Genomic DNA, 901,423 nt, shown 5'->3' with positions numbered 1-901,423 from the left:
TGTCGCCCCAGCCCCCGCAGGCAGCCGGGATGCTGGGTGTGGGCTGCCGGCTGAAGGTCTCGGCCAGTTTCACCTGCCGCCGGTTCAGGCGCTTGTCGCCCAGGTCCAGGTCCGCGAACTCCTCTTGTGCCCAGCTCATCCGTTCCATCTTCTCTTCGAAAAATCAACAGCTTACCGCCGAATCTTCAAGATGTGTGCAATCGGATGGTTCAAGCGCTGGGGCGAGTCGGGCGTATGGCAGCGGGTCTGCGAAATTGTCAGTGGCGACAGAGATTTGAAAATGCTGATGATCGATACTACGGTGGTGCGTGCACATCAACACGCTGCTGGTGCCAAAAAAAAGAGGGGCCACAGGCAATAGGCCGTTCGCGTGGTGGATGGACGAGCAAGATTCACGTCGTTGTCGATGCGCTCGGTAGCCCAGTGCGTTGGCTGCTCACGGGTGGCGAGGTAGCCGATATTACACAAGCCAAGTCGCTGTTGGAAGGCTTGAAAGCATCCGATTGCACACATCTCACAGCGCCTGGATTTCCCTGGCGTAGTCCAGTCCGGCAGCGAAGTCGGCCACGCGCTGCATGCCGATCCATAACGTCTTCACGCCGGGCTCGCCATCGCACTTGCGCCCCAGAAAGCCGCCCAGCGTGGCAACCATCCGGATGACGGTGTTCAGGCGCGGCGCCTGCTTGGGGATGGGCTTTTTGAGCAGGAAGTGCACGCCGCGCCATTCGTCGGGCTCGAAGAACAGTTCGGCGGGTAGATCCGGGCCATTGCGCCCCAGGCGCATCAAGCGCGCGAGGCGCCAGGCTATCACCAGGTACAGGGCGATGGCGCGCTCGAGCCGCTCGATGCGGCTCAATTGCAGTGCCTCGATCCGGCAGCCGTTCTTGACGACGTGAAAGAACAGTTCGATCTCCCAGCGGGCGCGGTACCACTCGATCAACTGCGTGGCTGCCTGCAAGTCGCCGGCTGGGCGGTTGCTCAGCAAGCGCCATTCGATGGGTTTGACGCCGCTCGGCGGGTGTTCTTCGCGAGCGATCACACAGGTCACGGTGACGCCCTGGGCCAGCCGCACCGACTTGGCCCACACCGTCTGGTGCACCCGCCGGGCGCGCTGGCCGCGCGGCGCGTGGGTGAAGACGATCTGGCCCAGAGGGTGGCCGCTTGTCACTGTGGCCCACAGCTTGCCGTCTTCGGGCAGAACCCGGTTGTGCTTGGCGCGCACCAGCCAGTCGGCCGGATGGCCCAATTCGGCAGCGCGGCGCATCAGCGCCAGCAGGTCGCTTTCGCGGTCGGCCACATAGACCAGCCGGGTTCCAGGCAGGCTGGCCGCCTGCTCGGCGATGCGCTCGTAGCCTTCGATCCAGCGCGTGCTCTCCAGCACCTCATCGCTCGCAGCCTGCCCCTTCTTGGCCGAACGCGCCCACATCCACGCATCGATCACGCCCAGCGGTTCGCGATCGGGCGTGATCGCGTAGGTCGGATGCAGGTACATCCCGCGCTGCGCGTCGTAGCTCAGCCGGCCCAGCCCGGCAATGCCCTGGCCGTTGAAGTCCAGCTCCGTCGTGTCCTGCAGGCACAGCACCACCGGGTGCTCGGCCATGCGCTGGGCGCTGGCCTGCCAGTGCGGCTTGAGGATGTCCTGCCAGTCAATGTCCTCGTGCGCAAAGAAGCGGTAGGCACCGCGGGTGTCGCCCCAGCCCCCGCAGGCAGCCGGGATGCTGGGTGTGGGCTGCCGGCTGAAGGTCTCGGCCAGTTTCACCTGCCGCCGGTTCAGGCGCTTGTCGCCCAGGTCCAGGTCCGCGAACTCCTCTTGTGCCCAGCTCATCCGTTCCATCTTCTCTTCGAAAAATCAACAGCTTACCGCCGAATCTTCAAGATGTGTGCAATCGGATGGCTTGAAAGCCGATGCGGTACTGGCTGACAAGGGCTACGATGCCGATGCCCTGATTGACAGCATTCAGGTCGCTGGTGCGACGGCGGTCATTCCACCCAGGCGCAATCGTGTGGTGCAGCGAAGTTATGATCGACATCTGTATAAGGAGCGCAATTTGGTCGAGCGTTTTTTTAATCGGATCAAGCAATTCCGAAGAATCGCAACTCGTTATGAAAAGCTGGCGCGTAACTACCTGTCGTTTCTCAGTCTGGTTTGTACTTATATTTGGATTACTTGATTGTTAACACGCCCTAGCGTTTGCGCCGGGGCGGGGCCAGCAGTTCGGATCGGCCGATCGTCACGCAGGTCTGCTCCGCAGGCTCGGGGTCGGAGAAACCGGCAGCGGCAATCGCAGCATCCAGGCCCCGCACGGCCACGTTCGCCTTCGGGTCACGCAACGACGCCATGCCTTCATTCCAGGCATGCACCATCTGCTTGGCGACCGGGCGCCAGCATGGCTCGTTCTTGGCCGCCTCGATCACTTCCTTGCCGACCTCCACCGCCGATTCGCACAGGCGCTCGACCATGTCGGCGCAATGCCGCGGCGAAATGCCAAGCCACGCACTGAAAAAACGCTGCAGCGCCTTGCCGGCGGCCCAGGTCTGTCGGCCATCGATCGACAGCCCCGGCGGGTTGTTCGCGTAGCGTGGGTAGGCCTGCGTGGTCACGATGTCATAGACCGGCGTGAAGCCCACGTCGCCGAGCCCGGTGTAGTACAGCGCGATGTTCTTGGCATGGCAGTCGGCGTTGCGCACCACGTAGTTGGTCAGCACGTGCCACCCGAACCGCTCCAGTTGGACGCGCACCTGTGCCGGCGGCAGGTAGGCGCGCGTGGCGTTGAGTACCTTCTCGGTGGTGGTGGCGTATTTCTCATGAGGGGGCAGACCCAGCAGACCACAGGCATCCTCAAGCCCATGCGTGGGTGCGCCTTGCTCGTCCACGTCGAAGCGTTCGACCAACAGCACCCGGCCATCGTCGGACATGCGGGTGCGAGCCACCGGCACCACGTTCAGGCGTTCCAACACGCGCATGCTGTGAAACTCGTTGAAGCCCAGGTAGGGCGTGCTGTCATCCGAACCCTTGATGATGTGACGGCTGGTTCGCAACGTGGGCTTGCCCAGCGGTCCCAGGGCCTCGTCGGACGCCTCTTCGGGCGCAATGAACTTGGGCACCATGCCCGAGATCGACGCCCGGGCATAGCGGCGCACCAGCGACGCGAAATGCTCAGTGGTGTTGTCCGCCTTCAGCAGGCTGTCGATCTGCAGGGGCGCCATCTCCAGGCCGGGCTTGCCGCCTTCGGGCGTGACCGTGACGCGGCCGATGCCCGTGCCGCCCACCACCGCCAACAGAGACAGGTCTGTGCCGTCGAGCAGGGGCCCGAACTCCTCGCGGATGATGTTCAGCAGGTAGCCCTCAGGCAGGTTCTGGCGAAAGAACGGATGCAGATCACGCGGCCAGCGCCAAGCCTCGTCACGCACCGGCATGGTCAGGCTGACGAAATCGGCCACGTCGGTGTCACGCAGGTACTTCAGCACATACTCGTCGCGCTCACGATAGAGTTGGGCAACGGTCCTTCCGCTGACCTGGACGTCGAGCCTCACGGCAAGTCACCTTGGCGCTGCTCGGCCAGGATGTCCTCGACCGTGCGCACGTGCCCAGGCTTGACCAGCTTCAGGTCGTAGCCGGAGGCTTCGAGCAGACGCACCAGCGCCGACACGCTCATGTCGCCCTTGGAGAGGTTCTCCATGCGCGCCACGGTCGTGCGCGAAACACCTGCTCGCTGTGCGAGTTCGTCCTGGCTCAGCCGCGCGTCGCGGCGGGCCCCCTTGAGCATCTCGGCAATATCAGAAAGCGTCGTCACTGTAGCCCCGGAGCATCAAAAACTGTCTATAAGGCGAATAATGTAGCTCAAGAGACACAAATATTCAAACCCAAAGTCTCAATGGTTACCGCACACGCATTGTTTGCAAACGTAGCAACCACAGGGCTGGAAGTCGAGTCCTTCGTAAAGGGGGAAAGCGGATCTTCGACGGAAAAATCGCGTTCATCGTCGGTACTTCAAAGGCCTGTTAAGGACTGCAGTCACTGGCATTCCGGTCGCTCAACGCACCGCATCGCCGCATCGGGCAAGTCTACGCCGCCGATCCCCCCGGTCCTGAGCATCGGCTCGCCATTCAGTTGAAACCGGTGATCCGTTCACCCTTGCGCAATCTCGCCTGCACTATCCGACGCAAGAGCGGATTCTTGGACCTCCCATGGAGGCAACTGCTCCAGCAAGAACTCATAAAGGCACTTGGCCGCCCGAGGCAATTCGCGGTCTGCCCGCTCCAGCCACATCTCGGTCGACGGCAGGGTGGGGAACCCTTCTTCTGGCAGGAGGAGGCGCAGCCCCGGGGCCGCCCGAACGGTCGAGTCCTGAAAACCCCCGACCGCCAGTCCCGCCAGAACGCAGGCCTTCAGGACTTCCACGCTGGAACTCTCTTGCACCACCACCCAGCGCCGTCCGGCCGCCGTCAACGCTTCTTGGGCCCACCGCCTGAGCAGCGATCCCTGCGGAAGTACTGCCAGGGGAATGGGTGTCTTGAGATGCGGCCTGGCCCGATGGGACATCGCCCAGACCACGGGGTCCTTGCGCAGCAGGACGCCATTGCCTTCGCCGCCCTGGAAGGCATTGATCGTGAGATCGAAGGCAGGCCCCAGCTTCCTCTGCATCTCCTCGGCGACGCCGACCTCCAGGTCGATATGGATGGCGGGATAAAGCTCGGAGAACTCGGCCAGCAGCAACGGGAGCACCGTGGTGGCGTAGCAGTTCGTCGCTCCCATGCGTACTGCTCCACTCACGATTCCAGGACGCAGTTTTTCCATCGCCTCATTGTTCAAGGCCAGCAGGCGGCGGGCATAGCCGAGCAGCACTTTGCCCTGCCCGCTCAGCTTCAGCTGCCTCGTGGGCTTTTCGAACAGATCGGCGCCAATGCAATCTTCCAGCCGCGAGATCTGCTGGCTGACCGCGGCCTGGGTGCGATGCAGGTAGTGGGCGGCGGGTGTGTAGCCATTGCACTCCACCACCGCAACAAAAGCACGCAGCAATTCGGGTGCGAGCAGGCGTCCACGGAGCATGTCCTTGCGGCCCTCGAGATCGTCATATTCCCGCGATGCCGCTTGCGATTCGACGTCTCGTTCCATTGCCGCCCGCGCTTCCCAATTGTTGTGTCGCGCAATCAGTTTAAGTGAAATCGATGCACATGCTGAGCAGGGACGTGTACTGCCAGTTTTAAATGTGGCGAAGCTGGTTCAGGTGTGAAGAAATATCGGACCTGCCTCCACCGTCAGGCTGTTCGATTTCTGGGTATCCTGTCTCGAAATGGCTCGTTCACGAATCGTTATGAACTGCATAACGATTATTTGTTTGCCGTATATCGCTTGCCTCCAATACGATTCGCGGGAAACAAGGCGATTATAAAAATGGCTTTTCTGCGAAAAATGCTCAAGAAATTACTGATCTCATTGTGGGCGCTCAGGGTTGCCACCACTGCTTCCGGTCAGGTCACATCCCCCTTGGACCGATTCACGGAGGATGAGGAATTTTGTGCCTATATGGTTTTCTCCCCCGATGGGGAAACCAGGGAATTGCTGGTCCGTCATCAAACCGCAATGGAGTCGATCATTCTATTTGTGCGCAAGAGTGCTCCAGAAATTTCGGAAACCCAGGCGATATTTCTCATCAGGTCCAAGTGCGATTCCGCATTAGGGTTGCAGTGAATTGAATTATTTATTTTTCAAGAACTTTAGAGAGGATGAAGCATGTCATGTGCCGCCATTGCCGAGCAAGGCCAAGCGTATCAGGCCATTCCATTATCGGGCGGGCTTGGCGCCGAATTGCGCGGTATCGTCATTCAAAACAATATGCCTCAAGAGGCAATCGACTTTATCTACCAGATGTTGCTCAAGCATTGGGTGGTGTTCTTTCGGAATTAGCACCAGATCACCGACCAGACGCACCGGGATTTCGCGCGGAACTTTGGTGACATCGTCAGTCACCCGACTGTCGCTGCCCAGGAGGATCCCTCGATACTTGAACTCCACTCGCACCGGGGCGGGCGCGCCAATTCTTGGCACACCGATGTCACCTTCGATGTGCGTCCGCCCAAGTTGTCCATTCTTCGCGCCGTCACGTTGCCCGAACTGGATGGAGACACGGGTGGGCCAACACGGTGGCTGTCTACGATCACCTGCCAGACAACCTCAAAACGCTGGCCGACAAGCTGTGGGCCGTACATGGCAACGATTTCGACTACGCCGCCAGCCGGGTGGAGCTGCTGCATGACGATACTTCCAGGAAATACCGTCGGCAATATGCCGCGCAGGTGCTCGCGGCAGTGGCTCTGTCGCAGAGCATTGGCATGCTGATTCTGGCGGCCTCGGCAGGCCGCTGGGTCAGCACGCATGGCCCGCGCCCGGTCTTCATCCTGGGCTCGGCCTGGGGGGGTGTGGTCTGGGTTTGCTGCAGATCATCAACCTCACGGAGTTCGCGCAGTTGGGTGAGACGATCGGCTTTAGCCAGGCCGCATCGATCAACGCGCTGTCTGGCCCCAGCAGGGGGGTATTCGGCGGGCTGCTGGGTGGCTTGCTCGAGAACTGGATTGCGCCACAATCATTGTTCTTGGTGTTCGTTCCGCTTTTCGCGCTTCTGGCCATCGTCCGGCTCCGTGACCATGCGACATGGCCTTGGCAGGCGCGGTGATAGTTGCCAGATACCTAAAGAGCGTTGCCTTTTCGTTGGCCATATACCGCAGCCGACCGACAGGATATCCATGAGCAATGAAGCGTTGAGCCAGTTCGTTTACTACAGCACCCTGGCAGATGGCTATGACGCCACTTGCGTGGGGGCCATCATCAAGACCGCCAGGGCATTCAATGCATCGAACGGAATCACCGGCGTGCTCCTGTTCGACGGCGAGCGCTTTTGCCAATACATCGAAGGAAATCCTGTAGCGGTCAATGCGCTGGTGGACCGCATCCGCCAAAATCCCCGGCATAAGGGTGTCACGACCTTGTTCCATGAGCCTCTCGCCGCGGGACGGCGGTACTCCAACTGGTCCATGGCTTTCTCCGACGTCGACGGCGACGCCATCATCGATCAGATGATCTCCAGGGCGCCCCATGACGCGCTGACAATCCTGTGGGAGCACCACCGGACTCTGGATATCGGCTGAGTTGGCTTCGGCAGCCCTGCATCATTGCCCAGCGCTGCTCGACATACTCAGCGTGGTATAGCTGCTTGACGCTTTCCGGGGAATGCGCCAGAGGCTGCGGTCCAGATCGAGTTGCTCCAGTGTCGGCAGGCACAACTCGCTGGTGCGCATGCGCACTCGGTGAGCGACAACAGCAAAGACCCAGTTGCGTCTTCTCCTCCCCCTCGTAGCTGAGCTGCGCAGAGCGCTCAGGAAGGCGAGGAGTTTGCGCAGAACTCCACGCTCGTTCTTTTATTCCAGGCGTCTCAAGCACCCCACAGACTTTGTGGTCAACGGATGTCAAATCCGGTTTACCCCTCAGACCAAAACGGCTTCAGCCAAAGAAAAACGGGTTACGACATTTCTGCTGTAACCCGTTGATTTCATTGAGAAAAAATGGTCGGCGTGGCGGGATTCGAACTCGCGACCCCTTGCACCCCATGCAAGTGCGCTACCAGGCTGCGCTACACGCCGACAAGGGGTGGAGTATATGCGGGAAACACTTCAGTTCAGCGCCAGCAGCGCGCGGATCTCGAATAATTCTTTGCGCACGGCGTTCGAGTCCAAAGCGAAATCCAGCGCATCGATGCCAAGGTCTGGCGCGCTGTCGAGCAGCATGCCGAATCCGGACTCGGCCGTGGCGTTTGCCGCCAACGCACCAGACTCCGAGGAGGTGAGTTCCTGGAGGCGGTTGCGGGCACCGCTGATGGTAAAGCCCTGCTCGTAGAGCAGGTCGCGAATGCGGCGAATCATCAGCACCTCGTGGTGCTGATAGTAGCGCCGGTTGCCACGCCGCTTCATCGGGCGCAGTTGGGAGAACTCCTGCTCCCAGTAACGCAGCACATGGGGTTTGACGCCGCACAGTTGGGCGACCTCACCAATGGTGAAGTAGCGCTTGGCAGGGATGGCGGGAAGGTGGTGGCCCATGGATTGCGGGTTCAGACCAGAAAGCTGGCAAGCCTACCGCAGACACGCCGGTACCGCCAGCCAGTTGGTGTCCAGATTGCGACAAAGGCGGTCTCCAATTTATCCGATCGCGGCTGTCTGTATCTGTTCCTTGAGCTTGCTGCTGGCATGAAAGATCACGACGCGGCGTGCCTGGATGGGGATGGCTTCGCCCGTGCGCGGGTTGCGCCCGGGTCTGGGCGCTTTGGTGCGGATCTGAAAATTGCCGAAGCCCGATAACTTGACGTCTTTGCCGTCGACCAGACTTTGCGCAATCAGATCGAAAACCGCGTCGATCATGTCTTTGGACTCGCGCTTGTTCAGGCCGATCTGATCAAACAGTAGTTCGGCCAACTGTGCTTTCGTCAGCGCCGGTGTCTCCAGGTTTTCTACTGCAAATTCGATCATGGCATCACTCCCATCGGGCGTCATCCGGCACGCAGCCGGGCGCCTGTGCACCGGGCCAGTTGGTCGGCCACGGCCTGCACGGCGGTATCGATCCGGGTTTCGGTGAGTGTGGCTTCGTCGCTGGCCAGGGTCAGGCGCAGGGCCAGGCTTTTCTCACCGGGGGCCAATCCGGTTGCGGGCGCCGGTTCAGCGGCATGTTCACCGGCACGCGGCGCCTTGGGGCGGTAGATGTCATACAGCACGGCCGAGCGCATGGTGTCGGGTGCGGCCCGTTGCACGGCGGCCATGATGTCGGCATGTGTCACGCGCTCGGCCACTACCACGGCCAGGTCGCGCTCGACGGCCTGATGCCGGGCCACGGGCCGGAAGCGGGCCACCTCGCGTTGCAGCACGGCGTCGAGTTCGAGCTCGAACAGCACCGGGGCCTGGGGCAGTTCCCAGGATTGGCGCCACTGCGGATGCAACTCGCCGACAAAGCCGATGGCGCGCCCGTTCAGCAGCACGCGCGCACAGCGGCCAGGGTGCAGGGCCGGATGGCTTGCCGCTTCAAAGTCGGCAGACAGTGGCGCCAGCAGGGCCTGCACATCACCCTTGACATCGAAGAAGTCGATGGCCTGCTCCTTGCGTCCCCATTGCAGGATGTCGCCCGGGCCATAGGCCAGGCCCGCCACGCGCAGGGGCTGGTGGATGCCCGCCACCGTGGTGTCGGTGTTCTTGATGTCGTCAGCGCGCAGGAACACCCGGCCCAACTCGAACACGCGCACACGCGCGGCCTTGCGGTCCAGATTGAACCTCAAAACCTGTAGCAACGAGCCAAACAAAGTAGAGCGCATGACGCTCATCTGGCTGGCAATCGGGTTGAGCAGCCGGATCGGCTGCGGATTGGCCGCCAGTTCCAGTTCCCAGCGCTCTGGCACAAAGCTGAAGTTGATCGTTTCCTGGTAACCAGCGCCGGCCAGCGCGCGGCGCACGGCGAATGGGCTGCGCCTGGCCTCGGCGGCGAGTTGGGGGGCCATGGGTGCCAGCGGGGGCGTGGCCGGCAGTTTGTCGTAGCCCACCATGCGCGCGACTTCTTCGATCAGGTCTTCCTCTATCGTGAGGTCAAAGCGGTGGGCCGGTGGCGTGACCGTGAGCTGGCCATCGCCCTGCACCATCGGCAAGGCCAGGCGTTGCAGTGCGTCGGCGCATTGCTGCTGCGTCAGCGGCATGCCGATGACCTTGGCCGCACGCGCCACGCGCAGCGTGACAGGCTGCGGCACAGGCAGGTTCAGGCACTGGTCGTCGATGGGGCCGCAGGCTGTCTGCGGCGTGCCGCAGATGGCGCTGACCAGCGCGGTGATGCGTTCGATATGCTCTACGGTCAGGCTCGGGTCGACGCCGCGCTCGAAGCGGTGGCCGGCATCGGTTGCGCAGTTCAGGCGCCGCGAGCGCCCTGCCACCGCCTTGGGCCACCAGAAGGCGGCCTCGATGTAGATATGCCGGGTCTGCTCCGACACGGCCGTGGCGTTGCCGCCCATGATGCCGGCCAGCGATTCGACCTGCTCGTCGTCGGCAATCACGCCCACCTTGTCGTCGAGCGTGATGCGGTTGCCATCGAGCAATGTGAGCTGCTCGCCAGGTTTGCTCCAGCGCACATGGAGCCCGCCGCAGATCTTGTCGAGGTCAAAAATATGCGATGGCCGGCCGAGCTCGAACATCACGTAGTTGGAGATGTCCACCAGTGGCGCTACGCTGCGCTGGCCGCAGCGGGCCAGGCGCTCGCGCATCCACTGCGGCGTGGTGGCATGCGGGTTCAGATGGCGCACGATGCGGCCGGAAAAGCGCCCGCACAGGTCAGTGGCACTGACCTGCACCGGCAGTTTGTCGGCAATCCTGGCGGCGACTGCGGGAAACGATGGCTGCTGCAGCGCAGCGCCCGTCAGTGCCGAGACTTCGCGCGCAATGCCATGGACGCTCAGGCAATGCGCCAGATTGGGCGTGAGCTTGAGGGTGAACAGCATGTCGTCGAGATCCAGGTGCACGCGGATGTCCTGGCCCAGGGGGGCCGATGCGTCCAGTTCCAGCAAACCGCCGCCATGCTCCTCGGACAGCCTGAGTTCGCGGGCCGAGCACAGCATGCCCTGGCTGGGCACGCCGCGCAGTTGACCCAGTTCGATGCGGACAGGCTGGCCGTCATCTCCGGCTGGCAGTTCTGCGCCGACCAATGCGCAAGGCACTTTGATGCCCACCCGGGCATTGGGCGCACCGCAGACGATGTTGAGCAGAGCGCCACCCTGCCCCACGTCCACCTGGCACACGCGCAGGCGGTCGGCCTCGGGATGCTGCGCGACCGCCTTGATGTGGCCCACCACGACCCGGGTGCAAGGGGGCGCCACGGGGCGCAGTGCTTCCACCTCCAGGCCGGCCATGGTCAGCGTTTGCGCCAGTTCGACCGTGGTCAGCGGCGGGTTACAGAACTCGCGCAACCAGGATTCGGGAAATTGCATGGTCAGACTCTTGTACGGATCGGCGTTACCGGAACTGCGACAGAAAACGGATGTCGCCGTCAAAGAACAGGCGCAGGTCGCTGACGCCGTAGCGCAGCATGGTCAGTCGGTCCAGCCCCATGCCGAAGGCAAAGCCGATGTACTTTTCGGGATCCAGTCCCATGTTGCGCACCACGTTCGGGTGCACCTGGCCCGAGCCGGCCACTTCCAGCCAGCGGCCAGCCAGCGGGCCGGTCTGAAACCGGATGTCGATCTCGGCGCTGGGCTCCGTAAAGGGGAAAAAACTGGGACGAAAGCGCAGCACCAAATCATCGCTTTCAAAAAACCTGCGGCAAAAGCCCGTGAAGATGACCTTCAGGTCCTTGAAGCCCACGTTCTCGCCGATCCACAGGCCCTCGCACTGGTGGAACATCGGCGAGTGCGTGGCGTCGCTGTCGATGCGGTAGGCGCGGCCAGGGGCGATCACGCGGATCTCGGGCATGGGCTGGCCCGCATCCAACGCCGCGCGATGCGCTTTGACATGCTGCACCGCGTGGCGTATTTGCATCGGGCTGGTGTGCGTGCGCAGCAGGTTGGGGGCGCCGGCAGTGCCGCCTTCTACATAGAAGGTGTCGTGCATGGAACGCGCCGGGTGGTCCTCGGGTGTGTTCAGGGCGGTGAAGTTGAACCAGTCGGTCTCGATCTCGGGGCCATCGGCCACGTCAAAACCCATGGAGCCGAACAGGCCCTCGATGCGCTCCAGCGTCAGTGACACAGGGTGCAGGCCGCCCTGCCCGCGCTGGCGGCCCGGCAGGCTCACGTCGAGCGCATCGGCTGTCAATTGCTGCTGCAACTGTGCATCGGCCAGGGCCTGGCGGCGTGCGTTGAGGGCGGCCTCGATGGCCTGTTTGGCCAAGTTGATGGCGGCGCCACGGGTTTTCTTTTCCGCGACACACAGTTGCGCCATGCCCTTCATCAACTCGGTTACGCGGCCCGACTTGCCCAGAAACTGCGCTTTGGCATTCTCCAGATCAGCAGGACTGGTGCTTTGGGCAAAGCGTTGCCGCGCGCTCTCAACCAGGGAATCCAACTCGTTCATGGCGACTCATTGAAAATGCACAAGGACTGGCGCTGTCCAAAGCAAAGCCCTGGTGACACGACACTAGTGCGCCGTCCCGCAAACGACTGCGCATGAAACCGCAGCTTTCGCGCCAGAGCGGCGGTGCCACCCACTCGCGGTACCAGCGGGTGTCGCAAGGGTTTGCGCCTTGCCCTGACACGAAGCGCGTCGATTTCATCTTGTGCAGTCATTCATACGGGACGGCGCATGAGCCATTGGCGTCATTGCGCAGGAAGCTATTAAAGATATAGCGCCGCGGTGTCAGATCAAACCGCCAGGCGGGCCTTGACTTGCTCGACGATGCTGCCGAAGGCGGCCTTGTCGTGCACAGCCAGGTCGGCCAGCATCTTGCGGTCGATCTCGATGGCCGCTTTCTTCAGGCCGTTGGCGAACTGGCTGTAGGTCAGGCCCAGTTCACGGGCAGCGGCGTTGATACGGGCAATCCACAGTTGGCGGAACACGCGCTTTTTGGTGCGGCGGTCACGATAGGCATATTGCCCGGCCTTCATCACCGCCTGTTTGGCGATACGAAAGACATTGCCGCGGCGACCGCGGAAACCCTTGGCAAGGGCCAGAACTTTCTTGTGGCGGGCACGGGCCGTTACACCACGTTTGACGCGAGGCATGTGTGTACTCCTGGTTCGTCAGTGATCAAAGGCCGGCGCCGGGCAGCATTTGTGCCATCGAGCCCATGTTGGTCTCATGCACGGCCACGGTACCCCGCAGATGGCGTTTGTTTCTGGTGGTCATCTTGGTCAGGATGTGACGCTTGAACGCCTGGCCACGCTTGACGGTGCCACCGGGACGAACACGAAAGCGCTTTTTCGCGCTGCTCTTGGTCTTCATTTTGGGCATTGAATGCTCCCCTGGGTTGTGCTCGCGAGGCGTTTGCAGACCGATCTGCAAACTTGTTGGCCCCGAGCCACTTTGATTGGGCACCGCGCCTTTGCGGGCGCGGTGCCCAAATTTTCAAGTCACCGCCGCAGTGCCGGCGACCGGGGCTTGGTCCGGCACCGGTTTGGCCACGGGCTTTTTCTTGCCCGGGGCGATCATCATGATCATCTGGCGCCCTTCGAGTTTGGGAAACTGCTCGACGATGATGACATCGGCCAACTCGTCGCGAATGCGATTGAGCAATGCCAGACCGAGCTCCTGGTGCGTGATCTCACGACCGCGAAAGCGCAGCGTGATCTTGCACTTGTCGCCGTCGGCCAGAAAACGGCGGATGTTGCGCATCTTGATGTGGTAGTCGCCATCGTCCGTGCCCGGACGAAACTTGACTTCCTTGATCTCGATGACCGTCTGCTTGGCCTTGGCTTCGGCGGCCCGTTTTTGTTCCTGGTACTTGAACTTGCCATAGTCCATCAGGCGACACACCGGAGGATTCGCCGTGGCGGCGATTTCCACCAGATCCACATCCAACTCGCCGGCCATGCGCAAGGCTTCGATCAGGCTCACAACGCCCAGCGGTTCGTTGTCAGGCCCGGACAGGCGTACCTCCGGGGCCATGATTTCACGGTTCAAGCGGTGCTTGCGCTCTTCGCGGTGGCGACGATCACGAAATTCAGTAGCGATGGTTATCTTCCTTGAATCAAGACGCTACAAAAAAGTAGCCAATCCCGCACAGTTGACAAGCGGCAAAGCAGCTTTTGGTATTCAAAATCAGGCTTTGGTGGAAATCTCGTCAGCGATGCGTTCGATGAACGCGTCGACCGACATGACACCGAGGTCGCCATGACCCCGGGCTCGCACTGCAACGGCACCTGCTGCCCTCTCCTTGTCGCCTGCGACCAGGATGTAAGGCAGCTTTTGCATCGAATGCTCGCGTATTTTATACGTGATCTTCTCGTTGCGCAGATCGAGCAATAGCCTGAGGCCCAGGTGGGACAGCGCTTTTTGCATTTTTGCAGCGATTTCGCGACAGTAGTCGGACTGCGCCTCCGTGATGTTGAGCAGCGCCAGTTGCACCGGCGCGAGCCAGGCGGGCAAGGCGCCTGCGTGCTGTTCGAGCAAGATCCCGATGAAGCGCTCCAGGCTGCCGACAATGGCGCGGTGCAACATGATGGGGCGATGGCGGGCGCCATCTTCGCCGACGAATTCGGCATCCAGACGCTCGGGCATGTTCGGGTCGACCTGTATCGTGCCGCACTGCCACTGCCGGCCCAGGGCATCCTTGAGCGTGTATTCCACCTTGGGGCCATAGAACGCGCCCTCGCCCGGCAGATACTCGAATTCGCAACCCGAGGCGCGCAGCCCTTGGGCCAGGGCATGCTCGGCCTGATCCCAGCTTTCCTCGGTGCCGATGTGCTTTTCGGGCCGCGTCGCCAGCTTGTAGATGATGTCCGTGAACCCGAAGTCCCGGTAGACCTTTTGTACCAGCGCCGTGAAGGCCAGGATCTCGGACTGGATCTGCTGTGCAGTGCAAAAGATATGGCCATCGTCCTGCGTGAAAGCGCGCACACGCATGATCCCGTGCAGCCCCCCCGAGGGTTCATTGCGGTGGCACTGGCCGAACTCGCCAAAGCGCAGCGGCAGGTCCCGATAGCTCTTGATGCCCTGCTTGAAGATGATGATGTGGCCCGGGCAATTCATCGGTTTGAGGGCGTAGTCGCGCTTTTCCGATTCGGTCACGAACATGTTCTCGCGGTACTTGTCCCAGTGACCGGTTTTCTCCCACAGGCCCTGGTCGAGAATCTGTGGCCCCTTGACCTCCTGATAGCCGTTGTCGCGGTACACGCGCCGCATGTACTGCTCGACCTCCTGCCACAGCGTCCAGCCCTTGGGATGCCAGAACACGGTGCCGGGCGAATGCTCGTCGATGTGGAACAGATCGAGCTCGCGGCCGAGCTTGCGGTGATCGCGTTTTTCTGCCTCTTCGAGCATCGTCAGGTACTGCTGCAACGCCTCCTTGCTGGCCCAGGCCGTGCCGTATACACGCTGCAGCATCTGGTTGCGATGGTCGCCGCGCCAGTACGCGCCGGCCACCTTCATCAGTTTGAAGAACTTCAGCTTGCCCGTGCTCGGGACATGGGGGCCACGGCACAGGTCCTCGAAAGAGCCTTCCCGGTACAGGCTGACCTCTTCGTCACCGGGGATGCCGGCAATGATCTCGGCCTTGTAGTGTTCCCCCAGGCCCTTGAAATAGGCGATCGCCGCATCGCGCGGCAGCACCCGGCGCAGCACCGGCTCGTCTTTGGCGGCAAGCTCGGCCATGCGTTTTTCCATGGCCACCAAATCATCTGGCGTGAACGGGCGCTGGTACGCAAAGTCGTAATAAAACCCGTTGTCGATCACGGGGCCGATGGTGACCTGTGCCTCGGGGAATAGTTCCTTGACGGCATAGGCCAGCAAATGGGCCGTGGAGTGGCGGATCAGTTCCAGCCCGGCGTCGTCCTTGTCCGTGATGATCGACAGCCGGCAGTCGGCCGTGATCCGGTGGCTGGTGTCGAGCAACTGGTCGCCGATCTTGCCGGCCAAGGCCGCCTTGGCCAGACCCGGGCCAATCGATGCCGCCACTTCAGCCACCGTCACCGGGCCCGGAAATGCGCGCTGCGAGCCGTCTGGGAGCGTGATGTGAATCATGGGAGAAGACTTTCTTTTCAGTCAGTGCCGTGGTTGCCGTGGGGAACAGGTGGTGCGGGCAAGCACCAGGGCCGGAAACGAAAAAGCGCGAAACAGGCTCGCGCTTTTCGGAGGATGGGGGTCTCGTGCAAGCGCGGACGGCCAAGCTCAGCGGCCGGTGAACGGCTCCAACGTAGTTCGCGGTGTCATAACCGGACTGCCTTTCCTGCTCTTTTCTTGTTTCAGCGTTTCGATGGAATGGCCCGCATCTTAACCCCACGGCCACTTCCCGCGCCCCAGGCATCCGCCCGGGGCTTGTCGGGCCACCCTTTGGCTGCGTTGCTCACCACAGATTGCGGCAACGAGCGCCAGGCTTTGGCTCAGTGGAACTGTTGCTCTTCGGTCGAGCCGGTCAGCGCCTTCACGCTGGAGGAGCCGCCCTGGATCACGGTGGTCACGTCATCGAAGTAGCCTGCGCCCACCTCCTGCTGGTGCGACACGAAGCTGTAGCCCTTTTCGCGGGCGGCGAATTCCGGCTCCTGCACCATATCGGTGTAGTGCTTCATGCCTTCGCCACGGGCGTAGGCATGGGCGAACTCGAAGGTGTTGAACCAGTTGATATGGATGCCGGCCAGCGTGATGAACTGGAACTTGTAGCCCAGGGCCGACAGTTCGTCCTGAAAGGAGGCGATCTGCTGGTCGTTCAAGTTCTTCTTCCAGTTGAAGGACGGCGAGCAGTTGTACGACAGCAGCTTGCCCGGGCATGCTGCGTGCACAGCCTGGGCGAATTCACGGGCAAAGCCGATGTCCGGCACACCGGTTTCGCACCACACCAGGTCGGCGTAAGGAGCGTAGGCGACGCCACGGCTGATGGCTTGCTCCAGCCCGTTCTTGACGCGGTAAAAGCCTTCCTGCGTGCGTTCGCCGGTCAGAAAGGGCCTGTCGTTCGCGTCATGGTCGGACGTGACCAGGTTGGCGGCTTCGGCATCGGTGCGGGCCAGCACGATGGTCGACACGCCCATCACGTCGGCCGCAAAGCGCGCCGCGATCAGCTTTTCGCAGGCTTCCTGCGTGGGCACCAGCACCTTGCCACCCATGTGGCCGCATTTCTTCACGGCCGCCAACTGGTCCTCGAAGTGAACACCGGCAGCGCCGGCGCTGATCATGTTCTTCATCAACTCGAAGGCGTTGAGCACGCCGCCAAAGCCGGCCTCGGCGTCTGCCACGATGGGCAGGAAATAGTCGATGAACTCCTTGTCGCCGGGGTTGACGCCACGGCCCCACTGAATTTCGTCAGCGCGCTTGAAGGTGTTGTTGATGCGGCGGACCATCGCGGGCACCGAGTCGTAGGCGTACAGCGACTGGTCGGGGTACATGGTTTCCGAAGTGTTGCCGTCGGCGGCCACTTGCCAGCCCGACAGGTACACGGCTTCCAGACCGGCCTTGGCTTGCTGCATGGCCTGCCCGGCAGAGATGGCGCCGAATGCGTTCACGTAGCCCTTTTTGGCGCCGCCGTTGATCTTGTCCCACAGCTTTTCCGCACCGCGCTGGGCCAGCGTGTGCTCCGGCTGCAAGCTGCCGCGCAGGCGCACCACATCAGCGGCGCCGTAGCCGCGCTTGACGCCCTTCCAGCGCGGGGCCTGGGCCCAATTTTTTTCCAGCGCGGCGATTTGCTGCTCGCGGCTGAGTTGTTCGTTCAGGGATTGGGGCATGGGATCACTCCAGAGGTAGGTTGGAAACACCGGGCTGCTGCATGCCGCCCTTGGAGAGGACTTTAAGTCTTCTATAAGAGTTGCACAAGCTCTTATGTCTTATAGAAGAGATGAAATTTGTAACCATGGCGCAGGCCATCGATGGCAAAACGCTCAACCCTCCCCCGGCAACGTCCCCGTGCGCAATCGACCTGTCATTCCATCTCCCAATCGTTCGTGAACGCGAAGCCGAAAAATTGCACGGATGATTCAGGAATGACATCAGACACCAGGCCCCGGGGCTCGATCGCGCACAGCAGACTAGTGTCGCGTCACCGATCATCTGTCGGTCTGCGCTGGCCATCGAAGCGCATCGCGGCGTTGCATCGCTTGCCAATACAGATCGGTATGGGCTGCGCGATGCGCCTTGCGCTGCGCTCCGATGGCTGCGCGCAGCCTACGACATCTGATCGGTGACGCGACACTAGGATCGCCTCCCAAGTGATAGCGCCTGCCTGTCAGTTGCGCAGGCCCGATAAAGCGCGGGCGGGTTCGTTGGACATGGTGCGCACAACCGTCATGTCGAGACCAGGGCGCCAGTGCAACGAATCGAAGCAAAAAAGATGGTTCCTCCCTTGGAATCATGATTTTTTCCCATTAGCATCCATCATCCAGTGGGAAAGTGTCGTTTCCGCTGGTGACAACCTACGTCCAACAAGGAACCCAACATGGCAACTGCAAAAAAAACGCCGACAGCGGCAGCCCCCGCAGCCAAGAAACGCAGCCCCAACGCCGCTTTCATGAAGGCTCTCACACCCAGCCCCGCGCTGGCCGCCGTGGTTGGCTCGGCGCCGCTGCCACGCACGCAAATCATCAGCAAGCTGTGGATCTACATCAGGGCCAACAACCTGCAAGACGCTGCCAACAAGCAAAACATCAACGCCGATGCCAAGCTCAAGGAACTGTTCGGCAAGCCCCAAGTGTCGATGTTTGAACTCGCCGGCCTGATCGGCAAGCATGTGAAGTAACACGCACGGCATTCGTTGCCCCCGAAAAAAGCCGGCGTTGCCGGCTTTTTTTACGGCCACGCACAGCAAAGTGTGGCGCATCTGTGCCAAAACGAAGCAGACACAAACGGGAATGATTTGCATTTGGTGTACGATCGTACCGCACGACGAAGCACAGCCGCCATGCCCATCCGGATCCAGCCACTGCCCTCGCCTGCTCTTGGCGCATTTGCGCGTTACCTGCACATCCCCAATGACGGAGGTTCCCTTGGCAAAATCCCGCACCCGCAGCCCCATGCTGCACTCCCGAGCACCCTCTTTCACCTGCGCGCCACCCGCGCTTGCGCGCGGCAGGGCTGCGGACAAGGCATTGCTGCCTCTCATGCCCCTGGGCGCCCTGATGCTGGGTGCCTGCGTAGGCGCCATGGCACAAACGGCCACGCCCGACAAGACCCTGGCTCCGGTGGTGGTCAAGGAGCGCAGCGATGCCCCCGAAGGCAAGGACAGCCTGCGCGCCAGCGAGACCCGCATCGGCAAGGGTCGGCAGCAGTTGCGCGATATCCCGCAGTCGGTCACGGTCGTCACCGAGCGCCTGATTGACGATCGCAACCTCGACACCGTCAAGGAGGCGCTGAAGAACACCGCCGGCATCAGTTTCATGGCGGCCGAAGGCGGCGAGGAGGACATCCGGCTGCGCGGCTTTGCCTTGCAAAGCACCGGGGACATGTTCATTGACGGCATGCGCGACCCCGCGTTCTACGACCGTGACACCTTCAACCTGGACCGGCTGGAACTGCTGCGCGGCTCGGCCTCCATGCTGTTCGGCCGTGGCTCCACGGGTGGCGCGGTCAACCAAGTGAGCAAGTCCCCGCGCCTGATCGACACGCACCAAGTGGACCTGACGCTGGGCAGCCACCAGTACCGGCGCATGACCGGTGACTTCAACCTCCTGACCGGGGAGAACGCCGCCCTGCGCCTGAATGCGATGAGCACCACCGCCGACAACGACGGCGCCGGCAGCCGCATCGAAAAGAAGGGCCTGGCCGGCAGCTACGCCTGGGGTGTGGGCATGCGCGACGAGTTTTCGCTCAGCCTGTACCACCTGGACAACAAGAACGGCATGAACTACGGCATGCCCTGGATTCGCCCGAATGCCAGCGCACCGGCAAGCGCCACCACGCTGCTGCCACTGGACCCGAAGACCTACTACGGCGCCGCCAGCGATTACAGCGCCGGCAGCGCCAGCCTGGCGACGCTGGGCCATACCCACCGCTTCGACGGCCAAGCCGAGCTCAAGACCCAACTGCGTGTCGGCCACTTCGAGCGCGACCAGCGGGCCGGCGCCATCCGGTTCGCACAAGCCAGTCGGCAACCCGGTGGCCTGGCCGCCACGCTGGAGAACTTCGGCCCCGCCACGCGGCTCGAGCGCCGCACGCACCTGAAGATCCAGGAACTGAACAGCGTGCAACTGCAAAGCGACTTCAGCAACAAGTTCCAGGCCCTGGGCCGCCAGCACGAACTGCTGGCCGGCGCAGACTTTACCGATGAGAAGAAAACCGTGTCCGCAGCACGCAGCGCCGCACAGGGCGGCGTGGATCTGTCCAAGCCCGATACCACGGTGGGCCAGCCCAACGATGGCGCCGGCATCGATGAATCGCGCCGCGTGCTGCGCAGCGCCAGCGACTTCAAGGCCAGGGCCTTTGGCCTTTATGCCCAGGACCTGGTCCAGATCGCCGAGCACTGGAAACTGCTCGCCGGCCTGCGCTACGACAGCATGAACGGCAGCTACCGCAGCTTGAGCATCCCCAGAGAGGCTCCCGCCCCTGTCACCACCACCAGTTACCGGCAGAAGATCTCCGCGTGGAGCCAGCGCGCCGGGCTGCTGTACCAACCCAATGGCCTGCAGTCCTACCATGTCTCATACGGCACCTCGTTCAACACCTCGGGCGACACCTATTCGTACAGTTCCAAGACGGTGAACACCCCGCCGGAGGCCAGCCGCAACATCGAACTCGGCGCCAAGCTGGACTCGGCGGACAAGCGCCTGAGCACGCGCCTGGCGCTGTTTCACTCGACCAAGTACCGCGAGCGCAATACCGACCCCGATCTGAACATCGACCTGCTGTCGGGCAAGCGCCATGCCGCGGGTGCCGAGATCGACATCACCGGCCGCCTGACACCCCGCTGGGAGGTCTACGGCTCTTACATGTGGATGCCCAGCGCCAAGATCGACATCGGTGCCCAGGGTGCCGAAGGCCAGGGCAGCCGCCCGTCGCTCACGCCCCGCCACAGCGGCACGGTGTGGAGCAGCTACCAGATCAGCCCCGCACTGCGTCTGGGGGCTGGTGTCAACTGGCGCAGTTCGCAGACCCCCAACCGCAACCCTGGCTGGACAGCGCCGGGCTTCATGGTCGCCGACCTGATGGCCGAGTACGCGCTCAGCGAGCGCTACACGATCAGGACCCATCTGGGCAATGTGACCAACAAGCTCTATGCCGATTCGATCTACCCCGGCCATTACATTCCCGGCCCGGGGCGCACGATCCAGGTCACGGCCAGCGTCAAGTTCTGACCATGCTGCTGATCCTTGCCGACCTGCTCTCGCCCCAGGAGTTGCAGACCGCCCGCCAGCTGCTGCGCAATGCCCGCTGGGACGACGGCAAGGACAGCGCCGGCACGCAGGCGCGCCAGGCCAAGAACAACCAGCAACTGCCGCGCGACAGCGAGGCCGGCCGGCGCATCGCGGCCATGGTGCTGGCGGCACTGGAGCGCAGCGCGCTGTTTCTCACCGCCACCTTGCCCAAGCGGGTGTTCCCGCCACGGGTCAACCGCTATGGCGGTGAGCACAACCACTATGGCGATCATGTGGACAGTGCCGTGCGCCAATTGGCCGACCGGCACGACCGCCTGCGCACCGACATCTCGTGCACGGTGTTCCTGTCCCCGCCCGACGAGTACGACGGCGGCGAGCTGTGCATCGATGACACCTTTGGCCCGCAGCGCGTCAAGCTGCCCGCAGGCCATGCCGTGATCTACCCCGGCACCAGCGTGCACCAGGTGCGCCCCGTGACGCGCGGGTACCGCATGGCCTGCTTCTTCTGGGTCGAGAGCCTGGTGCGCAGCGCCGAGCAGCGGCGCCTGCTCTACGACATGGACATGGCCCTGCTGCGCCTGCGCCAGCAGCATGGCGAATCGCCCGAAACCGTGGCACTGACCGGCAGCTACCACAACCTGCTGCGCATGTGGGCCGATACATGAGCTTGCCGCCAGCGCCTGCCCTCAACGCCGTGCCGCCAGGCATCGTGAACCTGGCCGACCACGAAAGCCATGCGCGGGCGCATCTGGACCCCCGGGCCTGGGCCTACTTCAGCGGTGGCGCAGCCGACGAAATCACGCTGGCCGCGAACCGCAGCGCCTGGGAGCGCATCCGGCTGCTGCCGCGCGTGCTGCGCCCGCTCGCGGGCGGCCATACCAGGGTGCAACTGCTGGGCCGCACCTGGGCCCACCCGATCTTGCTGGCCCCGGTGGCCTACCAGCGCATGGCCCACCCCGACGGCGAGCTTGGCAGCGCTTGCGCTGCGGCGGCCCTGGGCGCCGGCATCGTGCTCAGCACCCAGGCCAGCACGCGCCTGGAAGTGGTGGCCGAGGCCATCCGCAGCGACCCGGGGCGCGGGCCGCTGTGGTTCCAGTTGTACCTGCAGCACGACCGGGGTTTTACCCGTGCGTTGCTCGAACGCGCCGAACAGGCCGGCTATGAGGCCCTGGTGCTGACGGTAGACGCGCCCTGCCATGGCGCGCGCGACCGCGAGCGGCGCGCCGGCTTTCATCTGCCTTGCGGCGTATCGGCCGTCAACCTGCACGGCCTGCGACCCGCGCCACGGGTGACACTGCAGGCCGACCAGAGCGCCCTGTTCGACGGCCTGCTGCGGCACGCGCCCACCTGGGCCGATGTGCAATGGCTGCAAGCGAACACCCGGCTGCCCGTGCTGCTCAAGGGCCTGATGCACCCGGACGATGCGCGCCAGGCGGCCGCGCTGGGCGTGGCCGGCTTGATCGTGTCCAACCATGGGGGGCGCACCCTGGACACCAGCCCCGGCACGGCCAGCGTGCTGCCCCGCGTGGCCGACGCCGTGGCCCACAGCGCCACAGGCCCCCTGGCGCTGCTGGTCGATGGCGGCATACGCCGTGGCACGGATGTGCTCAAGGCCATGGCGCTGGGCGCCAGCGCCGTGCTGATTGGCCGCCCTGCACTGTATGGCCTGGCCAACGCGGGCGCCGCCGGCGTGGCCCATGTGCTGCGCCTGTTGCGCGACGAACTGGAAATCGCGATGGCCCTGACCGGCTGCGCAACGCTGGCCGAAGCCACACCGGCATTGCTGGATGCGGATGCCGCCCAGAGCCGCGAGCGCCAGGGCTTTTCTGGTGCCGTGTCCGATTCCTGACCGAATCTGGCACGGCCTCGCTGCGGCATGACGGCGATACCCAGCGGTTCGGTTGACGGTTGAACACCAGGACGGGCTGACGCGACGGGCGCGACGGGCGCATCGGGAAATCACCGCTTGCAGTTGATAACGATTCGCGTTTATTATTCTGCCCATGGACAAAGTCCCACTTCCAATGGTTCGGGCCAGGCCAGTTCCCTGCGCTGCTGAGGCGGGCCGTGGGCGATGGGTCGCTGCGGAGTGGCACGGACATCCAGCGACCAAGCTCTTGGCTGGCCTGTGCGGGTTGGGCACGGCGCATGGCCTGGAGCGCTATCGGTGGCGCCGCGTGACGCCCACCGGGAAAGTGGGCACCGACGAAGCCAGGGAAACCACCGCCACCTGCACCAGCCAGCCTGCGCCAGCCAGTGCCTGCATCTGATTTGGGAAGCACTATGCCGAGCAAGACAAAAACAGCGCTGGCGCTGAGCGTGGTGTGGGCAATGGCCCCATCCATGGCATCGGCCCAGCAAGCCGCCGACACCGATGGCAGCGTGGCGCGGCTCGATGAGGTCACCGTCAGTTCCACGCGCATCGAACGTCGGGTGGACCAGGTACCCAATACCGTCACGGTCACGCCTGCCGCCACGATGGAGCAAGCGGGCGCGCGTGACATCAAGGATGCGCTGCGCGATGAACTCGACGTGACCGTTCGCGCCGCCCCGGCACGCTTTACGGCAGCCGGGTCTGCCACGGGGCGCGCCGGCAACGAGGGCATCCACATTCGTGGCCTTGGAGGCAATCAGGTGCTGATGATGGTGGACGGCATCCGTGTGCCGAACAGTTTCTCGTTTGGCTCCTTTGCCACCGGGCGCGGCGACTTTCTCGACGTCAATGGCATCAAGACCGTCGAAGTGCTGCGCGGGCCGGCATCGACCCAGTTCGGAAGCGACGGCTTGGCAGGTGCCGTCAGTTTCCGGACACTCGACCCGGACGACCTTCTCAAACCGGGGCAGTCCATCGGTGGGTTTGCGCGTTCAAGTTACGCCAGCGTGGATCGTTCTTGGTCAAACACGCTGGGTGTCGCGGGAACCCACGGACGGTGGCAAGGGATGCTGTTGGGCAGCTATCGTCAAGGCCACGCGGTGGGCAATCAGGGGGAAAACGGTGCCCAAAACGTCAATCGAACCACGCCCAACCCGGTGGACTACAGCAACCCGTATCTGCTGGGCAAGGCACTCCTCACGGTCGATCCGACGCAGCAGATCGGGCTGACTTTCGAGACACAAAAGCGCACGCAAAACACCGAGGTCTATTCGGCGCGGGCGGTGCCTCCATTGACTTCGACCAGCACCCTCGACCTGGATGCGCGCGACCGGATCCATCGGGACCGCTTCTCGTTGGAGCACCAATTCAACGATCCGGGCTCCCCGTGGGTTCAGCGTGCGCAAACGCGCGTCTATTGGCAGGATGCCAAAGTCAACCAGTTCGCCACGGAGGATAGAAACACCGCGCCGGACCGCACACGGAACAACACCTACGGGACGAAAATCGCCGGATTTTCGACCTTGCTGGAAAGTAATCTGAGCGGTTTTTTGAATCAACGCCTGACCTATGGCGTGGACTGGAGCCAGGCCGGGATCACAGGTGTGCGTGATGGCACCGTGGCCCCGTTTGGAGAAACCTTCCCCACCAAGCCATTTCCTGATACCCGCCATACCTTGGTCGGCGCATTTGTCCAAAGCGATATCGAGGCGGGGAAATTCAGCGTCATTCCTGGTCTGCGTTTCGACCACTACCGCCTGTCACCATCGTCTGCCGGATATACCGGAGGCACGGCAGTGGCTTTGTCGGGGCAAGCCGTTACACCGCGTCTGGGCGCAGTGTGGCAGCTTGCACCTTCTTTTGCGCCATATGGGCAGTTTGCCAAAGGCTTTCGCGCTCCAACGCCGGATCAGGTCAATAACGGATTCACCAACCTGGCCTCCGGTTACACCAGTATCGGGAACGATCATCTCACTGCCGAGCATGCCGATAGTATCGAACTGGGTTTCAGGGGGCGGATGGAAAATGTCCGTTACTCCGTGGCGGCATTCGACAACCGCTACAAGAATTTCATCAGCCAGAAAGCAGTGGGTGGGACCGGAACGCCCGCCGATCCGACCGTGTTCCAGTACATCAATCTCGCCAACGCACATATCCGGGGCGTGGAGGCGCGCACTCAGTGGCCAATGGGCAGGCTTTGGAAAGCCAATGCAGGTATTGCCTATTCAAAGGGTGAGAGTGAAGTCGCTGGTGTCAAAGCGCCGTTGGACACCATTGAACCCCTCAAAGCGGTTTTCGGCGTGCGCTACGACGATGCCATCTGGGGTGCAAGAGCGAATCTGGTCTACAGCGCAGGCAAACAGAGCCGTCGAATCTCAACGACGACCGCGCAATTTGCGCCGCCGTCCCATACCGTGCTCCATCTTGGGTTCCATTGGAAACCCGCCCGCAATCTGTCGGTCAATGCCAATCTGAATAACGTCTTCGACACCAAATACTGGCGCTGGTCAGACGTCAGCGGCCTGGCTTCCGGCAGTACCGTCAAAGATGCCTACACCGCCCCCGGGCGCAACGCACAACTGTCCGTTCGATACGATTTTTGATGCCAGGAACCGACATGGACCCATCCCCGTACCTGAGTGCCGTGATGGATGCGTGCCGGAAATGCCCCGAATTCATCCACCACATGAGCGCCATCGAACACCGTAAAGAGCCGGCCCGGCGCAGCCCGGGTCAAACGACTGCCGCAGCGCTGGATGCGGTGACGCCGTAGCCACCACCCAGCGTACAGGGGATTTCCATGCACGATTCAGTCCAAACCATTCGGAACGCTTTCAGCACATTGCGGCGCAGCAGCAAGGCGCGCCACCGGGATATTGCCGAGCAGCTTTGTCTTTCCGAGGGAGAACTGATCGCCGCGCACGCCGGAAGCGCCAGCGACGACCCGAACGTGATTTTGCATGCCACGCGCTTGCGCCCCGACTGGTCCGGCATCATGGAGTCGCTCGAGCCATTGGGTGAAGCCATGGCCTTGACCCGCAACGCCTCATGCGTGCATGAAAAGACGGGGGTCTATCGCAACGCAAGCCACCAAAACCATGTGGGACTGGTGCTGGGCGGCGCGATCGATCTGCGCATCTTCTATCGGCAATGGGCGCATGGCTTTGCTGTCATCGAGCAAACGAGGCCAGGAAAGCCAACAGAGCCAACAGAGCAGCGCAGCCTTCAATTCTTTGATGCCGAAGGCACGGCCATCCACAAAGTCTTCCTGAAACCAGGCAGCGATGTGGCGGCCTATACGCGCCTGGTGGCCCACTTTGCCGCCAGCGATCAGAGCGCAGGCATCTGCGCACAAACCCCGGCGGCGCGGCCAGCCGAACTCGCGGATGCATCCATCGATGTGACAGGTTTTCATCGGGCATGGGACTCGCTGCGCGATACACATGAGTTCTTCGGATTGCTCAAGACCTTTGGCCTGACACGAACGCAAGCCCTGCGCCTGGCCGAACCCCGGTATGTCCACAAAGTGGCGGCGGATGATTGCCAGAGCCTGCTGCATGCGGCGGCGACCGATGGCGTGTCCATCATGGTGTTTGTCGGCAATCCCGGCATGATTCAAATTCACTCCGGGCCTGTCAAAAAGGTGGCTGTCATGGGGCCTTGGCTGAATGTGCTCGATCCCGGATTCAGCCTGCACCTTCGGGAAGACCACATTGCCAGCGCCTGGGTCGTCAAGAAACCCACCGTTGACGGGCTGGTGACATCGCTCGAATTGTTCGATGCCCAAGGCGACACGATGGCGCTGTTCTTTGGTGAGCGCAAGCCCGGCCAGCGTGAGCTGTGCGAGTGGCGTGCCCTGATCGAAAACCTCCAGCCGGAGCCCCGCCAATGCGCCGCATAAGCCATTCGGCCAAGGCCGATCCGATGGATGCGGAACGTCGCAAGGCATGTCTGCAGTGGGGACTTCTGGCCGCATGGCCGACAGGGTTGCCAGCCCGGGCCGCCGATGCGCGTCGCATCGTCAGCGTAGGCGGGGCACTGACGGAGATTGTTTTTGCCTTGCAGGCCAACGCTGATCTGGTCGGGGTGGACACGACTTCGCTGTACCCCGAGTCGGCGCAAAAGCTGCCCAGTGTTGGCTATGCCCGCTCTTTGTCTGTCGAGGGCGTCTTGGCGCTGGCACCCACGCAGGTCATCGCCACCGAGGATGCCGGGCCGCCGGCCGTGCTTCGGCAACTGTCGGCAGCGGGGATTCCGGTCGCCGTGCTGGCGGCCAATCACCGCTTTGAAGGTCTGATCGAGCGGGTCAGACATGTCGGCGCATTGACCGGGCGAGCGGCCCGGGCCACGGCGCTGCAACAGCGCTTGCAGCAAGAGTGGGCGCATGCCCGCGCCCAAGTCACCCGGCGCATGGCCGGGCCTGCCGCGCGGGTATTGTTTGTGCTGGCCCACGCGCCGAACCAGATCCTGGTGGCAGGAACGGACACCAGTGCCCAGGCCATGCTGGAGTATGCGGCCTCGGCCAACGCCATCGACGGGTTTTCGGGGTACAAGCCGTTGACGCCGGAAGCGGTCATCGCCGCGCAGCCCGATATCGTTCTGCTGACGGATCAGGGACTGAAGGCCGCTGGCGGCGTGACTGGCATTCTCAAACTGCCGGGGCTGGGGCAAACCCCTGCGGGACACAAGCGCCGGGTGATTGCACTGGAGGCCATGCTCATGCTGGGATTCGGGCCGCGCTTGCCTGCGGCGGTGAGCGCTTTGCATGCGGCCATTGAAATGGCGATGCGCGCATGAACATGCCCGGCGTCGATTGGCGCCTTTTTTTGCCAACCCAACGGGCTCTGCCGGCAGCATGGCTTTTCGGCGCCTTATTGCTGGGCATGGCCGTCGCGCTCCAATCCGGTGCCGTGCCGGTGACAGCCCGCGATTGGCTCTCTGCCCTTGGACTTGGCGCGCAGCAGGGCGTACCTGGCGCGGCCCATGTGCTGTGGAGCATCCGTCTGCCCAGGGCATTTTTCTCGGTGTTGGTGGGCGCCGGCATGGGCATGGCTGGTGCGTTGACACAGGGCTTGTTTCGCAATCCTCTGGCGGACCCGGGGCTTTTGGGCGTGAGCGCGGGGGCGGCTTGTGCGGCTGCGCTCACCATCGTGGTCTTTTCCGGGTTCAACCTGCCGATACCCATCTCCTGGCGCCCATGGCTTTTGCCCGCCGCCGCTTTTGCTGGCGCATTGACGGTCTGCTTCACGCTCGACCGCATGGCCCGCTGGATTACGCCAGGGTCCATCGCCGGCCTGCTGTTGACAGGCGTGGCGCTGAATGCGTTGGCGGCTGCGGTCATTGGTTTGTGCACCTACCTTGCCAGCGATGAGCAGTTGCGCAGCATCTCGTTTTGGACCTTGGGCTCGCTGGCTGGCGGCAATTGGGCACTGGTTGTGCTCTTGGCCTGTTTGCTGCTGCTGGCGTGGTGCCGGGTGCGCCAACTGATGCGCTCGATGAACGCGCTGGCCCTGGGCGAATCGGCTGCCGCGCATGTGGGTGTGGATGTTCAGCGCCTGCGCAGCCATGTCATCGTGCTGGTGGCGGTGCTGGCCGGGTTTTCGGTGGCATGGTGCGGAATGATCGGCTTCATCGGACTGATTGCGCCCCACCTCGTGCGTGTTTGGGTCGGTGCAGACCAGAGGCAGGTCGTACCGCTGTCCATGCTGATGGGCGGACTGCTCCTGCTCATGGCCGATACCTTGGCCCGCACGATCGCCATCCCCGCAGAAATTCCGGTCGGAATTTTTACGGCCCTGCTGGGCAGCCCGTTCTTCCTGCTGTTGCTGCGCGGCGCACGGGGCAGGATCGGGTGATGCGATGCGGATGAAAACGTCGACACACACCGCATTGCTGCAGCTCGATTCCGTGGGCCTCCGCTTGGGGGCGCATTCTTTTGGCCCGTTCTCCCTGCACATCACACCGGGCGAGCGCATCGCCATCCTCGGCCCCAGTGGCGCCGGCAAGTCGACCTTGCTCAAACTCATGTCCCGCGAATGCAAGCCAACCACCGGACAGGTCTCGTTCCATGGGCAGCGGCTGGCCGATTGGAGCCTGTCCGACTTGAGCCGGCGCCGGGCCGTGCTTCCGCAATCGGGCGATGTGGCTTTTGGACTTCAGGCCGATCTGGTGGTGGGATTGGGGCGCGTTGCTCGCGTTCACGACCCCCACCTGGCCGACATCGTTCAAGCCAGCGCAACGCTGGCGCACGCTGCTGGCCTGTTGCGGCGGCGTTTCGACACATTGTCCGGCGGCGAGCAGGCGCGTATCCAATTGGCGCGGGTGTTTGCCCAATTGTGGAACGCCCATGATGGACTGATCCTGGTCGATGAGCCATTGGCTGCGCTCGATCCCGGCCTGCAACTGGATTTGCTGGACAGCCTGGAGGCCTATGCTTTCGCCCGGCACCATGGCCTGGTCGCGATCTTGCACGACATCAACCAGGCCATGCTGGGCTTTGATCGTCTGTTATTGCTCAAGGGTGGAAAGCTCGTCGCCGACCTTCCCAGCTCTGCCGATGCCGTGCCTGCGTTGGAGTCGCTGTATGGCATCGCGCTGGGTTGCACCACCGACATTCAAGGCACCCTGGTCATTGCGCCGCTGCGCAAGCCCGCACGCCGGCCGGCCCCTGCCGGGGTCATGGCATGGGCTTGCGCATGACCCTTGCCGGTGCCGCCCAGCGCCACACTGGGGGATGGCCCCCTGACGGCAACGCCATGCCGGCAGCAGATATTTTTCAAATGCGATGGATTCGTATTTATAATTCGGCCCACCTGTTCAGATCTTCAAGCACCAGCCACCATGATCGTCTGTGTATGCCGCCGGATTTCGGACCATGAGATCGCCCGCCATGCGCGTGCCGGCCTGGGTTTTGACGAAATCCAGTTCGAATTGGGCCTGGCCACCCAATGCGGCGCCTGCGAAAACTGCGCCCGCGCCGTGCTGGCGCAGTGCAATGCCTCTCACCCGATCGTCGCCCGGCACCATCAGGCGACGGTGCAGACGACCCCGCTCGCCAGCACCGATGCGCAAAGCAAACCATGGAACTCCTGTCTACACTCGCCGGCAGCCTGATCCTTGTCGCAGGCTCGGCCTGGTGGGTCTTTCGCAAATAGCCCGCTCCCCAGCCATTTCTGGCCGCTGGCGCTGATCCCGATGGCGCTGGCCACCCGCACTTTTTATGCTCCACGCTGATCGTTTTCCTTCTCCCGGGGGTGCCAGCCGCAATGCCGTGATCGTGGTGTGCGTCGTGGCACTGCATATCGCTGGCCTGTGGGCCTTGCAGTCAGGGCTGCTGCGCCGCGCCGCGCAGATCATCGTGCCCGCAGAGCTGCTCAGCAACTTCATCGCCCCGCCTGCGCCCAAAGCCGCACCGCCGCCGCCACCGCCCGCGCCACCGGCGCCCAGGCCCAAGGCGCAGGCGCCGCACCCGGCGCCAATGCCGGTGGCCATGCCCGACCCGGCACCGGCGGCGCCCGATGCGCCCATCGGGGTGGTCACTGAACAACCCCCGGCGCCGCCGATGGATGCGCCCGTGGTGGCCGCAGCGCCCGCCCCCCCCGTTGTGCCAGCGCCGCCAGCGCCGCCCGCACCACCGCCGAAGATCGAATTACCGTCCAGCGACGCCGCCTACCTGAACAACCCCAAGCCCGCCTACCCCGCCATCAGCCGGCGCATGGGCGAACAAGGCAAGGTGCTGCTGCGCGTGCTGATCGGCAGCGACGGCCTGCCGCAGAAGGTGGAAATCAACCAGTCCAGCGGCTTCGACCGGCTCGACCGCCAGGCCCAAGAGGCCGTCATGCGCTGGCGCTTCGTGCCCGGCAAGCGCAACGGCGTGGCCGAGGCCATGTGGAACCTGGTGCCCGTCAACTTCGTTCTCGAATGAACCCATCACCGCCAAAGGAGTTTTATGGAATCGCAATTCGGCATCGCCAACGTCTGGATCCAGGGCGACTTCGTCACCCGCGCCGTCGCCACCATGCTGCTGGCCATGTCGCTGGCCTCGTGGATCGTCATCCTGCTCAAGGCCCTGGACCTCATCAGGTTCAACAAGCAGGCCCGCGCCGCGCAAGACTTCTGGCACAGCGAAGACTTTGCCGCCGGCCTGACCCAACTGGGCACGGACCCGCACAACCCCTTCCTGCAACTGGCCCGTGAAGGCCGCGAAGCCACGGCCCACCACCGCAACACCCAGGCCCACCTGCACGACCAACTCGACATGAGCGACTGGGTCACCCGCTGCCTGCGCAACTGCATCGACGCATTCACGGCCCGCCTGCAGTCGGGCCTGGCGATACTGGCCTCGGTCGGCTCCACCGCTCCGTTCATTGGCCTGTTCGGCACCGTCTGGGGCATCTACCATGCGCTGCTGTCCATCGGCACCTCGGGCCAATCGACCATCGACAAGGTGGCCGGCCCCATCGGCGAGGCCCTGATCATGACCGCCCTGGGCTTGGCCGTGGCCATCCCCGCCGTGCTGGGCTACAACGCGCTGGTGCGTGGCAACAAGTCGATCCTGGGCAGCCTCAACAGCTTTGCCCACGACCTGCACGCCTACTTTGTCACCGGCGCCCGCGTCAGCGCCGCAGGCGCGCCAGGCAAGGTGCTGCTGATGAAAAAAGGCAGTTGAACCATGGCCTTCGGAACGCAAGACGATACCGACGAGGTGATGAACGAGATCAACATGACGCCGCTGGTCGACGTGATGCTGGTGCTGCTGATCATCTTCATCATCACCGTGCCCGTGATGAAGCATTCGGTGAACGTGGACCTGCCCCGGGCCATCAACCAGCCCGAAAACCTCAAGCCGGAAACCGTGCGCCTGTCGGTGTCGGCCAATGGCGATTACTACTGGAACGAATCGCAGATCACGCCCGAAGAACTCTTGTCCCGCCTGCAAACCGAGGCCGCCAAAGAGCCCCAGCCCGACCTGCATATCCGCGGCGACAAAGCCGTGCGCTACGAGTACGTAGCCCAGGCCCTGGCCGCAGCCCAACGCACCGGGCTGCGCAAGATCGGTTTTGTGACTGATCCGCAGCAGTGAGTAGCCTGCCCTTTTCGAGGATTGCATCCCCTGCGGCCATTCTGCGCACGCAACTATAATAGCCAAGGACATGCCCCCCGGTATTGGAATTGAACCAGTGCACGGCCAATTGATGTCTCGGCTCAGCCCCACTTCACACACTTTCATCGATGCAACCTGATTTCCCACTTTCTCTGACGTATCCCGACGGACCCGATAAGCCCCCCGTATGCAAGTCCAAGGATGTGCTTGCAGCGTTCAACTCGGCCAGCCGAGGCCAGTACGACATGTCACAAACAAAGCAGTGGCGGAGCCATCAAGGTGGACGTGGGCGCCAATGGGAAACGGAAAACATCCCCATCCATCTCTATAAGTACCGACAGCTTGATCCGAAAAACTGTGCACAGGTAGAACATGCACGCGATATTCTGGTGCGCGACAGGATTTGGGTGGCGAAACCCGATTCCCTCAATGATCTTCACGAGTTGAATTTCAATCTGGTAAAGAACCCGGATCCGTCGCGATTAAGAGAGTGGGCTAAAAACGGCATGCGCCAGCACTGTCCCAAATTAAGTTCTGCCGAGCGACTCAGGGTTATTAAAAACATCGTCGACGGACCAATCACGAAGCCCATGATTGAAGGTCTCCGCGAAGATATGCGACGGGCGGGCGGCGTATTTTGCGCTTCACAGGATCCAAGAAACGGGCCAATGTGGGCACACTATGCTGACAACCATCGTGGGATATGTATTCAATACGATACTACTGAAGATGAGTTGTTCCTTCTGACCCAGAAGGTGCTGTACACGCCGCAACTCCCCACAATGATGGGGCCCTCCGACCCTGGCAAGCCCCCCGATTACTATCGATACAAATCGCCGGAATGGGCATACGAGCGTGAGTGGCGCGTAATGATCTTTTGCAATAGCGGCCTATCCGTGACTGTGAGGCCATTAACGATCTCGGGGGTCATCTTCGGGGTGCGCGCAAACCAAGCGACAGTGAAGATCGTCTCAGAACTTCTTGCCAAACGGGTTGCGTTGGGCAAACCTGCTTTCAAACTCTACCGAGCCAAGCCGCATGATGATCGGTATGGTCTAGCCATCACCCGTATGAAGCCCTGATGCCGCAAGAAGCAAATTCGAAATTCTTTGCCTGACCCCCTGCCCGGCCGGCCTTGCCTGCCGGACAGCGTTGCACAAAGCCATCTGGCAATGGATGCTCTCCTGCCGACCACCCTGCTTCAACGAACGCGGACACCCTGTCGGTCAAACAAAAAGATTGCGCAACTTGCTTGACTTGCAGTTGAGAATCGTTATCATCCACAACAACGCTGAAGATCAACACAGGACAACACCATGCCAGCCTCCATGACCTGCGCCTCGCCCGTGCTTTGCGCCCCCGCCGAGCCGGCGGCTTCTCTGGGCACCGACGCGGGCGTCCACTATGCAGCGGCGACAGCGCGCGCCGCCGCCGTCGACAGCCGCGCCCTGCTGCAGGGACAAAAGGCGGTGGCCATCAGCCACAACGGCTCGGTGTACCGCCTGCAGGCGACCAAACTGGGCAAGCTGATCCTGACCAAATGAGCCTATGAGCCGCCAGACAGGTTTCATCGTGGGGCGACTCCCGGGCTCGTCATGAGTCCGCAAGGGTCGTTTTTCGCCAGCCAACGGATTCATCATCCGCGTAGCCAGGCGTTTTTTCACCCATTGCCTCGAAGCCTTTGGCGCCTGATGCGCAGGCAGATTCATGCCTGCGGCAGCCATTGAAACAAAGGCATCAACCGCCCATTCCATTGCCAAATCATCCGTGCACTTTGTCGGCGTCGCTAGTGTCGCGTCACCGATCAGATGTCGTAGGCTGCGCGCAGCCATCGGAGCGCAGCGCAAGGCGCATCGCGCAGCCAATACCGAGCGTATTGGCAAGCGATGCAACGCCGCGATGCGCTCCGATGGCCAGTGCAGACCGACAGATGATCGGTGACGCGACACTAGCCGTACATCTGTACTGTCTGCGCTGCGCCTTCGCGTTCACGAACGATTGGGAAATGGGAAATGGAATCACAGGCCGAGCGCCGCAATGCCGGCACGGGCAATGTGGGCGTCCTCGGTGGATTTGACGCCGCTCACGCCTACGGCACCGAGGCACTGGCCGTCCTTGATGATCGGCACGCCGCCTTCGAGCATGCCGTCCAGGGTCGGTGCACTCAGGAACGAGAAGCGCCCGCCGTTGATGCTGTCCTCGTACACCTTGCTCTCGCGGCGGCCCAGGGCGGCCGTGCGGGCCTTGGCGGGGGCGATATGCGCCGACAAGGCGGCGGCGCCGTCGAGCCGCTGCAGCCACAGCAGATGGCCGCCATCATCGACGATGGCGATGGTCACGGCCCAGCGGTTGTCGAGGGCCGCAGCTTCGGCTGCGGCGGCAACGGCCTTGATATCGGCCAGTTCGAGTGCATGTCTGGTTTTCATTGGCAGTATCCGCAAACGGGAAAGCGCCCGAGCATAACGGCATCCGGGCGGTGCCAGTCGGGGTGCGCCAGTCCGGGTGAAAGGGCTCTTGCCCTTACCCGGTGACCGGGCACAGTTTCATTGCCCGGCAAAAAAACCCGCTATCATGGGCAATCCATTTCGCCTGCATCATGCAGGCCAACCAAGGAGAGAAACGAGATGAATGACCAAGTCACTTCCCTGAGCCGCTCAGCGGGCTACGGCGTCTCGCAGGAGCAGCGCCACAAGGTCTTGCGCAACACGTACTGGCTGCTGGCCCTGAGCATGATCCCCACGGTGCTCGGCGCCTGGGTCGGCGTGGCCACCGGCATCACGGCGGCGCTGCACGGCGGCGTGGGCCTGATCGTTTTCCTGGGCGGCGCGTTCGCCTTCATGTATGCCATCGAGAAGACCAAGCGTTCGGCCGCCGGCGTGCCGGTGCTGCTGGCCTTCACCTTCTTCATGGGCCTGATGCTCTCGCGCATGATAGGCGTGATGCTGGGCTTCAAGAACGGCACCGACCTGATCATGACGGCGTTTGCCGGCACCGCCGGCGTCTTCGTCGTGATGGCCAGCTTGGCCAGCGTGATCAAGCGCGACCTCTCGGGCCTGGGCCAGTGGCTGATGGTGGGTGCGCTGGCGCTCTTGGTCGGTAGCGTCATCAACGTGTTCGTAGGCTCCAGCGTGGGCATGATGGTGATCTCCGTGCTGGCCATCGGCATCTTCAGCGCCTTCATGCTGTATGACCTCAAGCGGGTGCTGGACGGCGGCGAGACCAACTACATCAGTGCCACGCTGGCCCTGTACCTGGACATCTTCAACGTGTTCCAGAGCCTGCTGGCCTTGCTTGGCATCATGGGCGGCGAGCGGGACTGATCGATCCACCATCCAAAAAGGCTTCTTCGGGAGCCTTTTTCATTACTCCTGTCCCCACGACCATTCCGGAAGCCTCCACGCCGCGATGACTCCGCCGGCTGGCCCGATGATGCAACCCCCTGCCCCGCCCGCCACGCTGCGCCTGCTGGCTCTTGCCGGCAGTTTGCTGCTTGCCGGCTGCGACAAGATCCCCGGACTGGGCCCCGACCCGCGAATAGCCCAGCGCGACGAGGAAGCCCGGGCCATCGGTGGCGCCTGCCGCCATGCGCTACGCGGGCTGGAAGACTGCTTCACCCTCAACCCCAAGGCCGCCAAAGCCTCGGTGTTTGTGGGCTGGAAGGACATGGATGGCTATATGCGCGAGAACAAGATCGAGGGCACGCCTTCGGTGCTCGGCAAGGGCCAGCAGCCCGAGCGCAGCGAGCAAGCCCCGGACATCGAGCCCGGGCCGCGCGACGATAGCGCCACCGGCGGCAAGCACAGCTGATGCCGTGATGCCGGCCGGGCGCGGATGAGCTTCTTCAGCCCCGCTCGAACACCGCGATGCTCTCGACATGGGCGGTGTGCGGGAACATGTTCACCATCCCTGCCGCCGCGCACTGGTAGCCTGCCAGATGCACCAGCAAAGCGGCATCCCGCGCCAGCGTGGCGGGGTTGCAACTGACGTAGACAATGCGCCGGGGCGGCACCCAGTCCTCGGCGCCGGCGGGCAGCGCAGTAGCGCCCTGCGCACCTCGGCGCGACTGCTCGATGTCGGCCAGCGCCTTGACCAGGGCCAGGGCGCCCTCGCGGGGCGGGTCGACCAGCCACTTGTCGGCCGCACCATGGCCCAGCAGCATTCCGGGAGTCATCGCGAACAGGTTGCAGGCCACGAAATCGGTGGCAGCCAGCACGCGATGGTTCTGCGCCAGGGCCTGGTTCAGGCCATGGTTCGCGCGCGCACGGGCGACCAGGGCCGCGTTGCCTTCGACGCCCAGCACCGCACGCGCCTGTGTGGCCAGTGGCAGCGTAAAGTTGCCCAGACCGCAGAACCAGTCGATCACGCGCTCATCGGGGCGCACCGCCAGCAGCCGCAACGCGCGCGCAACCAGCACACGGTTGATATGGGGGTTGACCTGGGTGAAGTCGGTGGGCTTGAACGGCATCGTGATGCCGAAGTCCGGCAGGGCGTAGGACAGTTGCTCGCCGCCCTCGTCCAGTGGTTGCACGGTGTCCGGACCCCGGGGTTGCAGCCACCATTGCACGCCGTGCTCGGCCGCAAAGGCGCGCAACCGGGCGTGATCGCCCACGCTCAGCGGCTGCAGGTGGCGCAGCACCAGCGCGGTCACGCTGTCGCCGCAGGCCAGCTCGATCTGCGGGCAACTGTCATGCGCATCCAGCGCGGCGATCAGCGAGCGCAGCGGCATCAGCAGCGCCGCCGCATGGGGCGGCAGCACGGGGCATTGCGCCATGTCGGCCACGTAACGGCTTTTGCGCTCATGGAAACCCACCAGCACCACGCCCTTCTTGATCACATGGCGCACGGACAGGCGGGCCCGGTAGCGGTAGCCCCAGGCCGGGCCCTCGATGGGGCGCAGCACCATGGCGGGCTTGACCCGGCCCAGGTGCCAGAGGTTGTCTTCCAGCACCCGCTGCTTGACCGCCACCTGCCCCCCCATATGCAGATGCTGCATCTTGCAGCCGCCGCAAGCGCCGGCATGCAGGCCAAAATGCGGGCAGCCAGGGCGCACGCGCTGCGCGGATTCGCGGTGGATCGCCGTCAGGTTGGCCTGCTCCCAGTGGTTTTTCTTTCGGTAGGTGCTGGCGCTGACCCATTCCGACGGTAGCGCACCGTCGATGAACACCACCTTGCCGTCGGCCCTGCGGGCCACGCCCTGGGCATCGAGGTCCATCGACTGCACCTGCAGCCAGCCTTCGGGCAGGCCGCTGCCATCCTGTGCGGCGCACGCCAATGCGGGGGATGGTTCTTTCGGTTCGCTCATGCCCGGATTGTCTCAGGGCCGCAAGGCCCGGGCTTTCGGTGTTCCCCGGGGCCTTGTCGGCCGCGGAATCCGGGCGATCTTCGAGTGCCGGATCGCCATCGAGACCATCGCTGCGCCGATCAGGCCGATCAGAGGGAGTCACTTTTCTTCTGGCGAAAACTGCCAAATCTTCGATTGCAGTGGCCCATGCCCGATGAAAAGATGCCGGTTCACCGGAATCCAACGCTGCATGAGTTCTTCGTCTCCATTCCCACAGGCCCATGACCGACAAACACACACCGGCACCCCTGAAGACCAGCCCGCCGCCCCATCCGCATCCGAGCCGGCCGGCTTTTCGGCTGCCCCCCGGTGCCTGCGACGCGCATTGCCATGTGTTCGGGCCAGCCGCGCTCTTTCCCTATTCGCCCAAGCGCAGTTACGAACCGACAGACGCTCCGGCGGCGCAGTTGCGTGCGCTGCATGCGTTGCTCGGCATCGAGCGCGCCGTGCTGGTGCAGGCCAGCGTGCATGGCCATGACAACAGTGCGATGCTGGACGCCATCGCGCAGTCGCCCGAAAGCTATCGGGGGGTTGCGATGGTTCCCGCCTCGATCAGCGACGCCGGGCTGCAAGCCCTGCATGAGGGTGGCGTGCGCGCAGTGCGCTTTAATTTCGTGCGCCGGCTGGGCGGGGCGCCAGACCTGGAGGCGATCCGCAGTCTGGCCCGTCGTGTGCAAGCACTGGGCTGGCACCTGGTCTTGCATTTCGATCCGCAGGATCTGCCTGTCTATCGCCCGTTTCTCGACGCACTGCCATTGCCCTATGTGATTGACCATATGGGCCGCGTGCTGGCGCAAAACGGCTTGCGGCAGGAGCCTTTCGATGCCTTGCTCGAACTGCTGAAAGACCCGCGCTGCTGGGTCAAGCTCAGTGGCGCAGAGCGGACCTCGCAGCTTCTTTCCTCCGCTGCGGGCCTGCCTTTCGAAGATGCGGTGCCCTTTGCGCGTCAACTGATCGAGGCTGCGCCAGAGCGTGTGCTCTGGGGCACCGACTGGCCGCACCCGAGCGTGCGCGAGATGCCCGACGACGGCAAGCTGGTCGACCTGCTGCCCCTGTTCACCGGCGATTGCGCCGCGCTGCAGCGACTGCTGCTGGTGGACAACCCGGCGCGCCTGTATTGGCAGGACTGATGGCCTCGAACGAGGAGCCGAAGATGAACATGACCCAAGACGAGCTTCTGGCACTGCGCCACAGGCTGGAGGCGCTGGCCATCGACTATTGGCACGAGGTGGACTTCAACTGGGGGCAGAACGCCCATGCCTACTACACCGAAGATGCGCTGTTCACCACCAGCCAGAAGTCGCGCACCGGCCGCGCCGTGATTGCCGAGTTCTACCGCGCGCGGCAAGCGCGCGGTGCCCGCACCTCGCTGCATGTGGTGCAGAACTTTCGCGTGCAGCCGAGCGCGCCGGACTGCGCGCAATGCAATTACGTGATGAGCCTGTTCGCCGCAGACGGCGCGGGCGTGCTGCCCTCCAAGCCCGCGATCATGATCGCCGACGTGCGCGAGACCGTCGTCCGGCAAGCCGACGGCGCCTGGCTCTATGCGCTGCGCACGCTGCGGCCGCTGTTTCGCGACGACACATCGACAACCGGCTGAAGAGCCTGAAACCGGAGCCGCCCCATGTTGTTCATCGACCCCGAAAATACCCCCGACTTCAAGCGCAGCCTGTTCAATGCCATCGTGGCGCCGCGGCCGATCGGCTGGATCAGCACCATGGGCCCCGAAGGTTCGGTCAACCTCGCACCGTTCTCGCACTTCAACCTGGTCTCGACGGCGCCACCGGTGGTGATCTTCTCTTGCAATGCGCCAGCCGACCGGCACGAGAAAGACAGCATCACGAACGTGCGCGCGACCGGCGAATTCGTCACCAACCTGGTGACCTGGGAACTGCGCGAGCCGATGAACATCAGCTCACTGGACGCACCCTACGGCATCGACGAATTCGAGCTTGCCGGTCTCGACAAGGCGCCAAGCCGGAAGGTTCGGCCACCGCGCGTGGCATGTTCTCCGGCCAGCATGGAGTGCAAGCTGCTGCGCATCGTTCAGATCGAGCCGCAGAGACCGGGCGACACGGTCAGCAACGTGGTGTTCGGCCTGGTGGTCGGCATCCACCTCGACCCGGCGTTCGTCGACCCGGACGGGCGTTTCGATGTCGCGCGCACCATGCCGCTCACGCGCCTGGGGGGCAACCAGTACGCATCGGTCGGCCCCCTGGTGGACCTGGCGCGGCCGAGTCCGCGACACGACTGAAACCTGCCCGGCAACCGCAACCAAAGGAAAGTGATGACGAACCAGACCCACGACACCGGGGTGCGCCGCGCCGCAGTCCACGAACTCCTGCCGGGCACGGTGGCGCGTGGACAGAACTTCTGGGTGCAATGGCTCGAAGGCTCGGCCACGGCCCATGCCAGCAGCGGGAACGAAATGCTGCTGCTGCTGCCCGACGGCGGCGCCACCGTGCACAGCAGCCATGCCGAGGGGATCGAAGTGCATGCGACCCAAGTGCCGGGCCGCAGCGTCTGCGTGCTGCCGCCCGGCGCTGTCAGCGTGCGCCTTGCCGGGGCTGGCCGTGCCGCGCTGATCGCAGCCTCCCGCCCCGATCTGCCGCCCGACGCGGCGTGCAACCGGGCCGACTACGCCGTGCCCGATGCGCGTGTTCGCCCACTCGGCGCAGACGACTGCTACCGGCGCCGCACCCCATCGACGGCGCTCCAGGTCATGGAGGTCGACGCGATCGCGTCCCCGGCGGAAAAGCCCCGGCTCAAGATGTTCCAGACCGACACCCTGAGCATCAACTGGGTCGAATACCAAGGCCCGCGCGACCGCAGACAACTCAGTCCGCACCACCACGCCGACTTCGAGCAAGGATCGCTGGCCATGGCGGGCGATTTCGTGCACCACCTGCGCGTCCACTGGGAAGGCGATGCCGATCAGTGGCGCGCGGATGAACATCTGCACGCGCCCTCCCCTTCGATGATCACGGTGCCGGTGCTGCTGGTGCACACCAGCGAAGGCGTCGGCCCGGGCCGCCATCTGCTGATCGACGTATTCTCCCCGCCGCGCCACGACTTCATCGACAATGGCTGGGTGGCCAACGCGGGCGACTACGAGCGCCACAAGGCCGCCTGAGGAGCGCCACCACCACGTGGCTGCGCCGGCGCCGCCTGCACTGCACCCGCCATGGCATCCTTTGCCCCCATTCGCGCCGTCGAGCGCGCCATCGACGTGCTCGGCGCACTCAATCGCTGCCCCGTCTGCACACTGGACATGCTGCACCGCAAAACCGGCATTCCCAAGCCGACGCTGATCCGCCTGCTCGAAACGCTGCAAGGCAAGGGGCTGGTGACGCGGGCTGCGCAATATGGGGCCTACAGCCTGACCTGCGGCGTGCGCCAATTGTCTTGCGGCTACCATGGCGCGCCCCGCCTGGTCGAGGCGGCGATGCAGCCCATGGACGATCTGACGCGCAAGCTCAAGTGGCCGATCGCCCTTGCCGTGCCCGACCATGACGCGGTCGTGATCCGCTACAGCACGATCCCCACCTCGCCGCTGTCGCTGCTGCATTCGAGCATCCACATGCGCCTGAGCCTGGTCAGCCGCGCGCTCGGGCGCGCCTATCTGGCCTTCTGCACGGCGCAAGAGTGCCGCGCCCTGCTGGACATCCTGGCGCTTTCCGACGAGCCGGAAGACGCACTCGCAGGGCAACCGCGCACCGTGCAAGCGATGCTGCGGCAGATCCGGCAGCAGGGCTACGCCTTGCGCCTGCCCGGTGTCCGGCCGGTCTCCAACACCTTGGCCGTGCCCGTGTTCGAAGGCCGCAGGGTCGTGGCCAGCATCGGGCTGACCTGGATCGCCTCGGTGCTCAGCCAGGAGCAGGCCGTGCAAAAATTCCTGCCCCCCATGCAGGAGATGGCCCGCCAGATCAAGGAACGGCTGGGCGGGCTTTAGTGTCGCGTCACCGATCATCTGTCGGTCCGCGCTGGCCATCGAAGCGCATCGCGGCGTTGCATCGCTTGCCAATACGCTCGGTATTGGCTGCGCGATGCGCCTTGCGCTGCGCTCCGATGGCTGCGCGCAGCCTACGACATCTGATCAGTGACACGACACTAGGGGGTTACGCTGAAAAGCCCCCACTTGCGCAGAAGCATCAGGAACGCACGCGCGTCCCAATTCGATCCCAACGAACCGCCCCAGCGCTGTGCTGTCCAGCGGCGCTTCCTCGCTGGCAGCCTGCGCTGCGCTCCAGACCCGCTGTCGGGCGTCCACCTCGACCCTTCGGGTACTGCGGCTTGGCCACCTCGCACCGTTGCGTCTACGGCGCGGTCTCGTCCATCGTTTGAAGGAATACATCGCGCCTGGTTTGGCGACGGTACGGTTCGAATCCGGCGCCTCGATCAGCGGCCATTGGCTGCCATTGCAAGGGTTTGTTGGCTCATTCAGATTGAACGGATGACTGCGCGACGGGGTTGATCTTTTTCAGCGCTGCTTCGGCGCTCCGGCGATGGCCTGCACGGCCTGCCGCAGCAAACTCTGGTCGGAAGAAACGACGAACCAGTTCGCGCCCTCGTCGATGAACTGCTCGCGCTCGGGCGTGCCGCCCACATGCATGCCGGCGAGCTTGCCGGCACGTGTGGCCGCTTGCAGTGTCGCGCGCGTCGCCTGCAACACTTCGGGGGCGCGCGGATCGTCCAGTCCCAGCGACAGCGCCAGATCGGCGCGGCCCACGAACAGGCCCGCCACGCCCGGTACTTCGGCAATGGCCCGGGCTTGCCCGACCGCCTGGGCGCTCTCTATCTGGCAGACGATCTGCGCCTGGTCTCCGAGGTGCACGGCTTGCGCCATGCTCAGGCTCGCATAGCCGGCGCTGCGCGGCCCACCGGAATAGCCGCGCCGGCCGCCGCGGTAGCGCGCCATGGCGACCACTTCGCGCGCCTGTTCGGCCGTGTCGACATGCGGCACCAGCAGTCCGGTGGCGCCCATGTCCAGGCAGGAGAGAATCACCGCCGGATCGATCACGGGAATGCGGATGAACACCGGCAGGCGCGCGGCGCGGCCACCCAGCACCATCAGGTCGAGCATGCCGCGATCGAAGGGCGCATGCTCGGCATCGAGCACGACGAAGTCGAGTGCCGTGGTGCCCAGCACCTCGATCAGTTGGGGCGAACCGGTCTTGACGAAGATGCCGATCGGCGCAGGGTTCGTGCTGTTCATGGGAGCGTGCTTTCAGTCGAGCTTGACCTGTGCGGCCCGGATCACCTGCTGCCATTTCTGGCCGTCGGCATGGATGCGCTGGCGCAGCCATTCGGGCGACCCGCTCGCGACCACGGCGCCGTACTGCTGCAGCTTGCTTTGGCTCGGTGCGGAATCGAGCAGTCCGTTGATTTGCTCATTCAACTGCTGCACCGCCAAAGCCGGCATGCCGGCCGGTCCGACCACCGCAAACCAGACCTTTGCCGTCAGATCGAGCCCCTGCTCCCTGGCTGTCGGGACATCGGGCAGCCCGGGCAAGCGCGCTTGCGCAGTGACCGCCAGCCCGCGCAACTTGCCCGCCAGGATGCCCGGAATGAAAGTGGAGACAGGCGCGGAGATGACCTGCACGACGCCGCCGAGCAGGTCCATCAGCGCAGGGGTGTCGCCGCGATAGGGCACGTCCTGCAGCCGGACTCCGGATGTCAGCGACAACTCGGCAAGCGCCAGGTGGCCGATCGTGCCGTTGCCCGGCGTGGCGACGGTGAACGCCGAGGGCTCGGCCCGCGCCATGGCAATGAATTCCTGGAGGTCGCGCGCCGGCAAATGCTCCGGGTTGCTGACGAAGACCGTCGGAATCTCGCAGACCAACGCAATCGGGGCCAGGTCTTTGTCGGGGTCGAAGGGCATCGACTTGTAGAGGAACTTGTTGTTCACCATCGGCCCGGAAGTGACCAGGCCGATGGTGTACCCGTCCGGCGCCGCCTTGGCCACTGCGTCGGTGCCGATGTTGCCGGCCGCGCCGGCACGGTTGTCGACGATGACGGAGGTGCCAAGGCGCTCACTGAGACCTTGCGCGAGATGGCGCGCCACCATGTCGGTGCTGCCGCCGGCCGGAAAGGGCACGATCAGCCGGATCGGCCGGTTCGGCCATGCGCCGCCTTCGGCCAGTGCAGTCACCGGCACGAGACTCGCCGCCGTGCCGACGGCGCACAGGGTTGCGCCGAGCCAATGTCGCCTGTTCATTTTTTTCAGTCTCCCGGGTGTTGTCATCGAGATGCCTTGCGGGCCGCGTCCAGGCGCTGCAGCAATTGCGGCATGCGGGCTTGTGCCTGCCCGCGCAGTTGCTCGTAGAGGCTGTTGCCGTGCGCATCGATGGCCACCGTGGCGGGACCGAACGCGGCCACACGCAACGTCAGCAAGCGAAATTGCGAGATGTATTCGTTCCAGTGGGAAGACACCAGGCCGCGCAATCCGCGCGACAACAACGGCGCCCCGCCGCCAAGAAAGGACAGGTAGACGCAGCCGGTATCGCGCAGCGCCTGCACGCTGGCCGCGTCGAGCCCCCCCTTGCCGCCGGTCAAGCGCAGGTCGAGGCCGCGCACCAGCGACGGCATCCAGGCGTTGTAGCGCGTGCTGGTACTCGGGTTCGTGTACAGCGGCTGCGGCCCGTCCCCGGTGTCCCGAACACAGGTGCTGAGGTGAAAAAAAGCGCCCGCGCGCAGATCGACCGGCAGCGCCTGGCCATCGCCCACTGCCTGCACCATGCGCTGATGCGTTTGCAGGCCGATGCTGACGGTGATTTCACCATCGAGCGTCACCATGTCGCCGACGGCGAGTGCGCGCACTTTGTCGCGCGACAGGGGAAGTACCAGCGGATGGAACATGGCGGCTTACCAGTGGAGATCCTCGACGCGGCCGTCGTTGTGGATGCGGGCGGCGGTGCGGCGGTTGATCCAGCAGTTCAGGCACACGGCGACCGGCACGAAACCGTGGCTGGCGGCGTAGTCGATGTGGACTGCCATCGCACTGGCGTCGCCCCCGGTGCCCATCGGGCCGAAGCCCATGGCATTGACGGCGTCGAGCAGGCGCTGCTCCATGGCCGCCAAAATCGGCTCGGGGTTGGTGCGGCCGAAAGGGCGCAGCACCGACTCCTTGGCCAGCCGCGCCGCATGGTCGAAAGTGCCGCCTATGCCCACGCCGATCACGATCGGCAGGCAAGGTTGCGAGCCTGCGCGCAGCACGGTATCGAGTATGAACCTCTCGATCTGCTCCAGCGTCGGGTAGACGAAGACATCGATCGCTTCCCACCGACCAGTGCCCATGGCCTTGGGGGCGCAGACGATCTCGACATAGTCCGCATCGTCGATCACGTCGAAACTCAGCAGCGGCATGTCCTTGCCGGCATGGCTGCGTTCATGGGTCAGCGGGTTGGTCACCATCTTGAGGATCGGCGGATCGCTGCGCTGCACCAACTCTGCGAAGCCCCGGGTGATCGCTGCGCGCACCGGCCCCTCGAACTGCACCCGTGTGCCGATCTTGATGCTGTAGACCGGAATGCCGACGTCCGAGCAGACCAATTCATTGTCCTGCTGCGCCGCGTCCGCGCTCTGCAGCATGATCTTGAGCATGCGCTTTCCGGTGACGTCGGTCTCGGCAGTTTCAGCGCGCGCAAGTGCAGCGCGCGTGTCGTCGGGGATTTTCTTCAGGGAGCGCTCATAGAGCTGCGCTGTCACACGCTGCAGGGTTGCACTGTCGATGGCCATGGTGGCGCAGGTCCGCTTGTTTTGATGGCCATACGATGCGCCGTCGCCGGCCAGTGTTCAAGCCCATTCTTGGCAGTTTTCAGCAGCAGAAAAGTCGCAGCGGCCCACCGGGCAGGCGGCCGGTGAACCGGCGCGGACTGCGCGCCGATATCCGTCCGCCACCGCAGCACCACACCCACCGCACGGCGGGCATCCCTGGCCCTAGTGTCGCGTCACCGATCATCTGTCGGTCTGCGCTGGCCATCGAAGCGCATCGCGGCGTTGCATCGCTTGCCAATACGCTCGGTATTGGCTGCGCGATGCGCCTTGCGCTACGCTCCGATGGCTGCGCGCAGCCTACGACATCTGATCCGTGACGCGACACTAGCAGGCCCCGGCAATTCCGGTGGCCAGGCTAATTCGCCGCCTTGCCGCCCAACCGCCGCAGGCTCCACAGCATGATTTGCAGATCCAGCCACAGGCTCATTTCGCGTGCGTAGCGCAAATCTGCCGCCAGTCGCTGCTCATGCGTGGCCTCTGAACGGTACAGCGCCTGCGCCAAACCGGTGATGCCGGGCCGAACGCTGCAACGTGCCAGCCATTGCGCCTCGGTGTAGAGATCACGCTGCACCGGCAGGTCGGGGCGGGGGCCGACCAGGCTCATGTCGCCCTTGAGCACATTCAGCAGTTGCGGCAATTCGTCGATGCTGGTGCGCCGCAGCCAGCGCCCCACCGGCGTGATGCGCGGGTCGTCACCGCCCGTCGTGAAATGGGGGCCGAGGCGGTCCGCCTGGCGCACCATGCTGCGGAACTTGTACATGCGGAACTCGCGCCCATGCAGCCCCACCCGCACCTGCCGGAACAGCACCGGAAAACCGTCGCCCAGCGCGCTGGCCAGCGCGGCGGCGAGCCAGACCGGGCTGAGCAGGAGCAGCGCCGCCACAGACAGCGCGATATCCAGCAGGCGCTTCACGCGGCAGGCCCCATGCCTGCGGCAAGGCCGGCTATTGCCGAACGGATGCGCCAGCGGTCGCGCTCGACCTGATCGGCGCTGCGTGCGGCCAGATCGCGCTCGGCCTGGCGCAGCGCGCGCACCTGCTCCTCCCAGGCATCGGGCGCCTGGTCGTGCTGGAAGCTGCGCGACAGGATCACCGCGCCAGAGCCCAGCCGCAAATGCTCGGCCAGCACGCTGCGCCCCGGCAGCAGCCCCTCATCCAGGCGCGCAATGCCGCCGAAGCCAAAGCGCAAGCCTTGCGCGTGCACCCGGGCCGCGACCCGATCGAGCAGGCCCTGCGCCAAAGGCTCGAACATGAACCGGCAGCCGAGCGCCAAGTGCAGATCATTGAGCCCGACAAACACCTCACAGAGACCGGGGGTGGCCAGCCAATCATCGAGCGTCTGCAACGCGCCCGCCGTTTCCAGCAGCGCCACGATGGGCGCGCGCCCGGCCACCAGGGCGCTGAAGCGGCGCAATTGCTCCGGCGTATGGAACATGGGCAGCATCACCCAATCGGCAGCTTGCGCCAGCACGCGCTCCAACTCGGCGGCGCTGCCGCTGTGCAGCGGGTTGACCCGCACCATCAGGCGCGCGCGCCGAAGCTGCGCCTTGATACGGCCCACGTCCTCGGGCGCATGGTTGCTGATGAAGGTATTGCGCCCGGCTTGCCGCTCAGCCTTGCCATGGGTTTCGAGATCGACAAACAGGCGCATGCCCGGCAGCCGATCGCAGCGGCGCGCCAACGCGGGATCGTTCGTGATTTGCAGGAAATCCATCATGGTGCGGCAGGGATTATGGCCCGCAGGGCTGGCGCCCCCATGACCCTGCGCCCAGGGTCGCCGGGCATTGCGTCTAGTGTCGTGTCACCGATCAGATGTCGTAGGCTGCGCGCAGCCCATACCGAGCTGTATTGGCAAGCGATGCAACGCCGCGATGCGCTTCGATGGCCAGCGCAGACCGACAGATGATCGGTGACGCGACACTAGGACCGCAGGGCATTGCGCAGATGAGGCCCCGAGAACCAGCCAGACGCGATCACGGCCAGCGCCGCCAGCGCGCACAGCAGCAGTTGCGGCAGCAATTGCGGCACCAGTTCGCGCAACCGTCCATGACCGATGGGGACGATGGGGGCGATGCCATCCGCAGGGCCGAGCCATTGCACCAGCCAAGCCACCACCAGCAAGGCCGCGAACGGAGCCAGCAGCGTGCGCAGCGGCACCCAGTGCCGCACGGCACCCAGCGCGCTCCAGGCGACCAGGGCCGCCACCATGAAACCGGCATTCAAGGCCCACATCAGCTGCTGGCCTGCCGTCAGCCCCAGCACCCCCGCCAGCAGCAGCAGCGCCAGCGCCAGCGCATAGGCCAGCACCGCAAACCGCATGCGCCCCCAGGTGGCCAGCACCGTCAACGCCACGGCCAGCAGCGCCTGCGGCAGCAGCCCCCAGGCACCGGCACTGCCCCAGGCGGCAATCTGCTCGAGCGCCGGCGCCTGCATGCGCCCCCAGCCAAACAGCAATCGGGCGATCACCGGCGCGCCAGCCAGCAAGGCCGCCGCGCTGGCGCAGGCCAGCGTCCAGGCCATGACCAGGGCGCTGCGGACGGCGCGCGCCAGCGCGTGCGCGTCTTTGCCATCGGCATGGGCCTGCGCAATCGCCGGAAAGGCCAGCGCGGCCACCAACTGTATGGCCAGCACCAGCGGCAATTCGACCAGTTTCCAAGCGTAGTTGAACGTGGCCAAGGCCCCCTCGCCGGCGCCGGAAGCCAGCGTCCGGGCGACAAAGGGCAGCGTCAGCGGCAGGCCCGCGCCCAGAGCCGCCCAGAGCCAGACACGCCAGCCCGGCAGCGGGGCCGGCGCCACAGGCGCCACAGGCATCGCAGGTATCGCAGGCGCGGCAGGTGCCAGCGAGGCCGGCGGCGCTGGCGGCTGCGCACGCTGGCCCCGATGCCGCAAACGCCATCCCTGCCACAGCAGCCGCAAGACCACGGCGAGCAGCAAAAAGGCGCCCAACCCGGGCCCGTCAGCCACGCCCGCCCCCGTCCCGCCGAGCAGGAGCAGGGCCGCAATCAGCACGCCGTTGACGAGCAGGTTGGCGCTGTACAGGCCGACGACATCGCGCTCATGCTGCAGCCGCGCCGCCCACAGGCCCGCAAGCATCGCCGCCGGCAATGCCACAGCGCTCCAGAGCAGCGCCTGGTGGGCCGCGCCCTGTAGCGCAGGCGGCAGACCGGGCATCAGCAACGCGCCCAATGGCACTTGCGCGATGCCGATGCCGGCGGCGAGCCATCCCGCCGTCCACAGCAGTCGCCTGGCCACCCGGTTTTGCGTTGCCTGCTGCTGCGCCGGCGTCTCTTGCGCCCAATGGGGCAGCAGCACATAGGCCAATGCGCCGCCGGCCACGACGCCAGCCAGCCAATCGGGCAGGGTCAGCATCACGATGACCACATCGGCCATGCCGGAACTGCCGAAGGCAGCGGCAAGGGCCGTCTCGCGCAGCACCCCGAGCGCACGGCTGGCCAGCAGCAGCAGCAGCGAGAGCAGGCCGGCTTTGAAGAACATGCGGCAAATTATCCAGGCTCAGCCGAAACGGGGCGGCAAAAAACTAAAATCGCCGATTGCGCCCCGAAACAACTCCCCTGAATGCTTGCGAACGCCTCAGCCTGCGGGCGGTCTTTCATGTCTGACAACCATCCATCTCCCCACACCGCCCCGGACGAAAACCAGCTCATTGCCGAGCGCCGTGACAAGCTGCATGCGCTGCGCGCCGCGCAAGCCGAAGGCGGCGGCGTTGCCTTTCCGAACGATTTCAAACCCTCGCACCAGGCCGCGCAGTTGCATCTGGCCCATGGCGCGGCCACGGCGCAGGCGCTGCAAGCCGCTGCCGTCAGCGTTGGCGTGGCCGGCCGCATGATGCTCAAGCGCGTGATGGGCAAGGCCAGTTTTGCCACGCTGCAAGACGGCTCGCTCGGCGCAACGGGCGGGCGTATCCAGTTGTACGTCACCAGCGATGCGGTGGGCCAGGCGCGATACGCCGATTTCAAGCATTGGGATCTGGGCGACATCGTGGGCGCCGAAGGCACGCTGATGAAGACCCGCACGGACGAGTTGTCGATCAAGGTGACCCGGTTGCGGCTGCTGACCAAGAGCCTGCGCCCGCTGCCCGACAAGTTCCATGGCCTGGCCGACCAGGAACAAAAGTACCGCCAGCGCTATGTCGACCTGATCACCGACGCCCAGGCGCGCCAGCGCTTCGTGGCACGCAGCAAGGCCGTCAGCGACCTGCGCGAGTTCATGGTGGGCCATGGCTTTCTGGAAGTCGAAACGCCGATGCTGCACCCGATACCCGGTGGCGCCAACGCCCGCCCCTTCGTGACGCACCACAACGCGCTCGAACAGCAGATGTACCTGCGCATAGCGCCCGAGCTGTACCTCAAGCGCCTGATCGTCGGCGGCTTCGAGCGCGTGTTCGAGATCAACCGCAGCTACCGCAACGAGGGCATCTCGGTGCGCCACAACCCCGAGTTCACGACGCTGGAGTTCTACGCGGCCTACTGGAACTACCTCGATGTGATGGACTTCACCGAGACGCTGATCCGCGCCGTGGCGCTCAAGGCCACAGGCTCGCTGCAAATGAGCTACCAGGGCCGGGCCGTGGACCTGGCACAACCGTTTGCGCGCCTGAGCATTCGCGAAGCCATCTTCCAGCACACCGAGGCCGGCGCCCATGTCGATGACGCCGCCTGGCTGATCAGCGCGCTCAAAAAGCTGGGCCGCACGCAAGAAGCCGACAAGCTCTCAAGCCGCACGCTGGTCAGCCTGCAACTGCTGTACTTTGAAGAGACGGTGGAAGACAAGCTGTGGCAGCCGACCTTCATCATGGAGCACCCCACCGAGATCTCTCCATTGGCGCGCGCCAACGACCTGCGCCCCGAGGTCACGGAGCGCTTTGAGCTGTACATCACCGGCCGCGAATTCGGCAACGGCTTCAGTGAACTGAACGACGCCCAGGAGCAGGCCGCACGCTTTCACACCCAAGTGGCCGCCAAGGACGGCGGCGATGACGAGGCCATGTTCCATGACCATGACTTCGTGCGCGCGCTCGAATATGGCATGCCCCCCACCGGGGGCTGCGGCATCGGCATCGATCGCCTGATGATGCTGCTGACCGACAGCCCCAGCATCCGGGACGTGATCCTGTTCCCGGCGCTGCGCAGACAGGTATGAGATGCAACACTTGAAAGGCCGCTTACCCGATTGGGTGCAGGACTGGCTCCAGATCATCGTCCCGGGCGTGCAGATCCTGCTGATCCTGCTGGCGGCCTGGCTGCTGCAACGCCTGCTGCGCCGGCTGGTGCGCCGCGCCAGCATGTATTACCAGTTGCCCAGCGAACTGCTCGGGCCCATCAATGGCCTGATGCGCTGGCTCATCCTGGCCAGCGCGTTGCTGCTGGTGCTCGATCGCATGGGAATCTCCGCCGCAGTGCTGTGGGCCGCCTTCACCGGCTTTGCCACCGTCGGCGCCGTGGCGTTCTTTGCCGCCTGGAGCGTGCTGTCCAACCTGTTTTGCGCGCTGCTGATCTTCACCGTGCGGCCCTACCGCATCGGCGACTACATCGAGGTGCTCGACATCGCCGAAACGATGAGCCCGATAGGGCGCGTGGTGGACATCAACCTGCTCTACACCACGCTGGAAGACCATGCGACCGGACGCGGCCGCGCCTGGCTGCAAATCCCGAACGCGATGATCTTCCAGCGTGTGGTGCGCCGTTTCCAGGGCGTGCCGCCCCCATGTGCCCCGCGACCGGCCGGCACGACGGCAGCCGCCAATCCCGAACCGCCCCCTACGCCATAGCGGGGCTTGCGCTCCGTCTGGTTTTCCAATTTGAAGACGCAGCGTCGATGTCCGACGCTGCGGTGGCGGGTCGCGCGATGCCGGTGCGGTTCGGAATCGCCATGGCCCCGCGCATCAGGCGCCTGTGGCGGCTGTGGCGGCTACGGCACGCATGGCCTCGGTATGCTGGCCCAGGGTGGGCGCAGCGAATGGATCGGGGCCTGGCGTGCGCTCGAAGCGGATCGCGCGTGTGAAGCCCCGGTAGCTGCCCAGCACCGGGTGGGTGAAGTGGGCCAGCATGTCCTCGGCGATGACCTGCGGGTGATCGAACATGTCTTCTGTGGTGCGCGCTGCGGCGCAGGGCACGGCCTGGCCGAACAGTGCCTCCCATTCGAGCGCGCTGCGTGCCGCCAGGGCTTGGTGCAACCGGGGCAGGAGTTCGGCGACATGCCGGGCGCGTTTGCGCACCGAGTCGTAGCGCTGGTTGGCGGCCAGTTCGGGCAGGCCCACCTTGTCACACAGCGCGCTCCAGAAATGGGGCGTGTTGGCTGAGATGTAGAGATAGCCCTCCTTGGTCGGGTGGATGCCGGTGATGCCGCCCGAACGCATGTCGCGCCCCATGTCCCGGGGTTCGCCTTCGGCCCAGACCAGCCGCGCCGACTGCATGGCCAGCGCGGTGCGCAGCAGCGAGATGCCCACCCGCTGGCCCTGGCCGCTGCGCTCGCGCTCGTACAGCGCCGAGGCCACGCCCGCCGCCACCAGGGCCGATGCGTGGTAGTCCACGACCGAGCCGTAGAGGATCTCGGGCGGCTGGCCCCGCTTGCCTTGCAGCGTGCACATGCCGGTCATGGTCTGCAGCACCTGGTCATAGCCGGCCTTGTCCTTGAGCGGTCCGCTCTCGCCATAGCCGGTGACGCTGCAATGGACGAGGCGTGGATTGAGCGGCCGCAGTTGCTCATACGCAATGCCCAGGCGCTGTGGCACGCCGGGGCGAAAGTTGTGCACCAGCACATCGGCCGTGCGCACCAGCGCCATCAGCAATGCATGGTCGGCGGGCTGCTTGAGGTCCAGCACCATGCCGATCTTGCTGCGGTTCACGCCGACGAAGGCGCGGCTCTCGGCCGCCAGTGTCGAGGGGTATTGGCGCAGGTTGTCGCCCGTGGGCGGCTCGATCTTGATGACCTCGGCGCCTTGATCGGCCAGCAAGGCGCAGCCATAGGGCCCGGCGATGTAGGCGCTCAGATCGAGCACCCGCAGACCACTGAGCGGGCCTTGGGGGCCGCTGCGCAGGGGCAATGCGCTGGAGTTCGGGTGCTCGGGGGCAAGGGGCATGGGATTCTCCGAAGGGCGGAAAAAGTGGCTGGACACCTCTGTGGGTGGGCACCGATCAATCCGCCGCAATGCCCTGTTGCCTGGCCAGTTTCTTCCAGCGCTCGACATCGCTGGCGATCAGCGCGCCGAATTGGGCCGGCGAGAGCGGCGTGGCGATGGCGCCTTCCTTCAGGAAGTTGCCGGCGATCTGCGGCTTGGCCAGTGTCTGGTTGACCGCCTGGTTGAGCTTGCCGACCACATCGGCGGGCGTTCCGGCCGGTGCCAGCAGGCCCCACCACAGCTCGAACGCATAGCCGGGAACGCTGCTTGCCAGTGGCAGCAGTTCGGGAGCGATGGGGCTGGGCTCCAGGCTGGTGATGCCTACTGCACGGAGCTTGCCCGCGCGCACCATGGGCAGCAGCGAGGGACCGCTGGCGATGAGCAGTTGCGTCTGGTTGCCGATCAGGTCCGTCACCGCCGGGGCCATGCCGCGGTACGGAATGTGGCGAATGTCCAGACCACTGAGCTGCGCCTTGAGCAGTTCGGTGGCGAATTGGTTCACGCTGCCCGCGCCTGATGAGGCGTAGTTGTACAGGCCCGGCCGGGCGCGGATGGCAGCGATCAACTCGGCCGGTGTCCTGGCCGGAAACTCCGGGTTCACGGCCACGATCAGCGGTCCCTTGGCGAACAGGGCCACCGGCGTGAAGCTCTTGCCCGGGTCGTAGGGCAGCCTCGACTGCACGGCCGCGTTGGTGGCAAAACTCGCGGACACGGCCACCAGCGTGTACCCGTCCGCTGCGGCCTTGGCCACTTGGCCCGTGCCCGTGTTGCCGCTGGCTCCGGGGCGGTTGTCGATGATCACGGGCTGCTGGAGTCGATCGCCCAGTTCCTTGGCCAGTTGCCGGGCGAAACTGTCGTTCGAGCCGCCGGCCGGATAAGGCACGACGATGGTGATCGGCTTGTCGGGCCAGGTCTGCGCATGGATCGATGGCAGCGCACCCGGCGCACCGGCCAGGGTGATGGCGCAAAGTGCGGCGGCGCGCGCCGACAAACGGGTGCTGCGTGGCATGGTGGCTGGTCTCCGTGGGGGTTGAAATCGTCTCGGCCATGAATCGGCGTCAGGGCGGCAAATCCAGCGCCCGTGCGCTGTCCACGATGGCCTGTGCGCGCGCGACGAACGGTTTGTCGACCATCTGTGCGTCCACCAGGTAAGCGCCCGTACCCTGGGCGTCTGCCACGCGGGCGGCGTCGAGCACTTTGCGGGCCTGCGCTATCTCGCAGTCAGAGGGGCGGTACACCGCATTGGCCACAGCGACCTGGCTGGGGTGGATGCAGGACTTGCCTTGAAAGCCGAGCCGCCGCGATAGCTCGGCCTCGGCGCGAAAGCCGTCGATGTCGTGGATGTCGGCAAACGCGGCGTCGTAGGCCGCGATGCCGGCCTCGCCCGCCGCCAGGCGCACGGCGAACAGGGCCTGTGCCACGGCCGCCGCGCCGCGCCGCTCGATGCCCAGCGGCTCGAACAGGTCCCCCAGGCCCAGTTGCAGGCCGCGCACGCGCGGCTCCGACAGTGCCAGATCGGCGGCCATGCGCAACGCGCGCGGCGTCTCGATGTTCAGCAACAGGCCGATCGGATGCCGCAGGCCATGCGCCCGCTCGGCCTGCGCCAGCACCGCTGCCGCTGCGCGCACCTGGGCGGCGCTCTCGATCTTGGGCAGGTTGATCAGGCGCAGGCCGGGCCGGACCACGGCGGCCATGTCGTGCGCAAAATGCGGCGTGTCGATCGCGTTGACGCGCACGATGAGGGTCTTGCGCGTGCGCAGCGCTGCGTCACTTTGCAGGAACGCCGTGACGGCTGCGCGCGCCTGGGCCTTGCGCGATTCGGCAACGGCGTCTTCCAGGTCCAGGCTGATGGCCTCGGCTTCTCCGGCCAGGGCCTTGGCGAACAGTTCGGGGCGGGAGGCCGGCACGAAGAGCTTGCTTTTCATGGAGCGCAGTCTCGGCGCCCGATGACAAAAGAAAAACACATGCTCTCTATGATCAGATCACAGAAAATCCATCTTCATGGAAACCAATTACCTGCGCAGCTTCTTGCTCGTCGTGGAGTCGGGATCGATGTCCGAGGCGGCCAGGCGACTGGGCCTCACGCCCGCCGCCGTGGCGCAGCAGATGCGCGCGCTCGAGCGCGAACTGCACGCCTCGCTGTTGGCGCGATCGGGCCGCACGGTGCAACCGACCGAGGCCGGCCACAAACTCGTAGGCCGTGCGCGCGCATTGCTGCGCGAATGGGGGGACATACAGGCTTGGGTTGGCAAGGAGCAGACCGGGGGCGAGTTGGTCCTCGGAACCATCAACACGGCCCTGCACAGCCTGCTGCCCGATATCCTGGCGCGCTTCGTGCGCGCCCACCCGGGCGTGCGCGTAGTGCTGCGCTCGGGCACCACGGCGGCGCTGTACCAGGCGGTGCAAAAGTCCGAGCTCGACGCCGCAGTGTGCCTGTACCCGCCGTTCACACTGACCAAGACCTTCGGCTGGGCCTTGCTGCGGCAAGAACCTCTGGTGCTGCTGGCGCCCCACCGGCTGGCCGGGCGCGACCCGCACGAGTTGCTGCGCACCGAGCCGCTGATCCGCTACGACCGCAGCCTGGGCGGCGGCAAGCAGGCCGACCGCTACATGCGCGCAGCGGGCATCACTGCGCAGGAGCGCTTTGAGCTCAGTTCGCTGCTGGCCATTGCGATGATGGTCAGCCAGGGCCTGGGCGTGGCCTTGGTCCCGGATATCGACTCCCCCCTGCTCGCGGGGCAGCGCGTGGCCAGGATCGCTCTGCCTCTGGACACCGAGGCGCGGCAATTTGGCGTGCTGTGGCTGCGGACATCGCCCCGGCTGACCCTGATCCTGGGCTTGGTGCAATCCGCGAACGCAGTGATGGCCTTGCGCCGGTCACGCAAGCAATAGAATGAATATCCGTCCGGGTATTCGTCTCCGATGCCAAACCGCCTTCCGCATCAACCAAAGGAAATTGGCCATGACACAAACTGTCGCACCGTTTTGCATTTCCAGGGTTTTCAACGCACTGTGCAACCTGGTGTTCGAGGTGCATGCCGACGCCGATCATTTGCAAAAATGGATGAGTCCGGAAGGGTTCAAGACAATCCATGCCGCCATGGACTTCAGGGTTGGTGGAACTTATCACTATGGTCTGGAAAGAGCCGATGGAATGCAAATGTGGGGCAAGCAGGTATTTCGTGAAATAGTGCCAAATGAACGGCTGACCTCCATACAGTCTTTTTCTGACAAGGATGGTGGCAATACCAGGCATCCAATGTCTCCGGCATGGCCTCTGGAAATGTTGGCAACGACAACTTTTGAAGATATCGACGGCACCAGGACGAAAGTAGCCATCACCTGGCAGCCCTGGAATTCCGATGAAGCGGGCCATTGTGCTTTTGACGCTGCACGCAGTGGCATGGAGCGAGGATTTGGCGGCATGTTCGCCCAGTTGGAAGCCTATTTGAATAGCCAACGCGCTGTCTGACGAAAAGCACTTCCGGGCGCTTTTGAAGACTACGGTAATCAACCAATCAACCAATCATCGGCCGTGGCCGTGGCCGTGGCCGTTTCGGTGCCCATGGGTCGGTGAGGTCACTGTAGAATGAAAGTTCAGGATCGAAAAATGACAGAAACCATAGTTCTCGGCGGCGGTTGCTTTTGGTGCACCGAGGCGGTGTTCGACCAGGTGCGCGGCATCACGGAGGTGGAAAGCGGTTACAGCAACGGCCACACCGTCGATCCCGACTATGAACAGGTCTGCCGGGGTGACACCGGCCATGCCGAGGTGGTGCGCCTGCGGTTCGACCCGGCCATCATCAGCCTGCGCGAGATTCTGGAAATCTTCTTTGCCACGCACGACCCGACCACGCTCAACCGCCAGGGCAATGATGTGGGCACGCAGTACCGCAGCGGTATCTATTACGACAACCCCGCGCATGGCGACATCGCCAACGACATGATCCGCCAGATGTCGCAAGACAATTCGTTTGGCGCGCCCATCACCACCGAGGTCAAGCCGCGATCGCTCTACAGCGCGGCCGAGGACTACCACCAAGACTATTTCGCGAACCACCCGAACCAGGGCTATTGCGCGTTCGTGGTCGGCCCCAAGGTCGACAAGCTGCGCAAGACCTTCGCGCGCTATCTGAAGGTCAGGGATTGATCAGGGCCCGGCCCGCTGCAATGGGTACAATGCGCTCCGCCTGAATCTCAGTGCGACATGTCATGCACTTGGCGGCATGCCATGCGCCAGAAAACTGCAAGGCTTTTGCCGTGACGGCCCGTCCCTGGACAGGCCGCGCGATGCGGGTGTAGTTCAATGGCAGAACGGCAGCTTCCCAAGCTGCATACGAGGGTTCGATTCCCTTCACCCGCTCCACTGCATCAATCTGCGGACTTCCGCAGAAGTCCAAGAGAGTCTGCAAGTCGTTGCCACACAAAGACTTTTCCTCTCTTTGACGTTCTGCCGTGGTCCACTGCGATCCGCCTACAGCCGGGACTTTTGCGTCCATAAATGGACGGGTACGGGGGAATGGGTGTCATCAACCATTCGCAGGCGGCGTCCAGCCGAACCGGCGGCCCGCCCAGACGATGAGTAGCAATCCCACGCTCAGCAGGGCGAGCATCCAGCTGGACTGCTGTGCCAGCGGCATCTGGCCCGTGTAGATCTCGCGCAGCGCCTGGACGAACACGTAGACGGGCGACAGCTCCGCGATGCGCTGCATCCATGCCGGGAACAGCGCGGTCGGCAGGAACAGGTCGGACAGGAAGATGAGCGGCACGTTCAGGATGTTCGTGACGGCGTGCGCGGTGCCGGTGCGCTGGATGACGCTGGCGAGCACGATCCCGAGGCCGGTGAACACCACCGCGCCGGCCACGAGGAACGCCGTGGTCGACAGCGTTCGGCCCAGGGACAGGGCGGCCCCATGCGGCGCGAGGTGCGACAGGGCGAACAGGAAGAGGCCGCTGAACGCGCCCAGCACCAGCAGACGCGATACGGCGAAGCCGGCGAAGAAGGCTTCGTTTGGCAGCGGCATGGCCGCCAACAGCCGCAGCCGCGACTGCGCGCGCAGCTTGATGAGGGGCAGCACGAAGCTGAAGAGGCTGGTGCCCACGACGTTCAGCATGGCGATGCCGGTGATCAGGTAGTCGGTGTAGCTCAGGGCCGTACCCTCCGCTGCGGGTCGGCCGAAGATCGCGTTCATCAGCAGGAACAGGATCAGCGGATAGACCAGCGTCCAGAAGATCGACAGCGGATGGCGCAGAAAGGCGGCCAGTTCGATGCGCGCGACGTGCAGCACGAGCAGTGCCGCCGCGCCGCCGTTGCGCGGCAGGGTTGCGGCTTCAGCCATGGCCGATTCCTTCCAGCAGATCGGTTGCATCGGGCGTCCAGAGGGTGCAACTGTCCACACCGTGGCTTTGCAAGTGGACGAAGGCCGCCTGCCGCAGGTCCGCGCCTCCGTACAGCACGAGGCTGCGGTCGTTTTCGATCACGCGCCTGGCGGTGGCGCGCAGCGCCGCTAGCGCTTCCGCACGCGCCGGTGCGGGTGCGACGATGCGGCAGCCCACCAGGTCGAAGCGCGCCTTCACCAGTTCGGACGGAGCGCCGAGCGCATCGACCTTGCCCGCGTCGAGGATCATCAAGCGATCGCACAGCGTCACGACGCGGGGCGAATGCGTGATCACCAGGGCGCCGAAATCTCCCGCTGCGCGACGAGTGCGCACTATGCCGCAGAAGGCTTCCTCGTAGGCCGGATCCAGGTTGGACGTGGGTTCGTCGAACACCGCGAGCCGCGGATGGTGCGCGAGGGCCATGGCCAGTTGCACACGCTGCTGTTCGCCCGACGACAGCCGGCCGAAACGCTTAGCGCCCAGGGCGGGCACGCCGAACGCATCGAACACGGCGGCATCCGACCGGCCGTAAATGAGGCCGTGCAGGCGCTGGATGTCCCGCACGAGGTAAAGTTCGTTGTAGCCGGCGCCCTGCATTTGCAGGCCGAAGTGCTGCCGCGTGGCCAGGGCCAGCCGGCCGGCGGGATCGCCCAGCAGGGCGACCCGCCCGTGGCCCGCCTGCGCGGTCCCGAGTAGGCAGGAGAGCAGGGAGGTCTTACCGCTGCCATTGGGGCCGATCACGCCCAGCACTTCGTCGCATGCGAGGTGGAGTTCGGGCACGCAGAGCGTGAAGCCGTCGGTACGCTCGAAGACGAGGTCGGCGAGTTGCAGCAGCATGGGGGTGGCAGGTGTGATCTGGGGAGACATCGCTCCATCGCAGGTCTCAGCGGTCTTCATCGGTCCTCCTCGGATCTGGCAGCTTCGGCACTGCGCTTGGAAAAATAGAACAGGCTCTCGAGGACTTCGTTCGCGATGCGGCGGTCGTGGTGGTCGGCATCGAGCCGGCAGGTGGCGGCGACCTTGACCCGGGGCGAGAAGGGCAGGCCGCCCGTACGCGCGAAGCGCACGGCCCCGCGGCTGTCGCGCACGGGCATGACCTCGCCGCGCGCCGCGAGGCTGGCCGGAAAAATGTTCATGGGGTTTTCTCCTCAAGGACTTTGCAGCGGGGGCTACATCTGCGGCGACGATCAGTATTACGCCTTTTTGATAATGTTACAGTATTATATTATGCAAGGTGATTGTCAAAAAAGACTTGCATCAGCGGTTCCTTAGTGGGCTTAAGTTATCGGTCGGTTTCACGGAAGATTGCGAAAAATTCATTCAGATGAATGAGGGATATCCATGGTGTTGTTGCTGTCTCGCAGATATTGGTTGGCCACCGGGGTCGGTGGCATGGTGGCCGGCTGGCCCAGCTCAGCGCCAGCAGCGCCCGACGCGCAGACGCTGCTGGCCCAGTCGGACCGTGCGCGCGGCAGCGGCATGCCTGGGGTCGTTTTCCTGGTCCACGTGCGCAACGAGAAGTCGCCCGGCGAAGTCGAGGAGGACGCGGAAGTGCTGATGCGTGTGAAGGCGGCCCGCGACGGGTCCAGCACTGCGGAAATCATTGAACCGCTGCGAACGAAAGGTCTGCGTCTGTTGCAGGTGCAGCGCAATATGTGGATCTATCGTCCCACGATGAAGAAGCCGGTGGCGATTCCGCCGCGGCAGCGCCTCTCGGGCCAGGCGTCGCTGGGCGACATCGCCTCGACCGGCTACGCCCGCGACTACGTGGCGACCTATCTGCGCCGTGACAGCTACAAGGGCGAGACCAGCCACGTGCTCGAACTCACTGCCGGCAGCACCAACACCACGTACGACCGCATCATCTACTGGGTGTCTGAGCGCACCGGCCACGGCATCCGCGCAGATTTCCTGTCCGTCTCCGGCAAGCCGGCCAAGTACGCCGACTTCCGCTACGAACAGAAGGTGTCGTACGAAGACCGCGTCATTCCCTTCATGAGCCACATGGTCATTCACGACGCGCTGACGACCGACGTCACCACGCCACGCTCACCTATAGCAGCATTCAGGGCCAGACCCTGTACGCCTCCGAATTCAGCCTCGGGGGCTTCCATTGAAACGGCTGGCTGGAAGACTGGTCGCCCTCGCGGGGCCCTTGCTGTTTCACTGCGTGGTCCAGGCGCAAACCCAGACGCAGGATTGGGACGTGACCACGAGCGCCGAGATCTGGACGCTCGGCCAGCATCAAGTCCTCAATACGAAAGCGCCGTTCAATCCGCACAACCGCGTGATTGATCTAGCGCGCCACAGCGTTGCGACGGAACTGCTCTGGGAGACCCGAGGCCAATCCGGCCCGCTCGCCTTCAAGTTGCGCGTGCGCGGCGTGAACGAGCACTGCGATTGCGCCGTCGACGGCGTGCATGGCGAGGTCTACGCGAGCCAGGCCTACGTGAAATGGCAGATCGACGACAAATCGTCGATCATCGCCGGCCGGCAGTTGCTCGCCTGGGGGCCCGCCATCTACCGACTGCCCTCAAACCCGTTCTATTTCGACGCGGGCCGCACGAACCTGTTCCGCGAGTCGTCTGGGCTCGACGCCATCCAGTACGCAACCTACCGCGGTGACTGGTCGTTGTTCGCGGCCCAGGTCCTCGACAGCGGGTACGTAGGCGGCCGCGAGGGCGAGAACTTCAACGGCAGCCAAATCGGCAGCACGGAATTCCGTCGCTCGACGCTGCTGCGCGCGCAATACCAGCATGCCGCCACCACGCTCGGCACCGTCGTGGCCCGGCAACACCATGGCAGCGGATTCGTCGGCGGCTACGGTGCGTGGAGCTTCGAGGACGGGTGGCTCCTGTGGAGCGAAGTCGGCTGGGGCCGTCGCCCCTGGTCACTGAAGGCGGGACCCGGCAATGATCTCGCGCTGGTCGTCGAGCGGCCTTCGCGCCCGATGGCGACGGCGCTACTCGGTGCGTCGTACACGAACGACAAGGCCCAGACCTTCCAGGCGGAATACCTCTACGACGGCCACGGCCTCAGCCACGACGAATCGGACGCTCTGGCGGCGGTGGGTTCGCGGGTGGGCAGCCTGCTGGGCGGACCCCGCACAGGCCAGGCGCTCAATACCTTGTTCGAGGGGGCTCGCTACGCGCCCGTCTCGACGAACCGGCACTACCTCGCATTCTCTTGGCAGGGCACCGCTCAGCGCGAAAGGCTGCTCGGGCGCGTTACCTGGCACGGCAATCTGGTAGATGCCAGCCATCGCACGTCGTTCTACGTGGAGTACGCGTTCAGCCGCCGTGTGAGCGGCCTGCTGAGCCTAGTGTCGCGTCACCGATCAGATGTCGTAGGCTGCGCGCAGCCATCGGAGCGTAGCGCAAGGCGCATCGCGCAGCCCATACCGAGCTGTATTGGCAAGCGATGCAACGCCGCGATGCGCTTCGATGGCCAGCGCAGACCGACAGATGATCGGTGACGCGACACTAGGGCTCGATAAGGGGCGGTCCGACGACGAATTCGGCTCGCAGTTGCGCCGCCGCTTCACGGCCGGACTCAAGTACCGCCTGTTCTGAGACTTCACTTCAACTCCAGGAGCACCCATGCACATCCGATCGAATGCACGCCTCGCCGCGCTCGTTCTCGCCGCGCCGGCCCTGGCGCAGGCGGCCGACCTCACGCTGGAAGTCAAGAACGTGCAGGGCACCAGCGGCCAGATCCTCGTTGCGCTGTTCAACAAGGCCGAAGGCTTTCCGCACACCTATTGGAAAACCGGCGAAGTGGTCGCCACGCCCGGCGTGGTGAAGTTCGTGTTCACCGGCATTCCGGAAGGCACCTATGCGGCCACGGCCTTCCACGACCAGGACAACAACAAGAAACTGCGCACCAACGGCCTCGGCATTCCGACGGAGCCCCTCGCGTTCTCGAACAACGCCATCGGCAGGAACGGCCCGCCCGCCTTCTCGGATGCGTCGTTCAAGTTCACGGGCACGCCGCAGACTGTCACGCTGACGCTGAAGTGAGCGGCGCGTCGGGCATCTGAACGGAAGACAACGCCATGGCCGATGTCCCTCTGCTTGAACGCAAAGGCGTGCGTCGCAGCTTCGCGCTCGGGAAAACCGAGGTGCCCGCGCTGCGGTCCGTGGACCTGCGCATCGCCACCGGCGAGATGGTTGCGATCTGTGGATCTTCGGGCAGCGGCAAATCGACGCTGCTAAATCTGCTGGGGTTGATCGGCTTCGCGAATGCCTGGATCTTCCATGGGCCGCACCAGGAGAAGCTGAGTAAGACCTTCAAGACCCTGATCGGTGAGCGCGCGACCTTGGTGCCCATCACGCGCACGGGCAACAATGCGCTCGACTTCCACCTCTCGTTCTACCTTGGCTACGTTGCTGCCAAGCACCCCGACGCACGGCTTGTTGTGGTCGCCAACGACAAAGGCTAGTGTCGCGTCACCGATCAGATGTCGTAGGCTGCGCGCAGCCATCGGAGTGCAGCGCAAGGCGCAGCGCGCAGCCAATACCGAGCGTATTGGCAAGCGATGCAACGCCGCGATGCGCTTCGATGGCCAGCGCAGACCGACAGATGATCGGTGACGAGACACTAGTCGTAGCACCGAAAAAGTCGAACGCCTCGAACGACCTCGACACCCCAGCAGCGCTGCGACGCGTCGTCAAGGCATTCAGCAAGATGGGAGCGGAGCGACCACAGAAGAAAACCTCATTCCTCCGGCATCTCTCGTCCATGCTCGGAAAGGACGCGTCTCAAGCAGCGCTCACGGAAGCCGTGTCGTACTTACAGAAGCGCAGCATCGTTGCGATCGATGGCGACAAGGTGACCTCTGTGTCGGATGCGGTCAATGACGGTCTGATCGCGGAAGCGGTCTGGACCGATCCGCTGTCGGTGATCGTGCCAGCGCGCCACCCACTGCTGGCCCACGGCCAAGTCAGGCTGAACGACGCGCTGAAGTTCCCCCTGGTGCTGTGTCACCCCGAGGCCGGGTCAGGCGGCCACTACCAGATCGAGGCCGTGCTCGAAGGCGCGGCCGTTGCGCCCAAGGTGGCAGACCGCGTGACGAGCTTGGGCGTGATGCTGACGCTGGTGGGCGCCGGCTACGGCGTCGGCTTCGCCATCGCCTCGCAGGTGCAGTCCCTGCAGCGCCCGGACATCGCCATCCGCCCGCTGGCCGGCACGCCGCCCAAGCTGTCCACCTATATGTTGTGTAGGCAGGGCAAACCTTCCGAGGCCGTGAAGCGGTTCATCGGGCGGGTGAAGAGCATGAGCGCGCCAGCGGATGGTGCGCTTGGCGCGTGAATGCAAGAGGGCGTGGCTGTGGCCATGGAGACTTGCCGGTCACGACTGACCTGTCCACCCATCGCCTCGGACTTCGATGGCTGTGGGTAGCCGCCACAAGACGGTGATGGACGATCCGTCGTTGCCGGGCCTACGGCAGTGGTGCGTAATCTGGCCTGATTCCGTGGAGTGAACGGAAGAAACCTGTTGTCAATCAACGGGTTGGATGCCGGGAATGGTTCCCCCTTCACCCGCTCCAATTTTCCTGTGCCAAATTCACCTGCGCCCATTCGCCATTCGCCTGCATTGCGGCTTGGGCTTGGCATCAGGCCACGGCGAAGCTGATGGTCTGGATCAGTTTTGCTTCACACTTGGCGACCTGCGGCCCGGTACGGTTCAATGCGGGTCGATCTGGCGCTGCAGCGCCGCGTTTTCCGACAGGTGCTGCGCGTCACCCGCATCCCACACCCACATCCCCGAAACGGCTGCGGCCCATGCCAGGGACGCAGGCGCATCGGGAGATGTTTCACTTCATTTGGAACCGATATGGAAAGTTTCGACGCAATCGTCATCGGCGCCGGCGTCATCGGCTGTTCGGTCGCCTACCATTTGGCGCGCCTGGGCAGCAAGAAAGTGCTGGTGCTCGAACGCACACAGATCGGGGCCGGCACCAGTGCCCAGTCCAGCGGCATCTTGCGCACCCATTACTCGGTGATCGAGAACGTCAGGCTGGCGCAGGCATCCTGGGCGGTGTTCGACGATTTCGCCAATTACCTGGCCGATGAGCAGGCGAGCGCCGGCCTGGTCAAGTGTGGCTACCTGATTGCCGCGCCCGAAGGCCCCAAGCTGGCGCCGCTGCGGGCGGCGCTGCAGGCGCAACGGGAACAGGGCATCACCGTGCACTACCTGGGTCGCGAGGAGGCCCGTGAGCGCCTGCCGATCGCCCGCTTCGACGATGCGGCGCTGATCGGCCATGAGCCGCAGGCGGGCTTTGCCGACGCTTACCTGGTCGCAACCAGTTTTGCTCGCGCCGCACGCCGATTGGGCGTGAAGATCGATGAGGGTGTCGCGGTCGAGCAGTTGCTGATCGCAGACGGCAAGGTGGTTGGTGTCCAGACTTCGCAGGGTGCGGTGCGCGCCGGCACGGTCATCAGCACCCAGAACATCTGGTCGCGCGAGATCGAGCGCTGGACGGGCATCGCCTGCCCGGTGGTTGCCGAGCGCCACAGTGTGCTGGCGCTCGAAGGCCCCGAGGCCTACACCTTCCGGATGCCGGTGTACAAGGATCTGGGGTCGCCCGGCATGTTTTACTGCCGCAGCTACGGTGGCAGCCAGATGCTGGTCAGCGAAGGCATCCGGGGCCAGATCTTGGCGCAGCCCGATAACGAGCAGGGCGAGATCGGCATGGACTACATGGTGGAAGTGGGCGCCCAGGTCGCCGAGCGGTTTCCGAGCTATGCCACTGCGGGCGTGGCCTCTTCGTGGACCGGCGTTTACGATGTGACGCCCGATTGGAATCCGGTGCTCGGCCGCCTGCCAGAGCTTCCCGGCCTGGTGGTGGGCTATGGTTTTTCCGGCCACGGCTTCAAGCTGTCGCCCGCCGTCGGCCGGCTGCTGGCGCAATGCGCACTGGGTCTGGCCACCGATGTCGATATCGCGCCCTATGCGCTGGAGCGCTTTCGCACCGGCGGCCTGCTGATCGGCCAGTACGGCCTGGGCGCCGTCTCCTGAACCCGCTGCACGAGCGCCCGGCAAGCCCTCATTCCGCGCTGCGCGGGTAGATGATGATCGACAGGAAGCGGATCGGGCATTGCATCAGGTTCTCGGGCCCATGCAGGGCCTGGCCGTCGAAACTCAGCGCATCCCCGGGCTCCAGCACATAGGTCTGCTGTCCGCAGCGATATTCGATGACCCCTTCGAGCATGTACAGGAACTCGGTGCCGGGATGCTGAAAGCTCGGGTAGCGCTGCGAATCGTCGGCCATGGTGATCAGGAAAGGTTCGAACCATTTCACCGGCCCTTGGCCGTAGGCGAGCAAGTGGTAGCTGTGCCCGCTCTTGGTGCCTCTGCGCACCACTTCCATGCCGGCGCCTCGTTTGACATGCTGCGCCATGGCGGCGCTCGCGTCGTACTTGCCAAACAGCGCCGACATGGCCACGCCCAGGGTGCGCGCGATGCGCGCCAGCGTGTCCAGGCCCGCCATGGTGCTGCCGGTCTCTATTTTCGACAGCATCCCACGGCTGATTCCCGCTTGTTCCGAGACTTGCGCAATCGTCAGTCCCTCTCTGAGCCGCAGTTCCCGGATGGCGGCGCCCACCGACTCTTCGAGCGCCGGGGCGCTGGTTCCATTGCTGTTTTCCATTGGTTCGAGTGTAGGTGCTGGCATGGCAGGGCATCAGAGAAATATTCTTGCTCGGCACATAAGTTGCATCTTGTGAATCATTCATGTGTACCATAGGGGCCATGTGCATCCCATGCAGCCAGGGCGCCGGGTTTGACAGCATCGAATCCGGGCCTTGCGGCCCACCCAGCAGGAGTCTCGTCCCGTGAAATCCGATGCCACTGCACAATGCCAAGCGCCCGGTGAGCTGGTCTTGCCGCCGCGCTTTGAAACGGTCGGGCCGGCGCAGCAGTATTTGCGCGCGCAAGGCGTGGGCTACGTGCTCGCCCAGTTCGTCGATATCCACGGCGTGGCCAAAGCCAAGTCGGTGCCGGTGTCGCACCTGCCCACGGTGCTCGGTGTCGGCGCGGGCTTTGCCGGCTTCGCGATAGGAGGGGTCGGCATCGAACCGCATGGCCCGGACTTCATGGCCGTCGGCGACTTGGCCACGTTGTCGCTGCTCCCCTGGCAGCCGGGGCTGGCGCGGCTGGTCTGCGATGGGCATGTCGCGGGCCGGCCCTGGGAGTACGACAGCCGCGTGACGCTGAAAAAGCAAATCGCCCGGCTCGCCGAGCATGGCTACACCTTGTTCTCCGGTCTGGAGCCCGAGTTTTCGCTGCTGCGGCGCGACGCGCATGGCGTGCTCGGGCCTGCGGATTGCAGCGACAACCTGGCCAAGCCCTGTTATGACTACAAGGGTTTGTCGCGCACCCGTGCTTTTCTGGAGCGGCTGTCGAACGCGCTGCGGGCGACGGGCATCGATGTCTACCAAATCGATCATGAAGACGCCAACGGCCAGTTCGAGGTGAACTTCACCTATGCCGACTGTCTGACCTCGGCCGACCATTTCGTGTTCTTCAAGATGGCGGCCTCGGAGATCGCCAACGAATTCGGCTACATCTGCTCCTTCATGCCCAAGCCCTTTGCCAATCGGCCGGGCAATGGCATGCACATGCATTTGTCGCTCGGCGACGGCCAGCGCAATTTGTTTGAGGACGAGAACGATGCGCGTGGCCTGAATCTGTCGCCGTTGGCGTATCGGTTTCTGGGCGGATTGCTGGCCCATGCGCCGGCTTTGACCGCACTGTGCGCGCCGACGGTGAACTCTTACAAGCGGCTGGTGGTCGGCCGATCGCTGACCGGGGCCACCTGGGCGCCGGCCTATATCAGCTACGGCGACAACAACCGCTCGTGCATGGTGCGCATCCCCAAGGGCCGGCTGGAACTGCGCCTGCCCGACGGCGCGGCCAACCCCTACCTGGCCACCGCCGCCGTCATCGCCGCCGGGCTCGACGGCATCGGGCGCCAACTCGACCCGGGCGCGCCGCACGACACCAACCTGTACGACTGGAGCGAGGCCGAACGCGCGCAGGCCGGCATCGGCCTGCTGCCGCAGAACCTGGGCGCGGCCCTGGACTGCTTGCAGGCGGACCGCGTGGTCTGTGACGCACTCGGGCCGGTGGTCCATGAGTTCCTGAAACTCAAACGCATGGAATGGCTGGAGTACCAGCGCCATGTCTCCGAGTGGGAGATCAGGCAATACCTCGAATTCTTCTGAAGGAAAAACCTGCCATGTGCGGAATCGTAGGACTTCTCGTCAAAACCCCGGCACTGCGCGAGCAGCTCGGCCAACTCATGGTCCCGATGATGATCGGGATGACGGAACGCGGCCCGGACTCGGCCGGACTGGCGGTCTTCACGCCGCCGCTGGCCGGCGCGCGCAAGAAGATCAGCGTCTTTGCCGGCGACATCGACGGCGGCGAGCACTATGACTGGCAGGCGCTGGTGGATGCCCTGAACCATGATCGCGCCGCCTCGGCCAGCGCCACCGGCCAGGGTCGGCACGCCAGCGTGGCCTTCGAGGCCGACCCCGAAATCATCGGGAACTGGATCAAGGGCTACCAGCCGCTGCTCAAGCTGTTTTGCGTTGGCAAGAGCATCGATGTGTACAAGGACATCGGCACCCCGGCGCAGGTCGCCAGCCGCTACGGATTTGCCCACTTCAAGGGCAGCCACCTGGTGGGCCACACCCGCATGGCCACCGAGTCGGCCGTCACGCCCGACCGTGCCCACCCGTTTACCGCCGGGGAGGACTTTTGCCTGGTGCACAACGGCTCCTTGTCCAACCCGAACGGCATTCGCCGCATGTTGGCGCCCCATGGCATTGCCTTCGATACCGACAACGACACCGAGGCCGCCACGCGATTCCTGCAATGGCGCCTGCGCGAGGGCGACACGCTCGAGGACGCGCTGCGCAAAGGCTTGGCGGTGCTCGACGGCTTCTACACCTTTTTGATGGGCACCCCCACCGAACTGGCGCTGATCCGCGACCCGTTCGCCTGCAAGCCGGCGGTGGTGGCCGAGACCGATGACTACGTTGCCATCGCCTCGGAGTTCCGTTCGCTGGCGCACCTGCCCGGGATCGGCCAAGCCCATGTCTTTGAACCTGCGCCGGAGGAAATGTACGTATGGAAAGCCTGACATTCGATCTGGCCACGACGCCGCTGCGCACGGTCAACCAGTACCTGCACCAGCAGGCCCGGGCCGGATTGCGGGTGCTGATCGTGAACCCCGATGGCGCCCATGCCATCGCGGCAGGCATCGACGCCCCGGTCGAGGTCACGATCGCCGGCCATGCCGGCTACTACGCTGCCGGCATGAACCAGTTGGCCAGCGTGTGCATTACCGGCAGTGCCGGCACCGGCGTGGCCGAGAACATGATGAGCGGCAAGGTCCACGTCAAGGGCTTCGCCTCCAATGCCGCAGGCGCCACGGCGCAAGGCGGGCTGCTGGTGATCGACGGGGACGCCGGACTGCGCTGCGCCATCTCGCTCAAGGGCGCCGATGTCGTCGTCGGCGGTTCGGTCGGCAGTTTCTCGGCCTTCATGGCACAGGCCGGCAATCTGGTGGTTCTGGGCGACGCCGGCCAGGCGCTCGGGGACTCGCTGTATGAGGCCCGCATCTTCGTGCGCGGCACGGTCAAGAGCCTGGGCGCCGACTGCGAGGAAAAGCCCATCGGCGCCAGCGAGCGCCAGATCCTGGCCGGTCTGCTGCACCAGGCCGGCCACGCCGGGGTCGATCCGGCGTCGTTCAAGCTCTACGGCTCGGCCCGCAGGCTCTACAACTTCCATGTCGACAATGCAGGAGCATATTGAGCATGACTGCCGCCACACAACCCAGTCCCGACAGCACGGCGCGCACCCCACCCAGGTTCTCAGCCAACTTCGACCCGGCGGCGCTGGCCGAAATCCGCCGCGCGGCGGCGACCGGCATCTACGACATCCGCGGCGCTGGCACCAAGCGCCGGCTGCCCCACTTCGACGACCTGCTGTTTCTCGGCGCTTCGATCAGCCGCTACCCGCTCGAAGGGTATCGGGAAAAATGCGCGACCGATGTGCTGCTGGGCGCGCGCTTTGCCCGCAAGCCATTGCATCTGCAGATCCCGGTGACCATCGCCGGCATGAGCTTTGGCGCGCTCTCGGCCAACGCCAAGGAAGCCTTGGGCCGTGGCGCCAGCATTGCCGGCACCAGCACCACCACGGGCGACGGCGGCATGACGCCCGAGGAGCGTGGCCAGTCCAAAACCCTGGTCTATCAGTACCTGCCCTCGCGGTACGGGATGAACCCGGACCATCTGCGCCAGGCCGACGCCATCGAGATCGTGGTCGGCCAGGGCGCCAAGCCCGGCGGCGGCGGCATGTTGCTGGGCCAGAAGATCAGCCCCCGCGTGGCCCGGATGCGCTGCCTGCCCGAGGGGATAGACCAGCGCTCGGCCTGCCGCCACCCGGACTGGACCGGCCCCGATGACCTGGAGATCAAGATTCACGAACTGCGCGAGATCACCGACTGGGAAAAGCCCATCTACGTCAAACTGGGCGCCACCCGCCCCTACTACGATGTGGCGCTGGCGGTCAAGGCCGGCGCCGATGTGGTGGTGCTCGACGGCATGCAAGGCGGCACCGCCGCGACCCAGGAAGTCTTCATCGAACATGTGGGCATCCCCATCCTGGCCGCCATTCGGCCCGCCGTGCAAGCCTTGCAGGACTTGGGGATGCACCGCAAAGTCCAGCTCATCGTCTCCGGGGGCATCCGCAATGGTGCCGATGTCGCCAAGGCGCTGGCCCTGGGCGCCGATGCAGTGGCCATCGGCACCGCCGCATTGGTGGCGCTCGGCGACAACGACCCGCGCTACGAGGAGGAATACCGCCAACTCGGCAGCACCGCCGGCGCCTACGACGACTGGCATGAGGGCAAGGACCCGGCCGGCATCACCACCCAGGACCCGGCCCTGGCCGCGCGCCTGGACCCCGTGCTGGCCGGCCGCCGTCTGGCCAACTACCTGGCGGTGCTGACCATGGAAGCGCAAATCATCGCCCGCGCCTGCGGCAAGTCGCACCTGCACCACCTGGAGCCGGAAGACCTGGCCGCGCTGACGCTGGAAGCGGCTGCGATGACCCAAATCCCGCTGGCCGGCACGGCGTGGTATCCGGGCAAGTGAGCCCCCCGCAAGCGCCTGCGCGATGAAACCGGCCGAACGATCCCGACGGGAATCTGCCGTCGGCCTGGGTGGCCGTCCGGCGCAGCGCCGTATGGCGTCCTGCGCAGCAAGCTCGCCCGATCGACGACCCATGGTCCGGTGGACAGCAGGTCAGACAGCGGGTCAGCCCGAGGCCACGATGAAAAAAGTCTGTCGCGATGAATGACAAGCCATCCGGGGAACACGCCTGGCGCGCCGTCGCCGAGTGGTACCACGCATATTTCACCGGCACGGTCCTGTCCACGGTGACGCGCTGCGGCACGCCGCGTGCCGCCGAACTGGTCTACGAGGTCTTTTGCCGGCAACGCAATGAGCGCTTCCTGCCCGGGCTGCACAAACTGGGCATCGCGCACCTGCCGCCTGCCGTCGCGGCGGCGCAGTACCACTACCTGTCCAACCATATCGGCGGCGTGGCGGTGCAATACATGTACGAGTCCGAGCGCAAGGCCTGGATACGCTACTGCGCGCCGCGCTGGCTCTGGTCCGGCACGGCCTTGTGCGCGATCCCGTCGGAAGTCTCGCGCGCCATGCTGGCCGGCTGGCACGCGCACAACGGTGTGTCGCTGAACAACCTGCGCCTGGGATTCGTGTGCACCAAGCAGGCCGTCGATGGCCAGTCGGGCCTGGAAGGCTATTACTACGAATACGAGCGTGAGTTGCAGCCGCATGAACGGCTGCGCTTTGCGCGCAACGAAGACGCGCCCGATTTCGTTGGCGCGGCGGCGCCCACGCTGCCCACGCTGGCCTGGCCGGCAACGCGCCTGGCCAAGGCCAGTCGCAACTACGCCATGGAGTACATGCGCAGCACGCTGGCAGTGGCGGTGAACCTGTGGGGGCCGCACGAGGCCACCAGCCTGCTGCGGCTCACCGCAAAGATGATAGGCATGCAGTTCTACCACCAGACGGCGCGCGCGCTGAGCGTGCCGGCGCAGCCTTCGGCGCTGGCATTCGGCCAATTCATCGCGGCCCTGGCCCATGCGCAGGGGGATTCATGCGAAGTCGGTCAGACGGCCGAAGGCGTGCGCGTGACGCAACGCGGCTGGCGCCTGATGGATGGGGTGGCCGATGCCCATCCCTGCGTGGCGCAGGCCTGGAACGGTTTGCTGGAAGGCGCGCTGGATGCGCACAACCACCGGCTTGCGCTGCACATGAGCAGCCAGGTCGGCGCACACGGACGTGAATTCGATTGGTTGATCGCCCGTGCCTGAGCGCTGGTGCAGGGGCGAAGAAGTGCAGCTTCCAGACGCCTGGCGATCGATCCCGGCCCACGACCGCGCTACACGCTCACGGAACTACAGGCGGCCTCGGGCGGACCATCACAGCCGCAAGCCCGGGCTTGACCGTCCCTGTGACCGGAACCGATACCACGGGTGCCCAGGTTGCCGCAGCGGCTTTGAACCACATTGCAGGCATTCAGGCCGGCGGGATCTGCTGCACGAGCCAGCCGCCGACCGGCCTGGCCGGGCAGCAGAACTTCGTTCAGCCGCCACCGAAGACCTGGGCCAGACGGATGCAGCCGTCCCACATCCGGCCGGAATCGGCGCTGCCGACCAGCAGATGCTCCGGCGTGAAGTACAGCAGCGCGCTGGTCATCACCCAGTAGCGCAGGAACTTGCCCACGGCCATGTAGGCCAGGCAGGGCCAAAACGGCAGCTTCAGCCAGCCGGCCACAGCGCACAACGGATCGCCCACCACGGGCAGCCAACTCAGCAGGCAGGCCGGCGCGCCAAAGCGCTTGAGCCAGTTCAAGGCCCGCAGTTCGGTGGCGCCACGGACCTTGTCCACGACCATGTGCGCACCCAGGCCAAGCCACCAATTCAACGCGCCGCCCAGCGTGTTGCCCGCAGTGGCGACCAGGATGGTCGGCCAAAACAGCGCGGGGTTGAGCTTGATGAGGCCAAAGACCGCGAACTCCGAGCCCAGCGGCAGCAAGGTGGCCGAGATGACCGACACGACAAACACCGTGCTCAAACCGAACTGCGGCAGGGCCAGCCATTGCAACAATTGAGGTATCCAGATTTCCATGGGTCAGGAGTGTAGGGGCGCTCCTACACGGGTCTGCGCCCTTTGCCCATGGTCTGCTGCCCAGGCAGCGGTATCTTGTGCTGCCATCCCCGGTGCCACTGCCTGGCATCGATACCCGAGGACTCCGATGCCCGTCACCCATCCATTGCATGCCACGCCCAGGCCCATCCGGTACTTGTCGCTGGCGCTGGCAGCGCTGCTGGCCGCCTGTGGCCACAGCCCGCCGCAGACGGCGCTCCCACCCCCAGGGCCGGGCCGGCCGGTGTCCACGGAGCCAGCACCGGGCCTTGCCGGGTGCTGGCAAACCCCGGCTGCGCGCGCTGCGCTGCAAGGCGTTGCGCTGGAACTGCAGGCCCGGGGCCTGGCGCTGCAAGTCCGCTGCCAAGAGGGGAACGGGGGGAGCGGGGGGGACAGGGGAAACGGGGGGGACGGCAGTTCGGTGGTGCAACTGCGGGTGCTCGATGGCATCCAGGCCCGTGCGGTGCTGCGCGGGCCGCTGGCCGATGGCCAGGCGGTGGACATGGGCACGCCCTGCGGGGTGGCGTCGCCCGGGGCCGCTGTGACGGCCGGCGGTTTCTCGCCCGATGTGCAGTACAACCGCCAATGGCTGCGCGCGCTGATGGCCCGCCACCAGTTCGACAACCTGCCCGATGCCTGGTGGCATTTTGCCTACCGGACCGGCGCACCAGCGCCGGTGCGCTGATTCCGATCTGCGGATATGCCGAGCCCAACCAGCGCCGCCGCGCCGCCGCGCCGGTGCGCTGACCGGCGTACCGGCACCGGCGCGGCCCCCGGTGCCGGCGATCGATGGCGCGATCCGGCCGCGCGCCAGGGCCTGCGCGCCTGCCGCAGGCGGCCCCCATGGGCGGGCGCTGTGCAGATCGTCGAGGGTCTGCGAAACTCGGCGCTTGCTGAAATCCCGGGTCGGTACAATTTTGCGACCACCCTTCCCCTGCTTGCGCTTGCCTCTTCATGCAGATTGGCTCCATTCCTTTGCCGAACCGGTTGTTCGTTGCCCCGATGGCGGGCGTGACCGACCGTCCGTTTCGCCAACTGTGCAAGGCGCTGGGGGCGGGGTATGCGGTCAGCGAGATGATCACGGCGCGCAAGGATTTGTGGTCCAGCCTGAAGACCTCGCGCCGCGCCAACCATGACGGGGAGCCGGGGCCGATTGCGGTGCAGATTGCCGGCACCGATGCCGCGATGATGGCCGAGGCGGCGCTCTACAACATCGAGCGTGGCGCGCAAATCATCGACATCAACATGGGCTGCCCGGCCAAGAAGGTATGCCGGCAATGGGCCGGCTCGGCGCTGATGCAGGACGAGGCGCTGGCCGTCGCGATAGCCCGGGCGGTGGTGGCGGCCTGTGCGCCCCATCGGGTGCCGGTCACGCTCAAGATGCGCACCGGCTGGTGCCAGCAGCACAAAAATGCGCCGCAACTGGCGCGGCAGTTCGAGTCGGTGGGCATTCAAATGCTGACGGTGCATGGCCGCACACGCGAGCAGGGCTACGGCGGCCAGGCGGAGTACGAGACCATCGCGGCCGTGAAGGCAGCGGTGGGTGTGCCGGTGGTGGCCAACGGCGACATCACCACGCCGGAAAAAGCGCGCGCGGTGCTGGCCGCGACCGGCGCGGACGCGATCATGATCGGCCGCGCGGCGCAAGGCCGACCCTGGATCTTCCGCGAGGTGGGCCACTTTCTGGCCACCGGCGAGCACCTGGCCCCGCCGCTGGTGGCCGAGTTGCGGCGCCTGCTGCTGGCGCACCTGCAAGACCATTACAGCCTGTACGGCGAGCCGATCGGGGTGCGCAGTGCGCGCAAGCATATTGCGTGGTACCTGCGCGCGCTGCCCGGCGGCGAGGCGTTCAGGCAGCATATCAACACGCTGCAAGACTGCGGCGCGCAGTGGCAGGCGGTGGCCGACCATCTGGATGCCCTGGGGCAACGGATGGACCGGCTGCCAGTTGCCAGCGCCATGGCCGCTGCACGAGAAGAACCCGAGGATTTGGCTGCATGAGCAAGAAACACATAGAACAATGCGTGCGCGAGAGCCTGCAGGGCTACTTTCGCGACCTGGGCGGCGCGACGCCCGATGGCATCTACCAGATGCTGGTGCGCGTGGTCGAAAAACCGCTGCTGGAGGTGGTGATGACCGAGGCCGGAAACAACCAGTCCCGCGCCGCCGAGTGGCTTGGTCTGAACCGCAACACCTTGCGCAAGAAGTTGGCCGAGCACAAGTTGCTCTGAGACCGCGCCCCATTCCCGACGACCAACCCGAAGGCGCGATGAAATCACGGATGCAATCACACTGGCGGCGCTTGGCCTTGTCCGCGCAAGGGCTAGTGTCGCGTCACGGATCAGATGTCGTAGGCTGCGCGCAGCCATCGGAGCGCAGCGCAAGGCGCATCGCGCAGCCAATACCGAGCGTATTGGCAAGCGATGCAACGCCGCGATGCGCTTCGATGGCCAGCGCAGACCGACAGATGATCCGTGACGCGACACTAGTGTCGCGTCACCGGTCAGATGTCGCAGGCTGCACGCAGCCATCGGAGCGCAGCGCAAGGCGCATCGCGCAGCCCATACCGAGCTGTATTGGCAAGCGATGCAACGCCGCGATGCGCTTCGATGGCCAGCGCAGACCGACAGATGATCGGTGACGCGACACCCGCTTCGTTCAAACTCCCACCACCTGATCTCATCTCATCTCATCTCATGAACGCACTCCTGTCCGTCTCCGACAAGACCGGCATCGTCGAATTCGCGCAAGCCCTGCACGCGCTGGGCATAGGGCTGCTGTCCACCGGCGGCACGGCCAAGCTGCTGGCTGGCCAGGGTCTGCCGGTGACCGAGGTGGCCGAACTGACGCAATGGCCCGAAATGCTCGACGGCCGCGTCAAGACGCTGCACCCCAAGGTGCACGCCGGCCTGCTCGCCCGCCGTGAACGGCCCGGGCATATGGCGGCCCTGAAGGAGCATGGCATAGCCACCATCGACCTGCTGGTGGTCAACCTGTACCCGTTCGAAGCCACCGTGGCCCAGGCCGCTTGCACGCTGGCCGAGGCCGTGGAGAACATCGACATCGGCGGCCCGGCGATGGTGCGCAGCGCGGCCAAGAACTGGCAGCATGTGGGCGTGCTGACCGACGCCGCGCAGTACCCGTCCGTGCTGGCCGAGCTCCGCGCCAACGGCACATTGTCCGACCCGCTGCGCTTTGCGCTGTCGGTGGCGGCGTTCAACCGCATTGCGCAGTACGACGCTGCGATCAGCCACTACCTGTCGTCGCTGCGGTTCGAGGCCGACCGTTGCATCGACGACAGCGCGGTGCCGGCGCGCATGCAGTTCCCCGGCCAGAGCAACGCCATCTTCAGCAAGGTGCAAGACCTGCGCTATGGCGAGAACGCGCACCAGCAGGCCGCGCTGTATCGCGAACTGCACCCGGCCCCCGGCTCCCTGGTCACGGCCGAGCAATTGCAGGGCAAGGAGCTGTCCTACAACAACCTGGCCGATGCCGATGCCGCCTGGGAATGCGTCAAGAGCTTCGACGCTGCGGCCTGCGTGATCGTCAAGCACGCCAACCCCTGCGGCGTGGCGCTGGGCCTGGACGCAGCGAGCGCCTACCGCAAGGCTTTGCGGACCGACCCGACCAGCGCCTTTGGCGGCATCATCGCCTTCAACTGCGTGGTCGACGACGCGGCCGCCCGGCAGCTCGGCCAGCAGTTCGCCGAGGTGCTGCTGGCCCCTGACTTCAGCGCGCAGGCGCTGGAGATCTTCAAAGCCAAGGCCAATCTGCGCCTGCTCAGGATTGCGCTGCCCGTCCAGACCGGCCAGGAGGGCAAAGAGCGCGGCCGCAACGCGCTCGATGCCCGGCGCATCGGCTCCGGGCTGCTGCTGCAAACGGCAGACAACCAGGAGCTGTCGCCGAGCGCGCTGCGGGTCGTGACGCACAAGCGGCCCGGCCCCGAAGCGCTGCAAGACCTGCTGTTCGCCTGGAAGGTCGCCAAATACGTCAAGAGCAATGCCATCGTGTTCTGCAAGGACGGCATGACCATGGGCGTCGGCGCTGGCCAGATGAGCCGCCTGGATTCGGCACGCATCGCCAGCATCAAGGCGCAGCAGGCCGGGCTGACGCTACAGGGCACGGCCGTGGCCAGCGACGCCTTCTTCCCCTTCCGTGACGGCCTGGATGTGGTGCTCGACGCCGGCGCCAGTTGCGTGATCCAGCCCGGCGGCTCGGTGCGTGACCAAGAGGTCATCGATGCGGCCAACGAGCGCGGCGTGGCCATGGTGTTCAGCGGCCTGCGGCATTTCCGCCACTGAGGGGCATCCGCGGCATCGAGGTGATGGCGGCCCCGGGCGCATCCATTGCATGGCCCCTGCCGCTATGGTTTTGCCAGCGTCTTGAACACCTCGCGCGCCGCAGCCACGGTGGCTGCAATGTCCTCGTCGCTGTGCGCTGCGCTGACAAAGCCGGCCTCGTAGAGCGCCGGCGCGATGTAGATGCCGCGTTCGAGCAGGCCGTGGAACAGTTGGTTGAAGCGTGCGCTGTCGGTTTGCAGCACCTGGGCGTAGTTCCGGGGCAGCGCCGGCAGCAGAAAGAAGCCGAACATGCCGCCTTCGCTGTCCGCGCTGAAAGCCACGCCTTCGGCCGCCGCAGCGCCCCGTAGCCCCTCGACCAGCGCCCGGGTGCGGGCCGACAGCGCGGCAAAAAAGCCCGGTTGGCCGATGGCGCGCAGCGTCGCCAGGCCGCAGGCCGTGGCCACCGGGTTGCCCGACAAGGTGCCAGCCTGGTAGACCGCACCCAATGGCGCCAGGTGTTCCATCAGCGCGCGCGACCCGCCAAAGGCGGCCAGCGGCATGCCGCCGCCAATCACCTTGCCGAGCACCGTCAGATCGGGTTGGAAGCCTGGTATGTCCCGGGCGTACAGGCTTTGCGCGCCGCCCGGCGCCACCCGAAAGCCGGTCATCACCTCGTCGAGCACCAGCAATGCGCCGTATTCGCTGCACAACTCGCGGCAGCGGCGCATGAAGGGCACGCTGGCGCGCACCAGGTTCATGTTGCCGGCGATCGGCTCGATGATCAGGCAGGCCAGTTCCTTGCCGTGCAATGCAAAGGCTCGTTCGAGCTGCTCGATGCTGTTGTATTCGAGCACCAGCGTGTGCTGCACCACCTCGGCGGGCACGCCGGCGCTGGTGGCGTTGCCGAAGGTGGCCAGGCCCGAACCGGCCTTGACCAGCAGCGCATCGGCATGGCCGTGGTAGCAGCCCTCGAACTTGATGAGCTTGCTGCGGCCGGTGGCGCCGCGTGCCAGGCGGATCGCGCTCATGCCGGCCTCGGTGCCCGAACTGACCAGGCGGATCATCTGCATCGATGGCAGCAGGCGCAAGATGGCCTCGGCCAGTTCCAACTCGCGCTCGGTGGGGGCGCCAAAGCTCAGACCCTCCAGCGCTGCCTGCTGCACCGCTTCGAGCACCGCCGGGTGGCCATGCCCCAGAATCATCGGTCCCCAGGAGCCGATGTAGTCGATGAAACGCTGGTCGTTGGCGTCCCAGAAGTACGCGCCCCGGGCGCGCTTGACGAAGCGGGGCGTGCCGCCGACTGCCTTGAAGGCCCGGACTGGCGAGTTCACGCCACCGGGAATGAGCGCCTTGGCGCGCTCGAACAGCGGGATATTCAGATCAGTGTTTGGTGTCATGGGGTGGCATCACAAAGCCTTCCAGGGCCTGTGCATCGTCAATGGTGGGATTGTCTTCTTCGGCGTCCCGGGCATCGTCGGCGCCGGGCGCGGCCCAGAACATGCGGTCGGGAAGGATATGCCCCATTCCGGGGCGAAAGCCGGCGTCCAGGCACCGGTCGAGGTAGCCCAGCGCTTCGCCGGTGGCTTCGCCCAGGTCGTTGCCGCAGGCCACCAGGGCGGTCAGCGCGGCCGACAGCGTGTCGCCGGCGCCACAGAAACTGGCATCGAACAGCTCGAACTTGCCACCGCCGAGCAGCACCTGGGGCGAGGCCAGCATGTTCTCGACAAACTGCTCGGGCAGTGCAATCCCGGTGACCAGGGTGTAGGGCACGCCCATCTCGGCCGCCGCCCGGGCGATGTCGCGCGCCGTGGGGCTGCGCTGGCCGCTCCAGTCCGGCAGCAGCCAGCGCCACAGCGTGCTGTGGTTTCCAACCAACACCGAAGCCTGTGGTAACAATAATTCCCGGAAGGCGTTCAGATACTCGTCGATCAGTTCATCGCGCCACCAGGACAGGTTGGGCATGTACGCGATCACCGGGACTTCATCGTAGTCGGTGGTGATTCTGGCGATGGCGCTGATGTTTTCCGGGCTGCCGACGAAGCCGACCTTGATGGCTTGCACGGCAAGGTCTTCGAGCACCGTGCGCGCCTGCTCGGCCACCACCTCATCGTCGAAGCTGAAATGATCGAAGATCTCGGCCGTGTCACGGGCATAGGCGCCGGTGACCACCGCAATCGGATGCCCGCCAACCGAGGCAATGGCGGTGATGTCTGCGGTCAGCCCGCCGGCCCCGCTCGGGTCGCTGGCGTTGAACACCAGCACACAGGCCGGACCTGCACCCTGCCGCTCGTCATCGTCGGGTGCCCTGCGGTCCGGCGCAGGAGGGAATGGGGGGGAGGTCATGGACTGTGGATCATGCCCGAACAGTGGCAGGAAAGTTGCAGGCCGACGCGCCGACTGCGCCGCCGAGGCCCCATTGGCCAATACAATCGTTGCATTCTATGTGAAGGCCCTTTAAGCTGTGATCGACTCTAAAACCTGGATGTGCCTGATTTGTGGTTGGATTTATGATGAGGCCGAGGGAGCCCCTGAACACGGCATTGCCGCCAACACTGCTTGGGAGCAGGTGCCCATGAATTGGACCTGCCCCGAGTGTGGCGCCCGCAAGGAAGATTTCGAAATGATCCGGATTTGATACGCAGCCGCCGCCGCAGTTGCGTGGTTTATTTTCTCCAGCGGGAGCAATGGCAATTGATCAAAACATTCAAAGTGCTCGTGGTGGATGACAGCAACACCATCCGCCGAAGTGCAGAGATTTTTCTCAAGCAGGGGGGGCACGAAGTGCTGCTGGCCGACGATGGCTTCGATGCCTTGGCCAAAGTCAACGATTATCAGCCGCAGCTGATTTTCTGCGACATCCTGATGCCCAAGCTCGACGGTTACCAGACTTGCGCCATCATCAAACGCAACGCCCGTTTTGCCGATACCCCGGTGGTCATGCTGTCGTCCAAAGACGGTGTGTTCGACAAGGCACGCGGGCGCATGGTCGGCTGCCAGGAATATCTCACCAAACCGTTCACCAAAGACCAGCTCTTGCAAGCTGTCCTGCAGTTTGGTCAGAAGATTGACCATTCCCAACAAGGAGCGATGTAATGCCCATCCAAAAAGTACTGGTCGTCGACGATTCGAAGACCGAGTTGATGTTCCTGACCGATCTGCTGCAGAAAAAAGGCATACAGGTGCGCACTGCAGAAAACGCCGAAGAAGCCTTTCGGCGCCTGGCCGAAGAAAAGCCGGACCTGATTTTGATGGACGTGGTGATGCCGGGCCAGAATGGCTTTCAGCTCACGCGCGCCATTACCCGGGATCCGCAGTATGCCGATGTGCCGATCATCATGTGCACCAGCAAGAATCAGGAGACGGACCGGGTCTGGGGTATGCGTCAGGGCGCGCGTGGCTACATCACCAAGCCGGTCGACCCGGCCGAGTTGCAAGCCAAGATCGACGCCTTGGGCTGAGGCTGTAGCGCACTCATGGCCAACCGCGAAGCCCTGCGAGAGCTACAGACCCGGCTTGCCAGCCGCCTACAGGCTGCAAGGGACGAAGCCACGTCTGTGTCATCCTGGCTGGCCGCAGAGTCCGCCGGGAGTTCTTATTTGTTGCCGCTGGGACAATCGGGGGAGATCTTCCCCTGGGTCTCGGTACAAACCGTGCCCTATACCCAAAGCTGGTTTCTCGGCGTTGCCAATCTGCGCGGCGGTTTGGTCGGCGTGGTCGATCTGGCGGGCCTGCTGGGCTCGGTCGTGCCCCGCACCGAGCAGGCTTTGGCCGATGCCAGCCTGCTGGCGTTCAACACCGCGCTGGAGGTCAACGCGGCGCTGCTGGTCGACCGCCTGGCGGGTTTGCGCGGCACCGATGCCTTTGTGGCGTCCGAGCCACCGGCCAAAGATTCGCCCCCGTACTTTGGCACCACCTATATCGATTCCAGCGGCAAGCGCTGGCAGGAACTGAACCTGCAGATCCTGTCCCGACACCCCGCTTTTTTGAGTATCAGTGTTTGAGTTTTTCTGTAAGGCTGCACCATGTCCGTCAATCAATTTGGCAAACTGTTCAACCGGAATCCCGCCAAGCCGGATGGCGCTGCGGTGGCCGATGAGCAGAAATTCCCGGTCACGGGCGCGCAAAAGGGGGCGCCGCACCACGCCCGCCAAGCCGAGGCCGTCAATCCTGCCCAAGAGGCACCGGAGGCCCGGCAACAGGAATCATCCCCGGCCGGAGACCTGATCGCGCTGCCGCTGCTCGGGCGCCGCAGCGCCGCCAGTCATCAGCGCCTTTTTCTGGTGTTGCTCGCGCTGGGCATCGTGGCGCTGGTGCTGATCATCATCTGGGCGCTGCGCCAGGCCGACCGCTCGGCGCACCAGATCGAGGTCACCGGCCAGTCGCTGATGCAGTCGCAGCGGGTGGCCAAGTTGGTGTCGCAGGTGATGCTCGGTGACCCGAAGACCTTCGCCGACCTGACGGAAAGCTCCAGCACGCTGGTGCGCGGTGTGCACGCCCTGAACGACGGCAATGCGCAGATCGACGTTTACCCGCTCAGTGATGCATTCAAGCCGGAGTTGGACAGCATAAACCCGCTGATGAAGCGCGCCGAGCGCAACGCCGGTGTCGTGCTGGGCCAGCAAAAAGTCCTGACGCAGGTCAGCGAGGCCCTGCGCACCATCAACCGCGAGTCCTCCACGCTGCTGGAAATCGCAGAAACGATATCGTCGCTGAAACTGCAACAAAACGCCCCGGCCGCTGAAATCTCTGCGGCCGGCCAATTGGTGATGCTGACCCAGCGGATCGGCAAGTCGGCCAACGAATTCCAGACCATAGAAGGCGTCAGCCCCGAGGCGGTGTTCATGTTGGGCAAGGACTTGAACTCGTTCAAGGAAATCACCCAGGGTCTGCTCGACGGCAGCGTCGAACTGCGGCTGACCGCGACCAAGGATGACCAAACCCGCGAACAGCTCCAGGAACTGGCCAAAATCTACGAGCAGACCCGCACCCAGGCCGCTGCCATTTTGAGCAACCTGCAAGGCCTGGTGTCGGCCCGTGAGGCGCAGGCGGCCATCATTGCCGATAGCGACCCGCTGCGCCGCCAACTCGAAGCGCTGCAAGCCAAACTGACCACCGAAACCGGTCTGGGTGCCGGCCACGTTGCGGCCCTGGTGCTGGCCGGCCTGTTCGTGCTGCTGTGCGGCATCGGCATTTCGCGCGTGCAGTTGCTCGACAGCCGTGCCCGTCAGGCAGCGGCTGAAACGCAGCAAAAGGAAGCCCGGCGCCAAGAGCAGGAAGCCCGGCGCCAGGAACTGGAGGCCAAACGCCAGGAACTGGAGGCCAAGCGCGTCAATGACGCCAACCAGGCCGCGATTTTGCGTTTGATGAACGAGCTGCAATCGGTGGCCGAAGGTGACCTGACCCAGGAAGCCACGGTGACCGAAGACATCACCGGCGCCATTGCCGACTCGGTGAACTACACGGTGGAAGAGTTGCGCCAACTCGTGGGCAACGTGCAGAACACGGCGACCCAGGTGGCGCAAACCACGGCCCAGGTGGACAACACCTCGACCGAACTGCTGGCGGCATCGACCGAGCAACTGCGCGAAATCCGCGAAACCGGCCGTTCCGTTCTCGACATGGCGGCCCGCATCAACGAAGTCTCGGCCCAGGCGCAAGAGTCAGCCACGGTGGCGCGCCAATCGCTGCAAGCGGCGGACTCGGGCCTGCAGGCGGTGCAAAACGCCATCGGCGGCATGAACTCGATCCGCGATCAGATTCAGGACACCTCCAAGCGCATCAAGCGCCTGGGCGAATCCTCGCAAGAGATCGGTGAAATCACCGAACTGATCTCCGACATCACCGAGCAAACCAACGTGCTGGCCCTCAATGCCGCGATACAGGCGGCCTCGGCCGGTGAAGCCGGCCGAGGCTTCTCGGTGGTGGCCGAAGAAGTGCAGCGGCTGGCCGAACGCTCTGCCGATGCCACGCGCCAGATCTCGGCCCTGGTCAAGGCCATTCAGACCGACACCCAGGACGCCGTGGCCGCCATGGAGCGCTCGACCCAGGGTGTGGTCGAAGGGGCCCGCCTGTCCGACAGCGCCGGCACGGCCCTGACCGAGATCGACCGTGTGTCGCGCCGTCTGGCCGAACTGATCGAGCAGATTTCGTCATCGGCGTCCAAGGAAGCGGTTCTGGCCAACGTGGTGGCCGACAACATCCAGCATATTTTTGCCGTGACCGAGCAAACCGGAGAAGGCACCCGCAGCACGGCGCAACAGGTGCGCGAGCTCTCGCGCATGGCCGAAGAACTGCGCCAATCGGTGGCCCGCTTCAAGATCGTTTGACGCAGTCATCAACCAACGAGCTGGCTCTTGGCAGTCGGGAACAATTTCATGTCATCCATTGATGTCAACCATGCACTGGCTGCGGATGGGCCTTTGGGGCAAGACCTGGGGCCTTTGGCCTGGGTGCTCGACGAACTGCGCAAATCCCTGGACGCGGCAGTCAAGGCCATGCGGCGCTTCGTGCGCGATGCCGAAGCCGCGCGTGCCTCCGATCTGGACGCCCTGGACACAGGCCCTTTGCGCATTGCGCGCCAGCATTTGCACCAGGCCTGGGGCGCGCTGGAGATGGTCGGCATGGGCCCGTCGGCCCTGCTGCTGCACTCGATGGAAATGGCGGTGCAAAAGTTTGTGCAGCGCCCCGAAAGCTGCAGCGATGATGCCGCTGCCGCGATCGAGCGCGCCAGTTTTGCGCTGATCGAGTATCTGGAAGCCGTGCTGGCCGGCAAGGACGTCTCTCCGGTGACATTGTTCCCCCAGTACCGTGACACCCAGGTCCTGGCCGGTGCCGACCGTGCACATCCGGCGGACCTGTGGCCCGTCGAGCGCCGCTTTCGTGAGCCCGAGGGGCGCGTCAGCGCCCCTCCTCTGCCCTATGGTGCGGCGGCGCGTGCCAGCCTCGACTCGACCGTGCTGCGCATCGTCAAGTCGGGCGATCTGAAGGCGGCGCTGAGCCTGCGCGATATCTGCCTGGGCTTCGTGGCGGCGCAGACCGACCGCCGCACGCGCACCTTCTGGAAGATTTGTGCCGGCTTCTTCGATGCCTGCGGCAGCGGCCTGCTGCTGCCGGACATTTACGTCAAGCGCGTGGCATCGCGGGTGCTGATGCAGTACGCCACCTTGGCCAAGGGCGACCCGGCGATTGCCGACCGGCTGGTGCAGGACCTGCTGTTCTTTTGCTCACAGGCCCGCTCGACCGGGCAGTCGGCCGCTGCCGCGCCCTCGCTGGAGGCCGTGCGCCAAGCCTTCGCGCTCGACCGCTTCAAGCCCGTGGACTACGAATTGGCCCGCTTCGGGCGTTTCGACCCCGCCATGCTGGCACAGGCGCGCAAGCGCATCGCATCGGCCACCGAGATCTGGTCTGCGCTGGCCGGAGGCGATCGCAACAAGCTCAAACCTGCGGCAGACCAATTCAGCTTGGTCTGTGACTCGCTGCGCAAGCTCCATCCCGGCAGCGAGAACCTGGCGCAGGCGCTGACGCAGGCGCTGGAGGCCACCGCCCGCTCGGGCGAGCCGCCATCGGCTGCGCTGGCGATGGAAGTGGCGACCTCGGTGCTGTATCTGCAGGCGGCATTCGAAGAGTTGGACACGGCCGATGACCAGTTGGAAGCCCGGGCCACCCGTCTGGCCGAGCGGCTCCATGCAGTGACTGCCGGCGCCGAGTCCGAGCCGCTGGAGCATTGGATGGAAGAGCTGTACCGCCGGGTCAGCGACAACCAGACCATGGGCAGCGTCGTGGGCGAACTGCGCGCCACACTGGCAGAAACCGAGAAGGCGCTGGACCAGTTTTTCCGCAACCCCAAGGAGCGGGCCGTATTGGCCACGGTGCCCGGACATTTCGCGCAAATGCGCGGCGTGCTGTCGGTCCTCGGGCTGGAGCAGGCGTCGCTGGCCGTGGCGCGCATGCGCGAGACGGTCGAACGCCTGCTGGTCGACGCAGTGCCTGAAGCGGAACGCGCCGGTATTTTCGAGAAGCTCGGCAGCAGCCTGGGCGCCCTCGATTTGCTGATCGACATGCTCAGCTACCAGCGCACGATGGCGCGCAAGCTGTTTGTGTTCGATGAGGACCTGGGCGAGTTGCGCATCCTGATGAGCAAGACCCGTGCCCGGGTAACAGATGCGACCGAAGAAGCGCCGGCCAGGTTGGAAGAGCGTTCTGCACCGGCCAAGCCTGCGCCGGCCGTGCTGCCGCCGGCACCGGTCAGCCCAAGCCCGCCCGCAGCCAGCCAGGCGCCCAGCGACAGCGGACTGCGGCCCGCCCCGGCGGCCAAGGTGGCGCCGGCGGCGGTCATTCCGGCGCCTGCTGCCGTCGCTGCTGCGGCAACGCCCGCGCCCGTCGCAGCAACGGCCAAGCCGCTGGCGCGGGATCTGGATTCCGAACTGCTGGACGTGTTCCTCGAAGAAGTGCGCGAAGTAGTGGTCAATGGATTGATCGCCATCGACCTGCTCCGGGCCGAACCGGGCAATCTCGGCGAACAGACGACGCTGCGCCGTGCGTTCCATACGCTCAAGGGCAGTTCGCGCATGGTGGGCCTGAATGACTTTGGCGAAGCGGCCTGGTCGATGGAGCAGGTTCTCAACGCTTGGCTGACCGAGAAAAAGCCGGCGCAGCCCGGGTTGTTGCAACTGTCTGGCGCGGCCCTGCAGGCTTTCAGCCGTTGGGCCGATGACATTGCTGCGGGCGACGCCGGGGGCTGGCAACCGCAGGCTTTCCGCGCATCGGCAGACGCCATGCGTCTGGACGGTACGCTGCTGCCCTTGGTACTGCCCGGCGCCGCCAGCGACGCCGCGCCCGCGCCCGCGCAGAAACAGGCGGCACCAGCCAGCGCCAAAGACCAGGCCGTACCGGACTTGCACCCGACCATGCCGGCCTTCATGCCAACCATGCCGGCTTTCATGCCGACCGAGATGCTTGGCGTCGACCAGGAACTGCCAGCCGAAGCCCCCGCCGACATGCCCGAGATGGCCGAGGATATCGATTTTTCGGTCTTCGCCGCTGCACTGAACGAATCTCCAGCCCCGCCTGCCGAGACGGCCCGACCCGGCGCAACCCCGGCCAACGAAGTCCCGGCAAGCCCGGCGCTGCCGCCGTCCGACGACGACACCGGCTTCGATACGACCGAATGGGTGACCCCCGAGGCCGTCCCTGAACCAGCCGCCGAGCCAGCCTCCGAACTTGCTGCGCCTGTGGACGCCCAGCCGCCAGAAGAAAGCGGCAGTGACGCCGTCAAGGTGATCGGCACCCTGCGCATCGGCATACCGCTGTACAACGTCTATCTGAACGAGGCCGATGAATGGTCGCGCCGCCTGGTGACCTGTCTGCAGGAATGGTCGCTGGAGTTGCACGAACCCCTGCCCGACACGGCGGCGGCGCTGTCGCACGCGCTGGCCGGCAGTTCTGCCACCGTAGGCTTCAAGACCTTGTCGGAAATGGCACGCTTGCTGGAACATGCGCTCCAGCATGTGCAACTGCAATCGCGTGGCACTGCGGAGCAGGCACAGATCTTCACCGCCGCTGCGCAAGACATCCGTCGATTGCTGCACCAATTTGCCGCCGGCTTCCTGAAGGAAGCGAACCCGGAACTGCTGCAACAACTGCGCCAGATTCTGGAAACCGAACTGCGCGACACCCTGTCTCCGCCGCAGGGGGAAGACCCCGCAGCGCCGGCACCCGCCGTGCACGCCGAGCCAGAGGTCGCCCAGGCCAGCCAGGCCGCGCCGGCCCCTGCACCCGCCGCGCCCAAGCCGGAGGCGCAAGCCGCTGCCGCCGTGCCGCCGCCTGCAGCAGGGCCTGTGGCCCCGGCGCTGTCGGTGGTGCAGCGCGACCACGATCAGCATATCGACGACGCGATTGCGCATGCGATTGCGATGAGCCCGGATGCCGACGATGACATCGACGCGATCGATGTCATCGACCCGGACCTGTTCCCGATCTTCGAGGAAGAAGCCGCCGAACTATTGCCCCGGCTGGGGGGCGCATTGCGCCAGTGGGTGGCGCGGCCCGGCAACCTCGGCGCCCGCAGCGAACTACTGCGTGCGCTGCACACGCTCAAAGGCAGTTCGCGCCTGGCCGGCGCGATGCGCCTGGGTGAAATGGCCCACCGGCTGGAATCGGCGATAGAGCAGTTCGATCCCGACACCGTGACCGCCGAGCAGATCGAGCCGCTGCAAGGCAATTTCGACGGCCTGCAGGCGAACTTCGACGCGCTGCGTGCGATTGGCCAGGCCCCGATCGACACCCTGGTGCCGCTGCCGACCGAGGCCGCACACGCGCATCCCGAAACTGGCGCGCCAGCGGCCACCAGCGCCACTGCCGCAGCGGATGCAGTCGCAGCGCCGGCCGTTGCCTTGCGCCCGCCGGTGTCGTCGCAACTGGCGCCATTGCGCGTGGCGGCCAACCAATCGGTGCGCGTGCGCGCGCAATTGCTCGACCGTCTGGTCAACCAGGCCGGCGAGGTGATGATCAGCCGCGCGCGCCTGGATGTGCGCCTGGGCCAGTTCCGCAGCTCGCTGGCCGACCTGTCGGGCAACCTGGACCGCTTGCGCCAACAGCTCAGGGACATCGAGGTACAGGCCGAGTCGCAGATGCAATCGCGCCTGGCGCTGTCCAAAGACTCTGCCGCAGGCTTCGACCCTCTGGAGTTCGACCGCTTTACGCGCGTGCAGGAGCTCACGCGCATGATGGCCGAATCGGTCAACGACGTGGCCACCGTGCAGCGCAACCTGCAGCGGGCGATGGAAGGCGCCGAGGACGACCTGATCGCCCAGGGCCGCCAGGCGCGTGAACTGCAGCGCGACCTGCTGCGCACCCGCATGGTCGAGTTCGAGGGCATTGCCGAGCGGCTGTACGCCGTCGTGCGCCAGGCATCCAAAGAAACCGGCAAGCAGATCAAGCTGAACATCACCGGCGGTTCGATTGAAATGGACCGCGGCGTGCTCGACCGCATGACCCCGGCGTTCGAGCATTTGCTGCGCAACTGCGCCACCCACGGCATCGAAGCGCCGCAACTGCGCGTGGCCGCCGGCAAGCCTGCGACCGGCACGATCACGGTGGACTTGCGCCACGAAGGCAACGACGTATCGGTCGAGTTCCGCGACGACGGCGCCGGGCTGAACCTGCCGCGCATCCTCGAAAAGGCCATCGAGCAAGGCATCCTGGCGCCCGACGCGCAGTTGGACGACGCCGAGATCGCCAGCCTGATCTTCATGCCCGGTTTCTCCACCGCGACCGAAGTCACCGGCCTGGCCGGGCGTGGCATCGGCATGGACGTGGTGCGCACCGAGATCAACGCCCTGGGCGGGCGCGTCGAAATCTCGACCGAAGCCGGCAAAGGCGCTGCATTCCGCATGGTTTTGCCGCTGACCACGGCGGTGACGCAGGTGGTGATGCTGCATGCCGGCGATCTGGTCATTGGCGTGCCCGCCAACGTGGTCGAGATCGTGCGCCGCACGCCGGCCACCGAGTTGGAACAGGCCTATCGCAGCGGCACTTTCGATGACGGCGGCACAGAGAAAATCCCGTTCTTCTGGTTCGGCGCATTACTGCAAGCCTCGATGCGCAGCAGCGAGCCTGTGGGCAAGACCCGCCCGGTCGTGATCTTTCGCAGCGCATCGCAGCGCATCGCCTTGCATGTCGACGAAGTCTTGGGCAACCAGGAAGTCGTGGTGAAAAACCTCGGCCCCCAACTGTCGCGCCTGCCCGGCCTGGCCGGCATGTCGGTGCTGGCCTCGGGTGCCGTGGTGTTGATCTACAACCCGGTGGCGCTGGCCACGGTCTACGGGGATCAGGTGCGCGCCGCCAGCGCTGCCAGCGCCAGCCTGCCGCCGGAGCCGGAAACCCATGGCACTGCGGGCACCGGCAACAAGGTCGCCCCGCCCCGGCTGGCCGGGCCCAGCCAGGTTCCTCTGGTGCTGGTGGTCGACGACTCGATCACCGTGCGCCGCGTCACGCAGCGGCTGTTGCAGCGCGAAGGCTATCGCGTCGCGCTGGCCGCCGACGGCTTGCAAGCCTTGGAACGCTTGCAGGAAGAACGCCCCACCGTGGTGCTCTCCGACATCGAAATGCCCCGCATGGATGGCTTCGATCTGGCGCGCAACATCCGTGCAGACGGCGCCTTGCGCGACCTGCCGATCATCATGATCACCTCGCGCATCGCCGAAAAGCACCGCGAGCATGCGATCGAACTGGGCGTCAACCACTACCTGGGCAAGCCCTACTCGGATGAAGAACTGCTCGATCTGATACAGCACTACGCCCGTATCGCGGTGACCGCAGAGCTCTGAAAACAGCGACGGCATCTCCCTGAATGCCAATGCCGTGACGGCCTTGGCAGGCAACGCACCGGGATGCGCATCTGCGTGCGGGCAGTTACGATGCGCCCCATCTGCCGACAGGCTCTTGCGCAGACCGCCCCACAACCCGTGAGCGATCTGGCGGAGCTTGTAAAAGCATTCAGGCAGCCAATGGAAATCCATTGCCCACGAGTCGATCGCTGCCACGGTTCAGGCGGCTGCGGCCATCCGTGAGCGTCTTGCATCGTTTTGAATTTATTTCAGGGAGAAAATCATGAACCGTTACTTCATCAGCCTGCTCGCCGCCTTCAGTTTCGGCCTGCTGCCGGCGCTGGCATCGGCGCAAACCGTCAGCGTCATCCGCGTTGCCACCGATGCCACCTTTCCGCCCTTCGAGTTTTTCAAGAATGGCAAGCGCACCGGCTTCGATATCGAGTTGATCGAGTTGCTGGCCAAAAACATGGGCAAGAAGGTCGAATGGACCGACATCGATTTCAAAGGGCTGATTCCCGGCCTGGTGTCGCGCCGTTTCGATGTTGCCTCCTCCGCCATCTACATCACCGAAGAACGCCGCCGCGTCGTCGACTTCACCGACCCTTATTATCCGGGTGGCCTGGTGGTGCTGACCAAGGCCAGCAACACGGCGATCAGGCAGCCATCCGATCTGGCGGGCAAAAAGGTCTCGGTTCAGGTCGGCACCAAGTCGGCCAACTATCTCAAAGCGTATTACCCGCAAACCGAGCGCATCGAGGTCGAGAAAAATCAGGAAATGTTCAACCTGGTCGAAATCGGCCGCGCCGATGCCGCCGTCACCGGCAAACCCGCCGCCATCGAATACGCCAAGACCCGCCCCGGCATGAAGGTGCTGGACAAGCAGGTCAGTGTCGAACTCTACGGCTATGCAGTGCGCAAGGACTTGCCGCAACTGACGGAAGAAATGAATGCCGCACTGAAAAAGGCCAAGCTCGACGGCAGCTATGACAAGCTGGTGCACAAGTGGCTGTCATCCAAATAACGCCAGCCACACCGAGAGGAGAAAGCCATGAGCCTGGATTTCTTACCGGTACTCGAAGGTTTGCCGGAGCTATTGCATGGCGCCATCGTGACGGTGAAAATCACCGCCACCTCGCTGGTGCTGGGCTGCATTTTCGGCCTGCTGGTCGGCATGGGGCGATTGGACCGCAGCAAGCGCCTGCGCTACGGCATCTGCACGGCTTACGTCACCTTCATCCGTGGCACACCGCTGCTGGTGCAATTGTTTTTGCTGTTTTTCGGCTTGCCGCAGTTCGATATTCTGCTGCCCGCCTTCCTGTGCGGCGTGCTTGGCCTGGGCATCTACTCCGGTGCCTATGTGTCGGAAATCGTGCGCGGTGCGATTCAGTCCATCGACAAGGGGCAGATGGAAGCAGCGCGTTCGCTCGGCATGTCGTCCGGCAAGGCGATGCGCACCATCATCCTGCCGCAAGCCGTGGTGCGCATGATTCCACCGTTGGGCAATGAATTCATCGCACTGATCAAGAACTCGGCGCTGGTGTCGCTGCTGACCATCGCAGACCTGATGCACGAAGGCCAGAAGATCATCAGCGTGTCTTATCGCTCGCTGGAAGTCTATCTTGCCGTCGCCCTGGTCTATCTGGTGCTGACCACACTGACCGGCATGGCCTTGCAAAAAGTCGAGCAGCGCCTGCGTGCAGGAGGGGCGGTCTGATGTCCATGATCACGATCTCGCAACTGGGCAAGTCATTCTCCGGCCAGCGCATTCTGCGTGGCATCGATTTGCAGGTAGAAGCCTCGCAAGTGGTCGTCATCATTGGCCCCAGCGGTTCCGGCAAGAGCACCTTGCTGCGTTGCTGCAATGGCCTGGAAGTGGCGGAAGAAGGCAGTATCTCGATCTGCAATCAGCATCTGCTCATCGACGGCAAGATAATCGCCGATCACGCCTTGAACGATTTGCGCACGCAAGTCGGCATGGTGTTTCAGTCCTTCAATCTGTTCCCGCATCTATCGGTGCTGGAAAACGTCACCGTCGGCCCGCGCAAAATACGCGGCATGTCGAAAGACCAGGCCGAAACGCTGGCGCATGACCTGCTGGCCAAGGTCGGCCTGGCTGCCAAGGCCGATGCCATGCCCGCCACCTTGTCCGGCGGACAGAAACAGCGCGTGGCGATTGCCCGCGCGCTGGCGATGCAACCGCAAGTCATGCTGTTCGACGAGCCCACCTCGGCGCTCGACCCGGAACTGGTCGGCGAAGTCCTGCAAGTGATGAAAACGCTCGCCAACGAAGGCATGACCATGATCGTCGTCACGCATGAAATGGGTTTTGCCCGTGAAGTGGCCGATAGGGTGGTGGTCATGGACCAGGGTTGCATCGTCGAAGCTGGCCCGCCGGGGCAGATTTTCGTCAACCCGACGCAGGAACGCACACGCAGTTTTCTGCAAGCCGTATTGAGACCGGCCTCCGTATGAAAGATGACATGAGCCACTTGCTCTGGAATGGACGGATCGATCACGACAGCGCTGGCGATACGCGCCGCCTGCATCGACGGGTGCAGCCCTGTGACGGAGCAACCCGTATCCTACAACGCGGCGCCCATTATTTCAGGCGGAAGCCCTTCAGATTTTCATCGAGCGCATTGCCGGACATGCTCCTGATCGACACCTCAGCCTGTCGCAATACCGTTCGCACGGCCTCGTCCTGCAAATCCGGCGGATAGCCATATTTGCGCAGAATGCGCTTGACCAGCATGCGCATTTGCGCGCGGGCGGATTCGCGGTGCGCCCAATCCACCGATATGTTGTTGCGCAGGCTGACCAGCAATTCGTGGGCAATCAGCCGCAGTTTGTCATCGCCCATCATCTGCAGCGCGCTATCGTTTTCGGCTAACGCGTCATAGAAAGCAATCTCCTCATCCGACAAACCGGACTCTTCCCCGCGCTGGCGCTCGGCGCGAATGTCCTTGGCCAGGGTGATCAACTCTTGCAGCACTTCGGCGGTCGTGATGGCATTGGCGTGGTAGCGCGCCATGGCCTCTTCCAGCCGTTCCGAGAAGGCTTTGCTTTGCACCACGTTGGCTTTGCTGCGTGAACGGATGTCGTCATTGATCAACTTGCGCAAGGCCTCCAGCGCGAGATTCTTGCGCTCCATCTGCGCGATTTCGGTCAGAAATTGGTCGGACAGGATGGAAATATCCGGGCTCTTGATGCCGACTGCGGCCAGAATGTCGACGATTTCGGTAGAAATCACCGCGCGGCTCACGATTTGCCGAATGGCCAATTCGCGTTCTTGCCCCATCACGCCCATTGCGCCACTGCTTTTCACCAGTGCATCGCGAATCGCCTGGAAAAAGCCGACTTCTTCCCGAATGGTGCGCGCTTCGTCAGAAGCAGACACCAGGGAAAAAGCCTTGGACAGCGCCAGCACTGCATCCTGATAGCGGCGATGCGCAGTCTTCTTGCCTTCCCGGCTGCTCTCCCTGGCCGCCGATTTTTGCTGCATGTCGAGAATCCACTCGATGGCGCCGGCCATCATGACCAGGCGTTCTTGCGCTGTTCCATCCAACGTGTAATCGAAACCGTGGTACATGTTGCGCACGATTTCGTACTTCTCCATCATCATCGCGACGGCCTTGGATTCATCGATACCGGTATTTTTCCGGTCGCTTTTCGAGTATTGTCGCAGCGCCGATTTAAGATAATGGGCGATGCCGATATAGTCCACGATCAATCCGGCGGGTTTGTCGCGGAACACGCGATTGACCCGCGCAATCGCCTGCATCAGGCCATGCCCTTGCATGGGCTTGTCCACATACATCGTGTGCATGCAGGGCGCATCAAAACCGGTGAGCCACATATCGCACACAATCACCAGTTTGAGCGGGTCCCTGATGTCGCGAGCGCGCTTGGCCAGCACATCGCGGCGCGCCTTGTTACCGACATGCTGTTGCCATTCTGCGGGGTCGCTGGCGGCACCCGTCATCACGATTTTGAGCGCGCCCGCCTTGTCGTCGGCGCTGTGCCAGCCGGGGCGCAGTTTCACGATTTCCTCGTACAGTCTCACGCAGACATGGCGACTCATGCACACCGCCATTGCCTTGCCATCCAGTGCGGCCATGCGCGCTTCGAAGTGCGTCACCATGTCTTGCGCAATCAGCGCGAGGCGTTTATCGCTGCCCACCAGGGCTTCCACGGTTGACCATTCTTTCTTGAAGCGCTCTTGTTCGGCTTCGGAGTCGTCCTCGATCATCGCATCCACTTCGGCATCGATTTTGTGCCTCTCATCCCCATCGAGTTCGATGCGCGCAAGCCGTGATTCATAATAGATGAGCACCGTCGCGCCATCCTCGACGGCACGGCTGATGTCATAGATATCGATGTAATTGCCAAACACCGCCCGGGTGTTCACACCACTGGCTTCGATCGGCGTGCCGGTAAAGCCGATGAATGAGGCATGAGGCAGGGCATCGCGCAGGTATTTGGCGAAGCCGTAGGAAACCCCGCCCGTCCTGGCATCGAGTTTGGCGCGAAAACCATATTGGCTGCGGTGCGCCTCATCAGCAATCACCACCACATTGTGACGCTCGGTCAGCGGCTGACTTGACTCGGCAAACTTTTGCAAGGTGGTAAAAATCACACCGCCGGATGCGCGCATCAACAGTTTTTGCAAATCCTCCCGGCTGTTGGCCTGCACCGGTGTTTGCCGAATGAAATCGCGGCACCTGGAGAAAGTGGCAAAAAGTTGATCGTCAAGGTCGTTGCGGTCGGTCAGCACGACCAGGGTTGGATTCGCCATGGCCACATGCTGTGCCAGTTGCCTGGCGTAGAACACCATCAACAGGCTTTTGCCTGAGCCTTGGGTATGCCAGATCACGCCGGCCCTTCTGTCACCTTTGGCCTGGGTTTTGACACTGGACCAGCCGTAATCGCGTGGGTCTTCTTGCACCCCCTGCCATTGGCTCGATGCGCGCAAGGTTGAATCGACCGCACGCATGACGGCGTGGAACTGATGATAGCCAGCAATAATCTTGACCAAGCCTGAACCCGTTTCATCAAACACCGTAAAGTGGCGCAACAGGTCGAGCAGGCGGCGATGCGCAAACACGCCCTCGATCAAGGTTGGCAACTCCGGTTTGCCCTTTGGCGTAATCGCCGTGCCATCCGTGGTGCGCCAAGGCATAAAGCGCTCCTGATCGGCAGACAGCGAACCAACACGGGCATGGACACCATCCGAAGTCACCAGCAGCGCATTGGTATTGAACAATGCCGCAATCTGCTGCTTATAGTTCTGCAACTGCTGGAAGGCCGCGAGCAAAGTCGCATTGCCTAGCGCCTTCAACTCGATCACCACCAGCGGCAGGCCATTCACAAACACCACCACATCCGGGCGGCGCTGATATTGCCCGGCAATCACGACGAATTGACTGACCGCCAGCCAATCGTTCTGCTCTGGCCGCTTGAAGTCAATGAGCGCGACCGTGCCCGTGGTCAGCGTGCCATCCTCGGCGTAGTACTCGACCTCCACCCCATCGGTCATCAGTTTGTGCAGGCGGCGGTTTTCTTCGAGCAGCGTTGGCAACTCCGACTGCATCAGCCGGCGCATGGCAACCTGCCGCGCCTCCAGCGGCAGGCCAGGATTGAGCCGCGCCACAGCATCCGCGAAGCGCTTTTTGAGCACGACCTCATCGTGGCTTTCGCGTTCCGGACGCGGACCATCGGGGCCGATATCTTTTTCCTGCTCGATGCGGTAGCCCAGCCCCCGCAATTGCTCTAGCAGTGCCAGCTCAATAGCGGCTTCAGATAAAAAAGCCATTATTTTTTTCCCTCCAACCGTTTGATTTCCCGGTCAAAGTCCGAGAGGTATTCCACATCCTGCCGCTGCCGATAAACATCGAACTCACTTTCCGCTTTGAGCTTCGCCTCCAATGCACTGACCTTGCCTTTGTCTTGCAAAATTGGATAATTCGACAGTTCCAGAAAACTATGCAGAAAGCCTGTCCAGTCGGCCATTTTCATAAGGATGCCGCGCTCGGCACGGTTCTCAGCCAAATCAAGGTAAGCGGAAACGATGCGGTTCAGTTCCTTGACGTGTGCTTCACTCAGATAGTTTTTGGCGACCGCCACATCGGATTTCAATATCTTGCCGTCTGGTGCGTGCTTCCATGTCGCCAAGCCCATGTAAATCTTGGTCGCATCGGCAGATGTGTAGATCAGTTCGGCAGCCGTTTTACCGGTAATCGCCCAATGCAGCTTGTTTTGCACACTGGAGAAAAATTCGCGCGCTAAAGGCGCATCGACGCTGTAGTCCATGGACAGGGCGTAGATGTCGGTGATTTTTTGATAAAAGCGCCGCTCACTGGCCCGAATCTCACGGATGCGCTCCAGTAACTCGTCAAAGTAATCTTTGCCGAAGGTTTGCTTGCCTCGCTTTAGGCGCTCATCATCCAGCACAAAACCCTTTGTGATGAATTCACGCAGCGTGGTTGTCGCCCAGATGCGGAATTGGGTCGCCTGATAACTGTTTACTCTGTAGCCAACGGCGATGATGGCATCGAGGTTGTAGTAGCGGGTCTGATAGTTTTTCCCATCGGCGGCAGTGGTTTCCAAAATGGAAATAACTGAAGCCTCTACCAGTTCTTTGGTATCGAAGATATTTTTCAGGTGTTTGTTGATCGCTGGCACTTGGACGCCGAACAATTCGGCCAGTGCTTTTTGCGTTAACCAGGCTGTTTCGCCCTTGAAGAACACATCTACCTTTACCGCCCCGTCTGGCGCGGTATAGAGCAGGAATTGGTTTAACTCTGTCATGGCTTTGTCTCTTTGTGAGTCTCGAACAGAAAGACAGTCAGCGTAGCTGCAGCTCCGACCGCCAACTTCGCATGGCGAACGCCAAGCCCAGTCGCGCTTCCATGCTTACCATGGCCCGTGCCGTAAAGGCCGCGCAATTCGGCAAGGCCATTGCCGATAGTTCCAAGGTTGCTCAGGAGGCGCTTGATAACGTCCGCACCCCTGGCTGCATCAGGGACTCCTTCAGGAACGAGCTTTAACTCCTTGAGCGTTTCCTTTGTTAGCGTCGAGACATCGGGAGTGCCCGATATTGGCTTGCCGCACTCGGCAAGGATTGTTTTGCAGCAGGTCTCGATGAGTTCCTTGGCAGTTCCGATGGCAAGGCTTGGGTCGGTCTCGACGGAAGCCTCCAAGCGCTGAATTTGCTTCGCGAGGTGATTGGCGTTTAGAACCTTCGTATGCTCCTTAAGCGGATTAAGACTCGGACTGCCTGCGAGGAGCCGCGTGGCGATCTGGCGGCACGTATCGGCGAGAGCTTTTGCTTCGGCAGTTTTCTCGGCATTGAGTGACGCGTCGTAATCAATCAAGGCGAGCAGTAGCGTGCCGACGGTGTAGTCGGGTTCGAGTTTCCAGAAGGCGCGGAGCTTTTTGGCCTTCGATATCCCCGCCGAGGCGTATTTCTCTTCACGAATGCCCGGAAACCAGTCCATAGTCATACCGCCGCTCCGACGATGCGCTCGGCATCTTGTATGCGCAGTTCACCTGAAATTAGCTTGGGTAGCAGGGTGCCGCGCAGTCTGGCGAGGGAGCGGGAATCGTTGCCGTTACCGAAAATTGCATCGAACACGCTGGTGGCAGTTCGCTCGAATTGCTGAAGCACAGGTTCAGGCGGTAGCACGAAACGTACGGCATCGAATGTCTGGCGTGTAATGGTCGAGAACACGGAACCGTGTGCCATCACCTTAAGCTGTTCAACCATGCACTGCGCAGAAAGAAATACGAAATAATCACCAGATCCGTTCTTACCCCGCAACGCATAGCACGATTGATTGAATGTCATGTCGCGCCCAGCAATCCCCAAATTACCAACAGTGCCGCGCGCAGAAATGATGGTGGTGCCCTTGGCAATCATTCGTGCAGAACTTCCATTCAACCCAGACCGGGTAATCGATTTTTCAGTTTGAACAACAAACACATCACTTGAGGGGGGCGTGTCCACGACAGAAAACCACGGAATGTCGCCACCCCAGTACTCACTAACCGAAGTTTTAGGCGTGCCGCCGCCAATAATTTCAACAGCTTCAGAAAAACTGCCAATCGCCCACCCTTCCGGGATCTCCCCCAACTCAGAAGCAACTAGCCGTTCGGGAAATAGATCGTAAAGATCTGCCGGTAATCCAGGCAGTGACTGGTCGCGCTGCCAGCGGCCTTCCATTTTGGCACGCACGGGGTCGAAATCAACAAACCACGACTTGAATAGCACCTGGGCGATTGCTTCCAGCGTGGCGTTCATCCGCCGGTTCAACGCGATTTTGTCGTCCAGCGTGCCCAGGATGTGGGCAATGGCTTTTTGCTCGGTGAGGGGTGGAAGAAGAACGGAGATTTTGCCAAGGGCATCAGTGGGCACGCGTTGCCGCCCCGACGTTCCCGTCATCTGGGAAATGGCGAATTTACGAACTTCTGAAGAAATCGCCAAATAATAAGCGTAGTCGTTATCCGTGACATTTGGTTTTCCACGAATTACAATAAACTCGGTCGAGCCGTGTCCAATAGGTTCGCCTTCAGGCGCTTGAAACCGTGCCAGCTTGCCATTTTCAAGGCATGGTGTGATTCTGGCCATCAAAGTATCGCGGTCTTGGAAGCGTGAGCCTCCCCCAGAGAAGTTTCGATACTCCGAGCATTTCACATCTCTCGTGCCTACCGCTATCGCAGACATTTCGACGAACGGATAAATGACACCTTTTACCAATGGTGTCGCTGGATTCAGGAGCACTGCTTCCGAGAACGGAATTTCGCCCCATTCACCTGCCGCCCCTTTCGTCGATGAACGCCCCTCCCACACCACCACCCTATCCCGCTCAATAATCTCCCGAAACGCTGCACTCGTCGTTGCCCAATCCACCACATCCACCTTGTAGGGCAAATCGGACTCAGAAAAATCATCACTCAAACTGGCGCTCACCGCTAAAGGCAACGCCTTTTCCGTGATGATGGCCAAATCCAGATCCGAATAGGCTTTGGCCGACCACTTGGCACGTGAGCCAAATGCCCACACCATGTGCCGGGGAACATGCTTTTTCAAGATTGCTTCGACTATGCGCCAATGATCCGGTCGAATATCAATCAACGGGCATTCTTTCATGACAGCCTGATCTTGAGTTGCTCGTACAAATGTCGTGCTTCAGCAAAAAAAGCAGGGATGCCGCTCACTACCGTCAGTGCGAGTTGCTCATCATAAGCATGGCTCGTCTTGCTGCGCATATCGCGATACATTTTCCAATCTACCCACTCCCCGCGCAACAAACCTTGCTCATTGCCATTGCGTATCAACGTTTGAAAGTCCACATTGTCATATTGTTCCGGTGTAGGGGATGCCCATTCCAGATAGCGCTTGAGCATTTTATGGCTCACTTCGTAAGTGAACTCAAAACGCTGGATCAAACCGTCACGAATCAGCGTGTTCGATGGATCGTTTCGGTAAACCTCCAGTGCTTCTTCCAGGCGAGAAATGGAATTTTGCAAAGGGGTGATATTCAAATTCTTATCTGTCATATGTGCCTCCTGATCGTCTCTGCCATTGCACCGTCAAGCCATTGGGCCATGATCAAAAATCCAGTGCCTTGAAATTCTTTGCAATCGCCGCACCGGTTTGTCGGAGAGGGCAATGTGCAAAATTTGCACATTGCCCTCTTCCGGTAATTCACCCTCGGCAAACGCATTGCCGGCGTGCTTGGTGATGACAGAGCGTTCACGCTCGAACAATTGGGCGATCTGTTCTTGTGTCAGCCACGCCGTTTCGCCGTCCATGCGCACATCCACACGGATGAGGCCGTCTTCGGCCTGGTGGAATCGGGCAAGAACCCGGGTATGCGCTCAAAAATGGCATTGGCTTTGCTGGCATCGTAGATATGCGAGGTTTCGTTTCTGGCATTGACATGCCCGATCCAGCGTTCCGCATCGGCAATGAGCGCCATGCCAGCCGCTTCCCGCATGGCATTTTTGGCGATGCGCGCAGGCTCCATCTGATAAACCTCTTGCAACACCCGTCTGATCAGTTTTTGAGAAATATCAACGGCCACCTCAAAACGCTGAATCACGCCATCCCTCACGGTAAGCAGTTGCGGGTACTGGGCGTGTTCTTCCAAACCTTGCTCCAAGGCGGCAATGGATAACTTCAACGCGTCAAAATTCAACTCCGCCATGCCGGCCTCCCGAATGCGTGTTGGCGTTTTTCATGGCTTGTACCCCAGGGCTTGCAGATTCAGTCGTATTGCCTGCTCCAGCCTTGCAGACTCGGCGAACTGCGCGTTCAACTCGGCAGTGAGTATCTGCATTTTTTCCTCGAAAGGGGTGCCGTCGTCGGCGACTTCTTCGGCGCCCACATACCGCCCCGGCGTCAGCACATGCCCGTGTTTGCGGATGTCGTCCAGTGTTGCCGCTTTGCAAAAGCCCGGCACATCCGCATACGCACCCACGCCCGGCTCACCGCGCCATGCGTGGTAGGTGCCTGCTATCCGTCGAACATCGGCATCGGTGAGTTCACGCCGTGTCCGATCCACCAGCACGCCGAGCTTGCGTGCATCGATGAACAGCACTTCTTTGCGCCGGTCGCGCAGATAGGCTTTGCCCGCACGCCCGTTCGATTTGTCGCGCGCCAGAAACCACAGGCAAGCCGGGATTTGCGTCGAGTAAAAAAGCTGGCCCGGCAGCGCCACCATGCAATCGACGATGTCTTGCTCGACCATCTCGCGGCGGATGTCGCCTTCGCCCGACTGGCTGGATGACATCGAGCCGTTGGCCAGCACCACGCCTGCGGTGCCATTCGGCGCCAGGTGGTGCACGATGTGTTGCAGCCACGCGTAGTTGGCGTTGCCCACCGGGGGCACGCCGAACTTCCAGCGCACATCCTCCCGCAGACGGTCGCCGCCCCAGTCGGAAATATTGAATGGCGGGTTGGCCAGGATGTAGTCGGCCTTGAGGTCGCGCAACTCGTCCTTGTGAAAGCTGCCTTCGTTGTTCCAGCGGATGTCGGAGTCGATGCCGCGCACCGCAAGGTTCATCTTGGCCAGGCGCCAGGTGACGTGGTTCGATTCCTGGCCGTAGATGGCGATGTCGCCGATGCGGCCGCCGTGCTCTTGCACGAATTTTTCGGACTGCACGAACATTCCGCCCGAGCCGCAGCAGGGGTCATAGATGCGGCCTTGGTAAGGTTCCAGCATCTCGACGAGGGTGCGCACCACGGAGCCGGGCGTGTAGAACTCGCCGCCGCGCTTGCCTTCTGCGCCGGCGAACTGGCCGAGGAAGTATTCGTAGACACGCCCCAGAATGTCGCGCGAGGCGTGGCCTTCCTGGTTGAGGGTGATCCCGGAAATGAGGTCGATCAACTCGCCCAGCATCACCTTGTTGAGCGCTGGCCGGGCGTAGTCCTTGGGCAGCACGCTCTGGAGCGTTGCGTTGTCTTTTTCGATGGCGCGCATCGCGTCGTCGATCAGCGTGCCGATGGTGGGCTGCTTGGCATGGGCTTGCAGGTGCGACCAGCGCGCGTCTTTCGGAACCCAGAATACGTTGTCGGCGAGGTAGGCGTCCCGGTCTTCGACATCTTGAGGGTTGTCGGCCAGCAGGGACTTGTGCCTGGCCTCAAAGGTGTCCGAGATGTATTTCAGAAAGATGAGACCAAGCGCGACATGCTTGTAGTCGGATGGCTCCATGTTGCCGCGCAGTTTGTCGGCGGCTTTGAACATCTCGGCCTCGAAGCCGAGGTTGCTGCCTTTTTTGTTCGTGTCGTTCTGTGCCATCGTGCTCTGTCCTCGTTTACGTTCTGTCTTTGCGGCCGGGGCGTGGCCCGGCTCCGGCGGCCGAAGTGATTACGAAATACCGACGACAGCCATCAAACGCAGCGTGCCCCGTCCACTTCGAGGCACACGCCGCTGATGAACGCGGCTTCGGCGCTGGCCAGATAGAGCACGGCGTTGGCGACGTCGAGTGCGGTGGAAAAGCGTCCCAGCGGGATGGTGGCCAGGAACTTGGCGCGGCGGGTCTCGTCGACGGGGCCGCCGGCGAAATCGGCGGACAGGCCGGTGTCGGGGTTGAACACGGGGTTGATGCAGTTCACGCGGATGTTGTCGGGGCCGAGTTCGGCTGCCATCGATTTGCTGGTGGTGATGACGGCGCCCTTGGAGCCGTTGTACCAGGTCAGTCCGGGGCGGGGGCGCAGTCCGGCGGTGGAGGCGATGTTGATGAAGCTGCCGCCGCCGGCTTTGCGCATCGCCGGCACGGCGTGGATGGCGCTCAGGTAGATGCTTTTCACGTTGATGGCGTAGACCTTGTCGAACTCGTCTTCGCTGACTTCGAGCAGGGGGCGGTTGCGGTGTGTCCAGCCGGCGTTGTTGACCATCACGTCGAGCCGCCCGTTGCGGCGCAGGGCTTCGTCGATCAGGGCCTCGACCTGGGCGGAGCGGGTCATGTCGGCCTGGAAGAAGCTGGCTGTGCCGCCTGCGGCGGTGATGTCGGCCACCACGCGCTGGCCGCTGGCGGCATCGATGTCGTTGACGATGACTTTGCCGCCTTCAGCGGCCAGGCGTTTGGCGATGCCTTCGCCGATGCCGCTGCCGGCGCCGGTGACGATGATGGATTGGTTTTGCACGCGCATGGAGGTCTCCTTGGGTTTATCCGGTTTTGCCGGCGGCAAGCGCTGCCGGGCGTTGTGCTGCCGCAGGTGCAGTCCCTGCGCTGCCACGGCCGTAGAACGGCGGGAAGAACTCCTTCACGCCGCTGCCGTCGAAGTCCCGCCCGATGCACTGGCCCAGGCGGCGCGGGGGCTGCTGGCCATCGTCTCTGGCGCTGCCTGCGCTGCTGACACTGCCTGCGCTGCCGGTGGCATGGCGCAACACAGGGGCGTCGCAGGTTTTGCTGCCGTGCAGTTCACCTTCGCCTTCGATGCCCCACAGGCCATCGCTGCGTTCATGGCCTTGGTGGGGCGCGCCCGGCGGATATGCGGCAAGCGGCGGGACGGTGTGGCTCAGGGGCATGGGGACAGGGGTGCATTGTCGGGTGCATTGTCTTGGGGTGTGCAAGGCGGTGCCGGACGCCGGGCCTGATCATCATCCGTGTCTGATGGCCACGGTTTTGAGCGTGGTAAAGCCGTACAGCGCCTCGAAGCCTTTTTCACGCCCGTAGCCGCTGGATTTGACGCCGCCGAACGGTAGTTCCACTCCGCCTGCGGCGCCGTAGTTGTTGATGAATACCTGGCCGCTGTGCACGCGCTTGGCCATGCGCAGTTGGCGCGCGCCGTCGCGCGTCCAGAGGCCCGCGACCAGGCCGAATGGTGTGGCGTTGGCCAGTTCCAGCGCATGGTCTTCGTCCTGGAAGGCCATGGCCGAGAGCACCGGGCCAAAGATTTCTTCTTGCGCCAGGCGGTGGTTCACCGGCACGTCGCGCAGCAAGGTCGGGGCTTGGTAGTAGCCGGTTTCGGGCGCTTCGTCGACGACGATGCCCTGGGCCACCATCGGGATGCCGGCCACTTGCGCATCCGACAGGAAGTCCCAGACGCGCTGCTGCTGTGTCTGGCGGATCAGCGGGCCCATGTCCAGGTCCAGCGCGGCGGGGCCGACCCGCAGTTTTTCAAAGGCTTGGCCCAGGCGTTCGAGCAGGGGCTCATAAATCAGCGTGTCGATCAGCACGCGCGCGCCGGCCGAGCAGGTCTGGCCGGCGTTTTGCACGATGGCAGCGATGATGGCGGGGATGGCCGCGTCGAGGTCGGCATCGGCAAAGATGATCTGCGGGCTTTTGCCACCCAGTTCCAGCGTCACCGGGCAGTGGCGCTCGGCGGCCGCTTGCTGTATCAGCGTGCCGACCTTGGGGCTGCCGGTGAAGCTCAGGTGGGCGATGTCCGGGTGGCGGGCGAGCGCGTCGCCGACTTCATGGCCGTAGCCGGTGACGATGTTGAGCGCGCCCGGTGGGAAGCCCGCTTCGGTCGCCAATTGGGCCACGCGCAGCAGTGACAGGCAGGCGTCCTCGGCCGGTTTGACGACGCAGACATTGCCCGCTGCCAGCGCGCCGCCCACGCTGCGGCCAAAGATTTGCATCGGGTAATTCCAGGGGATCACATGGCCGGTGACGCCATGGGGTTCGCGCCAGGTGAGCACGCTGTAGCCATCGGTGTAGGGGATGGTGGCGCCATGCAGTTTGTCGCAGGCGCCGGCATAGAACTCGAAGTAGCGCGCCAGTACCGTCGCATCGGCGCGCGCCTGCCGGGTGGGTTTGCCGCAGTCGCGCTGCTCCAGCGCGGTCAGTTCGTCGGCATGTTCCAGGATTTTGACCGACAGCCGTTGCAGCAGCCGGCCCCGTTCGGCCGGGGCCAGCCTTTGCCATACCGTCCGGTAGCAGTGGCGTGCCGCATGCACCGCCGCATCGATGTCGTCGGCGTTGCTGCGCTGGATTTCGTCGAAGGGTTGGCCGTCGGACGGGTCGATGACCGCGATGCTGCGGCCCGAGACGGACGCCACGCAGGCGTTGGCGATATGGTTCAGTTGCATGGGGCGCTATTTTGCCCGGAACCCGATCGCTGTTTTGTGTTGGCAGAAAACTGCCCCCTGGCGCATTTCTTGCTGCATCGACAGCTATCTTTTTTGCTGTGTTTCAAGTGCAGGCGCCGGGCAGCCGGGCGCTGGAGCACACCGGTTTGCCATGGCGCTGCGCGTGCCCCGCGACACATGCGCCGGGCGCGGCCCGCGCCAAGCCGCTGGCGCCGCCCCCCGTCGCCCGTTCGGGGGCGCGCGGCCGCAGGCGGCCTGGGGGGCGGCGTTGCACATCACCCGCCGTGGAATCTGACCACCAGCGGCACGATCAGCAGCGCCACGATGTTGATGATCTTGATCAGCGGGTTGATCGCCGGGCCTGCCGTGTCTTTGTAGGGGTCGCCCACGGTGTCGCCGGTCACGGCCGCCTTGTGCGCCTCGCTGCCCTTGCCGCCATGGTGGCCGTCTTCGATGTACTTCTTGGCGTTGTCCCAGGCGCCGCCGCCGGTGCACATGCTGATGGCCACGAACAGGCCGGTGACGATGGTGCCCATCAGCAGGCCGCCCAGCGCCTTCGGGCCGAGCAGCAGACCGACGGCAATGGGCACGACCACCGGCAGCAGGCTGGGCAGGACCATCTCCTTGATCGCGGCGCTGGTCAGCATGTCCACGGCCTTGCCGTATTCGGGCTTGCCGCTGCCGTCCATGATGCCCGCGATGGTGCTGAACTGGCGGCGCACTTCGACCACCACGGCACCGGCGGCGCGGCCCACGGCTTGCATGGCCATGGCGCCGAACAGGTAGGGGATCAGGCCGCCGATGAACAGTCCCACGATCACCAGCGGGTCGCTCAGCTCGAAGCTGACCGCGCGGCCATGGCTTTCGAGCTTGTGGGTGTAGTCGGCAAACAGCACCAGGGCGGCCAGGCCCGCAGAGCCGATCGCGTAGCCCTTGGTCACGGCCTTGGTGGTGTTGCCCACGGCGTCGAGCGGGTCGGTGATGTCGCGCACGCTGCTGGGCAATTCGGCCATTTCGGCAATGCCGCCGGCGTTGTCGGTGATCGGGCCATAGGCGTCCAGCGCCACCACGATGCCGGCCATGCTCAGCATGGACATGGCCGCCACCGCAATGCCATACAGGCCGGCGAGTTGGTAGGCCGACAGGATGGCCAGGCAGACGAAAATCACCGGCCAGGCGGTCGAGCGCATCGACACGCCCAGGCCGGCGATGATGTTCGTGCCATGGCCGGTGGTCGAGGCCTGGGCGATATGCTGCACCGGCGCATACTGCGTGCCGGTGTAGTACTCGGTGATCCACACCAGTGCTGCGGTCAACACCAGCCCGGTGGCGCAGGCGCCAAACAGCCGCAACTGGCTGCCGGTGGCGGTGATGGCGTTGTCCGGCATGATCCAGAGCGTGACGAAGTAGAACGCGATCAGCGACAAAATGCCGGCAATCGCCAGGCCCTTGTATAGCGCGGGCATCACGTTCCTCATGCCGGGCGTGGCTTTGACGAAGCAGCAGCCGATGATCGAGGCGATGATGGACACGGCCCCCAATGCCAGCGGGTAGACCACGGCATCGGGCGCAGCGGTGGTGACCAGCAATGCGCCCAGCACCATGGTGGCGATCAGTGTCACGGCATAGGTCTCGAACAGGTCGGCCGCCATGCCCGCGCAGTCACCCACGTTGTCGCCCACGTTGTCGGCGATCACCGCCGGGTTGCGCGGGTCGTCTTCGGGGATGCCGGCCTCGACCTTGCCCACCAGGTCGGCGCCCACGTCGGCGCCCTTGGTGAAGATGCCGCCGCCCAGGCGCGCAAAGATGGAAATCAGCGACGAGCCAAAGGCGAAGCCGATCAGCGGATCGAGCAAACCGGCCAGTTGGCCCGTGGGCGCGGGGTTGCCGCCGGCCAGAAACCAGTAACAGGCGGTCACGCCGAGCAGGCCCAGCCCGACCACCAGCATGCCGGTGATCGCGCCGCCACGAAACGCCACCGTCAGCGCCGGGCCTATGCCTGCGGTTGCGGCCTGCGCGGTGCGCACATTGGCGCGCACCGAGACGTTCATGCCGATGAAACCACAGGCGCCCGAGAGCAAGGCCCCCAGGACAAAGCCGACGGCCGTGGTGGTATCGAGAAACAGGCCGATCAAAACCGCCAGCACCAGGCCCACCATGGCAATGGTCTTGTACTGGCGCGCCAGGTAAGCGGCAGCGCCGGCCTGGATGGCGGCCGCGATCTCCTGCATGCGGGCATTGCCCGGGTCTTGGGCAAGAATCCAGCCCCTGGCCCAGATGCCGTAAGCCACGGCAGCCAGGGCGCAGACCAGGGCCAGGATGAGAGGGGATGTCAGTGCTGAACCTGCAGCCATTGGGTTCTCCTTGGGGGGGGTGTTGCACGGTGGGGCGCCAACGCATCGGTGGTGGCCCCGTTGCGTTGCTTCCTCGTGCCCTGCCCCAAGCAGGGCCGATTGGCCAACCGGGCCAATTTACAGCCAAACCGCCGTTCGCCCGCCGGCGGACGGCGGGGCCGCGCCTAAAATCAGGGTTAATCCCGATGTTGCCGATGCCGCCCATCAGGCCGGCAGCGCGGGCGGCCGCTTTCCAACCCACGCTTCAAAGACATGTCCCTCAACAACGTGACCCCCGGCAAGAACGCTCCCGAGACTTTCAACGTCGTCATCGAAATCCCGATGAACGCCGACCCGATCAAGTACGAAGTCGACAAGGAATCGGGCGCCATCTTTGTCGACCGCTTCATGACCACGGCCATGCACTACCCGACCAACTACGGCTATGTGCCGCAGACGCTGTCGGGCGACGGCGACCCGGTCGATGCGCTGGTGATCACCCCATACCCGCTGTTCCCCGGCGTGGTCGTGCCTTGCCGCCCGATCGGCCTGTTGATGATGGAAGACGAAGCCGGCATCGACGGCAAGGTGCTGGCCGTGCCCACCGACAAGGTGCTGCCCATGTACACCCACTGGCAAAAGGTGCAGGACGTGAACCCGATGCGGCTGAAGGCGATCAGCCATTTCTTCGAGCATTACAAGGATCTGGAAGCGGGCAAATGGGTCAAGGTGCTGGGCTGGGAAGGACTCGACGCCGCGCGCAAGGAAATCGCCGACGGCATCGCCCGATTCAAACACGGCAAGACCTGATGGCCCGGGGATGGCCCAGGGGTGATCCAACGGCGATGGCGGCCATGGGGGCCATGGCCGCTGATGGACAAATCGCCTGATGCCATCGAAATGATGGCATCCCACGCACCCGTGGGTGCTGCCTCGTGCCCGCCTGCGGCCCGGTAGCCTGCGCCAGAACCCAAGGGAAAACCCCGCCCGGATGGGACGGGTGCGCAGGGGTGATCTCGCTACAATGGCGCCCGCCAACCCGCGCCGCAGCACCTGCAGTGGCATTGTCTGGCGGGTTTCTTGCTTGGGGGACCGTTGCACTGACAGCCGGGCCTGCGGCCGCATCGGCTGCACCTCGGCCGGGTCATCAGCGGGGCATGGACGGGCATGGGCAGGGCGGGCAGATGGCTGGATATGGGTGAATATGTGGGTGAGGCGGGGCACGACACCAACAAAGCAACAAAGGACTTCTCTATGGACATCTTGCTGCAGCAGATCATCAACGGTCTAGTCCTTGGCAGCATGTACGCCTTGATAGCCCTGGGCTACACCATGGTGTACGGCATCATCCAACTGATCAATTTTGCCCACGGCGAGGTGCTGATGATCGGCGCCCTGACCAGTTGGAGCTGCATCGGCATGATGCAGGCGGCGCTGCCCATGGCACCGGGTTGGGTACTGTTGCTGCTGGCCACCATCAGCGCCGCCACGGTGGCGGCAGCGCTGAACTTCACGATCGAAAAAGTCGCCTACCGGCCCCTGCGCAACAGCCCGCGGCTGGCCCCGCTGATCACCGCCATCGGCATGTCGATCCTGTTGCAGACGCTGGCGATGATCATCTGGAAGCCCAACTACAAGTCCTATCCGACGCTGCTGCCCAGCACCCCGTTCGAGATTGGCGGCGCCTACATCACCCCGACGCAGATCCTGATCCTGGGCGTGACGGTGCTGGCGCTGGCCTCTTTGATGTACCTGGTGAACCACACCAACCTGGGCCGCGCCATGCGGGCCACGGCAGAAAACCCCCGCGTGGCCGCGCTGATGGGTGTCAAGCCCGACATGGTGATCTCGGCCACCTTCATCATCGGCGCCGTTCTGGCGGCCGTCGCCGGCATCATGCACGCCTCCAACTACGGCACGGTGCAGCACACCATGGGCTTTTTGCCGGGCCTGAAAGCCTTCACCGCAGCGGTGTTCGGCGGCATCGGCAATCTGGCCGGTGCAGTGCTCGGCGGCATCTTGCTGGGCCTGATCGAGGCCATCGGCGCGGGCTACATCGGCACCCTGACGGGCGGTCTGCTGGGCAGCAACTACACCGACATCTTTGCCTTCGTCGTGCTCATCGTCATCCTGACACTGCGTCCCTCGGGCCTGCTCGGTGAGCGTGTGGCCGATCGCGCCTGAGGAGTGCGCAGCATGAAGAACAGCAAAATCCACTGGATCATCGGCGCCATCGCGCTACTGGTACTGCCGCTGCTGCTGCAATCCTTGGGCAACGCCTGGGTGCGCATTGCCGACCTGGCCTTGCTGTACGTGCTGCTGGCGCTGGGCCTGAACATCGTGGTGGGCTACGCCGGCCTGCTCGACTTGGGCTATGTGGCGTTCTACGCCGTCGGCGCCTACCTGTTTGCGCTGATGGCCTCGCCGCACCTGGCGGACAACTTTGCCGCCTTTGCCGCGCTGTTCCCCCATGGCCTGCATACCTCGCTGTGGCTGGTGATACCGCTGGCGGCGCTGCTGGCGGCCTTCTTCGGGGTGCTGCTGGGCGCGCCCACGCTCAAGCTGCGCGGTGACTACCTGGCCATCGTGACGCTGGGCTTTGGCGAGATCATCCGCATCTTCCTGAACAACCTGGACCACCCGGTGAACCTGACCAACGGCCCCAAGGGGCTGGGGCAGATCGACTCGGTCAAGTTCCTCGGGCTCGATCTGGGCAAGCGGCTGGAACTGTTCGGTTGGCATATCAACTCCGTCACGCTGTACTACTACCTGTTCCTGGCGCTGGTGCTGCTGTCGATCGTCATCTGCTGGCGCTTGCAGGATTCGCGCATTGGCCGCGCCTGGATGGCCATCCGTGAAGACGAGATCGCCGCCAAGGCCATGGGCATCAACACCCGCGACATGAAACTGCTGGCCTTCGGCATGGGCGCCTCGTTCGGTGGCGTCTCGGGCGCCATGTTCAGCGCGTTCCAGGGCTTCGTTTCGCCCGAATCCTTCAGTCTGATGGAGTCGATCATGATCGTCGCCATGGTGGTGCTCGGCGGCATCGGCCATATCCCCGGCGTGATCCTGGGCGCCGTGCTGCTGTCGGCCCTGCCCGAAGTGCTGCGCTACGTGGCCGGCCCGCTGCAGGCGATGACCGACGGGCGCCTGGACTCGGCCATCTTGCGCCAACTGCTGATCGCGCTGGCGATGATCGTCATCATGCTGCTGCGCCCCCGGGGCCTGTGGCCTGCGCCCGAGCATGGCAAGAGCCTGACACACAAGACCTGAAAGCCTGGAAGCGCACACGGAAAGTCAGAACATGGAACGGAACATCCCGGATTCGGCCAGCGACGTGGTGCTCAAGGTCGTCGGCGTCTCCAAGCGCTTCGGCGGCCTGCAAGCCCTCTCCGATGTCGGCATCACCATACGACGCAGCCAGATCTATGGCCTGATCGGCCCCAACGGCGCCGGCAAAACCACCTTCTTCAACCTGATCACCGGTCTTTACAGCGCTGACAGCGGCAGCTTCGAGTTGGCCGGCAAAGCCTACGAGCCCAGCGCCGTGCACGAAGTGGCCAAGGCCGGCATTGCCCGCACCTTCCAGAACATCCGCCTGTTTGCCGAAATGACAGCGCTGGAGAACGTGATGGTCGGGCGCCATATCCGCACCCGATCGGGCCTGATCGGCGCGGTGCTGCGCACCCGCAGCTTCAAGGACGAAGAAGCCGCCATCGCCCGGCGCGCGCAGGAACTGCTCGACTACGTAGGCATCGCCAGGTTGGCCGACTACAAGGCGCGCACACTGAGCTACGGCGACCAGCGCCGGCTGGAGATCGCCCGCGCACTGGCCACCGACCCGCAGCTGATCGCGCTCGACGAGCCGGCCGCCGGCATGAACGCCACGGAAAAGCTGCAACTGCGCGAGTTGATCGACCGCATCCGCAACGACAACCGCACCATCTTGCTGATCGAGCATGACGTGAAACTGGTCATGGGCCTGTGCGACTGCGTGACGGTGCTCGACTATGGCAAGCAAATCGCCGCAGGCACACCGGCCACCGTGCAGAAAGACGAACAAGTGATCGCCGCCTACCTGGGCACCGGAGGACATTGACCATGGCCGAACCATCCCGGCAGCTACTGCTGCAGGTCAAGGGCCTGCAAGTGGCCTACGGCGGCATACAGGCCGTCAAAGGCGTGGACTTTGAAGTGCGCGCAGGCGAACTGGTCTCGCTGATCGGCTCCAACGGCGCCGGCAAGACCAGCACCATGAAAGCCATCACCGGCACCCTGGCGCCGAGCGCTGGCCACATCGAATACCTGGGCGCAGACATCCAGGGCCAGGGGGCCTGGGACCTGGTCAAAAAAGGCTTGGTGATGGTGCCCGAAGGGCGCGGGGTTTTTGCCCGCATGAGCATCACCGAAAACCTGCAAATGGGCGCCTATACCCGCAAGGACCAGGCCGGCATCCTGGCCGACATCGAAAAGATGTTCGGCATCTTCCCGCGCCTGCGCGAGCGCAAGGACCAACTGGCCGGCACCCTGTCGGGCGGCGAGCAGCAAATGCTGGCCATGGCGCGCGCGCTGATGAGCCAGCCCAAGCTGCTGCTGCTCGACGAGCCATCGATGGGCCTGTCGCCGCTGATGGTCGACAAAATCTTCGAGGTGGTGCGCGATGTGTATGCGCTGGGCGTGACCATCTTGCTGGTCGAACAAAACGCCAGCCGCGCCCTGGCCATTGCCGACCGTGGCTATGTGATGGAGTCCGGCCTGATCAACATGACCGGCCCCGGCCAGCAACTGCTCAGCGACCCGGGGGTGCGCGCAGCCTATCTGGGCGAGTGACCGGGCGAGTGGCGGACAGGCCGCATCGCCGGCGGCGACTGACGAGCCCAGCCGCCCCTGCCGTGCGGCTAGTGTCGCGTCACCGATCATCTGTCGGTCTGCGCTGGCCATCGAAGCGCATCGCGGCGTTGCATCGCTTGCCAATACGCTCGGTATTGGCTGCGCGATGCGCCTTGCGCTGCGCTCCGATGGCTGCGCGCAGCCTACGACATCTGATCCGTGACGCGACACTAGGCGCACCGGAACAGGCGCGCAATGCGCCGTCCGGCAAATGGCTGCACACCATGAAATCGATGCGTTTCGTTCGTGTCAGGGCAAGGCGCAAACCGCCGCGACACCAGCAAGCGTCCTGTCGGTGCCACGAGGATTTGCAGCGCCGCCCAAGCGCAAACCGGCTGGCTGGCTACCCAGTCCCCCGACACAATGGGCAACACAATGAAAATTGCGCCAGCGCAAGGACAGAGGCTACAATCCATGGCTTTGACTGGCCAAGCCCCGTCGGCCAAAGACGAATGTCACAGACAGGGAACCCCCGCCACACAAAACCTTCGGGCCCGATCTTCCCGGAGACCCTCTGTGGGCACCATTTGGAAAACATGAGCGAATGACTACGATCCGCGTAAAAGAAAACGAGCCCTTTGACGTTGCACTGCGCCGCTTCAAGCGCACCATTGAAAAGCTCGGCCTGCTGACCGACCTGCGCGCGCGCGAGTTCTACGAAAAACCCACCGCCGAGCGCAAGCGCAAAAAGGCGGCAGCGGTCAAGCGCCACTACAAGCGCGTTCGCAGCATGCAGCTACCCAAAAAGATGTACTGACCTTGCCGCCCCGGGCCTGCCCGGGATGCGAAACCACGAGACACCCGCGCCCGGAACGCCAGGCGCGGGTGTCTCCTTTTCCGAAGCCTTTTCAGGAGAACCCCATGCCCCTCAAGGAGCAGATCACCGAAGACATGAAAACCGCGATGCGCGCCAAGGACAGCGAGCGCCTGGGCTGCATCCGGCTGCTGCAGGCAGCGATCAAGCAAAAGGAAATCGACGAACGCATCACCCTCGACGATGCCGCCGTGGTGGCCATCATCGACAAGCTCATCAAGCAGCGCAAGGACAGCATCAGCGCCTTCGCAGGCGCTGGCCGACAAGACCTGGCGGACAAGGAAAAAGCCGAAATGGCGCTGCTGCAAGCCTACCTGCCCGAGCGCATGTCGGCCGAGGCCACCCGGGCCGCCGTGCAAGCCATCGTGGCCGAACTCGGCGCCGCCGGCCCTGGCGACATGGGCCGGGTCATGGGCGTGGTCAAAACCCGTTTGACCGGCAAAGCCGACATGGGCCAAGTGTCCACCGCCGTGAAGGAAGCACTGGCGCCCTGACCCCCCTGCCCCATACCATTACACACAACTTTCCCCCTCGAATCGCCCATGCCTGCGCCGGCAATAGACGAGAAGTTCCGTCTGGTATACCTTTTCCCCGCTTGATTCATTTTTAGACGAAAGAGACCGCGATCACATGGGCCGCAGAAGAATTTGCAGGAGCGCAGTTGGGAGATGCACGCTTGAATCATCGCTTGATCAAACTCACGGAGCGATTTGCCGACAAACCCACTGCCGGTTTCGTAGCGCGACACGAGGCGTCCAGCCTATTTGGGTAGTGGTCTGTTGGGTCGATTTTTGCGCGTAAGCTCCTGAAAAAAGGCGTTCACTCTTGATTTTTGCGCAAAAAATGGAAGATGCCCCAATTTCCCTGCTGACAGCCTTTGATGACCTGCCGGACCCGAGGAGGCGCGAATGCCCGCACCGGCTCGATGAGTTGTTGCTCGCGGCGATCTGCGGGGTGATCAGCGGCGCGGAGAGTTGGACCTCGGTGGTTCAATGGAGCCAGATGAAGCTCGACTGGCTGCGGCACTATCTACCGTATGCCCATGGCATTGCTTCGCACGACACCTTTGGCCGTGTCTTCTCGCTGCTTGACGCCAGCCGGTTCGAGCATTGCTTCATGCGCTGGATTGGTGGCCTGTGTCCCTCGCTGGAGGGCCAGCATGTGGCCATCGATGGCAAGTGCTTGCGCGGCTCGCATGACGGCGCGCGTAGCCCGATTCATCTGGTGTCGGCGTGGAGCAGCACGGTCGCTCTGACGCTGGGCCAAGTGCGCACGGCTGACAAGAGCAACGAGATCACCGCCATCCCGGAGTTGCTGCAAGCGCTGGACATTCGAGGCAGCACCATCACCATCGATGCCATGGGATGCCATGGGATGCCAGCACGACATCGCCGAGCAGATTGTTCGGCGCGGTGCCGACTACGTGCTGAATGTGAAGGGCAATCAGCCGAATCTTGCCGAGGCCATCCAGACCTGGTTTGACGCCGCCGACGCTGGCACCTTGGAGCGGCCATTCTGGCAGCACAGCCAGACGGACAAGAACCATGGCCGCATTGAAACCCGGCGCTGCGTGGCGACCAACGATGTGGCCTAGCTGCAGCAGCAGGAACAACACTGGCCGGGCCTGCAAAGCCTGGTCATGGTCGAATCGAGCCGCGAAGTCATCGGCCGCCACGGTACCTCATCCGTGGAGCGGCGCTACTACATCAGCAGCCTGCCGGCCAAGCCTGCGGCGCTGGGCAAAATCGTGCGTGCCCACTGGGGCATTGAAAACAGCATGCACTGGGTGCTGGATGTTGCCTTCGGCGAGGACGAGTGCAGAATTCGTGCCGGCAATGCGGCACACAACTTGTCTATCCTGCGCCGAATCGCCTTGAACCTTCTCAAAAACGAGAAAACCTGCAAGCTCGGTGTCGCTGCCAAGCGCCTCAAAGCAGGCTGGGATGTGCGATATCTCGCAAAGCTACTTAGGCTCCCTCCCTGAGGCTTCATGCGATTGCCCTGCCACGGCACGGCAAAAAATTGCCACCAGACTCGATCTTAGGTTATCATTGTGGTTTTTTTGATGAAGTAGGGAGTAAGATGACTAGTCACGCCTTTGTTGCGTCGATTCGCCAGCTTGGACTTGATCCCCTGGCTGCGGCTGTCGCATCTGTTTCCGAGCTCTATCGGATGCCGCAGGATGATCTCAATGGTGTCAAGCTGGCGCTCATTTCCGACGCTTTTCGGCATCACTATGAGAATAATGCCTACTACCGTGAGGCATGCGACAGCAAAGGCGTGCATCCTGATCAGATTCTCACCTTTGAGGATCTGATCAAGATCCCACTTGTCCCGATTGCCAAGTTCAAGTCAGCCAGTAGCCACGAACTGCTATCCAAGCCGCTACACGCAATCGAGCATGAAATGCGTAGTACCGGAACCAGTGGGTTACCCAGTATTTCGCGTCGCTGTAGTGACACCGTCGATGTTGCCGTTGTTGCAATCTATGCGATGTACCGCGAATTCCTCGGCATTTCCAAAGGTGCGGGTCTGTATGTCTGCCCGTCCACGGAAGAGATCCCGGAAATGGGCATGATTAAGGCGCTTAACATGCTCGCAGGCCTGCTTGACACGCATCGCTTCATGGTCAAACAAGAGCGGTTCGTACCGGAGGATGCGCTTGCTCAACTCAAGACTTGGGAGAATCAGTTCACACGCCACATCATTGGCCCGCCGTTCCTCATTTATCGCCTGCTGCAGTTTCTCAAGCAAACGGGTCAGCGCATAAAGCTTGACCGTGGCAGCCGCGTCGTCACTTTAGGTGGATGGAAACGATTTACCGGTCAGATGATATCCCGCCGCGAGTTCAATCTCATGTGCGAGGAGTACCTTGGCCTTGAGCCCAATGGAGTACGCGATATTTATGCGCTCGTCGAATCGAACGTGATGGCGATAGACGACGAGCACCAAATCAAGCATGTCTCACCCTACGTGCATTTGACTGTTCGCGACATGAACGACCTCAGCAAGGAAGTACCCGTTGGCGAAAAAGGCGTGCTCGGCATACTGGACCCTCTTGCGTTAGCTACTCCGGGAATGATACTTACCGAAGACATAGTCTCACTGGTTCCTGGTAATAGCCCTTCAGGACGTAGCGGCCAGCGAATGGAATACATCATGCGCGCTCCGTCGTCATTGGAGTTTGGTTGTTGTGCCGTCAACCTTGAGAAAAAGATGGACGAGGACTCTCCCGATGTATGCCCGGTTGCGAACTGAGAGCCGATATGTTCAATGAGATTATCGTCAAAAATTTCTCTGATCCTGCGTTCGCATCGGAACTCGACGAGGCAACCGCATCCATAGAAATCGGCAACCCAGTTTGTGGCGACCGCATTCGAGTTCAACTTGATGTGACTGACGGTCTCATCAAACGAGCGCGCTATCAGGCTTGGGGGTGCGCTACTTCGCTGGCCACCGGTAATGTTTTCTGTGCCTGTATCGATGGCAAACCGCTCAGCGTGGTGTTGGACACGTCCAACGACGATATTGAGACGATGCTCGGCGAGTTGGAGCCTTCGCAACACCACTGCCTGGAAATGCTCAGGGCACTGTTTCAGTGGCTGAAGCAGATCCATGCTCCGGCGAAATAAGGAGATTGTCATGTCGTTGCAAGGCTATTTCGACTACAACGCCACAACACCGATGTGTCAGCAGGCGATCGATGCGCTGAACGGCGCATTATTCGATTTCGGCAATCCTTCTAGCAAATACTCGCTGGCGAATATCTCGAAACAGAGACTAGAGAATGCCCGCAGGCAGGTAGCTCGGCTGGTAGGGTGCGACTCGTCGGAACTCACGTTCACCTCAGGCGGAACCGAAGCGAACAACTGGGCGATAAAAGGCACATTGACGTCACGAGGCTCCATTGGCAACGCGCAGCCAGCGCATGTCATCGTGTCCAGTATCGAACACTCCTCTGTGCTTGAGATTGCATCATACTTGGAGCGCGTGTTCGGCTTCGAGGTGACCCGGATCAAACCAAATGCCGACGGCATCGTCTCAGCCAAAGCGGTCGAGGCTGTGCTGCGTCCGAATACCCAACTGGTTTCGATCATGCTGGTGAACAATGAGGTCGGAACCATACAGCCTGTAGGTGAGATTTCTACATTGCTCCGAGCGCGTGGTATCCACTTTCACGTTGATGGCGTGCAAGCTGTCGGAAAGATTCACGTCAACGCGCACGAGCTCGGCGTGGATACCATGTCGTTCGCAGCGCACAAATTCTACGGCCCCAAGGGGGTCGGTGGTCTTTACGTCAGGCAGGGCCTAACCATCGAGCCGCTATTACACGGCGGCGACCAGGAAGGCGGCCTGCGTGGAGGCACAGAGGCCGTTGCCCTAATCGTCGCGATGGGGGCAGCAGCTGAAGCGATCTATGCGGTGCTGCCGGAGCTCGTATTTCGGGCGGCCAACTACCGCATCACCTTCAGCCGTCTGCTGATCGAATACGTTCCGGGTGTGTCCTTCCATGGGCCGAGCGATCCCGAGCAGCAAGTGCCGTATACGCTTAGCGTTTGCATTGATGGTATTCGCGCTGAGGCCCTCGCTGCAATACTTGATCAGATGCATGGCATCCAGGTATCGCTCGGGTCGGCCTGTGCAAATAACAAGACGGTGTCGCTGTCCCATGTATTGGTAGCGATGGGCGTGAGCGAGCGCGCCATCAAAGCCACTTTGCGCGTGAGTTTCGGTCAGTATACCGAAGAACAGGATTTGAAACGCTTCGTGGACGCGATGGCGCAAGGCGTGCGTTCCCTTCAACGCATTAGCAAGGCCGTCGATCATGAACAGACAACTCCCGCTTGATTCGGCCAGTACCATTCTGGAATGTCTGGAACACTACGCTCAGACACGTCCAGAAGAGCGCGCCTACACATTTCTCGTTAACGGGGACGACCAAGAACGCGTCCTGACCTACGGCGATCTTCGCAGTCGTGCCGTTGCATACGGACAGCATTTGCGAGATTGTGGACTGTCGCACAAAGCGGTGCTACTACTGTTCCCGTCGGGTCTGGACTTCATTATTGCGTTCTTCGCGTGCGCCTACGCCGGTGCCGTTAGCGTGCCTGCGAATCTGGCACGTAACAGCCACCACTATGCGCGGCTGCGGCAGATCATTCTGGACTCTGAGACTCGAGCGGTCCTTACGACACGAGATCTCCGGAATTCGATCGGCGAAGGATTGCTTGGTTCAGGTGTAGACACATCGCATGTCGCGGTGTTCTGCGAATCCGACGAACCGGTCGTTACCTGTTCTGTCACATTGCCCACACAGGAGCAGTTGGCGTTCCTGCAGTACACCTCGGGATCGACTGGTGAACCCAAAGGCGTAATGATTACCCATGCCCAACTGGTGGCCAATGAGAGGGCCATCCAGCGCTCGGCAGATCTGCCTGAGCACTTGGCTGGGGCGGGCTGGTTACCGCAGTTTCATGACATGGGATTGATTGGAGCCACGCTGCAGCCCGTCGCGCTCGGCGGACATTATGTCTTCATGTCGCCACTGCACTTCCTTCAGCGTCCGTTACGCTGGCTGAAGATGATTAGCCACTACCGTGCGGTGGCAACCGCAGCGCCAAATTTCGCGCTGGAGTTATGCGCGAAAGCGCAACCGGATGACGAGATAGAGGCACTGGATTTGTCCACACTATCGACGATCTTCTGCGGAGCAGAGCCTGTAAACGCGGATGCTATTGAACGATTTGAACTCCGGTTTTCACGCTTTGGCTTGCGAAGTGACGCAATCAAACCGTGCTATGGGCTCGCCGAGGCGACGTTGATGGTATCCGGGGGAGTGGCTCCAAATAACTTGCGCACACTGTTTGTGGGTCGTGATGCGTTGACAGTGGGGCGAGCCGAAGTGCAGCACGATTCGGCACAGCCGACACAGACGGTCGTGTGCTGTGGTCGGCCAGTACTGGAGCATCGCATCGTGATCGTCGACCCGTCCACTGGGTGCATCTTGAGCAATGGTCAAGTCGGGGAAGTCTGGTTTGCTGGGAGCAGTGTGGCGTCGGGCTATTGGCGGAATCCGGTGGCGACGATGGAAACGTTTAAAGCGATGACTTCGTGTGGCGAAGGCCCATTCATGCGTACAGGTGACCTCGGATTTTTCCACAACGAGGGACTGTTCATCACTGGGCGAATCAAGGAATTGATAATTTTTCGTGGACGCAATCTGTATCCCCATGATATCGAATCGACTCTGATCAAGACCTCCGCCATCTTCAGTGAAGTGCAGGCTGCAGTATTTACAGCGAACTCGGACGACGGATCAAACGTAGTGGCGTATGTTGAGCTACCTCGTCGCACCAAGGCTTACCCTGGACTGGAATTTCAGTCAGTAGCTCATACCTTGCGCATGGCGGTAGCTCAAGTTCACGATGTACATCTGCGAGACATTTATTTTCTATCGCACGGGAAAATCCCTCGCACATCCAGCGGGAAAATCCAGCGTAAGCGCTGCGCTGATATATATGCCTCGCGCGAAATCGACGTTTGCGCGCACACCCTATTTACGACTCGTCAGCATGTGGGTCGGCAACTCGAATCTATTGACTTATGACTACAAAAATTCAATCCCCAGCGAGCACCTCAAATACATCGATCATAGCGGCTCCTATAGTGTCAAAGCCAAATAGCGTCGAGCAAGTTAGTGAGCGGATCAAGTTTCTATTGACAAAATATTTACAGGAAGAGAGGCACGATTTTACCGAGCCCATCGAAGATGATATGTCCTTCGACTATATCGGTCTCGATTCCCTTGCTCGTGTGAACTTGCTCGTTGGATTGGAGAAAGAGTGTGGTGTGTCATTAGACCCCACGGCGGCCTATGACTTCGTTACCGTGCGTGCGCTTTCTGAATTTGTCTGGTCGGTGGTTAGTGGTACGCCGATGGATATAAAGAAAGTATTGGAGATTTAAGTGCTAGATTGTCTAATCATTGGTGGCGGTCATTGTGGTCTCATGTGCGGTTATTTGTTTGGGCGTGCTGGAGTAAAAAACTACTTGGTTGTTGATGCCTCCGCTCGTGCTGGTGATGTATGGCGGAATCGTCCGCGCAACTTGCGCCTCTTCACCTCTCGCCAATTTTGTCGTCTTGCTGACCTATCCATGCCAGATGACCAGAACGGGTTTCCTTCGGGCGAAGAATTTGCTGATCACGTCGAGCGATTTGCTATCGATAAGGCGATCAATGTGTCGTTTAGTACGCGAGTTATTCGCTTGTTTCGATCTGAAGGTGGATTTGTTGCTGAACTTGAGAATGGCAATAAATTAAGTAGTAAGACCGTGATCAATGCCACTGGATCGAACCAGATTCCAACTTATCCGATATTCGCAAAAAAAATAGCCTCGACAGTTCATCAAATAGTGGCATCTGAATTCCGCGATGCTAATCATTTGCCGAATGGATGGAGAGTTGGTGTCATTGGTGACGGCGCGAGCGGGCGGCAAATCGCACTTGAGCTTGCTGATCGGCATCAGGTCTATCTTGCGCGGGGTCGGGTGCGCAAGCTTGTTCCGAATGTAGTGTTCGGTCGTGACGTGTTCTGGTGGTTGGACAAAATTGGCCTGTTATTTGCTGGACGTGACACTATCGTCGCCAAAATCATGAGGAAGCGTGATCCGATTCCTGTGGCATCTGCCAACGATAGACAGCTAGCCGTTCGGGGCGTCAAGCTAAAACCTCGTGCCGTAGATGTGCATGACGACTATCTCCTTTTTTCGGACGGATCGCGGGAGCGCGTCGATGCTGTGATCTGGTGTGTCGGGTACAGGGAGAATACGGACTGGATCGCTCTGCCATCGATTGATCGCGATAAATCCTTAAGCGAACACCACGGGAGAACGTCAGAAGACGGCTTTTTCGTGGTTGGACGTAAGTGGCTTACTTGCCGCGCATCAGAGCTAGTACTTGGCTGCGAGCGTGATGCGAGCATGGTGATTGGCCTTGTTCTTGAAAGTATGTAAGAAAATAAAGTTTGCACCATTGCTTGACTCTGTAGCAACTACAGGGTGCATGATGCTGGTGTAGTGGTTTTGAATGGGATACACCGATGCTTAGAAGTTCAATTGCATTTATCGTTCGGCGAAAATTTTTGGTGATTGCCGCGATTACGTTGCTGACGATTTTTTTTGGGACTCAGGTTCGAAACCTAAAAATTGTGATCGATCCGAACACAATGCTCCCCAAATCACATCTCAACGTCGTGGGCACTAACATTGCTGAGTCCCTGTTCGGGTCTAAACACGTTGTTGTCATTGGCGTAAGTGCGGCCGACGGTGGTAGTGCGTTGCGTCCAGAGGTCTTGTCGGTCGTTGCCAGAATGTCGACGCAGATGGCGGACATTCCTGGTGTCAAGCGCCACACACTGATGAGCGTGTCAGCTGACAAAGCTAAATCGATCTCGGGCTCAGAAACCGAAATGCGTGTTGAACCAATGTTGGATTCGCCAATCAATGCAGCGGCGGCAGCCCAACTTGGAAAGCATATTGCCGACAACCCGATCTATCAGGGAACTCTGGTATCGACCGACGGCACAGTGGCTTCGATCTCCTTTGCGATCAAGTCGGGGCAAAGTGGCTTTCGCGAAATCATGGACAAGGTCCAAGCGGTGGTCGAAAAGGAAAGCAGCTCTACGATCACAATTAACTCAAGCGGTGCGCCGGTTTTTTTCGCTGCGGTCGAGCGATTCGCCCAACGCATGGCGTTTCTGTTTCCAATTGCTCTGCTACTGATCGGACTCATCCACTTTGAGGCATTTCGCACCGTACAAGGACTGATATTGCCTTTGGTGACCGCGTTGCTGGCAGTCATCTGGGGCTTGGGCATCATGGGTGCTGCAAAGGTGCCAATGGACGCATTCAACGCCACAACACCGATCCTCATTCTTGCGGTCGCGGCAGGCCATGCCGTACAGATTCTCAAACGTTACTATGAAGAGTATGACCGAACCACACTAGCGAACCCTGATGACGCGCCAGCCGTAGCCAATGAAAAGGCCATCATCGAATCTCTGACGAAGGTAGCTCCAGTGATGCTAACAGCAGGTTTTGTTGCTGCACTTGGCTTCTTTTCTTTAATCACATTCGACGTGGCCACCATCCGTACATTCGGTATTTTCACAGGGGTCGGCATCCTTAGTGCATTGTTAATCGAACTGACGTTCATTCCAGCGCTGCGCAGCTATTTACCCGCACCACCCAAAGCCAAGCAGGTGAGCGCACAGGAATCTCGCCGCTTGTGGGACAGGCTATCCGATGCGGTGGCTACGACGGTACTTGCCCGTCGCAAGACCATCGTCATGGCATTTTTGTTGATAGGCGCGATCTCTTCGGGTGGCCTGCTGTTCATCAACCAGGAAAACTCCACTAAAAGCTACTTTGGCAAAAATTTGCCTGTGCGCCAGCAGGATCGGTTCCTCAATAACAAGATGGCGGGAACCAACACGCTTTACGTGGTATTCCAAGGTGATCGCCCTGATCGTATGAAGGAACCTGCCGTCCTCAAGGTGATCGAAGAGGCACAACGTTATATTGAGACATTACCCGACGTAGGCAAGACAGTTTCAATCGTCGACCTGATCAAGCAAATGAACCGGTCGATGAACGCCGGTGCAGCGCAGTTCAATGTGCTTCCGGCTTCGCAAGACATGGTTTCTCAGTATCTGCTGCTGTATTCAATGTCCGGGCAGCCGACTGACTTCGATTCTTATATCGACTACGAATACCGCAACGCTAATCTTATTGTGTGGATGAAGAACGACAGCAGCAAGTACGCTGCGTCAATCGTTACAAGCATTCGCGACCACTTGCAGACAAGACTTCCGAAGGGGATCAGTGTTCAGATCGGCGGTAGCGTTCCGCAGTCGTCGGCATTAAGCGAAACGCTTGTACATGGAAAGATACTCAATATATCGCAGATGATCTTCGTGGTCTTCGTGGCTGGGATTGTTATTTTTCGTTCGCTACTTGCAGGCATCTACCTGATCGTCCCGTTGTTGGTAACGGTGTTGGTAAATTTTGGTGTCATGGGTGTCACCGGTATTCCGCTCAATACCCCCAACTCGGTCGCATCAGCGATGGCCATCGGCATCGGTGCCGACTACGCAATCTATATCCTGTATCGTATGCGGGAGGAATTGCAGCGACTCGGAGACTTCGACTTGGCGCTACGTGAGACGCTACGCACGGCGGGGAAAGCAGTGGTTTATGTTGCCACTGCAATCGCCGGAGGGTATTCAGTGCTGATGCTGTCTTTCAACTTCTATGTGCATATTTGGTTCGGCATCCTAATTGTCATGTCGATGGTCGTCAGCGCATTGTCGGCGCTGATCTTGGTGCCTGCGCTGCTTAAAGCCTTTCCGCCTAATTTTCTTAGTCGAGGAGTGCGCCGACCTCTTAGCCCTGCGCTTGCGTCTACTGCTGTCGTGCTGTTGGCTTTAGGTGTCGTAATGTCGCACCAGTCCGCTCAGGCACAGGAACTGAAGGCTGATGAGATCATGGAGCGTAACTATCAGGCTACGCGGGTAGACAACTCGCTGTCGGAGGCAACCTTTCGCCTAATCAGTTCGTCGGGACAGGAGCGTGTGCGCAAGACTTTTGGTGCAACAAAGCTGCAACTTGACGGTGTGGGTAACCGACGCGTCATTCGGTTTTTGTCTCCGAGCGATGTGCGTAACACGACTACACTGCTGGTCGAGAACGCAGCGAACGAAGATGAAATTTGGGTTTACCTACCAGCCTTGAAAAAGCCTAGGCGATTGGCAGGTAACAACAAAAAAAGCAGTTTCGTTGGAACTGATCTGTCCTATGGTGACTTGGTCGGCCATAAGCCACAGAACTGGACTCATAAGTTTGTTCGCCAGGAAAAGCTCGCCACTTTTACGACTTACGTTGTCGAATCAGTGCCAAAGTCGCCGGATATAGCTGTCGACTCAGGTTATTCAAAGCGCGTCAGTTGGATTGACAAGGATAGCTTTGTAGCAATTAAAGTAGATTTTTATGATCCTGCGGGGACATTACTGAAAACAGCGGATAGCTCAGAGCTTAAGCAAGTTGATATAAAAAATAGAAAATGGCAGCCAATGTTGGTTCAAGTCAAGAACCATCAAACAAATGGTAGCACCATTGTGAAAATGGAAAAATTTGATGCCAACACAAAAGTTAGCGACGAGTATTTTTCCGTCCGCTATCTTGAAAAAGAAAAATAGGCTGACTGATGCGGATCAGATACTTCTTTAATGCGATCTGTATTGCAGCACTGTTTCAAGGCGTTCCCGTAATGGTGCAGGGGATGCCATTCGGTGAATGCCGGACAGGTTACTGGTCTTCAAACCGGAACCTTGATGATAAAGAAGCCATATCGAAGGCGACATGTTTTGTTAACTGGCATCCTTCTCTCGGCGAAGGTATGCGATTGGGGATGAACGCGCGCCTGGGCACTCGTGACGCTGGCGATGGCGAAGGTGCCCATGGGCGACTTCGCGAAGGTTTTTTGGAGATTGAGTCAGGCGCACTCACTTGGCGTATCGGACGTCAGATTATCGCCTGGGGTCGCTCTGATCGAATCAACCCTACTGACAGTCTATCGCCGCGTGATTTAACACTGCTCGTGCCGGATGACGACGAGCAGCGCATTGGTATCAATGCAGGACTTGTTCGTTACAATATTGACAATTCGCTATCGGTAACGGCGGTTGTTGCCCAGTTCGAGGCAAACAGGATTCCGCAAGGCTCTCTGCCCCAAAATTTGATCCGATCCACTGAACCTAGCCGCCCTGAATGGGCTCTCAAGTTAGACAGGTCTGGTGGTGGCGTCGATTGGTCTATTTCCTATTTCGACGGCTTTGATGGCTTCGCGCGGTACAGAGTTGACTTCGCGTCGCCAACGACGCCAGTGTTCCGAAGCGCCTACGAACGGGTGCAAACTTTAGGTGCTGACTTCGCGTGGGCACAAGGTGCATGGACGATGCGTGGTGAATTTTCTTATTCCCACTTAGAGCAGAGTTGTGTCCCCTGTGAGTTGAATCGACGCAAGGTGGCTCGCGCAGTTCTTGGTGTTGATCGAGATTTTTGGGACACTGCGAATATTAATTTCCAATTGTTCTCCGTCGTCCGCAGCTATCAAGACCTCGAGTCCGTGCCCGCTGCGCGGAAGCCTTTTGCTCTCGCCTTGGATCGTCTTGATTCTGAGTTTGCTGCCCGGGAATGGGGTATGACGTTTCGTGTTTCAAACCGCTTCCTCAATGATCGACTCAAGCTAGAGTTGGCCGCAATCGCAGACATGACGAACCAGAGCTTAGTATTGCGTCCGCGTGCCAGCTACGCATTCAATGATTCGCTCAAGCTCGGCGTTGGAATCGACTATTTCCGAGGAGATAACCAGACGTTCTTTGGTGCCAGAAAAAGGAACGACACCGCTTTTGTCGAATTGAGTCTAATTTATTGATTGACAAAGGTGTGCGGCCGTGTAAATCTGTATTTATTTTATATTCCCACGCATCAACCTGTTGCTTGGTACAAAATCCTGCGGTGAACCAGTTGATGTGTCGAGATGGCAGGCACAAGCCTCGCCGTGTGCAGCGGCAACCAACTCATGAAGAATTCCGCACTCCCCTGCGGTCCAGATGCGCTTGGCTGTAAGCACGGTAGCCGTTGTGACTGTGTACAGGATCGGGCAGCAGCCCGGTTTTCTCGTAGTAGCGAATCGTTTCGATATCAACGCTGGTGGCTTGTCCCAGTTCACCGATGCGCATGGCAGTTTCCCATTGGGACTCCTTGGCTGACGAAAGCAACTCTATTTCATGCTTGACCCTAGAGTTGCTACAGGGTGTGTAATACTAACATAGATACTAAAAAGGGAAATGTATGTCTGCCAGTTGCTGTGGTTCTACCTGTTCATCACAAACTGCCGCTAGCCCGCGCTATCGCAAGGTACTATGGGCTGCGCTGATCATCAATGCCGTGATGTTCATTGTCGAAATTGCTGGCGGGCTAAAGTCAGGCTCGGTTTCACTGTTCGCCGATGCGGTTGACTTCGCTGGTGATGCCACCAACTACGGAATCTCGCTAGCCGTGCTATCTATGGGCCTAGCGTGGCGATCACGCGCCGCGATAGTAAAAGGCATGTCGATGGTGGCGTTCGGGCTGTTCGTGCTTGCCAAAACAGGTTGGGCCGCGATCAACGGCATTCCGCCGGAACCACTGACGATGGGTGTTGTCGCAGTGCTGGCGTTGCTCGCAAACGGCGCGGTGGCCCTCATGCTTTATGCCTTTCGTGACGGTGACGCCAATATGCGATCTGTCTGGCTGTGCAGTCGCAACGATGCCATTGGAAATGTTGCGGTGATACTGGCTGCCGCCGGAGTGTTTGGCACTGGTAGTGGTTGGCCTGACCTCGTCGTCGCGGTGATTATGGCAGGACTGGCGCTCTCGTCAGGGGTTGCCATTGTGCGACAAGCCAATCGAGAGTTGACGGTCCAAACTGATTCGACTTCCACTCAGCTTAAATATATCCTCCGAAAGGAAGAGGCATAAGCCATGACGGACGAAAATTTGCCAAGTTCACCGGAATCACCGGAACTCCTACAACCGACCAGAATGCTTGATTTTCAAACTGACAACATTCGCGCCCTCGTGAACAAGCGGGGGTGGCGGCAGCAAAGTCGTCAGGAAGATGCTGCACGTGCAGTCTACGAGTTTTGCCGAGAAGAAATTTTGTTTGGTTATAACTCTGATGCAGACGACATGCCAGCTTCGCGCGTGCTGGCGGAAGGAGTCGGGCACTGCAACACGAAAGCTACCCTACTGATGGCCTTGTTGCGATCAGTTGGCATCCCGTGCCGGTTGCATGCCTTTACGATACACAAGAACTTACAACGTGGGGCACTCACACCCTTCGTGTACTTCATGGCTCCGCGCGAGATTATTCATACCTGGGCCGAGGCGAAACTTGGGAATCAATGGGTAGTATTGGAGGGATTGATTCTGGACAGTGGCTACCTGGAAGCTGTTCAGCATCGATTTACTCACTGTGCCCATCCTTTTCTTGGTTACGCAGTAGCAACAGCCGATCTACAAAAACCACGGGTAGAATGGACGGGGGGCGATACATTCATCCAGCGTGATGGCATTGCGAGAGAACTAGGAATTTATAAATCCCCGGACGAATTTTATGCCAAACAAGGGACGAATCTATGTGGAATCAAAGGATGGCTATATCGCAACTATTTTTATAAGCGATTGAACGAAAATATATCGAATATTCGTGGTGGTTTTAATCAGATGGCCAATCATGACCAACAATGTAGTCACTAATCCCGTAGACCAAAAGAATCAACATACCAAATTGACGGCATGACATGCCAAGGCTGCGTCAAGCGTGTTCACGCCGCTTTGGTTCCGTTTGCTGAAACGGTGACAGTGAATCTCAATCCGCCTCTTGCGGTTTTGACGCACCTTAAGGGTAATTTGGTTGATCTGCAAGACGCCTTGTCTGGTACACGTTATGCAATAAGCCTTGCAAATAACCAAATAGAGAACTTCGGAGGCGACTCTCTTGTCAACTTGAGCGCCAGTGCGCTGTTGACCGAGGCAGAGTGGAAGGGGGCGTACATTTTGGCGAAGAAAAAACCGCCGACTCAGCCACCGACCATTCGTGAAGTCATCCGGCAAATCGCCATGCTCGGCGGCTTCCTGGGCCGCAAGTGCGATGGACAGCCCGGCGTCAAATCGCTCTGGCTTGGCTTTGCTCGGGTCAGGGATTTCGTGCAGGGTGTTGAGCATATGCGCTTGCTTCAGGATGCGGGGGAAGTTGTGTGTAAGGGCATGCCCCTGACCCCGTTACGCACCCAGCCAGCGCCCGCGCCGCGGGCGACCCGGCGGTGGACGCGCCGCCAAACGCATCACAAGCGCTTCGGGGCAAGGCGCCTCACCTGCGGATCACCCGCCGGCCTCGCAGCGTGCGATCGGGAGTTCCGGGCGATTGCCCGGGCGCAGGCCGGTCAACAGTACTAACATGGCAACCCACGGGCGACGCCCACCCGAACGCAAGCAGATGGAGACCGCGCGATGACTGATTTTCTCCCCCGGTTCGCTGCCGCGATGGCGCTGGGTGCCTGCCTGCTGGCCGCCACCCCGTCAGCCAATGCCGATGCGCCATATCCTGCGCGTCCGCTCCGGATGGTCGTGCCCTATGCCGCCGGCGGTCCGACCGACACCTTCGCTCGCGCGCTGGCCGAAAGCTGGGCCAGACAGCTTGGCGTTGCGGTGCTCGTGGACAACCGCTCCGGCGCCGGCACGGTGGTAGGCACCGAAGTCGTCGCCAAGGCCGTGCCGGATGGCTACACCATGCTGATGACCACCGTGGCGCACGCGGCGAACCAGCGCATCTACGCCAAGCTCCCCTATCGGACGGTGGAAGATTTTGCGGCCGTGGGCCTGGCCGCGCGCGCCCCGCTGGTGGTACTGGTCAACAAGTCGGTTCCGGCAGCGACACTGCCGGACTTCATTGCCTACCTCCGAACCCGCCCGGGCAAGGTGAACTACGGCTCGGCGGGTGTCGGCAGCGCTCCGCACCTGGCGGCAGAACTGCTCAACCACATGGCCGGCACATATGCCGTCCATGTGCCGTATCGCGGCAGCGCGCCAGCGCTGGCAGACTTGATCGGCGGGCATGTCGAATTCATGCTTGACAGCACGGCCAGCGGTCTGGCCCAAGTGCGCTCGGGCAGCGTGCGGCTGCTCGCCACCTCGATGAGCCAGCGCCTGCCCCAGACGCCAGACACGCCCGCAGTGGCGGAGGCGGTGCCCGGGTACGAGGCCTATACCTGGAACGGCTTGTTCGTGCCGGCCGCAACGCCCGCGCCGGTCATCCGCAAGCTGTCGGATTCGCTGGGCCGTGCGCTGCAGGATCCGGCACTCAAAAGCAAGGCCCATGGGCTTGGCCTCATGCTGGAGGAGCAGCCCACAGCCGCTGCGCTCGACGCCTTCTTGCAGGTCGAACTGGACAAATGGGGCCGCGTCGCGGCGGCCGCCCGGATAACCGCCGAGTAAGCGCCGAGTAAGCGCCGAATGAGGAATGACAACGATGATCAAGCATCAGCTTTGCGCACAGCGCTATTTCGAGGACTTCGCGCTCGGCGAGCGCATGAATCTGCCCTCGCGCACCATGACGGACGCGCTGTTCGCGGCGTTCCAACTGGCCAGCGGTGACAACCATCCGATCCATTACGACGTGCAATACTGCCGCGCACAGGGCATGCCGCATATGCTGGCGCATGGCTTTCAGGTGCTGATACAGACCGCTGCCGGCGCGGGTCTGTTTCCCCATATGGTCGAGGAGTCGCTCAAGGCATTCATCGAGCAAAGCAGCCGCTTTCTCGCACCCGTGTATGCGGGCGATACGCTGTATTGCAGCCTGACGGTCAGCGAACTGATTGCGGGCCGCACGACCGGCGTGCTGACGATGCGCTCGGAAATCTTCAACCAAGACCGCGTATGCGTGATGGATGGGGTGCAAAAGTACCTCTTGCGCAAGCGTGGAACGCCCAGCCACGGCCCCACCGGCATCCGGCCGCCGTCGATCGCGCCACAGGCGTGATGCGGGCGTGATGCGGGCGTGATGCGGGCGAGCGCAGCGGACAACCAGCGGACAGGGCGCAGCGCACCGAATCGTCCGCATCCCGGCCCGAGCACTCTGGCACGCAGGGCAACGGGTCGGGCATCCGCCCTTCATGCGATGCGCGCGCGGCCCCGGCAGTGCCTTCGCAGTCCTGGAGTGCTGGTCCGTATCCGGCCATTTTTGTCCTTCAGCGCCGCCCCCTGGCAGGCCGGCCCCGGCAACGACTGGCGTTCATGCAACGGTCACATCGCCGCACTACATTGCGGTTGCTTGGCCATTTCCAGCCATCGCCCACCATGGAGTCCACAGTGCCCGCTGACCGTCCCACACCCGAATCCCGCCGTCAATTCCTGCGCCAGGCCACGCTCGGCACCGGCGGCGCCCTGCTGGCGGCAGGTCCATTGTCCAGCGTGCTCGCGCAGCAACAGGCGCCGGCCGTCATCACGGCCGAGCGCCTGCGGCCGCAGGTGCGCAGTGGCGCGATGAGCGGCGACACCACGCGCGACGCAGCCATGCTCTGGAGCCAGACCGACCGCGTTGCGCGCATGGTGGTGGAGTATTCGGCCCACGAGAATTTCAAGAACGCGCAAACCATCACCGGCCCGCTCGCGCTGGCGCGCAACGACTACACCGCGCGCGTCGATTTGCGCGGCTTGCCGGTGGCGCAGCGGCTGTACTACCGCGTGCGTTTTCAGGATCTGCAGCACAAGTCGGCCTGGAGCGAGCCGGTGACCGGCAGCCTGATCATCGCGGGCGGCAGCGGGCGCGACATCAGCTTTGCGTTTTCGGGCGACGAGGCCGGACAGGGCTGGGGCATCAACGAAGCCTGGGGCGGCTATCGCGTGTACGAAACGATGCGCCGTTTCCAGCCCGATTTCTTCATCCACTCGGGCGACCAGATCTATGCCGATGGCCCGATACAGGCCGAGGTGACACTCGACGACGGCAGCATCTGGCGCAATCTGGTGACGCCTGCCAAGGCGAAAGTGGCCGAGACGCTCGACGATTTTCGCGGCAACTTCGCCTACAACCTGCTGGATGCGAACAAAAAGAGATTCATGGCCGAAGTGCCCTTCCTGGTGCAATGGGATGACCACGAAGTGCGCAACAACTGGTGTCCCGACCAACGCATTGACGCGGCGGACAAGCGCTACCAAGAGCGCGATTTGAATCTGCTGATGCAGCGCGCGCGCCAGGCCATGTTCGAGTACAACCCGTTTCGCATCGACAGCGCCGATCCGCAGCGCATCTATCGCTCTTTCGACTACGGCCCCTTGCTGGAGGTGTTCATGCTCGACGAGCGCAGCTACCGCAGCGCCAACTCAGCCAACGCCCAAGACCGGCAAGGCGCAGATACCGCTTTCCTCGGCACGGCGCAAATGCGCTGGCTCAAACAGTCGCTGCGGCGCTCGCGCTCGACATGGAAAGTGATCGCCAGCGACATGCCGCTGTCGATCGTCGTTCCCGACCTGAACCCGGGTGTGCCGCCAGACACTTACGAAGCCTGGGCCAACGGCGAGCACGGCATGCCCCTGGGCCGCGAACTGGAAGTGGCTCGACTGCTGCGCTTCATCAAGCACCACCAGATCAGGAATGTGGTGTGGGTGACCGCCGATGTGCACTATGCGTCGGCGACTCATTACACGCCGCAGAAGGCGCGCTTTACCGACTTCGAGCCGTTTTGGGAGTTTGTCGGCGGGCCGCTGCATGCCGGCTCTTTCGGCCCGGGCAAGATCGACCGGACATTCGGTCCGGATGTGCGCCATGTCAGCATCCCGATGGACATGAAGCAAAACCGTCCGCCCACCGAATTGCACCAGTTCTTCGGCATCGGCAAGATCGATGCCAAGACCAAAGCCATGACGGTGTCCCTGCACAATGTCGAGGGCAACAAACTGTATGGCGTGGAGCTTGCGCCGCAAGCCTGATCACCAGTCGCCGCCGGGCCGTTCGGCCTGGCCAGCCCCACCTTTGCGACGAGCGCTTCGACAGGCTCGATGCGTCGGCGCTGAACGCCATGGCGGCGAACGTCTACGATTTCGACGACACCCATATCCCGACCATCGTGCACCCTGACTGCCGTGGGTGTGGTGCTCCTGCGGCGCCGCGCCGGACTGGAAGGATTCAATGATGCGGCAGCTTGCGATCATGCCGTGCGCGCGCTCGGCGCGACGGTTCGATTCGCGGACGATGCCGACATGGCCGTGGACACAGCGCGCGTCACGATCGGGTTCACCGATGGCGGCACCCTGGCCGAGGAGGTCACGACTTCTCACGCAGGCCTGGCGCGCCCCATGCCAGACAGCGATATCGAACACAAGCTCGGGGAGATTTGCCGCCATGGGCAGTCAGGCATCGACGCAGCGCCACTGATCGAAGCGCTGTGGTCGCTCGATGGGTGCGCCGATGTCTCCAGGATGCGGGCGCTGGCCGCGCCTGCGGCCAGCTAACGCTTCGGCCGACCCCGGGAGCAATAGGCGAAAGGCAGCCTCAGCGCACCTGCTGCTCGTCTTCATGCAACGCGGCAACGATGCCGGAAAGCCCGGTGCCCGGTGGCGGGTAGCGCAGCAGCACCTGCGGGTCGTGCCCCGGAATCACATGCGCCGGCGACTCTGCCAGCCCCCGGATCCGCTGCCAGCCTTCGACCATGTCGCCCATGTCGTGGACGATGGGAAAAGGCTTGCCTTCCCCGATGTTCCGGTAATAGTGGCTGGCGTCGGATGCGAGCACCACCCAGCCGCGCCGCGTGTGCACGCGCACCGCTTGCAGGCCCATCGTGTGGCCGCCGATCAGGTGCACGGAAATGCCGGGCGCCAGCGTCTCTTGGCCGTCGTGGAAGCGCACCCGGCCTGCGTAAACGCTGCCGACCATGCGCAGCACGTCGAACACGTCGTAGGCCGCATGCATGCACTGGTGCGCCATGTAGCGGCCGGTCGCGAACTGCATCTCGCGGTCTTGCAAGTGGAAGGTTGCGGCAGGAAACAGCTCGCAGTTGCCCGCATGGTCGTAGTGCAGGTGCGTGACGATGACGTTGCGTATGTCGGCCGCCGACTCGCCGATCAGCCCCAGCGCAGTGGCCGGGTTCCGCAAGAGCCTGCGGCCGCGTGCGGTCGCGGCCTCCTGGTTGAAGCCGGTATCGATGGCCCACACGCCGGAGGGCCCGCGGATCAGCCAGACAAAGTAATCCATCGGCATCGGGCCGTCGTGCGCATCGCCACCGATGAAGTTTGCCGATGCATTGCGATCGTGCTCGGCGTACTTGATGGCGTACACCTCGTGCACAGGGGTCATCTTTTGTCTCCTTCTTTGCTGGTCGGCGACGCGACCGCGAATTTTCCATTCACTGTATCTGCAAGCCCTTTTCCTCGATGATCTGCGTCCACTTGCCGATCTCGTGCGCAATGAAGGCCCTGGCTTGGGCACGGCTGCTGCCCACCACATCGAGGCCATCGCGCTCGAACATCGGGCGCAGCGCCGCACGCTTCATGGCTTCCAGCGTCGCCGCGTGCAGTCGATCGATCACTGCTGCCGGCGTTCCAGCCGGTGCGGCCAGCACGAACCAGTTCAAGGCCTCGAAGCCGGGTAGCGTCTCGGCGATGGTCGGCACATCGGGCAGCGCCGCCATGCGCTTCGAAACGGACGCGCCAGCGCGTCCACTCCGCCCCCGGCCGCGAACGGCACGATCAGCCGGATCGGCTTGACCGGATAGTCCGCCGCGACGGCTGCGCCGAGCCATGCGAGTTGAAAGAACCCGAACGCCATTGCGCACCATCCCGTCGGTTTCATGAAGGCTCCTTCATCCGCATCATCCGCATCATCCGCATCATCCGCAGTTCACGTTCTGACATATCGTAATGCAATCATACAATATGGCAATATCATTGACAGACTATCCGTAGACGACTAGCATCTCCAGCTTGCAGATCGCCAACGCCTGTTCATTCAACGGATCAAAGGAAGCCATGAACCAGGAGCTCTATGAAAAGGGTTTGAAGATTCGCCGCGAAGTGGTGGGTGATGCCTATGTCGATGCGTCGCTGAAAAACGCCGACGAATTCAGCCAGCCGATGCAGGAGCTGGTCACCCAGTACTGCTGGGGCGAAGTGTGGTCGCGCCCCGGGATCGACCGGCGCACCCGCAGCCTGATGAACCTGTCGATGCTTGCCGCACTGAATCGCCCGGACGAACTGCACACGCACATACGGGGCGCCATCAACAACGGCGTGACCAAGGCCGAGATCCGGGAGGTTTTCCTCCAGGTCGCCGTCTACTGCGGCATGCCGGCAGGACTGGGCAGTTTCAAGATCGCGCGCCAGGTGTTCAAGGAAATGGGCATCTGACGACATGAAAGGCAAGACTGCGCTCGTCACCGGATCGGCCGGCGGCCTGGGACTGTCGATCGTGCGGGGACTCGCTGCCGCAGGATGCAACGTGGTGCTGCATGGCCTGGATCCCGTGGCAACGATGCATGCGCGTTGCGCCGGGCTTGCCCAGGCACATGGCGTGCGCGTGGACTACCGGCATGCCGATCTGGCAGAGCCGCATGCGATCGCGTCCATGGTGCGCGGCATTGCGGACTCCACTGGCGGCATCGACATCCTGGTGAACGACGCCGTGGTCCGGCACATGGCTCTGATCGACGGGTATCCGGTCCAGCACCGGGGCATGGCGCTCGCCATCAACCTCACCACCAAGACCGCACCGCCGGGGCTGACGCGCGCCGTCGCGGTCGAGGCGGCCAGCGACGGGATCACCTGCAATGCTGACAGGCCGGCTGACTCTGCGCTGACAAGCGCCCGAAGTTTGTGCACGGAGCCGTAGAAGAATGCCCAAGGAGACGAATGATGTTGCGCCATATCCTGGCCGTTGCTGCCACCCTGTTGATTTCTGAAGAGGCATCTGCCCAGGCATTTCCTTCGCGCCCGCTCACGATCATCGTGGGTGTCGCGCCCGGGGGCACGCTCGACACGCTGGCCCGTCTGGTTGCGGCCTCGCTCACCACAGACTTCAAGCAGCCCGTCATCGTGGAGAACGTGGTGGGCGCCGGCGGCCTGATCGGCTTTCAACGCTTGCTGAAAGCCGATCCCAATGGATACACGCTGATGTTCAGCAATCCATCGATGGTGCTGATCCCGCTGCTCTACCCCAAGGCCGGCATCGATGCCGTGTCCGATGTCGAGCATGTGGGCCAGGTCGCAACAGTGCCCATGGTGCTGGCTGTCAGCAACAGCAGTGGCATCACGAGCCTGCCTTCGATGCTGGCGCGCATGCGGGACGGCAGCCTCAAGCCGGACCTTGGCTCGGGTGGCCCGGGCACCACATCGCATCTGGCAGAGGCCCTCTTCCTGCTGCTCGCCAAAGGCGCGGGTCAACTGGTGCAGTACCGCGGCTCGGGCCCTGCCATCACCGACCTGATGGCCGGCACCATCGACGGCATCATCGACCAGACCGTGACCCTGATGCAACTGCATCAGGGCCAACGCATCAAGGCCATTGCCCTGGCCGCGCCGCGCCGCATACCGCAGATGCCCGACGTGCCGACTTTTGCCGAAGGCGGCCTGCCAGCGTTCGACTTCACGATCTGGAACGGTGTCTTTGCGCCCAAGGGGACACCCAAGGCCGTGATGGCGGCGCTGTCCGAGGCGCTGTCCAGAGTCATCGATCGCCCGGAATTCAAGGCGCGCCTGGAGCAGATGGCAGCGCAAGCTCCTGCCCCATCCGAGCGGGGCTCCGATGCTTTGAGGCAGATCGTTCAGACCGACCAAAAGCGGCTGGCCGGGATCGCCCAATCCACCGGCTTGCAAGCGCGCTGACCACGCACCTGTCTTCTTCATTCACGGCAACCGGGAAATCATGATGAGCAAGCAAACCTTTGGCTTTATCGGCCTCGGCAATATGGGCGGCCCCATGGTCAAGCGCCTTTTGCACGCGGGCCACACGGTGCTGGTGTTCGATCGCGACGCGGCAGCCCTCGCGCGTGCCGTGGCCGACGGCGCGCAGGCGCGATCGAGCGCACTCGACGTTGCCGACGCGGCAGCGACCATCTTCCTGAGTCTGCCGGACGGCCCGGCCGTGCAGCATGTCATCTCGGCGCAAGACGGCCTGCTGCAAGGCAAGCGCGTCAAGTGCGTGGTCGACCTGTCCACCATCGGGCCACGCGCGGCAGTGGCTGCAAGCCAGGCGCTTGGCGCGCGCGGCATCGCTTATGTGGATTCGCCTGTCAGCGGCGGCATCGGCGGTGCGGAGCGCGGCACCCTGGCCGTGATGACCGCCTGCCCGCAGCCGTTGTACGACGAGCTTGCTCCGGTGCTGAAGAACTTCGGCCGGCTGTTCTACATGGGCGCTGGCCCAGGTCTGGGTCAGACCATGAAGTTGGCCAACAACCTGCTTTCTGCTGCGGCGGTGGCCATCACGTCGGAGGCGATGGCCATGGGTGCCAAGGCCGGCCTGGATCCGGGCGTGATGCTGGAGGTGATCAATGCCGGCTCCGGGCGAAATTCGGCAACCATGGAGAAATTTCCGAAGGCGGTGCTGACCGGCACCTTCAACATCGGCTTTGCTGCGCGGCTTGCCTGCAAGGATGTGCGGCTGTGCCTCGAAGAGTCCGAGGCACTGGGCGTGCCGATGGTGGTCGGCGCGGCTGTGCGCGAGATGCTGGTCGTCACCAACGCGGTCTATGGCAAGGATGCGGACTATACGGATGTGGCGCGTCTGCTGGAGACATGGGGCGGCGTGCCGATTCGCCAACATGTGAAGTGAAGTCTGCGGTGCGCACGGTCCTAGTGTCGCGTCACCGATCATCTGTCGGTCTGCGCTGGCCATCGAAGCGCATCGCGGCGTTGCATCACTTGCCAATACACTCTGTATTGGCTGCGCGATGCGCCTTGCGCTGCGCTCCGATGGCTGCGCCCAGCCTACGACATCTGATCCGTGACACAACACTAGCGGCCTTGTGATGAAAAGAATATGATTGACGGATCGTAAGACAAACATCCGTATCCCGTAACCCTCCACCCAGGACATCAGCATGATCGTCGAAATGCGTATCTACCATTGCTTGCCGGGCAGACTTCCTGCGCTGCACGACCGGTTCATCAAGAGCACGCTGGGCTTCTTCGAAAAGCACGGCATCGTGCAGATCGGCTTTTGGACCACCTTGGCCGGACCGAGCAACCATGCGCTGACCTATCTCCTCCAATGGGAGAGCCTGGCCGAGCGCGAAACCAGATGGAACGCCTTTCAGGCCGATCCCGAGTGGATCGCAAAACGTGCCGAAAGCGAAGCGACGCAAGCGATCGTGGAGCGCATCGAGAACCATTTTCTGACGCCGACCAGCTATTCGGCCCTGCGCTGAACGGCGCAGTTTTCGGCGCAAGACCGGCACCATGAACACACGGCAGTTGGGCTTCATCGGCCTGGGCCACATGGGCGGGCGGATCGCGCGGCGCCTCGTCGATGCAGGCATCGAGGTGCTGGGCCTGGACACCGCACCGGAGCGCGCGGCGGCAGCGGGGGCGCGAACGGCCGCTGGCGTGCGAGATGTCGTCGCCTTCGCCGATGTAGTGCTGCTTTCGCTGCCCGACAGCCATGTGGTCGAAGCCGTGGTCGAAGGCGCCGAAGGTGTGCTCGCCACTTCCCGCGCCGGGCAGACCACCAAGCTGCTGAACAACTTTTTGAACGCAGCGGCCCTGGCCGCAACGGCAGAGGTGATGGTGGCGGGCAAGAAGGCAGGGCTCGATCTGCATGTGCTGCCCGATGTTCTCAACAGCAGCAGCGGCGTGAACTTCGTGACACTGAATCGCTTTCCGAAGATCGTCGATGGCGATTATCTGGAGGGCGGGCTCACCAGCAAACGGATGACCAAGGATCGGGTGCTGTACATCGACCTCGTGCGCGAACTGGGCGTGGCGTCGCTGAACGCTTCGGGCCCGTTGGCAAGTTCGCGTCGTCGATGCCATCGGCGACATGTCGGGTGGCATCCGATTGGCGGGTGCAAAAGACCTCAAAACAGGAGCGATGCAATGAAAGTATTCCAAGGCAGGGCCGGCACGGTGTCGGAGCGCCGGTCCGCGACGTTCAGCGGCGTCGTGTGGGCCGATCCGATGATGCCCACCATCGACAAGGTGACGGTCAACAGCGTGTGTTTCACGCCAGGTGCGCGCACGTTCTGGCACACGCATGAGCAGGGCCAGATCCTGCAGGTGACATCCGGCAGCGGTTTTGTCTGCCTCGACGGAGAGGCGCCACAGACCATCCGCACCGGAGATGTCGTCTGGATCGGCGCCAACGAGCGCCATTGGCATGGCGCGGGCAGCGACACGCTGATGGTCCACACAGCCACTTCTCTGGGCACCACCCACTGGGCCGAAGAAGTCCTGGAAGAGGTCTATCGCAAGGCCGCCGGCACGGGCAGTCCGCGCCTTCTCTGATACGCAAGAGGCGGCGCTGGCCTTGTCGCCTGAACAGCAACGCGCCAAAGATGCATTCGTCCGGGGCCATGGGGCCTGTATGGCGCCGGAGGTGCTGGAGATCGTCCGCACCACCGGGCTCCACGGCGCGGCAATGGCGGCGCCGATGCTCGCGGCAGCGCTGGCCGAAGCGGGCAGCCGAGCCGTAGCCGCAGCAGACTGTCGTATGATGGCCTGTCTAATTGTCTCATCGTCAGACGAGAAAAAATCATGGCAGCCGGGATGGAATTGGTACGGCCAGAATCGCTGCGGCACCATATCGAGAACGTGCTGCGCCAGGCCATCATGTCCGGCCGCCTGGCTCCCGGGGCCCGGCTCGTGGAGCGCGAACTGTGTGAATCGCTCGACGTCAGCCGCACCTCGGTGCGCGAAGCCCTGCGCAGCCTCGAAGCCGAAAAGCTCGTGCGCACCGTGCCCCACAAGGGGCCGATGGTCGCAGTCATGTCCAGGCGCGAAGCCTCCGATCTGTATGCGATTCGCGGGCTGCTCGAAGGCTTTGCCGCCCGTGAATTTGCCAAGCGCGCGGACAACGCCGCCATCGCACGATTCGGCGATGGCGCCAAGAAGTTGCGGGCTGCGGCCCTTGCCAGCGATCAGCCCGGCGTGCTGGCCGCCAAGACCCATCTCTACGACATCCTGCTGGACAACTGCGGCAACGTGCTGGTCAAGGAAATCCTGACCAGCATGTATTCGCGCATCAATCTCTTGCGCGCCACTTCGCTGATGCATCCCGATCGGCTGCCGTCGAGTCTCAAGGAAATCGACGCCCTCTTCAAGGCATTGAAAGCGCGTGATGCCGATGCTGCAGAAGCCGCAGCGCGACTGCATGTGGCAAACGCAGAGAAGGCCGCCATTCGCATGCTCGAAGAGAAATCCCCGGGCAGCGAAGAGCCCGGCTTGCCGTCCGGGCACGGCTGATGGCCGGTCTCCCTGCGCGCCTGACCGCTCGACGGCCGGGCGCTCACCGCTCACCGATCGTCTGCGCGCGTAGCCGAACTCGTCTTGCAAGCACTCGGCGTTGCCAGCGCCGAGGTGGTGTGATGGATCGATGGAGGATGGCCTGCGGCGCGTGGGCGTGGCATCCGGGCCGTTGCCTCAAATCAATGCCTTGCGGATGCGCGCCGAGACCAGATCGATGGCGCTCACACTGACCACGATGATCAGCATCACGGCGCAGGTCTCGGCGTACTGGAAGCCGCGAATGATCTCCCACAGCACCACGCCGATGCCCCCTGCCCCGACCATGCCGACCACCGACGCCGAGCGCACGTTGGCCTCGAAGCGGTACAAGGTGAATGAGATCCACAGCGGCATCACCTGCGGAATCACGCCGTAGATGATTTCGTGCAGCGCGCTCGCTCCGGTGGCGCGTATGCCTTCGACCGGTTGCGGGTCCGTGGCCTCGACGGCCTCGGAAAACAGTTTCGCCAGCGTTCCCGAGGTATGTATCCACAGCGCCAGCACCCCGGCAAAAGGCCCCAGACCCACGGCCACCACGAACAGCATCGCAAACACCATTTCGTTGATCGCGCGAAACCCGTCCAGAACCCGGCGCACCGGCTGGTAGATCCACCAGGGCACGATGTTCGACGATGCCAGCAAGGCCAACGGCACGGCCGTGAGCACCGCCAGGGCCGTGCCCCACAGCGCGATTTGCAGCGTGACCAGCATCTCTTGCAGGTACAACTGCCACTGTGAGAAATTGGGCGGAAAGAACTCGGCCGCGTAGCGCACCATGTTGCCCGAGTCGCCCAGCAGATCCAGCGGGCGCATGTCGGCGCCTTTCCAGGACGCGGCCAGCAGCACCAGCAACAGGCCCCAGCACAGGTACCAGCCCAGGCTGTGCCGGGGGATGGCGGTCTGGGCCAGCGCCAAGGGGTTCGGGGCAGAGGACATGGGGGTACCTGTGGGTGTCGAAAATGTCTCGGGAGGGTGTTTCACTGCAACGCGGCCAGTTGCTGGTCGATCTCGGCCAGCCGGGTTTTCTTGTCGGCCTCGGTCAGCGTGGTGTCGGCTTCGATCTTGTTGCGCTTGCCGAACAGGGTCAGCTGGCGGATGGGTGTGAGCTGCGCGTTGCTCGACGGCTTGAAGCCCGACAGCTTGGACAGCTTCATCACGATCTCTTTCTCGCGCGCATCGGTCTTGGCGTAGTTGTAGAAAAAGTCCTTGATCTTGGCCTTGGTGGCCGGCGCCAGGCCCTTGTGCATGACCAGCGGGTCGAGCGCGATCAGCGGCGAGGTCCAGATGACTTTGATGTCCTTGAACTTCTCGGGATAGCGCTCTTTGATCTTTTCCAGGTTCTCGCTGTTGTTCGTGGCCACATCGACCTGCTTGTTGACCACGGCCAGGGCGTTGGTTTCGTGGTTGGCGCTGCGCACGATCTTGAAATGCGTCTTGGGGTCGAACTTGTTCAGCGCGAAGGCGTAGTAGCCCGGCACCAGATAGCCCGAGGTGGAGTTCGGGTCGCCATTGCCAAAGCTGAGCGAGCGGGCGTTTTTCAGCACGTCGTCCAGCGTGTTGCAGGGGCTGTCTTTGTGCACGATCAGGTGCGAGTAGTAGCCCTGCGTGCCATCGGCGTTGACCATCTGGGCGAACACCTCGCCGTTGGCGCGGTCCACGGCCTCCATTGCCGATTTGTTGCCCAGCCAGGCCGCCTGCACCTTGCCAAAGCGCATGCCTTCGATGATGCCGGCGTAGTCGGGGGAGAAAAAGGCGTGGACTTTGAGGCCGGTCTGCCGCGCCATGTCGTCCAGCAGGGGCTGCCAGTCGGCTTTGATGTTTTGCGAGGCTTCGGTGGAAATGAAGCTGAAAGTGATGTCCTGGGCCGCAGACAGACCCATGGTCAGGGTGGCGGCCAAGGCGGCGCCCAGTTGCTTGAACATGAGGGAACTCCAAAAACGGGTGGAAGAAGTGAACGGGCCGGTCAGGCGGCCCGGGCCATCGCCGGCGCGAACTGCGGCAGCGGCGTGATCGGCGATGGGGGCAATGGGGGCGATAGGGGCGACATGGGCGCAGGAACGGCTGCCGGCGCTGCGTCTGCCAGGATCTCGTCGGCCTGCACGCCGTACAGGCTGCGCAGCAGCGCGGGTGTCAGCGCGGCCGAAGGGCCGTCGTACACCACCTGGCCGTGGTGCAGTGCGACCACGCGCGGGCAGTATTTGATGGCCAGATCCACCTGGTGCAGCGAGACGATGACGGTGCAGCCGTCCTCGCGGTTGATGCGCGCCAGGATCTCCATCACCTTGCGCGCGGATTCGGGGTCGAGCGATGCAATCGGCTCGTCGGCCAGCACCACTTTGGCGCCCTGCACCAGCGTGCGCGCAATCGCCGCCCGCTGCTGCTGCCCGCCCGACAGCGTGGAGGCCCGCTGCGCATGGCAGTCGGCAATGCCCACGCGGGCCAGCGCCTCCAGCGCCAGCGCGCGCTCCTGCGGCCGGAACAGGCGCAACCAGCCGCGCCACGAGGGCATGCGGTGCAGCAGGCCGACCAGCACGTTCATCAGCACCGGCAGGCGGTCGACCAGGTTGAACTGCTGGAACACAAAGCCTACCTGCGAGCGCACTTTGCGGATGTCGCGGTGGATGCTCCCGCCTTGCTGCACGCAGCAGCCATCGACCTCGATCAGCGAGGGGCTGTGCGCGTCGGCCACCACCAGACCTGCCACATGGCGCAGCAAGGTGGATTTGCCGGAGCCCGAGGCGCCGATCAAGGCCACCATCTCGCCGTGCTGCACGCTCAGGTCGATGTCGCGCAGCGCCTGCTTGCCGTTGGCAAAGTGTTTGTTCAGTTGTCGGATATGAAGTGCGGTAGACATGGTGCTTTCCTTTTCTGGGCGTCGTTCAGACCACCGCAGTGTGGCCGCCGGGCGTGACAATGCGTTGACAGTCGATGGCCTGTGCCGCAACGCCGCCACAGCGCCACAGCGCCACGCCCTACAGCACGCGCCGCCCCTCGCGCCAGACGCTGCGCACCACCGCCTGCCGGGTTCCGTCGGGCAGGTCGATCATGTGCAGTTGCACCAGGTCCGCGCGCAGGCCCGGGGCCAGTTCGCCCCGGTCGGACATGCCGGCGGCGCGGGCCGGGTTGCGGGTGACGGTGGCCACGGCCCGGGGCAGGCTCAGGATGTCGCCCTGCACCAGCCGCAGCACGGCGCCCAGCAGGCTGCCGGGCACATAGTCCGATGAAAGTATGTCCAGCAAGCCCGCGCGCGCCAGTTCCGTGGCGGCCACGTTGCCGGAATGCGAGCCGCCGCGCACCACGTTCGGCCCGCCCATCACGGTGAGCAGGCCGCGCTCATGCGCGGCGCGCGCTGCGGCCAGGGTGGTCGGAAATTCGGACAGCGCTGCGCCCTCGGCATGGGCCTGCTCGACATGCGCGACGGTGGTGTCGTCATGGCTGGCCAGCGCAATGCCGTTGGCGCGGCAGTAGTCGACGAAGTACGCGCGGTGCGGCGCGGCGTAGCGCTCTTGCAGCGTGGCGGCATGCAGCACCTGGCGCTCGAACTTCTCGTCGCTCCAGCCCTTTCTGCCGGTGTAGTAGGTGCGGGCCTGGGCGAGGTTCTCCCACTGGCGCTGGCCCGGTGTGTGGTCCATCAGCGAGATCAGTGTCAGGCGGGGATGGCCGTGGAAGGGCGCGAACAGGTCGATGGTGTTGGGCGCCGGCAATTCGCAGCGCACATGCAGGTGGTGCTCGGCGCGCAGCAGGCGGCGCTCGGCGCAGGTGTCGATGCTGTCCAGCACCCGGTTCCAGGGGCGGCTGCGCAGGCCGCCCGCGTCGGCCTCGCCCACCCCCAGCGCATCGAACACCGTGGTGATGCCGGCTGCGGCAATCTCGGCGTCATGCGCCAGCAGCGCCGGCAGTTCGGCCCAGGGTACCTGGGGGCGGGGCATCAGGTGGCGCTCGAAGTTGTCGGTATGCAGTTCGACCAGGCCGGGCAACAGGTAGTCGCCGTCCAGATCGATGCCCGCCAGCGCCGATGTCGCACCGGCGTCGAGCGCCGCGATGCAGCCGCCATCGACCCGCAGGCTGCCCTGCACCACCTCGCCGGGCAGCACCAGGCGGGCGTTCTTGAAAATGCTTGCGCTCATGCCCATGGCGTGACACTCCGGAAGTCGGCCACATTCACACGCCGCGTGGCCACGGCTGCGCCCACCTGGGTGTCGTGAAAGATGCCGACCAGCGCGGCGCCGCGCGCCAGCGCTTCGCGGATCAGGTCCAGCACCGTCGCGGTGTTGGCCGCGTCCAGCGATGCCGTGGGTTCGTCGAGCAGCAGCAACGGTTTGGGCTTGATCATGTTGCGCGCGATGTTGATGCGTTGCTGCTCCCCGCCCGAGAAGGTGGCCGGCGGCAGCGGCCACAGGCGCTCGGGAATGCGCAATCGGCTCAGCCAACTGCGGGCCAGCGCATACGCTGCCTGCTGCGCCCGGGCATCGCCGGCTGCGTCTTCGATCAACGGCTCGGCCACCACGTCCAGCGCCGACACCCTGGGTATCACGCGCAGGAACTGGCTGACGTAGCCGATGGTGTCGCGGCGCAATTGCACCAGCGCCCGGGGCGTGGCCTGGGTCACATCGACCAGCGCGCCCTGCGCCGAGCGCACCGTGATGCTGCCCTCGTTGGCCAGGTAGTTGGCGTAGATCATTTTGAGCAAGCTGCTTTTGCCCATGCCCGAAGGGCCGTCGAGCACCAGGCATTCGCCGGGGTGTACGCACAGGTTCACCCGGGCCAGCACCGGTAGCTCGATGCCGTTTTGGTGGTGCAGGGTAAAGCGCTTGGCCACCCCTTGCAGTTGGACGATGGGGGCGTTCATGGTTGCAGTACCGAAGAGACCAGGAGTTGGGTGTAGGGGTGCTGCGGGTCGTCGAGCAACTGGTCGGTCAGGCCCGATTCGACCACGCGGCCGCGCTGCATCACCAACATGCGGTGCGCCAGCAGGCGGGCCACGGCCAGGTCGTGGGTGACGATGACGACGGCCAGTTGCATCTGCCGCGTGAGCTGGCGCAGCAGGTCCAGCAGGCGCGCCTGCACCGATACATCCAGGCCCGAGGTCGGCTCGTCCATGAAGATCAGGCGCGGTTGCGTGACCAGATTGCGGGCGATTTGCAGGCGCTGGCGCATGCCGCCCGAGAAGCTGCGCGGGGCGTCGTCGATGCGGTTGGCGTCGATCTCCACCCGCTGCAGCCACTCGATGGCCGTGGCCCGCAGCCGGCCATAGTGGCGCTCGCCCAGGCCCATCAGCCGCTCGCCCACGTTGGCGCCGGCAGAGACCTCCATGCGCAGGCCGTCGGCCGGGTTCTGGTGCACGAAGCCCCAATCGGTGCGGGCCAACAGCCGCTGCCGGGCCAGGCCCAGCGCAAACACATCCTGCAACTGGCCATCGCGCTGGCGAAACTGCACCAAGCCCGCGTCGGGTGCGCTGCGCGCAGCAATCGCATCGAGCAGCGTGGACTTGCCCGAGCCGGACTCGCCCACCACGGCCAGCACCTCGCCGGGCCACAGGTCGAAGGAAACATCCTCCAGCGCCACGCGCTCGCCGTAGCATTTGCGGATGCCGCGCACGCTCAACAAGGCGGCGTTCATGCGCGTTCCTCCGTGGCGGCGGCGGTCGGCCGGCCTTCCCGGTCCGTTTGGCGTTCTTGGCGTTCTTGGCGTTCTTGGCGCTCTCGGCGCTCCTGGCAGTAGTCCGAATCGGAGCAGGCGTGCATGCGCGTGCCCTGGTCGTCGGTGATGACTTCATCGAGAAAGCTGTCGGTCGCGCCGCACAGCGCGCAGGCGGCATTTTGGCGCTGTACCTCGAACGGGTGGTCTTCAAAGCCCAGGCTTTGCACCGCCGTGTACGGCGGCACGGCGTAAATGCGCTTTTCGCGGCCCGCGCCAAACAGTTGCAATGCGGGGTTCATGTGCATCTTGGGGTTGTCGAACTTCGGGATCGGTGACGGTGACATCACATAGCGCTGGTTCACCAGCACCGGGTAGTCGTAGGTGGTGGCGATATGGCCGTAGCGGGCAATGTCCTCATACAGCTTGACATGCATCAGGCCGTATTCGGCCAGGCCGTGCAGCGTGCGCGTTTCGCTCTCGCGCGGCTCCAGGCGCTGCATGGGCTCGGGCACCGGCACCTGGTAGACGATGACCTGGCCTTCGGTCAGCGGGGTCTCGGGAATGCGATGGCGCGTCTGTATCAGCGTGGCCATGCGCGTGCGCGTGGTCGTTGCCACCGCCGTGGTGCGCTCGAAGAAGCGCCGGATATTGACCGCGTTGACCGTGTCGTCCGAGCCTTGGTCGATCACCTTCAGGCAGTCCTGCGGCCCGATGATGGCGGCCGTGACCTGGATGCCGCCGGTGCCCCAGCCATAGGGTAGCGGCATCTCGCGCGAGCCAAAGGGCACCTGGTAGCCCGGAATCGCCACGGCCTTGAGAATCGCGCGGCGGATCATGCGCTTGCTGCGCTCGTCGAGATAGGCGAAGTTGAAGCCGCCATCGACGGATGGTGCATCAGGCTGTGCATCAAGCCGTGCATCAGGCTGTGCATCGGTCGCCAAGGGCAGCGTGTTCATCTGTCATCTCCGGCAGGGGATCGGGCCGCTGCGCGCATCTTGCGCACCAGTTCCAACTCGGCCTGAAAGTCCACGTAATGCGGCAGCTTCAGGTGCTGCACGAAGCCCGACGCCTCCAGACTGTCGCTATGGGACAGCACGAACTCCTGCATCTGCGCGGGCGATTGCACCGTCTCGCCCAGTTCATCGGCGCGCAGCGCGCGGTCCACCAGGCTCATCGCCAGGGCCTTGCGCTCGCTGTGGCCAAAGGCCAGGCCATAGCCGCGCGTGAACTGCGGCGGCTCACTCTGGCTGCCGGCAAACTGGTTCACCATCTCGCATTCGGTGATCTCGATGTCGCCGATGGAGATCACAAAGCCCAGTTCCTCGGGCGCAATCTCCAGCGCCACCGTGCCCAGGCGCAGTTCGGCGACGAACGGGTGCGAGTGCGCATAACCGCGCTGGGTGGAATAGGCCATCGCCAGCAAAAAGCCCTCGTCGCCACGGGCCAGGTTTTGCAAGCGCGTGGCGCGGTCTGCCGGAAAGCGCAGCGGCTCGCGCGTCAGGTCGGTGGCGCCGGGGTCGCCCGGGGGGACGGGCCGGGTTTCGATCAGCCCTTCCTGGTTGAGCAGCTCCACCACGCGCGCCGGGGGAGGTGTCAGCCCGGGGGCCTCGGGCGCCCAGTCCGCCACCGGGTCGGCCAACGGCTCCTGGCTCTGCGCCAGCAGCGTGAAGTCCAGCAGGCGCTGCGTGTAGTCGTAAGTGGGGCCCAGCAGTTGGCCGCCGGGCAGGTCTTTGAAGGTGGCCGAGATGCGCCGGTCCAGCAGCATGCGGGCGGTATCGACAGGGCAACTGCTGCCCAGGCGCGGCAGCGTGGCGCGGTAGGCGCGCAGCAGGAAGATGGCTTCGACCAGATCCCCGGCAGCCTGCTTGATCGCCAGCGCGGCCAGTTCGGGGTCGTACACCGAACCCTCGGTCATCACGCGGTCCACGGCCAGCTTGAGCTGCCCACGGATCTGTGACACCGACAGTGGCGGCTGCGCGGCATCGCCCCGGCGCTGCTCGGCCAGCCGCCGGTAACTGCTGCGGATGGCGGCTTCTCCGCCCTTGACGGCAACGTACATGCTCAGATCTCCTCGGTGGTGTCGTGTGGTGTGCGGACGATGCGCGTGGTGCGCGGCAGGCCCACGATATGCGCCGCCCCACCCAGCAGCAGATCGACCCCGCAAGGAAAGGCCGCATGGTTGGCCTGCCACTGGGGCACAAAATCATGCGCCAGGCCACAAGGCGGCAATGTCGCCTGGCCACGGATACCGGGGCCGGTCAGCAGCCACGCGCCGGCATCGGCCGGCGCTTGCAATGCCCCGGCACCGGCCGGCGCAGTCAAAGTCCCGGCATCGGCCGGGACCGCCACTGCCCCGGCCCCCGCCAGCGCCACATCGACCACGCAGGTCGCCGATCGATCCGGGTCGCTATCGCTGCCCTGCGCCAGGCTGCGCAAGGCCGGCAGCGCATCGCCTTGCGCCACCCAGGCGAACCCGGCCAGGCCAGGCTCGCTCACCAGCGTGCAGCCGGTATGAAAGCGCAGCCACGGGCCGGCATCGCTGGCCGCCAGGCGCGGTGACAGCCACAGACGGCAATCGCTGTCGAGCAAGGCCAGCAGCACCGCCGCCGAAGCGCGCTGGCCCACGGCGGGCGTTTGCGCGTCATGCAGCACGGCCACGCTGCGCCCGGGGTGCGCCAACGCCTGCAGCACTGCGCGAAAAACGGCCTGGCTGCCCAGGGCCTGGTTCGAAAAGCCCGCGCCCAGGGAGGACAGGATGCTTGCGGTCATTGCGCGTCCTCCGCGTTCTCCAGGCTGCTCTCGCGCGCCATGGTGAAAAAGTCCACCTTGGTGCTGGCCGCGCGCGCCTGCCGCGCGGCCAGCATATGGCGCAAATGGCGGCGAATCGGCTCCAGCAGGCGGGCCTCCAGTGCGGGCTGCTGCGCCGGGTCTTGCAGCAGCGCATCGGCCAGCGCCGCGAGTTGCGCTTTGCGGTGCGAGCGGCCCAGGATATACGCCACGCCGACCGTCGCCGGGGCCATGTCTGCCGTCGCCGAAGCCGCGCCGACTGTCGCCGGTGCCATCTGCGGCCCCACCCGCAGCGCGCAGCGGGTCACGGTGACTTCGCCCAGATGAAAGCGCTCGCCCGTGCCGCCGACACGGCCCTGCACCATCATCAGCCCGATCTCGGGCGAGCGCAGCCAGCGCACCGGCTGGCGGGCAGGCTCGTGCAATGCGGATTCGAGCAGATCGAGCGGCGCCCGGGCCAGCAGTGCCATCCAGTGCGCTCGCTCCAGGGGCCGGCCCGGGCCTGGATTGTCAAAGGCTTGAAACATGGGGGTGTTACTCTGAAACTTCGCAGCGTCCAACGATGAACGGATCACGCCAGCTTAAAAAGCGCTCGTGTAGGTTTCATGACAACCCGCAGCGCCACCGGCCCACCCATGATGATGACTCTCCCGAACCGCGCGCCCGGCACAGCGCACCGCTATGCGGTGTATTTCGCCCCCCACCCCGGCAGCACGGGCTGGCTGGCCGGCAGCCATTGGCTGGGCCGCTGCGCGGCCTTGCTGCAACCGATGCAGCAACTGGCCATCGAGGGCGTGGCCGCCCAAGACCTGTACCGGCTGACCGCTGCCCCGCGCCGCTACGGCTGGCATGCCACGCTCAAGGCGCCGTTTGCGCTGGCGCCCGGCGTCGACTGGATCACGCTGCACCAGACAGTGCGGGCCGTGGCCCAGAGCCTCGCGCCCTTTGCGCTGCCGCCGCTGCATGTGGCGCGCATCGACGACTTTCTGGCGCTGGTGCCTGCGCCCGCGCATGCCGCCAATGCCGCGATCGAACGGGTGGCAGCCGCTTGCGTGACGCAGTTGCAGCCGTTGGCCGCCCCGCTGTCCGATGCCGACCTGGCGCGCCGACGCTGCGCCGCACTGACACCCCGGCAGGATGAACTGCTGCAGCGCTGGGGCTATCCGTTCGTGCTCGAGGAGTTTCGCTTCCACCTGTCGCTGACCGGCCATTTGCAGCAGGTCGGGCGCCAGACCCAGGCCCGGGTGCAGGGCGCCGCGCAGGCGTTCTTTGCCGATCTGCCGGTGCTGCGCATGAGCAGCCTGGCGCTGTTTGCCGAACCCGCCGCAGGCGCAGACTTCGTGCTGCTCGACCATCTGGAGTTCGGGCGATGACGGCCAGACTGGTCTACTTCATGGGCCCTTCGGGCGCGGGCAAAGACAGCCTGCTGGCTTGGCTGCGCGCGCAGCAACCGGCCGCGCAGGGCCGTATCCACTGGGCCCGGCGCACGATCAGCCGCAACGCGACGCCCGGCGCCGAGGAGCACGAAAGCGTTTCGCCCGAGACCTTTGCGGCATTGCGCCAGGCCCAGGCCTTTGCGCTGCACTGGCAAGCCAATGGACTGGGCTATGGCATCCGCCATGCGCAACTGGCGCCGCTGGCCGCTGGCCAGTGGGTGCTCGTCAACGGTTCGCGCGCGTATCTGGCCGATGCGCTGGCGCGCTGGCCCGATCTGCTGGCGGTGCACATCACGGCCAGCCCGGCCGTGCTGCGCGCGCGGCTGCTCGCGCGCGGGCGCGAGAGCGCCGCCATGGTCGAGTCGCGTGTGCAAAGGGCGCTGCAATTGCAGCCCCCCGGCGGCAGCGTCCCGATCGAACTGCACAACGACGGCGCCCTGGACGACGCAGGCCAGCGGCTGCTCAGCGCCCTGCGGCAATGCCCCGGCTGGCCGGAGTGAGGGCCCACGGCGCTCCGCGCCGGCCCATGACACGCTCGCGCCGGCCCGCGTGGCACGCTCCGCGCCGACCCGCGTGGCACGCTCCGCGCCGACCCGCGTGGCACGATCCGCACCGGCCTGTGACACGCTCCGCGCCGGCGTGGCACAGCGCCGGCTTGTGGCGCTGTGCCCCGTGCCAAGCCCGGCGCTGCCTGGCCTGCGGTTTTTTCAGCGCACTCACCCCCACTCGAGCGCCTGCACCACCACCTGGTTGCGCCCCGCCTGCTTGGCAGCGTACAGGGCCTGGTCTGCCCGGCGCAACAGGCTGCTGAACCCGGGGTCGTCGGCAACCTGCTCGCTGACGCCAAAGCTGGCGGTAAAGCCCAGCGAATGTCCGTCATGCTCGACCACACAGGCGGCAATCCGCTCACGCAAACGCTCGGCGGTGGCAAAGGCCGGCGCCTGCCCTATGCCGGGCAACAGGACGGAGAACTCCTCGCCACCGATGCGGGCCACGAAATCGGACTCCCGCACCGACTCCTTGGCCAGGCGGGCGACGGCCCGGATCACCGCATCACCGGCCGCATGGCCATAGCGGTCGTTGACCTGCTTGAACAGATCGATATCGATCAGGATGACCGACAAGGCTTGCTGGCCACGCTGCGTCCGGGCAAATTCCATGGTCGCGACTTCCTCGAAGTAACGGCGATTGGCCACGCCCGTCAGCATGTCGATGCGGGCAAAGTGCTCGGCTTCGTCGCGCGCCCTGGCCAGCTCCGAAGTGCGCTCCAGCACCATTCGCTCCAGGTCTTCGTTGGCCTGTTTCAGCAAGGCCGTGGTGGCGATCTTTTGCTCGATTTCGCGCAACTCGGCCGCATCGCGCTGTTCGCTCAACAGCTTGACGCGATCGGCCAGGGCCTGCGAGAGCAGCACCATGTCCGCCAGCAGGCCGAACTCGGAGGCGTGGAAATTGGCAAAGGTATAGGGAATCAGGCCGCTCACGGTCAGCGCCGTGAAAAAACTCCCGGTGATGCTGGCGACAAAGGCCAGCACGAAAAAGCGCGCCGCCCGATAACCGGGCCTCAAGGCCAGAAAGCCTGCGGCCAGAATCAGCGGCGCGCAGCCAAAAATAAAATAAATCGGCACCGCGTGGTAGGCCACGATATCGCCGCTGACGGTGACCGCGATCCAACTGCCGACCAGCACCACCAGGAAGGCTTGCAAGACCCGGTGCATGCGCGGCAGGCGGGTTTTCGACTCCAGGAAATTCATCGTGAACAATACCGCCAGCCCCTGGAACGCGAAGATCCAATGCGTCTGGCTCCAATTGCTCCAGCGGGGCGACTCAGGCCAGAAATACTGGAACGCAAAGCCGTTGTACGAAAAGTTCATCAGGAAAAACACCGCCAGGTACAGGCAGTAAACGAAGTAACTGCGGTCGCGCGTGGAGGCCCAGATGCAGCCGTTGTAGAGCACCATGATGCACAGGATGCCGTAGAACATCCCGTAGTAGGCCGCCCACAGGCGATCGTTGTCATGGAAAGCCTGGCGGCTCCACAGCTCGATGGGCGTCATGAAGGCCCCGGCACTGGCCAGACGCAGGTAGTAGCTGTGCTTGCCGGGCAGCACCGGCACGTCGATCAGAAACTGCGGCGTGGCATAGGAGCGGGCCTTGAACGGCAGGTGATCGCCCAGCAGTCGTTCGACATAGCCACCCTGCCCGTCCGGGCGGAACCAGCGCACGGAGTCGAGCCAAGGGGTGCGCAGCACCAACAGCATGTCGCTCGGCGCAGGCGCGGGATTGTCGATCTCGACGCGGAACCAGAAAGTCGACCTGGTAAACCCGAAACTGGACAGGCGGCCGGTATGGGAACTGAAGGCAGACGCAGCACTGCCGCCGGCCAGCACATCATCGAGCCGCAACCGGCCCGGCACGTCCTCCAACACATCGGCCATGGCGCCCAGGTCGTAACTGCCCTGGCCGGGCACCAGGCGGACCAAGCCAGCCCCCGCCTGAGAGGTCCAAAACGGACATAGCGCCAGCACCAGCGCCACCCACCACCATCGTTTGCCCATCTGCATCGACCTGCCTTGTTGCGCCGCGCCCCGGAGTTCCGCACCCGATCGATCCCGAACAGGCCCCACGCCTGAAAAGTCGTTCAAAATGCCCCCGTTCAGCCTATCCACTATAAGCGCATGGACCATGGGTGAATGGGGGCCGCGCCCATCCCGCCGGCCGCCCTGACAACCCCGAAATGCGCATCACGCGACACCTGTGGCAGGTGCGCGCATTGCCGGCAATGGAGCGCCCAACCAAGAGGCGCGCACTTTTCAGAGCAGCGCAGGACGGCTGGCGCGAACCGGCAGCAGGCTTTGCGCGTCTCGACGGATGACAGGCCCCGGCATATGCCCCCATCCTTCATGTTTGTCAACAAAATCCCGTGTGCAAGTAACACGAAGGGACATTTGTTTGATTTGGTAACTTTGGCATATACTCACCGTGCAAGAGCGAACCACCTTGGCCCTGCCTGTGCCAGGTGGTTCGACCCTGGAAACCGATCAAATCAGGAAGCACAATGCTGAAGAAAATCATCCGGCGTTTTTGGTTGCTCCTGCTCGCTGGCGCCGGGGCCGCCAGTGCGCAGGAAGTCATACCGGATTTCTACAAAGAGCCCGGCCTCCAGTCGAATCGCGATTTCGTCAATCAGAGCCATCACGAGAATATCGATCCATTCACCGGATCTTTGCAGCGCCACTATGTGGATATCCGCATTCCGGGCAATGGCGGGTTTGATCTTCAAATCGTTCGATCCTACAACAGCAGCAATGTCGACCCCGCCAATGCAACTGCGCCAAAGACAACCGCGGGCTGGGGATGGACGATCCATTTTGGCCGCATCCTGAGAGCGCGTGAAAGCCTGCCTTGCGTCAACATGAACCGGCTCACCATTGCTGACAATCCGGTTCTGGAGCTTCCGGACGGCAGTCGACAACTGCTGACATTCACCGGACAGGTCTCTCCGATGGCGCTGACGGCGCAGCGCTGGAAAGCAGAATGCCCTCCAGGAGGCAACGGTCTGATCATCACCTCTCCCGATGGCGTGATTTATGAAATGACACAGGCCCTTGGTGCCAGTTCCAGAATCTCGCCTGTTTATGAGTGGCATACCAAAAAGATCACGGACCGCAATGGCAACTATATTTCCATTGATTATGCAACCACAGCCAGCCCCGAGATTCGCAGTATCGCGACCAACGATGGGCGCTCGGTATCATTCAGCTATCATGATTCGGGAACTGCATCCGCAAGAATTCGCAGCATCACCAGTGCCGGGCAAACCTGGCAATACAATTATCAGTCCTCCGGAATTACCGGGGTTCATCAACTGGCCAGTGTCACGAGACCGGACGGCCATACATGGGCATATACCTATAATGGCAACAATGGTTTTGCAGCAGGCAGCTATCTCATGCGGTTGGCAAAGACCCCCTACAACGGAACCATCTACTACGAATATGACCACGTATATTTTGACTCCCAATCAAACCCTGGCAGCCGGTCCAATGTCGTCCGCAGCAAATCATTGAGCACAGGCGGAAGCTGGACTTTCAGCTATTCACCGGGTGGCGCAGGATCGCTCGATACCACCACCGTGACCAACGCCGCAGGAACGACAACCTACAAGCATATCGGGCCAATGTATGCAGGCCCGGGCAATGTCTGGAAGGTCGGATTGCTGGCAGAAAAAAGGATTGGAAATACACAGATAGAGCAGTACCAATGGCAGGGACAGCAAATCTCATCGGAAACCTACGTTCGCCCGGGTGCATTTGTCACCAAGTTCGACTACCTGCAAACCAACGCCCCGCTTTTGACGCAGAAGACGATCATCCGCGATGGGGGAACATACCGCACCGATTACAGCAATTTTGACAGCCATGGCAATCCACGCTCGATCGTGGAGTCAGGTCCGAACCGGGGGAACAGAACGACGACCGTGAGCTACTACATCAACACCGCAAAGTGGATCATCCGGCAGGTACAGAACGAGAGCTCCTACGGAAATTCAGTCACCCGATCTTTCGACAGCAGAGGCAATCTGATCACGGAAACCAGGAATGGCATCACCGTCAGCCGCAGCCATGACACGCAAGGAAATGTGAACAGCATCACCTTCCCCAGGTCGTTGACCTATCGCTATTCAAATCACATGCGTGGCATTCCACAAAACGAAAGCCAGCCCGAGGGTATCTACGTCTATCGGCAAGTCAGCGATGCAGGGAATGTCGTCTCTGAAACCGATGGCAGTGGTCACACGACCCGCTACGACTACGATGGCTTGAATCGAATCACGTCAATCGATCTTCCCGTCGGGAACGGGGTGAGCATCAGCTACGGAACCAATACCCGCACCGTCACACGCGGATCACTTGTCGAGACCAGTACCTACGATGGATCAGGTTACGTCACCCATGTGAATCACGGTGGAATTTCAACCTCATACACGGTCGATGCGCTCGGACGAATCACGTTCGTGTCTGACCCCAACAATGACTCCGGGGGTACCTATTCTTACGACGGTCTGCACCGGGTGATCCAAATCCGGAATGCCGATGGCTCCGCCAAAACCATCAGCCATGACGCTGGCTCCAAAACCATCCGGGATGAACGCGGCAACGCGACGACCTACAACTATCGGGCTTATGGCGATCCCGACAAGGTATTTTTGCTGGAAGTGAACACGCCCGAGAGCAGCGCCAGTGTCCGCTACAGTCGCAACAGCAAGGATTTGATCACTTCTGCAGTACAAAATGGAGTGACCAGAAATTACACATACAACGATGCCGGCCATTTGATCTCTGCTTTCCATCCCGAGTCGGGAACTACCAGCTATGGCCGTGACGCGGCAGGAAACATGACATCAAAAAGCACGGGATCTGCCGGAACCATCCGGTATGCATATGACCAACAGAACCGGTTGCAAAATATTGTTTATCCCGATTCCACACCTTCCGTTGCTCACTCATATGATGGTGCGCATCGGCTGTTGAGCACCACCTCTTCGGATGCGGCACGTTACTTTACCTATGATGGCAATGGCAACCTCAAGAGCGAGCAGCTTTCTTCGGACGGAATATCCTGGACTGCACGATATGCATACAACGGAAACGACCAATTGACATCCATCGTATATCCCCACTCTGGCGATACGGTCTGGTATGGGGTCGACAACCTCGGGCGCCCTACTTCGATCACAGGGTATGTCGATGCCGTCAGTTATTGGCCATCCGGACAGATTCGGAGAATATCGTATGCGAACGGTACCCAATCTGAATATGGACAAAACTCCCGGTTGTGGCCCAGCTCATTCATCACCTCGCACGCTGGCAGCTACTATGGACGCTCCATTTTCAGCTACGATGCGGTGGGCAACCTGACTGCGATCAATGATTCCACAGATGCCCAGTACAACCGCACATTCGGCTTTGACAGCATGGACCGACTGACCAGCGTCACAACTCCGCAGGGAACGGGGTATATATATTACGACGGAGTCGGAAACATCACGGCCCAGAATCTCCCCGGAACACGACTGACCTACCATTACGATGGCAATAATCGATTGAGCGGTTTGAGCGCATCGCCGGCGACACTGTCAACCGCCTATGCCTACGATGCGCTGGGCAACATCACCAGCGGCGGAGGACGGACGTTCACCTATGATGCAGTGCCCAATCTCAGATGCGTCAATTGTGCAAACCCTGCGAACAGTGTGCAGTACATGTACGACGGAAATCAGAAGCGGACGAGTGTCACTCAAGGCGGTATCAAGACCCATGAGTTCCATGGGGTGCATGGAAACCTGCTTGCCGAATACACCCCGGGATTCCCTGGAAAATTGATTCAGTACATCTATCTGAACGGCAAGCGTATTGCCCAGAAGGAGTCCGCACAATGACAAGCGTATTGCACTCCGGCTGGCCCCGCCTTCTGGCCCGCGTGGCTCTGCGGCTGAGTTTTGCAGTTCTTGGGGCCAGCGCGATGGCGCAGACCACCATCACGTATTTTCACAACGACATTGCCGGCACGCCGATGATGGCGACCAATGCCAGCGGCGCCGTGATCTGGAAAGAAAGCTACCTGCCCTATGGGCAACGGCAGCAGTTGCCCAACGCCAGCGCCGGCAACAAACTGTGGTTTACGGGCAAACCCTATGATGCCAACACCGGGCTGTCATACATGGGAGCCCGCTATTACATGCCGTTGACCGGGCGCTTTACCGGCATGGACCCCAAAGACCTGGTGCCAGAGCAGCCGCACAGCTTCAATCGCTATGCATATGCAAACAACAATCCCAACAAATATGTAGACCCCGACGGCAAGATTGCCGAGACGGTGTGGGATGCCTTTAATCTGGCCCTGGGTTTTCAAAGCCTCGTCGACAATGCCCGTGCCGGTAACTGGGCCAATGCGGCTATCGATCTCGCTGGAATAACCCTGGATGCTGCGGCCACCACAGTGCCTGGAGTGCCGGGTGGGGCTTCTACAGGGATCAAGGCCTATCGGGAGGCTGCAGAGCCCAAAGGGGCGGCACGGGCATTCCATGCTTCGCTCAGAAATTTGCATCATAACGAGCGCATAGCAAGAATCCGGTCGAAACTTGCTGAGGTGGCAAAAAACAATGGATGGAAAAAGAATTCGCGTCTTTCACGAATGAACAAACGCGATGTATATGATGCTCCTGATGGTATTAAGTATTCTGTGGATACATACCATGGCACATTTGAAAAGATAGATCGACACGGCAATCACATGGGCGAGTATAATATCGACATGGAACTTATTCCACACTCCCTCGACCGAAGTGGCAGACATAATTTGAGGAAATGATGAACAAATGGCTCACTCTTGCGGAATACGCTCATGCGGCATGCGGTGACGAAGCCGATATCATCAGGCGAGGCTGTGTCTTGCGGGTTCCTTCCGTATCCCCGCCAGACCCAACTTGGTATCCGGATCCGGTGATGGGCTTCATCGTGGTCGAGGCGATGCCGTTTGGGGCTGAACCTTACGGTGTTTCTGGCTTACTCGTTGCATCAGGCCATAAAGCAGGGTTGATGCATGTCATTTTTCCAAAGGAATCCCTGCCGAAGGGCTACGTTTACGGACTGAGTACCGCATGGCTCATTGCGAACTGGAAAAAGTGGGTTTATCCACGGGGAAATGCGGAATCGGTTCTCATTCGTGACCCTGAAACCCTATTGCGGATGCCTGCTGTAAAATCGCAGCGCTGGAAAACCAGCAGCCGTCAAAACAGGCCTCACACAATGAGCAATTGGCGCACCTTGACGACCTACGGCAGCGATGTTATCCGGCGAGGCTGTATTCTGCGGGTTCCTTCCGTACCCCCGCCGGAGCAGGAATGGGACGACGCAGTTGGGTGCTTGACTTGGTATCCAGATCCGGTTGTTGACTTCATCGTGGTCGATGCGGAATCATTTGAAGGCAGGTCTGGCTTGCTCGTTGCCTCAGGCCACAAATCAGGATTGGTGCCTGTCGTCTTTCCAAAGGAATCTGTGCTACAGAGCGCAGGTGGTCTGAGTACCGCGTGGCTCATTGCGAACTGGCAGAAGTGGGTTTATCCATGGGGAAGCGCAGAATCGGTTCTTGTCCGTGAGCCTGAAACCATATTACGGATGCCTGTTACGAAATCACAACGCAGGCCGTAGGAAATTTCAAATTCATGCATTTCTGGAACATGTAAGTCCATACCTATATCACGCAACCAATATGATTGCGTGGCGCTCTGATCGATCTGCGTTGGCACATCCCAGCCCCGGGCGTTTGTTTAACTCCACAATAATATTGCTTGATCTTCCGAGGCATGGCATGTATTTTTATACCGTTGGTCGATGCCATTGAAAATGTGATATCTGGAGCCTCGACCTGGAACTTATTCCACGCTCCCTCGACCGAAGTGGCGGACATAATTTGAGGAAATGATGAACAAATGGTTCACTCTTGCGGAATACGCTCATGCGGCATACGGTGACGAAGCCGATATCATCTGGCGAGGCTGTGTCCTGCGGGTTCCTTCCGTATCCCCGCCAGACCCAACTTGGTATCCGGATCCGGTGATGGGCTTCATCGTGGTCGAGGCGATGCCGTTTGGGGCTGAACCTCACGGTGTTTCTGGCTTACTCGTTGCATCAGGCCATAAAGCAGGGTTGGTGCATGTCATTTTTCCAAAGGAATCCCTGCCGAAGGGCTACGTTTACGGACTGAGTACCGCATGGCTCATTGCGAACTGGAAAAAGTGGGTTTATCCACGGGGAAATGCGGAATCGGTTCTCATTCGTGAGCCTGAAACCCTATTGCGGATGCCTGCTGTAAAATCGCAGCGCTGGAAAACCAGCAGCCGTCAAAACAGGCCTCACACAATGAGCAATTGGCGCACCTTGACGACCTACGGCAGCGATGTTGTCAAGCGAGGCTGTATTCTGCGGGTTCCTTCCGCATCCCCGCCAGAGCAAGAATGGGACGATTCAGTTGATGTTTTCACTTGGTATCCGGACCCGGTTATTGACTTCATCGTAGTCGACGCGGACTCATTTGAAGGCAGGTCTGGCTTGCTCGTTGCCTCAGGCCACAAAGCAGGGGTGGTATATGTCATTTTTCCAAAGGAATCCATACCGGAAGGTGATGCCAGGGGTCTGAGTACCGCGTGGCTCATTGCGAATTGGAAGAAGTGGGTTTATCCATGGGGAAGCGCAGAATCGGTTCTTGTCCGTGAGTCGGAAACCATATTACGGATGCCTGTTACGAGATCACAACGCAGACCGTAGGAAATTTCAAATCCATGCATTTCTGGAACATGTAAGTCCATACCTATATCACGCAACCAATATGATTGCGTGGCGCTCTGACCGATCGGCGTTGGCACGTCCCAGCCCTGGGCGTTTGTTTAACTCCACAATAATATTGCTTGATCTTCCGAGGCATGGCATGTATTTTTATGCCGTTGGTCGATGCCATTGAAAATGTGATATCTGGAGCCTCGACCTGGAACTTGTTCCACGCTCCCTCGACCGAAGTGGCGGATATAATTTGAGGAAATGATGAACAAATGGTTCACTCTTGCGGAATACGCTCATGCGGCATACGGTGACGAAGCCGATATCATCTGGCGAGGCTGTGTCCTGCGGGTTCCTTCCGTATCCCCGCCAGACCCAACTTGGTATCCGGATTCGGTGATGGGCTTCATCGTGGTCGAGGCGATGCCGTTTGGGGCTGATCCTTACGGTGCTTCTGGCTTACTCGTTGCATCAGGCGATAAAGCAGGGTTGATGCATGTCATTTTTCCAGAGGAATCCCTGCCGAAGGGCTACGTTTACGGACTGAGTACCGCATGGCTCATTGCGAACTGGAAAAAGTGGGTTTATCCACGGGGAAATGCGGAATCGGTTCTCATTCGTGACCCTGAAAGCATATTGCGGATGCCTGCTGTAAAATCACAGCGTTGGAAAAACAGCAGCCGTCAAAACAGGCCTCACACAATGAGCAATTGGCGCACCTTGACGACCTACGGCAGCGATGTTATCCGGCGAGGCTGTATTCTGCGGGTTCCTTCCGTACCCCCGCCGGAGCAGGAATGGGACGACGCAGTTGGGTGCTTGACTTGGTATCCAGATCCGGTTGTTGACTTCATCGTGGTCGACGCGGACTCATTTGAAGGCAGGTCTGGCTTGCTCGTTGCCTCAGGCCACAAATCAGGGTTGGTGCCTGTCGTCTTTCCAAAGGAATCTGTGCTACAGAGCGCCGGTGGTCTGAGTACCGCGTGGCTCATTGCGAACTGGAAGAAGTGGGTTTATCCATGGGGAAGCGCAGAATCGGTTCTTGTCCGTGAGCCTGAAACCATATTGCGGATGCCTGCTGTAAAATCGCCACGCAGGAAATCTTGAGGACAACCCCGGCAGCCATGCGGTCGATGTAGCGGAAGCGATGGCCATGGCCGCAGTCGGCGACATTCCCAATGCTCTCGACGCCGATGGCGTTGCCGCCGCTTTCCCTTCGCTGCGGCATCCTGGCGGGTAGCCGCAAAGGCTGTCCGCCGGGCTTCACAAGAAACCCGGCTTCAAGCGCATGATCTGCACGCGCCAGCCGCCATCAAACAAACAGCAATATGCGCATTCTTGGCATCGACCCGGGGCTTCAGACCACCGGCTTTGGCGTGGTGGACATCGACGGCCAGCAACTGCGCTATGTGGCCAGCGGCACCATACGCACCACCTCGCTGGCGCTGGGCGACCTGCCCGGGCGCCTGAAGATACTGTTCGACGGGATCACCGAGCTGGCGGCGCGCTACCAGCCCGATGCGGCCGCTGTCGAAATCGTGTTCGTCAACGTCAATCCGCAATCGACCCTGCTGCTGGGCCAGGCGCGCGGGGCCTGTATCACGGCCTTGGTGGCCAGCCACTTGCCGGTGGCCGAGTACACCGCGCTGCAAATGAAAAAAGCCGTGGTCGGCCATGGCCGCGCGGCCAAGAGCCAAGTGCAGGAGATGGTGCGCCGTCTGCTGCACCTGCCTGCGCTGCCCGGCACCGATGCGGCCGACGGCCTGGGGCTGGCCATCACCCACGCCCATGTCGGCCCTGCCATGGGCCGCCTGGGCGCGGCCACCCCGTTGAACCGCCGCCAGCATGCGATGTACAAGGGCGGGCGCAGTTATTGAGTGATTGGCTTTGGGGGCGCGCGAAAAATGGCGGCGCTTGTCAAGCCATTGACATACGGCCTTGCACGGCCTGTCTAGACTGCAACGCAGTCCGAGACGCGCCCCATCGACCAACCGGCCCCTTCACGAACCGGCTGCGCGTCGCCTCAGTGCCTGCATGTCCCGAATCACGCAATGCAACTTGCTTTTACCGATCAGCCCTTGCTCGTGCAGCGCTATCAGCACGTTCGAGACCATGACCCGGCTCAGGCCGGTGATGTTGGCCATCTCCTGGTGCGTGAACGCGACGCCGATCAACGTGCCGCCGTCCACCGCCTGGCCGTAGGTGTCGGCCAACTGCACCAGGTGGTGCAGCACGCGCTGCGCGGCCGTGGCCTGGCTCAGCAGCAGGTTCTGGTTGGCGATGATGCGCAGCTTCATGTTGGCCAGCCAGAGCACCTGGCGCAGGCAGCCCGGGTCGCGCTCCATGGCGTCGCGCAACTGCTGGCGACCGATCTGCCTGACCAGCACGTCCGACGAGGCCATGGCCGTCATCGAATGCCGTCCGTCGAGGAAGGCACTGCATTCGCCGACCATGCCGCGCGTGCCGACGATGGCCAGGTGCTTTTCGTGCCCGGCCGCCGACAGCAGCATCAGTCGCACGCGCCCTTGCTCGACCACATAGACATGCTGCACTGCCTGGCCCTGCGAAAACAGTGTCTGGCCCTTGCGCAAGCGCACGCCGGGTGCGCCCGCAGCCAGCAGCGGCTCCCAGCCGAAATGCGGCACTTCGATCCACGCGGAGGGGGTTGCCGTGCCGTTGCTGCAATGGGTGTCGTTCGCGCTTTGCTGCATCAGCCATCCATCACCACAGGGCCTTGCCGGCGCGCAAGGCTGTCATATGAAGCACCCCTTTTCTTCCTACCGGAAACTGTTCCCGATTTTGCAGCGGACGGCCCAGCTCTCCAGTTGCTCGCAAAGCGCGCTGAGCTTGCCGGTGCGCCGCGCCATCGATGATTACCTGGAGGTCTGGCTGCAGCGCGGCGCGGACTGGGGCTACTGGATGGAGCAGGTGGCGCTGGCCCGCGCCGAGTTCGCACGCATGATCCATGCCGAGCCGGGCGATGTGGCAGTGCTGGGCAGCGTCTCGGACGCAGCCTCGAGCATCGCCTCGGCCTTGGACTTCAGCGCTGAACGGCGCGAGATCGTCACCACCACGCTGGACTTCCCGTCGCTGTGCCATGTCTGGCTTGCGCAGCAGCCACGCGGCGCGCAGGTGCGCTTCGTGCAAGCGCAAGCCGGCGGCACGCGCACCAGCGCGCAGATCGCCGAGGCCATTGGCGCGCGCACCGCGCTGGTGTCGGTGTCGCAGGTCTGCTTCTACGACGGCCAGATCGTTGACATCGCGGCCACCGGCCGCGCAGCGCGGGCGCAGGGCGCGCTGCAGTTCGTCGATGCCTACCAGTCGGCCGGGGCCGTCAGCATCGATGTGCGCGCACAAGAGCTCGACATGCTGGCCGCCGGCGCGCAAAAGTACCTGCTGGGCATTCCGGGCATTGCCTTTCTCTATGTCCGGCCAACGCTCGCGCAGCGGCTCAGGCCCACGATCACGGGCTGGTTTGGCCGGGTCGATCCGTTCGCCTTCGACCCGCTGCATCTGGACTTCGCCGACGGCGCTGCACGCTTCAACACCGGCACGCCGCCGATGATGTGCGCCTGCGCGGCGCGCGCCAGCATGGCCCTGCTCAACGAGATCGGCATCCCGGCCATCGAGGCCTATCTGGCCGAACTGTCTGCCCTGGCCCTGGAGGAAGCCGCGCGCCTGGGCCTGTCGGTGGCCAGTCCGGGGGCCTGCGGTGCGCCCGTCGCCAAGGGCGCGAACACCGCCATCCACATTCCGAACGCGGCGCGGGTCGAGGCCCAAATGCTGCAATCGGGCTATGTGGTATCGGCCCGCAACGACGTGATCCGCATCGCGCCGCATTTCTACAACCAGGCCGACGAGGTGGTCGGCGCTTTGCGCGAACTGGCACGGTTGACACGATGATCGACCAACCTGTCCCAACCTGCACCCCGGCGGCTGGCCAGGCTGGCGGCCGCAGTCATCGAGCATCGGTCACTTGCTGCGTACCGGCAGCGCTGGCACTGGCCTTTTTGGCCGATGGCCGCCAACTCGGCCGCTGGGCGCTGGGTTGCTGGCAGACCGAACCGGACGACGACAGCGCCGACGACGGCCTGGTGCGCGGCCACTCGCTGTTCGACGGCCAGCCCACCTGGGTGCGACCCGTGGTGGAGCCGCAGCGCCCGAGCGCCGCCCGGCCGCCCGAAGGCGCTCATACCGCAGCCGAAGGCGCAGGTACTCCATTGAGCGCCGCCCGGCCGCCCGAAGGCGCCCATACCGTAGCCGAAGGCGCAGGTACTCCAGCGAGCGTGGTCTACCATGTCGGCCGCTCGCCCAACGCGCTGACTGCGCGCATCCGCGCCACGGTGCAGCCCGTGCACACGCCCGGGACGCTACATGCCGATGGCGCCCCACGCCCCGATGGCGCCTCATGCCGCATCAGCCTGCACGCCGAGCGCCCCGGCGACATGGACGATGCCCGCTGGCTGCGCCTGGTGCGCTGCCACGAGGTCGAGGTGCTGCTGATCCAGGCGCAACTGCGGCTGTTGCAGGCAGCGCAACCACCCGCCACCCCTGTTTGCAACCCCTGCGGAGAAGCCCGATGAATCGACGCGATTTCGGCCAGACCCTGGCTGCCACCTTGCTGGCACCCGCACTGTCGGCGCCCCTGGCACCTCTGACCGCACGGGCCAAGCCCTATGCCGCCGCTGCCGGGCCGATCCGCGTGCTGGTCGGGTTTCCGCCGGGCGGTGCGACCGATGTGGTGGCGCGCGCCCTGATCGACAGGCTTGGCAAGCAGATGGACGGCCAGGTCTTCATCGTCCAGAACCAGTCCGGCGCCGGCGGGCAGATCGCAGCGCAGTTGCTCAAGGCCGCGCCGCCCGACGGCGCCACGATCATGCTGTCCATCGACCACACGCAGGTGATCATTCCACTGACCGTCGCCGCTGCCGGCTACCACCCGGTGAACGACTTCACTGCGCTGGCTGGCGTGGCCAAGTACTACAACGTGCTGGCCGTGGGCAGCAGCACCCGGATCAAGACCCTGCCCGCGCTTGGCGCCTGGATGAAGGCCCACAGCAGCCAGGCGAACTACGGCATCCCCGCCGCCGGCAGCGTGCCGCAGTTCATCGGCCAGATCGTCGGGCAGTCGTTCGGCGTGGCGCTCAATCCCGTGCCCTACAAGGGCGGCGCGCCGATGGTGCAGGACTTGCTGGCCGGCCAGGTGCCGATAGGCATTGCCTCGATGACCGAACTGATCGAACACCACCGCGCCGGCAAGGTCTGCATCCTGGCCAGTTCGGGCACCGAGCGCAGCCGCATCGCACCGGAGATTCCCACCTTTGCCGAACTCGGCTTCAAGAGACTGGAGAAAAACCCCTGGCTGGCCTTCTTCGGGCCCAAGGGCCTGCCAGCGGAATTCGTCGCGCAGTTCGACCAGGCGATGCACGCCGTGCTGGCACAGCCCGATCTGCAAGAGCGCCTGGCCAAGATGGGCAACGAGGTCGCGGCAGCGCCCGCCAAGGAAGTGCAGCAATGGGTGATCGACGCCTCGCAGCACTGGGGCCAGGTCATCCGCGAGACCGGATTCAAGCCGCTATGAAAACCACCAACGCACCGGGCGCCGGGCGGCGCTTCATCCAGAGCGGATCGCGCTGGGAAGAACTGGCCGGCTATTCACGCGCCGTGGTCGATGGTGACGATATTCTGGTATCCGGCACCATCGGGCAGGACTTTGCCAGCGGCCAATTCCCGCCCTCGGCCAGCGCCCAATGCGAACTGGCGCTGGACACCATCGAAGCCGCGCTGGCCCAGGCGCAAGCCACGCTGGCCGACGTGCTGCGCGTGCGCGTCTACCTGGCCGATCGCGCCGATGTGCTCGCCGTCAGCCAGGTGCTGCGCCGGCGCTTGGGGCACAACCGCCCGGCCAACACCACCTTGTGCTGCGCGCTCGCGGTCGAGGGCGCCAAGGTGGAGTTGGAGGTGAGCGCGCGGCGGCAACGCCACGGCACGCCGCCTGCCGTGTGATCCGGGCGCGCTCGGATGAGGCGCTGTTTTCCGGGTGGAACGGATCGCCCGGCACGGCGAGGCCGGCCCCAATGGACACAACGCTGCGCTGATTCCCTGTGCTTTCCCGGTGCGCCACGGCCCGTGTCGGGTGCGGGCGGGGTTTCTGGCGCGCACCAGTCCTTTCAGGATGCCCACGCGGCTGGCGATTGCGCTGACGGCGGCTCCCTGAAACCCTCGTCGGGAAAGACCTGGCGGGCGCCGATCTGCGCGCCTGCGAACGAACTGCCCGCTCACTCGGCCTGGATACCGGCCGCAGTGATGTAGCGCTTCCATTGGGCCTGGTCTTCGACGATGGCTTTGGCGAACTCGCTCGCGCCGGCCGGATAGGCGATGGTGCCGAGCTGTGCGAAGTGCGCTGCGGCTTCGGGCGTCTGGACAAATTCGAGCGCCAGCATCGACAGCTTGTCGATGACCGGCTGCGGGGTGCCGGCCGGTGCGAACAGGCCGACCCAACTCACCAAGGTGGCCTCTCCGAGGCCCGCTTCGGCCAGCGTCGGCACATCTTCCAGGGTCGCCACACGGGCCGGGCTGGTCACCACGAGCGCGCGCAGCTTGTTCGCCCGCACCAGCGGCACTGCGGTCGAGACTTCGAGGATGCCGTAGTCGATGGTGCCGCCAACCAGGTCGGGCAGCAGGTTGCTTGTCCCCTTGTAGGGCACATCGACGGCGTCGATCCTGGCAGCGCCGTTGATGGCGCCGAGCATCGTGCGGTAGCCCGTGGTGCTGGTGCCGAAGTTGAGCTTGCCGGGCCTGTCGTGCGCCGCGTCTGCCAGGTCGGCCAGGCTGCGGTACGGCGAGGTGGCCGGCACGACGATGGTGACCGGCAGCGCGCTCAAGCGCGCGATCGGAGCGAAGTCCTCGTTGGCGTTGTACGGCAGGTTCTTGAAAAGATACGGATTGGCGGCCAGCGCGCTGGCCGATGCGAGGAGCAAGGTATAGCCGTCGGGCGCGGCCTTGGCGACGTAATCGCAGGCCAGAATGGAGTTGGCGCCCGGCCTGTTCTCGATGAAGACACCCTGCCCGAGCCGCTCGCCGAGGTAGCTGGCCATCAGGCGTGAAAAGCCATCGACGCCGGAGCCGGCGCTGGTCACCGACACGATGCGGACCGGGCGCACCGGGTAGTCCTGGGCCATGGCCTGCGTGTGCGCCAGCGCGAGGAGGCCGCCAAGGGCGGCAGAGGCGGTGGCAAAGGCAAAGGCAAGGGCAACAAAGGGACGACGCGCCCGAAGGCGAACGATGGAATGGCTCATGCTGTCTCCGTTGCGGTGCAGGTCGGCGCAGGCCCTGCCGTGCCCCCGGGACGCCGGCCTTCTTCTGCCCGGGGATGCGCGGCACCCGCCCTGAAAGCCGCCGCGACCGGCGCCGCCGATCAGCGTCTGGCCGGTGGCGCAGCTCGACTCCGGGATGCAGAACATAGGTGGAGGGGGATCAAAGGGCGGCCACCACGGCTTCGCCGAGGATCTTCACGTCGCCCGTCTGGTTGACGCATTGCAGTTGCAGGCGCAAGCGCAATTCGCCGCCGTGCGTGAAGCGCTCGACCACGCGGCCGGTGCACAGCGGCGCGTCGTGCACCCGGGTAATGCCGGTAAAGCGCAGATGCAGGCGGCGCAGCCGCTGCTGCCCGGCCCAGTCCGTGACCAGCCGCCCGACATAGGCGGCCGAGAGCATGCCGTGCGCAAACACGTCGTCGAGGCCGGCGCTGCGGGCGAAGTCGATGTCGATGTGGATCGGGTTGTGGTCGCCCGAGGCGCCGGCATACAGCGCCAGCGTGGTGCGGGAGATCGCGGGCAACTGCAGCGCGGGGATGCTGTCGCCCACCTGCATGTCTTGCAATGCCGGGGTGGCCATGTTGTCATGCCTTCACGAGTTGGCGCTGCACCAGGGCTGCGCGCAGATCGGCGATGTGCACGCCGTCCTGGTTGCTGACGCGCGTCTGCTTGACCAGGAACTCGAGTGCTCCGCCCTTCTTGTCGTAGATGTCGACGATCTTCTGCTCGTAGCTGAGGGTGTCGCCGGCGTAGGCTTGCGCGTGGTATTCGTAGGACTGCTCCGCGTGCAGCAGGCGCTCGAGGTCGATGCCGGCCAGCTCCAGCAGCGCGCGCGTCGGGAACAGACGCCCTTCCAGACATGACAGGAAGGTGGGCGGAACGCGCAGCGCACGGTGGCCGGCAGCGCGCGCCGCAGACGGGTCGAAGCAGGTCGCATCGGTCTCGCCGATGGCCTGCGCATACGAGCGCACGGCGCCTTCCTCGACGACAAGGCTGCGCTTGCCGAAGCTGTGGCCAATCAGGTTCCGATCGAGCATGGCGCTTGTCCGTTATTTTTCACCCATGGCCGGCTCACAGCTTGCGCGCGATGAGGTCGCGCATGACTTCGTTGGCGCCGCCGACCACGCGCGAAACGCGGTAGTCCGCGAAGGCGCGCGCGATCGGGTACTCCAGCATGTAGCCATAGCCGCCGTGCAGTTGCACCATGTCGTCGAGGCATTTCCACAGCGCCTCCGTGGCGTACATCTTGGCAATGGCGGCCTCCTGCACGCTGAGTTTGCGGCGCAGGTGTTCGCCGAGGTAGTAGTCGACCATCGTGCGCACGGCAACCGACTGCGCCTTGACATCGGCCAGCTTGAACTTGGTGTTCTGGAAATCCCACACGGTCTGCTCGAACGCGCGGCGCTGCTTCACATACTCCAGCGTGAGGCCGAGCAGGCGCTCGAGCGCGACGGCTGCGTACAGGGCGATGATCAAGCGCTCCTGGGCCAACTCCTGCATCAGGTAGGCGAAGCCCTGGTTCTCCTGGCCGAGGAGATTGGCAACGGGGACGCGCAGATTGTCGAAGAACAGCTCGGCGGTATCGGCTGCGGGCTGGCCCACCTTATCGAGCTTGCGGCCACGGCGAAAACCCGCGCGGTCGGCCTCGACCATGATCAGACTCACCCCCTTGGCGCCGGCGGCCGGCGAGGTCTTGCACACCAGCAAGACCATGTCGCAGTTCAAGCCGTTGCTGATGAAAATCTTGCTGCCATCGATGACGTATTCATCGCCGTCGCGCACTGCGGTGGTGCGCATCGCCTTGACATCCGAGCCACCCCCCGGCTCGGTGATGGCCACGGCCAGGATCTGCTCGCCACGGCAAATGCCCGGCAGCCATTTTTGTTTCTGTGCCTCGGTGCCCAGGCGCACGATGTAGGGCGCGATGATGTCCGAGTGCAGCGAAAAGCCCGCGCCCGACACCCCCGCGCGGTGCGCCTCCTCGAGGACGATCGCCGCATGGCCGAAGTCGCCCCCGCCGCCGCCGTACTCGGCCGGCACCGCCACGCAAAGCAGGCCCTCGCGGCCGGCCTTGAGCCAGGTCTGGCGGTCGATCCTGCCGGCCTGGTCCCATTCGGCTTGGCGTGGAACGCACTCGCGTTCAAAAAAGCGCCGCGCGCTGGGCCGCAGCATTTCGTGGTCTGCGCGAAAAACCGTGCGATTCACATCCACTGGAAGCTCCTGTCGGTGCATCTGCTGGCAAACGGCGGCCTCGGGGCAAACCCTGCCGCGCCCGTCCCATGATCGTCCATCGACCGGCGGAGATCACTAGCCGTATTGGCCAGTCGGCCTGGTGCGACCGGCCGGTCGATGGCGCGCCGCGCTCAGTCCATCCCTGCGCGGCAGCCCTTGCGCAGCCGCCCGACGACCGGGCTGCTGCCGGCCGCCCGCGCCTCCTTTTCCGGCCAGGCGGGCACGGGTGCCGGCGCGCCTGCCGGCGTGGCGCCATCGGGGTCAGGCCCCGCCCGAAATCATCGGCGTGCTCCCGCTCGTGTCGTGTCACCGATCAGATGTCGCAGGCTGCGCGCAGCCATCGGAGCGCAGCGCAAGGCGCATCGCGCAGCCCATACCGAGCGTATTGGCAAGCGATGCAACGCCGCGATGCGCTTCGATGGCCAGCGCAGACCGACAGATGATCGGTGACGCGACACTAGGCGGCGGGGGCGGTGTGCGAGGCGGGGTGATCGGGGTGATCCGGCTGCCCCGGCGCTTTCGCGTAGCGTTCGCGCAGCACCTGCTTGTAGAGCTTGCCGGTGGGCAGGCGCGGCATCTGGTCGATGAAGTCGAGCGAGCGCGGCACCATGAATCGCGCGACCTTGCCGCGCACGAAAGCCAGCAGTTCTTCCGCCAGCGCGGCCGATGGCAGCACGCCTGCGGCAGGCTCGATGACGACCTTGACCGCTTCGCCCATCTCCGGATCGGGCACGCCGATCACGGCCACGTCAGCTACGCCCGGATGCAGCGCCAATGCGTTCTCGATGGCCTGCGGATAGATGTTGACCCCGCCCGAAATGATCATGAAGGACTGGCGATCGGTCAGATACAGGTAGCCGTCCGCGTCGAGATGGCCGATGTCGCCGAGGGTCGACCACAACGGGTGGCACGGGTGCTGCGCGGCGCGCGTCTTCTCGGGGTCCTTGTGGTAGTGGAAGGGCTGCGCGTCGCGCTCGAAATAGACCAGCCCGTCCTGCCCGGCGGGCAATGGCCGGCCCTGCCCGTCCCCTGCGCAGATGTGGATCACGCCCTGCAACGCCTTGCCGACCGAGCCTGGCCGCGCGAGCGCTTCATGGCTGTCGATGGCGGTGAGGCCGGCGCCCTCGCTGCCGCCGTAGTACTCGTGCACGATCGGGCCCCACCATTCGATCATCTGGCGTTTGACTTCCACCGGACAGGGCGCGGCTGCGTGGATGGCGACGCGGTGGCTGCGCAGATCGAATCCGGCGCGCTGTCCGGGTGAGAGCTTGAGCAGCCGGATGAACATCGTCGGCACCCATTGGCTGTGGGTGATGCGGTAGCGATCGATCAGCGCCAGCGCCGGCATCGGCTCGAATTTCTCCATGAAGACCACCGTGCCGCCGCAAAACTGCACGTTGGTCGTGTAGTTCAGCGGTGCCGCGTGGTACAGCGGCGCCGGCGAGAGGTATATCGATTCGGCCGTGAACAGGTAGTGGCGCATCATCGCCATGCGTGTGTCCAGGTCCGGGGCCTCATCGATCCGGCAGGCCCTTTGCGCGCGCACCACGCCCTTGGGACGGCCAGTGGTGCCGGAACTGTAGAACATGGTGGCGCCGAGCCACTCGTCGGCCAGGCGCGCAGCGGATGCGGCGGCAATGGCCTGCTCGTAGCTGTCCCAGCCCGGGATCGTTCCGTCGAGCATCAGGCGGCGCTCGCAAGCGGGCATGGCGCAACTGAGCTGCGCCGCCAAAGCGCGCATCGCGAACGAGGAAACGACGACGCGCGCATCGCTGTCCGTGATGATGTAGGCCGCCTCGTCGGCGGTCAGGTAGCGGTTGACCGCCGTCAGCAACAGGCCCGAACGGAATGCCGCCCACGCCACCTCGAAGCAGCGCAGATGGTTCTCGAGCAGCATCGCAATGCGCTCGCCGCGCCGCAGGCCGAGCGCATACAGGTATTGCGCGAACCGGTTGGAGCGCTCCTCCAGTTCGCGGTAGCTCAGGCTCGCGCCAGTGGTGCCGTTGATGACGGCCGGCTTGTCCGGCGTCAGGACGGCGAAGTCGCCGAGGTATTTCGGGGCCGCCATCGCGTCGCCGCCTCAATCGCTCTGGTTGGACAGCACCAGTGTGGCTGCGGCGGTGAACATGCCGCCCACGCCCTGGACCACGCTGGTGCGCACATGCTCGACCTGGCGGAAGGCCTCGCCGCGCAACTGGCGCACCGACTCCAGGATCGCAAACATGCCGTACATGCCGGTGTGCGTGTAGAGCAGGCCGCCGCCATGGGTGTTGAGCGGCAGGCGCCCGCCGGGCCGCGTGTGGCCCTCGGCGATGAACGCGCCGGCCTCGCCCCGACCGACGAAACCCATGTCCTCCAGCCCGTACAGCGGCAAGTGGGCGAACGCATCGTAGATCATCAGGTGATCGACATCGGCATGGCGGATGCCCGCCTGCGCAAAGGCTGCCCGGCTGGACAGGCGAAAGCCCTTTGCGCGCGTCATGTCGTCCATCATCGAGACCAGCGGGCTGTCGCAGGACTCGCCCGCCCCGCGCAGGTACACCGGCGTGCCGCAGCGGCGCAGGTCGCGCGCGCGTTCTGCCGACGTGATGAGCAGCGCGCCGCCGCCATCGGTGACCACGCAGCATTCGAGCTTGTGAAACGGGTAGGCGATCATCGGCGAGGCCAGCACGTCCCCGACGGTGAGCAGTTTGTTGCGACTGGCGCGCGGGTTGCCCTGCGCCCAGTGGCTTTGCGCCACCACCACCTCGGCCAATTGCTCGTGCGTCGTGCCGGTCTCCTTCATGAAGCGCAGCATCGGCAGCGTGAACATGTTGGGCGGCGTCGCGACACCGTAGGGCGTCTCGAACTGCCCCGCCATCGTGAAGGGCGCCGCAGGCCGGGGCACCCGGCCGACATGAGAGCGGCCCGACTGGCCGTGCAGCACCAGCACCGTCGTGCACAGTCCGGCGTGGATGGCTGCGGCCGCATGGCGCACATGGACCAGGAACGAGCAGCCGCCGACCGAGGTGCCGTCATACCACGAGGGCGTGATGCCAAGGTAGTGCGCCACATCGATCGGCGAATCGACGGCACTGGTGATGCCGTCGACATCGGCCAGCGTCAGGCCGGCATCGGCCAGCGCGCGGTGGGCGGCGTCGGCGCGCAGGTCCAGCTCGGACAGCTGCGGCAACGCGCCGAGATCGGTTTCGGCGGCGCCGGCAATGGCGACCGCGTGTTGCTTCCGGCTCATCGGGGCACCCTCGCCGGCGCCGGCTTGAACATCGGCAGCGTCTGATCGCCGCGCCCCTCGAACACCACCTCCAGCGGCATGTCGAGCGTGAGGCATTCGGGCCGGGGCGCCACGCCCACCAGATTGGACAGCATGCGCGGCCCCTCCTCGAGTTCGACCACGGCAATCACATAGGGCGTCTCGCCCTCCCAGCCCGGCGCCGCGAAGTGATTGATGACGTAGGAATACAGGCGCCCGCGACCGGTGGCGCGGATCCAGTGCATCCCGGCTGCGCCGCACTGCGGGCAGCGCAAGCGCGGATACATCACATGCCGGAGACAGGCCTTGCATTGCTGCAAACGCAGCTCGCCGGCGCGCGTGCCGTCCCAGAACGGCTGGGTGACCGGCGTCGGGACCGGAACCGGCTTGGGTTTGTACTTGTTCGCATTCATGCGTCAGGCCTCCGCCATCGGGATTTCGCCGCTCAGTTCGGCATTGGGCGCCGCGCGCCGGACGAGATCGGGCAGCCTCTGCGCGAGTTCGGACACGCTCCAGCGCCCCTGTTTTTCGATATGGGGGCCGGCATGCCAGCCCTCGGCCACCGTGATGCGGCCGCCCTTGGCGCCAAACACGCGGCCAGTGACGCCCTGCGACGACACACTGCCGAGCCAGACGACCAGCGGCGCAACGTTTGCCGCGTCCAGCGGATCGAAGCCGGGGCCGCCCCTGGCCTTGGGGTCGAGCCTGCCGCTCTTGAACAAATCCTCGGTGAGGCGGCTCATCGCGGTGGGGTAGATCGCATTCACCGTCACGCCATAGCGCTCCAGTTCGCGCGCGGCCACGATGCTCATGTTGGCGATGCCGGCCTTGGCCGGGCCGTAGTTGGTCTGCCCGACGATGCCGTACAGGCCGGACGACGAACTGGTGTTGATGACGCGCGCCATGCGCTGGCGGCCAGCCTTGGCCTGCCCGCGCCAGTACATCGCGGCGTGGCGCATCGGGGCAAAGGTGCCGCGCAGATGGACGCGGATCACCGCATCGAAGTCTGCGATGTCCATGTTGACGAGCGCCTTGTCGCGCAGGATGCCGGCGTTGTTGACCAGCACATCGAGCGCACCGAACGTGGTGATCGCGGTCTGGATCAGCCGCCGTGCGCCCTCCCAGTCGGACACGTCGTCGGTGTTGGCAACGGCCTCGCCGCCCAGGGCGCGGATCTCGGCCACCACTTGCTGCGCCGGGGCGTTCACTGGAGCACCTTCGCCCTCGGCTACGGTATGAGCGCCTTCGGGCGGCCGGGCGGCGAAGGATGGAGTACCTCCGCCTTCGGCTGCGGTATGAGCGCCTTCGGGCGGCCGGGCGGCGCTCATGATGCCCGTGCCGTCGGACTGGGTGCCAAGGTCGTTGACAACCACTTTGGCGCCCTGGCGCGCGAACTCCAGCGCGTATGCGCGGCCGAGGCCGCAGCCAGCGCCGGTGATGACGACCACCCGCCCCTTGCAGAGCTGTTCCATCTCCATTGCATTCCTTTCGTCGTACCGGGATCGATGCACCAGCCCGGAGTCGCTGCGGCCTGGCCGGCCCATCGGCGCTGGCGCGTGCACCGATGATGCGAAGTCGAAGGCCGCAGGCCACTAGCCGGGATGGCTAGCGTCACCAGTCACCGGCCACCGGTCATCTGTCGGTCTGCGCTGGCCATCGAAGCGCAGCGCGGCGTTGCAGCGCTTGCCAGTACGCTCGGTATGGGCTGCGCGCTGCGCCTTGCGCTGCGCTCCGATGGCTGCGCGCAGCCTGCGACATCGGACCGATGACGCGACACTGGCCGCAGTTCAGCGGGACCTGGGGGTTTCCCGAGGCAGCGCGAGATCGCGCATGCGCGCGACCGCTTCGCCGCGCTCGGCGACGCCCAGTTTGCTGTAGACCTTGCGCAGATGCCACTTCACGGTGTGCGGTGTGACGCCCAGCACGCGAGCGATCTTCTTGTTCGGCATGGCCTGCGCCACGAGGCTGAGCACCTCGCGCTCGCGCGCGTTGAGCAAATCGGCGGCGCTGCCTTCGGCTGCGGCGTCCGTTGCGCCGCCGCTGGCCGCACCCATGCGCCGCGTGGCTGCGGCTGCATCCAGCAGCCGCCGTGCATAGAACGCGAGAACCGGATCGGGCACCGCATCCGCCAGCAGCGCATCGAGCAGCGCTGGCACGTTCGTCGACACGTCCAGCAGGCTGCGCACCAACCCGAGCCGATGGCCCAGGCGCAGGGCTTCGATGGCCTGGTGGCGCGCGCCCTGCTGGTTGCCGCGCCCCGATTCCGCAACGGCCAGTTGCAACTGCAGGGCCGCCAGGGTGCGCAGCCGGCCGGCCGAAGCCGTGCGCTGCACGAGCGCTCCGAGGCAGTCGACGGCGGCGCCGAAGTCGTTCCAGTGCAGGCGCATGTCGGCGCGTGCGCGCTCGGTGGTGCGCCAGGTCTCGGCTGCCGTGCCCTTGCCGGCCCCGGCGTGCCGTGCGCCGAGCACCTCGATCCGCCCGAACACCATGTCGGCCTGCATGGTCTGGCCTTGCTTGAGGTGCAGGCGCATGCGCAGCCGTAGCGCATGTGCGAGCAGGCGGTCGAGCCCGTTGCGCGCGGCGTAGTCTTCCAGGCGCTGGAGGTGGCCGAGCGCTTGCAGGCGCCGGCCCGTCAGCCAGTGCGCACATGCCAAGACGACGAAGGCGCGCAGCACCGCATCGGGAATCGAGGCGCGCTCGAGCACTTCGATGCGGGGTTCGAGCAGGCTGCAGGCGGCTTCGAGTTCGTTGCACTCGTAGAGCATGTCGCTCAGCAGGCCCGCCGCCATGCTGGCCACCCCGATCCTGGCCGCGCCTTGCCCTTGCGCCTCTTGCAGAACCTCGCGCAGCAGTTGCTCGGCCTCGGTCATGCGGCCTTCGAGCGCGTAGCTCATGCCGGCCAAGCAGCGCCCGATCAGACGACGCGCCGGCGCGCTGCCTCGTTGCTGCGCGGCCTGGTCCAGCAGCACGCGGGCCTGGCCGTATGCGTCGCGGTGCATCAGCATCCAGGCCAACAGGTGGCAGCGCCCGGCAAAGAGGGGCGGCCTGTCGTCCGGGATGGCCCGAAGCTGCGGCGCGAGCGCCAGCAGCGCCTCGGTGTCGTCGCGCTGCAGGGCCAGGCCGCCGCGCAGCAGCGCCATATCGTGGTGTTGCTGCATGTCCAGGCTGTCCCACTGCGCCTGCAGTTGCGCCAGTTCGCTCTCGAGCGCCTGGATGTTGCGCGCGTACATATGCAGGTAGGCCGCAGCCAGCCGCAGCGCAAGACGCGCCTGCACCTGCGCTGCGGGCAATCTGCGCATCAGGCCGCCGAGCGCGGCCAGTTCGCCCTGGGCCATCAGGTCGGACGCGCAAGCCTGCACGATGTCCGCCGCCGCGTGCGCGTCGCCCGCCAGCACGGCATGGCGCACAACCTCGCCGATATGCCCGTGCGCTTCGAACCAGCGCCAGGCCGCGCCATGCAGCGCGCGGCGCTCGGCGCCGGGGCGTCTTTCCAAGCGTGCCATCAGTGTCTCCCGCAGGAGCGGATGCACGCGGTACCAGTCGTCGCGGCCATGGCCGCCGACCCGACTGATGAACAGGTTCCCGCCGTCCAGGCGCGCCAGCCGCAGCGCCATGCCGCCGGCATCCTGCTGCCCCATCAGCGCGGCGCACAAGGAGGCACTGAAACGGTTGCAAACAGCCATCCTGGTGAGCAGTGCCAGGTCTTCATGCGCCAGATGCGCCAGCACTTCGCGCTCGAAATAGCGCGCAAAGACCTGCGCATCACGCGCCTGCGCCCGGGCGTATGCGGCGCCCCGCCCGGCCTGCAAGCCGGGCACGAACAGTTGCAGGCCCGCCACCCAGCCGTCGGTCAGTTCGTGCAGCGCCTGCATGTCGCGCAGGTCGATGCTGCCCAGTCGCTCGCGCAGGAAGCGCCCGGTTTCTTCGGCGGAAAAGCGCAGGTCGCGCAGGTCGAATTCGCTCACCAGTCCTTGCGAACGAAGCCGCACGAACGACAGCGGCAGGGCATTGCGCGAAGTCAGGACAAGGTGCAGTTTCGGTGGCGCGTAGTCGAGCAGCCACTGCAGCGCCCGGAAGATGCGGGCGTCTTGCAGGTGCTGGAGATCGTCGAGCATCAGCACCAGTTCCCGTGGCCGCGACGCGATGGCCTGCACGACGGTGATCACGGCATGCTCGAGCGCCGAATCGTCGTTGCCCTGCCCGAGCAGGAGCGCCGCCTCGCGCACCGCATCGGGATCGATCGCGCCGATGCTCGCCAGCAGGCAGTCGAAAAAGCGTGCCGGCGCGCAATCCTCGGCCGAAAGGGACAGCCAGGCCACGTCGAAGTCCAGCGCCAGCAGCGCCTGCCGCCAGGCCACCAGCGTGCTGGTCTTGCCGCTGCCTGCGGGCCCCTGCACGACCACGCAGCGCTGGCGCCGGGCTTGCAGCAGCCGCGCCTGCAACGCATCGCGCGGCACCAGCCGGCGCGGCGGGCGCGGCGCAAGCAGCTTGGCGCTGGCGACCGGTTCGGGCCTGCGCCCGGACGGCACCGCAAGACTGCGGCTCATGACATCACCCATGGGCGCGGGAAAAGGAAAAGAAAAAGGGATGGCCCACAGTATCGGGCGCGTCGCTGCCGGTCAGGCGCGCGCGCTGCGCCATTCGGCACCGATGGCGGCGAGATCGGCATCGGGCCACTCCTGCGCTGGCCTGGTGTCACGTCACGATTCCCCCGGGCTCGTTCCCGACTGCGGCGTGCGGCGTGCGGTGGGCCCACCGCCCCGGGTTCACGCGCGACGGGCCGCAGCACGAAGTCACTCCGCCTTCACGCCGGTGACCTTCACCACATGCTCCCACTTTTCTTCTTCGGCGCGCAAGAAAGCCGTCGTCTCTTGCGCGCCGCCACTCAAGGGTTGCGCGTAGAGTCTTTCGATCGCGCGCTGAACGTCTGGCTGCCTTGTGATCTCGGCGATCGCGGCGCTCAGCCGATGGACGATTTGCGCCGGCGTGTGCGCCGGCGCGACCACCAGGTAAGTGGCTTCGACATCGAAACCATGCAGCCCCGTTTCATCGAGGGTCGGGATGTTCGGCAAGAACTTCGTGCGTTTCTTGCCAGTGACCGCAATGGCCCGGAGCCTTCCCGATTCGACCAGCGGCGCCGCCGTGGAGATGCTGCCGAACATGAGGTCCAGGCTCCCGCCCATCAGATCGACCTCCGCCTGCGCAATGCCGCGATAGGGCACATGCGTCATCTCGACCCCCGTCAGCACCTTGAACAGTTCCCCGGCCATATGAATGGAAGACCCCACACCCGGCGAGCCGAAGGTCAGGTTGCCTTGCTTGGCGCCCTTTATCAGGTCATCGACGCTGTGGAGCTTCGATGCCGCAGGCACCACCAACAGATTCGGGGTCGACGCAATCAGTGCCACCGGGGCCAGGCTGCGCTTCCAGTCGTAGGGATTGCGCTTCAACGCCGCGTTGACGGCGATGTAGTTCGCCGCCATCACCAACGTGTATCCATCGGCGGGGGCTTTGGCGACGATATCCACCGCGATATTGCCGCCCGCGCCGGCGCGGTTGTCCACCACGAACGACTGGCCAAATTTCTGCGTCAGCTTTGCAGCGTAAAGCCGCGCCAGCAGATCCGTCGCGCCACCCGGGTTGAAGCCCACCAGCAGTTTGACGGGCTTGCCGGGATAGTCGTCCGCCGCATGGGCCACCGGCGCGCATGCCAGTGCGAGCGCACCGATCCATTTCCAGAATGCCATCGTTGTCTCCATGTTGCTGGACTTTATCCGGCATACCGTTCCATCGTACACTATGGCGTATGAATTACGTCGATATTCCGGCATTTCGTACATGTCTTCGGCATCAGGCACAACAGACCCAAGCGGACCAGCTTGGACCAGCCACATCGCGGTGACACAGGTCGGCCAGACCGCAGCGCGCCGGAAAACCTTCGCTGCTGAAACACCGGACTGCGCCTGTTCCACCGCCCCCGGCGCCCTCGATCTTCGGGCAAACCTAGTGTCGCGTCACGGATCAGATGTCGTAGGCTGCGCGCAGCCATCGGAGCGCAGCGCAAGGCGCAGCGCGCAGCCCATACCGAGCTGTATTGGCAAGCGATGCAACGCCGCGATGCGCTTCGATGGCCAGCGCAGACCGACAGATGATCAGTGACGCGACACCAGGTTGCATGCGCCCTGCAGCCCCATCTCCGGCGAACCGCCAAGCGCTGCCAAGCGTTTGATTTCGTTCTGCTTTCAAGCGGAAATGACTGTGTTTCAATGCCCCGCCAATAAGCAAATTCGATCCAATCCATGCCACAGATCGTCCCGGCCGCACAGCGTGCATTGCAAGTTTTCGAAGTCTTCGCGCGCGAGCGCAGGCCCTTGACCAACTCCGACCTGGCCCAGGCGCTCGATCTTGCTGGCAGCAGTTGCTCGGATCTCGTCTACACCCTGATCGAGGCCGGTTATCTGCTGCGCACACCGAAGGGCCGCCTGCTGTATCCCACGTCCCGGCTCGGGGAACTGGTCCAGCGCTTCGTGCCGACCGATCCGCTACAGATGTTCGCTGCGGAGGCGCTCGAACTGCTTTCCAAGCGCTCTGGCGAGACCTCCATGTGCGGCTATCTCGTCGGCAACAAAATCAAAATATTCTCCTGCCAGGAAAGCCCGCGCGCACTGCGCTACGTGCTTTTGCCGGGCACGGAACTGGACGTGCATTCGACCGCACTCGGCAAGGCGATCCTGGGTGCGCTCGCGCCGGCCGAGCGCGATACGCTGATCGATCTGCTCCCGATGACGCAAGCCACGCCGCATTCGATCCAGGATCGCGGCCAACTGCGCAAGGAGATCGAGGAAGGCATCAAAAAAGGCACCTTCACCGCCCGGGATGAAGGCGGAGAAGGCGTCACGGCGATCGGAATCGCCGGGAAAATCAACGGCCGCGTCACCGCCCTGTCCCTCGTAGGCCCCACGTCGCGCATGGAAAAAAGCATGGACCAGTATGTCGGCATTCTTTTGCAAGCGCGCGGCGAGTTCTTCTGAGTTGCCTCCAACGGCCCATTCACCGGCCCATTCACCGGCATATCCACCGGCACCTCCGGCCCGATCGGGCTGCGTTCGTCGCACCAGGCCCACTGCGCGGCATGGGCCTTGGCCCAGTGCCGGCAAACGGCGCTCTCGGACACCCCCGGTCTGCGCGCCGCCTCGGGCAGCGCCTGCGCGTGGCGGCGCATGGGCATTGGATATACGCACTGGCCAAGCGCTGATCGCACGGGCCGCCATACCCGGACAACGCCCGCCCGGGCAGGTCGACGCTGGCTGGCGCGCAGAGGCCCGCTCGGACCCGTGCCACGCTATCGCACCATGTGCACCACGCTGGCCGAGACGGCCCGTTTGACTGGTTTGGTTTCCATCAATATAGTTAGACGACTAACCATTTTTCGTCTTGCAAGTCACGGTCATGCGCTCTGCCGAATCGAGTTCCCCCATCGGTCACGATGGCCCACGCCGTGGCCACGATGGCCCACACCTCGACCACGACGGCTGGCTGCTTGGCTATGCGCCGATGGATCGGTTGCACGAGGAGTTCCTCGCCTTGGTGCATGCGCTGGCGCAAGCGCCCGAGCATGCCGTCGCTGCGGCGCTGGATGCGCTGGCGCTGAATGCGCGCGCGCATTTCGGCGCCGAAGACCAGTGGATGGCCGCATCGGCCTTCCCGGCGCGGGCCTGTCACATCGACGAGCATGCGGCCGTGATGCGCTCGATCGAGGGCGTGCAGCGCCGCGTCGCGCGCGCCGACTTCGGCGCCGCGCGCCCTCTTGCGGATGCGCTGCTGCAATGGTTTCCCGGCCACGCGGACTATCTCGACTCCGCCCTCGCCCATTGGCTGTGCAAGCAGCGCCTGGGTGGCGCGCCCATCGTCCTGCGGCGCCGGATCGAACCGTTCGTCGCCCCTGCCGCAGGCTGACCGCCCCCTTACCCCCCCTGTACCCCTGTGACCCCCCTTTGACCGGAGATTGCCCCATGCTGACCAAGGAAGAAAACGAACTGCTCTGCCGCGTGGAGGGCGATGCCGCCATGGGCCGGCTGATGCGCCACCATTGGACGCCCGTGTGTCTCGCCGAGGAGGTCGGCGAGCCCGATGGCGCCCCGGTGAAGGCGCGTGTCCTGGGCGAGGATTTGGTCGTGTTCCGCGACAGCGACGGCCGCGTCGGCGTGCTGGCCGAGGCCTGCCCGCACCGCGGCCCGTCACTGGTGCTCGGCCGCAATGAGGAAGGCGGATTGCGCTGCCTGTACCACGGCTGGAAGATGGATGTAGACGGCAATGTGCTCGAAATGGCTTCGGAGCCGGCGGCCAGCGGCCTGGCGGCAAAGACCAAACACCGCGCCTACCCGAGCCGGGAATGGGGCGGCATGGTCTGGGGCTGGTTCGGCGCGCAGGGCAGCGCCCCCGAGTTTCGCGCGCCCGCGTGGGCGCCGTCGGACCAGGTGCGCGTGAGCATCGCCAAGGTGCTGCTGCCCTGCAACTGGGCCCAGGTGCTCGAAGGCGCGATCGATTCGGCGCACAGTTCCAGCCTGCATTCGTCGGACATGGTTCCGGCGCCCGTCGGCGGCGCCATGGCCACCGGCAAGGCTTGGCTGCGGCCTTCCACCGACAAGGCGCCCCGGCTGCAGGTCGAGCGCGCAAGCTATGGCTTTCGCTATGCCGCGCTGCGCCGTCCGATCCGCGACGCCGCCCGCTTCGACTACGTGCGCTCGACGGTGTTCGTCGCGCCCGCGACGGTGCTGATCCCGCCGAACAACCTCTACAACGTCGCCAATGTGAACGTGCCTGTCGACGACACGAACACCGCCTTTTATTTCATCGCCTGGGGCCACCCGGCGCAGACGCCCGAGACGCACACCTGGCGCCAGTATTTGCACCAGAGTGTGGGCGTCGATCTCGACGATCGCTACCGCCCGCTGCGCAACGAGGACAACCGCTTCTGGCAGGACCGCCAGGCGATGAAGGCGGGCAACTTCACCGGCATCAGCGGTTTTCCGAACCAGGACGTTGCGATGTGGCTGACGATGGGCCCGATCGCCGACCGCAGCCGCGAGCGCCTGGGCGCGAGCGACTTGGCGATCGTCGAGTTTCGCCGCCAGATGATCGATGCGGCGCGCGCGCTCGACAACGGGGAGCCGGCCATCGGCACCGCAGAGCGCGCCATCCCGTCCGGTGTCTGCGCCTTTCAGGCCATCATCCCCAAAACCATGGACTGGCGCAGCCACGAGGCCCGTTTCACCTGGAGCGACGATGGCCGGGAGCCTGCCGGGATCGAGCCCCCGCCCGCCATGACGCACGGGTCGCTGACAGCATGACGCGGCTGCAACTGTCGGTCGCGATGGGCGACTACGACCGCACCCGCGCATTGTTCGACGGCCGCGTGCAGATCGACGGCGTGGACCCGGTCTACTCGCTGCTGAACCCGGAGGAGATGTTCTTTCGCGCCATGCGCAGCCAGGACTTCGACATCACCGAGCTGTCCCTGTCGAGCTACCTGCTGCGGCACGCGCGCGGCGATTGTCCCTACATCGCCGTGCCGGTGTTCCTGTCGCGGGCGTTCCGCCACACCTCGATGTACGTGCGCAAAGACCGCATCCAACGCCCGCAAGACTTGCGGGGCCGGCGCGTGGGGCTGCCCGAGTACCAACTGACGGCCAATGTGTGGGCGCGCGCAATCTTGCACGACGAGCACGGCCTGCGGCCGCAGGACATGGTCTGGGTGCGCGGTGGCATCGATACGCCGGACCGCCAGGAGAAGGTCCGGCTGCAACTGCCGCCGGACATTCGCATCGAGCAGGCCCCCGAGGGCACGACCATCTCCGAGCTGCTCGATCGCGGCGACATCGACGGCTTCATGGCCCCGCGTCCGCCGAGCCGGCAGGCGCTGGAGAACCCGCGCATCGGCTGGCTCTTCGACGATCCCACGGCCGCCGCCAAGGACTACTACCGGCGCACCGGCGTGTTCCCGATCATGCATGTGCTGGGCATCCGCAAGGAACTGGCCGAGCGGCACCGCTGGCTGCCGGTGGCCGTGCTCAAAGCCTTCACGCAGGCCAAGGCCGTGGCGCTGGAACTGCTGGCCGACACCTCGGCCACCAAGGTCACACTGCCGTTCGTCGAAGAACAACTGAAAGCCGCGCGCGAAACCATGGGGCAGGACTACTGGTCCTACGGCGTCGCCGCTGCGCGCAACACGCTCGAAGCCTTTGTGCGCCACCACCATGCGCAAGGGCTGTCTGCCAGTGTGGTGCCGGTCCAGGCGCTGTTTCACCCGGCCACCTACGAGACCTACAGCATTTAGGAGACGCCCGATGAACCGCGCCGCCTGGCTCAGACTTGCCGCAGCCTGCTTGACCGTTGCGGCCACCGCGCCGGCGCCGGCCCAGTCCTGGCCGTCCCGGCCGATCAAACTGCTCGTGCCGTACTCGCCAGGCGGCTTGCCCGACACGGTCGCGCGCGTGCTCTCGCTGCCCCTGCAGACAGCCTTGGGCCAGTCCGTGGTGGTCGAGAACAAGCCCGGCGCCGGCGGCGCCATCGCGGCCTCGGTGATCGCGCAGTCGCCGGCAGACGGCTACACCCTGCTGCTGACGGACGGACCGATGCTGGCGATCACCCCGTTGATGATGCAACGGCCCGCGTATGACGCCGCGAAAGATTTCGCTGCGGTGGCGCTGGTGGGCACGGCGCCCTTGTTTCTGGCGGCGAACGCGCGGCTGCGCGCCAATACGCTGGCCGAACTGGTGGCGCAGGCCAAGGCCGAGCCGGGCGTGCGCAACTACGGCTCCTCGGGCATCGGCAGCATCCACCACCTGAGCGCCGAAGCGATGAAGGCGGGCCTGGGCATCGAACTGACGCATATCCCGTTTCGCGGCAGCGGCAACTCGGTGCCGGCGATGGTCGGGGGCGATGTCGACCTGGTGTTCGCCTCGCCGCCGTCGCTGATGGGCTTCGTGAAATCGGGCCAGGCCAAATTGCTCGCGATCAACTCGGCCCGGCGCTCACCATTGGCGCCCGAGGTGCCGACCCTGGCCGAGACCATTCCCGGCTTCGACTTTGCCTTCACCGTCGCGGTGCTGGCCAAGACCGGCACGCCGCCCGATCTGATCGACAGGATCAGCGCCGAGATCGGCAAGATCGTGCGGCAGCCCGAGATCATCGAGCGGCTGCACAAGGCCGGCGTCGATCCGATCGGCGCCGGGCCGCAGCAGTTGGCCAAGGCGCTGCGCGCCGAGTCGGCGCGGATCACGGCGGCCGCGAAGCTGGCCAACCTCCAATCCGAATGACCCCGAATGACCCCGATGGACACCCGCGCCGACACACCCATGCCGCTGCGCATCGCCCGGATCACGGACGTTGCGCAGGGCATCCGCAGCTTCGATCTGGTGCCGGCCGACGGCGCGCCGCTGCCGCCGTTCACGCCGGGATCGCATGTCAGGGTGCAAACACCCGACGGCGCCCTGCGCAAGTATTCGCTGTGCAACGATGCGGCCGAGCGGCATCGCTATGTGATCGCGGTCAAACGCGAGCCAGGCGGGCAAGGCGGCTCGGTCAGCATGCATGACGCGGCGCATGAGGGCCGCATTTTGCCGACCTGGCCGCCGGACAACGCCTTTGCGCTGATGGCCGGCGCCCGGGCCTATCTGTTCATCGCGGGGGGCATCGGCATCACGCCGATCCTGTCCATGATCCGCTGCCTGGGCGCGTCGCCGCCCGCGCCCTGGAAGCTGTACTACCTGACCCGCTCGCCCGAAACCACCGCCTTCGCCGATGAACTGCGCAGCGCGCAATGGCAGCGCAAGGTGCATATCCACCACGACCACGGCGACCCCTTGCAGTCCGTCGATCTGTGGCCGGCGCTGGCGACGCCGAACAGCGCCCACCTCTACTGCTGCGGCCCGCGCGCACTGATGGAGTCGGTGCGCGACATGACCGGGCACTGGTCGCCGCGCCATGTGCACTTCGAGAGCTTCGACGAGGGCGGCCGCGCCCAGCCCGACGACCAGCCCTTCAGGATCCGGCTGGCCCGCTCGCAGCGCGAACTCGAAGTGCCGGTGGGCCAGTCGATCCTGGCCACGCTGCGCGCGCATGGCTGCAACGCGCCCTCCTCCTGCGAGAGCGGAACCTGCGGCACCTGCCGCACCACCTTGCTCGCCGGTCAGGCGCAGCACCGCGACATGGTGCTGCTGCCCGAGGAAATGTCCGGGCAGATCATGATTTGCGTATCGCGCGCCAAGTCGCCTCTGTTGGTGCTGGACCTGTGAGCACCGCCCGGCCGCCCGAAGGTGCTCGCACCGCAGCCGCAGGCGAAGGTCCTCCAGCGACCACCGCCCGGCCGCCCGAAGGCGCTCGCACCGCAGCCGCAGGCGAAGGCGTTCCAGTGAGCACCGCGCAGCGTCCGATCCGGCTGGGCGTTGCCGGCCTGGGCCGCGCATTCACGCTGATGCTGCCCACCCTGGTGCAGGACAGCCGTGTGCAACTGCTGGCCGCCTGCGATCCACGCGCAGCGGCGCGGGCGCAGTTCCTGCGCGACTTCGGCGCACCGGCCTACCCGGACATCGAAGGCTTGGCCGCCGATCCATCGGTCGATGCCATCTACATCGCCAGCCCGCACGCGCTGCATGCGCGGCACACCTGCATCGCGGCCAGGCATGGCAAGCATGTGCTGGTCGAAAAACCGATGGCGCTCACGCTGGCCGAATGCGACGCAATGATCACGGCCTGCCGGGCGGCCGGCGTGCAACTCATCGTCGGCCATTGCCACAGCTTCGATGCGCCCTACGCCAAGGCGCGCGCGATCATTGCCGGCGGCGGCGTCGGCCCGGTGCGCATGATCCATGCGCTGAACTACACCGACTTTCTGTACCGCCCCCGCCGCCCCGAAGAACTGCAAACCGAGGCCGGCGGTGGCGTGGTCTTCAGCCAGGCGGCGCACCAGATCGACATCGTGCGGCTGCTGGCCGCAAGCGCCGTGACCCGGGTGCGTGCCGTCACCGGCGCCTGGGATGCGCAGCGGCCGACCGAGGGCGCCTACAGCATGCTGCTGTGGTTCGAGACCGGCGCCTTCGCCAGCCTGGGCTACAGCGGCTACGGGCATTTCGATTCCGACGAGTGGTGCGACTGGACCGGGGAGATGGGCGCCCGCAAGGCGCAGCAGGATTACGGGCGCGCACGCCAGAGGCTGGCGCGCCTGCATGGACGCAGCGACGGTGCCGCCGAAGAGGCGCGCCTGAAAGCGGCCAGCAGCTATGGCGGGCCCGACTACCGGCCAGCCCCGGCGGCCGCCGCCGCCGCGCACCAGCACTTCGGCCCTGTCATCGTCTCCTGCGACCTGGCCGACCTGCGGCCCGTTCCTGACGGGGTCTGGGTCTACGGCGACGAGCGGCGCGCGCTGGTTCGGCTCCCTGCGCCCGCGATACCGCGCCACGAGGTCATCACCGAGCTGTACGCCGCCATCGCGCAAGGTGTCCGCCCGCTGCACGACGGGCCATGGGCGCGCGCCACGCTGGAGGTCTGCCTGGCGCTGCTGCAATCGGCCCGCGAAGACCGCGACGTGACCTTGGCGCGCACCAGCGCCGGGCGTGCAGGCCGGTGAAACGCACGCCGGGCCATCGCGCCATGTGCGCTTGCATGGCCGTCGGCGCGGGCGGTTCGGACGGCACGCTGAAAGCCAATACCCGCCCCGTTCTGCGCGCCATGCAGCAGACAAGCCGGCCCGGGCACCACCCCGGCGCGCGCGCAGCTACGGCGCGCGGTCGCCGGCCTGCGCGTGCGCCAGCAGGTTGTCGCGGGCCAGGTTGTCCAGCATCACGAGCAGGCTGCGGCGCGTGGTGGCGATGGCCGCCTCGTCCAGGCCGCGCAGTGCCAGGCGGTTGACCTCCTCGGCCAGCGGCACCAGCTTCTGCTTCAACGCCCTGCCGGACGGGGTGAGAAAGACATACATGTTCTTGCGGTTGCCGGCCATCTGCGCGCGCCGGATGTAGCCCAGGGACTCCATCGCACGCAGCGCGATCAGCGTGGTCGACCCCATCACGCCCGCTTCCTGGCTGAGCGCGCGCTGCGTCAGGCCATCTTGCTCCCAGAGGATGCGCAAAAAGCTCCAGTGCCCGAGCGACACACCCTGTGTGGCCAGCCGCAGTTGCAGCGACCGCAGGAAGCCGCGGGCGGCGTCCTTGACCAGATGCGCCATGCGGTCGTTCGGCACCGTTTCGTGCCAATGCTTAAGCAATCGGGTGGAGATTTCGGCTTCACGCGCCGCTGTGAGTCTGGCCATGCGCGCCATTTTCCCAAAGCCGCCCACCCCCACGGGCGCTCTGCGGCATGGCAGCAACGGCACGATGCGCCCGAAGGCGCCCGAAGGGGCTCGGTGGCGCTCGATGGCGGCTGGACGGCTGGACTTGCGCAAGGCGATGGCGGGCCGTCCGATGCCGCTGGCGCGGGCAACGGCACGCCGCCGCTGCCGGGGCCGCAGCGCATGGGCCGCTGTCCCCCCTATCTCCCCCTATCGCGGGGCAGGCGCCGGCTGTCGGGCATGGCGGGTTCCGGCCCTGGCGGTTGCGCCATGCGCCAGGGGGCCAGATAGCGTACTTGGCGACCTGGCGATCTGGCGGCCGGGGCACCCGCTCAGGCCGGAAATAGCTCGCGCAGCCGCAGTTTCCAGAACTTGCCGGTGGCGGTCTTGGGAATGGCGTCCATGAATTCGTAGCGCTCGGGCCACTGCCACTTGCTGAAGCCCTGCTCGCCCAAATGCCGGTTCAACTGCTCTGGCGTGGCCTGGCGCGCGGGCTGGAGCACCACGCAGGCCAGCGGCCGCTCGCTCCAGCGCTGGTCGGGAATGGCCACGACGGCGGCCTCGGCCACTGCCGGGTGTCCCATCAGCGCGTTCTCCAGTTGCATCGAGCTGATCCATTCGCCGCCCGACTTGATCAGGTCCTTGGTCCGGTCGGTCAGGCACAAGTAGCCATGGGCATCGCAGTGGCCGACATCGCCGGTGCGCAGCCAGCCATCGGGGGTGAAGTTGTCCGGCGGCGAGCCAATGCCCGCATACGAGCCAGTGATGTAGGGGCCGCGCACCTGGATCTCGCCGGGGCTTTGCCCGTCCCAGGGCGCCAGGCTGCCGTCCTCGCGCTGCAGCCGCAATTGCACCAGCGGCAAGGGCACGCCGGCCATGGCCGCGCGCCGGTAGCGCTCGTCTGCCGAGGCTGCGCGCAACTCGGGCTTGAGGTAGGACACGGTGGCCAGCGGCGAGGTCTCGGTCATGCCCCAGCCCTGCACGATCCCCAGTCCCTGCGTGGCCAGCGTGCGGATCAGGGACTCGGGCACCGCCGCTCCGCCGACGATCGAGCGCATGCCCGGGGGCAGCCGCCAGCGGCCATGGTCGGGATGGGCGGGGTCTTGCGCGGCGCTGTAGCCCTGGGCGATGCCCATCCAGATGGTTGGCACGCCGAGCGCAAAGGTCGGCTGCTCTTCGGTCATCAAATCCATCAGGTCTGGCGCATGCAGGTGCGGCCCGGGGAACACCAGTTTGCAGCCGAGCATGACTGCGCCGTATGGAATGCCCCAGCTATTGGCATGGAACATCGGCGTGACCGGCAGCACGACATCCTCCCCGCGCAGGTTCCAGTAGTCCGGCAGGCAGGCCGTCAGGGTGTGGAGCATGGCCGAGCGGTGCGAGTAGACCACGCCTTTGGGCCGGCCCGTCGTGCCCGAGGTGTAGCACATGGCGACCGGGTCGCGCTCGCAGTGCGGCACATACCGGAAGGCGGCGCCATCGGCGGCGCGCAGCAGTTGCTCGTAGTCCAGGCCATCGGGAGCCACCGGCGCGCCCGAGAACGCAAACACCACCACCTGCTCGAAGCGGCACAGATGGGCAAACTGCCGGTACAGCGGCAGCAAAATGTCGTCGACGATCAGCACGCGGGCGCCGCCATCGGCGGCGATCCAGCCGATCTCGGCGGGCGACAGGCGCAAATTGAGCGTGTGCAGCACCGCGCCCGCTGCGGGAACGGCGAAGTAGCACTCCAGATGCGCATGGTGGTTCCAGCACAGCGTGGCCACGCGCTCGCCCTTGCGCACGCCCAGGCCCTGCAATGCGGCCGCCAGCGCCCGGGTGCGCCGGTACCACTGGGCGTAGCTGTGCCGCGTCAGCGATTTGTCCGGCAGGCGCGAGACCAGGGTGCTGCTGCCGAACAGTTGGCCGGCCCGTTCCAGCAGCAGGTTGAGCGACAAATCGTCGTCCATCATCGTGGACGGTGGGCCTGCGTCCAGGGCTTGGGGTTCGGTGTTCATGGCGGGCAACGCTCCTGCAGCCAGGGTAGCAATTGGTTCATCTGCTCGAGCGCGCCGGCATTGGGCGGCTCGTCGCCTTCGGGCTCGAAGTAGTGCAGTCTGCGGGGAAACTCCAGCAGGCTCTTGTCGCTGCTGGCCAGCGCATCGATGATGGTTTGCGTGTGGGTGCGCGGATACACGTCCAGGTCGCGGCCGGCGTGCACGACGACCACCGGCTCGGTCACGGCCGGGGCGGTCTTGGCCATGCTGGCATTGCTGCTCAGGCCCGACCAGGTGGACAACCAGGCGTCGGGCGTTTGCAACCGGCCAAAGCCGAGCAACTGGAAGTTCATGATGTCGGGCCGGTCGCTCAGCAAGCTGCCGTAGCCGCGCCCGCTGGGGTCGATGCCGATATCCACATAGTGCGGGTTGGCCATGGTGCGGTAGGTTGCGATGACCGGGGTGAAGGTCGCCTGCGCGATGGCGGCGCGCTGCAGCGGCAGCGGCGCCTGCTCGAAACCCGGCCAATCGCACAGGCTCTCGCCACGGCTGCGTTCGGCGATCAGCGCATGCGCCAGCGCGTCGATCCGCGCCACCCGTTCGAGCTGCTTTTGGCGGTAGCGCCGCAGAAACCCGGCGTCGTATTGCGTCCATTGCGGCGCGGGCCTGAAACCGTTGGCCGGGTCGTACATGTCCAGCGACGGATCGGTCAGCATCGGGTTGTGCTCGTCGACCACCGACGGGTCGATGGTTTCGTTGAGCACCAGCCCCTGTCCGGTGTGGGCGGCGGTGATCATCATCGCGTCGAACGGCGGCATCACGACATCGGCCAACGGCACCGGCCGGCCGGCCGGTGTGTGGCGCAGCCGATCGGACGGCCTGGCCTTGGCCTGCTGCTGGTAGAAGCACCCGAGCGTTGCGCCGCCCGAGTTGCCGAGCCAGACCACCTGCTGCACGCCGCAGGCGTCGCGCAACCAGCAGACATAGGCCGCCAGGTCGATGAGCAACTGCTCGTGCACGCAGTTCAGGTCGTTGTTGATGGAGCGCAGGTTGGCGCCGACGCAAGCGTAGCCGGCGCGCAGCAGCGCAGGAAAGGCATAGTGCTGCGAGAAGTCCACCCGCGGATGGGCCGCGATCACCGCCACCCGGGGCCTGGGGTTGGAGCGGGGCGTCCAGTGCAAGCCCCGCACCTGCACGCCGTCGTGGCTGTCCAATAGCAGGGGCTGGCATTGCGCGAATGCGGCGACGGGCTCGCGAAAGCGGATCCAACTGGCGCGCCAGTAGGTGGCGCAAAGCAAACGGGAACTCATGCGGGGCCTTCGGAAGGTATTGCGCGTCTATGCCGCAGTAAAGCCGCAGTCCATGGACAGCACGGCGCCGGTGGTCGAGGCTGCGCCCTCGGAGCAGAGCCACAGCGCGCCGGAGGCGATCTCCTGCGGCGTGCTGTAGCGGCCCAACGGGTAGTTGCGGCCGCCGCCGGCCATGTCCTGGCCGGCCGAGGAGACGATGCGGCGCGCCATGTCGGTGCTGACGCCGGCAGGGCAGACGGCATTGATGCGGACCCGCTGGCCGCCGTACTGCAATGCGGCGCTGCGCGTCAAACCCAGCACGCCATGCTTGGATGCCGAATAAGCGGCGCAGCGCCTGGAGCCGACCAGCCCCGCTGCCGAAGCGATGTTGACGATGGCCCCGCCCGCGCGCTGGCTCAGCATCTGCCCGATCTGGGCGCGCAGGCAGTGCCAGACCCCGCGCAGGTTGATGTCCATGACCTGCTCGAACAGCGCTTCGTCCTCGTCCAGCAAGGTCTTGCTGGCGCCTTCGACGCCCGCCGCGTTGACGGCGCAGTCCAGCGCGCCGCGCTGCTGCACGGCGCAGGCGACGGCCGCGCGGACCGCATCGCCCTGTCGGACATCGCAGACCATCGTCGCACCCTGGCCGCCGCCCTGGCGCAGCGCGGCCAGCGCGCCGGCCAATGCGCTTTCGTCACGATCGACCAGCAGCACCCAGGCGCCGGCCTGCGCGAACGCCATGGCCGTGGCCTGGCCAATGCCCGAACCGGCCCCGGTGACGAAGGCCGTCTTGCCGTGCAGGCTCATCGCTCGATCACCACGCCCGAGCGCTGCACCAGCGAGCGCCACAGTTCCATGTCGCGCTTCATCACCGGCTGAAACTCCGGGCCGTCCATCCAGTTGACCGTGATGTTCAGCTCGTCGAACAGCTTGCGCATGGCCGCATCCTCGCCAATGACGCGCAGTTCCTGCACCAGCCGGGCGGCGATTGCGGGCGGCAGCTTGGCCGGCGCCATGAAGGCGTACCAGCCGCCGGTCCAGTTGACCTCCTTGAAACCCTGCTCCAGGAACGTGGCCACATGCGGCAGCGAAGACGCGCGCTTGGGCGCAATCACCGCCAGTCCCTTGAGCGTGCCGCGCTGGATATGCGCGCGTGCCGTGGCCACCGTCAGCAGCGCCATGTCGATCTGGCCACCGAGCAGGTCGGTCAGTGCCGGCGCTTCGCCCTTGTAGGGCACGTTGAGCATCTCCAGCTTGGCCGACTGGTTGAACACCTCCAAAATGACCTGGGGGCCGAGCGCCGTGGTGCCGAAGGTAAGCCCTTTGCCGGGCGCGAACTGCGCCAACTCGGTCGCGGAGTCGACCTTCAGGCTGGCGCGGGCCGCCAGCACGGTCGCCGCCGCACCGATGCGGCACAGCGGCGTGAAATCGGCGATCGGGTCATAGCCTGCGTCCTTGAACTGCACCGGGTTCTGGATATGCTGGGTCAGCGTCAGCAGCAGCGTGTAGCCATCGGCGGGTGCGCGCGCCACCGCCAGCGTGGCCGGAATGCCGTTGGCGCCAGGCCGGTTTTCCACCACCACCGGCTGCCCCAAGCGTTCGCCGAGCCGCCGGCCAAATTCACGCGCCAGGACATCGGCCGTGCCGCCGGCGGTCACCGGAACGATGACCTTGATCGGGCGGCCGGGCCACGGCTCCTGGGCCTGCGCCAGCGCGACCGGCCCGGTCCAGGCCGCAGCCCCCAGCAGTTGGACGAAAGCGCGTTTTTTCACCCTGTCTCCTTGTTCGTCATGCTTGGTTGTTCGTCATGCTTGGTTTTTGCCGGCGATCCGACACTGGCGGCCCCGGATTCCCGAGGACCCCCAACGCAGCGGATGGCACCTTGTGGCGGCAGAACCCGCGCCTGGCCGCAGGCCATGGCGCGTCGCCTGATATGCAACAGCTATCCGGCTTCGGCACATTCTGCCATCCCGCAAGGATGGGCCGATTCTGGCGCAATGGCAATGGGCAGGACGCTGACGGCCCCCCGTGGAAAACCCTGCACATTCCGCCGCCATCGGCGACGGCGCAGGCGCCCACCGTTCGAGTCCACGCGCGGCGCGCGCGGCCTGCTTGGGCCGATGGGCCCGGATGCGTGCTTTCTTGACCGGGCTGTTACAGCCTTCTAAGCTACGGGCCGGGGTTCGAGCCTTCCGGGCAGACCTGGTATCGGGAGAAAAAGGTGCAGCCTGCGCGCACCATCCGCTTTGGGGTCCTCATATTTCCAAACTTCCCGTTGATGGCATTCAGCGCCATCATCGAGCCGCTGCGCGCTGCCAACACCCTCTCGGGCGAGCCGTGCTATTCCTGGGTCACCGTCAGTCCCGGCCAGGACAGGATCCATGCGTCCAACGGTATCTGCATCGAACCGGATTTCGCGGCCTGCGACGCGCCAACCGTCGATCGCATCGTCGTGTGCTCCGGCGGCAATGCCGACCATCTCGTCGCGGGCGACGAAACGGCCTGGATTCGCCGCAACCTGCTGGCCGGCGCCCGGCTGGGCGCAGTTGCCGATGCGGCCTTTTTCCTGGCCCGGCGGGGGCTGCTCGATGGCCATGCCTGCACGCTGCATTGGACCAGCCAGCCGGCCTTTCGCGAGACCTTTCCCGGGCTGGACATGCGCCCCGATCTTTATGTCATCGACCAGAACCGCTTCACATCGGCAGGCGGCGTCGGCAGTCTGGACATGATGATCGAGATCATTGCCCGGGACTACGGGCCTGAACTCTCGGTGCAGGTGGCCCAATGGTATGTCCACAGCCCGCTGCGCCCGGATGCCGATCGCCGCATGCTGGCGCTGCGCATCAGGACCGGGATCCTGGACGATTTGGTGCTCAGGGCGATCGCGCTGATGGAGGATTCGGTCGAGGAGTTGCTGCGCATGGATGCGCTGGCCCGGCGGCTGGGTATTTCGGCGGACAAACTGGAGCGTGCTTTCAAAGCCGAACTGTCGATGTCCCCGAACCGGTACTACAGGAGTCTGCGCCTGCGCCGGGCCGCCGATATGCTGACCCATTCCGGGTTGCCGGTGAACGAGGTGGCCCTGGCCTGCGGCTTCGCCAATCCGGCCAATTTTTCCCGGGCTTTCAAAGACCATTTCGGCTGCCTGCCCAAGGATGTGCGCAAGCGCAAATCCGTCTCGGGCGAATCGCCGCGCCCGGTCACGGCCATCCGCCAGGGCTGATGCACGGAATCGGGCATATTTTTTGCGGATTATCTGCAACTGCGCCCGAATCAAATTGCCTATGCTCGCCGCAAAGGTGGTGACCCATGAGCATTGTTGCATTCGATCCCTCCGGCGGGATGTGGCTGTCCGATACCGAGCCTTCCTTCATCGACGTCGATGCCCTGCGCCAGGGCCGGCTGGCAAGGCTGCGCGCCTGGATGAAGCAGTCCGATTACGGCGCGGTGGTTCTTTTCGATCCCTACAACCAGCGTTATGCCACCGGTTCGCGCAATATGTTCGGGTATTTTCTGCGCAACTCGACGCGCTATTTTTTCATCCCCGCCGAAGGCGCCATCGTCCTTTTCGAGTATCCGCAGAGCCAGCATGTCTCGATGGCCCTCGACACGATAGCCCAGGCGCGGCCGTCGAAATTGGTCTGGTCCGCAGTATCCGGCAAGGACGATGAAACCGCCGGACCCTTTGCCGACGAAATCGCCGACCTGCTGCGCCAGCATGGCGGGGGATCGATGCGCCTGGGTCTGGACCGTTGCAGCCATTTGCAAGCCCTGGCGCTGACCAGGCGCGGCTGCGAGGTCCGCGATTGCCAGGGCGAGATACTGGCCGTTCGCGCCATCAAGACGCAAGAGGAGATCAAATGCCTGCAAGTATCGATGGCCGGCGCCGAAGCGGCGGTGGCGGCGGTACGCGCGGCCATCGAGCCGGGTGTTTCGGAGAATGATCTTTTCGCCATCATGTACCACGAGGTCATCCGGCAAGGCGGCGAATTCATTGAAACCCGGCTGCTGACTTCGGGGCAGCGCACCAACCCCTGGTTCAACGAAGCCGGCGGCCGGAAAATCCGGCCGGGCGAATTGATCGCCCTCGATACCGACACCATTGGTTGCTACGGTTATTACTCGGATTTTTCACGCACCTTCCGCTGCGGCCCGGGAAAACCCACGGCCGAGCAGAAATTGTTGTACCGGATGGCCCACGACCAAGTGCAGCACAACATTGCCATCGTGCAACCGGGAATGGCTTTCCGCGAGGTCGCAGAAAAAGCCTGGAAAATACCCGAGCGCTTCGTCGAGCAGCGCTATACGTCGGTGATGCATGGTGTCGGCATGCATGGCGAGACACCTTTCATCGCGCACGCAATGGATTATCAGACCTATGGCTGTGACGGGCATCTGGTTCCGGGCATGGTGCTTTCGGTGGAAAGCTATATCGGCGCGAAAGGCGGTCGCGAAGGGGTGAAGCTGGAAGACGAGATCCTGATCACGGAAACCGGCACCGAACTGCTGTCGCGTTTTCCTTATGAAGATGATTTTCTGAGCGGGGGGCCGGGATGAAAAAGCCGCTGCGCATCGGGCGCGGCCAGATCGGCGCCCTGTTCATCGATTTTCAGGAGGAGCATCGGCAGGATGCGCGCTATCTGGTCGAGCATTATGGCGCGGTGCTGGCCAATGCCGGGCGGCTGCACGCTGCGGCGCGGCGCAACGCGGCGCCTGTGTATCACTGCGCTTATGTCGTCGACATGGCCGAGTTCAGTGCGGCATTGCACCCGGTTCAGCCCGACGGCAGGTCTGCCTTTAGCGACAAGAATGATCCGCTGACAGCGGTTTGCCACGAAGTGGCTCCCGGGCCGAACGAGCGCTTGCTGGTCAAAAATCAGGCCAGCGCCTTTGGCGCCGGCTCGGTGCTCGGCGCGCAATTGAAGGCGGCCGGCATGCCATGGCTGGCCGTCTGCGGTGTCTGGACCGAAGCCTGCGTCGCGGCCAGCGTGCAAGACGCCATCCGCCTGGGCCTGCGCGTGCTTTTGGTCAAGGACGCCTGCGGCAGCGGCTCCGGCGCGATGCACCAGACAGGGATATTGAACCTGGCCAACCGGCTCTACGGCGGCGCGGTGGTCGACACCGGCGCGGCGTGCCGCCTGCTCGATGGGCAGACCGTGGATGCCTGGCAGGTTCAGGGCGCGGTTCCGCTGCGCTACACCTGGGCCGATGCGGCGGAACTTTATCGGGCACTGTGACAAGCGGCCGATCCCTTGAATGGACGATCCGAATGGAGATACTGCAATTCATCGCCGACAACGCCCGCCTCATCGGCACCCGCACCATCGAGCATGTCGCCATCGTCGCCGTGGCAATCGGCATCGCCATCGCCACGGCAGTTCCGATCGGCATCGCGATCACCCGCTCCAAAGGCTTGGCCGACATGGTTCTGCGCCTGGCATCGATGATGGTCACCGTGCCATCGATCGCGCTCTTTGGTTTGATGATGCCGTTGTTGTCGCCGATGGGCCACGGCATCGGTTATGTGCCGGCGGTGATTGCCGTGATTCTTTATTCGCAGTTGCCCATCATCCGCAACACCTATACGGCGATTGCCAACATAGACCCGGGGTTGCGCGAGGCCTCGCAGGGCATGGGCATGAGCAGTTGGCAGCGGCTGCGCCAGGTTGAAATCCCGCTCGCGCTTCCGGTCATCATGGCCGGCGTGCGCACGGCCGTGGTGATGAATATCGGCGTCACCGCCATTGCCACCTATATCGGCGCCGGCGGCCTGGGCACTTTCATCGCCCGGGGCATCAGCCAGTCCCACCCGCAGCAACTGATCGTCGGGGCCTTGGCGCTGTCCTTGCTGGCCATGGCTGCGGACCTGTTGTTGGGATGGCTGCAATGGGCGATGACATCCAGGGGCATCCGGACCGAGGCCGCGCGATGATCCGCCTGGAGCATCTGAGCAAATTCTTCGGCCCCCCGGCCCATCGCACGGCGGCGGTCGATGACATCGATCTGGAACTGCCGGCCGGCGAAATCTGCGTTCTGCTCGGGCCTTCGGGCTGCGGCAAGACCACGACGATGAAGATGATCAACCGGCTGATCCAGCCGAGCAGCGGCAAGATCTTCATCGACGGCAGGGACACCAGCGCCATGGACCCGATCGCGTTGCGCCGCTCGATCGGCTACGTGATACAGCAGATCGGTCTGTTCCCGCACAAGACCATTGCCGACAACATCTGCGTGGTGCCGGATTTGCTCGGCTGGGACCGCCGCAAGTCCCGCGCCCGGGCCAGGGAGTTGCTGGAGCTGGTCGGCCTGCAGCCCGACCTGTTCTGCAAGCGCTATCCGAAGGAACTGTCGGGCGGACAGCAGCAGCGTGTCGGCGTATTGCGGGCCTTGGCCGCCGATCCGCCGGTGATGCTGATGGATGAGCCTTTCGGCGCCATCGACCCGATCAACCGGGAAGTCATACAGGACGAATTCCTGAAGATGCAACAGACCATCCGCAAGACCATCATCTTCGTTTCGCATGATCTGGACGAGGCGGTGAAGATGGCGGACAAGATCGCCATCCTGCGCAGCGGCAAGCTCGAACAATATGCGACGCCCGAGGCCCTGCTGGCGCGACCGGCGAATGCCTTCATCGCGAATTTTCTCGGCTCCGACCGGACTTTGAAGCGGCTGCGGCTGCTGCGCGTCGGCGCGGTCATGTCGGCCCCGCCCGAGAGTCTCAGGCCGGACGACCCGATCAGCACGGCGCGCAGCCTGATGCACGCCTCGGGCCTGGCGGCGATGGCGGTCGTCGATGCCGACGGCATCGCGCAAGCCATGCTGACCCGGGAAGCGGCCGAGCACGGCGGCGGCAGCGTCAGCGCCCATGCCGAGCCGGTGCGGGCTTCGATCGGCATGGACGCGGATGTGCGCAGCGCCTTGGCGCTGATGCTGGCCCATGACATGCCGGTGCTGCCCTGCATCGACGCTGCCGGCAGGCTGCAAGGTCTGCTGAGCTACCGTGCCATCGTCAGGAATCTGGGCCGGGGGGAGCGCGCATGATTCCTGCCAGGTCGGGCCGTGCCGCAGCGCTGGGCCGCATGGCGCCCGCCTTGTTGCTGCTCGTGCTGGCAGCCCTGCTGTACCGGCTCTGGAGCAGCGGCATGGCCGCCGAGATACTCACCCACCGGGACGACATCTGCTACCTGGGCTTGCAGCATCTGGAACTCGTGGCCTGGTCCGGCCTGCTGGCGATCCTGGTGGCGCTACCGGCGGGGATCGCTCTTTCGCGGCCGTCCTGGCGCGCAGTCCCGGAAGTCTGCATGCAGTTGTTCAACATCGGCGGCACCATCCCCACCCTTGCCGTCCTGGCGCTGTCGATGACGCTGCTGGGCATTGGCATCGTTCCGGCCGTCTTCGGCTTGTGGGCGGTGACCTTGCTGCCCATCGTGCGCAATACCTATGCCGGTCTGCGCGCCGTTCCGCCGCATCTGCTCGAAGCCGCACGCGGCATGGGAATGACGCCGGCCCAGGTGCTTTGGCGCGTGCAATTGCCGAATGCGCTGTTCGTCATCTGCGGCGGCATCCGCACGGCCCTGGCCATCTGCGTTGGCTCGGCGCCGTTGGCGTTTCTGATCGGTGCCGGCGGGTTGGGCGAGTTGATCTTCACCGGCATGGCGCTCGACGACTTGCCGATGATGCTGGCCGGCGCCATTCCCACCGCGCTCATCGCGGTGCTGCTCGATTTCCTGATCGGCCAGGCCCAATACCACCTCGTCCCGCGCGGCATCGATCCCCTGCACCCATACTGAATGAAGGATGAATCCCATGACACGGCTATCGCAACGCCTCCTCTCGGCCCTCATCGCAACGGCCTTGTGCCTGCTGCCCGGTGCCGCAGCATGGGCCGATCCGGCCCCTTCCCTGACGGTTGGCGCCAAGGACTTCACCGAGCAACTGATCATGGCCGAGATGACCAGGCAGTTGCTGCAAAGCAAGGGCTACACGGTCCACAAGAGAGACGGCATGGGCACCAAGATCGTCCGGGCCGCGCTGGAAAACGGCGAGGTCGACCTCTATTGGGAGTACACCGGCACTTCGCTGGTCATTTTCAACAAGGTGACGCAGCGGCTGTCGCCGCAGGATGTTTACCAAAAGGTCCGGGAACTCGACGGCAAAAAAGGCTTGGTCTGGCTGGCGCCGTCCAAGGTCAACAGCACCTATGCCGTCGTGGTCCGGCCGGACAATCCGAAGACCGACGGCATGAAGACCATTTCCGATCTGGCGGCCGGCTACAAGTCCGGTAACACCATCGCGATGGGCATGACGGCAGAATTTCCCAAACGGCTCGATGGCCTGATCGGCCTGCAAAAGACCTACGGCTTCGAGGCCGGGCGCGCCAATGTGCGGCCCATGCAACTGAACCTGGCCTACAACGCGCTGGCCAACGGGGATCTGGACACGGTGGTCGCGCAGGCCACGGACGGGCAGATCGTCGCGCTCAATCTGCGCATGCTGGCCGACGACGCGGGCTTTTTCCCCAACTATGCGATGACACCGGTGATCCGCCAGAAAGTCCTGGATGCCCATCCCGGCCTCAAAGCGGTGCTGGAGTCGATTTCAATGAAACTCGACGACGCGACGATGCAGCGCCTGAACAGCGAAGTCGATGTCCGGAGAAAGCCGATCGAAGCCGTGGCCAAGAGTTATCTCGAAGAGGCAGGGTTGCTCTGACGCAACGGGAGTCCGGCCCCACCCGGCGCCGCAGCGGCTACGGTCAGCGATACTCCCCGAGAATCATCGCCGCCCCCTTCTCCGCCACCATCATCGTGGCAGCGTTGATGTTGCCTGAAGTGATGTTCGGAAACACCGAGGCATCGACAACCCGCAAGCGCTGCACACCGTGCACCTTCAACTCGGCGTTGACCACTGCCGTGGCGGCGTCCGGCCCCATTGCGCAAGAGCCGCACAGGTGGTAGATGGAACCCGCCTGCTCGCGGAAGAACTGCAACATGCCGGCCTCATCCGTCACCGCGCCTGCCGGGCTGACTTCTTCCACGATCAATGCGCGCAAGGCCGGCGCCTGGCTCAGTGCACGAATCAGGCGCGCGCCTTGTACCGCTTCGTCCCTGTCCTTTGGGGTGCTCAGGTAATTGGGGCGTATCGCTGCCGGCAGGTCTGCATCTGCGGCGGCAATTTCAATGCTGCCGCGACTGTCGGGACGGCACGGGTTGTAGGCCAGCAGGAAGCCCGACCAAGGGTCGGGCTTCAGTTTGGCCTTGGGGTCTTTCGGAATCGTGTAGGACAGCGGATTGAAATACAACTGAATGTTTGGCTCCCGCTCCAGCGCGCTGCCCTTGAAAAATCCGCCCGCCTGATTGACGCTCATCGCCAAGGGGCCGCTGCGCTTGAACAGGTATTGCATGCCCGCCGCCAGTTGCCCATGCCACGTGCCCAATTCATCATTGAGGGTCTTGCACCTGGCGCGAAAGTAAAAGGATGCGCATAAATGATCCTGCAAATGGCGGCCAACCGCCGGCAAATGATGGCGCAGCGCAATCCCGTGGCGCGCCAGCAATGCAGCCGCGCCAATGCCGGACAGTTGCAACAGCTTCGGCGTATCCACCGCGCCGGCGGCAAGAATGACTTCACGATGGGCGTAAAAGCGGCGCAACTGGCCGCGCTGACGCACCAGCACGCCATGGGCGCACTGCTGGCCATCGAACAGAATCTGTGCGACCTGCGCCTCGGTCTCGACCTGCAAACGACTGCGCCCCAGGGCTGGATGCAGGTACGCAACCGCGCTGGAATCGCGCTTGCCGTTGCGGATGCTGGCTTCATAGATGCCGGCGCCTTCAAAATGCGCGCCGTTGAAATCTTCATTGAGCGGGTAACCCGCTTGCTGGCAGGCTTGCAGATAAGCCCGGCACATCGGATGCGCGCCCTGCTTCATCGGCGTGATGCCCATCGGGCCGTCGCCGCCATGCCAGGGGGTTTCACCGAGCGGATGCGATTCCATCTTTTTGAAATAAGGCAGCACCTCGCGATAACCCCAACCGGGGTTGCCCGCCGCCTCCCAGTCGTCGAAATCGCGCGGCTGGCCGCGCACATGGATCATGGCATTGATCGCGCCGGAGCCGCCGATCACTTTGCCGCGCGGCGCATACAGGCGGCGCCCGGCCATCTCCGCCTCCGGCTCGCTGTAATACATCCAGTTGTAGCGCGGGTCGTAGTACGTCTTGACAAAGCCGAGCGGCAGTTTGAGCCACCATGAGTCATCCTTGCCGCCCGCTTCCAGCAGCAATACACTGTGCGATTCGCTCAAGCGGTTGGCGAGTATGCAGCCCGCCGAACCCGCCCCGACGATGATGAAGTCGACATTCACCGCGCAACCTCATCACTCCAGCGCTTCTTCCAGCTATCGCTCGATGGCTGCTTGACGTCGAAAGGCTGGGGGTCCATCGTGATGTGCAGCCGGCTGCCGACATAGGGCGCATTGGCTTCCACCACGTCCATATTCAACTCCACCCCCAGACCTGGCTCGCGCGAGGGGATGATGAAGCCGTCCTCCCACTGAATCGGTTGCTTCAGAATCTCGGCATGAAAGCCTTGCCAGGTCATGATGCTTTCCTGAATCAGGAAGTTGGGCGTGGCGGTTGCCAACTGAACGCTGGCTGCCGCACCGACCGGGCCGTTGTACAGATGCGGCGCGATCTGGGCACAGTGGACTTCGGCGATGCCGGCGATTTTCTTGGCTTCCAGAATGCCGCCGACACGTCCCAGATTCATTTGCAGAATCGAGGCGCCGCCGCGCTGGAGCAAGTCGAAGAATTCATATTTGGTGGTCAGGCGCTCGCCCGTGGCGATGGGAATGGAGGTCTTGCCAGCGACCGCTGCCATCGCATCGACCTGCCCCGGCGGCACCGGTTCTTCGAACCAGAGCGGGTCGTATTTTTCCAGCCGCCGCGCCAGACGCACCGCCGAGGCCACGGTCATCTGTCCATGCGTGCCGAACAGCAAATCGCATTTGCTGCCGACGGCCTCGCGTATCTTCTTGCAGAACTCTTCCGACTTGTCCATCACTTCCAGCGACAGATGGTGGCCGGAATAAACGCTGTACGGCCCGGCCGGGTCGAACTTGACGGCGGTAAAACCCTGTTTCACCAAGTCCACTGCGCATGCCACCGACAGGTCCACATCATCGTAGTCGTGCTCGCCCTTGGCATTTTTCGGATAGAGGTAGGTGTAGGTGCGCAGGCGCTCATGCACACGGCCGCCGATCAATTCATACACCGGTTTGCCGGCGGCCTTGCCGATGATGTCCCAGCAGGCCATCTCCAAGCCGCTGACGATGCCCATCATGGTCAGGTCGGGGCGCTGCGTGAAGCCGCTGGAGTAAGCCGCGCGGAAAAACCGCTCGATGTGGTGCGGGTCATGATCGAGCAAATGCCGCTCGAACACGTCATCCATGGCGCAGGCGACCACCTTGGGGTGAAATGTGGAGGCGTAGATTTCGCCCACGCCCTCGATGCCGCAAGCGGTTTTCAGGGTGACGAAAATCCAGTACATGCCGCCGATATAGGGCGGCGGCACGGCAACCACATGGGATTTCATCGATATGATTTTCATTGCTGCACCTTTTCTCGTTGGGTCAGGTTTTTGAAGTAGAAAGCGACTGCCGTGCCGCCCAATCCGCAGGCGACGATGTAGCCGAAATATATTTTGTAGCCGGGCAGGCCGGGATAGTGGTACGAGATGGCGCTGTTGATCATGGGCAGGAAAATATCCGGCAAATAGGCGATGACGGAGACGATACCGATGGCCAGGCCGGTGATTTTTTCCGGCACCGCGCAAGACTCCAGCAGCGACCAGTACAAACCGCGTATGGCATAGGTCATCACGCCGATCAGGATGACGAGGGTCAGCATAAAATAAACGCCGCTGCCCGCCGGAAAAAGAATCAGCGCAGTCAGGCCGAGCGCGGCCAACAGCATGCTCCAGGCCAGTGTCGCCGCGTTGCCGCAGCGGTCTCCCAGAAACCCGCCGACTATCCCTCCGACAGGACGCATCCATAGCTTGATGACGGTGATGACGCCGGCGGCAACTGCGCTCATGCCGTACCCCTGTTGTAAATAGGCGGAGAAAGAATATGTCGCCCAAAATATCTGGTAGCCGCAAAAAATGATCAGCGCCATGAGCCACAAGCGGGGTATCGCAGCGAGTGTTTTGAGGTCTTGCCAAAGTCCGCCGCGCACTTTCGTCGGAGCGGGTGCGGCGGCAGGTTCTTGCCCAAGAAACACCAACACCAATAACGCAATCGCCAGGCAGGTGAAGGAGTACATATAAATGACCGGGCGCAACGCTGCCTGTGGCGCTGCGTCACTGGCCATGGCAAACAGGGCGACGGCGGCAGTCGCCAGCAGCGCTTCGATCAAGCCGCGCCCACCATCCAGAATGCCGAAGAAACGCCCCTGCTCAGAGGCCTGCGCCAACAGCTTGACGCCTTTGATCAGGGAGGCCCAGAACGTCAGCCCCGCCGCCAAGCCCCAACCGATGAAAATCCAACGCAGCGCGGCAGGGCCGGGATAGGTCGAAAACCACAGTCCCAGCAAACCCACCACGGACAATGAAAAACAGATCAGCAGGCGCGGTGAAAACCGGTCGGCCAACCAGCCACTCGGCAAATAACTCAGCGCATAGATGATGCCGAGCAAGGAATAGAATTGGCCGAGTTCGTCAGCAGAAATGCCAAATGCTGCCAGAACGCTGGTCTCAAAATTCTGGCGCAGGTAGAGCAATGGATAAATCGCTCCCGCTGCCAAAAGCAGCAGGGAAAACTGCAAATAGCGTTTCAGATTGCGCGAAGGTGGTGCGTGCAGCATGGTGTTGCTCGACATGGACTCTTTCCTGTCGTTGTCTCGTTGTGTGATGCAGTGGATTGGCGGGAAACCGGCCCGTAGCCGCCGCCACCGGGGGTTTCGATAATGATGGCGTCCTGGGCATCGAGCTCCATGGATTGGCAAGGTTCGAGATGAATCACCGTGCCATCGGCCTTTTGGACCCGGTTCATCCCCAGGCCTCCGCCATTGCCGCCGGCCATGCCAAACGGTGCGACGCGGCGGTTGTTCGACAGTATCGAGACGGTCATTGGCTGCAGGAAACGGATGCGCCGGCTTGCACCGTCACCACCACGGTGCGCGCCATCTCCGCCGCTGCCTTTGCGAATCCTGTAGCTCTCCAGCAAAACCGGATAACGAAACTCAAGGACCTCCGGATCCGTGATCCGCGAGTTCGTCATGTTCGAATGGACCGCGCTCGCACCGTCGAATGTCGCGCCTGCGCCGCAGCCGCCCGCTATGGTTTCCATGTATTGGTACTGATCATTGCCGAACGACAAAACATTCATCGTGCACTGGGATGATGCCAGCACGCCCAATGCGCCATACAGGGCATTGGTGATGCACTGCGAGGTTTCAACGTTGCCCGCGACCACGGCGGCCGGGTAACGGGGATTCAGCAGCGAGCCATCGGGAATGATCACTTTCAGCGGCCTGAGGCAACCGGCGTTCAAAGGTATTTCGTCGTCAACGAGTGTCCGGAACACATACAAGACCGCCGCCATGCAGATCGCCGACGGCGCGTTGAAGTTGTTCGGCATTTGGGCCGAGGTGCCGGTAAAGGCTATGCTTGCCGAACGGGCGCTGCGATCGATCTCGATCGCAACTTTGATGACTGCGCCGTTGTCCGTGGTCAGTGTGAAATCGCCATCGTCCAAGGCGGTGATGACATGTCGCACGGCCTCCTCTGCATTATCCTGGACATGCCGGGTGTACGCCTGCACGACATCGAGTCCGTAATGCTTCACCATCTTTTTCAGTTCCTGGACGCCTTTCTCGTTGGCGGCCACCTGGGCGCGCAGATCAGCCATATTCAATGAGGGATTGCGCGCCGGGTACTGTCCGCCGGAGAGTAAATCGAGTGTCTCCTGCTCGCGCATGCGGTTGCCTTCAATCAACTTCCAATTGTTGAATAGAACACCCTCTTGCTCGACCGAGGTCGAGTGCGGCGGCATCGAGCCCGGGGTAATCCCGCCGATGTCGGCGTGGTGGCCGCGCGATCCCACATAGAAGCTGATTGCCTTGCCGTCTTGCGAGAACACCGGTGTGATGACTGTGATATCCGGCAGATGGGTGCCGCCGTGATACGGGTCGTTGATGACGTAGACATCACCTGCCTGCATCTGGCCGGCGTTCTCGCGCATCACCGTTTTGACACTTTCGCCCATCGAGCCCAGGTGCACCGGGATATGCGGCGCATTGGCGACGAGATTGCCGTCCCGGTCGAAAAGGGCGCACGAAAAATCGAGCCGTTCCTTGATATTGACTGAATATGCCGTCTGCTGGAGACGAAGCCCCATCTGCTCGGCAATGGACATGAACAGGTTGTTGAAAATCTCGAGCATGACGGGGTCTGCGCTCGTGCCGAGCGCGCGGCGTTCAGCGCGGGCATCGAGGCGGGTCATCAGCATGTGATCGAGGGCGGTGATCTCTGCCTGCCAGCCTGGCTCCACGATGCTCGTGGAATTTTGCTCGGCAATGATCGCCGGGCCTTTCACTTTATCGCCCGGCCGCATCTGCTCGCGCAAGAAGACGGGGGTCGGGTGCCATTGGCCAGCGCTGAACATCGGCACCGTTTCTTGCGCGCTCAACGGCTTTTCCCTTTCCGGGAAAACCGGGGCCTGCCCACCGAGCGGCGACGAGGAGCCAACGGCCTCGACGGCGACGCTTCCCGCGATGAGCGCGCGGCCCGGCATCAGAAAAGAGAAACGGGCCTTGTAGGCCGCCTCGAACCGACCGCGCATCGCGTGCTCATCACCGAACGCGACGGACAGGAAGGTGTCGGTGCCGTCATAGCGCAGGTGCACCTGGCGCAGCACGCGGATGTGGGCCTCTTTCACCTGCTGTTCGCGCAATTGCGCCCGCACCTCGCGCTCGAGCCCCGCAAGCGCGCGCTCTATCTGCGGCAGGGACGCAGCTTCGAGCTTCAACTCGACGGTTTGTTCGCGCATCGCGCTCTGCTCGGACAGGCCGATGCCATAGGCAGAAAGCACGCCTGCGAATGGGTGCAGGAAGATGCGTGTCATGCCGAGTTGATCGGCGACCAGGCAGGCATGCTGGCCGCCTGCGCCACCAAAGGTGTTCAACACGTAGTCCGTCACGTCATGGCCACGCGCGACCGAAATATGCTCGATAGCATGGGCCATGTTGCCGACAGCGATCTCGATGAAGCCCTCGGCGACCTGCTCGGCAGTGGGCCGGCGGCCTGTGGCCCGAAGGACTTCATCGGCCAGCGCATTGAACTTTTCACGAACGATGTCCGCATCGAGCGATTCGTCGGCGCCCGGTCCGAATACCTTCGGAAAACGGGCGGGCCGGATCTTGCCGAGCATGACGTTGCAGTCCGTGACAGCCAACGGGCCGCCGCGCCGATAGCTGGCGGGGCCGGGATTGGCTCCGGCGGAATCGGGCCCGACACGGTAGCGGCTGCCGTCGAAATGCAGGATCGAGCCGCCGCCTGCCGCAACGGTGTGGATGCTCATCATCGGCGCGCGCATGCGCACCCCCGCGACCTGGGTCTCGAACGCGCGCTCGAATTCGCCGCAGTAGTGCGACACGTCGGTCGAGGTGCCACCCATGTCGAAACCGATGACCTTGTCGAAGCCCGCAGAGGCGGCGGTGCGGGCCATGCCGACGATACCGCCGGCGGGGCCCGACAAGATCGCATCCTTGCCCTGGAACCGGCCCGCGTCGGCAAGGCCGCCATTGGACTGCATGAACATCAGTCGCACGTTCGACATCGCGCCGGCAACCTGCTCCACATACCGGCGCAGGACGGGCGAAAGGTAGGCGTCCACCACCGTCGTGTCGCCGCGCGGGATCAGTTTCATCAAGGCACTGACCTTGTGCGAAACCGAGACTTGGGTGAACCCGATGCTGCGCGCGGCAGCCTCGATGGCCCGTTCGTGCGCGGGGTAACGGTAACCATGCATCAGCACGATCGCAATCGATCGATAGCCGGCCTCAAACGCTTGCCGCAGATCGGCCCGGGTGCGCCCGTGGTCCAGCGGCTCGAACACCGTGCCGTCAGCGCCGATGCGTTCGGCGACCTCGTACACCTTGCCGTAGAGCGGTTCGGGCAGTTCGATGTGGAGGTCGAACAACCTGGGCCGGTTTTGGTAGCCGATCCGCAATGCGTCGCCGAAACCGTTGGTGATGAAAAGGACGGTGTCCTCGCCCTTGCGCTCCAGCAAGGCGTTGGTGGCCACCGTGGTGCCCATCTTCACGACCTCCACTTGGGCGTCCGGGATGGGTTCGCCCTTGCCGAGACCCAGCAGACGGCGGATGCCGGCCACTGCGGCATCCGCGTACTGCTCCGGGTCCTCGGACAGCAGCTTGTGCGTGAGCAGCGTGCCGTCAGGCTTTTTGGCGACGATGTCCGTGAATGTGCCGCCACGGTCGATCCAGAATTGCCACTTGGCCTGCCCGTCGGTGTGCGTGCGCTCGGAAGATGACGAACCCATGATGATTTCTGGCGCAGGGATTGCTTGAAAGAGATCGGACCCGAGACCATCGTCAGCGGCACCTGAACATGGCGATGCTGTCTGGCAGACAGTGTTGTGAGCCTGTCTGTGCCTCGCCTGAAAATAAGCGACGGCGATGCTATCCTTAAGCAACCGCAGGCTCTTTTCAGCATGCGTCGATTCCGGTTTTTGCGCATCGACTTTCGCCAGGCGATTCGATGGGGCACTGTGGAATGGGTGGTTGCCCCGGCTTCGCAGGCCATGGCCGGCCATTTCCCCGATAGACCGGAAATAGCCCCGAGGAAATTGCAATGGTGGATTACACCGATTCAGTGCCTTTGCAAAAGCTGCCGGCGTATCGCACGCGGCAACGATGAATCAGTCATCGCTCTCCGACACCAAGAGAACATCGGCTTCGAGGTGAAGGCAGGCAGCGATGTCTTTCGAGATCTGATGCCGCGCCGCGATTCTCACCAAATCCCGGACCTCGGTGGGCAAGGTGCCGAGTTCGCCTTGGCGGTAAGCAAGAAAAAAGGCCCGACTCAAATCGGCATAGGCGCGGCCATGCCGAAGGAATGCCGACAGGGGGACGACATGTATCTCCGGAACGAAGTGGCGGGACTGCCAAATACACAAAGGCGTGGTCAGCGCAAATCCCATGCCGTTGGCAACCAGGCTGAGAAGGGGGTCCGTGGTGTCGAATTCGTAGGTCCGCTCCAGATGATCGCCACAGTGGCGAAGGTAGTCATCCACCTGCTGCCCGATGACCGATCGCGCGCTGTATCGAATGAATTTGAGTTGCCGCCCAAGCTCTGTCAACGAGCACAGCGGCTGAAGGTCGAATCCCGTTGGCAGCACGACATAGTATTTTTCAGAGAAAAGGCAGGCGCGTGAAATGCCGGCGGACAGAAAAGCGCTCGTCGTCACGGCCAAGTCCAACTGCCGGCTTTCGATGAGCGCGTCGAGGGTCGGCGTAATGCCCGACCACAGCCGGATCTGATGGGACGAGCCGGACAGGCCCTTGATGAGCAGTGGGCCGACGGTGGCGGCGAACGAATCGACACAACCGATCCGAACGGCCATGCGCTTTGCGCGGCTGACACTGCGAACGCTCTCGACCATCTGGTCGGCTTGCGTGAGCAGTTCCTTCGCGTGTTGGAAAAGGCGCTGCCCGGCGGCAGTAGGCTGCGCCGGACGGGTGCTGCGGTCAAGCAGCGCCGTCCCGAAGAAAGTCTCCAGTTGCTTGATCCTCTGGGAGACGGCGGCCTGCGAGATATCCAACAGTCGCGTCGCCTCGGAGATGCTGCCGGACTCCACGACAGCAATCCAACTGACGAGCAAGTCCCAATCCGGCTGGCGCGGCTGGCTGTTTGGATTCATGGGTTCGACACCGAAGAAATGAAGGCAATGGCCAATGTCTGCCGCGTCCGGGCGAGGCCATCCATCGGCATCCGGCGGCATGACGGGCGTTGTATCTGAAAGCCGGCGGCGTGGCTCCGCTGCGGCGCAGGTATTGCAGATATTGCAGCGATCGGGCGCATCCTCTGGCGTGGGCCTGTGGCCGGCGGAAAGCCACCACCTCACGCCGTTCGGCTCCAGCGGTGCCGGAACCAGCCGCGCCGCCGCTGCGGCGCAACTCTACCAGCCTGCTCGGCGGGAATGTTCGCCGCCTCGATGCGCTGCTGCCGCTTGCTCGTTTCGCTGGTGGTGAATTCGGTGAAATCCGTTGCCGTGCCTCCGCGCAATGGCAGACCGGCGGCATCGGCCTTCTTGCGCATTCCAGCATCGGCGAGTGCCGCGTTGCTCTCGGCGTCGAGCCGTTGCAGGCCAGATAGTCGCCGCGCAAGCGCGTCAGGATGCCGTTCGAGCCGCCGGCGCTGTCGGGTGACACGAGGCGGATGGGCCGAATGGGTGGAATGGACCGATCCGATCGACCCTGGTGGGCGCCGATCGGTCGTAGCGCACAAGACCGGCGCCGGGGGCAGGCAATGCTCAGGAAAGAACCTGTGGATTGACGCACGCGGAGCGTTCGACCGGCCGGCCTTGCAGCCAGCCCAACACATTGCGGGCAGCGGCGCTGGCCACCGTGGCCAATGCCGCCGGCGTCGATCCGCCCACATGCGGCGTGAGCACGAGGTTCGGAATCTTCGTCAGCGGGCTGTCGGCCGGCAGCGGCTCGACGGCCATGGTGTCCAGCGCCGCAGCGTAGAGCTGGCCGCTTTGCAGGGCCGCCAGCAGGGCTGGCTCGTCCACGACCTCGCCGCGTGCCGTGTTGACCAGGATTGCGCCGCGCGGCATCCGGCCGAACTCTGCGGCGCCCAGCAGTTTGCATGTGTGCTGGTTGAGCGGCACATGCAGGCTCAGCACATCGGCCAGCGGCAGCAACTCGGCCAGTGTCGGCAGCAGCGCTACGCCATCGACCGGGCCAGGGCCGTCCTTGAATGCCGGATCGAACGCGACGACCCGCATGCCCAATGCCAGGCATACGGTCGCGACGCGCTGGCCGATCTGCCCGAAGCCGACCAGGCCCAGCGTCTTGCCGCACAGTTGCACGCCGTCTTGCGCACGCGACCAGCGGCCCGCATGCAGTTCGGCATCCATCCAGCCGATGCGCCGCGCCGCTGCGAACATCAGCCCCAGGGTCAGTTCGGCCACCGACTGCGCGTTGGCCCCGGGCGTGATGTAGACCGGGATGCCGCGCCGCGTGGCCGCATCCACGTCGATGTTGCCGACCCCCACGCCGTGCTTGGATATCACCTTCAGCGCCGGGCAAGATGCAATGGCCCTGGCCGATAGCGGGACGGTGCGCGAAATGACGGCGTCGATCGACTCCGAGGCCATGATGCGCTCCACCTCCCGGGCGTCGTCGGAGCGGGACAAATAGAACACGCGGGCGCCGGCTTGGGCCAGCAGATCCACCCCGGCTGCGGCCAGCCGGGGTGCGGTAACGAAGATGGTGGTCATGACAATCGGATGTGGCTGCGCAAAAAATGAAGTGGAACGCTCCCCGCAGCGTCTTTGGCGCCGGGCAAGACCCGTTGCGCCCTGTCCGCAGGCAGGGGGCGGCCCCCGCTGCATTGCACCGCAGATTGCGCACGGCGCGGTGGAGCGACTCCATCGGGCTCCATCGGGCTCAATCGAGCCTGATGCCGGCTTGCCGGATCAGCGTACCCCACTTGCGGTGTTCGGCGCGGATGAAGTCGGCGAACTGCCGGGGGGTTCCCCCCATCGGCGTGCTCCCCTCGGAGAGCAATTTGTGCTGCACGTCCGGGGTCTTCAACACCTTCTGCATCTCGGCGTTGATGCGCTCGACGACGGCTTGTGGCGTGCCTGCGGGCGCGACGAGGCCGGTCCAGGTGATGGCCTCGAAGCCGGGATAGCCCGCTTCGGCCACGCTCGGCACGGCGGCGAGTTCGGGCACGCTGTGCACGCGCTGCGCCGAACTCACGGCCAAGGCGCGCACGCGCTTGCCCGCAAGCTGCGCAATGGCGGGCGCAGTGTTGGCGAAATTGAGTTCCACCTGGTTGCCGAGCAAGTCCGTCATTGCCGGCCCGGCGCCCTTGTACGGAACGTTGAGCATCTCGAAGTCCGCGCGCCGCTTGAGCATTTCGCCCGCGAGATGGCCCACGGTGCCATTGCCGGCCAGCCCTATGCGCAGCGACTCGGGCTTGGCCCGGGATGCGTGGACCACGTCCGCGAGCGTCTTGAGCACGGAAACCGCATTGACCAGCAGCACCACGGGCTGGGACGCGATGCTCGTGATCGGCGCAAAGTCCTGCAACGGATCGAAGGGCATCTTCGGGTAGAGCGCCGGGTTGATCGCGAGGTTGGCGGTCTGGCCCAGGCCGATCGTGTAGCCGTCGGCCACGGCCTTGGCAACGGCGTCGAGGCCGAGATTGCCCCCGGCGCCGGGGCGATTGTCGATCACCAGGGTCCAGCCGGCCTGCGTCGCCAGTTTGTCCGCCAGCAAGCGGGCCATCGCGTCGGTGCCGCCGCCGGGCGGAAACGGAACGATCAATTTGATCGGCTTGGCCGGCCAAACTTCCTGGGCCAACGAGGCGCCTGCAAGCGTTGCCAGCAAGGCAGCCGCTGCCCAGGCGCGCCGTCGCATCGCGCCGTTTCGTTTTTTCATGCTCACTCGGTCATGCTCATTCGGGCTTGAGGTCGGTGCTCTCGATCACCTTCCCCCATGTGCGTTTGTTGGCGACGAGAAAGTCGTGGAACCTGGCAGGCGTGCTGCCCACCGGCTCCAGACCGTCCTGCACCAGGCGTCGGGCAATCCCGGGCATGGCGAGAACCTTGGCGATCTCGCGCTGTATGCGCTCGATGGCGGCCGGCGGCGTGTTCCTGGCGGCGCAGATGCCCGACCAGGTCACCGGCTCGAACTCGGCGATGCCGGCTTCCATCACGGTGGGCACCTCGGGGAATGCGGCCAGGCGCTTCGGGCCGGCGACGGCCAACGCCCGCAGCTTGCCGGCGCGCGCGTACTGCATCGAGCTGACGGGCTGATCGAAGATCATCGACACGGCGCCCTCCAGCACATCCGCCATGGCCTGGCCTGTGCCTTTGTAGGCAATGTGAACGATGTCGATACCGGTGCGCGACTTGAGCATCTCACCGGCCAGATGGCTGCCCGTGCCGGCGCCGGACGAGGCAAAGTTGAGTTCGCCTGGCCGGTTCCTGGCGTAGGCGACCAGTTCCTGCACAGTGCTGACCGGCAACCGGGCATTGACCATCAGCATATAGGGCGCATCGATGATCTGCGTGACCGCCACGAGGTCTTTTTCCGGGTCGAAGGGCATGCTCTTGACCAAGTGGGGCTGTATCGACAAGGTTCCGGTCGTGCACATCAGGAGCGTGTGGCCGTCGGCAGGGGCCGACAGCAATGCGGACACGGCGATGTTTCCCCCGGCACCGGGCCTGTTTTCGACCATGACCTGCTGCCCCAACCCTTCGGCCAGTTTGGGCGCTATCAGGCGCGCCACGATGTCATTGGAGCCGCCCGGTGAAAAGCCCACGAGAATGCGCACCGGTTTGCCGGGAAACGCATCCGCAGCCAGCGCCTGCGCGCAAAGCATTCCCGCGCCCGCCACGGCCACGGACAGGATGTGAAGAAAAGCCCGACGTTGCATGCGAGTTCCCATGTTGCAGACATTGACGGTGCGGCCGATGCAGGTACCCCGGGCGCCGCTCAGGGGCCAAGCTGCGCGCGCGCCCGTGCGATGCGCCGGCAACCCTCGCGCAAGTGCTCGCCACTGCTGGCACAGGAGAGCCGGAAATGCGTCCCGACGCCGTAGGCGCTGCCTTGCAGCGCGGCCAGATCCTGGGAATCGAGCAGGTGCCCGATCCAATCGTCGCTGCTGCGGATGACCCGGCCCGTGGGGGTGCGCAATCCGAACAGGTCGGCGCAGGAGGCGAAAACATAAAACGCGCCATCGGGCAGGTGGCAGTGGATGCCATCGATCGCATCGAGCGCCGCCACGACCATGTCGCGCCGCTGCCGGAAGACGGCGCGGTTGGTGGCGATGAAGTCCTGGCGGCCGGTGAGCGCGGCTACTGCGGCCGCCTGGCCGATCGAGCTGGCCCCCGAAGTGCTGTGCGATTGCAGCTTGACCATCGCCTCGATGAGTTGCGCCGGCGCCGCGCCATAACCAATGCGCCAGCCTGTCATCGCATAGGCTTTGGAGACGCCATTGACCGTCAGGATGCGTTCTCTCAGTTCGGGCGCGACCTGGGCGATGCTGGCAAACGGCATGTCGCCGTAGAGGATATGTTCATAGACATCGTCGGTCATGACCCAGACCTGCGGATGGCGTTTCAAGACTTCCGCCAGCGCTTGCAGTTCGGCAAACAGGTATGCGGCGCCGCTCGGATTGTTCGGCGAATTCAGGATCAGCCAGCGGGTACGGGCGGTGATGGCCTGCTCCAGCGCCTCGGGCTGGAGCTTGAAGCCCAGGCTGGCAGGGCAGTCGACATGGACGGGCATGCCTCCGGCCAGCCATACGATGTCCGGATAAGACACCCAGTACGGCGCCGGAACGATGACCTCGTCGCCGGCACGGACGGTGCACATCAGCGCATTGAAGATGACTTGCTTGGCGCCGGCGCCGACGATGATCTCGTCGGGAGAAAAATGCAGCCCGTTTTCGGCGCGAAACTTGCCCGCGATGGCTTCCTTGAGTTCGGGCGTGCCGCCCACGTCGGTATACCGGGTCTGCCCGCTGGCCATCGCGCGGCGGGCCGCCTCCTGGATATGCTGCGGCGTATCGAAGTCCGGCTCGCCCGCCGTCAGTGCCAGCACATCGCGCCCCTGGCCACGCAGCGCGCGCGCACGCTGGCTGGCCATGGAACTCGGCGAGGGCCGGATCCGGTGCAGACGGGCAGGCAGGTCAGGCATGGTCGGGATGGGCATGGGATAGCCGTGGATGGATGGGGCGCAGTATTGGGCATGGCCCGGCGCAAAACAAACGAGAAATCGGCGTAGCCGGCCATTCCATTTTTTCGTGGCGCGACACTGGTGTCGCGTCACCGGTCAGATGTCGCAGGCTGCGCGCAGCCATCGGAGCGCAGCGCAAGGCGCATCGCGCAGCCAATACCGAGCTGTATTGGCAAGCGATGCAACGCCGCGATGCGCTCCGATGGCCAGCGCAGACCGACAGATGACCGGTGACGCGACACTACGGGTAAATTGCCGAAGAATGAACATCACCTTCAAACAGTTGGAGGCATTTGTCTACAGCGCCAAACTGCGCAGCTTCAGTTCGGCAGCGGCGAAATTGCGCGCCACGCAATCGGCCATCTCCAAGCGGGTGGCGGAGCTTGAGCAGGAATTCGGGGTGCCGCTGCTGCACCGCACTGCGCAGGGGCTTGAAATGGCCCAGGCCGGCCGCCGGTTGCTGCCGCTGGCCGAAGAGTCGCAAAGGCTGTGGGCGCGCATCGACCATGAGATGGGCGGCGACCAGACGCTGCGCGGCACTTTTCGCGTCGGCGTGACCGAGTTGATCGCCATGACCTGGCTCACGCGCTTCATTCAACGCTTGCGGCAATTGCACCCCGAGATGAGCATCGAGCCGGTCGTCGACGCAGGCTTGCTGCTGTTTGCGGGCCTGGAGGCGAACAAGATCGACATCGCCATCATGCCGGGGACTCATTGGGGCAAGAGCTACGAAACGGTCAAGGTGGGGCAGGTCGAAGATCTCTGGGTCGCCAGTCCCAGCCTGAAAATTCCCGACCGGGTGCTCAAGCCGCACGAGTTCGGTCTCTACCCTGTCCTGGAACAATCGAGCGGGGCGGCAAAAAACAGGTATTACGAGGCATGGCGGGCCGAGCACAAGTTCCAGTTCGGCAAGCTATTCCAGACCAATAGCACGACGGTGCTGAGGCAATTGACCATCAATGGATTCGGCATCAGCCAGTTGGCGCTCGACTATGTGCGGCCGGACATCGAGGCCGGTCTCTTGCGCATCGTCAAATCCGATCCCATGCCCCCGCCGATGATCTATGGCGCCGTGTACCGGAACGACAATCCCGGCCCGGCCGTCCAGCGCATTGTCGAGTTGGCGGTGCAAATGTGCGATTTCTCGGCCGGAGGAAATCCTCGGCGCGCGGCTGGCAACGCGCCGCCCGACGAACGGCGCCCGGCGCGGCGCCCTGCCCGGCCTGCCCGGCGGCCATGATGGCGGCAACGAATCCGGCCGCTGCCGCCGCCCGGTCAGGGTCGATACCTATGACATATGAACGGGATGTATCTAATATATTAGAAGTGCAGTCCATTTGACCTGCATCCCGGAGATGCCATGAACGCCCTTGCCGGCGGAGCGCAGCGCCACCCGGTTGCCGCGCGCCTGGAGCGCCTGCCGATGACCGGCTATCAGCGCCGCTTGTTCGCCATCATCGCGGCGGCCTGGTTTTTCGATTCGATGGACCTGGGCATCATGACTTTCGTGCTCGGCTCGATCCAGGCGGAGTTTGCTTTGACGCCGGCGCAGACCGGGCTGCTGGCGAGCAGCAGTTTCGTCGGCATGTTCTTCGGCGCGGCCACGGCGGGTCTGCTGGCCGACAAGTTCGGGCGCAAGCCGGTGTTTCAGCTCAGCATGGTCTTCTGGGGCGCGGGCAGCCTGATGTGCGGCCTGTCGCACACCGTCGATGAGTTGATGCGCTACCGGGTGCTGCTCGGCTTTGGCATGGGCATGGAATTCCCGATCGGCCTAGTGTCGCGTCACCGATCATCTGTCGGTCTGCGCTGGCCATCGAAGCGCATCGCGGCGTTGCATCGCTTGCCAATACGCTCGGTATGGGCTGCGCGATGCGCCTTGCGCTGCGCTCCGATGGCTGCGCGCAGCCTACGACATCTGATCGGTGACGCGACACTAGCGCTGGTCTCGGAGATCGTGCCCGCCAAAAGCCGTGGCCGCTATGTCGCCATCCTGGAGGGCTTCTGGCCGCTGGGTTTTATCGCGGCCGGTGTGGGCGCCTACCTTTGCCTGCCATCGATAGGCTGGCGCGGCATCTTCATCGCGCTGGCCGTGCCGGCGGTTTTCGTGTTCGTCGTGCGCCGCTTCGTGCCCGAGTCGCCGCGCTGGCTGGAGGACGCCGGCCGGTTCAGCGAGGCCGACGCGGTCACCAGCGGCTTCGAGCAACGGGTGCTGCTCGCCTCGGGCCGGCAGATGCTGGCGCCGGTGTCCACGGCATCGGGCCATCGGGCGCCGCCAGCGCCACGGCGGGTGCCGTTCGCCGAGCTTTGGCAAGGGGTCTACGCGCGCCGCACCGTGATGCTATGGGCGCTGTGGCTGTTCGCGCTGCTGGGCTACTATGGCCTGACGACCTGGCTTGGCGCGCTGCTGCAGCAGGCCGGCTACGAGGTCGCGAAGTCGGTGCGCTACACCGTGCTGATCTCGCTGGCGGGTATTCCGGGGTTCATCTTTTCGGCCTGGCTGCTGGAAGCCTGGGGCCGCAAGCCGACCTGCGTGCTGATGCTGGCCGGCAGCGCGATCGCCGCGTACTGCTACGGCCAGGCGGCGGCGAGCCATGCGCCGGTTGCGCAACTGATCATTGCCGGGCTGTGCATGCAGTTCTTCCTGTTCGGCATGTGGTCCGTGCTGTACGCCTACACGCCGGAGTTGTACCCGACGCGCTCGCGCGCCACGGGCGCCGGCTTCGCCTCGTCGGTGGGCCGCGTCGGCTCTCTCGCCGGGCCTTACCTCGTCGGCCTGCTGCTGCCGGTGGCGGGGCAGGCCGGCATCTTCACGCTCGGGGCGGCATCGTTCGTCGTGGCGGCCGGGGTCGTGGCCCTGCTGGGGGTGGAGACCAAGGGGCAATCGCTCGAGGAGCTCTCGCATTGAACGGCGCCCGGCATGGCAGGCCGGCGCACTCAGCGACCGGGCATGACCGTCGCGCGCGTGAAGTTCTCCAGGTTGTCGATGAGCCGGTCGCTGGCCTCGCCGGCGCCTTGCACATCCCCCATGGCCAGCGCCGTGGCCAGCGCCGCATGCAGCCGGGCCATCTCCGGCATCTCGGCCGTCTGCTTGTAGTGCAGGTACCAAAAGCGCCGCGACAAGCCGTGCAGCAGGCGCATTGCGCCTTCGGCGAACTCGTTGCGCGCTGCGACCAGGCACAGTTCGTTGAACGCGCGGTCGGCGCGGACGAAGGCCACGTCGTCGTTCTTCGCGGACGAGCGCAGGAATTCCTGCCCCAGTTGCACGAAGCGCTTGCGCTCGGCATCGTTGGCGCGCCGCGCGGCGCTGCGGCAGATCAGCCGCTCGATTTCGCGGCGCGTCTCCAGCAGTTTGAGTTGCTTGTTGACGTCGATCTCCGACACCAGCAGCCCGCGCTGGGGCAGCACGATGATCAGATGCTCGCGCGCCAGCCGCTGTATCGCCTCGCGGATCGGTGTGCGGCCGACGCCCGTCATCTCCGACAACACCTGCTCGGAGATGGCGCTGCCCGGCGGGATGCGCAGCGTGACGATCGCCTCTTCGATCATCCCGTAGGCCAGATCGGTCAGTTTGGCCTTGGGCTCAGGCAGTGGATGGGCTGCGGCTATCGGCCCGGCGTTGCGCGCGCCGCCCTTGGGCCGTGCGACCGGTTTCGTGACCATCGCTTGGACTCCGGAAGAAAAAATCGATCGTATCCCATCGCCATGGCGTGGCTGGAATGCCCGGGGCTCGTGCAGACGGCCGACCACCAGTGTCGCGTCACCGATCAGATGTCGTAGGCTGCGCGCAGCCATCGGAGCGCAGCGCAAGGCGCAGCGCGCAGCCAATTCCGAGTGTATTGGCAAGCGATGCAACGCCGCGATGCGCTTCGATGGCCAGCGCAGACCGACAGATGATCGGTGACGCGACACCAGGCATCGCCGATATCGGGCGCACAGGCCCATGAAACCAGCCTGCGGGATACTACCGATCGACTTTGTACGCAACTGATATATCTTTGCTATCCCAAAGGCCCGAAGGCCCGAAGCCCCGTAAAGGAGATCAGCCCATGCGTTCCGATCGCCGGCGAGTGCTGACCTGTCTGAGCGCGGCGGCCGCGCTGATGCCGCTGCGTGCACAGGCCCAGTCCGCCTGGACTCCGCAGCGGCCGATCCGGCTCGTGCTCGGGTACGGCGCGGGCGGCGCCACCGATGCCACGGCCCGCATCATCGGGCGCCATCTCCAGGCCCTGCTCGGCCAGCCGGTGATCAACGAATACAAGCCCGGCGCCGGCGCTTCGATAGGCGCCGAGTTCGTCGCGCACGCGCCGGCGGACGGCTACACGATAGGCCTGACCGACACCGGGCCGATGGTCATCATCCCCCAGTTGCGCAAGGTCGGCTACGACCCGGTCAAGGACTTCACGCCGCTGTCGTACATCTGCGCCACCGGCCTGGCGCTGATCGTGCACCCGAGCGTTGCGGCGAACGGCGTCGGCGAACTGATCGGACTGCTCAAGAGCGCGCCCGGCAGGTACAGCTACGCCAGTTCGGGCATAGGCTCGGTGCACCATCTGGCCGGTGAACTGTTCAAGAGCCGCGCGGGCGTGCAGGCGGACCATGTGCCGTACCGTGGTGCAGGCCAGGCGCTGACCGATTTGGTGGGCGGCCAGGTGCTGCTGATGATGGCCTCGATCGGTCCTGCGTTGCCGATGATCGGCAGCGGCAAGGTGCGCGCGCTGGCCGTCACGACCGCCGGGCGTTCGGGCGTGCTGCCCGAGGTGCCCACGCTCGCCGAGCAGGGTCTGGCCGGCTACGACGCGGCGCTGAGTTTTACGATGGTCGCCCCGGCGCGCCTGCCGGCTGCGGTGGCGGCCCGCTACCAGGCCGAGTTGCGCAAGATCGTGGCCAACCCGGCGGTGGCCAAAGAGCTCGAAAAGCTCGGCTATGACGACATCCGGCCGCGCACGCCAGCCGAGGTCGGCGAGCTCACGCGCGACGAGTTCAGGAAATGGGGCGCGGTGATCCGCGACGCCGGCATCACGCAGGAAAGCTGAAGCGGCAGCCCGCGATGAACGCCATTTCCCGACCACCCCCGCAGCGCTGGAACCAACTCGCCGAGGACCGCGCCGAGCGGCTCGCGCGCGCGGCGCATCTGGCCTGCGGCAAGCAGGTGGCGGCAGGGCAACTGGTGGCGCTGCTCGAGGCCCTGCTGCGGCCGGGCGACCGCGTCTGCATCGAAGGCAACAACCAAAAGCACGCCGACTTCCTGTCGGCGGGCCTGGCCCGGGTGGACCCGGCGCGGGTGCATGGGCTGCATATCGTGCAATCGAACATCGCGCTCGCGTCGCACCTGGACATCTTCGACAGCGGCATCGCCACGAAGCTGGACTTTTGCTACTCCGGCGAGCAGGGCGTGCGCATGGGCCGGCTGATCAAGCAGGGCCGGATACAGGTCGGCGCGATCCACACCTACCTGGAGCTGTACAGCCGCTACTTTGTCGACCTGACGCCGCGTGTCGCGTTCGTCGCGGCGCAGAGCGCGGACAGGGCGGGCAATCTCTACACCGGCCCGAACACCGAGGACACCCCTGCGGTGGTGGAGGCGACGGCGTTCAAGAGCGGCATCGTGATTGCGCAGGTCAACGAGCTCGTCGATCGCGTGCCGCGCGTCGATGTGCCGGCCGACTGGGTCTCGTTCGTGCTCGAAGCGCCCAGCCCGCACCATATCGAGCCGATCTTCACGCGCGACCCGGCGCAGATCGGCGAGGTGCAGATCCTGATGGCGATGATGGTCATCAAGGGCCTGTATGCGCCATACCAGGTGCGGCGTCTGAACCATGGCATCGGATTCGACACTGCGGCGATCGAACTGATCCTGCCCACCTATGCCGATTCGCTGGGCCTCAAGGGCCGGATCTGCGAATACATGAGCGTCAACCCATGCCCCACGCTGATCCCGGCGATCGAGGCCGGTTTCATCAAGAGCATCCACTGCGCCGGCTCCGAGCCGGGCATGGAGCGCTATATCGAGCAGCGCTCGGATATCTTCTTCACCGGCCCCGACGGGTCGATGCGCTCGAACCGCGTCTTTTGCCAGCTCGCCGGCCATTACGCCGACCTGTTCATCGGCTCCACGCTGCAGATCGATCTGGAGGGCAACTCATCGACCGCCACGCTCGACCGCATTACCGGCTTTGGCGGCGCGCCCAACTTCGGCAGCCAGGCGCGTGGCCGCCGGCACGCCAGCCCGGCCTGGCTCAAGGCCGGGGCCGAGAGCGCCGACGGGCAGTCGCGCATGCCGCGTGGGCGCAAGCTGGTAGTGCAATTGGTCCAGAGCTTTCGCGAGAAGATGCAGCCCACCTTTGTCGAGCGGCTCGACGCCTGGCGCCTGCAGCAGGACTTCGATCTGGCCCTGCCGCCGGTGATGGTCTACGGCGACGACCTGACCCACATCGTCACCGAGGAAGGCATCGCGCACCTGCATCGCTGCGCCACGCCCGCCGAGCGCGAGCAGGCGATTCGCGGCGTTGCCGGCTACACGCCGGTGGGCCTGGCGCGCGACCGGCGCGTGGTGGAAAACCTGCGTGGCCGCGGCATCGTGCAACGCCCCGAAGACCTGGGCATCGACGCGCGCCTGGCCACGCGCGACCTGCTGGCCGCCAGGTCGATCAAGGACTTGGTACGCTGCTCGGGCGGCCTCTACGATCCGCCCAAGCGCTTTCGGCACTGGTGACGGGGTGACGGAGACACGGCGATGGAGCATCTGGAATACGAGTTCGGCCCTTTCCCGTCGGCAGCGGCGCCGGCGTCGGCGCCAGTGCTGGTCGGCGTCGTCGGTTCGGGGAACCTGGAGGCGCTGTTCGAGCCGCGCCCGCTGGCCGGGATCATCCGCTTCGTCGTCGACACCCCGATCGCGGGCTTTGACGCCACCTGGCGCGCCGTGCTCGCCGACTTCGCCGCGCGCCAGCGCACCGGCGACCTGCTGGTGACGATCAACGACGCGGGCGCCACGCCCGCCGTGGTGGCGCTGCGGCTGGCGCAGGCGGCCGAAGAACTGAGGGCCTGAAATGCCGGCGGCGAGCTACTACGAATCCAATGCCCGGCAGCGCGTGCGCGGTCTTTTCGACGACGGCACGGTGGTCGAGATCCTGCCGCCCCAGGCGCGCGTCACCAGCCCGCATCTGGCCGCTTTGGGCATGCCGGTCGCGCTCGACGACGGCGTGATGACGGGCAGCGCGCGCCTCGATGGCCGGCCGGTGCTGTTCGCCGCCGAAGAGCCGGCGTTCATGGGCGGCTCGGTGGGCGAGGTGCATGGCGCCAAACTGACCGGGCTGCTGCTGCGTGCCGCCCGGGATCGGCCCGACGCGGTCGTGCTGCTGTGGGACACCGGTGGCGTGCGGCTGCACGAGGCCAACGCCGGCCTGATCGCGATCTCGGAGATCCAGCGCGCGCTGTTCCAGGCCCGTGCCGCCGGCGTGCCGGTCATCGCCGTCTGCGCCGGCGCCAACGGCTGCTACGGCGGCCTGGGCATCGTCGCCCGTAGCTGCGACCATATCGTGATGACCGAGGAGGGGCGCCATTCCGTGTCAGGCCCCGAGGTCATAGAGTCGCAACAGGGCGTCGAGGAGTTCGACGCCAGCGACCGGGCGCTGGTCTGGCGCACCATGGGCGGCAAGCACCGCTACCTGATCGGGGAGGCCAGCAGTTTCGCGCTGGACAGCATCGCTGATCTGCGCCGCGCGGTCGCCGTGCTGATCGAGCGCCCGGCGCCGCTGACGCTGGAGACGGTGCAGCGCGAGCACGCGGCACTGGCCCGGCGGCTGCGCCGCTTCGGCGGCGCGTCCGACGCCACCGAAGTCTGGGCCTTGCTCGGCGTGGCCGATCCGGCCGGCCTGCCGATGCTCGACGAGCAGGACTTCGTCGCACTGGCCGACACCCTGCGGGAGCGCTGCGATGACTGAGGTGCTGGCCCTGTGCGACCGATTGTTCCCCGCCGGCCATGACATAGCCGCAGATGCCGGCGACCCCCGCCTGGTGCGCGGCACCGGCATCAGCGCACCAGTGTCGCGTCACGGATCAGATGTCGTAGGCTGCGCGCAGCCATCGGAGCGCAGCGCAAGGCGCATCGCGCAGCCAATACCGAGCGTATTGGCAAGCGATGCAACGCCGCGATGCGCTTCGATGGCCAGCGCAGACCGACAGATGATCGGTGACGCGACACTGGTGTCGCGTCACGGATCAGATGTCGTAGGCTGCGCGCAGCCATCGGAGCGCAGCGCAAGACGCAGCGCGCAGCCAATACCGAGCGTATTGGCAAGCGATGCAACGCCGCGATGCGCTGCGATGGCCAGCGCAGACCGACAGATGATCGGTGACGCGACACCAGGCCGGGTGGCGATCATCGGCACGCGCGACGGCGCGGCCATCGGCGTCGATCTGGCGCTCGCGCTGGCCGCCGAGGTGCTGCGGGTCGTCGAAAACCACCCGCAGCGGCCGATCCTGATGCTGGTGGACACGCAAGGCCAGCAGTTGTCACGGCGCGACGAACTGCTGGGCAACGCCGGCTACCTGGCGCATCTGGCCCATTGCTTCGAACTGGCACGCGCGCGCGGCCATCTGCTGCTGAGCCTGGTCTATGGCGCAGCGGTCAGCGGCGGCTTTTTGTCGCTCGGCATGATCGCCGACCGCTGCTACGCGCTGGCCGATGCACAAATCCGCGTGATGGCGCTGCCCGCGATGGCGCGGATCACCCGGATCGCGATCGACGACTTGCAGGCGCTGTGCCGCACATCGGCGATCTTCGGCCCTGGCGTCGACAACTACCAACGGCTCGGCGCGATCGAGGAGGTATGGGATGCAGATCTGGCCGCGCATCTGGCGCGCGCGCTGCAATTGCCGGCCGGCGGCGACGCGCGCGCCAGGCTGGGCGCCGCGCGGGGCGGTCGCACCCATGCCGGGCCGGTCATCGCGGCCATGCTGTCGGCCCCCTGAACGAGCCAGCGTCTGATGCGGACTGCTTGCGCACCATGGCGTCACCGGCGCGTCTGGCTGGCGCCAGCGTTGCGCGCGCAGGACATGCGCGCCGGCACCGGCGCCGGCGCGGTGCAGGCATTCATCGCGCGCGCGCAGCAGGGGCTTGCCGTCGTCGGGCGCAGCGCAAACGCCGATGACATTCCCGGCTGGCGCCCGCTCGGCCTCGCTCTTGCCCGCGCGCAGGACGGCACGGCGGCCGTGCGGCTGTCCTGCTGCGTTGCGCCGCAGTCCATCGTCCGGGTGCAAGAGCCGTTGCCGTTGCGCGCCGCGCTGCCCGCGCTGCCGCAGGCGATGCGCGGCGTGGCTGCGCGCCTGTTGGAATTCGACGCAGACACGCCGATGCCGATGCCGCTGGCGGTGTACGGCTCGGTCTTCTGGCAGCACGCGGCCGCAGACAGCCATTGGCACGAACACTCCGACAGCGCGTCTGGCCCGAGGCCAAGCTGTCATGCGGCCGCAGCCCGCTATCTGCACGAACGCTCCGACCTCGACCTGCTGGCGCGGCCAGCGTCTGCCAGCCAGGCACGGCGCTGGCTGGACTGGGTGGCAGCGGTCGAGGAGGCCGGGTCCGTGCGCCTCGACGGCGAGATCGAACTGCCCTCGGGCGCCGCCGTGGCGTGGCGTGAACTGGCCTTGCCGGGGCCGCAGATACTCGTCAAATCGGACCGGGGAGCGAGCCTGTGGCCGCGCCCGGCAGTGTGGGCTGCATGGCCCCATCAGGCCACGCCATGACCCGGCCATGCGCCGCCGACCCGGCGCAGGCCCGGCCCCGCCAGGCCCAGGCCCAGGCCCTGCGCAACCTGGCAGTGCAGGCGCTGCTGGGCGAACTGCGGACCTATCCCAAGCCCGGACTGGTAAGCCTGGTCGACAGCGGCAGCCATCGCGACATGGATGCGACGACCTTGGTGCGCAGCACGCTGGCGCTGCGCCGCTACTTCGAGGACTGCGCCCGGGTCGGCGCCTGCGGGGCCGCGTTCGACACGCTCAAAGCCTTGGGCATCGCGGCCGAGCAGCGCATGCTGCGCGCGACGCATGGGGTCAACACGCACCGCGGCGCGATCTTTCACCTGGGGCTGCTGGCGGCGGCGGCAGGCCACCGTGCAGCGCAGCACGCTGCCGCCCCGGCTCCATCCCTGGGCGAGATCGTGCGCCGCCGCTGGGGCGCAGACATTGCTGCCCAGCGCCGCCTGGCGGCGATCGATGGCAACCGCCCGGCGGCGCTCGATGACAACCACCCGGCGGCGATCCACGGCAGCCGCCCGACGGCGCCCGATGGCAACCGCCCTGCGGCCATCGACGGCGCCAGCGCTGCGGCGACCTGCGGCAACGGCGCCGCACCCAGCCACGGCAGCCGTGCCAGTGCGCGGTACGGCGTCGGTGGCGCGCAGGCGCAGGCTGCGGCCGGGTTTCCGTCGGTGTACCGGGTCGCACTGCCGGCCTACCGCGCTGCGCTGGCGCGCTCGGCCGCGCCGAACCAAGCCCGCGTGCAGGCATTCTTTGCGCTGCTCGGGCATCTGGACGACACCAACTTGCTGCACCGTGGCGGCCGCGAAGGTCTGGCCTACGCGCGCGTGCAGGCAACCCGCTTTCTGGCCGACGGCGGCGTGTTCCAAGCGCGCTGGCAACGACGGGCGACGGACCTGCACCTGGCCTTCCGTGAGCGCTGGCTCAGCCCCGGAGGCAGCGCCGATCTGCTCGCCGTCTGCCTTTTCGTGCACGCCGCCGAAGGCTGAGCCGCATGCGCCAGTACGCCATCGTCTGCCCGGGCCAGGCCAACCAGTCGCCCACCATGTTCGACTTCGCCGCAGCCGATCCGCGTGGCGCTGCGGTGCTGCAGTCCTTCGGCGACTTGGTCGCGCGGGCGCGGCAGGGTCAGGGCCTGTTCGACAACGCCTTCGCGCAGCCGGCGCTGGTGGCGCTGGCCAGCGCGAACTGGGCGGTCTTGCAGCCGCAGTTGCCGCCACCGGCGCTGTACGCCGGCTATAGCGTCGGCGAGCTGTCGGCCTGGGGCTGCGCCGGCGCCTGGGAGCCGCCGTGCGCCGCCGAGGCGGCGGCGGTGCGGGCACGACTGATGGACCGGCACACCCCACCGGGCTGCGGCATGCTCGCCGTCCGCGGCCTGCCGGTCGAGACCCTGACGTCGCTCGCCAGCGGAACGCACCTGGCCATCGTCAATGACAGCGACCACGCCGTGCTCGCCGGCGCCGACGCCGACCTGGTCGCGGCGCAGGCGCGGCTGAGGGCGCGCGGCGCCTGGACCCGCAGGCTCGAAGTGCAGGTGCCGTCGCACACGGCGCTGCTCGGTGACGCAGCGCGCGCATTCGGCGCGTGGCTGGCCAGGCGCCCGATGAATGAACCCACGGCGCCGGTGCTGCGCGGCATCGACGGGCGGTGCTGCCGGCGCGGCGCCGACGCGCCGGAGGCGCTGCAGCGCGCGGTGTCGGAAACCATCCGCTGGGAGGACTGCATGCGCGCCATCGTCGAGTCGGGCGTGCGTGTCGTTCTGGAACTGGGCCCGGGCCGCTCGCTCAGCGAGATGTTCATGCAGGCGTATCCGGGCATGGTGGCGCGCTCCGTGGCCGATTTCCGCAGCGCGCGCGGGGTGGCAGATTGGCTGGCCCGGGCGCTGTCGTCGCAGGCCGGCCCTTGACGTGAAAAATTCAACTGATATATTAAACGCACGCCAGTGACAGGAGAGCAGCGCATGATGACCGAACGCCAGCGCAAGTTCCGCGCGCAGTACCAAGCCGGGATCAGTCCTTCGTACAGTGGATTGCTGCATGTCGCCGTGCTGTACGGCGCAGGCATCGCCGCCATCGGGTACTGTCTGCGCCAGATGCAGGACGCCGGCTGGGAATGGCTGCTGCTGGCGCCGGTCTTCATCGCCGGCAATTTCGTCGAATGGTTCATGCACCGGCATGTGATGCACGAGCGCATCGACGTTTTTGCGCTGCGTGCCATCTACGAGCGCCACACGCGCCAGCACCACCAGTACTTTACCGACCTCGAACCCACGATCGACACCGCGCGCGAGTTCCGCATCGTGTTTTTTCCGTGGCGCGTGCTGCTCACGCTGGGTGCGGGCGGACTCATGCTGGGCTGGCTCGCCGCGCTGATCGTCAACGCCAACGCCGGCTACGTCGTCTTCGTGACGATGCTCGCGCAGTACCTGATCTATGAGACCTTCCACTACTGCTGCCATGTGCACGACAATTGGTTCGTGCGCAACGTCCCGTTCGTGAACACGATCCGGCGCCACCACACGGCCCATCACAACCCGGGGATCATGATGAAGTACAACATGAACCTCACGTTCCCGATCGCCGATTGGTTTCTCGGCACCAGCGATCTGCGCCGTGGCTTGCTCGGCCACCTGTTCAATGGCCAGAGCGAAAAGCATGTCAAGGAAGAACTAAGGCCCATCATCGCCAGGTTCCGCAACGACCATTCGCGTGTCACGCTCGATGGCCCGTTGCTCACGCCGCAGGAAGAATCGGTCATGGTGGGCGGTCGCAGCGTTTGATTCCTGGTACCCCCCTGTCCCATGCCGCCCTGCTTCGACAGGCATGGGAGCGAGCCGCATCCGGGCGGCCCCGGCCGGGGATCGACGACGCAACGCAAAGGCAAGCCGGCGGGAATGGTCTGCCGGGGCCTGCCGGGGCCTGCTGGCTGGCGCCGGGCGGCACACGCACGATGGCCTGCAACCCGGCGATGTGCGGAGTCAAAAAAAACGCCCAACCGGTAGCGGTTGGGCGTTCGAGGCTGGACGTTCGATCGTTCGATACGTTCAATACTGTGGTGCGGCTGGCAGGAATCGAACCCACGACCCCTTGGTTCGTAGCCAAGTACTCTATCCAACTGAGCTACAGCCGCCAAGCCCGGCATTATAGGCAGAATTTCCAGGCGGCCGCGCAAGTCCGCCATTTTTTTGTTGCCGCCCTCTGGCGGATCGGCGCGCGGGCACGCTGCCGGGGACGTCGCCGGGACGGCTGGCGGTCAATGGGTGGTCAGTGGGCCGTCAGTGGGCCGTCAGTGGATGGTCAGTGGGCGGTTGATCGGCGACCCGTTGGCGGCCGGCGCCTGTCCTATACTTTCGCTATTCCTTCAATGAATAGCGGCGCATCGCGCCCACACGACCATGACCATCCCGACCGCCATGCAATCCCGCTTGCCCGCCCTGCCCCGCGCCCTGGCTGCGCTGGGCTTGGCCCTGGCCGCCTTGGCCGCCGATGCCGAACAGGTTCATGTGGCGGTGGCCGCCAATTTCACGGCCCCGATGCAGAAGATTGCCGCCGCGTTTGCCGCAGACACGGGGCACAAGGCCGAGCTGTCGTTCGGGGCCACGGGCAAGTTTTATGCGCAGATCGTCAACGGTGCGCCGTTCCAGTTGCTGCTGTCGGCCGATGAGGCCACGCCGGCCAAACTCGAGCGCGAGGGCCTGGCCATTGCCAACACGCGCTTTACCTACGCGCTGGGCCGGCTGGTGCTGTGGAGCGCGCAGCCAGACTTGGTGGATGCGCAGGGCGCGGTGCTCAACACCGAACGGTTCCGGCATCTGGCGATTGCCAACCCCAAGCTGGCGCCCTACGGCGCTGCTGCCGTGCAGGTGATGCAGAAGATGGCTCTGGACACGGCGCTGCAGCCGCGTCTGGTGCAGGGCGAGAGCATTGCGCAGGCGTACCAGTTCGTCGCCTCCGGCAACGCGCAACTGGGTTTCGTGGCGCTGTCGCAGGTGATGGTCGATGGCCGGATTGCCAACGGCTCGGCCTGGCTGGTGCCGACGAGCCTGCATGATCCGATCCGGCAGGATGCCGCGCTGCTGGCCCCCGGCAAGGACAATGCCGCTGCGGCCGCGCTGCTGCAATACCTGCGGGGCGACAAGGCGCGCGCGATCATCCGTTCCTACGGCTATGGTTTCTGACGCCGACCTGGCCGCCATCGGCCTGACGCTGCGGCTGGCGGCCACCACCATGGTGCTGTTGCTGCTGCTGTGCACGCCGCTGGCATGGTGGCTGGCGCACACGCCGTCGCGCTGGCGCGGGCCGGTGTCGGCCGTGGTGGCGTTGCCGCTGGTGCTGCCGCCGACGGTGATCGGTTTTTACCTGCTGCTCGCGCTCGGCCCCCATGGGCCGCTGGGGCAGTTCAGCCAATGGCTGGGCTGGGGCCACCTGCCGTTCAGCTTTGGCGGGCTGGTGCTGGGCTCGCTGGTCTATTCGCTGCCTTTTGCCGTGCAGCCGCTGCAGCATGCGTTCGAAGCCCTGGGCCAGCGCCCGCTGGAGGCGGCTGCCACGCTGGGCGCGGGGCCGCTGGACCGCTTCTTCAGCGTGGCGCTGCCGCTGGCGCGCACGGGCTTCATCACGGCGGCGATTTTGAGTTTTGCGCACACGGTGGGCGAATTTGGCGTGGTGCTGATGCTCGGCGGCAATATTCCGGGCGTGACGCGGGTGGTGTCGGTGCAAATCTACGACCATGTCGAGGCGCTCGAATACCCGCAGGCCCATGGCCTGGCCGCAGGCATGGTGCTGTTTTCGTTCGTCGTGCTGCTCGGGCTGAACCTGGCCCGCCGCAGGGTCGCGGCGCCGGTGCCGTGATGGCAGCGGGCGCCGAATCGGCGCAGATCATCGCGCAGTTGCGACTGGCGTACCCCGGCTTCACGCTGGATGTCGATCTGCGCTTGCCCGGGCGCGGCGTGACGGCCTTGTTTGGCCCCTCGGGCTGCGGCAAGACCAGCTGCCTGCGCGCGATCGCCGGACTCGTGCGCGCGCAGCCGGGCCGCGTGCTGGTCAACGGCGACATCTGGCAGGACGACGCGCTGCGCATCTGGCGCGCCACGCACCAGCGCGGCCTGGGCTATGTGTTCCAGGAGGCCAGCCTGTTCGAGCATCTGAGCGTGCGCGGCAACATTGCCTATGGGCTGCGGCGCACCGCCCCGGCCCGGCGCCGGGTGGCGCTGGAGCAGGCCGTGGAGTTGCTCGGCATAGGCCCGCTGATGGAGCGCCGCCCGCAGGCGCTGTCGGGCGGCGAGCGCCAGCGCGTCGCGCTGGCCCGGGCGCTGGCCACCAGCCCCCGCCTGCTGCTGATGGACGAGCCGCTGGCCGCGCTCGACGCGCCGCGCAAGGCCGAACTGCTGCCCTATCTGGAGCGGCTGCAGCGCGGGCTGGACATCCCGGTGCTGTATGTCAGCCATGCGCTCGACGAGGTCGCCAGGCTGGCCGGGCATCTGGTGCTGTTGCAGGCCGGGCGCGTGCTGGCCCAGGGGCGCACCGAGGAGTTGCTCGTGCGCCTGGACCTGCCCCTGGCCCATGGCGATGCGGCGGCCACGGTGATCGAAGGCCGGGTGCTGCGCCACGATGCGCAGGACCATATCGCCACCGTGGCGTTTGCCGGCGGACAGTTGCTGCTGGTCAGCCCGGCGGCGCGCGCAGCGGGCGCGCCGATCCGCCTGCGCGTGCAGGCGCGCGACGTGAGCCTGGCGCTGGCCGCTGCCCGCGAAAGCAGCATCCTGAACATCCTGCCCGCCACCGTGGTGGCGCTGGCGCAGGACAGCCCCGGCCAGCACATGGTGGCGCTCGATGTCGGCCCCACACGCCTGCTGGCGCGGGTCACGCAGCGCTCGGCCCAGGCGCTGGCGCTGGCACCGGGCCAGTCCGTGTTTGCCCAGATCAAAGGCATTGCCGTCATCGACTGATCCGGGGACCGATCCGGGCCATGGCACCTCCCACCACGCACCCACCACGCCAGCCACCGCCCTGGTTCTTGGCGGCTACGGCAACTTTGGCGCGCGCATCTGCCGCGCACTGACCGGTCATCCGCGCATCGGTCATCCGCGCATGGCTTGGCTGGTGGCCGGGCGCAATGGAGCACGCGCTCAGGCGCTGGCGGCCACGCCGGGCCATGGCGCGCAGGGTCTGGCGCTAGTGTCGCGTCACGGATCAGATATCGTAGGCTGCGCGCAGCCATCGGAGCGCAGCGCAAGGCGCATCGCGCAGCCCATACCGAGCTGTATTGGCAAGCGATGCAACGCCGCGATGCGCTTCGATGGCCAGCGCAGACCGACAGATGATCGGTGACGCGACACCAGAGCACCAGGCCCCGGACTTGGCAGCCCGCTTGCGCCAGGCAGGCGCGGAAATGCCCGGCCTGCTGCTCATTTCGCGTGCGCCTTGTGCGCTTGCACGTAGGAGCGCAGCACGGCATTGATGCGGGACTGATACCGCTTGCCCGTGTGCTTGAAAAAATCCAGCACTTCCGCATCGATACGCAACGTGATTTGCCGCTTGGTGTGCGGCAACTGCACTGCGGCTTTCGTCCAGACGGCATCCGGCAGAAACGGGGCATCGCTGTCGTCGATCTGCGCATCAGGCATGGCCGCCACGGCATCCAATCGCGCCTTCTGCCCGGCAGTCAGAGGCGGCGGGTTCTTCAGGTCGACGGTTCGCTTGACGATATTGCTTTCTTTCGTCGGCATTGGCTTTCCTCGCAGAGATGAGGCGGATGGTTTGCCCGCGTCGAACGGTGTAGACCACATACAGGACAGCCGAGTGGGCAAACCCGATCGTGGCCCATCGATCTTCCCCGTAGTCCTCGCGTCCGTCGCAGGCTTCGATCCGCCCGGGGTCGTAAAAAACGAGCGCGGCATCCTCGAAGGAAACGCCATGCTCGTTCAGGTTTCGTGCCGCTTTGCCGGCATCCCATTCAAGTTCCACTGTGCCGTCATCGTCATTTCGTTTTGTAGTTACGTAAAGTTTTCATCGGAGCATACTTGGTAGGTTATCGCGCACGACGGCGGGTGGGTGGCCGTCGCGGATGAGCCGCTCCGGCTTTGCCCGGTGTATGCCGTCGATGGGGATCGATGCTTCCTGTCCGACCTGGCGCCATCACCGATCGGTGGCGCAGCAAGACCGGCGCCAGCGCGCCCGCCCGGGCTTACCCGGGACTGCCGGGCCGGCCCGGCTCCGTAAAATCGCGCCCACGGCAGCCGTTGGCCACGCTGCCGCCGGCTTGGGCGCACGGGCCGGCATCCGGCACGCGCCGCTTTTTTGAAGGGAGACACCACCATGTCGAAGAGAGACACCATCATGCAGGCTTTGCTCCAATGCTCCAGAAAGATCGACTGGCTCAGCAGCCAGATCGGCAAATATGTGATCTGGCTGATTCTGGCCTCGGTCGTGATCAGCGGCGTCAATGCCGTGGTGCGCAAGGTCCTGAGCACCAGCTCGAACGCATTTCTGGAAGTGCAGTGGTACCTGTTTTCCGCCTCGTTCCTGCTCGCCGCCGGCTATACGCTGCTCCAGGGCGAGCATGTGAAGGTCGATGTGATCGCCAGCCGGCTGTCGCGGCGCACGCAAATCTGGATCGACATCTTCGGCCTGATCTTCTTTCTCGCGCCGATGTGCCTGGCCGTCCTCTGGTATGGCCAGCCGTTCTTCGAGAACGCCTACCGCTCGGGCGAAATGTCGAACAACGCCGGCGGCCTGATCCGCTGGCCGGTGTACCTGATGATGCCGCTGGGCTTTGGCTTGCTGCTGCTGCAAGGCGGCTCGGAGTTGATCAAGCGCATCGCTTTCCTGCAGGGCCTGATCGAAGACCCCGGCGCGAAAAAGGCGCAGCAGACCAGCGAGCAGGCGCTGGCTGAATCCATCCGCCGCCTGGCCGAAGCCGGCAAGGGCCAGCGCGGCAGCCAGAGCGTCTGAGCACGGGCGCGCAGACCATGGAATTATTTCTCACCCAGAACCTGGCCCCGATCATGTTCGCGGGGCTGATCGTCTTTTTGCTGCTCGGCTTTCCGGTGGCCTTCAGCCTGGGCGCCTGCGGCCTGTTCTTTGCGTTCGTCGGCATCGAACTGGGCGTATTGAATGCGTCCCTGTTGCAGGCGGTGCCGCTGCGGATCTTCGGCATCATGGAGAACGACACCTTGCTGGCGATCCCGTTCTTCACGCTGATGGGGCTGATCCTGGAGCGCAGCGGCATGGCCGAAGACCTGCTCGAAACCATTGGCCAACTGTTCGGCCCCGTCCGTGGCGGCCTGGCGCTGGCGGTGGTCTTCGTCGGCGCATTGCTGGCCGCCACCACTGGCGTGGTGGCGGCGTCGGTGATCTCGATGGGCCTGATCTCGCTGCCGATCATGCTGCGCTACGGCTATGACCGGCGCCTGGCGGCCGGCGTGATCGCCGCCTCCGGCACGCTGGCGCAGATCATCCCGCCGTCGCTGGTGCTGATCATCCTGGCCAACCAGCTCGGCCGCTCGGTGGGCGATATGTACAAGGGCGCCTTCCTGCCCGGCCTGCTGCTGACCGGCTGCTATGCCGGCTATGTGATCTTGCTGGCGCTGTTCAAACCGCACCTGGTGCCGGCCCTGCCGCCGCAAGCGCGCTCGCTGCGCGAAGACGATGGCCGCAGCGGCCTGCCCTCGCTGCTGACACTGATGGCCATCTGCAGCGCGGCCACCATCGCCGTGGGCTACCAGATGCCCGCGCTGCACAGTTGGTGGTCGGGAGAAACCGTCGGGCATGTGGCGCTGGACGAAACCATCGTCGTCGCGCTGTGCTGCGGCGTGCTGCTGGCCTTCGTGGCCGCCGGCATCAACAAAATCACCGGCCTGGGCCTGCTCTCGCGCATCGCCGAGCGCGTGACCTTTGTGCTGATCCCGCCGCTGCTGCTGATCTTCCTGGTGCTGGGCACCATCTTCCTGGGCGTGGCCACGCCCACCGAGGGCGGCGCAATGGGCGCGCTGGGCGCGCTCATCATGGCCATGCTGCGCGGGCGCCTGAGCATGGAACTGCTGCGCCAGGCGGTGAACACGACCACCAAGCTGTCGTGCTTCGTGATGTTCATCCTGCTGGGCGCGACGATCTTTGGCCTGACCTTCCAGGGCGTAGACGGCCCGGTGTGGGTCGAACATCTGCTGACCGGCCTGCCTGGCGGCCAGTTGGGCTTTTTGATCGCGGTCAACGCGATGATCTTTTTTCTGGCGTTCTTTCTGGACTTCTTCGAACTGTCGTTCATCGTCGTGCCGCTGCTGGCGCCAGTGGCCGCCAAACTGGGCATAGACCTGATCTGGTTCGGCGTGCTGCTGGGCATCAACATGCAGACCTCGTTCATGCACCCGCCGTTCGGCTTTGCACTGTTTTACCTGCGCAGCGTGGCACCCGCCAACGAGTACCTGGACAAGGTCAGCCAAAAGATGATCCAGCCAGTGACCACGATGCAAATCTACCGGGGCGCCGTGCCCTTCGTGCTGATACAACTGCTGATGGTGCTGCTGGTCATCTGTTTCCCCGGCATCGTCTCCAGCGGCCTGGACAAGGATGTGGTGTATGACCTGGACAAGGTGCACATGGACATCGACGCCCCGCCGCAGAACACCGATGAGACCTCCGCCGATGACCCGCTGAAAGCCTTCCAGGACTCATTGACCCAAGAGAAGAAGTAAGCCGTCATCGACATGCGGCCCCAAAGCCGGCACCCCCGGCACACCCGGCACACCCGGCACACCCGGCACACCCGGCACCCATGGCCGGGATGGCATGCCGGCCTCTTGGGTCTGCCGGGCCTCTTGCGGCACCGCCTCCGATCCTCTGCGCACCCGGCGCCAGCGCGCAGCGCCGGGCGCTGCGCGATGAACCCGCCGGTCTCGCCGTGGCGGTCCGGCGCCGCCAGCGTCGCTGCGCAGGCTGCGGGCAGCGCCGTGTTGCGCTTTGCCGACGGATTCCCCCGCCCTGCTGCGTGCGCCGCCGCCGGCCTGTCCTGCCGCGCCCAGGCATCGGCGCGCCGATGGCCGGCGCAGCGCTTGTAACCGGCGCCACGGCCCGCACAGTCGGCGCTACCATGACAACGGCTTTCGGCAAGGGGCCAGGCCGATGGACCGCCCCCCACGGACCCACCCCGGGCGCCCGAAGCCAGCGGCGGGCGGCAAGACCGGCATGGCGCGGGTTGCCGGCAAAGGAAGGCAAGGCGCATGAATATCCTCATCGTTGACGACGAAGCGCTGGCGCGCAGCCGCCTGCGCAGCCTGCTGTCGGACTGCGTGGGCAGCGCCGACATCCGGCGCGGCACGGTGGCCGAGGCCGCCAACGCGGCCGAGACCATGGCGCTGCTGACCCCCACCGGCGGGCGCGCTTTCGACCTGGTGCTGCTGGACATCCACATGCCCGGGCAAGACGGCCTGACCCTGGCCCACGCGCTGCGCACCCTGCCGCTGCCCCCGTCCGTGGTGTTCGTGACCGCGCACACCAGCCACGCGGTCAGCGCGTTCGAGCTCGACGCCGTGGACTACCTGACCAAGCCGGTGCGCCGCGAGCGCCTGCTGCAAGCCCTGGCCAAGGCGCAGCGCAAGCCCGCTGCGGCCACGGCGCCGGCGCCGGCCCCCGACCTGCCCGAAGGCGAAACCCTGCTGATCCAGGACCGGGGCCGCACCGAGCGCCTGCCGCTGGCCGAGGTGCTGTACTTCAAGGCCGAGCAAAAGTATGTGACCGTGCGCACCACCACGCGCAGCTACATCCTCGACAGCTCCCTGGGCGAGCTGCAAGCCCGGTTTGCGCCGCACTTGCTGCGCATCCACCGCAACGCGCTGGTGGCGCGCCGCGCGATGCGCGCGCTGGAAAAGCACTACGACCCCGAGGAGGGCGAAGGCTGGGCCGTGCGGCTGCAAGGCTCGACCGAACTGCTGACCGTCTCGCGCCGCCAGGTCGCTGCGGTGCGCGCAGAGCTGGCCCGCTAAGTCCAGGCCCCCTGCGGCCCCATCGCAGGGGCCGGTGCACCGGCCGATCAGGCCCCGGCGGCGCTCAGAAAAGCAGGGCGCGGCCGGCCATCCAGCGCCACCGGCCAGGCATTCAATGCCTGTCGGCCAGCGCGCGCACCAGCGTGACCAGCGCCATGCCGACGAGCAGCCAGACGATCTGGACCAGCGTCGCCCGGGCCGTCAGGCGCTTTTGCAGTTGGGGAATCAGATCGGCCAGCGCCACATAGACAAAGCTGCTCGACGCCAGCACCAGGAAATACGGCAGAAAGTCCTGCAACTGCCCGACCAGGAAATAGCCCGCCACGCCGCCGAGCACCGTCACGGCGCCGGCCAGCGACACTTTGAGCAGCGCGATGCGCTGGCTGGGGTTGGTCTGGCACAGCACCACCAGGTCGCCCATATGGTGCGGCACCTCGTGCACCAGCACCGATACCGCCGCCAGCACGCCCAGGCGGATGTCGGCCATGAAGGCCGATGCAATCAGGATGCCATCGCCAAAGCAATGCACGCCGTCCCCGGTGAGCACCGCCCAGCCGCCCGTGCGCGGGCCATCGTGCCGGTGCGCGTGCTCATTCGGGCCAGGCCCGCCCGTGTCACGCCCGGCATGGCCATGCGCATGCGCATGCGCATCAGACCCGGCATGGCCGTGCCCGTCCGTACCACGCACGGCGTGGCCATGCTCGTGCCCATGGTGCCAAAGCTCGGCCTTGTCGAGCAGAAAGAAAAACACCAGGCCCACCAGCAGCGTGGCAAACAGATCATGCGCCTCGGCCCGGCCCTCGAAAGCCTCGGGCAGCAGGTGCATGAAAGCGGTGGCCAGCAAGACGCCTGCCGCCAGGCTCAGCAGATGCTGCGGCCCGACGCTGCCGTTGCGCCCGCCCAGGCCCAGCCGCATCAGCAATGCGGCCAGCCACACGCTGCCAATGCCGGTGGCCAGGGTGGCCAGCGCGATGGCGATCAAGACGAAGGCTGAAGGTGTTTGGTTCATATGCGCCCGAGTGTATTTTCATGCCGGCGCGCCGACCCCGGCGCAGCGCGTTGGAGCAAAGCCGCCCCTGCGGCAACGCGCAGCGGCCACGCTCCGGGGCCAACGCCTGCCGGGCGGCCGCCGGGGGCGCTCAGCGCGCGTCGTCTGGCGCTTGCGGCTGCGCCTCGGCGCGCGCATGTTGCGCAATCATCTGCCGCAGCGTGCTCTTCAATTCCCCGGCACGCGCCAGGCCGAAGGGCGCGAGCACGCGCCGCTCGTGCTCGCGCGCCAGGTCGATCAACTGCTGCACGGCCTGTATGCCGGTGGGCGTGATGCGCACCAGCGTGATGCGGCGGTCACTGTCGTGGGGCAGGCGCTCGACATGGTTCTTGGCCTGCATCCGGTCGAGCAGGCGGGTGACCGTCGGCTGCTTGGTCACCGACAGTTGCGCCAGCCGGCCGATGCTGATCGGCACACCGCCGGCCAGCGAGGCCAGCACGCGCCATTCGGAGACGGAAAAGCCATGCGCCCGAGCCACCCCATGGAACTCCGAGGAAATCAGCCAACTGGCCTGCGCCAGCAGCGCCGGCAGGTAGTCGTTGACGAAAAGATGCGCTTCGGGCGGGGGCTGTGTCATACGGCAAGCGGGTTCGGAGCGGGCATGGAAAGTGTTAGGGTTAGCAGGTATATCAATGATATTGGATTTATTTAGACTTAAAGCACGAGCAGATGGACCGGTAAAACACCATGGCCGAGAGAGCATTCGTCACAGAGGTCGGAAAGGCTGCGCCTGCCGGCTGGCGCAGCCTTTCATCGCGCAGCTTTTCATCGCGCAGCCTCCCATCGCGCAGGCATTTTGGCGCTCACCGGCGCGCTGCCGGAATCCGGTGTTTCTTGTGTGGCCGGTCGCGACGCGCGGCCATCGACGCCCTGGCAAAAAATCCGGCGCGGCGAGTGGCGCCGCCGGGCGCAGCAACGGCCCGGGCAGCCGGGCTGCATCGACGCCCGCCCGCTGACAAGGAGGCCCGGCTGATGGCGCGCAGTCTGTCGCGCACAAACGCCGTGGCGGCGGCTGCAATGTCGACTGCGATGGCGGCAGCGCCGAGCACCGCCCCGCCGGCCCGGGCCAGCGCAGCCGGCTGGCCCGGCGCGAAGGCGCGGGCCGCGATGGACTGACACCGCACCGGAAAACCCATGCCCCACCCGCCCCCCGCCCCAACGGCAGCCGTCGTCACCGGCGCCAGCACCGGCATTGGCTACGCCATCTGCGCAGACCTGCTGGCGCAGGGCCATGAAGTGGTGTCGCTGGCGCTCGAGCACTGCCCGATCGCGCACCCGAAGCTGCACAGCATCCAGGTCGATCTGACCGACCGCGCCGCCACCGCGCAGGTCATGCAGACGCTGGCGCAGCGCTTTGCGCTGACGACCGTGGTGCACAACGCCGGCGCCATCCGCCCCGCGCCGCTGCCCGAGGTGCGGCTCGAAGACCTGAATGCGCTGGCCGCGCTGCACCTGGGCTGCGCGGTGCAGATCGTGCAGGCAGCGCTGCCGGCCATGCGCGCCCGGCGCTTCGGCCGCGTGGTGCTGCTGTCCTCGCGCGCCGCGCTGGGCTGGGCCGGGCGCAGCAGTTACTCGGCCACCAAGGCCGGCATGTCGGGCATGGCGCGCACCTGGGCGCTGGAACTCGCGCCCGAGGGCATCACCGTCAACGTGGTCGCGCCAGGGCCGGTGCGCACCGACATGTACCGCGCCGTGGTGCCGGCCGGCAGCGCGCAAGAGCGCGCGCTGATCGCCTCGATACCGGTGCAGCGCCTGGGCGAGGCAGCCGATGTGGCGCGGGCCGTGCGGTTTTTCACCGACGCCGGCAGCGGCTTCGTCACCGGCCAGGTGCTGTATGTCTGCGGCGGCACCAGCGTCGGCGGCCTGCTGCTGTAAGCGCATGACTGCCGTGCCGCACCTGCATGCCAGCGCGCCGCCCCGCTGCGCGCCGGCGCTGTCTGCCGCCGTCCCTGCCGCTGTCCTTGCCGATTCCCCTGCCGCTGTCCCTGTCGATTCCCCTGCCGCCGTGGCCGCCGGGCACCCGAGCGGCGCCAGCCACATGCCGCCGGGGCCGCTGTCCGCGCCGGGCATTGCCGCCCGCCACGGGGGCCGCCGATGACCTGGGATGTCGCGCTGATCCTGCTCACCGATGGCCTGGCCAACGGTGCGGTTTATTTGCTCGCCGGACTCGGCCTGGTGCTGGTCTTTTCCGTCACGCGGGTGGTGTTCGTGCCCTTTGGCGACATTGCCGCCTTTGCCGCACTCACGCTGGCGGCCTTCGAAACCGGCCGCCTGCCGCCGACCATCGGCCTGGTGGCGGTGCTGGCGCTGCTGGCCACGCTCACCGAAAGCGCCAGCCTGCTGCGGCGCGGCCAGTGGCGCAGCATCCCCGGGGCGGCCCTGGCCTGGGGCCTGCTGCCGCTGCTGCCCTGTGCGCTGGCCTGGCTGGCCGCCGGCCCCGGCACCCCCGCCTGGCTGCATGTCGCGCTGGCCGTGCTGCTGGTGCTGCCGATCGCGCCGCTGCTGGCGCGCGTGGTGTTCCAGCCGATCGCCGATGCGTCGGTGCTGGTGCTGCTGATCGTCTCGCTGGCGCTGCACTTTCTGCTGTCCAACCTGGGGCTGCTGTTCTTCGGGCCGGAAGGCTCGCGCACCAGGGCGCTGGTCGATGGCGCGCTGACGCTCGGCGCCGGCTTTACCGTCGGCGGCCAGGTGCTGCTGATGCTGGCCGCCGCCGGCGTGCTCAGCGGCCTGTTCTTTCTGGTGTTCGAGCGCACCGTGGCCGGCAAGGCGCTGCGCGCCACCGCCGTCAACCGGGTCGGCGCGCGGCTGGTCGGCATCCGCCCGGCGCGCACCGCCCGGCTGGCCTACGGCTGCGCCTCGCTGCTGGCCGGGCTGATCGGCGTGCTGATCGCGCCGGTGACCACCATGTACTACGACTCGGGCTTCATCATCGGCCTGAAGGCTTTCGTCGCGGCCATCATCGGCGGCCTGGTGAGCTACCCGATGACGGCACTGGGCGCGCTGGCGGTCGGCGTGCTCGAGAGCTTCGCCTCGTTCTGGAGCGGCGCGCTCAAGGACGTGATCGTGTTCAGCCTGCTGATCCCGGTGCTGATGCTGCGCTCCTGGATGAGCGTGCACTCCGAAGAAGACCCCGAGGAACTGGAGCCATGATGGCGCGACCGATCGGCGCTGCCGTGGCCGCCGCGCTGGCCCTGATGGCCGCGCTGCCGGCGCTGGTCGGCAGCTTCACCATCGCGCTGCTCAACGACATCGGCATCGGCGCGCTGGTCGCCCTGGGGTTGGTGCTGCTCACCGGCATCGGCGGCGCCACCTCGTTCGGCCAAGCCGCCTTTGTCGGCATCGCCGCTTATGCCAGCGCCTGGCTGAGCACCGCGCAGGGCCTGTCGCCATGGCTCGGCCTGGTGTTCGCGCTGCTGCTCACCGGCCTGTCGGCGCTGGCCATCGGCATGTTGACGCTGCGCCTGGGCGGGCATTTCCTGCCGCTGTCGACCATCGCCTGGGGGCTGTCGATCGCGCTGCTGTTCGGCAACGTCGAGCAACTCGGGCGCCACACCGGGCTGTCGAACATCCCGCCGCTGCATCTCGGGGGCTGGTCGCTGGCCCGGCCGCAGGCCATGTACTACCTGATCTGGACGCTGCTGGCGCTGGCGCTGCTGTTTTGCCACCACCTGCTGCACTCGCGCCCGGGGCGCGCCATCCGCAGCCTGCGCGGCGGCGCCACGCTGCTGGCCAGCGTCGGCGCCGATGCCTACCGCGTGCGGCTGACACTGTTCGTCACCGCCGCCTCGTTCGCCGGCCTGGCCGGCTGGCTGTACGCGCACATGAACCGTTTCGTCAGCCCCTCGCCGTTCGACATCCACGCCAGCATCGAATACCTGCTGATGGCCGTGGCCGGCGGCCTGGGCCAGTTGAGCGGCGCGCTGGCCGGCGCAGCCCTGGTGCTGGTGCTGAAAAACGGCTTGCAAGACCTGCTGCCGATGTTCACGCAGCGCGCCGGCCAACTCCAGGCCATCGCCTTCGCGGCAGGGTTCATCGCGCTGCTGCACTTTGCGCGCGGCGGCCTGATGGGCCTGGCCACGGCCCGGTGGCGCCGCCGGGCGCGGCCCGCCGCCGGGAAACATCGGCGCGCCGGCAGCCCCGGTGGCGCCGCTGGTGCGCCGCTGGCGCCAGTGACGCCGCTGGCGCGCCGGCCGCTGCCGGCACGCGGCAGCCCATTGCTGTCGGTGCAGGGCGCGGTCAAGCGCTTTGGCGGGCTGGTGGCGGTCGACGACGTGAGCTTTGCCGTCGATGCCGGCGAGATCGTCGGCCTGATCGGCCCCAACGGCGCCGGCAAAACGACGATGTTCAACCTGCTGACCTGCACGCTGGCGCTGAGCGCCGGGCAGTTGCGCTTCCAGGGCCGCGACATCGCCGGAATGCGCCAGAGCGAAGTGGCGCGCCTGGGGCTGGCGCGCACATTCCAGCATGTCAAACTGCGCCCGCAGATGAGCCTGCTGGACAACGTGGCGCTGGGCGCGCATGCGCGCACCCGCGCCGGCGTGCTGCGCGCCGGCCTGCGGCTCGATCGCGCAGAAGAGCGCCAGATCATGCAAGAGGCGCAGCGCCAGCTCGACCGCATCGGCCTGGGCGAGCGCGCGCAGGAGTGGGCCGGCAGCCTGCCGCTGGGCACCCAGCGCATTCTGGAGATCGCCCGCGCACTGGCCGCCGACCCGGTGCTGCTGGTGCTCGACGAGCCGGCTGCCGGGCTGCGCCGCCAAGAGAAACTGGCCCTGGCCGGGCTGCTGCGCAAGCTGCGCGGCGAGGGCCTGACCATCCTGCTCGTCGAGCATGATATGGACTTCGTGATGCACTTGGTCGACCGCCTGGTGGTGATGAACTTCGGCGCCAAACTGATCGAGGGCACGCCCGCCGCCGTGCGCGCCGATGCGCGAGTGCAGGCGGCTTACCTGGGGAGCATGGAATGACTGTGATGCTGGAAATCGCCGACCTGCATGTCGCCTACGGCCAGGTCGAGGCCGTGCGCGGCGTCACGCTGTCGCTGCACAGCGGCCAGATCGTCTCGGTGATCGGCCCGAACGGGGCCGGCAAGACCACCTTGCTGGCCGCCGCGATGGGGCTACTGCCGGCGCGCGGCGTGCTGCGGCTCGACGGCCAGGACCTGCACGCGCTCGACGTGCAAACGCGCGTCGAGCGCGGCCTGTGCCTGGTGCCCGAGCAGCGCGAACTGTTCGGCGCGCTGAGCGTGCTGGACAACCTGCAACTGGGCGCCTATGTGCGCCGCCTGCGCCCCGAAGCCCTGCGCCGCCGCCTGCAATCGGTGTATGAGCGCTTTCCGCGCCTGGCCGAGCGCCGGGCGCAGCGCGCCGACACGCTCTCGGGCGGCGAGCGGCAAATGCTCGCGCTGGGCCGGGCGCTGATGTCCGCGCCGCGCCTGCTGATGCTCGACGAGCCCAGCCTGGGCCTGGCGCCGCTGATCGTGCGCGAGATACTGGCCATCGTGCGCCAGTTGCGCGCCGACGGCGTATCGATCCTGCTGGTCGAGCAAAACGCGCGCGCCGCGCTGGAAAGCTCCGACCACGGCTACGTGCTGGAGACCGGCGAAATCGCGCTGGCCGGCCCCTCCCGGGCGCTGGCCCAAGACCCGCGCGTGCAGGCCACCTACCTGGGCGCCAGCGCCGACGATGCGCGCCAGCCGGCCGGCGCCGCGCAGCCGCAGTGACAGCACAGATAAACACCGACAAGGAGCAAGCCTTGAACATCGTATGCATCGGCGGCGGCCCTGCCGGCCTGTACTTCGGTCTGCTGATGAAGCAGCAAGACCCCTCCCACCGCGTGACCGTGGTCGAGCGCAACAAGCCCTATGACACCTTCGGCTGGGGCGTGGTGTTCTCCGACGCGACCATGGACAACATGCGGCGCCACGATCGGCCCACGGCCGACGCGATCGAGCAAGCCTTCAACCACTGGGACGACATTGCGCTGGAGTTCAAGGGCCAGCACATGCGCTGCGGCGGCCACGGCTTCGTCGGCATAGGGCGCAAGAGGCTGCTCAACATCCTGCAAGCGCGCTGCGAGGAACTGGGCGTGCAACTGGTGTTCGAGACCGAGGCCAACTCCGACACCGACTACCCCGACGCCGATCTGATCATCGCCAGCGACGGCATCCATTCATCGCTGCGCGCCAAGTACCGCCAGCAGTTCCAGCCCGACATCGTGCTGCGCCCGAACCGCTACCTGTGGCTGGGCACGCACAAGCGCTACTCGGCCTTCACCTTCGTGTTCGAGAAAACCGCGCATGGCTGGTTTCAGGCCCACATCTACCAGTTCGACGCAGACACCAGCACCTTCATCGTCGAATGCCCCGAATCGGTGTGGCTGGCCCATGGGCTGGACCAGGCCGACCAGGCGCAATCGGTCGCCTTTTGCGAGCAACTGTTCGCGCGCCACCTGCAAGGCGCCACGCTGATGACCAACGCGCGCCACCTGCGCGGCTCGGCCTGGCTGAACTTCCAGCGCGTGGTCTGCGGGCAATGGTGGCTGCAAAACGAATGCGGCAGCCATCTGGTGCTGATGGGCGACGCGGTGCACACCGCGCATTTCGCGATCGGCTCGGGCACCAAGCTGGCCATCGAAGACGCCATCGAACTGGCCAGCCAGTTCCAGCAGCAGCGCCAGCACCCGGAGCCGATCAGCGAACTGCTCACCCGCTACCAGCAGGCGCGCCGCATCGAAACGCTGCGCCTGCAAAACGCGGCCTGGAACGCGATGGAGTGGTTCGAAGCCTGCGGCCAGCGCTACTGCGACCAGCTCGAGGGCCCGCAGTTCATGTACTCCATGCTCACGCGCAGCCAGCGCATCAGCCACGAAAACCTGCGCCTGCGCGACCCGCACTGGCTGGCCGGCTACGAGCGCTGGTTCGCCGGGCGCGCCGGCGCAGCGCAGCCCGGGCACTGCGCGCCGCTGCCGTCACCGCAGCAATCACCGGCGCCGCCGCTGCCGCTGCCACCGCCGCCGATGTTCACGCCCTGCACCGTGCGCGGCCTGACGCTCAAGAACCGCATCGTGGTCTCGCCGATGGCGCAGTACAGCGCGCACGACGGCCTGGTCAGCGACTACCACCTGGTGCACCTGGGCGCGCGCGCAATGGGCGGCGCCGGCCTGGTGTTCGCCGAGATGACCTGCGTCAGCGCCAGCGGCCGCATCACCCCCGGCTGCCCGGGCCTGTACCACAGCGCGCACACGGCGGCCTTCAAGCGCATTGCCGACTGGATTCACCACCACACCGACGCCCGCTTCGCAATACAACTGGGCCACGCCGGCGCCAAAGCCTCCACCCGGTGCGCCTGGGACGGCATCGACCTGCCGCTGGAGCAAGGCAACTGGCCCCTCATCGCCGCCTCGCCGCTGCAATACCTGCAAGGCATCAGCCAGACGGCGCGCGCGATGACACGCGCCGACATGGACGAAGTCCTGGCGCAGTTCGTCGCCGCCACCGAGGCCGCCGCCGAAACCGGCGCCGACTGGCTGGAACTGCACTGCGCGCATGGCTACCTGCTCTCGGGCTTCATCTCGCCGCTGACCAACTGGCGCAGCGACGACTACGGCGGCACGCTGGCCAACCGCCTGCGCTACCCGCTGCAAGTGTTCGCCGCGATGCGCGCCGTCTGGCCGGGCGAGCGCCCGATGTCGGTGCGCATCTCGGCCCACGACTGGGTCGAAGGCGGCACCACGCCCGACGACGCCGTGCAAATCGCCAAAGCCTTCAAAGCCGCCGGCGCCGACATGATCGACTGCTCCGCAGGCCAGGTCAGCAAAAAAGAGCAGCCGGTCTATGGCCGCATGTTCCAGACACCGTTTGCCGACCGCATCCGGCAAGAAGCCGGCATCGCCACCATCGCCGTCGGCGCGATCAGCGAAGCCGACCACGCCAACAGCATCCTGGCCGCAGGCCGCGCCGACCTGTGCGCCATCGCGCGCCCGCATCTGGCCAACCCGGCCTGGACCTTGACCGAAGCCGCCAGAATCGGCTACACGCCGATCGACTGGCCCCGGCAATACCGCTCGGCCAAGGCCCAGATCGAAGCCCGGTTCGCCCGCGAGCATGCCGCCGCCGGCATAAAGCCAGCATGACCCGCCCCGCCGCCCCACCCGCCGCCCCATGCAGCGCCCCGCCCGCGACATCCGCCGCCCCGGCCAGCGCCCTGCCCCGCCCCTTCGCCCTGTTTTTGCGCGCCGCCGGACTGCTCGGCGCCGGCGAAACCCCGGCCGCCCAGGCGCTGCGCGGCGGCATCTCCTCGGACATCTGGCACGTCAGCACCCGCGCCGGGCAGATCGTCATCAAGCAACCGCTGGCCGAACTGGCGGTCGGCAACTGGCACGCCCCGCTCGAACGCAGCCGCTACGAAGCGCAGTGGCTGCGCACCGTCGATGCGCTGCAACCCGGGGTTTGCCCGAAAGTGCTCGCCTGCGACCCCGCGCAGCACCTGATCGCCATGGAATACCTCGACCCCGCGCAGCACCCGGTCTGGAAGGCGCAACTGCTCGCCGGCCAGGTCGATGTCCGGCTCGCGGCCCTGGTCGGCGAACGCCTGGGCCGCATCCATGCGCGCAGCGCCGCCCGGCCCGAACTCGCGGCAGACTTCGACACCGAACCGCTGTTCATCGCGCTGCGCATCCACCCCTACCTGGAGACCATTGCCCAGCGCCACCCCGACCTGGCCCCGGCCGTCAGGCAACTGGCGCACACCACGCTGGGCCAGCGCCGGGCGCTGGTGCACGGCGATGTCAGCCCGAAAAACATCCTGGCCGGGCCCGAGGGGCCGATCTTCCTCGACGCCGAATGCGCCTGGTGGGGCGACCCGGCGTTCGACCTGGCGTTCTGCCTGAACCACCTGGCGCTCAAACGACTGCTGCTGCCCGGCCAGCGCGGGCCGCTCGTGGCGGCCTTTGCCGCGCTGCTGCACGCCTACCGGCAACAGATCGACTGGGAGCCGCCATCGGCGCTGCTCGATCGCGCCGGGCGGCTGCTGCCCGCGCTGATGCTCGCCCGCGTCGATGGCCGCTCGCCGGTCGAATACCTGGCCCCGGCGCAACGGGCCGTGGTGCGAGATTTCGCCCGGGCGCGCGTGCGCGCCGGCCTGACCGATCCGCCACCGTGCGACCCGCTCGCGCTGCTGGCCGCCTGGAAAGAACATCTGCCATGACCACGACAAGCGCAACCGCAAGCACAAGCACCACCACCACGGCCACCAGCGCCAGCAGCGCCACGGAGCGCATCGCCGCGCTGCATGGCCGCCGCGTCTGGGATTCGCGTGGGCGCCCCACCGTCGAAGTCGAGATCACCACCGCCGGCGGCCAGCGCGGGCGGGCCATCGCCCCGGCCGGCGCCTCCCGAGGCTCGGCCGAAGCCAGCGACCTGCGCGACGGCGGCACCCGGCTGGGCGGATACGACGTGCTCACCGCGCTCGACCGGGTGCGCAGCATCATCGCCCCCGCGCTGATCGGCATGGCGGTGACCGACCAGGCCGCCATCGACGCCACGCTCGACCGGCTCGACCCCAGCCCGACGCGCCAGTTGCTCGGCGGCAACGCCACCGTGGCCACCTCGCTGGCCGCGCTGCACAGCGCCGCCGCCGTGCGGCAAATGCCGCTGTGGCGCTACCTGAACCCCGCCGGGGTGCGCCACCTGGCCCGGCCCGAAGTGCAAATCATCGGCGGCGGCGCGCACGCGGCCCGGCGCGTGGACCTGCAAGACTTCATGCTCATCCCGCTGACGGCCGCCACGATCGGCGATGCACTCGTCCATATCGCCGAAGTGCACCTGGCCGTGGGGGCGCTGTTTGCCGCGCGCGGCCCGGCGCACGGCGTCGCCGACGAAGGCGGGCACTGGCCCGCGCTGGCGCGCAACGAACAGGCGCTGGAACTACTGACCCTGGGCATCGAACGCGCCGGGTTTCGCCCCGGCATCGACCTGGGCATTTCGCTGGACATCGCCGCCAGCGAATTCGAGCGCGGCGGCAGCTACCACCTGGCGGCAGAAAAGCGCAGCTTCTCGCGCACCGAATGGCTCGCCGTCGTCGGCCAGTGGCTGCAGGCCTACCCCATCATCGCCATCGAAGACCCGGCGAGCGAACATGACCCCATCGGCATGCGCGCGGCCACCGCCGCATTTGCCGCCCGCGCGCTCATCGTCGGCGACGACTACCTGGTCAGCGACCCGCAGCGCATCGCCACGGCGGCACGCGAGGGCGCCTGCAACACCGCGCTGATCAAGGTCAACCAGGCCGGCACCGTCACCCGCGCCTGGCAGGCCCATGCAGCCGCCCGCGCCGCAGGCTGGGCCACCATCGTCTCCGCCCGCTCCGGCGAAAGCGAAGATGTCTCGGTCGCGCACCTGGCCGTAGGCTGGGGCGCAGACCTGATCAAAGTCGGGGCCATCACCCGTGGCGAACGCACCGCCAAGTGGAACGAAATGCTCCGCATCGACGAAGAACTCGGCGGCCTGCCGCTGGCCCCCTTCCCGTTGCGCTGAAATCGCCTGCGCGCTGGCAAAGCCCGCACCGGGCAGCGCCGACGATGGCGCCAAAGACCCGCTGGAGGGACACACAATGCCCGCCAGCACCGCCAATCGTCATCACAAAAACGGCGGTGCACAGCAAATCGTCATTACGATAAAGGCCATGCACATTGAATTCCACGCAGCCAGGAACGAGGCCAACATCCGTGACAGGAAGCTGAGTTTCGAGCGGGCGGCAGAATTCGACTTTGACACCGCAGTCATTGGGCAAGACACGCGCAAGGACTACCCGGAAACACGCTTCGTAGCGGTGGGTTTTCTGGACGAGCGCTTGCATGTGCTGTGCTTTACCCCAGTGGCTGGCGGCATTCGTGTCATCAGCTTTCGCAAAGCCAACCGTCGGGAGATACAAAGCCATGACCCAACACGCACCGCTGATCGATGACGATGGCGAAGTCCGCGAACTGACGGCGGCAGACCTGCGCCGCTTCAAACCCGCCCATCTCGCTCTGCCACCGGCGCTGCAAAAAACGCTTGGCATGCGCGTGCGCGGCCCGCAAAAGGCACCCACGAAACAAGCCACCACCATTCGACTATCGCCCGATGTGATGGCCGCTTTCAAAGCCACCGGGCACGGATGGCAGACACGCATCGATGACGCGCTGAAAGACTGGCTGCAAACACACTCGCCGAGGATGGAAGGCTGAAGGCTGGAGGCTGAAGGTCGGTTGCCAAGCCAGCGTGACGCATTGCATTGCCATCATTTGTGAATTACGATGTCATTCACTCGGTGCAAGGAGCAAATGATCATGGCTGCAACCCAACTCGTACAAGCGCGCATCGACGGCGCGATCAAGGCAGAAGCGGCCTCTGTCCTGGCTGCGATGGGCCTGACCGTGTCCGACGCCGTGCGGCTGCTGCTCACGAAGGTGGCGCAGGACAAGGCACTGCCCTTCGAGCCGCTGATTCCGAATGCGATGACGATCCAGGCGATGAAGGACGCCCGCGCCGGCAGGGTCACGAAGACCGCCAACCTCAAAGACCTGTTCGCCAAACTCGATGCGGACACCTGAATACACTGGCCAGTCCAAGCGCGACTACAAACCAAACGCGAGAAAAAAGGCCCGCATCGCACTACATTCGTTTGGCGCCAAAAATCGGGCAAAGGCTTGTTCAGGCTGCAATGCGCACCACTCATTCAGGGTCGAGCGCTGCCTGGAGCTTTGCCAATGCTTCTTCAATGACATGAGAAGGCACAGATTCAACATGCCTGGCACCGCGCTCGATATAGTCGATCATGCGGCATTGGCTCAGGACGACTGCGCCTTGTGTTTCAGTGCCTGTGCCCATCAGTGATACAGCCCAGCCTCTGACCCGGTCGAAATTTCCACCCTGCGTTATCGCAGCCACCAGTGCCCGGCCAACGCGATTGAACTCCGAGTTCGACAGAACGAGCACTGGCCGCTCCCCCCGGATTTCGCTTCCTGCCGCCGGATCGGGCGTGACGAGCAGGATATCGCCTTGCCTGACCTGGCGGCCACGGCCGCGCGATGTCATGGCGCTTCGCTGCCGACCGCCGGGGCACGCTCCCAAGCCACGAGATCAGAAGGCATTGCGGCCTTCAAATCGCACTGTGCATTCAATTGCGCCGCCGTGTAGCGCTTGCGGATTGCCTTTGGCTGCAAGGTAATCGTACCGTCATCGGCCGCTTCGACCACAACGGTTTGGCCTTCCCTGACACCATGTTCGCGCAAAAATGCCGCAGGAAAGGTCAACCCCGTGGAGTTCCCCAGCCTCTTGAATACAAGCTCCATTTTCATATCTCCGCAATGTCATGCAACGCCGTGCCAGCCTGCACGAAACCCAACCCGCCGTCGAACATTGTATTACGCCATCGGAAAATCGGCGCCAGGGCAGGACTGGCTGCCCGCTGCCGCTCGCAGGCGTAAATAGTGGGCGCAAAGGGGCGCAAGCTGCTCGTCAGCGCCGAGTGGTCGCAGCGCGCGCGCAAGCACATCGCCAGCGGGCTGAATGCGCAAGGCGGCAAGGCAGGGCGTGCGCCAGAGTGAGGACAGTCTCGGTTGGATCACCGGCGTCAGGACAGTGGGCAGTCCCTCGCTCGCGAACTCGCGAACAATTGAGATACAGTGCGACTCCACCTGAAAGGAGGCCACTGTGACCACCACCACCACGATGGTTCACGTCCGCGTGGACGAACGAATCAAGGCGCAAGCCACCGAGACATTGGCGGCAATGGGTCTGTCGGTTTCTGACGCCGTGCGCGCATTTTTGATGCGCGTGGTCGCCGACAAGCAAATGCCGTTTGCGCTCGAGGTACCCAACGCAAAAACGCGCGCCGCGATGGCCGAGGCTGACGAAATGGCACGCACACACCGTGTCCGTTTCGACACCGCTGCCGAACTGTTGGATGACCTCGAAAAAAACAGCCGCAAGTAAGCGCTCCCCGCTGCCTCGTGCGGCGGACTATGCGAAGTTTTCCTGAAGGACTGGGAGCGCTTGTCGCGGGCTGGCCGCCATGACATGAACCGGCTCGAGGAGGCGATGCTGCTGCTGATCGCCAACGATGGCCCTCTCGGGCCTCGATGGCGCGATCACCCTTTGGGCGGTGACCGGGAGGGACACCGGGAGTGCCATATCGGCGGTGATTTTTTGCTGGCCTACAAGCTCGATGACAACGCAAAGCATGCTTCGGTTGTGTTCGTGCGTACTGGCACGCATGCCGATTTGTTCGAGTGACGAGTCGGGTGACGAGTCGGGTGACAAGAGGCGTGTCATTCCATTTTTCAGAAAGCGATTGCGCCAGTCCACAGGGCTTCTGAAACTTCATCGAAGCGATGGCGCAGATCAGTCGGCACAGGGTCGGCGTCGCGTGAGAAGCGATGCCCGGCGTGGATCGCCGAGGCGGTTCCTCCGAGCAACACGGCATCCGGCAGGATGCGCTGGAGACCTGCGGCACAGGACAAGACGAGCTCCCAGTCAGGCTGCGGTGCGGTGTTCTTCGGCATAGTGCATCCAGAAGTGATGTCGTTGCGCGTAGGGGTCACAAGCGTAAGGGCGACACACGCGCTCCACCTTGTCCAGCAGGGTGCGGTCGGACAAAGCCGCCCGGCGCAGTTCCGCCCACTCCCGCCACCGCCCGCGTGAGATCACGTCGTCGATTGCAGCGAGGGTGAAGCGTTGATGATCGAGGTGGCGATGAAGCATGGCGAACAACACACTTTTTTACGATTGTCGATAACGACATCTTACGGAAACGGCAAGATACAAGCAGCACGGTTTTGCGATTGTGGGCCGCCTGCGCTTTGCGTTCATCACCGGCTTGCCCAACCCGCTTTTACGAATACCCTAAAAACCATGGCGCGCCACCCGGGCACAGTCCGCGCCTGTTTTCTCCCTCCGCCTGCAGCGCTCATCCTTGCGCCTTCATCCTTGCGCCCTCGCCGCCTGCCTGCCACGCCGTTTGCGCCACCACAAACGTTGCATCACGGCACCTGCGGCAGCTTTTCTTCACGTATGATGCAGCCCCATGCCGGGCCAACCCCTTGTCGTTATAGCTATCTGCGCCGCCCCATCCGGCTTTGGCCGGGGCCGGCACTTTACGCAGGCCGCCACGGCACCAGTAGCAACCACCGCAAGACCCGTAAAGACCGGTGCCATGCCCGCGCGCAGAGATGGCGCCAACACCGAATCCACACACCGATCATCCCACCCAAGGAGCATCCCATGGCCACTCTCGGCGTAAACATTACATACAGTAATTACCGCATGAACGAAAACGATCGCACCGTAACGGCGACCATTACGTTCAACCAACCGATACGGCCGGACTCTTTCAACCTCGCCAGCCTGTACAACATCGAAGGTTACCGTGCTCGCTTCACGCCGAGCAATCTGACAGCTGTAGCCGGCAGCAACAACACCCAATGGACCGTCACGCTCACCCCGGATGCTGGCATCGATGGGCAGTATGGAAAAATTTCCCTGTGGCTGGGCAGCATACGCGATGCAAACGGCAATTTGGGGCCGGGGCAGCACGGGACCTCGGGTGACGTCATGGTCGACAACGTGAAGCCACGTCTCGAATCCGCCGTCTTTGCCGATTCCACCCTCACCATCGGCGAAACCACCACCGTCACCTTGACTTTCAGCGAGAACGTCCGTGACTACGGTGTAGTGTGGCTCACGAGCAAAAGCATAGACATGTCGGGCTCCAATTGCACGCTGGTCAGCATCGAGCCCGCTGACACCGGATTTGGTGGCCGGACTGCCCGGATCTATATCCTCACGATCAGACCCAATGAGAACGTACAGAGCAGCAGCAACAACGTCATCAGGGTAAAACACGACCAGATGGGCGATGAGGCGAACAACCGCCCGGCAGCAGACACCAACCTTAGCAGCGGCACCTTCACCGTAGACACCAAACGGCCCACGCTGGAAGCCGCCACGGTCACCGGCGACCAACTGGTGCTGCGCTACGACGAAGCCCTGAACGGGGACGCGGCCCGCAAACCGGCCGCCACGGCTTTCAGCGTCACCGGCAGCAGTGGCGAGGCGATCACGGTGACCGGCGTGGGCGTGGATGCGGCGACCAGAACCGTCACGCTGACGCTCAGCCGCGCCGCCAAGAACGGCGAGACGGTGACCGTCAACTACACCGCCCCTGCGGTCAACCACGGCAACGGCAACGACGCGATACAAGACGCCGCCGGCAACGACGCCGTCGGCCTGACCAACCAGGCCGTCACCAACGCAACGCCCCCGCTGTGCAGCGGCGCCACGGTCAACGGTAACAAGCTGGTGCTCAGCTTCGCCGATGCGGCGGGCCTGGACGGCGCCGCGGCACCGGCCGCCACGGCTTTCAGCGTCTCCGGCAACATCACGGTGACCGCAGTGGCCGTGGATGCAGCGGCCAAGACCGTGACGCTGACGCTCAGCCGCCCGGCGGCCTACGGCGAGCAGGTGTCCGTCACCTACACCGACCCGGCCGGCAACCAGACCACCGGCGTGATACAGGACACGGCCGGCAATGACGTGGCCACCTTCACGCAGCAGACCGTGGTCAACAAAACGCCGCCGGCGCACAACCGCGCCACGGTGGTCGGCGACAAGCTGGTGCTGCGCTACGACCAGGCCGAAGGACTCGACGCCGACCCGAGCCACAAACCGGCGAACACGGCTTTCAGCGTCACCGGCAGCAGTGGCACCGCCATCACCGTGACCGAAGTGAATGTGGATGCAGCGACCAAGACGGTCACGCTGACGCTCAGCCGCCCTGTCGTCAACGGCGAGACGGTGCTCGTCAACTACACCGACCCGGCCGGCGACGGCGACAACGGGATACAAGACACGAACGGCCTGGACGTGGCCAGCTTCACCGCCGCGTCCGTGGTCAACAAAACGCCCCCGCTGTGCAGCGGCGCCACGGCCGACGGCAACCTGTTGGTGCTCAGCTTCGCGCAGGCCAACGGACTGGACGGGGTCCGCGTGCCGGGCAACGATGCGTTCACGGTCACCGGCGCCGATAACGAGCGCATCGCCGTGCGCGGCGTGAACGTGAATGCCACGGCCAAGACCGTCACGCTGACGCTGGAGCGCGCCGTGGCCCACGGCGAGCAGGTGTCCGTCAGCTACACCGACCCCACGCCGAACACCGGCGTCGATCCCGTGGCCGGCGACGACACCAATGTGCTGCAAGACGCTGCCGGCAATGACGTGAGCAGCTTCACCAGCGCCGTGACCAACCAGACGCCGCCGGTGTGCAGCGGCGCCACGGCCAACGGCGACAAGCTGGTGCTCAGCTTCGCGCAGGCCACCGGGCTGGACGCGGCCAACGGACCGGCCGCCACGGCTTTCCGCGTCACCGGCTCGGCCACCGGGGCCGCCATCACGGTGACTGCGGTGGTGGTGGATGCGGCGGCCAAGACCGTGACGCTGACGCTCAGCCGCGCTGCGGCCTACGACGAGCCGCTGTCCGTCACCTACACCGACCCCACGGCGGGCAACGACCGCAACGCGATACAGGACGCCGCCGGCAATGACGTGGCCACCTTCACCAGGGAGAATGTGACCAACAAAACGCCGCCGGTGCACAACCGCGCCACGGTGGTCGGCGACCAGTTGGCGCTGCGCTACGACCAGGCCGAAGGACTCGGCGGCAACCCGACCCCGGGGCTTTTCCGGGTCACCGGCGCCGCCGGTGGCGCCGCCATCACGGTGACCGCCGTGAAAGTGGATGCGGCGACCAAGACCGTGGTGCTGACGCTCAGCCGCCCCGCCGCCAACGGCGAGACGGTGACCGTCAGCTACACCGACCCGGCCGGCGACGGCAACGACGGGGTACAAGACGCGAACGGCTATGACGTGGCCAGCTTCACCGCCGCGCCCGTGGTCAACAAGACGGCCCCGGTGTACAGCCGCGCCACGGTGAACGGCGACAAGATGGTGCTCCGCTTCGAGCAGGCCACCGGACTCGACGCCGACCCGGCCCACAAGCCGGCCGTCGAGACGTTCGACGTGCGCGGCGCCGATGGCGCGCGCATCGCGGTGACCGCCGTAACCGTGAATGCCGCGACCAAGACCGTCGAGCTGACGCTGGCGCGCGCCGTGGCGCACAACGAGCGGGTGACCGTCACCTACACCGACCCCACGCCCAACAGCGGCGCCGACCCGGTGACCGGCGACGACACCAACGCGCTGCAAGACGCCGCCGGCAATGACGTGAACACCTTCACGGTGCCGTCCACGTCGATGATCAACAAAACGCCCCCGGTGCACAGCGGCGCCACGGTCAACGGCAAGCAATTGGTGATCCGCTTCGACCAAGCCAACGGACTCGAGGGCGACCCGGCGAAAAAACCGGCCCCCGGGGCTTTCGTGGTCACCGTCGGCGCCGATAACGAACGCATCGGCGTGAGCGCAGTGAGCGTGGATGCAGCGAGCAAGACCGTCACGCTGACGCTGATCCGCCCTGTGGCCCTCGGCGAGACGGTGCGCGTCAGCTACACCGACCCCACGACCAACAGCGGCACCGACCCGGTGACCGGCGACGACACCAGCGGCGTGATACAGGACGCCGCCGGCAACGACGTGAGCAGCTTCACCACGACCGTGACCAACGACACGCCCCCGGTGTACAGCAGCGCCACGGTCAACGGCGACCAGTTGGTGCTCAGCTTCGCCCGGGCCAGCGGCTTGGACGGCGACCCGGACCACGCACCGCTGCCCGGGGCTTTCGACGTGCGCGACGCCGACGGCACACGCATCGCGGTGACCGCAGTGAGCGTGAACGCAGCGGCCAAGACCGTCACGCTGACGCTGGCGCGCGCCGTGACCTACCGCGATACGCTGTCCGTCAGCTACACCGACCCCACGCCCAACAGCGGCACCGACCCCGCCGTCGGCAACGACCTCAAGGCGATACAGGACGAGACCGGCTACGACATGGGCAGCTTCAGGGTGCCGGTCGTGACCAACCTCAGCCCCGCGCCGACCCCGCCCGTCACCACCCCCACGACGCCGGCGAAGCCAGACCGGGACGGCGACGGCGTGCCCGACGCCGATGAGGGCCGGAGCGTCGGCCCGAATGGCGCCGACGGCGACGGCAACGGCGACGGCATCAGCGACAGCGAGCAGTCCGCAGTCGGCTCGGTCGGTGGCACCACCCTGGTCGTCGGCAGCCAGGACGGCAAGGTCGGCACCGACAACCAGTCGCGCATCACCAGCCTGGAGCAAAAGACCGCGCCGGCCCAGTTGCCCAAGGGGATGGAGATGCCGATAGGGCTGCTGAACTTTTCCACGACGCTGACCACGGCCGGCAGCACCGAGAGCTTCAGCGTGTACGTAGACCCGGATAAGGGGACAACGGGCTATTGGGTGCAAGACCGCACCGGCACCTGGGTGAACCTGGCCAGCGAACCTTACGGCGGCAAGATGGTGACCGAGGGCAACCGCCTGCGGCTGGATTTCCAGATCGAAGACGGCGGCCAGTTCGACACCGACGGCGAGGTCAACGGCCAGATCACCACCTCCGGGGCGGCGGCGCATATGCAGTTGTCCATCGTCGGGTCGGCGCCCGACGTGGTGTCCCAAGGCTTCTGGCTGTGAGCGCCCGGCCGGGCTGGCGCCGATGGCAGTTGGGGGCCGGCCCGGGTTGAGGGGGGCCGGGTTGAGGGGGGGCCGGGTATCCGCCCCTCAGCCTTCAATCTTCAGTCTTCAGTCTTCAGCCATTGGCGATGCTGGCGCAGACATCGGCACCGTTGGCAAAGGCAGCGATGCGCCCGGGAAGGCGGCGCGGCTTGGTGTCGCGTCACCGATCATCTGTCGGTCCGCGCTGGCCATCGAAGCGCATCGCGGCGTTGCATCGCTTGCCAATACAGATCGGTATGGGCGGCGCGATGCGTCTTGCGCTGCGCTCCGATGGCCAGCGCGGACCGACAGATGATCGGTGACGCGACACTGGGGGCTACGCCGGAACCCCAGAAATTTCCGTCATCCAAACTCCAGCCCGGCCAGGAACGCATCCAGGTCGATGATGTTGCCGCCGCTCTGGAACGAGCAGCGCGTCGCGCTGCAAGTTCGTGCTCTGCCGGTCGGAGTCCGACGACACGCGCATGTAACCAACCAACATAGACGGATAACCATCAAAAAATGGTTTCCGGATGTAGGCATATTGCGACACTGTTTTCCGCACATTTTGGGACAGGCTGCGCGATCACTTTCGGCGGGTGTTGTGGAGGTGTTGTGGAGGTGTCGTAAAACACCTGTTTTGCGACATATGTCTTGCGCTTGTGGTGCTTGTATTGTTACCTGAACAGGAAGAGCAAGAGCGGGATTGCCACGCCGAAGGCGGACATGGACATCATCCGCGCCCGGCTGAAAGTGGCCGAGGCATTGGCACAGGAGCTACGAAATGCAAAAACGAATCATTGAAGGCGTCGAGGTTCAGCGCAGCGCGGGTAACGTCTTCGCGGACCTTGAACTGGCCGACGCCGAGAAGCTGAAGATCAAGACCGGCCTGGGGGTCGAGATCAGGAAGGCGATGCGCGCCCTCGGACTGAATCAGCAAGCGGCTGCCAAACGCATGGGCATCCCGCAACCGAAGGTGTCAGGCATGATGCACGGCGACTTCACCAACCTGTCCGAGCGCAAGCTGATGGATTGCCTGAATCGCCTCGGCTACGACATCGAAATCAAAGTGCGGCCAGCGTCCGAGCCGATCGGGCACTTGACGCTCGCAACCGCGTGAATCAGAACGCCATGGGCATGAGTGCATTTCGTCGGCTGGCCACGAAGATCGATCAGCACATGCAACAGCTCTCTGCCCAGGGCGTCGACAGCGCACCTGCCATCATCGATCGCATGATGGGATACATGCCCGATCTGCACAGAATCTGGGTCGGGACAACTGACGATCAACGCATTGCCTTGTCCAACGAGTTCCCCGGGTTTTACCGCTACGCCCTCGTCATGGAAGAAGCGTCCGAAGCCGAACGTAATAAGAAATCGCGACCCTATGACGGCATGGTCCAGTGTTCCGAACAACACAAGCTGCGCAGGGCACAGAACCTAAGGCCATGGAGTACGTCAATGAGGCGTTCGGACGCCTTGCCGAGCGTGTCAAAAAACTTGCAGATTGAAGCTGGAGTTGGGCTGACGGAATTTTCCGGGGTTCCGGTGTAGAACCCCTGACCCTGGAGCGGTACGCTGTGCGCGTCGCCAGCGGCCAGTACACCCCGCCGAAGCAGTCATTCACCAGCAAGAAGGTCTAGCCGTCTTATGGTGACAGATCGGCCGCGCCGGCGAGCTGGCCACGTCACCAAACCGGCGCGCTGTAGATGGTGACAGGCCCGCGCGGTCGAGCTGCGCCAGGTGTCACCAGCCCACGAAAAAGGCCCCTGCCGTTATGGTCAGTCCCATAGCGGCCGTAGACCTTCATGGCTGTTCCTTTCCCGCCCAGGGGGCGCGGCGGTTACTCGTCGTCCCGCTCGATGATGAACGGCATGCCCGGCTTGTCGCCGGCAGTCTCGGCCTGGGCCTTCTCGAAGGCGGCCACGGTGGCCGCCACCGTGTAGACCTGCGGATACCACTCGCCGCAGCGCGCGTACATCCGGCCGTCGATGGCCTGCTCGCCCAGCGCCGTCGCGCCGGCCAGGAGAAAGGCCACGGCCGAGGCCGCGACCACCACATGCAAGGACGTGAAGGCGTCCCAGGACTGCCGGCCAGCACGGACAGCCAGCAGCGTCGAGGCGCTGGCCTGGACGATGTTGACCACCAGCAGGAGGCCGGCGAAGAACACCAGGGGCAACCAGGAGCGCGTGACGGCGGCAAAGTCCAGGGCCGTCACCAGGCACGTCGCCGCGACCCAGGAACCCAGCACCGTCCACCGGCTTCGCCTTCACGCTGGAATCGCTCATGGCGGCCCCTTACGCGGCCGCATGGCTGCGGATGCGCTCCAGCAGTTCGGGCCGCTCCACGGCTGCGCGTAGCGCCTCTACGGCCCATTCCGGGCATGGCCTGGCCGTCGCCACTTCGTCGGGGTCGGCCATCCAGGATTTCACCGTGCGGTAGCTGCACGGACGACCAGTGTGCATGCCGATCAGTTCGGCGCTGTCTTTCAGCATGAGGTCGTGCGTTGTCAGCAGCGCACGGAAAACGCGGCGGTTCGCGCCGGCCTTGTGGGCGTCAGTCGTGGGTTTTGCTGGCATGGCCTCATCGTCCTATCTCGTTCTTCTGGCCCGCATTGCGGGCCGGCTCGACATGCTTGCCGCCCTTCTCGTATTGGTAGGCGAGCGTCGCGGTTTTTCCCTTCTCCAAACTCACAGGCGGGCACAGCGCCCGGTCGTGAACCACGTACACGTTCGCCCCGGCCTTCTGCAAGGCGTGGCGCTTCGTCACTTCGAGCACCAGCCCCGCGTAGGTCTTGCCGTGGCCAATTTCCGCATCCTTGAGCACGGGCGGCAGGCCGGCCGCGCTACCGGCCGCAGCCTGCTGGAACGCGGCGGCGATCTGCGCGCGCGAATCCATGCGCTCGCGGTACGGCTCGGCCAAGCGCTCGGCGACCCAGGCCGGGGCCTTGTCCGCGTTGACCAGCTCCACGGCCTTGTCGCGCTTCATCGCCACATGCACCGGCTCTGTGCCGCTGTTGTCGAAGGCGTCGGCCGTGTCGGCTAGCTCGACGGCGCTGGGCAGAAGCTGCATTGCACGTTCGTACCGCTCGCGCACCTTGTCCGGCTCGACCTGGTGGCCGCCGAGGGCCACACGGTTCGATACGCGGGCGATGTTGATGTCAGCGTCGCGCGTGGTGACGAACACCAGTTCGACCTGGAAGCCCTTGCCCTTGGCTTCTTGAAGCAGGGCGAGCTTGCCAGGCGTGGACATGACGGTTTCAAAGGCAAAGGGCTGGCCCTTCTCCAACGCATCCTTGCGGCGCTGTTCGGCCAGCTTCGCGGCATCCAGGTTGCGCTGGGTCACATCGGGGATGTGGCCCAGCTCGGTGCGCGCGATGTCGTCGGCGTTGATGTAGACGCCGGGGAACGCTTCATCGAGCTTGAGGCCATCCGTGACAGTGCTTTTCCCCGAGCCGTTCGGCCCGGCGAAAACGATCATCCGTGGCCCCGCTTCTACTTCCTGCGGGGGGATTTCGGTCATGCGGCCAAGGTCTCTTTTTTAGCGATTGCCGGCGCGGGCTTCACGGGTTCCACATGGCCGTCAGGGAAGATTTTGGAGAGCACGCCGCCCACGTCCGCCGTGACCGGCAGGCCGTGCGCGTGCGCGTCGGCGATGGCCTGGTGCGTGGCTTCACGCATCAGCTTGTTCGAGCGTTCCAGGCCGATCTTGTCGAGCAGTGACTTAGCCATTCCGGGCCCCTTCATGGTCGAGTCTAAACATGCCTCTATTGTAGGGCATTTGTGCCCCGCGATCAAGATTCCAGCGGCAGGCCAACCTGGCCGGGCATGGGCTTCGGCGACCTCTTCGGCTTGGCCGGTCGCGGGTGGCCCGCCTTCTTCAAAGCCTTCTGCAAGACGGCCAGGCCGGCCCAAATCTCGCCGACCTTCTCCGGCTTGAGTTCGCCGCCGTCGCCCAGGTACTGCACCACCTGGGCCAGCGTGGCCGGGAGGCTATCGACGGCGTACTTGATGCGCCAACCAGGCTCAAAAAAACCATGATTTCGCCGGTATGAAAACGGCTAATTAATAACCCGTTTATTTTGTTCCATCAGCGTATTATTTAAAGCTCTTCATACCTTTATGCAAAACACAGCCCATGAAGCCCAAGAAAACACCAACGGTAACGGCCGCTGCGAGCAGGTATTTCGCATACCTGCGGGTTTCGACCGACGACCAGAACGCGGCGAACCAGAAACTCGGCCTGCTGGAGTACGCCAACGCGCACGGGTTCGCGCCGCTCAAGATCGTCGAGGAAATCGGCAGCCGTGCCAAGTCGTGGCGCAAGCGTGCCCTGGCCGACATGCTGGCCGAGGCCCAGCGCGGCTACGTGATCTTGTCGCCCGAAATCTCGCGCCTGGGCGAATCGGCCTTGCAGGTGCTCGACTTCATGGCCAAGGGCGTCGCCGTCCACATCACGAAACACCTGACCCGCGACACTCGCAAGCTCAGTATGGAGCTTGCGAAGAATAACCTGGCCGGCTGGTACGGCCGCCTGGTGGAGCAAGGCACCTTTCCCCCCAGTTCGGCCGCGAAGTCGCCGGCACCGCCGCCCGCGCCCGCCCTGCGGCCGCGCACTGCCGGCGCGCAGCCCTTGAGCGAGCTGCTGCCCGGCTTCGACGTGCAGACGCCGCAGCGCGGCCGCCGCTAGTGTCGCGTCACGGATCAGATGTCGTAGGCTGCGCGCAGTCATCGGAGCGCAGCGCAAGGCGCATCGCGCAGCCCATACCGAGCTGTATTGGCAAGCGATGCAACGCCGCGATGCGCTTCGATGGCCAGCGCAGACCGACAGATGATCGGTGACGCGACACTAGGCTGGTGACAGGCCCCGCGCCTGGCCAGCTCCTTCGTGTCACCACGCACGCCGGCATCCATCGCGCCGGGCCTGCCGCCTTTCCCGCTTCCCATCCAGTCCGCGCGTTCTTCGTGCCACATCCGCTAGGCCGACCAGGCGCTGGCCGGCCCGCCTTCGCGCGCCCGGCGTCGTCTATCGCACCACCGGACGGCAAATTTTGTGGATAACTCGGCCGCCGTCGTCCATCGCACCACCCAGGCCCGTCTATCGCGCCACTTCTGCCCAGGCCATCGTCGCCGGCACCTTCGCCAGAGCTGCCGGCGTCCGGCTCGCTGGCCGGCCGCTTTCGCGGCTCGCCACCGCCGTTCCCCGGCGATGATTTCGTAGGGCGGGTTCTCGCCAGTCTCGCGCAGCAGCAACGGCTGGAGCACGCCCATTTCCTTCATGGACGCCACCAGGTTGTCGTGTCGCTCCTGGTCGAACCCGGTTCGAGGCTGTTCCGGGTCGGGCCGGATGGCCGTCACCGCGAACATCGAGGGCGGCGCATCGCTGGCCCGCTGGCCGCTTCGTCGCCGAGGCCACCCAGGAAGTCCATTACTGCGCCGGATGATTTCTTTGTTGTCGCCATATTCACCACCTCACGCCAGGCCGAGAGCGGACGGCAGCGCGCGCCAGGCTTCGCCCACTTCCGTCGGCGTGCCCTTGTATTCCCAGATCGGCACGCCACGCGCGAGGCAGTCGGTCAGGCCGACACGCTCGCCGAAGGTGAATTGCACGAAGTTCGCGCCGAACTGCTGGCGCATGCGCTCGACGAGCGCGGTTTGTTCCTTGCTGGTCGATTTGTAGCGGTTGACGACCAGCTTCCACTTCAATTCGCCGTTCTGGCCGGAATCAATCAACCGCTTGATGACGCGGATGGTGGCCGCCAGGCCGGCCGCCTTGAGGAAATCTGGCTCTACACGCTCAAACACTGGTCGATGGAGCAGGCAGACACCTACCACCACAGCCTTGTGGCCGCCTTCGAGGGACTGGCAGCAGGCACAAAACAGGGTCGCCTCGCCGATGTTTTTCCCGAATTCATGAAGTACCTGTGCGGCTCGCACGTGGTCTACTTTCTGGACTACGCCGACCATCTGGACGTGATTCGCGTCCTGCATCAACGGCAGGACGCTGAGCGGCACCTTTAGCCTAAGCTGGGGCCGCTGTCCCTCTCGCGCCTGCTGCTGCGCTGCTGGGCTTCCTTGGCCTGTTCCTGCTGGTACTTGACCACCTCGGGATGGGTGAACACCGCCTTGACCGTGCGGGCCACGTAGTCGGCCTCATGGCCTGCCTTGCGGGTCGGTAGCTCCGGGCTGGCCTGCTCGATGGCCCGGCCGATCTGGTCGGGGCTGAATCCCTTGCGGGCCATGTCCACCCCGATCATGTAATCGGCCTTGGACACGTCCATAGACGCGCCAAAACGCGCTGGAGCGGGCAGCGCATGGGCTGCGTGGCAACGGTCATGTCGTGGAGATGTTCGTCATCAGCAACGAAGACGCGGTCACCCAGTCCTTTTTCGAGGCCATGCGCGCCTTTCCGGCGACGTGGCTATGGCACCCGCTACCGCGTCCCTACGAGGGCGCCAGGGCGGTTCTGCTGCCCAGGAGAGATGCCCGCTCGATGCGGGTAGCCGACGAGTTGCGCAGCGCAGGTATTGCCGACCTGGGCGCGCACCTCGCAGCCCTGTGCGCTCGCCAAAATGTTCAAGGAGATGGTGAAGAATCGCTGTTTTGCGATGGCTCTGTGTAGGACTCGGCCATGGCCTGATAGTGAGCGACCCGTTCTTGCGCCCAATGAACTGTCTCCCGCAAATCAAGCGGGTAGGGCGTGCGTATGCTGCTCCACCGAGGGTGGCTCGGGTCTAGCTGGCCTATGGCATCCAATGCCTGGGCGATGCCAGCGAGCTTGTCTCGCAAGACATAGGCCATCTTCTCCAGATGCAAGTCCTCCTGCGGGACGTGCATCTCGATCATGCGCCAGTCAAAGAGATCGCGTGGAGTGAGCGTGCCCCCTCGATAAAACAGCTTCTTTGCAAGAACCTCAGCTACGGGCTCAAGCTCATAGACGCTTTCGGGAGATGATTCATTCGGCAAACCCAGCAGCGGTGTGCTGACGATGTAGTCGATCTCACCCTCTGCAAACTCCAACTTGAGGGACGTGGTGCCTTCGTGATAGCTCTTGACCTTTTCCTCAATGGCGTCATTCAGCCGAGGGGTGAGGTAGCCAATCCACTGTGGGTCGGTGATGAACAAGTCCACGTCATCACTCAGTCGATGCTCGATTGCAAGCATGAGGCGTGTGCCACCACCAAGAACAGGTCACAGGGGCGCTTTGGCAGCTTTCTCGGCTTGCCTGTTGGTGGCGTCTGAAAAGCGCTCTAGCAAACGCCATTTGCCGGTCAGCTTATGCTGCCGAATGTCTTTGGGCGTGATCTTCTTCACGCAAGAGCACCCACAGCATCCTCCCACGCCTGACTGTGCATCAGGCCACGATCCAGGGTCACTTGGTAGAGATGATTGACCATCCCCAAGGGAGCCTGGATCTGATCGGCGCATTTCAGAATGAGGTCTGGCGGCACTTCCGTGAACAGTGCCTCCAGTATACCGTTCGCCTCCTGGGTGGAGGCTGCAAGAAATCCGCTTTTCAAGGACGCGACCACATCCCCGGCGCTTACGAGCTTGCCGTAGGGCGCGTTCATGTGGGTGGCGATCAAGGATGCGGCAGACATGGTGTGAAAACAGAGTTGCTGCTTTGAATTTTAGGTTTTTTTGCACGGTTTGAGCTAGGAACGCTGGATTTGTTCAACGCGCGGGTAGCCAAGCTCCAATTTTTATTGTTTTCGTGCTTTCTTCCTGGTGTCGCGTCACCGATCATCTGTCGGTCTGCGCTGGCCATCGAAGCGCATCGCGGCGTTGCATCGCTTGCCAATACAGCTCGGTATGGGCAAGCGATGCGCCTTGCGCTGCGCTCCGATGGCTGCGCGCAGCCTACGACATCTGATCCGTGACGCGACACTAGCGGGCGCTCCCGGTGCGTCCAGCCCGAGCCAGCGGCCAGCGAACGGCGATCAAGTCAAGTCATACCCTATCTTTGAGTAGGGTTCATGATTACTTGAATTGACACCGCAAAACCCGAGAAATACGATAAGGACATCTGAACCCTACATTGGAGTAGGGTTATGCAAAACTTATGAAGAAAATCGACCTCATCCATCGGCTCGCAGCCCTCGACAAAAGGGGCGTCTACATCTTGTCGAAGGCGGATATCGGGAAGATGTTCCCCGGCGAGGGCGCCAAGGCCATGGAGAAGTCTTTGCAGCGGATGGTCGCCGACCGGCTGCTGATCCGCGCCGCCCGCGGGATCTACGTGAACCCTGCCGCCGCAAGCCGCAACAGCCGGATCATCGAAGACTTGGCCAAGGCGCTGCGGCCAGGTGCCCTGTCCTACCTGAGCCTGGAGGCTATCCTGTCCGAATATGGGGTGATCTCGCAAATCCCCATGGACCGGATCACGGTGATGACCACGGGGGCCAGCGGCACCCACGAGACGCCGTTTGGCACCATCGAGTTCACCCACACCAAGCGCTCGGTCGCCGACATCCTCGCGCACACGCAACGCATCGAGGGCCGCCCGCTTCGAATCGCCCACAAGATGGCGGCCGTGCGGGACCTCTTGCGCGTCGGCCGCAACGTCAACATGATCGACCGCGAAGCGCTCGAAGAAGACGCGGTGGAGGTCGCATGAACCGGCAAGATTTCAACGCCATGGTCGAGTTGGCCATGCGCGACGACCAGTTGTCGGCCATGCGCCCGGTGGTGGAAAAGGAGTTGCTGCACCACGAGATCTTCCAAGCCCTTGATGACGCCGGCCTGCTCAAGCACTTGGTCTTCCAGGGCGGCACCTCGCTTCGGCTCTGCCGTGGCTCGGACCGATTCAGCGAGGACCTCGACTTCGCCGGTGGCCGCGATTTCACGGCTGACAAGATGCAAGGCATCGAGGAGTGCATCGAGAAGCACATTGGGCTGCGTTTCGGCCTGAACGTGACGGTCAAGGAGCCCAAGGAACCCAAAGGGCGCGCGGTCGGCAGGTCAGGCGTCGCACTGGACAGGTGGTGGATCTCGATCGAGACCGCTCCGGAAAACGCCGCCATGCCCCGCCAGAAAATCAAACTCGAAATCGCCAACATCCCCGCCTACCAGGTCGAACTCGTCCCGCTGCGCCAGAACTACGAGTTTCTCGGCGGCATGAAGGAAATCCTGGTCAACGTCGAATCGGTCTCCGAAATTTTGGCCGACAAGATCGTGGCCTTCCCCACCTCGCTCGTGGACAACCAGGGCGCGCCACTGCCCCCGACAGCCGCGAAGATCCGCTACCGCGACCTCTGGGACATCGCCTGGCTGCTCAAAAAGCGCGCCGAGCTCGACCCCCGCATGGTCGCCAGCAAGATCAGGGACTACGGCATCCCCAACTTCCCCGAACTGCTCGACCGGGCCATCGAGATGATTCCGGCGGTGGTCAAAAGCGCGGCGTTCCAGGACCAAATGCGCAGGTTCATCGATGCGGGCACCGTCAAGAGGACGCTCGGCGACGAGCGTTACCTGGACTACCTGGCCTCGACGGTCGGTGGACAGTTCCAGGAGGCCAAGGCCCATCTCCAGCACGCAGCGGCGCTGGAGGCCGCAAAGGCCGTCGCCGCGCCGGGCCAGGGATCCACACCCAAGAAATCTGCGTCCCCTGCATCCTCTGCGGATTGAACGAAGTCGTCCGCAGAGGACGCAGATTCCCGCAGTGGCCGCCGCAACGCTCGCAGGGCTGGTGGTGCCACGTATGATGCGCCCATGTCGAACCGGCATCCGCCTGCCTGGGCCGCCCCACCCGGCAAAAGCCTGGCCCTGGTGTCGCGTCACCGATCAGATGTCGTAGGCTGCGCGCAGCCATCGGAGCGCAGCGCAAGGCGCATCGCGCAGCCAATACCGGGCGTATTGGCAAGCGATGCAACGCCGCGCTGCGCTTCGATGGCCAGCGCAGACCGACAGATGATCGGTGACGCGACACCAGCCTTGGCCAGCCCGGGCCAAGGCTTGCGCATGACGGGGGCCGGGCCACCCCGCCCCCGCCCGGAGCCTGCCCGCAGGCAGGTGAGAAAAAGAGGAAACATCGCCTTGCAACGCTGCGGTGTCCAATCAACGGCCCGCCCACACAGCGGCGCCGGGCAGGCGCACACCGGGCGCTGCCGTGGTGCCGCAGGCAGCCCGTCCCGGCACGCGCTGGTGCCGGTGCGGCGACGCCCGGGCTGGAACCAGAGAACACCACAGAGCTACTGCGCCTCGGACGAACCAACGGGTACGCCGGGGCACGCAGGGTCAGCGCGCGCAACGCCGGCCCCGCTGCGCACGCCGCCATGGGCCATGCCGGCAGCCTGTTCGCCCGCCGGCGGGGCCAGTGGCCCAAGCCCGGTGCCTGCGGGCCGATGCCAAGCGGGCCTGCGCCCGCCCGCGCATGGCTGGCCCGCCCGAAGCGGCCGCTGCAAAGACCCGCGCCTTGCCATCTGCCAGGCGCAGCGGCCCCGCACCCCATCATCCCTCGCCCCGATGAAGTGGCAGCAGCCACCAGACCCTTGAAGTCCGTTGGCGCGATGCCCCGCCAGGGGGATGTGGCGCCCGCACCGAGTCGGCGAACACCCATGGCAAGCACCCCGTCAAAGAGCCGCATATGACCATCACCGCGACCGTCGAGATGGCCCGCAACCCCGCGATGCCGGAGCGCGAGCGTGCGCTTTTGAACCTGGCCCACCCCTCCAGCACAGTGACGTTGACCTTCTCCGAACCGGTGGACGTGAACGGCTTTACCGTGACCCCGCCCGAAAACTGCTGGCTGGGCGGGTGGACGCGCCCATCCGATACCGTGTGGAGCGCTACACTGACTGCGGGTAACGGCGTGCAGCGCCAGTCGAGCAGCCTCAGCGTCAGCACGGCCAACGATGCCGGTGCGCCGGGCACCAGGCCGCTGGCAGTGCGCCATTTCGACATCGACACCCTGCGGCCCGCACTCGCACACATGGACATATGGACACCGACACATACGCCGGCGACAGCATCACCGTGAACGCCAGACAACTGCTGATCCGCTACGGTGAAGCCCTGAAGGCCACCGACGAGGTCGCCCCCGGCGCCTTTACCGTGCTGGTCGATGGACAGCCCAACGCCGTCACCGGTGTCAGCGTGAATGCGGACGGGACCGTCGCCCTGACGCTGGCCACCGCCGTGGCACCGGGCCAGCAGGTGAGCGTCGGCTACGACCCCGCAAGCAGCGCCACCGTCATACAGGACGCCGCCGGCAACGCCGCCGCCGGTTTCGACCAGATGCCGGTCGCCAACGATACCGCTGCGCCGACCCCCGCTGCGCCCCGCGCATCAGCGGCCCCGAAATCCAGGCCGCTGGACCAGGACCGTGACGGCCTGCCCGACGCCCGGGAGGAGCAGGCTCCCGGCATCACCGGCCCGGATGGCGCCGTCACCGGTGACGGCAACGGCGACGGCATCCCGGACAAAACACAATCTGCCGTGGCCTCGACCCAGACCGTCACCCTGGTCGCCGGCAGCCGGGATGGCAAGCTCGGCCCCGACAGCCTGGCACGCATCACCAGCCTGGAGCACAAGGCCGCGCCTGCGCAGTTGCCCCCGGAGATGGAGATGCCCGTCGGGCTGCTGAGTTTCTCGGCGACGCCGGGCGCGACAGGCCGCAGCGAGAGTTTCAGCCTGTACGTAGACCCGGCGCAGGGCGCCAACGGCTACTGGATCGAGGACGACACCGGCATCTGGGTGAACCTGGCCAGCGCGCCCTACGGCGGCAAGATGGTGACCGAAGGCGGCCGCCTGCGGCTGGATTTTCAGATCGAAGATGGCGGCCGGTTCGATGCCGACGGCAAGGCCGATGGCGTCATCACCGTGCTCGGGGCTGCGGCGTATATGCCGCTGTCCATCATCGGCAAGAGATCCGAAGATCAGGCCCTCGATTTCTGGTTCTGAGCGCCTGCCCCCCATATCTCCCCATACCTCCATAGCCGCCTGGCACTGCCTGGCATCGGATGACCGCTGCCGCGACCGGTGCCGGCGCAACCCGGGGCGGTTGCGGTCTTCCGTGCAACGCCAGGGCCAGGGAATCGGCAGTGGCCGCGCTCGTATGAACGGCTTTCCCCGATCCATCGATGGACTGCGGGCCGGTGGCAGACGGCGCCGGGTCGTCCATCGCGACGCCCCGACCGGCGCGCCGGGCGACCCCGCGACCCCGCATCCCAGAACTCCGGGCGCGCCAGCGCCGTCATCTCATGCGGCGGCGGCCCTCGCTGGCAGGTGCGCCAAGCCATGCGCGCCAGGCGTGAGATCGGCAAGACGCCAGCGGGCGCGCCCAGCGTCGCGCCAGATCGGCCACGCCGGTGGGCGCCCGAAGAACGCCATTGACCCGCGCGCGCCGACCTATACAGTGGCATATACAGTGGCCGTCACGGCGCGGCCGTCGTCTGTCTTTCACCCCCACCACGGAATCACCCGATGCCAACCCGAATCCTGCGCTTCTTGCTGTTCATGGCGTGCGCGGCCTGCGCTGGCGGTGCGGGCAGCGCGCCGGCCTATCCCGACCGGCCGATCAAGCTGATCGTGCATACGACGCCCGGCTCGGCATCGGACGCGGCGGCCCGGCTGGTGGCGCAAGAGATGGGGCGCCGGCTGGGGCAGCAGATGGTGGTGGACAACCGCGCCGGCGCGGGCGGCGCCATCGGGGTGAATGTGGTGGCCAAGGCCCCGGCCGACGGCCATACGCTGCTCGCCGGGGCTTCGAGCGTGATGGTGATGCTGCCGGCGGTGTCCAGGCGCAAGCTGCCCTACGACGCCGATGCCGACTTCGCGCCGATAGGGCGCATCAGCGCCTCGCCCTTCCTGCTGGTGGTGGGTGGCCATTCCGGCATCGCGAGCCTGGCCGAACTGCTCGCAGCCGCCAGGGCCGACCCTGGCAGGATCAGCTACGCCAGCGCCGGCCCGGCGACCAATCCGCATATGCTGGGCGAGATGCTGAGCCTGCTCAGCGGCACCGTGCTCCGCCATGTGCCGTACAGGGGGCCGGGCCCGGCCCAGATCGATCTGCTCGGGGGCAGCGTCGATATGCAGTTCGACACCCCGTCGGCCACGCTGGCGCTGATCCAGGCCGGCAAGCTCAGGGCCTTGGCCGTGACCGGCAGCACGCGCCTGGCCGCGCTGCCCGAGGTGCCGACGGTGGGCGAACTGGGCTACCCGCAGTTGCAACTGCTGGGCTGGACGGCTTTGTACGCGCCCCGCGCAGTACCGCCTGCCGTGCTCGCGCTGCTGCAGGAAACGCTGCGGCAGACGCTGTTGTCGCCCCCGGTCCGCGCCGGGCTGCTGGCAATGGGCAGCCAGCCCGATACGCTGATCGGCGACGAACTGCTGCAAGAGCAGCGCAAGAGCCGCGAGCGCTGGCGCCAACTGGCGCAAGATCGCGGCATTGCGTTGGACTGAACGGAGCCGGCATGACGAAGACGACGCTGCGCCTGGCGGTGCGCGACTGGGACTACCTGACCCCGCTGGCGCTCGGCGATGTGCGCTCGGACGCGCTGGAGGTCCAACTCCACCGCGTGGCGGCCCTGCCCGACCTGGCGCGCGATCTGCGCTACGACGCCGGCGAGATCTCGTTCAGCCGCTATGCGCAGGCGCGCGCGCGTGGCGACGAGGCCATCGCCGGTGTGCCGCATTTCCTGATGCGCGCCTTCCGCCACCGCTGCATCATCACTGCGGCGCACAGCCCGTTGACGCAAATCAGCCAGTTGGCCGGCAAGCGCATCGGGCTGACCGGCTGGCAGGACTCGGGCAATGTCTGGACCCGCGCCATCTTGCGCCAGGCCGGCATAGGCATCGAAGACGCCCGGTGGTTCGCCGGGCGCCTGACGGCTGCGCATCCGGTGGCCGACCGGCTCGGCGGCCATGGGCGGGCCGGCCGCATCGAGGCCGTGGCCGGCGAGCGCCCCCTGGTCGATCTGCTGCACGCGGGCGCGCTCGACGCCGTATTCACGCCCTTCATGCCGCCCGGCTTCTTCGCGCCGGACTCCGGTCTGCGGCCTTTGCTGCCCCGTTGCCGGCAGGCCGAGGTCGACTATTTCCGGGCCACGGGCTATGTGCCTGGCATCCATCTGCTGGGCATCAGGCGGGCCTTGGTGCAGGCGCAGCCGGGCCTGCCGCAGGCCCTGAGCGAATTGCTCGACGAGGCGGCCCGGCTGTGGCTGGAAAAGCGCCGCAAGTACGCCGACACCACGCCCTGGTTGATCGACGAGCTGCAGCAGACCGCGCGCGACCTGCCCGACGCATGGAACCGCAACGGCTTCGCGCACAATGAGCCGATGATTGCCGACTTCGGCAAGGAATTGCACGCCCAGCAGATCACCCGCGCCTGCCTCTCGCCGCAGGATCTGTTCCCGTCGGACATGCGCTCGCGCGCCGCTCGAACCCAAGGATGAATGATGAAAGTCGCACTCGGCCAGTTTGCCGTCCGCCCTGAATGGCAGCGCAATGCCGATACCTGTCTGGAATTGATGGCGCAGGCCGGGCGCGAGCGCGCCGATCTGCTGGTTCTGCCCGAAGGCGTGCTGGCGCGCGACATCACCGACCCCGACCTGGTGCGCAGGTCGGCGCAACCGCTCGACGGCCCGTTCGTGACCCGGCTGCTGCAAGCCAGCCGCAGCGCGCCACTGACCGGGCTGACGGTGATGATGTGCGTGCATGTGCCGGCCGCGAACGACAAGGTGTTCAACCTGCTGATCGCGCTGCGCGACGGCCAAATCCTGGCGCAGTACCGCAAGCTCCATCTCTACGATGCGTTTTCGGCGCAGGAGTCGGCCAATGTCATGCCCGGCGACGAGGTGCCGCCCCTGATCGAGGTCGCGGGCCTGAAACTGGGCCTGATGACCTGCTACGACCTGCGCTTTCCCGAACTGGCCCGGCGCCTTGCGCTCGACGGCGCCGAGGTGCTGGTGTTGCCCGCAGCCTGGGTCAAAGGCCCGCTCAAGGAGGCCCACTGGGAGTTGCTGCTCAGCGCACGCGCGCTCGAAAACACCTGCTACGCCGTGGCTGCGGGCGAATGCGGCGAGCGCAACATCGGCCACAGCATGGTGGTCGATCCGCTGGGCGTGGTCGTGGCACGCGCCGCCGAAAGCCCGGCCCTGCTGATCGCCGCGCTCGACCCGGCGCGCATCGCCCATGCCCGCCGGGTCTTGCCCGTGCTGGCCAACCGCCGCTTTGCCAGACCCGAGTTGGAGCCTGGGCGGTGATGCCATCGACGGTGCCCGTCGGCCAGCGGCACCACACCACGGCGACCACGGCGTCGTCAGGCCGATGGGGTTGAAACGACCGGCTCGACCGATGCCTGCGGCGCCACCCGCTCGGCATAGCGGTTGAAACGCCAGGCTTTGTGTTCGAGCGTGATACGGCGCCACACCATGCGCTTTTGCGCCGGGGTCATTGCCGGCCAGCACCGCACTTCGTCGACAGTGCGCCCGCAGCCCTTGCAAAGATCGTCACCCTGGCTGGTCGAACAGATGGCGATGCAGGGCGTATCGGGCGTGGAGTCGTACCAGGCCCGCCATGCGGCCAGCGCTTGCGGCGGCCAGCGGTCTTCGGCGGCCTCATCCTGATGCCGGTAAACCATCAGCGCATAGACCTCGGCGAGCGCCCGGACCTCGGGCGCCAGCGTGATGCCGTCGGGCGACGGCGCACGGCTGCGCCAGTGGTTGATCGCGGCTTCGATATCGGTGATATGGATGGCGGCCATCGGGCGGTGGTGGCGGTGGTGGTGGAAGGCGGGCAGTCACTGCCCGGGGGTCATGCGATCTTCCGGGCATATCCAGGGTGCGCAACCCGGAGCGCGACACTTTACCGGCACCGGGGCGCGGCAAGGTCTCCGGAAAGGCAATGCGCCGCGGCAGTTTGCAAGCCATCGACGCCACGACAATGCGCCACGGCAATGCGCCATGACTTTGCCGGCAGCCGCCCCGGCGCCGGGCGTGCGCAGCACCAACGGCTTCACGGCTGGCACGGGCGGAGCGCAACTGCATGGCGCCGTAGATGCCGCCGAACTGCATCAGCCGCTCGGGCACGATGCACGAGTGCACCAAGAGGAAGGCGCCCGGCATGTGCCGGCCCATGCCACCGATCATCAGCGCCAGCGACAGGCAAGGCCCGGCCAGCGCGCCGCTGCGCGCTCCAGGGCCGGTCTGGCCCGGATCGAAGCCCACGCTGGCGAGTACCCTGGAAAGACAAGACCGGCAGGCGCCGGTGGTGAACGGCAGGAAGGTTGCCGCCGTCACCGCGATGTAGCGTGTGCCTGCCGCAGGAGAGCGGAAGGCGCTATGCATACGGGCTTTCGCAGTGCATCAGCTTGCCGCACAAGAAAATGACATGGACGCCTCCCGCCGCCAGGGCGAACCGATTGAAAAGTGCCGCAAGCGCTGAACACGACCTGCCCACCGGGTACTTCGCACCTAGTGTCGCGTCACCGATCATCTGTCGGTCTGCGCTGGCCATCGAAGCGCATCGCGGCGTTGCATCGCTTGCCAATACAGCTCGGTATGGACTGCGCGATGCGCCTTGCGCTACGCTCCGATGGCTGCGCGCAGCCTACGACATCTGATCCGTGACACGACACTAGGGCAACAGTGCACATCCGCCCTGACCGGGCAAGGCATTGCCGGCAGCGGGTGCAAGCAACGGCCCGCCACCATGGTGCTGCGTCCCTTCAACAGCGCAACCCCGACCGTGCTGGCCTGCCCACTGCTGCCCACTGGCGCACGGCGAGCGCCCGGGCGAGACGGTCTTGCCGCGTTGCTGGTCGCCGGCTTGGTGCCTGGGCGCGGGCTTGGTGCCGGCTGCCCTGCCCAGCCATATGCTGTGCGGCTGGCGGCGGTTTGGCGCTGGCTTGCCTGCCGGGGGTGTTTTACTGCACCGTGGCGGCCAGCCACCCGCGCAGGCTGTTGATGAACGCCCAGCCCTGTACCCGGGGCCTGTCGGTCAGGCGCAGCACGGCCTCTGCCACGCGCCCTTCGCGCAGCGCCACGGCGCGGCCCACGCCGGGCAGCAGGCCGCAGCAGCATGGCGGGGTCACCCAGCGGCCGTCGATGTATGCGGCGATGTTGCCGAAGGTGCTTTCAGTGATCTCGCCGGCCTCGTTCCACAGCAGCGTGTCGAACACCCCCGGCGCAGTCGGCGCAAAAGCCGCGTAATGCGCGCGGCGCGTCGTCTTGTAGCGCACAAACTCGCTGTGCGCCGCCGTGAACGCCCGGGTGGCCAGCGCCAGGCGCACCGGCTCCGATGCGGCGTGCAGGGCAAAGGCCTCGGCCCGGGGCCGGCCCGCAGCGTCCAGCAGCAGGCGCACACGCCAGCGCTGCGCCAGGTGGCGCTGCGCCAGCGCCCGCAGGCATTGCTGCACGGCATCGGCATCCCACGGCACGCCGAAATGCGCCGCAGCGCCGCGCAGGCGGGCCAGGTGCTCGGGCAGATGGCGAAACGCTGCGTCCTCCAGGGCCAGGGTTTCCAGCAGTTCGAACGGCATGCTGGCGCGCTCGACGAAGGCGCGCTTGTACTGCCATTCGCGCCACTCGGCATCGGCCTGCGCGCCGCAGGTGATGCCGCTGCCGATGCCGCAGTGGACGCGCTGCTGGCCGCCCTGCGTATGCAGCACCACGGTGCGTATCGGCACGTTGAACGTGGCGGCCACGGCGCGCAGCCCATCGGCCCCGGCGGGGCCGCGAGGCCGCACCACGCCCACGGCGCCGCAGTACACACCGCGCGGGGCAGGCTCGAGTTGGCGGATCATCTGCATCGCGCGCACCTTGGGCGCGCCGGTGACCGAACCGCAGGGAAACAGCGCAGCAAACACATCGGTCAGCGTGGTGCCCGGCCGTGTGCGCGCCTGCACGTCCGAGGTCATCTGCCACACCGTGGGCAGAGCCTGCGTGGCAAACAGCACCGGCACGCGCACGCTGTGCGGCAGGGCGATGCGCGCCATGTCGTTGCGCAGCAGGTCGACGATCATCACGTTCTCGGCCCGCTCCTTGGGTGCCGTGCGCAGCCACTCGGCGTTGGCCATGTCCTGCCCGGGCGTGGCGCCGCGCGGGGCCGTGCCTTTCATCGGGCGGGCCACGATGCGGCCGCCGCCGGGCGCATCGTGCCAGTCGAAGAACAGTTCGGGCGACACCGACAGCAACTGCTCATCCCCGGCAACGATATGCGCCGCGTAGCCGCCAGGCTGGGCCTGTTGCAGCGCGGCAAACAGCGCCTCGGCGGCGCCCTGCAAGCGGCCCCTGAGCGGGGCGGTGTAATTGACCTGGTACAGCTCGCCCGCGCTGATGGCCTGCTGTATGCGGGCCAGCGCTGCGTCAAACGCGGCACGCTCCGGGCCGTCGGCCCACTCCACCCGTGCCGGGTCGGCCGCCCGCTGCTGCAGATTGTCATCCGGCCAGGGCATGGGAGCGTCGTGCACGGCAAACCAGGCCAGCGGGCCATCGGCCGCGTGGGTTTGCAAGGCGGTGTCGAACGCCGCCGCTGCCTCATAGCGCAGATAGCCCACGCACCAGTGGCCGCGCTGCGCTGCGGCATGCACGGCGTCGAGCACCGCGCGCACGTCGGCATGGGTGTGGGCCAGCAACAGTTGGCGCGGCCTGCCAAAGGCTTGGCGCAGGCGCGCGGCCTGGCCGTCCAGCGGCTGGGTGAAGTCGATGCGGGAGGTAGTCGTCAAGATAGGCCCTGGCGCTCGTTCTGACAGCGCGTGCAGCTATCGATTACAAATCATTCGGGGCTTGACCGGCAACGCCAGGCGCTGTGCCCGTCGGTGCCAATCACTGGCGTGCTCTGGCGTGCTCTGGCGCTGGAATCCATCGGCACGGCGTCGGTGTTGCATCCCGGACGATCATATGGCCGCTTGTGAAACGGATGCGGGTGCCCCCTGGTGCCACTCCTTCATGGCCTGCATAGGTGTCTTGCTGCCCAGCGCTGACTGCGCAAGTTGGTTGTACAGGGCCACATGGCGCGGCAAGGTCTGCTCCATGTCCTCGCGGCTGTTGCACCTGTGGGGCCTCAGGACATCCGCTATGCGGCCATCGAACCTCTCGACCATGCCGGTGGCCCTGGCACTGAAGGTGTGGTTCAAATGATCGAACAGAGCGCGCCCGTCGGGCAGGTTGAACGACACTCGATCGCGTCGAAGTCATTCAGTAATTCCATTCCCGAATCATCCGTGCGCTTTGCCGGCGTCGCTTGCCGTGCATTCGTGCTGTCTGCGCTTCGCCTTCGCGCTCACGAACGATTGGGAAATGGAATCACGGCTCAGGCGCCTGCGGCTTCATCGGCGCGCAGCGCGGCGCGCAATTGCGCGCCGATTTCGGGTTTGTCGGCCAGGGGGTCGGTGGGGTTGCGGCCCAGCACGATGTCTTCCATGCGCGTCTGCACGGAGGCCAGGGACTTGGGGTGGCTGTAGATGTAGAACCGGCCTTGGGCGACGGCGTCGAACACCTTTTGGGCAACGGCAGCGGCGCTGACCTTGCCGCTGCCCACGGCCTTGTTGCTCATGGCCCGGCTGATGCGTTGGCTTCGGGTGGGCCTGTCGGCCGGCAGGCTGGCGGGGCGGTTGCGCTGGCTCTGGTGGATGGCGGTGGAGACGAAAAAGGGGCATAGCACGCTGGCGCCGATCTGGTCCGTGACCAGCGCCAGGTCTTGGTACAGCGTCTCCGACAGGCTGACCACCGCGTGCTTGCTGACGTTGTAGATGCCCATGTTGGGGGCTGCCAGCAGTCCCGCCATGCTGGCGGTGTTGACGATGTGGCCGCGCCAGGCCGGGTCTTTGCCTGCGGCGGCGAGCATCATCGGGGTGAACAGACGCACGCCGTGCACCACCCCCCACAGGTTCACGCCCAGCACCCATTCCCAGTCCTTGACCGAGTTCTCCCACACCAGGCCGCCTGCGCCCACGCCGGCGTTGTTGAACACCAGGTGCGGCGCGCCGAGGCGCTGCTGCACGTCTTCGGCCAACTGCTGCATTCCGGCGGCGTTTGCCACGTCCACCTGGCGGGCCAGCACCTGGCGGCCCGGGCTGCAACTGGCCCGCATTTCGGCCGCTGCGGTGTCGAGCGCGTCCCGTTGCACATCGACCAGCACCAGGTTCATGCCCAGGCGCGCGCCGATGCGGGCGCATTCGAGGCCAAAGCCGGAGCCTGCGCCGGTCAGCACGGCGGTCTTGCCGTTGAAGTCTTCGATCATTTCCGATTCCTTTCGCTACAGGTCAGCCATACGGCAGGTCGATGCACCTGCCGGCTCAGACGGGCAAGGCGCGCGCCAGCAGGCCCTCGAAGTCGATCCCGGCGCCCAGCGTGCCGAAGCCGTAGCCCCAGTCGCCGCCCAGGCGGGATGCACAGAAGGCGCCAAACACGCTGGCCGGGGCGCTGCGGTACAGCAGGGCCGCTTGCACGGCCAGGGCCATGTCTTGCGCCAGGCGGCGGGCTTGGGCCTCGCTGCCCATGGCTTCGATGCGCAGTGGCAGCGCGCTGGCCATGCGGTCCAGCGCCGGGTGGGCGCCGCGTGCGGGGGCCAGTTCGTCGGCCAGGGCGGCGGCGCTGTCGGCTCGGCGCAGCGCTCGCAGCAGGTCCAGCGCCATGATGTTGCCCGCCCCTTCCCAGATGGAGTTGAGCGGCATTTCGCGGTAGATGCGGGCCATGGTGCCCGCGCCGCCCTCTTCCACATAGCCGTTGCCGCCCAGGCATTCCATGGCCTCCTGGGCAAATACGCTGCCGCGCTTGCAGACCCAGAACTTGGCCACGGGCGTGAGCAGCCGGGCCATGATGGCTTCGTGCGGGTCGCGCTCTTGCCGGTCAAAGGCGCTGGCGAGCCGGATGGACAGCGCCGTGGCCGCTTCGCTCTCCAGCGCCAGGTCGGCCAGCACATTGCGCATCAGCGGCTGATCGATCAGTTTCTTGCCAAAGGCCATGCGCTGGCGCGCGTGGTTCAGCGCCAGCGCCAGCGCCTGGCGCATCAGGCCGCTGGTGCCCAGGGCGCAGTCGAGCCGCGTCATGATGCCCATCTCCAGTATCTGCGCCACGCCGCGCCCTTCCTCGCCGACGCGCCAGGCCACGGCGTCGATGAACTCGACCTCGGCGCTGGCGTTGGCATGGTTGCCCAGTTTGTCCTTCAGGCGCTGGATGCGCAGGGTGTTGATGCGCCCTGCCCCGTCCTCGCCTGCGGGCAGCACGCGCGGCAGGAAAAAGCAGCTCAGCCCGCCCGGCGCCTGGGCCAGCACCAGAAACGCGTCGCACATGGGCGCCGAGAAAAACCACTTATGGCCCGTCAGGCGGTAGCGCGGCCCCCAGGCGTCGGCCCCATCGGCCAGCGCCTGTGTGGTGTTGGCGCGCACGTCCGAGCCGCCCTGCTTTTCGGTCATGCCCATGCCCATGGTGAGCGCGGATTTTTGCGTGTACGGCACCAGGCGCGGGTCGTACCGGGTGCCGGCCAGGCCGGTATGCCAGTCGGCCCACAAGGCGGCATTGCCGCGCAAGGCGGGTATCACGGCGTAGCTCATCGACACCGGGCACAGCACCGAGGGCTCGGTCTCGGTGAACAGCATGAAGCCTGCGGCGCGCTCGGTGTGCGCATGGGTTGCCGCCGCCCCGGTGCGGGTCCAGGCCGTGGCGTGCAGGCCGTGGCGCAACGCGGCGCCGATCAGCGCGTGGTAGCTCGGGTGAAATTCCACCATGTCGCTGCGCTGGCCAAAACGGTCGTGCGTGTGCAACTGCGGCTTGTGGGTGTTGGCCAGACGCGCATGCTCTTGCATCTGGGCCGAGCCCATTTCAGCGCCCAGCGCACTCAGCCAGGTCAATGGCAAATCCGCGCAGTGCAGGCGCACAGCGTCCTGCAAAGGCAGGTTGGTGGTGAACAGGTTCACGTCGACCCAGGGCGCGCTCTGGTTGAACACGCGGTGGGTGCTGGCCGGGCATGGGTTCATCGGGGACTCCTGAGGCTCCTGCAGGGCAGGCAGGCACGCGGCACGGGCTGTTTCATGGGCCCGGCCTGCGTGTCAATGGGTACGGGGGGCTGGCCGCGAGCACCTGCCCGCGCCGGCGCGCGGTCGGCGCGGGATCGGCGCCGGCATCGCGATGGCAGGCGCAAGCCTCACCGTGGGCGGCTGCGATCAACTCATGCAGTATCCCGCACTCGCCCGTGACCTGGCCGGGATGGCAGCGAGCGCGCAAAGCGGCCAGTTGCCGCTCCAGCGCGCGCATGCTTTTCAGGCGCGCCCGGGCCCGGGCCAGTTGTGCGTCTATCAGTCGGTCGATGTCGCCGCAGTCGGCGCCAGGCTGTGCGGCGAAGTCCAGCAATCGCTTCACGTCGGCCAGCGAAATGTCCAGCGCCCGGCAATGGCGGATGAACGCCAAGCGTTCGAGATGCGGCTGGGCATATGAGCGATAGCCGTTGTCGCTGCGTGCCGGAGCGGGCAGCAGGCCGATTTTTTCGTAGTAGCGAATGGTTTCGATGTCCACACCGGTCGCCCGCCCCAGTTCACCGATACGCATCGCCGTTGCCATGGAAACTCCAAAAGAGTGGCGCCGATTTTATACGTGGCCCCGATGCCGGCATTGCCGCGCGCAGCCCGGGTTTTCACGGAGATGAAATCCACGCCAGCGTCAACCAGTTGACATCGGGCACCGGCCACGCTTGCCTACCATCGAAAGGCGACACAAAAGACGGCACAAGAGGCGGCACAAAAGGCTGCACAAAAGGTGGCCAGCGGGGGCGGCAAGCGCGCCCATCGTGCTCCATTCGGGTCTTGCGTTCATGGCATCACGTTCGGCCTTGCATCCGCAGTGGGCACACACTTCACCGCAAAAGTTGGCAATCAGATGGATAAAAATGGATAAAAACGGGCAGATCATCGAGCGGGAAAAGGGCTTGGCGCGCAAGCTGTCGCAGCGGCAACTGACCATGATCGGCCTTGGCGGCGCGATCGGTACGGGGCTTTTCATGGGCAGCGGCATCGCCATCGGCTACGCGGGCCCCGGCGTGCTGCTCAGCTATCTGATAGCGGCGACGATTGCGCTGATCATGATGTACAGCCTGTCCGAGATGGCGGTGGCCCATCCGACGGCGGGCTCCTTTGGCACCTATGCCGAGTTGTACCTGAGCGAGTGGCTCGGCTTCATCGTGCGCTACACCTATTGGGCGGCCCAGTCGATTGCCATCGGCGGCGAGGCGGTGGCGATTGGTGTCTATATGACGTTCTGGTTTCCCGGCGTCCCGGTCTGGATGTGGACGGCCAGTTTCGGCGCCGCGATCATCCATGCGAATACGCGCTCCGTGTCGAGCTTCGGCAGCCTGGAATACTGGCTCTCGGCCATCAAGGTCATGGCCATCTGCATTTTCATCACCGCCGGTCTGGCGCTGATTTTCGGCATCGGCCACGCCGCCGTGGGTTTTGGCAATTACACCGCCGATCGGGGGTTTTTGCCCCATGGTTTTGCGGGCGTCTGGATGGGGGTGTTGATGGCCATTTTCTCGTTTTATGGCATCGAGATCATTGCCGTGACTGCCGGCGAAACGCAAGACCCGAAAATCGCCGTACCGCGCGCGCTGCGCACGATGATCGTGCGCCTGGTGCTGTTCTATGGGCTGTCGCTGGCCATCATGTTGGCGATCGTGCCATGGGCCGAGGCGGGGGCCAAGGGCGTGACGCAAAGCCCGTTCGTCAAGGTGTTCGCCTATTACGGCTTTCCCTATGCCGCCGCAGCGATGAATTTCGTGCTGATCACCGCCGCGCTGTCGAGCATGAACGCCAATTTGTACCTCTGCGCGCGCATGTTGTTTTCATTGGCCCGCGGGAATTTTGCCCCGGCGGCGTTCGGGCAACTGAACCGCCAGGGGGCACCCGTGCGGGCCACGCTGGTTTCCAGCGTCGGGGTATTGATCGCGGTTCTGACCAGCATGTTCAGTTCCAGCGCCTACCACTATATGTTCGGCGTTGCGCTCGGCGGCGGCATTCTGGTCTGGCTGATCATTTTGGCGAGCCATCTTTCATTCAGAAGGCATTGGGCAAGGAATGATCTTGGCACGTTATCGTTTCGTGCCCCATGGCTTCCATGGCCTCAGTATCTTGGCATTTTTCTGCTGACGGCCATTTTGGTGACCATGGGGTTCGATCGCGAATTCTGGAATGTCGGCATCATTTCCGTCACGGTCTGGGTCATGGTGCTGGGCAGCGCCTATTGCCTGCGGAACGTCTTGCGCAGCCTGCGTCCGAAATCCTGAGGATGGCGCGGCAACGCGCAGGGGGAAACTACAGGCGGCGGGTCATCAGGATATGGTCGATGCCGGCTTCTTCCCAGGGCGCGCCCTCTGCGGCAAACCCGGCCCGGCGGTAGAACCCTTCGGCGCTGCATTGGGCGTGCAGTTGCACTTGGCGGTCGCCGCGTGCACGCGCGGCCTCCAGCAGCGCGTCCAGTAGCTGCCGCCCCCACTGCGCACTGCGCACGGACCGGTCTACCGCCAGGCGACCTATGCGGCCAATGCCGTCTTGCGCGGGCACGCCCGGCAGCAGGCGGCCGGTGGCCACGGCCTGCCCCAAGCGGTTGTAGGCGACGACATGCTGCGCGCTGGCGTCGAGCGCATCGACCTCGAGGTCTGCCGCAATGCCTTGCTCACGCACGAACACGGCGTTGCGCAGACAAGCCGCATCGTGGCCCAGCGCATTCCAGTCGCCGCTGCGCAGTTGCACCATCGCGGCGCCGGCCTCGAAGTCCTCGAAAATCGAGCGCAGGGTCGGCGGCATCGGTTTGGAGGTCTGCGTGGCCGGGTCGGCAAATACATAGACCAGTTCGCCCGACACCAGCAACCGGTCTGCGCTGAAGATGCCGGCCTGGAACAGGCTCGACGAGTTGCCCATCCGCGCGCAGCGCAGGCCCACATCCAACTGATCGTCCAGACGCGCCGAGGCGTGGTATTGCAGCGTCGCCTGCTTGACGTACATCTCGCCGCCCAGGGCCAGCATGCCGGCTTCGTAGGGCAGCGCCAGCGCGCGCCAGTAGTCGGACATGGCCGTGTCGATGTACATCAGGTAATGCGCGTTGAACACGATTTTTTGCATGTCCACCTCGGCCCAGCGCACGCGCAGGCGGTGAAAACAGCGAAAGTCGCTGCGTTGCATGGTCGGTTTGACTCCGTTCACTTCGATCACTCCTGTACGAAAGCGCGACGCAAGGCCCGGGCTGCGTCGGCATGGGCCTGGCGCGCCTCAGGGATGGCGCGGCCCATCTTGATGAATTCGTGGGTCACCCCACGGTAGATATCCAGTTCCACCGCCACCCCGGCCAGGCGCAGTTTGTCGGCGTAAGCCACGCCCTCATCGACCAGCGGATCGTACTCGGCCAGGCCGATCCACGCCGGCGCCACGCCGTCGACATCCGGCGCGAGCAAGGGGGCGAAGCGCCAGTCCTCGCGCTCCTCGCGGTTGCCGGCATAGTGGTCGAAAAACCAGCGGATGGCGGGCGCCTCCAGCACCAGGCCCCGGGCAAAGCGGGCGTGGGACGGGTGCTCCTGATGGGCCGCGCAGCCCGGATAAAACAGCAGTTGCAATGCCAGCGGCAAGCCCGCATCGCGCGCCAGGATGGCGTTCACGGCCGCCAGGGTGCCGCCTGCGCTGTCGCCGCCGACGGCCAGGCGGGCGCGGTCGGCCCCCAGCAGCGGCGCGTTCGCAGCGAGCCAGACCAAGGCATCCCAGGCGTCGTTGCTGGCCGTGGGAAAGCGATGCTCCGGCGCCAACCGGTAATCCAGCGCCACCACCATGCACCCGGCCAGGCGCGCCAGTTCGCGGCACAGCGTGTCGTGCGTGGCGATGCTGCCAATGGTGAAGCCGCCGCCATGCATGTACAGCAGCAGCGCCAGCCCAGCCGCCGTGGACGGCGCATAAAGCCGCGCAGGCAGCGCATGGCCATCGCGGGCCGGGATGCTCAGGTCTTGCACCCGTGCCAAGTCCGCCCGGGGCAGTTCCAGCACGCCCGATCTGGCCTCGTAGGCCAGGCGTGCATCCCGGGGCAGGAGCAGGTGCAGCGACGGCCGGCCGGCGCGGGCCATGCGTTCGAGCACAGCGCGCATCTGCGGGGTCAGGCGGGCGTGGGGCAAATCAGTCAACGGTCACGCAGTACGAATATGCGGCAAGCGACGCCGACAAAGTGCACGGATGATTCAGGAATGGAATAACGCCAGCGACCCGCACCGGCTGACCGGCGCACGGCAAGGCGATTATCCTCGCGCCGGGTTGCGGCACCCACCCGGAAACCTGAAGTGCCCCAGTGTCGCGTCACCGATCATCTGTCGGTCTGCGCTGGCCATCGAAGCGCATCGCGGTGTTGCATCGCTTGCCAATACAGCTCGGTATGGGCTGCGCGATGCGCCTTGCGCTGCGCTCCGATGGCTGCGCGCAGCCTGCGACATCTGACCGATGACGCGACACTAGCAGTCCGGACCGGCATTGACGACATTGTTGTTATTGGCGCTCAATTTCGGTTTGCATGCCCTTACCCTGCCGGTCCGTGCCACGATGATGTGCCGTATCTCCGACGCACTGTCTGTGTCGGTCCGTTGGATCGTCAGGGTCAAAGCTGCAGGCGCCCCGCCGGTGGTGACAGAGTACCCGGAACTATCGAACCTGATATACGGACCGGATTCACCGGCAGTACCGTTTCCCGCGATGCTGAAATAAGACTTCACGGGTTCCTGTTTTTGCACGATGGTAGCCATGCCGGGGTTGCTTTGTTTTTCACGGTTGACATAGACGACCCAACCGCTTGCCCATCCCGTGCCAAGTGGCTGGACGAAAGCACTTTTGCCGGATTTCATGGCCTCGCTCTTGGCGGCATTGATGGCGGCCAAAAGCGTGTTGGTCAGCGATGTAAGCTCGGAATTGCGCAGATATTGAACGAAGCTGGGTGCCGCGAGCGTCATCATCACCGCCACGAGCGCGATGGTGACCATCAGTTCGATCAACGTGAAGCCGTGGTCCCGGCCTTTGCCGGTATGGCGTTTCATCATGAGGGCCAGCACAGGCGGGGGACCGAACCCGTACAGCTTTTCTCGCCGATACTGGTCATCGTCAGATCTCCCACTTCCGGATCGGCTTGTCTCGGAGAGGCTGTCACTTTCACACAAGTGGTGATCGGCGCAGCTTCAGAACAGGCAACTGCACTGAGTACGTAGTAAGAGCCCGCGAATGTGTCTCCGGAAAAGGTTTTGAATGGGGCCGTGTTTGGGGTTGGAACGCCTGTCTCTTTGGCAGTGGTGAAAGCCAGGTAGCTGTTGCGCTGGGTCATATAGCGTTCCTGCTGCTGCAACAGTTGCACCAGCGCTGTTCGGCCTTGGGCCCTGCGGCCTTTGATCATCGAGTTCGTGTAAACAGGATAAGCGACGGCAACGAGCACCCCCACGATTGCCAGCGTGATCATGAGTTCAATCAGCGTGAACCCTCGGGAAGATTTTCGAAAGGCCATCATGGCGAGGCGTTCTTCAGATCCAGATAGTTGAAGACTTGTCGCCAACTGAGCCGGCCGATAGTCTCGCTGATCGTAACAGGCGGAGCGCTGCTGTCTATGCCCCCCTGGGCTTGCGTAAAGCGATGCAATGTGACGGTGCGAATGCGCTGGCCGGCGCTGTCGCTGGGCGACACCCGGGCGTCACCGTCACTGGCCTGAAGCACCGGCGGGCCCAGCAGGCCCAGGGTGGAAGGCACATAGGTTCCGGCGCCGTTGTCGATGCTCAGAACATACTGATTGCCGCCCCCCATCGCATTCGCGCAAGACGCAGCGCCCGTCGCCGTCGAACCGGGAATCTTCGAGTTGATGGCGACCGTCAGAGCGCCCAAATCCAGCGCCGCCTGGTCGACACGTTCGCCGGTGACGGGCAAATCAAAGTACCAGCCGGCGCGAGCGGCCTGCGTGTCGGCCATCGGACGCCCCCACTGGAAAGCGCTGACAGTCACTTTTCTGCCGTCCTTATCGACAGTCCCCGCCCGCAGGCGGCTGCGGCCCGTGATGACACTGGTTGCGCTCGCCCGGGACGCCCCGTCCGTCGTCCGGGTGCCGTCGTCATAAATGGCATACACCGTTTGCTGGGTCGTTGAGACGCTGTCCCTCGGCTCCAGGTATTTTCCGGTACCGACCACGACGTAGAACGACTCCACCCCCCCCACGATCGGGCCGGGCAGAATGACCGGCGCGGCAGCGATGGGTTGCACTTTCGGGACGGTATCCCCTGTGCGCGCGATGTACAGCGGAATCGGAGTGGGAGTGCTGGTGTCGCCCTGGTTGAAAAACGACAGCTTGCCCATGTTCCAGTCCCTTGTCTCCTTACCGGCGAACTGCAGCCGCCACAGGTTGCCATGCAGATCACCCATGTAGATGTCCGTCATTTCGCCTTGGATGCCGTACAAGGCGCTGAAGTTGATCAAGCCTGTGGGGTTGCTTCTCGCCAGCGTGGAGTTTATCGGTAGCGACACTTTGAAGTAATTGTTCCCCAAACTCCAGGCTTGGCCCGCAGGCTTGTCCAATGCCAACAGGAACAGCGCCGGTTGGCCCGTGGCGCTGTTTTTTCCGTTTTCAGGCCGATAATTGTTGACGCCGCTGCCCACCACGGCAAACCAACGATACTTTGCGGGCGTGGTGGTGCTGCTGGCAGTGCCGTCGGTAACGCGGGCGGCCTGGGTCATGATCTTCATGACTTTGGGTGTGCCCACCACTTGGCCTATGTCCGGGTCATCGGCGCGCGTAAATTCCCACATCACATTGGCGGCGTCGAATTGCGCCGGGTTCGACACGTCCAACGCAAACACGCCGGGGCCGCCACCACCGGTGCCGGAAACCAGCACCGTTTTCCAGTCGGTGGCTGCACCGGTATTCGCTACCTGCGCATCTGCGACCACCGAAGGGGCATCCACGTAGTTCTGGTGATTGATGGCAAAGCCAGGATCTGTCAAGGCGGACAGTTTGGGCGCCAGCCAACTGGGAATATAGGCAAACAATTCATCGCCCGTTTTGGCATTGAACGCATGGAGCATGCCGTCATTCGCACCCGCAAACACGACCGGCACGCGCTGGGCGTATTGCTCGCTAAAGGCCTTGTACCCGGCGTCAGTGAATGCCGCCCTGGAGGGGGCGCCGGAATACGAGATATTGGAGTTGACAATGTCCCCCAGCAAGGAACCGCGCACCCGAAACGGGTTCCCCTCTTTGCTGCGATCACCGCGCAGGTAGGAGACCCGGGCGCGTCCCATGTCGTCCGGGGCTGCCGACGGGTTATACCTGTTCATATACCCCTTCAATGTATCGTTGATCGTGGCCCAAGTGAATCCGACGACTTCCGATCTGGCGGATCTGCTTGCCTGGGTGATAAAAATTTTGCGGGTGACGGCTGAAGGGGCACCAAGCTGCGTCGCAGCACGCCAGAGCGGCGGCCCCAGCACCGGCGCATTCGCCTGGCTGGCGTTCAGGATGATCTTTTCTGCAACGACATCGCCGCTCCAATTGCTGGTATCGAATGTGGCTGAATATATCACCGAGGGCGAATCCGGGTTGGTGCTGAGCTTGCGGCCCGTATTCATGCTGCCACCGGCCACACTGCGGGTGACGACCGATCCACGGCTGAAAATATCATCGAAAGCATTGAGCAGATCACGCGCAGGCTTCGGCTTTGCGGTGTTGAAAACATAGTAGGTAGCGGCCTCACCCGGGTCATTGGTTTTTTGCCAGACATCATCGTTGAAATTGCCGGTCTGGTCCTGGAATGGATTGCCTTTGGCATTATAAGGTTTGCTGCCGGGATTGAACGGATCCGTTTCAAAACCGCCATATTTTGCTGCCATGAATAACTGATTGACGTTACGGCGCCATGCAGCATTATTCTGATTTCCCCCCTCATTGACATCAAAAGCGAATGTTTTCACCCGCAAGCCCGGGCGCTGCTTGTCGCGTTGCTCCGTCCATCCGGTGCCGCGAATATCGTGCGTTCTGGCCCAGTACGCAGAACCCATGATCTGGCTCATCTGGATATCGTTTGGCACAGCGTAGTTCGGGGTATGTGGATTGCTAACACTCTGGGTGTTTCCTTGTCCATCGATATAAGAAGTACCGGCAGCTTTTTTCTCAAACGCCTGAACGATCCCGCGCCAGTAACTGATATCTGGAATGTTTTTTGCCGCGTCTGCTGCGGGCAGGCGATTGCCATCATGCGTGCCGTCATCTCCAATCACCAGGATATTGCTTTTGACACATGAGTAGTCACCGGTATTCGGGCGCCCATCTCCATACGGATCATGCCAGGTCGTAAAGTAAGGAAAGCCATCGGCCATGTCATCGGTGATGGGCTTTGCGATGGCCGCAGGACTCGGCTGAAGTCCCTGCAAATACCGGAGCGCCTCATAATGAAGCTCACCCACGGGATCGTATACCTTGTATACGCCAGGCTTGGTACCGGAGCGGCCAAACCTGTTCAGATAATTGATGATCCCGCTGATGGGCGGCGATGCATTGGCATCGGGATTGGCGGCAAACACACCGGTGTTGGTATCCCACTCGATATGCGGATTGCCTCCGGAAGGAGTATTGTCGCGGCCGCTGATGTCGTAAGTTTTTGCACCTACATATTTCATGGGCACGCGCAACACGCCACCATAGCGACCATTCTCCCTGCTTCGGGTTTGATCCAGCAGATAGCCAAATGCTGCAAAGCGCATTTGATCACTGTATTTTTGAATGACGCCCGTTGGCTTGAACTTGCCATTGGGATATTGCGTGCAAAAGTTGTAGTTACGACTATCCTGAAGGACACCTGCACGATCGACGTTGCAAACTTGCACGCGTGCGTAAAAGAAACCATCGGAATTCAAAGCGCCTGGTGCAGCCTCGGCCGCAGGTGCAGGTGGTCTCCAGTCTCCAGTGTACTCCCCGACATAGCACACCGGTACCCACCAAAGAATCCCCTGTGGGGTTCCCAGTTTGGATGTATCGCATTGGATGCCATTGACGGCGGGAGTAATACTCCAAGTCTGGTTTGATCCATACCAGACTGCTTTGATACCACTGAATGAACAAAATTCTCCACGCTGGGCACAATAAACCAGACCTTCAGGGATACCATCTTGCCGGAAGGTCGCACGTTCTCGGGCCGAGGTGGACGGGATATTATTGGCTCGCGCACCATAGTCGACAGCGAATCCCAGGTTGAAGCCCCGGAGATCCTCATCACACCGATTCGATGAAGGCAATGGTGATCGCGAGGTTCCGAAATAAATGCGGTTGAGAGTGTTGAGCACATGAATGTCAGAGTCATTCGCATCCGTGATCATGGATGCGGGGACTGCACCCCAGTAAGCACCTGTGCCGCCGCCATCTCTGCGCAGGATTTTCTTCGGGAAGTAGTAGCCGTAGCGCCACATGCAAATCGGATCGCCGTTGGGTATCATGGCACGCTGCAAGATGGTGAGCGTTGGTGTGTCAATGGAACGGTCACCACCCGAAAGAGCCAATCGATACATGTCAATGGCAGAGCCGGATGCCCAGTTCAGGAAATTGCCGCTGAATGCATTGGTGCATCTGCGTTTGTCCGCCGAACCGGTCCGGTCGAATCGCTTGTAGTCTGCGATTTGTCCTCCTGGTGCGAGAACTTCCGTGGGGCGGTTATTGTACGTGTAGCAACCCTCTGCATCGTAGTATCCCAAATACTCTGTGACAGTATTATAGGAAGCATCGTCTCCCCCTCCGGCTACATTATATTCAGCCCCCACCGTCGGATGCTCCACGGACAGCGCCAACGTCATGGCAGGCTTGTCCACCGTCATCTCCGCAAACAAGGGTACGGTCGCCAAATCGACCGCTGGAATGTTTGGTGGCGCTGATTCTTCGCCAATGGCCACCCAGGACAGGGGTATCAAAGCGAGCGCAAAAATCCAGGGCGCATAAGCGGCCAGGTGCTGCGGCAGTCGCTGGCGCAGCACTTGCAGTTTGCACCCAAGGCCGCCAGGCATGTTTTCTCTGAAGGTGGGTGCAGGCATGTGAATCCCTCTCAATTGCGGTAAATCATCTGGAGCACGGCTTGTGCTTCTTTATTCGGACCAAAACCCATGGCGGTGACGCGGTATACATAAGACAAGGTTTCGCTGCCGGTCAACTCGTTTTGGTTGGTCGTTCTGAATGATCTGGTCCCATGCTGATCTGGAATGATTTCTATCAGATAACGCGGCTTTTGGGCTGGCCGTATGCCTGTCGGTCCCGTCGGAAAGGCACGGCCTGTGTATTTGCCGAATTCCACTGTTTTGGCATTGCCGTCCGTGGCTTCAAAGTCAACCGTCAACCATACCGGTTTGCCAGTGGCTTTCAAAGTGCACAAACCAATGCTTTGGTCTGCGCTGCCGCAATTGTCAATGAATTTGGCAAGGTCGACCTCGTTGTGCTTGAAGACCGCACTTCTGTTACTGGTGGAGTTGGCAGACTGGCCCGTGATGTCGAATTCCGCGTCGACCAGACCAGCCTCTGCCGCTTGCCAGGCTATTTGCATGTCCCTGTCATTGCGGGTGCCGCGCTCTGCCATCATCGCAATCCGCATGCCGCCGACGCCCAATATCGACACCACGATCAGTATCAGCATGACGATGATCAGCGACAAGCCACGTTGTCTCGCCGGTCTCGAAGAAGCAGGGAGGGGCCGCAGCCCCGGTTTGCAGGTGGGCATGTCAGTTTTCATCCTGGGCGTTGCGCAGATGCACGGTGAAAGTCAGGGTCTGGCGCAGGCGGCCATCAAACGGGGGGGTGTATCTGCTGCCCGGGTCATTGCTGCTGGAAAAAGCCGCGCCTTCGGTTCCTGAAGCGGAGTCTTTTGTGATTCCGAGGGGATAAAAGGTTTGATTGCCACCGTCCGGCTTGGCCGAACCGGGTGGCCCCCGAAGCACGACGCCAATGCGGATGCTGCGCACCCGGCGCCAGTTGGCGTAAGTGGCCGCCTTATTGATAGAGGCCGGCTGACCGTCGGACACTGTCAACTGGTCCGCGCGCAGATAGCGGTCAGCAACCCTGTCTGTCGTGCCGGGAACTGCGGTGTTGGCAGGGCCGATACCATCGACGCCATAGAGCACCTGGAAGTTTTCCACCCCCGAGATGATGGGCTGGGCATCGTAGGGGGCGGCCCCGGTCTCGGAGCGCGCGCACATGAGGGCTGGCTCTGCACCGGCGCTGTCCTCCTTCACATAAAGAATGCTCACCAGTTTGTCGCCCGGCTCTGTCGGTGCGTTGGTTGCGGCGACGCCGGCGCAGTCGATCATCGTTTTGTCAGAGGTTGCGCTGTCGGCAGTCGCTGAACTGGTTTGGTAGCGCAGCACCAGAATGTCACTGCCATAACCGACTTCGCCTGATTGGCGCTCAGTGCCACTGTCCCACTCGCTCTGGGTTCCGCGCTTGGCGTTGTTCACGCCAAAGATGTCGGGCGGCGCCAGGGCGTTGCCGGGCGCGGCGCCCAGTCGTTTGGTTTCGGTGGCAAAGCGCAGGTTTTTGTAGCCTGTTTGCGCTCCCAGGCGCAGCACCAGGTTTTGCAGGAAGCGGCCGTTGTCGCGCAATTGCGATGCGGCATCGACGGCGGTGAAACCTTCACGCGCAAACAGCAAGGACGCGGCGGCGGCCAGCACGATCAGCAGGCCCAGCGCCATGGCCACCATCAGTTCGATCAGCGTCATGCCATGCTGCGGGCTTGGCTGACCCGAGCGTCGGATGGGGCAGGCCGGCAGCATCATGTGGTGCTCCTGCCGGCGGCTGGTGCGGCGTTGGCGACCGGTGTGCTGGCGGCTGGCGTGGTGCCGGTGGCCGGTGCGGGGTCCCCGCCGGTGACCGGAACGATGACGTAGGGGCGGCTGCCGTCATCAGTGGCTTTTTCGAAACCGGCAACCGTGGAGCCGGTGCCGGTGTTGGTGCTGCGGCGGGTCCAGCCTATCTTGATATACGCAATGTCACCGGCGTCATCACAGTCCCATTTCGCAAGGCCGGACTCGGTGTCGTAAGGGGCGCCATCGAAGCAGACTTTGACCTTTGCCTGCGGCAAATCGGCATGGACCCTGGCGAGCCAGTCGGTCATTTGTGCCTGCGCGACCTCGGTGGTGGATGAACAACCCGTGCTGGCATTGGCGACGCGCAGGCAGTAGTTGCTGGCGTCCTGCTGCATGTAGGGGTTGCTGTCTTTGGGGTGGACGGCAATGGCATTGTTCCCGCGCATCATTTCCGCCAGTTCGTTCGCGAGCATGACGGCCTGGGCCTGCAAGCGCGCCTCGCGGTTGGCCTGCAGCGCGTATCCCTGCATGCCCACGGTGCCCAGAATGGCGAAGGTCAAAATGACAATGGCTACCAGCACTTCGAGCAGGCTAAAGCCTTTCGAAGGGCCGGGGCGATGGCTTGTGCGGGGCATCATATGGCGCAAATTGTGGCGTCGGGCCGGTTGCCGCCGGCATACCGCCGATGCTTTTGGTTTGACCGTCGGGCGCAAAACAGCGCTGTGCGCCGGCGGGTTTGTATCGATGGGTTTACCTATGTCAGACATCATTACCGCAGCCATTACCGAGGCCCTGGACCTGGCCCATCAGGGTTTGTATCGCACTTCACCCAATCCGCGTGTCGGCTGTGTGATTGCCGATGCGGCCGGGGTGGTGATCGGCCGCGGCAGCACCGGGCCTGCGGGTGGCGCGCATGCCGAAATCATGGCCTTGCGCAATGCCGCAGCCGGCGGGCATTCGGTGCGTGGCGCTACGGCTTATGTCACGCTGGAGCCTTGTTCGCACCATGGGCGCACGGGGCCTTGTTGCGATGCGCTGGTGGCTGCGGGCATTGCCAAGGTGGTGGCGTCGCTGACCGATCCGAATCCTTTGGTCGCAGGGCAGGGTTTTGCCCGTTTGCGTGCCGCCGGCGTGGCGGTGCAGGTCGGTCCGGGCGCGCAGGCCGCGCGCGAGCTGAATGTGGGTTTTTTCAGCCGGATGCTGCGCCACAGGCCCTGGGTGCGCATGAAGCTGGCGGCGTCGCTCGATGGGGTGACGGCGCTGGCCGATGGCAGCAGCCAATGGATCACGGGGCCTGCTGCGCGTGCCGATGGCCATGCCTGGCGGGCCAGGGCCTGTGCGCTGCTGACCGGTATCGGGACGGTGCTGGCCGATGACCCCCGGCTGGATGTGCGCGCGCTGCACACCGAGCGGCAGCCGGCGCTGGTGCTGCTCGACAGCGCGTTGCGGGTACCGCTGGATGCTTGCATATTCGCAGCAGACCGTGCAGTGCACCTATACGCCGCCGCAGAAAATGATGCCAAGAGGCGGGCGCTGGAGCAGCGCGGTGCAACGCTGGCCGTGCTGCCCGACAGCCAGGGCCGGGTGGATTTGGCGGCCATGCTGCACGACCTGGCACGCAGGCAGGTCAATGAGTTGCATGTGGAGGCGGGGCAGCAGCTCAATGGCGCGTTACTGCGCCAAGGGTTGGTCGATGAACTGCTGGTGTACCTGGCGCCGAAACTGATCGGGCCGGGCCTGGGCATGGCGCAGTTGGCGCCTTTGGCGGCGCTGTCGCAGGCGCAGGCGCTGGATTTTCACGGCCTGGAGCGGGTCGGCGAGGATGTGCGCATCCTGGCGCGCTGGCGCGATCGGGAGCCGTTTTGGGGTTAGTGTCGCGTCATCGGTCAGATGTCGTAGGCTGCGCGCAGCCATCGGAGCGCAACGCAAGGCGCAGCGCGCAGCCCATACCGAGCGTATTGGCCAGCGATGCAACGCCGCGATGCGCTTCGATGGCCAGCGCGGACCGACAGATGATCGGTGACGCGACGCTACGGCTTTCGGGTGTAGCCCAGGCAGGCGCCGGCGTTGGGCCGCCCTTGGCATTCGCGGTAGAGACGGCGCTCCCGCTCGGCGCGGCTTTCCTCGGAGGGGCTGGGCTGGTGCGTGACTTTGACCGAGGGCTTGGCGCGCGCCTGCGTGGCCGGGGGTTTGGTTTTTTTGGTTTTGGTTTTTTTCTCACGCGTCTGCGCATCGGCTGCCGTCAAGCACAGTGCCAGGCCCGCTGACAGCAACAGCGGGGCCCAGCGTGCTTTGGCCTTGGCCGGCAGGGTCGTGGCGGGGGTGGCGGGGGTGGAAGTGATGGACATCGGAGGTTGGCGCATGGGCGTAGGATGGCAGTGAACGGCACGGCGCCGTCCACGCTGCCACCATTTTTTGCATCCTGCCATGCGCAACACTGTCTTGAACCTCGAAGAATCCCTGATCCGTGAGGTCGCCAATGCGGGCCTGGGGCGCGACGATGTGCTGGCCTTCTGGTTTGGCGAAAGCGACACCGCGACACCGCTGGCCGTGCGCCAGGCGGCAATGGATTCGATCCAGCGCGGCGAGACGTTTTACACGCACAACCTGGGGCTGCCGGCGTTGCGCCAGGCGCTGGCCGATTCCATGGGTCGCCTGCACGGCGCGGTGGGGGCCGAGCGGATCGCGGTGACTTGCGGGGGCGTGCAGGCGCTGATGCTGTCGGTGCAGGCGCTGGTCGATCCGGGCGATGAGGTGCTGGCGGTGACGCCGGTGTGGCCGAATCTGACCGCGCAGCCGGCGATCATGGGCGCCGTGCTGCGCTGCTTGCCGCTGCGGCCGCAACCGGGGGGCGCCTGGGTGCTGGATGTCGACGCGCTGCTGGCGGCGATCACCCCGGCCACGCGGCTGCTGGTGCTGAATGCGCCGAACAACCCGACGGGCTGGACGCTGTCTGCCGCCGAGCAGCGCGCGATTCTTGCCCGCTGCCGCCAGACCGGCTGCTGGATTTTGGCCGACGAGGTGTACGAGCGCCTGTACTACGAGCCGAGCGCCAACGGCTGCGCGCCGAGTTTTCTGGATCTGGCGCAGCCCGAAGACCGGCTGATCGTGGTGCACAGCTTTTCCAAGAGCTTTTTGATGACGGGCTGGCGCCTGGGCTGGCTGGTCATGCCGCCGTCGATGGGCCGGCATATGGGCAAGCTGATCGAGTTCAATACTTCCTGTGTCAGCGTTTTCACGCAGCGGGCCGGGATGGCGGCCTTGGCACATGCCGACGAGATCACGCCGCAGGTGGTGGCCCATCTGAAGCACTGCCGTGACACGCTGGTCGCCCTGCTGCAGGCGCTGCCGGGGGTCGAGGTGGCGGCTGCGCGCGCCGGCATGTATGCCTTTTTCCGCATGGCAGCGCACGACGATTCTCTGGCGCTGGCCAAGCAGTTGCTGGCGCAGGCCGGCCTGGGCCTGGCGCCGGGCAATGCCTTCGGCCCCGAGGCCCAGGGGTGGTTGCGCTGGTGCTTTGCCTGCCAGGACACCGGGCGGCTGGTGCAGGGCGTGCAGCGGCTGAAAAACTGGGCCGGGCTATAATCGGCCGGTTTTGCATGGTGCAAGACACACGCCGGCAGCCATTTCCGATCGCCGGCGCAAGTCAAAACCGCCAGGCCCGCCCAACCCGTACAGCGGTGGGCCCATCTTCCAAGGAAAGACATGATCGCATCCTCCATCAAGGCCGAAGTCGTCAAGGCGAACGCCCGCGCGGCCAATGATACCGGCAGCCCCGAAGTGCAAGTGGCCCTGCTGACCGCCCGCATCAACGAACTGACGCCGCACTTCAAGACCCATGCGAAGGACCACCATGGCCGCCGTGGCCTGCTGCGCATGGTCAGCCGCCGCCGCAAGCTGCTCGATTACCTCAAGGCAAAGGACGCAGACCGTTACACCGCGCTGATTGCCAAGTTGGGGCTGCGCAAATAATCTCACCACATGCAAAAACGCCTGGGCCTGCTCAGGCGTTTTTCACTTCGCAGCCACATGCAGAACATGCAGCGTGAACCTGTGCCGTTCCTTCGCCGGAACGCCATCGGGTGGCGAATGGCGCCACAGCGCAATCGGGTAGTTCAAAACAGGAGTTGAAATGGGAATTTTCAATAAAGTCACCAAGACTTTCCAATGGGGTGACCAGACCGTCGTCATGGAGACCGGCGAAATCGCCCGCCAGGCCAGCGGCGCGGTGCTGGTGAGCATCGACGACACCGTGGTGCTGGCCACCGTGGTCGCGTCCCGTTCGATCAAGCCCGGCCAGGACTTCTTCCCGCTGACGGTGGACTACATCGAGAAGACCTACGCTGCGGGCAAGATCCCCGGCAGTTTCTTCAAGCGCGAAGCCAAGCCCAGCGAGCATGAAACGCTGACCAGCCGCCTGATCGACCGGCCGCTGCGCCCGCTGTTCCCGCAGGGCTTTTTCAATGAGGTGCATCTGGTCATCCACACCTTGTCGCTGAACCCCGAGGTCGACGCCGACATCGCCGCGCTGATCGCCAGCAGTGCCGCGCTGGCGCTCTCCGGCATTCCGTTCAATGGCCCGATCGGGGCTGCGCGCGTGGGTTACATCCAGGGCGAGTACCGGCTCAATCCCGGCCCCACGGCGCGCAAAAGCTCGCAGTTGGATCTGGTGGTGGCCGGCACCGAAGCGGCGGTGCTGATGGTCGAATCCGAGGCGCAGCAATTGTCCGAAGAGATCATGCTCGGCGCCGTGGTGTTCGGCCATCAGCAAGGCAAGGTGGCGATCGATGCCATCCACGAGTTGGTGCACGCAGCCGGCAAGCCGGTGTGGCAATGGGAAGCGCCGGCCAGGGATGAGGCGCTGATCGCCCGGGTGGCGGCGCTGGCGGACGACAAGCTGCGCGCGGCCTACCAGATTCGCAACAAGCAGGCCCGCACCGAGGCTTGCCGTGCAGCCTATGCGGCGGTGCTGGCGCAGTTGCAAGCCGATGGCGTCGAATGCGACACCGTGAAGGCCGAGGGCCTGCTGTTCGACATCGAAGCGGGCATCGTGCGCAGCCAGATACTGGCCGGCGAGCCGCGCATCGACGGCCGTGACACGCGCACCGTGCGCCCCATCGAGATCCGCGCCGGCGTGCTGCCCCGGGCCCATGGCTCGGCGCTGTTCACGCGCGGCGAAACCCAGGCCCTGGCGGTGGCCACGCTGGGCACCGAGCGCGATGCGCAGCGCATCGACGCGCTGGCCGGCGAGTACGATGACCGCTTCATGCTGCACTACAACATGCCGCCCTTTGCCACCGGCGAAGTGGGGCGCATGGGTTCGACCAAGCGCCGCGAAATCGGCCATGGCCGTCTGGCCAAGCGGGCGCTGGTGGCGGTGCTGCCGACCAAGGAGGAGTTTCCCTACACCATGCGCGTGGTCTCGGAGATCACCGAATCCAATGGCTCCTCGTCGATGGCCTCGGTCTGCGGGGGCTGCCTGTCGCTGATGGACGCGGGCGTGCCGATGAAGGCGCATGTGGCGGGTATCGCAATGGGCCTGATCAAGGATGGCAACCGCTTTGCGGTGCTGACCGACATTCTGGGCGACGAAGATCACCTCGGGGACATGGACTTCAAGGTGGCCGGCACCACGGCGGGCATCACGGCATTGCAGATGGACATCAAGATCCAGGGCATCACCCGGGAGATCATGCAGGTGGCGCTGGCGCAGGCCAAGGAAGCGCGCATGCATATCCTGGGCAAGATGCAGCAAGCCATCGGCCAGGCCAAGACCGAGGTGTCGAACTTTGCGCCCAAGCTGTACACGATGAAGATCAACGCCGAGAAAATCCGCGACGTGATCGGCAAGGGCGGCGCCGTGATCCGGGCGCTGACCGAAGAAACCGGCTGCCAGATCAACATCGAGGAGGACGGCACGATCACCATCGCCGCGACCGACGCCGCCAAGGCCGACATCGCCAAGCGCCGCATCGAGCAGATCACCGCCGAGATCGAGATCGGCAAGATCTACGAAGGCCCGGTGACCAAGCTGCTGGACTTCGGCGCGCTGATCAACCTGCTGCCCGGCAAGGACGGGCTGCTGCACATCAGCCAGATCGCCCACGAGCGCGTCGAGAGGGTGTCCGATTACCTGAGCGAAGGCCAGATCGTGCGGGTCAAGGTGATGGAAGCCGACGAAAGGGGTCGCGTCAAGCTGTCGATGAAGGTGCTGGCCGAACGCCCTGCCCCGGGCAGCGACCGTTTCGGCACAGGCAGCGAGCGCCCTGCGCCGGGCAGCGACCGTCCGGCACTGGCCGAACGCGAGCCGCGGCGTGAGATGCGCGACCATGGCCATCCGCCATCGGAGCAACAGCAGCAGCAATCGCCGCCCGCCGATACCGGCTCCGGGCAGCGCGTCGGCTGATCCCCATTGCCATCGATGTTGCCGCGACTGGCGCCGGGCAAACCATGCGCTGGTGGCCAGGATCGCTTGGCTGCGTCGTCACCCCACAACCCCCATCGTCCCCCATGAAGCGCACCATGCAGGCGGTAGAGATACGCTCCTTTGGCGGCCCCGAGGTGCTCGGTCTGGCCGAGCGCCCGGTGCCGCAACCGGGCACGGCAGAGTTGCTGATCCGTGTTCGCGCCAGTGGCGTCAACCGGCCCGATGTGTTGCAGCGGCTCGGGCACTATGCACCGCCGCCGGGCAGTTCTGACATTCCGGGGCTGGAAGTCGCCGGCGTGGTCGAGTCCGGCGATGCGGCGGCGCTGGCCGAGGCCGGCATCCGGGTCGGCGATCGCGTCTGCGCGCTGCTGGCCGGCGGGGGCTATGCGCAGTGGTGCGTGGCGCCGGTCGTGCAATGCCTGCCGGTGCCCGAAGGGCTGAGCGATGTGCAGGCGGCGTCGCTGCCGGAAACCTTCTTCACGGTGTGGAGCAATGTCTTCGATCGGGGCCGGCTGCAAGCGGGCGAGAGCCTGCTGGTGCAAGGCGGCAGCAGCGGCATCGGCGTCGCCGCGATACAACTGGCGCGGGCTTTTGGCGCCACGGTCATTGCCACGGCGGGCAGCCAGGAGAAATGCGCGGCCTGTCTGGCGCTCGGCGCGCAGCATGCGATCGACTACAAAACGCAGGACTTCGTCGCCGAAATCAAGCGCATCACCGCAGGCCGGGGCGTGGATGTGGTGCTCGACATGGTCGCTGGCGACTACGTGGCGCGGGAGGTGGAATGCCTGGCCGAAGATGGCCGCCTGGTGATCATTGCCGTGCAAGGCGGCGTCAAGAGCAGTTTGAACGCCGGGCTGGTGTTGCGGCGCAGGCTGACCATCACCGGCTCCACGCTGCGGCCCCGCGCCGTGCCATTCAAAGGGGCGATTGCGCGCGCGCTGCGCGAACGGGTGTGGCCGCTGCTGGCCGCCGGAACGCTGCGCCCGGTGGTGCACAGCCAGTTTGCTGCGGCCGATGCCAGCCAAGCCCATGCGCTGATGGAGTCGAACCGGCATATCGGCAAAATCGTGTTGACTTGGCCATGACCATGAACGACAGGAAAAAACTCATCGTCGGCAACTGGAAGATGAATGGCAGCCTGGCCGCGAACCAGGACTTGCTGCAGGCCATCCGCGCCGGCATCGCCGACCTGGATGCTGCCGCTTGCACTGTGGCGCTGGCCGTGCCCGCGCCTTATCTGGCGCAGGTGCAGGCGTTGGTGGCCGGCTCGGCGCTGGCGCTGGCCGCGCAGGATCTGTCACCGCACGAGGCCGGCGCCTATACCGGCGAGGTGTCGGCAGCCATGCTCAAGGACTTTGGCGTGCGCTATGCGCTGGTCGGGCATTCCGAGCGGCGCCAGTACCACGGTGAAACCGACGCGCTGGTGGCCAAGAAGGTGCAGCGCGCGCTGGCGGCGGGTCTGACGCCCATCGTCTGCCTGGGCGAGACCTTGCCAGAGCGTGAGGCCGGCCAGACCGAGGCCGTGGTCCGGCGCCAACTGGCGGCAGTGATACAGCTCAACGGCCATTGCATCAGTGAGGTGGTGCTGGCGTATGAGCCGGTCTGGGCCATAGGAACGGGCCGCACGGCGTCTGCACGGCAAGCGCAGGCGGTGCATGCCGTGCTGCGCGCGCAACTTGGCGCTGCCAGCAGCCATGCCGGGCGCATCCGTCTGCTGTACGGCGGCAGCATGAACGCGGCCAACGCCGCGCCATTGCTGGCGCAGCCCGACATCGACGGCGGGCTGGTCGGCGGCGCAGCGCTGAAGGCGCCGGACTTTTTGCAAATCATCGCGGCGGCCTGCGCAGACGGCGGGCCAGCGATGGAATCAGGGGTGAACAGACAATGAACGTGATCGTGAATCTGATTTTGGTCGTGCAGATGTTGGCGGCGCTGGTGATGATCGTCCTGATCCTGATCCAGCATGGCAAGGGCGCGGACATGGGGGCGGCATTTGGCAGCGGCAGTTCCGGCAGCCTGTTTGGCGCCAGCGGCAGTGCCAACTTCCTGTCGCGCACCACGGCGGTGCTGGCATCGGTGTTTTTGCTGGCGACGCTGGCCTTGGCCCACTTTGGCAATTCCCGCCCCGCCGGCGCCGGCAGCGTGCTGGAAAGCCCGGCCGCTGCGGCGCCGGCTGCATCGGCCAGCGCACCGGCATCGGCTGCGGCGACACCGGCTTCGGGGGCAGCGCAGATTCCGACCAAATAATCAGGCGCCGAGGCCCACCCAGGGTTTTTGCGGGGGTAGAATCCGCGATTGTCTGCGAAGCGCTTTTCCCGTCTTCCTCATGCCCAGCAGACAAAAAAATGGCCGTCGTGGTGGAATTGGTAGACACGCTATCTTGAGGGGGTAGTGGCGCGAGCTGTGCGAGTTCGAGTCTCGCCGACGGCACCAGAACGAAGACTTGCAAAAAAACATGGGCAAAACCATTGACCTGCTTGCCGGCGCCGGATGCCCGGGCACCGGCTCCGACAGGCCGCAGCGCTTGAGTGCATCCCCACGATGAATCTCGATCAGTACCTCCCCGTCCTTTTGTTCATCCTGGTCGGCATTGCCGTTGGCGTCGTGCCGCTGGTGTTGGGTTATGTGCTCGGCCCGAACCGCCCGGATGCCGCGAAGAACTCACCCTACGAATGCGGCTTCGAAGCCTTCGACGATGCGCGCATGAAGTTCGATGTGCGCTACTACCTGGTGGCGATTTTGTTCATCTTGTTCGACCTCGAAATCGCGTTTCTCTTCCCCTGGGCAGTGACGCTGCAGCAAGTGGGCATGGCCGGTTTCGTGGCCGTGCTGATTTTCCTGACGATTCTGGTCGTGGGCTTTGCCTATGAGTGGAAAAAGGGTGCGCTCGATTGGGAATGAGTGCCGTGCACTGAGGACGATGCAATGATCGAAAACGTGATGAAGGAAGGTTTTATCACTACGAGCTATGACTCGGTGGTGAATTGGGCCAAGACCGGATCGCTGTGGCCCATGACCTTCGGTCTGGCCTGCTGCGCGGTCGAGATGATCCATTCTGCAGCGGCACGCTATGACCTGGCCCGCTTTGGCGCCGAGGTGTTTCGTGCCAGCCCGCGCCAGGCCGACCTGATGATCGTGGCCGGCACGCTGTGCAACAAGATGGCGCCGGCCTTGCGCAAGGTCTACGACCAGATGTCCGAGCCGCGCTGGGTGCTGTCGATGGGCTCCTGCGCCAACGGCGGGGGCTACTACCACTACAGCTACTCGGTGGTACGCGGTTGCGACCGCATCGTGCCGGTCGACGTCTATGTGCCGGGTTGCCCGCCGACGGCCGAAGCCCTGATCTACGGCATCCTCCAACTGCAGCAGAAGATTCGCCGCAGCCACACCATTGCCCGCGCCTGAGGGCCTGATGATGACCGCTGTTGCCATTCGGCCGGAACGACTTCGGGACCACATTGCCGCAGCCCTCGGCGCCCGGCTGCGCCAGATCACGCTGGCGCTGGAGGAAGTCACCGTGGTGCTGGCTGCGGCCGACTACTTCGATGCAATGCGCGTGCTGCGCGATGACCCGGTCTGCCGCTTCGAGCAGCTGATCGACCTGTGCGCGGTGGATTACTCGACCTATGCCGACGCCGTGCAGCAGGGGCCGCGTTATTGCGTGGTCGCGCATCTGCTGTCCGTGAGCCTGAACCAGCGCCTGCGCGTGAAGGTGTTCTGCCCGGACGATGATTTTCCGTTGCTGCCCTCGGTCTGCGGGCTGTGGAATTCGGCCAACTGGTATGAGCGCGAGGCTTTCGATCTGTTCGGCATCCTGTTCGACGGGCACGACGACCTGCGCCGGATACTGACCGACTATGGCTTCATCGGCCACCCGTTCCGCAAGGACTTCCCCCTGTCCGGTCACGTACAAATGCGCTATGACGCCGAACTGCGCCGTGTGGTCTACGAGCCGGTGTCGATCGAGCCGCGCGAGATCACGCCGCGCATCATCCGCGAAGACCACTACGCCGACCCGCACTGAAGCCGCGCCAAAGCCGTATCAAGCCGCCTCGAACCGCAGCGCCACCCCCGCGACCCACCATGGCTGAAATCAAGAACTACTGCCTGAACTTTGGCCCGCAGCACCCGGCCGCGCATGGCGTGCTGCGCCTGGTGCTGGAGCTTGACGGCGAAGTGGTGCAGCGGGCCGATCCGCATATCGGTCTGCTGCACCGCGCCACCGAAAAGCTGGCCGAGCACAAGACCTACATACAGTCGCTGCCCTACATGGACCGGCTGGACTATGTATCGATGATGTGCAACGAGCATGCGTATTGCCTGGCGCTCGAAAAGCTGCTGGGCCTGCCAGTGCCGCTGCGCGCGCAGTACATCCGCGTGCTGTTCGCCGAAATCACCCGGCTGCTGAACCACCTGATGTGGCTTGGCTCGCACGCCAACGATTGCGGCAGTTCCACCATGCTGATGTACACCTTCCGCGAGCGCGAAGACCTGTTCGACATGTACGAAGCCGTGTCGGGCGCACGCATGCACGCGGCGTATTTCCGTCCGGGGGGCGTGTACCGCGACCTGCCCGACAGCATGCCGCGCTACCAGGCCAGCAAGATCCGCAACGCCCGGGCGCTGGCGGCGCTGAACCAGAACCGCCAGGGCTCGTTGCTCGACTTCATCGCCGACTTTGCCCAGCGCTTTCCGGGCTGCGTCGACGAGTACGAAACCCTGCTCACCGACAACCGCATCTGGAAGCAGCGCACCGTAGGCATCGGCGTGGTCTCGCCGCAGCGGGCGCTGAACCTGGGCATGACCGGCCCGATGCTGCGCGGCTCGGGCATCGCCTGGGATCTGCGCAAGACCCAGCCCTACGATGTGTACGAGCACATGGACTTCGATGTGCCGGTGGGCAAGACCGGCGACTGCTACGACCGCTATCTGGTGCGGGTGCAGGAAATGCGCGAAGCCAACCGCATCATCGGGCAATGCGTGGCCTGGCTGCGCGCCAACCCCGGCCCGGTGATCACCGACAACCACAAGGTGGCGGCCCCGGGGCGCGCAGCGATGAAGTCCAACATGGAAGAGCTGATCCACCACTTCAAGCTGTTCACCGAGGGCTTTCATGTGCCCGAAGGCGAGGCCTACGCCGCCGTCGAGCATCCCAAGGGCGAGTTCGGCATCTATCTGGTCAGCGATGGCGCGAACAAGCCCTATCGCCTGAAGATCCGCGCGCCCGGTTTTGCGCACTTGGCCACGCTCGATGAAATGGCGCGTGGCCACATGATTGCCGATGCCGTGGCCATCATTGGCACCATGGACATCGTGTTCGGAGAGATCGACCGATGATGAGCGAAGCAACGCTGGCGCGTTTTGCGCGTGAAGTGGCCAAGTACCCGGCAGACCAAAAGCAGTCTGCGGTCATGGCCTGCCTGGCCATCGTGCAACAGGAGCAGGGCCATGTCAGCGCCGACAGCCAGGCGCTGGTGGCCGACTACCTGGGCATGGCCCCGATCGCGGTGCACGAGGTCGCGACCTTCTACAACATGTACAACCGGCAACCGGTGGGCCAGTACAAGATCAACGTCTGCACCAACCTGCCCTGCCAGTTGCGCGGTGGTCGACAGGCCCTGCAGCATCTGGAGCGCAAACTGGCGCTGGCCAGCGGCGGCACCACGGACGACGGCCTGTTCACGCTGCAATCCTGCGAATGCCTGGGGGCCTGCGCCGATGCGCCGGTGCTGCTGGTCAACGACCGCACGATGTGCAGCTTCATGGACGGCGACAAGCTCGATCAGCTGGTGGACGGGCTGCGGCAAGCACGCCAGGAGGGCACGCCATGACCACGGCAGCACAGATTTTTTCGCAGTTCCAGGCCACAGGGGTGCAGACCTGCTTCCATGGCCGCCATATCGAGCCCCAGATCTACGCCGGCCTGAACGGCAGCAACTGGACGCTGGCAGACTACGAGGCCCGTGGCGGCTACCAGGGGCTGCGCCGGGTTCTGGGCCGGGACGGCGGCCAGGGCCTGACCCCGGACCAGGTGCTGGCCATGGTCAAGGAGTCGGGCCTGCGCGGGCGCGGCGGTGCGGGCTTTCCGACGGGCCTGAAGTGGAGTTTCATGCCGCGCTCGTTTCCCGGGCAAAAGTACCTGGTGTGCAATTCCGACGAGGGCGAGCCGGGCACCTGCAAAGACCGCGACATCCTGCAATTCAACCCCCATATCGTGATCGAAGGCATGCTCATCGCCGCTTATGCGATGGGCATCTCGGTCGGCTACAACTACATCCACGGCGAGATTTTCAAGACCTACGAACGCTTCGAGGTCGCGCTGGACGAGGCGCGCGCCGCAGGCTATCTGGGCCACGGCATCCTGGGCAGCGGTTTCGACTTTCAGCTCCATGCCAGCCATGGCTTCGGCGCCTACATCTGCGGTGAAGAAACGGCCTTGCTCGAATCGCTGGAAGGCAAGAAGGGACAGCCCCGTTTCAAACCCCCGTTTCCGGTCAGCTACGGCCTGTACGGCAAGCCCACCACGATCAACAACACCGAGACCTTTGCTGCCGTGCCGTGGATCATGCGCCATGGCGCTGCGGCCTATCTGGAATGCGGCAAGCCGAACAACGGCGGCACGAAGATTTTCTCGGTCTCCGGCGATGTGGAGCTGCCCGGCAACTATGAAGTGCCGCTGGGCACGCCCTTTGCCAAGCTGCTGGAGTTGGCCGGCGGCGTGCGCCAGGGCCGTCGGCTCAAGGCCGTGATTCCCGGCGGCTCGTCGGCGCCGGTACTGCCAGCGGCCGCCATGATGGCCTGCACGATGGACTACGACGCCATCGCCAAGGCCGGCTCGATGCTGGGCTCGGGCGCGGTGATCGTGCTCGACGACTCGCGCGACATGGTCGAGAGCCTGTGGCGGCTGTCGTATTTCTACATGCACGAATCCTGCGGCCAATGCACGCCCTGCCGCGAGGGCACGGGCTGGATGTGGCGCGTGATCGACCGCATCCGTCATGGACAGGGCCGCGCGGGTGATCTGGAACTGCTCAACTCGGTGGCCGACAACATCCAGGGCCGCACCATCTGCGCGTTGGGCGATGCGGCGGCGATGCCGGTGCGCGCGATGATCAAGCATTTCCGTCCCGAGTTTGAAGCCCTGATCGGCAAGCCTGCGCCTGAGCACGAGAAAACCCATGCTTGAAATTGAACTGGACGGTCAGAAAGTGGCAGTCGCCGAAGGCTGCATGGTGATGCATGCCGCAGAAAAGGCCGGCACTTACATCCCGCATTTTTGCTACCACAAGAAGCTGTCGATTGCCGCCAACTGCCGCATGTGCCTGGTGGATGTGGAAAAGGCGCCCAAGCCGATGCCGGCCTGCGCCACGCCGGTCACGCAAGGCATGGTGGTGCGCACCAGGAGCGACAAGGCGATCAAGGCCCAGCGCTCGGTGATGGAGTTCTTGCTGATCAATCACCCGCTGGACTGCCCGATCTGCGACCAAGGCGGCGAGTGCCAGTTGCAGGACTTGGCCGTGGGCTACGGCGGCTCGGCGGCGCGCTACGCGGAAGAAAAGCGCGTCGTACCGCACAAGGACGTGGGGCCGCTGATCTCGATGGAGGAGATGAGCCGCTGCATACACTGCACCCGTTGCGTGCGCTTCGGCCAGGAGGTGGCCGGCGTGATGGAACTGGGCATGATCGAGCGCGGCGAGCATTCCGAAATCACCACGGTGGCGGGCCGGTGGGTGGATTCGGAACTGTCGGGCAACATGATCGACATCTGCCCGGTCGGCGCGCTGACCAGCAAGCCCTTTCGCTACAGCGCGCGCACCTGGGAGCTGTCGCGCCGGCGCTCGGTCAGCCCGCACGACTCCACCGGCGCCAACCTCATCGTGCAGGTCAAGAACCACCAGGTGATGCGCGTGCTGCCGTTCGAGAACGAGGCCGTCAACGAGTGCTGGATTGCCGACCGGGACCGCTTCTCCTACGAAGCGCTCAATGGCGCAGACCGCCTGACCCGGCCCATGCTCAAGCAAGGCGGCGTCTGGCAAGAGGTCGATTGGCAGAGCGCGCTGGAATATGTGGCCAACGGGCTGAAGGATATTCGCCGCGACCATGGCGCGGCCAGCATCGGCGCCCTGGTCAGCCCGCACAGCACGCTCGAAGAACTGTATCTGGCGGCGACGCTGGTACGCGGGCTGGGCAGCGACAACATCGACTACCGGCTGCGCAACGCCGAGTTTGCGCAGCCCGAGGGCATACGCTGGCTCGGCCGATCGATTGCGTCGCTGTCGCTGTTGCAGCGGGTGCTGGTCGTCGGCTCGGACCTGCGCAAAGACCACCCGCTGTTCGCGCAGCGCATCCGCCAGGCGGCACGCCATGGTTGCCAGGTCAGCGCGCTGGGCTCGGCGGCGCGCGATTGGGCGTTGCCGGTGGCGCCGTTCGTCGCGCAGCCAGCCCGCCAGTGGCCGCAGACGCTGGCCGCCATTGCGGCAGCGATTGCACGGCACAAGGGCCTTGCGGCGCCGCAAGGGGCCGTGGCCACCGACGCGGCGGCCATGGCCATTGCGCGCTCGTTGCTGGACCCGGCCGAGCACAAGGCCGTGCTGCTCGGCAACGCCGCTGCGCACCATGCCCAGGCCAGCCGGCTGCTGGCGCTGGCCAACTGGATTGGCGAGCACACCGGGGCCACGGTCGGCTACCTCACCGAGGCGGCCAACACCGTGGGCGCGCAGTGGGTCGGCGCTTACCCCCTCCATGGCGGTCTGCATGCCGGTCAAATGCTCGCCGGTGGTTTGCAGGCGGCCTTGTTGCTCAACACCGAACCGGTCTACGACTCGGCCGCCGGTGCGCAGGCGGCCACGGCCTTGGCGGCGGCCTCGATGGTGGTGAGCCTGAGCCCGTTCAAGGCGAACATGCAATTTTGTGATGTGCTGCTGCCCATCGCTCCTTTCACCGAGACCTCGGGCAGTTTCACCAATGCCGAAGGGCGCTTGCAAAGTTTCCATGCAGTGGTGCGCCCCCTGGGCGAGACCCGGGCGGCCTGGAAGGTGCTGCGCGTGCTGGCCAATCTGCTGGGGCTCGACGATGTGGCTTTCGAGAACTCGCAGCAGGTGCTGGCCCGCGCCACCGATGCGCCTGCGGGCAGCCTGACGCAAGTGCCGGCGCAGCGGCTATCGAACGCCGTGAACGCCGTGCATGCGATGGACGCCGCAGGCGCCGAACCGCCGGCGCGCGCCGGCGAGCCGGTGGTGGCCAGCATCTATCAACTCGACGCTCTGGTGCGCCGCGCCAGGTCGCTGCAACTGACGGCGGATGCGCGCATGGCCGCCGACGCAGGGGTGACCGCATGATCGACGCGCTCTACCAAGCGGGCCTGCAACTGCTGCCCGGGGGCTGGTGGACGGGCATGGTCTGGCCGGTGCTGTGGATCTTGCTCAAGATCGTTGCCCTGCTGATCCCGTTGATGGGCGCCGTGGCTTATCTGACGCTGTGGGAGCGCAAGCTGCTGGGTTTCATGCAGGTGCGCCATGGCCCCAACCGCGTCGGCCCCTGGGGTCTGCTCCAGCCCATCGCCGATGCCCTGAAACTGCTGACCAAGGAAATCATCCAGCCCACGGCGGCCAGCCGGGGCTTGTTCGTGCTCGGGCCGGTGATGGCCATCATGCCGGCGCTGGCCGCCTGGGTGGTGATTCCCTTTGGCCCCGATGTGGCGCTGGCCAATGTCAACGCGGGCCTGCTGCTGGTGATGGCGATCACGTCGATCGAGGTCTACGGCGTGATCATTGCCGGCTGGGCATCGAACTCCAAATATGCGTTCTTGGGCGCGCTGCGCGCTTCGGCGCAGATGGTGAGCTATGAAATCGCGATGGGCTTTTGCCTGCTGATCGTGATCATGGTCTCGGGCAGCATGAACCTGACCGAGATCGTGCTGGCGCAGGGGCGTGGCGTGGCGGCGGCCAATGGCATCGGCTTTTTGTCGTGGAACTGGCTGCCGCTGCTGCCGGTTTTCCTGGTCTATCTGATCTCGGGCGTGGCCGAAACCAACCGCCATCCGTTTGACGTGGTGGAAGGCGAGGCGGAGATCGTTGCCGGTCACATGGTGGAGTATTCCGGCATGGGCTTTGCCATCTTCTTCCTGGCCGAATACGCCAGCATGTGGCTGGTGTCGATACTGGCGGCGCTGATGTTCCTCGGCGGCTGGCTGCCGCCCGTGGACAGCGCCTCGTTGCACTGGATTCCCGGCTGGATCTGGCTCGGGATCAAGACCTGCCTGGTGGTGTCGATGTTCATCTGGATTCGCGCCACCTTCCCCAGGTTCCGCTACGACCAGATCATGCGCCTGGGCTGGAAGATCTTCATCCCGGTCACGCTGGCCTGCCTGCTCATCGCCGGCGGGTGGTTGCTCTCGCCCTGGAATATCTGGAAATAAGCGGGGAACACAAATGACGGCCGTTGCTGCTGCGCCTTTTTCGTTCAAGGACTTCTTCAAGAGCTTCATGCTCGTGGAACTGTTCAAGGGCATGGCCCTGACCGGGCGCCATGCCTTTCGCCGCAAGGTGACGGTGCAGTTCCCGGAAGAAAAGACCCCGCTCTCGCCGCGCTTTCGCGGGCTGCATGCGCTGCGCCGCTACGACAACGGCGAGGAGCGCTGCATCGCCTGCAAGCTGTGCGAGGCCGTGTGCCCGGCGCTGGCGATCACCATCGAATCGGAACTGCGCGCTGACGGCTCGCGCCGCACCACGCGCTACGACATCGATCTGACCAAGTGCATCTTCTGCGGCTTTTGCGAAGAAAGCTGCCCGGTCGACTCCATCGTCGAGACCCATATCTTTGAATACCACGGCGAAAAGCGTGGCGACCTGTACTTCACGAAGGACATGCTGCTGGCCGTGGGCGACCGCTACGAGGCCGAGATTGCGGCCGCCCGGGCGGCCGATGCCAAGTACCGCTGAGTTCCGACAAAGGCCCGATCCATGGACGCCAAGACTGGTTTCTTCTACCTTTTCTCGGTCGTGCTGCTGTTTGCCGCCTTCCGGGTGATCACTGCGCGCAACCCGGTGCATGCGGTGCTGTACCTGATTTTGGCCTTCTCGCAGGCCGCCGCCGTCTGGTTGCTGCTCAAGGCCGAATTCCTGGCGATCACGCTGGTGCTGGTGTACCTCGGCGCGGTGATGGTGCTGTTCTTGTTCGTGGTGATGATGCTCGACATCCACATCGACAGCTTGCGCCGGGGCTTCTGGAAGCATTTTCCGCTGGCCGCCAGCGTGGGCGCGCTGATTGCGCTGGAAATGGCGGCCGTGCTGATGGGAGGCTTTCGGGCCACGGACGAGCCCAAGGCCGGTGTGGCCATTGCCGATGATGCAGCCGGGCAGTTGCTCGCCTACTCGAACAGCAAGGCCCTGGGCAAACTGCTGTACACCGAATACCTGTTCCCGGTGGAAATCGCGGCGGTGATCCTGCTGGTGGCGATGATTGCCGCGATTGCGCTGACGCTGCGCCAGCGCAAGGACAGCAAGGCCATCGATGCGGCGGCGCAAATCCGCGTGCGCGCCAGCGACAGGCTGGAACTGGTCCGGATGGCGGCCACCCGCAAGGCCCCGGCGCAAATGCCGGCCACGCCCGTGGCCGGGGAGAAAAAAGCATGACGCTGACCTTGGGCCATTTCCTCGTGCTGGGGGCGATGCTGTTCGCGCTGGCGGTGACAGGGATCTTCCTGAACCGCAAGAACCTGATCGTGCTGCTGATGGCGATCGAACTGATGCTGCTGGCGGTCAACACCAACTTCGTCGCGTTCTCCCATTACCTGGGCGACATGCACGGGCAGGTGTTCGTGTTCTTCATCATGACGGTGGCCGCCGCCGAATCGGCCATCGGCCTGGCCATCCTGGTGCTGCTGATGCGCAACCATTCCAGCATCGACGCGGAAGACCTCAACACCCTCAAAGGCTGACGGGCCACGCGCAATCCCCCAAGGTTTCCAAAAATGTGTCAAACCCTCCCTGCTTCCACATTGCTGGCGGCTGCGCTGGCGCCGCTGGCGGGCGCCGCGCTGGCCGGCATCTTCGGCACCACCCTCGGCGGCAACCGGATCGGCCGCCGCCTGTGCCACAGCCTGACCATCGCGGGGGTGCTGATTTCGTTCGTGCTATCGGCCATGACGCTGTACCGCGTGACGCTGGACGGCGACCGTTTCGACGGGACGATCTACACCTGGATGCTGCTCGGCGGCCTGAAGATGGAAATCGGTTTTCTGGTCGACAGCCTGACCGCGATGATGATGGTGGTGGTCAGCTTCGTCTCGCTGATGGTGCACATCTACACCATCGGCTACATGCGGGAGGACGAAGGCTACAACCGCTTTTTCTGCTACATCTCGCTGTTCACCTTCGCCATGCTGATGCTGGTGATGAGCAACAACCTGCTGCAACTGTTCTTTGGCTGGGAGGCGGTGGGCCTGATCTCGTACCTGCTGATCGGTTTCTGGTTCAACAAGCCCTCGGCGGTCTTTGCCAACCTGAAAGCCTTCCTGGTCAACCGGGTCGGCGACCTGGGCTTCATTCTGGGCATTGGCCTGATTGCGGCCCATGCCGGCACGCTGAACTACGCGGAACTCTTTGCCTTCGCCAAGTCGGGCCAATTCGGCGCCCTGCTCTTGCCCGGCACGGACTGGATGCTGATCACCGTGATCTGCATCTGCCTGTTCATCGGCGCGATGGGCAAGAGCGCGCAGTTTCCGCTGCATGTCTGGCTGCCCGATTCAATGGAAGGCCCGACGCCGATTTCCGCGCTGATCCACGCGGCCACGATGGTGACGGCCGGCATCTTCATGGTGGCGCGCATGTCACCCCTGTTCGAGCTGTCGGACGCGGCGCTCAACTTCATCCTGGTCATCGGCGCCATCACGGCCCTGTTCATGGGTTTTCTGGGCATCATCCAGAACGACATCAAGCGGGTGGTGGCTTATTCCACGCTGTCGCAACTGGGCTATATGACGGTGGCCCTGGGGGCTTCGGCCTATTCGGTGGCGCTGTTTCACCTGATGACCCATGCCTTTTTCAAGGCCCTGCTGTTCCTGGGCGCCGGCTCGGTGATCATGGGCGTGCACCACAACCAGGACATCCGCTGGATGGGCGGGCTGCGCAAACACATGCCCATCACCTGGATCACCTCGCTGCTGGGCTCGCTGGCCTTGATCGGCACGCCCTTGTTCTCGGGCTTTTACTCCAAGGACAGCATCATCGAAGCCGTCCATTCCAGCCACTTGCCGGCGGCGGGGTTTGCGCATTTCGCGGTGCTGGCGGGCGTGTTCGTGACCGCTTTCTATTCGCTGCGCATGTACTTCCTGGTCTTTCATGGCCCGGAGCGTTACGCGCAGAACCCGGATGCGCAGCACGGCGCGCACCATGGCCATGGAGCACACGCGCCGCCGCACGAGTCCCCGTGGGTGGTGACGCTGCCCCTGGTGCTGCTGGCGCTTCCTTCGGTGCTGGCAGGGTTCATCTTCATCGGGCCGATGCTGTTCGGCGACTTTTTTGGCGATGCGATCGTTGTCGATGCCGCCAAGCACCCGTCGATGGCAGATCTGGCCGGGCAGTTCCACGGCGCCTGGGCCATGGCCTGGCATGGCTTGCAGACAGCGCCTTTCTGGCTGGCACTGGCCGGGGTTGCGCTGGCGTACTACATGTACCTGCTCCGTCCTGCGCTGCCCGCTGCGGTCGAGGCCCGGGTCCTGCCGCTCTACCGCTTGCTGGAAAACAAGTATTACCTCGACTGGTTCAACGAGCGCATCCTGGCCCGCGCGGCCAGGGCACTGGGGCGCGGTTTGTGGCAAGGCGGCGATCAGGCCATCATCGACGGGATGCTGGTCAACGGCTCCTGGAAACTGGTGCGCTCGATCGCAGGCGCGGTGCGCTGGTTGCAGTCGGGCTTCATCCATCACTACGCGCTGGTGATGATCCTGGGTGTCTTCGTCCTGATGACGTACTTCGTCTGGCTCAACAAGTAGGAGAAGAAGAAAAATGGGTCTGTTGAGTCTTGCCATCTGGATCCCGGTGGCCTTCGGCGTAGTGCTGCTCGCCATGGGGCGCGACGAGCATGCCCACTCCGTGCGCTGGCTGGCCCTGCTCGGGGCCGTGCTCGGTTTGCTGGTCACGCTGCCCCTGTACCAGGGCTTCCAACCGGGCACTGCGGCGATGCAGTTTGTCGAGAAAACGGCCTGGATCGAGCGCTTCAATGTGCACTACCACCTGGGGGTCGATGGCATCTCGTTCTGGTTTGTGCCGCTGACGGCCTTCACCACCGTGATCGTGGTGATCGCCTCCTGGCAGGCCATCACCGAGCGGGTGAACCAGTACATGGGCGCGTTCCTGATCCTGTCGGGCCTGATGATCGGCGTGTTCAGCGCGCTCGACGGGATTTTGTTTTACGTGTTTTTCGAGGCCACGCTGATACCGATGTACCTGATCATCGGCATCTGGGGCGGGCCGAACAAAATCTACGCGGCATTCAAGTTCTTTCTGTATACGCTGCTCGGCTCGCTGCTGATGCTGATCGCGCTGATCTATCTGTACAACCAGTCCGGCGGCAGCGTCGATATCGCCACCTGGCAGCAACTGCCATTGGGCAGCACCGCCCAGAGCCTGCTGTTCTTTGCCTTCTTTGCCGCCTTTGCGGTGAAGGTGCCGATGTGGCCGGTGCACACCTGGTTGCCGGACGTTCACGTCGAAGCGCCCACCGGTGGCTCTGCGGTGCTGGCGGCCATCATGCTCAAGCTGGGCGCCTACGGCTTTTTGCGCTTCTCGCTGCCGATTACCCCCGATGCGGCGCGCGAATGGGCCTGGCTGATGATCGCGCTGTCGCTGATCGCGGTGATCTACGTGGGGCTGGTGGCGCTGGTGCAAAAGGACATGAAAAAACTGGTGGCCTATTCATCGGTGGCCCACATGGGCTTTGTGACGCTGGGCTTTTTCATCTTCAATGAATTGGGTGTGGCCGGGGGCCTGGTGCAGATGATTGCGCATGGCTTCGTCTCGGCCGCGATGTTCCTGTCGATCGGCGTCTTGTACGACCGCGTGCATTCGCGCGACATCGCGGCCTACGGTGGCGTGGTCAACCGCATGCCCAATTTCACCGCCTTCGCGCTGCTGTTTGCGATGGCCAATTGCGGACTGCCGGGCACGGCCGGTTTCGTCGGCGAATGGATGGTGATTCTGGCCGCCGTCAAGACCAACTTCTGGATCGGTCTGGCGGCCGCCACGGCACTGGTCCTGGGCGCCGCCTACACGCTGTGGATGTTCAAGCGCGTGTACCTGGGCCCGGTGGGCAATGACCAGGTCCGGGGGTTGAGCGACATCGGTGGCCGTGAATTCCTGGTGCTGGCCTGGCTTGCCATCGCCGTGCTGGCGCTGGGCCTGTACCCCCGTCCCGTCACCGATCTGATGGGCCCCTCGGTGACAGAACTGCTCAGGCATGTTGCGCAGTCCAAGCTGAACTAATGGATTCGAGATGATCAACGACATCAGTTGGCTGGCGATTTACCCCGAAATCGTGCTGTTGACCATGGCCTGCGTGATCGCGCTGGCCGACCTGGGCGTGCGCAGCCCCCGCCGCACGGAAACCTATGTGCTGACCATGCTGACGCTGGCCGTGGTGGCCGTGCTGCAGGCCATGTACGCCCGCAGCGGCCACACCTTTTACGGTTTCGGCAACATGGTGATCAGCGATGCGATGGGCAACTGGCTCAAATGCTTTGCCACCGTGGCGATGATGATCACCTTGGTCTATGGCCGCCCCTATGCGGCCGAGCGCGACATGCTGCGCGGGGGCGAGCTGTTCACGCTGGGCATGTTTGCCCTGCTGGGCATGTTCATCATGATCGGCGGCAACAACTTCCTGGTGATCTACCTGGGCCTGGAACTGCTCACGCTATCGAGCTATGCGCTGGTGGCGCTGCGCCGCGACAACGCCACGGCGACCGAAGCCGCCATGAAGTATTTCGTGCTCGGCGCGCTGGCCAGCGGCTTCCTGCTGTACGGCCTGTCGATGCTTTATGGCGCCACCGGCTCGCTGGACATCGGCCAGGTATTCAAAGCCATCAACGCCGGCCAGATCAAGCACCAGGTGCTGGTCTTCGGGCTGGTTTTCGTGGTCGCCGGCCTGGCCTTCAAACTCGGCGCGGTGCCGTTTCACATGTGGATTCCCGATGTCTACCAAGGCGCCCCGACGGCGGTGACGCTGATGCTGGCTGGCGCGCCCAAGCTGGCGGCATTGGCCATCACGCTGCGCCTGCTGGTCGACGGCCTGCTGCCATTGGCGATCGATTGGCAGCAGATGCTGGCGCTACTGGCCATCGGCTCGCTGCTGGTGGGCAACCTGGCGGCGATTGCACAAACCAACCTCAAGCGCATGCTGGCCTATTCGACCATCGCCCAAATGGGCTTTGTGCTGCTGGGCCTGATGTCGGGGGTGGTCAACGGCAAGGTCGATGCCACGGCGGTCGAAAACGCCTACAGCGCGGCCATGTTCTACGTCATCACCTACGTGCTGACCACGCTGGCGGCGTTCGGCGTGATCCTGTTGCTGGCCCGTGAAGGCTTTGAGAGCGAAGAGATTGCCGATTTCGCCGGTCTGAACCAACGCAGCCCGCTGTACGCCGGCGTCATGGCGGTGTGCCTGTTCTCGCTGGCCGGCATTCCACCGCTGGTCGGCTTTTATGCCAAGCTGTCGGTGCTGCAAGCGCTGCTGGCCTCCGGCCAGGGCTGGCACCTGGCCCTGGCGGTGTTTGCGGTAGGCATGTCGCTGATCGGCGCTTTTTACTACCTGCGCGTGGTCAAGGTGATGTATTTCGACGCCCCGCTGACGGCCTCGAATGTGTCAGCGCCGATCGATGTGCGCATGCTGCTGACGCTCAACGGCGCGCTGATCCTGGTGCTGGGCCTGCTGCCCGGCGGCCTGATGGCGCTGTGCGCCGAGGCCGTGGTGCGCGCGCTGGCGACCTGACAGCGCAGCGATTCGCTTCCAGTGCTCCGTCGGTGCAGCCCCTACCTGACAAGCACGACACACAGTGGACTTCGGGCCAGTCGCCTGGCAACCGGCGCACGCCCTGAACATGCGCAAGCAACCCGGGAGCGCGCCATGCTGAAGCTCGAACGGATCCAGAAGAACGCAGCCCTCTCGGGCCTGGAGCCCGGGCAGGTGGTGCGCATCGTCACGACCGAGCCTGTCGGCCTCAGTGACAACTACAGCGCCCTGACCGTTTACTACAAGCTGGCCGACGGCACGCTGCGCGAGCGGATGCTGTTCCGCACCGACGAGGCCGGGCTATCCTTGGCCGAAGCCGGTCGCCCGTGGGCCTTCGATGCGCCGGGCGAAGAGTTCAAGCTCGCCGTCGAAGCCTGCCGGATCGATCTGGCCCACCTGTTCGACCCGATGATGGCCGTCCACACCTCGAACGTGGAGCCACTACCGCACCAGATCACGGCGGTCTATGAATCCATGCTGCCGCGCCAGCCGCTGCGCTATGTGCTGGCCGACGACCCCGGCGCGGGCAAGACCATCATGGCCGGGCTGTTCATCCGCGAGTTGCTGATGCGCGCCGACGCCAGGCGCGTGCTGATCGTCGCGCCCGGCAGCCTGGTCGAGCAGTGGCAGGACGAAATGTTCGAGAAGTTCGGCCTTTCGTTCACGCTGTTCTCGCGCGAGCAGATCGATCGATCGCGCAGCGGCAACCCCTTCGACGACATCGACCTGCTGGTCGCCCGCGTCGATCAACTGGCGCGCGCCGAAGACCTGCAAGAAAAGCTCATGCCCACGCAGTGGGACTTGGTCGTCGTGGACGAAGCGCACAAGCTCTCGGCCAGCTACTTCGGCAACAAGGTCGACAAGACCAAGCGGTTCCTGCTCGGCGAACTGCTAGTGTCGCGTCACGGATCAGATGTCGTAGGCTGCGCGCAGCCATCGGAGCGCAGCGCAAGGCGCATCGCGCAGCCAATACCGAGCGTATTGGCAAGCGATGCAACGCCGCGATGCGCTTCGATGGCCAGCGCAGACCGACAGATGATCGGTGACGCGACACTAGGCTCCATCACGCGCCACTTCCTGCTGATGACGGCCACGCCGCACAACGGCAAGGAAGAGGACTTCCAGCTTTTCATGTCGCTGCTGGACGCCGACCGCTTCTACGGCAAGTTCCGCGACGGCGCGCACAAGGTCGATGTGGCCGACCTGATGCGCCGCATGGTCAAGGAAGACATGCTCACATTCGACGGCACGCCGCTGTTTCCCGAACGGCGTGCCTACACCGTCAACTACAAGCTCTCCGATCCCGAAGCCGCCCTGTACGCAGCGGTAACCGACTATGTGAAGACCGAGTTCGCCCGCGCCGATCAGTTGGCCGACGGTGGCCGCAAGGGCACGGTGGGCTTTGCCCTGACCGCGCTGCAACGGCGGCTCGCCTCCAGCCCCGAGGCCATCTACCAGTCGCTGAAGCGCCGCCGCAACAAGCTCAAACGCCGCGTCGAGGACGAAAAACTGCGCCAGCGCGGCCAACTTGTCAAAGAAGGTTTGGCCGAAACCGTCGGCTATGAGAACGGCAACGGCTCGCCCGAAGATATCTGGGAGTCCGCAGACGACCTCTCGCCCGAAGCCTGCGAGGACTTCGAGGAATATCTGGTCGATCAGACCACGGCAGCGCAGACCATCCAGGAACTCGAAGCCGAAATCATCCTCCTCGAAGGCCTGGAAGAACAGGCCCGGCAGGTCGTGCACTCCGGCCAAGATCGCAAGTGGGACGAACTCTCCCGCCTGCTGCAAGACACGCCGGAGATGCACGACAGCGCCGGGCGCCAACGCAAGCTCATCATCTTCACCGAACACCGCGACACGCTGAACTACCTCGCGGTGAAGATTCGCGGCCTCATCGGCAGCGAGGAAGCCGTGGTGATGATCCACGGCGGCGTCAAGCGCGAGGAACGGCGCCTGACGCTGGAGAACGAGCGCCGCACCATCGACAACCTCACGGCACGCCGCGAGTCGCGCGAGAAGGAACTGCTGGCCATGCGCCATGTGGTCTCGGCCACGCCGGTCGTGCTCGGCGGCGCGCTCGTCATCCCGGCGGGGCTGCTGATGCAACGCAAGGGCGTTCCGGCGGAACCAGGCGGCTGGTCGGCAGACGCCGACGCCCGCACCCGCATCGAGCGCATCGCCATGCACGCAGTGATCGCCGCCGAGCGCGCCCTGGGTCACGCCGTCATCGATGTCTCGGCGCAGAAGTGCGGTTGGGACCTGACCAGCCAGCCCCAACCTGTGGATGGCCGCCTGACGACCTCGCGCCACATCGAGGTGAAAGGCCGCGCCAAGGGCCAGTCCACGATCACCGTCACGCGCAACGAAATCCTCTACGGCCTGAACCAGGCGGACAAGTTCATCCTCGCCATCGTGCTGGTGGACGGTGATCGGCACGAGGGGCCGTTTTACGTGCGCCAGCCCTTCACGCAGGAGCCGGACTGGGCGGAAACCAGCAAGAACCTCGATCTGGGCCAGTTGCTGGCCAAGGCCGTCGCGCCGGAGGCATCGCTGTGATGAGCCTCTTGGCATGCCAAAAGAAACGCCTCCGCATGGGAGGCGTCGGGCCAAGGCTACTCACCTTGGCGGGGCACAAAGGAAAACGCCTCCACGAGGGAGGCGTTGGGCCGGAGATGCGATCTCCGGTGGGGTTTGTATGCATACCGCGATGAGCACGAACAAGCTGCGGCTGAAGCACCCCATCTGACGCCTGGGCCACTACCTGCCGCAAGACCAGGGACCGGGCAGGCCCGCTCCGAGGCGCCGCAGATGGCTCCCCCTTCGTGATCAGGCCGGCAACGGTGCGCCGGTCTGCCGCGCGGCCGCCTGCAGCTCGCCGGCGTGCTGGACCAGGATGTCGCAGGTGAGCCGGATGTGGGCTTCCAGTGCCAGCGCAGCACGCGCTTCCTGGCGCGCCATCGCCGCGTTGTAGATGCTGGCGTGTTCGTCGTGCACGTCGCGCTCGATGGTCTGGGCTGCGCCCATCTGGATGGCCACATACCGGTAACGCTCGCCGTGCCGGTACAGGATGCCCAGCAAGTGCTTGTTCCAGGGCGAGCGGTGCGCCGAGATCAGGGCCTCGTGGAAGCGCTTGTTGGCCGCCTCCCATTCGAGCGGCTCCAGGCCACCGGGATGCTGCTCGGCACGCGTGAGCACCTCGAAGGCCTGCGTCAGCTCGCTCTCCCAGGCCGCATCGCCCTGGCGGATGGACTGGCGCAGGGCCTCGGTCTCCAGCATCACGCGGGTGTTGGTCAGGTCCTTGAGGTTGCTGAGCGAGATTTCCGAGACCCGGTAGCCGCGCTGGCCCTCGACCGTGACCAGTGCATCGGAGACCAGCAGGGCCAGGGCTTCGCGCAGGGTGCCCGCGCCCACCGCATAACGGTCTTTCAGGTGCTCCACCCGCAGGCGCTCGCCGGGCGCGAGCCGGCCATGCACGATGTCCTGGCGCACCGCCAGGTAGGCCCGCTCCGCGAGCGTTCGGGGCGTCTCGGCCGCCAGCCGGTTGAATGGTCCGGCCGATCTGTCGTTGATGTGGTGAGTGGGCAGCATGCGGTTCGTCCCGTTGCGGGTTTCAAGGGGTTTCTTCGTCCAGTTGCTGGCGCTTGAGCCGGTAGGCCAGTTGCGGCCGCGTCAGGCCCAGCAGGCGTGCCGCACCCGACAGGTTGCCGCCGCTGCGCTCGACCGCCAGCGCCAGCACCTGGGCTTCGAGCTGTTCGAGCGGCAGGCCGCTGCCCACGATGCGCTCGCAGAGTTCGCTCTCTTGGGCAGGCAAGACCCGGGCCAGCCGGCCCTGGGGGTCCACGCTATCCTGGCGCTCCTGGGGCTGGTTCGGGAACAGGTGTTCGAGCTCCACCGTGCCGCCCTGGGCCGCCAGGATCACACCGCGCTCGACCAGGTTCTCCAGCTCGCGCACGTTGCCAGGCCAGTCGTGCCGCATCAGCGCCTGCAGCGCGCGCTCGCCCAGGCCACTGAGGCGCTTGTTGTGCACCGCCATGAAGCGCGCCAGCAGATGGCGCGCCAGCGGCTCGATGTCGGCGCTGCGCTCGCGCAGCGGCGGGATGCGGATGGGGTACACGTTGAGCCGGTACAGCAGGTCGCGCCGGAATCGCCCCTGCGCCACCGCTTCCTCCAGGTCCACGTTGGTCGCGGTGACCATGCGCACGTTGACCTTGCGCGTGGCCTCGGCCCCCAGCCGCTCGATCTCGCCCTCCTGCAGCACGCGCAGCAGCTTGGCCTGCGCCGCCAGCGGCAGGTCGCCGACCTCGTCGAGGAACAGCGTGCCGCCTTCGGCGCGCTCGAAGCGCCCGGCGCGCGCCGCATGGGCCCCGGTGTAGGCCCCTTTCTCGACACCGAACAGCTCGGCCTCGATCAGCTCGGCGGGCAGCGCCGCGCAGTTCACCGCCACGAAGGGGCCCGCGGCGCGGTCGGAGTGCGCGTGCAGGGCGCGGGCGAAACGCTCTTTGCCAACCCCGGTCTCGCCGGTCAGCAGCACCGTGACCTGGGTCTGCGCGGCACGCTGCATGAGATTGTGCGCCTGCTGGAACGCCGGCGAATTCCCGACCAGCATGCCGCCAGAAGTCGTGGGCTCCAGCGTGGTCTTGAGCGCCTGCACCTGCTGGCTCAGCGCGTCCATCTTGTCCAGCAGCGAATCGTCTTCGAAGTATTGGCCGTAGGCCGCGCCGTCAGGCCATTCGTCGATCGGCTTGCCCACGATGTGGCAGTGCTCGTCTCCGCAGGCGCCGCACCGGATTTCCTTGAACAGGATCAGCTTGCCCATGAACGCGCTGGTGTAGCCGCTGGCGTAGCCCAGCAGGATCCAGCAGGCCGGCTCGTCCACCACGCCGTAGGCCAGGCGGTGGGCATGGGCCTCCCAGGAATCGTCCCACCGGAACTCGCCCTCGAACAGGCCCGCAGCCGCGTCCATCTTCAGGTGCAGTGGCGTGACCCGGGCCGCGCCTTCGAGCATGTGCAGTTGAGGCCCCACGAGGAACATGTCTTCCAGGCTGCAGTCACCCCGGGTCTTGTTGGCAAAGCCGGCGTCGTGCAGACCGCTGGCGTAGCCCATGCGCGTGAGCAGGCGGCGGGCGTGGTCGGTGCCGACCGAGGTGATCAGGTCGCGGCGCAACGCACTCAGCGCCGCCGTGTGCAGCAGGACCATGCGGCGCTCGCCGAGCCAGATGGCCCCGCTGTCGGGCTCGAAGCGGAGCAGTTTCCTCAGGTCGGCGTCCGGAGGGTAGTTCAGATGCGGTTCCACGGGGTCTCCTGGTCGCTGGGCTGTGTTTGCGCGGATTCTCGATATTTTCACTGCACAAGCCTTTTTCGGCAAGCCAGCAGAGGTTCGGTACAGCCTTCATCATTTCATCAAACACCGGCAAAGACCTTGATGATTTAGTGAATTCATTTTGCATTTCATGGTGTTGCACGGTGTTTGGCAGACCGAGTTTCCCGCCAGAACCCGGGAAAACCCACCTCCTCCGATGCTTGATGCTTAGGGGCATTCCCTTAAATATCGAGATTTTTGGAGATTCTGGTCCATTCAGGCACACCCCATGCAAGAGCAGCCGTGTCCAACCCGCCCGACCATGACCTCTGTACACGCCCCCGAATTCCAGAACCTGCCCGCCGTGGACCTGCAGCGCCGCTACGTGCGCCTGCTGGAGCGCCGCGGCGACGGCTTGGTCAGCTTCGAGTTCTCGATCGGCTGGCCCGAGCTGGCGGTGGAACTGATGCTGCCCTCGGCGGCGTTCGACGAGTTCTGCGCCCACAACCACGTGATCTGGCGCGAAGACTGAACCCCTACAACACCAGGAGACAAGACCCGATGAACATCGACCTGCAGGCGCGCGAGATCACACCGCTGCGCCACACCTATGCCCACGTGGCGCAGCACATCGGCGGCGACAAGGTGGCCTCGCGCTACCAGGAAGCCACCTTCGGCGCCCAGCCGATGACCAACTTCCACTACCGGCCCACCTGGGACCCGGCGCACGAACTGTTCGACGCAGCACGCAGCCGCGTGGTGCTGGCCGACTGGTACGTGCTGAAGGACCCGCGCCAGTTCTATTACGCCACTTGGACCATGACGCGCTCGCGCCAGCAGGACGCGATGGAAGCCAGCTTCCAGTTCGTCGAATCGCGCGGCATGGTCGCCATGATCCCGGAAGCGGTGCGCGACAAGGCGCTCGCGGTGCTGCTGCCGCTGCGCCACGCGGCCTGGGGCGCCAACATGAACAACGCGTCCATCGCCGCCTACGGCTTTGGCACCGCCTTCACCGCGCCGGCCATGTTCCACGCCATGGACAATCTCGGGATCGCGCAGTACCTGACCCGCCTGGGCCTGGCGATGGCCGAGCCGCAGGCTCTGGATGCCGGCAAGCAGGCCTGGCTGGACGACCCGCACTGGCAGGGCCTGCGCCGCTACGTGGAAGACACCCTGGTGCTGCAGGACCCGTTCGAGCTGTTCGTGGCGCAGAACCTCGCGCTCGACGGCCTGCTGTACCCGCTGGTCTACACCCGCTTCGTGGACGACCACGTCGCGCTGCAAGGCGGCACCGCGGTGGCCATGCTGACCAGCTTCATGCCCGAATGGTTCGACGAGACCACGCGCTGGGTCGACGCGCTGGTGAAGACCGCCGCGGCCGAGTCCGACGCCAACCGAGCCCTGATCTCGCGGTGGGCGGCCGAATGGTCGGACCGCGCCCAGGCCGCGCTGACACCGGTGGCCGAACTGGCCCTGGACGCCCAGGGCCCCGCCGCGCTGGGCGAGGCGGTGGACCAGTTCAAGGCCCGCTGCAAGAAGGCCGGCCTCGCGCTCTGAACCCTGCCCACAAGGAAACCCGATGTCCAACGTATTCATCGCCTTCCAGCACAACGAAGAATCGCGTCCGGTGATCGACGCCATCGTGGCCGACAACCCCGCCGCACAGGTCGTGCACTCGCCCGGCCTGGTCAAGATCGACGCGCCCGACCGCCTGACGATCCGCCGCTCGACCATCGAGGAGCAGACCGGCCGCCCCTACGACCTGCAGCAGATCCACGTCAACCTGGTGACGCTGTCGGGCCACATCGACGAAGACGACGACCAACTCACCCTGAGCTGGAAACACTGACCCCCCGCCCACCCGAGGAGACATATCTCATGGACACCCGCGTCACCAAGAAAAAACTCGGCCTCAAGGACCGCTACGCCGCCATGACCCGCGGCCTGGGCTGGCAGACCACCTACCAGCCCATGGACAAGGTCTTCCCCTACGACAAGTACGAGGGCATCAAGATCCACGACTGGGACAAGTGGGAAGACCCCTTCCGCCTGACCATGGACGCCTACTGGAAATACCAGGGCGAGAAGGAGAAGAAGCTCTACGCGGTGATCGAGGCCTTCGCGCAGAACAACGGCCAGCTGGGCGTGAGCGACGCGCGCTACATCAACGCGCTCAAGCTGTTCATCCAGGGTGTCACGCCGCTGGAGTATTACGCGCACCGCGGCTTCGCGCACGTGGGCCGCCAATTCACCGGCGAGGGCGCACGCGTGGCCGCGCAGATGCAGAGCATCGACGAACTGCGCCACTACCAGACCGAGACGCACGCGATCAGCCACTACAACAAATACTTCAACGGCATGCACCACTCGAACCACTGGTTCGACCGCGTGTGGTACCTGAGCGTGCCCAAGAGCTTCTTCGAGGACGCCTGCACCGGTGGCCCGTTCGAGTTTCTCACCGCCGTGAGCTTCAGCTTCGAATACGTGCTGACCAACCTGCTGTTCGTGCCCTTCATGAGCGGCGCGGCGCACAACGGCGACATGTCCACCGTGACCTTCGGCTTCAGCGCGCAAAGCGACGAGAGCCGCCACATGACGCTGGGCATCGAATGCATCAAGTTCCTGCTGGAGCAGGACCCGGACAACGTGCCCATCGTGCAGGGCTGGATCGACAAGTGGCTCTGGCGCGGCTACCGCCTGCTGACCCTGGTGGCCATGATGCAGGACTACATGCTGCCCAAGCGCGTGATGAGCTGGAAGGAAGCCTGGGAGATGTATGCCGAGGAAAACGGCGGGGCCCTGTTCAAGGACCTGGCGCGCTACGGCATCCGCGAGCCCAAGGGCTGGAAGGACGCCTGCGAAGGCAAGGACCACATCAGCCACCAGGCCTGGAACACCTTCTACAACTACAACGCCGCCGCGCCCTTTCACACCTGGGTGCCCAACGAGGACGAGATGGACTGGCTGTCGGAGAAATACCCCGACACCTTCGACAAGCACTACCGCCCGCGCCTGGAGCACTACCGCGCGCAGCAGCAGGCCGGCAAGCGTTTCTACAACAAGACGCTGCCCATGCTGTGCAACACCTGCCAGATCCCGATGCTGTTCACCGAGCCCGGCGACGCCAGCAAGATCTGCTACCGCGAGAGCGACTGGCGCGGCAACAAGCACCACTTCTGCTCGGACCACTGCAAGGACATCTTCGATCACGAGCCCGAGAAATACGTGCAGAGCTGGCTGCCGGTGCACCAGATCTACCAGGGCCACTGCTTCAAGCCCGGCACCGACCCCACGGTCGAGGGCTTCGACCCGTTGATCGCGGTGCTGCAGTGGTACGAGATGGAGATCGGCCGCGACAACTTCGATTTCGAAGGCTCGCAAGACCAGAAGAACTTCGCCACCTGGCGCGGCCAGCCCATGGAAGGAGCCGCGAAATGAGCGTCGTCGCCCTCTCCACATACGACTTCCCGGCCAAGGACGTGCGGGAGAACTTTCCCGCGCCGCTGCTCTACATCGGCTGGGAAGACCACCTGATGTTCTGCGCCCCGTTCTGCCTGCCGCTGCCGCCCGACATGCCGTTCGGCGCGCTGCCCACGGCCGTGCTTGCCGGCGTCTACGGCGAGCACCCGGACTTCGCGCGCATCGACTGGTCCACCGTCGAGTGGTTCAAGTCGGGTCAGCCCTGGCAGCCGGACCCGGCCAAGTCGCTGGCCGACAACGGCCTGACGCACAAGGACGCAATCCGTTTCCGCACGCCGGGCCTCACGGGCATCGGGGCTTCGTTCAACTGAGCACCAGGCCTTCTCGACATGAGCTACCAACTCACCATCGAACCCCTGGACGCGACCATCGAGGTCGAGGAAGGCCAGACCGTGCTGGATGCGGCCCTGCGCCAGGGCATCTACATCCCGCACGCCTGCGGCCACGGGCTGTGCGGCACCTGCAAGGTGCGGGTGAGCGACGGCGAGGTGGACCATGGCGCGGCCAACCCGTTCGCGCTGATGGACTTCGAGCGCGACGAGGGCAAGACCCTGGCCTGCTGCTGCACGCTGCAGAGCGACGCCACCATCGAGGCCGACATCGACGAAGAGCCCGATGCCGAGGTGATCCCGGTGTGCGACTTCGCCGCCACGGTGGCGCGCATAGCCACCCTGACCCCGACCATCAAGGCCATCCACCTGCAGCTCGACAAGCCCATCCACTTCCAGGCCGGGCAGTATGTGCAACTGGAGATTCCGGGCCTGGGCCAGAGCCGCGCCTTCTCCATCGCCAACGCGCCGGCCGAGGTGCAGGCCAGCGGCGAGATCGAACTCAACGTGCGCATCGTGGCCGGCGGCGCCGGTACCGGCTACCTGCACGAGAAGCTGAAGGCCGGCGACCGGCTGCGCCTGAGCGGGCCCTATGGCCGCTTCTTCGTGCGCGAATCGGCGCAACTGCCCATGCTTTTCATGGCAGGCGGTTCGGGTCTGTCGAGCCCGCGCGCCATGATCCTGGACCTGCTGGGCAAGGGCTGCACACAGCCCATCACCCTGGTGTATGGCCAGCGCAGCCGCGACGAGCTGTACTACGACGCCGAGTTCCGCGCGCTGGTACAGCGGCATCCGAATTTCACCTACGTGGCGGCCCTGTCGCACGAGCCCGAAGGCACGGACTGGAGCGGCGCGCGTGGCTTCGTACACGAAGCCGCCAAGGCGCACTTCCCGCAGGGCTTCGCCGGCCACAAGGCCTACCTGTGCGGGCCGCCGCCCATGATCGAGGCCTGCATAGCCGCGCTGATGCAGGGCCGGCTGTTCGAGCGCGACATCTACACCGAGAAATTTCTCTCGGCGGCCGATGCGCAGTCGGCGCGCAGCCCCTTGTTCCGGCGGGTGTGAAGCATGAGCCTCTTCGACACCCGCCCCAAAGTCAGCGTGCTGGTCGAGCAGACCGGCGAGCGCTACGCCTGCGCCACCACCGAAAGCCTGCTGCAGGGCATGTTGCGCCTGGGCCGCAAGGGCATCCCGGTCGGCTGCGTCAACGGCGGCTGCGGCGTGTGCAAGGTGCGCGTGCTCGAAGGCCGGACCACGCCGCTGGGGCCGGTCAGCCGCGCGCACGTGAGCGAAGCCGACGAGCAGCAGGGCTTCACCCTGGCGTGCCGGGTCGCGCCCGCCACGTCCGTGACCCTGCGGGTGCTCGGCAAGTTCGAGAAACCCTTTTCCAGAAGGCCTGCCGTATCTGCGGCGGCAGGCTCCGAATCCTGAACAGCAGCAACCCCCACAAGGAGACACATCATGGGTGTAATGAGAATCGGGCACGCCAGCCTGAAAGTGATGAACATGGCCGCGGCCCTGCGGCACTACGAGAACGTGCTCGGCATGAAGGTGACGATGCAGGACAAGGCCGGCAACGTCTACCTCAAGTGCTGGGACGAATGGGACAAGTTCTCCGTGGTGCTCACGCCCGCCGACGAGGCCGGCCTGAACCACGTGGCCTACAAGGTCGAGAAAGAGAGCGACCTGGACGAACTCCAGCAAAAGATCGAGGCCTGGGGCGTGAAGACCACGATACTCGACGAGGGTACGCTGCCATCGACCGGGCGCATGCTGCAGTTCAAACTGCCCAGCGGCCACGAGATGCGGCTGTACGCCACCAAGGAATACGTGGGCACCGAGGTCGGCACCACCAGCCCCGACCCCTGGCCCGACGGCATCAAGGGCGCCGGCGCGCACTGGCTGGACCACACGCTGCTGATGTGCGAGATGAACCCGGAAGCGGGCATCAACACCGTGGCCGACAACACGCGTTTCATGGCCGAAGTGCTGGACTTCTTCCTGACCGAGCAGGTCACGGTCGGCCCCGGCGGCAGCATCCAGGCCGCCACCTGGATGAGCCGCACCACCACGCCGCACGACATCGCCTTCGTCGGCGGCGCGCGCAGCGGCTTGCACCACATCGCCTTCTTCCTCGACTCCTGGCACGACGTGCTCAAGGCCGCCGACGTGATGGCCAAGAACAAGACCCGCATCGACGTGGCGCCCACGCGCCACGGCATCACGCGCGGCGAGACCATCTACTTCTTCGACCCCAGCGGCAACCGCAACGAGACCTTCGCCGGCCTGGGCTACCTGGCCCAGCGCGACCGGCCCGTGACCACCTGGACCGAGGACAAGCTCTGGAGCGGCATCTTCTATCACACGGGTGAAGCGGTGCCGTCCTTCACGGACGTGTACACCTGATCCGGCGCGCCATGAACCTGTTCGTCGAGACCCCGCAAATCGGCACCACGGCGGCCCACGCCGCCGTGGCCGCCGCGGTGAATCACGCCCGCTCGCTGGGCATCACCATCAACGCGGCCGTGACCGACGGCAGCGGCACGCTGATGGCGTTCCTGCGCATGAACGGCGCGTTCCTGCACTCGATCGACATCGCGGTCGACAAGGCCTACACCGCCGCCAGCTTCGGCTTCCCGACCTCGAAGTGGAGCGGCGTCATCGGCGACGACGAGCTGCTTCGCATCGGCCTGAATCGGCGCGAGCGGCTGGTGCTGTTCGGCGGCGGGCTGCCCATCGTCTCGGACGGTGCGCGCATCGGCGGCATCGGCGTCTCCGGCGGTTCGGCCGAGCAGGACGAAGCCTGCGCCCGCGCCGGCCTGCAAGCCCTGGGCCTGGTTTGAATCTCCACCACCTCTGTTCACCATGAAACAGTTTCACAACTTCATCAACGGCGAGTTCGTCGCCACCGGAAAAACCTTCGAGAACCGCGCCCCGGCGAACAACCGGGTCATCGGCCTGGTGCACGAAGCCGGCCAATCCGAGGTCGATGCCGCCGTGGCCGCCGCACACGCCGCGCTCAAGGGCGAATGGGGCCGCATGAGCGTGGTCCGGCGCGCCGAACTGCTGCACGCGGTGGCCGACGAGATCCACCGCCGCTTCGACGAGTTCCTCGAAGCCGAACTCGCCGACACCGGCAAGCCGCGCTCGCTGGCCTCGCACATCGACATTCCCCGCGGCGCGGCCAACTTCAAGATCTTTGCCGACATCGTCAAAAACGTGCCGACCGAGAGCTTCCAGATGGCCACACCCGACGGCGGCACCGCCATCAGCTACGCGGTGCGCTCGCCGCTGGGCGTGGTCGGCGTGATCTGCCCCTGGAACCTGCCGCTGCTGCTGATGACCTGGAAGGTCGGCCCGGCGCTGGCCTGCGGCAATGCCGTGATCGTCAAGCCCTCGGAGGAAACGCCCGCCACCGCCACGCTGCTGGGCGAGGTGATGAACGCCGTGGGCATTCCCAAGGGCGTGTACCAGGTGCTGCACGGCTTCGGCCCCGGCTCGGCCGGCGAGTTCATCACTAAGCACCTCGGCGTCAACGGCATCACCTTCACCGGCGAGACGCGCACCGGCGAAGCCATCATGGCCGCGGCCGCCAAGGGCGTGCGCCCGGTCAGCTTCGAGCTCGGCGGCAAGAACGCCGGCATCGTGTTCGCCGATGCCGATTTCGAGAAGGCCGTGGCCGGCATCACGCGCAGCGCGTTCGAGAACTGCGGCCAGGTCTGCCTGGGCACCGAGCGCGTCTACGTGCAGCGCCCGATCTTTGAGAAGTTCGTGGCCGCGCTCAAGGCCAGTGCCGAAGGCCTGAAGGTCGGGCCATCCCACGAGCCGGGCGTGAACCTCGGCCCGCTGATTTCCGCCGAGCACAAGGAGAAGGTGCTGGGCTACTACGCCAAGGCCAGGGCCGAAGGCGCCACCGTGGTCACCGGTGGCGGTGTGCCCGAAATGAAGGGTGAATTCGCCGAAGGCCACTTCGTGTTGCCCACGATCTGGATCGGCCTGCCCGAGAGCGCCGCCGTCATCCGCGAGGAAATCTTCGGCCCCTGCTGCCACATCGCGCCCTTCGACACCGAGGAGGAAGCGATCGCACTGGCCAACGCCACCGACTACGGCCTGGCCACCACCGTGTGGACGCAGGACCTGGGCACCGCGCACCGCGTGGCCGCCGCGATCGATGTCGGCCTGTGCTGGATCAATTCCTGGTTCCTGCGCGACCTGCGCACCGCCTTCGGCGGATCGAAAGCCAGCGGCATCGGTCGCGAGGGCGGCGTGCATTCGCTGGAGTTCTACACCGAACTGCGCAACGTGATGGTGAAGCTGTGAACGCGCCGCACAACCCCGAAGTTGCGCGCAGCGTGCGCACCGGCTCCTTCCACACCAACGTGCACGACCTCGGCGAATCCCGCCCCGGCCAGCCGCCGGTGCTGTTCATCCATGGCTCCGGCCCGGGCGTGAGCGCCTGGGCCAACTGGCGGCTGGCATTGCCCGTGATCGCGCAAGACCGCCACGTGATCGCGCCCGACATGGTGGGCTTCGGCTACACCGACCGGCCCGCCGGACAGGCCTACACAATGGATGCCTGGGTGCAGCAGGTGCTGGACCTCATGGATGCGCTCGGCGTCGAGCAGGCCGACGTGGTGGGCAACAGCTTCGGCGGCGCGCTGTCGCTTGCGCTGGCCATCCGCGCGCCGCAGCGCGTGCGGCGGCTGGTGCTCATGGGATCGGTCGGCGTGTCCTTTCCGATCACGCCGGGCCTTGACGCCGTGTGGGGCTACGAGCCTTCGCTGGACAACATGAAGCGCCTGCTGGACATCTTCGCCCACAGCCGCGCGCTGGTCACCGACGAACTGGCGCAACTGCGCTACGAGGCCAGCATCCGGCCCGGTTTCCAGGCATCGTTCGCCGCCATGTTCCCGGCGCCGCGCCAGCGCTGGGTCGATGCGATGGCCAGCCCCGAGGCGGCCATCCGCGCGCTGCCGCACGAGACGCTGATCGTGCACGGGCGGGAAGACAAGGTCATCGCGCTGCAGAACTCGCTCAGGCTCAGCGAGTGGATTGCCCACAGCCAGTTGCACGTGTTCGGCCACTGCGGCCACTGGACGCAGATCGAACACGCGGACCGTTTCGTGCGCCTCGTCGGCGACTTCCTGGCCGAGGCCGACGGCGCCTGATTTCCCTTTCACAGGACACCCCATGGACCCACAAAAAATCCAGCGCCACGGCGACGAGCTGTACCAATCGCTGCTCAGCCGCCAGCCCGTGGCGCCGCTGACCGAGCGCGAGCCGGGCATCACCATCGACGACGCCTACCAGATCCAGTTGCGCATGATCCAGCGCCGCCTCGACGCCGGCGAGCGCGTCGTGGGCAAGAAGATCGGCGTGACCAGCCAGGTCGTGATGGACATGCTGGGTGTGAACCAGCCCGACTTCGGCCACCTGCTCTCGGGCATGGTGTTCAACGAAGGCCAGCCGCTGAGCATGGCCCAATTCATCGCGCCCAAGGCCGAGGCCGAGGTGGCCTTCATCCTCGCGCGCGACCTCGAAGGCCCGGGCGTGACCGCCGCCGACGTGCTGCGCGCCACCGACTGCGTGATGCCCTGCTTCGAGATCGTGGACAGCCGCATCGAGGACTGGAAGATCAAGATCCAGGACACCGTGGCCGACAACGCCTCCTGCGGCGTGCTCACGCTCGGTGGCCTGCGCCGCAGCCCGCGCGACATCGACCTCGCCCTGGCCGGCATGGTGCTGGAGAAGAACGGCGAGATCGTCAGCACCTCGTGCGGCGCCTCGGTGCAGGGCTCGCCCGTCAACGCCGTGGCCTGGCTGGCCAACACGCTGGGGCGGCTGGGCATAGGCCTCAAGGCCGGCGACATCATCCTCTCGGGCTCGCAGTCGCCCCTGGTGCCGGTGGTGGCGGGCGACAGCCTGTATTGCACGGTCGGTGGACTGGGCGGTACTTCCGTCCGGTTTGTGGCTTGAACGGAGAAGCGATTCATGAAACTCGACCAGCACACCATCGCCCAACTCGCCGAGCACCTGGAGAACGCCGAACTCGAGGCCCAGGACGTGCTCAAGATCACCGACGACCACCCGGACATGGACTGGGCCGACGCCTACGCCATCCAGGATGCCATCCGCGCCCGCAAGGAAGGCCGCGGCCAGAAGACCGTGGGCCTCAAGTGCGGCCTGACCTCCTACGCCAAGATGAAGCAGATGGGTGTGGACACGCCCGTGTTCGGCTTCGTCAGCGACTACATGGCCCGCACCGAGGGCAGTGAGATCAGGACGTCCGAACTCATCCACCCCAAGGTGGAGGCCGAGATCTGCGTCGTCACCAAGGCGCCGCTGCAGGGACCGGGCTGCCACGTGGGCGCCGTGATGGCCGCCATCGACTTCGTCATCCCCGGTGTGGAAATCATCGACAGCCGCTACCGCGACTTCAAGTTCGACCTCAAGAGCGTGATCGCCGACAACACCTCGGCCTCGCGCTTCGTGATCGGTGGCCGCGCGCGCAGCGTGGACGCGCTGGACCTGCGCACGCTCGGCGTGGTGCTGGAAAAGAACGGCCGGATCGTGGCCATGGCCGCGGGCGCGGCCGTGATGGGCCACCCGGCCGCGGCCATCGCCGCGCTGGCCAACCACCTCGGCGAACGCGGCCAGGCCATCCCGGCCGGCACTTTCATCATGACCGGCGGCGTGACCGAGGCCATCGCCGTGCAGGCCGGCGACAGCGTCAACGTGCGCTTCCAGGACCTGGGCACGGTCTCGATGCGGTTCACCTGACACCCCTTCTTCCCATTCAAACGAGAGAGAAACGCATGAACAGAAGACGGGTTTTCCTGATTTCCACCCTGGCATTGGCGGGCCTGGCGCTAGTGTCGCGTCACCGATCATCTGTCGGTCTGCGCTGGCCATCGAAGCGCATCGCGGCGTTGCATCGCTTGCCAATACGCTCGGTATTGGCTGCGCGATGCGCCTTGCGCTGCGCTCCGATGGCTGCGCGCAGCCTACGACATCTGATCGGTGACGCGACACTAGGCGCTGGCGCCGCGCTGGCAGCCGATCCCTATCCGTCTCGTCCGATCAAGCTGATCGTGCCGTTCGCGCCTGGCGGTCCCACCGACGTGATGGGCCGTGTCGTCGGCCGACTGCTGAGCGAACGGCTCAAGCAGCCCGTGGTGATCGAGAACCGGGCCGGTGCCGGTGGCAACCTGGGCACGGCCGCCGTGGCCAACGCACCAGCTGACGGCTACACGATCGCGCTCAGCGCGGTGAGCAGCCTGGCGATCGCCCCGGCCCTGTATCCGGCGTTGCCCTACAACGTGAAGACAGATTTCACGCCGATCACGCTGGTGGGCATCGCCAAGGGCGCGATCGTGGCGCACCCCTCGGCGCCGTTCGACGACCTTCGGGGTCTGGTCGCCTATGCCAAGGCCAACCCGGGCAAACTGGCCTACGCCAGTTCGGGCATGGGCACTGCCAACCACCTGGCGGCCGAGTCCTTCCAGGTAGCGGCCGGGATTCAACTGGTGCACGTGCCCTACAGGGGCACCGGGCCCGCCACCCAGGATTTGCTGGCCGGCACCGTGCTGCTGTCGTTCGAAAGCTCGTTGACCAGCGCTGCACCCAACGTCAATGCGGGCCGGCTCAAGGCCATCGCCATCACAGCGGCCACGCGCAGCGCCCTGCTGCCCGACGTACCAACCGTGGCCGAACAGGGCTATCCCGGCTTCGACGTGCCGACCTGGTTCGGCATCGTCGCACCGGCCAGCCTGCCTCCGGCGGTGGCCGCCACCCTGCACCGGGCGATCACCGAAGTGCTCGGCACAAGTGAGGTCGCCGAACGCTTCGCGCAGATCGGTGCCGAACCGACCCCCATGGCGGCCGAGCGCTTCGCCGGCTACATCCGGGCCGAAAACGAGCGCTGGGCCAAGGTAATCCGCGACCCCCGCATCACACTCGAATGAATGAAGGAATCCCCATGAAAAAAATCAAATGCGCCCTGATCGGTCCGGGCAACATCGGCACCGACCTGCTGGCCAAGCTGCAGCGCAGCCCCGTGCTGGAGCCGGTATGGATGGTGGGTATCGATCCGGCATCCGATGGTTTGAAACGTGCCAGTGAGATGGGCATCAAAACCACCGCAGAAGGCGTGGACGGCCTGATCCCGCACATGAAGGCCGACGGCGTGCAGATTGTCTTCGACGCCACCAGCGCCTACGTGCACGCCGAGAACAGCGCCAAGGTCAACGCCCAGGGCGCGATGATGATCGACCTCACGCCCGCGGCCATCGGCCCCTACTGCGTGCCACCGGTGAACCTGAAGCAGCACGTCGGCCGGCGCGAGATGAACGTCAACATGGTCACCTGCGGCGGCCAGGCCACGATCCCCATGGTCTACGCCGTCAGCCGCGTGCAGCCCGTGGCCTACGGCGAGATCGTGGCCACCGTCTCCAGCCGCTCGGTCGGCCCGGGCACGCGCAAGAACATCGACGAGTTCACGCGCACCACGGCGGGCGCCGTCGAGAAGGTCGGCGGCGCCAGGCAGGGCAAGGCCATCATCATCATCAACCCGGCCGAGCCGCCGCTGATCATGCGCGACACCGTGCACTGCCTCGTGGAGGGCAAGCCCGACGAGGCCGCCATCACGCAGTCCATCCACGACATGATCCGCGAGGTGCAGAAGTACGTGCCGGGCTACAAGCTGGTCAACGGCCCGGTGTTCGACGGCCAGCGCGTCTCGGTCTTCATGGAAGTCGAAGGCCTGGGCGACTACCTGCCCAAGTACGCGGGCAACCTCGACATCATGACCGCCGCCGCCGCGCGCACGGCCGAGATGTTCGCCGAAGAAATCCTCAAGGGCGAGCTCGTCCTCGAACCCGTGGCCGCGTGAGAAGGAGCACCCCATGACACTCAAAGGCAAGCAGATCACCGTGCACGACATGACGCTGCGCGACGGCATGCACCCCAAGCGCCACCTGATGACGCTCGAGCAGATGAAGACCATCGCCTGCGGGCTGGACGCCGCCGGCGTGCCGCTGATCGAAGTCACTCACGGTGACGGCCTGGGCGGCAGCTCGGTCAACTACGGCTTTCCGGCCCACAGCGACGAGCAATACCTGAGCGCGGTCATCCCGCTGGTGAAGCAGGCCAAGGTCTCGGCCCTGCTGCTGCCGGGCATAGGCACCGTGGACCACCTGAAGATGGCGCACGGCCTGGGCGTGCACACCATCCGCGTGGCCACGCACTGCACCGAGGCCGACGTGTCCGAGCAGCACATCCGCTTCGCGCGCAAGCTGGAGATGGACACCGTGGGCTTCCTGATGATGGCGCACATGGCCAGCCCCGAGAAGCTGCTCGAGCAGGCGAAGCTGATGGAGGGCTACGGCGCCAACTGCATCTACGTGACCGATTCGGCCGGGCATCTGCTGCCCGAGACCGTCAAGACCCGCGTGGGCGCCGTGCGCGAGGCACTGAAGCCTGAAACCGAACTGGGTTTCCACGGCCACCACAACCTGGCAATGGGCGTGGCCAACTCGATCGCGGCCATTGAAGCGGGGGCCAACCGCATCGACGCGGCGGCGGCCGGCCTCGGCGCGGGCGCGGGCAACACGCCGATGGAGGTGCTGATCGCGGTGTGCGATCTGATGGGCATAGCGACCGGCGTGGACGTGTTCAAGATCCAGGACGTGGCTGAGGACTTGGTGGTGCCCATCATGGACTTCCCGATCCGCATCGACCGCGACGCGCTCACGCTGGGCTACGCGGGCGTCTACGGCTCCTTCCTGCTGTTCGCCAAACGCGCCGAACAGAAGTACGGCGTCCCGGCGCGCGACATCCTGGTCGAGATGGGCCGGCGCGGCATGGTCGGCGGGCAGGAAGACATGATCGAGGACACCGCCATGACCATGGCGCGCGAACGCGGCCGGCTTGCCGCCTGAAGGAGACAGCCATGCCATTCGCCCAGATCTACATGCTCGAAGGCCGCACCGAAGACCAGAAGCGCGCGGTGATCGAAAAGGTGACCCAGGCCTTGCATGAGGCCGTGGGGGCACCCAAGGAAACCATCCGTGTCTGGATCCACGACGTGCCTAAGCAGAATTGGGGCATTGCCGGGGTCAGCGCGAAAGACCTCGGGCGCTGACATCGCCTGGTGCCGCTGTTGCTGGCCGGGGTCGATGCACAACTGCTGCGACCACCCGTCAACGTGCTGCGCCTGAGTCTGCACAGGCTGGCCGCCAGGGCCATGCAGATGGCCCCCAGGATGCAGGTGTAATAAGCACGCGCGGGCGCAAGGCGCACAGCAGCATTTGCGCGCGGCTCCGGCCCTTGGCCACGCCGTTCTGGGTGGAATAGCGGATCAGTCCCCGCTGGTAGGCAAGCCGAGGCCACCCTCCACTCGGGCATCCGTAGGGTGAGCGGCGCAATGCTGGGGCTCAATCCAGCCACCAATCTTGGTGCTCTCAGTGGCTATGCCGTCACGCCTTTGACGCTATTGGAAAAAGAGCTGTAGTTCACCAAAGACACCGCCCCTGAAAACCACCCCGTCACGCGTGCAGTTTCGGGTGGCGAGTCGAACAGGAACGCCTACAACATACCCAGCGTCCGATACTGCAAAGGCTTCCCGTGGACATCGCGTCCACAAAGCCTTCACCGCAGCTCCGGCTGCATGAAGTCCAGCCACGCTGGCGTCGCAGTCGTTACCTGCCCTCGAGATCCCCGGCTTCGTCCGGGGTGGCCGCTTCGGCGGTCGTGAGTTCCGGTCGGCCTACCAGCCGGCCCATGTGCGCATGGCGCGCAGCCCTGCGGCTGCATGCCATCGAGCGAAGGCCTGCCCCGCAAGGACGCGGGCCTTCATCCCACGCGGGCCGTCCTGGTCTGCGCCGAGCCGCTCTGCTACCGCGGAGCTTTCCCGAACGGGGACCCCCAAGTCCCCGCCAGGGATGGGTGTTCCCTTTTCCAGAAGGAGAACCCCATGTTCGTCGTCCCTGTGACAAGAGAGTTGCGCCCCGTGCCGACGCTGCCGGGTGGGTCCGGGCTTGCCCGTCGTCTCCATCCGCCGCGCCGTGTGCTGCCGGTGCTGTTGCGACCGTTGCCCTGCTCCTGCGGGTGCACGGTTCACACGTGTGGGCGCTGCGCCGCCGGAGGTTGACCATGTGCGTCGACCTGTACCGCAAACGCATCGCCGCCACCGTAGTCGAGTTGGCCCGGGACGATCCGTCCCTGGTCAAGGAAGTGATCGCCCGTCTGCGCGCAGCGGGCGAGATCGAGGCCGACGATCTGGTCTACCTGGATCGGATCGCCGACCGCTGGATCGCGATCGCTGAAGCAAATGCCCAGCGTGGCGCCTCACCGCACCCGCGTCAATCGCGCGGGTAGCGGGGCGCCCTTCGCCTGAGCAAGCGCTGAGGCGATCTTGTCCAGCAGATCAGGGCGTTCCTCGGTCAGTGTCCCGGCCCATCGGGTCAGCGCCTGTTCGAGATCGTCCTGCGTTCGCGCCCCGTCGACGTCGAGTCCGAGCTTTCGGAATTCCTCGACCTCGACGGGCGTGAACCGTAGTGAATGGCCTGCACGAAGCAGGTGTGGGCTTTCGAAGTGTGCGGGAAGCCAGCTTAGCAAAGCAGCGCACCGCTTCAACCCCTGGGAGACTGCCGCCTCCCGATGGGGCCGGTACGCACTTCCCGCAACCAAGGAGAAACACCATGCCCCTGAATGCGCCCCGTGCCAAGCCGCGCCGAGCCAGCATCGCCACCGAGGAAGACCGCGCCTGGGTGTCGTTCTACCAGCGTGTCGGCAAGGATCCGGCGATCGCGGCTGAAGTGATGGCTCAACTCGAAGCCGACGCCCAGATGAAGCGCGACCACCTGGCGCTGTACCTGTGCTGCCGGGAATCCCTGCGGCTGCACCAGGCCCGCGAGGCACGAAACCAGCGTATCGGCCATTTCGTGCGCTGGCTCTTGGGTGGCTTTTTCATCAGGCTCCCAAAGGCACTGCGCCGTGCGCTCGGCCGAAGCGGCGACATCGCCGTGGCCTGCCTGCCCGAACAGGGTGCCGAACCGGCCTCGGCCAAGGTCCGTCGCCTTTCGGCAGATCCGAAAGTCCGGGCCGCGCGGACGGCGTTCAAGTCGCAGGCCGGGACCGAGACACCAGCCGCTGCGGCTGCGGCTGACACCAGCCTTCAAGTGGCCCGAGCAGTTGATGTATCGAAACGGGTATTCTTGGCGCAAGCCGCTCGGAAGTAGGGTGCTGGACAACTAAGCACCCCTTTTGTATAAAAGCCTCACTCCGAAAAAGAAACCTATTGAGTTGAGCACCATAGGCGGCCAATGAAACTGCGCTCCGGGGTTTGTGAATAATGCCTGCGTGTGATTAAGGCCTAGCAGCAAGAAAAGCACTGTAAAACCCTGTACTGCAACGAGCGCCGCTCGTTGATCGTTGAGCCTTAACAGCTGCACGACGATCAGCGCAACGCCGACATTCCAAAACGCAATCTCACGCTGCCAGCCCGCATTACCTCCCCACACCGACATAGACCCGCCAAGAATGCTCTGGAATACGGTTTGCACGACAAAAGACGCGCAGAATGCGCCCAAGCAGATGAGCAAGAAGATGCGGGTATTGATAGTCATTACGGATGGCTGAATTGATGAGTTAACTCTGATCTGAAACCCGATTTGCGTCTAGCACGCTCAACACATCTGTGAGGATGTCGACGAACTGCTCGCTGGCGTTTCACGGCGCGGCCCAGCACTTCGCCGGTGGCCGCTTTCAACGCATCCGATTGCACACATCTTGAAGATTCGGCGGTAAGCTGTTGATTTTTCGAAGAGAAGATGGAACGGATGAGCTGGGCACAAGAGGAGTTCGCGGACCTGGACCTGGGCGACAAGCGCCTGAACCGGCGGCAGGTGAAACTGGCCGAGACCTTCAGCCGGCAGCCCACACCCAGCATCCCGGCTGCCTGCGGGGGCTGGGGCGACACCCGCGGTGCCTACCGCTTCTTTGCGCACGAGGACATTGACTGGCAGGACATCCTCAAGCCGCACTGGCAGGCCAGCGCCCAGCGCATGGCCGAGCACCCGGTGGTGCTGTGCCTGCAGGACACGACGGAGCTGGACTTCAACGGTCAGGGCATTGCCGGGCTGGGCCGGCTGAGCTACGACGCGCAGCGCGGGATGTACCTGCATCCGACCTACGCGATCACGCCCGATCGCGAACCGCTGGGCGTGATCGATGCGTGGATGTGGGCGCGTTCGGCCAAGAAGGGGCAGGCTGCGAGCGATGAGGTGCTGGAGAGCACGCGCTGGATCGAAGGCTACGAGCGCATCGCCGAGCAGGCGGCCAGCCTGCCTGGAACCCGGCTGGTCTATGTGGCCGACCGCGAAAGCGACCTGCTGGCGCTGATGCGCCGCGCTGCAGAATTGGGCCATCCGGCCGACTGGCTGGTGCGCGCCAAGCACAACCGGGTTCTGCCCGAAGACGGCAAGCTGTGGGCCACAGTGACAAGCGGCCACCCTCTGGGCCAGATCGTCTTCACCCACGCGCCGCGCGGCCAGCGCGCCCGGCGGGTGCACCAGACGGTGTGGGCCAAGTCGGTGCGGCTGGCCCAGGGCGTCACCGTGACCTGTGTGATCGCTCGCGAAGAACACCCGCCGAGCGGCGTCAAACCCATCGAATGGCGCTTGCTGAGCAACCGCCCAGCCGGCGACTTGCAGGCAGCCACGCAGTTGATCGAGTGGTACCGCGCCCGCTGGGAGATCGAACTGTTCTTTCACGTCGTCAAGAACGGCTGCCGGATCGAGGCACTGCAATTGAGCCGCATCGAGCGGCTCGAGCGCGCCATCGCCCTGTACCTGGTGATAGCCTGGCGCATCGCGCGCTTGATGCGCCTGGGGCGCAATGGCCCGGATCTACCCGCCGAACTGTTCTTCGAGCCCGACGAATGGCGCGGCGTGCACTTCCTGCTCAAAAAGCCCATCCCCAAGCAGGCGCCGCGCCTGAACACCGTCATCCGGATGGTTGCCACGCTGGGCGGCTTTCTGGGGCGCAAGTGCGATGGCGAGCCCGGCGTGAAGACGTTATGGATCGGCATGCAGCGCGTGGCCGACTTCGCTGCCGGACTGGACTACGCCAGGGAAATCCAGGCGCTGTGAGATGTGTGCAATCGGATGCTTTCAACGCCGCACACAAGCTGACCGACCGCTGCGCTTGAATTCGAAGCCAGGGCTCTCGGCGCATCTGGGCGACTGCGGTAGCTTCCTATGCTGTGCGTGCGGCGGGGGGAGGGGATCTGTTTTTCATAAAAACCGTAATGATACGTGACCTTGCCCCTGGAATCCGTACCCCATAGCGGAGTCACGAATTGGCTTGCTTGGCCTGAGCCGCATGCCAGTCTTGCTCGAACCGCACCGGGCTGGCGTACGCCAGCGTGGAGTGTAGCCGGGTGCGGTTGTACCAGAGTACCCAGGCGATGACCTCGTCCTTGGCCTGGCGCCGCGTCACGAAGCGCTGCCCATGCAGTCGCTCCACCTTCAACGAACCGAACAGGGTCTCGCTGCAGGCGTTGTCCCAGCAGTTGCCCTTGCGGCTCATCGAGGCCGTGATGCCGCACTGGGCGAGCACGTCCCTGAAGTCCTCGCTGGCGTATTGGTTGCCCCGGTCGCTGTGGAAGATCAGCCCGGCATGCTTGCGCGGATGGTGCTTGAACCAGGCCATGCGCACAGCATCGATGACGATGTCGCGCGTCATGTCCTGGCGCAGTGACCAGCCCACCACCTGGCGGCTGCTCTGCGCCTTCGCGAAGTACGCCGTCGCTTTTCCCAAGATGTCACGCTCCATCTTCACCCGTGCAAGCTCCGCCCGCAGTCGACTGATCTCCATCTGCTCGGCGCTCACGACCTTGCTGTCAGCGCCTGTGAGCTTGCCCAGGCGATCCGCCTTGACCCAGTTGAACAGCGTCTGTTCCACCACGCCCAGCGTCCTGGCCGCCGCTGCGATGCTCTGGCCGCCGTGAACCAGTCGCACTGCCTCCTGCTTGAATTCCAGCGTGTAGCGCGCCCGCACTGTCTTCGTCATTTCCGTTTTCCTTGCTTGCATTGAACCACTCAGCAAGGGATACGTTTTTCGTGGGCAGGGTCAGCAAATCGCCATGCTCGGCGGCTTCCTGGGTCGCAAGTGCGATGGACAGCCCGGCGTCAAATCCCTCTGGCTTGGCTTTGCCCGGGTCAGGGATTTTGTGCAGGGTGTTGAGCATATGCGCTTGCTTCAGGATGCGGGGGGACGTTGTGTGTAAGGGCATGCGTCAAGCCCGTGCCGTATCGTGGACCGGGCGAAGTGCATCCCTCACTCCTGAGCGAGCACCTGCAGCGCAACTGGCTGCGCCATTGGTCCGAAGTTGTCCGCTGAGCTCCCGCACGAGGCCCTTCAACATGAACAATCTGCTAAATCCCGAGGCCGTAGCCCTCCACCTGGACGTCACCGGCTTTCTCTACCAAGAAGCGCGGCTGCTCGATGAAGCGCACTACGCCGAGTGGCTTGAACTGCTCGAGCCGCAGGTACTGGTCCGCTTGTGCTCGCGCGAGGTCATCGATGCGGCCAGCACGCCCGTGGCTGTGCCGCTGCTCGACGAGAACCGCGCCTCGCTCGAGGCGCATGTGTACCTGCTGAGCCAGAGCAGCCTCTCGATTGCGGAGAACCCACACAGCTTCACGCGGCGTCTCGTCTCCAACGTGATGGTGGCGGCCGGCACGGCGGCCGATAGCGTGCATGTGCGGTCACACCAGTTGGTGCACCGCATCTGCGGGCGCTCGACGGTGCCGATAGTGCTAACCATCACGCGCGACGACGTGCTTGGCCGGCACGACGGGCGCTGGCGCCTGCGTTCCCGCGAGGCAGTGATGAACGGCGCTACCGTCGGTGCCAACAACCTGACGGCACTGTTCTGAGCAGGGGCCTGATGCACAACGACGACCGAATCAGCGTCCGGGCGCGCTCGCTCGTTTGGGAAGCCGAGGGCGTAATCTCGGTCGAACTCGTGCACGTCGACGGCGTACCGCTACCGGCCTTCGAGGCAGGAGCCCATGTGGACCTTCATCTGCCCAACCGCCTTACTCGCAGCTACTCGCTGTGCAGCAGACCGGGCGACGTGCATCGCTACGTGTTGGGCATCGGCCTAGACCGCGCCAGCCGCGGCGGCTCGCGCTGGGTGCATGAGCAACTGCGCGCGGGTGCGCTGCTGGAGATCAGCGCGCCGCGCAACCACTTTCGCCTGGACAAGGCCGCGCCGGCCTTCGCGCTGATAGCCGGGGGCATCGGCGTAACGCCGATTCTGGCGATGGCGCAGCGCCTTGCCGAGCTCCGCAAGCCCGTGCGCATGCTCTACGCTGTCCGACACGCGTCAGCGGCTGCTTTCACTGCCGAGTTGCACGCGCTGGTGCCTGAACTCACGTTGCACATCGACAGCGAGGCCAGCCTCCCGCCTGACCTGGCCGGATGGCTGGCGCGCCTGCCGCGAGACACCAGTGCCTACTGCTGCGGGCCCGCCCCGATGTTAGATGCTTTCGAGGCCGCGAGCGCCCGCCTGGGCTTGACCGATGCCCGCGTCGAGCGCTTCTCGGCGCCGGTGGTAAGTGCGGCGTCCACCGTGGCCCCTTACACCGTGGTGTTGCAACGAAGTGGCCGCAGCGTGGACGTGGCGCCCGGCATCAGCATCTTGCACGCCTTGATGGATCAGGGCATCCAGGTGCCCTACAGTTGCATGGCAGGAGCTTGCGGCACCTGCGAGACGCGGGTTCTAGACGGCGAGGTTGAGCACCGCGACAGCGTGCTCACGCCGACCGAAAAGGCGCGCGGCGACGTGATGATGGTCTGCGTCTCGGGCAGCAAGGGCCAGCGTTTGGTACTGGACCTCTGACCGGGCCGGCCGGCGGTCCGGTCAGGTGAGGCCGTGATCCGGCTCGCCGAGGTTCAAAAGCGGGCTACATGCGCAGTAGCCGCGCGCTCACACTTTCTCGCCACGCACATTCTGCGTCCCCAGCAGGGCATTCGATGTGGCAGTGTCACCCTTCGTGAGACGACATCGCCATAGACCTCGAGAATTGATGCTGCGAAGCTTCCATTGTGAAAACATCCCGGAGTCTTCCGGGCGTCGCACGCGTTAAGTGCCAGAGCGGGCCTGGCCCGCGTTTCTTCACTCCCCAGGGATCACGCATCCCTGGGGAAGCAGTGGTCCCGTTTCTTCCTGGAAATCTGGATTCGGATGTGCGCAACCACACCGGAATCCGTCACTGAAATGGAGCCATGCCATGAGCAATACCCAACACATCTGTGCCGCACTTGCCTCTCTCGGCTGGAACACCGAGGAACTGGTATCGCACGGTACCGCCACCAAGGTCTATGCGACTGCGGTCGGACCGAAGGAAGCCCACGTCTACCTGCGCTTCGCGCGTGATCAACTCACGGCTCGTCTGAGCGGCGACTACTGGAGCGAAGGTCGAAATGCTCTCAGCACTTGCACGCAAGCCATCACCCTCGAACAGGTTGAGGCCCTCATCGATGCGGTGAAGTCCTTTTCGAGCAACGTGGACCGCATCGTTGCGGGCACCTACGCCATGCGCCTTGTCCGTCGCACCGCCGGCTGAACCTCTCAGCTACGCCGGCGGCGTGACTTGCAGTCCATGGGCAGCCAGGACACGCAGGATTTCGCGCAATTCCTCCTCATCTTGGTCGAGCCGGTGTGGTGAGCGACCGGCGATGATCTGCGGCCTGGCGCAGAGTTCGAGTTGCACGGTAAGTCCCGGCGCGGAGACGATGCGAGGCGTGATCGGCCGCGGCAACTGCTGGACGTGGCGCATTGCGTCCGTGACGGTGGACACCGTGCTGTCAGGCGCACGTAACTGCAAGTAGACAGCCGTGACGTTAACTCCAGCCACTGGATCGGACAAGAAGCCCCACGGGGTCCCGGTGAGCGTGCTCATGTCGACTCCACCTTGACGGCCGGTGCTGGGAATGTCTTACGCCCGCGCCAAGCATCCTGCACGAAGGGGTCGGTCACCGCGTAGACGCCATGGCCCTTGCGCATGATGATGTTGGCATTGCGCAGTTCCTCGGCGATCCGTTGGACTTGGTCGGCCGTCACCTCGCGCCCCACCGTCGCGGCGTACTCGCCCAAAGCGTCCGCAGCGAACAAGCCCGTCGCATCGCCCTGCGCACTCGCAATGCGATTGAAGACGGCCGTGGCGAGAACCCCCAGGTCCTCGACCTTGCGCAACTCCACGTCCGCGGCCGCACCCTTCAAGGTCGCCGCGATCACCGGCAGGTAGCGGTCCGCGTCCTTTGGATCCTGTTGTTGCAGTTGCCGCAAGGCCCGGGTCATTTCCTCCGGCCGGCGGCCCAGCGTGTTGAACGCCTCGACGGCGACAGGCAGGCTGGGCAAGACCTTCGCGCCCTCGCCTGCAATGCCCTTGAGCACGTCGTCGACGTAGTCCTCACCGAGCGTGGGGTAGTCCACCGACGTGGCGCCCGCGAAAGCGTGTTTTCCCTGCAGCGTCATGCCGACCACCTGCGCGCGATGCGAGCCGGTGCCGATGAAGATGAAGTGTCCGGGGGTGTGGGGCCTCGGGTTGATCGCATCGCGTGCCGCCTTGATGGCCAGCAGCATCTGGCTGCCGTCATCGCCGGCAAGGGCCTGTTGCACCTCATCGACGATCAGCACCACGTCGGTCTTGGCCAGGTCGACCACTTCGGTCAGGGCCTGGGCGATGGTGGGCCCGCCGCGTGCGCCCAGATCGGTGAGCTGGAAGCCGAATTTGAGTCCAACTGCACCAATATCCAGCCCCTTGAGCCGCTTCAGGCGCGCCAGCGCGCCAGAGGTGGGGGTCTGCAAGTCCTCCAGCGCCTTGCGGATCGCCGCATGTATCAGGGTGGCGGGATCGGCCTTGGTATCGGCCCACAAGTCGACATAGATGACCAGCGCCCCCATCGCCTCCAGGGCAGGAATCAGGTCCTGCTGCAGAAAGGTGGTCTTGCCAGTGCGCCGCAGTCCCGACAGGAAGAGTCCTGACCGCAGTCCTTGATCAAGCATGCCAGGCTGAATGAGTTGCTTGGCCATCTGCTCGGCCAAGGCGGTGCGGCGGAAAAAGTACATTTTGGAGAAATTAGTCAAACAAGCTAATTAGTAGTATTGACTAAAACATACCAAAGGGCAAGCTGAATAGGGAATCCATTCTTGCATGCAGGGCGCGTCATGTTGCCGCTACGGTACTCTCATGTTGATAAGCGTTCTCCCCCGAGCCCGTGTGAGCTTCACACAAAGCGTCAAGATAGTCAGCCCAAGACTGCATCATGGTCTGGCGTTGCACCATGAACTCGGCCCTGTCGTAGGCCGAGCCGAGCGGTCCAGACTTCCGGTGGGCCAATTGCACTTCGATGACATCTGAAGAGATATTCAGCCACTCCACGAGAAGCGTTCTGGCCATCGCTCGAAAGCCGTGAGGAGTCATCGTGTCGTTGTCGAATCCCATCCGACGCAATGCTACCCTCACCGTGTTTTCACTCATGGGACGTTTGGGGCTAACGACCGCGGGGAACACGTAGCGCCCTCTCCCTGTCAGCGGCTGCAGATCCCGAAGCACGGCCACGGCCTGACGCGCAAGCGGAACCAGATGCGGGCGCCCGTTGAGCTTTTCGCTCTTCTTCCGCTTCATCTTCTCCGAAGGAATTTTCCACATGGACGCCTCAAGATCAACCTCTTCCCACTCCATCTGGCGGATGTTGCCCGGCCGTTGGAACAGTAGCGCCGACAGGTAAAGGGCGACCCGCGTGGTCAGTTGCCCGTCATAGCCACGAATGGCCAACATCAACTCACGAACCTCCTTCGGCTCCAGGATGGCTGCCATGTGTTTCGTCAGCACTGGGCGCAGAGCACCTCGAAGGTCCGCTGCGGAATTCCTGTCGCACCGGCCAGTGGCGATACCGTAACGAAAGGTCTGCCCGCAGGCTTCCAACAGCGAATGCGGCAGTTCGCGCGCGCCCCGCGCTTCGACGCGGCGCAAGGCCTGCAGAAGCATAGGAGCAGAAATCTGTTTGAGCGGCAGTTTGCCAAGCCACGGAAAGATGTCTTTTTCCAGACGCTCCAGCCACCTTCTGGCGTACTCCAGACTCCAGGACCTCTTTTTCGTCGTGTGGAACTCCCGCGCAACAACCTCAAAGGTAGCTTCAGGGTCTGAACGGTTGCTCAGCCGCTCAAGCTGACGTTCAAGCACTGGATCGACGCCGCGCTGGTGTTGCTTTCGCGCATCATCGCGTGCCGTTCGTGCGTCCTTGAGCGGTACGTCTGGATAGACGCCGAGCGCGAGCCGTTTTTCTCTGCCGTCGAAGCGATACTTCCAAAACCAGCGTTTGGAACCGGACGGTGACACCTCAAGGTACAAACCGGCCGCATCGGAGAGGCGAACCCGCTGCTTATCGGCGGGACAGAGTGCGTTTTTGCAGTGCTTATCGGTGAGCATGGGGGAACAACTCCTAACGGTTGAAAAACCGCCATTCGTTCCCCCAAATGTTCCCCCACATTGACCGGTTTTTTTATGAAACCGGTTGAATGCTCCTGATGCAAACGACCCGTCTAAGTCGTTGATTTCGCGTGGAAATCGGTCTTTGGTGAGACCGTGTGGAGCAAGGGAATGGGGTGGCTGCTGGACGCCGACCGCTTCTACGGCAAGTTCCGCGACGGCGCGCACAAGGTGGACGTGGCCGACCTGATGCGCCGCATGGTCAAGGAAGACATGCTCACGTTCGACGGCACGCCGCTGTTTCCCGAACGGCGTGCCTACACCGTCAACTACCAGCTCTCCGATCCCGAAGCCGCCCTGTACGCGGCGGTAACGAACTATGTGAAGACCGAGTTCGCCCGCGCCGATCAGTTGGCCGACGGTGGCCGCAAGGGCACGGTGGGCTTTGCCCTGACCGCGCTGCAACGGCGGCTCGCCTCCAGCCCCGAGGCCATCTACCAGTCGCTGAAGCGCCGCCGCAACAAGCTCAAGCGCCGCGTCGAGGATGAAAAACTGCGCCAGCGCGGCCAACTTGTCAAAGAAGGTTTGGCCGAAACCGTCGGCTACGAGAACGGCAACGGCTCGCCCGAAGATATCTGGGAGTCCGCAGACGATTTCTCGCCCGAAGCCTATGAGGACTTCGAGGAATATCTGGTCGATCAGACCACGGCGGCGCAGACCATCCAGGAACTGGAAGCCGAAATCATCCTCCTCGAAGGGCTGGAAGAACAGGCCCGGCAGGTCGTGCACTCCGGCCAAGACCGCAAGTGGGACGAACTCTCCCGCCTGCTGCAAGACACGCCGGAGATGCACGACAGCGCCGGGCGCCAGCGCAAGCTCATCATCTTCACCGAACACCGCGACACGCTGAACTACCTCGCGGTGAAGATTCGCGGCCTCATCGGCAGCGAGGAAGCCGTGGTGATGATCCACGGCGGCGTCAAGCGCGAGGACCGGCGCAAGGTGCAGGAACTGTTCCGCAACGACCCGAGCGCGCGCTTTCTCGTTGCCACCGACGCGGCGGGCGAAGGCGTGAACCTGCAAAACGCCAACCTGATGGTCAACTACGACCTGCCGTGGAACCCCAACCGGCTGGAGCAGCGCTTTGGCCGCATCCACCGCATCGGCCAGACCGAGGTCTGCCACCTGTGGAACATGGTCGCCGCCGAAACCCGCGAGGGCGATGTGTTTCAGCGCCTGTTCGAGAAGCTCGAAGTGGAGCGGCAGGCGTTGGGCGGGCGCGTGTTCGACATCCTCGGCGAGGTGTTCGAGGAAAAGAGCCTCCAAGACTTGCTGATCGAGGCCATCCGCTACGGGGCCGACCCCGGGGTGCGCGAGCGCCTGCGCAAAAAGATCGAAGGCGCGCTCGACACCCGCCACCTCGAAAACATCATCCAGCGCAACGCCCTGTGCGAAGAAGTGATGGACGAGAAGCGCCTGTTCACCGTCAAGGATGAAATGGAAAAGGCCGAAGCCCGCAAGCTCCAGCCCTTTTTCATCCGCGCCTTCTTCAAGCAAGCCTTCGCGTCCTTGGGCGGCGAACTGCGGCCGCGCGAGCCGGGCCGCTACGAGATCACCAACGTCCCCGCCATCATCCGCGAGCGCGACCGCCAGATCACGGGCCGGGACCGGCGCAACACCGACCCGGTGCTGCGCCGCTACGAGCGCATCTGCTTCGAAAAGCAGTACGTGCGCATTCTCGACCGGGTGGGCGTGCCGATGGCCAGCCTGCTGCATCCGGGCCACCCCTTGATGCAGTCGGTCACCGACATCGTGCTGGAGCAGCACCGCAACAAACTCAAGCAAGGCGCAGTGCTGGTCGATCCGAGCGACTGGGGGCTGGCACCCAAGGTCATGTTCATCATCGACCACCGGGTCCTGGAACGGGCCGACCCCGCGCGCGTGGCCTCACGGCGCATGCAGTTCGTCGAGATCGATGCCTCCGGCCAGACCATCGATGCGGGCTGGGCACCCCATCTGGACTTGGAGCCGCTCGCCGCTGGCGACATGGCGCTGATCCAAGACATGCTGGCCGCGCCGTGGATCGCCAAGGACTTGGAGCACGCAGCCCTGGCCCACGCGGGCAGCCACCTCGTGCCGGAACACTTCGACGAAGTGCGCTCGCGGCGCGAGAAGTCCGTGGACAAGACCCTGAACGCCGTCCACGAGCGGCTGGTCAAGGAAATCAACTTCTGGTCAGACCGCTACATCAAGCTGCAAGACGACCTAGCCGCAGGCAAGGATGTTCGCCTGACGCTGGAGAATGTGCGCCGCACCATCGACGACCTCACGGCACGCCGCGAATCGCGCGAGAAGGAACTACTGGCCATGCGCCATGTGGTCTCGGCCACGCCGGTCGTGCTCGGCGGCGCGCTCGTCATCCCGGCGGGGCTGCTGATGCAACGCAAGGGCGTTCCGGCGGAACAAGGCGGCTGGTCGGCAGACGCCGCCGCCCGCACCCGCATCGAGCGCATCGCCATGCACGCAGTGATCGCCGCCGAACGCGCCCTGGGTCACGCCGTCATCGATGTCTCGGCGCAGAAGTGCGGTTGGGACCTGACCAGCCAGCCCCAGCCCGTGGATGGCCGCCTGACGACCTCGCGCCACATCGAGGTGAAAGGCCGCGCCAAGGGCCAGTCCACGATCACCGTCACGCGCAACGAAATCCTCTACGGCCTGAACCAGGCGGACAAGTTCATCCTCGCCATCGTGCTGGTGGACGGTGATCGGCACGAGGGGCCGTTTTACGTGCGCCAGCCCTTCACGCAGGAGCCGGACTGGGCGGAAACCAGCAAGAACCTCGATCTGGGCCAGTTGCTGGCCAAGGCCGTCGCGCCGGAGGCATCGCTGTGATGGGCCTCTTGGCATGCCAAAAGAAACGCCTCCGCATGGGAGGCGTTGGGCCAAGGCTGCTCACCTTGGCGGGGCACAGAGGAAAATGACCTTGCCCCTGGAATCCGTACCCCATAGCGGAGTCACGAATTGGCTTGCTTGGCCTGAGCCGCATGCCAGTCTTGCTCGAACCGCGCCGGGCTGACGTACGCCAGCGTGGAGTGCAGCCGGGTGCGGTTGTACCAGAGTACCCAGGCGATGACCTCGTCCTTGGCCTGGCGCCGCGTCACGAAGCGCTGCCCATGCAGTCGCTCCACCTTCAACGAACCGAACAGGGTCTCGCTGCAGGCGTTGTCCCAGCAGTTGCCCTTGCGGCTCATCGAGGCCGTGATGCCGCACTGGGCGAGCACGTCCCTGAAGTCCTCGCTGGCGTATTGGCTGCCCCGGTCGCTGTGCAAGATCAGCCCGGCATGCTTGCGCGGATGGCGCTTGAACCAGGCCATGCGCACAGCATCGATGACGATGTCGCGCGTCATGTCCTGGCGCAGCGACCAGCCCACCACCTGGCGGCTGAACAGGTCGATCACCACGGCCAGGAACAGCCAGCCTTCGTCGGTTGCGATGTAGGTGATGTCGCCCACCCAGACCTTGTCGGGTTCGGCCACATCGAACTGCCGATCCAGCAGATTGGGGGCGATCGGCAGGTCATGCTTGCTGTCCGTGGTGACCTTGAAGCGGCGCTTGCCCTTGGCCCGGATGCCGTGCAGTTGCATGAGTTTGCGCACCCGCTCCTTGCCCACCCGGATGCCCCTGGCCAGCAGTTCCTTCCACGTGCGCGGCCAGCCGTAGCCGCCCCGCGTTTCGGCGTGGATCACCTCGATGTGCACCAGCAGCGCGTCGTCGCTGAGATGGTGCCGCTGGGCCGCGCTGGCTCTACGAACGAAGTGTTCGTGGTAGCCGGTGATGCTGGCTTGCAGGACTCGGCACTGCACAGAGATCGGCCACGCCTGGCGGTTGCGGTGAATGAAGGCGTACTTCAGCTCTGCGCCTTCGCGAAGTACGCCGTCGCTTTTCCCAAGATGTCACGCGCCATCTTCACCCGTGCAAGCTCCGCGCGCAGTCGACTGATCTCCATCTGCTCGGCGTTCACTGCCTTGCTGTCAGCGCCTGTGAGCTTGCCCAGGCGATCCGCCTTGACCCAGTTGAACAGCGTCTGTTCCACCACGCCCAGCATCCTGGCCGCCGCTGCGATGCTCTGGCCGCCGTGAGCCAGTCGCACTGCCTCCTTATATCTTTCAGATCATTCAAACTTCAGTGGTCAAGGCGTGGTTGCCAGCCTTGATTGCTGAACTGGTTGACTCACCACCGTGCAGCCTGTGCCTCCTGCGAGCCCGAGCTCGAATCGCAGCCCAGGGCGCACGGTGGTGGTCTGTTTGTTCTGCCGCATCCCGAATGGTTGACCGAACACATTTCGTATTCATAAGGCTGGGAGCCACAGGACTTGTATGAGTGAACCCGTTTATGTAGGTATCGACGTGGCCAAGCGCACCTTCGAGGTGGCCACCACTGGTCAAGCACAGACCTTCAGTCTTGGCAACGATGAGGCCGGGCATGCCCAGCTGTGCCAACTGCTGGCGCCGCTGTCGCCGCGCCTGGTGCTGCTGGAGGCCACCGGCGGCTACGAGCAGGACCTGGCGCTTGCCTTGTCCGCGGCAGGCTTGCGTGTGTCGGTGATCAATCCGCGCCAAGCACGCGACTTTGCCCGTTGCATGGGCAAACTGGCCAAGACCGATCGCATCGATGCGCAGGCGCTGCGCGGCTTTGCAGCCTTGCTGGACGCCCAGGGTCACGAGCCGCGCATGCTGGCCGACGAGCAGCAGCGCGAGTTGACCGCCCTGGTGGTGCGCCGCCGCCAACTCGTAGCCATGCTGGTGGCCGAACGCCAGCGACTGGCCCTGGCACATCCCAAGGCCAAGCCCAGCATCCTGCAGATCATGGCTACCATTGCCGAGCAACTCAACGACCTGGACGGGCAGCTCAAGGAGCATGTCCTGGCACACCACGCCGATCTGGCGGCCTTGCTGACCTCGGTCAAGGGCGTGGGTCCCACCACGGCCAGCACGCTGCTGGCGCAACTGCCCGAGTTGGGCCAGCTCAATCGCAAGCAGATCACCTCGCTGGTGGGCTTGGCCCCCATCAATCGGGACTCGGGCACGCTGCGTGGACAGCGCCACATCTTCGGCGCTCGCGCCGACGTGCGCCGCGTGCTGTTCGTGGCCGCCTTGGTAGGCACGCGCTTCAATCCCGTGCTCAAAGCCTTCTATGCAAGGCTGCTGGCCGCCGGCAAGCCCAAAAAGGTCGCTCTGCTCGCCTGCATGCACAAGCTGTTGGTCATCTTGAACGCCATCGCTCGCACCAAGTCGCCTTGGCGCAACGAACTTGCTGAAGCGGTTTGACTTAGTCATTCAAGATGGTTGCTGGTGGTTGATCCGCCAGCGCAATTCCCATGTCCTGGTTGTGCTCGCCGATGTGGGGCGCGCGGTGGCGCACTGGCGGGCGCGTGCCGTCGAAGGACAGCGGCAGTCCGACGATGCGCAGGTCCATCCCGGGGATGTTCTGGAAGATGCCGATCGCCTCGGTCTGCGGCTGATCCATGACCTGCCAGAAGTCGTGAATGGGGGCGCAGGGAATGCCGGCTTGCTCCAATGCGTCTGTCCAGTCCTGCGAACTGCGCGTCTCGAAGATTGCTTGCAGTTGCGCCAGCAGATCGTCCTTGTGCTGCACGCGCAGCGTATTGCTGGCAAAGCGCGGGTCGCTCGCCCATTCCGGACGGCCCGCCACACGGGCGAGCTTGCGAACAACCGGTCGTTTGCGGCCGCGACGACGAGCTCGCCATCCTTCGTGGACAACGCCTGGAAAACCACCACGTTGGGGTTGCCGCTACGGTGGCGCTGCGGCTGTTTGCCGGTGGCCTGAAAGCCCGCCATCATGACCTGCAGCCAAGTCAGCGCGGTCTCGAACAGGGAGGTGTCCACCACGCAGCCCTGGCCCGTGGACGCGCGCCGCAGCAGGGCCGCCATGCAGCCCAGTGCAGCCCACATGCCTGTGCCCAAGTCAAGCACCTGCATGCCAACGCGGGCCGGCGGGCCGGTTTCGGGGCCGTTGATGCTGAAGATGCCGGCGAATGCCTGCACCATGGGCTCGTAGCCGGGTGCCATCTGCATGGGCCCTTTGTGCCCGAACGCCCACAGCGAGCAGTAGATCAAGCGCGGATTGAGCGCGCACAGTTCGCCCGGCCCCAAGCCCAGCGCTTGCAGTGAACCCGGCCGCATGTTCTGGATGAAGACATCGGCCTCGACCACCCGGCCGTGCAGCCATTGGACATGGCAAGCATTCCTGAGATCGAGTGCAATGCTCTTTTTGCCGTGGTTCATGGCCTGGAAGGTTGTCGCCGTGCCGCGCCAGAAGGGCGGGCCCCAGCCGCGCGCGTCGTCGCCCGTCCCTGGACGCTCGATCTTGATGACCTCGGCGCCCAGCGAGGACAGGATCTCGCTTGCGTAAGGCCCCGCGATGTTCTGCCCGATTTCGACGACCCGGATGCCTGCGAGCGGCTGTGCCATGTCGTTGTCTGCCATGTCTACCTACCGGTGAATTGGGGGGAGCGCTTTTCCAGAAAGTGCTGCACACCTTCCTTGAAGTCTTCGGTGTGGCGGCAGGCGGCGATTTCCAGGTCGGCGCTGCGGGTGGCCTGGCCCAACGTCTGGTAGCGGGCTTGGCGCAACTGATGTTTGATGATGCGAATCGAGCGCGGCGATGTGGCCGTGGCAATCTCCTGCACGCGCTGCATCACGGCGTTCAAGAAGCCCTCGGCCGGCAGCAGGTTGGCCAAGCCCATGCGTTCGGCCTCCTCGCCCAGGATCGTGCGGCCCGACAGCAGCAGGTCGGCCGCATGCATGGGGCCTATCAGGCGTGGCAAGAGCCAGGCCATGCCGTGCTCAGCCACGAGGCCGCGGCGGGCATAGGGTGCCGTGATCTTGGCGCCAGCCGCGACGTACCGCAGGTCGCAGTACAGCGCCAGACACAACCCGACGCCGGCCGTCGCGCCATTGATCGCGGCAACCAAGGGTTTGTCGAAATCCCACAGATAGCCGTAGCGCTGGGCCGCGTCCTCATCGGACGCGCCGGGCGCTCGGGTGTTGGTCTGGCCTGCGCGCAGCACCTGCATATCCATTCCGGCGCAAAAGGCCCGTCCTGCCCCGGTCAACACGGCGCAGCGCACGCCGTCATCCTGGTTGGCTTGCCGGATGGCCGATCGGAGTTCGGCTTCCAGCGTTGGCGTCCAGGCGTTCAGACGCTCGGGCCGGTGGATGGTGAGCACGGCGGCCCGGCCCACGACCGCGTATTGCAGTTCTGCGAAATCCACGTTTGTCTCCGATGTCGTTCTGGTGTCGGCGAGCGCCCAGTATTCCCGCGCACCTGCGGGTGGACAAGGCGGGACGAGTCCAGAATTTCGCTTATCGAAATCAAGGAGATGCGCCATGGCCGCAGGCGTCTCGACGCGGGCGTTGACGCGCGACACCGGCACCTTTGTGCGCAGCACACCGGGCAGCCAGTCGCTCGAGCGTGGGCTGCAACTGCTGCGTGCGTTCCGGCGTGGCGTGGGCGTCCTCACCAACGCTGAATTGGCCGACCGGACAGGTCTGCCGCGCCCGACGGTCAGCCGGCTGATGCGCTCGCTGGTGGACGCCGGCTTTCTGGCCTATGACGGGCAGCAAAAAGGCTACCGGCTGACCGCCGCATGCCTGAGCCTGGCCTTGTCGTACCGCAGTTCGCAGCGAGCGCTGGAAAAGGCCCTGCCGCTCATGCGCCAAGTCGCGCAAGGCCGACTCGTCAACGTTGGTCTCGCCGTGGCCGATCAGCTCGAAATGGTCTACCTCGATTCCGTGCGCTTGAGCCGACCGGGCCTCTTGCGGCGCATCTGTCCCGGCTCACGCATTCCCATTGCCAGCACCTCCCTGGGCTGCGCGTTCCTGGCTGGCATGCAGCAGCCTGCGCGCCTGGCCCTGTTGGCACAACTGGAGCGCCAACATGGCGCCGCTTGGCCGCGACTGAAGCGTGGTGTGGACACCGCCTTGCAGGCCATCCGGAAAAGCGGCTACTGCATTGCGCAGTGGCAGGCGGGCATGGCGGCAGTGGCGGCGCCGCTGCACATGCCGGGCGGCGGGTTGTATGCACTCAACGTCAGCTTTCCGAGCGCATCGCCGGTGCTGGACGACAGCATCGCGGCCCACGCGGGCCTGCTGCTGGCGCTGGTGGACGACATCCGAAAAGCCTGGGACAGCGATACCCTGTGACCTGGCTGCGTGAAGGCTCGCCACGCCATTCACAACCCGACGCTGCCTGGCTGGCAGGCCCCACGCAACGACGGATGGGGCGGCGCCGGGACATGCAGCGCATGCACATGCCGCTGCCATACGCCGCGCCGGTGTGGCTCGAGGCCCCGACCGATCGCGCACCGGCTGGACGCTACGCGGGTCGCACCTGGTCGCACCTGTTCGTGAAGGCCGCCGCTGCGCCGCATTCGATAGTGACCCGGCAGACGATGCCTGCGAAATGGCGCGGGTTCCGGATGTCCCTCGGCATGCCGCAGCGGCCTTGGCCCCGGAGCGCCCGGTTCGACCTCACTCCACCGTCACGCTCTTGGCCAAATTCCTGGGCTTGTCCACATCCGTGCCGCGCACGCAAGCGGTGTGGTAGGCCAGCAGTTGCAGCGGCACGACGTGCAGCAGCGGGCTCAACGGGCCGCCGTGCCCGGGCATGCGGATCACATGCAGACCTGCGCTGCTTTCGATGCAGGTGTCGGCATCGGCCAGCACATACAGCGTGCCGGCGCGGGCGCGCACCTCCTGCATGTTGCTCTTGAGCTTTTCCAATAGCGCGTCATTGGGCGCTACCGTCACCACGGGCATGGCGCTGGTGACCAGTGCCAGCGGGCCATGTTTGAGTTCGCCCGCAGGGTAGGCCTCGGCGTGGATGTAGCTGATTTCCTTGAGTTTGAGCGCCCCCTCCAATGCAATCGGGTAGTGCAGCCCCCGGCCCAGGAACAGGGCGTTTTCCATGCGGGCGAAATCCTGGGCCCAACTGATGAGTTGGGGTTCGAGCGCCAGCACGGCCTGCAGGGCTTTGGGCAGGTGGCGCATGGCTTGGAGGTGGGCGGCCTCCTGCTCTTGGCTCAGGCGGCCTTTGGAACGGGCCAGGGCCAGGGTCAGCAGAAACAGGCCCGCCAGTTGCGTGGTGAAGGCTTTGGTGCTGGCCACGCCGATCTCGACCCCGGCGCGGGTGATGTAGGCCAGCGGACATTCGCGCACCATGGTGCTGGTGGCCACGTTGCAGATGGTCAGTCGGTGCTGCATGTCCAGGGACTGCGCGTGGCGCAGGGCAGCCAGGGTGTCGGCGGTTTCGCCGGATTGGCTGATGGCGACGACCAGGCTGCGCGGGTTGGGCACGCTGGTGCGGTAGCGGTACTCGCTGGCCACTTCCACCTGGGTGGGGATGCCGGCGATGGCTTCGAGCCAGTATTTGGCAGTGCAGCCGCTGTAGTAGCTGCTGCCGCAGGCCAGGATCAGCACGCTGTCGATCTCTGCGAACACCTGCGCCGCAGCGCGCGCCTGATGCGGGTGGGCGCCGTCGAACAGTGCGGGGGTGATGTCTTCCAGTCCTTCGAGCGTGTCGGCAATCACGCGCGGCTGCTCGAAGATTTCCTTTTGCATGTAATGGCGGTACGGGCCCAGTTCGACTGCGCCGCTGTGGGCCTGCACCGTGCACACCGGGCGTTGCGCGGGCGTCAGGGGTTGGCTTGCGCCACCCTGCGTCTTGCCGGCAATCGCGTAGCGCCCCGGCTGCAGGTCTGCCAGATCGCCCTCTTGCAGGTAGACGATCTGGTCGGTCACGCCGGCCAGGGCCATGGCGTCGCTGGCCAGGAAATGCTCGGCGCCGTTCTTGCCCACGCCCAGGACCAGCGGCGAGCCTGCGCACGCGCCCACCACGCGGTGGGGTTCGTCCTTGTGCATCACGGCGATGGCGTAGGCGCCATGCAACTGCACCACGCTGGCCTGCACGGCGGCCAGCAGGTCGCCGCTGTAGTGGCTGTCGATCAGATGCGCGATGACCTCGGTGTCGGTCTGGCTGGTAAACAGATAGCCGCTGGCTTGCAGGGCTGCGCTCAGTTCTTCGTGGTTTTCGATGATGCCGTTGTGCACGAGGGCCACGCGGCCCTCCGCGTCTCCGGCCTTGCCCTGCGCGTCTCCGGCCTTGCCCTGCGCATCTCCGGCCTTGCCCTGCGCGTCTCCCGCGCGGCCCGCTGCGTCTCGAGCGCTGCCTGCCGTTGCTCCTGCATGTCCCCGGCCATGGCTGAAATGGGGGTGGGCGTTGTGCTGCGCAGGCGCACCATGGGTGGCCCAGCGGGTGTGGGCAATGCCGGTGGCGCCGTCGATATGCTCGGCCTGCACCTGTTGCAACAACTCGGCCACGCGGGCTGTGCTGCGGGCGCGTTGCAGGCCCGCGCCACGGTGCGGCGCATGGCGGCTGGCGGCATGCACGGCCACGCCGCAGGAGTCATAGCCCCGGTATTCCAGCCGTTGCAGGCCCTGGACGAGAATGGGAACGATGTTGCGCGTGGAGACCGCGCCGACGATGCCGCACATGGTGGATGCCTCTTGGGTGGAAAGCGATGGTAACAAGGCGCAGGCGCTCAGCCTGGCTTGCGCGCCGATGCGGGTGCATATGCACCCTGGCCCGCGCTCCTGGCTTTGCGGCGCGCGTCCTTGCTCGCCTGGCGCTCGGCGTCCCGGGCCAGGGCGGCGGCGCGCCAAGCGTCGAATTCTCGCGGGGTTTCCAGTGTGATGCGGCCCAGGCTGGCGCTGCGGAAATCGGTCAGCACGATCTCGGCGGTCTTTTGCCGGTTCACTTGGCCGCCATCCTGCATGGCGCCGCGTTTGCGGCCAATGGCCTGGAGCAGTTCTTCGTCGTGCAGGCTGGCCAGGGCGTCTGCGGGCAGGCCGAGCCGGTAGCGTGCCTCCAGCAGCGGGGCATAGTGCCGTTGCAGACGGCGCAGCAGTTGCAGCGCGACCAGTTCTTCGTCGTAGGCATTGCGGCCTATGGCGCCGCTGGCGGCCAAGTGGTCGCCGCTCTCGGGCACGATGATGCGCGGCCACAGCATGCCCGGCGTGTCCCACAGGTAGAAGTCATCGGCCAGCGTGATGCGTTGCTCCTGTCGGGTGACGCCGGCTTCGTCGCCGGTCTTGGCCTGGCGCTTGTGGCTCAGGCGGTTGATCAGCGTCGACTTGCCCACGTTCGGCACGCCGCAGATCAGCACACGCATGGGCTTGGCCATGCCGCCCCGGTGGGGCGCCAGCCGGTGGCAGTCGGCTATCAGTTGGCGGACGGGCGCAGGCCCGGATGCGTCCAGTGCCACGGCGCTGGTGCCGTCCTGGGCCTGGTACCAGGCCAGCCACAGCGCGGTGCGCTCGGGGTCGGCCAGATCCTGCTTGTTGAGCACCTTGAGCCTGGGTTTGCGGCCGGTAAGCTCGGCCAGCAGCGGATTGGCGCTGGAGCCTGGCAGGCGCGCGTCGAGCACCTCGATCACGGCATCGATGTCCCCGATGCGTTCGGTGATGGCTTTTCGGGTCAAATGCATGTGACCGGGGAACCACTGTATGGCCATGTGCGGGGGTGCTTTCATGTGTCACGACCATCGATATGTCACGACCATCGTATCGGCAAACGCTCATGCCGAATGGGTCGTCGCGCAAACCCACCGGCCTGCCCGCCGGCAGCGACGCTGGTGCCAGGCGCCAAGCATGGCTGCTGGTGAATTTTCTCTCATGCCACACCCGATAGCGCCATCCAGCCGCAATAGCTGACGTACAGCCCCAACGACACGATCAGGGCGCTTGAGACATAAGGCACCCTGCGCGCAAACTCGCCAAAACCTGACCAGCGCCTGGAAACATGGCGCACGCTGATGGCAGCGACAACGCCAGACAACACCATCGTCAGCGCCAGACCGATGCTGAAGCACAGCACCAGCGTGGCCCCCAGCGCGACTTGCTTGAGTTGCAGGCACAGCAGCAATACGGTGATCGCTGCCGGGCAGGGAATCAATCCACTGGTGATGCCAAAGAGCATGATTTGGCGATTGCTTGCCTTGCCGTCACCAAAGCGCTGCCGGATCTCGTTGGCATGTGCCAGCTCATGCGGGTCCTGGCCAGCGGATGCAGCGCCTTCAGGCAGGGCGGCATGACCATGGTGATGCGACCCACGCCAGGTTCGCCACGCCATCCAGACGGCAATGGCGACGATCGACATGCCGGATGCCAATTGAAAGTACGGCTCGGAGGATTCGGCATTCCACTGGCTGCGCATGCCAAGGAAGGCAAGCAGCCACACCACGGCGGTATGCGAGACCATGGCCGCCAAGCCAAGCATGATGGCCTGGCCCACGGTGCCGCGAATGGCAACGATGAAAGCGGCCATCACCGCCTTGGAATGCCCCGGCTCAAGCCCATGCAAAGCGCCCAACGAAATGGCGCCGGGAATGAAAAGCCAGGCGCTGCCAACGCCCTGTTGCAGTAAATCCGTCATGCCGGGACCCCTTATAAATACTTGGTGATTTCCTTGAATTCGCGGATGGCTCGACCAGAGTCCCTGGGGTTGTCGCCGATGGCGTGTTCAAGACAATGCTCGATGTGATCGTGAACCAGTGCTTTTTTTGCGTTGCCAAGCGCGCTCTCGACCGCTTGCAACTGCTGGGCGATTTCCAGGCAACTGCGTTCTGCCTCGAGCATCGCGATGATGCCCTTGAGGTGGCCTTCGGCACGTTTGAGGCGCTTGATGATGTCGGGGTGCGATGTGTGTGTGTTCATCTGTCCATATCCTATGCTGGAGGGGAGGATACCAGGGTCCCGGACATGCAGATCACCATCGGCCCGGTTTGCCGTGCGGCTTCGACCGGGCGTGTGCTGGGCGTGTTCGCCGCGTGCGGATGGTCGACCGCGCGCATGAGGGCCGCCCGGCGTCTCTCGTCCACCGCCACACGGGCTGCGTCGGTCAAGCGCGGAACGGTCTGCCGGATGGCGGCATTTGTAGGCAGCGCTGGGGGATGGCAGCGGCAAGGGTTGGGAAATGGATCGTTGCTTGAAGGGGTCTCGGCACGGGCGAACGATCGTCTGTGGTCTTTTTGCCAGTCACTTCACATAATTATCGAAAATTATGCTGATTGACCGACAATCTTGGCGGTTGCCGTATTTTTGAATGATGATGGTTGCCGAAACTGCCACCGGGGCGCCTCCGGGCTTTCCGGTCAACCCCCGAAAAACCAAGGGTAAACCCTGATCATCCCACCCCGGCCCCTGCCCGTTACACGATCGCGTTGCCTGCTTTTTTCACCCGCCTGGCCTGTCTGCTCTCCACATGCGCCCTACCCCCGACTCCCTGCACAACGCCGCCGCCGCGCGGCTGCGCGCGCAAATCTTCGCGGGGGCGCTGGCGCCGGGCAGTTTTCTCGACGAGGCCGCCCTGTGCGAACGGCTGGCCATTTCGCGCACTCCGCTGCGCGAGGCGCTCAAGGTGCTGGTGGCCGAAGGTCTGCTGCGCCACGAGCCGCGCCGGGGCTGCTTTGTGGCCGAGGTCAGCGAGCGCGATCTGGACGAGATCTTCCCGGTGATGGCATTGCTCGAAGGCCGCGCCGCGCACGAGGCCACGCGCCGGGTGGGCGGCGCAGATGTGGCCGCGCTGGAGGCCCTGCACCAGCGGCTGCAACTGTGCGCGGAGCAGGGACGCATCCCGGACTATTACGAGGCGAACTACGCCATTCACGAAGCCTTCATCACGCTGGCCGACAACCGCTGGCTGGCCCAGGTGATTGGCGATCTGCGCAAGATCCTGCGCCTGGCGCGGCTCCAGCAACTGCATGCGCCGGGCCGGTTGCAGCAAAGCCTGGCCGAGCATATGGCCGTGTTCGCGGCGCTCAAGGCGCGCGACTGCAACGCCGCCGAACAGGCCATGCGCGAGCATCTGTTGCGCCAACGCGCTGCGCTGCGCGACATTGCCCGTCAACAACCATCCAGGCTGACACCATGATGCACAGCACCCCCGAATGGATCGCCCGCAGCGTGTCCCGCCTGCGCAGCATCACGCCGCCTGCCCACAAGGCAGGTGGCAAGGCACCCGACAAGGCGACCGATGAGGCAGGCGACAAGGCCGCCAAACCCGCCCCATCCGTGGCCGACGGCGCCGCGCCGCGCTCGACGCACGAGCGGCTGCATGCCACGCTGCGGCGCGGGCAGGAGGCGCTGCCGCCGCGCGCATTGCGCCGCCTGCTGACCGACTTGCAAGAGGTGGTGGCCCCGCAGGTCAGCGAGCACGAAGGCGGGCGCCGCGCCCAGGCCGTGGCCGCGTGGTACGCGCAGGCCGAGCCCGGGCAGCGGCGCGACATGTGGCTGCTGATGTGCGAGCAGTTCGCCCCCGACGCCACGCGCTTCGAATCGGCGCGCCAGCGGTACGAGGCTGCGGCCGGCACGGACGAAGAGGGCCAGGCCGAGATCAGCCTGCGCCGCGCCCTGGTCTCGCAGCGCACGCGGCTGTTGCAGCGCTTTGCGGTGTTCCCCGAGGGCCTGCGCTTTTTGCTCGACATGCGCGCCGAGCTGCTGCCGCTGCTCAAGTCTGACAAGCGTCTGCTGGCGCTCGATGCCGAACTCGAGCATCTGTTTGGCACCTGGTTCGACGTGGCCTTTCTGGAACTGCGCCGCCTGTCCTGGGATTCGCCGGCCTCGCTGATCGAAAAACTCATCAAGTACGAGGCGGTGCACGACATCCGCAGTTGGGCCGACCTGAAAAACCGGCTCGACTGCGACCGCCGCTGCTACGGCTTCTTCCACCCCCGGCTGCCCAGCGAGCCGCTGATCTTCGTCGAGGTGGCCCTGGTCGATCGGATATCGCACAGCATCGCGCCGTTGCTGGACGAGGCAGCGGCACCGGCCGACCTGTCCAAGGCCACCACGGCGATCTTCTACTCGATCAGCAACACCCAGACCGGGCTGCGCGGCGTGGGCTTTGGCGACGCGCTGATCAAGCATGTGGTGCAGACGCTGACGGCCGAATTCCCCCGGCTGCGCACCTTTGCCACGCTCTCGCCGATTCCGGGTTTTCGCGCCTGGCTGGGCAAGCATGCCGGCGCCATGATCGAGCGCCTGGACGACAAGCGCCGCGCCGAGCTGGGCCGCGCGCTGGGCGTCGAGCACCCGCAGGCCGCGCCGCTGCTGGCGGCCAGCGACAAGGCGCTGGAGCTCGATGCCAAATCACCCGTGCGGCAACTGCTGCAGGAATGCGCCGCGTACTATCTGGGCCGCGCGATGCAGGAGGGCAAGCCGCTGGACCCGGTGGCGCGCTTTCACCTGGGCAACGGGGCGCGGGTCGAGCGGCTCAATTGGGCCGGCGACCCCTCGTCCAAGGGCTTGAAGCAGTCCTATGGGCTGATGGTCAATTACCTGTACGACCTCAAGCGCATCGACAAGCACCGCAGCCTGCTGGCGCAGGGCACGGTGCCGGTGTCGGCTGGTATCGACAGCCTGTGCCACGATCGATGATTGATATCTTGGCGCGGCCCCGGCCGGCCCTGGGCGATTTTGCTGACGACGAAGGAGACGAGAAAGAATGAGCAACGGGACAATCCAGCGCCGGGCGGCCCTGCTCGGCATTGCCGCAGGGCTGGGCCGGGCCGGCAGCAGCCGGGCGCAAAGCAACTGGCCCGCCCGGCCGGTCACCTTGGTGGTGCCATTTCCTGCCGGGGGTGGCACCGACGCATTTGCCCGGCCACTGGCGGCGCAGTTTGCCAAAAACACCGGCAAGACCCTGGTGGTAGACAACCGTGGCGGCGCCGGCGGCACGCTCGGGGCGAGCTTCGCCGCCCGGGCCGCGCCGGACGGCTACACCCTGTTCATGGGGGCCGTGCACCATGCGATTGCCCCTGCCATGTACCCCAGGCTCGATTACGACATCGAAAAAGACCTGATCGCGCTGGCCCTGCTGGCCAATGTGCCCCAGGTCGTGGTGGTCCACCCGGGGACGCCCTCGGCCAACTTCCGGCAGTTCCTGGAGCATGTCAAACGCCACCCGGCCAAGCTCAATTACGGCTCGGCCGGGGCTGGCACCTCGCACCATCTGGCCGCTGAGCTGTTCAAGCAGCAAACCGGCACCTTCATCACCCATATTCCCTATCGCGGCGCAGGCCCGGCGCTGCAGGACTTGATCGCCGGCAATGTCGACATGATGTTCGACGGCCTGGGCTCATCGGCCACGCATATCAAGAGCGGGCGCATCAAGGCGCTGATGGTCTCGGGCGCCCGGCGCAACCCGGCCTTGCCGGATATTCCCTGCGCCGCCGAAGTGGGTTTGCCCGACTACACCGTGACCACCTGGTACGGCCTGTGGGCGCCCCGGGGCACGCCCGCCGAGGTGCAGGCGCGCATCGTCGATGAAATCCAGCGCCTGGGGAGCGCCGAAAACATCAAGGCCCTGTGGGCCAGCAACGGCGCGGACTACGGCGGCATGACGCAGCAGCAGTTCGGCGCCTTTGTCGGCAGCGAGCTCAGGCGCTGGGCCCAAGTGGTCAAGACTGCCGGCGTAAAGCCCGATTGAGATCGATGCCGCTGCATTGCGCAGCATTCAGAGTATCGAAACGAGTTGCAGCGCATGATTTCCGTGCACCAACAGCCATCGAAAACAGAGTCGATGCATCACTGCCACAAACCCTGCCATCCACCTGCCATGACGACCGGACACAATCTTTTCAGCGCCCTGCGCGCCGCCTTCCCTGCCGACCTCGACGGCACTGCCGTGGAAACCAGCGCGCCCGACGGCAGCGTGCTGCGCTACAGTTGGCGCGACCTGGACCATGCCAGCGCGCGCATCGCCAACCTGCTCGCGGCGCTGAAACTGCCCGAACGCAGCCGCGTCGCGGCGCAGGTGGAAAAGTCCGTCGAGGCCCTGCTGCTCTACCTGGCCACGCTGCGTGCCGGCCACGTGTTTTTGCCGCTGAACACCGCCTACCGCAGCGCCGAGATCGCCTACTTCATCGACAACGCCGAGCCTGCCGTGGTGGTGTGCACCCCCGGCAACTTCAGTTGGGTCAGCAAGATCGCCTTCACCCGGGGCACGCAGCATGTTTTCACGCTCGGTGACGACCGCAGCGGCAGCCTGCTCGAGCGCGCCAGCGCGCATGGCGCGCAGCACCAGCCGGTGCCGCGCCAGGCCGACGACTTGGCCGCCATCGTCTACACCAGCGGCACCACGGGCCGCAGCAAGGGCGCGATGCTCACCCATGGCAACCTGCTGTCGAATGCGCTGGTGCTCAAGGACTACTGGGGCTTTCGGCCCGGCGACGTGCTGCTCCACGCGCTGCCGATCTTTCATGTGCACGGCCTGTTCGTGGCCATCCATGGCGCGCTGATCAACGCCAGCAAGATGATCTGGCTGGCCAGGTTCGACCCTCGGGCGGTGCTGGCCGCGCTGCCGCGCACCACGGTTTTCATGGGTGTGCCCACGTTCTACGTGCGCCTGCTGGCCGAGCCGGGGCTGGACCGGCAGGCCGCCAGCCGGATGCGCCTGTTCATCTGCGGCTCGGCCCCGCTGTTGATCGAGACCTTCGACGCCTGGCAGCAGCGCACCGGCCACTCCATCCTGGAGCGCTACGGCATGAGCGAGACCCTGATGCTCAGTTCCAACCCCTACGGCGCCGATGCGCGCCATGCCGGCCAGAGCGAGCGGCGCGGCGCCACCGTCGGCTTTGCGCTGCCCGGCGTGGGCCTGCGCGTGGCCGACGCTGCCGACCAGCCCCTGCCCGTGGGCCAGATCGGCCAGATCCAGGTGCAAGGCCCGAACGTGTTCAAGGGCTACTGGCGCATGCCCGAGCAGACGGCCGAGGCTTTCACCGGCGCGGCGCCGGGCGACCGATGGTTCAAGACCGGCGACCTGGGCCAGTTCGATGAACGCGGCTATCTGAGCATCGTCGGGCGCAGCAAGGACTTGATCATCAGCGGCGGCTACAACGTCTACCCGGCCGAGATCGAAGGCTGCATCAATGCGCTGCCCGGCGTGGCCGAGAGTGCGCTGGTGGGCGTGCCCCACCCCGACTTCGGCGAAGTCGGCGTGGCCGTGGTGATTGCCAAGCCGGGCGCCGCGCTCGACGGCGAAGCCATCATCGCCACGCTGCGGGCGCAGTGGGCCAACTTCAAAACGCCCAAACGCTGCTTTGTCGTCGACGAACTACCCCGCAACGCGATGGGCAAGGTGCAAAAAAACCTGCTGCGCGAGCAGTACCGGGGGCTGTTCCTTTGAGCGCGTCTTTGCAAAATCAGTACTTTACGCCCAGGCTTTAGCCGCTACAATGGGCCTCTCACGACCAGCCGGGCGGGTACAGCACCACCGCCCGTTTTTTTTGGTCGAATGCTTTTGGAACTCGAAGCTGTCGGGGAGGAGTCCCCCGGGGGTTATCGGGTTTTTCGTCGTTGCGGGATTGAACTGGACAAGTGGCATCGTGGCTTTGCAGCAAATCGTTGAACCCATAGTGACGGGACTGGGCTATGCGTTGGTGGAGATCGAGCGCTCTGCCGGCGGCCTGTTGCGCGTCACCATCGATTTGCCTTGGCCTGCGCCCAATGGCGCGGCAGCGGAGCCGGCGCCGGACGGCGCGCTGGCATTGGAGCCGGCACCGTCCGGCGCGGGGACATTGGACACCGCGCCGGACGGCGCGACGGCATTGGAAACCGTTCCGAGCGGCGCGACGGCATTGGAAACCGCGCCGAACGGCGCGGTGTCGACCCCGGCGCAGTCCGTGACGCTCGAAGACTGCGAGAAGGTCACGCGCCAGTTGCAGTTTGCGCTGGAGGTCGACGGCGTGCAGTACCAGCGCCTGGAGGTTGCGTCGCCCGGCATCGATCGGCCGTTGCGCGGCGAGCAGGACTTGCTGCGCTTTGCCGGTTCGGTCATCGACATCACGCTGAAGGCGCCGATCGGCGGCGCCGCAGCGGGAAAGGTGGGCGCCACCCGCAAGAAGTTTCGCGGCACGCTGGAGCGGACGGCCTCGGGGGGCTGGCAGATCGTCTGGAGCGACGCGCCGCCGCCCAAGCCCGGCCAGAGGGTCGGCAAGAAGCGCTTGCCCGCGCCGTTGCAGGCGCTGGGCTTCAGCCTCGATGAGGTACGGGATATGCGTCTGGCGCCCATCGTCGATTTCAAGGGGCGCACAGGCAAGGCCGGGGCAGCGCCGGCGGGTTGAATGTGAGTGGGGTGGTGCCGCGTTGCACGGCGCGGCACCGGCCTTCGGATGGTTGAACCAGGAGAGTCGTCGCATGAGTCTCGAATTGTTGATGTTGATCGATGCCATTTCGCGCGAAAAGAATGTCGAGCGCGATGTGGTGCTGGACGCCGTGGAGTCGGCCTTGGCCCAGGCGACCAAGAAGCTCTACCAGGGCGAGGTGGACATTCGCGTGGCCGTGGATCGCAAAAGCGGCGGCCATGAGACGTTCCGCCGCTGGCTGGTGGTGCCCGACGAGGCGGGACTGCAAAACCCCGACGCCGAAGAACTGCTGATGGATGCCAAGGAGCGCATCGCCGACATCGAAGTCGGCGAGTACATCGAAGAAACCGTCGATTCCGTGCCGATAGGCCGGATTGGCGCGATGGCGGCCAAGCAGGTGATCTTGCAGAAAATCCGCGACGCCGAGCGCGAAATGCTGCTCAACGACTTCATGTCGCGCGGCGAGAAGATCTTCACCGGCACCGTCAAGCGCATGGACAAGGGCGACATCATCGTCGAGTCCGGCCGCGTCGAAGGGCGCCTGCGCCGCAGCGAGTTGATTCCGAAGGAAAACCTGCGCAGCGGCGACCGTGTGCGCGCGATGATCATGGAGGTCGACCTGAGCCTGCGCGGCGCGCCCATCATTTTGTCGCGCTCGGCCCCGGAATTCATGATCGAACTGTTCCGCCAGGAAGTGCCCGAGATCGAACAAAGCCTGCTGGAGATCAAAAGCTGCGCGCGCGACCCCGGCTCGCGCGCCAAGATCGCCGTGCTCTCGCACGACAAGCGGGTCGATCCGATCGGCACCTGCGTCGGCGTGCGCGGCACGCGCGTGAACGCCGTGACCAACGAGCTCGCCGGCGAGCGTGTCGACATCGTGCTGTGGTCTGAAGACCCGGCCCAGTTCGTGATCGGCGCGCTGGCGCCGGCGAATGTGTCCTCCATCGTGGTCGATGAAGAAAAGCACGCGATGGACGTGGTGGTCGACGAGGAGAACCTGGCCATCGCCATTGGCCGCGGCGGCCAGAACGTGCGCCTGGCCGCCGATCTGACGGGCTGGAAGATCAACATCATGGACGCCGCCGAGTCGGCGCAAAAGCAGGCCAAAGAGAGCGACACGGCGCGCCGGCTGTTCATGGAAAAGCTCGATGTCGACGAGGAAATCGCCGACATCCTGATCGCCGAGGGTTTCAACAGCCTGGAAGAAGTGGCCTATGTGCCGTTGCAGGAAATGCTGGAGATCGACAGCTTCGACGAAGACACCGTCAACGAACTGCGCGCCCGGGCCAAGGATGCGCTGCTGACGATGGAAATCGCCCGCGAGGAAAGCGTCGAGGAGGTCTCCCAGGACCTGCGCGACCTCGGCGGCCTGTCCCCGGCGCTGATCGCCCAATTGGCCAAGGGCGGGGTGCATACCCGTGACGATCTGGCCGATCTGGCCATCGATGAACTGACCGACCTGACCGGACAGTCCGAAGAGGAAGCCAAAGCCTTGATCATGAAGGCGCGCGAACATTGGTTCGCGGGGCAAGCGTAAAGGCCAGGGAGGCCGAACCCAATATGTCCAGCAATACCGTCGCCGAGTTCGCCACCGAACTCAAAAAATCGCCTGCAACCCTGCTCGATCAACTCAAGGCAGCGGGCGTGGGCAAGGCCGCCCTCTCCGATGCGTTGACCGAATCGGACAAGCAAAGGCTGCTCGCCTACCTGCAAGCCAGCCATGGCACGACCTCCGTCGACCGCAAAAAGATCACGCTGGTCAAAAAGTCCACCAGCGAGATCAAGCAGGCCGACGCCACCGGCAAGGCGCGCACGATACAGGTGGAGGTGCGCAAAAAGCGCACCTTCGTCAAGCGCGACGATGCCCAGGAGGGCGCGGCCGACGGCGCGGGTTCTGCCGCATTCGCCGAGCCGGAGCATCCGGCGCCTGCCGCGCAGCACGACGTGCCAGAGGCGCCCGCCGAACAGGCGCAGGCCGATGCTGCGCCGGCAGCGGACGGCGCCGCGCCGGCCCTGTCCAGCGAGGACCAGGAACTGGCCCGGCGTGAGGAGCAAGCACGCCACCAGGCCGAACTGATTCGCCGCCAGGAGGCCGAACTGGCCGCCAAGCGTGCCGCACGCGAGGCGCGGGAAAAGCGCGAGCGCGAAGCCGAAGAGCGCGCCGCCGCCTACGCCGCCCAAGAGGCCGAAAAGAAAGCGGCGGCCTCGGCCGTCAAGCAAGTGGCGACCCGCGAGCAGGCGGCCGAGGCCACTGCGCGCAACGCGGCCCAGTTGCAGGCGCGCGCGAAGGCGGCGGCCGAATCGAAGGCCCGCTCGGACGAAGAAGCGGCCCGCGCCGCCGATCTGGACGCCCGCCGCCGCAAGGCCGAGGCCGAAGCGGCCGCCATCCGCTCGATGCTGGCCACGCCCAAGAAGGCGGTCATGGTCGCGAAAAAACCCGAGCCGCCGCCCAAGCCCGTGCCCAAGCCCGCTGCCGCCGCAGGCGATGCCAAAAAAGGCACGCTGCACAAGCCCGCCGTCGGGGCCACGCGCACGGCTGCCGGGGCCGCACGCGCCGGCGCTGCGGCCGGCGCGCCGGGCGCAGGCAAGGAAGTCAAGTCGGCCAAGCTGTCCTCGAGCTGGGCCGGTGACCCGGCGAAAAAGAAGGAAATCAAGACCCGTGGCGACAGCAGCGGCGGCGTCGGGCGCAACAACTGGCGCGGCGGCCCGCGCGGGCGCCGTGGCGACAGCCGCGATCAGCGCGACGAGCATCTGCAGGCAGCGCCGGCGGAGACGCGCATCATCGAAGTGCATGTGCCCGAAACCATCACCGTGGCCGAGGTGGCGCACAAGATGTCGATCAAGGCCTCGGAGGTCATCAAGGCGCTGATGAAGATGGGCCAGATGGTCACCATCAACCAGCCGCTGGACCAGGACACGGCGATGATCGTGGTCGAGGAACTCGGCCACAAGGCGGTGGTGGCGGCGCTCGACGACCCCGAAGCCTTCGCCGACGATGATGTCGCGCAGCAAAGCATCGAGGTGCTGCCGCGCGCCCCGGTGGTGACGGTGATGGGCCACGTCGATCACGGCAAGACCTCGCTGCTGGACTACATCCGCCGCGCCAAGGTGGCCGCCAGCGAAGCCGGCGGCATCACGCAACACATTGGCGCCTACCATGTGCAAACGCCGCGCGGCATGGTCTCGTTCCTGGACACCCCCGGCCACGAAGCCTTCACCGCCATGCGCGCCCGTGGCGCCCAGGCCACCGACATCGTGATCCTGGTGGTGGCCGCCGACGATGGCGTGATGCCCCAGACCCGGGAAGCCATCAAACATGCCAAGGCCGCCGGCGTGCCCATCGTCGTCGCCATCACCAAGGCCGACAAGCCCGACGCCAACCTGGACCGCGTCAAACAGGAACTGATCGGCGAGCAGGTGGTGCCCGAGGATTACGGCGGCGATTCGCCCTTTGTCGCGGTGTCGTCCAAAACCGGCCAGGGCATAGACGCATTGCTCGAGCATGTGCTGCTGCAGGCCGACGTGATGGAACTGAAGGCGCCGGTCGATGCGCTGGCCAAGGGCCTGGTGATCGAGGCCCAGCTCGACAAGGGCCGCGGCCCGGTGGCCACCGTGCTGGTGCAGTCCGGCACGCTCAAGGTCGGCGATGTGGTGCTGGCCGGCCAGACCTTCGGCCGCGTGCGCGCCATGCTCGACGAAAACGGCCGCCCGGCCAAGACGGCCGGCCCGTCGATCCCGGTCGAAATCCAGGGGCTGACCGAGGTGCCGCAGGCCGGCGATGAATTCATGGTGCTGACCGACGAGCGCCGGGCGCGTGAAATCGCCACCTACCGCGCCGGGCGGTTCCGCAACACCAAACTGGCCAAGCAGCAGGCGGCCAAGCTCGAACATGTGTTTGCCGACATGACGGCCGGCGAGGTCAAGATGCTGCCGATCATCGTCAAGGCCGATGTGCAAGGCTCGCAGGAAGCGCTGGCCCAGTCGCTGCTCAAGCTCTCGACCGACGAGGTCAAGGTGCAACTGGTGTACGCCGCCGTGGGCGCGATCAGCGAGTCCGACATCAACCTGGCGATCGCCTCCAAGGCCGTCGTGATCGGCTTCAACGTGCGCGCCGATGCTGGCGCCCGCAAGCTGGCCGAAGGCAATGGCGTGGCCCTGCACTACTACAGCATCATCTACGACGCGGTCGATGAATTGCGCGTGGCGATGTCCGGCATGTTGGCGCCCGAGCAGCGCGAGGAGATCATCGGCACGGCCGAGATCCGCACGGTGTTCACGGCATCGAAGATCGGCACCGTGGCCGGCTCCTACATCACCTCCGGCATGGTGCATCGCAACGCCAGGTTCCGCCTGCTGCGCGCGAACGTGGTGGTGCATACCGGCGAAGTCGACTCGATCAAGCGCCTCAAGGACGATGTCCGGGAAGTCAAGGAAGGCTTCGAGTGCGGCATCAAGCTCAAGAACTACAGCGACATCCTGGAAGGCGATCAGCTCGAATTCTTCGACATCAAGCAAATCGCGCGGACGCTGTAAGCAATGGCTGGCAAAAAACCCTCGCACCGGGCCTTCAAGGTGGCCGACCAGATACAGCGCGATCTGACGCAGTTGCTGGCGCGCCTGAAAGACCCGCGCCTGGGCCTGGTCACGCTGCAAGGCGTGGAGATCAGCCCGGACTACGCCCACGCCAAGGTGTTCTTCAGCCTGCTCACTGGCACGCCGGAGCAAACGCAGGCGGCGCTCGATCAGGCGGCGGGCTTTTTGCGCAACGGCCTGTTCAAACGGCTGCAAATCCACACCGTGCCCACGCTGCACTTCGTCTTCGACCGCAGTTGCGAGCGCGCGGCCGACATGAACGCGCTGATTGCCAAGGCGGTCTCCACGCGCGCCAAAGAGGATTAGCCATGCCGCCAGCGTCCCGCACCCGGGTGCAGCGGCGCCCCGTGCATGGGGTGCTGCTGCTCGACAAACCGCTCGCCCTGTCGAGCAACCAGGCCCTGCAAAAAGCCAAATGGCTGCTGCGCGCGGAAAAAGCCGGCCATACCGGCACGCTCGACCCCTTGGCCACCGGCGTGCTGCCGCTGTGCTTTGGCGCGGCCACCAAATTCAGCCAACTACAGCTCGATGCCCCCAAGACCTACGAAGCCATCGCGCTGCCGGGCGTGACCACGAGCACCGGCGACGCCGAGGGCGCGGTGCTGCAACGCTGCGCCGTCGACCCGGCGCAACTGGCGCCGGAGCGCTTGTCGGCCGTGCAGCGGCAGTTCACCGGCCCGATCAGCCAGTTGCCGCCGATGCACAGCGCGCTGAAAAAGGATGGCCGGGCGCTGTACACCTACGCGCGCGCAGGCATTGCGCTCGAGCGCGCCGCGCGCGCCGTCGTCATCCATGCGCTCGAACTATCGCTGGTGCAGCACGCTCCTGCGCAGACAGCCATCAAGATCGCAGTGACCTGCAGCAAAGGCTGCTACATCCGCACGCTGGCCGAGGACATCGGCGCCGCGCTGGGCTGCGGGGCGCACCTGAGCGCGCTGCGCCGCACCGACAGCGGCGGCATCGGGATCGAGCGCTGCATCAGCCTGGAGCGGCTCCAAGCCCTGCCCGAAGCCGAGCGCCTGGCCTGCCTGCAACCGCCGCAATCGCTGCTGACCCGGCATCTGCGCGTCACGCTCGACAGCGACAATGCAGCGCGCTTTCTGTCCGGCCTGCCGCGCCGTGGGGCCTGGCCCGACGCCCCGGCCGTGGCCGTGTTTGGCGCCGATCCGCCGGCATTGCTGGGGGTGGGCCATATCGCGGGCGGCTGTTTGCTGCCCGACAGATTGCTCAGTGCGCTGGAAATCGCCCAAATCCTGGCAAGCCAGCCGCAGCGACAGGACTGCGGCATATTGGAAGAAACATGACCACACCCATCCGCAACATCGCCATCATCGCCCATGTCGACCATGGCAAAACCACCATGGTCGATCAGTTGCTGCGCCAGTCCGGCACCTTTGCCGAGCACGAAAAAATCGTCGACACCGTGATGGACAACAACGCCATCGAACGCGAGCGCGGCATCACCATCCTGGCCAAGAACTGCGCCGTGAGCTGGCGCGGCACGCATATCAACATCGTCGACACCCCGGGCCACGCAGACTTCGGCGGCGAAGTCGAGCGGGCGCTATCGATGGTCGACGGCGTGCTGCTGCTGATCGACGCCCAGGAAGGCCCCATGCCCCAGACCCGCTTCGTGACCAAGAAAGCCTTGGCGCTGGGGCTCAAGCCGATCGTGGTGGTCAACAAGGTGGACAAACCCGGCGCCAACCCCGACAAGGTGGTCAACGCCGCGTTCGACCTGTTCGACAAGCTCGGCGCGACCGACGAGCAACTCGACTTTCCGGTGGTCTACGCCTCGGGCATCAACGGCTGGGCCGCGCTCGAAGAAGGCGCGCCCGGCGAGCAGTGGGGGCCCGACATGTCGGCGCTGTTCGACACCGTGCTGCGGCATGTGCCGGCGCAGGCCGGGGATCCGGCGGCGCCGCTGCAACTGCAAATTTCGGCGCTCGATTTTTCGAGCTTCGTCGGGCGCATCGGCGTCGGGCGCATCAGCCAGGGAACGATCCGCCCCGGCATGGAGGTGCAGGTGATGCAAGGCCCCGAGGGCCAATCCGGCAAGGGCCGCATCAACCAGGTGCTGACCTTCCAGGGCCTGGACCGCGTGCAGGTCACGCAGGCCGGCCCGGGCAGCATCGTGCTGATCAACGGCATTGCCGACATCGGCATCGGCGTGACCGTGACCGACAGCGCCAACCCGGCCCCGCTGCCGATGCTCGAGGTCGACGAGCCCACGCTGATCATGAACTTTTGCGTCAACACCAGCCCGCTGGCCGGCCGCGAAGGCAAGTACGTGACCGGCCGCCAGATCTGGGACCGGCTGCAAAAGGAACTACAGCACAACGTGGCGCTGCGCGTCAAAGAGACCGGCGAGGACGGCGTCTTCGAAGTGGTCGGCCGGGGCGAACTGCACCTGACCATCCTGCTGGAGAACATGCGCCGCGAAGGCTACGAACTGGCCGTCTCCAAGCCCCGCGTGGTCTACAAGGACATCGGCGGCGTGCGCTGCGAGCCCATGGAACTGGTCACGGCCGACATCGAAGAAACCCACCAGGGCGGCGTGATGCAGGCCCTGGGCGAGCGCCGGGGCGAGCTGGTCAACATGGACAGCGACGGCCGCGGCCGGGTGCGCCTGGAATACCGCATACCGGCCCGTGGCCTGATCGGCTTTACCAATGAATTCCTGAACCTGACCCGGGGCACCGGCCTGATCTCGAACATCTTCGACGGCTACGAACCGCACCGGGGCGAGATCGGCGGGCGCAAGAACGGCGTGCTGATCGCGATGGATGACGGCGAGATATTCACCTACGCGCTGGGCAAGCTCGACGACCGGGGCCGCATGTTCGTGCGCGCCAACGACCCGGTGTACGAAGGCATGATCGTCGGCATCCACAGCCGCGACAACGACCTGGTGGTCAACGCCACGCGCACCAAGCAGTTGACCAACTTTCGCGTCTCCGGCAAGGAAGACGCGATCAAGATCACGCCCCCGATCGACCTGACGCTGGAGTACGGCGTGGAGTTCATCGAAGACGACGAACTCGTCGAGATCACACCCAAATCCGTACGCCTGCGCAAGCGCCACCTGCGCGAATCCGAGCGCAAGCGCGCCAGCCGGGCCTGAGCCGTCGCACCGATGCGCGAACTGAGCCATTCCCGCGCCGTGCTGCTGATGGTGGCCACCGCCCTGATGTGGTCCACCGCCGGCGTGGTCACACGCCACCTGGAGCATGCGCGCAGCTTCGAGGTCACCTTCTGGCGCAGCCTGTTCACGCTGCTGGCGCTGCTGGTCATCTTGCCGGCAATGCAGGGGCGGGCGGTGTTTGCGGCGATGCACAAAACCGGCCGCATGCTCTGGATATCGGGCCTGTGCTGGTGCGTGATGTTCACCGCCTTCATGCTCGCCATCATGCTGATGCCGGTGGCCAACGTGCTGCTGACGATGGCCGCAGGCCCGCTGCTCACCGCCTTGTTTGCGCGGGCATTCATCGGCCACCGGATCGCGCCACGCACCTGGGTGGCGATTGCCGTGGCGGGCCTGGGGATCGTCTGGATGTATGGCTCGCAGGTCACGGGCCTGCCGCTGGCCGGAACCATCGTGGCGCTGTGCGTGCCGGTGGCTGCGGCCACCAACTGGACGCTGGTGCAGCACGCGCAGCGCCATGGCCAGGCCGTGGACCTGGTGCCCGCCGTGCTCGTGGGCGCCGTGCTGTCGGTCGGCGCCACCCTGCCGCTGGCCCTGCCGCTGCAAGCCTCGCTGCACGACATCGGACTGCTGGCCCTGCTGGGCCTGGCGCAACTGGCCATCCCCTGCGTGCTGGCCGTGCGTTGCGCGCGCGTGCTCCGGGCGCCCGAGATCGCGCTGCTGAGCTTGCTGGAAGTGATCTTCGGCATCTTGCTGGCATGGCTGGGCGCGGGCGAAAAACCCGGCGCCGCCGTGCTGACCGGCGGCGCACTGGTGATCGGTGCGCTGGTATTCAACGAACTGCTGGCATGGAAGGATCAAAAATGACACCGACACCGACACCGGCATCGGCACCGCAGGACGAGGTGTGGAGCGAAGTGCGCGGCCAGGTCGGCTTCATCACCCTGAACCGTCCGCGCGCGCTCAACGCCTTGTCGCTGGCCATGGTGCGGGCGCTGATGCGCATTCTGCTGGCCTGGCAGAGCGACGCGCAGGTGCATGCAGTGGCGATACGCGGCAGCAGCAAGGACGGCCCCTTCGGCGCCTTTTGCGCCGGGGGCGACATCCGCTTCCTGCACCAGGCGGGCAGCCAGGGCGACCCGCAGTTGGAAGACTTCTTCACCGAGGAATACGCGCTCAACCACCTGATCCACAACTACCGCAAGCCCTACATTGCCTTCATGGACGGCATCGTGATGGGCGGCGGCATGGGCATCAGCCAAGGCGCCAGGCTGCGCGTGGTGACCGAGCGCACCCGGATGGCCATGCCCGAAACGGCCATCGGCCTGTTCCCCGATGTCGCAGGCGGCTACTTCCTGAGCCGCTGCCCCGGCCATGTCGGCGAATGGCTGGCGCTGACCGGCCAGACCATAGGCGCCGCCGACGCCATCGCCAACCAACTGGCCGACGGCTACCTGCGCGCCGACCAGCAAGCCGCCGTCTGGGACGCGCTGGGCAGGCAAAGCGACACCGACGGCACGGCGCTGGCGGACTTCGTGGCCGCCCGATCGAGCGCCGCAGACGCGCGCCCGGCGTGCGCCAGAGCGCAGATCGACGACTACTTTTCGCTGCCCGACGCAACGGCGATCGTGACCGCGCTCGAAGCCGCCCGCAGCGACTGGGCCAGCGCCACGGCCGCCACGCTGCGCCAGCGCTCGCCGCTGATGCTGCATGTGGTGCTCGAGCAAATCCGCCGCGCGCGCGGCATGGGCCTGGCCGACGAGTTGCGCATGGAGCGCGGCCTGGTGCGCCACTGCTTTTTCCTGCGCCCCGGCCGCAGCGAAACGCTCGAAGGCATCCGCGCACTGGCCATAGACAAAGACCATGCGCCCCGGTGGAACCCCGCCCGCATCGAAGACGTGACCCCGGCAATGGTGGCCCCGTTCTTCACCAGCCCCTGGCCCGCACACGCACATCCGCTGGCGCACCTGGCCTGACCGGCAGCGTGGCCGGCCCCGCGCGCCGGGTGTTGGCTTGGCGCGGCGGCGGCATCGTCCCCCATCCCCACGTCCCCATGGCCCGGCATCACCCCATGAGCCGTCCCCCACCCACGCCAAGGCCCGATCAGCGCGCGATCACGGGGGGCGGACTGCGGCTTTCCGGCCCGCGCCACGGTCTTTCTGCCCTTCATGGAAACCCCCGGGGAGAGCCTCATGCGAACCGGCGTTTCGATGGCCCGCCGCCTCTGGCTGGCGGCCACAGCAGCAGCAGCGGGAACCGAAGCCCGGAACGCTCGCATGCGCCTCGTCGGGCAACGGATCGGCACAGCATTTGGCCAGCGCATTCTTCGAGCCACTGGCCGAGGTGGAACCCATCCATGTGCCCTGCCGTGGTGGCGGCCCGGCACTGAACGATGTGATGGGCTGGCAGGCTCTGCTGTTCTTGGCCAACGTGGCGTCGTCGTTGGGGCATATACGGTCCGGGTGTCTGCGGCCGCTGGCGGTGACCGCCGGCCTGCGCTGCCGCTGGCACGCCCTCCATGCCCGGCGCACTGGAATACCTTCGCCTTCGGCTACGGTATGAGCGCCTTCGGGCGGCCGGGCGGCGATCGATGGAATACCTTCGCCTCCGGCTACGGTATGAGCGCCTTCGGGCGGCCGGGCGGCGATCGATGGAATACCTTCGCCTTCGGCTGCGGTATGAGCGCCTTCGGGCGGCCGGGCGGCCGGGCGGCGCTCATGCCCTGCTCATGCCTTGAGCCGGGCCAGCGCGCCCGCCGGCACCGGTTTGATCGGCGCCTGCGCGGTGAAAACGCCCAGGTGTTCGATGCCGGTCTGGCGGGCCTGGGCCAGCAACTGCGCAACGCTGTGCTGGCAATACCGTCCCTGGCAGTAACCCATGCCGCTGCGGCAGCCGAGCTTGACGCTGTTCACGTCGCTGACATGCGGGTTGTCGGCAAGAAATTCGCGGATGCTCCCGGCCGTGACCTCCTCGCAGCGGCAGACCAGCGTGTCGTCGCTGGCCAGTCGTGCCAGCGCGTCGAGCCGAGGCTCGAACAAGCGCAGCACCAGGTCGCTCCAGCGCCGCGCCTTGCCGAGCGCGCGCGCCGTCTGGCGCATGGCCCGGGCCAGGGTGGGTGACGGCTCCTGGCCGTGCAGCGTGGCCGCAATACCCAGCGCCGCCAACCGCCCTTGGAGAAAGGCCACCTCGGCGCCGCCGACCCCGGCCGGCTCGCCGGCCACGCAGACCCGCTCGACGCTGGTCCGCATCTGCTCGTCATGCCGGACGACCCAGCCGCCGGCGGCGGGGCGCCAGTGAACTGCGCAGCCGGCCTGGCGCGCCAGTTCGCTGGCGGCCAGCAAACCGTAGCCGATGACCAGGGTGTCGGCCTGCAGCACCCGCTCGGTGCCCGGCTGCACCTGCCATGCGCTGTCGACGCTGCCCAGCGTGACCTGCTCCACGGCCGGATCACCGTCGGCGCGCAGCACCAGGGTGCCAAAGCGGATCGGAACCCGGTGGCGCCGCAGGTTGCGCAAGGCTTTGGCGCTCTGGGCCAGCAGCCGCCAGTGGCCCGGGGCGGCGCGCCATCCGGCCAGCAGTTCTTGCAGCGCCGGCCGCGTGCGCGCGATGGCCAGCTCCAGAATCTCGCCGCCGGCCTGCACCAGCGCATCGGCCACCAGCAGCAACAGCGGGTGCGAGCCGGCGAGCACGAAGCGCTTTCCGGCGCGCAGGAACTGGCTTTTGAGCAGCGTCTGCATGCCGCCGGCGGACATCACGCCGGGCAAGGTCCAGCCGGCAAACGCCACGGGCAGGTCGTAGGCCCCGGTCGCGATCAGCAGCGCCCGGGCTTCGAGCAATTCGCTGTCGCCGGCGCCGGTGCCGGCAATGGCCACCTGCACGCGCCCCTGGCACGGGGGGGTGAACACGCCCCAGGCCGTGGTGCCGAGTCGCCACTGGATGGCCCGGCAGCGGCGCGCATGCTCCAGCAAAGGCGCGCCGAATGCGTAGCTGTCGAACGCGCTCGATGGCGGGCTGCAGAAGGTGGGCGGGGGCTGGCGGAAGATTTGTCCGCCTGCGTCATGCTGCTCGTCGACCACCACCACGGCCAGGCCATGCCGGGCGGCCGTCAGTGCGGCCGACAGGCCGGCCGGTCCGGCGCCGACGATGATCAGGTCGAAGGCCGGGGCTTGGGCGCCGGCTGCGGCGGCGGACTCGGCTCGTTCAGCCATGGTCTGGCAGCCCGATGCGCATCTGCGCGGCCACGCGCGTCATGCAGCTACGCACGGCGGGGCGGCCGTCGATGCTCACCAGACAGTCGAAGCACACGCCCATGTTGCAGACCGGCGCCCGTGGCGCGCCTGACGCGGTGCGGCGAAAGACGACGATGCCCGCAGCCAGCAGGGCCGTTGCCACCGTCTCGCCGGGATGGCATGGGGTGGCGACGCCATTGACATGGATGACGATGGGCGCGGGCCGGCGCACGCCGGCATGGATGCGGATGCGATCAGGCAAGGGTCAGACTCGCGAAGCGTTCAGGGTCGTAGGCGCGCAGGTCGAAAGCATCGGGCTTTCCGAGCAGTTTGTCGGCCAGGATGCGGGCGTAGGTCGGGGCCAGCGTGAAGGCCGAGCCGCCGGTGGCGACGAACAGGCCGGCGGCCTTGGGCACTGCGCCGAGCAACGGCAATTGGTCGGCCACCAGCGCGGTCGTGCCAGTCCAGACGCGCAGCACCGGCAGTTGCGCGACGGCGGGCACGACCGCGACCGCAGCGGCCATGTTGCCGCTCAGCGAGGGCAGCAGCAATTGCGGCCGGCGATCGAGATCGACCCAAGCACCGGTTTGCCGCAGCGCGGCCGGCCAGCCGCCGCCGATCAGGACATTGCCTTCGGGCGTTTGCTTGAGCGACAAGCGCCGTCCGGCATGCTGGACCAGGTGCGTGACCAAGGGCGCGGCCGGCGCGGTGACCGCCATGGTCAGCCCCACCGGAAACACCGGCAGCACGCTGCCGGCCATTTGCGCCAGCCGGCCGGTCCATGCGCCCGCTGCCAGCACCACCTGCTCGGCGTGGCAGACCCCGCCGTCGTCGAAAACGACGCGCCAGCGGCGGCCATTGCGGCACAGCGCTTGCACGCCCGTGCGCGCATGCACCTGCGCGCCCAGGCGCAGCGCAGCGCGGGCATAGGCCAGCGCACAGCGGCGCGGGTCGGCCTTGCCCTCGGCGGGGCAGAAGGCGGCTGCGACCACGGCAGCGCCCAGATAAGGCGCGCGCGCCCGCACGGCCGAGCGGTCGAGCAGTTCGGTCTGCAACCCCGCTGCCTGCTCCAACGCGATCTTGCGGCCCAGGCGCCGCACCTGCTCGGCGCTCTCGGCCACCATCAAGCCGCCTTGTTGCCGCACGCCCAGATCGGCGCCAAGCTCGGCCTCGAGCCGGCTCCAGGCGCGCAGCGCGTGCAGATGCAAGGGCATGGCCTCGGCCGCCTTGCGCGCCGCCAGCGCGCCGTTTTCCAGCATCCGGTACTCCAACTGGAAGTGCAGGCTGCCTGCGTTCTGGCCCGAAGCCTGGGCGTTGAGCTGGCCCTTGTCGACCAGCAGCACCTCGGTGCCGGCGGCCGCCAGCAGGTAGCTGACAGCACAGCCGAGCAGGCCGCCGCCGACCACCAGCGTGGCGATGCGCTCGGGCCGGCGCCCGACGGCCGACGGCACCCCGGTCATGCGCCGGCCAACGCGGCGGTGGCGATGCCCAGTCCTTCGAGGGTGGCACGCACCTGCGCGATGTCATCCGCCGTCAGTTCGAGCAGCGGCCGGCGGACATGGCCTGCGGGCACGCCGCGCAGGCGCAGCGCCGTCTTGAGAATGGCCTGCGCGCTGCCGAACCGGCCGGCGAAGTCCTGGTTGAACCAGGCTTTCATCAGCACCCGGTCGCGCTCGCCCAACACCAGCGCGCCGGCCTTGTCGCCGGCCGCCAGCAGGCGCCAGAAATCGGGATGGTCTGCGCCCAGCACGCCGCCGGCCCCCATCAGGCCGTCGCTGACCCCCAGCCGCGCCAGGTCCGCGCCGAGTTCCGTGGTCGGCATGTTGAAGTAGCGCACCTTGTCGCGCAGTGCGTAGGCCCCTTGCAGGAACAGTGCGAAATTTCCGGTCGAGTTCTTGATCGCCACGACATGATCGATCTCGGCCAGTTCTTCCAGCAGTTCGACATCCATGTCCACCACGCAGCCGCGCGGCCAGTTGTAGATGCAGATCGGAATGTCGGTGGCATCGGACACGTCGGTGTAGAACTGCACCAACTCGCGCCGGCTCGGCACGATGTAGGGCGGCGGCGTCAGCAAGATGCCATCGAGCCCGGCGCGCTCGGCCGCGCGCGCGTGGCCGATGGCCTCGGCCGCCGTGTAGGCATTGCAGCCGCCGAGCACGGTGATGCGCCCGGCGATCATGCGGCCGGCCTGGGCAAACAATTCGGCGCGCTCGGCCGCGCTCAGGCTGAACCATTCGCCCGAAGTGCCCGCCAGCACCACGCCGTGCATGCGCTCTTGCAGATACCACTGCAGTTGGGCGTCCAGCGCCGCCCAGTCCAGCGCCCCGCTGCGGGTGAAGGGGGTGGTGATGGCAGGGATGTAGCCTGCCCAGTCGACGGTGTTGCGGTGCATCGATCGGCAGGCTCAGTCCAAGGCCGCATCGGCTTCGATTTCGATCAGGAACTCGGGCAGCGCCAGCGCCTGCACGCCGATGAAGGTGTTGGCCGCAGGCAAGGCAGCGCCGTAGAAATCGACGATCTCCTTGCAGATCGGCACCAGTTGCTCCGGGCTGTGCTTGACCACATAGGTGCGCAAGCGCAGCACATTGGCCGGCGTCGCGCCGGCGGCGGCCAGCACCTGCTTGATGTTGGCCAGCACCTGGCGCGTTTGCGCGACCACGTCGGCGCCGCCTGCCAATTGGCCGTTGCGGTCCCACGCGACCTGGCCTGCCAGGTACAGCGTGCGCGAGCCGTTGTGCTGCACCATGTGCGAGAAGCCGAAGGCGACGCTGTCGTACATGGATTCGGGGTTGAAGACTTGTCTGGTCATGGTGTGGGCTGCGTCAGTGCGGGATGGAAAAAAACCGGGGCCGGCAACGACATCATCGGCCATGCACGACCAGTTCCAGGATGTTGCGCCACGGGTCGAGGAAGTACTGGAACTGCGACCCCGCCGTCGGGCCATCGGCGAAGGCGATGCGCTCCAGGACGGTGCAGCCGTTGTCGCGCAGCCGCTGCGCGGCCGCAGCCATGTCATCGACTTCGATGCCCAGGTGATGGCTGCCGACATGGTTGCCCGGCAGCGGCGCGCTCGTGGCGCTGGCCGGCCCGGCGTAGCTGAACAGTTCCAGCCGGATGCCGCCGGGCAAGCCCAGCAGCACCAGATCGAGCCGCGCGCCGGCGATGCCCAGATGGGCCTCGGTCCAGTCCCGGCCATCGGCTTGGCGTGGCAGTTGCGCTGCGTCGACCGGCCCGATGCGGTAGAGAATCTGCGCCTCGAAGACGCGCTGATAGAAGGCGATCACGGGCGCCATCTGCGCGACGCTCCAGGCGACATGGTCGAGGCGGCGGATGCCCAGTGGATTGGTGTTCATGGCCCTTGCTTTCTGCTCACGAGGTCAGGGGTCGGATCAATTGGTGCGTGTGCAAGCGCAGGCCCAGCGCAACGCCGCCCGCCGCAGGCTGCGGCGTTACCGCGCTGACGCAAAGCACGGTGACGGCATTGAGCGCCATCGCGATCAGGCCCACCTCCCACCCCGGAAACCAGGCGGCCCAGCACAGTTGCGCAAATGGGGCGAGCAATGCGGCAAAGCCCACGGCGATGCCGGCGGCCACGCCCGAGGCCGTGGTTCTGCGCCACAGAAAGGCCAGGAACACACCAGGGCCCAACATGCCAATGGCGGAATAGGCTTTGAGCAAGATCGCCACCAGAGAGCCCTGGTGCGCCAGCGCCAGCCACACGGCCAGCGCAGCGAACGCCACCAGCGCGGCGCGCGAGACCGCCAAGGCGCGCGCTTCGCTCAGCGCCGGGCAGACCGGCCTGACCATGTTGCGCGTGAAGATCGTGCCGGCCGTGAGCAGCAGCACCGCGCCGGGCACGAGCGCCAGCAGGACGCCGGTGCCCGCCAGCAAGCCGACCACCCAGTCGGGATATTGCGTCGACACGAACTGCAGCAGCGCGGCGTTCATATCGTTGCCGGCAGGCATGGTGCCCGCCACCAGCGCGGCCAGGCCCAGCACGATGATGAAGAAATAGGCCAGCGAGTAGATCGGCTGCCAGATCGCATTGCGGCGAATCGCGGTCGCGCTGTGGGCCGCATACGAGATCTGGAACAGATGCGGAAACACCCAGTTGCCCAGCGCGACATTCAGCGCTGCGGTGATCAGCCACACGGTGGTGGTCGGCGCGCCGGGGTCGGCACCGGGCAGTTTGCCGATGCCGGGGCGGATGGCTTCGGCCATGCCGAAGATGTCGAGCATCGAGCTGGCGCCGACCTTGTGCGCCACCGTCGAGGCCAGCAGCAGCACCAGGACGATCATCATCACGTCCTTGACAGCGGCGGCGAACGCCGCCGAACGCAGGCCCGCCGCCAGCACGAAGGCCACCATCGCGGCCCCGGCAGCGACCAGCGACAGCGTGGGCGACAAGGTCTGGCCGAAGGTCAGCGAAACGATCAGGCCCAAACTGACCAACTGGATCTGCACGTAGATGACCAGGCTGGCGATGCCGATGGCAGCGGTGACCACGCCCAGCCACGGTGCGTCATAGCGCAAGGCAAAGAAGTCCGCTTGCGTCACCAGATCGGCACTGCGCCCGGCGCGCCAGATCTTGGGCATCAGCAGGTAGCCAATCGCGAACGACAGCGATACCGAGCAAAACGCCAGATAGGCCGGCGCCCCCAAGGCCCAGGCATAGCCGGCAATGCCGAAAACCGCGAAGGTGGTGTAGATCTCGCCGGCGTTCATGAACCAGAACAGCAAGGTTCCCAGGCGGCGGCCACCGACGGCCCAATCCGCCACCGTCTTGCTGCGCATCGCCGCGCGCCCGAAGCCGATCGCGCCCACGATGGTCGCCAGCAGCAGCAAAGCCGCAACGGTGTGTCTCATGCTGCGCCCCCGGCAGGCGCGGTGGCGATGATGAACGCCGCTTCTTCCTCCTCCAGGCCGGCGCGCCGGTCCAGATGGAACACCAGTGCGAACACGGTGCTGGCGAACACCACGCCCGCCATTTGCCAGACCATGGGAAAGGGCATCCCGAACGGACGCAGCGCCACCTCGTTGACAAAAGGAATGCCGCCGACTTGCCAGATGAATGGCAGGACCAGAAGCACCAGGTGCGGCCTTTGGGGCGCGCAGCCGCTACCAACTTTCCAGGTTTGCGTCGTCATGGGCACCTCGCCAGGCAGGGATCGACATCCGGATACTGAAAGTGATGTGCAGTTTAACTGCACAAATCCGATCGTGTCAACACATCCATGCAGTAATTTTCATGGACATTCATCTTTCGGAACGAATTAGTGCACCATAACTGCACATTTGACGATCGCTTATGCTTTCCGTGATGGCGACCACCGGCGTGAATCACTGTGCTTGGCAAACGATTGCATGAATTGCGGCTCACCCGTGGCATGTCGCTGCGGGCACTGGCGCAAGCCGCCGGCGTCTCGCCCACCTTGCTCAGCCAGATCGAACGCGGGGTGACCGAGCCCAGCCTGAGCACCTTGCGGGCGCTCAGCGCCGTGTTCGGCGAATCGATGGCCGCGCTCTTTCGCGATCCCGCAGCGCCATCGGTCTGGCTCAGCCGTCCCGGCGAGCGCACGCAGATCACCGGCCCCAAAGGCACCGTCAGCTACGAGCGCCTGACCCATGGCAACGCGCCGATGGAAGTGCTGCGCGCGGTATTCGTTCCGGGCCAGTATTCAGTGGCCGGGACGATCAGCCATGCATCGGTCGAATGCCTGTATGTGATTCGGGGAACGATGACGGTCGAAGTCGCCGGCATTGCGCATCAGGTGCAGGCCGCAGAAGCCATCACCTTCGACGCGATCCACGCCCATCGCTACATCAACCGCGGTGCCGTCGATGCCGAGATCGTGCTGTCGGTGACGCCGCCCATCCCTTGAGCCGATCCCGGATAGCCGATCCCGAACCGGGGCCATGCGCCCTTCAAAGCCGCCGGAACGACGCGCCCTGCTGCGCCCAGTAGCCCGATTGCAGTTGGTCCAGCCGCACCTGGCCGCCGCTCGCCGGCGCATGGACAAAGCGCCCCTGGCCCACATAGATGCCGGCATGCGAGGGGATGCGTCCGGTGCCGAACAGCACCAGGTCGCCGCTGCGCAGTTGGCTGCCGGCAATGGGCTGGCCCCAGGCGCTCAGTTGCGCCACGGTGCGCGGCGGTGCCCGGCCTACGCGGTGGCGGTAGACGTAGCCGATCAGTCCGCTGCAATCGAAGCCCGCCTCGGGGGTGTTGCCGCCATGGCGGTAGGGCGTTCCGACCAGACCCAGTGCGTGGATGGCGATGTCGTGCGCCTGCGTGTCCGACAGTTGCCCGGGCGCAACCGCCGACAGTTGCGCAGGCGCAACGGGGTAGGCCGGCGAGGGTGAAGGTGCCGGGGTGGTGCCGCAGCCGCCCAGCACCAGCAGGGCCGCCGCGCAGGCCAGACAGTGCAATGCGCGCATGGCGCCTGAGCTTACTAGTGTCGCGTCACGGATCAGCTGTCGTAGGCTGCGCGCAGCCATCGGAGCGCAGCGCAAGGCGCATCGCGCAGCCCATACCGAGCTGTATTGGCAAGCGATGCAACGCCGCGATGCGCTTCGATGGCCAGCGCAGACCGACAGATGATCGGTGACGCGACACTAGGGTTGCCCGGCGCCGGGCGCGGTTGCGCCGCCGGACAGCGGCGCGCGTTGCTCCAGCGCAAATGGCGGCAAGCCTTTGAGCAGGCGCTGGCCGTAGCTGGTGCGCGTCAGGCGTTTGTCGTAGCAGTAGACATGGGCCTGGTCGCGTTCGGTGCGGATGGCGCGGCCCGCCCATTGCGCCAGGCGGATGGCGGTGGCGGGCACGACCAGTTCGCTGAACGGATCGCGCCCCATGCTGCGCAGCCATTCGGCGCGCGCCTGGCCCACCGGGTCGTCGGGCGAGGCAAAGGGCAGCTTGGTGATGAATACCGATTCGCACAGCCGCCCCGGCAGGTCCAGCCCCTCGCCAAACGACTGCATGCCGAAGATGACCGAGGGCTGGCCTTGGGCCACGCGCTCGGCGTGGCGCCCGAGCAGTTGCGCGCGGGGCAGCGTGTTTTGCACCAGCACCACGCTGTGCAGCGCCGTGGGCAGGGCCGCGACGGCCTGGCGCATTTGCTCGCGCGAGGTAAACAGCACCAGCGCGCCATATTTCACCCGGGCCATGTCGTGCAGCAGCGCGGCGACCATCTCGGCGGTGAACTGCGCGGCGTTCTTCGGGTCGGCGCGGGTTTCGGCGACGATCAGCCGGCCTTGGGCGGTGTAGTCGAACGGGCTGGGCACCTCCAGCGTGCTGGCGGCAGCGTCGTCTTGCAGGCCCGTTTCGTGCAAAAAGAAATCGAACTGCCCGCAACTGGTGAGCGTGGCCGAGGTCAGCACCGCAGCGCGCACCGTGCTCCACAGGTTGCGCAGCATGGCGCCGGGCAGGATCGGGCTGGCGTGCGCCTGGAGCACGCGCCGGTCGCCATCGGGCGCCAGCGTGAACCACTTGGCTGCGGGCACCTGTCCTTCGGTCGCGTCCTGCAGCAGCAATTGCGCGGTGGCATGCAGCGCTTCCAACCGCGGGGCCTGCATGCCGATCTGTGCATACAGCATGGACAGGCGGCGCGCCTGCCCGGGCTGCTCGCGCATCTGGGTGCGCAGGGCTTTTGCGGTCGCGTGCAGGGCCTGCAAAAAGCCGTCGGCACTGCCGAGCAGCAGGCCCAAAGGGGCGACGAGCGGCTCGGGCAGCCGGCCACCGGGCAAGCGCACCCGCGCCGGGCCCCCACTGTCCTCGTGGCTGCCAAGCTCGGCGCCGTACAACTGCATCACGCTGCGCGCCAGGTCTTGCAACTGCTGCCGCAGTTGCGCCGCGCAGCGCGGGATGCCGGCAATCTCCGGCACTTGCAGCAGCTCGCCTATGCGCAGGCTGTGGCTGGCCAGGCGCTCGATCCATGCCAGGCGGCTCAGGTCCATGCTGCAGGCAAACCGTTCGAGCGCCGTGGCGGGCAGGTGGTGGGCTTCGTCGAGCACCAGCAGGCAGTTGTCGAGCTCGGGCAGCAGGCGCGCGCCCAGCGACGACAGCAGCAGGTCGTGGTTGGCCACGATGACCTGCGCGCCCACCAGCGCCCGGCGTTTGTCGTAGTAGCTGCACTGCGCGAAGGCCGGACAGTATTTGCCCGAGCACGATGCGCCCTCGGCCGCCACGGGGCCCCAGACTTCGGGCGCGGGCGGCGTATCGAGGCTGTCGCGGTCGCCGTCCCATGCGCCCTGCTCCAGGTTTTGCGCCATGGCCTCGTACCACCGGATGCGCGCCTCGGTCTCATGCCGGGGGCGCCGGGCGCGGTCGGCCCGATCGCCGGCCTCCTCGGCCTCATCGGCTTCGTTGGCCAACAGGTCGTCCTGGGCCTCGTCGGCCTGGCCGGTGCCCGCCAGGCGGCCGAGCTTGAGCTTGCACACATAGCGCCCGCGCCCCTTGGCCAGCACGAACTTGAAGGGCTGGGGCAGCCGCGCGGCCAGCGCCGGCAGGTCTTTGTCGACCAGTTGCTCCTGCAATGCCACCGTGGCGGTGGAGATCAACACCCGCGTGCCGCGCGCCAGTGCCAGCGCGATGGCCGGCGCGCAATAGGCCAGCGATTTGCCGACGCCGGTGCCGGCCTGTATCACGGCGATGCAGCGCGTGGGCGCGGCCTGGTCATCGCCCTCTTGCGCCTTGCCCAAGGTGGCGCTGCTGAAGGTGCGCGCCACCTGCTCGGCCATCAGCCGCTGGCCGGGGCGGCTGCAAAATCCGTCGCTGGCCTGCACCACCGCATCAAACGCCTGCAGGGCCTGCCGGGCCCAATCGGTAGAAGACATAGGGGCCGGAGTGTGGCATGGCTGGCGCAACGGGCGGCGCGCGCAGGTGCGGCCTGCTTGCCGTTCACTGCGCTGCGCTGCTTTCGTTGCGCCGCTTCATTGCGCCGTTTCGTTGCCGTGTTTTCAATCGCGCTAGTGTCGCGTCACGGATCAGATGTCGTAGGCTGCGCGCAGCCATCGGAGCGCAGCGCAAGGCGCATCGCGCAGCCCATACCGAGCGTATTGGCAAGCGATGCAACGCCGCGATGCGCTTCGATGGCCAGCGCAGACCGACAGATGATCAGTGACGCGACACTAGGCGCAGCATGGAACATGCGCCTGCGCCACAGGACTCATGCACCGGCGGCGACCGGACCGGGCGCCAGGCCCCGGGCCGGCTCCGGCACGCCCAGCATCAGTTGGAGGTTTTGCACGGCAGCGCCGCTGGCGCCCTTGCCCAGGTTGTCCAGGCGCGCGATCAGCACGGCTTGGCGCTGCTCCTCGTTGGCGAACACGCGCAATTCCAGGTAGTTGCTGTCGTTCAGCGCCGTGGCGTCGAGCTTGCCGTCTGCGGTCGGCGCCAGCACGCGCACCCACTGCCCGGGCGTATTGCTCCCGGCATAGTGGGCGGCAAGGGCCGCGTGCAGGTCTGCCGCCCGGGGCGCGCCGGGCAGCAGATCGAGGTGCAGCGGCAGTTGCACCAGCATGCCCTGGCGAAAGTTGCCCACCGACGGCACGAAGACGGGGCGGCGCGTGAGGCCGCCGTAGCGCATGATCTCCGGCAGGTGCTTGTGCTGCAAGCCCAGCGCATAGGCCTCGAACAGCGGCGCCCGGCCCTGCTCGTAGGCTTCGATCATGCTGCGTCCGCCGCCCGAGTAGCCGCTGACCGCAGGCAGTGCCAGCGGGAAGTCCCGGGGCAGCAGCCCGGCATCGACCAGCGGGCGCAGCAGCGCAATCGCCCCCGTGGCATAGCAGCCAGGGTTGGCCACCCGCTGCGCAGCCGCCACGGCATCGCGCTGGCCGGCGGCGAGTTCGGGAAAACCAAACACCCAGCCAGGCGCTGTGCGGTGCGCGCTGCTGGCGTCGAGCACCTTGACCTTGCGCCCGGTGCTGCGCTCGAGCGCATCGACCATGGCCACCGTCTCGCGCGCAGCCTCGTCGTGCAGGCAAAGCACGACCAGATCCGCGTCCGCCATCAGTGCGCGCTTGGCGGCCAGGTCCTTGCGCTGCGCAGGCGCGATGCCGAGCAGCTCGATCTGCGGCATGGCCTGCAGGCGCTGATGAATTTGCAGCCCGGTGGTGCCGGCTTGGCCGTCGATGAAGACTCTGAACATGGGGCGATATTCCTCGCAAAAGACGGCTGCGCTACCGGGTTCGTCCCGGGGGCACGGGCTTGCCACGGGCTGTGGCCGGGGCTGCGGATGGTGCATTGCAGCATGATACAGTCGCCGGTTGCCATGCCCCACCAACCCGCAGCCAGGCCACTGTCCATGGCCATGGACGACGGGTGCCAACGGGTCACTACCACCCTTCTTTGAGAGAAGCCCTCATGAAGATTCATGAATACCAAGGCAAGGACATCTTGCGCCAATTCGGTGTGCCCGTTCCGCGCGGCATTCCCGCCTTCACGGTGCAAGAAGCCGTGGAAGCAGCCCAGAAGCTCGGCGGCCCGGTGTGGGTCGTGAAGGCCCAGATTCACGCCGGTGGCCGCGGCAAGGGCGGCGGCGTGCAACTGGCAAAAACCATCGACGAGGTCAGGCGCCTGGCCGGCTCCATGCTGGGCATGCAGCTCAAGACGCACCAGACCGGCCCCGAGGGCCAGAAGGTTCGCCGCCTGTACATCGAAGAAGGCGCCGACATCGGCAAGGAATACTACCTGTCGATCGTGACCGACCGCGCCACGCAAAAGCTGGCCTTCATCGCTTCGAGCGAGGGCGGCATGGACATCGAGGAGGTCAAGCGCGCCAAGCCGGAGATGATCATCACCGAATTCGTCGATCCGCTGGCGGGCCTGGGCCCGGAGCAGGCGCTCAAGATCGCCGTCGGCATCGGCCTGCCCGCGCCAGCCCAGGCCCAGGCCCAGGCCGTGGACATCATGCGCCGGCTCTACCAGTGCTACATGGACACCGACGCATCGCTGCTGGAGATCAACCCGCTGAACTGCGACGGCCAAAACCGGCTGACCGCGCTCGACGCCAAGTTCAACTTCGACGCCAACGCGCTGTGGCGCCACCCCGAGATCGTGGCCTACCGCGATTTCGAGGAAGAAGACCCGGCCGAAGTGCTGGCCTCGAAGTTCGACCTGGCCTACATCAGCATGGACGGCAACATCGGCTGCCTGGTCAACGGCGCCGGCCTGGCCATGGCCACGATGGACACCATCAAGCTGTTCGGCGGCGCGCCGGCCAACTTCCTGGACGTGGGCGGTGGCGCCACGGCAGAGAAGGTCACCGAAGCCTTCAAGATCATGCTCGGCAACCCCAAGGTCAAAGGCATCCTGGTCAACATCTTCGGCGGCATCATGCGCTGCGACACCATCGCCACCGGCGTGATCAGCGCCTGCAAGGCCGTGAACCTGTCCGTGCCGCTGGTCGTGCGCATGAAGGGCACCAACGAAGAGCCGGGCAAGAAACTGCTGGCCGAGTCCGGCCTGCCGATCATCGCCGCAGACACCATGGCCGACGCCGCGCAGCGCATCGTGGCCGCCGTTCGATAAGCCCGGAGCACACAGTATGTCGATCTACATCAACCAGGACACCAAAGTCATCACCCAGGGCATCACGGGCAAGACCGGCCAGTTCCACACCGAAAAATGCCAGGCATACGCGAACGGCAAGAGCGCCTTCGTCGCCGGCGTGAACCCCCGCAAGGCCGGCGAATCGATCTTCGGCATACCGATCTACGCCAGCGTCGGCGAAGCCGCAACCCAGACCGGCGCCACCGTATCGGTGATCTACGTGCCCCCTGCCGCCGCCGCCGCCGCCATCTGGGAAGCCGTCGAAGCCGACCTGGACCTGGCGATCTGCATCACCGAGGGCATCCCCGTGCGCGACATGCTCGAAGTGCGCAACCGGATGCGGGCCAAGGAAGCGGCCGGCGGCAAAAAGACCCTGCTGCTAGGCCCGAACTGCCCGGGCCTGATCACGCCCGAGGAGATCAAGATCGGCATCATGCCCGGCCACATCCACCGCAAGGGCCGCATCGGTGTGGTCAGCCGCTCCGGCACGCTGACCTACGAAGCCGTGGCCATGCTGACCGAAGTGGGCCTGGGCCAATCAACGGCCGTGGGCATTGGCGGCGACCCCATCAACGGCCTCAAGCACATCGACGTGATGCAGGCATTCAACGACGACCCGGGCACCGACGCGGTGGTCATGATCGGCGAAATCGGCGGCCCCGACGAGGCCATTGCCGCCCGCTGGTGCAAGACCCACATGACAAAGCCCGTGGTCGGCTTCATCGCCGGCGTCACCGCCCCCCCCGGCAAACGCATGGGCCACGCCGGCGCGCTGATCTCCGACGGCGCCGATACGGCTGAAGCCAAGCTGGCCATCATGCAAGAGTCGGGCTTCGTGGTCACGCGCAACCCTTCGGAACTGGGGCGGCTGCTCAAGGCGCAGTTGAAATAAGCCTGCGCAGACGGCGCTCCTTGCGCTCAGGCCCCGCCCCGTCTGCCCGGGCGCACGCCTTCAGGCGTCGTACACCGTCTTCTCGAACGCGTAGTACAGCGGCAGCGACTTGACATCGGCGAAGGGCAGGATCTGGGTCGCATAGACGCCGCCCACGCCCTTTTGCTGGTCGATCCAGTAGTAGGTGTTGGCAAGCCCCGCCCAGGCCAGGCTGCCGGCCGAGCGGCCGGTCGGCGCCTGGGCGTTGTTGATCATGAAGCTCAGGCCCCACTGCTTGTCGATCCCGGGAAAGAACTCGGCGTCGTTCGACAGCGGCGGGATCACACTCTTGAGGGGCACGACCCGGGTGGCGCCCATCGCATTCCTGGACATCGCCGCCACCGTCCCGGGCTCGAGCAGCGCCTGGCCACGGTCGGACCGGCCTTGGTTGAGCATCATGCGCACGAACTTCAGATAGTCGCCCGCCGTGCCGTAAAGCCCGCCGCCGCCCATCTCGAACTCGGGCTGCTGCGAGATCTCGAGCGCCATGTCGGGCACCAGGGAGCCGTCGGCGATGCGATGGTGGATTTTGGCCAGCCGCTCGCGCATGGCGGGCGCGATGAAAAAATCCGTGCTGTCCATGCCGAGCGGCCCCAGCAGGTTTTCCTTCAGGTACTGGCCGAGCTTCTTGCCGCTCACCGCCTCGATCATCTTGCCGACCCAGTCGATGTTGATGCCGTAGTTCCAGCGCTCGCCGGGATCGAACAGCAGCGGCGTGGTGAGCGCCTGGTTCTCGCAGCCCGTGATGCCCGGCACGCCCAGCGCCTGTTGGTACCTGACGATATCGCCGCTCCAGATGTCGTAGGACAGGCCCGCAGTATGGGTGAGCAGATGGCGCAGCGTGATGTCGCGCCTGGGCTTGCGCGTCTGGGGCTTGCCCGCCGCGTCGAAGCCCTCGAGCACGCCCACTTCGCCGAGATAGGGAATCACCGCCTTGGCCGGCGCATCGAGATCGAGCTTGCCGCGCTCGACCTGCTGCATCGCCGCAGCGCCGGTGATCGCCTTGGTCATCGAGGCGATCCACACCACGGTATCGGGCGCCATCTCGGCGGGCTGGCCAAGCACCCGCTTGCCGAAGCCGCCCTCGTAGATCGTCCCCTTGGCATCGGTCGCGACCGCGACGACGCCCGGCACATCGCCGTTGGCGACGGTGTCCTTGAGTAATTTGTCCGCTGCAGCTTGCATTGTCTTCCTCCATTGGATTTCCGGCGTCCTGCCGCCGGCCGTCGCCAAGCCGCAGTCGCGCCACAACCTGTAACGGTTGTGTAGCGGTCGGCCTGACTGTAATCGAGGGTATCACCCTTGTTCTTTCATGTCTGTAGTGAAAGACCTGCGTGCGCGAGACGATCCGGCACGACCGGGCGAACGACGCAGTGCTGCTACTGCATCAGCCATTCCCGATGGGGGAACCCTGCACAGGCAGGGCACCAAGGGGGCGGACGACAGGCACTTGGCGCTTGGCCTGACCGGAGCGCAGTGAGCGCAGTGAGCGCAGTGCGCGCAGCCCCCAAGTGCGGTCGATGAGCAAGATGGTGGGCAACGTCGCCACGATGCTGATGCTGCCGACTGCGGCGCCGGTCGGGTCGTAGTCCCAACGCAGGCAGTCGAACAGTGCCGTCGGCAGGGTGGTGGTGCCGATGCCCTTCAATAGCAGGGACATGTCGAAGTTGTAGAGCGCGGACGCCACGTTCATGAACGCGAAGGGGAACGTGATCAGCACATGGCCGATCAGCATCGCCGCCAGCGTGCCCGTGCCGATGCCCGTGCCGATGCCGATGCCGTAGACAAAGAACTGATGCCCTCAGGGGTTCGATGCGGAGACGCTCGTCGCTCATCTCGCACATCGCACATCGCACCGTTGCGGCTGCTCCAAGCATGGTCAATTTTCGGTCGGCAGCAACATCCAGGGAAAACCCGCGAACATGCTCCAGTCTCAACTGGTATGGTGGCATCATCGGCCGACCACTTGCATGAACGATCTCAAAGTCACCAATGACCTGACTCCGGATTGCTCGTCGGCTGCACAGGATGCATGTGGTTTGCGCTGGAAGATTGGGCAGTTTCACCGTGAGGCAAAGCAGTTGACGGGCATCGGGCGTTGCCAGGGTCGTAAAGCACGCATCCAGCGCAACCACATCGCCTGCGCCGTGCTGGTGTGGGGCCGTCTGGCTCAGGTTGCGCGACAGACCGCCCGATCTCTCAACCCAAGTCAAACATGAAGTGCCCAGTGATTTTCTCCGACGACAACTCAAAAATCCGTCCGTTCGGATGGCATTTGTGTAAGTCCTATCCACTTGGCAGTGCTTTGCTTAGGGAGCAGATATCAACAAGCAAAAAGGTGGAACGATGGTGGAGACAACACAAAATCCGGGAAAACAGACCTTTCCACAACTCCTCTTGAGGCATGCGCAGGTGCGCCCGGATCGCCCGGCATTTCGGGAAAAGCATTTCGGCATCTGGCAAAGCACCAGTTGGGCAGAACTTGTCGTCGAGGTGCGGGCGTTTGCTTGCGGCCTGGCAGCACTTGGCTTCAAGCGCGGCATGAGCCTGGCGATCATCGGCAATAATTGCCCGCGGCTGTATTGGGCGATGTCGGCCGCGCAATGTCTGGGCGGCATGCCGGTGCCCTTGTATCAGGATGCGCCTGCGGCGGACATGGCTTATGTGCTCGATGATGCCGAGGTCGATTTCGTCGTTGCTGAAGACCAGGAGCAGGTCGACAAGATGTTCGAGATCAAGCAGCGTGAAAACAGCGGCCGCCCTGCGCACATCATCTATGACGATGAACGCGGCATGCGCAATTATCGCCAGCCCGGGCTGTCGTCTTTTGTCGATGTGCAAAAAATTGGCCGCGCTCATGACCAGGCCAATCCCTCTTTCTTCATGCAGCAGATCGATGCGCTGAGCAGCGATGACATTGCCATCATCCTGTATACCTCCGGCACCACCGGCAAGCCCAAGGGGGTGTGCCATTCGCATGCGGCGATGATCACGACGGCGCAAACGCTGGTCGAATTCGACCAGTTGAATGAGCACGACGATGTGTTGTGCTATCTGCCGCTGGCCTGGGTGGGCGATTTTCTGTATTCCTTCGCGCAGGCGCACGCGGCCGGCTTCTGCCTCAATTGCCCGGAGTCGCCCAGCACGGTGATGAGCGATTTGCGCGAGATTGGTCCGACCTATTATTTTGCACCGCCACGCATTTACGAAAACATCCTGACCCAGGTGATGATACGCATTGAAGATGCGGGTTGGATCAAGCGCAAGCTGTTTCACACTTGCATGAAGATTGCGCGCCGCGTCGGCATGCGCATTCTGGACAAAAAACCGGACGTGTCGCCAAGCGACCGCCTGTGGTATGCGCTTGGTCATCTGATGGTGTACGGCCCCCTGAAAAATGTGCTCGGCATGTCGCGCCTGCGCGTGGCTTACACCGGCGGCGAAGCGATTGGCCCTGATCTGTTCGACTTCTATCGTTCACTCGGCATCAATCTCAAGCAGTTGTACGGCATGACGGAAACCTGCGTGACGGTGTGCATGCAGCCGTCGGGTGATGTCAAGCTCGATACGGTCGGGCGCCCCATGAAGGGGGTGGAGGTGCAGATTGCCGACAACGGCGAAGTGCTGGTGCGCTCGCCGGGGTTGATGCAGTCTTATTTCAAGCGCCCCGATGCCACGGCGCAAACCATCGATGAGAAGGGCTATTTTCATACCGGCGATGCGGGCTTCTTCGATGGCGATGGTCATCTGAAGATCATCGACCGCGCCAAGGATGTCGGCAAGATGGCTGGCGGCGCCATGTTCGCGCCCAAGTATATCGAGAACAAGCTGAAGTTTTTCCCCTTCATCAAGGAGGCCGTTACCTTCGGCAACCAGCGCGAGCAATGCACGGCCTTCATCAATATCGACATGGATGCCGTGGGCAACTGGGCGGAGCGGCACAACCTGGCCTATGGCAGCTACACCGATCTGGCGGCGCATCAGAGCGTCTATGAATTGGTGGCCGGGTGCATCGAGAAGGTCAACGCCGACCTGGTGCAAGACCCCTTGCTGGCCGGTTCGCAGATTCATCGCTTTCTGATCTTGCACAAGGAGTTGGACCCCGATGACGACGAGTTGACGCGCACCCGCAAAGTGCGGCGCAGCTTTGTTGCCGCGAAATACGCGGTATTGATCGAGGCCCTGTATGCAGGCCGGCAATCGCAGTACATCGAGACGCAGGTGAAATTTGAAGACGGTCGCCAGGGCATGATTGCGGCTGATTTGAAGATTGCCGAGGCCAAGACCTTTGTCAGGCAGGCGCAGACATGAATACCAGAGACATCACCGCCGCGCCGCCGCTGCAAACCGGGCACCAACCCGCCCGCAAAATCGGTGTGGTGATGCTGGACTTGCAAAACATTTCCCTGTCCTTCGGCGGCATCAAAGCCTTGGCCGATGTGTCCTTCAATGTGCGAGAGCATGAAATCCGCGCCATCATCGGCCCCAATGGCGCAGGCAAGAGTTCGATGATCAATGTCATCAACGGCATTTACCATCCGCAGAAAGGCAAGATCATCTTTCGCGATCAATTGCGCCGCGGCATGTCCCCGAGCAAGGTGGCGCGCCAGGGGATTGCGCGCACCTTCCAGAACATTGCGCTGTTCAAGGGCATGACCGTGCTCGACAATATCATGACCGGGCGCAACACCAAAATGCACTCCAGCTTTCTGGCCAATGCCATCTGGTGGGGCAGAGCGCGCAATGAGGAGATGCGGCACCGGCACAAGGTCGAAGAACTGATCGATTTCCTCGAAATCCAGCATATTCGCAAGACGCCGGTCGGGCGTCTGCCCTATGGCTTGCAAAAGCGGGTGGAGTTGGCGCGCGCGCTGGCGTCCGAGCCTGAACTGCTGTTGCTCGATGAGCCAATGGCGGGCATGAATGTGGAAGAAAAGCAGGACATGTGCCGCTTCATTCTGGATGTCAACCAGCAATTCGGCACCACGATCGTGTTGATCGAGCATGACATGGGCGTGGTGATGGATATCTCGGATCGCGTCGTCGTGCTCGACTACGGCAAAAAGATAGGCGACGGCACGCCTGCGGCAGTGATGGCCAATCAGGAAGTGATCAAGGCTTATCTTGGCAGTTCCCATTGAAGTATCCGAACGCGGAGAAAGCAGATGCTATTTTTCTTTGAGGTGTTGTTGAGCGGTTTGCTGTCCGGCCTGATGTATTCGCTGGTGGCCTTGGGCTTCGTGCTGATCTACAAGGCTTCGGGCGTGTTCAATTTCGCGCAGGGCGCGATGGTGTATTTCGCAGCATTGGCCGTGGTGGGCTTGATGGACAAGGGGCTGCCGATGTGGGCCGCGATCATCGGCTCCTTCATGGTGATGATTCTGCTGGCCATTGCTACTGAGCGTCTGGTCCTGCGCAAACTGGTCAATCAACCGCCGATCACCTTGTTCATGGCCACCATTGGCTTGGCGTTTTTTCTCGAAGGGCTAGGCCCCCTGCTGTTCGGCATCGAGGTGCGCGCGATCGATCTTGGCATTGTCGATGAGCCTATCATGCCCATCATGGACCGCCTGGGCATCGGCATCTCCAAATTCGACCTGTTTGCCTCCGGCACGGTGATTGCGCTGGTCGCGCTGCTGGCCTTGTTCTTTCAGCGCACCAAACTGGGACGCGCCTTGCGCGCGGTGGCGGATGATCATCAAGCGGCCTTGTCGCTGGGTATTCCGCTGCAACATATCTGGGCCGTGGTGTGGGGCGTGGCAGGTTTCGTTGCGCTGGTGGCCGGTTTGCTGTGGGGTTCGCGCAATGGCGTGCAATTCGCGCTGACGATGACGGCGTTGAAGGCGCTGCCGGTATTGATTCTGGGCGGCTTCACCTCCATTCCCGGCGCGATTGTTGGCGGCCTGATCATCGGTGCCTCGGAAAAATTGGCCGAGATTTACATCCCGCCGGTGTTGCAGGGGGCATTCGACGGCAATTTTGGCGGCATCGAAGGCTGGTTCCCGTATGTGTTTGCGCTGCTGTTCCTGCTGGTGCGGCCAGAGGGATTGTTTGGCGAGCGGCACATCGACCGGGTTTGAACAAAACGCCACGCGCAGGAGGAACGCAATGCTTTACCGTGAAGCCGGACAGTTCAAGACCTCGTATATCGCCGACAGTCAGATTTTTCCGATTCGTCAGGACCGCATCGGCATGGCGCTGCTGCTGGTGGTGGCCTTCGTCGGCATTCCCTTGCTTGGCAGCGCGTATTGGTTCTCGGCGATTCTGATTCCGTTTCTGGTGTTTGCGCTGGCGGCGCTGGGCTTGAATATCCTGACCGGGTATGCTGGTCAGTTGTCGCTTGGTTCGGCCGCTTTCATGGCAGTTGGCGCGTATGCCGCCTACAACTTCCAGCTACGCATCGAGGGCATCCCGATTCTGCTGTCCTTCATTTTGGCCGGCGCCTGCGCGGCGCTGGTGGGCATGGTGTTCGGCTTGCCTTCCCTGCGCATCAAGGGTTTTTATCTTGCGGTGGCAACGCTGGCGGCACAGTTTTTTGTGGTGTGGGTGCTGACCAAATTTCCCTGGTTTTCCAACCACAGTTCGTCGGGTGTCATCAGCGCGCAAAAGGTGGTTTTTTTGGGGATGGACATCAACTCGCCGGTGCGGAAATACCTGTTCGTGCTCGGCATCGTTTGCGTGATGGCGCTGCTGGCCAAGAATCTGGTGCGCTCCTCGACCGGTCGCGCGTGGATGGCGGTGCGCGACATGGATGTGGCCGCCGAGGTGATCGGGATTCAGTTGATGCGCGCCAAACTGCTGGCGTTCGCGGTCAGTTCGTTTTTCTGCGGCGTGGCCGGCGCACTGTATGCGTTCTGCTATCTCGGCTCGGTGGAACCGGACGGCTTCTCGCTGGATTTGTCATTCCGCATTCTCTTCATGATCATCATCGGCGGCGTTGGCAGCATTCTCGGCGCCTTTCTTGGCTCGGCCTTCATCCTGCTGTTGCCCATCTTGCTCGACAATGTATTGCCGCCGCTGGCCACATTTCTGCATCTGCCATTCACCAATGCCACGGTGTCGCATATCCAGATGATGCTGTTTGGCGGATTGATCATTTTCTTTCTGATCGTTGAGCCGCATGGGCTGGCGCGCCTGTGGCAGATCACCAAGGAAAAACTGCGCCTGTGGCCCTTTCCACACTGAACGAGTCAACCAGTTTTAACCAGGAGATACACATGAAAAGCATCAAACACCCAGGCCTTGCCGCAATCCTTGCTGCAAGTCTGCTGCTTCCGGCGCAGTCGGCAATGGCGCAGGCCAACGACCAGTTCATTGCGATTCCCAGTTATCGGGTCGGCCCTTATGGCACCAATGGCCAGTCGTACTACGGCGGCTATGTCGATTATCTCAATTACGTCAACATGAAAGAAGGCGGCATCGATGGCGTCAAGATTTCGTGGGAAGAGTGCGAGACCGAGTACAACAACGCCAAGGGCGTCGAGTGCTATGAGCGCATGAAAAGCAGAAACCCCGTCACCAGGGGCACTGCCATCAACACGATGGCGACCGGCATTTCTTATGCGCTGATCGACAAGACCGCAGAAGACAAGGTGCCGCTGCTGATGCTGGGCTACGGGCGCACCGATGCGGTGGATGGCTCGGTGTTTCCTTATGCCTTCCCCTTGGTGACGACTTACCAGATGCAGGCCTCGGCGGTGGTCAAGTTCATCGCGTCAAGAAATGGCGGTTCGCTGGCCGGCAAGAAGATCGTGTTCCTGTACCACGACTCGGCCTACGGCAAGGAGCCTATCGTGGCCTTGCAGGCAGAGGCCAGTCTCGGCAAGTTCACGCTGGTGGAGATTCCTGTGGCCCACCCCGGCAACGAGCAGGGCGCGCAATGGTTGAGGATACGCCAGGAGAATCCCGACTACGTGATTTTCTGGGGCTGGGGTGTGATGAACCAGACGGCGTTGAAGGCGGCGCAAAAAGTCGGTTATTCGCGCGAGAAAATGGTGGGCTCATGGTGGGCTGGCTCGGAAGAAGACACCATCCCCGCCGGTGACGCCGCCAAGGGCTATATGAGCGCAACCTGGAATGTGACGGGCAAGGATGTGCCGCTGATCGCCGATATCGAGAAAGTGGTCTACGGCGCCGGCAAGGGCAATATGCAAGACAAGGGCAAGATAGGCTCGGCGCTGTATAACCGCGGCGTATCGGGCGCCTTGGCGACGATAGAGGCGGTGCGCACGGCGCAAGGCAAGTTCGGCAAGGGCAAGGTCATGAGTGGCGAACATATGCGTTGGGGCCTGGAAAATCTGAACATCACCAATGCCCGTTTGCAGCAACTGGGCGCGACCGGGCTGCTGCCGGAGATCAAGACTTCCTGCGAGAACCATGAGGGTTCGGGCAAGATCAAAATCCAGCAATGGGATGGCAGCAAGTGGGTGCTGGTGTCGGATTGGATAGAGGGCAACAAGAACCTGATTCACCCCTTGTTCAAGGCTTCTGCCGCCAGGTACGCCAAGGAAAAGGGAATTACCCCGGCCTGCATGCAGCAATAAACCCGGGGCGCGCTGACTCCAGCGCGCCACTTTTCTGTTGGCACGGGAGCGAGCATGAGCACCGCACTAAGCATCAACAACATCGAGGTCATTTACGACCATGTGATTCTGGTTCTCAAGGGCGTGTCGCTGGCGGTGCCGGAGGGCAAAATCGTGGCGTTGCTCGGCGCCAATGGCGCGGGCAAAAGCACCACCTTGAAAGCCATCTCCAATCTGCTGACCGCCGAGCGCGGCAATGTCACCAAGGGCAGCATCGCCTTCCGGGGCGAGCGGGTGGACCGGATGACGCCGAACGATCTGGTCCAGCGCGGCGTGATTCAGGTGATGGAAGGGCGGCATTGCTTCGCCCACCTGACGGTGGAAGAAAACCTGCTGACCGGCGCCTACACGCGCCGCATCCGCCACGCCGAAGTGAAGCAGGAACTGGAAAAAATCTACGCTTACTTCCCGCGTCTGAAGGTGCGCCGCAAATCACAGTCGGGCTACACCTCTGGCGGCGAACAGCAGATGACGGCGATTGGCCGCGCCATGATGGCCAAGCCGTCGATGATCCTGCTCGATGAGCCATCCATGGGACTGGCACCGCAGATCGTTGAAGAAATCTTCGAGATCGTCAGAGACCTCAACACCAGGGAAAAGGTCTCCTTCCTGCTGGCCGAGCAAAACACCCTGGTGGCGCTGCGCCATGCCGACTTTGGCTACATTCTGGAAAACGGTCGCGTGGTGATGGAAGGCGCCGCCAGGGAGTTGGCGGACAATGAAGATGTCAAGGAGTTTTACCTCGGCGTGTCAGCGGCGGGGCGCAAGAATTTCCGCGACATGAAGTTTTACCGGCGTCGCAAACGATGGCTGGCTTGATGCCTTGAGCAATATCGGTGCTGGCGCAACAATTGGAGAGCCAACCTCATGGACACTCTGGAACGACGCGACCCGCAACAACGCGATGCCGCGCTCATGGCCGCCCTGCCGACGCTGGTGGCGCGCGCGCAGGGCGCAGAAGGCTGGAAACAGATACTCAAGGACGTGCGCGCCGGCGACATCGACAGCCGCGCAGCGCTGGCGCAATTGCCGGTGACGCGCAAATCAGATCTCAAGGATTTGCAGACTGCGCGGCCGCCGTTTGGCGGGCTGAACACGACACCGCACCGCCAACTGCGCCGCCTGTTCGTCTCGCCCGGCCCGATTTTTGACCCGGAGGGGCAACAGCAGGACTGGTGGCGTTTTGCGCGGCCGATGCGGGCATTGGGCCTGCATGCCGGGCACATCATCCAGAACTGTTTCTCCTACCATTTCACCCCCGCCGCATTCATGGTCGAAGGCGCGGCAGCCAGACTCGGCTGCGCGGTGATTCCTGCCGGCACCGGCCAGACCGGGTTGCAGGTGCAAACGATGCGCGCACTGCAAGCCGACGCTTATGTCGGCACGCCATCCTTCCTCAAGATCCTCCTCGAGAAGGCGCAAGAGATGGGGCTTGCGCTGGCCAGCCTGCAACGCGCCCTGGTCAGTGGCGAAGCCTTGCCGCCATCGCTGCGCAACTGGTTTGTCGACCATGGCGTGCCGCATGTGCTGCAACTCTATGCCTCGGCGGACATCGGCAATATCGCCTACGAATCCATCAGCGAAGGCCGGGTCAATCCCGGCATGGTGCTCGATGAAGACCTGATTCTCGAAATCGTCCATCCGGGCACCGGCGATTTGGTCGCGCCGGGCGAAGTGGGCGAAGTCGTGGTGACCTCTTTCAACCCTGACTATCCCTTGATACGCTTTGGCACCGGGGATTTGTCCGCCGTGCTGGCGGGCATCTCTCCCTGTGGCCGCACGAATACGCGCATCGAGGGCTGGCTGGGACGCGCCGATCAAACCACCAAGGTGCGCGGCATGTTCGTGCATCCGCAGCAGGTGGCCGAGATGGCCCGGCGCCACGCCCTGATTCTGAAAGCGCGCCTGGTCGTCAGTGGCGGAATGGCCAATGACAGCATGACCCTGTATTGCGAAACCACAGACATGGAAGCTGCCGCGCAGCAGGCCGCAGCGATTGCCGATAGCGTGCGCGACATTACCAAGTTGCGCGGGGAAGTGAAATTTGTCGCACCGGGCAGTTTGCCCAATGATGGCAAGGTCATTGAAGACGCGCGCAAATATGAGTGAAATGAGTGGATTTTCTTGACAGGAGCCGCCATGTCTCAGCATTCCGCCACCATCCAATGGCTACGCTCGCCCCACCCGCAAGATGCGCGCACCTATTCGCGCAGGCATGTGGCATCGCTCGCGGGCGGCCAATTGGTCAGCATGTCCGCCGCCGTGGAGTACCAGGGTGATGCGCTCTGCGCCGACCCCGAACAGATGCTCATCAGCGCCGTGGCAAGCTGCCACATGCTGACCTTCCTCGCCATCGCCGAGCGTCAGAAGTACCGCGTGGAAAGCTATCAGGACAATGCCGTGGGTTACCTGGAAAAAGTCGAAGGTGCCGGCATGGCCGTCACCCGCATCGAACTCTCGCCAAAAATCTCATTTGGTGGCGACAATCTCCCGGATGCCGCAGCCTTGTCCCGCTTGCATGCCAGCGCGCACAAGAACTGCTTCATCGCCAACTCGATCAACGCCAAGGTCAGCGTGGTGTGAACATGGCCGCCCACACCTCCGAGGCGGCCTTGCTGGTGCGCGAAGATAGCCATGGCGTCGTCACCCTGCGCATGAATCGCCCGCGGCAATTCAATGCCATCTCCGAGGCCATGCTGCATGCCTTGCAGCAGGAATTGCATGCCATCGCGTTGGACGAATCGGTGCGCTGTGTCGTTCTGGCCGGCGCCGGGCCAGCCTTCTGCGCCGGTCACGACCTGCGCGAAATGCGCGCACGACCCACACTGGCGTACTACCAGGCGCTCTTTTCCCAATGCAGCCGCGTGATGCAAAGCCTGCAAGCCTTGCCGGTCCCGGTGATTGCACGGGTGCAAGGCATCGCCACCGCCGCCGGTTGCCAATTGGTCGCCAGTTGCGACCTCGCCATCAGCACGGACACGGCACAGTTTGCCGTCTCCGGCATCGATGTCGGCTTGTTCTGCGCAACGCCGTCGGTCGCGCTATCCCGCAACGTCTCGCCCAAGCGCGCGTTCGACATGCTGGTCACAGCGCGCTTCATCGATGCGGCAACCGCAGTGGATTGGGGCCTGATCAACGCGGCAGTCCCGGAGGATCGACTCGACTCCGCCATCGCAGAAAAGACAGCCCGGATTCTGGCCAAGAGCGCCGTTGCGCTGCGCCATGGCAAATCGATGTTCTACCGGCAGCGCCAAATGAGCCTGGCTGATGCTTACGCATACGCCAGCGATGTCATGGCGCGCAACATGATGGAAGAAGATGCCAGCGCAGGCATCGACGCCTTCCTGGAAAAACGTCCACCACCCCTGCACAAGCCATCATGAAAAAACCAGCCCCTGCCACCTCGGCCTCGACAAAAGCACTGCCAACTGCGTGGCACTGGCGCCACTGAGCTTTTTGCAACGCGCTGCCGCAGTGCATCCCGACCGCAGTGCGGTGATCGATGGCGAACGCCAGTGGACCTGGGCGCAGACCTGCGCCCGCTGCCGCCGTCCTTCGAGCAGATCAGAACGCACCGGGTAACGCACTACTGCGGCGCGCCCATCGTGCACAGCATGCTGGCCGATGCGCCCAACCAGAGCGGCATCGCCCATCAGATCAGCAGCCTGCTCGCCGGTGCCGCCCCGCCGCTGACCGTCTTTGAGTGCATGGCAGACATCGGCGTCGCGCTGACCCACATGTATGGCCTGACCGAGACCTACGGCCCCGCCGTCGTCTGCACCCCACAGCCCGCATGGGACGCCTTGTCGCCCTACGCCCGCGTAGAGTGCAACAGCCGTCTCCAGGGAAAACCCGCGTGCATGCTTCGATCTCAACTGGTACAGTGGCACCACCAGTTGACCACTTGCACGAACAATCTCGAAAATATGGAACTCATCGATCGGATCCCTGGCGCGCATGGCCGCGTTGGCAAACGCACGGTCAAGGACCAGATCAGTGACAAGCTCGCCTACATGATTCATTCGGGACTATTGCGCGCCGGAGACGAGCTGCCATCAGAGCGTGCGCTTGCAACCACGTTGGAAGTTTCGAGAGAAACCGTGAGAGCCGCGATTGGCGTATTGCATGCTCGTCGAATGGTGGAGGTAAGCCAGGGAGCAAGAACCAAGGTAATTGGTGCCGGGTTGCTCCCCATGCATGAATCGGTCAGCACCCTGGGGAGCCTGAAGGAGCGCAGTTTTGAAGAAGTCGCCGAGGCCCGTGCGGCGGTTGAGTTGCAAGTGATACGGTTCGCGGCCCAGAGAATTACGGACAACGGCCTTGCCCGCCTATCGTCCTTGGTCAAAGAGCAAGAGCTAATGCTGAAAGACCCCGTTGGGTTTCAAATTTCAGACCGTGAATTTCATACCACACTCTACAAGAGCTGTGGAAACTCCCTGCTCGTAGATGTGGTTTCCGACTTCTATGACTATGCGCTCGAATACCGTCGCAGGGCTTTGCAACGTCCAGGCGCCATCAAGCACAGTGTGCAAGATCACAAAGAGATTGTCGATGCGCTGAAAACGCGCAATCCGGATGCGGCTGTGGCTGCGATGCGCGGGCATTTGGAACGGGTCCGGGAAACGACCATGAAAGAAATGGTGAACCGGGTATGAGCTGCGTCGATATCTTTGATGAGCGCGCGCTCTCGCTGGCGCCTGCCGGTGCGCAGTGGGAAAGACTGGCATCCGGCGCGATCTGGAGCGAGGGGCCGGTGTGGATGTTTGAGGATCAGAGTGTCCTTTGGAGCGACATCCCCAATAAGCGCATGTTGCGGTGGCACCCCACGGAGGGACAGTCCGTGTGGCGTGACCATGTCGAGTACGCCAATGGCCATTACCGTGAGGCCGATGGGGCGCTTCTGCATTGCTCGCATGATGGGAAAAGAGCGATCGACGGGGTAATGCGCAACGAGCTTTACATCTGTGCAAGTACTTCCTCGTACCGCATCCGCTTGAACACGCATGGAATTCAAACACCCTGAGGACTGCGCTGTGGCTCGAGATACCCTGTTATTGGTTGAAAAATGTTCGCACTGCTTTAGCTGGTACGATATCGAAAGCGGAGAGCGACTTCGTTCAGTGCAACTTCCTGATTTTCCACACGAATTTGTCACAGACCGTGCGGAACGGCATGCCTATGTCGGCCACTATGGCGTGGAGACATCCGGTCATGTGGGAAAGGGTGGTCATTCGCTCCTCCAGATCGATATACGCACGTCCGAACTGGTACGGTCCATAGACCTGTCTCCCTTCAATCGCATACACGGGTTGCAGATGGATCGGCAGGACAGGCTTTATGCATTGAGTGAAGAGAAGTCGACGCTGCTTGTGCTGGAACAGCCAGCCATGGATACCGCTCCGCGCAGAGCGGTTCCCTCCGGGGGCATCAAGAGTCATCTTTTTGCGCTGACGCAGGACGGCCAAACGGCGTTTTGCATGAACTTGCTGAGCCATACGGTAACCAAGGTCAGACCTTGGGATCCCTTGTTTGCGCCGGTAGTCTGTCATCCGGGGCAAAAGCCCGAGGGCTATTGCCTCAGTGCCGATGAGAAGACATTGTTTGTCAGCAACCGCTGGAGTAACACGCTCAGTGCCATCGATACGGACACCATGGAGATCCGCTACTCGACCTCCTCACGCGATGACGTCACCCGTATCTACAGATCTGCCGCTGGGCGTCTGTTCACGAGCAACTATGGCGATCGGAGCATTTCAGTCGTCGATCCCGAGACGCTCGACGAGACGGCATATCTGAAACTTGACGACAGGGCCATTGCCTTGGCGTTCCATCCATCCAAGGCATTGGCCTTTATCTCGCTCGACTCGGATCGTGTGGCGGTCTTGGACATCGACCGCCTGAAGATTCTGCGTTTCATCGAAACGCAGAAGGAACCTGACGTATCGAAGGTTGTGGTGCTCCGATGAGCAAGATCCTGGAGTTTCAAGCGCTGAACAAGCGATTTGGCGGCACCCACGCCGTGAACGACATCACATTCGACATACGTGCAGGGGAAGTCCTGGCATTACTGGGCGAGAACGGGGCAGGAAAATCCACGCTCATCAAATTGCTTGCCGGTATCTACCCATCAGACAGCGGTGAAATTCTGTTCGACGGACGCCCTCAATCCCGGTGGAGAAGCAACGACCGATCCAAACAACCCGTAGCTTTCATCCATCAGGATCTTGGGTTGGTAGAGTGGATGACCGTGACAGAGAATGTGGCCCTGGGGATGGGCTATGCCAAAAGGTTCGGTCTCATCGACTGGAAAGCAGCCGATAAGCGCGCACGGCGTGTGATGCAGCGTGTTGGATGCAACATCGATCCAGGTCGCCGGATTTTCTCGCTCACGCGTGCTGAAAAGTCATTGCTGGCGATTGGACGCGCACTTGAGGTGCAGGCACAAGTTCTGGTGTTGGATGAGCCCTCAGCCAGTCTGCCCATGGCTGACGTAGAGCGACTCTTCGGTGTACTGCGAGAACTGCGTCAACAGGGTATGGCCATGATCTATGTGTCGCACCGCCTGGACGAGGTGATGGCGATTTCGGACCGCGCGGCTGTGATGCGCGATGGCAAGTTGGTCGATGTCAAAGAGACGGCGAAAACCGATACCAGTGAGTTGGTCCGGCTGATTATAGGCAAGCCGCTATCCAAGACCGTTCGCAAGGCCCAGTCTGATGGTGCTGGTCCCGAAGTTCTTGAAATGGAAAATGCCGCAAGTGGCAATGCCGGGCCATTGAGCTTTTCCATTCGTCAAGGCGAGGTCGTTGGTTTGATCGGCTTGCGCGGAGCGGGTCATGAAGCCATCAGTCGTGCGATCTTTGGGCGCGAACCTCTGTCCGCCGGAAAGATGAAATTGTCCGGCAAGCAGGTAACTTTTCACACGAGCGCAGACGCAATTGAAGCGGGAATCGCATACGTAGCAAGCGAGCGCCTCGATGAGAACCTGATCCCTGCCATGAGTGTGTTGGAAAACCTCTTTCCCAATCCGACACTCACTGGCGCGAGGGGGTTGGCGTTTGATCGACGCAAACGTGAGGCGATCGACGCCATGCGCCTCATCGATCTTTTTGATGTGAACCCCCCTGCGCCTACGGCAGAGGTGCAGCAACTATCGGGCGGTAACCAGCAAAAAGTGGTTCTGGCCCGGTGGTTCAACCTGGACAAAGACCTGGTCGTCCTCGAAGAACCCACGGCCGGGGTGGATGTTGGTGCGAAGCGCCAGATTTACGAAATTCTTCGACAGCACGCCGACAGGGGTACTGCCATCGCCGTCGTATCGACCGACTTCGAGGAAGTCGCCACGGTATGTACGCGTGTGCTGGTATTTAGAAACGGTTTGATTGCCGCAGAACTCGAAGGTGACTCCATCACGGTGGAGAACTTATTGACCCTGGCTGCCGGTGGATTTTCGAAGATGGGGCAAGAGATTACAGAAATGGGGACAGAAAAATGACAACCTCAATTCAATCCACGGCGCTGGAGCCGGATCGCTCTTTGGATGGTGATGCAGCCACTTTGGTGCAGCGACTCACCCGCGCAATGCCTGTCTATGGCCTGGTTGTTTTGACCGTCTCGTTGGCGGCACTTTTTTCTGTGCTGTTGCCGGATACGTTCCCCACGCTTTTCAATCTGCGAGCAATCCTGGCTGACAAGTCAGTCATTGCAATCTTGGCCTTGGCTGCGACGATTCCCATGATCGCGGGAAAGATCGATCTCACCGTCGGCTACGGAATCGTGTTTTGGCACATCCTGGCAATTAGTTTGCAAACTGAATTTGGCATCCCCTGGCCGGTTGCCGTCGCGCTGGTCATCGCTTGCGCAGGGCTGTTTGGCATGCTGAACGGGCTGCTTGTGGAGATGGCCCAGATCGACTCTTTCATCGCGACGCTCGGGACCGGGACGGTGATCTATGCGGTAGCGATGTGGCACAGCGGTGGGCGCCAGGTGGTGGGTGAGTTGCCCGACGGTTTTGTCGAGATCGCCGGCGGCAATTTCCTCGGTTTGCCAATTGGCGCTTATTACGTACTGGTCGTGAGTGTCGTCATGTGGCTGGTGACAGAGTTCACCCCATCTGGACGGGCCCTGTATGTCATTGGCGCGAATCCCAAGGCGGCACAGCTCAACGGCATTGCCGTGCGCAAGCATGTGATGAGTGCGTTTGTCGCATCGGGCGCCCTGTCCGGTTTTGCTGGCGTATTGCTGGCATCACGATTGCAGATTGGACAGGCGAGCGTAGGACTGGAGTTTTTACTTCCCGCCCTGGTGGGCGCATTCCTGGGCTCCACAACGATTTGCCCTGGACGGGTCAATGTATGGGGAACCCTCGTAGGGGTTGCCATCCTGGCCATTGGCATTTCCGGTATTCAACAGTTTGGTGGTGCATTCTTTGTCGAACCTTTGTTCAACGGGTTGACCTTGCTGGTGTCGATTGGCATTGCCGGTTGGGCGCAGCAGCGCCGAAATCAGTCCATCAAACGACGCATTGCAGAACGTCAACTCAATGATGCGCCCCCCGGTTCCCCCTCCACCGCTGGGTAAGCGGTATCTGCATTCCCCCTCAAAGACTATTTTGGAGACAACATGAAGAGACTCAATGTTTGCCTTGGAACGATTGCAATGACACTGGCCACCGCTGGTTTTACCAGTCACGCCATGGCCGATGATTTCTTGGCTGCTGCCAGGAAGAAAGTCGAAGTCGCGACCATGTCCAAGAGCGGATGGGATGGTCCAACGACGGGTCCCAAGGCATCTTCTGGCAAGACAATCGTCTTTGTCGCCGCCGACTTGAAGAATGGAGGCATCTTGGGTGTTTCCAAAGGTGTGGAGGAAGCCGCTGCCGTCATTGGCTGGAATGTTCGGATTCTCGATGGCCAAGGTTCTGTCAGTGCACGCACGGCGGTATTGAATCAGGCACTCGCCTTGAAGCCCGATGGCATGGTCGTTGGGGGCTTTGACACCACTGAGCAAAAAGTGGCATTTCAGAATGCATCCAAAGCAGGTGTCCCGTTAGTGGGATGGCATTCGGGTGAAAAACCTGGTCCCAACGCAACGGCGGGTCTGTTTGCCAATGTGACAACGACAGCGGACGACGTATCTGAAGTCGCCGCACTGTATGCGGTGGCAGATTCGGGTGGCAAGGCAGGTGTCGTGGTATTTACCGACTCGCAATACGCAATTGCGGTCTACAAGGCGCGCGCGATGGAAGCCGTTATCAAAAAGTGCGCCGGGTGCACGGTTCTGAGCTTTGAAGACAGCCCTATCGCTGAAAGCTCCACGCGCATGCCTCAGTTGACCACCTCGTTGCTGCAGCGCTTTGGCGACAAATGGACACACTCACTGGCCATCAACGATCTGTACTTTGACTTCATGGGTAGCTCCCTGGCCACCGCAGGCAAAAAAGGGGATGCTGCTCCCAAAGCTATTTCTGCCGGTGACGGTTCTGAAGCCGCCTACCAGCGTATTCGCAGCAAGCGCTATCAAGCCGGTACGGTACCAGAGCCGCTCAACATGCAAGGTTGGCAGATCGTGGATGAATTGAACCGCGCTTTCAACAAAGCGAGCTGGTCAGGCTACATCCCCAAAGTGCACTTGGTGACGGCTGAAAACGTAGGCAAAGACGGTGGACCCAAGAACTTGTTCGACCCGGATAACGGCTATCGCAGCGCATACAAAAAAATCTGGGCGAAGTAATCCATGCGGGCTGCAACATACATGGTTGCAGCCCTGTCGGAATATCCATGATGAAATCTGATATGACAGCAACCTCTCTCAAGCCCGTAGTCACCGTGACACTGGGGGACCCCGCCGGTATTGGTCCTGAATTGGTGGCCAAACTCCTTTCCCGCGCCGACTTGCTGCACCTTGCCAACGTGGTGTTGGTGGGCGACAGATGGTTGTGGAAAGAAGGGCAGGCAATAGCGGGGCTCAAGGTTCAAACCGTGCCGGTGTCTGACTTTGCTGAAGTACGAGACCGGGATATGCTGTCGATTCCAGCATTTTTGGAAATGGACACGATACAGGCGTCGCAAGTGACGAGGTCCCAGCCAGGAGCCGCAGCTGGCGCCTCTGTGCTGTCCGTGCTGGACCGCTGCATGGACGCTGCCCTGGCAGGTCACATCGATGCGATCACCTTCGCGCCGCTGAACAAACACTCCATGAAACTTGGAGGACTCAAGCATGAGGACGAATTGCATCATTTTGCCCGGCACCTGTGCGTCAAGGGTTATTTTTGTGAATTCAACACATTGAATGATTTGTGGACTGCGCGAATTTCTTCGCATGTGCCCTTGAGGGATGTTCCCAAATATCTGGACAAGCAGCGCATCATTGACGCCACGTCGCTGATCTACCAATCATTGCAACGCAACGGCATTACCAGTCCGCGTGTCGCAGTCGCTGGACTCAACCCTCACAACGGTGATGGCGGAACATGTGGCCGGGAAGAAATTGACATCATCGCACCAGCTGTGACCGCTCTCGCGGACATGGGCATCCCTGTGCAAGGCCCTTTTCCAGCTGACACCATCTTCCTCAAAGCGCGTGATGGAGAACTGGATGCGATCGTGACGATGTACCACGACCAGGGCCAAATCGCCATCAAGCTGATGGGTTTCTCCCAGGGAGTAACGGTTCAAGGGGGTCTCCCGATTCCCATTACGACCCCCGCACACGGTACTGCTTTTGATATCGCCGGCAAGGGCCAGGCCAATGTAGAGGCCACAGCCAATGCTTTCAAGATCGCCTGTCGCATGGGCCTGGCCCGATTGCAAGGGCAAGTCGCGGCCTGAATCGCTTGAATCATTTCATCCACCCACCCGGTATTTCATCATGAAAATAAAATCTGTCCGCGCACGCATCCATGAATGGAAAGGCAAGACCGTTCCTCCTCAAGGAAATTTCTGCTCCAACGCCATGGATATGATCTTTGACAACAAAGCCAGCCCGCATGCAGCGGGCGCCGATACCATGAACACGTTCCGTTTCCATTGCTGGACGGTTGTGGAGGTGGAGACAGACGATGGCATCGTTGGACTGGGCAACGTGGCCCTGGCTCCGCGTATTGCCAAGGCCATCATCGATGAATACCTGACCCCACTGATCCTGGGGCAGGACCCATGGGACTACGAGTATCTGAATCAGCGCATGTACCGGGCCACTCAGGCTTGGGGGCGCAAGGGCGTAGGCATGGCAGCCATCTCCGCAATCGATATCGCCATTTGGGACATCCTGGGTAAATCCGTGAACAAGCCTGTCTTCAAGTTGTTGGGCGGCCGCACCAAAGAGAAAATCCCCTGCTACTACAGCAAGCTGTACCACACTGATTTGAAGGAGATGCAGGCAGAAGCCCAAAAGTTCAAGGACCAGGGATTCAAAGCCTTCAAAATGCGCTTTGGCTATGGCCCGGCCCATGGCCAGCGGGGTGTGGTTGAAAACCTGAAGTCTGTAGAGGCTGTCCGCGAAGTCATTGGGTATGACAACGACCTGATGCTGGAGTGCTATATGGGCTGGAATGTGGAGTATGCCAAGCGTATTCTGCCCAAACTGGAAAAGTACCAACCGCGCTGGCTGGAAGAGCCTGTCCTCGCCGACGACATCGATGGATACGCCGAGTTGAATCAGCTCACCAGCATCCCGATTTCCGGCGGTGAGCACGAGTTCAGTCTGTATGGGTTCAAGCAGTTGCTGGATCGCAAAGCCGTTTCAGTCGTGCAATACGACACGAACCGGGTGGGTGGCATCACGATGGCGCACAAGATCAATGCGCTTTGCGAAGCCTATAGTGTGCCGGTCATCCCGCACGCTGGACAAATGCACAACTACCACCTCACGATGAGCAGCTTGAATTGTCCCATCAGCGAGTACTTCCCGATTTTTGATGTCGAGATCGGGAACGAGCTGTTCTATTACATCTTTGATGGGGATCCTGCGGCTGAAAACGGCTTCCTGCAGCTCGATGACAACAAGCCCGGACTCGGTTTGACGTTGAAGACCGAGTACCTGGAGCACTTCACCATTACAGAGTAATGCAATGGGCAAATCATTGCCTCGTCTGTGCGCCCTGATGCTGGCGTCAGGGATAGCCAATGCAAACGACGTTTCACCCCACGAGGTCGGTGACGCTTTGTCTACCGAAGACGCACAGGCCATGCTGAGCAGATATGCCCGTCGCCCGCAGCAGCCTTGGCATGAACCAGATCCGGCAACGATCCCGGCAGGCCCGGATGGCGACGCCATTCGAGAGGGTATGAACCTGATGTTGCATACGTCGCAGCGCGTGGGTAACCGCGCGCCTGACGAGAGCAAACGCCTGAACTGGAATAGCTTGAACTGTGTCAACTGTCACCAGGCAGGACCGTCCGGTCTGCCTGGGACCAAAAAATTCGCTCTGGCACTCGTGAATGCCGTCAATGATTACCCGCGATTCGATACCAAGTCCGGAAAAATCATCTCGCTGGAGCAGCGTGCATTGGGCATGTTCGGTTCTGCACCGGTGAAAATGACGGCAGACAAACCGGAATTTCAGGCCATCATGGCCTACTTGCGATGGTTGGGCTCAGAGGCAAAACCAGGGCAGGCGATGGAGGGCGTGGGTTTGCTTCCCATGAAGCCGATCGCGCGGGCCGCAGATCCACTGCGTGGAAAGGTTCTTTACGCAAATAAATGCCAGAGTTGCCACGGTGCTGACGCAACCGGGCAACGCAGGCCTGACTTTGATTCCGGCGGGGGCTATCTATTCCCTCCATTGGCCGGGAACGATACCTATGACAACGCTGGGCACATGTTTGCCATTCCCCTATTGGCGCGTTACATACGAGCGTCCATGCCTTCTGGCACTCAGGCCGACAGGCCGCAGCTGACCCCTGCACAAGCGTTGGATATTGCCGCATATATCAACGACGACAGCACGCCACGCGGCCAAGACCCCCACCGCATCAGACTCTACCCCGATGCCGCGTTGCGGCCACAGGGTTTCGCCATACCGGAGCATTTCGTAAATCAGCCAAAGGCCTATCGGCGTGCCAAGTTCGGCCCATTCAGGAACGTCAATGAAAACTATTGAAGCGAAGATGATTTCCCATTCCATGCCCCGATACAGAGGCGTATATCCGGTCGTACCGACGACCTTCACAGAGTCAGGCGATCTGGATTTGGAGAGCCAAAAGCGGTGCGTCGACTTCATGGTCGATGCGGGGTCAACCGGACTCTGCATTCTTGCCAACTTTTCGGAGCAGTTCGTGCTTTCAGACGCCGAGAGGGAAGTCCTTACATCCACCATCTTGGAGCATGTGAAAGGGCGAGTTCCAGTCATCGTGACGACGACACACTTTGGTACGCAGGTTTGCGCACAGCGCAGCCGTCGTGCGCAAGATGCCGGTGCTGCGATGGTGATGGTAATGCCGCCGTATCATGGCGCCACGATCCGCGTGTCTGAAGATCAGATCTATGGGTTCTATGCACGCCTTTCCGACGCCATCGACATTCCCATCATGATCCAGGATGCCCCCGTCAGCGGTACGCAGTTATCGGCGGCATTCTTGGCGCGCATGGCCAAAGAGATTGAAAACGTTGCCTATTTCAAGATCGAGACTCCGGGTACCGCATCCAAGTTGCGTGAGTTGATCCGACTGGGGGGCGCGGCAATTGAGGGACCATGGGATGGAGAAGAGGCGATCACCCTTCTGCCTGATCTGCATGCAGGCGCCACAGGTGCGATGACAGGCGGTGCATTTCCGGATGGTATTCGTCAGATCATGGACGCCTGGACTGCCGGTGATGTCGAGGCAGCCACACAGGCGTACCAGCATTGGCTTCCTCTCATCAACTATGAGAACCGTCAGGGGGGTATTCTCACAGCCAAAGCCTTGATGAAAGCGGGGGGCGTCATTGCTTGCGAGGCTCCGCGCCATCCATTCCCGTCCATGCACCCAGAGGTCCGCCAAGGACTTTTGGAAACGGCCAAGCGCCTGGATCCCCTGGTGCTGCGCTGGGGCCGATAAATCTGAACATCGCTGCGTTTGGCCTGCCCGACGCTCTGCAACTACCGTGGGGTCATGTTGCTTTGCTGGCCCAGGCTCTGCGGGTGCAGCCAGCGGATCGACGGGTACATCGCCTTGAAAGATTGAGTTCTTGGCGTTCATGCGCCAGTTCGATCCACGGGCACCGGTTGCACGGCGCTATCGGTACTTTCCCTTGGATGTAGTGCGCTATTACCTGCGCGACGGGGCGCCAAGCGCAATATCCGGCACTTGGCAGATGACAAACCCGACGGGACACCCGTCACGGGCAACCCACGATGCAGGAGACAAAATGCGCACCATTCCGATCACCCCGGCGCCAGCCGCCGCGCGCTCATGCAGCGACGAAAACGGCGCCGTTCCCCGGCCCGATTTGCCGCTGGTGCGGCGCGAGTTCCTCAAAGGTTCCGGCATCCTCATGGGCACGATCGTCGCTGGCTCCGTGCTCGCTGCGCTGGCGCCTTCCACTGTCTGGGCGGTCGAGCTCAAGACACTGAGCCAAGCGCAAGGCGCAACCCTGATGTCGATGGCCCGCGTCCTGTATCCGCACAAGAAGCTGCCGGACGCCGTTTATGCGTTGCTGGCGAAAGACCTGGACGCCAAAGCCGCAGCCGATCCAGCCACCGCAGCCATGCTCGCGCAAGGCATCACGGCGCTCGACGAAGCCGGCTTCGCCAAGGCCGGCGCGGACCGCCGGCTGGCCATCGTCGAGTCCATGCAAGGCCAGCCGTTCTTCAATGCCGTGCGCGGCCAGTGCGTGACTTCCCTGTACGACAACGACATGGCCTTCGCCGTGTTCGGCTATCCGGGCTCCTCGTGGGAGAAAGGCGGCTACATCACACGCGGCTTCCAGGACCTGAAATGGCTTCCGGCGCCCAGCGCCGAGCAAAGCCCTGCGCCCTTCATGGGCTGACCAGACGGAAAGGGTGACCTCCATGGCCCAGTTCTCCAGCAGCGACGACAGCGTCGTCGTCATCATCGGCTCCGGCGCGGGCGGCGGCACACTTGCCAACGAGCTTGCGCACAAAGGCATCGGCGTCGTCGTGCTCGAAGCCGGCGCATTGCAGTCGAGCGCGACCTTCGTCAACGACGAATGGAAGTCCTTCACCCAGTTGGCCTGGCTGGACAATCGCACCACCTCGGGAACTTGGCGCGTGGCCAAGGACTTCCCGAACCTGCCGGCCTGGATCTGCAAGACCGTCGGCGGCACGACCACGCACTGGGCCGGCGCATCGTTGCGCTTGCAGGCGCATGAATTCAAAGCCAGAAGCCACTATGGCGCGATCGCCGGCGCCAACCTGATGGACTGGCCTGTGACGCTCCAGGAACTGGAGCCGTACTACGCCCGGGCCGAAGACAAAATGGGGGTGACCCGCACCAACGGCATTGCGGGTCTGCCGGGAAACAATAACTTCAAGGTGCTCAGCGCCGGCGCGGCCAAGCTGGGCTACAAGGATGTGCACACCGGCAACATGGCCATCAACAGCCAGCCGCGCGACGACCGGGGCCGCTGCATACAGATGGGCTTTTGTTTTCAGGGCTGCAAAAGCGGGGCCAAATGGTCCACGCTGTACACCGAACTGCCCAAGGCCGAAAAGACCGGCAACATGGAGTTGCGCCCCGAAAGCCATGCCACCCGCATCGAGCATGACGCTGCCGGCAAGGCCACGGGCGTGGTCTATGTCGACAAGAATGGGCATGAGCAGCGCCAGCGGGCCCGGCTGGTCTGCGTGGCCGGCAATGCCATCGAAACGCCGCGCCTGTTGCTGCTGTCGGCGTCGAACCTGTTTCCCGACGGCTTGGCCAATGGCTCGGGCCAGGTCGGGCGCAACTACATGCGCCACATGACGGGTTCGGTCTACGGCATGTTCAAAAATCCCGTGCACATGTACAAAGGCACGACCATGGCCGGCATCGTGCGCGACGAAGCGCGCCACGACCCCCGGCGCGGCTTTGTCGGGGGCTACGAGATCGAGACGCTGGCGCTGGGCGTTCCGTTCATGGCGGCATTCCTCGATCCGGGCGGCTGGGGCAAGGACTTCGCCCGTTTCATGGACAACTACACGCGCCTTGCCGGCATGTGGCTGGTCGGCGAGGACATGCCGCGTGAGAGCAACCGCGTGACGCTGCACGCCGACCTGAAGGACCAATGGGGCAGTCCCATCCCGAACGTGCATTTCGACGACCATGACAACGACATCGCGATGCGCAACCACGCATTCGGACAAGGCGAACGCATCTACCGGGCTGCCGGCGCCATCGAGACCTTCCGCACACCGCCGTATCCATCGACGCACAACATGGGCACCTGCCGCATGGGCGCATCGGCCAAGGACAGCGTCTGCAATGCCTACGGCCAGACCCACGACATTCCCAATCTGTTCATTTCCGACGGCAGTCAGTTCACCACCGGCGGCGCGGAGAATCCGACCCTGACCATCGTGACACTGGCCATTCGACAGGCCGATTACATCGCGCAGCAAATGGGCAGCCGCGCGATCTGAGGCCAATAGCTGAGGCCAACGCCGGCCGCGCCCGGGCGGGATACTTCAAAAAGGACGGAACATGTGTGGATTCTTTGTCAAGGCCGATCCGATCCAGTATGAGCAGCGGACACGCAGCGTGCGCCTGCACGGGGTGCTGACCAGCATCCGGCTGGAGAACATGGTCTGGGACATCCTGGCCGAAATCGCAGAGGCAGAAGGCCGCACCACCAATACGCTGATCGCCAAGTTTCACGACGAAATCCTGGCCAGCAGAGGCGAGGTGCCAAACTTCGCATCGTTCTTGCGCATCGCCTGCATGCGCTACCTTCGGCGCCTGAGCCTGCCAAAGCAGATAGCGCCGCCCCGGCCCACGCTGGTGTCGCTGATACCGGCGCCAGTGCGCAAGCATGCGGGCGGTGGCGCCATTGCCAACCAAGAACCTTTTCAGCCATGACATTCACCAGCGCATTCACCAGCGAAAAGCAGCCTGGCGTTGCCGATCGATCGGCCGCCGAAACCCGGGGCTTCGTGCTCAATCACACCATGCTGCGGGTCAAGGATCCGGCGGTCTCGCTGGACTTCTACACCCGCGTGCTGGGCATGCGCCTGCTGCGCAAGCTCGATTTCCCCGAAATGAAGTTCTCATTGTTCTTTTTGCATCGCGCGATCGACGGGCAGAGCATTCCCGAAGAGCCTGGCGCGCGCACCGCCTGGACTTTTTCCCAGCGGGGTCTGCTGGAACTGACCCACAACTGGGGAACGGAACTCGACCCCGACTGGCACTACCACGACGGCAACGCGCAACCCCAGGGCTTCGGCCACATCTGCTTTTCGGTTCCCGACCTCGACAGCGCCATTGCCTGGTTCGACAGCAACGGCGTGGCATATGTCAAACGGCCGGAGCAGGGAAAAATCAAGAACGTCGCTTTCATCAAGGACCCCGATGGCTACTGGATCGAGATTCTCGAACCGGGTCGTCTGCAGGCGCTGGGCATGACCCGTTGATCGTCGGGCGGGCGTGGCCGCCTTCTTCGGCAAGATGCGACGCGACGAAGCCCAGCAACTGTGTGAGCAAATCGTCCTGCGCCAGCAGCCGTGCGCGGGCGGCCTGGATGCAGGCGCTCCATTCGGCCAGGCGGTCATCGTCGGGCCATTGCAGCGGCGCGCTGGACAGTCCGTTCCAGCGGGCATGGAACTGCCGCAGCGAAAGCGGCGCCTGCAGCCAGTCGAGAAATGCCTGCAGCTTGGCATGGTGGGCGTCGTCATGCTGCGGGTAAATCTGCCAGACCAGGGCCTGCCCGGCCCACAGCGCCCGCACCAGTGAGTCTTCGCCGCGCACGGCGTTCAAGTCGCAGGCCCAGAGCATCTCGTCGAAGGCCGGTTGGGGGCAGGCTTGCAGGTTGGCAATGGCAAGCCGGCCGAGCCGGTGGCCCGGGCGCTGCGGGCCGTCCCGATCGGCCTGTGTCTGCGCCAGGGCGGCCTGTAGCGCTGCGCTGGCGCGGCCTGGCGTCACCAGCAACTGCGTTGGCCGCTGCCGCAACTGCGCCAGTAGCTCTGCCAGCGCCGGAGGCTCGTAGCAGAACAAGGACATCCAGCGCCGCCCGGCACCGGTGCCGCCCACATCGCCCACGTCGCCCACATCGCCCACGTCGCCTGCAGCAAAGGCTTTGCGCCACGCCATGCGGTCAAACGCCTGGCGCCGCTGCATCAGTTCCGGCTCGCGCAGCAGACCCCCGGTGGCCGGCGTAAAGCCGGGGTAGAAGAACCAGCGTGTCCAGCCCCGGGCCGGACCCGACGAAATCGGCGAGGGCAGCCGGTGGTTGCGCTCGACATAGCGCTGCGCCGACAGGTATTCCAAATTGATCCATACGGGCCTTTGGCCGCTGGCGCGGTATCGGTTGGCGCTGTACGCGATGAATTCAGGGGGTATTTCGCAACCGAAGGCTTCCAGCAGCACCTGCGGCGCTGGCTCGTCGGGGGTCGGGGGCGGGGCTTGCCAGGCGCGGACTTCGACGCCCGGGCAGCCGCCGGGCGCCATCCAGCGCAGCGCCGAGGCATCAGAAACCCACAGGCGCACGCGCTGGCCGCGCGCCGCCAACTGCGCCGCCAGACGCCAGCAGACGCCGATGTCGCCCAGGTTGTCGATCACGCGGCAAAACAAATCCCATTGCAGGGCAGGCAGGGCGGGCGGGACGATCGGTCGGGCGGTCATCGGGGTCGGATCGTACCCTGCACCTGCCCCACGGTGCGGCTAGTGTCGCGTCACCGATCAGATGTCGTAGGCTGCGCGCAGCCATCGGAGCGCAGCGCAAGGCGCATCGCGCAGCCCATACCGAGCTGTATTGGCAAGCGATGCAACGCCGCGATGCGCTTCGATGGCCAGCGCAGACCGACAGATGATCGGTGACGCGACACTGGACTATGATGGCGCGTTGCGCAGGCCCGCGCGCCGACAGCCTGAACCAACGCCATGAACTTGCCCATCCCCCGCAGACTGTGCAGCGCGCCGATCGGCCTGCTCGCGTCGACGGCCGCCATGCAAAAAATCCAACCTCGCGCCAACTCCGGCGCCGCACCGCAGGCCGCAGGTGCCGCCCGCGATGCGGTGGCCCGCATCGCGGCCTCATCGACCGGATGGGCCCTGCCGGCCTCATTGACCTCATTGGCCTCATTGACCCCACTGACGACCCCCTGATGACAATGCCCCGCCTACGCCCGCCATTGAACTCGCTGGCAATGACTTTGGTTGCCGTGCTGGCCGCAGCCGGCGTATCGGCGCAAGACGCCTACCCGAGCCGGACCGTGACCATGGTCGTGCCCACCGTCGCCGCCGGCACCACCGACCTGTCGGCCCGCATGCTGGCCCAGGCGTTGGCGCCGGTGCTGGGCCAGTCGGTGGTGGTGGACAACAGGGGCGGGGGCGGCGGCAGCATCGCCGCCACGGCCGTCAAGCGCGCGGCGCCCGATGGCTACACCTTGCTGATGCAGTATTCCGGCTACCATGTGATCACGCCGCTGATCACCCCGCAAAAACAGTGGGAACATGCGGACTTCCAGCCGGTGGCCAATGTGCTCTCCGCGCCGCAGATCATCGTGGTGCGCAGCAGCCTGCCGGTCAAGACGCTGGCCGATTTGATCGCCTACGCCAAGGCCAACCCCGGCAAACTCAACTACGCCTCTGCGGGCACCGGCTCGCTGCAGCATGTGACGGGCGTGATGCTCGAGCAGCATGCCGGCATCCAAATGGTCCATGTGCCCTACGGCAAGGGCACCGGCCCGGCGCTGCAAGACCTGCTCGGCGACCAGGTGGACCTGACTTTTGGCACCGCGCCGTCGTTCCTGCCCCATGCGGCCACCGGCAAGCTGCGCGTGCTGGCCGTGACCGGCAAGGAGCGCCTGCACAACCTGCCCGATGTGCCCACCACCGCCGAAGCCGGCTACCCCAAGGTGGACGCCACCTCGTGGTTTGCCGTGTTCGCACCGGCCGCAGTGCCGAAGCCCGTGATCGACAAGCTCAGCGCCGACATCCGCACCGTGGTGCAGAGCACGGCCTTCAGGCAAAAGGCGCTTGAGTATGGCGTCACTGCCGACTACCAAAACCCCCGGCAACTGGGCGACAAGGTCCAGGCCGACCTGGCCAGTTGGGCCCCTGTGGTCAAAACCCTGAAACTGGCAGCGCAGTGATGATGAAAATGCTTGGCCGGTGCATGATCTTCCTGCGCTGGCCGCCCTTTGTTTCGATAGCAAAAAAGGTGCTGCCGTGCATTCCGAAGAACTGCTGGCCCAGGTGGCTGCACTGCCTGCGTTGCCCGGGGTCTACCGCTATTTCGACAGCCAGGGCCTGCTGCTGTACGTGGGCAAGGCGCGACACCTCAAGCGCCGCGTAGCCAGCTACTTCACGAAGAACCATGGCGGCACGCGCATTGGCCACATGGTCTGCAAGATTGCGCGCCTGGAGACCACGGTGGTGCGCTCCGAGGCCGAGGCGCTGCTGCTGGAAAACAACCTGATCAAGACGCAAAACCCCAGGTTCAACATCCTGTTTCGGGACGACAAAAGCTACCCCTACCTGAAGATCACCGGCGCGCCCGCCAGCAGCGCGGGCCGCGATGCGCCGGGCCAGCGCTTTCCCCGCATCGCCTACTACCGCGGCGCGGTGGACAAGCAGCACCGCTACTTCGGCCCCTACCCCAGCGCCTGGGCGGTCAAGGAAAGCATCGAACTGCTGCAAAAGGTCTTTCGGCTGCGCACCTGCGAGGACACGGTGTTCGCCAACCGCACGCGGCCCTGCCTGCTCTACCAGATCAAGCGCTGCAGCGGCCCTTGCGTGAACCTGATTGCGCCCGAAGCCTACGCCGTCGATGTGCAGCATGCCCAGGCGCTGCTGAGCGGCCAGACGCAGGAACTGCTGCAGGCCATGGAGGCGCGCATGATGGCGTATTCCGGGCAACTGGCGTTCGAGCAGGCAGCCGAGGTGCGCAACCAGATGCAGGCGCTGTCGCGCGTGCTGCACCAGCAGTCGATAGAAAGTGCGCATGACAAGGACGTAGACATCCTGGCCGTGCGCGTGCAAGGCGGGCGCGCCTGCGTGAACCTGGCCATGGTGCGCGGCGGGCGCCACCTGGGCGACCGCCCTTACTTCCCGACCCATCTGGAAGACGCCGCCTTGTTCGAGCAAGAGACACGAGACGCCGAAGAAGCCCCGGCCACGCCCCCCCGCCCCGTCGAGGCGCTGGTGCTCGAAGCCTTTGTGGCCCAGCACTACATGGTCGTTGCGCCGCCCCCGGTGCTGGTGACCAGCACGCCGCTGGACAAGGCATTGCTCGAAGCGCTGTCCGGGCACCTCACCGCCGCGCAAGGCGGTGATCACGCCCCGGCCGCGCAAGGCGGTGATCCCCCCCCGGCCGCGTCAAGCGGCGGCCACCCCCTGCGCGGCACGGTCCACATCACCGCCGTGCACCAGCCGCGCGAGCAGCGCCGCGCCTGGCTGGAGATGGCGCAAAAAAATGCCGACCTGCAACTGGCCCGCCTGCTGGCGCAAGAAGGCTCGCAGCAGGCGCGCACGCGCGCCCTGGCCGAGGCGCTGGACCTGCCGCTGGCAGACCTGGACCCGCTGACCATCGAGTGCTTTGACATCTCGCACACGGCCGGCGAAGCCACCCAGGCTTCATGCGTGGTGTTCCACCACCACAAGATGCAAAGCAGCGAGTACCGCCGCTACAAGATCGATGGCATCACCGGCGGTGACGACTACGCCGCGATGCGCCAGGTGCTCACGCGCCGCTACGGCAAGCTGGCCGAGGCCGCGCACGAAGCCGGTGGCGTCGACTGTGCAGCCCGGCCCGCTGCGCCCGCGCAGGGCCAGGCGCGCCTGCCCGACCTGGTGCTGATCGACGGCGGCAAGGGCCAGGTCGGCGTGGCGCGCGAGGTGTTCACGGCCCTGGGCCTGGATCTGACGCGCATCGTGGGCGTGGAAAAGGGCGAAGGCCGCAAGGTGGGCCTGGAAGAACTGGTGTTTGCCGACGGGCGCGAGAAGGCCTCCCTGGGCAAGGACTCGGCGGCGCTAATGCTGGTGGCGCAAATCCGCGACGAAGCCCACCGTTTTGCGATCACCGGCATGCGCGCCGCGCGCGCCAGGGTGCGCACGGGCGGCGGCCAGCTCCAGGAGATTGCCGGCGTAGGCCCGAAGAAACGCGCCCGGCTGCTGCAACGCTTCGGTGGCGTGCGCGGCGTGGCATCGGCCAGCGTGGAGGACCTGATCACCGTCGACGGCATCTCGCGCGCGCTGGCCGAAGAGATCTACCGTGCATTGCGCTGAACCGCGCTGGCGCCGCAGCGCGCCATGACACAATCGCCGCCATGTTTTGGACGATTCCCACCGTGATGACCTGGACGCGCTTCGTCGCAATACCTTTGATCGTCGGGGTGTTCTACGCGCCACTGGAGCCGGCCACGCGCAACCTGATCGCCACCGTGCTGTTCGTGCTGTTTGCCGCCACCGACTGGCTCGACGGCTACCTGGCGCGCAAGTTGAACCAGGCCTCGTCGTTCGGCGCCTTCCTGGACCCGGTGGCCGACAAATTCCTGGTCTGCGCATCGCTGCTGGTGCTGGTGCAGTTGCAGCGCTGCGATGTGTTCGTGGCACTGATCATCATCGGGCGCGAGATCACGATCTCGGCGCTGCGCGAATGGATGGCGCAGATCGGCGCCAGCAAGAGCGTGGCCGTGCACATGCTCGGCAAGGTCAAGACCGTGGTGCAGATGCTGGCCATCCCCTTTTTGCTCTACCACGGGCGGCTGTTCGGCGTGATGGATACCGGGCTGTGGGGCCGCTGGCTGATCTGGGCCTCGGCCGTGCTCACGGTCTGGTCGATGGTGTACTACCTGCGCAAGGCGCTGCCCGAGATTCGGGCCCGGGCGCGCTGAGGGTATGCCAAGGCGCGCCCATTTTTCCGGCGCCGGCGCATGATCCGGATGCGCTGGCGGCCATGTTTTCAGGAGCACAGGAATGAGCAAACACCGCATTGCCGTCATTGCCGGAGACGGCATCGGCAAGGAAGTCATGCCCGAGGGCCTGCGCGTGCTCGACGCGGCGGCGCGCCGGTTCGGCATTGCGCTGCAGTTCGATCACTTCGACTTTGCCAGTTGGGACTACTACGAAAAGCACGGCCAGATGCTGCCCGACGACTGGAAGGAGCAGATCGGCGGCCACGAGGCCATCTACTTCGGCGCCGTGGGCTGGCCCGAAAAAATCGCCGACCATGTCTCGCTATGGGGCTCGCTGCTGCTGTTTCGGCGCGAGTTCGACCAGTACCTGAACCTGCGCCCCGCGCGCCTGATGCCGGGCATCATCGCCCCCGTGGTGCGGCGCGATGGCAGCGCCCGCCTGCCCGGTGAAATCGACATGGTCATCGTGCGCGAGAACACCGAGGGCGAATACTCCAGCATCGGCGGGCGCATGTACCAAGGCACGCCGCGCGAAATCGTGATGCAAGAGACCGTGATGTCGCGCCACGGCGTAGACCGGGTGCTCCAATTTGCCTTCGAACTGGCCCGCTCGCGCCCGAAAAAGCACCTGACCAGCGCCACCAAGTCCAACGGCATCGCGATCACCATGCCCTACTGGGACGAGCGCGTGGCCGAGATGGCCCGCTCCTTCCCCGAGGTGCGGCTGGACAAATTCCACATCGACATCCTCACGGCGCATTTCGTGCAGCGCCCCGACTACTTCGACGTGGTGGTGGCCAGCAACCTGTTTGGCGACATCCTGAGCGACCTGGGCCCGGCCTGCACCGGCACCATAGGCATAGCGCCCAGCGCCAACCTGAACCCCACACGCGCCATGCCATCGCTGTTCGAGCCGGTGCATGGCTCGGCCCCCGACATTGCCGGGCAGGGCATCGCCAACCCGATCGGCCAGATCTGGTGCGGCGCCATGATGCTCGACTTCCTGGGTTACCGCGCCGCGCATGACGCCGTGCTGGCGGCCGTGGAGTCGGTGCTGGAGCCCGGCAACGGCGCTCCGCGCACCCCTGACCTGGGCGGCACCGCCGGCACGCAAGATGTCGGCCGGGCCATCGCGGCGGCGCTTGCGGCCGTTTGACGTTTGACGTTTGAGCATGACCGGGGCTGGTGTGTCAATATACATGTGTTGCTGGTATGGCAGGTTTGCGACAGAATGCGCGGCAAGCCGGTGTCACAACTGTGACACCGTGAAACACGATTAGAATCGACCGCTATCAATCCCGTATTGACACCCCGAAACCCGATGGCTTTAATCCTGATGCAGCAGCCGCTGCCATGTGCGCCCACCCTTTTTTTCCCCGCCTGCCCTCCGCCAGCCCTCCCGGTCGTGCTGTCATACATGTGAAGACCAGATGCCGCTGAGGGCATTCCATCAACTCTTTTCCGAGAGGCTTTTTGTGAACAAAACCGAACTGATCGAGTACATCTCTGACAACGCCGACATCTCCAAAGCAGCCGCTGCGCGCGCGCTGGAATCCACGATCGAGGCGGTCAAAAAGACTCTGAAAAAAGGCGGAACCGTCTCGCTCGTCGGTTTCGGCACCTTTGCCGTTGGCAAACGCGCCGCCCGCACGGGTCGCAACCCCCGCACCGGCTCGGCGATTAAAATCAAGGCCGCCAAAGTGCCGAAGTTCCGCCCCGGCAAGGCATTGAAAGATGCGTTGAACTAACGGGCCGCTCACTGCGGGTCCAAGCCCCTCGAACAGGGTCCTTAGCTCAGTCGGTAGAGCGGCTCCTTTACACGGAGCAGGTCGGCGGTTCGAGACCGTCAGGACCCACCACCATCGAACACCGTCAAACCCCAAGGCGAACCCAGGTTCGCCTTTCGTTTTTCCGAACGCAGCCTCGCCCTGCGTTTTTCCGAGTGCAGGTTCGCCCCTGCCCCTGAAAGATCCACCATGTTTGAAACCATCCGCAAGCACTCCAAGATCGTGATGATCTTCTTGTTCTTGCTGATCATTCCGGCTTTTGTGCTGGTCGGCACCGACCGCAACTACTTCTCCGAAGCCAGCCCCGTGGTCGCGCGGGTCGATGGCCACGACATCAGCCAGGCCGACTGGGACAGGGCCCACCGCCAGGAGAGCGACCGCATCCGCGCACAGTCGCCCACGGTCGACGCCCGGCTGCTGGACTCCCCCCTGGCGCGCTACGCCACGCTGGAGCGCCTGGTGCGCGAGCGCGTGCTCGATGCTGCAGCGCAGCAGATGCGCCTGGTGACCAGCGACGCGCGCCTGATCCGCAGCCTGCAGGAAACCCCCGCGATTGCAGCGCTCAAGCGGGCCGACGGAACGCTCGATGCCGATGCCTACCGCGCATTGCTGGTCGGCCAGGGCGTCACCCCCGAAGTCTTTGAAGCCAACCTGCGCCGCAACATCGCGGCGGACCAGGTACTCGATGCCGTGCTCAGCACGGCCTTGGTCGCCAACGCCCAGGCTCGACTGGCGCTGGACGCGCTGTACGAGCGGCGCGACATACAGGTGGCCCGCTTCGACGCCCCGGACTTTGCCGGTCGGGTCTTGCCCACGGATGCCGACCTGCAAAGCTACTACGACGCGCATCCCGCACAGTTCCGGCAGCCCGAACAGGCAACGGTGGAATATCTGGTATTGGACCTGGACAGCGTGCGCGCCACCATCACCGTGCCCGAAGACGAACTGCGCAGCTACTACGACAGCGACTACCTGCCACGGATCATGGCCAAGCAAGAGCGGCGCGCCAGCCACATCCTGATCAGCGTCGCCAAGGATGCCCCGGCGGCAGAGCGCGAAAAAGCCAAGGCCCGCGCCACCGAGCTACTGGCCCAACTGCGCAAGACACCGGCAGACTTTGCCCCACTGGCCAAGCAATCGTCAGACGACAAAGGCTCCGCCGCCGCCGGAGGCGATCTGAACTTCTTCGCCCGTGGCGCGATGACCAAGCCGTTCGAAGAAGCCGTCTTCGCGCTGAAGAAAGGCCAGATCAGCGATGTGGTGGAAACCGAATTCGGCTACCACATCATCGAACTGACCGACATCAAGACCCCGCCCCAGCCCGGTTTCGAGGAGGCGCGGGCGGTCATCGCCGCCGAGTTGGGGCAGCAGCGGGCGCAGCGCCAATTTGCCGAAATGGCCGAATCCTTCAGCAACGCGGTGTACGAGCAGGCCGACAGCCTGCTGCCCGTGGCCGACAAGCTCAAACTCAAGCTGCAAAGCGCCACCAATGTCAGCCGCACCCCGGCGCCCGGCGCCAAGGGCGCATTGGCCAGCAGCAAATTCCTGCAGGCGCTGTTCGCGCCGGATACGCTGCAAAACAAACGCAACACCGAAGCCGTGGAAATAGGCCCTCAGCAAATGGCCGCCGGCCGCGTGACCAGCTACACCCCTGCCAGCACCCTGCCATTGGCGCAGGTGCGCGAACGCGTGCGCAGCCTGTATGTGGCGGAAAAATCGGCAGCACTGGCGCAGCAGGAAGGCCAGGCCAAACTGAGCGCCTGGAAAGCCGACCCCGCCACGGCCACAGGGCTGGCGGCCGCCACCGAAATCGCGCGCGGGCAGGGCCAAAACCTGCCGCGCCCGGTGATCGATGCGGCCCTGCGCACGCCCGCTGACGCGCTGCCCGCATGGACGGGCGTCGACCTGGGGGCTGCTGGCTACGCGGTGGTCAAGATCAACCGCGTGCTCGCGCGCCAGGCGCCCGATGCGCAGCGCGCGCAACAGGAGCAGCAGCAGTACGCGCAGTGGCTGGCGCGGGCCGAGGTCCTGGCCTACTACGAACTGCTCAAGCAGCGCCTGAAGGTCCGGATCCAGGCGCCACGCCCGCAAGTCGCGGCGCCAGAGATCGCAGAAAATTGACGCCGGCCGGCTGCCGCCGGGTCCCTCCAATGGACGGCAACGGGCGGCGATCGATGGCGCTGGCCCCGAAGGGGCCAAATCACCGGCTACAATGCGCGGCTACGGTGGCTGTAGCTCAGTTGGTAGAGTCCAGGATTGTGATTCCTGTCGTCGTGGGTTCGAGTCCCATCAGCCACCCCAAGAAATGCTAGTAAAAACAAGGACCTTCGGGTCCTTGTTTCGTTTCAGGGGCACGTCAGGGGCGATTCCAATCCTCCCCAGCGTCCGACTGCCGGCTTGGCCTCCAGCTACCGTCCAACTTTCTGGACCTTGGTTCGCTCTTGGTACCAGGCCTGCTTCCGACAGTCTTCGTCTCTGTAACGTAAATCGAAGCGGCGCGATTCATGGATCACCTGACGCCAGGTCCGGCAGCCATACTTCTCCGGCGTCTGATCCGGGTATTGGGCGCTGATCCAATCCGCAGCGGCATCGACTGAAGCCCAGCCATCGACGGCAAGCGCAAAAATTGCTTCGCGCAGCGCGCTGACGCAGCCTGCCGCCCCCAATCCACGATTCCGTCTGGCGCAATTCCGTTAGAGCATATTTGACTTAAAACCAAACAATTCATGATATGATGCGGCGTCTTTTTTCTGAAGGAGTATGCAATGCAAGCGTATTCGCAGGATTTGCGAGATAGGGTGCTGAAGGCGATAGAACAAGGAGATCGTCCTACCGATATTGCCAAGCGTTTTGAAGTCAGTCGAGTATGGGTGTACCAAGTCAAGACGCGTCTTGAAGAAGGTATTCGACATAGTTTCCAGATTGGCGGGCATCGGAAATCTTGCCTTGCTCCAGTGGAGCCTATGTTGCGGGAATGGATTAAAGACAGAGCGGATTTGACACTGCGCGAGATGTGCGAACGGCTGGCCGAGCATGGGATAACGATCAAAGCCCCAGCCCTATGGCACCAACTGAATAAATGGGGTTTGAGCTTTAAAAAAAACTCTGCACGCCAGCGAGCAAGAGCGTAAGGATGTGCAAGCGGATCGGGTTGCATGGAAGGAAAGCCAGCCAGCACTTGACGCAACAAAGCTTGTGTTCCTTGATGAGACGGGCACATCCACCAACATGACCCGCACACGAGGCCGTTCGCCGAAGGGACAGCGTTGCATAGCCAGTGTTCCACATGGTCACCGGAAAATCACCACCTTCATTGCCGGCTTGCGGGTAAACGCCGTGACCGCCCCAATGGTCTTGGATGGCCCTATGGATGGCGAAGCATTCCTGGCCTATATACAGCAATTTCTGTGTCCTACGCTGCACCCTGGTGATATCGTGATCGCTGATAATTTGTCCAGCCATAAAGTCTCTGGTGTGCGTGAGGCCATTGAGGGGGTTGGTGCAACATTGCGTTATCTTCCGCCTTACTCACCAGATTTGAACCCTATCGAAAAATTCTTTTCCAAACTGAAAGCCCTGCTCAGGCAAGCTGAACAGCGTACTGTCGATGGACTTTGGAATACCATCGGGCACCTGCTTGATTGTTTTACACCACAGGAATTGTCCAACTACTTTTCATCTTCTGGATATGTTTCTACTTAAATCAAAAATGCTCTAAGCACCAGGTCGTGATAGGCGGACGATTGCATGAACGATGCTGCGAGCTGGCGCGCCTGTTCCATGTGCTCGGCCCAGGCCCTGAGTTGCTCGTAGTGCCCGTCGATCCGGGCATAGCAGGTCAGCAGATATTCACGCGCCGCTGCGCAACCGTCTGCCTGCCAGAGGTCGTACCGTTCGATGAAGTGGTGGACCAGCCCATTGATCTCGTCTGGATGCGGTGGGATATCTGGTGATGGATTGTTTGACATCGATGTTGCCAAGCATATAGGAGTGCTGCTTGGCCAAAGTACCCTGACACAGGTTCACTTTGGCTACTAAAATGCATGAAACGTCAATAAAATTCCAGTCATGTCAGCCTTGGTCTCATCGTCTGCCACCTCGTTGCGAGGTGCTGCCGCGCATCTCGCCGATGGGTTGCAGGCCGGGCGCGTCTACCGGCGCGAAGATCTCGCACGTCTGTCCACCGCTGTGGATAGGCATCTGCGTGAACTGGTCGCTACCGGAAAGCTCAAGAAGCTCGCTCAGGGTCTGTACTACGCACCCAAGCAGTCCAGCTTTGGCCCGCTGCCGCCTGCCGACGAGCAGGTTGTGGGCGGGTTTCTGCGAGACAAGGACTTCCTGGTCTTCTTTCCCTCGGCCTACAACTCCGTGGGCCTGGGCACGACCCAGCTCTATAACCGCACCGTGGTCTATAACCACAAGCGCCATGGCGTCTTCAAGCTGGGTAACCGGCAGTTCGATTTCCGGGTGAAGCCGCGCTTCCCCAAGAAGCTGACCCCGGAGTTCCTCTACGTGGACCTGCTGAACAACCTCGATGAGTTGGCAGAGGATCGCGATGCGGTGTTGCGCCAGGCACGCAGCAAGCTGCCCTCGTTCGAGCCAGCCCAATTGCAACGTGCCGCTGATCGTTTCGGCAATCTGTCCACGCGCAAGCGCCTGAGAGAGTGGTCGGGTGGCTGATTTTTTGCACGATCGGCGGGACTTCGATCAATTGCTCGCTGTCGTCGCGGATGAGCGAGGGCTCGATCCCATGCTGGTCGAGAAGGACTACTGGATCATGCATTGCCTGTGGGGCTTGCAGGCCCAGGGCTTCCAGTTCGAGCTGAAGGGCGGCACGTCCTTATCTAAGGGGTTCGGCATCATCCACCGCTTCTCGGAAGACATCGATATCCGAATTGAGCCGCCCCATGGCATGGACGTGAAGACGGGCCGCAACCAAGACAAGCCAGCGCACGTTGAGTCGCGGCGTGCTTACTACGACGAGCTGGCTGCGCTCATCAGGGGCTGCAAGAGGTGCAGGACTTCCTGCACACTCCCGCCTATCAAGAGCACAAAGCGCAAAGGTTTCGCACCGGGGATGAACAGGTCATTGCGCAGAACCAGGCGTTCGTCCTGGGTGATACTGGCCAACGCCTGCGATTCGCTCAGGAGTACCGCAAGACCGCTGCGCTCTACTACCAGGGGCAGCCCGATTTCGAGGCGCTGCTCACTCGCATTCACCAACACATCGCCGTGATGTGAGCACGGGGCAACTTAAGGCCCGACCGGCTCCTTCGAAGCATTCGCGTTGCCCGGGTTATTCGCCATAGGGAATCCAGACGTTCTTGACCTGCGTGGCATGGCGCATGAACTCGCCGCCCTGCCCTTGCTCGCGCGATGTCCAGTCCAGTTGACGGCGCTGGACCCAGGTCGACTTCAGGTTGCCCGCCGAAGCCGCCTGCACCCTGGCGGCGCCGGCCGCAGGCCCGAAGTACCACAGGGCGTCGACGTCGTCGTGCAGGGCCAGCACTTCGGCCAGCTCGTCGCTGTCGCCCCACACGATGTTGAGCACGCCGGCAGGCATGTCGCTGGTGTCGAGCACCTGGTACAGGTCGGCGAACATCAGGGACGCATCCGGCGGCGGCACCAGCACCACGCGATTGCCCGTGGCCAGCAGCGGCAGGGCCAGGGACAGCGCCGCCAGCAAGGGCGTGTGCGCTGGGCTGCGCACGCCGACCACGCCGAAAGGCTCGTTCATGGCCAACGTGACGTGGGCGGTCAGCGTCGAATGAACGCTGCCATCGTGCTTGTCGGCCATGGCGGCGTAGTGGAACACGCGCGCCAGCACCTGTTCAAACTGCTGGCTGGCGGCGGCCTCGCTGATGCCGTCGATGGCCTGCAGATGGGCAATGAAGGTCTGCGCACGCGCGCCGAGGTTTTCCGCGAAGTAGTACAGCACCTGCGCGCGTGCATGGCCGCTGGCTTGCGACCAGTTGCCGGCCTTGCGTGCGGTTTCCACCGCATTGCGGATGTCCTTGCGGTTGCCGAAGCCGGCATGACCCAACAGCGCGCCGCTGCCGGAACGCACGCCGAAGCTGTAGCCTGAGTCCGGACGAACCTGCTTGCCGCCGATGTAGAACTTGGCGCTGCGGTCGATGGAACGCGCCGCGCCCGCCTCCGTCGGTGCCAGGTGCGCAGCCACCTGCACGGGTGCGTCCTGCGCCTGCTGCGCGCCGGGCGCATGAAGCCACTTGGGCACCAGGTACTCGTGCATGCCTTCGCGCCCGCCTTCGCGGCCGAAGCCGCTTTCGCGGTAGCCACCGAAGCCGGCGGCCGCGTCGAACATGTTGGCGCCGTTGACCCACACCACCCCGGCCGCCAACTGCGCAGCCACCGTGAGGCAGACATCGATGTTCTCCGACCACAACGATGCAGCCAGCCCGTAGCGGCTGTGGTTGGCCAGGGCCACGGCTTCGTCGAGCGTGCGAAAGCCCATCGAAATGACCACGGGCCCGAAGATTTCCTCCTGCGCCAGGGCATGCGCTGCGGGCACGTCTTCGAAGAACGTGGGCGCAAAGAAATGGCCGCTCGAAGGCGCATCCAGCGCGGTCTGCCAGCAGCTCAGGCCATCGGCGCGCCCCGATTCCACCATCTGGCGGATGCGCTGCAACTGCACGCGGTCGACGATCGCGCCCACGTCGTTCGACTTGTCCAGCGGGTTGCCGATGCGCAGCTTGCGCATGCGCGCGCGCAGCTTGTCGCCGAAGCGCGCGGCCACGCTTTCCTGCACGAGGATGCGCGAGCCGGCGCAGCAGACCTGGCCCTGGTTGAACCAGATGGAGTCGACCACGCCTTCGACAGCGGCGTCGAGGTCGGCGTCGTCGAAGACGATGAACGGCGACTTGCCGCCCAGCTCCAGCGACAGCTTCTTGTCGGTGCCCGCCGTGGCCCGGCGAATCAGGCGGCCCACCGCGGTAGAGCCGGTGAAGGCGATCTTGTCCACGCCGGCGTGGTTCACGAGGCTGGCGCCGGTGTGGCCGTCGCCGGTGACGATGTTGAGCACGCCGGCGGGCAGGCCCACTTCCACGCACAGCTCGGCAAAAGCCAGCGCGGTGAGCGGCGTGAACTCGGCTGGCTTGAGCACCACGGTGTTGCCCGCCGCCAGCGCCGGCGCCACCTTCCAGGCCAGCATCAGCAAGGGAAAGTTCCAGGGCACGATCTGCCCGCACACGCCCACGGCTTGGTGCGCGGGAAACTCGCTGTCCAGCAGTTGTGCCCAGCCCGCGTGGTGATAGAAGTGGCGCACCACCAGCGGGATGTCGATGTCACGCGACTCGCGGATGGTCTTGCCGTTGTCCATGGTCTCCAGCACGGCGAAGAAGCGCGCATGCTTTTGCAGATGCCGCGCGATGGCATAGAGGTAGCGCGCGCGCTGGTGGCCGGACAACCCCGACCAGGCGGGCAGCGCCTGGCGTGCGGCGGCCACGGCTTGGTCGATGTCGGCGTCCGAGCCGTGGGCCACGCGGGCCAGACGCTCTTCGGTGGCGGGGTTGAAGACCTCGAAGTATTCGTTCTGCGCCGGCGCCACGAACTCGCCGTGGATGAAGTGCCTGAAGCTGTGCGCATGCGCGTCCAGCCAGCTGTGCACGGGAGCAGCCGCTTCGAGGCAGGGACCGTAGTCCATGGTGCGGAGAATGTCGGCCACAGTGGTCATGATGAAAAAGAGGTTGCGCGGTCGGTGCCGTGAAGGTGGTGCGGGCGCCAGGCTCAGGCCATGGCGTGGTGATGCAGGGCCGAATAGCGACCGGTGACGAAGTGCTCGAGCTGGCGCTCGATGTCGCCGAGCAGTGCGCTGGCGCCGATGCGGAACATGCCGGGCTCCAGCCATGCGCGGCCCAGCTCTTCGTTCATCAGTGCGAGCCAGTTCAGCGCATCCTTGGCGGTGCGGATGCCGCCGGCGGGCTTGAAACCGATGTCGTGGCCGGTGGCGCTGCGGTAGTCGCGGATGGCGCGGCACATCACGAGGCCCACCGGCAGCGTGGCATTCACCTCTTCCTTGCCGGTGGAAGTCTTGATGACGTCGGCGCCGGCCATCATGGCCACCATGCTGGCCTGGTAGACATTGCGCAGGGTCTTCAGGTCGCCCGTGGCCAGGATGGCCTTCATGTGTGCCGCGCCGCAGCGCGCGCGCATGGCCTGGATTTCTTCGTACAGCGCCTGCCAGTTCTGGCTCAGCACGTGGGCGCGGGTGATGACGATGTCGATCTCGCCCGCCCCTTCCTGCACCGCGTAGTCGATCTCGGCCAGGCGTTCGCGCAGCGGCGTGAGGCCCGAGGGAAACCCGGCGGCCACCGAGGCCACCGGAATGCCCGAGCCTTCGAGCGCGCGCACCGCGGCGGGCACCATGCTCGGATACACGCAGACGGCACCCACGCGGGGCGGTGCCGCCTCCAGGCCCAGGCCGGCCACGAGGTCCTGGCGCAGCGGGCTGCGCGCCTTCGCGCACAGGCGGGCCACGCGCTGCGGCGTGTCGTCGCCCGCCAGCGTGGTGAGGTCGATGCAGGTGATGGCCTTGACCAGCCAGGCGGCCTGCCATTGCTTCTTCACCGAACGGCGGGCCTTCAGGGATTCGGCGCGGCGCTGCGCGGCCGGTGTGTTCACTCGCGCATGCTCGAACAGGGAGGCATCGAGTGCGATGCCCGGGTTGCGGAGGTCGGTGGCAGTCATGGGTTGGGGAGCGTGTGAAGAAAAAGCTCAGTGGCTGCGACCGGAGTGGTGGTCAATGAGCCGGTTCAGAAGGATGGCAAGAACGATGATCACGCCGGTGATGGTCATCTGATAGAAGGAGCCCAGGCCCAACAGGTTGAAGATGTTGCGCAGCACCTGCAGCAGCATTACCGCCACCGCCGTGCCCAGCACGCTGCCGCGCCCACCGAACAGGCTGGTGCCGCCCAGCACGACCGCCGCGATCGCGTCCAGTTCCAGGCCCTGCGCGGCGGTGGGCTGGCCGATGTTCAGCCGAGTGGTGAGCAGCACGCCGCCCAGCGCGGCCAGCAGGCCCGAGATGGCGAACACGGCGGTGATCACCGGCTTGACCGGCACGCCGGACAGGCGCGCCGCCTCGGCGTTGCCGCCCGAGGCCAGCACGTACTCGCCGAACACGGTCTTGCGCAGCACCAGCCCCGCCAGCAGCGAGATGCCGATGAAGGCCAGGCCCATCGCGGGGAACGGCAGGTCCGCGCCCGGCACCAGGTTGATCATCAGCGAGCCGAAGGTGCCGAAGGCTTCGGGCAGGCCGCCGAGCGGCGTGCCGTCGGAGATCAGGTACGTGAGGCCGCGAAAGCTCACCAGCCCGGCCAGCGTGATGATGAAGCTCGGCACCTCGGCGTAGATCGACAGCGCGCCCATGCCTGCGCCGATCAGCACACCGCTCAGCAGCGTGACGGCGATGGCCAGCGGAATGGACACGCCCTGCACGAGCAGGACCGCCACCAGCATGCCGCCGAAGGCCACCAGGCTGCCCACCGACAGGTCGATGTTGGCGGTGAGGATCACGAAGGTCATGCCCACCGCCACGATGCCGACGATGGAGGCCTGCTGGAACAGGTTGGCGATGTTGCGCCAGGTCAGGAAGTTGTCGGACAACTGCGTCGCGACCAGCACCACCAACAGGAAGATGGCCAGGAAGTTGTAGCGCAGCACGAGCGCCCGCACGGACAAACGTGCCGGCACGGGCGCACGGGCGCAGGCGGACGAAGCGAAGGCCTCGGCCGCCTGCGCCTGCGAGGGGTTCGTGTTCATGGTGGATGACCCAGGATGGTGGTTTGCAGCACCTGCTCGCTGCGGGTGGTTCGCGGATCGAAGCAGGCCACGTTGCGGCCCTCGTGCATGACCCAGATCTGGTCGCAATGGGCGTACAGCTCATCGAGTTCGCTGCTGGCAATGACGACGGCCGCACCGTCGTCGGCCAGTTGCCGGGCCAGGGCATAGAGGTCGGCCTTGGCGCCCACATCGAGCCCGCGGCTGGGCTCGTCGAGCAGCAGGAGCTTGCTGCCGTCGATCAGCCATTTGGCGAACACCACCTTCTGCTGGTTGCCGCCGGAGAGCTGGCGCACCGGTTGCTCGATGTTCGAGAGCCGCGTGCTCAGCGCCTTCAGGACCGAGGCGGCGCGGACCTTCAGCGCGCCGCGCCGCACCAGCGTCTGGCGCCGCAACGACGGCAGCGAGGCGTTGATGTAGACGGGGGCGTCCAGCACCAGGCCCTGGGTCTTGCGGCTCTCGGGCACCAGCCCCACGCCATGGGCCATGGCCGCGCGCGGCGAGCGCGGCGCATAGGGCTTGCCATGCAGTGTGACCCGTCCGCGAAACTTTCCGTCGCCGAACAGCGTGCGCAGGAAGGTGCTGCGCCCGGCGCCGTTCAAGCCGGTCAGGCCGACGATTTCGCCCTGGCGCACATGGAAGTCGCGGATGGCTATGCCGCTCGGCCCGTCGAGCTGGTGCACGTGCAGCGCCACCTCTCCCCGCGGCGGTGTGCGCTCGACGCGCTCGAGCAGTGCGCGGTGCTCGCCGATCACGGCCGAGATGAGCGTGCGCTCGTCGACATCGGCCACGTCGTGCGTCGCCACGGTGCGGCCGCCGCGCAGCACGGTGATGCGCTCGCAGATGGCGCGGATCTCGTGCAGCCGGTGGCTGACATACAGCACCGACACATCGCTGCGCACCAGCTCGCGGATCACGTCGAACACCTGGGCGATCTCGCGCTCGTTCAGGGCGGCCGAGGGCTCGTCCATGACGATGAGGCGCGCCTGCGTGGTGAGCGCGCGGGCGATGGCAGTGAGCTGCTGGTTGGCCACCGACAGGCTCTCGACGCGGGCCTGCGGACCGAAGCCGGCGCCCACGCGCGCCAGCGCCTGCAGCGCCATCTCGCGCCGCGCCTTGCCGCGGATGAAGCCCAAGCCCGCCGGCACGTGGCCCAGCAGCAGGTTCTCCTCTACCGTGAGCTGCGGCACCAGGTCCAGTTCCTGGTAGATCATGGCAATGCCGGCGCGCCGCGCATCCTGCGGACTCCGGAACTGGACGACGTTGCCGTCGATGCGGATCTCGCCGGCATTGGGCGGGTGGGCGCCGGCAATGATCTTCATCAGCGTGCTCTTGCCCGCGCCGTTCGCCCCGAGCAGGCAGTGCACCTCGCCGCGGCGGATGCGCAGGGACGCGTCGTGCAGGGCCTTGACCCGGGGCGGAAAGACCTTGCTCACGCCGCGCACGTCCAACAGCGGCGGCGGGGCGCCCGGGACATCCACGCTCACTGGATTCATGGCCGCTCCAGCAGGTAGTTGGCCGTGGCCTCGTCGGTCACCAGCACATTGATGTAGCGGGCCAGCAGGCAGGCCTTCACGGCACGGTGCTTGGCCTTGCCAGCGCTCACGCCGATGGCATGCGCCTTGTCGCGCAGCAGCGCAGGCGACAACCCGATGGCGCGGGCGTCGAAATCGGGGCTGACGATGTGGCCCTCTTCGTCGATGAAGCGGCCCAGGATGTCGCCCACCGCGCCGGCCTTGAGCAGGGCCTGCAGCGAGTCGGCGTCCATGTACCCGGACTGCACCAGCACCGAGCGTTCGGACAGCGACCCGATGCCCACGCAAGCCACGGTGGTCTCGCGCCCCAGGCGCATGACGGCGCCGATGACGGGGTCTTCTTCGAGCACCTGGCGGGTCTTCGAACTGCCCACGATGGCCGGCACCGGCAGCAACGTGGCCGTGCCCTTGGCGGCCTGCGCGAAGCGCTCCGCCACGTTGTGCGACGGGCCGTCGTTGTCGCGGAGGTTGGCCGCACCGTTGAGCAGCACCACGTGCACGCCCTCGTTCCAGCCGACCGGCAGCCAGCGCGCCATGGCGCTCATGGTGCGCCCCCACGACACGCCCACCAGTTGCGGCCTCGGCTGCAGGCTGGCCAGGTAGCGGCCGGCCTCCTGCGCGACGCTGTTCAGCGTCACTTCGTCTGCGCCGGTGTCGGGCAGCACCAGCGCCTCGCGCAGGCCGTAGCGCTGCTGCAGCGCGCTTTCCAGCTCGACGCGCCGCGTCGAGCGCGGAATGATGTCCACGCGCACGATGCCGGACTCGCGCGCCTCGCGCAGCAGCCGCCCCACCTGCCAGCGCGTGAGGCCCATCTCGTCGGCAATGTCGGCCTGGGTGTGCTCCAGGTGGTAGTAGCGCTTGGCGATCTGCACCATGATCTGCTCGCGCCGCTCTTGCGAGCCGATGCGCACGGACAGTTGTTCGTCGGCATTCACCGTGGCCGCCTTGCCTGGCTTGCCTGGCTTGCGGCTCATGCGACGCTCCGCACGAGCTCGTGGGACAGCGGCTGCACGGCCTCGGTGGCGGCGCGGTAGCGCAGCAGCATCGCGGCATAACGTTCGTGCATGGCGGGGTCGGGGTACAGGCGCCGGTACGGTGCCACGTGGCTTTTCGCGCCGGCGACCAGATCGGCGGATTCGCCCAGCGCATTCAGCGCCGCGACGGCCGCCCCCATCAGGGTCAGGTTCTCCTGATCGGTCACGTCGAAGGGCAGACCGCAAGCGTCCACCGTGGCCTGCAGCCACAGGGGATTCTTCTGGATGCCACCGGCCGCCACCACGCGCGTGACGGGCACCCCGAACGAGTTCAGCACGCGCACCACGTTGGCCGAGCCCAGCGCCACGGCATCCACGGCGGCGCGGTAGATCTGCGCGCGATCGTGCGAGAGGGTCAGGCCCATCATGGCGCCGCGCAGGTCGGGCGAGCGGTAGGGCGTGCGGTTGCCCATCCAGTAGTCCAGCACGAGCAGGCCGCTCGCGCCCGGCACCTCGCGTGCGGCATCGGCCATCAGCTGACGGTGGCCGGCCGCATCGAGGCCGAAGATCTTGCCGGCCAGCCAGTCCATCACCGAGCCCGCCGAGACCTGGCCGCCTTCGATCAGCCAGGAGTTGTCGATCAGGGCATCCGGGTAGGGTCCCCACATGCCGGGCGCGTCGATGCGCCGCTTGGTGTGGATCAGGTGGACGATGGACGTGCCGCCGATGAACAGCAGCTTGCCCGGCTCGATGGTGCCCGCCCCCAGCATGGCCATGTGCGCGTCGATGCCGCCTTGCGCCACGAGCACCTCGCCTTGCAGGCCCAGGTGCGCCTTCGCCTGCGTGGACATCGATCCCACCGCCTCCCCCACCGGCACCACGCGCGTGGGCAGTTTGTCCAGCAGGCCCGGCGCGCCCAGCGCGGCGAACAGGTCGGGGTAGAACTTCTTCTCGAGCGTGTCGTAGTTCCACTTGCAGCAGGCATTCAGGCGCGAGGCCGCCCATGTGCCCGTGAGCCTGAAGTTGATGAAGTCCTGCGCCTCGCAGATGCGATGGGCCCGGGCATAGACCTGCGGCTCGTTGCGCGCCAGCCAGGCCGCCTTGGGCACCAGCCACTCCACCGCATTGGCGCCACCGCTGAAGGCCATGACCGGGTGCGGCGGGGTCGGCGCCAGCGTCACCTCGTGGCTGGCACGGCAGTCCATCCACAACAGCGCCGGGCGCAGCGGCATGCCCGCCTCGTCGGTGACCACCACGGTGGACGAGGTGGTGCAGGCGCACAGCGCCGACACGCGCGGATGGCCGTGGCGGGCCATCACGGCCTGGCTGGCCTGGCCCAGGGCCTCCCACCAGTCGAGCGGGGCCTGCTCGGCCCACCCCCACCGAGGGTGGCTGGTGCCGTAGCGCGCCTCTTCCACGCCGATCAGCGCGCCGGACGACGTGTCGTACAAACCCGCGCGCACGCTGCCGGTGCCAAAGTCCAATCCCATCACGACTGCCACTGTGTGTCTCCTTTGCCCCGCGCATGAAGGCCCCGGGTGTGCGCTTCATTTTTGTGTGTTTGCCGCGCGGCCACTCGCCACGCCACGCCGCGCTGCGCTGCGCCCCGGGTCAGGCGGGCCGGAAAAGAACCTTGGCAGCGCTCTGTTTTTTCTGCGCGAAGTTCTCGAACATGGCCCCCAGGTCTTCCAGCGGCAGGTCGTGCGTGACCATGAACTTCCACTTCAGCTCGCCGCTGGCCAGTTTGGCCAGCGACACCACCCACTCCTCGCCGGGGAAGGGCGTGCCGAAGGAGTTCCAGGCGCCGGCCAGGGTGACCTCCTGGCGCAGCAGGTGGCTGAAGGTGACGCTCTCCAGCACGATGTCGCCGGCGGGAATGCCGATGCACACCACGCTGCCACCGGGTGCCGCCATCCGGATGGCCTGGTTGATGGCCGTGGGGTGGCCCGCAGCTTCGATGATGAGGTGGCACCCGGGCAGGTCGTCCATCGGCTCGCTGCCCAGGCGCGTGTGCGTGGCGCCGGCCTCGCGGGCCAGCGCCAGCTTCCGGGGGTCGATGTCCACGCCGATGATGTCCTTGCCGCCCAGCAGCTTCATCCACTGGATGGCGAACAGGCCGATGGGGCCGCACCCGACCACGGCGCCGACGTGGCCGAGCGTGAAGCGCGCCTTCCAGATGGCGTGCAGTGCCACGGCGGCCGGGTCGGTCATGGCGGCAGCGGCGGGGTCCATGCCCTCGGGGCACGTGAGCAGGTTCGCGGCGGGCACGTTCACGTACTCGGCATAGGCACCATCGCGGCGGCTGCCGAAGTAGTCGTAGTCGGTGCAGCGCGACGGGAAGCCGCGCGCGCACTGGTCGCAGGTGCCGCACGGTAGCAGCGGCGGCACGGTGACGAGGTCACCGATGGCATGGCCCTGCACGCCTTCGCCGAGCGCCTCGACGTAGCCGGCGAATTCATGGCCGCAGATCAGCGGCATGACGTGGGCCCCCTTCTGGAGCATGCGCGGAATGTCGGAGCCGCACACGCCGCACACCGCCACCTTGACCAGCGCGTGGCCGGCCCGCACTTGCGGCTTGGGTTTGTCTTCCAGACGAATGTCGCCCGGCTTGTGCATCACGGCAGCGCGCATGGTGGTGGGATGGCTGGAGTTCATGGAATGTGCGGACGATGGATGAAGGCAGGCCCCCTGCCTGCCCGGCAAGGAGGGAGAAAAACAGGGAGAAAACAGGCCGGCTTTACTTGAAGACCGCAGGCCGGTACTCGGCAAACAGACCGGTGCGCTTGAACTCGCCCACGTTGGCTTTGGTCACGGCCTTGGTGCCGGCGTCCACGAAGGCGGGCACCTTCTTGCCGGCCTTGATCGCGCGCGCGGTCTGCACCGTCATGTCGCCCAGGTAGCGCGGGTCGTTCAGCGCGGTGGCCACGTACTGGTCGCCGCCGGCCATGCTGGCCAGGGCTTCGGAGAGGCCGTCCACGCCGGCCACGAACACGTCTTTCTTGCCGGCCTCGGCGAGCACCTTGAGTGCGCCCATGGCCATGTCGTCGTTGTGCGCGTAGACCACCTTCACATCGGGGTGGGCCTGCAGCAGGTCCTGCATGGCGGTCACTGCGTTGGCGCGCGTGTACTCGGCATAGGGACCGGCCACGATCTTGAAGCCCGAACCCTTGAGCGCGTCGTGGAAACCGTCGCGCCGCGCCGCCATCACGGTGCCACCGGCGTCGCCCTGGATCTCGATGACCTTGCCCCGGGTCGTGCCCTTCTTCTTGAGCTCGGCCAGCACGGCATCGCCCACGGCCTTGCCCATCTTCACGTTGTCGCGGCCCAGGTGCGCCGTCACGCCGCCACCGTTGATGCTGCGGTCGACGGTGATGACCGGCACGCCGTTCTTTTGCGCCGCGGCAATGGCCGGCTTGACGGCGTCGGGATTGACCGGATTGATGATCAGCACGTCGACCTTGCGGGTCAGCAGGTCCTGGATGTCGTTGTTCTGCTTGTTGACGTCGCCATTGGCATCCAGAAAGATCAGTTCGTCGCCGCCGGCCTTGGCGGCCGCCTCTGCGCCCTCCTTGAGCTGCACGTAGAACGGGGACTGCAAGGTCACCTGGCTGAAGCCGATTTTCAGACCCGCCGCATGGGCCACGGGGGTCAGCACGGCGACACCGGCTGCAACGACGGCCGCGCCGAAAAGAGCGCGCAAAGCGGGGGCAATTCGATTTCTCATGATGTCTCCAATGGACTGCGTTTGATTCTGTTCAGATGAACACCTGGCACTCATCTGCAGAAAATTATGAAACACCCAAAGGAACTTCGAGTGAGGAAATCAATTCTTCGAGGGAATTTCCTTAGGGCGCGAAATTTGCGTATTCGCTCAAATGAGCAGAATCAAAAATAATTGCAGATTCGAATAGGGTCGATCGTCGATTGGACGCGCTGCGCGAGCTTCCTGGCGCGTCTTTCGGGAGGTCTGGCGCTTCGCGATGCTGTCGGGCGCTGCGTGCTGAAGGCCGAGAAGGTTCCCGGCGACGACACGTCGATCCGTGCACGCATTGGCTCATCAGATCTGATCAGATCTGGCCTGAATACGGGTTCTGGTGCACGGCCGGCATCGGCTGGATCACCGGCCACACCTGCGTCGCTTGCGGCCCGCTCGCGGCCGGCGCCACGCGCAGGGCACTGCGCGGGCTGCGCCCTCATGTGCACGCGCGGCCAAACGCAGATCGCAGCCCCCTGCCGAGCGCTCAGGCAGCCGCCTGCCCGCTGAAAGCCCGCGCTTGCCACGAACGCGGGCTTTTTCATTACGGGTTTCCGAGCAGGCCGCTGGCGTCGAATTTGATTGACACCTCAATAGATGAAAAGTAATGTAATGGCAGCGTTGGCTGCATTGCCTCTCCGGGGCCGTTGTGTGGCCGCTAGTTCATCGACAACTGCTTTTTGACCTGCGACATGAAAATTGCGATTTTCGGGGGTGGTCACGGCGTCTGCGCGGCGGCGAGGCTGTCTGACGCCGACCACGAAGCACGCCTTTGGCACCGTTGGCACCGTTGGCGCCGCGACGCCGCAGCGCCCGCGCCCGCCGTGCGCGCCGGCACATTCACCAGCGCCACCCTGAAGGACGCCGAACCGGGCGCCATTGCCGCACCAGCCACCGCCTGGCACGCCATCGCGCGCGCGATGGCGCCGCGTCGCATCGGCGGCCAGGTCGCCCCGTCGTATTCCTGCCGTCGGACATCCGGCCGCACCGGGCCTTCGCTTGGCCAGCAACGCCAAGCCAGGCCGGCGCAGAGGGCCTGCCGCTGTGCGCCGCGCTTGCGCTGCGCGCAGCGGCCCAAAGAGACAACGGACGCACGATGACCGCCGCCACGCTTTTGCTGCGCGTCGCCCAAGCGCGCCAACTCAACCCGCTGATCCGCATGTTGCGCCTGTGCGCCGAGGACGGCGGCGCATTGCCCGGCTTCGCCGCCGGTGCGCATATCCGCGTGCAGGTGTCGCTGCCCGACGGCAAGACCGACTGGCGCCACTACTCGCTGATCGACTTTGCGACCACGCACAACGCCACCAGCGCGCCGGACCAATACCTGATCGCCGTGCGCAACGAGCCCGGGGGCCGTGGCGGCTCGCGCTTCATGCACCAGCGGTTGAAGGAAGGCGACACCATCGCCATCGAGGCGCCGAAAAACGAGTTTCCGCTGCACACCGGCCCGGGCGGCTCGGTGCTGGTGGCCGGCGGCATCGGCGTCACGCCGCTTGCCACCATGGCCGCCCGCCGCCGCGCCGAAGGCGCTGCCGTGCGCATGCACTACGCCGGCCGCAGCCGCGACCTGATGGCCTTCCTGCCCGAGTTGCAAAACCTGCTCGGCGATGACCTGCGCGTGCACGCCGACGCCGAGGCCGGCGCGCCGCTCGACATCGACGCGCTGCTCGACGGCGTGCCCGTCGGCGACCACCTCTACGTCTGCGGCCCCGGGGCCATGCTCGACGCGATGCTCGGGCGCACCCGGGCGCGCGGGTGGGAGCCTGGCCGTGTGCACTGGGAGATTTTTGCCGCGCCCGCCGCAGCAGAAGGCGACCAGCCCTTCGAGGTGGAACTGGCCCGGTCGGGCCAGCGCTTTACCGTGCCGGCCGGCCAAAGCATACTCGACTGCCTGATCGAGAACGGCTGCGACCCCATGTTCGACTGCAAGCGCGGCGCATGCGGCGTGTGCGCGGTGCCGGTGCTCGAAGGCGGGATCGACCACCGCGACCATGTGCTCAGCGCCCGCGAGAAGGCGCAGGGCAGCGTCATGCAGATTTGCATCTCCCGCGCCAAGGGCGCACGCCTGGTGCTCGACATCTGAACCAAGGAGCCACGCGAGCCATGACCTCGTACCGAGACAACCCCGATGCGATTCGCGCGCTGGTGCAAAGCGACCGCGTGCACCGCGACCTGTACATCAGCCAGGAACTGTTCGAGCTGGAGCAGCAGCATTTCTTCGCCAACACCTGGAACTACGTTGGCCACGAAAGCCAGTTGCCGAAAGCGGGCGACTGGATCAGCAACGAAATCGCGGGCCAGCCGCTGATCGTGGTGCGCCATACCGACGGCAGCGTGCGCGTGCTGATGAACCGCTGCGCCCACAAGGGGTCGCGGCTCGTGAACGGGCCTTGCGGCAACACCGGCAAGTTCTTTCGCTGCCCGTACCACGCCTGGACCTTCAAGACCGACGGCGCGCCGCTGGCGATTCCGCTGAAGACGGGCTACGAGCACACCCGGCTGCACGAGTGCGCATCGGGCAAGGGCCTGGCCAGCGTAGGGCATGTGCGCAGCCACCGCGGCTTCATCTTCGTGAAGATCAGCGACGCAGGCCCCGGCTTCGACGAGTATTTCGGCGCTTCGCTGAGCTCCATCGACAACATGGTCGACCGTTCGCCCGAAGGTGAACTGGAAATCGCCGGCGGCTGCCTGCGCTTCATGCACCAGTGCAACTGGAAGATGTTCGTCGAGAACCTGAACGACACCATGCACCCGATGGTCGCGCATGAATCCTCGGCGGGCACCGCCAAACGCATGTGGGCCGACAAGCCTGAAGACGAGCCCAAGCCGATGGCGATCGAGCAGTTCGTTCCCTTCATGTCGGACTACAAGTTCTTCGAGGACATGGGCATCCGCACCTACGACAACGGCCACAGCTTCACCGGCGTGCACTTCAGCATCCACAGCAAATACAAGGCGATTGCCGCCTACGACGACGCGATGCAGGCGCGCTACGGCGCGCAGAAGACGGCGCAGATCCTCGGCATGGCCCGGCACAACACCGTGTACTACCCGAACCTGACGATCAAGGGCGCGATCCAGGCGATCCGCGTCGTCAAACCGATCGCGGTCGACAAGACGCTGATCGAAAGCTGGACCCTGCGCCTGAAAGGCGCGCCGCCCGAGTTGTTGCAGCGAACCAGCATGTACAGCCGGCTCATCAACTCGCCGTTCTCCGTGGTCGGGCACGATGACCTGCAAGCCTATCGCGGCATGCAGGCCGGGCTGCACGCGAGCGGCAACGAATGGGTCAGCCTGCACCGCAATTACGAGCCTGGCGAATGGACGGGCGGCGAGGTCACGACCGGCGGCACGAACGAGTTGCCGATGCGCAACCAGTACCGCAGTTGGGTGCTGCGCATGACGGAGACGATGTGATGGCCGCCAGCACAGCCAGCACAGTCACCCGGCAAGACCTGATCGACTTCGTCGTGCACGAGGCCCGCCTGCTCGACACGCGCCGCTACGAAGAATGGAACGCGCTCTTCACCGACGACGCTTTCTACTGGGTGCCTTTGGCGCCCGACCAGGAAGACGGCCTGAACCACACCTCGCACATGTACGAGGACAAACTGCTGCGCGACCTGCGCATCGAGCGCCTGAAAAGCCCGCGCGCCTTCTCGCAGCAGCCGCCGAGCCGCTGCCACCATCTGCTGCAGGTGCCGGTGGTCGAGCAGTTCGACGCCCAGGCCAATCGCTTCGTGCTGCGCACCGAATTCCACTACACCGAGTCGCAGGGCGACGAGTTGCAGTTCTACGTGGGCAGTTTCCTGCATTACCTGACGGTGCAGGGCGGCGCGCTGCGCATGACGCTCAAGCGCGTGAACCTGCTCAACTGCGACGCGGCCCTGCCGGCCGTGCAGCTGTTCATCTGAAGACCAAAGACACGATGCCGCACGCCAGCGTCCACGACGTTTTCCAGGCCAGCGCAGCGCGCACGCCACGGGCCGAGTTCCTGTTCACCGAGCCGGTGACGGCGGCAGCCTACGGCATCGCCGCAGGAGCCATGCGCTGGGGCGACGCTGCCGCGCAGATCGGGCACCTGCGCGCAGCCTATGCACAGGCCGGCTACGGCCACGGCCACCGCGTCGGCTTGCTGCTGGAAAACAGGCCCGCCTTCATCCTGCACTGGCTGGCCCTGAATGCGCTGGGCGTGAGCGTGGTGCCGATCAACGCCGATCTGCGTTCGGCCGAACTGGCCTATCTGATCGGCCACAGCGAAATCGGCCTGGCCGTGACGCTGCCGGGGCGCGCCGCCGACCTGCGCGCGGCAGCCGGGCAGGCGCGCGTGGCGCTCGCGACGATGGGGCCCGACGCTGCCGTGCCGCCGGCGCAGACGCCCGCGCCACGCACCCATGAGCCTGTGGGCGCCGACACCGAATGCGGCCTGCTCTACACCTCGGGCACCACGGGCCGGCCCAAGGGCTGCATCCTGAGCAACGCCTACTTCCTGCGCACCGGCCAGTGGTATGCCGGGCTGGACGGCCTGTGCCGCATCCGCCCCGATGCCGAGCGTGTCATCACACCGCTGCCGCTGACCCATATGAACGCGCTGGCCTTCTCCACCATGGTGGTGCTGGTCGCGGGCGGCTGCCTGGTGCAGCTCGACCGCTTCCATCCGCAAACCTGGCTGGCCAGCGCGCGCGCCAGCGGCGCGACCATCGCGCATTACCTCGGCGTGATGCCGGCCATGCTCCTGTCGGCGCCGCCGTCGGCTGCCGATCGGGAACATGCGCTGCGCTGGGGCTTTGGCGCCGGCGTGGAGCGCAAGAACCACGGGCCTTTCGAAGAGCGCTTCGGCCTGCCGCTGATCGAGGCCTGGGCCATGACCGAGACCGGCGCCGCTGCCTGCATCATCGCCAACCGCGAGCCGCGCCTCGTCGGCACGAACTGCTTCGGACGCCAGGAAGACTTCGTCGAGACCCGCCTCGTCGCCGAGGACGGCAGCGACGCCGGCGTCGATGCGCCGGGCGAGTTGCTGGTGCGTTCGGCCGGCAACGACCCCAGGCGCCACTTCTTTTGCGGCTACCTGAAGGACGATGAAGCCACGCGCGCGGCCTGGGCCGATGGCTGGTTCCACACCGGCGACCTGGTGCGCCGTGACGCCGGGGGCAACTTCTTCTTCATCGACCGCAAGAAGAACGTGATTCGCCGCAGCGGCGAAAACATCTCGGCCGTCGAGGTAGAGAGCGTGCTCAACCAGCACCCCGCCGTGCAGGCGTCGGCCGTGGCCGCCACGCCCGACCCGGTGCGCGGCGACGAGGTGCTGGCCTGCATCGTGGTGCGCGCGCACGCCGACGCAGGCCAGCGCGCGCAAATCGCCGCCAGCATCGTCGAACATGCGCTCGCGCAACTGGCCTACTACAAGGCGCCCGGCTATGTCGCGTTCGTGGACGCGCTGCCGCTGACGCCTTCGCAGAAGATCCAGCGCGGCCAACTGCGCGAACTGGCGCAAGCGCTGCCGGGCCAGCAGCATTGCATCGACACCCGAGCGTTGAAAAAACGCCCGGCGGCGCCGGCATGACCCGGCGCCGCCTCTCCTACGCCGGCGTCGCGCTGGCCGTGCCCGTGACCGTGCCTTACGTGCGCTACTCCACGCGCTCGGCGCACTGGTTCATCGGCCAGGCCATCAAGGCGCTGGTCGACGCCAGCGGCGTGGCCAAGGAGCAGATCGACGGCCTGTGCCTGAGCAGTTTCTCGCTGGCGCCGGACACGGCCGTCGGCGTCACCGGGCACCTGGGCCTGTCCCCGCGCTGGCTCGACCATGTGCCCACGGGCGGCGCCTCGGGCGTGATGTGCCTGCGCCGTGCCGCACGCGCGGTGCAGGCCGGCGATGCCGACATCGTCGCCTGCGTGGGCGCCGACACCAACCATGTCGACTCCTTTCGCCAGACGCTCGGCAGCTTCAGCAACTTCGCGCGCGATGCCAGCTACCCCTACGGCTGCGGCGGGCCGAACTCGGTCTTCGCGTTCATCACCGCCCACTACATGCGCAGCTACGGCGCCAGGCGCGAAGACTTCGGCCGCATCTGCGTGGCCCAGCGCAGCAACGCGCTCGGCAATGCCAACGCGCTGTTCAAGAAGGGCCTGACGCTCCAGGAGTACATGGCCGCGCGGCCGGTCTCCGATCCGCTCCACCTGTTCGACTGCGTGATGCCATGCGCAGGCGCCGACGCCTTCCTCGTGATGCGCCAGGAGCGCGCGCGCGACCTGGGCCTGGCGCATGTGCTGATCCATGGCGCCATCGAGCGCCACAACGCCTATGCCGAAGACCCGGTGATGCTGCAAGGCGGCTGGCGCCAAGACCGCGACGACCTGTACGCGCAGGCCGGCGTGCAGCCCGCCGCGCTCGACTTCGTGCAGACCTACGACGACTACCCCGTCATCGTGATGATGCAGTTCGAGGACCTGGGCTTGTGCGACAAGGGCGAAGGCCCGGCCTTCGTGCGGTCGCACACCATGACCTTCGACGGCAGTTTTCCGAACAACACCAGCGGCGGGCAACTCTCTGCCGGGCAGGCGGGCGCGGCCGGCGGCTTTCTCGGCATGGTCGAGGCGATCCGGCAACTGACCGGCCAGGCCGGCCAGCGCTCGGTGCCGGGCGCGCAACTGGGCCTGGTCGCCGGCTTCGGCATGGTGGCCTACGACCGCTGCCTGTGCACGGGCGCCGTCATCCTGGGCCGACCCGCATGACGACGCCGCTGCTGCGCCCGCCGCGCAAGAACCCGCTGCTGCGCACCCGGCAGATGAACCTGCCGCCCGGCGCGCGCAGCCGCGTGGCGCTCGGCCTGACGGCCGCCGCCGCCGAAGGTCATTTCCGGTTGCAGACCTGCGACGACTGCGGCACGGTGCAGTACCCGCCGCGCGAGGTCTGCCACCAGTGCCTGTCGGCCGCCCTGCGCTGGCGCCCGCAAAGCGGCGCCGGCACACTGCTCGGCAGCACCACGCTGCACCACAGCAACGAGCTGTTCTTTCGCGAGCGGCTGCCCTGGCGGCTGGGCCTGGTGCAGCTCGATGCCGGGCCGACGCTCATGGTCCACCTGCACGGTGAGGTCGGCGACGCGCCGCAGCGCGTGCGCGTCGGCGCCCGGCTCGACCGCGCGGGGCAGGCCGTCCTGATTGGTTTTCCGAATGCAGAAAGTGCCCCCATGGCCGACGACGAGATGCTGCGTGAAATGACCAGCGACCCCCAATTCCGCAAAGCGCTGGTGACCGACGGCAAGACCGGCACCGGCCAGGCCATCGTGCGCGCACTGGCGCAGGCCGGCGCCGACATCATCTGGGTCGGCCATGCCGAGCCTTGGAAAAAAACCGGCACCGGGCTCGACGAGATCGCGGCGCTGCCGCAGGTCACACTCGTGCCGCTGGACCTGACCGACGGCCGCCAGGTGGCCGAGCTTGCCGGGGCCATCGGCGGCAAGGTCGACATCGTGATCAACAACGCCGAACTGCATCGCACCTTTGGCATCGGCGCGCGGCGCGGCACCGATGTGGCCAAGGCCGAGATGGAGATCAACTACTTCGGCCTGCTGCGCCTGGCGCAGGAGTTCGGCCCGGCGCTCAAGGGCCGCTCGGCCGACGGCGTGGCGGGCGCGACCGCGTGGGTCAACCTGCTGTCGATCTACGCGCTCAGCAACTTTCCGCCGCACGGCACCTTCAGCGCCTCGAAGGCCGCAGCGCACTCGCTCGCGCAGTGCCTGCGCGCGGAGATGCGGCCGGCCGGCATCCGCGTGATCAACATCTTCCCGGGGCCTATCGACGACGAATGGAACCAGCACCTGCCGCCGCCCAAGCTCGCCCCCGGCGCGCTGGCCCATGCCATCGTCAAGGCACTGCGCGATGGCGTGGAAGATGTCTACCCCGGCGACGTGGCGCAAGAGTGGCTCGAGCGCTGGCGCGACAACCCCAAGGTGCTCGAGCGCGAACTCGCCGCCGGCGGCTGAGACAGGAACACCACGATGACGACAAGCACCGAACCGATGTCCGCCGCCCGGCTCCTGAGCGGCCTGGTGGGCGCGCTGGCCAGCGGCCAGATCCGCGTGATCGACCTGACGCAGACGCTCACGCCCGGGTTCCCGCAGATCGCGCTGCCGCCCGAGATGGGGCAGTGCTGGCCCTTTCGCATCGAGGAGGTGTCCAGGTACGACGAGCGCGGCCCGGGCTGGTACTGGAACAACTTCTCCTGCGGCGAGCACACCGGCACGCACTTCGACGCGCCGATCCACTGGATCTCGGGCCGCGATCTGCCGAACAACTCGGTCGACACCATTGCCGTGCAGCACTTCATCGCGCCCGCCTGCGTGATCGACTGCTCGGCCGAGGTGCAACGCGACGACGACTACCTGCTGAGCGTGGCCGACATCGAGCGCTACGAAGCCGCGCACGGCCGCATCCCGAAGGGTGCGTGGGTGCTGATGCGCAGCGACTGGTCCAAACGCCGCGACCCCCAGGCGTACCAGAACTTCGACCAGACGGGCCAGCACACGCCAGGCCCGGGCACCGAGGCCGTGCGCTTCCTGGTCGAGCAGCGCGACGTGCTGGGCTTCGGCTCCGAAGCCATCGGCACCGATGCCGGGCAGGGCCAGCACCTGCGCCCGCCGTACCCATGCCACTACTACATGCATGGCGCGGGGCGCTATGGCCTGCAGTGCCTGAGCAACCTCGATCTGCTGCCGCCAGCGGGGGGGGTGCTGATCTGCCCGCCGCTGAAGATCGAAAAAGGCAGCGGCAGCCCGCTGCGCGTGCTCGCCCTGGTCGGAGCGTCGGCATGAGCGGCGCCCGGCCGCCCGAAGGCGCTCATACCGCAGCCGGAGGCGAAGGTGCCCCATCCTTCGCCGCCCGGCCGCCCGAAGGCGCTCATACCGTAGCCGAAGGCGAAGGCACTCCAGTGCGCGCCGCACCCGGGGTCGCGCTCGTCACCGGCGCCAGCGCCGGCATCGGCAAGCAGATCTGCGCCGACCTGCTCGCGCAAGGCTACGAGGTGCTCGCGCTCGCGCGCCGCAAGGCCGGAATCGACCACCCGAGGCTGCACAGCATCGAAGTCGATCTGAGCGATGCCAGCGCGACAGCGCAGGCCGTGCGCGAATGCGTCGAGCGCTTCGCGCCGACCACCATCGTCCACAACGCCGGCGCCATCCGCGCCGCGCCGCTGTCCGACGTCAAGCTCGACGACCTCGACGCCCTGATCGACCTGCACCTGGGTTGCGCCATCACGCTCGTCCAAGGGGCCTTGCCGGCCATGCGCGCGCAGCGCTTCGGCCGCGTCGTGCTGATGTCATCGCGCGCCGTGCTGGGCCTGGCCACGCGCACCAGCTACAGCGCCACCAAGGCCGGCATGCTGGGCCTGGCGCGCACCTGGGCGCTGGAGCTCGCGGCCGACGGCATCACGGTGAACGTGGTGGCGCCGGGGCCGATCCGCACCGACATGTTCTACGACCTGGTCCAGGCCGGCAGCGACAAGGAACGCGCGCTCGCGGCCTCGGTGCCCGTCAAGCGCCTGGGCGAAGTGGCCGACGTGGCACGCGCCGTGCGCTTCTTCACCGAACCGGGCAGCGGCTTCGTCACCGGCCAGGTGCTCTATGTCTGCGGCGGCACCAGCATCGCCAGCCTGGTGCTCTGAGCGGCGTTCGTTTTGCTTCCCCCCCCTTCATCCACCACCACTGGAGGCATCACCATGAAAGTCCTGCGCCACATTCACACACTCGCCCTCGCTGCGCTCCTGGGCGCTGCGGGCGCACAGGCCGCCGATCTGAAAGTCGGCTTCATCACCTCGCTGTCGGGGCCGGTGTCGTCGCTCGGCATTGCATACGACAAGGGCATGAAGGCCGCGCTGGCCTACCGCTCGCAGGTGGGGGGCCACAAGGTGCAGTTGATCGCGCTCGACGATGCCTCCGACCCGTCCACGGCCGCGCGCAATGCGCGCAAGCTGATCGAGGAAGACAAGGTCGACGTCATCATCGGCTCGGCCGGCGCGCCGGCCACGCTGGCCATTGCCAGCGTGGCGCGCGAGACGAAGACGCCGCTGATCGCCATCGCCAACGCCGACCTGCCCGGCGCGGAGGGCGCGTGGATGGTGACATTGCCGCAGCCCGCGCCATTGATGATGAGCGCGATGGTCGAGAAGATGAAGCAGGCCGGCGTGAAGACGCTGGCCTACATCGGCTTTTCCGACTCCTGGGGCGACCTGGTGTACGACGCGCTCACCAAGTCGGCGCCTGCGGCCGGCATCGAAGTGGTGGCCAACGAGCGCTATGCGCGCAGCGCTTCGTCGGTGGCCGGACAGGTGCTCAAGATCGTCGCGCTGCGCCCCGACGCGGTGATCACCGGCGCCTCGGGCACGCCCGGCGCGCTGCCATACCTGGCGCTGGCCGAGCGCGGCTACAAGGGCAAGATCTACGGCATGCACTCGCTGATCAACCCCGACTTCATCCGTGTCGGCGGCCCGTCGGTCCAAGGCGTGCAGGTGCCCACGGGGCCGGTGGTGGTGGCCGAGCAACTGCCTGACACCCACCCGATGAAGAAGGTCGCGCTGGAGTTTCGCGCCGCCTACCAAAAGTCCGAAGGCGCTGCGCCCACCGACACCTTCTGGGCCTACAGCTTCGATGCCTGGACGATCTACCTCGATGCCGCGCAGCGCGCGCTCGCCAGCAAGGCCGAGCCTGGCACGGCGCAGTTCCGGCTGGCGCTGCGCGATGCCATCGTGGGCACCAGGGAGTTGGTCGGCGCGCACAGCGTCTACAACTTCAAGCCGACCGACCGCTATGGCTCGGACGAGCGCTCGCGCGTCGTCGTCCAGCTCGACAAAGGCCAATGGAAACTGGTGCCGTAGCCCCACCGCCCAAGCCACCGGGCACAGCGCCATGACCGTCTATCGCGACCGTCCCGATCGCGTCGCAGCGCTGGTGCAGGGCGACCGGGTGCACCGCGACCTGTACCTGAGCGAGGAGCTTTTCGCGCTCGAACGACAGCACCTGTTCGCCAACACCTGGCTCTTCCTGGGCCACGCGAGCCAGGTGCCCGAGCCTGGCGACTTTGTCGCGCAAGACATCGCCGGGCGGCCGCTGCTGATGGTGCGCCAGCCCGACGGCGCAGTGCGCGCGCTGTACAACCGCTGCGCCCACAAAGGCGCGCAGTTGCTCACGGACGAGAGCGGAAACACCGGCCGCTTCTTGCGCTGCCCCTACCACGCATGGACCTACCAGCTCGACGGCGCGCCGCTCGGGCTGCCGCTGAAAAACGGCTACGAAGGCACGCAGCTCAAAGCCTGCGCATCGGGGCAGGGGCTGTCGGTGGTCAAGCATCTGAAGCTGTACCGCGACTTCGTCTTCGTGCGGCTGTCCGATACCGGCCCCTCGTTCGAGGACTACTTCGGCCCGGTGCTGGGCGCCATCGACGACATGGTCGAGCGCTCACCCGAAGGCCGGCTCAGCGTCGGCGGCGGCGTGCTGCGCAACATCATCCACTGCAACTGGAAGATCTACCTGGAGAACATCAACGACACGGTGCACCCGATGTCGACGCACGAGTCGGCCATCCATGCGGCCCGGGCGCTGCGGGACAGCCACGACCCCGGCGCCCCCAAGCCGATGGCGCTGGAGCAGATATTGCCGTTCGGCTCGGGCCACGAATTCTTCGACGCCATGGGCGCGCGCGTGTTCGCCAACGGCCACAGCGAGTTGGGCGTGAACTTCAGCATCCACTCCAACTACGCGCCGTTGCCCGAATACGAAGCCGCGCTGCGCACCGCGCACGGCCCGGCGCGCGCCGCCGAGATATTGCAACGCGCGCCGCAAAACGCGGTCTTCTATCCGAGCCTGTCCGTCAAAGGCTCGCCGCAGGCCATCCGCGTGATCCGGCCGCTGGCGGCCAACCGCACGCTGATCGAGGCCTGGAGCCTGCGCGCGGCTGGCGCGCCGGCGCTGCTGTTCGAGCGCGCGATGAGCTACAACCGCCTCGTGTTCTCGCCGATGTCGGTGCTCGCGCACGACGATGTGCACCTGTTCGAGAGCATCCAGCAGGGCCTGCGCGCCGACGGCAACGAGTGGGTCAGCCTGCACCGCAACCACGACGCCGCCGAGACGCAGCAGGCCAGCGTGACCACCAACGGCACGAACGAACTGCTGATGCGCAACCAGTTCCGCGCCTGGGCCCAGTCGATGGTGGCAGGCATGGAGGCCGGGCCATGAACGATCCGCGCGATTTCGTCGCCCACGAGGCGGCGCTGCTCGACAAGCGCCGGTTCGACGAATGGCTCGCCCTGTTCACCGCCGACGGCCACTACTGGGTGCCGCTGCTCGGCGCGGCGCAGGCCGACCCGTATTCGCACAACTCGCTGGCCTATGAAGACCGGCTGCTGCTGCAATTGCTCCAGCAGGGCCTGCGCGCCGACGGCAACGAGTGGGTCAGCCTGCACCGCAACCACGACGCCACCGAGACGCAGCAGGCCAGCGTGACCACCAACGGCACGAACGAACTGCTGATGCGCAACCAGTTCCGCGCCTGGGCCCAGTCGATGGTGGCAGGCATGGCGGCCGGGCCATGAACGATCCGCGCGATTTCGTCGCCCACGAGGCGGCGCTGCTCGACGAGCGCCGGTTCGACGAATGGCTCGCCCTGTTCACCGCCGACGGCCACTACTGGGTGCCGCTGCTCGGCGCGGCGCAGGCCGACCCGTATTCGCACAACTCGCTGGCCTATGAAGACCGGCTGCTGCTGCAATTGCGCGTGCAGCGCCTGCAGAACCCGCGCGCGCATTCGCAGCACCCGGCCAGCCACAGCCAGCACGTGCTGTCTGCGGCGCGCATCGAACGCGAAGCAGACGGCCAGGCATGGCTGCGCACGCCGTTCCTCTACGTCGAGGCGCGCGGCCAGGAGCAGACCCTGCTGAGCGGCACGGCGCGCCACCACCTGGTGCGCACGCCCGCCGGTTGGTCGATCCGCGCCAAGCGCATCGATCTGCTCGGCGCCGGGCGCGCATTGCCGGCGATCCAGTTGTTCATTTGAACCACCTGCCCACCACCCCACCACCCCACCGGAGCCACGACATGAAGCAGCGCCTGATGCAGACCTGGACACGCGGCGCACTCGCTGCGGCGCTGGCCGCCTGGTGCGTTGCGAGCGCGCAGGCGGGCGACCTGAAGGTCGGTCTGAGCGTGTCGCTGTCGGGGCCGAACTCCTCGGTCGGCGTGCCCTACGCCAAGGGCATGCAGGCCGCGCTGGCCTACCAACCCGCGGTGGATGGCCGCAAGGTCCAGCTCATCGTGCTGGACGACGGCTCGGACCCGAGCAGCGCCGGGCGCAACGCGCGCAAACTGATCGAGGAAGAAAAGGTCGACTTGCTGATGGGCACCTCCGGTGTGCCGGCGGCCATCGCCATGGCGCAGGTGGGCAAGGAGGCGAAGACGCCCATGATCGGCCTGACGCCCATCTTGCTCGACCCGAACGAGAACCCGTGGGTGGTCACCGTGGCGCAGCCGGTGCAGTTGATGATCGACGCGGTCGTCGAACGCATGAAGCGCAACAAGGTGCGGACGGTGGGCTACATCGGCTTTTCCGACGCCTGGGGCGACCTGGTGTACGACACGCTGATGAAGGCGGCGTCCGGCGCCGGCATCGAGGTGGTGGGCAACGAGCGCTATGCGCGCGCCGACCCGTCGGTGACCGGACAGGTGCTCAAGCTCGTCGCGCTGCGGCCCGACGCGGTCATGACCGGCGGCTCCGGCACGCCGGGCGCGCTGCCGTTCCTGGCGCTGCAAGAGCGCGGCTTCAAAGGGGGTGTGTACGGCCAGCACGGCCTGATCAACCCCGACTTCGTGCGCGTGGTCGGCACAGCCGGCCAGAACGCGCTGATGCCGACCGGCCCGGTGATCGTGGCCGAGCAGTTGCCGCCCGACCACCCGACCAGGAAGATCGCGGCCAGCTTCCGCGCGGCATTCCGGAAGGTGCACCAGGCGCCGACGAGCGATGCCTTCTCGGCCTACTCGTTCGACGCCTGGCTGGTGTTCGCCGACGCCGCATCGCGCGCAATGAAAAAGGCGCAACCGGGCACGCCCGAGTTCCGCGTGGCGCTGCGCGACGCCATCGTCAGCACGAAGGAAGTGGTGGGCACACACGGCGTCTACAACTTCAAGCCCGGCAGCCTCTACGGCGTGGACGAACGCGCCCGCGTGATCGTCAGGCTCGACAACAGCCAATGGAAGCTCGCTCCTTGAAGCGCTGGCTGAATCCGCCCGCGACGGACGCATCCGCCGCGTGACGGGTTTTTTTGGCCCGCCGGTGCCCCGACAGGCGTCTTGATCGAGGAGTAAAGACCGTGCCACCCCGCAGTGCGTTGGACCACGTCCACCGCGCCGGCGGTGGCCGGCTGCGTCGCCCGTATCGTGGCGGCGCAGCGCTGGTACGCCTGGCCCGGCAACTTTCTGCAGAGGCGGCCTCCGCGCCTGTGGCGCCCCCTTTGCGTGCCCGCGCCCAGTCCGCGCCCGCCTGCACCCGACTGCGCCCGCCCGCGCCCATCACCCGCCGGTCACGGGTGGAAAGAACGCGACCTCGGCCCCGTCGATCAGGGGGGCTGTTTCCTCGCTCAGACACTGGTTCAGCGCCATGCGCACGGCCCGGTGGCGGGCCAGGCTGGCGGCCGGGGCGCCGCCACGGGCGATCAGCTCGTCGCGCAGCGCGCCCAGCGTGGCCGCCGTCGTCTCTACGGACTCGCTGCCCTGGCCCATGGCCTCGCGGATGGCGGCGAAGTAACGCAGCGTGACCTTCATCACAGCAGTTGCGAAAACGCAATGAACTGCACGCTGTCGCCCGGTGCAATGGTCTGGCCGGCCGGGTTGTCGACCACGCCGTCGCCCCAGGCGGCGGAACTGAGCACGCCGGAGCTTTGGTTGCCAAACAGTTCCAACCCGCCCATCGGGTGCTGGCGCACGCGCAGGAATTCGCGGCGCTGATCGGCCTTGGGCCAGGCGAAACGGGCGCTGGCGGCGATGGGTTTCGGGGCCACGTCGGTCATGCCCTGCAAGCGCAGCACAAAGGGCCGCACCAGCAACGCAAAGGTCAGAAAGCTCGACACCGGGTTGCCGGGCAGCCCGATGAAGTGCGCCGGCCCGACCCGGCCGTAGGCGAAGGGTTTGCCGGGCTTGATCGCGATCTGCCACAGGTCCAGCCGCCCCAGCGCCTGAACGGCGGGTTTGACATGGTCTTCTTCGCCCACCGAGACGCCGCCACTGGTCAGGATCAGGTCATGCGCAGCGCTGGCGGCCTGCAGGGCTTGTTCGGTGGCCTCGCGCTGGTCGGGGACGATGCCCAGGTCGCTCACCTCGCATGCCAGGCGCAGCAGCATCGCGCGCAGGAAGAATCGGTTGCTGTTGTAGATGGCGCCGGGGCGCATCTGCCCGGGCGGCACGGTGCCGGGCATGACCAGTTCGTCGCCGGTGGAAAACAGCGCCACCCGTGGGCGGCGCGCCACTTGCAGCCGGTCCAGGCCGATGCTGGCGGCCAGGCCCAGCGTAGCCGGCGTCAGGCGCGTGCCGGCCGTCAGCACCACGGCGCCACGGCGAATGTCTTCGCCCGCATGGCGCAGCCATTGGCCGGGCTGGGGCCGGGCGTTGATCTGCACCTGGCCCAGGCCGTGATCGGGCGATGTCTGGCCGCTGCCGGAGGGCATCTGAGCGCTGCCGGATGGCGTCTGGCGCTCGACGGCCAGGGCCTGACAGTCTTCCTGCAACACGATGGCGTCGGCTCCCGCAGGCATCGGGGCGCCGGTGAAGATGCGCGCGGCGCTGCCTGGTGGCAGCGCTGCGCAGGCGCTGCCTGCGGTGATGCGCTGCGCTACCGGCAAGACGCTGCCCGGTGCCGTTACATCGGCGCAGCGCACGGCGTAGCCGTCCATCGCGCTATTGTCCTGCGCCGGCACTTGCAGCGCCGAGATGCAGTCTTGCGCCAGCACGCGGCCATCGGCGTCGAGCGTGCTCACCTGGTCGGTGGCCGGCAGGGGCCGGGCCTGGGCCAGTAGCTCGGCCAGTGCTTCGTCCAGGGGTTTCAGGGGTTTCATTGCGGGGCGCATCGCAGCCTTCCTCCATGCAGTGGCCGCTCGTACCCGAAGCGCTGTCCTTGCCGGATCAGCCAGCCGGCGACCTGGTCCGGGGCGTCGAGGTCGAGCACGGGCAGCGTCGTCGGCACGGGCAGGCGGTGCGCTGCGTTGGTGGCCACGGCGACCACGCAGTCGTCCCCGGGGTAGCGCACGGGTTCGGGTTGGCGCCCGGGCGCGCCGGTCTCGCCTGGATGCGGGGGGCGCCAGACTTCGATCTTGGGCAGATCGCTGCCCTTGAAGCCCTCGACCAGCACCCAGTCCACGTCCTGGCAGAGTTCGGCCAGCAACTGGTGCACGCTGAGCGTGGTGGCTTGCTCGAATTCGCGCATCAGCGCCAGCCGCCGGTCGGACGCCGCCACCACCTCGAAGGCGCCGGCCTCGCGGTGGCGGTAAGTGTCTTTGCCCGGGTGGTCGATGTCGAAACGGTGGTGCGCATGCTTGACCACCGACACGCGCAGTCCCTGCCGCCGCAGCGCCGGGATCAGTTGCTCGATCAGCGTGGTTTTGCCACTGCCGGAAAAGCCGGCAAAACCTGCGACTTTCATCCATCGCTCCCCATGGGGGCATGGCAGTCATCGCGCCCGGCGCTGCTGGCGCCCGGCGCCTGCGGTTTGGCGCCCGCATCCGCATCCGCCGTGCAGTGGCGCTCGATATAGGCTTTGACCTGTTGCGCATCGGCAGGCAGCCGCTGCACGCGCCGGGGCAGGTTTTCGATGCCGGCGAACTGCGCGGGTCTCTCGGGCGCCTGGCCCAGGGCTTCGATGATGGTCGCGGCGAACTTGATCGGCAGCGCCGTCTCCAGCACGATCATCGGCGCTGCGGGCGGGTCTTGCGCCGGGCGCTCGCGCGCCCTCTGCGCCAAGTGCTCGCGCGCCACCTTCACCCCGTCGGCGGTGTGGGGGTCCAGCGTGACGCGATGGCGCTGGTGGTTGTCGCGGATGGTCGCCAGCCGGTCGGCATGGGTGCTCTTGCCGCTGGCAAAACCGTAGCGCGTTGCGGCTTCGGCAAAGCGCGGGTCGCCGCTCAGGTCGATCCGGCCCCGGGTGGCCAGGGTCTGGCCGAACAGCGTCTCGACGCGCGCGCCGTCGCGGCCGAGCAGGTCGAACACGAAGCGCTCGAAGTTGCTGGCTTTGCTGATGTCCATCGAGGGGCTGGAGGTGGCGCGCGTATCGGCGCTGCTGCGCACGCGGTAGACGCCGGTGCGAAAGAATTCGTCGAGCACATCGTTCTCGTTGGTGGCCACCACCAGCCGGTCGATGGGCAGGCCCATCATGCGCGCCACATGGCCGGCGCAGACATTGCCGAAGTTGCCGCTGGGCACCGTGAAGCTGACCTGCTGCGCGTTGCTTGCGCTGGCTTGCAGGTAGCCGGCAAAGTAGTACACCACCTGCGCCAGCAGGCGCGCCCAGTTGATGGAGTTGATGGTGCCGATCCGGTGCCTGCGCTTGAAGGTCTGGTCGCGGCTGACGGCCTTGACGATGTCCTGGCAGTCGTCGAACACGCCGTCGATGGCCAGGTTGTGGATGTTGGCGTCTTGCAGGCTGAACATCTGCGCCTGCTGGAAGGCGCTCATGCGGCCATCCGGGCTGGTCATGAATACGCGCACGCCGGTCTTGCCGCGCAGCGCGTATTCGGCCGCACTGCCGGTGTCGCCGCTGGTGGCGCCCAGGATGTTCAGTTGCTCGCCACGGCGCGCCAGTTCGTACTCGAACAAATGGCCCAGCAACTGCATGGCCAGGTCCTTGAAGGCCAGCGTCGGGCCGTTGGACAGTGCTTGCAGCCACAGGCCGGCTTCGAGCGGGCGCAGCGGCACGATGGAGCGGCTGCCGAAGACTTCGGCGATGTAGGTCTTGGCGCACAGCGCCCGCAGGTCGGCGGCGGGAATGTCGTCGATGTACAGCGACAGCAACTGGTATGCCAGTTCGGCGTAGCCCTGCTCGTGCCAGACCTGGCGCAAGCGCGTCAGGGCTGCGTCATCGATCTGCGGGTAATGCTCGGGCAGGTACAGGCCGCCGTCGGGGGCCAGGCCCTCGAGCAGGATGTCGCAAAACGGTCTGCGCCCTGCCTGGCCACGGGTGCTGATGTATTTCATGGTGCAAGCCGGTCGGTATTCGCATTCAGTTCAGTGCTTCCTTGCGCAGGCGTGTGATCGGCGCCAGCACTGTCGTCAGGGCCTGCATCCGGGCCATGACGGCGTCCATCGTACCTTCGCGCGTGTCGTGCGTGAGGATGATCAGATCGGTCTGGGCCGAGCCTGCGCCGCCTACCTCGTCGGCTTCGCGCTGCAGCACGGCATCGATGCTCACCCCGGCCTCGGCCAGCAGGCCGGTGACCTGGGCCAGCACGCCGGCCTGGTCGGCCACGCGCAAGCGCAGGTAGTAGCTGGTGACCACTTCGCTCATCGGCAGCACCGGCAGCGCGTCCATCGCGTCGGCCAGGGTATGGGGCTGGAAGGCCAGGTGCGGCACGCGGTGCTCGGGGTCGGCGGTGTGCAGGCGGGCGATGTCCACCAGGTCGGCAATCACGGCGCTGGCGGTCGGCTCGGCGCCCGCGCCTTTGCCGTAGTACAGCGTGGTGCCGACGGCGTCGCCTTGCACCACCACGGCGTTCATCGCGCCTTCGACATTCGCGATCAGGCGCTTGGCCGGCACCAGGCAGGGGTGCACGCGCAGTTCCACCCCCTTGTCGACGCGCTTGGTGATGCCCAGCAGCTTGATGCGGTAGCCCAGTTGCTCGGCGTAGCGGATGTCGGCCGTCGCCAGCGCCGTGATGCCTTCCACATGGGCCTTGTCGAACTGCACCGGAATGCCGAACGCGATCGCGCTCATCAGCGTGAGCTTGTGGGCCGCATCCACGCCCTGGATGTCGAAGCCGGGGTCGGCCTCGGCGTAGCCCAGGCGCTGCGCCTCCTCGAGCACCACATCGAAATCGCGGCCCTGGCTGCGCATCTCGGACAGGATGAAGTTGGTCGTGCCATTGATGATGCCGGCGAGCCACTGTATGCGGTTGGCGGTCAGCCCCTCGCGCAACGCCTTGATGATGGGGATGCCCCCGGCCACGGCGGCCTCGAAAGCCACCATCACGCCCCGGGCCGATGCGGCCGCGAAGATCTCGCTGCCATGCACGGCCAGCAGCGCCTTGTTCGCCGTGACCACATGCTTGCCGGCCGCAATGGCCTCAAGCACCAGCGTCTTGGCAATGCCGCAGCCGCCGATCAGTTCGATGACGATGGCGATGTCCGGGTTGGCGATGATCGCGCTGGCATCGCCGAGCACCTGCACATCGGGGCCGACCAGGCTTTGCGCGCGCGCCACATCCCGGGCCGCGACCATGGTGATCTGAATGCCCCGGCCGGCGCGGCGGCTGATTTCGTCCTGGTTGCGCCGCAGCACGTCGAACACACCGCCACCGACGGTGCCCAGGCCGAGCAGACCTGCTTGAATGGGTTTCATGCGTTGACTGACTTATCGGTTTTTGAAAAAGGGGGCCTGGCCCCTCGCGGGCCGGCCGCCGGAGCCTGCGCCGGGAGATGCGCGCCGCATCCTCGAGCGCCACATGCGGGCGCTACATTCGCTCCCACTGCTTGCGGTACTGCGCGAGGAACCGCGCCACGCGGCCGATGGCCTCGCGCAGGTCATCCTCATGCGGCAGGAACACGATGCGGAAATGGTCCGGCGTCGGCCAGTTGAAGCCCGTGCCCTGGACCAGCATCACCTTGGTCTCTTGCAGCAGTTCCAGGAAGAACTGCTGATCGTCGGCGATCGGGTACAGGGCCGGGTCGAGGCGCGCGAACATGTACAGCGCCGCGCTCGGCTTGACGCAGCTCACGCCCGGAATCGCCGTGATCAGCTCATACGCCAGGTCGCGCTGCCGGCGCAGGCGCCCGCCTTCGCCGACCAACTCGTTGATGCTCTGAAAGCCCCCCAGGGCCGTCTGTATCGCCCATTGGCCGGGCACGTTCGAGCACAGCCGCATGTTCGAGAGCATGTTCAGACCCTCGATGTAGTCGCGCGCCGGCTTCTTGTCGCCCGAGACCACCAGCCAGCCGGCGCGGTAGCCGCAGGAGCGGTAGCTCTTGGACAGCGAGTTGAACGTCAGCGTCAGCACATCCTGGCTCAATGAACCGATGGCCCGGTGCCTGGCGCCGTCGTACAGCACCTTGTCGTAGACCTCGTCGGCGAAGATCACCAGGCCATGGGTGCGCGCGATCTGCACCAGGTCTTCGAGCAGCGACTCCGGGTACAGCGCTCCGGTGGGGTTGTTCGGGTTGATGACCACGATGCCCTTGGTGCGGGGGCTGATTTTGGCGCGGATGTCGTCGAGGTCCGGCATCCAGCCCCGGGCCTCGTCGCACAGGTAATGCACCGGCGTGCCGCCCGAGAGGCTGGCGGCGGCCGTCCACAGCGGGTAATCGGGCGCGGGCAGCAGCAGTTCGTCGCCGGCGTCGAGCAGCGCATTGGTGGCCATCACGATGAGTTCGCTGGCGCCATTGCCCAGGTAGATGTCGTCGAGCGTGACCCCCGCCAGGCCCTGCTTTTGCGTCTCGTGCATCACCGCCTTGCGCGCCGCGAAAATGCCCTTGCTGTCCGAATAGCCCGAGGAATGGGGCAGGTTGCGGATCATGTCGAGCTGGATTTCCTCGGGGGCATCGAAGCCGAACACGGCCAGGTTGCCGATGTTCAGCTTGATGATCTTGTGCCCGTCTTCCTCCATCTGCTTGGCCGCGTCCATGATCGGACCGCGAATGTCGTAGCAAACGTTGGCGAGCTTGGCGGATTTGTGGACGACTTTCATGCGCTGGCAGTGGTGGGCGATGGGGCAGCAGTCAGGGGCAGGTTTCGGGCACCCGGGCGATGCCTATAATTTGACCACAGATCAGCAGCGGTTCCGGCGCCCCGCCGCGCTGCCGACAGCCATGAAATTCCAGCCCGACCACAGCGACGCGCAAATCATCAGCGGCTACGGCCCGGGCTGGATCCGCATCGGCGCGGACAAGATCAGCCACAGCGTCCTGATCGGCGCCAGCGGCCTGCGCCAGGCATGGCCCTGCGCGCGCTTTGAAGACCTGGGCGCCGGGCATTTCGCGCAACTGGCCGGCCTGGACGCGGAACTGATCATCTTTGGCAGCGGCCCCCGCAACCGCTTTCCGGCGCCGGCCTGGCTGGCACCGCTGATGGCGCGCCGCATGGGCCTGGAGACCATGGACACCCCCGCCGCCTGCCGCACCTACAACCTGCTGGCCCACGAGGGGCGCAAAGTGGTCGCAGCGCTGATTCTGTGATCCGGCGCAAAAACGCCCCGCGCTGGCGCTAGTGTCGCGTCACGGATCAGATGTCGTAGGCTGCGCGCAGCCATCGGAGCGCAGCGCAAGGCGCATCGCGCAGCCCATACCGAGCTGTATTGGCAAGCGATGCAACGCCGCGATGCGCTTCGATGGCCAGCGCAGACCGACAGATGATCGGTGACGCGACACTAGAGGGCGCAGCCGCATCAGTAGTACACCTGCCCGTCGCGGCCGATCACGCCGATGTTCACATACCGGCTGCCCGCATTGCCCTTGGAAAAATCCAGGTGAAAGCCGCCGATGTCGATTTCGCCCATTGTCGACAGCGTGGCCGCCAGGTTGGCTGCGCTCAGGCCGGTGTTCTTCGGGTGCTTGAGGGCCTCGCCCACCGTGCGCGCCGACAGATAGCCTTCGAGCTGAAACTCCGTGTATTCCTGCATCTGCGGAAAGGCTTCTTTCATCGCCGCCTGAAACTCCCGCTGCACCGGCAGCATCTTGTCGTTGGGGTCGGGAAAGGCCTGCACAATGCCGACGCCGCGCGCACCCGCAACCCCCACCACCTTGACGATCTGCGCGGCGGACACGTAAGAGAGCACAAAGAGCGGCTGCGTTACATCCGCCTTGCGCAAAGCCGCAATGCCGGCGACGATGAACGGCGGCGGGCCGATGACCAGCACGCCCTGCGCGCCCAGCGCGGCGATCTGCCGGGCGGCAGCCGCCAGCGCCGCAGCATCGGGGCCGGACTTGACACCATTGAGTTCGATCTTGCCGCCGGGCACTGTCTTCACGGCCTCTTGCACCACGGCCATGCCCGAGGTGCCGGTGGGCAGGTCTTGGTAGAGCGTCGCCAATTTGCTCATGCCCAGCATCTGCGCATGGCTGACGATTTCTTCGATCTCCTGCTTGTCGCCGGCCCGGACGTGAAAGAACTTCGGATGCCCCGGCGTGCGCAGGCTTTCGGCACCGGGCACGCCGTTGACCACCACCACCGGTGCGGTATCGAGCAATTTGTCGTCGAGCATGCGCTTGATGGCGGCCGAACCCATCGGCGAGATCAGCGCCAGGGGCTTTTTCTCCATCGCCTTCGGGAACTGCTCGGCAAAGCCTTCGCCGCTGAAACGGTCATCGGCCTCGAACAGCGTGAGCTTTTGCCCCCTGATGCCCCCGGCCTTGTTGGCCTGGGCCAGATAGGCCTTGATGCCCTGGTTCAGCCCGGCCGCATCGGCAGCCAGCGGCCCGGTGAAAGGACCGATCTGGCCCAGCACGATCTGGGAACTGGCCATGGAACCCACTGACAACACCACGAGCAGCAGCACGGCACGGCAGAGCAGGCGAATCGGGCGCATCGGCTTCCTCCCCAAAAAAAGCCCCTCTGACCGGGGCGCTACCATCTATCTGTGCGGGCGGTTCTGGCGAACATTCAGGCGGCTTGAATCTAGCATGGCCACGCAAAGCCGGTGTACGGTTTTGTAACCTCAGCCGCGCCGCGCCGCGCGCACGCGATCGAACAGTTCTTGCGCCTGCGCGCCCGCCTGCGTCGGGCCATGCCCGCCTTGGTCGGCGCCTTGGTGCGCGGCCTGCAAACTGCCCAACAGCCGCTCCAGCACCGGCGCCCGCGGCAGCAGCGGGCCCAGGAAAAGGGCGCGGCGGCGATGGCCGATCAGCAGCGTGGGGAAGGTCTCGAATTCCAGATCGCCGGCGATGTCGGCCTCGTCCTCGATGTCCACCCATTCGAAGCGCACGCCGGGATGCGCGCGCGCCAGGGCGTCAAACGACGATCGGTAGTCGCGGCAGGCGCCGCACCAGTCCGGGCACAGGCAGATGGCCCACCACGGGTCGGCGGCGGCGTTCGGGGCATCGGGCTGCATGGCGCGGGCTTTCCATCAACGCAACGCCGGGTCGTCAGCCGCCAGGCCATGGGCCCAGCCCGCAGCGCACCAGGAGCAAAGCCATTGCCGCGCGGCAGCGCTGGCGCGCTCCAGATCGCGCGCGCCGAGCTGGCGCCGATCGGCCAGGCGCCGCATCAGCTTGGCGTCGCGCCCTGCGGCGCGGTAGCTCTCGCCGTTGATGAAGACATGCTGCGCGTCGTACAACATGCGGCTGCGCCGATCCAGACGCAGCCCATGGCACGGCGCACCGTCGGCACCGGCGTCGGCACCGGGCTCGAACCATACGCAGGGCTTGGGCTCCGTCAAATACTCGCCCAGCGCGCGCTCCAGCGCCAACGGCCGGGCCAGCGCGCGCGCCAATGCGGCGCGGGCGAAATCTTGCAGGCGGGGGGCCATCGCGGCCGGCTGCGCAGTCGCCCGCTGGCCCGCGTCGCGGTAGCGCCGGGGACGGCCCCGATCACCCGCATCGTCCGCATCGCCCTCATCGCCCGCATCCTCTGCGATGCGCAGCAACAACTCCCGTGCCAGTTCTGCGCGTGCAGGCGCGCGAAAACCGATCGACCAGGTCATGCACTCCCCCTGGGCGATGCCGTCGTGGGCGTAGCGCGGCGGCAGGTACAGCATGTCCCCCGGATCGAGCACGAACTCCTGTTCAGGCGCGAACTGCGCCAGCACTTTCAACGGGATGTCCGCGCGCAGCGTCAAATCCTTTTGCCGGCCTATGCGCCAGCGGCGCTGGCCATGGGCCTGCAGCAAGAACACGTCGTAGCTGTCGAAATGCGGCCCCACGCCGCCGCCGTTGCTGGCGTAGCTGATCATCAGGTCATCGAGCCGCGCCTCGGGCACAAAGCGAAACTGCTGCATCAGCGCATGCACCGCGTCGTCGTGCAGGTCCACGCCCTGCACCAGCAAGGTCCAGCCGGGCTGCTGCAACGCCGGCAATGCGCGGCGCGGCAGCGGCCCATGGCGCAGGCTCCAGACCCCTTGGCGCAACTGCACCAGCCGGGATTCCACGCCCTCCCGGGCCGCCAGCGCGAACACATCGGCACGCGACACCGGCGGCGCGAACCCGGGGATGGCCTGGCGCACCAGCAGGGGCTTTTTTTGCCAATGGCGGCGCATGAATTGCACGGGGCTGAGGCCGCCGAGCAGCGCAAGGGGTTGCCGGATGTCCATGGATGGGGTGGGCGTGAAGCAGTGGTGAAACAGCGCCAAGGCCGGTGGGTCGATGCGACAATTGTCCTATGGAAATCACCCGACGATGCGTGGTCGCACTGACCTGGACACTCAAGGACAGCCTGGGCGAAGAACTCGATGTGCTCGATGAACCCGTGGAGTTCCTGGTCGGCGGCGACGATCTGTTGCCCCGTATCGAAGAGGCTTTGCAAGCCCACGGCGCTGGTGCCACGCTGGCGCTGCACCTCGAACCCGAGGAAGCCTTTGGCGACTTCGACGAGCAATTGCTGTGGCTGGAGCCGCGCTCGCTCTTTCCCGCCGACATCGAGGAAGGCATGAGGATCGATGGCCTGGCCTTGCCGGCAGCCTGCAGCCCGGATGTGCCGCGCAGCGCTTGCTACACCGTGGCCGGAATCTACCCGGAGCATGTGGTGCTCGACGGCAACCACCCGCTGGCGGGCATTGCGCTGCGCCTGCAATTGACGGTGCAGGCGGTGCGCGCCGCCACGGACGAAGAAATCGGCCGGGGCAGCGTCGGGCCGGGTTTCTTTCGGATGCCGCCCCAGGTGCCCGGCAGTGCGCGGCAGCACTGAGCGGCCCGGTCGTGGTGCGCGCAGCGCGCCAGGCTCAGAGGGCCGTGCCCGGCAGGCGGCCCATCACCAGCGCGAGATTTGGCCGTTGTACAGGCGCACGCGGTCGCCGATGCGCAGATCGCCCGGGCTGCTCACGTCGTAGGCGCGCTGGCCCCCTCGGTCCAATTGGACGAACAGGCGATAGCCCCCCGGGACGTATTCCTCGCGCTGCTGCCGGCTTTCGATCGCATCGCCGGCCACCGCACCGCCCAGAACGCCCACGGCCGTGGCCGCTGCGCGACCCGTGCCCGCGCCAATCTGGTTGCCCAGCACGCCACCGACCACCGCCCCCAGCACCGCGCCGGCCCCGGAAGTCTGGCCCTGCCGAGGGCGGGCGGGCAGCATTTGGATGTTGGCGATGCGGCCATATTCGGTGGCCGCCGGTCCGGCCGGATGGGCGGGGATCGAATAAGCCCCCGGGTACGTGGCTGGCGGGGCCGCGCGCTGATGGCCGCAGGCAGCCAGGGTGCACAGCACGGCGGCCGCGCCGACCACGGTGCCGCAACGGATGCAAGAGCGGGAGCAAGAACGGATCATTGACTGCATGTCGACCTCCTGAAAATCCGGCCCGACGGGAGCCGGCCCGCCGTGCGTCGACCACCACCGCCGCGCAAGGCCGGCGCCGTCCGGCACCGCCGCTCAGGCCGTGCCGGTAGACCCATAACCGCCCGCCCCGCGCCCGGTCGCAGCAAACTCGGTGACCACATTGAACTGCGCCTGAACCACAGGCACGATGACCAGTTGTGCCAGCCGCTCCATCGGCAAGAGCGTATACGCCTGCTGGCTGCGGTTCCAGGCGCTGACCATCAGCGGCCCCTGGTAGTCGCTGTCGATCAACCCCACCAGGTTGCCCAGCACGATGCCATGCTTGTGGCCCAGGCCCGAGCGCGGCAGGATCAACGCGGCGTAGCCCGGGTCTTTGATGAACACCGAGATGCCGGTCGCCACCAGTTGCCAGGCATCGGGCTGCAATGTCAAAGGCGCATCCAGGCAGGCGCGCAGGTCCAGGCCCGCGCTGCCGGGGGTGGCGTAGCCGGGCAATCGATCCGCGATGCGCGGGTCCAGAATCTTGATGTCGATCTTCACGTTGGCTCGTTTCCTTGTGTTGCCGGCCCGGGCGCCATCGGGCCGTCTGCCGCAGCCGCTGTGCGACGGCCATCAGGACGGCAGCGGCGGCAAGCGCGCTGCGACCTCGGCGATCAGTTGCTGCGCCAGCACGCGCTTGGAGGCGCGGGGCAGTTCGCGGTGCCCATCGGCATCGACCAGCAGCAGGGCATTGTCATCCCGGCCGAAGGTGGCCGGGCCGATATTGCCCACCAGCAACGGCACGCCCTTGCGCGCGCGCTTGGCCGTGGCATTGGCCAACAGGTCGTGGCTTTCGGCCGAGAAACCCACACAGAACAGCGCTCCTTCGAGCGCGCGCGCCGACCGGGCCAGCGTGGCCAGGATGTCGGGGTTTTCGACAAAGTCCAGCACCGGCGGCTGCCCCGAGCCGTCCTTTTTGATCTTGCGCCCGGACTGCTGCGCAGGCCGCCAATCGGCCACCGCCGCCGTGGCCATGAAAACACCGGCGTCCTGGATATGCTGCTCGACCGCGACCAGCATTTCTTGCGCCGATTGCACATCCACCCGGCGCACGCCGCGCGGTGTCGTCAGATGCACCGGCCCGGCCACCAGCGTGACCTCGGCCCCGGCTTCGCGGGCGGCGCGGGCCAGCGCAAAGCCCATCTTGCCGCTGGACAGGTTGGTGATGCCGCGCACCGGGTCCATGGCCTCGAACGTCGGCCCGGCCGTCACCAGCAGCCGGCGCCCGGCCAGCAGCTTGGGGGCGAAGAAGGCCAGCAGTTCGTCGAGCAGTTCCTGCGGTTCCAGCATGCGGCCAGCACCGGTTTCGCCGCAGGCTTGCTCGCCGCTGCCGACGCCCAGCACCACCGCGCCGTCTTGCACCACCTGGGCCAGATTGCGCCGGGTGGCCGGGTGGGCCCACATCTCGCGGTTCATCGCCGGGGCCAGCAGCAGCGGCACGCGCTGCGCCGGGCGGGCCAGGCAGGCCAGGCTGAGCAACTCGTCCGCCCGGCCTTGCGCCAGGCGCGCAACGAAGTCGGCGCTGCAAGGCGCGATCAGCATCGCGTCGGCCTTGCGGCTCAGGTGGATGTGGGGCATGCCGTCGCCCTCGCGCTCATCCCACTGCGAGCCGTAGACCGGCCGCCCCGACAGGGCCTGCATGGTCACCGGGGTGATGAACTGCCGCGCCGCCTCGGTCATCACCACCTGCACGCTCGCCCCCTCGGTGACCAGCAGGCGGCACAGTTCGGCCGCCTTGTAACAGGCCACGCCGGCGCTCAGACCCAAAACGATGTGTTTGCCGGCAAGCTCGTGCATGGGGCGCAATTTAGCAGACGCGGGCACACCGGGGCGCTCGGGTGGCGCCGGAGCGCCTCCTATAATCGCGCTCTACCACGGCCTTATATGACCAAATTCGTCTTCGTCACCGGCGGTGTGGTGTCTTCCCTGGGCAAGGGAATCGCCTCAGCCTCCCTGGCCGCGATCCTGGAATCGCGCGGCCTGAAAGTCACCCTCATCAAGCTCGACCCCTACATCAATGTCGATCCGGGAACCATGTCGCCGTTTCAGCATGGCGAGGTGTTCGTCACCGACGACGGCGCAGAAACCGATCTCGACCTGGGCCACTACGAGCGCTTCATCGAAACCCGGATGAACCGGGCCAACAATTTCACCACGGGCAAGATCTACCAGTCCGTGCTGGAAAAGGAGCGCCGCGGCGACTACCTGGGCAAGACCGTGCAGGTCATCCCCCATGTCACCAATGAGATCCAGGAATTCATACAGCGCGGCGCCGGCATGGGAACGCCCGTTGCGGTGGATGTGGCGATTGTCGAAATCGGCGGCACGGTGGGCGACATCGAGTCGCTGCCGTTCCTGGAAGCCGTGCGCCAGATGAGCCTGCGCATGGGCGCGAACAACAGCACCTTCGTGCACCTGACCTACCTGCCCTGGATCGCCACCGCCGGCGAGCTCAAGACCAAGCCCACGCAGCACACGGTGCAAAAGCTGCGCGAGATCGGCATCCAGGCCGACGCCCTGCTGTGCCGCGCCGACCGCCGCATTCCCGGCGAAGAGCGCGCCAAGATCTCGCTGTTCACCAACGTGCCCGAATGGGGCGTGATCAGCATGTGGGACGTGGACATCATCTACAAAGTGCCGCGCATGTTGCACGAGCAGGGCCTGGACGGCCTGATCTGCGACAAACTGCGCCTGAACACGCGCCCCACCAACCTCCAGCGCTGGGATGATCTGGTCTACGCGACCGAGCATCCGCAAGGCGCGGTCACCGTGGCCATGGTCGGCAAATACGTGGATCTGTCAGACAGCTACAAGTCGGTCAACGAGGCGCTGCGCCACGCGGGCATGCGCAACCATGTGCGGGTGCAGATCGACCATGTCGACTCCGAGACCATCGACAGCGCCGACGCCGCAGCCAGGCTCGCCCGGTACGACGCCATCCTGGTGCCCGGCGGCTTCGGGCAGCGCGGCGTGGAAGGCAAGATCGCCACGGCCCGCTATGCGCGCGAGCACAAGCTGCCCTACCTGGGCATCTGCCTGGGCATGCAGGTGGCCACCATCGAATACGCCCGCCACGTGGCGGGACTGGCCAACGCCAACAGCACCGAATTCGACCCCGCCACGCCGCACCCGGTGATCGCGCTGATCACCGAGTGGCAAGATGCCGACGGCAGCATACAGCAGCGCGATCAGGACTCGAACCTGGGCGGCACCATGCGCCTGGGCGCGCAAAGCTCCGATGTCCTGGCCGGCACGCTGGCCCACCGCATCTACGGCGACGTGGTGACCGAGCGCCACCGCCACCGCTACGAGGCCAACGTGAACTACCTGGAGCCGCTGCGCAAGGCCGGTCTGGTGATTGCAGCGCTGACGCAGCGCGAGCAGCTCACCGAAATCGTCGAACTACCGCAGAGCATGCACCCCTGGTTCATCGGCGTGCAGTTCCACCCCGAGTTCAAGTCCACGCCCTGGAACGGGCATCCGCTGTTCAACTCCTTCATCGCCGCCGCCAAGGCACGCCATCAGGCGCGGCACGAGGGCCCGGCATGAAACTCTGCGGCTTCGATGTCGGCCTGGAACAGCGCCTGTTCCTGATTGCCGGCCCCTGCGTGATCGAATCCGCGCAACTGCAAATGGATGTGGCCGGCCAGCTACGGGAGATCACCGCCCGCCTGGGCATGCCGTTCATCTTCAAAAGCAGCTTCGACAAGGCCAACCGCAGCTCAGGCAGCAGCTACCGTGGCCCGGGCCGCGACAAGGGCCTGGAAATCCTGGCCCGGGTGCGGCGCGAGCTGGCCCTGCCGGTGCTCACCGACGTGCACACCGAGGACGACATCGCCGCCGCCGCGCAGGTGGTGGATGTGCTGCAAACCCCGGCCTTCCTGTGCCGCCAGACGGACTTCATCAGCGCCGCAGCCCGCTGCGGCAAGCCGGTGAACATCAAAAAAGGCCAGTTCCTCGCGCCCCATGAGATGCACAACGTCATCGACAAAGCCCGTGCCGCCGCCCGGCAGGCCGGCCTGTCCGAAGACCGCTTCATGGCCTGCGAGCGCGGCGCCAGCTTTGGCTACAACAACCTGGTCAGCGACATGCGCAGCCTGGCCATCATGCGCGCCAGCGGCGCCCCCGTGGTGTTCGACGCCACGCACAGCGTGCAACTGCCCGGCAGCCAGGGCAGCCGCAGTGGCGGCCAGCGCGAAATGGTGCCGGTGCTGGCCCGCGCCGCCGTGGCCGCAGGGGTCGCCGGCATCTTCATGGAAACCCACCCCGACCCGGACCGGGCACTGTCGGACGGCCCCAACGCCGTGCCGCTCAAGCATATGCAAGCCCTGCTGGAAACGCTGGTGGCGCTCGATGGCGTCACCAAGCGCCACGGCTTTCTCGAAAACCGCTTCGGAGCCTGAAAACACCATGCGCAGTGCCGGCATCATCGCCTCCACCACCGTCGCCGACCCCGGGCCATACGAGCAGCCATGCAGACCCATGGCGCGCAAGTGTGCGTGCGTGGCGGCAAGGTGCAGGTGCAGGTGCAGGTGCAGGTGCAGGTGCTCGGAGGCGACGGGGACCCGGGCCGCGCCGTGGTGCTGAAATTCCCCAGCGTTGCCGCCGCGCAGGCTTTTCATGACAGCCCCGAATACCGCAAAGCCAGGGCCGCGCGCAAAGACGCTGCCGTGGTGCGCATGGTCTGCGCGGAGGGCTGCCAAGAACCTGATTTACTATAAAAACAATAGCTATAATCGCCCGCCGGCTCCAGTTTCCCGGTTGCAAAAATAGGAAGGAACACCATGAGTGCCATCGTTGACATCGTAGGCCGCGAAGTGCTCGATAGCCGCGGCAACCCCACCGTCGAATGCGACGTGCTGCTCGAATCGGGCGTGATGGGCCGCGCCGCCGTACCCTCGGGCGCCTCCACCGGCAGCCGCGAAGCCATCGAAATGCGCGACGGCGACCCGCGCCGCTACCAAGGCAAAGGCGTGCTCAAGGCGGTGGAACATGTCAACACCGAAATCTCCGAAGCCGTGCTCGGCCTGGACGCCTCGGAGCAAGCCTTTCTCGACAAGACCCTGATCGACCTGGACGGCACCGAGAACAAAAGCCGCCTGGGCGCCAACGCCATGCTGGCCGTCTCCATGGCCGTGGCCCGCGCCGCCGCAGAAGAATCGGGCCTGCCGCTGTACCGCTACCTCGGCGGCATGGGCAGCGTGCAACTGCCGGTGCCGATGATGAACGTGATCAACGGCGGCGCGCACGCCAACAACAGCCTGGACTTGCAGGAATTCATGATCATCCCCGTCGGCGCCCCGAACTTTCGCGAGGCGCTGCGCTGGGGCGCCGAGGTATTCCATGCGCTCAAGAAAATCATCCACGACCTGGGCATGAGCACCGCCGTGGGCGACGAAGGCGGCTTTGCCCCGAGCGTGGAAAACCACGAAGCGGCCATCCGCCTGATCCTGCAAGCCATCACCGCCGCCGGCTACAGCGCCGGCGAGCAAATCGCACTGGGGCTGGACTGCGCCGCCAGCGAGTTCTACCAGGACGGCCTGTACGTGCTGCACGGCGAAGGCGGCCTGAAGCTCAGCGCCCCCCAATGGATCGACATGCTGGCCGCCTGGGTTGACAAATACCCCATCATCAGCATCGAAGACGGCATGCACGAAGGCGACCAGGACGGCTGGAAGCAACTGAGCGAGCGCCTGCGCGACAAGGTGCAACTGGTGGGCGACGACCTGTTCGTGACCAACACCCGGCTCCTCCAACAAGGCATAGACCAGCGCATCGCCAACTCGATCCTGATCAAGATCAACCAGATCGGCACGCTGACCGAAACCTTTGCCGCGATAGAAATGGCCAAGCGCGCCGGCTACACCGCCGTGATCTCGCACCGCTCGGGCGAGACCGAGGACTGCACCATTGCCGACATCGCCGTGGGCACCAACGCCGGCCAGATCAAGACCGGTTCGCTGAGCCGCTCCGACCGCATCGCCAAGTACAACCAACTGCTGCGCATCGAAGAAGATCTGGGCGAAGTCGCCCAATACCCCGGCCGCGCCGCATTCCGCCACCTGCGCTGACCCGCTGCCGCAGCGCCTGCGGCCTGACGCAGCCAGCCCCGCCCACCCACCGACCCCCCAACGCGCGCCATGGCCTCCCGCATCGTCCCGACCATCTTGCTGGCACTGCTGGCCGGACTGCACGCCCAACTGTGGCTCGGGCGGGGCAGCGTGCCGCTGGTCAACGGAATGCAGCGGCAAATCGATGCCCAAGAGGCCGCCAATGCGCAAGCGCAGCAAGCCAACGCGCGCCTGGCCTCCGAGGTGCAAGACCTGCGCGAAGGTCTGGACATGGTGGAAGAACAAGCCCGCAGCGAGCTGGGCATGGTCAAGCCCAACGAAATCTACGTGCAGTTCACCCCGAACTGACGATCACCGGCATCCCTGGTGTCGCGTCACCGATCATCTGTCGGTCTGCGCTGGCCATCGAAGCACATCGCGGCGTTGCATCGCTTGCCAATACGCCCGGTATTGGCAAGCGATGCGCCTTGCGCTGCGCTCCGATGGCTGCGCGCAGCCTACGACATCTGATCCGTGACGCGACACTAGCGCAAGGGCGCGGGCAGCAGGGACCGATGCCCGGCCAGCCGGGCGGCGCCAACGCCGCGTCCGTCCGTCGGGCGTGTCGGGCGCCATCCATGTCTGTCATTCGAGACTCAGGCGGCGTTCGCGCACCAGGCGGATCCACTTGTCCTGCTCGGTGCGCAGCGCGGCGGCGAACTGCTCGGGCGTGTTGGCAATGCCCGCCAGGCCCTGCTCGCGCAAACGCTGCTGGAAGGCCGGCTCGGTCACGATCTTGCGCACCTCGGCCTGCAACCGGTCGATCACGGCCCGTGGCGTGCCGGCCGGGGCGAGCAGGCCGACCCAGGAGTTCACCTCGAAACCGGGGTACCCGCTCTCGGCCACGGTCGGCACCTCGGCATAGGCGGCCACACGCTGCGCGCCGGTCTGGGCCAGTGCCCGCAGCCGGCCGGCGTTCACATACGGCTGGGCCAGCACGGTCGAGAGGAACATCATCTCGACCTGCCCACCCAGCAGGTCCTGCCGGGCCGGGCCGCCGCCACGGTAGGGGATGTGCGTGACGAAGGTGCCGCTGACGGCCTTGAAATACTCGGCCGTGAGGTGATTGCTCGACCCCGGACCGACGCTGGCGTAGTTCAAGCGCCCCGGTTGCGCCTTGAGCAGGCGCACCAGGCCGGGGAAGTCCTGCGCCTCGACCTTGGGATGTACCACCAGCACCAGCGGGTTGCGCACGACCTGGGTCACCGGCTGCAGGTCCCGGGCGATGTCCAGGCCCAGTGTCGGATAGACCAGCGGGTAGGTGGCGTAGCTGTCGAACACCATCAGCAGCGTGTGGCCATCGGGCGCCGCGCGCGCGACCTCGACCGCCGCCAGGGTGCCGCCGGCACCGCCACGGTTGTCGACGATCACGGTCTGGCCCAGCGCGTCCTGCAGGCGCGGCTGCAACTGGCGCGCAACGGCGTCGACGAGGCCACCCGGTGGAAAGCCGACGACCAGCCGCACGGGCTTGGCGGGCCAGCCCTGGGCCTGGGCTGCAAAACCCACGATCAGCGCACAGGCGACGAGGGCTCTGGCAAGGCGCGCAAAGGACATCTCGATCGACCCGGAGCGGGTCTGGCAGACGGTGGCAGTCATCGCATATCCCCTGTGGATCCGTTCATGGTGGCAGCGCGAGGGTGGATCCACATGGCCCTTGCTGCGATGAGCGAACTCTACGTGTCGCGTCATCGGTCATCTGTCGGTCTGCGCTGGCCATCGGAGCGCATCGCAAGGCGCATCGCTCCGATGGCCAGCGCAGCCTACGACATCTGTCCGATGACGCGACTCCAGGAAACGCAGACACCCGTTTGGAAGAGGACTGTTCGGCAGCACCGAATGATCCCTGGGGTTTTCCCGAGGAAGCGGAACCCGCCCGATCAGTCGATCGGTCAGGCCGGAATCGGCCCGCGCCCGATCCGCGGCGCATCCCGGGGCGGTGCAGGCATCCAGCGTTTGGCGCTGTGCCCGATGAAGGGCCGCCACTGGACGCGCTGGCCCGTGAAAGCCTTTGCCGGCGAGCATCGACACGGGGCGCGGGCCTGCCGGCGTTGCCGGGGCGACCAACGGATGCGACGCCCCCAGGCCCGAACGCCAGCTCGCGCCAGCGTCATGCGTGGCCTGGATAGGCTGACGAACGCTGCGTGCCGCAGTCCATCCCGTGCAGTTACCCCGTGCGGCTCACCCCGTGCTGAAATACTTGGCCGCGACCTGCCGGTGCCGGGTTTTGCGTTGCAGCGCCCAACGGGCGATGCCGGCCAGCAGCCGCCCTGCGGCGCGCCCACCCTGGTCCAGTGCCTGCGCCAAGTCGCGCAGCGGCTGGAGTACGCCGCATTCCCAGTCCGTGGCGGCGCTGCTGCCCGCCCCGACCGGTAATGCGCCAGCGCCCGGCATCACATCCCAGCGGAACGCCACGGCATCGGTGACGCCTGGCGGGTTCCACGCCTGCAGCACCAGATGCTGCCCCGGCTCGACATGCAGGCGCGCGCCGGCTTGCAAGACATGGTCATCCGGCGGTTGTTCGAGCGTGCCGCGCAGGGTCGACCAGACGCGCCCTTGGACGATCTCCAGCACACCGGCGCTGCACGGGTGCAGCGACAGGGCATGGCCCGGGCTCAGTTTCCAGCAACCTGCCGCAGGGCCTGCGCTGTCGGCGGCGGATGGTTCGGCGGTGCGCACTCGCATGGCTCTCTCCTTGGGACAAAAATTCCTGCCAGTTCCTGTTTCCATCGCACCCATGCTGCGTTTGCCCCGGCCCGCCGTCCAATGAAAACGCGCTACGCTATTGATTCCATCAACGCATGAATCGCGTGCCCTCATGGCCTTCGCCGAACCCGCTCCCGCCGTTCCTCGCTCGCGCCCCGTGAGCGCCGGCCATTGGCGCGCTTTTCTGGCCGTCGCGCAGCATTTGAACTTTCGCGCTGCCGCCGATGAACTGGCGCTGACCCAGTCGGCCGTCAGCCGCCAGATCCAGGCGCTGGAGGAGGAATTGGGGCTGGCGTTGTTTCTGCGCCATACGCGGGCGGTGGAGTTGACCGGCGCGGGCGCGCAGTTGCAGCGTGCCGTGGCCCCGGCGCTGGAGCGCATCGACAGCGCCGTGCGTCTGGTGCGCAAGACGGCCGGCCGCCGCTGCGTGACCATCACCACCTGGGCCAGTTTTGCCTCGATGTGGCTGATTACGCGCATGGAGGAGTTTCAGCGCGACCACCCCGGCGTCGATATCCGCATCGATGCCAGCGATACGCTGGTGGATCTGGACACCTCGGACGTGGACCTGGCCCTGCGCTACTGCCTGCCCGGTGCGGGCACCCAGGGCGGTCTGCGGCTGTTCGGCGAGCAATTGTCGGTGGTGGCCAGCCCCTGGCTGCTCAAGAGCGGCCCGGCGCTGCGCCGTCCGGCCGATGCCGCCCGGTTCACGCTGATCGAGGCCAGCGACGCGCACCGCAGCCAGCGCATGGAGTGGCTCAGTTGGCGCCGCTGGTTCGCCCGCCAAGACCTGCCCCGGCTAGAGCCGGCGCGCTGGCTGTACTTCAACTATGCCCACCAGATCGTGCAGGCGGCCCGCAGCGGCCAGGGCTTGGCGCTGGCGCGCATGCCGCTGATTGCCGACGTGCTGGCGGCCGGGGACTTGGTGGAAGTGCTGCCGCAGCACCGCATCGATACGCCGCTGGCCTACTGGCTGGTGGTGGGGCCGCGCAGCGCGCAGCGACCGGAGATCAAAGCCTTTTGCGCCTGGCTGCACATCCAGGCGCAGGCCACGCGCGCAGCGATCGGAGAGCCTGCCGGCCCGAACGGCGACGAGCACCCGCACTGAGCTTTTGCCTGGCCCTGCGGCGGCCGTGAATGCTGCTTTTTTTGATCGCCGTCGGCGAATCAGGATCGGGCGCTACGAGCCATTTTCATGGCCCGTCAACCCAGGGTCACGCGGGCAAACCTGCGCTTGCCGACCTGCAGCACGTAGGTGCCGGCGCCGAGCTTCAGGCCCTTGTCGCTGACCAGGCTGCCGTCCACGCGCACGCCGTTGCCGTCGATCAGCCGGTGGGCCTCGCTGGTCGATGGCGCCAGTCCGGCCTGCCGCAGCAGCACGCCAATGCCCAGCGGCGCGCCCGACAGGGTCAAGGCCGCAATCGCGTCGGGCACGCCGCCCTGGCTGCGGACGATGAAGTCCTGCTCGGCGGCGTCGGCTGCCGCTGCGCCGTGAAAGCGCGCGGTGATTTCCTTGGCCAGCAGCACCTTGGCGTCCTTGGGGTTGCGGCCCCCGGCGACTTCGGCCTTGAGCGCGGCAATCCCGGCCAGCGAGCGCCAGGACAGCAGCGGGTACCAGTCCCACATCAATGTGTCCGGTATCGACAGCAGCTTGGCGTACATGGTGTTGGCGCTTTCGGTGATGGCGATGTAGTTGTTCTTCGACTTGGACATCTTGTCCACGCCATCGAGCCCGACCAGCAGCGGCATCGTGAGCACGCATTGCGGCTCCTGGCCATGCTCGTGCTGCAGGTGGCGCCCCATCAGCAGGTTGAACTTCTGGTCGGTGCCGCCGAGCTCCAGGTCGCTCTTCAAGGCCACGGAGTCATAGCCCTGCATCAGCGGGTACAAAAACTCGTGCACCGAAATCGACTGGCCCGTGGTGTAGCGCTTGTGGAAGTCCTCGCGCTCCATCATCCGCGCCACGGTGTACATGGCGGCCAGCCGGATCATGCCCTGCGCGCCCAGGGGCTCGCTCCATTCGCTGTTGTAGCGGATCTCGGTGCGGGCGGGGTCCAGCACCAGGCTGGCCTGGCGGTAGTAGGTCTCGGCGTTGGCCTGGATCTGCTCGGGCGTGAGCGCCGGGCGCGTGTGGTTGCGGCCCGAGGGGTCGCCGATCAGGCTGGTGAAGTCGCCGATCAGAAAAATCACCTGGTGCCCCAGGTCTTGCAACTGCCGCAGTTTGTTGAGCACCACCGTGTGGCCGAGGTGGATGTCCGGCGCCGTGGGGTCCAGCCCCAGTTTGATGCGCAGCGGCTGGCCGGTGGCCTCCGAGCGCACGAGCTTTTTGACCCATTCGTCCTGCGGCAGCAGTTCATGCGCGCCGCGCAGCGAGATTTCCAGGGCCTGCCTGACCCCATCGGACACCGGGGCAGTGGTAACAGCAGATTGATTCATACGGGTTTGTTCAGATGCACAGGCCGCAGGCGCGGCTATACTCCGGCCCACATTGCGCAGGCGGATTCTAGTGGGCCCGCCGTTTCCGCCTGTTTTCACGGCTTCACCGTTGCATCATCCCCGACCATTTTTTCACCCACCCGTGCACCCTGCCCCACCCCCCTGTTCGTACCCGGGGCCGGTCATGGTTTCACGATCAGCCAGGGGTAGACCTTTGATTCATGGCTTGACCAGCGCCTGCACGGCCTTGCTCGACCAGTTGTCGCGCACCATCGGGCAGCATCCCCGGCGGGTGACTGCCACTGTCACGGCCTTGCTGCTCACCGGCGGTGGTGGCGCTTTTGCCGTAGCGTCCTTGGGGCCGGATCCGGCCGAGTTGCCGGTGAGCATGATGAACTACCCCGTGCCATCGCTGGCCGAGGATCTGGTGCTCGGCCAGTTCGATGCCCCCGGCTTCTCGCTGTTTCGCTCCGAGCAGGTGCGCAGCAGCGATACGCCGGAGTCCCTGCTGCAACGCCTGGGCGTGGCCGACCCGGCCGCCGCCGCTTTTTTGCGCAGCGACGCCACCGTGCGCCAGAACATGCTGGGCCGCAGCGGCCGCAGCGTGTCGGCAGAAACCACCGACGACCACCGGCTGATCCGCCTGACGGTGCGTTGGGTGCCCGATGGCAGCGGCAGCTTTCGCCGCCTGATCGTCGAGCGCAACTGCGAGCAGTTCGGCACGCGCGTCGAGAACGCAAGCCTGACCGCCAGCAGCCGCCTGGCCGGCGGCGTCATCCACAGTTCGCTGTTTGCTGCCACCGACGCCGCGAACATCCCCGACGCGGTGGCCGTGCAAGTGGCCGAACTATTCTCGGGCAACATCGACTTTCGGCGCTCGCTGCGCAAGGGCGACCGCTTCTCGGTGGTCTACGAAACGCTGCAAGCCGATGGCGAGCCTTTGGGCACCGGCCGGGTGCTCAGCGCCGAGTTCATCAACGACGGCAAGACCCACCAGGCGATCTGGTTCCAGGAGCCAGGGGCGGCCAAGGGCGCCTACTACACGCCAGACGGCCAGAGCATGCGCCGCGCCTACCTGAGCTCCCCGGTGGAATTCTCGCGCGTGACCAGCGGCTTCGCGATGCGCCTGCATCCGATCCTGAAGACCTGGCGCGCCCACTTGGGCATCGATTTCGCGGCCCCTACCGGCACTGCGGTGCGCAGCGTGGGCGATGGCGTGGTGGCGTTTGCCGGCGTGCAAAACGGCTATGGCAACGTCGTCTTCGTCAAGCACCGCAACCAGCATGTCACGGTCTACGCCCACCTGAGCCGGATAGATGTGCGCCCGGGCCAGTCGATCGAGCAGGGCCAGACGCTGGGCGCCGTGGGCGCCACCGGCTGGGCCACCGGGCCGCACCTGCATTTCGAGTTCCGCGTCAACGGGCATTACCAGGACCCGACGAGCATCGTCGCCGCAAGCGGAACCGCCGCCCCGGTCTCGGCCGCCGCCCGCCCGGCCTTCGATCGCCTGGCTGCGAACATGCGGGTTCAACTGTCCGCCGCCGCCTTGTTGGCGCAGGCCAGCGCCGATTGATCCGCGCCGGCCCGCAGATCACCGGCCCGCACATCACCCGTCCGCATTACCGGCCTGCACCGCTGGCGCGCACCATCCCGGGCCATGTCCGAGCTGTACATCGGCCTGATGTCAGGCACCTCGCTCGACGGGATCGACGGCGTGCTGGCCGATTTCTCCGGTGCGCGCATGCAGGTCAGGCAGCACGCCAGCGCCGCATTCGCGCCAGCGCTGCGCGCCGAACTGCTGGCCCTCAACAGCCCCGGCGACAACGAGTTGCACCGCGCCGCGCTGGCGGGCAATGCGCTGTCGCGGGCCTATGCCCGGCTCGTGCATGCGCTGCTTGCGCGCAGCGGCCACAGCGCCAGCGCGATCGGCGCGATCGGCGCCCATGGGCAGACCGTGCGGCACCGCCCGCAGGCGTTCGATGGCACGGGCTACACCCTGCAACTGGGCAACCCGGCGCTGCTGGCCGAACTGACGGGCATCGCCGTGGTGGCCGATTGGCGCAGCCGCGACCTGGCGGCCGGCGGCCAGGGCGCGCCGCTGGTTCCGGCGTTCCACCAGAGCATCTTCGGACGTGCCGCAGAGACCGTGCTGGTGCTGAACATCGGCGGCATCGCCAACCTCAGCGTGCTGGCGCCCGACGGCACGGTGCTCGGGTTCGACTGCGGCCCGGGCAACGCGCTGCTCGACCACTGGTGCCAGCAGCACCGAGGCCAGCCTTTTGACCGCGACGGCGCCTGGGCCGCAGCCGGCCAGGTACTGCCCGACCTGCTGGCCGCGCTGCTGCAAGAGCCTTTTTTGCAGCAGCCGCCCCCGAAAAGCACGGGGCGCGATCTGTTCAATCCGGCCTGGCTCGCTGCCCGGCTGCGGGATTTCGGGCCGGCGGCCGCTGTCGATGTCCAGGCCACATTGACGGAATTTACCGTCAGCGCATGTATTGCAGGCACCCGTGACCATCAAGGAAATGGCGCCATGTTGGCGGTCTGCGGCGGCGGCGCCCGCAACACCTACCTGATGCAGCGCCTACAGGCGGCCAGTCCGGCGCTGCGGGTGGTGGCAACCGACACCCTGGGTCTGCCCGCGCTGCAAGTCGAGGCTGCCGCCTTTGCCTGGCTGGCACGCCAGACGCTGTGCGGCGCGCCGGGCAACCTGCCTGGCGTGACCGGCGCAGCCGGCCCGCGCGTGCTGGGCGCGGTGTACCCGCGCTGAACCGGTCCGGCGCTGGCGCTCATTGGAGTACCTTCGCCTTCGGCTACGGTATGAGCGCCTTCGGGCGGCCGTGCGGCGCTCATGCAGAAAAGCTCGAACCGCAGCCGCAGGTGGTGGTCGCGTTCGGGTTCTTGATGACGAACTGCGCGCCCTGCAGGTCTTCCTTGTAGTCGATCTCGGCGCCGACCAGGTACTGGTAGCTCATCGCATCGATCAGCAGCGAGACACCGTTCTTGGTCATCGTGGTGTCGTCTTCGTTGGTGATTTCATCGAAGGTGAAACCGTACTGAAAGCCCGAGCAGCCGCCGCCTTGCACGAACACGCGCAGTTTGAGCTCAGGGTTGCCCTCCTCGGCAATCAGCTGCGCCACCTTGGCCGCTGCGCTGTCGGTGAACAGGATGGGTGCGGGCATTCCGGTCTGGATGTTTTCGGCAACGGCGCTCATGGGGTACTCCGGGTTCAGGGTATGGCCGGGAATACTACTGCAAACTGCTCGGGAATTGCGCTCACTGGCGGCTTGACGCCAGTTCCAGTGGGGGCTTTTGCTCGGCCAGCACCGATGTCGGGAACAACTGCCCGGCAATCGTGCCGCCCTGGTGCATCTCCAACGCCTTGTAATGCACGTCGCCCTCGATCTGCGCCTTGGGTTGCAGTTCCAGCAACTCGGCCGCATGCACGGTGCCGATCACCTGGCCATTGACGATCACATGGTCGGCATGCACCATGCCTTCGACACGGGCGGTTTCGGAGATCACCAAAATGCTGGGCTGCTCCGCGCCTGCCCGGATATTCCCGGCCACCACGCCATCGATGCGCAAGCCTTCGACGAAATGCACATCGCCTTCGATCCTCATGCCCTGAGCGATCAGGCTTTTGATCGGCGGCTGCTTTTTACGGGAAAACATCGGCAAGACTCCTGGAAAGGCAGGCCACCACGGCATGTCAACGCAGCGCAGGGTCGACCGGCATGGTTTGCGTGGTGCGCACGGTGGCTCCGTCGAGCACGCGCGCGGTCACGGTTTTTACCACGGCATGGGGCGGCAAATCGAGCAAACCCCCGACGCGGCGGTATTGCCTGACCTGCAACGCCTGCCCCTGGGGCGGCAGGATCTGCGTCCAGGGCCTGCCGCTTTGCATGCCGGCGAGCTCCAGTTCCAGCCGCCCGTTGAACTCGGGCGCATTGCGCGCGGACTGTATGACCAGTGCCTGCCAGCGCAGTTGTATCCCGCCCAGCACTTCGGCCTGCAGCGCGCGAATCGCCAAGCCATCGGTCTTGGCCGCCGGCAGCAGTTTCTCGAAGAAACCCAGGTCGCCACGCAGCGTCCGGTTGTCGGCCTCCAACTGCCGCACCTGGGCCATCAGGCTTTCCTTGGCGGCGCGCTCGGTGGCCAACAGGCTTTCGGCCGTCGCTGCCACCGTCTGCCGTTGCCGGGCTTGATCGCGCAGCACGGTGATTTCGGATTGGAGCCGCAGGAATTCGGTGCGCGAGACCCGGTCGAACCCGGCAATCGACTTGCCGAACTCGAACGCCCACAGCGCCAGCGACGCGCAAAAGCCAAGCACCAGCGCCAGGGCCACCCAGCGCAACGGCCAGGGCAAGGCACTGCGTATCGCAACGCGGGGCGCGCTGATGGTCAGCCGACGGCGAAGAAGACGCAAGCGCATGGCATGGGGCGGAAAAAGAGCGCACCATAAGCGAAAAACCGTCCGAAGACGGTTTTTTCCTGCCCGGTGGCAGGCCCTCAGCGCTTGGAGAACTGCTTGGCGCGGCGGGCGGAGTGCAGACCGACCTTCTTGCGCTCGACTTCGCGCGCGTCGCGCGTCACGAAGCCGGCCTGGCTCAGCGCGGGCTTGAGCGCGGCGTCGTAATCGATCAGCGCGCGGGTGATGCCGTGGCGGGCGGCGCCGGCCTGGCCGGATTCACCACCGCCGTACACGTTGATCCGGATGTCGAAGGTCTCGACATGGTTGGTCAACGCCAGCGGTTGCCGGGCGATCATGATCGAGGTTTCGCGGCCGAAGTAGGACTGTATGTCCTTGCCGTTGATCGTGATCTTGCCGGAGCCTTTTTTCAAAAACACGCGGGCGACGCTGGACTTGCGCCGGCCGGTGCCATTGTTCCATTGACCAATCATCGCGCGGCTCCTTGAATTTCCAGCACCTTGGGCTGCTGGGCGCTGTGGGGGTGCTCGGGCCCACCGTACACCTTGAGTTTCTTGATCATCGCGTAGCCCAGGGGGCCTTTGGGCAGCATGCCCTTGACCGCCTTTTCCAGCGCGCGGCCGGGGTGCCTGGCCTGCATGTCGCGAAAGTTCACCGCCGTAATGCCGCCGGGGTAGCCCGAGTGGCGGTAGTACACCTTGTCCAGCGATTTGGTGCCGGTGACCTTGATCCGGGCGGCGTTGATGATGACGATGAAGTCACCGGTATCGACATGAGGCGTGTAAATGGCCTTGTGTTTGCCGCGCAAACGGAGAGCAACTTCGCTGGCTACTCGTCCGAGGACCTTGTCGGTCGCGTCAATCACAAACCACTCATGCACGACCTCAGCGGGCTTGGCGCTGATTGTAGACATGGGTTTTGCAAGCAGGAGGTGGTGGCGGTCCTTGCCCACGGCCGGTGCAACTCTCGTCGGGAAGCCTCGCGGTGGGAATCGATCTTCGCTGCGGGACCAAAAAAACGCGGCGAAGCCGGCCATTGTACGGGATTCGTCCGCTGCAGGCGCAAACCAGCCGCCAACCAACCGGGCCGTCAGCCCGTCGGGGCCTTGCCGCGCCGTGCGGCCTCATACAGCCCCTGCACCTTGGGCAGGTTCTGCGTGAGCTCGCGTATGCGCGCAGGCCCTGTCGGGTGGGTGGACAAGAAGGCCGGGCCGCCGCTCTGGCGGCCCGTGGCCTGGCCCATTTTGCGCCACAGACTGACGGCAGCCGCAGGCTCGAAGCCGCCGCGTGCGGCCAGTTCCAGCCCCACCAGATCGGCCTCACTCTCGTCCGAACGGCCGTACTTCAACGTCAGCAACTGCCCGCCGAAGCTGGCAGCGGCCTGGCCCAGGTCGCCCAGGCCCAGCAGTTGCGCGCCGAGCCGCAGCGCCAGGTGGGTGCCTTGCGTCTTGGCGAGGCGTTCGCGCGCATGCTCGCGCAGCGCATGGGCCATTTCGTGGCCCATGACCATCGCGGCCTCATCGTCGCTCAGTCTGAGTTGCTCCAGGATGCCGGTGTAGAACACGATCTTGCCGCCGGGCATGCAAAAGGCGTTGATCTGCGCGCTGTCGATCAGGCTGACCTCCCAGCGCCACTGCCGCGCGCGCTCGTTCCAGGGCGCGGCATACACCATCAACCGGCGCGCAATCGCATGCAGGCGCTGCAGCGAGGGGTGGCTGCGGGACACCAGCACGCGCCGGGCCTGGGCCTCGGACAGCATTTGCTGGTACTGCCGGGCGGCCGCTTGTTCCAGCGCTGGGGCGGACACCAGTTTGCGCAGACTGGATGCGGCGCCCACGTCCACCTGCGCCAGCACCGGGGTCGCGGCGCCGGCGCCGGCGGCCAGCAGGAAAGCGCGGCGCGCCGACCACGGGGATGAGGTCATCATGCAGGCCGTGGGGCCGAAGGCGGGGCAGGAAAAGCACATGCGGGAATAATAGACAAAACCGTCCGGCGCCAATGACCCCCCCGAATTCCGCCTTGCCCCGCGCCGCCCGCCTCTCGTGGCGCAGCAGCCTGCGCGTGTACCTGGAGGGCGCCAGCCTGCGCATGCTGGCGCTGGGCTTTGCCGCCGGTCTGCCGCTCCTGCTGGTCCTGGGCACGCTGAGCTTTCGCCTGCGCGAGGCGGGCCTGGAGCGCAGCACCATCGGTTATCTGAGCTGGGTAGGGCTGGTCTATGGCTTCAAGTGGCTGTGGGCGCCGCTGGTCGACCGCATGCCGATCCCGGTGCTCACGCGCCTGCTGGGCCGCCGCCGCAGTTGGTTGCTGCTGTCGCAGGGCATCGTGGTGGCCGGCCTGGTGGGCATGGCGCTGGCAGACCCGCGCCTGGCCCTCACGCCGATGGTGTGGTGCGCATTGGCCGTGGCGTTCGGCTCGGCCACGCAGGACATTGCGCTCGATGCCTTGCGCATCGAATCGGCCAGCGCCGAGCGCCAGGCGGCGTTGGCCGCCTGCTACCAGATCGGCTACCGCCTGGCGGTGATCTGGGCCGGTGCGGGCGCGCTGTGGATTGCCGCGCGCATGGAGGCTGCGCCCGTCCTGGCGTCGGGCGCTGCGGCCTACCAGAACGGCGCCTGGCAAGCGGCCTACCTGGCCATGGCGGCGTCGATGGCCCTGGGGGTGGTGACCGTGCTGCTGGCGCCCGAACCCGCGCCGGTGCCACTGCCTGCGGCCAGGAACGCCGGGCAGTGGCTCAGGGCGGCGGTGCTGGAGCCTTTTGCCGACTTCCTGCGCCGCCATGGCTGGCAGGCGGCATCGATCCTGGCGCTGATCGCCGTATACCGCATCAGCGATGTGGTGATGGGCATCATGGCCCAGCCGTTCTATGTCGACATGGGCTTCAGCAAGGATGAGGTGGCGACCGTGACCAAACTGTACGGCGTCGTGATGACGCTGGCCGGCACCTTTGCCGGCGGCCTGCTGGCCCTGCGCTTTGGCGTGATGCGCATCCTGATGCTGGGGGCCGTGCTCAGCGCCGGCAGCAATCTGCTGTTTGCCTGGCTGGCCGGCCATGGGCATGACGTAGCCGCGTTGATCGCCGTGGTGTCGGCGGACAACCTGGCCGGCGGCATCGCCTCGGCCGCCTTCGTCACCTACCTGTCTGGCCTGACCAATGTGCGCTATTCGGCCACGCAGTACGCGCTGTGCAGTTCGCTGATGATGCTGCTGCCCAAGTTCGTCGCCGGCTTCTCGGGCCGCTATGTCGATGCCTTCGGCTATGCGCCGTTCTTCACCGCCACCGCCCTGCTGGGGCTGCCGGCGCTGCTGCTGGTGTGGCTGGCGGCACGGGTCACCACCAGGGGCGGCACTTGACTGGCATGCGCATGGTGGCGAAAACGGCCTTCCGGGTACTTTTCAAAAAAAAACCTCTCCTCACTGAACTTTACAAAGAATTCAACACAGCGCGCGCGCCGGCGACGACCATGGCAGTCCACGAGATCGCCCACTACGCATGCCCCATGAGTTCGCAACTGCTGATGATCGAAGACGATGCCCGCCTGGCGCACATGGTGAGCACCTACTTGGCCCAGTCCGGCCTGCAAGTGACGCACTGCGCGGATGGCAAGAGCGGGCTGGCCCATTTGCAAAACCCCGAGTCGGGCATACCGGCCGAGTTGGTGATCCTGGACCTGATGCTGCCCGACATCGACGGCCTGGAAATGTGCCGCCGCATCCGCTCGCTGCCGGGCAGCGCAGCGCAGGTGCCGGTGCTGATGCTCACGGCCAAGGGCGACCCGATGGACCGCATCGTCGGCCTGGAGATGGGCGCCGATGATTACCTGCCCAAGCCCTTCGAACCCCGTGAACTGCTGGCCCGCATCCGCGCCATCCTGCGCCGCCGCACCAATGGCGGCCGCATATCCAGCGCGCAGGTGCTGCGTTTCGGCACGCTGGAGATCGACCGCGACGCGCACACCGTGACGGTGGCCGGGCAGTTGGCCGAACTGACCGCCTACCAGTTCGACCTGCTCCTGGCCCTGGTCGAGCGGGCCGGCCGCGTGCTGACGCGCGACCAGATCATGGAGGCCGTGCGCGGCCGCGAGTTGGAGGCTTTCGACCGTTCCATCGACGTGCATATGGGGCGCATCCGCGCGGCCATCGAGACCGACGCCAAGAACCCGCGCCGCATCCTGACGGTGCGCGGCGTGGGTTATATGTTCGCCAAGCAGCAAGATTGATGTGAAACACCCCCGCGTCGCCGACGGTCTGGCAAAGGCAGTTCTGCGGCCTGCCTGGCTTGGGGCGAAGCTGTTGCATGCGCCATCTGCGCCCCCGGAAACTGACCTGACCTGCGCTGGTTTTGGCATGTCGCTGATCAACCCCCTTTCCCGCCGCCTGTACCTGCGCATCTGGCTGGCCGTGGTCGGCTGCATGGCGCTGCTCACGCTCAGCGTGGGCTGGTCCTGGCGCATTGCACAGGAGCAAAAAGACCCGCCCGCCCTGCCCCCCACGCCGCCCGCGCGCCAGATGGTGCTGCGCGACGCTGCCGGCCACCCGGTGCTGCGCGGCCTGCTCACGCGCACCACGCTGGCGTCCGGCGAGTTCGCCAATGGCACCGAATTGCGCATCCAGTCCAACTCCGGCCAATGGTTCACGCTGCAAATGGCCCCGCACCCATCCCCTGGCGGGCAGCCCGCCGACACCGGCCACGCCGATGCCGCTTTCTGGACCCGGCCGCCGTTTGGCTTCCTGTGGCTGCTGGGCATCGTCAGCCTGGCAGCGGCCGTGGGCGTGTACCCCATCATCCGGCGGCTGACGCTGCGGCTGGAAACCTTGCAGCGCAGCGTGCAAAAGTTTGGCGAAGGCGACCTGTCGGTGCGCGTGCCCGAGCAAGGGCGCGATGAGGTGGCGGACCTGGCGCGCCAGTTCAACGCAGCCGCCGCGCGCGTGGAAGCGCTGGTCCAATCGCACAAATCGCTGCTGGCCAACGCCTCGCATGAACTGCGCTCGCCGCTGACCCGCATCCGCATGGGGCTGGAACTGATGAGCGGGGACCAGCCCTCGCCCGCATTCCGCGAGGAAATCCTGCACAACATTGCCGAACTCGACCAACTGGTCGACGAGATCCTGCTGGCCAGCCGCCTGGACGCGCGCGAGGCCGATGTGGGCACCGTGGAACTGGTGGACCTGATCGGCCTGGCGGCCGAGGAATGCGCGCGCGTGGACGCCGACCTGGCGGTCAATTCCAGTTCCGACGCGCTGCAAGTGCTCGGCGTGGCCAAGCTGCTGCGCCGGGCCTTGCGCAATCTGCTGGAAAACGCGCAACGCCACAGCACCGGCAACATCACCGTGCTGCTCCAGCGCTGCCAGGGCTACGCCGAGGTGCAGGTCTGTGACCGTGGCCCGGGCGTGCCCCCGAACCAGCGCGAACGCATCTTCGAGCCCTTCTACCGCCTGCCCGGCGCCAGCGAGCGCGCCGGCGGCGTGGGCCTGGGGCTGTCCCTGGTGCGCTCGATTGCCGGGCGCCACAACGGCAGCGTGCACTGCAAAGACCACGCTGGCGGTGGCGCCTGCTTTGTGCTGCACCTGCCGCCGCACCAGGAATGAGTTCCCCCGCATCGCTTGCGATGCGTTTGTCCCGTTCATCGCTTGCGATACGTTGATCCCGCTCATCGCTCATCGCTTGTCGCTTGCCGTGCGCTCGTCTGCCGCATCGCCTGCGTTGCCGGTCCTTGAACGGCAGCGCGCCAGCCCACGATCCGGCAACCGTCTGCCGCCATGCCAAAACTCCTCGGCCCGCGCTTTTGCACCGGTTTCGGTTTGCTCACCCCGATGGCGCTCGCGCCGATGGCACTGGCCTCTGGCGGCGCGCTGGCCAGTGCCTGCGCCCGCGCAGGGGCCTTGGGGCTGGTCGGCGGCGGCTATGGCGACCTAGTTCACTGCACCATTGAAACAACACCCCATTTGTGGTTAAATGCAACACATGGGAAAAATGAATCTGACCGACGCCGAGCGAGACAAATTGCTGACCGCCACGCGTAGCCGCACGGCGCGCGTGGCGGACGTGCGCAGGGCCAAGCTGATCCTCATGCTCGAAGAGGGTCAGTCGCGCGACACCATCATGCAAAGGCTCGAATGCGACTCGCGTTTCATCTCCCGCTGGTCCAGCCGCTTTCTCAGCGAGCGCCTGGCGGGCATGTACGCCCGGCATCCGGGACGCGCGCCCAAGCAGCCACCGGCCAAACTGGAGGCGCGGGTGCTCAACTACACGCTCAGGCGCAAGCCGAGCGATGGCTCCACGCACTGGAGCAGCTACAAGCTGTCGGCTGAACTTGGTGACGTATCCGTTTCTGCGGTTCAGCGCATCTGGCGCAAGCACAACGTGCGACCGCAAAGACTGGATCGACACATGGTGTCCAACGACCCGGACTTCGAGACCAAGGCGGCCGATGTGATCGGGCTGTACCTCAATCCACCGGCGCACGCCGTGGTGTTCTGCGTCGATGAGAAGACCGCCATCCAGGCACTCGATCGCAAGGACCGGATGCTGCCGCTGTCGTCAGGGCGTGCCGAGAGCCACGGATTCGAGTACAAGAGAAACGGCACACTGAGCTTGTTCGCGGCGCTGAACACCGCCACCGGCCAGGTGCTGGGCAAGACCGCAGCGCGCCACACCAGCGAGCAATTCGTTGCCTTCCTTACCGACATCGTCGCCAGCCAGTGCGAGCGGCAGGAGATCCATGTCATCTGCGACAACGTCAGCAGCCACAAGACCCAGCGCGTGCGGGACTTCCTTGTACGGCACGGCAACGTGCGCATGCACTTCACACCCACGTACTCGTCGTGGCTGAACCAAGTGGAGAACTGGTTCTCGCGCATTCAGCGTGATGTCATAACCCGCGGCGTATTTACCTCGGTGCAGGACTTGGGGCGAAAGCTGATGCGCTACATCCGCGAACACAACAAGAATCCCAAGCCCATCAAGTGGAAGTACGACGATCCATCAAGGCGCATTCGACAGGTGCTTATTCAATGATTCAGTGGACTAGGGCGCGTTAACAATCCATGGGTTATGTCTATACTTGATCTTTGAATGAATAGGGGCCCAAGATGCAAGAAGTCAGAAAACTACTATGTGATGAACAATGGGAGAAATTATCTCCGTTATTACCGGGTAAGCCGAGCGATCCTGGGGCGACCGCCCAGGACAATCGGCTATTTTTGGAAGCGGTGTTGTGGATCATGCGCACGGGTTCACCATGGCGAGACTTGCCTGCAGAATTGGGCAACTGGCACACGACATACACGCGGTTCAAACGCTGGGGCGAGTCGGGCGTATGGCAGCGGGTCTGCGAAATTGTCAGTGGCGACAGAGATTTGAAAATGCTGATGATCGATAGTACGGTGGTGCGTGCACATCAACACGCTGCTGGTGCCAAAAAAAAGAGGGGCCACAGGCAATAGGCCGTTCGCGTGGTGGATGGACGAGCAAGATTCACGTCGTTGTCGATGCGCTCGGTAGCCCAGTGCGTTGGCTGCTCACTGGTGGCGAGGTAGCCGATATTACACAAGCCAAGTCGCTGTTGGAAGGCTTGAAAGCCGATGCGGTACTGGCTGACAAGGGCTACGATGCCGATGCCCTGATTGACAGCATTCAGGTCGCTGGTGCGACGGCGGTCATTCCACCCAGGCGCAATCGTGTGGTGCAGCGAAGTTATGATCGACATCTGTATAAGGAGCGCAATTTGGTCGAGCGTTTTTTTAATCGGATCAAGCAATTCCGAAGAATCGCAACTCGTTATGAAAAGCTGGCGCGTAACTACCTGTCGTTTCTCAATCTGGTTTGTACTTATATCTGGATTACTTGATTGTTAACACGCCTTAGCGGCCGTGGTTATGGGTTTACTCAATGGCATGAACTCTTCACCCCACGCCAATTGGTAGCCCTCACCACATTTTCTGATCTGGTTCCAAAAGCCATCGCCAAAGTTCAAGCCGACGCCCGTGCCGCCGGGATGCCAGACGACGGCCTTGGATTGGATGCGGGTGGCGCAGCGGCTACGGCTTATGGTGAGGCGGTGGGGGTGTATTTGGCGTTTGCGATTAACAAAATGTGTGATCGTGGGTCGTCTATTTGTGGATGGGATACATCGCGTGACAGCATCAGAAATACGTTCGGTCGGCAAGCAATACCGATGGTGTGGGACTTTGCAGAAGCGAATTTTATTGAAAGCTCCGCAGGCAGTTATGAGAACGCTATCGACCAAGGTGTAAGGGTTGTGCGCGAATATCTCCCCGCCAGAGCCGCCGGATTTGCTGTTCAATGCGATGCGCAATCGCAAGTAATTTCACGGCAAAAGGTCATCTCCAGCGACCCGCCCTATTACGACAATATCGGCTACGCAGACCTGTCTGACTTCTTCTATGTCTGGCTGCGCAAGAGCTTGCGGCCCATCTTCCCTGACCTCTATACCACACTGGCCGTGCCCAAAGCCGAAGAATTGGTCGCCACGCCTTACCGCCACGGAGGCAAGGAACAGGCCGAAGCCTTTTTTCTGGATGGCATGACGCATGCCATGCACAATCTGGCGACACAGGCGCATCCGGCCTTCCCGGTCACCATCTATTACGCCTTCAAGCAAAGCGAGAGCAAAGACGATGCGGGCACCTCCAGCACCGGGTGGGAGACTTTTCTGGATGCGGTGCTGCGCGCAGGCTTTGCCATCACCGGCACCTGGCCAATGCGTACCGAAATGGGAAACCGCATGATCGGCTCAGGCACCAACGCACTGGCTTCCAGCATCGTACTGGTCTGCCGCAAGCGTGTTGCAAATGCCGCCACCGTCAGCCGCCGCGAATTTCTGCGCGAACTCAACGCAACGCTACCAGAAGCACTACAGGGCATGACCCGTGGTGGCATCAATTCTCCGGTAGCGCCAGTCGATTTGAGCCAGGCCATCATCGGCCCCGGCATGGCGATTTTCAGCCAATACGCCGCCGTGCTCGAAGCCGATGGCACGCCGATGCGTGTCAAGACAGCGCTGCAATTGATCAACCGTTTTTTCGCTGAAGATGATTTCGACCACAACACCCAGTTTTGCCTGCACTGGTTTGCAGCCGAGGGTTGGGCCTCGGGCAAATTCGGCACAGCCGATGTGCTGGCGCGCGCCAAAGGCACCAGTGTCGGCGGGCTGGTGGACGGCGGCACGGTACAGAGCAGCGGCGGCAATCTGCGCTTGCTGAAATGGGCCGAACTGCCGCGTGACTGGTCGCCCGATACCGACGCCCGTGTGTCCGTATGGGAGGCCCTGCACCAACTCATCCGCGCCTTGAATCAGGACGGTGAATCCACCGCCGGTGCGCTGCTGGCACGCATGCCCGCCCAGGCCGACCCCCTGCGTGCGCTGGCTTATCGGCTGTACACGCTGTGCGAGCGCAAGGGCTGGGCCGAAGATGCCCGCGCCTATAACGAACTGGTCACGGCGTGGAGCGCCATCGAACAGGCCGCTGGCGAGGCGGGTATGTTAGGCTCTCAAGGGCAGTTGGAAATTTGATTTGGAGACAGCGCGTGACAACGACAAAATGGCCTTACCCCGGTTCCCGTTGGTGGAAGTTTGATTTTCACACCCACACACCGGCTTCGCACGATACGCCGTGGCATCGTGGTGGTTTGGTATTGTCTGCCGAGGATTGGTTGCTGCGCTATATGGCTGCCGAAATCGACTGCGTGGCCGTCACCGACCACAACAGCGGGGCGTGGGTCGATACGCTCAAAATCGCCTACGCGCAAATGAAAGCGCAGCCACCCGCCGGGTTCCGGGAACTGACGTTGTTTCCCGGCGTGGAAATTTCCGTGCAAGGCGGTGTGCATGTGCTCGCGATTTTCGACCCCGCCGTGACGACCAGTGATATTGACACGCTGCTGGGCGCTGTTGGTTATCAGGGCACCAAGGGCGACAGCGATGCCGTGACAAGCCGAGGGATTGCCGAGGTGATTCAGGCCATCCTGACTGCGGGGGCCGTACCCATTCCCGCCCATGCCGATAAAGACAAAGGATTGCTGCAATGCAAGCCGAACACAAAACAAAGCGAGGTGGATGCCAATACGCTGCGACAGGCCATGGGCGTGGAAGGCTTGTTGGCTGTGGAATGGGGCAATGGCAACACCCCTTGGCCGCAATGCGTGGCGACTGATGAGCCTCGCCTGGCGAAAGTATTGGGCAGCGATTGCCACAGCTTCCAAAGCGCACAGGCACCGGGGTCTGCCTACACCTGGGTGAAAATGGCCAGCCCCACACTGGAAGGGCTGCGGCTGGCATTGCTGGATGGCAATGGCGTGTCGATACGGCGCAGCGATGAAGGGGCGTTCGACCCGTTCAAGCTCCCCGCGCACATCATTACGGGCGTTGAAATCGAAAACGCGCGCTACATGGGCAACGGCCAGGTTGCAAGGCTGGATTGCTCACCCTTTTTCAATGCCGTCGTCGGCGGGCGCGGCACAGGCAAATCCACGGTGGTGCATGGCCTGCGGCTGGCGGCGGGGCGCGTTCAGGAATTGACGGCATTGGGGCAGGATAGCGAGCCGCGTGCGCATTTCGACGAGTTTCGCAAGGTTGCCACCGGGCGCGATGGCAAGGGCGCATTGCGGGCCGAAACCGTGATCCGGCTGGAATGGCAGCACGACGATGATCGGCTACGCCTGTCCTGGTCTGCCAATGGGCAAGGCGCGGAGGTGCAGGAGTGGCGCAACGGGCAATGGCAACAATCCCCCAGCCAAAGCGTGAATGCGGCGCGGTTTCCCTTGCGCATCTTCTCGCAGGGGCAGATCGCTGCCCTGGCGGGCAGTGGGCGGCAAACATTGCTTGCCATCATCGATGAAGCCGGCAATGTCGAACCACTGAAACAGGTGCTTGAGGAAGCGCGGCGCACATTTTTCACCCAGCGTGCCCGCTTGCGTGAACTGGACGGTAAGTTGGCCGGGCAAGCCGAAGTCGAGCGCAGGCTGGATGAAGCGGGCAAGAAGTTGGCGGCACTGTCGCAGGCCGACCATGCAACGGTGCTGCGTGCTTACGCGCAGGCGCAACACCAGGAACGCGAGGTGAGCAATTTGTTCGAGCAGTTGCGCGACGGTGCGCAGCGCATTGCAGCATTGCCCGAGCAGATCGTCCTGGACGATTGGCCCGGCCAGCACTTCACGGAACAGGACGCCGATCTGTTGGCTTGGCGCAAGGATGCGGATGCGCAGGTCGAACAGGTTCGCGCCGGTTTGCAAGAGCAGGCGCGCAAGCTCGATGCGTTGATCGAGACCCTGCAAAAAGATGCCCGCCACGCGCAATGGAAAGCACGCGCTCAAGCCGCCCGGCAAGCGCATGCAGCCTTGCAACAGCAGTTCGCAGCGCAGGGTGTGAGCGACCCGCAAGCGTTTGCCCGGCTGACGCAGGAAAAACAGCAACTGGAAACGCAGCACAAAGCACTCCAGAAGATGAAATCAGACCGCCAGGAACTGGCGAAGCAGATCGAAGCACAACAAAAACTGCTTGCGGAAAAGCGTCAAAGCATCACGCAAGCGCGACAGTCCTTCATACGGAGCGCCTTGACCAACAACACGCAGGTGCGCATTGCAGTCGCGCCCTTCGGCTTCGGGCCGCGCCAGATCGAGCGTGAATTGCGCGAATTGATCGATGTGACGGACAACCGATTCGAGGACGATATCCTCAAGGTTGAAAATGGCGAGCCTTCGGGCGGGATGGCATTCACGCTGGCGCGGGCGGATGATGCGGGAAAGGTAGCTGCGGTGACTGCCGCCAAACAGCAATTGCTAGGTGTGCTAGGTGGGGGTGCACCGGACGATTTGGCTTTGGGCGGGCATTTCCGAAATTACTTGCAGCGCAAGCGTGAAAAGCCGGAGTTTGCTGACCATGTGCTGGCCTGGTTTCCGGAAGATGATTTGCGCATCGAGTACCGGCGTGACGAGGCTTGGCACCCTATCAGTCGAGGGTCGCAAGGACAGCGTTCAGCCGCCTTGCTGGCCTTCTTGCTTGCTTTCGGGGAAGAACCCATCGTTCTCGACCAGCCTGAAGACGATCTCGACAACCACCTGATCTATGACCTGATCGTGCGGCAGATTCGGGAGAACAAGCTGCGCCGCCAACTCATCGTCGTCACCCACAACCCGAATGTCGTGGTCAATGGCGATGCGGAACTGGTGCATCTGATGGGGTTTGGACGTGGACAGTGTTTCGTGCAGCAAAGCGGCGCATTGCAGGAATCGAAGGTGCGCCGCGAAGTGTGCCGCGTGATGGAGGGCGGGCATGAAGCATTTTCACGGCGCTGGAAGCGTCTGGGAACGGAGGTTTGAGATGTTGGCAACCCGCAGCGAACTGCTGGAAAAAATCCGTCTGGGCGAAGACAGTTTTCTGGAGATGAAAGAAGTGAAGTTCGCCGGAGGCAAAGTCCGTGGGCCAACGCAAGATGGGGTGGCCAACGAATTGGCCGCCTTTGCCAATAGCGCGGGCGGCGTGCTGTTGCTGGGAGTGGAGGACACCAGCCGTACAGTAATCGGCATCGAACTGGATAAGCTCGATGCGGTGGAGACTGTGCTGCGTGAAGCCTGTGAACAATCCATCAAGCCGCCGCTGGCCCCCATCATCGAGCGCCTGACCCTGCCCGATGCGGGAGGCATCGAGCAGCCTGTCATCCGTGTCGAGGTCAAGCGCAGCTTGTTCGTGCATCAAAGTCCCGGCGGTTATTTGCAGCGCGTGGGTTCTTCCAGGCGGCCCATTCCTCCAGATCAACTGGCGCGACTGTTCCAGCAACGCAGCCAGTCGCGCTTGATCCGGTTTGATGAAATGCCCGTTCCCGGCGCGACGTTGGAGCCTCTGTGCGAAGACTTGTGGCGTCGTTTCGTGGTGAGCGAAGGCGCAGCGCCGCGTGAAGTTGCGTTGCGCAAGCTGGCGATGGCCGCGCAGGACGATGATGGAGCTTGGCGGCCAACGGTTGCGGGGTTGTTGCTGGGCAGCGAACGGCCTCAGGAATTTCTGCCTTCTGCCTATATCCAGGCGGTTGCGTATCAGGGCACGACGGTGGTGCCGCAAGGGGAGTCCGCCTACCAGATCGATGCAAGCGATATGACCGGCCCGCTTGATCGGCAAATTCATGCTGCCTGCGCCTTTGTGCGCAAGAACATGCAAGTCGCCGCCTTCAAGCAACAGCATGGCGGGCGTGTGGATATGCCGCAGTTCTCGATGCGGGCGGTGTTTGAAGCCATCACCAATGCCGTGGCGCATCGGGATTACTCGATTCATGGCGCCAAGGTACGGCTGCGCCTGTTTGCGGATCGCCTCGAAATTTATTCACCGGGCATGTTGCCCAACACGATGGATACGGAGAGCCTGGTGGAGCGTCAATCCGCGCGCAATGAGGCCCTCGCCAGTCTGCTTGCGCGTTGTCCGATGGAAGACTCGAGCTTCGCGCCCTATCGGAACTTCATCATGGATCGTCGCGGCGAGGGTGTTCCAATCATCTTGCGCGAGACGCTCGAACTTGGCGGCAAGCCAGCACATTACCGAATGATTGATCAGAGCGAGCTTCTTCTTGTCATTCCGGCAGCGAATCCGGAGGCCCAGCCATGACACTTAAACCCTGGCGTGAAATCGCCGTCCCGCATGACGATGTGCTGAAGGGAACATTCCAGCAAGCCGAGTTTGCGGCTGACCTGTCGCGCGTGCATGCCGGCACGGCCAACGCGGAGTACCAGAACCCGGCGCTGTTCTTCCAGCGCACCTTCATCACCGAAGGCATGCGCCTGCTGCTCGATTCGGTGGTCAAGCGTTTGTCTGGCCGAGGTGGCGACCCGGTGATTCAGTTGCAAACCGCTTTTGGCGGCGGCAAGACGCACACCATGCTGGCGGTCTACCACCTCGCCAAGGGCGAAGCACCTGCCAGCGATTTGCAGGGCGTGCCCGCCATCCTCGATGCGGCGGGCGTGACCGAACTGCCCCGCGCGCGCGTCGCCGTGCTGGACGGCATCAAGTCCTCGCCCAACCAGGCTGTGGTCAGGGATGGGCAGAGCATCCGCACGCTGTGGGGCGACCTGGCCTGGCAACTGGGCGGGGCGCCGGGCTACGCGCTGGTGGCGGATGCCGACGCCTCGGGCACCTCGCCGGGCAAGGATGTGCTGGCCGATCTGCTGGGCCGCCATGCGCCCTGCGTGATCCTGATCGACGAGTTGGTGGCCTATGTGCGCCAGTTCGAGGAGGGCAAGGCGCTGACGGGCGGCAGCTTCGATTCCAACCTCAGCTTCGTGCAGGCGCTGACGGAAGCCCTGAAGGCCGTGCCGACCGCCGTGCTGCTGGCCTCGCTGCAGGAGTCCGCGAAGGAGGCCGGCAGTCAGCGCGGCGAGAAGGCGCTGGATTCGCTGTCGCACTACTTTGGCCGGATTCAGGCGCTGTGGAAACCGGTGGCCACCGAGGAGGCGTTCGAGATCGTGCGCCGGCGGCTGTTTTCCAGCACCAACGACCCGTTGGCGCTGGAATCGGTCTGCCGGGCCTTCGCGGACTACTACATCGACAACCGCGACGACTTCCCGCAGGAAACGCAGGACAGCAAGTACCTGAAGCGCTTGACGCACGCCTACCCCATCCACCCCGAGGTGTTCGACCGCCTGTACGAGGACTGGTCGACGTTGGACAACTTCCAGCGCACACGCGGCGTGCTGAAGCTGATGGCGAAGGTGATTCACCGCTTGTGGAAGGATGGCAACAACGACCTGCTGATCATGTCCGGCAGCTTTCCGCTGATGGATGCCGACACGCTGAACGAGGTGCTTTACTACCTGCCGCAGGGCTGGCCGCCGGTGATCGAGCGCGATGTGGACGGCGAGCGTTCGGAGACCTGGGAGATCGAGAACAAGGACACCCGTTTCGGCAGCGTGCAAGCCTGCCGCCGCACGGCGCGCGCGATCTTTCTGGGCAGCGCGCCCAGCACATCCAGCCAGGGTGTGCGCGGTCTGGAACTGGAGCGCGTGATCCTGGGCGTGGCCCAGCCGGGACAGCAACCCGGCCTGTTCAAGGACGCGCTGCGGCGCCTGGGCGACCGGCTGCACTATCTGAACGCCGCCAACAACCGCTTCTGGCTGGACACGCGCCCGAACCTGCGGCGCGAGATGGAAGAACGCAAGCGCCGCTTTCAGGACAGGGAGGACCTGTTCCCCTCCATCCGCGAGCGCGTGCAAAAGAGCTTTGCCCGCGACGTGTTCGGCGGCATCCACATCTTCACCGGCAGCGGCGATGTGCCCGACGACTGGGCGCTGCGGTTGGTGGTGCTGCCGCCGGACGCGGCCTTCAGCAAGAGCGGCCAGAGCCTGGCCATCGAGCGCGCGACCGAGATTCTGAACCAGCGTGGCGAGCAGCCGCGCTTCAAGCAGAACCGCCTGATCTTCCTGGCGGCGGACTACGATAGCGTGGGCCGCCTGAAGGATCACGTTCGCACGCACCTGGCTTGGCGCAGCATCGTCAGCGACTACAAGGACAACCGCATCGTCCTCGACAACCTGATGGCCAAGCAGGCGCAAGCCAGCCTGGAGCAGGCTGAGGAAACGGTGCGGCGCATGATCCGCGAGACCTGCAAGTGGCTGCTCGCGCCGGTGCAGGAAGCCCGCCCCATGAATGGGAAAGGCGGGGGCCTGTCCGAAGTGAAGTGGGAGCATTTCCCGCTCAACCCCGGCGCGCAGAACTGGTCGCAGGAAATCGAGCGCGTGCTCAAGGAAAATGAGCTGCTCATCAGCGAGTGGGCGCCGATCCATCTGGCCAAGGTGCTGAAGGACTGGTTCTGGAAGGACGATGCCAAGGACACCAGCGCCCTGAACGTATGGCAGCAGAGTTGCCAGCAACTCTACCTGCCGCGCCTGAAGGACGACGCGGTTTTTCAGCGAACGCTGGCGGCAGGCGCAGAAAGCCGGGAGTTCTTCGGCTTCGCGCAGGGCAAGGAAGACGGGCGCTATGTCGGCTTCAGTTTCGGCAGGCGTGCCTCGCCGTCCCTGGATTCATCGCTGCTGTTGGTCGAACCAGTCACTGCTGCCGGGTATGCCCAACGAGATGCCGCTGCAAGGGCCATGGAGCCTGCACCGGGCACCACTGGCCCCGATGCAAGCCTGCCACGGGCCAAGGGTCCAGCCCGTCCCGCTGACGACGCTCCGCCATCGGTCAGGAAGCGCTTCTACAGCAGCATCGAGATCAACCCGCTCCGCGCCAAGGAGCAGTTTGCCAGTCTGGACGACGAGGTCGTCCGGCAATTCACCTCGCGCTTCGGCGTCAATGTCAGCATCACTATCGAGATTCGGGCCAACTCGGACACCGGGTTCGATGAGGGGCTACAGCGCGCCGTCAGGGAGAACTGCAACGTGCTGAAGTTCAGGAGCGCGGAGTTTGAAGATTCCTGATTTTTGGAGTCTGCCGCTGCGGGCGGGATTCCGGTGGCCGGGCAGATCGAGGCCGCATCGCCCTACAACGCCCGCTGCGCCAACAGCCCGCGTGCGGCCAGGTTGTTGATGAAGGCGCGCAGGCCGAAGGTCCATGGCGCGGCTTTTTCGCTCAGATTCACGCGGTTGCACAGCTCACCCAAATGGGCGCTGCGGATCGCGACCCGGTCGCCCAGCTTGTGGGTGAAACCGCCGCCGGGTTCATCGCGGTCCTGCGTGGGCGCGAACAGCGTGCCCAGAAACAGCATGAAGCCGTCGGGGTACTGGTGCGCGGCGGTCGCCTGCTCGACCAGGTCTTGCGGCTCGCGGCTGATGAACTGCATCGAATTCATGCCTTGCAGCACAAAGCCTTCCGGGCCATCGACGCGCAGGTCGACCTGCTCGCGGCGCACATCTGCCAGGCCAAAGCTGGCGTCGAACAGCCGGATGTACGGGCCGATCGCGCAGGAGGCGTTGTTGTCCTTGGCCTTGGACAGCAGCAGCGCGCTGCGGCCTTCCAGGTCGCGCAGGTTCACGTCGTTGCCGAGCGTTGCACCGACGATGCGGGCGCGCCCGTCGACGGCCAGCACCACCTCGGGCTCCGGGTTGTTCCAGGTGGAGTCGGCGCGGATGCCGATGTCGGCACCGGTGCCCACCGACGACAACACCGGCGCCTTGCCAAATATCTCGGCGTCGGGCCCGATGCCGACTTCCAGGTACTGTGACCACAGGCCCTGGGCTTTCAGGTGCTGTTTCAACGCCATCGCCTGCGGCGAGCCGGGCTTGAGCGCTGACAGGTCGGTGCCCACCTTGGCGACCATTTGCGCACGAACCTGCTGGGCCTTGGCCGGGTCGCCGTCGGCCTGCTCCTCGATCAGCCGTTCGATCAGGCTGGCGGCAAAGGTCACTCCCGCAGCCTTGACCACTTGCAGGTCGCAGGGGGCGAGGAAAAAGGGCTTTTGCAGATGGCGCAGGGCTTCGTCGCTGTGCGCCAGAATCTCCTGGACGCTGCCCAAGCGCTGGCCCGGGGCCAGGTGCACGCAGCGCGCCGGCTCGGGTTGGTCGAGCAAGCTGCTCATCGTCGGGTAATCGGCGCTCAGGTCGTAGACGCCCGAGGCGCGCAAGGCCACCACCGAGGGGCCTTGCACGTCGGGGCGCCAAACCCGCGCCACCAGCGTGCCGGCATAGCCGTCGTCGGGCAGGAAGCGCTCGAGTTGCAGTTGCAGGGGTGCGGTCTCTTTCACTATGTGCCTTTCGGGGATGGGGCTGGGCGCATTGTCGCGCAGACGGCGCGCTGCGCCGTCAACGTATGATGCGTGCCTGCCGCTGCCGGCATGCAGCGCGCGGTAGGTGCGCAGGCGTGGCCGGGCCGAGGCCGCGCCGGCTGCACGCTATATTTCCCCCCTTCCCATTGCCTTGACCGCACCACCTGATGACCGCCTCCACCCCATCGGAAACCGCCGCCCGGAAGAACCTCGCCAAGCTCCAGCGCGCCATTGTCGATGGCCTGCAAGACGTCAAGGCGCAAGACATACAGGTCTTCAACACCGAGCATCTGTCGCCACTGTTCGAGCGGGTCATCGTGGCATCGGGCAGTTCCAACCGCCAGACCAAGGCGCTGGCCGCCAGCGTGCGCGACGCGGTGCGTGAAGCCGGTTTTGCCAAGCCGCGCACCGAAGGCGAGGACAACGGCGAATGGATCATCGTCGACTGCGGTGCCGCCGTGGCGCATATCATGCAGCCCGCCATCCGCCAGTACTACCGTCTGGAAGATCTCTGGGGTGACAAACCGGTGCGCATCAAGCTCGGCGCGGCCAAACCCTTCTCGCCCTCGTCCGGCGGCACGACCGCGCAGGCCGCAGACCAGAAACCGGCCCGCAAAGCGGCAGCCAAGGCCCCGGCCAGGAAAATCGTGGCCAGGACTGCGGCGAAGCCTGTGACCCCATCTGCGGCCAAACCGGCGAAGAAAGCGCCCGCCAGGCCCGCTGGCAAGCCGGCCGGCAAAACCACCACCGCAAGGAAGGCCGCCATCGAGACCATCGTGATCAGGCCCTCTGGCGCGAACAGGCCGGCCGCCAAGGCAGGCGCCACGGCAAGGCCGGCGCGCAAAAAGGCTGCGGCCCGCAAGGGCTGAACCGGCCGCCCTCGATTCGCCCCGATGAAGCTGCTGATCGTCGCCGTCGGGCAGCGGGTGCCTGATTGGGCGCAGACGGCATGCAACGACTACGCCAAACGCTTGCCGCCCGAACTCAAGCTGGAGCTCAAGGCGGTCAAGACCGAGCCGCGTGCCGGCAAGACGCTGGCGAGCCTGCTTGCTGCCGAGCGCGGGCGTATCGAGGCGGCCATCCCGCGCGGCGCGCAGGTGGTGGCGCTGGACGAGCGCGGCACCCGTCTGACCACCCTGGCCTTGGCCGAACGGCTGCGGGGCTGGCAGTTGGTCGGCGACACGGTGGCGCTGCTCGTCGGCGGGCCCGACGGGCTGGACCCGGCCTTGCGCCAGGCCGCGCACGAGCGCATCCGCCTGTCGGACCTGACCCTGCCCCACGCTCTGGTGCGTGTGCTGCTCATCGAGCAGCTCTACCGCGCCTGGTCGCTCCATGCCGGGCACCCGTACCATCGCGAATGACGGCGGCGCTCACTGGAGCACCTTCGCCTTCGGCTACGGTATGAGCGCCTTCGGGCGGCCGGGCGGCGCAGGATGGAGCACCTTCGCCTTCGGCTGCGGTATGAGCGCCTTCGGGCGGCCGGGCGGCGAAGGATGGAGCACCTTCGCCTTCGGCCACGGTATGAGCGCCTTCGGGCGGCCGGGCGGCGCTCATGCGCGGCTTGGCGGCGGCGGCATGTTCCATGGCTGCTGCAAGATCGGCTCGCGGCAGCTCCGCTGTGTCGCCACCAGTTCCCCTCGTTCTTCAAAATCTGTCGATGTCTGATTTCATCTACCTGGCCTCCCAAAGCCCGCACCGCCGCCAACTGCTCGAACAGTTGGGCCTGCGGCATGAGTTGCTCGTCCCCGACCCGGGCGACGCGGATGAGCAAGACGCCGAGGCGCTCGAAGCGCCGCTGCCCGGCGAGGCGCCGATCCGCTACGTGGAGCGCGTGACGGGCTTGAAACTCGATGCGGCCATGGCCCGCCACGCGCGCCGTGCCCTGCCGCAGGCCCCTGTCCTGTGCGCCGACACCACGGTGGCCCTGGGCCGCAGCATCCATGGCAAGCCCGATGGTGCGGCGCACGCGGCCCGCATGCTGGGCGCGCTGGCCGGGCGCGCGCACCGCGTGCTCACCGCCGTGGCCTTGCAGGCAGGCCCCCGGCGCCTGACGGCGCTGTCCGTGTCGCGCGTGACTTTTGCCGCGCTGACGCCGGCGCAGATCGCCGCCTATGTGGCCACCGGCGAACCGCTGGGCAAGGCCGGGGCCTACGGCATACAGGGGCGGGCGGCAGCGTTTGTGCAACACCTGGCGGGCAGCTATTCAGGCATCATGGGCCTGCCCCTGTACGAGACCGCACAGTTGCTGCGCGCGGCGGGCTTGTCGCCATAACCACTGCATCCCCAGAGCAACCCTGCCGCAACCCCACCACGCCCCCCGGCCGCCATGCAACAAGACATCCTGATCAACTGGTCGCCGCAGGAGACCCGTGTCGCCGTGGTCGAGCACGGCGCGGTGCAGGAACTGCACATCGAGCGCACGCTCGAACGCGGCCTGGTCGGCAACATCTACCTGGGCAAGGTCGCGCGCGTGCTGCCGGGCATGCAGTCCGCCTTCATCGACATCGGGTTGGAACGCGCGGCCTTTTTGCATGTGGCCGATCTGTGGCAGCGCCAGCCCGACGGCGAAGCGCCCCTGTTCGCCCGCAAGGGCCAGCCGCAGGTACCGATCGAAAAACAGGTGTTCGATGGCCAGGCGCTGATGGTGCAGGTCATCAAGGAGCCCATTGGCACCAAGGGCGCGCGCCTGTCCACGCAGATCAGCATTGCCGGCCGCCTGCTGGTGTTTCAGCCGCAGGACGACCATGTGGGCGTGTCGCAAAAAATCCCCGGCGCCGAGCGCGACGCGCTGCGCGCGCGGCTGCAAGCGCTGGTGGGCGACAAGACCACGGGCGGTGGCGGCGGCTTCATCCTGCGCACCAATGGCGAGGATTCCAGCGACGCCGAACTGGCCGAGGACATCGCCTACCTGCGCAAGACCTGGGCGCTCATCAAGGAGGCGGCGCTCAAACTGCCTGCCCGATCGCTGCTGCACCAGGACCTGTTCCTGCTGCAGCGCGTGCTGCGCGACCTGGTGGGCGAGCAGACGCAGAGCATCCGGATCGATTCGCTGGAGCAGTTCCAGCGCCTGCACGCCTTTGGCCAGGAGTTCATGCCCGCTGCTGCCGGCAAGCTGCAGCATTACAAGGGAGAGCGGCCGATCTTCGACCTGTACGCCATTGACGAAGAAGTGGCCAAGGCGCTGGGCCGCCGGGTCGATCTGAAATCGGGCGGCTACCTGATCGTCGACCAGACCGAGGCGCTGACCACCATCGACGTGAACACCGGCGGCTTCGTCGGTGTGCGCAACTTCGACGACACCATCTTCAAGACCAACCTGGAGGCCGCGCAGGCCATCGCGCGCCAACTGCGGCTGCGCAACCTGGGCGGCATCATCATCGTCGACTTCATCGACATGGCGCAGGGCGGCCACCAGGAGGCCGTGCTGACCGAGTTCAGAAAACAGCTCGCACGCGACCGCGTCAAGACCATGGCCGGCGGCTTCTCGCAACTGGGCCTGGTGGAGATGACGCGCAAGCGCACCCGCGAATCCCTGGCCCATATGCTGTGCGAGCCTTGCGCGGCCTGCCAGGGCAAGGGCAGCGTGAAGACCGCGCGCAGCGTGTGCTACGACATCCTGCGCGAGATCCTGCGCGAAGCCCGCCAGTTCAACCCGCGCGAGTTCCGGGTGGTGGCCTCGGCACGGGTGATCGAGCAACTGCTCGACGAGGAAAGCCAGCATTTGGCGGGCCTGATCGACTTCATCGGCAAACCCATCTCGCTACAGGCCGAAAGCGCGATGGGGCAAGAGCAGTACGACATCGTGTTGCTGTGACCAAATGCATGGGCCGCGTCGCGCAATGGCCAATGCAAGCGGCTGCCTTGGCCCATGGCCGCCAAGCGTGGCCGTTTTTGCCTTTACATTCACCGGCAGCGGGCTGCGCTGGCCCGGCAAGGAGCAGTGGCATGCGCGCACTATGGGGGTTGGCGGGTTTGGTGCTGGTGTTGGCCGTGGTCGGCATGCTGGTCAAAAAGCAGTTGTCTGCAATGCAGACGACGACCGGCACGGTGCAGGAATCGAGCCAGCAGGTGCAGCAGCACATCCAGCAGCAGGTCCAGGGGCTGATGCAGCAGGCGCGGCCCATGCCGGAAGATCAGCCCCAGGATGACAAAAATTGAGCGGCATGAGACCGGGGCGCCTGATTCGAGCGCGCATGCAGTGATCCATCACACCCCGATGAGCGCCGATCCGGATGCGCATTGGATGCGCCAGGCGCTGGCCCAGGCCGAAGACGCGGCCCGCGCTGGCGAAGTGCCCGTGGGGGCGGTGGTGGTCAAGGACGGCCAGTTGATCGCCACCGGCCGCAACGCGCCCTTGGCGCGCCATGACCCCAGCGCCCATGCCGAGATTTTGGCCTTGCGCGCAGCCGCGCGGCGCCTGGGCAATTACCGGCTGGACGGTTGCAGCCTGTACGTCACGCTCGAGCCTTGCGCGATGTGCAGCGGCGCGCTGCTGCAGGCCCGGCTGGCGCGGCTGGTGTACGGCGCGGCGGACCCCAGGACGGGCGCCGCCGGGTCGGTACTCGACCTGTTTGGCGATGCCCGGCTGAACCACCAGACCCGGGTGCAAGGCGGGGTGCTGGCCGACGCAGGAGGCGACCTGCTGCGCCGCTTTTTCCGCCAGCGCCGCAGCGGGCAGCGGGCCCAGGCGCTGGCCCGCCACCCATTGCGCGACGATGCCCTGCGCACGCCCGATGCCGCCTTTGCCGGCCTGCCGGACTACCCCTGGGCGCCGCATTACCTGAGCGACCTGCCCGGCCTGGCGGGGCTGCGCATGCATTACCTGGACGAAGGCCCGCGCCCGGCCGCACGCACTTGGCTGTGCCTGCATGGCTACCCGGCGTGGAGCTACCTGTACCGGCATATGCTGCCGGTGTTTCTGGCCGCAGGCGACCGCGTGCTGGCGCCCGATCTGATCGGCTTTGGCAAAAGCGACAAACCCAAGAAAGACAGCGCGCACCAGTGGGCCTGGCACCGGCAGTTGCTGCTGGAGTGGCTGGCGCGCCTGGACCTGCGCCGCGTGGTGTTGGTGCTGCAAGACGGGGACATGCTGGGCCTGGCGCTGCCCATGGCCATGCCGGATCGTTTTACCGGCCTGCTGGTGCTCGACCCGCTGCTGGCCGCAGGCGCGCAGCCCTTGCATGGGCCTGGCGTGGGCCGCCTGCTGGCACGCATCGACCCGCCGTTGTCCGACGCGCAATGCGCAGCGTATGACGCGCCGTTTCCAGACCGGGGCCATTGCGCCGCACTGCGGGCGTTTGCCGACCGCAACCTGTTCCGGGCGTTTGCCGAACACCCCCCGTTCCGGGCGCTGTCCGCCCCCCTGCCGGCGGCTGCGGATGGGCAGGGCGCGGCGCGCCCGTTCTGGCAGCCGCAGCAGTGGCCGGGTCGCAGCCTGGCCATCGGCGACTGCCCCGAGTTCAGCCGGCACCCCCGGGCCGGCCATACGGTGCCCGAGCATGGCGCAGCGCTGGCCGCGCGGGCAGTGGAATACTTTGGGCCGTCCCACCCGGCACATGGCCTGGCATGCCGTCCCGCAAATAACTGCACATGAAACCGCGCCTTTCGCCCTCAGTGTCGCGTCGCCGATCATCTGTCTGTCTGCGCTGGCCATCGAAGCGCATCGCGGCGTTTGCAAATCATCGCAATGCGTGACTGGCAGCGCGAGGGCTTGTGCCCTGCCTAGTGTTTCGTTTCATTAAAACAATTACATTATGTCATTTGAAAGTCGAAGGATTTCCATTGGAATCGAACGGGCTGGAGGTTCATCTCGTCGATGCCTTTGAGAATACGATGCTTGAGTTCGTCAAGTGAAGCGACCCGGATGTGGCGCAGGAACGTTCGGGCCATCTTCGAGAAGGCCGACTCCACGAGATTGAGCCAGGAGCCGTGCTTGGGGGTATGGACGTACTCGAAGCGCCCCGGGCGGCTTGCCAAGTAGGCCATCGTCTCCTTGGAGGTGTGGGCGCTGTGGTTGTCCAGTACGACGCGGATGACCGCCTGGCTCGGATAGTGCTCATGCAGGCGTTCGAGCAAGGCGATGAACTCACAACTGCGATGGCGCGGCTCGACGTTGGCGATGATCTGGCCGTCGTGCAGGTCCAGCGCCGCGAGAATGGACAAGGTGCCGTGGCGCACATATTCGTGGTCACGCCCCACGCCGGGGTGCTTGCCGGCCACCGGCGCCAGATCGGGCGCGGTCACGCCAAGCGCCTGCACGCCCGGTTTCTCATCGACGCTGACGGTGTAGATTGGCGTGGGACGTGCGTCGTCAACCGCATCGGCTTGGTACAGATTCACGTCGTGATAGACCATCAGCACTTGGGCCATCTTGCGCTCGAACTGTGCGTCGCGCCGCTCCAGGTAGTAGCGCACCCGATGCGGCTTGAGTTCATGGGCGTTGAGGATGCGCCATACCGTGGTCTTGCCCGCGCGAGCCAGTCGCGCAAAGCCTGCGCTGTGCGCGTTCGCGCTGGTCGCGCAAAGCCTGCGCTGTGCGCGTTCGCGCTGACATGCGCGGCCAGCGCCGAGAGCGTCCAAAGCTCTGCGGCGTAACCCAAGTCCTTGGGCTTGCGACAGGCCAAGTCCACGACCCAGGCGCGCGCGTCATCGGTGATTTGCGGTGCATACGGTCGGTGGTAGCGATCCTGCATCCCTGCCGCTACGCCCGTCGCCAAGGCCTTGTCGATGCACTTGTAGATCGTCGGCCTGGACATGCCTAGCGCACGCTGTATCTGCGTGGGCGATTGCCCATCGGCATACGCCAGCAGCATTCGGGCACGCTCGACTTCGCGGACGGGTGCAGTACGAGAGCCGGCGAGCTCTTTGAGCATCACCTTGTGCTCTTGGCTCAACTTCAACTCCGATCGCCCTGTCCGTCGCGCCATGCCAGTCTCCAAAAAATTACCGTGACATGATCGCATATAATCTGATTTGGGTAAATGGTTTAACGAAACGAAATACTAGGGCGCGTTAACAATCCATGGGTTATGTCTATACTTGATCTTTGAATGAATAGGGGCCCAAGATGCAAGAAGTCAGAAAACTACTATGTGATGAACAATGGGAGAAATTATCTCCGTTATTACCGGGTAAGCCGAGCGATCCTGGGGCGACCGCCCAGGACAATCGGCTATTTTTGGAAGCGGTGTTGTGGATCATGCGCACGGGTTCACCATGGCGAGACTTGCCTGCAGAATTGGGCAACTGGCACACGACATACACGCGGTTCAAACGCTGGGGCGAGTCGGGCGTATGGCAGCGGGTCTGCGAAATTGTCAGTGGCGACAGAGATTTGAAAATGCTGATGATCGATAGTACGGTGGTGCGTGCACATCAACACGCTGCTGGTGCCAAAAAAAAGAGGGGCCACAGGCAATAGGCCGTTCGCGTGGTGGATGGACGAGCAAGATTCACGTCGTTGTCGATGCGCTCGGTAGCCCAGTGCGTTGGCTGCTCACTGGTGGCGAGGTAGCCGATATTACACAAGCCAAGTCGCTGTTGGAAGGCTTGAAAGCCGATGCGGTACTGGCTGACAAGGGCTACGATGCCGATGCCCTGATTGACAGCATTCAGGTCGCTGGTGCGACGGCGGTCATTCCACCCAGGCGCAATCGTGTGGTGCAGCGAAGTTATGATCGACATCTGTATAAGGAGCGCAATTTGGTCGAGCGTTTTTTTAATCGGATCAAGCAATTCCGAAGAATCGCAACTCGTTATGAAAAGCTGGCGCGTAACTACCTGTCGTTTCTCAATCTGGTTTGTACTTATATCTGGATTACTTGATTGTTAACACGCCCTAGCCTCGCTCCAGGGCAAGCCCCTCCTCGAATGTCTGTGACCGTCCACTACGCGAGCTTGGCGCCGAAATCTTCGCAGACGCTCTCGACCACAGCCGCCACTTCGTGCAGGAAGGAATTGCGATCCGGCGAGGGGGTGATGTCAGGAATCGGCGCAGCCCGCTCGTAGATGCGCTCGCCGATGATCGACGCGCGCGCGTAGCTGGAACCACGCCCAGACTGGTTAAACGCCGACTGCCATTCCGGCATCCGCTCGGCCCGAACGCGGCGAGTAGCGAGGTCCAGCGTTTTGGTGGACAGCGCGTTGGCCAGGCCGTCAAAAACCTGCTGCTTGTGCGCATCGTCGGTCGGCTCGGCGGGGTCCCACCGGAGTGGGTTCTGCAGCAGCACATACAGCCGATCCTGAAGCTGCTTGCGGAGATCCGCGACCGGTTTGAGGTTGTCGTACTCGTCGCCGAGGCCGGGCGTGCTGAGTCGTCGGCTCAATGCCCAAATGCGCTTCCAGTGCTCCTTGCTGACGCCGGGCTTGTAGTCGAGGCCCAGGCGCGGCCACCACGCATCGTGGAAGCTCTCGGCAGCGTTCTTCACGGCCAGGACGAGATTCATGCGGTCGTACACCGGCTTCGCGAGGACGGGCGCCGGCTTTTCCACGATGACATCGATGGCGGCCAACAGGGTCTGCAACTGACCGATGGTCCGCTTGTGGGTCTTCTTCGCAGCATCCAGGTCCTCGTCGATCCCGCCGACGAAGAAGCAGGCTTCCTTCAGGCGGCCGCGAAGCGCACGTTCCGCGAAGGGACCCAACTCCTCGCCAATCGACGCGAGGACGTTCTCGGCGGAAGCCAGGACGTGCTGCTCCCGATCTGCCGCGTTGCGCAGGTTGTCGCCCTTGACCTCGTCGAAGTGCGTGAACACGAGTAGCAGTTTGCTGGTGCTGCCTGACGTGATCATCTCCTTCATGGCCGCAACCGGGGCGGCCTGCATCGGCTGCATGGCGTTGTCGACGAGCACGATGGCATCCGTCGACTCGATGCGCCGGGTCAATGAAGTCGAGATGGCTGCCACCGACTTGGGCGTGTGGCCCAAGCCTTCACCGTCGAGAAGCACGAGCTTGGGTTGTTGACCGTCGTTCCACGCGGGCATGAATGCGCCTGCCACGCGAACGCCGTTCACCAGCGGCGTCAGCAGGTGCCCGAAGCGTCGGGAGTGGTTACTGGAGAAGCGTGTGACCGTCTTGATGAAGGTCGCACGGTCGTCGGTCTCCCACGACCACGATTGCGGCCAGCCCTGCTTGTTGCGGCGCACCGCGCCATCGGTAAGCAGCGAGAAACGAAGCTCGATCTCGTCCATGAGCTCGTCGCTGATGCGGTGGAACTCGTCGTCTTCACGAAGCCGGCGATCAAGCTCCTCCTCGAACAACTCGTCGACGACCCGCTGGTCCTTTTCGTCGGTGGCGCCCAGCTCGGTCTTGAGTTGGTCGCCGTGGCGGGCGGCGATGGCGCGCAACGCCGTCAACGTCTTCGTCAGCAGCGCATTGGTGGCGTCGAGATCGATCACGTCGTCAGCAGCGGTCTCCTCGGTCTGCTCCGCAGCGTCGTCCTCGTCCTCGTCATCCTCATCGTCGTCGGTGCCGGCTGCCTGAGGTCCGTTGCCAAGCACGTAGTTGAAGCGGAACCGTTGGTTCACATGCATCAACAACTTGCGCAGCACTTCACCGTCGTCGCCACGGTAGGCGGACAGAACGGCCTCCGAGATGCACTCGTTCAAATGCTCGCGGACTTCGTCGATGGGGAAGAAGGTGACCACTGCCTTGTACGGGCCTGGTGCAAGCACAACCTCGGTCTCATGCACCGTGGTCTTCGCCGTCGATGTCGACGGAAAGCGCTCGGTCTCCGGGTCCGTGCCGATCAGCTGCCGAAGCAGCGTCGTCTTGCCGGCGCCGGTCGTCCCGAGGAGCAGCGCCTGCCGATAGTCGGAATCCTTCGATGTCGGCAGCGGAATGATCGACTCGCGGATCGCGCCGAAGTCGCTCTGCTCAGGTTCCATGCCGTGATAGAAGATCTCGACGACCCGGCGATGGAACCGCTTTTCAGCCTCCGCCCTGGCCGGCAAGCTCCAGAAGCTCTCCTCTGCCAGTAGCTGGTTGAGTTGATCCTTCAGATCATTGGCCTCGGCCTCGTCGGACGTTCCGAGCCCCTGGCGGACTCGCAAGCCCGGCTTGCCAGTGTTCGGGTCGACCCGAACCGGATGGCGGAAGATCACCGCCCATGCACTGCGACCCTGCGACCGGCTCAGGGTCACCACAAAACGCTTCTCCATGCCGCACCTCGTTGTTCAGCCGTTGTTCCGGAGCGGATCATAGGCATGCCGACACTGGCGGTCAAGCACAATCTGAACAACGAAGGAACAACGGTGCCGCTTGGCGCGGCGGCTGCGCTTCCGCCCATTTCCGCTACATTCCTACGGGGTTGTAGATGCCCGTTCGATTTCCGTTAGGGCTCCACCATCAGGTAGGTGAGTTTCTCGCGCACCTGTGCCAGCACCTCGGGGCGCTTTTCCAGCAGTTGCAGCGCCTCGTACTGGATGCCGGAGAAGTCGAGCGGGTTGTTCTCGTGCAGCAGTTCCTGATACTTGGCGAAGCACGCGGCCAGCGCACGGATTTCCACTTCGGGAGCCGCTGTGAGCGTGGCAGCGTCGAGGGCATCCTCGCTGATCTTGTTGAGCCACTTGAGCAGGTTCTCCGACTGCGCCCAGCGCCCTGACTGGTCGTCGCCCATGACGAGCTGCGCGTCGGGCAATTCGCGGAAGTCCTTGATGTGCTGGTATAGGAAGTACTGCTGGTCGAATTGGTCGAACAGCGTGAAGCTGCGCTTGAGCCGCGTGAACTCGCGGTACTCCTCCAGCAGCCGCAGGCAGATGGAGTGGAAGGTGCCGAGGTACATCTCGTTCAGGTTGAACTTGATGTCCAGCTCGGTCAGGCGGTTCGAGATGCGCGTGGTCAGCTCGTGCGCGGCCTTGTCGGTGAAGGTGACGACAAACAGAGACTCCGGCGCGACGCCTTTCTGGGTGATGAGATAGACGATGCGCTCGACCAGCGTAAAGGTCTTACCGGAGCCGGGCCCGCGATGATGAGCACCGGGCCTTCTGTGGTGAGGATGGCGTCGAGCTGCTGCGGATTGTCCTTGGATTGGAGGGCGGCGGCGCTGGTCATTCCGTTCCTCCCTCGTTGTCATCGACCGATGCCTTGCCGATGTGGCTGGCGATCCACTGATCCAGTTCGCCACGCCGGAAGCGCCACGTTCCGCCGAGTTTGAAGGCTGGGAGCTTCCCGCTCGCCGCGAGGCGATAGACCGTACGCTTGCTAGCCTTCAAATAGGCGGCCACCTCATCAATCGTGAGGATTTCGTCCGGTTGATCGCTCATTTGCTTGCCCATGTCGTTTCGACACGGATGGTCTAATGGCGTATCTTGGCATAAGATTTCGCGGTTGAGCAGACTTGGGCAAACTTGGCATCTGAAAAGTTGCCGGACCGACGAGGGGGCAGCGGGTGGCATCCAACTACGAGGCGATCAGCGACGAGAACCGGCGGCGCTACGGCACCGACATCGGTCGGATCGGCCCGATGCTGTTGGCCGATCGCTACGACGACCGGACGCACTTCATCTTCGAACTGCTTCAGAACGCCGAAGACGCGCTGGGTCGGCGTGGCGACTCGGTCGGGCCGCGCAAGGTCACGTTCGAGCTGACCTCGACTCGCCTGACGCGCTCCCACTTCGGCAGGCCGTTCGATGAGACCGACGTGCGTGGCGTATGTGGCATCGCCGAGAGCACAAAGGACAAATTCTCGATTGGCCGGTTCGGCATCGGCTTCAAGTCGGTCTACACGTTCACCGACCGCCCGGAAATTCACTCCGGCGACGAGGATTTCGCAATAGCGAATTACGTGCAGCCGCAACGGGCTGATCGCACGGATCGCAAGGCGGGCGAAACGCAGATCGTCCTACCCCTGAAAGCGGACGACGACACCGCGCAGCAGGAAATCTCAGCAGGCTTCCGGCACTTGGGCCCCGGCGCGTTGCTGTTCCTTCGGCACATCGAGGAGATCAACTGGAGCGTGGACGGCGGCGCGTCAGGCCTCTATCTGCACAACGTCACCAAAGAGTTCGGCGAGAACGTCCGGCTCATCACGGTAATCGGCCAAGAAACCGGCAAGGTCGAGGTTGACCAGAACTGGCTGGTGTTCCACCGCGAAGTGTTCACCGAGGCGAAGGAAAAGGTCGGTCGCGTGGAGATCGCCTTCTCGCTGGTCGCCATCAAGGACGCGCCGGGCCGCTGGTCGGTGCAACCAGTGGCCGCTTCGCCGCTGGTGGTGTTCTTCCCGACCGTGGTGCCGACCAATCTCGGCTTTCTCGTGCAAGGGCCGTATCGCACCACGCCCAGCCGCGACAACATTCCGCGCGGCGAGCCGTGGAACCAGCATCTGGTCAAGGAAACGTCCAGCCTGCTGGTGGAAGCGATGCGCTGGATGCGCGACAAGGGATGCTGGACACGTCCGCCTTGCGCTGCTTGCCGCTCGACCGCGAGAAGTTCCCCGATGGCGCGATGTTCGCTCCCATCTTCGGAACCGTCCGGCAGGCGCTCTTGGACGAGCCGCTGCTGCCGCGCTTCGATGGCGACTTTGTCCCGGCTTCGCAAGCGAAACTCGCGCGCACGCAGGAACTGCGCGACCTGTTCAACCCCGAACAGGTCGAGCTGCTGTTTGGCTCCAAGGCGTCGGCGTGGCTGACCGGTGACATCACTCCACTCGGCATCACCGAACCCGATCCGGTTGATGACGTGGTCTGGAACCTGCTGCCGAAGTATCAGCAGGATACCGTTGATGTCGGCGACGATGATTACGCCGCCGACATTGAGCGCATCCGCAAGGCATTCAACACCGACTCGAATTCGCAGCGTGAAAATCTCCTTGCTGCTCTGCGCGACACGTCTTTCGTGATGGTCGTAGACACAGGTGACGGCAAGGGCTACGTCGCCAAACCGGGTGGTATCTACATCGCCACGGAGCGTCTGAAACAGCTCTTCGCCGGTGTTCCGGAAGTCTTCATCGTTGACGACGGATACGACTGCCTACGTGGTGAGAAAATGTGTGTATTCTTGGAAGCGTGTGGTGCGTTGCGATACCCACGCCCGGAGAAAGCTCCTGTTGAACACCACTGGAGCGACCGTCTGAGGGCGCTTCGCGTTCGCGCTGGTCACGCCGAAACGTCAGGCTACAGCGACACGGTAGAAGACTGGACGCTGCAAGGCTTCCAAGATCTGCTTGACCACCTTCCGAATCTCACGCCGGAGCAGCGCGCCGAGCGCGCTCGCCTGATTTGGGAGAGCTTGGGCGACCTCGAAGAGCGCTGCGGGCGCGGCATCTTCGATGGTTCCTACACGTGGACGCACAACGGCAGATACGCCACGAGCTTCCCGTCTGCCTTCCTGCGCAACCTCAACGCGGCGGCTTGGGTGCCCGATGCCAACGGCGAACTCGTAGCGCCAAATCTCGTGGTGTTCGACACCCTCGGCTGGAAGACCAACCCCTTCCTGCTGACCAAGATCGCCTTCAAGCCGCCAATCATCGACCAGCTTGCGAAAGAGGCTGGCATCGATCCTGCTGCCCTCGATCTGCTCCGGAAGCTCGGCATCACCAGCGTGGCTGACCTAACTTCCCGTCTGGGAATCACTGACCAGCCACCGCCGGAGGAAGAGGCTCCATCCGACGATGCTCCGACCGTCGAGTCCTCAACCGAATCGGATACGGCCACAGCCGATCCTCCTGGCGATGATGTCTACAACGACGCGAAAGACCTGTACGGCGACGACATGCCGAACATTCCGCCGGGAACGCCTGACCCGGACGGCGGCGACGGCACAACGGGCAGCGCAGGGCACGGCGGTAAAGGCAGGACTGGCACCCAGGGCCGGAGCATCAAAGTTTGTTTACATTCAACGACTTACGATAAGCCGTTGTAAAAGCAGCTCAGAAATCGTGTCTACTCTTGGGTTTCAAGAGCAAGAGATGGCGGAGAAAGACACGATAGAAGAGCTCATCGAGCAGTTGCGCCAGTTGAAGGACCCGCGGGTTGCAGGCCGCACCGACCACAACCTGCTCGACATACTGGTTTTGGCACTGTGCGCGGTCATGTCAGGGGCGCAAGGGTGGGATGACATAGAGGACTGGGGACGCGCGCACGAAAGCTGGCTGCGTCGCTATCTGAAGTTGCGCAACGGCATTCCCGGGCACGACACCATCCGTCGGGTATTTGAGGCGCTCTCGCCAAGTCAGTTGTCGGCCTGCTTGAGTTCCTGGATGGCGCCAAGTCTGCCCTGCGGTGGGCGGCCTGGTCATTGCCATCAATGGCAAGAGTCTGCGCGGCGCGGCACGTCCGGCCTGCGGGTTGCGCGCACTGCATCAGGTATCGGCCTACGCCGCCGGATATGGCCTGACGCTGGGACAATTGGCCTGCCAAGAAAAGTCCAACGAAATCACGGCCATTGGCGAGTTGCTGCCAACGCTGGCGCTCGAGGGAGCGGTTGTCACCATCGATGCCATCGGCTGCCAGAGCGCGATGGCCGAGCAGATCGTAGGCGGTGGTGGCGATTACGTGCTTGCCGTCAAGGACAACCAACCACATCTGGCCCACGCCTTGCGCGACTTCTTTGGCACGCTCGGCGCGCCCGGCGACCCGGTCAGACAGACCTGCGTGCATGAAACGCTGGACAAGGGCCATGGCCGCATTGAAACCCGTCGCTGCACGGGCGGTGGGCGATCTGGATTGGCTGGCTACCCTGGGGCTCAAGGAACGCTGGATCAAGGAACGCTGGAAGAAGATCACTTCGGTGGCCTGTATCGACTCCAGCCGCGTGATCGGCAGCAAGACCGAGACTGATCGGCGCTATGTGATCAGTTCATTGCCCGCCGACAGTGAGCGCATTTTGCACGCTGTGCGCATGCACTGGGACATTGAAAATGGCTTGCACTGGTGCCTGGATGTGACCTTTGGAGAGGACGCCTGCCCCATCCGGCTACGCAATGCCGCACTCGACTTCTCATTGCTGCGCCGCGCCGCCATGAACCTGTTTCGTGCTGACCACTCTCGCGCCATGGGCCTGCCAAAAAAACGCAAGGCCGCTGCCTGGAACCCGGACTACCTCGCCAATATCCTTCATCTGCGGGAAATTTGATGCTCCGGCCCTGCCGGATCTGCCCGTCGCGCGCAAAGCCACTTCAGCGCCGTAGTATCGTTGCGGGTTGCCATTCACAAGGAGATCGTGGTGAACAAGTTATTCCCCAGCGCAGCCGAGGCCCTCGCGGGCGTGGTTGCAGACGGCCAACTGCTGGCGGTGGGTGGTTTCGGTTTGTGCGGCATACCGGAAGCGCTGATCGACGCGCTGCGCGATTCGGGCGTCAGAAACCTGACCGTGATCTCGAACAACGCCGGGGTCGACGGCTTTGGCCTGGGCAAGCTGCTGAGCACCGGCCAGATCAAGAAGATGATTGCCTCCTATGTGGGCGAAAACAAGGAGTTCGAGCGCCAGTACCTGGCGGGCGAGCTGGAGTTGGAGTTCACCCCCCAGGGCACCCTGGCCGAGAAACTGCGCGCAGGCGGCGCCGGCATCCCGGCTTTCTTCACCAAGACCGGCGTCGGCACCATGGTCGCCGAGGGCAAGGAACTGCGCGAATTCGACGGCCAAACCTATGTCATGGAGCGCGCGCTGCGGCCCGATGTGGCGCTGGTCAAGGCGCACCGCGCCGACCGCTCGGGCAACCTGCAGTTCCGTCTGACGGCGCGCAACTTCAACCCCGCAGCCGCGATGGCCGGCAAGGTCTGCATCGCCGAAGTGCAAGAGCTGGTCGACACAGGCGCGATGGAGCCTGACCAGGTGCATCTGCCCGGCATCTATGTGCACCGCATCGTGCACAACCCGAACCCCGAAAAGCGCATCGAAAAGCGCACGATCAGCGCCAAAGCGGGCGCCTGAGCCTGCTGCATCACCCTCACACCCGGAGCAATAGATATGTCGTGGAGTCAAGACCAGATGGCGGCGCGTGCCGCCCAAGAGCTCGAAGACGGTTTTTACGTGAACCTGGGCATAGGCATCCCCACGCTGGTGGCCAACTTCGTGCCCGCCGACAAGGAGGTGTGGCTACAGTCTGAAAACGGCATGCTCGGCATCGGCCCGTTTCCGACCGAAGACGAAGTCGATGCCGACCTGATCAACGCCGGCAAGCAGACCGTCACCACCATCAAAGGCTCGTCGACCTTTGGCAGCCATGACAGCTTTGCAATGATCCGGGGCGGCAAGATCAACCTGTCGATCCTGGGCGCGATGCAGGTCAGCGAAAAAGGCGATCTGGCCAACTGGATGATCCCCGGCAAGATGGTCAAGGGCATGGGCGGCGCGATGGATCTGGTGGCCGGCGTCAAGCGCGTGATCGTGCTGATGGAGCATGTGGCGCGCAAAAAGGACGGCAGCGAAGACCTCAAGATACTGCCCCGGTGCACGCTGCCACTGACCGGCGTGGGCGTGGTCGACCGCATCATCACCGACCTGGCCGTGATCGACGTGACGCCGCAGGGCCTGGCGCTGGTGGAACTGGCGCCGGGCGTCAGTTTCGAGACCCTTCAATCCAAAACCGGGGTGGCGCTGATCAGGTAAGGGGCGCGCTGCCCGCCGGTGCCGAGCTCCAGGAGTTTCGCGATGAAAACAAGGTTTGCGCCATCCCTGTCCGCACTGCTGGCCATCAGCGCAGCATGGGCCCATGCACAAGCACCAGCGCCCCAGGGCGCCGTCGCAGGCCGCGCCACGGCGCACACCGAGGCTTCGGCGCAGGGCGTGATCGCCGGGGCGCAGTTGCTCCTGCCCGCCAACGCCACCGGCGCCAGCGCCTATCTCGGGCCGCTGAAAGACGCTCCGGCGACGGCGCACGCCAAGGTGCCGGTGGTGGTGTTCCTGCATGGCTCGTCCGGGCTGGGGCTCGAGGCGATTGCCCAGTGGCAGCAATGGCTGGGCAGCCTGGGCATTGCCAGCCTGGCGCCGGACTCCTTCGCGCTGGCTGAGCGCATGACCTACCAATCGCCGGTGGGCAAGGATGCCTACGAAAAAATCCACGCGCTGCGCAGTTCCGAAATCATGCTGGCGCTCGACGCCCTGCGCCGCCTGCCCTGGGCCGATACCCGGCGTCTGGTGCTGGCCGGCACCAGTGAGGGGGCGGTCGCAGTGGCCCGCCATGGCGGTGACGAATTCATCGGGCGGATCATTTTTTCCTGGAGCTGCGAAGACAACTACTTCGTCGAGCGCGCACAGACCGCCATCCGGCCAGCGCAACCGCTGCTCAATGTCATCAGCGCAGCAGACCCCTTCTTTTCACCGGCCAACGCCTGGCTGGGAAACCCCGCCGCCCGGGGGCATTGCGCGCAAGCCTTCGAGGACCATCCCGATGCCAGCGTGGTGCTCCTGCCTGGCGCACCGCACACCGTGCTGAACCTGCGCGCAGCGCGACAGCCGGTGCAGGCATTTTTGCTGGATTTGTTCAGGTGAAACACCCGCAGACCGGCTGCGGCCCCTGCCCGGGACGCCGCCAGCGGCTTGGCAAAGCCGGTTGCGCGGCGCCCCTGGCCGTGGGCTGCCCCGGTTTCATACGCCGTGGGTGACGCGCCGCGCCATGCAAGCCCGAGTAAAGCTGCACGCCATGCACAACCCGCGCCATCCCCAGGTCCTGCCGGTGCGCGCCGGCGTCAGCCCCAGTTGCGTGGTGCTGCCGACGCGGGGCCAGGGCAGCATGCTGGACTTTCTCGCGCAGCGCTTGCCGATGGTGGCGCGCGAGCAGTGGCGCCAGCGCATGCACGCCGGCGATGTGGTCGATGAGCGCGGCCGGTGCGTTGCGCCCGAGCAGCCGTTCGAGGGCGGCCTGCGCCTGTATTACTACCGCAGCCTGAGCGCCGAGCCGGTGCTGCCGTTTGCCCCGACGCTGCTGCACCAAGACCCGCATCTGGTGGTGGCCGACAAGCCGCACTTCATGCCGGTGACGCCCTCGGGCCGCTACCTGCAGCACACGCTGCTGGTGCGCCTGAAGCGCCAACTGGGCTTGCCGCAGTTGTCGCCCGTGCACCGCATCGACCGCGATACCGCCGGGCTGGTCCTGCTGTCGGTGCAGCAATGCACCCGGGGCGCGTACCAGGCCCTGTTTCGCGAGCGGCGGATCACCAAGCATTACGAGGCGATTGCGCCCTGGCGCGCCGACGTGGTTTTCCCCCGCGATCACACGAGCCGCATCGAGCCTGGCCCGCAGTTCTTTCGCATGCAGGAGGTGCCGGGCCCGCCCAACAGCCACACCCATATGCAATTGCTGGCGGTGGCCGGCGACTGGGCGCATTACCGCCTGTCCCCGAGCACCGGAAAGCGGCATCAGCTGCGGGTGCATATGGCGGCCCTGGGCTTGCCGCTGCGCAACGATCCGTTCTACCCGGTGGTCGACGACCCGCCCCCGGGGGACTATTCGCGGCCATTGCAGTTGCTGGCGCGCGCGCTGGAGTTCGTCGATCCGCTCAGCGGTGAGCGGCGGGTGTTCGAAAGTGAGCGGCGGCTGGCCATGCCGCCCGGTGAATGACCGGCTCGACCGCGACGGGCTTCACCCGCCCCGGCGCATCATGTCGAAGAAGTCCACATTGGTCTTGGTGGCCTTCATGTTCTTGATCATCAGTTCCATGGACTCGATTTCATCCATGCTGTACATGAACTGGCGCAGGATGCGGGTCTTTTGCAGGATCTCGGGCGCCAGCAGCAGTTCTTCGCGCCGCGTGCCGCTCTTGTTCAGTTCGATCGCGGGGAATACGCGCTTTTCGTACAGGCGGCGGTTCAGGTGGATTTCGCAGTTGCCGGTGCCCTTGAATTCTTCAAAGATCACTTCGTCCATGCGGCTGCCGGTGTCGACCAGCGCCGTGGCGATGATGGTCAGCGAGCCGCCTTCTTCGACCTTGCGCGCGGCGCCGAAAAAGCGCTTCGGGCGTTGCAGGGCGGCGGCATCGACCCCGCCGGACAGCACCTTGCCCGACGAGGGCACCACGTTGTTGTAGGCGCGGGCCAGGCGGGTGATGGAGTCCAGCAGGATCACCACGTCTTTCTTGAGCTCGACCAGGCGCTTGGCGCGCTCGATCACCATTTCGGCCACATGCACATGGCGCGCAGCGGGCTCGTCGAAGGTCGAGGCGATGATCTCGCCCTTGACCGTGCGCTGCATCTCGGTCACTTCTTCCGGGCGCTCATCGACCAGCAGCACCATCAGGTGCACATCGGGGTTGTTGGCCGTGATCGCGTGCGCGATGTGCTGCATCATCACCGTCTTGCCGCTCTTGGGCGGGGCCACGATCAGCGCGCGCTGGCCGCGACCCAGCGGCGCAATGATGTCGATGATGCGGCCGGTGATGTTCTCCTCGCCCTTGATTTCGCGCTCCAGCCGCATCTGCTCCTTGGGGAACAGCGGCGTCAGGTTCTCGAACATCACCTTGTGCTTGTTCTGCTCGGGCGGGCCGCCGTTGACGGCGTCGAGCTTGGTCAGGGCAAAGTAGCGCTCGCCATCCTTGGGCGTGCGCACCTCGCCTTCGATCATGTCGCCCGTGTGCAGGTTGAAGCGGCGCACCTGGCTGGGCGAGATGTAGATGTCATCGGTGCTGGCGGTGAAACTGGTGTCGGGGCTGCGCAGAAAGCCGAATCCGTCAGGCAGGATTTCCAGAACGCCGTCGGCAAACACCTGCTCGCCCGTTTTGGCGCGCTTTTTGATGATGGCAAACATCAGCTCCTGCTTGCGCATGCGGCCGGTGTTTTCGATTTCGAGGTCTTCAGCTTGCTTGAGGACTTCAGACACATGCAGTGCCTTGAGTTCGTTTAAGTGCATGGATGGGCTCTTTGGCGCAGCGGGTGGGATCTTGGGGCGGGGGATGGTGATCCGGGGGCGGATGAACTGCTGCTTGCAGATCCGGCCCTGAGGGGATCCCGGTTCGGCTGCCGATGTCTATGCAGGCCGATGGTCTGGGCGCGATTATGGCAGGAAAAATACCCGGCGCCCTGCCCAACGTGGTGCATGGCCATCGAACGGCAGAAACAGATGGCCGCAGCGGGCTTGTCTTTTGCGCACCGCCCTGCCCTCTGGACGGTCGCACCGGCATTCGGCCACATATACTTTCGCCCCGGCTGGCCGGGCCCTTCCTTATCTGTCCGGGCCCGGCCAACATCTGCCCCCCGCGCCAGGGGGCTTATCTATTTTTGGGAGAGCAAAAATGAATCGCTTCGTCGTGATGGTCGATGCCGACTACCTTTTTCGCCAGGCCATCGACATCGTCAGCAACCGGGCAAGCACCTCGCGGGCCGACCTGGATATCGTCGATCCGGCCGGCCTCATCGAGGCGCTGCTGGATAAATCACGCTCTACGCTGGATCTGACCCGCAAAGAACTGCTGCGTGTCTACTGGTATGACGGCGTGATGGCCAACGGCTTCACGCCTCAACAGCGATCCCTGGCCAACATCGATGACGTGCAGTTTCGCGCCGGCACGATCAACGGCCGAGACCAGCAAAGGGACATTGCGTCCCTGATCGCCACCGATCTGCTCGAACTGGCTGGTCATCACGCCATCTGTGATGCCGTCTTGGTGACTGGCGACAGCGACCTGGCTGTCGGCATCGATATGGCAAAAAAGCACGGGGTTCGTATTGCCGTGCTGGGGGTGGAAGATCCTGCAACCGGTGTTGCCCGCCATCGAAGTGCCGAGATCGCCTGCAGGGCAGATCGTGTGGGCCTGCTCGGGCAGGCGGAGCTTGCGCAAGTCCTCCGGTATGCCCCGTCTGGCCAGTCGGCGCCGGCGCAACAGTCGGTCGCCGCGTCGGGCCAGGCCATCGATCTGATCGACCGTGTGCGGATCGAAGCAGCGGTCAAGGCATTTATCGATCAGCAGACTGCGCCCCTGACCGGCACCGTGAACCACGCGGCCAAGCGTATCGACGCGAACGTCGATCGATCCTTGCTGTTCCATGTCCTGACCGAACTGGGCCATGGCCGTTTGACCGAATCCGAGAAGATCTACGCCAGGCATGTGTTCCGCGCCGAGGTCTGAACGCAGGGGCGGCGCGCTGACCCCGGGCATGTCGACGACCTGACGGACTCCGGCCAGGCGCGCCTGGACCGGACGGCTCTGGCAGGCTCAGGATCGATGGCGTTTGCCGCGCGCTGCGCCCGATTCTTCTTTCATCACCAGGCCGACCGCCAAGCCATGGCACAAGGCCATCGATGCGGCCACCGTGCGAAAGCCTGCGATCTCGGCGTCACGCACCTCCAGCACCGTCCGCGCATGGCGCGCAAACGGCGAAAGTGCTCCATCGGTGAGCGCCACCACCGAAACGCCCTGCGCATGCGCGCGCTCGACGGCCGCCACCGTGTCGGCATGGAAAGGATGGAAACTGATGGCGACGAGAACATCGCCCGGCTGCAGCGCCTGCACCTCGTCGGGCAGCATGCCGGCCATGCCGCCCAGCAGCCGCACGACCCGGCGACTGCGCGAAAGAAGATAGACCAGGTAGGTGGCGATAGGCCAGGCGCGGCGCAGTCCCAACACATGGATCGATCGCGCGCCTGCCAGGATCTCGATGGCGTCGCGCAGCGACTGCGCATCGATGGCGTCGCGCAAGCCCTGCAGCGATTCGATGGAACCTTCGCACAGCAGTCGCAGCATGTCGCCGGACGCCTGCGGCGCCGTGGCACGGCGGCCCCGGGTGCGCATTCGCTCGCCATAGCTCTGGGTCTGCGACAACAACGCATCGCGGAACACCGACTGCATTTCGGAAAAACCCGAGTAGCCGAGCGTCTTGGCCAGTCGCATGAGCACCGACGGTTGCAGGCCGGCGGCGCCCGACAGCGACTTGATGGTGTCCACTGCCGCAGCGTTGGGATGGTCGACGAGATGGCGCGCCGCAGCCTGCAGACGCACCGGCAGGCCGTCGAAACGCTGGGTCACGAGTTCCTTGAGCGCTTCGAGGGTCAGGGGCGCGGCGCTGGAGGGCATTGGAAACCGTCTGTTCAGATGGCAGCGCCGACACGCGCCAGCACCTCACGGACCATGGGTTCGGCGCTCATGCCGATGCAGGTGGCGCGCGCCGTGCGCGCAGGATGGCGGTATGCGGTCACTGGGCTCAGAACGAGGGCATGTCGTTTGGCAGCGGCATGCCGAAGTACTGCTTGAACAGGTCCGAGAGTTCGCCGTTGGCACGGATATGGTAGATGAAGGTGTTGGTCCACTGCAGCAGGTCGGGGCTGTTGCGCTTCATGCCGATGCCGATGTGCTGCGTGCCGAGTTTCAGGCGCGACACATAGGTCTTGCCCGGGTTGGCCTTGGTCGTCTGCGCCGGAATGAGAAAGCCGGTGGCGCTCGCATCGACCTGCCCGGCGACCAGCGCCTGGATCGTCGAGGCGTCGTTGTCGAAACGCTGCATCTGCGCGCGCGGGGCCATGCGGGTGACCAGGGCATCCTGGATCGCGCCGCGCACGACCGACACGCGCTTGCCGTTGAGGTCATCGAAACTCTTGATCGGACTGTTGTCGGTGGTCATGATGACGCTGTCCTGCAAGGCATACGGGATGGAGTACCAGATCTGCAACGCGCGCTGGGGCGTGATCGTCAGAGTGGCCATCACCACATCGGCCTTGCCGGTGACGATGAACGGAATGCGGTTCTGGCTGGTGACCGGCACGATCTCGAGCGGCACGCCCATGTACTTGGCCATCAGATTCGCCACGCCGACATCGATGCCTTCGGGCTGCATCGAGGCATTCATCTGTCCCCATGGCGGATTGTTGGTGTCGATGGCCACCAGCAGTTTGCCGCGCTTGATGATCTCGTCGACGGTGACTGCGCCGGCCGCGTGCGCGGCGGCAAGCAGCAGCACGGCCGCGAGCGCGCGCCAGACGCGGGAAGGGAATGTCGAAGTCATTGGTTTGTCTCCTTGCGATGAAAACGGCGCGGGCGTTCAGCCCTTGTGGCGTATGGATTGGACGAACTGCTGCAGTGGCTGCGTCGCGGGATGGTCCAGCATCGCGCCGGGCGTTCCCTGTTCGCAGACCTTGCCCGCGTGCATGAACACCAGCCGGTCTGCGGCCTGGCGCGCAAAGCCCATCTCGTGGGTCACCAGCATCATCGTCATGCCGCCACGGGCGAGTTCCGCGACCACGTCCAACACCTCGCCGACCATCTCGGGATCGAGCGCCGAGGTGATCTCGTCGCACAACAGGATGCGCGGCTCCAGCGCCAGCGCCCGGGCAATGGCCACTCGCTGCTGCTGGCCGCCGGAGAGTTTGGCGGGATAGGCGTCGGCACGCGCCGACAGGCCCACGCGCTCGAGCAGCCGCGCGGCGTTCGCGCGCGCCACGGCTTTCGGCGTCCTGTGGATCACCATCTGCGGCAGCGCGACGTTCTCGAGCGCGCTCAGGTGCGCAAAGAGGTTGAAACTCTGGAAGATCATGCCGACCGAGCGGCGCACCGCGCGCAGGCTCGATGGCTGCACCTGCATGCCGTCGGCGACGATGCTGCCGCCGTCGATGCGTTCGAGGCCGTTGATGCAGCGCAGCAGCGTGCTCTTGCCGGAGCCCGAGCGTCCGATGATGGCGACCACCTCGCCCTCGGCCACCTGCAGATCAACGCCGTCGAGCACCGTGGCCTGGCCGAATTGCTTGCGCAGGCAAGAGATCTCAACGATTGGCATTGAACTTTTTCTCCAGCCGCCGCGACAGCATGTACAGGGGCCAGCAGACAGCGAAGTACATCGCGCCGACCACCCCGTAGACGAGGATCGGCCGGAGGGTGACGTTGTTGACGTACTGCGCGGCGTGGGCGAGTTCGTGCATGCCGATGATCGAGGCCAGCGAGGTGTTCTTCACCAACTGGACCATGAATCCCACGGTCGGTGGCGTGGCGATGCGCACTGATTGCGGCAGCACCACATGTCGCATCTGTTCGAGGTAGGAGAACCCGAGGGCCGCCGAGCCTTGCCATTGCGTCTGCGGCACGGACTGTATCGAGCCGCGCCAGATTTCGCCGAAGTACGCGCTGGCGTAGCAGGTCAATGCGATGGTCACCGAAAGAAAGGCGCTCTGGCCCAGGTCGAACAGGGCCAGACCGAAGAACACGAGAAACAGCAGCATCAGCAGTGGCGTGGCCTGGAACAGCTGTATGTAGCCCGCTGCAAGCCAGCGCAGCGGCGCGACGGGCGCGACGCGCGCGAGCGCCAGCACCAGGCCCACGATGCCGCCACAGACGAAGGCCAGCACCGACAGGCCGAGCGTCCAGCGCATCGCGGCCAGCAGGTAGAGGAATTCGACGCTGCCGAAGTCGCGGATCATGCGCGCCCCCGCGACTGAAAGTAAAAGCGCTCGACGGCGGCGAACACCAGTTTGAGCGAAAACGCGATGGCCAGGTAGATGCCCGTCACGACGATGTAGACCTCGAAGGGGCGAAAGTTTTCGGTTTCGATGAGATGCGCCACGCCCGTGAGCTCCTCGACCGAAATCGTCGACACGACCGCCGAGCCGAGCATCACCAGGAGGAACTGGCTTGCCAGGGCGGGGAAGACCGCGCGCAGCGCAGGAAAAACAATCACATGGCGCACGATGGCGGGCACGGGAAAGCCCAGCGCATGCGCCGCCTCGAGTTGGCCGCCCGCAATGGCGTCGATGCCTGCGCGCACGATCTCGGTTGCATACGCGCCGCAGTTGATGGACATGCCGACGAGCGCCGCATCGATCGGATCGAGCCGCAGGCCCAGCGACGCAAGCCCGAAGTAGATGAGAAACAGCTGAATCAGGAAAGGCGTGTTGCGGATCGACTCGACGTAGACCGCAGCGGGCCAGCGCAGCCAGGCGCGGCGCGAGGTCCGCGCGAGCGCGCACAGCACGCCGATGGCCAGCCCGATCGCGATGGCGGCGAGCGATAGCAGCACCGTCAATTGCGCGCCCTGCGCGAGTCGGGGCAGCGCAGCCCACACCGAACCGAACTGGAAGGTGTAGTCCATCGCGCTCAGGCGGCCGGATAGCGGGCGTAGAAATCGGCGCTGGCGTCCGCCAGTTCGATGCCGTGCGCAAACGCGCGGCAGGCGCTCCAGGGCGTGCCGGTGCGCTCGAGCAGTGCATGCAGCATCCGCGCGTAGGGCACGCCATCGCGCAGGACGCCGGCGCGCATGGACTCCCAGTCAGGAAAGGCGGCTTCGAAGCTCGGCCACCAGATGGCGCGTCCGGCGAGGTAGCCGCTGGCCCCGGCACGGAAAGCATGTGCCGCGATGCGCCGGAAGGGTTCCATCCCCGCGCCGGCCGACAGCATGACCCAGGGGCGATCGAGCGTGCGGCCCAGTTCGTCGAACCAGCGCTGACAGGCCGCCGATTCGGCCGCATCCGGATCGGGCACGCTGTGGGCGGCGATCGGGCTTTCCATCTTGAAGATGTCGATCCCGTAGCGCTCGGCGCGGAACTCGCGCGCGGTATCGAGCACCATCTCGGGGCGCTTGCCCGCATCCTCCTCGTAGCGTGAAGCGCCCTGCGCGCTGCCCGGCGGGTAGAGCAGCGGCTCCAGCAGGAAGGCGATATCGTGCCGGCGGCAGTCGCGGCCCACCTGTTCGACCAGCGCACGCTGATGCAGCTTCACGTCTTTGCTCGCATCAGGACGCCACCACAGCATCAGCTTGACGCCATCGGCACCCAGGCGCTTGATCTTCTCGACCGACCAGTCGCGGTAGGCGAAGGTCTTGCGGCCGCCGGGCGTTTCCTCGCAGTCCCATTGCTCGTAGGTCAGCAGCAATCCTTTGCGCGGATCGGCTTGCAACGCGGCGCGCGGATAGGCGTAGCCCGGGTCGAGCAGCATCGCGCTCGACCAGGGCGACAGGGTTTCGATCAGCACGCGCTTGACCTGGCCGACATCCTCGAAGAGGCACGCACCAGCCCCACCAGCCCCGCGCCGCTGGCGTACCAGCGCTTCCACGCCAGGCCGCTGGTCGACAGCCGTCATCTTGAAAAAACCGCGTTCGTCGGCGAGACGGCGCATCGACCACAGCTTGCCGGCGGAAATTTGCATGGGTTTTGAAATGGAACGTTTATGTCGTTCGTGATTCTAGAGATATTTTTATTTCATTTTCCCGGGCGATTTCCCAGTTGCCAAGCCGCAGGTTTTGCCTTATGGACTGCTGAACGCCCCCCGGAATCGCGCGCGTCACGACGGTGCGGACGACGCGATGGCAGCGCTGCTGTCGGCGCCCCGGCCACCCATGTCGTCGGCCTGGTGCCCAGGCGTGTCCGAACCGATGCGCCACAGCGCAAGCATCATGCGTAGACACCGCTTTGCATGCGCGCCACCACCTGCGCCACGATGGCCTGGCCCTCTGCCGTGTCCATCAATTGCGCAGGCGCGATGCCGGACAGGGCTGGCAGCGGTTGATCGAGCCAGCCTGCAACCCATCGAGCGGCGTCGAATCCGCTGGCATCGCCCGACTGCCCGACCAGCGCGCGTACTTGGCCAATGAGCCTGCAGATGCCAAGTGCCCGCGAGGACTCATCGGCCGACAGCGGTTTGCGCCGACTCGTCTTGCGCTGTACGGTCGCCCGCGCCAAGCCCGGTGTCCTTGCCTTTCCCCTTTCCCCTTTGCCTTACATCGCGGCCTGCGCCACGGGCGTGGGCTCCCGTGCCCCGGCGGCTTGCACCATGCGCTTGAGCTCCGGCAGGCAGGAGCCGCAGTGGGTGCCGCAGCGCAGTTGGCTTTGCAACTGGGCCAGGCGCTCGCTGGCGCTGCCGTGGCAGTGCGCCAGTGTGGCGCTGATGGCGGTGTCGGTGACGTTCTGGCAACTGCACACGGGTTTGCCGCGCGCGGGCAGGGCCAGCGGGGCCTGGGCGCCGGGTTGCAGCAGCAGGCGGCCATAGCCGTGGGCGGGCAACTGCTCTTGCAGCAGGGTCTGGAGCCAGCCTTGGGCGCTGGTGTCGCCGGCCAGCACCAGGGCCTGGAGTGTGCTGCTGTCGCCGTGGCGCAGCAGCCGTGCGTAGCGCCGCTGGCTGCGTTTTTTGTCGATGTAGCGCAGGGTGTCGGTGCCGGCCAGGCCGAGCAGGGCGGCAATATGTTCGATCAGCGCATCGGGCGGCGCTGCGGGGGCTGCGGCGCGCAGCAGCACGCCGGTGCGTTCATGCTCCGGGGTGGCCAGCGCTGTGTCGTTGGCAAAGGGCACGCAACTGGCAAAGGAAAACTGCGGCAGCAGCGCGGACAGTGCCTGGCGCGTGGTCTGCGCGCTGTCGGCGGGCAGCCAGGCCATGGCCAGCAGGGTCCAGGGCAGGTCGGCCTTGAGCACTTGGACGGCGGTGTGCTTGAGCTCGGGTTGCCTGGATGCGGGGCAGAAGGCCGATGGGGTCAGCGCGTTGACACCGGCCAGCGGTTCGCCGCTGGCCGAGCGTCCGCTCAGGAATTCGCTGCCCCAGTGCATGGCGATGAAGGCTTGCGCCAGGCCCAGCGTGGCATCGGCCTGCACGGGCACGATGATGGCGCCGCGTTGGCTGCTGACCTGCACCAGGTCGCCGTTGCGCAGGTTGCGCCGCTGCATGTCCTGCGGGTGCAGTTGCACGCCCGGCTCGGCCGCATGGCCGAACAGGCGGCCCAGGGTGCCGGTGCGTGTCATGCCGTGCCATTGGTCGCGCAGGCGGCCGGTGCTCAGGCTCAAGGGGTAGCGCGCCTGGCGCTGCTCGGCCGTGGGTTGCCAGGCATGCGCGGCAAAGCGCGCGCGGCCGTCGGCGGTGGGGTAGATGCCGTCTTCGTACAGCCGGGCTGCGCCCGTGGTGCGGCCTTCGGGCAGCGGCCATTGCTGCGGGCCGGCGGCGTCGAGCAGCGGCCAGGACAGGCCGGTGATGTCCAGGTCGCGGCCACGGGTGCTGGCGCGGTGCTCGTTCCAGATGGTCTGCGCGCCATGCTCGGGGTGCCCGGTGTCGTAAGGAAAGAGGGTGGCGGCTCCCGGGCGCAGCCGCGCTTCGAGCCGGTGTGCCAATTGCACCGCAATGGCCCAGTCGTGGCGTGCCTGGCCGGGGGCCGGCACGGCGGCGCGCACGCGCGAGATGCGGCGTTCGCTGTTGGTCACGGTGCCGGTTTTTTCGCCCCAGGTGGTGGCGGGCAGCAGCAGGTCGGCGTAGGCGCAGGTGGCGGCGCCGGCAAAGGCTTCCTGCACCAGCACGAATTCGGCGCGTTGCAGCGCGCGCCGCACGGTGGTCTGGTCGGGCATGCTTTGCGCGGGGTTGGTGCAGGCAATCCACAGGACTTTGATCTCGCCGTCGGCGGCGGCCTGGAACATTTCGACGGCGCTCTTGCCGGGCTTGTCGGGCACCGAGGGCAGGCCCCAGAGCGCGGCCACTTCGGCGCGGTGCTGCGGGCTGCCGAGGTCGCGGTGCGCGCTGAGCAGGTTGGCCATGGCGCCCACTTCGCGTCCGCCCATGGCGTTGGGCTGGCCGGTCAGGCTGAAAGGGCCGGCGCCGGGTTTGCCGATTTGCCCTGTGGCCAGGTGCAGGTTGATGAGCGCGGCGTTTTTCGCCGTGCCGCTGCTGCTTTGGTTCAGGCCCTGGCAGTACAGGCTGAGCGTGGCGCCGCGCTGCGCCGGGTCGCTGTCGGCGCCGGTGGCAAACCACCGGGCGGCGGTGGCCAGGTCGGCCTGCGATATGCCGCATACCTGCGCCACGCGCTCGGGGGTGCAGTGGCGCACCAGGGTCTTGAGTTCGGCAAAGCCGGTGGTGTGCGCGTCGATGTAGGCGCTGTCCACCCAGCCTTCCCGCAGCATCAGGTGCAGCATGCCGTTGAACAGCATCACGTCGCTGCCGGGCTGTAGCGGCAGGAACAGGTCGGCCATGCCGGCGGTATCGGTGCGGCGCGGGTCGACGACGATGATTTTCATGCCCGGGTTGGCGGCGCGGGCGGCTTCGATGCGCCGAAACACGATGGGGTGCGCCCAGGCGGTGTTGCTGCCCGCGATGAACAGGCATTGCGCATGCTGCAGGTCGTCATAGCAGCAAGGCGGTGCGTCGGCCCCGAGCGTGGCTTTGTAGCCGGCGACGGCGCTGCTCATGCACAGGCGCGAGTTGCTGTCGATGTGGTTGCTGCCGATCAGGCCCTTGGCGAGTTTGTTGAAGACGTAGTAGTCCTCGGTGAGCAATTGGCCGCTGACATAGAAGGCGATGGCCTCGGGGCCGTGTTTTTCGATGCTGTCTGCGATCTTCCCTGCGGCCAGGTCCAGCGCTGCATCCCATGACAGGGGCTGCGGCGCATCGGCCCGGTGCGCGCGGTGCATCGGTTGCAGCAGGCGGGTTTGCCGCGTGATCGGGCTGCTGGCCGTCAGATGCAGCGTCATGCCCTTGGTGCACAGGCGGCCGAAGTTGGCGGGGTGGGCCGGGTCGCCGCGCACGGCCGTGATTTGCGCCCCGTCGCTGTCGATGATCACGCCGCAGCCTACGCCGCAGTAGGGGCAGGTGGAGCGGGTTTCTTGCATGGCCGGCGCGCTGGCGCTGCTCAGGCTGCGCTCGCCCTTTGGGCCGACTGTGCCGACTGTGCCGGCCTTGCCGGCCCGGCGCCCGGCCGGGTCTGATCGGTGGCCAGCGTCGCCAGTTCATGGCGGTCGAGGTAGACCGTGCCGTTGTCCACCTTGACGGCAAACCGGGGTGTGCATCCCTGATCGGGCGCATGGGCCTGGCCGTCGCACAGGTCGATGGTCCAGTTGTGCAGGGGGCAGGCCACCCGGGTGCCAAACACGATGCCCTGGCTCAGGGGGCCGCCCCGATGGGGGCAACGGTCGAGCAGCGCAAAAATGCCGCCGTCGGCATTGCGGAACAGCGCCACCTCCAGCCCCCGGGGGCGGGCCACGCGGCGCGCGCCCAGCACCGGGATGTCGTCGATGCGGCAGATGGCTTGCCAATCGGGAATGTGCTCGGTCATGGGCCAAGGTCCTTCGGGTGCCGGCTCAGGCGTTCAGCGCGGCAAACTGGCGTGTGTCCAGCGCCGCCTTGTCGAACTCGACCCAGGGGTCGGGCTCATCGGCCAGCGCACATTGCAGTCGTTCCCACAGCGCCTTGCGCCCGGCCGGGTCTTGGAGAATGCGCTTTTTCACATGCTCCAGGCCCACGCGGCCCACGTAGTGCACGCTGCGCTCCTGGTACCAGCCTTCCTGGCGGTAGAGCTCGCAGAACGCGCCGGTGTATTCCAGCACCTCCTGGGCGGTCTTGAGCTTGGTGAAGAAATGCGCCACCTCGGTCTTGATGCCGCCGTTGCCGGCGATGTACATCTCCCAGCCGCTGTCCACGCCGATGATGCCCACGTCCTTGATGCCGGCTTCGGCGCAGTTGCGCGGGCAGCCCGAGACGGCGAATTTGAGTTTGTGCGGGGCATACATGCGCCACATCGCGCGTTCGAGTTCCTTGCCCAGGCGGGTGCTGTCTTGCACGCCCATGCGGCACCATTCGCTGCCCACGCAGGTCTTGACCGTGCGCAGGGCCTTGGCGTAGGCGTGGCCGCTGGGCATGGCCAGGTCTTTCCAGACGCCTACCAGGTCTTCCTTCTTCACGCCCAGCAGGTCGATGCGCTGGCCGCCGGTGAGCTTGATGGTCGGGATACGGTATTTGTCGGCGACATCGGCAATGCGGCGCAGTTCGTCGGCCGTGGTCTCGCCGCCCCATATGCGCGGGATGACGCTGTAGCTGCCGTCTTTCTGGATGTTGGCGTGGCTGCGCTCGTTGATGGCGCGGCTTTGCGGGTCGTCCCTGGCGTCCTTGGGCCAGGTGCTGACGAGATAGTAGTTCACGGCCGGGCGGCAACTGGCGCAGCCGTTGGGCGTGCGCCATTGCAGGTGCTCGAAGACCGCCTGGATGCTGAGCAGCTTCAGGGTGCGGATGGCATCGCGCACGGCCTGGTGGCCATGCCCGGTGCAGCCGCACAGGGCGCGGGTTTTGGGCGTGGCGCTGTAGTCGCCGCCGGCGGCGAACATCAGGATCTGCTCGACCAGCCCGGTGCACGAGCCGCAACTGGCGCTGGCCTTGGTGTGCTTGCGCACCTCTTCGAGGGTGAACAGGCCCTGCTCCCGGATGGCTTTGCAGATGCGGCCCTTGGTCACGCCGTTGCAGCCGCAGACTTCGTCGCTGTCTTGCAGCGCTGCGGCCTTGTGCTGGCCCTGGTGGCCGGTGTCGCCCAACTGGGATTCGCCGAACATCAGCTTGTCGCGGATGTCGTCCACGCTGCGGCCATCGCGCAGCAGCTTGAAGTACCAGTTGCCGTCTACCGTGTCGCCATACAGGCAGGCGCCCACGAGTTTGTCGTCCTGGATGACGAGTTTCTTGTACACGCCGGCGCCGGGGTCGCTGAGCACGATTTCTTCGCTGTGCCCGCCCCCGTGAAAGTTGCCGGCCGAGAACAGGTCGATGCCGGTGACCTTGAGCTTGGTCGAGGTCTGCGAGCCTTGGTAGCGGCCGATGCCGAATTCGGCCAGATGGTTGGCCAGCACCTTGCCCTGCTCGAACAGCGGGGCCACCAGCCCGTAGGCGATGCCGCGGTGGGCGGCGCATTCGCCCACCGCGTAGATGCGCGCGTCGGTGGTGGTTTGCAGCGTGTCGCTGACCACGATGCCGCGCTGAACATGCAGACGCATCCTTTCGGCCAACGCGGTGTTGGGGCGGATGCCGACGGCCATCACCACCAGGTCGGCGGGCAGTTCGCTGCCGTCCTTGAATCGGACGGCGCGCACCCTCGGGGCGGCCCCTTGCCCTTGCCCTGGCCCGTTGCCGTCGGCATGGCCGAGCAGCGCCTGCGTCTGCGCGCCCAGCAGAAACTGCATGCCGCGCTCTTGCAGCGACTGCTGCAGCATCTTGCCGGCCACGGCGTCGAGCTGGCGCTCCATCAGCCAGTCGGCCACATGCACCACGGTGACCTGCATGCCGCGCTTCATCAGGCCGTTGGCGGCCTCCAGGCCCAGCAGGCCGCCGCCGATGACGACGGCGTGCCGGTAGCTTGCGGCCGCAGCGATCATGGCCCGGGTGTCGGCCATGTCGCGGTAGGTCAGCACGCCCTGGAGGTCGGTGCCGGGAATCGGCAGCATGAAGGGGGTGGAGCCGGTGGCGATGATGAGGCGGTCGTACTGGGCGCTGATGACCTTGCCCGCCGCGTCGCTGGCACGGACCACGCGGCGCGCGCGGTCTGCATCGGTCACCGTGCAGCCGCTGTGCAGCGTGATGTGGTGCTCGGCGTACCAGGACCAGTCGTTGAGGATGATCTGGTCCATGCTCTGCTCGCCGGCCAATACCGGCGACAGCAGGATACGGTTGTAGTTCGGGTGCGGCTCGGCCCCGAACACCGTGATGTCGTACCGATCGGGGGCGATCCTGAGCAGTTCTTCCAGCGTGCGCACACCGGCCATGCCGTTGCCCACCAGCACCAGTTGAGGCTTTTTCATCGTGGCTCCGTCGGTTCGATCGAAAACAAAAAAAGCGTCCAGCCCCCGAGACGGTCAGACCATCGTCTCCACATGCGCCTGGCGCGTATACAAAAAGTCGATCACCGCCTTGCGGTAATGCCCGTACTGCGGGTCTTGGGCCAGTTGCACGCGCTGGCGCGGGCGCGGCAGGTCGACGGCCAGCACCTGGCCAATGGTGGCGGCGGGGCCGTTGGTCAGCAGCACGATGCGGTCGGACAGCAGCACGGCTTCGTCCACATCGTGCGTCACCATCACCACCGTGCTGCGCGTGCGGGCCACGATCTCCAGCAACTCGTCTTGCAGCTTGGCGCGGGTCAGCGCGTCGAGCGCGCCAAAAGGCTCATCCATCAGCAGCACCCGGGGTTGCATGGCCAGCGCCCGGGCAAGGCCCACGCGCTGCTTCATGCCGCCCGATATCTCGCCGGGGCGTTTCAGCCTGGCATGGCTCAGGCCCACCAGCGCCAGCGCTGCGTCGGTGCGCTGCCGGCACCGGGCCTTGCTTTCCTTGGCGCCGAAGACGCTTTGCACCGCCAGGTGCACGTTGTCGAAGCAGCTCAGCCAGGGCAGCAGCGAGTGGTTTTGAAAGACCACCGCGCGCTCAGGCCCCGGGCCCTTGATCTCCTTGTTGGCGCATAGCAGCACGCCATCCGTGGGCGTGGCCAGGCCGGCAATCAGGTTCAGCAGCGTGGATTTGCCGCAGCCCGAGTGGCCGATCAGCGTGACGAATTCACCCAGGGCAATGCCCAGGTGGATGTCGCGCAGCGCAGGAAACAGGCCCCGGGCCGTCTTGAAGTTCTGCGCCACGCCCTGGATGTCGATGAACCTGCGGCCCGGGGCGGCGATCGATGAAACACCTTCGCCTTCGGCTGCGGTGCGAGCACCTTCGGGCGGCCGGGCGGCGCTCATGCTCTCACCTCTTCAAACGTGAATGCGCTGGCCAGCCGGATGAGCGCGTATTCCAGCACCAGGCCGACGATGCCGATCACAAAGATGGCGATGATGATGTTCTTGACGTTCAGGTTGTTCCACTCGTCCCAGACCCAAAAGCCGATGCCGACGCCGCCGGTCAGCATCTCGGCCGCGACGATCACCAGCCAGGCGGTGCCCACGGCCAGACGCACGCCGGTCAGCATATAGGGCAGCACGGCCGGCAACAGGATGCGGGTGGCGATCTGCCACTCGGACAGATTCAGCACGCGGGCCACGTTCATATAGTCCTGCGGCACGCGCTGCACGCCCACCGCCGTGTTGATGACCATCGGCCAGATCGAGCAGATGAAGATGGTCCAGATCGCCGCCGCGTTGGCCCCCTTGAACACCAGCAGGCCCAGCGGCAGCCAGGCCAGCGGCGACACCGGGCGCAGCAGGCTGATCAGCGGGTTGAACATGCGCGCAAGAAAGGGCATGCGCCCGATCACGAAGCCCGCCGGAATGCCCACCAGCGCCGCCATGCCAAAGCCGATGGCCACACGTTGCAGCGACATCAGCACATTCCAGCCCAGGCCCTGGTCATTGGGGCCATTGCGGTAGAAGGGGTGGGCAAACACCTCCAGCGCCTGCGCCCAGGTTTCCCGGGGGCCGGGAATGCTGCGGCCGGTGCCGGCAGATACCAGCGACCACAGCACCAGCAGCAGCCCCAGGCCGCACAGCGGGGGCAGCACCGCCATCCAGAACTGCTGCGGGATGCCGGCGGCCCGGTCGCGCCTGGGCGGGGCTGCGGCGCTTGGTTTGGCTGCGCCTGTGCCTGTGCCTGCCCCTGCAGCGACATTTTCGATAGCGTTGCGTGTCCCCGCCGGAGCGGTATCCAACGGGGCCTGAAAGACGGCGCTGGCCATTGCGATCTCCTGTCTGGCCGGGCGCTCAGGCCCTGATCTTGAAACTGTCGGCATACTTGGCCGGCTCCTTGCCGTCCCAGACCACGCCGTCGATGAACTTGCTGGTGCGCATCGGGTCTTTGGGCGCAGAAATCTTCATCGCGCCGGCCACGGACCGATACAGCTCGATCTGGTTGATCTGCCCGGCCACGCCCAGGTAGTCGGGGTGCTCCTTGAGCAGGCCCCAGCGTTTGTGCTGGGTGAGGAACCACATGCCGTCAGACAGATAGGGAAAGTTCACCGCGCCATCGTCGAAGAACTTCATGTGGTTGGGGTCGTCCCAGGTCTTGCCCAGACCGTTCTGATAGCGGCCCAGAATGCGCTGGTTGATGGCGTCTGCGCTGGTGTTGATGAAAGACTTTTGCGCCACCGTCTCGGCCATCTTCATCTTGTTGGACAGGCTGGCGTCGATCCACCGGCCGGCTTCGAGCACGGCCATCATCACGGCGCGCGTGGTGTTCGGGTATTTCTTGACGAAATCGGCGGTGCAGCCGAGCACCTTCTCGGGGTGGTCCTTCCAGATGTCCTGCGTGGTGTTGGCCGTGATGCCTATGCCGTCCATGATGGCGCGGTGGTTCCAAGGCTCGCCGACACAAAAGCCATCCATATTGCCCACGCGCATATTGGCCACCATCTGCGGCGGCGGCACGGTGATCAGTTTGGCGCCCGACACCGGGTCGATGCCTGCGGCTGCGAGCCAGTAGTGCATCCACATCGCGTGGGTGCCGGTGGGGAAGGTGCCGGCAAAAATGTACTCGCGCCGTTCCTTGGCCATCAGCCGGGCCAGCGCAGGGCCGTCGACCGCGCCCTTGTCGGCCAGCGCCTTGGACAGGGTAATGGCCTGCCCATTGCGGTTCAGGCCCATCAGCACCGCCATGTCCTTCTTCGGGCCGGCAGTGCCCAGGTGCACCCCGTAGACCAGGCCGTACAGCACATGGGCAAAGTCGAGTTCACCATTGACCAGCTTGTCGCGCACCCCGGCCCACGACGCCTCTTTGGAGACCATGATGCTGACACCGTGCTTCTTGTCCAGGCCCAGCACCGAGGCCATGACCACGCTGGCGCAGTCGGTCAGCGCAATGATGCCAATCCTGATTTCCTTCTTCTCGGGCGCGTCCGAACCCTGCGCATGCACCAGCGCGCGCAGCGCGGGGCTGACCCCCACGGCGCCCACGCTGGCGGCTTGCAGCACGGTGCGGCGCTGGAGGCTGGTTGGCATCGGGTCGGTCATTGCTCATCCCTTCATCGCTGGTGGCGTGAAAAACGAAAAGGCGTCCACACACCGCACTGGCCATGGCAAAGCCAGATGCGGGTGGGGACGCCTTTGTCCGGGTGCGGAGCCTTCCGGCTCCTGGACGGCACCGACCCGCCGTTGGGTCCATGCCGTCCATATGCTGTTCGTGTCGCGACCATGCGTTGGTCTCGCAGGGTGATTAGCAAACCGCGTGCCAGCATTGATCGAAGGCCAAAGGCCACTATCTCACCCGGTTTGGCACCCGGCTTGGCGCCCGACTTGCTCTGCTCTTCATAGCAACGAACACATGCGGATCATGCGCCCGTGGCCAGCGGGGGAATGGATGCCCGGGAAACGCCGGGCTGCACCGTATTTGTGCAGCGCACCATCAAGGGTGCCGGCTGCCAGTGCAGACCGGCACTGTCAGCCCAGCAATTCCATCGCGTCGAGCATGCGCTGGGCCACATCGCCGAGCTTGAGGCCCTTGTCCATCGCCGATTTGCGCAGCTTTTCGTAGGCCGCCTGTTCGCTCAGGCCCTGGCGCTGCATCAGCAGACCCTTGGCGCGGTCTATGGTCTTGCGCTCACGCAAGGCCGTGCGGGCATCGGCCAGTTCGGCGCGCAGCGCCTGTTCGTGCTGAAAGCGCGCCAGCGCCACATCCAGAATCGGGCGGATGCGTTGCGTGGACAGGCCGGCCACGATGTAGGCCGAGACGCCGGCGGCCACCGCGTCCTTGACCAGCGCGCGGTCCTCGTCGTTGGTGAACAGCACGATGGGCCGGCGGGCATCGCGAGTGGCCAGCACCACATGCTCGAGCGCATCGCGCGCATCGCTCTCGGCGTCGACGATGATCAGGTCGGGCTGCAACTGGGCGATCCGCTCGCTCAGAAAGACATCGGCGGGCAGCGTGGCCACCAGGTTGAAGTTGTTTTCCAGCAGCCCGATGTGCAGCGCCCGCGCGCGCTCGGCCTGCTGCAGGGCATGTTCGTCCTCAGGGTCGGCAACGGCCAGATCCGGGGCCACCACCACGATGCGCAAAGCCTGATTCATGCCGATGGCGTGTGCAATTTTTACGCCACGGATTTGCGCGCCGCGCAGCGGCAGCGTTCGGGCGCAAGCGCCCGATGGCGCTTGCGCTCAGGGCCATGGCCCGCCCGGAGCGCCGTGGCCCACCCGGAGGGTGGAGGCCACTGCCGGCGAAGCGCCGGTTTTGTTTTCAAAAGACCGCCGCCCAAGCCTCACAACAAACCCGCTTGCAGCGACACATGCGCCAGCGGACGCAGGCGGGGGCAGGCGGGCGCAGGCGGGCGTAGTGCAGCAACGGGGCCAGACCTGCGCCCTTGGCTTGCCACGCATGAAGCAGCGCTCGAACCGACGGGCATCGCGCAGTGGGAATACGCAGCCAAAGATGGGGTGCGAGGCCATGCCATGTGCCTGCGGCAACGCAGCCATTCTATAGTCATATGGACACACTGGACACTGAACAATAGATGTCCAAAATGCTATATTTAGGCATGTAACAGTGACACGAGCATCCATATGTTTCTCGTCCCCGGCTGAACAAGGGGCCTCGCCATGGCCCCGGCCACGATGGATGACCAAAGGCCCGATCAAGCAACCCACTTCCCATTCCAGGTATCCACCATGGCCAGCATCACACTCAGCGACAACGTTCTCAACGCCACAGAGACGGCCACCGTCACCTTCACCTTCGATGCCGACTATGCCCTGGCGCCAGCGAACATCACCGCCATTGGCGGCACGCTGTCCACCCCCGTCGCCTTCCCCCCCGGACAGTCCCGCGTTTGGCAAGCCACATTCACACCCGCCACAGCGGCCACACAGCGCGCCGACTGCACGATCACCGTGAACAACGATGCCGGAGGCGTGCTCGCACAGAGCAATTCCTTCACCGTTGACAACGTGCGGCCCGACATCATCGATTTCGATATACCCCCCGTCATCGCGAGCAGTGGAAACGTTGATGTGTCCTTCTCTATCACCTTCGACGAGCCTGTCGACGCCGCCAACCCCAGGATCTTTTCCTCCACCGGAGGTAGACATTCCTTTGGTACCTCCAGCAACGGTGGTCGCACATGGACCTACCAATGGTGGCCCAGGGTTACCGAGGGCAGGCATCCCATAGGCATACGTCTCCAATCTGTCAAGGACCTGGCAGGCAACGAAGCAACCAACAAAGGAGCCGACAGCTACCACGAATTCATCAGATTCGACTCTCAGAGACCCACCGTCAGCACCGTCTCGATGGCTGACAGGAACCTGAGCGCCGGCGAAGAAACCACCATCACCATCGTCTTCTCCGAGGCGCTCAATCGGACCAGCTTTACCACCGATGACCTGCGGGTGGCCCCCTTCAAGGGCCAGTTGTCCGACCTGCGCACCACCGACGGCATCACCTGGACGGTCAAGCTCAGGGCACCGGCCGCCTTGCCGGACGCAGATAACGGCGTATCGACGGGCAACCGGATCCAGATCAACATGGCCGGCATCGCCGATGTCCCGGGCAACACGGGCGCGGGCGGGTGGACGGACCTGGGCACCGCCGACACCGCCAGCTACCGCATCGACATCGCGCCCACCGTCACCGCCATCGATGTGCCCAGCGCCACCATCCATGCGGGCCAAGACCCCACCACCATCACCATCCATTTCAACAAACCTGTCACCGGCCTGACCAGCGCCAACATCGATCTGACCAACGCCAGCGGCACGCTGGTCAGCGGCCCGGCCAGCATAGACGGCCGCACCTGGATCTTCACTTTCAGCCCCACGGCCAACACCGATGACAGCAGCAACACCATCCGCATCAACCTCGATGGCATCACTGACGCCACAGGCAGCGCCGCCACCGACAGCGCCGCCCGCACCAGCGGCAACTTCAGCATCGACACCGTGCGGCCCACCGTCACCATCACGCTCGACGATTCCCGCCTGTGCGCCAACGAAACCGCCGTCGTCACCTTTGCCTTCAGCGAGCGCGTCAACGGCTTCTCGATGGACAAGGTGGATACCACCGGCGCCCAAGGTTCGCTCAGCGACCTGACCCCGGTCGGCACCGATGGCAGGGTCTGGACGGCCACCTTCACCCCCACGGCCGAACGGGCACGCGCCCCCGGCCGCATCACGGTGGACATGGACAGAATCACCGATGCCGCAGGCAGCACCGGCACGGGCAAGACCCCGAGCCAAAATTACACCGTCGATACCAGGGTCTTCGCCATCAGGGACGCGACGGTCAACGGCACCCGGCTGGTGCTGCGCTACAGCGATGAAACCCATCTGGACGCTGACCCGGTCCATGGCGCGCCCACCACGGCCTTTACGGTGCTGGTCGATGGCAGGCGCGTCGGCGTCCAGTCCCTGGCCGTGGATGCAGCGGCCAAGACCGTCACGCTGACGCTGGCCGACGCCGTATCCGCCGGCCAGACGGTGACCGTCGCCTACACCGACCCCAGCACCGGCAACGACCTGCAGGCGGTGCAGGAAGCCGGCAGCGGCGCCACCAGCGGCGATGACGCGGCCAGCTTCGCGGCCAGGCCGGTGACCAACCTCCTCACCCCGCCCGCGCCCTCACCCTCGCCCGCACCCGCGACGGACTCCGGCCGCGACGGTGCCACGCCGAATGCGCTGGACTCCGACTACGACAGTGTGCCCAACGCCCAGGAGGACCAGGCCCCCGGCCTGCTGCGCCCCGATGGCTCGGCCGGCCCGGATGGCGACGGCAACGGCGACGGTATCCGGGACAGCCAGCAGGTCGCCGTCGGCTCGACCCGCGACCTGACCCTGGTGGCCGGCAGCCAGGACGGCAAACTGATCCCCGGCAGCAATGCGCGCATCACCGAACTGGTGCGCAGCGATGCCCCCGCCAGCCTGCCCAAGGGCATGGAAATGCCGCTCGGTCTGACGCAATTCAGGGTCGGCCTGTCCGAAGGCCGCTACACCGAGAGCTTCAGCCTGTATGTGGACCCGGCCACCGGCGCCACCGGCTACTGGGTCAAGGACAGCGCCGGCACCTGGGTGAACCTGGCCAGCGAACCGTATGGCGGCAAGGTGAGCAGCGAAGGCGGGCGCACGCGGCTGGACTTTCAGATCCAGGACGGCGGCCAGTACGACGCCGACGGGCTGGCCGATGGCCACATCACCGCCCTTGGCGCCGCAGCGAAGATGCCGCTGTCCATCGTCGGGCAGTCGCCGCATGTCGAGTCGGGTTCCTTCTGGTTCTGAGGGTGGCAAGGGGGCAAGGCGGTGATCGTGATCCGGCCCACCGGGCGCCACTGCCACGCCTGCTGCACCCGGCTCGCAGCGCCGCATTGGAACGGTCAGAGCGGCGGCGCAGACGCGAACGGCCCGGATCGACGCTCTGCGAGCGCGGCCCGGCACGGCTTGGGAGGCAACGCAAGCCGATGTCGCCAAGGCCATGGGCGCGCAACGGACCGCCCGGACCGCCCGGACCGCCGTCCGGAAACCAGGCGCAGCATGGCACGGCAAGCATCCCCGCCCCGATGGGCACTTCGACCCAGTCCGACCCAGTCGGCACTTCGACCAAGGCATGAGACAAACCCGCGCCGTTCGTGTGCACGCCCTGCGCACCCTGCGCGCCCTGCGCGTTTGCGATGCCAACGGCACAGGGCGCGGCGACCGGGCGACCGGCTTGCGCTGCATGGCCTGATCACATCCGTTGCCATCGCGTCCCCCCATGCCGCCACAGGTGGGGCACCATACGGGTCGGCAAAAACGAGCACGACCCGGAACCAACCCCATGCGCCAGCACGGCGAAATCACCCCCGGCGCCAGCGCCGCCACGGCACCGGCCCCGCCCGGACGGGCCACTTTGCAGCGCCTGCTGCCCTACCTGCGGCAATACCCCGGGCGCGTGGCCGCCGCGATGGCCTTCATCGTGGGCGCCAAACTGGCCAATGTCGGCGTGCCGATGCTGCTCAAGACGCTGGTGGACGCGATGGCCATCGGGCCAGGCGCGCCGGCGGCGTTGCTGGTGGTGCCCGTGGGGCTGCTGCTGGCCTATGGCGGCCTGCGGCTGTGCACCTCGCTGTGCACCGAACTGCGCGAGTTGGTATTGGCCAAGGCCACGCAGGGTGCGGCGCGATCGATTGCGCTACAAACCTTTGAGCATCTGCACGCGCTGGGCCTGCGCTTTCATCTGGAGCGGCAAACCGGCGGCATGACGCGCGACATCGAGCGCGGCGTGCGCGGCATCGAGTCGCTGATCTCGTACCTGCTGTTCAACGTGGCGGCCACGCTGGTCGAGATGCTGCTGGTGCTGTCGGTGCTGGCCACCCGGTTCGATGCCTGGTTTGCCTGGATCACGCTGGCGGCGCTGGCGCTGTACATCGGCTTTACCGTGCTGGTGACCGAATGGCGCAGCCGGTTGCGCCGCGAGGCCAACGAAGCCGACTCTGCGGCGCATACCCGGGCCGTGGACTCCTTGCTCAACTACGAGACCGTCAAATACTTCAACAACGAAGGCTTCGAGGCCCGCCGCTACGACGAAAGCCTGGAGCGCCTGCGCCGCGCGCGCCTGAGGAGCCAGACCACGCTGTCGCTGCTCAACAGCGGCCAGCAGCTGATCATCGCCGCCGGCCTGGTGGCCATGCTCTGGCGCGCCACACAGGGCGTGGTCGATGGCCGCATGGGCCTGGGCGACCTGGTCATGGTCAACGCCTTCATGATCCAGTTGTACATCCCGCTGAACTTTCTCGGCGTGATCTACCGCGAGATCAAGCAAAGCCTGACCGACCTGGACAAGATGTTCCGGCTGATGGACCAGCAGCGCGAGGTGGCCGATGCCGCTGGCGCCGCGCCGTTGGGCGGGCTGGATTCGCCCACGGTGCGCTTCGAGGATGTGCACTTCGCCTACGAAACCGGCGACGGCAACGGCAACGGCAGTGGCCTGGAGCCGGGCCGCCCGGTATTGCAGGGCATCGGCTTCGAGATTCCGGCGGGCAAGACCGTGGCCGTGGTCGGCCCATCGGGCGCGGGCAAGTCCACGCTGGCGCGCCTGCTGTTTCGCTTTTATGACATCCGGCAGGGCCGCATCACCATCGCCGGGCAAGATATCCGCAGCGTCACGCAGTCGAGCCTGCGCCAGGCCATCGGCATCGTGCCCCAGGACAGCGTGCTGTTCAACGACACCGTGGCCTACAACATCGCCTACGGCCGCCCGGGCGCCACGCAAGAGCAGGTCGAGGCGGCTGCGCGGTCGGCCCGCATCCACGACTTCATCGCCGCCGCGCCCAAGGGCTACGGCACGCTGGTGGGCGAGCGCGGGCTCAAGCTCTCGGGCGGCGAAAAGCAGCGGGTGGCGATAGCCCGCACCCTGCTCAAGAACCCGCCGATCCTGATCTTCGACGAAGCCACATCGGCACTGGACTCGGCCAACGAGCGCGCCATCCAGGCCCAATTGCAAAGCATCGCGCAGCACAAGACCACGCTGGTGATCGCGCACCGCCTGTCGACGGTGGTCGACGCGCACCAAATATTGGTCATGGACAGCGGCCGCATCATCGAGCGCGGCACCCACGCCCAACTGCTGGCCCTGCAGGGGCGCTACGCCAGCATGTGGGCACTGCAGCAAAGCGCCGGCGCCGCATGAAAACCATGCGCCCTGCCCGCCCCGGCAACGGCCGCAGCCCATGCGCCAACCCGGCCAACCCGCTCCGCCACATGGGCTTTGCCCGATGGCGGGATCGGCAGCCGGCAGACCATAATGAAAACCGCCACGGGGCAGCGGAAGGCAGAAAGGCACAAGCGCAGAAGGCGACCGGCCCTGCCCGCATCCTTGCCGGGCCACGGTCCCGGATGGGCGTATGGAGATTTGCGCAAGACCGTTCCCCCGGAGACACCCCCATGAACCTCGCCTCCCGTCCTTTCGCCCCGCTCGTCTGGCTCGCCTTGGCGCTTGCCGCAGCCACTGCGGCGTTTGCGCAGAAAGCCCCGATCCGATTCGTCGTGCCTTACCCTGCCGGTGGTGCGGCGGACCAGATCACGCGGCTGGTAGCCCAGGAAATCTCCGCCGCGCTGGGCGCACCCATCGTCATCGACAACAAGGGCGGCGCTGCCGGCATGATTGCCGGCGACATCGTCGCGCGTGCGCAGCCCGACGGCAAGACCTTCTTCGTCGGCTCGAACGCGCCCTTGGTGATCAATCAGGCCCTGTACGCGAAGATGCCCTACGACCCGGAAAAAGCATTCGTTCCGGTGGCCGGCATGGGCAAATCGCCACTGCTGCTGGTGGCGCGCCCGACGCTGGGCGCGGGCAGCCTTGCCGCGCTGATTGCGCTGGGGACGAAGGAGCCTGGCAAGCTCACCATGGGCAGCGCCGGCAGCGGCAACATCACGCACCTGGCAGGCGAATACGCTTGCCGCCTGATGGGCTTGCAGGTCACGCATGTGCCTTTCACCGGGAGCGCATCGGCCATCGGCAGTCTGCTCGGCGGCAACGTGGACATCATGTACGACGCGCTGCCATCGTCGATGCAGCAGGTCAAGGCCGGCAAGATCGTGGCGCTGGCCATCCTGGACGACGAGCGCTTCCCGCAACTGCCCGATGTGCCGACGCTCAACGAAGCCGGTTTCGCCGGCGCCCAAGCCAGCGCCTGGTTTGGCTTGGTGGCGCCGGCCAAGACGCCGGCGGCTGCGGTCATCGAACTGAACCAGGCGATCAACGTGGCGCTCAAGAAGCCCGAACTGCTGGAAAAACTGCGCAACATCGGCGCCCAGCCCCTGCCCGGCTCGCCGCAAGCGTTCGGCAAGTTCGTTGCCGACGAGCGTGCCAAATGGCTCCCTTTGGCGCGCTCGCTGGGGGTAAAGGCGGATTGATGATCGGGCGAAGTTGCGCTTGAATCGATGCGATCGTGGCCCTGGGCCGACCATCCCGCCCCATATTCCACCCCATTCCGCCTGGTGCGGGTGCGTGGCGGTGCGCTCGCCGTCGGCCAGGCCACGATGGACACCATCGCCGGCGCCACACGCGACACACACGCGACAAACCGTGGATCCACGCCGAGCCGGTGGCCAACTCTGCTGCAAAAGTGAGGAACTGATGAACGAGACACTGCAAATCGACCGCGTCGGCGCCACGGCGGTGCTGACCATGCACCGGCCCGAGGCGCGCAATGCGCTGGACCTGGCGATGCGCCAGGCTTTCGGCGCGGCCATCGCCGGCATCCGTGACGACGCCGGCATCCGCGCCGTGGTGCTCACCGGCGCGGGCGGGCATTTTTGCGCCGGCGGCGATGTCAAGGCCATGGTGCAGGGCCAGGGGGGCCAACGCGACATCTTCGAAGGCCGCGAGCGCATGCGCAGCCTGCATCGCTGGTTCGACGAATTGGTGGACCTCGAAAAACCGGTGATTGCCGCTGTCGATGGCGCGGCCTTCGGCGCCGGCCTCTCGCTGGCGCTGGCGGCCGATTTCGTGCTGGCCACGCCGCGCGCGCAGTTCTGCTGCGCGTTCGCGCGCCTGGGTTTCGTGCCCGACATGGGCGCCATGTACCTGCTGCCACGGGCCATCGGTCTGGCGCGCGCCAAGGACCTGGTGTTCAGCGCCCGGGTCGTGCACGCGCCGGAGGCGCTGGCCATCGGGCTGGCGCAGCAAATAGTGCCGGGCGACGTTCGCGCAGCCGCGCTGGCGTTCGCGCAGCGCTTTCACCAGGCGCCCACCGAGGCGCTGGGCATCGCCAAGGGCGTGCTCAACCACGCCTTCGAGTCCGAGCGCCGCGATGTCTACGCGCAAGAAGCGATGGCCCAGGCCATGGCCCGCGAAAGCGCGTTCCATCAGGATGCGGCGCGCCGTTTCCTGGCCAAGGAGCCGCCCGCCTACCAATGGCCCGAATCCCCCCCGCCAACCCCCTGAGCAACCAACCAACCATCCATCCATCATCTGACCGCCATGACCGAACCAAGACCCGAACAGGAATACTTTGCGCACTTGGCGCAAGGCCGCTTCATGCTGCAACGCGCACGCGGCAGCGGCCGCGTGTTCTTTCCTCCGCGCGTCGCCGAGCCGGTGACCGGCGCGCGCGATCTCCAATGGACGCCGGCCAGCGGCCGTGGCACGGTCTACGCCACCACCGTCGTGCGCCCCAAGCCCCCGCAAGCGCCCTACAACGTGGTTTTGGTGGATTTGGCCGAAGGCCCGCGCGTGATGAGCCGCGTCGAAGGCGTCGCGCCCGAAGCCGTGCGCATCGGCATGGCGGTGACCGCCCGCATTGGCATGCACGACGGCAAGGCCGTCTTGCTGTTCGACCCGGCAGGAGAATGACTTGAACCAAGACAAATTCCCGCGTGGCAAGACCGCCATCGTCAGCGCCGCCACCTATGGCCTGGGCGAATCGCCCGGCCTGAGTTCGATGGACCTGGCCGTGTCGGCCAGCGTGCGGGCGCTGCAACAGGCGGGCCTGACGCCCGGCGACGTGGATGGCCTGTTCATCGCGCTGCCCGACGACGCCCTGTCGGGCCTGGGCTTTGCCGAGTATCTGGGAATCCAGCCCAGGATCACGGAAAACAACCGCACCGGCGGCTCCTCGTTCCTGACACATGCCCTGTGGGCCGCATTGGCCATCGAAGCCGGCCAGTGCGACCTGGCGCTGATCGCCTACGGCAGCAACCAGCGCACGGCCACCGGCCGTTTGATCAGTTCGCTGCGGCCGTCGGCCTACGAATCGCCCTGCCAACTCGTCCGTCCGGTCGGCGCCTATGCGCTGGCCGCATCGCGCTACATGCACGAATACGGGCTCAGGCGCGAGCAACTGGGACAGGTGGCCATCGCCGCGCGGCGCTGGGCGCAGCTCAATCCCGACGCCTTCCTGCGCACGCCGCTGAGCATGCAGGAATACCTTGCGTCGCGCATGGTGTCCGACCCGCTCAGCGTGCGCGACTGCTGCCTGGTCACCGACGGCGCTGCGGCCGTGGTGATGGCGAGCGCGCAGCGCGCCGGCGACCTGGCCCGGCGCCCGGTCTATCTGCTCGGCGCAGCCGCAGCCACAGACCACAAAGACATCACCGCCATGCCCGACCTGACGACCACGGCAGCCGTGCACTCGGGCGCGCGGGCTTTTGCGCAGTCCGGCTACAAGCCCGGGGACATGGATGTGGCCGAGCTCTACGACGCCTTCACGATCAACACGCTGCTGTTCCTGGAAGACCTCGGCTTTTGCAACAAGGGCGAGGCGGGAGCGTTTGTCGAAGGCGGCCGCATCGCACCCGGCGGCGCGCTACCGGTCAACACCAATGGCGGCGGACTGTCGTGCACGCACCCCGGCATGTACGGGCTGTTCACCATGGTCGAAGCCACGCAGCAACTGATGGGCCAGGCCGGCGAGCGCCAGGTAAAAAACGCGCAACTGGCCGTAGCGCATGGCAATGGCGGCGAACTCTCCAGCCAGGTCACGCTGGTGCTGGGAACCGAAGACACGCTCTGACATTGCGCCACGCCCGCTGCCAACGCGGGCGTTGCCCCGGCCATCCCGCCGACCCTGGTGTCGCGTCACCGATCATCTGTCGGTCTGCGCTGGCCATCGAAGCGCATCGCGGCGTTGCATCGCTTGCCAATACGCTCGGTATGGGCTGCGCGATGCGCCTTGCGCTACGCTCCGATGGCTGCGCGCAGCCTACGACATCTGATCCGTGACACGACACTGGGGCCGCTCATGGAATAATCCATCCCCATGAGCGGCAACACCTTCGGAACCCTGTTTGCAGTCACCAATTTTGGCGAATCCCACGGCCCGGCCATTGGCTGCGTGATCGACGGCTGCCCGCCCGGCATGCCCTTGTCCGAGGCCGACATACAGACCGACCTGGACCGGCGGCGGCCAGGCAGCAGCCGCCATGTCACGCAGCGCAACGAACCTGATGCGGTGGAAATACTCTCCGGCATCTACCAGGGCCAGACCACGGGCACGCCGATCGCGCTGCTGATCCGCAATACCGACCAGCGCAGCAAAGACTACAGCCGCAGCGCCGAGAGTTTTCGCCCCGGCCACGCCGACTACAGCTACTGGCGCAAGTACGGCATTCGCGACCCGCGCGGCGGCGGCCGCTCCTCGGCCCGGCTCACGGCGCCCACGGTAGCGGCCGGCGCGGTGGCCAAGAAATGGCTGGCCCTGCAGTACGGCACCCGGTTTCGCGCCTGCATGACACAGTTGGGCGAACTACCCATCCCGTTCGAGCACTGGGACCATGTGCGCAACAACCCCTTCTTCGCCCCGGTGGCCGATGTGGCGCAGTACGAGCAATACATCGACGCACTGCGCAAGGCCGGCGACTCCTGCGGCGCCCGCATCCGCGTGCAGGCCACGGGCATGCCGGTGGGCCTGGGCGAGCCGCTGTATGACAAGCTCGATGCCGACATCGCCTACGCGCTGATGGGCCTGAACGCCGTCAAGGGCGTGGAGATCGGCGCCGGCTTTGCCAGCGTGGCGCAGCGCGGCACCGTGCATGGCGACACCATGACCCCGCAGGGGTTTCGCAGCAACTACGCGGGCGGCGTGCTCGGCGGCATCAGCACCGGGCAAGACCTGGAACTGAGCATTGCCATCAAGCCCACCAGTTCCATCCTCAGCCCGAGCGCGTCGATCGACATCCATGGCCACAGCATCGAGGTCAGCACCAAGGGGCGCCATGACCCCTGCGTCGGCATCCGTGCGACCCCCATTGCCGAGGCACTGCTGGCGCTGGTGGTCATGGACCACGCGCTGCGCCACCGCGCCCAGTGCGCAGACGTGGTGCTGCCGCTGCCGCCGATCCCGGCCGCGCCGGCGTGATACCCGGCAGGGGGCGGTGCCGGGCGCAGCCGAACTCCCCTGGCCTCACGCACAGCCCCGCCTCGTGAACCCGGCCACGCCTCGAGCGCGGCCGGGCGCGCGCAACGGCTGGCCATGAACGGGCCGCGCTTTGCGCAGATGCCGGCCAGCGTGCCCATGCGCGCCGGCGCAGGCATCCACCTGGTCCGCAAGCCCTGCACGCTCGGGCACTGCGATGCGCATGCTCAGAACGCCCACCGGGCGACACCAAGGCGCCGAAGGTTGCGCGTCCATCACACAGATCGCCACGGCCACGCACCAAGTCTGGTGCCGGAAATCCTTCCCATGAAAATGCGCCCGGCACAGCGACATCCACACGATCGCCAGCACTCTTTGAGGGCCTGATGCGCACCGCTTTCGATGCGTCCGGCCTTGATTGAAGAATTTCTGCGGCGGGTGCATTGGTAACAAAACACATGATATAGTCTCTATTTGTCAGTCTTGCTTTGCCCCCCGTGCAAGGTGCGCTGTGCCTGGGGCCTGCGCGGTTGATCTCGATGAGGAAAGCGATGAATTTTGATCTGTTGGGCATGGATGGGGCCAATGGCCGTTGGGGATCGTTGTCATCCACAGGTCCTGCCATGAAGCCCGGGTTCGCCCATGCTTGAACTCGGCGCAGGCGCAGACATCTTGCGCGCCATTGGCTGGCTTTATATCGGCTTTTTCGCAGCGTTGCTGTGGGCTTGCCTGTGGTTTCCCCGGCGCTGGTGGCAAAAGATCGTCTGGGCTGTCGCGGTGCTGCTGGTTTTTCTGCTGCCAATGTATTGGAGGCAAGCCGAAAAATCCCGGATCGTGGATGCGCGCAAGGCCAGATACGAAAAGGGCAAGGCATTGTTTGATGAAAGATGCAAAACGGCAGGGGAGAAGGTCTACAAAACGGTGGAAGACGTAGAAGGTGTTCTGCTGCAGGAGGTGTGGCCACGCGCCAGCAATTCTGATTGGCATGATCCCCATTGGCCCAATGCCGGATTGCCAGATCAGTATGGCGCAGAATCATATATCCAGTCTTTCATTATGTGGGAGCATCAGCAGCATCCACCCCAAAGAGGCTATCTCAATACCAAAGATCGTGGCGCACACGATTGGTACAAATCGCTTCCTGGCTATGCTTTCGTTGATGTGAAAGAGGGTGATGGATTTGTATATCGCTACCGGCCTGTTCGTCGGGTACCGCCGGAATTAAAGAGCATGAGCAGAGAGCGATTGAGCGGTGCGACGGCGCGCTATGCCATTTCGTTTCGTGGTATCACGGCCAACCCGGCAGACAGGGAGCAATGGGTGGCCGGTATGACGGTGTTGATCACGGATACCCAAAACAATGAAGTCATTGCCGAGAAAACATGGTATTCCTTCGAAAGAGGGTTTGGTAGCAAGTCCGGATGGCGATCGCCTTGGCTATTTGCCATCACCTGCCCTGAATTAACCGAAGGAGAGTCATCGCGCTACGCAACACGTTTTTTTGTTGATCAAGTTCTGAAACCCAAACAGGAGAATTGAAATGTCAAGAGAGATCGAAACTTACCTGAAGTATGCGAATTTGCAGATGGCTGCGGAGGCATATGTGGTATCCAAAACATCCAATCCCGGCAACATGTCTGAAGGATCGCAATTGACGAGTGATGTGCTTACTAAAGGCAACGATCGCTCCAGCAGATTCACCGCCATCCAGGCTGAAGAATTCATTCAGGACTGGGAGGTCGTGGAACAAATTGGCAACACGAGCACCGGTTTTTCCGGAACCTTGTTCCGTGCGCTGCGCGATGCGCCTGAGCGCGGCATTGTGAAGGACGAAATGGTGCTCTCGTTTCGCTCCACCGAATTTGCCGATGACGCGGCACGCGACAACCAGGCCACCAATGCCATGGAAGTCAAGGAGGAGGGTTGGGCTTTCGGGCAGATCGCGGACATGAAAGCGTGGGTTGAATCGCTGCGCAGCAGAGAGAAAATTCCTTCCGCCGCCAATTTGACGGTAACGGGTTATAGCCTTGGCGGGCATTTGGCGACCGCGTTCAGATTGCTGGACCCGACTACGGTGATCCCAACCTACACATTCAACGGCGCCGGCGTTGGCACCGTTCATGAGGGGACAAGCCTGGAGCAGGTGATCAACGATTTCTCCACCCATCGCAAACCGGGTGGGAATGCTGACCTCTTTACCAACCAGGTGGTGCTTGATCGCTACAATGAACTCAAAGAGATTTTCAAAGAAGGGGCCAGCGTTACCCTGGCCGAAGCCGGTGCGCAAGAGCAACGGCTAAAGTCACTGGTCTCGGGCAAGAATGCGGAAGTGCAAATGCTGGAGGATGCCCTTGAGCGAATGCAACTCGTTGTCTACGAGGCGGATCGCGTCAATGCAGGCATTGCCAGCGGCACCGGCAGTGATAACGCTTTGGTGGTGGATAAAACCCGTATCGCCGCCGTTTCATTGGACTACCAATTGGCAGTGCTGCGTGCAGGCAGGAGCACTGATGGGTATAGAACCAACGTGGTCATCAGTGGATGGGATGCCTATGCCGGTCGCAACCTTGCGCCAGGCGGCCCTCTTGCAGATTTTCACGATCTGTATGGCGCCAACCCGCCTTCGGCAGTGGCGAACTCTCAGTGGCACCATGGAACGCCTGCACCCCTCTTTATCGAAGACCAGCCACAGTACCGTGGCACGATCATCGCTAGCGCCGCTCGTGAAACCGTGAAGACATTATTGAATGAATTCGATTTCAAACTGCTGGTTCACAACTTTGCACTCAACGATTTTGGCGATACCCATAGCCTGGTGCTCATCGTTGACTCGCTGGCGGTGCAAAACACTTTCGCGCGTCTGGACGACTCACTGACCACTGCGACGATGGACGCGATCTTTCAGGCTGCGTCCAAAAGAACCGCTGTCTCTTCGCTTGGCAAGCAAGGCCAAGCCGAAGGCGATGTGCTGGAAAATGTCATCAAGAGTCTGGGCCGCATGTTCGGCGTAAGCCTCGATCCGATGGCCGCCAACCTGCAAGGTGGCACCTGGGCCAACCCGGCTGATCGGGAGATAGTGCATCGCAACCTCAAGAAAATCACTGACAACCCGACTTTTGACGCCATCGAAAGCAAGGCGATCGTTCGACCAGCCGATGTCAACCTCAAGGATGTGGCGCGCAATGACTTCGGTGCGATGGTTGCGCTGATCGATCTTTCCCGGTTCTGGATGACTGGCAAGAACGCAGCCGCCAATGCGGCCATGGCGCCCGAGTGGAGGAAATCCGCGCGCAGCAATGATTTTGCTGCGTGGGAGACCGACAAAAGCTCATCGACACCTTCCACTTTCTCGGACCAGTGGATTGAAGATCGCAGCCGCCTGCTCAGTGCGCTGATGATCGAAGGGCAACGAAACGACAGCACAGGCCGAGTCTATGACCCCAGCGTGCCGAATGATCGTGTCTACGTGTTTGATTTCTTCGACGACGACATGCAAGAAGGCCAGACAGAGCCTGTCTCTCGGATACTGTTGTCCCAGGGCACGAGAGCGCAGGTTCCCCAGGGCACGAGAGCGCAGGTTCGGTCAGATCAATTCATCGTTTTTGGTAACGACGCTGACGACGTCATGCAAGGAACCTCCAACTCTCTCGGAGACCATTTGTATGGCGGCGCAGGCGATGACAGATTGAGCGGTTTCGATGGCGCAGACCATTTGGAAGGCAATGCCGGAAACGATACGCTGGACGGTGGTGCAGGGAGTGACACGCTGGTGGGCGGCACTGGAAACGACACCTACCGGCTGCAAACCGGCACAGTCGGCATTGACACCCTGGTGGATACCCAGGGCGACAATGTGATTGAAGTCAATGGCGGGGTGGTCCAAGGCGAGTTTTGCCGCGTCGAAGGCATGGACGAACAGACCTACTACAGCACCGGGAACAACTCCGACAGAACCTACCAACTGCGCTCGACGGGCGATGGTGTCTGGCGCCTGTGCGTCAGGGATGCCGCCGGGGCATACAACGCGGTGGCTGACCTGAAAGACTGGCGCAGTGGCCAGTATGGCCTGACCCTGGGGACGGACATCCTGGGGCCGGACCGCATACTGCTGCATCTTCCCCTGAGTACAAACTACATGGCCTTCAATGGCGCCCAGGCCCCCAGGGGCGTGAGCTTTAGCGGGGGCAGCAGAAGCAATTCCTTTGAGGGCAGCGCCTATGCGGATGTGATCGATACCGGAGGCGGGCTGAGCAACTATGTCAGCACGGCCGGTGGCGACGACAGGGTGATCGGTGGCGCGGGGCGTGATTTCATCCGCACCGGCGCCACTGGCACCAGCCCCACGGCGACGGACAACGATATCGCCTTCGGCGGCGACGAATCGGATGTGCTGATGGGCGGCGCCGGCGACGACCAGGTTTGGGGCGGTCGCGACAACGAAGCAGAGAACGCGACCACGGCCGCAGACAGCGACAGCCGTGGCGACTGGGTCAGTGGTGAAGCGGGCGCTGACAGCCTGCACGGCAGCCGCCGCAGCGATGTGCTGTTTGGCGGCGCGGGCGCGGATACGATCGATGGCGGCGCCGGTGCCGACCTGATACTCGGTGATGCGCAATACACCCCGTTATCCCATGCCATAGGGCTGCCCTCGTCGACGACCACGCAGTCGTTCGTTTGGAGCAGCAGCGCTGGCAGCATGGTCAGTCAATCGTCGCCTGAGGACTATACGGTGAACCCTGTCATGGTGGCATCCGGGCGGGCCTTTGACTGGACTTGGGCCCGTTCAAACGGCGACTACACCTTGACCGCAGCGGCGCGGCTGATCGTCAGCCAGCGGCTGGCCTCCAATGGGGGCGCTGACAATATGAACGGCGGTCAGGGCAATGACTGGATGGCCGGGCAGACGGGCAACGACACCATGCGCGGCGGCGCAGGCGACGACGTGATGTATGGCGACGACAACGCTGCGACCACGGCCATGGCCGAAGCCGATGCGGGACAAGACCTGATGTACGGTGACGATGGCGACGACCAGATGTATGGCGGGGCCAAGGACGATGACATGGATGGCGGCGCCGGAGATGACCAGTTGTCGGGCGAAGCCGGCAGCGACATTTTGCACGGCGGCAGCGGCAACGACGATCTGTCGGGCAACGCAGGCGACGACCTGCTCAAGGGCGGCGAAGGCAACGACCATTTGCGCGGCGGCCAAGGTCGCGACCAGTTGCATGGTGAAGCGGGCGACGACCGGCTGGAAGGCGGGGCCGGGGATGACGTGCTCGAAGGCGGGGCCGGCACGGATCATCTGGACGGCGGCAGCGGCGACGATCGCTACCAGTTCGGCCGGGGCGCAGGCGCGGACACCATCACCGACACCGCAGGCAGCGCCGATGAGTTGACGATCGGCGCCAACGTGGCCACCGATCAGCTGTGGCTGCGCCGGGTAGGCCAGAACCTGGAGGTGAGCATCATCGGCACGGCGGACAAGTGCACCATCAACAATTGGTACGCGGGCAGTGCGAACCGGGTGGAGCGGTTCAGCACCTCGGCGGGCAATGCGCTGCTGAACAGCCAATTCGATGCGCTGGTGTCCGCCATGGCGGCGTTCGCCCCGCCACCGATGGGCCAGACCACGCTCTTGCCGGAATACCAGGCGGCGCTGCAGCCGGTGATTGCTGCAAGCTGGGTGTAAGCGCCCTTCCCTCCCCAGCCCGGGGCTGCGGCCCTGGCATCTTTTTCCCCCAAGCCCCCGGGACACCTGGCCTGGGCCTGGCCTGGCCTGGCCTGGCCTGGCTTGGTCTGGGCCTGGCTTGGTCTGGGCCTGGCTTGGCCTGGGCTTGGGGTTTTTCGTATCGACCCACAGAGCAGCGTTTGATGACAGCAGTACCCCGCGACGACCGGCCCCGGCAAGAACCGGCAACGCTCGCATCGAGCACCGGACATGAGCCGCCAGCAGCAGCAGCAGCAACGACGACACCAGCCCCGGCAGCGCCTTCGCCCGGTATCGACACCGGATTGGCCTGCGTCGGGTTGATTGCGCGCTGGCACGGGATTGCAGCCGATGCCGATCAGTTGGCGCATGAATTGGCCGTGGTTGGCCGTCCTTCAGAGACCAGCGACCTGCTGCTGGCCGCCAAGCGCCTGGGGTTGCAAGCCAAGGCCGTGAAGGTGGATGCGGCCCGCCTGGCCACGACGCCGCTGCCCGCCGTGGCCGTTGGACGGCGCGCTGGCGCAGCGCCGGATTTTTTCATTCTGGCGCGGCACGATGCACGCGCCGAGGGCGCCCGGGTCCTGATCCAATCGCCCAGCGTGGGCCACCCCGAGACCCTGACGGTGGCGCAACTGCAAGCGCGCTGGAGCGGCGAGCTGATCTTGTTCACCACGCGCGCGTCGATGGCCAATGAACTGGCCCGGTTCGATTTCACCTGGTTCATTCCGGCCATCGTCAAGTACCGCAAGCTGCTGGCGGAGGTTTTTCTGGTCAGCCTGGTGTTGCAGTTTTTTGCGCTGATCACGCCGCTGTTCTTCCAGGTGGTGATGGACAAGGTGTTGGTGCACCGGGGCTTTACCACGCTGGATGTGATTGCCTTCGGCTTGACGGTGGTGGTGCTGTTCGAGGTCTTGCTCACCACCTTGCGCAGCTTTGTGTTCGCGCACACCACCAGCCGCATCGATGTGGAGTTGGGCGCGCGGCTGTTTCGGCACCTGCTGGCCCTGCCGCTGGCATATTTTCAGGCACGCAGAGTGGGCGACTCGGTGGCGCGGGTGCGCGAGTTGGAGAACATCCGCGCCTTTGTCACCGGCAGCGCCATCACCGTGGTGCTCGACTTGCTGTTCTCGGTGCTGTTCATCGCCGTGATGCTGCACTACAGCGGCTGGCTGACCCTGATCGTCGTGCTCTCGCTGCCTTGCTATGTGATCTTGTCGGCCTTGTTGACCCCGCTGCTGCGCGCGCGCCTGAACGAGCGCTTTCACCGCAGCGCGGAGAACCAGTCCTTTTTGGTGGAAACCATCAGCGGCATCGACACCGTCAAGGCCCTGGCGCTGGAGCCGCATTGGACGCGCAAATGGGATCAGCAACTGGCCGCCTACGTGTCCGCGAGTTTCAAGACCGTCACCGTCAGCAGCTTTGCCGGCAGTGGCGTGAGCCTGATCTCCAAACTGGTGACGGTGGCCACCATGTATGCCGGCGCCAGACTGGTCATAGACAACCAACTGACCGTCGGCCAGCTGATCGCCTTCAACATGCTGGCCGGCCAGGTGGCGCAGCCGGTGATACGTTTGGCGCAGCTGTGGACGGACTTCCAGCAGACAGGGATTGCGGTGCAGCGCCTGGGCGACATTTTGAACACGCGCACCGAGGCAGCGGGCCACAAGAGCACCGTGCCGGCGCTGGCCGGGCGCATCACGCTCGATGCCGTGGTGTTTCGCTACCGGCCGGACGGCCCCGAGGTGCTCAAGGACATATCGCTGGACATCGGCGCCGGGGAGGTGATCGGCATCGTCGGGCGCTCGGGCTCGGGCAAGAGCACGCTGACCAAACTGATACAGCGTCTTTACGTTCCCGAGCGCGGCCGGGTGCTGATCGACGGCATCGACCTGGCCCTGGCCGATGCCAGCTCATTGCGCCGCCAGATGGGGGTCGTGCTGCAAGAAAACACGCTGTTTGCCCGCAGCGTGCGCGAGAACATTGCGTTGGCCGAGCCTGGCGCGCCGCTGCAGGCGGTGATCGAAGCGGCGCGCCTGGCCGGGGCGCATGAGTTCATCGTGGAATTGCCCGAAGGCTACGACACCCTGGTGGGCGAGCATGGCTGCACCTTGTCGGGCGGGCAGCGCCAGCGCATTGCGATTGCCCGCGCCCTGATGAGCGACCCGCGCGTGCTGATCTTCGACGAAGCCACCAGCGCGCTGGACTACGAGAGCGAGCGCGTCATACAAGACAACATGAAGGCGATCTGCGCCGGCCGCACGGTGGTCATCATCGCGCACCGGCTGTCGGCCGTGCGCGCGGCCCATCGCATCATCGTGATGGAGCGCGGACAAATCGTGGAGACCGGCACACACACCCAATTGCTGGGCTTTGAGGCCGGCCACTATGCGCGGCTGCACCGGTTGCAGCAATGCTGAAGCCGGCACCCGTCCAGCGCCCGGGCGCGCAGACCCTGGCCGATTTGTGCCGCCGCTACGGCGCTGCGTTCAGCGCAGCCTGGCGCCAGCGCGATCAGATGCAGCCTGTCGAACGCCTGCCCCATGAGGCGCAGTTCTTGCCGGCCGCGTTGTCGCTGCAGGAGACGCCGGTCTCGCCCGCGCCGCGTGTCGCGCTGTGGCTGCTGATCGGCTTTGCCTCGCTGGTGCTGCTGTGGGCCAGCTTTGGACATATCGATGTGGTGGCCACGGCGCAGGGCAAGGTGGTGCCCAACGACCGCACCAAGACCATCCAGCCTTTCGAGACCGCCACCGTCAAGGCCATCCACGTCACCGATGGCCAACAGGTCAACGCCGGGGACGTGTTGATCGAGCTCGATGCCACCAGTGCGCAAGCGGAGCAGGAACGGGTGCAGGGCGACTTGGCGGCGGCCAGACTGCAAGTGGCGCGCGGCCAGGCCATGCTGGCGGCGTTGGACAGCGGGCGCGCGCTGCGGCTGAACTGCCCGGCGCGGGTCGATGACGCCCGGTGCACCCAAGCCCGGCTGCTGCTGGCCGGGCAGATGGCCGAATACAGCGCCAGGCAAAGCCGCATCGAAGCCGAAACGGCCAAGCGCGAAGCCGAACTGCGCGGGGTTCGGGAGTTGGTGCACAAATTGGAGCAGACGGTGCTGATTGCCAAACAACGCGAGCAGGACTTCCGGCACCTGCTCGATCAGGACTTCGTCTCCAAGCACGGCTATCTGGAGCGCCAGCAGGCGCATATCGAGCAAGAAGCCGATCTGGCCCATCTGCGCAACCGCCTGCAAGAGATCGAGGCCGCGCTGCGCGAAGCCCATGGCCAGCGCGAGGCATCGATGGCCGAGGCCCGGCGCGCGAGCCTGGACAGCATCACCGACGGCCAGCAAAAAGCCGCAGCGCTGGAGCAAGACCTGCTGCGGGCCGATGTGCGCGGCCGGCTGATGCAATTGATCTCGCCGGTGGACGGCACCGTGCAACAACTGGCGCTGCACACGCTCGGTGGTGTGGTCACGCCGGCGCAGCCGGTGATGCTGATCGTGCCGCGCGACAACGCGCTGGAGGTCGAAGCCTTTCTGGAGAACAAGGACATCGGCTTCGTCAAACCGCAGCAGGATGCCCAAGTGAAGATCGAGACGTTCCAGTACACCAAGTACGGCACCATCCGCGCCAAGGTCGCATCGGTCTCGCATGACGCGATCAACGACGACCGGCGCGGTCTGATCTACTCGACCCGGGTCCGGATGGAAAAGGCCAGCATCGATGTGGACGGCCAGCCCGTTCGCCTGAGCCCCGGCATGGCCGTTTCGGTGGAGATCAAAACCGGCAAGCGGCGGGTGATCGAATATTTCCTGTCGCCACTGATGCAGCACACCAGCGAGAGTTTGCGCGAGCGCTGAACTGGCCGGGCACGGCGGCGCCTGGCCTGTGCACTGTGCACTGTGCGCTGTGCGCCAGGGTTGCCTGGTTGCCCGCCGCCGTCCGTACCATCGGGCGCCGCACGCAAACGACCGGATCAGCGGATCAGCACCGGATCAGGCGCACGACGTTGGAGATCTCCCGTATGAAAGCGCATTTCCGAGGCACGATCGCCGCGCCGGCTTGGGCCTGCGCGGCCACGGCCCCGGTCGCCCAGGCCCGCCGCCCAAGCCGCCCGCGCCGCCCATACCACCCGGCACCAGGTTTGTTGCCCGTGTTCGCAAAAGCATTCATGCGCAACGCGGTGCACGCGCCAAAGCGGAAGGCGTTTGCCTCGACAGTCTGGTGATCGCGCTGATTGCCGAAGGTCTCGGGCGGGCAAAGTACCCATGGGGGCCAAAGCATCTGCGCAGAGGCCGGGCGGGATGGAAAGTCACCGGGCCGGGCACCGTCACGAAGACCCGGGGTCACGAAGACCCGGGACCAGCGCGCTGTGCGCTCTTGCCGGGGGGTTGGCCCGGCCCCGGTGCCGAGACCTGCGCCCTGAAACTGCGTGGCGACAGGCCGGCATCGCGGGTGAAGGCGCGGCTGAAGTACGCCGGGTCGGTATAGCCCAGGGTGTCGGCAATCGTGGCGATGCTCAGGTGGGTGTAGGCCAGGTTGCGCCGCGCTTCGCGCATCCGCCGGGCCTCGATCAAACGCAGCGCAGACACGCCGGTGCTGGCCCGGGCCACCCGGCTCAGGTGGGTCGGCGAAACACACAGCGCGCGGGCGTAGTCGGCCACCCGCCAGGGCTGCGCAAAATGCGCCTCTATCAGTGCTTGCAGCCGCTGCAACAGGTCCGACTCCGGTGCGGGCGTGCTTGCGGGCATGGCGGCGGGCGCGGGCGTGGACATATGCGTGGACATATGCGCGGGCGCATGGACAGGCACCTCGGCGGGCGCGTTGTGCGCCATGGCCCGGGCCGTCCAGCCGAGCAAGCAGGCGCTCAGCCCGCGCAGCACCAGGGCGCGGGCTTTGGAGCGGCCGGAAAATTCCTGCCAGATCTGGCCCATGGTCTGGCGGATCCATGGGTCGGCCCGCACGATCGCGGGCCGCGCCAGATCCCGCCGCACATCGCCCACGCGCACGAAAAGCTGGTCCATGAACTCGTCGGCCAGCGTGGTGACCCAGCCCTGCGTGTGCGGCTGAAAGCGAAAGGCGTGCACATGGCCGGGGGGCACGTTGATCAGCGCGCCAGCAAAAAGCGCCTGCCGGTCGCCGTCCAACTGCGCGCTGCCACTGCCTGACTCGATCAGCAGCAACTGGTGCAGCCGCAGATGCCGGTGTGGCGCCAGTTCCCAGCCATGCAGCACCGAGCGCGCGGCAATCGTCTCGCAATGCAGCACATCGGGCAGATGCCGGGACTCGCCGAACAAGCTGTATGACTGAATGCCGTCCATGTTCGGAATATGCATGTTTTGGATGAATCCGGCTATTGAACCGGCTGCCTGCGCCACGTATCGTCCGGCTCCTAGTGTCGCGTCACCGATCATCTGTCGGTCTGCGCTGGCCATCGAAGCGCATCGCGGCGTTGCATCGCTTGCCAATACGCTCGGTATTGGCTGCGCGCTGCGCCTTGCGCTGCGCTCCGATGGCTGCGCGCAGCCTACGACATCTGATCGGTGACGCGACACTAGCGCACAGGTTGCCGCCGCGCCGGCAGCACCAGACGCCAGATCATCACGACATCAACGCACGGGAGATGCCCATGAAAACCCGGGTCTGCATCATCGGCGGCGGCCCTTCGGGGCTGCTGCTCGCGCAGTTGCTGCACCTGCAAGGCATTGACAGCGTGGTGCTGGAGCGGCAAAGCCGCGAGCATGTGCTCGGCCGCATCCGCGCTGGCGTGCTCGAGCATGGTTTTGCGGCGCTGATGCGCCTGGCCCGATGCGGCACGCGCATGGACCAGGAAGGCCAGATTCATCACGGCTTTCTGATCGCGCATGAGGGGCGGCTCGACCGGATCGATTTGCACAAGTACAGCGCCGGCAGTTCGGTGCTGGTGTACGGGCAGACGGAGCTGACGCGCGATCTGTACGCGGCACGCGAGCGCATGAACGGCAGCGTCATCCACGACGTGCAAGCGGTGCAACCCCAGGGGCTGACCAGCGCCAGCCCTGCGGTGACCTATCGCATCGGCCAGGAACTGGCGCGCGTGGACTGCGACTTCGTCATCGGCGCGGACGGCTTTCATGGCGTGAGCCGCCAGGCCATTCCCCCCGGTGTGCTCAAGGAGTACGAAAAGCTGTACCCGTTTGGCTGGCTGGGCCTGCTCTCGCGCACCCCGCCGGTGTCCCCCGAACTGGTCTACGCCAAGCACCCCCGGGGCTTTGCGCTGTGCTCGCTGCGCTCGCCGCAGCTCAGCCGCTACTACATACAGGTGCCGTCGTCGGAGCGCGTCGAGGATTGGTCCGACGAGGCGTTCTGGGCCGAGCTCGAACGCCGCCTGCCCCGGTCGGTGGCGGACAAACTGGTCACGGGCGCGGCGATCGAAAAGTCGATCGCGCCGCTGCGCTCTTTCGTCGCCGAACCGATGCGCTACGGCCGGCTGTTCCTGGTCGGCGATGCCGCGCACATCGTGCCGCCCACCGGTGCCCGGGGGCTCAATAGCGCCGCCTCCGATGTCCATTACCTGTACCACGCGCTGCTGGCGCATTACCAAAACGGCGACGACACGGGGCTTGACGGGTACTCGGCGAAGGCGTTGGCGCGGGTGTGGAAGGCGCAGCGCTTTTCATGGTGGATGACGAACATGCTGCACAGCTTTCCCGATGCGCTCGCCTACGACCAGAGGTTGCAGGACACGGAGCTGGCCTATCTGTTCTCGTCCGAGGCGGCCCTGCGCTCGCTGGCGGAGAACTATGTGGGTTTGCCGTTTTGAGCCGCAGGATCGGTCAGGCGTACTTGTCGCCCACTTCTGCGCGCAGCGGGTGGGTGTCGTAGACGATGGTCATGCGCGCGATGCGGTCGCTGTCGGGGGCAAAGTCAAACAGGTCCACGCAGTCGAAGCTGACGATCTGTCCGTCCTTGAGCGTCCAGTCGTAGCGGAAGTAGGCGGCCACGCGGGTGCCTTCGGTGCCCGGCTGCACGCTGGCCAGGAGGTCGATGGGCGTGATCACGCTGCGCGCCGACGCCTGTGCCAGTTTGGGAAAGAACGCATGCGCGGGCATGGTGCCCAGAAAGGGCGAGACCACGCAGCCCTCGGCCTCGAAGCAGGCAAGCAAGGCGGCGGTGTCGCTGGCATGCAATGCCGCGAGATAGCGGCGCACGGTGTTCAGTGGCGGGGAGTTCATGGGCGGGATTTTGCGGTCTCGGGCAGGCCGGGCGCAAGGGTGGGGCCGGGCCGGCGGCCGCGATGCAGGGCCTGCGCTTGGGTTACACCAGCCTGCGGGTCGGCGACCCAAGCCATCGTGCCGGGTCTGCTCGTGCCCGCAGGCCGGTGCGCGCACAGGCTGTGCCCGCAATCTGGCCATGCGGCCGTGCGGCGGTGCGGCCATGCGGCCATGCGGCCGTGTGCGGCAAGGCGCCCGGCCGTCGTGCGCCAGTCCGTGTCGGTCAGCCGGTCATGGCTTGAAGAAGTTGACCGCCAGCCCCGGCACTTCGACCCGGGTGCTGAACAGGCAGCCTGCCGCAGGGCTGGCATTGCGCTCTTGCTCGGGCCGCCCCGCGCGGGCCGAGGTGATGTACAGCGTGCGCAGATCTTCCCCGCCGAAGCACACCATGGTGGGGCATTGCACCGGGGTCGCGATGCGCTGCAATACCGCGCCGGTGGGCGCGAGTTGCAGCACGCAGGCGCCCTCGTACATGGCCACCCAGTAGTTGCCTTGGCGGTCCACCGCTGCGCCATCGGGGCGGCCGCCGTAGGGCTGGCCGGGTTCCTTGCGGGCAAAATGCGCCCAGGGCTGGCGCTTGCCGATGGCTCCGGTGGCGGCATCGAAGTCAAACCGGTCGATACGGTGCTCGGGGGTGTTGGACCAGTACATGAACCGGTCGTCGGGGCTGAAAGCCAGGCCGTTGGCGGTGAAGTTGTCGCCCGCCATCTGCTCCAGGCGATAGCCGCCGGCGCCGGCCGACAGCCGCCACAGCGCGGCATCGGGCGCGGTGCGCGGCGTGACCATCGAGCCGGCCCAGAACCGGCCTGCGGTGTCGCAGCGACCATCGTTCAGGCGCAGCCGCCGGGGGTCGTGCCGGGCGGCCGGCAACGGGGCCAGGCAGCGCAGGGCGCCACTGGCCGTGTCCAGCAGATGAAAGCCGTCACGTAATCCGATTACGCAGTGCCGGTCCGGCGCCGGTGCGCAGCAGCCAGGCTCGGCGGGCATTTCCCATCGCCAGCTCCGGCCCGTGGCAGGCTCCCAGGCATGCAGCGCAAACCCTTGGATGTCGCACCAGTAGAGGCGTTTTTCATGCGGATGCCAGAACGGCGACTCGCCGAGTTCGGACGGTGGCAGCGGCAGGGTTTGCATCGGTGATCGCTTGAAGCAACGGGAGTTATCGAGTTACATTGTAGGCTCCCACCGGTTGACACCCGTTCGACACCCATTCACCCAAGGCGGCCCCCGCGATGGAGACACCCATTCACTCAGTCGTAGCGCGCGTGACGGCCCGCATCGTCGGGCGCAGCGCAGACAGCCGCCGCGCCTACCTGGCCGGCATCGCCGCCATGCTGGCGCGGCCACCGGCGCAAGACCGCATGGGCTGCGCCAACCTGGCCCACGCCTATGCTGCGCTGCCCGGTGCCGACAAGATCCGGGTCACGCTCGAGAAGGCGCCCCACATCGGCGTGGTGACGGCTTACAACGACATGCTGTCGGCGCACCAGCCGTACCAAAATTACCCCGCCTTGCTGCGCGCTGAAGCCGCCAGGCAGCAGGCGACGCTGCAGGTCGCCGGTGGCGTGCCCGCGATGTGCGATGGCATCACCCAGGGCACGCCAAGCATGGAACTATCGCTGTTCTCGCGCGACACGATTGCGCAGGCCACGGCGGTGGCGCTGTCGCACGATGTGTTTGACGGCGCGCTGCTGCTGGGCGTGTGCGACAAGATCGTGCCCGGCCTGCTGATCGGCGCGCTGCACTACGGCCACCTGCCCTGCGTGTTCGTGCCCGCAGGCCCGATGGGCTCGGGCCTGTCGAACAAGGAAAAATCCAGCGTGCGCGAGCAGTATGTGCAAGGCCGGGTGGGGCGCGACGAGTTGCTCCGGGCCGAATCGGCGGCCTACCACGGCCCCGGCACCTGCACCTTTTACGGCACGGCCAACAGCAACCAGATGCTGCTCGAAGCCATGGGCCTGCATGTGCCCGGCGCGGCATTTGCGCCGCCCGACAGCCAAGAGCGCGAGGCTTTCACCCGTGCCGCAGTGCGCACCGTGCTGGCCATCGGTCAGCGCGGCCAGCGCTTTACCCCGATCGGGCGGCTGGTCGACGAGCGCTGCATCGTCAACGCCATGGTCGCGCTGCTGGCCACCGGCGGCTCGACCAACCACCTGATCCACTGGGTGGCCATCGCGCGCAGCGCGGGCATGGTGATCGACTGGTCGGACTTTGACGAACTGTCATCGGCCGTGCCGCTGCTGGCCCGCATCTACCCCAATGGCGAGGCCGATGTGAACCAGTTCCAGGCCGCAGGCGGCCCGGCGTGGATACTGCGCGAGTTGCTGGCCCACGGCCTGATGCACGCCGACGCGCTGAGCATCAACGCCGGCGGTATTGCCGCAGGCGCGCAGGGCGCCCCGCTGCGCTCGGGCGACGACAGCGTGCTGCGCCCGGCGCGGCAGCCGTTTTCGGCCACCGGCGGCCTGCGCCTGCTGCAAGGCCGCTTGGGCCGCGCGGTGATCAAGGTCTCTGCCGTGCCCGAAGAGCACCATGTGGTGCAGGCCCCGGCCCGGGTGTTCGATGCGCAGGAGGACCTGCTCGCCGCCTTCAACGCCGGCCAGATGCAGCAGGACCTGGTGGCCGTGGTGCGCTTTCAAGGCCCGCAGGCCAACGGCATGCCGGAGTTGCACAAGCTCACGCCGCCGCTGGCCGTGCTGCAAAACCAGGGCTTCAGGGTGGCGCTGGTGACCGATGGGCGCATGAGCGGAGCCTCGGGCAAGGTGCCCGCCGCCATCCACGTCACGCCCGAGGCGCTGTCCGGCGGCCCGCTGGCCAAGCTGCGCGATGGCGACATCGTGCGCGTAGACGCCGTGGCCGGCACGCTGGATGTGCTGCTCGACGACGCCGAATGGGCGGCCCGCACCCCCGCCGCCTGCACCGCCCCCGCCGCCACCGGCTTTGGCCGGGAGCTTTTTCACCACTTTCGCCGCCACGCAGGCGGCGCCGAACAAGGTGCCTGCACATGGCTGTGACCCCTGCCTCTCGTGTTCCTGCGACCGAACTGCTGGACATTGCCAGCCATGGCCCGGTCATCCCGGTGATCGTGATCGACCGCGTGCCAGACGCATTGCCGCTGGCCGAGGCGCTGCTGGCCGGCGGGGTCAAGGTGCTGGAAGTGACGCTGCGCACGGCTGCCGGCCTGCCGGCCATCGAAGCGATTGCGCGCCACCTGCCCGAAGCCGTGGTTGGCGTGGGCACGGTGCTCGATGCCGACGATGCCCGCCGCGCCAGCCAGGCCGGCGCCCGCTTTGCCGTCAGCCCGGGCTATACCGCCGCCGTGGGCAGCGCCTGCCAGCGGCTGAACCTGCCGCTGCTGCCCGGCGTGGCCACGTCCAGCGAGATCATGGCAGCGCTGGCCGACGGGTTCTCGTTCCTCAAGCTCTTTCCCGCCGAGGCCGTGGGCGGCATTGCCTTGCTCAAGTCCTGGGCCAGCCCGTTTGCCCGGGTCAGTTTTTGCCCCACCGGCGGAATCACCCAGGCCAGCGCGCCCCATTACCTGGCGCTGCCCCAGGTGCGCTGCGTGGGCGGCTCCTGGCTCACGCCGGCAGACGCGATACGCGCCGGTGACTGGGCGCGCATCACCGCGTTGGCGCGCGCAAGCCATGCGCTGCGCAATGCCGGCCCGGGTTCTTCTGAATGAAATCAGCCGCTGGCGCAGATTCAGTCATTGCCTTGAGCTATCAAAATATGTAGCTTCCAGATTGCCACATGTGGCGCTGGTGCCGTGACCGGGGTTCGTCTTGGCATGGCGCGGGATGGGCCAGGCAACCGTTCGCAACGCGCATTCGATGGAGGCATCTCCCATGGACTTTCTTTCGGCCGTCAACAGCTGCCTGGGGCAGTACGCGACCTTTTCGGGCAAGGCATCGCGCTCGGAGTTCTGGTGGTTTTTTCTGTTCCAGATACTGGCCATGCTCGCCGCCGCGCTCTTGACCGTCATGCTGGGAGGGGATGTCAGATATCTGGAACTGGTTTTGACCCTCGTTTACTGGGCGCTGTTCTTGCCGGGCCTGGCCGTGGGGGCGCGTCGCCTGCACGATATTGGCCGCTCGGGCTGGTGGCAACTGCTGCTGATCGTTCCCATCTTGTGGCTCCTGCTGGCGTACTGGTGGGTCCAGCCGCACGAGAAATGAAGCCCCATTGAAAAAGCCCGCAGGCCGTAAGACCTGCGGGCTTTCGTTGGGCGCAGTGTGCCTGCGCGGGCACACCGATCTGGCAGTTACATGTCCATGCCGCCCATGCCACCCATGCCGCCGCCCATGCCAGGCATGCCGCCACCGCCGGCAGGCGCATCGTCCTTCGGCGCTTCGGCCACCATGGCCTCGGTCGTCAGCAGCAGCGAGGCCACCGAAGCGGCGTTCTGCAGGGCCGTGCGGGTGACCTTGGTGGGGTCGAGAATGCCCAGCTCCAGCATGTCGCCGTAGGTGTCGTTGGCTGCATTGAAGCCATAGTTGCCCTTGCCGGCCAGCACCGCGTTGACCACCACCGAGGCTTCGCCACCGGCGTTGTTCACGATTTCGCGCAGCGGCGCTTCGATGGCCTTGAGCACCAGCTTGATGCCGGCGTCCTGGTCGGCGTTGTCACCCTTGATGGTGCCGCCAATGGCCTGCCTGGCGCGCAGGAAGGCCACGCCACCACCGGCGACCACGCCTTCTTCCACCGCTGCGCGGGTTGCGTGCAGCGCGTCTTCGACGCGGGCCTTCTTTTCCTTCATTTCGACTTCGGTGGCTGCGCCGACCTTGATCACGGCCACACCGCCGGCCAGTTTGGCCACGCGCTCTTGCAGCTTTTCGCGGTCGTAGTCGGAGGTGGCTTCCTCGATCTGCACGCGCACTTGCTTGACGCGGGCTTCGATGTCGCCAGCGGCACCGGCGCCGTCGATGATGATGGTGTTTTCCTTGCCCACTTCGATGCGCTTGGCTTGGCCCAGATCGGCCAGCGTCACTTTCTCCAGGGTCAGGCCCACTTCTTCAGCGATGACCTTGCCGCCCGTCAGGATGGCGATGTCTTCCAGCATGGCCTTGCGGCGGTCGCCGAAACCGGGGGCCTTCACGGCCACCACCTTCAGGATGCCGCGGATCGTGTTCACCACCAGCGTCGCCAGGGCTTCGCCCTCGACTTCTTCGGCAATGACCAGCAGCGGACGGCCCGCCTTGGCCACCTGCTCCAGCGTGGGCAGCAGGTCGCGGATGTTGCTGATCTTCTTGTCGAACAGCAGCACGAAGGGGTTGTCCAGAAGGGCCGCTTGCTTGTCCGGGTTGTTGATGAAGTAGGGCGACAGGTAGCCGCGATCGAACTGCATGCCTTCGACGACATCGAGTTCGGATTCGAGCGACTTGCCGTCTTCCACGGTGATCACGCCTTCCTTGCCCACCTTGTCCATCGCGTCAGCGATCAGTTTGCCAATGGTCTCGTCGGCGTTGGCCGAGATCGAGCCGACCTGGGCGATTTCCTTGGAGGTGGTGGTGGGCTTGGACGCCTTCTTCAGTTCGGCCACCAGCGCCGTCACGGCCTTGTCGATACCGCGCTTGAGGTCCATCGGGTTGATGCCGGCGGCCACGTACTTGAAGCCTTCGCGCACGATGGCCTGTGCCAGCACGGTGGCGGTGGTGGTGCCGTCACCGGCGTTGTCGCTGGTCTTGGAGGCCACTTCCTTGACCAACTGCGCGCCCATGTTCTGCAGTTTGTCCTTGAGCTCGATTTCCTTGGCCACGGACACGCCGTCCTTGGTCACGGTGGGGGCGCCGAACGAGCGCTCGATCACCACATTGCGACCCTTGGGGCCCAGGGTCACCTTGACCGCGTTGGCCAGGATGTTGACGCCTTCGACCATGCGAGCGCGGGCTTCGCCGCCGAAAACCACTTCTTTTGCTGCCATTTGATATCTCCGAATTGAGTAAAAAGTCTGCTTGGGAACGGGGCGGAATTACTTCTCGACCACGGCAAACAGATCGTCTTCCTTCATGACCAGCAACTCGTCGCGGTGCACCTTGACGGTCTGGCCCGAGTACTTGCCGAACAAAACGCGGTCGCCGACCTTCACGTTCAGGGCGATCAACTCGCCCTTGTCGTTCTTCTTGCCAGGGCCGACGGCCAGCACTTCACCTTGATCGGGCTTTTCAGCGGCGTTGTCAGGGATCACGATGCCGGAGGCGGTCGTGGTTTCACTTTCAATACGCTTGACGATCACGCGATCGTGCAGAGGGCGAAGGTTCATTGCATTGCTCCTGTTGTCAGTAAAATCAATCACTCGGCGCCAGGCCATCCCGGCGCCACCAAACTCCCGACAGGGGAAGCGCTTTAGCACTCCCCAGCGGAGAGTGCTAATGATACGGGCATTTATTGCCGTTTCAAGACAGCCGCGCACTGCCGGCACGCAAATTTGTCGAAATTTGCGTTCGCCCCGTCTGTATGCTATGTGTTTGGTAGCTTCAGGGCCTGATTCTCATTGGGTCGTATCGATGCTCTGGAGTAAAGCACTGCCCCGGGTGCGCGTTGGGCGTTGGGCGTTGGGCGTTGGATGCGCCAGGCCGCGCTGTGCGGTGGCGCCAGGAACCGCCGTCAATCACCGGCCTCCTCCGCATCCTCGCGCTACGTTGGCGACGCCGCCGCCGCCACGGGGGGCCGCAGCGACCACCCGGCGCCAGCGAAGTCGGGGGCAGAATGGGAGGTGCCGTCATTCACCCAGGCCAGATTCAGCACCTCATACACCGGGCGCCATGTCGGCGCGTCACCGTCGGCATGGGTGCGCAGTTGCAATTGCGGGTTGGGCAGGTAGTGGCCGTTGGTGGTTCTGGCCCACAGGCGGCGCGCTGGCAGATAGGTGCTGTTGATCTCGGCGCGCGCCAGCACCTGGTTGAGGTAGCTGCGTTTGTGCCGCTGTGCTTTCCACAGGTACTCGGGCAAACAGACCAAGGTCGTGCCGAGTTCCTCGGCAAAGAAACCATCGGCGCATCGGTACGGACTGTATGGACGCTTGACGCACATCGTGCACTGCGTCTTGAGGCCGGCCAGCATCAGGCTCAGGATCCAATACTCGGCCTGATGGCGCTCCAGCCGCACCAAGCGGGCATCGGTTTGCACATCCAGCACCGGCGGCGCGATGCGGTCAAACAGCATGCCGATCGACTGCTGCGCGAATGGCGCATCTTCCATCGCCCGGTTCAGTGCCGCGAGCCACGGCGTATGACCGAATTCGTCTGTCAGCAACGGGTTGGCGGCGCGCTCCAACAGCGCCTCGACCAAGGCCAGGTGGCCGGCGCGCGCGGCCATCATCAGCGGGGTGGCGCCGGTGGGGCCGCGGTGGTCGACGCCGTACTGATCGCACTGGCGCAGCAAGTCCTTGAAATTGCGCGCGGCATAGGGCTGCAAGTGGCGCTGGCGCAGCAGGGCGGTCTCGCGCCAAGCGACCGCCCTGTCGAGGTCGCCGCCCGGTGCCAGACGCAGCGCTGGCGCAAACTGTGCCTGTTTTGCCAGTTGTCCGATCCAGACCTGCTGCCCATGCCACAGCGCGTAGTCCAGCAGGGCCTGGCGGGGTTTGTTCGACGGCTGCGTGCGGTCGAGTGCGCGGGGCAGATATTCGCGCATCGCGACTTCGGACCATGGCGTCCACGGCACCGGTTTGGTTTGCAGGAAGGTTTCGCGGATGGCGCGCGCCTGCTCCTCTTTGCCTTGCAGTTCGAGCTTGCGCGCTTCCTGCGCCCATTCGTCGCGTGTCGAGGTCTGCACCGGCGTTGCGCTGCGGGCCGCCGAGGTCTCGGCGACTTGCAGACCGAGCAGGGCCAGCAAGGGGTGGCTGGTGTCGGACTCGACCAGCACCAAGGTGGCAACCGCGCGCGTCATCGCCACGTACAGCGCGTTGACGTAGAACTTGTACAGCTCGAGCGACTTGTCGCCCTTGTCGCGGGCGCGGCTGTAGGCCAGTTGCTCGACTTGCAGGTCGGCCTGGGCGACGCCATCGCAGACCTCGGCGTAGGCGGCGCGCTGGCCGGACACCAGCGTGTAGAGGATCACATGCGGATACTCCAGGCCCTTGGCCTCGTGCACCGAGAACACCAGCGGAGAGCGGAAATGCTCGCGCGCCGCCGGCTTGTCTTCATCGCGCAGCACGATGATCGCATGCTGCACCGAGGCCCTGGTTTGCGCATCCAGATCGCGCAGCGTGGCCGTGTGCGTGGGCAGCAGGCGCACCTGGCCGCTTTGCGGCGAAGCGCTCTCGACCAGGAAATTGCTCTCCTTGTCGATCGAGCCAAAGCGCGCCTGCTTGATCTTGAGCAAGGCGTTGGCCAGATCGGTGACCGCGCGCGTGTTGCGAAAATTCGCCTGCAACACCGACAATGCCTGGCGCTGCGCCGCCTCGCCCGCCAGGCCGTGCCAGAACAGCGTGCGCACGGCCGCCCAGGAGAAGAAGTTGGGATGGACGATCTGGTTGGAGTCGCCGCACAGCAGGAATTGCCCGGGCCGCTTCAGACAGGCCAGCACCAGCGCGAGTTGCACATTGGTCAGGTCCTGCACCTCATCGATCACCACGAAGTCGTAGTTCGGCGCGGCCAAGCGCTGCCATTCATGGGCCACCAGGTTCAAGTCGAACAGTTGCGACTCCTGCAACCACTGGCGGTAGCGTGCGAAGAGCTTGTGCGCCGCCTCCCGCTCGGCGGCTGCGAGCAAGGACTGGCGCGGCCCCAAAGCCAGGTATGCCGGCAGATCGAGCGGGCCTTGCGCGCTGGCGCCAAGCACGCCCCGGAACTCCTCGAACAAGGCATGCGCATCGAGATCGCCCAACTGGCTGCGCAGCGTCTGGCGATGCCGGTCGAACCAGTTGCAAAAGGCCGTGAATGTCACCTCGCGGCCAGCCGGCACGCGCAAAGTCTCGACGAATTCGCGGTAGCTCAGAAACTCCACCTCCTGCGCCGCATTCTCGTAGCCATGGGCATCGTAGAGCGCGCGCGCCGACTGCGCCAGATAGGCCGACTGCGTGACGTACAAGACATGGCCTTCGGCCTCGCGCAGCTTGGCCAGCGTGACGGCAGTCTTGCCCGAACCCGCCGAGCCGACGACGACCACCGGCGCCGGCAAGCGGCGCACCGCCTCTTGGGCGTCGTCAAAAACGATGGGCTTGTCGAGCAGTTCGAACTCCGCCCGGCTCGGATGCATCCAGCGCAACTGCAACATGCTGTCGGCCTTGCCGTCGGGCGCGGCAGGATTGGCGACCACAGGCTCGCGCTCGATCTTCGATTCGTCGATGCTGGCGCCGCGCAGAAAGCGCGACTTGTCGTAAGCGTGATTTTCGATCACCTCCAGCGCCAAGCAGACGGTCTCTTGGCCATGGCGCACGAACTGCAACAACAGGCGGTTGGCGTAATCGAGTTTGGCGCGCCAGTACGGCGTCGGTGCGAGCTTTTTGACATCGGCGCTGCGCAGGTCGCCCGCTTCGATCGCAGCGCGCACTTTGGTGAATGCCGTCTTGACACGGCGGATATCGAGATCTTTGTAGACAAGCACACGCATGGGCATGAACGGGGTGGTGATTGTGGGTGTGGGGCTTGCAACCGGGCGCAGCCGAGGCGGGCGCGGCGGCGCCGGCAAAGTCAGGGCGGCGCCGGGGATTTACGCCGCGCCGCCCAGTGTAAGCCCCTGATCGGCGGCGGCAAAGGTCAAGGCGCCAGCCGCTCCCGCACCCACTGCCCCCCGGCCATCCGATAGCGCAACCGGTCATGCAAGCGGCTCTTGCGCCCCTGCCAGAACTCCCACAGGTCCGGTTCGAGCCGGTACCCGCCCCAATGCTGTGGCCGGGGTGGCTTGAGCATGAACTGCGCGCCGTACCTGGCGGCATTGGCCAGCAGCACACCACGGCCTGCAATCACCTGGCTTTGCGGGCTGGCCCAGGCGCCGATGCGCGAATCGAGCGGGCGGCTGTCGAAGTACGCATCGCTTTCCTGATCGCTGACCTTTTGCACCAGACCTTCGATGCGCACCACACGCTCCAACTCCACCCAATGGAACTGCAAGGCCGCACAAGGGTTGCCCGCGATTTGACGCCCCTTGCGGCTGTCGTAATTGGTAAACCAGACGATGCCGCGCTCGTCATAGCCCTTGATGAGCACGATGCGCGTGCTGGGGCGCAGGTCACTGCCCACGGTGGCCAGCGTCATCGCATTGGGCTCGGGCAACTGCGCCGCAATGGCTTGCCCGAGCCACTGGTCAAACTGCTGCAGGGGATCGGCATGCGCCGCGTCTTCGTTGAGTTCGGCGCGCCCGTAGCTTTTGCGCAGCTCGGCGATGGAGAGGTTCATGGGCACGATTGTGCACCCCGTGACGGCAGGGCCTGCGCGGTCGCGCAGCACACCCGAAAGCCGGCCAGGCGCTGATCCGCATATATTGGCGCGGCGATGAAACCCGAAGACGACGCAGACATGCCAATGCCCGGACCTGCCCGAAGCACGGCACCAGCGTCCAGCCCCGTGGTGCTGGTGCTGGCCTCGGGCCGGGGCGAGCGCTTTGCGGCCTCGGGAGGCGCGGCGCACAAGCTGCGCGCGCTGCTCCACGGCCAACCGCTGCTCGAACACACGCTGGCCGCCGTGCGCGCCAGCGGCCTGCCCTGGCATGTGGAGGATGGCGGCCATCCCGGCATGGGGGACTCGATTGCCGCAGCGGTGCGCGCCACCGCTGGCGCCCCCGGGTGGCTGGTATTGCCCGGCGATCTGCCGCTGATCCGCCCGGACACCTTGCGCAGCATCGCCAGCGCGCTCTCGGGCTGCGCGGTGGCCGTGCCCGTGCACCGCCAGGAGCGCGGTCACCCGGTGGGGTTTGCCGCCCAATGCCTGCCCGGCCTGCAGGCCCTGCAAGGCGAACGAGGCGCCGCCAGCGTGCTGCGCCAGCAGGCGCAGCAGGGCCGGGTGCGGTGGGTGGAGGTGGACGATGAGGGCACGGTGACCGATGTGGACACCGTGCAAGACCTGGAGCGCGCCGCGCAAATCCTGCGGGCGCGCAAGGGTCGTGGCGGGGGCAGGTATTGATCCGGGCGCGGCGGGCCGGTTGCCGGTCGAGGGTCAGCGCGAACGCAAAGTCCGCGTCATCGGGATCGGAGCGGACTGCCCCGCAGCGCGTCGACGAGCCCGGTCGACAGCAGCGTTCCGCAGACGATCATCAGCGCGCAGCCTGCCATCCACAGTGTGATGGCTTCGCCGAAGAACAAGGCCCCGTAGAGCACGGCGAACACGGGGGCCACCAGGGTCACGGTGATGGCCCGGCTCGGGCCTGCGTGGGCGATCAGGCGAAAGTACAGGGTGTAGGCAATCGAGGTGCACAACACGGCAACCACGGCAATCGCTGCCCAGGCGCGTGGGCCGGGCGTTTGGGCGGGCCACAGCCAGCAGGTGGGCAGGGCCAGGCCCAGTGCCGCGCCCAACTGGCTGCCGGTGGCGATGGCCAGTGGCGCTATGCCGCTGAGGTAGCGCCGTGCAAAGCTGGCCGCCAGGCCATAACAGCCGGTGGCCAGCAGGCAGGCGGCCATCGCCCAATCGGCCTGTCCGGTCTTCGGCCCCGCACCCTCCGGTGTGCGCCAGGCCAGCAGCACCACGCCGACAAAACCGAGCGCCAGGCCGGCCCAGCGCAGGCGATCGATGCGCTCGCCCAGCCAGGCCCAGGCCACCAGCGCGCCAAACAGCGGCGCCGTGGCGTTCAGGACGGAGGTCAGGCCGGTGGTGATGTGCATCACGGCCCAGGCAAACAGTGCAAAGGGGATGGCCGAGTTGAGCAGGCCCGCCAGCATGATCGGACGCCAATGCCGCCGCAGCAGGTGCCAGTGACCCTGGTGCAGCAAGACCGGCCACAGGAATACGGCGGCCAGCGCTACGCGCAGCCCTGCGGTGGGCAAGGGGCCGAATTCGGCCGCCCCCAGCCGCATGAACAAAAAGGACGCGCCCCACAACGCTGCCAGCAGGGTGTATTCACCGATCCAGGCCGACATGGCGCGGGTTCCCGGGCCGTTCATGCGTTTCCTTGGTGCGGGCCTGGATGTGGGTGGGGCGCATCGTCCAGGGTCAGCAGGGCGGTCTTGCGCTCCAGGCCGCCGGCATAGCCGGTCAGGCTGCCGTCGGTGCCCAGCACGCGGTGGCAGGGCACGACCACGCTCAGGGGGTTGCGCCCCACGGCAGCACCGACGGCGCGCACCGCCCGGGGCCTGCCGAGCTGTTGGCTGAGCGCGCCATAGCTGATGGTCTGGCCACGGGCGATGGTCAACAGCGCGCGCCAGACGCTTTGCTGAAAGGCGGTGCCGCCCGACAGGTCCAGCGGCAACTCGAAGCCGGCGCGCGCGCCGCGCAGGTACTGCTGCAATTGGCCGCTGGCGGCCTGTAGCAAGGGGTGGTCGGGGGCATGGCTCCAGGCGCTGGCGCCGTGCAGCAGGGGCAGCGGTTCATGGCGCTGGCCCTCAAACCAGAGGCCCGCCAAGCCTGCCGGAGAGGCCGCCAGCCGCACTGGCCCGAGTGGCGTGGTGATGCGGGTCTGCACGGTGTGGGAATGGAAGTGCATAGGGGTTCCAGTAGGGGGATGGGCAGGGGCCAGGCGCGGGCCGTGATTGCGCTGCGGGTGGTGCATTTCGCTGCGGCTCACGGGAGTGCCTTCGCCTTTGGCTACGGTATGAGCACCTTCGGGCGGCCGGGCGGCGCTCGATGGCCTGGCAAAACGGCGGGGTGGGGTTGACACAGGATGTCTCATGCCTGCGCGGCTGCGCCGGCCCAGGCCCGTAGCAGCGCGTAGCTGCGCCAGGGGCGCCAAGCCTGCGCGGCGGCGGTGGCGGCGCGGGCCGGGTTTTTCTGCCCTTGCAGGCCCAGCGCCTTGTGCAGCGCGACATCGCCGGACGGAAACGCATCGGGCCAGCGCAGCACCCGCATCGCGATGTATTGCGCGGTCCAGTCGCCAATGCCGGGCAGGGCGCACAGGGCGGCCGTGGTTTTTTCCGGATCGGCGCCGTCATGCAGGGCCAACTGGCCGCCGTCGACCGCGCGCGCCAGTGCCACGATGGCGGCTTGGCGCTGGCGCACGATGCCCATCTGGCCGAGCACCGCGCCATCGGTGGCGGCCAGCGTGGCGGGGGCGGGGAACAGGCGCTGGAGTTCGGGCCAGGGGGTGGCAATGGTCTGGCCCAGCCGCTCGACCAGGCGCTGGCCGAGCGTGCGCGCCGCTGCCAGCGTGACTTGCTGGCCCAGCACGGCCCGCACGGCCAGTTCGAAGCCGTCAAACGCGCCGGGCAGCCGCAAGCCATCGCCTTGCGGAAAATGCGGGTGCAGCACGGCGTTGATGGCGGCAGGGTCGGCATCGAGGTCCAGCAGCGCGCGCACCCGGCGGATCACGAGTGGCAACACCGGGTACAGGCTGTCGCTGGCCTGCAACAGCAGCAGATGGCGGCTGCCATCGAAGCGGGCGCTGATCCAGCCGATGATCTCCCGGGGCTGCCCGGTGCAGCCGGGCGCCAGCCGCACGGTGCGCCGCAGGATCGGGCCGGCGCCGTCCGGCAGCACCCACTCCACGCCGTGCAACTGCCGGCGGGCAAAAAATGCCAGCAGCGCAGCCACGTCCAGCGGCGGGCGCCAGGCCAGGCGCAGTTCGCCGGTGTGGCCCGCAGTGGCGTTGGTGCCACTGCGTTGCGTGGCTGTGGCATTGGTGTCACTGCGTTGCATTGGTATGGCGCTGGCGCCGCTGCGTTGCGCGGGTGTGATGACGCTGGCGTCACTGCATTGCGTGGGTGCAGCGGTATCGGCGCCGCTGCGGCGCAATTGTGTGGGGTTCAGACGGTAATGCCCGGCAAACGCGGCGTTGAAGCGGCGCAGGCTGGCAAAGCCGCTGGCCAGGGCTATGTCGGTGACGGGCATCGTGGTGTCGGTCAGCAACTGCTTGGCGGTCAGCAGCCGCCGCGTTTGCAGGTATTGCAGCGGCGATACGCCCAGGGCGGCCTCGAAAATGCGGCGCAGGTGGCGGTCGCTCACGCCCAGGCGTTGCGCCAGCCGGGCGACGGCGCCGGTATGGCCGGCCTGAGCGGCCTGAGCGGCCTGTTGCGGCGCTGGCGCCCACAGTTCGGGGGCGTCGAGCAGGCGCACGGCCTGTTGCACCAAGACGGCGCTGGCGTCCTGCAGCGACCAGCGCAGCGCCTGGGGCGCCAGTTCGGGCCGGCAGCGCAGACAGGGGCGAAAGCCGGCCCGTTCGGCCTGGGCGGCCAGCGTGAAGAAGCGGCAGTTGTCACGCCGGGGTGTGCGCACGGCGCAGACCGGGCGGCAGTAGATGCCGGTGGATGTCACGCCGGTGAAAAAATGCCCGTCAAAGCGCGCGTCGCGGGCCAGCAGCGCCAGGTAGCGGCCCTCATCCGAGGCGTCTGCGGCCGGTGCGCAAGCAGGCTGTGGGGGCTGTGTCATGGGCCGCATCATAAGAACTGGCCGGCGCCGGCACTGGCTGTTTTCGGACATGTGACTACAGGCGTCAAGCCATGGGTACTGTCGCGTCACGGATCAGATGTCGTAGGCTGCGCGCAGCCATCGGAGCGCAGCGCAAGGCGCATCGCGCAGCCAATACCGAGCGTATTGGCAAGCGATGCAACGCCGCGATGCGCTTCGATGGCCAGCGCAGACCGACAGATGATCGGTGACGCGACAGTACGGTGGACTGGGGCGGTGGACCGATCGGGGAGCGGACCGGGCTGGCCAAGGGCGCGGCCTACAATGCGGCGGACTTTCCACAGCCGCCCGCCAGCCGCCCACCCATTGCACGCAGCATTGCGCACAATCTCTTGAGAAAGGCCCTTCTACGTGCAAGCAGCGCCCGCCATTTTCAAAGCCTATGACATTCGCGGCATCGTGCCGTCGACCCTGAACGAGGCGCTGGCACGGGGTCTGGGCCGGGCCTTTGGCAGCGCCGCGCGCGCGCAGGGGCAGCACACCGTGGCCGTGGGGCGGGACGGGCGTCTGTCAGGCCCGGCCCTGGCGGCGGCGCTGATCGAGGGCCTGGTGGAGGCCGGCATCGCGGTGATCGATGTCGGCCAGGTGACCACGCCGCTGCTGTACTTTGCCGCCAGCACCCTGTGCGCCAGCGGCATCCAGGTCACCGGCAGCCACAACCCCAGGGACTACAACGGCTTCAAGATGGTGCTCGCCGGCCGGGCCATCCACGGTGAAGAAATACAGGGCTTGCGCCGCTGCATGGAGCAAGAAAGCTGGCAACTGCGGCCCGGTGGCAGCGTGCGCCATGCGGATGTGCTGCCGGCATACCACGAGCGCATCGTCGGCGATGTCCGGTTGGCGCGTCCGATGAAGATCGTGCTGGACTGCGGCAACGGCATCGCCGGCGCATCGACCCCGGCGCTGTTGCGTGCGTTGGGCTGCGAGGTGATCGAGCTGTTCTCGCAGGTCGATGGCAACTTCCCGAACCACCACCCGGACCCGAGCAAGCCGGAGAATCTGCGCGACCTGATCGCTGCCCTGCAGGGCAGCGACGCTGAGTTGGGCCTGGCCCTCGATGGCGATGGCGACCGGCTGGGCATCGTCACCAGGGACGGCCACAACATCTTCGCCGACCGCCAATTGATGCTGCTGGCGCAGGATGTGCTCGCGCGCGTGCCTGGCGCCGAGATCATCTTCGACGTCAAATGCAGCCAGCGCCTGGCGCCCGCGATCGAGGCGGCCGGCGGTGTGCCGGTGATGCACCAGACCGGCCACTCGCTGATCAAGGCCCGCATGCAACAGGGCAACGCGCCGCTGGGCGGCGAGATGAGCGGCCATATCTTCTTCAAGGAGCGCTGGTACGGCTTTGACGACGGCAGCTACGCCGGCTGTCGCCTGCTGGAGATCCTCAGCCGCAGCAGCGACCCGAGCGCCTGTCTCGATGCCCTGCCCGCGAGTTTCTCCACGCCAGAGCTGAATGTGGACTGTGCCGAAGGCGAAGCGCACCGCCTGAGCGCCCAATTGCAGGCCCTGGCAGCGCAATTGCCGTGGGACGCCCAGGCGCGCGTCAGCACCATCGACGGCCTGCGCATCGACTGGCCCGACGGCTTTGGCCTGATCCGCGCGAGCAACACCACGCCGGTGCTGGTGCTGCGCTTCGAAGGGCACGACCGCCCTGCCCTGGCGCGCATCGAGGCGGCGATGCTGGCCTTGCTGCACCGGGTCAAGCCCGAGGCCCGGCTGCGGGCCTGACCGGGGCATGCTCCACAGACAAATGAACGCCGCACTGGCCCTGTACTCGCTGCTGACCTGGTGCGCGCAGCCGCTGCTGCTGCGCAAGCTGCGCCGCCGCGCCGTGGCCGAGCCCGGCTATGCCCGCTCCGTGGGCGAGCGCTTTGGCCGATATCCGCAGCCCATCGACAGCCTGATGCCGCACAGCATCGACCTGCCGGGCCAGTTCGTCTGGGTGCATGCGGTCTCTCTGGGCGAGACCCGGGCGGCGGCCATCTTGCTGGCGCAGTTGCGCGAACAACTGCCCGGGATGCGTCTGCTGCTCACCCATGGCACGGCCACGGGCCGCGCCGAAGGCAAGAAACTGCTGCACACCGGCGATGTGCAGGTCTGGCAGCCCTGGGATACGCCCGGCGCCGTGGCGCGCTTTCTGCGCAAGTTCCGGCCCGCCGTCGGCATCCTGATGGAAACCGAGGTCTGGCCCAATCTGGTGGCCGGCTGCTGCCAGCGGGGGGTGCCGCTGGTGCTGGCCAACGCGCGCCTGAACGAAAAATCGCTGCGCCGGGCACAGTCGCTGGCAGCGCTGGCGCGACCGGCCTACGGCGGACTGAGCGCCGTCTGGGCGCAAACCGATGCCGACGCGGCCCGTCTGCGGGCCATAGGCGCCAAGGTGCGCGGCGTGTTCGGCAACCTGAAGTTCGACGCGCAGCCCGATGCCGATCAACTGGCGCGCGGCCGTGCCTGGCGCGCGCAAACGGACCGTCCGGTGCTGCTGCTGGCCAGCAGCCGTGCGGGCGAGGAAGCACTGTGGTTGCAGCGCTTGAACAAAAACCGGGCGCAGGCAGATCGCGCGCCCTCAGCGATGAAAAGCCAGGCATCGGCCGTGCAACCGGCCGTGCAGTGGCTGATCGTGCCGCGCCACCCCCAGCGCTTCGATGAGGTGCAGCAACTGCTCGAACGCGCCGGGCTGAGCGTGTCGCGCCGCAGCCGCTGGGCCGCAGCGCCTGCGCCTGCCGATGTGTGGCTGGGCGACTCGCTGGGCGAGATGGCGCTGTACTATGGCTTGGCCGATGTTGCGCTGCTGGGCGGCAGTTTTGCGCCGCTGGGCGGCCAGGACCTGATCGAGGCCGCTGCCTGCGGCTGCCCGCTGGTGCTGGGGCCGCACACCTTCAACTTTGCCGAGGCCGCCGAACGGGCCTGCGCGGCCGGCGCAGCGCAGCGCGTTCCCGACATCGGCGCCGGCATGGCGCTGGCCCTGCAACTGGCGCGCGACGGCGCGCAGCAGCGCGCTGCCAGCGCGCGCGCCACGCACTTTGCCAACACAGGCAAAGGCGCCGCGCAGGCGACGGTGCAGGCAGTGCTGGGCTATCTGCGTCGTGACGAGGAAACCGGGGGCTATTGACAGGTGATGCGACGGGCCATGCAGTGATCGAAAACGGCAAGTCATATGGCCAAGATGACTCTCTGGCGCTTGGTCCCGGTGGAGCTTCCAGGTTGCCATCGGTGCCATCGATGCGTTCGGTGGCGCGGTCACGATATTTCTTCACCGATACCCATGCCGATGCCGTTGCGGCCAGGCTGTTTTGCTGCCTTGCAGGTCGCTGCGCTGCCACGACCAGGGGTGTCCGGCCTCGAAGGGGGTGCCAGCGGCCTGGCAAGACCATTGGCGCGGCGGCCCTGGCATGGGGTGGTCCGCAGCCGATTGGGCACCGCAGGTGACGCAGGGTGTGATGAGAAATTGCGATGATCGAACTGACTGAAACCGACTGGCAACTGCTGCGCGGCGAACGGGGCCAGGCCCCGGCGCTGGCGCTGCGCATCCTGGTGCGCAGCGCAGCGCTGATGGGTGCCTCGCGTCTGCTGAACATCGAGGGCGCGCATATCGATGGCTGCCTGTACCACGGCCAGGCCAGCCTCGATTTCGTCGAGCGCCTGGTGCGCGATGGCGGCAAGGTCATGGTGCCGACCACCCTGAACGTGGGTTCGCTGGACTTGATGCACCCGGAACTGTTCCGTGGCGACAAGGCGCTGCAATCGCAGGCGCGGCGCTTGATGGACGCGCATCTGGCGCTGGGCTGCGAATCGACCTTCACCTGCGCTCCCTACCAACTGAAAAATCGGCCCCGGCCGGGCCAGCAACTCGCCTGGGCAGAATCGAACGCCATCGTGTTCGCCAACTCGGTGCTGGGCGCCCGAACCAACCGCTATGGCGACTTCATCGACCTGTGCGCGGCGCTGACCGGACGCGCCCCCGATTGCGGGCTGCATGTGGCCGAGAACCGCTACGGGCAGTTGGTCTTCGCGCTGGCCGACTTCCCGTCCGTGCGGGGCAGCCGCGATATCTGGTATGCAGCGCTGGGCTTGCTGGTGGGCCAGCGCGCAGGCGGGCTGATCCCGGTCATCACCGGGCTGCCGCCCGACACCAGCGAAGATGAGCTCAAGGCGCTGGGCGCGGCTGCGGCATCCAGTGGCGCCGTGGCGCTGTTTCATGCCGTCGGCATCACGCCCGAAGCGCCAAATCTTGCTGCCGCGCTGGGCGGGCGGCGCCCTCTGGCGGCAACGGTGGTGGTCACGCGCGACGCGTTGAAAAGCACCCGCGCCGCGCTCAACCGGGCCCGGGCTGGCGACAGCCTGGTGGCCGTCAGCGTCGGAACGCCGCATTTCTCACTGGCCGAATTCGCCGCGCTGGAGCATGAACTCGACGCCGCGCCCGGGCCGCTGCGGGTGGACTTTTACGTCAACACCAGCCGCTTCATCCTGTGGCAACTGGAAGCATCCGGCGCCGCGCAAAGGCTGATGCGCGGCGGGGTGCAGATCGTCACGGACACCTGCACCTACATCACGCCGATCATCAGGCACACACGGGGACTGGTCATGACCAACTCCGGCAAATGGGCGCATTACGCTCCGGCCAACATCGGCGTCGAGGTGGCGTTCGGCGGCCTGCGGGAATGCGTGCAGTCCGCCGTCCGGGGCAAGGTCTGGTTCGATGAGCGCTGAGCCGACAAGCTACCGCGCCACGCCGGTGGTTGCCGGCACCGGCCAGGGCCGCGCTCTGGTGCTCGGCGCGCCTTTGAGCTTCTGGGGCGGTTACGACGCGCAGGCCGGACGCATCGTCGAACCCGGCCATCCCCAGCAGGGCATGTCGCTCGCCGGCCGGGTGTTGCTGATGGCGCATGCCAAGGGCTCGAGCTCAAGCAGCAGTGTGCTGGCAGAAGCGATACGCCAGCGCACCGGGCCGGCGGCGATCGTGATGTGCAGCCGCGACCTGATCATCGGAGTGGGTTGCATCGTGGCCTCGGAGTTGTACGGCAGGCATGTGCCGATCGCTGCGGTCGATGAGGCCACCTGGTTGGCGCTCAGCCGCTTGCCCGATGGCTTGAGGCTCAGGGTCGAGGTCGACGACGAGCGCGGCTCCATCGTCAGCGACCAACGCGCATGACGCCATGGTGACAAATCGGGGATGGTTGGACGATCTTTTTTTGCTGCACTGCAACAAAAGCCCTTGCAATAGCGCAGCAAGTCCCTAAAATCCCGTTCATGCTGCACTGCAACATGACTTCGTGACCTGAGCGGATCAGGCGCAGCGCAGATGTTCGCAAACCCGTAAGCCACCCGGCCCCCCGGGGCCCATTCTCTTAGGACATGACATGACGCTGACCGCTGAACAAATTCTGGCCTCGCACAAGGCCAACATCGAGACCCTGTTTGGTCTGACCTCCAAAGCCTTCGAGGGCGTGGAAAAGCTGGTCGAACTGAACGTGAGCGCTTCGCGCGCCGCCCTGTCGGAAGTGGCCAACCACGCCCAGGCGGTGCTGGGCGTCAAGGACGCGCAAGAACTGCTGGCCCTGCAAGCGAGCCTGTTCCAGCCGCTGGCCGAAAAGACCGCTGCCTACAGCCGGCACCTGTATGACATCGCTTCGGGCACCGGCGCCGAGTTCGGCAAGGCTTTTGAAACCCAGGCCAGCGACGCGCAAAAGGCTTTCGCCACCTTGGTCGACAGCGCTGCCAAGAACGCACCGGCCGGCTCCGAAACCGCCGTGGCCGTGATGAAGAGCGCCGTCTCTGCGGCCACCAACGCTTTTGAATCGGTGCAAAAGGCGGTCAAGCAGGCCTCCGACGTGGCCGAAGCCAACTTCAACGCCGTGGCCAGCACTGCGGCCAACGCCGCCAAGACGGTCGCCCCGCGCAAGCGCTAAGTCCGTCACGGCAATGCGGCCTGTGGAGTGCACGGGCCGGACACCCCACCCTGCGCTGCGAACCAGGTTCGCAGCCTGCCGTTGTCTCCTCGGATCCTCGCGAAACCCCCGGTTTCCAGGATCCTTTCCAAGCCCGGTCTAACCACCGGGCTTTTTTTTCGCCAAACGCTGACTACAATATCGCTTGCGAATGATTCGCGTTTGCCCATCATCACCCCCCTCACCACCCCGTCACCACCCCCGAAAGATGCATCCCATGACCAAGACCGTTAAACCCTGGCTGGCCGCTTGCGCCCTGGCTGCCGCCGTCGGCGCCGGCCATGCCCAGGAACCCGTGCTGAACCTCTACTCGGCCCGCCACTACGCCACCGACGAGGCCCTGTACAGCGGCTTCACCAAGGCCACCGGCATCAAGATCAACCGCGTCGACGCCGACGATGCCGGCATCCTGGCGCGCCTGAAGACCGAAGGCGCGGCCTCGCCTGCGGACGTGATTTTGCTGGTCGATGCCGCCCGCCTGTACAAGGCGGAAGTCGATGGCCTGTTCCAGCCCATCGTGTCCAAGCTGCTGCTCGACGCCATTCCCGCCCACTTGCGCAGCAGCCCTGCGGCCGACGGCGGCATCTCCTGGTTTGGCCTGTCCACGCGCGCCCGGGTGATCGTCTACAACAAAACGCGCGTGCACAAGTCGCAGGTCGATAGCTACGAAGCGCTGGCCGATCCCGGGAACAAGGGCCGGCTGTGCATCCGCTCCGGTTCGCACCCCTACAACCTGAGCCTGTTCGGCGCCGTGACCGAGCATCTGGGCGAACAAAAGGCCGAGGCCTGGCTCAAGGGCCTGCTGGCCAACCTGGCCCGCCCCCCCAAGGGTGGCGATACCGACCAAATCAAAGCCGTGGCCGCTGGTGAATGCGATATCGCCGTGACCAACAGCTACTACCTGGCACGCCTGATGCGCTCCAGCAAGCCGGAAGACGTGGCCGTGGCCAACAAGGTGGGCGTGGTGTTTCCCAACCAGGCATCCTGGGGCACGCACCTGAACATCGCCGGCGGCGCGGTGGCCAGACATGCGAAAAACCAGGCCCATGCCATCCGATTCCTGGAATACCTGGCCAGCCCCGAAGCCCAGAACCACTTTGCCAACGGCAATAACGAGTGGCCCGCCGCCAAGGGCGTGATCCTGGACAACCCGGCGCTCAGGGCCATGACCGGCGACCAGCCGTTCAAGAGCGAAACCATCGCCATCAGCGTCGTGGGCGCGAACATGGCCCGGGTGCAGCAGATGCTCGACCGCGTGGGTTTTCCGTGACGGCGGCGCCCCGGTCGGGGGTGGATTTTTTTCTCGCCTGCCCGCAGCAAAAGCGGTGCGCGACGACATAATCGACGCCCACTGACTGGAGACGGAACATGCAAATCAGCGGCAAGGTATTCATCGTGACCGGCGGCGCCTCGGGCTTGGGCGAGGGCACGGCGCGCCGGCTGGCGGCCCAGGGCGGCATGGTCGTGATTGCCGATATGCAGGCCGAAAAAGGCCAGGCCGTGGCCCGGGACATCGGCGGCGCTTTCGTCCCATGCGACGTGGGCAGCGAGACCGACGGCCAGGCCGTGGTGGCCCGGGCGGTGGCCATGGGCAAGCTGATGGGCTTGGTGAACTGCGCCGGCATTGCGCCTGCCGAAAAGACCGTGGGCAAGAACGGCGCCCATGCGCTGGCGGTTTTCAGCCGGGCGGTCACGGTCAACCTGATCGGCAGCTTCAACATGCTGCGCTTGGCCGCGCAAGCCATGTGCCAGAACGAGCCGGAGCCTACCGGCGAGCGCGGCGTGCTGATCTCCACCGCCAGCGTGGCGGCCTATGACGGCCAGATCGGCCAGGCGGCGTACTCGGCCTCCAAGGGCGGCGTGGTCGGCATGACCTTGCCGATCGCCCGCGACCTGGCCCGCAACGGCATTCGCAACATGAGCATCGCGCCCGGCATCTTCGGCACGCCGATGCTGTTCGGCATGCCCCAGCCGGTGCAGGACGCGCTGGCCGCCAGCGTGCCCTTCCCCAGTCGCCTGGGCACGCCCGAAGACTACGCCAAGCTGGTGCAGCATATCTTCGAGAACGACATGCTCAATGGCGAAGTGATCCGCCTCGATGGCGCGATTCGCCTGCCGCCCCGCTGAAATGCTGAACGCGCTACGGCCCACTAGTGTCGCGTCACGGATCAGATGTCGTAGGCTGCGCGCAGCCATCGGAGCGCAGCGCAAGGCGCATCGCGCAGCCAATACCGAGCGTATTGGCAAGCGATGCAACGCCGCGATGCGCTTCGATGGCCAGCGCAGACCGACAGATGATCGGTGACGCGACACTAGGGGAAACTACAGACCCGCAGAGCCGATGGCGGCAGGGACAATGCCAAGGCTGCGTTGCAGTGAAAAATCTGGAGAGTCCCGCATGACCGATCGCCCTTGGCTAGCCGTCTATCCGCAGGGCGTGCCCGCCGATATCGACGCCACACAGTACCCGTCCCTGGTCGCACTGATGGACGAGGCGTTCAGAAAACACGCCGACCGTGTGGCCTACAGCTTCATGGGCAGGGACGTGAGCTACGCCGAGACCGACACGCTCAGCAGCGCGCTGGCGGCCTACTTGCAAAGCCTGGGCCTGGCCAAAGGCGACCGGGTGGCGATCATGATGCCCAATGTGCCGCAATACCCCGTGGCGGTGGCCGCCGTGTTGCGCGCAGGATTGGTGGTGGTCAATGTGAACCCGCTGTACACGCCGCGTGAACTGGAGCATCAGCTCAAGGATTCGGGCGCCAAGGCCATCGTGCTGATCGAGAACTTCGCGAACACGCTGCAGCAATGCCTCGCCCACACGTCCGTCAAGCATGTGGTGCTGTGCGCCATGGGCGATCAACTCGGCCTGCTCAAGGGCGCGCTGGTCAACTACGTGGTGCGCAAGCTCAAGAAAATGGTGCCCGCCTACCACCTGCCGGCGGCCGTGCGTTTCAACGACGCCGTGGCGCAGGGCGCGCGCGGCACGCTGAAAAAGCCCGGCATCACGCCCGAGGACATCGCGCTGCTGCAATACACCGGCGGCACCACGGGTGTGAGCAAGGGGGCGGTGCTGCTGCACCGCAACGTGATCGCCAATGTGCTGCAGTCCGAGGCCTGGAACGACCCGGTGATGAAAAAGCTGCCCGCTGGCGAGCAGCCCACCAACGTCTGCGCGCTGCCGCTCTACCACATCTTCGCGTTCACCGTGAACATGATGCTGTCGCTGCGCACCGGCGGCAAGACCATCCTGATCCCCAATCCGCGTGACCTGCCGGCCGTGCTCAAGGAACTGTCCAAGCACCGCTTTCACAGCTTCCCGGCCGTCAACACCTTGTTCAACGCGCTGGCCAACCACCCGGACTTCGGCACCGTCGACTGGAGCAACCTCAAGGTCTCGTTGGGCGGCGGCGCGGCGGTGCAGGGCGCAGTGGCCCAACTGTGGTTGCAAAAGACGGGCTGCCCGATCTGCGAAGGCTATGGCTTGTCGGAGACCAGCCCCTCGGTCTGCTGCAACCCGGTGACGGCGACCGAGTTCAGCGGCACCATCGGCGTGCCGATCCCGAGCACCTGGATGAAGCTGATCGACGACAACGGCAAGCCAGTGACGCAACCGAACCAGCCCGGAGAGATCGCCATCAAGGGCCCGCAACTGATGGCCGGCTACTGGCAGCGCCCGGACGAAACCGCCAAGGCCATGACCGAAGACGGCTACTTCAAGTCCGGCGACATCGGCGTGACGGACGAGCGCGGCTTCTTCAAGATCGTCGACCGCAAAAAGGACATGGTGCTGGTCAGCGGTTTCAACGTCTATCCCAACGAGGTCGAAGGCGTCGTGGCGAACTGCCCCGGCGTGCTCGAATGCGCCGTGGTCGGGGTGCCGGATGAGAAAACCGGTGAAGCCGTCAAACTGGTGATCGTGAAGAAGTCGCCGGACCTGACCGAGGCCCAGGTGCGCGAGTTCTGCCGCCATGAACTGACGGGCTACAAGCAGCCCAAGGTGATCGAGTTCCGCGCCGAATTGCCCAAGACGCCGGTGGGCAAGATCCTGCGGCGCGAGTTGCGCGACAAGCATTGAATTCCCCCCCGGTATCGCAGCGTTCAGTGCCACAGCCTCGTCCAGCAGGGCGGCCCGCCATGGGCCCATGGGCCGGGCAAAAATACGGCGCTGGCCATCATGGATGCCAAAGCCCGGGGTGATTGCCGACAAAAGCACGCGGCAAAGCCGGCCTTCGACTGACTGCGCTACCCCCCTGCCCTGCAAATGCCATTGAATCGATGGCAGCCAGCGCATAGTCTTTCAGCGCCTGCTGCCAGTTGGGGCACCATGGGTCAGCAGCGTTTGCACGACAGCTGCATTCTTTGGCCGCATTCTTTGAGCCGACCCAAGGACGCGGCGGAGCCGGCCTTTCCGGGCCGCAGGCGCCGCTCTTTGACGGACGGGCACCGCAGGCGCGACCCGGGGGGCGGGGGTCACTTCAACCAACCGCGCCGGCGAAAGTACCACATCGGGCCGAGTGCGCTGAGCAGCATCAGCAGCACGGCATAGGGGTAGCCCAGCACCCAATCGAGTTCGGGCATGAACTTGAAATTCATGCCGTACACGCTGGCGATCAGCGTGGGGGGCAGCAGCGCGACGCTGGCTACCGAGAAGATCTTGATGATCTTGTTCTGGTTGATGTTGATGAAACCGACCGTGGCGGCCATCAGGAAGTTGATCTTCTCGAACAGGAAGGCCGTGTGGTTGTCCAGCGACTCGATGTCACGCAGGATTTGTCGCGCTTGCTCGAACTGCCCGGCATTGAGCATCTTGCTGCGCATCATGAAACTGACGGCGCGGCGGGTGTCCATCACGTTGCGCCGGATGCGACCGTTCAGGTCTTCCTGGCGGGCAATGGCGGCCAGCACTGCGCCGGCGAGGGCGTCGGTCACGCCGCCGGCCAGCACCTGCCGGCTGGCTTTTTCCAACTCGTCGTAGATGTTCTCCAGCGTGTCGGCCGAATACTCGGCGTCGGCATCGAACAGCTTGAGCAGCACCTCCTTGGCATCCTCGATCAGGCCGGGTGCGCGGCGCGCGCGCATGCGCAGCAGGCGAAACACGGGCACATCCTCGTCGTGGATCGAAAACAACACGCCCTGGCTTTTCAACTGGGCGTTGTGCTGGTTCAGGATGAAGGCCACCCGCACCGAGCGCGGGTCTGCATCGTCGTCGATCAGGAAGTCGCTGCGGATGTGCATCTCGCCGTTGTCTTCTTCGTAGAAGCGGGCGGACTCCTCGATGTCATCGTCCATCGCGTTGTCGGGGATCGACAAGTTGTAGTGCTGCTCGATCCAGCGTTTTTCTTCAACGGTAGGGGCTTGCAGGTCGACCCAGATCGGCTGGAAGCGGGTCAGTTCTTCCAGGGATTCGATTTCTTCCTGGAACAGCCGGCCATTGACGAGCGTGAAGATATTGAGCATGGCTCACTGCCTTTGTTGCGTGCGTTTGCGGTGGGGGGGTCATGGGTTGCTTTCAACCCCCAGGCAGGCCAGGGAGCTGAAAGCTACCGACTCGGGTAGGTTTCCAAGGAGCTTTCTCCGTAACAAGAAATAAGCAAGCGTCGGATTATCGCATTCCGCGACGCGGGTTTTCCCGCCTTTTTGTGGTGACGATGCTTTCGGCGGCGCCTGCGGCAGCATGTCGAGCAATGCAAGCGCGCAGCCGAGAAAGCCCACCGTAGCGCCGAGCGCATGACGAAGGCGGGCGCGACGAGTCCCGCGAAGCCGCCGCAGCGGCCCGCGAGGAGGCAGCGCAACTGCGCAGCGAGATCCAGGCCGTAAAGACGCACAACGCCGCCCTGCGGGCCGCCTCGACACCTGCCGGCAAGCCGGCCACACAGCCCAAGCGCCCGCCCAAGGGATGATGCCCGGCACTCCGGCCAGCCCCGAAAACCAACGCCAAGGCCGTCAAGACTGCCATGCCGCAGGCCAGTGCGGCAACCGGTCAGCACCTCGCTGCTTGATCTGCCAGGGAAATCATTCATCGTCCACAAGTCCGAGACGAGTAGCGTCATACGGGTCGCACCTCAGCCGATACCGGCCCGACCAAAGCCGTCGCTGCTGCGTAATTCTCAGTGTGGGAAATGCTGATGGACAGCACTTGCAGGGATCGGTCCACGGCCAAAGAAGCGAGCTTGCCCGACAAGACGGCCTGGGGTTGACCGGTGGCGGTGTATCGCACCTCCACATCGCGGAAGGTTACGCCTTCGGAAAATCCGACCCCGAAGGCCTTGACGACTGCCTCCTTGGCGGCCCATATGCCGGCAGCGCGCACGTCACCGGCGTGAGCTTGCTCGATGTGAGCAGCTTCCCCGGCCGTGTAGACCGCGTTCAGAAAGCCCTTGTCACCCCGGTTCAGCGCCTTCGCAATCCGCGGCACTTCGACTATGTCGATTCCGATATGCATCACTATGGCCTGACCAGATCGATCCGCTCAGAAATCGGCATGCGCGCAGGGAATTCAGCGACGAGTTGCGAGGCGTCACGGAAGTTCGAGGTCAGCACGGCGTTGCGCTCGACCCGGAACATAATCGCCACCGGAAGCAGCAGGAGCACCAGCACGATCTGGATGGGTGCCGTCTCGTACAGCGCACCCAACAGGAGGCACGCCACGATGGTGAAGCCGCCAATCAAGAGGCTGTAGCGGACCCAGCGCACCCACCGGTTACCGGTGACTTGGGAGAGGGGCGTCCATGTCAAGTCGATGGCCCGCAACCGGTACAGGTCGCCCGAGCAGGCATAGACGCGCGTCCGCCAGGCACTCAGCAGAGACAGCGTGCCGACTATCATGGCCAGGATGAGCGCGGCCGCCACGAACTCCACGGAGCCATACCCGAGTGACGGATGGAAATCAGGGTTGTGGCGGACGGGCATTACGAGCGCCACATTGATCAGCATGGTGATGAGCAAGTCCGCCACGGCGATCTTGCGCATGAGCTTGGCCACTGAGCCCTCGCCCTGGGGCATGGGTGGCATCTTGCGCATGTCCAAATCCTTCCACCCGACGAACACGGGTGAAAGGAAATGAACCAGCAAGGACAGCGCGAATGGAAAGAGGACGGCGACAAAGAGGACTGCGGCTTGCAGGTTCGGCTCCGAATCTGCCGCCAGCCGCCGGGTGGCCAGGAATTGCAGGCCGAGGAATGACGCGGCAATCAGGAGGGTCGACGGCATCGGTCTGGCCAATAGGGCAGCCACCCGTCGCCAGCCGCAGGCATAGGACTTCAGCAACGCGAAGTCCGCTTCGTCCCGGTAGAACTTCGACGACTCCACCGCATAGGCGAATGCTCCCGCCGCATCGCGGACGGTGGCATACGTTACGCCGCAGATGATCATCGTCATGGCGAACGTCAGATCAGTCTGGGTGTACCCGGCATTCCTGGCGAACCCGAACATTAGCAAGGCGCCGAGGATGGAGATAGCGAGGAAGAGGCTGACAGCGTAGCTGAGCCGATATCGTCCGAATGAAGTCAGCATGCGGGGGCCTCTTGCAAGCGTGGCGCGGGCAGGTGACTGGGCAAGCTCCTCAGCATCTGGCTGCAATGGGTAGTCTGCGCCTGGGAGCCCAGGCTGCCGCAATCTGACACTAGCGCGCAAAGCACCTTGCGCGGCCCCACCTCCAGGAAGCGGGCCTTGTTGCGCTGAAGCAGTTTCTCGACGGTCTCCCGCCACCGGACCGTCTCCACGACATGGTAAGTCAGGTTGTCCCGGATCTCTTGCGGGGACAGCGGCTCCTGCGCCGAGCGGTTCATAAGAATCTGCGACGAAGGCATCCTGATGTCCAGGCTCCTCAGCAGGCTGCCGTATTCCGGCAGCATCCCGGCCATCAGCGGGCTATGCCAGGCGCCATTCACCGCGAGCCTGACTGTCGGGAGGCGACGCCCCGAGAGCTCCGCGCCCACCTGCTTCACAATGCCCGAGTTGCCCGCGATGACCACTTGGAGTGGCGAGTTGTCATTGGCGATCACTACTTGCCCGTGCAACCCCATAGCGTCGATGACGTCGTTGACCTGAACGATCGAGCCGCCCTTGACCGCATACATCGCCCCCTTGGTCTGCTCGGCCTGCGTCTGCATGCCGATCGCGCGTGCGTTCACGGCCTTGAAGGTCTGCTCCAAGTCGAGCGCCCCGCTTGCGTGTAGTGCCGAGTACTCGCCGACGCTGTGGCCGATGAAGACCGAGTCCTCCGGCAGCAGGCGTGAAGCCTTCAGTGCGTAGTAGCTCGCGAGGTTGACTGCGGTCACCGCGACTTGCTGGTACCGGGTCTCCGAGAGCTTGCCCATCGGGCCTTTCCAGCACATGCGGCGGACGTCGAACCCGGAGATGTCGCAAGCACAGTCCCAGACCGCCTTGCTTTTCGCTGCTTCATCCACGTCCGAACCCATCCCGACCCGCTGGGCCCCTTGGCCAGTGAACATCACAACCCATGAATCCACAAGTGCCTCCCTTGTTCATAGAGAGAATTTCAGCCCGAAATATAGCAAGGGCGACTGCCCGAACCGTCCGAATTCACTGCGTTCGCCGCCTGACATCCACCTGCCCCCGAGGTACAGCTGCGACCCCGGCGCGACCAGATACGTCAGGTGCAGGTTCAGCAGTGAACTCCTGTCGTTTGCGTTGCGCAGCACCGATGCATGCCAGCCAATGCGTTCATCGCCCTGTGCAGAGTGTTCCGCGCCCAGGGTCAGGTAGGCCCGGCCGAGAAGCAAGTTTCTGCTGCCGTCCGAGTCGGCCGCCGAAAGCAGTAGACGTTGGTAGTCGAGGTAGGGCTGAAATCCCGAGGCCCTGTGGGCGGCGAGCGCGAAGTTGGTGAAACGGAAGTACCTGTCCCAGTCGGATTTCGCGTAGCCATCGGACTGGTAGTAGAACTCCCCGATCAGCGTTGTCTTCTGCGGGCCGTTGATCCGCACACCTGCGGCCAACTGGTTACTGCCTCTCGGCGTTCGCTCCAGGACGCTGGAGCCGGACGGAAAGCCGCCCGAAATCAAGGTGTCGGCCGCCTGCTCCGACAACCGATGCACTTGGCTGCGACTGGCGTGGGCGTATTCCATGGTGAAGACCACGCCCTCCGCCAGAACGTCGCTGACACCGGCCCCCAAGACATGTCGCCCGGAAGTGGACAGCGCCACCAGCTTTGGATTGAACGATTTCCACAGATTCGCGCTGTAGGCCGCATAGACCATTGCGCTGTCGTTGCTGCGTTGCAGGGAACTCCAATTCGCGACGGGTTGGTCGCCCGGGGAGCCGCCCAGCGCCGGGAAGGCGGCCAGTTCGATGGAGCCCCCATCCAGGAATCTGGTGGCATCGATGCCTACGCTTCCCTCGCGGTAGGAGGAACGCCACGACGGGCCGGCCTCGTTGATCACGCCGTATGGAGGTCGACCCATCGGTCTGCGCAGCACATCCATCGGGCTTAGGAAGAGCAGGTATCCATTGGTGATGTCCTTTTTTCCAAGGTCGATCAGCACTTCGCCTGGCACCGGAACCGTGAGGTAGGCTTCGTTCAGATAGATACGAGCCCACCTGCGGGACGATGCCTGCTCCGCGCCTGCATGGCCGCTGGAGGCCGATCCGTTCACCATGGCCTTCAGCCTCGTCTTGTATCCGTCGCCGAAGCTGCATCCTTGATCGAGGCTCCAGGCGGTATTCAGCGATCCCTTCGACACGAGCTGTTGGCCGAGGTAATTCATCGGAGCCGGTTCGAACTGCTGCTTCGAAGCCTCCACCGCGCCGCTGAATCGATTGTCGCAGTCCGCAAGGGCTATTCCCGACGCGAGGAACAGCAGCCAAGAAGCTAGTGTCGTGTCACCGATCAGATGTCGTAGGCTGCGCGCAGCCATCGGAGCGCAGCGCAAGGCGCATCGCGCAGCCCATACCGAGCGTATTGGCAAGCGATGCAACGCCGCGATGCGCTTCGATGGCCAGCGCAGACCGACAGATGATCGGTGACGCGACACTAGTGCTGCTGGTCGAAGCGAGGATGCCGCAGTTTTCACCGGAGCCTCTCCAGGTACTCGCGCTGGAAATAGACATCGGGCGTGTCCTCGAACCGGGCGCCAGAATAGATCATCCTCGTGAAGTGGTTCTTCTGGAGCGCGTCGACGATGACGATCTCGCTCGGTCGGTCACGCCCCAAAGCCGATTTGTAGTCCTTGTAGAAAGCGGTTTTCAGGATCAGGTCGTTGGTCGACATGAACTCCGACTTGAAAGGCCTCTTGCTTTCCACTTCGACCCAGTAGGTGACTTTCGGGTAGGTCACGAACTGCCATCGGCGTTCGAGCGCGATCTTGTAACACTCGACGATTCCGCAGGGCTCCTTGCCGAGGATCGCCGAGGCGTAGCTCAGGTCGAAATCGGCGGCAACGATGTCGCCGTTGGACACCTGCCCGATGAGCCGCTGCTGCCGTGCGATCGGGATGGGGCGCTTCAGGCGCGGGTCGTAGAACCACAGTTTGTCCAGGTTGGACAGCAGGGCCTTGCCCTGGTCCTTCTGCGGCTCCAGAAAGCGAACCAGCGCTTTGACATCGCCCTGGCGCTCCCCCGTCGGCTTGGAAACCCGCATGGCGACATCCAGCCGCTGCTGCGTCACCACGGTCTCGCCATTCATCTCGACCAGGTCCAGGAGGTAGCGAAACGGCTTCTCCGGGAACCGGATCCGATCCGCTGCGCGGATGATCTCGGCCGCCTTGGGGTCAGGGGTGAGGGTGATCTTCGACGCGTAGGGCGCCAAGGGGTCTGTGCGCTCCTCGGCCACTGCCGCAAGAGGCAGTGGGACGGCCAGGGCCAGGCCGAGCAGCGTCGAAAGGAACCGGTGATTCAAGATACTTCCTCCTGAAAAGTCGTCGGCCATCAGATGCCAATGGACACGCCGGCGTCCGCGACAAGCACTTCGCCGCGCACGGCGGAGGCGGCCTTGGAGGTCAGGAACCCCACCACCTCGGCCACCTCGTTCGGTTCGATGATGTAGGGGCGGCCCGACTTTTCCAAGTGCTCAAAGAGGTTAGGCCACTTCTGCCGAAGGATTGGGAGCATGTCGGTGTTGACGAAGCCGGCACACACCGCGTTGGATCGGATGCCTCTCGGGCACAGTTCCATCTCGAGATATCGGATGAGTTGCTCCAGCGCTGCCTTCATTACGCCCAACGGGTAGTTCGGAAGATGCCGCAGGCTGCCCAGGCTGGAAATGGCGCAGATGGTGCCACCCCGAGGCATGAGTTCAGTCGCCCGATTCACGCAGGCGACATTGCCGATCAGATTGGTGCCCACCAGCAGCCTCCAATCGTTCCTCGTCATCTCGGAAAATGGCTTGAACGGCGTCGCCGCCGCATTGAGAATCAAGTGGTCCAGGCGCGATACGCCCTGATCCTTCAGGGCTCGGAACATTTTCTCCACATCCTGGGGCTCGGAGATGTCACCGATCGCCGGGATCGCACGCACGCCACGGCTGCCGGCGTACGCCACCAGGCGTTCGATGTTCGCGCCGCCCTTGCCATGGGCCTTCCGGTAGTTCAGGACTACATCCGAATCGTGTTCCATGAACCAACGGGCGACGGCCTCGCCGATGCCACGGCCCGAACCCGTGATGAAGACAACTTGATTCTTACTTTCCATCGTGATGAAAGAACAAATGATCCTTGACGCTTAGCTGTGGCGAAAGGCTTGCGCGATCACCAACTTGGAGGCCCTTCGCGCGGGAAGGATCGACGCCGCGAAGGCAGTGACGATGGCCAGGACAGAGCTGAACCAGAACAGCGACCAGTCGTCGGTCCAGCGAATGAAGGCGAGGTAACCGCGCGAGTAGCCCGGCGAAGGCGGCATAGGCACGCCGTTGATGTTGATGAGCTCCGCCAGTGCGATGCCCACGGCAATGCTGAGGACGGCTCCGACGAAGCCCATGATCACGCCCTCCAGCAGGAAAAGGCGGGACACCTCCCGCTCCGTCAGCCCGATGGCCCGCAGCGTGCCAATTTCCCGCGTCCGCTCCAGGACGTTCATCATCATAGTGTTGCTGATCATGAAGACCACGATCGTGCTGACGATGGTTTTGATGAAGAAGAAGATTCCATTGAACAGGTTGACCACCTGGTCATAGAAGACCGCGAGCGAGCTCCACGGCCTCGTCTCGAGCTGCAACCCCCGCTCCTCGATCACCCGCTCGATCCGCGCCTGCGCCTGCGCCGTCCGGTCGGTCTCGTTCAGCAGGACAATGATCTTGCTCACCTCTTTGGTTTCCAGTAGGGTTTGGGCCGTCTTGAGCGGCATTTTCAGAACCCGGTCGTCGTAGTCCTTGATGCCCGACTCCATGACGCCACGCACATGGGCAGACATCGCGTTCTGGCCGCCCGCAGGGTTGATGGCGAGCATGTCGATCTGGCTGTCGTAGCTGACGGCAAGCCCGCGTGCCAAACCAGCGCCGATCGTCGCTCCCGTGTCGTCGACGCGGGACAGGTCGCTGCCCAAGACGATACGATCCAGTGAGCCCAGCAGCAAGGAGCTTTCTGGCTCGATTCCCACGGCCGTGTAGAAGGTGGAAACGCCACTGTCGTAGTTCGAGACTATCCCGGAGAACGCGAGCTGGCCGGTGACGGTCTTGATCAGGGGTTGCAGAATCGGGTCCTCCACCAACATCCGGCGGATCCCTTCGTAGTCAGCGATCCCGTATTTCAGCGGCGTTGCCTCGCCGCTGGCCAGGTAGCCCTTCTTGTAGATCTGGACATGGCCCAGGTTCGTGCGGATCGTCTGCTCCCGCAAGGACCAGAACGAGTAGTCGACGAACCCGCCGAACAGGAAGATTGCCACGCCGCCCAGTACGATGGAGCTCAGCGTGACCAGCGAACGACGCTTTTGCCGGAACAGATTGGAAAAGGCGTAGGCCAGGTCAGTCGGTCGGCGAACGATTGTCCACCCGATGAGGATCAGGGCGTAGACGGCGATGAGGTTGGCCAGCCAGGCGAGCAGGTGGTTCATTTGTTGTGCCTCAGCGCGTAGTTGAGCAAGGCGTCGATCTCTTCGTCCGCGACAAAGGTCTGTAGGCCGCAGGGACTCGAAAGGGCGGCCATCTGCGTTCCCTGGAACTGCTTGCGCACGACTGCGTAGTCGCTCGCAGCGACAGCCGTTTTGCCCGACCTGTCCAGGGCCGACAACCTCAGCACGGACACGAACGGCCGCAGCCCTGCGGGCAGTTGGTCGATGTTCTCCGTCAGGAGGGAAGCGTCCTTCAATGCGACCACGTACCTTCCCAGTTCCGAAGGAACGAAGGCGTCCATCCGCATCCGCAGGTAACGCAGTCGCCAGTTCTTCGGATCAGAATCGACGGCCTCATCGATCAGGAAGAAACCGCGTTTGAGGTACTCGGCAGCACGCAGGTAGTTTTTCTCTTTGTCGTACTTCGCTGCACTGAACACCCAGGCATAGCCTTCGTACAGCTTGGCGAAATGGTCGTCCGGCTGGTCTTGCACGTAGCGGCTCAAGTATTCGACAGACCGCGCGTCCAGCTTGCCTTCGGACGCCAGATGAACCGCCAGCAGGACGAGAGAGCGGCTGGGCTGGCCGCCGATCCTCGCTTTCTCATGTTCGTAGAGGGTGTTGATCGCGGCCTTGCTCTTCTGCGCCATGGCAGATACCTGCGCAGGGTCGGATTGCAGACAACTCGCCTGAGTCGCCAGCGAGAAGCTGAACCACACCGGAACCAGCATGAGCCTACTTGCTATCATGAATCACTCTCCCGTCCTTGAGCTCGACGACACGCGATGCACGGTCTTTCACGAATTCCGAATGGGTGGACACCAGCAAGGTGGTGCTGCTCTCGGCGTTGATCTCCTTCATGAGGTCGAGGATGGACAGCCCGGTCTCCGAATCGAGGTTGCCTGTTGGCTCGTCGGCCACAATGAGGGTGGGCTTCTTCACCAACGCCCGGGCGATGGCCACGCGCTGCTGCTGGCCCCCCGACAGCTCCGCCGGCCGTTTCTGCCAATGGTCCCTGAGGCCGACGCGCTCCAGCATCGCGAAGACATCGTGCCTGGCCTGTGACTTGGCCTTGCCCAGCAGCATCAGCGGGTAGGCGACGTTGTCGAACACGCTCATCACCGGAAGCAGGTTGAAGAACTGGAAGATGAAGCCGATCTCGCGCGCTCTCAGCCTGGACAAGTCCGTGTCCCCCATGGATGCCAATTCTTGGCCCAGAAAGTGGACACTGCCCGAAGTGGGGTGGTCGATCCCTCCAACGAGGTTGAGCAAGGTGCTCTTTCCGCTGCCCGACTGCCCGCAGAGCGCCACGAACTCGCCGCGCGTGATCTCCAGGTCGATGTCCTCGAGGGCGATGAAATTGATCCGTCCGGCCCGGTAGGACTTCTCGATTCCCGCCAGCCTCACGACAGGAATTGGCCTGGCCTGTGCCAGACCATGCCGTTCATTTTCTGCTGCCACGCTGCACTCCTGTCAGTCGCATCTGGTAGTCGGGCGTTTTCTCGAAGGCCAGGATCCCGTCGGCCAGAAAATAGGACTCCTTCACGACCTTGTTCGACTTGTCCCGCGTGATCAAGCGGCACTTGGCGGTGCTCTTCGGGTCGTCGACCGCAACCGACTCGCTTCGTACCGTAGACACTTGGCCGGTCCTCGGCGTCAGGATCCTCAGTTCGCGTGTGCTTCCAATCGGATGGTTCGTGCAGAGCGAAGGGAACCGGAAGGCGAACAGGCTGTAGTCGTAAGTCGAATTCATGACGACGGTGGACGCATATTTTGCGCTGTCTCGGTCCAGCTTCTCGATGATCTGCAGCCGTTCCTTGTCGGAGCTCCTGCTTCCCGTCACCAGCGTCCGCTTGCCATTTTCGATCTCCACGATCTGGTAGCTCTTGATCCCACTTTCGTCATGGGATGCGGAATCGACGGACGAGTACTCGTAGTTGAAAAGCATGAGCTTCTTGAAGGACAGTTCGAACTTCCCGGACAGTTCGTAGGTCGAGCCCGTCGGGCTCTCCGGGCCCCTGACCGAGGCGGCGTAGGACCCGATCTTGTCGCCCGACGGGGACAGTATCTCGTACGTGACAGTGAAGTCGAGCGGCACGGCGTCGGCGGCTAGCGCAGCATGCAGCGGAGCGAGAGATCCGACGAGTGCAAGGCTTGGCACTACACGCCCGAGAAAGCTGCCCATGCGCGGGCCGTGGGATGAGTCATGTCTTCGCATCATCTACTCCAGAAGAATCATTTGGACATCGCCTTCCCCACTCTCCATGCACAGCAGTGCCGTGTTGCCGGGGCTGTGCAGGCGGAGTTTCCTTTGGTGGGACAGCGCGAGCAGCGGGTTGATGCCGCCGCTGTCGCCATACATGCCGACGATATTGATGTAGGCCGCGTCGCGGTTGAACCGCAGCGTAGCCTCGGCCTCCAGTTCGGCCAGCGCCGAGGACGGGGAAATCCCCCCGATCACCGCAGAAACTGGCGCGGCCGTTTCACCAAACCGCTGACTCAGCTCGACTGCGGAAGCACCGAATCCAGCCGAGAGACGACTTGAAGGGGAGTCCGTGGCATGGAGCACGCCCGCATCGTGCGAATGGGGCCGTCCCACCAGGGCGAATCCGACCCGTTCGATGACCGGTGCCTTGTAGACACCTTGCCGCCCCAGCCAGCGCTTCTCGGTCTTCGCCGTGGCCGAGGCCGCAGAGAATCCGAGAACGGGATGGAACCTGAAGAGGCCGCCGATCAACACGGCATCAGCGGCGTCTGCGGCCAGCAAGTGGGAGGCGATCCTCAGTCCGTCCACGAACGCCCCCCGGCCCGAGCGGATCTTGCAGGAAAACGCCCCCACTTGGAGCTCCTTGAGAATCTTCCAGGGGATGACATCGATGCTGAAGCTGTCCTTCCAACTGCCTGCCGATTCCAGGTAGGACGCATGCCCCCAGCAATCGAAATACAGCAGCGCGAGCCTCTCCTTGCCCAGCCGTCCGGCTGTTTCGATGCTTTTGCGGCCTTCTTCCAACGCCGCTTGGCTTGAAATCTCTAGCGCGGACGAGATCTCGCGCGCCGTGGCCGAGCCCGACGCCCCGGCGCCGAACCGAACGACGGACCATTGGGTCTTCGAGCGGTTCTTGCACGCCTGGACGTAGGTCTTGGCTTCCCAGGCGTTGTACCAACTCGGACTGAACGTGCTCATGTGGCGAGGGTCGGGTTCGACGACCGACAAGCCGTAAACGCCCAGGCGCCGGGCGCCCGCCGACGCTGGGTGGTCATTGCGCCTTTCGATGGGTGTCGTCATGGCGAGCGCCTCCGCCAACGCAGGGAACGGATGACTGCGGCACCGACGGATCCTTCGATTCCAAGCCCGATCTTGACGCCAGCGTTGCCTGACAAGCGGTACGCGGATTTGTTGGCATGCAGGTTGATGCCCAGGCCGGCATCGACCTCTCCTTCGCACTTGAACGCAGGTAGCGAACCCGAGCCCAGGAATCCGCTCATGAGCGCCATGTCGACCAGTGCGCTCGAAGCCATCAGGTAGCCGATCTGGGCCTTGTAGGAGACGACGGGCGTGTCCAGCGCTCCCCAGACTTTTTGAAGCGCCAAAGCCTCGGAGCGGTCGCTGGAACGTATCCCGTTGCCATGCGGGAAGACGCAGGCGATGTCGTTCGCGCCGAGGCCGTTGGCGTCTTCCATCGCCTTGGCGATCGTCCGACCGATGACTCGGAAGTCCGGCGTGAATGTCGTGCTGCGGCTCACGGTGCCCGCGCTCTGGCGCATGACCATGCTGTCCATCGAGGCGTAGGGCGTGCCCTTTCTGGCGTGAAGGTGAGCCGGGGATTCCAGTACCATGGCGCATGCGCCATCGCCCAGGACTGTCCCTTCTCCGTTCGCCGAGAAGGGGCCGGATCTTCCGGCAGCGACACCGCCAAAGCCGTTCATGAACATGAGGTCGAACAGGGAGACATGCTGGAAAGAAACGGCGATCGCCAAGTCGCATGTGTGCGACTTGACAGAGCAATACGCCAAGTAGGCTGCGGCGAAGCTGGAGCAGCTCGCCGAATATACCGAGATGGGTCGCTCCCTCAGGCCAAGTCCATCGCGCAGCAGCCGGGCGACCGCGTCCTGATTGTGGTTCTCGAAGGTGAGGTTGCGAATGCCCCGGTGAAACGAGATGTCGTTCTTGTCGTTCCTTCGGATGTAGGGCAGAAAGTTGGCGATCTCCGGCAGCATGCCCGGTCCGCCGTAAAAGACGCAGACTCGCTTGTGCGTCAGGGAGTCGGTGGGGATCGACGCACTGTCCAGGGCATCGACGATCACCTTCCGCGTGATGCCGGCCACGTCCTTGGCGAGTGCCTGGTGGTATCCGCCATTGGACTTCTTGGCGGGGGCGGAGAGCGACACGACCTGGGGATTGAAGCCGAAGCCGGCCATGCCCGCCTCGAAGGGCTTGCCGAAGAAGCCCCGCCTTGCAGCCGATTCACTGTTCTCGATCGACTGTAGCAGGCGGGCATGACCGAAGCCCAGGCCTGTCTCGACGCCAAACCCTGCGATGTGAACATTACTGGCGGCAATGGACGATGTCATTCTGTCCCCAGGACGACGGCGTAGTTCCCACCACCCTCTGTGGCACCCATCAACAGGGCTTTCGAGAACTTGTGCGGGCGCTTGTCCGTGACGAAATCGAACCCGGCCTGGCAGAAGTCCTTGGTGTGCCCCAGAGGAAGGATCTGCCCTCTCTCAGCGGAGGTCAGCACCATGGCCAGATTCAACAGCGCGGCTGCAGATTCGACAAAGCCGAAGTATCCGTTGTGATTGATCAGAGGAATCGAGGAGGCGCGCTCGCCGAAGACCCGGCGAATCGCTTCTAGCTCTTTCATGCTGCTGCTCTTGGTGCCCCAGCTTGAACCACACAGCAGGTTCACTTGATCGGGCGAGACTGCGGCTTCGACCAGCGCTTGCCGAATCGCCCGTTCCATCATCTTCGGCGACGCATCCTCGTCTTCGCCCCGGAAGTACGAGACGTCGTTCGACACGCCATACCCTAGTGTCGCGTCACGGATCAGATGTCGTAGGCTGCGCGCAGCCATCGGAGCGCAGCGCAAGGCGCATCGCGCAGCCAATACCGAGCGTATTGGCAAGCGATGCAACGCCGCGATGCGCTTCGATGGCCAGCGCAGACCGACAGATGATCGGTGACGCGACACTAGCAGCCGCCCGAGGACCTTGGCGCCTCGCTGCCGGGCCACTTCCTCGTCCTCGAGGAGCACCATGCAGGCGCCCTCTCCCACATGAAGGCCGCCGTGATCGCGGCCGTAGGTCTTGAAGGCGTCCTCCGCCAGGTCGTAGTTGACTTGATTGTTGGGGTCGGCAAGCAAGGTCGAAGTGCCGATGAAGCTCTCGTCCGCCCCCCCAACGATGGCCTGCGGCTGGACGCCTTGACGGATGAGCTCATAGCCATAGGTCAACGCGCCCAAGCCGGAATTGAAGCCAGTGGCGAGCGTCGTGTTGTAACCGCGAATGCCTTTCGAGATCGAGCAGTAAGTGGCCACTGCATTCATGAGCGATCCTGGGAAGTCCAGGGTCCTGATGTGCTTGGGGTCGGGATGTAGACTGCTCACGAAACGCGCGACCGTGGAATGCGGGCCCTTCGACATGCCGAAGATCAGGGCAATGTCTTGTCCGTCGCGCCGGATTTTCCGGCCTCCGTCGGACAGGGCCATGTCGACTGCCAGCAAGGCAATCTTGCCGATCTTGCTGGCTTTTCTGTCGTTGGAATTTCTCAACTGCTTCTTGAGTTGCTCATCGTCGATGCTGTGAACCCGCAACTCGATCTCGCCCGACGAGTTCGATGGCAGCTTCGACAAGGTCTCGATCAACTGGGGGCTTCTGCTGAGCCAGCCAGCAAATTTCAACTTCTGATCCTCGTCCAGCCCTGTGCCACCGACAGACACCTTGGAGGAGAACGTCCCGCCCGCATGGATGTTATCGAACATCTCGGCCCGGCCGAACCCCGCAGAGGACACGGCACCCACGCCTGTGATTACCACGTTGCGAGGCTTGTAGGACGTGGGCGCAACGATCTCGGCCTTTGTAGAAGACCCGGCGTAGCGGTGAACAAGGCTTCGATCTGAACGCTCATGGCATCCCATTCCAAAATCGCGCTGTGGGCAGGCTCAAATGCAGCATGCCCACAGGGCTCACCTACGACTGACAGTTTCAAGGCTACGCTGAACAAGTCACAAGTCTGCACGCGTCGCGCCTCCTGGATTGGGGACGTCTGCGGCGTTGCAAATCCCCACATGGCGAGGATTTGCGCCTTGCGTCGGCTCCCCCACTCCGGGCGCGCAACCATCGCGGTACCTGTTCAGCGTAGCCTTAACCCAAGATCCCACACGGGGCGACGAGTGGCATCCAAAGCAACGTTTCGACACTGTACTATGGTTTGAACGAATGATGATATTTTTTGCCCTGCCTTCTTGCCAAAATTATGCGTCTACACAGCATTCAGGTTTGGCAAGTCCACCGGGCCAAGCCCGGGGACAACCAGACTGGCCCTTGGAGCGAAGCACCCGGTGGGTAAGCCGTGTTCTGCGCTTGCGTCATTTTTCAACCGGTTCGCCCTTGCGGGGGAAGGCGTCCATACCATTTCCTCTGCGGCCCACTGCTTCGATTCATTGGCATAGTATGCCAATGCTGCCATGCTCTGATTGTTCCATTTTGGAGGCCGACGCCCATGCCGACACGCAATGTAGTGCTCAGTGAACATCAGCAAGATTTTGTCGAAACCCTGGTGCAATCCGGGCGTTACCCGTAGCATCCCGGACGATTGCATAGACTCCAAACGCTATCCACTGTTCATGGCCAGAGCAGTCCTGCCGGAGCTGATAGAGTCCCTGCAATCCACCCCGGGGAGTGTCAAACCATGTCGATGGCCCTGCACAAGAACGCCCGCACCACGCCGGCCGTGCGTGCCGAGATAGCCGCCAGTAGCCAGACCGCCAGTGTCTTGGCCCAGCGCTATGGCATCACCGAACAGACGGTCTACAAGTGGAAGAAACGCGAGGTCTTTGGGGACCGCTGTCACACAGCCCATCGCCTGCAGACCGTGCTCACGCCTGCACAAGAGACCGTGGTGGTCCACCTGCGGCGCACCTTGCTGCTGCCCCTGGATGACCTGCTGGCCGTTACGCGGGAGTTCCTCTGCCCTGATGTGTCACGCTCGGGGCTGGACCGGTGCCTGCGCCGCCACGGGGTGGGCAACCTCGATGCCCTCAAGCCCCAGGGGCCTACGGTGACCCACCAGGCATTCAAGAGCTACGAGCCGGGCTACGTGCACATGGATGTGAAATACCTGCCCCAGATGCACGACGAGAGCCGCCGGCGCTACCTGTTCGTCGCCATCGACCGGGCCACGCGATGGGTGTTCGTGCAGCTCAAGGCCAACAAGACGGCCGCCAGTGCACAGGCCTTCCTGAAGGCATTGCACAAGGCTTGCCCGATCAGGATCAACAAGTTGCAGACCGACAACGGCAAGGAGTTCACCGACCGACTGTTTGCCAACGGCGAGCGCCAGGCCAGTGGCAATCATGAGCTCGACCCGTTGTGCCAGGCGCTGGGCATAGAGCATCGGCTGACCAAGCCCAGGACGCCGAGAACCAACGGCATGGTCGAGAGGTTCAATGGCCGCATAGCGGATGTGCTCAAGACCCACAGGTTCGACAGCCGCGAGGACATGGAGCAGACCTTGCTACGCTATGTGGCCTTGTACAACCGCCAACTGCCGCAGTCAGCGCTGGGCAGCAAGACGCCTGTGCAGGCCATGAAGGAGTGGCATCAGCAGCACCCGCATCTGTTTCACAACAGGCCATATGATCGTCCGGGATGCGACAGCTAATGATGGCGATGGCCTAGCGCGCGCAATGCGGGGGGCTCTGGCGCAGGCGGACCTAGATGCCGACGCCGTGGGCAGTATCTGTTTAGCTGCTGAAAAGGATCCAGAGCGGGTGCAGGCACAAATTAATGCGTTGTCGGCGGTGTTTGGTGAGCGCACGCCACAGCAGCTTGATCCAAGCCAGATATATGGTCATGCCACTGCTGCTTTGCTACCCCTCCTGCTGAGTCTGGCTGGTGAGGCGGTGCGTGGCAGGGTGGGCGGGGTGACTGGTGACAAACCCTCTCTGGTCGTTCATACATCCTTGAGTGGCGACCACTTCGCCGCTGTGCTCGTCGCGCCATGATTCAACGCTCAACCACGAACTGGCTGGTGAGTTATGCCGACACCGACGCGGGCGGTGTGGTCTATCACGGACGCTATATCGAGCAAGCCGAGCGCAGTCGTCAGCAACTCCTACTCGACGCCGAGTTGTCTTTTTCAGCGTTGGAAAGGGAATACGATTGCTTGCTGGTGGTGCATGCAATTGATGCCAGCTATGAACATCCCGCATTTCTTGGTCAAAAGCTGCACGTGAGCTGTGCTATTCGGCAACTGCGCGAAGCCTACTCTGTGTGGGAAACCCGAATCGAGCATGGTCAGGTGCATCTGTGCTCCGTTGCTGCCAAGATGGTTTGCCTAGCTGCCCATGGAAAAAATCTGCGAACCATGCCTGATGAGCTATTTCAACGCCTTTCTAAGCATCCTTTCTTACCTTTGTGAGACCCTATGACCCATTTGAAATTCATCATGAACATCGTCGTTAGCGCTAGCCTACTGGCATCCTCTGCTGTGCAAGCTTATGGCGAGCATTCCGACCCGGACCTGAAACACCTCATCCAAGTCTTTGCTGAAGCTGCGAAAGATCCTGGCAAGCTCGATGCGGCCTTCAGTGTGGCCGAACAAATGGTCAAAACCAAGCCGAAAAATCCAATTGCGCTAGTCTATAAAGGCAGCCTTGCTACGCAGCGGGCGCGCGACGCCTGGATGCCATGGAATAAGCTAAGTTTCCTCAAAGACGGTATTGATATGATGGATCAGGCGCTAGACATCGCCTCACGGCCCCCGGTCAATCCTGACGTGATACTTGAAGTGCGCATGGTACGGGCGCTTACCAGCGCACGCATTCCAGCGGTCTTCGGTCGTGGTTCGGTGGCGCGGGGTGATTTGACAAATGTAATTACCCAACCAGGATTCAAGAGTATGAAGGCGCAGGATCAGGCCTCTGTCTACGCTTGGCTGGCTGTCTACGAGCACCGGGATAACCAAGCGGATAATGCTGCAATTCAACTGAAGACGGCGATAGCACTGGACAAGATAACTGCAGATGCTATCTGGGGGGAAAAATAAACCATGGCAGTCGAGTCTTCCATTGCTCTGCGTGCCAGCAACTTGCACAAATTATACGCATTTGGCGAAACCTCGGTGGCCGCACTGCGCGGGGTGGATATCACAATTGAACAGGGTGACTTTGCTGCCTTATGTGGCCCCTCTGGTAGTGGCAAGAGCACTTTGCTCAATCTGCTTGGATTGTTGGAACCACCAAATCAGGGTGAAATTTGGCTCGATGGTCAGACGGTCGACCACGGAGCTACTGAGGCACTTGATCAATTGCGACGGAATCGCCTGGGCTTTGTGTTTCAGAGCTTCAACCTAGTTCCGGTGCTCAGTGCGATAGAAAACGTTGAGCTTCCCTTGTTAATGACATCCATGTCGTCGAGTGAGCGCCGCAAGCGCGCAGAGAGTTTGCTTGATGCGGTGGGCCTAGCTGACCGCATGAGCCACCGGCCCAAGCAGCTTTCCGGCGGCCAACAACAGCGGGTGGCGGTGGCACGGGCATTGGTGAATGCGCCGCTGTTGGTGTTGGCCGATGAGCCTACTGCCAGTCTAGATAGTCAGACCGCTGCACAACTGCTCGACCTGATGCAGTCGCTGAATCGGCAACTGGGAACTGCTTTTTTGTTCTCTACTCACGATGCGCGCGTGGTAGAGCGGGCGCAGAAGTTGTTCACACTCTCCGATGGAAGAATATTGGCATGAAGTGGTTTGTCTACGCTTGGCGCAATGTCGCACGCAACCGGCGCCGCACTGTGCTTTCTGCCGCCATTGTTGCCTGCGGCAGCATGGCGCTGTTGCTGAGTATCGGCTTTGTGCTGGCATCCTTTCATGGTTTGCGCGAATCCATCATAAGCAGCGAGCTAGGGCACATCCAGATTGGCGCACGTGGCCAGTTTGAGGGCAACGAAGAAAAGCCCCTGCAGTATGGCTTGAGTCCGCAGCAGGTCAAGGCAGTGGAAAGCAATCTGCAGCAAGAGTCTGGGTTGCGTTTCAGCACTCGGCGTATATTGTTTGAGGGCCTGCTCTCCACTGGGCGTCGTAGTGTGGCCTTTGTAGGCCAGGGTGTGGAGTCAGAAAAAGAGTCCCGCCTCTCTACCATGTTTGCCCCGATTATCTCTGGCAATGGTTTGAGCGATGACCCCAGCAGACCTGAGCAGATTCTGATTGCCGTCGATCTTGCGCACAGTCTTCAGGTTAAACCGGGCGATACGATCACCGTCATGGTGACCACCGAAGACGGTGTTCTCAACGCGGCCGATGCCGTGGTTGCAGGCACCTACCGCACAGGGGTGCCTGATCTGGATCGCCGCGCCATCATGATGCCGTTGCAAAACGTGCAGTCATTGTTAGTGACCCAAAAGATATCACGCTTGGTGTTGGCGTTGCGCGATACCGATGCCACCGACGCATTGGCCTCACGCCTGCGTGCGCAGCTTCCAGCTCTGGATATCAAGCGCTGGATCGAACTGGCACCTTTTTACAATCAGGTTGTATCGCTGTACCGCATCATCTTCACTGTGTTGGGCATCATCATCGCTATAGTGGTGTTTATCTCCACCGCCAATTCCATGCTGATGAGCGTTATGGAGCGCATTCGCGAAGTCGGAACGCTTCGTGCCATTGGAATTCCAGATCGACGTATTCAACAGACATTTCTACTCGAAGGCGGAATGATCGGCATGCTGGGTGGAAGCGTCGGCTTAGTGCTAGCGTTGCTGACAGCGCTGGTGGTTAATCTTTCCGACATCCGCATGCCACCACCGCCTGGGCGCACCACTGATTATCCGCTCATCATTTCTATGCAAGTAGATACCAGCTTGATGATCTGGCTGGTCTTCATTTTGCTGAGTGCACTGGCTGCCTGGGCACCACATCGAGTGACACGTCGTTTATCCATCATAGAAAAGCTCAATCACGTTTGAGTGGGAGTCATTGCACTATGCGTTTTCTTTTTTTGACTTTATGGCTCAGTTTATGTGGAGGTGCTGCTGTGTTCGCGGCTGAGCGCCCACAACCTTCGACGTTGTTGGCGCAGGCCGACAATTTCCGACAGCAAGACGAGTCGGCTGAACTCAGGGTCAAACTCAAGAGTACTAAAGACCAAAAACCAGATGGTGACAGTGAGATGCGCGTGCGACTCAAGGGGACAGATCTGTCATTGGTGGAAGTGCTCAGTGGGCGCAGTGCCGGCCAAGTCGTACTGATGAGCAAAGAGGCCGTGTGGGTGCGCATGCCGCGTGCCAGTTTGCCGATTCGTATTACACCGATTCAACGTCTGATGGGCGAAGCCAGTTACGGTGACCTAGGGCGCTTGCGCTGGCAAGATGACTACGCTGCCCAGTATCAGGTCAACGCGGAGCAGACTGTAAATGACATCTCGGTTTGGGCGCTAAGTCTGACGGCGGCAAAACCGACCGCAGCCTATGCCAAGATGGATCTCTACATTGCACGCGACGGTGGCTGGCCAGTGCAGGCAGTGTTTTATCTGAAGAGCGGCAAACTCTTCAAAACAGCCCGTTTTGACAAGCCAGTCAAGATTGGCAGCAGGGTTCTGACGCAGCGCACCGTTTTCAGTGATGGAGTTGATAGCACACAACAAACCGAGATGGTCATCGAATCGGTCACTGCCAAAGACTTTCCCAGTCAAAAATTCACGCTTGATGGGTTGATGGAATGAGGGGGGTGTTTTTGGGCATCTTCTTGGGGGCATGTCTATCTGCCCATGCCGACCCGCTGGAGATTAAATCTGCTTTGGTGTTCACTGGGCAGACCGCCGAGCTTCGTCGGGACTTGGATCCTGGTTGGCTATCTGGTCTGCCTGCTAAACAATATACTGGTGCCACCGTGATAGACGGTAAGTGGGAGGGCCTTAGCTTTCGCTATCGACTGGATTACGACCAGACCCGTGGTGGTGAAGGGCCGTCTGTGTTCAACAACGAACGTAGTGGCGGCCACCTGCTGCAGTTGCGCAAGAAATTTCTTTTGTCAGATCGCTGGGCGCTGAGTTTGGGTAAGTTCAATGAGAATTTTGACAACGCCCATTACGCGCATGTACTGGATTTTCTCAACGACAATATAATTTCTAGCGATATAGATGATTTGGCGGCCCGTGTGCGCGGTTTTCCCATCGCAAAACTCAGCTATAACAGTGAGCATTTTTGGGCTGATCTGATCTACAGCGACGACAGCAGCACAGATACTACCTATCGCTTTAACAGTCAGAACCCCAACTTTAACCGAGGCATTCGTCAATGGTTAGGTGTTCTGCGTGCTAATTTTGAGGAAACCGATGTGACCGCGCTGGTGCAAAAACCATCCGATATGCGAGCAGGTTTTGGCACCTCATTTGTTCATACTCCGAACGCACAGATGCAGTTGTATGGTGCCTTGTTTTCTCAACGCGGAAGTCGGCAGCCAGTGCTTCGCAACATTTATCCTGATCGAGCGTCGCCCTTGGGGGTCGACGATATTTATACGAATAACGGCTCCTATGCCACATCACGGCTGATGGAAGATCGCTGGTATAGCCGTGGTATGCTTGGCATAGGTTGGACTAGTGAGGCGCAATTGAGTTTGCGTTTTGAATGGCGACATGACGCAAGTGGCATGTCGTCTGAAGACTACCGCCGATGGGGACAAATCGTTGATTTCCATCGTAGCTTACTGCCGCAAGATCGTACGGCAGCAGCCTTAAATATCGCTTGGGATGCCCAAGCATTACGATCCCGCCAGCGCGATAGTTTCCTGATACGAATTGATCGACCCTTAGATAATGATCTTTCTGTTGCTCTCAGTGTATTGGTGGGAAGAGATCATAGTGCTCTGTGGGCACCGCGCTTACGCTTTAGCCCAGCGGGTGAAAAGTTGGATACTTGGATTGAACTTCAGCGCACCGCTGGTCGTGAAGGCTCCGAGTTCGGCTCGGCGCTGGAGCGAACGAGGGTGCAGGTCGGCCTACGTTATCTTTTTGACTAGTGTCTCATCGTCCTGATCTACTCGATCACTTACTGCCGCCTAGACTGCATTCGAATGGGATCGCTGTGTGGGTGCTTGGACCTGCAGCGGTAGCGACAGTGTTAAGTAGCCAAGAATCATTGTCGTTAGCTGAATTGGTGCGTGCCGCCAACATTGCCCGAGCAGACAAGCGTAGCGAATTCATTGCGGCTCGCCGTGCTCTTCGCTGGTTTTTGGCTCAGCAGAAGGGCGACGAGCCCTCTCATGTTGAATTTAATCATGTATCCGGCCCTTTGCAACCTGTTGGTCATTACCGTGACCTAACTTGCTCCCTAGCCCATCGGCATGGCCGCATTGGCTATTAGTGCTACAGGCCCGATTGGTATCGACATGGAGCACGTGATACCACATCGAGCTGGTTCGCTCAGTTCCGATTTGCTGCATGGACTTCCAGTTGATATGATACAGATCAAGCCAGTGCAGCTGTTTGCAGCCTGGTGCGAATTGGAGGCACTCAGCAAGATGCAGCAAGTCGATCTACCGGTGCTCTTGCCACAGTGGTGGCAACTTTGCCAAACTGCTGGTTTGCCGACAGTCATGCCAAAAGAACGCTACATCACGGATATACGTCTTTCTCATTGGGAGCCCTTCCCCTCATGGCGACTGGTGCTTGCATCCGAGGATTCGGTTTTTATCAACATCAGAGTTGATGCTTGAGTGTCGGGCTGTTGTTGCGATAAATGTTATATCTACGGTACGGACATAAACTTCCGCAATGCTATACAACGGCACCAAGAGTAGTTTTGGGTTCAATTCCGTATTGCTCCACCAATAAAACTTGCAAAGACCCCCTCTTTGCATTTCGATCAACCCCGTCAGCCCCCAAGCTTGGCGGGGTCTTCACTTGTGCTTGCGAACTTCGCCACTCGCCGCAACCCGTGATTTCGGCGTTTCTGCCCCGGTTTTCCTCTCTCTTTCTCTACTCCCTGCGGACGTGCAAACGACCAAGTCCGCAACACAAGCTCCTTCAAAATCAACAACTTACGCATTGCTTTGACCACGGATGCTTTTTCGAGCATCGGGCGGCATCGCAAAAACAGCGAGAGAAAGAATCCCCTCAAGTCCGCGCAACAGGCTGTGTTTGGCACGCACGCACCTTGGCAACCACATCGGTAACACGCTGGCGTTGAGCCTGCTAGCACAACGGCGTGTCGATGGCCAAGTCAAACAGCACGATTCCCTCGGGCAACGTTTCGTCAAAGATCGCCGCCTGGGTGAGTCTTGTCCAACGAGGTGTGAGCCTGAAGCGGGGGTTGTGATTCCAACGAGGTATGAGCCTGAGCGGCAGGTTGGGGTCGATCATTTTTCGCATGGTGATCGACATGGACGAATCCCGTCTTCAGACAATCTCGCAACTGCAAGCCTTTCTGGCCGGCACGCTCGAAGTGCGTTTTTGCGTTCCCGACAGCGACGACGCTCGCTACGCTCACATCGTCGCGGTGGCCGTGCGGCTGGACTACGCCAAGCTCAAGCGCCCCGACAAGGGCGTGGTGTTGCGCTACCTGCAACGCACCAGCGGCTACTCGCGCGCCCAACTCACCCGGCTGCTCATGCGCGTTGTACACGGCGCGAGCCTGCACAAGCGCTATCGCAGTCCGGCTCATGCCTTCGCGCGGCGCTACACGCCGGGCGACACCGTGGTGCTGGCCGAAGTGGACCGCGCCCACGGTACGCTCTCGGGGCCTGCCACGGTGCACCTGCTTGGCCGGGCATGGGCTGGCGGCGACGCTCGCTTCGAGCGCCTGGCCAGGTTGTCGGTCTCGCACCTGTACAACCTGCGCGCCAGCAAGGTCTACAAGGCCCAACGTGTGAGCGTCAACAAGACGCGGCCCGTTGCTCACCCCATCGGGCTGCGCCGCGCGCCGAGCCCACAAGGACGCCCGGGCTTCATCCGCATCGACTCGGTCCACCAAGGCGATCTGGACGGCACCAAAGGGGTCTATCACATCAACGCCGTGGACATCGTCACCCAGTGGGAGGTGCTGGCCTGCTGCGAGCGCATCAGCCAAGCCTACCTGCTGCCCGCCCTGGAGGCCCTCATCGAGCAGTTCCCCTTCGTGATCCTGGGCTTGCATTCGGACAACGGCAGCGAGTACATCAACAAGGTGGTGGCCGAGAGCAAGAACGCCTCGGTCGTCAGAAAGACCTTCGGCTACAGCCATATCCCGCAGCGCTTGGCCGCGCGCATCGATACGTTCTGCCGCGAGCATCTGAATCCCTACGTGAACCTGCATCGCCTCAGCATGTTCGCCAAGGAGATCGTCGATACCAAGGGCAAGGTGCGCAAGACCTACCCCCACGACATGGTGCAAACCCCGCTGGAGAAGCTCGCCAGCCTGGCCGACGCCCAGCAGTATCTGCGCCCTGGCATCACCATCGAAGACCTACAGGCTAAGGCCGCCCAGATCAGCGATCTGGACGCGGCCAACGCCATGAATGTCGCCCGCTCTAAACTCTTCGACCTGTTCAACCGACGACCCAAAGAAGCCGCCTGAATCATCTCTCGTGGCCCCTGCATTCAGGCTCATTGACCTTGCCCCTGGAATCCGTACCCCATAGCGGAGTCACGAATTGGCTTGCTTGGCCTGAGCCGCATACCAGTCTTGCTCGAACCGCACCGGGCTGACGTACGCCAGCGTGGAGTGCAGCCGGGTGCGGTTGTACCAGAGTACCCAGGCGATGACCTCGTCCTTGGCCTGGCGCCGCGTCACGAAGCGCTGCCCATGCAGTCGCTCCACCTTCAACGAACCGAACAGGGTCTCGCTGCAGGCGTTGTCCCAGCAGTTGCCCTTGCGGCTCATCGAGGCCGTGATGCCGCACTGGGCGAGCACGTCCCTGAAGTCCTCGCTGGCGTATTGGCTGCCCCGGTCGCTGTGCAAGATCAGCCCGGCATGCTTGCGCGGATGGCGCTTGAACCAGGCCATGCGCACAGCATCGATGACGATGTCGCGCGTCATGTCCTGGCGCAGTGACCAGCCCACCACCTGGCGGCTGAACAGGTCGATCACCACGGCCAGCAACAGCCAGCCTTCGTCGGTTGCGATGTAGGTGATGTCGCCCACCCAGACCTTGTCGGGTTCGGCCACATCGAACTGCCGATCCAGCAGATTGGGGGCGATCGGCAGGTCATGCTTGCTGTCCGTGGTGACCTTCAAGCGGCGCTTGCCCTTGGCCCGGATGCCGTGCAGTTGCATGAGCTTGCGCACCCGCTCCTTGCCCACCCGGATGCCCCTGGCCAGCAGTTCCTTCCACGTGCGCGGCCAGCCGTAGCCGCCCCGCGTTTCGGCGTGGATCACCTCGATGTGCACCAGCAGCGCGTCGTCGCTGAGATGGTGCCGCTGGGCCGCGCTGGCTCTACGAACGAAGTGTTCGTGGTAGCCGGTGATGCTGGCCTGCAGGACTCGGCACTGCACCGAGATCGGCCACGCCTGGCGGTTGCGGTGAATGAAGGCGTACTTCAGGTGTGCGCCTTCGCGAAGTACGCCGTCGCTTTTCCCAGGATGTCACGCTCCATCTTCACGCGTGCCAGCTCCGCGCGCAGCCGGCTGATCTCCATCTGCTCGACGCTCACTGCCTTGCTGTCAGCGCCTGTGAGCTTGCCCAGGCGATCCGCCTTGACCCAGTTGAACAGCGTCTGTTCCACCACGCCCAGCGTCCTGGCCGCCGCTGCGATGCTCTGGCCGCCATGGACCAGTCGCACTGCCTCCTTATATCTTTCAGATCATTCAAACTTCAGTGGTCAAGGCGTGATTGCCAGCCTTGATTGCTGAACTGGTTGACTCACCACCGTGCAGCCTGTGTCTCCTGCGAGCCCGAGCTCGAATTTCAGCCCAGGGCGCACGGTGGTGGTCTGTTTGTTCTGCCGCATCCCGAATGGTTGACCGAACACATTTCGTATTCATAAGGCTGGGAGCCACAGGACTTGTATGAGTGAACCCGTTTATGTAGGTATCGACGTGGCCAAGCGCACCTTCGAGGTGGCCACCACTGGTCAAGCACAGACCTTCAGTCTTGGCAACGATGAGGCCGGGCATGCCCAGCTGTGCCAACTGCTGGCGCCGCTGTCGCCGCGCCTGGTGCTGCTGGAGGCCACCGGCGGCTACGAGCAGTACCTGGCGCTTGCCTTGTCCGCGGCAGGCTTGCGTGTGTCGGTGATCAATCCGCGCCAGGCGCGCGACTTTGCCCGTTGCATGGGCAAACTGGCCAAGACCGATCGCATCGATGCGCAGGCGCTGCGCGGCTTTGCCGCCTTGCTGGACGCCCAGGGTCATGAGCCGCGCATGCTGGCCGACGAGCAGCAGCGCGCGTTGACCGCCCTGGTGGTGCGCCGCCGCCAACTCGTGGCCATGCTGGTGGCCGAACGCCAGCGACTGGCCCTGGCACATCCCAAGGCCAAGCCCAGCATCTTGCGGATCATGGCTACCATTGCCGAGCAACTCAACGACCTGGACGGGCAGCTCAAGGAGCATGTCTTGGCGCACCACGCCGATCTGGCGGCCTTGCTGACCTCGGTCAAGGGCGTGGGTCCCACCACGGCCAGCACGCTGCTGGCGCAACTACCCGAGCTGGGCCAGCTCAATCGCAAGCAGATCACCTCGCTGGTGGGCTTGGCCCCCATCAATCGGGACTCGGGCACGCTGCGTGGACAGCGCCACATCTTCGGTGGTCGCGCCGACGTGCGCCGCGTGCTGTTCGTGGCCGCCTTGGTAGGCACGCGCTTCAATCGCGTGCTCAAAGCCTTCTATGCAAGGCTGCTGGCCGCCGGCAAGCCCAAAAAGGTCGCTCTGCTCGCCTGCATGCACAAGCTGTTGGTCATCTTGAACGCCATCGCTCGCACCAAGTCGCCTTGGCGCAACGAACTTGCTCAAGCGGTTTGACTTAGTCATTCAAGATGGTTGCTGCTTGAATTCCAGCGTGTAGCGCGCCCGCACTGTCTTCGTCATTTCCGTTTTCCTTGCTTGCATTGAACCACTCAGCAAGGGATACGTTTTTCGGGGGCAAGGTCATATACCTGAATTGGAAAAGACTTGGTGCAGTGGACTAGTGGACCATAACGTTTAAATAGATAGTAAAATTACCTCCTTGGAGGACACGATGAACTTGACCGAAGCCGAAATCGTGGAACTGCGCCAGCAAGCCAATGGAAGGTCCGTTCGAGCGGATTTGGCGCGTCGTGCGCGTCTGATCTTGCTGCTTGCCGAGGGACTGACCTGGAGCGCCATCAGGGCCAAGCTCGATTGCAATGACAGCTACATTGCTCTCTGGAGCAAGCGCTTTGCCGCTGACCGTTTGGCAGGCTTGTTTTCTCGCCATGCCGGTCGCCAGCGCTACAAGGTCACCGACCGCCTTGAGGCGCGTGTGTTGGCGCGCACGACCAAGCACAAGCCCGCCGATGGTTCCACGCACTGGTCCACGCGCAAACTCGCTGCCGAACTTGGTGGCGACATCTCGCACATGACCGTGGCGCGCATCTGGGCCAAGCACGGACTCAAACCGCATCGGCTCGAAGGCTATCTCGCCTCCAACGATCCGGACTTTGAAACCAAGGCAGCCGATGTCATCGGCTTGTATCTGAACCCGCCGCAGCATGCGGCCGTCTTCAGCGTCGACGAGAAGACGGCGATTCAGGCGCTCGATCGCAAAGACCCGGTGCTGCCGCTCACGCCGGGGCGTGCCGAGCGTCATGGCTTTGAGTACTTCAGGCATGGAACGCTCTCGCTGTACGCCGCCTTCAATACCAAGACCGGAGAAGTGCTGGGCAAGACCGCCACGCGGCATACCTCGTCCGAGTTCGTCTCCTTCCTCGCCGACATCGTGGCCCATCAGCCGCGCGGCAAGGAAATTCACGTCATCGTCGACAACCTCTCGGCACACAAGACCAAGCTGGTTGACGCGTTCCTCCGTGAGCATCCGAACCTGCGTATGCACTTCACGCCGACCTACTCGTCATGACTCAACCAGGTTGAGCTGTGGTTCGCCAAGATTGAGCGCGACGTGATCGCTCGCGGCGTATTCACCTCGGTACCCGATCTCAAGAGAACGCTCATGCGCTACATCCGCAAGTACAACGAGCAACCCAAGTCCGTGCAGTGGAAGTACTTCGACCCAACTCGGAGAATTGCTCCTGATTCAATCATTACAGTCCACTAGTGTCGCGTCACCGATCAGATGTCGTAGGCTGCGCGCAGCCATCGGAGCGCAGCGCAAGGCGCATCGCGCAGCCCATACCGAGCGTATTGGCAAGCGATGCAACGCCGCGATGCGCTTCGATGGCCAGCGCAGACCGACAGATGATCGGTGACGCGACACTAGTCCACTGCACCATTGAAACAACACCCCATTTGTGGTTAAATGCAACGCATGGGAAAAATGAATCTGACCGACGCCGAGCGAGACAAATTGCTGACCGCCACGCGTAGCCGCACGGCGCGCGTGGCGGACGTGCGCAGGGCCAAGCTGATCCTCATGCTCGAAGAGGGTCAGTCGCGCGACACCATCATGCAAAGGCTCGAATGCGACTCGCGTTTCATCTCCCGCTGGTCCAGCCGCTTTCTCAGCGAGCGCCTGGCGGGCATGTACGCCCGGCACCCGGGACGCGCGCCCAAGCAGCCACCGGCAAAACTGGAAGCGCGGGTGCTCAACTACACGCTCAGGCGCAAGCCGAGCGATGGCTCCACGCACTGGAGCAGCTACAAGTTGTCGGCTGAACTTGGCGACGTATCCGTTTCTGCTGTTCAGCGCATCTGGCGCAAGCACAACGTGCGAGCGCAAAGGCTGGATCGACACATGGTGTCCAACGACCCGGACTTCGAGACCAAGGCGGCCGATGTGATCGGGCTGTACCTCAATCCACCGGCGCACGCCGTGGTGTTCTGCGTCGATGAGAAGACCGCCATCCAGGCACTCGATCGCAAGGACCGGATGCTGCCGCTGTCGCCAGGGCGTGCCGAGAGCCACGGATTCGAGTACAAGAGAAACGGCACGCTGAGCTTGTTCGCGGCGCTGAACACCGCCACCGGCCAGGTGCTGGGCAAGACCGCGGCGCGCCACACCAGCGAGCAATTCGTCGCCTTCCTTACCGACATCGTCGCCAGCCAGTGCGAGCGGCAGGAGATCCATGTCATCTGCGACAACGTCAGCAGCCACAAGACCCAGCGCGTGCGGGACTTCCTTGTACAGCACGGCAACGTGCGCATGCACTTCACACCCACGTACTCGTCGTGGCTGAACCAAGTGGAGAACTGGTTCTCGCGCATTCAGCGTGATGTCATAACCCGCGGCGTATTTACCTCGGTGAAGGACTTGGGGCGAAAGCTGATGCGCTACATCCGCGAACACAACAAGAATCCCAAGCCCATCAAGTGGAAGTACGACGATCCATCACGGCGCATTCGGCAGGTGCTTATTCAATGATGCAGTGGACTAGCCCTGGCGCTTGGTCCGCGTGCCGTTGGCCATGCGGCGCGCCGTGGCTTGGCCCGCCTGCGGCAGCCGCTCGCGCAGGAACGCGATCAGTTCCTGCGCCACCATGTTGCGCATCGGCCCCGGCAGATAGGCCAGCACCACGCGGCGTTCGATGCGCGGCTCGAGCAGGGGCACCACCGCCAACTCGGGATCGCGCAGCGGCGCGGTGTACAGGCGCGGCATCAGCCCCAGCGCCTGCCCGCTTCGCACCAGCGCATAAAGCGTTTCAGAATAGCTCACGCGCCAGGGCTCGGTACCCTGCGCGAATTGCGCGCGCGCCGGGTTGCCCAGCGCCGGCATGCTGCCGCTTTCGAACAGCACGAGGCGCTCGCGGCCGATGGCCTCCCATGTGGCTCCGCCCGCCGCCGCCAGCGCATGGTCGCGGCGCACCACCAGCACCAGCGGATCGCGCAACAGGTCGATGCAGGTCAGCCCGCCCGGCGGCTCGGTGATGGCGGCCACCGCCATGTCGAGCTGGCCGCTGCGCAGTTCGGCCAGTAGCGCGGTCGAGGGGGCGTCGCGCCAAGCCAGTTCCACTTCCCGCTCGCCGGTTTTCAGGAACTCGCTCGCCGCCGCCGCGACGCGCGCGCTGGCCGAGGGAATCACGCCGATGCGCACGAAGGCCCGGCCGCGCTGCACCGTGCCCTCGATGTCGCGCAGCGCCACCGCGAAAGAGTGGACCAGGAAATCCGTGCGCACCAGCACCTCGGCGCCCACGGGCGTGAGTTCGAGGCGGTGGGTGGTGCGCGTGAGCAGTTCGGCACCGAGCAGTTTTTCCATTTGCTTGATCGCGTTGCTGAGCGCGGGCTGGGTGATGGCCAGCCGCTTCGCTGCGCGGCCGAACTGCCCTTCTTCCACCAGCACCGAGAAGAACTGCAACTGGCGCAGTGTGAGCGCCCGCAGCGGCAAGGGCGTGGACAAGGTGGCCATGGGCGCTCCGGTTATCGACTCAGTGAATCAAATTATAGAAATTCAAAATTTTCCTTATGTCCCGCGTCTGCCTAGACTGCGCGCATGACCCCTGCCGGCCCCACCCCCGCCCCGCTCACGCTGGAGGCCATGCTGCGGGCGCTGCCCAAGGTCGAGTTGCACGCCCACCTGTTCGGCACGGTGCGCCACGAGACCTTCGAGCAGCTCAACCAGCGCGCTGGCGCACCGCTGGCCGCCAGCGAAATCGAGAGCTTCTACACGCGCAGCGAAAAGCCGGCCGGCGTGCTGCGCGTGCTGCGCGCGCTCGACGCCCAGTTGGTGCGCTGCGCCGACGACCTGTACCAGCTCACGCTCGAATACCTGCAGGACGCGGCCGCCCACAACGTGCACCATGCCGAGTTCTTCTGGAACCCAACCGGCACGGTGCACGCCTCGTGCATCGCCTACCCGATGGCGCAGGCCGCCATCGTCCGCGCGATCCGGGATGCGCAGCAGGACTTCGGCATCACCGGCCGCCTCATCGCCGCCATCGACCGCGAGGCCAGCCCCGAGGCCGCCGTGGAAATGGTCGAGTGGGTGAATGCGAATCGCTGCGACGAGGTGATCGGCATCGGCATCGACTACCGCGAGAACGACCGGCCGCCGGAGCTCTTCATGCAGGCCTATGCCGAAGCCAAACGAGCGGGCCTCAAGACCACGGCGCATGCCGGCGAGTTCGGCATGCCGTGGACTTACGTGCGCAGCGCGCTGGACATGCTGAAGGTCGACCGCATCGATCACGGCTACACGGTGGTCGACCGGCCCGAGTTCGCGCGCGAGTGCGCCGAGCGCGGTGTGCTCTTCACCGTGGTGCCGACCAACTCGTACTACCTGCGCACGCTGCCGCCCGAGCGCTGGGCGCTGGACCATCCGATCCGCCGCATGCCCGGCCTGGGCCTGCGCATCCACCCCAACACCGACGACCCGAGGCTGCACGAGGTCACGCCCACGCAGGCCTGGCTGATGATGGTGCGCGACTTCGGCTTCGGCCTGGACGACCTGCGCGGCTTCATGCACAACGGCCTCGACGGCGCATGGATCGACGACACGCAACGCCGCGCCTGGCGCGCGCAATGGAGCGACGCGTTCGACACGCTGCGCGCACGCCTGCCCACCGCATCGCTCCCCGGCACTCAAGGAGGAACCCCGCCATGACCCACCGCCGCCTGCTCCTCGCCGCCGCGCTCTGCGCGGCATTACCCGTTGCGGCGCTCGCGCAAGCGTGGCCCGACGCCAAGCCGATCACCCTGATCGTTCCGTACACTGCGGGCGGCAGCGTGGACGTCAACGCGCGCCTGGTCGCCGCGCGCCTCGGCGAGCGGCTCAAGCAGTCGGTCGTGATCGAGAACGTGAGCGGCGCGGGCGGCGCCATCGGCGTGGCCAAGGCCGTGAACGCGGCGCCCGACGGCTACACACTGGTGGTCGGGCCCGACAGCGCCATCGCCATCGGCAAACTGGTCAACCCTGCGGCCTTCCGCTTCGATCCGCTCAAAGACTTGGCGCCGGTCGGCCTGCTCAACACCGCGCCGATGGTGCTGGTCGCACGCCCCGGCCTGGAGGCGCAAACCTATGCCGACTTCGTGCAGCTCGCAAAAGCCAAACCCGGCAAGTACAACTACGCCACCTCGGGCGTGGGCACCGTGCTGCAGTTGGCGATGGAACTGCTCAAGGAGCGCAGCGGCATCTTCGTCACGCATGTGCCCTATCGCGGCGGCGCGCAGATCGCCACCGACGTGATCGGCAATCAGATTGACCTCGCGATGCTGGTCAGCACCAGCGCCATCCCGCATGTGAACGGCAAGCGGCTGAAGGCGCTCGGCATCACCGGCACCCAGCGGCTGGCCGCCTTGCCCAACGTGCCCGCGTTCGACGAGATGCCCGGCATCGAGGGCTACGACATGGTGAGCTGGACCGGCATCTTCGCGCCCGCGAAAACGCCGCCCGCGCTGGTGCGGCACATCAACCAGGAACTCAACGCCGTGCTCCGGGAGGACGCCGTGCGCAGCAAACTGGTGGGGCAAGGCGCGCTGCCCGGCAGCGGCACGCCCGAGGACTTCGGCCGCTTCGTGCAGACCGAGTACGCGCGCAACCAGAAGATCGTGCAGAGCGCCAACATCAAGGAGTGAGCGCCTGGCCGGCGCCCGGCGGCGCTGGCTGAGCCGATGCGCCGGCGCGGTGGGCGCCCGGAGCATAGGCGGCCAGCGCGGCTTCGATGGCATCGACCGCCGTGCGGATCCAGCCCGCCACCTGCGCTGCGCGCTCATCGCCGAGGCGGGGCGCGATGGTCGATACGCTGATGCCCGCCATCGGAAGACCGCGCGGATCGCGGAGCGCCAGCGCCACCGTGCGCACGTCGGGAATCTCCAGCAGGTCGCGCACGATGTAGCCGCGCGAGCGCCCGCGCCCGATGCAGCGGCGCAGGACTGCTTCGGAATAGCGCGGGAATTTCTTGAGCGTGCGGTCGAGGTTGGCGCGGCACACGCGGTTGAGTTCCTCGTCGTCCATCGCGCTCAGGATGGCGGCAGAGCCGCCGCCCACCGTCAGTGGCCGGCGCCGGCCGATCTCCAGCACGTAGACCTTGATCGGCGCATCGCCTTCGGCCCTGTCGGTGCAGACCCCATCCAGGCCCGATCGCTCCGTCAGGAACACGGTGTCGCCCGTCAGTTTGGCAATGCGCTGCAGGTGCGGATGACAGATGTCGCGCAGCGCCAGTTTGGGCGAGGCGGCCAGGCCCATCTCGTACATCGCAGGCCCGAGGAAATAGCGGTGCGTGTGGCTGTCCTGGCGCAGCAGACGCTCGGCCACCAGTGATTGCAGCAATCGATGCACCGTGGGCCGCTCCAGGTCTGCGGCGCGGTACAAGTCCGCCAAGCGCAGGCCCGAGCGTTGGCCCGCAGCGACCAGCCGCATCAGCAGCGCAATGCGCTGCACCACCTGGCTGCCTGCCACGCGGGCCGGCTGCGGATCGTCTTCACGTATCGGCATATGGACTCATTTGCAAGAGAGATTGCGTGATCTTAGCGCCGGCTTTCCTATGATCGATGGGGCCGGGAATGTCCATATACCGGCAGCAAGGAGAATCGGGCCATGAATTTCGAGTTGCCGGACACCGTGCGGATGATCCGCGACACGGTGCGCGACTTCACCCGGCGCGAATTGATTCCCCATGAGGCGCTCGTCGTGCGGCGCGAGGCCGAGCGTGGCCTGCGCGATGATCCGCTGCTGCCCGAGGATGTGGAACACGAACTGCAGCACAAGGCCCGCATGATCGGTCTTTGGGGCATCGATGTGCCGCAGGAGTTCGGCGGTCAGGCCCTCGGCATGCTTGCCAAGTGCGTGGTCACGGAGCAACTCAAGCACTCGATCGTTCCGTTCGTTGCGCCGCCGGACAGCCCCAACCTGTACCTGCTCAACGATCAGTGCCGGGGCGCCCAGATCGACAAGTACCTGTTGCCCTATCTGCGCGGCGAAAAGAAAAGCTGCATCGCGTTGTCCGAGCAAGGAGCAGGCTCGGATGCGGCCGGCATCCGCACCAGCGCCGAGCGGCGCAACGGCAAGTGGGTGATCAATGGCGCAAAAATGTGGATCAGCCATGCGCGCCGCGCACACTTCATGATCGTGGTGGCGCTCACGGACCCGGCCAAGGGCGCGCGCGGCGGCATGACGGCTTTCCTCGTCGACCGCGAGACGCCGGGGGTCAGCATCCCCGGCTCGTACCCGATGATCGGCGAATACCACCCTTACCAAGTGTTCTTCGACAACGTGGAACTCGGTGACGGCCAGGTGTTGGGCGAGGTCGGCCAGGCGTTCATCCCGATCACCAACCGGCTCGGAGTGCGCCGCCTGGACATCGCTTCACGCTGCCTGGGTTTGGCGCAGCGTTGCCTGCAGATGATGATCGAGCAGGCCAACACACGCAAAACCTTCGGCGCCTTGCTCGCCGACCGGCAAGCCATCCAGTGGATGATCGCCGACAGTTGGCAGGAGTTGGAGATGGTGCGGCTGCAGGTCTACCAGTTGGCCTGGAAGATCGACCAGGGCGCCCAGGACTTCCGCCGCGACGGCTCCATGGTCAAGGTGCAGGCGACCGAGCTGATTGCCCGTGTTGCCGACCGCGCAATCCAGCTCTTCGGCGGCATGGGATTGTCCAAGGAACTGCCGCTCGAATACATCGCCCGCTCGGCGCGCGTGCTGCGGATCGTCGAGGGGCCGAGCGAGGTGCACCGCTGGGTGATCGCGCGCGACTTGCTCAAGAACGGGCTGCCGCAGGGCTGAGGTTTTGGCCAGGGGCACGGTGCCGCAGTGCATGGTGCGCGGTGCAGCGCCCGGGCATCTTCACAAATTCATAGAAACACGATCAAAATTTACTTGATTTGAAAATATTCAAGTCATAGACTGGGCTACCCCCACGATGAGGCGGCCTCGATCCGCCCGAGACAGGAGTGACATGCTTGGCTCCGAATTGATTGTGCGAACCCTGGCACGGCATGGCGTGACGACGATCTTCAGCCTCTGCGGCAACCAGATCACGCCGCTGTACGACGCCTGCATCGACGCCCGAATCCGCATCGTCCATGTCCGCCACGAGGCGGCCGCCGTGTTCATGGCCGAGCATTGATTGGCCACGATCGAGGGGCACCCCCATGGAAACGAAGACACATGCAGCCAGCACCCGGGACCCGCAGCGCATGCTCAGCGTGCGCATCGATCGCGGCCGCCACGCTGGCGCTGGCGACTACGCCAGCTACCTGATCCCGTGGCGCGAGAACCAGACCATTCTCGATGTCGTCACCGAGATCCAGCGCACCCTGGAGCCGACGCTCTCGTACCGCTTCGCCTGCCGCGTCGGTGTTTGCGGCTCGTGCGCGATGACGGTCAACGGCCGGCCGCGCTGGACCTGTCGCACCCATGTGCGCCGGGTCGAGGAGGACGGGCAGATCGTGATCGAGCCGCTGCGCAACATGCCGCGCATCAAGGACTTGGTGGTCGACATGTCCGGGTTTTTCGACAAATGGAAAAAGGCCGGCAACCGCTTCGTGGGCACGGCCACGCGCAACGATCCGCCGGCGAACATCGCGCCCCAAAGCAGGCGGCGCAAACTGGCCGATGCCGCCATCGAATGCATCAACTGCGGGGTCTGCCATGCCGCCTGCGATGTGGTTGCGTGGGACCGGCAATACCTCGGCCCGGCCGCGCTCAACCGGGCCTGGAGCCTGTTCAACGACGAACGCCACGCCGACCCCCGGGCCGTGCTCCGGCAGGCCAGTGCAGGCAGCGGATGCAACGCCTGCCACAGCCAGGGCAACTGCATGACGCATTGCCCGGTGCACCTGAGCCCGACCGGCTCGATCGCGGGCTTGAAGAAGAACGCGCTGATGCTGTTCCTGCAGGGAGGTTGAGATGGAGCAAGGTCTTTTCGCGCTGCAAAGGCTCAGCGCCATGGCCATGGCGCCTTTCGTGCTGGTGCATCTGGGTCTGATTTTGTACGCAGCGCGCGCCGATCTCACGGCCCAGGACATCCTGGCGCGCACCCGGGGCAGTTGGGGCTGGATCGCTTTTTACACGCTGTTCGTGCTGAGCCTGAGCATCCATGTGCCCATCGGTCTGCGCTGCATCCTGATCGAGTGGACGCATCTGGGTCGCCGCGCAGCCAGCGTGCTGTGCCTGGTCTTCGCGCTGGCGCTGCTGTTCATGGGTTTGCGCGCCGTGGTCGCGCTGGGAGGGCTGGCAGCATGAGGTCGCCGCGCAACCACCGGGCCTATTGGGCCTTTCTCGGGCATCGCATCTCGGGCCTGGCGCTGGGGCTGTTCCTGCCGGCCCACCTTTATGTCCTGGGTCTGGCATTGGAGGAAAGCCGGCGCCTGGAGCAATTTCTGAAGTTCGCGGAGCTGGGCGCCGTCAAGTTCGGCGAATGGGGCCTGGTCATTTTGCTGTCGGTCCACATGTGCTTTGGCCTGCGCCTGCTGGCGCTGGAGTTGCTGCCCTGGAGCAGCAGCCGCGATGCGCGGCTGTCATGGATCACCTGGGGCGCGGTGCTCTCTGCCGTGGTCGGTGTGGTGTTGGCCGTCAGGGTGATGCGATGAACAGGCCAATGTGCAGCACCGATATGTGCCAGACCGATATCCTGATCCTTGGCACCGGTGGCGCCGGTCTGTTCGCGGCGCTGCATGCCAAAAAGGCCAGCCCCGGGTTGCGCGTGAGCGTCGCGGTCAAAGGGCTGCTGGGCAAATGCGGCTGCACCCGCATGGTCCAAGGGGGCTACAACGTGGCGCTGTCGGCCGGCGACTCGGTCGAGCGCCACTTCATGGACACCATCGAGGGCGGCAAATGGCTGCCGCGCCAGGACCTGGCCTGGCGGCTGGTCGAAGGCGCGATCGAGCGCGTGCGCGAACTGGAAAACGAGATCGGCTGCTTCTTCGACCGCAACCCCGACGGCACGCTGCACCAAAAAGCCTTCGCCGGCCAGAGCTTCGACCGCACCGTGCACAAGGCGGACCTGACCGGCATCGAGATCATCAACCGGCTGATGGAGCAGGTGCGCGCGCTCGATGTCCAGGAGTTCGAGGAACACCGCGCGATCGAACTGATTCCGGCCAGCGACGGCTCGGGCATTGCCGGCGTGCTGTTCATCGACATGCGCACAGGCCGCTACCGCGTGGTGCAGGCCAAGGCCGTATTGCTGGCCACCGGCGCCGGCCCGACGATGTACCGCTATCACACACCCTCGGGCGACAAGACCTGCGATGGCCTGGCGATGGCGCTGCGCTACGGCCTGCGCCTGCGCGACATGGAGATGGTGCAGTTCCATCCCACGGGCCTGCTCGGCGGCCCGGACACGCGCATGACCGGAACGGTGCTCGAAGAGGGCTTGCGCGGCGCCGGCGGCTACCTGCTCGATGGCAGCGGCGAGCGCTTCATGGCCCGCTACGACGCCCGGGGCGAACGCGCGACCCGCGATGTGGTCAGCCGCAGCATCTACGCGGAAATGCGCGCCGGTCGAACCAGCCCCATGGGCGGGGTCTACCTGCAGATGAGCCACCTCGGCCCCGAAAAGGTTGCCAAGACCTTCCCGGGCATGGTCCATCGCTGCCTGGACTGCGGCTTCGATCTTGCCGGCGGTCGCGTCGAGGTGGTGCCGACCGCGCATTACCTGATGGGCGGGGTCGAATTCGACGTCGACTGCTCGACCGCTGCGCCGGGCCTGTTCGCCGCCGGCGAAGACTGCGGCGGGGTGCATGGCGCCAACCGCCTCGGCGGCAACGGGGTCGCCAACTCCACCGTTTTCGGTGCCATTGCCGGCGACTCGATGGCCGCCTATGTGCAGCGCAACCCGGCGTGGCGCGACCTGGACCGGCACATGATCGCGCAGGGCGTGGAGCGCGCCGAATATCCGTTCTCCCGGCCACCGGATTCCATCCACAGGCTGCGCAGCGCGCTGGCGCAAACCATGTGGGACGAGGTGGGCGTGCTGCGCCACCAGGCGGCGCTGGAAAACGGCCTCGAACACCTGGCCGGGCATCGCCGGGCGCTGTCGGCGCTGGGCGTGAGCGGCAACGACCGGCGCTACAACGTCAGTTGGCACGACTGGCTCGACCTCGAAAGTCTGCTCGATATCTCCAAGGTCATCACCGTCTGCGCGCTGGCCCGCGAGAACAGCCGTGGCGCGCATTTCCGCGAAGATTTTCCCGAGGCCGGCGCGTTGCACAGCAGTTGCTACACGCGCGTTGCCGGGCAAGGCGACAAGCTCGAACTGGAAATGGTTCCGGTGTCGTTCGACATCGTCCGGCCGGGCCATTCACTGCTTGGCGGCGCAGCCGGGCAAGCCGGCAACACCGCAGCGCAAGGGCGGCCGTGATGAAGATACCGATTCGACAAGTGCAACAGGCCGCGCTCGAAATCATGCGCCGGGCCGCGATCGACATTCCGGTGGACTACAAGACAGGCATCGAGGAACTGCAAAAGTCCGAGACCGGAAAGCTGTCCCGGTTCGTGATCCACACCATGCTCGAAAACTGGCAGGCGGCCAGTGAAGACCGGCGGCCGATGTGTGCCGACACCGGGCTGCCGCGCTACTACGTCAAGGCCGGCAACGAAGCCTCGGTCGAGTCCGGCTTCGTGGCGCTGGAGCAGGCGCTGCGCCAGGCCACGGCCGATGCCACGCAACTGGTGCCGCTGCGGCCCAATCGCGTGCACCCGCTGTGGCGCACCGATAACGGCAACAACGTCGGCATCAACGCGCCCGAAGTCGAATGGTCGTTCGAGCCCGAGGCCGACTGGATCGACATCACCACGGTGCACAAGGGCGGCCTGTTCGGCACCGACTACCGCATGCTGTTCCCGGGCGATGGCATCGCCGGCATCAAACGCTTCGTGCTCGACACGCTGATCGCCTTCGGCAAGCGCGGACTGGCCTGCCAGCCCGCCATCATCGGCATCGGCCTGGGCGGCTCCAAGGACAGTTGCATGCAACTGGGCAAGCAGGCCGCCTGCCTGCGCGTGGTCGGCGACCGCAATCCCGACCCGAAAATCGCCGATTTGGAGCGCGAACTCAAAACGCTGGGCAACGCCATCGGCATGGGCGCGATGGGCTTCGTCGGCTCGTCGATGGTGGTCGACTGCCACATCGAAGTCGGCCATACGCACACCGGCGGCATGCCGATCAGCATGCACAGCTTCTGTCTGTCGTCCAGGCGCGCCACGGCCCGCATCCATCCCGACGGCAGCATTGCCTACCGCGCGGACCCGCAGTGGTTCACGCCTTACCACCGCCGCGAGAGCATCGCATGGTGAGCCACCCGTCCGACGCGATGAAGGTATTTCATCTGCAACTTCCGGCCACGACGGCAGACCTCGCGCTGCTGGAACTCGGCGCGGCCGTGTACCTGAACGGGCTTGTCTACACCGCGCGCGAAGGGGTGTACAAAAAGGTGCTCGACCAGCACAGCGCACTGCCTGTCGACCTGGCCGCGCTCGGCAACGTGAACTTCCACTGCTCGCCGGCCGCAGCGCCCGACGGGCATGGGGGCTACAAGGTCGGCGCGGTCACGGCAACGGCCAGTTTCCGTTTTTCCAAATGGATGCCCGAGTGGCTCGAAAAGACCAAGTGCCGCATCCTGATCGGCAAGGGCGGCATGCCCGCCGAGGACTACCGCAAGGTGCTGGCGCCCGGCGGCGCAATCTACCTGACCACCGTCGGCTATGGCACCGGCGCACTGCTTGGCCGGGGCATCCGGAAGGTTCGCGCCGTGCACTGGCTGGACGACTTGGGCATTGCGCAGGCGCTGTGGCTCTTTGAGGTGCAGCACTTCGGCCCCTTCATCGTCGAGAGCGACCTGCAGGGCAACTCGCTGTTCGCGCAGCATGGCCAAGCCATCAACGCCGGTATCGACAAGCTCTACGCCGGCCTCGGGCCGCCGGCCTTGCATCGCCATGGCGACAGCGACGACCGCAAAAACGAAGTCATCTGAAGCAGGAAACCGCCATGGCCATCGTCTACGCCAGTTCGTTGCCGTTCTGCCCGGTCAAGGACTGCACGCCATGGTTCGAGCGCTTGCCGATCAGCCGCGCCCACCGCGCCCACCGCGCCAGGATCGTGGGCGGCAATGCGCAGCGCCTGCCCGGCATGTGAACCGGGGCGGCCGGGATAATCTGCTTTTTTTCCTGAAGGCAGATCAAACCATGGACGTCAAAACCCTCTACACGCTGATTGCAGTGGCCGATCGCGGCAGCTTTGCCGAGGCCGGCAATGCACTCGGCCTCTCATTGTCGGCCGTCAGCATACAAATGCGGGCGCTCGAAGAAGAATTGGGAACGACCATTTTCGACCGCAGCCGCCGTCCACCGGTACTGACCGAGTCCGGCATCACACTGACGCAGCGCGCACGCGAATTGATCGCCCATTGGGAAAGCATGAGCGAGGCGCTGAAAAAAGACGCCTCGGGCGGTTTGTTGAAACTCGGCGCGGTGCACACCTGTGTGTCAGGCATATTGCCACTGGCACTCAAACAGATGCAGGAAAAAGGCCAGCGCATTGATTTTCACGTCACCACCGGACTGACCCATGAACTGGAGAAAGCCGTTTTTCATCGGCACCTCGATGCCGCCATCGTGACCCGGCCCGAAGACCTGCGGGAAGACCTGGAATTCTTCCCGTTCATCGACGAAGCGCTGATGGTGATCACGCATGAAACGACCAGGGAAACGACCGACAAGAAAATCCTCGAAGGCACGCCCTATGTGCGTTTCAATCGCGCGGCGCGGGTCGGCAGTCAGATACAGCAGGAAATCACCCGGCGCGCCATCGTGGTTCGATCGGTGATGGAGATCGACACCCTCGAAGGCGTTGTCGCAATGGTGGCAAACGGCCTCGGCTCGTCCATCGTCCCGGCGCGGCGGGTGGCCAATGATTTTCCGAAAAGCATCAAGACCGTGCCATTCGGCAAGCCGCAATTGATTCGCCGGCTGGGAGTACTGCAGCCGCGCAACCACCCGCGTGCCCATCTGTCGCAAATGCTCATCGATGCATTGCGTGCAGTGGCCCAAACCGCCGCGCCATTCGAGCACTGAGCGCCCTGCGTCTCGCACCAACCGATGGCAACGTTAGCAACGATGGCAACGAAAGACTGGAGACCGCATGAGCCACGTCAACGATACTGCCATCACGCGCCGGCGCTGCCTTGGGGTCACCTGCCTGTCCATGGCGTCCCTGATGGGCATTCCATGCGCCGCGCAGGCGCTCGAATGGCCGGACAAACCCGTGAAAATCATCATTCCATTTTCAGCGGGAGGCGCGACCGATTCATTGGGCCGGGCGCTGGCACTGGAATTGGGAAAACGCTGGAAACAATCGGTGATCGTCGACAACCGCCCCGGCGCCGGGGGCGCGCTGGGAGCAGAGGCGGCCGCCAAGTCGCCCCCGGATGGCCATACGCTGCTGCTCGCCTCGGGCAGCATGTTCACGGTCAACCCCTTCATCTATCAAAAACTCCCTTATTCGATAGACAGCTTCGAGATGATCACCAAAGTGGCCAGCGGGCCGATGGTGATTACCGTGAATGCGGCACTCCCGGTCAAGAGCCTGAAGGAATTGATTGCCTGGGCCAAAAACCATCCGGGGGTATTGCATTTCGCGTCCGCCGGCAATGGCAGCCAGGTGCATATGGCGGGCGAATCTTTTGCCGATGCCGCCGGCATCGAGATGATTCATGTACCGTACAAAGGCGAAGGCCCGGCCTACAGCGACCTGATGGCCGGAATTTGCGAAGTCGCCGTCGCCAATATCAACACCATGGTGCCGTTGCTCAAGGGCGATCGCCTGCGCGCATTGGCCGTCACCAGCCATGAACGCTCGGTTTTGCTGCCGAACATACCGACCGCTGCCGAAGCCGGATTACCGGGATTCGATTTCATCAGTTGGTTCGGCCTGATGGCCCCGGCCGGAACAGCCAAATCCCTGCGCCACCGGATATATGAAGACCTGCGCAGCGCATTGGATCAGCCAGGGCTGAAACGCTATTTCCAGGACCTGGGCATGACGCCGGTATTGTCCGAACCCGGAACGCTGGCGCAAGACATCGCCAGGGAACAGGCGCATTGGAAAACCCTGATCGCCAAGCGCGGCATTCATGTCAAATAATGCCGGACGAGGCCATGAAAAACCATGCCATGGACGCCGCAATGGCCGTTGCCACGGTCAGCGCAGCCCTGCCGACATCCATAGTGCCGATGGCACATGCCGCCGACGCTTATCCGGCAACGCCGATGACCATCGTCGTCCCGTTCAGCGCGGGCGGCGATGGCGATCGATCGGCACGGAATCTGTCGGTATCGGCCAGCGTCCTTTGGGAGCAGCCGGTGCCAATGACGCCATTGGCACCCTGTTCATCGAGCAAGCCAGGCCCGACGCTCATACGCCGCTGCGGGCGCGGAACGGAAAATAGGTGGGCCACGGCTTTCACATCCACCAAAATCTGTTCAAAAACACAGGTTTGCAGATGAAATAGGCTGCTGATGAGCGCATCGGATCATTTCATCCTGCTGTCTGCCATTACCCTGGCCTATGCCGTATTCGGCATGACGGGCTTTGGCGCTGCGATGGTGGCGGTGCCGATTCTGGTGCACATCCTGCCGCTCGAATTTGCCGTGCCGTTGATCCTGCTGATGGATATCGTGGCTACCGTGTCGGTTGCGCTCAAAAGCCGGCGCCATGTGGTTCTGGCCGAACTGCTCAGGCTGCTGCCGTCCTTGCTCGTCGGGGTCTTGCTCGGCGCGACGATTCTTTCGCGGATCAAGTCCGGCTGGCTGCTGATCGCGCTGGGCGTTTTCGTGCTGGCCATGAGCGCGCGGAGTTTCTTCATGCGGCGGGCCGCAGCACAGCCGATAGGCTGGCAATGGTCCGTCCCGGCCGGTATGGCGGGCGGTATTTTCAGTGCCCTGTTCGGCACCGGCGGGCCTGTCTATACGATGTATCTGGCGCGCCGATTACCTGACTTGGAGGCTTTCAGGGCCACCATTGCGGCGCTCATTTTTCTGAGTGCCATCGCCCGATCGGGGGCCTTTGCGGTCACCGGGCTGCTGCAAGAGCCGTTGTTCACGACAGCGCTGCGCTGCCTGCCGTTTTGCCTGCTGGGGCTGTTCGCCGGCTCCATGCTCAGGCGCCGGGTGCCGCCCCCTATGGCCAGGAATCTGCTGCTGGCGCTGCTGTCCGCAGGGGGCTTGGGCGCGATTTATCGCGGCCTGTCTTTGTAAGCAGCGCCAGCCGGTGCGCGCGGGCGGCCATGTCCGGCGGGTTGCACTGCACGCCTGTGCCTGTGCCCGCGCCGCAAGGCGCTTGCGCGGGCTTCACATCCGGATCACCGTGCGCCCCTGCAGTTGGCCTTGCAACATGCGGCCCAGGTACTCGGGCAATTGCGCCAGCGTGATGCAGTGTCCGATGCGCTCCAGTCGGGTGGGCCGGTAGTCGCGCGCGATTTTGTCCCACACTTGGCGCCGCAGCGGCATCGGGCTGTTGGCATCGATGCCGATCAGGCGGATGCCGCGCAGGATGAAGGGCAAGACGGTCAGATCCAGTTCGGCGCCGCCGATGTTGCCAAAGGCGCTGATGATGCCTTCGGGCTGCATGGTGCGGGTCAGCCAGGCCAGGGTCTGGCCGCCTACCGAATCGACGGCGCCGGCCCAGCGGGCTTTTTCCAGCGGCTTCGGGCTGGCCGGGCTGCCGATCCGTCCGATCACCTCGCTGGCGCCCAGGGCCTTCAACGCAGCATGCGCATCGCTGTTGCCGGTCATCGCCGTCACCTGGTAGCCGCGCCCGGCCAGCATGTCGATGGCGATGCTGGCCACCCCTCCGGTGGCGCCCGTCACCAGCACCGGGCCGCGCTCGGGGGTCAAGCCGTTGTGTTCCATCCAGTGCAGCGCCAGGCCGGCGGTGTAGCCGGCCGCGCCCAGTATTGCGGCCTCCAGCAGCGTCAGGCCCCGGGGCAGGGGCAGCACCCAGTCGCCCGGGACACGGGCCCGTTGCGCATGGCCGCCGTCATGGTCTACGCCGATGCCAAAGCCGTGCACGATGACCTCGTCGCCGGGCGTGAAGCGCGCGTCATCCGAAGCGGCGACGCAGCCCGTCAGGTCGATGCCGCCGATGCGCGGGAACTGGCGGATGATGCCGTTGCGCCCGTGCGCGGCCAGCGCGTCCTTGTGGTTGATGCTGGAGTAGGCCACTTCGATCAGCACATTGCCGGGGCTCAGATCGCCGGGTTGCAGGGTTTCGATGCGGCGCGCAGGTTCGGGTTTGCCGTCATGCAGGCGCAGGGCTTGGAAGGAGGTCATGGCCGGGGTTTTCCAGGTTGCAGGATGCGCCGCGCCAGCGCGCTGCGGTGCACTTCGCTGGCACCGTCGTAGATGCGAAAGGGCCGCAGTTCGCGCAGGATCAGCGACACCGGCGTGTCTTGCGACATGCCCAGCGCGCCCATCATCTGCGCCGCCCGGTCGGCCACGCGATTGACGGCCTCGGAGACAAAGACCTTGGCCAGCGCAGATTCCTGCTTGACCGGTCGACCGGCATCCATCAGTGCCGCCACATGCCAGGTCATGAGCCGGCTGGCGTGCAGGTCGATATGCGCGTCGGCCACCATGGCCTGCACCTGCTGCAGCGCGGCCAGCGGCTGGCCGAAAGACTGGCGCGTCTTGACGTATTCCTGCGCGATCTCCATGGCGCGCGCGGCGCGGCCGATGAAGCGCATGCAGTGCGCAATGCGCGCCGGCTCCAGCCGGGCCTGCGCGTAGACCCAGCCCTGGCCGACTTCGCCCAGCACCGCATCAGGCCCCACTGCGCAGCCGGTGAGCGCGATTTCGCCGTGGCCGCCGATCTGCAAGCTGTCGATACCCGGCACATTGCGCACCAGCCGGTAGCCCGGGTTGTCGGCATCGACGATGAACAAGGTGGCACCCGAGCCGGTGCGCGCCAGCACGATGGCAAAGGCGGCATCCACCGCGCCGCTGATGAACCATTTTTTGCCGTCGAGCAGCCATTGGTCGCCGCGCCGCTGGGCGCAGGTTTGCAGCATCGCGGGGTCGGAGCCGGCCCCCGGCGCCGGCTCGGTCATCGCAAAACACGAGCGCAACCGGCCCTGCACCAGCGGGTTCAGGTAGCGCTGTTGCTGCGCCGGTGTGCCCAGTTGCTGCAAGCAGATCATGTTGGGCTGGTCCGGCGCTGCGCAGTGGGCGGCGATGGGGCCCAGGAAGCTGCGGCCCAGTTCCTCCAGCACCACCGCGCAGTCGCGCCAGGACAGGGCCAGCCCGCCAAGCGCTGCCGGCAATTGCGGGGCGTAGACGCCGGCCGCCCGGGCCTTGGCGCGCAGGCTGCCGGCCAGCGCGTCGAGCCGATCGAGGCCATGCGCCAGGGCCGCGCTTTCGTGCGGGATCAGTTGCTCGTCGACGAAGCGCCGCACCCGCGCGCGCAAGGCGGGCAGGCCCGGGCTGTGGCCGAAGATGTTCGCTGCGGCGGCGGCATCCATGCGCTCATTCCAGCGTGGCGCCGGTGCTTTTCACCAGCGCGGCCCAGCGCGCCGACTCCGCGCGCAGCGTCTGGCCGAAATGCTCGGGCCTGTCGCCCACCGGCTCGGCGCCCATGGCGACCATGCGGCTGCGGATGTCGGGGTCGGCCAGCGCCTTGACGGCGGCCGCATGCAGGCGCCCGATGATTGCCGCCGGCGTGGCGGCTGGCGCCATCAGGCCCTTCCAGGCGCTCACGTCGTAGCCCGCAAGGCCGGCTTCCTGCATGGTCGGGATGTCCGGCGCCGCCGCTGCGCGGCGGGTGCTGGCCACGGCAATGGCGCGCAGCCTGCCGCTCCTGACCTGCGGCAGCAAGGCCGGCATGTTGTCGATGCTCATGCTCACATGGCCGGCCAGCAGGTCGTTGAGCGCCAGGGCCGAGCCTTTGTAGGGCACATGCTGCATCGTCAAGCCGGCCATCTGGTTCAGCAGCGCGCCGGCCAGGTGCGACGGCGAGCCGGCGCCGGGCGAGGCAAAGGTGACGCCTTGGGGATGGGCCTTGGCATAGGCGATGAATGCCTGCAAATCCTTGGCCGGCACCTGCGCGCCCAGCACCATCAGGTTGTGTTCGGTCTGCAGTCGGGTGACGGGCGCCAGTTCCTTGAGCGGATCGAAGGACATGCCCTTGTACAGGCTTGGATTGATGACGATCTGCGCCGCCGCCGCCAGCAAAAGGGTGTGGCCGTCCGGCGCGGCGCGCACCACCGCTTCGGTGCCGATGTTGCCGCCGGCGCCGGTTTTGTTCTCCACCACCACCGGCTGCCCGAGTTCGGCGCGCAATTTGTCCGCGATCAGCCGCGCCGCGATGTCCGCCGAGCCGCCGGGCGCATAGCCGACGATCAGCCGTATCGGCTTTCCCGGCCAGGGCTGCTGCGCGTGCGCGCCGTCGTGGGTGGCTGCGGCGACGGCGGCGGCCAGAAGAACTGTTCTGCGCTGCATGGCGTGGCCTTTGGTGGCGGGGGTGCTCATTGCGTCTGGATGCGGGCGTCCGTGACGACGCGCCGCCACTTGTCGGTTTCGGCGCGGATATGTGCCGCGAACTCGGCCGCGCTGCTGCCCACCGCCTGCATGCCTTGCGCGTGCAGCCTGTCGCGTATCTGCGGCATCTGTAGCGCCTTGCGAATCTCCTGGTTCAGCCGTTCGACGATGGCTGGCGGCGTGCCGGCAGGCGCCAGCACGCCCCACCAGGAATAGGCTTGCATCGGATACCCCAGTTCCTTGAAGGTGGGCACCTCGGGGGCAATGCCGGAGCGCTCGGGCATGGCGATGGCCAGCGGCACCACGGCGCCGGTTTTCACATGCGCCAGCAGCGGGGAGAGGTTGTCGAAGCTCAGCGGCACCTGCCCGCCCACCAGGGCTGCGGCGGCCTGCGCACTGCCGTTGTAGGGGATATGCGCGATGCGGCTTTTCGACTCCAGCCGGAACAGCTCGCCGGCCAGATGGGGCGCGCTGCCGTTGCCTGCCGTGGCGTAGCTCAGGCCGCCTGGCGTGCCGTGGGACTGCGCCACCAGGTCGTTCAGGCTGGCGATGTTCGCGCCGGCATGGGCAAAGGCAAACACCGGCACGCGCACCAGCAGCGACACCGGCGCCAAGTCCCTCGAGGCGTCGTAGGGCAACTGGCCAAACAGCGCGGCGTTGGTCGCCAGGTTGGCCGTGCCGATCAGCAAGGTGTGGCCGTCCGGCGCTGCCTTGACGACGAACTGCGTGCCGGTGATGGTGGCGCCGCCGGGCTTGTTCTCCACCACCACCGGCTGCTCCAGCAACTCGCCCAGGCGCTGGCCCAGCATCCGGGCCAGCGTGTCGGCGCCGCCGCCGGCCGCGTAGGGGACGATGAGCCGCACGGGCCGGCGGGGATAGTCCTGTCCGGCCAGTGCCGCAGGCAGCAGCGCGGCCAACGCCAGCGCAGTGAGGATTTTGGTGCCGGGTTTCATCATCTTCGTCGGGTCCGGTGTGTCGTCACTGTCACTTCATGCCCTGAACTCATGGCCGGCCTGCGCATAGGTGCGCCGGGCAATGTTCAATTGGTGGATCTGGCTGGTGCCCTCGTACAGCCGAAACAGGCGCACGTCGCGGTAAAAGCGCTCGACCGGGTTGTCGGCAATGAAGCCGTAGCCACCGAGCATCTGCACGCAGCGGTCGGCCACGCGGGCGCACATTTCGGAGGCGAAGTACTTGCACATCGACGCCTGCATCGCCACGTCCTGCCCCAGGTCGCGCTGGCGTGCTGTCTCCAGCACCAGTGCGCGGGCGGCATGGATTTCGGTCTGGCAGTCGGCCACCATGGCCTGCACCAACTGAAAGCTGCCCACCGGCTGGCCGAACTGGCGGCGCCCGGCGGTGTGCTGCACCGCCTCCTGCAACATGCGCATGGCCGGGCCGATGCACAGGGCCGCCAGGTGAATGCGCTGCTTGTTCAGCACCTTCATCGCGGTCTTGAAGCCCCGGCCCTCCTGGCCGCCGATCAGGTTCGCTGCGGGCACGCGGCAGTTGTCGAAATACAGTGGCGCCACTGGCGAGCCGGCCTGGCCCATCTTCTGATACGGCTTGCCGACCACCAGGCCCGGTGTGTCGCGCTCGACCAGGAAGGCCGAGATGCCGCCCGCGCCCGGATGGGCCGGGTCGGTGCGCGCCAGCACGGTAAAGAGCTGCGCGATCGGCGCATTGGTGATGAAGCATTTGCTGCCACTGATCAGGTAGTGATCAGCGTCGCGCAGCGCGCGCGTGCGCAGTGCGCAGGCGTCCGAGCCGGCCTCGGGCTCGGTCAGCGCGAAGGCGCTGGTCCATGCGCCGCTGGCCAGCATCGGCAGGTACTTGTCTTTTTGCGCCGGCGTGCCGTCGGCCACCAGCGCTTCCGCGCCGATCCCGGTGTTGGTGCCGACGCGGGCGCGAAACGCCACCGCGCATTGCGACAGCTCCAGCGCGGCCAGGATCAGTTCCTCGGTCGTCATGCCGGCGCCGCCATAGGCGGCGGGGATCGAGTAGCCGAACAAGCCCTGCCCGCGCATGCGCTGCACGATCTCGGGCGGCACCTCGTCGCGCGCCGCCACCTCGGCTTCGTGCGGCACCAGTTCCTTGCGCACGAAGGCGCGCAACTGATCTATGAAATGCCCGAAGGCCTCGGGATCGCGGATCATGGGGGAAGGCTCCTCGATTTCGATCAAATCACCTGCGCCGAGCGCAGACAGGCGAGCTCGTCAGCGCCCAGACCGAGCGCGCCGAACACCTGCTCGTTGTGCTCGCCCAGCGCCGGCCCGCTGCGCGGAATCTGCGGCGCAAAGCCGGAAAAGCGCGGCACGGCGCAGGGCGCGGGCAACTCGCCCAGGTCCGGGTCGGGCAGGCGGATGATGGCCTGGCGCGCCTGCAAATGCGGGTCGGCGAGCACGTCATCGATGGCGTAGACCTTGCCAAAGGGCACCTCGTGCTGCTCGAGCACCTGCGCCAGTTCAGCGCAAGCCAGCGTGGCGCACCAGCGCTCGATGGCGCCGTCGAGCGCATCGATATGCAGCATGCGCTGCTGGCTGGAGCCAAAGCGCGGATCGCTGGCCAGCGCGGGCCGGCCCATGGCCTGGCACAGCCGCCGGAAAATCGGCTCGGACGAGGCCACCAGCGTGATCCAGCACTGGTCCTTGGTGCGGTATATGTTCGACGGCGCGGTGTAGGTGGCGCGGCTGCCGGCGCGGCAACGCACCTGGCCGAGTTGCTCGAACTCCGCCGCCAGCGGTTCGAGCATGCGCAGCATGGCCTCGGTGGCCGACAGGTCGATCTCGCGGCCGCACTCGCGCGGGTGCGCGCGCCGGTCGGCCACCGCGGCGGCAATGGAGAAGGCGCCGAACAGGCCCGCCACCATATCGCCCAGCGGGTAGTTCATATGCTGCGGGCGACCGTCGGCCTCGCCGGTCAGGTGGGCAAAGCCGCTCATCGCCTCGAAGATGCGGGCAAAGCCCGGGCGCGCGGCGTAGGGCCCGGTCTGGCCAAAGCCGGTCAGGCGCAGCACCGTCAACTGCGGGTTGGCGCGTTGCAGCGTCGCCAGGTCCAGGCCCCAGCGCTCCAGGGTGCCGGTGCGAAAGTTCTCCACCAGCACATCGAACTGCGGCAACAGGCGCAGCAACAGCGCGCGGCCCTCGGCCTTGCGCACATCGAGCGTGATGCCGCGCTTGCCGCGATTGGTCACCTTCCAGTACAGCGCATGCCGGCCCTTGACCGGCGCCAGGGTGCGCAGCGCATCGCTGCCGTCGGGCAGTTCCAGCTTGACCACCTCGGCCCCCAGGTCGGCGCACAGGGTGCAGGCAAAGGGGGCGGCCACCACGGTGGCCATGTCCAGGATGCGCACCCCGGCCAGCGGGCCGCTGCGCATATCCGGCGCAGCGCTGCGCGGCGCGGTGTCGGACGTTGAAGTGGCGGGCATGGCGGCGGCAGGTGATCGGGCTGCGGCCAGTGTGTGCTGCGCTGGCCCTTGCCGGCCACCGTTGTTTCAGTATGTTGAACGCGCCGATACCGGCGCGGCTTCACTGCGCAGCGCGCAGGCCCAGGGCCGCCTCTACCTGTCTGACCAGTTCGCACAGGGGCTGGGCCACCTGGCGCTCGGCCTGGGCAAAGCTGAACCGGGCAGCCAGCACGCCACAGTTCATCACCAGTTGCAAGCCGTCGACCGGGCGCGAGAAGGGCACGGCGAAGGCGTAGACATCCTTGCGGACATCCCCGCGCGTCGAGCAATAGGCTTTGCGGGCCAGGTCTTGCCGTGCCTGCTCGATGTCCGGCGCATAACGGGCGTGGCTGGCCGGGTCCTGCACCCGCAGTTGGTTCAGCACCGCGCACCGCTGCGCCGCGCTGGCATGGGCCAGCCAGGCGCGGCCCATGGCACTGCTGAGCATGGGCAGCGGCGTGCCGATGTCCGGCGGCACCAGCCGGGCATCGCCACGCCAGGCCGACTCGACATAGACCATGCTGCTGCGGTGCCGAAAGCCCAGCGACACCGCCCCGCCGACCCGTTCGGACAAGGCCATCATCCCGGGCCTGGCCAACTGCCGCGCACGCAGATGGGCCAGCAGCGGATAACCCAGCGCCACCGTTGCAGCGCCGAGCCGATAGCCGCTGCCTGCGGCGCCACGGCGCAGGTAGCCCAGCGCGCCGAGCGTGTGGGTCAGCCGCACCACGATGGGGCCGGGCAGGCGCAGGCGGCGCGTCAACTCGGCATGGCCCAGTTGCACTTCGCCCGGGCGGAAGCATTGGAGCAAATCGAGTCCGCGCGACAGGGTGTGCGCATGGGACACCGTGCCAGACACCGCGCCATGCGCCACCTCCAGTGGCAGCGCCACCGGCATTGCCGGCTGCGTTGCGGCGCGCCAATGGGCCTCGATGCGGCGCGCCAGGGCCATCAGCCGCGGCGCCACCCGGCTCTGGAGCTCGCCGGGGCGCAGGCTGCGGATCGGCACGCCGCAGTTGATGACCAGAGGCTCGGCATCGGCCGGCGCGTTCAGCGGCACGGCCACCGCATACACATCCGACTGCCAGTCGGCATGTGAGACGCAAAAACCGTGGCGCTGCAGATGTTCGATGGCCGGCCCGACGCTGCCGCACCATTGGGCCCAGGCGGCCGGCAAGTGCCGGCGCAGCAAGGCCAGCACCTCGCGCCGCAGGGCCTCGGGCGCCGCCGCCAGCCAGGCGCGACCCATCGCGGTTTGCAGCATCGGCAGCGCGGCGCCGACATCGGGGCAAAAGGCCATCGGATTGCTGCTGCGGCTGGTCTCCACATAAATCATGCGGGCGCGCTCACGCAGGCCCAGCGAAACCGAGCCACCCAACTCATCCGCCAATTGCTTCATGCCCCAACGCGCTTCGCGCCGGATACCCAGTCCGGCCAGCAGCGGATAGCCCAGGGTCAGGGCAGCCGAGGCCAGACGATGGCGGCGCTCGCCCGGCCCGCACTCGAGCAGGCCATGCGCCTGCAAGGTCAGGCTCAGCCGCGAGACAGTGGCCTTCGAGAGGCCGGAACGCTCGGCCAGTTCCTTGTTGGTCAGGCCCGCATGGGTGGCATCGAAAGCCTCGAGCAGGGCCAGGCCATGGGCCAAGGTAGTGGCAAAACGCGGATCGCGGGGCGGGCAGGCGGCAGACATGGGCAGCGACAGGCCCAAAGTGTGGTCCATGTCGTTGCCATGGCAAACCCCGCCGCATCGGTGGAGCAGAAAAATCCTGGCCTGCGGCTGCACGACACCGCGACCGCGATGAGCAAACCATCCCCGCCGTTCATCCCCGCCGTTCATCCCCGCCGTTGCTTGCCGCATCCCAAACCGTGCACACCCCCTGACCGGAGATGCTGCACGGGCGCGCGCCCAATTTTTGGTAATGATTTCATACCACAAGACACATTTGGATATACTGCACCGGCCCGAGGCAGTTGCCACCGTTCCTGCCACATCGATCCCCCCGGCAGACATTGCCCAAGGCCAGCCAACAAGACACCATGAATGGGTCGGTTTGTGAATCATGCTGTGCGCCAAGCCGACAGGCCCGCCCTGCCAGCGACCACAACGCGCCCCCAGTGACGGGTCAGCGCAGACCCGCGCAGACAGCCTGGCCAGCCCTGCGCGTTTTGGCCGCGAGGGTCTTGGGCCGGCTCGAAGCCACCACCACCATCATCACCGCCCGGCTGCTACCGGTCCTGTCACTGCCCTGCGCCGCCCTGGGAGCCACCGACCCGATCGGCTCGGGCCTGGCATGGCTGCAAAGCCAAATCCTGAGCGACGGCCAACCCAGCCGCACCTCGGCGCTGGTGGCGCCAACCCAAGCCCGTTGCGAAACCGCTAAAACCCTGCTGCGCCTGCTAGTGTCGCGTCACCGGTCAGATGTCGTAGGCTGCGCGCCGCCATCGGAGCGCAGCGCAAGGCGCATCGCGCAGCCAATACCGAGCTGTATTGGCAAGCGATGCAACGCCGCGATGCGCTTCGATGGCCAGCGCGGACCGACAGATGATCGGTGACGCGACACTAGGCAGCAGCCCCGCCGTGGTGACACTGACAAGCACCCTGCCGTCCGCTGCCTCGCACAGGCTGCTCGGCTCGATTGCCAACGCGGGCCGGGCCGAGCGCAGCGTTGCCGGCGGCTACAGCGCCGACCCGGGCCAGACCAGCCCGGTGCGGCGCCCGGCCGGACAGCTTCCCCGGATTGACCCGCCCCCATGCACTCGCACAACACCCTGACGCCCTGGCACCCCTGGCTGCGCCCGATTGCGCGCCTGTTGATCGGCACCCTCTTGTGCCATGCCTTGCTGCCTTTGAGCGCTTTGGCGCAGCAGGGGGCCGTGCCCGTTTCTCCGACAGATCAGGCACAGATACAGCGCCTGCGCCCGCCGCAGCAGCGCGATGGGCCGGGCCAGTCCGCCCGAACGCGCAGGCCGGCCCCGGCCAGCGAACGCATTGCGCGCAACCTGGCCCTGGCCCACAGCCTCGTGCGCGCGCTCGCCAAGCCGGTGGCTGCACCGGGCACCGGCGCCTTCGCCATCAAGAGTGCCTCTGGGCAAGCCAGCGAACAGCAGCAACTGCGCGCGCTCGTGCAAGCCATTGACGCCGACACCGACATGGCGCTGGCCGAATTCCACGCCAGCCGCGCCGACCTGATCGAGCAGCAAGTCGGCCCCGAGATCCTGGCCCGCCACGATCAGGCCGAAACCCAACTGCGCATCCGCGCCCAGACCCTGCGCCAGCGCCTGCGCGCCTGGCAGTCCCAACCCGACGAGCAGAACCTCGGCGCCATCGGCCAGTTCTTTGAGCAATACCCGGCAGCCCGCGCCCGCAACCCGCTCAACCCCGGCGAACTGCCCTGGGGTACGCCCCGGCCCACCACCGCTGAGCCGGCCAGCAGCCAAGCCGCCTGGCACCAGAGCCTGTACGCCGACCAGAAAGTGCTGCTGGCCCAGGCCGGCACCACGATCGCCGGCATCCGCTTCGACATCCCTCCGGCGCCCGGCACCGCCCCCGATGTGGCCGATCTGGCCCCCACGGCGGAGGTGACCCTCAGCCGCGCCATCCAGGCCAAAGCCGCGCAACTGGGCAACAACCCGGTGCTCATCGACAACTGGGTGCGCAACACGGTCGAGTTCCTGCCCACCTGGGGGGCCTTGCAAAATGCCGACAGCACCCTGCAAACCCTCAGGGGCAACGCCTTTGACATCGCCAGCCTGCACATCGCGTTGCTCAGGGCGGCCAAGATCCCGGCGCGCTACCAGTTCGGCACCATCGAGCTGCCCGCCGACAAGGTGCAAAACTGGGTCGGCGGCACCGCCAACGCGCAGGCGGCGCTCAACCTGTTGCACCAGGGCGGCATTGCTGCCACCGGGCTGGCCCGGGGCGGCGCCATCGAGCGCATCCGCATGGAGCATGTCTGGGTGCAGGCCTATGTCAACTGGTCGCCCGGCCGCGGCCATCGCCAAGGCGGCGCTGCGGCCAGTCCCCCGATCCGCACCCCGGACGCTCATCTGCAGCATGTCAACCCCAACGCCCATCTCAATGCCTGGGTGCCGCTCGATGCCAGCTACAAGCAGTACCGCTACACCTCCGGTCTGGACATCCGGAGCCAGGTCCCGCAGGACGCCTCGGCCCTGCTGAACGCCGCCCGGCACGATGACAGCACCATCGACACCGCCCAGGGCTGGGTGCGGCGCCTGAACCACGCGGGTATCCGGGCGCAACTCGATGCCTACCAGGACAGGGCGCTGACCTACATCCAGGCGCAAAAGCCCAACGCCAGCCTGGCTGATGTGTTCGGGCACAAGCGCATCATCGCCTGGGCCCCCGATGTCCTGGCCGGCGCCACCCCCTACGCCGTCGTGCTGCAAGGCCCGCAGACCACGGTGGTGCCCGATGCGCTGCGCTGGGCCATTACTTTCAAGCTGTACGCCAGCGCCAATGACAAAGCCGATGGCGCGCCGCTGCTGTCGCAGTCTGTGCTGTTCTCGGACATCGGCTCGCGGCGCATTACCGCCGAGGGGGTCGCCGCCAGCAGCGCCGATCAGGCCCTGATCGGGCAGTACGTGGCCAACGCCACGGCGTTGCCGCTGTATCTGATACGCCAGAAGACCCGGCTGAAACTCGACGATCGGGTGCTTGCCGAGTCCGGCCCGCAGCGCATGGGCGATCCCCAATGGTGGAGCTATGTGCTGACAGGCCCGCACTTTGGCAGCGTCGAGGAGGACTTCAAGTTCGAGAACGCCGTGGGCGATGCCATTGCCTTCAGCGTGGATGCCACCGGCATCCGTTGCCAGGATGCGCTCGACCGGGCCGCCGCCGTCGCGCCGGACACAGCGCTGGAGAACCTGCACCAGTTCGGCCTGGGCTATTGGTCGCGCGCCAATGAGGCCGGCGCCATCATGGCCAATGCCAGCAATGTCATTGCCTACCGCCTGCCATCGATCGGCCTGTTCACCTCCCCGCTGAGCGTGACGTATTCCTGGGGCATTCCCAGGACAGGGCAATACCGCAGCTACGCCGTGGATATCCGCAGGATGAGCGTGGCCGTCACGGGCGTCGCCAACCCGGCGGCCACGCGCGAGTATCTGCTGCAAACGGGGGCCAGAAACTCGTTCTTGGAGGGGCGCATCTTCGAGGAGATGCTCGGCTTGGCCCCCGGGGCTGCGGCCTCTGCGGTCAGCGTCATCGCGGCGGCCAACGATCAAGGCGTTGCCCTGTGGCAGTTGCACGCGGGCAACTTGCAGCAATACCTGGCGGTGACAACGGTGTCGGCCAGCATGCAGCAGCAAGTGGCCAGCGCTGTGGCCAACCGCCTGGAGGTGCTGGCCCCGCAAGCCCCGGTGCAACTGATGCGCTGGAGCGGGCAGGGTTTCATTGCCACCGATCCGCAAACCGGCGCCGGCGCTTACATCATCGATGGCGTGGGCAATGGCGGCGAGCTCGTCACTTGCGAGGAGTCGGTCCAACCCCTGGCCGAATCGATAGCCCAGCGCATATTGACGAGCATCGCGCTGTCCATCGCCGCCGCGCTGCTGGCAGTGACCGTCGTTTCCTTGCCGCCAGCGACCCCCGCGCTGGTGTCGGTCATGGTGATGTTGGGAATATCATCCCTGACGTTCTCGGCGCATGCCGCACCCAATCCTTGCGACAAGGGCAGCAAGGATTGCCATAGGGGGAGGTTTCAGGCCCAGGGGGGTAAAGGCGGTAGAAGTGGTGTGCATGCGGAGGAAAGTACCAAATGGGGACAGGCCGAACCACTTACCAAGCAGCAAGCTTTGGTGCTCGTTGAGCAATTGGAGGAAAAACTGACACGTCGGCAGTGGAAGGCGCGGGAGGATGGGTTCTTGCAACTGAAGGCATATATTAGGAAAATGCCTCCAGAAGGTATGTGTGCCGTTGATTTCGGATCCCAATCTTTCCCCAGGGGACGTAAAAAGCATAGCAACGATATCCGCGTCGATGCAGAAGTGTGGGCTGGTCAGGCATTCAAAAACTGATTGGAGGACATGAAATGAATAAGCTAATGGGGGTAAACTTCAAAAAGCTGGCCTTGATCGATGCCAACAAACTGGTGGATTCATTGGGTAGTTTGAACTGCACCATTCAATTCGGATGCCACAGCTATGCATCGGCGGGGGGTGAATATGAAATCTCCCGCATATGCATTTCTTCCAACGCAGAAAACCTGCAACGCCTCGCGCTCGTGTTGCTGGCCTGCGCCATCGGGACGCAGTCCGAAGCCTATCTTCCGATTGGCACTGGAGGGCCAACAAAAGGTATACAGATAGACTCTGAAAGACCTTCAGAATATGATCCATTCCATCAACCGAAATCCTTCACCTACACCCCGAAACGCAAACTCAAACGTTACCCCTGGTATCCATGGTCTTTGACATGTGATCATTGGACTGAACTGCCAGGCTTCGATCTGGATGACATTCCCGGAGAATCTTTGCATATATTCGACGGTCGAATGGATCTTCGCAAACCTCATCTCGTCTGTATCTATGGTTATCCCAAGGCATTCATGCGTCTGGCGCGACTGCTTCTGGACTATGCCAGCACGGACATTCCGCCGGAACAAATCGATCTGGAAATCGGCGGCGGCTTTCGAGGCGTCAGCTCAGCCAGCTACGAAGCCAGGTTTACAAGAATTGCAGACTGATTGGAGCAGATGAAATGAATCAACTGATGGGGATAAGCTTTAGAAAACTGGCCTTGGCCGATGCCAACCAAGTGGTTGCTTCGATCGGTAGCTTGAACTGTGCCATCAAAGTTCGCGGTAACAGCCACAATTTCTGTTGCATTCGTATTTATTCCGAGGCAGAAGATCTCCAACGCATCGCGATCACATTACTGGCTTGCGCCATTGGGACACAGCATCAGGTCTATCTTCCAATTGACACGGGAGATTTGGCAGAGAAATGGTCCTACAAATGGAACCCAAACCCCGGAAACAGCTTCGCAAAGGGCATACGGATAACCGCCGTGAGGCCTTCGATCGATCAGCCCAAGTCCTTCACCTATACCCCCAAAAGCAGACTCAAGCGCTACCCATGGTCTCCTTGGTACAAAACCTGTGATCCGCAGACCGAACTGCCAGTTTTCACGCTCGCGGGCATGCCCGGAGAAACTGCTTGTCCGCGCTTGTGGGACGGGCGACGGGATCTCCGCGAACCCTATATGGTCTGTATCGGTGGCCACCCCAAAGCCTTGATCCGCTTGGCACGCTTGCTTTTGGACTATTCCGACGCGAACATTCCATCGGATGAAGACATCGTCCTGGAAACCGAACGCGGACTCCAGGGCGTCGGGCCACTGAGCTACGAAGCTCGTTTTGAAAGAGTCGAGCCTTGCCGCTGCCCTGCCTGTGTTGGCGATTCAAGCTGACATTCGTGCCAATGGGGCGATGAATATGGAGCAGGCGCTTGCAGACTGATTGGGTACCGGGTGGCGGTGGTGTGATAAATCCACGCCATTGTTCAGGCGCAGGGTGTAAAGGCGGTAAAAGTGGCGTGTATGCGGAGGAAAGCACCACTGGCGCTTGCAAGCCAGGCATTCAAAGACTGATTGGAGGACATGAAATGAATAAGCTAATGGGGGCAGACCTCAGAAAACTGGCTTCGGTCGATGCCAATAAACTGGTGGATTCATTGGGCGGTAGTTTGAACTGCTCCATTCAGATCGGGTGTCACAGCTATGCATCGGCGGGGGGTGAATATGAAATCTCCCGCATATGCATTGCATCCAACGCAGAAGACCTGCAACGCCTCGCGCTCGTGTTGCTGGCCTGCGCCATCGGGACGCAGTGTGAAACCTATCTACCGATTACGGCCGTGGGTCCGACAAAGGGCATAAAGATAGGCTCGGCAAGACCTTTAGAATTTGATCCATTCCATCAACCAAAGTCCTTCACCTACACCCCGAAACGAGATCTCAAACGCTACCCCTGGTATCCATGGTCTTTGACATGTGATTATTGGACTGAGTTGCCATGCTTCGGCTTCGATTGCGCGCCAGGAGAATACTATACGAATATGCTGTGGAGCGGCCTGGCAGATATCCCAAAACCTCATGTCATCGTTGTCAGTGGTTATCCAAAAGCGTTGGTCCGTCTGGCGCGGCTACTCCTGGACTATGCCAACACGGACATCCCGCCCGAACAAATCGATCTGGAAGTCGACGGCGGCTTTCGAGGTGTTAAATCATTCAGTTACGAAGTCAGGTTTACAAGAATTGCAGACCGGTTGGAGTGCATGAAATGAATCAGTTGATGGGGATAGACTTTAAAAAACTGGCATCGATCGATGCCAACAAACTGGTTGATTCGATGGGCAGTTTGAACTGCACCATTGAAATGGGAGGCGGCATGTATGGCTCATTCGACATCCATTGGATTTGCATTGCTTCCAGCACGGAGGACCTCCAGCGCATCGCGATCGCATTGCTGGCCTGCGCCATTGGGACACAGCATCAGACCTACCTTCCGATCAGCACTGAATCTTTGACAGAAAACGAATCCCGGAGATGCAGCACAAAACCCTTAACCAGCTTCGGAAAAGGCATACGAATAACCGCGGCAAGACCTTCGATCGATCAGCCCAAGTCCTTCACCTATACCCCCAAACGCAAACTCAAGCGCTATCCTTGGTATCCGTGGTCTTTGACCTGTGATGCGCAGACCGAACTGCCAGTATTCACGCTCGCGGGCGTGCCCGGAGAAACTGCTTGTCCGCGCTTGTGGGACGGGCGACGGGATCTCCGCGAACCCTATATCGCCTGTATCGGCGGCCATCCCAAAGCCTTGATCCGCTTGGCACGGTTGCTTTTGGACTATTCCGACACAAGCATTCCATCGGATATAGACATCGTCTTGGAACCCGACGGTGGACTCCGAGGCGCCGGGCCACTCAGCTACGTAGCTCGCTTTGAAAGAGTCGATCCTTGTCGCTGCGCGGCCTGTGCTGGCGATTCAAGCTGACATTCGTGCCGAGGATGCAATGAATATGAGGCAGGCGCGTGCAGACTGATTGGGTACCGGATGGCGGCGGTGTGATAAATCCACGTCATTGTTCAAACGCAGGGTGTAAAGGCGGTAAAGTGGCGTGCATGTGGAGGAAAGCACCACTGGCGCTTGCAGGTCAGGCATTCAAAGACTGATTGGAGAACATGAAATGAATAAACTAATGGGGGTAAACTTCAAAAAGCTGGCCTTGATCGATGCCAACAAACTGGTGGATTCATTGGGTAGTTTGAACTGCACCATTCAATTCGGATGCCACAGCTATGCATCGGCGGGGGGTGAATACGAAATCTCCCGCATATGCATTTCTTCCAACGCAGAAAACCTGCAACGCCTCGCGCTCGTGTTGCTGGCCTGCGCCATCGGGACGCAGTGCGAAACCTATCTTCCGATTGGCACTGGAGGGCCAACAAAAGGTATACAGATAGACTCTGAAAGACCTTCAGAATATAATCCATTCCATCAACCGAAATCCTTCATCTACACCCCGAAACGTGAACTCAAACGTTACCCCTGGTATCCATGGTCTTTGACATGTGATCATTGGACTGAACTGCCAGGTTTCGATCTGGATGACATTCCCGGAGAATCTTTGCATATATTCGACGGTCGAATGGATCTTCGCAAACCTCATCTCGTCTGTATCTATGGTTATCCCAAGGCATTCATGCGTTTGGCGCGACTGCTTCTGGACTATGCCAGCACGGACATTCCGCCGGAACAAATCGATCTGGAAATCGGCGGCGGCTTTCGAGGCGTCGGTGTAGTCAGCTACGAAGCCAGGTTTACAAGAATTGCAGACTGATTGGAGCAGATGAAATGAATCAACTGATGGGAATAAGCTTTAGAAAACTGGCCTTGGCCGATGCCAACCAAGTGGTTGCTTCGATCGGTAGCTTGAACTGTGCCATCAAAGTTCGCGGTAACAGCCACAATTTCTGTTGCATTCGTATTTATTCCGAGGCAAAAGATCTCCAACGCCTCGCGATCACATTACTGGCTTGCGCCATGGGGACACAGCATCAGGTCTATCTTCCAATTGACACGGGAGATTTGGCAGAGAAATGGTCCTACAGATGGAACCCAAACCCCGGAAACAGCTTCGCAAAGGGCATACGGATAACCACCGTGAGGCCTTCGATCGATCAGCCCAAGTCCTTCACCTATACCCCAAAACGCAGACTCAAGCGCTACCCATGGTTTCCTTGGTCCATAACCTGTGATCCGCAGACCGAACTGCCAGTTTTCACGCTTGCGGGCATGCCCGGAGAAACTGCTTGTCCGCGCTTGTGGGACGGGCGACGGGATCTCCGCGAACCCTATATGGTCTGTATCGGTGGCCACCCCAAAGCCTTGATCCGCTTGGCACGCTTGCTTTTGGACTATTCCGACACGAACATTCCATCGGATGAAGACGTCGTCCTGGAAACCGAAGGCGGACTCCGGGGCGTCGGGCCACTGAGCTACGAAGTTCGTTTTGAAAGAGTCGAGCCTTGCCGCTGCCCTGCCTGTGTTGGCGATTCAAGCTGACATTCGTGCCGATGAGGCGATGAATATGGGGCAGGCGCTTGCAGACTGATTGGGTACCGGGTGGCGGTGGTGTGATAAATCCACGCCATTGTTCAGGCGCAGGGTGTAAAGGCGGTAAAAGTGGCGTGTATGCGGAGGAAAGCACCACTGGCGCTTGCAGGCCAGGCATTCAAAGATTGATTGGAGGACATGAAATGAATAAACTAGAGCATTTTTGATTTAAGTAGAAACATATCCAGAAAATGAAAAGTAGTTGGATAATTTCTGTGGTGTAAAACAATCAAGCAGGTGCCCGATGGTATTCCAAAGTCCATCGACAGTACGCTGTTCAGCTTTCCTGAGCAGGGCTTTCAGTTTGGAAAAGAATTTTTCGATAGGGTTCAAATCTGGTGAGTAAGGCGGAAGATAACGCAATGTTGCACCAACCCCCTCAATGGCCTCACGCACACCAGAGACTTTATGGCTGGACAAATTATCAGCGATCACGATATCACCAGGGTGCAGCGTAGGACACAGAAATTGCTGTATATAGGCCGGGAATGCTTCGCCATCCATAGGGCCATTCAAGACCATTGGGGCGGTCACGGCGTTCACCCGCAAGCCGGCAATGAAGGTGGTGATTTTCCGGTGACCATGTGGAACACTGGCTATGCAACGCTGTCCCTTCGGCGAACGGCCTCGTGTGCGGGTCATGTTGGTGGATGTGCCCGTCTCATCAAGGAACACAAGCTTTGTTGCGTCAAGTGCTGGCTGGCTTTCCTTCCATGCAACCCGATCCGCTTGCACATCCTTACGCTCTTGCTCGCTGGCGTGCAGAGTTTTTTTTAAAGCTCAAACCCCATTTATTCAGTTGGTGCCATAGGGCTGGGGCTTTGATCGTTATCCGATGTTCAGCCAGCCGTTCGCACATCTCGCGCAGTGTCAAATCCGCTCTGTCTTTAATCCATTCCCGCAACATAGGCTCCACTGGAGCAAGGCAAGATTTCCGATGCCCGCCAATCTGGAAACTATGTCGAATACCTTCTTCAAGACGCGTCTTGACTTGGTACACCCATACTCGACTGACTTCAAAACGCTTGGTAATATCGGTAGGACGATCTCCTTGTTCTATCGCCTTCAGCACCCTATCTCGCAAATCCTGCGAATACGCTTGCATTGCATACTCCTTCAGAAAAAAGACGCCGCATCATATCATGAATTGTTTGGTTTTAAGTCAAAGATGCTCTAGGGTCTTGCTCGATACGCAGTTTGTCGCCGACGACATTGGTGTGGATGCGGCTGAGCCATTCCGGGTCCTCGCTGGCCACCAGCATGCGTGCAGCGCTGCCACGGCAGAGCACCAGGTCGGTCGATCCATCGATCACGATCTTTCGCACGACCCGCAAGGGGCGTTCCTCCTGCGCCCATCCCTCAGTACGACGCCAGAATCCGGCCGCTCGATCACCGCCTGCTGTATTGAGTTGCTCGAAGATGCTCATCGTCCCTCATCCCCTCGGTTGCAATGGCAGCAGGCGCAAGCGCGTGCGGTTCGGATCGACCGTGAGCAACGCACCTTCTTCAAGTTCGGAAGCCATTTGTCGCAGGGCAATGACGATTTGCTTGCCGATCGCGTCCGGACTGACATCCTCCGCGCGAATCTGCACCACGCTCGGCTTTTCACCGTGGGTGGCAGCGAGGATCGCGCCGAAATCCAGATCGTGCGTGAGCCCCACGCAGTTGTTCGCACTGGCATAGGCCATGATTTCTGAGTCCTGGGCGTTGAAAGCTCCGACCGCGGACCAGTGTGTCGCCTCGATTCCTGCATCGGCCAGCACATCGACCCAACGGGGCGACAGGTTCATATCAACCAACAGCTTGATGCTGTGGCCAGCATGACCTCGCGTTCATCGGCGCGCCATGCCGCGTAGCGAAGCGCCTGCATGATGTCGTCGCGCTCCAGGTAGGGGAAGTCGGTCAGGATTTCGTCGGCGCTGCGACCTGCGCCGATCTGGCCCACGACCATGCCGACCGTGACGCGCATTCCGCGGATGCACGCCTTGCCACCCATGACCTCGGGCTGTTGGGTGATGCGATTGAGTTGATCCATGTTGCTGTTCCTTATCGAAACTCGTTGCATGATATCGGTTCGAGAAAATAATTTCGAATGCCCGAAAAGACCTGACCATGATACCGTACCGTCTAGTGGACTGTAATGATTGAATCAGTAGTAATTTTCCAAGTTGGATCAAAGTACTTCCACTTCACGGACTTGGGTTGCTCGTCGTACTTGCGGATGTAGCGCATGAGCTTTCTCTTGAGATCGGGTACCGAGGTGAATACGCCGCGAGCGATCACGTCGCGCTCAATCTTGGCGAACCACAGTTCAACCTGGTTGAGCCATGACGAGTAGGTCGGCGTGAAGTGCATACGCAGGTTCGGATGCTCACGGAGGAACGCGTCAACCAGCTTCGTCTTGTGTGCCGAGAGGTTGTCGACGATGACGTGAATTTCCTTGCCGCGCGGCTGATGGGCCACGATGTCGGCGAGGAAGGCGACGAACTCGGACGAGGTATGCCGCGTGGCGGTCTTGCCCAGCACTTCACCAGTCTTGGTATTGAAGGCGGCGTACAGCGAGAGCGTTCCATGCCTGAAGTACTCAAAGCCATGACGCTCGGCACGTCCCGGCGTGAGCGGCAGCACCGGGTTTTTGCGATCGAGCGCCTGAATCGCCGTCTTCTCGTCGACGCTGAAGACGGCCGCATGCTGCGGCGGGTTCAGATACAAGCCGATGACATCGGCTGCCTTGGTTTCAAAGTCCGGATCGTTGGAGGCGAGATAGCCTTCGAGCCGATGCGGTTTGAGTCCGTGCTTGGCCCAGATTAGCGCTGGCGACCGGCATGGCGAGAAAACAAGCCTGCCAAACGGTCAGCGGCAAAGCGCTTGCTCCAGAGAGCAATGTAGCTGTCATTGCAATCGAGCTTGGCCCTGATGGCGCTCCAGGTCAGTCCCTCGGCAAGCAGCAAGATCAGACGCGCACGACGCGCCAAATCCGCCCGAACGGCCCTTCCATTGGCTTGCTGCCGCAGTTCCACGATTTCGGCTTCGATCAAGTTCATCGTGTCCTCCAAGGAGGTAATTTACTATCTATTTAAACGTTATGGTCCACTAGTCCACCCGGTGCTTCTGCCCTCCAATGAACTCGATCAAGTCCTTCCGAATCAAGGCATCGCGTGTACGGATGGTCATTTTGATGTCCGCAAAGGTCGATCCGTCAGGCAAGGTCAATGTGGGGGTGAGCGCGAGAGCAGCCTCCCAGTCGGTCATCTGCACCTTGCCATCCTTGAACTCGTGGACCTGTTGCAGGAAGTGGCGCATTGATTCATCGCTCTTGGAAATGTTGAACGACTTGTCCAACAGGGAACAATTGCCCAGCAGGTTGATGAACGCAATCGCGTCGTCACGCGACTCGAAGTCGTCCGGGGCAATCAGTGTCTTTTCCTCATCAGTGCCAACGAAAGTGGCCAGCTTCGCCTTGATTTGCTGTTCAACCAAGCGCGCCCACCAAGCGTCGGCCACCGTGTGGTCGACTTCGAGCCTGGTTTGTTTGCAACCCGTGCGCATTTGAATGGAAGAGTTCTTCCAGCGGTCATCCTCCAGGCGATGCCAAACCCAAAGGAATGGGTGGTACGCATGAACACGATGTCGATATCGAACAAGCACGTTGTTGATCTGCTCGACGGCCTTCGTCGAAACACGTGCCATCATCTGATTGATGCCGTCGTCAACAGCGGCAATGAGTCCGGATGCTTGCGCAGTCTTAAGCTTGCCGAAAATGGTGTTCAGTTCCGTTGCAAAGTTCTGGAAGTTCAGTACAGCACCGTCACCCCACACATTGGCCCACTGTGATCCGAACACCCAACGGTCCAAGAACTGCGCGGCGCGCAGATTGAGTTGTTTTTCGAGACTATCTCTCTCAATCACAGAAACGCTGCCGGCAACAGCATCGAATCGGTCGAACGCAAGACGATACCAAGTCAGGTAAACGATGATCGCATTGAATGAACCTTGGTTCTCAAGCAGATCCCGCTCCTTGATCAAGTCCGCGCAGCTTTCGACTCGCGGCTTCAACTTCGTCCAAGTAGCGGCGACGGACGCGGCCATGGATCGAACGATTTCCCCCTTGAGCAAGTCCTTCGAATCGAGAAGAGTTCCGCCACGACACTCGACGGCCCAGACAAATGAAATGAGACGAACGATCTCATCAGTCTCGATGCGAAAGCCGCGATCGCCAAGCGCCGTTCTCAGTTCCTCAAGGCACTGCCCGGCAGTCTTGTTGTCGGCCTTCTCCGGCAACCATCCCACTTTAAGCCAAGCCAGGGTAATTTCCTCGCGGGTCAACGTGCGGCCTGCCGTGTCCAGTCGCGTGAAGATGTTGACGATCGCGTCGCTGTAGTCGTCCTTGCTCCATTGCGGTGTCAACTCGAAGGACTCGATCTGAAGCGCGGGAACAAAGCTGTTGATCTTGACGTTTTCGACCACCTTCATGAACTCCGCCAGTGAGTCCAAGAGATCAAGGCGACCGGCGTCACTCACCCCGTGCTCCTTGAGCATTGGCTCCAAGAGCTTCTTGTACTCACGCTCGGAAAGATCCTTCTGAACCAGGTCCCAAAATCTGGATAGGCGGATGAATCGACCGGGATTGCCTTTTGCGGTTTCCAGGGGGTACACATAGTTGGCGGGACGCGACTCGACGGACTGTCCGGTGACTGAGTCGAGAATTGCCCACTCCAGGATCTTGCCGGCCTCAATCTTGCGAACGATGTCGTTCTTTGCTTTCAGCTCGCCAGTGAACTTCTGCAGATCGATGCACATCGACGCCTTGGACCAGTGGTTGCTTGGCTTTACTCTGCGATCTTGGAGGTCCAGCGCCCACTCCGAATCCAGCAACTGGAAACCCCATTGATCGCCACCCAACGCGAGGATCAGACTCTGGACGCGTTGCTGACCATCCAAGACCATTTGGTAGGTAGCGGGTTGCCCGAGTGCTGAGTTCTGCGAGCCATTGTCATTCCCGGTGCGATCCACAACTTGCCAGAATGGGCGGTGTGGGATCCCTTCGTTGGCTTCAAAGCAATCCGGTTTCACCTCCCACAGCAGCAATGAACCAAACGGCCAGCCTCGGAACAGTGAGTCAACGAGCATGGTGACTTGCCGAGGACTCCAGACGTACGGGCGCTGAAGGTCCGGGATGACGTAGGTCGCATTGATGGTGGCCTTCTTGATGATCTCGGCCAGCGGCTCACGTTTGGAGTCGTACTTGATGCTCATCTTGTGTCCCTCAAATAGTGGCGCGCAGCGCGACGAACTGGTTGCTGGGGCCTGCCGCGCGCAATTCCAATGCCGGGCTCCTCGACACCACATGGCCTAGTTCACTGCATCATTGAATAAGCACCTGTCGAATGCGCCTTCATGGATCGTCGTACTTCCACTTGATGGGCTTGGGATTCTTGTTGTGTTCGCGGATGTAGCGCATCAGCTTTCGCCCCAAGTCCTTCACCGAGGTAAATACGCCGCGGGTTATGACATCACGCTCAATGCGCGAGAACCAGTTCTCCACCTGGTTCAGCCACGACGAGTACGTGGGTGTGAAGTGCATGCGCACGTTGCCGTGCCGTACAAGGAAGTCCCGCACGCGCTGGCTCTTGTGGCTGCTGACGTTGTCGCAGATGACATGGATCTCCTGCCGCTGGCACTGGCTGGCGACGATGTCGGTAAGGAAGGCGACGAATTGCTCGCTGGTGTGGCGCGCCGCGGTCTTGCCCAGCACCTGGCCGGTGGCGGTGTTCAGCGCCGCGAACAAGCTCAGTGTGCCGTTTCTCTTGTACTCGAATCCGTGGCTCTCGGCACGCCCTGGCGACAACGGAAGCATCCGGTCCTTGCGATCGAGTGCCTGGATGGCGGTCTTCTCATCGACGCAGAACACCACGGCGTGCGCCGGTGGATTGAGGTACAGCCCGATCACATCGGCCGCCTTGGTCTCGAAGTCCGGGTCGTTGGACACCATGTGTCGATCCAGTCTTTGCGCTCGCACGTTGTGCTTGCGCCAGATGCGCTGAACCGCAGAAACGGATACGTCGCCAAGTTCAGCCGACAGCTTGTAGCTGCTCCAGTGCGTGGAGCCATCGCTCGGCTTGCGCCTGAGCGTGTAGTTGAGCACCCGCGCCTCCAGTTTGGCCGGTGGCTGCTTGGGCGCGCGTCCCGGATGCCGGGCGTACATGCCCGCCAGGCGCTCGCTGAGAAAGCGGCTGGACCAGCGGGAGATGAAACGCGAGTCGCATTCGAGCCTTTGCATGATGGTGTCGCGCGACTGACCCTCTTCGAGCATGAGGATCAGCTTGGCCCTGCGCACGTCCGCCACGCGCGCCGTGCGGCTACGCGTGGCAGTCAGCAATTTGTCTCGCTCGGCGTCGGTCAGATTCATTTTTCCCATGCGTTGCATTTAACCACAAACGGGGTGTTGTTTCAATGGTGCGGTGGACTAGCCTGGACCCGGCGCGAATACGGGTTGGCGCTGCAAGCGGCAGAAACGGGCCGTATCGGCTGCGGCTTCATCACATGGAAACTCGACGAGGACGCCTCGGCGCTGGACTGGCTGCTCGACTTGGCGCCCGCGCAACGCCCCCGGGCCGTGCTGCTGTCGTTTGGCGATCCGGGCCCCTATGCAGCGCGCATACGGCGCAGCGGCGCCGCGCTGATCTGCCAGGTGCAGCGCCTGGAGCCATTGCCCCAGGCCGTGCAAGCGGGCGCGCAGGTGATCGTGGCCCAGGGCGCCGAGGCCGGAGGCCACGGCATGAACGCGCTCGATGGCCGGGCCACGATGACCTTGGTGCCGGAGTTCGCCGACTGGCTCGCCGCCCATGCGCCCGAGACGCTGCTGCTGGCCGCAGGCGGCATTGGCGATGGGCGCGGCCTGGCGGCGGCCCTGATGCTGGGCGCCGATGGCGCGCTGCTCGGCTCGCGCCTGTGGGCCACGGCCGAGAGCCTGGCGGCGCAGGGCGCCAAGGAACTGGCGCTGCAAACCGACGGTGACGGCACGGCCCGCAGCCCGGTGTTTGACATCCTGCGGCGCAAGGACTGGCCTGCGCCTTATGACTTTCGCGCGATTCGCAACGCGCTGCACAGGCACTGGGAGGCGCAGATCGACGCGCTGCGCGCCGCGCCCGATGCGGCGCGGGCGGTGTACGAGGCCGGCGTGCAGGCCGGCGACTACGGCGCAGCGCATGCCACCGTGGGCGAGGTCGTGGGTCTGGTGCATGACCTGCCAGGCGCTGCCGGGCTGATTACGCGCATCGACCGGCAGGCGCGCGCGCTGCTGCGTTGATCGCGCCTGGTGTCGCGTCACTGATCATCTGTCGGTCTGCGCTGGCCATCGAAGCGCATCGCAGCGTTGCATCGCTTGCCAATACATCTCGGTATGGGCCGCGCTATGCGCCTTGCGCTGCGCTCCGATGGCTGCGCGCAGCCTGCGACATCTGATCGGTGACGCGTCACCAGCGCTAATGGAAAAAGCGCCAGAGCCCGAGCTCGATCGCCCCCGCAGACAACCACCCGGAGCGCGCTGCGCCGAGGTTGCTCCAGGGCAGCGCGCGCGACGGGTCCTCGATGATGGGGGGCCGGGCGTTGATGGTCTCGCCGGCCAGCACGCGCTCGTACATGCGCAGATAGTCGCGCGCCATGCGTTGCGCGCCGAACTGCTCCAGCACATGCGCCTGGCAGGCGCGCCGGTCGAAGCGGTTGTTGCGCACCGCCTCGGCCAGCACGGCGGCCTGGGTCGACAGCACGCCGCAATGCGCTGGCACCAGTTCGGGCAACGCGCCATAGGGCGTGGCAAACACCGGGCAGCCGAAGTACAGGCTTTCGATCACGGCCAGCCCGAAAGGCTCGTGCCAGCGCACCGGAAAGATCAGCCCGCGCGAGGCGTTGAGCAAGTCCATCTTGCGCGGGCCGCCGACCATGCCGTGAAAGTGGACCCGGCGCGACAGCGTCCAGCGCAGACCCCGGTGAAAGTTCAGGCGCTTGCCGCCCAGAACCTCCAACTCGACACCGGCCAGATGGGCCACGCGGATGGCCCCGCGCAGGTTCTTCACCCCCCAGGCGGCCTTGCCCAGAAAGTGGTACTGCGGGCGCGGGCGGCCAAAGTCCACCGGGCCGTAGCTGTCCCAGTCGAGCCCGTTGTACACGAACTCGGTCGAGCCATGGCGCGCCGCATGGTCGCGCGAGAGGAACACCGTGTTGCGCGGCAGCGGCCGGGGCTTGCGCGCGTTGCCATGCTCGGTCACCAGATAGGGGCGGTCGACATCGGTGCGCGGGTTGAACTGGAAATGCGTGATGTCTACCGAGGCCGGAATCTGCTCCTCCCACGGCACATCGGGCTGGAGCAGCCGCAACTGCGCAAAGTCGCAGTGCGACCCTTGGGGCACCAGATAGCTCACGCGGTGGCCTTGCTGCACCAGCGCCTTGCCCAGGTCCCAGATCACGCGCTCGGTGCCGCCATAGCCATAAACGGGGATGGGCGAGTTGTTGGCCAGCAGGATGTGCATCGAAAAAACCCTGTCGTCAAGAGGGGCCTGGGCCGCCGCTGCGCCGCCGCTGCAACGCGGCCAGCACCAGCGGGCACATGAACAGGTAGAACATGTTGCCGCTGTTGTGGGCCAGAAAAACCTGCGTAAAACCAAAGCCGATGTATGACAGCGGCATCGAAACCCCCACCAGACACAGCGACAGCGCCTCCTTGTCGATCTTTCCCGCTGCATCGCGGATGCGCGCCGCCGTGGGCCAAAACAGCGCCAGCGCAGTGCCATAAAACAGCAGCAGCAGCAGCACGCCGAAGATACCGCGCTTGACGAACAGGTCCAGCACCTCATTGTGCACATGGCCGAACGTCAGCACGCTGGGGCGGACCAGCCCGGCCGCCACGCGGCGCACTTTTTCTTGCATGTAGCCGGTTCGGCCCCAGCCGGTCAACGGGCGCTCGCGCCCCATTTCCCAGGCCAGGCGCCAATGGGCCAGCCGCTGCCCGACCGAACTGCTGTCATCGCCCATTTCGCGGTAAGTCTGCACCTCCTGGCGCGCCTGGTCGAAACGCTGCCCGACCACTGGCATCTGCGCCAATACGACGACCCCCAGCAGCAATGCGCACAGGCCCCAGCACACGCGCCGCGGCCCTATCGTGCGCGCCAGCAGCCAGGCCGACACCGGCAGCACCAGCACCAGCGCCAGCCACCCCCCACGGGACTGGGAGAGCGCGGAGCCGACCCCGCCCAGCAGCACGGCGAGCGCCAGCAGCCAGCGCTGCCACGGCTGCCAGCGCCGGTATTGCACCAGCAGCAGCAGCCCGCTCATCAGCGCCAGCAGCAGGCTCAGGTCGCCGTACTGAATCGCGTTGGTAAAGCCATTGGCACGCGACAAGCCCTGCCACTGCGTCTGGTACAACCCTATCAGCCCGCCGCCGGCGGCCCCCAGCGCAATCCCGGTCCACAGGCAGGAGGCATGCGGCGCAAAGCGCATCAGACAGAAGATGCACGGCAATGCCAGCAGATACTTGAGCGGCCGATCCATGCTGCCCCAGTCCCCGGTGGCGTCCATGTCGAGCATCCACAGCACCGCCATGCAGGCAAACACCAGCGCCAGCCACCATGCGGCACGCGGCGCAGGACTGCGGCACCACCACGGGGCGCTGACCACGGCCGTGAGCAGCAGCAGGGCCGCGCCGTAGGAATACCCCGAGGGCAGCCACAGCGCCAGCCCCGCAAGCATGAAAGCGCCGCAGTTCGCGCAGCGTTCGAACCAGCGCTGCGCAGTCATCGGCGGATCACCCGCCCCGTCAGACTGTCGCGGTCGTAGTACAGCGCTGCATGGCGAAAAAAAGCCTCCAGCGCCACGAACAGGCAGTACAGAAAGCCCGCCCCGCCACACAGAAAACCCAGGCGCACCAGATACAGGCGCAAGAACATCCACAGCCCCGAGGCCAGGCCGCGCAGCACGCCGCCCCGCCGGCCCTGCCCGGCGCGCTTGGCCGCCCCGAGCATCGCATACTGGGTGAGCTTTTCCAGGCTGCCCCGCACCGTGGTGCGCGAGTAATGCAGCAGCCGCGCCTCGATGCGCCGGCGCGGCACGGCAGCGCCGCCGGGCAGCGGGTACAGACGGGCCTGCTCGTGCACCACGCCGGTGTATTCCTCGAGCAGGGCGCGCACGAACAGGCGCTCGATATACGATTGCGCGCGAAAGCGCCTGAGCTCATGCCCAAAGGCCACGATGCGCCAGCGTATGCTCCAGACCGCCTGCGCGCCCGAGCGCACGATGGCCTGCAACTCGCGCGCAAAATCCGGCGTCATCACCTCATCGGCATCGAGAAAGAACACATAGTCGCCGCGCGCATGCGCCAGCAGCCGGTTGCGCTGCACGGCAAAGCCCTGCCAGTCCGGCGCGCTATGAACCTCGGCGCCCAGCGCGCGGGCCATGGCCACGGTGTCGTCCTCGCTGCCGCTGTCGACCACCAGCAACTGGTCGGCAAAAGCGGCGCTGCGCAGACAGGCTTCGATGCGGTGCGCCTCGTTGTGGGTCAGCACCGCCACCGTCAACGTGGGCGGCGGCGCTGCGCCGGCCTCGGACATCGATCAGTGCCCGGCAGGCGCAGGCGCGCCGGCCTGCAAGCGGTACACCGTCCCGCAATAAGGGCACTTGGCCTGGCCCGTGCGGGCGACATCCAGATACACCTTGGGGTGGTTGTTCCACAACGGCATGTCGGCCCGGGGGTTGGGGCAAAAAACGCCGCCCTGCGCGTTCAGTTCCCGGGCCGGCAGTTCAACGATGGCTTGCGGCATGGGCATCAGACCTTGGTGAGCCAATGGGCGTAATGGGCATTGCGGCCGTTGACGATGTCAAAGAAAGCGCCCTGGATCTTTTCGGTGACAGGGCCCCGGCTGCCGCTGCCGATCTCTATCCGATCGAGCTCGCGGATCGGCGTCACCTCGGCCGCCGTGCCGGTGAAGAAAGCCTCGTCAGCGATGTAGATCTCGTCGCGCGTGATGCGCTTTGGGACGATCTCCAGCCCCAGATCCTTGGCGATATGGAACACCGTGTTGCGGGTGATGCCATTGAGCGCGCCGGCCGACAGATCGGGGGTGTAGATCACGCCGTCCTTGACCACGAACACATTCTCGCCGGCGCCTTCGCTGACAAAGCCCGTGCTGTCGAGCAGCAGCGCCTCGTCGTAACCATCATCGACGGCCTCCATGTTGGCCAGGATGGAGTTGGTGTAATTGCTCACCGCCTTGGCCTGCGTCATCGTGATGTTCACATGGTGGCGCGTGTAGCTGCTGGTCTTGACGCGGATGCCGCGCCGCATGCCCTCCTCGCCCAGGTAGGCGCCCCAGGCCCAGGCCGCCACCATCAAATGGATCTGGTTGCCCTTGGGCGAGACCCCCAGTTTTTGCGAGCCGATCCAAGCCAATGGCCGCAGGTAACAGGCGTCGAGCCGGTTCTCCCGCACCACCGCCCGTTGCGCCTGGTTCACCTCATCGCGGCTGAACGGCAGTTGCATGCGCAGGATTTTTGTGCTGTTGAACAGCCGCTCGGTGTGCTCATGCAGGCGGAAGATGGCGGTCGTGCCGTCGGCCGTCTTGTAGGCGCGCAGGCCCTCGAAGGCGCCGCAGCCGTAATGCAGGGTGTGGGTCAGCACATGGACCTTGGCATCGCGCCAATCGACCATCTGGCCGTCCATCCAGATCTTGCCGTCACGATCGGCCATCGAGGGAACTACGGGGCTCATGGATATTCCTTTGCCGGGTTTGCAGGGCGCAAAAGCGCAATTTTACGGGGCAGCGGGCGGCGGGCTGGCGTTGCCGTCCTGCGGCCGGAACAAGACCCAGGACACCAGCTTGCCGTGGCGAAACTCGCAGGTCACATGCGACTGGCTGGCGTCGGTCCAGCGATAGACCTCGGGCTGCGCATCCGCCGCCGACAACATCTCCCCCAGCGCCTGCGTCAGCGCCAGCACATGCATCATGTCCACACCTTTGCGGAGCCGGGCGTTGAGCATGACGGCGCTGCCCACATAGCCCATCGGGCGCCTGGCGGTTTTCTTCATCACGGCCACGAGCCGCGTGAAATGCAGCAACCCCCACATGACCATCGCGCCGACCACGGCCAGCACACCGGCCCAGCCATAGGCGGCAAAACCAAACCCCGGCAGACCCACGGCAGCCAAAGGCAGCAAGACATTGCGCAAATTCATGGCCGGTATTGTCTTATGAACCTCGCCCGCGCCGGCAGACCGGCAAGCAGGCAAGCAGGCAAGCAGGCAAAGATACGCAACGCGCTGCCGGCAACGCCCGCCAGCGCACGGGCCGCATCGACGGTGACCGCCCGGCATCCGTTTGGGGCAGGCCCGGGCACCGATTCCCCATTTCGGTGATTTTGTATACAGAACGGTGCATGCACTGTGTACAAAATCTGGCATGGGACTTGTATGGAGCCATGGCATGCCAGCCCAGACCACCGCCCCTGCAGCCATTGAACTGAGCGCGCTGACCAAACGCTATGCCCCGGGCAAGCCGGCGGTCGATGCCATCGACCTGCGCATTGCCAGCGGCAGCTACTGCTGTCTGCTGGGCCCTTCGGGCTGCGGCAAGAGCACCACGCTGCGCATGATTGCCGGGCATGAGTCGGTGAGCAGCGGGAGCATCCTGCTCGATGAGCGCGACATCACCGACCTGCCCGCCGCTGCGCGCGGCACGGCCATGATGTTTCAGAGCTTTGCGCTGTTCCCGCACCTGTCGGCGCTGGACAATGTGGCTTTCAGCCTGAAGATGCAGGGCCTGGGCCGGGCCGAGCGCCAAGCCCGGGCGCGCGATCTGCTCGGGCGCGTGGCCATGGGGCATCTGGCCGAGCGCAAGCCGGCACAGTTGTCGGGCGGACAGCAGCAGCGCGTGGCCCTGGCCCGCGCGCTGATCACCCGCCCGCGCGTGCTGTTGCTCGACGAGCCGCTGTCGGCGCTCGACCCGTTTCTGCGCAGCCAGATGCGGGCCGAACTGCGCCGCTGGCAACAGGAGCTGGGCCTGACCTTCATCCATGTGACGCACTCGCAGCAAGAGGCCATGGCCCTGGCCGACACCATGGTGGTGATGAACCACGGCGTGATCGAGCAGGCAGGCACGCCGCACGAGGTCTACAACCGGCCGGCCAACGAGTTCGTGGCGCGCTTCATGGGCGGGCACAACGTGATCGACACGCCCGCAGGCTTGGTGGGCGTGCGCGCCGACCACCTGCAATTGGCGCCCGCCGAGGCCGATCTGCCCCGGGATGCGCAGCGCATGCAGGCCGTGGTGACCGATGTCGAGTACCAGGGCAGCCATGTGCTGCTGGGCCTGCAACAGCAGGGCCTGGCCCTGTCGGCCAACGACACGGCGGCGTACTCGGTGATGCTGTCCGAGGCGGCGTTTGCCGCGCGCCCTTACCCGGTGGGGCAGGCGGTGCAACTGCACTGGAGCGCCGGGCAGGCCCATCCGCTGCGTCCGCCGGCCCGGGCGGCGACTGCATTGCATGACGCCTGATCGCGGCAGCGCCTTTTCTTCACCCCCCCTTTCTTCACCCTTTTTTCTTCGCCCTTTTTTCTTCGCCCTTTTTGCGCAACCCCAGGAGTTCTCCCATGTCCGACACCCATGCCGACACCCATGCCGATTCCCCCGCCGTCGCTTCCGAGGCCCGCGGTGTGCCGCGCCGCCGGCTGCTCGCGGGCATGACGGGCATGGTGGCCGCTGCGGCGTTGCCGGCCGTCCATGCGCAGGAAAAAATCGTGCTGCGCTATCTGGGCACGGCGGTGAACCAGGACAAGGCGATTGCCCAGAGGTTCCAGGCCGACACCGGCATAGCCATCCAGTACGTGGCCGTGACCACCGACGATGTGAGCAAGCGCGCCGTCACCGCGCCCAACAGCTTCGACCTGATCGACACCGAGTTCTTCTCGCTCAAGAAGATCGTTCCGACCGGCAATCTCAGGGGCATCGACAGCCGGCGCATCAAAAACGCCGACAAGATCACCACGCTGTTTACCACCGGCATGGTGGCGGGCAAGGCCGTCGGCGAGCAGGGCACGGCCCCCAAGAAGGTGATCTACCTGGAAGGCGAGAAGTCCAGGAAATTCGCCGCCGCGCCCACGCAGTACATGTCGCTGATCCCCACCGTGTACAACGCCGACACGCTGGGCATCCGGCCCGACCTGATCGGGCGCCCGATCGACTCCTGGGCCGAACTGCTCAACCCCGAGTTCAAGGGCCGGACGGCGCTGCTGAACATCCCCTCGATCGGCATCATGGACGCGGCCATGGTGGTCGAGGCCATGGGCATCTACAAGTACCCCGACAAGGGCAACATGACCCAAAAGGAGATCGATCTGACGATCAAGACCCTGATCGAGGCCAAGAAGCAGGGCCAGTTTCGCGCGCTGTGGAAGGACTTCAACGAGTCGGTGAACCTGATGACTTCGGGCGAGGTGGTGATCCAGTCGATGTGGAGCCCGGCCGTGACCGCCGTGCGCACCAAGGGCATCGCCTGCAACTTCCAACCCCTCAAAGAGGGCTACCGGGCCTGGGCCGCAGGCTTTGGTCTGCCGGCCACGCTGTCGGGCAAGAAGCTCGATGGCGCCTATGAGTTCATCAACTGGTTCCTGGACGGCTGGGCCGGCGCCTACCTGAACCGCCAGGGCTACTACAGCGCGGTGCTGGAAAGCGCCCGGTCCCGGATGCAAGCCTACGAATGGGACTATTGGATGCTGGGCAAGCCCGCCGCGCAGGACATCAAAAACCCCCATGGCGAACTGCTGGCCAAGGCCGGCTCGGTGCGCGACGGCGGCAGCTACGAGGCGCGCATGGGTGCCATTGCCTGCTGGAACGCACTGATGGACGAGAACAACTACATGGTGCAAAAGTGGAATGAGTTTGTCGCGGCATGAGGGCCGTCCGTTGCCATGCCCGACCCGCTGCTGCCCATTGCGGGGCGCTTGCCCGACTGCCCCGGGCGCTTTGACCGGGCGTTGCGAAACGCCATGAGCGCCGCCCGGCCGCCCGAAGGCGCTCATACCGCAGCCGAAGGCGAAGGTATTCCATCTATCGCCGCCCGGCCGCCCGAAGGCACTCCCATGAGCACCCCCCACGCACCGCCCTTGCCCCCCGGCGCAGCCCCCGGGCGGCGCATCGCCCCCTGGTGGCAGGCGGCGCCGTTCGCGCTGGTGTTCCTGCTGTTCTTTCTGCTTCCGCTGGCGCTGATCGTGATGGTCAGTTTCTGGGACTTCAATGAATATGAACTACTGCCGGGCTTCACCGGCAAGAACTACCGGTCGATCTTCGCCGGCTGCGCGGATGCGTCCGACCTGTGCGTGACGCTCAAGACCTACGGCTCGACGCTCAAATTCTGCGCCCTGGTGTGGCTGATCACGCTGGTGACCGGTTTTGCCGTGGCCTATTTCCTGGCTTTTCATGTGCGCTCCCCGGGCCTGCAAACGCTGCTGTTCGTGCTGTGCACGATCCCGTTTTGGACCTCCAACGTGATCCGCATGATCTCGTGGGTGCCGCTGCTCGGGCGCAACGGTCTGGTGAACCAGGCGCTGGTCGGTCTGGGGCTGGTCGATGCGCCCGTCGAATGGCTGCTGTTTTCCGACTTTTCCGTGGTGCTGGCCTTCGTCCACCTGTACACCATGTTCATGATCGTGCCGATCTTCAACAGCATGATGCGCATAGACCGCAGCCTGATCGAGGCCGCCAGCGACAGCGGCGCCAGCGGCTGGCAAACCTTGTGGAACGTGATCATTCCGCTCTCGCGCACCGGCGTCATCATCGGCTCGATCTTCGTCATCACCATCGTCATGGGCGACTTCGTCACCATCGGCGTGATGGGCGGCCAGCAGATCGCGTCGGTCGGCAAGATCATCCAGGTGCAGGCCTCCTACCTGCAGTTCCCGCTGGCAGCGGCGAATGCGGTGATCCTGCTGGCCGTGGTGCTGATGATCATTTACGGCCTGACCCGCTGGGTCGATATCCGCAAGGAGTTATGACATGTCTGCGCGCCCATCGCGCCCCGCCGGTTTCTGGCCCCTGGCCATGGTCTTTGGCCTGTTCGTGCTGTTCATGTACGGGCCGATGCTGGTGATCTTCATGCTGAGCCTGCAAGGCCCCGAGGGCGGGCTGACTTTCCCGATGCGCGGCCTGTCGCTGCACTGGTTTTACCAACTGGCCGAAGGGCTGGGCGTGGTCGACATCGCGGCGGCGCTGTGGCGCTCGCTGGCCCTGGGTGCCGTGGTGATGCTGTGCACCGTGCTGCTGTCGGTGCTGGCCGGGCTGGCGTTTCGCAAGCGGCTGGCGGGCGGCGCTGTGCTGCTTTTCATCGCCGTGGCCAGCCTGATCATGCCGTCAATCATCGTGTCGCTGGGCATAGGGCTGGAGTTCCGGCTGATCGACAGCGGCATTCAGTCTGCGCTGCAATGGCTGGGCATGGAAAGCGCGCGGCAAAACTATGGCACGGCGCTCGGACTGTTCAGTTCGGCACTGGGCGCGCACCTGACCTGGACGCTGCCATTCGGCCTGCTGATCATGTTTGCCGTGTTCAACCGCTTCAACCCGGCCTACGAAGAAGCCGCGCGCGACCTGGGCGCGACACCCTGGCAGGGCTTCGCGCATGTGGTGCTGCCGCTGATCGCGCCTTCGGTGGTGGGCATCGCCATGTTCGGCTTCACGCTCAGTTGGGACGAGATCGCCCGCACCTCGCAGGCCATCGGCGAGGTGAACACGCTGCCGCTGGAGTTGCAGGGCCTGACCAGCACGGTGACCACGCCCGCGATCTACGCGCTGGGCACGCTGACCACGGTGGTGTCGCTGCTGGTGATGGGCATCACGCTGGCGCTGGTCTGGCTGCTCGAGCGCAGGCGCAAGGCACGCACCAGAGCATCCCGATGACGAGCGCAAAAACCACCCGGCCCGTGCGCGCCCCAAAGCCCCCGCCCGATGCGCCGCCCGCAGCAGACACAGCGGGCTTGCTCAGCGACAACGACATGTACGAGCGCATGGTGTCGGCCATTTTGGAGCACCGTCTGCCGCCCGGCACCAAGTTGGTCGAAGACCGGCTGGCCACGGCGTTCGGCGTTTCGCGCACCCGTGTGCGGCCGGTGCTGGTGCGGCTGGCCAATGAGCAGGTGGTCACGCTCACGCCCCGCCGGGGCGCGTCGATTGCCCAGCCCACGCCGCAGGAGGCACGGGAGGTGTTCGAGGCCCGCCGATTGCTGGAGCCGCGCCTGGTCGAGCTGTTCATTGCCAATGCCGCGGCGGCGGACATCGCCGCGCTGCGCGCCTGTATCGATGACGAAGAGGCCGCCTGCGCCAGCGGCGACATGCGCCGCGCGATCCGCCTGTCGGGCGACTTTCATCTGCGCATTGCGCAGGTGGCGGGCCAGCAGACGCTGGGGCGCATACTGCGCGAACTGGTGTCGCGCACTTCGCTGATCCTGATGACCTACAGTCCCGGCCAGGCGCGCGAGCGCGAACGAGCCACGGCCTGCGGGTGCCGCGAGCACCGGGCGCTGGTCGACGCGATCCGGCTGCGCGACGCGCGCGCGGCCGCGCGCCTGATGCTGGCGCATCTGGCGCGCATCGCGGCACAATTGGAATTCACCCCGCCGGCCGCCCAGGCCCCGGACCTGGTCCGCCTGCTGGGCGGCAGCGCCTGAGATTTCCCGCACCCATCTGACACCCCGCCATGCGCCAATTGCTCGTCATCAATCCCAACACCTCGGCCCATGTCAGCGCGCTACTGCAGCAGCATGTGCAGGCCGCCGCAGGGCTGCATGTGGCGGTGCGCACGGTCACCGCGCGGTTTGGCGCGCCCTACATCGCCTGCGAGGCCAGCTACGCCGTGGCGGCCCATGCGGCGCTCGACGCCTGGGCGCACGACCTGGCGCAATCCCGACCCCGGCCCGATGCCGTGCTCATAGGCTGCTTTGGCGACCCGGGCCTGATGGCGCTGCGCGAGAGCAGCCCCGTGCCCGTGACCGGGCTGGCCGAAGCCTCCTTCGTGGAGGCCGCGCGCCACGGCCGCTATGCCATCGTCACCGGCGGCCAGCGCTGGGGCCCGATGCTGCAACGCCTGGCGCAGGCCCTGGGCCAGACCCAGGCGCTGGCGGGCATCCATACCGTGACCGCCACCGGCGCGCAGTTGGCGGCCGACCCCGTGGCCGCGCACGCGCTGCTGGCCCCGGCCTGCCGCGACGCCGTGCGGCAGTTGGGGGTGCAGGCGGTGATTCTTGGCGGCGCCGGCATGGCCGGCATGGCCGCCGCCGTGCAATCGCAGTTGGCCATGCTGGGCGTATCGGGTGTGCCGGTGATCGACAGCGTGCTGGCGGGCGCGCACTGGGCGCTGCATGCCCACCCGGCGCCAGCACAGCGCCAGACGCCGGGCTTCGATGTGGCGTGGACCGGCTTGTCGCAGGAAATGGCGCTGCTGGGCGCCTGAATGCCGCTGGCCTGAATGCCGGTTTGACGCCGGCAGGCGCAGGGCCTAGCATCACGCCCGTCATGACTCGGGGGCAGTCCGGTGCCTGGCTGGCCGGCAGAGTGCCGACCGCCGCCATCGCCTCTTTCCTCGCCTCTTTCCATTACTACTCGGGAACCATCCTGTGCATATGCTCAAACTCACCCGGATCGGAAACTCCGTCGGTGTCGTTCTGCCCAAGGAAGTCCTGGCACGCATGAAGCTGGGCAAGGGCGAGTCGGTTTTTCTGACGGAAACGCCCGATGGCTATGCGCTCACGCCATACGACCCGGCGTTGGAAGAACAAATCAAGGCCGGGCGCGAGTTCATGCATGATTTTCGTGACAGCTTCCATCAGTTGGCCCAATGAACTGGCGCTGGGTCAGCCAACAGGCGCTGATGTTGCTGCATGGCGATAGCCTGGCCACCCATGGTGGGCGCGAGGGCATGCGCGATGAAGGGTTGCTGGAGTCTGCGCTGATGAGGCCGCAGAACCTCGCGGCCTATGCGGATGCCAGCCAGCCGCCGGATACCGCCGCATTGGCGGCCAGCTACGGGGTCGGCATCGCGAAAAACCATCCCTTTGTCGACGGCAACAAGCGCGCTGCGTTTCTGGCGGTCGGCCTGTTTCTCTACCTGAACGGATCTCGCTTGCAGGCCGACCAGGCCGACGCCACGCTCACCATGCTGGCCGTCGCCGCAGGCGATATCCCTGAGGATGCCTTTGCCTCCTGGTTGCGCGCGTATCTGGCCCCCAGGCCGCAATAGCCGGCCGGCCGGCAAAGTGCCGAGACGCTGCCCCGTCGATGCCGGCCCGGTGACGATGCGCCGTCACACCGCCCGTCACTGCGCCAGCGTGTTGGCCCTGAAGTCGCAGTAGGCGGCCACCAGGCATTGCTGGCAGCGGGGTTTGCGGGCCTGGCACACATAGCGGCCCAGCAGGATCAGCCAGTGGTGCGCGTCGACCGCGCAGGTCTGCGGCACGCGCTGCAGGAGTTGCAGCTCCACCGCCAGCGGGTTCTTGCCCGGGGCCAGGCCGGTGCGGTTGCTGACGCGAAAGATATGCCTGTCCACCGCCATCGTCGGCTCGCCGAAGGCCACGTTCAGCACCACATTGGCCGTCTTGCGGCCCACGCCGGGCAGGGTCTGCAAAGCCTCGCGCGTGCGCGGCACCACGCCGCCATGGTGCTCGACAAGGATGCGGCAACTGTGCAGCAGGTGGCGCGCCTTGCTTTTGTACAGGCCAATGGTGCGGATATGGCTTTCCAGGCCGGCCAAGCCCAGGTCCAGCATCGCCTGCGGCGTGTTCGCCACCGCAAACAGCCGACGCGTGGCCTTGTTCACGCCGACATCGGTGGCCTGGGCCGATAGCAGCACGGCGGTCAATAGCTCGAACACGCTGGTGTATTCCAGCTCGGTGCCGGGCGTGGGGTTGGCCGCTTGCAGCGCGGCGAAGAAGGGGGCTATGGATTCTCGTTGCATGGGGGCATGGGGGCATGGGGTATTGGGGGCGCAGGGCCATGCCGATGGTAGTGGCTGAGGGCGGGTCTGGCCAGCCGCTGCACCGGCCCCGTCGATCGGCAGGAGCGGCTTGGCGGGCCGGCACCGAAAGCGCTTCGGGGAGCGGCGCCGAAAGCGCCGTGGCAGCGTTTCACCTATGCCGGGGTGTGCCGATGGCCGGTACGATCCGCCCACCACGACACCGGCCACAGCGCCCACCGCCATGCCCATGACCCGAAAAACCCATGCCGCCCCCAGCGGCATCGTGGCCCACACGGCCACCAGCCTGTCGCGCGCGATCCATGCACGCGAGGTCTCGTGCGTGGAGGTGCTGCAAGCCTACCTGGCCCAGATCGATCGCCTGAACCCCGTGGTCAACGCCCTGGTGGCGCTGGTCGAGCGCGATGCGCTGCAGCGCTTGGCGCTCGAGCGCGATGCGCAACTGGCCAGGGGCCAGAGCCTGGGCCCGCTGCACGGCATGGTGCAGGCGCCCAAGGACATCATGCCCGCCGCCGGCATGGTCACCAGTTGCGGCTCGCCCATTTTTGCCGGCCAGGTCTCGCCCGCCGACGCGGTGGTGTACGAGCGCATGCGGGCCAGCGGCGCGCTCTTCATAGGCCGCAGCAACTCGCCCGAGTTCGGCCTGGGCGGCCACACCTACAACCCGGTGTACGGCACCACGCGCAATGCCTTCGACCCCGGCCGCTCGGCCGGTGGCAGCAGCGGCGGCGCCGCCGTGGCCGTGGCGCTGCACATGCTGCCGGTGGCCGACGGCTCGGACATGATGGGCTCGCTGCGCACGCCGGCAGCGTTCAACAATGTCTATGGCCTGCGCACCTCGTTCGGCCTGGTGCCGCATGGGCCGACGCAAGAGGTGTTCTTCCAGCAGTTCAGCGTGACCGGCCCGATGGCGCGCAACATCCCCGACCTGGCGCTGCTGCTGTCGGTGCAGGCGGGTTTCGATGCGCGCCTGCCGCTGACGCGCCGGCATGAGGATCTGGCCGCCTTCGGCCAGCCGCTGGAGCGCGATTTCAACGGCACGCGCATCGGCTGGCTGGGCGATCTGGGCGGCCACCTGCCCACCGCGCCCGGCCTGCTGGCCACCTGCGAGCAGGCGCTCGCGCATTTGCGCACCCTGGGTTGCACGGTGGATTCGGTGCTGCCCGCGTTCGACATGGAGCAACTCTGGCGCGCCTGGATCGACCTGCGCAGCTTCAGCCTGGCCGGCGCCCATGCAGCCCTGTACCGCGACAGCGCCACGCGCGCGCTGCTCAAGCCCGAGATGGTGTGGGAGATAGAGCGCGGCATGCGCCTTGCGGCCCTGCAGGTGTACGACGCGGCCTGTGTGCGCTCGGCCTGGTACCAGGCGCTGCGCGGCCTGTTCGAGACCTTTGATTTTCTGCTGCTGCCCGCTGCGCAATCGTTCCCGTTCGACGCGGCCCTGGACTGGCCCCACGCTATCGGCGGGCGGGCCATGGACAGCTACCACCGCTGGATGCAGGTCGTGGTGCCCGCCACCATGGCCGGCCTGCCGGCGCTGTCGGTGCCTGCGGGCTTCGGGTCTGGCGCCGATGCGGGGCTGCCGGCGGGCCTGCAAATCATCGGCCCGGCGCAGACCGATGCCGCGTTGCTGCAGATCGGCCATGCTTACGACCAGGCCAGCGGCCATGCGCGCGTGCCCAGCCCGCTGTTGGCCCGGTCGGATTGACGGGATTCGAGCCGCCGCGCCCGTCGCCCGCCCCGGAAGATACGAGCCCCCGCCGATGCTGCGCTCCCGCCGTGTATCCGGTCTTTTGGCCTGCGCGCTGGCGTTGGCGCTGACGGCACCCGGCGCGGCGCTGGCCCAGACCTACCCCGACCGGCCGATCAAGCTCGTCGTGCCCTATGCGCCCGGCGGCGCCACCGACATCCTGGGGCGCCTGCTGGCCGCGGCAATGGGCGAGCACCTGGGGCAGCCGATGGTGGTGGAGAACAGACCCGGCGCGAGCACGGTGGTGGCCGCATCCGCCGTGGCCAAGGCTGCGCCAGACGGTTACACCCTGCTGCTGGGCTCCAACACCACGCTCACGCTGAGCCCGGTCATCCGCTCCCGACTGCCGTATGACCCGGTGCGCAGCTTCACGACGATCGGCCTGGTGGCCGACATGGGGCTGCTGCTGGTGGTCCGCAGCGACATGCCGGGCAGCACGCTGGCCGACATCGTGGCCCAGGCCAGGGCCGCGCCCGGGCAACTCTCGTATGGCTCGCTCGGCACCGGCTCGGCGACGCACTTTGGCGCCGAGATGCTCCAATCTGCGGCGGGCATTCAGATGCTGCATGTGCCCTTCAACGGCAGCGCACCGAACCTGACCGCATTGATGGGCGGGCAGGTGCAGTTGGCGCTGGACACGGTGGTGGCATCCACCCCGCTGATCGAGGCCGGCAAGATCAAGCCCATCGCCACGCTCGGGTCGCAGCGCCTGCTGCGCCTGCCCCAGGTGCCCACCGTGGCCGAGAGCGGCTACCCGGGCCTGGACATGAGTGCCTGGTTCCTCTTCGTCGGGCCTGCGGACCTGCCCGCGCCGGTGCTCGGCAAGCTGGAAAAAGCGCTGGCCGACACCATGGCCTCGGCGGCGCTGAAAAAGAAAATGCAGGACCTGGGCCTGACCCCGGCCTGGGGCAACGGCGCGGCCCTGCGCGAGCGCGTGCAGCGCGAACTGCCCATGATGCGCGCCGTGGCTGCGCGCGCCGGCATCCGGGAAGATTGATGGCCCGACAGCGCCACCGAGGCCCGAACGGCAAGCCGCCGCCGCCTCGATACCGGCGCCGTAGTGCCGTCAGAAATGCCCGCACTGCTTTCCGGGCCGCAGCAGGACACCCGGGCGGAGCAGTCATCGGGGCAGCGGCAAAAACGATACCCGATGACGGAAGGCGGCCGGCGCACCGCCGCGCCAATGGGTGTCGCTTCAGGGTGTCACTTCAGGACGTCACTTCAACCAGGGCCTGATCCAGCCCAGTCCATCGGACGTGGCCTGCGCTACAGCGCCACGGCTGGGGCGGTATTCGCAGCCGATCCAGCCGTCGTAGCCCTCTTGGTCGAGCAGTTGGAACAGGTAGCTGTGGTTGATCTCGCCCACGTCCGGTTCATGGCGCTCGGGCACGCCGGCGATCTGGATATGGGCAATGCGGCCTGTGGGCAGGTACTGGCGCAACTTCGTCGCCAGGTCGCCCTCGACGATCTGGGCGTGGTACAGGTCCATCTGCACCTTGACGTTGGCGGCACCGATCTCGGCGACCAAGGCATGGGCCTGGTCTTGGCGGCTCAGGAAGAAGCCGGGCATGTCACGGCCATTGATGGGCTCCAGCAGGATGTCGATGCCCTGCGGCGCGGCCTGCTTGGCAGCGTGGCGCAGATTGGCGACATAGGTGGCGCGCACGGTGGCGGCGTCCACGCCCTGCGGCACCAGGCCGGCCATCACATGGATGCGGGGGCATTCGAGCACCTGGGCGTAGGCCAGGGCCTGCTCCAGCGCTGCGTGAAACTCGGCCTGGCGCCCTGGCAGGCAGGCCAGGCCGCGCTCGCCAGCGTCCCAGCGGCCGGCCGGGGCATTGAAGAGCACCTGCTGCAAGCCGTGGGCGCGCAGGCGCGCAGCCAGTTCTTGCGCGGGGTGGCTGTAGGGAAACAGGTATTCCACCGCCTTGAAACCATCGTCGGCAGCGGCGGCAAAGCGGTGCAAAAACTCTACCTCGTTGTAGAGCATCGAGAGGTTGGCGGCAAAGCGGGGCATGGGGGGGTCTTCCGTGGTCTGCGGGGTTTACATGGTTTGCATGATTTACATGGTTTACCGATGGGCGCCAAAGGTCTGGCGCAGTTCTGCAATGCGCGGCCCGGTCGGCGGGGTCGGGGCATGGCGGGGCTGGCACGGCAGCCACGGGCGCGCGGTTTCTTCCCGTGCTTCGAGCGCGGCCATCGCGGCGGCGGGGTTGTCGTGCCAGACATTGGGCGCCAGGCGCGCCAGCATCACGGCCCGGATCGGGCGGCCTGGGGGCGTGTCGCGCGCGGTGGTCTGCGCCACCGCCTTGGCGGCCTCGGGCGCGCCCGGGCGGTGATAGGGAATAGGGGGCACGCGGCCCAGCTTCATCACGAAGCAGGGCGTGATCGGCGCGCGCAGTTGCGCATCCGGCGCCAGCGGCCCGTCTGCCGCCGCATCGCTTGGCAACGAGCAGGACACCCGTGTCGAGTCACCGATCATCTGTCGGTCTGCGCTGGCCATCGGAGCGCATCGCGGCGTTGCATCGCTTGCCAATACGCTCGGTATGGGCTGCGCGCTGCGCCTGGCGCTGCGCTCCGATGGCTGCGCGCAGCCTACGACATCTGACCGATGACGCGACACCAGGCTTGTGCTGTGGGTATGGATGACGCAGCACGCAGGCGCGGCGGTGCTGGCCGACGCGGCGCAGACGGCGCAGAGGTGGCGGTGCAGCGCAATGGCCTTGCTGGCGCGAGCGCCAGACAGTTGCCGGCCCCGGGCATCGAACCGGGCCAGGCGCTCGGGCGCGGGCGTGCCCGGGCAGGCGTCGGTGGGCGTGATCAGGCAGTCATCGGCCAGCCGCACGCCGATGTTGCCGGCGCTGGCGTGCCCGTCGCCGCGCCCGAACAGGCGGCGGCCCACACGGCAGATCTCCGCCCGGGCTTGCCGTTCGTCGCCGTCCGGTGATTCCGGGCGCTGGTTCATGCCGGCAATCGGGCAAACGCCGCGCGAAAGAAGTCGCTGCGGCCAAAGTTACCTGACTTGAGCGCGATGTGCAGGCCCTCGGGCGCCAGGGGCGACCGCGCATGGCACCAGGGCACGCCGGGGTCTATCTGTGCGCCAATGCGCAACTGCGCTATGCCCAGGGCCTGCACGCAGGCGCCCGAGGTTTCGCCGCCGGCCACGATCAGTTGGCGCACGCCGCGCTGCACCAGAGCGCACGCGATCGCGGCCAGCGTGGCCTCGACCAGTGCCCCGGCCTGGTCGCTGCCCAACCGGCCCTGGATGGCGCGCACGGCCGACGGCTCGGCGCTGGAGTACAGCAGCACCGGGCCATGGGCGATATGCGCATCGGCCCAGGCCAGGGCCTCGGCGACCATGTCCATGCCCGAGGCAATGCGCAGCGGGTCGATGGCCAGCGCCGGCTTGCCCGCAGCGATGAAGTCCATCACCTGCTGGTTGGTCGCCACCGAGCAACTGCCCGACACGATGGCCTGCAGGCCCTGCGCTGCGGGCAGGCGGTCGGCCTCGTTGCCCGGCGCCAGGCCAAAGTTGCCGGGCAGGCCGATGGCCAGGCCAGAGCCTGCGGTGACCAGCGGCATGCCCTTGAGGGCCGCGCCCAGGCGCAGCAGGTCGGCGTTGCAGACGGCATCGGCCACGGCAATGCGCACACCGTCGGCCCGGAGCGCGGCCATGCGCGCCCGGATCGCGGCCTCGCCCTGGACGACCACGCGGTAATCGATCAGCCCCACGGGGTGCGTCGTTTGTGCCTGCAGCACGCGCACCAGGTTCGGGTCGGTCATCGGGGTGAGCGGGTGGTTTTGCATGCCGCTTTCGTTCAGCAGACGCTCGCCCACGAACAGGTAGCCGTTGAACACGGTGCGCTGGTTGTCCGGGAAGGCCGGGGTGGCGATGCAAAAGTCGCTGCCCAGGGCCTGCATCAGCGCCTCGGTCACCGGGCCGATATTGCCCTGGGCCGTGCTGTCGAAGGTGGAGCAGTATTTGAAATAGATCTGCTGCGCGCCCTGCGCCCGCAGCCATTGCAGCGCGGCCAGCGACCGGGCAACGGCCACGCTGGCCGCGATGGTGCGGGACTTGAGGGCCACCACGATGGCGTCGGCCTCGGTGTCCGGCGCAGCGCCGGGCACGCCGATGGTCTGGAGCACGCGCATGCCGGCGCGCGCCAGGTTGTTCGCCAGGTCGGTGGCGCCGGTGAAGTCGTCAGCGATGCAGCCCAGCGACAAGCGACTCATGCCTGCTCCTGGCCTGCGGGCAGGGCAATGCCGGCGAGGATGGGGCCCACGGCGCCGTCACCCGTGTTGGCACAACGCCGGCAAGTCATGGACGCGCTCCTTCAGGGACATAGGTGGCCCATTTTGCCCCACCCCCGCTGCGATGCATGAGCACCGCTCATCGACCCCCTGAGAATTGATCAGTTGCAGGCCGCGCCAGGCCCTCGTGTAATCGGGCCGGCCCACGAAGTCCTGACACGCGATGACATCAACCGACGCCAACCGACACCAACCGACACCAACCGACATCCAGGGCCAACGCCGTGCACCCGAAAACCGTCTACCCCTACATCCCCAACTCCGTGCCGCAAGTCAAAGCCGCGATGCTGGCGGCCACCGGCGCCCGGTCCATCGACGACTTTTACGCCGATATTCCGGCCGCGCTGCGTGCCCCCCGGGCCATGAACCTGCCAGCGCCGCTGCTGTCGGAGGCCAGGCTCAAGCGCCATGTGCAGGGCCTGCTGGCGCGCAACCGGCCCTGCAGCGAGGTCTTGAGCTTCTTGGGCGGTGGCTGCTACCAGCACCATGTGCCCGCCATCTGCGACGAGATCAACGGCCGCAGCGAGTTCCTGACCGCCTATGCGGGCGAGCCTTATGAGGACCATGGCCGCTTCCAGGCCCTGTGGGAATACTGCTCGATGATGGGCGAGTTGCTCCATCTCGATGTGGTCAGCATCCCCACCTACGATGGCCTGCAAGCGGCGGCAACCGCCTGCTGCATGGCCGCGCGATACACCGGCCGCCAGCGCGTCTTGCTCGCCGGCAACCTCAGCCCGGACAAGTGCTCGCACATCCGCACCTATGGCCGCAGCACGATCGTCTTTGACAGTTTCGCATTCGATGCCGTGACCGGATCGATCGATCAAAGCGCATTGGCAGCGCAGTTGGGCCCTGATGTGGCGGCGGTCTGCATCGACAATCCGAACTACTTTGGTGCGATCGAGGACGGCCCGGCGCTGGCGCGCCTGGTGCATGCATCCGGCGCGCTGCTGGTCGTGGGGGTCGACCCCGGCAGTCTGGGGGTGCTGACCGCGCCGGGCGACTATGGCGCCGATATCGTCTGCGGCGACATACAGACCCTGGGCATGCACATGAACTACGGCGGCGGCCATGGCGGCTTCATCGCCACGCGCGACGAGCCGGCACTGGTCATGCAGTACCCGTCGCGCCTGTTCGGCATCGCCCCCACCGAAGTACCGGGCCAATATGGCTTTGGCGATGTGGCTTATCAGCGCACCTCGTTCGACAAGCGGGAAAACGGCAACGAGTTCGTCGGCACGGCCGCCGCGCTGTGGGGCATTACCGCAGGCGTGTACCTGGCCAGCATGGGCCCGCAAGGCATGGCCGAACTGGGCGAGGGCATCTTGCAGCGCGTGGCCTATGCCCGCGCGCAGATCGCCGCCATCCCCGGTGTGCGCCTGGCGCATCCGGGCAGCGCCCATTTCAAGGAATTCGTCGTCGATTTCAACGCCACGGGCCGCAGCGTGGCGACGATCAACGCGCTGCTGCGCGAACACGCCATCTTCGGCGGCCACGACCTGTCCGGCCTGTTCCCGCAACTCGGCCAGGCGGGTCTGTACGCATTCACCGAGTTGCACAGCCAGGCCGATATCGACACCCTCGTGCAGACCCTGGCACTGGTCACCCGCCCATGACCGGCGCCAGACGATTCCATTTCCCCATCGTTCGTGAACGCGAGGCCGACGAAGTGCACGGATGATTTGGGCATGAAATGAGGAAAGAAATGAGGAAAGAGCCGATGCAAGATATCTCTGCCGCCCGCTTCACCCGGGGCCAGCCCCATTTGCGCCGCTACCACCAGGCGCGCTGGGACGAGCCGGTGATTTTCGAGCTCAGCCAGCCGGGCGAACGCGCGCTGCTGCTGCCCGAGGTGGAACCGGCGATCGCCGCCACCGCAGCCGCCCCATTGCCGCCCGGCATGCGCCGTGCCCAGGCGCCCGCATTGCCGCAACTGAGCCAGAACCGGGTGCTGCGCCATTACTTGCGCCTGTCCCAGGAAACCCTGGGGGCCGACCTGAACGTCGATATCGGGCAAGGCACCTGCACGATGAAGTACAACCCCAAGATCAACGAGCAACTGGCACGCGATGAGCGCATCAGCCAACTGCATCCGCTGCAGGATGAATCGACGGTGCAAGGCATGCTGCAGGTGATGCACGAGATGGAGCATGTCATCGAGGAGGTCTCGGGCATGGATGCGGTCAGTTTGCAGCCGCGCTCGGGATCGCAGGCCATTTACGCCAATATCGCGATGGTCCGCGCCTGGTTCGAGGCCCGTGGCGAAGCCGGTCAGCGTGACGAAATCATCACCACCATCTTCTCCCACCCCTCGGACGCGGCCTGCGCCAAGGTCGTGGGCTACAAGGTCATTACGCTGTACCCGGATGCCGATGGCTACCCGGACCTGGCCGCGATGCAGGCCGCCGTCGGGCCGCGCACCGCTGCGTTGGTGATCACCAACCCGGAAGATACCGGCATCTTCAATCCGCGCATCGCCCAATTCGTGCAAGCTGCGCATGATGTCGGAGCCTTGGCCTGCTATGACCAGGCCAACGCCAATGGCCTGCTGGGCATCACGCGCGCGCGTGATGCCGGTTTCGATCTGTGCCACTTCAATCTGCACAAGACCTTTGCCACGCCCCATGCCTGCGGCGGCCCCGCCGTCGGCGCATGCGCCGTCACGCAAGCCCTGGCCCCGTTTCTCCCCCATCCACGCATCGTCAAGGACGGGCAACGCTACCGCCTCCAGACCGATGAGAAAACCTCGATCGGCAAAGTGGCGGCCTTCATGGGGGCGGCCAGCATCGTGCTGCGGGCCTACGCCTGGGTCATGAATCTGGGGGCCGACGGTCTGCGCGAAGTCGCCGAAGTGGCGGTGCTGAACAACAACTACGTTATGCGCCAGCTATTGCAGATCAAGGGGCTCAGCGCCCCGTATGCCAACGGCAAAAGCCGCATCGAACAGGTGCGCTACAGCTGGCGCGAACTATCGGAAGAAACCGGCGTGCATGCCGAAGACATCGGCCTGCGCGCCGCCGACTACGGCGTGCATTACTGGACCAGCCACCACCCCTACATCGTTGCGGAACCTGCCACCATCGAACCCACCGAGGCCTATTCACGCGCCGATCTCGACGAATTCGTGCAAATCATGGCCCACATTGCCGATGAAGCACGCAGCACACCGCAGACGGTGACCAGCGCGCCGCACCGCTGCCCCACCCGCCGGGTCGACACCAAATACCTTGAAGACCCCCGGCAGTGGGCCATGACCTGGCGCGCCTGGCGGCGCAAGCTGGCCGAGCATGGCGCGCGTTGACAGGAACGAAACCGATGCCCAACACCCCGACCCCGCAAGCGCCAGGCGAAGTTGCCGGCAAGGTCGCCCTGATCACCGGCGCAGGCTCCGGCATTGGCCGCGCCACGGCGCTGCTGTTTGCCACTGAAGGCGCGCAGATCGTGGTCTGCGACCTGGACCCCGAAGGCGGGCAGGCCACGGTGCGCGCCATCGAACAGGCCGGCGCTCAGGCGCTGTTCGTTCAGGCCGATGTGGCGCAAGCGGCCGATTGCGCACGCGCAGTGCAGCAAACGCTGCGGCATTTCGCGCGCCTCGATGTGCTGTTCAACAACGCCGGCATCACCTGCCGCGCCAACGTCGTCGATACCAGCGAGGCCGATTGGGACGCGGTGATGGCCGTCAACGTCAAGTCGATCTTCCTGATGAGCCGGCAGGCGGTGCCCGTGATGGCGGAGCAAGGCGGGGGCAGCATCATCAACGCCGGCTCCGGCTGGGGTCTGGTCGGCGGCCGGGATGCCGTGTCCTACTGTGCAGCCAAAGGAGCCGTCGTCAACATGACGCGCGCGATGGCGCTCGACCACGGGCCGCAGCGGATCCGCGTCAACAGCGTCTGCCCCGGCGATACCGACACGGCCATGCTGCGCGACGAAGCGCGGCAATTGGGTTTGCCCGAGACGGCCCTGGTGCTGGCCGGCAATTCCCGGCCATTGATGCGTGTGGGGCGGGCCGAGGAAATTGCCCAGGTGGTGCTGTTTTTGGCCAGCGATCGGTCCTCGTTCGTGACCGGATCGGCCTATGTCGTCGACGGCGGCGGGCTGGCCGGCTCCGGTTGAGCCGGCGCTGCGTCCGGATCGCCCTGGCTATCCATCAGGAATTGCGCCAACGACTGGAACCGTGGCTGCGCGACCATGCTCGGCTGTGCTATCAGCCAGTAAGCGCCCTCGGCCTCGATGGTCTGTGCGAACGGCCGCACCAGCCGCCCCGAGCGCAGGTCATCGGCGATCAGCGCCAAGCGCCCCAGCGCAATGCCACGGCCGGCCATGGCGGCTGTCAGCAAGGCGTTGCTGTCGTCGATCACCAAGCCACGCCGGGTCGCGCGCACCGATAGCCCCACATGGGTCAGCCAGCGCTGCCAGTCCTGAGGGCCATCTTCGTGCAGCAGCGGGTAGTGGCAGACGGCCGAGGGCTGGCTCAGCGGATGCTCCGGGCGCTCCAGAGCGGGGGAGCAGACCGGCGTCAGCGCCGTTCCGAACAAGCGCCGGGCCCACAGCCGTGGCGGCGGCCGGGTGGTCCAGATCACGGCCATGTCCACCTGGCCCCGGGTGAGCACATCGGCCTGCGCCGTATGGTGCAGGTGCAGTTCGATGTCGGGATGGCGATCGATGAAGCGCGGCAAGCGCGGCATCAGCCATTTGCTCGAAAAAGTCGGCGTCACCGCCAATTGCAAAGTGCTCACCTGCGGGTTGCCCAGACTCGCCAGAACCCGCTCGATGCCATCGAAACTATCCGACAGCACCGCCAGCAACTGCTCGCCCGCCACCGTCAGCCGCACCTGCCTGGGCCTGCGCTCGAACAGTTGCGTGCCCAGGCTTTGTTCCAGCGCGCGGATCTGATGGCTGATCGCAGCTTGGGTAACGCACAACTCATGCGCCGCATTCGTGAATGACAACTGGCGTGCCGCTGCCTCAAAGCTGCGCAGTGCATTCAGGTGGTGAAGGTTTTTGCGCATGGCTTGCCACGGTAGATGCATGCGGCCACCGGTACGCTGCCTGTGCGCAGGCTGTGCGCTGCCGGGGGCCTGGATGAATTTGACCATGAGACCAAGTCATGCAGGAAATAATTTTCCTCACTTGCCGGAAAGCTCTATCGGTATTTCAATGTCCAAGCCTGTGGCTATTGTGCATTCCATATTCGAAGCATTGGAGGCATCGATGAAAAAACACCTTCCAATAGCCCTTCCAATAGCTGGCGTCGCCATTCTTTTGGCCATCCGTGGTCTGACCCATGCCGAAGAAATCGTCGTCGTCGAGATCGGTCATGCGGACCCCCTGTCGGGTCCATCCACGCACCATGGCAAAGACCGGGAACACGGTGTGCGTCTGGCCACGAAAGACCTGAACAGCCAAGGCATTCTCATTCTGATCGGCGGCAAAAAGGCGCGCTTCGAGTCGTTGGGCGCAGACGACGCAGCCGGCAAACGGGCACGATAAGGCGCTGGCGGCCAGGCCCAATGCCACCACGTTCGCACTCAATCCTTGCCCGAATGGATCAATTTGTAAATTGCCACCATCAATCCAACAAGAATGATGCTGATAGCCCAAAGCGTATAGTGAAATGAACCGTTATAACCATTTTCAAGAATGATTTTCAGCGCATCTGCCTTGTCTGATGCAACGGCCTGGAGAGGGAAGTTGATGTCGCCTGCTGCAAGTTTGTCGATCCATGTTTTTGCAACCCCCGTTTCGCCAGCAAAAGGGTGCAAGACATCTTTGAGGCCCAGCTCCAGGACAGTGGAAAGAAAGGCGCCATACAGTGCGACAGCAATGGCCTCGCTGCCCAGCCTGAAGGTGTTGACAACTCCGGCTGCCATTCCGGTTTTTTCTTCGGGCACGAATTTCAGCGCCAGCCCATCCACCAAGCCGGCAGACAAGCCCATTCCTATGCCCACCAAGAGCAGCGGCAACGATAACAGAAGCACAGGAATCCGGGGATGGCTGATAAGCGCCAGACTTGCGACCCCAAGAAGCAGGCTGAGAAGGCTGATGTAGATGATATTGACTGGATCGACCCCCCTCGTTGCCAATTTGCCCGCCAGTATTGGACAAACAAGCATCGGCGACGTCAATAGAATCATGCTCAGACCCGCTTGCGTGGCCGACAGGTGAAGAACGGTCATCAGATAGGTGGGCAAATAGGTCAGCAACGTGACAAACCCGAATGAAACCGCAACGGTCACCAATGCCATCCCTACAAATTTGCCGTTGAGCAACAAAGACAGGTCGAGCACGGGCTGCTGCCGATGGGTTTCGTATTTGATGAATGCAGCCAGCAGTAAAGCACTGGCAATGAGCAAGGATATGATTTTCATGTTGGCCCAACCCCATACCGGGGCCTGGACTATTGCCATCATCAAGGCCAGCAACAGGAAAATGAACAGTGTGGCCCCTATGGTATCGAACCCTTTCGTTGCCTGGGCGCGGGCCTTGTCTGCCGGAATGAGAGAGCTGGCAAAAATGACGATCGACAAGGAAATGGCATGGAACCAGAATATCGCATTCCAGCTATGGAACCCCAACAGGATTCCTGACAATGTAGGGCCGAGGCTTACTCCCAACCCGGCAACCGTTCCGAAAAATGCGAATGCACGCATGCGTGCCGCACCTTCGAATTGAATGGACAGGATGGAGATTCCGCAAGAAAAAACGGCAGCAGCCCCTATTCCTGCAAGTCCTCTCATCAAATCGAGAAACAATGGGTCGCTTGCCATCGCAGAGCATACTGAAGCAATGGCATAGAGCACGGACCCCATCAAGAAGCAACGTTTATGCCCAATTTTGTCTGCCAACGCCCCCCAGGTGAGGGTGAAGCAAGCGAACATCAAATTGAAGGCATTGACGACCCACTGTAAATTGTCAATGGACGCTCCAAGATCGATGCCGATCGCAGGCAACGCAAGCGCCGTACCTGAAATTGAACTGGGGACAACAAAAATGGCCAGCAAGATGACGGCCAATAATGCATTGCCGGATGTACCGGGGTTGATTTTTTCAATTTTATTCACACAAAGACTTCATTCATTGCTGCGCGATGCAACATCTCTTCCGGAACAGTCTGGCCATAATGCAAACTGTCGCTGAATTTCTCAGGCCATCAAGCCATGCAAGGGAATACCCCGGTGATATGGGTGAAAAAGAGGCCGCAGCGCTCACGGCATGGGCCTCGGATGGCTCGCATCCCGCCGATCGTTCGATGCAATGCGCGCCGGCGACTGTACACGACATTTGTGCACACCGGGGTGCCATTTGATCGGGGTTGGCGATTTGCCTCCATCGGCGGTCGGCGAAGGCCGCTCCAGGCTGGACAGGCGCGTGACGGGTGGGTCATGGTCCGGGCCGGGGCAGGGCCGGCATCTGGAACGCAACGAACCCCCGTTCAGCACGTTTGGGTCTCCTCAGCGGGATTGCATGTGCGCCGCGTACAACGAGGGCTGAAGGCCGCGCAACGCCTTGCGCCGCGCGACGATGTCGTGGTGGCGCCCCTGGCGCTCAAGGCCGAACAGTTCGATCAAAAGGCGCATCGCCTGCGCCGCAGCCAGGTGTTCGGACAGATCGGGACGCTGTGTCAGCATCCAGGCCGCCAACCATGCCCGGTCGCCTGCATCACCCGCGCCCTCGAAACTGGTTTCGAACCTGCGGATCCATTACGCAAAGAGCGGGTCGGGAGAACGCCGCGCCAGATCATCCAGGCGCCGAGGCGATAAGCACGCCAGTTCCGCCAGCATCGGCCAGGTCGCCTGCACACCGACCAAGTGCAAACGGGCCTCGACCATCCAGGCCAGCGGCGCCCGTATGATCGTCGGCGTACTCCGCGTCGAATGTCAGCCGCTCTGCGCGCTGTGCAAAGTCTTGCCACAACCATCCGAGCCAAGCGGCCGCACCCTTGTCGCCGAAGGTGCGATGCACCACCGGCTGGATGCTCTCCTGCAACGCCGGCCGCGACATGTCGAGCGGGTACTCTCGTGCCAGCCGTTCGCAGACCATGCGCGCAGCCGTGGCGTCGCACCGCTCAAGCGCTTGCATGGCATCGTTGCGCAGCATCGCGTCGCGGCTGTGCTCGAAGATGTCCAGTTGCATCGCTGCCCCCGCATCGAGGCGTGGCGCCTAATGATCGGTGCTCAGCAGCGGGGTATCCCCGGCGTGCGCGTCACTGGGCGTGGGCGGCAAATCCACGTACTGCCGCACCCATGCCGACATGATGATCATGCCCGAACGCGTCGCGAGTTCCCCTCGCTGCCCCTGCCCCTCCTGGGCGGCAGCGCGCAGTTGCGCGATAACCGATGAGTCTGCCGGCGTCGAGAACAGGCACACCGAGCCGGAGCACTCGAAATGCTCACGTATCCGCAAGACGCGGCAACCGAGTTGCATGCCCGAAGCCAAGATCTGCATGCCGGAGCGCTCCTGAACCACGATAGGCGCGGCATCGGCGTCCAGCACATCGCGGAGCGTCATCTGCACGCCCGGCATGACGTCGGTCACATCGTAGAGGCGCAAAGGGCTCTGCGCCAGTTGCTGCAACCAATAGCGCTGAGTCGCCGTCAGCAGTGGCCCGCCGGGGCCGAGCAGGTACTCGGACACCCGCTGGCGCACGCCCTTGATCTGCAGTTCCCCTTCGGCGATAAGCCAATCCATCAGGTTGACCTGCATGCCGACCCAGAACTCTTCGTCCATCTGCGCGCCGAGTTTGTCTCGTTGCCCATCGTCGAGCAGGCTCCCGAGCAATCCGGTCAAAGCGACCCGCGTGGCCTTGCGATGGCGCTCGAACAGCCAATCGACCACACGTTTGGCGGCACCGTCATGCCCCGTCGGCTCGGCAGCAAGCGCCTGCTGCTGCAGGCAACAGTGCTTGTGCTTCTTGCCGCTGCCGCACGGGCAGGGATCGTTTCGTCCGACTTTTGCTGTCATTGGCGGTTGCTCCCGTGTCAAATCCGGCGATTGTCGCTCGCTGGCGCCAGGTGCCCGCCGGTGTCGCCGACAACGGCAGCGGATGAACCCATTCTCCTTGGTCACTCCTGCCCCAAAAAAGCAAGGATGCCAGCCGCTCTTGTCACCGGGCTGTGCGCTGCTCGGCGCAGGCTGTCGCCACCGCTCATCCCCGGGGAGTGTCAAGCCATGTCGATGGCCCTGCACAAGAACGCCCGCACCACGCCGGCCGTGCGTGCCGAGATAGCCGCCAGTAGCCAGACCGCCAGTGTCTTGGCCCAGCGCTATGGCATCACCGAACAGACGGTCTACAAGTGGAAGAAACGCGAGGTCTTTGGGGACCGCTGTCACACAGCCCATCGCCTGCAGACCGTGCTCACGCCTGCACAAGAGACCGTGGTGGTCCACCTGCGGCGCACCTTGCTGCTGCCCCTGGATGACCTGCTGGCCGTTACGCGGGAGTTCCTCTGCCCTGATGTGTCACGCTCGGGGCTGGACCGGTGCCTGCGCCGCCACGGTGTGGGCAACCTCGATGCCCTCAAGCCCCAGGAGCCTAAGCGACGGCACGCAAAAACGAGAACCCGTCACCCACAGCCCACGATAAGCTTGATCTCATGTGCGCCAACTACGTGCCCGTCACTGCAACCCACCGGCTGCTTCAGTATTTCGGGGTGGTGGGCGGCACGGCGCAGCCGGAGGAGGACGTATTCCCGATGGGGTTGGCTCCCTTCATCCGGCGAGCAGTTTCCGACGAACCTGATGGCGAGGGAGACCTCACGGCCGGCAGCGCAGCAAACCGTCTGCTCGCCACGGGCATCTTCCGGTTTGTGCCGGACTTCGTCGCCAAGCTTGAATGGGCGCGCAGGACCTACAACGCGCGCTCCGAGACTGTCGCCGAGAAAGGCACTTTCCGTCCCGCGTGGGCTGCGGGACAACGCTGCATCATTCCGGCTGAGGCGATCTACGAACCGAACTACGAAAGCGGCAAATCCGTTCGCTGGCGAATTGCAAAAGCCAGCGGCCTGCCGATGGGCATCGCCGGCATCTACACGTCCTGGAAAAATCCCGAAGGCAAAGAGGTCTTCGGGATGTCGATGCTCACGGTGAATGCCGACGACCATCCTTTCATGAAGCGCTTCCATGCGCCCGGACACGAAAAGCGGATGGTTGTGATCCTCGAGCCGAGCGATTTCGATGGCTGGCTGAGTTGCCCAGTAAGCGAGGCGCGGGAGAAGTATTGCAAGCCGTGGGCAGGCGAACGTGAAGGCGTTCCTGCGCCGCTTCCCTTGAGAACAAAGGCCAACACTTCAGCTGAGACGCAGCCGAAGGCGCCCGCGAAAGCAAAGACCACCCCAGTGAAGAAACCCAAACCACCGGCTCCGCCCGCATCGTTGAACGGTGAGCTTTTTTAAAGTGTTGAGTACGAGGAGTTTCGCGGACTTGCACTTTACCTCCACGGGGCCGGCCGCGTCTTACGCAGCGGGAAGACGCTCGTCGGTTGGTCACCATTTGATAGAGGTGTCGTCGAGCCTGACCATCAACTACGCGGTGGGAGGGAGCGCAAACCGGTCGAAGCGCCAGGAACTGATCCTCTACAGTTGGCATAGAGAGGCCAACCGGCCGTGCCAGAGCAGCTGAAATCACGAAAGAGCGCGCTATGACGAGCCTAGTCCATGTGTTGGTTGACCTCGAAAATGTGCAGCCGCCGGCAGCACTTTTGGAAAACTTGGCCCCGGGCTTCGCGAATGCCTGGATCTTCCATGGGCCGCACCAGGAGAAGCTAAGTAAGACCTTCAAGACCCTGATCGGTGAGCGCGCGACCTTGGTGCCCATCACGCGCACGGGCAACAATGCGCTCGACTTCCACCTCTCGTTCTACCTTGGCTACGTTGCTGCCAAGCACCCCGACGCACGGCTTGTTGTGGTCGCCAACGACAAAGGCTACGAACCCATGATCGAGCACGCCGTGTCGCTCGGTTTTGAAGTACGCCGCGAAGGCTACAACGCAGCGGACAAGACCACGCCTAAAAAGGCTGCTCCAGACAAGGGCACTCCAGCAAAGAAGGCAGTCGCCAAGAAGAAGGCGGCAAAAAAGGCGACGCCAGTGGCGAAAAAGTCTGCCACGAAAAAGAAGGTGCCGACTAAAAAGAAGCTTGCGGTCGCGATAGTCGTAGCACCGAAAAAGTCGAACGCCTCGAACGACCTCGACACCCCAGCAGCGCTGCGACGCGTCGTCAAGGCATTCAGCAAGATGGGAGCGGAGCGACCACAGAAGAAAACCTCATTCCTCCGGCATCTCTCGTCCATGCTCGGAAAGGACGCGTCTCAAGAAGCGCTCACGGAAGCCGTGTCGTACTTACAGAAGCGCAGCATCGTTGCGATTGATGGCGACAAGGTGACCTATGTGTAGCATCCCGGACGATTGCATAGACTCCAAACGCTATCCGCTGTTCATGACCAGAGCAGTCCTGCAGGAGCTGATAGAGTCCTTGCAATCCACCCCGGGGAGTGTCAAACCATGTCGATGGCCCTGCACAAGAACGCCCGCACCACGCCGGCCGTGCGTGCCGAGATAGCCGCCAGTAGCCAGACCGCCAGTGTCTTGGCCCAGCGCTATGGCATCACTGAACAGACGGTCTACAAGTCCTTTAAGAGCTACGAGCCGGGCTACGTGCACATGGATGTGAAATACCTGCCCCAGATGCGCGACGAGAGCCGCCGGCGCTACCTGTTCGTCGCCATCGACCGGGCCACGCGATGGGTGTTCGTGCAGCTCAAGGCCAACAAGACGGCCGCCAGTGCACAGGCCTTCCTGAAGACATTGCACAAGGCTTGCCCGATCAGGATCAACAAGTTGCTGACCGACAACGGCAAGGAGTTCACCGACCGACTGTTTGCCAACGGCGAGCGCCAGGTCAGTGGCAACCATGAGTTCGACCAGTTGTGCCAGGCGCTGGACATAGAGCATCGGCTGACCAAGCCCAGGACGCCGAGAACCAACGGCATGGTCGAGAGGTTCAATGGTCGCATAACCGATGTGCTCAAGACCCACAGGTTCGACAGCCGCGAGGACATGGAGCAGACCTTGCTGCGCTATGTGGCCTTGTACAATCACCAACTGCCGCAGTCAGCGCTGGGCAGCAAGACGCCTATGCAGGCCATGAAGGAGTGGCATCAGCAGCACCCGCATCTGTTTCACAACAGGCCATATGATCGTCCGGGATGCGACACTTAGCCAAGGAAGCCCTATGAGTACTCCATCCATTGATGCTGACTGGCGGCAAAGGCCTACCTTGCCCGAGAAATTTTACCCAGGTACTTATCGAATCAACTGAATTTTGAGGCTTCAATGGAATATGAAATTGTTGATTATGACGGCATGACAATTGTCGGTATCTCTTCTAGAGTGGACAACAGTGATGCTGGTTTCAAGAAAATTGAACTTCTATGGAAAGAATTTTTTAAACGAGATATCAAACGCAAGCTTGGGCTTGAAGTTGATTCTGAAATCTGCGAGGCATATCTTGATTATGAAAGCGATGCCAACGGCCCCTACACAATTGTCCTGGGTGCAGTAATGCTTCATCCGTATGTTCCTCCAATGAACGAGGAGTTGGTGATGCACCATATTGAAAAAGGGCGTTATGCCAAGTTTCACACTGCCGACCCAAATGGTATCCGTGATATTTGGAAACACGTTTGGGGTCGTACTGATTTGAATCGTCGCTACGCTTGCGACTTCGAGCTGATTAGCCCACAGGGCGCCGACGTGTATGTGTCTGTGAAGTGACTGGGAGTGAGGCTGTTGCGCAAGTCATCGAAGATGAAAACCACCATGCTGAAGGTACATCCCGATCGTCCGTCGCTGGAACCTGGCATGGCACCGGAGGCGCTCGACGCGTACTACTGGTACATGCAGGAGTTGGTGACTTATTGCCGCGAGTTGGGTCTGTCGACCCAGGGGCACAAGCACGAAGTGTTAGAGAGGGTTCGCGATCACCTCTGCGGCAGGCTGGTCATGGCGCCACGGGAGTCTGCTCGTGCCAAAGCGACTCGTGCAGCTACCGGCGATCACACGATCACGTTCGAAACACGGATCGGTCCCGACTACAAGTGCGATGCCAACACCCGAGCCTTCTTCGAGTCAGTCATCGGCCCGCACTTTCACTTCACCGCGCACCTGCAGAGATTTCGCCGTGCCAACACGCACCGACAACTAACCTATGGCGACTTAGCGACCGAATGGATTGCCGAGTACGAACGGCGAAAAGACAAGAACTACAAGCCTACTTTGATGCACACCTGGGAGTACAACCGCTTCGTTAGAGACTATATGCGCGACAAGGAGCGCAACCACGGCAAGACCCTGAAGGACGCGGCAGCCGCTTGGAACGAGCTGCGCCAGTCGCGCGGTCCGCGCGACTATGCCAGCAGTATCGCCCTGCGCGAGGTCGAAGACAACTGGGCCGAGACGCTCAAACCGTTTAAGCCTCCAACATGATCGATTTTGCTTACCAACGTCGGGAGGCGGCCAACCGCGTGGCCTGCTCGCATCCCGAAGACGGCCTGCACGTGTGGCAGATCAATCTGGATGACCCGCACGCCCACGCCGACGATTGCGCGCAAGTGCTGGATGCCGACGAACGCGCGCGGGCGGAGCGGTTCGCTTTCCCGCTGCTGCGCCGGCGCTATCTGGCGGCGCATGCGGCGCTGCGTGGGATCCTGGGCTGCTCGCTCGGGCGCTCGCCGGATGCGATCGAGCTGCGCACTGATGCCAACGGCAAGCCCTGCCTGGCCGACGTGCCGAGCCCGCTGCGCTTCAACTTGAGCCACTCGGCTGGCATGGCGCTCGTAGCGGTGTCGTGGCGGCACGAGGTCGGCGTCGACATCGAGCGTTGGTCCGAGCCTGCGCACCTGATGGCGATGGTCGCGCACTACTTCAGCGTCAGCGAGAAAGCGGCATTCTGGAGCCTGGCCGATGAGCAGCGCGTGCCTGGCTTCCACCGCTGGTGGACGCTGAAGGAAGCGTGCCTGAAGGCCACCGGCGTGGGTCTGAGGTTTCCGCTCGACGCGTTCTGCGTCGAGTTTCGCCCGCAGTTCCGCCCGCGGCTGCTGGACGGCCCTTCGGCGATGCAAGGGCTGCAACTTTGGTCGCTGGACTTGGCCGGCGTCGGTTGGTCTGCGGCGTTGGCCTGGGCAGATCCCCGAGGCAACGGCGCGCGGCCGTCGCCCACCGTTCGGCAGTGGTCATGGCAAGGATGGAGGATCTGAGATGTCGTACCTGGACGCATTGACAAGACCGGCACCCACGTCGGCGACAAGCCCGGCGCCGGCCCCGAGGGTGAGCGCGTGGCCCGTGCGCTCGCCGTGGGTCGGGCTCCAGACGGGAGCGCACGATGCCCGCCTGCGGCTGATCGCCTTCCATCACGCGGGCGGCAACGCGAGCTTCTTCCAGCCCTGGCTGAAAGAGTTCCAGTCACTCAACTGGCTCGAATTCACCGCAGTGCAATTGCCGGGCCGCGGCCGGCGTCTGTCCGAAGCGCCATTCACCGAGTTGCCTTCGCTGCTCGATGCGATGGACGAAGGCCTGCGCGAGCTGACCGACCGGCCCTATGTGCTGTTCGGCTTCAGCATGGGCGCGATCCTGGCGTTCGAGCTCGCGCTGCGCCGACAGCGGCAAGGCCGCCGCATGCCGGTGGCCCTGGTGCTGGCAGGCCGGGGCGCGCCGCGCACCGTTTGCCCCACCGTCAGCCGTGCGGCGTTCTCGCGCGAAAAGATCGTTCGTGAGCTCACGCGGCTGGGCGGCACGGATCCGGTGTTGCTGCAAGACGGCCCGTTCCTGGAATCGTGGCCCATCAGCCGCGCGGCAAGGAAATTCACGTCATCGTCGACAACCTCTCGGCACACAAGACCAAGCTGGTTGACGCGTTCCTCAGTGAGCATCCGAACCTGCGTATGCACTTCACGCCGACCTACTCGTCATGGCTCAACCAGGTTGAACTGTAGTTGGCCAAGATCGAGCGCGACGTGATCGCTCGCGGCGTATTCACCTCGGTACCCGATCTCAAGAGAAAGCCCATGCGCTACATCCGCAAGTACGACGAGCAACCCAAGTCCGTGCAGTGGAAGTACTTCGACCCAACTCGGAGAATTACTACTGATTCAATCATTACGGTACGCTAGCAACTCGTCGTGCCGCCCCTGCTCCACCAGTCGGCCGCCCTCCACCACCAGAATGCGGTCGGCGCCGGCGATGGTGGACAGGCGGTGCGCGATCACGATCACGGTCTTGTCGAGCACCAGGGTGTCAATGGCCCGCTGCACGGCCAGCTCGCTCTCGGTGTCCAGCGCGGCAGTAGGCTCGTCCAGGACCACGATGGGCGCATTCTTGAGCAGCGCTCGCGCGATCGAGATCCGCTGGCGCTCGCCCCCGGAGAGCAGGTCCCCGATCTCGCCCAGCCGGGTGTTCCAGCCCTGCGGCAGGCGCTCGATGAAGTCCAGGCACTGCGCGGCGCGGGCGGCGGCGCGGACCGCATCGTCGTCCGCGTCAGGGCGCGCCATGCGGATGTTGGCCAGCACCGTGTCGTCGAACAGATGCACGTCCTGGAACACCACCGACACCAGGCTGTTCAGCACCTCTGGAGCCATGTGGCGGATATCGATGCCGCCGATCGCGATGTGCCCTGCCTGCGGGTCGGCATGGCGCAGGAGCAGCCGGGCCACGGTGGTCTTGCCGGAGCCGGACGAGCCCACCAGCGCCGTCATGGCCCGCGCCGGCAGCGTCGCCGTAAAGTCCGCGAGGGCACTTTCCTGCGCACCGGCGTACCGGAAGCCGACGCCCTCGAAGCGGACATCGAAGTGCCCGGGCACGGCCTGCGGCGTGTGCAAAGGCAGCGGGGGAATGGCCAGCAGCGCCTCGATCCGCTCCAGCGCGGCGTCCATCATCTCCAGCACCGTGGTGTAGCCGACCAGTGTCGCCATCGGCTCGGACAGGCGCACGGTGATGACCATGAGCGCCGCCACCGCTGCGGGATGGAGCGTGCCCGACACCACCCAGCCGGTCGCCGCGGCGACGATCCCCAGCAGGCCCAGCTCGACGATGCTGGCGGTCACGACGGATGGCCTGGCGCCCTGACGGTGGGCGGCCGCCTGGATCTCCCGCAGGCGCTCGAAGCCCGCGTACAGCGTCGCCGCGCGCCCCCCCTCCTGGCAGGCCGCGCGCAGCGCAGTCTGCCCCTGCGTGTATTCGACGATGTCGGCATGGCAGCGCCGATGCGCCTCGTTCAGCTCGCGCATGCCGCGCGCCAGGGCCGGGCGGCGCCAGCGGTGGAGCAGCCAGAGCGCGGGGAAAACCGCCAGCAGCAGTGCGCCCAGCCGCGCGTCGAACACCATCACGGCCAGCGCGAGCGCCAGCGGCGCGGCGGTGGCCAGCAGAATGAGGTTGGCGATGGCCACGGTGTAATTCAGGTGCTCGTCCACATTGCCCAGCAGCAGCGCGTTCATCTCCCCGGACCGTTTCTCGCGCAGCCGCTCCAGCGGCATGCGGCGCAATTGCTCGCCCAGCCGCAGGCGCAGATCGTGCGTGGCCCGGGCCAACTGGCCGCCGTATTCGAAGCCCTGCGCGTGCCATCGCAGGGCCGTGGCCAGACCGGCCAGTGCCGTCATGGCGACAAGCCAACCTAGTGTCGCGTCACCGGTCATCTGTCGGTCTGCGCTGGCCATCGAAGCGCATCGCGGCGTTGCATCGCTTGCCAATACGCTCGGTATTGGCTGCGCGCTGCGCCTTGCGCTGCGCTCCGATGGCTGCGCGCAGCCTACGACATCTGATCGGTGACGCGACACTAGCGCCGCGCCCGCGTCGGGCGAGGGGAAAAGCGCCGTGAACAGCGGCAAGACGCAGGCAAGGGCCAGCCCCTGCAGGGCAGCGGCAGCGGCCAGCCCCGCAAGGCAGCGTCGCAGGGCTGGGGCGTGCGGCCCTACGGCCCCCAGCAGCCGAGCCCAGGCCGCGCGGGTGCAAGCCAGCGCCGCAGAGAGCCGCGAAGAGGTCGCCATCGGTACCGCGCTCATGGCAACACCCCCGGCGGCGCTTCCGGAAGGGGCTCTGCGCACCGCGCCTCCGCGCCCGCGCAGCGCAGGGCCCAGCGCTGCGCCTGCTCGTGATGGGCCCACAGCCGCGCATAGACGCCCCCGGCGGCGGCCAGCGCTTCGTGGCGCCCGGATTCGACCAGTTGTCCCCGCTCGAAGACCAGGATCCGGTCCGCGTCGCGCACGGTGGCGAGGCGGTGCGCCACGATGATTACCGTTTTTCCGCGCATCAGCGCGCACAGGGCCGTCAGCAGCGCCAGCTCGTTCTCCGGGTCCGCGAAGGCGGTCGGCTCGTCGAGCACCAGGATGGGCCGGTTCTGCAGGATCGCGCGGGCGACGGCGATGCGCTGCCGCTGCCCGCCCGAAAGAAAGGCGCCCCGCTCGCCCACGGGCGTGCCGTACCCCTGGGGCAGCGCCTCGATGAACCCGTGCGCCTGGGCGGCGATGGCGGCGGCGATCACGTCCTCCATGCCCGCGTCCGGCAAGCCCAGGCGGATGTTGTCGGCCACCGTGTCAGAAAAAAGGAATGTGTCCTGAAACACGAACCCGACCTGGGCCATGAGCACCTCCGGGGCCAGGTCGCGCACGTCGACGCCGCCGACCGCCACGCGGCCGTCCAGCACGTCCCAGAAGCGCGGAATCAGCCGTGCGACGGTGGTCTTGCCCGCGCCCGAGGGGCCGACCAGCGCAGTGACGGTGCCCGGCTCGGCGTGAAAGCTCACGCCGCGCAGTGCCAGCCCCCGTGCCCCCGCACCGCCCGCGTCGCCATAGCCGAAGCTGACGTTCTCGAAAACCACCCCGGCGTCCGCCGGCACGCTGCTGCGCGCGGCATCCTGCGACACCGGCTGCACCGGCAGCGCCAGCACCTCCTGGATGCGGTCGGCGCTCAGCCGGGCCTTCTCGACCAGTTGGCGGAGCACCATCATCGGCATCATCGCCTCGGCCATCCCGGCGCCAAGCAGCAGCACGGCCACCCAGGTCCCGAAGTCGAGCCCGCCGCCCACCACCAGCCATCCACCAAGCCAAAGGAGCACGAGCAGAGTGGGCAGAGGGTTCAGCACGGCGAAGGAAAAGCGGGCCGAGAAGCCCGCCTGCCGGTACCAGAGGGTGAGCACCTCGAGGTACCCGTCCAGCGCCTGCCGGTAGCGGCCGAAAGTCGATTGGCCGGTGTCGAAGCTGCGTACCACGGGCATCGCCTGCACGAACTCGATCACGGCGGCGCTCACCCGCTCGCGGGCCTCGTCGTACCGCCGGCCCATGTCGGCCGCGCCCCGCATCGCCAGCGTCAGCACGCCGAAGCCTGCGGCCAGCAGGGCTACCGCCGCCAGGGCCAGCCGCGCATCGAGCCAGAGCAGCGCGAAGCCCGCGCACACGGGCATCACGAAGGCCCGGGCATAGAGCGGCGTGCTGTCGGCCACGAACACATGCAGGGCCTTGACGTCGTCCTGCAGGACCTTCGAGAGCGCGCCCGCGCCCCAGCGCTGGATCTCGCCCAGCGGCACGCGCGTGAGGTGCCGTGCCAACTGCTGGCGCAGCACCGCCTCCAGGCGGAAGGCTGCATGGTGGGACTGGTTGAACCCGGCCAGCCGCATCAGATAGCTGCCCGCCACGCACGCAGCGGCCGCCGCCAGCGGCGCCACGGGCCACTGGCCGGACGCCCCGGCCAGCTGGCGTGCCGCATGCGCCAACGCCAGCAGGGCTCCCAGGTTCAGCAGCGCCGCCATGGCCGCGAGGCCCATCGCACGCCAGATCTGGCCGCGCACCGGCTGCATGATGCGCCAGGCCCGCAACCCGGCACGGCCCGCCCGCTCACGCGGGGCCGGGGACTGCGGCCCGGGGTTCCCGCCTTCGACGCTTTCTCCGCTTTCTCCGCCGGCCATCCTAGAAGTCGTACCGGAAGCCGACGCCCAGCGTGCGCCCGCGCGCGGGCGCACCCACATAGGCCGTCGCGGTGGGCGCGAATCCGTAGAGGTCATACCGCTCGTCAAGCAGGTTGCTGCCGAACACATAGACCTCGGTGCCGCCGGAGACCACACCGATCCGCAAATCCACCTTCTGGTACTTCTTCAGGTCGAAGTGGTTCTGCGGGTCGGCCGCACGGGTGCCAACGTACTGGTAGTCGAGCCGGGCGTTCAACACCGGGGTGGGCAGCCCCATAAAGGCCGACAGGCGCTGGGTGTAGGCCACTCCGAGGCTGCCGCTCCACTTGGGCACGTCGGGCGATCGGTTGCCCTTGCGGATGGCGCCGCCGGACACGCCCGACACATTGCTGGTGATCTCAGCGTCGATGACGCTCACGCCGCCCGACAGCGAGAACCCGTTGCCCAGCCTCCACACCCCCTGCAGCTCGGCCCCCCGGCTCTGCGTGTCCGCGTTCACCGTGGAGGTGGCCAGCGTCGCCGCATCGAATCCCAGCAGGTGGTCGTCCTTGACCCGCGTGGCGAACAGGGCCCCGTTCAGCGCGAAGCGGCGGCTGGCGGACTCCATCTTGAAGCCCACCTCGACCGCGTTGGTCGATGCCGCCTTGTACGGCACGCTGTCGGCCACCTGCGTCGGATGGTCGCCGATGCCGCCCGACTCGTAGCCCCGCGACCACGCGCCATAGAGGTTGGTCGTAGGCGTGAGCGCGTAGGAAAGCGCCACCCGCCCGGTGGAGTAGTCGTCGCGCAGCTTGCGGGCGTCGGGCACTGTTCCGCCATAGGTGGCGTCGTAGGACTTGCGGTCCCAGGTGTGGCGCATGCCGCCGGTCAGTTTGAGCACATTCGTGAGCGGCCAGGTTACCTCGCCGTAGAGCGCCTGGCTGTCCGTCTCGTAGCGGCGGTCGATTCCGAAGTTCCTGCTGAGGTAGAGCTGCTCGAAGCTGCGCTCGGCGCGCGAGAGGTTCACGCCCGCCACCCAGAACACAGACGCGCCCGGCCGGGACGACCAGCGCAGGTCCTGGCTGGTGGTGTGGCCGCCCATCATGCTGCGCTGCATGTTCTCCGCCGGCATGCCGAACATGGCCTGCATGGCACGCGCGTCGTAGCCGCCCACGAAGTCGGTGTCGAACTTCGTATAGCCCGTCACCGATGTGAGCCGCCCCACGGGCAGGTCGTGGTTGATGGTGACGGAATAGCGCTCCACCAACTTCGCGTTGTGGTCGAACAGGCCCGGCGTCACGTCCATGGACGGCGGGTCGCCATAGGGCCGCAGCACGACGAGGCCCGGGCTGCGCTTGGTTTCCTCGCGCTCGGCCACGAACAACGCGTTGGTGCCCGGGCCGCCGTCCCACAGCAGGCTGCCGCGGAACATCAGGCTGCGGGGCTTGGACAGCGGCTCGCTTGTGCGCGCGTTGTCGACCCAATGGTCCGAGCCGCTGTTGCGGATCGCCAAGCGGCCGCTGAGCGATTGCGACAGCGGGCCGCTGATGACCGCCTCCTCCAGGTGCTGGCCGTCCTGGCCGATCTCGCCCCGGACATAGCCCTCCAGGTTGCGGGTGGGCTGGTTGGTGATGACGTTGATCGCGCCCGCCCGGCTATTGCTGCCGAACAGCGTTCCCTGCGGGCCCTTGAGGATCTCGACTCGCTCGACATCGAGCGTGCCGAGCGACATGTTGCGCACGGACATCGGCACGCCATCGACCGACAGCGCCACCGCGCCATCGTCCGTGCTCACCGGATTGATCGAACCGGTGCCGCGGATGAGGACATTCGCGCTGTGGGGCGAGCCATCGCTCCAGACGTTCACACCCGGCGTGCCGCGCAGCGCCTCCTCCAACGTGGGCTGGCGGCGCGCCTCGATCTCTTCGCCATCGATCACGCCGATGCCCAAGGGGACATCCTTGGCGCGTTCCTCCGCGCGGCGGGCCGTCACTGTGACACCTGCGAGTTCGGGCGCATCCCCGCCAGCCGGGGCAGCAGTCGCGCCGGCGGACGGAGGGTCCGGACGGGCATCCTGCGCACCGGACACGCCGGGCACGCAGGCCAGGGCAGCCAGCAGCGCCAGCGACAGGGGATTGAGCCTCTGGGGACGGTCTCGACGGCCTTGCGGCTTCTTCGCGATGAACGGTGGCTGCACGGAATGGACTCCTGGAATGGATGAAAAAGAAACTGCGGGTGCCCGCGCCGCGGTAACGCATGTGGCGGCGGTGTCGGGCCGATCTGCGGCCAGGCGCGCAAGGAGTCCGGAGATTCCCGATCGAGGACTGCGCGCCCTCCGCCTCGCCGATGAACCGGACCGACACGGCGGGCATCGCAAAAATTGTAAGATTCGATGCTAATGATTCTTATTTATTTTTCTACCCGAATCGGTTCGTACTCCACCCCAATCGGTATCCCTGCATGAATCAGGCCGCATGAAAACCTCCACTGCCCCACCGTCCGACGCATCCGAAGTCGCCATCTCCTCCCTGCTCGCCAAGCGGGAGGTGCCCGACCTCGAGCCCGCCGCCGACTACGAGCTGATCCAGTTGGCGCCGCAGGAGGGTGTCGATGTGTTTCTGTGGCGGGGGCACTTCCCCCAACCCGTCACCATGAGCGTGCGCGACGACTGGGACCGGGTCCACTTCACCTGCTCGCTGCGCGGGCGCTCCGGCTTTGCCATACGGGGGTGCGGGCGAGAAATTGAGCGCGTGCTGGAAGAAGGCATCAGTTGCATCAGCTACACCCGGGACTGCAGTAGCCAGTCGTCCTACGCGGGCAGCGTCGAATACGTGACCGTCTCCGTGCGCCCCGATCTGCTTGCCGACTGGGTACCGGACCTGGACCTCCCTCTGGGGCGGGAATCGGACTACGCGCCCTGCTGCGACATGCAGCGCTGCAGCCCCGAAATGCGCGCCACGGCCCATGCCTTGAGCCGGGCCCTGCGGGAGATGCCCACCGACCGCAACCCGTGCAAGGCTACGCCCCCGCTCTGGCTGCTGGGCCAGGCTCTGGTGCTGGTCGGACTGTCCGTCCAAGCCCGGCGCGAGGAGACACCATCGCAGCAGATTCCGATCTGCCCGGCCAGCCAGAAGAAGCTGCTGCGCGCACGCGACCTGCTGCTGACGGATCTGAGCAAGGCGCCCACGATCGCCGAGCTGGCCCGGGAGACCGGCCTGAGCGTCGTGAGACTCAAGCGCGGCTTCCGGCAACTTTTCGACCACAGCATCTACGGGCTGTTCCAGCAGGAGCGGATGCACACGGCGCGCCAGCGCCTGTCCAGCGGCGACACGCCGGTCATCGTCGTGGCGGCCGACCTGGGCTACACCAACGCGAGCCACTTCACGGCGGCCTTCAACAAGCAGTTCGGCGTAAATCCCTCGGCCTTCAAGCGCCGGCGCTGATCCCTCGCTCCCCACGGCGGGTGGTCCACCCACCCCTGCCGGTTCGCTCCCGCCGCGCAAGCCGAACCCACCTCGCCACGCACCCCCCATGCGGACAGATACGGATACGGGCTGAGAAAAATCCGATTCGGGTGGCGTCTCAATCGCGAATACTTATCATTTGCAAATCTATAGGGAAAACGCCATGCCCTATGTGGGTGGCCGGTTTTCCTCTCGCGCGGCGGACGCAGTTCGTGATCGCACGGGGTTTGCCGGAGCCATTGTCCGCGCGGATTCCGGCGTCCGCTGCCGCGTCCCACCGATAGCCGGCAACCCTATCCGAGGAGGCACATGCATGAATGATTTCATCAATGTCCGGGACTGGCCGCTGGTCGGCCTACATATGCCGGAGCGGGTGCCCGACGAACAGGCCGACACGCTGATGGCCCAGCTCGAAGCCCTCTATGCGCGCGCCGAGCCGCACGTCCTGCTGATGGACGGCGCGCAGCAGCCACGCCAGTCGGCGCGCTTCATGACGGCCTACATCCGCTGGAGCCGGGAGAACTTCGACCTGCAACAACGCTATTGCCTGGGCGCGGTGCGCATCGTGGAAGACGAAGCCCTGCGCCGCGAAACGGCGCGCAAGGCGAACGCATGGAACGCCTCCGGCCAGGCCCCATACCCCTACCGCATCGTCGCCACACGGGATGAGGCACGCGCGCAGGCCCACGCCTGGATCGCGGAACCGCCCGCCCGCACGGTCCCGACAGCCCCGGCACAGGCGCGTTGACGGCATGGCGCCCCCCGCCGCGCCGGAAACCACCCCCATCCCCCTGTGGCCGCCCGCGCGCCGGGCCGGCCTGGAACAACCTACACGACCTCCCCTGTGACACCTGACACCGATCTGGACCTCCCCCGCGAGGACCTCGCACCCACCACCAAGCCCGGCACGGGTCTGGCGACCCAACCAACCCTGCGCGACGAACTCGCGGCAGACCTGGACATCCCGGTAGCGCAACTGGACGAGCACACCAGCCTGATCCAGCTAGGCATGGACTCCATGCACCTGATGGCCTGGCTGAACCGGCTGCGCCAGCGCGGCCACGAGGTGACGCTGCGGCAGCTGTACGGCGAGCCCACCCTGGCTGGATGGAGCCGCCTGCTGCAGCAGAAGGCGGGCGGCGCCCGCGCGCGCGCTGCCGCGCCGCCCGCCTGGCCGGTCATGCGGGACGGCGAGGCGTTCGAACTGACGCCGGTGCAGCACGCCTACTTGGTCGGCCGCTCCCCCCAGCAGACGCTGGGCGGCGTCGGCTGCCACCTCTACCAGGAATTCGACGGCACCGGCCTTTCCGTCCCGGCGCTGGAATCGGCGGCCCAGGCGCTGATAAAGCGCCATCCGATGCTGCGCGTGGCCTTCCGCAGCGATGGCCTCCAGCAGTATGGCGAGCAGACGCGGTGGCCCGGGCTGGCCCTCCACGATCTGCGGGCGCTGGACAACAGCGCGCGGCAGGCCCGGCTGCTGGACCTGCGTGAGCGGCTGGGGCACCGGGTGCTGGCCGTCGAGCGCGGCGAAACCATCGACTTCCAGCTCTCGCTGCTGCCCGAAGGAAGGCATCGGCTGCACGTCAACATCGATCTGCTCGTGCTCGACGCCGCCAGCTTCACCCTGGTGTTCGAGGAACTGGCGGCCCTGCTTCGCGGCGACACGCCCCCTGCGCCCGGTGCAGGCTACGACTTCCGCAGCTATCTCGTGCAGCTGCGCGAAGAGACCGGCGACGCGCGCGAGCGGGCACAGCGCCACTGGCTCGGCCGGCTGGACGATCTCCCCTGCGCGCCGGCCCTGCCGCTGGCATGCGAGCCGGAGCGCAGCGGCCCCGTACGCGTGCTCCGGCGCCGCGCCGAGCTGAATGCTGGCGATTGGGAAAGATTCAAGGCCCATGCCGGCGCGAGCGGCGTGACACCCACCATGGCGCTCGCCACCTGCTTCGGCGCAGTGCTGGCGCGCTGGAGCAACCAGCCCCGGCTCCTGCTCAACCTCACCCTGTTCGACCGCCAGCCACTGCACCCGTCCGTCGAGCGCATGATCGCGGACTTCACCAACGTCCTTCTGCTGGACCTCTTTTGCGAAGGCGCTGCATTCGACGCGCTCGCGCGGAGCAATCAGGACACCTTCGCCGACGCCTACGAACACCGCCACTGGTCCGGCGTTGAACTGCTGCGCGAGCTGCGCAAGGCACAGACCCATCCCCACGGTGCGCCCGTGGTGTTCACCAGCAATCTCGGCCGTCCGCTATACGGCCACGGCACGGCTGCCGTGCTGGGCCAGCCCGGCTGGGGCATCTCCCAGACGCCCCAGGTCTGGATCGACCACCTGGCGTTCGAGCACGGCCCGTCGGTCTGCCTGCAATGGGACAGCAACGACGCGCTCTTCCCGGACGGCCTGGTCGATACGCTGTTCGACACCTATATCGCACAGGTCCGCCGGCTCGTGGACGACACGCACGCGTGGCAAGCGCGCCTGCCGGACCCCATGCCCGCCTCGCAGCGCGACGTGCGCTCGCGCATCAACGACACGGCGCAGCCCGTGCCGCAAGGGTTGCTGCACCACGGCTTCTTCAGTGCCGCAGAACGCACCCCCCAGGCCATCGCCCTCATCCAGGGCACGCGCTCGCTGACCTACGCCGAACTGGCCGAACAGGCACGGCGCTGCGCGGGCGCGCTCGCCGCCCGCGGCGTGCACGCCGGCGACACGGTCGCGATCGCCATGTCCAAGGGCATCGGGCAGGTGATCGCGGCGCTGGGTGTGCTGCATGCCGGCGCGGTCTACGTGCCCATTGCGCTCGACCAGCCCGCGGAGCGCCGCCGCAAGATCCACCGCGACGCGGGCGTCGCCGTGGTGATGACCTGCCGGGACGACGCGGAACCCGGCGCCGTGCACGATGGCGGCTCGGACGGCACCGACCCACCCGCTCTCTGCTGGCAGGACGCCATCCTGCACGCGGGCCTGCACGCCCCCGCCACCGTGGACCCAGGACACCCCGCCTACGTCATCTACACCTCCGGCTCCACGGGCGCACCGAAGGGGGTCACCATCTCCCACCGGGGCGCGCTCAATACCTGCGCCGACCTGAACCAGCGCTACCGCCTCGGCGCCAGCGACCGCGTGCTGGCGCTGTCCGCGCTGCACTTCGACCTGTCCGTCTTCGACATCTTCGGCCTGCTGGCCGCGGGCGGCGCACTGGTGCTCGTGGGCGAGGCCCAGCGCCGGGACCCCTCGGTGTGGTGCGACATGATCGAGGCCCACGGCATCACGGTCTGGAACACCGTGCCAGCGCTCTTCGACATGCTGCTCACCTACAGCGAGGGCTTCGATCTGCGCGCGCCCGGCCGGCTCCGCATGGCGGTGCTCTCCGGCGACTGGATCGGACTCGACCTGCCCCGGCGCTACCGGGCTTTCCGCCCCGACGGCCAGTTCATCGCGATGGGCGGCGCCACCGAAGCCTCGATCTGGTCGAACGCCTACGACGTGCAGGACGTGCCGCCGCACTGGCGCTCCATCCCCTACGGCTACCCGCTCGCCAACCAGAGCTACCGCGTCGTCGACGAACAGGGCCGCGACTGCCCCGACTGGGTGGCCGGCGAACTCTGGATCGGCGGCGAAGGCGTCGCGCTGGGCTACTTCAACGACCCCGAGCGCAGCACCCGGCAGTTCGTCACGGCACAGGGCGGCCGCTGGTACCGCACCGGCGACATGGGCTGCTACTGGCCCGACGGCACCCTGGAGTTCCTCGGCCGCCGCGACAAGCAGGTGAAGATCGGTGGCCACCGCATCGAGCTGGGTGAAATCGAAACGGCCCTGCACCGCATCGACGGCGTGAAGAGCGCCGTTGCGCTGGCCCTGGGCGAGCGCGACCAATCGCTGGCCGCCTTCGTCGTCGCGCAGGGCGATGCACTCCGGAGCCCACGGCACGCCGACCCGGCCCTGCCCGCCCATTACGGCACTCTGTTCGAACCCATCGCCGCCCCGGCGGACCGCGAACCGGACACCGAGCGCCTCGTCGCCGACTTCCTGCTTGACCATCTGCGGCAGCAGGGCCTGGACTTCGCCACGCCTTTCGACGCCGACGAAGCCCTGCGGCGCCAGGGTGCCGCGCCGCGCTGGCGCGGCCTGGTGCAGCGCTGGCTGGACCTGCTGGTCCGCCAGAAACGCCTCGCCCGCGATCCGCAGCGCCGGGGCTTCGTCCGCGGGCCGCGCCACGGCGCCGCGCCCTGGCAGCCCGCCAGCGATGATCCGCTGTGCGCCACGGCGGACGCCCTGCTCGCGCACCATGAGGCCCTTGCGCTCATCCTCCAGGACCGGCGACCGGCCTTCACGCTGCTCGAGCATCCGTTCTGGGCCCCCGAGCGGCTCCTGCTGCAAAGCCCGGGCACGGCCGCCGCGATCGACGCGCTGGCCGATGCGCTGGCCGCGCTCGCGCTCGCGCTGGGCCGGCCCGTGCGTGCCGTCGAGATCGGTGCGCGCAGCGGCCTCGCCGCCGAACTTCTGCTGCGCCGCCTCGGCGTGGACCAACTCGCCTACACCGCGCTGGATACTTCGCAGGACATGGTGCTGCGGGCCGCTGGCCGCCTTGCCGCATACCCCCACGCCAGTGTGCGGCGCTGGGACGGAACCGCGCAGGCGGATCTGGCCCACCATGCCGACGTGGTGTGGGCCGGCAATGCCCTGCACCGGCTCGGCGGCGATGCGCTGGATGCCCTCCCTGCGCTGGCGGCGCCGGCCGCGCTGATCCACGTGCTGGAGCTGCGCAACGCGTCCTGCCTCGCCCTGGTCAGCGCCGACCTGCTATCGCAGGATGGGGAAGACCTCGGCACCCACTTGCGCGACGCCGAGGGCTGGCAGGCCACGTTCCAGGCGCGCGGCCTGCGCAGCGAACGGGCCGATGGGGCGGGCGACCAACAGCGCTTCGTGCTGCGCGCGCCCGACGAAATCCGGCAACCCGACCCGCGTAAGCTCTCCGAGGCGCTGGCGACGCAGTTGCCGCCGTACATGGTGCCCCAGCGGCTGGTGTTCCTGGACGCGCTGCCGCTCACCGCCAACGGCAAGATCGACCACAAGGCCCTGGGCGCCCTCTGCCAGCGCACGCCGGCCGCGCAGGCGCAGCAGGAGCCCCCGCGCGGCGATGCCGAGGCTGCCGTCGCGGCACTGTGGCGCGAGATGCTGCGCGCGCCGACCGTGCATCGGCACAGCCACTTCTTCCAACTCGGCGGCGACAGCCTGCTGGCCACCCGCCTGATTGGCGGGCTGGACCGGTCCGGCTTTGAAGCCCGCCTGGGCGATCTGTTCGACTACCCCACGCTCGCGGCCTTCGCGGCCACGCTGCGCCCGCACGGCGACCGTGGCGCCGACGTGCTGCGGCATGAACCGGCATCGCGCCACGAACCGTTCGCGCTCACCGACGTGCAGCAGGCCTATCTCGTGGGGCGCCAGCCCGGCTTCCCGCTCGGCGGCGTGGGCTCCCACTTCTTCGTCGAATTCGAGGTGGAGGGCCTGAACGCCGCCCGCTTCGAGGCCGCCTGGAACCGGCTGATCGCACGGCACGACATGCTGCGTGCCGTGGTGCGCGACGGCCGGCAGCAGGTGCTGGCCGAGGTGTCGCCGTTCTCGCTGCTACGCCACCACGTCCCCCGCCTCGACCACCCGGATGTCGACGCACTGCGCGAGCGGCTCTCCCAGCAGGTGCTCGATCCCTCGCGCTGGCCCGTGTTCGATGTGCAGGCGGCCGAGGACGGCAGCAGCCGCACCCGCCTGTTCGTCTGTCTCGACAACCTCATGCTCGACGGGCTGAGCATGCGGCTCCTGCTGACCGAGCTAGAGCAGCTGTACCTTGACCCCGACAGCTGCCTGACGCCGCTGGAGATTGGCTTTCGCGACTACCTGTCCCACATCGCCGGCCAGGGCCCCGGCGAGGCCTCGCTGGCGTACTGGCAGCGGCGGCTGGACAGCCTGCCGGCCGCGCCGCAACTGCCGCTGCGCCGCGATCCGGCCGAGATCGGTGTACCGCGCTTCGTGCGCCTGTCCGACAGCCTCGGCACCCGCGACTGGCTGGCGCTTCAGGCGCGCGCCAGCGAAGCGGGCCTGACGCCCTCGGCGCTGCTGCTGTCCGCCTACGCCGCCGTCCTGTCCGCGTGGAGCGCACACAGCGAGCTGTGCGTGAACCTCACGCTGTTCGACCGGCGTCCGGTGCATCCCCAGATCGAACGCGTGCTGGGTGACTTCACCTGCCTGCTGCTGCTGGCCTGGCAGCCCGCTGCGGACTGGCGCGCCAGCGCGCAGCGGCTGCAGCAGCGCCTGCGGCAGGACCTGGCGCACCGTGACGTCTCCGCCATCCGCGTCATGCGCGACCTAGTGTCGCGTCACCGATCATCTGTCGGTCTGCGCTGGCCATCGAAGCGCATCGCGGCGTTGCATCGCTTGCCAATACGCTCGGTATTGGCTGCGCGATGCGCCTTGCGCTGCGCTCCGATGGCTGCGCGCAGCCTACGACATCTGATCGGTGACGCGACACTAGCGCTGCGGCGGGGCCAGCCCGCAGCCGCGATGCCCGTGGTGTTCACCAGCGCGATCGGCTTCGAGAGCGACCGATTCCTCGCGCAGGACTCGCCGCTGAAGCCGCGCTGGGGCATCTCTCAGACGCCCCAGGTCTGGCTGGACCACCAGGTCTACGAATCCGCAGGCGAGCTGCGCTTCAACTGGGACGCGGTGGAGGCGCTGTTCGACCCCGCGCAGCTCTCGGCCATGTTCAGCCAGTACACGGCGCTCCTGCGCCGTCTGGCCGGCGATCCTGCGGCCTGGGATCTGCCGCTCGATACCCTCGTGCCGCGTCACCGATCAGATGTCGTAGGCTGCGCGCAGCCATCGGAGCGCAGCGCAAGGCGCATCGCGCAGCCAATACCGAGCGTATTGGCAAGCGATGCAACGCCGCGATGCGCTTCGATGGCCAGCGCAGACCGACAGATGATCGGTGACGCGACACTAGTGCTGCGGGCGAACGCCCCTGCCGTGCCATGGGTGACTCCCACCGTGGCCGCACAGGCCGCGGCAGAGCCACTGCCCGCCGACGCGGCACTGGTGGATGCGCTGCGCGACCATTTCCGCCGCACCACGGGCCTGCCGATCGCGGCCCGGCAAACCTTCTTCGAAGCCGGAGCGTCCTCGCTGCAGCTCGTGCAGTTGCACATCCACCTGCGGCAGGCCGAGCACGGCGGCCTCGCGGTCACCGACCTCTTCGCGCATGCCACGCCCCATGCGCTGGCGGCGCACATGGGTGCACTGGCCCGGCCACCGGCCGCTCCGCAGCACCCGCCGGAGCCCGAGCGGCGCACCCTGCTGGACCAGCGCAAGGCCCGCGCGGAGCGCCGCCGGGCAGGATCGACATGAACCGCCACATCCCCTACTGGTGCTACTACCTCCACCAGGGCATGCTTACCGCCCTGGTGATGCAGGGCGTGGTCGGCTACTACCGCCACGCGGGGCTGGACCTCGCGCAATTGAGCTGGCTGTCGCTGGCCATGCTGCCGTGGGTCGGCAAGTTCCTGTGGGCACCCTGGTGCGAGCGGCACGCCCTGCCGCTGGCCGGCAACCGCTTCCTCGGCAGCCTCGTGCTCCTGCAGTTCGGCATGGCCGCACTGCTGGCCGGCATCGCGCTCATCGATCCCTCGCGCTCCACGGACCTGCTCGTGCCCGCGCTCATGCTGCTGACGCTGCTGTCGGCCAGCCACGGCATCTATGCCAACGGCATCGTCATCTGCTCGACCGACGAACGCAGCCGCCCCTTCGCCAACGCCGCCCAGGTCGGCGGCAGCTACCTGGGCATTCCTCTGGGGGTCTTCGCGTTTCTGGCCGTGGCGCAGCATGCCGGCTGGCAGGCGGGATTCCTGTGCATGGCGGCGCTGTCGCTGCTACTCGCGGTTCCGGTGCTGCTGGTGCGCCAACCCGTCCCGGACAGCGAGACCCGCACGCAGCCCCGGTTCGACCCCTCCAGCGTGCGCGCCCTGTGGCCGGCCCTGGCGCTCACGGCCATCTACTACCTGGCCATGCGCGGCCTCATGGCCCTGCAGACCGTCCTGCTGGTGGACCAGGGGATGAGCCTGGTCGAACTGGGCCAGGCGATCACGCTGTTCAGCACGGCCGCCAGCGGCCTCGGTGTCTTTCTCGGCGGATGGTTCGCACGGCGCGCCGGCGCATCGCGCGGCCTGCTGCCGACGATGGTGCTGCACGCCGCCCTGGCCTGCCTGATCGCGCTGGGGTACTCCCGCTTCGGACTGACGGCCTGGCTGGTGGTGTTCGGGCTGGTCAACACGGCCGCCGCCATCGGCTTCGTGATGCTCTACAGCGTGCTGATGGGGCTGGTGCGGCCGCACCAGCCCGCCTCGGACTACGCCCTCTTCCAGTCCGTGGACATGGCCGTCGCGATGGCGGCCTCCATGGGCACCCTGCGCATCGCGCACCACGCCGACTACCAGACGGCCCTGACCCTGCTCGCCGTGGTCGCCCTGCTGTGCCTGTGGCCCGCCAGCCGGCTGCGCCACCACCTATCCCACCGCGTCCTGCCGGAGTCTGCGGCCCCTTGCGAATCCCGACTGAAGCCCCGCCATGGATGACGCCCCTTCCTCCGCCAGCATGCCACCCGACTTCCCGACCCTCGTGGCCCAGCACTATCCCGACTGCGATCCGGTTGCGGTGATCGGCCACGCCGGCCGCTTCGCCGAATCCGATGACAACGAGGTCTTCTGGCACCGCCTCGTGAACGGGCAGCAGTTCATCCGCCGGTTCTCACAGCAGGAACTGCTCGACGCCGGCCTGCCGCCGTCCACCGTCAGTGCGCCGAACTTCGTCGGCATCGGCAGCGTGGTGCGCGATGCCGATGCCTTCGACGCCGAGCTGTTCGGCTATTCGCGCCAGGAAGCGGAATCGATCGACCCCCAGCAGCGGCTCTTCCTGCAGATCGCCTGGCATGCCCTGGAGCATGCCGGCTACGCCCCGCGCGGCGTTCCCCACAAGACCGGTGTGTTTGGCTCCGCCCGGGTCAGCACCTACCCTGGCAAAGAGCCGCTGCGCATCGCCGAAGTGGCCCAGGTGAAGGGTCTGCAGTCGCTGATGGGCAACGACAAGGACTACGTGGCGACGCGCGTGGCCTACAAGCTGAACCTGCGCGGCCCGGCGATCTCCGTGCAGACGGCCTGCTCCAGCTCCCTGGTTGCGGTGCACATGGCCTGCGAGAGCCTGCGTGCCGGCGAATGCGACATGGCGCTGGCTGGCGGTGTGGCCGTGTCCTTCCCCCAGCAGGCCGGCTATCTGCACCAGCCGGGCATGATCTTCTCCCCGGACGGCCTGTGCCGCCCGTTCGACGCCGAGGCCCAAGGCACGTTCGGCGGCAATGGGGTCGGGGCGGTGGTGCTGCGCCGCCTGGCCGACGCGCTGCGCGACGGTGACCCGATCGTCGCGGTCGTGCTCGGCAGCGCCATCAACAACGACGGCGGGCGCAAGATCGGCTACACGGCGCCCTCGGTCGCCGGCCAGAGCGAGGTGATCCGCGAGGCCATGGCGCTCGCGGGCGTGGAGAGCCAGCAGATCGGCCTGATCGAGGCCCACGGCACCGCCACCCCGCTCGGCGATCCGATCGAGGTGGAGGCGCTGCGCTGCGTCTTCCATCGGCGTGGCGACGGGCCACCGTGCGCGCTGGGATCGGTCAAGAGCAACCTGGGCCATCTGGACACCGCAGCCGGCATCGCCAGCCTGCTCAAGGCGGTCCTAGTGTCGCGTCACCGATCATCTGTCGGTCTGCGCTGGCCATCGAAGCGCATCGCGGCGTTGCATCGCTTGCCAATACGCTCGGTATTGGCTGCGCGATGCGCCTTGCGCTGCGCTCCGATGGCTGCGCGCAGCCTACGACATCTGATCCGTGACGCGACACTAGCGGTGGAGCGCGCGACGATCCCGCCGAGTCTGCATTTTCGCCAGCCCAATCCCGCGCTGCGGCTGGACGACAGTCCCTTCCACGTGCCCACGCAGGCCCAGCCCTGGACCGCGCCCATCCGCCGTGCAGGCGTCTCCTCCTTCGGCATCGGGGGCACCAACTGCCACCTGATCGTCGCGTCCCTGCCCGAGGAACTGCGTGCGGCGGACACTGCAGTCACCCCGGGCGAGGCCGCTCCGCCGGCCGGCGCCCTGCTGCTCAGCGCAGCCAGCGAAGGTGCCCTGCGGCGCCTGGCCGGGGCCTATGCGCAGGCGCTGCGCACGTCGCACCCGGCGGATCTGGCCCGTACGGCGCTGCACGGCCGGCATCTGGACCTGCCGTTCCGGCTGGCCACTGCGCTGTGCGAGGAAACCACTGCCGCCCTGGCCGCCTGCGCCGCAGGCGAGGACGACGTGCTGGTGCACCGGGGCGACGGAGAGCCCGGCCGGCAGGCCTGGCTGTTCACAGGCTACGGGTCGCAATGGCCCGGCATGGGCCGGGCGCTGTACCGGCAGTCGCCCGCCTTCGCGGCCCGGCTGGACCTGTGCCTGGCCGCCTGCGAAGCCAGTTGCCGGCCGCTCACGCCATCCCTGCGCGACGCATTGCTCGGGGCGCGCGGCGATCTGCTCGACCGGATGGAATACGCCCAGCCCGCGATCATCGCCTTCGAACTCGCCATGGCCGCGCACTGGGAATCCCTGGGGCTGCGGCCCGACGTGGTGCTGGGCCACTCGGTGGGCGAATTCGCCGCCGCGGTGGTGGCCGGCCACTACGGGGCCGAAGAGGTGATGCGCCTGGTGTGCCTGCGCGGCGCACTGATGGAGCGCTGTAGCAGCGGCGGCACCATGCTCTCCGCCTTCGCCGACGAAGCCACCCTCCTGCCGCTCGCGAAGCCGCTCGACCTCGACGTGGCCGCCTGGAACGGCGAGCGCCACCTGGTGTTCTCCGGCGAGCGCGACGCCATCGAGGCGCTGGCCACGGCCCTGGGCGAACGCGGCATCCGCTGCAACCGGCTGTCCTTCGCGGGCGCGGCCCACTCCCGAAGGCTCGACCCCATCCTCGAGGAATTCCAGCGCGAGGCGGCTACCCTGCGGGCCGCGCCCGCGCGCCTGCCCCTGATCTCCACGCTGACGGGCGAGCCCATCGATGCGCAGGCGCTCAACGCCCCGGACTACTGGCGCCGCCACCTGCGCGAACCGGTGCACTTCATCCAGGCCCTGAGGAGGGCGATCGCGCAGGGCGCGGATGTATTCCTGGAAATGGGCCCCGACGCCCCGCTGACCGGCATCGGCACCCGCGAGGCACCGGACACGGCGACCTGGATCGCCAGCGCCCGACGCCACCAACCCGCCCCGGCCCCACTGAAACAGGCCCTGCTGCAGCTGTACTCGGCCGGGGTCGAACTGCCCTGGAAATCCCTGCTGCCCGCCCCGGGCCGCAGGATCCAGGCACCGCTCTACCCGTTCGATACCGACCGCTACTGGCGCGAAGCGGAGCCCCTGCCCACGGCACCGGCCCCCGCCTACTCCGCCAGCGCCCTGGAGGCAGGCCGGCGCGTGGCCCTGCAGGCCGCCACGGAACTCGATCTGCCACGCCTGCACGCGCTCTACGCCTGCGTGACCAAGCTGCATGCCATCGACGTCGATGCGCTGGTGCGGCGTTGCGTCGGCCCGCGTATCGCGCAGGGCGTGACCGTCCTGGAGGTGCTGCGCGGCGGCCGCCTGCTGCCGCGCCATCGCCAGTTGCTCACGCGCCTGCTCAATGCCTGCGCCGAGGACGGCTACTACCGCCGCGACGGCGAACGCTATGCCGCTGCGGCAGACATCCCCCACGGATCGCGCGCCGATCTCCTGGAGGAACTGCGTGCCTGCTGCGAGGGCCTGGACGTGATCGCCGAGACCGTCGCGCGGGCCGGCGAGAACCTGTACACCATGATGCGCGGGCAGGTGGAGCCCGTCGCAGTCATCTTCCCCGAGGGCGCCTCCAGCGGCGTCGAAGTGCTCTACCAAGACTTCAGCTTCGGACGCTACCTCAACCGCATCGCTGCCGGCACGGTAGCGGGTCTGATGCAGGACAGGCAGGCGCAGCGCCGGCAGCACGCACCCTACCGCATCCTCGAAGTGGGCGGCGGCACCGGCGGCACGACGGCCTGGCTGCTGCCGGAGCTGGCCGGCCAGCCCGCACTGCGGTACGACTTCACCGACATCTCGGCCCTGTTCACCCGGCGCGCCGAGCACAAGTTCGCGGAATACGGCTTCATGGCGTACCGCGAACTCGATCTGCAAAAGGACGCGCAGGCGCAGGGCTTGGAGGCCGGCAGCTACGACCTGATCGTGGCAGCAAACGTGATCCACGCCACCCAGCACGTCGGGCGCACACTCGCCAACCTCGCCCCGCTGCTGAAACCGGGAGGCCAGCTACTGATGCGCGAGATCACCCGGCCGATGCGCCTGTTCGACTTCGTGTTCGGCCCGCTGGTCGCACCGCTTCACGACGAGCAAGCCCGGGGCGGCGAGCTGTTCCTCACCACCGCGCGCTGGAAGGAGCAGTGCCTCGCCGCTGGCTTCGAGCGCATCGATTGGTTGCCCGACGACGGCTCGCCGACCTCGGACATCAGCGAACACGTCATGCTCGCCACCGCGCCGGGACACGCCCCGGCCATCGCCCTGCCCTGGCAGGCCGGTGCGGGCGACGGTTTGCTCGGCCACCCGCTGACCGACGACGGCTGCTATCTGGCGGACTGGTCCGACTGCGCCGGCCAGGACGAGCGGTGGCACGAGCGCGTTCGCGCCGCGTGCGCCGAGCTGTCGCGCCGCCACGGCAGCGGGCACGTGCTCATTCCGGCTTGTACGCCCGCGGTGCCCCAGCAGTTGTCCCTCGTGCGGCTGCGCTGGCAGGCGGCGCCGTTCACGGCCCCCCACGTCACGATCGAGGCCTGCGACGCTCAGGACGGATGGCGGTTCGACCTGGCGGCCTCGGAACCCGCACCGGGCATCCCGGCTGCGCTGCCGGCCCCCGGAACCCACTACGAGTGGCACTGGTCGGCGGCAGCACCCTCCTGTGCCGCAGCGCAGGAATTCGCTCTGCGGGATGCGACGCCGGAAGCCGCCGAGGCGCTGCGCGCTGCGGGCCTGCGGCTGGCACCGCAGGCGCCCCGGGCGCTGCTTGTGCTGGAGAGCGGCAACGAGGAGCCACTCTCGGTCGTGAACCCTCTGCTCGCGGCGCTTGCAGGCGACGAACCCCTCGTGGTCGTCACCCGGTCCGCCTGGAAGATCCGCGCCGACGACGCCGTCGATCCCGTGCACCACGCGGCCTGGGGCCTGCTGCGGGTGGCCGCCGCCGAACAACCCGGGCGTGAGATCGCCGTGGTGGATCTAGGCGCGCAGGCCGGCTGGGAGGCCCTGCTGCCCGGCCTCACGGCCGTGGGTGCCGCCCAGCGCTGGATCGCCGTGCGGAACGGCCAGCCGCTGCTGCCCCGGCTGGCCGTCCAGCCCCACGCCGCGCCCGCTCTGCCACCAGGGGGCCTGCCAAACGACGGCTGGCACGTGGTGACCGGGGCCTTCGCAGGCCTGGGACGTCTCAGCGTGCAATGGCTCGCCCACCATGGCGCACGCCGCATCGCCCTGTTGGCGCCCCGCCCCCACGCGGACGGGGCAGACTTCCAGCGCGCGGTGAGCGAACGGTACGGCTGCCGGCTGCACTGGGTGCCCTGCGACGTCGGCGATCCGGTGCAGCTCACGCGGGCGCTGGAAGATCTACAGGCCGACGGCGGCATCGCCGGGGCCATCCACGCGGCGGGCCTGCTGCACGACGCCCCGCTGGCATCCCTCGACCAGTCCCGGATGGCCCCCGTGCTCGCGGTGAAGGCCCAGGCCGCGCGCACTCTGCACGCCTGGCTGCAGTTGAACCATGGCCGCTATCTGCTGCTCTATTCATCGGCCGCTGCGGCACTGGGTGCCGCCGGCCAAGGCGCGCATGCGCTCGCCAGCGCGTACTTGGACGGCCTCGCACTCGCGCAAAGCCCAGACACGCTGCCCACGGTCGTTTCCATCGCCTGGGGCGCCTGGGGTGAAACCGGCCGCGCCGCCGAGGCTGCGCTGCAGAGCCAGCTCGCGGCTGGCGGCATGGGCCTGCTCGCCAGCGCCGAAGGCCTGTGGCACCTGGAGCAGGCCGTCATGCGCGGGGCGCCGTACCGGCTGGCCATGCGGGTCCTGTCCGAGCGGCTCGATGCCGAGCGGCGCGCCCTGCTGGCGCCCGCCACCGGCGCCTCAGCACCCGCGGCGCCGGCCTCGCACGCCCGGCCCAGCGCGCAGACCCTGGCCCCGGAAGACCTCCACGATGCCCAGGCCGTGGCCGCCTGGCTGACGGAGCGCATCGCGGCGCAGTTGCGGCTGGATGATCCGGCCCGGCTCTCGCCCCGGCGCGACCTGCTGCAGCTCGGACTCGACTCGCTGCTGTTCCTGGAGCTCAGCAGCGACATCCAGCGCCAGCTCGGTGTGCGCCTCGACGCCGAACGCGCATATCGCGACCTCACCGTGGCCGGACTGAGCCAGTTGATCGTTGATCTGGCCGGCGAAGCCGCGCCCGACACGCCGGCGAGGCAGGCCCCGGCGCCGCTGCAGCACGACGCGGCCGGCCGCCATCACGCCTTCCCGCTGACCCCGATCCAGCACGCCTACTGGCTCGGCCGCACGGACCTCATCGAATACGGCGGCGTGGCCTGCCACGTGCTGTTCGAGTGGGATCTGCGGCACGGCGCCTTCGACCTCGCGCGCTTCGAGCGCGCCTGGAACGCGCTGGTGCGGCGCCACGACATGCTGCGCATGGTGGTGGACGCGGACGGCCAGCAACGCATCCTCCCGCAGGTGCCCGCCTACCGGATCGCGCGCCGCGACCTGCGGGCGCTGTCTGCCGGCCAGCAGCAGCAGGCCCTGGAAGACACGCGCCAGACGATGTCCTACAGCGTGCCGCCCGCCGACCGCTGGCCCCTGTTCGAACTCGTCGCGAGCGAGCTCGACGGCCAGCGCTACCGGCTGCACATGAACCTGGACCTGCTCATGTTCGACGTCCAGAGCTTCAAGGTCATGATGGACGATCTGGCCCTGGCCTACCGCGGCGAGGATCTGGAGCCCCTGGCCATCACGTTCCGCGACTACGTGCTGGCGGAGCAGGCCCGCCGCCAGGAGGACACCTGGCAGGGCTCCTGGCACTACTGGCAGGAGCGGCTCGCCGAGCTGCCCCCTGCCCCGCGCCTGCCGCTGGCGGCCGACCAGCCCCGCACCCAGCCGCGCCTCACCACCCACCAGGCCCGGCTGGACCGGACCGCATGGACCGGCCTCAAGCAGACATGGCAGTCCTGGGGCGTGACGCCGTCGGCAGCGCTGCTGACGCTGTTCGCGCACACGCTGGAGCGCTGGTCCAGGCAGCCGGACTTCACGCTCAACCTCACCTTCTTTGATCGCCGCCCGGTCCATTCCCAGGTGCGCCAGCTGATCGGCGACTTCACCTCGGTGCTGCTGATCGATTTCGATCTCGGCCGCCCCGTCCCGCTGCGCGAGTCCATCGAGCGGACGCAGCAGCGCCTGTGGCAGCGCCTCGCGCACAGCCAGATCAACGGCGTTGAACTGCTGCGCGAGCTCGGCAAGGGCCGCGGACAGCAGCGCCAACCCCTGATGCCGGTGGTCTTCACCAGCATGCTCGGCATGTCCCTCGACGGCCTCGCCATCGATCAGGCCATGACGAGCCTGCTCGGCGATCCGATTCACGTGTTCACGCAAACGCCGCAGGTCTGGCTCGACCACCAGGTCATGGAGATCGACGGCGAACTCATCTTCAGTTGGTATTGCATGGACGACGTGCTCGAAAGCGGCGCGGCCCGGGCCATGTTCGAGGACTACCGCGCCGTGCTGGACACGGTGGCGGCCCGGCCGGAACAGATGGACCAGGCCGGCCTCGCGAAGCTGCGCGAGAGCGGCGACCTGGAGGCCTTCGCGCGCCGCCCATGGCCTTCGCAGGCCCATGGTGCCGGCATCGATCTTCAAGATATCGAAGACGCCCTGCGCGAACGGGCCGACCTGCGCCAGGCCGAAGCCACGCCCGCGCCGGAGGGCGGCGTGCTGGAAGTGAAGGTGGTGGCCGCCGACCGGGAATGCGTGCCCCCAGGGCAGGCCCCCTGCGATCCGGGCGCCCTGGAACCGCTCGATGCCGCGCAGCAGAACGAGCTTGAAGCCGCATGGCGCTGGCTCGAAGCACGCGCCATGCGCGGCATTGCGGAGACGCTGCAAAGCCATGCGCTCTTCGAACACAGGGGCCAGGGGCACCGCCTCGACGCAGTCCACGCCCGGCTGCGGGCGCTCCCGCAGTACCGCCGCCTCGTGCGGCAATGGCTGCGGCTGCTGTGCGCTCGCGGCTGGCTACGGGAGGACGAGGGGGTCTTCGTGTGCGAGCGCTGTCTCGCCGAGGTTCCCGGCGAGACAGCGTCGCTGCCCGATGCGCCGTGGTGCCGCACCATCGCCAGCTATCTGGAAACCTGCACGGCCCGGCATGGCGCCCTGCTGGGCGGCACCTGCTCGCCCCTGGAGCTGATGTTCGCCGACGGCGATGCCATCGCCCGCGCTTTCTACAGCGACAACCCTGCGGCCCGCTGCCTCAACAGGCACGCCGCGCAGGTCGTGGGCGCTTTGAGCGAAGGCCGGTCGGACCTGCGCGTGCTGGAGGTCGGTGCGGGCATCGGCGCGACCACCCGGCATATCCTTGCGGCGCTGCAAGGGCGCCTCGCGGGCTACCGGTTCACGGACGTATCGACGCTGTTCCTCGACGACGCACGCCAGCAGTTCGCCGGCCTACCCCAGATCGAATACGCCCTGCTCGACATCGATCGCCCGGTGGACTTCGACGACCATCCCGCCGCAGGCTACGACCTCATCATCGCCGGGCAGGTGATGCACGACGGCAGCCATGTCGTGCGGTCGCTGCGCCGCCTCGGCACGCTGCTCAAACCCGGCGGCAGGCTGGTGATGGTCGAGGCCACCGAGCGCGACAGCGCCCTACAAACGGCCAGTGTCGGCTTCATCGAGAGTCTGGGCGGCTACCAGGACGTCCGCACCCTGGACGACAAGCCGATGCTCGACCTCCCGATGTGGCGCACGGCCCTGGAGCAGGCCGGCTTCGGCGTGGAAATCGCCTGGCCCGGAGAAGAGCGCACGCCGCTGCGGCAGCACCTGATCGTCGCCCGCGCGGAGCGCACGGGCCGCCTCTGCACCGACGACATCGAGCGCGACCTGCGGGCACGGTTCGGCGATCTCCTGCCCGCCGTGCGGGTGCGGCAGTGCGAGCGGATCGGCACCGGTGACGCACCGGCCACGGCAGGCAAGGCCACGGGCCCCTGCGCCCCTGCCGTGCCCCTGCAGCCCGCAAAGGCAGGGGGCGACGGTGCACCGGACCGCGCTGCGCTGGAGCGGCAGGTCGCCGCGATCTGGCAAGCGCTGCTCGCACGGCCGATCCCGCGCGACGGCGATTTCTTCCAGTCCGGCGGGGACAGTCTGATCGCCACGCGGATGATCGCCCGGCTCCACCGGCAGGGACTGCGCGGCGCCAGCCTGCAGGGCCTGTTCAACCATCCGACCCTGGCGGGGTTCTGCGCCCTGCTCGAACCACCGCTCAAAGCGAACGCCCACAGCACCCCGATCTCGCTGGCCCAGGGGCGCCAGGCCGGAAGCGCCTTCGTGTTCCATGCGTCGGACGGCGAACTCGGTGCCTATCTGCCCCTGGCCCGTCACTTGGACACCGCAGTCTTCGGACTGCAGGCACCCGACTGCCTGAAGGTCGGGAGCCTGAAAGACCTCGCCGCAGACCATGCGGCAGCCATCCGGCGCCAGCAGCCGCAGGGGCCATACACCTTGATCGGCTGGTCCTATGGCGCCTTCGTCGCCGCCGAAACGGCGCGCTTGCTCCACCACAGCGGTGCGCAGGTCGAACTGTCGCTGATCGACCCGGTCTGCCGCGCCGACTTCGCCTTCGCCGACCGCGCAGCGCTCCTGCGCCTGATCGCCAACGGCAGGGTCCAGGTGCCGCTGCCGGACGACCTGGAACAGCTCGGCCCCGACGAGCAGGTCGCCTGCTTCGCGCGCAATGCGGCGGCGGCGGGCCTGCTGGCCTCCGAGCCCGATCCGGCGCAGGCACGCGGCTGGATCGACCGCATCGCCCATCTGCTGGAGATGCTGGCCCGCCATCCCGCACCGGAGCCGTTGCCCGTTCCGTGCCTGTGGCTGAGCGCGAACCAGCGTCCCGCGCACTGGACGCCTGCCGAGCACGACTGGTCGCTCTGGGCGCCCGATGCGCAGCGGCACACGCTCGACGCCGACCACTGGCAGTTGGTGATGGATGAAACGGCGGCCGGGCTTGCCGCGGGCTTGATCCGCCAATGGCAGCAGCGCCACAACGGAATGAAAGAGCAGACCGCATGAACGCCTCTACCCCGAAAACCCGGCGCGTCCTGATCGCCGGCGCCAAGTTCGGCGAGATGTACCTCAACGCCTTCCTGCAGGCCCAGCCCGGCCTGGAGCTGGCGGGCCTGCTGGCGACCGGCAGCCTGCGGGCGCAGCAACTGGCCCATGCCTTCGGCATTCCGCTCTACACCAGCGTGGACCAGGTGCCGGACGGAATCGACATTGCCTGCGTGGTGGTGCGCTCGACCGTGGTGGGCGGCACCGGCACTGCACTGGCCGAGGCCTTCCTGCGGCGCGGGATGCACGTGGTGCAAGAACACCCCATGCACCCGGACGACGCCGCGCGCCTGCAGGAGTTGGCCCGCGACCGGGACTGCGCCTACTGGATCAACAGCTACTACGCGCACACCCTGGCCGGGCAGTGCTGGATCGAACGGGCCCTGCGCGTGCGGCAGTTGCTGGATGGCGAGGCGGCGCATTTCGCGCACCTGACCACAAGCCGGCAATTGCTCTACTCGTCACTCGATCTGCTGCTGCAGGCCTGTGGTGCGGACCGCGCCGCAGGCAACGCCACGGTGGAGGCCACGGCCGACGAGGACAGGGCCTTCCGCCTGCTGCGGCTGGACCTGGGGGGATGCCGGGCGGCGCTGCGCTTGCAGACCTACCTGGACCCCGAGGACCCCGACCTGCACAGTCTGGCCATGCACCAGCTCACGCTGGGCTGGCCTTCCGGCTACCTGTCGCTGGAAGCGAGCCACGGGCCGGTCCTCTGGACATCGGCGCTGTACGACCCGCGCCACCGCGACAACGGGCAGAGCCTCTACCGCAGCGCGGGGGACGCAGACAATGACCCGTTCGCGCACCCCAGCACGCACGTGGTCCATCCTGCGCCTCCAGACTGGCGCCATGCCTTCGAGGTCGATGGGCCCTGCGGCGTGGGCCGGGTGCTGCAGATGCTGAACCGGCACCTGGACGGCGCTGCCGTCCCCTGCGCCTTCCGGCCGGACTACCAGCAAGCCCTGGCCCGGCTGTGGCAGCAGGCGCTACGCTGCGCCGGACCGGCCCATGAACGCCGCCTGCCTGCGCCGCGCATCCTGGGTCTGCAGGAGCTGGCCGCGCCGCTCGGCCTCGAACGGGAAGCCGCGCAATGATGCCGGGCGGCATGCTGCGCGCGATCGTGGAAGCACCGGACGCGGCGCTCCACGTGGTGATGTGCCCGTTCGCGGGCGGCAGCGGCGGCGCGTTCCGCGGCTGGCACGGCATCGGGGATCCAGGGCTGAACGTGTCCCTGGCCATCTATCCCGGCCGCGACCATCGCATGCGCGAGGCCTGTGCCGCGGACATCGGCACCCTCGCCGCGCAACTGGTCGAGGCGCTCGCCGCCGCGGGCATCGCACCGGAACAGGCCCTCCTCGCCGGCCACAGCATGGGCGCCCAGGTGGCGTTCGAGGTCTGCGCGCTCCTGGAGCGGCAGGGCGAATCACCGGCCGGCCTCGTGCTGTCCGGCTGCCACGCGCCCCACCTGCGGGGGCGCCGGCGGCTCAGCGCTCTGGACGACACTGCCTTCCTCACGCAGCTCGTCGACATCGGTGGCTGCAGCCCCGAGCTGCTGTCCGACCCCGCGCTGCTGGCCCTGTTCCTACCCATGCTGCGCGCCGACTTGCGCGCCACCGAAACCTACCACCGACCCTGCCCACCAGACTCGCAACGCCTGCGCACCCCGGCCTTGCTCATCCACGGAAGCAACGACGAAGAAGCTGATCGCAGCGAGGTGGCGGAATGGACGCACTGGCTGCGCGACGCGCAAGGCCCGGTCGCCATCGCAGGAGATCATTTCTACGCCACACGGCGGCCACGGGCCTTTCTGGGCCACATCGCGCGCCGCTTCGAATTCCACTCCACAGGCATTGACGCCAGGTGACACCATGGACACACGTACCCGCACCATCTCTCCCGACGCCACTCGGCCCTCCGGCCATCGCGAAGGCCCTCCCCCGCTGGTGTCGCGTCACCGATCAGATGTCGTAGGCTGCGCGCAGCCATCGGAGCGTAGCGCAAGGCGCATCGCGCAGCCCATACCGAGCGTATTGGCAAGCGATGCAACGCCGCGATGCGCTTCGATGGCCAGCGCAGACCGACAGATGATCGGTGACGCGACACTAGGCGAATGCCTGCGCCGCTGGGCCAGCAGGCATGCGCACCGCACCGCACTGGTGGACGAAGACACCCGGATCTCGTTCGCCCAACTGGACCGCCGCGTGGATCGCCTGGCGGCAGGCCTGCACGCGCTCGGACTGCGCCGCGGCGACCGCGCGATGGTGCAGTTGCCCAACAGCATCGGCTTCGTCACCGTCTGCTTCGCGCTGCTGCGCCTCGGCGCCATTCCGGTGCTTGCGATGCCCACCCAGCGCGCGCACGACATCGACGCACTCTGCCGCCTCGCCGAGCCCGTGGCCTACTTCGTGCCGGACGAGGTTGGCGGCTTCGACTACCGACCACTGGCTGCGGAGATGGCTCGCGCGCACCCCTCGCTGCGCGCGGTGGTCATCGATGGCGGCGCCGGCCCGCACGTCCCCGGCGCGCACGAGCTCGCGACCCTGGACGGCGATCCGCAGGAATGGGCCGAGCCCTCGCCTGGCGACACCGCGCTGCTCCTGCTGTCGGGCGGGACGACCGGCGTGCCCAAGCTGATTCCGCGCACCCACGCCGACTACGCCTACAACTTCACCGCCTCGGCCGATCTGTGCGGGCTGGACGAGAGCACGGTGTACCTCGCCGTGCTGCCGGTTGCCCACAACTTCACCCTGGCCTGCCCCGGCGTGCTCGGCACGCTGGCGCAGGGTGGAACCGTCGTGCTGTCCCGCACGGCGAGCTGCGACGAAGCGATGCCCCTGATCGAGCGCGAGCGCGTCACCCACCTGGCGCTAGTGCCCCCCCTGGCGCAGCTCTGGGTGCAGGCCCGCGAATGGGAAGACAGCGACCTGTCGAGCCTGCGCCTCGTGCAGGTCGGCGGCTCGCGGCTTGCGCCCCTGCTGGCCCGGCGCCTGCCGCAGGCCCTGGGCTGCCGGTTGCAGCAGGTGTTCGGCATGGCCGAAGGACTGCTGTGCTACACCCGGCTCGACGATCCGGAGGACGCCATCATCCACACCCAGGGACGCCCGCTCTCGCCGCAGGACGAGGTGCGCATCGTGGACGAGCACGATCAGGATGTGCCCCCTGGCGAGGTAGGGCAGTTGCTCACCCGAGGCCCCTACACCATTCGCGGCTACTACCGCGCACCCGAGCACAATGCCGGCAGCTTCACCCGCGACGGCTACTACCGCACCGGCGACCTGGTGCGCCGGGACCCGGCCGGCAACCTGATCGTCGAAGGCCGCATCAAAGAACAGATCCAGCGGGGCGGCGAGAAGATCTCCGCGGCCGAAGTGGAGTTTGCGCTCGGCCATCTCCCAGGCGTGCGCGCCGCAGCGGTCGTCGGCGTCCCCGACGCCTTGCTGGGCGAGCGGATCTGCGCCTTCGTTCAACCGCAGGACACCCCGATCAACATGGGCGGCCTGCGGGAGGCCCTGCGCGAGCGCGGCCTGAGCACATTCAAGTTGCCGGACCAAGCCGAAGTCCTCACCCACTGGCCCCTGACCCCGGTGGGCAAGATCGACAAGCATCGGCTGATCGCAATCGCCCAGGAACGGCGCACCTCCGGCGCCACGGCACCGTCCCAGGCCCCGGCCCCGGCGATCGCACGCTATGCCGAACGCCGCATGGCCGTGGCCACCGCGCCGCTGGCGCTGGCGGCCCGACTGGCCCGCAACCTCTCGTCGCAGCACTACACGCTGTACGAACACGGCAGCGAATGGAGCATCGGACTGGACTCCGTCCTCGACGTCACGATCGACGCCGACGGAACGGTCCGCCGCAGCAACGGTGCCGCCTGGAAGGCACTGCCCCCTTGCGCGGGTGTCGCACAGGCCCTTGCCGGCATTCCGTTCGAAGGCTGGCGCGCGTATGGCCGCGCCGATTTCGAACTGGCGCACCTGATCCACGGCCTCGGCGGCACCTCGGGCACGCGGCCGCTCCTCAAACTGTCCATCCCACGCAGCGAGATCCGCCTGCGATCGGGCGAGGCCCTGATCCGCGCCCTGGACCCCGCCGATCTGGCAGCGATGGAAACCCTGGTGGCCGCCCAGGACGCCTCCTCCGGACCGGAGATCGGCCAGCCCGTCGAGATCGCCCGGGACTCGGGCACCGAGCACGCCTACAAGCAACGCGTCGCCGCCGCCGTCGGCGAGATGCAGGCGCATGCCTACCAGAAGGTCATCCTGTCGCGGACCGCCGAGGCGCCGGCCGCTCTCGACATGGTGTCGAGCTACCTTGTGGGCCGCCGATTCAACACGCCCGCCCGCTCCTTCCTCCTGCGCGATGGCGACTTCGAGGCCTATGGCTTCAGCCCAGAGACCGTGGTGGAGATCGACGCCAGCGGCCGGGTCTCCACCCAGCCGCTGGCCGGCACGCGCGCGCTGTCCGGAGATACCGCAAAAGATGAACGGCTGCGGCGCGAGTTGCTCGCGGACGCCAAGGAAATCGCCGAACACGCCGTCTCCGTGAAGCTAACCCTGCAAGAAATGGCCGAAGTCTGCGCCCCCGACTCCCTGCGCGTGAGCGAGTTCATGGATGTCTATCGCAGAGGCAGCGTCCAGCACCTCGCCTCCCGCGTGGCTGGCCAGTTGGCCCCGGGCCGCGACGCTTGGCGCGCCTTCGAGAAGCTGTTCCCGGCAGTGACCGCATCGGGCATCCCCAAGCGCGAGGCCCTGGACAGCATCCGGCGCCACGAACCCGGGCCGCGCGGCCTCTACAGCGGCTGCGTCATGCTGGTCGACAGCAACGGCGCCATGGACGCCGCGCTGGTGCTCCGCTCGGCCTTTCGCAGCGGCGACCGCTGCTGGCTACAGGCCGGCGCCGGACTGGTGCCCTCCTCCACGCCGGACAGGGAGTGGACGGAAACCTGCGAAAAGCTGGAGTCGGTGTCACGCCACCTGCGCCTGCGAACGCCTGCTCCCCCCCAGTGAGAAGGATTGCCGTGTGCATCAGGAGCGCGTCGAGCGCCAGATGCCCGAGCGAGATGCCATTGCAGAGGCCAGACCAAGAGGCGGCCATTTTTCAACCAGCCTGGAGAGACCTTCAGATGACCGATGCGAGTGTATTGACCGGCGTTCCACAGACGATGCTGTGGACGCTCCACAACCGTGCTACCGAGGCTTTGCGCCCCGACGGCTGGCTGCAGGATGCCGAGGCGGCCCGGATCTACCAGTCGATCCCATACGACTACGACCGTGACTTCGGCCGTCCCGACGGGTCGCATGCCACACGCTCGGCGATGTTCGACGAGGCACTCCGGCCGTGGCTCACCGCCCACCCGGGCGGGACCGTGGTTGAACTTGGCTGCGGACTGGAAACCCAGTTCCAGCGCTGCGACGATGGTCAGGTGCGCTGGCTGGGCGTGGACGTGCCGGAGGCCATCGCGGTGCGTGAGCGCTATCTGCCGGCCAGCGAACGCTACCGGCACCTGGGTGTGTCCGCACTCGACCCCGCATGGCTGGACACGGTCGATCAGTCGCGTGGGGTCTTCATTACCGCTCAGGGCCTGTTCATGTATTTCGAGGAAGCAGATGTGCGCCGCCTGGTGACGCTCATCGCCGAATGCCTGTCCGAGGCACAGCTGATGTTCGACGTGATTCCGAAGTGGTATTCACGCAAGACCGTCCAGGGACTCTGGCGCACACCGCACTACAAGGTGCCGCCGATGCCGTGGGGCCTGGACCGGCACGAGATCGCACCACTGTTGCGTAGCTGGAGCCCGCGCATTACCCGAGTAAGCGAAGAGCCTTACCGGCGCTTCCGCACCTTTCCAGCCCTGCTCGGTCCCACGATCTCGAAGTTGCCCTGGTTGGGACGCCATGTCCCGAGCGTCGTGCGCGTGGAAATGGCGCAACTGTAGTGAGATCATTCCCGCTATGTCGTCGGGCTCTATTCCGTTTGCACAACGCACCGCATCTATTCCGAAAACCTGCACACTCTTTATCCGGGCGTTACCAGAACGCAAGCGAAGTGCTGCGCGAAGGCTTGCGTCTGGTCGAGCGGCGCGAACAACTCGAAGCAGCCAAGCTCAAGGCGCTGCAAGAAGCAGCCCATACTGGCTAGTGTCGCGTCACCGATCATCTGTCGATCTGCGCTGGCCATCGAAGCGCATCGCGGCGTTGCATCGCTTGCCAATACAGCTCGGTATGGGCAAGCGCTGCGCCTTGCGCTGCGCTCCGATGGCTGCGCGCAGCCTACGACATCTGATCGGTGACGCGACACTAGGCCGATGTCGCCGCTGGCCGCTACACGGATGTCCCCGATACCCGGCTCGAAGACTTCGTGGGGCAATTGGGGCAGCAGGCCGCCAGTCGGGTATTGGCGGCGAACTGATGGTGCGGTATCGACTGTCTGCTGCGGCGCAGACTGACCTTATCGATATCCTGGGCGTAGTCCTTGCTCGATGCATGCAGCCGATCTGCGCAGCGCGGGCCTCGTCGACCTGGGCGCACACCTCGCAGCTTGGTGTGCTTGTCCGAGTATGAAATTGACGGAATAGACTTTAGGGGGAATAATGCCCAACGTTCGACCCTCGCCGTTGCGCCATTCTTCTGCTCGGCGGCGACCAGACCGGTGATGACCGCTGGCACGACGTGCATGTGCCGATGGCCGACAAGCTGTACGACACGCACATCGAGACTTTGAGAAAGGAAGGGCAGATCAATGGCCAAGAAATTCAGCGAGTTGCGCGCCAAGATGTCACCAGAGGCTCAAGCCCGTGCTGCTGCACGCGCCGAAGCCATGCTCGTGCAAATGCAACTCCAAGAACTGCGCAAGGCCCGGAAGGTGACGCAGGTCGAAGTCGCCAAGGCCATGAGCGTAGAACAGGCCGCCGTCTCAAAGCTGGAACACCGCGACGATATGTACGTCAGCACACTGCGCAAGTATGTCAAGGCGCTTGGCGGGGAGTTGAAACTGGTGGCCTCGTTTCCCGATGCCGACATTCAGGTTCACCCGTTCAAACTGGCCCACTGAACAAGGCGCACCTCGGGTGGCTGTCGCGGTACTCCAAGGCGCCATTCGCTGCACGGCGGCCAAACCGTGTTCCCATCAGAACCCCACTTCCTTTTGGTGGCGCACAGCGAGGATCGTGGCGGCGCCCATGTCGATGCGGTAGCGCACCACATAGCCGCTGTCGCCGAAATCGACCAGCCATTCCCGGAACTTGTCGGGCATGTCCTCGATGGGACGGCCGATACCGGGCTGATGTCCAAGAACTTTCACCCCTTGCCGCATGGCCTTCGCCGCACGTTTGGCGGCGTCGATGTTTTTGGCGCAAGGAAGCGATAGAGGCGTTGCACATCGAGCAACGCCGGCTGTGACCAGATCAGACGTGGCATTCAGGTGGCTCGATGTCCTTGCCCTGTTCGAGCTGGGCCAGCCACGCATCGGCTTCGTCGGCGCTCACATGCAGCCCGGTGGTGCGGTACTCTTGCCATGCCTTGAGTGTGTCCTGCCGGAATGCCTCGCGCTTTTCCTCGCGCTCGACGTACTGGGTGATCGCCTCGTGCATGAGCCAGTGAGCCGTGCGCTGGCGAGCAACAGCCAACCGTTTCACGCGGGCCTTGGTGTCGTCGTCGATCTTGATCGACACAGGGCGAATGGCAGCAGCAGTCATTGGCATTGGCATTGGCAACCTCCGTTCGAGTATCTCAGGGTATTACCTTAAGCATACTTGCGGTGCGACTTGGCCGCTCATGGCGTCCAACGGGCCATTGACTCACGCAAGTTGCGTGGACGCTTCCTTGGCCTCCCGGTGAGCCTCGCGAAGTTCGTCGGTGTCATGCCAAGAGCAGGGCGTCGATTTCTTGGGCTTCCTGTCGCAACTGATGCGAGAGGATCCCAAGAAGCCGGTGACGGATGAAGTCCGCAGCATGCTTCGCCGCAGTTGGGCCGAGATCACCGCGCCGCACAAGGACACTGCCGAGGTGTCGCTGACCGCAGCGGACCTGGGCCGCCTGCTGCAGCGGCTGGACGGCCTGGAACCGCGCGTCGCGCAGTGCCAGGTGTCGTGCAAGGATGTGCACTCACCCGACTTCATGCTGGCCGCGCGCAGCCTGGAGGCTGTCGAGTTGGTGGCGGCGGACTCGCCCGAGACCCTCGCTGGCCAAGAAGAAGGAGCCGATGCGCTTTTCCGAGATGCGCCCCGCGCCTGACGAGCTTTGGCTGATGGACGACCGAGGGCGCTACTGCGCCGAGTTCCGGACCTCCTGCGCAGGTAAAATTGGTCGGCTGCTTCGGCCATACCGCAAGCCGGCTGCCTGGCAGGCACAACAAGACAAGGAGTAGGCTTTGAGTAATACACCGTCCGTTGAGCCTGTGCAGGCTGCTGTGGGGGAGCGCAGCAGCCTGAATCTGATACTGGCCAGGGTGCTCCTGCCCTTTGCGCTGGCGCACTTCGTGTCGTATTTTTTCCGGACGGTCAATGCCGTGGTCTACCCCGATCTGGCGCATGACCTGGGGCTGGCGGCGGACAGCATCGGCCTGCTCACCGGGGCTTATTTCTTTGCCTTCGCTGCTGCCCAACTGCCGGTGGGCGTGGCGCTGGACCGCTTCGGGCCACGCAAGGTGCAGGTGCCGATGCTGATGATCGCCACCGTTGGCGCGGCCCTGTTTTCCTATGCGCACAGCCTCACTGAGCTGATCATCGCCCGGGGCCTGATCGGCTTTGGTGTTGCCGGCTCATTGATGGCAGCGATCAAGGCCAGCTCGCTGTGGCTGCCCCAGGAGCGCCTGCCGCTTTCCACAGCGGTGCTACTGTCGGTAGGCGGCATGGGCGCCATGGCGTCGACGGCGCCCATGCATGCCATTCTTCAGCACACCGACTGGCGCGGCGCCTTCATCGGGCTGGGGGTCTGCACCCTGGCGGTGAGTCTGCTGATTCTTGCGGTGGTGCCCGAGCATCCCAAGAAGCAGGAAACCCGGTTTCTGGAGATGGCCGCCGCCGTCAAGCAGCTCTATAGCTCCTGGTCATTCTGGCGACTGGGCCTGTATTCCATCTTTGCCCATGCAACCTACATGGCCGTGCAAGGCTTGTGGATGGGCCCCTGGCTGCGTGATGTCGCACACCTGGAACGCACGGCTGTGGCGAACGTGCTGCTGGCAGGCACTGTGGCCATGGTCGCTGGCTCGCTGGCCTTTGGATGGATCACCGATTACCTGCGCAAATTCGGCGTCAAACCAATTCTGGTCTGTGGCGTCGGCATCTGGGCGTTTGCCCTGTTCCAGTTCCTGATGATCTACGCCAGCGGCATCGATCCTTTTGTGGTTGCCGTCGGATTCAGCTTCTTCGGGACGGCAACCACAATGAACTATGCCATCGTTGCCCAGAGCGTTCCGGTGCACCTGACAGGACGTGTGAGCACCGCATTCAACCTGCTGGTGTTCCTGCTCGCCTTTGTCGTCCAATGGGGCATGGGCAGCATTCTCAACCACTGGATGCCCGACAACGGTGCCTATCCCAAGGTGGCCTACCAATATACGCTCGGGATCATTCTTGCACTGCAGATCCCGGGGCTGCTGCTGTGGCTGACCTTCAAGCCCTGGGTGCGAAACGAGACGGCGCCGGCCGCCTGAGCGACAGTTGGGGCGGCGGTGAACTGACGGCACAGCCCCGCCGGCCAGCATGCAAACTGGAGAAAATCCGCCCTCCACCGAACGTATCCACAAGCCGCCGGGCTGCGGCCAGGCCGCTTGGCGCGTCCGGCGGGTGCCATTCACCAGCAGCGTGAAACCCTCGCAGCCGCGTGCCTTGACGGTGGCGAAGTCTGATCACATGCCCGGAACATAAGTCCCTGGGCATGTGCCAATAAACCGAGATTTTCCATTAGAAAATCTCAAGGTGAAAAAACGGGAGAAAATTGCGCAGGCAAATCAAAGGTTTTTTTCTGTATCCCACAAGCCCTGGCCTGATCAATAGTTTGGATTTGGCTCATCATCACATCCCCCCGCTCAGGCCATCCCAAAATAACGCTCGAAGAACGCGGCGAGTTTGTCCAGCACCGTTTGCTTTTTGGTCGCATGGCCATTGCTCTTGGAGAACCTCGACACAGGCGGCAGGATTTTGGTGACGGCGGTGCCGGTGGCTGCGATGCTGCCATCGCGGAAGGCGTTGTCGATGAAGGTGCGCGTGGCTTCGGCGTTGAGGTTTTCTTCCGAGATGATGCGTTCCAGCTCCTCGGTCTTTTTCGTCGCCACAAAGGACTGCCATTGCGCGTCCACCTTGGTCTTGGTAGTCACCGAATCCACGAAAGACTCGATCAAGTCCTTCTTGTTGCGCAGGCTGGGGCTCGAATTGATGGCGCGCTCTATGGTGGCTCGGATTTCCTTGTCGTCGCCCGTGCCTTTCTTCTTCAGGTACTGTTCGACCAACAGCAGGATGTAATCGACGTTGATTTCGACCTGCTTGATGAGTTCGATCTCGAACACCACATCGTCGTTGATCGATTCCTTCTCCGCTTCCGACGTGCTGCGGAATTCGGCGTACAGGTTCAGGTACAGGCTCTGGTAATCCTGAAACTCGCGCTCGGAGAGGATTTCATGGCCTGAGAAATCGTCGAAGGCCGTCAGGATGTTCTTCAGCCGCAAGATCGACCCGAACAGCTTGATGAACGCCTTCTGTGCCGCCTCGCCGACGATGGACTTGCCGAGCGGAAATCCGGCCACCAGATCCCCGACCCGCTTCTCGTACTCCTTGTAGTACTCGGCGTAAGGCTTCAGCAGCACGATGCCCTTGGCGTCCTTGTTGCCGAACAGGGCGAGCGCGTCGTTGGTTTCTTGCTCCAGATTGCGGAAAGAGACGATGTTGCCGTAGGTCTTGACCGAGTTGAGGATACGGTTGGTGCGCGAGTACGCCTGAATCAAGCCGTGCGCCTTGAGGTTCTTGTCCGCCCACAGGGTATTGAGCGTGGTGGCATCGAAGCCGGTCAAGAACATGTTGACCACGATCACCAAATCCAGCTCACGCTTTTTCAGGCGCTGCGACAAGTCCTTGTAGTAGTTCTGGAACTTGTCGGCGCTGGTGTCGAAGCTGGTGCCGAACAGCGCGTTGTAGTCCTGGATGGCGGCATCCAGAAAATCGCGGGAGCTGGCATCCAGTCCCTCGGTTTCAAACTCCTCCTCGCCCAAGATGCCATCGGATTCCTCCTCGTTGGCGGCAAAGCTGTATATCAGGCCGACCTTGAGCCGCTGCGCCTCGGGTATCGTCTTTTTCTGCTCGGCGAACTTCGCATAGTAGCGTTTTGCGGCGTCGATGGAGGCGCAGGCGAACAGCGAATTGAAGCCTGCGAGGCGCTTGCCGTCGTGACAGTAGCGGCTGGCGCGCTTGGTCTTCTGATCGAAGTGCTCGCGGATGTAGTCCACGATCTGCGTGATGCGCTCCGGTGCCAACAGCGCCCGCTCGGTGTCGATGGCTGACACCTTTTTGTCGCGGATAGTCGCTTGCGTCTTGATCGTGTTGATGTAGTCGATGCGAAACGGCAGCACGTTTTTGTCGTTGATGGCATCGACGATGGTGTAGGTGTGCAGTTTGTCGCCAAAGACCTGCGCAGTGGTACACCGCAGCGGGCCGCCGGTGGTGCCGGAGTTCTCGGCAAAGATGGGCGTGCCGGTAAAGCCAAACAGGTGATAGCGCTGGAACACCCGGGTGATTTCGGCGTGCATGTCGCCAAACTGGCTGCGGTGGCATTCGTCGAAGATCACCACCACATGCGCCTCATACACCGGGTGCTTCTTGTTCTTGGTGACGAAGCGGGAAAGCTTCTGAATAGTGGTGATGATGATGCGCGCGTTCGGGTCTTCCAATTGCCGTTGCAGCACCGCAGTGGACGTGTTCGAGTTGGCCGCGCCTTTCTCGAAGCGTTCGTACTCGCGCATGGTCTGGTAGTCCAGATCCTTGCGATCCACCACGAACAGCACCTTGTCGATATTCGGCAAGCCTCGGGCTAGCTGCGCCGCCTTGAAGCTGGTCAGCGTTTTGCCAGAGCCGGTGGTGTGCCAGATGTAGCCGCCCGCCGCTACGGTACCCAACTGTTTGTGATTGGTGGCGGTGGCAATGCGTTGCAGGATGCGCTCGGCGGCCACGATCTGGTAGGGCCGCATCACCAGCAGCTTGCGATCCACATCGAACACGCAGTATTTGGTGAGGACGTTCAGCAGCGAATGTTTTGCAAAGAAGGTCTTGGTGAAACCGATCAGCTCGGTGATAGGCTGGTTTTTCGCGTCGGCCCACCAGCTGGTGAAGGAAAAGCTGTTGGAGGTCTTGCTCTTGCTGCCGCCTTTTCCACGCCGGGCGGGTTGCTCGTTCAAATGCCCGTAGCGCACGGTGTTGCTGTAGTACTTGGTCAGCGTGCCATTGCTGATGACGAAGAGCTGCACATACTCGAACAGGCCCGAGCCTGCCCAGAAGCTGTCGCGCTGGTAGCGGTTGATCTGATTGAATGCCTCGCGAATATCCACGCCTCGGCGCTTCAATTCGACCTGCACCATCGGCAGGCCGTTGACCAGCACGGTCACATCGAAGCAGGTCGCACGCGCCCCCGCGTTTTCACCCACAGGCGTTTCGTATTGGTTGATCACCTGCAAGGCGTTGTTGTGGATGTTGGCCTTGTCGATCAGGTAGACGTTCTTGGTGGTGCCGTCGTCGCGCTTCAAGACTTGAATGTGATCTTCTTGAATGCGGGCGGTTTTTTCGAGGAAGCCGTCGTTGGCACCGGCAATGCTGGTGGTGAAAAATCGCTCCCACTCGGCATCGGAAAAGCTGATTTTGTTGAGCTTTTCCAGTTGGCGACGCAGATTGGCCAGCAGATCGACTTCCGAGGTGATGGTCAGGTAGTCATACGCCTGCAGTTGAAGTTGCTGGATGAAGGCCTTTTCCAACGCGGCTTCGCTTTGATAGGTGGCCTCGCGCACGCTCGGCGCATCGGGCTGAAATTCGGCGACAACCGTGCTCTCGTTGGATAGCGCAATCGGCTCATAGCGGAAAGGTTTGCGGTCTTCGCTCATGCGGCTTCCTTGAAAGTGAGCAGCCGGTCGCGGTAATGCTCGTACTGCTGACGACGCGCCTTGATTTCGGCGGGCAGGCCGAAAGAAATATCGCTTACCAGCGCGTCAAATTTATCGAGGATAGCAACGATGCGCTCTTGTTCTTCGAGCGGCGGAACGGGAATACGAATCTTGGAAAAGCCGTCGATTAGTAATGTGTTGACCTTGGTGCGCGCCACATATTTGGCCTTTTCGGAGATGAACGAAGTGGTCTGCATGCAGTAAGACACAAATTTCGGATTCATCGAATGGCGGAAGGCGTAGCAGTGATCGTGAATAGCCACGTCGTCAGTGCCCATCCACGCCACAGCTTTGCCAACATCCTCAACGGTTTCGCCCACATCGGCGACCACCACGTCGCCCGGTTTCGCAAAGCGTAAGCCTGATTTCATTTCGGGGCGCACGTGTGAAATCACCTCATTCGCCGATGTGCCGTAGTGGGTGTAAATCTCGCCGTAGTGAATGCAGCCCACACCGTCCTCGACATAGTCAGCCTTGGTGAAACGGCGTCCGCGCATGAATTTTCCGACTTCACTCAAGGTCATCCACCTTATACTTATTGCTTGCTTGCTTGCTTGCTTGCTTGCTTGCTTGCTTGCTTGCTTGCTTGCGCCGCTCATGCGCTCATCGAAACTGAACAGCGCGTCGCGGTAGTACTTGTACTGCCGCCGACGCGCCTCCAGTTCCGCCTCCAGTTCCGCCTCCAGTTCCGCCTCCAGTTCAGTGAAAGTGTCCAGCACTTTCACAATTTCACGTTGCACTTCGAGCGGCGGTACAGGAACTTTCACTCTTTCAAGTGTGTCGGTCGTGATGCCTTTGACGATGGTGCCATTTCCAATAATTGAAAAAGTCTGAAAGTAATAAACGAGAAAACTGCTGTCGATGAAATCATGAAGCGTCAGGCCGCGAAGGTCTTGATTGATCGCAATGTCCGTTGCGGCAATTTTCATTTTTCCTGGGGAAATTTTGACGGCAACAATTACATCGCCAGCACGTATAACGTTGCTTGGACTGTTCTTAAGTCCGTCTTTGGTAATCAAAGATCGTGTTGTGCGAATGAAGTTTCCGGGAATGGAGAGATCACCAACGGAAGCCCATGGAATATCACCATCCCAATAGCTCGCAACAGAACGCGAGGGGGTACCGCCACCAAGATTTTTGGATATGCACTCACCAAGCGGCTTGAACTCCACGCCATTTGGACAGTGCTCGGCAATCAACTCATCAATTCGGCTCATGATTTTTTCTTACCCTCAATCTTGCGCTGCGCGCGTTTCACCGTTTCCAGATACGTTGCTTCGACTTCGGAAGGTTCGGTGACCAACTGCGCACGATATTTTGCATACTCGTTTTCTGCATGGGTGGTGGCTTGCTGGTGGCTGACGCTGCCAAGTCCTTCGAGCGTCTTGGCTTCCAACGCAACGATCAGCCGATCAAGGTGTGCGAGCCAGTCCTTCATGTAGGTAGGCGTGCGGCTTTGTGCACGGAATTCGGCAGCATCAAAATAAGCTGAAACCAAGGTGTTCAAGCGTTTCAACTCGCCCGCATCCAAATAGTTTTTCGCAATGCCGATGTCGTTTTTTGTTGGTTGCTTGCCACTGAACGAGAGTAGCCCCATGAAGGGTTTTCCCGCATCTGCTCGTGCAGTGATCACCTCGGCGGCAGTTTGACCGTGGGCTGCATAGTGCAACTTATTTTGCACTGTCTTGAAAAAGAGCGTGCTTTCCTCGCTTTTTGCATTGTAATCTACGCTGGTGGCATACAGATCAAGCACTTGCCGATAGAGCACCTTCTCACTGCTGCGGATGTCACGAACGCGGTCAAGCAGCTCTTTCCAATAGTTTCCACCCCCAAGGTTCTTTAGCCGGGCATCGTCCATCGCGAAACCCTTGACAAGGTATTCCCGCAAGCGCTCAGTTGCCCAGATGCGAAACTGGGTGCCTTGCGGCGATTTCACCCGGTAGCCAACGGAGATGATGACATCCAGGTTGTAGACATTGGTTGGTTTGGTAGAAAATTCGGAATTTCCGAATTTTCTCATGACCTGTTCTTCAACCAGCTCACGTTCTGCGAAAACATTCTTAATGTGCTCGTTGATCGTCGATTTGGCTCTGCCAAATAAATCCGCCATCTGGTCTTGGGTCAGCCAGACAGTGTCTCCTTCAAGATGAACTTCAATGGACGGCGAACCATCGCCGCGCGGATAAAGGATTATTTCACCGCGGGGCAGTTTACTCATGCCGTTTCTCCTTCCAGGTCCGCGACGATGGCATCGATCTGCGTTCGCAACTCCGCCTGCCGCCCCACGATGCGGGCGATCTTGGCATTGAGCGCCTGGATATCCACCGCCACGCTGTTATCGGCCTGCGCGACATAGGATGAGACGGCGATGTTGTAGCCGTTTTCTGCAATGTCGCCGTTTTCCACCAGCCGGGCGAAGTGATCTATGTTTCTGCGCTCGATGTAGGCATCCAGAATCTTCTGCTGGTGAGCGTCTGTCAGTTTGTTCTTGTTGCCGCTGCGCATGAACTCGGCGCTGGCATCGACAAAGAGCGTGGCATTGTCACGCTTGGATTTTTTCAGCACGATGATGCAGGTCGCGATCGTGGTGCCAAAGAAAAGATCAGGCGGCAACTGGATAACGGTATCGACGTAGTTGTTATCGATCAGGTACTGCCGGATTTTCTGCTCTGCGCCGCCGCGATAAAGCACGCCGGGGAATTCAACAATCGCCGCCGTGCCGTTGACCGCCAGCCAGCTCAGAATGTGCATGGTGAAGGCGAGGTCGGCCTTGCTCTTGGGTGCCAGCACACCAGCGGGCGCGAAGCGCGGGTCGTTGATGAGCAAGGGGTTCGCGTCGCCGTCCCATCTGATCGAGTACGGCGGATTGGAGACGATGGCCTCGAAGGGTTCATCGTCCCAGTGGGCCGGGTCGGTGAGGGTGTCGCCGTGGGCGACGTTGAATTTTTCGTAATTCACGTCGTGCAGGAACATGTTGATCCGGCACAGGTTGAAGGTGGTGAGGTTGATTTCCTGGCCAAAGAAGCCCTGGCGCACCGCATCGTGTCCCAGTACCTTGGCGAACTTGAGCAACAGCGAGCCGGAGCCGCAGGCCGGGTCGTATACCTTGTTGATCTCGGTTTTGCCAACCACGGTGATGCGAGCCAGCAGTTCGGAGACCTCTTGCGGGGTGTAGAACTCTCCACCGGATTTTCCAGCGGTCGAGGCGTACATCTGCATCAGGTATTCGTAGGCATCGCCGAAAAGGTCGATGGTGTTGTCCGAAAACTTGCCGGGTGCGCTGGTCAGGGGCAAGTCACCGATGGCGTCGAGCAGCTTCACCAGCTTTTCGTTGCGCTTGGCCACCGTAGGCCCGAGCTTGCTGCTGTTGACGTCGAGGTCGTCGAAGAGACCCTTGAAGTCGTCCTCGCTGTCCGCACCGTTAGCGGAGCTTTCGATGTCGGCAAATACTCGGCTGAGGGTCTCATTGAGGTTGGCGTCAAGTCGGGCCTGCTTGCGCACGTTGTCGAAGAGGTGTGAGGGTAGGATGTAGAAACCCTTTTCTGCCACAGTTTCGGCTCGACCGAATTCGGCACCAGAATCGTTGAGCGCGGCGTATTCAAATTCGGGATCTCCCGCGTTGCGTTCTTGCTCGTTCAGGTAGGCGGTAAGGTTCTCCGAGATAAAGCGGTAGAACAACATGCCGAGCACATAGGTCTTGAAATCCCAGCCGTCCACGCTCCCGCGCAGATCATTGGCGATACGCCAGATAGTTTTGTGGAGTTCTGCTCGCTCTGTTTCTTTGCTGTTATTCATGAGCAATTCCCCTCCAAGTTACTTTGATCTTTTTGCTTTACGGGTTTCATTAAGCCTGCCCCTGCGAAGCTGTTGTTGTGTCAGGCGCTTTGCTGACTGATTCGGTTGGTGGCACCTCAAGTTCCCAGTGCCTTTCAAGAACGCCGACGAGGCGCTTTTGCCGGTCATTCAGCATCGCCGGTGTCCAGGCACCCTCCGACCGGACTTCCTGCGTCAGGATGAAGGGCGACGCCGTGCCTTTGCCCTTGAAGTACACGTTCTTCTTGGTGGCGAAGTCGTAGTTGCTGGCGGCCGGGTTCTTGCGAACGTGCAGCGATGACTTCGGTTCCCTGTCGTTCTTGATGAGAACGATGCTGCCCAAGAAATACTGGCTGGCTGTGCCGGAGGTGCGCGCATCCTGCATCGCCGACACGAGGTTATCGAACAGTTCCTCCGCTTGCTCGGTTGTCCAGGCGTAGGGGCGCTGGTAGTCCGGGATTTCGAACTGGTAGCTGCCCTCGAAAATCTCCCGGATCAGCTTGTCGTGCGCTTCAAGTGTCTTGGCCATCGTGTTCTGTCTTTCCAATCATTTCTTTGTGTGCGCTGCCGGAGGGCGATACCCTGGCGCGAGCTTGGCGTTCTCCACCCCATACAAGGCCAACGGGTCGCTGAGCCACAGGCGGTACTGTTCTTCCTTGAGGCTGTGATCGGGCGATGCGTCTACGCTCCAGCGCAGCAGCATGTAACCAGCGACCGCCGCACGGACTCGCATCCGGATCGAGCCGCCGGTCATCCCGTAGTCCATCCTGATGATCTCGGAGCGGGCGAGGCGCGGGTGCGGCACCAAGTTCAACTCCACGATCCGCGTCCACTGAATGTCGTTGTCAGGGCGCTCGTTGGCCTTGGGTTCCTCGTCAACCAAGGTCGGCGCTTCGATGCGCGTGACGACGAAGTCGCGGAACTCGCTGCTCTTGCGATCAAAGGCCCGGACGTGCCAGCGCAGCCCGGTGTCGACCAAGGCAAAGGGCACGGTGACCCGCTCGGACTCGCCGCTGCTCATCGAGTGGTAGCGGATCGCTACCGGGCGCTTAGCGTGGATGGCGCGACAAATCGGAGCCAACACGTCCATCTTGGGACTGCTCAAGACGGCTGGTGATTCGCAGGGCAGCAGGGCGTGTGACTCCCCATTGACGCCATCCCCGAACCCCAGAGCGAGCGCAGACAGCACACGCTGTGATGCGTGCTCAAACAGAGGGGCGAAGTCCCTGCCGATGCGATAGATCTTGTTGCTGCCATCAAACTCGATGTTCTGGGGCGCGATCTCGCGGTACAGGGCGAGGTCTCGCGTTGCACCTGCTGGAGCCACTCCGAAACGTCCGCTCAGGTCAGGGCGACCAATCTCGCCGAAGAAGTAGAGCCGGAAGTCGATGTACGCCAACCGCTCACGCTGGCCGTGGCTTAGGCTTTCGACGCGTTGGGGGTGCATAGACTGATGATCCTCATCCACGACGGACGACGGTAAGACCGGAATTGGTTTTATGTTTGTTCATTGCCAGGCAGTTTATATCATCAAAATGATGCTGTTATGCGCCGCAAATCAGACTTTTTCAAACCGATCAGCGACTACCGCTGGGCGGACAGCCTTTGATGACCTGCCGGACCCGAGGAGGCGCGAATGCCCGCACCGGTTCGATGAGTTGTTGCAACTCCTTGGCCAGCCCTTCCCCGGCCCAGCCGCAGGCCCGGAGTTTCCAGCCGATCGCGCCGTCCGGATTGGCGCGGCGACTTTTGAAACGCCGTTACGCTAGCGCATTTGATCCTGGAGTTGCATATGTCGGACGGCTTGGAAGATATCGATGCGGAAGTCAGACCGAAGTTGGAGTACCCATTCGACGCGCCGCCGGAACGCGGGCGCGTGCTGGAGGTGGCGCCCGGCATCCACTGGCTGCGCCTGCCGCTGCCCTTTGCGCTGAACCACATCAACCTGTGGGCCATCGCCGACGACGATGGCTGGGCCCTGGTCGACACGGGACTGCGCTCCGACGACACCATGCGGGTCTGGCGCGAGTTGTTCGCCAACGCATCGGACCCGCGCCCGCTGACCCGCGTGTTCGTCACGCACATGCACCCCGACCACATCGGCATGGCCGGCTGGCTCACCCGCAAGTTCGGCGCGCGCCTGTGGATGACGCGGCTGGAGTACCTCACCTGCCGGACGATGGTCGCCGATACCGGCCGCGAGGCGCCCGCTGACGGCATCGGGTTCTACCGGCGCGCCGGCTGGGGCCCCGAGTCGATCGAGAGTTACCGCGTTCGCTTCGGCAACTTCGGCAAATACATCCATACCCTGCCCGACAGCTACCGCCGCCTGCGCGACGGCGAGGAACTGCGCATCGGCGCCCACACCTGGCGCGTCGTCGTGGGCAACGGCCACTCGCCCGAGCACGCCTGCTTCCACTGCCCCGCGCTCAAGGTCTTGATTTCGGGCGACCAAGTGCTGCCCCGGATCTCCTCGAATGTGTCGGTCTACCCCACCGAGCCGGACGCCGACCCGATGGCCGACTGGTATGCGTCGCTGGCGAAAGTCAAGCAGGAAGTGCCCGACGACGTGCTGGTGCTGCCGTCCCACAACGAATGCTTCCGCGGTCTGCACGCCAGGATCGATGCGCTCAAGCAAGGCCAGGACCGCGCCTTCGAGCGCCTGCGGCGGACGCTGGCCGAGCCCAAGCGGGCCATCGACGTTTTTGGCGCATTGTTCGGGCGCTCCATCAGCGAGGCAGACGTGCACCTGCTCGGCATGGCCACCGGCGAAAGCATCGCTTGCCTGAACCACCTGGTGCTCCGGGGCGAAGTCCGCCGCGAGACCGATGCCAATGGCGTGGACTGGTACCGTTGCCCCGAGCCTGCGCGAAGCGCGCCCGCGCAACGAATTGCGCCAGCGTCTTGACCGGCTTTTGTGCAAAGGCGGGGGTCTGCGCTATTGCGCCACCGGCACCAAGTGCGCCAAATGCTGGTGCGCCGGCGACCACGGTGTGGATGGCACGATGGCGTGTTGGAAGATGCGACATGCCTGGGTCTGTCCTGGCTGCCGGTTCCCGTGGTGCTGTTGCCGCCGGGGAGCGGGCGCGGCCTGTTCAGCTCACCCAGGCTGCGGGCACCGACAGCGGGAAGTCGAGCAGCATCTGGGCAAAGCTCTTGCCGAGGGGATCAGAGCGCAGGCTGGCAGAACCACCGCCCCCAGCGCCTGGTGCAGCACGAAATTCAGCGCGTTCAGGCCGGGAACCTCGTAGCGCTCCACCTCGCCTTCGAGCAGATGCGAGAACCAGCCGCGCACCGCGCAGGCGCTGAGTTGCGCGCGCAATAGCGGCAGGTAGCGGGGTTCGCGCGCAATGACGCCGATGTTCTCGTCGTCGCCCTTGTCACCGCTGCGCGCCCAGGCCAGCGTGATCAACGGCACGCTGACCACCGGGCCGCCAGGGGCAGTCCATGGCTGGGGCGGCGCCAACGCGCGCGCCGGCGGGTTTTCGCCCACCGCCGCCGCGACATCGAGACGCTCCTGCCGCCCTTGCATGCTGACCGTCAGCGGCACCTCGCGCTTGGGCGCAAGGAAGGAAAAGACTTTCACCACCTGCTGCACATCGGCCCGCCCGAACAGCGCCGAGCGCGTGCCGGCCGCCATCGAGGTGCCCGCCGATGCGCATTCCCGCTGCAGAAACTGCAAAGCCTCGGCTGCGGGGTGGCGCGCTGCCAGGCGCAGCAGTACTTCGCGGGTGGCAAGCACGCGGGCGTTGGGGCCGTACAGGGCCTCGCAGCCTATGGGTTCGACGCTGGTAGCGGCATAGTCCGGGTAGCCCTTGCCGAACATCATTCGCCGCGTGCGCGCAAGCAATGCGTCTGCGGTGCGCTGCGCCTTGCGGGGCGCGTCCACGCCGCGAATCGCCAGCGCCAGGGCGATCTGGTAGCCGTCGTGCCATGTGCCATTGCACTTGTAGTGCATGCCGGGAGGGCGCCCGCGCGCTCCGCTGACGAATACATGGTCCGTGTCCAGCGCCTCGGTGCGCACATGCCGGAAATCGCAGGTGACATCAGGCATCAGGTACGCGCCCGGGTCGCCCACTTCGTACAGAATCTGCTCGGCCACGGCTGCCGGGTGGATCAGGCCGCCAGATCCCTGCGGCTTGGAGAGCACAAAACTGCCATCGTCGGCGCAGTCGATCACCGGATAGCCGATGCAATCCCATCCCTGCACCAGTTGCCAGTCAGTGAACAGCCCGCCGGTGGCCTGCGCGCCGCACTCGATCACATGCCCCGCCAGGGTGGCGCTGGCCAGCCGGTCCCAGTCGTCCCAAGACCAGCCGAATTCGTGCACGAGCGGGCCCACCACCACGGCGCTGTCGACGCAGCGGCCGGTGATGACGACATCGGCCCCCCAGTCCAGCGCGCGGGCGATGCCTTGCGCGCCGACGTAGGCGTTGGCCGACATCAGATGGGGCGACGCCGGCTCGCCGGTGTGCATGTCATCGAGGCCCTTGGCGCACCAATCGGGCATCGAGGCCATGACATCATCGCCCGTCACCAGCGCGACCTTGGGCCGCAGCCCTTGCCGTGCGGCCGCCGCGAGCAATGCGTCGCGGCAGGCCTGCGGGTTCAGTCCGCCGGCGTTGGCCACGACCCGAATGCCGCGCTGGAGGATTTCGGCCAGATGCGCAGCCATGGCTGCGTCGACGAAGTCGGTGGCGTATCCCAGGGCAGGGTTTCTGCTGCGTGCCCGCGACATGATGGACATGGTGGTCTCGGCCAGGTAGTCGTAGATTAGTGTCGCGTCACCGATCATCTGTCGGTCTGCGCTGGCCATCGAAGCGCATCGCGGCGTTGCATCGCTTGCCAATACGCTCGGTATTGGCTGCGCGATGCGCCTTGCGCTGCGCTCCGATGGCTGCGCGCAGCCTACGACATCTGATCAGTGACGCGACACTAGGTATTGCAAGCCTGGCACGGCCAGCAGCTGTGGCGTGGCCGTCGCCGAGTCGCCCCAGAAGCCGCAGGCGCCGCCGATGCGGACACGGCAGTGGTGGCATGGGTGCTTCATGCCGCTGCCCCGATGCCGAGGGGCTGCACCTGGACCAGCTTGCTGCCCGCGCGGGCCTGGCCGCCCACCTGGGCCGAGAGCTCGGTGATTCGCCCGGCGAATGGCGCGCTCAAGCGGTGCTCCATCTTCATGGCTTCGAGCACGACCAGCGTTTGTCCGGCCTGCACGGTGTCGCCGACGGCCACGCCGACGGCTGCAATGCGGCCTGTCAGCGGCGCGGTCACGGCCCCGCTGCCGCCGTCCTGGGCGCGGGCGCGGCGGGGATCGACGGGCACGAAGCACCAGGCGCGGCCCGCGCTGTGCAGGTGAATGCCGGCGCTGTTTCGCGCCTGGACCACGCGCTGCATTTGGCCGTTGCCTTCGAGCCACCAGACGCTGTCGCCATGCTTGCGCACCAGCGCCAGACGCACGCTGTCCACTTGGCTGTCCACTTGGGCTTCCTGCCTGACCGTGACATCCACGCTGTCATCGGCCGCCTGCAACTGCACATGCCAGCGCCGGCGGCCCAGTTCCAGATCGACGGGCACCACCGCATGGCCCAGTCGCGTGGCGCCATGCCACGGCCAGCCGGCAGCAGCAAGCGCGGCGGCGGCCACCGTGGTGCTGTCGGGGCAGGTGCCGGCCAATGCCGCGCCCATGTGCTCGGCGATGAATCCGGTGTCGACGTCGCCACGGCAAAATGCCGGATGCTCCAGGCATTCGGCCAGGAAGCCCTGGTTGCTGGCGACGCCCAGCAGCACGCAGTCCTGCAGCGCGCGGTGCAGTTTGCGCCGCGCTTCATCGCGCGTTCGCGCATGTGCCACCAGTTTGGCCACCATGGAGTCGTAGTCGGGCGGCACGACAGCGCCTTCGCTCAAGCCGTGGTCCACGCGCACATCGTGTCCGTCCGCAGGCGGACGCCAGCACAGCACCGGGCCGCCCTGCGGCAGGAAGCCGGCGCTCACATCCTCGGCCGTCAGGCGCGCCTCGATCGCGTGGCCGTCGAATGCCACTTCATCCTGCGTCAAAGGCAGCGGCTCGCCTGCGGCCACACGCAATTGCCACTCCACCAGATCCAGCCCGGTGATGGCCTCGGTCACGGCGTGCTCGACCTGCAGCCGCGTGTTCATCTCCATGAAGTAGAACGCGCCCGAACGGTCGAGCAGAAACTCCATGGTGCCCGCGCCGACATAGCCGATGGCGTTGGCCGCGTCGACGGCGGCCTTGCCCATGCGCGCGCGCAGTTCGGGGCCGACCGCCGGGGAAGGCGCTTCCTCGATGAGCTTTTGGTGCCGGCGCTGCACCGAGCAATCGCGCTCGCCCAGGTGAATGACGTGGCCGTGGGTGTCCGCAAAGACCTGAATCTCGATGTGCCGGGGCGCAAGCAGCGCGCGCTCCAGAATCAGTTCATCGGAACCGAAGGCTGCCAACGCCTCGGAACGTGCGCTGGCGAGCGCGGCGGCCAGGTCGGACGATCCGTGCACCAGCCGCATGCCGCGCCCGCCGCCACCGGCGGCGGCTTTGACCATGACCGGAAAGCCGATGCCGGACGCAGCCGCCTGCAGGGCCGGGTCGCCCTGGTCCAGGCCCTGGTAGCCCGGCACACAGGGCATGCCTGCGGCCCGCATCAGGCGCTTGGCCTCGGCCTTGTTGCCCATGGCGCGAATCGCCTCGGCAGGCGGCCCGACGAAGACCAGCCCGGCGCCGGTGACGGCGGCGGCAAAGTCCCCGTTTTCGGCCAGGAAGCCATAGCCGGGGTGGATGGCGTCCGCGCCGGTGCGGCGGGCGGCCTGCAAGATGGCCTCGATGTTCAGATAGGATTCACGCGGCGCGGCCGGCCCCACGCAAACCGCCGTGTCAGCCTGCACGGCATGCAGGCTGGCGCGATCGGCTTCGGAGTAGATGGCCACGGTGCGCAAGCCGAGCCGGCGCGCCGTTCGCATGATGCGGATGGCGATCTCGCCCCGGTTGGCGACGAGCAGGGTGTTGAAGGGGCGGGCCTGTCCGGTCATCCGGATGCTCCCCGAGGCGGCGTCCCTGGACATCAGCGCGAACCCGTCAGGCCCATCTGCTTGGCGATCACCTGCATCATGACTTCGTCGGCGCCGCCGCCGATGGAGCACAGGCGAAAGTCGCGGTAGGCGCGTGAGACCGGATTGTCCCAGGTGTAGCCCATGCCGCCCTGGAACTGCATGCACCATTGGGCGATCTCGCGTGACAGGCGACCGGCTTTGAGCTTGGCCATCGAGGCCAGTTCCACGACATCGCCGCCGCTGACGTAGGTCTGCGTGGCCATGTAGACCAGTCCCCGCAGGGCCTCCAGTTCCGTCTTGAGCTCGGCCAGTTTGAACTGGATGAACTGGTTGTCCAGCAGCGGTTTGCCGAAGGCGATGCGTTGGCGCAGGTAGTCGGCGGTCTCGTCGATGAGTTGGATGGCGGCCAGGCGGCGCGCCGCCGCGCCCAGGCGTTCCTCCTGGAATTGCTTCATCTGGTAAATGAAGCCCATGCCTTCTGCGCCGATGCGATGGCGCACCGGAACACGCACCTCGTCGAAGAAGATTTGTGCCGTGTCCGAGCACCACATGCCGAACTTCCTGATCTTTTGCACCGCCACGCCCTTGGCGCGTTGGCCTTTGTCCTTGAGCGGCACGATGATCAACGACTTGTTCTTGTGCATCGGGCCATCGGAGGTGTTGCACAGCAGGCAGATCCAGTCGGCCTGGGTGCCGTTGGTGATCCACATCTTGGCGCCGGAGATCAGGTAGTCGCCGCCGTCGCGGCGCGCATGGGTTTGCAGCGAGGCCACGTCCGAGCCCGCGCCCTGCTCCGACACGCCAATGCAGACCACCACGTCGCCGGCGATGGCCGGGGCCAGAAACTCGCGTTTGAGCTCGTCGGAGCCGAAGGCCGCCAGCGCCGGCGTGGCCATGTCGGTTTGCACGCCCGCTGCCATGCTCACGCCCTGGGCGCGCACATAGCCCATCGCCTCGCCGGCAGCAACCGCGTAGGAGAAGTCCAGGCCCAGGCCGCCGTACTCGGTGGGCTTGGTGATGCCCAAAAAGCCGAGGCGGCCCATCTTCTTGAACAGTTCGTGGGCCGGGAAGATTTCCGCCGCCTCCCATTCGTCGACGAACGGGTCCACCTCGCTGGCCAGGAAGCGGCGGATGCTTTGCATGATGCTGTGGTGTTCTGCTGTGTACATGGTGGTGCTCCAGAAAAGGGGGCATCAGAAGCGGGCCACGCCGAACTGCACGGGGTGGCCCCGGCGCAATGGGGCCTCTCGCGCCATGGCCAGCACGAAACCGAGCACCGCGCGGGTGCTGCGCGGGTCGATGATTGCGTCGTCCAACATCAGGCCGCTGGTGATGAAGGCGCTGGCTTGGCGCTCGAAGTTGGCGATGATCTGCGCCCTCTGGCGCGCCAGCGCCTCCTCGTCGACCGGTTTGCCGCTGCGCCCGGCCTGTTGCCGCGCCACGATGTCCATGGTCATGGCGGCCTGCTCGCCGCCCATGACGGCGGTTTTGGCGTTGGGCCAGGAAAAGCTCATGCACGGCCGGAACGCCTGGCCGCACATGCCGTAGTTGCCGGCACCGAAAGAGGCGCCGCAATACAAGGTGACATGCGGCACGCGCGAGTTGGACAGCGCCTGGATCATCTTGGCGCCGTGCTTGATCATCCCGGCCTCCTCGGACATGCGCCCGACGATGAATCCGGTGGTGTTCTGCATGAAGACGATCGGCGTGGCCGACTGGTTGCACAACTGGATGAACTGCGCCGCCTTGGTGGCACCGGCCGGGTCGATGGGGCCGTTGTTGCTGATGAGGCCGACCCCATGCCCCTCGATGCGGGCATGCCCGCACAGCGTCGATACGCCGTAATCGGGCTTGAACGCGAGCCAGGCCGATTCGTCGACGATGCGGGCGATCACCTGCTGCATGTCGACCGGCTTTTTCACGTCCAACGGCATCACGCCGGCCAGTTCGTCCGGGTCCAGCACCGGCGGCTTGCCCGCCCGTGCCGGCGCAGGAGCAGCCCAGTCGAGCGCGGCGACGATGTCGCGTGCGATGGCAATCGCGTGCGCGTCGTCCTCGCCGACATACTCGGCCAGGCCGCTGGTCCGGGCATGCATGTCGGCACCGCCGAGTTCCTCGTCGGTGGCGATTTCTCCGGTGGCCGCCAGGAGCAGCGGCGGGCCGGCGAGGAAGGCGCGTGCGCGTCGGCGCACCATCACCACATAGTCCGACAGACCCGGCATGTAGGCGCCGCCGGCGGTCGATGGGCCGTGCACGACGGTGATGACGGGCAGGCCGGCGGCGGACAGGCGCGCCAGGTTGTAGAACAGGCCGCCGCCGCGGATGAAGCGCTCGACCCGGTAGGTGCGCAGATTGGCGCCGGCGGACTCCACCAGGTGAATGAAGGGCAGCCGGTTTTCCAGCGCGATCTCCTGCGCGCGCAGCAGTTTCTTGCTGCCGGCGTCCACGTAAGCGCCGGCAGCGATGGCCGAATCGGAGGCGGCCACCATGCAGCGCACGCCGCACACGAAACCGATGCCGGTGATCTGCCCACCGCCGGGCACCGATGTCTCCGGCGTTTCTCCTTCGGCGCAGTAGCCGGCCATGTTGCCGAGCTCCAGGAAGGGGGCGCCAGGATCGAGCAGCCGCGCCACGCGCTCCCTCGGCAGCAGTGCGCCGCGCTTGTCGAAGGCTGCCTTGGCCTTGGCCGAGGCGTCCCGGGTTCGCTGCTCCAACTGCCGCAGGCGCTCGATCAGGGCCAGCATGCCCTGGCGCTGCTCGGCGTAGGCGGCCTGTGCGGTGTCGATTCGGGATTCGATGGGTGTCATGGCGCGGTCTCGTCGGCCGTGGTCCGCAGCAGGGCATCCAGGGCGATCACGCCTTGGCCCTGCGGCCTGGCCGGCAAGGGATTGATTTCCAGCCCGGTGAGTGCCGGGCCGAGCGCCATGGCGGCACTGGGCACGCAGGCAATGGCTGGCGCCGCCGCTTGCACGTCAGCCGCAGGCTTGCCGCGAAAGCCCTGCATCAGGCGGTACATGCGCACCGTGTGCCGCGCCTGCACCACGCCAAGTTGGGCAAACGCCGCACGGCAGATGACGCGGTTGCCCGCAAGCGCTGCGGTGTGCGACTGCGTCACCTCGGAACCGCAGTCGCTTTCGCCGGCCTTGGGCAAGATCAGCGGCCTGCCGGCCCGTCGCAGGCACGTGGCCGCCCCGATGAACTCGTGGCCGTCGCGCAGGCCCTCGGCATAGCCCGCGCCGCCGACTTCCGCGTAGCCTGCGGCGTGCACGATGGCCATGGAGGACAGGTCGAGCACGACCTCCAGCCGATGCAACGATGCCGTCATCGATGTCTCCAAAAGCGTTCTGCCGGTACCAGTCGGGTGATTTCAGAAGAAACCCCCGGCCATCGCAATCGGTTTGTGCGCATTTGTCCACGATGTGGACCCATGCACGCCGCGCGCAGCAGATCAGCCCATGGATCAGCCCGTGGATCGGGATGCCGGTTCTTGCACGATGAGCGCACCGATTTCGTGCCGGTGGGGACGGTGACGCCGATGGACTCGTTGGCCCTGCCCTGCCCCGATGCCCCCCAAGGGCTGGCGCCGCGTGGCGGGCGATCACGGCGGAAAATCGGCTGCACACCTAGTGTCGCGTCACCGATCATCTGTCGGTCTGCGCTGGCCATCGAAGCGCATCGCGGCGTTGCATCGCTTGCCAATACAGCTCGGTATGGGCTGCGCGATGCGCCTTGCGCTGCGCTCCGATGGCTGCGCGCAGCCTACGACATCTGATCGGTGACGCGACACCAGGGTCGGCGCTACGCGCCGTGTGCGATGTGCGTCGACCAAGTCCTTGCCCTGGCCGCCACCGTCAACCACCCCGAGACCCGCAACGCGCTCGCGCCGGTGCTCTTGGCCGCACCGCGCCAAGTGATTCCCCCGGCCCGGGTGCGCGCCGGAAATGAGGGGGGAGGACATGCGCGTCGTTCATCCGAAGTGGCAAGAAACGGTGCCGAACTCGCCGTAGTCGGCCACCACCGTATCGCCCTTGACAACCTCGATGGGCCGGATGAACGAGCCCGCCAGGATGACCTGCCTGGGCTGCAAGGTCACGCCAAAACGATGCAGCCGATTGGCGAGCCACGCCACGCCATAGCCGGGGTGATTGAGCACCCCGGCGGCCAGGCCGGTTTCTTCGACCTCGCCGTTGCGGCTGACGATGGCGCCGATGCGTCGCATGTCGGCGTCCGACACCGCCGGCCTGAACGGGCGTCCCCCCAGCACCAAGGCGGCGTTGGCCGCGTTATCGGAGATGGTGTCGAGCACGGTGCGCATGCGCCTGGTTTGCGGGTCGATGCGCTCGATGCGCGCGTCGAGGATCTCCAGCGCGGGCGTGATGTACGCGGTGGCGTCGAGCACGTCGAACAGCGTGCAGTCGGGGCCAGCCAGCGGCTTGGCGAGCACGAAGGCCAGTTCGGCCTCGATCTTCAACTGCAGGAAGCGCTCCGACTCGATCACCGCGCCGTCGCGGTAGAACATGTCGTCCAGCAGCGTGCCGTAGTCCGGCTCGGCGATGTTCACCGCGCGCTGCATCGCCTTCGACGTGAGGCCAATCTTGTGGCCTTTTATCGTGCGGCCATTGCGCAGCTCGAGCTGCATCCAGGCGTGCTGGATCGCGTAGGCGTCGTCGATCGTCATCTCCGGGTAGTCGAGCGAGAACTGGCGGCAGGCCAGGCGCGTGCGCTGCGCCTGCTGCAACCGCTCGGCGGCCTGGGCGAGGGTGTTCTGGTCCAGGCTCACCGGACTACCCTCCTGCCGGTCGAGGCCGCAGGCAAGCAAAAACACCGGGCTAACACAGGATGTCGTTTCATGGCGCCACCTCTTCGGCCTTCACGACGTTGCGCAGCACGCCCACGCCGCTGACTTCGATCTCGACCACATCGCCCGGCCGCAGGAACTTCGGCGGATCGAAGCGGATGCCCGCGCCGATCGGCGTGCCGGTGGCGATGATGTCGCCCGGCGCCAGCGTGGTGAAGGTCGAGAGGTAGTTGACGAGGCAGGCGAAGCCGAACATCAGGTTCGCGCTGCTGTCGTCCTGCCGCAGTTCGCCATTGACATGCGTGCGCACGCGCAGCGCGCCATAGCCCTGCGGAAATTCGTCGGCCGTGACGATCCACGGGCCGATGGCGCCGGACGCATTCCAGTTCTTGCCCTGCGTCACGTTGAACTTGGCGTGGTGCGTCCAGTCGCGGACGGTGCCTTCGTTCATGCAGGTGATTCCGGCGATGCAGGCCAGCGCGTCGTCTGCCTGCACGCGGCGCGCGCGCTGGCCGATGACGATGGCGATCTCGCCCTCGTAGTCGAGCTGTGTCGATTCGAGCGGCTGCTGCAACGGCTCGCCGTGGCCGACGAAGGACTCGGCCACGCGCATGAAGATGCTCGGGTACTTGGGCGAATCGCTGCCGTCCTTGTATTCGGCGTTGCGGTGCGCGTAGTTCACGCCGATGCAGAACACGCGGCGTGGCCGCGCGATGGGCGTCTGGAACCGCACATCGGCCAGCGCATGGTCGGGCGCGGCGCCCTCTGCGGCCTGGCGCGCCTGCGCGAGCGCGGCGTCGCCGCCTTCGAGCAATGCCGCGACGCACGCGCAGGCCGGCAGGCGGCGGCCGAGATCGACGACGCCGTCGCCGATGACGCAGCCCCAGTGCGAGGCCCCGCCGTGGAGGTAGCTGATGAGTTTCATGCGCTGTCGAATCCAAAGAGGCGGGCGGGGTTGTCGACAAGGATCTTCTGCCGCGTGGCGGCGTCGGGGGCGAAGCGATAGAGCAGTTCGAGCAATGCGCCCTCGTTGGGCGGCTGTTGGACCGATACCGGGTGCGGCCAGTCGCTGGCCCACACGCAACGGTCGGGCGCGATGTCGATCAGGCGCTGCGCGAGCGGCACCACGTCGTCCCACGGCGCGCCGATCTTCGAGAGCTTCTCGGACAGCGACAGCATCACCCAGAAGTTGCCGCGCCCGAACAGTTCCAGGATGCGCGCCAGGCTCGGGTCGGCAGCGCCGCGCGCCGGGTCGGCGCGGCCCATGTGGTCGATCAGCACCGGCATGTCCAGGGACTCGATGGCCGGGAGTTGCCCGGCGATGCCGGTCGGCTCGGGCTGCACCTTCAGGTACCAGCCGAGCTCCTTGACGCGGGCGAAGATGCGTTCCTGCCCGGCCGCGCTCAGGCGGATGCCCAGGCTGCCACGCGTCAAGCGCGCGCCGCGCACGCCGGCGTCGTGCAGTTTCTGGATATAGGCGTCGTCGCGCTCTGTCAGCACCACGGCGTTGGCGCAGGCCATGTAGCGGCGCGGGCCGCCGGCGTTCAGGCCCTCCAGCGCATCGAGCACCACTGCGTGGTCGGCGCCATAGGTGGTGGCCTGGACGATCACGCCGCGCCCGATGCCGAGCGTGGCGTGGAGCTTTTGCGCCACCTGCCAGGTGGCGCTCGGCATTTCGTAGGCGGCGTCGGGGCGCACGGGGTACTGCTCGCGCGGGCCGAACACATGGAACTGGCTGTCGCACGCGAGCGCGGGCGGCAGCGGCACCGGCGCTCGCGGATGGGGGTCGAAGGCAAGGTAGTCGGGCATGGGGGTCGTGGGGCGGTCGGAGAAACGTCGAATCAGGCGATCCAGGCCGTGAAGCTGCACTCGATCAGCCGGCCCATGTCGAGCTCGGGCGCGATGATCGCGTGGCGCGCGGGCCGCGCTGCGGCATCGGGGAACATCTCGAGCCACGGCACGTTGAGCGCCGGGCGCTGGCGTCGATCCTTCATCCAGACGGTGATTTTCACGATGTCCTGCGTGCCGCCGCCGGCCGCCTCGACGATGCGGCGCACGTTGTCGAGCATGAAGCGGCACTGTGCCTCGATGGTCTCGGCCGGCCGGCCGGTGGCGGGGTCGTTGCCCTGGATGCTGCCGCTTTCCAGCAGCGGGCCGACGCGGCAGCCCGCCGGGATCGGGTTCTTGTGGCCAAAGCCGGCGACGTACACGCTGGTGCGCGCGGCGGGCGCGGCGCGCCCGAGGGTCGTGGTGACGGTGTTCATTCGGCGTGGATGTTGGCTTGCTCGATGACCGGCATCCACCGCGCGTCTTCCTGCGTCAGAAACTCGGTGAACTGCCCGGGTGAACTGCCGCGGGCCTGCGCGCCAAGCGTCTCGAACCTGGCCTGCACGGCCTTGTCGGCGAGGATTTTCTGCAGCGCCTGCGACAAGCGCTCAACGATCGCCGGCGGTGTGGCGCGCGGCGCCAGGATGCCGGTGAAAGTCTCGGGGCTGAAGTCCTTGAAACCGGCTTCCTGAAGCGTCGGCACATCGGGCCATTGCGGCAGGCGCTTGGGCGATGTCACGGCCAGCGCGCGGCTGCGGCCCTGCGCGATGAAGGGGCCGGCCACCGATATCTGGTCGAAGTTGAACTGCACCTGGCCGCCCAGCAGGTCCGTGGTGGCGGGCGCGTTGCCCTTGTAGTGCACCGTGGTCCAGCGGGCACCGCTTGCGCGCTGCAGATACTCGCTGACCAAGTGGTTTTGCGTGCCGGCGCCGGGCGAGGCCATGGTCAGCGTGTTGCCGGGCTTCTTGCCCTCGGCGAACAGGTCTGCCACGGTTTTGTATGGCGTGGACGGATGCACCTGCAACACCAGCGGCGTGAATGACACGGAACTGACCGGCGCGAAGTCCTTCTTCCAGTCGTAGACGTTGCGCTTGAAAACGGTTGGCGCGAACAGGATCGGCCCGTTCGCGCCCATGAAGAAGGTGTAGCCGTCAGGCACGGACGTGGCAACCGCCGCGCCGGCGATCATGCCGCCGGCACCGGGCCGGTTGTCGATGATGAAAGGCTGCATGAACACAGCCTGCAACTGCTCGGCGATGATGCGCGCAGCGCCATCGACGTTGCCACCCGGCGGGTAGGGCAATACGAGCTTGACAGGCTTGTCGGGCCAGTGGTCCTGCGCCATGGCGGGCCATGCGGCAAGCGCCACGCACGCAGCGACGGCAAAAGGGGCGACGGCATTGCTCACAGCGACTCTCCTGCTCCGGCGCCGGCACCGCAAATGGGCTGCGGTTTGATCGGCGACCCGTCCACTCTAAGGAGCACGCATCGAATGCTGCAAAGCAATAAATCCCGCCTGTTCCATATGGTGGACGATTGCGGGAAGTGTCCGTTCAGCACCGCCGCAGCGCTGCCGACAATCGAGGCTCCGCCACCACGGTAGGCACTCCCATGTTTCTCGATGCCGGCGCCCTGTCGCCCGAAGCCAGCTACCGCCTGTCGAGCGGCAGCGTCGTGCCGCGCCCGATCGCCTGGATCACCACGGTGTCCGCAGACGGTGTGATCCACCTCGCCCCGTTCTCCTGCGTCACCTTCGTGTCGAACAAACCACCGCTGCCGGGCGTGAACATCGGCGATGCCCCGCAGATGCGCGCCATCCACGACAGCAGCGCCGGGCATGCGTCCGGCGTGCGCGAGACCGAACTGCTCGGCCTCGGCACACGGCCTTGCCGCACAGTGCGCGTGCCGCGCCTGGCCGATGCGCCGCTGAGCATGGAATGCAGGCTCGAGCGCGTGAGCGCCTTCGGCCAGACTGGCGCCGAGTTCATCGTCGGCGCGGTCATGGCCTTCCACTTGCGCGACGGCCTGGCGCACGCTGAATCCGGTCTGCCGCACGGCGGGCCGAACTACACGGCGCTGGGCGAGATCGTCACGCTGCGCGGCATGCCGCAAACGCCCCAGGCGGTGATGAATGGCTGCGACGGATAAGGACGCCGCCACCGCCGGCGCGCAAAGCGTGCGCCGCGCGCTGGCCGTGCTGCGCGTGCTCGCCACCGGCCAGGAGCGCGGCGTGCGCCTGACCGATGTCGCGGCCCATACGGGCCTGAACCGCCCGACGGTGCACCGCATCCTGCGCGTGCTGGTGGAAGAAAGCGCGGTCGAGCAGGACCTGGCCACGCGCCGCTACCTGATCGGCGGCGAAGTCTCCCTGCTGGGGCTGGCGCGCTCGGCACGCTTTCCGATCCGCGCCATCGCCGAGCCGCACCTGCGCCACCTGAGCGAGAGCCTCGGCGACACCACCTTCCTGACCATCCGCAACGGGGTCGATTCGGTATGCATCGACCGCCGCCCGGGCAGCTTTTCGGTGAAGGTGTTGTCGATCGAGATCGGCGCGCGGCGCCCGCTTGGCGTGGGCGTGAGTGGCCTGGTACTGCTCGCCTCACTGCAGCCCGAAGAAGCAGCGGAGGTGGTGCGGCGCAATGCGCGTCGGCTGCAGGCGCTGCACATCGATCCGGCCGAACTGCTCGAACGCGCGCTGCGCACGCGCGCGCAGGGATATGCCTACGCGCCGGTCGGCGTGGTGCCCGGCTCGCGCGCGGTGGCCGTGCCGGTGCGCATGGCGGACGGCCGCACCGTCGCCGGGCTGGCCAGCGCGACCATCACCGAGCGACTGCCGGCTGAGCGCGTGCCCGTGGTGGTCGCACAGATGAAAGAGCAAGCCGAGCAGATCGCCGTGCAGGTGGCCGAACTCGCACGCCGCAAGAACGGCCATCGAGGGAACGGGCATGGGGAGCCCTGAGCCGGCAGAGCCAAAACCGCGATGGCGCCACTGGCGTTTGCGTTCGATGACCTAGTGTCGCGTCACCGATCATCTGTCGGTCCGCGCTGGCCATCGAAGCGCATCGCGGCGTTGCATCGCTTGCCAATACGCTCGGTATTGGCAAGCGATGCGCCTTGCGCTGCGCTCCGATGGCTGCGCGCAGCCTACGACATCTGATCGGTGACGCGACACTAGCCGGCGTGCAGACCGGACCCCTTGCACACATCGGCCATCGTGCGATCGCCGCGCAAGGTGGCCAGGGTCTGCCTGCGTCTTGAACGCCAGGCTGTGGGTACACCGCGTGCGGTGCGCTGACTTGTTGGGCATCGAAAACTCTTGGGGCCAGACCTTCCTCGGCCCCGCCACACGCCCGGGATTGCCACCCGATCGCGCTGTTCGGATTTGCGCGGCCACTTTCCCGTCATGTTTCCGCCATGTCCCGCCATGTTCCCGCCATATGGCGCACGCGCCGGGGCTTGGCGTATCTGCAAGGCGGAGCAGCGGCAACTACCCGCCCGTGAGCAACCCATCCACGCCGTAAAGCCGCGCCATGCCCGCCAGCGCCAGCGGCAGGTCTTGCACCGCAAAGCCCCTGCCTTCGGACAGCGCTGCGCGCCGGCATTCGAGCAGCACCGCCAGGGCCGTGCTGTCAAACCGCGTCAGGGCCTTGGCATCGACCCGCACGGCGCGCTCTGGCTGCGCCTTCAGCCCTTGCAGCAGCAGGCGCAGGCAGGCCGTGGCCTGGCGCTGGGTGAGTTCGGGGGGCAATGCCAGCATGGCGCGGGATCATTCGCCCTTGGCGGCGGCATTGGCCTTGTTGCGCGCGGCCAGCGTGTCGATCAGACCGTCCACGCCCTTGGCGTTGATCTGCTGCGCGAACTGGCCCCGGTAGGTTTCCACCAGCCAGACGCCGAGCACGTTCAGGTTGTAGACCTTCCAGCCGGCGCCGTCGCCAGGGGTTTTTTCCAGGCGGTAGTCCAGCTGTATCGGATCGCCCCGGCCAACGATCTCGGTGCGCACCAGCACATCTTTGTCGCTGGCCGCTGCGCGCAGCGGCTTGACCTGTATGGTCTGCTCACTGATATGCGCCAGCGCGCCCGCGTAGGTGCGCACCAGCAAGAGCTTGAATTCTTCCTGCAGCCGCTTTTGCTGCCCGGGCGTGGCCTGGCGCCAGCCGGGGCCTACTGCGGCAGCCGTCATGCGGCGGAAGTTGACATGGGGCATCACGGTCTTGTTGACCAGCGCAATCAGCGGCTCCAGATTACCGCTGCGTATCGCCTGGTCGGCCTTTACCGCATCGAGCACCGTGGTGGACAGGCGCCGGATCAACGCATCGGGCGCTTCATCGGCGGCCCGGGCCGGCAATGGCAGGAAAAGAGCCCAGAAAAGGGCCCAGGAAAAGACCCAGGAAAGGGTCAGGCCAAGAGCCACAGGCCCCGGGAAACGTCGGTTCATCATGGTCACGGGTCTCATGGTTTTGGCCTTCAAGGCTCTTCGGGCAACATGCCCTCGCTGGATGGGTTGTCGGCGTCCTCGTCATCCATGCCGTTGGCCTCGGCGGCTTGGCCGCGCACCTGCAGGAACACATCGCGCGTGAAACTGTACTTGTCGAGCGCGGCGCTGTCGAGCACGGCGCCCGCGCGCAACAGGTTGGCGCGCATTTCCACCGTGCGCAGCAGGTACAGCGATTGGCGCGCCGAGGCCGACTCCAGGTGGTGCAGCGCATTGCCCCTGATGTCCACCGACAGCGCCAGGCTGTCGCGCAGCGTCGACGGCCCCAGAAGCGGCAGCACCAGATACGGCCCCGTACCCACGCCCCAATGCCCCAGCGTCAGGCCAAAGTCCTGCTTGTGGCGCTCGATGTTCAGTTCGCTGGCAATGTCCAGCAGCCCGCCCAGGCCCAGGAAGGTGTTCACATTGACCCGCATGAAACTGGCTGCCGCTGCCTCGCCGCGCAGTTGCAGCAGGTTGTTCACGAACGACCAGATGTCGCCGATGTTTGCAAAGAAGTTGCTCACGCCGGTGCGCACCGGCGCCGGCGTGACCTCGCGGTAGGCCGTTGCCACCGGCTTGAGGACCATCGTATCGAGATGCTCGTTGAACTGGGCCATGCTGCGGTTGTAGCCCTGCAGCGGATCGCGCGGGTCCGGCTGGGCAACGGTGGCGCAGCCGGCCAGCACTGCTGCGCCGAGCAGCACGACCCAGCGGGATATGCCGGGCAGCGCCGTCCACCGTGGGGCGCCGGACGGCACGGTCTGCCGCAAGGCATCTGACAGCGCGGTCTGCCGTGCTGTGCAACCCCCATGTGCCGCGAGGTTTGAGTGCGTCATTTTTTGTCGCCCGTTCCAGCGGCTTTGCCGTAAAGAAATTGTCCGATCAGGTTTTCCAGCACCACGGCGGACTGGGTTGCGGTGACCGTGTCGCCTGCCGCCAGGTTCTGCTCGTGCGCCCCGGCTTCGATGCCGATGTATTGCTCGCCGAGCAGGCCGCTGGTGAGGATTTTCAGCGAGCTGTCCTTGGGGAACATGTAGCGCTTTTGCATTTCCAGCGTGACCCGGGCCTGGTAGCTTTTGTCATCGAAGGCAATGTCTTGCACGCGCCCGACCAGCACACCGGCGCTGCGCACTGCCGCCTGGGGCTTGAGCCCGCCGATGTTGTCGAAGCGGGCCGTGATGCGGTAGCCCGATTGCCATTGCAGGCTCAGCAAATTGGCCGATTGCAGCGCCAGAAATACCAGCGCCAGCACCCCCAGAAGTACGAACAGGCCTACCCACAGATCATTTTTCGAGCGTTGCATTTGTCGTTGCTTTCTGCACTTGCCAGTGTCTCACCAACTGAACATCAGGGCCGTGAGGATGAAGTCCAGCGCCAGCACGGCCAGCGAGGCCAGCACCACCGTGCGCGTGGTGGCGCGCGCCACGCCTTCGGGCGTGGGCCTGGCCACATAGCCTTGCAGCAGCGCCACAAAGCTTACGGTAAAGCCGAAGACCAGGCTCTTGAGCACCCCATTGCCCAGGTCGCGCCAGATATCCACGCCGCCTTGCATCTGGCTCCAGAAGGCCCCCGGGTCTATGCCTATCATCAGCACGCCCACCACGGCGCCGCCGATCACGCCGACGGCGCTGAACATCGCTGCCAGCAGCGGCATGGCGATGACCCCGGCCCAGAATCGGGGCGCCAGGATGCGGCGCACCGGGTCGATGGCCATCATTTCCATGGCGCTCAATTGCTCGCCCGAGCGCATCAGGCCGATCTCGGCCGTCAGCGAGGTGCCTGCGCGGCCGGCAAACAGCAGCGCCGTGACCACCGGCCCGAGTTCGCGCACCAGCGACAGCGCCACCAGCAGCCCGAGCGCCTCTGACGCGCCATAGCGCTGCAAGGTGTAGTAGCCCTGCAGGCCGAGCACAAAGCCGACGAACAGGCCGGAGACCACAATGATGGCCAGCGAGTAGTTGCCCAGGAAATGCAGTTGGTCGCGCACCAGCGCGGGCCGCCGGCAAACCGCTCCGGCCAGCAGCAGCAAGCGCGCCAGCAAGCGCGCGGCCATGCCGATGTCGGCCAGTTTGCTGCGCACGGCAAAGCCGAGGTCGGCGATGGGCTGCCGGTTCATCGCGCGCCCCCTGCGACGGGGCCGAAATCCTCGGCCAACCCCGGGCCCGGGTAGTGGAACGGCACCGGCCCGGTCGGCAAGGCGTTGACGAATTGCTGCACCAGCGGGTCCGGGTTGGCGCGCACTTGCTCGGGGCTGCCCTGGGCCGCCACCACGCCCGCGCCCAAAATGATCACATGGTCGGCCAGCCGGAAGGTCTCGTCCAGGTCGTGCGAGACCACGATGCTGGTCAGGCCCATCGCATCATTGAGTTGGCGGATCAACTGCGCGGCTGTGCCCAGCGCGATCGGGTCCAGCCCGGCAAATGGCTCGTCGTACATGACCAGTTCCGGGTCCAGCACGATCGCCCGGGCCAATGCCACGCGCCGCGCCATGCCGCCCGATATCTGGGCGGGCATCAGGTCGCGGGCCGCCCGCAGGCCCACGGCGTGCAGTTTCATCAGCACCACGTCGCGGATCAGCGCTTCGGACAGGTCGGTGTGCTCGCGCAGCGCAAAGGCCACGTTCTCGAAAACGCTCAGGTCGGTGAACAGCGCGCCGAACTGGAACAACATGCCCATGCGCCGGCGGGCGGCATACAGGCCGCGCGCGTCCATGCGCCCCATGTCCTGGCCATCGAACAAGACCTGGCCGCTGTCGGCTTTTTGCAGCCCGCCGAGCAGCCGCAGCACCGTGGTCTTGCCTCCACCCGAGGCGCCCATCAGCGCCGTGACCTTGCCCCGTGGCAGCGCCAGCGTGATGTTGCGCAAGATCACGCGGTCAGCGTAGGAGAACGTGACCTGGCGCAGTTCGGCAAGCAACGGGGGCAATGGGACGGGTGCAAGAGACATGCGAAGGTAAAGGGGTTCAGGCCATCCGGCGGGCGGCCCTGATGCCGACGGCGAGCCGCCACGGCCAGATAGCCCCGCCTGGGGTCGGCCGGCAGGAAACCGTCGATGGTACCCACAAATCCCGCCGCCATCCCGGTCAGCGGGGCAATTCGGAATGCCCCATCAGAAACCGATCGACCGCATGGGCCGCCTGCCGGCCCTCGCGGATGGCCCAGACGACCAGCGACTGGCCCCGGCGCATGTCGCCGGCGGCAAAGACCTTGGGCACGTTGGTGGCGTAGCCGCCGTCGGGTTCGGTGCTGGCGCGGGCATTGCCACGGGCATCCTGCTCCACCCCAAAGGCGTCGAGCACCGGCGCCACCGGGCCGACGAAACCCATGGCCAGCAGCACCAGGTCGGCCGGGAGGGTCTGTTCCGAGCCGGCGATTTCGACCAGTTTGCCGTCCTTGAACTGCACGCGCACGGTTTTCAGGCCCGTCACACGGCCTTTGTCGCCGACGAACTCCCGGGTGGCGATGGCGAACTCGCGCGCGCAGCCCTCTTCGTGGCTGGAACTGGTGCGCAGCTTGATCGGCCAGTAGGGCCAGGTCAGCGGGCGGTTTTCTTCTTCTGGCGGCCGGGGCAGCAGCTCGAACTGCGTGACGCTGGCAGCGCCATGGCGGCGGCTGGTGCCCACGCAGTCGCTGCCGGTGTCGCCGCCGCCGATCACGATCACATGCTTGCCGTCCGCGCGCAACTGCCCCTTGAGCTTGTCGCCGGCATTGACCTTGTTTTGCTGGGGCAGGAATTCCATCGCGAAGTGGATGCCGTCCAACCCGCGGCCGGGCACCGGCAGGTCGCGTGACTGCTCGGCGCCGCCGGTCAGCAGCACGGCATCGAACTGCGCGTACAACTGCTCGGGCGTCACGGTTTCCTTGGCTGCGTTGCCGACCTTGGAGCCTTTGCCCAGGCCCTCGCTGGCCGAGCCCACGAACACCCCCGGGCGCAAGACCACGCCTTCGGCCTGTAGCTGCGCGATGCGCCGGTCGATGTGCGATTTTTCCATCTTGAAGTCCGGGATGCCGTAGCGCAGCAGACCGCCCACGCGGTCATTCTTCTCGAACAGCGTGACGCCGTGGCCGGCGCGCGCCAGTTGCTGCGCTGCGGCCATGCCGGCCGGGCCGGAGCCGACCACGGCCACCTTCTTGCCGCTGGGGTGCCGGGCCGGGCGGGGCTGCACCCAGCCCTGTTGCCAGGCGCGGTCGATGATCGCGTGCTCGATCGACTTGATGCCCACGGCCTTGTCGTTCACGTTCAGCACGCAGGCGGCCTCGCAGGGCGCGGGGCAAATGCGGCCGGTGAACTCGGGGAAGTTGTTGGTGCTGTGCAGTACTTCGAGCGCGCCCTTCCAGTCGGCCTGGTAGATCAGGTCGTTGAAGTCGGGAATGATGTTGTTCACCGGGCAGCCATGGCTGCAAAACGGCGTGCCGCAGTCCATGCAGCGCGCGCCCTGCACCCGGGCCTGGTCCTCGTCGAGGCCGATGACGAATTCCTTGTAATGCCTGAGTCGCTCGGCAACGCTCTGGTGGCCTTCTTCGATGCGCCCGTGTTCCATGAAGCCGGTGGTCTTTCCCATGGGATGTCCTTGCATTGGTGCCGATGTACTGATGGATCGATGGGTTGCGCGCGCGCCTGTGCCGCGCGCCCTGACTGCACGCCTTCGTTGCGCGCCCTCATTGCGCCAGGACTGCTTGCCGCTGCTGCGCATCCGGCGCCGACGCGGCACGCTCTTGCCGCAGTTGGCGTTCATGCATTTGGGCCAGCGCCCGCCGGTACTCGGTCGGCAAGACCTTGACGAATTGGCTGCGCGCTGCGCTCCAATGGTCCAGCAGTTCGCGCGCGCGCTTGCTGCCGGTCCAGCGGTTGTGCTCTTGCAGCAGCTTTTTCAGCAGGGCTTCGTCGGTCTGGCCCTGGTGCCATGCCGCGCGCGGCACCGTGGCCTCTTGTTCGGTGGCCGGCACGATGCGTTCGAGCGTGACCATGGCCAGATTGCAACGGCTGTCGAACTGGCCGTCTTCGTCGTACACATAGGCCACGCCGCCGCTCATGCCGGCGGCGAAGTTGCGGCCGGTCTTGCCGAGCACCACCACGGTGCCGCCGGTCATGTATTCGCAGCCATGGTCGCCCGTGCCTTCGACCACCGCCGTGGCGCCCGACAAACGCACGGCAAAGCGCTCGCCGGCCACGCCGCTGAAGAAGGCTTCCCCGGTGGTGGCGCCGTACATCACGGTGTTGCCGACGATGGTGTTGCGCACTGCATCACCGCGAAAGTCGATGCTCGGGCGCACGATCACGCGCCCCCCCGACAGCCCTTTGCCGGTGTAGTCATTGGCGTCGCCGATCAGGTACAGCGTGATGCCGCGCGCGAGGAAGGCGCCGAACGATTGGCCGCCCGTGCCTTCGAGCTGTATGCGGATGGTGTCGTCGGGCAGGCCCTGCGGGTGCAGGCGGGTCAGCGCGCCCGAGAGCATCGCGCCCACGGAGCGGTCGACGTTGTGCGCCACTTCGATGAACTGCACCCGCTCGCCTTTTTCGAGCGCGGGCCGGCTGTGCTCGATCAGTTTGCGGTCGAGCGTGTGGGCGATGTTGTGCTCCTGCTCCTCGACATGCCGGCGCGCCACTTCAGCCGGCGCGTTCGGCTGCGCAAACAGGCGGCCAAAGTCCAGGCCCCGGGCCTTCCAGTGCGCCAGGCCGGCGCGCATGTCGAGCAGGTCGCTGCGGCCGATCAACTCGTCGAATTTGCGCAGGCCCAGTTGGGCCATGATCTGGCGCACTTCTTCGGCAATGAAGAAGAAGTAGTTCACCACATGCTCGGGCTTGCCCGAGAATTTCTTGCGCAGCGCCGGGTCTTGCGTGGCCACGCCCACGGGGCAGGTGTTCAGATGGCATTTGCGCATCATGATGCAGCCTTGCACCACCAGCGGCGCGGTGGCGAAACCGAACTCGTCGGCGCCGAGCAGCGCGCCGATGACGACATCGCGGCCAGTCTTCATCTGGCCATCGGCCTGCACCCGGATGCGGCCACGCAGGCGGTTGAGCACCAGGGTCTGCTGGGTCTCGGCCAGGCCGATTTCCCAGGGGCTGCCGGCATGTTTGATCGACGACCAGGGCGATGCGCCCGTGCCGCCGTCATGCCCGGCAATCACCACATGGTCGCTCTTGCACTTGGCCACGCCGGCCGCAATCGTGCCCACGCCCACTTCGGACACCAGCTTGACGCTGATGCTGGCCTGCGGGGCCACGTTCTTCAGGTCGTGGATCAGCTGCGCCAGGTCTTCGATCGAGTAGATGTCATGGTGCGGCGGGGGCGAGATCAGGCCCACACCGGGCACGCTGTGGCGCAGTTTGCCGATGTAGTCGGAGACCTTGCCGCCGGGCAGTTGGCCGCCTTCGCCGGGCTTGGCGCCCTGGGCCATCTTGATCTGGATCTGGTCGGCCGACGAGAGGTACTCGGCCGTCACGCCAAAGCGGCCCGAAGCCACCTGCTTGATGCGGCTGCGCAGCGAGTCGCCGTCTTGCAGCGGCAGGTCGACTTCGACGTTGTCGGCGCCGATCACGCTCTTGAGCGAATCGCCCTTTTTGATCGGTATGCCCTTGAGCTCGTTGCGGTAGCGCGCTGCGTCTTCACCCCCTTCGCCGGTGTTGCTCTTGCCGCCGATGCGGTTCATGGCCACGGCCAGCGTGGCATGGGCCTCGGTGGAGATCGAACCCAGCGACATCGCGCCGGTGGCAAAGCGCTTGACGATTTCCCGGGCCGGCTCGACCTCATCGATGGCAATCGCCTTGGCCGGATCGATCCTGAACTCGAACAGGCCGCGCAGCGTCATGTGGCGCCGGCCCTGGTCGTTGATGATCTGGGCGTACTCCTTGTAGGTGTTCCAGTTGTTGGCGCGGGTGCTGTGCTGCAGTTTGGCAATCGCGTCGGGCGTCCACATATGCTCTTCGCCACGGATGCGCCAGGCGTATTCACCGCCGGCATCGAGCATCGTGGCCAGCACCGGGGCGTCGCCAAAGGCCGCCTTGTGCATGCGGATGGCTTCTTCGGCGATCTCGAACACGCCTATGCCTTCGATCCGGCTGGCGGTGCCGGTGAAATACTTGCGCACGGTGTCGGTGCTCAGGCCTATGGCCTCGAACAGTTGGGCGCCGCAGTAGCTCATGTAGGTGCTCACGCCCATCTTGGACATGATCTTGGACAGGCCCTTGCCGATCGCCTTGATGTAGTTGGCCATGGCCTTGTCGGCCGACAGCTCGCCGCCCAGGTCCTGGTGCATGTCGGCCAGGGTTTCCAGCGCCAGGTAGGGGTGCACGGCCTCGGCGCCGTAACCGCCGAGCACGGCAAAGTGGTGCACTTCGCGCGCCGTGCCGGTCTCGACCACCAGGCCGGCCGTGGTGCGCAAGCCCTCCCCCACCAGATGCTGGTGGATGGCCGACAGCGCCAGCAGCGCCGGGATGGCCAACTGCGTGGCGCTGACCGCGCGGTCGCTGATGATCAGGATATTGGCGCCGCCCTGGATCGCATCCACCGCCTGGGCGCACAGCGAGGCCAGTTTGGCCTCCACGCCTTCGTGGCCCCAGGCCAGCGGGTAGGTGATGTCGATGGTGGCGCTCCTGAACTTGCCGTGGGTGTAGCGCTCGATGTCGCGCAGTTTGGCCATGTCGGCAAAGTCCAGCACCGGCTGGCTCACTTCCAGGCGCATCGGCGGATTGACCTGGTTGATGTCCAGCAGGTTGGGCTTGGGGCCGATGAAGCTGTTGAGCGACATCACGATGGCCTCGCGGATCGGGTCGATCGGCGGATTCGTCACCTGGGCGAACAACTGCTTGAAGTAGCTGTACAGCGGCTTGTTCTTGCCCGAGAGCACGGCCAGCGGGCTGTCGTTGCCCATCGAGCCAATGCCCTCTTCGCCGTTCCTGGCCATTGGCGCGAGCAGGAACTTGAGGTCTTCCTGGGTGTAGCCAAAGGCTTGCTGGCGCTCCAGCAGCGCCAGCGCGCTTGCCGGCGGCGCAGCCGCCTGCGCGCCGGCGTCGATGCTGTCGAGCTTGATGCGCAGGTTGTCGATCCACTGCTTGTACGGCTTGGTGTTGACGATATTGGCCTTGAGCTCGTCGTCATCGATCATGCGCCCCTGCTCCAGATCGATCAGGAACATCTTGCCCGGCTGCAAGCGCCACTTGCGCACGATCTTGTTCTCGGGCACCGGCAGCACGCCCGATTCGGAACCCATGATGACCAGATCATCGTCGGTGATGCAGTAGCGCGATGGGCGCAGGCCGTTGCGGTCGAGCGTGGCGCCGATCTGGCGACCGTCGGTGAACACGATCGAGGCCGGGCCGTCCCAGGGCTCCAGCATGGCCGCGTGGTATTCATAGAAGGCGCGGCGGCGCTCGTCCATCGTGGTGTGCTGTTCCCAAGGCTCGGGGATCATCATCATCACCGCCTGGCTGATCGGGTAGCCGGCCATCGTCAGCAGTTCCAGGCAGTTGTCGAAGGTGGCCGTGTCCGACTGGTGGGCGAAACTGATTGGGTAGAGCTTTTTCAGATCGGCCGCCAGCACCGGCGAGGCCATCACGCCTTCGCGCGCCTTCATCCAGTTGTAATTGCCCTTGACGGTGTTGATTTCACCGTTGTGCGCCACATAGCGGTACGGGTGCGCCAGCGGCCATTCCGGAAAGGTGTTGGTGGAAAAGCGCTGGTGCACCAAGCCAATGGCCGAGACGCAACGGACATCTTGCAAGTCCAGGTAGTAGTTGCCGATCTGCCGGGCCAGCAGCAGGCCCTTGTAGACCACGGTGCGGCTGCTCATGCTGGGAACATAGTATTCCTTGCCATGCTTGAGGCGCAGCGCCTGTATCGCGGCGCTGGCGGTCTTGCGGATCACATACAGCTTGCGCTCGAGCGCGTCCTGCACGATCACGTCATTGCCACGGCCAATGAACACCTGGCGCAGTATCGGCTCCTTCTTGCGCACGGCGGGCGACATCGTCATCTCGCGGTCGACCGGCACATCGCGCCAGCCCAGCAGCACCTGGCCCTCGGCCTTGATCGCGCGCTCCATCGCCTGCTCGCAGGCCAACCGCGAGGCATGCTCCTTGGGCAGAAAAATCATGCCCACGCCATATTCCCCGGCCGCCGGCAAGGCCACGCCCTGGCGGGCCATCTCCTCACGGTACAGCGCATCGGGGATCTGCAGCAGGATGCCGGTGCCGTCGCCCATCAGCGGGTCGGCACCGACGGCGCCACGGTGGTCCATGTTTTCCAGAATCTTCAGCGCCTGGGTCACGATGTCGTGGCGCTTGACGCCCTTGATATGGGCCACGAAGCCCAGGCCGCAGGCATCGTGCTCGTGCGCCGGGGCATACAGGCCCGATTGCTGCAAATGCTCGATCTCGGCGTCCGTGGTCGCCGTGCTTACCGTGGGCACTGTGGTCATGGGTGCGTGCTCCTCATATATTCTTTCGCAGGGGGTGCAAGGCTAGTGTCGCGTCACCGGTCAGATGTCGTAGGCTGCGCGCAGCCATCGGAGCGTAGCGCAAGGCGCATCGCGCAGCCCATACCGAGTGTATTGGCAAGCGATGCAACGCCGCGATGCGCTTCGATGGCCAGCGCAGACCGACAGATGATCGATGACGCGACACTAGTACATCGCAGCAGGCTTTGGCAAGCAGATTAATCGGGGTCAGAACCCATTAAAAATCGCGCGCTGGTTTTTATTTTTTTATCGGGGACATATCAAAAAAGATGGCAGAAGGCACCGTTCTTTCGAGCACATGAAGCCATTCCTCAGGTGCCTGACGCTGTGCGCGGCCGCCCCGACCGCCCTGGTGCGACGCGGCGCGGTGTCCGTTTTTGCAAATCGCCGATGAATGCCGCCTCGCCCAAGGCCCAACCGCTCAGCGCCGAAGCCGTCAACGCCGCCTGCTCCTGCGCTCCGACACCCGCCTGCACCAGGGCCGCATAAGCCGCCTCGCGGGCGAACGGCGTATTGCCCAGCGCCCAGTACAGCGCATGGGGCGTGAGCAGCCGGTCGTTGCGCAAACCGCGCCAATGGGCATGGCTCGACCAGGGGTAGTCGGCGGCCTGCGCCACCAGCGCGGCCCTGACGGGGTTCAGATCCATGTACACCATGCAAGGCAGCAGATAGCGCTCGGCCTGCAACAGGGTCGAGCGGTAACGCCCCTCCCACAAGGTGCCGGTGCGCGCGTGGCGGCGATTGAAATACTGCACATAGCGCCGCCCCAGGGCCTGCATCAGCTGCGGCAAGCCGTCCTGCGTGCCCGGGGTGAGCAGCAGGTGGAAATGGTTGGCCATCAGCACATAGGCATGGACGGCGACCCCACATCGTGGGGCGTTGTCCGCCAGCAACGCAAGCAGCGCCCGGAAATCTTCCCCATCCACGAACAGGGGCTGCCGGTTGTTGCCCCTTTGCATCACATGGTGCAAATAACCCGGCAGGGTCAGACGCGGCAGACGGGCCATGGGTGGCGCTCGCCGCAGGCCCATTCAGGCCATCGGCGGGGTCGTAATCGGTGTGCGGTCTGCCGAAAGAGGCCGGCAAGCCCTGCGGGCGCGGCGGGCATCAGCGTGGCATGGCCGTGAACGGCAACCCCTCGCGCTCATCCGGCATGCCGGTCGGCGGAATCGGGTCGAAACAGGCACCCGGCGGCAGTTGTATGCCGGGCTTGGGGGACATGACCCTGGTGAGGAACAGGCCCGCATGCTCGCCGTCGCGCGTGCGCATGCCGCTGCGCAGATAGCGGTTGCGCGGTTCATGGCGTGGCAGATAGCGCGCCAGTTCGGTGAGCGCCAGCGCATAGACGCTGCGCTTGAACTCGATCACCACGTCCAGCGGAACCCAGTAGTCGTTCCAGCGCCAGGCGTCGAACTCCGGGTGGTTGGTGGCGCGCAGGTTCAAATTCCAGTCATGTCCGACCAGTTGCAGCAGATACCAGATTTGTTTCTGGCCCTTGTAGTGTCCGCGAGCATCGCGGCGGACATACCGGTCAGGCACCTCGTAGCGCAGCCAGTCCCGGGTGCGGGCCACCACGCGCACATGGTCGGGCAACAACCCCACCTCTTCGTGCAGTTCCCGGAACATGGCTTGCTCGGGGGTTTCGCCCCGGTCAATGCCCCCCTGTGGAAACTGCCAGCTATGGGTGCGTATTCGTTTGCCCCAGAACACCTGGTTTTTCTGGTTGAGCAAGACGATGCCGACGTTCGGCCGAAAGCCGTCCCGGTCAAGCATAATCGAACCCCAAATTTTTAAACTGCGCCCATTATGCACCGCGCCTGCGCTGCGGCAAGTGGGCGGCCCGCCTCGTTCGCCATTGATCCCGATGAAAGCCTCCCGATTTTTTGTTTCCACCCTCAAGGACGCTCCGGCCGACGCCGAAGTGGTCAGCCACCAACTGATGATGCGAGCGGGGCTGATCAAGAAGCTCGGCGCCGGGATCTATAGCTACATGCCGATGGGGCTGCGGGTGCTGCGCAAGATCGAGGCCATCGTGCGCGAAGAAATGAACCGCGCCGGCGCGGTGGAGTTGACCATGCCGGTAGTGCAGCCCGCAGAACTGTGGCAAGAGACCGGGCGGTTTGACAAAATGGGGCCCGAACTGCTGCGCATCCAGGATCGCCATGGCCGTGACTTCGTCGTGCAGCCAACCAGCGAAGAGGTGATCACCGACATCGCCAGGCAGGAGTTGCGCAGCTACAAGCAATTGCCGAAAAACTTCTACCAGATCCAGACCAAGTTCCGCGACGAGCGCCGGCCCCGCTTTGGCCTGATGCGCGGACGCGAATTCATCATGAAAGACGCCTACAGCTTCGACCGGGACCCGGCGGCGGCCAAGGCCAGCTACCTGGTGATGGAGCAGGCCTACCGCCGCATCTTCGACCGCTTTGGGCTGACCTACCGCGCGGTGGCTGCCGACAGCGGCGCCATCGGCGGCGACCTGAGCGAAGAGTTCCAGGTGGTGGCCGCCACCGGCGAGGACGCGATCGTCTATTGCCCCCAAAGCGATTACGCAGCGAACATGGAAAAGGCCGAAGCCCTGGCGCCGTCCGGCGTCCGTGGCGCCGCCACCCGGGCGCTGAACAAGACGTCCACCCCCGACAAGAGCACCTGTGCCGAAGTCGCCCAGTGGCTCGGCGTACCCTTGCAGAGCACGGTCAAGTCGCTGGTCATGGCCACGGACGAGGCACAGGCAGCCGATGGCTCCGTCAAGAGCCAGGTCTGGTTGCTGCTGTTGCGCGGCGACCATGACATGAACCAGGTCAAGGTGGCCAAGTTGCCGGGGCTGGGCCAGGGCCTGCGCTTTGCCACGCTGGACGAAATCGAAGCGCACTTTGGCTGCCAGCCCGGCTACCTGGGGCCGATCGGCCTGCAAAAGCCGCTGAAGATCGTGGCCGACCGCGACGTGGCGCTGATGGCCGACTGGATCTGCGGCGCCAACGAAGCGCACTGGCACCTGACCGGCGTGAACTGGGGCCGTGACCTGCCCGAGCCCGACATGGTGGCCGACCTGCGCAATGTGGTGGCGGGCGACCGTTCGCCCGACGGCAAGGGGGTGTTGGCGATCGAGCGTGGCATCGAAGTGGGCCATGTGTTCTACCTGGGCACCAAGTACAGCCGCGCGATGAACGCCAGTTTCCTCGACGAGAACGGCAAACCCCAGCCGCTGGAAATGGGCTGCTACGGCATCGGGATCACGCGCCTGCCGGCGGCCGCCATCGAGCAAAACCATGACGCGCGGGGCATCATCTGGCCGGACGCGATTGCGCCTTTCACGGCCGTGATCTGCCCCATCGGCATGGAGCGCAGCGCAGCCGTGCAGGCCGCAGCGGACAAGCTGTACGCCGACTTCCTGGCCGCCGGTATCGACGTGCTGCTCGACGACCGTGGCGAGCGCCCGGGCGCGATGTTTGCCGACTGGGAACTGATCGGCGTGCCGCACCGTGTGGTGATCTCCGAGCGGGGCCTCAAAGAGGACCAGTTGGAATACCAGCACCGCCGCGACCAGAGCGCCACCAAGGTGGCTGCCGCCGACATCCTGGCCCATGTCAAGGGCCGCATGACGGTGTGAACATGGGAGCGGGGCAAGCAACCTCTGCCGTCGCCGGCCCGGGTGCGGTGTCCCGGCGCGCCTGTCTGACAGCGCTGGCAGCGCCCGCCGCCTGGTTGGCCGGGCCGCAGACGGCGCAGGCACAGGGGCAGGGGCAATTGGAGGAGCCGCTGATCGACTCCGTGCGCACGGCCCTGAGCTCGGCGATTGCAAACCAGGCGCCGCCCGAACCGGAGTTCTTCAGCACCGAGTCCCGTCTGCACTATCTGCGCTGGCTTGGCACCCAGAGCGCCCGGTTGCGCGGCCGCAAGCCCGAATGGGAAGTACGGCGCGATTTCCTGCAAACGCTGTGGTATGAGTGCAAGCGCGCCGGGCTGGATACGGCGCTGGTGCTCGGGCTGATCCAGGTTGAAAGCGGGTTTCGCAAGTTTGCCGTGTCCAGCGTAGGCGCGCGTGGCTACATGCAGGTGATGCCGTTCTGGACGCGCGTGATCGGTGACGGGGATCCGGGCAAGCTGTTTCACATGCAAACCAATCTGCGCTTTGGCTGCGTGATCCTGCGCCACTATCTCGACCGCGAGCAGGGGGATCTGTTCATGGCCCTGGGGCGTTATAACGGCAGCCGTGGTCGCCCGGCGTACCCGACCGCCGTGCTCGGCGCCCAACGCAACTGGCTGTTTGCCGAGCGGCCCACTGCACCTGCGGCCTGAGGGGCATGAAAACCCATTGCCAAAATGGTGGCGGTCGAATGCCCGGCGCGAGCAGAGCGAGCGCCGATGGCGCTCGCTCCATAGAGACGCAGGGAGTCCGGTTCGCCGGATTGTGCGACGGGTTTGGCCCCGTTGGCACGGCGACAGTCCTGTGGGTGATCGATGGCATGGTGCCTGCGGGGTCTGTCGGGCAAGGGTCAGCGCCGATCGCTGTGTTGAAGCGGCTGTTTGCCACCTGATGCCACCTGAGATCGGCAGGGTCCGGTTCTTCAGCCGCCGCTCACCAAGCCAATGCCGACGCAGTCTTCGAGGGTTTGAACCACCCGCACTGACGAACGAATGAGCGAATGAACGAAATTCATGCAAACCACATCGTCATTCGCCAGCCGGTGGGATCAGGGATTGCACGGGGCGCACCGTTGTTGGCGGTCTTCAGAACTTGCGGTACTTCAGGTAGGCCTGTTGCGGGTCGGTGCCGGTGAGGATGGCGCTGCGCACGAGGTTTTCGCGCGCCATCATGGTCTCGGCCTGGCTGATCACCGCCTCGGCCTGCGCCAGTGGAATGCAGATCACGCCATCGGTGTCGGCCAGCAGCAGGTCGCCCGGGTTGACCGTGACCGCGCCGATGCGCACCGGCACTTGCAGCGCGTCCGGCAACCAGTAGCCCACCACGTCACGCGGCGTGAAGTAGCGGTGCCAGACCTGAAAGCCCTGCGCGATGATGAACTCGGCATCGCGCAGGCCACCGTCGGCAATCACGCCCAACACGCCCTTGCCGCCGAGCGTTTCGGCCGAAAGCTCGCCCATGTGCGCGACCACCGAGTCGTTGGGCTGTATCACGGCGATGTGGCCCGGCTCGGCACGCGAGAGAAAACCGGTCCAGGCCATCAGCGTCTCATGGGGATCGGCGCCGGGATCGACGCGGCCGTTGACCGTGAAGGCCGGGCCGCAGAGTTTGCGCCCGGCGATCAGCGGGCGCAGCGTCGGCGGCAGCGTGAAGTCGCGCAGGCCCGCAGCACGCATCACGTCATGCAGGATGCCGGTGTAGCAGGACTGTAGCCGGGGCAGCAACGAATCGGTGGTGGTGCTCATACCCATGTCTCTGTTGCGGTCTCTGGAAGTTTCTGGTTTGCCCGGAGGAAACCGATTTTGGAAAAACCCGGCGCACTAACCCGGCTGCGCCAGGTGGTCGAGCAACTCGCGCGCCGAAGCCGGCAGCAACTCGCGGCTACGGGTGACGATCTTGAGCTCGCGCTCGGCCCAGTGGTCGGTCAGGGGCACGATGGTGATGCGCAGCGCTTTGGCCAGGCGGCGCGCGGAAGAGGCCGGCAGCACGCCGACACCGACACCGGCCTCGATCATCAGACAAATCGCCTCGAAGCTGCTGACCTGTATGCGCGGGCTGTAGCCCTGGCCCGCCAATTCGGCCTTGCGCATCAGGAAGCGGTGGATGGCGCTGCCATGGTGCAAGCCCACATGCTGCTCGCCCAGGGTGTCAACGAAAGCCGCCGCACCCGCGTCGGCCAGCGGGTGCCCGGCCGGAAGCGCCAGCACCAGTTGGTTGCGCCCAAAAGACCAGGCGTCGAATTGGCCGGTATGCACATCGCCGGCCAAAATGCCGATGTCGGCACTGCCGTCGGCCACCAGACGCACGATCTCCTCGCTGAGGTATTCGCGCAGGTCGACCTGCACCGCCGGATGGCGGGTCAAAAAACCAGCCAGCTTTTCCGGCAGGTACTCGGTGATGGAACTGGTGTTGGCGAACACGCGCACATGGCCCTTGATGCCCTTGCCGAAATCCTGCATGTCGCAGCGCAGATGCTCCATCTGCTGCATCACCCGCTTGGCGTGGTAGAGCACAGCCGAGCCGGCGGCCGTCAGATTCACCCCCTGCGCCGTGCGATTGAGCAACTTGCCGCCGATGGCTTCCTCCATCTGCTTGATGCGCGTGGACGCGGCGGCCAGTGAAATGCAGGCCCTGTCCGCACCGCGCGTAAGGCTGCTCGCCTCAGCCACGTAGGTGAAGAGTTTCAAATCAAACAGGTCGAAATGCAGATTCACAAGGGCCTCACAAGGCCCGATTGTCCTGCAATTTGTCCCGCAAACCTCAGACCGGATCCCAACTGAAGACATCCGCCGAGCGGTCCAACGCAAAGAAACTGGCGCGCAACGCCGGCATCGCATGCTCGGCGATGGCCTGCGGCGTCCAGCCCTCGGAGCGATGGATGGAACGCAACGGGCGCGGCTGGCTGATCAGCGAGATCTCGTTGTTGCGCACCGAGAAGATCTGGCCATTGACCTCCCTGGCCGCATCGCTGATCAGGTAGACGGCCAGCGGCGCGATCTTGGCCGGCGTCATCTGCCGGATCTTGTCGACACGCACACGCTGCTCCTCGGTGTCGGTCGGGATGGAACCTATCATGCGGCTCCATGCGAAGGGGGCAATGCAGTTGGAACGGACGTTGAACTTGAGCATGTCCAGCGCGATCGACTTGGACAGCGCCGCAATGCCCAGCTTCGCTGCCGCATAGTTGGCCTGCCCGAAGTTGCCGATGAGGCCCGAGGTCGAGGTCATGTGCACCATGGCGCCCGAGCCTTGCTCCTTGAAAAACACCGCTGCCGCGCGACTGACATGGTAGCTGCCATAGAGATGGACCTTGATCACCGAGTCCCACTCATCGACGGACATCTTGTGAAAGAAACGGTCGCGCAGGATGCCGGCGTTGTTCACCACCGCGTCGATGCGGCCAAAGCTGTCGAGCGCGCACCCGATGATCCGCGTCGCGCTGGCAGCGTCAGCCACATTGTCGGTGTTGGCAACCGCGTGCCCGCCCAGCGCCCGAATCTCATCGACCACCTGTTGCGCAGGCCCCGCGTCGCGACCTGCGCCGTCAACGGCAGCGCCGATGTCGTTGACCACGACGCGCGCGCCATGCTGCGCCATTGCCAACGCGATGGCGCGCCCTATGCCACCGCCCGCGCCGGTGACGACCACTGCTTTTCCTTCAACCATAAGGCGACTCCAACGCTTGCGTGCTCGATCGGGGCAAGGATGCCATAGCCTCGGCACCTGCCATTTCTTCCTTGCCAAAGAGGGGGTTTGAGCAAACGGAAGACCCACGCCAAGGCGACATGGCGTTTTGCGCCGCATTTTTCTTCACGGACAGGAAGGGACTGCATGCCCAAGGACTCGCCGCAGCAAGCCAGGAGCATGGCCAGGCAGGTCGGGAACGCCGAGGGCATACCGATTTTTGACGATATCATTCGGGAAAAGGAAGCAATCACGTCATCATGCCGATCTACACTGTCTTCAAGATCGAATGCTTGCGCGTCAAAAGCCAAGCCAAACCCCTTCAATCTGCGGCTGAAGTTACTCGTCAATGCCTCTCGCCGTGCCTGCGCACGGTGGCGGCAAATACGAGTGGTATCTGCGGCTGCACGGCACCAGTTATCGACTGCTCGTGCTTCTGAATATATAGGGTCGCAGCCAACCGTCGGGCATGACCGCAATAGATATGATCGCCCATCATGAGTTTGTTCACGTCATTTCGCTATCTCGTTGCGCTGCATCGGGAAAAACACTTTGGTCGGGCGGCAGATGCCTGCCATATCACACAGCCTGCTTTGTCAAACGCCATACGGGCACTGGAAGAAGAGTTCGGTACGGCCATCGTCAAGCGCGGGCGCGCGTTTGAGAGTTTTACGCCGGAAGGCGAACTGATCTTTATCAGTGCACAGCGCATGTTGCATGAACAGGAGCTTTTGCAGCAAACCCTCAAGGGCCATTCAGAACAACCTGTCGGAGCGTTGACGCTGGGTGCAGTGCCTTCCGCAGAACCGATTGCAGCCCGGTTTGCCGGACATTTGCATGCACTCTACCCGGGACTGAAATTGACGGTTCGCTCGATGAGTTCGCCAGAAATCGAAGCCGGCCTCGAGGAGCTTTCGGTAGACATTGGACTCGGCTATTCTGATCGGATCAAATCACGACCATCGAAGCTGGCTGTCATGAATCAATACACCGAACGGTATTTCTTGCTGCGCAGGGCGTCCAATCCGGCCAAATCCGGCCTGCGAATTGCGGATCGACCAACTTCCTGGAGCATCGCGTCGAGATTGCCTCTGTGTTTGCTGACACCGGAGATGCACAACCGGACAATCGTGGATGCAAGTTTCAAGAAAATTGGAATCTGCGTTCAACCGGCCATTCAAACCAATTCCATCCTCACCTTGGGCCTGACGGTGTTGGCAGGTGAGATGTACAGCATCCTGCCAGGTGCGCTGGTTTCGGTCTTGCGTGGTTACTCTGAATTGGAAGCAGTGCCTCTGGTGGACCCGGACGTTCTGACACCCATTGGCTTCATGTTCGCCAAATCCGACAGACCCTCCAATGCGATGCGTGCCACCCTGGCGCTGGCCAATGATCCTGAATGGTTGACGCAGGCAATGGCACATGTGGGTTTGTTGGAACCACGACAATGAGTTTTCGCACCCGCTTGTTCCAACAAAGGTGAGTACGTTTGCTGTGCAACATGTTGCACACATTCACAGCTTGAATCGGGCTATGTTCAAAAAAAATTAGCCTCGCCACCAGGATATCAGGGACACTGCCCCGAGCTTATACATTGATTGCATCCAGGAGACAGCATGGCATCGAGCATGATGGGGGAGCAGTCCTTCCCCAAGGAAAGACCCGGCCTTCTTGACAAAGAACACATCGTGGCAGGTCCGGGCTTCAACCGTTGGTTGGTCCCCCCGGCGGCCTTGGCCATCCACCTGTGCATAGGCATGGCCTATGGCTTTTCGGTGTTTTGGCTGCCATTGTCCAAGGCGCTTGGAATCAAAAACTCTGACGCATGTGATAAACAAGATCTTTTGACGCAACTTTTCACTACGACCTGCGAGTGGAAAGTCTCCACCCTGGGTTGGATGTACATCCTGTTTTTCGTTTTGCTGGGATCATCCGCTTCGCTCTGGGGCGGGTGGCTCGAACGTGTTGGACCACGCAAAGTAGGCGTGGTGTCTGCCCTGTGCTGGTGTGGCGGCATGTTGTTCTCGGCCCTGGGAGTGTATTTGCACCAGTTCTGGATGATGGTTTTGGGCTCGGGCGTGATTGGTGGAATTGGACTCGGTCTGGGCTATATCTCGCCAGTATCGACACTGATCAAGTGGTTTCCCGACCGCCGGGGCATGGCTGCCGGCATGGCCATCATGGGGTTTGGTGGCGGGGCAATGATTGGCTCGCCTTTGGCTGCCGACTTGATGAAATACTTTGCCACTCCGACGGATGTCGGTGTGATACAGACCTTTGTCGTGATGGCGCTGATCTATTTCGTGTTCATGATGGCAGGCGCCTTTGGCTATCGTATCCCCGAACCAGGCTGGAAACCAAAGGGCTGGACACCCAAACCATCCCAAGTCAACAACACCATGATCACCCAGCACCATGTGCATGTCAGCAAAGTCTGGGGAATCCCCCAATTCTGGTTGCTCTGGATGGTGCTGTGCATGAATGTGAGCGCCGGCATCGGCGTCATCGGCATGGCCTCGCCCATGCTGCAAGAGGTCTTCGGGGGCTCGCTCATCGGCATGCCCCTGAAGTTTGTTGAATTGGACAAAGCGCAATTGGCTGCCATTGCTGGCGTGGCTGCGGGCTTCACGGCATTGTTGAGTCTGTTCAATATTGGCGGGAGATTTTTCTGGGCCTCCATCTCCGACATGCTGGGGCGGCGTCTGACATACGCCATATTTTTCGTGCTGGGCGGCATCCTTTATTTCAGTATTCCCGGGAGTGCAGCCGCTGGTTCCAAGCTCTTGTTCGTAGCCGCGTGCTGCATCATCCTGAGCATGTACGGAGGCGGTTTTGCGACGGTACCGGCCTATTTGGCTGACATCTTCGGCTCGCAGATGGTGGGCGCGATCCATGGCCGGCTGCTGACGGCGTGGGCCACGGCTGGCATCGTGGGCCCGACAGTCGTGAACTATATGCGTGAATACCAGCTTGGTTTAGGCTTGCCGCGTGAACAGGTCTACAACCAGACCATGTATATTCTCGCCGGATTTCTCGTGGTGGGCTTGATTTGCAATTTACTGGTGCGCCCCTTGAATCCCAAATGGTTCATGACACCGGAAGAGTTGGCAACGGAAAAGCGGCTGGCGCATGAAAAAGTCAGGTCATCGGAGTCATACGGTGATGGCACACACGCCCATGACAAACCAAGCCATCCTGTCCTCGTCGTGTTGGCATGGCTGGCGGTTGGTCTGCCACTGGCCTGGGGCATTTACCGCACCTCCATCACAGTGGCCAAATTTTTCTGAGATTCGAGTTGTCTCGCCTCGACAAGCCAAAGACCGCTGACACGATGTGCCCGCCCAACCTTCGGTAATATTCCCGGATACATCGCAACCCATTGCCAAGACGGCCTCATGCATTCATTCAGGCAATCACCATGTTGACAGAATCGCAACAGCAAATCATCCAAACGATCGTCGATGGCAAAAAGCACCTGCCGGGTGGACTGCTTCCCATGCTTCACGACATTCAGGATGCGTTGGGTCATATACCAGCGCCGGCTCTTGGATTGATTGCCCAAGAACTCAATTTGTCGCGCGCTGAAGTGCATGGTGTAGTGACCTTTTATCATTTCTTTCGGCATGAACCTGCGGGCAAACAGGTGGTCCAAATTTGCCGTGCCGAAGCATGCCAGTCCATGGGGGCCGACAAACTGTGGGAGCACGCTTGCAGCCGATTGAATACCCAAGGCGGCACCACCGCCGATGGCGCGGTCACACTGGAGCCGGTGTATTGCTTGGGCCTGTGTTCATCATCGCCCGCCATGGTCGTGGACGAGCAATTGCATGCACGGGTCGATACCGTGAAATTTGATCGATTGGTAGCGGCTACCGGGAGCGTGGCATGAGCATCAGGATTTTCGTGCCACGCGATTCGGCTGCGCTGGCCCTTGGCGCAGATCAAGTGGCCGCTGCCCTCGATGTGCAAGCCCGGCAGCGCGGCCTGGACATTGAACTGGTGCGCAATGGCTCACGCGGCATGTTCTGGCTCGAACCTCTGGTGGAGGTGCAGACTCCGGCCGGTCGCGTCGCGTATGGTCCGGTAGCGCCCGGGGATGTGCAAGACTTACTGGATGCACAGTTTCAGACGGGAGCGGCCCATCGGTTGTGTTTGGGTTTGACGCAGGCATTGACTTACCTGCGTCAGCAAGAGCGTCTTACCTTTGCACGCATGGGTGTGACCGACCCGCTGTCCTTGGCGGATTATCAGGCACATGAAGGCTTTGCCGGTTTGCGCAGGGCCCTGGCTTTGAGTCCGTCCGAGATTGTGCAGCAAGTGCTCGACTCTGGCTTGCGCGGGCGTGGCGGCGCTGCCTTTCCGGCAGGCATCAAATGGAAGACGGTGGCTGCGGCCAGCAGTGCGCAAAAATATATTGTCTGTAACGCTGATGAAGGCGACTCCGGCACCTACTCCGACCGCATGGCGATGGAGGGTGACCCATTCATGCTCATCGAGGGCATGACCATTGCCGCAGTGGCCACTGGTGCGACGCAGGGCTACATCTACATCCGCTCCGAATACCCTCACGCCATTGCGACCATGCGGGAGGCGATTGCCAAGGCAAGTGCAGCAGGATTTTCAGGATCGAACATCCTGAAATCCGGAAAAACCTTTCATCTGGAAGTACGCAAGGCCGCTGGTGCCTATGTCTGTGGCGAGGAAACCGCCATGCTGGAGAGTATCGAGGGAAAACGCGGTGTGGTGCGTGCCAAACCACCGATTCCGGCCTTGAAAGGACTGTTTGGTCAGCCTTCGGTCATCAATAACGTGATTACCTTTGCTTCAGTGCCAATCATTCTTGCGCGCGGTGCTGCCTACTACACAGACTACGGCGTAGGCCGTTCCAGTGGCACTTTGCCATTTCAACTGACTGGCAATATCAAGCATGGGGGTCTGATCGAAAAAGCCTTTGGCATCACTCTGCGCCAACTTTTGTTCGATTTCGGTGGAGGCAGCGCGTCAGGACGCCCCATCAAAGCGGTGCAGGTGGGGGGGCCACTGGGTGCCTACGTGCCCGAGCGCTATTGGGATGTTCCCATGGATTACGAAGCCTATGCGGCCGTCGGAGTCACCGTGGGCCATGGCGGTATCGTGGTGCATGACGACACGGCTGATTTGTCCAGGTTGGCACGCTATGCCATGGAATTTTGTGCCATCGAGTCGTGTGGCAAATGCACGCCTTGCCGGATTGGTTCGACCCGAGGTGTTGAAGTGTTGGACCGTATCGCGGCCGGCAACAACAACGCCAAACAGGTCGAACTGCTGCGTGACTTGTGTGACACCATGCTGCACGGTTCGTTATGCGCATTGGGTAGCATGACCCCCAACCCGGTGCTGTCTGCACTGAACCATTACCCGCAAGATTTCGGCTTGGCTGTGCCGGTTGCCGAGATCGCTTGAACGTTTGCCACCAGGAGAAACATGATGCTTGACCATCTGAAAGAAACCGATCACGGCACACCACGGCGGGAATCGGCGCAGGAAGTGACACTGGAAATCGACGGTGAAATGGTCACCGTGACAGCAGGAACCTCGCTGATGCGTGCAGCGGTCGATGCCGGCATCAAAATACCCAAACTGTGCGCCACGGACAGCTTGGAACCCTTTGGTTCATGTCGCTTGTGCCTGGTTGAAATCGAGGGTCGCCGGGGATTTCCGGCATCATGCACTACGCCCGCAGAAAACGGCATGAAGGTGCACACCCAAACGCCAAAATTGCAGCAGTTGCGCAAGGGCGTGATGGAGCTCTATATATCAGACCATCCGCTGGACTGTCTGACCTGTGCCGCCAGTGGCGATTGTGAGTTGCAAGAGATGGCCAGCGTGACAGGTTTGCGCGAGGTGCGTTATGGCCAAGAAGGCGCCAATCACTGCCAGAGCCTGAAGGATGAATCCAACCCTTATTTCTCCTACGACGCATCGAAGTGCATCGTGTGCAATCGCTGTGTGCGCGCCTGTGAAGAAACTCAAGGCACCTTTGCCTTGACGATCAGCGGACGCGGATTTGCAGCGCGCGTGTCCGCCGGACAAGACCAGCCCTTCATGGAGAGTGAATGTGTCAGCTGTGGGGCCTGTGTCAACGTCTGCCCGACCGCAAGCCTGCAGGAAAAAACGGTGATCGAGCTCGGCCAGTCCGAGCACAGCGCCATCACCACCTGCGCTTACTGCGGTGTCGGCTGCGGTTTCAAGGCCGAGATGAAAGGCAACACGGTGGTGCGGATGGTGCCGTGGAAAAACGGCAAAGCCAACGCCGGGCATGCCTGTGTCAAAGGACGCTTCGCCTGGGGTTATGCCCGGCACAAAGACCGTGTCACCAAGCCAATGATTCGCAAAAGCATCCGCCATGCCTGGCAGGAAGTCAGTTGGGATGAAGCGATCGCCTATGCAGCCAGTGAGTTTCGCCGTATTCAGGCAAAAGACGGAAAAGATGCCATTGGGGGGATTACTTCATCGCGTTGCACCAACGAAGAGGTTTACCTGGTGCAAAAGCTGGTTCGCGCAGCGTTTGGCAACAACAATGTGGACACCTGCGCCCGCGTCTGCCATTCACCGACCGGCTATGGCATGGGCGAGACTTTTGGAACGTCCGCAGGTACGCAAACCTTCAAATCGGTAGAACAATCCGACGTGGTGCTGGTCATGGGGGCCAACCCGACAGCAGCGCACCCCGTGTTTGCCTCGCGCCTGAAAAAGCGCCTGCGCGCGGGGGCCAAACTGATTGTGGTCGATCCGCGTGAAATCGAATTGGTGAGCGCGCCGCACATCCGCGCCGAGCACCACCTGGCGCTCAAACCCGGCACCAATGTGGCCGTGCTCACTGCCTTGGCGCATGTGGTGGTAACCGAAGGCCTGGTCGACGAATCTTTTGTGGCTGCGCGTTGCGACACCAAGAGCTTTGATGAATGGCGTGCATTTGTGGCCAGGCCGGAAAACTCGCCTGAAACCTTCGAGTCGGTCACCGGTGTCCCGGCGTCCGAGATTCGCGGCGCAGCGCGGCTGTTTGCGCTGGGGCCCAACTCGGCCATTTACTACGGCTTGGGCGTCTCTGAACATGCCCAAGGCTCCACAGCAGTCATTGGCATCTGCAACCTGGCCATGGCCTGCGGCATGATCGGGCGCGAAGGTGTGGGGGTGAACCCGCTGCGTGGCCAGAACAACGTGCAGGGCAGTTGCGATATGGGCAGCTTCCCGCATGATCTGCCAGGATATCGCCACATCAGCAACCCGGAGGTACGCGAAGAGTTCAACGCTGCCTGGGGTGTCAAGCTCAACCCCGAACCCGGCCTGCGCATTCCGAACATGTTTGCAGCGGCGCTGGATGGAACTTTCAAGGGCTTGTACTGCGTGGGCGAGGACATCGTGCAGTCTGACCCGAACACACAGCATGTCGTGTCGGCGCTGGAGAAAATGGAATGCCTTGTCGTGCAGGACATTTTCCTGAACGAAACAGCGAAATACGCCCATGTGCTGCTGCCCGGCAGTTCGTTCCTGGAAAAAGACGGCACCTTCACCAATGCCGAACGGCGCATCAGCCGCGTTCGCAAAGTGATGCCACCTCTGTCTGGCGTGGGCGACTGGGAAGCAACGATGAAACTTTCCAACGCCTTGGGCTACCCCATGGCTTACACGCATCCGGAACAAATCATGCAAGAGATTGCCGCGCTCACGCCTTCATTTCGCGGGGTGACTTATGAAAAGATCGACCGCCTGGGCAGCGTGCAATGGCCATGTAATGAAACTACGGCCGAAGCCGGTACTTCGCTGATGCACATCGATAAATTCGTTCGCGGCAAAGGCAAGTTCTTCAATACCCAATATGTGGCGTCTGAGGAAAAAATCACCCGTAAATATCCTTTGATCCTTACCACCGGCCGCATCCTGTCGCAATACAACGTGGGCGCGCAAACCCGGCGCACCCACAACGATCAGTGGCACAGCGAAGACAAACTGGAGATTCATCCGCATGACGCGCAAGAACGCGGCATCGGGCAGGACGACTGGGTCGGTATCAGCAGCCGGGCCGGACAGACCGTGCTGCGCGCCGTGGTGACCGAGCGCATTCAACCGGGCGTGGTATACACCACCTTCCACTTTCCCGAGTCGGGTGCCAACGTGATTACCACAGACAACTCTGACTGGGCCACCAATTGCCCCGAGTACAAGGTAACTGCCGTACAGGTAACACCCGTGGCGCAGCCGTCCGAATGGCAGAAATCATATTACCGCTTCAACGCCGAGCAATTGGCGCTGGCGCAAGCCGTGTTGCCTCTGGAGCCGGTCTTGTCGGATCTCGAACGCTGAGCACAGTAGCGCGATGGGGGTTACGGACGCCATGGACATGTCGGTGACACGCCTGCCGGAATCCAGAGCCTATAGGGAGTTGGAAATCAGCAGGGTTCATTCCGAGATCCGCTCCATCGTGCAAGACTGTGTGGCAGAAGAGGTGCCGGTGGCGCTGGAGTTCAACGGCATCGCGCATGCCGTGATGATGGCCACGCCGGCCGATCTGGAGGATTTTGCATACGGGTTTGCCATCACCGAATGTATCGTGAACACAGCCTCAGAGATACATGACTGTGAATGGACTTCAAATGCACAGGGCTGCACGGTGAGCCTCACCATTGCCGGACCATGCTTTGCCCGACTCAAAGAGAAGCGCCGCAACCTGACTGGTCGCACCGGTTGCGGATTATGCGGAACCGAGAGTCTGGCACAGGTCATTCGACCACTCGAGCCGTTGACGAGCACCCTTTGTTTCGACACAAAGGCAGTGTTGCGGGCTGCAGCAAATCTGCGTGCTCATCAATTGTTGTTGACCGTGACCGGAGCAACCCATGCTGCGGCGTGGTGTACGGCGGACGGAAATATCGAATTGATCAGGGAAGATGTGGGCCGCCATAACGCATTGGACAAATTGGTGGGTGCGCTACTGCGCTCCAGCCTGGATGCCGGTAGCGGTTTTGTCATCATCACCAGCCGTGCAAGCTACGAGATGGTGCAAAAAACCGCCACTGCAGGCATCGCCTTGCTGGTCGCCGTCTCTGGCGTAACGGGTCTGGCCGTGGATGTTGCGCAAAGCGCGGGCTTGACGCTGTTGGGTTTTGCCCGTGGCACGGATTTCTCGATTTACAGCGTCCCGCACCGACTATCACTGGATGCCTCATGACACACGACGATTCATTGGTTCGAATGGCTAACCAGATTGGCGCCTTTTTTGAGAGCATGCCCGACCGTGCTGAAGCGTTGGCGGGCATTGCCAAACACATCAAGAAATTTTGGGATCCCCGCATGCGCAAAGCGTTTTTGGCTTATGTGGATGGCACTCCCCACGAAGACATCAAGCCTATTGTGTTGGCAGCAGTGCTTGAGCACCGCGCCTTGATTGAGACTGTGACAAGGTAGCGGAACTGCCGCCGAACTTGCAATCCCGGCCCCCAGTGAACCTGCGCTTCGTTGACGCCTTCCATTCGATGGCATCGCTCAAAAGCATCATTTTGGCTGTGGGGGAATTGTTTCCCTGACCCCGTCGACGTTGTAGTGCCTGAGACCGATGACGATGATGGGCCTGACTTGGCGCAGTTCCATGCGGCGCGAAAAGCCTTCCGCCATCACGCCAGTGGTGGCTCGCTGGAGTAAGTGCCAAGTCTGACGCGCAGTTGCTCCGCCGGGCACTCGCGCAGATCGCGATGCGCGCCGGCCGGGTTGCAAGTACGAACACCCCGCGTGGCGTGGCGTGGGGCACGGCCGGGCCACGAATGCAGGCGCCTTGTCGGCGTAGATTTTCGGCAGGTCGGCCATGGGCACAAAGATTTCGCGGCGGGCCTGGCGTGCGTAGTCTGGTCGTCAGTTTCCGTGGCATGCAGGCTGAAATGGTGGGTGATACATGGATCGAACATGTGACCCCTGCCGTGTGAAGGCAGTGCTCTACCGCTGAGCTAATCACCCTCTGTGCACCGGCGCTCGCCGTGACAGCGGCGCATTATCGCACAGCTTTTTCGGCCTTTTCAGATCGATGGCAGCGTGCGCCAAATGGTTTTGCCCCCGCTGGCCTTGTCGATCTGCGCCAGCACCTCGGCATGCGCTTGCTGCTCCTGCGCATTGGCGTGCAGCACCGGCAGCACCAAGGCATGCAAGTCGATGGGTAGCAGCGGCAGGTCAGTGGCGCTTGGCTGCGCCTCGTCGGCGATCAGCAAGGCCTTTTGCCCGCGCGTGAGGTGGATGTACACATCGGCCAGCAGTTCGGCATCGAGCAAGGCGCCGTGCAGCGTGCGGCCGGAGTTGTCCACGCCCAGGCGGTCGCACAGCGCGTCGAGCGAGTTGCGCTTGCCCGGGTACAGTTCTTTGGCCATGGCCAGCGTGTCGGTGACGCGCTCGACGCAGTGGGCAAGCGCCGGGTGCCCCGCCAGTTCCAGTTCCTTGTTCAAAAAGCCGACATCGAAGGCGGCGTTGTGGATGATCAGTTCGGCCCCTTGCAGGTATTGCAGGATGTCGTCGACCAGTTCGGCAAACCGGGGTTTGTCTTTCAGGAACTCATTGCTGATGCCATGGACCTTCAGCGCATCTTCGTGGCTGTCCCGGCCCGGGTTGAAGTACAGGTGCAGGTTGTTGCCGGTGAGCTTGCGGTTGAGCAATTCGACGCAGCCGAGTTCGATGATGCGGTCGCCACTGTCGGCCGACAGGCCCGTGGTTTCGGTGTCCAGAACGATTTGACGCGGCATCAGTGGTTTTCCTTTGCGTGGTTGATGCTGTAGCGGGGAATCTCCAGCACCAGGTCCTGCTGCGCGACGATCGCTTGGCAGGACAGGCGCGATTGGGGCTCCAGGCCCCAGGCGCGGTCGAGCAGGTCTTCTTCCTCTTCTTCGGCCCGATTGAGCGAGTCGAGCCCCTGGCGCACGATCACATGGCAGGTGGTGCAGGCGCAACTCATCTCGCAGGCATGCTCGATCCGGATCCGGTTGTCGAGCAGGGCTTCGCAGATCGATGTGCCTGCGGGCGCGGTGATTTCAGCTCCGGCGGGGCAGTAGTCGGGATGGGCAAGTATCTTGATGACGGGCATGGGGATGGGCTGGCTGCTTGGATGGGGCGCTCAAAGGGTTTGCACGTTCCTGCCCGCCAGCGCTTGCCGTATGCCACGGTTCATGCGCCGGGCGGCAAAGGCCTGCGTGCCCTGGGCCAGGGCTTCGGTGGCGGCCTCGATGACGGCGGCATCATCGGCCTCGCGCTGCGCGCTCAGCGTCGCCATCAGGGCCTCGATGGCGGCGCGTTCCCGGGCGCTGAGCATTTCGCCGTCGGCGGCCAATGCGCTTTGCGTGGCGCTCAACATGCGCTCGGCATCGACGCGGGCTTCCACCAGGGCGCGGGTTTTCATGTCTTGTGCGGCCGTGGCAAAGCTGTCTTGCAACATGCGCGCGATTTGCTCGTCCGAGAGGCCGTAGGAGGGTTTCACGTCGATATGCGCCTGTGCACCACTGCCTTGCTCCTTGGCGCTCACGCTCAGCAGGCCATCGGCGTCGATCGCAAAGGTCACGCGGATGCGGGCCGCGCCGGCGACCATCGGGGGGATGCCGCGCAGTTCGAAGCGCGCCAGGCTGCGGCAGTCTTGCACCAGGTCGCGTTCACCCTGGACGACATGGATCGCCAAGGCCGTCTGCCCGTCCTTGTAGGTGGTGAAGTCTTGCGCCTTCGCGGTCGGAATCGGCTCGTTGCGCGCGACGATGCGCTCGACCAGTCCGCCCATGGTTTCCACGCCCAGCGACAATGGAATCACGTCGAGCAGCAACAGTTCGGCGGCGTTGCCGCCATTGCCCGCCAGCTGATGGGCCTGTATGGCCGCGCCCAGGGCCACCACTTCATCCGGGTTCAGGTTGGTCAGCGGCGGCTGGCCAAAGAACTGCGCCACCGCGCGCTGCACCTGGGGCATGCGGGTGGCACCCCCGACCAGCACCACGCCCTGCACTTGGTCGCGCGTCAGTTGCGCGTCGCGCAAGGCCCGGCGCACAGCCGCCATGGAGCGGGCGGTCAAATCGGCCGTGATCGCCTCGAAATCCGCGCGTCTGACATCGACATGCACGTTGGCGCAGGATATGTCGGCGCTGAATGCTGCGATATCAGTAGCGCTCAAGGCTTGCTTGCAGGCCCGTGCCGCGATGCGCAGCGCGGCCCTGTCGGCTGGCGTGCTGGCCTGTCGGCGCGCCTGCTGCAGCACCCAATCGACCAGCGCAGCGTCGTAGTCGTCGCCGCCCAGGGCTGAGTCACCGCCGGTGGCAATCACCTCGAACACGCCTTGCGCCAGGCGCAGGATGGAGATGTCGAAGGTTCCGCCGCCCAGGTCGTAGACGGCATAAATGCCCTCGCTGGCGTTGTCCAGCCCGTAAGCGATGGCCGCAGCCGTAGGCTCGTTGATCAGGCGCAGCAGGGGGATGCCGGCGAGTCTGGCGGCATCTTTGGTGGCTTGGCGCTGGGCATCGTCAAAGTAGGCCGGCACGGTGATGACTGCGCCGTACAAATCGGCGTTGAAGCTGTCTTCGGCACGCTGGCGCAGGGCGGCCAGAATCTCGGCGCTGACCTCGACCGGCGACTTGTTGCCCGCCACCGTGGCCAGGCTGAGCATGCCCTGCGCTGCGGCGTCGGGCACAAAGTCATAAGGCAGTTGGCCCGCCCGCGCCACATCTTTCAGGCTGCGCCCCATGAAGCGTTTGACCGACGCAATGGTGTTGCGCGCGTCCCAAACCTGTGCGGCCACGGCCTCATGGCCGATCTGGCGCCCGCCTTGGTCAAGGTAGCGCACCACCGAGGGCAGCAGCACCCTGCCTTGCGCGTCCGGCAGGCATTCGGACACGCCGTTGCGCACGGCGGCCACCAGGGAATGGGTGGTGCCCAGGTCGATGCCGACGGCGATGCGCCGCTGGTGCGGATGGGGCGATTGCCCGGGTTCGGAGATCTGCAAAAGGGCCATGGAGATAGGGGGAGTTCGGCGTGGTGAGGTCTCGGCCGTCGCAGACCGGTCCCGATCATTCGGCGGGTGTCGGTGAGGCGGTGCGCGCTATTGTCCCGCTTGCTCGCGCTGCTGCCCGATGCTGTCCGCCATGCGCGCAATGAACATCAGGGCTCTGACCTGGCGGGCTGCGCCTGCGTAGTCCTGCTGCTGGTCGATCAAGCGCTCGCACTCGGCCAGCGCCGCATGACGGGCCTGGCCCACTTCTTCGTCCAGCGCATCGAGCGCAGTCAGTGCCGCCGGCGCATCAGCGGCCTGCGCCTGTTCGAGCGCCTCACGCCAGTCCATTTGCTGCATCAGGAACGCCACCGGCATGGCCGTATCGTCCTCGGCGCCGATGGGCGCGCCATGCAGTTGGCACAGATAGGCGGCACGGCGCAGCGGGTCCTTCAGGCGCTGGTAGGCTTCGTTGATACGCACCGACCACTGCAACGCCACGCGCTGCGCCGCAGTTCCCTGGGCCGCGAATTGGTCCGGATGCGCCTGGCGCTGCAGCGCTTTCCAGCGCGCATCGATGGCGCTGCGCTGCTGCGCAAACCGGCGCTCCAGGCCAAAGAGTTCGAAGTCGTCAGATAGCAGGTTCATGCACACCGGATCCGTTGGCGCTGCTGCACAAAAAAACCGCCAGCGCGCAGCGCATTGGCGGGTCGACGAACGCCTGGCGCCGCGACGGCAAGCTACACCAGCAAGACTTGGGGCGTGACCCGGGCACTCAAACGCGAAAGCTCTCGCCACAACCACAGCGGTCACGCTCGTTGGGATTGTTGAATTTGAAGCCTTCATTGAGGCCCTCGCGCACGAAGTCCAGTTCGGTGCCGTCGATGTAAGCCAGGCTCTTGGGATCGATCAACACCTTGACGCCATGGTGTTCGAACACGATGTCTTCAGGTGCGGCGTCATCGACATACTCCAGTTTGTAAGCCAGCCCCGAACACCCGGTGGTTCTGACCCCCAGGCGCACCCCCAGCCCTTTGCCGCGCCGGGCAAGGTAGCGGCTTACATGCCGGGCCGCGGCTTGTGTCAGCGTGATGGCCATGGCGCTCAATCAAGCCACCGCGGCTGCGGCCATGCGCTTGGTCTTGTAGTCGAGCACGGCGGCCTTGATTGCGTCTTCGGCCAGGATCGAGCAGTGGATCTTGACCGGCGGCAGGGCCAGTTCCTGGGCAATCTCGCTGTTCTTGACGGCCGCCGCTTCATCGAGCGTCTTGCCCTTGACCCATTCGGTCACCAGCGACGACGACGCGATCGCCGAGCCGCAGCCATAGGTCTTGAAGCGCGCATCTTCGATCACGCCGGTCTGCGGGTTCACCTTGATCTGCAACTTCATCACGTCGCCGCAAGCCGGCGCGCCCACCATGCCGGTGCCCACCGAGTCGTCGCCCTTGTCGAACGAACCGACATTGCGGGGGTTTTCGTAATGGTCAACCACTTTTTCGGAATAAGCCATGATATGTACCTCTTCAAATTCCCGGAAATTTCAGGAGCTCAGTGCGCAGCCCATTGGATGGTGCTCAGATCCACGCCGTCCTTGTACATCTCCCACAAGGGGCTGAGCTCACGCAGACGGGCCACGTTCTCGCGGATTGCGCAGATGGCGTAATCGATCTCCTCCTCGGTGGTGAAACGGCCTATGGTCATGCGCAGGCTGCTGTGCGCCAACTCGTCGCTGCGGCCCAGGGCGCGCAGCACATAGCTGGGCTCCAGGCTGGCGGAGGTGCAGGCCGAGCCCGAGGAAACGGCCAGGCCCTTGATCCCCATGATGAGCGATTCACCTTCGACGAAGTTGAAGCTCATGTTCAGGTTCTGCGGCACACGGCGCTCCAGGCTGCCGTTGATGTAGACCTGCTCGATGTCCTTGAGACCATCGAGCAGGCGCTGCTGCAGCGCCCGGGCTTTGGCATTGCCCGCCTGCATTTCGGCCTTGGCAATGCGAAAGGCTTCGCCCATGCCGACGATCTGGTGCGTCGGCAAGGTGCCCGAACGCATGCCGCGCTCATGGCCGCCGCCGTGCATCTGCGCTTGCAGGCGCACCCGGGGTTTGCGCCGCACGTACAGCGCGCCCACGCCCTTGGGGCCATAGGTCTTGTGCGCGGTCATGCTCATCAGGTCGATGGGCAGCCGCTGCATGTCGATCTCGACCCGGCCGGTGGCCTGGGCCGCATCGACATGCAGCAAGATGCCCTTGTCACGGCACAGCGCGCCAATGGCCGGGATGTCCTGGATCACGCCGATCTCGTTGTTCACGAACAAGATGCTGGCCAGCACCGTGTCGGGGCGGATCGCGGCCTTCAGGGCGTCGATGTCGACCAGGCCATCCTCCCGGACATCCAGGTACGTGGCTTCAAAGCCCTGGCGTTCGAGCTCGCGCAGGGTGTCGAGCACGGCCTTGTGCTCGGTCTTGAGTGTGATCAGATGCCGGCCCTTGCCTTGGTAGAACTGGGCGGCGCCTTTGAGCGCCAGATTGATCGACTCGGTGGCGCCGCTGGTCCAGACGATCTCGCGCGGGTCCGCGCCGATCAGGTCGGCCACCTGCGCACGCGCGCGCTCGACCGCCTCCTCCGCCTCCCAGCCCCAGGCATGACTGCGCGACGCCGGGTTGCCGAAATGCTCGCGCAACCAGGGAACCATGGCGTCGACCACGCGGGGGTCTACCGGGGTCGTGGCACCGTAGTCGAGGTAAATGGGGAAATGCGGGGTCATGTCCATGGCTGGCTCGCTCGGCACAAGTGGTTTCTGAGGCGGTTGCTGGCTGGCAAATCGGCAGGGGCGGGAAGGACGGGAGGGCAGGTTTTCAGGATTTCGCAAAAGCCTTGCTGCCCAACGCGAACACCGAGTTGGGGGCGTTGACCCGGATGGGTTTGACCACCGGGGTGGTCGAGATCGCGCGGCGCACCGGCGGCTTGTCTTCGATTCGAAAGCCCTTGGCGAACTGCTCGTCCACCAGTTGCTGCAGCGTCACCGCCTCCAGGAACTCTTTCATGTGCTGGTTCAGCGCTGTCCACAGCTCGTGCGTCATGCAACGGCCGGCTTCGCCCAGGCAGTTTTCCTTGCCGCCACATTGCGTGGCATCCATGGGCTCATCCACCGACACGATGATGTCTGCCACCGTGGTGTCGTCCGCCCTGCGCGCCAGCGTGTAGCCGCCACCGGGGCCACGGACGGATTCGACGATGCCGTTGCGCCGCAGTTTGCCAAAGAGCTGCTCCAGATACGACAGCGAAATTTGCTGGCGCTGGCTGATGGCCGCCAATGTGACAGGCCCTGTGTTCTGGCGCAAGGCCAAGTCAATCATCGCGGTGACCGCAAAACGGCCTTTGGTTGTCAGACGCATCGCAAGCTCCTTGTGCCAAGGCTTGTTCGTTGTAGAAGCCGCCTTCACCGGTCATCGGCAATGACCAACGGGTCAGCGAGGGCGCCGTCTCGACCCCCTGCCCTGCTCCGCACGGCCTGCTGGGCGCCTGGTGCGGAACCCTTCATCGTTCGGGGCGGTGTTCCTTGGGTGTCGGGCGCCAGTATAGCATCAATCCTTATCAAATTTGTCGGATTAAAAAACCGGTCGGTCGCTATTTGGTCAGTCATGTTTTCCTCGCACCCGGCGGCCGTCGTCCCGACACGCTCGACGGCATTACGGGAGCACCGGATCACTGCCATGCGCGCCAAAGACTTGGCTTTTGAGGCCGGCAAGCTGGTCCCGCATCCTGGCGGCCTGCTCGAATTCCAGATTGCGCGCGTGTTCGAGCATGCGTTTTTCCAGCCGCTTGATCTCGCGCGCCAGGTCTTTCTCGGACATGTCCTGCGTCTTGGCACGCTGCATCGCTTCCTGCTCCAGCCGCTCGGCGACCTTGCCGGCTTTTTCGCTGTAGACGCCATCGATCAGGTCTCTGACCCGCTTGACGATGCTGCGCGGCGTGATGGCGTGGCGCTGGTTGTGCGCCAGTTGCCTGATGCGGCGGCGCTCGGTCTCGCCGATGGCTTTTTTCATGGATTCGGTCATCCGGTCGGCGTACAGGATGGCCCGGCCATTGATGTTGCGCGCTGCGCGGCCTATGGTCTGGACCAGGCTGCGCTCGGCCCGCAAAAAGCCCTCCTTGTCGGCATCGAGGATGGCCACCAGGGACACCTCGGGGATGTCCAGCCCCTCGCGCAGCAGGTTGATCCCCACCAGCACGTCGAACACGCCCAGGCGCAGGTCGCGGATGATCTCCACGCGCTCGACCGTGTCTATGTCGCTGTGCAGGTAGCGCACCTTGACACCGTTGTCCGCCAGGTAGTCGGTCAGTTGCTCGGCCATGCGCTTGGTCAGCGTGGTGATGAGCACGCGCTCATGCCGCTGCGCGTGGATGCGTATTTCCTGCAACACATCGTCGACCTGGTGTGTCGCCGGGCGCACCTGCACCTCGGGGTCGACCAGGCCGGTGGGCCGCACCACCTGATCGACGATCTGGCCGGAGTGGATCCTTTCATAGTCGGCCGGCGTGGCCGAGACGAAGATCACCTGGCGCATGCGCTGCTCGAACTCCTCGAACTTCAGCGGCCGGTTGTCCAGCGCCGACGGCAGGCGAAAGCCATAGTCCACGAGCGTGGTCTTGCGCGAGCGGTCGCCGCTGTACATGGCGTTGAGCTGGCCAATCATCTGATGGCTCTCGTCGAGGAACATCAGTGCGTCCTTGGGCAGGTAATCGGTCAGCGTGCTCGGCGGATCGCCCGGCGCCGCCCCCGACAGGTGGCGCGTGTAGTTCTCTATGCCCTTGCAATGCCCGACTTCGCTGAGCATCTCCAGATCGAACCGCGTGCGCTGCTCCAGGCGCTGGGCCTCCAGCAATTTGCCGAGCGCCTGCAACTGCTGCAAGCGCTCGGCAAGCTCCGCCTTGATGCTCTCGATCGCAGCCAGCACCTTGTCGCGCGGCGTCACATAGTGGCTGCTGGGGTAGACCGTAAAGCGCAGGATCTTCTGCTTGACGCGCCCGGTGAGCGGGTCGAACAGTTGCAGGCTGGCCACTTCGTCATCGAACAGCTCGATGCGCAGCGCCAGTTCGGAATGCTCGGCAGGAAAGACATCGATGGTCTCGCCCCGCACGCGGAACTTGCCGCGCGAGAAATCCGCATCGTTGCGCTGGTATTGCATGCGGATCAGTTGCGCGATCACATCGCGCTGGCCCAGTTTGTCGCCCCCGCGCAAGATCATCACCATGCGGTGGTAGCTCTCGGGCTCGCCAATGCCATAGATCGCCGACACAGTGGCCACGATCACCACATCGCGCCGCTCCATCAGGCTCTTGGTGCAGCTCAAACGCATCTGCTCGATATGCTCGTTGATCGCGCTGTCCTTTTCGATGAACAGGTCGCGCTGCGGCACATAGGCCTCGGGCTGGTAGTAGTCGTAGTAGCTGACGAAATATTCGACCGCGTTCTTCGGAAAGAACTCGCGAAACTCGCTGTAGAGCTGCGCGGCCAGCGTCTTGTTGGGCGCAAACACGATGGCCGGGCGCCCCATGCGGGCAATGACGTTGGCCATGGTGAAAGTCTTGCCCGAGCCGGTCACACCCAACAGCGTCTGAAACACCTCGCCGTCGTTCAGCCCCTCGACCAGTTTGGCGATGGCCTCGGGCTGATCGCCCGCAGGCAGATACGGTTGGAACAACGCAAAGGGAGAATCGGGGAATCGGACGAATCGGCCCTCCTGGCCCTCCTGGGCGCCTTGGGCGCCATGACCATCCTGGCCGTCTTGCCTGTCGAGTTTTTCCGTGATGACTTCTGTGATATCCGGCATGGGGCGGTCAACCATCGTGATGAATCGTGCGGGGCGGGCCGTTAAAATCGGCACCACCCGGCACAGTACACCACGGCCGGATTCCGCGCTACAAAGACCCACCGTGAAGGATTTTCATGTCCGTGTTCAGCACCGTCGAAATGGCCCCGCGCGACCCGATCCTGGGCCAGAGCGAGCAATTCAACCTCGACACCCGCCCCGTCAAGGCCAATCTGGGGGTTGGCGTTTATTTCGACGACGCCGGCCGGCTGCCGCTGCTGGCCTGCGTGCAGGCGGCTGAAAAGGCCATGTTGTCCGCCCCCAGCACACGCGGCTATCTGCCGATAGACGGCATCGCGGCCTACGACAACGCCGTCAAGGCCCTGGTGTTCGGCGCCGACAGCGAACCCGTGCAATCCGCCCGCGTGGCCACGGTGCAGGCCATCGGCGGCACCGGCGGTCTGAAGATCGGCGCCGACTTCCTGAAAAAACTCAGCCCCGACGCCAAGGTGCTGATCTCCGACCCAAGCTGGGAAAACCACCGCGCGCTGTTCAGCGGCGCCGGCTTCACGGTCGACAGCTACGCCTACTACGACGCCGAAAAGCGCGACCTGAACTTTGACGCCATGCTGGCCAGCCTGAACGCCGCCGCTGCCGGCAGCATCGTCGTGCTGCACGCCTGCTGCCACAACCCCACCGGCTACGACATCAGCCCCGGGCAGTGGGACCAGGTCATCGCCGTGATCGAGGCCCGTGGCCTCACGCCCTTTCTCGACATGGCCTACCAGGGCTTCGGCCACGGCATCGCCGAAGACGGCGCCGTGATCGGCAAATTCGTCGCGGCGGGCCTGAACCTGCTGGTCTCGACCTCGTTCTCCAAGAGCTTCAGCCTGTACGGCGAGCGCGTGGGCGGCCTGTCGGTGCTGTGCACTGACAAAGAGCAGGCCAGCCGGGTGCTGAGCCAGCTCAAGGTCGTGATCCGCACCAACTACTCCAACCCGCCGACCCACGGCGCCGCCGTGGTCGCAGCCGTGCTGAACGACCCCGAACTGCGCGCCCTGTGGGAACGGGAACTGGCACAAATGCGCCTGCGCATCAAAGCCATGCGCCAGCAACTGGTGGCGGGCCTGAAGGCCGCCGGCGTGCGGCAGGACATGGACTTCATCAACCGGCAAATCGGCATGTTCAGCTACTCGGGCCTGAGCCGCGCGCAGATGCTGCGCCTGCGCAACGAGTTCGGCGTGTACGGCACCGACACCGGCCGCATGTGCGTGGCTGCGCTCAACCCGCAAAACCTGGCCCATGTCTGCCAGGCCATTGCGCAGGTGCTCGAAGGCGGTTGAAACCCCATTCCATTTCTGCATCGTTCGCGAACGCGAAGGCCGAGCGCAGGCAGTACCGATGCGCGGCAAGCGGCGCCGGCAAAGCGCGCGGGTGATTCAGCCATGGAATCATCTGCCTCATCGCGATTTGGAGATCGAGGTCGCCGCGAGTAGGACATGGGCCACCAACTGGTCCTGCGCTTTCTCCACCGTCCAGCGCGTGGTCGGAACCGACACATTGATGGCCCCCACCGGCAACCCCTGGTCATCGGTGATCGCAGCCGCCACCGCTATGTCGCCGGCCATGGTCTGGTTCATGGCCAATGAGTAGCCCTTGTGCGCCGCCTCCTGCACCAGGGACAAAAGGACTTGCGGATCGGTTTCGGTGTCTGCGGTGACCGGACGCAGTGGCGTGGCGGCAATCACCGCACGCCGCTGCGCATCGTCGAGTTTCGACAAGATCGCCCGGCCCGATGCCGTAAAGACCGCAGGCAGCCGGTAACCCACGGCGAAATCGATGTTGACCAGATGCCGGCCCGGAAAGCGCGCCAGGAAGACCACCTCGTGCCCGTCCAACTCGTGCAAGTTGGCCGTTTCACCGAGACTGCGGCTGATGTCCAACAAATACGGGGACGCCCTCTCGATCAAGTCGCTGGAGCGCAAATAGTGGTAGGACAGACGCAAGACCTTCGAGCTCAGGCCGTACCGCAGTGAATCCGGGATGCGCCGCAGGTAGCCGAGCTTTTCCAGCGTGTAGACGAGTCGCTGCGTTGCGCTGCGGTCGAGTTCGGCATTGCGCGCTATTTCGGCCATCGACATATGGCGGTGCTGGCCATTGAACGCCTCCAACACCTGAAAGGCCTTTTCGGTCGAGCCGACGAACAGTGATGAGCGTGCTTGCGGTTTGGCCGGGGGCTTGGCGGATGGGGGGTTTTCTGCGCTCGATTTCGTTGCCACGATGTTCCTCAAGATGCCTCCGGACAGAGCGGCGAAATTATCCATGGCCCAAGCCCTCGGCCACGGCACGCCGCAGGCGTTTTCAGCCACCTGCCAGCGCTTCGGCCGCCAGGCAGCGCGCCATCTCGCAACGCAGCCGCGCCTGCAACCCGGCGGCCGGGGCCACCAGGGGGGCGAGCAGCAGCGGCGCATCGACACCGATCAGGTCCAGCACCGACTTCATCGGGCCCGGGTTGGTTTCGGCAAAAACCAGCTCCAGCAGCGGGATCAGGCGCCGGTGCAGTTCCAGGGCCTGGGCGATCCGGCCTGCGGCCGCCAGGTCATGGATGGCGCGCCAAGTGCGCGGCAGCATCGTGGCCGTGACGACGATACCGCCCCGGGCGCCGGCCGCCATCTGCAACGGCAGCAGCGAATCCTCGCCACCGAGCACCGCGAAGCGGTCCGACACGCCGGCCATGAGCCGCAGGAAATGGTACATGTCGGTGTTGCAGGCTTTCATGCCGATGATCCGCTCATGGCGCGAGAGTTCGTGCAGAACTTCCGGCGCAATGGCGATGCGGGTGCGGTAGGGAATCTCGTAGATCAGGATCGGCACCGGCGCAGCGTCGGCATAGCGCAGAAAATAGTCCCGGATGCCGGCCTGGGTGGGGCTGGTGTAGTACGGGGTGAGCAGCATCAGCGCATCGGCGCCAGCGTCGGCAAAGGCCCGGCCGGCCTGTAGCGCATCGTGAAAGCCCGGGTCGAGAACGCCGGGAATCACTGCCATCGTGCCGCCTGCGGCCTCGGCGCAAAGACCGACCATCTTCACCCGCTGCTGGCGCGGCAGCGCCCCGTATTCCCCGGTGCCGCCCAACGGCACCAGGCCGTCGATGCCGCGCTGCATCAGATAGGCCACCAAGGCCCGGGTGGCCTGCTCGTCGATGGTGTCGTCGGCGTTCACGGGGGTCGGAATGGCGGGGAAGATGCCGCGCAGCCGGGATGCTTTCATGGACGAGGATTCCTGGTTATGGTGATGGATGGCCCGCCGGGTACGGCCCGCCAGGGACGCTGCGCCACTGGCTTTGCCAGGCCGCTGGCGCCGCCCCGTCGGGCAAAGCTGCCGCGGGCGCGCCGGGGATGTTTCATTGCAGGCTGCGGCGCCGCAGCCTGTCGGCAACCTGAAGCAGCACCGCAATGAACGCCAGCAGGCAGGTCGATACCGCAGCGATCACCGGCGAGATCTGCAGCGTGACCTGGTCCCAGAACTGCTTGGGCAAGGTGGCGCTCATCCCGCCGGAGGCAAACAGCGAGATCGTCAGTTCGTCGAACGAGGTGGCGAAGGCGAACAGGAAGGAGGACATCAGCCCCGCAGCCAGGATCGGGAAGGTCACATGGCGCAGCGTCTGCCAGGGCCGCGCGCCCAGGCTTTGCGCAGCCAGGTCCAGCCGCATGTCGTAGTTGCGCAGCACGGCCATCATGGTCAGCACCACATACGGAACCGCAATCACCGTGTGGCCAAGCATCAGACCGAAGGAACTACCGACCAGACCGACCTTGGCGAAGAAATAAAACAGGCCCACCGCGATGATCATGCGCGGCACGATGATCGGAGACAGCACAAAGGCCAGCAACAGCGACTTGCCGCGCATGGTCGAGCGCGCCAGCAGCAAGGCCGCCGGCGTGCCGATCAGCAGCGCCAGGGCAGACGCTCCCAGGCCGACGATCAGCGAGCGCAGCCCGGCCTGCAGCCACAGCGGCGCGGCCAGCAGTTCCTGGTAATACTGCAGCGAAAACCCGCTGGGCGGCCAGTTCAACCCCGACCTGCCGGCCACGGACAGCGGGATCATCAGCAACGCGGGCACGCTCAGGAACAGCAGCGCCAGCACCACGAAGGCGCGCATCGGCAGCGAGCGGCCTGGTTCGGTGTTGCGCCCGATATTGCGCCCGATATTGCGCCCGGTGTTGCGCCCGGCCCTGGAAAACAGCGCCAGCAACCTGTCGCTGGCGCTGCCCAGCGCGGCCAGCAGCGCTTGGGCCTTGCGGTGCAGCATCGCGCTGCGGCTGCCGGGCCGGCCATGCTCCGGACTCGTGCCGGCCATCGTCGACAGGCCCAACAGCTTGTCGTACACCGCGAACACAGCCAGCACGACGATCAGCATCAGCACCGAAATCGCGCCGGCAAAGCCCCAGTTCATGGTCTGCTGAACCTGCTCGATGATCAATTGGGTGATCATGATTTCCTTGCGGCCGCCGAGCAGGGCCGGGACGATGAAAAAGCCGATCGCCGTGACGAACACCATGATGGCGCCCGCCGCAACGCCGGGCATCGAGAGCGGAAAGTACACGCGCCAGAACGCCGTGCCGGGACGGGCGCCGAGCGTCAGCGCGGCACGGGGCAGGTTGCGGTCGATGTTCTCCATCACCGACAGCATCGTCAGCACCGCCAGCGGCATCAGCGCATGCACCATGCTCACCAGCACCGCCCCGAGGCTGTACAACAGGTTGGCAGGAGCGTCTTGCAGGCCCGTGGCCGTCAGCCACTGGTTGATGACGCCGTTGCGCCCGAGCATCACGATCCATGCGAAAGCCCGCACCAGAAAGCTGGTCCAGAAAGACAGCAGCACCCAGAACAGCCAGGCGCTCTTGTGCTGCCGCGGCAGCGAGGCGATCAGGTAGGCCACCGGATAGCCGGCGATGACGCTGAGCACGGTGGTGCAGACCGATATCTTCAGCGTGATCAGCATCACGTTGACGTACACCGACGAGGCAAACAGTTGCCGGTATGGGGCCAACGTGAAAGCGCCGTCGCTGTAGACGCTCAGCAGCAGCAACTGGCCGACCGGGTAGACCAGCAGCAGCAAAAACAGCAATGCCAACGGTCCGCCCAGCAGCAGCGGGCGGAGCCACGGGGGGCGGCGCAAGGCGGTGCGGCGCATCGCTTACTCGGGCACCGCGACGGCGTCGGCGGCGTTCCAATGCAGGATCAGTTCCTGACCGGGCGCATGGCGCTGCGCTGGCCAGGCCGTCGGATAGGACACCACCACCGGCGTGTCGGCCGCTGTCTGCACATAGACCTTGGTGAGGCTGCCGGTGATCATGCTGTCGAGCACCTGGCCGCGCATGGCCTGGCCGGCCAGCATGTCTGCCGGGTTCGTCGGATCCGTCGGGCCCGCTTGCAGGCACAGGTTCTGCGGCCGCACCATCACCCGCACCTTGCGGCCAACGCACAGGGCGGCGCTGCACCTGGCCCGGACGCGGGAGCCGGCATGCGCCAATTCCACCCGCACCTCGTCGCCTTGCACTTCGGTGACGACGCCGGCAAACAGATTGGACTCGCCCAGAAAGTCGGCGACGAACAGCGTGCGGGGGCGCAAATACAGTTCGCGGGGACTGCCCGACTGCTCGATCTTGCCGCCGTTCATCAGACAGATTCTGTCGGACATCGTCATCGCCTCTTCCTGGTCATGCGTGACATAGACGATGGTGGTTCCAAGCTCGCGATGGATGCGCTTGATCTCCCACTGCATCTGGTCGCGCAGTTTCTTGTCGAGCGCGCCCAGCGGCTCATCCATCAGGATGATCGACGGGCGGTACACCAGGCAACGCGCCAGCGCGATGCGCTGCTGCTGGCCCCCCGACAGCTCCTTCGGAAAGCGTCGTGCCAGTTGGGGCAGGCGCACCATCTCCAGCGCCTGCGCCGCCTGCCGGCGCGCGCTGGACTCGCCGAGCTTGCGCATCTTCAGTGGAAAGCAGATGTTGTCCTCGACCGTCATATGCGGAAACAGCGCGTAGTTCTGGAACACCATGCCAATGTCACGCTCATAGGGCGCGCCATGGGTCACATCCACCCCGTTGATCAGCAGTTGCCCGCCATCGGGCACCGACAGCCCGGCGATCAGGCTGAGCAAGGTGGTCTTGCCCGAGCCAGAGGGCCCGAGCAAGCTCAGGAACTCGCCCTGCGCAACGCGCAAGTCGGTGGGCGCAAGCGCGACGAACTGGCCGTACTGCTTGGTCAGGCCGGTGATCACGAGCTTGTCTGCCATGCCAACGTCCTGCTGCCCGCTGCGGCCGTCACTGCAAGATCCAGGCGTTGAACCGCTCGGTCACCGCCGCCTGGTTGTCGAGCCAGTATCTGGCGTTGATCTGCACCCCATTGCCGATGTTGTCGGCGTGGCTCGGGCAGTTCCTGGCGACATCGGCCCTGATGTACCTGAAAGCCTCGGGCTGGGTCACGCCGGCCGGCAAATACCCGGTCAGCGCGGCCATGCGTTTCGGGTCGGAACTGAACTTGATGAACTCGCGGCAGGCCTGGGCCTGGGGCGTTCCCGCCAGGATGGCCCAACTGTCCAGACCCCACAGGTTCTGGTTCCAGACGATCGCCACCGGCGCGCCGTCGGCGATCGCGCTTTGCGGACGCGAGACCCAGGTGGCGAGCATGTCGACCTCGCCCGACTTGAGCATCTGCTCGACCTGCGCGCCGGAATTCCACCAGACATCGATGCCGGGTTTGATCTTGTCCAAATGGGCCAGCGCTCGATCGATGTCCAGCGGATACAGCGATGCGGCCGGCACGCCTGCGGCCATCGATGCCTCCTCGAGCGTGTCGAACGGGTGCTTGCGCAAGGCCCGGCGGCCGGGAAAATCCTTCAGGTTCCAGAAGTCGGCCCAGGAGTTGGGCGCCTTGCGGCCCTTGAAGGCATCGGTCCGGTACGCCAGCACGGTGCTATAGACATTGGCGCCGACGCCATAGGGCGACATGAAATGCGCGGGGATGCTGCGCACTGCGGGGTCGTTTTCCAGTTGGTGCTTGTCCAGATACACCTTGCCCCCTTGCGTGAGCAGCAAGATCGCGGGCTGGCTGATCTTGGCCATGTCCCAGGTGTAGTTCTTCGTCTCGACCATGCTGCGGATCTGGGCGATCGGCTCGGCGTTGGCCTGTGCGCCCAGGCATTCGATGCCGGTCTTTTCCGTGAACGGCTTATAGAACACGGCGTTGTACGCCCTGTTGTAGACGCCGCCATCGTCGCGTATGACGATGCGCCTGGACTGGGCGCGCGCGTATCGCAGCCATGCCGCAGCGGCGCACGTGCCAACGCCGGTTGCCGCGACCTTGAGCGCGCGCCGGCGGGAAGGGTTGTTGCGGGCCTGGTCATTCATCTGAAGTCCCCTCGACGTCAGTTCCGGCGCTGGTCCGGGTAGTGGCAACGGCCGGAAAGAGCCGGCCCGGGTTGAACAGTTGCTGCGGGTCGAGCAGCCCTTTGATGCCACGCATCATCGCGAGCTCAACCGCAGGCTTGAAGCGCGCCATCTCTTGCGTGAGCAACTGGCCTATGCCGTGCTCGGCGCTGAAACTGCCGCTCAGCGCATGGGCCACCGCGTGGACCGCCTGCCTGACGGCAGATGCGGCAGATGCCGTGGCCTGCCGGTCGGCAACGGCGCTCCATGGCCCGAAGCCGGCAAAGGGGATCAAAGGAATGAAGTGGACATTGCCATCCCCCAGGTGGGCCACGATGATGATCGGCAGCCCGGGCATGACCCGGTGCACGGCCAAGGTGGCGCGCTCGATGAATTCAGGAACGGCGGACACCGGCAGCGCGCAATCGGTGCTCAGGCCGATGCCGGCCTGCTTGTTGGCTTGCGACACGCTGTGCCGCAAGGCCCAGAGCGCCGCGCGCTGCGGGCCGCTGGCGGCCAGGCTTGCGTCCAGCACCCAGCCTTGGGCCAGACCTTGCTGCAGCGTTTCTTGCAGCGCGCCGGTCAATGCCGGCTCTGCGCCAGAGTCCGCCAACTCGACCAACACATGCCAGGCGTAGCTGGCAGGCAGTGGCGCGCGCCGGCCCGGCACATGTTCGAGCACATAGTCGAGCTGCGGCCCGTTCATCATCTCGAACGCCGACAGGCTGGCGCCGCAGCGCCTTTGAAAAAGCGCCAGCATGTCGAGCGCAGCCGCCGGATTGGGCACGGCCATCCATGCCACCGCCTGCGCCGTCGGCAATGGGTGCAACTTCAGGCAGGCCGCCGTGATGACGCCCAAGGTGCCCTCGGAGCCTATGAACAGATGCTTGAGGTCCAGGCCGGTATTGTTCTTGCGCAGCCGGTACAGGCCATCCCAGATCTGCCCGTCAGGCAACACCACCTCCAGCCCCAGGACGTTCTCGCGCGTATTGCCGTAGCGCAACACCCCGGTGCCCCCGGCGTTGGTGGCGATATTGCCGCCGATCTGGCAAGACCCCTCGGCCCCCAGACTGACCGGGTACAACCGCCGTCGTTCGCTGGCCGCCTGCTGCACCGCCGCCAGCACGCAGCCGGCTTCCACCACCATCGAATCGTTGGCCGTGTCGATGGCGCGCACGGCACGCATGCGCGCCAGGTTGATGAGCATCGGCGCCGCACCGTCCGGCCATGGCACCGAGCCGCCAGACAGGCTGGTATTGCCGCCTTGTGCCAGCACCGGAACCCGCAACCGGCCAGCGATGCGCACGGCTGCGGCAACCTGCTGCGTGCAAGACGGCAGCACGACACAGGCCGCAGGCCCACCGTACCGGCCGCGCCAGTCTTGCAGGTAGCCAGCGACCTCGGCTTCGGAAACCAGAACCGCCTGTGCGCCAAGCGCTGTTTGGAGCTGCGCGACCAAGGACATCGATCGATCCGCTTTCGTGAACGAGGAACGGATTGTATATTGATCGTCATGAAATTGACATTGTTCTTTCAACAATCTTCATTGATTGCATATCGATTATTTTTCCAATCGCACACAAAGGTCTCGGCACCACGGAAAGCCCCCGCCGCGCCTGCCATCCGTTGCCTGACCAAACCCATGCAAAAGACCACCGGGCAAAGACGACATGCCCTGGCCGCAGCCCATCGGGCCTGCGGCGCACGGGCGCAACACGCCGACGGGGCCGACTGGGCCGACGGGGCCGACGGGGCCGACCAGCCCTCGTCCACAGGCCCCCTGCCCTTGGTTTGTGTCTGCGGATGGGTTGCGCCCCGGATGGCAGCGGCGCCGCGATAGCGCGCCGCGGCCGAGCGCCTGGCTTCGTCACTCAGGCAAGCGGTGGCCGAGAGCGGCGGTGGAGCGCCGCCCCGGGGCCTCCAATGCCCTGGCGGCCGACGCGGCGGTCCAGTCCGGTGCGGGGCACACCATGCCGGTGGGCGTGGTGACGGCGCACGCTGTCGGCCCCGAGGCTCAGCCCTGCTGGCAGACCCTCAGCACATCGGCGCCATAGGCTTGCAGCTTCTTGGCCCCCATGCCGCTGATGCCCTGCAACTCTTGCAGCGTGCCCGGTTTGCGCTCGGCGATCGCGGCCAGCGTGGCGTCGTGGAAGATCACGTAGGCCGGCAGGTTGTGCTCGCGCGCCACCTCGGCGCGCCAGGCCTTGAGGTTGATGAAGCGCACCTGGGCGTCCGACCCCAGGTTGGCGGCTGCGGCCGGCGGGGCGTTGGCCCTGCCGCTCTTGCGCGTGCGCTGAGCGGCAGCGGTCGAGACCGACGCCCGCAGATGCACCGGCACCTCGCCCCGGAGCACGGCGCGTGAGCCTTCGGTCAGGCACAGGGTGTCAAAGCTGTGGCCGCTGTCGAGCAACACCTTGTGCAGCCCCAGGGCGCCGGAGGCGACCAGTTGGCGCAGCACGCTGCGCAGTTGCGCCTCGCTCAGGTCGGCGCCGATGCCGAAGGTCGAGAGGGTCTCGTGCCGGAACTGCGCCACCTTCTCGGTCTGCTTGCCGCGCAGTATGTCCATGATGTGGCCGGCGCCAAAGTGGAGGCCGCTGGCCTTGTGCACGCGGTAGATGGTCGACAGCAGTTTGCGGGCGGCGTCGGTCGCATCCCACACTGCGGCCGGGTGCAGGCAGTTGTCGCAGTTGCCGCAGGGCGTCGAAGCATCGCCGAAGTAGGCCAGCAGCCGCACCCGGCGGCAATCGGTGGCCTCGGCCAGGGCCAGCAGCGCATCGAGCTTGCCGCGCAGCACCTGCTTGAACTCTTCGCCGGCAGGGCTTTCATCGATCATGCGGCGCTGGTTGACCACATCGTTCAGGCCATAGGCCATCCAGGCGTCGGCGTTCAGCCCGTCGCGGCCCGCGCGGCCGGTTTCCTGGTAGTAGCCTTCGATGTTCTTGGGCATGTCGACATGGGCCACAAAGCGCACGTCGGGCTTGTCGATGCCCATGCCGAAGGCGATGGTGGCCACCATGATGATGCCTTCCTCGCGCAGGAAGCGGTCCTGGTTGAACTGGCGCAGCCGGGTGTCCAGGCCCGCGTGGTAGGGCAAGGCCTGGTGGCCCGCAGCGCTGAGCGTGGCGGCCAACTCCTCCACCCGCTTGCGCGACTGGCAGTACACCACACCCGCTTCGCCCGCATGCTCGCGCGCGATGAAGCGCAGCAACTGCGCGGTGGCGTCCTTCTTCTCGACGATGGTGTAGCGGATGTTGGGCCGGTCGAAGCTGCTGATGAACAGGCGCGCTTGTTCGAGTTGCAGCCGCTCGATGATGTCGGCCCGCGTGAGCGCATCGGCCGTGGCCGTCAGCGCAATGCGCGGCACGCCCGGATAACGCTGGTGCAGCACCGTCAGTGCGCGGTATTCGGGGCGAAAGTCATGGCCCCACTGGCTCACGCAATGCGCCTCATCGATCGCAAACAGGCTCAGTTGGCGCTGCTGGTACAGCCCGTCGAGCAGGCCCAGAAAGCGCGGCGTGTTCAGCCGTTCGGGCGCGGCATACAGCAGCGTGATGGCGCCGGTTTGCAACTGCCGCTCCACCTCCAGCGTCTGCTCGAAGCTCTGCGTGGAGTTCAGGAAGGCCGCATCGACGCCCGCCTCGTGCAGCGCACCGACCTGGTCGTGCATCAACGCAATCAGCGGCGAGACCACGATGCCCACCCCGCGCCCCTGCTGCTGGCGCACGATGGCCGGCACCTGGTAGCACAGCGACTTGCCGCCCCCGGTGGGCATCAGCACCAGCGCGTCGCCACCGGCAATCACATGTTCGACGATGGCCTGCTGGGGGCCGCGAAATTGCTCATAGCCAAAAACATCGTGCAAAACGGAATGCGCGGCGGACAACTTGATAACTCTCTTTTTGATAGCAAACGGCGCGTATGAATCAAGCGCTGCATGTCGGTTTCATACCAGGCCGTGAGTGGAGTGGGCTGAGATGGGGTGGGCCGGGCGCAGCGCAGGCCAACTGCCGGCAAAGGCGCATATTGTGCGCTGCCAGGGGGCCGGTTGGCGATTGCACCGGGCTAGTGTCGCGTCACCGATCATCTGTCGGTCTGCGCTGGCCATCGAAGCGCATCGCGGCGTTGCATCGCTTGCCAATACGCTCGGTATTGGCTGCGCGATGCGCCTTGCGCTGCGCTCCGATGGCTGCGCGCAGCCTACGACATCTGATCGGTGACACGACACTAGCGTCGCGTCACCGATCATCTGTCGGTCTGCGCTGGCCATCGAAGCGCATCGCGGCGTTGCATCGCTTGCCAATACAGCTCGGTATGGGCTGCGCGCTGCGCCTTGCGCTGCGCTCCGATGGCTGCGCACAGCCTACGACATCTGATCCGTGACGCGACATTAGTCGTACCGGATGGTGTAGATGATGTCCAGCGCGCTCTTCGCGCCGGTCTGCCCGCGCAGTGTGAGGCGGCGCGAGAGGTCGTAGAAGATGTACAGCGTGCCCAGTGTGCCCGACAGGCTGTGCTCGTAGGTCACATACAAATCCCGGCTCAGCCGCTTGCCGAAGGTCAGGGCTGCCGCGCTGGCGTCTTCACCTGCGGCCGGGCCGCGAAAACCGATTTCGTCCAGACCCAGGCGGCTGGCGGCGTCGGCGACGGTGCTGCCGTTGCCCTTGCGGCCCAGCAGGGCCAGGGCGGCTTGTTGCAGCATCGCGGCTTCGGCGCCGCCAGCGGATGGGTCGCGGCCCAGCAGCACCCAGGACAGCGTCTCTGCGTCGGGCAACTCGGGGTCGGCGTAGAGCTTGACGCGCGGCGCCTGGGCGCTGCCGGTGATTTGCACGCCCGCGCGCACGCTGATGTTCGGGCGCAGCGCCAGGATGTCGAGCGATGGGTTGTCGTAGGGGCCGTTGAAGCGGATCAGGCCGACCTCGACATCCAGCACCTGGCCCCAGGCGCGGTAGCGGCCTTGTTCGGTGCGCAGTTCGCCGGTCACGCGCGGCGCAGCGCCCGGCTCGGTGCTGCTGTGGATGTTCAGCGCCCCCGTCAGCCGGGTGGTGATGCCCTGGCCTTGCAGCGCAAAGTCGCGCCCCAGATCGAGGCTGATGGCGATCTCGGGCGGCTTGGCGGTTTGCGCCCGGGCGGCGGGCTGGCCAGCCCGGGTGGCGGCGCTGGCCTGGTCCTGGCGCCCTTTGGCGGCAGAGCGCAGAACCACGTCCGCGCCCAGGCGGGGTGCCGATTCGTCGGGCAGGATGATGGTGGCGCGGTCGGTGCGCAGTTGGCCGCGCAGGCTGATCTGCCCCTGCTGCAGCAGGGCCTGCAACCGGCCCGACACACTGATTTGGCGGTCGGCCCGCACCTGCACCTGCAAGCCCTTGGCCTCGGCCTGCAACGACATGGCAATGCCCGACAGGCCATCGGTTGCCGCCTGGCTGTCACCCCAGCTGATGCGGCCGGTGCCGGTGAGTGTGCCGCCGTCCTGCGGTGCTGCCGTGCGGTTGCCGCTCATGCCCGCGATGCGCGCGCTGCTGCCGCGCCCGCCCTGCAAACGCAGTTCGGTGATGTCCAGTCGATTGCCGCGCAGCGTGGCGCGCAGGCGCCCGCCTTGCAGGTCGACGCCATCGAGCACCGATCGCAGCGCCAGTTCATCGGCCCCCAGCGTGCCCACCCAGCGCGGCGCATTGCGCGTGCCCGACAGGGTGGCGCTGGCGTCGAGTGTGCCGCGCACGCGCCAGCCGGGCGGCGCCAGGATCGACCACAGCCCGATGTCGGGCAGCCGCGCGCGCAGGCTGCCGGCCAGCGGCGCATCTGCCGCCCAGCCAAAGCCGCTGGCCGCGCCGGGGCGGGCCGGCGTGAAGCGGGTGCTGAGGCTGGCATCGATGGCACCGGCGCGCTCGCTGTCCCAGAGCAGGTCGGCGCGCAGCCGGTCGCCGTTGGCCTCGATGCTGATCTCTGCCTGGCGCACGCCGGCTGCGCTGCCGTTGGTTGCCGTGCTGGCCGTGGCGGTTTTTGCCGGCGTCCCGATGGCGTCCAGGGCATCGCCCCACTGAATGCGCAGATCGCCGCTGGCGCGGCGCAGGCTGGCGCGGGCGCGCAGGGTGTCGCCGCTGTCCACGCTCCATTGCCCGTCCAGCAGCATGTCGCTGTCCAGCCCCATGCGCGCGAGCACGGACGGGCCGGTGGCGGCCGCCGTCTGGCCCGGCCCCAGCGCATCGACCCAGGCCAGGGGCAGGCCCTGCAACGTGCCCCGGGTCTGCAACCGCAGCGCCGAGTCTGCCGCCATGGACCAGTGCAAGGGCTGCCAGCGCAGCGCCACTGCGCCGGGCAGCGGGCCGGTCAGACGGGCCTGGCCGGCCGATGTCTCGACGGCCAGTCCGTGCGCTCTGGCCGTGCTGCGCACGGTCATGCCCAAAGGCGCTGACAGTTGCAGCGTCCAAGGCCCGGGGCGCCGGCTGTCTTGCGCCTGCAAGCGCAGTTCGCCGATCTGCAACTGCCATTGCCCGGCGGCCACCAGCCCGGCGGAAAGCTGTGTTTGCAAGCTCGCCTGGAGGGGTGCCTGCAAGTCCGCTTGTGGATGTGCCTGCAAGCCAGTTTGCAGGGGCGCCTGCACCCCCGGGGTGCGCATTTGTGCGGCGAGGGCGAGCCGGGCTTGGGCCAAGCTGCCGGAGAGTTCGGCCTGCACGGCGCGCAATTGCAATGACTGCATCGGCATGGCCTGGCCGGCAGCCGCTGCGCTGCCGGTGCCCACCGGGGACGGCCAGGCCAGATCGAGCTGCGCGCTGCTCAGCGTGGCCTGCAACTCGAACGTCGGCTGGCTGCCGGGCAATGCCGTGCCGGCGCTGGCGGCCTGCAGTTGCTGCGCCAGGGTCTGCCAACCGCCCTTCCAGCGCGCGCTGACCTGCGCTGCGCCTTTGATCTGTGCCGTGTCTTGCAGCGCGCGTTGCAGTCCGGCGCCGACCCAGGGCAGGCTGGTCAGCCAGCGCTGATGGCGCTCGGTGTCGCTCCAGTGCAGTTGCAGTTCGCCGGCGCCGTTGCGCGGCGCGATCTGTCCTTGCGCCTGCACGCTGGCGCCGGGCATGGTCAGCGTGAACTGGCCTTCGGCGGACTGCGCACCCGGCGCCACGCGCAAGTCGGTGGCCTCGATGCGTGCTTGCAGCGCGTCGAGCAGCAGGTGCTCCAGCCGCAGGCTGGCGCCACCGGACCGCAGGCCGGCGCCATCGAGCCGCAGGCCGGCGCCTGTGGGCGCAGCCGACGGTGTCTGCCAACTGCCGCGCGCGCTCAAGCGGTTGATGCGCAGCGGGGTGCTGTCATCGGTCGAGGCCGCAGGCGCTGCGCGGATATCCGCGTCGAAGCGCAGCGTCGGCCCCTGCATCTGCGCATCGACATGGCCAGACAGCGGCGCAGCGGCCAGCAGGCTGTGCAAGGCGTCGGGGCGCAGCGCGCGCAATATGGCCTGGCCCTGCAGCGCGCCGGTGGCGGGCAGGTACTGGCCCTGGGCCGTGGCGCTGCCGGCGCCAAACTCGATGGTGGCGCCGGGCATGCTCCAGCGGCTGCCGTCGTAACTGACGCTGGCTTGCAGCGCGCTGACGGGCAGGCGGCCCCGGTCCCATGGGCCGGCCAGGGTGTTGCGCAGTTGCGCCTGGATCGACCAGCGCGCCGCCTGGCCCGGCACAGGCCCCGCCGTCAGCCGGCCATGCAACTGCGTGGCCGGGGCCTGCGGCCATAGCGCCGCCAGATTCACCGCACGCAGCGCGGCGCTGGCCGAACGCAGCGGCTGCGGCGCCCAGGGCGCCAGCGTGGCTTGTATCTCGGCCTGCGCTGGCGTGGCAGGGGTTGTGGTCTGGCGCTGCGGCTTGGCGCCGGGTGGCGCCGGGCGGGCGGGCCTGGCTTCGGCGCTGGCCAATGGGCGCAAGCGGGCGCGCAGTTGCAACTGCGCTGCGGCCGTGGCCAGCGTGCCTTGCAGCGTGGCCTGCGCGCCCAGCGACAGGGTGGGCGCGCTGCCAGGAACGGCAGGAGTGCCGCCGGGCGGTAGATCGAGGCCCGCGCCGTCGGGCGCGAGAGCGCGGGCCGCGCCGGACACATGACCGTCCAGCGTGACATCGAGGGCCATCGGGGCCTGGGCCTGCAAGGTGGCGCGGGCGCTGTAGCGGCCCTGGGCAAGCTCCACGGCGCCAATGTTCAGGCGGTGCTCGCGCCCATCGAACCGGTAGTCGCCCTCCAGACCCCGGGCGGCCACGGCGGGCGCTCCGGCCCAGTGCAGTTGGTCGATGCGAAATGGCAGGTCGATCTGCAGCGGCAGCAGCCACTGCGTGGGGGGAGCCAGCGGCGCAGGCTCGGCGCCTGTGGCCACGGGCGTGATCTGCACGCGCGCGGCATGCAGTTCGCTCAGTTCCAGCCGGCGTTGCAGCAAGGGGGCCAGGCGCCAGCCCAGGCGCAGTTCGGTCACTTCCAGCGCCAGGTCCGGGCTGCTCCAGCGCAGCCAGCCAATGCGCCCGCCGCTGCGCAGCGAGCCGCTGACCGCGCGGCTTTCCAGCCGCTGCCCGGCGGGCAGGTAATGCGCGGCCTGGCTGAGCGCGCTGGCCAGCGATGTGTCGCTGCCGGCCCAGTGCCACAGCAGCACGCCGGCCGCCAGCAGCAGTGCCAGCCCGGCCCGCAGCAGCCCGCCCAATGCCCGCAGCACCGGGGGCGCACGCAGCGGGCGCCGGGGTGCTGCGGCGCCGGAGTCCGCAGCCCGGGCGCGGGGTGTGGGCGTCGCGCTGCGCATCAGAAACTGAACCCCAGGCGCAGGTGCAGGCGCAGTTTTCTGGCTCTCAGGCCATAGGCCAGGTCGGTCTGCAGCGGGCCGACGGGGCTGCGCCAGCGCAGGCCGGCGCCGAGTCCGACCAGCGGCCTGAGTGCGCCCCGGCCCCAGCGGTCGGCCACCGCGCCGGCGTCGATGAACAGGGTGCTCTCCCAGTCGCTGAGCGCGCCGCGATAGACGATGGGGCGCTGCCATTCGAGGCTGCCTGCGGCCAGATAACGGCCGCCGTGCAGTTGGCCATCCCCGGTGCGGGCGCCGATGCTGTGGTAGCCATAGCCGCGCACGGTGGTGTCGCCGCCGGTCAGAAAAAGCTCGGTCTCGGGGATTGGCGCGTCCGCGCGGGCCAGCACGGCGCCGGCCTCGGCGCGCAGCGCCACGCGGGCATTGCGGCCTTTGCCGGCCGCGTCCTGCACCCGTCCGGCCGGAATGAAGGATTGCCAGCGCGCCAGGGTGCGCAGGAACAGGTCGCGCTTGGGCCGCAGCGTGCTGCCCAGGCCCAGTTCCAGCGCCACGCCATGGCCGCTCGTGGGGGCCGTCGGGTTGTTGAAGTAGCGGCCGGTCCAGCCGTAATTGGCGCTCACTGCGGTGCTGTCCGGGATTGCGGCCAGCCCCTGGCGGTTGTGGCTTTTGCTGTTCGCCGCGTCGTATTGCAGGAAGTAGTTGCGGTCTATGTTCTGCGTGCTTTGGCTGCGGCCGGTGCGCAGCCGCGCGCTGTCGACGTCGTAGTCGCCGTTGACTTCGCGCTGCAACCGGGCGCCGGCAAACCAGCGCCAGCCGTCGTCCTCGGGCAGGGCGGTCCATTCGGTGCCGGCGCTTTGCGCCTGGCGCTCGAGCGCGAGTTTGCTCACGGCGCGCCAGCCCAGGCCGGGCAGCCGGTTGTGCATGTGCTCCAGCGACAGGCGCGCGCCGCCGTCGGTGGAAAAGCCGGGGCCGAAGACCAGTTTTTGCAGCCGGGCTTCACGCAGTTGCGCCACCACGGGGGCGGCCTGCGGGTCGCTGCCTTCGGTGTCCAGGGTCAGGAACACGGAGTCGTAATAGCCGCTGCTGGCCAGGCGCTGCTGCGCGTCGAGCATCCGGGCCTCGTCATAGTCGGCGCCGGTGGGCAGGCGCGCCAGGCGGCGCGCGCCGTCGGGCGCGTAGCGCTGGCTGCCTTCCAGACGCAAGGGCCCGAAGCGGTAGGCCGGGCCGGTGTCGTAGGTCACGTTGAGCCGGGCCTGGTGCTGGTCGGCGTCGATCTCCGCCTGGCTGTCGACAATGCGCGCCGTGGGGTAGCGCCGGGCCTGCAACTGGCGCAGTCCGTCGTTCTTGGCCGCCTCCCAGGCCGATTGGGTAAAGGGCTGGCCCGGTGCCAGCGACCAATTACGCCGCACCCGCTGTTGGGCGCGGCTTTCGGCGTCGTCCACAGCGCGTGCGCCGTGGGCAAAAGCGATGTCTGCGCTGGCAATGCGGGTTTGCGCGCCTGTCTGCACGCTGATGACCACGGTGCGCGGTGCTTCCTGGCTGTCCGGCGTCTGGCTCGATTCGACCGTGATCTCGGGGGCAAAGTAACCCATGGTGCCCAGCAACTCGCGGGCGTTGGCGTCGACCGCCCCCAGCAGGCGCTGCAATTCGTTGCGCTGCAGGTCGCTCAGATGGCGAAAACGCAGCAGTTCCAGGTGGCGCTCGAGCACCTCGCGCACATCGTCCGGCGCCCGCAGTTCCACGGCAAAGGCGGGGGCGGCCGTTGCGGCAAGGTCGGCATGCGCCGGGTCCGGCTTGTCCGCGCGCGGCAGCAGGCTGCAGGCTTGCAGGCTCAGCGCATTGAACAGCAATAACGCCGCCCATCGGGCTGGCGCCGGGATGATGGTTGTGGAGCGCAGTATGCAAAAACTCACGATGAACTTTGGATGAATGAAAGGGCGCGGCCCATGCTCTGAACTCGTGCAGCGCCAGCCGCGCCACTATGCCCGCAAAAGCACGGGCCCCGTGTCGGACAAAGGCGCACGATGCAGGCGCGCATCGTAAGCGCACGCGGCGCACCGTGCGCCGCCGGTACGCACCGCCGCACCCGGGGGTCGGGCGCTTGGCCCCTGCTATTTGGACAGCAGCCGCATGGTTTCTTCCAGCCCCTTGAGCGACAAAGGGTGCATGCGGCCGCTGATGATCTGCTGGATGATGCCGATGCTCTGGCGGTACTGCCACACGCCCTGGGGCTCGGGGTTGATCCACGCATGACGGGGAAAGGCGTGCGTCAGGCGCTGTAGCCACTCGGCGCCCGGCTCTTCGTTGTTGTATTCCACGCTGCCGCCGGGTTGCAGGATTTCGTAGGGGCTCATCGTGGCGTCGCCGACGAAGATCAGTTTGTAGTCCTTGTTGTACTTGCGGATGATGTCCCAGGTCGGAAACTTCTCGGCAAAGCGGCGGCGGTTGTTCTTCCACATGAAGTCGTAGACGCAGTTGTGGAAGTAATAGAACTCCAGGTGCTTGAACTCGGTCTTCACGGCCGAGAACAGCTCTTGCACGCGCTGTATGTGCTCGTCCATCGTGCCGCCCACATCCATCAGCAGCAACACCTTCACGTTGTTGTGCCGCTCGGGCACCATCTTGATGTCGAGGTAGCCCGCATTGGCCGCCGTGCTGCGTATGGTGTCGGGCAGGTCGAGCTCCAACTCATGGCCTTCGCGCGCGAACTTGCGCAAGCGGCGCAGCGCCACCTTGATGTTGCGCGTGCCCAGTTCCTGCTGGTCGTCGTAGTCCTTGTAGACGCGCTGCTCCCAGACCTTCACGGCGCTGCGGTTCTTGCCCACGCCGCCGATGCGCACGCCCTGTGGGTTGTAGCCGCCATGGCCAAAGGGGCTGGTGCCGCCGGTGCCGATCCACTTGCTGCCGCCCTCGTGGCGTTCCTTTTGCTCTTCGAGGCGCTTTTTCAGCGTCTGCATCAGTTCGTCCCAGTCCATCTTGCCGATGGCGGCTTTTTGTTCGGGCGTGAGCTCGTTGTCCAGTATCTTGCGCAGCCAGTCGGCCGGGATCTCCCGGCTGAAGTCGGCCACCAGTTCCACCCCCTTGAAATAAGCGCCAAAGGCCCGGTCGAAGCGGTCGTAATGCCGCTCGTCCTTGACCAGCGTCAGGCGCGCCAGGCTGTAGAAATCGTCCAGGCTCCAGGCGTCATCCGACCTGGGGCCGACCACGCCGGCCTGCAGGGCCTGCAGCAGCGTGAGGTACTCCTTGACCGACACCGGCAACTTCGCCGAGCGCAGCGTGTAGAAGAAATCGATCAACATGGTTGCAGCCCTGTGCGCCTGTCAATCCTTCGCATGTTGCTCTAAAAGATATAGCAACTGGGCCTTGGCCTCGGGCCATTCCCCGGCACGCATGCTGTACATCACGGTGTCGCGGATGGTGCCGTCGCGGCGCAGCGCGTGGCCGCGCAGCACGCCGTCCTTCCTGGCGCCCAGGCGCTCGATGGCTTTTTGCGAGGCAAAGTTGTAGTTGTCGGTGCGCCAGCCCACCACATGGCAGCCCAGGGTGTCGAAGGCATGGCCCATCATCAACAGCTTGGCGGTGGTGTTGACATGGGAGCGCTGCACGCTCTTGCGGTACCAGGTCCAGCCGATCTCCACACGTTTGACGGCGGCAATGATGTCGTGGTAGCTGGTCGCGCCCAGCACCTGGTCCGTGGCATCGTCGACCACGGCAAAGGCGAACCGGTTGCCGTCGGCGCGCATCTGCAACGCGGTCTCGATGTAGGCGCGGGTGTCTTGCGGCTCGGGCACCGAGGTGACGCGCAACTTCCACAGTTGGCCATCGGCAGCGGCGGCACGCAGCCCCTGTTCATGGCTGAGCGCCAGCGGTTCCAGACGCAGGCCGCGGTCGCGCAAAATGACGGGTTGAACGAACATGGTGTTCTCAACGGTTTCTCTGGTTCATGAAAACCAGCTTCTCGAACAGGCTCACATCCTGCTCGTTCTTGAGCAGGGCACCGACCAGCGGCGGCACGACCACCTTGTCGTCGGCGCTTTGCAGGGCCGCCAGCGGAATGTCTTCGGCCACCAGCAGTTTGAGCCAGTCGAGCAACTCGCTGGTCGAGGGTTTCTTTTTCAGGCCCGGCAGGCTGCGCACATCGTAGAAGGTCTTCATCGCCGCGCCGAGCAGTTCGCTCCTGAGTTTGGGGAAATGCACATGGATGATCCGGCGCATGGTATCGCCGTCGGGGAACTTGATGAAATGAAAAAAGCAGCGGCGCAAAAAGGCGTCGGGCAGTTCCTTTTCGTTGTTCGAGGTGATGAACACCAGCGGGCGGTGCCTGGCCTTGATCAACTCGCGCGTTTCATAGCAATAGAACTCCATGCGGTCGATCTCGCGCAACAGATCGTTCGGGAATTCGATGTCGGCCTTGTCGATCTCGTCGATCAGCAGCACCACCGGGCGCTCGGCCGTGAACGCCTGCCACAGCACGCCCTGCGTGATGTAGTTGCGGATGTCGCGCACGCGCTGCGCGCTGCCTTCGTCACCGAGTTGGCTGTCGCGCAGCCGACTCACGGCGTCGTACTCATACAGACCCTGCTGGGCCTTGGTGGTGGACTTGATATGCCACTGCAACAGCGGCATGCCAAGGGCCTGGGCCACCTCCTCGGCCAGCATCGTCTTGCCGGTGCCGGGCTCGCCCTTGATGAGCAGCGGGCGTTGCAGCGTGACGGCCGCGTTCACGGCCAGCATCAGGTCCTGGGTTGCGACATAGTTCTGGGAACCTTGGAATTTCATGGAACGAATCACCGTATCGTTGATGAGAAAACGCAGCAGGCGCTTGGCTATAATTGGCGGCTGATCAGAGCCCGGAGCCGAACTCCTACGAGATTGTGCGCGCAAAATGAACCAACCGTTGTCCACGCTATCTGCCCTGGCTGTCGTCTGCATGGCCGCCCTGCCCCCGGTTCAGGCCCAGCAAGTCCCGGGCGACGCGCAAGCCGGCAAACAGAAAATCGCCATGTGCATTGGCTGCCACGGCATTCCCGGCTACCAGGCCAGTTTCCCCGAAGTGCACAAGGTGCCGATGATTTCGGGCCAGAGCGCCAAGTACATCAGCGCTGCGCTGCTCGCCTACCAAAAGGGCGAACGCAAGCACCCGACGATGCGCGGCATTGCCGAATCGCTGACCGACAAAGACATCGCCGATCTGTCGGCCTACTACGAGCAGCACGGCAAAACCGGCGCCGAACCGCCCGCCAAGCCGCGCCGCGAACCCAGCGCGCAAGTGGCCGAACTGCTGAAAAAAGGGACTTGCGCTTCCTGCCACGGCGAGAATTTCGCCCAGTCCACCGACCCGTCCTACCCCTCGATCGCGGGCCAACATGCCGACTACCTGTTCGTGGCCCTGAAGTCCTACAAGATCGAAAACAACACCCGGCTCGGTCGCGGCAACGCCATCATGGCCGGCTTCGCCAAGCAGTTCAGCAACGCTGAACTCAAAGCCTTGGCCCAGTATGTGGGCAGCCTCGACAGCAAACTGCACACGCTGCCGCAGCCGGACTTTCGCTGATCCTCGCTGATCTGCTGCGCGGGCGAAATTCCCGGCGCCCGGCCGGCAGTGCCTGATCGGCTTGGCTGCTGCGGCGGCGGCCGTCATGAATCCGCATTTCCCGTCACTTGCAGGCATTCGCGGCAACGACTGATACTGCCGGCGGCACCCCTCAAAGGCTTCGACGGCTCGCTGGCGACCCGGCCTGCGGCCTCGGGACGGCGCCGGTCGCGCTCGCCGTTCAAATCAGTTTCACCAACTGCTTGCCCAAGTTCTTGCCCTTGAGCAGACCCAAAAAGGCTTGCGGCGCGGCGGCAATGCCCTGGGCCACGGTCTCGCGTGGGCGCAGCTTGCCGGCGCCGACCAGCGTGGCCAACTCCGTCAACGCCTCCGGCCAGACTTGCATATGCTCGCTGACGATGAAGCCTTCGAGCCTGGTGCGGTTGATCAGCAGCAGCGCAGGGTTGCGCATGGGCAGCGGCGCGCCGTCGTAGCCGGCGATCATTCCGCACAGCGCGATGCGGCTGAAGGCATTCATGCGCAACATGACGGCGTCCATGATCGGGCCGCCCACGTTCTCGAAGTAACCGTCGATGCCGTTGGGACAAGCCGGCTTGAGGGCCTGGGACAGGGCCTTCACGTCGCCAGCGTACTGCCGGTAATCGATGCAGGCGTCAAAGCCCAGTTCCTGCAGCGCATAGCGGCATTTGTCGGCGCCGCCCGCAAGGCCCACGACGCGGCAGCCACGGGCCTTGGCCAGGGCCGCGAACGCGCTGCCGACGGCGCCCGTGGCGGCGCTGACCACCACGGTCTCGCCCTCCTTGGGGGCAATGATCCTGACCAGGCCATACCAGGCCGTCACGCCGGGCATGCCGACAGCGCCCAGGTAGTACGACAGCGGCACATGGCTGGTATCCACTGGGCGCAACGCGCCCACGGCAGCGCCGTCGACCACGCTGTACTCCTGCCAGCCCCCCATGCCCAGCACCTTGTCGCCCACGGCGTACCGGGGGTGGCGGCTTTCGACCACCTCGCCCACGGTGCCGCCCATCATCACCTCGCCCAGGCGCTGCGCTGCGGCGTAGCTGCGGCCCTCGTTCATGCGCCCGCGCATGTAGGGGTCCAGGCTCAGGTAGTGGTGGCGCACCAGCACTTGGCCATCCTCCAGCGCCGGGGTGTCCGTCAGCACCAGCCTGAAGTTGCTGGCCACGGCCTCGCCCTGGGGGCGGTTGTCGAGAACGATTTGTTGGTTGTGTGGCATCGGAAATTCCTCGGGACAATCAGTGGGCTACCATTCCAATAGCCATCGACATATATGGGAGCAACGCATCGAGCCACTTCGGTTTGAATGAGGCGCTCAATCGGTGGCAATTGCCTTGCGCCGGTGGGCGCTGCGTTCGTCCGCCGGCAGGCGCCGCACATATTTGAACGTGCCCGTGGCATGGCTGCACACGCGGCCCTGGGCGTCGAGCACGGTGCTTTCGGTGAACGCCAGGGTGGCAGTGCGATGGATCAACCGCCCCTTGGCCACCAGCGGGCCCCGGGCCGGCTGCATGAAACTGGCCTTCATCTCGATGGTGACCACGCCCATGTCCGTCGTCACGCTGCGCGCGGCCGTGGCCATGCTCACATCCAGCAGGGTCATCGACGCGCCGCCATGGGTCACGTCGAACGAGTTCATATGCTCGGGCCGGGCCTCGTAACGCACTTCCGACGCGCCACCGTCCATGCGGTGCAGCGTAAAGCCGAGGTGGTGGACAAAGGGGATTTCGGCGCCAAATTTCAGCACAGGCAACTCCAGGATTTTGCAAGAGGCAAAAGCATACGCTTGGGTGTCCTCGATGGACTCGCGGCAGCCAAAGCGCCGCCGGAGCGCGGGGCCGCCGGGCCGATCGAAGGCAAAACGCGGCCCCCGGCGGGCCATTCATTACCCCTTGATGACGCTCACACCGCCATCCACCGCCAGCCACTGCCCGGTGATGTGCTTGCCGGCATCGGACGCATACAGCGCGCACAGGCCCTTCAAATCCTCGGCGTCGCCCAGGCGGCCCAGGGGCGCACGCGCTGCCAGCGCCTCTTCGCCGATGGCCTTGAACGTTCCCGCCGTCATTTTGCTGGGGAAAAAGCCCGGGCAGATGGCATTGACGCGAATGTTGTACCGGCCCCATTCGGCCGCCAACGCGCGGGTGAAATTGATCACCGCGCCCTTGGACGTGTTGTAGGCAATGGTGTGCATGCCCTTGGAATTGCCCCCCAGGCCGGCGATCGACGCCACATTGATGATGCTGCCGCTGCGCCGGCCGATCATGCAGTGCTTGGCCATGTGCTGGCTCAAGATGAAATAGCCGCGCACATTCAGGTCCATCACCTTGTCCCAGGCCTGCACCGGATGGTCTTCGGCGGGAGCGCCCCAGGCAGCACCGGCATTATTGACCAGGATGTCCACCGCGCCCACGCGCTCCAGCGTTTCATCGGCCAAGCGGCGGATGTCTTCCTCCCGGGCACAGTCGGCAACGATCCAGCGGGCATCGATACCGGCGGCCTGCAACTCGGCGACAGCCTCTTCCAAGTCAGGCGCCTTGCGCGAACTGAGCATGATCTTGGCGCCGGCCTCGCCCAAAGCATGGGCCAGTTGCAGGCCCAGGCCGCGCGAGCCACCGGTGACCAAAGCGGTCTTGCCAGTCAGATCAAACAATTGTTGGATGGTGCGGGTCATCTTGTCTCCTTGGGCGGTGAGGGTGTTTGTCGTCATGCCGGAACGGCCAAACATATACGCGCCACGCCTGGTCCAGCCATCGGCAAAATCGTGCGGCGCAACGCGGCAGGCATTGTCGCACCGGCATCGCGCGACCCCGCCCCGCAGCGCCGCCTGGCGCCTGCGGCGCACCCATGCCTTCTTGGCCATCTCGATCGGCGCCGTCCGGAAGATGTATTTTCACGATATGACTTACAACGACGGTGCACCGACACCCAGCCACAGGTAGTCTGCTGAATCACATCCAGCCCACTGCCCGGTTCGGGACAAGATAGCGGCAAACGACATCAGCGTCGAACAAGCCCTGCAATTCCAGGGCGCGCTCGCGCAGGACATGCAGGAGCTGGTTGCGCAAAGTCAGGCGCTACAGGCCGTAGCCTGGCCTCTTCCCGGATTTGACGGGCCAGTGCGGCCCGCTGTCGTTTCATGCGGGTCGGATTGCCGACGGGATCGCATCAGGGTCGGACCAGCAGCGCATCGATGGCTGCGACATCCTGCTGCGCCAGCGTGCCGGCTGCCTGGCGCAGTTTGAGTGTGCCCAGCAGCAGGTTGTAGCGCGCATGGGCCAGGTCGCGCTTGGTCTGGAATAGCTGGCTTTGGGCATTGAGCACGTCGATGTTGATGCGCACACCCACCCGGTAACCGAGCTGGTTGGCGTCCAGTGCACTCTGGCTGGAGGCTTCGGCAGCCTCCAGGGCCTGGATCTGGCCTTGGCCGGACTGCACGCCGTAGAAGGCGGCGCGGGTGGCCTGGGCGGCGTTGCGGCGCGTGGTTTCCAGGTCGGCGCTGGCTTTTTCTTCCAGCGCCAGGGTTTCCTTGACGCGGTTTTGCACGGCAAAGCCGGCGAACAGCGGCAGTTTCAGGGCCAGGCCCACGCTGAAACCGTTGGTGCGGCTGGTGATGCCGGGGGCGGTGATCGTGCCGTGCGCGTTGCGCGTGACGCTGTAGCCCGCTTGCAGGTCCAGCGTCGGCAGGTGGCCGGCTTCGGCTTTGCGGGTCTCCAGGCGTGCGATGTCCAGGGTGATCGCGGCCTGGCGCACGGCGGGCGGCTGCTGGCGGGCGCTGTCCACCCAAGGGCTCAGGTCATCGGACTGCACGCCGGGTAGCTGCGCAGGTTGCGCGGGCCATGCCAGCGGCTTGGGTCGGGTGCCGGTGATGCCCACGAGTTGGTCCAGCGCCAGGTGTTTGACGCGCAGGTCGTTCTCGGCGGCGATCTGCTGCGCAAGCACCAGGTCGTACCGGGCCTGGGCTTCGCGGGAGTCGGTCACGGTGCTGGCGCCGATCTCGAAGTTGCGCTTGGCGGCCGCCAGTTGTTCCGATACTGCGGCTTTTTGGGCCTGCACGAAGCCGAGTGTGTCTTGCGCGGCCAGCATGTCAAAGTAGGCTTGGCTGACGCGCAGCAGCAGTTCTTGTGTGGCCGCGTCCAACTGCGCCTGCGCCATGTCGACGGCGCGCTGGCTTTGCTCCAGGCTGATGCCGTTGGCCGGGCGGTACAGCGGTTGGGAGGCTTCGATGCCCATGGTCTGGGTCGTGCCGGTGTTTTCCGACTGCGGGCGACTCGATTGCACGTTCGCGCGGCTCAGGCCACCGGTCAGCGCGGCATTGGGCAGCAGGCCGGCGCGGGCCTGGTCGGCGCGGCGTGCCGCTGCGTCGAACTGGGCCTGGGCCGATTGCCAGGCCGTGTCGTAGCTGCGGGCCGATTCCAGCAGTTCCAGCAGGCTCTGCGCCCGGGCCGGGGCGCACAGTGCTGCGCCCAAGGCCAGGGACGCAAGGAAGAAGGGCCGTAGCGGTGTCATGGAAGGGGCTTTCGCAAAGGCAAGGGTCAAGGCAAGGGTCTGTGGGCGCTATCTCATTGCATTCCTGAATCATCCGTGCGATTTGTCGGCTTCGCTTGCCGCACATTTGTACTGTCTGCGCTTCGCCTTCGCGTTCACGAACGATTGGGCAATGGAATCAGTAGCGGGGCACGGCGGGGTCGATCTCTTGCGACCAGGCATCGATGCCGCCGGTGATGTTGGCCACCCGATCGAAGCCGTGCTGGGCCAGGAATTCGGCCACGCGCAGGCTGCGTGTGCCGTGGTGGCACAGGCAGGCGATGGCGCGCGCCGGGTCCAACGTGGCCAGGCTTGCGGGCAGCGCGCCCATGGGGATGGCGAGCAGTTCAAAGCCCTGGGCATGCACGCTGGCGGTTTGCCGTTCCCAGGGTTCGCGCACATCCAGCACCAGGGGCCGGGGGCCTGCGGCGGCGAACCAGGCCGGTAGCTGGGCGGGGCGGATGTGGTCGATCATGCAGTGCGTCGAAGGCTGCGCAGGGGGCACCAGCCCGGTGATCAGAAGGTGAAGCCGGAAGGCTCGGGAAAGTTGACCAGGCGCGGCGCGTTGGCGTCCCAAGGCGAGCGGGTGTCCAGGCGCTCGCCCTGGCGCCGGGCCACGGTGAAACGCATCATCGGCTCCATCCCGACGATGGCGCCCAAGCGGCCGCCCTCGCGCAGCGCAGACAGCAGCGCGCCGGGCAGTTCGGCCACCGAGCCGCTGAGCACGATCACGTCGAACGGGCCCTCGGCCAGCGCGTCGCTGGCGCCGTCGGCCTGGCGCACATCGGCGTTGCCGATGCCGGCCTGGCGCAGATTGGTGCGGGCCATGTCGGCCAGTGCCGGAACGATTTCCAGCGCCAGCACATGCGCTGCGCGCCGGGCCAGCAAGGCGGCCATGTAGCCGGAGCCGGCACCGATTTCGAGCACGCGGTCGGTGGGCGCAATTTGCAGGTCCTGCAACATGCGCGCCTCGACGCGGGGCGCCAACATGCTGTGGCCCAGGCGCAGGGCTTGCTCGGCGTTGCTGCCCAGCAGCGGGATTTCAATGTCCATGAATGCCAGGCTGCGGTAGGCGGCAGGCACGAAGTGCTCGCGGCGCACCACGGCCAGCAGTTCCAGGACGCTGGCGTCGAGCACGTTCCAGGGGCGGATCTGCTGCTCGATCATGTTGTAGCGGGCCTGGGCCACCGGGTCGCTGGGGTTGGCGGATGTGTTCAGGGGCAGGTTCATGGCGCGGACTCGGGCAGATCTTCTCCGGAATATCCGGTGCAGGGCGGGTCAGGAAAGGCCGGTGATTTTAGTGCCGGCCCCAAGGTCGTGAAATGCCACATGCCGTTACGCATTTGCGCTGCGCGCGCCCTGGTCGCGCCCGAGCTTGCGCAGCGCCCAGCGCGCCAGGTCGTCCATGTAGCAATACGCCACGGGCACCACCACCAGCGTCAGCAGCGATGAGGTCAGCACCCCGCCGATCACCGCCTGGCCCATGGGGGCGCGCTGCTCGGAGCCTTCGGACAGCGCAAAGGCCAGCGGCATCATGCCGAAGATCATGGCCAGCGTGGTCATCAGGATCGGGCGCAGCCGCACGCGCGCAGCCAGCAGCAGGGCCTCGGCCCGGGGCAGGCCGGGCACGCTGCGGCCTTGGTCGTCGACATGCTCCTGGCGCGCGCGAATCGCAAAATCCACCAGCAAGATGGCGTTCTTCGTCACCAGGCCCATCAGCATCACGACGCCGATGACGGAGAACATCGACAGCGTGGAGCGGAACGTCAGCAGCGCCAGCACCACGCCGATGAGTGTCAGCGGCAGCGAGGTCATCAGCGCCAGCGGCTGCACAAAGCTCTTGAACTGGCTGGCCAGGATCATGTAGATGAAGATGATGGCCAGGATCAGGGCCGAACTGGCGTAGCCGAATGCCTCGGCCATGTTCTTCGTGGAGCCGCCAAACTGGTAGCGGTAGCCGGGCGGGAAGACCATGCCGTCGAGCACTTTGCGGATGTCGGCCGAGACATCGCCTGCGGCGCGCTGCGTCACATTGGCATTGACGGCCACCTCGCGGGTCAGGTCGCGCCGGTTGATCTGGTTGGCGCCGGTGGTTTCGGTCACGCTGGCCACCTGGTTCAGGCGCACGATGCGTGTGCTGCCGTCGGCGGCCGTCAGCGCAAAGGGCAGGTGCGCCAGGTTTTGCGCGCTGCTGCGCGCTTCGGGGGCCAGGCGCACGTTGACATCGTAGGTTTGGTCGTCGGGCGCGCGCCAGTTGCCCACCGTGGTGCCGGCCACCAGGGTGCGCAGCGTTTCGGCCATCCGGGCCACATTCAGGCCCAGATCGGAGGCCGCCTCGCGCCGGGGCTCCAGCGCGATCACGGGTTTGTCGGGTTTGGCGCTGGAGTCCAGATCGACCAGACCGGGGATGTCGCGGATTTTGTCGCCGACCTGCCGGGCCAGGCGCTCCAGTTCCCGCAGATCGGGGCCTTTGAGCGAGAACTCGATCAGCTTTTGTCCGCTCACCGGGTCCAGCAGGCCGGCATGGGTGACGGTTATGCCCGGCACCTGCTGGAGGCGCTCGCGCAGTGTGTCCGACATTTGCTGCGCGCTGCGGCGACGGTCCTTGCGGTCGACCAGGCGCACATAGATGTCGGCGTTGTTCTTGCCCTCGGCGAGGCCGGTGTTGATCGTGGCCAGCGTGTAGCGCACCTCGGGAAATTCGCGCAGTATCTGCTGCACCTGCCGCGCCTTGGCCTCGGTGGTCTCCAGCGACGAGCCTACGGGGGTGTGAAACTGTACGCGGGTCTCCGAGTAATCGGCCTTGGGAACGAATTCGGTGCCGAGCAGCGGCACCATGAAGATGCTCAGCACAAAGATGCCCAGCGCCAGCGCCAGCGTGGTCAACCGGTGCCCCAGCGCCCAGCGCAGGATATGCTGGTAGCCTTGGGCCAGCGCATCGGTGGCGCGATCGAAGCAGCCCGTCACGCGGCCTATGCTGCGGTCGTACCAGGACACGGGTGCGGTGCGCTGGCCAGGGGCGTGGATGCTCGGGTCATGCCAGACGCTCGACAGCATCGGGTCGAGCGTGAAGCTGACGAACATCGAGATCAGCACGGCCGCGACGATGGTGATGCCGAATTCGTGGAAGAACTTGCCGATGATGCCGCCCATGAAGCCGATCGGCAGGAACACCGCCACGATGGACAGCGTGGTGGCCAGCACCGCCAGGCCGATCTCCTGCGTGCCGTCGAGCGCCGCGTCATAAGCCCTCTTGCCCATTTGCACATGGCGCACGATGTTCTCGCGCACCACGATCGCATCGTCGATCAGCAACCCCACGCACAGGCTCAGCGCCATCAGCGTGATCATGTTGATCGTGAAGCCGAACAGGTTCATGCACAGGAAGGTGCCGATCAGCGCAATCGGCAAGGTCAGGCCGGTGATGACCGTCGAGCGCCACGAGTTCAGGAACAGGAACACGATCAGCACCGTCAGGAGCGCGCCTTCGATCAGCGTCTGGCGCACGTTGTTCACCGCCACGCGGATCGGGCGGGCACTGTCGCCAATGGTTTGCAGGCGCACACCGGGCGGCAGTTGCTGGCGCAACTCGGCCACGGCGGCATGAAGGCCGTCAACCACCTCGATGGTGTTCTCGCCCTGCGACTTTTGCACCGCCAGCAGCAAGGTGCGCTGGTCGTTGTACAGCGCCAGGCTTTCGAGCTCCTGGGCGCCATCGTGCACGCGCGCTACCTGGCTCAGGCGCACCGGCGCGCCATTGCGGCGCGCGACGATGATCTGGCCGAAGTCTTCGGGGCGCTGCATGCGCGCGTCGATCTGCACCGCGCGGTCCTGCGTCAGCGAGCGGATCGCGCCCACGGGCAGGTTCTGGTTCTCGTTGCGCACCGCCTCGACCACCTGCTCGGGCGTGATGGCAAAGGCTTCGAGCGCCTGCGGGTTCAGGTAGATGTTGATCTCGCGCCGGGTGGGTCCGACCAAGTGCACCGCGCCCACGCCGCGCACGTTTTCCAGCCGCTTCTTGAGAACCTGCTCGGCCCAGGTGGTCAACTCGACCGCGCTGCGCCTGTTGCCATCGGCCGCATGGCGGGCGACGCTGCCATCGGCCTGCTCCTCGGGCAGCACGGCCAGGTACCACACGGCGCGGCTGGCCGGGTCAAAGCGCTGCACGCGCGGCTCCTTGACCTCGGCGCGCAACGCCGGGCGCACCATGGCCACCCTTTCGCGCACATCTTCGGCCGCCTTGGTGCCATCGACATGCAACTGGAACTCGATGATGACCACCGCCATGCCTTCGTAGCTGCGCGAGGTCAGGGCATCGATGCCGGCGATCGAATTCACGCTCTCTTCGATCTTTTTGGTGACCTCACTTTCGACAATCTCGGGCGCGGCGCCAGGGTAGCTCACGGTGACCACGACCACCGGGAATTCGATATTGGGAAACTGATCGATCTTGAGCCGCTGGTAGGAGAACAGGCCGAGCACCACGATGGCGAGCATCACCATCGTGGCGAACACCGGGTTTTTCAGGCTGACTTTGGTGAACCACATGGCCGGTCAGCGTGCTGCGCGGGATGCCGGTGCCAATGCTGCGGACACGGCCGCCGTGCCTTCACGCAGCAGGCCGATCCGCCCGGCAATCACCGGCGTGCCTTCGGCCACACCTGCCACCGCCACCAGCGTCTGCCCGTCGACCACGGCACGGGTTGCAGTCTGTACCGGCACATGGACCACCTGGCCGTTCCTGATCGTTTGCAGATAGGGCACGGGCTTGTCGGTACGCACCGCGTCCAGCGGCACGGCCAGCCGCTCGGCGCGCCCCGTATCGAGCATGCCCTGCACGAAGATGCCCTGACGCAGCGGCGCGCCGGCGGCCTGGTCCACGCGCAGATAGACCGGCACGGCGCGGCTGCCGGCCTGGGCGCTGGGGTTGATGCGCACCACGATGGCGGACACCGGCCCGGGCGTGCCGGCAATGTCGAGCCGGGCCTTTTGCCCCACGCGCACGGCCACGGAGTCGGCCGCACTGATCAGTGCCTCGAGCTCCAGCAGCGAGAGGTCGACCACCTCGATGATGCGGGCATCGATCGACACCCGCTCGCCCGGCTGCGCCAGCCGCTGCGCCACCAGCCCGCTGATGGGGCTGCGCAGCACCGTGTCGTCGAGCGCCTTGCGCGCCACATCGGCCGCCGCAACGGCCGCCTGGTAACTCGACCGGGCCGCTTCCAGGCTGGCCTGCGAAGTCGCCAAGGCTGTGGCCGAGATGAACCCCTGATCGACCAGCGCCCGGTTGTTGCTGTGCTGGCGCTGCTGGATATCGACCTGGGATTTGGCCGCCTCGGCCTGCTGCTGCGCCTGGTGCAAGCGAAAGCGGGACTCGCTGGGGTCGATGCGCGCCACTTCCTGGCCCGCCTCGACGCTGTCGCCCTCGCGCACGGTCAGGCCCTGCAACTCGCCCCCGACACGCGCCTTGACCATCGCCGAATTGAGCGCCCGCAACGCGCCCGACACCGGCACGCCCAATGACAGGCTGTGCCGCTGCACGAGCAGCACTTCGTCGGCGCCAAACTGCAACGGCGCCGGGACGCGCTGCGCTGCGGCCCGTTGCAGTTCCTCTTGCTGCGCCCGCCGGTCGGCGATGACATGCCAGACCCCGCCGCCGAGCAGCACGACGACGATGGCCGCAGCCACCAGGACAATAGAGCGTTTCATGGTCAGGTCGGGACAGGGACGCAAAGAAGGGCCAAGAAATCGGAATGCACGGGAATGAACGGAAATGGCAAGAAGGCCGCGCGCAACCCATGCCGATGGTGTCGATCCGGGTTTCGATGTGCTGCCCCCGAGGGTCAGCGCCAGTCCGTGCCAAGCCCGGGGTCGGGGCGTCGCACCATAAACGTGAACCTCGTCAAGATGAGGTAAACCATGATAGCAGCCTGCCCGAGTGGCCTATGAAAAACAAAGCGGGAACTGCGTGTTTTCCTTCACGGCGCGGCCTGATTTCTCCGGTAGAGTGGGCGTCTGAACCAATCACCGACAAGGAGTCGAGAACATGAAGAAAGTCGCGTATGTCACCGGCGGCATGGGCGGTATCGGCACTGCCATTTGCCAGCGCCTGCACAAGGAGGGTTTCAAGGTCATCGCCGGTTGCGGCCCTACCCGTGACCATGCCAAGTGGCTGGCAGAGCAGCAGGCGCAGGGCTTTGACTTCCATGCCTCGGTGGGCAATGTCGGGGACTGGGATTCGACGGCGCAGGCGTTCGGCAAGACCAAGGCCGAGCATGGCAGCATCGATGTGCTGGTCAACAACGCCGGCATCACGCGCGACCGCATGTTCCTGAAGATGTCGCGCGAAGACTGGGACGCGGTCATCGAAACCAACCTCAACAGCATGTTCAACGTCACCAAGCAGGTGGTGTCGGACATGGTGGAAAAAGGCTGGGGCCGCATCATCAACATCAGTTCGGTCAACGGCGAAAAGGGCCAGGCCGGCCAGACCAACTACTCGGCGGCCAAGGCCGGCATGCATGGCTTTTCGATGGCCCTGGCGCAGGAACTGGCCACCAAGGGCGTGACCGTGAATACGGTCAGCCCGGGCTATATCGGCACCGACATGGTCAAGGCCATCCGTCCCGATGTGTTGGAAAAGATCGTGGCCACGGTTCCGGTCAAGCGCCTGGGCGAGCCCAGCGAAATCGCTTCGATCATTGCCTGGCTGGCGTCGGAAGAAGGCGGCTATGCAACGGGCGCCGATTTCTCGGTCAACGGCGGCCTGCATATGGGTTGATGGACACAACCCCGCTGGCGGGGTTTTGCGTGGCAACCTGCCGGCTTTTGCGCCGCGCCGCGCCGTGTCGTCGTGGCCCACGAGCCGCCCTTTGCCGCCATGCCGACATGCCGCCAGTGCGCACCGCGCCAATGCCCACCGATCGAGGCTCCACGATCGAGGCCACGACGGTGTTGTCAATGCCCGACGGGCCGGGCGCCAAGCCCTCCTGTTGCCGGGATCGATATCAATCATGCACCTCCAGCGCAGACCGTGCCTGCCGGTACGCGCGCTGATGCATCAGCGCGTCCCAGTCTGGCGCCCGGGTGGCGGGCCGCAGGGCCAGGCGGCGCGACTCGCTGACCAGGCTGGGCTGCCAGCGGCCTCGGGCCTGGGCCTGCTCCAGGCCGGCGATCAATTCATCCACGGCCAGGCCCTGGCCCTGATTGCACAGCAGCACCAGGTCACAGCCCGCGTCCAACGCAGCGATGGCGGCGTCGGTATGGCTGACCCGTCGACCGTCGATGCAGCGCGCGCCTTCCATGCCCAGGTCGTCGCTGAAGATCGCGCCGGCAAAGCGCAGTTGGCGGCGCAAAATGTCTTGCAGCCAGCGCTGCGAAAAACCGGCGGGGCGGCTGTCGACCCGGGGGTAGAGCACATGCGCGGGCATCACGCTGGCGAGCGTGCTGCTCAGCCACTGGTACGGCGCGGCATCGTCGGCCAGGATGGCCCGCAGGCTGCGCCGGTCTACCGGCAGCCCGGTGTGCGAGTCGGCCCGGGCAAAACCATGCCCCGGAAAATGCTTGCCGCAATGGGCCATGCCGACCTGCAGCAGTCCGTGCATCAGGCTCTTGGCCAGCAGCGCGACAACGCGCGGGTCGCGGTGCAAGGCGCGGTCGCCGATCACGCTGCTGCGGCCCCAGGCCAGATCGAGCACCGGCGTGAAACTCAAGTCCACGCCGCAGGCGCGCAGTTCGGCACCCAGCACATGGCCGATGGCCGTCGCGGCATTGGTGGCACGCAGCGCGCCGCTGCCGGGGGCGCCCCGGCCGTCATCCATCCACATCGCCCCCAGGGTGCGCATCGCCGGCAACCGGGTAAAGCCATCGCCGCAAAAGCGCTGCACACGCCCGCCTTCATGGTCCACGCAGATCAACAGATCGGCGCGCACGGCCTCGATGGCGCGGGTCAATTGCAGCAGTTGCGCGCGGTTTTCCCAGTTGCGGGCAAACAGGATCACCCCGCCGGTCAGCGGGTGGGCCAGGCGGCGCCGCTCGGCGGCGCCGAGTTCTTTGCCCTCCAGGTCGAGGATCAGGGGTGCATGTCCAGTCATCGGGATTCCGTGATTTGCCATTGAAAAGATAGCTTGCGGCGCATCGAAATCATGCGCCGGCGCGTGGCGGGGTTTGGATTTTTCCGGCCATGCAGAAGTTGCTGGCACAGTCGCTTGCATCGCCCATGCGGCCCTGCAAGCCCCGGGCCTCGCCGCATTGCCTGGGCGCACCGTGCAGCGTGATCGCGGCTTGGCCAGCGGGCCGTTGCAGCACCACTTCAGCCACAGGCGCGGGCCCATGGAGCCGCGCAAGCACAGGCCGGATCGATTGGCCGAAGGCGGCTTTGCGCTGCGCCAAGCCGCGCAGACCCCGGCCGGACCAGCGGACGCTGCGCTTGCGCCAAGCGGGCCGTTCGCCATCGGCCAACGGCCTGCGTGCCAAACGCTCGCCGTGGCGGGCCAGGCCGGCCTGGATGCGGTGCACGGCGCAGATGCCGATGCCGATGCCGGTGCCGTGGATCATGTAATGGGGATGGCTCGTGGCGATTTTCTTGTCATGCAGCGGCTGCCATCCCCGCCCGGATGCAGTCCAGATAGGCCCGCACCGTGGCGCCGTAGCCCAGTTCCAGCGCGTCGGCAATCAGCGCATGACCGATCGAGACTTCCAGCAGGCCAGGGACTTCGCGCACGAAGGTCGCGAGGTTGTCGCGGTTCAAGTCATGCCCAGCGTTCACCCCCAGGCCCGCGTCCAGCGCAGCCTGGGCTGCGGCGCGGTAACGCGCCAGCACGGCGGCCTGCTGCGGCTGGCCCCACGCGGCGGCATAGGGCTCGGTATAGAGTTCGACGCGGTCGGCGCCCAGCGCCTTGGCGGCGGCCATCTGCGCCGGGTCCGGGTCCATGAACAGGCTCACGCGCACCGCCAGCGCCTTGCATTCGGCGATCCAGGGCGCCAGACGCTCGGCGTCCTGCGGCAGGCTCCAGCCATGGTCGCTGGTGAACTGGTCTGCGCCGTCCGGAACGAAGGTCGCTTGCCGGGGGCGCAGCGTGCGGATGAAGTCCATCAGGTTCTGCGCCGGGTTGCCTTCGATGTTGTACTCGCGGTCGGGCCAGGCTTGCATCAGATCGGCCAGCTCGAACACATCCTGGCGGCGGATATGCCGTTCATCGGGCCGGGGGTGCACCGTGATGCCCTGCGCGCCGGCCTGCAGGCACAGCCGGGCCGCCTTGGTGACGCAGGGAATGGCCAGGTGGCGCGTGTTGCGCAGCAGGGCCACCTTGTTGACGTTGACCGAAAGGGCGGTCGCAGGGGAAGCGGGCGGTGTCGGGTGTCGGGACGGGTTCATAGGGCCTGCAGATCGATCATCAGTTGGCGGGTGCGCAGCATCGGGCTGCCGCAATGGTATTGCAACAAGGTCCGTAGCTGCGGTTTGAGTTCGGCGCACACCGGGGCGCAGGCGCGCACCGTCGCCTGGTGGCTGGCCGCGTCATCGAGCGCGTGCTGCAAGACCTGCCACTGGTGGCCGGGCAGCGCGGCGCGTTCGGCCGCAGCGGCGGCGCGCAGGCCGCCCTCGGGCACCAGCGTGTAGCGCGTGTCGGCCTGTAGCGGCGCCAGCGTCATGGTCTGGGCGGCAAGACTGGGCAGCAGGCCGATGGCGCGCAACAGCAGCAGTTCGAAGCTGCGCAGCACGGGCTCGAGCGCATCGCCATGTTCGCTGGCCAGCACCCGCACCACGCCTGTGTAGGCGTCGAACAGCGCTGCGTGCGGGTCCGAGCGTGCCAGCAGGCGCAGCAGCAGTTCGTTCAGGTACAGGCCCGACAGCAAGGCATCGCCGGTGGGCATCACATGGCCGCCCACCCACTCTGCGCCCTTGAGGGTGTGTATGTCGGCGTTGCCGTCTGCGGCCAGCGCATAGCTCAGCCACAGCGGTTGCAGCGGCAGCAGCACCGGGCGAAAGTTGGAACTGGGCTTTTTCGCGCCCTTGGCCACCAGCGCCACGCGCCCCTGGTGGCGGCAAAAGACTTCCAGGATCAGACTCGACTCGCTCCAGTCGTAGCTGTGCAGCACGAAAGCGGGTTCATCGGCAATGCGCTTGGCGGCAGCCATACCACGTCAAGCCTGTGCCCAAACCGGACGATCCAACGCGCGCGCCAAAAAGCCCGCGGCAGGGGGAAAAATCATCCTGAAAACCGCAGTTCGCATTCTGTGACCTTGTGTGGATAGAGCCTGGTGTCGCGTCACCGATCATCTGTCGGTCTGCGCTGGCCATCGAAGCGCATCGCGGCGTTGCATCGCTTGCCAATACGCTCGGTATTGGCTGCGCGATGCGCCTTGCGCTACGCTCCGATGGCTGCGCGCAGCCTACGACATCTGATCGGTGACGCGACACTGGGCGCGGGTCGGTTGGGGCTGATTGGGGCCGGTTGGGCGCATCCACCCGGGCGAGTCTCTCACATCACCCCGGTCCGCACCGGCCCTGGCTTGCCGGGTGGTGGCAGGGGTGGACGCGGTTTTCAGGGGATCGATGGTTTGCGCCATGTTCGTGGCGCGCAGCGGTCGCGCCAATCTGAACGGCGCGACCGCTTCTGCCGATGATCGAAATGCCATCACAGCCGATAAAAGCCCCGTATCAAATCCCAGGCTTGCCCTGGCTCATCGGCGTAGTGGAACAGCGCCAGATCCTGCGCCGAGATCGTGCCTTCTTCGACCAGCACATCGAAGTCGATCAGGCGCTTCCAGTAGCCGGAGCCGAACAGCACGATCGGAACGGGCTTGGCTTTTTGCGTCTGCACCAGCGTGAGCACCTCGAATAGTTCGTCGAGCGTGCCAAAGCCGCCGGGGAAGGCCACCAGGGCCTTGGCCCGCATCATGAAGTGCATTTTGCGCAGCGCAAAGTAGTGGAACTTGAAGCTCAGCGATGGCGAGATGAAGCGGTTGCCGCTTTGCTCGTGGGGCAGTGCGATGTTCAGGCCCACGTTCAGCGCGCCGGCCTCATGGGCTCCGCGGTTGGCCGCTTCCATGATGCCGGGGCCGCCGCCGGTGCAGATGTACAGGCGCTCGGCCGGGCACCGGCTTTCGCTGTAGTCGGCCACCAGCCGGGCGAACTGGCGCGCATGCTCGTAGTAGCCGGCGTTGCGCACGGCCAGGTGCGCGCGTTGCACGCGGCGGTCGTCGCCGCTGGACAGGGCCTGCGCCAGTTCGGTTGCGGCTTGCTCGGGCGCGACGAAGCGCGCGCTGCCGTACACCACCACGGTGCTTTCGATGCCTTGCTCGGCCTGCCCCAGGTCGGGCTTGAGCATTTCCAGTTGAAAGCGTATGCCCCGGGTCTCGCGGCGGGACATGAATTGGGGGTCGGCAAATGCCATGCGGTTGGCGTCGGGCTGCAAGGGGTCGTCGCGCTGGTGCAGTGCGGCCCAGGCATCGGCCAGGTGGCGTTCGGTCAAAGGTGGGTTGGCTTCCATGAAATGGCTGTTGGTGGTCGATGAGGTGCTCTGCGGGTCTTTTATATCAAGCGTTTGCCGCTATCAAATACGATGCATGTCGAATGCCGAGCAGGGTCAGGCCCAGAGAGCCGAACAGGTGCAGCGCCGTGCTGCCCAGTGCCAGCAGATAGCGCTGCTGCTGCAACTGCTCGACCACTTCGGCCGAGAAACTGGAGAACGTGGTCAGGGCGCCCAGAAATCCGGTGACCAGCGCCAGCCGCCAGACGGGGTCGAGTTCGGGCATGGCCTGAAAGACGGCGACGCAGACGCCGATCAGATAGCCGCCGATCAGGTTCGCGGCCAACGTGCCCCAGGGGATCAGGCCGCCGGGGCTGAGCCACAGGCCCAGGCGCCAACGCGCCAATGCGCCCAGGCAGGCGCCGAGGCAGATGGCAAGAACGTTCGGCATCGCCCGATTGTCGCCGAGCTTGTCAGCGCCAGCGCGCGCGCCGGGCCAGCGCCCGCCCGATGCCTGTCGGAGAAACGACACGGATGAAAAAGGGTGAGGGCGATGAAGGGCCTCAGCGGGCCGACATCTGCTGCGGCAGCCAGGTCACGATGCCGGGGAACAGATAGATCAGCACCACGGCAACGCACATCAGCAGAAACATCGGCAGGGCCACCCGGGCGATCCAGGGCAGTTCGCGACCCGTCATGCCTTGCAGCACGAACAGGTTGAAACCAATCGGCGGCGTGATTTGCGCCATCTCCACCACCAGCACGATAAAGATGCCGAACCAGATCGGGTCGATGCCTGCGCTTTGCACCGTGGGCATGAGCACGCCCATGGTCAGCACCACCATCGAGATGCCATCCAGAAAGCAGCCGAGCACGATGAAAAAGAGCGCCAGCGCGGCAATGAGTTGGGCCTGGTTCATGCCCAGCGACGCAATCCATTGCGCCAGGTGGCGGGGCAGCCCGATGTAGCCCATGGACAGCGTGAGGAAGGCCGCGCCCGCCATGATCAGCGCGATCATGCAGTACAGGCGCGTGGCGCCCATCAGCGATTGCTTGAAGGTGCCCCAGTTCATCGAGCCCTGCACGCTCGACAGCACGAGCGCGCCCACCACCCCGACGGCGGCCGCTTCGGTGGCCGTGACCAGGCCGGTGTAGATGGAGCCGAGCACGCTGGTGATCAGCAGCACCACCGGGATCAGGCTGCGCGATGCGGACAGCTTTTGCATGAAGCTCATGCGCATGTCGGCCGCCGGCACCTGCTGCGGATGCCGCAGCGACCAGAGCATGATGTAGCCCGAGAACAGGCTGGCCAGCAAGATGCCGGGCAGCACGCCGGCAATGAACAACTGCGAGATCGAGACCTCGGCCGCCACGCCGTAGACGATCATCGTGATCGACGGCGGAATCAGCAGGCCCAGCGTGCTGGCCCCGGCCAGGGTGCCGACCACCATGTGTTCCGGGTAGCCGCGGCGGGCCAGTTCGGGCAATGTCATCTTGCCTATCGTTGCGCAGGTGGCGGCGCTCGAGCCCGATACGGCGGCAAAGATGGTGCAGCCGACCACGTTGGTGTGCAGCAGCCGACCCGGCAGCGCCTGCACCCAGGGCGCAAGCCCCTTGAACATGTCTTGCGACAGCCGGGTGCGGAACAGGATTTCACCCATCCAGATGAACAGGGGCAAGGCGGTGAGGGTCCAGCTCGATGCCGAGCCCCAGATCGTCACGGCCATGGCGTCGCCTGCGGGGCGCGACGAGAACAGTTGCATGCCGATCCAGGCCACGCCCGAGAGGGTCAGCCCTATCCATACGCCGCTGCCCAGGATCAGGAACAGCGACAGTATCAGCAGGCCGGTGATGGCAAGGTCACTCATGCAAGGTCACTCACGCAAGGTCGAGTCGTTGCTGGCCGTGGCCGGCTCATTCGCTGTGCAGTGCGGCATCGCGATGCGCCGGCGCGCGCTTGCCCATCACTTCCAGCACCAATTCGTCAAGAAACGCGATGGCCAAAATCACGCTGCCCAGGGCCATCGACATATGGGGAATCCACAGCGGCGTGGCATCGTTGCCGGTGGAGATGTCGGCGAACACATGCGATTGCCAAGCCAGTTTGCAACTGTACAGCGCGAACAGCAACGCCAGCAGCGTGGCAATGGCCAGCGCCCAGAGCTCGAATGCCCTTTGCATGCGCCCCGGCAGCGCGTGGAGCAGCAGCGTGACGCGGATATGCTCGCCGCGCTTGAGCGTGTGCGCCAGCGCCAGAAAGCCGGTTGCGGCCATCAGGTAGCCGGCATAGGCGTCGGTGCCCGGCACATGGAATTGCAACTGGCGGCTGATGATGGACAGCAGCACCATGCCCAGCAGGCACACCATGAAAAGCGCCGCCAGCGCGGCGGCGCCGTCGTACAGACCATTGAGCAGACGGCGCACGGTACGCTGGCCTACCGGCGGTAAGCCTCGATCAATGCCTTGCCCTCGGGGCCGGCCTTGTCCAGCCATTCCTTGAGCATGGTCTGGCCCGCCCGGGTCAGGTCGGCCATCAGCGCTGCCGGCGGCGGTGCCACTATCTCCATGCCATGGGCCTTGAGTTTGGCCACACTGTCGGTGTTGACCTCGATGCTGCCGGCCCAGCCGCGCGCTTGGGCGTCGGCGCCGGCTTTGAGCAGGGCCTGCTGCAGCGTCGAGTCGAGCGCGTCAAAAGCCTGTTTGTTCACCAGTACGGCATTCTTGGGCAGCCAGGCCTGCGTGTCGTGGTAGTACTTGAGGTGCTCGTACAGCTTGCTGTCCACGCCCGTGGAGCCCGAGGTCACGGTCGCTTCGACAACCCCCGTGGCCAGCGCCTGGGACAGTTCTGCGGCCTGCACGGTGACCGGCTGCGCGCCCAGCAACTGCGCCAGCCGCGCCGTGGCGGGGCTGTAGGTGCGCCACTTGATGCCTTTCAGATCCGCTGCGCTGGCCAGGGGCTTTTTCGTGCCTATGCCCTGGGGAGGCCAAGCCACGGCATACAGCAGCAGCATGCCTTGCTCGGCCAGTTTCTTTTCCAGGAAGGGCTTTTGCGCGGCGTGGAGTTTTTTCGCGGCCTCGTAGTCGCTGGCCAGGAAAGGCAGGCTATCGACGCCAAACAGCGGCCATTCGTTCTGGAAGTTGGCCAGCAGGATCTCGCCCATCTGCACCTGGCCGCCTTGCACGGCGCGCTTGATTTCCGGGGCCTTGAACAGCGTTGCGTTGGCATGCACGGTGATCTTGAGTTTGCCGCCCGTGGCCTTGTCGACATCGCTGGCCAACTGCGCCATGTTCTCGCTGTGGAAGTTGGTCGCCGGGTAGGCAGCCGCCAAATCCCATTTGGTCTGGGACCAGGCCGAGGCGATGGACAGGGCCAGGCCGAGTGCGGTGGCGGGGATGATTCGACGCTTCATGGCAGGGGCTTTGCAAGGTTGCTGGGAACGATCGACTGTATCGTAAGCCGATGGAGGGCCGATCGATGGCCGATCGATGGCGTTTTACCCGAACCGTCGTGCCTGGCCCCGCTTTGCTTGCGCGCTGCCCAATGGCCAAAAAATGCGCTGCCTCCCCGGCGGCCTGCGGCGCCGGCGGTTTACGGGGCGACGCCGGTCCGGCCGCCTGCCCGGCCTCGGTCGAGATCATCAAATATCGGCCATGGCCCATGTTTTACCTTCGCTCGCAGCCATCCATTTCATATCGCATCCAGTGCCGGACGGTTTGGCCCGTCGTGCTGGCGCGCGAGCAGCATGGCGTCGCCGTAGCTGAAAAAGCGGTATCGCTGCGCCATCGCGTGGCGGTACAGCGCCATCACATGGGCGTGTCCGGCAAACGCGCTGACCAGCATCATCAGCGTGCTTTTGGGCAGGTGGAAGTTGGTGATCAGCAGGTCCACCACCTGGAACGGAAAGCCCGGCGTGATGAAGATGCTGGTCTCGCCGGTGGCCAGGCCCGAGCGTGCCCAGGACTCCAGGGTGCGCACCGTGGTCGTGCCCACGGCCACCACGCGCGCGCCGCGCTGGCGGCAGCGCTCCAGCGCGGTCAGCGTCGACGGGGGCAGTCGGTACCACTCGCTGTGCATCCGGTGCTGCTCCAGGTTCTCGGTCTTGACGGGCAAGAAGGTGCCTGCGCCCACATGCAGCGTGATGCTGGCGTGCTCGATGCCGCGCGCCGCCAGCGCGCTCAGCACGGACTGGTCGAAGTGCAGTGCGGCCGTGGGGGCGGCCACGGCGCCGGGGTGGCGGGCGAACAGGGTCTGGTAGCGCTGGCTGTCCTCGGCCCCGTGGGGGTCGTGGCCCGTGTTTTGCCGGCGCACGATGTAGGGCGGCAGCGGCAGGTGGCCGTGGCGCTGCATCAGTTCCCAGGGTGATTCGTTGGCCGGGCCGTGCAGCGCAAAGCGATACAGCGGCCCGTCTGCCGTGGGCCAGCGGCCGAGCAGGGTGGCGTCGAAACCGCCGGCCTGGCGCCCCCCGGCGATCTGCACCGTGCTGCCGGGCTGCGGCTTTTTGCCGACCTTCATGTGGGCCGCGACCTCGTTGCCCGCGCTGCCAGCCGCAGCGGGCAGCACGCGCTCGATCAGCAGTTCCAGTTTGCCGCCGCTGGCCTTGGCGCCAAACAGGCGCGCGTTGAGCACGCGCGTGTCGTTCGAGACCAGCAGGTCCCCGGCGCGCAGCAGCCCGGGCAGTTCGCGGAAAATGCGGTCCACGGGCGGCGCCGTGCGGCCATCGAGCAGGCGTGCGGCGCTGCGCTCGGGGGCGGGGTGCTGGGCGATCAGTTCGGGCGGCAGCGTGAAGTCGAAATCGCTCAGGGTGTGGGCGCGCGCGGCGCCGCTGCGGGGCAGGTCGGTCATCGTGCATCAGGGCCGGACAGGCCCGTGCCAGGAAAGGAATGCGGGAAAGAATGCGCAAGGCGCGGCATGGTAGCCTTTTTGCCCTGCCCCGACTTTGCATCGTCCCTGGCCCATCGATCCATCTGACCGATCCGAGCGTTCGTTCTCCAATGCCTGCCGCCGCCAAAGCCCCCTCCCTGGCCCCAGCCGCCACCGCTGCAAGCCCCGCCCAAGGCGGGGCCGGCGTGGCGCACAAGGCGCTGCAAAAGCTCGGGCTGGTGCGCGACATCGACCTGGCGCTGCACCTGCCGCTGCGCTACGAGGACGAGACCCGCATCACAGCGCTGGCCAGCGCGCGCAACGGGCAGGTGGTGCAGATCGAGGCCACGGTGCTTGCCTGCGAGGTGCAGTTGCGCCCGCGCCGGCAACTGCTGGTGCAGGTGGAGGACGCCACCGGCGCGTGCCAGTTGCGCTTCTTCAGCTTCTACCCCTCGCACCAGAAAACCCTGGCCGTGGGCACGCGCCTGCGCATCCGGGGCGAGGTCAAGGGCGGGTTCTGGGGGCGACAGATGCTGCACCCGGCGTTCCGGGTCGCTGGCGGCGAGTTGCCGGCGGCGCTGACGCCCGTCTACCCGAGCACGGCCGGCCTGCCGCAGCCCTATCTGCGCCGCGCCGTGGTCAGTGCGCTGGGCCGGGCGGATCTGTCCGACACGCTGCCGCCCGGCGCCCAGCCGCCCTGCGCGCATTACACCGATGAGGATGGCCAGCAGCGCTTGTTCAGCCTGCGCGAGGCGCTCACTTTTTTGCACCACCCGCGTCCCGATGTGGCGCTGTCCACGCTGCAAGACCACAGCCACCCGGCCTGGCAGCGCCTGAAGGCCGAGGAGTTGCTGGCGCAGCAGTTGTCGCAGCAGCAGTCGCGGCGCGAGCGTGCCCGGCTGCGCGCCGCGGTGCTGCATGAGCAACCGGCGGCCGACGGCAGCGCGCCCCTGCAACGGCAGTTGCTGGCCGTGCTGCCGTTCGATCTGACCGCTGCCCAGCGCCGCGTGGGCGCGGAAATCGCCGCCGATCTGGCGCGCGAGCGGCCCATGCACCGCTTGCTGCAAGGCGATGTGGGTTCGGGCAAGACGGTGGTCGCGGCCCTGGCCGCCTGCCAGGCGATCGACGCGGGTTGGCAATGCGCGCTGATGGCGCCCACCGAAATCCTGGCCGGGCAGCACTTTGCCAAGATGATCGGCTGGCTCGAACCGCTGCTGGCCGCGCGCGGGCGCTGCGTGGCCTGGCTGGTGGGCGGGCAAAAGAAAAAGGAGCGCCTGGCCATGCGCGCGCTGGTCGAAAGTGGCGCCGCCGCCTTGGTGGTGGGCACGCATGCGGTGATCCAGGAGCAGGTGCAGTTCAAGAACCTGGCACTGGCCATCATCGACGAGCAGCACCGCTTTGGCGTGGCCCAGCGCCTGGCGCTGCGGCAAAAGCTGGCCGCGCACGGCATGGAGCCCCATCTGCTGATGATGAGCGCCACGCCCATTCCGCGCACGCTGGCGATGAGCTACTACGCCGATCTGGACATCTCGGTGATCGACCAGTTGCCCCCGGGCCGCACCCCCATCGTCACCAAGCTGATCGCCGACAGCCGCAGGGACGAAGTGATTGCCCGCATCGGCGCCCAGGTGCAGGCCGGGCGGCAGGTGTACTGGGTCTGCCCGCTGATCGAAGAAAGCGAGGCGCTGGATTTGTCCAACGCCACCGCCACCCATGCCGACCTGAGCGCCGCGCTGCCCGGCGTCATGGTCGGCCTGCTGCACTCGCGCATGGGCAGCGCCGAGAAGAAGGCCGTCATGGCGCAGTTCAGCGACGCTCGGATGGGGGTGCTGGTCAGTACCACCGTGATCGAAGTGGGCGTCGACGTGCCCAACGCCTCGCTGATGGTCATCGAGCACGCCGAGCGCTTTGGCCTGAGCCAGTTGCACCAGTTGCGCGGGCGGGTCGGGCGCGGCGCTGCCGCCTCGGCCTGCGTGCTGCTGTATGCCACCAACGACAGCGGCCGCGTGGGCCAGAGCGCCAAGGAGCGCCTGCGCGCCATGGTCGAGACCAGCGACGGCTTCGAAATCGCCCGGCGCGACCTGGAGATACGCGGCCCGGGCGAATTCCTCGGTGCGCGCCAATCGGGCGATGCCTTGTTGCGCTTTGCCGACTTGGCCACCGACGGCCATCTGCTGGAATGGGCGCGCGAGCTGGCCCCGGTGATGCTCGATCGCCACCCGCAGTTGGCCGCGCAGCATGTGGCGCGCTGGCTGGGGAGCAAATCCGACTATCTCAAAGCCTGACTCGATGCCCGGGGGCTTGCTTGGGGCCAGGCATGGCGTTCCCGATGCCTGGCAGGGTCAATGAAAATATCTTCCTGAAGCCCAATTGCCTAGAATCGCCGGATGGACGCGCAGCCCATTCCAATCAGTCTGCACGGCGAGTCCGGCGGCCACGGCATCCGCCTGGACAGGGTGCCGATGGCCGCGCCGCGCGCCTTTGCCGTCAAAGCGCGCACAGCGCAGCAAGGCGGCTGGCCATGACCCTTACCGAACTCAAATACATCGTTGCCGTGGCCCGGGAGAAACACTTCGGCCATGCCGCCGATGCCTGCCATGTGTCGCAACCCACGCTGTCGGTGGCGATCAAGAAACTGGAGGAAGAGCTCGACCTGAAACTGTTCGAGCGCAGCGCGAGCGAGGTCACGGTCACGCCGCTGGGCGCACTGATCGTGCGCCAGGCGCAAAGCGTGCTGGAGCAGGCCGCAGCCATCAAGGAAATCGCCAAGCGCGGCAAAGACCCGCTGGCCGGGCCGCTGACGCTGGGGGTGATCTACACCATCGGCCCTTACCTGCTGCCCGAACTGGTGCGCCACTCGATCGCGCACACCCCGCAGATGCCGCTGATGCTGCAAGAGAACTTCACCGTCCGGCTGCTGGAGATGCTGCGCACCGGCGAGATCGATTGCGCCATCCTGGCCGAGTCCTTCCCGGATACCGGCCTGGCGATCGCGCCGCTGTATGACGAGCCTTTCATGGCGGCCGTGCCGAGCACGCATGCGCTGGCGAGCAAGAAGTCGGTAACGGTGGCCGAGCTGAAGAACGAGACCATGCTGCTGCTGGGCACAGGCCATTGCTTTCGCGACCATGTGCTGGCGGTCTGCCCCGAGTTCGCGCGCTTTGCCAGCGACGCCGAAGGCATACGCAAGTCGTTCGAAGGCTCGTCGCTGGAGACGATCAAGCACATGGTGGCCGCAGGCATGGGCGTGACGCTGGTGCCACGCCTGTCGGTGCCGCGCGATGCGTTGCTGACCACGCAGCGGCGCCGGCGCAAGAGCGACGAGACCCATATCCGCTATCTGCCCATCAACGAGGGGGACGCAGGCCCGCCGCCGATGCGCCGGGTAGTGCTGACCTGGCGCCGCAGTTTCACGCGCCATGCAGCCACGACCGCCTTGCACCAAGCCATCCTGGCCTGCGAACTGCCCGGGGTGACGCGGCTGGCTTGAACCGATCCCGGCCATCGGCATCCGGGGCTTGCGCTAAAGTGACCGTCGGCGCTGCAAACATGCAGCGATACTGGTGCGGCAGTCGACCACTGCTTTTCCAACCAAAGGAGCTTCCCCATGGCCAAGGCATCCAAGACCACCGGCATCGACATTGACATCGGCATCGGCGAGAAAGACCGCGCTGCGATCGCACAGGGCTTGTCGCGCCTGCTGGCCGACACGTACACGCTGTACCTGAGCACCCACAACTTCCACTGGAACGTGACCGGGCCGATGTTCAACCAACTGCACGCCATGTTCATGCTGCAGTACACCGAACTATGGAACGCGGTCGACCCGATCGCCGAGCGCATCCGCGCACTGGGCCATGTGGCCCCGGGTTCATACGCCGAATTCGGCCAACTGGCCACGGTGCCCGATGCGCCGGCCAAGCCGCCCAAGGCGCTGGACATGGTGCGCCTGCTGGTCCAGGGCCATGAAACCGTGGCCCGCACCGCCCGCAACCTGTTCCCGCTGGCCGACAAAGCCAATGACCAGCCCACGGCCGACCTGCTGACCCAGCGCCTGACGGTGCATGAGCAAACGGCGTGGATGCTGCGCTCCTTGCTGGAAGAGTGAGGCCAGGGCGATGCCTTTCGCGCCCCTGCACCGCGCCGCGCCGAGGCCCTGAGCATGGCCCGCCCCGCTGACGCCACGGCCGTCGAAGTCGAGCTCAAGCTGGCGCTGCCCGCGTCGCTGGCAGCCGACCCTGCGGCCCTGGCGGCGCGGATCGCCGCAGTCCCGGCGCTGGCGCGGCGCAAGCTGACGCAGCAGGCGGTCTACAGCATCTACTACGACAGCCCGGCGCAGGCGCTGTGGCAGCAGCGGGCCGCGTTGCGCCTGCGCCGGGTGGGCGCAGCGGGCCAGGCGCAATGGTTGCAGACACTCAAGACCGACGGCGGCGGCGACTCGGCGTTGAGCCAGCGCGGCGAGTGGGAGATGCCGGTGGCCGGCCCGGCGCTGGAACTGGGGCGATTGGCCCATTCCCCCTGGCCGGCGCTGGACCCCGACGGCGTTCTGGCTGCGGCGCTGCAACCCTGCTTCGTCACTGACTTCGAGCGCCGCTGCTGGAGCGTGCGCCTGCCCGGAGGCAGCCGGGTGGCCGTGGCACTGGACATCGGCAGCATCACGGCGGGGGAATGCCGGGCGCCGATTGCCGAGCTGGAACTCGAACTCCTCGAAGGCCCCGCCGAGGCGCTGTTCGTGCTGGCCCGGCGCATTGCCCGCAGCGTGCCGCTGCTGCCGCTGGCGGCCAGCAAGGCCGAGCGCGGCTTTGCACTGCGCTCGGCGGGACAGGGGCCGGGTCGCCCGCAGGCCGTGCCGGCACGGCCCGTGGCGCTGTCGCCCGCGCTGTGTTTGCCGGCCATCGCCCGCCGGACCTTGGGCGAGATGTTCCTGCAATTGAGCGCCAATCTGCATGCGCTGCAGCAGAGGCCCGAATTGGCCGCGCAGGAGCCTGAATTCGTGCACCAGGCGCGGGTCGGCTGGCGGCGCTTTCACAGCCTGTACCGTCTGCTGCGGCCGGGTCTGCCGGCACCGGCCCTGCCCTGCTGGGCAGCGCTGAAACCAATGCTCGACGCGCTGGGCGCGCTGCGCGACCTGGATGTGGCGCGCAGGCACACGCTGCCACCGCTGGCGCGGGCCTTCGCCGCCGATGCCCCTGAGCGGCAGCGCGCCTGGCAGGACTTGCAACGGGTGCTGGAGCAAGCCGCCGCCGATGCGCAGCAAGCGCTGCACCAGGCATTGCAGAACCCGGCCGTGGGGCAGTTGCTGCTGGCCTGGGTGCAATGGCTTGCCGGCATCGACGCTGCGTCGCCCCCGCCTGATGCGCCCGCAGCATGGCCGCCCAAGCCGACCCGGCGCTGGTTGCGCCGCCGCATCCGGCGCCTGGCCGAGCGCCTCGACGCCGCGCTGGACCAAGCCGCCGACGGCAGCCTCGACGCGCAGCACCGGGCGCGCATTCTGGCCAAGCGCCTGCGCTACGGCAGCCAGGCGCTGGCACCGCTGCTGCCCGAACGCCAGCGCCGCGCCCATGCCCTGTCCTGGCAAGACAATCTGGGCGCCGCGCGTGATGTGGCGCAGGCCGTGTCGCTGGCCGACCGGCTGGGTGCGGCGCCGGAGCTGGTGGCGTTTTTGCGCGGCGTGCTCGTCGGCCGCGCACAGCGCTGACCGCCGACCGCCGGCCCTGCCATCCATCAGCCATCTGCCATTCCTGGAGCACCTGCATGCAACATATCCTGGTCTATGCCGACTCACTGTCCTGGGGCATCGTCCCCGGCACACGCCAGCGGCTGGCTTTTGCGCAGCGCTGGCCGGGCGCGTTGGAACTGGCGCTGTTGCGCCAAGGCTTGGCGGTGCGGGTGATCGAAGACTGCCTGAATGGCCGCCGCACCGTCTGGGACGACCCCTTCAAGCCCGGCCGCAATGGCCTGCAGGGCCTGGCCCAGCGCATCGAAATCCACTCGCCGCTGGCACTGGTGCTGCTGATGCTGGGCACCAACGATTTTCAGTCCAGCCACCAGAACACCGCCTGGCATAGCGCGCAAGGACTGGCGGCCGTGATCGACACCATCCGGCAGGCGCCGATCGAACCGGGCCTGCCGGTGCCGCCGATTCTGGTGCTGGCGCCGCCGCCCATCACCCGCCCCCGGGGCCTGATGGCGCCCAAGTTCGAGGGCGCGCAGGCGCGCTGCGCGGGCTTGGCCGCAGCCTGCGAAGCACTGGCGCGCGCGCTGGGCTGCCAGTTTCTGGATACGGCCGGGGTGGTCACGACCAGCAGCGTAGATGGCGTGCATCTGGACGCCGACCAGCATGCGCTGCTGGCACAGGCGCTCACGCCCCTGGTGGCGGCCCGCCTGGCCGCGCCTGGCGCCGCCACCGGCGGCTGACTGCAGCCATGTCCGGCACGCCGCGCAGCCGCCTGTCGCTGTACCTGGACCTGATCCGCTGGAACCGCCCTGCGGGTTGGCTGGTCTGCCTGTGGCCCACGCTCAGCGCGCTGTGGGTGGCGGCCGACGGGTTTCCGGGCTGGCATCTGTTGCTGGTGTTCGTGCTGGGCACCTGCATCATGCGCAGCGCCGGTTGCTGCGTGAACGATGTGGCCGACCGCGACTTCGACCGGCATGTCAAGCGCACCGCGCAGCGCCCGGTCACCACCGGTGCCGTGGGCGTGAAAGAGGCGCTGGCCGTGGGCGCAGTGCTGGCGCTGCTGGCCTTCGGCCTGGTGCTCAGCACCAATGCCGCGACCATTGCCTGGTCGGTGCCGGCCTTGCTGGTGGCCATTGCCTACCCGTATGCCAAGCGCCTGGTTTCCATGCCGCAGACCGTGCTGGGCATTGCCTTCAACTTCGGCATCGTGCTGGCGTTCGCTGCCGTGCAGGGCCGGGTGCCCGCCGTGGCCTGGTGGCTATGGCTGGGCACCATGTTCTGGGTGCTGGCCTACGACACCGAGTACGCGATGGTCGACCGGGACGACGACCTGAAAATCGGCATCAAGACCTCGGCCATCACGCTGGGCCGCCTGGACGTGGCAGCGATCATGCTGTGCTACCTGCTGTTCCTGTCCCTCTGGGTGTGGGCGCTGCATTCCCGCGCGCTGGGCGCCCTCTTTTACATCGCCATTGCCGCCGCGCTGGCCCAGGCGCTCTGGCATTGGCGCCTGATCCGCCAGCGCACGCGCGCGGGTTGCTTTGCCGCTTTCCGCGTCAACCACTGGCTCGGGTGCACGGTATTTGCGGGCATTGCCGGAAGTTATCTGGTGCGGCATTTGCAATCGAATGGCTAGTGGACTGTAATGATTGAATCAGGAGTAATTCTCCGAGTTGTGTCGAAGTACTTCCACTTCACGGACTTGGCTTGCTCGTTGTACTTTCGGATGTAGCGCATGGGCTTTCTCTTGAGATCGGGCACCGAGGTGAATACGCCGCGAGCGATCACGTCGCGCTCGATCTTGGCGAACCACAGCTCAACCTGGTTGAGCCATGACGAGTAGGTCGGCGTGAAGTGCATACGCAGGTTCGGATGCTCACTGAGGAACGCGTCAACCGGCTTGGTCTTGTGTGCCGAGAGGTTGTCGACGATGACGTGAATTTCCTTGCCGCGCGGCTGATGGGCCACGATGTCGGCGAGGAAGGCGACGAACTCGGACGAGGTATGCCGCGTGGCGGTCTTGCCCAGCACTTCACCAGTCTTGGTATTGAAGGCGGCGTACAGCGAGAGCGTTCCATGCCTGAAGTACTCAAAGCCATGACGCTCGGCACGTCCCGGCGTGAGCGGCAGCACCGGGTTTTTGCGATCGAGCGCCTGAATCGCCGTCTTCTCGTCGACGCTGAAGACGGCCGCATGCTGCGGCGGGTTCAGATACAAGCCGATGACATCGGCTGCCTTGGTTTCAAAGTCCGGATCGTTGGAGGCGAGATAGCCTTCGAGCCGATGCGGTTTGAGCCCGTGTTTGGCCCAGATGCGCGCCACGGTCATGTGCGAGATGTCGCCACCAAGTTCGGCAGCGAGCTTGCGCGTGGACCAGTGCGTGGAACAAGTCGAGGCTGAATGGCAAAAGCCCATCGACCAAGGCTCAGACGCCTGCGGCGTGAGTTGGCTTGTTGTTTTCTGGCGCTGGCCACCATCTAGAATTGCGCCTATGGGAGGTGATGATACCCCCCAGTGGAAGGTGTCACCGCCTCCCACCTGGGCGATGTGCGCGCTCCCCACAGAAGGATGCAAGGCAAGCACATCGAGCGGTAGCACACGGAACATAGATAAACGGGTGGGGTGTAGGTGCCTCCCTGTGGTACGGCCTGATCTCCGGGATCGTGGCCTTGGCTTGCTTATGCTGAGAGCCATCGAACGAACTGGAGATTGTCATGAGCGTTGCAGCAGTCGTACCTGTACCCGAGCTGGAATCCGATCCGAAGGCCGCGGTGCGAGAAAACGAAAAGAAGTGGGGCAAGCCCCTGATGGATGCCGGCTGGACCTGCATTCCCAGCACCATCATCCTGCGTCAGCAGGCGCTGGGCCTGGACCCGGTTGACATGAATATCGTGCTGGTGATCGCGGCGCACTGGTGGAAAGCCAATCAGCTCGCATTTCCGTCCAAGAAGCTGATCGCCGACACGATCGGCAAAGACCCGACCACGGTGCGCCGGCGGCTGGCAAAGTTGGAAAAGGACGGAATGATCGAGCGCATCCTGCGGCCGCAGCCGGGCGGGCGCCACAACTCCAACGAGTATCGACTGACTGGCCTGATTGCTGGGGCGGTGCCGCTTGCGAAGGAGGAAATCGCCAAGCGCGCCGAGGGCAAGACTTACCGAAAGGCGCGTGCGGTCAAGAAGGGACGGGGCCTCGTGCCCGTGGTCAAACCATGATCGCATGGAGGCCATTCGTCCATGAGGGCACGAACTACGACCTGTCCCACCTGCACCCCTTCGTGCATACGTTCGAGCAGGCCGCACAGGCCGGCAAACCGGCGCACGTTTATCCGGTCCAGGTGATTTTCAGCCTGCATTGCTTCACGCGCGGCGCGGACGGGATCGAGGACCCGAAGGGGCCACTGGGGTACGCGGATTCGCGCGAGACGCGCGTCTTTGATCTCGGGCGCTACGCACAGTCCCAGCAGTTACCCGAGATCGTGCGCGCCTTGCCCACGTCGCCGTGTTTCCACACGGACCACGGCAACTTCTTCACAGTGAGGCTGCTCAACGCGGCGACTGGCCAGGAGGACACCTACGAGGTGTACTTCACCGCCTCGCGGTCCAGCTCGAAGGCTGTCCCGTTGAACCTGTTCGTGCAGAGCGCCTACGTGCGCGACAGGCTGCATACCAACAGGCCGTCGCGCAAGAAGATCGGATTCTTCGTGATCCTGCACAACACGCTGAACGGCCGGCCGATCAAGGCTCCGAAATGAAAACGCCCTCCACAGGGGAGGGCGTTGGAAAAATCGGACCTCTTGGCTATCCCTACGCTTGGGTGGGGGCCCCTTGCGGGGTGGGATCAACGCACAGCTTTCGCTGCTCCGTTCATACGCTGATGCACCAATGATAGCGCCTCGGGGAGGACCACGCAACCTCCGCCTCTGGGGGGCGCAGACACCCGCCAGGGCGCTTGCCGGGGTTCGCCGCCGCCCTCTCTGGTGGCCCGGCATGCCCCCCGCTGGGATGCCCTTCTTCAGGGTGCACGGACCGCCTGAATCGTGAGACAATCACGTCCAGACTAGTGGACTGTAATGATTGAATCAGTAGTAATTCTCCGAGTTGGGTCGAAGTACTTCCACTGCACGGACTTGGGTTGCTCGTTGTACTTGCGGATGTAGCGCATGAGCTTTCTCTTGAGATCGGGTACCGAGGTGAATACGCCGCGAGCGATCACATCGCGTTCGATCTTGGCGAACCACAGCTCAACCTGGTTGAGCCATGACGAGTAGGTCGGCGTGAAGTGCATACGCAGGTTCGGATGCTCACGGAGGAACGCGTCAACCAGCTTGGTCTTGTGTGCCGAGAGGTTGTCGACGATGACGTGAATTTCCTTGCCGCGCGGCTGATGGGCCACGATGTCGGCGAGGAAGGCGACGAACTCGGACGAGGTATGCCGCGTGGCGGTCTTGCCCGGCACTTCGCCGGTCTTGGTATTGAAGGCGGCGTACAGCGAGAGCGTTCCATGCCTGAAGTACTCAAAGCCATGACGCTCGGCACGCCCCGGCGTGAGCGGCAGCACCGGGTCTTTGCGATCGAGCGCCTGAATCGCCGTCTTCTCGTCGACGCTGAAGACGGCCGCATGCTGCGGCGGGTTCAGATACAAGCCGATGACATCGGCTGCCTTGGTTTCAAAGTCCGGATCGTTGGAGGCGAGATAGCCTTCGAGCCGATGCGGTTTGAGTCCGTGCTTGGCCCAGATGCGCGCCACGGTCATGTGCGAGATGTCGCCACCAAGTTCAGCAGCGAGCTTGCGCGTGGACCAGTGCGTGGAACCATCGGCGGGCTTGTGCTTGGTCGTGCGCGCCAGCACACGCGCCTCAAGGCGGTCGGTGACCTTGTAGCGCTGGCGACCGGCATGGCGAGAAAACAAGCCTGCCAAACGGTCAGCGGCAAAGCGCTTGCTCCAGAGAGCAATGTAGCTGTCATTGCAATCGAGCTTGGCCCTGATGGCGCTCCAAGTCAGTCCCTCGGCAAGCAGCAAGATCAGACGCGCACGACGCGCCAAATCCGCTCGAACGGCCCTTCCATTGGCTTGCTGCCGCAGTTCCACGATTTCGGCTTCGGTCAAGTTCATCGTGTCTTCCAAGGAGGTAATTTACTATCTATTTAAACGTTATGGGCTACTAGCTTCAGGGGCATGATCGGCGCGCGCCTCCCGCCCAAACCGTCGGGCGCCAGGCTCAGCCCCCGAACTCATCGCCCAGCGCATGCGCGCGCTGCTCGGCGGCGCGTATCGCAGCCTCGAAACTGGCGCCGATGCCAGCGCCATCCATCGATTGCAGCGCGGCATGGGTGGTGCCGCCTTTGGAGGTAACGCGCTGGCGCAGCAGCGCAGGGGGCTCGTCCGAACGGCGGGCCAGCTCTGCGGCGCCGGCAAAAGTAGCCACGGCCAACTGGTGCGCCTGCGGCTGCGACAAACCCATGGCGCTGCCGGCGCGGGTCATGGCTTCGAGGAAGTAAAACACATAGGCCGGGCCCGAACCCGACAAGGCGGTGACGGCGTCGAGCAGTGGCTCGCGCTCCACCCACAGGAATTCGCCGGTACAGGCCATGATGGCTTCGACGCTCTGGCGCTCGGCAGCGCCGACGGCGGCGCGCGCATACAGCGCGCTGATGCCCTTGCCCACCAGCGCGGGCGTGTTGGGCATGGTGCGCACCACGCGCTCGCAGTCCAGCCACCGGGCGATGCTGTCCGATCGAATGCCGGCCGCCACGCTCAGTTGCAGCGCCGCCCGGACATGGGCCTTGGCCTGTGCCGCAGCGTCCTTGAAGGTCTGGGGCTTGATGGCCCAGACCACGATCCCGGCGCGTTGCAGGGCGCTGCCGGCCTCGGGCTGCGCCGCGATGCCGTAGCGCTCGTGCAAGGCCGCGCGCGCTTGGCTCCAAGGCTCGACCACCTCGATCTGCCCGGCAGGATGGCCCTGGCGGATCAGCCCGCCGATGATGGCGCTGGCCATATTGCCGCCGCCAATGAAGGCAATGACCGGCAGGGCCTGTGCGGAAGATGCGGATGCGGTGTGCTGGCTCATGGTGCGTGCCCGGTGGCGGATGACGAACAGGGGCCACGATGGTAGCGCGCCCCTGGCACCGGTCCACCGACCGGCCTCCCCCCGCTCCAGCAGCCAGCTTTGGCCGGATGGCGCGGAGATTTGGGGCCGTTACCCCCGCCATCGGCCCGAGGGCCAGCCCCCGCCCCGGGTCTTTCACCGCAAGATGATCAGCGCGCTGTGGCTTGGCGCACCGCATGTTCCCAGTGCGCCATCAACTCCTGCGCGCGGGCACGGTCCAGGCGGGGCTCGAAGCGGCGCTCAGCGCGCCACAGTTGCGCCAACTCGTCGGTGCTGTGGTACAGGTCGCTGGACAGTCCGGCCAAGTAGGCCGCGCCCAGCGCGGTGGTTTCTATGACCGCAGGGCGCAACACCGGAATGCCCAGCAGGTCGGCCTGGAACTGCATCAGCAGGTCATTGATGCAGGCGCCGCCGTCGACGCGCAACTCGCTCACCGGCGCGCCACCGGCGGCCACGGCATCACGGCCCATGGCCTGCAGCAGGGCGGCGCTTTGGTAGGCGATGCTCTCCAGCGCGGCGCGTGCAATATGGGCCAGCGTGCTGCCGCGCGTCAGGCCGGTAATGCTGCCGCGCGCCTCGGGCTTCCAGTACGGTGCGCCCAGGCCGGTGAAGGCCGGCACCATCATCACGCCGCCGGCGTCGGGCACGCTGTGCGCCAGCGCTTCGATCCCGGCGCTGCTGGTGATGGCGCGCAGGCCGTCGCGCAGCCACTGCACCACGGCACCGCCGATGAAGACGCTGCCCTCCATCGCATAGGCCCGCTGCGCAAGCGCCGGCTCGGCCTGCCCGGAGCCAGCGCCAGGCTTGGGCGCCAGTTGCGCGGCGCTGGTGGTCAACAGGCCGTTGTCCGAGGTCTGGAATCTGGCGCCCAGGTGCATCAGCATGAAGCAGCCCGTGCCGTAGGTGTTCTTGGCCATGCCGGCGGTAAAGCAGGCCTGGCCGAACAGCGCGCTTTGCTGGTCGCCCGCCACGCCGCCGATGCGTATGCCGTGGCCGAGCAGATCGGCGGCGGTGTCGCCAAAATCGGCGCTCGACGGCAGCACCTCGGGCATCAGCGCCCGGGGAATGCGCAGCAGGGCCAGCAGATCGTCGTCCCACTGGTTGGTGTGCACGTTCAAGAGCATGGTGCGCGCTGCGTTGCTCACGTCGGTCAGATGCCGCTGGCCGTGGGTGAGCTTCCATATGAGCCAACTGTCCACCGTGCCGAAGGCCAACTCGCCGCGCTCGGCGGCTTCGCGCGCACCGGGCACATGGTCCAGCAGCCATTGCAGCTTGCTGCCCGAGAAGTACGCGTCGATCAGCAGCCCGGTCTTGGCCTGTATGGCGCCCGCGTGGCCCTGCTCGCGCAGTTGGGCGCAGGCGGGCTCGGCGCGGCGGTCCTGCCACACGATGGCGTGGTGCACGGGCTGGCCGGTCTTGCGGTTCCAGAGCACCGTGGTCTCGCGCTGGTTGGCGATGCCCACGGCGCGCACGGCGTTGGCGGCGATGCCCGCCTTGGCGAGCGCCGCGCGCGCGGTGGCCAGTTGGCTGCGCCAGATCTCCAGCGGGTCGTGCTCCACCCAGCCGGGCCGGGGGTAGATCTGGGGCAGCTCCAATTGGGCCTGGGCCACGATGCGGCCGTGTTCGTCGAAGACGATGCTGCGGGAACTGGAGGTGCCTTGGTCGAGGGCGAGCAGGTAGGTCATGGCGGGCAAGGATAAGGCCGTCGTCTAGTGTCGCGTCACGGATCAGATGTCATAGGCTGCGCGCAGCCATCGGAGCGCAGCGCAAGGCGCATCGCGCAGCCCATACCGATCTGTATTGGCAAGCGATGCAACGCCGCGATGCGCTTCGATGGCCAGCGCAGACCGGCAGATGATCGGTGACGCGACACTAGGCGGCAACGGTGCAGAGCACCTCGGCGTCCCGCAGCAGCGCGGGAAAAGGCTCGGGCGGCGGGGCGTCGGTGAACAGGCGGTCGATCTGGCCGAGCGTGGCCAGTTGCACCATGGCCGGGCGGTTGAACTTGCTGTGGTCGGCGGCCAGCCAGACCTCGCGCGCGTGCTCGATGATGGTCTGCGCCACTTTCACCTCGCGGTAGTCGAAGTCGCGCAGCGAGCCGTCGGTCTCGATGCCCGAGATGCCGATGAGCGCGATGTCCACCTTGAACTGGCGGATGAAGTCCACCGCCGCCTCGCCCACGATGCCCCGGTCGCGCGTGCGCACCACGCCGCCCGCCACGATCACCTCGCACTCGGGGTTGCTGCTCAGGATGGCGGCCACGTTCAGGTTGTTGGTGATCACGCGCAGGCCCCGGTGGTGCAGCAGCGCCTTGGCGATGGCCTCGGTGGTGGTGCCAATGTTCAGGATCAGCGAGCAGTCGTGCGGCACCTGGCTGGCCACGGCGCGCGCGATGCGCGCCTTGCCTTCGGCATCGAGCGTTTCGCGCTGCGTGTGGGCCAGGTTCTCCACCGTGGAACCGGGCACCCGCACGCCACCGTGGAAGCGCGTGAGCAGGCCCGATTCGGCCAGCCGCTGCACGTCGCGGCGCACGGTCTGCAAGGTCACGCTCAGGGTTGCGGCGAGCTGCTCTACCGTGACGGACTTGCGCGCGCGCACTTCTTCGAGCAGCAGCAGTTGGCGGGGATTCGTATTCACGCGGTGTACGGATAGGGCAGTGCAGTTACTGTAAATCGAACGAAATGGAACTGAATAAGGGTAAGCATTGATTAAATACGATCAAAAAAGAACAAAAATGAACGTAATCGAAAACCAAGAGAGCCTGCTGCGCCGCCATGCAGCGCGGCTGGAATCTTCACAAGGCCCCGGGGCTACAAGGAAAGGCATGCGTGATGCGGCTGGCATTGGACAGCATCAGCAAGAAGGTGGGGGCGCAGACTTGGCTCCATGAGATGCGCCTGGCGCTGCACAGCGGCGCCGTCACGGTGCTGCTGGGCGCCACGCAGGCGGGCAAGACCAGCCTCATGCGCATCATGGCCGGGCTGGACCCGCCCACGGCGGGCCGCGTGACGGTGGACGGCGTGGACGTGACCGGCATGCCGGTGCGCGAGCGCAACGTGGCCATGGTGTACCAGCAGTTCATCAACTACCCCTCGATGAAGGTGGCGGCGAACATCGCATCGCCCCTCAAACTGCGCGGCGAAAAGAACATCGAGGCCCGCGTGCGCGAACTGGCCAGCCGCCTGCACATCGAGATGCTCCTGGAGCGCTATCCGTCCGAACTCTCGGGCGGCCAGCAGCAGCGCGTGGCGCTGGCGCGCGCACTGGCCAAGGGCGCGCCGCTGATGCTGCTGGACGAACCCCTGGTGAATCTGGACTACAAGTTGCGCGAGGAACTGCGCGAGGAACTGAGCCCACTGTTCGCAGCCGGGCAGTCCACCGTGGTGTATGCCACCACCGAGCCGGGCGAAGCCCTGCTGCTGGGCGGCTACACGGCGGTGCTCGACGAAGGCCGGCTGCTGCAGTACGGCCCCACGGCCGATGTGTTCCACGCGCCCGATTCGCTGCGCGTGGCGCGCGCCTTCAGCGATCCGCCCATGAACCTGGTCGCCGCATCGGCCACCGCGCAGGGCGTGCGCCTGCAGGGCGGCGCGGAACTGGCGCTGCCCCTGCCGCAGGACATGGCAGCGACGGCTGAACTGACCATGGGCGTGCGCGCCAGCGCGCTGCGCGTGCAGGCCCGCCCTGGCGATGTGGGCGTGGCCGGGGTGGTGGAACTGTCGGAAATCTCCGGCTCCGACACCTTCGTGCATGCCTGCACACCCTGGGGCGGTCTGGTGGCGCAGTTGACCGGCGTGCATTACTTTGAACTGGGGACGGCCATCACGCTGCACCTGGACCCGGCGCAGGCCTACGTGTTTGGCGCCGACGGCCGGCTGGCATGGGCGCCCGCGCGCCAGGGAAGGCGCTGAGATGGCGCGCATCAGTCTGGACCTGGCGCATTCGTACCAGCCCCACCCCCGGCAAGACAGCGACTACGCGCTGCTGCCGCTCGAGATGGCGTTCGAAGATGGCGGCGCCTATGCGCTGCTGGGCCCCTCGGGCTGTGGCAAGAGCACCATGCTCAACATCATGTCGGGCCTGCTCGTGCCTTCGCACGGCAAGGTGCTCTTCGATGGCCGCGACATGACGCGAGCGAGCCCGCAGGAGCGCAACATCGCGCAGGTGTTCCAGTTCCCCGTGGTCTACGACACCATGACGGTGGCCGAGAACCTCGCCTTTCCGCTCAAGAACCGCAAGGTGCCCGAGCAGCAGATCCGCCGGCGCGTGGGGCAAATCGCCGAGATGCTGGAGCTGAGCGGCCAACTCGACCAGCGCGCGGCGGGCCTGTCGGCCGATGCCAAGCAAAAGATCTCGCTGGGCCGGGGGCTGGTGCGCCCGGACGTGGCGGCCGTGCTGTTCGACGAGCCGCTCACGGTGATCGACCCGCGCCTGAAGTGGCAGTTGCGGCGCAAGCTCAAGCAGATCCACCATGAGCTCCAGCTCACGCTGATCTACGTGACGCACGACCAGGTAGAGGCGCTCACCTTCGCCGACCAGGTGGTGGTGATGACGCGCGGACGCGCGCTGCAGACGGGTTCGGCGGATGCGCTGTTCGAGCGGCCCCGGCATGTGTTCGTGGGGTATTTCATCGGCTCGCCCGGCATGAACTTCCTGCCCGCCCGCATGGAGGGCGGCCGCCTCGATGTGGCCGGCCACCGCCTGCAGATCCCGGCGGGGCGCGCCCTGCCCGCAGGCGGCCTGCAGGTGGGCGTGCGGCCCGAGTACCTGGCGCTCGCACCCGCGCAGCAGCCGGGGGCGCTGCCCTGCACCGTGTCGCAGGTGCAGGACATCGGCACCTGCCTGATGCTGACCGCCAAGGTGGGCGAGCACACGCTCAAGGCGCGCTTGAGCCCTGCAACGCGGCTGCCCTCGGCGGGCGACACCGTCTGGCTTCAGGTGCTGGGCGAACACACCTGCTTTTATCGAAACGAGGAGTTGCTGGCATGAGTGCTGCCCGGTCGCCCGAAGGCGCTCGGCACCGCAGTGCGAAGCACGGGGGTTGCCAATGAGTTCGACGACCAAACCGGTGAACCAGAGGGCCTGGTTCCTGATTCTTCCGGTCATTGTCTGCGTGGCCTTCTCGGCCATCCTGCCGCTGATGACGGTGGTCAACTACTCGGTGCAGGACATCATCAGCCCCGAGCGCCGCGTGTTCGTGGGCACCGAGTGGTTCGCCGCCGTGATGCGCGACGAGGAACTGCACGCCGCGCTGTGGCGCCAGCTCAGCTTCTCGCTGGCCGTGCTCGCGGTGGAGATCCCGCTGGGCATCCTGCTCGCGCTGTCGATGCCCACGCAGGGGTGGAAGTCTTCCGCCGTGCTCGTGGTGGTGGCCCTGTCGCTGCTGATCCCGTGGAACGTGGTGGGCACGATCTGGCAGATCTTTGGCCGCTCGGACATCGGCCTCATGGGCCGCATGTTGCAGGCGCTGGGCATCGAATACAGCTACACGGGCAACGCCACGCAGGCCTGGCTCACGGTGCTGCTGATGGACGTGTGGCACTGGACGCCGCTCGTCGCGCTGCTGGCGTTCGCGGGGCTGCGCTCGATCCCCGGCGCGTACTACCAGGCCGCCCGCATCGACGGCGCGAGCAAGTTCGCCGTGTTCCGCTACATCCAACTGCCCAAGATGCGTGGCGTGCTCATGATCGCGGTGCTGCTGCGCTTCATGGACAGTTTCATGATCTACACCGAGCCCTTCGTGCTCACGGGCGGCGGGCCGGGCAATGCGACGACCTTCCTGTCGCAGTACCTGACGCAAAAAGCCGTGGGCCAGTTCGACCTGGGCCCCGCCGCCGCGTTCTCGCTGATCTATTTCTTCATCATCTTGCTGCTGTGCTTCGTCCTCTACAACTGGATGCAGCGCGTGGGCACATCCGCCAAGGAGGGCGCAGGCCATGAATGAGCCCCGCCTGCAGAAACGCACGCTGTTCCTGATCGCCTATCTGGTGTTCGCCGTGCTGCCCATCTACTGGATGGTCAACATGAGCTTCAAGACCAACGAGGAGATCCTGTCGAGCTTCTCGCTCTGGCCCCGGCACTTCACCTGGGCCAACTACGAGACCATCTTCAGCGATGCGTCCTGGTACTCGGGCTACATCAACAGCCTGATCTACGTGGCCATCAACACGGCGATCTCGCTCACGGTGGCGCTGCCTGCGGCCTATGCCTTCTCGCGCTACCAGTTCCTGGGCGACAAGCATGTGTTCTTCTGGCTGCTGACCAACCGCATGACGCCGCCGGCCGTGTTCCTGCTGCCGTTCTTCCAGCTCTACACCACCGTGGGGCTCATGGACACGCACATCGCCGTGGCGCTGGCGCACCTGCTGTTCAACGTGCCGCTGGCGGTGTGGATTCTCGAAGGCTTCATGAGCGGCATCCCGCGCGAGATCGACGAGACGGCCTACATCGACGGCTACGGCTTCGCGCGCTTTTTCGTGACCATCTTTTTGCCGCTCATCAAGGCCGGCGTGGGCGTGGCGGCGTTCTTCTGCTTCATGTTCAGTTGGGTGGAACTGCTGCTGGCGCGCACGCTGACCAGCGTCAACGCCAAGCCCATCGTGGCCACCATGACGCGCACCGTGAGCGCCTCGGGCATGGACTGGGCCACGCTGGCTGCCGCCGGCGTGCTGACCATCGTGCCCGGCGCCATCGTGATCTGGTTCGTGCGCCACTACATCGCCAAGGGTTTCGCGATGGGCCGTGTCTGAGGAGTCCGCGCAATGTTCGACTGGATGGCCTGGACCACCCCGGTGGCCGTGTTCTTCGTCTGCATCGTGCTCATGCTGATCGGCATGACGGTCTGGGAGATCCGCTCCCCCACCACGCTGCGCAAGGGGTTCCTGCCGATCGCGACCACGCGCGGCGACCGGCTCTTCATCGGCCTGCTGTCGGCCGCCTACGTGAACCTGATCTTTGTCGGGCTGAGCGGCCGCATCGCCCAGTGGCTGGGCCTGGCCGGCGAGCCTTCGGTGTGGTTCGGTTTCGTGGCGTCCATGGCGCTGCTGGTGCTGGTCATGCGCAAGGGCTGATGGGTGAGTTTCAGATTGAAATGTCTTTGAAGCCATTGAATCGAAAGCGCTGACAGCTATTATTTTTGAATATTGCAAGCGCTGGCTCCATTTCCCCCGGGGCCGGTGTCCATCCACCATGGGGGTTCCATCTGAGGAGACAGCAATGAAGGTGCAGTTCAAGGCGATCGCACTCGCCGCCACGACCCTGGCTTTGGGGCAGGCTGCCTGGGCCGGCGAGGCCGAAGCCAAGAAGTGGATCGACAACGAGTTCCAGCCATCCACGCTGAGCAAGGAGCGGCAGATGGCCGAGATGAAGTGGTTCATCGATGCCGCCAAAAAGCTGCAGACCAAGGGCGTGAAAGAAATCTCGGTGGTGTCCGAGACCATCACCACGCACGAATACGAGTCCAAGACGCTGGCCAAGGCGTTCGAGGAGATCACGGGCATCAAGGTCAAGCACGACCTGATCCAGGAAGGCGACGTGGTCGAGAAGTTGCAGACCTCGATGCAGTCGGGCCGCTCGATCTACGACGGTTGGATCTCGGACTCGGACTTGATCGGCACCCACTACCGCTACGGCAAGATCATGAACCTGACCGACTACATGAGCGGCGCGGGCAAGGAATTCACGAACCCCGGCATCGACCTGAAGGACTACATCGGCACCAAGTTCACCACCGCGCCCGACGGCAAGCTCTACCAGTTGCCCGACCAGCAGTTCGCCAACCTGTACTGGTTCCGCGCCGACCTGTTCGAGCGCAAGGACATCAAGGACAAGTTCAAGGCCAGGTACGGCTACGACCTGGGCGTGCCGCTGAACTGGAGCGCCTACGAGGACATCGCCGAGTTCTTCACCAACGACGTGAAGACCATCGACGGCAAGCCGATCCATGGCCACATGGACTACGGCAAGAAAGACCCGTCGCTGGGCTGGCGCTTCACCGATGCGTGGCTGTCGATGGCGGGCACCGCCGACATCGGCGCGCCCAACGGCCTGCCGATCGACGAATGGGGCATCCGCGTGGCCGACGACAAGTGCACGCCCGTGGGCGCCTCGGTGGCCCGTGGCGGCGCCACCAACTCGCCCGCCGCCGTCTACGCGCTGACCAAGTACGTGGACTGGATGAAAAAGTACGCGCCCAAAGAAGCCATGGGCATGACCTTCGGTGAATCCGGTCCCGTGCCCGCCCAGGGCCAGATCGCGCAGCAGATCTTCTGGTACACCGCCTTCACCGCCGACATGACCAAGCCCGGCCTGCCCGTGGTGAACGCGGACGGCACGCCCAAGTGGCGCATGGCCCCCGGCCCCAACGGCCCCTACTGGAAGCAGGGCATGCAAAACGGCTACCAGGACGTTGGCTCGTGGACCTTCTTCAAGGAGCACAACCCCGACCGCACGGCCGCCGCCTGGCTGTACGCGCAGTTCGTGACGGCCAAGACCGCCTCGCTCAGGAAAACCATCGTGGGCCTGACGCCGATCCGCGAAAGCGACATCCAGTCCAAGGCCATGACCGACCTGGCGCCCAAACTGGGCGGCCTGGTCGAGTTCTACCGCAGCCCGGCCCGCGTGGCCTGGTCGCCCACCGGCACCAACGTGCCCGACTACCCCAAACTGGCCCAGCTCTGGTGGAAGAACGTGGCCCAGGCCGTCACGGGCGAGAAGACCCCGCAAGGCGCCATGGACACGCTGGCCGACGAGATGGACCAGGTGATGGCCCGCCTGGAGCGCGCGGGCATGGCCCACTGCGCGCCCAAGCTGAACCCCAAGAGCGATCCTTCCAAGTGGCTGAGCGACAAGCAGGCGCCATGGGCCAAACTGGCCAATGAAAAGCCCAAGGGCGAAACCATCGCCTACAGCCTGCTGCTGCAGGCATGGAAGGACGGCAAGGCGCGCTGACCATCGGACGCCCCGTCAAGCCCATCGTCGCACCCAGCCAGGGCATGCGCATCGTGGTGGAGCGCGATTTCCTTGCCTCCGACCATGCCCTGATGGTGCCCAAAACGGCAGATGGCCGGGTGCTGTTCACGGTTCCATGGCTGGGCAAACTGATCCCGGGCACCACGGACAGCCCGCGGCGGGACATCGTGCGCGAACCCGAGCCGTTCAGCGAAGAAGTGGCCTTTATCCTCGTGTCGCGTCACCGATCATCTGTCGGTCCGCGCTGGCCATCGAAGCGCATCGCGGCGTTGCATCGCTTGCCAATACGCTCGGTATGGGCTGCGCGATGCGCCTTGCGCTGCGCTCCGATGGCTGCGCGCAGCCTACGACATCTGATCGGTGACTCGACACTAGAGGAATCGGCGCGCTACCTGACCCGTGCGCCGAAAATCGGGGACATCCGGAGCATCCGGGTGGGCCTGAGGCCCCTGGTAAAGCCTCAGGACGACGAGGGCGACAACACCAAGAGCCTGCGCCGCGAGCACACCGTGCTGGCCAGCCGCAGCGGCCTCGTCGCGGTGGCGGGGGCAAGTAGAGCACCTACCGCGCCATGGCCGAGGATGTGTTGCAAAAATGCTTCACTGCGGGGCTGCTGTCGGAAAAGCCCGCAGGGGCGACCAACCACCTGCCCCGGGTGGGCGCGCCCGAGGGGGCGAGGGGGCGGTGAGCACCGCATCAGCCAGGCGCAGGGGCTGCACTCGTATGGCAGCGAGGCGGCCATGGTGCAGGGCCTGCCGGGGGCGGACATCGATCTGGGCGGGGACTGAGCGCCGCCATGCTGCGGTTTGCCGCCTGCCATGGATATGCCTGCACGGTGGAAGACATGCTCGCCCGCCGTTCCAGGCTGCTGTTCCTCGACGCGCGCCAGGCCATCGAACTGGCGCCCGCAGTGGCGCAGTCGTTGCGCGAGGAACTGGGCACCGATCCGGGGTTCGACGCGTTCCTGGCACCCGCGCAACGGTATCTGCATGTCCCCGCCCAACTTCGCGCTTGACTTTTCAAAAGTCCTTTGCCACAATAGCCGGCTTCGCTCGAAGGAGCGGAATTTCTGCCCAGCGGGAAGTGCTGCAAATGGTTTGCGGCGCGGACGACGGGCCCAAGACTGGCTGGCTGACCTGCCGCCCTTGAGAGGTTCTCGGGGGCTGCTGTCTTTCGGTGCAAGTTGGGAACATTGAAATGATCCAGACAGAATCCCGGTTAGAAGTCGCCGACAACACCGGCGCCAAGTCCGTCCTGTGCATCAAGGTGCTGGGCGGCTCCAAGCGTCGCTACGCCAGCGTTGGCGACATCATCAAGGTCAGCGTCAAGGAAGCGGCGCCGCGCGGGCGCGTCAAAAAAGGCGAGATCTACAGCGCGGTGGTGGTGCGCACGGCCAAGGGCATCCGCCGTGGTGATGGCTCGCTGGTCAAATTCGATGGCAACGCAGCAGTGTTGCTCAACGCCAAACTGGAGCCCATCGGCACCCGCATCTTCGGACCCGTGACACGCGAACTGCGTACCGAGAAGTTCATGAAGATCGTGTCGCTGGCTCCTGAAGTTCTTTGAAGGAGGCGCCATGAACAAGATTCGCAAGGGCGACGAAGTCATCGTGCTGGCCGGCCGCGACAAGGGCAAGCGCGGCACGGTGTCGCAACGCAAGGATGATTCGTATCTGCTCATCGAGGGCATCAACCTGGTCAAGAAGCACGCCAAGCCCAACCCGTTGAAGGGTACGACCGGCGGCATCATCCAAAAGACCATGCCGATCCATCAGTCCAACGTGGCCGTATTCAATGCCGCTACCGGCAAGGCCGACCGCGTGGGCATCAAGGTGCAATCCGACGGTACACGCGTGCGCGTGTTCAAGTCCAGCGGCACCGAAATCAAGGGGACCTGAGAGGCAGCCATGGCACGACTCCAAGCAATTTACCGCGACAAGCTCGTCCCCGAACTGATCCGGCAATTCGGCTACAGCTCGCCGATGCAGGTTCCCCGTCTGAGCAAGATCACCCTGAACATGGGCGTGAGCGAGGCCGTCTCGGACAAGAAGGTGATGGACAGCGCCGTCGCCGACCTGACCCGGATCGCGGGTCAAAAACCGGTGGTGACCAAGGCCAAAAAGGCCATTGCCGGCTTCAAGATCCGCGAAGGCCAGGCCATCGGTTGCATGGTCACGCTGCGTGGCGTGCAGATGTATGAGTTCCTCGACCGTTTCGTGACCGTGGCCCTGCCGCGGGTGCGTGACTTTCGGGGCATCTCGGGCCGCTCCTTCGACGGCCGCGGCAACTACAACGTCGGCGTCAAGGAGCAGATCATTTTTCCTGAAATCGAGTACGACAAGGTCGATGCACTGCGTGGTCTCAATGTCAGCATCACCACCACGGCCCGGACCGACGAAGAAGCCAAGGCGCTTCTGGCCGGGTTCCGTTTCCCGTTCAAGAATTGAGGCCAAGCATGGCTAAAGTAGCTTTGATCCAGCGCGAACTCAAGCGCGAAAAACTGGTCGCCAAGTACGCAAAGAAATATGTGCAGCTCAAGGCCATCGCCGGCGACGCCAAGCGCAGCGACGCAGAGCGTGAAGCCGCCCGCCTGGGTCTGCAAAAGCTCCCGCGCAACGCGAACCCGACACGCCAGCGCAACCGCTGCGCCATCACCGGGCGTCCGCGTGGCACTTTCCGTCAATTCGGCCTGGCGCGCGCCAAGATCCGCGAAATGGCTTTTGCAGGCGATATCCCCGGTATCACCAAGGCCAGTTGGTAAGCCAAGCAGGAGTGATTGAACATGAGCATGAGTGATCCCATCGCTGACTTGCTGACCCGCATCCGCAATGCGCAGATGGTCGCCAAGCCCACGGTCATGGTGCCTTCTTCCAAAGTGAAGGTCGCCATCGCCCAGGTGCTGAAGGACGAGGGCTATATCGACGGCTTCCAGGTCAAGACCGAAGCCGGCAAGTCGGAACTCGAAATTGCGCTGAAGTACTACGCAGGCCGCCCGGTGATCGAGCGCATCGAGCGTGTCAGCCGCCCTGGCCTGCGGGTCTACAAGGGCCGCGATGCCATTCCGCAGGTCATGAACGGTCTGGGTGTGGCCATTGTCACCACGCCCAAGGGCGTAATGACCGATCGCAAGGCGCGCGCTACCGGCGTCGGTGGCGAAGTGCTGTGCTACGTGGCCTGACCCGCAGCACGGAGGAGAAACTGCAATGTCCCGAGTAGCAAAAATGCCCGTCACCATCCCCGCTGGCGTGGATGTGTCCGTGAAAGATGACCAGATCGCCGTCAAGGGCGCTGGTGGCACGCTGTCGCTTGCCCAAAATGTGCTGGTCAAGGTGACGAGCAGCGACGGCAAGCTCCGCTTCGAGCCGGCCAACGAGTCCCGCCAAGCCAACGCAATGAGCGGCACGCTGCGCCAGTTGGTCAACAACATGGTGCTCGGCGTCAGCAAGGGCTTCGAGAAAAAGCTCAGCCTGGTAGGCGTGGGTTACAAGGCAGCGGCCGCCGGCGCCAAGCTGAACCTGGTGGTGGGCTACTCGCATCCGGTCAATATCGACATGCCCGCCGGCATCACGGTGACCACCCCTACGCCCACGGAGGTGGTGGTCAAGGGAGCAGATCGCCAGCGCGTGGGCCAGATCGCTGCCGAGATTCGTGCCGTCCGCCCGCCCGAGCCTTACAAGGGCAAGGGCATCCGTTACGCGGACGAAAAGATCACGATCAAAGAGACCAAGAAGAAATAAGGAACTGCAACATGTTGACCAAGAAAGAGCAGCGTCTCCGCCGTTCGCGCCAGACCCGCATCCGCATTGCCCAGCAAGGCGTGGCGCGCCTGACCGTGAACCGCACCAACCTGCATATCTACGCCAATGTGATTTCCGACGACGGCAGCAAGGTGCTGGCCAGCGCATCGACGGCCGAGGCCGAGGTGCGCCAGTCGCTCGGCGCAGCGGGCAAGGGCGGCAATGCCGCTGCCGCCCGGATCATCGGCCTGCGCATCGCCGAAAAGGCCAAGGCCGCCGGCATCCAGAAGGTGGCATTCGATCGCGCAGGCTTTGCCTACCACGGCCGCGTCAAGGCATTGGCCGACGCTGCCCGTGAGGCCGGCCTGCAGTTCTAAGCGGAACGGAATGAAAAATGGCTAAATTTCAACCCAAAGTGCAAGACGAAGGCCGTGACGACGGTCTGCGCGAAAAAATGATCGCGGTCAACCGCGTGACCAAGGTCGTCAAGGGCGGCCGGATTCTCGGTTTCGCCGCACTGACCGTGGTGGGCGACGGTGACGGCCGCGTCGGCATGGGCAAGGGCAAGTCCAAGGAAGTGCCTGCCGCCGTGCAAAAAGCGATGGAAGAAGCCCGCCGCAACATGGTCAAGGTGTCGCTCAAGAACGGCACCATCCACCACAATGTGACCGGCCACCATGGCGCCGCTGTCGTGATGATGGCGCCCGCGCCCAAGGGTGCCGGCATCATCGCCGGTGGCCCGATGCGCGCAGTCTTCGAGGTGCTGGGGGTGACCGATATCGTGGCCAAGAGCCATGGTTCGTCCAACCCCTACAACATGGTTCGCGCCACCTTCGATGCCTTGGTCCACTCGACCACGGCCTCGCAGGTTGCAGCCAAACGTGGCAAAACGGTCGAAGACATCTTCGCCTGACCGGACTCGCATATGACTACGCAACAAACCGTCAAGATTCAACTGGTGCGCAGCCCGATCGGCACCAAGGAATCGCACCGCGCCACCGTTCGCGGCCTGGGTCTGCGCAAGCTCAACAGCGTGAGCCAGTTGCAGGACACGCCCGAAGTGCGCGGCATGATCAACAAGATCAGCTATCTGCTCAAAGTCCTCTGAGGGATCCGTCCATGCAACTCAATAGCATCAAGCCCGCCGCCGGCGCCAAGCATGCCAAGCGCCGAGTCGGCCGTGGCATCGGCTCCGGCCTGGGCAAAACCGCTGGCCGCGGCCACAAGGGTCAGAAGTCCCGCGCCGGCGGCTACCACAAGGTCGGTTTCGAGGGCGGTCAAATGCCGCTGCAGCGGCGTCTGCCCAAGCGCGGTTTCAAATCGCAGTCGCTGCGCTTCAACGCCGAAGTGACGCTGACGACGCTCGATCGGCTCGGCTTGGCCGAAGTCGATGTTCTGGCATTGAAGCAGGCCGGTCTGGTCGGCGAACTGATCAAAGTGGTCAAGGTCATCAAGAGCGGCGCCCTGAACCGGGCGGTCAAGCTCAGCGGTGTGGGCGTAACGGCCGGTGCCAAGGCGGCCATCGAAGCTGCCGGTGGCAGCGTCGCCTGAGCAGCGCCGCTACCGAAGAAAGATATCTGTGGCTACAGGCGCAATTCAAATTGCAAAAACCGGCAAATTCGGCGACTTGCGCCGGCGCCTGGTTTTTCTGTTGCTGGCGCTGGTCGTGTACCGCATCGGGGCGCATATCCCTGTGCCCGGTATCGACCCGGCCCAGTTGCAGCGGCTGTTCAGTGGCCAGCAAGGAGGCATCCTGAACCTGTTCAACATGTTCTCGGGGGGCGCGCTGTCGCGCTTTACGGTTTTCGCCCTGGGAATCATGCCGTACATCTCGGCCTCGATCATCATGCAACTGATGACCTATGTGCTGCCCCAGTTCGAGCAGTTGAAAAAGGAAGGCGAAGCCGGGCGCAGGAAAATCACGCAGTACACGCGCTATGGCACCTTGGGTCTGGCCCTGTTTCAGTCCCTGGGGATTGCGGTGGCACTGGAGAGCTCCGCCGGTCTGGTGCTCAGCCCGGGCTTGGGTTTTCGCATGACGGCCGTGGTGAGTCTGACGGCCGGAACGATGTTCCTGATGTGGCTGGGCGAGCAGATTACCGAGCGGGGTCTGGGCAACGGCATCTCGATCCTGATCTTCAGCGGCATTGCGGCCGGCTTGCCCGGCTCCATCGGCGGGCTGCTGGAATTGGTGCGCACCGGGGCGATGAGCATTCTGGCGGCGATCTTCATCGTCATCGTCGTCGCGCTGGTGACTTACTTCGTGGTGTTCGTCGAGCGTGGTCTGCGCAAGATTCTGGTCAACCACGCCCGTCGGCAGGTAGGCAACAAGGTCTACGGCGCCCAATCCTCGCACCTGCCGCTCAAGCTGAACATGGCCGGCGTGATTCCGCCGATCTTTGCCTCGTCGATCATCTTGCTGCCGGCAACGGTGGTGAATTGGTTCAGCGCCGGTGAGTCCATGCGCTGGCTGAAGGACATCTCGGGGGCACTGACCCCGGGCCAGCCCATTTATGTGATGTTCTATGCCGCTGCGATCATCTTTTTCTGTTTCTTTTACACGGCGCTGGTGTTCAACAGCCGTGAAACGGCAGACAACCTGAAAAAAAGCGGGGCCTTCATTCCCGGCATACGCCCCGGTGAGCAGACCGCCCGTTACATCGACAAAATCCTGGTGCGTCTGACCCTGGCCGGCGCCGTCTACATCACTTTTGTCTGCCTGCTGCCGGAGTTCCTGATCCTGAAGTACAACGTTCCGTTCTACTTTGGCGGGACATCGCTGCTGATCATCGTGGTGGTGACCATGGACTTCATGGCCCAGGTGCAGAACTACATGATGTCGCAGCAGTACGAATCGCTGCTCAAAAAAGCCCGATTCAAAGGTGGCGCGTGATGGCTGATGGGTTGATGGACGCAATGGGCAAAAGCGCGAAATGTTGCCTGGCGATCGCTGGCGCGCAAGCATGGTGCTTCGTGCCAAACCGCCGGGACGGATGGGCAATTTTCAGGAGAATGCAATGAGAGTTTCGGCTTCGGTGAAAAAAATCTGCCGCAACTGCAAGATCATCCGCCGCAAAGGTGTGGTGCGCGTGATCTGCACGGATCTGCGCCACAAGCAGCGCCAGGGTTGATTGGAAAGAGAATCAGAGGACGCATATGGCACGTATCGCAGGCATTAATATCCCGCCGCACAAGCATGCGGAAATCGGTTTGACCGCCATTTTCGGCATTGGTCGCAACCGCGCGCGCAAGATTTGCGACGCATCCGGAATCGCTTACAGCAAGAAGATCAAGGATCTGACGGATGGCGATCTGGAAAAAATTCGTGTGCAAATCGAGCAGTTCACCATCGAAGGCGACCTGCGCCGCGAAACCACGATGAACATCAAGCGCTTGATGGACATCGGCTGCTACCGGGGTTTTCGTCATCGCCGCGGTCTGCCCGTGCGCGGTCAACGCACCCGTACCAATGCCCGCACCCGCAAGGGGCCGCGCAAGGGCGCCGCTGCACTGAAGAAATAAAGCGATTGAAAGATCATCATGGCCAAGTCTCCTGTCAATAACGCAGCCCAGCGTGTGCGCAAGAAAGTCCGCAAAAATGTCGCGGACGGTATTGCGCATGTGCATGCTTCGTTCAACAACACCATCATCACGATCACCGATCGACAAGGCAATGCCTTGTCCTGGGCATCGTCCGGTGGCCAGGGTTTCAAGGGCTCGCGCAAGTCGACCCCGTTCGCGGCCCAGGTGGCATCGGAAGTGGCTGGCCGCGCTGCCATCGACCAGGGCATCAAGAATCTCGATGTGGAAATCAGAGGCCCCGGCCCTGGCCGTGAATCCTCGGTGCGCGCGCTGGGCGCACTGGGCATCCGCATTACGTCGATCTCCGATGTGACCCCGGTGCCGCACAACGGCTGCCGCCCGCAAAAGCGCCGGCGGATCTGAGCGCAGGATCTGATCTCGCATATCCCCCAAGCCCACCGCCGCCCGCGCACGCACCCAGCGCCTCGGGCGGCTCCCGCAATGCCTTGCGGAAGATGAATAAAGGAAGCTCAAGTGGCACGTTACCTCGGCCCCAAGGCCAAACTCTCCCGGCGTGAAGGCACGGACCTGTTCCTCAAAAGCGCACGCCGCTCGATTGCCGACAAGTCGAAATTCGACTCCAAGCCCGGCCAGCATGGCCGCACCTCCGGTGCCCGCACTTCCGACTATGGTCTGCAACTGCGTGAAAAGCAAAAGGTCAAGCGCATGTACGGTGTGCTGGAAAAGCAATTTCGCCGTTACTTCGAGGCCGCTGAAAGCCGCAAGGGCAACACCGGCGCCAATCTGCTGTTCCTGCTGGAATCGCGTCTGGACAACGTGGTGTACCGCATGGGTTTCGGTTCGACCCGCGCTGAGGCGCGTCAGTTGGTCTCGCACAAAGCGATCACCGTGAACGGTCAATCGGTGAACATCCCCTCGTACCTCGTGAAGACGGGTGACTTGGTGGCCGTGCGCGAAAAGTCCAAAAAGCAGGGCCGCATCGCCGAAGCCCTGCAACTGGCCACACAGGTGGGCATGCCGGCCTGGGTGGAGGTCAACACCGAAAAGGCCGAGGGCCTCTTCAAGAAGGCGCCTGACCGTGATGAGTTTGGCGCCGACATCAACGAATCGCTGATCGTCGAGTTGTACTCGCGCTGATCGCCTGGCAGGTATTTCGAGAAAACCGTCCCCGAACCACGAGGCAGCGCGAGGCATCGCGAGGCATCACGATTCGGGCGCTTCACCAGCCTTACCGGTGTAACGAGCTGGGGGTATTGAGAGGAAGTCTGAATGCAAACCAATTTGCTGAAACCCAAGGCAATCAATGTCGAGCAGCTTGGTCACCACCATGCCAAGGTCGCACTGGAGCCGTTCGAGCGTGGCTATGGTCATACGCTGGGCAACGCCATCCGGCGCGTGCTGCTCTCGTCGATGGTGGGTTACGCAGCGACGGAAGTCACCATCGCAGGCGTTTTGCACGAGTACTCGTCGATCGACGGGGTGCAAGAGGACGTGGTCAACATCCTGCTGAACCTCAAGGGAGTGGTGTTCAAGCTGCACAACCGTGATGAAGTGACACTGAGCCTGCGCAAGGACGGCGAAGGGATGGTCACGGCGCGGGACATACAAACCCCGCACGACGTGGAAATCGTCAACCCGGACCATGTGATTGCCAACCTGTCGCAAGGCGGCAAGCTGGACATGCAGATCAAGGTCGAAAAAGGCCGTGGCTACATGCCGGGCAACCTGCGCCGCTATGCAGACGAGGTGACCAAGTCGATTGGCCGCATCGTTCTGGATGCATCGTTCTCCCCGGTCAGGCGCGTGAGCTACACGGTGGAAAGCGCCCGCGTCGAACAGCGCACCGACTTGGACAAGCTGGTCGTCGAGATCGAAACCAATGGCGCCATCACGGCCGAAGACGCAGTGCGGGCATCGGCCAAGATCCTGGTGGAACAACTGGCGGTGTTCGCGCAGCTCGAAGGTGGCGAGCTGGCTGCGTTCGACGCACCGACCGGGCCACGCGGCAATGCCAGCTTCGATCCGATCCTGCTGCGCCCGGTCGACGAACTGGAGCTGACCGTGCGCTCGGCCAACTGCCTGAAGGCCGAAAACATCTACTACATCGGTGACCTGATACAGCGCACCGAAAACGAACTGCTCAAGACGCCCAACCTGGGCCGCAAGTCGCTCAATGAGATCAAGGAAGTGCTTGCCTCGCGTGGCCTCACGCTGGGCATGAAGCTCGAAAACTGGCCACCCGCTGGCCTGGACAAACGTTAAGTTCAAACCAGTGCCTCGGGCAGTACCTGATACGGCCGCCCGATCGATGCAATAAAAGGAAAGCACCATGCGCCACGGACACGGCCTTCGCAAACTCAACCGCTCCAGTTCGCACCGCCTTGCGATGCTGCAAAACATGATGAATTCGCTCATCGAGCACGAAGTCATCAAGACCACGCTCCCCAAGGCCAAGGAACTGCGGCGCGTGATCGAACCCATGATCACGCTGGCCAAGCAAGACTCGGTGGCCAACCGCCGCCTGGCCTTCAACCGCCTGCGCGAGCGGGCCAGCGTGACCAAGTTGTTCAACGTTCTGGGCCCCCACTTTCGGCTGCGTCCCGGTGGCTACACCCGGATCCTGAAGATGGGTTTCCGCGTGGGTGACAACGCCCCCATGGCCTTGGTCGAATTGGTCGATCGTCCCGGCGTGGCTACCGAAGAAAATAATTCGGCAAGCGCTGAACAATAAAGGCAAACCAGGCTACAATCCACCCTTGCCGCGCGATGGAGCAGTCTGGTAGCTCGTTGGGCTCATAACCCAAAGGTCGGAGGTTCAAATCCTCCTCGCGCAACCAAAAAAAGTGGCAGTCGCTGCCACAGCCGAAACGCCCGCTGCCGCAGTGGGCGTTTCTGTTTGCGCCTGAGGTTTGCGCCTGAGATATGTGTGGCGATAAGGGGGCAGGCGCATGGCCCCGGAGAGCATGTCCATGAAAACCGTTTTTGTCCTCAACGGCCCCAACCTGAACCTGCTGGGCCAGCGCGAGCCCGCCGTGTACGGTATGCACACGCTGGCCGATGTGCAGCAGCTATGCGCCGCCGCCTGCGCGCGCCATGGCTTTGCGCTGCGCTTTCACCAAAGCAACCACGAAGGCGCGCTGCTCGACTGGATCCACGAAGCGGGCCGCATGCACGCGAGCGGCGAGCTTGCGGGCGTGGTCATCAACGCCGGCGCTTACACCCACACCAGCATCGCGCTGCACGATGCCACCAAGGGCACCGGGATCACGTTGATTGAGTTGCACATCAGCAACGTGCACGCGCGCGAGCCGTTTCGCCACCATTCCCATATGGCAGCGGCGGCCAAGGCCGTGCTGTGCGGCTTTGGCGTGCCGGGCTACGGTCTGGCCATCGACGGCTTGGCGCAAATGCAGCCGCCTGCCGCCTGAGCGGCCTGCACCCACCCCCTCTGTGACAGGCAGACCCGCCATGGCCCCGCTGCCCCTGCAAGTGCCTGTGCAAGAGGTGGAAATCACCGCCGTGCGCGCACAAGGCCCGGGCGGTCAAAACGTCAACAAGGTGTCCAGCGCAATACATCTGCGCTTTGACGTGGCCGCCTCCTCGTTGCCCGAAGATGTGAAACAGCGCCTGCTGGCCCTGCGCGACACACGCATCACGCAAGAAGGCGTGGTCGTCATCAAGGCCCGGCAATACCGCAGCCAAGAGCAAAACTGCGCCGCCGCACTGGAGCGCCTGAACACCCTGGTCAACAGCGTGGCCCTGCCCCCGCGTGTGCGCCGCGCCACCAAACCCTCGTACAGCGCCAGGCAGCGGCGGCTGCAAGACAAAACGCAACGCAGTGCCACCAAGGCATTGCGGGGCCCGGTGCGTGACGGTCTGCCAGGGTCGTAATTCCGTTGCCAAATCGTTCGCGAAGGCAAAGCGCAGACAGCACGAATGCACGGCAAGCGACGCCGACAAAGTGCACGGATGATTCAGGAATGGAATGAGGGCCAGCCCATGTGCTAGAGTCCCGGCGCTGGACGACTTGCACGAATAGCACGAACATGCTTGACTTACCGCTGAGTTTTTTGCAGCGCCCTGCTGCCCCGGCCATATCCCGCCCCTGGTTGCTGGTGCTGCTGCACGGCGTGGGCAGCAACGAGCAGGACCTGTTCGGCCTGGCCCCGCATATTCCCGATCGATTTCATGTGCTCAGCCTGCGCGCGCCGTTTCGTATCGGGCCGGATGCGTATGCCTGGTTTGATTTTTCGATAGGACCGGACAGCGAACGCAGCATCGATGCAGTGCAAGAGGCCGAAAGCCGCGCCTTGGCGGCCAGATCGATCGAGGCCGCTGCCGGGCAATGGGGCATTGCGCCCGAGCGCGTGGTGGTCGGCGGCTTCAGCCAGGGCGGCATGATGGCCTTGTCGCTGCTGCTGACCCGACCCGCGCTGATGCAGGCCGGCATGGTCTGGCATGGCCGCCTGTTGCCACAGGTGGTGCCGCTGACCGCTCCCGCCGACGCGCTACGCGGCAAGCAGTTGTGGCTGAGCCACGGCACGCATGACGACATCATCCCGCTGGCCCATGCACAAGCCGTCGTGCAGCACATGGCGCCGTTGCCCGTGACCCTGAGCTACCGCGAGTTTCCCGGCGCGCACGAGATCCGCCCGGCGGAACTGACTGCCACGGTGGCCTGGCTGGAATCGCTGACAACCGGGCCTGCGGTGCGCTGAATGCGCGCCAGCCAAGCCGATGGCAAACCCGGCAGGAACCGGACAGGTTCAAAAATTTTCCCAATGACCTGCGCCGTTGGCCTTGGCGGCATGGGACTGAGGTTGAGGCTGAGGCTGGCTGTTCGGCTGGACATTCGAGAGGCTCAGTTTCGTCATTTTCTTGCGCGTCGCAGACGCTGCCGGCACGGCCCACCCCACAGGGTGCAGGCTCGCGCCCACGCCCGGCGGGCGTTGTTGGTTGAAACCCCCATTGGCCGCCGCCAGTTTGAATACCGAAACCGCCTGCTGCAACTGCTGGGCCTGCGCATGGAGACTGTTGGCGGCAGCGGCGCTTTGCTCCACCAGTGCGGCATTTTGTTGGGTGACCTGGTCCATCTGGGCAATGGCCTCCCCGACCTGCGCCACACCCTGGCTTTGCTCGTCGCTGGCAGCGCTGACCTCCCCGATGATGTCGGTCACGCGCCGGATCGCGGCGACCACTTCGGTCATCGACACGCCGGCCTTGTCGACCAGCGTGCTGCCATGCGCGACCTGCGCCACGCTGTTGTCGATCAGCGTCTTGATTTCCTTGGCAGCGCCGGCGCTTCTTTGCGCGAGGTTGCGCACTTCGCTGGCGACCACGGCAAAGCCGCGTCCCTGCTCGCCCGCACGGGCCGCTTCCACAGCGGCGTTGAGCGCCAGGATGTTGGTTTGGAATGCAATGCCGTCGATCACACTGATGATGTCGGCAATCTTCTTGGAACTGTCGTTGATCACCTTCATCGTGTCGACCACTTGACCGACCACTTCGCCCCCCTGGACCGCGACCGCCGAAGCACTGACGGCCAACTGGTTGGCCTGGCGGGCGCTGTCGGCGTTTTGCTTGACGGTGCTCGATAGTTGCTCCATCGAAGCCGCCGTTTCCTCCAGCGCACTGGCTTGTTCTTCGGTGCGACTGGACAAGTCGGTATTGCCCTGCGCGATTTCTGCACTGGCCGTGGCCACACCTTCGGAACCGCTGCGCACCGTCGTCACCACGGATGTCAGGGCTGTCTGCATGCGGGCCATGGCCGCCATCACACTGCCGGTATCGCCGGTTCTGACTTGCAGATGGACGCTCAAATCACCGCCGGCCACGTTTTGAGCGACGTCGGACAGCGCAGAGGGTTCGGCGCCCAGTGATTTGGCAAGGTCGCGGATGATGATCCAATTCACCAACAGACCGATCGCCATCATCAAAGCGGCAAGGCCACCCATCAATGTCACGGAATTACTGGACAGATTCATCGCATCATTGGCCAATTGGTCTGCAATCTTCTTTTGCAAATCGCGTGAATTAGCCACCGCTTCGAAGTATTTGTCCTGGATGCTGCGGGCCTCGCCCACCAGCAAGGCCCCTGCGGCGGCCTTGTCGCCTTTTTCCGCGAGTTCGATGACGCGGTCGGTCAGTTGGTTGAAATCGTCGCGGCTTGCATGGATGATGTTCAGGAATTCAACGGCCTTCGGAAGAGCGACGGTATCCTCCAGCTTTTGCAAAACCGTGTCATTGGCTACGCGCAATTGGGCAATCTTTTTCTTCTCGTCTTCACGAAATGCCTTGTCGTCGACAATGACGATGCTCTGGGTCCGTCGGACGATGGCACCGAGATCGTCTTTCAACAGCGTGAACTGGGCCACCTTCACCATCCGGTCGGTCGCGACCTCATCGAGCTGGTTGGCCAGCGTCTTCATCCTGAGCGCACTCAGGATGGCAATGCTCAGACCGATCACCGTGAGCATGCCGAAACCGAGCATCAGCCGCGTCGATACTTTCAGGTTGTTCATGATTTACTCCGGATGTTCCTGCGCCTGTCAAACGAAAACAAAAGTAATTGCAGTCTCCGAAATTTTCATCTGAGAGCACAGATGCCGGAGCACCCTCATGAACCAACCAGATAATCAGTCGGGCACCATCAGATCAAGATATCGATCATAAATCAAATAGTTATTTCAAACCAGAGAACACAGGGTCATAGAATGAAATGCATTACTATAACTAATGGAACACATTACTATTATTCATTGATCACCGAGGCACAAGCAATTGAATCCGCCGGATGAATCGATCTGATGCATCATTCAAATTCATCCGGATAAACCCGAGCGGAAATCCGGATGAACGAATGACAAGCCGGTGCGGGCCCGGCGCCGGGTGGCATGGCCTGCACCCATGGGACAATCGTCCCGCCCACCGGCACTCGCCGACACCCGCCAGTGCCGGTTTTTCTTCGTTGCCCGGGAGACCCTGCCCATGTGGAAACCTGTTGCCTCGATACTGACCGCTGCACTGGCCCTGTCCGCCACGCTGGCCCAGGCTCAGGCGCCGCTGCGCATCGTGGTGGGCTACCCGCCCGGCGGATCGAGTGACCGCGTGGCCCGCATCGTGGCCGACAAACTCGGTGCCAAGCTGGGCATTGCCGTGCTGGTGGAAAACAAGACCGGCGCCGGCGGTCGGCTGTCAGCCCAGTACGTCAAAAGCGCGCCGGCCCAACAGCCCACGCTCTTGCTGGCCAACCCGGCCGTGATGCTGGTGGCACCCCTGGTCTTTGCCGATGCGGGTTACGACGCCGAGCGCGACTTTCGCCCCCTGAGCCATGTCAACAACTATGAGTTTGGCGTCGCCGTGGCCAGCGCCGTCCCGGTGCGCGAACTGTCCCATCTGCTGGCTTGGTTGCGCGCCAACCCAAACCAAGCCAACTTCGGCGTGCCCGCTACCGGCAGCCTGCCGCATTTCTTCGCTCTGATGGTGGGCGATGCCGCCCAGGTGCGCGCCGAAGCGGTGGGCTACCGGGGTTCGGCACCGCTGCTGACCGACCTCATCGGCGGGCAGTTGCCGGTGGCGTTCGACAGCTTCGACAGCCTGCTGCCCCAACACGAGGCGGGCAAGATCCGCATTCTGGCCGTCTCCAGTGCCCGGCGCAGCCCGCTGGCAGCGGACATCCCGACCTTCCGGGAAGCCGGCATGGATCTGGTCGCCACGGGCTGGAACAGTTTCTTCGCCCCGATGAGCATGCCCAAAACCCAGGCCGAACGCCTGGCCGGGCTGATCCATCAACTGATGCAGGACCCCGACACCCGGCGCCAGTTCATGGCCGCCAAAATGACGCCGGTGGCGGCCAGCATGGCGCAGACCGAGGCCATGCTGCGGGCCTACCGTGCGCAATGGGCGCCGGTGGTGCAGCGCTCCGGCTTCAAGCCCTGAACCCACTGAACCCACTCCAGCACGGCCCATGTCCTCCAGACCGAACATCATCTTCATCGTGGCCGACGATCTCGGCTATGCCGACCTGGGCTGCTACGGCGCCCGCGCGGCCGGCTTCGGCCCGGTCTCGCCCACGCTCGACGCGCTGGCCGCAGGCGGGCTCAGACTCACCCAGGGCTACTCGAACTCGCCCGTGTGCTCGCCCACACGCTTTGCGCTGATGACGGCGCGCTACCAGTACCGTTTGCGCGGGGCGGCCGAAGAGCCGATCAACAGCCAGAGCCGGGGCAGCACCACCCTGGGCCTGCCGCCCGAGCACCCGACGCTGCCGTCGCTACTGCGCGGCGCGGGCTACCGCACGGCGCTGATGGGCAAGTGGCACCTGGGCTACCCGCCCGCTTTCGGGCCGTTGCGCTCGGGGTATGAGGAATTCTTCGGCCCGATGTCGGGCGGAGTGGACTATTTCACCCACTGCAGTTCCAGCGGCCAGCATGATCTGTACTTGGGCGCCCAGGAACAGCCGCAGGACGGCTACCTCACCGATCTGATCACCGAGCACGCGCTCGACTATGTGGCGCGCATGGCACCCGGCGCCAAGGCCGGGACGCCCTTTTTTCTGAGCCTGCACTACACGGCGCCGCATTGGCCCTGGGAGACGCGCGACGACCAGGCGCTGGCGCCGCAACTGCACCGCCACCTGTTCCATCTGCACGGCGGCAGCATCCACAGCTACCGCCGCATGATCCACCACATGGACGAGGGCATCGGCCGCCTGATGGCGTTGCTTGCGCAGCATGGCCTGACGCGCGACACGCTGCTGGTCTTTACCAGCGACAACGGCGGTGAGCGCTTCTCGGACAACTGGCCGCTGGTGGGTGGCAAGATGGACCTGACCGAAGGTGGCATCCGCGTGCCCTGGATAGCGCACTGGCCGGCGGTGATCGCCCCCGGTGGTGTCAGCGCCCAGACCTGCATGACCATGGACTGGTCGGCCACCCTGCTCGACGCCGCCACTGTGGCGCCTGATGCCGACTACCCGCTCGACGGCAAATCCCTGATGCCGCTGCTGCGCGACGCCACCACATGGTATGGGCCGGCGCTGTTTTGGCGCATGAACCATCGCGGCCAACGCGCCATGCGCCAGGGCGCGTGGAAGTACCTGCGCGTGGACGGCCATGACTACCTGTTCGACCTGTCGCAAGACGAACGCGAGCGCGCCAACCAGGCCGCCATCGACCCCGAACGCCTGTCGGCCATGCGCGCCGCGTGGGAACGATGGAATGCCGGCATGCCAGCGATACCGCAGGATGCCACGGTGAGTCTGGGCTACTCCACCCGGGACATGCCACAGCGCTGAGGCAGATCCTTGGGCACCGCCGCGAAACGCTGGCGCAGATGGGCCGCACCCAGGCTGCACATGAACGTTGGCAACATGCCCCGTGCAGCACACCAGCGTCGCGATGGGGTCAATCAGCGCGGAAGAAATGATGTCGCATACCTGAAGCAAGGCATGGTTTTCGCCGTGGCCAAACGTCGGCAGTTCCGGCGTTCTTGCGTACACAGCGCAGGAGGCCCTGAATTTCTGCGTGAAAATGGAATGCGCCACGCTGACGCTCTTCAAGTGGTCGCGGCTGTCTGCGACACGAAAACCAAAGCTGTTGATGGCAGTCAGGAAATTGTCGAACGATGAACAAACCACAAACTGGCGCAGCGCGGTTGTGCGCCGATCGGGCGAATACCCGTTGTGGCGACCGTTGCCATATTGGCTGCCGTGGCCTGCCCTTCATGCAGGGGGTATATTGCCAAGTCCCGGCCTGCGGCAACCAGCGCCATCATTGGTACATACGCAGCGATGGACGGGACAGTTTTTGAATGGTGGTCGTCAATAATCGCCCGGATCCCCGTTTGCCGCAGGCAATAATCCACGGACCCACCGGGGAGCCAGCGTGACGCCAAGAGCAATAAAAAGTGGCTACGACTAAAAGTAAATGCACAGACAGATGTGTATGATCGAGACATGCAAACCAAATCCAGGGCCGTGCCACCACCCGTGAGTGGTGCAGATGCTGCGCGATTCGCTGATACGGCAGACCTTTCACACGATAACCGGTCTGGCTTGACGCCAATGCGCTACAGGCTATCTGCCACTGCGCGCAATGGCCTGACACCGGCACAGGTTCCGGGCAAAGTCTGTCCGGGTTGCTGAATGGATGCTGGAAAATAGACCCCCACACCATTGAACAGTGTCAGCAGCACCCCATGGGCATCAGCCAATACCTCAAGGAAATCGGTCGCGGCCAGCGCGGCGCCAGGCCGCTCACGCGCGCGCAGGCGGCAGACCTGTTCGGCCAGGTGCTCGACGGCACCGTCACCGATCTGGAGATCGGCGCCTTCTGCCTGGCCATGCGCATCAAGGGCGAGACGAGCGAGGAGATGTGCGGCTTTCTGGATGCCACGCACCAACGCCTGGCCAGGCTGCCGGCCAGCGACCGCCCGCTCATCGTGATCCCCAGCTACAACGGGGCACGCAAGCTGCCGGTGCTCACGCCACTGCTGGCGCTGCTGCTGGCGCGTGAGGGGTTGCCCGTGCTGCTGCACGGAATGCGCACCGAAGCACGCCGGGTGTTGGCATCCGATGTGCTCCTGGCGCTGGATGTTCCTGCGCTGACGGCGCCTGAAAAGATCGCCAACGGCGCGCTGCGCCATCTCCACACCCGGCACCTGCACGGCGGCTTGGCGCGGCTGTTGTCGGTGCGCGAGGTGGTGGGTTTGCGCAATCCGGGGCACAGTGCGGTCAAGCTCATGAACCCCTGCGCCGGCCCTGCCGTGGTGGTGACGAGCTACACCCACCCCGAGTACTTCGAGATGCTGCAAACCACCTTCCGCTTGCTCGGCATGACGGCCCTGCTGTCACGCGGTCTGGAAGGTGAGGTGGCCGCCGACCCGCGCCGCGCGCCGCGCTACGACGGTTTTGTGCGGGGCGTGCACGGCGTGCTGCAAGCGCAGCAGCCCGGCACCGCCAGCGCAGTGCCCGGTCTGCCCGCAGAGATCGACGTGGCCGCCACCGCCACCTACACGCGCCGCGTTCTGGCCGGTGCATTGCCAGTCCCTGCGGCCATTGGGCAGCAGGTGGAACATATCTTGCGGCTCGCCAATCAAGCCAGCACACAGACCTTGCCATGAGCCGCCCCACGCCCCCATCCACCCCGCTCGTTGATACCGGCGGCAGTTGCACACTGGTCGGCGCCGGCCCTGGCGACCCTGAACTGCTCACGCTCAAAGCGCTCAAGGCCATTCAGGCGGCCACCGTGCTGCTGGTCGATGACTTGGTCAGCGATGCCATCGTGGCGCATGCCTGCCCCACGGCCCGCATCGTCTACGTGGGCAAGCGTGGCGGCTGCAAGAGCACACCGCAGGCTTTCATCGAAAAGCTGATGCTGATAGCAGTGAACGAAGGCGAGCAGGTGGTGCGCCTGAAGGGCGGCGACCCGTTCATCTTTGGTCGCGGTGGCGAAGAGGTCGAGCATCTGCGCGCTGCGGGCATTGCGGTGACCGTCATCAACGGCATCACGGCGGGCCTGGCCGGCCTGACTGCGCTGGGCGCGCCGCTCACGCACCGCGAGCATGCGCATGGCGTGGTGTTCGTCACCGGCCACGCCCAGCACGGCAATGGTGGCGCCCACGGGCGGCCTCACCAGACCCACTGGCAGCAGTTGGCCGCCACGGCACGCGATGCCAAGCTCACGCTGGTGATCTACATGGGCGTGAGCAGCGCGGCCACCATCGAGCAAGAACTCCTGACCGGCCTGCCCGCCGATACCCCGGTGGCCATCATCGAGCACGCGAGTTGGCCCCAGCAGCGCCATGCCGTCACCACGCTGGACGCATTGCACGCCACCATCACCCGCGAGGGGCTGGCCAGCCCTTCCGTGATCGTGGTGGGCGATGTCGTGCGCGGCGTGGCACTGGCGGCGCGCGCTCCTGAGCAACACCCCCGGGTCGCATCCGACGCATCGCCCGCAACGGGACACCGCCACCGGCTTGGCCAAGCCGGTTCCGCTGCGTCCGCTGGTGTGCCACATACCCGTTTCGCACGACGCGGGTGACGCACAGCGTCCGCCGTCGCCCACAGGCCGGGCTGGGTCGGGCGGCACCGGTTCGGGTCACACCTCCGAGGCTGGCCAGGCGCATACGGGCGCAGCAGGGACCGGTGACGCGACACTAGACGGCTGCCGGGCCGTGGAGTAGGATTCAATCCCGTGCTGATGACCGGAAAACGCCATGCGAACCACACAACAACTGAGCATCACCCTGCCCAACGACATGTCGGACATGATCAAGGCCAAGGTGCGCGCTGGCGAGTACGCCAGCGAAAGCGAAGTCATCCGCGACGGCTTGCGCACGCTCTTGGCGCGCGATCGGGCCGTCGAAAGCTGGCTGCACCAGCAGGTGGGCCCGGCCTACGATGCCCTCAAGGCCGATCCGTCGCGCGCCGTAACGGCCGACCAGGTGCGTGCGCGTCTTGCCGCCGAGCATGCCAAGGCGTGATTCCATTGCCAAATCGTTCATGAACGCGAAGGCGGAGTGCAGACCGCACGAATGTGCGGCGAGCGACGCCGACCGAGTGCGCGGATGATTCAGGAATGGAATGAGCTACCGCGTCGTCTTCTCCCCCGAGGCTGAGGAACAGCTTTCAGCCCTGTACCGCCATATTGCCGCTGCGGCGTCGCCCGGGATTGCAGCGCGGTATACCGAGGCGATCGTGAGCTACTGCGAGAGCCTGTGCACCTTCCCGCATCGGGGCAACAGGCGCGATGATGTGCGCCCCGGTCTGCGCATCACCAACTACAGGAAGCGGGCCGTCATCGCCTTCGATGTGAACGCCGGACAGGTGACCATCATTGGCGTGTTCTACGGCGGCCAAGACTACGAGACCATTTTGCAAGACGACCCCGGCAACAGCGGCACGGGGCCATGAGCCGCCCTGCGACGGCGACAAGGCAACGGCTGCCGTGCATGGGTGCAATGGATGAATGGATGGATGGATGGATGGATGGATGGATGAATGAGCCATCGGCCTCAATCCACCCATGGCACCCATCCGGTCGAGGCGGTCACCAGAACCATGAGCCCGAACCCGATGCGGTAGTAGGCAAACGGCACAAAGCTGTGGCTGGCAATGTAGCGCAGCAGCCAGCGCACGCACAGCCAGGCGCTGAGAAAGGAAAAGACCAGGCCGGTGAGGAACATCGGCAGGTCCGCCACGGTCAGCAGCGCGCGCTCCTGGTACAGGCTGTAGACCCCCGCACCAATGAGCGTGGGAATGGCCAGGAAGAACGAGAAATCGGTGGCAGCCTGCCGCGACAAGCCCAGCAGCATGCCCCCGATGATGGTGGCGCCGCTGCGGCTGGTGCCGGGCACCATGGCCAGGCATTGCACCAAGCCGACCTTGAGGGCATCGGGCGCTGTCATCGCGTCCAGCGTGTGGATGCGGGTGGCGGCCGGCGCTCGGCGCTCGGCCCAGAGAATGACCAGGCCCCCGATGATGAAGGTGCTGGCCACCACCACCGGCGTGAACAAATGGGCCTTGATGGCCTTGCCGAACAGCAGGCCCAGAAGCACGGCGGGAAAAAAGCCGATGGCCAGGTTGAACGCCAAGCGCTGCGCCTGGCGCTCGCTGGGCAGGGCGTGCAGCGTGGCGCGGATCTTGGCCCAGTACACCAGGATCACCGCCAGGATGGCGCCGGTCTGGATGGCGACATCGAAAACCTGGGCCTTGGCATCATCGAAGCCCAGCAACGCCCCCGCCAGAATCAGGTGCCCGGTGGAAGATATCGGCAAGAATTCGGTCAGCCCCTCGACGACCCCCATGATGGCGGCCTTGACCAGCAATACAACGTCCACCCTGGCTCCTTGGATTCTTGCAAATGGCGGCCCGATTATCCGCCTCGCCCGCTGTGCGAGGTGTTGTGCGCTGGTAGCGCCGACCCGGGACGCCATGCCCCATCGGCTGCCATGCCTGGCCCAGGCCCGGGCGCCGTCCCGCGCCCATGCTCGCCGGGTGCGGGGCGGCGCAGTTTGTCGAGCAGCACATACACCACCGGGGTTGTGAGCAGGGTCAGCAGTTGGCTGGCCAGCAGGCCGCCGATGATGGCCACGCCCAGCGGCTGGCGCAATGGCGCGCCCTGACCGAAGCCGATGGCCAATGGCAAGGCCCCCAGCGCCGCTGCCAGCGTGGTCATCAGGATGGGGCGAAAACGCAGCAGGCAGGCCTCGCGAACCGCCTGCTGCGCGCTCAGAGAGCGGGAGCGCTCGGCCTCCAGCGCAAAGTCGATGACCATGATGGCGTTCTTTTTGACGATGCCGATGAGCAGGAACACGCCGATCAGCGCAATGACGGTGAACTGCATGTCAAACAGCAGCAGCGCCAACACGGCGCCCACGCCGGCCGAGGGCAAGGTGGTGAGCACCGTGATCGGATGGACCAGGCTCTCGTACAGGATGCCGAGCACGATGTAGATCACCACGATGGCCGCGATGATCAGCAGCAGCAATTGCCCTTGCGAGCGCTGGGCGCTGAGCGCGGTGCCCTGGAAGCTGCCACGCACATTGGTCGGCATGGCGATGTCGGCCTCGGCCTGCGCAATGGCATCCCGCGCCTGGCCCAGCGATATGCCGGGGTCGAGGTTAAACGAGATGGTCGTTGCCAGTTCCCCGTCCTGGTGGCTGACGGAGGTGGGCGCTGCCTGCTCGAACACACGCGCAATGGCCTGCTGCGGCACCATGGTGACCGCTGCGGTGCTGATCACCTGGCCCCTGGAGCCGCCGCGCAGACCCGGGTTGGCGGCCGTGCCTGGCACTGCGTCTGCCCCTGCGGGGCTGCTCGCCACCTGTACGTCGGCCAGCGCTGTCGGCCCCTGCTGGTACTCGGGTGCCCATTCCATGATCACGGCGTACTGGTTGAGATCGCCATAAATCGTGGCCACGGAGCGCTGTCCAAAGGCGTTGTACAAGGCACTGTCGACGGCGGAAGCACTCACGCCCAGCCGCGCGGCGCTGTCGCGATCGACCTCCACATGGGTTTGCACGCCGTTATCGGCCTGGTCGGTGTCCACATCCTGGAGCCGGGGCTCGGTCTTGAGGCGCTCGGCCAGCCGGGTCGCCCAGTGCTTGAGGTCGGCCAGGTTGTCACTCTTGAGCGTGTACTGGTAGGTGGAGTTGCTCGAACGCCCGCCCATGCGCAGTTCCTGCACCGGGTTGAGAAACACGCGCAGGCCGGCGATCTGGTTGAGTTGCGGGCGCAGGCGCGCGATGACCACCGGCGTGCTGTCGCTGCGCTGCCCGAGGGGCTTGAGGTTGACGAACATGAACCCGCCCCCGGCACGGCTGCCGCCGGAAAACCCGACCACGGCATCCACCGCCGGGTCTTTGCGGATGATGTCTACCGCCTGGCGCAGCTTGCGCCCCAGGGCCTGCGACGAGATGCTCTGGTCGGCCCGCAGACCGGCGTTGATCTGGCCGTTGTCCTGCTCCGGAAAGTAGCCCTTGGGAATCCTGGAAAACAGGTAGACGTTCAGCCCGATCACCGCCAGCAGAATCAGCAGCACCAGCGCCTTGCTGGCCAGCGCCCAGTCCAGACTGTGCGCATAGCCGCGCAGCACCCACTGGTAGCCGCGCTCGGCCCAGCGCGCCAGGCGCGAGGGCGGCGGGTCTCGGGTCGGGTCATGGGCCCGATTCGGCAGCAGCCAGGCGCACATCATGGGCGTGGTGGTCAGCGAGACCAGCAGCGAGATCATCACCGCCGCAGACAGCGTGATGGCGAACTCGCGAAACAGCCGCCCCACCTGGCCGTCCATGAACAGCAGCGGAATGAACACCGCCACCAGCGACAGGCTGATCGACAGCACGGTAAAGCCCACCTCGCGCGCGCCCTGCAAGGCGGCCTGCATGCGGTCGATGCCCGCTTCGATATGCCGCGTGGTGTTCTCCAGCACCACGATGGCATCGTCGATCACAAAGCCCGTGGCCACGGTCAACGCCATCAGGCTCAGGTTGTCCAGGCCAAAGCCCAGCAGATACATCAGGCCCAGGGTGCCCAGCAGGGACACCACCGTGGCCACTGCCGGAATCAGCGCGGCGCGCAGTTGGCGCAAAAACAGTCCCACCACCAGCACCACCAGGACCAGCGACAGCAGCAGCGTCAGTTCGATCTCATGCAGCGACGAGCGGATCGAGCGGGTGCTGTCCGAGACCACATCCAGCGTGATGTCCTGCGGCAACTGCGCCTGCAGATCGGGCAGCAGCGCACGCACCGCATCCACCATCTCGATGATGTTGGCTTGCGGCTGGCGCGTGACCAGCACGATGATGGCCGGCTGGCCATTGAACAGGCCCAGCGTGCGGTTGTTTTCCACCCCGTCTTCCAGGCGCGCCACGTCGCCCAGGCGCACGGCGGCGCCGTTGCGCCAGGCGATCACCAGCGATTCGTATTGCGCCGCCTGGCGCGCCGGCTGTGGCGTGTAGACCTGCAGGCGCCGCCCGCTGCCTTCGATCGCGCCCTTGGGGCGGTCGGCATTGGCGGCTTGGATGGCGGCGCGCACATCTTCTGCGCTGATGCCGTAGCGGCTCAGGGCCAAGGGCAGCAGTTCCACCCGCACGGCGGGCAGCGAGCCACCGCCGATTTCCACCTCGCCAACACCGTCCACCTGGGACAGGCGCTGGTTCACGATGTTCGACGCGGCGTCGTAGATTTGCCCGGGCGTGCGGGTCCGGGAGGTCAGCGCCAGGATGATGGCCGGCGTTGCCGCATTACTGCGTTTGCGGTAGACGGGGTTGCTGCGCAGCGTGGCGGGCAGGTCCACGCGCGCGGCGTTGATCGCGGCCTGCACCGCGCGGGCGGCAGCGTCGGTATCGCGGTCGAGGTCGAACTGCAGGCTCACACGGGCCGTCCCGTTGGCGCTGACCGAGGTCATTTCATTGACCCCGGCAATCAACCCCAAGCGGCGCTCCAATGGCGTGGTCACCGTGCTGGCCATGGTCTCGGGGCTGGCGCCGGGCATGCTGGCGGAGACCGAAATCGCCGGGTAATCGACCTGCGGCAGCGGCGCCACGGGCAGCACGAAAAACGCGGCCATGCCCGCCAAGGCCACGCCCACGGTCAGCAGCACCGTGGCCACGGGCCGCTGGACGAAGGGGCGCGACAGGTTCACGGGGCCTGCTCCTGCGGCGCTGCGGCCCGGCCCCGACTGCGACCCAGGCGCTCAAACGCCAGATAGATCACCGGAACGGTGAACAGTGTGAGCATCTGGCTCAGGATCAGCCCGCCAAAGATGGCCAGCCCCAGCGGGCGGCGCAGTTCGGCGCCATCGCCCCAGTTCGATATCAGCGGCAATGCGGCAAACAATGCCGCCAGCGTGGTCATCAGGATGGGCCGCAACCGCAGCAAGGCAGCCTGGTGGATGGCCTGTTGCGGCGGCAGGTTCTGCTTGCGCTGCGCATCGATGGCGAAGTCGATCATCATGATGGCGTTCTTCTTGACGATGCCGATCAGCAAGATGATTCCGATGACCCCGATCACCCCCAGGTCCTGGCCCGCCAGCATCAACGCCAGCAAGGCCCCGATCCCGGCCGATGGCAGCGTCGAGAGGATGGTCACCGGGTGGATGTAGCTCTCATACAGCACCCCGAGCACGATGTAGACGCAGACCATGGCCGCCAGGATGAGCCACAACTGGCTGCTCAGCGACTTCTCGTAAGCCCCGGCCGCGCCCAGGAACTCCATGTCCAGGCCCTGCGGTATGCCGATCTCCCGGGCGGCGGCGCGGATCGCATCGACCGCGCTGCCCAGGGACTGGCCCGGCGCCTTGTCAAACCCCAGCGTCGCCGCCGGATACTGGGCCACACGGGTCAGTTGCAGCGGCACCAATCGTTCCCGGATATTGGCCACGGCGGCCAGCGGCGTGGACCCGCCCGAGCCGGTGCGCAGTTGCAGCGTGCCCAGCGCTTCGGTGCTGCCCAGTTGCTCGGGCTGCGCCTCCAGGATCACCCGGTACTGGTTGGTTTCGGTGAAGATGGTGGAAACGATGCGCTGGCCCAGGGCGCTGTAGAGCGCGTCATCGACCGCACTGGCACTGACCGAAAGGCGCGACGCGGTGTTGCGGTCGATGTCGACGAAGGCCGACAGCCCCTGGGCGCCGGCATCGGTGCTGGCGTTGCGCACCATGGGCTCGCTGCCCAGGCGCTGCACCAGTTTGCGGGTCCAGCCGTTGACCTGCTGTGCATCGACACCGCCGATGGATGCACGGTATTCGGTAGGCCCGGTTTGGGCGTCGATGATCAGGTCTTGCGTGGGCTGCAAATACAGCTTGACACCGGCCACCGCCTGCACACGCTCGCGCAACCGCCCGATGATGACCGGCTGCGCATCGCGCTCGGCCTTCAGGTTGATCAACATGCGCCCGGTGTTGGGCAAGGTGTTGTTGGCGCCATCGACCCCGACGAAGGAACTGAGCGACTGCACGTCCGGGTCCTGCAAGATGGCGCGCGCGGCGGCCTGCTGCAATTGGCTCAAGCGGGCGTAGGACACATCCTGCGCGGCCTCGATGCGGGCCTGCAACTGCCCGGTGTCTTGCGTCGGAAACAGCCCCTTGGGAACCACCAGGTACAGCCAGGCCGTCAACGCCAGCGTCAGCAGGGCCACCAGCAGCGTGGCGCCCTGGTGGCGCAGCACCCATTGCAGCGAGCGGTCATAGCCCGCGACGACGCGCCCGAACCCGCGCTCGAACCAGCCCTTGCTGCCGCCCTCGGGTTCCGGGCGCAACCAGCGCGCCGCCATCATCGGCACCAGCGTGAGCGACACCACCGCCGAGATCAGGATGGTGATGGCCAGCGTGACCGCAAACTCCCGAAACAGCCGCCCCAGCACATCGCGCATGAACAGCAGCGGGATGAGCACGGCAATCAGCGACAGCGTCAACGAGATGATCGTAAAACCGATCTGCGTGGCGCCCTTGATCGCCGCCCGCAACGGTGTCTCGCCCTCGTGCAGATAGCGCGTGATGTTCTCCAGCATCACGATGGCATCGTCGACCACGAAACCGGTGGCAATGGTCAGCGCCATCAGGCTCAGGTTGTTCAGGCTGTAACCGAGCAGATACATCACGCCGCAGGTGCCGATCAGCGAGATCGGCACCGCCAGACTGGCGATCACCGTGGCACGCAGGCTGTGCAGGAAGAAAAAGATCACCAGCACCACCATCAGCACGGCCAGGGCCAGTTCGATGGCCACATGCGTCACCGATGCCCGGATGCCCCGGGTGCGGTCCGACAGCAACTGGACTTTGAGCGTTGCGGGCAGGCCGGCCTGCAACTCGGGCAGCAGTTGCCGGATGCGATCGACCGTGGCAATCACGTTCGCGCCCGGCTGGCGCTGCACATCCAGGATGATGGCCGGGGTCTCGTTGGCCCAGGCGCCCAGGCGGTCGTTCTCGGCGCCGTCGATCACCCGCGCCACATCCCGCAGGCGCACCGCAGCGCCGTTGCGCCAGGACAGGATCAGGTCCTGGTAATCCCGCACCGTCAGCAACTGGTCATTGGCATCGATGGTGTAGGCCCGCTGCGGCCCGTCGAAACTGCCCTTGGCACTGTTGGCATGGGCCGAGGTGATGGCCGTGCGCAGAGTATCCAGGCCCATGCCATACGAGGCCAGCGCCCGGGTATCGGCCTGTATGCGCACCGCAGGGCGCTGCCCGCCGGACAGCGACACCCGACCGACGCCACTGACCTGGCTGATCTTCTGCGCCAGGCGCGTGTTCACCAGGTTCTGCACCTCGGTCAGCGGCATCCGGTCCGAACTGATGGCCAGCGTCAACACCGGGGCGTCGGCAGGGTTGACCTTGGCGTACACCGGCGGCGCCGGCAGGTCGGCGGGCAGCAACGCGCTGCCGGCATTGATGGCCGCCTGCACTTGCTGCTCGGCCACATCCAGCGCCAGCCCCAGACCGAACTGCAGCGTGATGATCGACAGGCCCGCACCGCTGCTCGAAGCCATGCGCGCAAGCCCCGACATCTGGCCCAACTGGCGCTCCAGCGGCGCAGTCACCGTGCGGCCCATCACCTCGGGGCTGGCGCCCGGGTACAGGGTCTGCACCTCGATGGTGGGGTAATCCACCTCGGGCAAGGCCGATAACGGCAACAAACGCAAACCCAGCAACCCGGCCAGCACGATCGCCAGCATCAGCAGCGCAGTGGCCACGGGCCGGTCGATGAACGGACGCGAAGGACTCATGCCGACAGCCTGCGCTCAAGGATTGCGCGGCGGACGATGCGGGCGCGGGCCATCCTTCGCGCCAGGCACTTGCACCACCATGCCGTCTTGCAGCCGGTCGCCGCCTTCGGTGACCACCCGCTCGCCTTCGGCAAGCCCCTCGGTGATCGCCATCAGTTCCACACTGGCCTGCCCGCGCCGGACTTTGCGCAATGACACCTTGCGCTCCTGGTCGATCACATACACATAGTCCCCGTTCGGGCCGGTGCGCACGGCGGTGACCGGAACCACCAGCGCCGCCACGTGGCGCAGCAGCAATTGCACGTTCACGAACTGGTTCGGAAACAGCGCAGCGCCAGCGTTATCGAAGCGCGCCTTGGCCTTGACGGTGCCGGTGGCGGTGTCCACCAGATTGTCCAGCGTGGCAAAGCGTCCCTTGCCAAGCACGCTCTGGCGCGTGCGGTCCAGCGCCGTCACCACCAGCGCAGCCGAATCACCCTGCGCGGCGCGGATATCGCCCACGCGGTCCTGCGGCACCGAGAACTGCACATCGATGGGCGCCAACCGGGTGATGGTCGCAATGCCCGCAGCATCTCCCGAAGCCCCCAAGCCCCCCGAAGCCCCCGATGTCACCAGATTGCCCGCATCCACCATGCGCAGACCAATGCGCCCCGCAACCGGCGCCGTGATGCGCGTGTAGTCCAGGTTCAACTGCGCCATGTCCTCCTGCGCCCTGTCGGTCAGCACCGTGCCCTCCAACTGCTTGACCAGCGCCGCCTGGGCATCCACATCCTGGCGGGCGATCGCATCCTGCGCCAGCAGCGTGCGGTAGCGCTCCAGCATCACGCGGGCATGTTCCAACTGCGCCTCATCCCGCAGGCGGTTGCCCCGGGCCTGCAGCAGCGTCTGCTCGAACGGACGGGGGTCGATCCGGGCCAGCAACTGCCCCTTGCTGACCATTTGCCCCTCGGTGAACAGCACCTGCGTGAGCAGGCCCGACACCTGGGGCCGCAGCGTGACCGTGGTGGCAGGAATCACCGTGCCCAGCGCGTCGATGATCACCGGCAACTCGGCCTTGCGCACCGTGGCCTGCCCCACGGTCACGATCACGTTGGGCCGTCCGCCGGGGCCCCGGTCACGCCCCTGATCATCATGGGCGCGCCGCACCAGATGCCAGGCCGCAGCACCGACCAGGCCCAACAGAACCAGTGCCACCAAGCCGCCGCCCCACAAGGAGCGCCGCGCTTTCTTGCCGGTGGCGGAGGGCGTGACCGATGGCGGGGCTGCGTTGACATCTTGCGGGTTCATGGCGCTCCTGATGCGTGTTTCTGCCCTTTGGTTCAGTGGATGGCTTGTTTTATTGTTTTGTTGTTTTATTGTTTTGTCGTTTTATGATGCGCCTTGCGTTTGGGCGTATTGTAAGGAGCGAAGATGGCGGAATCGACCATTACCGCGAAAGGGCAAACCACCGTTCCCGCCAGCATTCGGCAACATATCCATGGCACTGCCGGCACCCGGCTGGTATGGCATGCACTGGCCGACGGGCGGCTGCTCGTCAGGGTGAAAAACAGGTCTGTCGCCGATGTGGCCGGAATGCTCACTCCTGCCGCAGAAAAGCATGTGGCCATCGACGAGATGCGGCCCTGAACATGGCGGCATCCATCGATACCAATGTCTTGGTGCGCCTCGTCGTCAATGACGACCGGCCACAGAACGCGGCTGCACTCAGGGCCTTGTCACATTACCGCCAATGGGCGCGGTCACTGTTCGTGCCGATCACGGTGGCGCTGGAGTTCGAGTGGGTACTGCGCTCACGCTACCAATTCAGCAAGGAGGACATCCTGGGCGCCTTCTGCGCTTTGCTGAGCACGGTGGAATTGGCATTCGAGGCAGAAAATGCGCTGGAGCAAGCGCTGATGGCATACGAAGAAGGGGCCGCCGATTTTGCGGATTGCTTGCATATCGCCCTTGCCCGGAAAAACGCCGAACTGCCATTTCTGACATTCGACACGGCGCCATCCCCAATGGCCGGAGCCAAGTTGCTCGAATGACCCACAGCCTCGGATGCGACCTTCGACCGCCGCTTGCAGACCCCGCGCCGCCGGCCTGCCCTGCGCATCAGCGCAGCCCCGTTTTGCCTCAGCGCAGTTCCACTTCGCGCCAGCGCAACCCCATTTCGCACCGGCGCAGCCGCATTTCGTCGCCAGGCGCTGGCGCCGGCCCGGCCACCCCGGCACAGTCCACACCATCCTGAAACCACCCTCTTGGACAACCCATGACACCCCACCCTCTTGACCAACCCATGACACCCGAAACCCAACCCATGACACCCAAAGATATCGACCGACTGGCCCGCCGGCGTGCTGGCGCAAAACTGGGCTGGTACATCCATGCGACAGCGTTCGTCGTGATCAATCTGGCGCTCTTTGCCATCTCGCACCACGGTTTTGGCAGCCGACACTGGACGGTCTTTCCGCTGCTCGGCTGGGGCCTCGGTCTGGCGCTGCACGGCATCGCGGTCTTTATGTGCGGCCCCGCCAGCGGCCTGCGCGAGCGCATGGTGCAAAAGGAGCGCGAGCGCCTGCGGCGCCAAGTGCGATGAGCGCTGCTTTGCATGACCGCGATGGGGCCTGGCGCCGCGCCACGCCCATCGACTGGCTCGACAAACTGCGCAACCTGCTGCGGACCATGGCCTTTTGCCTAGTCATCGCGGCCATACAGTGCGCGTTCCAGCCCGATTGGCCTTACGACATCCCCTTGCGCTACTCGCTGGCCATCGGCACGCTGTGCTGGGCGCTGATCGACTTCGGGCGCCACCTCTTTCGGCCCAACCCCGACACGGGCTGGCCCGCCGGCATCCCCGGATTGGTCTTGCCGGCGCTGGGCATCATCCTGGGCTACCTGGGGGGCAACTTGCTGGCCGCCTGGTGGTGCGGATTTTCATCCTGGGCGCCGGGCGGCGGGGCACAGTTGCGCATCTCCATCGGCATCACGCTGCTGGCAAGCTTTGCCGTCATCTATTTCTTCTACAGCGGCAGCAAACACACCAGGCTGCACGCCAGAATGGACGAGGCGCGCGGCCAAGCCGCCGAGGCGCAACTCCGGCTGCTGCAAACGCAACTGGAGCCGCACATGCTGTTCAACACGCTGGCCAACCTGCGCATGTTGATCGGCACCGACCCGGCGCGCGCGCAGCAGATGATCGACCGCATGATCGACTACCTGCGCGCCACACTCAGCGCATCGCGCAGCACCGAGCACCCGCTGGCCACCGAGTTCGAGCGCCTGCGCGACTATCTGGAACTGATGGCCATGCGCATGGGCCCGCGCATGGCCTACACCCTCACCCTGCCCGAGGCCCTGCGCGCCGTGCCCGTGCCGACCCTGCTGCTGCAACCCCTGGTGGAAAATGCCATCCGCCACGGCCTGGAGCCCCAGGTCGCCGGTGGCCGCATCAGCGTGCGCGCCGGCACCCGCCCTGGCGCCCACGGCCCGCTGCTGGTCATCGAAGTCCATGACACCGGCGCCGGCCTGCCCCCCGCCCCGCCCCCCGGCCAACGCTTTGGCCTGAGCCAGGTGCGCGAACGCCTGGCCAGCCTGCACGGCAGCGCAGGCACCCTCGATGTGCAAACCCCCAGCGCAGGTGGAACCTGCGCCTGCGTCACTTTTCCGCTGCGGCCAGCGCCATGAACCAGCCCGCCCCGCGCGCATTGATTGCCGAAGACGAGCCCCTGCTGGCCGCCGCGTTGCAGCAAGAGCTCAGCCGCGCCTGGCCCGGGTTGCAAATCGTCGCCACCGTGGGCGATGGGCTGTCGGCCGTGCGCCAGGCGCTGGCATTGCAACCCGAGTTGCTGTTCTTCGACATCCGCATGCCCGGCCAAAGCGGGCTCGACGCCGCCGTGGAACTGGCCGAGGACTGGCCCGGCACAGGCCCGTCCGCGCGCCCGTTTCCGGCGCTGGTGTTCGTGACGGCCTACGACCAGTACGCCGTGCAGGCTTTTGAAGCGCAGGCCATCGACTACCTGCTCAAGCCAATACAGCCGGCGCGGCTGCAAAAAACAGTGCAAAAACTACAGCAGGCGCTCGCCAATCACGCGCCTTACGCTATTGATTTGGAGGCCACCATGGCGCAACTGCGCCATCTGCTGGCAGCGCCGGGTGTCGTGCCGGGCAGCAGCGCATCTTCCGGCGCAGCGCTGACGCTGATTCCGGCCAGCAGCGGCAACCGCGTCCATATGGTGCCCGTGGCCGAGGTGCTGTATTTCGAGGCCGCAGACAAGTACGTGCGCGTGCTCACGGCGGCGCGCGAATTCCTGATCCGCACCCCGCTCAAGGAACTGATCGCCCAGCTCGATCAGCGGGTGTTCTGGCAGATCCACCGCAGCACCCTGGTGCGTGCCGACGCCATCACCACCGTGACGCGCGACGAAGCCGGCAAGCTGCACCTGGAATTGACCGGTCGCCCCGAAAAGCTCCCCGTCAGCCGCCTCTACGCCCACCTGTTCAAGGCCATGTAGCAGCGCTGCACCACCCTGCCACCCTGCCGCTCCGGTCACGACCCCCCGGGTTGCCCCAAAGCCTTGGAAATATCCACAGCGGCATTTTTCAAAATCAGCAGCGTTTCCTCCAAAGTCGGGCCACGGTAAACGTCCAACCGCTCTACGAAGGGGATGACGACCGCTGCAACCACCTGGCCATCGCTCCCCCATACAGGACAGCCAAGATTCGTCACCCCGCGCAATTGCTGGCTGGGAGAGCAGGCAAACCCGTCAGCGGCGACTTTATCGACGCCCGCCAATGCCTCTCCACGCAAAACACCGGGCTCACCGGTCAAAATGGCGTTTTGCTCCAACAGACGTTCCCTTTCTTGCGGCGAACGGAACGCCAGCATCACCTGGCCGGAAGCGGTATTGAACATACCGACCACAGAGCCGGTGCGCACCCCGAAAGACAGCGGCCCCGGCGCTTGAACCTGCGCAATGACCAATATCCGGCCCGCTTCAAACACGGCAAGATGGCACGATTGCAATGCCTGCTTGGCAACCAGTTGCATGCTGGGCAATGCTGCCTCCACCAAAGTACGAATGGGCCGGTTCCTGTGGGCCAATTCAAACATCCGCGTCGTCAAGTGATAGCAATCAGCGCGATCCGCATACAGCCAGTTGCGGCGCTGCAGCGTAACCACCATCCGGAATATCTCGCCAACGCTGCGGTGCAACTTCTGCGCAATTTCCGCCATGCCCAAACCATGCTCTGCATCGGTGAGCAGTTCCAGGATATCGATACCCTTTTCCAATGCCGGGGCCGCATACTGTGGCCGTTTGGCACTGGCAGCCAGAGGCACAGCAGCCTTTTGCGCAGCAGCCTTCTGTGCAGCGGGTTTGGCGCTTTTTTTGGGTACCGCAGTCGTTGGTTTCATGAGGCAGCACCGCAATGTCAGCCTTTGACGCCGCCCAGCGTCAGCCCGGCAATCAGGTGCTTTTGCACCAGAAACGTCAGCAGCAGTGCGGGAATGATGATCAGCACCGCCATGGCGCACATGCCGGCCCAATCGATGGTAAATTGCGCCGTGAAATCCATCAAAGCCACGGGCATGGTCTTGGTGTCCGGCGACCTGGTCAGCTGTGAAGCCAGCGCAAACTCGTTCCAACTGGTCAGAAAGGCAAAGATACCCGCAGCGGCGATTCCCCCGCGCGCCAACGGAAATTCCACTTTCCAGAAAGCCTGCCAAGCCGTGCAACCATCGATTCGGGCTGCCTGGGACAATTCCTGCGGCACCTGGCGCAAAAATCCATCCAACAGCCAGATGGTAAACGGGACATTCATCGCCAAATACACCATGATGACACCCGGCATGGTATCGAGCAACCCCAGCCAGGACCATATGATGAATATCGGCAAGGACAAGGCCACCCCCGGAATGGCGCGCGTCAGCATCAATCCGACAAACATCGCATTCTTGCCGCGGAAATGAAAACGCGCAAATGCGTAACCACCAGCCAGACCGACGACGAGCGCCATTACCGTGCTCGTCATGGAGATGATCATGGAGTTACGAAAATAGGCCAATACCGGCAGAGGCTGAATCCCGCCAAGGCCCAGAATGTTCCGGAAATTGTCCAGTGTATAGCTGGAAAAGTTCAACGGATTTTCATTGCCGAGAATGGCAACATTCGGTCGGAAGGCATTCAGCACCACCCACAGGCCCGGCATGCAAATAAAACCCATGGCCAGAAAAATGCATAGCCACAACAGGGCCTGGCGTACGTTTTTTCTCATATGGCAACCTGCGCGAACCCTGCGCTCAATACACATGCCGGCGTGCGGCCGACAACTTTGCAAAGAAATGCACCGTAAACGCCATGGAAAGAATGATCGAGATATATCCCATGGCATTTGCCAGACCCATTCTTCCATCCACGTAACCGGTGCGGGCCATCAGCGTCCAGATCAGCTCCGTGCGTCCGCCAGGCCCTCCATTGGTCATTATTTTTACAATGTCAAAGGCCCGCCCCACCTCCAGCGAGCGGATCGTCATGGCGATCCAGACAAAAGGCATCAGATAAGGCAGCGTGACATGCCGGAATGCCTGCCATGCGCTACACCCGTCAACCTTTGCCGCCTCGATCGGGTCCGAGGGCATGGACATCAAACCGGCCAACAACAGGATGGCAAAAACGGAAGTAGAGTTCCAGATTTCAGCCACGGCCAGCGCAAACAAAGCCAGCCGGCCATCCACCAGCCACGGCACGGACTCCTGCATCCCGAAGCCGTGCTGCAGAATGTAATTGACGATGCCAATGTTGTCGTTGAACATGAATTTGAATTGAAAACCGACCAAAATGGGCGAAAACATCATCGGGAACATCAGGATCGTCCGCAGCAGGCGTTGCCCGCGCGTCACCTGCTCCAATAGCAATGCCAGCCCCAAGCCCAACGACAACTCCGCATTCAGGACGATCGTCAAAAACAGGATGGTCCGCCCGAAGGCCCACCAGAAATCCATGTCCTGAAACAGGCGGACATAATTCGCAAATCCGATGAAACGGGTGATCGAGTCCGGCCGCGTCAGTCGGTATGCAGTAAAGCTCGAATACAGTGAAAAGACCAACGGCAGCAACACCACCAGCGCCACGATCAGCAATGCCGGCAGCAGCAACAGGTAAGGCCAGGAGCGGCGCATGAAAGACCGTTTGGCCAGCTATCTCACCCGACCGGCATCCTGCATGATCGCCAATACTTTGTTGGCTGCGTCATCCAGCGCCTGCTTGCCGGTTTTCTCGCCGATCAGCGCTTTTTGCAACTCAGGCCAAATGGCGTTGGAGGCTTCGATCCACTCCGGGATCAGCGGTGGTGTAAATGCATCCTCGGCCATGCCTTTGGCAAAGGTCTGAAATACTTCCAGCATGTACTTGTCGCCCTTTTTTGCAAATTCCCCTGCGGCCTGCTTTTGTGCATCCATGCGGGTTGGCATCATGCCATTGCGCGCCTCGATCATCTGGGCCTCCAGACTTGTCAGGGCCATGACCAAACTGGCTGCGGCCTTTGGATTATCACAAGCCTTGGTAATGGAAAAACCATGTGACCCGGCCCAACCGGTGCGTTTTCCCGAAGAACCCCTGGGTGCACGCGCAATGCCAACGTTGCCGGCGATCCTGGAGTTTTTGGGGTCGTTGAAAAAGCCGGCCCAACCACCCCAATCCAGATTCAGCGCGATATTGCCGCTGGCAAAACCCTGGCCCAGGTCGTCCCAAATATAGTTGGGCACACCCTTGGGCACGGCTCCGGACTTGTAAAGGTCGACAAAGAAATTCAGGGCACGCTCACCCACCGCAGAATTGAATGTCGGGCGCCAGTCCTTGTCGAACAACGCACCGCCTTCTGCGACGAGCATTTCATAGAAACGCCCGGTAATGGCCTCATCCTTGCCGGGGAACTGGGTGCCATAGACCGAGGGCGGCTTGCTGAAGAACTTTGCCTGCCGTGCAAATTCTGTCCAGGTATCGGGAACCAGTAACTCTTTGCCAAATCTGGTTTTGTAGGCGGCCTTGTTTTCGGTGTTGTCATAGAATTTTTTATTGTAATACAGTTCGCTGACATCGGAATGGCGTGGCAACAGCACCAGGGAACCAGCCACGGTGGAATGCTCAAGGACCAGTTTCCCGAATTGACTCACCCAGGTGGCAGGCAATGCTTTTTGCAGATCACGATAGATATCACCATATTGTGGTGAGAAACTGGTATGGTTTGATGCCACACAGTAGTCGATCTTGCGGGCAGCAATGTCCTGCTTGATCTCCTTGTCCAATTCGAAGTGGTTTTTGCGTGACAGGATTTCGACCCTGGCACCGGTTTTCTTTTCCCATTCCGGGATGATGGCGTACAGCGGCTCATACTGTGTGCCACCGATCAGCTTTACTTTCAGCGTATAACCTTTGAACTCTTGCGCCTGAACACCGGTGCCGGCCACTGCGGCAAGCAGCCATGCACCCAGCGCAATCGCTGTGCGGGCCGTGGCAGACCATTGCCGATGATTTTCTGACTTCATGTGAATGTCTCCTAAGTTCATGCGCACAACGGCGTGCCGCCGGAGGCGCTCGAAACATATGCAGCCTCGACCAAGACCATGGTGCGCAAAACATCGTGCACATTCGTCAGCAGGGCCGGATCCTCTCCCGAGGAAAATCGCTGCAGATTGCTCATCGGGCCGATGAATGCATCGGGAAACCAGCTTCCTGTGAGCGCCAGGTTTTTCCAATCCTGGCCGCGCAGCTTCACTTGCACCGTATCCGGACGCCCTTCGGGATAGTCCAGCATCACGCCCAACTGCACCCATATCACACCATCCGTGCCCTCGAACTTGAACATCGCCGATTGCCCCTTTTCTCCATGGGCATAGTTGTGATTGAGTGAGAGGCAGACGCGCGTTTTGCTGCCGTAATTGAGAATGATCGACGACCGGGTGCTTTTGAGCCGGGGGTAGCGTGCATCAGCGATGGTCAGTGCATACACGCCTACAGGGTCGCCAAGCAAAGAGCGTATGAGATCCAGATAGTGAATGGAGTGAACCTGTATTTCCACCCGCTCCATCGTTTCCAGAAATGGGAACAAATGCCAGGGGTCGGCAACGTTCAATTGCATTTCAACGTCACTGACGCTGCCCAGGCAACCGCGCCCGATGGCGTCGCGCACGGCCAGCATATAAGGAGCAAAGCGCAATTGATGGTTGATGGCGGCCAGCAATTTTTTGCGCTGACATACAGCCACTATTGCACGCGCCTGCGCCAGATCTTTGCCCATCGGCTTCTGGATCAGCACCACCGCTCCATCAGGCAATGCATCGAGCACTCCCATCACGGCTGACGGTGGCAATGCCAGATCAAACACCACGCCGGTTTCGGAGACCGCTTGCTCCAGAGTTTCGTAGACCCGGCCTATGCCCCATTGGGCGGCCGTGCCCTTGGCCCGCTCAGTATCCAGGTCATACACACCCTGGACAAAAAATCCGGCCTTTTTATAAGCCGGCAGATGCGCGTCATTGACGATTCCGCCGGCACCGATGATTACGACGGGACGGGGCCTCGATGGCAATGGCCATTCTTGCTGCAAGGACTGAATGTCGGTCATGGCGGGATTCACAGGATGTCAGCAGGTATCGGTGAGACGGTAAATGCGGCGTGCATTGCCATATGCCAGTGCATCTATCTCACTGTCGCTACACCCGGCGACAAGCTGGTCGGTGACGGCTTTCCAGGTGGGAAGGTCGCGGGTCAGGTTGCATACCGGGTAATCACTTCCCCAGACCAATCTGCCCCAACCGAAACGATCCACCACATGCTCAAAATATGGGCGCACATCGCGCACCACACTGGCCACATCCCCGTCAGGCCAGCGACTGGCATCGCCATAAGCAATCAGGCCCGAAATCTTGCACGCCATGTTCGGATTCGCGGCCAACCGCGCAATACCCTCTTTCCAGGGATCCAATGCCTGACTCGCCACCGCAGGCACGCCACAGTGATCCAATACCATTTGTGATTCAGGGCAGGCTTTTGCCAGCGCGTCCGCCAGGTGGAACTGCCCCGGCAGAACGCACAGGTCGAAAGGGTGGCCCTGGCCAGTCAATGCACGCACATTGCGGCGAAAGGTGGCGCTCGTGGATAGTTCATCGGGAACGACATGCAATACACGCCTGAAACCATGAATCAGCGGATTGGACAAGGCCCGTTCCAGAAAGCCGCCGATCTCATCGTGCTCCGGTCGGCACGATGAAATCGCCCCGGCAATGAGGCTGTCTGGTTGCCGGGCCAGTTGGCCGATCAGGTCGGTTTCCGCTTCCATCTGCTGCGCCCGGACATCGGCCTCCATATGCAAGGCCAGACGAATGCCTGACGGCTGTGCCAAGCCGGCATATTCCTCCAGAACATGGGCGCGATCGAGCACCGGCAACGACTTTGTCCAGTCGTAGTCCAGGCGCTGCGGATAAAGCAGATGCAAATGGGTGTCAATCCATGGGCGCATGGCATTTTCCTGGTGCGGCGGCTACGTACTCAAATATTCAAGTATTCGAGTGTTGGCGCAGTTTGACGGTCTGCAGGTGCTCGCAATACAGCACCAGTTCGGCATCGTTTTTGAATACTTCATAGCTTGCGCGGTACAGACCCAGTGTTTCGTTCTTGGGCGCTTTGCTCATGTCCGTCTTGATGGTGTAAATGGTGTCGCCAATGAACACCGGGGCAATGAAGCGCAATCGGTCATAGCCATAGCTGAAGGCGTTCTTGCAATTCGTCGCCACCAGCCCCAGGCCGGCACTGAATACGAATGCCCCTGCCACCAGCCGTTTGCCAAACATGCCTTCCTTGCTGGCAAAAGGCTCGTCTGCCACATAAGGATGCATGTCCAGAACCAGCGCATTGAATTGCATGCTTTCGCCCTCGGAAATGGTCCGCCGGATGGAACGGATTTTCGTACCGGGAACGATATCTTCCCAATACCAGTCTTCGGCGTTCCAGATCCGTATCTGCTGGTGTAGGTCACGGGGCGTGTTGTGTGGTCGGTTCATCGTCAGTCGGCAAGGTAGTTGGCTTCCACCCAGGCGTTATCCTCTGCGACCTTTGGCGCGGCACGCGCAGCCTGCGGCCGTATACCGTCAAAGCGGATCGGACAACTCGTGGTTCGCACGCGCGCACCATTACCGCGCACCACATCCTGCAAAAAGCCCAGGGTCTTGAACCCGTCATGCTCGAGCAATTCGGCCCAGGTCATGACCGGCGCACACCAGTAGTCCACCGGAATCAGTCTGTCCAGCCAGTATTGCGTCGCCTGCGTCTTGAGGTGCTTGCCGAGAATATCCTTGATGGCGTCACGCCGGGTGAACCAGCAATTGCGATCCAGATACGGTTGCAGCGCAGCGCAATCGAGCGCCTTGGCCAGCGTTGCAATCGGGCCCATTGCCAGCGACAAATAGCCATCCGCCGTGGCGTAAATACCGTATGGCGCACCCAGGTACGCATGGGCATTGTTCACGGCAGACCGTTTCGGTGGTCTGGCGCCGTCATTGAGATAGGTGGTCAATACCTCAAACTGAAAATCCAGCACAGACTCCAGCAGGCTCACCTCCACCCGGGCGCCTCGACCGTGAATGCCCCGGCGCACCAGTGCCCCGAGCAGTCCTTGCACCAGATGCGCCCCTGTGAGAATGTCTGCCAGTGCCAACCCCACCGGAACCGGCCCTTGATCCGCATCGCCGTTGAGCCACACCACCCCGCTTCGGCTTTGCGCAAGCAAGTCCTGTCCGGGAAGATCGATCCATGGGCCTGTGCGGCCATAGCCGGTAACGCTGCCATAGATGATGCGCGGATTCAGCGTGCGCACTTCCGCGTAAGACAGGCCGATGCGCTCCATCACGCCGGGGCGAAAATTCTCGATCATCAGGTCGGCCTTGCCGATCAGGCGGCGCACCTTTGCCAAATCTTCGGGATTTTTCAGATCTGCCGCATAAGAACGCTTGTTTCGATTGATGGTATGAAAAAGCGTGCTGTCGCCATCGATTTCCAGATCGGATATATAAAGCTGCCGGCACAGATCGCCCGTGACGGGCCGCTCCACCTTGATCACGGTGGCCCCCATGTCGGCCATGCGCAGGGTCGCACTCGGTCCTGCCAGGAATTGACTGAAATCCAAAACCAGCAACCCTGCCAGCGGCAAATGATCCGCTGGCGTACTCATGCCATGGCCCCATGCAGATGCAGGCGTTCATTGATGCGCCCGCGGCGCCATTGCGCATCCAGTGCGTTCAATTCCTGCATGGTTTTCAGCGCAGTTTGTGCCCCGCCGAGAAAGCGCCTGAGAATATCGGGGGCCTGTTCCTGAAATCGGATATATCCGCTATAGCGGGGACGCACATAGGCCTGCTCCAATGTTGGCAGTGTGTTGACAAAAAAATCGTTCGTCAGTTGGTTGTTGTGCGCATCCAGCCAAGCGCTCCTGTGCCCGGGTTGGCCGCCATTTTCGACATAAAGCCCCGATTGCACCGGCGCGCTGGCCACGAACCCGGCATAACGCACCGCCCATTCACGCTGCTGGCTGTGCGCTGACACGGCCAAGCCGGCACCGCCCAGGGTGGAAGTAAAGCGTTTGCCATGGCGCGTCACGAGACCGCCAAATTGCAATGGGCGGTCGACATAACTGTCTCTGGCGTAGTTGGAATAACCGTAGGCGAACGGACTGTAGGCATGGCGTTCGCTGCGGGTCAGCAACTCGTAAACGGCAATCGGATTCCTGTCCAAGCACGCGCCACCGCAGGCGTCGACCAGTTCCTTGAGCGCCATCAGCGCATTGACACCCGCCTCCTGCTCCACCAAATGGGCTGCGTGGCAAAAAGGCTCATCCCCCTCGGAAATGCAGAGGGTATAAAAATGCATCAGGCCATCGAGCGGCAGGCCCGCCAAGGCCACCAAGCCGGCGCGCGCGAGCTCCAGCATCTCATCCCATGACTGCGGCAACTGCATGCCATGCCGCTGCAAGACATCCGGCCGGGCCGCCGATACCGGGGTGGCGGCGTCTGTTGCCAATGCCCATTGATGCCCCTCCAACTGATAGCTCTGGTGCGACCTGCCCACGCTGTTGCGCGCTTGGTCGGCAAGAAAATCGGCCGGCAAATACCCATCGAGCGGAACCAGCAGACCATGGGCTTGCGCCTCGCCGATGGACGGATGGTCCAACACCAGCAGGTCGTATTGCCGCGCCAGCACATCGATGGGCTGATCCGCAAAAGCCTGCAATGACCGGACTTCCCAGCGCAACTGCACATGGGGGTTCAGTTCCGAGAAGCGCTGCCCCGTTGCCACCATGGGAACCAGCCCACGGGAATGCCCCCAGGTCACACCTTTGAGTAATACCGATGCATCCAATTCATGGCTCCCGAGCAATGGTCGATGGGGTCGTCGGCTTGGTCGCTGACTCGGTATAAACACCTATGCATGAAACCATCTTTTGCTGATGAAATTATCGGTACGGAAGCAGCACCATCGACTCAGTACAAACCCTGGGAAACGCGATGAATGAAGAAAAATTCTTCGAGGACTACTGCATTGGCAGCAGCAGGGTCACTGCCGGCAGAACCATCACCGAAACCGACTTTGTCATCCACGCCGGCCACACGGGGGATTTTTTTCCTCACCACATGGATGCCGAGTTCATGAAAACCCAGGCTTTCGGGCAGCGCATTGCGCATGGCACGATGGTTTTTGCGCTGGGCGTTGGGCTGACGGCATCCCGGATCAACCCGGTCGCCTTCAGCTACGGATACGATCGACTTCGATTCATAAAACCAGTGTTCATAGGTGATACCATCCGGACGCGATTGACCGTGGCCAGGAAAGAGCCGGACCCCAAGCGCCCGGACCAGGGGCGCGTTTGGGAACTGACCGAGGTGCTCAATCAGCGCGACGAGGTGGTTCTGGCATGCGAGCACATCCATCTCGTTCAACAAAGAAAGCACTGACCATGCCCCGCATCGAAAGCGTCCGGGTCGATCTGATTGCGCTGGAGCCCAAGACCCTGCGCAGCGACGCCATCCAGAGTTTCGTGCGCCAGGAAACGCCCATATTGCGTCTGCGCTGCAGCGATGGGAGTGAAGGTGTGGGTTACAGCTACACCATTGGCACCGGAGGATCGTCCATCATGGCCTTGCTGCGTGACCATCTGGTGCCGCGCTTGCTGGGCCAGGATCCGGATTGCATCGAAAGCATCTGGCAGGATCTGCTCTTCCACACCCACGCCACCCATGTCGGCGCCATTACCAGCCTGGCACTGGCCGCCATCGATACGGCACTGTGGGATCGGCGCTGCAAGCTGCTGCAGTTGCCGCTGTGGAAAGTGGCCGGCGGCAGCGCACCAAAACGCCCGCTGTACACCACCGAGGGCGGCTGGCTGCAACTGTCCACGCAGGAGTTGGTGGCACAAGCGGTGCAGGCGCAAAAAGAGGGCTTTGCCGGCTCGAAAATAAAAATCGGCCGCCCGCATGTGGGCGAAGATGTCGCGCGCCTGAGCGCTGTCCGCGCCGCCGTCGGGCCCGGGTACGAACTAATGGTGGATGCAAACCAGTCGCTGACCTTGAGCGAAGCGCTGCGCCGGGCCCAGGCCCTGGCGCATTTGCAGTTGGCCTGGCTCGAAGAGCCCATGCCGGCGGACAGCATCATGGCCCATCGGCACCTGTGCAGGCACTCGGCCATCCCGATTGCGGTTGGCGAGTCGCTGTACAGCCTGGGCCAGTTTGCCGACTATCTGCAGGCGCAGGCCTGCCACATCGTGCAAGTGGATGTGGCGCGCATTGGCGGCATCACGCCCTGGTTGAAAGTGGCGCATCTTGCCCAATGCCACAACATCAGCGTATGCCCGCATTTTTTGATGGAACTGCATGTGAGCCTGGCCTGCGCCGTGCCCAATGCGCGCTGGGTAGAGCACATCCCGCAGCTCGACCCCGTGGCCAAAAGCAGGCTCAAGATGGAGGCCGGCTATGCCATCCCGCCCGAATTGCCGGGTCTGGGAATCGAATGGGACTGGCAAGCCATAGCAGCCCTTGGCAGCGATCACTTCGTCCATCCTGCAGGCTGACAACGGGGAGACGACCTATGCAACGCCATGGCGCGGTGATCGGCATCCGGGCGGAGATGCTGGAGGAATACAAAGCACTGCATGCCGCCGTGTGGCCTGCGGTGCTGGCGCAGATCCGGCGCTCGAACATCCGCAACTACACCATCTATCTGCGCGAGCCGGAAAACCTGTTGTTCAGTCACTTCGAATACCACGGGAGCGATTTTGAACAGGACATGGAGCGCATGGCCAATGACCCCGAGACCCAGCGCTGGTGGGCCGTCTGCATGCCATGCCAGCGCCCGTTGAGCAGCCGAAAAAGCGGCGAGCACTGGGCCGAGATGGAAGAACTGTTCCATTGCCCGTGACCCGTGGGTCATGGCACCCGCAGGTCGAGCGACCGATGGTGCGCCAGTGGCAGGAGGTGTGCGCTGGCGCGGTACCAGCACCCTGTCCGGAGCTAACCCCGCTTGCGTCCGAGATCGACCCCGAGCTGGCGCAGCTTGCGGTACAGGTGGGTGCGCTCCAGGCCGGTCTTCTCGGCGACGCGGGTCATGGAGCCCCCTTCGCGCTTGAGGTGAAACTCGAAATAGGCTTTCTCGAAATCGTCGCGGGCCTCACGCAGCGGACGGTTCAGGTCAAAGTCCTGGTGTGAATGGGGGCCGGCATCGGCGCCCGTGAGCACGGCCGACATGGCGGGCAGCGGCGCGTAGCCCGGATTTGTTGCCGGCTCCGCTGCGGGCGGCTGGACTGCGGCCACCGGGTGGGCGACATTGCGCGCCAAGCCCTGCTCGACGGCCTTGAGCAGCTTTTGCAGGGTGATCGGCTTTTCAAGGAACGAGAAAGCGCCAATGCGCGTAGCCTCCACGGCGGTGTCGATGGTGGCGTGACCGCTCATCATGATCACGGGCATGGTCAGCAGGCCGGCCGTGGCCCATTCCTTGAGCAGCGAGACGCCATCGGTGTCAGGCATCCAGATGTCCAGCAGCACCAAGTCATACCTGGTGCCTGCCCGGGCGGCGCGGGCCTGGGTTGCGTTTTCTGCGAGGTCTACGCTGTGACCTTCGTCGTTCAGGATTTCCGACAACAGGTCACGTATGCCGAGCTCATCGTCGACCACCAGAATATTTGCCATGTGTGTTGAAGCGCCTTGGGATGCTGTGGGGGCGGTGTTGTCATGCCGCCGCCGGGCCAGGGGCAAATGATAACGACACTTGGGCGCCGCGTACCATGCCATCTTCGGTGCGGTTGGATAGTTCGATGCGCGCCCCATGCTCATCGGCGATCTTTTTGACCACGGCCAAACCCAGGCCGGTGCCCCTGGGCTTGGTGGTGACATAGGGCTCGAAGGCGCGCTGCAGGATATGCGCCGCAAAGCCCGCACCACTGTCGGCCACCGTGAGCCGCACGCGGCGCGATGAGGCGCTCCAGCGGGTGCTGATGCGCACCGGCGGCATGGCCTCTTGCGGACTGGCAGCGCGCGCCTGCTCGGTCGCGTCCTGCGCGTTTTGCAGCAGGTTGTGCACCACCTGGCGCAGTTGCTGCGCATCACCGGCAATCAGCGGGCAGTGCGGGTCCAGTTGGGCCTGCACCGGGACGGTGGCGTTTTCCGCTGCATATAAATGCAGCACATCCGCCACCAGCGCATTGAGGTCCAGCGCCTGCAAATGCGCAGCCGGCAGGCGGGCGTAATCGCGGAACTCATTGACCAGCCGCTTCATCGCGTCGACCTGATCGACGATGGTCTTGACGGACTTCAGCAAAATGGCTTGCTCGGGGTCGGGCAGTTTGCCCGAGAGCTTCATTGCCAGCCGCTCGGCAGACAGTTGAATCGGCGTCAGCGGGTTCTTGATCTCGTGCGCGAGACGCCGGGCCACCTCGCCCCAGGCCTGCGCCCGTTGCGCAGAAACAATTTCCGAAATGTCGTCAAAAACCAACAGTCTGGTCGCGTCGGGCAGCTCGGCACCGCGCACGACGAGGCTGGTGGTGTGCTGGCCCGCTCCGCCGGCTGCGGTGTGCAGCTCGAACGGCTGCTGCCAGTGGTCGAGCCCATGGCGTTCGTGGTCGCCGAAAAAGGCCTCGAAATGGCCCTGAACCGCTGCCGCAAACTCGGCCAGCCCCGGCACCTCGGCCACAGGCCGGCCCTCGAAGGCGGCCATCGGCGCGCACAGGATGCGGGTGGCGCCAGGGTTGGAAGAGCGGATCAGCCCCTGCGCGTCGAGCACGATGACCCCGGCCGTGAGGTTGTCCAAAATGGTTTGCAGGTTGGCGCGCGATGCATAGACCTCGCCCATGCTCTGCTCGACGGCCTGCCGGGCGTCGGCCAACTGCTCGGTCATCAGCGCAAACGACCGGGTCAACCCGCCAAGCTCGTCCTTGCCTTGCAACATCGCCTTGGGGCTCAGGTTGCCGGCGGCCACCTCGCGCACCCCTTCGGCCAGCACCAGCAGTGGCCGGACCAATTGCTTGCCCAGCAGCACGGCCAGCAGCACGGCGCCGAAAACCGCCAGGAACAGGCTCAGCGTCAGCGTGCCCACATACATGCGCCGCAGGCCAGCGCGCACCAAGGCCCGCTCCTGGTACTCGCGGTTGGCCTCTTGCACGGCAATGGCATTGGCGACCAGCGCTGACGGCAAGCTGAGCGTGGCTTGCAGGTAGCGCGGCTCCAGCAACAGGTCTACGCGGGGGTTGCTGACCAGCGCCAGCACCTTGACCCGCGCGTTCTGCACGGCGGCCTGGTCGGCAATATCGTCGAGTCCCTCGATCTGTGCCGTGGCGCGCTGCTGGCGCACGCTGCGCAGCAGCGCGACGCCCGGACGTTCCGGGTTCAGGCTGAAGCGTGACTGGCCGGCGCTGGCCACGGCCTGGCCCGCAGCGTTCCACAGCACCATGTCGGTGGCGCCGATCTGGTCGCGCAGGCGCTCGAGCGCCAGCCCGGCCGCTGCATCGGGCACCTGGGCCAGTTGGGTCGCGGCGTTGCGGGTTTTGGCGACCATGTCGGCGGCCAGCGAATCCAGCGACACATGGGCCAGGCTCACGCCCGCCGACAATGCGCCCTCGACCTTCACGTCGAACCAGCTTTCGATGGAGCGTGTGACGAACTGGTAGGACACCACATAGATCAGCAGACCGGGCATCAGCCCGACCAACGCAAAAATGGCGGCCAGCTTGGCCAACAGCCGGCTGCCAAAACGCCCTTTGCGCAAGCGCATGCCCAGACGCAGGGTCACCCAGACCAGCACCGCCAGCAGCACCAGCGCCACCAGCACGTTCACGCCAAAGAGCCAGGCGTAGTTGCGTTCGTACAGCGTGCGGTTGTTCGTCGCCAGGGTGAGCAAGAACAGCAGCACCATGCCAATGGCCGTCATGAAGGCCGTACCGACCCCCAGCGCCCAGCGCAGCGCGCGCGACTGGCGCACCCTGTGCCGGGCGGATGCCCCATCCTCGGGCCGGGTGGCGTCGGCGCTCACCGGACAGGCTCCGCAGACTGTTGCTGCGCGGGGACGGGCGCCAGGCGCTGGCTGTAGGAGGCCAGCAGATCCCAGCCCGGACGCCCCACGGCATCGATCTGGAACAGGCGGGGAAGTTGGGACATGTCGAGCCGGAACCGGAAGTCGACCAGGTGCACGGCATCTGCCGCTATCTCATTGCGTTGCGCAATTTTCCAGTGCGAAAAGCGCCCGATGGCGGACAGCGCATCGGCATAGTCGTCAAAACTCTGCCCCAGCACCACGCCCAGGCCGCTGTTGCGAAATGGCGCGGCAGAGATGTTCAAACGCCAGCGGCGGGTCAGCGGCTGGTAGCTCAGCCTGAAGTGGCGGCTGGCCGTGCTGACCAGGCGGCCGGACCAGTACCAGCGGGCACGCAGCACCTGGGCCTCGGCCACGAAGAACATCGGAATGCCTTTGTACAGCGCGTCTTCGGCCAGTTGCGGCAGGTCCAACTGCAAGTTGGCGCTCAGGTACAGGCCGTCGTCGGCGCGCTCGAGTTGCATTTCGCCGGTTTCGGCACCAGCCACCTGCGCTTGCGCTTGCGGCAGCAGCAAGCAGCAGGCCAGCAAGCATCGACATGCGCCCATCAGCCATCGGTGCCACGCGCCATGCCCGACCCAGGAATCCCCCGGGGGCTCATGGCGGCAATTTATGCAACAGTGCGTAAAAAAATCCGTCGTGATCACCGCCTGCATTGTCCGGGACAGCCCCGTCCTTGTCCGCATTGCCCGGTAGCAAATGGCCCGGCGAAGGTAGCAATCGTGCATCAGTGTGGTGCGCAAGAAACGCTTGCACTGGGGCATCCCCTTCGGCACGGAATACCGAGCAACTGCAGTACAGCAAACGTCCACCGGGCCGCAGCAGCGGCCACAGGGCGCGCAGCAACCGGGCTTGCAGGGCGGCCAACGGGGCGATGTCGGTCGCGCGGCGCAGCCAGCGCACATCCGGATGGCGCCGCACGATGCCCGATGCGCTGCAGGGTGCGTCGAGCAAAATGGCATCGAACGGCGCGCCGCCGCAATGCGGCTGCCACCAGTCCTGCGGCCGGGTGGCGTCGGCCACCAGAACCTGGGCGCCAAGGCCCAGGCGCTGCAAGCTGGCGTCGATGCGGGCGCTGCGCGTGGCATCGATCTCCAGCGCAGTCACTTGCAGCGGCGCATCGGCGCCGGCCAGTTCCAGCAAATGGGCGGTCTTGCCTCCCGGGGCGGCGCAGGCGTCGAGCACGCGCAGCGGTTGCCGCAGATCCAGCCCCTGGAGCAGCAGCGGGGCCGCCTTCTGTGCAGCGGCGTCTTGCACCGAGACCCAGCCCTGGGCAAAGCCCGGCAGCGCTTGCACGGGCACCGGCTGCCGCAGCGCCAGGCCCATGTCGGCGACCACGGTGGCTTGCATATCGATGGCATCGAGCGCGCGCAGGTATTGCGCCAGGCTGCACTTTCTCTGGTTGACCCGCAGCACCATCGGCGCGTGGCGGTTGTTCGCTTGCAGGATCTGCTGCCAGTGCCGGGGATGGTCCTGGCGCAGTTGCCGGATCCACCACCGGGGGTGGTTCCAGCGCGCCAGCGGATCGTCGTCGGTGGCGGCGAGCAGCGCCTCGCGCTCGCGCAGGAAGCGGCGCAGACAGGCGTTGATGAACGCGGACTGCGCGCGCGCCGCTGCGCTGTGCTTGGCGGCCTCCACCGCCTGGTTGACCAGCGTGAAGGGCGCATAGGGCGCGTCTTCGGGATTCCAGCACAGCGCCAATGCGACGCACAGCAGGGCGTCCACCGCCGGCGGCGGGGTCCGGGCGGCCAGTTGGCGGCGCAGCAGTTCGGCCCGTCCGGCCTGGCGCAGCACCTGGAACAACAGGGCCTGCACGCCCGGGCGCAGGTCGGCATCGACTGCGGCCAGCACTGCCGTGCCCGACTGCCCGCTGCGGATGGCCTGCAGCGCCACAGCGACGGCGCCCAATTGCTGCCACAGGGCAATCGGCGCGATCGGGACGATCGGCGCAATGGCGGCACCGGGAGCGCCGGCGCCGGACCCAGCGCCGGGCCGGGCGCCCGAGGCCACGGCTTAGTCGGCGGCGGCGTCGCTGGCGGTGACGCTGCTGCCGTCCAGCTCGGGAACCTCGGCCTGGGCGGCCATTTCGGCGGCTTCGGCGTCGGCAATCGCACGGCGCTCGGCATCGTCCATCGCGTCCTTGGCCTTGCGCGCCTGGTGGTAAGCCAGGCCCGTGCCGGCGGGGATCAGGCGCCCCACGATCACGTTTTCCTTCAGACCGCGCAGCTCGTCGCGCTTGCCCATGATCGCGGCCTCGGTCAGCACGCGGGTGGTCTCCTGGAAGGAGGCCGCAGAGATGAACGAGTCGGTCGACAGCGATGCCTTGGTGATGCCCAGCAACAGGTTGCTGTAGACCGCAGGGATCTTGCCTGCCGCCCGCAGGGCCTCGTTGGTGTTGAGGATCTCCGAGCGCTCGACCTGCTCGCCGCTGATGTAGTTGGACTCGCCGGCATCCTCGACCACGACGCGGCGCAGCATCTGGCGCACGATCACCTCGATATGCTTGTCGTTGATTTTCACGCCCTGCAAGCGGTACACGTCCTGCACTTCGTCGACGATGTAGCGCGACAGTTCCTCGATGCCCAGCAGGCGCAATATGTCTTGCGGATCGGCCGGGCCGTCGACAATCGATTCGCCCTTGTTGACCACCTGGCCTTCGTGCACCAGGATGTTTTTCTCCTTGGGCACGAGCTCTTCGAACACATGGCCTTCAGGGTCGGTGATCTGCAGGCGCACCTTGCCCTTGGTTTCCTTGCCGAACGAGACGGTGCCGGTCATTTCAGCCAGCGTGCCCTTGTCCTTGGGCGTGCGGGCCTCGAACAGTTCGGCCACACGGGGCAGACCGCCAGTGATGTCGCGGGTCTTCTGACCTTCGACCGGGATGCGGGCCAGCACTTCGCCAGGGCCCACGTCCTGGCCATCGCGCACCTGTATCAGCGCGCCCACCTGAAAACCGATGGTCACCGAATGGTCGGTGCCGGGGATCTTCACTTCGTTGCCCTGAGCATCGATCAGTTTGACCTGGGGGCGCACCACCTTGGCGGCGCCACGGCGCTTGGGATCGATCACCACCAGCGTGGACAGGCCGGTGACTTCGTCGAGTTGCCGGGCCACCGTCAGGCCCTCTTCGACGTTCTCGAACTTGGTCCGGCCGGCGAACTCGGTGATGATGGGGCGCGTCAGCGGCTCCCATTTGGCCAGGACGGTGCCGGCCTTGACGTTCTGGTCGGCGTTGACGGTCAGCGTGGCGCCATAGGGCACCTTGTGGCGCTCGCGCTCGCGGCCGTACTCGTCGTGGATGACGATCTCGCCCGAGCGCGCAATCACCACCAGTTCGCCCTTGGTGTTGCTGACGTAGCGCATCGTGCTGCTGAAGCCGATCACGCCGTTGGACTTGGCCTCGACCCTGGAGGCGATGACGGCCCGCGAAGCAGCGCCTCCGATGTGGAAGGTGCGCATGGTCAGCTGCGTGCCAGGCTCGCCGATCGACTGGGCCGCGATCACCCCCACGGCTTCGCCGAGGTTGATCAGTCCGCCACGGCCCAGGTCACGGCCATAGCATTTGGCGCACAGGCCGTAGCGGGTCTCGCAGGTCAGCGCGGTGCGCACCTTGACTTCATCGACGCCCGCCGCTTCCAGTTCTTCGATCAGGTCTTCATCGAGCATCACGCCGACCGGCACCAGCACCATGCGGTTTTCCGGGTGCAGCACTTCTTCGGCAGCGGTGCGCCCGAGGATCCGGTCACGCAGCGATTCGATCACTTCGCCGCCTTCGACGATGGCGCGCATCAGCGAGCCGTTGGCGGTCTCGCAATCCTCTTCGGTCACCACCAGGTCCTGCGTCACATCGACCAGACGCCGGGTCAGGTAGCCCGAGTTGGCGGTCTTGAGGGCCGTGTCGGCCAGGCCCTTGCGGGCGCCGTGGGTGGAGATGAAGTACTCCAGCACGTTCAGGCCTTCGCGGAAGTTCGCGGTGATCGGCGTTTCGATGATCGAGCCGTCCGGCTTGGCCATCAGCCCTCGCATGCCGGCCACCTGACGGATCTGGGCGGCAGAGCCGCGGGCGCCGGAGTCGGCCATCATGTAAATCGAGTTGAAGGACTCTTGCGAGACCTGCTGGCCATGGCGGTCGATGACCTGCTCCTTGGACAGTTGGGCCATCATCGCCTTGGACACTTCGTCGCCGGCCTTGCCCCAGATGTCGACCACCTTGTTGTAGCGCTCGCCCGCAGTGACCAGACCGGAGACATATTGCTGCTCGAACTCTTTGACCTCCCGTTCCGAGCGCTCGATGATGCCGGCTTTTTGCGGTGGCACCAGCATGTCATCGATGGCGATCGAGATGCCGGCGCGCGTGGCCAGGCGAAAGCCGTTTTGCAGCAGCTTGTCGGCAAACACCACCGTTGCCTTCAGCCCGCATTTGCGAAAGGAGACGTTGATCAGGCGCGAGATTTCCTTCTTCTTGAGCGCCTTGTTGACATACGAGAACGGCAGGCCCGGAGGCAGGATTTCCGACAGCAAGGCCCGGCCCGCCGTGGTTTCCACCAGCGCGGTCGTGGGCACCAGCGCGTCGCTGTCCTTGGGTTTGCTCCACTCGGTCAGGCGCACGGTGATGCGGGCAGCCAGTTCGACCTCGCCGGCGTCGAAGGCGCGCTGCACCTCGCCGGTATCGGCAAACACCAGGCCCTCGCCCTTGCCGTTGATGCGGTCGCGGGTGGCGTAGTACAGGCCGAGCACCACGTCCTGCGAAGGAACGATGGATGGCTCGCCCGAGGCCGGAAACAGCACGTTGTTCGAGGCCAGCATCAGCGTGCGCGCTTCCATCTGCGCTTCCACCGACAGCGGGACATGCACCGCCATCTGGTCGCCGTCGAAGTCGGCATTGAACGCCGAGCAGACCAGCGGGTGCAGTTGTATCGCCTTGCCTTCGATCAGGATCGGCTCGAACGCCTGTATGCCCAGACGGTGCAGCGTGGGCGCGCGGTTGAGCATCACCGGATGCTCCTTGATGACCTCTTCCAGGATGTCCCAGACCACCGGCGTGCCGGATTCGACCTCCTTCTTGGCGGCCTTGATCGTGGTGGCGATGCCCATGGCCTCCAGGCGCGAGAAGATGAAGGGCTTGAACAGTTCCAGCGCCATCAGCTTGGGCAGACCGCATTGGTGCAGCTTGAGCGTCGGGCCTACGGTAATCACCGAGCGCCCCGAGTAGTCGACGCGCTTGCCCAGCAGGTTCTGGCGGAAACGCCCGCTCTTGCCCTTGATCATGTCGGCCAGCGACTTGAGCGCGCGCTTGTTGGCGCCGGTCATGGCTTTGCCGCGGCGGCCGTTGTCCAGCAGCGAATCGACGGCTTCCTGCAACATGCGCTTTTCGTTGCGGGCGATGATCTCCGGGGCCTTGAGCTCCAGCAGACGGCGCAGACGGCTGTTGCGGTTGATCACGCGGCGATACAGGTCGTTCAGGTCGGAGGTGGCGAAGCGGCCGCCATCGAGCGGCACCAGCGGGCGCAGGTCCGGCGGCAGCACCGGCAGCACTTGCAGCACCATCCACTCGGGCTTGATGCCGGATTTCTTGAACGCTTCGAGCACCTTCAGCCGCTTGGCGTTCTTCTTGACCTTGACCTCGGAGCCGGTCAGGTCGCCGCGCAGCTTTTCGATCGACAGGTCGATGTCTATCGATTCGAGCAGATCCTTGATGCCTTCGGCGCCCATCTTGGCGATGAATTCATCGCCGTATTCCTTGCGCTTGGCCTCGTAGTCTTCCTCGGACATGATGCTGAGCTTCTTGAGCGCCGTCATGCCGGGGTCGGTCACCACATAGGCTTCAAAGTACAGCACGCGCTCGATGTCGCGCAGCGTCATGTCCAGCACCATGCCCAGGCGCGACGGCAGCGACTTGAGGAACCAGATATGCGCGCAAGGTGCTGCCAGGTCGATGTGGCCCATGCGCTCGCGCCGCACCTTGGTCTGTGTGACTTCGACGCCGCATTTTTCGCAGATCACGCCACGGTGCTTCAGGCGCTTGTACTTGCCGCACAGGCATTCGTAGTCCTTGATGGGACCAAAAATCTTGGCGCAAAACAGCCCGTCGCGCTCGGGCTTGAAGGTGCGGTAGTTGATGGTCTCGGGTTTTTTCACCTCGCCAAAAGACCAGGAGCGGATCTTCTCGGGCGAAGCCATGCCGATGCGGATGGCATCGAAGTGCTCATCCGGCGTGAATTGCTTGAACAGGTCCAGGAGTGATTTCATGGTGACTCTTTCCTTTTGCGCTCAAGAGCGTTCGAGCTCGATGTCCAGGCCCAGTGAACGGATTTCCTTGACCAACACGTTGAACGATTCCGGCATGCCGGCTTCGATGGCATGTTCGCCCTTGACGATCGACTCGTACACCTTGGTGCGGCCGGCCACATCGTCGGACTTGACGGTGAGCATTTCCTGCAGCACGTAGGCGGCGCCGTAGGCTTCGAGCGCCCAGACTTCCATCTCGCCGAAGCGCTGGCCGCCGAACTGGGCCTTGCCGCCCAGCGGTTGCTGCGTGACCAGCGAGTAGGGGCCGGTGGAACGGGCGTGCATCTTGTCATCGACCAAGTGGTGCAGCTTCAGGTAGTGCATGTAGCCTATGGTCGTGGGCCGCTCGAAGCGCTCGCCGGTGCGGCCGTCGTACAGGAAGGCTTGGGTGCGGGTGGCGGTCAGACCCTTGCGCTGCGCGATCTCGTCCGGGTAAGCGATTTTGAGCATGTCCTTGATTTCTTCTTCCGAAGCACCGTCGAACACCGGGGTGGCATACGGCATGCCATGCCTGAGATGGGCCGCCATGGCCACGAGTTCCTCGTCGCACAGTTGCGCCAGGTCCTCGGTGCGGCCGCGCGCGTTGTACACCTTGTCCAGAAACTTGCGCAGTTCTGCGGCCTTGGCCTGCTGCTGCAACATGTCGCCGATGCGCTGGCCTATGCCCTTGCTGGCCCAGCCCAGGTGCACTTCCAGCACCTGGCCGATGTTCATCCGCGAAGGCACGCCCAGCGGGTTGAGCACGATGTCGGCAGGCGTGCCGTCGGCCATGTAAGGCATGTCTTCGACCGGAACGATCTTCGAGACCACCCCCTTGTTGCCATGGCGCCCGGCCATCTTGTCGCCAGGTTGCAGGCGGCGCTTGACGGCCAGGTAGACCTTGACCATCTTCAGCACGCCGGCGGGCAACTCATCGCCTTGCGTGAGTTTTTTCTTTTTTTCCTCGAAAGCCAGGTCGAAGCTGTGGCGCGTCTGCTCCAGCGCATCCTTGATCAATTCGAGCTGCGCGGCGACCTCGTCCTGCGCCGGGCGGATGTCGAACCAATGGAATTTCTCCACCGACGACAGATAGGGCTTGTCGATTTTCGCGCCCTTGAGCAGTTTGTGCGGACCGCCATTGGCCACGCGCCCGAGCAGCAGCTTTTCGATGCGCTCGAAGGCGTCGGCCTCGACGATGCGCAGTTGATCGTTCAAGTCCAGCCGAAAGCGCTTGAGCTCATCGTCGATGATCTGCTGCGCGCGCTTGTCGCGCGCTATTCCTTCACGGGTGAACACCTGCACGTCGATCACCGTGCCTTGCGAGCCTTGCTCGACGCGCAGCGAGGTGTCCTTCACATCGGAAGCCTTCTCGCCGAAGATCGCGCGCAGCAGCTTTTCTTCGGGTGTGAGGGTGGTCTCGCCCTTGGGCGTGACCTTGCCCACCAGCGTATCGCCGGGCTGCACTTCGGCGCCCACGTAGATGATGCCGGACTCGTCGAGGCGGTTCAGTTGCTGCTCCGACAGGTTCGGGATATCGCGCGTGATTTCTTCGGCGCCGAGCTTGGTATCGCGGGCCATCACCACCAGTTCCTCGATGTGGATCGAGGTGTAGCGGTCTTCGGACACCACCCGTTCCGAGATCAGGATCGAGTCCTCGAAGTTGTAGCCGTTCCAGGGCATGAACGCGATCAGCATGTTCTGGCCAATGGCGATTTCGCCCAGGTCCGTCGATGCGCCATCGGCGATCACATCGCCCTTGACCAGCCGGTCGCCCTTTTTGACGATGGGGCGCTGGTGGATGTTGGTGTTCTGGTTGGAGCGCTGGTACTTGATCAGGTTGTAGATGTCCACCCCGACTTCGCCAGCCACCGTTTCGTCGTCATTGACGCGCACCACGATGCGGGTGGCATCGACATAGTCCACGCTGCCGCCGCGTGTTGCCGTGACCACGGTGCCCGAGTCGATGGCCGCCACGCGCTCGATGCCGGTTCCGACCAGCGGCTTTTCCGGGCGCAGCACCGGCACGGCCTGGCGCGACATGTTGGCGCCCATCAAGGCGCGGTTGGCATCGTCGTGCTCCAGGAACGGCACCAGCGAAGCGGCCACCGACACGATCTGCGCAGGCGAGACATCCATGTACCGCACCCGGTCGGCGGCGCACAGGATCGACTCGCCTTTTTCACGGGCCGAGACCAAGTCGCCCGTCAGGCGCCCCTCCTTGTCGAGCACGGCGTTGGCCTGCGCGATCACGTACTTGCCTTCTTCGATCGCCGACAGGTAGTCGATGTCGTTGGTGACCATGCCGCCGACCACCCGGCGGTACGGGGTTTCGATGAAGCCGTACTCGTTCAGGCGCGCGTACAGTGCCAGCGAGTTGATCAAACCGATGTTCGGGCCTTCGGGGGTTTCGATCGGGCACACGCGGCCATAGTGGGTCACATGCACGTCGCGCACTTCAAAACCTGCGCGCTCGCGGGTCAACCCCCCCGGGCCCAGCGCGGAGACGCGGCGCTTGTGCGTGATCTCTGCCAGCGGGTTGGTCTGGTCCATGAACTGCGACAACTGCGAAGCGCCGAAAAACTCCTTCAGGGCCGCCGAAATCGGCTTGGAGTTGATCAGGTCATGCGGCATCAGCGGCTCTTGCTCGGCCTGGCCCAGACGCTCCTTGACGGCTTTCTCGATACGCGCCAGGCCGGTGCGGTACTGGTTTTCCGCCAACTCGCCGACGCAGCGCACGCGGCGGTTGCCCAGGTGATCGATGTCATCGACTTCGCCATTGCCGTTGCGCAGGTCGACCAAAATCTTGACCACGGCCAGGATGTCCTCATTGGACAGCACCATCGGGCCGGTGGACTCGTCGCGCCCGATCCGGGCGTTGAACTTCATCCGGCCGACACGCGACAAATCGTAGGTATCGGGGTTGTAGAACAGGCGCTGGAACAGGGCCTGCACCGCGTCCTCGGTGGGCGGCTCGCCAGGGCGCATCATGCGGTAGATGGCCACGCGGGCGGCAAACTCGTCCACCGTTTCGTCGCTGCGCAGGGTGTGCGAGATGTAAGCGCCCTGGTCGAGTTCGTTGGTGTAGATGCACTGCAACTCCCGCACGGCGGCGCTGCGCAGCTTCTTGAGCAGGGCTTCGGTCAACTCGTCATTGGCCTTGGCCAGGATTTCGCCGCTGTCGGCATCGACGATGGTGCGCGCCACGACCCGGCCGACCAGGAAATCCTCGGGCACGCTGATATGCGTGCTGCCGGACTGCTCCAGATCGCGGGTGTGGCGCGCAGTCACGCGCTTGTCCTTGGCAACGATGAGCTTGCCGGACTTGTCGGTGATGTCGAAACGGGCCACTTCGCCGCGCAGCCGCTCGGGGACGAATTCCATTTGCGCGCCGCTGTCCATCAGCCGGAAATTGTCGTTGACGAAGAAGTTCGCCAGGATCGATTCCGGGTTCAGGCCGATGGCCTTGAGCAAGATCGTCACCGGCATCTTGCGCCGGCGGTCGACGCGAAAGTACAGGATGTCCTTGGGGTCGAACTCGAAGTCGAGCCAAGAGCCACGGTAAGGAATGATGCGCGCGGAAAACAGCAGCTTGCCCGAGCCATGGGTCTTGCCCTTGTCATGCTCGAAGAACACACCCGGCGAGCGGTGCAACTGCGAGACGATCACGCGCTCGGTGCCGTTGATGATGAACGAGCCCTTGTCGGTCATCAGCGGCACTTCGCCCATGTAGACCTCTTGCTCCTTGACTTCCTTGACCACCTTGGACTGCGAGGTCGAGGACTCGCGGTCATAGATGATCAACTGCACCTTGGCCCGCACGGCCGACGCAAAGGTCAGGCCGCGCGTCTGGCACTCGCGCACATCGAATGCCGGCCTGGCCAGGTTGTACTCGATGAACTTCATCTCGACGAAACCGTTGTGCGAGACGATCGGAAAGGCGGCATCGAATGCCGCCTGCAGACCCTCGATGGTTCTTTTGCGGGGCTCCTTGTCCGCTTGCAGGAAGGCGGTATAGGCGTCCTTTTGCATTTGCAGCAAATAAGGAACTTCGAGCACGCTGTCGCGGGTGCCGAAACTTTTGCGGATTCGCTTGCGCTCGGTAAAGGAATAGGCCATGAAATCTCCGGACAAAGACATGCGTCCTGGGTCTTCGACGACTGACCCGCAAAACGCACTGTTCGCGCCGTTTCTGCGGGCTTGGTGGTTGGCCACTACCAACCATGGCGGACGGTGATGCGTTGCACATCACCCGAACCAAGGCGTCTTCTGCTGTCGCAATGATCAGAAGACACTCGAAATCCGGCGCGCGCTCTGGTCGGGCCGGTTTTCGGGTGCGCTCTGAACGCATATCGGGGGCTGGAGGCCCGGTGAGGGGCAACCCCAGCCCGCCAAACGAGGCCGGATTACTTGAGCTCGGCCTTGGCACCGGCGTCGAGCAGCTTCTTGACAGCGGCTTCGGCATCGGCCTTGGCAATACCCTCTTTGACGTTCTTCGGAGCGCCATCGACCAAATCCTTGGCTTCCTTCAGGCCCAGACCGGTGATTTCGCGCACGGCCTTGATGACCGACACCTTGTTGGCGCCCGCCTCGGTCAGCAGCACGTTGAATTCGGTCTTTTCTTCGACGACCGCTGCACCAGGGCCACTGGCCGCAGCCGGAGCCGCCATTGCGGCAGCGCTCACGCCGAACTTCTCCTCAATGGCCTTGACCAGGTCATTGAGTTCCAGGACCGTCATGCTGTCCAGCGCGGTCAGAAATACGTCTTTATCGAATGCCATTTTGCTTTCCTAACGATTCAATGGGTGTTTCACGGATAACGGAACGGGTGACAGGCGGGCCGGACTTCAGGCGGGCACGGCTTGGGCTTGGCCCACGCCTTCACCTTCACCTTTTTTCGCCGCCAGCGCGCTGAGCACCACGGCGGTGCGGGATATGGGCGACATCAGCAAGCCGCACAGTTGGGCCAGCAGCACCTCCTTGGAAGGAATGCTGGCCAACTGCTTGACGCCGTTGACATCCAGGGCTTTGCCAGCGAAAGCGCCAGCGCGAATCACCAACTTGTCGTTGGTTTTCGCAAACTCGGCCACCACTTTCGCGGCCGCCACGGCGTCTTCGGAGAAGCCATAGATCAGCGGGCCGGTCATCTGCCCGGCCAGCACGTCAAACGCGCTGCCAGCCACGGCACGGCGCGCCAAGGTGTTCTTCAAAACACTCAGGCGCACGCCATTGCTGCGCGCTTGCACGCGCAACTTGGTCATGTCGGCAACCGTGATGCCACGGTATTCCGCCAGCACCAGCGTTTGGGCTTTGGCGACCAGGCGGCTGACTTCGCTGATGACCGCTTCTTTCTCACTGCGTTGAAGACTCAAGGTCTGCTCCTTCCACTGCGCATTCGGGCCTGGGCCCTCGTGCGCTCACGTTGCAGCGATCAACTGTTTTCCGGAAAACGAATTCCATCTGCAGCAGGATCGCCATCTGCGTTGGCCCCCCTCGCTCCGGGGGTTTGAGTGCGGCTGGCACACCAACGGTCTTCGATGGCCTGAAAGCGTTTGCGCACCACTTTCAGCCCACCACATCGGGCCTTTGGTAGACCCGAAGATTTCTTGTCACGTCTTGCGACGACGGCGCGCCATCACACGGTGATGGACTGCGTATCGACGCGCACACCCACCCCCATCGTCGAAGACAGCGCCAGCTTGCGCAGGTACTGGCCCTTGCTCGACGCCGGCTTGGTCTTGTTCAGCGCATCGATCAGCGCCGCCAGGTTGCCTTGCAGCTTGGCGTCGTCGAACGAACGGCGGCCGATCGTGCTGTGCACGATGCCGGCCTTGTTGGCGCGAAACTGCACCTGGCCGGCCTTGGCGTTCTTTACCGCCAGGGCCACGTCAGGGGTCACCGTGCCCACCTTGGGATTGGGCATCAGGCCGCGCGGCCCCAGGATCTGACCGAGCGTGCCCACTACGCGCATCGCGTCAGGGGCTGCAATCACCACGTCGAACGGCATGTCGCCGGCCTTGACCATCGCCGCCAGATCGTCCATGCCGACGACATCGGCGCCAGCGGCCTTGGCTTCTTCGGCCTTGGCACCTTGGGCAAACACGGCCACGCGGGTGATCTTGCCGGTGCCGTTGGGCAGCACCACGGCGCCACGCACCACTTGGTCAGACTTCTTGGCATCGATGCCCAACTGCACGGCCACGTCGATCGATTCATCGAATTTGGCGGTGGCGGCTTGCTTGACCAAGACCAGGGCATCGGTGAAGGCGTACAAGCGGGTGCTGTCGACCTTGCCCTGCATGGCCTTTTGTTTTTTCGTCAACTGCGGCATTTACAAACCCTCCACCGTCACGCCCATCGAGCGTGCGGAACCAGCCAGTGTCCGGACGGCAGCGTCGACGTTTGCGGCGTTCATGTCCTTCATCTTGGTCTTGGCGATTTCTTCGAGCTGCGCGCGCGTGATCTTGCCAACCTTGGTGCTCAGCGCGCTGGCAGAGCCTTTTTCGAGCTTGATGGCCTTCTTGATCAGCGTCGTCGCCGGCGGCGTCTTGATGATGAAAGTGAAGCTCTTGTCGGCAAATGCCGTGATGACCACGGGCAGCGGCAAACCAGGCTCCACACCTTGGGTCTGCGCGTTGAATGCCTTGCAGAACTCCATGATGTTCAGACCCCGCTGGCCCAGGGCGGGACCAATCGGGGGGGATGGATTGGCCTTGCCGGCCGGCACTTGCAGCTTGATGAAGCCGACGATTTTCTTGGCCATGTGTGACTACTCCTTGCGGGTCATGACGCCTGCGCCGCAACCTGCGGCAACCGGCTCCCCGGGGTTGACGACTCCTTGCACCAGATGTCCGCACCGAGTCGAAAGGTGCGGCATCCCGTTCGCCGATCAGGCTTTTTCAACCTGACCGAACTCCAACTCGACCGGCGTGGAACGCCCAAAAATCATCACCGAGACGCGCACGCGGCTCTTTTCGTAATTGACCTCTTCGACCATGCCATTGAAGTCCGTGAATGGCCCCTCCTTGACGCGTACCTGCTCGCCCACCATGAGCTCCATCTTGTGCCGTGGCTTGTCGGCGCCTTCGATCATGTGGCTGACGATGCTCTGCACCTCGGCATCGGAAATGGAGGGCGGCCGGTTCTTGCTGCCACCGACGAAACCCTTGACCTTGTTGGTGTGCTTGACCAGGTGCCAGGTATCGTCGTCCATCACCATCTCGACCAGCATATAGCCCGGGAACAGGCGCCGTTCCGTCGTCTTGCGCTGGCCGTTCTTCATCTCCACGACCTGCTCGGTCGGCACCAGGATGCGGCCGAACTTGTCCTGCATGCCGGCCCGGTGGATGCGCTCCTGTATGTTGCGCTCCACCGCCTTTTCCATGCCCAGATAGGCGTGGACGATGTACCAGCGCAGATCGGGATGGGTTGCAGCCGCACTGGAGCCGACTTCGGTCCAATGGGGACTGCCCCCGGCCAAGGCGCCCGCAGAGGCTTGCGCCTCGGTGATTTTTGCAGCGCTGGTCATGACCTTTTCCATCCCAAAATCAAGTCGTACAAAACCCATTCCAGCGTCTTGTCGGTGAGCCACAGGAAGAGCGCCATGACCACCACGAAGGCAAACACATACGCCGTCATTTGCAGTGCTTCCTTGCGGGTCGGCCAGACGACCTTGCCCACCTCGTGCCATGCATCGCGGGCAAAAGCCAGGAATTGGCGTCCAGGCCCGGACAGCAGGAACACGCCAGCGGCGGCAACGAGCCCGGCGATCAGCGTTGCCCACTGCGCCAGCGCGCCTTGTTTGCCCAGCAAATAAAAGCCCACGACCGACGCGACGACCAAGGCCGCCGCCGCTGCGAGTCTGGCCTTGTCTGCGCCGGTGTTGACAGTTTCGACCTGTGGTGAAGTGGCCATCTTTGAGTAATTTCTGCTTCCGATTGACGGCGTCATTCGAGACAACCAAACCCTTCAGGGACGGGACCCGGGCAAAAGCCCTGCGGGTTTGTGTGGGCCACATTCTCAAGTGGCAGGGGCAGTAGGAATCGAACCTACAACCTTCGGTTTTGGAGACCGACGCTCTGCCAATTGAGCTATACCCCTGTGCATGTTTGAAAATCAGGCCAGGATCTTGGCCACGACACCAGCGCCCACGGTGCGACCGCCTTCGCGGATCGCAAAGCGCAGTCCTTCTTCCATCGCGATCGGGTTGATCAGCTTGACCGTGATCGATACGTTGTCGCCCGGCATCACCATTTCCTTGTCCGCCGGCAACTCGATGGCCCCGGTCACGTCCGTGGTGCGAAAGTAGAACTGCGGCCGGTAGTTGTTGAAAAACGGCGTGTGCCGCCCTCCTTCGTCCTTGCTCAGCACGTAGACCTCGGCGGTGAAGTGGGTGTGCGGCTTGATCGAGCCGGGCTTGCACAGCACCTGCCCGCGTTCCACGTCTTCGCGCTTGGTGCCGCGCAGCAGCAGGCCGACGTTGTCGCCGGCCTGGCCCTGGTCGAGCAGTTTGCGGAACATCTCCACGCCGGTGCAGATGGTTTTTTGCGTGTCGCGGATGCCGACGATTTCGATTTCTTCGCCCACCTTGATGACGCCGCGCTCGACGCGGCCGGTGACCACGGTGCCGCGGCCGGAGATCGAGAATACGTCTTCCACCGGCATCAGGAAGGTGCCGTCTATCGCGCGCTCGGGCGTCGGGATGTAGGTGTCCAGCGCGTGCGCGAGCTTCATGATGGCTTGTTCGCCTTGCACGCCCTTGTCGCCTTCGAGCGCCAACTTGGCCGAGCCGCGAATGATCGGGGTGTCGTCGCCGGGGAAGTCGTACTTGTCGAGCAGTTCGCGCACTTCCATCTCGACGAGTTCGAGCAGTTCTTCGTCATCGACCATGTCGCATTTGTTCAGGAACACGACGATGTAGGGCACGCCCACCTGGCGGGCCAGCAGGATATGTTCGCGGGTCTGGGGCATGGGGCCGTCGGCGGCCGAGCACACCAGGATGGCGCCGTCCATCTGGGCGGCGCCGGTGATCATGTTCTTCACATAGTCGGCGTGGCCGGGGCAGTCGACATGGGCGTAGTGGCGGTTGGCCGTCTCGTATTCCACATGGGCGGTGTTGATGGTGATGCCACGGGCCTTTTCTTCGGGCGCTGCATCGATCTGGTCATAAGCCTTGGCTTCGCCGCCGAACTTGGTAGACAGCACGGTGGCGATGGCCGCCGTCAGCGTTGTCTTGCCATGGTCGACGTGACCGATGGTGCCCACGTTGACGTGGGGCTTGGTGCGCTCGAACTTTCCTTTTGCCATTTCTCGAACTCCGAAAAAAATCCATACCAACCCGAAAGGGTTCTCGGCGCACCCGGAACCGGATGCGCCTGAAAGTGGTGCCCATGGCGGGAATCGGACCCGCGACCTCTCCCTTACCAAGGGAGTGCTCTACCACTGAGCCACATGGGCCATCGACAAACCCGTACCAACGTGACAAGCAACCAGCCGCAACCGACGATGCCCCGGCGGCGAACCGGCAAACGGCGTTGGAGCGGGAGGCGGGAATCGAACCCGCGTCATTAGCTTGGAAGGCTAGGGTTCTGCCACTGAACTACTCCCGCATCGACCAACGACCCTTGCGCACTCGTCACCGCATTCATCACTGGTGGAGGGGACTGGATTCGAACCAGTGTAGGCGCAAGCCAACAGATTTACAGTCTGCCCCCTTTAGCCACTCGGGCACCCCTCCAAGGAATCGGCGAGTATAGCAGCAAATTCCGGGCAGTTCTTCGGGAACCGGTCGATTGCCCAACTCTCATCATCAGATCAGTGGTGCGGCTGGCGGGGATCGAACCCACGACCCTTGGCTTCGGAGGCCAATACTCTATCCACTGAGCTACAGCCGCGCATGGCACCCGTTCGAAAACCCGTGATTGTCGCATACGGCAAAGTCCGCGCCGATCCCGAAAGAAAAATCAGATCACAATCGCCCCCATTGCGGCCCTCGTTGCGGTCTTCAATCCCGAAAACATCCCCAAAGGACTCCCATGCCCACATTGCGCGCCGTTCCGGCCCACAGGCTGCTCTCATTGCTTGCCGCCATCGTGGTTGGCGCCTGCGTAAAGAGTGAAGCACAGGCCCCGGCGGACGGCCCGAAGATGCCGCCCGTCGAGGTGGGGGTGGTCACCGCCACCCCGGGCGATGCGGGCCTGGTCACCGAATTGCCGGGCCGCGTCGAGGCTTCCCGTGTCGCGCAGGTGCGTGCCCGGGCTGCGGGCATTTTGCAGCAGCGTCTGTTCAACGAAGGCAGCGATGTCAAAGCGGGGCAGGAACTGTTTCGCATCGATCCCGCCCCTTACGCCGCTGCCGCGCAAAGTGCCCGCGCCAGCCTGGCCAAGGCGCGGGCCCAACTGGCGCAGGCCAGCGCCCAACTGGCGCGCTACCGCCCTCTGATCGGCGCCCAGGCGATCAGCATGCAGGACTTCACCAACGCCGAAGCCGCCGAGCAGTTGGCGCAAGCCGATGTGGCGGTCGCCGAGGCCGCAGTGCGCAGCGCCGAGATCCAGTTGGGCTACGCCAGCGTGACAGCGCCGATCTCCGGCCGCATCGGCCGCGCTCTGGTCACCGAAGGCGCCTTGGTCGGCCAGGGGGAGGCCACGGCCCTGGCGCTGATCCAGCAGATCGATCCGGTGTACGTGAACTTCACCCAGTCCGCCAGCGACCTGTTCCAGTTGCGCCGCGCGCTGGACAGCGGGCAGTTCAAGCGCGCCGGCAGCAGCGAGGCGGCCAGCGTCAAGCTGGTTCTGAGCGATGGTTCGCAATACGCGCAGACTGGCCGGTTGCTGTTCACCGATTTGTCGGTGGACCCGGGCACGGGCTGGGTCAGTTTGCGCGCCCAAGTGCCCAACCCCAAGGGCGAGCTGTTGCCCGGCCTGTACCTGCGCGTGCGCATCGAACAGGCCCAGGCCAGCAACGCCATCATGCTGCCGCAGCAGGCCGTCACGCGCACGCAGCAGGGGGACAGCGTCAGTGTGGTGGACGCGGATGGCAAGGTCTCGGTGCGCCCGATCAAGATCAGCGCGGCGCGCAACAACCGTTGGGTGGTGCTCGATGGCCTGAAGGCTGGCGAGCAGGTCATCGTCGATGGTTTTCAGAAATTGCAGATGCTGCCGCCCGGCACAGCAGTCAAGCCGGTGCCATGGCAGCCCCCTGCCGCTGCAGCGACAGCGATAGCGCCCGTGTTGAGCGCGGCCAAGCCGTAAGGGGTACTCCGGCATGGCCAAGTTCTTCATCGACCGACCCATCTTTGCCTGGGTGATTGCGCTGTTCATCATGGTGCTGGGCGGCGTGGCGCTGACGCAGCTACCGATCTCCCAGTACCCGCCGGTGGCGCCACCGACCATCGTCGTCAGCGCCATCTATCCCGGCGCATCGGCACCGACGCTGGAAGACTCGGTGCTGTCCGTGATCGAGCGCGAAATGAACGGCGCGCCCGGGCTGATTTACATGGAGTCTGTGGCGCAGGCCGATGGCTCGGGCAGCATCACGCTGAGTTTCGAGACCGGCACCAATCCCGATCTGGCGCAGGTGGACGTGCAAAACCGGCTCTCGCGCGCCACGCCGCGCTTGCCGGCGGCGGTGGCGCAGCAGGGCGTGCGCGTGGACAAAGCGCGCTCGAACTTCCTGCTGTTTACCATGCTCGCGTCCACCAACCCGGCCACCGACCAGGTGGCGCTGGGTGACTATGCCTCGCGCAATGTGCTGCCCGAACTGCAACGCCTGCCCGGCATTGGCCAGGCACAACTGTTCGGCACCGAGCGCGCGATGCGCATCTGGATCGACCCCGCCAAGATGGCCGGCTTTTCGCTCTCGGCCGCCGAGATCACGGCCGCCATCCGCGCGCAGAACGCGCAGGTGACCAGCGGCGCGATCGGCGACCTGCCCCACATTGCCGGCCAGGCAGACCAGCAGGTGACGGCCACCGTCGTCGTCAACGGCCAACTCACCAGCACCGAGCAGTTTGGCAATGTGGTGCTGCGCGCCAACCCTGACGGCTCGACCGTGCGCATCAAGGATGTGGCGCGCGTGGAACTGGGCGGCCAGGCCTACGCCACCGCCGCCCGCCTGAACGGCCAGCCCGCCGTGGGCGTCGGTCTTCAACTCGCCCCCGGCGGCAACGCGCTGCAAGCGGCCCGGGCCGTGCGCGCCCGCATGGATGAACTCGCGCGCCATTTCCCCCAGGGCATGGTCTGGAGCATTCCATACGACAGCTCGCGCTTTGTCAGCCTGTCCATCCGGCAAGTCGCCGAGACCCTGCTGGAGGCCGTGGCCCTGGTGTTTCTGGTGATGTTTTTGTTCCTGCAAAACTGGCGCTACACGATCATCCCGACCATCGTGGTCCCGGTGGCCCTGCTGGGCACCTTCGCCACGCTGCTGGCACTGGGTTTTTCGATCAACGTGCTCACCATGTTCGGCATGGTGCTGGTGATCGGTATCGTGGTGGACGACGCCATCGTGGTGGTGGAAAACGTCGAGCGCATCATGCGCACCGAGGGGCTGTCGCCGCTGGATGCCACCCGCAAAGCCATGCGCCAGATCTCGGGCGCCATCATCGGGGTGACCGTGGTGCTGATCTCGGTGTTCGTGCCGCTGGCGTTCTTTGCCGGCTCCACCGGCAACATCTACCGCCAGTTCGCCACCGTGATGGTCGCGTCCATCAGTTTGTCCGCGTTCATGGCCCTGTCGCTGACCCCGGCGTTGTGCGCCACCTTGCTCCGCCCCGTGCCGGCCGGGCCGGAGCATGCAAAAGGCGGCTTTTTCGGGGGCTGGAACCGCGGCTTCGCGCGCACCGCCAAAGGATATGAAAGCCTGGTGGCACGCATGCTCACGCGGGCCGTCCGTTACCTGGTCCTGTACGCCGCCATCATCGGCGCCGTGGCCATTTTGTACCTGCGCCTGCCCGGCGCGTTCCTGCCGGCAGAAGACCAGGGCAGCATCATCGTCAACGTGCAACTGCCCCCGGGGGCCACCCAGGAGCGCACGCTGGCCGTGGTGCAGCAGGTCGAGGGCTTCATCCTGCAGCAGCCCGAAGTGGAAAGCATGGTCGGCGTTCTGGGTTTCAGCTTTTCCGGCCAGGGGCAAAACGCGGCGCTGGCCTTCGTGACGCTCAAGGACTGGTCTGAACGCCCGAAGCCCGAGCAATCGGCCCAGGCCCTGGCAGGCCGCGCGTTTGGCGCGCTGATGGGGGTGCGGGACGCATTCATCTTCCCGCTGAGCCCGCCACCGATTCCCGAACTGGGCAATGCCAGCGGCTTCACCTTCCGGCTGCAAGACCGCGGCGCTGCGGGTCACCAGGCATTGGTGCGTGCGCGCAACCAATTGCTGGGCCTGGCCGCGCAAAGCAAGCTGCTGGCCCAGGTGCGGCCGGACGGTCTGGAAGACGCCCCGCAGTTGCAGATCGACATCGACCGCGACCGGGCCAACGCCCTGGGCGTGTCGT

The 901,423-nt window shown here is 64.8% G+C and carries 854 protein-coding genes, 13 tRNA genes and 24 pseudogenes (2 of these 891 running past the window's edge); 503 read left to right on the top strand and 388 right to left on the bottom strand.

Going from position 1 to position 901,423, the window contains the following annotated elements; all coding sequences use genetic code 11:
• On the bottom strand, positions 1-148 hold the 5' end (the start) of the coding sequence (locus tag VEIS_RS15100) for an IS4 family transposase (RefSeq protein ID WP_011810834.1). It extends 1,112 nt beyond the left edge of the window; 148 of the gene's 1,260 nt are visible here — the first part of the coding sequence; it begins with the start codon at positions 146-148; its stop codon lies beyond the left edge, outside the window.
• A 366-nt stretch (positions 149-514) separates the two neighbouring features.
• Positions 515-1,834, bottom strand: a complete 1,320-nt coding sequence (locus VEIS_RS15095; protein ID WP_011810833.1) for an IS4 family transposase — start codon at positions 1,832-1,834, stop codon at positions 515-517.
• On the opposite strand from VEIS_RS15095, the gene VEIS_RS31185 reads away from it, so the two are divergent.
• Positions 1,716-2,171, top strand: a complete 456-nt coding sequence (locus VEIS_RS31185; RefSeq protein WP_157048537.1) for a transposase — start codon at positions 1,716-1,718, stop codon at positions 2,169-2,171. The two genes, VEIS_RS15095 and VEIS_RS31185, sit on opposite strands and share 119 nt — an antisense overlap.
• A 13-nt stretch (positions 2,172-2,184) precedes the next feature.
• On the opposite strand, the gene VEIS_RS15085 is transcribed toward VEIS_RS31185, so the two are convergent.
• The 3 genes from VEIS_RS15085 to VEIS_RS15075 form a co-directional block, all read right to left on the bottom strand.
• A complete protein-coding gene (locus VEIS_RS15085) occupies positions 2,185-3,534 on the bottom strand; it encodes a type II toxin-antitoxin system HipA family toxin (RefSeq protein ID WP_011810831.1) in 1,350 nt (449 codons plus the stop codon).
• The gene (locus VEIS_RS15080; protein ID WP_011810830.1) at positions 3,531-3,794 is read right to left on the bottom strand and encodes a helix-turn-helix domain-containing protein; all 264 of its coding nucleotides are present in this window, start codon (positions 3,792-3,794) and stop codon (positions 3,531-3,533) included. The genes VEIS_RS15085 and VEIS_RS15080 overlap by 4 nt, the downstream gene beginning before the upstream one ends.
• Before the next feature lie 335 nt (positions 3,795-4,129).
• Complete coding sequence (locus tag VEIS_RS15075; RefSeq protein WP_232287710.1) at positions 4,130-5,116, bottom strand: LysR substrate-binding domain-containing protein; 987 nt, start codon at positions 5,114-5,116, stop codon at positions 4,130-4,132.
• 279 nt (positions 5,117-5,395) lie between these two features.
• Here VEIS_RS15075 and VEIS_RS15070 point away from each other — a divergent pair, with 279 nt between their 5' ends.
• The 5 genes from VEIS_RS15070 to VEIS_RS30620 all read left to right on the top strand — a co-directional run bounded on the left by VEIS_RS15070 (position 5,396) and on the right by VEIS_RS30620 (position 7,146).
• Complete coding sequence (locus VEIS_RS15070; RefSeq protein WP_157048536.1) at positions 5,396-5,692, top strand: hypothetical protein; 297 nt, start codon at positions 5,396-5,398, stop codon at positions 5,690-5,692.
• 42 nt (positions 5,693-5,734) lie between these two features.
• Positions 5,735-5,908 (top strand): hypothetical protein, encoded by a 174-nt coding sequence (locus VEIS_RS30635; protein WP_232287709.1) that lies wholly within the window; start codon positions 5,735-5,737, stop codon positions 5,906-5,908.
• 6 nt (positions 5,909-5,914) lie between these two features.
• Positions 5,915-6,340 (top strand): TauD/TfdA dioxygenase family protein, encoded by a 426-nt coding sequence (locus tag VEIS_RS30630; RefSeq protein WP_321161071.1) that lies wholly within the window; start codon positions 5,915-5,917, stop codon positions 6,338-6,340.
• A 91-nt stretch (positions 6,341-6,431) separates the two neighbouring features.
• On the top strand, positions 6,432-6,674 hold the full coding sequence (locus tag VEIS_RS30625) for a hypothetical protein (protein WP_049773932.1): 243 nt from the start codon (positions 6,432-6,434) through the stop codon (positions 6,672-6,674).
• 70 nt (positions 6,675-6,744) lie between these two features.
• Entirely contained in the window at positions 6,745-7,146 is a 402-nt protein-coding gene (locus VEIS_RS30620; protein ID WP_011810825.1) for a BLUF domain-containing protein, read from the top strand.
• Positions 7,147-7,561: 415 nt separating this feature from the next.
• Here VEIS_RS30620 and VEIS_RS15055 read toward each other — a convergent pair.
• The 11 genes and pseudogenes from VEIS_RS15055 to VEIS_RS31660 form a co-directional block, all read right to left on the bottom strand.
• Positions 7,562-7,638 (bottom strand) — tRNA-Pro (locus VEIS_RS15055).
• 30 nt (positions 7,639-7,668) lie between these two features.
• Complete coding sequence (locus VEIS_RS15050; RefSeq protein WP_011810824.1) at positions 7,669-8,091, bottom strand: MerR family transcriptional regulator; 423 nt, start codon at positions 8,089-8,091, stop codon at positions 7,669-7,671.
• Between the two features lie 99 nt (positions 8,092-8,190).
• The gene (locus VEIS_RS15045; RefSeq protein ID WP_011810823.1) at positions 8,191-8,517 is read right to left on the bottom strand and encodes an integration host factor subunit alpha; all 327 of its coding nucleotides are present in this window, start codon (positions 8,515-8,517) and stop codon (positions 8,191-8,193) included.
• Between the two features lie 20 nt (positions 8,518-8,537).
• Positions 8,538-11,003 carry a phenylalanine--tRNA ligase subunit beta gene (gene pheT, locus VEIS_RS15040; RefSeq protein WP_011810822.1) on the bottom strand — a complete coding sequence of 822 codons (2,466 nt, stop codon included), beginning with the start codon at positions 11,001-11,003 and terminating at the stop codon, positions 8,538-8,540.
• A gap of 25 nt (positions 11,004-11,028) precedes the next feature.
• Positions 11,029-12,081, bottom strand: a complete 1,053-nt coding sequence (gene pheS / locus VEIS_RS15035) for a phenylalanine--tRNA ligase subunit alpha (protein WP_011810821.1) — start codon at positions 12,079-12,081, stop codon at positions 11,029-11,031.
• Positions 12,082-12,368: 287 nt separating this feature from the next.
• Positions 12,369-12,728 (bottom strand): 50S ribosomal protein L20, encoded by a 360-nt coding sequence (gene rplT / locus VEIS_RS15030; protein WP_011810820.1) that lies wholly within the window; start codon positions 12,726-12,728, stop codon positions 12,369-12,371.
• A gap of 25 nt (positions 12,729-12,753) precedes the next feature.
• Positions 12,754-12,957 (bottom strand): 50S ribosomal protein L35, encoded by a 204-nt coding sequence (gene rpmI, locus VEIS_RS15025; RefSeq protein ID WP_011810819.1) that lies wholly within the window; start codon positions 12,955-12,957, stop codon positions 12,754-12,756.
• Positions 12,958-13,071: 114 nt separating this feature from the next.
• Entirely contained in the window at positions 13,072-13,683 is a 612-nt protein-coding gene (gene infC, locus VEIS_RS15020) for a translation initiation factor IF-3 (protein WP_083758645.1), read from the bottom strand.
• Positions 13,684-13,764: 81 nt separating this feature from the next.
• Positions 13,765-15,684, bottom strand: coding sequence for a threonine--tRNA ligase (gene thrS / locus VEIS_RS15015; RefSeq protein ID WP_011810817.1), 1,920 nt, complete (start codon positions 15,682-15,684; stop codon positions 13,765-13,767).
• Between the two features lie 359 nt (positions 15,685-16,043).
• On the bottom strand, positions 16,044-17,375 hold the full coding sequence (gene aceA / locus VEIS_RS15010) for an isocitrate lyase (protein ID WP_011810816.1): 1,332 nt from the start codon (positions 17,373-17,375) through the stop codon (positions 16,044-16,046).
• A 298-nt stretch (positions 17,376-17,673) separates the two neighbouring features.
• Positions 17,674-17,845 (bottom strand): annotated as a pseudogene (locus VEIS_RS31660) (SDR family NAD(P)-dependent oxidoreductase); the annotation flags it as partial.
• Positions 17,846-18,082: 237 nt separating this feature from the next.
• Between VEIS_RS31660 and VEIS_RS15005 the strand changes: the two are divergent.
• The 17 genes from VEIS_RS15005 (at position 18,083) to VEIS_RS28835 (ending at position 34,007) form a co-directional block, all read left to right on the top strand.
• Positions 18,083-18,382: an SWIB/MDM2 domain-containing protein gene (locus VEIS_RS15005; protein WP_011810814.1), complete on the top strand. Its 300-nt coding sequence runs from the start codon at positions 18,083-18,085 to the stop codon at positions 18,380-18,382.
• Between the two features lie 274 nt (positions 18,383-18,656).
• The gene (locus VEIS_RS15000) at positions 18,657-20,933 is read left to right on the top strand and encodes a TonB-dependent receptor (protein ID WP_232287707.1); all 2,277 of its coding nucleotides are present in this window, start codon (positions 18,657-18,659) and stop codon (positions 20,931-20,933) included.
• Between the two features lie 2 nt (positions 20,934-20,935).
• Positions 20,936-21,619: a Fe2+-dependent dioxygenase gene (locus VEIS_RS14995; protein ID WP_011810812.1), complete on the top strand. Its 684-nt coding sequence runs from the start codon at positions 20,936-20,938 to the stop codon at positions 21,617-21,619.
• Positions 21,616-22,803 (top strand): alpha-hydroxy acid oxidase, encoded by a 1,188-nt coding sequence (locus tag VEIS_RS14990; RefSeq protein WP_011810811.1) that lies wholly within the window; start codon positions 21,616-21,618, stop codon positions 22,801-22,803. The genes VEIS_RS14995 and VEIS_RS14990 overlap by 4 nt, the downstream gene beginning before the upstream one ends.
• 434 nt (positions 22,804-23,237) lie before the next feature.
• Complete coding sequence (locus tag VEIS_RS14985) at positions 23,238-25,430, top strand: TonB-dependent hemoglobin/transferrin/lactoferrin family receptor (RefSeq protein ID WP_011810810.1); 2,193 nt, start codon at positions 23,238-23,240, stop codon at positions 25,428-25,430.
• Positions 25,431-25,444: 14 nt separating this feature from the next.
• Positions 25,445-25,600, top strand: coding sequence for a hypothetical protein (locus VEIS_RS28840; protein WP_157048533.1), 156 nt, complete (start codon positions 25,445-25,447; stop codon positions 25,598-25,600).
• A 27-nt stretch (positions 25,601-25,627) separates the two neighbouring features.
• Entirely contained in the window at positions 25,628-26,728 is a 1,101-nt protein-coding gene (locus VEIS_RS14980; protein WP_011810809.1) for a hemin-degrading factor, read from the top strand.
• The gene (locus VEIS_RS14975; RefSeq protein WP_011810808.1) at positions 26,716-27,624 is read left to right on the top strand and encodes a heme/hemin ABC transporter substrate-binding protein; all 909 of its coding nucleotides are present in this window, start codon (positions 26,716-26,718) and stop codon (positions 27,622-27,624) included. Before VEIS_RS14980 ends, VEIS_RS14975 begins: the two co-directional genes overlap by 13 nt.
• Positions 27,625-27,710: 86 nt before the next feature.
• Entirely contained in the window at positions 27,711-28,682 is a 972-nt protein-coding gene (locus VEIS_RS14970; protein WP_232287706.1) for a FecCD family ABC transporter permease, read from the top strand.
• Between the two features lie 10 nt (positions 28,683-28,692).
• Positions 28,693-29,526 (top strand): ATP-binding cassette domain-containing protein, encoded by an 834-nt coding sequence (locus VEIS_RS14965; RefSeq protein WP_157048532.1) that lies wholly within the window; start codon positions 28,693-28,695, stop codon positions 29,524-29,526.
• A 141-nt stretch (positions 29,527-29,667) separates the two neighbouring features.
• Complete coding sequence (locus VEIS_RS14960) at positions 29,668-29,940, top strand: (2Fe-2S)-binding protein (RefSeq protein WP_011810805.1); 273 nt, start codon at positions 29,668-29,670, stop codon at positions 29,938-29,940.
• Between the two features lie 106 nt (positions 29,941-30,046).
• Positions 30,047-30,751: an energy transducer TonB gene (locus VEIS_RS14955; protein WP_011810804.1), complete on the top strand. Its 705-nt coding sequence runs from the start codon at positions 30,047-30,049 to the stop codon at positions 30,749-30,751.
• 24 nt (positions 30,752-30,775) lie between these two features.
• Positions 30,776-31,495 (top strand): MotA/TolQ/ExbB proton channel family protein, encoded by a 720-nt coding sequence (locus VEIS_RS14950; protein WP_011810803.1) that lies wholly within the window; start codon positions 30,776-30,778, stop codon positions 31,493-31,495.
• Positions 31,496-31,498: 3 nt separating this feature from the next.
• Positions 31,499-31,909 (top strand): ExbD/TolR family protein, encoded by a 411-nt coding sequence (locus VEIS_RS14945; protein ID WP_011810802.1) that lies wholly within the window; start codon positions 31,499-31,501, stop codon positions 31,907-31,909.
• A 149-nt stretch (positions 31,910-32,058) separates the two neighbouring features.
• On the top strand, positions 32,059-33,012 hold the full coding sequence (locus tag VEIS_RS26485; RefSeq protein ID WP_011810801.1) for a DUF2971 domain-containing protein: 954 nt from the start codon (positions 32,059-32,061) through the stop codon (positions 33,010-33,012).
• Between the two features lie 234 nt (positions 33,013-33,246).
• Entirely contained in the window at positions 33,247-33,474 is a 228-nt protein-coding gene (gene hemP / locus VEIS_RS14935) for a hemin uptake protein HemP (protein ID WP_011810799.1), read from the top strand.
• 245 nt (positions 33,475-33,719) lie between these two features.
• Positions 33,720-34,007 carry a hypothetical protein gene (locus VEIS_RS28835; protein WP_157048531.1) on the top strand — a complete coding sequence of 96 codons (288 nt, stop codon included), beginning with the start codon at positions 33,720-33,722 and terminating at the stop codon, positions 34,005-34,007.
• On the opposite strand, the gene VEIS_RS14930 is transcribed toward VEIS_RS28835, so the two are convergent.
• Complete coding sequence (locus VEIS_RS14930; RefSeq protein ID WP_011810798.1) at positions 33,949-34,356, bottom strand: GlcG/HbpS family heme-binding protein; 408 nt, start codon at positions 34,354-34,356, stop codon at positions 33,949-33,951. The two genes, VEIS_RS28835 and VEIS_RS14930, sit on opposite strands and share 59 nt — an antisense overlap.
• Positions 34,357-34,554: 198 nt before the next feature.
• Between VEIS_RS14930 and VEIS_RS14925 the strand changes: the two genes are divergently transcribed.
• Positions 34,555-35,250: a Bax inhibitor-1 family protein gene (locus VEIS_RS14925; RefSeq protein WP_011810797.1), complete on the top strand. Its 696-nt coding sequence runs from the start codon at positions 34,555-34,557 to the stop codon at positions 35,248-35,250.
• A 109-nt stretch (positions 35,251-35,359) separates the two neighbouring features.
• Positions 35,360-35,737: a hypothetical protein gene (locus VEIS_RS14920; RefSeq protein WP_041950902.1), complete on the top strand. Its 378-nt coding sequence runs from the start codon at positions 35,360-35,362 to the stop codon at positions 35,735-35,737.
• A 34-nt stretch (positions 35,738-35,771) separates the two neighbouring features.
• Here the strand turns inward: VEIS_RS14920 and rlmD are convergent, their stop codons facing one another.
• On the bottom strand, positions 35,772-37,232 hold the full coding sequence (gene rlmD / locus VEIS_RS14915) for a 23S rRNA (uracil(1939)-C(5))-methyltransferase RlmD (RefSeq protein WP_011810795.1): 1,461 nt from the start codon (positions 37,230-37,232) through the stop codon (positions 35,772-35,774).
• A 260-nt stretch (positions 37,233-37,492) separates the two neighbouring features.
• On the opposite strand from rlmD, the gene VEIS_RS14910 reads away from it, so the two are divergent.
• The 5 genes from VEIS_RS14910 to VEIS_RS14890 are packed head-to-tail and all read left to right on the top strand — an operon-like array spanning position 37,493 to position 41,223.
• Entirely contained in the window at positions 37,493-38,401 is a 909-nt protein-coding gene (locus VEIS_RS14910) for an amidohydrolase family protein (protein ID WP_011810794.1), read from the top strand.
• Positions 38,402-38,424: 23 nt separating this feature from the next.
• Complete coding sequence (locus tag VEIS_RS14905; RefSeq protein WP_011810793.1) at positions 38,425-38,871, top strand: Cif family virulence factor; 447 nt, start codon at positions 38,425-38,427, stop codon at positions 38,869-38,871.
• Between the two features lie 24 nt (positions 38,872-38,895).
• Positions 38,896-39,525, top strand: coding sequence for a flavin reductase family protein (locus tag VEIS_RS14900; RefSeq protein WP_011810792.1), 630 nt, complete (start codon positions 38,896-38,898; stop codon positions 39,523-39,525).
• A gap of 33 nt (positions 39,526-39,558) precedes the next feature.
• Complete coding sequence (locus VEIS_RS14895; protein WP_011810791.1) at positions 39,559-40,404, top strand: hypothetical protein; 846 nt, start codon at positions 39,559-39,561, stop codon at positions 40,402-40,404.
• Between the two features lie 51 nt (positions 40,405-40,455).
• Positions 40,456-41,223: a DNA-binding transcriptional regulator gene (locus VEIS_RS14890; RefSeq protein ID WP_011810790.1), complete on the top strand. Its 768-nt coding sequence runs from the start codon at positions 40,456-40,458 to the stop codon at positions 41,221-41,223.
• Here VEIS_RS14890 and VEIS_RS31805 read toward each other — a convergent pair.
• The 5 genes and pseudogenes from VEIS_RS31805 to VEIS_RS14870 form a co-directional block, all read right to left on the bottom strand.
• Positions 41,224-41,680 (bottom strand): annotated as a pseudogene (locus VEIS_RS31805) (hypothetical protein); the annotation flags it as partial.
• 71 nt (positions 41,681-41,751) lie between these two features.
• Entirely contained in the window at positions 41,752-42,486 is a 735-nt protein-coding gene (locus VEIS_RS14885; protein WP_011810788.1) for an HpcH/HpaI aldolase family protein, read from the bottom strand.
• A 12-nt stretch (positions 42,487-42,498) separates the two neighbouring features.
• Entirely contained in the window at positions 42,499-43,488 is a 990-nt protein-coding gene (locus VEIS_RS14880) for a Bug family tripartite tricarboxylate transporter substrate binding protein (protein ID WP_011810787.1), read from the bottom strand.
• A 23-nt stretch (positions 43,489-43,511) separates the two neighbouring features.
• Complete coding sequence (locus tag VEIS_RS14875) at positions 43,512-44,129, bottom strand: fumarate hydratase C-terminal domain-containing protein (protein ID WP_011810786.1); 618 nt, start codon at positions 44,127-44,129, stop codon at positions 43,512-43,514.
• A gap of 6 nt (positions 44,130-44,135) precedes the next feature.
• Positions 44,136-45,008 (bottom strand): fumarate hydratase, encoded by an 873-nt coding sequence (locus VEIS_RS14870; RefSeq protein WP_011810785.1) that lies wholly within the window; start codon positions 45,006-45,008, stop codon positions 44,136-44,138.
• 204 nt (positions 45,009-45,212) lie between these two features.
• On the opposite strand from VEIS_RS14870, the gene VEIS_RS28825 reads away from it, so the two are divergent.
• Positions 45,213-45,449: a hypothetical protein gene (locus tag VEIS_RS28825; protein ID WP_157048529.1), complete on the top strand. Its 237-nt coding sequence runs from the start codon at positions 45,213-45,215 to the stop codon at positions 45,447-45,449.
• On the opposite strand, the gene VEIS_RS14865 is transcribed toward VEIS_RS28825, so the two are convergent.
• From VEIS_RS14865 to VEIS_RS14855, 3 genes are all read right to left on the bottom strand, one after another.
• On the bottom strand, positions 45,403-45,960 hold the full coding sequence (locus VEIS_RS14865; RefSeq protein ID WP_011810783.1) for a sugar transferase: 558 nt from the start codon (positions 45,958-45,960) through the stop codon (positions 45,403-45,405). The two genes, VEIS_RS28825 and VEIS_RS14865, sit on opposite strands and share 47 nt — an antisense overlap.
• The gene (locus VEIS_RS14860) at positions 45,957-46,760 is read right to left on the bottom strand and encodes an aldolase/citrate lyase family protein (RefSeq protein ID WP_232287705.1); all 804 of its coding nucleotides are present in this window, start codon (positions 46,758-46,760) and stop codon (positions 45,957-45,959) included. Before VEIS_RS14860 ends, VEIS_RS14865 begins: the two co-directional genes overlap by 4 nt.
• A 206-nt stretch (positions 46,761-46,966) precedes the next feature.
• On the bottom strand, positions 46,967-48,541 hold the full coding sequence (locus VEIS_RS14855) for a lipid II flippase MurJ (protein WP_011810781.1): 1,575 nt from the start codon (positions 48,539-48,541) through the stop codon (positions 46,967-46,969).
• 117 nt (positions 48,542-48,658) lie between these two features.
• Between VEIS_RS14855 and lysS the strand changes: the two genes are divergently transcribed.
• Positions 48,659-50,206 (top strand): lysine--tRNA ligase, encoded by a 1,548-nt coding sequence (lysS, locus tag VEIS_RS14850; RefSeq protein ID WP_041950069.1) that lies wholly within the window; start codon positions 48,659-48,661, stop codon positions 50,204-50,206.
• A 1-nt stretch (position 50,207) separates the two neighbouring features.
• A complete protein-coding gene (locus tag VEIS_RS14845) occupies positions 50,208-50,834 on the top strand; it encodes a mechanosensitive ion channel domain-containing protein (RefSeq protein WP_011810779.1) in 627 nt (208 codons plus the stop codon).
• A 114-nt stretch (positions 50,835-50,948) separates the two neighbouring features.
• On the opposite strand, the gene VEIS_RS14840 is transcribed toward VEIS_RS14845, so the two are convergent.
• Genes VEIS_RS14840 through VEIS_RS14830 form a run of 3 tightly spaced genes read right to left on the bottom strand, consistent with a single transcriptional unit; the run spans position 50,949 to position 54,109 of the window.
• The gene (locus tag VEIS_RS14840) at positions 50,949-52,145 is read right to left on the bottom strand and encodes a CoA transferase (protein ID WP_011810778.1); all 1,197 of its coding nucleotides are present in this window, start codon (positions 52,143-52,145) and stop codon (positions 50,949-50,951) included.
• A gap of 55 nt (positions 52,146-52,200) precedes the next feature.
• Complete coding sequence (locus VEIS_RS14835; RefSeq protein ID WP_011810777.1) at positions 52,201-53,193, bottom strand: tripartite tricarboxylate transporter substrate binding protein; 993 nt, start codon at positions 53,191-53,193, stop codon at positions 52,201-52,203.
• 49 nt (positions 53,194-53,242) lie between these two features.
• Positions 53,243-54,109, bottom strand: a complete 867-nt coding sequence (locus VEIS_RS14830; protein WP_011810776.1) for an HpcH/HpaI aldolase/citrate lyase family protein — start codon at positions 54,107-54,109, stop codon at positions 53,243-53,245.
• 76 nt (positions 54,110-54,185) lie between these two features.
• Here VEIS_RS14830 and VEIS_RS14825 point away from each other — a divergent pair, with 76 nt between their 5' ends.
• The 4 genes from VEIS_RS14825 (at position 54,186) to VEIS_RS14810 (ending at position 56,550) form a co-directional block, all read left to right on the top strand.
• Positions 54,186-55,076: a LysR family transcriptional regulator gene (locus tag VEIS_RS14825; RefSeq protein WP_011810775.1), complete on the top strand. Its 891-nt coding sequence runs from the start codon at positions 54,186-54,188 to the stop codon at positions 55,074-55,076.
• A gap of 70 nt (positions 55,077-55,146) precedes the next feature.
• Complete coding sequence (locus VEIS_RS14820) at positions 55,147-55,656, top strand: SRPBCC family protein (protein ID WP_011810774.1); 510 nt, start codon at positions 55,147-55,149, stop codon at positions 55,654-55,656.
• 138 nt (positions 55,657-55,794) lie between these two features.
• A complete protein-coding gene (gene msrA / locus VEIS_RS14815) occupies positions 55,795-56,334 on the top strand; it encodes a peptide-methionine (S)-S-oxide reductase MsrA (RefSeq protein WP_086014364.1) in 540 nt (179 codons plus the stop codon).
• A 142-nt stretch (positions 56,335-56,476) separates the two neighbouring features.
• Positions 56,477-56,550 (top strand) — tRNA-Gly (locus VEIS_RS14810).
• Between the two features lie 163 nt (positions 56,551-56,713).
• Here VEIS_RS14810 and VEIS_RS14805 read toward each other — a convergent pair.
• The 3 genes from VEIS_RS14805 to VEIS_RS14795 are packed head-to-tail and all read right to left on the bottom strand — an operon-like array spanning position 56,714 to position 58,699.
• Entirely contained in the window at positions 56,714-57,523 is an 810-nt protein-coding gene (locus VEIS_RS14805; protein ID WP_011810772.1) for an ABC transporter permease, read from the bottom strand.
• Positions 57,516-58,460 (bottom strand): ATP-binding cassette domain-containing protein, encoded by a 945-nt coding sequence (locus tag VEIS_RS14800; RefSeq protein ID WP_011810771.1) that lies wholly within the window; start codon positions 58,458-58,460, stop codon positions 57,516-57,518. Before VEIS_RS14800 ends, VEIS_RS14805 begins: the two co-directional genes overlap by 8 nt.
• A complete protein-coding gene (locus VEIS_RS14795) occupies positions 58,457-58,699 on the bottom strand; it encodes a hypothetical protein (protein WP_011810770.1) in 243 nt (80 codons plus the stop codon). Before VEIS_RS14795 ends, VEIS_RS14800 begins: the two co-directional genes overlap by 4 nt.
• A 205-nt stretch (positions 58,700-58,904) precedes the next feature.
• Here VEIS_RS14795 and VEIS_RS14790 point away from each other — a divergent pair, with 205 nt between their 5' ends.
• The 7 genes from VEIS_RS14790 (at position 58,905) to VEIS_RS14765 (ending at position 64,583) form a co-directional block, all read left to right on the top strand.
• Positions 58,905-59,858, top strand: coding sequence for an outer membrane lipoprotein-sorting protein (locus tag VEIS_RS14790; protein WP_011810769.1), 954 nt, complete (start codon positions 58,905-58,907; stop codon positions 59,856-59,858).
• Positions 59,770-61,038, top strand: coding sequence for a hypothetical protein (locus tag VEIS_RS29785; RefSeq protein ID WP_198138082.1), 1,269 nt, complete (start codon positions 59,770-59,772; stop codon positions 61,036-61,038). The genes VEIS_RS14790 and VEIS_RS29785 overlap by 89 nt, the downstream gene beginning before the upstream one ends.
• Positions 61,007-61,135 carry a hypothetical protein gene (locus VEIS_RS31180; RefSeq protein ID WP_265259664.1) on the top strand — a complete coding sequence of 43 codons (129 nt, stop codon included), beginning with the start codon at positions 61,007-61,009 and terminating at the stop codon, positions 61,133-61,135. Before VEIS_RS29785 ends, VEIS_RS31180 begins: the two co-directional genes overlap by 32 nt.
• 27 nt (positions 61,136-61,162) lie before the next feature.
• Positions 61,163-61,582 carry a DUF2141 domain-containing protein gene (locus VEIS_RS14780; protein WP_011810767.1) on the top strand — a complete coding sequence of 140 codons (420 nt, stop codon included), beginning with the start codon at positions 61,163-61,165 and terminating at the stop codon, positions 61,580-61,582.
• Positions 61,583-61,617: 35 nt separating this feature from the next.
• Positions 61,618-62,004 (top strand): PIN domain-containing protein, encoded by a 387-nt coding sequence (locus VEIS_RS31175; RefSeq protein WP_011810766.1) that lies wholly within the window; start codon positions 61,618-61,620, stop codon positions 62,002-62,004.
• Positions 62,004-62,873, top strand: a complete 870-nt coding sequence (locus VEIS_RS29775; RefSeq protein ID WP_232287704.1) for a LysR family substrate-binding domain-containing protein — start codon at positions 62,004-62,006, stop codon at positions 62,871-62,873. Before VEIS_RS31175 ends, VEIS_RS29775 begins: the two co-directional genes overlap by 1 nt.
• A 525-nt stretch (positions 62,874-63,398) precedes the next feature.
• Entirely contained in the window at positions 63,399-64,583 is a 1,185-nt protein-coding gene (locus tag VEIS_RS14765) for an NAD(P)/FAD-dependent oxidoreductase (RefSeq protein WP_011810764.1), read from the top strand.
• Between the two features lie 28 nt (positions 64,584-64,611).
• On the opposite strand, the gene VEIS_RS14760 is transcribed toward VEIS_RS14765, so the two are convergent.
• Entirely contained in the window at positions 64,612-65,238 is a 627-nt protein-coding gene (locus VEIS_RS14760) for a helix-turn-helix domain-containing protein (protein WP_011810763.1), read from the bottom strand.
• A gap of 208 nt (positions 65,239-65,446) precedes the next feature.
• Here VEIS_RS14760 and glnT point away from each other — a divergent pair, with 208 nt between their 5' ends.
• The 5 genes from glnT to VEIS_RS14735 all read left to right on the top strand — a co-directional run bounded on the left by glnT (position 65,447) and on the right by VEIS_RS14735 (position 70,977).
• Positions 65,447-66,790, top strand: coding sequence for a type III glutamate--ammonia ligase (gene glnT, locus VEIS_RS14755; RefSeq protein ID WP_041950895.1), 1,344 nt, complete (start codon positions 65,447-65,449; stop codon positions 66,788-66,790).
• A 14-nt stretch (positions 66,791-66,804) separates the two neighbouring features.
• Positions 66,805-67,713, top strand: coding sequence for a class II glutamine amidotransferase domain-containing protein (locus tag VEIS_RS14750; RefSeq protein WP_011810761.1), 909 nt, complete (start codon positions 66,805-66,807; stop codon positions 67,711-67,713).
• Complete coding sequence (locus VEIS_RS14745; RefSeq protein WP_011810760.1) at positions 67,701-68,387, top strand: GltB/FmdC/FwdC-like GXGXG domain-containing protein; 687 nt, start codon at positions 67,701-67,703, stop codon at positions 68,385-68,387. Before VEIS_RS14750 ends, VEIS_RS14745 begins: the two co-directional genes overlap by 13 nt.
• A gap of 2 nt (positions 68,388-68,389) precedes the next feature.
• A complete protein-coding gene (locus VEIS_RS14740; RefSeq protein ID WP_011810759.1) occupies positions 68,390-69,730 on the top strand; it encodes an FMN-binding glutamate synthase family protein in 1,341 nt (446 codons plus the stop codon).
• A 197-nt stretch (positions 69,731-69,927) separates the two neighbouring features.
• The gene (locus VEIS_RS14735; RefSeq protein WP_011810758.1) at positions 69,928-70,977 is read left to right on the top strand and encodes a hypothetical protein; all 1,050 of its coding nucleotides are present in this window, start codon (positions 69,928-69,930) and stop codon (positions 70,975-70,977) included.
• 271 nt (positions 70,978-71,248) lie between these two features.
• On the opposite strand, the gene VEIS_RS14730 is transcribed toward VEIS_RS14735, so the two are convergent.
• The gene (locus VEIS_RS14730; protein WP_011810757.1) at positions 71,249-71,794 is read right to left on the bottom strand and encodes a YqaA family protein; all 546 of its coding nucleotides are present in this window, start codon (positions 71,792-71,794) and stop codon (positions 71,249-71,251) included.
• A 127-nt stretch (positions 71,795-71,921) separates the two neighbouring features.
• On the opposite strand from VEIS_RS14730, the gene VEIS_RS14725 reads away from it, so the two are divergent.
• From VEIS_RS14725 to purH, 5 genes are all read left to right on the top strand, one after another.
• The gene (locus VEIS_RS14725; RefSeq protein ID WP_011810756.1) at positions 71,922-72,497 is read left to right on the top strand and encodes a M15 family metallopeptidase domain-containing protein; all 576 of its coding nucleotides are present in this window, start codon (positions 71,922-71,924) and stop codon (positions 72,495-72,497) included.
• Between the two features lie 269 nt (positions 72,498-72,766).
• The gene (dusB, locus tag VEIS_RS14720) at positions 72,767-73,813 is read left to right on the top strand and encodes a tRNA dihydrouridine synthase DusB (protein ID WP_011810755.1); all 1,047 of its coding nucleotides are present in this window, start codon (positions 72,767-72,769) and stop codon (positions 73,811-73,813) included.
• The gene (locus VEIS_RS14715) at positions 73,810-74,043 is read left to right on the top strand and encodes a Fis family transcriptional regulator (protein ID WP_011810754.1); all 234 of its coding nucleotides are present in this window, start codon (positions 73,810-73,812) and stop codon (positions 74,041-74,043) included. Before dusB ends, VEIS_RS14715 begins: the two co-directional genes overlap by 4 nt.
• A 95-nt stretch (positions 74,044-74,138) precedes the next feature.
• Positions 74,139-74,453 carry a hypothetical protein gene (locus VEIS_RS30605; RefSeq protein WP_232287703.1) on the top strand — a complete coding sequence of 105 codons (315 nt, stop codon included), beginning with the start codon at positions 74,139-74,141 and terminating at the stop codon, positions 74,451-74,453.
• 55 nt (positions 74,454-74,508) lie between these two features.
• Positions 74,509-76,113, top strand: a complete 1,605-nt coding sequence (gene purH / locus VEIS_RS14710) for a bifunctional phosphoribosylaminoimidazolecarboxamide formyltransferase/IMP cyclohydrolase (RefSeq protein WP_011810753.1) — start codon at positions 74,509-74,511, stop codon at positions 76,111-76,113.
• A 62-nt stretch (positions 76,114-76,175) separates the two neighbouring features.
• Here the strand turns inward: purH and hemL are convergent, their stop codons facing one another.
• Both hemL and thiD read right to left on the bottom strand, forming a co-directional pair.
• Complete coding sequence (gene hemL, locus VEIS_RS14705; protein WP_011810752.1) at positions 76,176-77,489, bottom strand: glutamate-1-semialdehyde 2,1-aminomutase; 1,314 nt, start codon at positions 77,487-77,489, stop codon at positions 76,176-76,178.
• Positions 77,473-78,435, bottom strand: a complete 963-nt coding sequence (thiD, locus tag VEIS_RS14700) for a bifunctional hydroxymethylpyrimidine kinase/phosphomethylpyrimidine kinase (RefSeq protein WP_011810751.1) — start codon at positions 78,433-78,435, stop codon at positions 77,473-77,475. The genes hemL and thiD overlap by 17 nt, the downstream gene beginning before the upstream one ends.
• A 118-nt stretch (positions 78,436-78,553) precedes the next feature.
• Between thiD and VEIS_RS14695 the strand changes: the two genes are divergently transcribed.
• From VEIS_RS14695 to VEIS_RS14655, 9 genes are all read left to right on the top strand, one after another.
• Positions 78,554-78,727, top strand: coding sequence for a rubredoxin (locus VEIS_RS14695; protein WP_011810750.1), 174 nt, complete (start codon positions 78,554-78,556; stop codon positions 78,725-78,727).
• A gap of 56 nt (positions 78,728-78,783) precedes the next feature.
• Positions 78,784-79,185 (top strand): response regulator, encoded by a 402-nt coding sequence (locus VEIS_RS14690; RefSeq protein WP_041950893.1) that lies wholly within the window; start codon positions 78,784-78,786, stop codon positions 79,183-79,185.
• Positions 79,185-79,550 (top strand): response regulator, encoded by a 366-nt coding sequence (locus VEIS_RS14685; RefSeq protein WP_011810748.1) that lies wholly within the window; start codon positions 79,185-79,187, stop codon positions 79,548-79,550. The genes VEIS_RS14690 and VEIS_RS14685 overlap by 1 nt, the downstream gene beginning before the upstream one ends.
• 15 nt (positions 79,551-79,565) lie before the next feature.
• A complete protein-coding gene (locus VEIS_RS14680) occupies positions 79,566-80,093 on the top strand; it encodes a chemotaxis protein CheW (protein ID WP_011810747.1) in 528 nt (175 codons plus the stop codon).
• 21 nt (positions 80,094-80,114) lie between these two features.
• The gene (locus VEIS_RS14675; protein WP_011810746.1) at positions 80,115-82,418 is read left to right on the top strand and encodes a methyl-accepting chemotaxis protein; all 2,304 of its coding nucleotides are present in this window, start codon (positions 80,115-80,117) and stop codon (positions 82,416-82,418) included.
• Between the two features lie 48 nt (positions 82,419-82,466).
• Positions 82,467-88,418, top strand: a complete 5,952-nt coding sequence (locus VEIS_RS14670) for a hybrid sensor histidine kinase/response regulator (RefSeq protein ID WP_011810745.1) — start codon at positions 82,467-82,469, stop codon at positions 88,416-88,418.
• 283 nt (positions 88,419-88,701) lie between these two features.
• Complete coding sequence (locus VEIS_RS14665; protein ID WP_011810744.1) at positions 88,702-89,442, top strand: transporter substrate-binding domain-containing protein; 741 nt, start codon at positions 88,702-88,704, stop codon at positions 89,440-89,442.
• Positions 89,443-89,469: 27 nt separating this feature from the next.
• The gene (locus VEIS_RS14660; protein ID WP_011810743.1) at positions 89,470-90,135 is read left to right on the top strand and encodes an amino acid ABC transporter permease; all 666 of its coding nucleotides are present in this window, start codon (positions 89,470-89,472) and stop codon (positions 90,133-90,135) included.
• A 5-nt stretch (positions 90,136-90,140) separates the two neighbouring features.
• Positions 90,141-90,893: an amino acid ABC transporter ATP-binding protein gene (locus tag VEIS_RS14655; protein WP_198138053.1), complete on the top strand. Its 753-nt coding sequence runs from the start codon at positions 90,141-90,143 to the stop codon at positions 90,891-90,893.
• Positions 90,894-91,020: 127 nt separating this feature from the next.
• Here the strand turns inward: VEIS_RS14655 and VEIS_RS14650 are convergent, their stop codons facing one another.
• From VEIS_RS14650 to VEIS_RS14595, 12 genes are all read right to left on the bottom strand, one after another.
• On the bottom strand, positions 91,021-94,233 hold the full coding sequence (locus tag VEIS_RS14650; protein WP_011810741.1) for a type I restriction endonuclease subunit R: 3,213 nt from the start codon (positions 94,231-94,233) through the stop codon (positions 91,021-91,023).
• Positions 94,233-95,228 (bottom strand): virulence RhuM family protein, encoded by a 996-nt coding sequence (locus VEIS_RS14645; RefSeq protein WP_011810740.1) that lies wholly within the window; start codon positions 95,226-95,228, stop codon positions 94,233-94,235. The genes VEIS_RS14650 and VEIS_RS14645 overlap by 1 nt, the downstream gene beginning before the upstream one ends.
• Positions 95,225-95,923, bottom strand: a complete 699-nt coding sequence (locus VEIS_RS14640; protein ID WP_083758642.1) for an abortive infection family protein — start codon at positions 95,921-95,923, stop codon at positions 95,225-95,227. Before VEIS_RS14640 ends, VEIS_RS14645 begins: the two co-directional genes overlap by 4 nt.
• Complete coding sequence (locus VEIS_RS26450) at positions 95,920-97,554, bottom strand: restriction endonuclease subunit S (RefSeq protein WP_232287702.1); 1,635 nt, start codon at positions 97,552-97,554, stop codon at positions 95,920-95,922. Before VEIS_RS26450 ends, VEIS_RS14640 begins: the two co-directional genes overlap by 4 nt.
• A gap of 11 nt (positions 97,555-97,565) precedes the next feature.
• Positions 97,566-97,979 (bottom strand): nucleotidyltransferase substrate binding protein, encoded by a 414-nt coding sequence (locus VEIS_RS14630; RefSeq protein WP_011810737.1) that lies wholly within the window; start codon positions 97,977-97,979, stop codon positions 97,566-97,568.
• 33 nt (positions 97,980-98,012) lie between these two features.
• Positions 98,013-98,234, bottom strand: coding sequence for a hypothetical protein (locus tag VEIS_RS14625; protein WP_049773927.1), 222 nt, complete (start codon positions 98,232-98,234; stop codon positions 98,013-98,015).
• Positions 98,210-98,629 carry a nucleotidyltransferase substrate binding protein gene (locus tag VEIS_RS14620; protein ID WP_011810735.1) on the bottom strand — a complete coding sequence of 140 codons (420 nt, stop codon included), beginning with the start codon at positions 98,627-98,629 and terminating at the stop codon, positions 98,210-98,212. The genes VEIS_RS14625 and VEIS_RS14620 overlap by 25 nt, the downstream gene beginning before the upstream one ends.
• 30 nt (positions 98,630-98,659) lie before the next feature.
• Positions 98,660-100,222 (bottom strand): class I SAM-dependent DNA methyltransferase, encoded by a 1,563-nt coding sequence (locus VEIS_RS14615; RefSeq protein WP_011810734.1) that lies wholly within the window; start codon positions 100,220-100,222, stop codon positions 98,660-98,662.
• Between the two features lie 92 nt (positions 100,223-100,314).
• Positions 100,315-101,076 carry an SDR family oxidoreductase gene (locus VEIS_RS14610; protein WP_011810733.1) on the bottom strand — a complete coding sequence of 254 codons (762 nt, stop codon included), beginning with the start codon at positions 101,074-101,076 and terminating at the stop codon, positions 100,315-100,317.
• Between the two features lie 16 nt (positions 101,077-101,092).
• Positions 101,093-101,455, bottom strand: coding sequence for a hypothetical protein (locus VEIS_RS14605; protein WP_041950065.1), 363 nt, complete (start codon positions 101,453-101,455; stop codon positions 101,093-101,095).
• Between the two features lie 72 nt (positions 101,456-101,527).
• Positions 101,528-102,961 (bottom strand): aldehyde dehydrogenase family protein, encoded by a 1,434-nt coding sequence (locus VEIS_RS14600; RefSeq protein WP_011810732.1) that lies wholly within the window; start codon positions 102,959-102,961, stop codon positions 101,528-101,530.
• Positions 102,962-103,236: 275 nt separating this feature from the next.
• Positions 103,237-105,315, bottom strand: coding sequence for a sodium-translocating pyrophosphatase (locus VEIS_RS14595; protein WP_011810731.1), 2,079 nt, complete (start codon positions 105,313-105,315; stop codon positions 103,237-103,239).
• A gap of 252 nt (positions 105,316-105,567) precedes the next feature.
• Here VEIS_RS14595 and ppa point away from each other — a divergent pair, with 252 nt between their 5' ends.
• The 20 genes from ppa (at position 105,568) to VEIS_RS28800 (ending at position 123,491) form a co-directional block, all read left to right on the top strand.
• Complete coding sequence (gene ppa, locus VEIS_RS14590) at positions 105,568-106,104, top strand: inorganic diphosphatase (RefSeq protein ID WP_011810730.1); 537 nt, start codon at positions 105,568-105,570, stop codon at positions 106,102-106,104.
• Between the two features lie 444 nt (positions 106,105-106,548).
• Positions 106,549-107,478 carry a branched-chain amino acid ABC transporter permease gene (locus VEIS_RS14585; RefSeq protein ID WP_041950064.1) on the top strand — a complete coding sequence of 310 codons (930 nt, stop codon included), beginning with the start codon at positions 106,549-106,551 and terminating at the stop codon, positions 107,476-107,478.
• 12 nt (positions 107,479-107,490) lie between these two features.
• Complete coding sequence (locus tag VEIS_RS14580) at positions 107,491-108,567, top strand: ABC transporter permease subunit (RefSeq protein WP_011810728.1); 1,077 nt, start codon at positions 107,491-107,493, stop codon at positions 108,565-108,567.
• Between the two features lie 31 nt (positions 108,568-108,598).
• Entirely contained in the window at positions 108,599-109,393 is a 795-nt protein-coding gene (locus tag VEIS_RS14575) for an ABC transporter ATP-binding protein (RefSeq protein WP_011810727.1), read from the top strand.
• A gap of 2 nt (positions 109,394-109,395) precedes the next feature.
• Complete coding sequence (locus tag VEIS_RS14570) at positions 109,396-110,124, top strand: ABC transporter ATP-binding protein (protein WP_011810726.1); 729 nt, start codon at positions 109,396-109,398, stop codon at positions 110,122-110,124.
• Positions 110,125-110,195: 71 nt separating this feature from the next.
• Positions 110,196-110,732 carry a hypothetical protein gene (locus VEIS_RS28805; RefSeq protein WP_157048527.1) on the top strand — a complete coding sequence of 179 codons (537 nt, stop codon included), beginning with the start codon at positions 110,196-110,198 and terminating at the stop codon, positions 110,730-110,732.
• A complete protein-coding gene (gene rpsU / locus VEIS_RS14565; protein ID WP_005799779.1) occupies positions 110,729-110,941 on the top strand; it encodes a 30S ribosomal protein S21 in 213 nt (70 codons plus the stop codon). The genes VEIS_RS28805 and rpsU overlap by 4 nt, the downstream gene beginning before the upstream one ends.
• A 104-nt stretch (positions 110,942-111,045) precedes the next feature.
• Positions 111,046-111,492, top strand: coding sequence for a GatB/YqeY domain-containing protein (locus VEIS_RS14560; RefSeq protein WP_011810724.1), 447 nt, complete (start codon positions 111,046-111,048; stop codon positions 111,490-111,492).
• Between the two features lie 131 nt (positions 111,493-111,623).
• Complete coding sequence (locus VEIS_RS31655) at positions 111,624-111,770, top strand: IS4/Tn5 family transposase DNA-binding protein (protein ID WP_083758641.1); 147 nt, start codon at positions 111,624-111,626, stop codon at positions 111,768-111,770.
• Positions 111,771-111,823: 53 nt separating this feature from the next.
• On the top strand, positions 111,824-112,480 hold the full coding sequence (locus tag VEIS_RS30600) for an ISAs1 family transposase (protein WP_232287701.1): 657 nt from the start codon (positions 111,824-111,826) through the stop codon (positions 112,478-112,480).
• Positions 112,422-112,592: a hypothetical protein gene (locus VEIS_RS30595; protein WP_232287700.1), complete on the top strand. Its 171-nt coding sequence runs from the start codon at positions 112,422-112,424 to the stop codon at positions 112,590-112,592. The genes VEIS_RS30600 and VEIS_RS30595 overlap by 59 nt, the downstream gene beginning before the upstream one ends.
• Positions 112,593-112,637: 45 nt before the next feature.
• On the top strand, positions 112,638-112,982 hold the full coding sequence (locus VEIS_RS30590; RefSeq protein ID WP_011810722.1) for an ISAs1 family transposase: 345 nt from the start codon (positions 112,638-112,640) through the stop codon (positions 112,980-112,982).
• 98 nt (positions 112,983-113,080) lie between these two features.
• Positions 113,081-114,256, top strand: a complete 1,176-nt coding sequence (locus tag VEIS_RS14550) for a LuxE/PaaK family acyltransferase (protein WP_011810721.1) — start codon at positions 113,081-113,083, stop codon at positions 114,254-114,256.
• A gap of 8 nt (positions 114,257-114,264) precedes the next feature.
• Positions 114,265-114,630, top strand: coding sequence for an iron-sulfur cluster assembly scaffold protein (locus VEIS_RS14545; RefSeq protein WP_041950063.1), 366 nt, complete (start codon positions 114,265-114,267; stop codon positions 114,628-114,630).
• Between the two features lie 10 nt (positions 114,631-114,640).
• Positions 114,641-115,846, top strand: coding sequence for a cysteine desulfurase family protein (locus VEIS_RS14540; RefSeq protein WP_011810719.1), 1,206 nt, complete (start codon positions 114,641-114,643; stop codon positions 115,844-115,846).
• A complete protein-coding gene (locus VEIS_RS14535) occupies positions 115,824-117,605 on the top strand; it encodes a fatty acyl-AMP ligase (RefSeq protein ID WP_011810718.1) in 1,782 nt (593 codons plus the stop codon). Before VEIS_RS14540 ends, VEIS_RS14535 begins: the two co-directional genes overlap by 23 nt.
• 110 nt (positions 117,606-117,715) lie before the next feature.
• The gene (locus VEIS_RS14530) at positions 117,716-117,964 is read left to right on the top strand and encodes an acyl carrier protein (RefSeq protein ID WP_198137867.1); all 249 of its coding nucleotides are present in this window, start codon (positions 117,716-117,718) and stop codon (positions 117,962-117,964) included.
• A complete protein-coding gene (locus VEIS_RS26435; RefSeq protein ID WP_157048526.1) occupies positions 117,965-119,011 on the top strand; it encodes a flavin-containing monooxygenase in 1,047 nt (348 codons plus the stop codon).
• Positions 119,012-119,097: 86 nt separating this feature from the next.
• A complete protein-coding gene (locus tag VEIS_RS14525; RefSeq protein WP_011810715.1) occupies positions 119,098-122,253 on the top strand; it encodes an outer membrane lipoprotein-sorting protein in 3,156 nt (1,051 codons plus the stop codon).
• A gap of 8 nt (positions 122,254-122,261) precedes the next feature.
• Positions 122,262-123,491, top strand: a complete 1,230-nt coding sequence (locus VEIS_RS28800; protein WP_011810714.1) for a DUF1302 family protein — start codon at positions 122,262-122,264, stop codon at positions 123,489-123,491.
• Positions 123,492-123,636: 145 nt separating this feature from the next.
• Here VEIS_RS28800 and VEIS_RS30585 read toward each other — a convergent pair whose 3' ends face one another.
• A complete protein-coding gene (locus VEIS_RS30585) occupies positions 123,637-123,798 on the bottom strand; it encodes a MerR family DNA-binding transcriptional regulator (RefSeq protein ID WP_011810713.1) in 162 nt (53 codons plus the stop codon).
• 112 nt (positions 123,799-123,910) lie between these two features.
• Between VEIS_RS30585 and VEIS_RS14515 the strand changes: the two genes are divergently transcribed.
• The 7 genes from VEIS_RS14515 to VEIS_RS14490 all read left to right on the top strand — a co-directional run bounded on the left by VEIS_RS14515 (position 123,911) and on the right by VEIS_RS14490 (position 130,114).
• Positions 123,911-124,579 carry a cation transporter gene (locus VEIS_RS14515; RefSeq protein ID WP_011810712.1) on the top strand — a complete coding sequence of 223 codons (669 nt, stop codon included), beginning with the start codon at positions 123,911-123,913 and terminating at the stop codon, positions 124,577-124,579.
• A 3-nt stretch (positions 124,580-124,582) separates the two neighbouring features.
• Positions 124,583-125,359: a transglutaminase-like domain-containing protein gene (locus VEIS_RS26425; protein ID WP_083758638.1), complete on the top strand. Its 777-nt coding sequence runs from the start codon at positions 124,583-124,585 to the stop codon at positions 125,357-125,359.
• Between the two features lie 30 nt (positions 125,360-125,389).
• The gene (locus VEIS_RS31650; RefSeq protein WP_407831843.1) at positions 125,390-126,058 is read left to right on the top strand and encodes a heavy-metal-associated domain-containing protein; all 669 of its coding nucleotides are present in this window, start codon (positions 125,390-125,392) and stop codon (positions 126,056-126,058) included.
• A 54-nt stretch (positions 126,059-126,112) separates the two neighbouring features.
• Entirely contained in the window at positions 126,113-127,096 is a 984-nt protein-coding gene (locus VEIS_RS14505; protein ID WP_011810710.1) for a tripartite tricarboxylate transporter substrate binding protein, read from the top strand.
• 34 nt (positions 127,097-127,130) lie between these two features.
• Entirely contained in the window at positions 127,131-127,643 is a 513-nt protein-coding gene (locus VEIS_RS14500; protein WP_011810709.1) for a MaoC family dehydratase, read from the top strand.
• Between the two features lie 329 nt (positions 127,644-127,972).
• Positions 127,973-129,592, top strand: coding sequence for an alkaline phosphatase D family protein (locus VEIS_RS14495; protein WP_011810708.1), 1,620 nt, complete (start codon positions 127,973-127,975; stop codon positions 129,590-129,592).
• Positions 129,593-129,745: 153 nt separating this feature from the next.
• The gene (locus VEIS_RS14490) at positions 129,746-130,114 is read left to right on the top strand and encodes a hypothetical protein (protein WP_011810707.1); all 369 of its coding nucleotides are present in this window, start codon (positions 129,746-129,748) and stop codon (positions 130,112-130,114) included.
• A 40-nt stretch (positions 130,115-130,154) separates the two neighbouring features.
• Here VEIS_RS14490 and VEIS_RS14485 read toward each other — a convergent pair whose 3' ends face one another.
• Together VEIS_RS14485 and VEIS_RS14480 are read right to left on the bottom strand one after the other, a co-directional pair.
• Positions 130,155-130,955: an N-acyl homoserine lactonase family protein gene (locus tag VEIS_RS14485; protein ID WP_011810706.1), complete on the bottom strand. Its 801-nt coding sequence runs from the start codon at positions 130,953-130,955 to the stop codon at positions 130,155-130,157.
• Between the two features lie 49 nt (positions 130,956-131,004).
• Positions 131,005-131,289, bottom strand: coding sequence for a tripartite tricarboxylate transporter substrate-binding protein (locus tag VEIS_RS14480; protein WP_049773917.1), 285 nt, complete (start codon positions 131,287-131,289; stop codon positions 131,005-131,007).
• A gap of 337 nt (positions 131,290-131,626) precedes the next feature.
• On the opposite strand from VEIS_RS14480, the gene pcaC reads away from it, so the two are divergent.
• The 9 genes and pseudogenes from pcaC (at position 131,627) to VEIS_RS14440 (ending at position 137,050) form a co-directional block, all read left to right on the top strand.
• Positions 131,627-132,004: a 4-carboxymuconolactone decarboxylase gene (gene pcaC, locus VEIS_RS14475; RefSeq protein ID WP_011810704.1), complete on the top strand. Its 378-nt coding sequence runs from the start codon at positions 131,627-131,629 to the stop codon at positions 132,002-132,004.
• Positions 132,005-132,008: 4 nt separating this feature from the next.
• Complete coding sequence (locus VEIS_RS14470; protein WP_011810703.1) at positions 132,009-132,485, top strand: SDR family NAD(P)-dependent oxidoreductase; 477 nt, start codon at positions 132,009-132,011, stop codon at positions 132,483-132,485.
• A 23-nt stretch (positions 132,486-132,508) separates the two neighbouring features.
• Entirely contained in the window at positions 132,509-133,477 is a 969-nt protein-coding gene (locus tag VEIS_RS14465; protein ID WP_049774076.1) for a Bug family tripartite tricarboxylate transporter substrate binding protein, read from the top strand.
• A gap of 43 nt (positions 133,478-133,520) precedes the next feature.
• A complete protein-coding gene (locus tag VEIS_RS14460) occupies positions 133,521-134,423 on the top strand; it encodes an NAD(P)-dependent oxidoreductase (protein ID WP_041950880.1) in 903 nt (300 codons plus the stop codon).
• Positions 134,424-134,446: 23 nt separating this feature from the next.
• A complete protein-coding gene (locus tag VEIS_RS26420) occupies positions 134,447-134,620 on the top strand; it encodes a hypothetical protein (protein ID WP_157048524.1) in 174 nt (57 codons plus the stop codon).
• Positions 134,621-134,691: 71 nt separating this feature from the next.
• Positions 134,692-135,018, top strand: coding sequence for an NIPSNAP family protein (locus VEIS_RS14455; protein WP_011810700.1), 327 nt, complete (start codon positions 134,692-134,694; stop codon positions 135,016-135,018).
• 31 nt (positions 135,019-135,049) lie between these two features.
• Positions 135,050-135,689: pseudogene (locus VEIS_RS14450) on the top strand (NAD-binding protein).
• The gene (locus VEIS_RS14445; RefSeq protein WP_011810699.1) at positions 135,686-136,093 is read left to right on the top strand and encodes a cupin domain-containing protein; all 408 of its coding nucleotides are present in this window, start codon (positions 135,686-135,688) and stop codon (positions 136,091-136,093) included. The pseudogene VEIS_RS14450 and the gene VEIS_RS14445 overlap by 4 nt, the downstream one beginning before the upstream one ends.
• A 249-nt stretch (positions 136,094-136,342) precedes the next feature.
• Positions 136,343-137,050, top strand: coding sequence for a GntR family transcriptional regulator (locus VEIS_RS14440; protein ID WP_041950057.1), 708 nt, complete (start codon positions 136,343-136,345; stop codon positions 137,048-137,050).
• A 177-nt stretch (positions 137,051-137,227) separates the two neighbouring features.
• Here the strand turns inward: VEIS_RS14440 and phnE are convergent, their stop codons facing one another.
• The 10 genes from phnE to phnG all read right to left on the bottom strand — a co-directional run bounded on the left by phnE (position 137,228) and on the right by phnG (position 146,046).
• Positions 137,228-138,028, bottom strand: a complete 801-nt coding sequence (phnE, locus tag VEIS_RS14435; protein WP_011810697.1) for a phosphonate ABC transporter, permease protein PhnE — start codon at positions 138,026-138,028, stop codon at positions 137,228-137,230.
• A 41-nt stretch (positions 138,029-138,069) separates the two neighbouring features.
• Positions 138,070-139,014: a phosphonate ABC transporter substrate-binding protein gene (gene phnD / locus VEIS_RS14430; RefSeq protein WP_011810696.1), complete on the bottom strand. Its 945-nt coding sequence runs from the start codon at positions 139,012-139,014 to the stop codon at positions 138,070-138,072.
• A 41-nt stretch (positions 139,015-139,055) separates the two neighbouring features.
• The gene (phnC, locus tag VEIS_RS14425; protein WP_011810695.1) at positions 139,056-139,946 is read right to left on the bottom strand and encodes a phosphonate ABC transporter ATP-binding protein; all 891 of its coding nucleotides are present in this window, start codon (positions 139,944-139,946) and stop codon (positions 139,056-139,058) included.
• Between the two features lie 118 nt (positions 139,947-140,064).
• The gene (locus tag VEIS_RS14420) at positions 140,065-141,219 is read right to left on the bottom strand and encodes an alpha-D-ribose 1-methylphosphonate 5-triphosphate diphosphatase (RefSeq protein WP_086014363.1); all 1,155 of its coding nucleotides are present in this window, start codon (positions 141,217-141,219) and stop codon (positions 140,065-140,067) included.
• Entirely contained in the window at positions 141,216-141,941 is a 726-nt protein-coding gene (phnL, locus tag VEIS_RS14415) for a phosphonate C-P lyase system protein PhnL (protein WP_011810693.1), read from the bottom strand. The genes VEIS_RS14420 and phnL overlap by 4 nt, the downstream gene beginning before the upstream one ends.
• Positions 141,938-142,711, bottom strand: coding sequence for a phosphonate C-P lyase system protein PhnK (gene phnK / locus VEIS_RS14410; protein ID WP_011810692.1), 774 nt, complete (start codon positions 142,709-142,711; stop codon positions 141,938-141,940). The genes phnL and phnK overlap by 4 nt, the downstream gene beginning before the upstream one ends.
• Positions 142,708-143,688, bottom strand: coding sequence for an alpha-D-ribose 1-methylphosphonate 5-phosphate C-P-lyase PhnJ (locus tag VEIS_RS14405; protein WP_011810691.1), 981 nt, complete (start codon positions 143,686-143,688; stop codon positions 142,708-142,710). Before VEIS_RS14405 ends, phnK begins: the two co-directional genes overlap by 4 nt.
• The gene (locus tag VEIS_RS14400; RefSeq protein ID WP_011810690.1) at positions 143,685-144,791 is read right to left on the bottom strand and encodes a carbon-phosphorus lyase complex subunit PhnI; all 1,107 of its coding nucleotides are present in this window, start codon (positions 144,789-144,791) and stop codon (positions 143,685-143,687) included. The genes VEIS_RS14405 and VEIS_RS14400 overlap by 4 nt, the downstream gene beginning before the upstream one ends.
• Before the next feature lie 2 nt (positions 144,792-144,793).
• Positions 144,794-145,501: a phosphonate C-P lyase system protein PhnH gene (phnH, locus tag VEIS_RS14395; RefSeq protein WP_011810689.1), complete on the bottom strand. Its 708-nt coding sequence runs from the start codon at positions 145,499-145,501 to the stop codon at positions 144,794-144,796.
• A complete protein-coding gene (gene phnG, locus VEIS_RS14390; RefSeq protein ID WP_041950056.1) occupies positions 145,498-146,046 on the bottom strand; it encodes a phosphonate C-P lyase system protein PhnG in 549 nt (182 codons plus the stop codon). The genes phnH and phnG overlap by 4 nt, the downstream gene beginning before the upstream one ends.
• 111 nt (positions 146,047-146,157) lie before the next feature.
• On the opposite strand from phnG, the gene VEIS_RS14385 reads away from it, so the two are divergent.
• Entirely contained in the window at positions 146,158-146,892 is a 735-nt protein-coding gene (locus VEIS_RS14385) for a DUF1045 domain-containing protein (RefSeq protein WP_041950878.1), read from the top strand.
• Complete coding sequence (gene phnN, locus VEIS_RS14380) at positions 146,889-147,455, top strand: phosphonate metabolism protein/1,5-bisphosphokinase (PRPP-forming) PhnN (RefSeq protein ID WP_011810686.1); 567 nt, start codon at positions 146,889-146,891, stop codon at positions 147,453-147,455. The genes VEIS_RS14385 and phnN overlap by 4 nt, the downstream gene beginning before the upstream one ends.
• 216 nt (positions 147,456-147,671) lie before the next feature.
• On the opposite strand, the gene VEIS_RS14375 is transcribed toward phnN, so the two are convergent.
• The gene (locus tag VEIS_RS14375; RefSeq protein WP_157048523.1) at positions 147,672-149,516 is read right to left on the bottom strand and encodes a sensor domain-containing diguanylate cyclase; all 1,845 of its coding nucleotides are present in this window, start codon (positions 149,514-149,516) and stop codon (positions 147,672-147,674) included.
• A gap of 494 nt (positions 149,517-150,010) precedes the next feature.
• On the opposite strand from VEIS_RS14375, the gene VEIS_RS24845 reads away from it, so the two are divergent.
• From VEIS_RS24845 to ruvC, 6 genes are all read left to right on the top strand, one after another.
• Positions 150,011-153,394, top strand: a complete 3,384-nt coding sequence (locus tag VEIS_RS24845; RefSeq protein WP_011810684.1) for an RHS repeat domain-containing protein — start codon at positions 150,011-150,013, stop codon at positions 153,392-153,394.
• Positions 153,391-154,326 (top strand): RHS repeat domain-containing protein, encoded by a 936-nt coding sequence (locus VEIS_RS28795; protein ID WP_011810683.1) that lies wholly within the window; start codon positions 153,391-153,393, stop codon positions 154,324-154,326. The genes VEIS_RS24845 and VEIS_RS28795 overlap by 4 nt, the downstream gene beginning before the upstream one ends.
• Positions 154,326-155,165 carry an Imm45 family immunity protein gene (gene imm45, locus VEIS_RS26415; protein WP_232287699.1) on the top strand — a complete coding sequence of 280 codons (840 nt, stop codon included), beginning with the start codon at positions 154,326-154,328 and terminating at the stop codon, positions 155,163-155,165. The genes VEIS_RS28795 and imm45 (VEIS_RS26415) overlap by 1 nt, the downstream gene beginning before the upstream one ends.
• A gap of 273 nt (positions 155,166-155,438) precedes the next feature.
• Entirely contained in the window at positions 155,439-156,281 is an 843-nt protein-coding gene (gene imm45, locus VEIS_RS26410) for an Imm45 family immunity protein (protein ID WP_232287698.1), read from the top strand.
• Positions 156,282-156,554: 273 nt separating this feature from the next.
• The gene (imm45, locus tag VEIS_RS26405; protein WP_232287697.1) at positions 156,555-157,397 is read left to right on the top strand and encodes an Imm45 family immunity protein; all 843 of its coding nucleotides are present in this window, start codon (positions 156,555-156,557) and stop codon (positions 157,395-157,397) included.
• A gap of 221 nt (positions 157,398-157,618) precedes the next feature.
• The gene (gene ruvC, locus VEIS_RS14355) at positions 157,619-158,167 is read left to right on the top strand and encodes a crossover junction endodeoxyribonuclease RuvC (protein WP_011810679.1); all 549 of its coding nucleotides are present in this window, start codon (positions 157,619-157,621) and stop codon (positions 158,165-158,167) included.
• Between the two features lie 123 nt (positions 158,168-158,290).
• On the opposite strand, the gene VEIS_RS14350 is transcribed toward ruvC, so the two are convergent.
• On the bottom strand, positions 158,291-159,001 hold the full coding sequence (locus tag VEIS_RS14350; protein ID WP_083758635.1) for a Crp/Fnr family transcriptional regulator: 711 nt from the start codon (positions 158,999-159,001) through the stop codon (positions 158,291-158,293).
• A gap of 46 nt (positions 159,002-159,047) precedes the next feature.
• Here VEIS_RS14350 and VEIS_RS14345 point away from each other — a divergent pair, with 46 nt between their 5' ends.
• From VEIS_RS14345 to VEIS_RS14325, 4 genes are read left to right on the top strand one after another with little or no spacing between them, the layout of a single operon-like run.
• Entirely contained in the window at positions 159,048-160,193 is a 1,146-nt protein-coding gene (locus VEIS_RS14345) for an aminotransferase class V-fold PLP-dependent enzyme (RefSeq protein WP_011810677.1), read from the top strand.
• Positions 160,190-160,873, top strand: coding sequence for a hypothetical protein (locus tag VEIS_RS24840; RefSeq protein WP_011810676.1), 684 nt, complete (start codon positions 160,190-160,192; stop codon positions 160,871-160,873). The genes VEIS_RS14345 and VEIS_RS24840 overlap by 4 nt, the downstream gene beginning before the upstream one ends.
• Positions 160,870-161,871, top strand: coding sequence for a Bug family tripartite tricarboxylate transporter substrate binding protein (locus VEIS_RS14330; protein ID WP_011810675.1), 1,002 nt, complete (start codon positions 160,870-160,872; stop codon positions 161,869-161,871). The genes VEIS_RS24840 and VEIS_RS14330 overlap by 4 nt, the downstream gene beginning before the upstream one ends.
• On the top strand, positions 161,868-162,296 hold the full coding sequence (locus VEIS_RS14325) for a RidA family protein (protein ID WP_011810674.1): 429 nt from the start codon (positions 161,868-161,870) through the stop codon (positions 162,294-162,296). The genes VEIS_RS14330 and VEIS_RS14325 overlap by 4 nt, the downstream gene beginning before the upstream one ends.
• A gap of 272 nt (positions 162,297-162,568) precedes the next feature.
• On the opposite strand, the gene VEIS_RS14320 is transcribed toward VEIS_RS14325, so the two are convergent.
• The 12 genes from VEIS_RS14320 to VEIS_RS14275 all read right to left on the bottom strand — a co-directional run bounded on the left by VEIS_RS14320 (position 162,569) and on the right by VEIS_RS14275 (position 175,060).
• Positions 162,569-163,588 (bottom strand): Bug family tripartite tricarboxylate transporter substrate binding protein, encoded by a 1,020-nt coding sequence (locus VEIS_RS14320; protein ID WP_049774075.1) that lies wholly within the window; start codon positions 163,586-163,588, stop codon positions 162,569-162,571.
• A gap of 178 nt (positions 163,589-163,766) precedes the next feature.
• Positions 163,767-164,186 (bottom strand): MaoC family dehydratase, encoded by a 420-nt coding sequence (locus VEIS_RS14315; RefSeq protein ID WP_011810672.1) that lies wholly within the window; start codon positions 164,184-164,186, stop codon positions 163,767-163,769.
• A gap of 4 nt (positions 164,187-164,190) precedes the next feature.
• Positions 164,191-164,643 carry a MaoC family dehydratase N-terminal domain-containing protein gene (locus VEIS_RS14310; RefSeq protein ID WP_011810671.1) on the bottom strand — a complete coding sequence of 151 codons (453 nt, stop codon included), beginning with the start codon at positions 164,641-164,643 and terminating at the stop codon, positions 164,191-164,193.
• A 34-nt stretch (positions 164,644-164,677) separates the two neighbouring features.
• Positions 164,678-165,817, bottom strand: a complete 1,140-nt coding sequence (locus tag VEIS_RS14305; protein ID WP_011810670.1) for an acyl-CoA dehydrogenase family protein — start codon at positions 165,815-165,817, stop codon at positions 164,678-164,680.
• A gap of 299 nt (positions 165,818-166,116) precedes the next feature.
• The gene (locus VEIS_RS26400) at positions 166,117-166,296 is read right to left on the bottom strand and encodes a hypothetical protein (RefSeq protein WP_232287696.1); all 180 of its coding nucleotides are present in this window, start codon (positions 166,294-166,296) and stop codon (positions 166,117-166,119) included.
• Positions 166,296-167,906 (bottom strand): acyl-CoA synthetase, encoded by a 1,611-nt coding sequence (locus tag VEIS_RS14300; RefSeq protein ID WP_011810668.1) that lies wholly within the window; start codon positions 167,904-167,906, stop codon positions 166,296-166,298. Before VEIS_RS14300 ends, VEIS_RS26400 begins: the two co-directional genes overlap by 1 nt.
• A gap of 12 nt (positions 167,907-167,918) precedes the next feature.
• Positions 167,919-169,070 carry a thiolase C-terminal domain-containing protein gene (locus tag VEIS_RS14295; RefSeq protein ID WP_011810667.1) on the bottom strand — a complete coding sequence of 384 codons (1,152 nt, stop codon included), beginning with the start codon at positions 169,068-169,070 and terminating at the stop codon, positions 167,919-167,921.
• Positions 169,067-169,501, bottom strand: coding sequence for a Zn-ribbon domain-containing OB-fold protein (locus VEIS_RS14290; protein ID WP_011810666.1), 435 nt, complete (start codon positions 169,499-169,501; stop codon positions 169,067-169,069). Before VEIS_RS14290 ends, VEIS_RS14295 begins: the two co-directional genes overlap by 4 nt.
• A 3-nt stretch (positions 169,502-169,504) precedes the next feature.
• Positions 169,505-170,560 (bottom strand): SDR family NAD(P)-dependent oxidoreductase, encoded by a 1,056-nt coding sequence (locus tag VEIS_RS14285; RefSeq protein WP_011810665.1) that lies wholly within the window; start codon positions 170,558-170,560, stop codon positions 169,505-169,507.
• A gap of 146 nt (positions 170,561-170,706) precedes the next feature.
• Complete coding sequence (locus tag VEIS_RS28790) at positions 170,707-170,865, bottom strand: hypothetical protein (protein ID WP_157048522.1); 159 nt, start codon at positions 170,863-170,865, stop codon at positions 170,707-170,709.
• Positions 170,866-170,875: 10 nt separating this feature from the next.
• Positions 170,876-173,635, bottom strand: coding sequence for a LuxR C-terminal-related transcriptional regulator (locus tag VEIS_RS14280; RefSeq protein ID WP_011810664.1), 2,760 nt, complete (start codon positions 173,633-173,635; stop codon positions 170,876-170,878).
• Between the two features lie 246 nt (positions 173,636-173,881).
• A complete protein-coding gene (locus tag VEIS_RS14275; RefSeq protein ID WP_232287695.1) occupies positions 173,882-175,060 on the bottom strand; it encodes a tripartite tricarboxylate transporter substrate binding protein in 1,179 nt (392 codons plus the stop codon).
• A 327-nt stretch (positions 175,061-175,387) separates the two neighbouring features.
• Here VEIS_RS14275 and VEIS_RS14270 point away from each other — a divergent pair, with 327 nt between their 5' ends.
• The 7 genes from VEIS_RS14270 (at position 175,388) to VEIS_RS14240 (ending at position 182,715) form a co-directional block, all read left to right on the top strand.
• Positions 175,388-176,119: an IclR family transcriptional regulator gene (locus tag VEIS_RS14270; protein ID WP_011810662.1), complete on the top strand. Its 732-nt coding sequence runs from the start codon at positions 175,388-175,390 to the stop codon at positions 176,117-176,119.
• A gap of 418 nt (positions 176,120-176,537) precedes the next feature.
• On the top strand, positions 176,538-177,044 hold the full coding sequence (locus tag VEIS_RS14265; protein WP_011810661.1) for a bacteriohemerythrin: 507 nt from the start codon (positions 176,538-176,540) through the stop codon (positions 177,042-177,044).
• A 56-nt stretch (positions 177,045-177,100) separates the two neighbouring features.
• The gene (locus tag VEIS_RS14260; RefSeq protein ID WP_011810660.1) at positions 177,101-178,438 is read left to right on the top strand and encodes a Rieske 2Fe-2S domain-containing protein; all 1,338 of its coding nucleotides are present in this window, start codon (positions 177,101-177,103) and stop codon (positions 178,436-178,438) included.
• On the top strand, positions 178,435-179,424 hold the full coding sequence (locus tag VEIS_RS14255) for a PhnD/SsuA/transferrin family substrate-binding protein (protein WP_011810659.1): 990 nt from the start codon (positions 178,435-178,437) through the stop codon (positions 179,422-179,424). The genes VEIS_RS14260 and VEIS_RS14255 overlap by 4 nt, the downstream gene beginning before the upstream one ends.
• Before the next feature lie 10 nt (positions 179,425-179,434).
• Complete coding sequence (locus VEIS_RS14250) at positions 179,435-180,406, top strand: Bug family tripartite tricarboxylate transporter substrate binding protein (RefSeq protein WP_011810658.1); 972 nt, start codon at positions 179,435-179,437, stop codon at positions 180,404-180,406.
• A 6-nt stretch (positions 180,407-180,412) separates the two neighbouring features.
• Entirely contained in the window at positions 180,413-181,384 is a 972-nt protein-coding gene (locus tag VEIS_RS14245; RefSeq protein ID WP_011810657.1) for a PDR/VanB family oxidoreductase, read from the top strand.
• Between the two features lie 116 nt (positions 181,385-181,500).
• The gene (locus tag VEIS_RS14240) at positions 181,501-182,715 is read left to right on the top strand and encodes a Gfo/Idh/MocA family protein (RefSeq protein ID WP_011810656.1); all 1,215 of its coding nucleotides are present in this window, start codon (positions 181,501-181,503) and stop codon (positions 182,713-182,715) included.
• A gap of 147 nt (positions 182,716-182,862) precedes the next feature.
• On the opposite strand, the gene VEIS_RS14235 is transcribed toward VEIS_RS14240, so the two are convergent.
• The 5 genes from VEIS_RS14235 to VEIS_RS14215 all read right to left on the bottom strand — a co-directional run bounded on the left by VEIS_RS14235 (position 182,863) and on the right by VEIS_RS14215 (position 188,448).
• The gene (locus VEIS_RS14235; protein WP_011810655.1) at positions 182,863-183,393 is read right to left on the bottom strand and encodes a MarR family winged helix-turn-helix transcriptional regulator; all 531 of its coding nucleotides are present in this window, start codon (positions 183,391-183,393) and stop codon (positions 182,863-182,865) included.
• 350 nt (positions 183,394-183,743) lie between these two features.
• On the bottom strand, positions 183,744-185,408 hold the full coding sequence (locus VEIS_RS14230) for a long-chain-fatty-acid--CoA ligase (RefSeq protein WP_011810654.1): 1,665 nt from the start codon (positions 185,406-185,408) through the stop codon (positions 183,744-183,746).
• On the bottom strand, positions 185,405-186,697 hold the full coding sequence (locus VEIS_RS14225; protein ID WP_011810653.1) for an alpha/beta fold hydrolase: 1,293 nt from the start codon (positions 186,695-186,697) through the stop codon (positions 185,405-185,407). The genes VEIS_RS14230 and VEIS_RS14225 overlap by 4 nt, the downstream gene beginning before the upstream one ends.
• Before the next feature lie 27 nt (positions 186,698-186,724).
• A complete protein-coding gene (locus VEIS_RS14220; RefSeq protein ID WP_011810652.1) occupies positions 186,725-187,483 on the bottom strand; it encodes an SDR family oxidoreductase in 759 nt (252 codons plus the stop codon).
• The gene (locus VEIS_RS14215; protein WP_011810651.1) at positions 187,480-188,448 is read right to left on the bottom strand and encodes a Bug family tripartite tricarboxylate transporter substrate binding protein; all 969 of its coding nucleotides are present in this window, start codon (positions 188,446-188,448) and stop codon (positions 187,480-187,482) included. Before VEIS_RS14215 ends, VEIS_RS14220 begins: the two co-directional genes overlap by 4 nt.
• 506 nt (positions 188,449-188,954) lie before the next feature.
• Between VEIS_RS14215 and VEIS_RS14210 the strand changes: the two genes are divergently transcribed.
• From VEIS_RS14210 to VEIS_RS14180, 7 genes are all read left to right on the top strand, one after another.
• Positions 188,955-189,899, top strand: a complete 945-nt coding sequence (locus VEIS_RS14210; RefSeq protein ID WP_083758634.1) for a GlxA family transcriptional regulator — start codon at positions 188,955-188,957, stop codon at positions 189,897-189,899.
• Positions 189,900-189,985: 86 nt separating this feature from the next.
• A complete protein-coding gene (locus VEIS_RS14205; protein WP_011810648.1) occupies positions 189,986-191,233 on the top strand; it encodes a M24 family metallopeptidase in 1,248 nt (415 codons plus the stop codon).
• The gene (locus VEIS_RS14200) at positions 191,230-191,913 is read left to right on the top strand and encodes an isochorismatase family protein (RefSeq protein WP_011810647.1); all 684 of its coding nucleotides are present in this window, start codon (positions 191,230-191,232) and stop codon (positions 191,911-191,913) included. The genes VEIS_RS14205 and VEIS_RS14200 overlap by 4 nt, the downstream gene beginning before the upstream one ends.
• Before the next feature lie 32 nt (positions 191,914-191,945).
• Positions 191,946-192,608: an ABC transporter permease gene (locus tag VEIS_RS14195; protein WP_011810646.1), complete on the top strand. Its 663-nt coding sequence runs from the start codon at positions 191,946-191,948 to the stop codon at positions 192,606-192,608.
• Entirely contained in the window at positions 192,563-193,720 is a 1,158-nt protein-coding gene (locus VEIS_RS14190) for an ABC transporter ATP-binding protein (protein ID WP_232287694.1), read from the top strand. The genes VEIS_RS14195 and VEIS_RS14190 overlap by 46 nt, the downstream gene beginning before the upstream one ends.
• On the top strand, positions 193,717-194,469 hold the full coding sequence (locus VEIS_RS14185; RefSeq protein WP_011810644.1) for an ABC transporter permease: 753 nt from the start codon (positions 193,717-193,719) through the stop codon (positions 194,467-194,469). The genes VEIS_RS14190 and VEIS_RS14185 overlap by 4 nt, the downstream gene beginning before the upstream one ends.
• A gap of 16 nt (positions 194,470-194,485) precedes the next feature.
• Positions 194,486-195,391 (top strand): glycine betaine ABC transporter substrate-binding protein, encoded by a 906-nt coding sequence (locus VEIS_RS14180; RefSeq protein WP_011810643.1) that lies wholly within the window; start codon positions 194,486-194,488, stop codon positions 195,389-195,391.
• A 43-nt stretch (positions 195,392-195,434) separates the two neighbouring features.
• Here VEIS_RS14180 and VEIS_RS14175 read toward each other — a convergent pair whose 3' ends face one another.
• From VEIS_RS14175 to VEIS_RS26390, 11 genes are all read right to left on the bottom strand, one after another.
• On the bottom strand, positions 195,435-197,042 hold the full coding sequence (locus VEIS_RS14175; RefSeq protein WP_011810642.1) for a GMC family oxidoreductase: 1,608 nt from the start codon (positions 197,040-197,042) through the stop codon (positions 195,435-195,437).
• Positions 197,039-198,286: a mandelate racemase/muconate lactonizing enzyme family protein gene (locus VEIS_RS14170; protein ID WP_011810641.1), complete on the bottom strand. Its 1,248-nt coding sequence runs from the start codon at positions 198,284-198,286 to the stop codon at positions 197,039-197,041. The genes VEIS_RS14175 and VEIS_RS14170 overlap by 4 nt, the downstream gene beginning before the upstream one ends.
• Entirely contained in the window at positions 198,283-199,554 is a 1,272-nt protein-coding gene (locus VEIS_RS14165; protein ID WP_011810640.1) for an MFS transporter, read from the bottom strand. Before VEIS_RS14165 ends, VEIS_RS14170 begins: the two co-directional genes overlap by 4 nt.
• A complete protein-coding gene (locus VEIS_RS14160) occupies positions 199,509-203,237 on the bottom strand; it encodes a hydantoinase B/oxoprolinase family protein (RefSeq protein ID WP_011810639.1) in 3,729 nt (1,242 codons plus the stop codon). The genes VEIS_RS14165 and VEIS_RS14160 overlap by 46 nt, the downstream gene beginning before the upstream one ends.
• A gap of 378 nt (positions 203,238-203,615) precedes the next feature.
• Entirely contained in the window at positions 203,616-204,617 is a 1,002-nt protein-coding gene (locus VEIS_RS14155; protein ID WP_011810638.1) for a LysR family transcriptional regulator, read from the bottom strand.
• A gap of 200 nt (positions 204,618-204,817) precedes the next feature.
• Complete coding sequence (locus VEIS_RS14150; RefSeq protein ID WP_041950052.1) at positions 204,818-205,015, bottom strand: hypothetical protein; 198 nt, start codon at positions 205,013-205,015, stop codon at positions 204,818-204,820.
• Between the two features lie 214 nt (positions 205,016-205,229).
• Positions 205,230-206,201, bottom strand: coding sequence for a hydroxyacid dehydrogenase (locus tag VEIS_RS14145; protein WP_011810637.1), 972 nt, complete (start codon positions 206,199-206,201; stop codon positions 205,230-205,232).
• Between the two features lie 169 nt (positions 206,202-206,370).
• Positions 206,371-207,369 (bottom strand): Bug family tripartite tricarboxylate transporter substrate binding protein, encoded by a 999-nt coding sequence (locus tag VEIS_RS14140; RefSeq protein ID WP_011810636.1) that lies wholly within the window; start codon positions 207,367-207,369, stop codon positions 206,371-206,373.
• Between the two features lie 16 nt (positions 207,370-207,385).
• Entirely contained in the window at positions 207,386-208,369 is a 984-nt protein-coding gene (locus VEIS_RS14135; RefSeq protein ID WP_011810635.1) for a Bug family tripartite tricarboxylate transporter substrate binding protein, read from the bottom strand.
• 59 nt (positions 208,370-208,428) lie between these two features.
• On the bottom strand, positions 208,429-209,634 hold the full coding sequence (locus VEIS_RS14130) for a pyridoxal phosphate-dependent aminotransferase (RefSeq protein WP_041950866.1): 1,206 nt from the start codon (positions 209,632-209,634) through the stop codon (positions 208,429-208,431).
• Between the two features lie 128 nt (positions 209,635-209,762).
• Complete coding sequence (locus VEIS_RS26390; protein ID WP_232287693.1) at positions 209,763-209,915, bottom strand: hypothetical protein; 153 nt, start codon at positions 209,913-209,915, stop codon at positions 209,763-209,765.
• 20 nt (positions 209,916-209,935) lie between these two features.
• Here VEIS_RS26390 and VEIS_RS14125 point away from each other — a divergent pair, with 20 nt between their 5' ends.
• Both VEIS_RS14125 and VEIS_RS26385 read left to right on the top strand, forming a co-directional pair.
• Positions 209,936-210,913, top strand: coding sequence for a LysR family transcriptional regulator (locus tag VEIS_RS14125; protein ID WP_011810633.1), 978 nt, complete (start codon positions 209,936-209,938; stop codon positions 210,911-210,913).
• Between the two features lie 120 nt (positions 210,914-211,033).
• Positions 211,034-212,578, top strand: coding sequence for an MFS transporter (locus tag VEIS_RS26385; protein ID WP_011810632.1), 1,545 nt, complete (start codon positions 211,034-211,036; stop codon positions 212,576-212,578).
• Positions 212,579-212,607: 29 nt separating this feature from the next.
• Here the strand turns inward: VEIS_RS26385 and VEIS_RS14115 are convergent, their stop codons facing one another.
• Positions 212,608-213,333: a GntR family transcriptional regulator gene (locus tag VEIS_RS14115; protein ID WP_011810631.1), complete on the bottom strand. Its 726-nt coding sequence runs from the start codon at positions 213,331-213,333 to the stop codon at positions 212,608-212,610.
• 386 nt (positions 213,334-213,719) lie between these two features.
• On the opposite strand from VEIS_RS14115, the gene VEIS_RS14110 reads away from it, so the two are divergent.
• From VEIS_RS14110 to VEIS_RS14095, 4 genes are read left to right on the top strand one after another with little or no spacing between them, the layout of a single operon-like run.
• Complete coding sequence (locus VEIS_RS14110; protein WP_011810629.1) at positions 213,720-214,706, top strand: Bug family tripartite tricarboxylate transporter substrate binding protein; 987 nt, start codon at positions 213,720-213,722, stop codon at positions 214,704-214,706.
• Positions 214,707-214,720: 14 nt separating this feature from the next.
• Positions 214,721-216,385 carry a malonate decarboxylase subunit alpha gene (gene mdcA / locus VEIS_RS14105; protein WP_011810628.1) on the top strand — a complete coding sequence of 555 codons (1,665 nt, stop codon included), beginning with the start codon at positions 214,721-214,723 and terminating at the stop codon, positions 216,383-216,385.
• A gap of 21 nt (positions 216,386-216,406) precedes the next feature.
• Positions 216,407-216,718: a malonate decarboxylase acyl carrier protein gene (gene mdcC / locus VEIS_RS14100; RefSeq protein WP_011810627.1), complete on the top strand. Its 312-nt coding sequence runs from the start codon at positions 216,407-216,409 to the stop codon at positions 216,716-216,718.
• A gap of 1 nt (position 216,719) precedes the next feature.
• Positions 216,720-217,613 (top strand): biotin-independent malonate decarboxylase subunit beta, encoded by an 894-nt coding sequence (locus VEIS_RS14095; protein WP_011810626.1) that lies wholly within the window; start codon positions 216,720-216,722, stop codon positions 217,611-217,613.
• Positions 217,614-217,702: 89 nt separating this feature from the next.
• On the opposite strand, the gene VEIS_RS28785 is transcribed toward VEIS_RS14095, so the two are convergent.
• Positions 217,703-218,035: a hypothetical protein gene (locus tag VEIS_RS28785; RefSeq protein ID WP_157048521.1), complete on the bottom strand. Its 333-nt coding sequence runs from the start codon at positions 218,033-218,035 to the stop codon at positions 217,703-217,705.
• Between VEIS_RS28785 and VEIS_RS14090 the strand changes: the two genes are divergently transcribed.
• Genes VEIS_RS14090 through VEIS_RS14070 form a run of 5 tightly spaced genes read left to right on the top strand, consistent with a single transcriptional unit; the run spans position 218,017 to position 222,208 of the window.
• A complete protein-coding gene (locus VEIS_RS14090; protein ID WP_232287692.1) occupies positions 218,017-218,643 on the top strand; it encodes a biotin-independent malonate decarboxylase subunit gamma in 627 nt (208 codons plus the stop codon). The two genes, VEIS_RS28785 and VEIS_RS14090, sit on opposite strands and share 19 nt — an antisense overlap.
• 15 nt (positions 218,644-218,658) lie before the next feature.
• Complete coding sequence (locus tag VEIS_RS24835; protein ID WP_011810624.1) at positions 218,659-219,417, top strand: malonate decarboxylase holo-[acyl-carrier-protein] synthase; 759 nt, start codon at positions 218,659-218,661, stop codon at positions 219,415-219,417.
• Entirely contained in the window at positions 219,414-220,418 is a 1,005-nt protein-coding gene (locus VEIS_RS14080) for a triphosphoribosyl-dephospho-CoA synthase (protein WP_011810623.1), read from the top strand. Before VEIS_RS24835 ends, VEIS_RS14080 begins: the two co-directional genes overlap by 4 nt.
• 5 nt (positions 220,419-220,423) lie before the next feature.
• On the top strand, positions 220,424-221,335 hold the full coding sequence (locus VEIS_RS14075; RefSeq protein WP_011810622.1) for an acyltransferase domain-containing protein: 912 nt from the start codon (positions 220,424-220,426) through the stop codon (positions 221,333-221,335).
• Between the two features lie 54 nt (positions 221,336-221,389).
• A complete protein-coding gene (locus VEIS_RS14070) occupies positions 221,390-222,208 on the top strand; it encodes a sterol desaturase family protein (RefSeq protein ID WP_011810621.1) in 819 nt (272 codons plus the stop codon).
• Positions 222,209-222,481: 273 nt separating this feature from the next.
• Here the strand turns inward: VEIS_RS14070 and VEIS_RS14065 are convergent.
• Positions 222,482-222,558, bottom strand: a tRNA-Arg gene (locus VEIS_RS14065).
• 265 nt (positions 222,559-222,823) lie between these two features.
• Between VEIS_RS14065 and modA the strand changes: the two genes are divergently transcribed.
• Genes modA through modC form a run of 3 tightly spaced genes read left to right on the top strand, consistent with a single transcriptional unit; the run spans position 222,824 to position 225,373 of the window.
• The gene (gene modA, locus VEIS_RS14060) at positions 222,824-223,606 is read left to right on the top strand and encodes a molybdate ABC transporter substrate-binding protein (protein WP_011810620.1); all 783 of its coding nucleotides are present in this window, start codon (positions 222,824-222,826) and stop codon (positions 223,604-223,606) included.
• A complete protein-coding gene (modB, locus tag VEIS_RS14055; protein WP_011810619.1) occupies positions 223,596-224,276 on the top strand; it encodes a molybdate ABC transporter permease subunit in 681 nt (226 codons plus the stop codon). The genes modA and modB overlap by 11 nt, the downstream gene beginning before the upstream one ends.
• Entirely contained in the window at positions 224,276-225,373 is a 1,098-nt protein-coding gene (modC, locus tag VEIS_RS14050; RefSeq protein ID WP_011810618.1) for a molybdenum ABC transporter ATP-binding protein, read from the top strand. The genes modB and modC overlap by 1 nt, the downstream gene beginning before the upstream one ends.
• Positions 225,374-225,610: 237 nt before the next feature.
• Here modC and VEIS_RS31645 read toward each other — a convergent pair whose 3' ends face one another.
• From VEIS_RS31645 to VEIS_RS26360, 3 genes are all read right to left on the bottom strand, one after another.
• A complete protein-coding gene (locus VEIS_RS31645) occupies positions 225,611-225,763 on the bottom strand; it encodes a hypothetical protein (protein ID WP_157048520.1) in 153 nt (50 codons plus the stop codon).
• A gap of 69 nt (positions 225,764-225,832) precedes the next feature.
• On the bottom strand, positions 225,833-226,153 hold the full coding sequence (locus VEIS_RS14045; RefSeq protein WP_011810617.1) for a BrnA antitoxin family protein: 321 nt from the start codon (positions 226,151-226,153) through the stop codon (positions 225,833-225,835).
• The gene (locus tag VEIS_RS26360) at positions 226,044-226,391 is read right to left on the bottom strand and encodes a BrnT family toxin (RefSeq protein WP_011810616.1); all 348 of its coding nucleotides are present in this window, start codon (positions 226,389-226,391) and stop codon (positions 226,044-226,046) included. Before VEIS_RS26360 ends, VEIS_RS14045 begins: the two co-directional genes overlap by 110 nt.
• Before the next feature lie 372 nt (positions 226,392-226,763).
• Between VEIS_RS26360 and VEIS_RS14040 the strand changes: the two genes are divergently transcribed.
• The 3 genes from VEIS_RS14040 to VEIS_RS14025 all read left to right on the top strand — a co-directional run bounded on the left by VEIS_RS14040 (position 226,764) and on the right by VEIS_RS14025 (position 230,404).
• A complete protein-coding gene (locus VEIS_RS14040; RefSeq protein WP_011810614.1) occupies positions 226,764-227,378 on the top strand; it encodes a TRAP transporter small permease subunit in 615 nt (204 codons plus the stop codon).
• 17 nt (positions 227,379-227,395) lie between these two features.
• On the top strand, positions 227,396-229,117 hold the full coding sequence (locus VEIS_RS14035; RefSeq protein WP_011810613.1) for a TRAP transporter large permease: 1,722 nt from the start codon (positions 227,396-227,398) through the stop codon (positions 229,115-229,117).
• A gap of 525 nt (positions 229,118-229,642) precedes the next feature.
• Positions 229,643-230,404 carry a LytR/AlgR family response regulator transcription factor gene (locus VEIS_RS14025; protein WP_011810612.1) on the top strand — a complete coding sequence of 254 codons (762 nt, stop codon included), beginning with the start codon at positions 229,643-229,645 and terminating at the stop codon, positions 230,402-230,404.
• 112 nt (positions 230,405-230,516) lie between these two features.
• Here VEIS_RS14025 and VEIS_RS14020 read toward each other — a convergent pair whose 3' ends face one another.
• Entirely contained in the window at positions 230,517-231,413 is an 897-nt protein-coding gene (locus VEIS_RS14020; RefSeq protein WP_011810611.1) for a ZIP family metal transporter, read from the bottom strand.
• 130 nt (positions 231,414-231,543) lie between these two features.
• Positions 231,544-232,029, bottom strand: coding sequence for a MarR family winged helix-turn-helix transcriptional regulator (locus tag VEIS_RS14015; RefSeq protein WP_011810610.1), 486 nt, complete (start codon positions 232,027-232,029; stop codon positions 231,544-231,546).
• Between the two features lie 395 nt (positions 232,030-232,424).
• Between VEIS_RS14015 and VEIS_RS29765 the strand changes: the two genes are divergently transcribed.
• The 12 genes from VEIS_RS29765 (at position 232,425) to VEIS_RS13960 (ending at position 243,041) form a co-directional block, all read left to right on the top strand.
• Positions 232,425-232,568, top strand: a complete 144-nt coding sequence (locus VEIS_RS29765) for a hypothetical protein (protein ID WP_198137866.1) — start codon at positions 232,425-232,427, stop codon at positions 232,566-232,568.
• A gap of 18 nt (positions 232,569-232,586) precedes the next feature.
• Positions 232,587-233,327 (top strand): SDR family oxidoreductase, encoded by a 741-nt coding sequence (locus VEIS_RS14005; RefSeq protein WP_011810608.1) that lies wholly within the window; start codon positions 232,587-232,589, stop codon positions 233,325-233,327.
• A 13-nt stretch (positions 233,328-233,340) separates the two neighbouring features.
• Positions 233,341-233,550, top strand: coding sequence for a hypothetical protein (locus VEIS_RS28780; protein ID WP_157048519.1), 210 nt, complete (start codon positions 233,341-233,343; stop codon positions 233,548-233,550).
• Positions 233,547-234,602 carry a branched-chain amino acid ABC transporter permease gene (locus VEIS_RS14000; protein ID WP_011810607.1) on the top strand — a complete coding sequence of 352 codons (1,056 nt, stop codon included), beginning with the start codon at positions 233,547-233,549 and terminating at the stop codon, positions 234,600-234,602. Before VEIS_RS28780 ends, VEIS_RS14000 begins: the two co-directional genes overlap by 4 nt.
• Positions 234,602-236,416, top strand: a complete 1,815-nt coding sequence (locus VEIS_RS13995; protein ID WP_011810606.1) for a branched-chain amino acid ABC transporter ATP-binding protein/permease — start codon at positions 234,602-234,604, stop codon at positions 236,414-236,416. The genes VEIS_RS14000 and VEIS_RS13995 overlap by 1 nt, the downstream gene beginning before the upstream one ends.
• Positions 236,413-237,171, top strand: a complete 759-nt coding sequence (locus VEIS_RS13990) for an ABC transporter ATP-binding protein (protein WP_011810605.1) — start codon at positions 236,413-236,415, stop codon at positions 237,169-237,171. The genes VEIS_RS13995 and VEIS_RS13990 overlap by 4 nt, the downstream gene beginning before the upstream one ends.
• 32 nt (positions 237,172-237,203) lie before the next feature.
• Positions 237,204-239,582 (top strand): bifunctional salicylyl-CoA 5-hydroxylase/oxidoreductase, encoded by a 2,379-nt coding sequence (locus VEIS_RS13985; RefSeq protein ID WP_041950857.1) that lies wholly within the window; start codon positions 237,204-237,206, stop codon positions 239,580-239,582.
• On the top strand, positions 239,579-240,655 hold the full coding sequence (locus VEIS_RS13980; protein WP_011810603.1) for a phosphotransferase: 1,077 nt from the start codon (positions 239,579-239,581) through the stop codon (positions 240,653-240,655). The genes VEIS_RS13985 and VEIS_RS13980 overlap by 4 nt, the downstream gene beginning before the upstream one ends.
• Entirely contained in the window at positions 240,652-241,983 is a 1,332-nt protein-coding gene (gene eno / locus VEIS_RS13975) for a phosphopyruvate hydratase (protein WP_011810602.1), read from the top strand. The genes VEIS_RS13980 and eno (VEIS_RS13975) overlap by 4 nt, the downstream gene beginning before the upstream one ends.
• Positions 241,984-242,059: 76 nt before the next feature.
• A complete protein-coding gene (locus VEIS_RS13970) occupies positions 242,060-242,413 on the top strand; it encodes a BrnT family toxin (protein ID WP_011810601.1) in 354 nt (117 codons plus the stop codon).
• Positions 242,385-242,675 (top strand): BrnA antitoxin family protein, encoded by a 291-nt coding sequence (locus VEIS_RS13965; RefSeq protein WP_011810600.1) that lies wholly within the window; start codon positions 242,385-242,387, stop codon positions 242,673-242,675. Before VEIS_RS13970 ends, VEIS_RS13965 begins: the two co-directional genes overlap by 29 nt.
• A 102-nt stretch (positions 242,676-242,777) precedes the next feature.
• Positions 242,778-243,041 (top strand): type II toxin-antitoxin system RelB/DinJ family antitoxin, encoded by a 264-nt coding sequence (locus VEIS_RS13960; protein ID WP_011810599.1) that lies wholly within the window; start codon positions 242,778-242,780, stop codon positions 243,039-243,041.
• A 121-nt stretch (positions 243,042-243,162) separates the two neighbouring features.
• Here VEIS_RS13960 and VEIS_RS26355 read toward each other — a convergent pair whose 3' ends face one another.
• Together VEIS_RS26355 and VEIS_RS13955 are read right to left on the bottom strand one after the other, a co-directional pair.
• Positions 243,163-243,525, bottom strand: coding sequence for a type II toxin-antitoxin system PemK/MazF family toxin (locus VEIS_RS26355; RefSeq protein WP_011810598.1), 363 nt, complete (start codon positions 243,523-243,525; stop codon positions 243,163-243,165).
• Positions 243,522-243,782 carry an AbrB/MazE/SpoVT family DNA-binding domain-containing protein gene (locus VEIS_RS13955; protein ID WP_041950049.1) on the bottom strand — a complete coding sequence of 87 codons (261 nt, stop codon included), beginning with the start codon at positions 243,780-243,782 and terminating at the stop codon, positions 243,522-243,524. Before VEIS_RS13955 ends, VEIS_RS26355 begins: the two co-directional genes overlap by 4 nt.
• A 379-nt stretch (positions 243,783-244,161) precedes the next feature.
• Between VEIS_RS13955 and VEIS_RS13945 the strand changes: the two genes are divergently transcribed.
• Both VEIS_RS13945 and VEIS_RS13940 read left to right on the top strand, forming a co-directional pair.
• A complete protein-coding gene (locus VEIS_RS13945) occupies positions 244,162-244,425 on the top strand; it encodes a type II toxin-antitoxin system RelB/DinJ family antitoxin (RefSeq protein ID WP_011810595.1) in 264 nt (87 codons plus the stop codon).
• Positions 244,426-244,509: 84 nt separating this feature from the next.
• Positions 244,510-244,725, top strand: a complete 216-nt coding sequence (locus VEIS_RS13940) for a type II toxin-antitoxin system YafQ family toxin (protein ID WP_041950047.1) — start codon at positions 244,510-244,512, stop codon at positions 244,723-244,725.
• Between the two features lie 47 nt (positions 244,726-244,772).
• On the opposite strand, the gene VEIS_RS28775 is transcribed toward VEIS_RS13940, so the two are convergent.
• Positions 244,773-244,994 (bottom strand): hypothetical protein, encoded by a 222-nt coding sequence (locus VEIS_RS28775; protein ID WP_157048518.1) that lies wholly within the window; start codon positions 244,992-244,994, stop codon positions 244,773-244,775.
• A complete protein-coding gene (locus tag VEIS_RS13935) occupies positions 244,966-245,202 on the bottom strand; it encodes a hypothetical protein (RefSeq protein ID WP_198137865.1) in 237 nt (78 codons plus the stop codon). The genes VEIS_RS28775 and VEIS_RS13935 overlap by 29 nt, the downstream gene beginning before the upstream one ends.
• On the opposite strand from VEIS_RS13935, the gene VEIS_RS13930 reads away from it, so the two are divergent.
• From VEIS_RS13930 to VEIS_RS13920, 4 genes are all read left to right on the top strand, one after another.
• Entirely contained in the window at positions 245,170-250,095 is a 4,926-nt protein-coding gene (locus VEIS_RS13930) for a SwmB domain-containing protein (protein ID WP_011810593.1), read from the top strand. The two genes, VEIS_RS13935 and VEIS_RS13930, sit on opposite strands and share 33 nt — an antisense overlap.
• 194 nt (positions 250,096-250,289) lie before the next feature.
• Positions 250,290-250,439, top strand: coding sequence for a hypothetical protein (locus VEIS_RS26350; RefSeq protein WP_232287691.1), 150 nt, complete (start codon positions 250,290-250,292; stop codon positions 250,437-250,439).
• A 461-nt stretch (positions 250,440-250,900) separates the two neighbouring features.
• On the top strand, positions 250,901-251,236 hold the full coding sequence (locus VEIS_RS13925) for a helix-turn-helix domain-containing protein (RefSeq protein WP_011810590.1): 336 nt from the start codon (positions 250,901-250,903) through the stop codon (positions 251,234-251,236).
• Positions 251,233-251,670 (top strand): hypothetical protein, encoded by a 438-nt coding sequence (locus VEIS_RS13920; RefSeq protein WP_011810589.1) that lies wholly within the window; start codon positions 251,233-251,235, stop codon positions 251,668-251,670. Before VEIS_RS13925 ends, VEIS_RS13920 begins: the two co-directional genes overlap by 4 nt.
• 289 nt (positions 251,671-251,959) lie before the next feature.
• Here the strand turns inward: VEIS_RS13920 and VEIS_RS13915 are convergent, their stop codons facing one another.
• The 5 genes from VEIS_RS13915 to VEIS_RS28770 all read right to left on the bottom strand — a co-directional run bounded on the left by VEIS_RS13915 (position 251,960) and on the right by VEIS_RS28770 (position 254,086).
• Positions 251,960-252,367 carry a hypothetical protein gene (locus VEIS_RS13915; protein ID WP_011810588.1) on the bottom strand — a complete coding sequence of 136 codons (408 nt, stop codon included), beginning with the start codon at positions 252,365-252,367 and terminating at the stop codon, positions 251,960-251,962.
• Between the two features lie 46 nt (positions 252,368-252,413).
• Positions 252,414-252,695, bottom strand: coding sequence for a hypothetical protein (locus VEIS_RS13910; RefSeq protein ID WP_011810587.1), 282 nt, complete (start codon positions 252,693-252,695; stop codon positions 252,414-252,416).
• A gap of 4 nt (positions 252,696-252,699) precedes the next feature.
• The gene (locus tag VEIS_RS24825) at positions 252,700-253,638 is read right to left on the bottom strand and encodes a KfrB domain-containing protein (RefSeq protein ID WP_083758632.1); all 939 of its coding nucleotides are present in this window, start codon (positions 253,636-253,638) and stop codon (positions 252,700-252,702) included.
• On the bottom strand, positions 253,635-253,847 hold the full coding sequence (locus VEIS_RS13900) for a hypothetical protein (protein WP_011810585.1): 213 nt from the start codon (positions 253,845-253,847) through the stop codon (positions 253,635-253,637). Before VEIS_RS13900 ends, VEIS_RS24825 begins: the two co-directional genes overlap by 4 nt.
• A gap of 62 nt (positions 253,848-253,909) precedes the next feature.
• Positions 253,910-254,086 carry a hypothetical protein gene (locus VEIS_RS28770; RefSeq protein WP_198137864.1) on the bottom strand — a complete coding sequence of 59 codons (177 nt, stop codon included), beginning with the start codon at positions 254,084-254,086 and terminating at the stop codon, positions 253,910-253,912.
• 167 nt (positions 254,087-254,253) lie between these two features.
• Here VEIS_RS28770 and VEIS_RS24820 point away from each other — a divergent pair, with 167 nt between their 5' ends.
• Positions 254,254-254,805 (top strand): recombinase family protein, encoded by a 552-nt coding sequence (locus VEIS_RS24820; RefSeq protein WP_011810584.1) that lies wholly within the window; start codon positions 254,254-254,256, stop codon positions 254,803-254,805.
• A gap of 7 nt (positions 254,806-254,812) precedes the next feature.
• On the opposite strand, the gene VEIS_RS26340 is transcribed toward VEIS_RS24820, so the two are convergent.
• The 3 genes from VEIS_RS26340 to VEIS_RS31635 form a co-directional block, all read right to left on the bottom strand.
• On the bottom strand, positions 254,813-254,965 hold the full coding sequence (locus VEIS_RS26340) for a hypothetical protein (protein WP_157048515.1): 153 nt from the start codon (positions 254,963-254,965) through the stop codon (positions 254,813-254,815).
• A gap of 127 nt (positions 254,966-255,092) precedes the next feature.
• Positions 255,093-255,482, bottom strand: a complete 390-nt coding sequence (locus VEIS_RS31640) for a ParB N-terminal domain-containing protein (RefSeq protein WP_011810583.1) — start codon at positions 255,480-255,482, stop codon at positions 255,093-255,095.
• Positions 255,483-255,587: 105 nt separating this feature from the next.
• A complete protein-coding gene (locus tag VEIS_RS31635; protein ID WP_198137863.1) occupies positions 255,588-255,725 on the bottom strand; it encodes a hypothetical protein in 138 nt (45 codons plus the stop codon).
• Positions 255,726-255,926: 201 nt separating this feature from the next.
• Between VEIS_RS31635 and VEIS_RS13885 the strand changes: the two genes are divergently transcribed.
• Entirely contained in the window at positions 255,927-256,136 is a 210-nt protein-coding gene (locus VEIS_RS13885; protein ID WP_086014360.1) for a type II toxin-antitoxin system RelE/ParE family toxin, read from the top strand.
• Here the strand turns inward: VEIS_RS13885 and VEIS_RS13880 are convergent.
• On the bottom strand, positions 256,133-256,396 hold the full coding sequence (locus tag VEIS_RS13880; protein WP_011810581.1) for a hypothetical protein: 264 nt from the start codon (positions 256,394-256,396) through the stop codon (positions 256,133-256,135). The two genes, VEIS_RS13885 and VEIS_RS13880, sit on opposite strands and share 4 nt — an antisense overlap.
• Positions 256,397-256,461: 65 nt before the next feature.
• Here VEIS_RS13880 and VEIS_RS31630 point away from each other — a divergent pair, with 65 nt between their 5' ends.
• A complete protein-coding gene (locus VEIS_RS31630) occupies positions 256,462-256,737 on the top strand; it encodes a DUF6685 family protein (protein WP_407831821.1) in 276 nt (91 codons plus the stop codon).
• On the opposite strand, the pseudogene VEIS_RS13875 reads toward VEIS_RS31630, so the two are convergent.
• From VEIS_RS13875 to VEIS_RS29755, 3 genes and pseudogenes are all read right to left on the bottom strand, one after another.
• Positions 256,692-257,291: pseudogene (locus VEIS_RS13875) on the bottom strand (nucleotidyl transferase AbiEii/AbiGii toxin family protein); the annotation flags it as partial. The gene VEIS_RS31630 and the pseudogene VEIS_RS13875 overlap by 46 nt on opposite strands.
• Before the next feature lie 15 nt (positions 257,292-257,306).
• Positions 257,307-257,429, bottom strand: a complete 123-nt coding sequence (locus VEIS_RS31160; protein ID WP_265259657.1) for a hypothetical protein — start codon at positions 257,427-257,429, stop codon at positions 257,307-257,309.
• Complete coding sequence (locus tag VEIS_RS29755) at positions 257,426-257,716, bottom strand: hypothetical protein (RefSeq protein WP_041950044.1); 291 nt, start codon at positions 257,714-257,716, stop codon at positions 257,426-257,428. The genes VEIS_RS31160 and VEIS_RS29755 overlap by 4 nt, the downstream gene beginning before the upstream one ends.
• Positions 257,717-257,843: 127 nt before the next feature.
• On the opposite strand from VEIS_RS29755, the gene VEIS_RS28765 reads away from it, so the two are divergent.
• From VEIS_RS28765 to VEIS_RS13860, 3 genes are all read left to right on the top strand, one after another.
• Positions 257,844-258,086 carry a hypothetical protein gene (locus VEIS_RS28765; protein WP_157048514.1) on the top strand — a complete coding sequence of 81 codons (243 nt, stop codon included), beginning with the start codon at positions 257,844-257,846 and terminating at the stop codon, positions 258,084-258,086.
• A 91-nt stretch (positions 258,087-258,177) separates the two neighbouring features.
• Entirely contained in the window at positions 258,178-258,732 is a 555-nt protein-coding gene (abiEi, locus tag VEIS_RS13865) for a type IV toxin-antitoxin system AbiEi family antitoxin (protein ID WP_011810578.1), read from the top strand.
• Positions 258,729-259,742 carry a nucleotidyl transferase AbiEii/AbiGii toxin family protein gene (locus VEIS_RS13860; protein ID WP_011810577.1) on the top strand — a complete coding sequence of 338 codons (1,014 nt, stop codon included), beginning with the start codon at positions 258,729-258,731 and terminating at the stop codon, positions 259,740-259,742. The genes abiEi and VEIS_RS13860 overlap by 4 nt, the downstream gene beginning before the upstream one ends.
• 149 nt (positions 259,743-259,891) lie before the next feature.
• Here the strand turns inward: VEIS_RS13860 and VEIS_RS26335 are convergent, their stop codons facing one another.
• Entirely contained in the window at positions 259,892-260,077 is a 186-nt protein-coding gene (locus VEIS_RS26335) for a hypothetical protein (RefSeq protein WP_157048513.1), read from the bottom strand.
• 623 nt (positions 260,078-260,700) lie between these two features.
• On the opposite strand from VEIS_RS26335, the gene VEIS_RS13855 reads away from it, so the two are divergent.
• The 5 genes from VEIS_RS13855 to VEIS_RS13835 all read left to right on the top strand — a co-directional run bounded on the left by VEIS_RS13855 (position 260,701) and on the right by VEIS_RS13835 (position 265,318).
• Positions 260,701-261,093 (top strand): Ig-like domain-containing protein, encoded by a 393-nt coding sequence (locus tag VEIS_RS13855; RefSeq protein WP_041950043.1) that lies wholly within the window; start codon positions 260,701-260,703, stop codon positions 261,091-261,093.
• Positions 261,054-262,016 (top strand): SwmB domain-containing protein, encoded by a 963-nt coding sequence (locus tag VEIS_RS13850; protein ID WP_041950042.1) that lies wholly within the window; start codon positions 261,054-261,056, stop codon positions 262,014-262,016. Before VEIS_RS13855 ends, VEIS_RS13850 begins: the two co-directional genes overlap by 40 nt.
• 522 nt (positions 262,017-262,538) lie before the next feature.
• Positions 262,539-263,516, top strand: coding sequence for a Bug family tripartite tricarboxylate transporter substrate binding protein (locus tag VEIS_RS13845; RefSeq protein WP_011810575.1), 978 nt, complete (start codon positions 262,539-262,541; stop codon positions 263,514-263,516).
• Positions 263,517-263,527: 11 nt separating this feature from the next.
• Complete coding sequence (locus tag VEIS_RS13840) at positions 263,528-264,508, top strand: substrate-binding domain-containing protein (protein WP_011810574.1); 981 nt, start codon at positions 263,528-263,530, stop codon at positions 264,506-264,508.
• The gene (locus VEIS_RS13835) at positions 264,509-265,318 is read left to right on the top strand and encodes a deaminated glutathione amidase (protein ID WP_041950041.1); all 810 of its coding nucleotides are present in this window, start codon (positions 264,509-264,511) and stop codon (positions 265,316-265,318) included.
• A 56-nt stretch (positions 265,319-265,374) separates the two neighbouring features.
• On the opposite strand, the gene VEIS_RS13830 is transcribed toward VEIS_RS13835, so the two are convergent.
• Entirely contained in the window at positions 265,375-265,818 is a 444-nt protein-coding gene (locus VEIS_RS13830; RefSeq protein WP_011810572.1) for a DUF3717 domain-containing protein, read from the bottom strand.
• A 371-nt stretch (positions 265,819-266,189) separates the two neighbouring features.
• Between VEIS_RS13830 and VEIS_RS13825 the strand changes: the two genes are divergently transcribed.
• Positions 266,190-266,363, top strand: a complete 174-nt coding sequence (locus VEIS_RS13825) for a hypothetical protein (RefSeq protein WP_157048512.1) — start codon at positions 266,190-266,192, stop codon at positions 266,361-266,363.
• A gap of 167 nt (positions 266,364-266,530) precedes the next feature.
• A complete protein-coding gene (locus VEIS_RS28760) occupies positions 266,531-266,683 on the top strand; it encodes a hypothetical protein (RefSeq protein WP_157048511.1) in 153 nt (50 codons plus the stop codon).
• Between the two features lie 296 nt (positions 266,684-266,979).
• On the opposite strand, the gene VEIS_RS13820 is transcribed toward VEIS_RS28760, so the two are convergent.
• From VEIS_RS13820 to VEIS_RS13800, 5 genes and pseudogenes are all read right to left on the bottom strand, one after another.
• Entirely contained in the window at positions 266,980-268,779 is a 1,800-nt protein-coding gene (locus tag VEIS_RS13820) for a chorismate-binding protein (protein WP_011810569.1), read from the bottom strand.
• A gap of 152 nt (positions 268,780-268,931) precedes the next feature.
• Positions 268,932-269,169: pseudogene (locus VEIS_RS13815) on the bottom strand (IS481 family transposase); the annotation flags it as partial.
• Between the two features lie 197 nt (positions 269,170-269,366).
• Complete coding sequence (locus tag VEIS_RS13810) at positions 269,367-270,296, bottom strand: SDR family oxidoreductase (protein WP_011810567.1); 930 nt, start codon at positions 270,294-270,296, stop codon at positions 269,367-269,369.
• A gap of 55 nt (positions 270,297-270,351) precedes the next feature.
• Complete coding sequence (locus tag VEIS_RS13805) at positions 270,352-272,031, bottom strand: isovaleryl-CoA dehydrogenase (protein WP_011810566.1); 1,680 nt, start codon at positions 272,029-272,031, stop codon at positions 270,352-270,354.
• Positions 272,032-272,083: 52 nt separating this feature from the next.
• Positions 272,084-272,611, bottom strand: a complete 528-nt coding sequence (locus VEIS_RS13800; protein ID WP_011810565.1) for a Cd(II)/Pb(II)-responsive transcriptional regulator — start codon at positions 272,609-272,611, stop codon at positions 272,084-272,086.
• Between the two features lie 325 nt (positions 272,612-272,936).
• Between VEIS_RS13800 and VEIS_RS13795 the strand changes: the two genes are divergently transcribed.
• Positions 272,937-274,328, top strand: a complete 1,392-nt coding sequence (locus VEIS_RS13795) for an amino acid permease (RefSeq protein WP_041950039.1) — start codon at positions 272,937-272,939, stop codon at positions 274,326-274,328.
• A gap of 28 nt (positions 274,329-274,356) precedes the next feature.
• Here the strand turns inward: VEIS_RS13795 and VEIS_RS13790 are convergent, their stop codons facing one another.
• Together VEIS_RS13790 and VEIS_RS13785 are read right to left on the bottom strand one after the other, a co-directional pair.
• The gene (locus VEIS_RS13790; protein ID WP_011810563.1) at positions 274,357-275,223 is read right to left on the bottom strand and encodes a YbgC/FadM family acyl-CoA thioesterase; all 867 of its coding nucleotides are present in this window, start codon (positions 275,221-275,223) and stop codon (positions 274,357-274,359) included.
• Positions 275,224-275,249: 26 nt separating this feature from the next.
• The gene (locus VEIS_RS13785) at positions 275,250-276,206 is read right to left on the bottom strand and encodes an alpha/beta hydrolase fold domain-containing protein (protein ID WP_041950038.1); all 957 of its coding nucleotides are present in this window, start codon (positions 276,204-276,206) and stop codon (positions 275,250-275,252) included.
• Between the two features lie 161 nt (positions 276,207-276,367).
• Here VEIS_RS13785 and VEIS_RS26325 point away from each other — a divergent pair, with 161 nt between their 5' ends.
• Entirely contained in the window at positions 276,368-276,520 is a 153-nt protein-coding gene (locus tag VEIS_RS26325; protein ID WP_157048510.1) for a hypothetical protein, read from the top strand.
• Between the two features lie 7 nt (positions 276,521-276,527).
• Here the strand turns inward: VEIS_RS26325 and VEIS_RS13780 are convergent, their stop codons facing one another.
• From VEIS_RS13780 to pilV, 6 genes are all read right to left on the bottom strand, one after another.
• Positions 276,528-277,103, bottom strand: coding sequence for a GspH/FimT family pseudopilin (locus tag VEIS_RS13780; protein ID WP_232287689.1), 576 nt, complete (start codon positions 277,101-277,103; stop codon positions 276,528-276,530).
• Positions 277,103-277,564 (bottom strand): type IV pilin protein, encoded by a 462-nt coding sequence (locus tag VEIS_RS13775; protein ID WP_011810560.1) that lies wholly within the window; start codon positions 277,562-277,564, stop codon positions 277,103-277,105. The genes VEIS_RS13780 and VEIS_RS13775 overlap by 1 nt, the downstream gene beginning before the upstream one ends.
• Entirely contained in the window at positions 277,561-282,114 is a 4,554-nt protein-coding gene (locus VEIS_RS13770) for a pilus assembly protein (protein ID WP_011810559.1), read from the bottom strand. The genes VEIS_RS13775 and VEIS_RS13770 overlap by 4 nt, the downstream gene beginning before the upstream one ends.
• A gap of 11 nt (positions 282,115-282,125) precedes the next feature.
• Positions 282,126-282,725, bottom strand: a complete 600-nt coding sequence (locus VEIS_RS13765; RefSeq protein WP_041950037.1) for a pilus assembly PilX family protein — start codon at positions 282,723-282,725, stop codon at positions 282,126-282,128.
• A gap of 67 nt (positions 282,726-282,792) precedes the next feature.
• Positions 282,793-283,839, bottom strand: coding sequence for a PilW family protein (locus tag VEIS_RS13760; RefSeq protein WP_265259899.1), 1,047 nt, complete (start codon positions 283,837-283,839; stop codon positions 282,793-282,795).
• Complete coding sequence (gene pilV, locus VEIS_RS13755) at positions 283,839-284,585, bottom strand: type IV pilus modification protein PilV (RefSeq protein WP_232287688.1); 747 nt, start codon at positions 284,583-284,585, stop codon at positions 283,839-283,841. Before pilV ends, VEIS_RS13760 begins: the two co-directional genes overlap by 1 nt.
• A 43-nt stretch (positions 284,586-284,628) precedes the next feature.
• Here pilV and ribD point away from each other — a divergent pair, with 43 nt between their 5' ends.
• Complete coding sequence (ribD, locus tag VEIS_RS13750) at positions 284,629-285,744, top strand: bifunctional diaminohydroxyphosphoribosylaminopyrimidine deaminase/5-amino-6-(5-phosphoribosylamino)uracil reductase RibD (RefSeq protein ID WP_011810555.1); 1,116 nt, start codon at positions 284,629-284,631, stop codon at positions 285,742-285,744.
• 158 nt (positions 285,745-285,902) lie between these two features.
• Here ribD and VEIS_RS13745 read toward each other — a convergent pair whose 3' ends face one another.
• Positions 285,903-286,220: a hypothetical protein gene (locus VEIS_RS13745; RefSeq protein ID WP_041950036.1), complete on the bottom strand. Its 318-nt coding sequence runs from the start codon at positions 286,218-286,220 to the stop codon at positions 285,903-285,905.
• 79 nt (positions 286,221-286,299) lie between these two features.
• On the opposite strand from VEIS_RS13745, the gene VEIS_RS13740 reads away from it, so the two are divergent.
• From VEIS_RS13740 to VEIS_RS30560, 22 genes are all read left to right on the top strand, one after another.
• A complete protein-coding gene (locus tag VEIS_RS13740; RefSeq protein WP_011810553.1) occupies positions 286,300-287,457 on the top strand; it encodes a pyridoxal phosphate-dependent aminotransferase in 1,158 nt (385 codons plus the stop codon).
• 120 nt (positions 287,458-287,577) lie between these two features.
• Positions 287,578-287,844: a 30S ribosomal protein S15 gene (gene rpsO, locus VEIS_RS13735; protein WP_005793232.1), complete on the top strand. Its 267-nt coding sequence runs from the start codon at positions 287,578-287,580 to the stop codon at positions 287,842-287,844.
• A gap of 160 nt (positions 287,845-288,004) precedes the next feature.
• On the top strand, positions 288,005-290,278 hold the full coding sequence (gene pnp, locus VEIS_RS13730) for a polyribonucleotide nucleotidyltransferase (protein ID WP_011810552.1): 2,274 nt from the start codon (positions 288,005-288,007) through the stop codon (positions 290,276-290,278).
• Between the two features lie 116 nt (positions 290,279-290,394).
• Positions 290,395-291,384: an NAD(P)H-quinone oxidoreductase gene (locus tag VEIS_RS13725; protein WP_041950846.1), complete on the top strand. Its 990-nt coding sequence runs from the start codon at positions 290,395-290,397 to the stop codon at positions 291,382-291,384.
• A gap of 2 nt (positions 291,385-291,386) precedes the next feature.
• Positions 291,387-292,187: a triose-phosphate isomerase gene (gene tpiA, locus VEIS_RS13720; RefSeq protein WP_041950845.1), complete on the top strand. Its 801-nt coding sequence runs from the start codon at positions 291,387-291,389 to the stop codon at positions 292,185-292,187.
• Positions 292,184-292,546, top strand: a complete 363-nt coding sequence (gene secG, locus VEIS_RS13715) for a preprotein translocase subunit SecG (RefSeq protein ID WP_011810549.1) — start codon at positions 292,184-292,186, stop codon at positions 292,544-292,546. Before tpiA ends, secG begins: the two co-directional genes overlap by 4 nt.
• Positions 292,547-292,647: 101 nt before the next feature.
• Positions 292,648-292,732, top strand: a tRNA-Leu gene (locus tag VEIS_RS13710).
• 108 nt (positions 292,733-292,840) lie between these two features.
• Positions 292,841-293,200, top strand: coding sequence for an NADH-quinone oxidoreductase subunit A (locus VEIS_RS13705; protein WP_041950035.1), 360 nt, complete (start codon positions 292,841-292,843; stop codon positions 293,198-293,200).
• A gap of 24 nt (positions 293,201-293,224) precedes the next feature.
• Positions 293,225-293,704 (top strand): NuoB/complex I 20 kDa subunit family protein, encoded by a 480-nt coding sequence (locus tag VEIS_RS13700; RefSeq protein WP_011810547.1) that lies wholly within the window; start codon positions 293,225-293,227, stop codon positions 293,702-293,704.
• A 10-nt stretch (positions 293,705-293,714) separates the two neighbouring features.
• Positions 293,715-294,323, top strand: coding sequence for an NADH-quinone oxidoreductase subunit C (locus VEIS_RS13695; protein ID WP_041950844.1), 609 nt, complete (start codon positions 293,715-293,717; stop codon positions 294,321-294,323).
• A gap of 59 nt (positions 294,324-294,382) precedes the next feature.
• Positions 294,383-295,636, top strand: a complete 1,254-nt coding sequence (locus VEIS_RS13690) for an NADH-quinone oxidoreductase subunit D (RefSeq protein ID WP_011810545.1) — start codon at positions 294,383-294,385, stop codon at positions 295,634-295,636.
• Positions 295,633-296,130 carry an NADH-quinone oxidoreductase subunit NuoE gene (gene nuoE, locus VEIS_RS13685; RefSeq protein ID WP_011810544.1) on the top strand — a complete coding sequence of 166 codons (498 nt, stop codon included), beginning with the start codon at positions 295,633-295,635 and terminating at the stop codon, positions 296,128-296,130. The genes VEIS_RS13690 and nuoE overlap by 4 nt, the downstream gene beginning before the upstream one ends.
• Positions 296,127-297,485 carry an NADH-quinone oxidoreductase subunit NuoF gene (nuoF, locus tag VEIS_RS13680; RefSeq protein ID WP_011810543.1) on the top strand — a complete coding sequence of 453 codons (1,359 nt, stop codon included), beginning with the start codon at positions 296,127-296,129 and terminating at the stop codon, positions 297,483-297,485. Before nuoE ends, nuoF begins: the two co-directional genes overlap by 4 nt.
• Positions 297,478-299,637, top strand: a complete 2,160-nt coding sequence (nuoG, locus tag VEIS_RS13675; RefSeq protein ID WP_011810542.1) for an NADH-quinone oxidoreductase subunit NuoG — start codon at positions 297,478-297,480, stop codon at positions 299,635-299,637. The genes nuoF and nuoG overlap by 8 nt, the downstream gene beginning before the upstream one ends.
• Positions 299,634-300,716, top strand: a complete 1,083-nt coding sequence (gene nuoH, locus VEIS_RS13670; RefSeq protein WP_011810541.1) for an NADH-quinone oxidoreductase subunit NuoH — start codon at positions 299,634-299,636, stop codon at positions 300,714-300,716. The genes nuoG and nuoH overlap by 4 nt, the downstream gene beginning before the upstream one ends.
• A gap of 13 nt (positions 300,717-300,729) precedes the next feature.
• Positions 300,730-301,239: an NADH-quinone oxidoreductase subunit NuoI gene (nuoI, locus tag VEIS_RS13665; RefSeq protein ID WP_011810540.1), complete on the top strand. Its 510-nt coding sequence runs from the start codon at positions 300,730-300,732 to the stop codon at positions 301,237-301,239.
• Positions 301,240-301,260: 21 nt separating this feature from the next.
• Positions 301,261-301,932 (top strand): NADH-quinone oxidoreductase subunit J, encoded by a 672-nt coding sequence (locus VEIS_RS13660; protein ID WP_011810539.1) that lies wholly within the window; start codon positions 301,261-301,263, stop codon positions 301,930-301,932.
• Positions 301,929-302,237, top strand: coding sequence for an NADH-quinone oxidoreductase subunit NuoK (gene nuoK, locus VEIS_RS13655; RefSeq protein ID WP_011810538.1), 309 nt, complete (start codon positions 301,929-301,931; stop codon positions 302,235-302,237). The genes VEIS_RS13660 and nuoK overlap by 4 nt, the downstream gene beginning before the upstream one ends.
• A gap of 33 nt (positions 302,238-302,270) precedes the next feature.
• Positions 302,271-304,292: an NADH-quinone oxidoreductase subunit L gene (gene nuoL / locus VEIS_RS13650; protein WP_011810537.1), complete on the top strand. Its 2,022-nt coding sequence runs from the start codon at positions 302,271-302,273 to the stop codon at positions 304,290-304,292.
• Positions 304,293-304,305: 13 nt separating this feature from the next.
• Positions 304,306-305,781, top strand: a complete 1,476-nt coding sequence (locus VEIS_RS13645; RefSeq protein ID WP_011810536.1) for an NADH-quinone oxidoreductase subunit M — start codon at positions 304,306-304,308, stop codon at positions 305,779-305,781.
• Between the two features lie 10 nt (positions 305,782-305,791).
• A complete protein-coding gene (nuoN, locus tag VEIS_RS13640; RefSeq protein WP_011810535.1) occupies positions 305,792-307,285 on the top strand; it encodes an NADH-quinone oxidoreductase subunit NuoN in 1,494 nt (497 codons plus the stop codon).
• 135 nt (positions 307,286-307,420) lie between these two features.
• Entirely contained in the window at positions 307,421-309,865 is a 2,445-nt protein-coding gene (locus VEIS_RS30560; protein ID WP_011810534.1) for a protein NO VEIN domain-containing protein, read from the top strand.
• A 270-nt stretch (positions 309,866-310,135) separates the two neighbouring features.
• Here VEIS_RS30560 and VEIS_RS13630 read toward each other — a convergent pair whose 3' ends face one another.
• Both VEIS_RS13630 and VEIS_RS13625 read right to left on the bottom strand, forming a co-directional pair.
• Positions 310,136-310,897 carry a GntR family transcriptional regulator gene (locus tag VEIS_RS13630; RefSeq protein ID WP_011810533.1) on the bottom strand — a complete coding sequence of 254 codons (762 nt, stop codon included), beginning with the start codon at positions 310,895-310,897 and terminating at the stop codon, positions 310,136-310,138.
• Between the two features lie 22 nt (positions 310,898-310,919).
• Complete coding sequence (locus tag VEIS_RS13625; protein WP_011810532.1) at positions 310,920-312,602, bottom strand: sigma-54-dependent Fis family transcriptional regulator; 1,683 nt, start codon at positions 312,600-312,602, stop codon at positions 310,920-310,922.
• Between the two features lie 328 nt (positions 312,603-312,930).
• Between VEIS_RS13625 and VEIS_RS13620 the strand changes: the two genes are divergently transcribed.
• The 20 genes from VEIS_RS13620 to VEIS_RS13525 all read left to right on the top strand — a co-directional run bounded on the left by VEIS_RS13620 (position 312,931) and on the right by VEIS_RS13525 (position 328,656).
• The gene (locus VEIS_RS13620; protein WP_041950034.1) at positions 312,931-313,140 is read left to right on the top strand and encodes a phenol hydroxylase subunit; all 210 of its coding nucleotides are present in this window, start codon (positions 312,931-312,933) and stop codon (positions 313,138-313,140) included.
• A gap of 29 nt (positions 313,141-313,169) precedes the next feature.
• Positions 313,170-314,165, top strand: coding sequence for an aromatic/alkene monooxygenase hydroxylase subunit beta (locus VEIS_RS13615; RefSeq protein WP_011810530.1), 996 nt, complete (start codon positions 313,170-313,172; stop codon positions 314,163-314,165).
• 22 nt (positions 314,166-314,187) lie between these two features.
• A complete protein-coding gene (locus VEIS_RS13610) occupies positions 314,188-314,457 on the top strand; it encodes an MmoB/DmpM family protein (protein ID WP_011810529.1) in 270 nt (89 codons plus the stop codon).
• Between the two features lie 29 nt (positions 314,458-314,486).
• Positions 314,487-316,046 (top strand): aromatic/alkene/methane monooxygenase hydroxylase/oxygenase subunit alpha, encoded by a 1,560-nt coding sequence (locus VEIS_RS13605; protein ID WP_011810528.1) that lies wholly within the window; start codon positions 314,487-314,489, stop codon positions 316,044-316,046.
• The gene (locus VEIS_RS13600) at positions 316,043-316,399 is read left to right on the top strand and encodes a phenol hydroxylase subunit P4 (protein ID WP_011810527.1); all 357 of its coding nucleotides are present in this window, start codon (positions 316,043-316,045) and stop codon (positions 316,397-316,399) included. Before VEIS_RS13605 ends, VEIS_RS13600 begins: the two co-directional genes overlap by 4 nt.
• A gap of 18 nt (positions 316,400-316,417) precedes the next feature.
• Positions 316,418-317,482: an NADH:ubiquinone reductase (Na(+)-transporting) subunit F gene (locus tag VEIS_RS13595; RefSeq protein WP_011810526.1), complete on the top strand. Its 1,065-nt coding sequence runs from the start codon at positions 316,418-316,420 to the stop codon at positions 317,480-317,482.
• Positions 317,483-317,485: 3 nt separating this feature from the next.
• Complete coding sequence (locus VEIS_RS13590; protein WP_011810525.1) at positions 317,486-317,848, top strand: 2Fe-2S iron-sulfur cluster binding domain-containing protein; 363 nt, start codon at positions 317,486-317,488, stop codon at positions 317,846-317,848.
• 30 nt (positions 317,849-317,878) lie between these two features.
• A complete protein-coding gene (locus VEIS_RS13585) occupies positions 317,879-318,823 on the top strand; it encodes a catechol 2,3-dioxygenase (RefSeq protein ID WP_011810524.1) in 945 nt (314 codons plus the stop codon).
• Between the two features lie 11 nt (positions 318,824-318,834).
• A complete protein-coding gene (locus VEIS_RS13580) occupies positions 318,835-319,260 on the top strand; it encodes a GlcG/HbpS family heme-binding protein (protein WP_011810523.1) in 426 nt (141 codons plus the stop codon).
• A gap of 22 nt (positions 319,261-319,282) precedes the next feature.
• Entirely contained in the window at positions 319,283-320,737 is a 1,455-nt protein-coding gene (locus tag VEIS_RS13575) for a 2-hydroxymuconic semialdehyde dehydrogenase (protein ID WP_011810522.1), read from the top strand.
• Positions 320,734-321,585 carry an alpha/beta fold hydrolase gene (locus VEIS_RS13570; RefSeq protein ID WP_011810521.1) on the top strand — a complete coding sequence of 284 codons (852 nt, stop codon included), beginning with the start codon at positions 320,734-320,736 and terminating at the stop codon, positions 321,583-321,585. Before VEIS_RS13575 ends, VEIS_RS13570 begins: the two co-directional genes overlap by 4 nt.
• A 22-nt stretch (positions 321,586-321,607) precedes the next feature.
• Positions 321,608-322,393, top strand: a complete 786-nt coding sequence (gene dmpE / locus VEIS_RS13565) for a 2-oxopent-4-enoate hydratase (RefSeq protein ID WP_011810520.1) — start codon at positions 321,608-321,610, stop codon at positions 322,391-322,393.
• Between the two features lie 15 nt (positions 322,394-322,408).
• Entirely contained in the window at positions 322,409-323,197 is a 789-nt protein-coding gene (dmpH, locus tag VEIS_RS13560; RefSeq protein WP_011810519.1) for a 2-oxo-3-hexenedioate decarboxylase, read from the top strand.
• Positions 323,198-323,232: 35 nt separating this feature from the next.
• On the top strand, positions 323,233-324,381 hold the full coding sequence (locus tag VEIS_RS13555) for a Bug family tripartite tricarboxylate transporter substrate binding protein (protein ID WP_232287687.1): 1,149 nt from the start codon (positions 323,233-323,235) through the stop codon (positions 324,379-324,381).
• 14 nt (positions 324,382-324,395) lie between these two features.
• Positions 324,396-325,307 (top strand): acetaldehyde dehydrogenase (acetylating), encoded by a 912-nt coding sequence (locus VEIS_RS13550; RefSeq protein WP_011810517.1) that lies wholly within the window; start codon positions 324,396-324,398, stop codon positions 325,305-325,307.
• 13 nt (positions 325,308-325,320) lie between these two features.
• A complete protein-coding gene (gene dmpG / locus VEIS_RS13545; protein WP_011810516.1) occupies positions 325,321-326,355 on the top strand; it encodes a 4-hydroxy-2-oxovalerate aldolase in 1,035 nt (344 codons plus the stop codon).
• Between the two features lie 11 nt (positions 326,356-326,366).
• Complete coding sequence (locus tag VEIS_RS13540; protein ID WP_011810515.1) at positions 326,367-326,558, top strand: 2-hydroxymuconate tautomerase; 192 nt, start codon at positions 326,367-326,369, stop codon at positions 326,556-326,558.
• A gap of 9 nt (positions 326,559-326,567) precedes the next feature.
• Positions 326,568-326,690 carry a hypothetical protein gene (locus VEIS_RS31155; RefSeq protein ID WP_265259655.1) on the top strand — a complete coding sequence of 41 codons (123 nt, stop codon included), beginning with the start codon at positions 326,568-326,570 and terminating at the stop codon, positions 326,688-326,690.
• Between the two features lie 878 nt (positions 326,691-327,568).
• The gene (locus VEIS_RS13535) at positions 327,569-327,793 is read left to right on the top strand and encodes a hypothetical protein (RefSeq protein WP_041950032.1); all 225 of its coding nucleotides are present in this window, start codon (positions 327,569-327,571) and stop codon (positions 327,791-327,793) included.
• A 323-nt stretch (positions 327,794-328,116) separates the two neighbouring features.
• Positions 328,117-328,656: a hypothetical protein gene (locus tag VEIS_RS13525; RefSeq protein ID WP_011810512.1), complete on the top strand. Its 540-nt coding sequence runs from the start codon at positions 328,117-328,119 to the stop codon at positions 328,654-328,656.
• A 12-nt stretch (positions 328,657-328,668) separates the two neighbouring features.
• Here the strand turns inward: VEIS_RS13525 and VEIS_RS13520 are convergent, their stop codons facing one another.
• A complete protein-coding gene (locus VEIS_RS13520) occupies positions 328,669-329,043 on the bottom strand; it encodes a hypothetical protein (protein ID WP_011810511.1) in 375 nt (124 codons plus the stop codon).
• Between the two features lie 204 nt (positions 329,044-329,247).
• Between VEIS_RS13520 and VEIS_RS13515 the strand changes: the two genes are divergently transcribed.
• Complete coding sequence (locus VEIS_RS13515) at positions 329,248-330,567, top strand: IS4 family transposase (RefSeq protein ID WP_011809967.1); 1,320 nt, start codon at positions 329,248-329,250, stop codon at positions 330,565-330,567.
• A gap of 202 nt (positions 330,568-330,769) precedes the next feature.
• Here VEIS_RS13515 and VEIS_RS26315 read toward each other — a convergent pair whose 3' ends face one another.
• A complete protein-coding gene (locus tag VEIS_RS26315; protein WP_083758627.1) occupies positions 330,770-331,489 on the bottom strand; it encodes an IS3 family transposase in 720 nt (239 codons plus the stop codon).
• Positions 331,490-331,556: 67 nt separating this feature from the next.
• Between VEIS_RS26315 and VEIS_RS29750 the strand changes: the two are divergent.
• The 4 genes and pseudogenes from VEIS_RS29750 to VEIS_RS13490 all read left to right on the top strand — a co-directional run.
• Positions 331,557-331,706: pseudogene (locus tag VEIS_RS29750) on the top strand (IS4 family transposase); the annotation flags it as partial.
• Between the two features lie 136 nt (positions 331,707-331,842).
• Positions 331,843-332,358, top strand: a complete 516-nt coding sequence (locus tag VEIS_RS13500) for an aromatic-ring-hydroxylating dioxygenase subunit beta (RefSeq protein ID WP_041950030.1) — start codon at positions 331,843-331,845, stop codon at positions 332,356-332,358.
• 11 nt (positions 332,359-332,369) lie between these two features.
• Positions 332,370-333,326, top strand: a complete 957-nt coding sequence (locus tag VEIS_RS13495) for a PDR/VanB family oxidoreductase (RefSeq protein ID WP_011810509.1) — start codon at positions 332,370-332,372, stop codon at positions 333,324-333,326.
• Between the two features lie 391 nt (positions 333,327-333,717).
• Positions 333,718-334,053, top strand: a complete 336-nt coding sequence (locus tag VEIS_RS13490; protein ID WP_011810508.1) for a hypothetical protein — start codon at positions 333,718-333,720, stop codon at positions 334,051-334,053.
• Positions 334,054-334,062: 9 nt separating this feature from the next.
• On the opposite strand, the gene VEIS_RS13485 is transcribed toward VEIS_RS13490, so the two are convergent.
• From VEIS_RS13485 to VEIS_RS13475, 3 genes are all read right to left on the bottom strand, one after another.
• Positions 334,063-334,389, bottom strand: coding sequence for a hypothetical protein (locus tag VEIS_RS13485; RefSeq protein WP_011810507.1), 327 nt, complete (start codon positions 334,387-334,389; stop codon positions 334,063-334,065).
• Complete coding sequence (locus tag VEIS_RS13480; protein WP_011810506.1) at positions 334,386-335,558, bottom strand: P-loop NTPase family protein; 1,173 nt, start codon at positions 335,556-335,558, stop codon at positions 334,386-334,388. The genes VEIS_RS13485 and VEIS_RS13480 overlap by 4 nt, the downstream gene beginning before the upstream one ends.
• Before the next feature lie 97 nt (positions 335,559-335,655).
• Positions 335,656-336,921 (bottom strand): tyrosine-type recombinase/integrase, encoded by a 1,266-nt coding sequence (locus VEIS_RS13475; protein ID WP_011810505.1) that lies wholly within the window; start codon positions 336,919-336,921, stop codon positions 335,656-335,658.
• 171 nt (positions 336,922-337,092) lie between these two features.
• Here VEIS_RS13475 and VEIS_RS13470 point away from each other — a divergent pair, with 171 nt between their 5' ends.
• A complete protein-coding gene (locus VEIS_RS13470) occupies positions 337,093-339,813 on the top strand; it encodes a helicase-related protein (protein ID WP_011810504.1) in 2,721 nt (906 codons plus the stop codon).
• Between the two features lie 122 nt (positions 339,814-339,935).
• Here the strand turns inward: VEIS_RS13470 and VEIS_RS13465 are convergent.
• A protein-coding gene (locus VEIS_RS13465) for an IS3 family transposase (RefSeq protein WP_232287686.1) occupies positions 339,936-341,071 on the bottom strand; the annotation gives its coding sequence in 2 pieces (ribosomal slippage) (positions 339,936-340,867 and positions 340,867-341,071; 1,137 coding nt in all).
• 226 nt (positions 341,072-341,297) lie between these two features.
• Between VEIS_RS13465 and VEIS_RS13455 the strand changes: the two genes are divergently transcribed.
• Positions 341,298-342,248, top strand: a complete 951-nt coding sequence (locus tag VEIS_RS13455; RefSeq protein ID WP_011810501.1) for an IS110 family transposase — start codon at positions 341,298-341,300, stop codon at positions 342,246-342,248.
• A gap of 1 nt (position 342,249) precedes the next feature.
• Here VEIS_RS13455 and VEIS_RS26310 read toward each other — a convergent pair.
• Together VEIS_RS26310 and VEIS_RS13445 are read right to left on the bottom strand one after the other, a co-directional pair.
• Positions 342,250-343,412, bottom strand: a pseudogene (locus VEIS_RS26310) (CaiB/BaiF CoA transferase family protein).
• Between the two features lie 17 nt (positions 343,413-343,429).
• On the bottom strand, positions 343,430-344,215 hold the full coding sequence (locus VEIS_RS13445) for an enoyl-CoA hydratase-related protein (protein ID WP_011810500.1): 786 nt from the start codon (positions 344,213-344,215) through the stop codon (positions 343,430-343,432).
• 115 nt (positions 344,216-344,330) lie between these two features.
• On the opposite strand from VEIS_RS13445, the gene VEIS_RS13440 reads away from it, so the two are divergent.
• Positions 344,331-345,146, top strand: coding sequence for an IclR family transcriptional regulator (locus tag VEIS_RS13440; RefSeq protein ID WP_011810499.1), 816 nt, complete (start codon positions 344,331-344,333; stop codon positions 345,144-345,146).
• A gap of 327 nt (positions 345,147-345,473) precedes the next feature.
• Here the strand turns inward: VEIS_RS13440 and glmS are convergent, their stop codons facing one another.
• The 4 genes from glmS to VEIS_RS13420 all read right to left on the bottom strand — a co-directional run bounded on the left by glmS (position 345,474) and on the right by VEIS_RS13420 (position 349,715).
• Positions 345,474-347,495, bottom strand: coding sequence for a glutamine--fructose-6-phosphate transaminase (isomerizing) (gene glmS, locus VEIS_RS13435; protein ID WP_011810498.1), 2,022 nt, complete (start codon positions 347,493-347,495; stop codon positions 345,474-345,476).
• Positions 347,496-347,542: 47 nt separating this feature from the next.
• Positions 347,543-348,514 (bottom strand): ribosome biogenesis GTPase YlqF, encoded by a 972-nt coding sequence (gene ylqF / locus VEIS_RS13430; RefSeq protein ID WP_041950028.1) that lies wholly within the window; start codon positions 348,512-348,514, stop codon positions 347,543-347,545.
• Between the two features lie 158 nt (positions 348,515-348,672).
• The gene (locus VEIS_RS13425; protein WP_011810496.1) at positions 348,673-349,434 is read right to left on the bottom strand and encodes a nickel/cobalt efflux protein RcnA; all 762 of its coding nucleotides are present in this window, start codon (positions 349,432-349,434) and stop codon (positions 348,673-348,675) included.
• Positions 349,435-349,445: 11 nt separating this feature from the next.
• Positions 349,446-349,715, bottom strand: coding sequence for a metal-sensing transcriptional repressor (locus VEIS_RS13420; RefSeq protein ID WP_011810495.1), 270 nt, complete (start codon positions 349,713-349,715; stop codon positions 349,446-349,448).
• 547 nt (positions 349,716-350,262) lie between these two features.
• Between VEIS_RS13420 and VEIS_RS13415 the strand changes: the two genes are divergently transcribed.
• From VEIS_RS13415 to VEIS_RS31625, 13 genes are all read left to right on the top strand, one after another.
• Complete coding sequence (locus tag VEIS_RS13415; protein WP_011810494.1) at positions 350,263-350,931, top strand: GntR family transcriptional regulator; 669 nt, start codon at positions 350,263-350,265, stop codon at positions 350,929-350,931.
• Positions 350,931-352,436 (top strand): malonyl-CoA decarboxylase, encoded by a 1,506-nt coding sequence (locus VEIS_RS13410; RefSeq protein ID WP_011810493.1) that lies wholly within the window; start codon positions 350,931-350,933, stop codon positions 352,434-352,436. Before VEIS_RS13415 ends, VEIS_RS13410 begins: the two co-directional genes overlap by 1 nt.
• 67 nt (positions 352,437-352,503) lie before the next feature.
• Positions 352,504-353,487, top strand: a complete 984-nt coding sequence (locus tag VEIS_RS13405; protein WP_011810492.1) for a Bug family tripartite tricarboxylate transporter substrate binding protein — start codon at positions 352,504-352,506, stop codon at positions 353,485-353,487.
• A 129-nt stretch (positions 353,488-353,616) separates the two neighbouring features.
• A complete protein-coding gene (locus tag VEIS_RS13400) occupies positions 353,617-355,185 on the top strand; it encodes a malonate--CoA ligase (protein WP_041950027.1) in 1,569 nt (522 codons plus the stop codon).
• Between the two features lie 199 nt (positions 355,186-355,384).
• The gene (gene rimP, locus VEIS_RS26305; protein WP_157048506.1) at positions 355,385-356,122 is read left to right on the top strand and encodes a ribosome maturation factor RimP; all 738 of its coding nucleotides are present in this window, start codon (positions 355,385-355,387) and stop codon (positions 356,120-356,122) included.
• Between the two features lie 73 nt (positions 356,123-356,195).
• Complete coding sequence (gene nusA / locus VEIS_RS13390) at positions 356,196-357,680, top strand: transcription termination factor NusA (RefSeq protein WP_011810489.1); 1,485 nt, start codon at positions 356,196-356,198, stop codon at positions 357,678-357,680.
• A gap of 23 nt (positions 357,681-357,703) precedes the next feature.
• Positions 357,704-360,676, top strand: coding sequence for a translation initiation factor IF-2 (infB, locus tag VEIS_RS13385; protein WP_011810488.1), 2,973 nt, complete (start codon positions 357,704-357,706; stop codon positions 360,674-360,676).
• Positions 360,677-360,679: 3 nt separating this feature from the next.
• Positions 360,680-361,042 carry a 30S ribosome-binding factor RbfA gene (gene rbfA / locus VEIS_RS13380; RefSeq protein WP_011810487.1) on the top strand — a complete coding sequence of 121 codons (363 nt, stop codon included), beginning with the start codon at positions 360,680-360,682 and terminating at the stop codon, positions 361,040-361,042.
• 2 nt (positions 361,043-361,044) lie between these two features.
• On the top strand, positions 361,045-362,040 hold the full coding sequence (truB, locus tag VEIS_RS13375; RefSeq protein ID WP_011810486.1) for a tRNA pseudouridine(55) synthase TruB: 996 nt from the start codon (positions 361,045-361,047) through the stop codon (positions 362,038-362,040).
• Positions 362,037-363,860, top strand: a complete 1,824-nt coding sequence (gene typA, locus VEIS_RS13370) for a translational GTPase TypA (RefSeq protein WP_011810485.1) — start codon at positions 362,037-362,039, stop codon at positions 363,858-363,860. Before truB ends, typA begins: the two co-directional genes overlap by 4 nt.
• A gap of 12 nt (positions 363,861-363,872) precedes the next feature.
• The gene (locus tag VEIS_RS13365; RefSeq protein WP_011810484.1) at positions 363,873-364,748 is read left to right on the top strand and encodes a DMT family transporter; all 876 of its coding nucleotides are present in this window, start codon (positions 363,873-363,875) and stop codon (positions 364,746-364,748) included.
• Positions 364,745-365,857 (top strand): enoyl-CoA hydratase/isomerase family protein, encoded by a 1,113-nt coding sequence (locus tag VEIS_RS13360; RefSeq protein ID WP_011810483.1) that lies wholly within the window; start codon positions 364,745-364,747, stop codon positions 365,855-365,857. Before VEIS_RS13365 ends, VEIS_RS13360 begins: the two co-directional genes overlap by 4 nt.
• Before the next feature lie 37 nt (positions 365,858-365,894).
• Entirely contained in the window at positions 365,895-366,443 is a 549-nt protein-coding gene (locus tag VEIS_RS31625) for a tripartite tricarboxylate transporter substrate-binding protein (protein WP_407831820.1), read from the top strand.
• A 164-nt stretch (positions 366,444-366,607) separates the two neighbouring features.
• Here the strand turns inward: VEIS_RS31625 and VEIS_RS13355 are convergent, their stop codons facing one another.
• Genes VEIS_RS13355 through VEIS_RS13320 form a run of 8 tightly spaced genes read right to left on the bottom strand, consistent with a single transcriptional unit; the run spans position 366,608 to position 373,203 of the window.
• Positions 366,608-368,089, bottom strand: coding sequence for an FAD-dependent oxidoreductase (locus tag VEIS_RS13355; protein WP_011810482.1), 1,482 nt, complete (start codon positions 368,087-368,089; stop codon positions 366,608-366,610).
• Positions 368,082-368,372 carry a (2Fe-2S)-binding protein gene (locus VEIS_RS13350; protein WP_011810481.1) on the bottom strand — a complete coding sequence of 97 codons (291 nt, stop codon included), beginning with the start codon at positions 368,370-368,372 and terminating at the stop codon, positions 368,082-368,084. The genes VEIS_RS13355 and VEIS_RS13350 overlap by 8 nt, the downstream gene beginning before the upstream one ends.
• Entirely contained in the window at positions 368,365-369,570 is a 1,206-nt protein-coding gene (locus VEIS_RS13345; protein ID WP_011810480.1) for an NAD(P)/FAD-dependent oxidoreductase, read from the bottom strand. The genes VEIS_RS13350 and VEIS_RS13345 overlap by 8 nt, the downstream gene beginning before the upstream one ends.
• Positions 369,567-370,505, bottom strand: coding sequence for a dihydrodipicolinate synthase family protein (locus VEIS_RS13340; protein WP_011810479.1), 939 nt, complete (start codon positions 370,503-370,505; stop codon positions 369,567-369,569). Before VEIS_RS13340 ends, VEIS_RS13345 begins: the two co-directional genes overlap by 4 nt.
• Positions 370,506-370,517: 12 nt before the next feature.
• The gene (locus tag VEIS_RS13335; RefSeq protein WP_011810478.1) at positions 370,518-370,922 is read right to left on the bottom strand and encodes a RidA family protein; all 405 of its coding nucleotides are present in this window, start codon (positions 370,920-370,922) and stop codon (positions 370,518-370,520) included.
• 52 nt (positions 370,923-370,974) lie between these two features.
• Positions 370,975-371,466 (bottom strand): VOC family protein, encoded by a 492-nt coding sequence (locus VEIS_RS13330; RefSeq protein ID WP_011810477.1) that lies wholly within the window; start codon positions 371,464-371,466, stop codon positions 370,975-370,977.
• Between the two features lie 16 nt (positions 371,467-371,482).
• On the bottom strand, positions 371,483-372,979 hold the full coding sequence (locus VEIS_RS13325; RefSeq protein WP_011810476.1) for a sodium:solute symporter family protein: 1,497 nt from the start codon (positions 372,977-372,979) through the stop codon (positions 371,483-371,485).
• The gene (locus VEIS_RS13320; RefSeq protein ID WP_232287685.1) at positions 372,976-373,203 is read right to left on the bottom strand and encodes a DUF3311 domain-containing protein; all 228 of its coding nucleotides are present in this window, start codon (positions 373,201-373,203) and stop codon (positions 372,976-372,978) included. Before VEIS_RS13320 ends, VEIS_RS13325 begins: the two co-directional genes overlap by 4 nt.
• 255 nt (positions 373,204-373,458) lie before the next feature.
• Here VEIS_RS13320 and VEIS_RS13315 point away from each other — a divergent pair, with 255 nt between their 5' ends.
• The gene (locus tag VEIS_RS13315) at positions 373,459-373,995 is read left to right on the top strand and encodes a helix-turn-helix domain-containing protein (protein WP_011810474.1); all 537 of its coding nucleotides are present in this window, start codon (positions 373,459-373,461) and stop codon (positions 373,993-373,995) included.
• Positions 373,996-374,038: 43 nt separating this feature from the next.
• Here VEIS_RS13315 and VEIS_RS13310 read toward each other — a convergent pair whose 3' ends face one another.
• A complete protein-coding gene (locus tag VEIS_RS13310) occupies positions 374,039-374,551 on the bottom strand; it encodes a C40 family peptidase (RefSeq protein ID WP_041950026.1) in 513 nt (170 codons plus the stop codon).
• Positions 374,552-374,562: 11 nt separating this feature from the next.
• Here VEIS_RS13310 and VEIS_RS31620 point away from each other — a divergent pair.
• Positions 374,563-374,749: pseudogene (locus VEIS_RS31620) on the top strand (tripartite tricarboxylate transporter substrate binding protein); the annotation flags it as partial.
• Here VEIS_RS31620 and dinG read toward each other — a convergent pair.
• The 3 genes from dinG to argC all read right to left on the bottom strand — a co-directional run bounded on the left by dinG (position 374,729) and on the right by argC (position 378,258).
• Positions 374,729-376,945 carry an ATP-dependent DNA helicase DinG gene (dinG, locus tag VEIS_RS13305; protein ID WP_011810472.1) on the bottom strand — a complete coding sequence of 739 codons (2,217 nt, stop codon included), beginning with the start codon at positions 376,943-376,945 and terminating at the stop codon, positions 374,729-374,731. The pseudogene VEIS_RS31620 and the gene dinG sit on opposite strands and share 21 nt — an antisense overlap.
• A gap of 64 nt (positions 376,946-377,009) precedes the next feature.
• A complete protein-coding gene (locus VEIS_RS30550) occupies positions 377,010-377,183 on the bottom strand; it encodes a hypothetical protein (RefSeq protein ID WP_232287684.1) in 174 nt (57 codons plus the stop codon).
• Between the two features lie 94 nt (positions 377,184-377,277).
• Positions 377,278-378,258, bottom strand: coding sequence for an N-acetyl-gamma-glutamyl-phosphate reductase (gene argC / locus VEIS_RS13300; protein ID WP_011810471.1), 981 nt, complete (start codon positions 378,256-378,258; stop codon positions 377,278-377,280).
• Between the two features lie 215 nt (positions 378,259-378,473).
• Between argC and sucC the strand changes: the two genes are divergently transcribed.
• Together sucC and sucD are read left to right on the top strand one after the other, a co-directional pair.
• Positions 378,474-379,640 (top strand): ADP-forming succinate--CoA ligase subunit beta, encoded by a 1,167-nt coding sequence (gene sucC, locus VEIS_RS13295; protein WP_011810470.1) that lies wholly within the window; start codon positions 378,474-378,476, stop codon positions 379,638-379,640.
• A gap of 16 nt (positions 379,641-379,656) precedes the next feature.
• Positions 379,657-380,553, top strand: a complete 897-nt coding sequence (gene sucD, locus VEIS_RS13290) for a succinate--CoA ligase subunit alpha (protein ID WP_011810469.1) — start codon at positions 379,657-379,659, stop codon at positions 380,551-380,553.
• 60 nt (positions 380,554-380,613) lie between these two features.
• On the opposite strand, the gene VEIS_RS13285 is transcribed toward sucD, so the two are convergent.
• A complete protein-coding gene (locus VEIS_RS13285) occupies positions 380,614-381,777 on the bottom strand; it encodes a serine hydrolase domain-containing protein (RefSeq protein WP_011810468.1) in 1,164 nt (387 codons plus the stop codon).
• Between the two features lie 202 nt (positions 381,778-381,979).
• Positions 381,980-382,327 carry an ABC transporter permease subunit gene (locus VEIS_RS13280; RefSeq protein WP_011810467.1) on the bottom strand — a complete coding sequence of 116 codons (348 nt, stop codon included), beginning with the start codon at positions 382,325-382,327 and terminating at the stop codon, positions 381,980-381,982.
• A 241-nt stretch (positions 382,328-382,568) separates the two neighbouring features.
• On the opposite strand from VEIS_RS13280, the pseudogene VEIS_RS28750 reads away from it, so the two are divergent.
• The 24 genes and pseudogenes from VEIS_RS28750 to gloA form a co-directional block, all read left to right on the top strand.
• A pseudogene (locus tag VEIS_RS28750) lies at positions 382,569-382,875 on the top strand (IS701 family transposase); the annotation flags it as partial.
• Between the two features lie 63 nt (positions 382,876-382,938).
• Positions 382,939-384,903 (top strand): AMP-dependent synthetase/ligase, encoded by a 1,965-nt coding sequence (locus tag VEIS_RS13275; RefSeq protein ID WP_011810465.1) that lies wholly within the window; start codon positions 382,939-382,941, stop codon positions 384,901-384,903.
• Complete coding sequence (locus VEIS_RS13270) at positions 384,900-385,733, top strand: ABC transporter ATP-binding protein (RefSeq protein ID WP_011810464.1); 834 nt, start codon at positions 384,900-384,902, stop codon at positions 385,731-385,733. Before VEIS_RS13275 ends, VEIS_RS13270 begins: the two co-directional genes overlap by 4 nt.
• A gap of 24 nt (positions 385,734-385,757) precedes the next feature.
• Positions 385,758-386,672 (top strand): branched-chain amino acid ABC transporter permease, encoded by a 915-nt coding sequence (locus VEIS_RS13265; RefSeq protein WP_011810463.1) that lies wholly within the window; start codon positions 385,758-385,760, stop codon positions 386,670-386,672.
• Between the two features lie 28 nt (positions 386,673-386,700).
• Positions 386,701-387,777 (top strand): branched-chain amino acid ABC transporter permease, encoded by a 1,077-nt coding sequence (locus VEIS_RS13260; RefSeq protein ID WP_011810462.1) that lies wholly within the window; start codon positions 386,701-386,703, stop codon positions 387,775-387,777.
• Positions 387,778-387,809: 32 nt separating this feature from the next.
• Complete coding sequence (locus VEIS_RS13255; protein ID WP_011810461.1) at positions 387,810-389,135, top strand: ABC transporter substrate-binding protein; 1,326 nt, start codon at positions 387,810-387,812, stop codon at positions 389,133-389,135.
• 54 nt (positions 389,136-389,189) lie between these two features.
• Positions 389,190-389,993, top strand: a complete 804-nt coding sequence (locus tag VEIS_RS13250) for an ABC transporter ATP-binding protein (RefSeq protein ID WP_011810460.1) — start codon at positions 389,190-389,192, stop codon at positions 389,991-389,993.
• A gap of 48 nt (positions 389,994-390,041) precedes the next feature.
• Positions 390,042-391,283, top strand: a complete 1,242-nt coding sequence (locus tag VEIS_RS13245; RefSeq protein WP_011810459.1) for a phenylacetate--CoA ligase family protein — start codon at positions 390,042-390,044, stop codon at positions 391,281-391,283.
• A 30-nt stretch (positions 391,284-391,313) separates the two neighbouring features.
• Positions 391,314-391,757, top strand: coding sequence for an OsmC family protein (locus tag VEIS_RS13240; protein ID WP_011810458.1), 444 nt, complete (start codon positions 391,314-391,316; stop codon positions 391,755-391,757).
• Positions 391,758-391,759: 2 nt separating this feature from the next.
• Positions 391,760-392,557: an enoyl-CoA hydratase gene (locus tag VEIS_RS13235; RefSeq protein ID WP_011810457.1), complete on the top strand. Its 798-nt coding sequence runs from the start codon at positions 391,760-391,762 to the stop codon at positions 392,555-392,557.
• Between the two features lie 132 nt (positions 392,558-392,689).
• Positions 392,690-393,829, top strand: coding sequence for a FadR/GntR family transcriptional regulator (locus tag VEIS_RS24805; RefSeq protein ID WP_011810456.1), 1,140 nt, complete (start codon positions 392,690-392,692; stop codon positions 393,827-393,829).
• Positions 393,826-394,197, top strand: a complete 372-nt coding sequence (locus VEIS_RS13225) for an SMP-30/gluconolactonase/LRE family protein (protein ID WP_011810455.1) — start codon at positions 393,826-393,828, stop codon at positions 394,195-394,197. The genes VEIS_RS24805 and VEIS_RS13225 overlap by 4 nt, the downstream gene beginning before the upstream one ends.
• Positions 394,178-395,140, top strand: a complete 963-nt coding sequence (locus tag VEIS_RS13220; RefSeq protein WP_198137860.1) for a YncE family protein — start codon at positions 394,178-394,180, stop codon at positions 395,138-395,140. The genes VEIS_RS13225 and VEIS_RS13220 overlap by 20 nt, the downstream gene beginning before the upstream one ends.
• On the top strand, positions 395,137-396,669 hold the full coding sequence (locus VEIS_RS13215) for a sugar ABC transporter ATP-binding protein (RefSeq protein WP_011810453.1): 1,533 nt from the start codon (positions 395,137-395,139) through the stop codon (positions 396,667-396,669). Before VEIS_RS13220 ends, VEIS_RS13215 begins: the two co-directional genes overlap by 4 nt.
• Positions 396,666-397,754 carry an ABC transporter permease gene (locus VEIS_RS13210; protein ID WP_011810452.1) on the top strand — a complete coding sequence of 363 codons (1,089 nt, stop codon included), beginning with the start codon at positions 396,666-396,668 and terminating at the stop codon, positions 397,752-397,754. The genes VEIS_RS13215 and VEIS_RS13210 overlap by 4 nt, the downstream gene beginning before the upstream one ends.
• A gap of 78 nt (positions 397,755-397,832) precedes the next feature.
• Positions 397,833-398,906, top strand: coding sequence for an ABC transporter substrate-binding protein (locus tag VEIS_RS13205; protein ID WP_232287942.1), 1,074 nt, complete (start codon positions 397,833-397,835; stop codon positions 398,904-398,906).
• Between the two features lie 50 nt (positions 398,907-398,956).
• Positions 398,957-400,003, top strand: a complete 1,047-nt coding sequence (locus tag VEIS_RS13200) for a 4-hydroxythreonine-4-phosphate dehydrogenase PdxA (RefSeq protein ID WP_407831842.1) — start codon at positions 398,957-398,959, stop codon at positions 400,001-400,003.
• A 40-nt stretch (positions 400,004-400,043) separates the two neighbouring features.
• Positions 400,044-401,240 (top strand): L-rhamnonate dehydratase, encoded by a 1,197-nt coding sequence (locus VEIS_RS13195; protein WP_011810449.1) that lies wholly within the window; start codon positions 400,044-400,046, stop codon positions 401,238-401,240.
• A 4-nt stretch (positions 401,241-401,244) separates the two neighbouring features.
• Positions 401,245-402,276: a c-type cytochrome gene (locus VEIS_RS13190; RefSeq protein WP_011810448.1), complete on the top strand. Its 1,032-nt coding sequence runs from the start codon at positions 401,245-401,247 to the stop codon at positions 402,274-402,276.
• Entirely contained in the window at positions 402,263-403,213 is a 951-nt protein-coding gene (locus VEIS_RS13185) for a dihydrodipicolinate synthase family protein (RefSeq protein ID WP_011810447.1), read from the top strand. The genes VEIS_RS13190 and VEIS_RS13185 overlap by 14 nt, the downstream gene beginning before the upstream one ends.
• A gap of 310 nt (positions 403,214-403,523) precedes the next feature.
• Positions 403,524-404,144 carry a hypothetical protein gene (locus VEIS_RS13180; protein ID WP_011810446.1) on the top strand — a complete coding sequence of 207 codons (621 nt, stop codon included), beginning with the start codon at positions 403,524-403,526 and terminating at the stop codon, positions 404,142-404,144.
• Positions 404,145-404,166: 22 nt separating this feature from the next.
• Positions 404,167-405,735: a GMC family oxidoreductase gene (locus VEIS_RS13175; protein ID WP_011810445.1), complete on the top strand. Its 1,569-nt coding sequence runs from the start codon at positions 404,167-404,169 to the stop codon at positions 405,733-405,735.
• A gap of 61 nt (positions 405,736-405,796) precedes the next feature.
• A complete protein-coding gene (locus VEIS_RS13170) occupies positions 405,797-406,171 on the top strand; it encodes a ribbon-helix-helix domain-containing protein (RefSeq protein ID WP_011810444.1) in 375 nt (124 codons plus the stop codon).
• Positions 406,168-406,722, top strand: coding sequence for a lactoylglutathione lyase (gene gloA / locus VEIS_RS13165; RefSeq protein WP_011810443.1), 555 nt, complete (start codon positions 406,168-406,170; stop codon positions 406,720-406,722). Before VEIS_RS13170 ends, gloA begins: the two co-directional genes overlap by 4 nt.
• On the opposite strand, the gene earP is transcribed toward gloA, so the two are convergent.
• Together earP and VEIS_RS26285 are read right to left on the bottom strand one after the other, a co-directional pair.
• Positions 406,649-407,929: an elongation factor P maturation arginine rhamnosyltransferase EarP gene (gene earP / locus VEIS_RS13160; RefSeq protein WP_011810442.1), complete on the bottom strand. Its 1,281-nt coding sequence runs from the start codon at positions 407,927-407,929 to the stop codon at positions 406,649-406,651. The genes gloA and earP overlap by 74 nt on opposite strands.
• A 50-nt stretch (positions 407,930-407,979) precedes the next feature.
• Positions 407,980-408,132, bottom strand: coding sequence for a hypothetical protein (locus tag VEIS_RS26285; RefSeq protein WP_157048417.1), 153 nt, complete (start codon positions 408,130-408,132; stop codon positions 407,980-407,982).
• A 55-nt stretch (positions 408,133-408,187) separates the two neighbouring features.
• On the opposite strand from VEIS_RS26285, the gene VEIS_RS28745 reads away from it, so the two are divergent.
• The 9 genes from VEIS_RS28745 to VEIS_RS13115 all read left to right on the top strand — a co-directional run bounded on the left by VEIS_RS28745 (position 408,188) and on the right by VEIS_RS13115 (position 416,252).
• The gene (locus tag VEIS_RS28745) at positions 408,188-408,412 is read left to right on the top strand and encodes a hypothetical protein (protein WP_041950024.1); all 225 of its coding nucleotides are present in this window, start codon (positions 408,188-408,190) and stop codon (positions 408,410-408,412) included.
• Between the two features lie 41 nt (positions 408,413-408,453).
• Positions 408,454-409,401 (top strand): Bug family tripartite tricarboxylate transporter substrate binding protein, encoded by a 948-nt coding sequence (locus VEIS_RS13150; protein ID WP_232287683.1) that lies wholly within the window; start codon positions 408,454-408,456, stop codon positions 409,399-409,401.
• Positions 409,402-409,477: 76 nt separating this feature from the next.
• Entirely contained in the window at positions 409,478-411,535 is a 2,058-nt protein-coding gene (locus VEIS_RS13145) for an excinuclease ABC subunit UvrC (RefSeq protein ID WP_011810440.1), read from the top strand.
• A gap of 41 nt (positions 411,536-411,576) precedes the next feature.
• Positions 411,577-412,143, top strand: coding sequence for a CDP-diacylglycerol--glycerol-3-phosphate 3-phosphatidyltransferase (pgsA, locus tag VEIS_RS13140; RefSeq protein ID WP_011810439.1), 567 nt, complete (start codon positions 411,577-411,579; stop codon positions 412,141-412,143).
• A gap of 82 nt (positions 412,144-412,225) precedes the next feature.
• Positions 412,226-413,320, top strand: a complete 1,095-nt coding sequence (locus tag VEIS_RS13135; protein WP_011810438.1) for a tartrate dehydrogenase — start codon at positions 412,226-412,228, stop codon at positions 413,318-413,320.
• Between the two features lie 319 nt (positions 413,321-413,639).
• Positions 413,640-413,912: an HU family DNA-binding protein gene (locus VEIS_RS13130; RefSeq protein WP_041950023.1), complete on the top strand. Its 273-nt coding sequence runs from the start codon at positions 413,640-413,642 to the stop codon at positions 413,910-413,912.
• Between the two features lie 35 nt (positions 413,913-413,947).
• A tRNA-Val gene (locus VEIS_RS13125) sits at positions 413,948-414,023 on the top strand.
• 117 nt (positions 414,024-414,140) lie between these two features.
• Positions 414,141-416,072 carry a SurA N-terminal domain-containing protein gene (locus tag VEIS_RS13120; RefSeq protein ID WP_011810436.1) on the top strand — a complete coding sequence of 644 codons (1,932 nt, stop codon included), beginning with the start codon at positions 414,141-414,143 and terminating at the stop codon, positions 416,070-416,072.
• 104 nt (positions 416,073-416,176) lie between these two features.
• Positions 416,177-416,252, top strand: a tRNA-His gene (locus VEIS_RS13115).
• A 107-nt stretch (positions 416,253-416,359) separates the two neighbouring features.
• Here the strand turns inward: VEIS_RS13115 and VEIS_RS31615 are convergent.
• On the bottom strand, positions 416,360-416,617 hold the full coding sequence (locus VEIS_RS31615) for an OST-HTH/LOTUS domain-containing protein (RefSeq protein WP_011810435.1): 258 nt from the start codon (positions 416,615-416,617) through the stop codon (positions 416,360-416,362).
• A 99-nt stretch (positions 416,618-416,716) separates the two neighbouring features.
• Between VEIS_RS31615 and VEIS_RS31610 the strand changes: the two genes are divergently transcribed.
• Positions 416,717-417,653, top strand: a protein-coding gene (locus VEIS_RS31610) for an IS630 family transposase (protein WP_407831813.1) whose coding sequence is annotated in 2 segments (ribosomal slippage) — positions 416,717-417,043 and positions 417,045-417,653 — 936 coding nt in all. Because the reading frame shifts where the segments join, the coding sequence is not laid out codon by codon here.
• Here VEIS_RS31610 and VEIS_RS13105 read toward each other — a convergent pair.
• A complete protein-coding gene (locus tag VEIS_RS13105) occupies positions 417,650-417,919 on the bottom strand; it encodes a hypothetical protein (RefSeq protein WP_011810433.1) in 270 nt (89 codons plus the stop codon). The genes VEIS_RS31610 and VEIS_RS13105 overlap by 4 nt on opposite strands.
• A 100-nt stretch (positions 417,920-418,019) precedes the next feature.
• On the opposite strand from VEIS_RS13105, the gene VEIS_RS13100 reads away from it, so the two are divergent.
• Complete coding sequence (locus tag VEIS_RS13100; protein ID WP_011810432.1) at positions 418,020-418,631, top strand: hypothetical protein; 612 nt, start codon at positions 418,020-418,022, stop codon at positions 418,629-418,631.
• Positions 418,624-419,187 (top strand): nucleotidyl transferase AbiEii/AbiGii toxin family protein, encoded by a 564-nt coding sequence (locus VEIS_RS13095; RefSeq protein WP_011810431.1) that lies wholly within the window; start codon positions 418,624-418,626, stop codon positions 419,185-419,187. Before VEIS_RS13100 ends, VEIS_RS13095 begins: the two co-directional genes overlap by 8 nt.
• A gap of 60 nt (positions 419,188-419,247) precedes the next feature.
• On the opposite strand, the gene VEIS_RS13090 is transcribed toward VEIS_RS13095, so the two are convergent.
• From VEIS_RS13090 to VEIS_RS13055, 8 genes are all read right to left on the bottom strand, one after another.
• Entirely contained in the window at positions 419,248-421,644 is a 2,397-nt protein-coding gene (locus tag VEIS_RS13090; protein ID WP_011810430.1) for an aldehyde dehydrogenase family protein, read from the bottom strand.
• A gap of 53 nt (positions 421,645-421,697) precedes the next feature.
• Positions 421,698-422,657, bottom strand: a complete 960-nt coding sequence (gene deoC, locus VEIS_RS13085) for a deoxyribose-phosphate aldolase (protein ID WP_011810429.1) — start codon at positions 422,655-422,657, stop codon at positions 421,698-421,700.
• A gap of 27 nt (positions 422,658-422,684) precedes the next feature.
• Positions 422,685-423,731 (bottom strand): ABC transporter permease, encoded by a 1,047-nt coding sequence (locus VEIS_RS13080; RefSeq protein WP_011810428.1) that lies wholly within the window; start codon positions 423,729-423,731, stop codon positions 422,685-422,687.
• Positions 423,728-425,245 carry a sugar ABC transporter ATP-binding protein gene (locus VEIS_RS13075; RefSeq protein ID WP_011810427.1) on the bottom strand — a complete coding sequence of 506 codons (1,518 nt, stop codon included), beginning with the start codon at positions 425,243-425,245 and terminating at the stop codon, positions 423,728-423,730. Before VEIS_RS13075 ends, VEIS_RS13080 begins: the two co-directional genes overlap by 4 nt.
• On the bottom strand, positions 425,242-426,258 hold the full coding sequence (locus VEIS_RS13070; protein WP_049773900.1) for a sugar-binding transcriptional regulator: 1,017 nt from the start codon (positions 426,256-426,258) through the stop codon (positions 425,242-425,244). The genes VEIS_RS13075 and VEIS_RS13070 overlap by 4 nt, the downstream gene beginning before the upstream one ends.
• On the bottom strand, positions 426,255-427,760 hold the full coding sequence (locus VEIS_RS13065) for an FGGY-family carbohydrate kinase (RefSeq protein ID WP_011810425.1): 1,506 nt from the start codon (positions 427,758-427,760) through the stop codon (positions 426,255-426,257). Before VEIS_RS13065 ends, VEIS_RS13070 begins: the two co-directional genes overlap by 4 nt.
• A 109-nt stretch (positions 427,761-427,869) precedes the next feature.
• The gene (locus VEIS_RS13060; protein ID WP_011810424.1) at positions 427,870-428,913 is read right to left on the bottom strand and encodes a galactitol-1-phosphate 5-dehydrogenase; all 1,044 of its coding nucleotides are present in this window, start codon (positions 428,911-428,913) and stop codon (positions 427,870-427,872) included.
• Positions 428,914-428,995: 82 nt separating this feature from the next.
• Positions 428,996-429,982: a substrate-binding domain-containing protein gene (locus VEIS_RS13055; protein ID WP_011810423.1), complete on the bottom strand. Its 987-nt coding sequence runs from the start codon at positions 429,980-429,982 to the stop codon at positions 428,996-428,998.
• Positions 429,983-431,108: 1,126 nt separating this feature from the next.
• Between VEIS_RS13055 and VEIS_RS13045 the strand changes: the two genes are divergently transcribed.
• From VEIS_RS13045 to VEIS_RS12985, 13 genes are all read left to right on the top strand, one after another.
• Complete coding sequence (locus VEIS_RS13045) at positions 431,109-432,095, top strand: PDR/VanB family oxidoreductase (RefSeq protein WP_011810421.1); 987 nt, start codon at positions 431,109-431,111, stop codon at positions 432,093-432,095.
• Between the two features lie 20 nt (positions 432,096-432,115).
• Positions 432,116-433,429, top strand: coding sequence for an aromatic ring-hydroxylating dioxygenase subunit alpha (locus tag VEIS_RS13040; protein WP_011810420.1), 1,314 nt, complete (start codon positions 432,116-432,118; stop codon positions 433,427-433,429).
• Complete coding sequence (locus VEIS_RS13035) at positions 433,429-433,926, top strand: aromatic-ring-hydroxylating dioxygenase subunit beta (protein ID WP_011810419.1); 498 nt, start codon at positions 433,429-433,431, stop codon at positions 433,924-433,926. Before VEIS_RS13040 ends, VEIS_RS13035 begins: the two co-directional genes overlap by 1 nt.
• A 14-nt stretch (positions 433,927-433,940) precedes the next feature.
• Entirely contained in the window at positions 433,941-435,575 is a 1,635-nt protein-coding gene (locus VEIS_RS13030; RefSeq protein ID WP_011810418.1) for an AMP-binding protein, read from the top strand.
• Positions 435,572-436,744, top strand: a complete 1,173-nt coding sequence (locus tag VEIS_RS13025) for a thiolase family protein (protein WP_011810417.1) — start codon at positions 435,572-435,574, stop codon at positions 436,742-436,744. Before VEIS_RS13030 ends, VEIS_RS13025 begins: the two co-directional genes overlap by 4 nt.
• Entirely contained in the window at positions 436,741-437,994 is a 1,254-nt protein-coding gene (locus VEIS_RS13020) for an SDR family NAD(P)-dependent oxidoreductase (RefSeq protein ID WP_011810416.1), read from the top strand. The genes VEIS_RS13025 and VEIS_RS13020 overlap by 4 nt, the downstream gene beginning before the upstream one ends.
• 15 nt (positions 437,995-438,009) lie before the next feature.
• Positions 438,010-438,822: a cyclase family protein gene (locus VEIS_RS13015; RefSeq protein ID WP_011810415.1), complete on the top strand. Its 813-nt coding sequence runs from the start codon at positions 438,010-438,012 to the stop codon at positions 438,820-438,822.
• 116 nt (positions 438,823-438,938) lie between these two features.
• Complete coding sequence (locus VEIS_RS13010; RefSeq protein ID WP_011810414.1) at positions 438,939-439,670, top strand: SDR family NAD(P)-dependent oxidoreductase; 732 nt, start codon at positions 438,939-438,941, stop codon at positions 439,668-439,670.
• Positions 439,671-439,724: 54 nt separating this feature from the next.
• Entirely contained in the window at positions 439,725-440,879 is a 1,155-nt protein-coding gene (locus VEIS_RS13005; protein ID WP_011810413.1) for an ABC transporter substrate-binding protein, read from the top strand.
• A 31-nt stretch (positions 440,880-440,910) separates the two neighbouring features.
• On the top strand, positions 440,911-442,236 hold the full coding sequence (locus tag VEIS_RS13000) for an aromatic ring-hydroxylating dioxygenase subunit alpha (protein ID WP_011810412.1): 1,326 nt from the start codon (positions 440,911-440,913) through the stop codon (positions 442,234-442,236).
• A complete protein-coding gene (locus VEIS_RS30545; protein ID WP_011810411.1) occupies positions 442,233-442,592 on the top strand; it encodes an aromatic-ring-hydroxylating dioxygenase subunit beta in 360 nt (119 codons plus the stop codon). The genes VEIS_RS13000 and VEIS_RS30545 overlap by 4 nt, the downstream gene beginning before the upstream one ends.
• The gene (locus tag VEIS_RS12990) at positions 442,589-443,053 is read left to right on the top strand and encodes an aromatic-ring-hydroxylating dioxygenase subunit beta (protein ID WP_011810410.1); all 465 of its coding nucleotides are present in this window, start codon (positions 442,589-442,591) and stop codon (positions 443,051-443,053) included. Before VEIS_RS30545 ends, VEIS_RS12990 begins: the two co-directional genes overlap by 4 nt.
• Positions 443,054-443,094: 41 nt before the next feature.
• Positions 443,095-444,261 carry an ABC transporter substrate-binding protein gene (locus tag VEIS_RS12985; protein WP_011810409.1) on the top strand — a complete coding sequence of 389 codons (1,167 nt, stop codon included), beginning with the start codon at positions 443,095-443,097 and terminating at the stop codon, positions 444,259-444,261.
• A gap of 300 nt (positions 444,262-444,561) precedes the next feature.
• Here the strand turns inward: VEIS_RS12985 and VEIS_RS12980 are convergent, their stop codons facing one another.
• The 6 genes from VEIS_RS12980 to VEIS_RS12955 form a co-directional block, all read right to left on the bottom strand.
• On the bottom strand, positions 444,562-444,813 hold the full coding sequence (locus VEIS_RS12980; protein ID WP_011810408.1) for a MoaD/ThiS family protein: 252 nt from the start codon (positions 444,811-444,813) through the stop codon (positions 444,562-444,564).
• The gene (locus tag VEIS_RS12975; RefSeq protein WP_011810407.1) at positions 444,813-446,099 is read right to left on the bottom strand and encodes a molybdopterin molybdotransferase MoeA; all 1,287 of its coding nucleotides are present in this window, start codon (positions 446,097-446,099) and stop codon (positions 444,813-444,815) included. Before VEIS_RS12975 ends, VEIS_RS12980 begins: the two co-directional genes overlap by 1 nt.
• On the bottom strand, positions 446,096-446,683 hold the full coding sequence (gene mobB / locus VEIS_RS12970) for a molybdopterin-guanine dinucleotide biosynthesis protein B (RefSeq protein WP_041950020.1): 588 nt from the start codon (positions 446,681-446,683) through the stop codon (positions 446,096-446,098). Before mobB ends, VEIS_RS12975 begins: the two co-directional genes overlap by 4 nt.
• Positions 446,680-448,230 carry a threonine synthase gene (thrC, locus tag VEIS_RS12965; RefSeq protein ID WP_011810406.1) on the bottom strand — a complete coding sequence of 517 codons (1,551 nt, stop codon included), beginning with the start codon at positions 448,228-448,230 and terminating at the stop codon, positions 446,680-446,682. The genes mobB and thrC overlap by 4 nt, the downstream gene beginning before the upstream one ends.
• 25 nt (positions 448,231-448,255) lie before the next feature.
• Entirely contained in the window at positions 448,256-449,590 is a 1,335-nt protein-coding gene (locus VEIS_RS12960; protein ID WP_011810405.1) for a homoserine dehydrogenase, read from the bottom strand.
• A 112-nt stretch (positions 449,591-449,702) separates the two neighbouring features.
• Positions 449,703-450,932, bottom strand: a complete 1,230-nt coding sequence (locus tag VEIS_RS12955) for a pyridoxal phosphate-dependent aminotransferase (protein ID WP_011810404.1) — start codon at positions 450,930-450,932, stop codon at positions 449,703-449,705.
• 121 nt (positions 450,933-451,053) lie between these two features.
• On the opposite strand from VEIS_RS12955, the gene VEIS_RS12950 reads away from it, so the two are divergent.
• Positions 451,054-451,419: an Mth938-like domain-containing protein gene (locus VEIS_RS12950; RefSeq protein WP_011810403.1), complete on the top strand. Its 366-nt coding sequence runs from the start codon at positions 451,054-451,056 to the stop codon at positions 451,417-451,419.
• A 39-nt stretch (positions 451,420-451,458) separates the two neighbouring features.
• Here the strand turns inward: VEIS_RS12950 and VEIS_RS28735 are convergent, their stop codons facing one another.
• The 4 genes from VEIS_RS28735 to VEIS_RS12935 all read right to left on the bottom strand — a co-directional run bounded on the left by VEIS_RS28735 (position 451,459) and on the right by VEIS_RS12935 (position 454,487).
• Positions 451,459-451,611 carry a hypothetical protein gene (locus VEIS_RS28735; protein WP_157048349.1) on the bottom strand — a complete coding sequence of 51 codons (153 nt, stop codon included), beginning with the start codon at positions 451,609-451,611 and terminating at the stop codon, positions 451,459-451,461.
• 17 nt (positions 451,612-451,628) lie between these two features.
• Complete coding sequence (locus tag VEIS_RS12945) at positions 451,629-452,768, bottom strand: ABC transporter substrate-binding protein (protein ID WP_011810402.1); 1,140 nt, start codon at positions 452,766-452,768, stop codon at positions 451,629-451,631.
• Between the two features lie 129 nt (positions 452,769-452,897).
• Positions 452,898-453,290 (bottom strand): thioredoxin family protein, encoded by a 393-nt coding sequence (locus VEIS_RS12940; RefSeq protein WP_011810401.1) that lies wholly within the window; start codon positions 453,288-453,290, stop codon positions 452,898-452,900.
• 15 nt (positions 453,291-453,305) lie between these two features.
• The gene (locus tag VEIS_RS12935; RefSeq protein WP_011810400.1) at positions 453,306-454,487 is read right to left on the bottom strand and encodes a JmjC domain-containing protein; all 1,182 of its coding nucleotides are present in this window, start codon (positions 454,485-454,487) and stop codon (positions 453,306-453,308) included.
• A 68-nt stretch (positions 454,488-454,555) separates the two neighbouring features.
• Here VEIS_RS12935 and VEIS_RS12930 point away from each other — a divergent pair, with 68 nt between their 5' ends.
• Positions 454,556-455,080, top strand: a complete 525-nt coding sequence (locus tag VEIS_RS12930) for an FKBP-type peptidyl-prolyl cis-trans isomerase (RefSeq protein ID WP_011810399.1) — start codon at positions 454,556-454,558, stop codon at positions 455,078-455,080.
• Positions 455,081-455,143: 63 nt separating this feature from the next.
• On the opposite strand, the gene VEIS_RS12925 is transcribed toward VEIS_RS12930, so the two are convergent.
• The 3 genes from VEIS_RS12925 to coaBC form a co-directional block, all read right to left on the bottom strand.
• Positions 455,144-455,665 (bottom strand): outer membrane lipoprotein, encoded by a 522-nt coding sequence (locus VEIS_RS12925; protein WP_011810398.1) that lies wholly within the window; start codon positions 455,663-455,665, stop codon positions 455,144-455,146.
• Positions 455,666-455,758: 93 nt separating this feature from the next.
• Complete coding sequence (dut, locus tag VEIS_RS12920) at positions 455,759-456,205, bottom strand: dUTP diphosphatase (RefSeq protein ID WP_011810397.1); 447 nt, start codon at positions 456,203-456,205, stop codon at positions 455,759-455,761.
• A 72-nt stretch (positions 456,206-456,277) separates the two neighbouring features.
• Positions 456,278-457,501 (bottom strand): bifunctional phosphopantothenoylcysteine decarboxylase/phosphopantothenate--cysteine ligase CoaBC, encoded by a 1,224-nt coding sequence (gene coaBC, locus VEIS_RS12915; RefSeq protein WP_011810396.1) that lies wholly within the window; start codon positions 457,499-457,501, stop codon positions 456,278-456,280.
• Positions 457,502-457,588: 87 nt separating this feature from the next.
• Between coaBC and VEIS_RS12910 the strand changes: the two genes are divergently transcribed.
• The 5 genes from VEIS_RS12910 (at position 457,589) to VEIS_RS12890 (ending at position 462,123) form a co-directional block, all read left to right on the top strand.
• Positions 457,589-459,253 carry a CTP synthase gene (locus tag VEIS_RS12910; RefSeq protein WP_011810395.1) on the top strand — a complete coding sequence of 555 codons (1,665 nt, stop codon included), beginning with the start codon at positions 457,589-457,591 and terminating at the stop codon, positions 459,251-459,253.
• Positions 459,250-460,107, top strand: a complete 858-nt coding sequence (gene kdsA, locus VEIS_RS12905; RefSeq protein ID WP_011810394.1) for a 3-deoxy-8-phosphooctulonate synthase — start codon at positions 459,250-459,252, stop codon at positions 460,105-460,107. Before VEIS_RS12910 ends, kdsA begins: the two co-directional genes overlap by 4 nt.
• A gap of 69 nt (positions 460,108-460,176) precedes the next feature.
• A complete protein-coding gene (locus VEIS_RS12900; protein ID WP_011810393.1) occupies positions 460,177-460,425 on the top strand; it encodes a DUF1330 domain-containing protein in 249 nt (82 codons plus the stop codon).
• 63 nt (positions 460,426-460,488) lie between these two features.
• Positions 460,489-461,775 (top strand): phosphopyruvate hydratase, encoded by a 1,287-nt coding sequence (gene eno, locus VEIS_RS12895; protein WP_011810392.1) that lies wholly within the window; start codon positions 460,489-460,491, stop codon positions 461,773-461,775.
• A 69-nt stretch (positions 461,776-461,844) separates the two neighbouring features.
• A complete protein-coding gene (locus tag VEIS_RS12890) occupies positions 461,845-462,123 on the top strand; it encodes a septum formation initiator family protein (RefSeq protein ID WP_011810391.1) in 279 nt (92 codons plus the stop codon).
• Between the two features lie 16 nt (positions 462,124-462,139).
• Here VEIS_RS12890 and VEIS_RS31605 read toward each other — a convergent pair.
• From VEIS_RS31605 to VEIS_RS24795, 3 genes and pseudogenes are all read right to left on the bottom strand, one after another.
• A pseudogene (locus tag VEIS_RS31605) lies at positions 462,140-462,309 on the bottom strand (tripartite tricarboxylate transporter substrate binding protein); the annotation flags it as partial.
• 90 nt (positions 462,310-462,399) lie between these two features.
• On the bottom strand, positions 462,400-463,410 hold the full coding sequence (locus VEIS_RS12885) for a Bug family tripartite tricarboxylate transporter substrate binding protein (protein ID WP_011810390.1): 1,011 nt from the start codon (positions 463,408-463,410) through the stop codon (positions 462,400-462,402).
• Positions 463,411-463,992: 582 nt separating this feature from the next.
• Complete coding sequence (locus VEIS_RS24795) at positions 463,993-464,496, bottom strand: DUF2917 domain-containing protein (protein ID WP_011810389.1); 504 nt, start codon at positions 464,494-464,496, stop codon at positions 463,993-463,995.
• Positions 464,497-464,629: 133 nt separating this feature from the next.
• On the opposite strand from VEIS_RS24795, the gene VEIS_RS12875 reads away from it, so the two are divergent.
• Entirely contained in the window at positions 464,630-465,625 is a 996-nt protein-coding gene (locus tag VEIS_RS12875) for a LysR substrate-binding domain-containing protein (RefSeq protein ID WP_011810388.1), read from the top strand.
• Positions 465,626-465,720: 95 nt separating this feature from the next.
• On the opposite strand, the gene tyrS is transcribed toward VEIS_RS12875, so the two are convergent.
• Complete coding sequence (gene tyrS, locus VEIS_RS12870) at positions 465,721-466,953, bottom strand: tyrosine--tRNA ligase (protein ID WP_011810387.1); 1,233 nt, start codon at positions 466,951-466,953, stop codon at positions 465,721-465,723.
• Between the two features lie 214 nt (positions 466,954-467,167).
• Here tyrS and VEIS_RS12865 point away from each other — a divergent pair, with 214 nt between their 5' ends.
• Both VEIS_RS12865 and VEIS_RS12860 read left to right on the top strand, forming a co-directional pair.
• On the top strand, positions 467,168-468,526 hold the full coding sequence (locus VEIS_RS12865; protein ID WP_041950019.1) for a M23 family metallopeptidase: 1,359 nt from the start codon (positions 467,168-467,170) through the stop codon (positions 468,524-468,526).
• Positions 468,527-468,610: 84 nt separating this feature from the next.
• Complete coding sequence (locus VEIS_RS12860; protein ID WP_011810385.1) at positions 468,611-469,720, top strand: anhydro-N-acetylmuramic acid kinase; 1,110 nt, start codon at positions 468,611-468,613, stop codon at positions 469,718-469,720.
• A 79-nt stretch (positions 469,721-469,799) separates the two neighbouring features.
• Here the strand turns inward: VEIS_RS12860 and erpA are convergent, their stop codons facing one another.
• From erpA to VEIS_RS12830, 6 genes are all read right to left on the bottom strand, one after another.
• Complete coding sequence (erpA, locus tag VEIS_RS12855; RefSeq protein ID WP_011810384.1) at positions 469,800-470,165, bottom strand: iron-sulfur cluster insertion protein ErpA; 366 nt, start codon at positions 470,163-470,165, stop codon at positions 469,800-469,802.
• Positions 470,166-470,226: 61 nt separating this feature from the next.
• Positions 470,227-470,625, bottom strand: a complete 399-nt coding sequence (locus VEIS_RS12850) for a bactofilin family protein (RefSeq protein ID WP_041950018.1) — start codon at positions 470,623-470,625, stop codon at positions 470,227-470,229.
• A gap of 37 nt (positions 470,626-470,662) precedes the next feature.
• Complete coding sequence (locus tag VEIS_RS12845) at positions 470,663-471,385, bottom strand: DUF6776 family protein (RefSeq protein WP_011810382.1); 723 nt, start codon at positions 471,383-471,385, stop codon at positions 470,663-470,665.
• Positions 471,386-471,462: 77 nt separating this feature from the next.
• A complete protein-coding gene (gene rpsI / locus VEIS_RS12840; protein WP_011810381.1) occupies positions 471,463-471,855 on the bottom strand; it encodes a 30S ribosomal protein S9 in 393 nt (130 codons plus the stop codon).
• Positions 471,852-472,295: a 50S ribosomal protein L13 gene (rplM, locus tag VEIS_RS12835; RefSeq protein ID WP_011810380.1), complete on the bottom strand. Its 444-nt coding sequence runs from the start codon at positions 472,293-472,295 to the stop codon at positions 471,852-471,854. The genes rpsI and rplM overlap by 4 nt, the downstream gene beginning before the upstream one ends.
• A gap of 176 nt (positions 472,296-472,471) precedes the next feature.
• A complete protein-coding gene (locus VEIS_RS12830) occupies positions 472,472-473,347 on the bottom strand; it encodes a M48 family metallopeptidase (protein ID WP_083758622.1) in 876 nt (291 codons plus the stop codon).
• A gap of 32 nt (positions 473,348-473,379) precedes the next feature.
• Here VEIS_RS12830 and VEIS_RS12825 point away from each other — a divergent pair, with 32 nt between their 5' ends.
• The 9 genes and pseudogenes from VEIS_RS12825 (at position 473,380) to VEIS_RS12785 (ending at position 487,798) form a co-directional block, all read left to right on the top strand.
• Positions 473,380-474,732, top strand: a complete 1,353-nt coding sequence (locus tag VEIS_RS12825) for an AmpG family muropeptide MFS transporter (protein ID WP_041950017.1) — start codon at positions 473,380-473,382, stop codon at positions 474,730-474,732.
• Between the two features lie 146 nt (positions 474,733-474,878).
• Complete coding sequence (locus VEIS_RS12820; protein WP_011810377.1) at positions 474,879-475,598, top strand: response regulator; 720 nt, start codon at positions 474,879-474,881, stop codon at positions 475,596-475,598.
• Between the two features lie 127 nt (positions 475,599-475,725).
• Positions 475,726-476,967: a HAMP domain-containing sensor histidine kinase gene (locus VEIS_RS12815; RefSeq protein ID WP_041950813.1), complete on the top strand. Its 1,242-nt coding sequence runs from the start codon at positions 475,726-475,728 to the stop codon at positions 476,965-476,967.
• Positions 476,968-477,334: 367 nt separating this feature from the next.
• The gene (locus VEIS_RS12810; protein WP_011810375.1) at positions 477,335-478,396 is read left to right on the top strand and encodes an IS630 family transposase; all 1,062 of its coding nucleotides are present in this window, start codon (positions 477,335-477,337) and stop codon (positions 478,394-478,396) included.
• A gap of 74 nt (positions 478,397-478,470) precedes the next feature.
• Positions 478,471-479,228 (top strand): IS5 family transposase gene (locus tag VEIS_RS26260; protein ID WP_086014358.1). Its coding sequence is split into 2 segments (ribosomal slippage): positions 478,471-478,801 and positions 478,801-479,228, totalling 759 coding nucleotides; the frame shifts between segments, so codons are not numbered across the junction.
• 27 nt (positions 479,229-479,255) lie between these two features.
• Positions 479,256-480,914: pseudogene (locus VEIS_RS12800) on the top strand (DUF1156 domain-containing protein); the annotation flags it as partial.
• Positions 480,915-480,928: 14 nt separating this feature from the next.
• Positions 480,929-483,718, top strand: coding sequence for a TrlF family AAA-like ATPase (locus VEIS_RS12795; protein ID WP_011810373.1), 2,790 nt, complete (start codon positions 480,929-480,931; stop codon positions 483,716-483,718).
• The gene (locus tag VEIS_RS12790) at positions 483,672-484,991 is read left to right on the top strand and encodes an ATP-binding protein (RefSeq protein WP_232287681.1); all 1,320 of its coding nucleotides are present in this window, start codon (positions 483,672-483,674) and stop codon (positions 484,989-484,991) included. The genes VEIS_RS12795 and VEIS_RS12790 overlap by 47 nt, the downstream gene beginning before the upstream one ends.
• A complete protein-coding gene (locus tag VEIS_RS12785) occupies positions 484,988-487,798 on the top strand; it encodes an ATP-binding protein (RefSeq protein ID WP_011810371.1) in 2,811 nt (936 codons plus the stop codon). Before VEIS_RS12790 ends, VEIS_RS12785 begins: the two co-directional genes overlap by 4 nt.
• A 62-nt stretch (positions 487,799-487,860) precedes the next feature.
• Here VEIS_RS12785 and VEIS_RS12780 read toward each other — a convergent pair whose 3' ends face one another.
• Positions 487,861-489,060, bottom strand: a complete 1,200-nt coding sequence (locus tag VEIS_RS12780) for a fumarylacetoacetate hydrolase family protein (protein WP_011810370.1) — start codon at positions 489,058-489,060, stop codon at positions 487,861-487,863.
• Positions 489,061-489,248: 188 nt separating this feature from the next.
• Between VEIS_RS12780 and rsfS the strand changes: the two genes are divergently transcribed.
• Both rsfS and rlmH read left to right on the top strand, forming a co-directional pair.
• Positions 489,249-489,950: a ribosome silencing factor gene (rsfS, locus tag VEIS_RS12775; protein WP_011810369.1), complete on the top strand. Its 702-nt coding sequence runs from the start codon at positions 489,249-489,251 to the stop codon at positions 489,948-489,950.
• A 24-nt stretch (positions 489,951-489,974) separates the two neighbouring features.
• Positions 489,975-490,442 carry a 23S rRNA (pseudouridine(1915)-N(3))-methyltransferase RlmH gene (gene rlmH / locus VEIS_RS12770; protein WP_011810368.1) on the top strand — a complete coding sequence of 156 codons (468 nt, stop codon included), beginning with the start codon at positions 489,975-489,977 and terminating at the stop codon, positions 490,440-490,442.
• On the opposite strand, the gene VEIS_RS30540 is transcribed toward rlmH, so the two are convergent.
• The gene (locus tag VEIS_RS30540) at positions 490,381-490,665 is read right to left on the bottom strand and encodes a hypothetical protein (RefSeq protein ID WP_232287680.1); all 285 of its coding nucleotides are present in this window, start codon (positions 490,663-490,665) and stop codon (positions 490,381-490,383) included. The genes rlmH and VEIS_RS30540 overlap by 62 nt on opposite strands.
• A gap of 73 nt (positions 490,666-490,738) precedes the next feature.
• On the opposite strand from VEIS_RS30540, the gene VEIS_RS12765 reads away from it, so the two are divergent.
• From VEIS_RS12765 to tadA, 4 genes are all read left to right on the top strand, one after another.
• Positions 490,739-491,353, top strand: coding sequence for a Maf family protein (locus VEIS_RS12765; RefSeq protein ID WP_011810367.1), 615 nt, complete (start codon positions 490,739-490,741; stop codon positions 491,351-491,353).
• A gap of 54 nt (positions 491,354-491,407) precedes the next feature.
• Positions 491,408-492,895: a ribonuclease G gene (rng, locus tag VEIS_RS12760; RefSeq protein WP_011810366.1), complete on the top strand. Its 1,488-nt coding sequence runs from the start codon at positions 491,408-491,410 to the stop codon at positions 492,893-492,895.
• 131 nt (positions 492,896-493,026) lie between these two features.
• Positions 493,027-493,239, top strand: a complete 213-nt coding sequence (locus VEIS_RS12755) for a hypothetical protein (RefSeq protein WP_041950016.1) — start codon at positions 493,027-493,029, stop codon at positions 493,237-493,239.
• A 58-nt stretch (positions 493,240-493,297) separates the two neighbouring features.
• Positions 493,298-494,674, top strand: coding sequence for a tRNA adenosine(34) deaminase TadA (gene tadA, locus VEIS_RS24790; protein WP_049773898.1), 1,377 nt, complete (start codon positions 493,298-493,300; stop codon positions 494,672-494,674).
• Between the two features lie 158 nt (positions 494,675-494,832).
• Here the strand turns inward: tadA and VEIS_RS12745 are convergent.
• Positions 494,833-496,007 (bottom strand): annotated as a pseudogene (locus tag VEIS_RS12745) (IS630 family transposase).
• A 140-nt stretch (positions 496,008-496,147) separates the two neighbouring features.
• On the opposite strand from VEIS_RS12745, the gene VEIS_RS26255 reads away from it, so the two are divergent.
• Positions 496,148-496,905, top strand: a protein-coding gene (locus tag VEIS_RS26255; protein ID WP_086014358.1) for an IS5 family transposase whose coding sequence is annotated in 2 segments (ribosomal slippage) — positions 496,148-496,478 and positions 496,478-496,905 — 759 coding nt in all. Because the reading frame shifts where the segments join, the coding sequence is not laid out codon by codon here.
• A gap of 62 nt (positions 496,906-496,967) precedes the next feature.
• Here VEIS_RS26255 and VEIS_RS12735 read toward each other — a convergent pair.
• The 3 genes from VEIS_RS12735 to mads1 all read right to left on the bottom strand — a co-directional run bounded on the left by VEIS_RS12735 (position 496,968) and on the right by mads1 (position 500,342).
• The gene (locus VEIS_RS12735; protein WP_011810361.1) at positions 496,968-499,238 is read right to left on the bottom strand and encodes a hypothetical protein; all 2,271 of its coding nucleotides are present in this window, start codon (positions 499,236-499,238) and stop codon (positions 496,968-496,970) included.
• A 173-nt stretch (positions 499,239-499,411) separates the two neighbouring features.
• Positions 499,412-500,152 (bottom strand): UvrD-helicase domain-containing protein, encoded by a 741-nt coding sequence (locus VEIS_RS24785; RefSeq protein ID WP_011810360.1) that lies wholly within the window; start codon positions 500,150-500,152, stop codon positions 499,412-499,414.
• Positions 500,127-500,342, bottom strand: a complete 216-nt coding sequence (mads1, locus tag VEIS_RS12725) for a methylation-associated defense system helix-turn-helix domain-containing protein MAD1 (protein WP_041950810.1) — start codon at positions 500,340-500,342, stop codon at positions 500,127-500,129. The genes VEIS_RS24785 and mads1 overlap by 26 nt, the downstream gene beginning before the upstream one ends.
• A 125-nt stretch (positions 500,343-500,467) precedes the next feature.
• On the opposite strand from mads1, the gene VEIS_RS31350 reads away from it, so the two are divergent.
• The 8 genes and pseudogenes from VEIS_RS31350 (at position 500,468) to VEIS_RS12695 (ending at position 507,577) form a co-directional block, all read left to right on the top strand.
• Complete coding sequence (locus VEIS_RS31350; protein ID WP_011810358.1) at positions 500,468-501,706, top strand: sacsin N-terminal ATP-binding-like domain-containing protein; 1,239 nt, start codon at positions 500,468-500,470, stop codon at positions 501,704-501,706.
• Positions 501,707-502,687: 981 nt separating this feature from the next.
• Positions 502,688-503,269, top strand: a pseudogene (locus tag VEIS_RS31345) (ISAs1 family transposase); the annotation flags it as partial.
• A 25-nt stretch (positions 503,270-503,294) separates the two neighbouring features.
• Positions 503,295-503,855 (top strand): annotated as a pseudogene (locus VEIS_RS31145) (ISAs1 family transposase); the annotation flags it as partial.
• A complete protein-coding gene (locus VEIS_RS30535; protein ID WP_011810355.1) occupies positions 503,830-504,150 on the top strand; it encodes an ISAs1 family transposase in 321 nt (106 codons plus the stop codon). The pseudogene VEIS_RS31145 and the gene VEIS_RS30535, both read left to right, overlap by 26 nt.
• A gap of 90 nt (positions 504,151-504,240) precedes the next feature.
• Positions 504,241-504,948, top strand: a complete 708-nt coding sequence (locus VEIS_RS12710; protein ID WP_011810354.1) for a CoA transferase subunit A — start codon at positions 504,241-504,243, stop codon at positions 504,946-504,948.
• Positions 504,949-504,984: 36 nt separating this feature from the next.
• Positions 504,985-505,626: a CoA transferase subunit B gene (locus VEIS_RS12705; RefSeq protein ID WP_011810353.1), complete on the top strand. Its 642-nt coding sequence runs from the start codon at positions 504,985-504,987 to the stop codon at positions 505,624-505,626.
• A gap of 42 nt (positions 505,627-505,668) precedes the next feature.
• Complete coding sequence (locus VEIS_RS12700; protein ID WP_011810352.1) at positions 505,669-506,508, top strand: dienelactone hydrolase family protein; 840 nt, start codon at positions 505,669-505,671, stop codon at positions 506,506-506,508.
• Between the two features lie 151 nt (positions 506,509-506,659).
• Positions 506,660-507,577, top strand: coding sequence for a pseudouridine synthase (locus VEIS_RS12695; RefSeq protein WP_041950013.1), 918 nt, complete (start codon positions 506,660-506,662; stop codon positions 507,575-507,577).
• Positions 507,578-507,598: 21 nt separating this feature from the next.
• Here VEIS_RS12695 and rho read toward each other — a convergent pair whose 3' ends face one another.
• A complete protein-coding gene (gene rho, locus VEIS_RS12690; protein WP_011810350.1) occupies positions 507,599-508,861 on the bottom strand; it encodes a transcription termination factor Rho in 1,263 nt (420 codons plus the stop codon).
• A gap of 382 nt (positions 508,862-509,243) precedes the next feature.
• On the opposite strand from rho, the gene VEIS_RS24760 reads away from it, so the two are divergent.
• Entirely contained in the window at positions 509,244-510,077 is an 834-nt protein-coding gene (locus VEIS_RS24760; protein WP_011810349.1) for an NYN domain-containing protein, read from the top strand.
• Positions 510,078-510,164: 87 nt separating this feature from the next.
• Here the strand turns inward: VEIS_RS24760 and VEIS_RS12680 are convergent, their stop codons facing one another.
• The 14 genes from VEIS_RS12680 to VEIS_RS12615 form a co-directional block, all read right to left on the bottom strand.
• Positions 510,165-511,022 (bottom strand): MurR/RpiR family transcriptional regulator, encoded by an 858-nt coding sequence (locus tag VEIS_RS12680; protein ID WP_011810348.1) that lies wholly within the window; start codon positions 511,020-511,022, stop codon positions 510,165-510,167.
• Positions 511,023-511,149: 127 nt separating this feature from the next.
• Positions 511,150-511,947 carry a transporter substrate-binding domain-containing protein gene (locus VEIS_RS12675; protein ID WP_011810347.1) on the bottom strand — a complete coding sequence of 266 codons (798 nt, stop codon included), beginning with the start codon at positions 511,945-511,947 and terminating at the stop codon, positions 511,150-511,152.
• A gap of 36 nt (positions 511,948-511,983) precedes the next feature.
• A complete protein-coding gene (locus VEIS_RS12670) occupies positions 511,984-512,715 on the bottom strand; it encodes an amino acid ABC transporter ATP-binding protein (protein WP_011810346.1) in 732 nt (243 codons plus the stop codon).
• Complete coding sequence (locus tag VEIS_RS12665) at positions 512,702-513,352, bottom strand: amino acid ABC transporter permease (RefSeq protein WP_011810345.1); 651 nt, start codon at positions 513,350-513,352, stop codon at positions 512,702-512,704. Before VEIS_RS12665 ends, VEIS_RS12670 begins: the two co-directional genes overlap by 14 nt.
• On the bottom strand, positions 513,349-514,020 hold the full coding sequence (locus VEIS_RS12660; protein ID WP_011810344.1) for an amino acid ABC transporter permease: 672 nt from the start codon (positions 514,018-514,020) through the stop codon (positions 513,349-513,351). Before VEIS_RS12660 ends, VEIS_RS12665 begins: the two co-directional genes overlap by 4 nt.
• A gap of 5 nt (positions 514,021-514,025) precedes the next feature.
• The gene (locus VEIS_RS12655; protein WP_011810343.1) at positions 514,026-515,072 is read right to left on the bottom strand and encodes a tagatose 1,6-diphosphate aldolase; all 1,047 of its coding nucleotides are present in this window, start codon (positions 515,070-515,072) and stop codon (positions 514,026-514,028) included.
• A gap of 245 nt (positions 515,073-515,317) precedes the next feature.
• The gene (locus VEIS_RS12650; protein WP_011810342.1) at positions 515,318-515,605 is read right to left on the bottom strand and encodes an antitoxin Xre/MbcA/ParS toxin-binding domain-containing protein; all 288 of its coding nucleotides are present in this window, start codon (positions 515,603-515,605) and stop codon (positions 515,318-515,320) included.
• A 36-nt stretch (positions 515,606-515,641) separates the two neighbouring features.
• Positions 515,642-518,503, bottom strand: coding sequence for a nitrate reductase (locus VEIS_RS12645; protein ID WP_011810341.1), 2,862 nt, complete (start codon positions 518,501-518,503; stop codon positions 515,642-515,644).
• A 20-nt stretch (positions 518,504-518,523) separates the two neighbouring features.
• Complete coding sequence (nirD, locus tag VEIS_RS12640; RefSeq protein ID WP_011810340.1) at positions 518,524-518,946, bottom strand: nitrite reductase small subunit NirD; 423 nt, start codon at positions 518,944-518,946, stop codon at positions 518,524-518,526.
• A 25-nt stretch (positions 518,947-518,971) separates the two neighbouring features.
• The gene (gene nirB / locus VEIS_RS12635) at positions 518,972-521,449 is read right to left on the bottom strand and encodes a nitrite reductase large subunit NirB (RefSeq protein WP_011810339.1); all 2,478 of its coding nucleotides are present in this window, start codon (positions 521,447-521,449) and stop codon (positions 518,972-518,974) included.
• A 54-nt stretch (positions 521,450-521,503) separates the two neighbouring features.
• A complete protein-coding gene (locus VEIS_RS12630; protein ID WP_011810338.1) occupies positions 521,504-522,376 on the bottom strand; it encodes an ABC transporter ATP-binding protein in 873 nt (290 codons plus the stop codon).
• Positions 522,373-523,305, bottom strand: a complete 933-nt coding sequence (gene ntrB / locus VEIS_RS12625) for a nitrate ABC transporter permease (RefSeq protein WP_041950012.1) — start codon at positions 523,303-523,305, stop codon at positions 522,373-522,375. Before ntrB ends, VEIS_RS12630 begins: the two co-directional genes overlap by 4 nt.
• Positions 523,306-523,330: 25 nt before the next feature.
• A complete protein-coding gene (locus tag VEIS_RS12620; RefSeq protein ID WP_011810336.1) occupies positions 523,331-524,575 on the bottom strand; it encodes a CmpA/NrtA family ABC transporter substrate-binding protein in 1,245 nt (414 codons plus the stop codon).
• Between the two features lie 426 nt (positions 524,576-525,001).
• The gene (locus VEIS_RS12615; protein WP_011810335.1) at positions 525,002-525,628 is read right to left on the bottom strand and encodes an ANTAR domain-containing response regulator; all 627 of its coding nucleotides are present in this window, start codon (positions 525,626-525,628) and stop codon (positions 525,002-525,004) included.
• 594 nt (positions 525,629-526,222) lie between these two features.
• Here VEIS_RS12615 and VEIS_RS12610 point away from each other — a divergent pair.
• From VEIS_RS12610 to VEIS_RS12555, 12 genes are all read left to right on the top strand, one after another.
• Positions 526,223-528,823 (top strand): Ig-like domain-containing protein, encoded by a 2,601-nt coding sequence (locus VEIS_RS12610; protein ID WP_041950011.1) that lies wholly within the window; start codon positions 526,223-526,225, stop codon positions 528,821-528,823.
• A 535-nt stretch (positions 528,824-529,358) separates the two neighbouring features.
• Positions 529,359-531,209 (top strand): ABCB family ABC transporter ATP-binding protein/permease, encoded by a 1,851-nt coding sequence (locus VEIS_RS12600; protein WP_041950009.1) that lies wholly within the window; start codon positions 529,359-529,361, stop codon positions 531,207-531,209.
• Positions 531,210-531,463: 254 nt separating this feature from the next.
• Complete coding sequence (locus tag VEIS_RS12595) at positions 531,464-532,435, top strand: Bug family tripartite tricarboxylate transporter substrate binding protein (protein WP_011810330.1); 972 nt, start codon at positions 531,464-531,466, stop codon at positions 532,433-532,435.
• Between the two features lie 223 nt (positions 532,436-532,658).
• Positions 532,659-533,468 (top strand): enoyl-CoA hydratase/isomerase family protein, encoded by an 810-nt coding sequence (locus tag VEIS_RS12590; RefSeq protein WP_011810329.1) that lies wholly within the window; start codon positions 532,659-532,661, stop codon positions 533,466-533,468.
• A 36-nt stretch (positions 533,469-533,504) separates the two neighbouring features.
• Positions 533,505-533,876 carry a Zn-ribbon domain-containing OB-fold protein gene (locus VEIS_RS12585; protein WP_011810328.1) on the top strand — a complete coding sequence of 124 codons (372 nt, stop codon included), beginning with the start codon at positions 533,505-533,507 and terminating at the stop codon, positions 533,874-533,876.
• Position 533,877: 1 nt separating this feature from the next.
• Positions 533,878-535,035, top strand: coding sequence for a thiolase (locus VEIS_RS12580; protein ID WP_011810327.1), 1,158 nt, complete (start codon positions 533,878-533,880; stop codon positions 535,033-535,035).
• A 57-nt stretch (positions 535,036-535,092) separates the two neighbouring features.
• Positions 535,093-535,272: a hypothetical protein gene (locus VEIS_RS26240; protein WP_232287679.1), complete on the top strand. Its 180-nt coding sequence runs from the start codon at positions 535,093-535,095 to the stop codon at positions 535,270-535,272.
• A gap of 9 nt (positions 535,273-535,281) precedes the next feature.
• Positions 535,282-536,379 carry a chorismate synthase gene (aroC, locus tag VEIS_RS12575; RefSeq protein ID WP_011810326.1) on the top strand — a complete coding sequence of 366 codons (1,098 nt, stop codon included), beginning with the start codon at positions 535,282-535,284 and terminating at the stop codon, positions 536,377-536,379.
• A 639-nt stretch (positions 536,380-537,018) separates the two neighbouring features.
• The gene (locus VEIS_RS24755) at positions 537,019-537,915 is read left to right on the top strand and encodes a hypothetical protein (protein WP_011810324.1); all 897 of its coding nucleotides are present in this window, start codon (positions 537,019-537,021) and stop codon (positions 537,913-537,915) included.
• A gap of 1 nt (position 537,916) precedes the next feature.
• Positions 537,917-542,068 (top strand): calcium-binding protein, encoded by a 4,152-nt coding sequence (locus VEIS_RS12565; RefSeq protein WP_011810323.1) that lies wholly within the window; start codon positions 537,917-537,919, stop codon positions 542,066-542,068.
• A gap of 182 nt (positions 542,069-542,250) precedes the next feature.
• Positions 542,251-544,503, top strand: coding sequence for a type I secretion system permease/ATPase (locus VEIS_RS12560; protein WP_011810322.1), 2,253 nt, complete (start codon positions 542,251-542,253; stop codon positions 544,501-544,503).
• The gene (locus VEIS_RS12555) at positions 544,497-545,939 is read left to right on the top strand and encodes an HlyD family type I secretion periplasmic adaptor subunit (RefSeq protein ID WP_011810321.1); all 1,443 of its coding nucleotides are present in this window, start codon (positions 544,497-544,499) and stop codon (positions 545,937-545,939) included. The genes VEIS_RS12560 and VEIS_RS12555 overlap by 7 nt, the downstream gene beginning before the upstream one ends.
• 486 nt (positions 545,940-546,425) lie before the next feature.
• On the opposite strand, the gene VEIS_RS12545 is transcribed toward VEIS_RS12555, so the two are convergent.
• The gene (locus VEIS_RS12545) at positions 546,426-547,400 is read right to left on the bottom strand and encodes a helix-turn-helix domain-containing protein (protein ID WP_232287678.1); all 975 of its coding nucleotides are present in this window, start codon (positions 547,398-547,400) and stop codon (positions 546,426-546,428) included.
• Positions 547,401-547,708: 308 nt separating this feature from the next.
• On the opposite strand from VEIS_RS12545, the gene pobA reads away from it, so the two are divergent.
• Positions 547,709-548,881, top strand: coding sequence for a 4-hydroxybenzoate 3-monooxygenase (gene pobA, locus VEIS_RS12540; protein WP_011810319.1), 1,173 nt, complete (start codon positions 547,709-547,711; stop codon positions 548,879-548,881).
• Between the two features lie 13 nt (positions 548,882-548,894).
• On the opposite strand, the gene VEIS_RS12535 is transcribed toward pobA, so the two are convergent.
• The gene (locus tag VEIS_RS12535; RefSeq protein ID WP_011810318.1) at positions 548,895-549,293 is read right to left on the bottom strand and encodes a nuclear transport factor 2 family protein; all 399 of its coding nucleotides are present in this window, start codon (positions 549,291-549,293) and stop codon (positions 548,895-548,897) included.
• Positions 549,294-549,563: 270 nt separating this feature from the next.
• Positions 549,564-550,463: an SMP-30/gluconolactonase/LRE family protein gene (locus VEIS_RS12530; RefSeq protein ID WP_011810317.1), complete on the bottom strand. Its 900-nt coding sequence runs from the start codon at positions 550,461-550,463 to the stop codon at positions 549,564-549,566.
• Positions 550,464-550,561: 98 nt separating this feature from the next.
• On the opposite strand from VEIS_RS12530, the gene edd reads away from it, so the two are divergent.
• The 3 genes from edd to VEIS_RS12515 all read left to right on the top strand — a co-directional run bounded on the left by edd (position 550,562) and on the right by VEIS_RS12515 (position 553,504).
• Positions 550,562-552,343 carry a phosphogluconate dehydratase gene (edd, locus tag VEIS_RS12525; RefSeq protein ID WP_011810316.1) on the top strand — a complete coding sequence of 594 codons (1,782 nt, stop codon included), beginning with the start codon at positions 550,562-550,564 and terminating at the stop codon, positions 552,341-552,343.
• The gene (eda, locus tag VEIS_RS12520) at positions 552,334-553,011 is read left to right on the top strand and encodes a bifunctional 4-hydroxy-2-oxoglutarate aldolase/2-dehydro-3-deoxy-phosphogluconate aldolase (protein ID WP_011810315.1); all 678 of its coding nucleotides are present in this window, start codon (positions 552,334-552,336) and stop codon (positions 553,009-553,011) included. The genes edd and eda overlap by 10 nt, the downstream gene beginning before the upstream one ends.
• 163 nt (positions 553,012-553,174) lie before the next feature.
• A complete protein-coding gene (locus tag VEIS_RS12515) occupies positions 553,175-553,504 on the top strand; it encodes a DUF805 domain-containing protein (RefSeq protein WP_011810314.1) in 330 nt (109 codons plus the stop codon).
• A gap of 86 nt (positions 553,505-553,590) precedes the next feature.
• On the opposite strand, the gene groL is transcribed toward VEIS_RS12515, so the two are convergent.
• From groL to pdxH, 4 genes are all read right to left on the bottom strand, one after another.
• Entirely contained in the window at positions 553,591-555,249 is a 1,659-nt protein-coding gene (gene groL / locus VEIS_RS12510; protein ID WP_011810313.1) for a chaperonin GroEL, read from the bottom strand.
• Positions 555,250-555,297: 48 nt separating this feature from the next.
• Complete coding sequence (locus VEIS_RS12505; protein WP_011810312.1) at positions 555,298-555,588, bottom strand: co-chaperone GroES; 291 nt, start codon at positions 555,586-555,588, stop codon at positions 555,298-555,300.
• Between the two features lie 374 nt (positions 555,589-555,962).
• Complete coding sequence (locus VEIS_RS12500; protein ID WP_041950006.1) at positions 555,963-558,878, bottom strand: AAA family ATPase; 2,916 nt, start codon at positions 558,876-558,878, stop codon at positions 555,963-555,965.
• 146 nt (positions 558,879-559,024) lie between these two features.
• Entirely contained in the window at positions 559,025-559,663 is a 639-nt protein-coding gene (pdxH, locus tag VEIS_RS12495; protein WP_011810310.1) for a pyridoxamine 5'-phosphate oxidase, read from the bottom strand.
• Between the two features lie 120 nt (positions 559,664-559,783).
• Between pdxH and VEIS_RS12490 the strand changes: the two genes are divergently transcribed.
• Positions 559,784-560,386, top strand: a complete 603-nt coding sequence (locus VEIS_RS12490) for a nucleotidyltransferase family protein (protein WP_011810309.1) — start codon at positions 559,784-559,786, stop codon at positions 560,384-560,386.
• A 56-nt stretch (positions 560,387-560,442) separates the two neighbouring features.
• On the opposite strand, the gene VEIS_RS12485 is transcribed toward VEIS_RS12490, so the two are convergent.
• The 3 genes from VEIS_RS12485 to VEIS_RS12475 all read right to left on the bottom strand — a co-directional run bounded on the left by VEIS_RS12485 (position 560,443) and on the right by VEIS_RS12475 (position 563,779).
• The gene (locus tag VEIS_RS12485) at positions 560,443-561,363 is read right to left on the bottom strand and encodes a DMT family transporter (RefSeq protein ID WP_041950004.1); all 921 of its coding nucleotides are present in this window, start codon (positions 561,361-561,363) and stop codon (positions 560,443-560,445) included.
• A complete protein-coding gene (locus tag VEIS_RS12480) occupies positions 561,360-561,902 on the bottom strand; it encodes a methylated-DNA--[protein]-cysteine S-methyltransferase (protein ID WP_011810307.1) in 543 nt (180 codons plus the stop codon). Before VEIS_RS12480 ends, VEIS_RS12485 begins: the two co-directional genes overlap by 4 nt.
• 182 nt (positions 561,903-562,084) lie before the next feature.
• Positions 562,085-563,779: an AlkA N-terminal domain-containing protein gene (locus VEIS_RS12475; protein ID WP_083758745.1), complete on the bottom strand. Its 1,695-nt coding sequence runs from the start codon at positions 563,777-563,779 to the stop codon at positions 562,085-562,087.
• Positions 563,780-563,854: 75 nt separating this feature from the next.
• Here VEIS_RS12475 and VEIS_RS31600 point away from each other — a divergent pair.
• From VEIS_RS31600 to VEIS_RS12435, 10 genes and pseudogenes are all read left to right on the top strand, one after another.
• A pseudogene (locus tag VEIS_RS31600) lies at positions 563,855-564,055 on the top strand (cysteine hydrolase); the annotation flags it as partial.
• Positions 564,056-564,169: 114 nt separating this feature from the next.
• Positions 564,170-565,552 (top strand): phosphomannomutase/phosphoglucomutase, encoded by a 1,383-nt coding sequence (locus VEIS_RS12470; RefSeq protein WP_011810305.1) that lies wholly within the window; start codon positions 564,170-564,172, stop codon positions 565,550-565,552.
• 22 nt (positions 565,553-565,574) lie between these two features.
• Positions 565,575-566,933 (top strand): 3-deoxy-D-manno-octulosonic acid transferase, encoded by a 1,359-nt coding sequence (locus VEIS_RS12465; protein WP_011810304.1) that lies wholly within the window; start codon positions 565,575-565,577, stop codon positions 566,931-566,933.
• Between the two features lie 341 nt (positions 566,934-567,274).
• Positions 567,275-568,531, top strand: coding sequence for an aconitase X (locus VEIS_RS12460; RefSeq protein ID WP_011810302.1), 1,257 nt, complete (start codon positions 567,275-567,277; stop codon positions 568,529-568,531).
• Entirely contained in the window at positions 568,521-568,973 is a 453-nt protein-coding gene (locus tag VEIS_RS12455) for an aconitase X swivel domain-containing protein (RefSeq protein WP_011810301.1), read from the top strand. The genes VEIS_RS12460 and VEIS_RS12455 overlap by 11 nt, the downstream gene beginning before the upstream one ends.
• 208 nt (positions 568,974-569,181) lie before the next feature.
• Positions 569,182-569,730 (top strand): phasin family protein, encoded by a 549-nt coding sequence (locus tag VEIS_RS12450; protein WP_011810300.1) that lies wholly within the window; start codon positions 569,182-569,184, stop codon positions 569,728-569,730.
• A 256-nt stretch (positions 569,731-569,986) separates the two neighbouring features.
• Positions 569,987-571,039 carry a Fe(3+) ABC transporter substrate-binding protein gene (locus VEIS_RS12445; protein ID WP_041950002.1) on the top strand — a complete coding sequence of 351 codons (1,053 nt, stop codon included), beginning with the start codon at positions 569,987-569,989 and terminating at the stop codon, positions 571,037-571,039.
• A gap of 98 nt (positions 571,040-571,137) precedes the next feature.
• Entirely contained in the window at positions 571,138-571,896 is a 759-nt protein-coding gene (locus VEIS_RS12440) for a 3-hydroxyacyl-CoA dehydrogenase (RefSeq protein ID WP_011810298.1), read from the top strand.
• A gap of 26 nt (positions 571,897-571,922) precedes the next feature.
• Positions 571,923-572,171, top strand: coding sequence for a hypothetical protein (locus tag VEIS_RS28720; protein WP_157048500.1), 249 nt, complete (start codon positions 571,923-571,925; stop codon positions 572,169-572,171).
• Positions 572,168-573,847, top strand: coding sequence for a long-chain-fatty-acid--CoA ligase (locus tag VEIS_RS12435; RefSeq protein ID WP_011810297.1), 1,680 nt, complete (start codon positions 572,168-572,170; stop codon positions 573,845-573,847). Before VEIS_RS28720 ends, VEIS_RS12435 begins: the two co-directional genes overlap by 4 nt.
• Before the next feature lie 395 nt (positions 573,848-574,242).
• Here the strand turns inward: VEIS_RS12435 and corA are convergent, their stop codons facing one another.
• The 14 genes from corA to VEIS_RS28715 form a co-directional block, all read right to left on the bottom strand.
• Positions 574,243-575,229 (bottom strand): magnesium/cobalt transporter CorA, encoded by a 987-nt coding sequence (corA, locus tag VEIS_RS12430; protein ID WP_011810296.1) that lies wholly within the window; start codon positions 575,227-575,229, stop codon positions 574,243-574,245.
• Between the two features lie 589 nt (positions 575,230-575,818).
• Positions 575,819-576,214, bottom strand: coding sequence for a holo-ACP synthase (gene acpS / locus VEIS_RS12425; protein ID WP_011810294.1), 396 nt, complete (start codon positions 576,212-576,214; stop codon positions 575,819-575,821).
• A 2-nt stretch (positions 576,215-576,216) separates the two neighbouring features.
• Positions 576,217-577,284 carry a hypothetical protein gene (locus tag VEIS_RS12420; RefSeq protein ID WP_011810293.1) on the bottom strand — a complete coding sequence of 356 codons (1,068 nt, stop codon included), beginning with the start codon at positions 577,282-577,284 and terminating at the stop codon, positions 576,217-576,219.
• A complete protein-coding gene (locus tag VEIS_RS12415; RefSeq protein WP_011810292.1) occupies positions 577,278-578,225 on the bottom strand; it encodes an ACP S-malonyltransferase in 948 nt (315 codons plus the stop codon). Before VEIS_RS12415 ends, VEIS_RS12420 begins: the two co-directional genes overlap by 7 nt.
• 33 nt (positions 578,226-578,258) lie before the next feature.
• On the bottom strand, positions 578,259-579,764 hold the full coding sequence (locus tag VEIS_RS30530; RefSeq protein WP_232287676.1) for a hypothetical protein: 1,506 nt from the start codon (positions 579,762-579,764) through the stop codon (positions 578,259-578,261).
• 35 nt (positions 579,765-579,799) lie between these two features.
• On the bottom strand, positions 579,800-580,657 hold the full coding sequence (locus tag VEIS_RS12405; protein ID WP_157048498.1) for an outer membrane lipoprotein-sorting protein: 858 nt from the start codon (positions 580,655-580,657) through the stop codon (positions 579,800-579,802).
• A complete protein-coding gene (locus VEIS_RS12400; protein ID WP_011810289.1) occupies positions 580,657-581,418 on the bottom strand; it encodes an SDR family oxidoreductase in 762 nt (253 codons plus the stop codon). Before VEIS_RS12400 ends, VEIS_RS12405 begins: the two co-directional genes overlap by 1 nt.
• A 30-nt stretch (positions 581,419-581,448) precedes the next feature.
• A complete protein-coding gene (locus VEIS_RS12395; protein WP_011810288.1) occupies positions 581,449-582,774 on the bottom strand; it encodes an ABC transporter permease in 1,326 nt (441 codons plus the stop codon).
• Positions 582,771-583,421 carry a hypothetical protein gene (locus VEIS_RS24750; protein WP_157048497.1) on the bottom strand — a complete coding sequence of 217 codons (651 nt, stop codon included), beginning with the start codon at positions 583,419-583,421 and terminating at the stop codon, positions 582,771-582,773. Before VEIS_RS24750 ends, VEIS_RS12395 begins: the two co-directional genes overlap by 4 nt.
• Positions 583,422-583,506: 85 nt before the next feature.
• Positions 583,507-584,232: an ABC transporter ATP-binding protein gene (locus VEIS_RS12385; RefSeq protein WP_011810286.1), complete on the bottom strand. Its 726-nt coding sequence runs from the start codon at positions 584,230-584,232 to the stop codon at positions 583,507-583,509.
• Positions 584,216-584,956, bottom strand: coding sequence for a hypothetical protein (locus VEIS_RS12380; RefSeq protein WP_041950000.1), 741 nt, complete (start codon positions 584,954-584,956; stop codon positions 584,216-584,218). The genes VEIS_RS12385 and VEIS_RS12380 overlap by 17 nt, the downstream gene beginning before the upstream one ends.
• 36 nt (positions 584,957-584,992) lie before the next feature.
• Positions 584,993-586,057 carry a hypothetical protein gene (locus tag VEIS_RS12375; RefSeq protein WP_011810284.1) on the bottom strand — a complete coding sequence of 355 codons (1,065 nt, stop codon included), beginning with the start codon at positions 586,055-586,057 and terminating at the stop codon, positions 584,993-584,995.
• A complete protein-coding gene (locus VEIS_RS12370) occupies positions 586,054-587,343 on the bottom strand; it encodes a beta-ketoacyl synthase N-terminal-like domain-containing protein (RefSeq protein ID WP_011810283.1) in 1,290 nt (429 codons plus the stop codon). Before VEIS_RS12370 ends, VEIS_RS12375 begins: the two co-directional genes overlap by 4 nt.
• The gene (locus tag VEIS_RS28715; RefSeq protein ID WP_198137857.1) at positions 587,340-588,782 is read right to left on the bottom strand and encodes a beta-ketoacyl synthase N-terminal-like domain-containing protein; all 1,443 of its coding nucleotides are present in this window, start codon (positions 588,780-588,782) and stop codon (positions 587,340-587,342) included. Before VEIS_RS28715 ends, VEIS_RS12370 begins: the two co-directional genes overlap by 4 nt.
• 899 nt (positions 588,783-589,681) lie before the next feature.
• On the opposite strand from VEIS_RS28715, the gene VEIS_RS12360 reads away from it, so the two are divergent.
• The 9 genes from VEIS_RS12360 (at position 589,682) to VEIS_RS28705 (ending at position 596,698) form a co-directional block, all read left to right on the top strand.
• Positions 589,682-590,653, top strand: coding sequence for an IS481 family transposase (locus VEIS_RS12360; protein ID WP_011810281.1), 972 nt, complete (start codon positions 589,682-589,684; stop codon positions 590,651-590,653).
• Positions 590,628-590,996, top strand: a complete 369-nt coding sequence (locus VEIS_RS12355) for a hypothetical protein (protein WP_011810280.1) — start codon at positions 590,628-590,630, stop codon at positions 590,994-590,996. Before VEIS_RS12360 ends, VEIS_RS12355 begins: the two co-directional genes overlap by 26 nt.
• A 26-nt stretch (positions 590,997-591,022) precedes the next feature.
• Positions 591,023-591,412 (top strand): thioesterase family protein, encoded by a 390-nt coding sequence (locus VEIS_RS26210; RefSeq protein WP_198137856.1) that lies wholly within the window; start codon positions 591,023-591,025, stop codon positions 591,410-591,412.
• 6 nt (positions 591,413-591,418) lie between these two features.
• Complete coding sequence (locus tag VEIS_RS12350) at positions 591,419-592,039, top strand: hypothetical protein (RefSeq protein ID WP_011810278.1); 621 nt, start codon at positions 591,419-591,421, stop codon at positions 592,037-592,039.
• A gap of 3 nt (positions 592,040-592,042) precedes the next feature.
• Positions 592,043-592,729, top strand: coding sequence for an ABC transporter ATP-binding protein (locus VEIS_RS12345; protein ID WP_011810277.1), 687 nt, complete (start codon positions 592,043-592,045; stop codon positions 592,727-592,729).
• On the top strand, positions 592,726-593,949 hold the full coding sequence (locus tag VEIS_RS12340) for an ABC transporter permease (RefSeq protein ID WP_011810276.1): 1,224 nt from the start codon (positions 592,726-592,728) through the stop codon (positions 593,947-593,949). Before VEIS_RS12345 ends, VEIS_RS12340 begins: the two co-directional genes overlap by 4 nt.
• Positions 593,950-593,966: 17 nt before the next feature.
• Entirely contained in the window at positions 593,967-594,704 is a 738-nt protein-coding gene (locus tag VEIS_RS12335) for an outer membrane lipoprotein-sorting protein (protein WP_011810275.1), read from the top strand.
• A 5-nt stretch (positions 594,705-594,709) separates the two neighbouring features.
• Positions 594,710-596,002, top strand: a complete 1,293-nt coding sequence (locus tag VEIS_RS28710) for a hypothetical protein (RefSeq protein ID WP_157048496.1) — start codon at positions 594,710-594,712, stop codon at positions 596,000-596,002.
• 324 nt (positions 596,003-596,326) lie between these two features.
• Positions 596,327-596,698 (top strand): 4'-phosphopantetheinyl transferase family protein, encoded by a 372-nt coding sequence (locus VEIS_RS28705; protein WP_157048495.1) that lies wholly within the window; start codon positions 596,327-596,329, stop codon positions 596,696-596,698.
• Between the two features lie 478 nt (positions 596,699-597,176).
• On the opposite strand, the gene VEIS_RS29730 is transcribed toward VEIS_RS28705, so the two are convergent.
• On the bottom strand, positions 597,177-597,365 hold the full coding sequence (locus VEIS_RS29730) for a hypothetical protein (protein ID WP_198138081.1): 189 nt from the start codon (positions 597,363-597,365) through the stop codon (positions 597,177-597,179).
• On the opposite strand from VEIS_RS29730, the gene VEIS_RS12330 reads away from it, so the two are divergent.
• Positions 597,364-598,536: a transposase family protein gene (locus VEIS_RS12330; RefSeq protein ID WP_232287675.1), complete on the top strand. Its 1,173-nt coding sequence runs from the start codon at positions 597,364-597,366 to the stop codon at positions 598,534-598,536. The genes VEIS_RS29730 and VEIS_RS12330 overlap by 2 nt on opposite strands.
• Positions 598,537-598,605: 69 nt before the next feature.
• On the opposite strand, the gene VEIS_RS12325 is transcribed toward VEIS_RS12330, so the two are convergent.
• Positions 598,606-599,741 (bottom strand): IS3 family transposase gene (locus VEIS_RS12325; protein WP_076611854.1). Its coding sequence is split into 2 segments (ribosomal slippage): positions 598,606-599,537 and positions 599,537-599,741, totalling 1,137 coding nucleotides; the frame shifts between segments, so codons are not numbered across the junction.
• 226 nt (positions 599,742-599,967) lie between these two features.
• Here VEIS_RS12325 and VEIS_RS12315 point away from each other — a divergent pair.
• Together VEIS_RS12315 and VEIS_RS12310 are read left to right on the top strand one after the other, a co-directional pair.
• Positions 599,968-600,918 carry an IS110 family RNA-guided transposase gene (locus VEIS_RS12315; protein ID WP_011810270.1) on the top strand — a complete coding sequence of 317 codons (951 nt, stop codon included), beginning with the start codon at positions 599,968-599,970 and terminating at the stop codon, positions 600,916-600,918.
• Between the two features lie 217 nt (positions 600,919-601,135).
• Positions 601,136-602,191, top strand: a pseudogene (locus tag VEIS_RS12310) (IS630 family transposase).
• Here the strand turns inward: VEIS_RS12310 and VEIS_RS26205 are convergent.
• The gene (locus VEIS_RS26205; protein ID WP_232287674.1) at positions 602,171-602,350 is read right to left on the bottom strand and encodes a hypothetical protein; all 180 of its coding nucleotides are present in this window, start codon (positions 602,348-602,350) and stop codon (positions 602,171-602,173) included. The pseudogene VEIS_RS12310 and the gene VEIS_RS26205 sit on opposite strands and share 21 nt — an antisense overlap.
• Positions 602,351-602,392: 42 nt before the next feature.
• Between VEIS_RS26205 and VEIS_RS12305 the strand changes: the two genes are divergently transcribed.
• On the top strand, positions 602,393-603,454 hold the full coding sequence (locus VEIS_RS12305; protein ID WP_011810268.1) for an IS630 family transposase: 1,062 nt from the start codon (positions 602,393-602,395) through the stop codon (positions 603,452-603,454).
• A 9-nt stretch (positions 603,455-603,463) separates the two neighbouring features.
• Here VEIS_RS12305 and VEIS_RS12300 read toward each other — a convergent pair whose 3' ends face one another.
• Positions 603,464-604,435 carry a LysR family transcriptional regulator gene (locus VEIS_RS12300; RefSeq protein ID WP_011810267.1) on the bottom strand — a complete coding sequence of 324 codons (972 nt, stop codon included), beginning with the start codon at positions 604,433-604,435 and terminating at the stop codon, positions 603,464-603,466.
• Positions 604,436-604,519: 84 nt separating this feature from the next.
• Here VEIS_RS12300 and add point away from each other — a divergent pair, with 84 nt between their 5' ends.
• Both add and VEIS_RS12290 read left to right on the top strand, forming a co-directional pair.
• The gene (gene add, locus VEIS_RS12295) at positions 604,520-605,629 is read left to right on the top strand and encodes an adenosine deaminase (protein ID WP_011810266.1); all 1,110 of its coding nucleotides are present in this window, start codon (positions 604,520-604,522) and stop codon (positions 605,627-605,629) included.
• Complete coding sequence (locus tag VEIS_RS12290) at positions 605,626-606,600, top strand: Bug family tripartite tricarboxylate transporter substrate binding protein (RefSeq protein WP_011810265.1); 975 nt, start codon at positions 605,626-605,628, stop codon at positions 606,598-606,600. The genes add and VEIS_RS12290 overlap by 4 nt, the downstream gene beginning before the upstream one ends.
• Here VEIS_RS12290 and VEIS_RS12285 read toward each other — a convergent pair.
• Positions 606,590-607,459 carry an IclR family transcriptional regulator gene (locus VEIS_RS12285; RefSeq protein ID WP_011810264.1) on the bottom strand — a complete coding sequence of 290 codons (870 nt, stop codon included), beginning with the start codon at positions 607,457-607,459 and terminating at the stop codon, positions 606,590-606,592. The two genes, VEIS_RS12290 and VEIS_RS12285, sit on opposite strands and share 11 nt — an antisense overlap.
• A gap of 102 nt (positions 607,460-607,561) precedes the next feature.
• Between VEIS_RS12285 and VEIS_RS12280 the strand changes: the two genes are divergently transcribed.
• From VEIS_RS12280 to VEIS_RS12235, 13 genes are all read left to right on the top strand, one after another.
• Complete coding sequence (locus VEIS_RS12280; protein ID WP_011810263.1) at positions 607,562-608,749, top strand: acyl-CoA dehydrogenase family protein; 1,188 nt, start codon at positions 607,562-607,564, stop codon at positions 608,747-608,749.
• A gap of 172 nt (positions 608,750-608,921) precedes the next feature.
• Positions 608,922-609,092, top strand: coding sequence for a thiamine pyrophosphate-binding protein (locus VEIS_RS26200; RefSeq protein WP_011810262.1), 171 nt, complete (start codon positions 608,922-608,924; stop codon positions 609,090-609,092).
• 25 nt (positions 609,093-609,117) lie between these two features.
• Positions 609,118-609,873 (top strand): succinate dehydrogenase/fumarate reductase iron-sulfur subunit, encoded by a 756-nt coding sequence (locus VEIS_RS12275; RefSeq protein WP_011810261.1) that lies wholly within the window; start codon positions 609,118-609,120, stop codon positions 609,871-609,873.
• A 1-nt stretch (position 609,874) separates the two neighbouring features.
• Positions 609,875-610,210, top strand: coding sequence for a succinate dehydrogenase membrane anchor (locus tag VEIS_RS12270; RefSeq protein WP_011810260.1), 336 nt, complete (start codon positions 609,875-609,877; stop codon positions 610,208-610,210).
• On the top strand, positions 610,207-610,557 hold the full coding sequence (gene sdhC / locus VEIS_RS12265; RefSeq protein WP_011810259.1) for a succinate dehydrogenase, cytochrome b556 subunit: 351 nt from the start codon (positions 610,207-610,209) through the stop codon (positions 610,555-610,557). Before VEIS_RS12270 ends, sdhC begins: the two co-directional genes overlap by 4 nt.
• Before the next feature lie 8 nt (positions 610,558-610,565).
• Positions 610,566-612,329 carry an L-aspartate oxidase gene (locus tag VEIS_RS12260; RefSeq protein ID WP_232287673.1) on the top strand — a complete coding sequence of 588 codons (1,764 nt, stop codon included), beginning with the start codon at positions 610,566-610,568 and terminating at the stop codon, positions 612,327-612,329.
• On the top strand, positions 612,329-613,264 hold the full coding sequence (locus VEIS_RS12255; protein WP_041949995.1) for a fumarate hydratase: 936 nt from the start codon (positions 612,329-612,331) through the stop codon (positions 613,262-613,264). Before VEIS_RS12260 ends, VEIS_RS12255 begins: the two co-directional genes overlap by 1 nt.
• On the top strand, positions 613,258-613,941 hold the full coding sequence (locus tag VEIS_RS12250) for a fumarate hydratase C-terminal domain-containing protein (RefSeq protein ID WP_041949994.1): 684 nt from the start codon (positions 613,258-613,260) through the stop codon (positions 613,939-613,941). The genes VEIS_RS12255 and VEIS_RS12250 overlap by 7 nt, the downstream gene beginning before the upstream one ends.
• 14 nt (positions 613,942-613,955) lie before the next feature.
• The gene (locus VEIS_RS28700; protein ID WP_011810255.1) at positions 613,956-614,102 is read left to right on the top strand and encodes a hypothetical protein; all 147 of its coding nucleotides are present in this window, start codon (positions 613,956-613,958) and stop codon (positions 614,100-614,102) included.
• 50 nt (positions 614,103-614,152) lie between these two features.
• A complete protein-coding gene (locus tag VEIS_RS12245) occupies positions 614,153-615,040 on the top strand; it encodes a LysR family transcriptional regulator (protein ID WP_011810254.1) in 888 nt (295 codons plus the stop codon).
• 67 nt (positions 615,041-615,107) lie between these two features.
• Positions 615,108-616,109, top strand: coding sequence for a Bug family tripartite tricarboxylate transporter substrate binding protein (locus VEIS_RS12240; protein WP_011810253.1), 1,002 nt, complete (start codon positions 615,108-615,110; stop codon positions 616,107-616,109).
• Positions 616,110-616,123: 14 nt separating this feature from the next.
• Complete coding sequence (locus VEIS_RS28695) at positions 616,124-616,471, top strand: hypothetical protein (RefSeq protein WP_157048494.1); 348 nt, start codon at positions 616,124-616,126, stop codon at positions 616,469-616,471.
• A 12-nt stretch (positions 616,472-616,483) separates the two neighbouring features.
• On the top strand, positions 616,484-617,221 hold the full coding sequence (locus VEIS_RS12235; RefSeq protein WP_011810251.1) for a sulfite exporter TauE/SafE family protein: 738 nt from the start codon (positions 616,484-616,486) through the stop codon (positions 617,219-617,221).
• A 93-nt stretch (positions 617,222-617,314) separates the two neighbouring features.
• Here VEIS_RS12235 and VEIS_RS12230 read toward each other — a convergent pair whose 3' ends face one another.
• The 8 genes from VEIS_RS12230 to VEIS_RS26190 form a co-directional block, all read right to left on the bottom strand.
• Positions 617,315-618,295: a YhdH/YhfP family quinone oxidoreductase gene (locus tag VEIS_RS12230; protein ID WP_011810250.1), complete on the bottom strand. Its 981-nt coding sequence runs from the start codon at positions 618,293-618,295 to the stop codon at positions 617,315-617,317.
• Complete coding sequence (locus VEIS_RS12225; RefSeq protein WP_011810249.1) at positions 618,292-619,482, bottom strand: acyl-CoA dehydrogenase family protein; 1,191 nt, start codon at positions 619,480-619,482, stop codon at positions 618,292-618,294. Before VEIS_RS12225 ends, VEIS_RS12230 begins: the two co-directional genes overlap by 4 nt.
• A gap of 4 nt (positions 619,483-619,486) precedes the next feature.
• Positions 619,487-620,458 (bottom strand): Bug family tripartite tricarboxylate transporter substrate binding protein, encoded by a 972-nt coding sequence (locus VEIS_RS12220; RefSeq protein ID WP_041950793.1) that lies wholly within the window; start codon positions 620,456-620,458, stop codon positions 619,487-619,489.
• Between the two features lie 26 nt (positions 620,459-620,484).
• On the bottom strand, positions 620,485-621,453 hold the full coding sequence (locus tag VEIS_RS12215; protein WP_011810247.1) for a tripartite tricarboxylate transporter substrate binding protein: 969 nt from the start codon (positions 621,451-621,453) through the stop codon (positions 620,485-620,487).
• 33 nt (positions 621,454-621,486) lie between these two features.
• Positions 621,487-622,653 carry an acyl-CoA dehydrogenase family protein gene (locus tag VEIS_RS12210; protein ID WP_011810246.1) on the bottom strand — a complete coding sequence of 389 codons (1,167 nt, stop codon included), beginning with the start codon at positions 622,651-622,653 and terminating at the stop codon, positions 621,487-621,489.
• Positions 622,654-622,676: 23 nt separating this feature from the next.
• Complete coding sequence (locus VEIS_RS12205; protein ID WP_011810245.1) at positions 622,677-623,924, bottom strand: CaiB/BaiF CoA transferase family protein; 1,248 nt, start codon at positions 623,922-623,924, stop codon at positions 622,677-622,679.
• A 100-nt stretch (positions 623,925-624,024) separates the two neighbouring features.
• Positions 624,025-625,662: an IclR family transcriptional regulator gene (locus tag VEIS_RS31340; protein ID WP_321161054.1), complete on the bottom strand. Its 1,638-nt coding sequence runs from the start codon at positions 625,660-625,662 to the stop codon at positions 624,025-624,027.
• A gap of 688 nt (positions 625,663-626,350) precedes the next feature.
• On the bottom strand, positions 626,351-626,503 hold the full coding sequence (locus VEIS_RS26190) for a hypothetical protein (protein WP_157048362.1): 153 nt from the start codon (positions 626,501-626,503) through the stop codon (positions 626,351-626,353).
• A 17-nt stretch (positions 626,504-626,520) separates the two neighbouring features.
• Between VEIS_RS26190 and VEIS_RS28690 the strand changes: the two genes are divergently transcribed.
• The 8 genes from VEIS_RS28690 (at position 626,521) to VEIS_RS26160 (ending at position 634,534) form a co-directional block, all read left to right on the top strand.
• Positions 626,521-626,715, top strand: coding sequence for a hypothetical protein (locus VEIS_RS28690; RefSeq protein ID WP_157048361.1), 195 nt, complete (start codon positions 626,521-626,523; stop codon positions 626,713-626,715).
• Positions 626,694-629,978 carry a transglutaminase-like domain-containing protein gene (locus VEIS_RS12190; protein WP_011810243.1) on the top strand — a complete coding sequence of 1,095 codons (3,285 nt, stop codon included), beginning with the start codon at positions 626,694-626,696 and terminating at the stop codon, positions 629,976-629,978. Before VEIS_RS28690 ends, VEIS_RS12190 begins: the two co-directional genes overlap by 22 nt.
• Before the next feature lie 14 nt (positions 629,979-629,992).
• A complete protein-coding gene (locus VEIS_RS26185) occupies positions 629,993-630,646 on the top strand; it encodes a hypothetical protein (RefSeq protein ID WP_083758617.1) in 654 nt (217 codons plus the stop codon).
• Between the two features lie 14 nt (positions 630,647-630,660).
• Complete coding sequence (locus VEIS_RS26180; protein ID WP_011808245.1) at positions 630,661-631,371, top strand: hypothetical protein; 711 nt, start codon at positions 630,661-630,663, stop codon at positions 631,369-631,371.
• Between the two features lie 194 nt (positions 631,372-631,565).
• Positions 631,566-632,246, top strand: coding sequence for a hypothetical protein (locus VEIS_RS26175; RefSeq protein WP_083758616.1), 681 nt, complete (start codon positions 631,566-631,568; stop codon positions 632,244-632,246).
• Positions 632,243-632,962: a hypothetical protein gene (locus tag VEIS_RS26170; RefSeq protein ID WP_083758615.1), complete on the top strand. Its 720-nt coding sequence runs from the start codon at positions 632,243-632,245 to the stop codon at positions 632,960-632,962. Before VEIS_RS26175 ends, VEIS_RS26170 begins: the two co-directional genes overlap by 4 nt.
• Before the next feature lie 193 nt (positions 632,963-633,155).
• Complete coding sequence (locus VEIS_RS26165) at positions 633,156-633,809, top strand: hypothetical protein (RefSeq protein WP_157048493.1); 654 nt, start codon at positions 633,156-633,158, stop codon at positions 633,807-633,809.
• 14 nt (positions 633,810-633,823) lie between these two features.
• Positions 633,824-634,534, top strand: coding sequence for a hypothetical protein (locus VEIS_RS26160; protein ID WP_011810238.1), 711 nt, complete (start codon positions 633,824-633,826; stop codon positions 634,532-634,534).
• Between the two features lie 219 nt (positions 634,535-634,753).
• Here the strand turns inward: VEIS_RS26160 and VEIS_RS31595 are convergent.
• From VEIS_RS31595 to VEIS_RS12140, 7 genes and pseudogenes are all read right to left on the bottom strand, one after another.
• Positions 634,754-635,690, bottom strand: a protein-coding gene (locus VEIS_RS31595; RefSeq protein WP_407831819.1) for an IS630 family transposase whose coding sequence is annotated in 2 segments (ribosomal slippage) — positions 634,754-635,362 and positions 635,364-635,690 — 936 coding nt in all. Because the reading frame shifts where the segments join, the coding sequence is not laid out codon by codon here.
• Positions 635,691-635,742: 52 nt separating this feature from the next.
• Positions 635,743-636,012: a hypothetical protein gene (locus tag VEIS_RS12165; RefSeq protein ID WP_011810235.1), complete on the bottom strand. Its 270-nt coding sequence runs from the start codon at positions 636,010-636,012 to the stop codon at positions 635,743-635,745.
• 6 nt (positions 636,013-636,018) lie between these two features.
• The gene (locus VEIS_RS12160; RefSeq protein WP_232287672.1) at positions 636,019-636,375 is read right to left on the bottom strand and encodes a DUF5615 family PIN-like protein; all 357 of its coding nucleotides are present in this window, start codon (positions 636,373-636,375) and stop codon (positions 636,019-636,021) included.
• Positions 636,372-636,620: a DUF433 domain-containing protein gene (locus VEIS_RS12155; protein ID WP_011810233.1), complete on the bottom strand. Its 249-nt coding sequence runs from the start codon at positions 636,618-636,620 to the stop codon at positions 636,372-636,374. Before VEIS_RS12155 ends, VEIS_RS12160 begins: the two co-directional genes overlap by 4 nt.
• Before the next feature lie 92 nt (positions 636,621-636,712).
• Positions 636,713-637,629: pseudogene (locus tag VEIS_RS12150) on the bottom strand (IS630 family transposase).
• A 49-nt stretch (positions 637,630-637,678) separates the two neighbouring features.
• Complete coding sequence (locus VEIS_RS12145) at positions 637,679-639,841, bottom strand: DUF262 domain-containing protein (RefSeq protein WP_041949990.1); 2,163 nt, start codon at positions 639,839-639,841, stop codon at positions 637,679-637,681.
• A 139-nt stretch (positions 639,842-639,980) separates the two neighbouring features.
• The gene (locus tag VEIS_RS12140; RefSeq protein WP_011810229.1) at positions 639,981-641,012 is read right to left on the bottom strand and encodes an IS630 family transposase; all 1,032 of its coding nucleotides are present in this window, start codon (positions 641,010-641,012) and stop codon (positions 639,981-639,983) included.
• On the opposite strand from VEIS_RS12140, the gene VEIS_RS12135 reads away from it, so the two are divergent.
• Entirely contained in the window at positions 641,007-641,894 is an 888-nt protein-coding gene (locus VEIS_RS12135) for an NAD(P)H-dependent flavin oxidoreductase (RefSeq protein ID WP_232287671.1), read from the top strand. The genes VEIS_RS12140 and VEIS_RS12135 overlap by 6 nt on opposite strands.
• A 175-nt stretch (positions 641,895-642,069) precedes the next feature.
• Here the strand turns inward: VEIS_RS12135 and VEIS_RS12130 are convergent, their stop codons facing one another.
• From VEIS_RS12130 to VEIS_RS12105, 6 genes are read right to left on the bottom strand one after another with little or no spacing between them, the layout of a single operon-like run.
• Entirely contained in the window at positions 642,070-643,113 is a 1,044-nt protein-coding gene (locus VEIS_RS12130) for a glycosyltransferase (protein WP_011810227.1), read from the bottom strand.
• A gap of 16 nt (positions 643,114-643,129) precedes the next feature.
• The gene (locus VEIS_RS12125) at positions 643,130-644,377 is read right to left on the bottom strand and encodes an O-antigen ligase family protein (protein WP_011810226.1); all 1,248 of its coding nucleotides are present in this window, start codon (positions 644,375-644,377) and stop codon (positions 643,130-643,132) included.
• Positions 644,374-645,186: a glycosyltransferase family 2 protein gene (locus VEIS_RS12120; protein ID WP_011810225.1), complete on the bottom strand. Its 813-nt coding sequence runs from the start codon at positions 645,184-645,186 to the stop codon at positions 644,374-644,376. The genes VEIS_RS12125 and VEIS_RS12120 overlap by 4 nt, the downstream gene beginning before the upstream one ends.
• A 3-nt stretch (positions 645,187-645,189) precedes the next feature.
• Entirely contained in the window at positions 645,190-645,396 is a 207-nt protein-coding gene (locus VEIS_RS12115; RefSeq protein WP_011810224.1) for a zinc-finger domain-containing protein, read from the bottom strand.
• A 5-nt stretch (positions 645,397-645,401) separates the two neighbouring features.
• Positions 645,402-646,343, bottom strand: coding sequence for a branched-chain amino acid transaminase (locus VEIS_RS12110; protein WP_011810223.1), 942 nt, complete (start codon positions 646,341-646,343; stop codon positions 645,402-645,404).
• A 42-nt stretch (positions 646,344-646,385) separates the two neighbouring features.
• Entirely contained in the window at positions 646,386-646,808 is a 423-nt protein-coding gene (locus tag VEIS_RS12105; RefSeq protein ID WP_011810222.1) for a hypothetical protein, read from the bottom strand.
• 247 nt (positions 646,809-647,055) lie between these two features.
• Here VEIS_RS12105 and VEIS_RS12100 point away from each other — a divergent pair, with 247 nt between their 5' ends.
• From VEIS_RS12100 to VEIS_RS12065, 8 genes are all read left to right on the top strand, one after another.
• Positions 647,056-648,126, top strand: coding sequence for an ABC transporter ATP-binding protein (locus VEIS_RS12100; protein ID WP_011810221.1), 1,071 nt, complete (start codon positions 647,056-647,058; stop codon positions 648,124-648,126).
• 95 nt (positions 648,127-648,221) lie between these two features.
• Positions 648,222-649,523 carry an ABC transporter substrate-binding protein gene (locus VEIS_RS12095; RefSeq protein WP_011810220.1) on the top strand — a complete coding sequence of 434 codons (1,302 nt, stop codon included), beginning with the start codon at positions 648,222-648,224 and terminating at the stop codon, positions 649,521-649,523.
• 186 nt (positions 649,524-649,709) lie between these two features.
• On the top strand, positions 649,710-650,621 hold the full coding sequence (locus tag VEIS_RS12090) for an ABC transporter permease (protein ID WP_011810219.1): 912 nt from the start codon (positions 649,710-649,712) through the stop codon (positions 650,619-650,621).
• A gap of 1 nt (position 650,622) precedes the next feature.
• Positions 650,623-651,519, top strand: a complete 897-nt coding sequence (locus VEIS_RS12085) for an ABC transporter permease (protein ID WP_011810218.1) — start codon at positions 650,623-650,625, stop codon at positions 651,517-651,519.
• Positions 651,516-652,286, top strand: a complete 771-nt coding sequence (locus VEIS_RS12080) for a GntR family transcriptional regulator (RefSeq protein ID WP_011810217.1) — start codon at positions 651,516-651,518, stop codon at positions 652,284-652,286. Before VEIS_RS12085 ends, VEIS_RS12080 begins: the two co-directional genes overlap by 4 nt.
• A 29-nt stretch (positions 652,287-652,315) precedes the next feature.
• Positions 652,316-653,068: an aspartate/glutamate racemase family protein gene (locus VEIS_RS12075; protein ID WP_011810216.1), complete on the top strand. Its 753-nt coding sequence runs from the start codon at positions 652,316-652,318 to the stop codon at positions 653,066-653,068.
• Positions 653,069-653,231: 163 nt separating this feature from the next.
• Positions 653,232-653,456: an AbrB/MazE/SpoVT family DNA-binding domain-containing protein gene (locus tag VEIS_RS12070; protein ID WP_011810215.1), complete on the top strand. Its 225-nt coding sequence runs from the start codon at positions 653,232-653,234 to the stop codon at positions 653,454-653,456.
• A complete protein-coding gene (locus VEIS_RS12065; RefSeq protein WP_011810214.1) occupies positions 653,453-653,854 on the top strand; it encodes a type II toxin-antitoxin system death-on-curing family toxin in 402 nt (133 codons plus the stop codon). Before VEIS_RS12070 ends, VEIS_RS12065 begins: the two co-directional genes overlap by 4 nt.
• 75 nt (positions 653,855-653,929) lie before the next feature.
• Here the strand turns inward: VEIS_RS12065 and nth are convergent, their stop codons facing one another.
• Positions 653,930-654,568 (bottom strand): endonuclease III, encoded by a 639-nt coding sequence (gene nth / locus VEIS_RS12060; RefSeq protein ID WP_011810213.1) that lies wholly within the window; start codon positions 654,566-654,568, stop codon positions 653,930-653,932.
• A 241-nt stretch (positions 654,569-654,809) separates the two neighbouring features.
• Here nth and VEIS_RS12055 point away from each other — a divergent pair, with 241 nt between their 5' ends.
• Complete coding sequence (locus VEIS_RS12055; protein ID WP_011810212.1) at positions 654,810-656,294, top strand: amidase; 1,485 nt, start codon at positions 654,810-654,812, stop codon at positions 656,292-656,294.
• Positions 656,295-656,349: 55 nt separating this feature from the next.
• On the top strand, positions 656,350-657,333 hold the full coding sequence (locus tag VEIS_RS12050; RefSeq protein WP_011810211.1) for a Bug family tripartite tricarboxylate transporter substrate binding protein: 984 nt from the start codon (positions 656,350-656,352) through the stop codon (positions 657,331-657,333).
• A 219-nt stretch (positions 657,334-657,552) separates the two neighbouring features.
• Here VEIS_RS12050 and otnI read toward each other — a convergent pair whose 3' ends face one another.
• From otnI to otnK, 3 genes are read right to left on the bottom strand one after another with little or no spacing between them, the layout of a single operon-like run.
• The gene (gene otnI, locus VEIS_RS12045) at positions 657,553-658,353 is read right to left on the bottom strand and encodes a 2-oxo-tetronate isomerase (RefSeq protein ID WP_011810210.1); all 801 of its coding nucleotides are present in this window, start codon (positions 658,351-658,353) and stop codon (positions 657,553-657,555) included.
• Positions 658,354-658,407: 54 nt separating this feature from the next.
• Positions 658,408-659,301 carry a class II aldolase/adducin family protein gene (locus VEIS_RS26150; RefSeq protein ID WP_011810209.1) on the bottom strand — a complete coding sequence of 298 codons (894 nt, stop codon included), beginning with the start codon at positions 659,299-659,301 and terminating at the stop codon, positions 658,408-658,410.
• Positions 659,298-660,569: a 3-oxo-tetronate kinase gene (otnK, locus tag VEIS_RS12035; RefSeq protein ID WP_011810208.1), complete on the bottom strand. Its 1,272-nt coding sequence runs from the start codon at positions 660,567-660,569 to the stop codon at positions 659,298-659,300. The genes VEIS_RS26150 and otnK overlap by 4 nt, the downstream gene beginning before the upstream one ends.
• Before the next feature lie 302 nt (positions 660,570-660,871).
• On the opposite strand from otnK, the gene gcvPA reads away from it, so the two are divergent.
• From gcvPA to VEIS_RS12020, 3 genes are all read left to right on the top strand, one after another.
• Positions 660,872-662,263, top strand: a complete 1,392-nt coding sequence (gene gcvPA / locus VEIS_RS12030; RefSeq protein ID WP_011810207.1) for an aminomethyl-transferring glycine dehydrogenase subunit GcvPA — start codon at positions 660,872-660,874, stop codon at positions 662,261-662,263.
• 104 nt (positions 662,264-662,367) lie between these two features.
• Positions 662,368-663,948 carry an aminomethyl-transferring glycine dehydrogenase subunit GcvPB gene (gene gcvPB / locus VEIS_RS12025; protein WP_049774069.1) on the top strand — a complete coding sequence of 527 codons (1,581 nt, stop codon included), beginning with the start codon at positions 662,368-662,370 and terminating at the stop codon, positions 663,946-663,948.
• A 14-nt stretch (positions 663,949-663,962) separates the two neighbouring features.
• Positions 663,963-664,760, top strand: a complete 798-nt coding sequence (locus tag VEIS_RS12020; protein WP_011810205.1) for an SDR family NAD(P)-dependent oxidoreductase — start codon at positions 663,963-663,965, stop codon at positions 664,758-664,760.
• On the opposite strand, the gene VEIS_RS12015 is transcribed toward VEIS_RS12020, so the two are convergent.
• Positions 664,721-665,656: a LysR substrate-binding domain-containing protein gene (locus tag VEIS_RS12015; RefSeq protein WP_198137854.1), complete on the bottom strand. Its 936-nt coding sequence runs from the start codon at positions 665,654-665,656 to the stop codon at positions 664,721-664,723. The genes VEIS_RS12020 and VEIS_RS12015 overlap by 40 nt on opposite strands.
• Before the next feature lie 85 nt (positions 665,657-665,741).
• Between VEIS_RS12015 and VEIS_RS28680 the strand changes: the two genes are divergently transcribed.
• Positions 665,742-666,137, top strand: coding sequence for a hypothetical protein (locus VEIS_RS28680; protein WP_157048490.1), 396 nt, complete (start codon positions 665,742-665,744; stop codon positions 666,135-666,137).
• A gap of 38 nt (positions 666,138-666,175) precedes the next feature.
• On the opposite strand, the gene VEIS_RS12005 is transcribed toward VEIS_RS28680, so the two are convergent.
• From VEIS_RS12005 to VEIS_RS31140, 4 genes are all read right to left on the bottom strand, one after another.
• Positions 666,176-667,708 carry an MFS transporter gene (locus VEIS_RS12005; protein WP_011810202.1) on the bottom strand — a complete coding sequence of 511 codons (1,533 nt, stop codon included), beginning with the start codon at positions 667,706-667,708 and terminating at the stop codon, positions 666,176-666,178.
• 390 nt (positions 667,709-668,098) lie between these two features.
• Complete coding sequence (locus VEIS_RS28675) at positions 668,099-668,287, bottom strand: hypothetical protein (RefSeq protein WP_157048489.1); 189 nt, start codon at positions 668,285-668,287, stop codon at positions 668,099-668,101.
• A gap of 97 nt (positions 668,288-668,384) precedes the next feature.
• The gene (locus tag VEIS_RS12000) at positions 668,385-668,780 is read right to left on the bottom strand and encodes a hypothetical protein (protein ID WP_011810200.1); all 396 of its coding nucleotides are present in this window, start codon (positions 668,778-668,780) and stop codon (positions 668,385-668,387) included.
• 27 nt (positions 668,781-668,807) lie between these two features.
• The gene (locus VEIS_RS31140; RefSeq protein ID WP_011810199.1) at positions 668,808-669,608 is read right to left on the bottom strand and encodes a YecA family protein; all 801 of its coding nucleotides are present in this window, start codon (positions 669,606-669,608) and stop codon (positions 668,808-668,810) included.
• A gap of 207 nt (positions 669,609-669,815) precedes the next feature.
• On the opposite strand from VEIS_RS31140, the pseudogene VEIS_RS26140 reads away from it, so the two are divergent.
• The 9 genes and pseudogenes from VEIS_RS26140 to VEIS_RS30525 form a co-directional block, all read left to right on the top strand.
• Positions 669,816-670,217: pseudogene (locus VEIS_RS26140) on the top strand (IS481 family transposase); the annotation flags it as partial.
• Between the two features lie 23 nt (positions 670,218-670,240).
• Positions 670,241-671,038, top strand: coding sequence for an SOS response-associated peptidase (locus tag VEIS_RS11990; RefSeq protein ID WP_011810198.1), 798 nt, complete (start codon positions 670,241-670,243; stop codon positions 671,036-671,038).
• Positions 671,039-671,283: 245 nt separating this feature from the next.
• Positions 671,284-672,036, top strand: a complete 753-nt coding sequence (locus tag VEIS_RS11985) for a PIN domain-containing protein (RefSeq protein ID WP_011810197.1) — start codon at positions 671,284-671,286, stop codon at positions 672,034-672,036.
• 108 nt (positions 672,037-672,144) lie between these two features.
• Complete coding sequence (locus VEIS_RS11980; RefSeq protein ID WP_011810196.1) at positions 672,145-672,861, top strand: DDE-type integrase/transposase/recombinase; 717 nt, start codon at positions 672,145-672,147, stop codon at positions 672,859-672,861.
• A gap of 114 nt (positions 672,862-672,975) precedes the next feature.
• Positions 672,976-673,416, top strand: coding sequence for a GyrI-like domain-containing protein (locus VEIS_RS26135; RefSeq protein ID WP_011810195.1), 441 nt, complete (start codon positions 672,976-672,978; stop codon positions 673,414-673,416).
• 33 nt (positions 673,417-673,449) lie between these two features.
• The gene (locus VEIS_RS11970; protein ID WP_157048488.1) at positions 673,450-674,127 is read left to right on the top strand and encodes a DUF6434 domain-containing protein; all 678 of its coding nucleotides are present in this window, start codon (positions 673,450-673,452) and stop codon (positions 674,125-674,127) included.
• Positions 674,124-674,897: a 4'-phosphopantetheinyl transferase family protein gene (locus VEIS_RS11965; protein WP_011810193.1), complete on the top strand. Its 774-nt coding sequence runs from the start codon at positions 674,124-674,126 to the stop codon at positions 674,895-674,897. The genes VEIS_RS11970 and VEIS_RS11965 overlap by 4 nt, the downstream gene beginning before the upstream one ends.
• A 1-nt stretch (position 674,898) precedes the next feature.
• Positions 674,899-675,456, top strand: a pseudogene (locus VEIS_RS26130) (thioesterase II family protein); the annotation flags it as partial.
• A gap of 14 nt (positions 675,457-675,470) precedes the next feature.
• Positions 675,471-675,809: pseudogene (locus VEIS_RS30525) on the top strand (transposase); the annotation flags it as partial.
• Here VEIS_RS30525 and VEIS_RS11955 read toward each other — a convergent pair.
• From VEIS_RS11955 to VEIS_RS11945, 3 genes are all read right to left on the bottom strand, one after another.
• On the bottom strand, positions 675,789-677,693 hold the full coding sequence (locus VEIS_RS11955; RefSeq protein ID WP_011810191.1) for an ABC transporter ATP-binding protein: 1,905 nt from the start codon (positions 677,691-677,693) through the stop codon (positions 675,789-675,791). The pseudogene VEIS_RS30525 and the gene VEIS_RS11955 sit on opposite strands and share 21 nt — an antisense overlap.
• A complete protein-coding gene (locus VEIS_RS11950; protein WP_011810190.1) occupies positions 677,690-679,483 on the bottom strand; it encodes an ABC transporter ATP-binding protein in 1,794 nt (597 codons plus the stop codon). The genes VEIS_RS11955 and VEIS_RS11950 overlap by 4 nt, the downstream gene beginning before the upstream one ends.
• Before the next feature lie 109 nt (positions 679,484-679,592).
• Positions 679,593-681,767, bottom strand: a complete 2,175-nt coding sequence (locus VEIS_RS11945) for a TonB-dependent receptor (RefSeq protein ID WP_232287907.1) — start codon at positions 681,765-681,767, stop codon at positions 679,593-679,595.
• 277 nt (positions 681,768-682,044) lie between these two features.
• Between VEIS_RS11945 and VEIS_RS11940 the strand changes: the two genes are divergently transcribed.
• The 13 genes and pseudogenes from VEIS_RS11940 (at position 682,045) to VEIS_RS11895 (ending at position 708,562) form a co-directional block, all read left to right on the top strand.
• Positions 682,045-683,013 carry a helix-turn-helix domain-containing protein gene (locus VEIS_RS11940; protein ID WP_011810188.1) on the top strand — a complete coding sequence of 323 codons (969 nt, stop codon included), beginning with the start codon at positions 682,045-682,047 and terminating at the stop codon, positions 683,011-683,013.
• Between the two features lie 334 nt (positions 683,014-683,347).
• A complete protein-coding gene (locus tag VEIS_RS11935) occupies positions 683,348-683,782 on the top strand; it encodes a hypothetical protein (protein WP_011810187.1) in 435 nt (144 codons plus the stop codon).
• Positions 683,783-683,878: 96 nt separating this feature from the next.
• Positions 683,879-690,430, top strand: coding sequence for an amino acid adenylation domain-containing protein (locus tag VEIS_RS11930; RefSeq protein WP_407831818.1), 6,552 nt, complete (start codon positions 683,879-683,881; stop codon positions 690,428-690,430).
• A complete protein-coding gene (locus tag VEIS_RS11925) occupies positions 690,427-691,653 on the top strand; it encodes an MFS transporter (protein ID WP_011810185.1) in 1,227 nt (408 codons plus the stop codon). Before VEIS_RS11930 ends, VEIS_RS11925 begins: the two co-directional genes overlap by 4 nt.
• The gene (locus tag VEIS_RS11920) at positions 691,646-701,473 is read left to right on the top strand and encodes a type I polyketide synthase (protein WP_011810184.1); all 9,828 of its coding nucleotides are present in this window, start codon (positions 691,646-691,648) and stop codon (positions 701,471-701,473) included. The genes VEIS_RS11925 and VEIS_RS11920 overlap by 8 nt, the downstream gene beginning before the upstream one ends.
• A complete protein-coding gene (locus VEIS_RS11915; RefSeq protein ID WP_011810183.1) occupies positions 701,470-702,606 on the top strand; it encodes a thiazolinyl imide reductase in 1,137 nt (378 codons plus the stop codon). The genes VEIS_RS11920 and VEIS_RS11915 overlap by 4 nt, the downstream gene beginning before the upstream one ends.
• 11 nt (positions 702,607-702,617) lie before the next feature.
• On the top strand, positions 702,618-703,376 hold the full coding sequence (locus tag VEIS_RS11910; protein ID WP_157048731.1) for a thioesterase II family protein: 759 nt from the start codon (positions 702,618-702,620) through the stop codon (positions 703,374-703,376).
• A 220-nt stretch (positions 703,377-703,596) separates the two neighbouring features.
• Positions 703,597-706,518, top strand: coding sequence for a salicylate synthase (locus tag VEIS_RS11905; protein WP_011810181.1), 2,922 nt, complete (start codon positions 703,597-703,599; stop codon positions 706,516-706,518).
• Positions 706,519-706,634: 116 nt separating this feature from the next.
• The gene (locus tag VEIS_RS11900) at positions 706,635-707,447 is read left to right on the top strand and encodes a class I SAM-dependent methyltransferase (protein WP_011810180.1); all 813 of its coding nucleotides are present in this window, start codon (positions 706,635-706,637) and stop codon (positions 707,445-707,447) included.
• Positions 707,448-707,557: 110 nt separating this feature from the next.
• Entirely contained in the window at positions 707,558-707,650 is a 93-nt protein-coding gene (locus VEIS_RS31590; RefSeq protein WP_232287906.1) for a hypothetical protein, read from the top strand.
• Positions 707,650-708,072, top strand: a complete 423-nt coding sequence (locus VEIS_RS28665; protein ID WP_157048485.1) for a hypothetical protein — start codon at positions 707,650-707,652, stop codon at positions 708,070-708,072. The genes VEIS_RS31590 and VEIS_RS28665 overlap by 1 nt, the downstream gene beginning before the upstream one ends.
• A gap of 39 nt (positions 708,073-708,111) precedes the next feature.
• Positions 708,112-708,255: pseudogene (locus tag VEIS_RS30520) on the top strand (type II toxin-antitoxin system RelE/ParE family toxin); the annotation flags it as partial.
• Complete coding sequence (locus VEIS_RS11895; RefSeq protein ID WP_011810178.1) at positions 708,251-708,562, top strand: helix-turn-helix domain-containing protein; 312 nt, start codon at positions 708,251-708,253, stop codon at positions 708,560-708,562. The pseudogene VEIS_RS30520 and the gene VEIS_RS11895, both read left to right, overlap by 5 nt.
• A 75-nt stretch (positions 708,563-708,637) precedes the next feature.
• Here the strand turns inward: VEIS_RS11895 and VEIS_RS29710 are convergent, their stop codons facing one another.
• Entirely contained in the window at positions 708,638-708,811 is a 174-nt protein-coding gene (locus VEIS_RS29710) for a type II toxin-antitoxin system RelE/ParE family toxin (RefSeq protein WP_198137995.1), read from the bottom strand.
• A 103-nt stretch (positions 708,812-708,914) separates the two neighbouring features.
• On the bottom strand, positions 708,915-709,181 hold the full coding sequence (locus VEIS_RS11885; RefSeq protein WP_232287905.1) for a CopG family ribbon-helix-helix protein: 267 nt from the start codon (positions 709,179-709,181) through the stop codon (positions 708,915-708,917).
• Positions 709,182-709,395: 214 nt separating this feature from the next.
• On the opposite strand from VEIS_RS11885, the gene VEIS_RS11880 reads away from it, so the two are divergent.
• Both VEIS_RS11880 and VEIS_RS11875 read left to right on the top strand, forming a co-directional pair.
• Positions 709,396-709,743 carry a hypothetical protein gene (locus VEIS_RS11880; RefSeq protein WP_011810175.1) on the top strand — a complete coding sequence of 116 codons (348 nt, stop codon included), beginning with the start codon at positions 709,396-709,398 and terminating at the stop codon, positions 709,741-709,743.
• Positions 709,744-709,906: 163 nt separating this feature from the next.
• Positions 709,907-711,163, top strand: coding sequence for an MFS transporter (locus tag VEIS_RS11875; RefSeq protein WP_321161070.1), 1,257 nt, complete (start codon positions 709,907-709,909; stop codon positions 711,161-711,163).
• A gap of 375 nt (positions 711,164-711,538) precedes the next feature.
• Here the strand turns inward: VEIS_RS11875 and VEIS_RS11870 are convergent, their stop codons facing one another.
• The 6 genes from VEIS_RS11870 to VEIS_RS11845 are packed head-to-tail and all read right to left on the bottom strand — an operon-like array spanning position 711,539 to position 719,909.
• Positions 711,539-714,589, bottom strand: coding sequence for a type I restriction endonuclease subunit R (locus VEIS_RS11870; protein WP_011810173.1), 3,051 nt, complete (start codon positions 714,587-714,589; stop codon positions 711,539-711,541).
• The gene (locus tag VEIS_RS11865; protein ID WP_011810172.1) at positions 714,586-715,866 is read right to left on the bottom strand and encodes a restriction endonuclease subunit S; all 1,281 of its coding nucleotides are present in this window, start codon (positions 715,864-715,866) and stop codon (positions 714,586-714,588) included. Before VEIS_RS11865 ends, VEIS_RS11870 begins: the two co-directional genes overlap by 4 nt.
• Positions 715,863-716,867, bottom strand: coding sequence for a virulence RhuM family protein (rhuM, locus tag VEIS_RS11860; RefSeq protein ID WP_011810171.1), 1,005 nt, complete (start codon positions 716,865-716,867; stop codon positions 715,863-715,865). Before rhuM ends, VEIS_RS11865 begins: the two co-directional genes overlap by 4 nt.
• Positions 716,864-718,444 (bottom strand): type I restriction-modification system subunit M, encoded by a 1,581-nt coding sequence (locus VEIS_RS11855; RefSeq protein ID WP_011810170.1) that lies wholly within the window; start codon positions 718,442-718,444, stop codon positions 716,864-716,866. Before VEIS_RS11855 ends, rhuM begins: the two co-directional genes overlap by 4 nt.
• A 49-nt stretch (positions 718,445-718,493) precedes the next feature.
• Positions 718,494-718,991 carry a DUF262 domain-containing protein gene (locus VEIS_RS27680; protein ID WP_011810169.1) on the bottom strand — a complete coding sequence of 166 codons (498 nt, stop codon included), beginning with the start codon at positions 718,989-718,991 and terminating at the stop codon, positions 718,494-718,496.
• An 18-nt stretch (positions 718,992-719,009) separates the two neighbouring features.
• Positions 719,010-719,909 carry a helix-turn-helix transcriptional regulator gene (locus VEIS_RS11845; RefSeq protein ID WP_011810168.1) on the bottom strand — a complete coding sequence of 300 codons (900 nt, stop codon included), beginning with the start codon at positions 719,907-719,909 and terminating at the stop codon, positions 719,010-719,012.
• Positions 719,910-720,254: 345 nt separating this feature from the next.
• On the opposite strand from VEIS_RS11845, the gene VEIS_RS11840 reads away from it, so the two are divergent.
• On the top strand, positions 720,255-721,370 hold the full coding sequence (locus tag VEIS_RS11840) for an MBL fold metallo-hydrolase (RefSeq protein WP_011810166.1): 1,116 nt from the start codon (positions 720,255-720,257) through the stop codon (positions 721,368-721,370).
• A gap of 187 nt (positions 721,371-721,557) precedes the next feature.
• Here VEIS_RS11840 and VEIS_RS11835 read toward each other — a convergent pair.
• From VEIS_RS11835 to VEIS_RS11815, 6 genes and pseudogenes are all read right to left on the bottom strand, one after another.
• Positions 721,558-723,278: pseudogene (locus VEIS_RS11835) on the bottom strand (acyclic terpene utilization AtuA family protein).
• Positions 723,279-723,383: 105 nt separating this feature from the next.
• Positions 723,384-723,512, bottom strand: coding sequence for a DUF1446 domain-containing protein (locus tag VEIS_RS30515; protein ID WP_232287904.1), 129 nt, complete (start codon positions 723,510-723,512; stop codon positions 723,384-723,386).
• Positions 723,509-725,503, bottom strand: a complete 1,995-nt coding sequence (locus VEIS_RS11830) for an acetyl-CoA carboxylase biotin carboxylase subunit (protein WP_041949982.1) — start codon at positions 725,501-725,503, stop codon at positions 723,509-723,511. Before VEIS_RS11830 ends, VEIS_RS30515 begins: the two co-directional genes overlap by 4 nt.
• Before the next feature lie 32 nt (positions 725,504-725,535).
• Positions 725,536-726,693, bottom strand: a complete 1,158-nt coding sequence (locus VEIS_RS11825; RefSeq protein WP_011810163.1) for an acyl-CoA dehydrogenase family protein — start codon at positions 726,691-726,693, stop codon at positions 725,536-725,538.
• Between the two features lie 24 nt (positions 726,694-726,717).
• A complete protein-coding gene (locus VEIS_RS11820) occupies positions 726,718-728,331 on the bottom strand; it encodes an acyl-CoA carboxylase subunit beta (RefSeq protein WP_011810162.1) in 1,614 nt (537 codons plus the stop codon).
• Positions 728,328-728,849 carry a hypothetical protein gene (locus tag VEIS_RS11815; RefSeq protein ID WP_011810161.1) on the bottom strand — a complete coding sequence of 174 codons (522 nt, stop codon included), beginning with the start codon at positions 728,847-728,849 and terminating at the stop codon, positions 728,328-728,330. Before VEIS_RS11815 ends, VEIS_RS11820 begins: the two co-directional genes overlap by 4 nt.
• A gap of 301 nt (positions 728,850-729,150) precedes the next feature.
• On the opposite strand from VEIS_RS11815, the gene VEIS_RS26085 reads away from it, so the two are divergent.
• Positions 729,151-729,303, top strand: a complete 153-nt coding sequence (locus VEIS_RS26085) for a hypothetical protein (protein ID WP_157048417.1) — start codon at positions 729,151-729,153, stop codon at positions 729,301-729,303.
• 188 nt (positions 729,304-729,491) lie between these two features.
• On the opposite strand, the gene hpaH is transcribed toward VEIS_RS26085, so the two are convergent.
• The 5 genes from hpaH to VEIS_RS11790 all read right to left on the bottom strand — a co-directional run bounded on the left by hpaH (position 729,492) and on the right by VEIS_RS11790 (position 733,494).
• The gene (hpaH, locus tag VEIS_RS11810) at positions 729,492-730,304 is read right to left on the bottom strand and encodes a 2-oxo-hept-4-ene-1,7-dioate hydratase (RefSeq protein ID WP_011810159.1); all 813 of its coding nucleotides are present in this window, start codon (positions 730,302-730,304) and stop codon (positions 729,492-729,494) included.
• A 67-nt stretch (positions 730,305-730,371) separates the two neighbouring features.
• Positions 730,372-731,247 carry a fumarylacetoacetate hydrolase family protein gene (locus tag VEIS_RS11805; protein WP_011810158.1) on the bottom strand — a complete coding sequence of 292 codons (876 nt, stop codon included), beginning with the start codon at positions 731,245-731,247 and terminating at the stop codon, positions 730,372-730,374.
• The gene (locus tag VEIS_RS11800) at positions 731,244-732,131 is read right to left on the bottom strand and encodes an amidohydrolase family protein (RefSeq protein WP_011810157.1); all 888 of its coding nucleotides are present in this window, start codon (positions 732,129-732,131) and stop codon (positions 731,244-731,246) included. Before VEIS_RS11800 ends, VEIS_RS11805 begins: the two co-directional genes overlap by 4 nt.
• A 32-nt stretch (positions 732,132-732,163) precedes the next feature.
• Positions 732,164-732,586 (bottom strand): RidA family protein, encoded by a 423-nt coding sequence (locus VEIS_RS11795; protein WP_011810156.1) that lies wholly within the window; start codon positions 732,584-732,586, stop codon positions 732,164-732,166.
• Complete coding sequence (locus VEIS_RS11790) at positions 732,583-733,494, bottom strand: Bug family tripartite tricarboxylate transporter substrate binding protein (RefSeq protein ID WP_049774067.1); 912 nt, start codon at positions 733,492-733,494, stop codon at positions 732,583-732,585. The genes VEIS_RS11795 and VEIS_RS11790 overlap by 4 nt, the downstream gene beginning before the upstream one ends.
• A gap of 266 nt (positions 733,495-733,760) precedes the next feature.
• Here VEIS_RS11790 and VEIS_RS11785 point away from each other — a divergent pair, with 266 nt between their 5' ends.
• Genes VEIS_RS11785 through VEIS_RS28660 form a run of 3 tightly spaced genes read left to right on the top strand, consistent with a single transcriptional unit; the run spans position 733,761 to position 735,306 of the window.
• On the top strand, positions 733,761-734,297 hold the full coding sequence (locus tag VEIS_RS11785) for a flavin reductase family protein (protein ID WP_041949981.1): 537 nt from the start codon (positions 733,761-733,763) through the stop codon (positions 734,295-734,297).
• Positions 734,281-735,108: an IclR family transcriptional regulator gene (locus tag VEIS_RS11780; RefSeq protein ID WP_011810153.1), complete on the top strand. Its 828-nt coding sequence runs from the start codon at positions 734,281-734,283 to the stop codon at positions 735,106-735,108. The genes VEIS_RS11785 and VEIS_RS11780 overlap by 17 nt, the downstream gene beginning before the upstream one ends.
• Positions 735,109-735,129: 21 nt before the next feature.
• Positions 735,130-735,306, top strand: a complete 177-nt coding sequence (locus VEIS_RS28660) for a hypothetical protein (protein WP_157048484.1) — start codon at positions 735,130-735,132, stop codon at positions 735,304-735,306.
• Between the two features lie 330 nt (positions 735,307-735,636).
• Here VEIS_RS28660 and VEIS_RS11775 read toward each other — a convergent pair whose 3' ends face one another.
• The 11 genes from VEIS_RS11775 to VEIS_RS11730 all read right to left on the bottom strand — a co-directional run bounded on the left by VEIS_RS11775 (position 735,637) and on the right by VEIS_RS11730 (position 747,854).
• On the bottom strand, positions 735,637-735,906 hold the full coding sequence (locus VEIS_RS11775) for an STAS domain-containing protein (protein WP_011810151.1): 270 nt from the start codon (positions 735,904-735,906) through the stop codon (positions 735,637-735,639).
• A gap of 9 nt (positions 735,907-735,915) precedes the next feature.
• Positions 735,916-736,587, bottom strand: a complete 672-nt coding sequence (locus VEIS_RS11770; RefSeq protein ID WP_041950779.1) for an MlaC/ttg2D family ABC transporter substrate-binding protein — start codon at positions 736,585-736,587, stop codon at positions 735,916-735,918.
• Positions 736,588-736,613: 26 nt separating this feature from the next.
• Entirely contained in the window at positions 736,614-737,459 is an 846-nt protein-coding gene (locus VEIS_RS11765) for an MlaA family lipoprotein (protein WP_011810149.1), read from the bottom strand.
• Positions 737,456-737,926, bottom strand: coding sequence for an outer membrane lipid asymmetry maintenance protein MlaD (gene mlaD / locus VEIS_RS11760; RefSeq protein WP_011810148.1), 471 nt, complete (start codon positions 737,924-737,926; stop codon positions 737,456-737,458). The genes VEIS_RS11765 and mlaD overlap by 4 nt, the downstream gene beginning before the upstream one ends.
• 30 nt (positions 737,927-737,956) lie before the next feature.
• Positions 737,957-738,739, bottom strand: coding sequence for a lipid asymmetry maintenance ABC transporter permease subunit MlaE (gene mlaE / locus VEIS_RS11755; protein WP_011810147.1), 783 nt, complete (start codon positions 738,737-738,739; stop codon positions 737,957-737,959).
• A complete protein-coding gene (locus VEIS_RS11750) occupies positions 738,736-739,569 on the bottom strand; it encodes an ABC transporter ATP-binding protein (protein ID WP_011810146.1) in 834 nt (277 codons plus the stop codon). Before VEIS_RS11750 ends, mlaE begins: the two co-directional genes overlap by 4 nt.
• Positions 739,570-739,705: 136 nt before the next feature.
• Complete coding sequence (locus tag VEIS_RS11745; protein ID WP_011810145.1) at positions 739,706-741,184, bottom strand: glutamate synthase subunit beta; 1,479 nt, start codon at positions 741,182-741,184, stop codon at positions 739,706-739,708.
• A 97-nt stretch (positions 741,185-741,281) separates the two neighbouring features.
• On the bottom strand, positions 741,282-746,042 hold the full coding sequence (locus VEIS_RS11740; RefSeq protein ID WP_011810144.1) for a glutamate synthase-related protein: 4,761 nt from the start codon (positions 746,040-746,042) through the stop codon (positions 741,282-741,284).
• Between the two features lie 13 nt (positions 746,043-746,055).
• The gene (locus tag VEIS_RS26080; RefSeq protein WP_232287903.1) at positions 746,056-746,247 is read right to left on the bottom strand and encodes a hypothetical protein; all 192 of its coding nucleotides are present in this window, start codon (positions 746,245-746,247) and stop codon (positions 746,056-746,058) included.
• A 145-nt stretch (positions 746,248-746,392) separates the two neighbouring features.
• Positions 746,393-747,088 carry a transposase gene (locus tag VEIS_RS11735; RefSeq protein WP_041949979.1) on the bottom strand — a complete coding sequence of 232 codons (696 nt, stop codon included), beginning with the start codon at positions 747,086-747,088 and terminating at the stop codon, positions 746,393-746,395.
• 100 nt (positions 747,089-747,188) lie between these two features.
• On the bottom strand, positions 747,189-747,854 hold the full coding sequence (locus VEIS_RS11730; RefSeq protein ID WP_011810142.1) for an RNA pyrophosphohydrolase: 666 nt from the start codon (positions 747,852-747,854) through the stop codon (positions 747,189-747,191).
• A gap of 91 nt (positions 747,855-747,945) precedes the next feature.
• Here VEIS_RS11730 and VEIS_RS11725 point away from each other — a divergent pair, with 91 nt between their 5' ends.
• Together VEIS_RS11725 and VEIS_RS11720 are read left to right on the top strand one after the other, a co-directional pair.
• Positions 747,946-749,691: a proline--tRNA ligase gene (locus VEIS_RS11725; protein WP_011810141.1), complete on the top strand. Its 1,746-nt coding sequence runs from the start codon at positions 747,946-747,948 to the stop codon at positions 749,689-749,691.
• Between the two features lie 2 nt (positions 749,692-749,693).
• Positions 749,694-750,380, top strand: coding sequence for a lytic transglycosylase domain-containing protein (locus VEIS_RS11720; RefSeq protein WP_011810140.1), 687 nt, complete (start codon positions 749,694-749,696; stop codon positions 750,378-750,380).
• Positions 750,381-750,812: 432 nt separating this feature from the next.
• Here the strand turns inward: VEIS_RS11720 and VEIS_RS11710 are convergent, their stop codons facing one another.
• From VEIS_RS11710 to VEIS_RS11700, 3 genes are all read right to left on the bottom strand, one after another.
• Positions 750,813-751,472, bottom strand: a complete 660-nt coding sequence (locus VEIS_RS11710; protein WP_198137993.1) for an RraA family protein — start codon at positions 751,470-751,472, stop codon at positions 750,813-750,815.
• 75 nt (positions 751,473-751,547) lie between these two features.
• Positions 751,548-752,441 carry a LysR substrate-binding domain-containing protein gene (locus VEIS_RS11705; RefSeq protein ID WP_011810138.1) on the bottom strand — a complete coding sequence of 298 codons (894 nt, stop codon included), beginning with the start codon at positions 752,439-752,441 and terminating at the stop codon, positions 751,548-751,550.
• Positions 752,442-752,487: 46 nt separating this feature from the next.
• The gene (locus VEIS_RS11700; RefSeq protein ID WP_011810137.1) at positions 752,488-753,393 is read right to left on the bottom strand and encodes an SDR family NAD(P)-dependent oxidoreductase; all 906 of its coding nucleotides are present in this window, start codon (positions 753,391-753,393) and stop codon (positions 752,488-752,490) included.
• Positions 753,394-753,908: 515 nt separating this feature from the next.
• Between VEIS_RS11700 and VEIS_RS11695 the strand changes: the two genes are divergently transcribed.
• From VEIS_RS11695 to VEIS_RS11665, 7 genes are all read left to right on the top strand, one after another.
• On the top strand, positions 753,909-754,862 hold the full coding sequence (locus VEIS_RS11695; protein ID WP_011810136.1) for a LysR family transcriptional regulator: 954 nt from the start codon (positions 753,909-753,911) through the stop codon (positions 754,860-754,862).
• A 165-nt stretch (positions 754,863-755,027) separates the two neighbouring features.
• Positions 755,028-756,698, top strand: a complete 1,671-nt coding sequence (locus VEIS_RS11690) for an OFA family MFS transporter (RefSeq protein ID WP_011810135.1) — start codon at positions 755,028-755,030, stop codon at positions 756,696-756,698.
• Between the two features lie 131 nt (positions 756,699-756,829).
• Entirely contained in the window at positions 756,830-757,300 is a 471-nt protein-coding gene (locus VEIS_RS11685; RefSeq protein ID WP_011810134.1) for a formate dehydrogenase subunit gamma, read from the top strand.
• Positions 757,297-758,853 carry a formate dehydrogenase beta subunit gene (locus tag VEIS_RS11680; protein ID WP_011810133.1) on the top strand — a complete coding sequence of 519 codons (1,557 nt, stop codon included), beginning with the start codon at positions 757,297-757,299 and terminating at the stop codon, positions 758,851-758,853. The genes VEIS_RS11685 and VEIS_RS11680 overlap by 4 nt, the downstream gene beginning before the upstream one ends.
• Before the next feature lie 24 nt (positions 758,854-758,877).
• The gene (gene fdhF, locus VEIS_RS11675; RefSeq protein ID WP_041950775.1) at positions 758,878-761,754 is read left to right on the top strand and encodes a formate dehydrogenase subunit alpha; all 2,877 of its coding nucleotides are present in this window, start codon (positions 758,878-758,880) and stop codon (positions 761,752-761,754) included.
• 31 nt (positions 761,755-761,785) lie between these two features.
• Positions 761,786-762,619 (top strand): formate dehydrogenase accessory sulfurtransferase FdhD, encoded by an 834-nt coding sequence (gene fdhD, locus VEIS_RS11670; protein ID WP_011810131.1) that lies wholly within the window; start codon positions 761,786-761,788, stop codon positions 762,617-762,619.
• Complete coding sequence (locus VEIS_RS11665; protein ID WP_011810130.1) at positions 762,616-762,855, top strand: formate dehydrogenase subunit delta; 240 nt, start codon at positions 762,616-762,618, stop codon at positions 762,853-762,855. The genes fdhD and VEIS_RS11665 overlap by 4 nt, the downstream gene beginning before the upstream one ends.
• A gap of 468 nt (positions 762,856-763,323) precedes the next feature.
• On the opposite strand, the gene VEIS_RS11660 is transcribed toward VEIS_RS11665, so the two are convergent.
• The 10 genes from VEIS_RS11660 to uvrB form a co-directional block, all read right to left on the bottom strand.
• Positions 763,324-763,398: transfer RNA gene (locus tag VEIS_RS11660), tRNA-Val, on the bottom strand.
• 59 nt (positions 763,399-763,457) lie between these two features.
• Positions 763,458-764,171 (bottom strand): DNA polymerase III subunit epsilon, encoded by a 714-nt coding sequence (dnaQ, locus tag VEIS_RS11655; protein WP_011810128.1) that lies wholly within the window; start codon positions 764,169-764,171, stop codon positions 763,458-763,460.
• Positions 764,171-764,509, bottom strand: coding sequence for an ISC system 2Fe-2S type ferredoxin (fdx, locus tag VEIS_RS11650; RefSeq protein ID WP_011810127.1), 339 nt, complete (start codon positions 764,507-764,509; stop codon positions 764,171-764,173). The genes dnaQ and fdx overlap by 1 nt, the downstream gene beginning before the upstream one ends.
• Before the next feature lie 30 nt (positions 764,510-764,539).
• Positions 764,540-766,408: a Fe-S protein assembly chaperone HscA gene (gene hscA, locus VEIS_RS11645; RefSeq protein WP_011810126.1), complete on the bottom strand. Its 1,869-nt coding sequence runs from the start codon at positions 766,406-766,408 to the stop codon at positions 764,540-764,542.
• A gap of 87 nt (positions 766,409-766,495) precedes the next feature.
• Positions 766,496-767,032 (bottom strand): Fe-S protein assembly co-chaperone HscB, encoded by a 537-nt coding sequence (hscB, locus tag VEIS_RS11640; RefSeq protein ID WP_011810125.1) that lies wholly within the window; start codon positions 767,030-767,032, stop codon positions 766,496-766,498.
• Positions 767,033-767,159: 127 nt separating this feature from the next.
• The gene (gene iscA / locus VEIS_RS11635; protein ID WP_011810124.1) at positions 767,160-767,483 is read right to left on the bottom strand and encodes an iron-sulfur cluster assembly protein IscA; all 324 of its coding nucleotides are present in this window, start codon (positions 767,481-767,483) and stop codon (positions 767,160-767,162) included.
• A gap of 9 nt (positions 767,484-767,492) precedes the next feature.
• A complete protein-coding gene (gene iscU, locus VEIS_RS11630; RefSeq protein ID WP_011810123.1) occupies positions 767,493-767,894 on the bottom strand; it encodes a Fe-S cluster assembly scaffold IscU in 402 nt (133 codons plus the stop codon).
• Between the two features lie 38 nt (positions 767,895-767,932).
• A complete protein-coding gene (locus VEIS_RS11625; RefSeq protein WP_011810122.1) occupies positions 767,933-769,153 on the bottom strand; it encodes an IscS subfamily cysteine desulfurase in 1,221 nt (406 codons plus the stop codon).
• An 85-nt stretch (positions 769,154-769,238) separates the two neighbouring features.
• On the bottom strand, positions 769,239-769,778 hold the full coding sequence (gene iscR / locus VEIS_RS11620) for a Fe-S cluster assembly transcriptional regulator IscR (protein ID WP_011810121.1): 540 nt from the start codon (positions 769,776-769,778) through the stop codon (positions 769,239-769,241).
• A gap of 294 nt (positions 769,779-770,072) precedes the next feature.
• Positions 770,073-772,217 (bottom strand): excinuclease ABC subunit UvrB, encoded by a 2,145-nt coding sequence (gene uvrB, locus VEIS_RS11615; protein WP_083758612.1) that lies wholly within the window; start codon positions 772,215-772,217, stop codon positions 770,073-770,075.
• Positions 772,218-772,333: 116 nt separating this feature from the next.
• Here uvrB and VEIS_RS11610 point away from each other — a divergent pair, with 116 nt between their 5' ends.
• Positions 772,334-773,539, top strand: a complete 1,206-nt coding sequence (locus VEIS_RS11610) for an amino acid aminotransferase (protein WP_011810119.1) — start codon at positions 772,334-772,336, stop codon at positions 773,537-773,539.
• Positions 773,540-773,656: 117 nt separating this feature from the next.
• Here VEIS_RS11610 and VEIS_RS11605 read toward each other — a convergent pair whose 3' ends face one another.
• The 7 genes from VEIS_RS11605 to recQ form a co-directional block, all read right to left on the bottom strand.
• A complete protein-coding gene (locus VEIS_RS11605) occupies positions 773,657-774,520 on the bottom strand; it encodes an IclR family transcriptional regulator (protein WP_011810118.1) in 864 nt (287 codons plus the stop codon).
• Between the two features lie 37 nt (positions 774,521-774,557).
• The gene (locus VEIS_RS11600; RefSeq protein ID WP_011810117.1) at positions 774,558-775,463 is read right to left on the bottom strand and encodes a dihydrodipicolinate synthase family protein; all 906 of its coding nucleotides are present in this window, start codon (positions 775,461-775,463) and stop codon (positions 774,558-774,560) included.
• Between the two features lie 133 nt (positions 775,464-775,596).
• Positions 775,597-777,390 (bottom strand): ABC transporter permease subunit, encoded by a 1,794-nt coding sequence (locus VEIS_RS11595; RefSeq protein WP_011810116.1) that lies wholly within the window; start codon positions 777,388-777,390, stop codon positions 775,597-775,599.
• Positions 777,391-777,393: 3 nt separating this feature from the next.
• Positions 777,394-778,497 (bottom strand): ABC transporter ATP-binding protein, encoded by a 1,104-nt coding sequence (locus VEIS_RS11590; protein ID WP_011810115.1) that lies wholly within the window; start codon positions 778,495-778,497, stop codon positions 777,394-777,396.
• A gap of 28 nt (positions 778,498-778,525) precedes the next feature.
• The gene (locus tag VEIS_RS11585; RefSeq protein WP_011810114.1) at positions 778,526-779,611 is read right to left on the bottom strand and encodes an ABC transporter substrate-binding protein; all 1,086 of its coding nucleotides are present in this window, start codon (positions 779,609-779,611) and stop codon (positions 778,526-778,528) included.
• Positions 779,604-781,094 carry an FAD-binding oxidoreductase gene (locus VEIS_RS11580; RefSeq protein WP_011810113.1) on the bottom strand — a complete coding sequence of 497 codons (1,491 nt, stop codon included), beginning with the start codon at positions 781,092-781,094 and terminating at the stop codon, positions 779,604-779,606. The genes VEIS_RS11585 and VEIS_RS11580 overlap by 8 nt, the downstream gene beginning before the upstream one ends.
• Positions 781,095-781,643: 549 nt before the next feature.
• Positions 781,644-783,512, bottom strand: a complete 1,869-nt coding sequence (recQ, locus tag VEIS_RS11575) for a DNA helicase RecQ (RefSeq protein ID WP_011810112.1) — start codon at positions 783,510-783,512, stop codon at positions 781,644-781,646.
• A gap of 182 nt (positions 783,513-783,694) precedes the next feature.
• On the opposite strand from recQ, the gene VEIS_RS30510 reads away from it, so the two are divergent.
• Entirely contained in the window at positions 783,695-784,009 is a 315-nt protein-coding gene (locus tag VEIS_RS30510; RefSeq protein ID WP_232287902.1) for a hypothetical protein, read from the top strand.
• A gap of 7 nt (positions 784,010-784,016) precedes the next feature.
• On the opposite strand, the gene VEIS_RS11570 is transcribed toward VEIS_RS30510, so the two are convergent.
• The 5 genes from VEIS_RS11570 to VEIS_RS11550 form a co-directional block, all read right to left on the bottom strand.
• Positions 784,017-788,378, bottom strand: a complete 4,362-nt coding sequence (locus tag VEIS_RS11570; protein WP_011810110.1) for a translocation/assembly module TamB domain-containing protein — start codon at positions 788,376-788,378, stop codon at positions 784,017-784,019.
• Positions 788,378-790,288 carry an autotransporter assembly complex protein TamA gene (locus VEIS_RS11565; RefSeq protein WP_011810109.1) on the bottom strand — a complete coding sequence of 637 codons (1,911 nt, stop codon included), beginning with the start codon at positions 790,286-790,288 and terminating at the stop codon, positions 788,378-788,380. Before VEIS_RS11565 ends, VEIS_RS11570 begins: the two co-directional genes overlap by 1 nt.
• Before the next feature lie 198 nt (positions 790,289-790,486).
• Positions 790,487-791,674, bottom strand: coding sequence for a vWA domain-containing protein (locus VEIS_RS11560; protein WP_011810108.1), 1,188 nt, complete (start codon positions 791,672-791,674; stop codon positions 790,487-790,489).
• Between the two features lie 21 nt (positions 791,675-791,695).
• Positions 791,696-792,292, bottom strand: coding sequence for a GNAT family N-acetyltransferase (locus tag VEIS_RS11555; protein ID WP_011810107.1), 597 nt, complete (start codon positions 792,290-792,292; stop codon positions 791,696-791,698).
• Positions 792,293-792,299: 7 nt separating this feature from the next.
• Positions 792,300-793,154, bottom strand: coding sequence for an AAA family ATPase (locus tag VEIS_RS11550; RefSeq protein ID WP_011810106.1), 855 nt, complete (start codon positions 793,152-793,154; stop codon positions 792,300-792,302).
• Positions 793,155-793,260: 106 nt separating this feature from the next.
• On the opposite strand from VEIS_RS11550, the gene VEIS_RS11545 reads away from it, so the two are divergent.
• A complete protein-coding gene (locus VEIS_RS11545; protein WP_011810105.1) occupies positions 793,261-793,929 on the top strand; it encodes a c-type cytochrome in 669 nt (222 codons plus the stop codon).
• Positions 793,930-794,149: 220 nt separating this feature from the next.
• Here VEIS_RS11545 and VEIS_RS11540 read toward each other — a convergent pair whose 3' ends face one another.
• The 8 genes from VEIS_RS11540 to VEIS_RS11505 all read right to left on the bottom strand — a co-directional run bounded on the left by VEIS_RS11540 (position 794,150) and on the right by VEIS_RS11505 (position 804,186).
• Positions 794,150-795,169 (bottom strand): NADP-dependent oxidoreductase, encoded by a 1,020-nt coding sequence (locus VEIS_RS11540; protein ID WP_011810104.1) that lies wholly within the window; start codon positions 795,167-795,169, stop codon positions 794,150-794,152.
• 96 nt (positions 795,170-795,265) lie between these two features.
• Positions 795,266-795,697, bottom strand: a complete 432-nt coding sequence (locus VEIS_RS11535) for a PaaI family thioesterase (protein WP_011810103.1) — start codon at positions 795,695-795,697, stop codon at positions 795,266-795,268.
• A 138-nt stretch (positions 795,698-795,835) separates the two neighbouring features.
• On the bottom strand, positions 795,836-796,624 hold the full coding sequence (locus VEIS_RS11530) for an SDR family oxidoreductase (RefSeq protein WP_011810102.1): 789 nt from the start codon (positions 796,622-796,624) through the stop codon (positions 795,836-795,838).
• A 494-nt stretch (positions 796,625-797,118) separates the two neighbouring features.
• Entirely contained in the window at positions 797,119-798,459 is a 1,341-nt protein-coding gene (locus VEIS_RS11525; protein WP_011810101.1) for a TolC family outer membrane protein, read from the bottom strand.
• Between the two features lie 157 nt (positions 798,460-798,616).
• A complete protein-coding gene (locus VEIS_RS11520; RefSeq protein WP_011810100.1) occupies positions 798,617-798,952 on the bottom strand; it encodes a rhodanese-like domain-containing protein in 336 nt (111 codons plus the stop codon).
• A 41-nt stretch (positions 798,953-798,993) separates the two neighbouring features.
• Positions 798,994-799,707 (bottom strand): protein-L-isoaspartate O-methyltransferase family protein, encoded by a 714-nt coding sequence (locus tag VEIS_RS11515; RefSeq protein WP_011810099.1) that lies wholly within the window; start codon positions 799,705-799,707, stop codon positions 798,994-798,996.
• Positions 799,708-799,812: 105 nt separating this feature from the next.
• Positions 799,813-803,025 carry an efflux RND transporter permease subunit gene (locus VEIS_RS11510; RefSeq protein ID WP_011810098.1) on the bottom strand — a complete coding sequence of 1,071 codons (3,213 nt, stop codon included), beginning with the start codon at positions 803,023-803,025 and terminating at the stop codon, positions 799,813-799,815.
• A gap of 6 nt (positions 803,026-803,031) precedes the next feature.
• Positions 803,032-804,186 (bottom strand): efflux RND transporter periplasmic adaptor subunit, encoded by a 1,155-nt coding sequence (locus tag VEIS_RS11505; protein WP_011810097.1) that lies wholly within the window; start codon positions 804,184-804,186, stop codon positions 803,032-803,034.
• Between the two features lie 337 nt (positions 804,187-804,523).
• Between VEIS_RS11505 and phbB the strand changes: the two genes are divergently transcribed.
• Complete coding sequence (gene phbB / locus VEIS_RS11500; RefSeq protein WP_011810096.1) at positions 804,524-805,258, top strand: acetoacetyl-CoA reductase; 735 nt, start codon at positions 804,524-804,526, stop codon at positions 805,256-805,258.
• Between the two features lie 226 nt (positions 805,259-805,484).
• Here phbB and nagZ read toward each other — a convergent pair whose 3' ends face one another.
• The 4 genes from nagZ to recO are packed head-to-tail and all read right to left on the bottom strand — an operon-like array spanning position 805,485 to position 808,614.
• Positions 805,485-806,570 (bottom strand): beta-N-acetylhexosaminidase, encoded by a 1,086-nt coding sequence (nagZ, locus tag VEIS_RS11495; protein WP_011810095.1) that lies wholly within the window; start codon positions 806,568-806,570, stop codon positions 805,485-805,487.
• Positions 806,571-806,619: 49 nt separating this feature from the next.
• Positions 806,620-807,033: a holo-ACP synthase gene (locus tag VEIS_RS11490; RefSeq protein ID WP_041949977.1), complete on the bottom strand. Its 414-nt coding sequence runs from the start codon at positions 807,031-807,033 to the stop codon at positions 806,620-806,622.
• 31 nt (positions 807,034-807,064) lie between these two features.
• Entirely contained in the window at positions 807,065-807,853 is a 789-nt protein-coding gene (locus VEIS_RS11485; protein ID WP_011810094.1) for a pyridoxine 5'-phosphate synthase, read from the bottom strand.
• Complete coding sequence (gene recO / locus VEIS_RS11480; protein ID WP_011810093.1) at positions 807,850-808,614, bottom strand: DNA repair protein RecO; 765 nt, start codon at positions 808,612-808,614, stop codon at positions 807,850-807,852. The genes VEIS_RS11485 and recO overlap by 4 nt, the downstream gene beginning before the upstream one ends.
• A 123-nt stretch (positions 808,615-808,737) precedes the next feature.
• Between recO and VEIS_RS28655 the strand changes: the two genes are divergently transcribed.
• Positions 808,738-809,103, top strand: a complete 366-nt coding sequence (locus tag VEIS_RS28655) for a hypothetical protein (protein ID WP_157048483.1) — start codon at positions 808,738-808,740, stop codon at positions 809,101-809,103.
• An 11-nt stretch (positions 809,104-809,114) separates the two neighbouring features.
• On the opposite strand, the gene VEIS_RS11475 is transcribed toward VEIS_RS28655, so the two are convergent.
• From VEIS_RS11475 to queA, 6 genes are all read right to left on the bottom strand, one after another.
• Positions 809,115-809,969 (bottom strand): LOG family protein, encoded by an 855-nt coding sequence (locus VEIS_RS11475; protein ID WP_011810091.1) that lies wholly within the window; start codon positions 809,967-809,969, stop codon positions 809,115-809,117.
• A 46-nt stretch (positions 809,970-810,015) separates the two neighbouring features.
• Complete coding sequence (crcB, locus tag VEIS_RS11470) at positions 810,016-810,399, bottom strand: fluoride efflux transporter CrcB (protein WP_041950769.1); 384 nt, start codon at positions 810,397-810,399, stop codon at positions 810,016-810,018.
• A 112-nt stretch (positions 810,400-810,511) separates the two neighbouring features.
• A complete protein-coding gene (locus tag VEIS_RS11465; RefSeq protein ID WP_011810089.1) occupies positions 810,512-811,816 on the bottom strand; it encodes a TRAP transporter large permease in 1,305 nt (434 codons plus the stop codon).
• A 46-nt stretch (positions 811,817-811,862) separates the two neighbouring features.
• Positions 811,863-812,372 (bottom strand): TRAP transporter small permease, encoded by a 510-nt coding sequence (locus VEIS_RS11460; RefSeq protein WP_011810088.1) that lies wholly within the window; start codon positions 812,370-812,372, stop codon positions 811,863-811,865.
• An 11-nt stretch (positions 812,373-812,383) separates the two neighbouring features.
• Complete coding sequence (locus VEIS_RS11455) at positions 812,384-813,358, bottom strand: TRAP transporter substrate-binding protein (RefSeq protein ID WP_011810087.1); 975 nt, start codon at positions 813,356-813,358, stop codon at positions 812,384-812,386.
• A gap of 278 nt (positions 813,359-813,636) precedes the next feature.
• Positions 813,637-814,791, bottom strand: a complete 1,155-nt coding sequence (gene queA / locus VEIS_RS11450) for a tRNA preQ1(34) S-adenosylmethionine ribosyltransferase-isomerase QueA (RefSeq protein ID WP_011810086.1) — start codon at positions 814,789-814,791, stop codon at positions 813,637-813,639.
• Positions 814,792-814,940: 149 nt separating this feature from the next.
• On the opposite strand from queA, the gene recG reads away from it, so the two are divergent.
• The 7 genes from recG to ubiA all read left to right on the top strand — a co-directional run bounded on the left by recG (position 814,941) and on the right by ubiA (position 822,122).
• Positions 814,941-817,094, top strand: coding sequence for an ATP-dependent DNA helicase RecG (gene recG / locus VEIS_RS11445; protein WP_041949976.1), 2,154 nt, complete (start codon positions 814,941-814,943; stop codon positions 817,092-817,094).
• 102 nt (positions 817,095-817,196) lie between these two features.
• Positions 817,197-817,334 (top strand): hypothetical protein, encoded by a 138-nt coding sequence (locus VEIS_RS28650; RefSeq protein WP_157048482.1) that lies wholly within the window; start codon positions 817,197-817,199, stop codon positions 817,332-817,334.
• A complete protein-coding gene (locus VEIS_RS11440) occupies positions 817,331-818,299 on the top strand; it encodes a LysR substrate-binding domain-containing protein (RefSeq protein WP_011810084.1) in 969 nt (322 codons plus the stop codon). Before VEIS_RS28650 ends, VEIS_RS11440 begins: the two co-directional genes overlap by 4 nt.
• Positions 818,300-818,416: 117 nt before the next feature.
• Positions 818,417-818,917: a Dps family protein gene (locus VEIS_RS11435; protein WP_011810083.1), complete on the top strand. Its 501-nt coding sequence runs from the start codon at positions 818,417-818,419 to the stop codon at positions 818,915-818,917.
• A gap of 54 nt (positions 818,918-818,971) precedes the next feature.
• Positions 818,972-820,507, top strand: a complete 1,536-nt coding sequence (locus VEIS_RS11430) for a CYTH and CHAD domain-containing protein (protein WP_011810082.1) — start codon at positions 818,972-818,974, stop codon at positions 820,505-820,507.
• A 56-nt stretch (positions 820,508-820,563) separates the two neighbouring features.
• Positions 820,564-821,226, top strand: coding sequence for an SGNH/GDSL hydrolase family protein (locus tag VEIS_RS11425; RefSeq protein WP_011810081.1), 663 nt, complete (start codon positions 820,564-820,566; stop codon positions 821,224-821,226).
• Between the two features lie 8 nt (positions 821,227-821,234).
• Positions 821,235-822,122, top strand: a complete 888-nt coding sequence (gene ubiA, locus VEIS_RS11420; protein WP_011810080.1) for a 4-hydroxybenzoate octaprenyltransferase — start codon at positions 821,235-821,237, stop codon at positions 822,120-822,122.
• On the opposite strand, the gene VEIS_RS11415 is transcribed toward ubiA, so the two are convergent.
• The gene (locus VEIS_RS11415) at positions 822,119-823,093 is read right to left on the bottom strand and encodes an IS630 family transposase (protein WP_232287901.1); all 975 of its coding nucleotides are present in this window, start codon (positions 823,091-823,093) and stop codon (positions 822,119-822,121) included. The genes ubiA and VEIS_RS11415 overlap by 4 nt on opposite strands.
• A gap of 107 nt (positions 823,094-823,200) precedes the next feature.
• On the opposite strand from VEIS_RS11415, the gene VEIS_RS11410 reads away from it, so the two are divergent.
• Positions 823,201-823,701, top strand: coding sequence for a helix-turn-helix domain-containing protein (locus tag VEIS_RS11410; protein ID WP_011810078.1), 501 nt, complete (start codon positions 823,201-823,203; stop codon positions 823,699-823,701).
• Positions 823,698-824,240, top strand: a complete 543-nt coding sequence (locus tag VEIS_RS11405; RefSeq protein WP_011810077.1) for a hypothetical protein — start codon at positions 823,698-823,700, stop codon at positions 824,238-824,240. Before VEIS_RS11410 ends, VEIS_RS11405 begins: the two co-directional genes overlap by 4 nt.
• Positions 824,241-824,545: 305 nt before the next feature.
• Here the strand turns inward: VEIS_RS11405 and VEIS_RS11400 are convergent, their stop codons facing one another.
• The 5 genes from VEIS_RS11400 to VEIS_RS11385 all read right to left on the bottom strand — a co-directional run bounded on the left by VEIS_RS11400 (position 824,546) and on the right by VEIS_RS11385 (position 829,232).
• Positions 824,546-825,601: an IS630 family transposase gene (locus VEIS_RS11400; protein ID WP_011810076.1), complete on the bottom strand. Its 1,056-nt coding sequence runs from the start codon at positions 825,599-825,601 to the stop codon at positions 824,546-824,548.
• Between the two features lie 106 nt (positions 825,602-825,707).
• Positions 825,708-826,556, bottom strand: a complete 849-nt coding sequence (gene proC / locus VEIS_RS11395) for a pyrroline-5-carboxylate reductase (RefSeq protein WP_011810075.1) — start codon at positions 826,554-826,556, stop codon at positions 825,708-825,710.
• A gap of 188 nt (positions 826,557-826,744) precedes the next feature.
• Complete coding sequence (glpK, locus tag VEIS_RS11390) at positions 826,745-828,280, bottom strand: glycerol kinase GlpK (RefSeq protein ID WP_011810074.1); 1,536 nt, start codon at positions 828,278-828,280, stop codon at positions 826,745-826,747.
• A 35-nt stretch (positions 828,281-828,315) separates the two neighbouring features.
• Positions 828,316-828,468, bottom strand: coding sequence for a hypothetical protein (locus tag VEIS_RS26060; protein WP_157048481.1), 153 nt, complete (start codon positions 828,466-828,468; stop codon positions 828,316-828,318).
• Entirely contained in the window at positions 828,468-829,232 is a 765-nt protein-coding gene (locus VEIS_RS11385; protein ID WP_011810073.1) for a DeoR/GlpR family DNA-binding transcription regulator, read from the bottom strand. The genes VEIS_RS26060 and VEIS_RS11385 overlap by 1 nt, the downstream gene beginning before the upstream one ends.
• A 194-nt stretch (positions 829,233-829,426) precedes the next feature.
• On the opposite strand from VEIS_RS11385, the gene VEIS_RS11380 reads away from it, so the two are divergent.
• The 29 genes and pseudogenes from VEIS_RS11380 to VEIS_RS11245 all read left to right on the top strand — a co-directional run bounded on the left by VEIS_RS11380 (position 829,427) and on the right by VEIS_RS11245 (position 847,562).
• Entirely contained in the window at positions 829,427-830,506 is a 1,080-nt protein-coding gene (locus VEIS_RS11380) for an ABC transporter ATP-binding protein (RefSeq protein WP_011810072.1), read from the top strand.
• Between the two features lies 1 nt (position 830,507).
• Complete coding sequence (locus VEIS_RS11375; protein WP_011810071.1) at positions 830,508-831,584, top strand: ABC transporter ATP-binding protein; 1,077 nt, start codon at positions 830,508-830,510, stop codon at positions 831,582-831,584.
• A gap of 58 nt (positions 831,585-831,642) precedes the next feature.
• The gene (locus VEIS_RS11370) at positions 831,643-832,539 is read left to right on the top strand and encodes a carbohydrate ABC transporter permease (protein WP_011810070.1); all 897 of its coding nucleotides are present in this window, start codon (positions 831,643-831,645) and stop codon (positions 832,537-832,539) included.
• Positions 832,532-833,344 (top strand): carbohydrate ABC transporter permease, encoded by an 813-nt coding sequence (locus VEIS_RS11365; protein WP_011810069.1) that lies wholly within the window; start codon positions 832,532-832,534, stop codon positions 833,342-833,344. The genes VEIS_RS11370 and VEIS_RS11365 overlap by 8 nt, the downstream gene beginning before the upstream one ends.
• Before the next feature lie 12 nt (positions 833,345-833,356).
• Positions 833,357-833,665 (top strand): DUF2160 domain-containing protein, encoded by a 309-nt coding sequence (locus VEIS_RS11360; RefSeq protein WP_011810068.1) that lies wholly within the window; start codon positions 833,357-833,359, stop codon positions 833,663-833,665.
• A gap of 145 nt (positions 833,666-833,810) precedes the next feature.
• Positions 833,811-835,544, top strand: a complete 1,734-nt coding sequence (locus tag VEIS_RS11355; protein WP_011810067.1) for an ABC transporter substrate-binding protein — start codon at positions 833,811-833,813, stop codon at positions 835,542-835,544.
• Between the two features lie 2 nt (positions 835,545-835,546).
• A pseudogene (locus VEIS_RS30505) lies at positions 835,547-835,774 on the top strand (FAD-dependent oxidoreductase); the annotation flags it as partial.
• Positions 835,775-835,936: 162 nt separating this feature from the next.
• A pseudogene (locus VEIS_RS30500) lies at positions 835,937-836,580 on the top strand (glycerol-3-phosphate dehydrogenase C-terminal domain-containing protein); the annotation flags it as partial.
• 182 nt (positions 836,581-836,762) lie between these two features.
• Complete coding sequence (gene rplN, locus VEIS_RS11345) at positions 836,763-837,131, top strand: 50S ribosomal protein L14 (protein WP_011810066.1); 369 nt, start codon at positions 836,763-836,765, stop codon at positions 837,129-837,131.
• Between the two features lie 10 nt (positions 837,132-837,141).
• Positions 837,142-837,462: a 50S ribosomal protein L24 gene (gene rplX, locus VEIS_RS11340; protein ID WP_011810065.1), complete on the top strand. Its 321-nt coding sequence runs from the start codon at positions 837,142-837,144 to the stop codon at positions 837,460-837,462.
• A gap of 9 nt (positions 837,463-837,471) precedes the next feature.
• On the top strand, positions 837,472-838,011 hold the full coding sequence (gene rplE, locus VEIS_RS11335; RefSeq protein ID WP_011810064.1) for a 50S ribosomal protein L5: 540 nt from the start codon (positions 837,472-837,474) through the stop codon (positions 838,009-838,011).
• Between the two features lie 8 nt (positions 838,012-838,019).
• A complete protein-coding gene (gene rpsN, locus VEIS_RS11330; protein WP_011810063.1) occupies positions 838,020-838,325 on the top strand; it encodes a 30S ribosomal protein S14 in 306 nt (101 codons plus the stop codon).
• A gap of 21 nt (positions 838,326-838,346) precedes the next feature.
• Positions 838,347-838,742, top strand: a complete 396-nt coding sequence (rpsH, locus tag VEIS_RS11325; protein WP_011810062.1) for a 30S ribosomal protein S8 — start codon at positions 838,347-838,349, stop codon at positions 838,740-838,742.
• Between the two features lie 25 nt (positions 838,743-838,767).
• Positions 838,768-839,301, top strand: a complete 534-nt coding sequence (gene rplF / locus VEIS_RS11320; RefSeq protein ID WP_011810061.1) for a 50S ribosomal protein L6 — start codon at positions 838,768-838,770, stop codon at positions 839,299-839,301.
• 11 nt (positions 839,302-839,312) lie between these two features.
• Positions 839,313-839,678: a 50S ribosomal protein L18 gene (gene rplR, locus VEIS_RS11315; protein ID WP_011810060.1), complete on the top strand. Its 366-nt coding sequence runs from the start codon at positions 839,313-839,315 to the stop codon at positions 839,676-839,678.
• Positions 839,679-839,695: 17 nt separating this feature from the next.
• On the top strand, positions 839,696-840,214 hold the full coding sequence (gene rpsE, locus VEIS_RS11310) for a 30S ribosomal protein S5 (RefSeq protein WP_011810059.1): 519 nt from the start codon (positions 839,696-839,698) through the stop codon (positions 840,212-840,214).
• 12 nt (positions 840,215-840,226) lie between these two features.
• Positions 840,227-840,409 (top strand): 50S ribosomal protein L30, encoded by a 183-nt coding sequence (rpmD, locus tag VEIS_RS11305; RefSeq protein ID WP_011810058.1) that lies wholly within the window; start codon positions 840,227-840,229, stop codon positions 840,407-840,409.
• An 11-nt stretch (positions 840,410-840,420) separates the two neighbouring features.
• On the top strand, positions 840,421-840,852 hold the full coding sequence (gene rplO, locus VEIS_RS11300; protein WP_011810057.1) for a 50S ribosomal protein L15: 432 nt from the start codon (positions 840,421-840,423) through the stop codon (positions 840,850-840,852).
• A gap of 28 nt (positions 840,853-840,880) precedes the next feature.
• Positions 840,881-842,194, top strand: coding sequence for a preprotein translocase subunit SecY (gene secY, locus VEIS_RS11295; protein WP_011810056.1), 1,314 nt, complete (start codon positions 840,881-840,883; stop codon positions 842,192-842,194).
• 124 nt (positions 842,195-842,318) lie between these two features.
• Positions 842,319-842,432: a 50S ribosomal protein L36 gene (gene rpmJ / locus VEIS_RS11290; protein ID WP_005793651.1), complete on the top strand. Its 114-nt coding sequence runs from the start codon at positions 842,319-842,321 to the stop codon at positions 842,430-842,432.
• Between the two features lie 25 nt (positions 842,433-842,457).
• Complete coding sequence (gene rpsM, locus VEIS_RS11285) at positions 842,458-842,823, top strand: 30S ribosomal protein S13 (protein ID WP_011810055.1); 366 nt, start codon at positions 842,458-842,460, stop codon at positions 842,821-842,823.
• An 18-nt stretch (positions 842,824-842,841) separates the two neighbouring features.
• Positions 842,842-843,246, top strand: a complete 405-nt coding sequence (gene rpsK, locus VEIS_RS11280) for a 30S ribosomal protein S11 (protein ID WP_011810054.1) — start codon at positions 842,842-842,844, stop codon at positions 843,244-843,246.
• A gap of 111 nt (positions 843,247-843,357) precedes the next feature.
• On the top strand, positions 843,358-843,981 hold the full coding sequence (gene rpsD / locus VEIS_RS11275) for a 30S ribosomal protein S4 (protein WP_011810053.1): 624 nt from the start codon (positions 843,358-843,360) through the stop codon (positions 843,979-843,981).
• Between the two features lie 132 nt (positions 843,982-844,113).
• Positions 844,114-845,106, top strand: coding sequence for a DNA-directed RNA polymerase subunit alpha (locus tag VEIS_RS11270; RefSeq protein WP_011810052.1), 993 nt, complete (start codon positions 844,114-844,116; stop codon positions 845,104-845,106).
• A gap of 67 nt (positions 845,107-845,173) precedes the next feature.
• The gene (gene rplQ, locus VEIS_RS11265) at positions 845,174-845,575 is read left to right on the top strand and encodes a 50S ribosomal protein L17 (RefSeq protein WP_011810051.1); all 402 of its coding nucleotides are present in this window, start codon (positions 845,174-845,176) and stop codon (positions 845,573-845,575) included.
• Between the two features lie 29 nt (positions 845,576-845,604).
• Positions 845,605-845,681 (top strand) — tRNA-Met (locus VEIS_RS11260).
• 132 nt (positions 845,682-845,813) lie between these two features.
• Positions 845,814-846,272, top strand: a complete 459-nt coding sequence (aroQ, locus tag VEIS_RS11255) for a type II 3-dehydroquinate dehydratase (RefSeq protein ID WP_198137990.1) — start codon at positions 845,814-845,816, stop codon at positions 846,270-846,272.
• Positions 846,273-846,312: 40 nt separating this feature from the next.
• Positions 846,313-846,735 (top strand): alternative ribosome rescue aminoacyl-tRNA hydrolase ArfB, encoded by a 423-nt coding sequence (gene arfB / locus VEIS_RS11250; protein ID WP_041949974.1) that lies wholly within the window; start codon positions 846,313-846,315, stop codon positions 846,733-846,735.
• Between the two features lie 155 nt (positions 846,736-846,890).
• Positions 846,891-847,562 (top strand): alpha/beta hydrolase, encoded by a 672-nt coding sequence (locus VEIS_RS11245; RefSeq protein ID WP_041949973.1) that lies wholly within the window; start codon positions 846,891-846,893, stop codon positions 847,560-847,562.
• 48 nt (positions 847,563-847,610) lie between these two features.
• Here the strand turns inward: VEIS_RS11245 and VEIS_RS31130 are convergent, their stop codons facing one another.
• Complete coding sequence (locus VEIS_RS31130) at positions 847,611-849,365, bottom strand: methyl-accepting chemotaxis protein (RefSeq protein ID WP_011810047.1); 1,755 nt, start codon at positions 849,363-849,365, stop codon at positions 847,611-847,613.
• Positions 849,366-849,831: 466 nt separating this feature from the next.
• Here VEIS_RS31130 and VEIS_RS11235 point away from each other — a divergent pair, with 466 nt between their 5' ends.
• The 7 genes from VEIS_RS11235 (at position 849,832) to VEIS_RS11210 (ending at position 855,760) form a co-directional block, all read left to right on the top strand.
• Positions 849,832-850,782, top strand: coding sequence for a tripartite tricarboxylate transporter substrate-binding protein (locus VEIS_RS11235; protein ID WP_011810046.1), 951 nt, complete (start codon positions 849,832-849,834; stop codon positions 850,780-850,782).
• A 28-nt stretch (positions 850,783-850,810) separates the two neighbouring features.
• Positions 850,811-852,139 carry a sulfatase family protein gene (locus VEIS_RS11230; RefSeq protein ID WP_011810045.1) on the top strand — a complete coding sequence of 443 codons (1,329 nt, stop codon included), beginning with the start codon at positions 850,811-850,813 and terminating at the stop codon, positions 852,137-852,139.
• A gap of 60 nt (positions 852,140-852,199) precedes the next feature.
• The gene (locus VEIS_RS28645) at positions 852,200-852,472 is read left to right on the top strand and encodes a hypothetical protein (RefSeq protein ID WP_157048480.1); all 273 of its coding nucleotides are present in this window, start codon (positions 852,200-852,202) and stop codon (positions 852,470-852,472) included.
• A 569-nt stretch (positions 852,473-853,041) separates the two neighbouring features.
• Positions 853,042-853,965: a DNA-binding protein YbiB gene (gene ybiB, locus VEIS_RS11225; protein WP_011810044.1), complete on the top strand. Its 924-nt coding sequence runs from the start codon at positions 853,042-853,044 to the stop codon at positions 853,963-853,965.
• Positions 853,962-854,888, top strand: a complete 927-nt coding sequence (gene cobA / locus VEIS_RS11220; protein ID WP_011810043.1) for a uroporphyrinogen-III C-methyltransferase — start codon at positions 853,962-853,964, stop codon at positions 854,886-854,888. The genes ybiB and cobA overlap by 4 nt, the downstream gene beginning before the upstream one ends.
• 175 nt (positions 854,889-855,063) lie before the next feature.
• Positions 855,064-855,330, top strand: coding sequence for a ribbon-helix-helix domain-containing protein (locus tag VEIS_RS11215; protein WP_011810042.1), 267 nt, complete (start codon positions 855,064-855,066; stop codon positions 855,328-855,330).
• A 100-nt stretch (positions 855,331-855,430) separates the two neighbouring features.
• Positions 855,431-855,760: a type II toxin-antitoxin system RelE/ParE family toxin gene (locus VEIS_RS11210; protein ID WP_011810041.1), complete on the top strand. Its 330-nt coding sequence runs from the start codon at positions 855,431-855,433 to the stop codon at positions 855,758-855,760.
• A 101-nt stretch (positions 855,761-855,861) separates the two neighbouring features.
• Here VEIS_RS11210 and VEIS_RS11205 read toward each other — a convergent pair whose 3' ends face one another.
• From VEIS_RS11205 to VEIS_RS11190, 4 genes are read right to left on the bottom strand one after another with little or no spacing between them, the layout of a single operon-like run.
• The gene (locus VEIS_RS11205; protein ID WP_011810040.1) at positions 855,862-856,686 is read right to left on the bottom strand and encodes an undecaprenyl-diphosphate phosphatase; all 825 of its coding nucleotides are present in this window, start codon (positions 856,684-856,686) and stop codon (positions 855,862-855,864) included.
• A 35-nt stretch (positions 856,687-856,721) separates the two neighbouring features.
• Entirely contained in the window at positions 856,722-859,991 is a 3,270-nt protein-coding gene (locus tag VEIS_RS11200) for an efflux RND transporter permease subunit (protein ID WP_011810039.1), read from the bottom strand.
• The gene (locus VEIS_RS11195) at positions 859,988-863,068 is read right to left on the bottom strand and encodes an efflux RND transporter permease subunit (protein ID WP_011810038.1); all 3,081 of its coding nucleotides are present in this window, start codon (positions 863,066-863,068) and stop codon (positions 859,988-859,990) included. Before VEIS_RS11195 ends, VEIS_RS11200 begins: the two co-directional genes overlap by 4 nt.
• A gap of 15 nt (positions 863,069-863,083) precedes the next feature.
• Entirely contained in the window at positions 863,084-864,355 is a 1,272-nt protein-coding gene (locus VEIS_RS11190; RefSeq protein ID WP_011810037.1) for an efflux RND transporter periplasmic adaptor subunit, read from the bottom strand.
• Between the two features lie 123 nt (positions 864,356-864,478).
• Between VEIS_RS11190 and VEIS_RS11185 the strand changes: the two genes are divergently transcribed.
• The 5 genes from VEIS_RS11185 (at position 864,479) to VEIS_RS11165 (ending at position 867,564) form a co-directional block, all read left to right on the top strand.
• Positions 864,479-864,694: an AbrB/MazE/SpoVT family DNA-binding domain-containing protein gene (locus tag VEIS_RS11185; RefSeq protein WP_041949972.1), complete on the top strand. Its 216-nt coding sequence runs from the start codon at positions 864,479-864,481 to the stop codon at positions 864,692-864,694.
• A 2-nt stretch (positions 864,695-864,696) separates the two neighbouring features.
• Positions 864,697-865,098 (top strand): PIN domain-containing protein, encoded by a 402-nt coding sequence (locus VEIS_RS11180; protein ID WP_011810036.1) that lies wholly within the window; start codon positions 864,697-864,699, stop codon positions 865,096-865,098.
• 272 nt (positions 865,099-865,370) lie between these two features.
• Complete coding sequence (locus VEIS_RS11175; protein WP_321161053.1) at positions 865,371-865,649, top strand: 2TM domain-containing protein; 279 nt, start codon at positions 865,371-865,373, stop codon at positions 865,647-865,649.
• Positions 865,646-866,737, top strand: coding sequence for a sensor histidine kinase (locus VEIS_RS11170; protein ID WP_011810034.1), 1,092 nt, complete (start codon positions 865,646-865,648; stop codon positions 866,735-866,737). The genes VEIS_RS11175 and VEIS_RS11170 overlap by 4 nt, the downstream gene beginning before the upstream one ends.
• A complete protein-coding gene (locus VEIS_RS11165; protein ID WP_011810033.1) occupies positions 866,734-867,564 on the top strand; it encodes a LytR/AlgR family response regulator transcription factor in 831 nt (276 codons plus the stop codon). The genes VEIS_RS11170 and VEIS_RS11165 overlap by 4 nt, the downstream gene beginning before the upstream one ends.
• 35 nt (positions 867,565-867,599) lie before the next feature.
• Here VEIS_RS11165 and VEIS_RS11160 read toward each other — a convergent pair whose 3' ends face one another.
• From VEIS_RS11160 to VEIS_RS11120, 9 genes are read right to left on the bottom strand one after another with little or no spacing between them, the layout of a single operon-like run.
• A complete protein-coding gene (locus VEIS_RS11160; RefSeq protein ID WP_011810032.1) occupies positions 867,600-868,466 on the bottom strand; it encodes an IclR family transcriptional regulator in 867 nt (288 codons plus the stop codon).
• Positions 868,467-868,483: 17 nt separating this feature from the next.
• Positions 868,484-869,326, bottom strand: coding sequence for a carbohydrate ABC transporter permease (locus VEIS_RS11155; RefSeq protein WP_011810031.1), 843 nt, complete (start codon positions 869,324-869,326; stop codon positions 868,484-868,486).
• Between the two features lie 25 nt (positions 869,327-869,351).
• Complete coding sequence (locus tag VEIS_RS11150) at positions 869,352-870,230, bottom strand: carbohydrate ABC transporter permease (RefSeq protein WP_011810030.1); 879 nt, start codon at positions 870,228-870,230, stop codon at positions 869,352-869,354.
• A gap of 18 nt (positions 870,231-870,248) precedes the next feature.
• The gene (locus tag VEIS_RS11145; protein ID WP_011810029.1) at positions 870,249-871,595 is read right to left on the bottom strand and encodes an extracellular solute-binding protein; all 1,347 of its coding nucleotides are present in this window, start codon (positions 871,593-871,595) and stop codon (positions 870,249-870,251) included.
• A 17-nt stretch (positions 871,596-871,612) separates the two neighbouring features.
• Entirely contained in the window at positions 871,613-872,674 is a 1,062-nt protein-coding gene (locus VEIS_RS11140; protein WP_011810028.1) for a Gfo/Idh/MocA family protein, read from the bottom strand.
• Positions 872,675-872,692: 18 nt separating this feature from the next.
• Entirely contained in the window at positions 872,693-873,568 is an 876-nt protein-coding gene (locus VEIS_RS11135; RefSeq protein ID WP_011810027.1) for an amidohydrolase family protein, read from the bottom strand.
• 37 nt (positions 873,569-873,605) lie between these two features.
• Positions 873,606-874,109, bottom strand: a complete 504-nt coding sequence (locus tag VEIS_RS11130) for a MaoC family dehydratase (protein ID WP_011810026.1) — start codon at positions 874,107-874,109, stop codon at positions 873,606-873,608.
• Between the two features lie 2 nt (positions 874,110-874,111).
• On the bottom strand, positions 874,112-875,254 hold the full coding sequence (locus VEIS_RS11125) for a CaiB/BaiF CoA transferase family protein (protein ID WP_232287899.1): 1,143 nt from the start codon (positions 875,252-875,254) through the stop codon (positions 874,112-874,114).
• Between the two features lie 17 nt (positions 875,255-875,271).
• The gene (locus VEIS_RS11120) at positions 875,272-876,399 is read right to left on the bottom strand and encodes an extracellular solute-binding protein (RefSeq protein ID WP_198137988.1); all 1,128 of its coding nucleotides are present in this window, start codon (positions 876,397-876,399) and stop codon (positions 875,272-875,274) included.
• A gap of 206 nt (positions 876,400-876,605) precedes the next feature.
• Between VEIS_RS11120 and VEIS_RS11115 the strand changes: the two genes are divergently transcribed.
• The 3 genes from VEIS_RS11115 to VEIS_RS11105 are packed head-to-tail and all read left to right on the top strand — an operon-like array spanning position 876,606 to position 878,511.
• Positions 876,606-877,052: a MaoC/PaaZ C-terminal domain-containing protein gene (locus VEIS_RS11115; RefSeq protein ID WP_011810023.1), complete on the top strand. Its 447-nt coding sequence runs from the start codon at positions 876,606-876,608 to the stop codon at positions 877,050-877,052.
• 2 nt (positions 877,053-877,054) lie between these two features.
• Positions 877,055-878,164: a mandelate racemase/muconate lactonizing enzyme family protein gene (locus tag VEIS_RS11110; protein WP_011810022.1), complete on the top strand. Its 1,110-nt coding sequence runs from the start codon at positions 877,055-877,057 to the stop codon at positions 878,162-878,164.
• 17 nt (positions 878,165-878,181) lie between these two features.
• Entirely contained in the window at positions 878,182-878,511 is a 330-nt protein-coding gene (locus VEIS_RS11105) for an L-rhamnose mutarotase (RefSeq protein WP_011810021.1), read from the top strand.
• Between the two features lie 92 nt (positions 878,512-878,603).
• Here VEIS_RS11105 and VEIS_RS11100 read toward each other — a convergent pair whose 3' ends face one another.
• The 18 genes from VEIS_RS11100 to VEIS_RS11015 form a co-directional block, all read right to left on the bottom strand.
• Positions 878,604-879,278 (bottom strand): response regulator, encoded by a 675-nt coding sequence (locus VEIS_RS11100; RefSeq protein ID WP_011810020.1) that lies wholly within the window; start codon positions 879,276-879,278, stop codon positions 878,604-878,606.
• A 40-nt stretch (positions 879,279-879,318) separates the two neighbouring features.
• Positions 879,319-881,613: a sensor histidine kinase gene (locus tag VEIS_RS11095; RefSeq protein WP_011810019.1), complete on the bottom strand. Its 2,295-nt coding sequence runs from the start codon at positions 881,611-881,613 to the stop codon at positions 879,319-879,321.
• Positions 881,610-882,221: a DUF4390 domain-containing protein gene (locus VEIS_RS11090; RefSeq protein WP_011810018.1), complete on the bottom strand. Its 612-nt coding sequence runs from the start codon at positions 882,219-882,221 to the stop codon at positions 881,610-881,612. The genes VEIS_RS11095 and VEIS_RS11090 overlap by 4 nt, the downstream gene beginning before the upstream one ends.
• Positions 882,222-882,270: 49 nt before the next feature.
• On the bottom strand, positions 882,271-883,626 hold the full coding sequence (gene rsmB / locus VEIS_RS11085; protein ID WP_041950760.1) for a 16S rRNA (cytosine(967)-C(5))-methyltransferase RsmB: 1,356 nt from the start codon (positions 883,624-883,626) through the stop codon (positions 882,271-882,273).
• A 60-nt stretch (positions 883,627-883,686) separates the two neighbouring features.
• Complete coding sequence (gene rpoC, locus VEIS_RS11080) at positions 883,687-887,922, bottom strand: DNA-directed RNA polymerase subunit beta' (protein ID WP_011810016.1); 4,236 nt, start codon at positions 887,920-887,922, stop codon at positions 883,687-883,689.
• 21 nt (positions 887,923-887,943) lie between these two features.
• Positions 887,944-892,056 (bottom strand): DNA-directed RNA polymerase subunit beta, encoded by a 4,113-nt coding sequence (rpoB, locus tag VEIS_RS11075; protein ID WP_011810015.1) that lies wholly within the window; start codon positions 892,054-892,056, stop codon positions 887,944-887,946.
• A 287-nt stretch (positions 892,057-892,343) separates the two neighbouring features.
• Positions 892,344-892,718: a 50S ribosomal protein L7/L12 gene (rplL, locus tag VEIS_RS11070; RefSeq protein WP_011810014.1), complete on the bottom strand. Its 375-nt coding sequence runs from the start codon at positions 892,716-892,718 to the stop codon at positions 892,344-892,346.
• A 66-nt stretch (positions 892,719-892,784) separates the two neighbouring features.
• Complete coding sequence (rplJ, locus tag VEIS_RS11065) at positions 892,785-893,309, bottom strand: 50S ribosomal protein L10 (RefSeq protein ID WP_011810013.1); 525 nt, start codon at positions 893,307-893,309, stop codon at positions 892,785-892,787.
• 263 nt (positions 893,310-893,572) lie between these two features.
• Entirely contained in the window at positions 893,573-894,268 is a 696-nt protein-coding gene (rplA, locus tag VEIS_RS11060) for a 50S ribosomal protein L1 (RefSeq protein ID WP_011810012.1), read from the bottom strand.
• Positions 894,269-894,700, bottom strand: a complete 432-nt coding sequence (rplK, locus tag VEIS_RS11055) for a 50S ribosomal protein L11 (protein WP_011810011.1) — start codon at positions 894,698-894,700, stop codon at positions 894,269-894,271. It abuts the gene before it with no gap.
• Between the two features lie 126 nt (positions 894,701-894,826).
• Positions 894,827-895,465, bottom strand: a complete 639-nt coding sequence (gene nusG / locus VEIS_RS11050; protein WP_011810010.1) for a transcription termination/antitermination protein NusG — start codon at positions 895,463-895,465, stop codon at positions 894,827-894,829.
• Positions 895,462-895,851 carry a preprotein translocase subunit SecE gene (gene secE / locus VEIS_RS11045; protein WP_041949970.1) on the bottom strand — a complete coding sequence of 130 codons (390 nt, stop codon included), beginning with the start codon at positions 895,849-895,851 and terminating at the stop codon, positions 895,462-895,464. Before secE ends, nusG begins: the two co-directional genes overlap by 4 nt.
• Before the next feature lie 110 nt (positions 895,852-895,961).
• Positions 895,962-896,037 (bottom strand) — tRNA-Trp (locus tag VEIS_RS11040).
• 15 nt (positions 896,038-896,052) lie between these two features.
• The gene (tuf, locus tag VEIS_RS11035) at positions 896,053-897,243 is read right to left on the bottom strand and encodes an elongation factor Tu (RefSeq protein WP_011809041.1); all 1,191 of its coding nucleotides are present in this window, start codon (positions 897,241-897,243) and stop codon (positions 896,053-896,055) included.
• A 75-nt stretch (positions 897,244-897,318) separates the two neighbouring features.
• Positions 897,319-897,393: transfer RNA gene (locus VEIS_RS11030), tRNA-Thr, on the bottom strand.
• A gap of 78 nt (positions 897,394-897,471) precedes the next feature.
• A tRNA-Gly gene (locus VEIS_RS11025) sits at positions 897,472-897,545 on the bottom strand.
• Between the two features lie 42 nt (positions 897,546-897,587).
• A tRNA-Tyr gene (locus VEIS_RS11020) sits at positions 897,588-897,673 on the bottom strand.
• 81 nt (positions 897,674-897,754) lie between these two features.
• A tRNA-Arg gene (locus VEIS_RS11015) sits at positions 897,755-897,830 on the bottom strand.
• Between the two features lie 141 nt (positions 897,831-897,971).
• Here VEIS_RS11015 and VEIS_RS11010 point away from each other — a divergent pair.
• Both VEIS_RS11010 and VEIS_RS11005 read left to right on the top strand, forming a co-directional pair.
• Positions 897,972-899,186, top strand: a complete 1,215-nt coding sequence (locus VEIS_RS11010; RefSeq protein ID WP_011810008.1) for an efflux RND transporter periplasmic adaptor subunit — start codon at positions 897,972-897,974, stop codon at positions 899,184-899,186.
• A gap of 13 nt (positions 899,187-899,199) precedes the next feature.
• A protein-coding gene (locus tag VEIS_RS11005; RefSeq protein ID WP_011810007.1) for an efflux RND transporter permease subunit crosses the window boundary here: on the top strand, positions 899,200-901,423 show its 5' portion. 941 nt of this gene lie beyond the right edge of the window; 2,224 of the gene's 3,165 nt are visible here — the first part of the coding sequence; its start codon is at positions 899,200-899,202; its stop codon lies beyond the right edge, outside the window.

It is taken from the genome of Verminephrobacter eiseniae EF01-2 (genome assembly GCF_000015565.1).
Classification (GTDB): Bacteria; Pseudomonadota; Gammaproteobacteria; order Burkholderiales; family Burkholderiaceae_C; genus Acidovorax; species Acidovorax eiseniae.
This window is presented reverse-complemented; position numbering and strand designations above follow the sequence as displayed.

What these genes read in the sequence shown, in the direction of transcription:
- VEIS_RS13280 (WP_011810467.1), bottom strand. Translation starts at nt 382,327, where the DNA reads ATGCTGATCGGCCATGTGCTGATCACGTTCCCCTTCGCGTTCATGAAC.
- VEIS_RS13275 (WP_011810465.1), top strand. Translation starts at nt 382,939, where the DNA reads ATGGTGGAGACAACACAAAATCCGGGAAAACAGACCTTTCCACAACTC.
- VEIS_RS14790 (WP_011810769.1), top strand. Translation starts at nt 58,905, where the DNA reads ATGGTGTTGTTGCTGTCTCGCAGATATTGGTTGGCCACCGGGGTCGGT.
- VEIS_RS14310 (WP_011810671.1), bottom strand. Translation starts at nt 164,643, where the DNA reads ATGCTCGATCGGAACCTGATTGGCCACAGCTTCGGCAAGCGCAGCCTT.
- VEIS_RS11530 (WP_011810102.1), bottom strand. Translation starts at nt 796,624, where the DNA reads ATGACCCGCACCATCCAACAATTGTTTGATCTGACTGGCAAGACCGCT.
- VEIS_RS13955 (WP_041950049.1), bottom strand. Translation starts at nt 243,782, where the DNA reads ATGGAGCTTGTATTCAAGAGGCTGGGGAACTCCACGGGGTTGACCTTT.
- VEIS_RS14035 (WP_011810613.1), top strand. Translation starts at nt 227,396, where the DNA reads ATGGAATTATTTCTCACCCAGAACCTGGCCCCGATCATGTTCGCGGGG.
- VEIS_RS14675 (WP_011810746.1), top strand. Translation starts at nt 80,115, where the DNA reads ATGTCCGTCAATCAATTTGGCAAACTGTTCAACCGGAATCCCGCCAAG.
- VEIS_RS11955 (WP_011810191.1), bottom strand. Translation starts at nt 677,693, where the DNA reads ATGAGCGCGGTACCGATGGCGACCTCTTCGCGGCTCTCTGCGGCGCTG.
- rplK (WP_011810011.1), bottom strand. Translation starts at nt 894,700, where the DNA reads ATGGCCAAGAAAATCGTCGGCTTCATCAAGCTGCAAGTGCCGGCCGGC.
- VEIS_RS12590 (WP_011810329.1), top strand. Translation starts at nt 532,659, where the DNA reads ATGAACGAGACACTGCAAATCGACCGCGTCGGCGCCACGGCGGTGCTG.
- VEIS_RS14150 (WP_041950052.1), bottom strand. Translation starts at nt 205,015, where the DNA reads ATGCGCAAGAAGGCCGATGCCGCCGGTCTGCCATTGCGCGGAGGCACG.
- VEIS_RS12450 (WP_011810300.1), top strand. Translation starts at nt 569,182, where the DNA reads ATGACGCTGACCGCTGAACAAATTCTGGCCTCGCACAAGGCCAACATC.
- VEIS_RS14385 (WP_041950878.1), top strand. Translation starts at nt 146,158, where the DNA reads ATGATGACTCTCCCGAACCGCGCGCCCGGCACAGCGCACCGCTATGCG.
- VEIS_RS11515 (WP_011810099.1), bottom strand. Translation starts at nt 799,707, where the DNA reads ATGAACCTGCCCCTGAACACATCCGCCAACCCCAGCGACCCGGTGGCC.
- dnaQ (WP_011810128.1), bottom strand. Translation starts at nt 764,171, where the DNA reads ATGCCGCGTCAAATCGTTCTGGACACCGAAACCACGGGCCTGTCGGCC.
- proC (WP_011810075.1), bottom strand. Translation starts at nt 826,556, where the DNA reads ATGAGCCAGCACACCGCATCCGCATCTTCCGCACAGGCCCTGCCGGTC.
- VEIS_RS11360 (WP_011810068.1), top strand. Translation starts at nt 833,357, where the DNA reads ATGTTCGACTGGATGGCCTGGACCACCCCGGTGGCCGTGTTCTTCGTC.
- VEIS_RS11010 (WP_011810008.1), top strand. Translation starts at nt 897,972, where the DNA reads ATGCCCACATTGCGCGCCGTTCCGGCCCACAGGCTGCTCTCATTGCTT.
- VEIS_RS13535 (WP_041950032.1), top strand. Translation starts at nt 327,569, where the DNA reads ATGTGCGTCGACCTGTACCGCAAACGCATCGCCGCCACCGTAGTCGAG.
- VEIS_RS11190 (WP_011810037.1), bottom strand. Translation starts at nt 864,355, where the DNA reads ATGAACCCGCAAGATGTCAACGCAGCCCCGCCATCGGTCACGCCCTCC.
- pheT (WP_011810822.1), bottom strand. Translation starts at nt 11,003, where the DNA reads ATGCAATTTCCCGAATCCTGGTTGCGCGAGTTCTGTAACCCGCCGCTG.
- VEIS_RS14955 (WP_011810804.1), top strand. Translation starts at nt 30,047, where the DNA reads ATGCTCCACGCTGATCGTTTTCCTTCTCCCGGGGGTGCCAGCCGCAAT.
- rplM (WP_011810380.1), bottom strand. Translation starts at nt 472,295, where the DNA reads ATGTCTACAATCAGCGCCAAGCCCGCTGAGGTCGTGCATGAGTGGTTT.
- argC (WP_011810471.1), bottom strand. Translation starts at nt 378,258, where the DNA reads ATGTTCAGAGTCTTCATCGACGGCCAAGCCGGCACCACCGGGCTGCAA.
- aceA (WP_011810816.1), bottom strand. Translation starts at nt 17,375, where the DNA reads ATGCCCCAATCCCTGAACGAACAACTCAGCCGCGAGCAGCAAATCGCC.
- rpoC (WP_011810016.1), bottom strand. Translation starts at nt 887,922, where the DNA reads ATGAAATCACTCCTGGACCTGTTCAAGCAATTCACGCCGGATGAGCAC.
- VEIS_RS12925 (WP_011810398.1), bottom strand. Translation starts at nt 455,665, where the DNA reads ATGCAGTCAATGATCCGTTCTTGCTCCCGCTCTTGCATCCGTTGCGGC.
- VEIS_RS11740 (WP_011810144.1), bottom strand. Translation starts at nt 746,042, where the DNA reads ATGACCACAGTGCCCACGGTAAGCACGGCGACCACGGACGCCGAGATC.
- VEIS_RS11765 (WP_011810149.1), bottom strand. Translation starts at nt 737,459, where the DNA reads ATGACGCACTCAAACCTCGCGGCACATGGGGGTTGCACAGCACGGCAG.
- VEIS_RS14320 (WP_049774075.1), bottom strand. Translation starts at nt 163,588, where the DNA reads ATGAGCCATTCCATCGTTCGCCTTCGGGCGCGTCGTCCCTTTGTTGCC.
- truB (WP_011810486.1), top strand. Translation starts at nt 361,045, where the DNA reads ATGCCGCCAGCGTCCCGCACCCGGGTGCAGCGGCGCCCCGTGCATGGG.
- VEIS_RS12375 (WP_011810284.1), bottom strand. Translation starts at nt 586,057, where the DNA reads ATGACGACACCCATCGAAAGGCGCAATGACCACCCAGCGTCGGCGGGC.
- VEIS_RS13980 (WP_011810603.1), top strand. Translation starts at nt 239,579, where the DNA reads ATGACCCGCCCCGCCGCCCCACCCGCCGCCCCATGCAGCGCCCCGCCC.
- VEIS_RS12560 (WP_011810322.1), top strand. Translation starts at nt 542,251, where the DNA reads ATGACAGCAGTACCCCGCGACGACCGGCCCCGGCAAGAACCGGCAACG.
- VEIS_RS14625 (WP_049773927.1), bottom strand. Translation starts at nt 98,234, where the DNA reads ATGGACGGCGAAACGGCGTGGCTGACACAAGAACAGATCGCCCAATTG.
- VEIS_RS12405 (WP_157048498.1), bottom strand. Translation starts at nt 580,657, where the DNA reads ATGGCCGACGACTTTTCAGGAGGAAGTATCTTGAATCACCGGTTCCTT.
- VEIS_RS14920 (WP_041950902.1), top strand. Translation starts at nt 35,360, where the DNA reads ATGCAACCCCCTGCCCCGCCCGCCACGCTGCGCCTGCTGGCTCTTGCC.
- VEIS_RS14765 (WP_011810764.1), top strand. Translation starts at nt 63,399, where the DNA reads ATGGAAAGTTTCGACGCAATCGTCATCGGCGCCGGCGTCATCGGCTGT.
- VEIS_RS24840 (WP_011810676.1), top strand. Translation starts at nt 160,190, where the DNA reads ATGATCGACCAACCTGTCCCAACCTGCACCCCGGCGGCTGGCCAGGCT.
- VEIS_RS12315 (WP_011810270.1), top strand. Translation starts at nt 599,968, where the DNA reads ATGAGTGAACCCGTTTATGTAGGTATCGACGTGGCCAAGCGCACCTTC.
- VEIS_RS13175 (WP_011810445.1), top strand. Translation starts at nt 404,167, where the DNA reads ATGGCCCAGTTCTCCAGCAGCGACGACAGCGTCGTCGTCATCATCGGC.
- rplN (WP_011810066.1), top strand. Translation starts at nt 836,763, where the DNA reads ATGATCCAGACAGAATCCCGGTTAGAAGTCGCCGACAACACCGGCGCC.
- acpS (WP_011810294.1), bottom strand. Translation starts at nt 576,214, where the DNA reads ATGCATATCGGAATCGACATAGTCGAAGTGCCGCGGATTGCGAAGGCG.
- VEIS_RS14905 (WP_011810793.1), top strand. Translation starts at nt 38,425, where the DNA reads ATGAACATGACCCAAGACGAGCTTCTGGCACTGCGCCACAGGCTGGAG.
- VEIS_RS13995 (WP_011810606.1), top strand. Translation starts at nt 234,602, where the DNA reads ATGGCGCGACCGATCGGCGCTGCCGTGGCCGCCGCGCTGGCCCTGATG.
- VEIS_RS12975 (WP_011810407.1), bottom strand. Translation starts at nt 446,099, where the DNA reads ATGAAACCCCTGAAACCCCTGGACGAAGCACTGGCCGAGCTACTGGCC.
- VEIS_RS12130 (WP_011810227.1), bottom strand. Translation starts at nt 643,113, where the DNA reads ATGCACATCCTGCTGGCCAACAACTCGCCCATCCCCGTTTATGGCTAT.
- VEIS_RS31640 (WP_011810583.1), bottom strand. Translation starts at nt 255,482, where the DNA reads ATGTTCGCGGTGACGGCCATCCGGCCCGACCCGGAACAGCCTCGAACC.
- VEIS_RS15050 (WP_011810824.1), bottom strand. Translation starts at nt 8,091, where the DNA reads ATGGGCCACCACCTTCCCGCCATCCCTGCCAAGCGCTACTTCACCATT.
- VEIS_RS14585 (WP_041950064.1), top strand. Translation starts at nt 106,549, where the DNA reads ATGGACATCTTGCTGCAGCAGATCATCAACGGTCTAGTCCTTGGCAGC.
- mlaD (WP_011810148.1), bottom strand. Translation starts at nt 737,926, where the DNA reads ATGCAACGCTCGAAAAATGATCTGTGGGTAGGCCTGTTCGTACTTCTG.
- VEIS_RS12785 (WP_011810371.1), top strand. Translation starts at nt 484,988, where the DNA reads ATGACACTTAAACCCTGGCGTGAAATCGCCGTCCCGCATGACGATGTG.
- VEIS_RS11800 (WP_011810157.1), bottom strand. Translation starts at nt 732,131, where the DNA reads ATGCCCGACTACCTTGCCTTCGACCCCCATCCGCGAGCGCCGGTGCCG.
- VEIS_RS14930 (WP_011810798.1), bottom strand. Translation starts at nt 34,356, where the DNA reads ATGAAAACCAGACATGCACTCGAACTGGCCGATATCAAGGCCGTTGCC.
- VEIS_RS26150 (WP_011810209.1), bottom strand. Translation starts at nt 659,301, where the DNA reads ATGAACCAGCGCCCGGAATCACCGGACGGCGACGAACGGCAAGCCCGG.
- VEIS_RS14465 (WP_049774076.1), top strand. Translation starts at nt 132,509, where the DNA reads ATGTTGCGCCATATCCTGGCCGTTGCTGCCACCCTGTTGATTTCTGAA.
- VEIS_RS12875 (WP_011810388.1), top strand. Translation starts at nt 464,630, where the DNA reads ATGGCCTTCGCCGAACCCGCTCCCGCCGTTCCTCGCTCGCGCCCCGTG.
- VEIS_RS26200 (WP_011810262.1), top strand. Translation starts at nt 608,922, where the DNA reads ATGCTTGGCTCCGAATTGATTGTGCGAACCCTGGCACGGCATGGCGTG.
- VEIS_RS14660 (WP_011810743.1), top strand. Translation starts at nt 89,470, where the DNA reads ATGAGCCTGGATTTCTTACCGGTACTCGAAGGTTTGCCGGAGCTATTG.
- VEIS_RS11905 (WP_011810181.1), top strand. Translation starts at nt 703,597, where the DNA reads ATGATCGGTGACGCGACACTAGGCGAATGCCTGCGCCGCTGGGCCAGC.
- VEIS_RS12675 (WP_011810347.1), bottom strand. Translation starts at nt 511,947, where the DNA reads ATGACTTCGACATTCCCTTCCCGCGTCTGGCGCGCGCTCGCGGCCGTG.
- VEIS_RS12735 (WP_011810361.1), bottom strand. Translation starts at nt 499,238, where the DNA reads ATGGAGAAGCGTTTTGTGGTGACCCTGAGCCGGTCGCAGGGTCGCAGT.
- VEIS_RS14315 (WP_011810672.1), bottom strand. Translation starts at nt 164,186, where the DNA reads ATGGCCACCCCGGCATTGCAAGACATGCAGGTGGGCGACAGCATCCCC.
- VEIS_RS29730 (WP_198138081.1), bottom strand. Translation starts at nt 597,365, where the DNA reads ATGTCGATCACCATGCGAAAAATGATCGACCCCAACCTGCCGCTCAGG.
- VEIS_RS24750 (WP_157048497.1), bottom strand. Translation starts at nt 583,421, where the DNA reads ATGGCGCAGAAGAGCAAGGCCGCGATCAACACCCTCTACGAACATGAG.
- phnG (WP_041950056.1), bottom strand. Translation starts at nt 146,046, where the DNA reads ATGTTTCAAGCCTTTGACAATCCAGGCCCGGGCCGGCCCCTGGAGCGA.
- tpiA (WP_041950845.1), top strand. Translation starts at nt 291,387, where the DNA reads ATGAACGACAGGAAAAAACTCATCGTCGGCAACTGGAAGATGAATGGC.
- VEIS_RS13490 (WP_011810508.1), top strand. Translation starts at nt 333,718, where the DNA reads ATGAGCAATACCCAACACATCTGTGCCGCACTTGCCTCTCTCGGCTGG.
- VEIS_RS12930 (WP_011810399.1), top strand. Translation starts at nt 454,556, where the DNA reads ATGGAAATCACCCGACGATGCGTGGTCGCACTGACCTGGACACTCAAG.
- groL (WP_011810313.1), bottom strand. Translation starts at nt 555,249, where the DNA reads ATGGCAGCAAAAGAAGTGGTTTTCGGCGGCGAAGCCCGCGCTCGCATG.
- VEIS_RS14220 (WP_011810652.1), bottom strand. Translation starts at nt 187,483, where the DNA reads ATGAGCCTGCACGGCAAGACGGCCTTCGTCACCGGGGCCGGTTCGGGC.
- VEIS_RS30585 (WP_011810713.1), bottom strand. Translation starts at nt 123,798, where the DNA reads ATGCGCATCGGTGAACTGGGACAAGCCACCAGCGTTGATATCGAAACG.
- VEIS_RS11605 (WP_011810118.1), bottom strand. Translation starts at nt 774,520, where the DNA reads ATGGATAATTTCGCCGCTCTGTCCGGAGGCATCTTGAGGAACATCGTG.
- VEIS_RS13205 (WP_232287942.1), top strand. Translation starts at nt 397,833, where the DNA reads ATGACACTGGCCACCGCTGGTTTTACCAGTCACGCCATGGCCGATGAT.
- VEIS_RS12210 (WP_011810246.1), bottom strand. Translation starts at nt 622,653, where the DNA reads ATGATCCGCGATCCCGAGGCCTTCGGGCATTTCATAGATCAGTTGCGC.
- VEIS_RS14860 (WP_232287705.1), bottom strand. Translation starts at nt 46,760, where the DNA reads ATGGATTTCCTGCAAATCACGAACGATCCCGCGTTGGCGCGCCGCTGC.
- VEIS_RS26485 (WP_011810801.1), top strand. Translation starts at nt 32,059, where the DNA reads ATGCAACCTGATTTCCCACTTTCTCTGACGTATCCCGACGGACCCGAT.
- VEIS_RS12215 (WP_011810247.1), bottom strand. Translation starts at nt 621,453, where the DNA reads ATGATGAAACCCGGCACCAAAATCCTCACTGCGCTGGCGTTGGCCGCG.
- VEIS_RS11735 (WP_041949979.1), bottom strand. Translation starts at nt 747,088, where the DNA reads ATGGCCCGTCTGCCGCGTCTGACCCTGCCGGGTTATTTGCACCATGTG.
- VEIS_RS12275 (WP_011810261.1), top strand. Translation starts at nt 609,118, where the DNA reads ATGGAAACGAAGACACATGCAGCCAGCACCCGGGACCCGCAGCGCATG.
- VEIS_RS14470 (WP_011810703.1), top strand. Translation starts at nt 132,009, where the DNA reads ATGAAAGGCAAGACTGCGCTCGTCACCGGATCGGCCGGCGGCCTGGGA.
- VEIS_RS31340 (WP_321161054.1), bottom strand. Translation starts at nt 625,662, where the DNA reads ATGGACCACACTTTGGGCCTGTCGCTGCCCATGTCTGCCGCCTGCCCG.
- typA (WP_011810485.1), top strand. Translation starts at nt 362,037, where the DNA reads ATGACCACACCCATCCGCAACATCGCCATCATCGCCCATGTCGACCAT.
- VEIS_RS12080 (WP_011810217.1), top strand. Translation starts at nt 651,516, where the DNA reads ATGACGAGCGCAAAAACCACCCGGCCCGTGCGCGCCCCAAAGCCCCCG.
- cobA (WP_011810043.1), top strand. Translation starts at nt 853,962, where the DNA reads ATGAGCCGCCCCACGCCCCCATCCACCCCGCTCGTTGATACCGGCGGC.
- VEIS_RS13405 (WP_011810492.1), top strand. Translation starts at nt 352,504, where the DNA reads ATGAGCAACGGGACAATCCAGCGCCGGGCGGCCCTGCTCGGCATTGCC.
- VEIS_RS28775 (WP_157048518.1), bottom strand. Translation starts at nt 244,994, where the DNA reads ATGCCGAAGAACACCGCACCGCAGCCTGACTGGGAGCTCGTCTTGTCC.
- VEIS_RS13080 (WP_011810428.1), bottom strand. Translation starts at nt 423,731, where the DNA reads ATGAACACGAACCCCTCGCAGGCGCAGGCGGCCGAGGCCTTCGCTTCG.
- VEIS_RS14800 (WP_011810771.1), bottom strand. Translation starts at nt 58,460, where the DNA reads ATGAAGACCGCTGAGACCTGCGATGGAGCGATGTCTCCCCAGATCACA.
- VEIS_RS30515 (WP_232287904.1), bottom strand. Translation starts at nt 723,512, where the DNA reads ATGAAGCACCCATGCCACCACTGCCGTGTCCGCATCGGCGGCGCCTGC.
- VEIS_RS14980 (WP_011810809.1), top strand. Translation starts at nt 25,628, where the DNA reads ATGCACGATTCAGTCCAAACCATTCGGAACGCTTTCAGCACATTGCGG.
- VEIS_RS14455 (WP_011810700.1), top strand. Translation starts at nt 134,692, where the DNA reads ATGATCGTCGAAATGCGTATCTACCATTGCTTGCCGGGCAGACTTCCT.
- VEIS_RS11120 (WP_198137988.1), bottom strand. Translation starts at nt 876,399, where the DNA reads ATGGTGGCAACGGGGCAGCGCTTCTCGGAACTGAACCCCCATGTGCAG.
- VEIS_RS12890 (WP_011810391.1), top strand. Translation starts at nt 461,845, where the DNA reads ATGGCCTCCCGCATCGTCCCGACCATCTTGCTGGCACTGCTGGCCGGA.
- VEIS_RS14685 (WP_011810748.1), top strand. Translation starts at nt 79,185, where the DNA reads ATGCCCATCCAAAAAGTACTGGTCGTCGACGATTCGAAGACCGAGTTG.
- VEIS_RS13580 (WP_011810523.1), top strand. Translation starts at nt 318,835, where the DNA reads ATGAACCTGTTCGTCGAGACCCCGCAAATCGGCACCACGGCGGCCCAC.
- VEIS_RS14235 (WP_011810655.1), bottom strand. Translation starts at nt 183,393, where the DNA reads ATGGCCAGACTCACAGCGGCGCGTGAAGCCGAAATCTCCACCCGATTG.
- VEIS_RS12845 (WP_011810382.1), bottom strand. Translation starts at nt 471,385, where the DNA reads ATGCGCTTGCGTCTTCTTCGCCGTCGGCTGACCATCAGCGCGCCCCGC.
- rpsM (WP_011810055.1), top strand. Translation starts at nt 842,458, where the DNA reads ATGGCACGTATCGCAGGCATTAATATCCCGCCGCACAAGCATGCGGAA.
- VEIS_RS11140 (WP_011810028.1), bottom strand. Translation starts at nt 872,674, where the DNA reads ATGACCGACATTCAGTCCTTGCAGCAAGAATGGCCATTGCCATCGAGG.
- VEIS_RS13800 (WP_011810565.1), bottom strand. Translation starts at nt 272,611, where the DNA reads ATGGCAACGGCGATGCGTATCGGTGAACTGGGGCGGGCGACCGGTGTG.
- pdxH (WP_011810310.1), bottom strand. Translation starts at nt 559,663, where the DNA reads ATGAACCTCTCCATCGCCGAGCTGCGCAAAAGCTACGGGCGCGCCGAA.
- VEIS_RS12105 (WP_011810222.1), bottom strand. Translation starts at nt 646,808, where the DNA reads ATGAATTTGCGCAATGTCTTGCTGCCTTTGGCTGCCGTGGGTCTGCCG.
- edd (WP_011810316.1), top strand. Translation starts at nt 550,562, where the DNA reads ATGGAGACACCCATTCACTCAGTCGTAGCGCGCGTGACGGCCCGCATC.
- VEIS_RS14265 (WP_011810661.1), top strand. Translation starts at nt 176,538, where the DNA reads ATGCGCTCTGCCGAATCGAGTTCCCCCATCGGTCACGATGGCCCACGC.
- infB (WP_011810488.1), top strand. Translation starts at nt 357,704, where the DNA reads ATGTCCAGCAATACCGTCGCCGAGTTCGCCACCGAACTCAAAAAATCG.
- rpsH (WP_011810062.1), top strand. Translation starts at nt 838,347, where the DNA reads ATGAGCATGAGTGATCCCATCGCTGACTTGCTGACCCGCATCCGCAAT.
- VEIS_RS30635 (WP_232287709.1), top strand. Translation starts at nt 5,735, where the DNA reads ATGTCATGTGCCGCCATTGCCGAGCAAGGCCAAGCGTATCAGGCCATT.
- uvrB (WP_083758612.1), bottom strand. Translation starts at nt 772,217, where the DNA reads ATGCCGGATATCACAGAAGTCATCACGGAAAAACTCGACAGGCAAGAC.
- VEIS_RS12020 (WP_011810205.1), top strand. Translation starts at nt 663,963, where the DNA reads ATGCCCAACACCCCGACCCCGCAAGCGCCAGGCGAAGTTGCCGGCAAG.
- VEIS_RS12665 (WP_011810345.1), bottom strand. Translation starts at nt 513,352, where the DNA reads ATGATCCGCGACTTCGGCAGCGTCGAATTCCTCTACCTGCTGGCCGCG.
- VEIS_RS14890 (WP_011810790.1), top strand. Translation starts at nt 40,456, where the DNA reads ATGGCATCCTTTGCCCCCATTCGCGCCGTCGAGCGCGCCATCGACGTG.
- rlmH (WP_011810368.1), top strand. Translation starts at nt 489,975, where the DNA reads ATGAAGCTGCTGATCGTCGCCGTCGGGCAGCGGGTGCCTGATTGGGCG.
- ylqF (WP_041950028.1), bottom strand. Translation starts at nt 348,514, where the DNA reads ATGGCCATACAGTGGTTCCCCGGTCACATGCATTTGACCCGAAAAGCC.
- arfB (WP_041949974.1), top strand. Translation starts at nt 846,313, where the DNA reads ATGGCCCCGCTGCCCCTGCAAGTGCCTGTGCAAGAGGTGGAAATCACC.
- VEIS_RS13260 (WP_011810462.1), top strand. Translation starts at nt 386,701, where the DNA reads ATGCTTTACCGTGAAGCCGGACAGTTCAAGACCTCGTATATCGCCGAC.
- VEIS_RS11245 (WP_041949973.1), top strand. Translation starts at nt 846,891, where the DNA reads ATGCTTGACTTACCGCTGAGTTTTTTGCAGCGCCCTGCTGCCCCGGCC.
- ppa (WP_011810730.1), top strand. Translation starts at nt 105,568, where the DNA reads ATGTCCCTCAACAACGTGACCCCCGGCAAGAACGCTCCCGAGACTTTC.
- VEIS_RS14420 (WP_086014363.1), bottom strand. Translation starts at nt 141,219, where the DNA reads ATGAGCGCAAGCATTTTCAAGAACGCCCGCCTGGTGCTGCCCGGCGAG.
- VEIS_RS13590 (WP_011810525.1), top strand. Translation starts at nt 317,486, where the DNA reads ATGAGCCTCTTCGACACCCGCCCCAAAGTCAGCGTGCTGGTCGAGCAG.
- nirD (WP_011810340.1), bottom strand. Translation starts at nt 518,946, where the DNA reads ATGACCGAGCACATTCCCGATTGGCAAGCCATCTGCCGCATCGACGAC.
- msrA (WP_086014364.1), top strand. Translation starts at nt 55,795, where the DNA reads ATGACAGAAACCATAGTTCTCGGCGGCGGTTGCTTTTGGTGCACCGAG.
- VEIS_RS13000 (WP_011810412.1), top strand. Translation starts at nt 440,911, where the DNA reads ATGACCGTCTATCGCGACCGTCCCGATCGCGTCGCAGCGCTGGTGCAG.
- mobB (WP_041950020.1), bottom strand. Translation starts at nt 446,683, where the DNA reads ATGAAAGTCGCAGGTTTTGCCGGCTTTTCCGGCAGTGGCAAAACCACG.
- VEIS_RS12190 (WP_011810243.1), top strand. Translation starts at nt 626,694, where the DNA reads ATGCACTCGCACAACACCCTGACGCCCTGGCACCCCTGGCTGCGCCCG.
- rplX (WP_011810065.1), top strand. Translation starts at nt 837,142, where the DNA reads ATGAACAAGATTCGCAAGGGCGACGAAGTCATCGTGCTGGCCGGCCGC.
- VEIS_RS13595 (WP_011810526.1), top strand. Translation starts at nt 316,418, where the DNA reads ATGAGCTACCAACTCACCATCGAACCCCTGGACGCGACCATCGAGGTC.
- nagZ (WP_011810095.1), bottom strand. Translation starts at nt 806,570, where the DNA reads ATGACTGGACATGCACCCCTGATCCTCGACCTGGAGGGCAAAGAACTC.
- rplA (WP_011810012.1), bottom strand. Translation starts at nt 894,268, where the DNA reads ATGCCGCAGTTGACGAAAAAACAAAAGGCCATGCAGGGCAAGGTCGAC.
- purH (WP_011810753.1), top strand. Translation starts at nt 74,509, where the DNA reads ATGAACGCACTCCTGTCCGTCTCCGACAAGACCGGCATCGTCGAATTC.
- recO (WP_011810093.1), bottom strand. Translation starts at nt 808,614, where the DNA reads ATGGCTGCCGCCAAGCGCATTGCCGATGAACCCGCTTTCGTGCTGCAC.
- rplE (WP_011810064.1), top strand. Translation starts at nt 837,472, where the DNA reads ATGGCACGACTCCAAGCAATTTACCGCGACAAGCTCGTCCCCGAACTG.
- nuoK (WP_011810538.1), top strand. Translation starts at nt 301,929, where the DNA reads ATGACGCTGACCTTGGGCCATTTCCTCGTGCTGGGGGCGATGCTGTTC.
- VEIS_RS13575 (WP_011810522.1), top strand. Translation starts at nt 319,283, where the DNA reads ATGAAACAGTTTCACAACTTCATCAACGGCGAGTTCGTCGCCACCGGA.
- VEIS_RS11940 (WP_011810188.1), top strand. Translation starts at nt 682,045, where the DNA reads ATGAAAACCTCCACTGCCCCACCGTCCGACGCATCCGAAGTCGCCATC.
- VEIS_RS15070 (WP_157048536.1), top strand. Translation starts at nt 5,396, where the DNA reads ATGGCTTTTCTGCGAAAAATGCTCAAGAAATTACTGATCTCATTGTGG.
- rhuM (WP_011810171.1), bottom strand. Translation starts at nt 716,867, where the DNA reads ATGAGTAAACTGCCCCGCGGTGAAATAATCCTTTATCCGCGCGGCGAT.
- VEIS_RS14155 (WP_011810638.1), bottom strand. Translation starts at nt 204,617, where the DNA reads ATGAATCCAAACAGCCAGCCGCGCCAGCCGGATTGGGACTTGCTCGTC.
- VEIS_RS14480 (WP_049773917.1), bottom strand. Translation starts at nt 131,289, where the DNA reads ATGGCGGCGCTGCCCGATGTGCCGACCATCGCCGAGACGCTACCCGGC.
- VEIS_RS28700 (WP_011810255.1), top strand. Translation starts at nt 613,956, where the DNA reads ATGGCCATCGTCTACGCCAGTTCGTTGCCGTTCTGCCCGGTCAAGGAC.
- VEIS_RS24795 (WP_011810389.1), bottom strand. Translation starts at nt 464,496, where the DNA reads ATGCGAGTGCGCACCGCCGAACCATCCGCCGCCGACAGCGCAGGCCCT.
- VEIS_RS12830 (WP_083758622.1), bottom strand. Translation starts at nt 473,347, where the DNA reads ATGTGCTTTTCCTGCCCCGCCTTCGGCCCCACGGCCTGCATGATGACC.
- VEIS_RS11970 (WP_157048488.1), top strand. Translation starts at nt 673,450, where the DNA reads ATGAAAACCACCATGCTGAAGGTACATCCCGATCGTCCGTCGCTGGAA.
- VEIS_RS14045 (WP_011810617.1), bottom strand. Translation starts at nt 226,153, where the DNA reads ATGCCGACGAAAGAAAGCAATATCGTCAAGCGAACCGTCGACCTGAAG.
- VEIS_RS26315 (WP_083758627.1), bottom strand. Translation starts at nt 331,489, where the DNA reads ATGACGAAGACAGTGCGGGCGCGCTACACGCTGGAATTCAAGCAGGAG.
- VEIS_RS11965 (WP_011810193.1), top strand. Translation starts at nt 674,124, where the DNA reads ATGATCGATTTTGCTTACCAACGTCGGGAGGCGGCCAACCGCGTGGCC.
- VEIS_RS13525 (WP_011810512.1), top strand. Translation starts at nt 328,117, where the DNA reads ATGCCCCTGAATGCGCCCCGTGCCAAGCCGCGCCGAGCCAGCATCGCC.
- VEIS_RS11525 (WP_011810101.1), bottom strand. Translation starts at nt 798,459, where the DNA reads ATGACACCGCTACGGCCCTTCTTCCTTGCGTCCCTGGCCTTGGGCGCA.
- VEIS_RS31175 (WP_011810766.1), top strand. Translation starts at nt 61,618, where the DNA reads ATGGCCGATGTCCCTCTGCTTGAACGCAAAGGCGTGCGTCGCAGCTTC.
- pheS (WP_011810821.1), bottom strand. Translation starts at nt 12,081, where the DNA reads ATGAACGAGTTGGATTCCCTGGTTGAGAGCGCGCGGCAACGCTTTGCC.
- VEIS_RS11380 (WP_011810072.1), top strand. Translation starts at nt 829,427, where the DNA reads ATGCGGCTGGCATTGGACAGCATCAGCAAGAAGGTGGGGGCGCAGACT.
- VEIS_RS11840 (WP_011810166.1), top strand. Translation starts at nt 720,255, where the DNA reads ATGTCGGACGGCTTGGAAGATATCGATGCGGAAGTCAGACCGAAGTTG.
- eno (WP_011810602.1), top strand. Translation starts at nt 240,652, where the DNA reads ATGACCACGACAAGCGCAACCGCAAGCACAAGCACCACCACCACGGCC.
- VEIS_RS11105 (WP_011810021.1), top strand. Translation starts at nt 878,182, where the DNA reads ATGCAACGCCATGGCGCGGTGATCGGCATCCGGGCGGAGATGCTGGAG.
- VEIS_RS11825 (WP_011810163.1), bottom strand. Translation starts at nt 726,693, where the DNA reads ATGTACACAGCAGAACACCACAGCATCATGCAAAGCATCCGCCGCTTC.
- iscA (WP_011810124.1), bottom strand. Translation starts at nt 767,483, where the DNA reads ATGGCCATCACGCTGACACAAGCCGCGGCCCGGCATGTAAGCCGCTAC.
- VEIS_RS13550 (WP_011810517.1), top strand. Translation starts at nt 324,396, where the DNA reads ATGAAAAAAATCAAATGCGCCCTGATCGGTCCGGGCAACATCGGCACC.
- VEIS_RS12100 (WP_011810221.1), top strand. Translation starts at nt 647,056, where the DNA reads ATGCCAGCCCAGACCACCGCCCCTGCAGCCATTGAACTGAGCGCGCTG.
- VEIS_RS14885 (WP_011810788.1), bottom strand. Translation starts at nt 42,486, where the DNA reads ATGAACAGCACGAACCCTGCGCCGATCGGCATCTTCGTCAAGACCGGT.
- VEIS_RS13285 (WP_011810468.1), bottom strand. Translation starts at nt 381,777, where the DNA reads ATGCAAGCTGCAGCGGACAAATTACTCAAGGACACCGTCGCCAACGGC.
- VEIS_RS13455 (WP_011810501.1), top strand. Translation starts at nt 341,298, where the DNA reads ATGAGTGAACCCGTTTATGTAGGTATCGACGTGGCCAAGCGCACCTTC.
- VEIS_RS14460 (WP_041950880.1), top strand. Translation starts at nt 133,521, where the DNA reads ATGAGCAAGCAAACCTTTGGCTTTATCGGCCTCGGCAATATGGGCGGC.
- VEIS_RS28660 (WP_157048484.1), top strand. Translation starts at nt 735,130, where the DNA reads ATGGCGCCACTGGCGTTTGCGTTCGATGACCTAGTGTCGCGTCACCGA.
- VEIS_RS14970 (WP_232287706.1), top strand. Translation starts at nt 27,711, where the DNA reads ATGGCCGTCGCGCTCCAATCCGGTGCCGTGCCGGTGACAGCCCGCGAT.
- VEIS_RS13190 (WP_011810448.1), top strand. Translation starts at nt 401,245, where the DNA reads ATGGGCAAATCATTGCCTCGTCTGTGCGCCCTGATGCTGGCGTCAGGG.
- VEIS_RS14805 (WP_011810772.1), bottom strand. Translation starts at nt 57,523, where the DNA reads ATGGCTGAAGCCGCAACCCTGCCGCGCAACGGCGGCGCGGCGGCACTG.
- VEIS_RS13075 (WP_011810427.1), bottom strand. Translation starts at nt 425,245, where the DNA reads ATGAATCCAGTGAGCGTGGATGTCCCGGGCGCCCCGCCGCCGCTGTTG.
- VEIS_RS11540 (WP_011810104.1), bottom strand. Translation starts at nt 795,169, where the DNA reads ATGCCACACAACCAACAAATCGTTCTCGACAACCGCCCCCAGGGCGAG.
- VEIS_RS14730 (WP_011810757.1), bottom strand. Translation starts at nt 71,794, where the DNA reads ATGGAAATCTGGATACCTCAATTGTTGCAATGGCTGGCCCTGCCGCAG.
- VEIS_RS12985 (WP_011810409.1), top strand. Translation starts at nt 443,095, where the DNA reads ATGAAGCAGCGCCTGATGCAGACCTGGACACGCGGCGCACTCGCTGCG.
- VEIS_RS14280 (WP_011810664.1), bottom strand. Translation starts at nt 173,635, where the DNA reads ATGAGCCGCAGTCTTGCGGTGCCGTCCGGGCGCAGGCCCGAACCGGTC.
- VEIS_RS12305 (WP_011810268.1), top strand. Translation starts at nt 602,393, where the DNA reads ATGCAACGCATGGGAAAAATGAATCTGACCGACGCCGAGCGAGACAAA.
- VEIS_RS12360 (WP_011810281.1), top strand. Translation starts at nt 589,682, where the DNA reads ATGTCGATGGCCCTGCACAAGAACGCCCGCACCACGCCGGCCGTGCGT.
- VEIS_RS28745 (WP_041950024.1), top strand. Translation starts at nt 408,188, where the DNA reads ATGAACTTGCCCATCCCCCGCAGACTGTGCAGCGCGCCGATCGGCCTG.
- VEIS_RS11435 (WP_011810083.1), top strand. Translation starts at nt 818,417, where the DNA reads ATGGCCAAGGCATCCAAGACCACCGGCATCGACATTGACATCGGCATC.
- VEIS_RS13360 (WP_011810483.1), top strand. Translation starts at nt 364,745, where the DNA reads ATGACACCGACACCGACACCGGCATCGGCACCGCAGGACGAGGTGTGG.
- rpsU (WP_005799779.1), top strand. Translation starts at nt 110,729, where the DNA reads ATGACTACGATCCGCGTAAAAGAAAACGAGCCCTTTGACGTTGCACTG.
- VEIS_RS12270 (WP_011810260.1), top strand. Translation starts at nt 609,875, where the DNA reads ATGGAGCAAGGTCTTTTCGCGCTGCAAAGGCTCAGCGCCATGGCCATG.
- VEIS_RS11665 (WP_011810130.1), top strand. Translation starts at nt 762,616, where the DNA reads ATGACACACGACGATTCATTGGTTCGAATGGCTAACCAGATTGGCGCC.
- VEIS_RS14640 (WP_083758642.1), bottom strand. Translation starts at nt 95,923, where the DNA reads ATGACTATGGACTGGTTTCCGGGCATTCGTGAAGAGAAATACGCCTCG.
- VEIS_RS12910 (WP_011810395.1), top strand. Translation starts at nt 457,589, where the DNA reads ATGACCAAATTCGTCTTCGTCACCGGCGGTGTGGTGTCTTCCCTGGGC.
- VEIS_RS13105 (WP_011810433.1), bottom strand. Translation starts at nt 417,919, where the DNA reads ATGTCAAACAATCCATCACCAGATATCCCACCGCATCCAGACGAGATC.
- VEIS_RS14985 (WP_011810810.1), top strand. Translation starts at nt 23,238, where the DNA reads ATGCCGAGCAAGACAAAAACAGCGCTGGCGCTGAGCGTGGTGTGGGCA.
- VEIS_RS28840 (WP_157048533.1), top strand. Translation starts at nt 25,445, where the DNA reads ATGGACCCATCCCCGTACCTGAGTGCCGTGATGGATGCGTGCCGGAAA.
- VEIS_RS12610 (WP_041950011.1), top strand. Translation starts at nt 526,223, where the DNA reads ATGGCCAGCATCACACTCAGCGACAACGTTCTCAACGCCACAGAGACG.
- VEIS_RS11730 (WP_011810142.1), bottom strand. Translation starts at nt 747,854, where the DNA reads ATGCTTGACCGGGACGGCTTTCGGCCGAACGTCGGCATCGTCTTGCTC.
- rng (WP_011810366.1), top strand. Translation starts at nt 491,408, where the DNA reads ATGCAACAAGACATCCTGATCAACTGGTCGCCGCAGGAGACCCGTGTC.
- VEIS_RS12765 (WP_011810367.1), top strand. Translation starts at nt 490,739, where the DNA reads ATGTCTGATTTCATCTACCTGGCCTCCCAAAGCCCGCACCGCCGCCAA.
- VEIS_RS11920 (WP_011810184.1), top strand. Translation starts at nt 691,646, where the DNA reads ATGGATGACGCCCCTTCCTCCGCCAGCATGCCACCCGACTTCCCGACC.
- VEIS_RS24785 (WP_011810360.1), bottom strand. Translation starts at nt 500,152, where the DNA reads ATGACAACGAGGGAGGAACGGAATGACCAGCGCCGCCGCCCTCCAATC.
- VEIS_RS13620 (WP_041950034.1), top strand. Translation starts at nt 312,931, where the DNA reads ATGACCTCTGTACACGCCCCCGAATTCCAGAACCTGCCCGCCGTGGAC.
- VEIS_RS11830 (WP_041949982.1), bottom strand. Translation starts at nt 725,503, where the DNA reads ATGACCGGACAGGCCCGCCCCTTCAACACCCTGCTCGTCGCCAACCGG.
- rpsE (WP_011810059.1), top strand. Translation starts at nt 839,696, where the DNA reads ATGGCTAAATTTCAACCCAAAGTGCAAGACGAAGGCCGTGACGACGGT.
- VEIS_RS11980 (WP_011810196.1), top strand. Translation starts at nt 672,145, where the DNA reads ATGTCGATGGCCCTGCACAAGAACGCCCGCACCACGCCGGCCGTGCGT.
- VEIS_RS14345 (WP_011810677.1), top strand. Translation starts at nt 159,048, where the DNA reads ATGAAGCACCCCTTTTCTTCCTACCGGAAACTGTTCCCGATTTTGCAG.
- VEIS_RS13900 (WP_011810585.1), bottom strand. Translation starts at nt 253,847, where the DNA reads ATGGCTAAGTCACTGCTCGACAAGATCGGCCTGGAACGCTCGAACAAG.
- VEIS_RS13775 (WP_011810560.1), bottom strand. Translation starts at nt 277,564, where the DNA reads ATGATGGCCTTTCGAAAATCTTCCCGAGGGTTCACGCTGATTGAACTC.
- VEIS_RS26170 (WP_083758615.1), top strand. Translation starts at nt 632,243, where the DNA reads ATGAATCAGTTGATGGGGATAGACTTTAAAAAACTGGCATCGATCGAT.
- otnI (WP_011810210.1), bottom strand. Translation starts at nt 658,353, where the DNA reads ATGCCCCGCTTTGCCGCCAACCTCTCGATGCTCTACAACGAGGTAGAG.
- VEIS_RS11365 (WP_011810069.1), top strand. Translation starts at nt 832,532, where the DNA reads ATGAATGAGCCCCGCCTGCAGAAACGCACGCTGTTCCTGATCGCCTAT.
- VEIS_RS15005 (WP_011810814.1), top strand. Translation starts at nt 18,083, where the DNA reads ATGGCAACTGCAAAAAAAACGCCGACAGCGGCAGCCCCCGCAGCCAAG.
- VEIS_RS13055 (WP_011810423.1), bottom strand. Translation starts at nt 429,982, where the DNA reads ATGAGAAATCGAATTGCCCCCGCTTTGCGCGCTCTTTTCGGCGCGGCC.
- rpmI (WP_011810819.1), bottom strand. Translation starts at nt 12,957, where the DNA reads ATGCCCAAAATGAAGACCAAGAGCAGCGCGAAAAAGCGCTTTCGTGTT.
- VEIS_RS14795 (WP_011810770.1), bottom strand. Translation starts at nt 58,699, where the DNA reads ATGAACATTTTTCCGGCCAGCCTCGCGGCGCGCGGCGAGGTCATGCCC.
- imm45 (WP_232287698.1), top strand. Translation starts at nt 155,439, where the DNA reads ATGAACAAATGGTTCACTCTTGCGGAATACGCTCATGCGGCATACGGT.
- VEIS_RS28795 (WP_011810683.1), top strand. Translation starts at nt 153,391, where the DNA reads ATGACAAGCGTATTGCACTCCGGCTGGCCCCGCCTTCTGGCCCGCGTG.
- VEIS_RS24820 (WP_011810584.1), top strand. Translation starts at nt 254,254, where the DNA reads ATGAAGCCCAAGAAAACACCAACGGTAACGGCCGCTGCGAGCAGGTAT.
- VEIS_RS13840 (WP_011810574.1), top strand. Translation starts at nt 263,528, where the DNA reads ATGACGAAGACGACGCTGCGCCTGGCGGTGCGCGACTGGGACTACCTG.
- VEIS_RS12395 (WP_011810288.1), bottom strand. Translation starts at nt 582,774, where the DNA reads ATGAACCACCTGCTCGCCTGGCTGGCCAACCTCATCGCCGTCTACGCC.
- VEIS_RS14160 (WP_011810639.1), bottom strand. Translation starts at nt 203,237, where the DNA reads ATGGGTTCGTCATCTTCCGAGCGCACGCACACCGACGGGCAGGCCAAG.
- mdcC (WP_011810627.1), top strand. Translation starts at nt 216,407, where the DNA reads ATGGAGCATCTGGAATACGAGTTCGGCCCTTTCCCGTCGGCAGCGGCG.
- rplT (WP_011810820.1), bottom strand. Translation starts at nt 12,728, where the DNA reads ATGCCTCGCGTCAAACGTGGTGTAACGGCCCGTGCCCGCCACAAGAAA.
- VEIS_RS12825 (WP_041950017.1), top strand. Translation starts at nt 473,380, where the DNA reads ATGACCCCCCCGAATTCCGCCTTGCCCCGCGCCGCCCGCCTCTCGTGG.
- VEIS_RS12065 (WP_011810214.1), top strand. Translation starts at nt 653,453, where the DNA reads ATGAACTGGCGCTGGGTCAGCCAACAGGCGCTGATGTTGCTGCATGGC.
- otnK (WP_011810208.1), bottom strand. Translation starts at nt 660,569, where the DNA reads ATGAGTCGCTTGTCGCTGGGCTGCATCGCTGACGACTTCACCGGCGCC.
- VEIS_RS11135 (WP_011810027.1), bottom strand. Translation starts at nt 873,568, where the DNA reads ATGCGCCCATGGATTGACACCCATTTGCATCTGCTTTATCCGCAGCGC.
- VEIS_RS14580 (WP_011810728.1), top strand. Translation starts at nt 107,491, where the DNA reads ATGAAGAACAGCAAAATCCACTGGATCATCGGCGCCATCGCGCTACTG.
- VEIS_RS13225 (WP_011810455.1), top strand. Translation starts at nt 393,826, where the DNA reads ATGAGCTGCGTCGATATCTTTGATGAGCGCGCGCTCTCGCTGGCGCCT.
- VEIS_RS26385 (WP_011810632.1), top strand. Translation starts at nt 211,034, where the DNA reads ATGAACGCCCTTGCCGGCGGAGCGCAGCGCCACCCGGTTGCCGCGCGC.
- nuoE (WP_011810544.1), top strand. Translation starts at nt 295,633, where the DNA reads ATGATGAGCGAAGCAACGCTGGCGCGTTTTGCGCGTGAAGTGGCCAAG.
- VEIS_RS11870 (WP_011810173.1), bottom strand. Translation starts at nt 714,589, where the DNA reads ATGAGCGAAGACCGCAAACCTTTCCGCTATGAGCCGATTGCGCTATCC.
- VEIS_RS12240 (WP_011810253.1), top strand. Translation starts at nt 615,108, where the DNA reads ATGAGCCACGTCAACGATACTGCCATCACGCGCCGGCGCTGCCTTGGG.
- VEIS_RS14525 (WP_011810715.1), top strand. Translation starts at nt 119,098, where the DNA reads ATGCTTAGAAGTTCAATTGCATTTATCGTTCGGCGAAAATTTTTGGTG.
- VEIS_RS13520 (WP_011810511.1), bottom strand. Translation starts at nt 329,043, where the DNA reads ATGACTATCAATACCCGCATCTTCTTGCTCATCTGCTTGGGCGCATTC.
- VEIS_RS14445 (WP_011810699.1), top strand. Translation starts at nt 135,686, where the DNA reads ATGAAAGTATTCCAAGGCAGGGCCGGCACGGTGTCGGAGCGCCGGTCC.
- glmS (WP_011810498.1), bottom strand. Translation starts at nt 347,495, where the DNA reads ATGTGCGGCATCGTCGGCGCGGTCTCCACGCGCAACATCGTTCCCATT.
- fdx (WP_011810127.1), bottom strand. Translation starts at nt 764,509, where the DNA reads ATGCCCGTCATCAAGATACTTGCCCATCCCGACTACTGCCCCGCCGGA.
- VEIS_RS14350 (WP_083758635.1), bottom strand. Translation starts at nt 159,001, where the DNA reads ATGCAGCAAAGCGCGAACGACACCCATTGCAGCAACGGCACGGCAACC.
- VEIS_RS12260 (WP_232287673.1), top strand. Translation starts at nt 610,566, where the DNA reads ATGTGCAGCACCGATATGTGCCAGACCGATATCCTGATCCTTGGCACC.
- VEIS_RS12400 (WP_011810289.1), bottom strand. Translation starts at nt 581,418, where the DNA reads ATGGAAAGTAAGAATCAAGTTGTCTTCATCACGGGTTCGGGCCGTGGC.
- VEIS_RS14325 (WP_011810674.1), top strand. Translation starts at nt 161,868, where the DNA reads ATGAAAACCACCAACGCACCGGGCGCCGGGCGGCGCTTCATCCAGAGC.
- VEIS_RS11170 (WP_011810034.1), top strand. Translation starts at nt 865,646, where the DNA reads ATGAGCGCTGCTTTGCATGACCGCGATGGGGCCTGGCGCCGCGCCACG.
- VEIS_RS15045 (WP_011810823.1), bottom strand. Translation starts at nt 8,517, where the DNA reads ATGATCGAATTTGCAGTAGAAAACCTGGAGACACCGGCGCTGACGAAA.
- thrS (WP_011810817.1), bottom strand. Translation starts at nt 15,684, where the DNA reads ATGATTCACATCACGCTCCCAGACGGCTCGCAGCGCGCATTTCCGGGC.
- dmpE (WP_011810520.1), top strand. Translation starts at nt 321,608, where the DNA reads ATGGACCCACAAAAAATCCAGCGCCACGGCGACGAGCTGTACCAATCG.
- VEIS_RS12380 (WP_041950000.1), bottom strand. Translation starts at nt 584,956, where the DNA reads ATGGGCAGCTTTCTCGGGCGTGTAGTGCCAAGCCTTGCACTCGTCGGA.
- VEIS_RS12115 (WP_011810224.1), bottom strand. Translation starts at nt 645,396, where the DNA reads ATGCCGCAAGCCATCGTTGAACTGCCGGCCCGGGAACTGAACGCGCAG.
- VEIS_RS13180 (WP_011810446.1), top strand. Translation starts at nt 403,524, where the DNA reads ATGCGCACCATTCCGATCACCCCGGCGCCAGCCGCCGCGCGCTCATGC.
- VEIS_RS12475 (WP_083758745.1), bottom strand. Translation starts at nt 563,779, where the DNA reads ATGACACAGCCCCCACAGCCTGCTTGCGCACCGGCCGCAGACGCCTCG.
- VEIS_RS13135 (WP_011810438.1), top strand. Translation starts at nt 412,226, where the DNA reads ATGAGCAAACACCGCATTGCCGTCATTGCCGGAGACGGCATCGGCAAG.
- VEIS_RS14560 (WP_011810724.1), top strand. Translation starts at nt 111,046, where the DNA reads ATGCCCCTCAAGGAGCAGATCACCGAAGACATGAAAACCGCGATGCGC.
- VEIS_RS13365 (WP_011810484.1), top strand. Translation starts at nt 363,873, where the DNA reads ATGCGCGAACTGAGCCATTCCCGCGCCGTGCTGCTGATGGTGGCCACC.
- VEIS_RS13355 (WP_011810482.1), bottom strand. Translation starts at nt 368,089, where the DNA reads ATGGCTGAACGAGCCGAGTCCGCCGCCGCAGCCGGCGCCCAAGCCCCG.
- VEIS_RS12565 (WP_011810323.1), top strand. Translation starts at nt 537,917, where the DNA reads ATGTCAAGAGAGATCGAAACTTACCTGAAGTATGCGAATTTGCAGATG.
- VEIS_RS14400 (WP_011810690.1), bottom strand. Translation starts at nt 144,791, where the DNA reads ATGTACGTTGCCGTCAAGGGCGGAGAAGCCGCCATCCGCAGCAGTTAC.
- VEIS_RS13835 (WP_041950041.1), top strand. Translation starts at nt 264,509, where the DNA reads ATGATGAAAGTCGCACTCGGCCAGTTTGCCGTCCGCCCTGAATGGCAG.
- VEIS_RS14880 (WP_011810787.1), bottom strand. Translation starts at nt 43,488, where the DNA reads ATGAACAGGCGACATTGGCTCGGCGCAACCCTGTGCGCCGTCGGCACG.
- VEIS_RS12230 (WP_011810250.1), bottom strand. Translation starts at nt 618,295, where the DNA reads ATGACCTCCTTCCAAGCCCTGCGCCTGCATGACGGCAAACCCGAACCT.
- gcvPB (WP_049774069.1), top strand. Translation starts at nt 662,368, where the DNA reads ATGCAAGATATCTCTGCCGCCCGCTTCACCCGGGGCCAGCCCCATTTG.
- VEIS_RS12940 (WP_011810401.1), bottom strand. Translation starts at nt 453,290, where the DNA reads ATGCAGCCCGATGCCCCGAACGCCGCCGCCGACCCGTGGTGGGCCATC.
- VEIS_RS13210 (WP_011810452.1), top strand. Translation starts at nt 396,666, where the DNA reads ATGACAACCTCAATTCAATCCACGGCGCTGGAGCCGGATCGCTCTTTG.
- VEIS_RS11210 (WP_011810041.1), top strand. Translation starts at nt 855,431, where the DNA reads ATGAGCTACCGCGTCGTCTTCTCCCCCGAGGCTGAGGAACAGCTTTCA.
- ybiB (WP_011810044.1), top strand. Translation starts at nt 853,042, where the DNA reads ATGGGCATCAGCCAATACCTCAAGGAAATCGGTCGCGGCCAGCGCGGC.
- VEIS_RS12445 (WP_041950002.1), top strand. Translation starts at nt 569,987, where the DNA reads ATGACCAAGACCGTTAAACCCTGGCTGGCCGCTTGCGCCCTGGCTGCC.
- VEIS_RS24845 (WP_011810684.1), top strand. Translation starts at nt 150,011, where the DNA reads ATGCTGAAGAAAATCATCCGGCGTTTTTGGTTGCTCCTGCTCGCTGGC.
- phnE (WP_011810697.1), bottom strand. Translation starts at nt 138,028, where the DNA reads ATGTCCTCTGCCCCGAACCCCTTGGCGCTGGCCCAGACCGCCATCCCC.
- dmpH (WP_011810519.1), top strand. Translation starts at nt 322,409, where the DNA reads ATGAAACTCGACCAGCACACCATCGCCCAACTCGCCGAGCACCTGGAG.
- VEIS_RS13845 (WP_011810575.1), top strand. Translation starts at nt 262,539, where the DNA reads ATGCCAACCCGAATCCTGCGCTTCTTGCTGTTCATGGCGTGCGCGGCC.
- VEIS_RS12235 (WP_011810251.1), top strand. Translation starts at nt 616,484, where the DNA reads ATGAGCGCATCGGATCATTTCATCCTGCTGTCTGCCATTACCCTGGCC.
- VEIS_RS12615 (WP_011810335.1), bottom strand. Translation starts at nt 525,628, where the DNA reads ATGAATCAGGCTTTGCGCATCGTGGTGGTGGCCCCGGATCTGGCCGTT.
- VEIS_RS14260 (WP_011810660.1), top strand. Translation starts at nt 177,101, where the DNA reads ATGCTGACCAAGGAAGAAAACGAACTGCTCTGCCGCGTGGAGGGCGAT.
- VEIS_RS12435 (WP_011810297.1), top strand. Translation starts at nt 572,168, where the DNA reads ATGACCGATCGCCCTTGGCTAGCCGTCTATCCGCAGGGCGTGCCCGCC.
- VEIS_RS11520 (WP_011810100.1), bottom strand. Translation starts at nt 798,952, where the DNA reads ATGATCGACCACATCCGCCCCGCCCAGCTACCGGCCTGGTTCGCCGCC.
- VEIS_RS24835 (WP_011810624.1), top strand. Translation starts at nt 218,659, where the DNA reads ATGCGGACTGCTTGCGCACCATGGCGTCACCGGCGCGTCTGGCTGGCG.
- VEIS_RS13240 (WP_011810458.1), top strand. Translation starts at nt 391,314, where the DNA reads ATGTCTCAGCATTCCGCCACCATCCAATGGCTACGCTCGCCCCACCCG.
- nth (WP_011810213.1), bottom strand. Translation starts at nt 654,568, where the DNA reads ATGCAACGAGAATCCATAGCCCCCTTCTTCGCCGCGCTGCAAGCGGCC.
- VEIS_RS11550 (WP_011810106.1), bottom strand. Translation starts at nt 793,154, where the DNA reads ATGAAATTCCAAGGTTCCCAGAACTATGTCGCAACCCAGGACCTGATG.
- VEIS_RS14135 (WP_011810635.1), bottom strand. Translation starts at nt 208,369, where the DNA reads ATGCAACGTCGGGCTTTTCTTCACATCCTGTCCGTGGCCGTGGCGGGC.
- VEIS_RS14205 (WP_011810648.1), top strand. Translation starts at nt 189,986, where the DNA reads ATGAGCATTGTTGCATTCGATCCCTCCGGCGGGATGTGGCTGTCCGAT.
- modB (WP_011810619.1), top strand. Translation starts at nt 223,596, where the DNA reads ATGGTTTCTGACGCCGACCTGGCCGCCATCGGCCTGACGCTGCGGCTG.
- VEIS_RS11230 (WP_011810045.1), top strand. Translation starts at nt 850,811, where the DNA reads ATGTCCTCCAGACCGAACATCATCTTCATCGTGGCCGACGATCTCGGC.
- VEIS_RS12700 (WP_011810352.1), top strand. Translation starts at nt 505,669, where the DNA reads ATGAAAACAAGGTTTGCGCCATCCCTGTCCGCACTGCTGGCCATCAGC.
- VEIS_RS11270 (WP_011810052.1), top strand. Translation starts at nt 844,114, where the DNA reads ATGCAAACCAATTTGCTGAAACCCAAGGCAATCAATGTCGAGCAGCTT.
- VEIS_RS13495 (WP_011810509.1), top strand. Translation starts at nt 332,370, where the DNA reads ATGCACAACGACGACCGAATCAGCGTCCGGGCGCGCTCGCTCGTTTGG.
- VEIS_RS13415 (WP_011810494.1), top strand. Translation starts at nt 350,263, where the DNA reads ATGCGCCCTACCCCCGACTCCCTGCACAACGCCGCCGCCGCGCGGCTG.
- phnC (WP_011810695.1), bottom strand. Translation starts at nt 139,946, where the DNA reads ATGTCTACCGCACTTCATATCCGACAACTGAACAAACACTTTGCCAAC.
- VEIS_RS13740 (WP_011810553.1), top strand. Translation starts at nt 286,300, where the DNA reads ATGCGCAACACTGTCTTGAACCTCGAAGAATCCCTGATCCGTGAGGTC.
- VEIS_RS12075 (WP_011810216.1), top strand. Translation starts at nt 652,316, where the DNA reads ATGCGCCAATTGCTCGTCATCAATCCCAACACCTCGGCCCATGTCAGC.
- VEIS_RS13970 (WP_011810601.1), top strand. Translation starts at nt 242,060, where the DNA reads ATGCCCGCCAGCACCGCCAATCGTCATCACAAAAACGGCGGTGCACAG.
- VEIS_RS12660 (WP_011810344.1), bottom strand. Translation starts at nt 514,020, where the DNA reads ATGGACTACACCTTCCAGTTCGGTTCGGTGTGGGCTGCGCTGCCCCGA.
- mads1 (WP_041950810.1), bottom strand. Translation starts at nt 500,342, where the DNA reads ATGAGCGATCAACCGGACGAAATCCTCACGATTGATGAGGTGGCCGCC.
- VEIS_RS14505 (WP_011810710.1), top strand. Translation starts at nt 126,113, where the DNA reads ATGACTGATTTTCTCCCCCGGTTCGCTGCCGCGATGGCGCTGGGTGCC.
- VEIS_RS13100 (WP_011810432.1), top strand. Translation starts at nt 418,020, where the DNA reads ATGTCAGCCTTGGTCTCATCGTCTGCCACCTCGTTGCGAGGTGCTGCC.
- VEIS_RS12480 (WP_011810307.1), bottom strand. Translation starts at nt 561,902, where the DNA reads ATGCACTTCCATTCCCACACCGTGCAGACCCGCATCACCACGCCACTC.
- VEIS_RS14190 (WP_232287694.1), top strand. Translation starts at nt 192,563, where the DNA reads ATGGGCGATGACATCCAGGGGCATCCGGACCGAGGCCGCGCGATGATC.
- VEIS_RS14995 (WP_011810812.1), top strand. Translation starts at nt 20,936, where the DNA reads ATGCTGCTGATCCTTGCCGACCTGCTCTCGCCCCAGGAGTTGCAGACC.
- dinG (WP_011810472.1), bottom strand. Translation starts at nt 376,945, where the DNA reads ATGTCTTCTACCGATTGGGCCCGGCAGGCCCTGCAGGCGTTTGATGCG.
- VEIS_RS12990 (WP_011810410.1), top strand. Translation starts at nt 442,589, where the DNA reads ATGAACGATCCGCGCGATTTCGTCGCCCACGAGGCGGCGCTGCTCGAC.
- VEIS_RS11415 (WP_232287901.1), bottom strand. Translation starts at nt 823,093, where the DNA reads ATGTTCCGTGTGCTACCGCTCGATGTGCTTGCCTTGCATCCTTCTGTG.
- VEIS_RS11780 (WP_011810153.1), top strand. Translation starts at nt 734,281, where the DNA reads ATGGCTGCGACGGATAAGGACGCCGCCACCGCCGGCGCGCAAAGCGTG.
- add (WP_011810266.1), top strand. Translation starts at nt 604,520, where the DNA reads ATGACCCCTGCCGGCCCCACCCCCGCCCCGCTCACGCTGGAGGCCATG.
- VEIS_RS11845 (WP_011810168.1), bottom strand. Translation starts at nt 719,909, where the DNA reads ATGCACCCCCAACGCGTCGAAAGCCTAAGCCACGGCCAGCGTGAGCGG.
- rpsN (WP_011810063.1), top strand. Translation starts at nt 838,020, where the DNA reads ATGGCTAAAGTAGCTTTGATCCAGCGCGAACTCAAGCGCGAAAAACTG.
- VEIS_RS26355 (WP_011810598.1), bottom strand. Translation starts at nt 243,525, where the DNA reads ATGACATCGCGCGGCCGTGGCCGCCAGGTCAGGCAAGGCGATATCCTG.
- VEIS_RS14925 (WP_011810797.1), top strand. Translation starts at nt 34,555, where the DNA reads ATGAATGACCAAGTCACTTCCCTGAGCCGCTCAGCGGGCTACGGCGTC.
- modC (WP_011810618.1), top strand. Translation starts at nt 224,276, where the DNA reads ATGGCAGCGGGCGCCGAATCGGCGCAGATCATCGCGCAGTTGCGACTG.
- VEIS_RS28705 (WP_157048495.1), top strand. Translation starts at nt 596,327, where the DNA reads ATGGCCGCATTGGCTATTAGTGCTACAGGCCCGATTGGTATCGACATG.
- deoC (WP_011810429.1), bottom strand. Translation starts at nt 422,657, where the DNA reads ATGACTGCCACCGACCTCCGCAACCCGGGCATCGCACTCGATGCCTCC.
- VEIS_RS11215 (WP_011810042.1), top strand. Translation starts at nt 855,064, where the DNA reads ATGCGAACCACACAACAACTGAGCATCACCCTGCCCAACGACATGTCG.
- VEIS_RS12160 (WP_232287672.1), bottom strand. Translation starts at nt 636,375, where the DNA reads ATGAACCTGTCGCCCCGTTGGGTCGATGTGCTGGCCGATGCAGGAATC.
- VEIS_RS13150 (WP_232287683.1), top strand. Translation starts at nt 408,454, where the DNA reads ATGACTTTGGTTGCCGTGCTGGCCGCAGCCGGCGTATCGGCGCAAGAC.
- VEIS_RS12050 (WP_011810211.1), top strand. Translation starts at nt 656,350, where the DNA reads ATGCTGCGCTCCCGCCGTGTATCCGGTCTTTTGGCCTGCGCGCTGGCG.
- VEIS_RS14070 (WP_011810621.1), top strand. Translation starts at nt 221,390, where the DNA reads ATGATGACCGAACGCCAGCGCAAGTTCCGCGCGCAGTACCAAGCCGGG.
- VEIS_RS11895 (WP_011810178.1), top strand. Translation starts at nt 708,251, where the DNA reads ATGGCCAAGAAATTCAGCGAGTTGCGCGCCAAGATGTCACCAGAGGCT.
- VEIS_RS26335 (WP_157048513.1), bottom strand. Translation starts at nt 260,077, where the DNA reads ATGCGCAAGCCTTGGCCCGGGCTGGCCAAGGCTGGTGTCGCGTCACCG.
- nuoG (WP_011810542.1), top strand. Translation starts at nt 297,478, where the DNA reads ATGCTTGAAATTGAACTGGACGGTCAGAAAGTGGCAGTCGCCGAAGGC.
- VEIS_RS13515 (WP_011809967.1), top strand. Translation starts at nt 329,248, where the DNA reads ATGGAACGGATGAGCTGGGCACAAGAGGAGTTCGCGGACCTGGACCTG.
- VEIS_RS11915 (WP_011810183.1), top strand. Translation starts at nt 701,470, where the DNA reads ATGAACGCCTCTACCCCGAAAACCCGGCGCGTCCTGATCGCCGGCGCC.
- VEIS_RS12090 (WP_011810219.1), top strand. Translation starts at nt 649,710, where the DNA reads ATGAGCACCCCCCACGCACCGCCCTTGCCCCCCGGCGCAGCCCCCGGG.
- VEIS_RS14910 (WP_011810794.1), top strand. Translation starts at nt 37,493, where the DNA reads ATGACCGACAAACACACACCGGCACCCCTGAAGACCAGCCCGCCGCCC.
- phnD (WP_011810696.1), bottom strand. Translation starts at nt 139,014, where the DNA reads ATGTTCAAGCAACTGGGCGCCGCCTTGGCCGCCACCCTGACCATGGGT.
- VEIS_RS13500 (WP_041950030.1), top strand. Translation starts at nt 331,843, where the DNA reads ATGAACAATCTGCTAAATCCCGAGGCCGTAGCCCTCCACCTGGACGTC.
- VEIS_RS14950 (WP_011810803.1), top strand. Translation starts at nt 30,776, where the DNA reads ATGGAATCGCAATTCGGCATCGCCAACGTCTGGATCCAGGGCGACTTC.
- VEIS_RS11925 (WP_011810185.1), top strand. Translation starts at nt 690,427, where the DNA reads ATGAACCGCCACATCCCCTACTGGTGCTACTACCTCCACCAGGGCATG.
- VEIS_RS11370 (WP_011810070.1), top strand. Translation starts at nt 831,643, where the DNA reads ATGAGTTCGACGACCAAACCGGTGAACCAGAGGGCCTGGTTCCTGATT.
- VEIS_RS11790 (WP_049774067.1), bottom strand. Translation starts at nt 733,494, where the DNA reads ATGGCGCAGGACCACTGGCCCGACAAGCCTGTCAAGCTCGTATTGCCC.
- VEIS_RS11405 (WP_011810077.1), top strand. Translation starts at nt 823,698, where the DNA reads ATGATCGCATGGAGGCCATTCGTCCATGAGGGCACGAACTACGACCTG.
- VEIS_RS12225 (WP_011810249.1), bottom strand. Translation starts at nt 619,482, where the DNA reads ATGGATGCCGCCGCCGCAGCGAACATCTTCGGCCACAGCCCGGGCCTG.
- VEIS_RS14090 (WP_232287692.1), top strand. Translation starts at nt 218,017, where the DNA reads ATGATCGGTGACGCGACACCAGGCCGGGTGGCGATCATCGGCACGCGC.
- VEIS_RS14540 (WP_011810719.1), top strand. Translation starts at nt 114,641, where the DNA reads ATGTCGTTGCAAGGCTATTTCGACTACAACGCCACAACACCGATGTGT.
- VEIS_RS13420 (WP_011810495.1), bottom strand. Translation starts at nt 349,715, where the DNA reads ATGAACACACACACATCGCACCCCGACATCATCAAGCGCCTCAAACGT.
- tadA (WP_049773898.1), top strand. Translation starts at nt 493,298, where the DNA reads ATGAGCGCCGATCCGGATGCGCATTGGATGCGCCAGGCGCTGGCCCAG.
- VEIS_RS14245 (WP_011810657.1), top strand. Translation starts at nt 180,413, where the DNA reads ATGACCCCGATGGACACCCGCGCCGACACACCCATGCCGCTGCGCATC.
- VEIS_RS11485 (WP_011810094.1), bottom strand. Translation starts at nt 807,853, where the DNA reads ATGAACCCGTCCCGACACCCGACACCGCCCGCTTCCCCTGCGACCGCC.
- VEIS_RS13770 (WP_011810559.1), bottom strand. Translation starts at nt 282,114, where the DNA reads ATGCCTGCACCCACCTTCAGAGAAAACATGCCTGGCGGCCTTGGGTGC.
- VEIS_RS14855 (WP_011810781.1), bottom strand. Translation starts at nt 48,541, where the DNA reads ATGTTCTTCAAAGCCGGCCTGCTCTCGCTGCTGCTGCTGCTGGCCAGC.
- hemL (WP_011810752.1), bottom strand. Translation starts at nt 77,489, where the DNA reads ATGACACCAAACACTGATCTGAATATCCCGCTGTTCGAGCGCGCCAAG.
- VEIS_RS13690 (WP_011810545.1), top strand. Translation starts at nt 294,383, where the DNA reads ATGGCTGAAATCAAGAACTACTGCCTGAACTTTGGCCCGCAGCACCCG.
- VEIS_RS12000 (WP_011810200.1), bottom strand. Translation starts at nt 668,780, where the DNA reads ATGCAACTGGACATCTTCGAGCACAGCCGCGACGCGATGCTGCGCAAC.
- VEIS_RS14840 (WP_011810778.1), bottom strand. Translation starts at nt 52,145, where the DNA reads ATGCCCCTTGCCCCCGAGCACCCGAACTCCAGCGCATTGCCCCTGCGC.
- rpsO (WP_005793232.1), top strand. Translation starts at nt 287,578, where the DNA reads ATGATCGCATCCTCCATCAAGGCCGAAGTCGTCAAGGCGAACGCCCGC.
- phnN (WP_011810686.1), top strand. Translation starts at nt 146,889, where the DNA reads ATGACGGCCAGACTGGTCTACTTCATGGGCCCTTCGGGCGCGGGCAAA.
- imm45 (WP_232287699.1), top strand. Translation starts at nt 154,326, where the DNA reads ATGAACAAATGGCTCACTCTTGCGGAATACGCTCATGCGGCATGCGGT.
- VEIS_RS14500 (WP_011810709.1), top strand. Translation starts at nt 127,131, where the DNA reads ATGATCAAGCATCAGCTTTGCGCACAGCGCTATTTCGAGGACTTCGCG.
- VEIS_RS12335 (WP_011810275.1), top strand. Translation starts at nt 593,967, where the DNA reads ATGCGTTTTCTTTTTTTGACTTTATGGCTCAGTTTATGTGGAGGTGCT.
- rbfA (WP_011810487.1), top strand. Translation starts at nt 360,680, where the DNA reads ATGGCTGGCAAAAAACCCTCGCACCGGGCCTTCAAGGTGGCCGACCAG.
- VEIS_RS11115 (WP_011810023.1), top strand. Translation starts at nt 876,606, where the DNA reads ATGAATGAAGAAAAATTCTTCGAGGACTACTGCATTGGCAGCAGCAGG.
- VEIS_RS11685 (WP_011810134.1), top strand. Translation starts at nt 756,830, where the DNA reads ATGTTGACAGAATCGCAACAGCAAATCATCCAAACGATCGTCGATGGC.
- VEIS_RS13880 (WP_011810581.1), bottom strand. Translation starts at nt 256,396, where the DNA reads ATGGACGTGTCCAAGGCCGATTACATGATCGGGGTGGACATGGCCCGC.
- VEIS_RS13695 (WP_041950844.1), top strand. Translation starts at nt 293,715, where the DNA reads ATGACCGCTGTTGCCATTCGGCCGGAACGACTTCGGGACCACATTGCC.
- VEIS_RS12485 (WP_041950004.1), bottom strand. Translation starts at nt 561,363, where the DNA reads ATGAACGGCCCGGGAACCCGCGCCATGTCGGCCTGGATCGGTGAATAC.
- VEIS_RS14615 (WP_011810734.1), bottom strand. Translation starts at nt 100,222, where the DNA reads ATGGCACAGAACGACACGAACAAAAAAGGCAGCAACCTCGGCTTCGAG.
- VEIS_RS11130 (WP_011810026.1), bottom strand. Translation starts at nt 874,109, where the DNA reads ATGAACCGACCACACAACACGCCCCGTGACCTACACCAGCAGATACGG.
- VEIS_RS13810 (WP_011810567.1), bottom strand. Translation starts at nt 270,296, where the DNA reads ATGATCGAAGACTTCAACGGCAAGACCGCCGTGCTGACCGGCGCAGGC.
- nuoH (WP_011810541.1), top strand. Translation starts at nt 299,634, where the DNA reads ATGATCGACGCGCTCTACCAAGCGGGCCTGCAACTGCTGCCCGGGGGC.
- rplR (WP_011810060.1), top strand. Translation starts at nt 839,313, where the DNA reads ATGTTGACCAAGAAAGAGCAGCGTCTCCGCCGTTCGCGCCAGACCCGC.
- VEIS_RS11555 (WP_011810107.1), bottom strand. Translation starts at nt 792,292, where the DNA reads ATGTTCGTTCAACCCGTCATTTTGCGCGACCGCGGCCTGCGTCTGGAA.
- VEIS_RS13700 (WP_011810547.1), top strand. Translation starts at nt 293,225, where the DNA reads ATGATCGAAAACGTGATGAAGGAAGGTTTTATCACTACGAGCTATGAC.
- VEIS_RS14830 (WP_011810776.1), bottom strand. Translation starts at nt 54,109, where the DNA reads ATGAAAAGCAAGCTCTTCGTGCCGGCCTCCCGCCCCGAACTGTTCGCC.
- VEIS_RS13005 (WP_011810413.1), top strand. Translation starts at nt 439,725, where the DNA reads ATGAAAGTCCTGCGCCACATTCACACACTCGCCCTCGCTGCGCTCCTG.
- VEIS_RS11490 (WP_041949977.1), bottom strand. Translation starts at nt 807,033, where the DNA reads ATGATCCACGGCACCGGCATCGGCATCGGCATCTGCGCCGTGCACCGC.
- VEIS_RS11455 (WP_011810087.1), bottom strand. Translation starts at nt 813,358, where the DNA reads ATGAAGCGTCGAATCATCCCCGCCACCGCACTCGGCCTGGCCCTGTCC.
- VEIS_RS11195 (WP_011810038.1), bottom strand. Translation starts at nt 863,068, where the DNA reads ATGAGTCCTTCGCGTCCGTTCATCGACCGGCCCGTGGCCACTGCGCTG.
- VEIS_RS14645 (WP_011810740.1), bottom strand. Translation starts at nt 95,228, where the DNA reads ATGACAGAGTTAAACCAATTCCTGCTCTATACCGCGCCAGACGGGGCG.
- VEIS_RS13910 (WP_011810587.1), bottom strand. Translation starts at nt 252,695, where the DNA reads ATGCCAGCAAAACCCACGACTGACGCCCACAAGGCCGGCGCGAACCGC.
- VEIS_RS11910 (WP_157048731.1), top strand. Translation starts at nt 702,618, where the DNA reads ATGCTGCGCGCGATCGTGGAAGCACCGGACGCGGCGCTCCACGTGGTG.
- VEIS_RS31630 (WP_407831821.1), top strand. Translation starts at nt 256,462, where the DNA reads ATGTTCGTCATCAGCAACGAAGACGCGGTCACCCAGTCCTTTTTCGAG.
- VEIS_RS13945 (WP_011810595.1), top strand. Translation starts at nt 244,162, where the DNA reads ATGGTTCACGTCCGCGTGGACGAACGAATCAAGGCGCAAGCCACCGAG.
- VEIS_RS31130 (WP_011810047.1), bottom strand. Translation starts at nt 849,365, where the DNA reads ATGAACAACCTGAAAGTATCGACGCGGCTGATGCTCGGTTTCGGCATG.
- VEIS_RS13170 (WP_011810444.1), top strand. Translation starts at nt 405,797, where the DNA reads ATGTGTGGATTCTTTGTCAAGGCCGATCCGATCCAGTATGAGCAGCGG.
- VEIS_RS12300 (WP_011810267.1), bottom strand. Translation starts at nt 604,435, where the DNA reads ATGGCCACCTTGTCCACGCCCTTGCCGCTGCGGGCGCTCACACTGCGC.
- VEIS_RS31180 (WP_265259664.1), top strand. Translation starts at nt 61,007, where the DNA reads ATGGCCAGCGCAGACCGACAGATGATCGGTGACGCGACACTAGGGCTC.
- VEIS_RS12620 (WP_011810336.1), bottom strand. Translation starts at nt 524,575, where the DNA reads ATGACCGACCCGATGCCAACCAGCCTCCAGCGCCGCACCGTGCTGCAA.
- VEIS_RS13200 (WP_407831842.1), top strand. Translation starts at nt 398,957, where the DNA reads ATGAAATCTGATATGACAGCAACCTCTCTCAAGCCCGTAGTCACCGTG.
- phbB (WP_011810096.1), top strand. Translation starts at nt 804,524, where the DNA reads ATGAAGAAAGTCGCGTATGTCACCGGCGGCATGGGCGGTATCGGCACT.
- VEIS_RS13585 (WP_011810524.1), top strand. Translation starts at nt 317,879, where the DNA reads ATGGGTGTAATGAGAATCGGGCACGCCAGCCTGAAAGTGATGAACATG.
- VEIS_RS11950 (WP_011810190.1), bottom strand. Translation starts at nt 679,483, where the DNA reads ATGCAGCCGGTGCGCGGCCAGATCTGGCGTGCGATGGGCCTCGCGGCC.
- VEIS_RS11985 (WP_011810197.1), top strand. Translation starts at nt 671,284, where the DNA reads ATGACGAGCCTAGTCCATGTGTTGGTTGACCTCGAAAATGTGCAGCCG.
- VEIS_RS14295 (WP_011810667.1), bottom strand. Translation starts at nt 169,070, where the DNA reads ATGAGCCGGAAGCAACACGCGGTCGCCATTGCCGGCGCCGCCGAAACC.
- VEIS_RS27680 (WP_011810169.1), bottom strand. Translation starts at nt 718,991, where the DNA reads ATGGCCAAGACACTTGAAGCGCACGACAAGCTGATCCGGGAGATTTTC.
- VEIS_RS12155 (WP_011810233.1), bottom strand. Translation starts at nt 636,620, where the DNA reads ATGGATCAACTCAATCGCATCACCCAACAGCCCGAGGTCATGGGTGGC.
- rpsK (WP_011810054.1), top strand. Translation starts at nt 842,842, where the DNA reads ATGGCCAAGTCTCCTGTCAATAACGCAGCCCAGCGTGTGCGCAAGAAA.
- VEIS_RS14900 (WP_011810792.1), top strand. Translation starts at nt 38,896, where the DNA reads ATGTTGTTCATCGACCCCGAAAATACCCCCGACTTCAAGCGCAGCCTG.
- VEIS_RS11855 (WP_011810170.1), bottom strand. Translation starts at nt 718,444, where the DNA reads ATGAATAACAGCAAAGAAACAGAGCGAGCAGAACTCCACAAAACTATC.
- VEIS_RS12370 (WP_011810283.1), bottom strand. Translation starts at nt 587,343, where the DNA reads ATGACATCGTCCATTGCCGCCAGTAATGTTCACATCGCAGGGTTTGGC.
- rplF (WP_011810061.1), top strand. Translation starts at nt 838,768, where the DNA reads ATGTCCCGAGTAGCAAAAATGCCCGTCACCATCCCCGCTGGCGTGGAT.
- fdhD (WP_011810131.1), top strand. Translation starts at nt 761,786, where the DNA reads ATGGACATGTCGGTGACACGCCTGCCGGAATCCAGAGCCTATAGGGAG.
- rsfS (WP_011810369.1), top strand. Translation starts at nt 489,249, where the DNA reads ATGACCGCCTCCACCCCATCGGAAACCGCCGCCCGGAAGAACCTCGCC.
- VEIS_RS31185 (WP_157048537.1), top strand. Translation starts at nt 1,716, where the DNA reads ATGCTGGGTGTGGGCTGCCGGCTGAAGGTCTCGGCCAGTTTCACCTGC.
- VEIS_RS11570 (WP_011810110.1), bottom strand. Translation starts at nt 788,378, where the DNA reads ATGCGCAGCGCGACGCCCACACCCCGCGCCCGGGCTGCGGACTCCGGC.
- VEIS_RS12120 (WP_011810225.1), bottom strand. Translation starts at nt 645,186, where the DNA reads ATGTCCGAGGCCGGCGCAGCGCCGCCGCCCACGTTGACGGTGGCGGTG.
- VEIS_RS13600 (WP_011810527.1), top strand. Translation starts at nt 316,043, where the DNA reads ATGAGCGTCGTCGCCCTCTCCACATACGACTTCCCGGCCAAGGACGTG.
- VEIS_RS11505 (WP_011810097.1), bottom strand. Translation starts at nt 804,186, where the DNA reads ATGAAACGCTCTATTGTCCTGGTGGCTGCGGCCATCGTCGTCGTGCTG.
- VEIS_RS13855 (WP_041950043.1), top strand. Translation starts at nt 260,701, where the DNA reads ATGACCATCACCGCGACCGTCGAGATGGCCCGCAACCCCGCGATGCCG.
- eno (WP_011810392.1), top strand. Translation starts at nt 460,489, where the DNA reads ATGAGTGCCATCGTTGACATCGTAGGCCGCGAAGTGCTCGATAGCCGC.
- VEIS_RS13610 (WP_011810529.1), top strand. Translation starts at nt 314,188, where the DNA reads ATGTCCAACGTATTCATCGCCTTCCAGCACAACGAAGAATCGCGTCCG.
- rho (WP_011810350.1), bottom strand. Translation starts at nt 508,861, where the DNA reads ATGCACTTAAACGAACTCAAGGCACTGCATGTGTCTGAAGTCCTCAAG.
- crcB (WP_041950769.1), bottom strand. Translation starts at nt 810,399, where the DNA reads ATGCCGAACGTTCTTGCCATCTGCCTCGGCGCCTGCCTGGGCGCATTG.
- VEIS_RS26180 (WP_011808245.1), top strand. Translation starts at nt 630,661, where the DNA reads ATGAATCAACTGATGGGGATAAGCTTTAGAAAACTGGCCTTGGCCGAT.
- VEIS_RS14745 (WP_011810760.1), top strand. Translation starts at nt 67,701, where the DNA reads ATGGAAAGCCTGACATTCGATCTGGCCACGACGCCGCTGCGCACGGTC.
- VEIS_RS14005 (WP_011810608.1), top strand. Translation starts at nt 232,587, where the DNA reads ATGCCCCACCCGCCCCCCGCCCCAACGGCAGCCGTCGTCACCGGCGCC.
- VEIS_RS12420 (WP_011810293.1), bottom strand. Translation starts at nt 577,284, where the DNA reads ATGCTGACTTCATTCGGACGATATCGGCTCAGCTACGCTGTCAGCCTC.
- VEIS_RS12595 (WP_011810330.1), top strand. Translation starts at nt 531,464, where the DNA reads ATGAACCTCGCCTCCCGTCCTTTCGCCCCGCTCGTCTGGCTCGCCTTG.
- VEIS_RS12290 (WP_011810265.1), top strand. Translation starts at nt 605,626, where the DNA reads ATGACCCACCGCCGCCTGCTCCTCGCCGCCGCGCTCTGCGCGGCATTA.
- VEIS_RS11475 (WP_011810091.1), bottom strand. Translation starts at nt 809,969, where the DNA reads ATGGAAGCCAACCCACCTTTGACCGAACGCCACCTGGCCGATGCCTGG.
- sucD (WP_011810469.1), top strand. Translation starts at nt 379,657, where the DNA reads ATGTCGATCTACATCAACCAGGACACCAAAGTCATCACCCAGGGCATC.
- rplO (WP_011810057.1), top strand. Translation starts at nt 840,421, where the DNA reads ATGCAACTCAATAGCATCAAGCCCGCCGCCGGCGCCAAGCATGCCAAG.
- VEIS_RS13310 (WP_041950026.1), bottom strand. Translation starts at nt 374,551, where the DNA reads ATGCGCGCATTGCACTGTCTGGCCTGCGCGGCGGCCCTGCTGGTGCTG.
- VEIS_RS12885 (WP_011810390.1), bottom strand. Translation starts at nt 463,410, where the DNA reads ATGACTGCCACCGTCTGCCAGACCCGCTCCGGGTCGATCGAGATGTCC.
- VEIS_RS12860 (WP_011810385.1), top strand. Translation starts at nt 468,611, where the DNA reads ATGTCCGAGCTGTACATCGGCCTGATGTCAGGCACCTCGCTCGACGGG.
- VEIS_RS13245 (WP_011810459.1), top strand. Translation starts at nt 390,042, where the DNA reads ATGGACACTCTGGAACGACGCGACCCGCAACAACGCGATGCCGCGCTC.
- VEIS_RS28680 (WP_157048490.1), top strand. Translation starts at nt 665,742, where the DNA reads ATGAGACCAAGTCATGCAGGAAATAATTTTCCTCACTTGCCGGAAAGC.
- VEIS_RS12535 (WP_011810318.1), bottom strand. Translation starts at nt 549,293, where the DNA reads ATGAACTCCCCGCCACTGAACACCGTGCGCCGCTATCTCGCGGCATTG.
- VEIS_RS13485 (WP_011810507.1), bottom strand. Translation starts at nt 334,389, where the DNA reads ATGAGCACGCTCACCGGGACCCCGTGGGGCTTCTTGTCCGATCCAGTG.
- nusG (WP_011810010.1), bottom strand. Translation starts at nt 895,465, where the DNA reads ATGACCAGCGCTGCAAAAATCACCGAGGCGCAAGCCTCTGCGGGCGCC.
- VEIS_RS11625 (WP_011810122.1), bottom strand. Translation starts at nt 769,153, where the DNA reads ATGGACATGACCCCGCATTTCCCCATTTACCTCGACTACGGTGCCACG.
- VEIS_RS13725 (WP_041950846.1), top strand. Translation starts at nt 290,395, where the DNA reads ATGCAGGCGGTAGAGATACGCTCCTTTGGCGGCCCCGAGGTGCTCGGT.
- VEIS_RS14610 (WP_011810733.1), bottom strand. Translation starts at nt 101,076, where the DNA reads ATGCGCGTGCAAAACCAATCCATCATCGTCACCGGCGCCGGCAGCGGC.
- VEIS_RS13470 (WP_011810504.1), top strand. Translation starts at nt 337,093, where the DNA reads ATGGGGTGGCTGCTGGACGCCGACCGCTTCTACGGCAAGTTCCGCGAC.
- tuf (WP_011809041.1), bottom strand. Translation starts at nt 897,243, where the DNA reads ATGGCAAAAGGAAAGTTCGAGCGCACCAAGCCCCACGTCAACGTGGGC.
- VEIS_RS12125 (WP_011810226.1), bottom strand. Translation starts at nt 644,377, where the DNA reads ATGACTGCGCAGCGCTGGTTCGAACGCTGCGCGAACTGCGGCGCTTTC.
- VEIS_RS12350 (WP_011810278.1), top strand. Translation starts at nt 591,419, where the DNA reads ATGACCCATTTGAAATTCATCATGAACATCGTCGTTAGCGCTAGCCTA.
- VEIS_RS12850 (WP_041950018.1), bottom strand. Translation starts at nt 470,625, where the DNA reads ATGTTTTCCCGTAAAAAGCAGCCGCCGATCAAAAGCCTGATCGCTCAG.
- thiD (WP_011810751.1), bottom strand. Translation starts at nt 78,435, where the DNA reads ATGACCTCCCCCCCATTCCCTCCTGCGCCGGACCGCAGGGCACCCGAC.
- VEIS_RS12670 (WP_011810346.1), bottom strand. Translation starts at nt 512,715, where the DNA reads ATGCCAATCGTTGAGATCTCTTGCCTGCGCAAGCAATTCGGCCAGGCC.
- VEIS_RS11600 (WP_011810117.1), bottom strand. Translation starts at nt 775,463, where the DNA reads ATGAAAGCATCCCGGCTGCGCGGCATCTTCCCCGCCATTCCGACCCCC.
- VEIS_RS26185 (WP_083758617.1), top strand. Translation starts at nt 629,993, where the DNA reads ATGAATAAGCTAATGGGGGTAAACTTCAAAAAGCTGGCCTTGATCGAT.
- VEIS_RS13015 (WP_011810415.1), top strand. Translation starts at nt 438,010, where the DNA reads ATGACGACAAGCACCGAACCGATGTCCGCCGCCCGGCTCCTGAGCGGC.
- VEIS_RS12085 (WP_011810218.1), top strand. Translation starts at nt 650,623, where the DNA reads ATGTCTGCGCGCCCATCGCGCCCCGCCGGTTTCTGGCCCCTGGCCATG.
- VEIS_RS11145 (WP_011810029.1), bottom strand. Translation starts at nt 871,595, where the DNA reads ATGAAGTCAGAAAATCATCGGCAATGGTCTGCCACGGCCCGCACAGCG.
- VEIS_RS11425 (WP_011810081.1), top strand. Translation starts at nt 820,564, where the DNA reads ATGCAACATATCCTGGTCTATGCCGACTCACTGTCCTGGGGCATCGTC.
- VEIS_RS11750 (WP_011810146.1), bottom strand. Translation starts at nt 739,569, where the DNA reads ATGTCTCTTGCACCCGTCCCATTGCCCCCGTTGCTTGCCGAACTGCGC.
- aroC (WP_011810326.1), top strand. Translation starts at nt 535,282, where the DNA reads ATGAGCGGCAACACCTTCGGAACCCTGTTTGCAGTCACCAATTTTGGC.
- VEIS_RS15095 (WP_011810833.1), bottom strand. Translation starts at nt 1,834, where the DNA reads ATGGAACGGATGAGCTGGGCACAAGAGGAGTTCGCGGACCTGGACCTG.
- VEIS_RS11100 (WP_011810020.1), bottom strand. Translation starts at nt 879,278, where the DNA reads ATGGCAAATATTCTGGTGGTCGACGATGAGCTCGGCATACGTGACCTG.
- sdhC (WP_011810259.1), top strand. Translation starts at nt 610,207, where the DNA reads ATGAGGTCGCCGCGCAACCACCGGGCCTATTGGGCCTTTCTCGGGCAT.
- VEIS_RS14225 (WP_011810653.1), bottom strand. Translation starts at nt 186,697, where the DNA reads ATGAGTTCCCGTTTGCTTTGCGCCACCTACTGGCGCGCCAGTTGGATC.
- VEIS_RS12285 (WP_011810264.1), bottom strand. Translation starts at nt 607,459, where the DNA reads ATGCCGATACGTGAAGACGATCCGCAGCCGGCCCGCGTGGCAGGCAGC.
- VEIS_RS14130 (WP_041950866.1), bottom strand. Translation starts at nt 209,634, where the DNA reads ATGCCTGACCTGCCTGCCCGTCTGCACCGGATCCGGCCCTCGCCGAGT.
- VEIS_RS12455 (WP_011810301.1), top strand. Translation starts at nt 568,521, where the DNA reads ATGAGCGCTGAGCCGACAAGCTACCGCGCCACGCCGGTGGTTGCCGGC.
- VEIS_RS14875 (WP_011810786.1), bottom strand. Translation starts at nt 44,129, where the DNA reads ATGTTCCATCCGCTGGTACTTCCCCTGTCGCGCGACAAAGTGCGCGCA.
- VEIS_RS12945 (WP_011810402.1), bottom strand. Translation starts at nt 452,768, where the DNA reads ATGCGCCCGATTCGCCTGCTCTGCCGTGCCGTGCTGCTGCTCGTGGTG.
- VEIS_RS11680 (WP_011810133.1), top strand. Translation starts at nt 757,297, where the DNA reads ATGAGCATCAGGATTTTCGTGCCACGCGATTCGGCTGCGCTGGCCCTT.
- VEIS_RS30540 (WP_232287680.1), bottom strand. Translation starts at nt 490,665, where the DNA reads ATGGAACATGCCGCCGCCGCCAAGCCGCGCATGAGCGCCGCCCGGCCG.
- VEIS_RS11795 (WP_011810156.1), bottom strand. Translation starts at nt 732,586, where the DNA reads ATGAACACCGTCACCACGACCCTCGGGCGCGCCGCGCCCGCCGCGCGC.
- VEIS_RS12345 (WP_011810277.1), top strand. Translation starts at nt 592,043, where the DNA reads ATGGCAGTCGAGTCTTCCATTGCTCTGCGTGCCAGCAACTTGCACAAA.
- VEIS_RS11150 (WP_011810030.1), bottom strand. Translation starts at nt 870,230, where the DNA reads ATGCGCCGCTCCTGGCCTTACCTGTTGCTGCTGCCGGCATTGCTGATC.
- VEIS_RS12555 (WP_011810321.1), top strand. Translation starts at nt 544,497, where the DNA reads ATGCTGAAGCCGGCACCCGTCCAGCGCCCGGGCGCGCAGACCCTGGCC.
- VEIS_RS12460 (WP_011810302.1), top strand. Translation starts at nt 567,275, where the DNA reads ATGATCGAACTGACTGAAACCGACTGGCAACTGCTGCGCGGCGAACGG.
- VEIS_RS13270 (WP_011810464.1), top strand. Translation starts at nt 384,900, where the DNA reads ATGAATACCAGAGACATCACCGCCGCGCCGCCGCTGCAAACCGGGCAC.
- rlmD (WP_011810795.1), bottom strand. Translation starts at nt 37,232, where the DNA reads ATGAGCGAACCGAAAGAACCATCCCCCGCATTGGCGTGCGCCGCACAG.
- VEIS_RS13120 (WP_011810436.1), top strand. Translation starts at nt 414,141, where the DNA reads ATGTTTGAAACCATCCGCAAGCACTCCAAGATCGTGATGATCTTCTTG.
- VEIS_RS24755 (WP_011810324.1), top strand. Translation starts at nt 537,019, where the DNA reads ATGCTTGAACTCGGCGCAGGCGCAGACATCTTGCGCGCCATTGGCTGG.
- pgsA (WP_011810439.1), top strand. Translation starts at nt 411,577, where the DNA reads ATGTTTTGGACGATTCCCACCGTGATGACCTGGACGCGCTTCGTCGCA.
- VEIS_RS14075 (WP_011810622.1), top strand. Translation starts at nt 220,424, where the DNA reads ATGCGCCAGTACGCCATCGTCTGCCCGGGCCAGGCCAACCAGTCGCCC.
- VEIS_RS13045 (WP_011810421.1), top strand. Translation starts at nt 431,109, where the DNA reads ATGACCGCCGCCACGCTTTTGCTGCGCGTCGCCCAAGCGCGCCAACTC.
- VEIS_RS11745 (WP_011810145.1), bottom strand. Translation starts at nt 741,184, where the DNA reads ATGGGAAAGACCACCGGCTTCATGGAACACGGGCGCATCGAAGAAGGC.
- VEIS_RS12900 (WP_011810393.1), top strand. Translation starts at nt 460,177, where the DNA reads ATGCAGACCCATGGCGCGCAAGTGTGCGTGCGTGGCGGCAAGGTGCAG.
- VEIS_RS12095 (WP_011810220.1), top strand. Translation starts at nt 648,222, where the DNA reads ATGTCCGACACCCATGCCGACACCCATGCCGATTCCCCCGCCGTCGCT.
- VEIS_RS11610 (WP_011810119.1), top strand. Translation starts at nt 772,334, where the DNA reads ATGTCCGTGTTCAGCACCGTCGAAATGGCCCCGCGCGACCCGATCCTG.
- recG (WP_041949976.1), top strand. Translation starts at nt 814,941, where the DNA reads ATGCCTGCCGCCGCCAAAGCCCCCTCCCTGGCCCCAGCCGCCACCGCT.
- VEIS_RS14965 (WP_157048532.1), top strand. Translation starts at nt 28,693, where the DNA reads ATGAAAACGTCGACACACACCGCATTGCTGCAGCTCGATTCCGTGGGC.
- VEIS_RS14285 (WP_011810665.1), bottom strand. Translation starts at nt 170,560, where the DNA reads ATGGAACAGCTCTGCAAGGGGCGGGTGGTCGTCATCACCGGCGCTGGC.
- VEIS_RS14195 (WP_011810646.1), top strand. Translation starts at nt 191,946, where the DNA reads ATGGAGATACTGCAATTCATCGCCGACAACGCCCGCCTCATCGGCACC.
- VEIS_RS13660 (WP_011810539.1), top strand. Translation starts at nt 301,261, where the DNA reads ATGGACGCCAAGACTGGTTTCTTCTACCTTTTCTCGGTCGTGCTGCTG.
- VEIS_RS13265 (WP_011810463.1), top strand. Translation starts at nt 385,758, where the DNA reads ATGCTATTTTTCTTTGAGGTGTTGTTGAGCGGTTTGCTGTCCGGCCTG.
- iscU (WP_011810123.1), bottom strand. Translation starts at nt 767,894, where the DNA reads ATGGCTTATTCCGAAAAAGTGGTTGACCATTACGAAAACCCCCGCAAT.
- VEIS_RS12820 (WP_011810377.1), top strand. Translation starts at nt 474,879, where the DNA reads ATGAGTTCGCAACTGCTGATGATCGAAGACGATGCCCGCCTGGCGCAC.
- VEIS_RS13805 (WP_011810566.1), bottom strand. Translation starts at nt 272,031, where the DNA reads ATGAACCCATGCCCGGCCAGCACCCACCGCGTGTTCAACCAGAGCGCG.
- aroQ (WP_198137990.1), top strand. Translation starts at nt 845,814, where the DNA reads ATGAAAACCGTTTTTGTCCTCAACGGCCCCAACCTGAACCTGCTGGGC.
- VEIS_RS13475 (WP_011810505.1), bottom strand. Translation starts at nt 336,921, where the DNA reads ATGCTCACCGATAAGCACTGCAAAAACGCACTCTGTCCCGCCGATAAG.
- VEIS_RS26135 (WP_011810195.1), top strand. Translation starts at nt 672,976, where the DNA reads ATGGAATATGAAATTGTTGATTATGACGGCATGACAATTGTCGGTATC.
- nusA (WP_011810489.1), top strand. Translation starts at nt 356,196, where the DNA reads ATGAGTCTCGAATTGTTGATGTTGATCGATGCCATTTCGCGCGAAAAG.
- VEIS_RS14015 (WP_011810610.1), bottom strand. Translation starts at nt 232,029, where the DNA reads ATGACACAGCCCCCGCCCGAAGCGCATCTTTTCGTCAACGACTACCTG.
- VEIS_RS13630 (WP_011810533.1), bottom strand. Translation starts at nt 310,897, where the DNA reads ATGCTGCCCACTCACCACATCAACGACAGATCGGCCGGACCATTCAAC.
- VEIS_RS12145 (WP_041949990.1), bottom strand. Translation starts at nt 639,841, where the DNA reads ATGAGCATCAAGTACGACTCCAAACGTGAGCCGCTGGCCGAGATCATC.
- VEIS_RS12645 (WP_011810341.1), bottom strand. Translation starts at nt 518,503, where the DNA reads ATGCAAGAAACCCGCTCCACCTGCCCCTACTGCGGCGTAGGCTGCGGC.
- VEIS_RS12515 (WP_011810314.1), top strand. Translation starts at nt 553,175, where the DNA reads ATGGACTTTCTTTCGGCCGTCAACAGCTGCCTGGGGCAGTACGCGACC.
- VEIS_RS14670 (WP_011810745.1), top strand. Translation starts at nt 82,467, where the DNA reads ATGTCATCCATTGATGTCAACCATGCACTGGCTGCGGATGGGCCTTTG.
- rplL (WP_011810014.1), bottom strand. Translation starts at nt 892,718, where the DNA reads ATGGCATTCGATAAAGACGTATTTCTGACCGCGCTGGACAGCATGACG.
- VEIS_RS28650 (WP_157048482.1), top strand. Translation starts at nt 817,197, where the DNA reads ATGGACGCGCAGCCCATTCCAATCAGTCTGCACGGCGAGTCCGGCGGC.
- ribD (WP_011810555.1), top strand. Translation starts at nt 284,629, where the DNA reads ATGTCAGACATCATTACCGCAGCCATTACCGAGGCCCTGGACCTGGCC.
- VEIS_RS14550 (WP_011810721.1), top strand. Translation starts at nt 113,081, where the DNA reads ATGACTAGTCACGCCTTTGTTGCGTCGATTCGCCAGCTTGGACTTGAT.
- VEIS_RS14210 (WP_083758634.1), top strand. Translation starts at nt 188,955, where the DNA reads ATGGCATTCAGCGCCATCATCGAGCCGCTGCGCGCTGCCAACACCCTC.
- sucC (WP_011810470.1), top strand. Translation starts at nt 378,474, where the DNA reads ATGAAGATTCATGAATACCAAGGCAAGGACATCTTGCGCCAATTCGGT.
- fdhF (WP_041950775.1), top strand. Translation starts at nt 758,878, where the DNA reads ATGCTTGACCATCTGAAAGAAACCGATCACGGCACACCACGGCGGGAA.
- rplQ (WP_011810051.1), top strand. Translation starts at nt 845,174, where the DNA reads ATGCGCCACGGACACGGCCTTCGCAAACTCAACCGCTCCAGTTCGCAC.
- VEIS_RS12330 (WP_232287675.1), top strand. Translation starts at nt 597,364, where the DNA reads ATGGACGAATCCCGTCTTCAGACAATCTCGCAACTGCAAGCCTTTCTG.
- VEIS_RS12695 (WP_041950013.1), top strand. Translation starts at nt 506,660, where the DNA reads ATGCACAACCCGCGCCATCCCCAGGTCCTGCCGGTGCGCGCCGGCGTC.
- phnK (WP_011810692.1), bottom strand. Translation starts at nt 142,711, where the DNA reads ATGAACGCCGCCTTGTTGAGCGTGCGCGGCATCCGCAAATGCTACGGC.
- VEIS_RS13345 (WP_011810480.1), bottom strand. Translation starts at nt 369,570, where the DNA reads ATGACCGGGGTGCCGTCGGCCGTCGGGCGCCGGCCCGAGCGCATCGCC.
- VEIS_RS13235 (WP_011810457.1), top strand. Translation starts at nt 391,760, where the DNA reads ATGGCCGCCCACACCTCCGAGGCGGCCTTGCTGGTGCGCGAAGATAGC.
- VEIS_RS11510 (WP_011810098.1), bottom strand. Translation starts at nt 803,025, where the DNA reads ATGTGGTTCACCAAAGTCAGCCTGAAAAACCCGGTGTTCGCCACGATG.
- VEIS_RS11430 (WP_011810082.1), top strand. Translation starts at nt 818,972, where the DNA reads ATGGCCCGCCCCGCTGACGCCACGGCCGTCGAAGTCGAGCTCAAGCTG.
- VEIS_RS13830 (WP_011810572.1), bottom strand. Translation starts at nt 265,818, where the DNA reads ATGGCCGCCATCCATATCACCGATATCGAAGCCGCGATCAACCACTGG.
- VEIS_RS29765 (WP_198137866.1), top strand. Translation starts at nt 232,425, where the DNA reads ATGGCGCGCAGTCTGTCGCGCACAAACGCCGTGGCGGCGGCTGCAATG.
- rpmJ (WP_005793651.1), top strand. Translation starts at nt 842,319, where the DNA reads ATGAGAGTTTCGGCTTCGGTGAAAAAAATCTGCCGCAACTGCAAGATC.
- VEIS_RS14095 (WP_011810626.1), top strand. Translation starts at nt 216,720, where the DNA reads ATGCCGGCGGCGAGCTACTACGAATCCAATGCCCGGCAGCGCGTGCGC.
- thrC (WP_011810406.1), bottom strand. Translation starts at nt 448,230, where the DNA reads ATGAAATACATCAGCACCCGTGGCCAGGCAGGGCGCAGACCGTTTTGC.
- VEIS_RS12055 (WP_011810212.1), top strand. Translation starts at nt 654,810, where the DNA reads ATGCCCATGACCCGAAAAACCCATGCCGCCCCCAGCGGCATCGTGGCC.
- VEIS_RS13745 (WP_041950036.1), bottom strand. Translation starts at nt 286,220, where the DNA reads ATGTCCATCACTTCCACCCCCGCCACCCCCGCCACGACCCTGCCGGCC.
- VEIS_RS12530 (WP_011810317.1), bottom strand. Translation starts at nt 550,463, where the DNA reads ATGCAAACCCTGCCGCTGCCACCGTCCGAACTCGGCGAGTCGCCGTTC.
- VEIS_RS14845 (WP_011810779.1), top strand. Translation starts at nt 50,208, where the DNA reads ATGCAACACTTGAAAGGCCGCTTACCCGATTGGGTGCAGGACTGGCTC.
- VEIS_RS13335 (WP_011810478.1), bottom strand. Translation starts at nt 370,922, where the DNA reads ATGACCAGACAAGTCTTCAACCCCGAATCCATGTACGACAGCGTCGCC.
- VEIS_RS14110 (WP_011810629.1), top strand. Translation starts at nt 213,720, where the DNA reads ATGCGTTCCGATCGCCGGCGAGTGCTGACCTGTCTGAGCGCGGCGGCC.
- VEIS_RS12165 (WP_011810235.1), bottom strand. Translation starts at nt 636,012, where the DNA reads ATGAGCATCTTCGAGCAACTCAATACAGCAGGCGGTGATCGAGCGGCC.
- VEIS_RS11775 (WP_011810151.1), bottom strand. Translation starts at nt 735,906, where the DNA reads ATGCTGGCATTGCCCCCCGAACTCACCCAGCGCCAGGCCACGGCCTGC.
- queA (WP_011810086.1), bottom strand. Translation starts at nt 814,791, where the DNA reads ATGACCGACCTGCCCCGCAGCGGCGCCGCGCGCGCCCACACCCTGAGC.
- VEIS_RS14735 (WP_011810758.1), top strand. Translation starts at nt 69,928, where the DNA reads ATGAATGACAAGCCATCCGGGGAACACGCCTGGCGCGCCGTCGCCGAG.
- VEIS_RS26175 (WP_083758616.1), top strand. Translation starts at nt 631,566, where the DNA reads ATGAATAAGCTAATGGGGGCAGACCTCAGAAAACTGGCTTCGGTCGAT.
- VEIS_RS11235 (WP_011810046.1), top strand. Translation starts at nt 849,832, where the DNA reads ATGTGGAAACCTGTTGCCTCGATACTGACCGCTGCACTGGCCCTGTCC.
- VEIS_RS12340 (WP_011810276.1), top strand. Translation starts at nt 592,726, where the DNA reads ATGAAGTGGTTTGTCTACGCTTGGCGCAATGTCGCACGCAACCGGCGC.
- VEIS_RS14825 (WP_011810775.1), top strand. Translation starts at nt 54,186, where the DNA reads ATGGAAACCAATTACCTGCGCAGCTTCTTGCTCGTCGTGGAGTCGGGA.
- VEIS_RS13400 (WP_041950027.1), top strand. Translation starts at nt 353,617, where the DNA reads ATGACGACCGGACACAATCTTTTCAGCGCCCTGCGCGCCGCCTTCCCT.
- VEIS_RS13790 (WP_011810563.1), bottom strand. Translation starts at nt 275,223, where the DNA reads ATGCAACGCAGCGACTTTCGCTGTTTTCACCGCCTGCGCGTGCGCTGG.
- mlaE (WP_011810147.1), bottom strand. Translation starts at nt 738,739, where the DNA reads ATGAACCGGCAGCCCATCGCCGACCTCGGCTTTGCCGTGCGCAGCAAA.
- nuoI (WP_011810540.1), top strand. Translation starts at nt 300,730, where the DNA reads ATGACGGCCGTTGCTGCTGCGCCTTTTTCGTTCAAGGACTTCTTCAAG.
- VEIS_RS12545 (WP_232287678.1), bottom strand. Translation starts at nt 547,400, where the DNA reads ATGGACGGCATTCAGTCATACAGCTTGTTCGGCGAGTCCCGGCATCTG.
- VEIS_RS11545 (WP_011810105.1), top strand. Translation starts at nt 793,261, where the DNA reads ATGAACCAACCGTTGTCCACGCTATCTGCCCTGGCTGTCGTCTGCATG.
- rpoB (WP_011810015.1), bottom strand. Translation starts at nt 892,056, where the DNA reads ATGGCCTATTCCTTTACCGAGCGCAAGCGAATCCGCAAAAGTTTCGGC.
- VEIS_RS14545 (WP_041950063.1), top strand. Translation starts at nt 114,265, where the DNA reads ATGTTCAATGAGATTATCGTCAAAAATTTCTCTGATCCTGCGTTCGCA.
- nuoN (WP_011810535.1), top strand. Translation starts at nt 305,792, where the DNA reads ATGATCAACGACATCAGTTGGCTGGCGATTTACCCCGAAATCGTGCTG.
- VEIS_RS14290 (WP_011810666.1), bottom strand. Translation starts at nt 169,501, where the DNA reads ATGAATGCGAACAAGTACAAACCCAAGCCGGTTCCGGTCCCGACGCCG.
- VEIS_RS14725 (WP_011810756.1), top strand. Translation starts at nt 71,922, where the DNA reads ATGCCCGTCACCCATCCATTGCATGCCACGCCCAGGCCCATCCGGTAC.
- VEIS_RS13780 (WP_232287689.1), bottom strand. Translation starts at nt 277,103, where the DNA reads ATGAAACGCCATACCGGCAAAGGCCGGGACCACGGCTTCACGTTGATC.
- VEIS_RS14255 (WP_011810659.1), top strand. Translation starts at nt 178,435, where the DNA reads ATGACGCGGCTGCAACTGTCGGTCGCGATGGGCGACTACGACCGCACC.
- iscR (WP_011810121.1), bottom strand. Translation starts at nt 769,778, where the DNA reads ATGCGTCTGACAACCAAAGGCCGTTTTGCGGTCACCGCGATGATTGAC.
- VEIS_RS14600 (WP_011810732.1), bottom strand. Translation starts at nt 102,961, where the DNA reads ATGCAACTGAACCATATCGCCAACGCCTGCGTGGCGTCCGTCTCGGGC.
- VEIS_RS14145 (WP_011810637.1), bottom strand. Translation starts at nt 206,201, where the DNA reads ATGACCACCATCTTCGTTACCGCACCCCGGCTGGCCGCAGCCGGGGTG.
- VEIS_RS11175 (WP_321161053.1), top strand. Translation starts at nt 865,371, where the DNA reads ATGACACCCAAAGATATCGACCGACTGGCCCGCCGGCGTGCTGGCGCA.
- VEIS_RS12220 (WP_041950793.1), bottom strand. Translation starts at nt 620,458, where the DNA reads ATGCAGCGCAGAACAGTTCTTCTGGCCGCCGCCGTCGCCGCAGCCACC.
- VEIS_RS14515 (WP_011810712.1), top strand. Translation starts at nt 123,911, where the DNA reads ATGTCTGCCAGTTGCTGTGGTTCTACCTGTTCATCACAAACTGCCGCT.
- VEIS_RS14330 (WP_011810675.1), top strand. Translation starts at nt 160,870, where the DNA reads ATGAATCGACGCGATTTCGGCCAGACCCTGGCTGCCACCTTGCTGGCA.
- VEIS_RS13185 (WP_011810447.1), top strand. Translation starts at nt 402,263, where the DNA reads ATGAAAACTATTGAAGCGAAGATGATTTCCCATTCCATGCCCCGATAC.
- VEIS_RS14250 (WP_011810658.1), top strand. Translation starts at nt 179,435, where the DNA reads ATGAACCGCGCCGCCTGGCTCAGACTTGCCGCAGCCTGCTTGACCGTT.
- VEIS_RS12440 (WP_011810298.1), top strand. Translation starts at nt 571,138, where the DNA reads ATGCAAATCAGCGGCAAGGTATTCATCGTGACCGGCGGCGCCTCGGGC.
- VEIS_RS13645 (WP_011810536.1), top strand. Translation starts at nt 304,306, where the DNA reads ATGGGTCTGTTGAGTCTTGCCATCTGGATCCCGGTGGCCTTCGGCGTA.
- VEIS_RS14185 (WP_011810644.1), top strand. Translation starts at nt 193,717, where the DNA reads ATGATTCCTGCCAGGTCGGGCCGTGCCGCAGCGCTGGGCCGCATGGCG.
- VEIS_RS12935 (WP_011810400.1), bottom strand. Translation starts at nt 454,487, where the DNA reads ATGGACATCCGGCAACCCCTTGCGCTGCTCGGCGGCCTCAGCCCCGTG.
- VEIS_RS11465 (WP_011810089.1), bottom strand. Translation starts at nt 811,816, where the DNA reads ATGAGTGACCTTGCCATCACCGGCCTGCTGATACTGTCGCTGTTCCTG.
- VEIS_RS11155 (WP_011810031.1), bottom strand. Translation starts at nt 869,326, where the DNA reads ATGAGAAAAAACGTACGCCAGGCCCTGTTGTGGCTATGCATTTTTCTG.
- VEIS_RS14020 (WP_011810611.1), bottom strand. Translation starts at nt 231,413, where the DNA reads ATGAACCAAACACCTTCAGCCTTCGTCTTGATCGCCATCGCGCTGGCC.
- VEIS_RS12500 (WP_041950006.1), bottom strand. Translation starts at nt 558,878, where the DNA reads ATGCGTGTGCTTGTCTACAAAGATCTCGATATCCGCCGTGTCAAGACG.
- VEIS_RS14960 (WP_011810805.1), top strand. Translation starts at nt 29,668, where the DNA reads ATGATCGTCTGTGTATGCCGCCGGATTTCGGACCATGAGATCGCCCGC.
- VEIS_RS11770 (WP_041950779.1), bottom strand. Translation starts at nt 736,587, where the DNA reads ATGATGAACCGACGTTTCCCGGGGCCTGTGGCTCTTGGCCTGACCCTT.
- VEIS_RS13850 (WP_041950042.1), top strand. Translation starts at nt 261,054, where the DNA reads ATGGACACCGACACATACGCCGGCGACAGCATCACCGTGAACGCCAGA.
- VEIS_RS14595 (WP_011810731.1), bottom strand. Translation starts at nt 105,315, where the DNA reads ATGGCTGCAGGTTCAGCACTGACATCCCCTCTCATCCTGGCCCTGGTC.
- VEIS_RS12630 (WP_011810338.1), bottom strand. Translation starts at nt 522,376, where the DNA reads ATGAGCGCCGCCCGGCCGCCCGAAGGTGCTCGCACCGCAGCCGAAGGC.
- VEIS_RS29755 (WP_041950044.1), bottom strand. Translation starts at nt 257,716, where the DNA reads ATGTCTGCCGCATCCTTGATCGCCACCCACATGAACGCGCCCTACGGC.
- VEIS_RS11720 (WP_011810140.1), top strand. Translation starts at nt 749,694, where the DNA reads ATGGGAGCGGGGCAAGCAACCTCTGCCGTCGCCGGCCCGGGTGCGGTG.
- VEIS_RS14945 (WP_011810802.1), top strand. Translation starts at nt 31,499, where the DNA reads ATGGCCTTCGGAACGCAAGACGATACCGACGAGGTGATGAACGAGATC.
- VEIS_RS12655 (WP_011810343.1), bottom strand. Translation starts at nt 515,072, where the DNA reads ATGCAAATTTCCGCCGGCAAGCTGTGGTCGATGCGCCGTCTCGCCGAC.
- VEIS_RS13025 (WP_011810417.1), top strand. Translation starts at nt 435,572, where the DNA reads ATGACCCGGCGCCGCCTCTCCTACGCCGGCGTCGCGCTGGCCGTGCCC.
- VEIS_RS11355 (WP_011810067.1), top strand. Translation starts at nt 833,811, where the DNA reads ATGAAGGTGCAGTTCAAGGCGATCGCACTCGCCGCCACGACCCTGGCT.
- VEIS_RS14835 (WP_011810777.1), bottom strand. Translation starts at nt 53,193, where the DNA reads ATGCCACGCAGCACCCGTTTGTCGGCGCGCGCCGCCGCACTTTGCGCC.
- VEIS_RS11560 (WP_011810108.1), bottom strand. Translation starts at nt 791,674, where the DNA reads ATGTTGATCGATTTCTTCTACACGCTGCGCTCGGCGAAGTTGCCGGTG.
- VEIS_RS11160 (WP_011810032.1), bottom strand. Translation starts at nt 868,466, where the DNA reads ATGAAACCAACGACTGCGGTACCCAAAAAAAGCGCCAAACCCGCTGCA.
- VEIS_RS13480 (WP_011810506.1), bottom strand. Translation starts at nt 335,558, where the DNA reads ATGTACTTTTTCCGCCGCACCGCCTTGGCCGAGCAGATGGCCAAGCAA.
- hscB (WP_011810125.1), bottom strand. Translation starts at nt 767,032, where the DNA reads ATGAACCTGCTATCTGACGACTTCGAACTCTTTGGCCTGGAGCGCCGG.
- VEIS_RS11180 (WP_011810036.1), top strand. Translation starts at nt 864,697, where the DNA reads ATGGCGGCATCCATCGATACCAATGTCTTGGTGCGCCTCGTCGTCAAT.
- nuoF (WP_011810543.1), top strand. Translation starts at nt 296,127, where the DNA reads ATGACCACGGCAGCACAGATTTTTTCGCAGTTCCAGGCCACAGGGGTG.
- VEIS_RS28800 (WP_011810714.1), top strand. Translation starts at nt 122,262, where the DNA reads ATGCGGATCAGATACTTCTTTAATGCGATCTGTATTGCAGCACTGTTT.
- VEIS_RS14650 (WP_011810741.1), bottom strand. Translation starts at nt 94,233, where the DNA reads ATGGCTTTTTTATCTGAAGCCGCTATTGAGCTGGCACTGCTAGAGCAA.
- VEIS_RS13195 (WP_011810449.1), top strand. Translation starts at nt 400,044, where the DNA reads ATGAAAATAAAATCTGTCCGCGCACGCATCCATGAATGGAAAGGCAAG.
- VEIS_RS14000 (WP_011810607.1), top strand. Translation starts at nt 233,547, where the DNA reads ATGACCTGGGATGTCGCGCTGATCCTGCTCACCGATGGCCTGGCCAAC.
- VEIS_RS11110 (WP_011810022.1), top strand. Translation starts at nt 877,055, where the DNA reads ATGCCCCGCATCGAAAGCGTCCGGGTCGATCTGATTGCGCTGGAGCCC.
- VEIS_RS11165 (WP_011810033.1), top strand. Translation starts at nt 866,734, where the DNA reads ATGAACCAGCCCGCCCCGCGCGCATTGATTGCCGAAGACGAGCCCCTG.
- VEIS_RS11990 (WP_011810198.1), top strand. Translation starts at nt 670,241, where the DNA reads ATGTGCGCCAACTACGTGCCCGTCACTGCAACCCACCGGCTGCTTCAG.
- VEIS_RS13325 (WP_011810476.1), bottom strand. Translation starts at nt 372,979, where the DNA reads ATGAGACACACCGTTGCGGCTTTGCTGCTGCTGGCGACCATCGTGGGC.
- VEIS_RS26425 (WP_083758638.1), top strand. Translation starts at nt 124,583, where the DNA reads ATGACGGACGAAAATTTGCCAAGTTCACCGGAATCACCGGAACTCCTA.
- VEIS_RS12255 (WP_041949995.1), top strand. Translation starts at nt 612,329, where the DNA reads ATGAAGATACCGATTCGACAAGTGCAACAGGCCGCGCTCGAAATCATG.
- VEIS_RS13960 (WP_011810599.1), top strand. Translation starts at nt 242,778, where the DNA reads ATGGCTGCAACCCAACTCGTACAAGCGCGCATCGACGGCGCGATCAAG.
- VEIS_RS13255 (WP_011810461.1), top strand. Translation starts at nt 387,810, where the DNA reads ATGAAAAGCATCAAACACCCAGGCCTTGCCGCAATCCTTGCTGCAAGT.
- VEIS_RS14975 (WP_011810808.1), top strand. Translation starts at nt 26,716, where the DNA reads ATGCGCCGCATAAGCCATTCGGCCAAGGCCGATCCGATGGATGCGGAA.
- VEIS_RS13070 (WP_049773900.1), bottom strand. Translation starts at nt 426,258, where the DNA reads ATGAGCCGCAAGCCAGGCAAGCCAGGCAAGGCGGCCACGGTGAATGCC.
- VEIS_RS11590 (WP_011810115.1), bottom strand. Translation starts at nt 778,497, where the DNA reads ATGGCAGACAAGCTCGTGATCACCGGCCTGACCAAGCAGTACGGCCAG.
- VEIS_RS13220 (WP_198137860.1), top strand. Translation starts at nt 394,178, where the DNA reads ATGGAATTCAAACACCCTGAGGACTGCGCTGTGGCTCGAGATACCCTG.
- VEIS_RS13035 (WP_011810419.1), top strand. Translation starts at nt 433,429, where the DNA reads ATGGCCGCCAGCACAGCCAGCACAGTCACCCGGCAAGACCTGATCGAC.
- VEIS_RS11585 (WP_011810114.1), bottom strand. Translation starts at nt 779,611, where the DNA reads ATGAATGACCAGGCCCGCAACAACCCTTCCCGCCGGCGCGCGCTCAAG.
- VEIS_RS14620 (WP_011810735.1), bottom strand. Translation starts at nt 98,629, where the DNA reads ATGGCGGAGTTGAATTTTGACGCGTTGAAGTTATCCATTGCCGCCTTG.
- VEIS_RS30620 (WP_011810825.1), top strand. Translation starts at nt 6,745, where the DNA reads ATGAGCAATGAAGCGTTGAGCCAGTTCGTTTACTACAGCACCCTGGCA.
- VEIS_RS13340 (WP_011810479.1), bottom strand. Translation starts at nt 370,505, where the DNA reads ATGCACCGCAACACCGTCGACTGGGCAGGCTACATCCCTGCCATCACC.
- VEIS_RS14440 (WP_041950057.1), top strand. Translation starts at nt 136,343, where the DNA reads ATGGCAGCCGGGATGGAATTGGTACGGCCAGAATCGCTGCGGCACCAT.
- VEIS_RS11400 (WP_011810076.1), bottom strand. Translation starts at nt 825,601, where the DNA reads ATGAACTTGACCGAAGCCGAAATCGTGGAACTGCGGCAGCAAGCCAAT.
- VEIS_RS12250 (WP_041949994.1), top strand. Translation starts at nt 613,258, where the DNA reads ATGGTGAGCCACCCGTCCGACGCGATGAAGGTATTTCATCTGCAACTT.
- nirB (WP_011810339.1), bottom strand. Translation starts at nt 521,449, where the DNA reads ATGAAAAAGCCTCAACTGGTGCTGGTGGGCAACGGCATGGCCGGTGTG.
- VEIS_RS13760 (WP_265259899.1), bottom strand. Translation starts at nt 283,839, where the DNA reads ATGCTGCCGGCCTGCCCCATCCGACGCTCGGGTCAGCCAAGCCCGCAG.
- abiEi (WP_011810578.1), top strand. Translation starts at nt 258,178, where the DNA reads ATGAAGAAAATCGACCTCATCCATCGGCTCGCAGCCCTCGACAAAAGG.
- VEIS_RS14820 (WP_011810774.1), top strand. Translation starts at nt 55,147, where the DNA reads ATGACACAAACTGTCGCACCGTTTTGCATTTCCAGGGTTTTCAACGCA.
- earP (WP_011810442.1), bottom strand. Translation starts at nt 407,929, where the DNA reads ATGACCGCCCGACCGATCGTCCCGCCCGCCCTGCCTGCCCTGCAATGG.
- VEIS_RS13615 (WP_011810530.1), top strand. Translation starts at nt 313,170, where the DNA reads ATGAACATCGACCTGCAGGCGCGCGAGATCACACCGCTGCGCCACACC.
- VEIS_RS14080 (WP_011810623.1), top strand. Translation starts at nt 219,414, where the DNA reads ATGACCCGGCCATGCGCCGCCGACCCGGCGCAGGCCCGGCCCCGCCAG.
- VEIS_RS14630 (WP_011810737.1), bottom strand. Translation starts at nt 97,979, where the DNA reads ATGACAGATAAGAATTTGAATATCACCCCTTTGCAAAATTCCATTTCT.
- VEIS_RS13860 (WP_011810577.1), top strand. Translation starts at nt 258,729, where the DNA reads ATGAACCGGCAAGATTTCAACGCCATGGTCGAGTTGGCCATGCGCGAC.
- pobA (WP_011810319.1), top strand. Translation starts at nt 547,709, where the DNA reads ATGAAAACCCGGGTCTGCATCATCGGCGGCGGCCCTTCGGGGCTGCTG.
- lysS (WP_041950069.1), top strand. Translation starts at nt 48,659, where the DNA reads ATGTCTGACAACCATCCATCTCCCCACACCGCCCCGGACGAAAACCAG.
- VEIS_RS13925 (WP_011810590.1), top strand. Translation starts at nt 250,901, where the DNA reads ATGCAAAAACGAATCATTGAAGGCGTCGAGGTTCAGCGCAGCGCGGGT.
- erpA (WP_011810384.1), bottom strand. Translation starts at nt 470,165, where the DNA reads ATGAGCGCCGTTGCCGAAAACATCCAGACCGGAATGCCCGCACCCATC.
- ntrB (WP_041950012.1), bottom strand. Translation starts at nt 523,305, where the DNA reads ATGGCCAGCGCCGTCTTTCAGGCCCCGTTGGATACCGCTCCGGCGGGG.
- coaBC (WP_011810396.1), bottom strand. Translation starts at nt 457,501, where the DNA reads ATGCACGAGCTTGCCGGCAAACACATCGTTTTGGGTCTGAGCGCCGGC.
- VEIS_RS13930 (WP_011810593.1), top strand. Translation starts at nt 245,170, where the DNA reads ATGATCGAGGTGGCGATGAAGCATGGCGAACAACACACTTTTTTACGA.
- VEIS_RS15075 (WP_232287710.1), bottom strand. Translation starts at nt 5,116, where the DNA reads ATGGAACGAGACGTCGAATCGCAAGCGGCATCGCGGGAATATGACGAT.
- modA (WP_011810620.1), top strand. Translation starts at nt 222,824, where the DNA reads ATGACCATCCCGACCGCCATGCAATCCCGCTTGCCCGCCCTGCCCCGC.
- phnL (WP_011810693.1), bottom strand. Translation starts at nt 141,941, where the DNA reads ATGAACGCCCCCATCGTCCAACTGCAAGGGGTGGCCAAGCGCTTTACC.
- hemP (WP_011810799.1), top strand. Translation starts at nt 33,247, where the DNA reads ATGCCAGCCTCCATGACCTGCGCCTCGCCCGTGCTTTGCGCCCCCGCC.
- VEIS_RS11935 (WP_011810187.1), top strand. Translation starts at nt 683,348, where the DNA reads ATGAATGATTTCATCAATGTCCGGGACTGGCCGCTGGTCGGCCTACAT.
- VEIS_RS14680 (WP_011810747.1), top strand. Translation starts at nt 79,566, where the DNA reads ATGGCCAACCGCGAAGCCCTGCGAGAGCTACAGACCCGGCTTGCCAGC.
- VEIS_RS12415 (WP_011810292.1), bottom strand. Translation starts at nt 578,225, where the DNA reads ATGTTCACTGGCCAAGGGGCCCAGCGGGTCGGGATGGGTTCGGACGTG.
- VEIS_RS14655 (WP_198138053.1), top strand. Translation starts at nt 90,141, where the DNA reads ATGATCACGATCTCGCAACTGGGCAAGTCATTCTCCGGCCAGCGCATT.
- VEIS_RS11785 (WP_041949981.1), top strand. Translation starts at nt 733,761, where the DNA reads ATGTTTCTCGATGCCGGCGCCCTGTCGCCCGAAGCCAGCTACCGCCTG.
- VEIS_RS12755 (WP_041950016.1), top strand. Translation starts at nt 493,027, where the DNA reads ATGCGCGCACTATGGGGGTTGGCGGGTTTGGTGCTGGTGTTGGCCGTG.
- VEIS_RS24760 (WP_011810349.1), top strand. Translation starts at nt 509,244, where the DNA reads ATGAATCGCTTCGTCGTGATGGTCGATGCCGACTACCTTTTTCGCCAG.
- VEIS_RS14230 (WP_011810654.1), bottom strand. Translation starts at nt 185,408, where the DNA reads ATGAACACCGAACCCCAAGCCCTGGACGCAGGCCCACCGTCCACGATG.
- VEIS_RS12355 (WP_011810280.1), top strand. Translation starts at nt 590,628, where the DNA reads ATGATCGTCCGGGATGCGACAGCTAATGATGGCGATGGCCTAGCGCGC.
- ubiA (WP_011810080.1), top strand. Translation starts at nt 821,235, where the DNA reads ATGTCCGGCACGCCGCGCAGCCGCCTGTCGCTGTACCTGGACCTGATC.
- VEIS_RS13250 (WP_011810460.1), top strand. Translation starts at nt 389,190, where the DNA reads ATGAGCACCGCACTAAGCATCAACAACATCGAGGTCATTTACGACCAT.
- VEIS_RS11820 (WP_011810162.1), bottom strand. Translation starts at nt 728,331, where the DNA reads ATGACACCCATCGAATCCCGAATCGACACCGCACAGGCCGCCTACGCC.
- VEIS_RS14270 (WP_011810662.1), top strand. Translation starts at nt 175,388, where the DNA reads ATGCCACAGATCGTCCCGGCCGCACAGCGTGCATTGCAAGTTTTCGAA.
- phnH (WP_011810689.1), bottom strand. Translation starts at nt 145,501, where the DNA reads ATGACCGCAAGCATCCTGTCCTCCCTGGGCGCGGGCTTTTCGAACCAG.
- VEIS_RS14870 (WP_011810785.1), bottom strand. Translation starts at nt 45,008, where the DNA reads ATGGCCATCGACAGTGCAACCCTGCAGCGTGTGACAGCGCAGCTCTAT.
- VEIS_RS12950 (WP_011810403.1), top strand. Translation starts at nt 451,054, where the DNA reads ATGAAATTCCAGCCCGACCACAGCGACGCGCAAATCATCAGCGGCTAC.
- VEIS_RS14575 (WP_011810727.1), top strand. Translation starts at nt 108,599, where the DNA reads ATGGAACGGAACATCCCGGATTCGGCCAGCGACGTGGTGCTCAAGGTC.
- VEIS_RS24825 (WP_083758632.1), bottom strand. Translation starts at nt 253,638, where the DNA reads ATGACCGAAATCCCCCCGCAGGAAGTAGAAGCGGGGCCACGGATGATC.
- VEIS_RS12680 (WP_011810348.1), bottom strand. Translation starts at nt 511,022, where the DNA reads ATGCCCTCCAGCGCCGCGCCCCTGACCCTCGAAGCGCTCAAGGAACTC.
- VEIS_RS30545 (WP_011810411.1), top strand. Translation starts at nt 442,233, where the DNA reads ATGAACGATCCGCGCGATTTCGTCGCCCACGAGGCGGCGCTGCTCGAC.
- VEIS_RS12980 (WP_011810408.1), bottom strand. Translation starts at nt 444,813, where the DNA reads ATGAAGGTCACGCTGCGTTACTTCGCCGCCATCCGCGAGGCCATGGGC.
- pcaC (WP_011810704.1), top strand. Translation starts at nt 131,627, where the DNA reads ATGAACCAGGAGCTCTATGAAAAGGGTTTGAAGATTCGCCGCGAAGTG.
- VEIS_RS14740 (WP_011810759.1), top strand. Translation starts at nt 68,390, where the DNA reads ATGACTGCCGCCACACAACCCAGTCCCGACAGCACGGCGCGCACCCCA.
- VEIS_RS11090 (WP_011810018.1), bottom strand. Translation starts at nt 882,221, where the DNA reads ATGGGCGCATGTCGATGCTTGCTGGCCTGCTGCTTGCTGCTGCCGCAA.
- VEIS_RS13030 (WP_011810418.1), top strand. Translation starts at nt 433,941, where the DNA reads ATGCCGCACGCCAGCGTCCACGACGTTTTCCAGGCCAGCGCAGCGCGC.
- VEIS_RS11595 (WP_011810116.1), bottom strand. Translation starts at nt 777,390, where the DNA reads ATGCGCCGCACCGCCTTGCGCCGCCCCCCGTGGCTCCGCCCGCTGCTG.
- VEIS_RS14405 (WP_011810691.1), bottom strand. Translation starts at nt 143,688, where the DNA reads ATGAACACGCTGCCCTTGGCGACCGATGCACAGCCTGATGCACGGCTT.
- VEIS_RS13060 (WP_011810424.1), bottom strand. Translation starts at nt 428,913, where the DNA reads ATGAACTCCAGCCATCCCACCACCATGCGCGCTGCCGTGATGCACAAG.
- VEIS_RS13965 (WP_011810600.1), top strand. Translation starts at nt 242,385, where the DNA reads ATGACCCAACACGCACCGCTGATCGATGACGATGGCGAAGTCCGCGAA.
- VEIS_RS14715 (WP_011810754.1), top strand. Translation starts at nt 73,810, where the DNA reads ATGAGCAAGAAACACATAGAACAATGCGTGCGCGAGAGCCTGCAGGGC.
- VEIS_RS13410 (WP_011810493.1), top strand. Translation starts at nt 350,931, where the DNA reads ATGCACAGCACCCCCGAATGGATCGCCCGCAGCGTGTCCCGCCTGCGC.
- VEIS_RS11725 (WP_011810141.1), top strand. Translation starts at nt 747,946, where the DNA reads ATGAAAGCCTCCCGATTTTTTGTTTCCACCCTCAAGGACGCTCCGGCC.
- VEIS_RS14300 (WP_011810668.1), bottom strand. Translation starts at nt 167,906, where the DNA reads ATGGCGGCCCCGAAATACCTCGGCGACTTCGCCGTCCTGACGCCGGAC.
- VEIS_RS12490 (WP_011810309.1), top strand. Translation starts at nt 559,784, where the DNA reads ATGCCAATGCCCGGACCTGCCCGAAGCACGGCACCAGCGTCCAGCCCC.
- VEIS_RS13540 (WP_011810515.1), top strand. Translation starts at nt 326,367, where the DNA reads ATGCCATTCGCCCAGATCTACATGCTCGAAGGCCGCACCGAAGACCAG.
- VEIS_RS14570 (WP_011810726.1), top strand. Translation starts at nt 109,396, where the DNA reads ATGGCCGAACCATCCCGGCAGCTACTGCTGCAGGTCAAGGGCCTGCAA.
- VEIS_RS13705 (WP_041950035.1), top strand. Translation starts at nt 292,841, where the DNA reads ATGAATCTCGATCAGTACCTCCCCGTCCTTTTGTTCATCCTGGTCGGC.
- VEIS_RS28695 (WP_157048494.1), top strand. Translation starts at nt 616,124, where the DNA reads ATGAAAAACCATGCCATGGACGCCGCAATGGCCGTTGCCACGGTCAGC.
- dusB (WP_011810755.1), top strand. Translation starts at nt 72,767, where the DNA reads ATGCAGATTGGCTCCATTCCTTTGCCGAACCGGTTGTTCGTTGCCCCG.
- corA (WP_011810296.1), bottom strand. Translation starts at nt 575,229, where the DNA reads ATGCTCAATATCTTCACGCTCGTCAATGGCCGGCTGTTCCAGGAAGAA.
- VEIS_RS12955 (WP_011810404.1), bottom strand. Translation starts at nt 450,932, where the DNA reads ATGAAAGTCGTCCACAAATCCGCCAAGCTCGCCAACGTTTGCTACGAC.
- VEIS_RS13090 (WP_011810430.1), bottom strand. Translation starts at nt 421,644, where the DNA reads ATGACCACTGTGGCCGACATTCTCCGCACCATGGACTACGGTCCCTGC.
- VEIS_RS13990 (WP_011810605.1), top strand. Translation starts at nt 236,413, where the DNA reads ATGACTGTGATGCTGGAAATCGCCGACCTGCATGTCGCCTACGGCCAG.
- VEIS_RS12280 (WP_011810263.1), top strand. Translation starts at nt 607,562, where the DNA reads ATGAATTTCGAGTTGCCGGACACCGTGCGGATGATCCGCGACACGGTG.
- VEIS_RS13440 (WP_011810499.1), top strand. Translation starts at nt 344,331, where the DNA reads ATGGCCGCAGGCGTCTCGACGCGGGCGTTGACGCGCGACACCGGCACC.
- VEIS_RS11695 (WP_011810136.1), top strand. Translation starts at nt 753,909, where the DNA reads ATGAGTTTGTTCACGTCATTTCGCTATCTCGTTGCGCTGCATCGGGAA.
- VEIS_RS12015 (WP_198137854.1), bottom strand. Translation starts at nt 665,656, where the DNA reads ATGCGCAAAAACCTTCACCACCTGAATGCACTGCGCAGCTTTGAGGCA.
- secE (WP_041949970.1), bottom strand. Translation starts at nt 895,851, where the DNA reads ATGGCCACTTCACCACAGGTCGAAACTGTCAACACCGGCGCAGACAAG.
- pnp (WP_011810552.1), top strand. Translation starts at nt 288,005, where the DNA reads ATGGGAATTTTCAATAAAGTCACCAAGACTTTCCAATGGGGTGACCAG.
- VEIS_RS14025 (WP_011810612.1), top strand. Translation starts at nt 229,643, where the DNA reads ATGAATATCCTCATCGTTGACGACGAAGCGCTGGCGCGCAGCCGCCTG.
- kdsA (WP_011810394.1), top strand. Translation starts at nt 459,250, where the DNA reads ATGAAACTCTGCGGCTTCGATGTCGGCCTGGAACAGCGCCTGTTCCTG.
- VEIS_RS11440 (WP_011810084.1), top strand. Translation starts at nt 817,331, where the DNA reads ATGACCCTTACCGAACTCAAATACATCGTTGCCGTGGCCCGGGAGAAA.
- VEIS_RS14535 (WP_011810718.1), top strand. Translation starts at nt 115,824, where the DNA reads ATGAACAGACAACTCCCGCTTGATTCGGCCAGTACCATTCTGGAATGT.
- VEIS_RS12465 (WP_011810304.1), top strand. Translation starts at nt 565,575, where the DNA reads ATGAACGCCGCACTGGCCCTGTACTCGCTGCTGACCTGGTGCGCGCAG.
- glpK (WP_011810074.1), bottom strand. Translation starts at nt 828,280, where the DNA reads ATGACCTACCTGCTCGCCCTCGACCAAGGCACCTCCAGTTCCCGCAGC.
- VEIS_RS11700 (WP_011810137.1), bottom strand. Translation starts at nt 753,393, where the DNA reads ATGGTTGAAGGAAAAGCAGTGGTCGTCACCGGCGCGGGCGGTGGCATA.
- VEIS_RS11900 (WP_011810180.1), top strand. Translation starts at nt 706,635, where the DNA reads ATGACCGATGCGAGTGTATTGACCGGCGTTCCACAGACGATGCTGTGG.
- VEIS_RS13605 (WP_011810528.1), top strand. Translation starts at nt 314,487, where the DNA reads ATGGACACCCGCGTCACCAAGAAAAAACTCGGCCTCAAGGACCGCTAC.
- ruvC (WP_011810679.1), top strand. Translation starts at nt 157,619, where the DNA reads ATGCGCATTCTTGGCATCGACCCGGGGCTTCAGACCACCGGCTTTGGC.
- VEIS_RS12810 (WP_011810375.1), top strand. Translation starts at nt 477,335, where the DNA reads ATGCAACACATGGGAAAAATGAATCTGACCGACGCCGAGCGAGACAAA.
- VEIS_RS13940 (WP_041950047.1), top strand. Translation starts at nt 244,510, where the DNA reads ATGAACCGGCTCGAGGAGGCGATGCTGCTGCTGATCGCCAACGATGGC.
- VEIS_RS12505 (WP_011810312.1), bottom strand. Translation starts at nt 555,588, where the DNA reads ATGAACCTTCGCCCTCTGCACGATCGCGTGATCGTCAAGCGTATTGAA.
- VEIS_RS14125 (WP_011810633.1), top strand. Translation starts at nt 209,936, where the DNA reads ATGAACATCACCTTCAAACAGTTGGAGGCATTTGTCTACAGCGCCAAA.
- VEIS_RS14375 (WP_157048523.1), bottom strand. Translation starts at nt 149,516, where the DNA reads ATGCAGATGGGCAAACGATGGTGGTGGGTGGCGCTGGTGCTGGCGCTA.
- VEIS_RS12205 (WP_011810245.1), bottom strand. Translation starts at nt 623,924, where the DNA reads ATGCCCGCCACTTCAACGTCCGACACCGCGCCGCGCAGCGCTGCGCCG.
- VEIS_RS13020 (WP_011810416.1), top strand. Translation starts at nt 436,741, where the DNA reads ATGACGACGCCGCTGCTGCGCCCGCCGCGCAAGAACCCGCTGCTGCGC.
- VEIS_RS14605 (WP_041950065.1), bottom strand. Translation starts at nt 101,455, where the DNA reads ATGCCCCTGAGCCACACCGTCCCGCCGCTTGCCGCATATCCGCCGGGC.
- VEIS_RS13425 (WP_011810496.1), bottom strand. Translation starts at nt 349,434, where the DNA reads ATGACGGATTTACTGCAACAGGGCGTTGGCAGCGCCTGGCTTTTCATT.
- VEIS_RS11865 (WP_011810172.1), bottom strand. Translation starts at nt 715,866, where the DNA reads ATGAGCCGAATTGATGAGTTGATTGCCGAGCACTGTCCAAATGGCGTG.
- VEIS_RS14040 (WP_011810614.1), top strand. Translation starts at nt 226,764, where the DNA reads ATGCAGGCTTTGCTCCAATGCTCCAGAAAGATCGACTGGCTCAGCAGC.
- VEIS_RS14165 (WP_011810640.1), bottom strand. Translation starts at nt 199,554, where the DNA reads ATGTCGAGCAACACCATGCTGCACGCACCACCTTCGCGCAATCTGAAA.
- VEIS_RS14200 (WP_011810647.1), top strand. Translation starts at nt 191,230, where the DNA reads ATGAAAAAGCCGCTGCGCATCGGGCGCGGCCAGATCGGCGCCCTGTTC.
- VEIS_RS14180 (WP_011810643.1), top strand. Translation starts at nt 194,486, where the DNA reads ATGACACGGCTATCGCAACGCCTCCTCTCGGCCCTCATCGCAACGGCC.
- rpmD (WP_011810058.1), top strand. Translation starts at nt 840,227, where the DNA reads ATGACTACGCAACAAACCGTCAAGATTCAACTGGTGCGCAGCCCGATC.
- VEIS_RS11710 (WP_198137993.1), bottom strand. Translation starts at nt 751,472, where the DNA reads ATGAGCACCACCACCGATTCGTTGCTGCCCCGGCTACAGTCCTGCTAC.
- VEIS_RS11805 (WP_011810158.1), bottom strand. Translation starts at nt 731,247, where the DNA reads ATGAAACTCATCAGCTACCTCCACGGCGGGGCCTCGCACTGGGGCTGC.
- VEIS_RS12815 (WP_041950813.1), top strand. Translation starts at nt 475,726, where the DNA reads ATGTCGCTGATCAACCCCCTTTCCCGCCGCCTGTACCTGCGCATCTGG.
- tyrS (WP_011810387.1), bottom strand. Translation starts at nt 466,953, where the DNA reads ATGAATCAATCTGCTGTTACCACTGCCCCGGTGTCCGATGGGGTCAGG.
- VEIS_RS14895 (WP_011810791.1), top strand. Translation starts at nt 39,559, where the DNA reads ATGACGAACCAGACCCACGACACCGGGGTGCGCCGCGCCGCAGTCCAC.
- VEIS_RS13215 (WP_011810453.1), top strand. Translation starts at nt 395,137, where the DNA reads ATGAGCAAGATCCTGGAGTTTCAAGCGCTGAACAAGCGATTTGGCGGC.
- VEIS_RS13555 (WP_232287687.1), top strand. Translation starts at nt 323,233, where the DNA reads ATGAACAGAAGACGGGTTTTCCTGATTTCCACCCTGGCATTGGCGGGC.
- VEIS_RS14750 (WP_011810761.1), top strand. Translation starts at nt 66,805, where the DNA reads ATGTGCGGAATCGTAGGACTTCTCGTCAAAACCCCGGCACTGCGCGAG.
- VEIS_RS12245 (WP_011810254.1), top strand. Translation starts at nt 614,153, where the DNA reads ATGGACGTCAAAACCCTCTACACGCTGATTGCAGTGGCCGATCGCGGC.
- VEIS_RS14170 (WP_011810641.1), bottom strand. Translation starts at nt 198,286, where the DNA reads ATGAAAATCATATCGATGAAATCCCATGTGGTTGCCGTGCCGCCGCCC.
- VEIS_RS14140 (WP_011810636.1), bottom strand. Translation starts at nt 207,369, where the DNA reads ATGAAAAAACGAAACGGCGCGATGCGACGGCGCGCCTGGGCAGCGGCT.
- VEIS_RS12705 (WP_011810353.1), top strand. Translation starts at nt 504,985, where the DNA reads ATGTCGTGGAGTCAAGACCAGATGGCGGCGCGTGCCGCCCAAGAGCTC.
- VEIS_RS15000 (WP_232287707.1), top strand. Translation starts at nt 18,657, where the DNA reads ATGCTGCACTCCCGAGCACCCTCTTTCACCTGCGCGCCACCCGCGCTT.
- VEIS_RS12110 (WP_011810223.1), bottom strand. Translation starts at nt 646,343, where the DNA reads ATGAGCCCCGTAGTTCCCTCGATGGCCGATCGTGACGGCAAGATCTGG.
- VEIS_RS28645 (WP_157048480.1), top strand. Translation starts at nt 852,200, where the DNA reads ATGAACGTTGGCAACATGCCCCGTGCAGCACACCAGCGTCGCGATGGG.
- VEIS_RS14760 (WP_011810763.1), bottom strand. Translation starts at nt 65,238, where the DNA reads ATGCCAGCACCTACACTCGAACCAATGGAAAACAGCAATGGAACCAGC.
- VEIS_RS14665 (WP_011810744.1), top strand. Translation starts at nt 88,702, where the DNA reads ATGAACCGTTACTTCATCAGCCTGCTCGCCGCCTTCAGTTTCGGCCTG.
- VEIS_RS11690 (WP_011810135.1), top strand. Translation starts at nt 755,028, where the DNA reads ATGGCATCGAGCATGATGGGGGAGCAGTCCTTCCCCAAGGAAAGACCC.
- VEIS_RS26160 (WP_011810238.1), top strand. Translation starts at nt 633,824, where the DNA reads ATGAATCAACTGATGGGAATAAGCTTTAGAAAACTGGCCTTGGCCGAT.
- imm45 (WP_232287697.1), top strand. Translation starts at nt 156,555, where the DNA reads ATGAACAAATGGTTCACTCTTGCGGAATACGCTCATGCGGCATACGGT.
- mdcA (WP_011810628.1), top strand. Translation starts at nt 214,721, where the DNA reads ATGAACGCCATTTCCCGACCACCCCCGCAGCGCTGGAACCAACTCGCC.
- VEIS_RS13825 (WP_157048512.1), top strand. Translation starts at nt 266,190, where the DNA reads ATGCCACCGATCATCAGCGCCAGCGACAGGCAAGGCCCGGCCAGCGCG.
- VEIS_RS30590 (WP_011810722.1), top strand. Translation starts at nt 112,638, where the DNA reads ATGGTCGAATCGAGCCGCGAAGTCATCGGCCGCCACGGTACCTCATCC.
- hscA (WP_011810126.1), bottom strand. Translation starts at nt 766,408, where the DNA reads ATGGCCCTTTTGCAGATCTCCGAACCCGGGCAATCGCCCCATCCGCAC.
- VEIS_RS12140 (WP_011810229.1), bottom strand. Translation starts at nt 641,012, where the DNA reads ATGCAACGCATGGGAAAAATGAATCTGACCGACGCCGAGCGAGACAAA.
- VEIS_RS11410 (WP_011810078.1), top strand. Translation starts at nt 823,201, where the DNA reads ATGAGCGTTGCAGCAGTCGTACCTGTACCCGAGCTGGAATCCGATCCG.
- VEIS_RS12960 (WP_011810405.1), bottom strand. Translation starts at nt 449,590, where the DNA reads ATGAAACCCATTCAAGCAGGTCTGCTCGGCCTGGGCACCGTCGGTGGC.
- VEIS_RS14115 (WP_011810631.1), bottom strand. Translation starts at nt 213,333, where the DNA reads ATGGTCACGAAACCGGTCGCACGGCCCAAGGGCGGCGCGCGCAACGCC.
- VEIS_RS30560 (WP_011810534.1), top strand. Translation starts at nt 307,421, where the DNA reads ATGCTGAAGCTCGAACGGATCCAGAAGAACGCAGCCCTCTCGGGCCTG.
- eda (WP_011810315.1), top strand. Translation starts at nt 552,334, where the DNA reads ATGGCTGTGACCCCTGCCTCTCGTGTTCCTGCGACCGAACTGCTGGAC.
- rpsI (WP_011810381.1), bottom strand. Translation starts at nt 471,855, where the DNA reads ATGATTGGTCAATGGAACAATGGCACCGGCCGGCGCAAGTCCAGCGTC.
- VEIS_RS14990 (WP_011810811.1), top strand. Translation starts at nt 21,616, where the DNA reads ATGAGCTTGCCGCCAGCGCCTGCCCTCAACGCCGTGCCGCCAGGCATC.
- VEIS_RS11815 (WP_011810161.1), bottom strand. Translation starts at nt 728,849, where the DNA reads ATGACGGCATCGTTGCATCGGCTGGAGGTCGTGCTCGACCTGTCCTCC.
- VEIS_RS14780 (WP_011810767.1), top strand. Translation starts at nt 61,163, where the DNA reads ATGCACATCCGATCGAATGCACGCCTCGCCGCGCTCGTTCTCGCCGCG.
- VEIS_RS13040 (WP_011810420.1), top strand. Translation starts at nt 432,116, where the DNA reads ATGACCTCGTACCGAGACAACCCCGATGCGATTCGCGCGCTGGTGCAA.
- VEIS_RS11185 (WP_041949972.1), top strand. Translation starts at nt 864,479, where the DNA reads ATGGCGGAATCGACCATTACCGCGAAAGGGCAAACCACCGTTCCCGCC.
- VEIS_RS12600 (WP_041950009.1), top strand. Translation starts at nt 529,359, where the DNA reads ATGCGCCAGCACGGCGAAATCACCCCCGGCGCCAGCGCCGCCACGGCA.
- VEIS_RS13885 (WP_086014360.1), top strand. Translation starts at nt 255,927, where the DNA reads ATGGAGCAGGCAGACACCTACCACCACAGCCTTGTGGCCGCCTTCGAG.
- gloA (WP_011810443.1), top strand. Translation starts at nt 406,168, where the DNA reads ATGACATTCACCAGCGCATTCACCAGCGAAAAGCAGCCTGGCGTTGCC.
- nuoL (WP_011810537.1), top strand. Translation starts at nt 302,271, where the DNA reads ATGTGTCAAACCCTCCCTGCTTCCACATTGCTGGCGGCTGCGCTGGCG.
- VEIS_RS13330 (WP_011810477.1), bottom strand. Translation starts at nt 371,466, where the DNA reads ATGAACACCAATCCACTGGGCATCCGCCGCCTCGACCATGTCGCCTGG.
- VEIS_RS11580 (WP_011810113.1), bottom strand. Translation starts at nt 781,094, where the DNA reads ATGTCCTTGGTCGCGCAGCTCCAAACAGCGCTTGGCGCACAGGCGGTT.
- VEIS_RS31140 (WP_011810199.1), bottom strand. Translation starts at nt 669,608, where the DNA reads ATGACAGCAAAAGTCGGACGAAACGATCCCTGCCCGTGCGGCAGCGGC.
- VEIS_RS11375 (WP_011810071.1), top strand. Translation starts at nt 830,508, where the DNA reads ATGGCGCGCATCAGTCTGGACCTGGCGCATTCGTACCAGCCCCACCCC.
- secG (WP_011810549.1), top strand. Translation starts at nt 292,184, where the DNA reads ATGAACGTGATCGTGAATCTGATTTTGGTCGTGCAGATGTTGGCGGCG.
- VEIS_RS13795 (WP_041950039.1), top strand. Translation starts at nt 272,937, where the DNA reads ATGGATAAAAACGGGCAGATCATCGAGCGGGAAAAGGGCTTGGCGCGC.
- dmpG (WP_011810516.1), top strand. Translation starts at nt 325,321, where the DNA reads ATGACACTCAAAGGCAAGCAGATCACCGTGCACGACATGACGCTGCGC.
- VEIS_RS12585 (WP_011810328.1), top strand. Translation starts at nt 533,505, where the DNA reads ATGACCGAACCAAGACCCGAACAGGAATACTTTGCGCACTTGGCGCAA.
- VEIS_RS12790 (WP_232287681.1), top strand. Translation starts at nt 483,672, where the DNA reads ATGAAGCATTTTCACGGCGCTGGAAGCGTCTGGGAACGGAGGTTTGAG.
- VEIS_RS26165 (WP_157048493.1), top strand. Translation starts at nt 633,156, where the DNA reads ATGAATAAACTAATGGGGGTAAACTTCAAAAAGCTGGCCTTGATCGAT.
- VEIS_RS14485 (WP_011810706.1), bottom strand. Translation starts at nt 130,955, where the DNA reads ATGACCCCTGTGCACGAGGTGTACGCCATCAAGTACGCCGAGCACGAT.